Source organism: Enterobacter sp. RHBSTW-00975 (assembly GCF_013615235.1).
GTDB classification, from domain to species: Bacteria; Pseudomonadota; Gammaproteobacteria; order Enterobacterales; family Enterobacteriaceae; genus Enterobacter; species Enterobacter ludwigii.
This window is the reverse complement of the sequence record NZ_CP055883.1, coordinates 2984775-3907520: the sequence shown is the minus strand read 5'-3', so window position 1 is coordinate 3907520 and position 922746 is coordinate 2984775. Positions and strand designations below refer to the sequence as shown.

Annotated in this window: 847 protein-coding genes, 20 tRNA genes, 3 rRNA genes, 3 other RNA genes, 14 pseudogenes, 1 riboswitch and 2 other annotated features (2 of these 890 running past the window's edge); of the genes and pseudogenes, 532 read left to right on the top strand and 355 right to left on the bottom strand. The window is 54.2% G+C overall.

All coding sequences use genetic code 11. The annotated features are described in order from the left end of the window. Positions 1-490, top strand: partial view of a type IV pilus twitching motility protein PilT gene (locus tag HV340_RS18780; protein WP_063925581.1) — the end only. It extends 536 nt beyond the left edge of the window; 490 of the gene's 1026 nt are visible here — the last part of the coding sequence; its start codon lies beyond the left edge, outside the window; its stop codon occupies positions 488-490. Here HV340_RS18780 and ruvX read toward each other — a convergent pair. The 9 genes from ruvX to HV340_RS18735 all read right to left on the bottom strand — a co-directional run bounded on the left by ruvX (position 456) and on the right by HV340_RS18735 (position 7897). Next, the gene (gene ruvX, locus HV340_RS18775) at positions 456-872 is read right to left on the bottom strand and encodes a Holliday junction resolvase RuvX (protein WP_014171567.1); all 417 of its coding nucleotides are present in this window, start codon (positions 870-872) and stop codon (positions 456-458) included. The genes HV340_RS18780 and ruvX overlap by 35 nt on opposite strands. Beyond that, complete coding sequence (locus tag HV340_RS18770) at positions 872-1432, bottom strand: YqgE/AlgH family protein (RefSeq protein WP_020883695.1); 561 nt, start codon at positions 1430-1432, stop codon at positions 872-874. The genes ruvX and HV340_RS18770 overlap by 1 nt, the downstream gene beginning before the upstream one ends. An 86-nt stretch (positions 1433-1518) precedes the next feature. Beyond that, positions 1519-2466, bottom strand: a complete 948-nt coding sequence (gene gshB / locus HV340_RS18765) for a glutathione synthase (RefSeq protein WP_020883696.1) — start codon at positions 2464-2466, stop codon at positions 1519-1521. A gap of 39 nt (positions 2467-2505) precedes the next feature. Further along, a complete protein-coding gene (gene rsmE, locus HV340_RS18760; protein ID WP_020883697.1) occupies positions 2506-3237 on the bottom strand; it encodes a 16S rRNA (uracil(1498)-N(3))-methyltransferase in 732 nt (243 codons plus the stop codon). Between the two features lie 52 nt (positions 3238-3289). Beyond that, the gene (gene endA, locus HV340_RS18755) at positions 3290-3997 is read right to left on the bottom strand and encodes a deoxyribonuclease I (protein WP_020883698.1); all 708 of its coding nucleotides are present in this window, start codon (positions 3995-3997) and stop codon (positions 3290-3292) included. Positions 3998-4091: 94 nt separating this feature from the next. Then, complete coding sequence (locus HV340_RS18750; protein WP_032670169.1) at positions 4092-4589, bottom strand: SprT family zinc-dependent metalloprotease; 498 nt, start codon at positions 4587-4589, stop codon at positions 4092-4094. Positions 4590-4647: 58 nt separating this feature from the next. Further along, the gene (gene galP, locus HV340_RS18745; protein ID WP_014171560.1) at positions 4648-6045 is read right to left on the bottom strand and encodes a galactose/proton symporter; all 1398 of its coding nucleotides are present in this window, start codon (positions 6043-6045) and stop codon (positions 4648-4650) included. 367 nt (positions 6046-6412) lie between these two features. Continuing rightward, the gene (gene metK / locus HV340_RS18740; RefSeq protein WP_181216172.1) at positions 6413-7567 is read right to left on the bottom strand and encodes a methionine adenosyltransferase; all 1155 of its coding nucleotides are present in this window, start codon (positions 7565-7567) and stop codon (positions 6413-6415) included. Between the two features lie 147 nt (positions 7568-7714). After that, positions 7715-7897 carry a hypothetical protein gene (locus HV340_RS18735; RefSeq protein WP_025203262.1) on the bottom strand — a complete coding sequence of 61 codons (183 nt, stop codon included), beginning with the start codon at positions 7895-7897 and terminating at the stop codon, positions 7715-7717. Positions 7898-8229: 332 nt separating this feature from the next. On the opposite strand from HV340_RS18735, the gene yqgB reads away from it, so the two are divergent. The 3 genes from yqgB (at position 8230) to speB (ending at position 11475) form a co-directional block, all read left to right on the top strand. Then, positions 8230-8361 carry an acid stress response protein YqgB gene (gene yqgB, locus HV340_RS18725; protein ID WP_071605459.1) on the top strand — a complete coding sequence of 44 codons (132 nt, stop codon included), beginning with the start codon at positions 8230-8232 and terminating at the stop codon, positions 8359-8361. 8 nt (positions 8362-8369) lie between these two features. Continuing rightward, positions 8370-10346, top strand: a complete 1977-nt coding sequence (speA, locus tag HV340_RS18720; RefSeq protein ID WP_020883700.1) for a biosynthetic arginine decarboxylase — start codon at positions 8370-8372, stop codon at positions 10344-10346. Positions 10347-10554: 208 nt separating this feature from the next. Continuing rightward, positions 10555-11475 (top strand): agmatinase, encoded by a 921-nt coding sequence (gene speB, locus HV340_RS18715; protein ID WP_014071686.1) that lies wholly within the window; start codon positions 10555-10557, stop codon positions 11473-11475. Positions 11476-11478: 3 nt separating this feature from the next. On the opposite strand, the gene HV340_RS18710 is transcribed toward speB, so the two are convergent. Further along, complete coding sequence (locus HV340_RS18710; RefSeq protein WP_108647822.1) at positions 11479-12690, bottom strand: MFS transporter; 1212 nt, start codon at positions 12688-12690, stop codon at positions 11479-11481. Between the two features lie 417 nt (positions 12691-13107). Between HV340_RS18710 and HV340_RS18705 the strand changes: the two genes are divergently transcribed. The 14 genes from HV340_RS18705 to HV340_RS18640 all read left to right on the top strand — a co-directional run bounded on the left by HV340_RS18705 (position 13108) and on the right by HV340_RS18640 (position 25802). Continuing rightward, a complete protein-coding gene (locus HV340_RS18705; RefSeq protein WP_013098654.1) occupies positions 13108-13431 on the top strand; it encodes a non-heme iron oxygenase ferredoxin subunit in 324 nt (107 codons plus the stop codon). After that, complete coding sequence (locus HV340_RS18700; protein WP_014171555.1) at positions 13428-13736, top strand: recombinase-like helix-turn-helix domain-containing protein; 309 nt, start codon at positions 13428-13430, stop codon at positions 13734-13736. Before HV340_RS18705 ends, HV340_RS18700 begins: the two co-directional genes overlap by 4 nt. 10 nt (positions 13737-13746) lie before the next feature. Continuing rightward, positions 13747-14769, top strand: coding sequence for an aromatic ring-hydroxylating dioxygenase subunit alpha (locus HV340_RS18695; RefSeq protein WP_020883703.1), 1023 nt, complete (start codon positions 13747-13749; stop codon positions 14767-14769). Continuing rightward, entirely contained in the window at positions 14769-15518 is a 750-nt protein-coding gene (locus tag HV340_RS18690) for an SDR family oxidoreductase (RefSeq protein ID WP_079231692.1), read from the top strand. The genes HV340_RS18695 and HV340_RS18690 overlap by 1 nt, the downstream gene beginning before the upstream one ends. Before the next feature lie 12 nt (positions 15519-15530). Then, positions 15531-16319: an IclR family transcriptional regulator gene (locus tag HV340_RS18685; protein WP_020883705.1), complete on the top strand. Its 789-nt coding sequence runs from the start codon at positions 15531-15533 to the stop codon at positions 16317-16319. 78 nt (positions 16320-16397) lie between these two features. Beyond that, complete coding sequence (locus HV340_RS18680; protein WP_086532126.1) at positions 16398-17324, top strand: VOC family protein; 927 nt, start codon at positions 16398-16400, stop codon at positions 17322-17324. Continuing rightward, on the top strand, positions 17321-18508 hold the full coding sequence (locus tag HV340_RS18675; RefSeq protein WP_181216170.1) for an FAD-dependent oxidoreductase: 1188 nt from the start codon (positions 17321-17323) through the stop codon (positions 18506-18508). The genes HV340_RS18680 and HV340_RS18675 overlap by 4 nt, the downstream gene beginning before the upstream one ends. Before the next feature lie 25 nt (positions 18509-18533). Further along, positions 18534-19790, top strand: a complete 1257-nt coding sequence (locus tag HV340_RS18670) for an MFS transporter (RefSeq protein ID WP_025203265.1) — start codon at positions 18534-18536, stop codon at positions 19788-19790. A gap of 10 nt (positions 19791-19800) precedes the next feature. Beyond that, the gene (locus tag HV340_RS18665) at positions 19801-20331 is read left to right on the top strand and encodes a cupin domain-containing protein (protein ID WP_049023386.1); all 531 of its coding nucleotides are present in this window, start codon (positions 19801-19803) and stop codon (positions 20329-20331) included. Positions 20332-20340: 9 nt separating this feature from the next. Further along, the gene (locus HV340_RS18660) at positions 20341-21111 is read left to right on the top strand and encodes an alpha/beta hydrolase (RefSeq protein ID WP_063925577.1); all 771 of its coding nucleotides are present in this window, start codon (positions 20341-20343) and stop codon (positions 21109-21111) included. Next, positions 21095-21889: an SDR family oxidoreductase gene (locus tag HV340_RS18655; RefSeq protein WP_181216169.1), complete on the top strand. Its 795-nt coding sequence runs from the start codon at positions 21095-21097 to the stop codon at positions 21887-21889. Before HV340_RS18660 ends, HV340_RS18655 begins: the two co-directional genes overlap by 17 nt. Before the next feature lie 9 nt (positions 21890-21898). Beyond that, a complete protein-coding gene (locus tag HV340_RS18650) occupies positions 21899-22669 on the top strand; it encodes an aspartate dehydrogenase (RefSeq protein ID WP_020883712.1) in 771 nt (256 codons plus the stop codon). Positions 22670-22678: 9 nt separating this feature from the next. Continuing rightward, on the top strand, positions 22679-24148 hold the full coding sequence (locus HV340_RS18645) for an aldehyde dehydrogenase (protein WP_181216168.1): 1470 nt from the start codon (positions 22679-22681) through the stop codon (positions 24146-24148). Between the two features lie 13 nt (positions 24149-24161). After that, entirely contained in the window at positions 24162-25802 is a 1641-nt protein-coding gene (locus HV340_RS18640; RefSeq protein ID WP_040018857.1) for a thiamine pyrophosphate-binding protein, read from the top strand. Positions 25803-25861: 59 nt separating this feature from the next. Here the strand turns inward: HV340_RS18640 and HV340_RS18635 are convergent, their stop codons facing one another. Both HV340_RS18635 and HV340_RS18630 read right to left on the bottom strand, forming a co-directional pair. Beyond that, entirely contained in the window at positions 25862-27130 is a 1269-nt protein-coding gene (locus HV340_RS18635; protein ID WP_148576682.1) for an OprD family outer membrane porin, read from the bottom strand. A 220-nt stretch (positions 27131-27350) separates the two neighbouring features. Beyond that, positions 27351-28109, bottom strand: a complete 759-nt coding sequence (locus HV340_RS18630) for a M48 family metallopeptidase (RefSeq protein ID WP_020883714.1) — start codon at positions 28107-28109, stop codon at positions 27351-27353. A 272-nt stretch (positions 28110-28381) separates the two neighbouring features. Here HV340_RS18630 and tkt (HV340_RS18625) point away from each other — a divergent pair, with 272 nt between their 5' ends. The 7 genes from tkt (HV340_RS18625) to HV340_RS18595 all read left to right on the top strand — a co-directional run bounded on the left by tkt (HV340_RS18625) (position 28382) and on the right by HV340_RS18595 (position 36814). Beyond that, entirely contained in the window at positions 28382-30373 is a 1992-nt protein-coding gene (gene tkt, locus HV340_RS18625) for a transketolase (protein WP_020883715.1), read from the top strand. Between the two features lie 382 nt (positions 30374-30755). Further along, positions 30756-31775 (top strand): erythrose-4-phosphate dehydrogenase, encoded by a 1020-nt coding sequence (gene epd, locus HV340_RS18620; protein WP_014171537.1) that lies wholly within the window; start codon positions 30756-30758, stop codon positions 31773-31775. Between the two features lie 49 nt (positions 31776-31824). Continuing rightward, on the top strand, positions 31825-32988 hold the full coding sequence (gene pgk, locus HV340_RS18615) for a phosphoglycerate kinase (protein ID WP_063925574.1): 1164 nt from the start codon (positions 31825-31827) through the stop codon (positions 32986-32988). Positions 32989-33079: 91 nt separating this feature from the next. After that, the gene (gene fbaA, locus HV340_RS18610; RefSeq protein ID WP_014171535.1) at positions 33080-34159 is read left to right on the top strand and encodes a class II fructose-bisphosphate aldolase; all 1080 of its coding nucleotides are present in this window, start codon (positions 33080-33082) and stop codon (positions 34157-34159) included. Between the two features lie 186 nt (positions 34160-34345). Continuing rightward, positions 34346-35200: a small-conductance mechanosensitive channel MscS gene (gene mscS / locus HV340_RS18605; RefSeq protein WP_014171534.1), complete on the top strand. Its 855-nt coding sequence runs from the start codon at positions 34346-34348 to the stop codon at positions 35198-35200. 146 nt (positions 35201-35346) lie between these two features. Next, on the top strand, positions 35347-35982 hold the full coding sequence (gene argO, locus HV340_RS18600; RefSeq protein WP_014171533.1) for an arginine exporter ArgO: 636 nt from the start codon (positions 35347-35349) through the stop codon (positions 35980-35982). Positions 35983-36073: 91 nt separating this feature from the next. Continuing rightward, a complete protein-coding gene (locus tag HV340_RS18595) occupies positions 36074-36814 on the top strand; it encodes an oxidative stress defense protein (protein ID WP_025203272.1) in 741 nt (246 codons plus the stop codon). 47 nt (positions 36815-36861) lie between these two features. On the opposite strand, the gene argP is transcribed toward HV340_RS18595, so the two are convergent. Next, the gene (gene argP, locus HV340_RS18590) at positions 36862-37755 is read right to left on the bottom strand and encodes a DNA-binding transcriptional regulator ArgP (protein ID WP_008499727.1); all 894 of its coding nucleotides are present in this window, start codon (positions 37753-37755) and stop codon (positions 36862-36864) included. A gap of 127 nt (positions 37756-37882) precedes the next feature. Between argP and rpiA the strand changes: the two genes are divergently transcribed. After that, the gene (gene rpiA, locus HV340_RS18585) at positions 37883-38542 is read left to right on the top strand and encodes a ribose-5-phosphate isomerase RpiA (RefSeq protein WP_014171530.1); all 660 of its coding nucleotides are present in this window, start codon (positions 37883-37885) and stop codon (positions 38540-38542) included. Between the two features lie 272 nt (positions 38543-38814). Next, entirely contained in the window at positions 38815-40047 is a 1233-nt protein-coding gene (serA, locus tag HV340_RS18580) for a phosphoglycerate dehydrogenase (protein WP_014171529.1), read from the top strand. A gap of 45 nt (positions 40048-40092) precedes the next feature. Here serA and HV340_RS18575 read toward each other — a convergent pair whose 3' ends face one another. The 3 genes from HV340_RS18575 to zapA form a co-directional block, all read right to left on the bottom strand. Further along, a complete protein-coding gene (locus tag HV340_RS18575) occupies positions 40093-40689 on the bottom strand; it encodes a 5-formyltetrahydrofolate cyclo-ligase (protein WP_032670177.1) in 597 nt (198 codons plus the stop codon). Positions 40690-40714: 25 nt separating this feature from the next. Further along, a non-coding RNA gene (gene ssrS / locus HV340_RS18570) (6S RNA) lies at positions 40715-40898 on the bottom strand. A gap of 41 nt (positions 40899-40939) precedes the next feature. Beyond that, positions 40940-41269 (bottom strand): cell division protein ZapA, encoded by a 330-nt coding sequence (gene zapA, locus HV340_RS18565; RefSeq protein WP_006811891.1) that lies wholly within the window; start codon positions 41267-41269, stop codon positions 40940-40942. 168 nt (positions 41270-41437) lie between these two features. Between zapA and HV340_RS18560 the strand changes: the two genes are divergently transcribed. The 8 genes from HV340_RS18560 to HV340_RS18525 all read left to right on the top strand — a co-directional run bounded on the left by HV340_RS18560 (position 41438) and on the right by HV340_RS18525 (position 51506). Further along, a complete protein-coding gene (locus tag HV340_RS18560) occupies positions 41438-42016 on the top strand; it encodes a YecA family protein (protein WP_025203274.1) in 579 nt (192 codons plus the stop codon). A gap of 31 nt (positions 42017-42047) precedes the next feature. Next, positions 42048-43361, top strand: coding sequence for a Xaa-Pro aminopeptidase (gene pepP / locus HV340_RS18555; RefSeq protein WP_025203275.1), 1314 nt, complete (start codon positions 42048-42050; stop codon positions 43359-43361). Further along, on the top strand, positions 43358-44536 hold the full coding sequence (gene ubiH, locus HV340_RS18550; protein ID WP_032678928.1) for a 2-octaprenyl-6-methoxyphenyl hydroxylase: 1179 nt from the start codon (positions 43358-43360) through the stop codon (positions 44534-44536). Before pepP ends, ubiH begins: the two co-directional genes overlap by 4 nt. Before the next feature lie 12 nt (positions 44537-44548). Further along, the gene (ubiI, locus tag HV340_RS18545; RefSeq protein ID WP_181216167.1) at positions 44549-45751 is read left to right on the top strand and encodes an FAD-dependent 2-octaprenylphenol hydroxylase; all 1203 of its coding nucleotides are present in this window, start codon (positions 44549-44551) and stop codon (positions 45749-45751) included. 430 nt (positions 45752-46181) lie between these two features. Further along, the gene (gene gcvT / locus HV340_RS18540; protein ID WP_020883724.1) at positions 46182-47276 is read left to right on the top strand and encodes a glycine cleavage system aminomethyltransferase GcvT; all 1095 of its coding nucleotides are present in this window, start codon (positions 46182-46184) and stop codon (positions 47274-47276) included. Between the two features lie 23 nt (positions 47277-47299). Further along, positions 47300-47689, top strand: coding sequence for a glycine cleavage system protein GcvH (gene gcvH / locus HV340_RS18535; protein ID WP_014171522.1), 390 nt, complete (start codon positions 47300-47302; stop codon positions 47687-47689). A 125-nt stretch (positions 47690-47814) separates the two neighbouring features. Next, complete coding sequence (gene gcvP / locus HV340_RS18530) at positions 47815-50688, top strand: aminomethyl-transferring glycine dehydrogenase (RefSeq protein WP_014171521.1); 2874 nt, start codon at positions 47815-47817, stop codon at positions 50686-50688. Positions 50689-50762: 74 nt separating this feature from the next. Beyond that, a complete protein-coding gene (locus tag HV340_RS18525; RefSeq protein WP_025203278.1) occupies positions 50763-51506 on the top strand; it encodes an SDR family oxidoreductase in 744 nt (247 codons plus the stop codon). Between the two features lie 36 nt (positions 51507-51542). On the opposite strand, the gene bglA is transcribed toward HV340_RS18525, so the two are convergent. Together bglA and HV340_RS18515 are read right to left on the bottom strand one after the other, a co-directional pair. Next, positions 51543-52976: a 6-phospho-beta-glucosidase BglA gene (gene bglA, locus HV340_RS18520; protein ID WP_020883728.1), complete on the bottom strand. Its 1434-nt coding sequence runs from the start codon at positions 52974-52976 to the stop codon at positions 51543-51545. Positions 52977-53092: 116 nt separating this feature from the next. Beyond that, the gene (locus HV340_RS18515; protein WP_040018863.1) at positions 53093-53824 is read right to left on the bottom strand and encodes a MurR/RpiR family transcriptional regulator; all 732 of its coding nucleotides are present in this window, start codon (positions 53822-53824) and stop codon (positions 53093-53095) included. Positions 53825-54090: 266 nt separating this feature from the next. Between HV340_RS18515 and HV340_RS18510 the strand changes: the two genes are divergently transcribed. Next, complete coding sequence (locus tag HV340_RS18510) at positions 54091-54750, top strand: hemolysin III family protein (protein ID WP_014171517.1); 660 nt, start codon at positions 54091-54093, stop codon at positions 54748-54750. A 110-nt stretch (positions 54751-54860) separates the two neighbouring features. On the opposite strand, the gene ygfZ is transcribed toward HV340_RS18510, so the two are convergent. Further along, complete coding sequence (gene ygfZ, locus HV340_RS18505) at positions 54861-55841, bottom strand: tRNA-modifying protein YgfZ (RefSeq protein ID WP_020883730.1); 981 nt, start codon at positions 55839-55841, stop codon at positions 54861-54863. A 294-nt stretch (positions 55842-56135) separates the two neighbouring features. Between ygfZ and sdhE the strand changes: the two genes are divergently transcribed. Next, complete coding sequence (gene sdhE / locus HV340_RS18500) at positions 56136-56402, top strand: FAD assembly factor SdhE (RefSeq protein WP_003863437.1); 267 nt, start codon at positions 56136-56138, stop codon at positions 56400-56402. Beyond that, entirely contained in the window at positions 56383-56793 is a 411-nt protein-coding gene (locus tag HV340_RS18495; RefSeq protein WP_014171514.1) for a protein YgfX, read from the top strand. The genes sdhE and HV340_RS18495 overlap by 20 nt, the downstream gene beginning before the upstream one ends. Positions 56794-56799: 6 nt before the next feature. Here HV340_RS18495 and fldB read toward each other — a convergent pair whose 3' ends face one another. Continuing rightward, positions 56800-57321 carry a flavodoxin FldB gene (gene fldB, locus HV340_RS18490; RefSeq protein ID WP_059306190.1) on the bottom strand — a complete coding sequence of 174 codons (522 nt, stop codon included), beginning with the start codon at positions 57319-57321 and terminating at the stop codon, positions 56800-56802. A 101-nt stretch (positions 57322-57422) separates the two neighbouring features. Here fldB and xerD point away from each other — a divergent pair, with 101 nt between their 5' ends. The 5 genes from xerD to lysS all read left to right on the top strand — a co-directional run bounded on the left by xerD (position 57423) and on the right by lysS (position 63511). Further along, complete coding sequence (gene xerD, locus HV340_RS18485) at positions 57423-58319, top strand: site-specific tyrosine recombinase XerD (protein ID WP_050737268.1); 897 nt, start codon at positions 57423-57425, stop codon at positions 58317-58319. A gap of 23 nt (positions 58320-58342) precedes the next feature. Continuing rightward, on the top strand, positions 58343-59056 hold the full coding sequence (dsbC, locus tag HV340_RS18480; protein ID WP_020883731.1) for a bifunctional protein-disulfide isomerase/oxidoreductase DsbC: 714 nt from the start codon (positions 58343-58345) through the stop codon (positions 59054-59056). A 5-nt stretch (positions 59057-59061) separates the two neighbouring features. Further along, entirely contained in the window at positions 59062-60795 is a 1734-nt protein-coding gene (gene recJ, locus HV340_RS18475; RefSeq protein WP_044866092.1) for a single-stranded-DNA-specific exonuclease RecJ, read from the top strand. A gap of 90 nt (positions 60796-60885) precedes the next feature. Continuing rightward, a protein-coding gene (gene prfB / locus HV340_RS18470; protein WP_096927693.1) for a peptide chain release factor 2 occupies positions 60886-61984 on the top strand; the annotation gives its coding sequence in 2 pieces (ribosomal slippage) (positions 60886-60960 and positions 60962-61984; 1098 coding nt in all). 9 nt (positions 61985-61993) lie between these two features. Beyond that, on the top strand, positions 61994-63511 hold the full coding sequence (gene lysS, locus HV340_RS18465; RefSeq protein ID WP_025203283.1) for a lysine--tRNA ligase: 1518 nt from the start codon (positions 61994-61996) through the stop codon (positions 63509-63511). 39 nt (positions 63512-63550) lie between these two features. Here the strand turns inward: lysS and idi are convergent, their stop codons facing one another. Next, on the bottom strand, positions 63551-64093 hold the full coding sequence (idi, locus tag HV340_RS18460) for an isopentenyl-diphosphate Delta-isomerase (RefSeq protein WP_014171506.1): 543 nt from the start codon (positions 64091-64093) through the stop codon (positions 63551-63553). 162 nt (positions 64094-64255) lie between these two features. On the opposite strand from idi, the gene actS reads away from it, so the two are divergent. Next, positions 64256-64996 (top strand): amidase activator ActS, encoded by a 741-nt coding sequence (gene actS, locus HV340_RS18455; protein ID WP_014171504.1) that lies wholly within the window; start codon positions 64256-64258, stop codon positions 64994-64996. A gap of 80 nt (positions 64997-65076) precedes the next feature. Next, a tRNA-Gly gene (locus HV340_RS18450) sits at positions 65077-65150 on the top strand. 646 nt (positions 65151-65796) lie between these two features. On the opposite strand, the gene HV340_RS18445 is transcribed toward HV340_RS18450, so the two are convergent. The 6 genes from HV340_RS18445 to HV340_RS18420 all read right to left on the bottom strand — a co-directional run bounded on the left by HV340_RS18445 (position 65797) and on the right by HV340_RS18420 (position 70043). After that, positions 65797-66009: a hypothetical protein gene (locus tag HV340_RS18445; RefSeq protein ID WP_181216166.1), complete on the bottom strand. Its 213-nt coding sequence runs from the start codon at positions 66007-66009 to the stop codon at positions 65797-65799. A 69-nt stretch (positions 66010-66078) separates the two neighbouring features. Next, positions 66079-67038, bottom strand: a complete 960-nt coding sequence (locus HV340_RS18440) for a LacI family DNA-binding transcriptional regulator (protein WP_025203317.1) — start codon at positions 67036-67038, stop codon at positions 66079-66081. 77 nt (positions 67039-67115) lie between these two features. Continuing rightward, entirely contained in the window at positions 67116-68021 is a 906-nt protein-coding gene (locus HV340_RS18435) for an ROK family protein (protein WP_181216165.1), read from the bottom strand. A gap of 41 nt (positions 68022-68062) precedes the next feature. Next, positions 68063-68371 (bottom strand): PTS lactose/cellobiose transporter subunit IIA, encoded by a 309-nt coding sequence (locus HV340_RS18430; protein ID WP_047356713.1) that lies wholly within the window; start codon positions 68369-68371, stop codon positions 68063-68065. A 23-nt stretch (positions 68372-68394) separates the two neighbouring features. Next, positions 68395-69717 carry a PTS sugar transporter subunit IIC gene (locus HV340_RS18425; RefSeq protein WP_014171498.1) on the bottom strand — a complete coding sequence of 441 codons (1323 nt, stop codon included), beginning with the start codon at positions 69715-69717 and terminating at the stop codon, positions 68395-68397. 14 nt (positions 69718-69731) lie between these two features. Continuing rightward, complete coding sequence (locus tag HV340_RS18420; RefSeq protein ID WP_014171497.1) at positions 69732-70043, bottom strand: PTS sugar transporter subunit IIB; 312 nt, start codon at positions 70041-70043, stop codon at positions 69732-69734. A 169-nt stretch (positions 70044-70212) separates the two neighbouring features. On the opposite strand from HV340_RS18420, the gene HV340_RS18415 reads away from it, so the two are divergent. The 5 genes from HV340_RS18415 to manA all read left to right on the top strand — a co-directional run bounded on the left by HV340_RS18415 (position 70213) and on the right by manA (position 77870). Next, positions 70213-71484 carry a PTS transporter subunit EIIC gene (locus tag HV340_RS18415; protein WP_020883745.1) on the top strand — a complete coding sequence of 424 codons (1272 nt, stop codon included), beginning with the start codon at positions 70213-70215 and terminating at the stop codon, positions 71482-71484. Positions 71485-71692: 208 nt separating this feature from the next. After that, positions 71693-73030: a carbohydrate porin gene (locus tag HV340_RS18410; RefSeq protein ID WP_025203318.1), complete on the top strand. Its 1338-nt coding sequence runs from the start codon at positions 71693-71695 to the stop codon at positions 73028-73030. 11 nt (positions 73031-73041) lie between these two features. Further along, positions 73042-75237 carry a CBM35 domain-containing protein gene (locus HV340_RS18405; protein ID WP_181216164.1) on the top strand — a complete coding sequence of 732 codons (2196 nt, stop codon included), beginning with the start codon at positions 73042-73044 and terminating at the stop codon, positions 75235-75237. A 51-nt stretch (positions 75238-75288) separates the two neighbouring features. After that, entirely contained in the window at positions 75289-76707 is a 1419-nt protein-coding gene (locus tag HV340_RS18400) for a glycoside hydrolase family 1 protein (protein WP_020883749.1), read from the top strand. Further along, positions 76704-77870 carry a mannose-6-phosphate isomerase, class I gene (gene manA / locus HV340_RS18395; RefSeq protein WP_181216163.1) on the top strand — a complete coding sequence of 389 codons (1167 nt, stop codon included), beginning with the start codon at positions 76704-76706 and terminating at the stop codon, positions 77868-77870. Before HV340_RS18400 ends, manA begins: the two co-directional genes overlap by 4 nt. A 77-nt stretch (positions 77871-77947) precedes the next feature. Here manA and HV340_RS18390 read toward each other — a convergent pair whose 3' ends face one another. From HV340_RS18390 to HV340_RS18370, 5 genes are all read right to left on the bottom strand, one after another. Further along, the gene (locus HV340_RS18390; protein ID WP_020883751.1) at positions 77948-79018 is read right to left on the bottom strand and encodes an ABC transporter ATP-binding protein; all 1071 of its coding nucleotides are present in this window, start codon (positions 79016-79018) and stop codon (positions 77948-77950) included. Beyond that, positions 79011-80780, bottom strand: a complete 1770-nt coding sequence (locus HV340_RS18385) for an iron ABC transporter permease (protein ID WP_181216162.1) — start codon at positions 80778-80780, stop codon at positions 79011-79013. The genes HV340_RS18390 and HV340_RS18385 overlap by 8 nt, the downstream gene beginning before the upstream one ends. Positions 80781-80858: 78 nt before the next feature. Further along, a complete protein-coding gene (locus HV340_RS18380) occupies positions 80859-81947 on the bottom strand; it encodes an ABC transporter substrate-binding protein (protein ID WP_020883753.1) in 1089 nt (362 codons plus the stop codon). A 168-nt stretch (positions 81948-82115) separates the two neighbouring features. Beyond that, positions 82116-82817 carry a response regulator gene (locus HV340_RS18375; RefSeq protein ID WP_181216161.1) on the bottom strand — a complete coding sequence of 234 codons (702 nt, stop codon included), beginning with the start codon at positions 82815-82817 and terminating at the stop codon, positions 82116-82118. A gap of 3 nt (positions 82818-82820) precedes the next feature. Further along, positions 82821-84458: a sensor histidine kinase gene (locus tag HV340_RS18370; protein ID WP_020883755.1), complete on the bottom strand. Its 1638-nt coding sequence runs from the start codon at positions 84456-84458 to the stop codon at positions 82821-82823. A gap of 178 nt (positions 84459-84636) precedes the next feature. Here HV340_RS18370 and yjdI point away from each other — a divergent pair, with 178 nt between their 5' ends. Beyond that, complete coding sequence (gene yjdI / locus HV340_RS18365) at positions 84637-84867, top strand: 4Fe-4S mono-cluster protein YjdI (protein WP_020883756.1); 231 nt, start codon at positions 84637-84639, stop codon at positions 84865-84867. A 10-nt stretch (positions 84868-84877) separates the two neighbouring features. Continuing rightward, positions 84878-85150, top strand: a complete 273-nt coding sequence (locus HV340_RS18360; protein WP_014171484.1) for a GNAT family N-acetyltransferase — start codon at positions 84878-84880, stop codon at positions 85148-85150. A gap of 28 nt (positions 85151-85178) precedes the next feature. Here the strand turns inward: HV340_RS18360 and HV340_RS18355 are convergent, their stop codons facing one another. Continuing rightward, a complete protein-coding gene (locus tag HV340_RS18355; RefSeq protein ID WP_032680350.1) occupies positions 85179-85790 on the bottom strand; it encodes a LysE family translocator in 612 nt (203 codons plus the stop codon). A 116-nt stretch (positions 85791-85906) separates the two neighbouring features. Between HV340_RS18355 and HV340_RS18350 the strand changes: the two genes are divergently transcribed. Beyond that, positions 85907-86380: an Lrp/AsnC family transcriptional regulator gene (locus HV340_RS18350; RefSeq protein ID WP_025203324.1), complete on the top strand. Its 474-nt coding sequence runs from the start codon at positions 85907-85909 to the stop codon at positions 86378-86380. A 32-nt stretch (positions 86381-86412) separates the two neighbouring features. On the opposite strand, the gene HV340_RS18345 is transcribed toward HV340_RS18350, so the two are convergent. Together HV340_RS18345 and HV340_RS18340 are read right to left on the bottom strand one after the other, a co-directional pair. Next, positions 86413-87642 carry an amino acid permease gene (locus HV340_RS18345; protein WP_181216160.1) on the bottom strand — a complete coding sequence of 410 codons (1230 nt, stop codon included), beginning with the start codon at positions 87640-87642 and terminating at the stop codon, positions 86413-86415. A gap of 118 nt (positions 87643-87760) precedes the next feature. Continuing rightward, positions 87761-88222: a multidrug/biocide efflux PACE transporter gene (locus tag HV340_RS18340; RefSeq protein WP_014171480.1), complete on the bottom strand. Its 462-nt coding sequence runs from the start codon at positions 88220-88222 to the stop codon at positions 87761-87763. Between the two features lie 103 nt (positions 88223-88325). Between HV340_RS18340 and HV340_RS18335 the strand changes: the two genes are divergently transcribed. The 3 genes from HV340_RS18335 to HV340_RS18325 all read left to right on the top strand — a co-directional run bounded on the left by HV340_RS18335 (position 88326) and on the right by HV340_RS18325 (position 91464). Further along, entirely contained in the window at positions 88326-89192 is an 867-nt protein-coding gene (locus HV340_RS18335) for a LysR family transcriptional regulator (RefSeq protein WP_014171479.1), read from the top strand. Between the two features lie 93 nt (positions 89193-89285). Next, positions 89286-90464, top strand: a complete 1179-nt coding sequence (locus HV340_RS18330) for an acetyl-CoA C-acetyltransferase (protein WP_181216159.1) — start codon at positions 89286-89288, stop codon at positions 90462-90464. A 316-nt stretch (positions 90465-90780) separates the two neighbouring features. Beyond that, positions 90781-91464: a porin gene (locus HV340_RS18325; protein ID WP_014171477.1), complete on the top strand. Its 684-nt coding sequence runs from the start codon at positions 90781-90783 to the stop codon at positions 91462-91464. Between the two features lie 150 nt (positions 91465-91614). Here the strand turns inward: HV340_RS18325 and HV340_RS18320 are convergent, their stop codons facing one another. Further along, on the bottom strand, positions 91615-92790 hold the full coding sequence (locus tag HV340_RS18320) for an oligogalacturonate lyase family protein (protein WP_059305874.1): 1176 nt from the start codon (positions 92788-92790) through the stop codon (positions 91615-91617). Positions 92791-93088: 298 nt separating this feature from the next. Between HV340_RS18320 and kduI the strand changes: the two genes are divergently transcribed. The 3 genes from kduI (at position 93089) to HV340_RS18305 (ending at position 96480) form a co-directional block, all read left to right on the top strand. After that, a complete protein-coding gene (gene kduI, locus HV340_RS18315) occupies positions 93089-93925 on the top strand; it encodes a 5-dehydro-4-deoxy-D-glucuronate isomerase (RefSeq protein WP_049023257.1) in 837 nt (278 codons plus the stop codon). Positions 93926-93988: 63 nt separating this feature from the next. After that, positions 93989-94750, top strand: coding sequence for a 2-dehydro-3-deoxy-D-gluconate 5-dehydrogenase KduD (gene kduD / locus HV340_RS18310; protein ID WP_014171473.1), 762 nt, complete (start codon positions 93989-93991; stop codon positions 94748-94750). Positions 94751-95064: 314 nt separating this feature from the next. Next, on the top strand, positions 95065-96480 hold the full coding sequence (locus HV340_RS18305) for a sugar porter family MFS transporter (protein WP_059305875.1): 1416 nt from the start codon (positions 95065-95067) through the stop codon (positions 96478-96480). Between the two features lie 38 nt (positions 96481-96518). Here the strand turns inward: HV340_RS18305 and HV340_RS18300 are convergent, their stop codons facing one another. From HV340_RS18300 to HV340_RS18285, 4 genes are read right to left on the bottom strand one after another with little or no spacing between them, the layout of a single operon-like run. Continuing rightward, positions 96519-97805 carry an ABC transporter substrate-binding protein gene (locus HV340_RS18300; RefSeq protein WP_181216158.1) on the bottom strand — a complete coding sequence of 429 codons (1287 nt, stop codon included), beginning with the start codon at positions 97803-97805 and terminating at the stop codon, positions 96519-96521. A 14-nt stretch (positions 97806-97819) separates the two neighbouring features. Then, positions 97820-98947 carry an ABC transporter ATP-binding protein gene (locus HV340_RS18295; protein ID WP_020883763.1) on the bottom strand — a complete coding sequence of 376 codons (1128 nt, stop codon included), beginning with the start codon at positions 98945-98947 and terminating at the stop codon, positions 97820-97822. Positions 98948-98959: 12 nt separating this feature from the next. Next, positions 98960-99862, bottom strand: coding sequence for a carbohydrate ABC transporter permease (locus tag HV340_RS18290; protein ID WP_025203331.1), 903 nt, complete (start codon positions 99860-99862; stop codon positions 98960-98962). Continuing rightward, positions 99855-100745, bottom strand: coding sequence for a sugar ABC transporter permease (locus HV340_RS18285; protein WP_014171468.1), 891 nt, complete (start codon positions 100743-100745; stop codon positions 99855-99857). Before HV340_RS18285 ends, HV340_RS18290 begins: the two co-directional genes overlap by 8 nt. Before the next feature lie 540 nt (positions 100746-101285). Here HV340_RS18285 and wzz(fepE) point away from each other — a divergent pair. Then, on the top strand, positions 101286-102410 hold the full coding sequence (wzz(fepE), locus tag HV340_RS18280; protein WP_032670189.1) for an LPS O-antigen length regulator Wzz(fepE): 1125 nt from the start codon (positions 101286-101288) through the stop codon (positions 102408-102410). A gap of 41 nt (positions 102411-102451) precedes the next feature. Here the strand turns inward: wzz(fepE) and HV340_RS18275 are convergent, their stop codons facing one another. Then, the gene (locus tag HV340_RS18275) at positions 102452-102775 is read right to left on the bottom strand and encodes a cupin domain-containing protein (RefSeq protein WP_059305878.1); all 324 of its coding nucleotides are present in this window, start codon (positions 102773-102775) and stop codon (positions 102452-102454) included. A gap of 136 nt (positions 102776-102911) precedes the next feature. On the opposite strand from HV340_RS18275, the gene HV340_RS18270 reads away from it, so the two are divergent. Then, positions 102912-103604 (top strand): aspartate/glutamate racemase, encoded by a 693-nt coding sequence (locus HV340_RS18270; protein WP_059305879.1) that lies wholly within the window; start codon positions 102912-102914, stop codon positions 103602-103604. On the opposite strand, the gene HV340_RS18265 is transcribed toward HV340_RS18270, so the two are convergent. After that, complete coding sequence (locus tag HV340_RS18265; RefSeq protein ID WP_014171464.1) at positions 103599-104522, bottom strand: LysR family transcriptional regulator; 924 nt, start codon at positions 104520-104522, stop codon at positions 103599-103601. The two genes, HV340_RS18270 and HV340_RS18265, sit on opposite strands and share 6 nt — an antisense overlap. 122 nt (positions 104523-104644) lie before the next feature. On the opposite strand from HV340_RS18265, the gene lysA reads away from it, so the two are divergent. Continuing rightward, positions 104645-105907: a diaminopimelate decarboxylase gene (lysA, locus tag HV340_RS18260; protein ID WP_020883768.1), complete on the top strand. Its 1263-nt coding sequence runs from the start codon at positions 104645-104647 to the stop codon at positions 105905-105907. Here the strand turns inward: lysA and HV340_RS18255 are convergent. Continuing rightward, the gene (locus HV340_RS18255) at positions 105877-106914 is read right to left on the bottom strand and encodes a LacI family DNA-binding transcriptional regulator (protein ID WP_032678896.1); all 1038 of its coding nucleotides are present in this window, start codon (positions 106912-106914) and stop codon (positions 105877-105879) included. The genes lysA and HV340_RS18255 overlap by 31 nt on opposite strands. A 300-nt stretch (positions 106915-107214) precedes the next feature. Here HV340_RS18255 and HV340_RS18250 point away from each other — a divergent pair, with 300 nt between their 5' ends. From HV340_RS18250 to HV340_RS18235, 4 genes are all read left to right on the top strand, one after another. Continuing rightward, positions 107215-108540 carry a PTS transporter subunit EIIC gene (locus HV340_RS18250; protein WP_020883770.1) on the top strand — a complete coding sequence of 442 codons (1326 nt, stop codon included), beginning with the start codon at positions 107215-107217 and terminating at the stop codon, positions 108538-108540. A gap of 7 nt (positions 108541-108547) precedes the next feature. Further along, a complete protein-coding gene (locus HV340_RS18245; RefSeq protein ID WP_059305882.1) occupies positions 108548-109975 on the top strand; it encodes a glycoside hydrolase family 1 protein in 1428 nt (475 codons plus the stop codon). Between the two features lie 90 nt (positions 109976-110065). Next, a complete protein-coding gene (locus HV340_RS18240) occupies positions 110066-110839 on the top strand; it encodes a GntR family transcriptional regulator (protein WP_014171459.1) in 774 nt (257 codons plus the stop codon). Then, positions 110836-111312 (top strand): GNAT family N-acetyltransferase, encoded by a 477-nt coding sequence (locus HV340_RS18235; RefSeq protein WP_063925560.1) that lies wholly within the window; start codon positions 110836-110838, stop codon positions 111310-111312. The genes HV340_RS18240 and HV340_RS18235 overlap by 4 nt, the downstream gene beginning before the upstream one ends. On the opposite strand, the gene galR is transcribed toward HV340_RS18235, so the two are convergent. Next, positions 111273-112289, bottom strand: a complete 1017-nt coding sequence (gene galR / locus HV340_RS18230) for an HTH-type transcriptional regulator GalR (RefSeq protein WP_020883772.1) — start codon at positions 112287-112289, stop codon at positions 111273-111275. The two genes, HV340_RS18235 and galR, sit on opposite strands and share 40 nt — an antisense overlap. A gap of 424 nt (positions 112290-112713) precedes the next feature. Here galR and aas point away from each other — a divergent pair, with 424 nt between their 5' ends. Together aas and lplT are read left to right on the top strand one after the other, a co-directional pair. Next, on the top strand, positions 112714-114873 hold the full coding sequence (aas, locus tag HV340_RS18225; protein WP_181216157.1) for a bifunctional acyl-ACP--phospholipid O-acyltransferase/long-chain-fatty-acid--ACP ligase: 2160 nt from the start codon (positions 112714-112716) through the stop codon (positions 114871-114873). Continuing rightward, the gene (gene lplT, locus HV340_RS18220; protein ID WP_063925558.1) at positions 114866-116059 is read left to right on the top strand and encodes a lysophospholipid transporter LplT; all 1194 of its coding nucleotides are present in this window, start codon (positions 114866-114868) and stop codon (positions 116057-116059) included. Before aas ends, lplT begins: the two co-directional genes overlap by 8 nt. Positions 116060-116136: 77 nt before the next feature. Here lplT and HV340_RS18215 read toward each other — a convergent pair whose 3' ends face one another. The 4 genes and pseudogenes from HV340_RS18215 to HV340_RS24535 form a co-directional block, all read right to left on the bottom strand. Beyond that, positions 116137-117177: an NADP(H)-dependent aldo-keto reductase gene (locus HV340_RS18215; protein ID WP_025203341.1), complete on the bottom strand. Its 1041-nt coding sequence runs from the start codon at positions 117175-117177 to the stop codon at positions 116137-116139. Positions 117178-117309: 132 nt separating this feature from the next. Then, positions 117310-117528, bottom strand: a complete 219-nt coding sequence (locus HV340_RS18210; RefSeq protein WP_020883776.1) for a YgdI/YgdR family lipoprotein — start codon at positions 117526-117528, stop codon at positions 117310-117312. A 128-nt stretch (positions 117529-117656) separates the two neighbouring features. After that, positions 117657-118349 (bottom strand): DNA mismatch repair endonuclease MutH, encoded by a 693-nt coding sequence (gene mutH, locus HV340_RS18205; protein WP_032678891.1) that lies wholly within the window; start codon positions 118347-118349, stop codon positions 117657-117659. A 154-nt stretch (positions 118350-118503) separates the two neighbouring features. Next, positions 118504-118569 (bottom strand): annotated as a pseudogene (locus tag HV340_RS24535) (hypothetical protein); the annotation flags it as partial. Between the two features lie 463 nt (positions 118570-119032). On the opposite strand from HV340_RS24535, the gene rppH reads away from it, so the two are divergent. From rppH to recD, 12 genes are all read left to right on the top strand, one after another. After that, a complete protein-coding gene (gene rppH / locus HV340_RS18200; RefSeq protein WP_013098553.1) occupies positions 119033-119563 on the top strand; it encodes an RNA pyrophosphohydrolase in 531 nt (176 codons plus the stop codon). A gap of 12 nt (positions 119564-119575) precedes the next feature. After that, entirely contained in the window at positions 119576-121822 is a 2247-nt protein-coding gene (gene ptsP, locus HV340_RS18195) for a phosphoenolpyruvate--protein phosphotransferase (RefSeq protein ID WP_014171450.1), read from the top strand. A gap of 213 nt (positions 121823-122035) precedes the next feature. After that, complete coding sequence (lgt, locus tag HV340_RS18190) at positions 122036-122911, top strand: prolipoprotein diacylglyceryl transferase (protein WP_181216156.1); 876 nt, start codon at positions 122036-122038, stop codon at positions 122909-122911. Positions 122912-122917: 6 nt separating this feature from the next. Further along, positions 122918-123712 carry a thymidylate synthase gene (gene thyA / locus HV340_RS18185; RefSeq protein ID WP_014171447.1) on the top strand — a complete coding sequence of 265 codons (795 nt, stop codon included), beginning with the start codon at positions 122918-122920 and terminating at the stop codon, positions 123710-123712. A gap of 184 nt (positions 123713-123896) precedes the next feature. Then, a complete protein-coding gene (locus HV340_RS18180) occupies positions 123897-124361 on the top strand; it encodes a prepilin peptidase-dependent protein (RefSeq protein ID WP_032680368.1) in 465 nt (154 codons plus the stop codon). Beyond that, the gene (locus HV340_RS18175; protein ID WP_025203343.1) at positions 124352-124912 is read left to right on the top strand and encodes a prepilin peptidase-dependent protein; all 561 of its coding nucleotides are present in this window, start codon (positions 124352-124354) and stop codon (positions 124910-124912) included. The genes HV340_RS18180 and HV340_RS18175 overlap by 10 nt, the downstream gene beginning before the upstream one ends. Continuing rightward, a complete protein-coding gene (locus tag HV340_RS18170) occupies positions 124909-125310 on the top strand; it encodes a DUF2509 family protein (RefSeq protein WP_181216155.1) in 402 nt (133 codons plus the stop codon). The genes HV340_RS18175 and HV340_RS18170 overlap by 4 nt, the downstream gene beginning before the upstream one ends. Next, positions 125295-125618 carry a prepilin-type N-terminal cleavage/methylation domain-containing protein gene (locus tag HV340_RS18165; protein ID WP_063925553.1) on the top strand — a complete coding sequence of 108 codons (324 nt, stop codon included), beginning with the start codon at positions 125295-125297 and terminating at the stop codon, positions 125616-125618. Before HV340_RS18170 ends, HV340_RS18165 begins: the two co-directional genes overlap by 16 nt. A 12-nt stretch (positions 125619-125630) precedes the next feature. Then, a complete protein-coding gene (gene recC / locus HV340_RS18160; protein ID WP_181216154.1) occupies positions 125631-129005 on the top strand; it encodes an exodeoxyribonuclease V subunit gamma in 3375 nt (1124 codons plus the stop codon). A gap of 139 nt (positions 129006-129144) precedes the next feature. Continuing rightward, positions 129145-132027 carry a pitrilysin gene (gene ptrA, locus HV340_RS18155; RefSeq protein ID WP_181216153.1) on the top strand — a complete coding sequence of 961 codons (2883 nt, stop codon included), beginning with the start codon at positions 129145-129147 and terminating at the stop codon, positions 132025-132027. After that, positions 132024-135566, top strand: a complete 3543-nt coding sequence (gene recB / locus HV340_RS18150; protein WP_181216152.1) for an exodeoxyribonuclease V subunit beta — start codon at positions 132024-132026, stop codon at positions 135564-135566. The genes ptrA and recB overlap by 4 nt, the downstream gene beginning before the upstream one ends. Then, positions 135563-137383, top strand: a complete 1821-nt coding sequence (gene recD / locus HV340_RS18145; protein WP_032680375.1) for an exodeoxyribonuclease V subunit alpha — start codon at positions 135563-135565, stop codon at positions 137381-137383. The genes recB and recD overlap by 4 nt, the downstream gene beginning before the upstream one ends. Positions 137384-137417: 34 nt before the next feature. On the opposite strand, the gene argA is transcribed toward recD, so the two are convergent. Next, positions 137418-138749, bottom strand: coding sequence for an amino-acid N-acetyltransferase (gene argA / locus HV340_RS18140; protein WP_020883786.1), 1332 nt, complete (start codon positions 138747-138749; stop codon positions 137418-137420). Positions 138750-138976: 227 nt separating this feature from the next. Here argA and amiC point away from each other — a divergent pair, with 227 nt between their 5' ends. Then, positions 138977-140230: an N-acetylmuramoyl-L-alanine amidase AmiC gene (gene amiC, locus HV340_RS18135; protein WP_020883787.1), complete on the top strand. Its 1254-nt coding sequence runs from the start codon at positions 138977-138979 to the stop codon at positions 140228-140230. Between the two features lie 88 nt (positions 140231-140318). Here the strand turns inward: amiC and HV340_RS18130 are convergent. The 3 genes from HV340_RS18130 to HV340_RS18120 all read right to left on the bottom strand — a co-directional run bounded on the left by HV340_RS18130 (position 140319) and on the right by HV340_RS18120 (position 140637). After that, positions 140319-140395, bottom strand: a tRNA-Met gene (locus HV340_RS18130). A gap of 44 nt (positions 140396-140439) precedes the next feature. Next, a tRNA-Met gene (locus tag HV340_RS18125) sits at positions 140440-140516 on the bottom strand. 44 nt (positions 140517-140560) lie between these two features. Next, positions 140561-140637: transfer RNA gene (locus HV340_RS18120), tRNA-Met, on the bottom strand. A gap of 209 nt (positions 140638-140846) precedes the next feature. On the opposite strand from HV340_RS18120, the gene mltA reads away from it, so the two are divergent. Continuing rightward, positions 140847-141944 (top strand): murein transglycosylase A, encoded by a 1098-nt coding sequence (mltA, locus tag HV340_RS18115; RefSeq protein ID WP_025203349.1) that lies wholly within the window; start codon positions 140847-140849, stop codon positions 141942-141944. Positions 141945-142020: 76 nt separating this feature from the next. Then, positions 142021-142827, top strand: a complete 807-nt coding sequence (gene tcdA / locus HV340_RS18110; RefSeq protein WP_006811804.1) for a tRNA cyclic N6-threonylcarbamoyladenosine(37) synthase TcdA — start codon at positions 142021-142023, stop codon at positions 142825-142827. On the opposite strand, the gene csdE is transcribed toward tcdA, so the two are convergent. Beyond that, entirely contained in the window at positions 142818-143264 is a 447-nt protein-coding gene (gene csdE / locus HV340_RS18105; protein WP_014171435.1) for a cysteine desulfurase sulfur acceptor subunit CsdE, read from the bottom strand. The genes tcdA and csdE overlap by 10 nt on opposite strands. Beyond that, positions 143264-144469: a cysteine desulfurase CsdA gene (gene csdA, locus HV340_RS18100; RefSeq protein WP_181216151.1), complete on the bottom strand. Its 1206-nt coding sequence runs from the start codon at positions 144467-144469 to the stop codon at positions 143264-143266. The genes csdE and csdA overlap by 1 nt, the downstream gene beginning before the upstream one ends. A gap of 202 nt (positions 144470-144671) precedes the next feature. On the opposite strand from csdA, the gene HV340_RS18095 reads away from it, so the two are divergent. From HV340_RS18095 to rlmM, 4 genes are all read left to right on the top strand, one after another. Then, positions 144672-144899, top strand: coding sequence for a YgdI/YgdR family lipoprotein (locus tag HV340_RS18095; RefSeq protein WP_003862759.1), 228 nt, complete (start codon positions 144672-144674; stop codon positions 144897-144899). A 349-nt stretch (positions 144900-145248) separates the two neighbouring features. After that, the gene (gcvA, locus tag HV340_RS18090; protein ID WP_014171433.1) at positions 145249-146166 is read left to right on the top strand and encodes a glycine cleavage system transcriptional regulator GcvA; all 918 of its coding nucleotides are present in this window, start codon (positions 145249-145251) and stop codon (positions 146164-146166) included. 39 nt (positions 146167-146205) lie between these two features. Continuing rightward, entirely contained in the window at positions 146206-146601 is a 396-nt protein-coding gene (locus tag HV340_RS18085; protein WP_008499646.1) for a DUF423 domain-containing protein, read from the top strand. Further along, on the top strand, positions 146594-147694 hold the full coding sequence (rlmM, locus tag HV340_RS18080; RefSeq protein ID WP_025203351.1) for a 23S rRNA (cytidine(2498)-2'-O)-methyltransferase RlmM: 1101 nt from the start codon (positions 146594-146596) through the stop codon (positions 147692-147694). The genes HV340_RS18085 and rlmM overlap by 8 nt, the downstream gene beginning before the upstream one ends. A 57-nt stretch (positions 147695-147751) precedes the next feature. Here rlmM and xni read toward each other — a convergent pair whose 3' ends face one another. From xni to queF, 5 genes are all read right to left on the bottom strand, one after another. Then, positions 147752-148507 carry a flap endonuclease Xni gene (xni, locus tag HV340_RS18075; protein ID WP_113657006.1) on the bottom strand — a complete coding sequence of 252 codons (756 nt, stop codon included), beginning with the start codon at positions 148505-148507 and terminating at the stop codon, positions 147752-147754. A 112-nt stretch (positions 148508-148619) separates the two neighbouring features. Continuing rightward, complete coding sequence (locus HV340_RS18070; protein ID WP_181216150.1) at positions 148620-149987, bottom strand: L-serine ammonia-lyase; 1368 nt, start codon at positions 149985-149987, stop codon at positions 148620-148622. Between the two features lie 65 nt (positions 149988-150052). Beyond that, entirely contained in the window at positions 150053-151348 is a 1296-nt protein-coding gene (locus tag HV340_RS18065; protein ID WP_020883794.1) for an HAAAP family serine/threonine permease, read from the bottom strand. 514 nt (positions 151349-151862) lie between these two features. Beyond that, positions 151863-153227 carry a nucleotide 5'-monophosphate nucleosidase PpnN gene (gene ppnN / locus HV340_RS18060; protein ID WP_014171428.1) on the bottom strand — a complete coding sequence of 455 codons (1365 nt, stop codon included), beginning with the start codon at positions 153225-153227 and terminating at the stop codon, positions 151863-151865. 116 nt (positions 153228-153343) lie between these two features. Then, a complete protein-coding gene (queF, locus tag HV340_RS18055) occupies positions 153344-154186 on the bottom strand; it encodes an NADPH-dependent 7-cyano-7-deazaguanine reductase QueF (RefSeq protein WP_086532157.1) in 843 nt (280 codons plus the stop codon). 69 nt (positions 154187-154255) lie between these two features. Here queF and syd point away from each other — a divergent pair, with 69 nt between their 5' ends. The 8 genes from syd (at position 154256) to HV340_RS18015 (ending at position 162652) form a co-directional block, all read left to right on the top strand. After that, positions 154256-154801: a SecY-interacting protein gene (gene syd / locus HV340_RS18050; protein ID WP_040018897.1), complete on the top strand. Its 546-nt coding sequence runs from the start codon at positions 154256-154258 to the stop codon at positions 154799-154801. Between the two features lie 630 nt (positions 154802-155431). Further along, positions 155432-155761, top strand: a complete 330-nt coding sequence (locus HV340_RS18045) for a YqcC family protein (protein WP_032678877.1) — start codon at positions 155432-155434, stop codon at positions 155759-155761. Then, positions 155758-156543, top strand: coding sequence for a tRNA pseudouridine(65) synthase TruC (gene truC, locus HV340_RS18040; RefSeq protein WP_014171422.1), 786 nt, complete (start codon positions 155758-155760; stop codon positions 156541-156543). Before HV340_RS18045 ends, truC begins: the two co-directional genes overlap by 4 nt. A 15-nt stretch (positions 156544-156558) precedes the next feature. Then, entirely contained in the window at positions 156559-157008 is a 450-nt protein-coding gene (locus tag HV340_RS18035) for a flavodoxin (protein ID WP_181216149.1), read from the top strand. A 372-nt stretch (positions 157009-157380) separates the two neighbouring features. Continuing rightward, positions 157381-158736, top strand: a complete 1356-nt coding sequence (locus tag HV340_RS18030; RefSeq protein WP_020883799.1) for an MFS transporter — start codon at positions 157381-157383, stop codon at positions 158734-158736. Continuing rightward, positions 158736-160076 carry an enolase C-terminal domain-like protein gene (locus tag HV340_RS18025; protein ID WP_025203355.1) on the top strand — a complete coding sequence of 447 codons (1341 nt, stop codon included), beginning with the start codon at positions 158736-158738 and terminating at the stop codon, positions 160074-160076. The genes HV340_RS18030 and HV340_RS18025 overlap by 1 nt, the downstream gene beginning before the upstream one ends. 15 nt (positions 160077-160091) lie before the next feature. Then, on the top strand, positions 160092-161429 hold the full coding sequence (gene gudD / locus HV340_RS18020) for a glucarate dehydratase (RefSeq protein WP_181216148.1): 1338 nt from the start codon (positions 160092-160094) through the stop codon (positions 161427-161429). A 77-nt stretch (positions 161430-161506) separates the two neighbouring features. Then, positions 161507-162652 carry a glycerate kinase gene (locus HV340_RS18015; RefSeq protein WP_181216147.1) on the top strand — a complete coding sequence of 382 codons (1146 nt, stop codon included), beginning with the start codon at positions 161507-161509 and terminating at the stop codon, positions 162650-162652. Positions 162653-162698: 46 nt separating this feature from the next. On the opposite strand, the gene barA is transcribed toward HV340_RS18015, so the two are convergent. Continuing rightward, positions 162699-165458: a two-component sensor histidine kinase BarA gene (gene barA, locus HV340_RS18010; protein WP_020883803.1), complete on the bottom strand. Its 2760-nt coding sequence runs from the start codon at positions 165456-165458 to the stop codon at positions 162699-162701. A gap of 57 nt (positions 165459-165515) precedes the next feature. Here barA and rlmD point away from each other — a divergent pair, with 57 nt between their 5' ends. The 5 genes from rlmD (at position 165516) to eno (ending at position 173200) form a co-directional block, all read left to right on the top strand. Beyond that, positions 165516-166814, top strand: a complete 1299-nt coding sequence (rlmD, locus tag HV340_RS18005) for a 23S rRNA (uracil(1939)-C(5))-methyltransferase RlmD (protein WP_181216146.1) — start codon at positions 165516-165518, stop codon at positions 166812-166814. Positions 166815-166865: 51 nt separating this feature from the next. Beyond that, the gene (gene relA / locus HV340_RS18000) at positions 166866-169097 is read left to right on the top strand and encodes a GTP diphosphokinase (protein WP_014171414.1); all 2232 of its coding nucleotides are present in this window, start codon (positions 166866-166868) and stop codon (positions 169095-169097) included. A gap of 69 nt (positions 169098-169166) precedes the next feature. Next, positions 169167-169958 carry a nucleoside triphosphate pyrophosphohydrolase gene (gene mazG, locus HV340_RS17995; protein WP_181216145.1) on the top strand — a complete coding sequence of 264 codons (792 nt, stop codon included), beginning with the start codon at positions 169167-169169 and terminating at the stop codon, positions 169956-169958. A gap of 223 nt (positions 169959-170181) precedes the next feature. Beyond that, a complete protein-coding gene (pyrG, locus tag HV340_RS17990) occupies positions 170182-171819 on the top strand; it encodes a CTP synthase (glutamine hydrolyzing) (protein WP_014171412.1) in 1638 nt (545 codons plus the stop codon). Between the two features lie 82 nt (positions 171820-171901). Continuing rightward, entirely contained in the window at positions 171902-173200 is a 1299-nt protein-coding gene (gene eno / locus HV340_RS17985; RefSeq protein WP_014885045.1) for a phosphopyruvate hydratase, read from the top strand. A gap of 52 nt (positions 173201-173252) precedes the next feature. Here the strand turns inward: eno and HV340_RS17980 are convergent, their stop codons facing one another. Further along, positions 173253-174362, bottom strand: coding sequence for an SDR family oxidoreductase (locus tag HV340_RS17980; protein WP_040018904.1), 1110 nt, complete (start codon positions 174360-174362; stop codon positions 173253-173255). Between the two features lie 359 nt (positions 174363-174721). Continuing rightward, entirely contained in the window at positions 174722-175546 is an 825-nt protein-coding gene (locus tag HV340_RS17975; protein WP_020883807.1) for a MurR/RpiR family transcriptional regulator, read from the bottom strand. Between the two features lie 166 nt (positions 175547-175712). On the opposite strand from HV340_RS17975, the gene HV340_RS17970 reads away from it, so the two are divergent. The 3 genes from HV340_RS17970 to queE are packed head-to-tail and all read left to right on the top strand — an operon-like array spanning position 175713 to position 178705. Continuing rightward, the gene (locus HV340_RS17970) at positions 175713-177272 is read left to right on the top strand and encodes a maltose/glucose-specific PTS transporter subunit IIC (protein WP_020883808.1); all 1560 of its coding nucleotides are present in this window, start codon (positions 175713-175715) and stop codon (positions 177270-177272) included. After that, on the top strand, positions 177272-177979 hold the full coding sequence (locus tag HV340_RS17965) for an N-acetylmannosamine-6-phosphate 2-epimerase (protein ID WP_073396485.1): 708 nt from the start codon (positions 177272-177274) through the stop codon (positions 177977-177979). The genes HV340_RS17970 and HV340_RS17965 overlap by 1 nt, the downstream gene beginning before the upstream one ends. A gap of 54 nt (positions 177980-178033) precedes the next feature. After that, on the top strand, positions 178034-178705 hold the full coding sequence (gene queE / locus HV340_RS17960; RefSeq protein ID WP_020883810.1) for a 7-carboxy-7-deazaguanine synthase QueE: 672 nt from the start codon (positions 178034-178036) through the stop codon (positions 178703-178705). A 28-nt stretch (positions 178706-178733) separates the two neighbouring features. On the opposite strand, the gene queD is transcribed toward queE, so the two are convergent. Beyond that, positions 178734-179096 carry a 6-carboxytetrahydropterin synthase QueD gene (gene queD / locus HV340_RS17955; protein ID WP_014171404.1) on the bottom strand — a complete coding sequence of 121 codons (363 nt, stop codon included), beginning with the start codon at positions 179094-179096 and terminating at the stop codon, positions 178734-178736. A 306-nt stretch (positions 179097-179402) separates the two neighbouring features. On the opposite strand from queD, the gene cysJ reads away from it, so the two are divergent. From cysJ to cysH, 3 genes are read left to right on the top strand one after another with little or no spacing between them, the layout of a single operon-like run. Next, positions 179403-181208, top strand: a complete 1806-nt coding sequence (gene cysJ, locus HV340_RS17950; RefSeq protein ID WP_181216144.1) for an NADPH-dependent assimilatory sulfite reductase flavoprotein subunit — start codon at positions 179403-179405, stop codon at positions 181206-181208. Beyond that, positions 181208-182920, top strand: a complete 1713-nt coding sequence (cysI, locus tag HV340_RS17945; RefSeq protein ID WP_181216143.1) for an assimilatory sulfite reductase (NADPH) hemoprotein subunit — start codon at positions 181208-181210, stop codon at positions 182918-182920. Before cysJ ends, cysI begins: the two co-directional genes overlap by 1 nt. 15 nt (positions 182921-182935) lie before the next feature. Further along, positions 182936-183670 (top strand): phosphoadenosine phosphosulfate reductase, encoded by a 735-nt coding sequence (gene cysH, locus HV340_RS17940; RefSeq protein ID WP_014171401.1) that lies wholly within the window; start codon positions 182936-182938, stop codon positions 183668-183670. A 54-nt stretch (positions 183671-183724) separates the two neighbouring features. Here the strand turns inward: cysH and HV340_RS17935 are convergent, their stop codons facing one another. Then, on the bottom strand, positions 183725-184768 hold the full coding sequence (locus HV340_RS17935; protein WP_020883813.1) for an aminopeptidase: 1044 nt from the start codon (positions 184766-184768) through the stop codon (positions 183725-183727). A gap of 246 nt (positions 184769-185014) precedes the next feature. On the opposite strand from HV340_RS17935, the gene cysG reads away from it, so the two are divergent. From cysG to rpoS, 13 genes are all read left to right on the top strand, one after another. After that, positions 185015-186364 (top strand): siroheme synthase CysG, encoded by a 1350-nt coding sequence (cysG, locus tag HV340_RS17930; protein WP_153852664.1) that lies wholly within the window; start codon positions 185015-185017, stop codon positions 186362-186364. Between the two features lie 9 nt (positions 186365-186373). Beyond that, the gene (gene cysD / locus HV340_RS17925) at positions 186374-187282 is read left to right on the top strand and encodes a sulfate adenylyltransferase subunit CysD (RefSeq protein WP_006811770.1); all 909 of its coding nucleotides are present in this window, start codon (positions 186374-186376) and stop codon (positions 187280-187282) included. Between the two features lie 9 nt (positions 187283-187291). Next, positions 187292-188716 carry a sulfate adenylyltransferase subunit CysN gene (gene cysN, locus HV340_RS17920; protein WP_181216142.1) on the top strand — a complete coding sequence of 475 codons (1425 nt, stop codon included), beginning with the start codon at positions 187292-187294 and terminating at the stop codon, positions 188714-188716. Continuing rightward, positions 188716-189321 carry an adenylyl-sulfate kinase gene (cysC, locus tag HV340_RS17915; protein WP_181216141.1) on the top strand — a complete coding sequence of 202 codons (606 nt, stop codon included), beginning with the start codon at positions 188716-188718 and terminating at the stop codon, positions 189319-189321. Before cysN ends, cysC begins: the two co-directional genes overlap by 1 nt. Positions 189322-189379: 58 nt before the next feature. Beyond that, positions 189380-189706 (top strand): DUF3561 family protein, encoded by a 327-nt coding sequence (locus HV340_RS17910; protein ID WP_014171396.1) that lies wholly within the window; start codon positions 189380-189382, stop codon positions 189704-189706. A 166-nt stretch (positions 189707-189872) separates the two neighbouring features. Next, positions 189873-190184 (top strand): cell division protein FtsB, encoded by a 312-nt coding sequence (ftsB, locus tag HV340_RS17905; RefSeq protein WP_008499609.1) that lies wholly within the window; start codon positions 189873-189875, stop codon positions 190182-190184. Positions 190185-190203: 19 nt separating this feature from the next. Further along, the gene (ispD, locus tag HV340_RS17900) at positions 190204-190914 is read left to right on the top strand and encodes a 2-C-methyl-D-erythritol 4-phosphate cytidylyltransferase (protein WP_181216140.1); all 711 of its coding nucleotides are present in this window, start codon (positions 190204-190206) and stop codon (positions 190912-190914) included. Beyond that, positions 190914-191393 (top strand): 2-C-methyl-D-erythritol 2,4-cyclodiphosphate synthase, encoded by a 480-nt coding sequence (ispF, locus tag HV340_RS17895; RefSeq protein ID WP_014171394.1) that lies wholly within the window; start codon positions 190914-190916, stop codon positions 191391-191393. Before ispD ends, ispF begins: the two co-directional genes overlap by 1 nt. After that, positions 191390-192439 (top strand): tRNA pseudouridine(13) synthase TruD, encoded by a 1050-nt coding sequence (gene truD, locus HV340_RS17890; RefSeq protein WP_181216139.1) that lies wholly within the window; start codon positions 191390-191392, stop codon positions 192437-192439. The genes ispF and truD overlap by 4 nt, the downstream gene beginning before the upstream one ends. Continuing rightward, on the top strand, positions 192420-193181 hold the full coding sequence (gene surE / locus HV340_RS17885; protein WP_025203364.1) for a 5'/3'-nucleotidase SurE: 762 nt from the start codon (positions 192420-192422) through the stop codon (positions 193179-193181). Before truD ends, surE begins: the two co-directional genes overlap by 20 nt. Then, positions 193175-193801 carry a protein-L-isoaspartate(D-aspartate) O-methyltransferase gene (locus HV340_RS17880; protein WP_181216138.1) on the top strand — a complete coding sequence of 209 codons (627 nt, stop codon included), beginning with the start codon at positions 193175-193177 and terminating at the stop codon, positions 193799-193801. The genes surE and HV340_RS17880 overlap by 7 nt, the downstream gene beginning before the upstream one ends. Positions 193802-193917: 116 nt before the next feature. Beyond that, positions 193918-195042: a murein hydrolase activator NlpD gene (gene nlpD, locus HV340_RS17875; protein WP_020883821.1), complete on the top strand. Its 1125-nt coding sequence runs from the start codon at positions 193918-193920 to the stop codon at positions 195040-195042. Positions 195043-195101: 59 nt separating this feature from the next. Beyond that, a complete protein-coding gene (rpoS, locus tag HV340_RS17870) occupies positions 195102-196094 on the top strand; it encodes an RNA polymerase sigma factor RpoS (RefSeq protein WP_013098493.1) in 993 nt (330 codons plus the stop codon). Positions 196095-196146: 52 nt separating this feature from the next. Here the strand turns inward: rpoS and HV340_RS17865 are convergent, their stop codons facing one another. Together HV340_RS17865 and HV340_RS17860 are read right to left on the bottom strand one after the other, a co-directional pair. Then, positions 196147-196524, bottom strand: coding sequence for a DUF4440 domain-containing protein (locus HV340_RS17865; RefSeq protein ID WP_047743518.1), 378 nt, complete (start codon positions 196522-196524; stop codon positions 196147-196149). Then, a complete protein-coding gene (locus HV340_RS17860; protein WP_181216137.1) occupies positions 196521-197729 on the bottom strand; it encodes an MFS transporter in 1209 nt (402 codons plus the stop codon). The genes HV340_RS17865 and HV340_RS17860 overlap by 4 nt, the downstream gene beginning before the upstream one ends. 107 nt (positions 197730-197836) lie before the next feature. Between HV340_RS17860 and HV340_RS17855 the strand changes: the two genes are divergently transcribed. Then, positions 197837-198724, top strand: coding sequence for a LysR family transcriptional regulator (locus HV340_RS17855; RefSeq protein WP_047356677.1), 888 nt, complete (start codon positions 197837-197839; stop codon positions 198722-198724). Here the strand turns inward: HV340_RS17855 and HV340_RS17850 are convergent. After that, positions 198721-199128, bottom strand: a complete 408-nt coding sequence (locus HV340_RS17850; RefSeq protein ID WP_025203368.1) for a MarR family transcriptional regulator — start codon at positions 199126-199128, stop codon at positions 198721-198723. The genes HV340_RS17855 and HV340_RS17850 overlap by 4 nt on opposite strands. A 171-nt stretch (positions 199129-199299) precedes the next feature. On the opposite strand from HV340_RS17850, the gene HV340_RS17845 reads away from it, so the two are divergent. The 3 genes from HV340_RS17845 to HV340_RS17835 are packed head-to-tail and all read left to right on the top strand — an operon-like array spanning position 199300 to position 201566. Further along, positions 199300-199902, top strand: coding sequence for a non-oxidative hydroxyarylic acid decarboxylases subunit B (locus tag HV340_RS17845; protein ID WP_049022830.1), 603 nt, complete (start codon positions 199300-199302; stop codon positions 199900-199902). Further along, a complete protein-coding gene (locus HV340_RS17840; RefSeq protein WP_025203369.1) occupies positions 199892-201319 on the top strand; it encodes a non-oxidative hydroxyarylic acid decarboxylases subunit C in 1428 nt (475 codons plus the stop codon). Before HV340_RS17845 ends, HV340_RS17840 begins: the two co-directional genes overlap by 11 nt. A 10-nt stretch (positions 201320-201329) precedes the next feature. Next, positions 201330-201566: a non-oxidative hydroxyarylic acid decarboxylases subunit D gene (locus HV340_RS17835; RefSeq protein WP_014171381.1), complete on the top strand. Its 237-nt coding sequence runs from the start codon at positions 201330-201332 to the stop codon at positions 201564-201566. Positions 201567-201663: 97 nt separating this feature from the next. Here the strand turns inward: HV340_RS17835 and mutS are convergent, their stop codons facing one another. Continuing rightward, positions 201664-204225: a DNA mismatch repair protein MutS gene (gene mutS / locus HV340_RS17830; protein ID WP_121339778.1), complete on the bottom strand. Its 2562-nt coding sequence runs from the start codon at positions 204223-204225 to the stop codon at positions 201664-201666. Between the two features lie 113 nt (positions 204226-204338). Then, positions 204339-204569: a SymE family type I addiction module toxin gene (locus tag HV340_RS17825; RefSeq protein WP_032678858.1), complete on the bottom strand. Its 231-nt coding sequence runs from the start codon at positions 204567-204569 to the stop codon at positions 204339-204341. Positions 204570-204743: 174 nt separating this feature from the next. Between HV340_RS17825 and HV340_RS17820 the strand changes: the two genes are divergently transcribed. Then, positions 204744-205088 carry a nitrous oxide-stimulated promoter family protein gene (locus HV340_RS17820; RefSeq protein WP_040018915.1) on the top strand — a complete coding sequence of 115 codons (345 nt, stop codon included), beginning with the start codon at positions 204744-204746 and terminating at the stop codon, positions 205086-205088. Positions 205089-205154: 66 nt separating this feature from the next. On the opposite strand, the gene flhA is transcribed toward HV340_RS17820, so the two are convergent. The 6 genes from flhA to hypA form a co-directional block, all read right to left on the bottom strand. Then, positions 205155-207227 carry a formate hydrogenlyase transcriptional activator FlhA gene (flhA, locus tag HV340_RS17815; protein WP_020883827.1) on the bottom strand — a complete coding sequence of 691 codons (2073 nt, stop codon included), beginning with the start codon at positions 207225-207227 and terminating at the stop codon, positions 205155-205157. A gap of 63 nt (positions 207228-207290) precedes the next feature. Further along, complete coding sequence (hypE, locus tag HV340_RS17810; RefSeq protein WP_044865615.1) at positions 207291-208301, bottom strand: hydrogenase expression/formation protein HypE; 1011 nt, start codon at positions 208299-208301, stop codon at positions 207291-207293. Beyond that, positions 208298-209419, bottom strand: coding sequence for a hydrogenase formation protein HypD (gene hypD / locus HV340_RS17805; RefSeq protein ID WP_181216136.1), 1122 nt, complete (start codon positions 209417-209419; stop codon positions 208298-208300). Before hypD ends, hypE begins: the two co-directional genes overlap by 4 nt. Before the next feature lie 3 nt (positions 209420-209422). After that, positions 209423-209695: a HypC/HybG/HupF family hydrogenase formation chaperone gene (locus HV340_RS17800; RefSeq protein WP_014171373.1), complete on the bottom strand. Its 273-nt coding sequence runs from the start codon at positions 209693-209695 to the stop codon at positions 209423-209425. Then, on the bottom strand, positions 209686-210549 hold the full coding sequence (gene hypB, locus HV340_RS17795) for a hydrogenase nickel incorporation protein HypB (protein ID WP_181216135.1): 864 nt from the start codon (positions 210547-210549) through the stop codon (positions 209686-209688). Before hypB ends, HV340_RS17800 begins: the two co-directional genes overlap by 10 nt. Before the next feature lie 3 nt (positions 210550-210552). Then, positions 210553-210903, bottom strand: a complete 351-nt coding sequence (gene hypA / locus HV340_RS17790; RefSeq protein WP_014171370.1) for a hydrogenase maturation nickel metallochaperone HypA — start codon at positions 210901-210903, stop codon at positions 210553-210555. A 210-nt stretch (positions 210904-211113) separates the two neighbouring features. Between hypA and hycA the strand changes: the two genes are divergently transcribed. The 9 genes from hycA (at position 211114) to hycI (ending at position 218976) form a co-directional block, all read left to right on the top strand. Next, positions 211114-211578: a formate hydrogenlyase regulator HycA gene (hycA, locus tag HV340_RS17785; RefSeq protein ID WP_020883831.1), complete on the top strand. Its 465-nt coding sequence runs from the start codon at positions 211114-211116 to the stop codon at positions 211576-211578. Between the two features lie 70 nt (positions 211579-211648). After that, entirely contained in the window at positions 211649-212257 is a 609-nt protein-coding gene (locus HV340_RS17780) for a 4Fe-4S dicluster domain-containing protein (protein WP_014171368.1), read from the top strand. Continuing rightward, complete coding sequence (gene hycC / locus HV340_RS17775) at positions 212254-214068, top strand: formate hydrogenlyase subunit 3 (RefSeq protein WP_181216134.1); 1815 nt, start codon at positions 212254-212256, stop codon at positions 214066-214068. The genes HV340_RS17780 and hycC overlap by 4 nt, the downstream gene beginning before the upstream one ends. Before the next feature lies 1 nt (position 214069). Continuing rightward, on the top strand, positions 214070-214993 hold the full coding sequence (locus HV340_RS17770) for a respiratory chain complex I subunit 1 family protein (protein ID WP_181216133.1): 924 nt from the start codon (positions 214070-214072) through the stop codon (positions 214991-214993). A 15-nt stretch (positions 214994-215008) separates the two neighbouring features. After that, complete coding sequence (locus tag HV340_RS17765; RefSeq protein ID WP_181216132.1) at positions 215009-216718, top strand: hydrogenase large subunit; 1710 nt, start codon at positions 215009-215011, stop codon at positions 216716-216718. A 93-nt stretch (positions 216719-216811) separates the two neighbouring features. Continuing rightward, the gene (locus tag HV340_RS17760) at positions 216812-217354 is read left to right on the top strand and encodes a formate hydrogenlyase complex iron-sulfur subunit (RefSeq protein WP_014171363.1); all 543 of its coding nucleotides are present in this window, start codon (positions 216812-216814) and stop codon (positions 217352-217354) included. Beyond that, positions 217354-218121 (top strand): NADH-quinone oxidoreductase subunit B family protein, encoded by a 768-nt coding sequence (locus tag HV340_RS17755; protein ID WP_014171362.1) that lies wholly within the window; start codon positions 217354-217356, stop codon positions 218119-218121. Before HV340_RS17760 ends, HV340_RS17755 begins: the two co-directional genes overlap by 1 nt. After that, on the top strand, positions 218118-218528 hold the full coding sequence (locus tag HV340_RS17750; protein ID WP_047956020.1) for a formate hydrogenlyase maturation HycH family protein: 411 nt from the start codon (positions 218118-218120) through the stop codon (positions 218526-218528). Before HV340_RS17755 ends, HV340_RS17750 begins: the two co-directional genes overlap by 4 nt. Then, complete coding sequence (gene hycI / locus HV340_RS17745; RefSeq protein WP_047743497.1) at positions 218521-218976, top strand: hydrogenase maturation peptidase HycI; 456 nt, start codon at positions 218521-218523, stop codon at positions 218974-218976. The genes HV340_RS17750 and hycI overlap by 8 nt, the downstream gene beginning before the upstream one ends. Positions 218977-219063: 87 nt before the next feature. On the opposite strand, the gene HV340_RS17740 is transcribed toward hycI, so the two are convergent. Further along, a complete protein-coding gene (locus tag HV340_RS17740; protein WP_020883838.1) occupies positions 219064-220488 on the bottom strand; it encodes a 6-phospho-beta-glucosidase in 1425 nt (474 codons plus the stop codon). 18 nt (positions 220489-220506) lie between these two features. Then, complete coding sequence (ascF, locus tag HV340_RS17735; RefSeq protein WP_181216131.1) at positions 220507-221958, bottom strand: PTS cellobiose/arbutin/salicin transporter subunit IIBC; 1452 nt, start codon at positions 221956-221958, stop codon at positions 220507-220509. Positions 221959-222172: 214 nt separating this feature from the next. On the opposite strand from ascF, the gene HV340_RS17730 reads away from it, so the two are divergent. The 4 genes from HV340_RS17730 to HV340_RS17715 all read left to right on the top strand — a co-directional run bounded on the left by HV340_RS17730 (position 222173) and on the right by HV340_RS17715 (position 227119). Further along, positions 222173-223186, top strand: a complete 1014-nt coding sequence (locus HV340_RS17730) for a LacI family DNA-binding transcriptional regulator (RefSeq protein WP_181216130.1) — start codon at positions 222173-222175, stop codon at positions 223184-223186. A 134-nt stretch (positions 223187-223320) separates the two neighbouring features. After that, entirely contained in the window at positions 223321-223866 is a 546-nt protein-coding gene (gene hydN / locus HV340_RS17725) for an electron transport protein HydN (RefSeq protein WP_023308960.1), read from the top strand. Positions 223867-223872: 6 nt separating this feature from the next. Continuing rightward, the gene (gene hypF, locus HV340_RS17720) at positions 223873-226095 is read left to right on the top strand and encodes a carbamoyltransferase HypF (RefSeq protein WP_181216129.1); all 2223 of its coding nucleotides are present in this window, start codon (positions 223873-223875) and stop codon (positions 226093-226095) included. A gap of 1 nt (position 226096) precedes the next feature. Further along, entirely contained in the window at positions 226097-227119 is a 1023-nt protein-coding gene (locus tag HV340_RS17715) for a HoxN/HupN/NixA family nickel/cobalt transporter (RefSeq protein ID WP_059306139.1), read from the top strand. A 121-nt stretch (positions 227120-227240) separates the two neighbouring features. On the opposite strand, the gene norW is transcribed toward HV340_RS17715, so the two are convergent. Together norW and norV are read right to left on the bottom strand one after the other, a co-directional pair. Further along, a complete protein-coding gene (gene norW, locus HV340_RS17710) occupies positions 227241-228374 on the bottom strand; it encodes an NADH:flavorubredoxin reductase NorW (protein WP_181216128.1) in 1134 nt (377 codons plus the stop codon). Beyond that, on the bottom strand, positions 228371-229810 hold the full coding sequence (gene norV / locus HV340_RS17705; protein WP_181216127.1) for an anaerobic nitric oxide reductase flavorubredoxin: 1440 nt from the start codon (positions 229808-229810) through the stop codon (positions 228371-228373). Before norV ends, norW begins: the two co-directional genes overlap by 4 nt. Positions 229811-229997: 187 nt before the next feature. Between norV and norR the strand changes: the two genes are divergently transcribed. After that, entirely contained in the window at positions 229998-231512 is a 1515-nt protein-coding gene (norR, locus tag HV340_RS17700; RefSeq protein WP_063213978.1) for a nitric oxide reductase transcriptional regulator NorR, read from the top strand. Here norR and gutQ read toward each other — a convergent pair. The 7 genes from gutQ to srlA form a co-directional block, all read right to left on the bottom strand. After that, entirely contained in the window at positions 231509-232474 is a 966-nt protein-coding gene (gutQ, locus tag HV340_RS17695) for an arabinose-5-phosphate isomerase GutQ (RefSeq protein ID WP_014171349.1), read from the bottom strand. The two genes, norR and gutQ, sit on opposite strands and share 4 nt — an antisense overlap. Further along, positions 232467-233240 (bottom strand): DNA-binding transcriptional repressor, encoded by a 774-nt coding sequence (locus HV340_RS17690; protein WP_063213977.1) that lies wholly within the window; start codon positions 233238-233240, stop codon positions 232467-232469. The genes gutQ and HV340_RS17690 overlap by 8 nt, the downstream gene beginning before the upstream one ends. Before the next feature lie 63 nt (positions 233241-233303). After that, positions 233304-233663, bottom strand: a complete 360-nt coding sequence (gene gutM / locus HV340_RS17685) for a transcriptional regulator GutM (RefSeq protein ID WP_020883847.1) — start codon at positions 233661-233663, stop codon at positions 233304-233306. A gap of 61 nt (positions 233664-233724) precedes the next feature. After that, entirely contained in the window at positions 233725-234504 is a 780-nt protein-coding gene (gene srlD / locus HV340_RS17680; RefSeq protein WP_014171346.1) for a sorbitol-6-phosphate dehydrogenase, read from the bottom strand. Positions 234505-234519: 15 nt separating this feature from the next. Next, entirely contained in the window at positions 234520-234882 is a 363-nt protein-coding gene (gene srlB, locus HV340_RS17675; RefSeq protein WP_020883848.1) for a PTS glucitol/sorbitol transporter subunit IIA, read from the bottom strand. A 12-nt stretch (positions 234883-234894) separates the two neighbouring features. Next, positions 234895-235854, bottom strand: a complete 960-nt coding sequence (locus tag HV340_RS17670; RefSeq protein ID WP_014171344.1) for a PTS glucitol/sorbitol transporter subunit IIB — start codon at positions 235852-235854, stop codon at positions 234895-234897. Next, a complete protein-coding gene (gene srlA / locus HV340_RS17665; protein ID WP_014171343.1) occupies positions 235851-236414 on the bottom strand; it encodes a PTS glucitol/sorbitol transporter subunit IIC in 564 nt (187 codons plus the stop codon). The genes HV340_RS17670 and srlA overlap by 4 nt, the downstream gene beginning before the upstream one ends. Before the next feature lie 274 nt (positions 236415-236688). Here srlA and mltB point away from each other — a divergent pair, with 274 nt between their 5' ends. From mltB to HV340_RS17570, 19 genes are all read left to right on the top strand, one after another. Then, positions 236689-237789, top strand: coding sequence for a lytic murein transglycosylase B (mltB, locus tag HV340_RS17660; RefSeq protein ID WP_025203388.1), 1101 nt, complete (start codon positions 236689-236691; stop codon positions 237787-237789). 248 nt (positions 237790-238037) lie between these two features. After that, on the top strand, positions 238038-238691 hold the full coding sequence (locus tag HV340_RS17655; RefSeq protein WP_040018928.1) for an ATP-binding cassette domain-containing protein: 654 nt from the start codon (positions 238038-238040) through the stop codon (positions 238689-238691). Next, positions 238688-239548 carry a metal ABC transporter permease gene (locus HV340_RS17650; RefSeq protein WP_025203390.1) on the top strand — a complete coding sequence of 287 codons (861 nt, stop codon included), beginning with the start codon at positions 238688-238690 and terminating at the stop codon, positions 239546-239548. Before HV340_RS17655 ends, HV340_RS17650 begins: the two co-directional genes overlap by 4 nt. Positions 239549-239562: 14 nt before the next feature. Beyond that, positions 239563-240441, top strand: a complete 879-nt coding sequence (locus tag HV340_RS17645; protein WP_040018929.1) for a metal ABC transporter substrate-binding protein — start codon at positions 239563-239565, stop codon at positions 240439-240441. Between the two features lie 130 nt (positions 240442-240571). Beyond that, positions 240572-241069, top strand: a complete 498-nt coding sequence (gene pncC / locus HV340_RS17640) for a nicotinamide-nucleotide amidase (protein WP_020883854.1) — start codon at positions 240572-240574, stop codon at positions 241067-241069. An 89-nt stretch (positions 241070-241158) separates the two neighbouring features. After that, positions 241159-242217: a recombinase RecA gene (gene recA / locus HV340_RS17635; RefSeq protein ID WP_020883855.1), complete on the top strand. Its 1059-nt coding sequence runs from the start codon at positions 241159-241161 to the stop codon at positions 242215-242217. Positions 242218-242285: 68 nt separating this feature from the next. Then, the gene (recX, locus tag HV340_RS17630; RefSeq protein WP_014171334.1) at positions 242286-242786 is read left to right on the top strand and encodes a recombination regulator RecX; all 501 of its coding nucleotides are present in this window, start codon (positions 242286-242288) and stop codon (positions 242784-242786) included. A gap of 131 nt (positions 242787-242917) precedes the next feature. Continuing rightward, complete coding sequence (gene alaS, locus HV340_RS17625) at positions 242918-245545, top strand: alanine--tRNA ligase (protein ID WP_014171332.1); 2628 nt, start codon at positions 242918-242920, stop codon at positions 245543-245545. A 241-nt stretch (positions 245546-245786) separates the two neighbouring features. Beyond that, positions 245787-245972 (top strand): carbon storage regulator CsrA, encoded by a 186-nt coding sequence (gene csrA, locus HV340_RS17620; protein ID WP_000906486.1) that lies wholly within the window; start codon positions 245787-245789, stop codon positions 245970-245972. Positions 245973-246315: 343 nt separating this feature from the next. Then, a tRNA-Ser gene (locus tag HV340_RS17615) sits at positions 246316-246408 on the top strand. 4 nt (positions 246409-246412) lie between these two features. After that, positions 246413-246489 (top strand) — tRNA-Arg (locus tag HV340_RS17610). 64 nt (positions 246490-246553) lie between these two features. Beyond that, a tRNA-Arg gene (locus tag HV340_RS17605) sits at positions 246554-246630 on the top strand. Between the two features lie 161 nt (positions 246631-246791). After that, positions 246792-246868, top strand: a tRNA-Arg gene (locus HV340_RS17600). A 64-nt stretch (positions 246869-246932) separates the two neighbouring features. Continuing rightward, positions 246933-247009, top strand: a tRNA-Arg gene (locus HV340_RS17595). Between the two features lie 264 nt (positions 247010-247273). Continuing rightward, the gene (gene yqaB / locus HV340_RS17590; RefSeq protein WP_014171331.1) at positions 247274-247840 is read left to right on the top strand and encodes a fructose-1-phosphate/6-phosphogluconate phosphatase; all 567 of its coding nucleotides are present in this window, start codon (positions 247274-247276) and stop codon (positions 247838-247840) included. Beyond that, complete coding sequence (locus HV340_RS17585) at positions 247837-248265, top strand: YqaA family protein (protein WP_032678833.1); 429 nt, start codon at positions 247837-247839, stop codon at positions 248263-248265. Before yqaB ends, HV340_RS17585 begins: the two co-directional genes overlap by 4 nt. Positions 248266-248348: 83 nt before the next feature. Then, the gene (gene gshA / locus HV340_RS17580) at positions 248349-249893 is read left to right on the top strand and encodes a glutamate--cysteine ligase (protein ID WP_014171329.1); all 1545 of its coding nucleotides are present in this window, start codon (positions 248349-248351) and stop codon (positions 249891-249893) included. 152 nt (positions 249894-250045) lie between these two features. Continuing rightward, a complete protein-coding gene (luxS, locus tag HV340_RS17575; RefSeq protein ID WP_008499539.1) occupies positions 250046-250561 on the top strand; it encodes an S-ribosylhomocysteine lyase in 516 nt (171 codons plus the stop codon). A gap of 55 nt (positions 250562-250616) precedes the next feature. Next, positions 250617-251381 (top strand): helix-turn-helix transcriptional regulator, encoded by a 765-nt coding sequence (locus HV340_RS17570; RefSeq protein ID WP_041162833.1) that lies wholly within the window; start codon positions 250617-250619, stop codon positions 251379-251381. Here the strand turns inward: HV340_RS17570 and leuA are convergent. The 13 genes from leuA to HV340_RS17505 all read right to left on the bottom strand — a co-directional run bounded on the left by leuA (position 251378) and on the right by HV340_RS17505 (position 266079). Then, positions 251378-253027 carry a 2-isopropylmalate synthase gene (gene leuA, locus HV340_RS17565; RefSeq protein ID WP_181216126.1) on the bottom strand — a complete coding sequence of 550 codons (1650 nt, stop codon included), beginning with the start codon at positions 253025-253027 and terminating at the stop codon, positions 251378-251380. The genes HV340_RS17570 and leuA overlap by 4 nt on opposite strands. 96 nt (positions 253028-253123) lie before the next feature. Beyond that, positions 253124-254671, bottom strand: coding sequence for a multidrug efflux MFS transporter permease subunit EmrB (gene emrB, locus HV340_RS17560; protein ID WP_020883860.1), 1548 nt, complete (start codon positions 254669-254671; stop codon positions 253124-253126). A gap of 16 nt (positions 254672-254687) precedes the next feature. Continuing rightward, entirely contained in the window at positions 254688-255860 is a 1173-nt protein-coding gene (gene emrA, locus HV340_RS17555) for a multidrug efflux MFS transporter periplasmic adaptor subunit EmrA (RefSeq protein ID WP_020883861.1), read from the bottom strand. A gap of 127 nt (positions 255861-255987) precedes the next feature. Continuing rightward, complete coding sequence (emrR, locus tag HV340_RS17550) at positions 255988-256518, bottom strand: multidrug efflux transporter EmrAB transcriptional repressor EmrR (protein WP_014171323.1); 531 nt, start codon at positions 256516-256518, stop codon at positions 255988-255990. A 314-nt stretch (positions 256519-256832) separates the two neighbouring features. Continuing rightward, positions 256833-258017, bottom strand: a complete 1185-nt coding sequence (locus tag HV340_RS17545; protein WP_014171322.1) for an MFS transporter — start codon at positions 258015-258017, stop codon at positions 256833-256835. 149 nt (positions 258018-258166) lie between these two features. Further along, complete coding sequence (gene proX / locus HV340_RS17540; RefSeq protein WP_181216125.1) at positions 258167-259165, bottom strand: glycine betaine/L-proline ABC transporter substrate-binding protein ProX; 999 nt, start codon at positions 259163-259165, stop codon at positions 258167-258169. Positions 259166-259174: 9 nt separating this feature from the next. Then, positions 259175-260239: a glycine betaine/L-proline ABC transporter permease ProW gene (gene proW, locus HV340_RS17535; RefSeq protein WP_014171320.1), complete on the bottom strand. Its 1065-nt coding sequence runs from the start codon at positions 260237-260239 to the stop codon at positions 259175-259177. Beyond that, entirely contained in the window at positions 260232-261434 is a 1203-nt protein-coding gene (gene proV, locus HV340_RS17530; RefSeq protein WP_020883862.1) for a glycine betaine/L-proline ABC transporter ATP-binding protein ProV, read from the bottom strand. The genes proW and proV overlap by 8 nt, the downstream gene beginning before the upstream one ends. Before the next feature lie 333 nt (positions 261435-261767). Further along, entirely contained in the window at positions 261768-262727 is a 960-nt protein-coding gene (gene nrdF / locus HV340_RS17525) for a class 1b ribonucleoside-diphosphate reductase subunit beta (protein ID WP_020883863.1), read from the bottom strand. A gap of 9 nt (positions 262728-262736) precedes the next feature. After that, complete coding sequence (nrdE, locus tag HV340_RS17520) at positions 262737-264881, bottom strand: class 1b ribonucleoside-diphosphate reductase subunit alpha (RefSeq protein ID WP_181216124.1); 2145 nt, start codon at positions 264879-264881, stop codon at positions 262737-262739. Next, the gene (gene nrdI, locus HV340_RS17515) at positions 264854-265264 is read right to left on the bottom strand and encodes a class Ib ribonucleoside-diphosphate reductase assembly flavoprotein NrdI (RefSeq protein ID WP_181216123.1); all 411 of its coding nucleotides are present in this window, start codon (positions 265262-265264) and stop codon (positions 264854-264856) included. The genes nrdE and nrdI overlap by 28 nt, the downstream gene beginning before the upstream one ends. Further along, on the bottom strand, positions 265261-265500 hold the full coding sequence (gene nrdH, locus HV340_RS17510; RefSeq protein ID WP_020883865.1) for a glutaredoxin-like protein NrdH: 240 nt from the start codon (positions 265498-265500) through the stop codon (positions 265261-265263). The genes nrdI and nrdH overlap by 4 nt, the downstream gene beginning before the upstream one ends. A 252-nt stretch (positions 265501-265752) precedes the next feature. Then, complete coding sequence (locus tag HV340_RS17505; RefSeq protein ID WP_014171314.1) at positions 265753-266079, bottom strand: DUF883 domain-containing protein; 327 nt, start codon at positions 266077-266079, stop codon at positions 265753-265755. A gap of 160 nt (positions 266080-266239) precedes the next feature. Between HV340_RS17505 and HV340_RS17500 the strand changes: the two genes are divergently transcribed. Beyond that, positions 266240-266584: a DUF2002 family protein gene (locus tag HV340_RS17500; RefSeq protein WP_006811693.1), complete on the top strand. Its 345-nt coding sequence runs from the start codon at positions 266240-266242 to the stop codon at positions 266582-266584. A gap of 32 nt (positions 266585-266616) precedes the next feature. Here HV340_RS17500 and alaE read toward each other — a convergent pair whose 3' ends face one another. Then, the gene (gene alaE / locus HV340_RS17495; protein ID WP_020883866.1) at positions 266617-267066 is read right to left on the bottom strand and encodes an L-alanine exporter AlaE; all 450 of its coding nucleotides are present in this window, start codon (positions 267064-267066) and stop codon (positions 266617-266619) included. Positions 267067-267559: 493 nt separating this feature from the next. Between alaE and stpA the strand changes: the two genes are divergently transcribed. Further along, a complete protein-coding gene (gene stpA, locus HV340_RS17490) occupies positions 267560-267964 on the top strand; it encodes a DNA-binding protein StpA (RefSeq protein ID WP_020883867.1) in 405 nt (134 codons plus the stop codon). Positions 267965-268002: 38 nt separating this feature from the next. On the opposite strand, the gene HV340_RS17485 is transcribed toward stpA, so the two are convergent. The 3 genes from HV340_RS17485 to HV340_RS17475 form a co-directional block, all read right to left on the bottom strand. After that, positions 268003-268182, bottom strand: coding sequence for a hypothetical protein (locus tag HV340_RS17485; protein WP_014171310.1), 180 nt, complete (start codon positions 268180-268182; stop codon positions 268003-268005). Positions 268183-268261: 79 nt separating this feature from the next. Further along, positions 268262-268783 carry a rhodanese family protein gene (locus HV340_RS17480; protein WP_040018936.1) on the bottom strand — a complete coding sequence of 174 codons (522 nt, stop codon included), beginning with the start codon at positions 268781-268783 and terminating at the stop codon, positions 268262-268264. 9 nt (positions 268784-268792) lie between these two features. After that, on the bottom strand, positions 268793-269092 hold the full coding sequence (locus HV340_RS17475) for a metalloregulator ArsR/SmtB family transcription factor (RefSeq protein WP_020883869.1): 300 nt from the start codon (positions 269090-269092) through the stop codon (positions 268793-268795). Between the two features lie 179 nt (positions 269093-269271). On the opposite strand from HV340_RS17475, the gene HV340_RS17470 reads away from it, so the two are divergent. Then, complete coding sequence (locus HV340_RS17470) at positions 269272-269430, top strand: YqaE/Pmp3 family membrane protein (protein ID WP_032678825.1); 159 nt, start codon at positions 269272-269274, stop codon at positions 269428-269430. Here HV340_RS17470 and HV340_RS17465 read toward each other — a convergent pair. Beyond that, positions 269427-270356 (bottom strand): LysR substrate-binding domain-containing protein, encoded by a 930-nt coding sequence (locus HV340_RS17465; RefSeq protein WP_020883871.1) that lies wholly within the window; start codon positions 270354-270356, stop codon positions 269427-269429. The genes HV340_RS17470 and HV340_RS17465 overlap by 4 nt on opposite strands. Before the next feature lie 320 nt (positions 270357-270676). Here HV340_RS17465 and HV340_RS17460 point away from each other — a divergent pair, with 320 nt between their 5' ends. The 6 genes from HV340_RS17460 to HV340_RS17435 all read left to right on the top strand — a co-directional run bounded on the left by HV340_RS17460 (position 270677) and on the right by HV340_RS17435 (position 278292). Then, a complete protein-coding gene (locus HV340_RS17460) occupies positions 270677-271282 on the top strand; it encodes an ankyrin repeat domain-containing protein (protein WP_020883872.1) in 606 nt (201 codons plus the stop codon). A gap of 106 nt (positions 271283-271388) precedes the next feature. Next, positions 271389-272930, top strand: a complete 1542-nt coding sequence (fdrA, locus tag HV340_RS17455) for an acyl-CoA synthetase FdrA (RefSeq protein ID WP_181216122.1) — start codon at positions 271389-271391, stop codon at positions 272928-272930. Continuing rightward, positions 272930-274345 carry a DUF1116 domain-containing protein gene (locus tag HV340_RS17450; protein ID WP_181216121.1) on the top strand — a complete coding sequence of 472 codons (1416 nt, stop codon included), beginning with the start codon at positions 272930-272932 and terminating at the stop codon, positions 274343-274345. The genes fdrA and HV340_RS17450 overlap by 1 nt, the downstream gene beginning before the upstream one ends. An 11-nt stretch (positions 274346-274356) precedes the next feature. Further along, positions 274357-275901, top strand: a complete 1545-nt coding sequence (locus tag HV340_RS17445) for a xanthine permease (RefSeq protein WP_181216120.1) — start codon at positions 274357-274359, stop codon at positions 275899-275901. 44 nt (positions 275902-275945) lie between these two features. Beyond that, positions 275946-276896, top strand: a complete 951-nt coding sequence (locus HV340_RS17440) for a carbamate kinase family protein (RefSeq protein ID WP_063925514.1) — start codon at positions 275946-275948, stop codon at positions 276894-276896. 16 nt (positions 276897-276912) lie between these two features. Beyond that, positions 276913-278292, top strand: a complete 1380-nt coding sequence (locus tag HV340_RS17435) for an amidohydrolase family protein (protein WP_181216119.1) — start codon at positions 276913-276915, stop codon at positions 278290-278292. A gap of 18 nt (positions 278293-278310) precedes the next feature. Here HV340_RS17435 and HV340_RS17430 read toward each other — a convergent pair whose 3' ends face one another. Beyond that, positions 278311-279231, bottom strand: a complete 921-nt coding sequence (locus HV340_RS17430) for a LysR substrate-binding domain-containing protein (RefSeq protein ID WP_032680431.1) — start codon at positions 279229-279231, stop codon at positions 278311-278313. 281 nt (positions 279232-279512) lie between these two features. Between HV340_RS17430 and HV340_RS17425 the strand changes: the two genes are divergently transcribed. The 5 genes from HV340_RS17425 to HV340_RS17405 all read left to right on the top strand — a co-directional run bounded on the left by HV340_RS17425 (position 279513) and on the right by HV340_RS17405 (position 284294). Then, positions 279513-280844, top strand: a complete 1332-nt coding sequence (locus HV340_RS17425) for an MFS transporter (protein WP_153852630.1) — start codon at positions 279513-279515, stop codon at positions 280842-280844. 36 nt (positions 280845-280880) lie between these two features. Further along, complete coding sequence (locus tag HV340_RS17420) at positions 280881-281630, top strand: glucose 1-dehydrogenase (RefSeq protein WP_014171297.1); 750 nt, start codon at positions 280881-280883, stop codon at positions 281628-281630. A 12-nt stretch (positions 281631-281642) separates the two neighbouring features. After that, positions 281643-282488: a transketolase gene (locus HV340_RS17415; RefSeq protein WP_020883879.1), complete on the top strand. Its 846-nt coding sequence runs from the start codon at positions 281643-281645 to the stop codon at positions 282486-282488. After that, positions 282488-283486 carry a transketolase family protein gene (locus tag HV340_RS17410; protein WP_079231746.1) on the top strand — a complete coding sequence of 333 codons (999 nt, stop codon included), beginning with the start codon at positions 282488-282490 and terminating at the stop codon, positions 283484-283486. The genes HV340_RS17415 and HV340_RS17410 overlap by 1 nt, the downstream gene beginning before the upstream one ends. Before the next feature lie 73 nt (positions 283487-283559). Continuing rightward, entirely contained in the window at positions 283560-284294 is a 735-nt protein-coding gene (locus HV340_RS17405) for a class I SAM-dependent methyltransferase (RefSeq protein ID WP_181216118.1), read from the top strand. Here HV340_RS17405 and HV340_RS17400 read toward each other — a convergent pair. After that, positions 284288-284890, bottom strand: a complete 603-nt coding sequence (locus tag HV340_RS17400) for a short chain dehydrogenase (protein WP_181216117.1) — start codon at positions 284888-284890, stop codon at positions 284288-284290. The genes HV340_RS17405 and HV340_RS17400 overlap by 7 nt on opposite strands. 97 nt (positions 284891-284987) lie before the next feature. On the opposite strand from HV340_RS17400, the gene HV340_RS17395 reads away from it, so the two are divergent. The 3 genes from HV340_RS17395 (at position 284988) to HV340_RS17385 (ending at position 287748) form a co-directional block, all read left to right on the top strand. Further along, positions 284988-285896 (top strand): LysR family transcriptional regulator, encoded by a 909-nt coding sequence (locus HV340_RS17395; RefSeq protein WP_149376081.1) that lies wholly within the window; start codon positions 284988-284990, stop codon positions 285894-285896. Positions 285897-285962: 66 nt separating this feature from the next. Next, positions 285963-287144 carry a PLP-dependent aminotransferase family protein gene (locus HV340_RS17390; protein ID WP_014171291.1) on the top strand — a complete coding sequence of 394 codons (1182 nt, stop codon included), beginning with the start codon at positions 285963-285965 and terminating at the stop codon, positions 287142-287144. An 85-nt stretch (positions 287145-287229) separates the two neighbouring features. Beyond that, the gene (locus tag HV340_RS17385; RefSeq protein ID WP_068794940.1) at positions 287230-287748 is read left to right on the top strand and encodes a DUF6622 family protein; all 519 of its coding nucleotides are present in this window, start codon (positions 287230-287232) and stop codon (positions 287746-287748) included. Positions 287749-287750: 2 nt separating this feature from the next. Here the strand turns inward: HV340_RS17385 and HV340_RS17380 are convergent, their stop codons facing one another. Next, entirely contained in the window at positions 287751-288170 is a 420-nt protein-coding gene (locus tag HV340_RS17380; RefSeq protein WP_047956002.1) for a hypothetical protein, read from the bottom strand. A gap of 69 nt (positions 288171-288239) precedes the next feature. On the opposite strand from HV340_RS17380, the gene HV340_RS17375 reads away from it, so the two are divergent. Next, a complete protein-coding gene (locus HV340_RS17375) occupies positions 288240-288998 on the top strand; it encodes a helix-turn-helix transcriptional regulator (protein ID WP_226876168.1) in 759 nt (252 codons plus the stop codon). Here the strand turns inward: HV340_RS17375 and nudI are convergent. From nudI to HV340_RS17350, 5 genes are all read right to left on the bottom strand, one after another. Further along, positions 288970-289395 carry a nucleoside triphosphatase NudI gene (gene nudI / locus HV340_RS17370; RefSeq protein WP_181216116.1) on the bottom strand — a complete coding sequence of 142 codons (426 nt, stop codon included), beginning with the start codon at positions 289393-289395 and terminating at the stop codon, positions 288970-288972. The two genes, HV340_RS17375 and nudI, sit on opposite strands and share 29 nt — an antisense overlap. A 170-nt stretch (positions 289396-289565) precedes the next feature. Next, positions 289566-290735, bottom strand: coding sequence for an HlyD family efflux transporter periplasmic adaptor subunit (locus HV340_RS17365; protein ID WP_086462978.1), 1170 nt, complete (start codon positions 290733-290735; stop codon positions 289566-289568). 10 nt (positions 290736-290745) lie between these two features. Then, positions 290746-292944, bottom strand: a complete 2199-nt coding sequence (locus tag HV340_RS17360) for a type I secretion system permease/ATPase (RefSeq protein WP_047356649.1) — start codon at positions 292942-292944, stop codon at positions 290746-290748. Continuing rightward, a complete protein-coding gene (locus HV340_RS17355) occupies positions 292941-294344 on the bottom strand; it encodes a TolC family outer membrane protein (RefSeq protein WP_014171284.1) in 1404 nt (467 codons plus the stop codon). Before HV340_RS17355 ends, HV340_RS17360 begins: the two co-directional genes overlap by 4 nt. A 79-nt stretch (positions 294345-294423) precedes the next feature. Next, complete coding sequence (locus tag HV340_RS17350) at positions 294424-305598, bottom strand: BapA/Bap/LapF family large adhesin (RefSeq protein ID WP_181216115.1); 11175 nt, start codon at positions 305596-305598, stop codon at positions 294424-294426. A 767-nt stretch (positions 305599-306365) separates the two neighbouring features. Between HV340_RS17350 and HV340_RS17345 the strand changes: the two genes are divergently transcribed. From HV340_RS17345 to HV340_RS17335, 3 genes are read left to right on the top strand one after another with little or no spacing between them, the layout of a single operon-like run. After that, the gene (locus tag HV340_RS17345; protein ID WP_032678808.1) at positions 306366-306893 is read left to right on the top strand and encodes a tetratricopeptide repeat protein; all 528 of its coding nucleotides are present in this window, start codon (positions 306366-306368) and stop codon (positions 306891-306893) included. A 7-nt stretch (positions 306894-306900) separates the two neighbouring features. Next, positions 306901-307431, top strand: a complete 531-nt coding sequence (locus tag HV340_RS17340) for a sigma-70 family RNA polymerase sigma factor (RefSeq protein WP_079231754.1) — start codon at positions 306901-306903, stop codon at positions 307429-307431. Next, positions 307428-308216: a hypothetical protein gene (locus HV340_RS17335; protein ID WP_059306109.1), complete on the top strand. Its 789-nt coding sequence runs from the start codon at positions 307428-307430 to the stop codon at positions 308214-308216. Before HV340_RS17340 ends, HV340_RS17335 begins: the two co-directional genes overlap by 4 nt. Here HV340_RS17335 and HV340_RS17330 read toward each other — a convergent pair. The 4 genes from HV340_RS17330 to HV340_RS17315 form a co-directional block, all read right to left on the bottom strand. Further along, positions 308208-308765 (bottom strand): YceI family protein, encoded by a 558-nt coding sequence (locus HV340_RS17330; RefSeq protein WP_059306110.1) that lies wholly within the window; start codon positions 308763-308765, stop codon positions 308208-308210. The two genes, HV340_RS17335 and HV340_RS17330, sit on opposite strands and share 9 nt — an antisense overlap. Before the next feature lie 68 nt (positions 308766-308833). After that, positions 308834-309178, bottom strand: coding sequence for a cupin domain-containing protein (locus tag HV340_RS17325; RefSeq protein WP_025203422.1), 345 nt, complete (start codon positions 309176-309178; stop codon positions 308834-308836). An 87-nt stretch (positions 309179-309265) separates the two neighbouring features. Beyond that, on the bottom strand, positions 309266-309622 hold the full coding sequence (locus tag HV340_RS17320; protein ID WP_014171277.1) for a hypothetical protein: 357 nt from the start codon (positions 309620-309622) through the stop codon (positions 309266-309268). 220 nt (positions 309623-309842) lie between these two features. Next, entirely contained in the window at positions 309843-310283 is a 441-nt protein-coding gene (locus tag HV340_RS17315) for a carboxypeptidase-like regulatory domain-containing protein (protein ID WP_059306111.1), read from the bottom strand. A gap of 431 nt (positions 310284-310714) precedes the next feature. Between HV340_RS17315 and HV340_RS17310 the strand changes: the two genes are divergently transcribed. Genes HV340_RS17310 through HV340_RS17300 form a run of 3 tightly spaced genes read left to right on the top strand, consistent with a single transcriptional unit; the run spans position 310715 to position 312253 of the window. Beyond that, on the top strand, positions 310715-311440 hold the full coding sequence (locus tag HV340_RS17310; protein ID WP_059306112.1) for a hypothetical protein: 726 nt from the start codon (positions 310715-310717) through the stop codon (positions 311438-311440). A gap of 2 nt (positions 311441-311442) precedes the next feature. After that, positions 311443-311661: an ogr/Delta-like zinc finger family protein gene (locus tag HV340_RS17305; protein ID WP_059306113.1), complete on the top strand. Its 219-nt coding sequence runs from the start codon at positions 311443-311445 to the stop codon at positions 311659-311661. Positions 311662-311689: 28 nt separating this feature from the next. Further along, a complete protein-coding gene (locus HV340_RS17300) occupies positions 311690-312253 on the top strand; it encodes a phage polarity suppression protein (protein ID WP_059306114.1) in 564 nt (187 codons plus the stop codon). Between the two features lie 22 nt (positions 312254-312275). Here the strand turns inward: HV340_RS17300 and HV340_RS24530 are convergent. Then, positions 312276-312401: pseudogene (locus HV340_RS24530) on the bottom strand (acetyl xylan esterase); the annotation flags it as partial. On the opposite strand from HV340_RS24530, the pseudogene HV340_RS17295 reads away from it, so the two are divergent. The 4 genes and pseudogenes from HV340_RS17295 to HV340_RS17280 all read left to right on the top strand — a co-directional run. Continuing rightward, positions 312398-313332, top strand: a pseudogene (locus tag HV340_RS17295) (baseplate J/gp47 family protein); the annotation flags it as partial. The pseudogenes HV340_RS24530 and HV340_RS17295 sit on opposite strands and share 4 nt — an antisense overlap. Further along, positions 313329-314019: pseudogene (locus HV340_RS17290) on the top strand (DUF2612 domain-containing protein). The pseudogenes HV340_RS17295 and HV340_RS17290, both read left to right, overlap by 4 nt. After that, a complete protein-coding gene (locus HV340_RS17285; RefSeq protein ID WP_126547895.1) occupies positions 314010-314252 on the top strand; it encodes a hypothetical protein in 243 nt (80 codons plus the stop codon). The pseudogene HV340_RS17290 and the gene HV340_RS17285 overlap by 10 nt, the downstream one beginning before the upstream one ends. 162 nt (positions 314253-314414) lie before the next feature. Next, the gene (locus HV340_RS17280) at positions 314415-314876 is read left to right on the top strand and encodes a hypothetical protein (protein ID WP_126547894.1); all 462 of its coding nucleotides are present in this window, start codon (positions 314415-314417) and stop codon (positions 314874-314876) included. A gap of 232 nt (positions 314877-315108) precedes the next feature. Here HV340_RS17280 and HV340_RS17275 read toward each other — a convergent pair whose 3' ends face one another. Beyond that, positions 315109-316170 (bottom strand): acyltransferase, encoded by a 1062-nt coding sequence (locus HV340_RS17275; RefSeq protein ID WP_059306117.1) that lies wholly within the window; start codon positions 316168-316170, stop codon positions 315109-315111. 196 nt (positions 316171-316366) lie between these two features. Then, positions 316367-316600 carry a DinI family protein gene (locus HV340_RS17270; protein WP_059306118.1) on the bottom strand — a complete coding sequence of 78 codons (234 nt, stop codon included), beginning with the start codon at positions 316598-316600 and terminating at the stop codon, positions 316367-316369. Positions 316601-316648: 48 nt separating this feature from the next. On the opposite strand from HV340_RS17270, the gene HV340_RS17265 reads away from it, so the two are divergent. Together HV340_RS17265 and HV340_RS17260 are read left to right on the top strand one after the other, a co-directional pair. Continuing rightward, positions 316649-317754 (top strand): IS3 family transposase gene (locus tag HV340_RS17265; protein WP_126547888.1). Its coding sequence is split into 2 segments (ribosomal slippage): positions 316649-316910 and positions 316910-317754, totalling 1107 coding nucleotides; the frame shifts between segments, so codons are not numbered across the junction. Between the two features lie 375 nt (positions 317755-318129). After that, positions 318130-318975: a DUF6387 family protein gene (locus tag HV340_RS17260; RefSeq protein WP_181216114.1), complete on the top strand. Its 846-nt coding sequence runs from the start codon at positions 318130-318132 to the stop codon at positions 318973-318975. A gap of 57 nt (positions 318976-319032) precedes the next feature. On the opposite strand, the gene HV340_RS17255 is transcribed toward HV340_RS17260, so the two are convergent. Beyond that, complete coding sequence (locus HV340_RS17255) at positions 319033-320010, bottom strand: restriction endonuclease (RefSeq protein ID WP_181216113.1); 978 nt, start codon at positions 320008-320010, stop codon at positions 319033-319035. 634 nt (positions 320011-320644) lie between these two features. Between HV340_RS17255 and HV340_RS17250 the strand changes: the two genes are divergently transcribed. From HV340_RS17250 to HV340_RS17225, 6 genes and pseudogenes are all read left to right on the top strand, one after another. After that, complete coding sequence (locus tag HV340_RS17250; RefSeq protein ID WP_181216112.1) at positions 320645-320851, top strand: AlpA family transcriptional regulator; 207 nt, start codon at positions 320645-320647, stop codon at positions 320849-320851. 20 nt (positions 320852-320871) lie between these two features. Beyond that, complete coding sequence (locus tag HV340_RS17245; RefSeq protein WP_181216111.1) at positions 320872-321186, top strand: hypothetical protein; 315 nt, start codon at positions 320872-320874, stop codon at positions 321184-321186. Between the two features lie 282 nt (positions 321187-321468). Next, positions 321469-321960: pseudogene (locus tag HV340_RS17240) on the top strand (site-specific integrase); the annotation flags it as partial. Positions 321961-322038: 78 nt separating this feature from the next. Beyond that, the gene (locus HV340_RS17235; protein ID WP_001118619.1) at positions 322039-322962 is read left to right on the top strand and encodes an IS5-like element IS903B family transposase; all 924 of its coding nucleotides are present in this window, start codon (positions 322039-322041) and stop codon (positions 322960-322962) included. A 58-nt stretch (positions 322963-323020) separates the two neighbouring features. Further along, positions 323021-323737 (top strand): annotated as a pseudogene (locus HV340_RS17230) (tyrosine-type recombinase/integrase); the annotation flags it as partial. Beyond that, positions 323730-324269, top strand: a pseudogene (locus HV340_RS17225) (site-specific integrase); the annotation flags it as partial. The pseudogenes HV340_RS17230 and HV340_RS17225, both read left to right, overlap by 8 nt. Positions 324270-324326: 57 nt before the next feature. On the opposite strand, the gene HV340_RS17220 reads toward HV340_RS17225, so the two are convergent. Then, positions 324327-325250, bottom strand: a complete 924-nt coding sequence (locus tag HV340_RS17220) for an IS5-like element IS903B family transposase (protein WP_001118619.1) — start codon at positions 325248-325250, stop codon at positions 324327-324329. Between the two features lie 73 nt (positions 325251-325323). Between HV340_RS17220 and HV340_RS17215 the strand changes: the two are divergent. The 4 genes and pseudogenes from HV340_RS17215 to HV340_RS17200 form a co-directional block, all read left to right on the top strand. Continuing rightward, positions 325324-326106, top strand: a pseudogene (locus HV340_RS17215) (site-specific integrase); the annotation flags it as partial. Further along, positions 326103-327977 carry a DNA-binding protein gene (locus HV340_RS17210; protein ID WP_181216110.1) on the top strand — a complete coding sequence of 625 codons (1875 nt, stop codon included), beginning with the start codon at positions 326103-326105 and terminating at the stop codon, positions 327975-327977. The pseudogene HV340_RS17215 and the gene HV340_RS17210, both read left to right, overlap by 4 nt. A 14-nt stretch (positions 327978-327991) precedes the next feature. Further along, positions 327992-328378, top strand: a complete 387-nt coding sequence (locus HV340_RS17205) for a hypothetical protein (RefSeq protein WP_063859646.1) — start codon at positions 327992-327994, stop codon at positions 328376-328378. A gap of 96 nt (positions 328379-328474) precedes the next feature. Continuing rightward, positions 328475-328900 carry a hypothetical protein gene (locus tag HV340_RS17200; protein WP_028016751.1) on the top strand — a complete coding sequence of 142 codons (426 nt, stop codon included), beginning with the start codon at positions 328475-328477 and terminating at the stop codon, positions 328898-328900. Between the two features lie 52 nt (positions 328901-328952). Here the strand turns inward: HV340_RS17200 and HV340_RS17195 are convergent, their stop codons facing one another. From HV340_RS17195 to HV340_RS17160, 10 genes and pseudogenes are all read right to left on the bottom strand, one after another. Further along, positions 328953-329267, bottom strand: coding sequence for a cell wall-binding protein (locus HV340_RS17195; protein WP_181216109.1), 315 nt, complete (start codon positions 329265-329267; stop codon positions 328953-328955). Between the two features lie 18 nt (positions 329268-329285). Then, positions 329286-329672, bottom strand: a complete 387-nt coding sequence (locus HV340_RS17190; RefSeq protein WP_181216108.1) for a hypothetical protein — start codon at positions 329670-329672, stop codon at positions 329286-329288. 41 nt (positions 329673-329713) lie between these two features. Next, on the bottom strand, positions 329714-329986 hold the full coding sequence (locus HV340_RS24525) for a hypothetical protein (RefSeq protein ID WP_000787429.1): 273 nt from the start codon (positions 329984-329986) through the stop codon (positions 329714-329716). Between the two features lie 223 nt (positions 329987-330209). After that, positions 330210-331151 (bottom strand): annotated as a pseudogene (locus tag HV340_RS17185) (relaxase/mobilization nuclease domain-containing protein); the annotation flags it as partial. Between the two features lie 30 nt (positions 331152-331181). Continuing rightward, a protein-coding gene (locus tag HV340_RS17180) for an IS3-like element ISSen4 family transposase (protein WP_085950818.1) occupies positions 331182-332302 on the bottom strand; the annotation gives its coding sequence in 2 pieces (ribosomal slippage) (positions 331182-332044 and positions 332044-332302; 1122 coding nt in all). Positions 332303-332376: 74 nt separating this feature from the next. Further along, positions 332377-332622, bottom strand: a pseudogene (locus tag HV340_RS24520) (relaxase); the annotation flags it as partial. Then, entirely contained in the window at positions 332591-333022 is a 432-nt protein-coding gene (locus HV340_RS17175) for a hypothetical protein (RefSeq protein WP_074169554.1), read from the bottom strand. The gene HV340_RS17175 and the pseudogene HV340_RS24520, both read right to left, overlap by 32 nt. 163 nt (positions 333023-333185) lie before the next feature. Next, the gene (locus HV340_RS17170; protein ID WP_063859642.1) at positions 333186-333542 is read right to left on the bottom strand and encodes a hypothetical protein; all 357 of its coding nucleotides are present in this window, start codon (positions 333540-333542) and stop codon (positions 333186-333188) included. An 866-nt stretch (positions 333543-334408) separates the two neighbouring features. Beyond that, positions 334409-334615, bottom strand: coding sequence for a hypothetical protein (locus HV340_RS17165; RefSeq protein WP_047685188.1), 207 nt, complete (start codon positions 334613-334615; stop codon positions 334409-334411). A 3-nt stretch (positions 334616-334618) separates the two neighbouring features. Continuing rightward, positions 334619-335521 (bottom strand): hypothetical protein, encoded by a 903-nt coding sequence (locus HV340_RS17160; RefSeq protein WP_157925848.1) that lies wholly within the window; start codon positions 335519-335521, stop codon positions 334619-334621. Between the two features lie 307 nt (positions 335522-335828). Between HV340_RS17160 and HV340_RS17155 the strand changes: the two genes are divergently transcribed. Both HV340_RS17155 and HV340_RS17150 read left to right on the top strand, forming a co-directional pair. Beyond that, positions 335829-337979, top strand: a complete 2151-nt coding sequence (locus HV340_RS17155; RefSeq protein ID WP_249415706.1) for an AAA family ATPase — start codon at positions 335829-335831, stop codon at positions 337977-337979. A gap of 3 nt (positions 337980-337982) precedes the next feature. Next, positions 337983-339734, top strand: coding sequence for an ATP-dependent helicase (locus tag HV340_RS17150; protein WP_249415705.1), 1752 nt, complete (start codon positions 337983-337985; stop codon positions 339732-339734). Between the two features lie 151 nt (positions 339735-339885). On the opposite strand, the pseudogene HV340_RS17145 reads toward HV340_RS17150, so the two are convergent. From HV340_RS17145 to HV340_RS17085, 14 genes and pseudogenes are all read right to left on the bottom strand, one after another. Continuing rightward, positions 339886-340134, bottom strand: a pseudogene (locus HV340_RS17145) (integrase); the annotation flags it as partial. A 109-nt stretch (positions 340135-340243) separates the two neighbouring features. Continuing rightward, positions 340244-341140 carry a plasmid partitioning protein RepB C-terminal domain-containing protein gene (locus HV340_RS17140; protein WP_181216107.1) on the bottom strand — a complete coding sequence of 299 codons (897 nt, stop codon included), beginning with the start codon at positions 341138-341140 and terminating at the stop codon, positions 340244-340246. After that, positions 341137-342033 carry a ParB/RepB/Spo0J family partition protein gene (locus tag HV340_RS17135; protein WP_063859636.1) on the bottom strand — a complete coding sequence of 299 codons (897 nt, stop codon included), beginning with the start codon at positions 342031-342033 and terminating at the stop codon, positions 341137-341139. Before HV340_RS17135 ends, HV340_RS17140 begins: the two co-directional genes overlap by 4 nt. Continuing rightward, positions 342023-343579: a recombinase family protein gene (locus HV340_RS17130; RefSeq protein WP_181216106.1), complete on the bottom strand. Its 1557-nt coding sequence runs from the start codon at positions 343577-343579 to the stop codon at positions 342023-342025. The genes HV340_RS17135 and HV340_RS17130 overlap by 11 nt, the downstream gene beginning before the upstream one ends. Before the next feature lie 282 nt (positions 343580-343861). Beyond that, a complete protein-coding gene (locus tag HV340_RS17125; RefSeq protein ID WP_168697770.1) occupies positions 343862-345091 on the bottom strand; it encodes an integrase domain-containing protein in 1230 nt (409 codons plus the stop codon). Between the two features lie 324 nt (positions 345092-345415). Then, positions 345416-346588 (bottom strand): site-specific integrase, encoded by a 1173-nt coding sequence (locus tag HV340_RS17120; RefSeq protein ID WP_023306771.1) that lies wholly within the window; start codon positions 346586-346588, stop codon positions 345416-345418. After that, the gene (locus HV340_RS24515) at positions 346543-346752 is read right to left on the bottom strand and encodes a hypothetical protein (RefSeq protein WP_000050710.1); all 210 of its coding nucleotides are present in this window, start codon (positions 346750-346752) and stop codon (positions 346543-346545) included. Before HV340_RS24515 ends, HV340_RS17120 begins: the two co-directional genes overlap by 46 nt. Continuing rightward, entirely contained in the window at positions 346742-347053 is a 312-nt protein-coding gene (locus tag HV340_RS17115; protein ID WP_053520803.1) for a hypothetical protein, read from the bottom strand. The genes HV340_RS24515 and HV340_RS17115 overlap by 11 nt, the downstream gene beginning before the upstream one ends. Before the next feature lie 103 nt (positions 347054-347156). Beyond that, complete coding sequence (locus HV340_RS17110) at positions 347157-347564, bottom strand: hypothetical protein (RefSeq protein ID WP_053520802.1); 408 nt, start codon at positions 347562-347564, stop codon at positions 347157-347159. 189 nt (positions 347565-347753) lie between these two features. Then, positions 347754-348161, bottom strand: a complete 408-nt coding sequence (locus tag HV340_RS17105; protein WP_053520801.1) for a hypothetical protein — start codon at positions 348159-348161, stop codon at positions 347754-347756. Beyond that, positions 348154-348378, bottom strand: coding sequence for a hypothetical protein (locus HV340_RS17100; protein ID WP_053520800.1), 225 nt, complete (start codon positions 348376-348378; stop codon positions 348154-348156). Before HV340_RS17100 ends, HV340_RS17105 begins: the two co-directional genes overlap by 8 nt. 106 nt (positions 348379-348484) lie before the next feature. Beyond that, on the bottom strand, positions 348485-348871 hold the full coding sequence (locus HV340_RS17095; RefSeq protein ID WP_053520799.1) for a S24 family peptidase: 387 nt from the start codon (positions 348869-348871) through the stop codon (positions 348485-348487). Positions 348872-348944: 73 nt separating this feature from the next. Continuing rightward, a complete protein-coding gene (locus tag HV340_RS17090) occupies positions 348945-349238 on the bottom strand; it encodes a hypothetical protein (RefSeq protein WP_063849609.1) in 294 nt (97 codons plus the stop codon). A gap of 171 nt (positions 349239-349409) precedes the next feature. Next, positions 349410-350102 carry a helix-turn-helix transcriptional regulator gene (locus HV340_RS17085; protein ID WP_053520797.1) on the bottom strand — a complete coding sequence of 231 codons (693 nt, stop codon included), beginning with the start codon at positions 350100-350102 and terminating at the stop codon, positions 349410-349412. Between the two features lie 126 nt (positions 350103-350228). Here HV340_RS17085 and HV340_RS17080 point away from each other — a divergent pair, with 126 nt between their 5' ends. From HV340_RS17080 to HV340_RS17015, 13 genes are all read left to right on the top strand, one after another. Continuing rightward, the gene (locus HV340_RS17080) at positions 350229-350471 is read left to right on the top strand and encodes a YdaS family helix-turn-helix protein (protein ID WP_063840756.1); all 243 of its coding nucleotides are present in this window, start codon (positions 350229-350231) and stop codon (positions 350469-350471) included. 78 nt (positions 350472-350549) lie between these two features. Continuing rightward, complete coding sequence (locus HV340_RS17075; protein ID WP_139154297.1) at positions 350550-351362, top strand: helix-turn-helix domain-containing protein; 813 nt, start codon at positions 350550-350552, stop codon at positions 351360-351362. A 15-nt stretch (positions 351363-351377) separates the two neighbouring features. Further along, positions 351378-351911, top strand: a complete 534-nt coding sequence (locus tag HV340_RS17070; protein WP_249415704.1) for a hypothetical protein — start codon at positions 351378-351380, stop codon at positions 351909-351911. Between the two features lie 693 nt (positions 351912-352604). Beyond that, positions 352605-352874 carry a hypothetical protein gene (locus tag HV340_RS17065; protein ID WP_074172510.1) on the top strand — a complete coding sequence of 90 codons (270 nt, stop codon included), beginning with the start codon at positions 352605-352607 and terminating at the stop codon, positions 352872-352874. A gap of 624 nt (positions 352875-353498) precedes the next feature. Further along, a tRNA-Thr gene (locus tag HV340_RS17055) sits at positions 353499-353574 on the top strand. Between the two features lie 3 nt (positions 353575-353577). Beyond that, positions 353578-353652: transfer RNA gene (locus tag HV340_RS17050), tRNA-Gly, on the top strand. 352 nt (positions 353653-354004) lie between these two features. Next, positions 354005-354253 (top strand): class II holin family protein, encoded by a 249-nt coding sequence (locus HV340_RS17045; protein WP_008499363.1) that lies wholly within the window; start codon positions 354005-354007, stop codon positions 354251-354253. Between the two features lies 1 nt (position 354254). Then, on the top strand, positions 354255-354794 hold the full coding sequence (locus HV340_RS17040; protein WP_063858680.1) for a lysozyme: 540 nt from the start codon (positions 354255-354257) through the stop codon (positions 354792-354794). Next, positions 354791-355327 carry a hypothetical protein gene (locus HV340_RS17035; protein WP_063858679.1) on the top strand — a complete coding sequence of 179 codons (537 nt, stop codon included), beginning with the start codon at positions 354791-354793 and terminating at the stop codon, positions 355325-355327. The genes HV340_RS17040 and HV340_RS17035 overlap by 4 nt, the downstream gene beginning before the upstream one ends. A gap of 917 nt (positions 355328-356244) precedes the next feature. Then, on the top strand, positions 356245-356448 hold the full coding sequence (locus HV340_RS17030) for a hypothetical protein (RefSeq protein ID WP_063858678.1): 204 nt from the start codon (positions 356245-356247) through the stop codon (positions 356446-356448). A gap of 161 nt (positions 356449-356609) precedes the next feature. After that, entirely contained in the window at positions 356610-356927 is a 318-nt protein-coding gene (locus tag HV340_RS17025) for a hypothetical protein (protein WP_249415703.1), read from the top strand. Between the two features lie 83 nt (positions 356928-357010). Then, positions 357011-357691 carry a hypothetical protein gene (locus tag HV340_RS17020; RefSeq protein ID WP_181216105.1) on the top strand — a complete coding sequence of 227 codons (681 nt, stop codon included), beginning with the start codon at positions 357011-357013 and terminating at the stop codon, positions 357689-357691. Positions 357692-357699: 8 nt separating this feature from the next. Beyond that, a complete protein-coding gene (locus HV340_RS17015) occupies positions 357700-358374 on the top strand; it encodes a pyocin knob domain-containing S74 family peptidase (RefSeq protein ID WP_181216104.1) in 675 nt (224 codons plus the stop codon). On the opposite strand, the gene HV340_RS24505 is transcribed toward HV340_RS17015, so the two are convergent. Next, entirely contained in the window at positions 358340-359176 is an 837-nt protein-coding gene (locus HV340_RS24505; RefSeq protein WP_249415702.1) for a hypothetical protein, read from the bottom strand. The two genes, HV340_RS17015 and HV340_RS24505, sit on opposite strands and share 35 nt — an antisense overlap. Before the next feature lie 82 nt (positions 359177-359258). Here HV340_RS24505 and HV340_RS17005 point away from each other — a divergent pair, with 82 nt between their 5' ends. Both HV340_RS17005 and HV340_RS17000 read left to right on the top strand, forming a co-directional pair. Further along, positions 359259-359834, top strand: coding sequence for a recombinase family protein (locus HV340_RS17005; RefSeq protein ID WP_026080690.1), 576 nt, complete (start codon positions 359259-359261; stop codon positions 359832-359834). Between the two features lie 330 nt (positions 359835-360164). Continuing rightward, positions 360165-360590, top strand: coding sequence for a hypothetical protein (locus HV340_RS17000; RefSeq protein ID WP_133058704.1), 426 nt, complete (start codon positions 360165-360167; stop codon positions 360588-360590). Between the two features lie 85 nt (positions 360591-360675). Here HV340_RS17000 and HV340_RS16995 read toward each other — a convergent pair whose 3' ends face one another. The 3 genes from HV340_RS16995 to smpB all read right to left on the bottom strand — a co-directional run bounded on the left by HV340_RS16995 (position 360676) and on the right by smpB (position 362121). Beyond that, entirely contained in the window at positions 360676-360915 is a 240-nt protein-coding gene (locus HV340_RS16995) for a DinI family protein (protein ID WP_181216103.1), read from the bottom strand. Positions 360916-361185: 270 nt separating this feature from the next. After that, positions 361186-361549: a transfer-messenger RNA gene (gene ssrA, locus HV340_RS16990) on the bottom strand. Between the two features lie 89 nt (positions 361550-361638). Beyond that, positions 361639-362121 (bottom strand): SsrA-binding protein SmpB, encoded by a 483-nt coding sequence (gene smpB / locus HV340_RS16985; protein ID WP_181216102.1) that lies wholly within the window; start codon positions 362119-362121, stop codon positions 361639-361641. Positions 362122-362277: 156 nt separating this feature from the next. On the opposite strand from smpB, the gene HV340_RS16980 reads away from it, so the two are divergent. Then, positions 362278-362715: a type II toxin-antitoxin system RatA family toxin gene (locus tag HV340_RS16980; RefSeq protein ID WP_024908332.1), complete on the top strand. Its 438-nt coding sequence runs from the start codon at positions 362278-362280 to the stop codon at positions 362713-362715. Further along, positions 362705-362992: an RnfH family protein gene (locus tag HV340_RS16975; protein WP_032680464.1), complete on the top strand. Its 288-nt coding sequence runs from the start codon at positions 362705-362707 to the stop codon at positions 362990-362992. Before HV340_RS16980 ends, HV340_RS16975 begins: the two co-directional genes overlap by 11 nt. Positions 362993-363091: 99 nt before the next feature. Here HV340_RS16975 and bamE read toward each other — a convergent pair whose 3' ends face one another. The 3 genes from bamE to nadK all read right to left on the bottom strand — a co-directional run bounded on the left by bamE (position 363092) and on the right by nadK (position 366194). Next, a complete protein-coding gene (gene bamE / locus HV340_RS16970) occupies positions 363092-363430 on the bottom strand; it encodes an outer membrane protein assembly factor BamE (protein ID WP_014171256.1) in 339 nt (112 codons plus the stop codon). A gap of 138 nt (positions 363431-363568) precedes the next feature. Further along, positions 363569-365230, bottom strand: coding sequence for a DNA repair protein RecN (recN, locus tag HV340_RS16965; RefSeq protein ID WP_059306131.1), 1662 nt, complete (start codon positions 365228-365230; stop codon positions 363569-363571). Between the two features lie 85 nt (positions 365231-365315). After that, positions 365316-366194 (bottom strand): NAD(+) kinase, encoded by an 879-nt coding sequence (gene nadK / locus HV340_RS16960; protein ID WP_020883909.1) that lies wholly within the window; start codon positions 366192-366194, stop codon positions 365316-365318. Positions 366195-366316: 122 nt separating this feature from the next. On the opposite strand from nadK, the gene grpE reads away from it, so the two are divergent. Then, positions 366317-366910: a nucleotide exchange factor GrpE gene (grpE, locus tag HV340_RS16955; RefSeq protein ID WP_020883911.1), complete on the top strand. Its 594-nt coding sequence runs from the start codon at positions 366317-366319 to the stop codon at positions 366908-366910. 51 nt (positions 366911-366961) lie between these two features. Here the strand turns inward: grpE and HV340_RS16950 are convergent, their stop codons facing one another. Continuing rightward, the gene (locus tag HV340_RS16950; RefSeq protein ID WP_032670206.1) at positions 366962-368248 is read right to left on the bottom strand and encodes an HlyC/CorC family transporter; all 1287 of its coding nucleotides are present in this window, start codon (positions 368246-368248) and stop codon (positions 366962-366964) included. A gap of 18 nt (positions 368249-368266) precedes the next feature. Beyond that, positions 368267-369058 carry an inner membrane protein YpjD gene (locus tag HV340_RS16945; protein WP_003863130.1) on the bottom strand — a complete coding sequence of 264 codons (792 nt, stop codon included), beginning with the start codon at positions 369056-369058 and terminating at the stop codon, positions 368267-368269. Between the two features lie 166 nt (positions 369059-369224). Here HV340_RS16945 and ffh point away from each other — a divergent pair, with 166 nt between their 5' ends. The 7 genes from ffh (at position 369225) to HV340_RS16910 (ending at position 374714) form a co-directional block, all read left to right on the top strand. Further along, positions 369225-370586 carry a signal recognition particle protein gene (gene ffh, locus HV340_RS16940; RefSeq protein WP_014171250.1) on the top strand — a complete coding sequence of 454 codons (1362 nt, stop codon included), beginning with the start codon at positions 369225-369227 and terminating at the stop codon, positions 370584-370586. 190 nt (positions 370587-370776) lie between these two features. Beyond that, the gene (gene rpsP / locus HV340_RS16935; protein WP_014171249.1) at positions 370777-371025 is read left to right on the top strand and encodes a 30S ribosomal protein S16; all 249 of its coding nucleotides are present in this window, start codon (positions 370777-370779) and stop codon (positions 371023-371025) included. 15 nt (positions 371026-371040) lie between these two features. Further along, positions 371041-371580 (top strand): ribosome maturation factor RimM, encoded by a 540-nt coding sequence (gene rimM / locus HV340_RS16930; RefSeq protein ID WP_032670210.1) that lies wholly within the window; start codon positions 371041-371043, stop codon positions 371578-371580. 31 nt (positions 371581-371611) lie between these two features. Beyond that, positions 371612-372379 carry a tRNA (guanosine(37)-N1)-methyltransferase TrmD gene (gene trmD / locus HV340_RS16925; RefSeq protein WP_014171247.1) on the top strand — a complete coding sequence of 256 codons (768 nt, stop codon included), beginning with the start codon at positions 371612-371614 and terminating at the stop codon, positions 372377-372379. 43 nt (positions 372380-372422) lie between these two features. Beyond that, entirely contained in the window at positions 372423-372770 is a 348-nt protein-coding gene (gene rplS, locus HV340_RS16920; RefSeq protein WP_002914145.1) for a 50S ribosomal protein L19, read from the top strand. 131 nt (positions 372771-372901) lie between these two features. Continuing rightward, the gene (locus HV340_RS16915; RefSeq protein ID WP_059306897.1) at positions 372902-373306 is read left to right on the top strand and encodes a DUF2946 domain-containing protein; all 405 of its coding nucleotides are present in this window, start codon (positions 372902-372904) and stop codon (positions 373304-373306) included. Positions 373307-373343: 37 nt separating this feature from the next. Next, entirely contained in the window at positions 373344-374714 is a 1371-nt protein-coding gene (locus HV340_RS16910; protein ID WP_059306898.1) for a PepSY-associated TM helix domain-containing protein, read from the top strand. A 2-nt stretch (positions 374715-374716) separates the two neighbouring features. Here the strand turns inward: HV340_RS16910 and HV340_RS16905 are convergent, their stop codons facing one another. From HV340_RS16905 to HV340_RS16890, 4 genes are all read right to left on the bottom strand, one after another. Continuing rightward, positions 374717-375202 (bottom strand): OmpA family protein, encoded by a 486-nt coding sequence (locus HV340_RS16905; RefSeq protein ID WP_014171244.1) that lies wholly within the window; start codon positions 375200-375202, stop codon positions 374717-374719. A 12-nt stretch (positions 375203-375214) separates the two neighbouring features. After that, positions 375215-376435 carry a diguanylate cyclase DgcN gene (gene dgcN, locus HV340_RS16900; protein WP_047366092.1) on the bottom strand — a complete coding sequence of 407 codons (1221 nt, stop codon included), beginning with the start codon at positions 376433-376435 and terminating at the stop codon, positions 375215-375217. Then, positions 376428-376916, bottom strand: a complete 489-nt coding sequence (locus HV340_RS16895) for a YfiR family protein (RefSeq protein WP_072255871.1) — start codon at positions 376914-376916, stop codon at positions 376428-376430. The genes dgcN and HV340_RS16895 overlap by 8 nt, the downstream gene beginning before the upstream one ends. A gap of 201 nt (positions 376917-377117) precedes the next feature. Continuing rightward, positions 377118-377492, bottom strand: a complete 375-nt coding sequence (locus HV340_RS16890) for a DUF2799 domain-containing protein (RefSeq protein ID WP_059306900.1) — start codon at positions 377490-377492, stop codon at positions 377118-377120. 214 nt (positions 377493-377706) lie between these two features. On the opposite strand from HV340_RS16890, the gene aroF reads away from it, so the two are divergent. The 3 genes from aroF to HV340_RS16875 are packed head-to-tail and all read left to right on the top strand — an operon-like array spanning position 377707 to position 380842. Continuing rightward, positions 377707-378777 (top strand): 3-deoxy-7-phosphoheptulonate synthase AroF, encoded by a 1071-nt coding sequence (aroF, locus tag HV340_RS16885; protein WP_025203434.1) that lies wholly within the window; start codon positions 377707-377709, stop codon positions 378775-378777. A gap of 10 nt (positions 378778-378787) precedes the next feature. Next, complete coding sequence (tyrA, locus tag HV340_RS16880; protein WP_014171239.1) at positions 378788-379909, top strand: bifunctional chorismate mutase/prephenate dehydrogenase; 1122 nt, start codon at positions 378788-378790, stop codon at positions 379907-379909. Between the two features lie 60 nt (positions 379910-379969). After that, positions 379970-380842 (top strand): SMP-30/gluconolactonase/LRE family protein, encoded by an 873-nt coding sequence (locus HV340_RS16875; protein WP_073396555.1) that lies wholly within the window; start codon positions 379970-379972, stop codon positions 380840-380842. Here the strand turns inward: HV340_RS16875 and pheA are convergent. From pheA to bamD, 4 genes are all read right to left on the bottom strand, one after another. Beyond that, on the bottom strand, positions 380839-381999 hold the full coding sequence (gene pheA / locus HV340_RS16870; protein ID WP_020883922.1) for a bifunctional chorismate mutase/prephenate dehydratase: 1161 nt from the start codon (positions 381997-381999) through the stop codon (positions 380839-380841). The genes HV340_RS16875 and pheA overlap by 4 nt on opposite strands. Before the next feature lie 29 nt (positions 382000-382028). Next, positions 382029-382154, bottom strand: a sequence feature (Phe leader region). Then, the gene (gene pheL / locus HV340_RS16865) at positions 382106-382153 is read right to left on the bottom strand and encodes a pheA operon leader peptide PheL (protein ID WP_001386991.1); all 48 of its coding nucleotides are present in this window, start codon (positions 382151-382153) and stop codon (positions 382106-382108) included. Its footprint overlaps the feature before it by 48 nt. A 103-nt stretch (positions 382155-382257) precedes the next feature. After that, positions 382258-382599 carry a ribosome-associated translation inhibitor RaiA gene (gene raiA, locus HV340_RS16860; RefSeq protein ID WP_003863162.1) on the bottom strand — a complete coding sequence of 114 codons (342 nt, stop codon included), beginning with the start codon at positions 382597-382599 and terminating at the stop codon, positions 382258-382260. 267 nt (positions 382600-382866) lie between these two features. Continuing rightward, entirely contained in the window at positions 382867-383604 is a 738-nt protein-coding gene (gene bamD / locus HV340_RS16855) for an outer membrane protein assembly factor BamD (protein ID WP_013098339.1), read from the bottom strand. Positions 383605-383735: 131 nt separating this feature from the next. On the opposite strand from bamD, the gene rluD reads away from it, so the two are divergent. The 8 genes from rluD to HV340_RS16815 all read left to right on the top strand — a co-directional run bounded on the left by rluD (position 383736) and on the right by HV340_RS16815 (position 395104). Beyond that, positions 383736-384716, top strand: a complete 981-nt coding sequence (rluD, locus tag HV340_RS16850) for a 23S rRNA pseudouridine(1911/1915/1917) synthase RluD (protein WP_014171235.1) — start codon at positions 383736-383738, stop codon at positions 384714-384716. Next, positions 384713-385444, top strand: coding sequence for a purine nucleoside phosphorylase YfiH (yfiH, locus tag HV340_RS16845; protein ID WP_063213950.1), 732 nt, complete (start codon positions 384713-384715; stop codon positions 385442-385444). The genes rluD and yfiH overlap by 4 nt, the downstream gene beginning before the upstream one ends. Positions 385445-385573: 129 nt before the next feature. Then, positions 385574-388147 (top strand): ATP-dependent chaperone ClpB, encoded by a 2574-nt coding sequence (clpB, locus tag HV340_RS16840; RefSeq protein WP_032680474.1) that lies wholly within the window; start codon positions 385574-385576, stop codon positions 388145-388147. Positions 388148-388574: 427 nt separating this feature from the next. Beyond that, positions 388575-390114: ribosomal RNA gene (locus HV340_RS16835) — 16S ribosomal RNA — on the top strand. Positions 390115-390199: 85 nt separating this feature from the next. Then, positions 390200-390275 (top strand) — tRNA-Glu (locus tag HV340_RS16830). A gap of 192 nt (positions 390276-390467) precedes the next feature. Beyond that, positions 390468-393374, top strand: a 23S ribosomal RNA gene (locus tag HV340_RS16825). Positions 393375-393437: 63 nt separating this feature from the next. Then, positions 393438-393553, top strand: a 5S ribosomal RNA gene (rrf, locus tag HV340_RS16820). The 16S, 23S and 5S rRNA genes sit together here with 1 tRNA gene alongside, the layout of an rRNA operon. Positions 393554-393808: 255 nt before the next feature. Next, entirely contained in the window at positions 393809-395104 is a 1296-nt protein-coding gene (locus HV340_RS16815) for an MFS transporter (protein WP_025203439.1), read from the top strand. Here HV340_RS16815 and HV340_RS16810 read toward each other — a convergent pair. From HV340_RS16810 to trxC, 5 genes are all read right to left on the bottom strand, one after another. Beyond that, positions 395101-395424 carry a YfiM family lipoprotein gene (locus tag HV340_RS16810; RefSeq protein ID WP_059305938.1) on the bottom strand — a complete coding sequence of 108 codons (324 nt, stop codon included), beginning with the start codon at positions 395422-395424 and terminating at the stop codon, positions 395101-395103. The two genes, HV340_RS16815 and HV340_RS16810, sit on opposite strands and share 4 nt — an antisense overlap. Before the next feature lie 45 nt (positions 395425-395469). After that, positions 395470-396825, bottom strand: coding sequence for a CDP-diacylglycerol--serine O-phosphatidyltransferase (gene pssA / locus HV340_RS16805; protein WP_059305939.1), 1356 nt, complete (start codon positions 396823-396825; stop codon positions 395470-395472). Between the two features lie 110 nt (positions 396826-396935). Then, entirely contained in the window at positions 396936-399599 is a 2664-nt protein-coding gene (gene pat, locus HV340_RS16800; RefSeq protein ID WP_025203442.1) for a protein lysine acetyltransferase, read from the bottom strand. 35 nt (positions 399600-399634) lie between these two features. Continuing rightward, positions 399635-400333 (bottom strand): tRNA-uridine aminocarboxypropyltransferase, encoded by a 699-nt coding sequence (tapT, locus tag HV340_RS16795; protein ID WP_020882995.1) that lies wholly within the window; start codon positions 400331-400333, stop codon positions 399635-399637. Between the two features lie 69 nt (positions 400334-400402). Further along, a complete protein-coding gene (gene trxC / locus HV340_RS16790) occupies positions 400403-400822 on the bottom strand; it encodes a thioredoxin TrxC (protein WP_014171226.1) in 420 nt (139 codons plus the stop codon). A gap of 204 nt (positions 400823-401026) precedes the next feature. Here trxC and HV340_RS16785 point away from each other — a divergent pair, with 204 nt between their 5' ends. Further along, complete coding sequence (locus HV340_RS16785) at positions 401027-402112, top strand: tRNA/rRNA methyltransferase (protein ID WP_063924700.1); 1086 nt, start codon at positions 401027-401029, stop codon at positions 402110-402112. 45 nt (positions 402113-402157) lie between these two features. Here the strand turns inward: HV340_RS16785 and ung are convergent, their stop codons facing one another. Then, positions 402158-402847 carry a uracil-DNA glycosylase gene (ung, locus tag HV340_RS16780; RefSeq protein ID WP_025203444.1) on the bottom strand — a complete coding sequence of 230 codons (690 nt, stop codon included), beginning with the start codon at positions 402845-402847 and terminating at the stop codon, positions 402158-402160. 314 nt (positions 402848-403161) lie between these two features. Here ung and grcA point away from each other — a divergent pair, with 314 nt between their 5' ends. After that, on the top strand, positions 403162-403545 hold the full coding sequence (gene grcA, locus HV340_RS16775; RefSeq protein ID WP_013098327.1) for an autonomous glycyl radical cofactor GrcA: 384 nt from the start codon (positions 403162-403164) through the stop codon (positions 403543-403545). A gap of 53 nt (positions 403546-403598) precedes the next feature. On the opposite strand, the gene srmB is transcribed toward grcA, so the two are convergent. Further along, complete coding sequence (srmB, locus tag HV340_RS16770; RefSeq protein WP_020882998.1) at positions 403599-404927, bottom strand: ATP-dependent RNA helicase SrmB; 1329 nt, start codon at positions 404925-404927, stop codon at positions 403599-403601. Between the two features lie 132 nt (positions 404928-405059). On the opposite strand from srmB, the gene HV340_RS16765 reads away from it, so the two are divergent. Continuing rightward, positions 405060-405797: a tRNA1(Val) (adenine(37)-N6)-methyltransferase gene (locus HV340_RS16765; RefSeq protein WP_040018164.1), complete on the top strand. Its 738-nt coding sequence runs from the start codon at positions 405060-405062 to the stop codon at positions 405795-405797. On the opposite strand, the gene nadB is transcribed toward HV340_RS16765, so the two are convergent. Then, a complete protein-coding gene (nadB, locus tag HV340_RS16760) occupies positions 405782-407401 on the bottom strand; it encodes an L-aspartate oxidase (RefSeq protein ID WP_059305942.1) in 1620 nt (539 codons plus the stop codon). The genes HV340_RS16765 and nadB overlap by 16 nt on opposite strands. 424 nt (positions 407402-407825) lie before the next feature. Here nadB and rpoE point away from each other — a divergent pair, with 424 nt between their 5' ends. The 11 genes from rpoE to acpS all read left to right on the top strand — a co-directional run bounded on the left by rpoE (position 407826) and on the right by acpS (position 417191). After that, entirely contained in the window at positions 407826-408401 is a 576-nt protein-coding gene (gene rpoE, locus HV340_RS16750; RefSeq protein WP_006176728.1) for an RNA polymerase sigma factor RpoE, read from the top strand. Positions 408402-408432: 31 nt separating this feature from the next. Further along, positions 408433-409083 (top strand): anti-sigma-E factor RseA, encoded by a 651-nt coding sequence (gene rseA, locus HV340_RS16745; RefSeq protein WP_025203448.1) that lies wholly within the window; start codon positions 408433-408435, stop codon positions 409081-409083. Next, positions 409083-410036, top strand: a complete 954-nt coding sequence (gene rseB / locus HV340_RS16740; protein WP_014171218.1) for a sigma-E factor regulatory protein RseB — start codon at positions 409083-409085, stop codon at positions 410034-410036. Before rseA ends, rseB begins: the two co-directional genes overlap by 1 nt. After that, complete coding sequence (gene rseC / locus HV340_RS16735) at positions 410033-410509, top strand: SoxR-reducing system protein RseC (RefSeq protein WP_181216101.1); 477 nt, start codon at positions 410033-410035, stop codon at positions 410507-410509. Before rseB ends, rseC begins: the two co-directional genes overlap by 4 nt. A gap of 185 nt (positions 410510-410694) precedes the next feature. Then, complete coding sequence (lepA, locus tag HV340_RS16730; protein WP_014171216.1) at positions 410695-412494, top strand: translation elongation factor 4; 1800 nt, start codon at positions 410695-410697, stop codon at positions 412492-412494. A gap of 15 nt (positions 412495-412509) precedes the next feature. Beyond that, a complete protein-coding gene (gene lepB, locus HV340_RS16725) occupies positions 412510-413484 on the top strand; it encodes a signal peptidase I (protein WP_014171215.1) in 975 nt (324 codons plus the stop codon). A 222-nt stretch (positions 413485-413706) separates the two neighbouring features. Beyond that, positions 413707-414387: a ribonuclease III gene (gene rnc / locus HV340_RS16720; RefSeq protein WP_003860711.1), complete on the top strand. Its 681-nt coding sequence runs from the start codon at positions 413707-413709 to the stop codon at positions 414385-414387. After that, positions 414384-415289 (top strand): GTPase Era, encoded by a 906-nt coding sequence (era, locus tag HV340_RS16715; protein WP_014171212.1) that lies wholly within the window; start codon positions 414384-414386, stop codon positions 415287-415289. Before rnc ends, era begins: the two co-directional genes overlap by 4 nt. An 11-nt stretch (positions 415290-415300) precedes the next feature. After that, positions 415301-416008 (top strand): DNA repair protein RecO, encoded by a 708-nt coding sequence (gene recO, locus HV340_RS16710; protein ID WP_014171211.1) that lies wholly within the window; start codon positions 415301-415303, stop codon positions 416006-416008. Between the two features lie 71 nt (positions 416009-416079). After that, positions 416080-416811 (top strand): pyridoxine 5'-phosphate synthase, encoded by a 732-nt coding sequence (pdxJ, locus tag HV340_RS16705; protein ID WP_014171210.1) that lies wholly within the window; start codon positions 416080-416082, stop codon positions 416809-416811. Further along, positions 416811-417191 carry a holo-ACP synthase gene (acpS, locus tag HV340_RS16700; RefSeq protein WP_014171209.1) on the top strand — a complete coding sequence of 127 codons (381 nt, stop codon included), beginning with the start codon at positions 416811-416813 and terminating at the stop codon, positions 417189-417191. The genes pdxJ and acpS overlap by 1 nt, the downstream gene beginning before the upstream one ends. Here acpS and HV340_RS16695 read toward each other — a convergent pair. Together HV340_RS16695 and HV340_RS16690 are read right to left on the bottom strand one after the other, a co-directional pair. Continuing rightward, complete coding sequence (locus HV340_RS16695) at positions 417188-417448, bottom strand: YfhL family 4Fe-4S dicluster ferredoxin (protein WP_020883006.1); 261 nt, start codon at positions 417446-417448, stop codon at positions 417188-417190. The genes acpS and HV340_RS16695 overlap by 4 nt on opposite strands. A gap of 56 nt (positions 417449-417504) precedes the next feature. Further along, positions 417505-418353, bottom strand: a complete 849-nt coding sequence (locus HV340_RS16690) for a MurR/RpiR family transcriptional regulator (RefSeq protein ID WP_014171207.1) — start codon at positions 418351-418353, stop codon at positions 417505-417507. 118 nt (positions 418354-418471) lie between these two features. Here HV340_RS16690 and murQ point away from each other — a divergent pair, with 118 nt between their 5' ends. The 4 genes from murQ to tadA are packed head-to-tail and all read left to right on the top strand — an operon-like array spanning position 418472 to position 421941. Further along, positions 418472-419365: an N-acetylmuramic acid 6-phosphate etherase gene (murQ, locus tag HV340_RS16685; protein ID WP_014171205.1), complete on the top strand. Its 894-nt coding sequence runs from the start codon at positions 418472-418474 to the stop codon at positions 419363-419365. An 11-nt stretch (positions 419366-419376) separates the two neighbouring features. Continuing rightward, positions 419377-420738 carry a PTS transporter subunit EIIC gene (locus HV340_RS16680; RefSeq protein ID WP_063924701.1) on the top strand — a complete coding sequence of 454 codons (1362 nt, stop codon included), beginning with the start codon at positions 419377-419379 and terminating at the stop codon, positions 420736-420738. 3 nt (positions 420739-420741) lie between these two features. Beyond that, positions 420742-421377 (top strand): phosphatidylglycerophosphatase C, encoded by a 636-nt coding sequence (gene yfhb, locus HV340_RS16675; RefSeq protein ID WP_020883009.1) that lies wholly within the window; start codon positions 420742-420744, stop codon positions 421375-421377. Positions 421378-421401: 24 nt separating this feature from the next. After that, positions 421402-421941, top strand: coding sequence for a tRNA adenosine(34) deaminase TadA (tadA, locus tag HV340_RS16670; protein ID WP_020883010.1), 540 nt, complete (start codon positions 421402-421404; stop codon positions 421939-421941). Here the strand turns inward: tadA and mltF are convergent. Beyond that, on the bottom strand, positions 421829-423379 hold the full coding sequence (gene mltF / locus HV340_RS16665) for a membrane-bound lytic murein transglycosylase MltF (protein ID WP_014171200.1): 1551 nt from the start codon (positions 423377-423379) through the stop codon (positions 421829-421831). The two genes, tadA and mltF, sit on opposite strands and share 113 nt — an antisense overlap. 267 nt (positions 423380-423646) lie before the next feature. On the opposite strand from mltF, the gene purL reads away from it, so the two are divergent. From purL to glnB, 5 genes are all read left to right on the top strand, one after another. Continuing rightward, a complete protein-coding gene (purL, locus tag HV340_RS16660) occupies positions 423647-427534 on the top strand; it encodes a phosphoribosylformylglycinamidine synthase (RefSeq protein WP_063924702.1) in 3888 nt (1295 codons plus the stop codon). Between the two features lie 534 nt (positions 427535-428068). Further along, positions 428069-429496 (top strand): two component system sensor histidine kinase QseE/GlrK, encoded by a 1428-nt coding sequence (gene qseE, locus HV340_RS16655; protein ID WP_059305945.1) that lies wholly within the window; start codon positions 428069-428071, stop codon positions 429494-429496. 1 nt (position 429497) lies between these two features. Then, entirely contained in the window at positions 429498-430247 is a 750-nt protein-coding gene (gene qseG / locus HV340_RS16650) for a two-component system QseEF-associated lipoprotein QseG (protein WP_059305946.1), read from the top strand. Further along, complete coding sequence (gene glrR / locus HV340_RS16645; RefSeq protein ID WP_014171196.1) at positions 430244-431581, top strand: two-component system response regulator GlrR; 1338 nt, start codon at positions 430244-430246, stop codon at positions 431579-431581. The genes qseG and glrR overlap by 4 nt, the downstream gene beginning before the upstream one ends. An 80-nt stretch (positions 431582-431661) precedes the next feature. Next, positions 431662-432000, top strand: a complete 339-nt coding sequence (glnB, locus tag HV340_RS16640; protein WP_003860685.1) for a nitrogen regulatory protein P-II — start codon at positions 431662-431664, stop codon at positions 431998-432000. Between the two features lie 95 nt (positions 432001-432095). Here glnB and hmpA read toward each other — a convergent pair whose 3' ends face one another. Beyond that, positions 432096-433286, bottom strand: coding sequence for an NO-inducible flavohemoprotein (gene hmpA, locus HV340_RS16635; RefSeq protein WP_025203455.1), 1191 nt, complete (start codon positions 433284-433286; stop codon positions 432096-432098). Positions 433287-433590: 304 nt separating this feature from the next. Here hmpA and glyA point away from each other — a divergent pair, with 304 nt between their 5' ends. Further along, positions 433591-434844 carry a serine hydroxymethyltransferase gene (gene glyA / locus HV340_RS16630; protein WP_020883014.1) on the top strand — a complete coding sequence of 418 codons (1254 nt, stop codon included), beginning with the start codon at positions 433591-433593 and terminating at the stop codon, positions 434842-434844. Between the two features lie 54 nt (positions 434845-434898). Here glyA and HV340_RS16625 read toward each other — a convergent pair whose 3' ends face one another. Then, complete coding sequence (locus tag HV340_RS16625; RefSeq protein ID WP_014171191.1) at positions 434899-435321, bottom strand: DoxX family protein; 423 nt, start codon at positions 435319-435321, stop codon at positions 434899-434901. 173 nt (positions 435322-435494) lie between these two features. Here HV340_RS16625 and HV340_RS16620 point away from each other — a divergent pair, with 173 nt between their 5' ends. Next, the gene (locus tag HV340_RS16620; protein WP_032678696.1) at positions 435495-436634 is read left to right on the top strand and encodes a 3-phenylpropionate MFS transporter; all 1140 of its coding nucleotides are present in this window, start codon (positions 435495-435497) and stop codon (positions 436632-436634) included. Here HV340_RS16620 and csiE read toward each other — a convergent pair whose 3' ends face one another. Further along, the gene (gene csiE, locus HV340_RS16615) at positions 436635-437912 is read right to left on the bottom strand and encodes a stationary phase inducible protein CsiE (RefSeq protein WP_014171189.1); all 1278 of its coding nucleotides are present in this window, start codon (positions 437910-437912) and stop codon (positions 436635-436637) included. It abuts the gene before it with no gap. A gap of 125 nt (positions 437913-438037) precedes the next feature. Between csiE and HV340_RS16610 the strand changes: the two genes are divergently transcribed. Together HV340_RS16610 and HV340_RS16605 are read left to right on the top strand one after the other, a co-directional pair. Beyond that, the gene (locus HV340_RS16610) at positions 438038-438676 is read left to right on the top strand and encodes a DUF1007 family protein (RefSeq protein WP_047743086.1); all 639 of its coding nucleotides are present in this window, start codon (positions 438038-438040) and stop codon (positions 438674-438676) included. Next, the gene (locus HV340_RS16605; protein WP_059305948.1) at positions 438667-439647 is read left to right on the top strand and encodes a nickel/cobalt transporter; all 981 of its coding nucleotides are present in this window, start codon (positions 438667-438669) and stop codon (positions 439645-439647) included. The genes HV340_RS16610 and HV340_RS16605 overlap by 10 nt, the downstream gene beginning before the upstream one ends. Before the next feature lie 52 nt (positions 439648-439699). Here HV340_RS16605 and suhB read toward each other — a convergent pair whose 3' ends face one another. Beyond that, a complete protein-coding gene (gene suhB, locus HV340_RS16600) occupies positions 439700-440503 on the bottom strand; it encodes an inositol-1-monophosphatase (protein WP_020883019.1) in 804 nt (267 codons plus the stop codon). A 130-nt stretch (positions 440504-440633) separates the two neighbouring features. Here suhB and trmJ point away from each other — a divergent pair, with 130 nt between their 5' ends. The 11 genes from trmJ to sseB all read left to right on the top strand — a co-directional run bounded on the left by trmJ (position 440634) and on the right by sseB (position 449309). Next, positions 440634-441362, top strand: coding sequence for a tRNA (cytosine(32)/uridine(32)-2'-O)-methyltransferase TrmJ (trmJ, locus tag HV340_RS16595; protein WP_181216100.1), 729 nt, complete (start codon positions 440634-440636; stop codon positions 441360-441362). 165 nt (positions 441363-441527) lie between these two features. Continuing rightward, positions 441528-442019, top strand: a complete 492-nt coding sequence (iscR, locus tag HV340_RS16590; RefSeq protein ID WP_020883021.1) for a Fe-S cluster assembly transcriptional regulator IscR — start codon at positions 441528-441530, stop codon at positions 442017-442019. A 119-nt stretch (positions 442020-442138) separates the two neighbouring features. Continuing rightward, positions 442139-443353, top strand: coding sequence for a cysteine desulfurase (gene iscS / locus HV340_RS16585; RefSeq protein WP_020883022.1), 1215 nt, complete (start codon positions 442139-442141; stop codon positions 443351-443353). 23 nt (positions 443354-443376) lie between these two features. Further along, a complete protein-coding gene (gene iscU, locus HV340_RS16580) occupies positions 443377-443763 on the top strand; it encodes a Fe-S cluster assembly scaffold IscU (RefSeq protein WP_003860661.1) in 387 nt (128 codons plus the stop codon). A 13-nt stretch (positions 443764-443776) separates the two neighbouring features. Further along, positions 443777-444100: an iron-sulfur cluster assembly protein IscA gene (iscA, locus tag HV340_RS16575; RefSeq protein ID WP_003860659.1), complete on the top strand. Its 324-nt coding sequence runs from the start codon at positions 443777-443779 to the stop codon at positions 444098-444100. Positions 444101-444176: 76 nt separating this feature from the next. Further along, positions 444177-444692: a co-chaperone HscB gene (gene hscB, locus HV340_RS16570; protein WP_014171181.1), complete on the top strand. Its 516-nt coding sequence runs from the start codon at positions 444177-444179 to the stop codon at positions 444690-444692. A 14-nt stretch (positions 444693-444706) separates the two neighbouring features. Next, complete coding sequence (hscA, locus tag HV340_RS16565; protein ID WP_063924703.1) at positions 444707-446557, top strand: Fe-S protein assembly chaperone HscA; 1851 nt, start codon at positions 444707-444709, stop codon at positions 446555-446557. 1 nt (position 446558) lies between these two features. Beyond that, positions 446559-446894 (top strand): ISC system 2Fe-2S type ferredoxin, encoded by a 336-nt coding sequence (gene fdx / locus HV340_RS16560; RefSeq protein WP_014171179.1) that lies wholly within the window; start codon positions 446559-446561, stop codon positions 446892-446894. Between the two features lies 1 nt (position 446895). Next, positions 446896-447096 carry a Fe-S cluster assembly protein IscX gene (gene iscX / locus HV340_RS16555; RefSeq protein WP_014171178.1) on the top strand — a complete coding sequence of 67 codons (201 nt, stop codon included), beginning with the start codon at positions 446896-446898 and terminating at the stop codon, positions 447094-447096. A 53-nt stretch (positions 447097-447149) separates the two neighbouring features. Then, positions 447150-448436: an aminopeptidase PepB gene (gene pepB, locus HV340_RS16550; RefSeq protein ID WP_020883024.1), complete on the top strand. Its 1287-nt coding sequence runs from the start codon at positions 447150-447152 to the stop codon at positions 448434-448436. Between the two features lie 96 nt (positions 448437-448532). Continuing rightward, on the top strand, positions 448533-449309 hold the full coding sequence (sseB, locus tag HV340_RS16545) for an enhanced serine sensitivity protein SseB (protein ID WP_025203462.1): 777 nt from the start codon (positions 448533-448535) through the stop codon (positions 449307-449309). A 17-nt stretch (positions 449310-449326) separates the two neighbouring features. On the opposite strand, the gene HV340_RS16540 is transcribed toward sseB, so the two are convergent. From HV340_RS16540 to HV340_RS16525, 4 genes are all read right to left on the bottom strand, one after another. After that, positions 449327-450097, bottom strand: coding sequence for a MurR/RpiR family transcriptional regulator (locus HV340_RS16540; RefSeq protein ID WP_047955960.1), 771 nt, complete (start codon positions 450095-450097; stop codon positions 449327-449329). Then, positions 450097-450945, bottom strand: a complete 849-nt coding sequence (sseA, locus tag HV340_RS16535) for a 3-mercaptopyruvate sulfurtransferase (protein WP_063924704.1) — start codon at positions 450943-450945, stop codon at positions 450097-450099. Before sseA ends, HV340_RS16540 begins: the two co-directional genes overlap by 1 nt. A gap of 90 nt (positions 450946-451035) precedes the next feature. Beyond that, positions 451036-452403, bottom strand: coding sequence for a 6-phospho-alpha-glucosidase (locus HV340_RS16530; protein ID WP_014171173.1), 1368 nt, complete (start codon positions 452401-452403; stop codon positions 451036-451038). Positions 452404-452415: 12 nt separating this feature from the next. Next, a complete protein-coding gene (locus tag HV340_RS16525; RefSeq protein WP_063924705.1) occupies positions 452416-453960 on the bottom strand; it encodes a PTS transporter subunit EIIC in 1545 nt (514 codons plus the stop codon). Positions 453961-454245: 285 nt separating this feature from the next. Between HV340_RS16525 and HV340_RS16520 the strand changes: the two genes are divergently transcribed. From HV340_RS16520 to HV340_RS16460, 13 genes are all read left to right on the top strand, one after another. Beyond that, positions 454246-459198 (top strand): alpha-2-macroglobulin, encoded by a 4953-nt coding sequence (locus HV340_RS16520; RefSeq protein ID WP_063924706.1) that lies wholly within the window; start codon positions 454246-454248, stop codon positions 459196-459198. 1 nt (position 459199) lies between these two features. Further along, on the top strand, positions 459200-461524 hold the full coding sequence (gene pbpC / locus HV340_RS16515; protein WP_063924707.1) for a peptidoglycan glycosyltransferase PbpC: 2325 nt from the start codon (positions 459200-459202) through the stop codon (positions 461522-461524). A 156-nt stretch (positions 461525-461680) separates the two neighbouring features. Continuing rightward, the gene (gene ndk, locus HV340_RS16510) at positions 461681-462112 is read left to right on the top strand and encodes a nucleoside-diphosphate kinase (protein WP_003860625.1); all 432 of its coding nucleotides are present in this window, start codon (positions 461681-461683) and stop codon (positions 462110-462112) included. Positions 462113-462281: 169 nt separating this feature from the next. Continuing rightward, on the top strand, positions 462282-463448 hold the full coding sequence (locus HV340_RS16505; protein ID WP_014171168.1) for a bifunctional tRNA (adenosine(37)-C2)-methyltransferase TrmG/ribosomal RNA large subunit methyltransferase RlmN: 1167 nt from the start codon (positions 462282-462284) through the stop codon (positions 463446-463448). A 293-nt stretch (positions 463449-463741) separates the two neighbouring features. Beyond that, the gene (gene rodZ, locus HV340_RS16500) at positions 463742-464758 is read left to right on the top strand and encodes a cytoskeleton protein RodZ (protein WP_014171167.1); all 1017 of its coding nucleotides are present in this window, start codon (positions 463742-463744) and stop codon (positions 464756-464758) included. A 26-nt stretch (positions 464759-464784) separates the two neighbouring features. After that, positions 464785-465903 carry a flavodoxin-dependent (E)-4-hydroxy-3-methylbut-2-enyl-diphosphate synthase gene (ispG, locus tag HV340_RS16495; RefSeq protein WP_014171166.1) on the top strand — a complete coding sequence of 373 codons (1119 nt, stop codon included), beginning with the start codon at positions 464785-464787 and terminating at the stop codon, positions 465901-465903. Positions 465904-465984: 81 nt separating this feature from the next. Continuing rightward, positions 465985-467259: a histidine--tRNA ligase gene (gene hisS, locus HV340_RS16490; protein ID WP_020883031.1), complete on the top strand. Its 1275-nt coding sequence runs from the start codon at positions 465985-465987 to the stop codon at positions 467257-467259. A 13-nt stretch (positions 467260-467272) separates the two neighbouring features. Next, a complete protein-coding gene (locus HV340_RS16485) occupies positions 467273-467893 on the top strand; it encodes a YfgM family protein (RefSeq protein WP_020883032.1) in 621 nt (206 codons plus the stop codon). Positions 467894-467903: 10 nt separating this feature from the next. Next, positions 467904-469082, top strand: coding sequence for an outer membrane protein assembly factor BamB (gene bamB / locus HV340_RS16480; protein ID WP_014171163.1), 1179 nt, complete (start codon positions 467904-467906; stop codon positions 469080-469082). A 112-nt stretch (positions 469083-469194) separates the two neighbouring features. Continuing rightward, positions 469195-470667, top strand: coding sequence for a ribosome biogenesis GTPase Der (gene der, locus HV340_RS16475; protein WP_020883033.1), 1473 nt, complete (start codon positions 469195-469197; stop codon positions 470665-470667). A gap of 300 nt (positions 470668-470967) precedes the next feature. Further along, positions 470968-472509, top strand: a complete 1542-nt coding sequence (locus HV340_RS16470; RefSeq protein ID WP_047356613.1) for a peptide MFS transporter — start codon at positions 470968-470970, stop codon at positions 472507-472509. A gap of 65 nt (positions 472510-472574) precedes the next feature. Continuing rightward, positions 472575-473609, top strand: a complete 1035-nt coding sequence (locus HV340_RS16465) for an oxidoreductase (protein WP_181216099.1) — start codon at positions 472575-472577, stop codon at positions 473607-473609. 52 nt (positions 473610-473661) lie between these two features. Continuing rightward, on the top strand, positions 473662-473883 hold the full coding sequence (locus HV340_RS16460; protein ID WP_032678684.1) for a zinc ribbon domain-containing protein: 222 nt from the start codon (positions 473662-473664) through the stop codon (positions 473881-473883). On the opposite strand, the gene HV340_RS16455 is transcribed toward HV340_RS16460, so the two are convergent. The 3 genes from HV340_RS16455 to xseA form a co-directional block, all read right to left on the bottom strand. Beyond that, positions 473880-474230 (bottom strand): protealysin inhibitor emfourin, encoded by a 351-nt coding sequence (locus tag HV340_RS16455; protein ID WP_020883037.1) that lies wholly within the window; start codon positions 474228-474230, stop codon positions 473880-473882. The genes HV340_RS16460 and HV340_RS16455 overlap by 4 nt on opposite strands. After that, complete coding sequence (locus tag HV340_RS16450; RefSeq protein ID WP_014171157.1) at positions 474231-475250, bottom strand: M4 family metallopeptidase; 1020 nt, start codon at positions 475248-475250, stop codon at positions 474231-474233. A gap of 72 nt (positions 475251-475322) precedes the next feature. Then, complete coding sequence (gene xseA / locus HV340_RS16445) at positions 475323-476696, bottom strand: exodeoxyribonuclease VII large subunit (protein ID WP_025203471.1); 1374 nt, start codon at positions 476694-476696, stop codon at positions 475323-475325. A gap of 162 nt (positions 476697-476858) precedes the next feature. On the opposite strand from xseA, the gene guaB reads away from it, so the two are divergent. Then, positions 476859-478325: an IMP dehydrogenase gene (guaB, locus tag HV340_RS16440; RefSeq protein ID WP_020883040.1), complete on the top strand. Its 1467-nt coding sequence runs from the start codon at positions 476859-476861 to the stop codon at positions 478323-478325. A gap of 67 nt (positions 478326-478392) precedes the next feature. Further along, positions 478393-479970: a glutamine-hydrolyzing GMP synthase gene (gene guaA / locus HV340_RS16435; protein WP_014171154.1), complete on the top strand. Its 1578-nt coding sequence runs from the start codon at positions 478393-478395 to the stop codon at positions 479968-479970. 57 nt (positions 479971-480027) lie between these two features. Here the strand turns inward: guaA and HV340_RS16430 are convergent, their stop codons facing one another. Beyond that, a complete protein-coding gene (locus HV340_RS16430; protein ID WP_020883041.1) occupies positions 480028-480858 on the bottom strand; it encodes a MurR/RpiR family transcriptional regulator in 831 nt (276 codons plus the stop codon). Positions 480859-481136: 278 nt separating this feature from the next. Between HV340_RS16430 and HV340_RS16425 the strand changes: the two genes are divergently transcribed. From HV340_RS16425 to iolB, 10 genes are all read left to right on the top strand, one after another. Continuing rightward, entirely contained in the window at positions 481137-482642 is a 1506-nt protein-coding gene (locus HV340_RS16425; protein ID WP_181216098.1) for a CoA-acylating methylmalonate-semialdehyde dehydrogenase, read from the top strand. Between the two features lie 11 nt (positions 482643-482653). Beyond that, complete coding sequence (iolD, locus tag HV340_RS16420) at positions 482654-484579, top strand: 3D-(3,5/4)-trihydroxycyclohexane-1,2-dione acylhydrolase (decyclizing) (protein ID WP_063924710.1); 1926 nt, start codon at positions 482654-482656, stop codon at positions 484577-484579. Between the two features lie 300 nt (positions 484580-484879). After that, on the top strand, positions 484880-485866 hold the full coding sequence (gene iolG, locus HV340_RS16415; RefSeq protein WP_063924711.1) for an inositol 2-dehydrogenase: 987 nt from the start codon (positions 484880-484882) through the stop codon (positions 485864-485866). Between the two features lie 31 nt (positions 485867-485897). After that, positions 485898-486827 carry a sugar ABC transporter substrate-binding protein gene (locus HV340_RS16410; protein WP_020883045.1) on the top strand — a complete coding sequence of 310 codons (930 nt, stop codon included), beginning with the start codon at positions 485898-485900 and terminating at the stop codon, positions 486825-486827. Positions 486828-486881: 54 nt separating this feature from the next. After that, positions 486882-488429: a sugar ABC transporter ATP-binding protein gene (locus tag HV340_RS16405; RefSeq protein ID WP_014171148.1), complete on the top strand. Its 1548-nt coding sequence runs from the start codon at positions 486882-486884 to the stop codon at positions 488427-488429. Positions 488430-488440: 11 nt separating this feature from the next. Then, entirely contained in the window at positions 488441-489469 is a 1029-nt protein-coding gene (locus HV340_RS16400) for an ABC transporter permease (RefSeq protein WP_014171147.1), read from the top strand. Between the two features lie 8 nt (positions 489470-489477). Next, a complete protein-coding gene (locus HV340_RS16395) occupies positions 489478-490611 on the top strand; it encodes a Gfo/Idh/MocA family oxidoreductase (RefSeq protein WP_020883047.1) in 1134 nt (377 codons plus the stop codon). Between the two features lie 12 nt (positions 490612-490623). Beyond that, complete coding sequence (gene iolC, locus HV340_RS16390; protein WP_059305757.1) at positions 490624-492528, top strand: 5-dehydro-2-deoxygluconokinase; 1905 nt, start codon at positions 490624-490626, stop codon at positions 492526-492528. 14 nt (positions 492529-492542) lie between these two features. Continuing rightward, positions 492543-493433 (top strand): myo-inosose-2 dehydratase, encoded by an 891-nt coding sequence (gene iolE / locus HV340_RS16385; protein WP_032680496.1) that lies wholly within the window; start codon positions 492543-492545, stop codon positions 493431-493433. Between the two features lie 9 nt (positions 493434-493442). Then, entirely contained in the window at positions 493443-494255 is an 813-nt protein-coding gene (gene iolB, locus HV340_RS16380) for a 5-deoxy-glucuronate isomerase (RefSeq protein ID WP_059305758.1), read from the top strand. 41 nt (positions 494256-494296) lie between these two features. On the opposite strand, the gene HV340_RS16375 is transcribed toward iolB, so the two are convergent. After that, positions 494297-495514 carry an MFS transporter gene (locus tag HV340_RS16375; protein WP_059305759.1) on the bottom strand — a complete coding sequence of 406 codons (1218 nt, stop codon included), beginning with the start codon at positions 495512-495514 and terminating at the stop codon, positions 494297-494299. A gap of 113 nt (positions 495515-495627) precedes the next feature. Between HV340_RS16375 and HV340_RS16370 the strand changes: the two genes are divergently transcribed. Continuing rightward, on the top strand, positions 495628-496074 hold the full coding sequence (locus HV340_RS16370) for a helix-turn-helix domain-containing protein (RefSeq protein WP_040018117.1): 447 nt from the start codon (positions 495628-495630) through the stop codon (positions 496072-496074). A gap of 45 nt (positions 496075-496119) precedes the next feature. Here the strand turns inward: HV340_RS16370 and HV340_RS16365 are convergent, their stop codons facing one another. From HV340_RS16365 to HV340_RS16355, 3 genes are all read right to left on the bottom strand, one after another. Beyond that, entirely contained in the window at positions 496120-496863 is a 744-nt protein-coding gene (locus HV340_RS16365) for an alpha/beta hydrolase (protein ID WP_059305760.1), read from the bottom strand. 11 nt (positions 496864-496874) lie between these two features. Further along, the gene (locus HV340_RS16360; protein WP_025203479.1) at positions 496875-497342 is read right to left on the bottom strand and encodes a DUF6130 family protein; all 468 of its coding nucleotides are present in this window, start codon (positions 497340-497342) and stop codon (positions 496875-496877) included. Positions 497343-497453: 111 nt separating this feature from the next. Continuing rightward, entirely contained in the window at positions 497454-498647 is a 1194-nt protein-coding gene (locus tag HV340_RS16355; RefSeq protein ID WP_059305761.1) for an MFS transporter, read from the bottom strand. 97 nt (positions 498648-498744) lie between these two features. Between HV340_RS16355 and HV340_RS16350 the strand changes: the two genes are divergently transcribed. After that, positions 498745-499635, top strand: a complete 891-nt coding sequence (locus tag HV340_RS16350) for a LysR family transcriptional regulator (RefSeq protein ID WP_059305762.1) — start codon at positions 498745-498747, stop codon at positions 499633-499635. Here the strand turns inward: HV340_RS16350 and HV340_RS16345 are convergent. Beyond that, entirely contained in the window at positions 499632-499802 is a 171-nt protein-coding gene (locus HV340_RS16345; protein ID WP_020883056.1) for a YfgG family protein, read from the bottom strand. The genes HV340_RS16350 and HV340_RS16345 overlap by 4 nt on opposite strands. A gap of 370 nt (positions 499803-500172) precedes the next feature. Between HV340_RS16345 and HV340_RS16340 the strand changes: the two genes are divergently transcribed. Next, the gene (locus HV340_RS16340; RefSeq protein WP_040018113.1) at positions 500173-502413 is read left to right on the top strand and encodes an EAL domain-containing protein; all 2241 of its coding nucleotides are present in this window, start codon (positions 500173-500175) and stop codon (positions 502411-502413) included. Between the two features lie 4 nt (positions 502414-502417). Here the strand turns inward: HV340_RS16340 and ppx are convergent, their stop codons facing one another. From ppx to purM, 4 genes are all read right to left on the bottom strand, one after another. Beyond that, on the bottom strand, positions 502418-503956 hold the full coding sequence (gene ppx, locus HV340_RS16335) for an exopolyphosphatase (protein ID WP_020883058.1): 1539 nt from the start codon (positions 503954-503956) through the stop codon (positions 502418-502420). A 3-nt stretch (positions 503957-503959) separates the two neighbouring features. Further along, the gene (ppk1, locus tag HV340_RS16330) at positions 503960-506020 is read right to left on the bottom strand and encodes a polyphosphate kinase 1 (protein ID WP_014171133.1); all 2061 of its coding nucleotides are present in this window, start codon (positions 506018-506020) and stop codon (positions 503960-503962) included. A 229-nt stretch (positions 506021-506249) separates the two neighbouring features. After that, the gene (gene purN, locus HV340_RS16325; RefSeq protein ID WP_014171132.1) at positions 506250-506891 is read right to left on the bottom strand and encodes a phosphoribosylglycinamide formyltransferase; all 642 of its coding nucleotides are present in this window, start codon (positions 506889-506891) and stop codon (positions 506250-506252) included. Continuing rightward, complete coding sequence (gene purM, locus HV340_RS16320; protein WP_014171131.1) at positions 506888-507925, bottom strand: phosphoribosylformylglycinamidine cyclo-ligase; 1038 nt, start codon at positions 507923-507925, stop codon at positions 506888-506890. The genes purN and purM overlap by 4 nt, the downstream gene beginning before the upstream one ends. Positions 507926-508191: 266 nt before the next feature. Between purM and HV340_RS16315 the strand changes: the two genes are divergently transcribed. From HV340_RS16315 to HV340_RS16300, 4 genes are all read left to right on the top strand, one after another. Then, a complete protein-coding gene (locus HV340_RS16315; protein WP_020883060.1) occupies positions 508192-509622 on the top strand; it encodes a 6-phospho-beta-glucosidase in 1431 nt (476 codons plus the stop codon). Positions 509623-509787: 165 nt separating this feature from the next. After that, positions 509788-510414 carry a uracil phosphoribosyltransferase gene (gene upp / locus HV340_RS16310; protein ID WP_020883061.1) on the top strand — a complete coding sequence of 209 codons (627 nt, stop codon included), beginning with the start codon at positions 509788-509790 and terminating at the stop codon, positions 510412-510414. Between the two features lie 86 nt (positions 510415-510500). Continuing rightward, on the top strand, positions 510501-511790 hold the full coding sequence (uraA, locus tag HV340_RS16305; RefSeq protein WP_014171128.1) for a uracil permease: 1290 nt from the start codon (positions 510501-510503) through the stop codon (positions 511788-511790). Between the two features lie 95 nt (positions 511791-511885). Then, entirely contained in the window at positions 511886-512587 is a 702-nt protein-coding gene (locus HV340_RS16300) for a DnaA inactivator Hda (protein WP_212479862.1), read from the top strand. 56 nt (positions 512588-512643) lie between these two features. Here the strand turns inward: HV340_RS16300 and HV340_RS16295 are convergent, their stop codons facing one another. From HV340_RS16295 to celB, 3 genes are read right to left on the bottom strand one after another with little or no spacing between them, the layout of a single operon-like run. After that, positions 512644-514065 (bottom strand): leucyl aminopeptidase family protein, encoded by a 1422-nt coding sequence (locus HV340_RS16295; RefSeq protein WP_181216097.1) that lies wholly within the window; start codon positions 514063-514065, stop codon positions 512644-512646. Beyond that, the gene (locus HV340_RS16290) at positions 514062-515021 is read right to left on the bottom strand and encodes a N(4)-(beta-N-acetylglucosaminyl)-L-asparaginase (RefSeq protein WP_063924713.1); all 960 of its coding nucleotides are present in this window, start codon (positions 515019-515021) and stop codon (positions 514062-514064) included. The genes HV340_RS16295 and HV340_RS16290 overlap by 4 nt, the downstream gene beginning before the upstream one ends. Positions 515022-515024: 3 nt before the next feature. Then, on the bottom strand, positions 515025-516344 hold the full coding sequence (celB, locus tag HV340_RS16285; protein ID WP_059305767.1) for a PTS cellobiose transporter subunit IIC: 1320 nt from the start codon (positions 516342-516344) through the stop codon (positions 515025-515027). Between the two features lie 145 nt (positions 516345-516489). On the opposite strand from celB, the gene HV340_RS16280 reads away from it, so the two are divergent. Further along, positions 516490-517314: a helix-turn-helix domain-containing protein gene (locus HV340_RS16280; RefSeq protein WP_059305768.1), complete on the top strand. Its 825-nt coding sequence runs from the start codon at positions 516490-516492 to the stop codon at positions 517312-517314. Here HV340_RS16280 and arsC read toward each other — a convergent pair. After that, on the bottom strand, positions 517311-517667 hold the full coding sequence (gene arsC, locus HV340_RS16275) for an arsenate reductase (glutaredoxin) (RefSeq protein ID WP_059305769.1): 357 nt from the start codon (positions 517665-517667) through the stop codon (positions 517311-517313). The two genes, HV340_RS16280 and arsC, sit on opposite strands and share 4 nt — an antisense overlap. An 18-nt stretch (positions 517668-517685) precedes the next feature. Continuing rightward, positions 517686-519149 (bottom strand): beta-barrel assembly-enhancing protease, encoded by a 1464-nt coding sequence (gene bepA, locus HV340_RS16270; protein ID WP_020883065.1) that lies wholly within the window; start codon positions 519147-519149, stop codon positions 517686-517688. A 221-nt stretch (positions 519150-519370) separates the two neighbouring features. On the opposite strand from bepA, the gene HV340_RS16265 reads away from it, so the two are divergent. Further along, positions 519371-520435 carry an AI-2E family transporter gene (locus HV340_RS16265; RefSeq protein ID WP_181216096.1) on the top strand — a complete coding sequence of 355 codons (1065 nt, stop codon included), beginning with the start codon at positions 519371-519373 and terminating at the stop codon, positions 520433-520435. A gap of 121 nt (positions 520436-520556) precedes the next feature. Here the strand turns inward: HV340_RS16265 and bcp are convergent, their stop codons facing one another. Together bcp and HV340_RS16255 are read right to left on the bottom strand one after the other, a co-directional pair. Next, positions 520557-521027, bottom strand: coding sequence for a thioredoxin-dependent thiol peroxidase (bcp, locus tag HV340_RS16260; RefSeq protein ID WP_014171119.1), 471 nt, complete (start codon positions 521025-521027; stop codon positions 520557-520559). Further along, positions 521027-521596: a glycine cleavage system transcriptional repressor gene (locus HV340_RS16255; RefSeq protein ID WP_014171118.1), complete on the bottom strand. Its 570-nt coding sequence runs from the start codon at positions 521594-521596 to the stop codon at positions 521027-521029. The genes bcp and HV340_RS16255 overlap by 1 nt, the downstream gene beginning before the upstream one ends. A 145-nt stretch (positions 521597-521741) precedes the next feature. Here HV340_RS16255 and dapA point away from each other — a divergent pair, with 145 nt between their 5' ends. From dapA to ypfH, 6 genes are all read left to right on the top strand, one after another. Then, positions 521742-522620: a 4-hydroxy-tetrahydrodipicolinate synthase gene (gene dapA, locus HV340_RS16250; protein ID WP_014171117.1), complete on the top strand. Its 879-nt coding sequence runs from the start codon at positions 521742-521744 to the stop codon at positions 522618-522620. A gap of 16 nt (positions 522621-522636) precedes the next feature. After that, positions 522637-523671 (top strand): outer membrane protein assembly factor BamC, encoded by a 1035-nt coding sequence (gene bamC, locus HV340_RS16245; RefSeq protein WP_020883067.1) that lies wholly within the window; start codon positions 522637-522639, stop codon positions 523669-523671. Between the two features lie 109 nt (positions 523672-523780). Next, on the top strand, positions 523781-524494 hold the full coding sequence (gene purC / locus HV340_RS16240; protein ID WP_008501631.1) for a phosphoribosylaminoimidazolesuccinocarboxamide synthase: 714 nt from the start codon (positions 523781-523783) through the stop codon (positions 524492-524494). A gap of 119 nt (positions 524495-524613) precedes the next feature. Then, complete coding sequence (locus HV340_RS16235; protein ID WP_020883068.1) at positions 524614-525483, top strand: neutral zinc metallopeptidase; 870 nt, start codon at positions 524614-524616, stop codon at positions 525481-525483. Continuing rightward, positions 525483-527456, top strand: coding sequence for a GNAT family N-acetyltransferase (locus tag HV340_RS16230; RefSeq protein ID WP_059305770.1), 1974 nt, complete (start codon positions 525483-525485; stop codon positions 527454-527456). The genes HV340_RS16235 and HV340_RS16230 overlap by 1 nt, the downstream gene beginning before the upstream one ends. 73 nt (positions 527457-527529) lie before the next feature. Next, positions 527530-528225 carry an esterase gene (ypfH, locus tag HV340_RS16225; protein ID WP_032680517.1) on the top strand — a complete coding sequence of 232 codons (696 nt, stop codon included), beginning with the start codon at positions 527530-527532 and terminating at the stop codon, positions 528223-528225. A 36-nt stretch (positions 528226-528261) separates the two neighbouring features. Here ypfH and HV340_RS16220 read toward each other — a convergent pair whose 3' ends face one another. The 3 genes from HV340_RS16220 to HV340_RS16210 are packed head-to-tail and all read right to left on the bottom strand — an operon-like array spanning position 528262 to position 529972. Beyond that, positions 528262-528459: a YpfN family protein gene (locus HV340_RS16220; RefSeq protein ID WP_014171111.1), complete on the bottom strand. Its 198-nt coding sequence runs from the start codon at positions 528457-528459 to the stop codon at positions 528262-528264. Between the two features lie 24 nt (positions 528460-528483). After that, positions 528484-529611 carry a succinyl-diaminopimelate desuccinylase gene (gene dapE / locus HV340_RS16215; RefSeq protein WP_181216095.1) on the bottom strand — a complete coding sequence of 376 codons (1128 nt, stop codon included), beginning with the start codon at positions 529609-529611 and terminating at the stop codon, positions 528484-528486. A 10-nt stretch (positions 529612-529621) separates the two neighbouring features. Further along, a complete protein-coding gene (locus HV340_RS16210) occupies positions 529622-529972 on the bottom strand; it encodes an ArsC family reductase (protein WP_059305771.1) in 351 nt (116 codons plus the stop codon). Between the two features lie 387 nt (positions 529973-530359). On the opposite strand from HV340_RS16210, the gene ypfM reads away from it, so the two are divergent. Further along, entirely contained in the window at positions 530360-530419 is a 60-nt protein-coding gene (gene ypfM, locus HV340_RS16205; RefSeq protein ID WP_015572204.1) for a protein YpfM, read from the top strand. Positions 530420-530528: 109 nt separating this feature from the next. Here ypfM and acrD read toward each other — a convergent pair. Both acrD and narQ read right to left on the bottom strand, forming a co-directional pair. Beyond that, a pseudogene (gene acrD / locus HV340_RS16200) lies at positions 530529-533642 on the bottom strand (multidrug efflux RND transporter permease AcrD). A gap of 142 nt (positions 533643-533784) precedes the next feature. Next, entirely contained in the window at positions 533785-535479 is a 1695-nt protein-coding gene (narQ, locus tag HV340_RS16195) for a nitrate/nitrite two-component system sensor histidine kinase NarQ (RefSeq protein WP_020883073.1), read from the bottom strand. A 152-nt stretch (positions 535480-535631) separates the two neighbouring features. On the opposite strand from narQ, the gene aegA reads away from it, so the two are divergent. From aegA to HV340_RS16180, 3 genes are all read left to right on the top strand, one after another. Further along, positions 535632-537608, top strand: coding sequence for a formate-dependent uric acid utilization protein AegA (gene aegA / locus HV340_RS16190; protein ID WP_181216094.1), 1977 nt, complete (start codon positions 535632-535634; stop codon positions 537606-537608). 67 nt (positions 537609-537675) lie between these two features. After that, complete coding sequence (gene nudK, locus HV340_RS16185) at positions 537676-538266, top strand: GDP-mannose pyrophosphatase NudK (protein ID WP_020883075.1); 591 nt, start codon at positions 537676-537678, stop codon at positions 538264-538266. A 108-nt stretch (positions 538267-538374) separates the two neighbouring features. Further along, positions 538375-539418: a DUF1176 domain-containing protein gene (locus tag HV340_RS16180; RefSeq protein ID WP_063924717.1), complete on the top strand. Its 1044-nt coding sequence runs from the start codon at positions 538375-538377 to the stop codon at positions 539416-539418. Here HV340_RS16180 and tkt (HV340_RS16175) read toward each other — a convergent pair. Continuing rightward, a complete protein-coding gene (gene tkt / locus HV340_RS16175) occupies positions 539415-541403 on the bottom strand; it encodes a transketolase (protein WP_025203492.1) in 1989 nt (662 codons plus the stop codon). The two genes, HV340_RS16180 and tkt (HV340_RS16175), sit on opposite strands and share 4 nt — an antisense overlap. 19 nt (positions 541404-541422) lie before the next feature. Continuing rightward, the gene (gene tal / locus HV340_RS16170) at positions 541423-542373 is read right to left on the bottom strand and encodes a transaldolase (RefSeq protein WP_014171101.1); all 951 of its coding nucleotides are present in this window, start codon (positions 542371-542373) and stop codon (positions 541423-541425) included. Positions 542374-542663: 290 nt separating this feature from the next. Between tal and maeB the strand changes: the two genes are divergently transcribed. Next, positions 542664-544943, top strand: a complete 2280-nt coding sequence (gene maeB / locus HV340_RS16165; RefSeq protein ID WP_014171100.1) for an NADP-dependent oxaloacetate-decarboxylating malate dehydrogenase — start codon at positions 542664-542666, stop codon at positions 544941-544943. A gap of 18 nt (positions 544944-544961) precedes the next feature. Here maeB and hemF read toward each other — a convergent pair whose 3' ends face one another. Together hemF and amiA are read right to left on the bottom strand one after the other, a co-directional pair. Continuing rightward, positions 544962-545861, bottom strand: a complete 900-nt coding sequence (gene hemF, locus HV340_RS16160) for an oxygen-dependent coproporphyrinogen oxidase (RefSeq protein ID WP_181216093.1) — start codon at positions 545859-545861, stop codon at positions 544962-544964. Further along, on the bottom strand, positions 545861-546736 hold the full coding sequence (gene amiA, locus HV340_RS16155) for an N-acetylmuramoyl-L-alanine amidase AmiA (protein ID WP_014171098.1): 876 nt from the start codon (positions 546734-546736) through the stop codon (positions 545861-545863). Before amiA ends, hemF begins: the two co-directional genes overlap by 1 nt. A 212-nt stretch (positions 546737-546948) precedes the next feature. Between amiA and HV340_RS16150 the strand changes: the two genes are divergently transcribed. The 10 genes from HV340_RS16150 to pdxK all read left to right on the top strand — a co-directional run bounded on the left by HV340_RS16150 (position 546949) and on the right by pdxK (position 555287). Next, complete coding sequence (locus HV340_RS16150; RefSeq protein WP_020883079.1) at positions 546949-547374, top strand: GNAT family acetyltransferase; 426 nt, start codon at positions 546949-546951, stop codon at positions 547372-547374. Then, positions 547361-547810, top strand: coding sequence for a DUF2919 domain-containing protein (locus HV340_RS16145; RefSeq protein ID WP_063924719.1), 450 nt, complete (start codon positions 547361-547363; stop codon positions 547808-547810). Before HV340_RS16150 ends, HV340_RS16145 begins: the two co-directional genes overlap by 14 nt. Positions 547811-547873: 63 nt before the next feature. Continuing rightward, complete coding sequence (locus tag HV340_RS16140; RefSeq protein ID WP_020883081.1) at positions 547874-548449, top strand: RpoE-regulated lipoprotein; 576 nt, start codon at positions 547874-547876, stop codon at positions 548447-548449. A gap of 92 nt (positions 548450-548541) precedes the next feature. Continuing rightward, positions 548542-549441 (top strand): Dyp-type peroxidase, encoded by a 900-nt coding sequence (locus HV340_RS16135; RefSeq protein ID WP_063924720.1) that lies wholly within the window; start codon positions 548542-548544, stop codon positions 549439-549441. Between the two features lie 174 nt (positions 549442-549615). After that, positions 549616-550629, top strand: coding sequence for a sulfate ABC transporter substrate-binding protein (locus HV340_RS16130; RefSeq protein WP_063924721.1), 1014 nt, complete (start codon positions 549616-549618; stop codon positions 550627-550629). Beyond that, positions 550629-551462, top strand: a complete 834-nt coding sequence (gene cysT, locus HV340_RS16125) for a sulfate/thiosulfate ABC transporter permease CysT (protein WP_020883084.1) — start codon at positions 550629-550631, stop codon at positions 551460-551462. The genes HV340_RS16130 and cysT overlap by 1 nt, the downstream gene beginning before the upstream one ends. Beyond that, complete coding sequence (gene cysW / locus HV340_RS16120) at positions 551462-552337, top strand: sulfate/thiosulfate ABC transporter permease CysW (RefSeq protein WP_020883085.1); 876 nt, start codon at positions 551462-551464, stop codon at positions 552335-552337. Before cysT ends, cysW begins: the two co-directional genes overlap by 1 nt. Continuing rightward, entirely contained in the window at positions 552327-553421 is a 1095-nt protein-coding gene (gene cysA, locus HV340_RS16115; protein WP_181216092.1) for a sulfate/thiosulfate ABC transporter ATP-binding protein CysA, read from the top strand. Before cysW ends, cysA begins: the two co-directional genes overlap by 11 nt. A gap of 112 nt (positions 553422-553533) precedes the next feature. Further along, positions 553534-554445, top strand: a complete 912-nt coding sequence (gene cysM / locus HV340_RS16110) for a cysteine synthase CysM (RefSeq protein ID WP_059306643.1) — start codon at positions 553534-553536, stop codon at positions 554443-554445. 5 nt (positions 554446-554450) lie between these two features. Further along, positions 554451-555287, top strand: a complete 837-nt coding sequence (gene pdxK, locus HV340_RS16105; protein ID WP_059306642.1) for a pyridoxine/pyridoxal/pyridoxamine kinase — start codon at positions 554451-554453, stop codon at positions 555285-555287. A 44-nt stretch (positions 555288-555331) separates the two neighbouring features. On the opposite strand, the gene crr is transcribed toward pdxK, so the two are convergent. From crr to cysZ, 5 genes are all read right to left on the bottom strand, one after another. Continuing rightward, complete coding sequence (gene crr / locus HV340_RS16100; RefSeq protein ID WP_003861316.1) at positions 555332-555841, bottom strand: PTS glucose transporter subunit IIA; 510 nt, start codon at positions 555839-555841, stop codon at positions 555332-555334. Positions 555842-555881: 40 nt separating this feature from the next. Then, the gene (gene ptsI / locus HV340_RS16095) at positions 555882-557609 is read right to left on the bottom strand and encodes a phosphoenolpyruvate-protein phosphotransferase PtsI (protein WP_014171087.1); all 1728 of its coding nucleotides are present in this window, start codon (positions 557607-557609) and stop codon (positions 555882-555884) included. A 44-nt stretch (positions 557610-557653) separates the two neighbouring features. After that, complete coding sequence (gene ptsH / locus HV340_RS16090) at positions 557654-557911, bottom strand: phosphocarrier protein Hpr (protein WP_000487600.1); 258 nt, start codon at positions 557909-557911, stop codon at positions 557654-557656. 317 nt (positions 557912-558228) lie between these two features. Continuing rightward, entirely contained in the window at positions 558229-559200 is a 972-nt protein-coding gene (gene cysK / locus HV340_RS16085; protein ID WP_020883087.1) for a cysteine synthase A, read from the bottom strand. A gap of 163 nt (positions 559201-559363) precedes the next feature. After that, the gene (cysZ, locus tag HV340_RS16080) at positions 559364-560125 is read right to left on the bottom strand and encodes a sulfate transporter CysZ (protein WP_063924723.1); all 762 of its coding nucleotides are present in this window, start codon (positions 560123-560125) and stop codon (positions 559364-559366) included. A gap of 230 nt (positions 560126-560355) precedes the next feature. On the opposite strand from cysZ, the gene zipA reads away from it, so the two are divergent. The 3 genes from zipA (at position 560356) to HV340_RS16065 (ending at position 563644) form a co-directional block, all read left to right on the top strand. After that, entirely contained in the window at positions 560356-561342 is a 987-nt protein-coding gene (gene zipA, locus HV340_RS16075; protein ID WP_020883089.1) for a cell division protein ZipA, read from the top strand. A gap of 69 nt (positions 561343-561411) precedes the next feature. Beyond that, a complete protein-coding gene (gene ligA / locus HV340_RS16070; RefSeq protein ID WP_059306641.1) occupies positions 561412-563427 on the top strand; it encodes an NAD-dependent DNA ligase LigA in 2016 nt (671 codons plus the stop codon). Between the two features lies 1 nt (position 563428). After that, positions 563429-563644, top strand: coding sequence for a DUF3820 family protein (locus tag HV340_RS16065; RefSeq protein ID WP_014171082.1), 216 nt, complete (start codon positions 563429-563431; stop codon positions 563642-563644). On the opposite strand, the gene HV340_RS16060 is transcribed toward HV340_RS16065, so the two are convergent. Next, positions 563641-564636 carry a bile acid:sodium symporter family protein gene (locus HV340_RS16060; RefSeq protein ID WP_025203501.1) on the bottom strand — a complete coding sequence of 332 codons (996 nt, stop codon included), beginning with the start codon at positions 564634-564636 and terminating at the stop codon, positions 563641-563643. The genes HV340_RS16065 and HV340_RS16060 overlap by 4 nt on opposite strands. An 89-nt stretch (positions 564637-564725) precedes the next feature. Between HV340_RS16060 and HV340_RS16055 the strand changes: the two genes are divergently transcribed. Further along, the gene (locus HV340_RS16055) at positions 564726-565661 is read left to right on the top strand and encodes a LysR family transcriptional regulator (protein ID WP_063924724.1); all 936 of its coding nucleotides are present in this window, start codon (positions 564726-564728) and stop codon (positions 565659-565661) included. Here the strand turns inward: HV340_RS16055 and HV340_RS16050 are convergent. Then, positions 565658-565999 carry a FlxA-like family protein gene (locus HV340_RS16050; RefSeq protein WP_059306640.1) on the bottom strand — a complete coding sequence of 114 codons (342 nt, stop codon included), beginning with the start codon at positions 565997-565999 and terminating at the stop codon, positions 565658-565660. The genes HV340_RS16055 and HV340_RS16050 overlap by 4 nt on opposite strands. Before the next feature lie 207 nt (positions 566000-566206). Between HV340_RS16050 and xapA the strand changes: the two genes are divergently transcribed. The 3 genes from xapA to HV340_RS16035 all read left to right on the top strand — a co-directional run bounded on the left by xapA (position 566207) and on the right by HV340_RS16035 (position 569295). Next, entirely contained in the window at positions 566207-567031 is an 825-nt protein-coding gene (xapA, locus tag HV340_RS16045) for a xanthosine phosphorylase (RefSeq protein WP_014171078.1), read from the top strand. Between the two features lie 51 nt (positions 567032-567082). After that, positions 567083-568339, top strand: coding sequence for a nucleoside permease (locus HV340_RS16040; protein ID WP_059306639.1), 1257 nt, complete (start codon positions 567083-567085; stop codon positions 568337-568339). A gap of 68 nt (positions 568340-568407) precedes the next feature. Beyond that, positions 568408-569295 carry a LysR family transcriptional regulator gene (locus HV340_RS16035; RefSeq protein WP_020883096.1) on the top strand — a complete coding sequence of 296 codons (888 nt, stop codon included), beginning with the start codon at positions 568408-568410 and terminating at the stop codon, positions 569293-569295. Positions 569296-569344: 49 nt separating this feature from the next. Here the strand turns inward: HV340_RS16035 and HV340_RS16030 are convergent. The 5 genes from HV340_RS16030 to HV340_RS16010 all read right to left on the bottom strand — a co-directional run bounded on the left by HV340_RS16030 (position 569345) and on the right by HV340_RS16010 (position 569877). Further along, positions 569345-569472: non-coding RNA, RtT sRNA (locus HV340_RS16030), on the bottom strand. Positions 569473-569499: 27 nt separating this feature from the next. Beyond that, a tRNA-Lys gene (locus HV340_RS16025) sits at positions 569500-569575 on the bottom strand. Between the two features lie 4 nt (positions 569576-569579). Further along, a tRNA-Val gene (locus HV340_RS16020) sits at positions 569580-569655 on the bottom strand. A gap of 29 nt (positions 569656-569684) precedes the next feature. Then, positions 569685-569760: transfer RNA gene (locus HV340_RS16015), tRNA-Val, on the bottom strand. Positions 569761-569801: 41 nt separating this feature from the next. Next, positions 569802-569877 (bottom strand) — tRNA-Val (locus HV340_RS16010). A gap of 258 nt (positions 569878-570135) precedes the next feature. Between HV340_RS16010 and gltX the strand changes: the two genes are divergently transcribed. Next, positions 570136-571551, top strand: a complete 1416-nt coding sequence (gltX, locus tag HV340_RS16005) for a glutamate--tRNA ligase (protein WP_014171074.1) — start codon at positions 570136-570138, stop codon at positions 571549-571551. A 44-nt stretch (positions 571552-571595) separates the two neighbouring features. Here the strand turns inward: gltX and HV340_RS16000 are convergent, their stop codons facing one another. Both HV340_RS16000 and HV340_RS15995 read right to left on the bottom strand, forming a co-directional pair. Next, complete coding sequence (locus HV340_RS16000; RefSeq protein ID WP_042866304.1) at positions 571596-571988, bottom strand: YfeC-like transcriptional regulator; 393 nt, start codon at positions 571986-571988, stop codon at positions 571596-571598. A 1-nt stretch (position 571989) separates the two neighbouring features. Then, positions 571990-572352, bottom strand: a complete 363-nt coding sequence (locus HV340_RS15995) for a YfeC-like transcriptional regulator (RefSeq protein WP_014171072.1) — start codon at positions 572350-572352, stop codon at positions 571990-571992. A 217-nt stretch (positions 572353-572569) separates the two neighbouring features. On the opposite strand from HV340_RS15995, the gene HV340_RS15990 reads away from it, so the two are divergent. From HV340_RS15990 to HV340_RS15980, 3 genes are all read left to right on the top strand, one after another. Further along, positions 572570-572645, top strand: a tRNA-Ala gene (locus HV340_RS15990). Positions 572646-572687: 42 nt separating this feature from the next. Next, a tRNA-Ala gene (locus HV340_RS15985) sits at positions 572688-572763 on the top strand. A 213-nt stretch (positions 572764-572976) separates the two neighbouring features. After that, positions 572977-575166 carry an EAL domain-containing protein gene (locus HV340_RS15980; protein WP_025203504.1) on the top strand — a complete coding sequence of 730 codons (2190 nt, stop codon included), beginning with the start codon at positions 572977-572979 and terminating at the stop codon, positions 575164-575166. A gap of 44 nt (positions 575167-575210) precedes the next feature. Here the strand turns inward: HV340_RS15980 and HV340_RS15975 are convergent, their stop codons facing one another. Further along, a complete protein-coding gene (locus HV340_RS15975) occupies positions 575211-576398 on the bottom strand; it encodes a NupC/NupG family nucleoside CNT transporter (protein ID WP_014171069.1) in 1188 nt (395 codons plus the stop codon). 350 nt (positions 576399-576748) lie between these two features. Here HV340_RS15975 and HV340_RS15970 point away from each other — a divergent pair, with 350 nt between their 5' ends. Then, positions 576749-577987, top strand: coding sequence for an Nramp family divalent metal transporter (locus HV340_RS15970; RefSeq protein ID WP_020883097.1), 1239 nt, complete (start codon positions 576749-576751; stop codon positions 577985-577987). 61 nt (positions 577988-578048) lie between these two features. Here HV340_RS15970 and HV340_RS15965 read toward each other — a convergent pair whose 3' ends face one another. Both HV340_RS15965 and mgrA read right to left on the bottom strand, forming a co-directional pair. Beyond that, entirely contained in the window at positions 578049-578396 is a 348-nt protein-coding gene (locus HV340_RS15965) for a DUF2502 domain-containing protein (RefSeq protein ID WP_014171067.1), read from the bottom strand. Positions 578397-578523: 127 nt separating this feature from the next. Further along, a complete protein-coding gene (mgrA, locus tag HV340_RS15960; RefSeq protein WP_059306638.1) occupies positions 578524-579522 on the bottom strand; it encodes an L-glyceraldehyde 3-phosphate reductase in 999 nt (332 codons plus the stop codon). A gap of 184 nt (positions 579523-579706) precedes the next feature. Here mgrA and ipdC point away from each other — a divergent pair, with 184 nt between their 5' ends. Then, entirely contained in the window at positions 579707-581365 is a 1659-nt protein-coding gene (ipdC, locus tag HV340_RS15955) for an indolepyruvate decarboxylase (RefSeq protein ID WP_059306637.1), read from the top strand. Here ipdC and HV340_RS15950 read toward each other — a convergent pair whose 3' ends face one another. Then, complete coding sequence (locus tag HV340_RS15950) at positions 581366-582601, bottom strand: ion channel protein (RefSeq protein ID WP_020883101.1); 1236 nt, start codon at positions 582599-582601, stop codon at positions 581366-581368. It lies immediately after the preceding gene. Positions 582602-582806: 205 nt separating this feature from the next. On the opposite strand from HV340_RS15950, the gene glk reads away from it, so the two are divergent. After that, complete coding sequence (glk, locus tag HV340_RS15945) at positions 582807-583772, top strand: glucokinase (RefSeq protein ID WP_020883102.1); 966 nt, start codon at positions 582807-582809, stop codon at positions 583770-583772. A 32-nt stretch (positions 583773-583804) separates the two neighbouring features. On the opposite strand, the gene HV340_RS15940 is transcribed toward glk, so the two are convergent. Together HV340_RS15940 and HV340_RS15935 are read right to left on the bottom strand one after the other, a co-directional pair. Then, positions 583805-584536 (bottom strand): LytTR family DNA-binding domain-containing protein, encoded by a 732-nt coding sequence (locus HV340_RS15940; protein WP_025203509.1) that lies wholly within the window; start codon positions 584534-584536, stop codon positions 583805-583807. Positions 584537-584549: 13 nt separating this feature from the next. Then, the gene (locus HV340_RS15935) at positions 584550-586247 is read right to left on the bottom strand and encodes a sensor histidine kinase (protein ID WP_050737150.1); all 1698 of its coding nucleotides are present in this window, start codon (positions 586245-586247) and stop codon (positions 584550-584552) included. 386 nt (positions 586248-586633) lie between these two features. Here HV340_RS15935 and alaC point away from each other — a divergent pair, with 386 nt between their 5' ends. Beyond that, positions 586634-587872 (top strand): alanine transaminase, encoded by a 1239-nt coding sequence (gene alaC / locus HV340_RS15930; RefSeq protein WP_025203511.1) that lies wholly within the window; start codon positions 586634-586636, stop codon positions 587870-587872. A gap of 52 nt (positions 587873-587924) precedes the next feature. Here the strand turns inward: alaC and ypdK are convergent, their stop codons facing one another. From ypdK to HV340_RS15915, 3 genes are all read right to left on the bottom strand, one after another. Further along, complete coding sequence (gene ypdK / locus HV340_RS15925; protein WP_099458937.1) at positions 587925-587996, bottom strand: membrane protein YpdK; 72 nt, start codon at positions 587994-587996, stop codon at positions 587925-587927. A 354-nt stretch (positions 587997-588350) separates the two neighbouring features. Further along, positions 588351-589271, bottom strand: coding sequence for a kdo(2)-lipid IV(A) palmitoleoyltransferase (gene lpxP, locus HV340_RS15920; protein ID WP_025203512.1), 921 nt, complete (start codon positions 589269-589271; stop codon positions 588351-588353). A gap of 283 nt (positions 589272-589554) precedes the next feature. Continuing rightward, positions 589555-590031 (bottom strand): WbuC family cupin fold metalloprotein, encoded by a 477-nt coding sequence (locus HV340_RS15915; protein ID WP_059306636.1) that lies wholly within the window; start codon positions 590029-590031, stop codon positions 589555-589557. A 173-nt stretch (positions 590032-590204) separates the two neighbouring features. On the opposite strand from HV340_RS15915, the gene HV340_RS15910 reads away from it, so the two are divergent. Beyond that, a complete protein-coding gene (locus tag HV340_RS15910; protein WP_072255841.1) occupies positions 590205-590879 on the top strand; it encodes a helix-turn-helix domain-containing protein in 675 nt (224 codons plus the stop codon). Here HV340_RS15910 and HV340_RS15905 read toward each other — a convergent pair. After that, positions 590839-590913, bottom strand: a tRNA-Arg gene (locus HV340_RS15905). The genes HV340_RS15910 and HV340_RS15905 overlap by 41 nt on opposite strands. Positions 590914-590988: 75 nt before the next feature. Then, positions 590989-591918 (bottom strand): formate/nitrite transporter family protein, encoded by a 930-nt coding sequence (locus tag HV340_RS15900; RefSeq protein ID WP_020883107.1) that lies wholly within the window; start codon positions 591916-591918, stop codon positions 590989-590991. 315 nt (positions 591919-592233) lie between these two features. Here HV340_RS15900 and mlaA point away from each other — a divergent pair, with 315 nt between their 5' ends. Beyond that, on the top strand, positions 592234-592986 hold the full coding sequence (gene mlaA / locus HV340_RS15895) for a phospholipid-binding lipoprotein MlaA (protein WP_020883108.1): 753 nt from the start codon (positions 592234-592236) through the stop codon (positions 592984-592986). Positions 592987-593049: 63 nt separating this feature from the next. On the opposite strand, the gene fadL is transcribed toward mlaA, so the two are convergent. Continuing rightward, the gene (gene fadL, locus HV340_RS15890; RefSeq protein WP_020883109.1) at positions 593050-594378 is read right to left on the bottom strand and encodes a long-chain fatty acid transporter FadL; all 1329 of its coding nucleotides are present in this window, start codon (positions 594376-594378) and stop codon (positions 593050-593052) included. 372 nt (positions 594379-594750) lie between these two features. Here fadL and HV340_RS15885 point away from each other — a divergent pair, with 372 nt between their 5' ends. From HV340_RS15885 to sixA, 4 genes are all read left to right on the top strand, one after another. Then, positions 594751-595035, top strand: a complete 285-nt coding sequence (locus tag HV340_RS15885) for a YfcZ/YiiS family protein (RefSeq protein ID WP_014171053.1) — start codon at positions 594751-594753, stop codon at positions 595033-595035. A gap of 239 nt (positions 595036-595274) precedes the next feature. Continuing rightward, positions 595275-596585, top strand: a complete 1311-nt coding sequence (gene fadI, locus HV340_RS15880) for an acetyl-CoA C-acyltransferase FadI (protein WP_181216091.1) — start codon at positions 595275-595277, stop codon at positions 596583-596585. Beyond that, positions 596585-598732 carry a fatty acid oxidation complex subunit alpha FadJ gene (fadJ, locus tag HV340_RS15875; RefSeq protein WP_059306635.1) on the top strand — a complete coding sequence of 716 codons (2148 nt, stop codon included), beginning with the start codon at positions 596585-596587 and terminating at the stop codon, positions 598730-598732. Before fadI ends, fadJ begins: the two co-directional genes overlap by 1 nt. Before the next feature lie 209 nt (positions 598733-598941). Beyond that, positions 598942-599427: a phosphohistidine phosphatase SixA gene (gene sixA / locus HV340_RS15870; RefSeq protein WP_014171048.1), complete on the top strand. Its 486-nt coding sequence runs from the start codon at positions 598942-598944 to the stop codon at positions 599425-599427. 48 nt (positions 599428-599475) lie between these two features. Here the strand turns inward: sixA and smrB are convergent, their stop codons facing one another. Next, positions 599476-600027 carry an endonuclease SmrB gene (gene smrB / locus HV340_RS15865; protein ID WP_014171047.1) on the bottom strand — a complete coding sequence of 184 codons (552 nt, stop codon included), beginning with the start codon at positions 600025-600027 and terminating at the stop codon, positions 599476-599478. A gap of 145 nt (positions 600028-600172) precedes the next feature. On the opposite strand from smrB, the gene prmB reads away from it, so the two are divergent. Genes prmB through HV340_RS15835 form a run of 6 tightly spaced genes read left to right on the top strand, consistent with a single transcriptional unit; the run spans position 600173 to position 604724 of the window. Next, positions 600173-601105 carry a 50S ribosomal protein L3 N(5)-glutamine methyltransferase gene (gene prmB, locus HV340_RS15860; protein ID WP_014171046.1) on the top strand — a complete coding sequence of 311 codons (933 nt, stop codon included), beginning with the start codon at positions 600173-600175 and terminating at the stop codon, positions 601103-601105. A gap of 60 nt (positions 601106-601165) precedes the next feature. Continuing rightward, entirely contained in the window at positions 601166-602251 is a 1086-nt protein-coding gene (gene aroC, locus HV340_RS15855) for a chorismate synthase (RefSeq protein ID WP_059306634.1), read from the top strand. A 2-nt stretch (positions 602252-602253) separates the two neighbouring features. Next, entirely contained in the window at positions 602254-603078 is an 825-nt protein-coding gene (mepA, locus tag HV340_RS15850) for a penicillin-insensitive murein endopeptidase (protein ID WP_014171044.1), read from the top strand. After that, positions 603078-603887 carry a sulfite exporter TauE/SafE family protein gene (locus tag HV340_RS15845; RefSeq protein WP_014171043.1) on the top strand — a complete coding sequence of 270 codons (810 nt, stop codon included), beginning with the start codon at positions 603078-603080 and terminating at the stop codon, positions 603885-603887. Before mepA ends, HV340_RS15845 begins: the two co-directional genes overlap by 1 nt. Further along, complete coding sequence (locus tag HV340_RS15840) at positions 603887-604432, top strand: elongation factor P hydroxylase (RefSeq protein WP_020883114.1); 546 nt, start codon at positions 603887-603889, stop codon at positions 604430-604432. The genes HV340_RS15845 and HV340_RS15840 overlap by 1 nt, the downstream gene beginning before the upstream one ends. A 13-nt stretch (positions 604433-604445) precedes the next feature. After that, positions 604446-604724 (top strand): YfcL family protein, encoded by a 279-nt coding sequence (locus HV340_RS15835; protein ID WP_020883115.1) that lies wholly within the window; start codon positions 604446-604448, stop codon positions 604722-604724. 49 nt (positions 604725-604773) lie between these two features. Here HV340_RS15835 and mnmC read toward each other — a convergent pair whose 3' ends face one another. Beyond that, a complete protein-coding gene (gene mnmC / locus HV340_RS15830) occupies positions 604774-606771 on the bottom strand; it encodes a bifunctional tRNA (5-methylaminomethyl-2-thiouridine)(34)-methyltransferase MnmD/FAD-dependent 5-carboxymethylaminomethyl-2-thiouridine(34) oxidoreductase MnmC (protein WP_059306632.1) in 1998 nt (665 codons plus the stop codon). A gap of 158 nt (positions 606772-606929) precedes the next feature. On the opposite strand from mnmC, the gene fabB reads away from it, so the two are divergent. Further along, a complete protein-coding gene (gene fabB, locus HV340_RS15825; RefSeq protein ID WP_014171039.1) occupies positions 606930-608147 on the top strand; it encodes a beta-ketoacyl-ACP synthase I in 1218 nt (405 codons plus the stop codon). A 206-nt stretch (positions 608148-608353) separates the two neighbouring features. Beyond that, the gene (locus tag HV340_RS15820) at positions 608354-609532 is read left to right on the top strand and encodes an MFS transporter (protein ID WP_059306631.1); all 1179 of its coding nucleotides are present in this window, start codon (positions 608354-608356) and stop codon (positions 609530-609532) included. Between the two features lie 76 nt (positions 609533-609608). Here the strand turns inward: HV340_RS15820 and flk are convergent, their stop codons facing one another. Then, on the bottom strand, positions 609609-610613 hold the full coding sequence (gene flk, locus HV340_RS15815; protein WP_059306630.1) for a flagella biosynthesis regulator Flk: 1005 nt from the start codon (positions 610611-610613) through the stop codon (positions 609609-609611). Between the two features lie 114 nt (positions 610614-610727). Here flk and pdxB point away from each other — a divergent pair, with 114 nt between their 5' ends. The 15 genes from pdxB (at position 610728) to hisP (ending at position 624800) form a co-directional block, all read left to right on the top strand. Then, positions 610728-611864, top strand: a complete 1137-nt coding sequence (gene pdxB / locus HV340_RS15810; RefSeq protein WP_020883119.1) for a 4-phosphoerythronate dehydrogenase PdxB — start codon at positions 610728-610730, stop codon at positions 611862-611864. A gap of 67 nt (positions 611865-611931) precedes the next feature. Continuing rightward, positions 611932-612945 carry an aspartate-semialdehyde dehydrogenase gene (locus HV340_RS15805; protein ID WP_014171035.1) on the top strand — a complete coding sequence of 338 codons (1014 nt, stop codon included), beginning with the start codon at positions 611932-611934 and terminating at the stop codon, positions 612943-612945. Beyond that, positions 612945-613757 carry a tRNA pseudouridine(38-40) synthase TruA gene (gene truA / locus HV340_RS15800; RefSeq protein ID WP_059306629.1) on the top strand — a complete coding sequence of 271 codons (813 nt, stop codon included), beginning with the start codon at positions 612945-612947 and terminating at the stop codon, positions 613755-613757. Before HV340_RS15805 ends, truA begins: the two co-directional genes overlap by 1 nt. 28 nt (positions 613758-613785) lie before the next feature. Further along, positions 613786-614445 carry a DedA family protein gene (locus HV340_RS15795; protein WP_020883122.1) on the top strand — a complete coding sequence of 220 codons (660 nt, stop codon included), beginning with the start codon at positions 613786-613788 and terminating at the stop codon, positions 614443-614445. Between the two features lie 154 nt (positions 614446-614599). Then, positions 614600-615508 (top strand): acetyl-CoA carboxylase, carboxyltransferase subunit beta, encoded by a 909-nt coding sequence (gene accD, locus HV340_RS15790; protein WP_059306628.1) that lies wholly within the window; start codon positions 614600-614602, stop codon positions 615506-615508. A 67-nt stretch (positions 615509-615575) separates the two neighbouring features. Further along, on the top strand, positions 615576-616844 hold the full coding sequence (folC, locus tag HV340_RS15785; protein ID WP_020883124.1) for a bifunctional tetrahydrofolate synthase/dihydrofolate synthase: 1269 nt from the start codon (positions 615576-615578) through the stop codon (positions 616842-616844). Then, on the top strand, positions 616834-617535 hold the full coding sequence (gene dedD, locus HV340_RS15780) for a cell division protein DedD (protein WP_014171030.1): 702 nt from the start codon (positions 616834-616836) through the stop codon (positions 617533-617535). The genes folC and dedD overlap by 11 nt, the downstream gene beginning before the upstream one ends. Positions 617536-617746: 211 nt before the next feature. Beyond that, positions 617747-618235, top strand: coding sequence for a colicin V production protein (gene cvpA / locus HV340_RS15775; RefSeq protein WP_000262116.1), 489 nt, complete (start codon positions 617747-617749; stop codon positions 618233-618235). A gap of 36 nt (positions 618236-618271) precedes the next feature. Continuing rightward, positions 618272-619789, top strand: a complete 1518-nt coding sequence (purF, locus tag HV340_RS15770) for an amidophosphoribosyltransferase (protein ID WP_181216090.1) — start codon at positions 618272-618274, stop codon at positions 619787-619789. A gap of 89 nt (positions 619790-619878) precedes the next feature. After that, positions 619879-620448, top strand: a complete 570-nt coding sequence (locus tag HV340_RS15765) for a UbiX family flavin prenyltransferase (RefSeq protein WP_059306627.1) — start codon at positions 619879-619881, stop codon at positions 620446-620448. Positions 620449-620738: 290 nt separating this feature from the next. After that, positions 620739-621521, top strand: a complete 783-nt coding sequence (gene argT / locus HV340_RS15760; protein WP_014171026.1) for a lysine/arginine/ornithine ABC transporter substrate-binding protein ArgT — start codon at positions 620739-620741, stop codon at positions 621519-621521. 226 nt (positions 621522-621747) lie between these two features. After that, positions 621748-622530: a histidine ABC transporter substrate-binding protein HisJ gene (hisJ, locus tag HV340_RS15755; protein ID WP_020883126.1), complete on the top strand. Its 783-nt coding sequence runs from the start codon at positions 621748-621750 to the stop codon at positions 622528-622530. A gap of 88 nt (positions 622531-622618) precedes the next feature. After that, positions 622619-623305, top strand: a complete 687-nt coding sequence (locus tag HV340_RS15750) for a histidine ABC transporter permease HisQ (protein ID WP_020883127.1) — start codon at positions 622619-622621, stop codon at positions 623303-623305. After that, positions 623302-624018, top strand: a complete 717-nt coding sequence (locus HV340_RS15745; RefSeq protein ID WP_059306626.1) for an ABC transporter permease — start codon at positions 623302-623304, stop codon at positions 624016-624018. Before HV340_RS15750 ends, HV340_RS15745 begins: the two co-directional genes overlap by 4 nt. Positions 624019-624026: 8 nt before the next feature. Further along, positions 624027-624800, top strand: a complete 774-nt coding sequence (gene hisP / locus HV340_RS15740; protein WP_020883129.1) for a histidine ABC transporter ATP-binding protein HisP — start codon at positions 624027-624029, stop codon at positions 624798-624800. A gap of 47 nt (positions 624801-624847) precedes the next feature. Here the strand turns inward: hisP and HV340_RS15735 are convergent, their stop codons facing one another. The 4 genes from HV340_RS15735 to yfcG all read right to left on the bottom strand — a co-directional run bounded on the left by HV340_RS15735 (position 624848) and on the right by yfcG (position 627378). Continuing rightward, positions 624848-625357, bottom strand: coding sequence for a GNAT family N-acetyltransferase (locus HV340_RS15735; RefSeq protein ID WP_032678617.1), 510 nt, complete (start codon positions 625355-625357; stop codon positions 624848-624850). Positions 625358-625398: 41 nt separating this feature from the next. Next, on the bottom strand, positions 625399-626292 hold the full coding sequence (locus HV340_RS15730; RefSeq protein WP_014171021.1) for a TIGR01777 family oxidoreductase: 894 nt from the start codon (positions 626290-626292) through the stop codon (positions 625399-625401). A 13-nt stretch (positions 626293-626305) separates the two neighbouring features. Further along, positions 626306-626674, bottom strand: coding sequence for a dihydroneopterin triphosphate 2'-epimerase (gene folX, locus HV340_RS15725; protein ID WP_020883131.1), 369 nt, complete (start codon positions 626672-626674; stop codon positions 626306-626308). Positions 626675-626748: 74 nt separating this feature from the next. Next, the gene (yfcG, locus tag HV340_RS15720) at positions 626749-627378 is read right to left on the bottom strand and encodes a GSH-dependent disulfide bond oxidoreductase (RefSeq protein WP_020883132.1); all 630 of its coding nucleotides are present in this window, start codon (positions 627376-627378) and stop codon (positions 626749-626751) included. 140 nt (positions 627379-627518) lie between these two features. Here yfcG and yfcF point away from each other — a divergent pair, with 140 nt between their 5' ends. Genes yfcF through yfcD form a run of 3 tightly spaced genes read left to right on the top strand, consistent with a single transcriptional unit; the run spans position 627519 to position 629379 of the window. Further along, positions 627519-628163, top strand: a complete 645-nt coding sequence (gene yfcF / locus HV340_RS15715; RefSeq protein ID WP_181216089.1) for a glutathione transferase — start codon at positions 627519-627521, stop codon at positions 628161-628163. 54 nt (positions 628164-628217) lie between these two features. Then, entirely contained in the window at positions 628218-628769 is a 552-nt protein-coding gene (gene yfcE, locus HV340_RS15710) for a phosphodiesterase (protein WP_063214712.1), read from the top strand. A 55-nt stretch (positions 628770-628824) separates the two neighbouring features. Beyond that, complete coding sequence (yfcD, locus tag HV340_RS15705; RefSeq protein ID WP_014171016.1) at positions 628825-629379, top strand: NUDIX hydrolase YfcD; 555 nt, start codon at positions 628825-628827, stop codon at positions 629377-629379. A gap of 3 nt (positions 629380-629382) precedes the next feature. On the opposite strand, the gene HV340_RS15700 is transcribed toward yfcD, so the two are convergent. Continuing rightward, positions 629383-630402 (bottom strand): LacI family DNA-binding transcriptional regulator, encoded by a 1020-nt coding sequence (locus tag HV340_RS15700; RefSeq protein WP_014171015.1) that lies wholly within the window; start codon positions 630400-630402, stop codon positions 629383-629385. A 238-nt stretch (positions 630403-630640) separates the two neighbouring features. On the opposite strand from HV340_RS15700, the gene HV340_RS15695 reads away from it, so the two are divergent. The 5 genes from HV340_RS15695 to HV340_RS15675 all read left to right on the top strand — a co-directional run bounded on the left by HV340_RS15695 (position 630641) and on the right by HV340_RS15675 (position 634622). Beyond that, positions 630641-631084 carry a PTS sugar transporter subunit IIA gene (locus HV340_RS15695; protein ID WP_025203579.1) on the top strand — a complete coding sequence of 148 codons (444 nt, stop codon included), beginning with the start codon at positions 630641-630643 and terminating at the stop codon, positions 631082-631084. 79 nt (positions 631085-631163) lie between these two features. Continuing rightward, positions 631164-631436 (top strand): PTS sugar transporter subunit IIB, encoded by a 273-nt coding sequence (locus HV340_RS15690; RefSeq protein ID WP_020883136.1) that lies wholly within the window; start codon positions 631164-631166, stop codon positions 631434-631436. Between the two features lie 21 nt (positions 631437-631457). After that, positions 631458-632849, top strand: a complete 1392-nt coding sequence (locus tag HV340_RS15685; RefSeq protein WP_020883137.1) for a PTS ascorbate transporter subunit IIC — start codon at positions 631458-631460, stop codon at positions 632847-632849. Then, positions 632846-633676, top strand: coding sequence for a transketolase (locus tag HV340_RS15680; RefSeq protein WP_014171011.1), 831 nt, complete (start codon positions 632846-632848; stop codon positions 633674-633676). Before HV340_RS15685 ends, HV340_RS15680 begins: the two co-directional genes overlap by 4 nt. After that, a complete protein-coding gene (locus HV340_RS15675) occupies positions 633669-634622 on the top strand; it encodes a transketolase family protein (protein WP_025203581.1) in 954 nt (317 codons plus the stop codon). The genes HV340_RS15680 and HV340_RS15675 overlap by 8 nt, the downstream gene beginning before the upstream one ends. Positions 634623-634666: 44 nt before the next feature. Here HV340_RS15675 and pta read toward each other — a convergent pair whose 3' ends face one another. Next, positions 634667-636808 carry a phosphate acetyltransferase gene (pta, locus tag HV340_RS15670; RefSeq protein ID WP_014171009.1) on the bottom strand — a complete coding sequence of 714 codons (2142 nt, stop codon included), beginning with the start codon at positions 636806-636808 and terminating at the stop codon, positions 634667-634669. 76 nt (positions 636809-636884) lie between these two features. Continuing rightward, on the bottom strand, positions 636885-638087 hold the full coding sequence (gene ackA / locus HV340_RS15665) for an acetate kinase (protein ID WP_040018038.1): 1203 nt from the start codon (positions 638085-638087) through the stop codon (positions 636885-636887). A gap of 337 nt (positions 638088-638424) precedes the next feature. Between ackA and yfbV the strand changes: the two genes are divergently transcribed. The 4 genes from yfbV to HV340_RS15645 all read left to right on the top strand — a co-directional run bounded on the left by yfbV (position 638425) and on the right by HV340_RS15645 (position 642046). After that, complete coding sequence (yfbV, locus tag HV340_RS15660) at positions 638425-638880, top strand: terminus macrodomain insulation protein YfbV (protein WP_008502875.1); 456 nt, start codon at positions 638425-638427, stop codon at positions 638878-638880. 92 nt (positions 638881-638972) lie between these two features. Continuing rightward, positions 638973-639467: a YfbU family protein gene (locus HV340_RS15655; RefSeq protein ID WP_020883140.1), complete on the top strand. Its 495-nt coding sequence runs from the start codon at positions 638973-638975 to the stop codon at positions 639465-639467. A gap of 11 nt (positions 639468-639478) precedes the next feature. Next, positions 639479-640138 (top strand): sugar phosphatase, encoded by a 660-nt coding sequence (locus HV340_RS15650; protein WP_059305524.1) that lies wholly within the window; start codon positions 639479-639481, stop codon positions 640136-640138. A gap of 75 nt (positions 640139-640213) precedes the next feature. Continuing rightward, positions 640214-642046: an SLC13 family permease gene (locus HV340_RS15645; RefSeq protein WP_014171004.1), complete on the top strand. Its 1833-nt coding sequence runs from the start codon at positions 640214-640216 to the stop codon at positions 642044-642046. Between the two features lie 40 nt (positions 642047-642086). Here HV340_RS15645 and yfbR read toward each other — a convergent pair whose 3' ends face one another. Next, the gene (gene yfbR / locus HV340_RS15640; protein WP_014171003.1) at positions 642087-642686 is read right to left on the bottom strand and encodes a 5'-deoxynucleotidase; all 600 of its coding nucleotides are present in this window, start codon (positions 642684-642686) and stop codon (positions 642087-642089) included. Positions 642687-642779: 93 nt separating this feature from the next. Next, on the bottom strand, positions 642780-643994 hold the full coding sequence (gene alaA / locus HV340_RS15635) for an alanine transaminase AlaA (protein ID WP_047356571.1): 1215 nt from the start codon (positions 643992-643994) through the stop codon (positions 642780-642782). A gap of 941 nt (positions 643995-644935) precedes the next feature. Between alaA and lrhA the strand changes: the two genes are divergently transcribed. The 14 genes from lrhA to nuoN all read left to right on the top strand — a co-directional run bounded on the left by lrhA (position 644936) and on the right by nuoN (position 661446). Then, entirely contained in the window at positions 644936-645874 is a 939-nt protein-coding gene (gene lrhA, locus HV340_RS15630) for a transcriptional regulator LrhA (protein WP_025203584.1), read from the top strand. Between the two features lie 630 nt (positions 645875-646504). Beyond that, the gene (gene nuoA, locus HV340_RS15625) at positions 646505-646945 is read left to right on the top strand and encodes an NADH-quinone oxidoreductase subunit NuoA (protein ID WP_014171000.1); all 441 of its coding nucleotides are present in this window, start codon (positions 646505-646507) and stop codon (positions 646943-646945) included. 15 nt (positions 646946-646960) lie between these two features. Then, on the top strand, positions 646961-647635 hold the full coding sequence (gene nuoB, locus HV340_RS15620; RefSeq protein ID WP_003861482.1) for an NADH-quinone oxidoreductase subunit NuoB: 675 nt from the start codon (positions 646961-646963) through the stop codon (positions 647633-647635). An 89-nt stretch (positions 647636-647724) separates the two neighbouring features. Beyond that, complete coding sequence (nuoC, locus tag HV340_RS15615; protein ID WP_181216088.1) at positions 647725-649527, top strand: NADH-quinone oxidoreductase subunit C/D; 1803 nt, start codon at positions 647725-647727, stop codon at positions 649525-649527. Positions 649528-649529: 2 nt separating this feature from the next. Beyond that, positions 649530-650030, top strand: coding sequence for an NADH-quinone oxidoreductase subunit NuoE (gene nuoE / locus HV340_RS15610; protein WP_014170998.1), 501 nt, complete (start codon positions 649530-649532; stop codon positions 650028-650030). After that, positions 650027-651364, top strand: coding sequence for an NADH-quinone oxidoreductase subunit NuoF (gene nuoF / locus HV340_RS15605; protein ID WP_014170996.1), 1338 nt, complete (start codon positions 650027-650029; stop codon positions 651362-651364). The genes nuoE and nuoF overlap by 4 nt, the downstream gene beginning before the upstream one ends. A gap of 53 nt (positions 651365-651417) precedes the next feature. Then, positions 651418-654144 carry an NADH-quinone oxidoreductase subunit NuoG gene (nuoG, locus tag HV340_RS15600; RefSeq protein ID WP_020883144.1) on the top strand — a complete coding sequence of 909 codons (2727 nt, stop codon included), beginning with the start codon at positions 651418-651420 and terminating at the stop codon, positions 654142-654144. Continuing rightward, positions 654141-655118: an NADH-quinone oxidoreductase subunit NuoH gene (gene nuoH / locus HV340_RS15595; RefSeq protein WP_014170994.1), complete on the top strand. Its 978-nt coding sequence runs from the start codon at positions 654141-654143 to the stop codon at positions 655116-655118. The genes nuoG and nuoH overlap by 4 nt, the downstream gene beginning before the upstream one ends. 13 nt (positions 655119-655131) lie before the next feature. Beyond that, the gene (gene nuoI, locus HV340_RS15590) at positions 655132-655674 is read left to right on the top strand and encodes an NADH-quinone oxidoreductase subunit NuoI (protein ID WP_003861491.1); all 543 of its coding nucleotides are present in this window, start codon (positions 655132-655134) and stop codon (positions 655672-655674) included. Positions 655675-655684: 10 nt separating this feature from the next. Continuing rightward, the gene (nuoJ, locus tag HV340_RS15585) at positions 655685-656239 is read left to right on the top strand and encodes an NADH-quinone oxidoreductase subunit J (protein ID WP_014170993.1); all 555 of its coding nucleotides are present in this window, start codon (positions 655685-655687) and stop codon (positions 656237-656239) included. Beyond that, entirely contained in the window at positions 656236-656538 is a 303-nt protein-coding gene (nuoK, locus tag HV340_RS15580) for an NADH-quinone oxidoreductase subunit NuoK (RefSeq protein ID WP_003861496.1), read from the top strand. The genes nuoJ and nuoK overlap by 4 nt, the downstream gene beginning before the upstream one ends. Further along, complete coding sequence (nuoL, locus tag HV340_RS15575; protein ID WP_014170992.1) at positions 656535-658376, top strand: NADH-quinone oxidoreductase subunit L; 1842 nt, start codon at positions 656535-656537, stop codon at positions 658374-658376. The genes nuoK and nuoL overlap by 4 nt, the downstream gene beginning before the upstream one ends. 76 nt (positions 658377-658452) lie before the next feature. Continuing rightward, entirely contained in the window at positions 658453-659982 is a 1530-nt protein-coding gene (gene nuoM, locus HV340_RS15570; protein WP_059306765.1) for an NADH-quinone oxidoreductase subunit M, read from the top strand. A gap of 6 nt (positions 659983-659988) precedes the next feature. Then, positions 659989-661446: an NADH-quinone oxidoreductase subunit NuoN gene (nuoN, locus tag HV340_RS15565; protein ID WP_059306764.1), complete on the top strand. Its 1458-nt coding sequence runs from the start codon at positions 659989-659991 to the stop codon at positions 661444-661446. Between the two features lie 101 nt (positions 661447-661547). Here the strand turns inward: nuoN and HV340_RS15560 are convergent, their stop codons facing one another. After that, on the bottom strand, positions 661548-662552 hold the full coding sequence (locus HV340_RS15560) for a chemotaxis protein (RefSeq protein WP_063924729.1): 1005 nt from the start codon (positions 662550-662552) through the stop codon (positions 661548-661550). Positions 662553-662616: 64 nt separating this feature from the next. Further along, a complete protein-coding gene (rbn, locus tag HV340_RS15555; RefSeq protein WP_063924730.1) occupies positions 662617-663534 on the bottom strand; it encodes a ribonuclease BN in 918 nt (305 codons plus the stop codon). 70 nt (positions 663535-663604) lie between these two features. Here rbn and HV340_RS15550 point away from each other — a divergent pair, with 70 nt between their 5' ends. The 8 genes from HV340_RS15550 to menE all read left to right on the top strand — a co-directional run bounded on the left by HV340_RS15550 (position 663605) and on the right by menE (position 671525). Then, on the top strand, positions 663605-664066 hold the full coding sequence (locus tag HV340_RS15550) for a GNAT family N-acetyltransferase (protein ID WP_025203589.1): 462 nt from the start codon (positions 663605-663607) through the stop codon (positions 664064-664066). A gap of 53 nt (positions 664067-664119) precedes the next feature. Next, positions 664120-664425, top strand: a complete 306-nt coding sequence (elaB, locus tag HV340_RS15545; RefSeq protein WP_020883147.1) for a stress response protein ElaB — start codon at positions 664120-664122, stop codon at positions 664423-664425. Positions 664426-664520: 95 nt separating this feature from the next. Continuing rightward, positions 664521-665816: an isochorismate synthase MenF gene (gene menF, locus HV340_RS15540; RefSeq protein ID WP_025203590.1), complete on the top strand. Its 1296-nt coding sequence runs from the start codon at positions 664521-664523 to the stop codon at positions 665814-665816. 88 nt (positions 665817-665904) lie between these two features. Further along, positions 665905-667575 (top strand): 2-succinyl-5-enolpyruvyl-6-hydroxy-3-cyclohexene-1-carboxylic-acid synthase, encoded by a 1671-nt coding sequence (gene menD, locus HV340_RS15535; RefSeq protein ID WP_063924731.1) that lies wholly within the window; start codon positions 665905-665907, stop codon positions 667573-667575. Further along, positions 667572-668348, top strand: coding sequence for a 2-succinyl-6-hydroxy-2,4-cyclohexadiene-1-carboxylate synthase (gene menH, locus HV340_RS15530; protein WP_063924732.1), 777 nt, complete (start codon positions 667572-667574; stop codon positions 668346-668348). The genes menD and menH overlap by 4 nt, the downstream gene beginning before the upstream one ends. After that, positions 668345-669202 carry a 1,4-dihydroxy-2-naphthoyl-CoA synthase gene (gene menB / locus HV340_RS15525; protein WP_014170982.1) on the top strand — a complete coding sequence of 286 codons (858 nt, stop codon included), beginning with the start codon at positions 668345-668347 and terminating at the stop codon, positions 669200-669202. The genes menH and menB overlap by 4 nt, the downstream gene beginning before the upstream one ends. Further along, positions 669202-670167, top strand: a complete 966-nt coding sequence (menC, locus tag HV340_RS15520; protein WP_068794834.1) for an o-succinylbenzoate synthase — start codon at positions 669202-669204, stop codon at positions 670165-670167. The genes menB and menC overlap by 1 nt, the downstream gene beginning before the upstream one ends. Continuing rightward, positions 670164-671525, top strand: a complete 1362-nt coding sequence (menE, locus tag HV340_RS15515) for an o-succinylbenzoate--CoA ligase (protein ID WP_032680565.1) — start codon at positions 670164-670166, stop codon at positions 671523-671525. Before menC ends, menE begins: the two co-directional genes overlap by 4 nt. Here menE and HV340_RS15510 read toward each other — a convergent pair whose 3' ends face one another. Genes HV340_RS15510 through HV340_RS15500 form a run of 3 tightly spaced genes read right to left on the bottom strand, consistent with a single transcriptional unit; the run spans position 671526 to position 674475 of the window. After that, positions 671526-673040, bottom strand: a complete 1515-nt coding sequence (locus HV340_RS15510; protein WP_014170979.1) for a tripartite tricarboxylate transporter permease — start codon at positions 673038-673040, stop codon at positions 671526-671528. It abuts the gene before it with no gap. A gap of 11 nt (positions 673041-673051) precedes the next feature. Then, entirely contained in the window at positions 673052-673483 is a 432-nt protein-coding gene (locus HV340_RS15505; protein ID WP_020883153.1) for a tripartite tricarboxylate transporter TctB family protein, read from the bottom strand. Positions 673484-673494: 11 nt separating this feature from the next. Further along, on the bottom strand, positions 673495-674475 hold the full coding sequence (locus tag HV340_RS15500) for a tripartite tricarboxylate transporter substrate binding protein (protein WP_063924734.1): 981 nt from the start codon (positions 674473-674475) through the stop codon (positions 673495-673497). A 150-nt stretch (positions 674476-674625) separates the two neighbouring features. On the opposite strand from HV340_RS15500, the gene tctD reads away from it, so the two are divergent. The 4 genes from tctD to HV340_RS15480 all read left to right on the top strand — a co-directional run bounded on the left by tctD (position 674626) and on the right by HV340_RS15480 (position 678659). Continuing rightward, a complete protein-coding gene (tctD, locus tag HV340_RS15495) occupies positions 674626-675300 on the top strand; it encodes a transcriptional regulator TctD (RefSeq protein ID WP_014170976.1) in 675 nt (224 codons plus the stop codon). Continuing rightward, positions 675287-676696: a sensor histidine kinase gene (locus HV340_RS15490; RefSeq protein WP_047356563.1), complete on the top strand. Its 1410-nt coding sequence runs from the start codon at positions 675287-675289 to the stop codon at positions 676694-676696. The genes tctD and HV340_RS15490 overlap by 14 nt, the downstream gene beginning before the upstream one ends. A 129-nt stretch (positions 676697-676825) precedes the next feature. Then, positions 676826-677365, top strand: coding sequence for a YfaZ family outer membrane protein (locus HV340_RS15485; protein ID WP_059306756.1), 540 nt, complete (start codon positions 676826-676828; stop codon positions 677363-677365). Between the two features lie 94 nt (positions 677366-677459). Then, positions 677460-678659, top strand: a complete 1200-nt coding sequence (locus tag HV340_RS15480; protein WP_014170973.1) for a nicotinamide mononucleotide deamidase-related protein YfaY — start codon at positions 677460-677462, stop codon at positions 678657-678659. Positions 678660-678692: 33 nt separating this feature from the next. On the opposite strand, the gene glpC is transcribed toward HV340_RS15480, so the two are convergent. Genes glpC through glpA form a run of 3 tightly spaced genes read right to left on the bottom strand, consistent with a single transcriptional unit; the run spans position 678693 to position 682715 of the window. Continuing rightward, on the bottom strand, positions 678693-679883 hold the full coding sequence (glpC, locus tag HV340_RS15475; protein WP_063924735.1) for an anaerobic glycerol-3-phosphate dehydrogenase subunit GlpC: 1191 nt from the start codon (positions 679881-679883) through the stop codon (positions 678693-678695). After that, positions 679880-681097 (bottom strand): glycerol-3-phosphate dehydrogenase subunit GlpB, encoded by a 1218-nt coding sequence (glpB, locus tag HV340_RS15470; protein ID WP_047742954.1) that lies wholly within the window; start codon positions 681095-681097, stop codon positions 679880-679882. Before glpB ends, glpC begins: the two co-directional genes overlap by 4 nt. Continuing rightward, positions 681087-682715 carry an anaerobic glycerol-3-phosphate dehydrogenase subunit A gene (gene glpA, locus HV340_RS15465; protein WP_032678599.1) on the bottom strand — a complete coding sequence of 543 codons (1629 nt, stop codon included), beginning with the start codon at positions 682713-682715 and terminating at the stop codon, positions 681087-681089. The genes glpB and glpA overlap by 11 nt, the downstream gene beginning before the upstream one ends. A 255-nt stretch (positions 682716-682970) precedes the next feature. On the opposite strand from glpA, the gene glpT reads away from it, so the two are divergent. Beyond that, positions 682971-684323, top strand: coding sequence for a glycerol-3-phosphate transporter (gene glpT / locus HV340_RS15460; RefSeq protein WP_025203601.1), 1353 nt, complete (start codon positions 682971-682973; stop codon positions 684321-684323). A gap of 11 nt (positions 684324-684334) precedes the next feature. After that, on the top strand, positions 684335-685387 hold the full coding sequence (gene glpQ / locus HV340_RS15455) for a glycerophosphodiester phosphodiesterase (RefSeq protein ID WP_063924736.1): 1053 nt from the start codon (positions 684335-684337) through the stop codon (positions 685385-685387). Between the two features lie 48 nt (positions 685388-685435). On the opposite strand, the gene yfaE is transcribed toward glpQ, so the two are convergent. From yfaE to ubiG, 4 genes are all read right to left on the bottom strand, one after another. Beyond that, entirely contained in the window at positions 685436-685690 is a 255-nt protein-coding gene (yfaE, locus tag HV340_RS15450; protein ID WP_014170967.1) for a class I ribonucleotide reductase maintenance protein YfaE, read from the bottom strand. Continuing rightward, positions 685690-686820: a class Ia ribonucleoside-diphosphate reductase subunit beta gene (nrdB, locus tag HV340_RS15445; RefSeq protein ID WP_014170966.1), complete on the bottom strand. Its 1131-nt coding sequence runs from the start codon at positions 686818-686820 to the stop codon at positions 685690-685692. Before nrdB ends, yfaE begins: the two co-directional genes overlap by 1 nt. A gap of 51 nt (positions 686821-686871) precedes the next feature. Next, positions 686872-689157 carry a class 1a ribonucleoside-diphosphate reductase subunit alpha gene (gene nrdA, locus HV340_RS15440; RefSeq protein WP_020883162.1) on the bottom strand — a complete coding sequence of 762 codons (2286 nt, stop codon included), beginning with the start codon at positions 689155-689157 and terminating at the stop codon, positions 686872-686874. A gap of 347 nt (positions 689158-689504) precedes the next feature. Continuing rightward, complete coding sequence (gene ubiG, locus HV340_RS15435; protein WP_014170964.1) at positions 689505-690233, bottom strand: bifunctional 2-polyprenyl-6-hydroxyphenol methylase/3-demethylubiquinol 3-O-methyltransferase UbiG; 729 nt, start codon at positions 690231-690233, stop codon at positions 689505-689507. Positions 690234-690379: 146 nt separating this feature from the next. Here ubiG and gyrA point away from each other — a divergent pair, with 146 nt between their 5' ends. Together gyrA and rcsC are read left to right on the top strand one after the other, a co-directional pair. Further along, the gene (gene gyrA, locus HV340_RS15430) at positions 690380-693016 is read left to right on the top strand and encodes a DNA topoisomerase (ATP-hydrolyzing) subunit A (protein WP_014170963.1); all 2637 of its coding nucleotides are present in this window, start codon (positions 690380-690382) and stop codon (positions 693014-693016) included. 135 nt (positions 693017-693151) lie between these two features. Next, a complete protein-coding gene (gene rcsC / locus HV340_RS15425; protein ID WP_181216087.1) occupies positions 693152-695998 on the top strand; it encodes a two-component system sensor histidine kinase RcsC in 2847 nt (948 codons plus the stop codon). Between the two features lie 88 nt (positions 695999-696086). Here the strand turns inward: rcsC and rcsB are convergent, their stop codons facing one another. Both rcsB and rcsD read right to left on the bottom strand, forming a co-directional pair. Further along, positions 696087-696737 carry a response regulator transcription factor RcsB gene (rcsB, locus tag HV340_RS15420; protein ID WP_006176468.1) on the bottom strand — a complete coding sequence of 217 codons (651 nt, stop codon included), beginning with the start codon at positions 696735-696737 and terminating at the stop codon, positions 696087-696089. A gap of 16 nt (positions 696738-696753) precedes the next feature. After that, positions 696754-699426, bottom strand: a complete 2673-nt coding sequence (gene rcsD, locus HV340_RS15415) for a phosphotransferase RcsD (protein ID WP_020883163.1) — start codon at positions 699424-699426, stop codon at positions 696754-696756. A gap of 743 nt (positions 699427-700169) precedes the next feature. Between rcsD and HV340_RS15410 the strand changes: the two genes are divergently transcribed. From HV340_RS15410 to mgtE, 6 genes are all read left to right on the top strand, one after another. Then, positions 700170-701285 carry a porin OmpC gene (locus HV340_RS15410; RefSeq protein WP_014170959.1) on the top strand — a complete coding sequence of 372 codons (1116 nt, stop codon included), beginning with the start codon at positions 700170-700172 and terminating at the stop codon, positions 701283-701285. Positions 701286-701398: 113 nt separating this feature from the next. Continuing rightward, positions 701399-702454 (top strand): FAD:protein FMN transferase ApbE, encoded by a 1056-nt coding sequence (apbE, locus tag HV340_RS15405; RefSeq protein WP_014170957.1) that lies wholly within the window; start codon positions 701399-701401, stop codon positions 702452-702454. Positions 702455-702526: 72 nt separating this feature from the next. Further along, positions 702527-703585, top strand: a complete 1059-nt coding sequence (gene ada / locus HV340_RS15400; protein ID WP_063924737.1) for a bifunctional DNA-binding transcriptional regulator/O6-methylguanine-DNA methyltransferase Ada — start codon at positions 702527-702529, stop codon at positions 703583-703585. Further along, positions 703585-704235: a DNA oxidative demethylase AlkB gene (gene alkB / locus HV340_RS15395; RefSeq protein ID WP_044857672.1), complete on the top strand. Its 651-nt coding sequence runs from the start codon at positions 703585-703587 to the stop codon at positions 704233-704235. Before ada ends, alkB begins: the two co-directional genes overlap by 1 nt. Before the next feature lie 75 nt (positions 704236-704310). Then, positions 704311-705954 (top strand): multidrug ABC transporter permease/ATP-binding protein, encoded by a 1644-nt coding sequence (locus tag HV340_RS15390; RefSeq protein WP_047742945.1) that lies wholly within the window; start codon positions 704311-704313, stop codon positions 705952-705954. A gap of 147 nt (positions 705955-706101) precedes the next feature. Further along, positions 706102-707538: a magnesium transporter gene (mgtE, locus tag HV340_RS15385; RefSeq protein WP_020883169.1), complete on the top strand. Its 1437-nt coding sequence runs from the start codon at positions 706102-706104 to the stop codon at positions 707536-707538. On the opposite strand, the gene HV340_RS15380 is transcribed toward mgtE, so the two are convergent. Continuing rightward, complete coding sequence (locus tag HV340_RS15380; RefSeq protein WP_047742943.1) at positions 707501-708790, bottom strand: SulP family inorganic anion transporter; 1290 nt, start codon at positions 708788-708790, stop codon at positions 707501-707503. The two genes, mgtE and HV340_RS15380, sit on opposite strands and share 38 nt — an antisense overlap. Positions 708791-708977: 187 nt before the next feature. Here HV340_RS15380 and mqo point away from each other — a divergent pair, with 187 nt between their 5' ends. Next, a complete protein-coding gene (gene mqo / locus HV340_RS15375; RefSeq protein ID WP_014170951.1) occupies positions 708978-710630 on the top strand; it encodes a malate dehydrogenase (quinone) in 1653 nt (550 codons plus the stop codon). A 92-nt stretch (positions 710631-710722) separates the two neighbouring features. On the opposite strand, the gene eco is transcribed toward mqo, so the two are convergent. Continuing rightward, positions 710723-711232: a serine protease inhibitor ecotin gene (eco, locus tag HV340_RS15370; protein WP_126547635.1), complete on the bottom strand. Its 510-nt coding sequence runs from the start codon at positions 711230-711232 to the stop codon at positions 710723-710725. A 203-nt stretch (positions 711233-711435) separates the two neighbouring features. Here eco and HV340_RS15365 point away from each other — a divergent pair, with 203 nt between their 5' ends. From HV340_RS15365 to HV340_RS24500, 4 genes are all read left to right on the top strand, one after another. Continuing rightward, complete coding sequence (locus tag HV340_RS15365; RefSeq protein ID WP_045908702.1) at positions 711436-711696, top strand: DUF2534 family protein; 261 nt, start codon at positions 711436-711438, stop codon at positions 711694-711696. A gap of 136 nt (positions 711697-711832) precedes the next feature. Beyond that, complete coding sequence (locus HV340_RS15360; RefSeq protein WP_059306692.1) at positions 711833-713020, top strand: MFS transporter; 1188 nt, start codon at positions 711833-711835, stop codon at positions 713018-713020. A 621-nt stretch (positions 713021-713641) separates the two neighbouring features. Continuing rightward, the gene (locus HV340_RS15355) at positions 713642-714601 is read left to right on the top strand and encodes a hypothetical protein (protein ID WP_059306693.1); all 960 of its coding nucleotides are present in this window, start codon (positions 713642-713644) and stop codon (positions 714599-714601) included. 118 nt (positions 714602-714719) lie between these two features. Further along, positions 714720-715070 carry a hypothetical protein gene (locus tag HV340_RS24500; RefSeq protein WP_025203612.1) on the top strand — a complete coding sequence of 117 codons (351 nt, stop codon included), beginning with the start codon at positions 714720-714722 and terminating at the stop codon, positions 715068-715070. A 305-nt stretch (positions 715071-715375) separates the two neighbouring features. Here the strand turns inward: HV340_RS24500 and HV340_RS15345 are convergent, their stop codons facing one another. From HV340_RS15345 to HV340_RS15325, 5 genes are all read right to left on the bottom strand, one after another. Continuing rightward, positions 715376-715702, bottom strand: coding sequence for an NIPSNAP family containing protein (locus tag HV340_RS15345; protein ID WP_059306695.1), 327 nt, complete (start codon positions 715700-715702; stop codon positions 715376-715378). A gap of 124 nt (positions 715703-715826) precedes the next feature. After that, complete coding sequence (locus HV340_RS15340) at positions 715827-716066, bottom strand: DinI family protein (protein ID WP_014170944.1); 240 nt, start codon at positions 716064-716066, stop codon at positions 715827-715829. A gap of 187 nt (positions 716067-716253) precedes the next feature. After that, positions 716254-716330, bottom strand: a tRNA-Pro gene (locus HV340_RS15335). Positions 716331-716402: 72 nt separating this feature from the next. After that, entirely contained in the window at positions 716403-718163 is a 1761-nt protein-coding gene (yejM, locus tag HV340_RS15330) for an LPS biosynthesis-modulating metalloenzyme YejM (RefSeq protein ID WP_181216086.1), read from the bottom strand. Between the two features lie 19 nt (positions 718164-718182). Beyond that, positions 718183-718410 carry a YejL family protein gene (locus tag HV340_RS15325; RefSeq protein WP_001135586.1) on the bottom strand — a complete coding sequence of 76 codons (228 nt, stop codon included), beginning with the start codon at positions 718408-718410 and terminating at the stop codon, positions 718183-718185. 134 nt (positions 718411-718544) lie between these two features. Here HV340_RS15325 and yejK point away from each other — a divergent pair, with 134 nt between their 5' ends. Beyond that, positions 718545-719552, top strand: coding sequence for a nucleoid-associated protein YejK (gene yejK, locus HV340_RS15320; protein WP_014170942.1), 1008 nt, complete (start codon positions 718545-718547; stop codon positions 719550-719552). Positions 719553-719606: 54 nt separating this feature from the next. Here the strand turns inward: yejK and rplY are convergent, their stop codons facing one another. Next, positions 719607-719891, bottom strand: a complete 285-nt coding sequence (gene rplY / locus HV340_RS15315) for a 50S ribosomal protein L25 (RefSeq protein ID WP_014170941.1) — start codon at positions 719889-719891, stop codon at positions 719607-719609. Between the two features lie 125 nt (positions 719892-720016). Further along, entirely contained in the window at positions 720017-721777 is a 1761-nt protein-coding gene (locus HV340_RS15310; protein ID WP_020883178.1) for a DEAD/DEAH box helicase, read from the bottom strand. Between the two features lie 151 nt (positions 721778-721928). Between HV340_RS15310 and rsuA the strand changes: the two genes are divergently transcribed. The 3 genes from rsuA (at position 721929) to HV340_RS15295 (ending at position 724473) form a co-directional block, all read left to right on the top strand. After that, positions 721929-722636 carry a 16S rRNA pseudouridine(516) synthase RsuA gene (rsuA, locus tag HV340_RS15305; protein ID WP_014170938.1) on the top strand — a complete coding sequence of 236 codons (708 nt, stop codon included), beginning with the start codon at positions 721929-721931 and terminating at the stop codon, positions 722634-722636. Between the two features lie 15 nt (positions 722637-722651). Next, positions 722652-723848, top strand: a complete 1197-nt coding sequence (locus tag HV340_RS15300) for a Bcr/CflA family multidrug efflux MFS transporter (protein ID WP_014170937.1) — start codon at positions 722652-722654, stop codon at positions 723846-723848. A gap of 280 nt (positions 723849-724128) precedes the next feature. Continuing rightward, positions 724129-724473: a YejG family protein gene (locus HV340_RS15295; RefSeq protein WP_014170936.1), complete on the top strand. Its 345-nt coding sequence runs from the start codon at positions 724129-724131 to the stop codon at positions 724471-724473. Positions 724474-724476: 3 nt separating this feature from the next. Here the strand turns inward: HV340_RS15295 and yejF are convergent, their stop codons facing one another. From yejF to HV340_RS15250, 9 genes are all read right to left on the bottom strand, one after another. Beyond that, a complete protein-coding gene (gene yejF, locus HV340_RS15290; RefSeq protein WP_063924738.1) occupies positions 724477-726066 on the bottom strand; it encodes a microcin C ABC transporter ATP-binding protein YejF in 1590 nt (529 codons plus the stop codon). 1 nt (position 726067) lies between these two features. Beyond that, complete coding sequence (locus HV340_RS15285; RefSeq protein ID WP_014170934.1) at positions 726068-727093, bottom strand: ABC transporter permease; 1026 nt, start codon at positions 727091-727093, stop codon at positions 726068-726070. Further along, positions 727093-728187 carry a microcin C ABC transporter permease YejB gene (locus HV340_RS15280; RefSeq protein ID WP_059306574.1) on the bottom strand — a complete coding sequence of 365 codons (1095 nt, stop codon included), beginning with the start codon at positions 728185-728187 and terminating at the stop codon, positions 727093-727095. The genes HV340_RS15285 and HV340_RS15280 overlap by 1 nt, the downstream gene beginning before the upstream one ends. Before the next feature lie 9 nt (positions 728188-728196). Further along, on the bottom strand, positions 728197-730002 hold the full coding sequence (locus tag HV340_RS15275) for an extracellular solute-binding protein (RefSeq protein ID WP_047955885.1): 1806 nt from the start codon (positions 730000-730002) through the stop codon (positions 728197-728199). Between the two features lie 77 nt (positions 730003-730079). Then, positions 730080-731621 carry a cyclic di-GMP phosphodiesterase gene (locus HV340_RS15270; protein WP_020883182.1) on the bottom strand — a complete coding sequence of 514 codons (1542 nt, stop codon included), beginning with the start codon at positions 731619-731621 and terminating at the stop codon, positions 730080-730082. Between the two features lie 127 nt (positions 731622-731748). After that, positions 731749-732318, bottom strand: coding sequence for a bifunctional murein DD-endopeptidase/murein LD-carboxypeptidase (mepS, locus tag HV340_RS15265; RefSeq protein WP_014170930.1), 570 nt, complete (start codon positions 732316-732318; stop codon positions 731749-731751). A gap of 416 nt (positions 732319-732734) precedes the next feature. Next, entirely contained in the window at positions 732735-733448 is a 714-nt protein-coding gene (locus HV340_RS15260; protein ID WP_025203633.1) for a phosphatase PAP2 family protein, read from the bottom strand. Positions 733449-733481: 33 nt separating this feature from the next. After that, positions 733482-734468, bottom strand: coding sequence for a GTP-binding protein (locus HV340_RS15255; protein WP_014170928.1), 987 nt, complete (start codon positions 734466-734468; stop codon positions 733482-733484). A 123-nt stretch (positions 734469-734591) separates the two neighbouring features. Next, positions 734592-736058, bottom strand: coding sequence for a mannitol dehydrogenase family protein (locus HV340_RS15250; RefSeq protein WP_032680586.1), 1467 nt, complete (start codon positions 736056-736058; stop codon positions 734592-734594). Between the two features lie 204 nt (positions 736059-736262). On the opposite strand from HV340_RS15250, the gene uxuA reads away from it, so the two are divergent. Beyond that, positions 736263-737453 carry a mannonate dehydratase gene (uxuA, locus tag HV340_RS15245; RefSeq protein ID WP_063924740.1) on the top strand — a complete coding sequence of 397 codons (1191 nt, stop codon included), beginning with the start codon at positions 736263-736265 and terminating at the stop codon, positions 737451-737453. Positions 737454-737496: 43 nt separating this feature from the next. Here uxuA and yeiP read toward each other — a convergent pair whose 3' ends face one another. Next, positions 737497-738069 carry an elongation factor P-like protein YeiP gene (yeiP, locus tag HV340_RS15240; protein WP_008500940.1) on the bottom strand — a complete coding sequence of 191 codons (573 nt, stop codon included), beginning with the start codon at positions 738067-738069 and terminating at the stop codon, positions 737497-737499. 164 nt (positions 738070-738233) lie between these two features. On the opposite strand from yeiP, the gene HV340_RS15235 reads away from it, so the two are divergent. Continuing rightward, positions 738234-738488 carry a YkgJ family cysteine cluster protein gene (locus HV340_RS15235; RefSeq protein ID WP_025203636.1) on the top strand — a complete coding sequence of 85 codons (255 nt, stop codon included), beginning with the start codon at positions 738234-738236 and terminating at the stop codon, positions 738486-738488. Here the strand turns inward: HV340_RS15235 and setB are convergent. Then, the gene (setB, locus tag HV340_RS15230; protein ID WP_014170922.1) at positions 738485-739666 is read right to left on the bottom strand and encodes a sugar efflux transporter SetB; all 1182 of its coding nucleotides are present in this window, start codon (positions 739664-739666) and stop codon (positions 738485-738487) included. The two genes, HV340_RS15235 and setB, sit on opposite strands and share 4 nt — an antisense overlap. 360 nt (positions 739667-740026) lie before the next feature. Here setB and fruB point away from each other — a divergent pair, with 360 nt between their 5' ends. The 3 genes and pseudogenes from fruB (at position 740027) to fruA (ending at position 743793) form a co-directional block, all read left to right on the top strand. Further along, a complete protein-coding gene (gene fruB, locus HV340_RS15225) occupies positions 740027-741157 on the top strand; it encodes a fused PTS fructose transporter subunit IIA/HPr protein (protein ID WP_014170920.1) in 1131 nt (376 codons plus the stop codon). Further along, positions 741157-742095 carry a 1-phosphofructokinase gene (fruK, locus tag HV340_RS15220; RefSeq protein ID WP_014170919.1) on the top strand — a complete coding sequence of 313 codons (939 nt, stop codon included), beginning with the start codon at positions 741157-741159 and terminating at the stop codon, positions 742093-742095. Before fruB ends, fruK begins: the two co-directional genes overlap by 1 nt. A gap of 16 nt (positions 742096-742111) precedes the next feature. Next, positions 742112-743793: pseudogene (gene fruA / locus HV340_RS15215) on the top strand (PTS fructose transporter subunit IIBC). Between the two features lie 47 nt (positions 743794-743840). Here the strand turns inward: fruA and nfo are convergent. Continuing rightward, positions 743841-744698 carry a deoxyribonuclease IV gene (gene nfo, locus HV340_RS15210; protein WP_014170917.1) on the bottom strand — a complete coding sequence of 286 codons (858 nt, stop codon included), beginning with the start codon at positions 744696-744698 and terminating at the stop codon, positions 743841-743843. Between the two features lie 64 nt (positions 744699-744762). After that, entirely contained in the window at positions 744763-745809 is a 1047-nt protein-coding gene (locus HV340_RS15205; RefSeq protein WP_032678578.1) for a YeiH family protein, read from the bottom strand. 98 nt (positions 745810-745907) lie between these two features. Here HV340_RS15205 and yieE point away from each other — a divergent pair, with 98 nt between their 5' ends. Both yieE and HV340_RS15195 read left to right on the top strand, forming a co-directional pair. Next, the gene (gene yieE / locus HV340_RS15200) at positions 745908-746774 is read left to right on the top strand and encodes a DNA-binding transcriptional regulator YeiE (RefSeq protein ID WP_014170915.1); all 867 of its coding nucleotides are present in this window, start codon (positions 745908-745910) and stop codon (positions 746772-746774) included. A gap of 171 nt (positions 746775-746945) precedes the next feature. Beyond that, positions 746946-748415 carry an amino acid permease gene (locus HV340_RS15195; RefSeq protein ID WP_020883191.1) on the top strand — a complete coding sequence of 490 codons (1470 nt, stop codon included), beginning with the start codon at positions 746946-746948 and terminating at the stop codon, positions 748413-748415. 53 nt (positions 748416-748468) lie between these two features. On the opposite strand, the gene HV340_RS15190 is transcribed toward HV340_RS15195, so the two are convergent. After that, on the bottom strand, positions 748469-750454 hold the full coding sequence (locus HV340_RS15190) for a ligand-gated channel protein (protein WP_059306568.1): 1986 nt from the start codon (positions 750452-750454) through the stop codon (positions 748469-748471). 248 nt (positions 750455-750702) lie between these two features. Further along, positions 750703-751539 (bottom strand): S-formylglutathione hydrolase, encoded by an 837-nt coding sequence (fghA, locus tag HV340_RS15185; RefSeq protein ID WP_059306567.1) that lies wholly within the window; start codon positions 751537-751539, stop codon positions 750703-750705. A 138-nt stretch (positions 751540-751677) separates the two neighbouring features. On the opposite strand from fghA, the gene HV340_RS15180 reads away from it, so the two are divergent. The 7 genes from HV340_RS15180 (at position 751678) to mglC (ending at position 759871) form a co-directional block, all read left to right on the top strand. Further along, a complete protein-coding gene (locus HV340_RS15180; protein ID WP_032678574.1) occupies positions 751678-752826 on the top strand; it encodes a YbfB/YjiJ family MFS transporter in 1149 nt (382 codons plus the stop codon). Positions 752827-752928: 102 nt separating this feature from the next. Then, positions 752929-753597, top strand: coding sequence for a GTP cyclohydrolase I FolE (gene folE / locus HV340_RS15175; RefSeq protein WP_020883194.1), 669 nt, complete (start codon positions 752929-752931; stop codon positions 753595-753597). Positions 753598-753615: 18 nt separating this feature from the next. Next, positions 753616-754773 carry a DUF418 domain-containing protein YeiB gene (gene yeiB / locus HV340_RS15170; RefSeq protein WP_059306320.1) on the top strand — a complete coding sequence of 386 codons (1158 nt, stop codon included), beginning with the start codon at positions 753616-753618 and terminating at the stop codon, positions 754771-754773. A 155-nt stretch (positions 754774-754928) separates the two neighbouring features. Beyond that, positions 754929-755951, top strand: a complete 1023-nt coding sequence (gene galS, locus HV340_RS15165) for an HTH-type transcriptional regulator GalS (protein WP_020883196.1) — start codon at positions 754929-754931, stop codon at positions 755949-755951. Positions 755952-756246: 295 nt separating this feature from the next. After that, positions 756247-757245, top strand: coding sequence for a galactose/glucose ABC transporter substrate-binding protein MglB (mglB, locus tag HV340_RS15160; RefSeq protein WP_014170907.1), 999 nt, complete (start codon positions 756247-756249; stop codon positions 757243-757245). 79 nt (positions 757246-757324) lie between these two features. Next, a complete protein-coding gene (gene mglA, locus HV340_RS15155; RefSeq protein ID WP_020883197.1) occupies positions 757325-758845 on the top strand; it encodes a galactose/methyl galactoside ABC transporter ATP-binding protein MglA in 1521 nt (506 codons plus the stop codon). A gap of 15 nt (positions 758846-758860) precedes the next feature. After that, complete coding sequence (gene mglC, locus HV340_RS15150; RefSeq protein WP_014170905.1) at positions 758861-759871, top strand: galactose/methyl galactoside ABC transporter permease MglC; 1011 nt, start codon at positions 758861-758863, stop codon at positions 759869-759871. A gap of 49 nt (positions 759872-759920) precedes the next feature. On the opposite strand, the gene HV340_RS15145 is transcribed toward mglC, so the two are convergent. The 5 genes from HV340_RS15145 to HV340_RS15125 form a co-directional block, all read right to left on the bottom strand. Beyond that, a complete protein-coding gene (locus tag HV340_RS15145; protein WP_053058884.1) occupies positions 759921-761309 on the bottom strand; it encodes a glutamine synthetase family protein in 1389 nt (462 codons plus the stop codon). A gap of 121 nt (positions 761310-761430) precedes the next feature. Beyond that, positions 761431-762150, bottom strand: coding sequence for an outer membrane permeability protein SanA (gene sanA / locus HV340_RS15140; RefSeq protein WP_014170903.1), 720 nt, complete (start codon positions 762148-762150; stop codon positions 761431-761433). 127 nt (positions 762151-762277) lie between these two features. Further along, entirely contained in the window at positions 762278-763162 is an 885-nt protein-coding gene (cdd, locus tag HV340_RS15135; RefSeq protein ID WP_059306319.1) for a cytidine deaminase, read from the bottom strand. A 129-nt stretch (positions 763163-763291) separates the two neighbouring features. Continuing rightward, a complete protein-coding gene (locus tag HV340_RS15130) occupies positions 763292-763987 on the bottom strand; it encodes a CidB/LrgB family autolysis modulator (RefSeq protein WP_059306318.1) in 696 nt (231 codons plus the stop codon). Then, entirely contained in the window at positions 763984-764382 is a 399-nt protein-coding gene (locus HV340_RS15125; protein WP_020883202.1) for a CidA/LrgA family protein, read from the bottom strand. The genes HV340_RS15130 and HV340_RS15125 overlap by 4 nt, the downstream gene beginning before the upstream one ends. A gap of 194 nt (positions 764383-764576) precedes the next feature. Here HV340_RS15125 and dusC point away from each other — a divergent pair, with 194 nt between their 5' ends. The 3 genes from dusC (at position 764577) to HV340_RS15110 (ending at position 768055) form a co-directional block, all read left to right on the top strand. Continuing rightward, the gene (gene dusC / locus HV340_RS15120) at positions 764577-765509 is read left to right on the top strand and encodes a tRNA dihydrouridine(16) synthase DusC (protein WP_047355772.1); all 933 of its coding nucleotides are present in this window, start codon (positions 764577-764579) and stop codon (positions 765507-765509) included. A gap of 321 nt (positions 765510-765830) precedes the next feature. Further along, positions 765831-767240: a multidrug resistance outer membrane protein MdtQ gene (gene mdtQ / locus HV340_RS15115; protein ID WP_063924741.1), complete on the top strand. Its 1410-nt coding sequence runs from the start codon at positions 765831-765833 to the stop codon at positions 767238-767240. A 50-nt stretch (positions 767241-767290) separates the two neighbouring features. After that, positions 767291-768055, top strand: coding sequence for an SDR family oxidoreductase (locus tag HV340_RS15110; protein ID WP_074176864.1), 765 nt, complete (start codon positions 767291-767293; stop codon positions 768053-768055). 42 nt (positions 768056-768097) lie between these two features. Here HV340_RS15110 and HV340_RS15105 read toward each other — a convergent pair whose 3' ends face one another. Beyond that, complete coding sequence (locus HV340_RS15105; protein WP_020883206.1) at positions 768098-768670, bottom strand: DedA family protein; 573 nt, start codon at positions 768668-768670, stop codon at positions 768098-768100. 157 nt (positions 768671-768827) lie between these two features. On the opposite strand from HV340_RS15105, the gene HV340_RS15100 reads away from it, so the two are divergent. Next, positions 768828-769415 (top strand): Yip1 family protein, encoded by a 588-nt coding sequence (locus HV340_RS15100; RefSeq protein ID WP_014170891.1) that lies wholly within the window; start codon positions 768828-768830, stop codon positions 769413-769415. Positions 769416-769582: 167 nt separating this feature from the next. Then, positions 769583-770506 (top strand): D-alanyl-D-alanine endopeptidase, encoded by a 924-nt coding sequence (pbpG, locus tag HV340_RS15095; RefSeq protein WP_014170890.1) that lies wholly within the window; start codon positions 769583-769585, stop codon positions 770504-770506. A 66-nt stretch (positions 770507-770572) separates the two neighbouring features. Here the strand turns inward: pbpG and HV340_RS15090 are convergent, their stop codons facing one another. Together HV340_RS15090 and dld are read right to left on the bottom strand one after the other, a co-directional pair. Continuing rightward, on the bottom strand, positions 770573-771127 hold the full coding sequence (locus tag HV340_RS15090; protein WP_181216085.1) for a GNAT family N-acetyltransferase: 555 nt from the start codon (positions 771125-771127) through the stop codon (positions 770573-770575). 111 nt (positions 771128-771238) lie between these two features. After that, positions 771239-772987, bottom strand: a complete 1749-nt coding sequence (gene dld / locus HV340_RS15085; protein ID WP_020883209.1) for a D-lactate dehydrogenase — start codon at positions 772985-772987, stop codon at positions 771239-771241. A 189-nt stretch (positions 772988-773176) separates the two neighbouring features. On the opposite strand from dld, the gene bglX reads away from it, so the two are divergent. The 5 genes from bglX to HV340_RS15060 all read left to right on the top strand — a co-directional run bounded on the left by bglX (position 773177) and on the right by HV340_RS15060 (position 779372). After that, the gene (bglX, locus tag HV340_RS15080; RefSeq protein ID WP_032678566.1) at positions 773177-775474 is read left to right on the top strand and encodes a beta-glucosidase BglX; all 2298 of its coding nucleotides are present in this window, start codon (positions 773177-773179) and stop codon (positions 775472-775474) included. Positions 775475-775620: 146 nt separating this feature from the next. Next, a complete protein-coding gene (locus tag HV340_RS15075; protein WP_063924743.1) occupies positions 775621-776538 on the top strand; it encodes an ABC transporter substrate-binding protein in 918 nt (305 codons plus the stop codon). A gap of 12 nt (positions 776539-776550) precedes the next feature. Continuing rightward, on the top strand, positions 776551-777708 hold the full coding sequence (locus HV340_RS15070; protein WP_063156638.1) for an ABC transporter permease: 1158 nt from the start codon (positions 776551-776553) through the stop codon (positions 777706-777708). Then, positions 777701-778651 carry an ABC transporter ATP-binding protein gene (locus HV340_RS15065; RefSeq protein ID WP_063924744.1) on the top strand — a complete coding sequence of 317 codons (951 nt, stop codon included), beginning with the start codon at positions 777701-777703 and terminating at the stop codon, positions 778649-778651. Before HV340_RS15070 ends, HV340_RS15065 begins: the two co-directional genes overlap by 8 nt. Continuing rightward, entirely contained in the window at positions 778635-779372 is a 738-nt protein-coding gene (locus HV340_RS15060) for an ABC transporter permease (RefSeq protein ID WP_063924745.1), read from the top strand. The genes HV340_RS15065 and HV340_RS15060 overlap by 17 nt, the downstream gene beginning before the upstream one ends. Here the strand turns inward: HV340_RS15060 and HV340_RS15055 are convergent. Both HV340_RS15055 and mlrA read right to left on the bottom strand, forming a co-directional pair. After that, positions 779347-779460, bottom strand: a complete 114-nt coding sequence (locus HV340_RS15055; protein WP_010433613.1) for a protein YohO — start codon at positions 779458-779460, stop codon at positions 779347-779349. The two genes, HV340_RS15060 and HV340_RS15055, sit on opposite strands and share 26 nt — an antisense overlap. Positions 779461-779529: 69 nt before the next feature. Next, entirely contained in the window at positions 779530-780270 is a 741-nt protein-coding gene (mlrA, locus tag HV340_RS15050) for an HTH-type transcriptional regulator MlrA (RefSeq protein ID WP_020883214.1), read from the bottom strand. A 217-nt stretch (positions 780271-780487) separates the two neighbouring features. On the opposite strand from mlrA, the gene HV340_RS15045 reads away from it, so the two are divergent. The 3 genes from HV340_RS15045 to HV340_RS15035 are packed head-to-tail and all read left to right on the top strand — an operon-like array spanning position 780488 to position 783409. Then, complete coding sequence (locus tag HV340_RS15045) at positions 780488-782173, top strand: sensor histidine kinase (RefSeq protein ID WP_047355766.1); 1686 nt, start codon at positions 780488-780490, stop codon at positions 782171-782173. After that, positions 782167-782886 (top strand): two-component system response regulator BtsR, encoded by a 720-nt coding sequence (btsR, locus tag HV340_RS15040; RefSeq protein ID WP_020883216.1) that lies wholly within the window; start codon positions 782167-782169, stop codon positions 782884-782886. Before HV340_RS15045 ends, btsR begins: the two co-directional genes overlap by 7 nt. Positions 782887-782938: 52 nt before the next feature. Beyond that, positions 782939-783409 carry a DUF1456 family protein gene (locus HV340_RS15035; protein ID WP_014170878.1) on the top strand — a complete coding sequence of 157 codons (471 nt, stop codon included), beginning with the start codon at positions 782939-782941 and terminating at the stop codon, positions 783407-783409. A 64-nt stretch (positions 783410-783473) separates the two neighbouring features. On the opposite strand, the gene metG is transcribed toward HV340_RS15035, so the two are convergent. Then, complete coding sequence (metG, locus tag HV340_RS15030; RefSeq protein WP_020883217.1) at positions 783474-785507, bottom strand: methionine--tRNA ligase; 2034 nt, start codon at positions 785505-785507, stop codon at positions 783474-783476. Between the two features lie 137 nt (positions 785508-785644). Here metG and apbC point away from each other — a divergent pair, with 137 nt between their 5' ends. After that, positions 785645-786754 carry an iron-sulfur cluster carrier protein ApbC gene (gene apbC / locus HV340_RS15025; protein ID WP_020883218.1) on the top strand — a complete coding sequence of 370 codons (1110 nt, stop codon included), beginning with the start codon at positions 785645-785647 and terminating at the stop codon, positions 786752-786754. Positions 786755-786848: 94 nt separating this feature from the next. Here the strand turns inward: apbC and HV340_RS15020 are convergent, their stop codons facing one another. Further along, entirely contained in the window at positions 786849-787328 is a 480-nt protein-coding gene (locus tag HV340_RS15020) for a GNAT family N-acetyltransferase (RefSeq protein WP_032669999.1), read from the bottom strand. Next, complete coding sequence (locus HV340_RS15015; RefSeq protein ID WP_008500887.1) at positions 787279-787611, bottom strand: RcnB family protein; 333 nt, start codon at positions 787609-787611, stop codon at positions 787279-787281. Before HV340_RS15015 ends, HV340_RS15020 begins: the two co-directional genes overlap by 50 nt. Positions 787612-788101: 490 nt before the next feature. Between HV340_RS15015 and HV340_RS15010 the strand changes: the two genes are divergently transcribed. From HV340_RS15010 to HV340_RS15000, 3 genes are read left to right on the top strand one after another with little or no spacing between them, the layout of a single operon-like run. Further along, complete coding sequence (locus HV340_RS15010; RefSeq protein ID WP_040017977.1) at positions 788102-789241, top strand: polysaccharide export protein; 1140 nt, start codon at positions 788102-788104, stop codon at positions 789239-789241. Continuing rightward, positions 789241-789690 (top strand): protein-tyrosine-phosphatase, encoded by a 450-nt coding sequence (locus HV340_RS15005; RefSeq protein WP_020883220.1) that lies wholly within the window; start codon positions 789241-789243, stop codon positions 789688-789690. The genes HV340_RS15010 and HV340_RS15005 overlap by 1 nt, the downstream gene beginning before the upstream one ends. Next, a complete protein-coding gene (locus tag HV340_RS15000) occupies positions 789690-791888 on the top strand; it encodes a polysaccharide biosynthesis tyrosine autokinase (RefSeq protein ID WP_040017976.1) in 2199 nt (732 codons plus the stop codon). The genes HV340_RS15005 and HV340_RS15000 overlap by 1 nt, the downstream gene beginning before the upstream one ends. On the opposite strand, the gene HV340_RS14995 is transcribed toward HV340_RS15000, so the two are convergent. Together HV340_RS14995 and HV340_RS14990 are read right to left on the bottom strand one after the other, a co-directional pair. Beyond that, positions 791885-793228: an NCS2 family permease gene (locus HV340_RS14995; protein ID WP_040017975.1), complete on the bottom strand. Its 1344-nt coding sequence runs from the start codon at positions 793226-793228 to the stop codon at positions 791885-791887. The two genes, HV340_RS15000 and HV340_RS14995, sit on opposite strands and share 4 nt — an antisense overlap. A 20-nt stretch (positions 793229-793248) precedes the next feature. Next, positions 793249-795027, bottom strand: coding sequence for an adenine deaminase C-terminal domain-containing protein (locus tag HV340_RS14990; RefSeq protein WP_040017973.1), 1779 nt, complete (start codon positions 795025-795027; stop codon positions 793249-793251). Positions 795028-795149: 122 nt separating this feature from the next. Here HV340_RS14990 and HV340_RS14985 point away from each other — a divergent pair, with 122 nt between their 5' ends. Both HV340_RS14985 and HV340_RS14980 read left to right on the top strand, forming a co-directional pair. Then, on the top strand, positions 795150-796070 hold the full coding sequence (locus HV340_RS14985) for a LysR family transcriptional regulator (protein ID WP_160890458.1): 921 nt from the start codon (positions 795150-795152) through the stop codon (positions 796068-796070). Between the two features lie 70 nt (positions 796071-796140). Further along, positions 796141-796656: a protein disulfide oxidoreductase gene (locus HV340_RS14980; protein WP_040017971.1), complete on the top strand. Its 516-nt coding sequence runs from the start codon at positions 796141-796143 to the stop codon at positions 796654-796656. A gap of 36 nt (positions 796657-796692) precedes the next feature. Here HV340_RS14980 and HV340_RS14975 read toward each other — a convergent pair whose 3' ends face one another. Next, positions 796693-798159, bottom strand: a complete 1467-nt coding sequence (locus HV340_RS14975; protein ID WP_040017970.1) for an aspartate aminotransferase family protein — start codon at positions 798157-798159, stop codon at positions 796693-796695. A gap of 18 nt (positions 798160-798177) precedes the next feature. Next, positions 798178-799554, bottom strand: a complete 1377-nt coding sequence (locus tag HV340_RS14970; protein ID WP_014170865.1) for a diaminobutyrate--2-oxoglutarate transaminase — start codon at positions 799552-799554, stop codon at positions 798178-798180. Between the two features lie 493 nt (positions 799555-800047). Next, positions 800048-800145: riboswitch (TPP riboswitch) on the top strand. Between the two features lie 35 nt (positions 800146-800180). Between HV340_RS14970 and thiM the strand changes: the two genes are divergently transcribed. The 3 genes from thiM to HV340_RS14955 are packed head-to-tail and all read left to right on the top strand — an operon-like array spanning position 800181 to position 802537. Next, entirely contained in the window at positions 800181-800951 is a 771-nt protein-coding gene (thiM, locus tag HV340_RS14965) for a hydroxyethylthiazole kinase (RefSeq protein WP_181216084.1), read from the top strand. After that, positions 800948-801748, top strand: a complete 801-nt coding sequence (gene thiD / locus HV340_RS14960) for a bifunctional hydroxymethylpyrimidine kinase/phosphomethylpyrimidine kinase (RefSeq protein WP_025203664.1) — start codon at positions 800948-800950, stop codon at positions 801746-801748. The genes thiM and thiD overlap by 4 nt, the downstream gene beginning before the upstream one ends. Before the next feature lie 42 nt (positions 801749-801790). Then, the gene (locus HV340_RS14955) at positions 801791-802537 is read left to right on the top strand and encodes a GntR family transcriptional regulator (RefSeq protein ID WP_014170861.1); all 747 of its coding nucleotides are present in this window, start codon (positions 801791-801793) and stop codon (positions 802535-802537) included. On the opposite strand, the gene HV340_RS14950 is transcribed toward HV340_RS14955, so the two are convergent. From HV340_RS14950 to HV340_RS14940, 3 genes are read right to left on the bottom strand one after another with little or no spacing between them, the layout of a single operon-like run. Beyond that, entirely contained in the window at positions 802511-803464 is a 954-nt protein-coding gene (locus HV340_RS14950; RefSeq protein WP_032680616.1) for a PfkB family carbohydrate kinase, read from the bottom strand. The genes HV340_RS14955 and HV340_RS14950 overlap by 27 nt on opposite strands. After that, positions 803461-804465, bottom strand: a complete 1005-nt coding sequence (locus HV340_RS14945) for an ADP-ribosylglycohydrolase family protein (RefSeq protein WP_059306873.1) — start codon at positions 804463-804465, stop codon at positions 803461-803463. Before HV340_RS14945 ends, HV340_RS14950 begins: the two co-directional genes overlap by 4 nt. After that, a complete protein-coding gene (locus tag HV340_RS14940; protein ID WP_020883238.1) occupies positions 804462-805739 on the bottom strand; it encodes a nucleoside permease in 1278 nt (425 codons plus the stop codon). Before HV340_RS14940 ends, HV340_RS14945 begins: the two co-directional genes overlap by 4 nt. 251 nt (positions 805740-805990) lie before the next feature. Here HV340_RS14940 and fbaB point away from each other — a divergent pair, with 251 nt between their 5' ends. Next, on the top strand, positions 805991-807043 hold the full coding sequence (fbaB, locus tag HV340_RS14935; RefSeq protein WP_014170857.1) for a class I fructose-bisphosphate aldolase: 1053 nt from the start codon (positions 805991-805993) through the stop codon (positions 807041-807043). Positions 807044-807097: 54 nt separating this feature from the next. Here the strand turns inward: fbaB and yegS are convergent, their stop codons facing one another. The 9 genes from yegS to HV340_RS14890 form a co-directional block, all read right to left on the bottom strand. Further along, positions 807098-807997 carry a lipid kinase YegS gene (yegS, locus tag HV340_RS14930; RefSeq protein WP_040017963.1) on the bottom strand — a complete coding sequence of 300 codons (900 nt, stop codon included), beginning with the start codon at positions 807995-807997 and terminating at the stop codon, positions 807098-807100. A gap of 248 nt (positions 807998-808245) precedes the next feature. Then, positions 808246-809607 (bottom strand): tRNA 5-hydroxyuridine modification protein YegQ, encoded by a 1362-nt coding sequence (gene yegQ, locus HV340_RS14925; protein ID WP_014170855.1) that lies wholly within the window; start codon positions 809605-809607, stop codon positions 808246-808248. 154 nt (positions 809608-809761) lie between these two features. Beyond that, complete coding sequence (locus HV340_RS14920) at positions 809762-810094, bottom strand: YegP family protein (RefSeq protein WP_014170853.1); 333 nt, start codon at positions 810092-810094, stop codon at positions 809762-809764. 135 nt (positions 810095-810229) lie between these two features. Next, positions 810230-810952, bottom strand: coding sequence for a two-component system response regulator BaeR (gene baeR / locus HV340_RS14915; protein WP_014170852.1), 723 nt, complete (start codon positions 810950-810952; stop codon positions 810230-810232). Continuing rightward, positions 810949-812352: a two-component system sensor histidine kinase BaeS gene (baeS, locus tag HV340_RS14910; RefSeq protein WP_020883244.1), complete on the bottom strand. Its 1404-nt coding sequence runs from the start codon at positions 812350-812352 to the stop codon at positions 810949-810951. Before baeS ends, baeR begins: the two co-directional genes overlap by 4 nt. Then, positions 812349-813764 (bottom strand): MFS transporter, encoded by a 1416-nt coding sequence (locus HV340_RS14905; RefSeq protein WP_014170850.1) that lies wholly within the window; start codon positions 813762-813764, stop codon positions 812349-812351. Before HV340_RS14905 ends, baeS begins: the two co-directional genes overlap by 4 nt. Beyond that, positions 813765-816842 carry a multidrug efflux RND transporter permease subunit MdtC gene (gene mdtC, locus HV340_RS14900; protein WP_181216083.1) on the bottom strand — a complete coding sequence of 1026 codons (3078 nt, stop codon included), beginning with the start codon at positions 816840-816842 and terminating at the stop codon, positions 813765-813767. Continuing rightward, positions 816843-819965 (bottom strand): MdtB/MuxB family multidrug efflux RND transporter permease subunit, encoded by a 3123-nt coding sequence (locus HV340_RS14895; protein WP_014170848.1) that lies wholly within the window; start codon positions 819963-819965, stop codon positions 816843-816845. Then, positions 819965-821173, bottom strand: coding sequence for an MdtA/MuxA family multidrug efflux RND transporter periplasmic adaptor subunit (locus HV340_RS14890; protein WP_020883246.1), 1209 nt, complete (start codon positions 821171-821173; stop codon positions 819965-819967). Before HV340_RS14890 ends, HV340_RS14895 begins: the two co-directional genes overlap by 1 nt. Before the next feature lie 729 nt (positions 821174-821902). Between HV340_RS14890 and HV340_RS14885 the strand changes: the two genes are divergently transcribed. The 8 genes from HV340_RS14885 to HV340_RS14850 all read left to right on the top strand — a co-directional run bounded on the left by HV340_RS14885 (position 821903) and on the right by HV340_RS14850 (position 831197). Further along, a complete protein-coding gene (locus HV340_RS14885; RefSeq protein ID WP_020883247.1) occupies positions 821903-822487 on the top strand; it encodes a common pilus major fimbrillin subunit EcpA in 585 nt (194 codons plus the stop codon). A gap of 51 nt (positions 822488-822538) precedes the next feature. Next, a complete protein-coding gene (locus HV340_RS14880) occupies positions 822539-823216 on the top strand; it encodes a hypothetical protein (protein ID WP_025203674.1) in 678 nt (225 codons plus the stop codon). A gap of 55 nt (positions 823217-823271) precedes the next feature. Continuing rightward, complete coding sequence (locus tag HV340_RS14875) at positions 823272-825764, top strand: CS1-pili formation C-terminal domain-containing protein (RefSeq protein ID WP_181216082.1); 2493 nt, start codon at positions 823272-823274, stop codon at positions 825762-825764. A gap of 4 nt (positions 825765-825768) precedes the next feature. After that, the gene (locus HV340_RS14870) at positions 825769-827385 is read left to right on the top strand and encodes a fimbrial protein (RefSeq protein WP_074176865.1); all 1617 of its coding nucleotides are present in this window, start codon (positions 825769-825771) and stop codon (positions 827383-827385) included. Next, the gene (locus HV340_RS14865; RefSeq protein ID WP_032680624.1) at positions 827382-828077 is read left to right on the top strand and encodes a fimbrial protein; all 696 of its coding nucleotides are present in this window, start codon (positions 827382-827384) and stop codon (positions 828075-828077) included. Before HV340_RS14870 ends, HV340_RS14865 begins: the two co-directional genes overlap by 4 nt. A 96-nt stretch (positions 828078-828173) precedes the next feature. After that, the gene (locus HV340_RS14860; protein ID WP_014170839.1) at positions 828174-828902 is read left to right on the top strand and encodes a winged helix-turn-helix domain-containing protein; all 729 of its coding nucleotides are present in this window, start codon (positions 828174-828176) and stop codon (positions 828900-828902) included. Then, a complete protein-coding gene (locus HV340_RS14855; protein WP_181216081.1) occupies positions 828877-829350 on the top strand; it encodes a hypothetical protein in 474 nt (157 codons plus the stop codon). The genes HV340_RS14860 and HV340_RS14855 overlap by 26 nt, the downstream gene beginning before the upstream one ends. Before the next feature lie 359 nt (positions 829351-829709). Further along, positions 829710-831197, top strand: a complete 1488-nt coding sequence (locus HV340_RS14850; RefSeq protein ID WP_226876170.1) for an EAL domain-containing protein — start codon at positions 829710-829712, stop codon at positions 831195-831197. Positions 831198-831238: 41 nt separating this feature from the next. Here the strand turns inward: HV340_RS14850 and yegD are convergent, their stop codons facing one another. Next, positions 831239-832591, bottom strand: a complete 1353-nt coding sequence (yegD, locus tag HV340_RS14845) for a molecular chaperone (protein ID WP_040017957.1) — start codon at positions 832589-832591, stop codon at positions 831239-831241. 130 nt (positions 832592-832721) lie between these two features. Here yegD and alkA point away from each other — a divergent pair, with 130 nt between their 5' ends. Then, positions 832722-833594, top strand: coding sequence for a DNA-3-methyladenine glycosylase 2 (gene alkA, locus HV340_RS14840; protein ID WP_181216080.1), 873 nt, complete (start codon positions 832722-832724; stop codon positions 833592-833594). Here the strand turns inward: alkA and HV340_RS14835 are convergent. Beyond that, complete coding sequence (locus HV340_RS14835) at positions 833559-836888, bottom strand: diguanylate cyclase (RefSeq protein ID WP_040019052.1); 3330 nt, start codon at positions 836886-836888, stop codon at positions 833559-833561. The genes alkA and HV340_RS14835 overlap by 36 nt on opposite strands. 343 nt (positions 836889-837231) lie before the next feature. On the opposite strand from HV340_RS14835, the gene udk reads away from it, so the two are divergent. The 3 genes from udk (at position 837232) to asmA (ending at position 840419) form a co-directional block, all read left to right on the top strand. Then, the gene (udk, locus tag HV340_RS14830; RefSeq protein ID WP_020883256.1) at positions 837232-837873 is read left to right on the top strand and encodes a uridine kinase; all 642 of its coding nucleotides are present in this window, start codon (positions 837232-837234) and stop codon (positions 837871-837873) included. Positions 837874-837964: 91 nt separating this feature from the next. Beyond that, positions 837965-838546: a dCTP deaminase gene (gene dcd, locus HV340_RS14825; protein WP_020883257.1), complete on the top strand. Its 582-nt coding sequence runs from the start codon at positions 837965-837967 to the stop codon at positions 838544-838546. Positions 838547-838568: 22 nt separating this feature from the next. Continuing rightward, positions 838569-840419: an outer membrane assembly protein AsmA gene (asmA, locus tag HV340_RS14820; RefSeq protein WP_050737045.1), complete on the top strand. Its 1851-nt coding sequence runs from the start codon at positions 838569-838571 to the stop codon at positions 840417-840419. 46 nt (positions 840420-840465) lie between these two features. Here the strand turns inward: asmA and HV340_RS14815 are convergent, their stop codons facing one another. After that, positions 840466-842049, bottom strand: a complete 1584-nt coding sequence (locus HV340_RS14815) for a TerC family protein (RefSeq protein ID WP_020883259.1) — start codon at positions 842047-842049, stop codon at positions 840466-840468. Between the two features lie 692 nt (positions 842050-842741). On the opposite strand from HV340_RS14815, the gene HV340_RS14810 reads away from it, so the two are divergent. The 37 genes from HV340_RS14810 to ugd all read left to right on the top strand — a co-directional run bounded on the left by HV340_RS14810 (position 842742) and on the right by ugd (position 885462). Beyond that, entirely contained in the window at positions 842742-843881 is a 1140-nt protein-coding gene (locus HV340_RS14810) for a polysaccharide export protein (RefSeq protein WP_014170829.1), read from the top strand. A gap of 6 nt (positions 843882-843887) precedes the next feature. Continuing rightward, positions 843888-844331 carry a low molecular weight protein-tyrosine-phosphatase Wzb gene (gene wzb, locus HV340_RS14805; protein WP_032678535.1) on the top strand — a complete coding sequence of 148 codons (444 nt, stop codon included), beginning with the start codon at positions 843888-843890 and terminating at the stop codon, positions 844329-844331. Positions 844332-844333: 2 nt separating this feature from the next. Further along, positions 844334-846496: a tyrosine-protein kinase Wzc gene (gene wzc, locus HV340_RS14800; RefSeq protein WP_032680628.1), complete on the top strand. Its 2163-nt coding sequence runs from the start codon at positions 844334-844336 to the stop codon at positions 846494-846496. A 22-nt stretch (positions 846497-846518) separates the two neighbouring features. After that, the gene (wcaA, locus tag HV340_RS14795) at positions 846519-847361 is read left to right on the top strand and encodes a colanic acid biosynthesis glycosyltransferase WcaA (RefSeq protein ID WP_032680629.1); all 843 of its coding nucleotides are present in this window, start codon (positions 846519-846521) and stop codon (positions 847359-847361) included. Then, positions 847361-847852, top strand: a complete 492-nt coding sequence (gene wcaB / locus HV340_RS14790; protein WP_014170825.1) for a colanic acid biosynthesis acetyltransferase WcaB — start codon at positions 847361-847363, stop codon at positions 847850-847852. The genes wcaA and wcaB overlap by 1 nt, the downstream gene beginning before the upstream one ends. Further along, positions 847849-849066 (top strand): colanic acid biosynthesis glycosyltransferase WcaC, encoded by a 1218-nt coding sequence (gene wcaC, locus HV340_RS14785; protein ID WP_014170823.1) that lies wholly within the window; start codon positions 847849-847851, stop codon positions 849064-849066. The genes wcaB and wcaC overlap by 4 nt, the downstream gene beginning before the upstream one ends. Continuing rightward, positions 849041-850261, top strand: a complete 1221-nt coding sequence (gene wcaD, locus HV340_RS14780; protein ID WP_020883262.1) for a colanic acid polymerase WcaD — start codon at positions 849041-849043, stop codon at positions 850259-850261. The genes wcaC and wcaD overlap by 26 nt, the downstream gene beginning before the upstream one ends. A 16-nt stretch (positions 850262-850277) precedes the next feature. Then, the gene (gene wcaE, locus HV340_RS14775; protein ID WP_040017955.1) at positions 850278-851024 is read left to right on the top strand and encodes a colanic acid biosynthesis glycosyltransferase WcaE; all 747 of its coding nucleotides are present in this window, start codon (positions 850278-850280) and stop codon (positions 851022-851024) included. A gap of 15 nt (positions 851025-851039) precedes the next feature. Next, positions 851040-851588: a colanic acid biosynthesis acetyltransferase WcaF gene (wcaF, locus tag HV340_RS14770; protein WP_020883264.1), complete on the top strand. Its 549-nt coding sequence runs from the start codon at positions 851040-851042 to the stop codon at positions 851586-851588. A gap of 24 nt (positions 851589-851612) precedes the next feature. Beyond that, entirely contained in the window at positions 851613-852734 is a 1122-nt protein-coding gene (gmd, locus tag HV340_RS14765; protein WP_014170819.1) for a GDP-mannose 4,6-dehydratase, read from the top strand. Between the two features lie 2 nt (positions 852735-852736). Next, complete coding sequence (locus HV340_RS14760; protein ID WP_014170818.1) at positions 852737-853702, top strand: GDP-L-fucose synthase; 966 nt, start codon at positions 852737-852739, stop codon at positions 853700-853702. A 2-nt stretch (positions 853703-853704) separates the two neighbouring features. Next, a complete protein-coding gene (locus HV340_RS14755) occupies positions 853705-854184 on the top strand; it encodes a GDP-mannose mannosyl hydrolase (RefSeq protein ID WP_072126435.1) in 480 nt (159 codons plus the stop codon). Continuing rightward, positions 854181-855404, top strand: a complete 1224-nt coding sequence (gene wcaI / locus HV340_RS14750) for a colanic acid biosynthesis fucosyltransferase WcaI (protein WP_059305471.1) — start codon at positions 854181-854183, stop codon at positions 855402-855404. Before HV340_RS14755 ends, wcaI begins: the two co-directional genes overlap by 4 nt. Before the next feature lie 3 nt (positions 855405-855407). Continuing rightward, entirely contained in the window at positions 855408-856844 is a 1437-nt protein-coding gene (gene cpsB, locus HV340_RS14745) for a mannose-1-phosphate guanyltransferase (protein WP_014170815.1), read from the top strand. Between the two features lie 109 nt (positions 856845-856953). After that, entirely contained in the window at positions 856954-858324 is a 1371-nt protein-coding gene (cpsG, locus tag HV340_RS14740) for a colanic acid biosynthesis phosphomannomutase CpsG (protein WP_032680630.1), read from the top strand. 62 nt (positions 858325-858386) lie between these two features. Next, a complete protein-coding gene (wcaJ, locus tag HV340_RS14735; RefSeq protein ID WP_014170813.1) occupies positions 858387-859781 on the top strand; it encodes an undecaprenyl-phosphate glucose phosphotransferase in 1395 nt (464 codons plus the stop codon). Between the two features lies 1 nt (position 859782). Beyond that, entirely contained in the window at positions 859783-861261 is a 1479-nt protein-coding gene (wzxC, locus tag HV340_RS14730; protein ID WP_014170812.1) for a colanic acid undecaprenyl disphosphate flippase WzxC, read from the top strand. Positions 861262-861278: 17 nt separating this feature from the next. Continuing rightward, positions 861279-862559 (top strand): colanic acid biosynthesis pyruvyl transferase WcaK, encoded by a 1281-nt coding sequence (gene wcaK / locus HV340_RS14725; protein ID WP_032678527.1) that lies wholly within the window; start codon positions 861279-861281, stop codon positions 862557-862559. After that, positions 862556-863776 carry a colanic acid biosynthesis glycosyltransferase WcaL gene (gene wcaL, locus HV340_RS14720; RefSeq protein WP_059305472.1) on the top strand — a complete coding sequence of 407 codons (1221 nt, stop codon included), beginning with the start codon at positions 862556-862558 and terminating at the stop codon, positions 863774-863776. Before wcaK ends, wcaL begins: the two co-directional genes overlap by 4 nt. A gap of 12 nt (positions 863777-863788) precedes the next feature. Then, a complete protein-coding gene (wcaM, locus tag HV340_RS14715; protein WP_181216079.1) occupies positions 863789-865180 on the top strand; it encodes a colanic acid biosynthesis protein WcaM in 1392 nt (463 codons plus the stop codon). A 176-nt stretch (positions 865181-865356) separates the two neighbouring features. After that, positions 865357-866253 (top strand): GalU regulator GalF, encoded by an 897-nt coding sequence (galF, locus tag HV340_RS14710; protein ID WP_020883269.1) that lies wholly within the window; start codon positions 865357-865359, stop codon positions 866251-866253. 386 nt (positions 866254-866639) lie between these two features. Beyond that, positions 866640-867638: a UDP-N-acetylglucosamine 4,6-dehydratase (inverting) gene (pseB, locus tag HV340_RS14705; protein ID WP_044857605.1), complete on the top strand. Its 999-nt coding sequence runs from the start codon at positions 866640-866642 to the stop codon at positions 867636-867638. Then, positions 867638-868789 (top strand): UDP-4-amino-4,6-dideoxy-N-acetyl-beta-L-altrosamine transaminase, encoded by a 1152-nt coding sequence (gene pseC, locus HV340_RS14700; protein WP_044857606.1) that lies wholly within the window; start codon positions 867638-867640, stop codon positions 868787-868789. The genes pseB and pseC overlap by 1 nt, the downstream gene beginning before the upstream one ends. Further along, positions 868790-869500, top strand: a complete 711-nt coding sequence (gene pseF / locus HV340_RS14695; RefSeq protein ID WP_044857607.1) for a pseudaminic acid cytidylyltransferase — start codon at positions 868790-868792, stop codon at positions 869498-869500. It abuts the gene before it with no gap. Next, the gene (pseG, locus tag HV340_RS14690) at positions 869478-871013 is read left to right on the top strand and encodes a UDP-2,4-diacetamido-2,4,6-trideoxy-beta-L-altropyranose hydrolase (RefSeq protein ID WP_044857608.1); all 1536 of its coding nucleotides are present in this window, start codon (positions 869478-869480) and stop codon (positions 871011-871013) included. Before pseF ends, pseG begins: the two co-directional genes overlap by 23 nt. Next, positions 871010-872059 (top strand): pseudaminic acid synthase, encoded by a 1050-nt coding sequence (gene pseI / locus HV340_RS14685; RefSeq protein WP_044857609.1) that lies wholly within the window; start codon positions 871010-871012, stop codon positions 872057-872059. The genes pseG and pseI overlap by 4 nt, the downstream gene beginning before the upstream one ends. A gap of 41 nt (positions 872060-872100) precedes the next feature. Next, positions 872101-873366 carry a hypothetical protein gene (locus HV340_RS14680; RefSeq protein WP_044857610.1) on the top strand — a complete coding sequence of 422 codons (1266 nt, stop codon included), beginning with the start codon at positions 872101-872103 and terminating at the stop codon, positions 873364-873366. After that, positions 873341-874738 (top strand): hypothetical protein, encoded by a 1398-nt coding sequence (locus HV340_RS14675; RefSeq protein WP_059305474.1) that lies wholly within the window; start codon positions 873341-873343, stop codon positions 874736-874738. The genes HV340_RS14680 and HV340_RS14675 overlap by 26 nt, the downstream gene beginning before the upstream one ends. After that, a complete protein-coding gene (locus tag HV340_RS14670; protein WP_059305475.1) occupies positions 874739-876064 on the top strand; it encodes a DUF6418 domain-containing protein in 1326 nt (441 codons plus the stop codon). It begins immediately after the preceding gene. Then, entirely contained in the window at positions 876057-877025 is a 969-nt protein-coding gene (locus HV340_RS14665) for a glycosyltransferase (RefSeq protein WP_072255709.1), read from the top strand. Before HV340_RS14670 ends, HV340_RS14665 begins: the two co-directional genes overlap by 8 nt. Positions 877026-877084: 59 nt before the next feature. Continuing rightward, on the top strand, positions 877085-877849 hold the full coding sequence (locus HV340_RS14660; RefSeq protein ID WP_059305476.1) for a DUF4422 domain-containing protein: 765 nt from the start codon (positions 877085-877087) through the stop codon (positions 877847-877849). After that, positions 877846-878991 (top strand): UDP-galactopyranose mutase, encoded by a 1146-nt coding sequence (gene glf, locus HV340_RS14655; RefSeq protein WP_059305477.1) that lies wholly within the window; start codon positions 877846-877848, stop codon positions 878989-878991. The genes HV340_RS14660 and glf overlap by 4 nt, the downstream gene beginning before the upstream one ends. 14 nt (positions 878992-879005) lie before the next feature. Further along, positions 879006-880442, top strand: a complete 1437-nt coding sequence (locus tag HV340_RS14650; RefSeq protein ID WP_059305478.1) for an undecaprenyl-phosphate galactose phosphotransferase WbaP — start codon at positions 879006-879008, stop codon at positions 880440-880442. A gap of 151 nt (positions 880443-880593) precedes the next feature. Next, the gene (gene gndA / locus HV340_RS14645) at positions 880594-882000 is read left to right on the top strand and encodes an NADP-dependent phosphogluconate dehydrogenase (protein WP_023325612.1); all 1407 of its coding nucleotides are present in this window, start codon (positions 880594-880596) and stop codon (positions 881998-882000) included. Positions 882001-882091: 91 nt separating this feature from the next. After that, complete coding sequence (gene rfbB / locus HV340_RS14640) at positions 882092-883177, top strand: dTDP-glucose 4,6-dehydratase (protein WP_059305480.1); 1086 nt, start codon at positions 882092-882094, stop codon at positions 883175-883177. Continuing rightward, positions 883177-884058 carry a glucose-1-phosphate thymidylyltransferase RfbA gene (gene rfbA / locus HV340_RS14635; RefSeq protein ID WP_059305481.1) on the top strand — a complete coding sequence of 294 codons (882 nt, stop codon included), beginning with the start codon at positions 883177-883179 and terminating at the stop codon, positions 884056-884058. Before rfbB ends, rfbA begins: the two co-directional genes overlap by 1 nt. 237 nt (positions 884059-884295) lie before the next feature. Then, the gene (gene ugd, locus HV340_RS14630; protein ID WP_020883283.1) at positions 884296-885462 is read left to right on the top strand and encodes a UDP-glucose 6-dehydrogenase; all 1167 of its coding nucleotides are present in this window, start codon (positions 884296-884298) and stop codon (positions 885460-885462) included. Positions 885463-885513: 51 nt separating this feature from the next. Here ugd and HV340_RS14625 read toward each other — a convergent pair whose 3' ends face one another. Then, positions 885514-886518, bottom strand: coding sequence for an NAD-dependent epimerase (locus HV340_RS14625; protein ID WP_059305482.1), 1005 nt, complete (start codon positions 886516-886518; stop codon positions 885514-885516). A gap of 193 nt (positions 886519-886711) precedes the next feature. Between HV340_RS14625 and wzzB the strand changes: the two genes are divergently transcribed. Then, the gene (wzzB, locus tag HV340_RS14620; RefSeq protein WP_059305483.1) at positions 886712-887692 is read left to right on the top strand and encodes an LPS O-antigen chain length determinant protein WzzB; all 981 of its coding nucleotides are present in this window, start codon (positions 886712-886714) and stop codon (positions 887690-887692) included. A 41-nt stretch (positions 887693-887733) separates the two neighbouring features. Here the strand turns inward: wzzB and hisIE are convergent, their stop codons facing one another. The 9 genes from hisIE to hisL form a co-directional block, all read right to left on the bottom strand. Beyond that, positions 887734-888345: a bifunctional phosphoribosyl-AMP cyclohydrolase/phosphoribosyl-ATP diphosphatase HisIE gene (gene hisIE / locus HV340_RS14615; RefSeq protein WP_044868269.1), complete on the bottom strand. Its 612-nt coding sequence runs from the start codon at positions 888343-888345 to the stop codon at positions 887734-887736. Beyond that, complete coding sequence (gene hisF, locus HV340_RS14610) at positions 888339-889115, bottom strand: imidazole glycerol phosphate synthase subunit HisF (protein ID WP_014170794.1); 777 nt, start codon at positions 889113-889115, stop codon at positions 888339-888341. The genes hisIE and hisF overlap by 7 nt, the downstream gene beginning before the upstream one ends. Next, the gene (hisA, locus tag HV340_RS14605; RefSeq protein WP_014170793.1) at positions 889097-889834 is read right to left on the bottom strand and encodes a 1-(5-phosphoribosyl)-5-[(5-phosphoribosylamino)methylideneamino]imidazole-4-carboxamide isomerase; all 738 of its coding nucleotides are present in this window, start codon (positions 889832-889834) and stop codon (positions 889097-889099) included. The genes hisF and hisA overlap by 19 nt, the downstream gene beginning before the upstream one ends. Next, on the bottom strand, positions 889834-890424 hold the full coding sequence (gene hisH, locus HV340_RS14600; RefSeq protein ID WP_020883288.1) for an imidazole glycerol phosphate synthase subunit HisH: 591 nt from the start codon (positions 890422-890424) through the stop codon (positions 889834-889836). The genes hisA and hisH overlap by 1 nt, the downstream gene beginning before the upstream one ends. Beyond that, complete coding sequence (hisB, locus tag HV340_RS14595; protein ID WP_032678505.1) at positions 890424-891491, bottom strand: bifunctional histidinol-phosphatase/imidazoleglycerol-phosphate dehydratase HisB; 1068 nt, start codon at positions 891489-891491, stop codon at positions 890424-890426. Before hisB ends, hisH begins: the two co-directional genes overlap by 1 nt. Next, positions 891488-892549 carry a histidinol-phosphate transaminase gene (gene hisC, locus HV340_RS14590; RefSeq protein ID WP_059305485.1) on the bottom strand — a complete coding sequence of 354 codons (1062 nt, stop codon included), beginning with the start codon at positions 892547-892549 and terminating at the stop codon, positions 891488-891490. The genes hisB and hisC overlap by 4 nt, the downstream gene beginning before the upstream one ends. Next, a complete protein-coding gene (gene hisD, locus HV340_RS14585; RefSeq protein ID WP_025203710.1) occupies positions 892546-893850 on the bottom strand; it encodes a histidinol dehydrogenase in 1305 nt (434 codons plus the stop codon). Before hisD ends, hisC begins: the two co-directional genes overlap by 4 nt. Positions 893851-893855: 5 nt before the next feature. Beyond that, the gene (gene hisG, locus HV340_RS14580) at positions 893856-894755 is read right to left on the bottom strand and encodes an ATP phosphoribosyltransferase (protein ID WP_000886595.1); all 900 of its coding nucleotides are present in this window, start codon (positions 894753-894755) and stop codon (positions 893856-893858) included. A gap of 45 nt (positions 894756-894800) precedes the next feature. Beyond that, positions 894801-894924, bottom strand: a sequence feature (His leader region). Then, the gene (gene hisL, locus HV340_RS14575) at positions 894900-894950 is read right to left on the bottom strand and encodes a his operon leader peptide (RefSeq protein ID WP_001364200.1); all 51 of its coding nucleotides are present in this window, start codon (positions 894948-894950) and stop codon (positions 894900-894902) included. Its footprint overlaps the feature before it by 25 nt. A 174-nt stretch (positions 894951-895124) precedes the next feature. On the opposite strand from hisL, the gene HV340_RS14570 reads away from it, so the two are divergent. From HV340_RS14570 to plaP, 4 genes are all read left to right on the top strand, one after another. Continuing rightward, complete coding sequence (locus HV340_RS14570; protein WP_014170788.1) at positions 895125-895949, top strand: SDR family oxidoreductase; 825 nt, start codon at positions 895125-895127, stop codon at positions 895947-895949. A gap of 41 nt (positions 895950-895990) precedes the next feature. After that, entirely contained in the window at positions 895991-896920 is a 930-nt protein-coding gene (locus HV340_RS14565) for a LysR substrate-binding domain-containing protein (protein ID WP_014170787.1), read from the top strand. 218 nt (positions 896921-897138) lie between these two features. Further along, positions 897139-897201 (top strand): membrane protein YoeI, encoded by a 63-nt coding sequence (gene yoeI, locus HV340_RS14560; RefSeq protein WP_099458931.1) that lies wholly within the window; start codon positions 897139-897141, stop codon positions 897199-897201. Beyond that, on the top strand, positions 897191-898549 hold the full coding sequence (plaP, locus tag HV340_RS14555; protein WP_014170786.1) for a putrescine/proton symporter PlaP: 1359 nt from the start codon (positions 897191-897193) through the stop codon (positions 898547-898549). Before yoeI ends, plaP begins: the two co-directional genes overlap by 11 nt. A 59-nt stretch (positions 898550-898608) precedes the next feature. Here plaP and sbcB read toward each other — a convergent pair whose 3' ends face one another. Further along, on the bottom strand, positions 898609-900033 hold the full coding sequence (gene sbcB / locus HV340_RS14550; RefSeq protein WP_181216078.1) for an exodeoxyribonuclease I: 1425 nt from the start codon (positions 900031-900033) through the stop codon (positions 898609-898611). 181 nt (positions 900034-900214) lie between these two features. On the opposite strand from sbcB, the gene HV340_RS14545 reads away from it, so the two are divergent. Further along, positions 900215-901393, top strand: a complete 1179-nt coding sequence (locus HV340_RS14545) for a site-specific integrase (protein WP_181216077.1) — start codon at positions 900215-900217, stop codon at positions 901391-901393. On the opposite strand, the gene HV340_RS14540 is transcribed toward HV340_RS14545, so the two are convergent. From HV340_RS14540 to HV340_RS14435, 22 genes and pseudogenes are all read right to left on the bottom strand, one after another. Further along, the gene (locus HV340_RS14540) at positions 901374-901565 is read right to left on the bottom strand and encodes an AlpA family phage regulatory protein (protein WP_045346713.1); all 192 of its coding nucleotides are present in this window, start codon (positions 901563-901565) and stop codon (positions 901374-901376) included. The genes HV340_RS14545 and HV340_RS14540 overlap by 20 nt on opposite strands. Before the next feature lie 105 nt (positions 901566-901670). Further along, positions 901671-902213: a hypothetical protein gene (locus HV340_RS14535; RefSeq protein ID WP_181216076.1), complete on the bottom strand. Its 543-nt coding sequence runs from the start codon at positions 902211-902213 to the stop codon at positions 901671-901673. Between the two features lie 9 nt (positions 902214-902222). Further along, positions 902223-902461: pseudogene (locus HV340_RS14530) on the bottom strand (DUF4222 domain-containing protein). After that, a complete protein-coding gene (locus HV340_RS14525; RefSeq protein WP_181216075.1) occupies positions 902439-903140 on the bottom strand; it encodes a hypothetical protein in 702 nt (233 codons plus the stop codon). Before HV340_RS14525 ends, HV340_RS14530 begins: the two are co-directional and overlap by 23 nt. Beyond that, positions 903137-903358 (bottom strand): TraR/DksA family transcriptional regulator, encoded by a 222-nt coding sequence (locus HV340_RS14520; protein WP_181216553.1) that lies wholly within the window; start codon positions 903356-903358, stop codon positions 903137-903139. Before HV340_RS14520 ends, HV340_RS14525 begins: the two co-directional genes overlap by 4 nt. Positions 903359-903446: 88 nt before the next feature. Continuing rightward, on the bottom strand, positions 903447-903638 hold the full coding sequence (locus tag HV340_RS14515; RefSeq protein WP_181216074.1) for a DUF1382 family protein: 192 nt from the start codon (positions 903636-903638) through the stop codon (positions 903447-903449). Then, on the bottom strand, positions 903635-903952 hold the full coding sequence (locus HV340_RS14510; protein ID WP_249415701.1) for a hypothetical protein: 318 nt from the start codon (positions 903950-903952) through the stop codon (positions 903635-903637). Before HV340_RS14510 ends, HV340_RS14515 begins: the two co-directional genes overlap by 4 nt. Then, entirely contained in the window at positions 903936-904451 is a 516-nt protein-coding gene (locus HV340_RS14505; RefSeq protein ID WP_181216072.1) for an HNH endonuclease, read from the bottom strand. The genes HV340_RS14510 and HV340_RS14505 overlap by 17 nt, the downstream gene beginning before the upstream one ends. Further along, positions 904448-904666 carry a hypothetical protein gene (locus tag HV340_RS14500; protein ID WP_006809796.1) on the bottom strand — a complete coding sequence of 73 codons (219 nt, stop codon included), beginning with the start codon at positions 904664-904666 and terminating at the stop codon, positions 904448-904450. Before HV340_RS14500 ends, HV340_RS14505 begins: the two co-directional genes overlap by 4 nt. After that, positions 904663-905787 (bottom strand): site-specific DNA-methyltransferase, encoded by a 1125-nt coding sequence (locus tag HV340_RS14495; RefSeq protein ID WP_181216071.1) that lies wholly within the window; start codon positions 905785-905787, stop codon positions 904663-904665. Before HV340_RS14495 ends, HV340_RS14500 begins: the two co-directional genes overlap by 4 nt. Then, positions 905784-905936 (bottom strand): DUF1317 family protein, encoded by a 153-nt coding sequence (locus HV340_RS14490; RefSeq protein ID WP_006809793.1) that lies wholly within the window; start codon positions 905934-905936, stop codon positions 905784-905786. Before HV340_RS14490 ends, HV340_RS14495 begins: the two co-directional genes overlap by 4 nt. Further along, entirely contained in the window at positions 905936-906157 is a 222-nt protein-coding gene (locus HV340_RS14485; protein WP_048339497.1) for a hypothetical protein, read from the bottom strand. Before HV340_RS14485 ends, HV340_RS14490 begins: the two co-directional genes overlap by 1 nt. A 25-nt stretch (positions 906158-906182) precedes the next feature. Further along, positions 906183-906626 carry a single-stranded DNA-binding protein gene (gene ssb / locus HV340_RS14480; RefSeq protein WP_063146024.1) on the bottom strand — a complete coding sequence of 148 codons (444 nt, stop codon included), beginning with the start codon at positions 906624-906626 and terminating at the stop codon, positions 906183-906185. Beyond that, on the bottom strand, positions 906627-907253 hold the full coding sequence (locus HV340_RS14475; protein ID WP_045281528.1) for an ERF family protein: 627 nt from the start codon (positions 907251-907253) through the stop codon (positions 906627-906629). After that, entirely contained in the window at positions 907250-907408 is a 159-nt protein-coding gene (locus HV340_RS14470) for a hypothetical protein (RefSeq protein WP_181216070.1), read from the bottom strand. The genes HV340_RS14475 and HV340_RS14470 overlap by 4 nt, the downstream gene beginning before the upstream one ends. Next, a complete protein-coding gene (locus HV340_RS14465) occupies positions 907405-907602 on the bottom strand; it encodes a hypothetical protein (RefSeq protein WP_001303341.1) in 198 nt (65 codons plus the stop codon). Before HV340_RS14465 ends, HV340_RS14470 begins: the two co-directional genes overlap by 4 nt. Before the next feature lie 8 nt (positions 907603-907610). After that, positions 907611-908687 (bottom strand): hypothetical protein, encoded by a 1077-nt coding sequence (locus HV340_RS14460; RefSeq protein WP_181216069.1) that lies wholly within the window; start codon positions 908685-908687, stop codon positions 907611-907613. 70 nt (positions 908688-908757) lie between these two features. Continuing rightward, the gene (locus tag HV340_RS14455) at positions 908758-909192 is read right to left on the bottom strand and encodes a zinc-finger-containing protein (protein WP_175098705.1); all 435 of its coding nucleotides are present in this window, start codon (positions 909190-909192) and stop codon (positions 908758-908760) included. 10 nt (positions 909193-909202) lie between these two features. Then, on the bottom strand, positions 909203-909412 hold the full coding sequence (locus HV340_RS14450) for a cell division protein FtsZ (RefSeq protein ID WP_049110426.1): 210 nt from the start codon (positions 909410-909412) through the stop codon (positions 909203-909205). After that, entirely contained in the window at positions 909409-909567 is a 159-nt protein-coding gene (locus HV340_RS14445) for a hypothetical protein (RefSeq protein ID WP_181216068.1), read from the bottom strand. The genes HV340_RS14450 and HV340_RS14445 overlap by 4 nt, the downstream gene beginning before the upstream one ends. Then, positions 909564-909833 (bottom strand): hypothetical protein, encoded by a 270-nt coding sequence (locus HV340_RS14440; protein WP_181216067.1) that lies wholly within the window; start codon positions 909831-909833, stop codon positions 909564-909566. The genes HV340_RS14445 and HV340_RS14440 overlap by 4 nt, the downstream gene beginning before the upstream one ends. A 176-nt stretch (positions 909834-910009) precedes the next feature. Next, positions 910010-910219, bottom strand: coding sequence for a hypothetical protein (locus tag HV340_RS14435; protein ID WP_063154660.1), 210 nt, complete (start codon positions 910217-910219; stop codon positions 910010-910012). A gap of 403 nt (positions 910220-910622) precedes the next feature. Here HV340_RS14435 and HV340_RS14430 point away from each other — a divergent pair, with 403 nt between their 5' ends. Continuing rightward, positions 910623-910832: a hypothetical protein gene (locus HV340_RS14430; protein WP_023303584.1), complete on the top strand. Its 210-nt coding sequence runs from the start codon at positions 910623-910625 to the stop codon at positions 910830-910832. Here HV340_RS14430 and HV340_RS14425 read toward each other — a convergent pair. Continuing rightward, the gene (locus HV340_RS14425; RefSeq protein ID WP_032652783.1) at positions 910819-911139 is read right to left on the bottom strand and encodes a hypothetical protein; all 321 of its coding nucleotides are present in this window, start codon (positions 911137-911139) and stop codon (positions 910819-910821) included. The two genes, HV340_RS14430 and HV340_RS14425, sit on opposite strands and share 14 nt — an antisense overlap. Before the next feature lie 309 nt (positions 911140-911448). Here HV340_RS14425 and HV340_RS14420 point away from each other — a divergent pair, with 309 nt between their 5' ends. Next, positions 911449-911646 carry a hypothetical protein gene (locus HV340_RS14420; protein WP_181216066.1) on the top strand — a complete coding sequence of 66 codons (198 nt, stop codon included), beginning with the start codon at positions 911449-911451 and terminating at the stop codon, positions 911644-911646. 25 nt (positions 911647-911671) lie between these two features. Here HV340_RS14420 and HV340_RS14415 read toward each other — a convergent pair whose 3' ends face one another. From HV340_RS14415 to HV340_RS14405, 3 genes are all read right to left on the bottom strand, one after another. Continuing rightward, entirely contained in the window at positions 911672-912571 is a 900-nt protein-coding gene (locus HV340_RS14415; RefSeq protein WP_181216065.1) for a hypothetical protein, read from the bottom strand. 232 nt (positions 912572-912803) lie between these two features. Further along, positions 912804-912902 carry a YoaK family small membrane protein gene (locus HV340_RS14410; RefSeq protein ID WP_181216064.1) on the bottom strand — a complete coding sequence of 33 codons (99 nt, stop codon included), beginning with the start codon at positions 912900-912902 and terminating at the stop codon, positions 912804-912806. A gap of 171 nt (positions 912903-913073) precedes the next feature. Continuing rightward, positions 913074-913841 (bottom strand): helix-turn-helix transcriptional regulator, encoded by a 768-nt coding sequence (locus HV340_RS14405; RefSeq protein WP_023157325.1) that lies wholly within the window; start codon positions 913839-913841, stop codon positions 913074-913076. A gap of 84 nt (positions 913842-913925) precedes the next feature. Here HV340_RS14405 and HV340_RS14400 point away from each other — a divergent pair, with 84 nt between their 5' ends. From HV340_RS14400 to HV340_RS14360, 9 genes are all read left to right on the top strand, one after another. Continuing rightward, positions 913926-914171 carry a hypothetical protein gene (locus HV340_RS14400; RefSeq protein ID WP_023277195.1) on the top strand — a complete coding sequence of 82 codons (246 nt, stop codon included), beginning with the start codon at positions 913926-913928 and terminating at the stop codon, positions 914169-914171. Positions 914172-914201: 30 nt separating this feature from the next. Further along, positions 914202-914747: a toxin YdaT family protein gene (locus tag HV340_RS14395; protein WP_181216063.1), complete on the top strand. Its 546-nt coding sequence runs from the start codon at positions 914202-914204 to the stop codon at positions 914745-914747. Between the two features lie 136 nt (positions 914748-914883). Continuing rightward, positions 914884-915234 carry a helix-turn-helix domain-containing protein gene (locus HV340_RS14390; protein ID WP_249415717.1) on the top strand — a complete coding sequence of 117 codons (351 nt, stop codon included), beginning with the start codon at positions 914884-914886 and terminating at the stop codon, positions 915232-915234. Then, a complete protein-coding gene (locus HV340_RS14385) occupies positions 915234-915953 on the top strand; it encodes a C40 family peptidase (protein WP_022651026.1) in 720 nt (239 codons plus the stop codon). The genes HV340_RS14390 and HV340_RS14385 overlap by 1 nt, the downstream gene beginning before the upstream one ends. Further along, positions 915896-916423: a tail assembly protein gene (locus HV340_RS14380; RefSeq protein ID WP_017384991.1), complete on the top strand. Its 528-nt coding sequence runs from the start codon at positions 915896-915898 to the stop codon at positions 916421-916423. Before HV340_RS14385 ends, HV340_RS14380 begins: the two co-directional genes overlap by 58 nt. A 9-nt stretch (positions 916424-916432) precedes the next feature. Next, positions 916433-920215 carry a phage tail protein gene (locus HV340_RS14375; RefSeq protein WP_181216061.1) on the top strand — a complete coding sequence of 1261 codons (3783 nt, stop codon included), beginning with the start codon at positions 916433-916435 and terminating at the stop codon, positions 920213-920215. A 1-nt stretch (position 920216) separates the two neighbouring features. Further along, positions 920217-921182 (top strand): DUF6453 family protein, encoded by a 966-nt coding sequence (locus HV340_RS14370; RefSeq protein WP_032659060.1) that lies wholly within the window; start codon positions 920217-920219, stop codon positions 921180-921182. A 59-nt stretch (positions 921183-921241) separates the two neighbouring features. Further along, the gene (locus tag HV340_RS14365) at positions 921242-922582 is read left to right on the top strand and encodes a pyocin knob domain-containing protein (protein ID WP_181216060.1); all 1341 of its coding nucleotides are present in this window, start codon (positions 921242-921244) and stop codon (positions 922580-922582) included. An 82-nt stretch (positions 922583-922664) separates the two neighbouring features. Then, positions 922665-922746, top strand: the start of a protein-coding gene (locus tag HV340_RS14360; protein WP_181216059.1) for a hypothetical protein. The gene runs 158 nt beyond the window's last position; only the first 82 of its 240 coding nucleotides appear in the window; the start codon lies at positions 922665-922667; its stop codon lies off the right edge, out of view.

The following is a 922746-nucleotide window of genomic DNA, read 5'->3' as shown; positions in this document are numbered from 1 at the left end:
CCCGTCATTTGCCGACGCGCTGCGCGGGGCGTTACGCCAGGATCCTGATGTCATACTGCTGGGTGAGCTGCGCGACAGTGAAACAATCCGCCTCGCGCTGACGGCGGCGGAAACCGGACATCTGGTGCTCGCGACACTGCATACCCGCGGGGCAGCGCAGGCGATTGAGCGGCTGGTCGATACGTTTCCGGCGCAGGAGAAAGATCCGGTGCGCAATCAGCTGGCCGGCAGCCTGCGGGCGGTGCTGGCGCAAAAGCTCCTCCCCGATGCGCAGGGCGGGCGCGTGGCGCTTTATGAGCTGCTGGTGAATACTCCGGCGGCGGCGAATCTCATTCGCGAAGGAAAAACGTGGCAATTGCCCGGTATTATTCAAACCGGCCACCAGGCGGGGATGCAGAACTTTGACCAGAGCCTGGCTGAAAGACGGGCGCAGGGGCAACTCCAGGCCCCGGCGCTCAATAACCCTGTTCGAAATAGCTTTCGAGAATGATGACAGCAGACGCGGAGTCAACGCTGCCTTTGTTGAGAGCCCTGAACCCGCCGTGTTCAAAAAGACCTGCTCGTGCTTCAACGGTGCTCAGACGCTCGTCGTGGAGCTTCACGGAGACGCCAAAGCGGCCATGGATTTTATTGGCGAACTTACGCGCTCGGGCGGTAAGCGGTTGTTCAGTGCCATCCATGTTCAGCGGTAACCCAACGATGACGTCATCCGGCTGCCACTCTTTTAGCAGGCGCTCGATGAGGTTCCAGTCCGGTGTGCCGTCACTGGCCTTCAGGGCCGTGAGCGGGCGTGCGGTACCCGTGATTCGCTGACCCACGGCGACGCCTATGCTTTTGGTGCCAAAATCGAAGGCCAGAAGTGTTCCGCTCATCAGGCATGCCCCGCTACGCCAGGCATAGTCAGGATATCAATGCCGATCAGTTTCGCGGCGTCACGCCAGCGATCGGCAATAGGGGTTTTAAACAGAATGTTCATGTCCGCAGGCGCGGTCAGCCAGGCGTTATCGAGGATCTCTTGCTCAAGCTGGCCTTTCTCCCAGGAGGAGTAGCCCAGGGCCACCAGCACTTCCGACGGCTGCTCAGCGGTACCCAGCGTTTCGAGCACGTCGCGAGAGGTCGTAATGACGGTGTTGTCAGAGATGCGAATACTGGAAGAGAAGACCGGCGGCGTATGCAGGATAAAACCGCGATCCTCTGCGAGTGGCCCGCCCAGCATCACCGGTTTATCAAGCCTGATTTCCGGCAGACGCTCTTCAGCCGAAATTTTCAGCTTGTCCAGAATCCCTTCAACCTGCAGGTTTTCCAGCGGTTTGTTGATGATAATGCCCATCGCGCCGTCTTCATTGTATTCACAAATATAAACCACAGCGCGGCGAAAAATCGGATCCTGGAGAGCAGGCATGGCAATAAGAAAGTGATGCTGTAAATTCATTGTCAGAGGTACTGTTTCCTGGTTTAAAAAGCGACAGCCCCAGTATGCGGACAAACCGGGGTGCTGTCACTAATAGTATTGAAAGGTTATTTCTGTAAACGTTTCTCGATGGCGTCCATCAGCATTCCGGTGATCGAAATCGGGAATTCCGCTTCGATTTCACGAATACAGGTTGGGCTGGTCACGTTCACTTCGGTCAGACGATCGCCGATGATATCCAGGCCGACAAAAATCAGGCCCTTGGCTTTCAGTGTCGGGCCAACGCGGCGGGCAATTTCCCAGTCGCTTTCACTTAACGGGCGCGGCTCACCGCGACCACCTGCCGCGAGGTTACCGCGGGTTTCGCCGCCCTGCGGGATACGCGCGAGGCAATACGGCACCGGTTCACCATCCACCACCAGAACGCGTTTATCGCCATCTTTAATGGCCGGGAGGTAGTTTTGTGCCATGCAGTAACGCGTGCCCAGCTCGGTCAGCGTTTCGGCAATCACCCCAATATTCGGGTCGCTCTCTTTCACGCGGAAAATAGATGCGCCACCCATGCCGTCCAGCGGTTTCATGATGATGTCGCCGTGTTTCTGCCAGAACGCTTTCAGCTGTGCCTTGTTGCGGGTCACCAGCGTTTCAGGCGTCAGGTCAGAGAACCATGCGGTGTAGAGTTTCTCGTTACAGTCGCGCAGGCTCTGCGGTTTGTTGACGATCAGCGTTCCTTTCTCTTCCGCGCGCTCAAGGATATAGGTGCAGTAAATGTATTCGGTGTCGAACGGAGGATCTTTACGCATCAGAATGACATTGAGGTCGGCAAGGGCAATATCCTGCTCGGTGCCGAATTCATACCATTTGTCGTAATTCTGCTCGACGTTAACGATGCGGGTGCGTGCGCGGGCTTCACCGTTGATCAGGTAAAGATCGTTCATCTCCATGTAGTGGAGTTCATAGCCGCGACGCTGCGCTTCCAGCAGCATCGCGAAGCTGGAATCTTTCTTGATGTTAATGTTTGCGATGGGATCCATCACGATGCCGAGCTTGATCATTTTCATCTCCGTTAAAAGCCTGAGGGCTCAGGCTTAGCGTTAACCCAGATCGCCAAAACGCACCTGTAGCGCGGTAATGGCTGTGAGTGCCGTTGTCTCAGTACGCAGAACGCGAGGTCCCAACAGAATATCAGTAAACTGGTAACGCGCCGTCATGGCAATTTCGTCAGCGGACAAGCCGCCTTCCGGACCAATCAGCAGGCGAACACGTTCAACGGGTAGCGGCAGCGTATTGATGCTGGCGCTGGCGCGTGGATGGAGATTGAGCTTCAGCCCGCTTTCCTCTTCAGCACACCAGTCCTCCAGATCCATCGCCGGGCGGATCTCCGGAATACGGTTGCGGCCACTCTGTTCACAGGCAGCAATGGCAATTTTCTGCCACTGCTGGATCTTTTTATTCAGACGTTCCGCATCCAGTTTAACGCCACAGCGCTCAGAAAAAAGTGGCGTAATGAGGCTTACACCCAGTTCAATGGATTTCTGGATGGTGAATTCCATCTTTTCTCCGCGCGACATCACCTGTCCCAGGTGTATGTGCAGCGGAGATTCACGGTCATCCACTTCGCCGCGCAATATCGTTACATGCACGCTTTTTTTATCAGCACGCGTAATTTCCGCGTCGAAAACCTGATTCGAACCATCAAACAGCTGAATAGCTTGTCCTGCTCCCATGCGCAGTACGCGACCAACATGGTTGGCGGCATCGTCAGAGAGGGCAATTTCGCGGCCGACGGTAATCAGCTCAGGGTGGTAGATGCGAGGAATGCGCATAGTCAGAAATTCCATATGTCATGCGGTGTAAGCGAATTGCCGCTAGTGTAGGTTAGCTCTTTTGCGCCTGGCAAGCCCGCTGGACGTAAGGGTTGTGATTACCCTGAACTTTCGCGATGCGCGCGTCACGCTGGCATTCCCATTCCGTCACCGGATATTGCTTGTCCCATGCGTTGAACAGCTGCGTCTGCTGGCGGGAAAGGTTGAGGTCGTAACGGTCACGCATATAGAAATAGGTGCGGGCGATACTGCCGCGCGCGCGGGCTGGGGGCTCAGCGACTTTCTCTTTAAAATCAACCTTCATGCCGCACTGGCCGTACTGACCCTCTCCGCCGTTCCACTGGCTGTACATAAAGTTGCCGCGATCGCCATTCACCTCGCCAACCGCGGGTTGCAGGTTGTGCATATCGCTTTCCATCTGGCGATAGACCGGATCTTTGGCGCAATTTTTACGACCGCCATCCTGCCAGCACTGACGCTGGTGGCCAAACTGCCATGCCGGCACCACATGTTCCCACTCGATGCGGCTGGCGCGGTTTTCATTCTTACGCACTTTATAGCCGCAGGATTCGAGATCAACGATCCCTTTTTTACCCTGCCAGTTAATTTTACAGCCGCAATAAAAATCACCGGGAACATCCGCGTTGACCTTTACGCCTGCCGCTTTTGCCTGGGAGAAACTGTTAATACCGTCGGCCAGAGCCTGGCCGGAGAGTGCTGTCGCCAGAAAAGCGACCGCGAGAGAAAAATTACGGGACATCTTACACTCCGTGTCAAAACGAGCCCGCAACGTAACGAATGTTGTTCCTGTATGCAATCAGTCAGATCAGGAAAGTTCCTGAAAGTTCAGTTGGTTATTCCGCGACCAGCGGTTCACCACATTTGACGCAACGGTAGGTGGCCTCGCCGCGCACCACGCGATTATGACGGCGAACGGTAAGTTGATGCTGCTGACACTGGCAGCGGTAGGGGAAGGTATTGCGGCGTACCGACTCAAGTTCAAACTGATGGGTTCTGCGTGCCGGAACGCCCAGCACGGCTTCCATCATCCACTTCCACTCTTTGCCGTGGGGTGCCACGCGGCCAAAGTGTTTCCATACCAGCAGGTGCGCCAGCTCGTGTGGCACCACTTCCTCAATAAACGCCTGCTGATTTTCCAGCATCAGCACCGGGTTCAGGCGGATCTCATAGGATTCGAGCCACGCCGTGCCCGCCGCCGTGCCACGTTGTTGGTAGACGAGTTTCGGCTCAGGGTAATTCCGGCCGAGTTTCAGGTTGGCCTGGGCGAGTTTTTCCCGCAGGCTGCGCATAACGGCTTGCTGAAGGGCGATGGGGAGACGGGGTGCTTTCATAGGGGCAGAGCATAAAGCGCGAAGCGGGGAGGTGCAAGAGGCACCTCCCGCCAGAGAATTAGTCGTGTGCACCAATCTCGCGCAGTGGACGACCTTTCATCAGGTTACGTTCAATATGTTCCAGTGACACGTGTTTGGTTTCAGGAACCAGCCACAGCGTCAGAACAATAAAGAAGATGTTCAGGCCGGAGTATACCCAGAAGGTGTTCGCGTTGCCCAGCGTATTGAGCATGGTCAGGAACGTCGCACCCACAATCATGTTGGCAATCCAGTTGGTCGCGGTGGAGCAGGTGATACCGAAATCACGCCCTTTCAACGGCTGGATTTCAGAGCACAGCACCCAAATCAGCGGACCGGCGCTCATCGCAAACCCGACGATAAACATCAGCAGCATGCCCACAGCGAAATACTGGGCGGTTGGAGAGTGAATCCCCACGTGCATCATCGTGCCGAGAACACCCATACCGGCGGCCATCACCAGGAAGCCCAGCGTCAGGGTTGGCTTACGGCCCCAGCGGTCCACCAGACCGATAGCAATAAAGGTCGCCAGAACGTTGGTCAACCCAACGATGACGGTCCCCCACATCTGCTCGGTGGTATTGGTATACCCCGCCAGTTCAAAGATTTTTGGCGCGTAGTACATGATGACGTTCATCCCGGTGAACTGCTGCATCACCTGCAGGAGCACGCCCAGGAATACCGCACGACGGAAGTTGCTGTTCTCTTTAAACAGCGCCCAGCCTGACTGTTTTACCTTCAGGCTCTCGCGGATCTCTTCCAGTTCGTTTTTCGCTTCCGCGCTGGTATCGCGCAGTCGCAGCAGCACGCGCTCGGCATCGACGAAACGACGCTTCGCTGCAAACCAGCGTGGGCTGTCCGGCAGGAAGAAAACGCCAATCAGCAGCAGAATGGCAGGGATAATGATCACGCCAAGCATCCAGCGCCATGCGCCGCTGTAGCTGAACGCGGTATCGGAAAGGTAAGCTCCGAGGATGCCGATGGTGATCATCAACTGGTACATCGAAATCATACTGCCACGGATTTTCTCGGGTGCGATTTCAGAGAGATAGAGTGGGGCGGTATACGATGCCACACCCACGGCCAGGCCAAGCAGCACGCGAGAAAGCAGCAATACCTCAACGTTTGGAGCCGCTGCTGAGAAGAGCGAACCGGCAACAAACAGGATTGCACCGATCATCAGGCTCTTTTTGCGGCCCAGCCTGAAAGAGAGCCAGCCGCTGCCCACGGCACCCACGGCCGCACCAAACATCATGGAACTTACTACCCACTCCTGGGTGTGAGCGCTTATCTGGAACTCTTCAGTGATAAAGGGTAACGCACCGGCAATCACGCCAATGTCCAGGCCAAAAAGTAATCCTGCCAGGGCGGCGAGGAAGCAGACGAAAAATGTCATCGCCTTATTGGACGTACGCCCCTGTTTTTTATTGTCAGGCATTATGCCCTCCAGTTGGGTTATCAGTTTTATCGATGTTAAGGGTAAGTGAGCAACATGTATAAATATGTGAGATAAATCACATTGGTGTAATCGGTTACACTGGTGTGCAACCGTAAATAAAATTAAAGCTTTGAAAATATAGAGGTAAATTAGTTGATGCGCATCGCGTTTGAATGAATTTCAGACTTAACTGAAAGGAAATGTAACAGCATAAGACATGCGATCATGCAAAGAGATTATTCTGAAAGCGAGGTATATCGGGTGGGGTGTAATCGGTTTCACGCAAAGCGCAATGTCAGGCTCTCTGGCTGACAAAAGCAAAAGGCCAGCACGGGGCTGGCCTTTTTTAACATTCGCTGTCAGTCGATTATTTCTGACCAGCAGCTTCACGCAGCAGAGCGGCTTTGTCGGTTTTTTCCCATGGGAAATGTTCACGACCAAAGTGACCGTATGCAGCGGTTTCTTTGTAGATTGGGTGCAGCAGATCCAGCATCTGAATCAGACCGTATGGGCGCAGGTCAAAGAACTCGCGCACCAGCAGCGTCAGTTGCTCGGATGGCACTTTCTCGGTACCAAAGGTTTCAACCATGATGGAGGTCGGTTCAGCCACGCCGATAGCGTAGGAAACCTGAATCTCACAGCGGTCAGCCAGGCCAGCAGCAACGATGTTTTTCGCAACATAACGCGCAGCGTACGCAGCAGAACGGTCAACTTTAGACGGGTCTTTACCGGAGAAGGCACCGCCACCGTGACGCGCCATGCCGCCGTAGGTATCAACGATGATTTTACGGCCGGTCAGACCGCAGTCACCCATTGGGCCGCCGATAACAAAGCGTCCGGTTGGGTTGATGAAGTATTTGGTTGCGGAGCTCAGCCATTCAGTTGGCAGAACCGGCTTGATGATCTCTTCCATCACTGCTTCCTGCAGGGATTTCTGGTCGATCTCTTCGGAATGCTGAGTAGACAGAACGACCGCGTCAATACCGACGATTTTGCCGTCGTCGTACTGGAAGGTCACCTGGCTTTTCGCATCAGGACGCAGCCACGGCAGGGTGCCATTCTTGCGCACTTCAGCCTGACGCTGCACCAGACGGTGTGCGTAGGTCACTGGCGCTGGCATCAGCACGTCAGTTTCGTTGGTTGCATAACCAAACATCAGGCCCTGGTCGCCCGCGCCCTGTTCCAGCGGATCGGCACGGTCAACGCCCTGGTTGATGTCCGGAGACTGTTTGCCAATTGCGCTCAGTACCGCACAAGAGTTGGCATCAAAGCCCATATCAGAATGGACATAACCGATCTCACGAACCGTGTTACGGGTGATCTCTTCGATATCCACCCATGCGCTGGTGGTGATCTCACCGCCAACCAGAACCATGCCGGTTTTGACGTAGGTTTCACACGCGACGCGCGCTTTTGGATCCTGCGTCAGGATCGCATCAAGCACCGCATCGGAGATTTGGTCAGCAATTTTATCTGGATGTCCTTCTGATACGGACTCGGACGTAAACAGGTGTTTTGCCATGTTTTATTTCACCTAAAAGGAATTTGTTTAGCTCAAGCTGCTGTGTGGAATAGCCAAAGGAGATAATTCTACCAAGGCCTGCAGGTTAATGACACTGGCAGTCTGAGTGTTAATCAGTATGGATGGATTAACATCTGGATGGCTATTTTAGGTCAGTTCTTCGCCCGATTTCCAGTTTTTTTTGACTAACCTCTCACTGAGTTGAATTCGCTGCTGGAAATTTTTCCTGACGGCGCTGGCAACCCGCGCATTTATCTTTTGCAATTTACCCCTGTTCTCGGTATAAAACGCGGCGCGCGGCTCATACCAATAAGCGCTCGATGAACTCATCGTGTCGCCACTTCCAGCCGGGTTAAGCAGTGAACTTTTAGCTTTGGCTTGTGGTCCGTTTCAGCAGGAGCGGCCGTGGAGGTGATACGAGATAATGAACCAGTGTTTTCCGCTAATTCAGCGCAGCCGTTCTGGCGCGTATTTGATTCCCGCAACCCGCATTTCTAATCTGCAAACCTGCCGATGTTATACCCATCTCGGGGCTTCTCAGGATTCCATGGCCGGTCACGCTTTGTGAAAACTGAACAAGGGCGCTCTTGTTAAGACAAGAGTTTTCTCGTGGTTTCGCCGAACGTTGTCATAATTAAGTTCGGACACGTGTTTACAATGATATGAATATGAAACCGGTCGCACGGTCTGGTTTTCAGCATAGTCTGCTGGGAAATGGATCCGTTTATGGGTTGTTATCGCCGTATAACGCTGCGATAGTAGTCAACTGTTTTACACTTAATACAAAGAGTTGAGGTTCGCTATGTCTGACGACATGTCTTCGCTTTCGCCTTCGTCAGCGGGCGAACAGGGTGTGCTACGTTCCATGCAGGAGGTTGCGATGAGCTCCCAGGAAGCCAGCAAGATGCTGCGCACTTACAATATTGCCTGGTGGGGCAATAACTACTACGACGTCAACGAACTGGGCCATATCAGCGTTTGCCCGGATCCTGACGTTCCTGAAGCGCGCGTGGATCTCGCCAAACTGGTGAAAGCACGCGAGGCGCAGGGCCAGCGTTTGCCTGCACTGTTCTGCTTCCCGCAGATCCTGCAACATCGTCTGCGTTCCATTAACGCCGCGTTTAAACGCGCGCGTGAATCTTACGGCTATAAAGGCGATTACTTCCTGGTTTACCCTATCAAGGTGAACCAGCACCGCCGCGTGATTGAATCCCTGATCCACTCCGGTGAACCGCTGGGCCTGGAAGCGGGTTCCAAAGCGGAGCTGATGGCCGTGCTGGCACATGCTGGCATGACCCGTTCGGTGATCGTCTGCAACGGTTATAAAGACCGTGAATACATTCGTCTGGCGCTGATTGGCGAAAAGATGGGCCACAAAGTCTATCTGGTAATCGAGAAGATGACAGAGATCGCTATCGTGCTGGAAGAGGCGGAGCGTCTGAACGTTATCCCGCGTCTGGGCGTGCGTGCGCGTCTGGCGTCGCAGGGTTCCGGTAAATGGCAGTCCTCAGGCGGCGAAAAATCCAAATTTGGTCTCGCGGCGACCCAGGTTCTGCAGCTGGTTGAGATTCTGCGTGAGCGTGGTCGTCTGGACAGCATTCAGCTGTTGCACTTCCACCTCGGCTCGCAGATGGCCAACATTCGCGACATCGCCACCGGCGTACGCGAATCAGCACGTTTTTACGTTGAGCTGCACAAGCTTGGCGTAAACATTCAGTGCTTCGACGTGGGCGGTGGTCTGGGCGTGGATTATGAAGGTACCCGCTCGCAGTCCGACTGTTCCGTGAACTACGGCCTGAACGAATATGCCAATAACATCATCTGGGCGATTGGCGATGCCTGTGAAGAGCACGGCCTGCCGCACCCAACGGTGATCACCGAGTCTGGTCGCGCGGTTACCGCACACCACACCGTGCTGGTATCGAACATTATCGGCGTTGAACGCAGTGAAATTTCCGAGGTAACCCCGCCGGCTGAGGACGCGCCTCGTGCGCTGCAAAGCATGTGGGAGACCTGGCAGGAGATGCACGAGCCGGGTACCCGCCGCTCGTTGCGCGAGTGGCTGCACGACAGCCAGATGGATCTGCATGATATTCATGTGGGGTATTCATCGGGCACGTTCAGCCTGCAGGAACGCGCATGGGCAGAGCAGCTTTATCTGAACATGTGTCACGACGTACAGCAGCAGCTGGACCCGAGCAACCGTGCTCACCGTCCGATTATTGACGAACTGCAGGAGCGCATGGCGGACAAAATGTACGTCAACTTCTCGCTGTTCCAGTCGATGCCGGATGCCTGGGGTATTGATCAGCTGTTCCCGGTTCTGCCGCTGGAAGGGCTGAACCACGCCCCGGAACGTCGTGCGGTGCTGCTGGACATCACCTGCGACTCCGACGGTGCAATCGATCACTACGTCGACGGCGACGGTATCGCGACCACGATGCCTATGCCAGAGTACGATCCGGAGAACCCGCCGATGCTGGGCTTCTTCATGGTCGGTGCCTATCAGGAGATCCTCGGCAACATGCATAACCTGTTCGGTGATACCGAAGCGGTTGACGTGTTTGTCTTCCCTGACGGCAGCGTGGAAGTTGAGCTGTCCGACGAAGGGGACACCGTGGCGGATATGCTCGAATACGTTCAGCTGGATCCGAAAAAGCTGCTGACCCAGTTCCGTGACCAGGTGAAAAATACCGGTCTGGACGATGCGCTGCAGCAGCAGTTCCTGGAAGAGTTTGAAGCGGGTCTTTACGGATACACCTATCTGGAAGACGAGTAAGTAAACCTGCCTCTCTCTGTTGGAGAGGGGCGGCGTGAGGGCAAGGGGCAATACCCTCGCCTATACTCACTTGAACCCGTATGAATTAGCGGCGATAATTCGCCCCAATAAGCGATTTACAAATCAATCCCTTCCTCGTCGGGTTTAACGACGCGGAGGGGATTTTTTTCATCTGTTTTTAATGTATCGACTTTAAAGAGGTCAGGACATGAGCACTTTAGGCCATCAGTACGATAACTCTCTGGTATCTAACGCGTTTGGTTTTTTACGTCTCCCGATGAACTTCCAGCCGTACGACAGTGACGCTGACTGGGTGATCACCGGCGTGCCGTTTGATATGGCCACGTCAGGCCGTGCTGGTGGCCGTCATGGTCCGGCAGCTATTCGTCAGGTCTCCACTAACCTGGCCTGGGAGCACAACCGCTTCCCGTGGAACTTCGACATGCGCGAGCGCCTGAACGTGGTTGACTGCGGTGACCTGGTGTACGCCTTTGGCGACGCGCGCGAGATGAGTGAAAAACTGCAGGCCCATGCCGAAAAACTGCTGGCTGCCGGTAAACGCATGCTCTCTTTCGGGGGGGACCACTTCGTCACGCTGCCGCTGCTGCGTGCTCACGCGAAGCATTTCGGTAAGATGGCGCTGGTGCATTTTGATGCCCATACCGACACCTACGCGAACGGCTGTGAATTCGACCATGGCACCATGTTCTTCACCGCGCCAAACGAAGGTCTGATCGATCCAAACCACTCTGTGCAGATCGGTATCCGTACCGAGTTTGATAAAGACAACGGCTTCACCGTGCTGGATGCCGGCCAGGTGAACGATCGCGGCGTGGATGACATCATCGCTCAGGTAAAACAGATTGTCGGCGATATGCCGGTTTACCTGACCTTCGATATCGACTGCCTGGATCCGGCGTTTGCCCCGGGCACCGGCACGCCGGTGATCGGCGGCCTGACCTCTGACCGCGCCATCAAACTGGTGCGCGGCCTGAAGGATCTGAACATCGTGGGTATGGACGTGGTGGAAGTGGCTCCGGCTTACGACCAGTCAGAGATCACTGCTCTGGCAGCGGCCACCCTCGCGCTGGAAATGCTCTACATCCAGGCCGCGAAAAAAGGCGAATAAGCCTTACGCCCGGATTGCTGCTGCGCGACGCATGCGCAGCAGCAACATGCCTCCTGCCAGCAGGGTGATAACCTGCGAGACGACCAGCACCGAAAACCCTGAGCTGACTGAACCCACCGATTTCATCACCATCCCCATCAGCAGCGGAATAAACGCCGCGCAAATATTCCCAATCCCGTTGATGATCCCGTAGGCACTGCCAACGGCTTCCCGCACCGCATGATGCTGGATAACCGCCGGAATGGCCGCCCCCTGAAGTCCCCAGAAAATATTGGCCAAGAGCATAAACAGCGCCAGCCAACCGGGCTGGTGGCTCAGCATCAGCATGACGACGGAACTCGCCGTTAAGATCCCGCCCACCACAAACAGCAGCGGTGCCTGGTCCGGGCGCATTTTGTCGAGCAGCACACCGCCCAGAAACTTTGAGCCAAGACTCAGCAGGAAGGGGATAGCCGCGAGAAAGCCGGTCGCGTGCAGGGAGAAGTGGTGTTCATCGCGCAGCCAGGCCGGAAGCCAGGCGCTGCTGCCCCAGAGATAACTCAGCGTGGCGATTTCAACCAGCAGGATCAAGCCCAGAAGCGGTGTCTGCCAGGCAACCGTAAAGGTCTGTACAAACCCGGACGTTCGGCGCTTTTCCGAATGTTGAGGGGCCGGCAGGAAACGCCAGATTAACCCCCCACCCAGCGCCAGATTGATCGCCGCGAGGGCATAAAATGAGCCCGCCCAGCCAAGGTGTGCCATCAGCCAGGTGATCAGCGGAAAGCCTACCGCCAGCCCCAGTGAAACGCCCAGCGCGGTAACGGCGTTGGGCTTACCAATCTCCCCGGCGCTAAAGTTATCGCTGATAAAGCGTGTTTTCAGTGAAAAGAGTGGGCCTTCGGCAATGCCTAAAATCAGGCGGGCGATAAGCATGCCCATCAGCGACCCCAGCAGTGGCGAGATGGCGCAGACCACGGCCCATATCGCAATGCTGGTTAACAATCCCTGTCGGTAATGTAATTTGCTTTCGATAACTGGGGTCAATAGTAAAGCGGAAAAACCATAACCCAGCAAAAAGCAGGTCATGAGCATTCCTTGTAACATTCTGTTTTCATTTAGCTGAAAATGTTCGGCAAATTCAGGGTTTAAAATCATCACCGAGATATTTACGCGGTCAACGTAGGAAATAATAATGAGCACCAGAAGTGCCAACGTGCCTTGCCATCTTGCCGTCATTTAATCCGCCTTAATCGTGCTGTCTGTTTATATTTTTTATGAACGTTATTGTCACGTAACTAAAATGATTCACCTGTGAAACTCATTGTTTTAATGAGATAAATTAAATTAAAGTTTCACAGGTGAAACACCAGAGGTATGCGCGCATATAATTTTTAAGGAATAAAAATAAAAGAAGTCAATCTCTATTTTAAAAAATAAAAGATCATCAAAAAAATGTATTCATTCACGCCTGAATAATGAAAATTTCATATCGCTGCATTTTTTCGTGATCGCTTGCACACTTAGCTAATTAAACCTCTACTGATTAACAAATTCGTCACATTCGCGCTTGACGAAACATTCTTCGCTTTTATATTGACCGTATTAAATAAGAAACAGAGTTTCATATATGAAACAAAAGCCTGGGGGATCGTGATGAGCTGGATAGGCGTATGTGACGCAGAACAAGTACAGGAAGATTTCCCTTTTAGCGGTAACGTCGAGGGCAAAGAGATCGGCGTTTATTTGATTGATGGCGAATATTACGCGCTGGAAGACGTATGCCCGCACGCTTACGCGCTGCTGAGTCAGGGTTTCGTCGAGGACGGTAAAGTGGAATGTCCGCTGCATGAGGCGGTTTTCGATGTCAAAACCGGCCAGTGCCTGCACGGCCCCGGCGGACGTAACCTCAATCGTTACCCGGTTCGGGTATTTGAAAACCAGATCCAGATTACCTTCGTCGAGGAGACAGTGGCATGAGCGAAAGTCTGAACTTCAACCCGGCGCTGCCGGAAAGCCGTCAGTTTACCCCTCCGGCTGAGGGCGGTAACGGCGCCATCCATAAGCCCGGTGATTACCAGAACCTGATCTGGCAGACCCGCAGCCGCGTACCGGAAAACTGGGAAATCACGCTTATCTCCACGCTGGAAGACCTTTTCGAACAGGGCGCGGAAACCGTGCCGGAACTGGTCAACGGACTGAACGCGGTACGTATGCACGATCAGCAGGGCGAGCCATGGAGCGATGCCAGCTTCCAGGCTTTCTTACAGGTTAACGGCTACTGAGGGCAATGCGATGACGACTACCGTACAAAACTATCTTGATAAAGGTCTGCGCGGCCTCTGGTACCCGGTGCTGGCCAGCTGGGAAGTTCAGTCTGCGCCCGTGGGGATCACCCGTCTGGGCGAACAGATTGTGGTCTGGCGCAATAAAGATGGCCAGGTGCAGGCGCTGGAAGATCGCTGTCCGCACCGTGGCGCGCGTCTGTCGATGGGCTGGAATCTGGGCGATCGTATCGCCTGCTGGTATCACGGCGTGGAAGTGGCGGGTAACGGCGAAGTGAAGGATGTGCCTGCGGTGGACAAATGTCCGCTGGTCGGCCAGCAGTGTGTGCGCAGCTACAACGTGCAGGAAGTGCACGGGGCCATCTTCCTTTGGTTTGGCGTTACCGCCGATCAGCAACCCGACGAACTGAGCTTCCCGGACGAACTGGCTGACACCGACGCCTACAGCAATTTTCTCTGCACCGCCGCGTGGAAATGCAATTACCAGTACGCACTGGAAAACGTGATGGACCCGATGCACGGCACCTATCTGCACTCTTCGTCGCACTCTATGGCGGAAGGGGATCGCAAAGCGGATATGGTTCTGCAGCCAACGAAAACCGGGTTTATCTTCGAGAAAAAAGGCCAGAGCGGCGTCAACTTCGACTGGGTTGAGCTGGGCAACAGCGGCACCTACTGGATGCGTTTGTCCATTCCTTATAAGAAGCGTTTCGGGCCGGGCGGTCACTTCTTCATTGTTGGCATGGTGGTGCCGGAAGATAACGATAACTGCCGCGTCTTCTTCTGGCGTATCCGCCGCGTGCAGGGCTGGCAGCGCGATATGTGGCGTTTCATGTACCGTAACCGTCTGGAAAAACTGCACTGGGAAGTCCTTGAGCAGGACCGCGTGGTGCTGGAGAGCATGGCGCCAGATGCACGGGAACATGAATACCTTTACCAGCATGATGTGGGCCTTTCGCGCCTGCGCCGCATGATGCAAAAAGCGGCGAAAGAGCAGCTGGCGGCGCGTGAAGCTCAACAGGGAGCCGCCTGATGAATGGGCTGCTGAACGGGAAACGCATCGTGGTGACCGGTGCCGCACGTGGGCTAGGCTTTCATTTCGCGAAAGCCTGCGCAGAGCAGGGCGCGGCGGTGGTGATGTGCGACATCCTTCAGGGCGAACTGGCTGAAAGCGCGCATGGCTTAAGTGAGAAGGGCTATGCGATTGAATCACACGTTATCGATCTGGCCGATCCGCTCTCCATTTCGCGGGTGTTCAGCATCATTGGCAAACAGGGACCGATCGACGGTCTGGTCAATAACGCAGCGATGGCGACCGGGGTCGGCGGCAAGGACATGCTTGATTACGATCCGGATCTGTGGGACCGGGTGATGAGCGTTAACGTTAAAGGCACCTGGCTGGTTACCCGGGATGCGGTACCGCTGCTGCGCGAAGGGGCAGCCATTGTCAATGTGGCTTCCGATACCGCGCTGTGGGGCGCGCCGCGTCTGATGGCCTACGTGGCCAGCAAGGGCGCCGTGATTGCCATGACCCGTTCAATGGCACGTGAGCTGGGTGAAAAACGCATTCGTATTAACGCCATCGCCCCGGGCTTAACCCGCGTCGAAGCGACGGAATATGTTCCTGCAGAGCGGCATCAGCTTTACGAAAACGGCCGGGCGCTCACCGGGGCGCAGCAGCCGGAAGACGTCACCGGCAGCGTGGTCTGGCTGTTAAGCGATCTGTCGCGGTTTATCACCGGACAGCTGATTCCGGTCAACGGCGGTTTTGTCTTTAACTGAGGTAAAGCAACTATGGCAAGCGATCACGAAGTGAAGTACCTGGTGCCGGGGCTGGAGCGAGGCTTACAGCTGCTGCTGGCCTTTGGCGAGCAGCACCGTGAACTGACCTTTGCCGAGCTGCACAGGCTGGTCGATATGCCGAAAGCCACCGCCTACCGCGTGGTACAAACGCTGGAATACATGGGTTTTCTGGAGCGCAACACGCGAACCAATACCTTCTCGCTTGGCATGAACGTCCTGCGTCTGGGCTTTGAATACATCGCCTCACTGGATGTGGCGCAGGTCGGTCAGCCGGTCATCGAGCAGCTGCGTGACGTCAGCCAGTGCAGCAGTCATCTGGCGATCCGCGACGGGCGCGACATCATCTATATCGCCCGCGTCAGCGCCGCCGGTTCTCGCATCAATCAGGTGAGCATTGGTACCCGTTTGCCGGTGCACTGCACGTCGCTGGGGCGCATGCTGCTGACTGATATTTCGCGAGCCGATTTCGAACAGCTGTTCCCGCACGAGCGTCTGCCGGGCAACACGCCGGGCCAGATCCACGACCGTGAAGCGTTGTGGCAGATGGTGCAGCAGGACAAAGCACGCGGCTATGTGATCGGCGAATCCTTCTTCCGTCATGGCATCTCCTCCATCGTTTATCCGGTATATGACCGCAGCGGAAGGGTGGCAGCCGTGGTGAGCATTCTGGTGCCTTCGGAGGAGATCCCGCAGACCGATCGCGAGCGCCTGCAAAACGATGTCCGCATGGCGGCGGATAAAATTTCTGGCTTCTTAGGGTATTTGTCACAGGCCAGTTAAATCATCAGGTTAACGCCAGGCGCTTCATTGCGTCGGGCATGTTTTACGCCCAATCTGGGCCAGACGAGGCAACGAACGATGTGTATAACCGGAATTGAAAAGCTGGAATTTGGCGTCGAGAACCTGACGCACTGCGCCAAATTTATGCGTGATTTTGGCCTGACGGGCGATGCCAGCGGCCAGCGTTTTACTACCCTGAGCGGCGCGCGCGTGGAGCTTAATCCTGTCGACAGCCCTGACCTGCCGCCAGCGTTTGAAGAAGGAAATACGTTGCGCCGGATGACCTGGGCCGTCGCCACCCGGGACGATCTGGAGGCGCTGCGCCCGAAGCTTGAGAAGCAGCCCGGTTTTCGTGAGGTGGGCGACGCGCTGGAGTGCCGCGATCCGAACGGCATGACCCTGCGCGTACAGGTCAGCCATCAGGTGCCGGTGGAGCTGAACGTCGAGCCGATTAACCAGTGGGGCGATGCCCGCCGTATCGACACGCCAAGCCCGGTCTACGATCGCGCCCAGCCTATTAACGTGGGCCACGTGGTGTTCTTCGTGGAGGAACTGGCGGCGGTGGAGACGTTCTACCGTGAGGTGCTTGGGTTCCAGGTGTCTGACCGCTACATCAACCGTGCGGTGTTCCTGCGCTGTGGCGTGCGCGGCGGGCATCACAACTTGTTCCTTCTTCAGCTGCCTAACCGTAAGCGGGGTTTGAACCACGTGGCCTTTACCGTACGCGACATTCACGAGGTGATCGGTGGTGGGATAGCGATGAACAAAAACGCCTGGAGCACCTTTATTGGCCCGGGGCGTCATCCGGTCTCCTCGGCCTATTTCTGGTACGTCAACAGCCCAACTGGCGGGGCGTTTGAATACTACACCAACGATGATTACCTCACCGAAAACTGGCAGCCGCGCGAGCTGGAACATTCGCTGGTGTCGTTCACCGAGTGGGCGGTTGAGGGTGGGATTGACCACGACACTCGCCGTCAGCAGAAAAAGCCGGAGGCGGTATGACCTCGCGCATTGTCATTATTGGCGGCGGTCAGGCAGGTGGCTGGGCGGCGAAAACCCTGCGTGACGAAGGCTTCGACGGCGAGATTTGCGTCGTGGCGGAAGAGGCGTGGGATTTCTACGAACGCCCGCCGCTGTCCAAGGCTGCGTTACTGGAGCCGGACGCGCCGCTACCGCGTCTCTTTCCTGAAGCGGCGCAACAGGCATTGAACCTGACATGGTGCCGGCCGGTGCGCGCGGAATCTCTCGATCGTCACGCGAAAACGGTGCGCTTAAGCAACGGTGAATATCTTAGTTACAACATTCTTTTAATCGCTACCGGTGGTCGGGCGCGTCTGCCGGGCGACGCATGGGCGGCCCACCCGCAGGTCTATACCCTGCGCCACTGGCAGGACGCACAGCGGCTGAAGGCGCGCCTGGCAGAGAGTCAAAACCTGGCGATTATCGGCGGAGGCTGGATTGGCCTGGAGATTGCGGCCTCCGCGCGTAAATGTGGCGTCGACGTGACGCTGTTTGAGCAGCAGCCCGCGCTGTGCATGCGTTCGGTGAGCGCCGAGGTATCGCAGCAGCTGGAAACACTTCACCGCGAACAGGGCGTGGATATCCGCACCGGCTGCGGAACGCTGGAGCTGGAAGATAACAATGGTCTGCCGGTCATTCACTGTGACGGCAAGCGTGAAACCTTTGATGTCGTGGTCGTCGGGATCGGTGTTGATCTCAATCTGGAGCTGGCGCGCGATGCGGGTCTGCAGACTGAGCGCGGGATCGTGGTGGACGCTCAGGGGCGAACGTCGGATCCGTTTATTTTTGCTGCCGGTGATGTGGCCCAGCACCATCACTATGGGCTGTGCATTCAGTCGTGGGCCTTTGCCCAGAATCAGGCGGTTGCCACGGCTAAGGCGATGCTCAATCCCGATGCCCCCGGCTATGACGACGCGCCGTGGCTGTGGTCGGATCAATACCAGCACAACATTCAGATCCTCGGTATTCCGCAGGCCGGCTGCACAACCCTTGCCCGGGATAATGCGCTGTTTTTCTCACTGGATGAAAACGGACGGCTGACCCAGCTGGTGGCGTTCAACGATGCGCGTACCGTCAAGCTGGCGAAGCGCTGGATGGCTGCCGGAAGGGATCTGTCCGCGGTGCCGCTGGCTGACCCGACTTTTTCACTGATGTCATTGCGATAGCTAACCCGCACCCGTAGGGGGAGACATGACCACATTTGAGACTAACACCGCGCCGGTTGAGGCAAGCGGTGAGGGCACCCGCACGCCCGAAAAAGCGGTGCGCTGGGCCATCCCGCTGTCATTGCTGGCCTGCGTGCTGCTGGCATTTTTCGACAAAATCAGCATTGCGGCGCTCTTTTCCGACAGCCATTTCCAGCAGGCGATGGGCATTGATTTTGACACCACGCGCCTCGGCATTCTGATGAGCGCCTTCCTGCTGAGCTACGGCTTCTCATCGGTCTTTTTAAGCGGACTGGGGGACAAGATTGCACCGCTTCGCCTGCTCACCGGCATGATGGTGGTGTGGTGCGTGCTGATGGTGGCCATGGGGTTTACCCATAACTACACGGTCATGATCGTCCTGCGCATTTTGCTGGGCGTGGCAGAAGGGCCGCTGTTTCCACTGGCGTTTGCCATTGTGCGGCATAACTTCCCGCAGCATCTGCAGGCGCGAGCCACCATGTTGTGGCTGCTGGGTACCCCGGTAGGCGCGGCGATTGGCTTCCCTCTCTCTATCTGGCTGCTGAATGCCTTCGGCTGGCAGAGCACCTTCTTTGTGATGGCGATGCTCACCGTGCCGGTGCTGGTGTTCGTGCGCATTGGCCTGCGCGGGATCCGTCTGGGTGCCAAACCGGCTGCGGATCGCGAATCACAGGATGAACGACGTGCCGCGCGGCGCGAGCTGTTTGTCAGCCCGCACTTCTGGATTATCTGCATCTTTAACATCGCGTTTCTCACCTACCTGTGGGGGATCAATGGCTGGCTGCCGGGTTACCTGATTAAAGGGAAAGGCATTCATCTTGAACACGCGGGCTGGCTGTCGTCGATGCCGTTTATCGCCATGCTGGCGGGTGAGGTGATTGGCGCATGGCTTTCTGACCGGGTCGATAAACGCGCGGTGGCCTGCTTTATCTCGATGGCTGGCGCGGGTTTAGGCCTGACGGCGGTCATGCATCTTGATACCCCGCTGGCCGTTATCGCGGCGATGAGCTTTAGCACCTTTATGTGGGGCACCGGTGCGCCGAACATTTTCGCACTGCTGGCGAAGGCTACCCATCCCCGGGTGAGCGCGACGGCGGGCGGTATTTTCAACGGGCTGGGAAACTTTGCGGGCGCGCTGTCGCCGGCGGTGATGGGCGCATTGATCGCCTTCACCCACAGCATGGATTCCGGGCTGATTTTTCTGGCGGTGATGGCGGCGGTGGGCTGCGTCCTGTTACTGCCGCTGCTGAGACGTTACTGAGGAGAGTGTCATGACTGATTCAACCGTAACTGCAAAACCAGGCATTAAACCTGACCATCTGACCATGGAAGAGTGGGTCGAGTCGCGCATTGCGCGCTTTGAAGGGCGTAAATATGACTGGAACGCGCTGAAGTTCCAGGCCGATTTCGATCCTAAATACCGCCGTGCGCAGATGCGCTACATCGGTACCGGGGCAACGGGCGTGGCAAGCGATACCAATACCGTGCCGGCTGAGCACTTTACCTTCTCCACCATGGTGCTGCCGTCGAAGTGCGAGGGACCATTGCATCTGCATGACGACGTGGAAGAGGTGTTCTTCATGCTTAAAGGGCAGATCACGCTGATGATCCAGGACGGTGATAACTACACCGAAACCGTACTGCGCGAACGCGATCTGATCTCCGTTCCGCCGGGCATCTATCGCGGTCTGTTCAATCATGGTGAAGAAGAGGCGCTGATGTGCGTGATGCTCGGCACCAACAAGCCGGAAATCCCGACCTATCCGGCCGATCACCCGCTGTCGAAAGTGAAGCGGAACTAAGGGGGCGCGATGACGGGCTTTCGTGAACAGGGAAGCGGCATCCCGCTGATGCTGCTCCACGGCATCAGCTCCGGTGCTGCCTCCTGGCATAAACAGATGGCGCTGAACGGTTTTCGCGTGCTGGCGTGGGACATGCCCGGTTATGGCGAAAGCCCGATGCTGGCGGTTGAGCGCGCCAACGCGGGGGATTACGCCGACGCGCTGGCGGCCATGCTGGACCGCGCGGGCGTCTGGCAGGTTGTTCTGGTCGGGCATTCGCTTGGAGCGCTGGTGGCAAGCGCCTTTGCGGCGAAGTATTCCGAACGCGTACTGCATCTGGTGCTGGCCGATGCCGCGCAGGGTTACGGCCAGGCCGAGCCGGCGCAGCGCGAGCAGGTCTGGCGTAACCGGGAGCAGCAGATGGCGCTTGGGGGCGAGATCCTGGCGCAAACCCGGGCCGCTAAATTATTACGCCCGGGCGCGCGTGAGGACGATATTGCCACCGTTGCGGCGGGCATGCGCAAACTGCGCCCGGAAGGCTACCTCGCTGCCGCATGGATGCTGGCACATGACGATATTCACGGCTGGCTGAAGCGTTACGCCGGTGACTTTGAAGTCTGGTGTGGCGAGCAGGACGCCATTACCCAGCCTGAGCTGGTTCAGGGGCTGGCGCTACGTTACGGCATGCCGTTTACCGCGATTCCCCTGGCCGGGCACGCCAGCTATCTCGATAACGACGCGTTTTTTAATCAACAGCTTTTACGTATCAACGAAGAGGTGCGCGATGAATGCACAAATTGACGGGCGCGTAGCGGTAGTCACCGGCGGTTCTTCTGGCATTGGTTTTGAAACACTGCGTTTGCTGCTGGGCGAGGGGGCAAAAGTGGCGTTCTGTGGCCGCGACCCGGACCGGCTTGCCAGCGCGCATGCGTCGCTGCAAAACGAATTCCCTGATGGCGAGATTTTCTCTCACCGCTGCGACGTGCTGGACGCAGACCAGGTTCAGACCTTTGCCCAGGCCGTTAAGTCCCGCTTTGGCGGGACAGACTTGCTGATTAATAACGCCGGACAGGGGTATGTGGCGCACTTCAATGACACCCCGCGCAAGGCCTGGCTGCATGAAGCCGAACTGAAACTGTTTGGGGTGATTAACCCCGTGCAGGCTTTTCAGGCGCAGCTGGAGCAATCGGATATTGCCTCCATTACCTGCGTGAACTCGCTGCTGGCGCTGCAGCCAGAGGAGCATATGATTGCCACCTCTGCAGCACGTGCCGCGCTGCTCAATATGACGCTCACGCTCTCGAAAGAGCTGGTGAGTAAGGGCATCCGCGTGAATTCCATTTTGCTTGGCATGGTGGAATCCGGCCAGTGGCGGCGTCGCTTTGAGAACCGGGCGGATAAAAGTCAGAGCTGGCCGCAGTGGACGGCGGATATTGCCCGCAAACGCGGCATTCCGATGGCGCGTCTCGGTAAGCCGCAGGAGCCTGCGCAGGCTCTGCTGTTCCTCGCGTCGCCGCTGGCTTCGTTTACCACCGGTGCGGCGCTGGACGTTTCCGGCGGCTTCTGCCGTCATCTGTAAGGACACATCATGAAAAAAATCATGTTAATCGGCTACGGTGCCATGGCGCAGGCGGTCATTGAGCGCCTGCCCGAGCAGGTTGCCATCGGCTGGATCGTGGCGCGCGAGACGCATCATGCTGCTATCCGCCAGCAGTTTGGCGATGCGGTGGTGGCACTGACCTCGCCCGCATTATGTACGGATACTCCCGATCTGGTGCTGGAATGTGCCAGCCAGCAGGCGGTAGCGCAGTACGGGGAAGCGATTTTACGCCGTGGATGGCATCTGGCGGTGATCTCCACCGGCGCGCTGGCAGACAGCGCGCTGGAACAGCGTCTGCTTAACGCAGGCGGAAAGCTGACGCTGCTCTCCGGGGCGGTGGCGGGCATTGATGGCCTGGCGGCGGCAAAAGAGGGCGGGCTTGAGAAGGTGACCTACCAGTCGCGTAAAAGCCCGGCCAGCTGGCGCGGCAGCTATGCCGAGCAGCTTATCGATCTTAACGCCGTGTCCGAGGCGCAGATCTTCTTTGAAGGCAGCGCACGCGAAGCGGCACGACTGTTTCCGGCCAACGCCAACGTGGCGGCGACCGTGGCACTTGGCGGCGTGGGGATGGATGACACCCGCGTGCAACTGATGGTGGACCCGGCCACTCAACGCAATACCCACACGCTGCACGTCGAAGGGATGTTTGGCGAGTTCCATCTGGAGCTGAGCGGGCTACCGCTTGCCAGCAACCCCAAAACCTCCACCCTGGCGGCACTCAGCGCGGTTCGCGCCTGCCGTGAACTGACGCAGCGCTGAGGAGCGACGATGGACGATCTTAACATTTTCATTGGCGGCAACTGGCGGCGTGGCGGCGGTAACCTGATGCAGAGCCATTTCCCGGCAGACGGTGCGGTGAACGCCACGCTCCACGCGGCAAGCCTGGAGGATCTGCAGGAGGCTATCGACGCCGGAGAGCGCGCGTGGCGCGATCCTGCCTGGCGTAACAGCCTGCCGCATGCGCGTGCGAAGATCCTGCATAAGGTGGCGGATCTGATCGAATCCCGCGTCGATGAACTGGCCCGCATGCAGAGTCGCGACAACGGTAAACCGCTGGCGGAAGCGCGGGGGCTGGTGATGAGCGCGGCAGGCACGGCGCGTTATTTTGCCGCCGCCTGCGAGCTGCTGGAAGGTGAACTGCCGACCCCACGCCAGCCTGATATGCTTACCCTCAGCCGATATGAACCGCTCGGCGTGGTGGCGGCTATCACGCCCTGGAATTCCCCCATTGCCAGCGAAATGCAGAAAGTGGCGCCGGCCATTGCTGCCGGTAACGCGGTGGTTCTCAAACCAGCCGAAGCCACCCCGCTGATGGCGCTGGAGCTGGCGCGTATTTTTGAGCAGGCAGGCTTACCCGCCGGGCTGCTGAGCGTGCTGCCGGGTAAAGGCTCGGTGATTGGCGATGCGCTGGCGCGTCACCCGAAAGTGCGAAAAATCTCCTTTACCGGTGGCACCACCACAGGCCGTCATCTGGCGCACGTGGCGGCGGAAAAATTGATCCCGGCCTCGCTGGAACTGGGCGGTAAATCCCCGACCATTGTGCTGGAAGATGCCGACGTTGAGCTGGCTGCGCGCGGGATCTGCTACGGCATTTTCAGCTCGGCGGGTCAGGCCTGTATTGCCGGTTCGCGACTTTTTATCCATGAGCGCCTTTACGCCCCACTGATGGCGAGGCTGCTCGAATTAACGCGCGGCCTGCGGGTCGGGCATCCCTTTACCGACGGCACCCATGTGGGACCGCTGATTAACGACGCGCACCGCCAGAGCGTGCAGGCTTACGTTGAACTGGCAAAGCGTGAAGGGGGCCGCGTGCTGTGTGGCGGGGAGAGTCCTGCCGATCCACTGCTGGCAAACGGCAGTTACTTCCAGCCCACCATCATTGAAGGCCTGACCAACAGCGCGCGCGCCTGTCAGGAGGAGATCTTCGGCCCGGTGCTGGTGGCGATGCCCTTTAGCGATGAAGCCGCGTTGATCCGTGAGGCGAATGACTCCGTTTATGGCCTTGCCGCCGGGATCTGGACGCGGGATACCGGGCGCGCCCTGCGCCTGAGAAAGCAGCTTGAAGCGGGCACGGTGTGGATAAACACCTACAAAGTGTTTGCGATTTCGACCCCGTTCGGGGGCTTTAAAGAGAGCGGTCTGGGCCGCGAAAAGGGCATTCAGGGGCTGAAAGCCTGGATGCAACAAAAGAGCATTTATCTGGCGACGGGTAACAGCGTCAACCACTGGTGCGACTGAGAAAGGGTGAGTAATGAGCGAAATGATAACCGTCGGCGACGCCATCGCCAGAACGCTGGAGCAGTATCAGGTTGAGGCCATCTACGGCGTCATCTCCATCCACAATTTACCCATCGCCGATGCGGTAGGGCAGCGCGGGAATATTCGCTTTGTGCCCGCACGTGGCGAAGCGGGGTCGGTCACCATGGCCGATGCCCACGGCCGTTTTTCCGGGCTCGGTGTGGCGCTGACCAGTACCGGCGCCGGGGCGGGTAACGCCGTCGGCGCGCTGGTGGAAGCCATGAATGCCTGCACGCCGCTGCTGCACATCACCGGTCAGGTGGAAAAAGCCTGGCTGGATGCCGACACCGGCTTTATCCACGAAACCCGCGACCAGCTGACCTTCCTGAAGGCCAGCTCAAAACGGGCATACCGCATCAGCAACGCAAACCAGGCGATCGCGATCCTTCACAAGGCCATTCAGGAGGCGCAAACTCCGCCGTGCGGGCCGGTTTCCGTGGAGATCCCGATTGATATTCAGGGGGCGAAAATCCCCGTGTCGCTGATCACCGCTCCGGTGAAACCGACGTCGGTTTCCGCAGTTGATACGACAGTGGTCGACACGCTGTGGGCGCAGCTTAAACAGGCCAGACAGCCGCTGCTGTGGCTGGGGGGCGGAGCACTTGGTAGCGCTGATGCGGTAAAAAAACTGGCGGATGCAGGAGTGACGGTTATCTCCAGCACCCACGCGCGCGGCGTGCTGCCGGACAGCCATCGCGCCAGCCTGCGGGCGTTTCATAACTCGCCGTCAGTTGAGGCGTTGATCGCCCAGTGCGACTTTACGCTGGTCGCTGGCTCACGCCTGCGCAGCAACGAAACCCGCTCGTGGACGCTTGAATTACCGCATCCCCGCGTCCAGATTGATATCGACCCCGCGGCGGCGAGCCGCAACTATCTGATGGACACAACCCTTGTGGCCGACTGCGCGGCGCTGTTAACCGCGCTGGCGGCTAAAGCGCAGGGGCGTGAATGGGGCGATGCGCAGTGGGATACGCAGGTGCAGCAGGCGCTGGCGAAAGCCGTTGCGGGACTGCGTGAGCAGTGCGGTGCTTATGCGAAGCTCAACGACGCCATCGAGAACGCGCTGCCGCAAGATGGCCTGCTGGTTCGTGATATCACCGTTTCCGGAAGCCTGTGGGGCAGCCGTTTGTTCCGCGCCAACGGACCGCTGATGAACATTCACTCGCTGGCAGGCGCCATCGGCATGGGGCTACCGATGGCGATTGGCACGGCGATTGCCAACCCGCAACGCAAAGTGGTGGGGCTGGTGGGTGATGGTGGCGTAAGCCTGAATCTGGGCGAGATGGCAACGCTGGCGCAGGAGAAGGCCAACGTGACGCTGCTGGTGATGAACGACGGCGGTTACGGCGTCATGCGCGGCATTCAGGACAAGTATTTCGGCGGGCGTCAGTATTATAACGAGCTGCATACCCCGGACTTTACGCAGCTGGCGCATGCGATGGGGTTACAGGCGTGGAGCGTCGAACGGGCGGAGGATTTTGACGCGGTGATGACCGAAGCGCTTGCCATGCCAGGACCGTCGGTAGTGGAAGTGCGGATGGGACAGATTGGCGCGCTTAAGTTTGCCGGGCCGCCGCAGAAGACGTTGTACTAAACGTGTTTACCCTCACTCGCGCCCTCTCCCTTAGGGAAAAGGGCGGGTGAGGGGCTTAATCAGAACACGTTAAATGGGTATTCCACGTACGCGCGGATCTCATCCCCGCCCACGTTATAGTCGCTGGCGTTGCTGGACACGCGCAGGACGGAGTAACGGAGTTTCAGTTTCAGATCTTTAGCCGGGCCGTCCTGCACCTGATACTGGATCTGGTTAAACCACTCATGCTCTTTACCGTTGCTGGTTTCAGAGGTCTTGATGTTGTCGCCACGCACGTAAGCTGTGGTCCAGCTCAGGCCCGGTAAACCTAGACCGCCGAAGTCCAGTGCGTAAGAAGCCTGCCATGAGCGCTCATCTTCGCCGTTGAAATCAGACCAGTAAGAGTTCGCCAGCCAGATGGTATTGCCGCCGTCACCTACGCCACCCTGATCGCGATAGCTGCCATAGTGATAGCCGGTGCTGCCGCTGCTCTGCTGATACGCCACCTTGAAGGTATGAATATCCCAGATGTAGCTTGCCGCCAGGCTCCAGATGCTATTGCTGCGTCCGGTATCAAGGCTGTCTGCGTAGCGCTGATCCAGGCGTGAGTTATAGCCGTTGAAATCGAGCACCAGCTGTTGCCCGGTGCTGAACGGCTGTTTGAAGTTCATTCCCAGGTACTGCTTGTTCATCACCTCTTCCACATGAGAGGCATACAGCGCACCGCTGAACTGGTCGTTGAACTGGTAGCTCGCACCGCCGAAGGAGAGGCTCTTCAGGCCGCTGTCGTGGCGGTCGTCACTTTTGCGCTGCTCATCGGTGAAGTAACCGGCGTTCACTTCCAGACCCGCGATCTCTTTTGAGGTCAGCATGGTGCCGGTAAAGCTTTCAAACAGCAGACGGGAATTGTCGGCATTAACAATCGGTAATTCCGGACGCTGGTTACCGTAGCTCAGCACGGTATTGGAAATACGCATTTTTGCTGTGGCGCCAAATTTCGCCAGATCGGATTTAGCCCGGCCATCGTCTTCCTGTTTAAAGAAGTCAATGCCGCCCGCGCCGCTCTTTCCACGACCGCCGTCCAGACGCACGCCATACTGGGCAATGCCGTCCACACCAAAGCCAACCAGCCCTTCGGTATAGCCGGATTCAAACGTGGCAACGATACCCTGACCCCATTCGGCTTTGTCCTGCTGGCCCTGATGATAATCACGGCTGATATACGCATTGCGTAAAAACAGGTTTAAATGGCTGTCATCAACAAACCCTTTGCTGTCGGATTGCTGGCTTGCAACGGCGGGTAATGCGGCGAATAAACTTAACGCAATTAATGATAATTCTTTTTTCACGGAGGGAACGTCTCTGTCTTAATATTGTAAATTGAATTACTGCGAGCTCGATAATTACCCGAATGGTAAATGATTGCAATAATTATGTGACGAGACGTTTCAGGGCAATAAGCCAGTGTTTGCGCGGCTTAGAAAGGTACTCAAGTGCTATTACCGATATGTGCGGTTAAATTAACAATTCATGCGAAATAAAAAGGAGGCAAATATGCCTCCTTCTGAATTATTTAATTCCGTCTGCGGCCATACGGTCGCGAATATGCTGTGCGCGCTCTTCTGACGCCGGGTGGTCATCAAACATGGAGCTCTGGCGACCGGCTTCCAGTTTGGCCAGTTTTTCGAAGCTGGTGGCTAAACCTGATGGATTAATGCCGCGTTTGCGCAACAGATCGTAGGAGTAGTCATCCGCTTCGGATTCCTGACGCTGCGAGAACTGAGAGTTAACCAGTTTTTCACCCACATCGCCAAGCTGCGACTGTGACAGGCTGCCGACGATACCGCCCGTAGACGCCGCCGCGGCGCGGATGGCGTTAGTGCCTAACGCAACCTGCATGCCTTTCTTCACGTGGCCAAGTGCAACGTGGCCCATTTCATGGCCGATAACCGCTTCAACTTCGTTGTCGGTCATCATATCCATCAGCCCGCTGTAAACGCGGATGCAGCCGTTCGCCATCGCGAAGGCGTTTACATCTTTGGCCATGTACACCTTATAGTTCACCGGCTGGCCGTTAATGTTATCACCCAGCGCGGAGGCTATCTTATTCAGACGCTGCGTGTAGGTACTATTGGCCGGGGCAAGCGTGGCTTTTCCGTCCATATCTTTACAGGCCTGGTCGCTCAGCGCTTTAACCTGTGCGTCGCTCAGGGAGTAGGCCTGAAAGGCTTCTGCGCCTGAGGACATCAGGCCGTTAGAATCCATATTCTGACAGCCGCTCAGCAGGAGCGTTGTACCCAGGGCCAGCACTATTGCACGCATTTTCATGATGTCGCTTCCGTACTCGTTAATCTGAATAAAATCTGAAAAGTGCACCGGCGACGAAGCCGGGGTCGGGCTAAGTATAAGGAATATCTACGGGGCCGGGCGAGCAGATTGCGCAACATGCGAGCATGATCCAGAGATTTCTTAAGCTGCAAAAGAATGCTCCATGTACATGACATGCCGCTTGGGTTACATTGTTGGCACTTTTTTCCGGCGTAGCCCAAAACGCGCTGTCGTCAAGGGCATGGCCTTTAACAGTCCGATCTGGAGTTAAAATGTCCTCACGTAAAGAGCTTGCTAATGCTATTCGTGCGCTGAGCATGGACGCAGTACAGAAAGCCAAATCCGGCCACCCGGGCGCCCCTATGGGGATGGCTGATATCGCCGAAGTCCTGTGGCGCGATTTCCTGAACCATAACCCGCAGAACCCTTCCTGGGCTGACCGCGACCGTTTCGTGCTGTCTAATGGCCACGGCTCAATGCTGATCTATAGCCTGCTGCACCTCACTGGCTACGATCTGCCAATTGAAGAGCTGAAAAACTTCCGCCAGCTGCACTCCAAAACGCCAGGTCACCCGGAAGTGGGTTACACCGCAGGTGTAGAAACCACCACCGGCCCGCTGGGTCAGGGTATTGCTAACGCGGTGGGTATGGCGATTGCCGAGAAAACCCTGGCCGCGCAGTTCAACCGTCCAGGCCATGACATTGTTGACCACTTCACCTACGCATTCATGGGCGACGGCTGCATGATGGAAGGCATTTCTCACGAAGTGTGCTCCCTGGCAGGTACCCTGAAGCTGGGCAAACTGGTTGCGTTCTATGACGACAACGGCATCTCCATCGACGGTCACGTTGAAGGCTGGTTCACTGACGACACCGCGAAGCGTTTCGAAGCTTACGGCTGGCACGTTGTGCGTGGCGTTGACGGTCACGATGCTGACTCGATTAAACGTGCAGTAGAAGAAGCGCGCGCTGTGACGGACAAGCCGTCACTGCTGATGTGCAAAACCATCATTGGTTTCGGTTCCCCGAACAAAGCGGGTACCCACGATTCCCACGGTGCGCCACTGGGCGACGCGGAAATCGCTCTGACGCGCGAAGCGCTGGGCTGGAAATATCCTGCTTTCGAAATCCCATCTGAAATTTACGCGCAGTGGGATGCTAAAGAAGTGGGTCAGGCGAAAGAATCCGCATGGAACGAGAAGTTCGCTGCCTATGCGAAAGCCTTCCCACAGGAAGCGGCTGAATTTACCCGTCGTATGAAGGGTGACATGCCGTCTGACTTCGACGCCAAAGCGAACGAGTTCATTGCTAAACTGCAGGCGAACCCATCCAAAATCGCCAGCCGTAAAGCCTCTCAGAATGCGATTGAAGCGTTCGGTCCGCTGCTGCCAGAATTCCTGGGCGGCTCCGCTGACCTGGCGCCATCTAACCTGACAATCTGGTCTGGTTCTAAAGCAATCAACGAAGACACTGCCGGTAACTACATCCACTACGGTGTGCGTGAATTCGGTATGACTGCGATTGCGAACGGTATCTCCCTGCACGGTGGTTTCCTGCCGTACACCTCTACCTTCCTGATGTTTGTCGAGTACGCGCGTAACGCCGTGCGTATGGCTGCGCTGATGAAACAGCGTCAGGTGATGGTCTACACCCACGACTCCATCGGTCTGGGCGAAGATGGTCCAACTCACCAGCCGGTAGAGCAGGTGGCTTCCCTGCGCGTGACGCCAAACATGAGCACATGGCGTCCATGTGACCAGGTTGAGTCCGCCGTGGCGTGGAAATACGGTGTTGAGCGTCAGGACGGCCCAACCGCACTGATCCTCTCCCGTCAGAACCTGGCACAGCAGGAGCGTACTCCAGAGCAGCTGGCGAACATCGCCCGTGGTGGTTACGTGCTGAAAGATTGCGCGGGTCAGCCAGAGCTGATCTTCATCGCGACCGGTTCTGAAGTTGAGCTGGCTGTTGCCGCATGGGAAAAACTGTCTGCCGAAGGCGTTAAAGCGCGCGTGGTTTCCATGCCGTCTACCGATGCGTTCGACAAGCAGGATGCCGCCTACCGCGAATCCGTACTGCCTAAAGCCGTTACCGCGCGCGTGGCAGTAGAAGCAGGTATCGCTGACTACTGGTTCAAATATGTGGGCCTGAACGGCGCCATCGTCGGCATGACCACCTTTGGTGAATCTGCTCCGGCAGAGCTGCTGTTCGAAGAGTTCGGCTTCACCGTTGAAAACGTTGTCGCGAAAGCAAAAGAACTGCTGTAATCGTTTGTAGGGTAGGGGCGCGAGCCCCTGTCCGTGCTCTCACTGAGAAGAGGGCACAAACACCCTAAACGGTAACCTTTGGGTTACCGTTTTGTTTCTTTCACGCTATCCGCTTTATATGTCCACTATTCCTCAAACATGTAACGTTTCTGTGAATTATTCCATCCAAAATGTGACGCAAGTCATATAGCGCGCTTATTGCTCTGGACAGACATTCCTTTTATTCCCTGATTCGCTTATTCTAGCTGAAGCGTTTCAGTCGATTAAATGTTCGACAATTGACCAATCAATCGCAGTTTGTGACAGCAAGGATTCCCCTTCGGGCGTAGCTGGATTACTCTTTCAGCCACCTCAAACTCAGGGATAGCTTTGCAGGAGATCTATGACCGTACGCGTAGCGATTAATGGCTTCGGTCGCATCGGGCGTAACGTGGTTCGTGCTTTATATGAATCCGGGCGTCGGGCGGAAATAACCGTGGTGGCTATCAACGAACTGGCGGATGCTGCGGGCATGGCGCATTTGTTGAAATATGACACCAGCCACGGACGCTTTGCCTGGGATGTTCGCCAGGAAAGAGATCAGCTGTTTGTCGGCGACGATGCCATCCGCGTGCTGCATGAGAGCAGTATTGCCGGGCTACCGTGGCGTGAACTGGGTGTGGATATCGTACTTGACTGTACTGGCGTATACGGTAACCGCGAGCATGGCGAAGCGCATCTGACAGCAGGTGCGAAAAAAGTCCTGTTTTCCCATCCTGGCAGCAACGACCTCGACGCGACCGTCGTATTTGGCGTGAATCAGCATGAGCTGCAAGCCGAACACCGCATTGTTTCCAACGCCTCCTGCACCACCAACTGCATTATTCCGGTCATCAAACTGTTAGACGATGCGTATGGCATTGAATCCGGCACCGTAACCACGATTCATTCAGCGATGCACGATCAGCAGGTGATTGACGCCTATCATCCGGACTTACGACGCACGCGAGCCGCGAGCCAGTCAATCATTCCGGTGGACACAAAACTGGCGGCAGGTATCACCCGTTTTTTCCCGCAGTTTAACGATCGTTTTGAAGCAATTGCCGTACGTGTACCGACGATTAACGTCACCGCAATTGACCTGAGCGTGACGGTGAAAAAACCGGTAAAAGCCTGTGAAGTCAACCTGTTGCTGCAAAAAGCGGCACAGGGGGCATTTCATGGTATAGTTGACTATACGGAATTACCGTTGGTCTCAGTAGATTTTAACCACGACCCGCACAGCGCCATTGTCGATGGCACTCAAACGCGCGTCAGTGGCGCACACCTTATCAAGACGCTGGTCTGGTGTGATAACGAATGGGGCTTTGCTAACCGAATGCTCGACACCACGTTAGCAATGGCCGCTCAAGGTTTCAGGTAAGACGCATCGTGCGTCTGCAAAACTTTAAGAATCAACGAGAGGATTCACCATGTCTGTAATTAAGATGACCGATCTGGATCTGGCTGGTAAACGCGTTTTCATCCGTGCTGATCTGAACGTACCGGTTAAAGATGGCAAAGTGACCAGCGACGCGCGTATCCGTGCATCTCTGCCAACCATCGAACTGGCTCTGAAGCAGGGCGCTAAAGTGATGGTGACCTCCCACCTGGGTCGTCCAACTGAAGGCGAGTACAATGAAGAGTTCTCTCTGCTGCCAGTTGTTAATTACCTGAAAGACAAACTGTCCAACCCGGTTCGCCTGGTAAAAGATTACCTGGACGGCGTAGACATCGCTGCCGGTGAACTGGTTGTTCTGGAAAACGTTCGCTTCAACAAAGGCGAAAAGAAAGACGACGAAGCGCTGTCCAAAAAATACGCTGCACTGTGTGACGTATTCGTGATGGATGCCTTCGGTACTGCTCACCGTGCGCAGGCTTCAACCCACGGTATCGGTAAATTCGCAGACGTCGCGTGTGCCGGTCCTCTGCTGGCTGCTGAGCTGGACGCACTGGGTAAAGCGCTGAAAGAACCTGCTCGTCCAATGGTTGCAATCGTTGGTGGTTCTAAAGTTTCTACCAAACTGACAGTACTGGATTCCCTGTCTAAAATCGCTGACCAGCTGATCGTTGGCGGTGGTATCGCGAACACCTTCGTGGCGGCACAAGGCCATAACGTCGGTAAATCCCTGTACGAAGCGGATCTGGTTGACGAAGCAAAACGTCTGCTGACCACCTGCGATATCCCGGTTCCAACGGATGTTCGCGTCGCGACTGAGTTCTCTGAAACAGCGGCTGCGACCCTGAAATCTGTTAACGACATCAAAGATGATGAGCAGATTCTGGACCTGGGCGACGTTTCTGCACAGAAACTGGCTGAAATCCTGAAAAACGCAAAAACTATCCTGTGGAATGGTCCTGTTGGCGTGTTCGAATTCCCGAACTTCCGCAAAGGTACTGAAATCGTTGCTAACGCTATCGCAGACAGCGAAGCGTTCTCTATCGCAGGCGGCGGTGATACGCTGGCAGCAATCGACATGTTCGGTATTTCTGACAAGATCTCCTACATCTCCACTGGTGGCGGCGCATTCCTCGAGTTCGTGGAAGGCAAAGTACTGCCAGCAGTAGCAATGCTCGAAGAGCGCGCTAAGAAGTAAGCCATTCAAGGGCAGGGAAACCTGCCCAATTTTCAGCGCGCTTTAAGAGCTCGCACCTTTTCTAACGGCCGAAGATACAGGACTAAGCAACATGTCTAAAATTTTTGATTTCGTAAAACCTGGCGTGATCACTGGTGATGACGTTCAGAAAGTGTTCCAGGTAGCTAAAGAAAACAACTTCGCTCTGCCAGCAGTTAACTGCGTTGGTACCGACTCCATTAACGCCGTACTGGAAGCTGCTGCAAAAGTTAAAGCACCGGTTATCGTTCAGTTCTCTAACGGTGGCGCAGCATTCATCGCTGGTAAAGGCGTGAAAACTGACGTTCCTCAGGGCGCGGCAATCCTGGGCGCAATCTCTGGTGCGCACCATGTACACCAGATGGCTGAACACTACGGTGTTCCGGTTATCCTGCACACTGACCACTGCGCGAAGAAACTGCTGCCGTGGATCGACGGTCTGCTGGACGCGGGTGAAAAACACTTCGCAGCGACCGGTAAGCCACTGTTCTCTTCTCACATGATCGACCTGTCTGAAGAGTCCCTGCACGAAAACATCGAAATCTGCTCTAAGTACCTGGCGCGCATGGCCAAAATGGACATGACCCTGGAAATCGAACTGGGTTGCACCGGTGGTGAAGAAGACGGCGTGGACAACAGCCACATGGACGCTTCTGCACTGTACACCCAGCCAGAAGACGTTGATTACGCTTACACCGAGCTGAGCAAAATCAGCCCACGCTTCACCATCGCAGCGTCCTTCGGTAACGTACACGGCGTTTACAAACCAGGTAACGTGGTTCTGACCCCAACTATCCTGCGTGATTCTCAGGAATACGTTTCTAAGAAACACAACCTGCCGCACAACAGCCTGAACTTCGTCTTCCATGGCGGTTCTGGTTCTTCTGCTCAGGAAATCAAAGACTCCGTAAGCTACGGCGTAGTGAAAATGAACATCGATACCGACACCCAGTGGGCAACATGGGACGGTATCCTGCAGTACTACAAAACGAACGAAGCTTACCTGCAGGGCCAGCTGGGTAACCCGAAAGGCGAAGACCAGCCGAACAAGAAATACTACGATCCACGTGTATGGCTGCGTGCTGCGCAGACTTCCATGGTGGCGCGTCTGGAGCAGGCTTTCAAAGAACTGAACGCGGTTGACGTTCTGTAATTTAAGCTCCTCATAGCATCAGAAGGCCCGCGAATGCGGGCCTTTTTTTATGTTTTTTCAATGGTCTGCCCGGCCCGTTTATGTGATCTGTTTGGCAAAACCGGTCCTTTTTGTTTACCCTTTACTGACCTGCCTGTCTCCATGGGGGATGGATTTTGTGTTTTGGGATAACAAAAGGAAGACTAAATGGAACAACTCGATGTTGTAGACAGCATCAATAATGCCGGTAACTGGCTGGTGCGCAACCAGGCGCTGCTGCTGAGCTATGCCGTTAACATCGTCGCGGCGATTGCCATCATCATCGTCGGGATGATCGTGGCGCGTATCGTATCAAACGCCGTAAACCGCGTGATGCTGGCGCGTCACATTGACGCCACTGTGGCTGACTTCCTCTCTGCACTGGTGCGCTACGGTATTATTGCCTTTACGCTGATTGCTGCACTGGGGCGTGTTGGCGTACAGACTGCCTCGGTGATTGCTGTTCTCGGTGCCGCCGGTCTGGCCATTGGTCTGGCGCTGCAGGGGTCGCTCTCGAACCTGGCTGCGGGTGTGTTGCTGGTAACCTTCCGTCCGTTCCGCTCTGGCGAGTACGTTGACCTGGGCGGTATTGCCGGCACCGTACTGCAGGTGCAGATTTTCTCAACCACCCTGCGAACTGTTGATGGCCGTATCGTGGTGGTACCGAACGGGAAAATCATCGCGGGCAACATCATTAACTTTTCCCGCGAGCCGGTGCGTCGTAACGAGCTGATTATCAGCGTGGCGTATGATTCTGATATCGATCAGGTGAAATCGCTGATCGCCAATATCATTGCCTCCGACGATCGTATTTTGAAAGATAAAGAGCAGACCGTTCGCCTGAACGAGTTGGGGGCATCCTCCATCAACTTTGTCGTGCGCATCTGGAGCAAAAGCAGCGATCTGCAAAACGTTTACTGGGATGTTCTGGAACGTATCAAACGTGATTTTGATGCCAACGGGATCAGCTTCCCGTATCCACAGATGGACGTGAACCTTAAACGCGAGAAAGAAGCCGAGTAATCCTCTTCCTCAGCAGGCCCGGTGAGCGGCAACGCCACCGGGCCTTTTTATTAGCAATACTAATCACCAATTAATATTATCAATTTCCTCTAATAAGATTCTCGCAGTATAGTCAGCTCCCAGGACAACTTGCTGAGAATTTATTCATGTTATCTTATTATTTTCAAGGTCTTGCATTAGGTGCGGCCATGATCCTTCCCCTTGGCCCGCAGAACGCGTTCGTGATGAACCAGGGCATTCGCCGTCAGTATCATCTCATGATTGCCCTGCTGTGCGCGGTGAGCGATTTGCTGCTGATCTGCGCCGGAATCTTTGGCGGCAGTGCGCTGCTGATGCAGTCTCCCTGGCTTCTGGCGCTGGTGACCTGGGGTGGGGTAGCGTTCCTGCTGTGGTATGGGTTTGGCGCGCTGAAAACGGCAATGAGCAGCAATCTCGAACTGGCGAGCGCCGAGGTCATGAAGCAGGGCCGCTGGAAGATTATCGTCACCATGCTGGCGGTCACCTGGCTCAACCCGCACGTTTATCTGGATACCTTTGTGGTGCTGGGCAGCCTGGGTGGGCAGCTCGACGTTGAGCCAAAACGCTGGTTTGCCCTGGGTACCGTCAGCGCCTCATTCCTGTGGTTCTTCGGTCTCGCGATTCTGGCGGCATGGCTGGCCCCGCGTCTGCGTACCGCTAAAGCCCAGCGGATCATCAACACGCTGGTGGGCGTGGTGATGTGGTTTATCGCCTTTCAGCTGGCAAAAGAGGGGATTCATCATGTTCAGGAATTGCTCAACTAAGCGTTGTCTTATGGACAACTGAGCGAGAGCCGCTAAGCTTGCTGGCATGCGCCCTGTTGTTGGGCACTCTTCGCAACATGGAGGAATGACAGTGAAGTTTAAAGTGATGGCCCTGGCGGCATTAGTGAGTTTAGGTGCGGTGTCGGTGCAGGCAAGTGAATTGCCTGATGGCCCGCACATCGTCACTTCAGGCACCGCAAGCGTGGATGCGGTACCCGATGTTGCAACGCTGGCAATTGAAGTGAACGTGGCCGCGAAAGATGCCGCTTCTGCCAAGAAGCAGGCTGACGATCGTGTTGCGCAATATCTCTCTTTCCTGGAGCAGAACGGTGTCGCTAAAAAAGACATCAGCTCTGCCAACCTGCGTACCCAGCCTGATTACGACTACCAGAACGGTAAAAGCATCCTGAAAGGCTACCGTGCCGTGCGCACCGTTGAAGTGACCGTGCGTCAGCTCGATAAACTGAACTCGCTGCTGGATGGCGCGCTGAAAGCGGGTCTGAACGAAATTCGTTCCGTCTCACTGGGCGTTGCGCAACCGGAAAAATACAAAGACCAGGCGCGTAAAGCCGCCATTGATGATGCAATCCATCAGGCGCAACAGCTGGCGTCCGGGTTCAACAGTAAGCTCGGTCCGGTATACAGCGTGCGTTACCACGTCTCAAATTATCAGCCAAGCCCGATGGTGCGGATGATGAAGGCCGACGCGGCACCGGTGTCTGCTCAGGAAACTTATGAGCAGCCGACGATTCAGTTCGACGATCAGGTTGATGTGGTATTCCAGCTGCAGCCGACCCAAAGTCAGCAGACTGAGCCGGCAAAAGCGCAGTAATCTGTCTTCACAATTCCCCTCTCCCGTCAGGAGAGGGGAATTGTTCCTTAATCCTGTCTCAACACCTTATGCCCATACGCCAGCAGCGCGTCGGTGACGTTGCGCATCATGCGGCTTTCTGGCGCAAAACGGTGCCAGTAGAGCATCCGGCGCTGATACAGCCCCGGCGTTAAGTCAATCAGCTCACCGCTTTTCAACTCTTTCTCTATCTGCAGGTGCGGGATCATACAGCAGGTCGTGCCCTGACGTGCGAGCTGCACAAACGCTTCAGACGAGTTCACGATATGACATGGCACGCTGCCCGGCGGCAGATCGAAGTTTTGCTGCAGGAAGGCCTGATGCATATCGTCCAGATGGTCGAACGCTACCGCAGGGGCTTTCAGCAGCGCGGCGCGGGTGACGCCGTTCGGGAAGTAGCGCTCGGCAAACGCTTTTGAGCCGACAAACAGATAGTCCAGTGCGCCCAGCTGATCGACAAGACAGCTCGGCAGCGCCTGAGGCTGGATACTGACCGCCCCAACCACTTCACCGCGACGCAGGCGCTCCTGCGTACGGGTTTCATCTTCAACCTGCAGATTCAGGCGAATCGGGGAGTCCGCTAACACCGGCGCAAGGGCCGGCAACAGCCAGGTTGCCAGACTGTCGGCGTTCACCGCCAGCGAGAGCAGCAGCGGCGTTGAGCCGGTCTGTTCGTCACCCAGCCACTCATCTTCGAGCAGTTCAACCTGGCGCAGCAGGGCGAGGAGCTTTTGCCCTTGCTCCGTTGGACGCGGTGGAACAGTACGTACCAGCAGAGGCTGCCCGAACATGTTTTCCAGCTGCTTGATGCGTTGTGATACGGCGGACTGAGTGATACAAAGCTTTTGCGCTGCGCGCTCAAAACCGCGTTCACGAATAACTGCATCAAGTGCCTGTAGTGTTCTGTAGTCCGGACGTTTCATTGCTCTGGCTGACTCCTTAATTTTGCTTAATCTGCACTATGACACAATTTTCCCTTCGTGGCAGACGAAATCCATCCGACGTGTTCTATAATGCGGCCTACGTTTTCACACCACAGGCTAAACGATCATGACGCAGGATGAACTGAAAAAAGCAGTAGGATGGGCCGCTCTCCAGTATGTGCAACCGGGTACCATTGTCGGTGTTGGTACGGGCTCGACGGCGGCACACTTTATCGATGCGCTGGGCACGATGAAAGGGCAGATCGAGGGTGCAGTTTCCAGCTCCGACGCTTCCACGGAAAAGCTGAAAAGCCTTGGCATCACCGTTTTCGATCTGAATGAAGTTGACCGTCTTGGCATCTACGTTGATGGCGCGGATGAAATCAACGGCCATATGCAGATGATCAAAGGCGGCGGTGCGGCGCTGACGCGTGAAAAAATCATCGCCTCCGTGGCGGATAAATTCATCTGTATCGCCGATGCGTCAAAGCAGGTTGATATCCTGGGTAAATTCCCGCTGCCGGTAGAAGTGATCCCAATGGCGCGTAGCGCTGTGGCGCGTGAACTGGTGAGACTGGGTGGACGCCCGGAATATCGTCAGGGCGTCATCACTGATAACGGCAACGTGATCCTCGACGTTCACGGTCTGGAAATTCTCGACGCCATTGCGCTGGAAAATGCCATTAACGGTATTCCAGGCGTAGTGACTGTAGGGTTATTCGCCAACCGTGGCGCGGATGTCGCGCTGATCGGCACGGCAGATGGCGTGCAAACCATCGTAAAATGATCTGATGGGGGGAGCCCTCCCCCCGCTAAAAAAATTTTGAAAAGCTAAATTCGGTGACTTGTGTCACGCTTTTTACCTCTCGTTTGCCGATCCTGCCGCATTCGCAAATTTCTACAGCATTTTCCTCTGTCATTTTGCTCTGTATGACTTTTCTTCAGAGTGCCGACGCAAACGTTCATATTGCTGCAATAGTTTTTTTTGATATGTTGGCTACGGCGGATTTAAATCCAGCACAACATCAGTTCAGACAAAAACAGGGTCGGGTAAGGTAAATGGCAAAGGTATCACTGGAGAAAGACAAGATTAAATTCCTGCTGGTTGAGGGCGTGCATCAGAAAGCGCTTGATAGCCTTCGTGCAGCAGGTTACACCAACATCGAATTTCACAAAGGCGCGCTGGACACCGAAGAGCTGAAAGCGTCCATCCGTGATGCCCATTTCATTGGCCTGCGATCCCGTACCCAACTGACTGAAGACGTGATTGCCGCGGCGGAAAAGTTGGTTGCCATCGGCTGTTTCTGCATCGGTACCAACCAGGTTGACCTGAATGCCGCCGCAAAACGCGGTGTGCCTGTCTTTAACGCCCCGTTCTCCAACACCCGTTCCGTGGCGGAGTTAGTGATTGGCGAGCTGCTGCTGTTGCTGCGTGGTATTCCGGAAGCTAACGCCAAAGCGCACCGCGGCGTGTGGAACAAACTGGCTGCGGGTTCATACGAAGCCCGTGGTAAAAAACTCGGTATCATCGGCTATGGCCACATCGGTACTCAGCTGGGGATCCTGGCTGAATCCCTGGGGATGCATGTCTATTTTTATGATATCGAAAGCAAACTGCCGCTGGGCAACGCCACTCAGGTTCAACACCTCTCTGACCTGCTGAACATGAGCGACGTGGTCAGCCTGCACGTGCCGGAAAATGCGTCGACGAAGAACATGATGGGTGCTGAGGAACTGGCGCTGATGAAGCCAGGTTCACTGCTGATCAACGCCGCGCGCGGTACGGTTGTCGACATCCCGGCGCTGTGCGATGCGCTGAAGCGTAAGCATCTGGCGGGGGCGGCAATTGACGTCTTCCCAACTGAGCCTGCTACCAACAGCGATCCGTTCACCTCTCCGCTGTGCGAATTCGACAACGTGATCCTGACGCCGCACATCGGCGGCTCGACGCAGGAAGCGCAGGAAAATATCGGTCTGGAAGTCGCGGGCAAGCTGAGCAAATACTCCGACAACGGTTCTACGCTCTCTGCCGTTAACTTCCCGGAAGTGTCTCTGCCGTTGCACGGTGGCCGTCGTCTGCTGCACATCCATGAAAACCGTCCGGGCGTGCTGACTGCGATCAACCAGATCTTTGCCGAGCAGAGCGTCAACATTGCCGCGCAGTATCTGCAAACGAACTCTCAGATGGGTTACGTGGTAATTGATATTGAAGCGGACGAAGATGTAGCGGAAAAAGCGCTGCAGAGCATGAAGGCTATTCCGGGTACCATTCGCGCCCGTCTGCTGTACTGATTCTGTTTCTGTGAGCATAAAGCCGGGTCGCTACCCGGCTTTATTTTACCAGCGCCAGGTTTTGCCCGGCGTCACTACCGCAGGCAGCGGAATATCCCACTTCTCTACCGGCAAGGCTTCCACGCCCTGACAGTCATGTGCGTATCCCACAGGCTGTAAATGATACTGCTGCCAGTTTTGCAGCGTCCTGTCATAAAAACCGCCACCCATCCCTAAGCGCTGACCCTGCTCATCAAATGCAACCAGCGGCGTGATCAGCACATCCAGTTCTGAGAGGGGGAGGACGTCGCGGACGTCGAGTTTTGGTTCGGTGATTTTCAGACGATTCACCACCAGTTCGCTGTGCGGATGGTAGTGTAAAAACAGCAGATTTCCCTGGCTAAACGGATGCAGCACCGGCAGGTACACTCTCTTCCCGGCGCGCCACAGCTGTTCGATCAGCGGTTGAGTATCCAGCTCGCCATCAAACGAGAGGAACAGGGCGACGGTACGCGCCATCACAACAGGGGGATAGGCCATCATACGGGCTGCGCCTTGCTGGGCAAACTGTGCTTGCTGTTCGGGAGTTAACGCACGACGGCGTTGACGCATGAGCTGACGGATGTCCTGGCGTGAGGAAGAGACTTCAGGGAGTTGGGTCATGGTAATCGGTAGAAGAAAAAGAGAGGGAATCTCCGAGATGCCGCCGCAGGCTGTAACCCTTGAACCCTTGGTTCAAGGTGAATGTGTCGTCATAGTTTTAAGGCTTCTCGGACGAACCGAGCATGCTCACCAACCATGGAGCGCCACATTCTTGTGGTATGAAATATCGGCTCAGGGGACTGGCCCGCTTGCGAACATCTCAGAGAAATTTTGTCTTCACAGTTACTCTACCATAGTCAACTGAGAAGTGTTATTCAAACTTTGGTCCCGGTCTTTCGGGATTGCGACCTTGATCAAGCAATGCCTGTTCTATGGTCTGCTGGAGCATTTTAATGCGCTGCTCCATGCTTGCCGCGTAATCGCGGGTCTTCGCTTTTTCCTGAGTCAGTTCATAACTGATGTTCAACGCGGCGATGAAAACCAGCTGCTCAGTATTTGTGACTCTAGTGCGTTCTTTGAGATCTTGCAACCGCTGATTCAAATCGTCCGCAGCCTGATTCAAGGCATCCCTTTGTTCAGGCGGACAATTCACTCGCAGTGAACGGCCAAAAATCTGGAGATCGACGGGTTGTGCAGACATGCCACCTTCCTGCTGATTGACTGCGCTGCCTTCGCTTACTGCCCCGGGGGGTGCGAAGGGGCGACACTATAGCTACCCTGATGTGAAGATACAAGCCCTTTTCTGGTATCACCAGGGTCCAAAGTGGTAGCATATCATGAATATTCCTCCCAACGATGACGAATGCGCATGTCTATACAGAACGAAATGCCTGGTTACAAGGATTTAAACCAGTTACTGAACCAGCAGGGAGTCGGTTTAACCTCTGCGGAAATGCACGGTCTGATCAGTGGCATGCTGTGCGGCGGAAACAGCGACAGCTCATGGCAGCCGCTGATCCACGACCTGACGAACGAAGGGCTGGCGTTTGGTCACGAGCTGGCGGAAGCCGTGCGTAAAATGCACTCCGCGATCAGCGATTCGCTGGAAGACGATGGCTTCCTTTTTCAGCTTTATCTGCCTGAAGGCGATGACGTCAGCGTCTTCGATCGTGCCGATGCGCTCGCAGGTTGGGTCAACCACTACCTGTTGGGGCTGGGCGTCACGCAGCCGAAACTCGATAAAGTGACCGGCGAAGCGGGTGAGGCTATCGACGATCTGCGTAACATTGCGCAGTTGGGCTACGATGAAGACGAAGACCAGGAAGAGCTGGAAATGTCTCTCGAAGAGATCATCGAATACGTTCGCGTTGCTGCTTTGCTGTGCCACGACCACTTTACGCGTTCGCAGCCGACCGCGCCGGAAGTCCGCAAGCCAACCTTACATTAAGAAAAATAACGCACAGGAGGGTGTCATGGTTATCTCAAATCAAGAGTATTCGCGCCGTCGTCAGGCGCTGCTGGCCAATATGCAGCCGGGCAGCGCCGCGCTGATTTTTGCTGCGCCAGAAGTGACGCGCAGCGCCGACAGCGAATACCCCTATCGCCAGAGCAGCGATTTCTGGTACTTCACCGGCTTCAACGAGCCGGAAGCGGTACTGGTGCTGATTAAGAGTAATGACACCCACAACCACAGCGTGATTTTTAACCGCGTACGCGATCTCACTGCCGAAATCTGGTTCGGCCGCCGCTTAGGGCAAGAGGCTGCGCCAGAGAAGCTGGGGGTGGATCGGGCGCTGGCATTCAGTGAGATCAACCAGCAGCTCTATCAACTGCTCAATGGCCTGGATGTGCTTTACCACGCGCAGGGCGAGTATGCGTATGCCGATGAGATTGTCTTTACCGCTCTGGATAAGCTGCGCAAAGGTTCGAGGCAGAATCTGTCCGCGCCGGCCACCCTGACGGACTGGCGTCCGGTGGTGCATGAGATGCGTCTGTTCAAATCGCCGGAAGAGCTGGACGTGATGCGCCGCGCGGGTGAAATCAGCGCGCTGGCGCACACCCGTGCCATGGAGAAATGCCGCCCGGGAATGTTTGAATACCAGCTGGAAGGGGAGATTCATCACGAATTTAACCGCCACGGCGCGCGTTATCCTTCTTACAACACCATTGTCGGCGGCGGTGAAAACGGCTGCATTCTGCACTACACCGAAAACGAAAGTGCGCTGCGCGACGGCGATCTGGTGTTGATTGACGCCGGATGCGAATTCCAGGGGTATGCGGGCGATATTACCCGTACGTTCCCGGTGAACGGTAAATTCACCCCCGCACAGCGCGCGGTGTATGACATCGTCCTCGAATCGCTCGAGACGGCGCTCAGGCTGTACCGTCCAGGCACGTCTATTCAGGAAGTGACTGGCGAAGTGGTGCGCATCATGATCACCGGCCTGGTGAAGCTCGGTATCCTGAAAGGCGACGTGGATACCCTGATTACCGAGAACGCGCATCGTCCGTATTTTATGCACGGCCTGAGCCACTGGCTGGGGCTGGATGTGCATGACGTGGGAGCATACGGTGCCGATCGTTCCCGCGTGCTTGAGCCAGGCATGGTATTAACCGTTGAGCCGGGGCTGTATATCGCGCCGGATGCCGACGTGCCGGAAGCATACCGTGGGATTGGCATTCGTATCGAAGACGACATCGTCATTACCGAAACCGGCAACGAAAACCTGACCGCCAGCGTCGTGAAAAATGCTGACGATATCGAGGCGCTGATGGCAGCGGCACGCGTATGAGCGTGATTATCGTTGGCGGCGGGATGACCGGAGCCACGCTGGCACTGGCCATCTCGCATTTTACGCAGGGAAAACTGCCGGTGCATCTGGTGGAGGCCGTTGCGCCAGAGGCCTCTGATCACCCCGGTTTTGATGCCCGCGCCATTGCACTGGCGCAGGGTACCTGTCAGCAACTCTCACGCATTGGCATCTGGCAGGCGATAGCCGACTGTGCGACGGCGATTAACACCGTTCACGTCAGCGATCGCGGTCATGCCGGTTTCGTTACCCTGGATGCGCATGATTACCGTATAGATGCGCTGGGCCGGGTTGTGGAGCTGCACGACGTCGGGTTACGCCTGTTCCGCCTGCTTAAGGATGCGCCAGGCGTGACTCTGCATTGCCCGGCGCGTGTGGCCAGTTTTAGCCGCAGTGACGCGTCGGTCAACGTGGTGCTGGATAACGGTACCGTCCTTGAAGGCCAGCTTCTGGTAGCGGCAAACGGTTCGCGCTCTTCGCTCGGCACGCAGTGCGGTGTGGAGTGGCGACAACAGCCCTACGGGCAGGTGGCCGTCATTGCTAACGTTTCGACAGCGGGCGCTCACAACGGCCGCGCTTTTGAGCGTTTCACCCAGCATGGCCCGCTGGCGATGCTGCCTATGTCCCACGATCGCAGTTCGTTGGTGTGGTGCCATCCGCAGGACAACGCGGCTGAGATACAGACCTGGTCTGACGAACGTTTTTGTACCGAGCTGCAAAAAGCCTTTGGCTGGCGGCTGGGACGTATTACCCACGCGGGAAAGCGGAGCGTATACCCGTTGTCGCTGACCACCGCCTCGCAGTCTATCTCCCATCGCATGGCGCTGGTCGGCAATGCCGCGCAGACATTGCATCCCATCGCCGGGCAGGGGTTTAACCTCGGGCTTCGCGACGTGATGAGCCTGGCAGAAACGCTTTCGCAGGCGTGGAGCGAGCAAAAAGACTGTGGTGCCTGGTCGGTGCTCAGCCATTACCAGAAGCGACGCCGGGCAGATAAAGAGGCGACGATTGGTGTGACGGATGGTCTGGTGCACCTGTTTGCCAATCGCTGGGCACCCCTGGTTGCAGGCCGCAATCTTGGGCTGATGGCGATGGAATTATTCATTCCGGCACGTGACGTGCTGGCGCAGCGGACTCTTGGTTGGGTCGCGCGTTAAGGAGTTATCACCGTGCAAAATGTTGATGTCGCCATCGTTGGCGGCGGAATGGTAGGACTGGCGCTGGCCTGTGGTTTACAGGGCAGCGGCCTGCGCGTTGCGGTACTGGAGCAAAACGTGCCTCAGCCTGTCGCGCAGAACGCGCCGCCGGAACTGCGCGTCTCGGCAATCAATGCGGCCAGTGAAAAGTTGCTGACGCACCTTGGCGTCTGGTCAGAGATCGTGGCGCAGCGTGCCAGCTGTTATCACGGCATGGAAGTGTGGGACAAAGACAGCTTTGGTCATATCGCGTTTGATGATGAAAGCATGGGCTACAGCCATCTGGGACACATCATCGAAAATGCCGTTATTCACCATGCTCTGTGGCAAAAAGCGCAGTCCTGCAGCGATGTCACGCTGCTGGCACCGGCGCAAATCCAGCAGGTTGCCTGGGGAGAAAACGACGCCTTTATCACCCTGCAAAGTGGTGACATGCTGACCGCGCGACTGGTTGTGGGCGCTGACGGTGCCAACTCCTGGCTGCGTAACAAGGCGGATATTCCGCTGACGTTCTGGGACTATCGACATCATGCTCTGGTGGCAACGATTCGCACTGAAGAGCCGCACGGTGGGGTGGCGCGCCAAATCTTCCACAATGACGGCATTCTGGCATTCCTGCCGTTGAGCGATCCACATCTGTGTTCGATTGTCTGGTCTCTGGTTCCTGATAAAGCGCAACAGATGCAGGAGGCGACTCCCGAGGCATTCAACCAGGCGCTGTGCGTCGCGTTTGATAACCGTCTTGGGCTATGCACCCTTGAGAGCGAGCGGCTGGTGTTCCCGTTAACCGGACGCTATGCGCGTCAGTTTGCGGCGCACCGTCTGGCGCTGGTGGGTGACGCGGCGCATACGATCCATCCGCTGGCCGGGCAGGGCGTGAACCTTGGCTTTATGGACGCGGCAGAGCTGGTAGAAGAGTTGCGTCGCCTGCATCGCGAAGGCAAAGATATCGGCCAGCATCTCTATCTGCGTCGCTACGAACGCAGCCGTAAGCACAGTGCAGCGGTGATGCTGGCAGGCATGCAGGGTTTCCGTGAGCTGTTTGCCGGCGCGAATCCAGCGAAAAAACTGCTGCGCGACCTCGGCCTTAAACTTGCCGATACCCTTCCGGGCGTAAAACCTCAACTCCTTCGCCAGGCGATGGGTCTTAACGACCTGCCGGACTGGCTGCGCTAATATAGACCCCCGTCACACTTTGTTTTCCCGGCCTCTGCGCCGGGGAAATTCACTCGTTTGAAATAATCTAATTTCACCGCATTTTTCGCATTAGAAAATCTAATCTTACTATTTTTATGTTACGGAAATTCCGCCCGTTTTTCCGCATGAAATATCACCATCTGCTAAATCCTGTTAGAGCAATGTTAATTTTATGCGGGTTTAATCGCAGTTTTCCAGTGAATAACTCTGTAAGCTTTTTCGTGTTTTTAGGTCATAAGCTAATGTGATGACCCGTTTTACCTTATGGTTAATCGCCGGTTTCGGTGGTAAGTTCAGGTAAAAGAGAACGTTTGCGTCGGGGTCCAGAAAGCGATCGCGGCGCCGGGTTTCGTGGCACTGTTCAGGTGTGCGAAACGCAAGACAGCCCTGCTTATTCAACGAGGAAAAGATGGCTCAACAGACTCCTTTGTACGAACAACACGTGTTATGCGGCGCACGCATGGTGGACTTCCATGGCTGGATGATGCCGCTGCACTACGGCTCGCAGATTGATGAGCACCACGCGGTGCGCACCGATGCCGGTATGTTCGACGTGTCACACATGACGATTGTCGACCTGCATGGCAGCCGCACCCGGGAGTTTTTACGTTATCTGCTGGCAAACGACGTCGCCAAACTGAAGACGCCAGGCAAAGCGCTCTACACCGGCATGCTGAATGCCTCCGGCGGCGTAATTGATGACCTCATCGTCTATTACTTCTCTGAAGATTTCTTCCGCCTCGTTGTAAACTCCGCCACCCGCGAAAAAGACCTCTCCTGGATTACCCAACACGCTGAACCTTACGCCATCGACATCACCGTCCGCGATGATCTGTCGCTGATCGCCGTACAGGGGCCGAACGCGCAGTCTAAAGCCGCCTCTCTGTTCAGCGATGAGCAGCGTAAAGCCACCGACGGCATGAAGCCGTTCTTCGGCGTACAGGCGGGCGATCTGTTTATCGCGACCACCGGCTACACCGGTGAAGCGGGCTATGAAATTGCCATGCCGAATGAGAAAGCCGCCGATTTCTGGCGTGCGCTGGTGGAAGCCGGCGTTAAGCCGGCAGGTCTGGGCGCGCGCGATACGCTGCGTCTGGAAGCCGGTATGAACCTCTATGGGCAAGAGATGGATGAAGGCGTGTCACCGCTGGCGGCCAACATGGGCTGGACCATCGCCTGGGAACCGGCTGACCGTGAGTTTATTGGCCGTGAAGCGCTGGAAATGCAGCGTGAAAAGGGCACTGAACAACTGGTAGGCCTGGTGATGACCGAGAAAGGCGTGCTGCGCGGCGAGCTGCCGGTGCGTTTTACAGATGCTGACGGCAACCCGCGTGAAGGCGTGATCACCAGCGGTACCTTCTCCCCGACGCTGGGCTACAGTATTGCACTGGCGCGTGTTCCGGCGGGCATTGGCGAAACGGCAGTGGTGCAAATCCGCAACCGTGAAATGCCGGTCAACGTGACCAAACCGATTTTTGTTCGCGCCGGTAAGCCGGTCGCCTAATCATTTTTATCAGGAGAACTTCAATGAGCAATGTGCCAGCAGAACTGAAATACAGCAAAGAACACGAGTGGCTGCGCAAAGAGGCGGACGGCACTTACACCGTAGGGATCACCGAGCATGCGCAGGAGCTGCTGGGCGACATGGTGTTTGTTGACCTGCCTGAAGTCGGCGCATCCGTGGAAGCAGGCGATGACTGCGCCGTGGCCGAGTCCGTTAAAGCGGCTTCTGATATCTACGCCCCGGTAAGCGGTGAAATTGTTGCCGTGAACGACGCCCTGAGCGACTCCCCGGAGCTGGTGAACAGCGAGCCTTATGAAGGCGGCTGGATCTTCAAGATCAAAGCCAGCGACGAATCGCAGGTCGCCGCGCTGCTGGATGCCACCGCGTACGAAGCGCTGTTAGAAAACGAGTAAGCCTTAACCCTCTCCCCTTTGGGGGGAGGGTAGGGTGGGGGGAACAGACGACACCCTTACCCCAGCCCTTTCCCTCCGGGAGAGGGAGAAAACACATTCACTGCACGTTTCAGGAACCATCGCTCATGACACAGACTTTAAGCCAGCTTGAAAACCGTGGCGCCTTCATTGAACGTCACATTGGGCCGGATGCTCAGCAACAGCAGGAGATGCTGAAGACAGTTGGCGCGGATTCATTAAATGCACTGATCGGCCAGATTGTGCCAAAAGACATCCAGCTTGCCACGCCGCCTCAGGTGGGTGAAGCCACCACTGAATTCGCCGCTCTGGCGGAGCTGAAGGCGATTGCCGGCCTGAACAAGCGCTATAAGTCTTACATTGGCATGGGCTACACCAACGTGCAGTTACCCCCGGTTATTCTGCGTAATATGCTGGAAAATCCGGGCTGGTACACCGCCTACACCCCGTATCAGCCAGAAGTTTCTCAGGGCCGTCTGGAAGCGCTGCTGAACTTCCAGCAGGTTACGCTGGATTTGACCGGCCTGGATATCGCGTCCGCTTCACTGCTGGATGAAGCCACCGCCGCCGCCGAAGCAATGGCAATGGCGAAGCGCGTGAGCAAACTGAAAAATGCCAACCGCTTCTTCGTGGCAGCGGACGTGCATCCGCAAACGCTTGATGTGGTTCGTACCCGTGCCGAAACCTTTGGTTTTGACGTGATTGTCGACGACGCCGACAAAGTCCTCGATCATCAGGATGTGTTTGGCGTGCTGCTGCAACAGGTCGGCACCACCGGTGACGTTCACGACTACAGCGCACTGATTGCTGAGCTGAAAGCCCGCAAAGTGGTTGTCAGCGTCGCGGCTGATTTTATGGCGCTGGTCCTGCTGACGGCTCCAGGTAAACAGGGCGCGGATATTGTTTTCGGTTCTGCACAACGCTTTGGTGTCCCGATGGGCTACGGTGGCCCACATGCGGCGTTCTTTGCCGCAAAAGATGAATTCAAACGCTCCATGCCTGGCCGTATCATCGGCGTTTCAAAAGATGCTGCCGGTAATACCGCGCTGCGCATGGCAATGCAGACTCGCGAGCAGCATATTCGTCGTGAGAAAGCGAACTCCAACATCTGTACCTCGCAGGTCCTGCTGGCCAATATCGCCAGCCTGTACGCTGTCTTCCACGGTCCGGTTGGCCTGAAACGCATTGCCAGCCGTATTCACCGTCTGGCGGATATTCTGGCCTGTGGTCTGCAGCAGAAAGGCCTGAAACTGCGCCACGCCCATTACTTTGACACGCTGTGCGTTGAAGTGGCTGACAAAGCCGCGGTGCTGGCTCGTGCTGACGCGGCAGAGATCAACCTGCGTAGCGATATCCATAACGCGGTAGGCATTACCCTGGATGAAAGCACTACCCGCGAAGATATCGTTAACCTGTTTAACGTCTTGCTGGGCGATGCGCACGGCCTGGATATTGATACGCTCGATAAAGATGTCGCGCTCGACAGCCGCTCTATCCAGGAAAGCATGCTGCGTGATGATGCGATCCTGACTCACCCGGTGTTCAATCGCTACCACAGCGAAACCGAGATGATGCGCTATATGCACTCTCTGGAGCGCAAAGACCTGGCGCTGAATCAGGCGATGATCCCGCTGGGCTCCTGCACCATGAAGCTGAACGCTGCGGCAGAGATGATCCCAATCACCTGGCCTGAATTTTCCGAGCTGCACCCGTTCTGCCCACCAGAGCAGGCCGAAGGTTACCATCTGATGATCAACCAGCTCTCCGACTGGCTGGTGAAGCTGACCGGTTACGATGCACTCTGCATGCAGCCAAACTCCGGGGCGCAGGGGGAATACGCGGGCCTGCTGGCAATTCGTCACTATCACGAAAGCCGCAATGAAGGGCATCGCGATATCTGCCTGATCCCAAGTTCTGCGCACGGCACCAACCCGGCGTCTGCCCAGATGGCGGGTATGGAAGTGGTGGTGGTGGCCTGCGACAAGAACGGCAACATTGACCTGGCCGATCTGCGTGCGAAAGCCGAGCAGGCGGGCGAAAAACTCTCCTGCATCATGGTGACCTACCCGTCCACCCACGGTGTGTACGAAGAGACCATCCGTGAAGTGTGTGAAGTGGTCCATCAGTTCGGCGGTCAGGTTTATCTCGACGGTGCGAACATGAACGCACAGGTTGGCATTACCTCTCCGGGCTTTATCGGCGCGGATGTGTCGCACCTGAACCTGCATAAAACTTTCTGTATTCCACACGGCGGTGGTGGTCCGGGTATGGGCCCAATCGGTGTGAAAGCACACCTGGCGCCGTTTGTCCCAGGCCACAGCGTAGTGCAGATTGAAGGCATGTTGACCCGTCAGGGCGCGGTCTCTGCGGCACCGTTCGGTAGCGCCTCAATCCTGCCCATCAGCTGGATGTATATCCGCATGATGGGCGCGGAAGGGCTGAAGCAGGCAAGCCAGGTGGCTATCCTCAATGCTAACTACATCGCAACGCGTCTGAAAGAAGCGTATCCGGTGCTCTACACGGGCCGTGATGGTCGCGTGGCGCACGAGTGCATCCTCGATATCCGTCCTTTGAAAGAAGAGACAGGTATCAGCGAGCTGGATATTGCTAAGCGTCTGATTGACTACGGATTCCATGCGCCTACCATGTCGTTCCCGGTGGCGGGTACGCTGATGGTTGAACCCACCGAGTCTGAAAGCAAAGTTGAGCTGGACCGCTTTATTGACGCGATGCTGGCTATCCGCGCTGAAATCGACCGCGTGAAAGCCGGTGAGTGGACGCTGGCTGATAACCCGCTGGTTAACGCACCGCACACCCAGAATGAGCTGGTCTCCGGGTGGGAGCACGGTTATACCCGTGAGCAGGCGGTGTTCCCGGCTGGCATAGCAAACAAATACTGGCCGACCGTGAAACGTCTCGATGACGTCTACGGTGACCGTAATCTGTTCTGCTCTTGTGTGCCAATGAGCGAATACCAGTAATCGTTCCGCGGTTATAATGTGTACAGGCCGGGTCAGCGTTAACGCTACCCGGCTTTTTTTATAAGGAGACATAGATGGCAATTGCACTGGTCACCGGCGCCAGCCGCGGTATTGGTAAAGCCACCGCGCTGCAGCTGGCGCGCGAAGGCTACACCGTGGCGGTGAACTATCACCACAACATTAAAGCCGCGACGGATGTGATCACGATGATTACCGACGCGGGGGGCACCGCGTTTGCCGTGCGCGCAGATATCAGTGATGAAGCTCAGGTGCTGGCGATGTTCGACAGTATCGATCGTGAAGCCGGACCGCTTACCGCACTGGTGAACAACGCCGGGATCCTGTTTGAACAATCCACGATTGAACACCTCTCCGCTGAACGGATCAACCGCGTGTTAGCCACGAACGTGACCGGTTATTTCCTCTGCTGCCGCGAAGCGGTAAAACGCATGTCGTTCAGACATGGTGGCAAAGGCGGCGCGATCGTGAACGTGTCATCCGCGGCATCGCGCCTCGGTGCTCCGGGTGAATATGTGGATTACGCCGCGTCCAAAGGTGCTGTTGATTCGTTGACGACGGGATTATCGCTGGAAGTGGCAGCGCAAGGGATCCGCGTAAACTGCGTGCGTCCCGGGCTGATTTACACCGAGATTCATGCATCTGGCGGGGAGCCGGGCCGGGTGGATAGGGTCAAATCCATGCTGCCTATGCAGCGTGGCGGTCAGCCGGAAGAGGTGGCGCAGGCGATTGTCTGGCTGCTGAGCGAGAAAGCCTCGTATGTGACGGGAAGTTTTATTGAACTGGCGGGTGGGAAATAAATATCTCCTCTCCCCGCCGGGGAGAGGAGAAAAGCGCTAAAGCGTCTCGCCGTTGCTGGCAATCACGTCTTTGTACCAGTTAAAGCTCTTTTTCCGCGAGCGTGACATATCGCCGGTACCGTCGTCGTGCTTGTTCACATAGATAAAGCCGTAGCGCTTGCTGTACTGACCGGTAGTGAACGACACGCAGTCGATGCAGCCCCACGGGGTATAACCCATCAGATCCACACCATCATACGTGACGGCTTTCATCATCTCTTCCACGTGCGCACGCAGGTAGTCGATGCGGTAGTCATCATTGATGCTGCCGTCTTCTTCTACTTTGTCGTAGGCGCCAAAGCCGTTTTCCACGATAAACAGCGGTTTCTGATAACGCTCGTACAATTCGCACAGGGAATAGCGCAGACCCACCGGGTCAATCTGCCAGCCCCAGTCAGAGGCTTTCACATGCGGGTTCGGTACGCTGCCTTCAAAGCCTGAGATAGCATCGCCAGTACCGCCTTCCGCTTTCACGGCGTTGGTCATGTAATAGCTGAAGCCCAGATAGTCACAGGTGCCTTCACGCAGGATCTCCTCGTCACCCGCTTCCATATGGATGGTGAAGCCACGGCGTTCCCATTCATTAAGCACATAGGATGGGTAGTAACCGCGCAGCTGGACATCGGTAAAGACATAGCGTTCTCGCATGGATTCCTGTGCAAACATCACGTCCTCTGGTTTACAGGAGAACGGATAGAGCGCCACCATTGCCAGCATACAACCGACTTTCATTTCCGGGTTAATGCGACGTGCCGCTTTCACCGCCAGCGCGCTGGCAACGAACTGGTGGTGCAGCACCTGGTACATGGTCTCTTCCGGATTGTCATGCTCGGTATAAACCACGCCTGAGCAGCAGTAGCCAAACAGCGGCGCACGCCAGTTACGCTGGTTGTTGATCTCGTTAAAGGTCATCCAGTATTTGACCTTATTTTTGTAGCGCTCAAACACCACTTCCGCGAAACGCACAAAGAAATCCACCACTTTACGGTTGGTCCAGCCGCCGTACTCCTGCACCAGGTGGAGCGGCATTTCGAAGTGGGAGAGGGTAATGACCGGTTCAATATTGTATTTCAGCAGCTCATCGAACATGTCGTCGTAGAACTTCAGGCCTTCTTCATTCGGCTGTGTTTCATCCCCTTTTGGGAAGATACGCGTCCAGGCGATAGAGGTGCGGAAACATTTGAAGCCCATCTCAGCAAACAGTTTGATGTCTTCTTTGTAATGGCCATGGAAGTCGATAGCTTCGTGGTTCGGATAGTACTTCCCCGGCACGACTTCCTGCGTGATTTCGCGCGGCACGCCGTGCGCACCGCCCGTTAAGACATCGCAGATGCTCGGCCCTTTACCGCCTTTGTTCCAGCCGCCTTCAACCTGGTGAGCGGCCACTGCGCCGCCCCATAAAAAGTCTTTTGGTAGGGTAAGTTTTTTCATCGCTGCTATTCTCAGTAAATGACATATTGCGTTCGAGTCTAGCAAAGCGGAATTAAATGTCACAATATAACAATTCGCTGAAAATGTAATTTGTCACATCGAAAAAACAGGGTGTTTTATTCTGTCAGTTTCTTCGCCAGTTTCCGGCCAAGCGATTCGAGAATATAGATGACGGGTATTTGTGTGGTGATATCGTACACGCCGCCTATCCGCGTCTGAGGGACATGCCAGGAGAGGTTAAAGTCCGCGAGCTTTGCCAGGCGCGAGTGCTCGTGGCTGGTAATGGAGAGCACTTTGCAGCGATGCAGGCTAAACTGGCTGGCAAAGCGCAGGATTTCTTCGGTTTCACCGGATACCGACAGCACAATCGCCAGCGCGTTTTTAGCCATATCATTGGTGACCGGGAAATAAGGATCGTCGATGTGGTTGCTGAATTTACCGATATTCGAAAAGAAGCGTGCGCCATATTTTGCCAGCGAGCCAGACGTGCCCGCGCCGACAAATATAATACGTTCGGAAGATAAAATAATATCGACCGCCTCATCTAATAAAGCATCGAACTCTTCGTTATTAACGCCTTTAAAGAAGCTGATAATTTCACTGGCACCAAAATTTGCCTGCTGAGGTTCGTTCTGCTCTAAATAGAGCTTAAAGCGCACGCGGAATTCAGAGTAGCCTTCGCAGTTGAGTTTGCGGCAAAAGCGCAGGATAGTGGTCGTTGAGACGCCAGCCGCATCCGCCAGCTCGCGGATGGTCATGTACATGACTTTGTCACGATTTTTAATGACATAGTTGTAGACCATCATTTCCAGATTATTGAGACTGGCAATGGCGGCGTGGGTGAACATACTCACAATGGCGAAACTCTCATTCAGACATCCTTTATCCATCATAACATGCAGCAAGTCGGCAGGATCCAATTTTATGCCCTTGATTCTTAATGATTAAATTTTAATGTGAACAAATGTTAGGTGAATAATTTGTTTATGTTCATGATTTATAGATAAAAATTATGTTTGTGAAATTATTTTGGCTAACAGGTGTTCACTGGAATCATTCTCAGTTAGCATAGACAGGTGATGAATATTCATCGTAAGTTTTCCCGGAGTTTTGTATGGTGAGCAGACCATTAATTGCACAGGGATATTCGCTGGCTGAGGAAATAGCCAACAGTATTAGCCACGGTATTGGCCTGGTTTTTGGGATTGTCGGTTTAGTGTTATTGCTGGTGCAGGCGGTGGATACGAATGCCAGCGCAATGGCCATTACCAGCTACAGTCTGTATGGCGGGAGTATGATCCTGCTGTTCCTGGCGTCGACGCTGTACCACGCTATCCCGCATCAACGGGCCAAGATCTGGCTCAAGAAATTCGACCACTGCGCTATCTATCTTCTTATTGCAGGTACCTACACGCCTTTCCTGCTGGTGGGTCTTAACTCGCCGCTGTCGCGTGGCCTGATGATTGTTATCTGGAGCCTGGCGCTGCTGGGGATCCTGTTTAAGCTGACCATTGCCCACCGGTTTAAGGTGCTGTCGCTGGTGACCTATCTCACGATGGGCTGGCTTTCGCTGATTGTGGTTTATCAACTGGCGATCAAGCTGGCGGTAGGGGGCGTGACGCTTCTGGCCGTTGGGGGCATCGTCTACTCGCTGGGCGTCATTTTCTATGTTTGCAAGCGTATCCCGTACAATCATGCTATCTGGCATGGGTTTGTGCTGGGCGGTAGCGTGTGCCACTTTTTAGCGATTTATCTCTATGTGGGGCAGGTTTAATTTCAGAACGTTGATCTTCTTGCCTTCGCCCTCTCTTCGTGAGAGTAAGCAAAAAAAAACGGTAACCGTCAGGTTACCGTTTTTTTATCTCGTCGCCGGGCAATGACGCCTTACTCTTCCAGCGAATACGGCAGTGGCTCAATGCTCAGTGTATTAGCATCGTCACGCACGCGGAACACGCTGTCGGCTTCCATATCGTTGTTCATGACGGCCTGCACCAGAAGGCGGCCATCATCCAGTTGAACTGCGGCTAACACCGTGCCGGTACGGCGCCAGTTCTCGCCCATCTTCAGCTCTAAATCTTCACCAGCGTCAGGCACGCGGCTGGCGTGGCCCGCCAGGGTCCACAGTGCGCGTTTGTTGGCTCCGCGGAATTTGGCGCGTGCCACCATCTCCTGGCCGGTATAGCACCCTTTCTTAAAGCTAATGCCACCCAGCGCCTGCAGGTTGGTGGCCTGAGGAATGAACTGCCCGCTGTTTGCGGCGTCAATCACCGGCAGACCGGCTTCAATGTTCAGCGCCAGCCACTGTTGGCTGTTATTAAACTGGGCTTCACCACGCAGCGCCTCGGTGACGCGTTCGGCGGTCGCGGTATCCGTGACTAACAGAAAGCGTTCCGCCGGGTGTTCAAACCACAGAATAGACGTTGCGCCTTCGCTGACGACCTGTTTCTGGGCATCCGGGAGTTCACTGAACAGATTTTTCAGCGCCGCACGGGCCTGGAAGCCTGCCACGCCCAGCAGAACGTGTTCATCATCCGCGGCGATAGTGACTTTTGAGAAGACCGCGTATTTTTTCAGCTCGGTGAGCTGCGCGTCCCGCAGGCTGCGGCGCTCAATAAAGGCAAAACCCTCCTGACGACGGAAGAGGCGCAGGTTGCTCCACATCTTCCCTTTTGGATCGCAGTGTGCGACCAGCAGATGCTGGTGTTCGTCCATCTGGCTGACGTCGGCGGTTACCTGGCCCTGCAGGTATTTTTCGCTGTCTGCACCGGTGAGTGTCGCCAGCGCCCAGTCATCAAGAGTAATAAGCGTCAGCGGCAGACGCGCAGAGGCGGCGGGCTGGCGAGGAGAAAATGGTGTAAAGGCCATAACGATATCCTGAATTGCTTAACGCTTTGATAATGCCTAATGGTAAAAGAGCCTGCTGGCATTGCAAGCGCTTTCAACAGGCCATTTGTGCCATAACCCGGTTATGCGTAGCGCCACGCAAAATAGTGTAATCCGCTGTCTTTATAGGGTTTATTGTGGAAGCGCGCTCGTGGTTCGCAATATTCCAGTAAAGAAACGGTCAAAAACACGTTACACTAGCTGGTGTCCCCGCAGAGAAATTAAGAACACTGGACGGGGTGCCGACTGTGCCAAACGTAATGCAGGAAACAGAACATGGATATTAACAACAAGGCCCGTATTCACTGGGCGTGCCGTCGCGGCATGCGTGAACTTGATATTTCCATCATGCCTTTCTTCGAATATGAGTATGACAGCTTAAGCGATGATGATAAGCGTCTGTTTGTTCGCCTGCTTGAGTCTGACGATCCTGATTTATTTAACTGGCTGATGAATCACGGCAAACCCGCCGACACCGAGTTGCAACGGATGGTGCAATTAATTCAAACACGGAATCAGGAACGTGGTCCTGTGGCAATCTGACCTTCGCGTCTCGTGGCGCTCGCAGTGGATGTCGTTGTTGCTCCACGGCCTGGTCGCGGCCTTTGTGTTACTGATGCCGTGGCCGCTTAGCTATACGCCTCTGTGGCTGCTGTTGCTGTCGTTTGTGGTGTTTGACAGCGTGCGCAGCCAGCGCCGCATTCATGCCCGTCAGGGGGAGATCAAATTACTGATGGATTCCCGCCTGCGCTGGCAGGGAAAAGAGTGGGAAATTCTCGGTATGCCCTGGATGATCGCTTCCGGCATGATGCTGCGGCTACGTAGCGTGGACAGCGGGCGTCGCCAGCATCTGTGGCTGGCCGCGGACAGTATGGATAGCGCTGAGTGGCGGGACCTGCGTCGGATGTTATTACAGCAGCTGACGCAGGAGTAATTCGCGTTAGCTGAACTGTTCTGCCATTTCGCCCAGAATCTGCTCACACCAGCTTTGCAGGCGCTCATCGCTGAGATCGTACTGGTTGGTTTCATCCAGTGCCAGCCCGACAAACAGCTGCCCATCGGCAATAATCGGTTTCTTACTGGTGAACTCGTACCCTTCGGTTGGCCAGTAACCGATAAACGTGACGTCCTTCGGTGCCAGTTTGTCGTGCAGCATGCCGAGTGCGTCCAGGAACCACTCACCGTAACCCAGCTGATCTCCCATGCCGTACATGGCAATGATTTTGCCGTCGAGGTTAAGCGTATCAAGCTGGTCCCAGATGGCTTCCCAGTCTTCCTGTATTTCGCCGAAATCCCAGGTCGGGATGCCGAGGATCAGCACGTCGTACTGCTCCATCAGCGTAAGCGCGTCATCTTTCAGGTTATGCAACGTCACCAGTTCCGGGCCAATGATGTCCCGAATTTTCTCTGCCGCCATTTCGGTGTAGCAGGTGCTGGAACCATAGAACAGACCAATATTCATCGCGTGACTATCTCAATTCTTGCTTTGACTTTGCGCGTAGTGTACCAGAAACCGATCGCAATCAGGCATAATGGCCTGACTGCAGAATCAAAGGGGCTGATGTGGAAAAGGATCTCGCACTCATCGAACAGTTTCTCGATGCACTGTGGCTGGAGAAGAACCTGGCCGAGAATACGCTCAGTGCCTACCGGCGCGATCTCACCATGCTGGTGGAGTGGCTGGCGCACCGCGGGCTGTCGCTGGCGAACGCACAAAGCGACGACCTGCAGGCGCTGCTGGGCGAGCGGATGGAAGGGGGCTACAAGGCCACCAGTTCCGCACGTTTGCTCAGCGCAATGCGTCGGCTGTTCCAGCACCTCAACCGTGAAAAAATTCGCGAAGACGATCCCAGCGCGCTCCTGGCCTCCCCGAAACTCCCGCAGCGGCTGCCGAAAGATCTCAGCGAAGAACAAGTTGAGAGATTATTACAGTCACCCGCAGTTGACCTGCCGCTGGAGTTACGCGATAAAGCCATGCTTGAGCTATTGTATGCTACCGGTTTGCGTGTTTCTGAACTGGTCGGCCTGACGATGAGCGACATTAGCCTTCGTCAGGGCGTGGTTCGCGTAATCGGTAAAGGAAACAAGGAAAGGCTGGTGCCGCTGGGTGAAGAGGCGGTGTACTGGCTGGAAACGTATCTGGAGCACGGTCGTCCATGGTTGCTTAATGGCGCTTCAATCGACGTCTTGTTTCCCAGCCAGCGCGCACAACAGATGACGCGGCAAACGTTCTGGCATCGCATCAAACATTACGCCACACTGGCGGGTATCGACAGTGAAAAGCTTTCGCCACACGTTTTGCGTCATGCCTTTGCGACGCATCTGCTGAACCACGGCGCCGACCTGCGCGTGGTGCAGATGCTGCTGGGACACAGCGATCTTTCCACGACCCAAATTTATACCCATGTCGCGACGGAACGGCTGCGGCAGCTACACCAACAGCACCACCCACGAGCGTGAGTGCCGACGAATTAGGATCTTATATGAAAAAGTCTTTCGCGCTGTTCACCCTGCTGGCAGCCTCATTTACCGGTTTTGCCCATGCGGATGACGCCGCTATCAAACAGTCTCTGGCGAAGCTTGGCGTCACCAGCAGTGATATCCAGTCTGCACCGGTTGCCGGCATGAAAACGGTTCTGACGAACAGCGGCGTGCTGTACGTGACCGAAGACGGAAAACACATTATTCAGGGGCCAATGTACGACGTGAGCGGTGCACAGCCGGTCAACGTAACCAACCAGCTGCTGATGAAAAACCTGAACGCGCTCGAAAAAGAGATGATCGTTTATAAAGCGGCGCAGGAAAAACACGTCATTACCGTCTTCACCGACATCACCTGTGGCTACTGCCATAAGCTGCATGAAGAAATGAAAGATTACAACGCGCTGGGGATCACCGTGCGTTATCTGGCCTTCCCGCGCGCGGGCGTTGAGAGCAAGCCAGAGCAGGATATGAAAGCTATCTGGTGTGCGAAAGACCGCAACAAAGCCTTTGATGACGCGATGAATGGCAAAGGCGTGCAGCCTGCATCCTGCGACATTGATATCGCTAACCACTACGCGCTGGGTGTGCAGTTTGGCGTGAACGGTACGCCAGCGATTGTCCTGAGCAACGGCTATGTTGTTCCGGGTTATCAGGGGCCTAAAGAGATGAAAGAGTTCCTCGACGCGCACCAGAAACAGTTTGGTGGTAAATAATTCGCGTGAAAGCCCCAATAAAACTGCGCCGCCGCGAGGCGGTTGAACATGCTGATTTGCCTGACGACCTCCCGCCGCTGTTAAAGCGGCTTTACGCCAGCCGTGGCGTGCGTACCGCTGCCGACCTTGAGCGCAGCGTTAAAGGGATGTTGCCATGGCAGCAGTTAAACGGCATCGAAAAAGCCACAGAAATTCTCTACAACGCGCTGTGTGAAGGTACGCGCATTGTGGTGGTGGGGGATTTTGATGCTGATGGCGCAACCAGTACCGCGCTGAGCGTGCTGAGCCTGCGCGCGCTGGGCTGCGACAACGTGACATATCTGGTGCCGAACCGGTTTGAAGATGGTTACGGCCTCAGCCCGGAAGTGGTCGATCAGGCCCATGCCCGCGGCGCACAGCTTATCCTGACCGTAGACAACGGGATCTCTTCCCATGCGGGCGTCGATCATGCGCATCAGCTGGGGATCCCGGTGCTGGTTACCGATCACCACCTGCCGGGTGAAACGCTGCCTGCCGCGGAAGCGATCATCAACCCGAACCTGCGCGACTGCGATTTCCCGTCGAAATCACTCGCAGGCGTCGGCGTGGCATTTTATCTGATGCTGGCGTTACGCACGCTGCTGCGTGATAAGGGCTGGTTCGACGCCCGCGGTATTGCCGTGCCGAACCTGGCCGAGTATCTCGACCTGGTCGCACTGGGGACCGTCGCAGACGTGGTGCCGCTCGATACCAATAACCGTATTCTGACCTGGCAGGGCTTAAGCCGCATCCGGGCGGGCAAATGCCGTCCCGGTATCAAAGCGCTGCTTGAGATTGCTAACCGCGATCCGCTCAAGCTGGCGGCAAGCGATCTGGGCTTCGCCCTGGGGCCTCGCCTGAACGCGGCCGGCAGACTGGACGACATGTCCGTTGGCGTCGCGTTGCTGCTGTGCGACAACATTGGTGAAGCGCGCGTGCTGGCTAATGAGCTGGACGCCCTGAACCAGACCCGTAAAGAAATTGAACAGGGAATGCAGGTTGAAGCGCTGACCCTGTGCGAAAAACTGGAACGCAGCGGCGATACGCTGCCGGGCGGCCTGGCGATGTATCACCCTGAGTGGCATCAGGGCGTGGTGGGCATTCTGGCTTCGCGTATTAAAGAGCGTTTCCACCGCCCGGTCATTGCGTTTGCACCGGCTGGCGATGGCACCCTCAAAGGCTCCGGGCGTTCGATTCAGGGGCTGCACATGCGCGATGCGCTGGAGCGTCTGGATACCCTCTACCCGGGTTTGATGCTCAAGTTCGGCGGCCATGCCATGGCGGCAGGTTTGTCGCTGGAAGAGGCGAAGTTCGACGAGTTCCAGCGTCTGTTCGGCGAGCTGGTCACCGACTGGATTGACCCGGCCCTGCTGCAGGGCGAAGTGGTTTCCGACGGTGAACTCACGCCGGTTGAGATGACGATGGAAGTGGCACAGATGCTCCGGGATGCAGGGCCGTGGGGGCAGATGTTCCCGGAACCCCTGTTCGATGGCCGCTTCCGTCTGCTGCAACAGCGCATTGTTGGTGAGCGCCATCTGAAAGTGATGGTCGAGCCTGTAGGCGGTGGCCCGCTGTTGGACGGTATTGCCTTTAACGTCGATACCGCTGTCTGGCCGGACAACGGCGTGCGCGAAGTTGAGCTGGCATACAAACTGGATATAAACGAGTTCCGCGGTAACCGCACCCTTCAGATCATCATCGACAATATCTGGCCAATTTAGCGGCAGTAATCTCTATAAAAAAGGGCGTGGATTCGGTACAATCCCGCTCTTATCACCGCATTTTGACAAGTCCATAAAAGAAAACAGACCATGTTTGAAATTAATCCGGTAAAAAACCGTATTCAGGACCTCACGGAGCGCTCTGACGTTCTTAGGGGGTATCTTTGACTACGATGCCAAGAAAGAGCGTCTTGAAGAAGTAAACGCCGAGCTGGAACAGCCGGACGTCTGGAACGAACCTGAACGCGCGCAGGCGCTGGGTAAAGAGCGTTCCTCTCTCGAAGCTATCGTAGATACGCTGGATCAAATGGCTCAGGGGCTGGAAGATGTTTCCGGTTTACTGGAGCTGGCCGTCGAAGCTGACGACGAAGAAACCTTTAACGAAGCCGTGGCTGAACTCGACGTGCTCGAAGAGAAGCTGGCACAGCTTGAATTCCGTCGCATGTTCTCCGGTGAATACGATAACGCTGACTGCTATCTCGATATTCAGGCAGGTTCTGGCGGTACCGAAGCCCAGGACTGGGCCAGCATGCTGATGCGCATGTATCTGCGCTGGGCGGAAGCCCGCGGCTTCAAAACCGAAATCATCGAAGAGTCTGAAGGTGAAGTGGCCGGTATTAAATCTGTCACCATCAAGATTATTGGCGATTACGCCTACGGCTGGCTGCGTACCGAGACGGGGGTTCACCGCCTGGTGCGTAAGAGCCCGTTCGACTCCGGCGGCCGTCGTCACACCTCCTTCAGCTCCGCGTTTGTCTATCCGGAAGTTGACGAAGATATCGATATCGAAATTAACCCGGCGGATCTGCGTATCGACGTTTACCGCGCATCCGGCGCGGGTGGTCAGCACGTTAACCGTACGGAATCTGCGGTGCGTATCACCCACATTCCAACCGGGCTGGTGACGCAATGCCAGAACGACCGTTCCCAGCATAAGAACAAAGACCAGGCCATGAAGCAGATGAAAGCGAAGCTTTATGAGCTGGAGATGCAGAAGAAAAATGCTGAGAAACAGGCGATGGAAGATAACAAATCTGACATCGGTTGGGGCAGCCAGATCCGTTCTTACGTCCTTGATGACTCCCGCATCAAAGACCTGCGTACCGGGGTTGAAACCCGTAACACGCAGGCGGTGCTGGACGGCAGCCTGGACCAATTTATCGAAGCAAGTTTGAAAGCAGGGTTATGAGGAACCAACATGTCTGAACAACAAGCACAGGGCGCTGACGCGGTAGTCGATCTTAATAACGAACTGAAAACCCGCCGCGAGAAGCTGGCAGCACTGCGCGAGCAGGGCGTGCCGTTCCCGAACGATTTTCGTCGTGACCATACCTCAGACCAACTGCACGCTGACTTCGACGGTAAAGAGAACGAAGAGCTGGAAGCGCTGAACATCGAAGTGGCCGTTGCTGGCCGCATGATGACCCGTCGTATCATGGGTAAAGCCTCCTTCGTGACGCTGCAGGACGTTGGCGGCCGTATTCAGCTGTACGTCTCCCGTGACGACCTGCCGGAAGGCATCTACAACGAGCAGTTCAAGAAGTGGGACCTGGGCGATATCCTGGGGGCGAAAGGTAAGCTGTTCAAAACCAAGACCGGTGAGCTGTCTATCCACTGCACCGAACTGCGTCTGCTGACCAAAGCCCTGCGCCCGCTGCCGGACAAATTCCATGGCCTGCAGGATCAGGAAGCGCGCTACCGTCAGCGTTACCTGGATCTCATCTCCAACGATGAATCCCGTAAGACCTTCAAGATTCGCTCTCAGATCATGGCCGGTATCCGCCAGTTCATGGTTAACCGCGACTTTATGGAAGTGGAAACCCCAATGATGCAGGTGATCCCAGGCGGTGCGTCTGCACGTCCGTTCATCACCCATCACAACGCCCTCGATCTGGACATGTACCTGCGTATCGCGCCGGAACTGTACCTGAAACGTCTGGTCGTCGGTGGTTTTGACCGCGTGTTCGAAATCAACCGTAACTTCCGTAACGAAGGCATCTCCGTGCGTCATAACCCAGAGTTCACCATGATGGAACTCTATATGGCGTATGCGGATTATAAAGATCTGATCGAGCTGACCGAATCACTGTTCCGTACCCTGGCGCAGGACATTCTGGGCACCACTAAAGTGCCTTACGGTGAAGAAGTCTTCGACTTCGGCAAGCCGTTCGAAAAACTGACCATGCGCGAAGCGATCATGAAATACCGTCCAGAAACCAACATGGCCGATCTGGATAACTTCGACTCTGCGAAAGCGATCGCGGAAAGCATCGGTATCAACGTTGAGAAGAGCTGGGGTCTGGGCCGTATCGTGACCGAGATCTTCGAAGAAGTGGCCGAAGCGCACCTGATTCAGCCGACCTTCATCACCGAATACCCGGCAGAAGTTTCTCCGCTGGCACGTCGTAATGATGTGAACCCGGAAATCACTGACCGCTTTGAGTTCTTCATCGGTGGCCGCGAAATCGGCAACGGCTTTAGCGAGCTGAACGATGCAGAAGATCAGGCTCAGCGCTTCCAGGATCAGGTTAACGCGAAAGCGGCGGGCGATGACGAAGCGATGTTCTTCGACGAAGACTATGTGACTGCGCTGGAGCACGGTCTGCCACCAACCGCAGGTCTGGGGATTGGTATCGACCGTATGGTTATGCTGTTCACTAACAGCCACACCATCCGTGATGTGATCCTGTTCCCGGCGATGCGCCCGGTGAAGTAAGCCGTTAAGACAGTAAAAAAAGCCCCTAAAGGGGCTTTTTTATTGCGCCGCGAAGGCCCTGAGCGCGTCGCGGGCGACCGTCGCTTCTTGCACCATCCACGGGCTAAAGCTCCAGGGGGCAGCGTCCAGTGCGCGAAACAACGCTTCCAGCTCGACCCATTCATACTCCATCACTTCATCGTGATTAATATGCAGTTCGCTGGTGACACGTGCTGCGAATACCGGGCAAATCTCGTTCTCCACGATCCCCGAAGGATCGGCTTCACGGTAACGGAATTCAGCGGCGATGGGGGTAATATTGGCGATCTCCGCGCCAACCTCAAAGCGGCAACGGCGGATGATAGCCTGTTCCGTCTTTTCACCTGACTGAGGATGTCCGCAAACGGAGTTGGTCCAGACCCCTGGCCAGGCTTTTTTGCTTAAGGCGCGTCGGGTAACCAGACACTCACCTCTGGCGTTAAAAAGCCACGATGAGAAAGCCAGGTGCAGCGGGGTGTGGGCGGTGTGCGCGGCGTACTTTTCCTGAGTGCCAATCACCATTCCCTGGTCATTTACCAAAATAACGTGTTCTTGAATACTCATTGATGCTCCAGTGCCAACGATGCGGATGGCTCTGCACCATCAGCAGCTGCATTATACTGCATTCCTCCATGCGCCGTTTGCTCTCAAGAGCGGAAAAGGGCTGACCCATATCAGTCTGGGCTGGTATCATAGTGCGCCATTCACGCTGACCGAGGATCTGTTTTGTTTGCAGGAAGCCTGACGAGAAATCCCATTACCGCCGTTTTTTGTCTGACGCTGACGCTATTACTGGCAGGCTGTTCAGGAAGCAAGTCGTCGGATATGGGCAGCTATTCCGGTGCGGTCTATACCGTTAAGCGCGGGGATACGCTGTATCGGATTTCGCGCGCAACGGGGACCAGCGTGAAGGATCTGGCGCGTCTGAATAACATCTCTCCACCCTACACCATTGAGGTGGGGCAGAAACTGAAGGTTAACGGTGGCGCGTCTTCAACGAAGAAATCCTCAAAAGGCAAAACAGCCAAAGTGACGCCGTCTTACGCGGTGCCGCAGTCCTCATGGCCTCCGGTCGGCCAGCGTTGTTGGGTCTGGCCTGCCAGCGGCAAGGTCGTGTTGCCTTACTCCTTGTCTGAGGGGGGCAATAAAGGCATTGATATCGCTGCTGCGCGCGGCACGCCAGTCTATGCATCAGGGGCAGGGAAGGTGGTCTACGTCGGCAACCAGCTGCGCGGTTACGGTAACCTGATCATGATTAAGCATGGGGAAGATTACATCACTGCCTATGCCCACAACGATACGATGCTGGTGAACAACGGGCAGAATGTGAAGGCTGGGCAGAAGATAGCCACCATGGGCAGTACCGGCACGGACTCGGTGAAGTTACACTTCCAGATCCGCTATCGCGCCACAGCCATCGATCCGCAGCGTTATCTTCCGGCGCCAGGCAGTAAGCCAAAGTGCTAAGTGATTATATAATCGCCATTTAGTTGCAAAGAGGCTTGTATGAAGAGGCGTAAGGTCTATAATGCCTTACGCACCTCAAAGCGGGCGTAGTTCAATGGTAGAACGAGAGCTTCCCAAGCTCTATACGAGGGTTCGATTCCCTTCGCCCGCTCCAGAATCTCCCCTTGTGGAACCGTTCGAAAAAACTCCGGTTCTTTCAGCATGTTACGCAATAGTGCTTACTAACATGCTTAGGCGTTCTACCATAGTTCACTACTTTGAGACTTGTCACGAATGGTTACTCGGTGAATTGAGAGTGTAGCCAATCGTCGGCGGTGGTTTCCGCGATAGTCCAACAAGGAACGTAGAGCCTATGACCTGCCCCCCATTCATTAACACATCACAATGTAAGTTATATCTGTATAAACCACATGAGGACATCCCCTTAAAAAAGTGTTTTTTAACAAATACATCATCTGTATCCTCCGCCAGGCCGAACCGGGGTTTTGCATTGAAACGCTGTCTTAAGGATGCTATTTAAGACGCCATCTTCTGGAACTGATGTAAGAAGTCTGGCGGTATGGAAGTACCCGAAGTGAAGCGGGAAGCCGTGGGCGTTATGTCTGAGTGAGCACGGATTCAGCGATATTTTCATGCCCGGAAAATCATAAATGGCTTGCGGCAGGGCTATAACGAGTACAGACCTCATTTATCGCTTAATGACCAGACTTCATCTTAATTGGTCGCAGGACTGACTTTTAATCAAAAATAAGGGGTGTACATTCTTACCGCCTGGTAATAACTCCACCCCCTCAAAACAATCAGGACTGTTTTGCCGCTTTACTCTGTGGGCAATCGTTGCCGCCCTGCATCACAACTTTTTCACTGCGCGAAGCATCGCCATACATGCATAACGTACCTTCATCGGTATGAATTTGCTCTTTCAGCGGCAGGGACGTTTCCTGGGCGATGGCATAGCAGGAGAGCGCCGGGAAAAGGGTGAGGGCACTTATGAACAGAAAGGTTTTCATCATCTCGCTCCAGAACAGGGATAACGTTTACTGTGTTATCACACCCTTAAGCCGGCAATCGCTGCGTACCCGCTAGCTTTTTTCCATCACCGACTGGCGAGGTGTGAGTTTACCAATCACGGGGGAGAGCTCTGACGTGCGAACAGGTCGGCCATCCACCAGGCTTTTAATGCGCTCAACGCACTGAGTGAGCAACTGATCCATTGGCCACGAGATACAGGTCAGCTGTGGATAGAGCTGGGTTGCCAGAGGCGAATCTTCCAGACTCAGCAGCGATACTTCCTGCGGAACGGAAATGCCAAATTCCCGGAACAGACGCATCGCTTCAGCGGCATAGGCATCGCGTTTAACCACAATGGCGGAAAACTTGCTCAGGCTGTTGATGAGCGTCAGCAGCGCCTGTTCAACATCTTCATTCGCCGTTAACACCAGTTGGCGATTAAACGGCAAAGAGTAGTTTTGCAGGACGTTGCGATAGCCTTCCACCATCTTTTTACTGTTGTCATCGTGTTCGCTGTCAATCACCAGTGCGATATTGCGATGGCCCTTGCCCGTCATGTAACGACAGGCGCTTTCCGTCGCAAAGGCAAAGTCATATCCCTGAGGTTTCGCATCCACCACGGGACGATCGAAGGAGATAACATTCTCTGCGCTACCGGCCGCAACCGGCCCAAAAACTACGACAGCAACGCACTGGCGCTGAAGATCATCAACGGTGACAGCCTGCTCAACAGGATCGTTTACGTACTCCACGATGAGCGTTTTATTCAACGCTTTCATGGCGCGGGAGAGCGCAGGCAGCAAACGTGCTCCGCTGCTTTCATCCTTCGCAGAGAGAACCAGACCAACGTAGCTTGATGACTGACTTGCCAGGTTTTGCGCGGCAAAGCTTGGGCGATAATTAAGCTCTTCTACGGCGCGCAGCACGGCTTCACGGCTCTCTTCGCGCACGCCGCGCGTCCCCGTCAACACGCGTGAGACGGTTGCTCGTGAGACATTGGCTAATCGTGATACATCGTCAATCGTTGGCATAGCATTTTCTGCGTGGTGGGTTTTGGTTATCTTAACATAACCCACCTTAAGAATCTTAGCGCCCCCCACAGGCGGTTTCACGTTTGCGCGGCGTGCAAACCCGGTAGCCACGCCGCGCCACGCACGCCACTGGCGTCGCCGTAACGGGCCGGGACGATACGGGTACGGCAGCTTTCCGAGAAGATGTAGGGCCTGATGGCGGCCGGAAGTTCGTCGTACAGCTGGCTGACATTTGATAACCCACCGCCCAAGACAATAACCTGCGGATCAAGAATATTGATCACCGAGGCCAGACTGCGGGCAAAGGCGTCGATAAAGTGTCGCCAGTGGGCCCGCGCGGTCAGGTCTCCCTGGGCCGCCGCTTCAATGATGGCCTGCGCGCTCAGTTCGCTGGGATAACGGCGGGCAAAGCCGGTGCCAGAGATAAAGGTTTCGATACAGTTATGTTTCCCGCAATAGCAGGGCTGCGCCGGACCATCCGTCTCGGGGGCATAGCCAGGCAACGGGTTATGTCCCCATTCGCCAGCGATGGCGTTTGGCCCCTGAAGCAGACGCTTATGTACCGCCACGCCACCGCCGCATCCGGTACCGACAATTACGCCAAAGACGGTATCTGCTTCTGCGCCTGCGCCATCAACCGCTTCAGACAGCGTGAAGCAATCTGCGTCATTGGCTATCCACACGGGCTGATTGAGCTGCTGTGCTAAATCATGCTTCAGGTCGTGACCGTTGAGTACCAGGCAGTTGCAGTTTTTAATCAGCCCGCTTTGTGGGTCGATGGCCCCCGGCAGGCCAATACCGATACTGAATGGCACTTCACTTACCGCGCGCGCTTCGCCGATAAACGCCAGCAGATGGTGCATAAAGGCGTCATAACTCTCTTTTTGCGTCGGACGACGCTCACGCCAAAGGCATTCGCCCTGAGGCGAAAGCAGGACGGCTTCCATTTTTGTGCCGCCAATATCGAGTCCAAGATAGTGCATACGTTCCTCGAAAAGGAGAGGCCAGCGCCTCTCCTGAATGGTTATGCCTGACGAGTGCGGTACAGCTCGATCAGCTCCGTCACCAGTTCTTTCGCCAGAATCGAGGTCATCAAATGATCCTGAGCGTGCACCATCACCAGCGTCATTTTGGTTTTGCCTGCCCCTTCGTCAGCTTCGATCAGTTGGGTTTGCACCAGATGCGCTTCACGGGCGAAGTGCGCCGCCTCTTTCATTCGCGCGTCGGCTGAGGCAAAGTCACCTTTTTTTGCGAAGCCAAGCGCTTCGTAGCAGAGACTGCGTGACTGACCGGCATTGATAATAATGCCCATGACCTGTTCTTCTAATTCCATCAGTAACCTCTGTGTTTTCACTATCAGGCGGACTGTGCCGCTTCTTCAGATTGTTCAACCGCATTTTCATGCTCTTGTTCCAGCAGTTGCTTCTCGTACGCTTTGAGGAACGGGAAGTACATGGCCGCTGAGGTCACCATGCACAGCAGGCAGAGGATCACCGGGCTAAAGCTCCAGTTGGCCGCCCAGGATGCGCCGATAGGGGCAGGCGTTGTCCACGGTGTCATCGAGACCACGCGACTGACCAGGTCGAAATCAAGGGCAAAGTAGGCGAGGGTGGCATTGACCATCGGAACCAGCACGAACGGCAGGAAAAAAAGCGGATTCATGATGATAGGGGCACCGAATAAAATCGGTTCGTTGATATTAAACATCCCCGGCACCACGCCCATACGCCCAATGGTACGCAGATGCACTGCTTTGCTGCGCAGCAGCAGTAACGCCAGCGGCAGCGTGGAGCCGACCCCGCCAATCAGCAGGTAGTGATCCCAGAATCCCTGAACGTAAATGTGCGGGATCGCCTGACCGGCAGCCATTGCTGCCTGGTTAACCGACAAGTTCGCCATCCAGAACGGGTTCATAATTCCGGTGACAATCAGCGCGCCGTGGATGCCCGCAAACCACAGAACCTGACACACCAGCACCGAGAGCAGAATGGCAGGCAGCGTATCGGAGGCGGCAACCAGCGGTTTCACCAGCGACATAATCGCTTCCGGAATAATCATGCCGAGCTGGGCCTCAATGAAGAGGTTGAGCGGGTGCAGAGTGACAACAATTGCCAGCACCGGGATCAGAATTTCGAACGAACGCGCAACGCCCGTAGGCACTTCTGGCGGCAGGCGGATGGTAATATTGTGACGCTTCAGGAAGGCATACAGCTCGGTAGAGTAGATAGCCACCAGAATGGCCGTGAAGATCCCTTGCCCGGAGAAATAGGCGGTAGAAATCTGTCCGTCTTTTAACGGCGCAGCCACCAGCAGAAATGCCATCAGCGACAGCATGCCGGCGGTAAGGGCATCCAGATCGTGATGTTTGGCCAGGCTCGCGGCGATCCCGACTGAAATGAAGATCGTCATGATCCCCATGCTGAAGTTGAACGGCAGCATCAGGGCTTCACGGTGATCCAAGGAGAATTGCAGCCATGCCCGGGCGAAACCCCAGGACGTGTCGGGTGAGAAGGGCGGGAAAATAAACACCAGCATAAAGGAACCGACGATCATGAACGGCAGGGCGGTGATAAAGCCGTCACGAATCGAGGTCACATACTTCTGCTGCCCGACGGCGCCTGCCATCGGGGTAATTTTCTGTTCAATGACCTGGATAAGTTTCGCGTACAGAGAGCTCATGGGTTTTCCCTTCGTTATTTGTTATCTATCAGGGAGAGGGCGAAATCGAGAACGGCGCCCCCTTTTTGCATGCCGTAATCCATCATGTTGATAGGCTCAACACGGATCCCGTATTTATCAGCTTGTTTCTGAAGATCGCTTTGCATGTACTTCACCTGCGGTCCAAGCAGCACCACCTGATAGTGACCGACCTGCTCGGCGAATTCGGCCACGCCAAACGCTTTGATCTCCGCTTCCAGGCCACGCTTTTGCGCTTCGTCGACCATTTTTTTCACCAGCAGGCTGGTGGACATCCCGGCAGAACAACACAACATGATTTTTTTCATAACGTCTCCTTTGAACTTATGGCTGGAATATAGTCATCATGGAACAAAACGGAAAGCGCTTTCCATTGGTGGATAAGGTAATTGTGACCGCGATCACCTGAGGGAATCTTTCACTTTGTCCGGATGTGCGAGATCATCGCGGCTATTCACGAACTATTAAGGTCGAGTTATGAACATTCATTTGATGAATGTTGCTGTGGATTTGATTGAGCAACGTCTCACGCCAGCAGCCAATATAATCACCAGAAATCAACATATTACCGCGATGCGGGACGGCTTTTCCCTCGCCATGCCTTTTGTGATTGTGGGAAGCCTGATGGTGCCGCTGCTGTTTCCACCGTTCGCCATTTCAAGTGCATCGCGCCTCGGGCACGTCTATCTGCTGCTGCGTCCGATGCTGTTGCCAACCTTTGAGCTGACGCTCGGACTGGTGGCGCTGATTGTCGCGTTTGGTGCCAGCGCCAGTCTGGCCAAGCAGTATCAACTCCCGGAACGGCTGTGTGGACTCACCGGCTGCCTCTCCTTTTTGCTGTTCATTGGCTTTCGGGATAACGGTGCAACGAATATTTTTCTGGGCGGGATGGGGCTTTTTACTGCGCTCATTTCAAGCGCTTACTCTATTGAAATAATAAGGTTTTTCTACAAAAGAGGGTGGTGCATTCGTCTACCGGAGGAGGTACCGGTGATGACGCGAAATGGTTTCCAGCTGCTGATGCCGCTGCTGGTGATCATGCTCTCCATTAGCGTAATGAATGCCGTGATGCTGCAGACGACCGGACAAATTTTGCCGCAGCTGATTGGCGAGGCGTTACGCCCGCTTATCGTGGCATCCGATACCCTTACGGCTGTGCTTATCTCCTTGTTTCTATGTAATCTTTTATGGTTCGTCGGTATTCATGGCGCCCTGATCATTACGGGCATCATGAACCCGTTCTGGCTCACCTATCTGTTTGAAAACCAGCGGGCCCTGGCCGCCGGGGAAGCCGTGCTGCCCCATATTTATCTGCAGGGATTCTGGGATTTTTATCTGCTGATTGGCGGTATCGGCTCTACGCTGCCGCTGGTCTTTATGGCGATGCGAAGCCGATCCCGGCAGTTGAAGAGCGTCGGGAAAATTGGCCTTCTGCCGTCGCTGTTCAACATTAACGAGCCGATATTGTTTGGTTTCCCCGTCATCATGAACCCGGTTTTTTTACTGCCCTTTGTGTTTGTACCACTGATAAATGCCTGTATAGCTTGGTATTTAACCCAGCTTGGCGTGCTCGACAGAGCCGTCGCCATGCTGCCCTGGTCTATGCCTTCACCGCTGGGCGCAGCCTGGTCGGCGAACGGCAGCTGGAAAAATATGTGCATGTGCCTGTTCGCCTTTTTTAATGCATGGATGCTCTATCGCCCCTTCTTCAAGGTTCATGAACGCCAGTTGATGCAGCTGGAAAAATAATCCCCGCCTCCCTGCTTCTGCCCGTTCCTGATGGGCAGAAGATTATTTCGTGACATTCTTCACAAAAATTTTCTCTTTGATCTTAAATTTGTGATTCAATCCGGCAAACATGGAAAGCGCTTTCCGTTTGTGGATGTACATTTCCAGATTTGATCCTTACATTTCCCCTGCACGTTTAACCGTGAAAATAAAAATTCAAAGGGAACCTATGCAAACGTTAATGAAATCAATACCTCTGTCCTTGATTGCTCTTACTGTCATCAGCGGTTATGCCAGCGCCGATGAGAAATATGATTTCGCCCTCCACGGCTATTTACGCTCGGGTATTCTTGCCAATAGCGATGGCAACCGGGTCGATTCGGTGGGGCTGATGCCTGACGGGAAATGGCGTCTGGGTAACGAAGAAGATACCAAAATTGAGCTGATCCCGACGGTGACGCTGAAGTCGGATTCAGGTGCAGTCGCACGTATTCAGGCCAACCTGACGCACCAGACCAAATGTACTGCCGACTGGAACTGTACTGACGATGACGGCAAAGAGACCCAGTTCCGTGAAGGGTTTGCTGAATTAACGAATCTCGATTTTGCCCCGGACATGACCTTCTGGGCCGGTAAACGCTACAGCAGCTCCAACCTTTCCAGCCACCAGTTCGACTGGGAGTACATTCAGTACAACGGAACCGGGGGCGGGTTCGATAACCTGGACTTAGGCTTTGCGCGCTTTGATGCGGGTGTGTATGCCTTCTCGACCACCGACGAAGCCAAAGCTTATCCGGTAGATCTGGGGGATCAGGGCTATCCGGACGACTATTCGCTTAACCTGTGGTTTAAAAAGATCGGCGGCACCGGGCTCGACGTCGAACTTATCGGCCACCACATGAACCGCAATGAAAACCATCCTACCTCGGCTGAGAAGGGGTACGGCGTGACGGCGCTGTACAACTTTGACAGCTTCTACGGCCTGACCAACGGATACTCCCGCATCGCTTTCCAGTATGGCAAAGGCCTGGCCGCCGCGGATTCGCTGGGTAAAAACGGCTGGGGCTGGGCAAACCTTGAGGATACGCAATCCTGGCGCGTCGTGCTGGACAGCATGGCCAACCTGGGTGACGTGGAAGTATCGACCTTTGCGTTTTATCAGAAAGACAAAAACTACCGCTGGTGGACCAACGACGATGACGGCTGGGGACGTTCCATGTGGGTCGCGGGTATCCGTCCGTATCATCAGATAACCAAAAACTTCGCCATGCAATATGAGGTGGGCTACGAATATCTGGATGATAAAAACTACATGGGCGTAAACGGTAAAGGGAAAGGTGGCCTGACCAAGGTGACCATTGCGCCGACCCTGACCTTTGATTCAGGTTTCTGGAGCCGTCCGCAGCTGCGCTTCTTTGCCACCTACGCAAAATGGGATAAAGGCGTCTCGGATGCGATGGACAGAAATTACGACTGGAGCACTGGCACCCTGAGTCCGGGGGGATATTCACGTAGCGGCGATACCGATACGCTGAATTTTGGTGTGCAGGCTGAAGTCTGGTTCTGAGGAGAAAAGAGATGGCTTTCCCGATTCGAAAACTGCTTCTCGTCTCCTTACTCTCCGCGCTGGGAAGCGCGGGGGCTCTGGCGGCCGAGCAATCCCATTTTGAACACTTTATTACTCGCGATGGCGCAGCGTTAAAAGATGGCGATCGCGTCTTTCGCTTCGCCGGGATCCACGCCCCGGAGCTGCATCGTATAGAAGATGACGCGCGCGGAACCTGTAAGGCCGATCCGCGCGGCTGGGGGCAATACTTTAGATGGCCGACTGCTGAAGAGCAGGAGAACTGGATCAAAGCGCTGGTGCAAACCGGTGCTAAAGCACAGCGCGTATATGTGCTTTCCGTGCAGCAGGAAAATGATGCTGCCTGCGGACGTGAGACACATATTCTGGCACCGGCAACGCCGGACGGCATGCCGCGGCTGAATGAAACGGCCATGAAAGTGTATGACAACATGATTGCCGAGGCGGATAAGCAGGGGCTGCGCCTGATTCTGCCGTTTATTGACCACTGGTGGTGGTGGGGGGGACGCGAACAGCTGGCCGCGTTTTATCATGAAAAGCCGGAAGATTTTTATCGAACCGACAGTAAAACCTACCGTGCTTATCAGGATGTGATCCGTCAGGTGATTACCCGTACCAACACCATTACGGGACGCCATTACTACGATGAAAAGGCGATCATGGCCTGGGAAACGGGTAATGAGCTGGAAAACACCAACGCTGATTTCCTGCAGAAAACGTCGGCCTGGATCCGCAAGTGGGCGCCCCATCAGCTTGTCGTCGATGGTACCTATAAAAAGGTGAATGATTTCGCGCTCAACGATCCGAACGTCGACATCATCAGTAACCACTATTACACCAATGCCGAGAACAACCACCCCGAGCAGGTTCGCAACGATCTGGAGGCGATTGGCGGCAAAAAGGTCTATCTGGTTGGCGAATTTGGTCTGCTCGATCAAAAAGACCTTAACACTATCATGCAGGCCATTGTGCATACCGAGGTCAATGGCGCGCAGGCGGCGGGGGGCTTTATCTGGGGCTTCCGTGGTCATCGCCACGATGGTGGTTTTTACTGGCACAAAGAGTTTACCGGGCACTACAGCTACCATCTGCCTGGCTTCCCGGTCGAGGGCAAAGCAAACCAGGAGATGGAGGTCGTCAATCTGGTGCGAACCGCCTCGGCGCAAATGGCGGGGCTGAGCAAGGCGCCGGCTCTGCCGGTCCCGGAAGCGCCTAAGCTGCGCGAGAGCAACTCACCGTTTGCCATTAACTGGATGGGGTCTCCCGTCGGGCGTTATTACGATGTGGAGAGAGCGACTCAGCCACACGGCCCGTGGACCCGCGTTGGTCAGGATATCTCTGACGGCAAAAATGAGTGGGATCCGGCAAAAATGGATCTCTTCCGTGATGACTATCGCAGCCTGACGCTGGGCCAGACATACTACTACCGGGTGATCGCAAAGAACGAAAGCGGTCAGTCTGCGCCTTCAAACGTGATTCGCCTTGAGCATACGCAGAAAAACCTGCCGCCGGTCATCACTCTGCAGGATGCGCTCTCTACCACCGTGGATAAAGGCGTTCAGCTCACCGCGGCCTGGCAGGATGACAATCTGCCGGAGCCGAAGGTCAGCGTGGCATGGCATCACGAAGGCAAGGATAACGTCCACTTTTGTGACAGCACCAAAGCGGAAACCCGTGCCTGGTTCTCGGCTCCCGGTGACTATGCGTTGACCTTTACCGCTGACGATGGACTGCTGAAAAGCAGCAAGACGGTAAACGTTAGCGTGAAGGCCGCGGCGGGACCCGTGCCGGCGGACTACTGTCATTTTGGCGGCGGAACGCTGGACGTCAGCAAGGGGAAACTGAACATCACCAAGAGCGATAAAGATACGTTAGCGATTGGTGAAGACGGTTTCCTTGGTCCTTTTGCCAATGACGGAGACAGCGTGACCTGGCAGGTTAACGCCCCCTGGGACGGTAAGTTTGCCCTGCACGTGAAATTTAACGGCAAATGGGGGAGTAAGAAAAACTCGTTCATTGTGAACGGCGGAACGCCGGTGAGCATTGAATTCCCGCAAACGGATGAGAAAGGCCAGACGATGATCGTACCGGTCGCGCTCAGGGCAGGGGACAACACCATTAGCTTTGGCAAGTTCTCTGGCGACTGGGGATATATGTTCATCAAATCAATTGAAGTCACTGCAGAGTAGTTATTTGGCTGCCCTGTTCGGGGCAGCCCTTTTTTTCATTCAGGAGGCGTTATGAACCGGTATCAATTCCCGGAAGGTTTTTTTTGGGGCGCAGCGGCATCAGGTCCGCAGACGGAAGGCATAGCCAATAAGCCGCACCGTTCTGTCTGGGACAGCTGGTTTGCCGAACAACCGGAGCGTTTTTTTCAGCAGATTGGTCCGCAGCACGTTTGTGAAACCTACAGTAAATATAAAGAAGACGTAGCCCTGATGAAGCAAACGGGGTTTAACTCGTTTCGAACCTCTATTCAGTGGTCGCGTCTGATCGATGATTTCAAAACCGGACAGCCAAACCGCGACGCCGTCCGCTTCTATAACGATTACTTCGATGAAATGATTGCCAACGGCATCGAGCCCATCATCAATCTTTACCATTTTGATATGCCCGAGGCGCTGCAAAAAGCATATGGCGGATTTGAGTCATCCTACGTAACCGAGCTTTTTGCCCGCTTCGCCCGCACCGCGTTCGAGCTGTTTGGCCATAAGGTGAAATACTGGATAACCTTTAATGAGCCGATCGTGCCGGTGGAAGGCGGTTATTTATATGACTTCCATTATCCGTGTAAAAAAGATGGCAAACTGGCGGCTCAGGTCGCCTTTAATATTATGCTGGCGCACGCCAGGGCGGTGAATGTCTACCGTGAAATGGGCTTGCCGGGTGAGATTGGTGTCGTGCTCAACCTCACGCCTTCTTATACCCGCAGCGACAGCGAGGCCGATAAAAAAGCGGCCTGGTATGCCGACCTGCTGTTTAACCGCAGCTTCCTCGACCCGCTGGTTAAACATGAATTCCCCAAAGAACTGTGCGAAATCTTAACCGCAAACGGCTGCTTACCAGAGGTTTCACGGCAGGATGTGGAGACGATCCTGCAGTCGAGAATTGATTTTCTGGGGGTGAATTATTATGTGCCGAGAAGGGTGAAAGCGCGGGAAAGCGTTTACGCGCTCGATTACTTCACGCCGGAAGTCTATTTCGAAAATTACGTCGATCCTCAGGGACGGTTTAACCCTTATCGCGACAATAACGAGATCCACCCGGAAGCTATCTATGACATTGCCTGCAATATTCGCGATAACTACGGCAACATCAAATGGTATCTGGCGGAAATTGGCATCGCGATGGATCTGCAGTCCGAAGGGCCGGTGCAGGCCGATGGCGTGATAGATGACACCTTCCGTATCGCTCTGATGGAGGAACATCTGGCTCAGCTGCATCGTGGTATCGCTGACGGCGCCAACTGTTTTGGTGTTCATCAGTGGACCTTCATTGATAACTGGTCCTGGATCAACAGCTTCAAGCGGCGATATGGCTTCTGGCGTCTGGATTTAGCCACCGGGGAGCGACAAATCAAACGTAACGCATTGTGGTTTGCGCAGCTGGCGGCTGAAAATGGCTTCACCCCTGGCGAATGTGAAAAGGATACGCAATGAGTCAGCCTTTTTACCGGATGCGTAACGGCATCAAAAATTACGCCTGGGGCAGTCGCGTAGCGCTTAATCATCTTTTTGGCCTGCTCAACCCTGACGATCAACCCCAGGCCGAGGTCTGGATGGGAAGCCACCCCGCAGGCTGCTCGGAGATTGAAACCGATACAGGGTTACGCTCTTTACAGGACCTTATTTCACAGAGGCCGGCAGAGATGTTAGGCGCGTGCGCGGGAGAAACTGCGGGGCAGTTGCCTTACCTGCTGAAGTTGCTGTCAGCGGAGTGCGCACTGTCGCTGCAGGTACATCCCAATAAGCGCCAGGCAGAAGACGGGTTCGCCCGTCAGGGCAACCTGCCCGGAGAGGATTACACCGATGCGAACCATAAGCCTGAGCTGGTTTTTGCCCTGACGCCTTTTATGGCCATGAACGGCTTCCGGCCGTATCAGGAGATTGCTAATCACTTTTTGCGCCTGGATGCCCCGGCCCTGACGTCCGCGCTGTCGCTGTTTCGCAACAACCTGCATGCTGAAGGGCTTAAGGCCTTTTTTACGCGTCTGATGGCGCTTGAGCCGGCGGAAAAAGAGGGCGTGCTGACGTGTCTGGAAGCGCGACTTGCATGCGGGGTGTTTGCTCCGGTAGCGCCCTTTATCGAACGGCTACTGCGAGATTACCCGGGGGACATCGGGGCTCTGGCCCCGCTGTATCTGCACTGCATTACGCTTGCGCCGGGTGAGGCGATGTTCCTGCGCGCCGGTACGCTACATGCCTATGTGAACGGTACGGCGGTAGAGGTCATGGCCAGTTCTGACAACGTGCTGCGTGCGGGCTTAACCCCCAAGAACATCAATGTGGCAGAATTGGTGCGCTGTACGGTGTTTGACGAAACCCCAGCCGACCGCCTCAGGATGCATCCGCAGCGGGAAGAGGGGATGCAGCAATACCCGATCCCGGTAACGGATTTTCGCTTTAGCGTCATTGAACATTGCGAGCAGCAAAACATCCGGACAGACCGTGCGCAAATTCTGCTGGTGCTGAAGGGGAGTGCCACGCTCAGCCACGCCGAGGGTGCCAACATGACGCTGAACGCCGGTCAGTCCGCGTTCATCCCGGCGGTCACAACCTTATGGACGTTGACTCAGCGCGGGCAGTCTTGCCTGGTAAGCTGATGACGTAAGGCTTTCACTGCCGAGTGCAGGCAGTATGTCGGGCATAAAAAAGGCTGCTTATCGCAGCCTTTTTACATTTAGTTTTTCGGGAAGATCCACACGTGCTTTTCAGGCAGCGAAAGGTGGCAGTGCAGCGGGTCCCGGGCCTCGTGACCATAGGCGCGAATGACAAAATCATCCCCCGGCGTGCGGAACAGGTATTCCCAGCGGTCACCGAGATACATGCTGGTCAGTAACGGGAGCGCCAGCTGGTTTTCACCCGGCCCCTCGACCACCGCCACGCGCTCGACGCGGATCACCGCGGTGGCGTCTTCACCGCTTCGTACCCCTTCACCGGCCTGACCCCACAGCACCCAGCCTTTGCCTTCGATACGCGCTTTACCGTCACGTACTTCCGTTACTTTGCCGTGCAGGCGATTATTGCTACCCATAAACTCAGCGGTAAACAGCGTTTTCGGCGAGCCGTACATCTCCTGCGGTGTGCCCTGTTGCTCGATTTTACCGTTGTTAAGCAGCAGGATACGGTCGGAAATCGACATCGCCTCATTCTGGTCGTGTGTTACCATCAGCGCGGATAAGCCCAGCTTGATAATCAGTTCACGCAGGAATACGCGAGCCTCTTCACGCAGCTTAGCGTCGAGGTTAGAGAGCGGTTCATCCAGTAAAATGACCGGCGGGTTGTAGACCAGCGCCCGGCCAATTGCCACGCGCTGCTGTTGTCCACCGGAGAGCTGGTGCGGGTGGCGTTTGCCCAGATGGCCCAGCCCGAGCTGGTCCAGCACGTCCTGTACGCGCTGCTGGATCTCTTTGGCAGGAACCTTGCGCAGCTTGAGCGGATAGGCCACGTTTTCAAAAACGGTTTTGTGTGGCCACAGCGCATACGACTGAAACACCAGGCCCAGGTTACGCTCTTCCGCCGGGATCTCACTGCGCGGCGTGCCGTCATAGACTTTGTTTTTGCCAATGATAATCGAGCCCTGAGTCGGTTTTTCCAGGCCCGCCACCGCACGCAGCAGGGTGGTTTTCCCGCTGCCGGATGGCCCCAGCAGGGAGACCACTTCGCCGCGGTTGAGGTTCATGGAGACCCCTTTTAAAACAGGATTGTCACCGTAGGTCAGGTGCAGATCGTTAACCGCTAATTCAATCATGTATTTTGACTCCGAAACGAAGGGCAATGCCCAGACCTACCACCACCAGCAGGATGTTAATAAAAGAGAGCGCCGCCACAATATCAATGGCTCCCGCGGCCCAGAGGGATACCAGCATCGAGCCGATGGTTTCCGTGCCGGGTGAAAGCAGGTACACACCCGTTGAATATTCGCGTTCAAAAATCAGAAACATCAGCAGCCACGAACCGATAAGGCCGTAGCGGGAGAGCGGGATCGTGACATGGCGGGTGATCTGGCCACGCGTAGCCCCCGTACTGCGGGCGGCCTCTTCAAGCTCCGGCGCGACCTGCAGCAGGGTGGACGAGATGAGTCTCAGCCCGTACGCCATCCAGACCACCGTATAGGCCAGCCAGACGCTGAAAATGGTGCTGCGCAGTGAACGTAGCCAGACAATCAGGTTTTCGCGCATCCAGTCGCTCCAGGCGAACCCGGAAAGCCAGCCCGATTTCAGCGAGTTATCCAGCCACATTGGCAGGAACAGGAACACCCAGAGAAAGGCCAGACCCGCGAGCAGGCCAGGCACGGCGCGCGGCACCAGGACGCTGTAATCCAGGAAACGCGTGGTATTGTCCGGTTTGCGGTGCATGGCGATACCGACAAACAGGTAGCACGCCACGGCCAGCGCGCCGCCAATGACCCCAATGGACATGGAGTTGACGATGGCGCGCAGCAGGTTCGGCTGCGCCCATATCGTGCGAAAAGTACTGAGGGAAAGCTCGTCCCACAGCGAAACGCCCACGCCCCAGTTTGAGATAAACGCGCGCAATACCACGCCGAGCAGGGGAACGCCGATCGTGACGGTAAGCCAGAAGGCGACCACCGCGCCCGCCACCCAGCGCCATTTACCCAGAGGTAAGGCCCGGGCCTGAGACGCTTTGCCTTTCATGGTCACGAAACGGTTGGCGGTGCGCATCAGGCGACGCTGCAGCATGACCAGCGGAATGGTGATACAGATAAGCACCACCGCAACCGCCGCCATCAGGTGGTAGGAAGGGGTACCAAGCTTGTTGGTCAGCTGGTACAGGTAGGTTGCCAGCACCATGTTGCCTTCCGGATCGCCGAGGACCAGCATCAGACCAAACACTTCAAGACCGAGGAAGAACAGCAGAACGATGGCGTACAAAATGGACGGTCGCACCATCGGCAGGCTGACCGAGGTCATCACCTGTAACGGCGACGCACCCGCGGTACGTGCGGCCTCTTCCACATCGGAACCGACGCTTCGCAGCGCGGACGAAATATAGAGATAGGCATGCGGAACATGCGTCAGGCCAGCAATGACCACGATGCTCGACATGTCGTAGATATTCCACGGTACGAAACCAATCATCGCCTGCGCCCAGAGGGATAAAAAGCCCACCGGACCGGCGGCCACCACGTAGCCGAATCCCAGCACCATTGGCGACACGAAAACCGGCACGAGGATCAGCGGTTCAATCAGACGGCGGCCGGGCAGGTCGGTACGCACCATCAGAAAGGCCAGCACGCCCCCTAACGGAATGGCGATGATGACCAGCCCGAAAGCGAGAATAAAACCGCTTTTCAGCGCCTTATAGAAATCAGGGTCGGTGAAGATAAAACCAAATGATTCAAGGCTCCACTCTTTTGCCGGTGAAAAGAACGGTGCGGACAAGAAGCTCTGTATCACGATAAACGACAGCGGCGTGTAGATAACCAAGGCGGTTATCAACACGACAATACCGCGCGGCAGGCTTTGCCACTTTCTGCGTAATGTATTCATGGGGTATCCCTGGTGTTGCAGCCCAGCAAAACGAACTCAGGTAACAGGAGCGCGACGGCCCGCGTCGCGCTCAGACGCTTATTTGGCGGCGGCGGTACGCCACTGTTTGATGTACTCCAGGCGTTTTTTCGGCTGCAGATACTCCAGCAGGCTTTCATCAACCGGAATAGGTTTCAGCGCATTGCCGAGCACTTTCGTCAGGCCGTCGATATCATTTTTGCCGTCGATATCGTTACGAATGGACGGGATATCCGCCTGGCTTGCCAGAATACTTTGTCCTTTTTCAGACAGGACGTAGTCCAGCCACAGTTTCGCGGCATTGCTGTTTTGCGCCTGCTGGCTGATGAACGACACGCGTGATAACACCAGGGTGTAATCTTTTGGATAGGCGATCCCCAGCGACGGATCGTTCTTCGCACGCGCTTCCGCGTAGGATCCGAGGATATTAAAACCGATCAGGTTTTCCCCTGATGACACCCTCTCCATCATGGTGCCGGTTGAAGACTGAACGGCTAAGCCCCCTTTGGCGATATCGGCCAGGGTTTTGAAGTAGTTAGGATCGGCCTTGTGATCCTGCACCGAGAGCATAAAGCCCAGACCCGATTTTTCGATGTCGTAGGTGGTGACTTTGCTCTTGAATTTATCCGTCTGGCTGGCAATAAGCTTAGCCAGCGCCGCATGGGAATCAGGCACGTCGCCCGCCGGGATCAGCCGTTTGTTGTAGATAAACACGACGGGCTCATAGGTGGTGCCGTAGGCTTTATCTTTCCAGACCGCCCATTTCGGCAGCTGGCTTTGCTCCGGTGATTTGTACTCCATGGCGTAGTCGGTAGCGAGCTTTAGCCCGGTGTCCATGGAGGAGCTCCAGACCACATCGCCGCTACCGCCACCCGAGGCCTGTTCGCTGATAAAACGGTTGTACAGCTCGGTGCTGTTCATGTCGTTATATTCAACTTTGATGCCCGGATAGGTTTTTTCGAAGCCCTCAATCAGCGGCCCGGCAGCTTTGGTGTCGGTGGTGGAGTAGATCACCACTTTGCCCTCTTTGGTCGCGGCATCGACCATTTTTTGATAGTCAGCAGGGTAGCCCTGCGGCAAAGCAGACAGTGCGGAAGCAGAACACAGTACGGTAGCGGTAATCAGAGAAATTCGGAAAATGTTCGACATTATAGTTAACCTTTTAGTTACATTTGAGGAACTAATTGTCAACATAGCGCATGGCTCCGCGCCGACAATAGGGGGGCGCGGGTTGCGGTTCCGAAGTGTGATTGTCGGCGTCGTTTCAGCAATTAACACCATAAAATCCGCGACGCTTAGCAAACGAACGGTTGCGGATTACGTTTTCTCTGCCGCTTTGCGGTAAAGCCTTCTGGGATGACCGATATTGCCATACAGCATTTCGATGCTGATTAACCCACTGTCCACGCAGTATTCCAGATAACGGCGGCCCGTGGTTTTGCTGATCCCGACGTATTCCACCACCTCTTCCACCGACATTGTTTTTTCGGGGTGTTCCGCAAATAAACGCTTAATACGGTCCAGGGTGTGAGGCTCAATACCCTTTGTGGACGGGGTCTGCGAGGTCTCCGCGGCGGGGAGGTTAAACAGGCGATCCAGCGCATGCTGGTCGACAACCTTCACCTGCTGCACGGTGTGGATGAAACGCATAAAACGCTCCAGCGAGGCGTGCAGACGCTGGAAAAAAACGGGCTTAATCAGGTAGTCAAACGCGCCGCTGCGCATGGCATGGCTACAGGTCTGCATATCGCTGGCTGCGGTGATAAAGATCACCGAGCATTCATAGCTTTTCAGGAGCGGGTTATCGATTAACGCCACGCCTTTACCGTCCGGGAGATAATTGTCCAGCAGTATCAGCCTCGGCTGATGCTGGCGTATCAGGTTACACGCCTGCTCAATCGACGCGGCAATGCCCACCACGCGCAAATGGAAATTTTGCTCGATATACTCGCGATGCAGTTCCGCCAGGTGCGGCTCATCCTCAACAATCACAACATCAAGTGCTCGGGTCGTGGTCATGCGTTAGCCCTGTCGAACGGGGAGTGGATTGGGAATAAACACAGAGAATATCGTGCCTTGAGGAGCATTATCCGTTATCTCAATGCTGCCGCCCGCCTTGTTGATATAGCCTGCCACCAGAAACAGGCCAATACCGTGCTCTGTGCCCACAATGTCGTTCTCGCTTTCCGGCTTACTGCTGAATCCCTGGCGAAAGAGATGCGGTTTCATCGCCTCATCCACCCCGCAACCCCGATCGGCCACCTCTATCAGCAACTCCTGGTTGCGATCGGAAATGTAGAGCTCTACAGGTGCGGGAACCGGGGCTTTCAGGGTGGCGTCAACGGCGTTATCCAGCAGGTTGCCAATCACCGACACCAGCTCCGTTTCCGTGATGCTGGCAGGCATGCGGGTGAGCTGGCAGGCGGGATCAAACTGCAGTTCAACGCCCTTTTCCCGGGCGCTGACATATTTCCCTAACAGCAATCCGCACAGGGCCGGCGAGACAAAATGGGCTGAGACGAAGTCCAGCACGCGCTGCGCCCCTTCTGACTGTGCCTGGATGTAACGGATCGCCTCGTCATAGTGTTTCATCTGCAGCAACCCCACCAGCGTGGCGGTCCAGTTCAGTTGTTCATGACGCATAATGCGCAGGTTATCCGCATAGCGTTTAATCTGGCTTAGCTGGCTGCTGAGAGTGTTGATGTCATTCTTGTCGCGAAAGCTGTAAACCCAACCGCTTTCAACACCAGGTTCAACCTCAATCGCCACGCGGTTCACAATCACCTCGCGCTGGTTAAGCACCGCAATCTGGTCGTGGCTGCCGCGGCTAACCGAGGCGTAGCGCTGAGATAAAAAACCGGGGGACGTTTGCAGAACGTCTTCCAGCGGTTTGCCGATAAGCGCTTTCTCACTTTGATGAATATCCAGCATCTCTCTGGCGGCACGGTTAATTAAAATCAGCTGCTTTTCTTCATTGACGGCAAATACCCCTTCATACATTGCTTCCAGCAGCGCGCGTTGTTGTAAGACCAGTTGCGCAATATCTTTTGGCTCAAGGCGGAACATCTGCTTTTTAAGATTGCGGGTAAACAACCAGGAAAAAATAAACAGTAACAGCAACAGACCCATACCGTATAACCCGGACTGCCAGAGAATACGCGCATTGATATTCGCAATGTACGACGTCAAATAACCGACCGAGACAATCCCAATCACCTGATGCTGCGCATTAAAGATGGGCGCTTTGCTGCGCAGTGAAACCCCAATCCCACCCTTACGCACCGAAATAATTGTTTTGCCTTGTAATACCTCCGCATTATCCCCGCCGATCATCGGTAAATTGATGCGTTCCGGTGATTCTGAATGATAGAGATGCTGTTCCCGGGTATCGCCAATGACAATATAACTGGCATCACTTTCGGCCCGTATAGGCTGAATTAAACGGGCGATGGCGGGGATATTTCTGGACGCGACGTTTTCCGCCAGACCCGGCATCAACGCGATTTCGCTGGCCTGAACCCGGGCGCGCTGGCCGAGATCGTGATGCAATTGCCGGTCAATAAAATGAAACAGGATGGTTCCCAGCAGAACTAACAGCAGGCAGGAGAAGCACACCAGCGCTAAAAAAAGTTTTACCTGAAAAGAGAGTCTGCGTTTCATACGACCTGACGCGGGGAGTCTGATTAGAGCGGTCTGCGCAGACTGACATGAGGAAATGGGGGATGCAATCTGGCGAAAACAGAGTTGTGACCTGGCTTTTCGTTTTGGGGGTTATAGCTATCAGGATCGCGTAAGGCTATGCTTCATTCAGCACCCGAATAATTACAGAGGCAATGTCGTGGATAAAGCGCTACTGGATGCAGGCTACCGGGCCTATACCGGAGAGAAAATTGACGTTTACTTCAACACCGCGATCTGCAAACACTCAGGAAATTGCGTGCGCGGGAGCGCTAAGCTCTTCAACCTGAAACGTAAACCGTGGATTATACCGGATGAAGTGGACGTCGAAACGGTTGTACATGTGATTGATACCTGCCCGAGCGGTGCGCTGAAGTATCGCCAAAAATAAGCGAGGAACCATGGATATTCTGGAAGGCCATAACAAGTTTTACGTCAACGATGCTGACGGTAACCAGGTTGCAGAGATTGTCTTCGTACCGACCGGTGAACATCTGAGCATTATCGAGCACACCGATGTGGATCCGAGCCTGAAAGGGCAAGGTGTGGGTAAACAGCTGGTGGCAAAAGTGGTCGCGAAGATGCGCGGTGAAAATCGAAAAATTATCCCGCTATGCCCGTTTGCCAAACATGAGTTTGATAATACGCGGGAATATGACGATATTCGGGCGTAGAAACACACCGGCAATGGCCGGTGTTTTTTTATCTGATCTGTTCAAACAGCAGCACCACTGCAATCACTACCATCATTCCCCCTGATGCTCTGCTCACCAGACGCGCGGCCTGCGGGCGGGTGGCCAGGATGGCTTTTGAACCGTATCCCACCAGCAGATAGACCAGCGTACAGGTGATGAGGTGTAGCAAGCCCAGCGCGGACATCTGCATCGCAACCGACCAGCTTCCCTTCGGGTCAGTAAATTGTGGAAGCAGGGCCAGGAACAGCAAAAAAACTTTCGGGTTAAGGCCGCTGATACATAATCCCTTCACCGCCCACTGTTTCCAGTTTGCCGCCGAGGTTGTGGCGCTTTCCGGTGCGCCAGGAGCGCGTAACAGTGAGATACCAAGCCACAGCAAGTAAAGTGCGCCCGCTATCGTCAGCCCGGATAATGCCAGCGGATGTTGCGCCATCATGACGCCCACGCCCGCGACCACAATCAGTGTCGCCAGCAGATGCCCGGACATGAGGCCCATCACTGCGGGTACCACGCGCCGCCCGTGGATGCCGGCGCTAATGGCGTAAGCCCAGTCGGCGCCCGGCGTCATGATGAGCAGGAAAGACACCACCCAAAACCCAGCCACAATACTCATTTCCATCGTCTGTAAAACTCCAGAATTTCACCCGTCAACAGAGAGAAAGCATATCGGTATCCGGACGAAATGAGTTTTCAATGTTATGCTCAAAAGACGGTGAAATTGACAAAATCTTCCACATGGACAGCATTGATCGAAAAATTCTTGCGCAGTTGCAGGCTGATGGCCGTTTATCTCTTACGGAGCTGGCTGAACGGGTGAACCTGAGCCTCTCGCCGTGTCACCGGCGCGTGCGGGCACTGGAGCAGAGCGGGGCCATTACGGGATACCGGGCCAGTCTCGATCCCGCCAAAATGGGGTTTAACTTTCTGGCGATCGTGTTTGCGACGCTAAAAGAGGGCGACAGAAAAGCGGTGAGCGCCTTTGAGGAGGCGGTGGAAGAGATCCCGCAAATTGTGCTGGCGCAGCGTTTATTTGGCGATCCTGATTATCTGATGCACGTCGTGACCCGCGATCTGCCGGCTTTTCAGAAACTCTATGATGAGAAGCTCTCTGCGATGCCCGGCGTTCAGCATCTTCGCTCAACGCTGGTCATGAAAACGGTCGTGCAGGACAGGCCGTTTCCGCTCGACCTCTCAGGGCGTGACGAATAACGCGCCCGGCAGAACGCCGGGCGCAGGGGCGTTTAGCCTACAAACATCACTGACACGCACAGTACGCCAACGATCAGCGTCAGCAGGTTGCCGACAGATCGGTACGGTTTCAGGGACGGGATCAGGTACGTCGACAGCGTCGGCATGATAAACAGGATCATGGCGATAAGCGGACCGCTGATGGCATAAATCATCGAAATGGCATTCGGATTAATGCAGCACACCGCAAAGGTGATTAACGACACCCCCATGATGGAGATCGCGCGGTTAAAGGCGCGGCTCTTTTTCACGCCCACCTGGTTCAGCGATGACTTCACAATCTCCGTCGCCCCTTCGATCACCCCAAAATAGGTGCCGAGGAACGATTTCGACATGGCGATAATCGCCACAATAATCCCGGAAATCCCCAGCCATGCCGGAGAAGAGGGCATCATCGACAGCGCCGACAGAATGGTTACCCCTTCCTGTTTTGCCGAAACGATATAGGACGGTGGAATAGAGAGCAGGCAGCTGAACACGAAGAACAGCACGCTCAGGCAGATAATCAGGTACGCCACCTTCATGATTTTCTTGCACTTGTCCATGGCGGCGTCGCCAAACTTCTCACGGCGGTCAACGGCAAACGTCGAGATAATCGGCGTATGGCTGAAAGCGAATACCATCACCGGGATCGAAATCCAGACCTGATGCAGCGTATGGCGGTCAAATGCCATCTGGCTTGTGAGCAGCGCGGGTTGCCAGCTTCCGGTCAGATAGAGCGAGACAAACAGAAAGTAGGCGATCAGCGGAAACACCAGGAAGCCCATCACTTTTATGGTGATATGCCGTCCCATCAGGAAAATCAGATTTAACACCAGCACCACGCCAAAACTGACCAGCACGCAAACGGCGGTATCCACTGTCATGTGTTTTGCCAGCTGCTCAGTTAACGAGTTGGTGATGGCCACTGCATAAATCTGCACCACCACGAAGAAGGCGATGAAATAGAGCGTGGTGATCAGGTTGCCTATCTTCCTGCCGTAATAATGGGAGACGGCGCCGGTGATCCCTTCATTGCCTTTTGTTTTCGACGACAGGATGAATTGTGCCAGCGCGCGGTGCGGCCAGTAGGTTAATGGGTAGGCCACAAGGGCAGTGATAAACAGGACGATAGCGCCTGCGGAGCCCAGCTGAATGGGCAAGAACAGCGTTCCTGCGCCCACGGCCGTGCCATAGAGAGCGAAACTCCAGAGAGTCTCATCTTTTGACCAAATTTTCGACATTAGAGCAACGTATCAACTATCAAACCAACAGAATGGAGCGCAATTTACCATAATTATGGGTTGAGAGCGCAGTTGCTTCGAAGGAGTTTGGCCGGAACGGGCGTCCGGCCAGAGGGAATTAGCCTGCGAGGGCGCGTCGCTGCTGGCGACGTTTAAGGAATTTCTCGCGCAGCGTATCGTAAGCCCAGTTATAGAACATGGTGTACGGCAGGAAGAACAGGAAGAAACCAATTTCCAGTGTGAATGCCTGCAGCAGCGTGACGCCCAGCACCGCGGCGACTATCGACACGCCGATCACAATAAACCCGCATTCGAATCCCAGCGCATGCAGTGCGCGGATTTTTGCCGTGCGTGTGATGCGGTGAACCGGCCAGAAACGGTCGAAGCCGACGTTATAGATAATGTTCCAGAGCATGGCCGTGGTTGCCAGGATAATGGTCAATCCACCCATCTCCACCACGGAACGTTGCATAAGCCACGCCGCCGTCGGGGCGAGGATCGCCGTGGCAATCCCTTCGAAACAGACGGCATGAAAGATCCGCTCCGGCAGTTTACGTTGGAGTGCATCCTGATGTTGCATAGTTTTAGACCTCGTGAATACGCATTTTGGCGTTGATGCGGCTTATTGTTATCGCTAAAGGTGATATATTAAAGATGGTATCCATCGATAAAGTAGATAGTGCATGCGTTATTCACCTGAAGCCCTTACCGCATTCGTTGAGACCGTCGCGGCTGGCTCTTTTTCTGCCGCCGCGCGTCGGTTACGTAAAAGCCAGTCGACCGTGAGCACATCCATCGCCAATCTTGAAGCCGATCTGGGCTTCGATCTGTTTGACCGTTCGGCCCGTCAGCCGGTGTTAACCGCCCAGGGCGAACAGGTGCTGGGTTATGTGCAGGCGATCCTCGCGGCCAGCACGCGGCTTGACGAGCTGGCGGTGTCGTTAACGGCACAAACGGAGGCGCGCCTGACGTTTGTTCTTTCCGATACCCTCAACCCGGACGTGCTGGAAGACCTGATGAACCAGTTCGACCAGCGCTTTCCCCATACCGAATTTGAATGCCTGATTGGCGAGGAAGAGGACGTTATCGATCTGCTGCAGAAGTCGCGTGCGCAGGTTGGTCTCACGGAAGCGCGTGACAGTTATCCGACCGATATTGGGTTTACCCGGTTGCCGATACAGACCCGGATGGCAATCTATGTCGCGACCAACCATCCTCTGGCCGGGCAGCAAGAAATCCAGGCCGATGAGCTGCACGGCTGGCGGGAATTGCGGCTCAGCACCTATCTGGAGCGGGAGGCAACGCTCGCACGCGGACCCGTCTGGTCGGCACCCAACTACCTGTTACTGCTGAGTATGGCGGTTCAGGGGTTTGGCTGGTGCGTGCTGCCGTGCGCGCTGGTGGATGAATTTGCCGCCGCGAAATCGCTGGTGCAGCTGAATGTCCCCGGCTGGCCACGGGCGATCGGTATCGATCTGCTCTGGAATAAACGATCCCCGCCCGGCGTTGCCGGAAGCTGGCTGCGGCAGTATCTGCAGGATGCGCGCTAATCCTTGTGATTAAACTCACTATTTTTAAACAATTAAGATAATTGCTAATAACAATCCACTACTATCGTCATGTCATTTAACACAGAGGTTGTGATGAAAGATGTCGTTATAGTGGGTGCGTTGCGTACGGCTATCGGCTGTTTTCAGGGGGCGCTTGCACGCCACTCGGCTGTTGATTTGGGCAGCGTAGTGGTGAAAGCGCTGGTGGAACGTAGCGGGATTGCAGCACATGAAATTGATGAGGTGATCCTGGGACAGGTGCTGACCGCCGGTGCCGGGCAAAACCCTGCCCGTCAGGCGGCACTCAAGGGCGGCCTGCCCAATACCGTCTCCGCTATCACCATCAACGACGTCTGTGGCTCAGGGTTAAAAGCGCTGCATCTGGCGACGCAGGCCATTCAGTGTGGTGAAGCGGATGTCGTGATTGCCGGCGGACAAGAAAATATGAGCCGGGCACCACACGTGCTGACCGACAGCCGTACCGGCGCGCAGCTGGGCAACAGCCAGTTGCTCGACAGTCTGGTGCATGACGGTCTGTGGGATGCGTTCAATGACTATCATATGGGCGTGACGGCGGAAAATCTGGCACGTGAGTATGGTATCAGCCGTGAGTTGCAGGACGCTTACGCGTTAAGCTCGCAGCAAAAAGCGCGCGCGGCGATTGATGCCGGGCGCTTTCGGGATGAAATCGTCCCGGTCAGCACGCAGCGTCAGAACGGTGAGGTTGCCGTGGTGGTTACCGATGAGCAGCCGCGCACCGACGCCAGCGCTGAAGGGCTGGCGAGGCTCAATCCTGCGTTTGAAACTCAGGGCTCAGTGACGGCGGGAAACGCCTCCTCCATTAATGATGGCGCTGCGGCCGTGATGATGATGAGTGAAAGCAAAGCCCTCGAGCTGGATCTGCCCGTCCTGGCCCGCATTAAGGCATTTGCCAGCGTGGGTGTTGATCCTGCGTTAATGGGTATCGCCCCGGTTTATGCTACCCGTCGCTGCCTGGAACGCGCAGGGTGGCAACTCTCTGATGTGGATCTGATTGAAGTCAACGAGGCCTTTGCCGCACAGGCAATCTCGGTTGGCAAAATGCTGGAATGGGATCCCCTGCGGGTAAACGTGAACGGTGGGGCAATCGCACTGGGTCATCCTATCGGCGCGTCCGGTTGTCGAATTCTGGTATCGCTGGTGCATGAGATGAAAAAGCGCAATGCCCGCAAAGGCATTGCGACGCTCTGTATCGGTGGTGGACAAGGTGTCGCCCTCGCCATTGAACGCTAAAATCCCGCCCGCATAAAAGAGCCTCCCTTCAGGAGGTTTTTTTTACATAACGTATGACGAATTAACCGTTATTAGCACATTCTCACTCTGTTATTGAATAATTACGGCCTTAATTATTATCGTTGTTAATGTCTTAGTGTGATCCCCCTCCGATAATTTCACGCTAATACACCCTATTTGTTGATGGGTGTCACGTCCATCTTTGCCAAAAAAAATGAAACAAATAATTACGATCTTTGTCACTAAAATAGTGTTCTATAAAAAATAAACTGAAGTTTCATAAATAAGAAACATTATTTCAGTTGAGGGTTTTTTCATGTTTAAGAAATCTCTGGTCCTTACTTCCCTTATCGGTACGTCCTTCATGGCTCAGGCCGTTACCGTCGATCTGCGCCATGAATATATCGACAGTGGTGCCAATGCTGACCGTGTCTCGGTCTCACATCGCTTTGCTAACGGGGTCGGTTTTTCTGTAGAAGCTAAATGGAAATCCGGCGGTGATAAAGCCGACCAGCCGTTTGCGGATGTGGTGGGTAACGGGCATGAAGATCAAATTAGCTGGCGCTGGAAAGCGACTGAGAATATTGCACTGACGCCGGCGTTTACCCTTGAAAGTAACGACAGCCGCACAATATATAAACCGAATCTGCATCTGCAATATAGTTTCGACAATGGCTTTTATGTTGCCGCGCGTTATCGCTATGAATATACCCGCTACCCGTCAAGCTCGAATAAAGATGACGACAAAGTTAACCGTGGTGATGCCTGGGTTGGCTGGGTAATGGGTGACTGGCGTACCGAACTCAATTATGTTTATGCGAAGAGTTCTGAAGGTATGGTTCGTAATAATAACAAAGATTATTCCAACGAATATAACGCCAAGCTGGCGTATAAATGGGATAAAAACTGGGCACCGTATGTTGAAGTGGGTAACATCGGCGTGAAAGACACCGATGAACGCCAGACCCGCCTTCGTTTAGGCGTGGCCTATTCTTTCTGATATCACGTTATTCCGCTGAACATTGCCGGGTAGCGCCAGTGCCTACCCGGCTTACCCATGTCTGATAAGCGCCGCCCAATGGGCAAAAGCCCACAAAAAAAAGCCCTCCGAAACGGAGGGCAAGGCCAGTTACAGAAACACAAACTCAAATCATGCGTGCAACATTTCAGGTTGCTCAGGAAGTTTCGCGATATAGAGGGCGGGTTGACCGTCTTTATCGGAACTGAACAGCACCGCTTTCTCATCCGGAGTAAAGGAGGGATGCGGGTGGGTGACCTGGCGGCTATTTGCCACCGTTGCCCAGGAGGTGTCGTGACGGGCAATGCGGAAGTAGCTTTTTTTCGCCACGTCAAAGGCGTACAGATAAGGATCGTTATCGATGGTGTAACCGTGCGTATCCTTCACATCAACCGGCGTGCCTGAACCATCGCCCACCAGCAGGGAGCCGTCAACGTTGCTCATCAGATGGGAACAGGCGGGCATTTGCATGACTGCCTCATTGACGCCCGTATCCGGATTGAAGCTGCAGATGGTGCGGCCCTTTTGGCCCTTCAGATAAGAGACATACACAAGGGCAGAACCGTTCGGCACCCAGAATTCATGGGTACAGCTTTCGCCTTCCGCATGCGTTTTCACTTTGCGCACGTGCGTACCATCTTCGTTGACCAGCCACATGCGGGCGTCGACCAGGTCGTGCGGCCCTTCATGGCAAAACGCCACCGTGTTGTCATCAAACGGACGATAGATAGGGTGGCCAAGCCAGTTTTTCTCTTCGTGGATTGTGGTGCTTAAACCGGTTTTCAGATCCACCCGTAGCAGTCGACAGTGCGGCCCCTTATGGAAGAAGTCGTGGAAAATTTTCCAGTCGTTGAGCGGCGTCCAGTCACGTCGGGCGATTTCTATCCCAACCAGTTTGGTGCAGTCGCTGTTGGCGACCCAGGTACCGTAACCGACCCAGTCATCGGGGACACGGTACACCTCGCGTTCTACCAGGGTATGGAGATCCACCTCCAGCAGCGTGCGGTCGTTCTTCACATAGTAGAAGGATTTATCATCCGGAGAGAGGAACCCGCCAAAGGTATTATCCCCCGCGCCTTCCGTCAGCTGTACCGCTTCGGCCTTCTGCAGATCCAGCAGGTAGTAGTTCCAGTGACCGTCAAACGCCCCTGCGAACAGCAGGTGGCTGCCATCATTAAAGAAGCACTTCTGATAGAAGTAGTTGCGGTGACAGGTCACGTCGGGTGGGGTCAGGCGGGTGACTTCCACGCCTGTATCCGGATCGTGGCTGACCGCGTAGTTCAGCTTGACCCGCATACCTTTAGCCATAATGCACTCCTTTGAACGATAAAAGTAGATTAAAAAGTGAGTATTAAATTATCAAAACAATGTTTCATTATGTGTGACTGATGGCGCACTTTGTCTGTTTCATTGGCGAGATTACTGTCTGGCTCTCTTTATCGTGATCCGAACGCCATTTCTGGTATAAACAAACAGAAAAAATGAAACGTTATTTTAAATGTAATTGAAAACCCCCTTCTCTGGGGCTAGACTGTGCTTATCATGAAAACGGAACGTCGTTTCGTTAATTTTCTGCCTGCGGGCACGATCATTTCTGGAGGTTACGGTGGACGTCAGACAAAGCATCCACAGTGCGCACGCCAAAACGCTGGATACTCAGGGGCTGCGCAATGAGTTTTTAGTCGAGCAGGTGTTCGAGGCCGATAAGTACACCATGGTCTACAGCCATATCGACCGTATTATCGTTGGCGGGATTATGCCAGTGACGCAGACCGTCTCCGTGGGCGGAGAAGTGGGTAAACAGCTTGGTGTGAGCTATTTCCTTGAGCGTCGCGAGCTGGGCGTGATTAACATCGGTGGCCCCGGCACCATCACCGTAGACGGACAGTGCTATGAGATAGGTCATCGCGACGCGTTGTATGTCGGTAAAGGGGCGAAAGAGGTCGTGTTCGCCAGCATCGACAGCGGTAAACCGGCGAAGTTTTACTACAACTGTGCGCCCGCACATACCCCGTATCCCACCAAAAAAGTGACCCCGGCGGATGTCGCCCCGGTGACGCTGGGTGACAACCTCACCAGCAACCGTCGCACCATCAATAAATACTTTGTTCCGGATGTGCTGGAAACCTGCCAGCTCAGCATGGGGCTGACCGAGCTTGCTCCGGGCAACCTGTGGAACACCATGCCGTGCCATACCCACGAGCGCCGTATGGAAGTGTATTTCTACTTCAACATGGACGAGGACGCCTGCGTGTTCCACATGATGGGGCAACCGCAGGAAACGCGCCATATCGTGATGCATAACGAGCAGGCGGTGATTTCGCCGAGCTGGTCTATTCATTCGGGCGTAGGCACGAAAGCGTACACCTTCATCTGGGGTATGGTCGGTGAAAACCAGGTCTTTGATGACATGGACCACGTCGCGGTTAACGAGCTGCGCTAGCCGCAGGCAGTTAAGCATAAACCTGCCTGTTGGTGACAGGCGCTGAAAGATTAAGGAACAAACATGATTCTGGATGCATTTTCTCTGCAGGGTAAAGTGGCTGTGGTGTCCGGTTGTGACACCGGACTGGGCCAGGGTATGGCGTTAGGGCTGGCGGAAGCGGGCTGCGATATCGTCGGGATTAACATTGTTGAGCCTACTGAAACCATCGAGCGCGTCACCGCGCTGGGGCGTCGTTTTCTGAGCCTGACCGCCGATCTGCGTAAAATTGACGCCATCCCTGAACTGCTGGATCGCGCGGTGGCGGAATTCGGCCATATCGACATTCTGGTGAACAATGCCGGACTGATTCGCCGTGAAGACGCGATTAATTTCAGCGAGCGCGACTGGGACGACGTGATGAACCTGAACATTAAGAGCGTGTTCTTTATGTCCCAGGCGGCGGCGAAACATTTCATTGCCCAGGGGAAAGGCGGCAAGATCATTAATATCGCCTCTATGCTCTCCTTCCAGGGCGGTATCCGCGTGCCGTCTTATACCGCATCCAAGAGCGCGGTGATGGGCGTTACCCGTCTGCTGGCAAACGAGTGGGCGAAGCACAACATCAACGTCAACGCGATTGCGCCGGGGTACATGGCGACGAATAACACTCAGCAGTTGCGTGCTGACGAACAGCGTAGCGCGGAAATCCTCGACCGTATCCCGGCGGGCCGCTGGGGTCTTCCAGACGATCTCAAGGGGCCGATTGTATTCCTGGCCTCTCCGGCATCCGATTACATCAACGGCTATACCGTGGCGGTCGATGGCGGCTGGCTGGCGCGTTAATTGCGTATTCCGTCTTAAACCTCTGCCGGTGGGTGGAGGTTTTTTTTGCCCAAAAATTGCCATTATCCATATGGCTCAAGACGAAAAATCCATACTAAAAAAATCATAAATGATATGCATCACAGTTTTATTGCTTAAAAATTAAATGATTAATAAAAACTGGCGGTATTTCATCGTTAGTTGAAATTGTAATGTCCATCACAGATCGCTATGCCACAGCGAAATAATCCATATCTTCGCGAATTACGGCCTGACACTTTTCCGCGCTATCTCGTAATTTCAGTTAACGAATTTCGCTGTTCAGGCAGGAAAATATGACATCTATAAATGACTCTACCCTTATGCCCGCCGTGTTGCGTGATACCCGACGCATGAATCAGTTTGTCTCCATCGCGGCTGCAGTGGCCGGTTTACTGTTTGGTCTGGATATTGGCGTGATCGCCGGGGCGCTGCCCTTTATCACCGATCACTTTACGTTGAGTAACCGCCTGCAGGAGTGGGTGGTCAGCAGCATGATGCTGGGTGCGGCCATCGGCGCGCTGTTTAACGGCTGGCTTTCGTTCCGCCTCGGGCGCAAATACAGCCTGATGGTGGGGGCGATTCTGTTTGTCGCCGGCTCTATTGGGTCAGCATTTGCCACGAACGTGGAAATGCTGCTGCTCTCCCGCGTGCTGCTCGGCGTGGCGGTGGGGATTGCCTCTTACACTGCGCCATTGTACCTCTCCGAAATGGCGAGCGAGAACGTGCGCGGCAAGATGATCAGTATGTACCAGCTGATGGTGACGCTGGGTATCGTGCTGGCGTTTCTGTCAGACACTTATTTCAGCTACAGCGGCAACTGGCGCGCGATGCTGGGCGTGCTGGCGCTCCCGGCGCTGGTGCTGATTGTTCTGGTGATTTTCCTGCCAAACAGTCCGCGCTGGCTGGCGCAAAAGGGCCGTCATGTGGAAGCGGAAGAGGTGCTGCGGATGCTGCGTGATACCTCAGAAAAAGCACGTGAAGAGCTGAACGAGATCCGCGAAAGCCTGAAGCTGAAGCAGGGGGGCTGGGCGCTGTTTAAGATCAACCGTAACGTTCGCCGCGCGGTGTTCCTCGGCATGCTGCTGCAGGCGATGCAGCAGTTCACCGGGATGAACATCATCATGTACTACGCGCCACGTATCTTCAAAATGGCGGGGTTCACCACCACGGAACAGCAAATGGTTGCCACGCTGGTGGTGGGGCTGACCTTTATGTTCGCCACCTTTATCGCGGTGTTCACCGTGGATAAAGCCGGACGTAAACCGGCACTCAAGATTGGCTTTAGCGTCATGGCGCTCGGTACGCTGATCCTTGGCTACTGCCTGATGCAGTTTGATAACGGCACGGCCTCAAGCGGTCTTTCCTGGCTCTCTGTTGGCATGACCATGATGTGTATTGCCGGATATGCGATGAGCGCTGCGCCCGTCGTGTGGATCCTGTGTTCCGAAATTCAGCCGCTCAAATGCCGCGACTTTGGTATCACCTGTTCCACGACCACCAACTGGGTGTCGAACATGATCATCGGCGCGACCTTCCTGACGCTGCTGGATTCAATCGGCGCGGCAGGAACCTTCTGGCTCTATACGGTTCTCAACGTCGCGTTTATCGGGGTCACGTTCTGGCTGATCCCTGAAACCAAAGGCGTCACGCTGGAGCATATCGAGCGCAGGCTGATGTCCGGCGAGAAGCTGCGTAATATTGGCGTGTAGTCTGTTGCCGGGTGGCGAAGAGGCCACCCGGCTTTTCGTTAGCGCATCGCGCGTTTCAGAATACGTTCAGCCTGACGCTGGAAGTCAGCGGCAGTCTCTTCCACGGATTTCTGTCCATAATCGATGTACTGCAGAGAGGTGCCGAACTGGGCCACAATCTGCGGATCGTCAAAGTAAGGTGACACGGAAAGTTTGGCCGGCAGAGACTGCGCCAGACGCAGCCCCGCGACCGACGGATCGCTCTCTTTGATGGTGCCGTCTTCGGTCAGGAACTGCACCGCGGCTTTACTCAGCGGCAAGCCACGCTCCAGACCCAGCGTATCTACTCCCTCTTTGCTGTTCAGCAGGAAGTTAATCAGTTTCGCCGCCGCTTCCGGGTTTTTGGTGGATTTACCAATCGAGAGCATCTGCGCCGGTTTGAAGAAAAGGCCCGCATCGGTTGCGCCCGGCAGCATCGGGTAACTGCCCAGCACCAGTTTTGCCGGTGGCTTCAGGTTATCGGAATACTTGTTGATGGTGGAGTTCCACATGTAGGTTCCCGCCCATTCTCCCTGGATCCACGGCTTCATCTCATACATGTTGCTCTTACCAAACGACGCATAGTATTTGGTGTCCGGCATGACGTGGCTATCCACCAGCGTTTTGTAGGTCTGGAAGAATTCCACCCACTGCGCTTTGCTGTAGGCGAACTTCTTGGTTTTCTCGTCCACGGCAGGGATGTTGTACTTCTGAATCATGTACGAGTTCAGCAACGCCAGCGTGTCCTGATGCTCCAGCACGACCGGGTAGTACTGCTTGCCGAGTTTACTCTCGAAGGTTTTACCCGCCGCCATCAGCTCGTCCCAGGTTTTCGGGTATGCAATACCGGCTTTTTTCCAGGTCTCGTCGTTGAAGTAGAACACGCGTGCGGTGACGGAGATCGGAATGCCGTTCAGCTTGCCGTTGATGGTGGTGGACTGAAGTTCTTTGGGATCGAACTGGGTCAGGTCGATCACGTCTTTCATTTTGTTCAGGTCGTAGAACCCGTCGCCGGTTTTCGAGAAGATTGGCAGCCAGTTCCAGTTGGTCTGCATCACATCCGGCTCGGTGCCGCCCGCAATTTGAGTGGTCAGGCGGGAGAGGTGCCCATCCCAGCCGGTGTACTCTGCTTTAACGTTGATATCCGGGTTCTGCTTATGGAATTCCTCCAGCGCTTTCAACGTCACCTGATGGCGGCCATTACCGCCCCACCAGGACATGCGTAATTCGACATCTTGCGCCATCGATGGCAAAGCGGTAAGGCCCAGCGTCGCGGAGATTGCTGCGCTTAAAAGCACTTTTTTCATTTTTATAAACTCCATCAGAGAGAGAGGTTCTGTTCAGTTTTTGCGTCAAAAATATGACATTTATTCATATCAAATTTGAAATACACCTTGCGATGAAGGCCTTTATCAATCATGGGCTTAGCTTCATCGGAAGGAATTCTGGCGGTCAGTTCGTAGTCCGCAACCTTCAGATAGACGAAGAATTCGTGGCCCATGTTTTCCACGCGAACCATTTCGCCACTGCAGCCCCCGTCAACGAATGGTGCGTCGGAGAGGGAAACGAATTCCGGACGTACGCCGTAGTAAATGGCCTGCCCGGCATAAGCGGAGACTTTCTCCTGCATCCCGGCGTTCAGCGGCATGGTTTCATTGCCGATGGCGATGTGCAGTTTCCCGGCGTTTTCCACCAACTGGCTTTGACGAATGTTCATCTCCGGCGCGCCGATAAAGCCTGCCACGAACATGTTTTTCGGCTTGTGGTAGAGGTTGTCCGGGGTATCAACCTGCATGATGTGGCCGAGTTTCATCACGCAGATGCGGTCGCCCATGGTCATCGCTTCGGTCTGGTCGTGGGTGACGTAGACGGTGGTCGCCGGTTTACCGGATTTCTTCAACTGCTTGTGCAGGTCGGAAATACGAATGCGCATTGAGGCGCGTAGTTTGGCGTCGAGGTTTGACAGCGGTTCGTCGAACAGGAATACATCCGGCTTTTTCACAATCGCACGGCCTACCGCCACGCGCTGTGCCTGGCCGCCGGAAAGCTGGCGTGGCAGGCGGTCGAGTAACTCTTCCAGCTCAAGGATTTTGGCCGCTTCGTTGACCTGAGATTCAATCTGATCTTTTGGCAGTTTGCTCAGCTTCAGACCAAAGGCCAGGTTTTCGCGCACCGTCATGTGGGGATAGAGCGCGTAGTTCTGGAACACCATCGCAATCCCGCGCTCTTTTGGCGCGAGGTTGTTCACAATCTTATCGCCGATGCGGACTTCACCCCCGCTGATGGTTTCCAGGCCAGCCAGCATGCGCAGGGTGGTGGATTTGGCGCAGCCGGAGGGGCCAACGATCACCATGAACTCTCCTTCAGCGATTTTCAGGTCAATGGCATGTACCGCTTTAAAGCCGTTGGAGTAGACCTTTTCCAGTTTGTTGAAGATAACTTCAGCCATAATATTTCCCTCTTAACCTTTAATTCCGCTGCTGGTGACGCCCTGGACGAAGTAGCGCTGTGCCAGGAAGAAGACAATGATGGATGGCAGAATGGAGATGCTCGCCATTGCCAGAATTTCGTTCCACGGCGCCCCTTCGGTGACGTCGATGGACATTTTCAGCGCCAGTGCAATCGGGTATTTATCCACGCTGTAGACATAAATCAGCGGCCCGATAAAGTCGTTCATTGACCACATGAACTGGAACAGGGCGACGGAGATAATGGCCGGTTTCAGGATCGGCACCACCACGTACCACAGCACCTGAAGCGAGTTACAGCCGTCAATTTGCGCCGCCTCCTCCATGTCACGCGGCACGCCGCGCAGGAACTGGATAAGCATGAAGACGAAGAACCCCTGGGTGGCGAAGGCCAGCGGCAGGTACAGCGGCATATAGCTGTTGAGCATGCCCATTTCACGGAACATCAGGTACTGCGGGATCAGCAGCACGGTGCTGGGGAGCAGCATGGTGGTGATGAGGGTAGCGAACCAGAATTTCTTCCACGGGATTTCAAAGCGCGCAAAGCCGTACGCCACGATGGTGGAGGAGATAATGGTCAGGATCACTTTCGGGATCACATACTTAAAGGTGTTCAGCATGTAATGGCCGAAGTTGTATTCGGTACCGGTTTTCCAGCCATTCACAAAACCGTCCCAGGTCGCATGGGCAGGCCACAGGCTGAGAGTGGTGAAAATCTCGTGGTTCGGTTTGAACGACGCCGAGAACATCCACACCAGCGGATAAAGCATCAGCAGGCCGACAAACAGCAGGATCACGTAGCGCACAGCGGCGTTAATTTTCTCTCTGCGCAGCGTGCGGGCGACTTCACGCTCGGCAATCGTCCTCGCCGTGGAAAGTTGTTGGATATCAGCCATTTTTGCCTCCTTTATCGGCGGAGTAGAACACCCAATATTTCGATGACTTAAAGGCGATACCGGCAAAAATGGCTACCACCAGGAACAGGATCCACGCCAGTGCTGCGCCGTAACCCATGTCAAAGTATTTGAACGCGGTGTCGTAGATGTAGAGTGAGAACAGGTAAGTGGAATACGTTGGCCCGCCGCCGGTAATGACATACGGTCCGGTAAATTCCTGGAACGCCTGGGTGGTCTGCATAATGAAGTTGAAGAAAATCACCGGCGTGATCAGCGGCACGGTCACTTTCGTGAACATCTGCCATTTGGATGCCCCATCGATCATCGCAGCTTCATACTGCGACTGCGGAACGTTTTGCAGCGCGGCCAGGAAGATGACCATCGCGGAACCGAACTGCCAGACGCGCAGCAGGGTGACCGACATCAGGGCCAGCGAGGGTTCACCCAGCCAGTTCACCGGGTCAAAACCAAATACGCCAATAAAGCTGTTCAGCAGGCCATCAATGGCAAAGAGCGCGCGCCACAAAACAGCAATGGCCACGGAGCTGCCGAGGATCGACGGAATATAGTAGGCGGTACGGAAGAATCCAATACCGCGTAATTTAAAGTTCAGAACAAACGCAATCCCTAATGCAAAGGCGAGCTTCAGGGGAATGGTCAGAAATACATACGCAAACGTCACTCCCATTGATGTCCAGAAGAGCGTGTCTTCCGTAAACATGTAGCGATAATTTTCTATGCCGTTAAATACCGGCGGGCTCATCAGGTCGTAATCCGTAAAACTCAGGAAAAACGATGAGACGAAGGGGAAAGCCGTAAAGAGTATCAACCCAATGATGTAGGGTGATATCCACGCGAGCCCCAGCAGCTTGTTTTCATTCATACTTACCTACCTGGTAATCAATGGTTTAAAACGGAATCTGCGTCTGTAACAACCTTTCAGGCTGTCGAAACCGAGCCTGAACGGCGATATTCTGGGTAATACGTGTCACGGTTACTTCATGTCACTTTGTTTTATAAGACTTTTTCCGATTTCATCGTTGAGCGAAACGCCTGGGTTTCAATACGGTAGAACTCGTGTTCCTGGATAATAAAACGCCGTTTTATTTTATATTATTGCTATTTGTTTCTGCGTCATTCGCTTAATAGCGGAAATGTGATCAAAGTCGAAACGGTGTTTCAATAAGGTGATGAGGATGGCATTTTTGCGCTATTTCAGGCGTTCAAAGAAGAGAGAGGAGGGCGGGCGGAAAGAACCGGATGATTAATAAAGACAATACCGTCGAGAAACTAACTACTAATTCTGATAGCAGGTCTACAGCTGGATCATTCTTTCGTTCAGATAATTCTTACTTTCTTGTATCATCGGACCACTGTAACCAATCAGGCAGAAATGGTCTGCACCCTCAAAAGAAGAATGGCTATGTCAGCAATGGATTTCAAAAAAAATACGGATCTCGACTTCCCCCATTACGCGGCCCCGGCAGTCAGTTCCAAAGAAATTGACCTTCTGGGACTGTTAGAAGTTCTTCTGGCGGCAAAAAAACGTATCGTCGTGATTGCCTTCGCATTCGCACTGGTTGGACTGGCCATCGCGTTCTTACTGCCACAAAAATGGACCAGTAAAGCGGTGATCACACCGGCGGAACAGACGCAGTGGAACCCGCTGCGCCAGATGATGGTCGCCCTGCAGGTGCTCGACGTGGACGTGAAAATTACCCGTCCGGACGTGTTTAACCAGTTTATTAAAAAGTTCCAGTCGCAGTCGTTGCTTGAGGAGTACATGAAATCCTCACCTTACGTGATGGCACAGCTGGAAGGCACTGATGTGGATCCGCTTGAGCTGCATCGTGCGGTGGTCAATATCTCCGAAAAGATGAAAGCGGTAGATAACACCCTGGCAAAAGACGCGGATAAAGCGCCGTACGTCTCGTGGACATTGAGCTTCACCGCGCCGACGGCGGGGGATGCGCAAACGGTTCTTAAAGGTTACGTGGATTACATCTCGCAGATTGTTGAGCAGGAAACCATGGAGAATATCCGTAACCAGATCACCCTGAAAACCAAAGTGGTGGAGCAACAGCTGGAGCTGGATCGGGTACGTCTGACGAATGTTCACAACACCAATCTGCAGCGTCTTAACTATTCTCTGGAAGTGGCCAACGCGGCGGGTATCAAAAAGCCGGTCTACAGCAACGGTCAGGCGGTTAAAGACGATCCGGATTACTCCGTCGCGCTCGGTGCCGACGGTATCGCGCAAAAACTGCAGATTGAAAAAAATCTCAAGGACATCGCTGAGCTGAACGCAGACTTCCAGAACCGGGAATACTACCTGGCGCAGCTGAAAAAGCTGTCTGTCGAAGACGTCAAACTTGAACCGTTCAAGTATCAGCTCTCTCCATCCATGCCGGTGAAAAAAGACGGTCCGGGCAAAGCCCTGATTGTGATCCTGGCGGGACTGCTGGGCGGGCTGTTTGCCTGTGGCAGCGTATTACTGCGTGAGGCCATGCTCAGTCGCAATCCTCTGGTCGAGCCTGTAACGGAATAAAAAACGCAGACGAGAAGGGCGCTGTTATCAGCGCCCTTTTTTTATTTCAAAAAATCCTCACGTACCGGCGTGAAGGTATCCAGTAGCGTGCCGGGTTTAAGACACACGCAGCCGTGCATCACATGTGGCTTTTTGTAGAGGGTATCCCCGGCTGTCACCACATGTTTTTCGTCTCCAATCGTGAACTCAAACTCGCCGGACAGCACATAGGTTAACTGTTCATGAGGATGGTTATGCAGTGGGCCTGTCGCGCCCTGTTCAAAATTCACCTCCACCGCCATCATTTTACCGCCATGGGCAAGAATACGGCGCGTCACGCCGTTCCCCAGATCGTCAAGCATGGTCTCGTTGTGGAAAATAAACATATCGTCACCCCAGAATGTATTAAAACAATGTTTCATTTAATTTATATCACCAGAGGTTAAAAAGAAACGACGTGACAAAGAACTGGAAACACGATCACAAGTTTGCTTCACTGGGATAAACACATAAGGAGGGATGATGAAAACGATCGGCCTGTTAGGGGGGATGAGCTGGGAATCGACAATCCCCTATTACCGCCTGATTAATGAAGGGGTGAAGCAACGTCTGGGGGGCCTGCATTCTGCCAGCCTGCTGCTGCACAGCGTAGATTTCCATGAAATCGAAGCCTGCCAGTCGAGCGGTGAATGGGATAAAGCCGGGGAAATACTGGCCGAGGCCGCGCTGGGGCTGGAGCGTGCGGGAGCAGCGGGGATTTTGCTCTGTACCAACACCATGCATAAAGTCGCGCCCCATATCGAAGCGCGCTGTTCGCTGCCCTTCCTGCACATTGCTGATGCAACCGGGCGGGCTATCACCGCAACCGGATTACGTCGTGTGGCGCTGCTGGGAACGCGCTACACCATGGAGCAGGATTTTTACCGCGGTCGGTTGAGCAGCCAGTTTGGCATTGAAAGCCTGATCCCGGATGAGGCAGACCGGGCCCGCATCAACCAGATTATCTTTGATGAACTCTGCCTCGGCACCTTTAGCGAATCATCCCGGGCATATTACGTTAACGTGATTGAAAAACTCGCGCAGCAGGGGGCGGAAGGGGTGATCTTCGGCTGTACGGAAATCGGTTTACTGGTGCCGGTTGAGCAAAGCCCGATTCCGGTCTTCGATACCGCCGCGATTCATGCCGCCGATGCCGTGGAGTTTATGCTGTCATAAACTTTGCCGATCGGATAAACGAAGCGCCACCTGACGGGCATGGGCTATCAGGTGCTCCGTAAACGCCTCCACCAGCGCTGAGACCGGGCGATGGAGGGGGCGGATCAGGCTCACGGTGAACGGGACTGACAGGCTAAACGGGCGGATGACAATATCGCGCCCGGCGTAATCCAGCGCCGTCAGTGGATTCACCACCGAAACGCCCACCCCGGCGCGCACCATGGCGCAAATGGAGGCCGCACTGTGGGTCTCGACCACCATCCTGCGCTTCACCTGATGCTCGGCAAACAGTGAATCCAGCAGCTGCCGGTAGCTGTCGGTTTGTGACAGGCTAATGTAGTTTTCACCGTGAAAATCCGCTGGCGTCAGAATCTGCTTGCGGGCAAGCGGGTGCCCGGCTGGCAGCACGCACACCTCATCTAAAGAGAGCAGTTCCGTGCGTTCCGTTCCCGCGGGCGTAGAGAGGGTTTCGGTCAGGCCTAAATCATGGCGCTGTGCGGAGAGCCACTCCTCGAGCAGCGGTGACTCCTGCGGGACAATCGTGAGATTCACCTCCGGATATCGGGCCAGAAAAGGCTGGAGCAGCGTCGGCAAAAAAGACTGCGAAAAGACGGGCAGGCAGACAATCGATAGCTCGCCCTGCCGAAACTCGCGCAGGCTTTCCGCCGCACTGACAATGCGATCCAGGCCGTACCATGAGCGCTGCACTTCCTCGAACAGGCGCAGCCCCTGTACCGTTGGGTGAAGCCTGCCCCGTGTGCGTTCGAACAGCTTCAGTCCCAGCACTTTCTCGAATCGCGCCAGCTCGCGGCTGACCGTTGGCTGAGAGGTATGGAGCATCTGCGCAGCCTCGGTGAGGTTGCCCGTGGTCATCACGGCGTGAAAAATCTCGATATGGCGTAAATTGACGGCGGGCATAGGTCACCTGAATACAGAGAACTGTCCATATCATTTTTGCATAGACTCGCGATAAAACGATATTTTTTATTCTCTTCCTGCTGTGGCGTAATCATAAAAAAATGTCACCCCGGAGAAAGACCATGCCACGCCCGCTTAACCAGACTGATACCGATTTGAATGCCGAAAACCTGCTACGCCTGCCTGCCGAGTTTGGCTGTCCGGTGTGGGTCTACGACGCGCAGATTGTTCGCGAGAAGATTGCTGCCCTGCATCAGTTTGACGTGGTGCGTTTTGCCCAGAAGGCGTGCTCCAATATCCACATTCTGCGTCTGATGCGTGAGCAGGGTGTGAAGGTCGACTCCGTCTCCCTGGGGGAGATTGAGCGCGCGCTGGCGGCCGGGTTTGATCCGAAAACCGATCCTGACGCGATTGTGTTTACCGCCGATGTGATCGACGACGCCACGCTTGCTCGCGTCCATGAGCTGCAGGTGCCGGTAAACGCCGGGTCCGTGGATATGCTGGAACAGCTTGGGCAAGTTTCTCCGGGCCACCGCGTCTGGCTGCGCGTGAACCCGGGCTTTGGTCACGGTCATAGCCAAAAAACCAATACCGGCGGCGAAAACAGCAAGCACGGTATCTGGTATGCCGATATGCCCGCTGCCCTGGACGTACTGCAGCGTTACAATCTGAAGCTGGTGGGCATTCATATGCACATCGGCTCCGGCGTGGATTACGCGCACCTTGAGCAGGTTTGTGGCGCAATGGTGCGCCAGGTGATCGAGTTTGGTCAGGATCTGGAGGCGATCTCTGCCGGGGGCGGTCTTTCCATTCCCTACCGTGAAGGGGAAGAGGCGATCGACACCGATCACTATTACGGCCTGTGGAGCGCCGCGCGTGACCAGGTCGCCGCACATCTTGGTCATGCCGTGAAGCTGGAAATTGAGCCGGGTCGTTTCCTGGTGGCTGAATCCGGGGTGCTGGTGGCGCAGGTTCGCAGCGTGAAAGAGATGGGCTCGCGGCACTTTGTGCTGATTGACGCCGGCTTTAACGATCTGATGCGCCCGTCAATGTACGGCAGCTATCACCACATTTCGGCTCTGGCTGCCGATGGCCGCGATTTAACTCACGCGCCGCGTATTGAGACGGTTGTCGCGGGCCCGCTGTGTGAGTCTGGTGATGTCTTTACCCAGCAGGAAGGGGGGAAAGTGGAAACCCGCGCGCTGCCGGAAGTTAAACCAGGCGACTATCTGGTGCTGCACGATACCGGTGCCTACGGGGCGTCAATGTCCTCAAACTACAACAGCCGCCCGCTGCTGCCAGAAGTGTTGTTTGATAACGGCAAGGCGCGGCTGATCCGCCGCCGCCAGACCATTCAGGAGCTGCTGGCGCTGGAACTCGTCTGAGTGAAGTACGGCCCCGTCGTGACCGAGTCGCGTAATACCAGCGTACCGGTGAACGGCGGGATCGCGTCGACCGGTTGGTTTTTTGCCAGCCGGATCGCCTGATCGATAGCCGTAACGATCATATTGTCGATAGGCAGGTAAACCGACGAGAGCGCTGGCTCCAGCCATTTCGCGCATGGGGCATCGTCAAAGCCAAACAGGGAAATATCCTGTGGGATCCGCAGCCCCGCCTGGTGTAGCGCCTTGGACGCACCCAGCGCCATATCATCGTTACAGGCAAACAGAGCGCTAAACGCTATACCGTCGGCAATCAGCTCTTTGCAGAGCTCATATCCTCGCGTCATTCCCGCATCGCCATACTTTATCCGCCGCTCGTCCAGACGAATGCCGTGCTTTTCCAGCGCCTTACGGTAGCCCATCAGCCTCGCTTTCCCGGTTGGCGTGTGGATCGGGACGGTGATACAGGCGATCTCCCGGTGGCCCTGGTTGATCAGGTAATCCACGGCCTTAAAGGCGGCATCCTGCTGTTCGAAGAACACGCAGCGATCGGGCGCCTGGCTGACTTCACGGTTGATGACCACCAGCGGGGTTTGCACCGAATGGATCAGCTTCATGATCGCTTTTTCGCTCATGTAGCGGGTGTAAAGCACGATGGCATCGCATTTGCGATCGGCCAGCATTTGTACCGCCTGCTCTTCCTGCTCCGGGGCGTCGTGACCATCCGTGACGATCAGCTGCTTGCCGTGGGTTTCCGTCTGTCGGGAGGCCTGCTGAAGAAGACGACCAAAGTAAAAACCATCAAAGGTAGAGACCACCAGACCAATGCTGTTGCTGGTCTGGTTCGCCAGCGAACGCGCGAGAAAATTCGGGCGGTAGCCCAGCTCTTCCATCGCATTAAACACCTGCTGACGCGTACTCTCTTTAACCTGACCTGTGCCGTTCAGCACGCGCGATACCGTGGCTTTCGACACGCCCGCGCGCAATGAGACATCCAGCATTGTTGCCATTAGACATTCCTGATTCCACGTAACGATCTGCAGTTTAACACAGACCATCCGGTGCATAAGCGATGCGGGAAGGGCAAAACTTCCAGCACGATCACGCTTTTAGGTAACGATCGGTCAGTTCGAAATACAGGGTTTTAAGTGGTATGCCAAAATCGATATAAACCGCATTTTGGAATACCTGTTACGTCGTTGAGAGCTTAATCACAGAACAAAACCCGACATGTAGCTATTTTTGGTATGCCAATAGTATCCGGCTGTACACCTTATCCAATAAAAGCCCTTTTACTGAGGTATTACCCTATGGCATTACAGGAAAAACTGATCGACGCTCTGGGCAGTTTTGCCACAAAATTCAACAGTTATCGCTATATCATGGCGATCAAGTCTGCCTTTATTACCTTAATGCCGGTCATCATCGTTGGGGCATTCTCTGTCTTGATCTCCAATATGGTACTGGATCCGAAAAATGGCCTGGCGAGCTTCCAGTCCCTCTCTTTTCTCGCCACGCTAAAACCCATCACCAGCGCGCTCAATTACGCCACCCTGAATTTCCTTAACATTGGCGCGGTGTTCTTAATCGGTATCGAACTGGGCCGCATCAACGGGATCAAATCCTTATTCCCTGGCCTGCTGGCGGTGATCTGCTTTATCTGCGTGACGCCGACAACCGTCGAGATGCTGGTGGATGGTGAAATGCACGTGGTGAAAGACGTGCTGCTGCGTCAGTTCTCTGATACCCGCAGCCTGTTCCTCGGCATGTTTATCGCGATTCTGTCGGTAGAAATTTACTGCTGGCTGGAAAACCGCAAGGGGCTGAAGATCAGGATGCCGGACACCGTACCGCCAAACGTGGCGGCATCGTTCTCCGCGCTGATCCCGGCGATCATCACCACTACCGCGATTGCCACATTGGGTTTCGTCTTCCATCAACTCACCGGCATGTATCTCTATGACGCGGTCTATCAGGTGGTGCAACAGCCGCTGGAGCGCGTGGTGCAAAGCCTGCCGGGCATTCTGCTGCTGATGTTTGTCGCACAGCTTTTCTGGGTGATTGGTATTCACGGCAACCAGATGATCAAGCCGATCCGCGAGCCGCTGCTGTTAGGCGCCATCACCGTTAATATGAGCGCCTTTGAGCAGGGCAAAGAGGTGCCGAATATCATCACCATGCCGTTCTGGGATGTGTACATGAGCATCGGCGGGTCGGGGCTGACCATCGGCCTGCTGATCGCGGTCATGATTGCCACCAAACGCAAAGAGATGAAAGAGATCGCCAAGCTTTCCATTGGTCCGGGGCTCTTTAACATCAACGAGCCGGTGATCTTCGGCATGCCAATCATGCTTAACCCGATCCTCGCCATTCCTTTCATTATCACGCCGCTGGTGACCGGCTCTATCGGTTACTTTGCCACTGTGACCGGCTTTGCCGGTAAAGCCGTGGTGATGGTGCCGTGGACCACGCCGCCGCTGATCAACGCCTGGCTCTCCACCGCCGGATCGATGGGGGCGGTCATCACTCAGCTTATCTGCATTGTGACTGCCGTCATTATCTACCTGCCGTTTGTGAAGATTGCTTCACGACGTGCCGAACAGGCCGCACTGCAACAGGCGACCGACAATGCATGAGGATGTGATGACGACGAAACAGATAACCATTCCGCAGGATTTCATTCTGGGCGCGGCCGCGTCAGCCTGGCAAACCGAAGGCTGGAGCGGCAAAAAGGCGGGGCAGGATTCGTGGATCGATCTCTGGTACAAAAACGATCGCCACGTCTGGCACAACGGCTATGGCCCGGCGGTGGCGACCGACTTTATCAACCGCTTTCGCGAGGATGTGGCGCTGATGAAGCAGGCGGGGTTGACGCACTACCGAACCTCGATTAACTGGTCACGTTTTTTAACCGACTATGAAAAAGTGACGGTGGACGAGGAGTACGCCGCCTATTACGACGCGTTATTCGATGAGATGCACCGTCAGGGTATTGAGCCGATGATCTGCCTTGAGCATTACGAGCTGCCGGGCGTGCTGCTTGACACTTACGGCGGCTGGGCTTCAAAGCAGGTTGTTGAACTGTTTGTCCGCTATGCGGAAAAAGTCTTTGAACGCTACCACGGTAAAGTCACCCGCTGGTTTACCTTCAATGAACCGATCGTGGTACAGACCCGCGTTTATCTCGATGCGCTGCGCTGGCCCTACGAGCAGAATACCGGTAAATGGATGCAGTGGAACCACCATAAGGTTCTGGCGACGGCAAAGGTTGTACAGCTGTTTCGTGCCAAAGGCTACCCTGGCTCGGTTGGCTGTATTCTCAACCCCGAAGTCACCTATCCTCGATCGTGCGCACCGCACGATGTTAACGCCGCAGAGAAGTACGATCTGTTCTATAACCGCGTATTTCTCGATCCGCTGGTGCACGGGCGCTACCCCCCAGAACTCTTTACGCTGCTGGAACAGCATCAGGTGGCGTGGGACTACACCGCAGAAGAGCTGGAACTGATTGCGCAGAACACCGTCGATGAGCTGGGGATAAACCTCTATTACCCGCATCGGGTGAAAGCGCCGTCTCGTGCCTGGCATCCGGAGACACCGTTCCACCCGGCGTACTACTACGAACCGTTCGAACTGCCAGGACGGCGAATGAATAAATCCCGCGGCTGGGAAATCTACCCCCGCATTATCTACGATATGGCGATGCGGATAAAAAATGACTACCGCAATATCGACTGGTTCGTGGCGGAGAGCGGGATGGGCGTGGAGAACGAAACGCAATTTCGCAACAGTGACGGGGTCATTGACGACGAGTACCGCATTGCGTTCATTCGCGAGCACCTCTATTACACGCTGCTGGCGCGGGAGGAGGGGGCAAACTGTCATGGCTATATGCTGTGGGCCTTTACGGACAACGTATCACCGATGAACGCCTTCAAAAACCGCTACGGGCTCATTGAGATCGATCTCGATAACAATCGCGCCAGGCGGGCGAAAAGGTCGGCGAGCTGGTTCCGGCAGCTGCGCGATGCGCGCGTGCTCACGCTCCCGGTCGATGATGAATGGAAGTAAGCGAAAACCATGCTGGTTCTGGTAAAATAGCGCACAAACTGGCCGGGAGGACGCCCGGCCTGCGCATTAACTGAAAAAACAGGTGAAAACGTGGATAAGGCTGTCATCCTGCCGGAAAAAAAACAGTACCAGGAAATTGGCGAGGATTTACGGGCGCAAATTATCCAGGGGCACTATCCCGTAGGTTCCCGTCTGCCGCCCGAGCGTAATATTGCTGAGAAGTACGGCGTAAGTCGTACCATCGTGCGTGAGGCATTGCTGATGCTGGAGCTGCAGGGCACGGTGGATATCCGCCAGGGTTCTGGCGTTTATGTGATGCGCATTCCTGAAGAACACGAAAACGAAGAAGAGCGTTTTCTGAACAGCGACGTCGGCCCCTTTGAGATCCTGCAGGCGCGCCAGCTCCTCGAAAGCAACATCGCCGCGTTTGCTGCCAAAATGGCGACACGCGCAGACATCGACAATCTGCGCCGTATTATTGAGCAGGAGCAACGCGCCATTGCCGCCAACGATAACAGCCAGGACAACAATAAAATGTTTCACCTGGTGCTGGCGGGGGCAACGCAAAACCAGATGCTGCTGGCAACGGTAGAGAGTATCTGGCACCACATGGACAGCAGCCCGCTGTGGCAGCAATTTAATGGGCATATCGCCAGCCGTGCATACCGCCTGAAATGGCTGGGCGACAGGCAAACTATCCTCGCGGCGCTTCGTCGTCGTGACGTGATGGGCGCCTGGCAGGCGATGTTCCAGCATCTGGAAAATGTGAAAAAGAGTTTACTTGAACTCTCCGATGAAGATGCGCCGGATTTTGACGGTTATCTTTTTGAATCTGTGCCCGTTTTTCAGGGGAAGCTGGTGTGACTATTCTGCCTCTCTATGCCGCGCCTCAGTATGCGGAACAGGTAACTGACTGGATCTGGCAGGCGTTCGGTGACGGGCTTACGCGGGCGTTTTTCCAGAGCATCGTTGAACACAGCCAGACGCCGGGCGCGTTACCGTTGACCTTTATTGCTCTGGAGGGCGAACAGCTTCTGGGTACGGTCGGGCTCTGGCGCTGCGATTTAATCACCCGACAGGATCTTTGTCCGTGGCTGGCTGCGCTGTACGTTGATGAAGCGGCGCGTGGTAAGGGACTGGCGGGAAAACTGCAGCAGCATGTTATCGCCTATGCCGCGCAGGCCGGCTATCACGAACTGCATCTGTGGTCTGCCTGCCGCGACTTCTACGAACGTTACGGCTGGCAGTACATTGGCGATGCGCTTGAATACCCGAACAAAACGGTACATCTGTATCGCTATTCCTCTCCCGCTTCTGCTGGCGAACCTACAGAGTGACGGCGGACTAAGGTGGGGCTGAACAGGTGGGTGATATCCGGTGGCTGGCGTTGTTCGGCCAGCGCCAGTGCCAGCTCCGCAGCCTGCGTTGCCATTGTGATAATCGGGTAACGTACGGTGGTCAGGCGGGGACGCACGTAGCGGGACACCAGCACATCATCGAAGCCAATGAGTGAAATTTCTCCCGGCACCTCGATTCCGTTGTCATTTAACACCCCCATTGCCCCGGCGGCCATCGAGTCGTTATAGCTGGCAACCGCCGTGAAATTCCGTCCACGCCCTAGCAGTTCTGTCATTGCCTGTTCGCCGCCACTCTCATCCGGCTCGCCGTAGGCCACCAGCCGGTCATTACACGGCAAACCGTTTTCGCGCAGGGCATCGTAGTAGCCCTGCAGGCGATCTTCGGCATCGGAAATCGGGTGATTGGAGCAGAGGTAACCAATGCGGGTATGGCCCTGCTGAATCAAATGGCGGGTAGCAAGCCAGGCGCCGTAGCGGTCGTCGAGTGCCACGCAGCGTTTCTCAAAACCGGGAATAATTCGATTGATGATTACCATGCCGGGGATCTGCTTCATCAGATGAATGAGTTCAGCATCGGGGATCATTTTGGCGTGAACAACCAGCGCAGCGCAGCGGTGGCGCATCAGCTGTTCGATAGCCTGGCGTTCTTTTTGTTCGTTGTGATAGCCATTGCCGATCAGCAGAAAATTGCCGGTCTGATAAGAAACCTGTTCAACCGCTTTTACCATGGCGCCAAAAAACGGGTCAGACACATCGCCCACCACCAGTCCGATGGTTTCAGTAGACTGTTGGGCAAGGGCGCGGGCGTTGGCATTCGGATGGTAATTCAATGATTCCATGGCGTTTTGCACCGCCTGGCGTGATGCGTCACTGGCTTTAGGGGAGTCGTTAATCACGCGCGAGACGGTCGCCACGGAAACACCAGCCAGACGGGCCACATCCTTTATTGTCGCCATTATATACCTTCTTAGTGGGGGTAAGCGTTTACACACGAAATAGTGTTGCGGAAAAGCGCCGTGCATTCAAGGGGCGCGGGGTTTCGCCCTCCACAAACGTGACGCAGCACAACCCTGGCCGTGTAATCGTTACACGGCCAGTCATGTCTGAATAATGTCAATCTGAACCTTTAGTTACACTTTGCCTCAGGCTGTTGCGATTGTCCGATGGCGAGGATGAGGGGGAGATTGATAGAGTCGAGATCCCAGAGGTATTGATTGGTGAGAATTCTTAGTACGGTTTCGTACTCTTCTCTTGCACCAACCTGCGCGGATGCGCAGGTTTTTTTTCGCCTCAACTTTGCAGTCGCTCCCGTATCACTTCTCGTGTAATCTGCCACCATTTACTATCAACCCTTCACACTGGCTGGCAAAGGGAGTTGAGATGCTTTTTGGGTTCTTCCGTACACTCTTCCGTATTCTCTTTCGCATTCGCGTCACTGGCGATGCTCAGGCGCTTCGCGGCGAACGCGTTCTTATCACACCAAACCATGTTTCCTTTATCGATGGCATTCTGCTGGCGCTATTTCTGCCCGTGCGTCCGGTGTTTGCGGTTTATACCTCCATCAGCCAGCAGTGGTACATGCGCTGGCTCACGCCGCTGATTGATTTTGTGCCGCTCGACCCGACCAAACCGATGATGATTAAACATCTGGTGCGTCTGGTGGAGCAGGGGCGTCCGGTGGTTATTTTCCCGGAAGGTCGCATCTCGGTGACCGGTTCACTGATGAAAATCTACGACGGCGCCGGGTTTGTCGCGGCGAAGTCAAAAGCAACCGTGGTGCCACTGCGTATTGAAGGAGCGGAGCGCTCCTATTTCAGCCGTCTGAAAGGGCTGGTAAAGCAGCGCGTGTTCCCAAAAATTACGTTGCATATCCTGCCGCCAACGTCGTTACCGATGCCTGACGCGCCCCGTGCACGCGATCGCCGTAAAATTGCCGGAGAGATGCTGCACCAGATTATGATGGAAGCGCGTATGGCGGTCCGCCCGCGCGAGACGCTGTATGAATCCCTGCTGTCGGCACAGCACCGCTACGGCGCGAAGAAAAACTGCATCGAAGACATCAATTTTACCCCGGATACCTATCGCAAGCTGCTGACCAAAACATTGTTCGTGGGCCGTATTCTTGAGAAGTACAGTCAGCAGGGCGAAAAGATTGGCCTGATGCTGCCCAACGCAGGCATCAGTGCGGCGGTGATTTTTGGTGCCGTTTCCCGTGGCCGTATTCCGGCGATGATGAACTACACGGCGGGCGTGAAAGGGCTAACCAGCGCCATCACGGCAGCGCAAATCAAAACCGTCTTTACCTCCCGCCAGTTCCTCGACAAAGGCAAACTGTGGCATCTTCCTGAACAGCTTACCCAGGTACGCTGGGTCTTCCTGGAAGATCTTAAAGCGGATGTGACGACAGGCGACAAACTGTGGATTTTTGCTCATCTGCTGATGCCGCGTCTGGCCCAGGTGAAACAGCAGCCGGAAGACGACGCGATTATCCTCTTCACCTCTGGCTCTGAAGGCAACCCGAAAGGTGTCGTCCACAGTCACAAGAGTATTCTGGCGAACGTTGAGCAGATCAAAAGCATTGCCGACTTTACCGCGAAAGACCGGTTTATGTCAGCGCTGCCGCTGTTCCACTCTTTTGGCCTGACGGTGGGGCTTTTCACGCCGCTGCTGACCGGTGCCGAAGTCTTCCTTTATCCAAGCCCGTTGCATTACCGCATTGTGCCTGAGCTGGTGTATGACCGTAACTGTACCGTGTTGTTTGGAACCTCAACCTTCCTCGGAAACTACGCGCGTTTCGCCAACCCGTATGACTTCTTCCGCGTGCGCTACGTGGTTGCGGGCGCGGAAAAACTGCAGGAGAGCACGCGACAGATCTGGCAGGACAAATTTGGTCTGCGTATCCTCGAGGGGTATGGCGTGACAGAGTGTGCGCCGGTGGTCTCTATCAACGTGCCAATGGCGGCGAAACCGGGGACAGTAGGCCGAATTCTGCCTGGGCTGGATGCTCGTCTGCTGGCGGTGCCTGGTATTGAAGACGGCGGCCGTCTGCAGCTGAAAGGGCCAAACGTGATGAACGGCTATCTGCGCGTGGAAAACCCCGGCGTGCTGGAAGCACCGACCGCAGAAAACGTTAATGGCGAGATTGAAACGGGCTGGTACGACACCGGCGATATTGTACGTTTCGATGAGCAAGGCTTTGTGCAGATCCAGGGGCGTGCAAAACGCTTTGCCAAGATTGCGGGTGAAATGGTCTCGCTTGAGATGGTTGAACAGCTGGCATCGGGCGTCTCCGCCGACAAGATGCATGCCACTGTTGTGAAGAGTGATGCAAGTAAAGGCGAGGCGCTGGTGCTGTTCACCACCGACAGCGAGCTTAAGCGCGACCAGTTACTGAGCTATGCCCGCGAGCACGGCATTCCGGAGCTGGCGATACCTCGTGATATTCGCTACCTGAAACAGCTTCCGGTGCTCGGCAGCGGTAAGCCCGACTTCGTGACCCTCAAGGGCATGGTTGAACAGGCGGAACAACATAATGCGTGAGTCAGTACACACTAACACCTCTCTGCGCTCAAAAGGCATGATGGCGGTGATTGCCGCCCAGTTCCTTTCCGCCTTTGGCGATAACGCGCTGCTGTTTGCCACGCTGGCACTGCTCAAGGCTGAGTTTTACCCTGACTGGAGTCAGCCGGTTCTGCAGATGGTGTTTGTGGGCGCTTACATTATCTTTGCACCGTTTGTCGGACAGGTTGCGGACAGCTTCCCGAAAGGCCGGGTAATGATGTTTGCCAACGGCCTGAAACTGCTGGGAGCCGCCAGCATTTGTTTTGGTTTCAATCCGTTTATTGGCTATACGCTGGTCGGCATTGGTGCCGCAGCCTACTCCCCGGCGAAGTATGGCATCCTCGGGGAGCTGACCACCGGTGATAAGCTGGTGAAAGCCAATGGGCTGATGGAGTCCTCCACCATTGCGGCAATCCTGCTTGGCTCCGTCGCAGGCGGTGTCCTCGCTGACTGGCACGTGCTGGCGGCCCTCGGCGTGTGTGCCGTGGTGTACGGTGGCGCGGTAGTCGCTAACCTGTTTATTCCGAAACTGCCGGTGGCGCGTCCGGGGCAATCCTGGCGCTTTAAGCCGATGACCGGCAGCTTCTTCAATGCCTGCCGCGTGCTGTGGCGTAACGGTGAAACGCGATTCTCTCTGATGGGCACCAGCATGTTCTGGGGCGCTGGCGTTACGCTGCGCTTCCTGCTGGTGCTGTGGGTGCCGGTGGCGCTGGGGATCACGGACAACGCGACGCCAACCTACCTTAATGCGATGGTGGCGATCGGGATTGTGGTGGGCGCGGGGGCAGCGGCAAAACTCGTGACGCTCGACACCGTTGCTCGCTGCATGCCGGCAGGGATCCTGATTGGCGTTGCGGTGCTTTTTTTCGCGCTGCAACACGCGTTATTGCCAGCCTACGTACTGCTGATCCTGATTGGTATTCTGGGGGGCTTCTTCGTGGTGCCGCTGAATGCGCTTTTGCAGGAGCGTGGCAAGCAGACGGTCGGGGCGGGCAATGCTATTGCGGTGCAAAACCTCGGTGAAAACCTGGCGATGCTGCTGATGCTGGGCCTGTATTCGCTGGCGGTTAAAGCCAGCGCGCCTGTGGTGGGAATTGGCGTCGGGTTCGGTGGACTGTTCGCGCTGGCGATTGCCGGCTTGTGGGTCTGGCAGCGCCGCCGCTGATTCGGGTCGTCTTCAGCGCCTTTTCACAAGCGGGTGCAAACATTAAAAACGGCAACAGAGGTTGCCGTTTTGTTTTTTTACGGTGCCGGATAGGTATAAACCTGATGCACCGCGTCAATCTCCGCCAGCACGTCCTCGCTCAGGTCCAGATGGAAACTCTCAATGTTGGTTTTCAACTGTTCCATCGTCGTTGCGCCCAGCAGGGTGCTGGCCACAAACGGCTGACGGCGTACGAAGGCCAGTGCCATCTGGGCAGGATCGAGCCCGTGACGCTTCGCAATATCAACGTAGGCCGCGACGGCTTTCTGCGTCTGCTCGCCGCTATAGCGGGTAAAGCGGCTGAAGAGCGTATTACGCGCGCCGGCTGGCTTCGCACCGTTCAGGTATTTACCCGTCAGCGTACCAAAGCCCAGGCAGGAATAGGCGAGCAGCTCAACCTCTTCATATTGCGTCACTTCGGCCAGACCCACTTCGTAACTGCGGTTGAGCAGGCTGTAGGGGTTCTGGATGGTGACAATGCGCGGCAGATCGTGTTTATCAGCCAGGTGCAGGTAGCGCATAACGCCAAAAGCCGTTTCGTTAGACACGCCGATGTAGCGGATTTTGCCCGCTCGCTGGCATTCGGTCAGCGCTTCCAGCGTTTCAAGCAGCGTAACGGCGGGAGCGCTTTCGTTCCAGCTGTAGCCGAGCTTACCAAAGCAGTTGGTTGGACGCTGCGGCCAGTGTACCTGGTAGAGATCAAGATAATCGGTTTGCAGGCGCTTCAGGCTGGCATCCAGCGCGGCACGGATATTCTTGCGATCGAGGATCTGGTTGGGGCGGATCCCGGCATCGCTGTTACGCGCAGGGCCGCTGACTTTCGAGGCGATAACCAGTTTTTCGCGGTTGCCGCGTTTTGCCAGCCAGTTGCCGACGTAGGTTTCGGTAAGCCCCTGCGTTTCCGGGCGTGGAGGAACAGGGTACATCTCTGCGACATCAATCAGGTTAATGCCCTGGCTGACGGCATAATCGAGTTGTGCATGGGCATCGGCTTCGCTGTTTTGTTCACCAAATGTCATCGTGCCCAACCCCAGTTGGCTTATCTCCAGAGAGCTGTGGGGGATACGGTGATAATGCATAGCCGGCTTCCTTCAATAGACATGTAGACCGCGTCAGGAACCTCCCGACAAAGGAATATAAACATGGCAGAGGGGAAGCAAAAGGGGAAGAAAAAAATCAAAAAGGCCAGCAAGGTACTGACCTCTCTCTGTTTATCGCTCGATAATTTGCGAGACTTCGTCGCGATTGATCTGCATTTTATTCCCGGACTGATCGCGGTAGCTGACCAGACCGGTGTCATCATCGACTTCCGGCTTGCCGTCTGTCAGGATCATCCGGCCATCTTTTGTCGCCATCACGTAATCGCTGCTACAGCCCGATACTGCAAACGCTAATCCGACTGCTGAAATTAACACTGCCCATTTTTTCATCGTTATCGTCCTCACCTGGCTCGTATCAAATCATAGTGTAGTAATAACCCGATATTTCGACAGGAGGAAGCGGTAAAATCTTAAAAACCAGGTGATTATGTTTGAGAGCTCTCAAAATAAGTAAAAAACTACGTTTTGAGTAAGAAATGGCGAGCAAGGAGCGCCCCGGTAAAGTTCTTTTTGAGATAAAAACCGCGTGGCAATGTCAGTATCGGCTCGCCCCGGGCACCGATTGCTTCCGTGAGCGCTTTACTGTTCGCCGCCTTTGGCCGCAGCTGTAACACCTCTCCGTGTCGGGCGGTGATGCGCTCAACCTGACCGAGGACAATCATATCCATCAGCTCTTCCCAGTCCAGACGCAGCTGATGCTCTTCATCTTCATCCGGACTCCACAGCAGCGGTGCGCCAACCCGGCGTTCAGCCAGCGGGATCTGACGTTCTCCTTCTACGGGGACCCAAAGCACGCGCTTCAGTTTATGGCGAACGTGACTGGTTTCCCACGTCACACCGGTATTCCCGGTTAACGGTGCAACGCAGACAAATGTCGTTTCCAGGGGCTTACCAAGGCTATCGATGGGAATGGTTTTTAACTCTACGCCCAGGGCGGCGAAATCCTGCTCCGGTTTACTCCCTGCGCTTGCACCCAGCCACAGCTCCAGCAGCATGCCGATCCAGCCTTTATCCCGCTTCAGATCCTGAGGGATCGGCAGGCCAGCCATTGCCGCCAGCTCGCCAAGCGAAAAGCCAGCCAGACGCTGCGCCTGCTGTAGCAACTGGGTTTCGCTGGACGGCGGTGAAAGCAAGGGTAAAAGCGAATGCATGAAGGTAACCTTTTGATTAAAAAATACACTAAGAAATTGTCCCCTGTGGATAGAGTTTAACTTTTTCTGTACGAATATGCCATGTGCATGATTTATAGGTTTTTTTAGTACACTAAAAATGGATGGCGAGGGACAAAAATTCGGTTGTTCAATTCTGGTCACTGACAATGAACAGGATCTTACACCATGTTATCCACAGAAAAGTGGGATAACTGGGCATAACCCTGACTACTGTTTCAATTTACAGCCTTGACGTGCGACGAAAATCCAATTTTCAAACAAATTGTGCCTAACTTATTGGCACAATCTGTGGATAAAACCGACGCTGTTCGATCTTTCATCAGCACAACGATCCCTGATGTGACGATCGTCACGCTTAAGCGGTGTGGGTTGGTTTTATGGTGATTAACTTTATGAAAATAATGATTTTATTTTTTATCGGTAATGGAGGGAGATTGACGGCGGCTGAGGTTGTTCATCGGTAATCAGACACTTCTTCACAACTATATCCACAGAAAAGGTGAATAAAATTCCCCTCAGAGCCGCTCATCTGTTTATAACTCTGCCTGTATTTGTGAGTTATTCAAATGTTATTAGGTTGCAGCCCTGTAAGAGAGTGGTTTACCGCCTCCCTGTAGTGTGAAACAATCATTCATATATAAGGTTTAGTTTGGGGTAGTCCGGTGATTGATGACGATGGCTACCGCCCGAACGTAGGAATAGTAATTTGTAATCGTCAGGGCCAGGTGATGTGGGCCCGTCGATATGGTCAGCACTCCTGGCAGTTCCCGCAAGGCGGGATCAACCCGGGAGAGTCCCCAGAACAAGCGATGTACCGGGAGCTGTTTGAAGAGGTTGGTTTAAGCCGAAAAGATGTTCGCATCCTGGCTTCGACCCGCAACTGGTTGCGTTACAAGTTACCGAAACGTTTGGTGCGTTGGGACACAAAGCCGGTTTGTATCGGCCAGAAACAAAAATGGTTTCTACTGCAGTTGGTGGGCAACGATTCAGATATCAATATGCAAACCAGCAGTACGCCGGAGTTTGATGGCTGGCGTTGGGTGAGCTATTGGTATCCTGTTCGTCAGGTCGTGTCATTTAAACGCGATGTTTACCGTAGGGTGATGAAAGAGTTCGCAAGTGTTGTCATGCAGCTTCAGGAGATCCCGCCTAAGCCGCAGAGCGCACCTGCCTGGCGACGTAAAAGAGGTTAAGCTACGCAAATCATGCTCACCCGCTTGCGAGAAATAGTCGAGAAGGTGGCCAGTGCGCCGCGTCTGAATGAGGCGCTGAACATTCTGGTTACCGACATCTGTCTTGCGATGGAGACCGAAGTCTGTTCGGTGTATCTGGCCGACCACGATCGGCGTTGCTATTACCTGATGGCGACCCGTGGTTTGAAAAAGCCACGTGGACGCACCGTAACGCTCGCGTTTGATGAAGGTATTGTTGGTCTGGTTGGGCGACTCGCCGAACCTATCAACCTTGCCGACGCACAAAAACACCCCAGCTTTAAATATATCCCCTCCGTAAAAGAAGATCGTTTCCGCGCCTTCCTGGGCGTGCCGATTATTCAGCGCCGTCAGCTGCTTGGTGTGCTGGTGGTACAGCAGCGTGAGTTGCGTCAGTACGATGAAAGCGAAGAGTCTTTCCTCGTCACGCTGGCCACGCAGATGGCCGCGATCCTCTCCCAGTCCCAGTTGACGGCACTGTTTGGTCAGTATCGCCATACGCGTATTCGCGCGCTTCCGGCGTCGCCGGGCGTCGCTATCGCCGAAGGCTGGATGGACGCCACCCTGCCGTTGATGGAGCAGGTGTACGAAGCCTCAACGCTTGATGAAGCGCTTGAGCGTGAGCGTCTCACCGCCGCGCTGGAAGAGGCGTCGAATGAGTTTCGTCGCTACAGCAAGCGCTTTGCCGCTGGGGCGCAAAAAGAGACGGCGGCCATTTTTGACCTTTACTCGCACCTTCTCTCCGATGCACGTCTGCGCCGCGAGCTTTTTGACGAAGTCGACAAAGGTGCGGTTGCGGAGTGGGCGGTTAAAAAGGTCATCGAAAAATTTGCTGAGCAGTTTGCGGCACTGACCGACGGTTACCTGAAAGAGCGGGCCGGTGATTTACGCGCCCTGGGGCAGCGTTTACTGTTCCATCTTGATGACACTATTCAGGGCGCGAATGCCTGGCCAAAACGTTTTGTGCTGGTTGCCGATGAACTCTCCGCGACAACACTGGCTGAACTGCCTCATGACCGCCTGGCGGGCGTGGTGGTACGCGATGGCGCGGCGAACTCGCACGCGGCCATTATGGTGCGCGCGCTGGGAATTCCCACCGTTATGGGGGCGGATATCCAGCCATCGGTGCTGCACCGACGCACCCTGGTGGTCGACGGTTATCGCGGTGAGCTGTTGGTTGATCCTGAGCCGGTTCTGCTTCAGGAATACCAGCGCCTTATCAGCGAAGAGAATGAATTAAGCAAGCTGGCAGAGGATGACGTTAATCTGCCCGCGCAGCTCAAAAGCGGCGAGCGAATCAAAGTCATGCTCAACGCAGGTTTAAGCCCCGAGCATGAAGAGAAGCTCGGCAGCCGCATCGACGGTATCGGCTTATACCGCACCGAAATCCCGTTCATGCTGCAAAGTGGCTTTCCCTCTGAAGAGGAGCAGGTTGCGCAGTATCAGGGCATGCTGCAGATGTTTAACGACAAACCGGTCACCCTGCGCACCCTTGATGTCGGGGCAGATAAACAGCTGCCGTACATGCCGATCAGTGAAGAAAACCCGTGCCTGGGCTGGCGTGGGATACGCATTACGCTCGATCAGCCTGAGATCTTCCTGATCCAGGTGCGTGCCATGCTGCGCGCGAATGCGGCGACGGGTAACCTCAGCATTTTACTGCCGATGGTCACCAGCATTGATGAGATTGACGAGGCGCGGCGTCTGATTGAGCGTGCCGGCCGTGAAGTCGAAGAGATGATTGGCTATGCGATCCCCAAACCACGAATTGGGGTGATGCTTGAAGTGCCGTCAATGGTCTTTATGCTGCCGCAGCTGGCTAACCGTGTCGACTTTATCTCGGTCGGTACCAATGACCTGACGCAGTATATTCTGGCCGTCGACCGTAACAACACGCGTGTTGCCAGCATTTATGACAGCCTGCACCCTGCGATGATCCGGGCGTTAGCGATGATCGCGCGAGAAGCCGAACAGCACGATATTGATTTGCGCCTGTGTGGTGAAATGGCCGGAGATTCGATGTGCGTTGCAATCCTGATTGGGCTGGGGTACCGCCACCTCTCCATGAACGGCCGTGCGGTTGCCCGCGTGAAGTACCTGCTGCGGCATATCGATATTGAGGATGCCCGCGAGCTGGCTGAACGCAGTCTTGAAGCGCAGCTGGCCGCCGAAGTGCGTCATCAGGTGGCTGCTTTCATGGAACGACGCGGTATGGGCGGCCTGATTCGCGGCGGTCGCTAATACGTACTTTTCCCCTCACTCCGTCCTCGTCCTTTGTGACAGGGCGGAGGTGAGGATATAACACACTCCTCTATACATATCTTTTACATCTCTGGCGCATCCTCCGCGTCCGCCTTATGCTATGATTCGCAACTTTGGAGCCTCTGCTAACAGCAGAATCGCATTTCTACCGCTGTCCACTTTCAGCGGAATAACAACATCTTGTGGTGACAGATGAACGGTGGTTATCTGCATTTTCCGGAATTTGATCCGGTCATTTTCTCAATAGGACCTGTTTCGCTTCACTGGTACGGTCTGATGTACCTGGTCGGCTTCATTTTTGCCATGTGGCTTGCTGGCCGTCGCGCCAGTCGTCCAGGCAGTGGCTGGACCAAAAACGAAGTCGAGAACCTGCTGTATGCAGGCTTCCTTGGCGTGTTCCTGGGCGGCCGTATTGGGTATGTTCTGTTCTATAACCTCCCGGTATTCCTGAACGATCCACTCTACCTGTTCCGCGTCTGGGATGGCGGCATGTCCTTCCACGGCGGGCTGATTGGTGTGATCCTGGTGATGGTGATTTTTGCCAAACGCACCAAGCGCAACTTCTTCCAGGTGTCAGATTTTATCGCGCCACTGATCCCGTTTGGTCTGGGAGCAGGACGTCTGGGCAACTTTATCAATGGTGAGCTCTGGGGGCGTGTCGACCCGAGTGTCTCCTTTACCATGCTGTTCCCGGGCTCGCGTGCAGAGGACATGGCGCTGCTGCCGTCTCATCCTGAGTGGCAATCCCTGTTCGATACTTACGGTGTTCTGCCGCGCCACATGTCTCAGCTTTACGAGCTGGCGCTGGAAGGCGTGGTGCTGTTTATCATCCTGAATCTGTTTATCCGTAAACCGCGTCCGATGGGGTCTGTCTCCGGTCTGTTCCTGATTGGCTACGGTGCATTCCGTATCATCGTCGAGTTCTTCCGCCAGCCGGATGCACAGTTCACCGGCGAATGGGTACAGTACATCAGCATGGGGCAGATCCTCTCCATTCCGATGATTGTCGCGGGTGTCATTATGATGATTTGGGCGTATCGTCGTCGTCCACAGCAACAACTTTCCTGAGGAACCATGAAACAGTATCTTGAACTGATGAAAAAAGTGCTCGATGAGGGCACGCCGAAAAATGACCGTACCGGTACCGGCACGCTCTCCATTTTTGGCCACCAGATGCGCTTCAATCTGCAGGAAGGTTTTCCGCTGGTGACGACAAAGCGCTGCCACCTGCGCTCGATCATTCATGAACTGCTCTGGTTCCTGCAAGGCGATACCAACGTTGCGTATCTGCATGAAAACAACGTCTCTATCTGGGACGAATGGGCAGATGAAAACGGCAACCTGGGCCCGGTGTACGGTAAGCAGTGGCGCGCATGGCCTACGCCGGATGGCCGCCATATTGACCAGATCACCACCGTGATGAACCAGCTGAAAAACGATCCGGACTCGCGCCGTATTATCGTTTCTGCCTGGAACGTCGGCGAGCTGGATAAAATGGCACTGGCACCGTGCCATGCGTTCTTCCAGTTCTATGTGGCAGACGGCAAGCTCTCCTGCCAGCTCTATCAGCGCTCCTGCGACGTGTTCCTCGGCCTGCCGTTCAACATTGCCAGCTATGCGCTGTTAGTGCATATGATGGCGCAGCAGTGCGATCTGGACGTGGGCGATTTCGTCTGGACCGGTGGGGATACCCATCTCTACAGCAACCATATGGAACAGACGCATCTCCAGCTGACCCGCGAACCGCGCGCCTTGCCTAAGCTGATTATCAAACGCAAACCGGAATCCATTTTTGATTACCGCTTTGACGATTTTGAGATTGAGGGTTATGACCCTCATCCAGGCATCAAAGCGCCCGTCGCTATCTGAGGCTGTCAATCCTGACATAACCGGTGCTGTTTAGCGCCGGTTTTTTTTCGCCTTCTTCCCGCTTTCCGACGCGTTATCCAGAATGTATGCAACGCACTGCAACCGCTTAACTTTCCTTGATAAGGGCTCGTAAAACGGTCATCCGTTGCTCGTCAATTCCAGGCCATTTCGCCACACTCCCGGCATGAAAAAAGAGAACGGTTTTACGCTTATCGAAACCCTGGTGGCTATCTCGCTGGTGGTCATTCTCAGCGCCTCCGGGCTATACGGCTGGGACAACTGGCAACGGCAGCAACGGCTCTGGCAAACTGCCGGGCAGGTGCGTGATTACCTGGTATTTCTGCGCAATGACGCAAACCGGCACAACCGTGACCACCAGGTCACATTGCGGCGCGACAGAGGCGTCACCTGTCTGATGAGCGCATTCGTGCAGGGCTGTGATAAAGGCAGTCCGTTTGTATTTATTCCCCTGTGGCCGGAGGTCACGGTAAGTGAAATAACGCCGTTATTTGGCTTCTATGGACTCAGGGATACGGCATGGGCAGGGCGAATACGCCTGCAAAGTCGTGCAGGAGAATGGCTCGTCATTGTCTCGAATGGAGGGCGAATCAGGATGTGCAATGTCACAGGAGAAGGTTCATGTCCCTAAACCAGCAGGGTTTCTCACTGATGGAAGTTCTGATTGCCACGGCGATCAGCAGTCTGTTACTGATAAGCGCCTCGCGCTTTTTACCGGGCTTGCAGCGGGCTGTTTTACAGCAATCCGGTCAGCGGGAGCTTGAGGAGGAGGTGTGGCAACGCCTTTTTTCCCTCGGCAAACAGCTTCAGCGTGCGGGGTATTGCGCCGGAAACTGTGCGGGGCAGGGACTGACGATCGGCAGGCAAGGTCGCTGTGTCATTGTACGATGGGATGCAAACAGTAACGGTAACTGGGATAGCTCGTCTTCGGAAAACGACAGCACAGGTTTTCGTCTGGAATCAGGTGCACTGGAGACCCTGCATGGGGCGACCTCGTGTGAGGGTAAAGGATGGGAGAAACTCACTGACCCCAACAGGCTTCTCATCCAGCACTTTGTGGTGAGTCAAGTTGAGCATGCGGGGTTTGCCCCCCAGCTGAATATTGAAATGACCGCCCTTCGTCAGGGCGAGCAGGGGGCCCCCTGTCAGGCTTTTTATGGCGTCACGGGGTACAACCTGTGAACCGGCAGCGCGGGATGTCCTCGCTGGCGCTGGTGTTACTTTTACTGGTGTTGGGCACGCTGATCCTCACCGGCCTCAATCAGCAGCTGACCACGTTTAGCGCACTGGTGGGCGGTGAGAGCCGCTCGGTTCAACAGCAGGCATCCGTGCAGTCAGCGCTTGAATGGGGACGCGTTCAGAGCTGGTTATCTGAGCCTGAGATCCAGTGCAAAAAGGTATCGGCGTGGCGAGTTTGCCTGCGGCTACTGAATGAAGCGCGTGTGCTGCTTATTGCCGGGAGTGATGACCTGCTGCTATGGCGCAGAGGCGAAATCATCGACGGCAAGATCCATTTCTCGCCACACGGCTGGAGTGATTTTTGTCCGCTTAAGGAGAGTACGTTATGCCAGTTGCCGTGAGCAGAGAAAAAGGCTTTAGCATGGTTGAGGTGTTACTGGCGATGATGCTGCTGGTGATGATTGTCACGGCACTGTCGGGTTATCAGCGAGCACTGGCGACGCGGTTCTCTATGTTTAATCAGTATCGTCAGCTCTGGCACCATGCCTGGAATCAGTCTCAGCTTTCAACAATTGCTCTCCCGGCAGGCTGGCAGGTCAGTCGGGGGCAGACAACACTCTCTGGATGTGTCAGCATCACGGTTACACTTATTTCTCCTCTGGGGCGGCGCGGCGAGATGACGCGTCTGCATTGCCCGGTTAGCCAGTAGTCGGGAGCGTCTATGTTAAGGGTCTACCACTCAAATCGTCTGGATGTGCTGGAAGCGCTGATGGAATTTATCGTTGAGCGCGAGCGGCTTGACGATCCTTTTGAGCCAGAAATGGTGCTGGTGCAGAGCACCGGTATGGCACAGTGGCTGCAGATGTCGCTTTCGCGTAAATTCGGCATTGCCGCAAATATCGATTTCCCGCTGCCCGCGAGTTTTATCTGGGAGATGTTTGTCCGCGTGTTGCCGGACATCCCGGAACAGAGTGCCTTCAACAAGCAAAGCATGAGCTGGAAGCTGATGGCATTGTTGCCGGACATGCTGCAGCATGATGAATTCGTCATGCTACGCCACTACCTCAATGACGACACCGATAAACGCAAGCTGTTCCAGCTGGCATCGCGCACCGCCGATCTCTATGACCAGTATCTGGTGTATCGCCCGGAATGGCTGACTCGCTGGGAAGCGGGCGAGCGGGTCGACGGGCTACCGGAGGCGCAAGTCTGGCAGGCACCGCTATGGAAAGCGCTGGTGGAACACACTGAGAAACTCGGCCAGCCGAAGTGGCACCGTGCAAACCTCTACCAGCGGTTTATCTCCATACTGGAAAACAGCGCTGAGCGGCCAGCCCGGCTGCCCTCTCGCGTGTTTATCTGCGGCATCTCGGCGCTGCCACCGGTGTATTTGCAGGCGCTGAGTGCGCTGGGTAAACACATCGACATACATATCCTATTTACCAATCCGTGTCGCCAGTACTGGGGCGACATTCAGGATGAACGCTGGCTTTCGCGGCTGGTGTCTCGCCAGAGACGACGCCTGTTTGAAGAGCGTACCGTACCACTGTTTAAAGACAGCGCGTCTGCCGCACAGCTATTTGATGAGCACGGCATTCAAAATCTGCCGAACCCGCTGCTTGCCTCTTGGGGAAAGCTGGGCCGTGACTACATTCACATGCTCTCAGACATCACGTCGTCAGGCGAAGGGGATGTGGATGCCTTCGTCGAGATCGCTCCGGATAGCCTGCTGCATAATATCCAGCTCGACATTCTGGATCTCGAAAACCGCGCCGTCATGGGTGTTACGGCGAAAGAATTTGAACGCAGCGACAGTAAGCGCAAGCTGGACGGCGACGATCGCAGCGTCACGATCCACGTTTGCCACAGCCCGCAGCGCGAGGTTGAAGTCCTTCACGATCAACTGCTGGCGATGCTGCAGGACGATCCTGAGCTGACGCCACGTGACATTGTGGTGATGGTGGCGGATATCGACAGTTACAGTCCCTTTATTCAGGCTGTTTTTGGGAGTGCGACAGGTGAACGCTACCTGCCGTACGCCATTTCTGACCGACGGGCCCGCCAGTCTCATCCGGCCTTGCAGGCCTTTATTACTTTGCTCTCATTACCGGATAGCCGGTTTATCTCCGAAGATGTCCTGGCATTACTGGATGTCCCAGTCCTGGCCGCACGTTTCAATATCAATGAAGAGGGGCTGCGCTACCTTCGTCAGTGGGTTAACGAGTCCGGCGTACGCTGGGGCATTGATGATGACAACGTTCAGGCGTTCGAGCTTCCTCCTACCGGCCAGCACACCTGGCGGTTTGGCCTGACGCGTATGCTGCTGGGCTATGCGATGGAAAGCAGCCAGGGCGAGTGGAATGAAGTCCTGCCCTACGATGAGTCCAGCGGGTTGATCGCTGAGCTGGTCGGTCATTTAGCTTCCCTGCTGATGCAACTTAACCGCTGGCGGCTTGAGTTGATGCAGCCGCGTCCGCTGGATGCGTGGCTCCCGGTTTGCAGGACATTGCTCAATGATTTCTTCCTGCCGGACAGTGATACCGAAGCCGCTATGGCGCTCATTGAAACGCAGTGGCAGGCAATCGTCGAAGAGGGCGTGAGTTCCCACTATAACGAGGCTATCCCGTTGTCATTGCTGCGCGATGAGCTGACGCAACGGCTCGATCAGGAGCGAATTAGCCAGCGTTTCCTGGCAGGCCCAATCAATATTTGCACCCTGATGCCAATGCGTTCTATCCCGTTCAAAGTGGTGTGCCTGCTCGGAATGAATGACGGTATATACCCACGCGCCCTGGCGCCGCTAGGTTTTGATCTGATGAGTGCGAATCCAAAGCGGGGCGATCGTAGCCGTCGTGACGATGACCGCTATCTCTTCCTTGAGGCGCTCATTTCGGCTCAACGTCAGTTGTATATCAGCTATATCGGCCGCTCTATCCAGGACAACAGCGAGCGCTTTCCTTCTGTTCTGGTGCAGGAACTGGTGGATTATATCGGGCAGAGCCACTATCTGGCGGGGGATGAAGCCCGTAACTGTGATGAAAGTGCGCAGCGAGTGAAGGCGCATATCACCCGCTTACATAGCCGCATGCCGTTTGACCCGGTGAACTACGTGGTCAGCGATCATCAGAGCTATGCCCACGAATGGCTGCCTGCGGCGAAAAAAGAGGGGAGAGCGCATACCGATTTCATTCAGGAGCTTGATCCTCGCCCGATAGACACCCTGACCTTTGAACAGCTTCAGCGGTTTTGGGGGCATCCGGTACGCGCTTTCTTCCAGCAACGGTTGCAGGTCAATTTCCGTTCTGAAGAGAGTGAAATTCCTGATGCAGAGCCGTTTACGCTGGAAGGGCTAGAGCGGTATCAGTTAAACCTGCAGTTGCTGAACGCGCTGGTTGAAGAGGAAGATGCCGACAAGCTTTACCGCCGCTACCGTGCTGCGGGGCAGTTACCCTACGGGGCGTTCGGAGAAATTGTCTGGGAGGCGCAGCGCCAGGAGATGGAATCTCTGGCAGAACGCGTGAGGGAATGCCGGCAACCCGGAACCAGTCTTGAAATCGATCTCAACTGCCAGGGTGTGCAGCTCACGGGCTGGCTAACTCAGGTACAGCCGGATGGGCTCCTGCGCTGGCGTCCTTCCATGCTTAGCGTTTCACAAGGTTTGCAACTCTGGCTCGAACATCTTGTCTACAGTGCTGGCGGCCATAAAGGCGAAAGCCGTATTTTTGTCCGCAAAGAGGGCGAATGGCGCTTTCCGCCGATGGACGCAGAGCAGGCGTTACGTTATTTATCCTTGTACGTTGAAGGCTATCTGCGGGGAATGAATAAACCGCTCCTGCTACTGCCCGAGAGCGGTGGCGCCTGGATAAAAGCTTGTTATGACGCACAGAATGATGCCATGTTAACGGATGACGCTTCACTGCAGAAAGCACGGAGTAAATTCATGCAGGCGTATGAAGGTAACATGATGGTGCGCGGCGAAGGTGAGGATGTCTGGTATCAACGTTTATGGCGAACGCTTGAGCCTGAATACTTCGAGGCTATCACGGAAGAAGCACAACGCTACCTGTTACCGTTGTTCAAATTTAATCAGTCCTGAGCGCTGTATAGAAATTGCGCAGTATGGGGTGTTCATTTATGATGCACTTCTTATCACGGACTGATGTACCCAAAGAAAGAGATGTTGGTGAGTCCAGCACGCAGTTTGTTAATGATGTAGCCGTGATAAAGAGGTCGTAATGCCAGGCAGCACCTTGTTCAAAGCGTTTGTTTTGTTTGTCGCCCTTTGGGCACCTTTCACTCAGGCAGGCTCCGGTTGGCAACCCATTCAGGAAACTATCCGTAAGAGCGAAAAAGATACCCGTCAGTATCAGGCTATTCGCCTTGATAACGGGATGACTGTGCTGCTGGTTTCCGATCCGCAGGCGGTAAAATCCCTGTCGGCACTGGTGGTGCCGGTTGGGTCGCTGGAAGATCCGGAAGCCCACCCTGGGCTTGCACACTATCTGGAACATATGACGCTTATGGGTTCCAAAAAATACCCACAGCCAGATAGCCTGTCCGAATTTCTCAAAATGCATGGCGGCAGCCACAACGCCAGCACGGCGCCGTACCGTACAGCCTTCTATCTCGAAGTAGAGAATGATGCGCTGGGAGGTGCAGTGGATCGTCTGGCGGATTCTATCGCGGCTCCCCTGCTGGATAAAAAATACGCTGACCGCGAACGCAATGCCGTTAATGCTGAACTGACCCTTGCCCGTACGCGAGACGGGATGCGCATGGCGCAGGTGAGTGCAGAAACCATTAACCCGGCGCACCCGGGATCGCGTTTTTCCGGCGGTAACCTGGAGACGCTGAGCGATAAACCGAACAGCCCGGTGCTGGATGCCCTGCATGCCTTTCGCGATAAATACTACTCCGCCAATCTGATGAAAGCGGTCATCTACAGCAACAAACCGTTGCCTGAGCTGGCAAGCATGGCGGCACAGACGTTTGGCCGGGTACCGAATAAAAATATCGACCTGCCGCAGATAAACGTTCCTGTGGTCACGGACGCGCAAAAAGGGATCGTTATCCACTACGTTCCTGCACTGCCGCGTAAAGTATTACGCGTTGAGTTCCGCATTGATAACAATACGGCGCAGTTTCGCAGCAAAACCGATGAACTGGTCACCTACCTGATTGGCAACCGTAGCCCGGGTACACTTTCTGACTGGCTGCAAAAACAAGGGCTGGTGGAAGGTATTCGTGCCGACTCCGATCCGGTTGTGAACGGCAACAGCGGCGTGCTGGCGATCTCCGCCACCCTGACTGACAAAGGTCTGGCTCACCGTGATGACGTCGTGGCGGCTATCTTCAGCTACCTCTCTTTGCTGCGCGATAAAGGCGTCGATAAACGTTACTTTGATGAACTGGCGCACGTGCTGGATCTCGATTTCCGTTATCCGTCCATTACCCGCGACATGGATTACGTTGAGTGGCTGGCGGATACCATGATCCGTGTGCCGGTGGAACATACCCTCGACGCGGTCAATATTGCCGACCAGTATGACGCCGACGCGGTAAAAGCCCGCCTGGCGATGATGACGCCGCAGAATGCCCGCGTCTGGTATATCAGCCCGAACGAACCGCATAACAAAATGGCCTATTTTGTCGATGCCCCTTACCAGGTGGATAAAATCAGTGACCAGACCTTCGCCGACTGGCAGAAAAAGGCCGGTGAGATCGCGCTTAAATTGCCGGAGCTGAACCCCTACATTCCGGATGATTTCTCGCTGATTAAAACCACGAAAGCCTATCCGCACCCGGAACTTATCGTTGATGAGCCGACGCTGCGCGTGGTGTATACGCCAAGCCGCTATTTCGCGAGTGAACCGAAAGCCGATGTGAGCGTGGTTCTGCGTAACCCAAAAGCAATGAACAGCGCTAAAAATCAGGTGATGTTTGCGCTCAATGACTACCTTGCCGGTATCGCACTCGATCAGCTTAGCAATCAGGCGGCCGTCGGCGGGATAAGCTTCTCGACCAACGCCAATAACGGTCTGATGGTCAATGCCAACGGCTACACCCAGCGTCTTCCGCAGCTGTTCCAGGCGTTACTGGAAGGTTATTTCAGCTATACCCCGACGGAAGAGCAACTTGAGCAGGCCAAATCCTGGTATGCGCAGATGATGGATTCTGCCGAGAAAGGTAAAGCGTATGACCTGGCGCTCATGCCGACGCAAATGCTTTCGCAAATTCCCTATTTCCAGCGCGAAGATCGCCGGGCGCTACTGCCCTCTATCACCTTAAAAGATGTGCTGGCGTATCGTGATGCGCTGAAAACGAACACGCGTCCGGAGTTCCTTATCGTCGGGAATATGAGTGACGTACAGGCCAAAACACTGGCAGAAAATGTCCGTACGCAGCTTGGTTCGAAAGGCGACGAGTGGTGCCGCAACCAGGACGTACTGATTGAGACAAAACAGAATGTGATTTTTGAAAAGGCGGGTAACAGCACGGATTCTGCCCTGGCCGCTGTGTTTGTACCCACGGGTTATGATGAATTCACCAGTACCGCGCAGAGTGCGGTGCTGGGGCAGATTATTCAGCCGTGGTTCTACAACCAACTGCGTACAGAAGAGCAGCTTGGTTACGCGGTCTTTGCCTTCTCCATGAACGTAGGTCGCCAGTGGGGGCTGGGCTTCCTGCTGCAAAGCAGTGATAAACAGCCTGCTTATCTCTGGCAGCGTTATCAGGCATTCTTCCCACAGGCGGAAACGAAGCTGCGGGCGATGAAGCCGGAGGAGTTTGCTCAGATTCAGCAGGCCGTCATCGCGCAGGTGATGCAGCCGCCGCAGACGCTGGGTGAAGAAGCATCACAACTGAGCAAAGATTTTGATCGCGGTAATCTGAAATTTGATTCGCGTGATAAAGTAGTGGCCGAGATAAAACAGCTGACGCCGCAGAAGGTTGCTGATTTCTTCCACCAGGCGGTGGTTAAACCGCAGGGAATGGCGATTCTGTCGCAGGTTTCCGGTAGTCAGAACGGGAAAACGGACTACGTTAACCCGAAAGGCTGGACGATCTGGAAGAGCGTCAGCGCGCTGCAGCAATCTATGCCCTGGAGTAAGAAAGAATGACCGATACCGCTGAGCCCCTTAATCCCTTACGTTTACCTCTACAGGGTGAACGATTGATTGAAGCCTCAGCGGGAACGGGAAAAACCTTCACCATTGCCGCGCTCTATCTGCGTCTTCTGTTAGGGCTTGGTGGTAACGCCGCTTTTCCACGTCCGTTAAGCGTGGAAGAGCTGCTGGTGGTCACCTTCACCGAGGCTGCTACCGCTGAGCTGCGCGGTCGTATTCGTGCCAATATTCATGAGCTGCGCATCGCCTGTCTGCGCCAGACCACGGATAACCCTCTCTACGCCAGCCTTCTTGAAGAGATTGCAGATAAGCAACAGGCCGCCCAGTGGCTGCTGTTGGCGGAACGGCAGATGGACGAAGCGTCCGTTTTCACCATTCATGGTTTTTGTCAGCGCATGCTGAGCCTGAATGCGTTTGAATCCGGAATGCTGTTTGAACAGCAGCTCATTGAAGATGAATCTGTGCTTCGCTATCAGGCCTGTGCGGATTTCTGGCGTCGCCACTGTTACCCTTTATCGCGCGATATCGCTGAAGCGGTCCATGCGTTGTGGAAAGGTCCCGAAGAGCTTCTTCGCGCTATCGACCGTTATCTTCAGGGCGAAGCGCCGGTTATCAAATCTCCGCCACCTGCAGACGAAACGCTGGCTTCACGTCATGAAAAGATCGTCGGAAAAATTGCTGCGCTCAAGCAAAAATGGAATGAGTCTGTCGGTGAGATTGAGGCGATCATCGAAAACTCCGGGATCGACAGACGTAAATTTAACCGCGGCAACCAGAGTAAATGGATCGAGAAGGTCAGCGCCTGGGCGCAGGAAGAGACGCGCGGTTATCAGCTTCCGGATGCACTGGAGAAATTCTCGCAGCGTTTTTTGATTGAGCGGACTAAAGCCGACGGCATTGTGCCTGAGCATCCTCTGTTTGTTGCGATTGAATCGCTGCTCGCTGAGCCACTCACGCTCAATGACCTGATGATCACCCGCGCCATGACGGAAATTCGCGAAGCCGTATCACGTGAGAAACGTCGCCGTGGCGAACTGGGTTTTGACGATATGCTAAGCCGCCTTGATGCGGCGCTGTGCAGTGAAAACGGCGAAGCCCTTGCCTGCGCGATCCGCACCCGCTTCCCGGTAGCGATGATTGACGAATTTCAGGATACGGACCCTCAGCAGTACCGTATTTTCCGCCGCATCTGGCGACAACAGCCCGACACCGCGCTGTTGTTAATCGGCGATCCGAAACAGGCCATTTACGCTTTCCGCGGTGCGGATATTTTCACCTACATGAAGGCCCGCAGTGAGGTAGAGGCGCACTATACGCTGGATACCAACTGGCGCTCTTCCCCGGGCATGGTGCAAAGCGTCAATGCGCTGTTTAGCCGCATGGATACGGCGTTTATGTTCCGTGAGATCCCCTTTCAGCCGGTAAAGTTTGCCGCAAAAAACAGCTCGCTGCGTTTCGAATTCAACGGGGTGACGCAGCCAGCCATGAACTTCTGGCTGCTTGACGGTGAAGGCTGTGGCGTCGCGGACTATCAAAATGCCATGGCCCAGCATTGTGCCGCGCAGATCCGTGACTGGCTCAGCGCTGGTGCGCGTGGCGAGGCGCTGTTGTGGAAGGAAAATGAGTCAGCCCCCGTGAAGGCGTCTGATATCACGGTGCTGGTGCGCAGTCGTCAGGAGGCGTCGCTGATCCGCGATGCGCTTACCCTGCTGAACATCCCGTCCGTGTACCTCTCAAACCGTGACAGCGTTTTTGAAACTCTGGAAGCACAGGAAATGCTGTGGCTGCTTCAGGCCGTGCTGTCCCCGGAGCGCGAAAGTACGCTTCGCAGCGCACTAGCCAGCGCCATGCTCGGTCTGAACGCCCGTGACATTGATGCACTCAATAATGACGAAGCCGCATGGGATGCGGTCGTCGAAGAGTTCGTTCACTACCGTGAGCGATGGCAGAAGCGCGGTGTGATGGCGATGGTGCGCGAGCTCATGGCGAAGCGACACCTTGCGGAGAATATGCTCGCGACAGCAGGCGGTGAACGCCGTCTGACCGACATTTTACATATCAGTGAGCTGTTGCAGGAGGCGGGCACGCAGCTTGAAAGCGAACATGCTCTGGTGCGCTGGCTGGCGCAACAGATTGCCGACCCAAACAGCAACGCCTCCAGCCAGCAGATGCGTCTTGAGAGTGATAAACATCTGGTACAGATCGTCACGATTCACAAATCGAAAGGCCTGGAGTATCCGCTGGTCTGGCTGCCGTTTATCGCCAATTACCGCGTGCAGGATCAGGCCTTTTACCACGATCGCGAATCGTTCGACGCGGTGCTCGATCTCAGTAAAGCGGAGTCCAGCGTTGAGCTGGCCGAGGCCGAACGTCTGGCAGAAGATTTACGCCTGCTCTACGTGGCATTGACCCGTTCGGTCTGGCACTGCAGCCTGGGCGTGGCGCCGCTGTTTCGCCGTCGTGGCGACAAGTCGGGGGAGAGCGATTTCCACCTGAGCGCGCTGGGGCGACTCATTCAGCTCGGCGAGCCCAAAGATGCTGCCGGGCTGCGCCAGTGCATCGAGTCGCTGTGCGGCGAGCATGTTGCCCTGCACATTCCGTCGCCACCCGATAACAGCCGCTGGCAGATGCCGGACTGGCGGGAATCTGAACTGGAAGCCCGGCAGATTCTGCGCACCATTGCCGACGACTGGCGCGTTACCAGCTACTCCGGGTTACAGCAACACGGGCAGAGCATTGCGCAGGACCTGATGCCAAAGCTGGATATTGATGCCGCCGGAGCCGGTAGCGTACCGGTTGAGCCTGCGCTTACGCCGCATCAATTTCCACGCGGCGCGTCACCGGGAACCTTTTTGCATAGCCTGTTTGAAGAGCTGGATTTTACCCAGCCGGTCTCTGACGAATGGGTCCTGAAGATGTTACAGAGTGGGGGCTATGATGCACAATGGCAGCCGGTCCTCACCGAGTGGATCCGCGCTATTCTGCACGCCCCGCTCACGGCAGAGGGCCTCTCTCTCAGCCAGTTGACCGCCAAAGATAAACAGGTGGAGATGGAGTTTTACCTTCCCATCGCCAGCCCGCTGCGGGCTGACGCGCTTGATGCGGTGATCCGCGAGTATGACCCGTTGTCTGCCGGTTGCCCGCCGCTGAACTTCCGCCAGGTGCAGGGGATGTTAAAAGGCTTTATCGACCTGGTTTTCCGTCACGAAGGGCGCTACTACCTGCTGGATTACAAATCAAACTGGCTGGGTGAGAACAGCGAAGCCTACACCCAGCAGGCGATGGCATCCGCCATGCAAATGCATCGCTACGATCTGCAGTACCAGCTCTATACTCTGGCGCTGCATCGTTATCTGCGCCATCGCATTGCTGACTACCGTTACGAAGAGCACTTTGGTGGGGTGATTTACCTTTTCCTGCGCGGTGTGGATGCGGCTGACCCGCGTTCAGGCATCTTTAGCACACGCCCGCATGCGGCACTGATTGAGAAAATGGATAACTTATTTGCAGCAAACACGGAGGAAGTGGCATGACGATGCAGGAATTGTTGCTGGAAGCGGTAGAACAGCGACTACTGCGCCACCTGGACGTACAGTTCGCCATGATGGTGTCAGGTGATGAGCCTGCCGTGATGCTCGCCGCTGCCATCCTGAGTAAAGACGCAGGGGAAGGGCACGTTTGCCTGCCGCTTTCGCGTCTGGCGATGGATGAGAAAATGCCCGCGGCCCTGCAGTCCTGTTTTGCACTGCTGGGAGAATCCGTGGACTGGCCGACGGTGTTGCACCGTTCGCCTGCCGTCAGCGCAGCCGATAGCCAGACACCCATGATCCTGACGGGCGATCGTTTGTATCTCAACCGACTGTGGCGTAATGAACTGGCGGTCGCGCGTTTTTTCAGCGAGACCAATGCGCCTCTTCCCTGCGATGAAGCCCAACTGCGGCAAACGCTGGATACCTTGTTTACCTCTGTTGAGGCGACTGACTGGCAGAAAGTGGCGGCGGCCGTGGCCTTAACACGGCGGATCTCCGTCATCTCTGGCGGCCCGGGAACCGGTAAAACCACCACCGTGGCCAAACTGCTTGCCGCCCTGATTCAGTTATCAGGTGAGCAAAAGTGCCGTATTCGTCTGGCGGCCCCTACCGGCAAAGCGGCGGCGCGCCTGACCGAGTCGTTAGGTGGTGCGCTGCAGAAGTTGCCACTTACCGGGGAGCAGCTTGCCCTTTTCCCAAACGAAGCCAGCACGCTGCACCGGCTGCTGGGCGCTCAGCCGGGAAGCCAGCGTCTGCGCTATCACGCCGGTAACCCGTTGCACCTGGATGTGCTGGTGGTGGATGAGGCGTCAATGATCGACCTGACGATGATGGCGCGGTTGATTGATGCTCTGCCAGCGCACGCCCGCGTCATTTTCCTGGGCGATCGCGACCAGCTTGCCTCGGTGGAAGCCGGGGCGGTGCTGGGAGATATCTGCACTTATGCAAGCCTGGGATATACCGCTGAACGCGCTGAGGAGCTGTCCCGTCTGACCGGCTGTTCGCTCGCCAGTGAAAACCATTCCCTTGCGGGGGCGCTGCGCGACAGCCTGTGCCTGCTGCAAAAAAGCTACCGTTTCGGCAGCGACTCGGGCATCGGTCAGCTGGCTTCGGCTGTGAACAGAGGCGACCGGCACACGACCTGTGCGGTATTTGACGGTCAATTCACCGATATCGAGAAAAAATCGCTGCAAACCGGGGAAGAGTATCAGGCGATGCTTGATGACGCCCTGCAGGGGTATCAGCATTTTCTGACGGGTGTACAACAGCAATGCACGCCGGCACAGGCGCTCGCCGCCTTTGGGGAGTATCAGCTACTGTGCGCACTGAGGGAAGGGCCATTTGGCGTAAGCGGTCTGAACGACAGGTTCGAACAGCTGCTGGGCCAGAAACGCAAAATCCACCGCACCCCGCACTCGCGCTGGTATGAGGGACGCCCGGTGATGATCGCCCGCAACGATAGCGCGCTGGGGTTGTTTAACGGGGATATCGGGATTGCCCTCGATCGTGGACTGGGGCTGCGCGTCTGGTTCCAGATGCCGGATGGAAGCGTGAAGTCCGTTCAGCCCAGCCGCCTGCCTGAACATGAAACGGCCTGGGCAATGACAGTGCATAAGTCTCAGGGCTCCGAGTTCAACCATGCGGCGCTGATCCTGCCGACACAGCTTTCGCCCGTTATTACCCGCGAACTGATTTATACCGCCATTACGCGCGCGCGTCAGCGCCTGTCGCTGTATGCCGATGAGCGCGTACTGCTACAGGCGATTGCCACCCGCACGGAACGTCGAAGCGGCCTGAGCGCGATATTTGAATCCCTTTAAGCGATAGCCCCCACCGGGTGGTGAGGGCTTCGTATTATCCCAGATCGGCCATCAGCACTTTTGACCGGCGCTGATAGTTGTACATCTCTTTCTTACTCTCCGGCAGTGATTCAATGTCCACCGGTGTAAATCCGCGCTCCTGGAACCAGTGAATGCTGCGCGTAGTCAGCACGAACAGCTTGTTCAGCCCCATCTGACGCGCCTGAGCCGCCACGCGCTCAAGCAGCATTTCACCCCGTGAAGAGCTCCGGTAGTCAGGATGCACTGCCACGCAGGCCATTTCTCCGATCTGCTCTTCCGGGAACGGGTAGAGAGCGGCGCAGGCAATGGTCAGGTTATCGCGCTGAATAATGGTGAATTTGTCGATCTCCATCTCCAGCTGTTCGCGGGAGCGCCGAACCAGAATGCCCTGCTGTTCCAGTGGGCGAATCAGCTCCAGAATTCCGCCGATATCATTGATGGTGGCGCGACGGATCTGCTCCGCGCTCTCCATCACAATCTGGGTGCCGATACCATCACGGGAGAACAGTTCCTGCAGCAGGGCACCGTCTTCCTGATAGCTGATCAGGTGGCTACGACGCACGCCGCTGCGGCAGGCCTTCACGGCACCGCGCAAAAAACGCACGGTACCCGAGTGGTAATCCCCTTCGGCTTCCAGCGCTTCCACGCGAGCCTGGGCCTCGTTCGGGAAGAGCTCTGGCACAATCACCCCTTCATCATTCACGACGCCCTGGGAAGAGCAAAACCCAATCATTTTCTCCGCCTTCAGCTTGATGGCCAACTGAGTGGCAATCTCTTCTGAGGTGAGGTTAAAGCTTTCACCGGTCACGGACACTGCCACAGGTCCCATCAGCACGATGGCACCGCTGTCCAGCTGGCGGTGAATGGCCTCTTCATCGATACGACGAATACGTCCGCTATGGCAATAGTCCACGCCATCGTCCACGCCGAGAGGCTGAGCGATGATAAAATTGCCGCTCACAACGTTGATGTGCGCGCCCTGTAGCGGTGTGTTGTTAAGGCTCATCGACAGGCGAGCGGTGATATCCAGCTGCAGCAGACCCGCCGCCTGTTTCACCAGCTCAAGGGTTTTCGCATCCGTGACGCGGGTATGTTTATGGTAAATCGGCTCGTGGTGATGCGCGGCCAGGTTGGCATCAATCTGCGGGCGCGCGCCATACACCACAACAAGGCGGATCCCGAGGCTGTGCAGCAGGCCAATGTCATTGACGATGCTGGAAAAGTTTTCATGCTCAATGGCTTCGCCGCCGAGCATGATGACAAACGTTTTTCCCCGATGGGCGTTGATATAGGGAACAGAATGGCGGAATCCCTGGACCAGTTCGGTTCTACGTTCCTTCACCATGACACAACCCTTAATGAATGTTTATTCGTAATTTCTGTATTTTTATTCGATTGTGGCCGTGTGTGCAAGCCTAAATTTTCTGCGACCCACAGAAATTGATAAGTAATCCGTGCGTTAGCGTATGAATGTTTACCCTTTTATAGATGACAGTTTATGCGTCATTCGTTAAAGTTTTCGGTCAATTTAGCGATTTTGTAAATCAATCACTTTTCTTGCTCGGGAGAAGCATGTCGGGATCCAATTCAGCAATAAGCCGCCGCCGGTTGTTAAAAGGGGCAGGGGCGATGTGGTTGCTTAGCGTCAGCCAGGTGGGTCTTGCCGCCACCAGTCAGGTGGTGGCGGTGCGCGTCTGGCCGTCGTCGACCTATACACGCGTCACGGTAGAATCCAATCGGGTGCTGAAATATAAGCAATTTGCTCTCAGCAATCCTGAGCGTGTGGTGGTGGATCTCGAAGGTGTTAACCTCAACTCTGTGCTTAAGGGAATGGCGGCGCAGATCCGCGGCGACGATCCGTTTATCAAATCGGCGCGCGTGGGTCAGTTTGATCCGCAAACCGTGCGCATGGTGTTTGAGCTGAAGCAAAACGTTAAACCGCAGCTGTTTGCCCTGGCACCTGTTGCGACGTTCAAAGAGCGTCTGGTCATGGATCTCTATCCGGCGAATGCGACGGATATTCAGGATCCGCTGCTGGCATTACTGGAAGACTACAACCAGGGCAACCTGGAGAAGCAGGTGCCACCGGCCCAGAGCGGTCCGCAGCCCGGAAAAGCAGGGCGCGATCGCCCGATTGTGATCATGCTTGATCCTGGCCATGGCGGCGAAGACTCGGGCGCAGTGGGGAAATATCGTACCCGGGAAAAAGATGTGGTGCTGCAAATCGCCCGCCGGCTGAAGGCGCTGATCGATAAAGAAGGCAATATGCGCGCCTATATGACGCGAAACGAAGATGTCTTTATTCCACTGAAAGTCCGCGTGGCGAAAGCCCAGAAGCAGCGTGCAGACTTGTTCGTCTCGATCCATGCCGATGCGTTTACCAGCCGCCAGCCGAGCGGTTCGTCGGTGTTTGCGCTCTCGACTAAAGGGGCAACCAGCACCGCCGCAAGATTCCTGGCTGACTCTCAGAACGCCTCGGACCTGATTGGCGGCGTGAGCAAAAGTGGCGATCGCTATGTCGACCACACCATGTTTGATATGGTGCAGTCGTTGACCATCACCGACAGCCTGAAATTTGGTAAAGCGGTGCTGGGCAAGCTAGGCAATGTTAATAAGCTGCACAAAAACAGCGTTGAACAGGCCGGGTTCGCGGTGCTGAAGGCCCCGGATATTCCGTCGATTCTGGTCGAGACCGCGTTTATCAGTAACGTGGAAGAGGAGCGTAAGCTCAGGACGGCAAAATTCCAGCAGGAAGTGGCAGAGTCGATTCTGGCAGGGATCCGGGCGTATTTCTCAGATGGGGCGACGCTGGCAAGGCTTGGGTAGTTGAGTGCGCCGGGTAACCGCCCGGCAGTTTCACACACCGCAGATACAAAAAAACACCCTGAAGGGTGTTTATTGTTTTAAGAAGTGTTGGTTGCGGGGGCCGGATTTGAACCGACGACCTTCGGGTTATGAGCCCGACGAGCTACCAGGCTGCTCCACCCCGCGTCCGTCTTTCTACTCTTGTAGAAACTTACTTCTTCAAATTTGATTGGTTGCGGGGGCCGGATTTGAACCGACGACCTTCGGGTTATGAGCCCGACGAGCTACCAGGCTGCTCCACCCCGCGTCCGTCTTCCTACTGTCGTAGAAGATACTTCATCAAATTTTAATTGGTTGCGGGGGCCGGATTTGAACCGACGACCTTCGGGTTATGAGCCCGACGAGCTACCAGGCTGCTCCACCCCGCGTCCGTGGAAGCGCACTATACTCGGTTAGGTTTGTGATGCAACCCCTTTTTCACATAAATCATTAACTTTGTATGTAAATTGAACGGCGTTGCGATGTTTGGACTATTTTTTGCTCAGAATTTGCCAAAGGGCATGTGATTCCGTTTCTTTAGAACAGTGGGTTTGTTATCTTCATCACGCGGTAATGGGCAACTTTAAGACGAGATATAATGAAAGGACGTTGGGCGAAGTATCTAATGACAGGGGCAATGGTAGCCATTCTTGCGGCCTGCTCTTCTAAACCGACCGATCGCGGTCAACAGTATAAAGACGGGAAGCTATCCCAGCCTTTCTCTTTAGTTAATCAACCTGATGCCGTTGGCGCACCGATCAACGCCGGAGACTTTTCCGAGCAGGTTTACCAGATCCGCAACGCGTCGCCACGTCTGTATGGCTCACAGAGCAGCGTTTATAACGCGGTACAGGACTGGCTGCGCGCGGGCGGTGATACGCGCAATATGCGCCAGTTTGGTATCGACGCCTGGCAGATGGAAGGGGCGGATAACTATGGCAACGTCCAGTTTACCGGTTACTACACCCCGGTTATCCAGGCGCGACACACGCGTCAGGGCGAGTTCCAGTATCCCATTTACCGAATGCCGCCTAAACGCGGTCGTCTGCCGTCCCGCGCTGAGATCTACTCCGGTGCGCTGAGCGAAAACTACGTTCTGGCCTACAGCAACTCGCTGATGGACAACTTCATCATGGATGTTCAGGGCAGCGGCTATATCGACTTTGGCGATGGCTCCCCCCTGAACTTCTTTAGTTATTCCGGTAAAAACGGTCATGCCTATCGCAGCATTGGTAAAGTGCTGATTGACAGAGGCGAAGTGAAAAAAGAAGACATGTCGATGCAGGCGATCCGCGAGTGGGGTGAAAAACACAGCGAAGCCGAAGTGCGTGAGCTGCTGGAACAGAACCCGTCGTTTGTCTTCTTTAAACCGCAAAACTTTGCGCCAGTGAAAGGGGCGAGTGCCGTTCCACTGATTGGCCGCGCCTCGGTAGCTTCGGATCGTTCTATTATTCCTGCGGGCACCACGCTGCTGGCGGAAGTGCCTCTGCTAGATAACAACGGCAAATTTAACGGTCAGTACGAGCTACGTCTGATGGTCGCGCTGGATGTCGGCGGTGCGATTAAAGGTCAGCACTTCGATATTTATCAGGGCATTGGCCCGGATGCGGGGCACCGTGCAGGCTGGTATAACCACTATGGGCGCGTATGGGTGCTCAAGGCAGCCCCTGGCAGCGGTAACGTATTCAGCGGCTGATTGTGGTATTCTGAGTCGTACTGAATTAACAGAGAAGGGTGAGGAATAACCTCACCCTTTTGACATCTGAGGTTTTATGTCTGTAGTAATCAGCGATGCCTGGCGTCAGCGTTTTGGCGGCACGGCACGTCTATATGGTGAAAAAGCCCTGCAGCTGTTTGCGGATGCGCATGTCTGCGTCGTGGGGATTGGCGGTGTTGGCTCCTGGGCGGCGGAAGCGCTGGCGAGAACCGGCATTGGCGCGATCACGCTGATTGATATGGATGACGTTTGCGTCACCAACACCAACCGTCAAATCCATGCCCTGCGCGATAACGTCGGGCTGGCGAAATCTGAGGTGATGGCGGAGCGTATTCGCCTGATTAACCCGGAATGCCGCGTGACGGTGATCGATGACTTTGTGACGGCAGATAACGTCGCCGAATACATGAGTAAAGGCTACAGCTATGTCATCGACGCGATCGACAGCGTGCGTCCAAAAGCGGCGTTGATTGCCTACTGTCGGCGTTACAAGGTTCCTCTGGTTACCACCGGGGGGGCTGGCGGGCAAATCGATCCCACGCAGATTCAGGTGGCCGATTTGGCAAAGACGATTCAGGACCCGCTGGCGGCCAAGCTGCGCGAGCGCTTAAAAAGCGATTTTAACGTCGTGAAAAACAGTAAAGGCAAGCTGGGCGTTGACTGTGTCTTTTCGACTGAAGCCTTAGTCTACCCGCAGGCTGACGGTTCGGTGTGTGCGATGAAAAGCACGGCGGAAGGGCCAAAAAGGATGGATTGTGCCTCAGGCTTTGGTGCAGCCACCATGGTGACCGCCTCTTTCGGCTTTGTAGCCGTCTCTCACGCCCTGAAGAAAATGATGGCGAAGGCGGAACGTCAGGCCTGAGCCTGACGCGCGGCATCCTGTACCGCCTCACTGAGTGCGACCAGGCCCTGACCGCGCGAGGCGCTGAGCTGCGCCCGTAGCCCCAGTTCATCGAACAATGCCAGCGGCGAGTGCGTCAGCAGCTCCGCCGCGCTTTTCCCTTCCACGGCGGTTAACAGTACCGCCAGCAGCCCGCGAACGATACGTCCTTCGCTGTCGCCAAAGAAATGCAGTTTTTCACCGGATACCGTGCATCCCAGCCAGACGCGGTTCTCGCAGCCGGAAATCTCTTTCGCCTGCGCTTTGCGTTCGTCTGACAGCGCCGGCAACTGCTTGCCGAGCAGGATCAACTGGCGATATTTATCTTCCCATTGCAACAGCGGGGCGAAAGTCTGTTTTAAGGTCTCTTCTGTGATGACCGTGCCAAACGGATGCTCGGCTAACGCTGAACTCGTCATTAATCCACCAGTATTTCAAGGGCGCGGTCAACGGCATCAACCAGCGCATCCACATCGCTTTGCGTATTATACGGCGCAAACGACGCACGCAGCGTACCGCTAACACCCAGCGCGGCCAGTAATGGCTGCGCGCAGTGCTGGCCGGCACGCAGGGCAATGCCATACCCGGCAAGCAGCGTAACCATATCGCTATGATGAACGCCGGCAAAATCAAAGGCCAGCAGGCTTGAGTCCTGCACGCGGAACGATCGAAAACCCGGACGTTTCTGTAGCGCCTCTTCTGCAAGCGTCGCCAGACCCCGGCTCCAGCGTTCTGCCTGAGCGATATCCGTTTCAGCCAGCCATTCAAGCGCGGCACTCAGGCCGATGACGCCTGCGACGTTCGGCGTTCCGGCTTCCAGACGGTAAGGGACATCCTGAGTTTTAAAGCCCTCAAAGGTCACCTCGGTGATCATTTTTCCTCCCCCAAGCCACGGCGTCATTTGCGCCAGCAGGGCCGGTTTTCCGTACAGCACCCCGATCCCGGTTGGGCCATACAGCTTATGTCCTGAGAAGGCATAGAAATCAATATCCAGCTTTTGTACATCAGCGGGGAAATGCACCACGCCCTGGGCACCGTCGACCATCACCACCATGTCGTTAGCGTGGGCCACGTCGATGGCCAGAGCCAGATCCGGGCAACCCCCTGTGACGTTCGACATTTGTCCGAGAGCCAGAATGCGGCTGCGGGGGGTAATGAGCTCAGATAAGCGCGCTACGTCTGGCAGAAGATCTGCACCCAGCGGCAGTTTCACAATGCGCGCGCCCGTTTGCTCAGCCACCATTAGCCACGGAACCAGGTTGGCGTGGTGTTCTGCCTCGCTGACAATAATTTCATCGCCGGGCTTTAGCCGCGGGCGCGCATAGCACTGGGCCACCATGTTAATGGCTTCAGTTGTGCCTCGCGTCCAGACGATGTTTTTCCCGCTTTCGGCGTTGATCAGGCGTGCGACCTGATCGCGCGCGGCTTCATAGCGCGCGGTTAATCGCTGTGCTTCGGCAAACTGGCTACGGTGCACGTTCCCGGCGCTCAGGCTGTAGAACTGCTGCGTCGCTTCAATGACTGCCTTAGGCTTAAGGGCGGTGGCAGCGCTATCAAGGTAAATACCGGCATCGGCCAGCGCCGGGAACTGTGCGCGAAACTGCGCGGGACTGAAAGCGTTCATGGAATTCCTCATCTCAATAGTGAGATCGTCGCGCAATTTCATCGGCAGGGCAAGGAGGTTGATATCTATCAGATTTGTCTGCTAATCCTTACTTATCCTGGCGACTCTGAAAAAGCAGGTTATGCTAAATAAGGTTAGGTGAATGTTTAAGCCTGTTATAAATCGATGTTTGAATAGCATTAATTGCTAAAGGAGAATAAGCATGAAAAAGACAGCCGCCATTATCTCTGCCTGTGCGTTGACCTTTGCCCTGAGCGCCTGTTCCGGTAACAACTACGTAATGCATACTAACGATGGCCGTTCTATCGTCTCTGAAGGGAAACCGACAACCGATAACGACACCGGTATGATTTCGTATAAAGATGCGAACGGGAACAAGCAGCAGATTAATCGCACTGACGTGAAGGAAATGAAAGAAATCGAGCATTAATCGATCGCAGGCGAAAAAAAAGCACCGCAAATTGGCGGTGCTACATTAATCACTATGGACAGACAGGGTAAATGTACAGGAAGTGAAAAATTGGTAGCGTTGCTACCGTGGTCTGAATCGCAGACCAATTGCAAACACAACAACACAACATCACAACCGTAAGCCAAAAGCCCTTCAGAACACGCATTCCGAAAAAAGCTCTTCGTTCCGGCTCAGGAAGTGCCGCCACTATAGGTATTTGCTGGTAGTTCCTCAACGGACAAATTATAATGGCTCAGATAAAAAAAACTAATAGGTTAAACATTGTTTCCTGTTTGTTAAATCTCGTTAACATCTAAGCCAGATAACCATGTCGAAGCGATTGCCACCCCTAAATGCATTACGTGTTTTTGATGCAGCAGCACGTCACCTGAGTTTCACGCGCGCAGCCGATGAGCTTTTTGTGACACAGGCCGCAGTAAGTCACCAAATCAAGTCTCTGGAGGATTTCCTGGGCCTTAAGCTGTTCCGTCGGCGCAACCGTTCATTACTGTTGACCGAAGAGGGGCAGAGCTATTTTCAGGATATTAAAGAGATTTTTTCCCAGCTCACGGAAGCCACGCGCAAGCTGCAGGCCCGCAGTGCAAAAGGCGCGCTGACGGTAAGTTTATTACCCAGTTTTGCCATTCAGTGGCTGGTGCCAAGACTCACAAGCTTTAACTCAGCTTATCCGGGAATCGACGTTCGAATCCAGGCGGTGGACCGTCAGGAAGACAAGCTGGCCGATGATGTGGACGTCGCCATTTTTTATGGTCGCGGTAACTGGCCAGGCTTGCGTGTGGAAAAATTATACGCAGAATATCTGCTGCCGGTCTGTTCACCGCTGCTCTTAACGGGCGAAAAGGCTCTGAAGACCCCCGCTGACCTGGCGCGACATACGCTTTTACATGATGCTTCTCGCCGTGACTGGCAAACTTATACCCGTCAATTAGGTCTTAATCATATAAACGTGCAGCAGGGCCCCATTTTTAGCCACAGCGCAATGGTGTTACAGGCTGCCATTCACGGGCAAGGCGTGGCGTTGGCGAATAACGTCATGGCGCAGTCCGAAATTGAGGCAGGCCGTCTGGTTTGTCCATTTAATGATGTGCTGGTCAGCAAGAACGCGTTTTATCTGGTTTGTCATGACAGTCAGGCAGAACTGGGTAAAATAGCCGCTTTCCGACAGTGGATTCTGGCGAAAGCGGCGAGTGAGCAAGAAAAATTCCGCTTCAGGTATGAACAGTAACTTTTGTGTGCCGGGCACGCATCACTTTAGGATTTAAACATGACCAGCCGATTCATGCTGATTTTTGCCGCGGTGAGTGGCTTTATTTTTGTTGCACTGGGCGCCTTTGGCGCACATGTATTAAGCAAGTCGTTGGGGGCGGTAGAAATGGGCTGGATCCAGACCGGCCTTGAATACCAGGCATTCCACACGCTGGCGATTTTTGGGCTGGCGGTGGCAATGCAGCGCCGCATCAGCATCTGGTTTTACTGGAGCAGCGTATTCCTGGCGTTAGGCACCGTGTTGTTCAGCGGTAGTCTGTACTGCCTGGCGCTTTCGCATTTACGCCTGTGGGCGTTTGTTACACCTGTCGGCGGCGTCAGCTTCCTGGCAGGTTGGGTATTAATGTTTATCGGAGCTATCCGTCTGAAACGCAAGGGCGTTGTTCATGAATAAGGTTGTTTTATATTGTCGCCCGGGGTTTGAGAAAGAGTGCGCCGCGGAAATTACTGATAAAGCGGCGAAGCGCGAAGTCTTTGGCTTTGCACGCGTTAAAGATAATGCCGGCTACGTCGTATTCGAGTGCTATCAGCCTGAGGATGCGGATAAACTGGCGCGTGAGCTGCCGTTCAGCTCACTGATCTTCGCTCGCCAGATGTTTGTCGCCGGTGAACTGCTAAAAGATCTTCCGCCGGAAGACCGCATCACGCCGGTTGTGGGTATGCTGCAGGGCGTCGTGGAAAAGGGTGGCGAGCTGCGTGTTGAAGTCGCGGACACCAACGAAAGCAAAGAGCTGATGAAGTTCTGCCGTAAGTTCACCGTACCGCTGCGCGCTGCACTGCGTGACGCAGGCGTGCTGACAAACTACGAAACACCAAAACGTCCGGTGGTGCATATATTCTTTATCGCCCCCGGCTGCTGCTATACGGGTTACTCCTACACCAATAACAATTCTCCCTTCTTCATGGGCATTCCGCGGCTGAAATTCCCTTCAGATGCGCCAAGCCGTTCGACCCTGAAGCTGGAAGAGGCGTTCCACGTGTTTATCCCGGCGGATGAGTGGGATGAGCGTCTGGCGAACGGCATGTACGCGGTCGATCTCGGCGCGTGTCCGGGCGGCTGGACCTATCAACTGGTGAAACGCAACATGTGGGTCTCTTCGGTTGATAACGGCCCGATGGCCCAGAGCCTGATGGATACCGGACAGGTCACCTGGCTGCGTGAAGATGGTTTCCGCTATCGTCCCACCCGCAACAACATCTCCTGGATGGTGTGCGATATGGTTGAGAAGCCGGCAAAAGTGGCCGCGCTGATGGCCTCCTGGCTGGTGAACGGCTGGTGCCGTGAGACTATCTTTAACCTCAAGCTGCCGATGAAAAAGCGCTATGAGGAAGTCTCGCAAAACCTGGCCTATATCCAGGCGCAAATGGATGAGCACGGCATTAACGTGGAGATTCAGGCGCGCCAGCTGTATCACGACCGCGAAGAAGTGACGGTGCATATTCGTCGCTGGTGGGCTGCTGTCGGCGGACGTCGCGACGAGCGATAATACGCGTTACATTGCCCGGTGGCGTTTTGCTTGCCGGGCGATTCATCTGAAAACGATTTAACGTTCTAAGCGCAACTGCTGCAAGTTCCCGTCCAGCTGTAAATCCGTCTGTAACGTCGCCACATCCCGGCAGATAAAGGCCATCTCTTTATGCGCCTCCAGCTTTTTGCGCCATTTTTCCGGGACCTCGTCCAGCCTGGCGTAAATCCCTTCCAGACTCTGAAAATCCGTCAGCAGTTGGGCGGCACTCTTCGGCCCGATGCCTGCCACTCCCGGAACCTTCGAGCTACTTATTCCGGCCAGCCCCCAGTAGTCAGGAAGTTGTTCCGGCGAGACGCCAAACTCACTGGCGATAAAGGGGGCATCAAGCCAGCGCTTCTGGAAGTAATCGCGGATGCGGACGGTGGGCGAAAGCAGCTGGCAGTAGCCTTTATCGGTTGAGACGATGGTGGCCTGATGTCCGGCGCTCGCGACCTTGACGGCTAACGTGGCGGCCAGATCATCGGCTTCATTGCCATAGGCTCCCCAGCAGGGAACGCCGCGCTGTTCAAAGGCGGCGCGAATGGCCGGCATTTCGGCATGCAGATCGTCAGGCATTGGTGCGCGCCCGGCCTTATAGTCGGGAAGGCGCTGGTGTCGCCAGCCGCTGTTACGCGCTTCGTCATCAAAAACGGCAACCACATGGGTCGGTTCGCTATGGCGGATAAGTTGCTCCAGCGCGTGCAGACACGTGTCCTTACAGGGCGTACCTTGCACCGCATGGATCCGGCGAATGAGGTTGAGCGCATCGACGATAAGCAAATGAACAGCCACAGATAATCTCCCTTCTGTTTAATGGGGGAAGGGTAACATTGTCAGCGGTGGGAAACTATGTGCGGTGGGGAAAACAGGAAGAAGCCTCGCAAAACGAGGCTTCCTGAAAGGCTTAATCGCAGGTCACGATCTTCATCGCCAGGCCGCCGCGAGATGTTTCGCGGTATTTGGCGTTCATATCTTTACCTGTTTCGTACATGGTTTCGATAACTTTATCGAGGCAAACGCGCGGTTCACTGGTACGACGCAGCGCCATACGTGCGGCGTTGACCGCCTTCACGGAGGCGATGGCGTTACGCTCGATGCAAGGCACCTGTACCTGTCCGGCAACCGGGTCGCAGGTCAAGCCCAGGTTATGTTCCATGCCGATTTCAGCCGCAATACAGACCTGTGTCGGGCTTGCGCCCAGCAGTTCTGCCAGACCCGCCGCAGCCATGGAGCAGGCGACGCCAACTTCACCCTGACAGCCTACTTCTGCACCGGAAATGGAGGCGTTCATCTTGTACAGTGAACCAATCGCACTGGCGACCAGCAGGTAGCGTGCCAGCGAGTTGGCGTTCACTTCGCGGATAAACTTGTCGTAGTACGCCAGTACTGCCGGAACGATACCGCAGGCGCCGTTAGTCGGTGCTGTCACCACGCGGCCACCCGCAGCGTTCTCTTCGTTTACCGCCAGCGCGAACATATTGATCCAGTCAACGACCGCCATAGGGTCCGTGGTCGTTTTGTCGGTGCTCACGAGCATACGACGCAGCGCTGCCGCACGGCGTGGTACGCGAAGCTTACCGGGCAGAACGCCTTCGGTAGTGATCCCACGTTCGATACCGCCGCGCATGACTTCCCAGGCGTTGGTGAAGTGCTGTTCCAGTTCCGCTTTGCTGTGCAAGGCCAGCTCGTTTTTCATCATCAGGCCGGAAAGGGAGAGACCCGTTTCCTGGCAGTGACGCTGAAGATCCGCCGCGGTTTTGTACGGATAAGGCACGTCAACGGAGGATGTGCTGGTTTCACCAAAGTGGTCTTCGTCGACGATAAACCCGCCGCCGATAGAGTAGTAAGTCTGGCTGTATACCGCTTTGTCACCTGCCAGCGCGGTAATACGCATTCCGTTTTCGTGCAGTGACAGGTTGTCAGCATGGAAATTCATGCAATGATCAACCGGGAATTCCACTTCATGTTCGCCATTTGCCAGCAGCAGGCGACCGTGGGTATTGACGTCCTGGATGAAACCAGGGATCGCATCAATATCAACGGTATCCGGCAGGTTTCCTGCCAGGCCCATGATAATGGCGATATCAGTATGGTGGCCCTTACCTGTCAGGGAGAGAGAGCCGTACACATCGACAACCACGCGGGTTACGTCGTGCAAAATGCCGCGCGCAATCAAGTCATCCGTGAACTGCTTACCGGCTTTCATTGGTCCGACGGTGTGAGAGCTGGAAGGACCAATACCGATTTTGAAAATATCGAATACGCTAATCATGATGCGTCCATTGCTTTCAGTCAGAGGGGGAGGAGTGCGCCGTCCTGAGACGGCGCGGGTGATAATCAGAACATGGTGTACAGGGAGTAGAAGATTGCGGAGATAGCGATAAGCCCCATGATAACCACGAAGATATTGCTAATCTGACCGCTGTACTTGCGCATTGCAGGTACTTTCTGAATCGCGTACATCGGCATCAGGAACAGAATCATCGCGATAACCGGGCCGCCCAGGGTTTCAATCATGCCCAGGATGCTTGGGTTCAGCGTGGCAACTGCCCAGGTGGTGACCAGCATGAACAGCGCGGTCATCTTGTTCAGTTTGTTGACTTCAATGCTCTTGCCTTTACCGCGCAGAGATTTAATCACCATACCGTTGAAGCCTTCACGTGCGCCCAGGTAGTGGCCGAGGAAGGATTTGGTAATGGCGATGATCGCGATGATAGGTGCCATCCACGCGATGACCGGTGCGTTAAAGTGGTTCGCCAGGTAAGACAGAATGGTGATGTTCTGCTCTTTCGCTGCCGCCAGATCCGCCGGGGAGAGGCTCAGTACACAGCTGAAGACGAAGAACATAACGGTCAGCACCATCATGATGTGTGCACGCGCCAGGATGCTGGAGCACTTCTTCTCTGCACCGTCGCCGTACTCTTCACGCTTCGCCACTGCGAAGGAGGAGATGATCGGTGAGTGGTTAAAGGAGAATACCATCACCGGGATCGCCAGCCACAGGGTCATCAGCAGGCCGTTACCGGTTGCAGATGCGCTGCTCAGGGAGAGCGTTTCCAGCGCGGCACCGTGCCACTGTGGAATCAGATACAGCGCCAGTACCATCAGTGCAGCCACAAACGGGAACACCAGGATGCTCATCGCTTTCACGATCATCTGCTCACCGAAACGGACAATGGTCATCATGCCCACAATCAGGATCAGAGACAGAATGGCACGCGGTGGTGGCGTCATGTGCAGCTGGTGCAGCATGAAGCTTTCAACGGTGTTAGTGATTGCAACGCTGTAAACCAGCAAAATGGGGTAAATCGCGAAGAAGTAGAGCAGGGTAATCAGTTTACCTGCGCCCACGCCAAAATGTTCTTCAACGACTTCAGTAATGTCTTCGCCAGGATTTTTACCGGACAGCACGAAGCGGGTCAGGCCGCGGTGCGCAAAGTAGGTCATCGGGAAGGCAATGATAGCCATGATGATCAGCGGAATCAGACCGCCGACGCCTGCGTTAATAGGAAGGAATAATACACCAGCGCCGATAGCTGTGCCGTAAAGGCCAAGCATCCACATGGTATCTGATTTGCGCCAACCACTTCGGGATTCAATCGAAGCAACGGTGCTGGTTTGAGTGGTTTCCATCTGTATCTCCTGGAGGAAGCAAATTGTCAGGTTTGTAGTCAAATCCGATGAAAAAGTGCCTGACGGTAATATGAAATTCGTTCAGTGACGGTTTTTTAATAATTTTCGCCCGTAACTATTGGCGGGCGGAAAGATACATTCTCGTTATGAATCTATCAGTGATCCCGATCCCAATTGCAATAATCCACTTTTGATGTGGGCATCTTTAGACCATTTATCTATTAAAAAAACATCGAATAGGATTTACGGGCGCGAAGGCTACCATCAACAACATGTGAGCTAAAAGAGAACCTGCGAAGATAGGTGTCTTACGCTGTAAAGAAATGGGTTTTTAGGATTTTCTGGCAGGTAATTTAGTTTAAGGCTGATAATTTACGGTTGTAAAAACGAGGTAATCGTTTGCGTGGCGTCAGAGTTTGTAAAAGGTATAAGCAATATCTATGAGTGGTTTCGGTAATAAAAAAGCCGGGCCCCACAGCATCGTGACCCGGCTTTTATCAGGAGAGTGAAAATGTTACGTGCAGATTTCGTAGCAAGGAATGTACGCCGACCCGGGTAGCTTCATGCGGTGCTGGGCAACAAAACCCTGCAGCATGTCATCCATGCGGCGCATCATTTCGCGATCGCCATGGATCTTATACGGACCATACTTCTCGATAGCACGGATACCCATCTCTTTCACGTTACCCGCCACGATGCCGGAGAAGGCGCGTCGCAGGTCGGCAGCCAGGACTTCTACCGGCTGGTCCGGGTACAGTTTCAGGTTGGCCATGTTTTCGTGCGAGGGTTCGAACGGGATCTGCAGGTCCGGCGCGATGCGGATTGACCAGTTAAAGCTGTAGGCATCTCCGGTGTCGCGACGGTTCTCTTTAACCAGCGGCATCGCTTTTTTCATCTGACGCGCCACTTCTGCCGCATCGTCAATGATGATGCGATAGTGACGACGCGCGGTTTCACCCAGCGTATGCACGATAAACTCGTCCAGTACGCGGAAGTAGTCAGCGCTCTCTTTCGGCCCGGTCAGGATCAACGGCAGAACCTGATCTTTGTTAGCCGGGTTCATCAGAATACCCAGCAGGTAGAGCAGCTCTTCTGCGGTTCCCACGCCGCCCGGGAAGATGATTATCCCGTGGGCGATACGGACAAACGCCTCAAGGCGCTTCTCGATATCCGGCATAATAATCAGTTCGTTAACCAGCGGGTTAGGTGGCTCAGCGGCGATGATCGACGGCTCGGTCATGCCGATAAAGCGCCCTTCTTTGTAACGCTGCTGAGCGTGTCCCACTGCCGCGCCTTTCATCGGCGCTTCCATCGCCCCGGGACCACAGCCGGTACAGATATTCAGCTCACGCAGGCCGAGCTGGTTTCCTACCCGACGGGCATAGAGATATTCGGTTTCGTTAATCGAGTGACCACCCCAGCAGACGACCATATTAGGGGCTTCGCCCACGTGCAGGGCGCGGGCGTTACGTAAAATGGAGAACACCAGATTGGTGATATGTACCGAGCTTTCCAGGTCGAGATGCTGGAAGCGGCCTGCGTTGTGGATCTGCCCGTTAACAAACAGGATGTCACGCAGCACGGCAAACAGGTTGGCCTGAAGGGAGCGAATGATGCGCCCGTCCACAAAGGCCTCTTCCGGCGGGTTGATCACTTCAAGTTTCACGCCACGCTCGCGGCGCAGCACGTTGATATCAAAGCTTTCGAAGCGGGACAGCAGCTCTTTACTGTTGTCGGTCAGGCTTCCGGAGTTCAGTACGGCAAGTGAACAGTTACGAAACAATTGATAAAGATCGCTGCTGGCCGTGCGTTTAAGCATGTCCACTTCCAGCTGCGACAACATATCCATTGAGCCAAGAGGGCTAATATGTGTAATCAAGTGAGCTCCTTACGGGACGATTATCGTCTTTCCCTGCTGATTACAATAGCCCTGGCTTAGGACGTTTCACAACCTAAAGCGCGGAATAGACCGCGCATATTGCGAAAATATTTAGGTTACTGGCGTACAAGACGGCCGGTGGCAGGCACAAAGTCCGTGTTGGTGCGCCATGGATTGATATCCAGACCACCACGGCGGGTGTAGCGCGCATAAACGCTTAACGTTTCGGGATGACAGAAACGCTGAATATCATTAAAGATGCGCTCCACGCACTGCTCGTGGAATTCGTTGTGATGGCGGAACGACACCAGGTAGCGCAGCAGTTTTTCCCGGTCAATCTTCGGACCGCGATACTGGATCTGCACGGAGCCCCAGTCCGGCTGATGGGTGATCAGGCAGTTGGATTTCAGTAAATGACTTACCAGCGTCTCTTCAACGGTCTTTCCGCTTGCCGCATTTTCGAGGTAATCGGTACTGAATTCGTAATTATCCACTGCGATATCCTGATCATCGATGCAGGTGCCGTTGAAGTGGGCAACAGGCTGCCCTTCCAGCTCATTCAGACGATAGAGTGACACGCTCACCTTGCCCTGTGCGCAGGCGCTTAAATCCCGCTCCAGGGTATGCTGAACCTCTTCCTGACTGTCAAATTTGGTCTGGTTAAAGCTGTTGAGATAGAGCTTAAAGCTTTTGGATTCCACCAGGTTCTGGCTGGCATAATCCAGTTCAACATGGCCCACTGCGACCTGCGGCAGACCGCGGGCGTTGAGCCAGGAAAGCTCATACAGCGTCCAGATATCACCGCCAACAAACGGCAGCGCGTCAGCGTGCAGGCCCAGAGGATCGCGATTCAGACTGCGCGGTACGCCCTGCAGCAGGCTTGCATCGTAGGTGTCGCGGTAATCGGTCGATTTACCCAGCGTTAAGCCCGTTAACGCCTGATGATTTTCGTAAGACATGTTTCATAGCCACTTTACAGGTACACTTATGGGCTGAGTTTATCCTGTCTTACAAGAAGAGAGAAATCGGTGGACATCGAAACTGCAAATGCCCTCACTGCCTTCACGACCCGCTATTGCGATGCATGGCATGAAACGCACGGCACTTGGCCGCAAAGCACTGACTTATATGGTGTACCTTCGCCGTGTATTATCTCTTCTCCGGATGATTACGTTATCTGGCAACCGCAATCCCCGACGGGTGAGCAAAATGTAAATGCGGTTGAACGGGCAATGGACATTGTGGTACAACCAGCGGTTCACGCGTTTTATACCACGCAATTTGCAGGGGATATGCCTGCGCGATTTGCTGATATCACGCTGACGCTGTTGCAGACCTGGAGTGAAGACGATCTGCAGCGTGTTCAGGAAAACCTGATTGGTCATCTGGTCACGCAAAAACGCCTTAAGCTTTCTCCGACGCTCTTTATTGCCACGCTGGACAGTGAACTGGACGTTATCTCAGTCTGCAACCTGTCTGGTGAAGTGGTTAAAGAGACCATCGGTACCCGCAATCGCGAGACTCTCGCCCCCTCACTTGCGGAATTCCTCACCCGACTTGAGCCACTTCTGTAATCCACGATGCCATCGCGCGTGTGAGAGATCTCTTACAGAGTTGTGAGAGATCGCTGGATCATTCAGTATTGCCTTATTTAATTAAGATTAACATTACTCTATTTTTCAATACGTTAATGAGATATCGCCGCGTCCAGGGGGGCACGGGACGGCTTACAGCGCTGCCAGCATGGGTTGTAAGACGAAGCAGAATAGCGGATTCTAGTTGTGTCGACAGGACGCCGACACGAGAAACGAACATCAGGATGATGGCGTTTCTCACCAGGAACACGTCAGGATGACGCTGCAGGAAGGCTTCAGGATGAAGCAAAAGGATCGCGCAGGATGCGTAAGGGACACCTCCAGGAAGGGAGAATGAGAGCCGGTCAGGATGGTCGGTGGGTCAGGATGGCCAGGACGTTTCAGGATGAAACAAACACATCAGGACGATGTGAGCAGGATGCACAAGGTGAAGGATGACCAGGCCTTCGGGCTTCAGGAAAAGTTGTCACGGATGAGCAGGGAGCACGAATTGTAGCTGGATTGCTGCGGAACGAACCGGGAGCACTGTTTTTACAGTGCTCCCTTTTTTTATTTCTGTCTCCTGCAATGCTATGCTGCGCGCCGTTCACTTTTTCAGTTGAGGTTACTATGACGCAACACGATAGCGTTCGTGCCCGGTTGCACGCCATCGAGGCATTATTGCGCCAACATCAGCTGTGGCAGGAGACCGCGCCGCAGCCAGAAGCCTTCGCAAGCACTCAGCCGTTCTGTCTGGATACGCTGGCACCGTTCGAATGGCTCCAGTGGGTGTTAATTCCGCGTATGCACGCGCTGCTCGACGGTGGCCACCCGCTGCCGCAGGCGTTCGCTGTTGCGCCTTATTATGAAATGGCGCTGGACGCGACCCACCCTGCGCGCGATGTCATGCTGATTGAGCTGGAAAAGCTGGATGCTGTGTTTGCCGGTGAAGATGCATGACGCTTGAGATCCTCTATCAGGATGAGTGGCTGGTCGCGGTAAACAAACCGTCTGGCTGGCTGGTGCACCGAAGCTGGCTGGACCGCGATGAAAAAGTGGTGGTGATGCAAACCGTGCGCGACCAGATTGGTCAGCACGTCTTTACGGCTCATCGTCTCGACAGGCCAACCTCCGGTGTGTTGCTGATGGGGCTTTCCAGCGAAGCGGGCCGCCTGCTGTCGCAGCAGTTCGAACAGCACCAGATCCAGAAACGCTACCACGCGATCGTTCGTGGCTGGCTGACGGAGAGCGCCACGCTCGATTATCCGCTGGTGGAAGAGCTGGACAAGATTGCCGATAAATTTGCCCGCGATGACAAAGGCCCGCAGCCTGCCGTGACGGATTACCGCGGCATGGCGACCACGGAAATGCCGGTGGCAACCAGCAAGTTTCCGACCACCCGCTACAGTCTGGTTGAGCTGTTGCCCAAAACCGGGCGCAAACACCAGCTCCGCCGTCACCTGAAACATCTGCGTCATCCGATTATTGGTGACAGCAAGCACGGCGATTTGCGACAGAACCGCAGTGCTGCCGAACATTTTGGCTGCGACCGCCTGATGCTGCATGCCAGTGAACTGAGCCTGACGCACCCGTTTACCGGCGAACCGCTGACTCTCCATGCGGGGCTGGACAACGTCTGGATGCAGGCGCTGTCACAGTTTGGCTGGCTGGGGCAACTCCCCGAAAATGAAAGGGTTGAGTTTGTATCGGGCAACGTTCAGGATGAACAGCAAGCGCAATAATCAAGGAAATACATCATGGCTGAAGTGGGCATTTTTGTCGGCACAATGTACGGCAACTCGCTGCTGGTAGCAGAAGAGGCTGAGGCGATACTCGCAGGCCAGGGCCATAAAGCCACGGTCTATGAAGACCCGGAGCTGGCAGACTGGGAAAAGTACAAAGATAAATACATTCTGGTGGTTACCTCCACTACCGGGCAGGGCGATCTGCCGGACAGCATCGTGCCGCTTTTCCAGGCAATCAAGGATCAGCTTGGCTATCAGCCGGATGTTCACTACGGCATCATTGCTCTGGGCGACAGTTCTTACGCCAATTTCTGCGGCGGTGGTAAGCAGTTCGATGCGCTTTTGCAGGAACAGAGCGCGCAACGCGTCGGTGAGATGTTGCTGATTGATGCAGTTGAACACCCTGAGCCAGAGAGTGAATCGAACCCGTGGGTTGAACACTGGGCAACGCTGCTTAAATAACGCTCTGGCCGGGCAGCCCTTCGCATACCCGGGCTCCCGCGCCCACGTGGCGCGAGCGCAAACACAAAACGGTAACGTCGGTTACCGTTTTGCTTTTCTCCCGCCTTCCGGCGAATTCCGTGAACTACCTTCCACTGCTTTGGGCTTATGCCCCAAACAACTTCTCATTGACCCCTCAATGTTGTGTTCATGCACGGTGAGGGACAGAGGCACTTCTCCCTATACTTTTCCGGTCAGTCATCAAAAAGGCAGTGCGCACTATAAAACGGCATCAAGCCGTACCAAAACTGCCAAATACTAACCCTCATTCTGGTTACCCTACCGGTGCTGTACAGAATGAACTGGCGAGAGCCTGGATTCAGGAGTGCAACAATGAGTACATTAAGCCACGCGGCGAGCAGCGCTGAGAAGCGCACAAATGCGCGCTACTGGATAGTGGTGATGCTGTTTATCGTCACATCCTTTAACTATGGTGACCGTGCCACGCTGTCGATTGCCGGTTCTGAAATGGCAAAAGACATCGGTCTTGATCCGGTTGGCATGGGCTACGTTTTCTCCGCATTTTCATGGGCCTACGTTATCGGCCAAATTCCTGGCGGCTGGCTGCTTGATCGTTTTGGCTCCAAACGCGTCTATTTCTGGTCCATCTTCATCTGGTCGGCATTTACCCTGTTGCAGGGCTTCGTCGATGTGTTCAACGGATTTGGCATCATCGTTGCGCTCTTCACCCTGCGTTTCCTGGTGGGCTTAGCCGAAGCACCTTCCTTCCCCGGTAACAGCCGTATTGTGGCGGCGTGGTTCCCGGCGCAGGAGAGGGGAACGGCGGTGGCAATTTTTAACTCTGCGCAATACTTTGCGACGGTGATCTTTGCACCCATTATGGGCTGGCTGACGCATGAAGTGGGCTGGTCACATGTCTTCTTCTTTATGGGTGGGCTTGGGATCATCATTAGCTTCGTCTGGCTGAAAGTGATCCATGAACCGAACCAGCATCCCGGCGTGAATAAAAAAGAGCTGGAGTACATTGCTGAAGGCGGGGCGCTGATCAACATGGATCAGAAATCGGCAAAAGCAAAAGTGCCGTTCAGCCAGAAATGGGCGCAGATCAAACAGCTCGTCGGCTCGCGCATGATGATCGGCATCTATCTGGGCCAGTATTGCATTAACGCCTTAACTTACTTCTTCATCACCTGGTTCCCGGTTTACCTGGTGCAGGCGCGCGGGATGTCGATCCTGAAAGCGGGCTTTGTGGCGTCAGTCCCGGCTATCTGCGGTTTTGTAGGGGGTGTGCTGGGGGGCGTGATTTCCGACTGGCTGATGCGTCGTACAGGCTCTTTGAATATCGCGCGTAAAACGCCGATTGTGCTCGGCATGCTGCTCTCCATGACCATGGTGTTCTGTAACTATGTCAGCGCTGAGTGGATGATTATTGGCTTTATGGCGATGGCCTTCTTCGGTAAAGGGATCGGTGCCCTCGGCTGGGCGGTCATGGCGGATACCGCACCGAAAGAGATCAGCGGCCTGAGCGGTGGACTGTTCAATATGTTTGGCAACATCTCCGGGATTGTGACCCCCATTGCCATCGGCTACATCGTGGGAACCACCGGCTCCTTCAACGGCGCGCTGATTTACGTTGGCGTACACGCGCTGGTGGCGGTCCTGAGCTACCTGGTTCTGGTGGGTGATATCAAGCGCGTGGAACTTAAACCTGTAGTGGAGCGCGGCTGATGACGACTCAATCAAGCCCGGTGATTACCGACATGAAGGTCATACCGGTGGCCGGACAGGACAGTATGCTGCTCAACATCGGCGGCGCACATAACGCCTGGTTTACCCGTAATATCGTGGTGCTGACGGATTCCGCGGGCCACACCGGCGTTGGGGAAGCGCCGGGTGGCGAGGTTATCCACCAGACGCTGGTAGATGCCATTCCGCTGGTCGTCGGGAAAGAGGTAGCTCGCCTCAATAACGTGGTGCAGCGGGTGCACAAGGGCAATCAGTCGGCAGACTTTGACACGTTCGGCAAAGGCGCCTGGACGTTCGAATTGCGCGTCAACGCTGTCGCCGCGCTAGAGGCTGCTCTGCTTGATTTACTGGGTAAGGCGCTGAAGGTCCCGGTCTGCGAACTGCTGGGGCCAGGAAAACAGCGCGACGCGGTGACGGTGCTCGGTTATCTGTTTTATGTTGGCGATCGCAACAAAACCGACCTGCCTTATCTGGCGCATTCCCCTGGCGACCATGAGTGGTATCACCTGCGTCACCAGGAGGCACTTTCCGGTGAGGCGGTGGTTCGGCTGGCGGAAGCCGCGCAGGATCGCTACGGATTTAAAGATTTCAAGCTGAAAGGCGGCGTATTGCCCGGCGAGCAGGAGATTGAAACTGCCCGCGCGCTCAAAAAACGCTTCCCGGATGCGCGCATCACGGTGGATCCGAACGGTGCATGGCTGCTGGATGAGGCCATTGCCTTATGCAAAGGGCTGGACGACGTGTTGACCTACGCGGAGGATCCGTGCGGGGCCGAGCAGGGCTTCTCCGGTCGTGAAGTGATGGCGGAATTCCGGCGTGCCACTGGTCTACCGGTGGCCACCAATATGATCGCCACCAACTGGCGTGAAATGGGCCACGCGGTGATGCTGAACGCGGTCGATATTCCGCTGGCGGACCCGCATTTCTGGACACTCTCAGGTGCCGTTCGCGTCGCACAGCTCTGCGACGACTGGGGACTGACCTGGGGTTGTCACTCCAACAACCATTTCGACATTTCGCTGGCGATGTTTACGCACGTTGGCGCGGCGGCTCCGGGCAACCCGACCGCCATTGATACCCACTGGATTTGGCAGGAGGGAGAAGCCCGCCTGACGAAAGAACCGCTGGTAATCAAAAATGGCAAGATTGCCGTACCAGATGCACCGGGGCTGGGCGTTGAGCTTGACTGGGATCAGGTTCATCACGCGCATGAGGCGTATAAAAAACTGCCAGGCGGCGCGCGTAACGACGCGGGGCCGATGCAGTACCTGATCCCCGGCTGGACATTTGATCGTAAGCGCCCTGTTTTTGGACGTCACTGATAAAAGGATTGAACGATGAGTACTTTTACTACCCCTGTAGTCACTTCCATGCAGATCATTCCGGTCGCCGGCCATGACAGCATGTTGATGAACCTGAGCGGAGCGCATGCGCCGTTTTTCACCCGCAATATTGTCATTATCAACGATAACTCCGGGCATACCGGCGTGGGTGAAATCCCCGGTGGTGAGAAGATCCGCAAAACGCTGGAAGAGGCCGCTCCGCTGGTGGTGGGAAAAACGCTGGGCGAATATAAAAATATCCTCAATACCGTGCGAAGCACCTTCGCTGACCGTGATGCCGGCGGTCGTGGTCTGCAAACCTTCGACCTGCGAACCACCATTCACGTGGTCACCGGTATCGAAGCCGCGATGCTGGATCTGCTGGGCCAACACCTGGGCGTTAACGTTGCGTCGCTGCTGGGCGAAGGCCAGCAGCGCAGTGAAGTGGAAATGCTGGGCTATCTGTTCTTCGTTGGCGACCGCACGCTGACGCCGCTGCCGTACCAGAACCAGGCGGATGAAAAATGTGACTGGTACCGACTCCGCCACGAAGAAGCGATGACCCCGGATGCGGTGGTGCGCCTGGCGGAAGCCGCGTACGAAAAATATGGCTTTAACGATTTCAAACTGAAGGGCGGCGTGCTTGCGGGTGAACAGGAGGCGGAAGCCATTACCGCACTGGCAAAACGTTTCCCGCAGGCGCGCGTCACGCTCGACCCGAACGGTGCCTGGTCTCTGGATGAAGCTATCCGCATTGGTAAACAACTGAAAGGCGTGCTGGCGTACGCGGAAGATCCGTGCGGGGCTGAGCAGGGCTTCTCGGGCCGTGAAGTGATGGCGGAATTCCGTCGCGCCACCGGTTTACCCACCGCGACCAATATGATTGCCACCGACTGGCGTCAGATGGGGCACACCCTGTCGTTACAGTCTGTCGATATTCCGCTGGCAGACCCCCACTTCTGGACGATGCAGGGGTCGGTGCGTGTGGCACAGATGTGTCATGAATTTGGCCTGACCTGGGGCTCGCACTCCAATAACCACTTTGATGTCTCGCTGGCGATGTTCACCCACGTGGCCGCTGCCGCACCGGGCACGATCACCGCTATCGATACCCACTGGATCTGGCAGGAAGGAAATCAGCGTCTGACCAGAGAGCCGTTTGAGATCAAAGGAGGCATGGTGCAGGTGCCAACCACGCCGGGTCTGGGCATTGAGCTGGATATGGATCAGGTGATGAAAGCCCACGAGCTATATCAAAAACATGGTCTGGGGGCACGCGACGATGCGATGGCCATGCAATATTTGATATCTGACTGGAAATTCGACAATAAACGTCCGTGCATGGTACGATAAACGCATTGGGACCGCTCCCATTAGCGGTCGTTTACGTGGTGTATGCTTAACGTAATGACTATGCGTAAGGATGGCTTATGAAGATTGTTATCGCACCGGATTCGTATAAGGAAAGCCTGAGCGCCCTTGAGGTAGCCACCGCGATTGAGCAGGGTTTTCGCGAGATTTTCCCCGCGGCCGACTTTGTGAAATTGCCGGTCGCCGATGGTGGAGAAGGTACCGTAGAAGCTATGGTGGCGGCGACGCAGGGGCGCATTGTCCATGCCTCTGTCTCAGGCCCGCTGGGTGAGCCTGTGGACGGGTTCTATGGCATCTCCGGTGACGAACAGAGCGCGTTTATTGAAATGGCGGCGGCAAGCGGTCTGGAGCTGGTCGCGCCTTCGCAACGCAATCCCCTTCTTACCACCTCCTGGGGGACCGGCGAGCTTATCCGACACGCGCTGGATGCGGGCGTTAAGCATATTATTATTGGCATTGGCGGCAGCGCCACCAATGACGGTGGTGCCGGCATGGTGCAGGCGCTGGGGGTAAAGCTGCTGGATACCAACGAGCAGCCCCTTGGACAGGGGGGCTGCGAGCTGGCAAAACTGGCCCGTATCGACCTGAGCGGGCTGGATAACCGTCTGGCGGAGTGCCGGATTGAAGTCGCCTGTGACGTCACTAATCCGCTCACCGGCGACGAAGGGGCATCCGCGGTCTTTGGCCCGCAAAAAGGCGCCACGCCGGAGATGATTGTGACCCTGGATAACGCCCTGGCGCATTACGCGCAGGTCATTGCCCGGGATCTGGATATCGACGTCATCAACCTTGCCGGCGGCGGTGCGGCGGGTGGGATGGGGGCGGCACTCTACGCTTTCTGCGGTGCGCAGCTTCGTCAGGGGATTGAGATTGTCACCGATGCGCTGCATCTGGCAGAGCAGGTGGCTAACGCCGATCTGGTGATTACGGGAGAAGGGCGCATTGACAGCCAGACGATCCACGGGAAAGTGCCGGTGGGCGTCGCGAAGGTGGCTAAACGCTTTAATAAACCGGTCATCGGTATTGCGGGTAGCCTGACGGCGGATGTCGGGGTGGTACATAATCACGGCATCGACGCGGTATTCAGCGTGATTTATACCATCTGTTCGCTGGAGGACGCGCTGGAAAATGCCAGCGACAATGTGCGGATGGCCGCACGCAATATCGCTGCAGTGCTGAAAGTGGGGCAGGCGTTCAGGCTCTGAACGGCGGGCAATCCTGTTTGCCCTCTCCCGGCGGGAGAGGGCAACGCTAGTTACCTAACACCTTCATGGCTTCCCGCGTCACATTATCCATCTCGTCCAGCAGCTCCAGAAATTCCGGTTCAAGCTCTGTTTCCGGCGTGCCCGCGCGAAGCTGTTGTTCCAGCAACTGGCAGAGATTCTTCAGCCGCGGCACACCGCTGTAGCCGCAGCTACCGTGCAGCTTATGAATGGCTTCCAGCAGATCTTCCGGGTTTTCACCCACCAGCTGCTCTTCGACCTTATTACGAATTTCCGGCAGAAACGCGACCAGCATTTGCAGCATATCGCGGGCCAAATCAGGTTTACCCGCCGCCTGGCGCAGCGCAAGCTGCCAGTCAAAGGTGGCGTTTTGATTGACGCTGATTTCCACCGGTTCGGACGATACCGTGTACGTTCCGCCGATATGCCCCGGCTTATAGCGTAACAGCAGGCTGTGCAGCTTCTCTTCGTCGATAGGTTTGGCCAGATAATCATTCATTCCGGCGCTCAGCAGCTTCTCTTTCTGACCGGCCATCGCGTGGGCGGTGACCGCAATCACCGGCGTTTGCTGCTGATGCGGGAGCTGACGGATCAGCTCGCAGGCACGAATGCCATCCATGCCGGGCATTTGAATATCCATCAGAATTAAATCGAACTGCATCTGTTTCGCATGCTCAACCGCCTGCGCACCGCTGGTACACAGCTCTACGTGCTGAACCTGATCTTCAAGCAACACGCCAATCAGCTTCAGGTTGGCCGGATTATCATCCACCGCCATTACGCTCATCGGCAATTTTTGTTCATCGTCAATCAGCGGCAGGGCGTGCTGGCTCAGACGACAGTATTCCGTCAGTGCTGGCAGCAGGCGGGTCGCGGTAAGTGGCTTAAGCAGGCAGGCGGCGGCCCCGTCATTTTTTAACTCTTCCGCATTGATCTGGGCATGACACGGCAGGGCCAGCAGCAGGTAGTCGGTCATCGATGCGGCTTTCGCCAGCCGTTCCTGTTGCATAGTGAGCTCGCCGGTAAAGGTGACCGGGACCCCCAACAGCAGGATGTCGTAATGCTCCACGGCAAGCGCTGAGAAGGTAGGACTGTAGATCACCTCCAGCGGCGTGGTGCTTAAGATATCAAGCGTACACTGCGCCGCTGCGGCGTTCGGCTCAACGTAGGCAAGGCGCATTCCTTTCAGGCAATTGGTTACCGGACCGTCGGTCAGCACGTTCGGGTTAAGGTCCAGATTGATATGGAACCAGAACGTGGAGCCCCGGTTTGGCTGGCTGTGGAAAGAGATATCTCCCCCCATCTCCTTAACCAGTTTCTGTGTGATAACCAGACCCAGCCCCGTGCCGCCATGACGTCTGGAAATACTTGCATCGGCCTGACGAAACGCCTGGAACAGACGGGACTGATCCCGCTCTGGAATACCGATGCCGGTATCGCGGATCTGAACTTCAATCTGAACCTTGTTATTACTGATGGAGCGCTTTTCCACCAGAATATCAATGTTGCCGCTTTCGGTGAATTTGATGGCGTTACCGACAAGGTTTGTAATCACCTGCTGCAGGCGCAGCGGGTCGCCAATGACGTTATCCGGCACGTCATTTTTAATGTTGAGCGTCAGCTCCAGGCCTTTATCGTGCGACGAGTGTGCGAGCAGCGTCACCACTTCATCGAGCGTGCTGCGCAGCGGGAACGGGATGCTCTCCAGGATCAGCTTGCCGGCTTCCAGCTTGGAGAAGTCCAGCACGTCGTTGATGATCGCCAGCAGGTTGTTGGCCGAGCGCTCAATGGTGTGCAGATGATCGCGCTGGGTTGGGTTCAGCTCGCTTTTTAGCGTCAGACGGGTAAAGCCAATCACGCCATTGAGCGGCGTACGCAGCTCGTGGGACATATTCGCGAGGAACTCGGATTTGATACGTGCGGCTTCCTGCGCGCGTTTTTTCGCCAGATCCAGCTCAACGTTCTGAATCTCCATCTGCTCCAGGGTTTCGCGCAGGTCAGAGGTCGCCTGGTCGACATTGTGCTGCATCTCTTCGTGATACGCTGCCAGCGACATCGCCATCGAGTTAATGCCGTTTTTGAGCATATCGAGCTCGCCCAGCATAAACCCTTCCACCCGGCTGTCGAGCTGGCCCCGGCGAATGCGGTCGACGGTGTTAACCATGTTGCGAATGGGCCCCGTCACGTCACGCATCAGGCGCCAGCCGAAGATAAGTGCAATCCCGATACAGAACAGCATCATAACGCCGGAGATGAAAATTTCTTTGTACTGCTGCAGACGCACCGACTTGAGATCCAGCTCCAGCGCCACATATCCGAGCATATTGTCGCTGGATTTGGCGTCAGACTGGGCGGATTCATCGGGTGAGTAGCTTTCCGAAATAATCGGGGTGCGCAGGATCATGATATCGCCGCGTCGCAGCACGGTGAGGTGGCGCGGGAAGGGCGTACCGTCAGGAATTTTCAGGGCCGCTGGATCCAGATGAAAATTCGAGGTGACAAAGAGGCGGTTATGCTCGTCGTAAACGGAGATGGCACGCACGATATCCGAATGACGGCGGTGCAGCACGCTGATTAACTGACCTATCGATTCGCGGTTTTGCAGGTTCATCCCATACTCACTGGAGACGGCCAGCGGTTCGATAATGCTGGCACCGGCATCTTCCAGTTGCCGCTGCAAATCGTTATAGCGGTGCACCACAAAAAAGATACTCAGCAGCAAACCGATGAGAACGGTGGGGGCGAGGATCAAAATCATCATGCGCGCGCGCAGGCTGTAGTTGGTCATGGCGTTCCGTTATGGGACAATTAGGATAATTATGTTTATGTGAGAAAAATCTCGGCGATGGCGCAATTCTACTCTGCAAAGCGACGCGTGACGACGCGTCAGATCATAACTGTTGAAGCCACTGACCTCGATCCCTTTGGCCAGGGGGTTGCGCGTCATAATGGTAAGACACTGTTTATAACAGGTTTACTGCCAACAGAACGAGCAGAAATTACGCTGACGGAAGATAAACGCCAGTTTGCACGCGGGCAGGTTAAGCATCGTCATAACGATAGCCCGGACCGCGTGAAGCCTCGCTGCCCGCATTTTGGCGTCTGTGGTGGCTGCCAGCAACAGCATGTCAGCACAGAATTACAGCAAAAAAGTAAAAGCAGCGCCCTGGCCCGCCTGCTTAAGCACGACGTCAACGAGATCATCGCCGACCAGCCCTGGGGCTATCGTCGTCGCGCGCGTTTGAGCCTGAGCTATCAGCCAAAAACTGAGCGGCTGGAGATGGGGTTTCGCAAAGCCAGCTCCAGCGATATCGTCGATATCAGGCAGTGCCCCATTTTGGTGCCCCGTCTTGAGGCATTGCTTCCTGATGTGCACGCCTGCCTCTGCGGACTGGACGGCGTTCGCCACCTCGGGCACGTCGAACTGGTCATGGCCAACAATGGCCCGCTGATGGTGCTGCGCCACACCGCGCCGCTGTCGAAAAAAGATCGTGAAAAACTGGAACGCTTTTCGCATTCCCACGAGCTGGCGCTTTTCCTTGCCCCCCAAAGCGAGATACTTGAGCAACTGACAGGCGAAGCGCCCTGGTATGCGTCAAACGGGCTACGCTTAACGTTCAGTCCGCGCGATTTCATTCAGGTAAATGATGGCATCAATCAGCAAATGATTGAGAAAGCGCTGATATGGCTGGATGTGCAGAAGAGCGATCGGGTACTTGACCTGTTCTGCGGAATGGGCAATTTCACGCTGCCTTTGGCCCGGCAGGCGGCAAGCGTTGTGGGTGTCGAAGGCGTTGAGGCGCTGGTGGCTAAAGGGCAGGAGAACGCACGACAGAACGGCTTGCAAAATGTGACATTCTTTCACCAAAATCTTGAGGAAGATGTGACGCAGCAGCCGTGGGCGATGCAGGGGTTTGACAAAATTCTTCTCGACCCGGCGCGCGCAGGTGCACCGGGTGTAATGCAACATATAATTAAACTCGCGCCCAGGCGCGTGGTCTATGTTTCCTGTAACCCGGCAACGCTTGCCCGAGACAGTGAGGCATTAATCCGTGCGGGTTACCAGATTCAGCGTCTGGCAATGCTGGACATGTTCCCGCACACTGGGCATCTGGAATCGATGGTGTTGTTTGAGCACATCTAATTAGTTTGGCTTGTCGACTTCGACAGGCCCTGGTCCCTAAAGGAGAGGACAATGGTTGCGGTAAGAAGTGCACATCTTAATAAAGCTGGGGAGTTTGACCCACAAAAATGGATAGCAAGTCTGGGGATTTCCAGCCAGCAGTCGTGTGAACGCTTAACCGAAACCTGGGCCTACTGTCAGCGCACCACTCTGGGGCATCCTGACGCCGAACTGTTATTGTGGCGCGGCGTGGAGATGGTTGAAATCTTATCCATGCTGAACATGGATATCGAAACGCTGCAGGCCGCGCTTTTGTTCCCTCTTGCCGATGCGGATGTCGTCACTGAAGACGTGCTGCGCGACAGCGTCGGGCAATCCGTCGTGGCGTTGATCCACGGCGTACGGGATATGGCGGCAATCCGCCAGCTCAAAGCCGCACATACCGATTCCGTCTCCTCTGAGCAAGTTGATAACGTTCGCCGGATGCTGCTGGCCATGGTGGACGATTTCCGCTGCGTGGTCATCAAGCTCGCTGAACGCGTTGCCCACCTGCGCGAAGTAAAAGATGCGCCGGAAGACGAGCGCGTACTGGCCGCGAAAGAGTGTACGAACATCTATGCACCGCTGGCGAACCGCTTAGGGATTGGTCAACTGAAATGGGAGCTGGAGGATTACTGCTTCCGTTACCTGCACCCGGCAGAATATAAGCGGATTGCAAAACTCCTGCACGAGCGCCGCATTGACCGCGAGCACTATATTGAGGAGTTCGTCAGCGGATTGCGCCAGTCGATGAAAGAAGAGAATGTGCGGGCCGAAGTCTATGGTCGACCCAAGCACATCTACAGCATCTGGCGCAAAATGCAGAAGAAACATCTCGCCTTTGATGAGCTGTTTGACGTGCGCGCCGTGCGCATCGTTGCGGAGCGTCTGCAGGATTGCTACGCCGCGTTAGGGATAGTACATACTCACTTCCGCCATCTACCGGATGAGTTTGATGACTATGTCGCGAACCCGAAACCTAACGGCTATCAGTCTATTCATACCGTGGTGCTGGGGCCTGGCGGCAAAACGGTCGAGATTCAAATTCGTACCAAACAGATGCACGAGGACGCTGAGCTTGGCGTCGCGGCGCACTGGAAATACAAAGAGGGGACGTCAGGTGGCGTACGCTCTGGTCATGAAGACCGCATTGCCTGGCTGCGTAAGCTGATTGCGTGGCAGGAAGAGATGGCGGATTCCGGCGAAATGCTGGATGAAGTGCGAAGCCAGGTCTTTGACGACCGGGTCTACGTCTTTACGCCGAAAGGTGACGTGGTCGACCTGCCAGCAGGCTCCACGCCGCTGGACTTTGCCTATCACATCCACAGTGATGTGGGGCACCGCTGCATCGGGGCGAAAATCGGCGGGCGTATCGTACCGTTTACCTATCAGCTGCAGATGGGCGACCAGATTGAAATCATCACGCAGAAGCAGCCTAACCCGAGCCGTGACTGGCTTAACCCGAACCTGGGTTATGTCACCACCAGCCGCGGGCGCTCAAAAATTCACGCCTGGTTCCGTAAGCAGGATCGTGACAAGAACATTCTTGCCGGTCGCCAGATCCTCGACGACGAGCTGGAACATATCGGCATAAGCCTGAAAGAGGCCGAGAAATTCCTGCTGCCGCGCTACAACTTCAACGAGCTGGATGAACTGCTGGCGGCGATTGGCGGCGGTGATATCCGTCTTAATCAGATGGTGAACTTCCTGCAGGCGCAGTTCAACAAGCCAAGCGCGGCGGAGCAGGATGCGGCGGCGCTGAAGCAGCTGCAGCAGAAAACCTATGCGCCACAACAGCGCAGCAAAGACAATGGCCGCGTTGTGGTGGAAGGGGTGGGTAATCTGATGCACCACATTGCCCGCTGCTGCCAGCCAATCCCGGGTGATGATATCGTTGGCTTTATCACTCAGGGACGCGGGATTTCCATTCACCGTTCAGACTGCGACCAGCTTGCCGAGCTGCAGTCGCATGCACCGGAACGTATTGTGGAAGCAGTCTGGGGCGAGAGCTACTCGGCGGGGTACTCGCTGGTGGTTCGCGTCACCGCAAACGACCGCAGCGGCCTGCTGCGCGATATTACGACCATTCTCGCGAACGAGAAGGTCAACGTGCTGGGCGTGGCCAGCCGCAGCGATACGCGCGAGCAGCTTGCCACCATCGATATGACCATCGAAATCTACAACCTGCAGGTGCTGGGCCGCGTGCTTGGCAAACTGAACCAGGTCCCGGATGTGATTGACGCACGTCGTCTGCACGGCGGGTAAGCCCACCTTTCTGTAAGCCGGGTAAGGCGTAGCCTTTACCCGGCATTTATTTTTAATCAGGACAGAATTATGACCCAAATTGACCGCCTGCTTGGCATCATGAAACGCCTGCGCGATCCGGAAAACGGCTGCCCGTGGGACAAAGAGCAGACTTTCGCCACCATCGCCCCGTACACCCTCGAAGAGACCTATGAAGTGCTGGACGCCATTTCACGCGAGGATTTTGACGACCTGCGTGGTGAACTGGGTGACCTGCTGTTCCAGGTGGTGTTCTATGCGCAAATGGCGCAGGAAGAGGGGCGTTTTAACTTCGACGACATCTGCGCTGCCATCAGCGACAAACTGGAACGCCGTCATCCGCATATCTTTAGCGATGCCACCGCAGGCGATAGCGCGGAAGTGCTGGCGCGCTGGGAACAGATTAAAAGCGCCGAGCGCGCGGAGAAATCCCAGCACTCGGCACTGGATGACATTCCCCTGAACCTGCCTGCGCTGATGCGGGCGCATAAAATTCAGAAACGCTGCTCCGCGGTTGGCTTTGACTGGACGTCTCTTGGCCCGGTGCTGGAAAAAGTGCATGAAGAGATCGACGAAGTGATGCACGAAGCGCAACAGGCCGTGGTAGATGAAGTAAAGCTTGAAGAAGAGATGGGCGATTTGCTGTTCGCGACCGTCAACCTTTCTCGCCATCTGGGTGTAAAAGCGGAAACCGCCCTGCAAAAAGCCAACATTAAGTTCGAACGACGTTTTCGCGAAGTTGAGCGGATTGTGGCCTCGCGCGGCCTGGAAATGAGCGGAATTGACCTCGATGTGATGGAAGAAGTCTGGCAAGAAGTAAAACGCCAGGAAACTGATCTCTAACGAAATTTTGCGATCAAGCGCAATTTGTGTGATTTTTTAAATGACAAGCGCTTGATTTGCGTCAAAAACATTTACCCAAAAGGGGCTATTTTCTCACTCCTTATGTTTGTCATTGGCTGGACAGGAGACGGAGAATGAAAGTTTGTGGCGCTCGCCGTGTTCGGGTATACTACTTTCCCGTCTTGGTTATTCCATCGTTTCACCCTAACTTCTCAGGTTCAGCATGACAACGAACTATATTTTTGTGACCGGCGGGGTCGTATCCTCTCTGGGTAAAGGCATTGCCGCAGCCTCCCTCGCAGCCATTCTTGAAGCCCGTGGCCTCAATGTGACCATGATGAAACTGGATCCGTACATCAACGTCGATCCGGGCACCATGAGTCCAATCCAACACGGGGAAGTGTTCGTTACTGAAGACGGCGCTGAAACCGATCTGGATCTTGGCCACTACGAGCGTTTCATCCGCACTAAAATGACCCGTCGTAACAACTTCACGACAGGCCGTATCTACTCCGACGTTCTGCGTAAAGAGCGCCGTGGTGATTATCTTGGTGCTACCGTTCAGGTTATCCCACACATCACTAACGCTATCAAAGAACGCATTATTGCGGGCGGCGAAGGCCACGACGTGGTGCTGGTTGAAATCGGCGGTACCGTGGGTGATATCGAATCCCTGCCATTCCTGGAAGCGATTCGTCAGCTGGCGGTTGATATTGGCCGTGAAAACGCGCTGTTCATGCACCTGACGCTGGTGCCTTACATGGCAGCCGCAGGTGAAGTGAAAACCAAACCTACTCAGCACTCCGTTAAAGAGTTGCTCTCCATCGGTATTCAGCCAGACATCCTGGTTTGCCGTTCCGATCGCGCGGTTCCGGCGAACGAACGCGCGAAAATTGCATTGTTCTGTAACGTGCCGGAAAAAGCCGTTATTTCAATGAAAGATGTCGATTCCATTTATAAAATCCCGGGCCTGTTGAAATCACAGGGCCTGGACGATTATATTTGTAAACGATTCAGCTTGAACTGTCCGGAAGCTAACCTGTCTGAATGGGAACAGGTTATTTACGAAGAAGCGAATCCGGCTGGCGAAGTGACTATCGGCATGGTTGGCAAGTACATTGAACTGCCAGATGCCTATAAGTCAGTTATCGAAGCGCTGAAACACGGTGGTCTGAAGAACCGCGTCTCCGTTAACATCAAGCTGATTGATTCGCAGGATGTTGAAACGCGTGGCGTTGAAATTCTGAAAGATTTGGATGCGATCCTTATCCCTGGCGGCTTCGGCTACCGTGGTGTAGAAGGCAAGATCGCCACCGCACGCTATGCGCGTGAAAACAATATTCCATACCTCGGTATCTGCCTGGGTATGCAGGTTGCGCTGATCGAATTTGCGCGCAACGTAGCGGGAATGGAAAACGCGAACTCTACGGAATTTGTGCCAGACTGTAAGTACCCTGTCGTGGCGCTTATCACTGAATGGCGCGACGAAGAAGGTAACGTCGAAGTCCGTACCGAGAAGAGCGACCTGGGTGGCACGATGCGTCTTGGCGCACAGGCCTGCCAGCTGTCCGACGACAGCGTCGTTCGCAAGCTGTATGGCGAGCCGGTTATCACCGAACGTCATCGTCACCGCTATGAAGTCAACAACATGTTGTTGAAACAAATTGAAGCTGCGGGTCTGCGTGTTGCGGGCCGCTCCGGGGATGATCAGTTAGTCGAGATCATCGAAGTGCCAAACCATCCGTGGTTTGTCGCCTGCCAGTTCCACCCGGAATTTACTTCAACGCCACGTGACGGGCATCCGCTGTTTGCAGGCTTTGTGAAAGCCGCCAGCGATTACCAGAAGCGTCAGGCGAAGTAAAAAAAGTTAGAACGGCAACGCGTACCCCTGGTACGCGTTGTTTGTCTGGAGTTTTAGTTTAACTTGTACTGAGGAAAATCTAATGTCCAAAATCGTTAAAGTCATCGGTCGTGAAATCATCGACTCCCGTGGTAACCCGACCGTTGAAGCCGAAGTTCACCTGGAAGGTGGTTTCGTCGGTATGGCAGCTGCTCCGTCAGGTGCTTCTACTGGTTCCCGCGAAGCGCTGGAACTGCGCGATGGCGACAAATCCCGTTTCATGGGCAAAGGCGTACTGAAAGCTGTTGGCGCCGTAAACGGCCCTATTGCTCAGGCAATCATTGGCAAAGACGCTAAAGACCAGGCTGGCATCGACAAGATCATGATCGATCTGGACGGTACTGAAAACAAATCTAACTTCGGTGCTAACGCAATCCTGGCCGTTTCCCTGGCGAACGCCAAAGCTGCAGCGGCTGCTAAAGGTATGCCACTGTTCGAACACATCGCTGAACTGAACGGCACTCCAGGCAAATACTCCATGCCTGTACCGATGATGAACATCATCAACGGTGGTGAGCACGCAGACAACAACGTTGATATTCAGGAATTTATGATTCAGCCAGTTGGCGCGAAATCCCTGAAAGAAGCAGTACGTATGGGTTCTGAAGTGTTCCACAACCTGGCTAAAGTTCTGAAAGCTAAAGGTATGAACACGGCTGTTGGTGACGAAGGTGGCTATGCGCCAAACCTGGGTTCTAACGCAGAAGCACTGGCTGTTATCGCTGAAGCGGTTAAAGCAGCAGGCTACGAGCTGGGCAAAGACATCACTCTGGCGATGGACTGTGCAGCGTCTGAATTCTACAAAGACGGTAAATACGTTCTGGCTGGCGAAGGCAACAAAGCGTTCACCTCTGAAGAGTTCACTCACTTCCTGGAAGACCTGACCAAACAGTACCCAATCGTTTCTATCGAAGACGGTCTGGACGAGTCTGACTGGGATGGCTTCGCATACCAGACTAAAGTACTGGGCGACAAAATCCAGCTGGTGGGTGACGACCTGTTCGTAACCAACACCAAGATCCTGAAAGAAGGCATCGAGAAAGGCATCGTTAACTCCATCCTGATCAAATTCAACCAGATCGGTTCTCTGACCGAAACGCTGGCTGCGATCAAAATGGCGAAAGACGCTGGCTACACCGCTGTTATCTCTCACCGTTCTGGCGAAACTGAAGACGCTACCATCGCTGACCTGGCTGTTGGTACCGCGGCTGGCCAGATCAAGACCGGTTCTATGAGCCGTTCTGACCGTGTTGCTAAATACAACCAGCTGATTCGTATCGAAGAAGCTCTGGGCGAAAAAGCACCATACAACGGTCGTAAAGAGATCAAAGGTCAGGCATAATCGCTAAGCCTTAAAAGGAAAATGCCAGTCGCAAGACTGGCATTTTTTTTGGCTATTTAAAATCGACCGCCATTTGTTCCGGAATGGTCAGCCCCTGAGTGGTTTGCACGCAGCGGGCAATATAGTCCGTAAAGCGGGGTGGCTTAGGCATGCCCATGCTAAGCAGCTTATCATTGCTGAAGCGCACGTTGAGTGTGGCAAAAGCACCGTATAAACGCATTGCTTTCAGCATCAGGCGCTCGTTGCACGGCCCAAAAATATCCTTCAGTTCGCGGCGCATTCTGACCAGCGTTTCGTAACTCACCTGAGCGTATCGATCTCCGACAGGGGCTTTCTCCAGCGCCTGCGCCATTGCCTTATCAATATCAGCAAAGCGAACGCTGTTCTCTTCCCCGGCAGAAATATGTACCACTTCCCCTGAACGTGCGTCACTGGTAAGCAGCATTAACAGCGCGTCGGCACAATAATCCACCGGAACGACATCGATTTTGTCTTCCATCGAACACATGAATTTTTGCAGCATTAACCCCATGCTAAAGACCCAGAAAATACTGCTTGAAGGTGTGCAGCCGTGACGGGTATGGCCGACGACGATGGACGGGCGGGCGATGAGCAGCGGCAGGCCAGGACAGTGCTGGCGCATCAGCTGTTCAATGGTGGATTTCGAATAGGTATATTCCACCAGATGCTCGGCGTTCTCTCTGAATTCTGCACTTTCGGCGACCAGCGAATCCTGCTCCGGCGTGCAGGACATCGCCGTGCCAACGTGCAGGAAGCGCTGTAGGGTCGACACCCGTTCCATGCGGCGCGCCAGCGCCAGGGTTCCCTCGACGTTCACCTTCCAGATAAGCGGATTGTTGCCAAATGACGCGACGGCCGCGCAGTTAACGACATGCGTCACCTGTTCAAGACGCGGATCGTTCAGGAAGGCTTCCGGCTGGCTGAGATCGCCAATGAGGATATTCTCCACGCTCAGCGAGGCCAGTGCATGCTCAGGCACGTTGAACTTACGCATATTCTCCTGCACTCGCGCCAGCCCACCTTGCGGGTCGCTGGCGCGCGCAAGCAGAAGTAAATTTACGGCGCTCTCGCCGGTCAGGATTTTTTCAAGTACTGCACCACCCAGAAATCCGGTCACGCCTGTAATCAGTAAGGTTTTCATTGATACCGTCTCATTATGATTGATGAGGCGGATTGTAGGCGGGCGAAAGTAAACGGCGTTTAAATAAAAAAATGGCCAGCCTTACCGTTTCTTAAGCTTATTTTAAGGTAAGGAATTCAGGGGGTGAGATTGGACATTGCAGGAGGGAAGAAAATTCAATTTATAAAGATATTTATTTTAAATTACTGATTTATATATTATTAATGTGCTTCCTGTGTCGTGATGATATTAAGTCAAAATGTAATTATAAAAATACTTTGTAACATCATTCATTGATGCGGTAAATAATTTAACGGATGCTTAAGAACACTCAAAATAACAAACTCGCAGGCTATTGATATATAGCCTGCGAAGGTTTTCTACAGCAACAGAGGAAGCGTTGCGCTGGCGGTTTGTTGGCTGACCTCGCCGTAATGACCGTCTATTGCAATAAGGGAGTGGGTAAGCAACTCGACCAGCAGCATAACACCCACTTTGGCATTGAGTGCGCCTGCGCTAAGCGGCCCCTCGGGTTTGGCTGCAACCAGTAGCATATCGCTAAGGGACGCCAGCGGGCTACGCGGCGTATTGCTGAGCGCCAGCACGGGGACGCCACGTTTGCGCGCAAGTTTTACGACGTGAAGTAAATCCCGTGTTGAGCCTGAACTGGAGATGGCTACCACCAGCGACGCTTTAGAGAGGGTGGTCGCATTCATGGCTGCACGGTGCATATCGCTGAAGAGCTGCACAGGTTTGCCCAGGCGCAACAGCTTATAATGCAGATACTCGCCGAGGATCGCACTGGCAGCGACCCCATAAATCTGGACTGACTGCGCCTGATGCAGTGCCTGCGCCGCCTTTTCCAGCAGCGCTCTGTCGAGCAGTCTGGCGGTATCCTGCAGAGCCTGTACAGACTCTTCCACCACACTATCAATTTCATCCCCGGCCTGACGCTCTGGCTGACCCTGCTGAATGTCCAGCGCAAGTGCCATTTTGAATTCCGTGTACCCCTTACAGCCCAGCGTGCGGCAAAGACGCGTCACGCTGGCTTCGCTGGTATGACTTTCGCGCGCCAGCTCAGTGATCGTCAGGTAAAGCACCCGGGCAGGATCGTTGAGGACAAACTCTCCCAGTTTTCGTTGCGTTGGGCTGTACCCGGAAGCCTCCTGGCGTAGCTTCAGCAGCAGGTTTTCATGGTCTGACATGCGAGATCCTTAATGCATTCTTCTGTCGACTAGTGTGGCGGAAAGCGGGGGAAAGATGCCAGTCATTTCGAAAAAGTATGATCGTCATCCTGGTTATTGATGATAATTTTCACTATTAATAATTAATGTGGTAAAAATTTTCATCTATACACGAGGGGATGAAAAAATGATGCAAATGTTCAGTGGGGCTTCTTCTGGCGGATGGTTTGAGAAAGCGCAGCGCTTTGGCAAATCATTTATGTTGCCCATCGCCGTCTTGCCCGCGGCGGGTTTGTTGCTGGGGATTGGAGGCGCGTTATCAAATCCCAATACCCTCACGGCCTACCCGTTTTTAGATGTTGCGTGGCTGCAGGCCATCTTTACCATTATGAGCAGTGCCGGTTCGATTGTGTTCGCCAACCTCTCGGTGCTGTTTGCTGTCGGGGTCGCCGTCGGGCTGGCAAAAAATGATAAAGGAACCGCAGGGCTGGCGGCATTGCTCGCTTTTCTGGTGATGAATGCCACCATCAATGCGCTGCTGATCCTGACCGGAAAACTGGCGCTTGAGAACCCGGGTGCCGTAGGGCAGGGAATGACGCTGGGGATCCAGACGCTGGAAACCGGCGTATTTGGTGGCGTCGTCATCGGGCTTGTGACCTGCGCGTTACATCATCGGTTCAATAAGATCGCGCTTCCGCAGTTCCTGGGTTTCTTTGGCGGTTCACGTTTTGTACCGATCGTCAGCTCGCTGGCGGCAATACTTGTCGGGGCATTAATGACCGTCATCTGGCCGCATTTCCAGAAGCTGATCTTCGGTCTGGGCGGGCTTGTGGATGCCACCGGTTATCTGGGAACGATGCTGTACGGTTTCATTTTGCGCATGCTCGGGCCGTTTGGTTTACACCACATCTTCTATCTTCCCTTCTGGACGACCGCGCTTGGCGGCAGCGAGATCGTTAACGGTCAGCTTGTCGAAGGTACGCAGCGGATCTTCTTCGCCCAGCTTGCTGACCCGACAACACGCCAGTTTTATGAAGGCACGTCGCGTTTCATGTCCGGACGCTTCATCACGATGATGTTTGGTCTGCTGGGGGCCTGCCTCGCGATGTACCACACGGCAAAACCGGAGAACAAAAAACGCGTCGCGGGGCTGTTACTTTCGGCGGCATTGACCTCGTTCCTGACGGGGATTACTGAACCTATTGAGTTCTCATTCCTTTTTGTTGCTCCTGTGCTGTACGTCATTCACGCCCTGTTTGACGGGCTGGCGTTTATGCTCGCCCATATTTTACATATCACTATCGGGCAAACCTTCTCAGGCGGTTTTATCGACTTCGTGCTGTTCGGCATTCTCCAGGGCGAGGCCAAAACCCACTGGATGTTCGTGCCGCTGGTAGGGGTGCCGTGGTTCTTCCTCTACTACTTTACGTTCCGCTATCTGATTAATCGCTTTGATTTTGCCACGCCGGGGCGTGAGAAAGAGGCGATGGCGGATGAAGTGACCTTTTCGCAGAGCGAGCGTGCCGTTGCGGTGATCGCCGGGTTAGGTGGCAAAGACAATCTCGAAGAGGTGGACTGCTGCGCGACGCGTCTTCGCGTCACGGTGAAGGATGGCAGCAAAGTGAATGAATCGGCGCTGAAAGCGACCGGCGCGCGCGGCGTTATCGTCCGCGGCAACGGTGTTCAGGTCATTTATGGGCCGCATGTCACGATTATTAAAAACGAAGTGGAAGAGATCTTATCGTAATGAAAACTGTACTGGATAACCTGAAGGGAAAACTGGTCGTCTCCTGCCAGGCGCTGGAGAATGAACCTCTGCATAGCGCGTTTATTATGTCACGAATGGCGCTGGCCGCCGCGCAGGGTGGTGCGGCAGCGATCCGTGCCAATAGCGTGGTGGATATCGAAGCCATCAAGCAGCAGGTGGCTCTGCCGGTTATCGGCATCATCAAACGCGATTATCCGGATAGTGAGGTGTTTATCACCGCCACGATGAAAGAGGTGGATGAGCTGATGACGGTTTCTCCGGAAATCATTGCCCTGGATGCGACTGCGCGACAGCGCCCTGGCGGCGAAGACCTGGCGACGCTGGTCGCGCATATCCGCACGCGGTACCCGTCGGTACGCCTGATGGCGGATATTTCCACGACAGAAGAGGCCGTGACGGCGCAGGCGCTGGGTTTTGATTGTGTGGGGACCACGCTTTACGGTTATACGGCAGAAACCGCAGGCCATGCGCTACCGGACAATGACTGCGCGTTTCTGAAAGAGGTGCTGTCTGCCGTCGACATTCCCGTGGTGGCCGAAGGCAACGTCGACATACCTGAGCGGGCGGCGAGGTGCCTGGAACTTGGTGCCTTTATGGTCGTTGTCGGCGGGGCCATCACCCGTCCACAGCAAATTACTGCGCGGTTTATGGCAGCGATTGGCGCTCAAAGCACCGATGGAGCATGACCATCTGACGGGGATCTGCGATACTTATCGTTTATCCCCTTAACTGAGATGACTATGCAGTACCCGATTAACGAGATGTTCCAGACCCTGCAAGGCGAGGGTTACTTTACCGGCGTTCCCGCCATCTTTATTCGATTACAGGGATGCCCGGTTGGCTGTGCCTGGTGTGATACCAAACATACGTGGGATAAACTCGCAGATCGGGAAGTGTCGCTGTTTAGCATTCTGGCTAAAACCAAAGAGAGCGATAAGTGGGGCGCGGGAAGTGCAGAAGATCTGCTGGCGATCATTGGCCGTCAGGGCTGGACGGCGCGCCACGTGGTGATTACCGGGGGTGAACCCTGCATCCACGACCTGACGCCGCTGACCGAGCTGCTCGAAAAGAACGGCTACAGCTGTCAGATTGAAACCAGCGGCACGCATGAAGTGCGCTGTTCTCACACCACCTGGGTGACGGTTTCGCCGAAAGTTAACATGCGCGGCGGCTACGATGTTCTCTCTCAGGCGCTGGAGCGTGCTGATGAGATTAAACACCCGGTTGGCCGCGTGCGTGATATCGAAGCGCTGGATGAACTGCTCGCCACGCTGACAGATGAAAAGCAGCGGATCATCGCGCTGCAGCCTATCAGCCAGAAAGAGGATGCCACGCGCCTGTGTATTGAAACCTGTATTGCCCGCAACTGGCGGCTGTCGATGCAGACGCACAAGTACCTGAACATCGCCTAAAAAAAAGCCCGGATATTCCGGGCTTTTTTTACTCACCGCGATAGATACAGCCCGCGGTGCAGGTCTCTTTGATCATCACCGCGCTCAGCAGAGGCACCTGCGGTTTCATCTGATCCCAAATCCATTTAGCCAGCACTTCACTGGTCGGGTTTTCAAGGCCCGGGATATCATTCAGATAGTAGTGATCCAGACGATCGTAGGTCGGTTTGAATGCCGCCTTCAGCTCGGCAAAGTCCATGATCCAACCGGTATGCGGATCGACGTCACCGGTTATCTCAAGACGCACCATAAACGAGTGCCCGTGCAGACGGCCACATTTATGCCCTTCAGGAACATGCGGAAGGTGGTGGGCGGCTTCGAAGGTGAAATCTTTAAACAGTGTGGTGGACATTATTGCTCTCAGTAATGCGGAAAAAACCGCCGCATAGTACCGGAAAGCACAATTTTTATCATTAACTAAAACGGCTCTGTTGCCGCAACGTGGTGCATACGAGAAAGGACTACTGTTTTATGATTAAATTTCAATGGGTTAGTTAATCGTTTTTATCGTTAAGAACGATAACTAAAATAGGTTAGTCCATTTGGTTATTTATTATTTCCATCCCTTCTTTAATTGTTATTATCCTCGCCGTTAACCTTATCTTCAGTTTGGATTTATTCGCTTAAAGTCCGCTTGGCTACTGGAACATAACGACGCATGACAACACAGGCCCCACCTTCAAATTTGCTTCCCCTGAACCCGGAGCAACTGGCGCGCCTTCAGGCTGCCACCTCTGATTTTTCTCCCACCCAGCTTGCCTGGGTCTCCGGCTATTTCTGGGGAATGCTTAACCAGCAACCGGGCGCTGTGGCTGCTGCACCGGCAACTGCGGTAGAAATTCCGGCGATTACGCTGATTTCTGCCTCGCAGACGGGCAATGCTCGCCGTGTGGCCGAAGCACTGCGCGACGACCTGCTGGCCGCCAAACTGAACGTGAACCTGGTGAACGCCGGGGACTATAAATTCAAACAGATCGCGTCCGAAAAACTGCTGGTGGTGGTGGCTTCAACCCAGGGTGAGGGTGAGCCGGCAGAAGAAGCGGTGGCCCTGCATAAGTTCCTGTTCTCGAAAAAAGCCCCAAAACTGAACGGGACGGCGTTCGCCGTGTTTGGCCTGGGCGACACCTCCTACGAATTTTTCTGCCAGTCCGGTAAAGATTTCGACAGCAAACTGGCGGAACTGGGCGCTGAGCGCCTGCTGGACCGCGTTGATGCGGATGTGGAATACCAGACCGCAGCCGCTGAATGGCGTGCGCGCATCGTTGACGTGCTGAAAGCGCGCGTGCCGAAAGAGACGCCAGCGCAGGCTGCCGTCACCGCGGCGGGCGCAGTCAATGATATTCACACCAGCCCGTATACCAAAGAGGCACCGCTGGCAGCGAGCCTGGCGGTTAATCAGAAAATTACCGGCCGCGACTCTGAGAAAGACGTGCGGCATATTGAAATCGATCTCGGTGATTCCGGTCTGCGTTACCAGCCGGGCGATGCACTTGGGATCTGGTACCAGAACGATCCGACGCTGGTTAAAGAGCTGGTCGAACTGCTGTGGCTGAAAGGCGATGAGCCTGTCACCGTCGACGGTAAAACGCAGCCGCTCTCTGAGGCGCTGCAGTGGCATTTCGAGCTGACGGTCAACACGCCAAACATCGTTGAAAATTACGCCACCTTAACGCGCAGTGAATCGCTGCTGCCCCTAGTGGGGGATAAGGCGAAGCTGCAGCATTACGCCGCGACGACGCCGATTGTCGATATGGTGCGTTTCTCTCCGGCACAGCTGGATGCGGATGCGCTAATTGCCCTGCTGCGTCCGCTGACGCCGCGTCTCTACTCCATTGCCTCTTCGCAGGCCGAAGTGGAGAGCGAAGTGCATATCACCGTGGGCGTGGTGCGTTATGACATCGAAGGCCGTGCCCGTGCGGGCGGGGCATCAAGCTTCCTGGCCGATCGCGTGGAGGAAGACGGTGAAGTGCGCGTGTTTATCGAGCACAACGACAACTTCCGTCTGCCTGCGAACCCGGAAACGCCGGTCATCATGATTGGGCCGGGGACCGGTATTGCGCCATTCCGCGCCTTTATGCAGCAGCGCGCTGCAGATGAGGCGCCAGGTAAAAACTGGTTGTTCTTCGGCAACCCGCACTTTACGGAAGATTTCCTCTACCAGGTTGAGTGGCAGCGTTACGTCAAAGAAGGCGTCCTGACGCGCATCGACCTGGCCTGGTCCCGCGATCAGCAAGAAAAAGTATACGTACAAGACAAACTGCGCGAACAGGGCGCAGAGCTGTGGCGCTGGATCAATGACGGTGCCCACATTTATGTCTGCGGCGACGCCAATCGCATGGCGAAAGACGTTGAGCAGGCATTGCTGGAAGTGATTGCCGAATTCGGCGGTATGGATGCCGAAACGGCGGATGAATTTTTAAGTGAGCTGCGCGTTGAGCGCCGTTATCAGCGAGATGTCTACTAATGAGCGAAAAACATCCAGGGCCACTGGTGGTCGAAGGTAAACTGACAGACGCCGAGCGCATGAAGCTGGAAAGCAACTATCTGCGCGGCACCATTGCTGAAGATCTGAATGACGGTCTCACCGGCGGCTTTAAAGGCGACAACTTTCTGCTGATCCGTTTCCACGGTATGTATCAGCAGGACGACCGTGATATCCGCGCCGAACGTGCAGAACAGAAGCTGGAGCCGCGTCATGCGATGCTGCTGCGCTGCCGTCTTCCGGGCGGGGTGATCACCACGAAACAGTGGCAGGCGATCGATAAGTTTGCGGGTGAAAATACCCTTTATGGCAGCATCCGTCTGACCAACCGTCAGACCTTCCAGTTCCACGGCATTCTGAAGAAGAACGTGAAGCCGGTACACCAGATGCTGCACTCTGTCGGGCTGGACGCGCTGGCCACGGCCAACGACATGAACCGTAACGTGCTCTGCACCTCGAACCCATATGAGTCCGAGCTGCACGCCGAAGCCTATGAGTGGGCGAAGAAGATCTCTGAGCACCTGCTGCCACGCACCCGCGCCTATGCGGAGATCTGGCTCGATCAGGAAAAAGTGGCCACCACCGACGAAGAACCGATCCTCGGCCAGACCTATCTGCCGCGTAAGTTCAAAACCACCGTGGTGATCCCGCCGCAGAACGATATCGATCTGCACGCCAACGACATGAACTTCGTGGCGATTGCCGAAAATGGCAAGCTGGTGGGCTTTAACCTGCTGGTGGGCGGCGGTCTCTCCATCGAACACGGTAACAAGAAAACCTATGCCCGCACCGCAAGCGAGTTTGGTTTCCTGCCGCTGGAGCACACGCTGGCCGTGGCTGAAGCGGTTGTCACCACGCAGCGCGACTGGGGTAACCGTACGGACCGTAAAAACGCGAAAACCAAATACACCCTGGAGCGCGTGGGCGTAGAGACGTTCAAAGCGGAAGTGGAGCGTCGCGCGGGGATTAAGTTTGAGCCGATCCGTCCGTATGAATTTACGGGACGTGGCGATCGTATTGGCTGGGTCAAAGGCATCGACAATAAATGGCATCTGACGCTGTTTATTGAAAACGGCCGTATTCTTGATTATCCGGGCCGCCCGCTGAAAACCGGTCTGCTGGAAATTGCGAAGATCCATAAAGGTGAATTCCGTATCACCGCTAACCAGAACCTGATCGTTGCCGGCGTGCCGGAAAGCCAGAAAGCGAAGATTGAGAAACTGGCGCGCGACCATGGGTTGATGGACGCGGTGAAGCCTCAGCGTGAAAACTCAATGGCCTGCGTGTCGTTCCCGACCTGCCCGCTGGCGATGGCGGAAGCAGAGCGTTTCCTGCCGTCATTCACCGATAAGGTGGAAGCGATTCTGGAAAAACACGGTATTCCGGACGAGCATATTGTTATGCGTGTCACCGGCTGCTCGAACGGCTGTGGCCGTGCGATGCTGGCCGAGCTGGGTCTGGTGGGTAAAGCGCCGGGTCGCTATAACCTGCACCTCGGCGGCAACCGTATCGGAACGCGTATTCCGCGCATGTTCCGTGAGAACATCACCGAGCCGGAAATTCTTGATTCTATCGACGAGCTCGTCGGGCGCTGGGCGAAAGAGCGCGAAGCGGGTGAAGGCTTCGGCGACTTTACGGTGCGTGCGGGCATTATTCGCCCGGTGCTCGATCCCGCAAGGGATTTCTGGGAGTAAACACGAGAGGTAATTATGTCCGTACTCGATCTAAACGCCCTAAACGAATTGCCAAAAGTCGATCGCATTCTGGCGCTGGCAGAAACCAATGCGCAGCTTGAAAAGCTCGACGCCGAAGGCCGCGTGGCATGGGCCCTGGAAAACCTGCCGGGTGATTATGTGCTCTCGTCGAGTTTTGGTATTCAGGCAGCGGTGAGTTTGCATCTGGTGAACCAGATTCGTCCGGACATTCCGGTGATCCTGACCGATACCGGCTACCTGTTCCCGGAAACCTACCAGTTTATCGATGAGCTGACGGACAAGCTCGGGCTGAACCTGAAGGTCTACCGCGCGGAGCAAAGCGCGGCCTGGCAGGAGGCGCGGTATGGCAAGCTGTGGGAACAGGGCGTTGAAGGCATTGAGAAATACAATGAGATCAACAAGGTCGAGCCGATGAACCGGGCGCTGAAAGAGCTTAACGCGCAGACCTGGTTTGCGGGGTTACGCCGCGAGCAGTCCGGAAGTCGCGCCACGCTCCCGGTGCTGGCGGTTCAGCGCGGGGTGTTTAAAGTGCTGCCGATCATCGACTGGGATAACCGTACGGTTTACCAGTACCTGCAAAAACACGGACTGAAATACCACCCGCTCTGGGACCAGGGTTATCTGTCAGTGGGCGATACCCATACCACGCGTAAATGGGAACCGGGCATGGCGGAAGAAGAGACGCGATTCTTTGGACTCAAGCGCGAGTGCGGATTGCACGAAGGGTAAATTATGTTCCCTTTTCCCTCACCCTCTTACAAAGGGTGAGGGACATGTTCTGTTCTACGCTTTCCCTGCTTTTGCCAGCTCTTTCACCAGCGGCAGCATCACTTTAACCACATCCCGACTGCGATGTTCAACTCGCTGCGGCAGTGCGCTATCAATATGCTGCTGATTATCCAGCAGCACGTTATGCCAGCTCGTCCCGTCCGGGAAAGCCTTCGATTTCACCCGCTGCTGATAACCGTCTTTCTTACCCAGCATCCAGTTAGTGGCTTCCACGTACAGAACAGGAATGCCCGCTTTATCGAACACTTCACCATCGTTACAGCAGCCGGTTCCGCGAGGATAATCGGGATTCCCGCCCGGGTTGCTGGTGGCATACACCCCATGGCTGCGGGCAATCGCCAGCGCGCGGTCGCGCGTCAGTTTACGCACGGTACCCGGCGTACTCTGTCCGCTGTTGAAATAGAGCTTATCGCCGACGATAAGGTTATCGAGGTTAATCACCAGCAGCGTATTTTTCCTCTCCTCGGCACTCATGCGTTTCAGGAGATTCTCCGCGCCAAGTTTTCCCTCTTCTTCACCGCTGGTAGCAACGAAACGGATCCCGTATTGGGTTGGAATGTCTTTCATTCGCTCTGCCAGTTCGAGCATCACGCCCAGACCCGCCGCGTTATCGTCCAGCCCCTGTAACGTCAGCCCGCCGAGATTATTGTCGGTATCGGCGTCGCTCATTGGCGCGTAGGTGTCCAGGTGCGCCATGATAATGATCTGTTCCGCCGCGCTACCTTCATGCGCCGCAATGACCGTACTGCCGGTCACGTTATGCCAGTTTTTTGTTTTATTGCGCGAGGTATAGACGTAGCGGCTGTGAAACGATCGGATATCGCTCTGGTATCCCATGTCAGCAAATTGCTGGCGAATATAATCGGCGGAAAGCATTTCCGCTGGCGTGCCGGTCATACGACCCGGAAAGACGGTCGCAATATGCCGCGCCTGCATATTCGCGATTTCACCATAGGGCTGATTTTTTGCCTGGGCCGGAAGGATAAAGCAAACGCCGAGCGCCAGGGCAGCGATACGGTGGCGCGTTGCGGAAAACATAGTGAGTCCTTAAAAACAGAGCAAAATTTTAACCCGCCTAGTATGAAACTGTGATCGACCATACACAATTTGAATTGCTCTTAAATGCCCGAAAATTCGCGTGTTAAGCACTTTTTGATCTTTGCTTTTCCACGGCGTTATTCCATTGAGTAACTACTCATTCCAATTCGTAATTTCATTCGATCTAAGCCGCCCCCTATAGTCCCACTATTCCTTGTTGTTAGTGAGTTGTAGCTTGTGGACTATCTGCCCCTTTTTGCCGCGATAAAAGACAGACCTGTGCTGGTAGTCGGCACCGGTGAGGTTGCCGATCGCAAAATCGCGTTTCTGCAGCGAGCGGGGGCGCAGGTACGGGTAGTCGACGAGGCGGATTTCGACGAGTCGCAAATCGACACCGTGGTGCTGGTGATTGCGGCAACCGACAACCGCGAGCTCAACCGCCGTATTTCAGAGGCGGCTCAGGCCCGTCACCGTCTGGTGAACGTGGTGGACGATCGGCCGCTGTGTTCGTTTATCTTCCCGTCGATTGTTGACCGTTCGCCATTGCTGGTGGCCATCTCCTCCGGCGGGACCGCGCCGGTGCTGGCACGCGTGCTGCGGGAAAAAATCGAAGCGCTTTTGCCTACCAGCCTTGGGCGGATGGCGGAGAAAGCGAGCTTCTGGCGTAACCATCTGAAAACGCGCCTGACCAGCGTGACGGAACGCCGTCGCTTCTGGGAGCGCGTGTTCCGCGGCCGATTTGCCAGCCTGATGCATGCCGGAAATGAAACGGCGGCGCAGCAGATCCTCGAAGATGAGCTGGATAACCCTGGCAGTAGCGGCGGCGAGATCATTCTGGTCGGTGCGGGGCCGGGTGATGCCGGGCTGCTGACCCTGCGCGGCCTGCAGGTGCTTCAGGATGCCGATGTGGTGTTCTACGACCATCTGGTCACCGACGGGGTGCGCGAATTGATTCGCCGTGACGCAGAACAAATCTGCGTTGGCAAACGGGCGGGCGAGCACTCTGTACCGCAGCATGACACCAACCAGATGCTGGTGGCGGCGGCAAAAGCGGGCAAAACGGTGGTGCGGCTTAAAGGTGGCGACCCGTTTATCTTTGGTCGCGGCGGGGAAGAGCTGCAGGCGGCGGCTGAAGCGGGCGTGCCGTTCCAGGTCGTCCCGGGTATCACGGCGGCTTCCGCAGTGACGGCCTACGCCGGTATACCGCTTACTCACCGCGATTACGCCCAGAGCGTGACCTTTGTCACGGGCCATTACAAGGCGGACAGCACCCCGTTTGACTGGTCGCATCTGGCCCAGAGTCGTCAGACGCTGGCTATCTATATGGGCACGATGAAAGCGGCGGACATCAGTGAACAACTTATTCAACACGGTCGAGAGGCAACCACGCCGGTCGCCGTGATTTCTCGCGGCACGCGCGTCGATCAGCATGTGGCTATCGGTACGCTACAGGATCTTGCCACCCTGGCGAAAGAGGCCCCTATGCCCGCGCTTATCGTGGTAGGGGAAGTGGTGCACCTGCACAGCACACTCGCCTGGTTTCAACATACAACAGACTCAGAGGGGTTTGGCTCCTCTGTGGTGAATCTGGCTTAAGGAACGGTTATGGACCAAAAACGACTTACTCACCTGCGGCAGCTCGAAGCGGAAAGTATCCATATTATCCGCGAAGTGGCAGCCGAATTCTCTAACCCGGTGATGATGTATTCCATCGGTAAAGATTCCAGCGTGATGCTACACCTGGCGCGAAAAGCGTTTTACCCGGGTACGCTGCCGTTCCCGCTGCTGCACGTTGATACCGGCTGGAAGTTCCGTGAAATGTATGAATTCCGCGACCGTACGGCAAAAGCCTACGGCTGCGAACTGCTGGTGCATAAAAACCCGGAAGGGGTGGCGATGGGCATTAACCCGTTCGTGCACGGTAGCGCCAAACACACTGACATCATGAAAACCGAAGGGCTGAAGCAGGCGCTGAACAAATACGGTTTTGACGCGGCCTTCGGCGGCGCACGCCGTGACGAAGAAAAATCCCGTGCGAAAGAGCGTATCTACTCTTTCCGCGACCGCTTCCACCGCTGGGATCCAAAAAACCAGCGCCCGGAGCTGTGGCATAACTACAACGGCCAGATCAACAAGGGCGAAAGCATCCGCGTGTTCCCGCTCTCCAACTGGACCGAGCTGGATATCTGGCAGTACATCTATCTGGAAAATATCGAGATCGTGCCGCTGTACCTGGCCGCTGAACGTCCGGTGCTGGAGCGTGACGGCATGCTGATGATGATCGATGACGATCGCATCGACCTGCAGCCAGGCGAAGTGATCAAAAAGCAGATGGTGCGTTTCCGTACCCTCGGCTGCTGGCCATTGACCGGTGCCGTGGAGTCCAGTGCGCAGACGCTGCCGGAGATCATTGAAGAGATGCTGGTGTCGACCACCAGTGAGCGACAGGGCCGCGTGATTGACCGCGACCAGGCAGGCTCCATGGAGCTGAAGAAACGTCAGGGTTATTTCTAAGGAGCCGCCATGAACACGACCATTGCTCAACAAATTGCCAGTGAAGGCGGCGTAGAAGCTTATCTGCACGCGCAACAACACAAAAGCCTGCTGCGCTTTCTGACCTGCGGCAGCGTCGATGACGGGAAAAGCACGCTGATCGGCCGTCTGCTGCACGATACGCGACAGATTTACGAAGATCAGCTCTCTTCCCTGCACAACGACAGTAAACGTCATGGTACCCAGGGCGAAAAACTCGACCTGGCGCTGCTGGTGGACGGCCTGCAGGCCGAGCGCGAGCAGGGCATCACCATTGATGTGGCGTATCGCTATTTCTCCACCGAGAAGCGCAAATTTATTATTGCCGACACCCCGGGGCACGAGCAGTACACCCGTAACATGGCGACCGGTGCGTCTACCTGTGAACTGGCGATCCTGCTGATTGACGCCCGTAAAGGGGTACTGGATCAGACTCGTCGCCACAGCTTTATCTCCACGTTGCTGGGGATCAAACACCTGGTGGTGGCGGTCAACAAAATGGATCTGGTGAACTTCAGCGAAGAGAAGTTTGATGAGATCCGCCAGAGTTACCTGACGTTTGCTGAACAGCTGCCGGGTAACCTGGATATTCGCTTTGTGCCGCTCTCTGCGCTGGAAGGCGACAACGTGGCTTCCCAGAGCGCGAACATGCCGTGGTATAGCGGCCCGACGCTGCTCGAAGTGCTGGAAACCGTGGAGATCCAGCGCGTGGTCGACACCCAGCCGATGCGCTTCCCGGTTCAGTACGTTAACCGTCCTAACCTTGATTTCCGCGGTTTCTCCGGCACTATCGCGTCGGGCACCGTGGCGGTCGGTCAGCGCGTTAAAGTTCTGCCGTCTGGTGTGGAATCCACCATCAGCCGTATCGTCACCTTTGATGGCGATCTGCCGCAAGCCGGTGCGGGTGAAGCTGTCACGCTGGTATTGAAAGATGAAATTGATATCAGCCGCGGCGATCTGCTGGTGGACGCTCAGGAGACGCTGGCAGCGGTGCAGGGGGCTTCCGTTGATGTGGTGTGGATGGCTGAACAACCGCTGAGCGCCGGTCAGAGCTACGACATTAAAATCGCGGGTAAGAAAACCCGTGCCCGCGTGGACGGTATCCAGTTCCAGGTGGACATCAATAACCTGACCCAGCGCGACGTCACCGAACTGCCGCTGAATGGCATTGGTCTGGTCGACGTGACCTTTGACGAGCCGCTGGTGCTGGATCCCTACCAGCAGAACCCGGTAACGGGTGGGCTGATCTTTATCGATCGCCTCTCCAACGTGACCGTGGGTGCCGGTATGGTGCGTGAGCCAAATGAACAGGCTACGGTGGCCTCTGAGTTCAGCGCTTTTGAGCTGGAGCTGAATGCGCTGGTGCGTAAGCACTTCCCGCACTGGGGTGCGCGCGATCTGCTGGGAGGCAAGTAATGGCCGCCCATGATGAGAACGTCGTCTGGCATCCTCATCCGGTCACCGTCGCGCAGCGCGAGAAACTTCACGGTCATCGTGGCGTGGTACTGTGGTTTACCGGGCTATCCGGCTCTGGTAAATCCACGGTAGCGGGCGCGCTGGAAGAGGCGCTACACCAGCAGGGGGTCAGTACCTACCTGCTGGATGGCGACAATGTGCGCCACGGCCTGTGCAGCGATTTGGGCTTCAGCGACGACGATCGTAAAGAGAATATTCGCAGGGTGGGGGAAGTGGCCAGCCTGATGGCGGATGCCGGGTTAGTGGTACTGACCGCGTTTATCTCACCGCATCGTGCCGAACGCCAGATGGTGCGCGAGCGCGTCGGGCAGGATCGCTTTATCGAAGTGTTTGTTGATACGCCGCTGGAAATTTGCGAAGCGCGCGATCCCAAAGGGCTATATAAGAAAGCGCGTGCGGGAGAGCTGCGAAACTTCACCGGCATTGACTCGGTGTACGAAGCGCCTGAATCGCCTGAAATTCACCTGGAAGGTCAACAATTGGTAACAAATTTAGTAAGCCAATTATTAGACCTGCTCAGACGGGACTATATTATCAGATCCTGAGACGGTATCGTTCGGGAGCTGTCTTCCCGAACGATGAGTCACGGTCACAGGATCAGCTATGCGCAACAGTGAGAACTACATTATTACCACCGGGTCGGAGCCGTTAGCGACCGACGACGAGACGACCTGGTCCTTTCCTGGGGCCATAGTCGGCTTCGTCTCGTGGTTGCTGGCCCTGGGCATCCCTTTTCTTATCTACGGCGGTAATACGCTGTTCTTCTTTCTCTATACCTGGCCTTTCTTCCTGGCGCTGATGCCTGTGGCGGTTGTCGTCGGTATTGCGCTGCACTCGCTGCTTAATGGCAAACTCCTTTACAGTACCGTGGTCACGATTGTGACGGTGGTTCTGATGTTTGGTCTGTTATTTTTGTGGCTCATGGGCTAACTTCAGCCATAATTCAAACCGTAAACAACTGTGTGACGATATTGAGCAAGGCGATTCTGCGGAAAAAATGTGGTACATTTGCCCGCGATGTTGCGGCATCTCTGTTACCCCGGCAAAGAGATCTGGGGGCGTTTTGGGATGATGATGCCGTTTTTCAGGGGGCAGGATGGGTAAACTAACGCTGCTGTTGCTGGCTTTGCTGATCTGGCTGCAATATTCGCTGTGGTTCGGTAAAAACGGACTGCACGACTATAGCCGGGTAAGCGATGACGTCGCGGCTCAGCAGGCAACAAACGCCAAACTTAAGGCGCGAAACGATCAACTCTTTGCTGAAATTGATGACCTCAATGGCGGGCAAGAGGCGATTGAGGAACGCGCACGCAATGAACTCAGTATGACTAAGCCGGGCGAAACTTTTTATCGTCTGGTTCCGGATGCGTCTAAACGCAATCAGGGCTCAGCACAAAACAATCGATAATCAGGCCCAGGATTACGACATGGCAGTAACTTTTTCGGACGTATGCGCCGTGGTGCCGGCTGCGGGTTTTGGCCGGCGCATGCAGACAGAATGTCCCAAGCAATACCTCTCTATTGGCGATAAAACGATCCTCGAACACTCCGTGGCGGCGCTGCTGGCGCATCCGCGGGTGACGCGCGTGATTATCGCTATCAGCCCGGGTGATGCGCGTTTCGCGCAGTTACCGCTGGCAAATCATCCGCAGATTACCGTTGTTGACGGCGGCGCCGAGCGTGCCGATTCCGTGCTGGCGGGCATTCAGGCCGCCGGTGAGGCACCATGGGTTCTGGTCCATGACGCTGCCCGTCCGTGCCTGCATCAGGATGACCTTGCGCGCCTGCTGGCGCTTAGCGAAACCAGCCGGGTCGGCGGTATTCTTGCCGCCCCGGTACGCGACACCATGAAGCGCGCTGAGCCGGGCAAGCAGGCTATCGCGCACACCGTTGAGCGCATCGATTTATGGCACGCGCTGACCCCCCAATTTTTCCCCCGCGAATTACTCCACGACTGCTTAACGCGTGCGCTTAAAGAAGGTGCGACCATCACGGACGAAGCCTCGGCGCTGGAGTATTGCGGTTTCCATCCTGAGCTGGTTGAAGGACGCGCTGATAATATAAAAGTGACGCGTCCGGAAGATTTACAGCTCGCGGAATTTTATCTTACCCGTTCGACCCATCAGGAGAAGGCATAATGCGAATTGGACACGGTTTTGATGTACACGCCTTTGGCGGAGAAGGCCCAATTATCATTGGCGGCGTACGCATTCCTTATGAAAAAGGGCTGCTTGCGCATTCTGATGGCGACGTAGCATTACATGCCCTGACCGATGCATTGCTGGGTGCTGCGGCACTGGGCGATATCGGTAAGCTGTTCCCGGACACTGACCCGGCCTTCAAAGGTGCAGACAGCCGTGCGCTGCTGCGTGAAGCCTGGCGTCGTATTCAGGCGAAAGGCTACACCCTCGGCAACGTGGATGTGACGATCATCGCTCAGGCCCCCAAAATGCTGCCGCATATCCCGCAGATGCGCGTGTTCATTGCAGAAGATCTGGGTTGCCACATGGATGATGTTAACGTCAAAGCGACGACGACAGAGAAACTGGGCTTTACCGGTCGTGGTGAAGGGATTGCCTGTGAGGCCGTGGCGCTGCTGGTGAAGGCAAGCCAATGACGGACTTCGACAACCTGACCTGGCTGCACGGTAAACCGCAGGGGAACGGGCTGCTGAAAGCCAGCCCTGAAGATTTTGTTGTGGTGGAAGACCTGGGATTCGCACCGGATGGCGAAGGCGAACATATCCTGGTACGCGTTCTGAAAAATGGCTGCAATACCCGTTTTGTGGCCGATGCGCTGGCAAAATTCCTCAAAATTCATGCCCGCGAAGTGAGCTTTGCCGGGCAGAAAGATAAACACGCCGTCACCGAACAGTGGCTCTGCGCGCGCGTGCCGGGTAATACGATGCCTGATTTAAGCAAATTTGAGCTTGAGGGCTGTAAGGTACTGGAATACGCACGCCATAAGCGCAAACTGCGTCTGGGCGCGTTGAAGGGCAACCATTTTACGCTGGTACTGCGTGAGATTTCGGACCGTGACGATGTGGAAAAACGCCTGAACGCTATCAACGCGTGCGGCGTACCAAACTATTTTGGCGCACAGCGCTTTGGTATCGGCGGCAGCAACCTGCTCGGCGCACTGCGCTGGGCGCAAAGCGATGCCCCGGTCCGCGACAGGAATAAACGCAGTTTTTGGTTGTCGGCGGCCCGCAGTGCGTTGTTTAATCAGATTGTGAGCGAACGGCTGAAAAAACCGGACGCGAATCAAGTTGTTGTCGGCGATGCGCTACAATTAGCGGGACGCGGGAGCTGGTTTGTGGCAACGGCTGAAGAAATGGCCGATGTGCAGTCGCGCGTGGATACTCAAACGCTGATGATTACCGCAGCCTTGCCCGGCACGGGCGACTGGGGTACGCAGGGCGATGCGCTGGCTGCTGAGCAGTCTGCTGTCGCTGATATGCAGGCATTACAAACATTGCTGGTGCGGGAAAAAGTCGAGGCGGCACGCCGTGCGATGCTGCTCTATCCGCAACAGTTGAGCTGGAACTGGTGGGACGACGTAACCGTCGAGTTACGCTTCTGGCTGCCGGCAGGTAGCTTTGCCACCAGTGTTGTCAGGGAACTTATCAACACGTCGGGTGATTATGCGAATATTGCTGAGTAACGATGACGGGATCCATGCGCCGGGTATACAGACCCTGGCGAAACACCTTCGCGAATTTGCGGAAGTGCAGGTCGTGGCACCCGATCGTAACCGCAGTGGAGCGTCTAACTCTCTGACGCTGGAGTCGTCGCTTCGCACCTTTACCTTTGAAAATGGTGATATCGCCGTCCAGATGGGCACGCCGACCGACTGCGTTTTTCTGGGCGTGAACGCGCTGATGCGCCCGCGCCCGGACATCGTCGTCTCCGGTATTAACGCCGGGCCCAATCTTGGCGACGATGTGATTTACTCCGGAACCGTGGCCGCCGCCATGGAAGGGCGCCATCTGGGGTTCCCTGCGCTGGCCGTTTCGTTAAACGGCCACACGCACTACGACACGGCGGCAGCGGTGACCTGTTCTCTCCTGCGGGCGCTCAATCGCGAGCCGCTGCGTACCGGGCGCATCCTCAATATTAACGTGCCGGATCTGCCGTTGAATGAAATCAAAGGCATTCGCGTAACACGTTGCGGAAGCCGACACCCGGCTGACCAGGTGATCCCGCAGCAAGATCCGCGTGGCAATACGCTTTACTGGATTGGTCCTCCTGGCGACAAGTGTGACGCCGGACCGGATACCGACTTTGCCGCTGTTGATGAAGGATATGTCTCGGTTACGCCGCTGCATGTAGATTTAACCGCGTATAGTGCGCATGATGTGGTGTCGGGTTGGCTGGATCGCGCAGGAGTGAACGCGCAATGGTAAGCAAACGTGTACAAACTCTTCTGGAACAGCTACGCGCTCAGGGGATCCGCGACGAGCATGTGCTCGACGCGCTCGCCCAGGTGCCGCGTGAGAAATTTGTAGACGAGGCGTTTGAACACAAAGCGTGGGAAAACGTGGCGCTGCCTATCGGGCAGGGCCAGACGATTTCACAGCCTTACATGGTGGCGCGTATGACGGAGCTGCTGGAGCTCACGCCCCATTCGCGCGTGCTGGAAATTGGCACCGGGTCGGGGTACCAAACCGCGATCCTGGCGCATCTGGTGCACCATGTTTGCTCCGTTGAGCGTATTAAAGGTTTGCAGTGGCAGGCGCGTCGTCGCCTGAAACAACTTGATTTACATAACGTTTCGACACGACACTGTGATGGATGGCAGGGTTGGCAGGCACGCGCCCCGTTTGACGCGATCATCGTGACGGCTGCTCCACCTGAAATTCCCGCTGCTCTGTTATCGCAGCTGGATGAAGGCGGCATTCTTGTTCTGCCTGTCGGGGACGAGCAACAGCTCCTGAAGCGCGTTCGTCGGCGTGGCGGCGAGTTTATTATCGATACCGTGGAAGCCGTGCGCTTTGTTCCTCTGGTAAAGGGGGAGTTGGCCTGAGACTCAGAATTATCCAGGGTTATTAAGGCAAATTCAGCGTATGGTGTGGCGCGAAAGATTCGTGTCATCACGGTAAATTTTAAGTCACTGGTAGTTAACACATTCCTGGGGGATAAATGAGCGCGGGAAGCCCTAAATTCACCATCAGCCGTGTTGCGGCATTATCACTGGTTTCGCTCTGGCTGGCAGGCTGTACAAGTTCTAATAATGCACCTGCGCCTGTCAGTTCCGTGGGAGGATCCAGCAGCTCGGGTAACACGTCCAGCGGAATGTTGATCACGCCTCCGCCTAAAATGGGCACTGCTGCGGCACAACAAAATCCGCCCATTCAGCCAATGCAGCCTCCTGTTACGCAGCCAACACAGGTTCAGCCAGTGGAACACCCTGTGCAGACTCAAAATGGCCGCATAGTGTATAACCGCCAGTATGGGAACATTCCGAAAGGTAGCTATACCGGTGGGAGCACCTATACCGTAAAACGCGGCGACACGCTGTTCTATATTGCGTGGATCACCGGGAACGATTTCCGTGACCTGGCGCAGCGTAATAACGTCCAGGCCCCGTATGGTCTGGAAGTCGGCCAGACGCTCCAGGTGGGCAATGCGACGGGTACGCCGCTCACGCCTGGCAACACCGTTTCAGCGGCCGATGTCACTGCGCAAAATAACAGCGTTAAGCCTGCACAAAAATCCACCACGGTGGTTGCTTCACAACCGGTAATTACGTATTCTGAGGATTCAGGTGATCAGACTGCTAACAAAATGTTGCCGAATAATAAAGGGACTGCGACTGTTGTCACAGCACCGACTACGGCACCTGTGGTTAGCTCTACTGAACCGACTGCCAGCAGTATGACCTCCAGTTCGCCAATTTCTGCATGGCGCTGGCCAACTGACGGCAAGGTTATCGAAAACTTCTCTTCCTCCGAGGGAGGAAATAAAGGGATCGATATCGCAGGGAATAAGGGACAGGCTATTATCGCGACCGCAGACGGTCGTGTGGTATATGCCGGTAACGCTCTGCGCGGTTACGGTAATCTTATTATCATCAAACATAACGATGATTACCTGAGTGCCTACGCCCATAACGACACAATGCTGGTCCGGGAACAACAAGAAGTTAAGGCGGGGCAAAAAATCGCTACCATGGGTAGCACCGGCACCAGTTCTACACGCTTGCATTTTGAAATTCGTTACAAGGGGAAATCCGTAAACCCGCTGCAGTATTTGCCGCAGCGATAAGTTGACGGGGCATGCCAGCCAGGGTGTCTCGTTCAGGGATCACGGGTAGGAGCCACCTTATGAGTCAGAATACGCTGAAAGTTCATGATTTAAATGAAGATGCGGAATTTGATGAGAACGGAGCAGAGGCTTTTGATGAAAAAGCCTTAGTAGAAGAGGAACCCAGTGATAACGATTTGGCTGAAGAAGAGCTGTTATCGCAGGGCGCCACACAGCGTGTACTGGACGCGACTCAGCTTTACCTTGGGGAGATTGGTTACTCCCCACTGTTAACGGCCGAAGAAGAAGTCTATTTCGCACGTCGTGCTTTGCGTGGTGATGTTGCCTCGCGCCGTCGCATGATTGAAAGTAACTTGCGTCTGGTCGTGAAAATTGCCCGTCGTTACGGCAATCGAGGTCTGGCTCTGCTGGATCTGATTGAAGAGGGCAACTTAGGTCTCATCCGCGCAGTTGAGAAGTTTGACCCGGAACGCGGGTTCCGTTTCTCAACCTACGCGACCTGGTGGATTCGTCAGACCATCGAACGGGCGATTATGAACCAAACCCGTACGATTCGCCTGCCGATTCACATCGTCAAAGAGTTGAACGTCTATCTGCGTACTGCGCGCGAGTTGTCCCATAAACTGGACCACGAGCCAAGCGCGGAAGAGATCGCCGAACAACTTGATAAACCGGTTGATGACGTAAGCCGTATGCTGCGTCTCAACGAGCGCATTACCTCCGTTGACACCCCGTTGGGTGGCGACTCCGAAAAAGCGCTGCTGGACATCCTGGCCGATGAAAAAGACAACGGTCCGGAAGACACCACGCAGGACGATGACATGAAACAGAGCATCGTCAAATGGCTGTTCGAACTGAACGCCAAACAGCGTGAAGTGCTGGCACGTCGTTTCGGTTTACTGGGGTATGAAGCTGCAACACTGGAAGACGTCGGCCGCGAAATTGGCCTGACCCGTGAACGTGTTCGTCAGATTCAGGTTGAAGGTCTGCGTCGCCTGCGTGAAATCCTGCAGGGGCAAGGTCTGAATATCGAAGCGCTGTTCCGCGAATAAGCAATCTTTCATCAAAAAAGGCCCGTCGTGAGACGGGCCTTTTTCTTTTGCGTTACGGTTGTGCCGTTTCGTGCAGCAAACGCCACGTTATCTTGCCATCCTTCTGATTGAGCACGGCGGTTGACCAGCGCACATTGACGGGCTGATCCGGGCGAGTTTGCGTTTCCCGGTAGTGAAGCACTGCGCCGTTGGCCCACGTCTGTAGCGTCGTTATCTCATCAAGAACAATCTCCAGACCAGGACGGCTGCCGCGCTGAAGGTCCAGGAAACCGACAAGCGCGTTATAGTCAAAATGGACGCCACCTGGGGTGAGCATCATAAAATCCGGCTGAAAGTGGGCGAGCAGGGCGTCAACATCCCCTTCGCCCTTACCCAACCAGTTCTCCAGCTTAACGTGAACGTCGATAATGTCCTGTTCGAAATGGGTCATGGTTTCTCCTGTTGCACCTCTGAAAGCACCTGCGTGTTGTTAAGACGAAAGACGTACACGACGGGCAGTAATGTGATGGCCGCAGCAACACTAAACATCCAGTGCCATGCGGCGAGCGGCGTCAAAAACGCCAGTGTCAGGTTCAGCACCTGCGAGAGCAGGAATGTCCCGGCAAAAAAACTGATCTGACGATTAAGATTCCATAGCGCGCTGGCGCCAGGCATATCGTCGCGCGCCGTCGTTAAAAATGCGCTGCTTTGCGCCGTACTGCTGCAAAGACTGCCGCCCGCGCCCATTAACGTAAACGCGACGCCAGGTAACAACACTGTGGTAGTCGGGCTGACGTTAAGCAGCAGTAAAACGCCCAGCGCCTGTAACAGGCAACCCACGACAATGAGAGGCCGGGGACCCACGCGGTTAAAATAACGTCCGGTCGCGGTGATCGCCATAAACGAGGCCAGAGACCATGGCAGCATCAGCATCCCCGTTGCGGCAGGTGTCATGTGCGCCTCGCTCTGAAGATAATACATCCCCGTGACGTTCACCCCAATAAACATGCCGGGTACGCACAAATAGACAAGCATGGAAAAACGCAGCAGCGGGTCGGCCAGCAGGGGCAGGTTTAACAGCCTGCTCGCTTTCACGGGGGGTCTCTCATTCTTAAGCCACACGCAGGCCAGGAAAACCGTCACGGCGGCGACAGGCGTTGTGGCAAAAAATATCCATCGCCAGCTGAGTGCCTGAACCAGCACTCCCCCCAGGGCGGGTGAGCATGCAGGCGCAAGCAATGCAACCAGCATGACCGCTGAGGAGAGCCTGGCACGCTCATGGGGTTTAAACTGTTGCCAGGTCAGCGCCTGTCCGACCGGGATCAGTAAACCCCCTCCCATGCCCTGTAGCACTCGCCAGGCAATCAGGCTCTCAAGTGAGGACGACAAACCTGCCGCAACGGAAGCGGCGCTAAAGAGAAAAAGCGAAAGCAGAATGACATGCTTCGGCCCGAGCCTGCGCGTCAGCAGGGTGCTGAAGGGGATGACGAGTGTCAGACCGGCAATATAGCCGTTACTGACCCAGGCAAGCGATGAGGGCGTGGCGTTGAACGCCTGAGCCATTGACGGAAAAGCGACGCTGGCGATAAACATATTAATTAAATCAAGAAAAAAGCCCAGCAGATAGACAACGGCGACTTTGCTGCGATACGACATGGCGGCACCTCCAGTGAGGGGCGTATCGTATCGGGCAGGGAGGTACGGATAAACGTTATAAAGCGCGATATACTGTCAAAAAATTTTTGACAGTAATAGGGCTGACAATGATTAATTTGCAGCGTACCGCGATGTTTGTCGCCGTCGCAGATACCGGGAGTTTCACCGCCGCAGCAGAGGCAATGGGGCTGACAAAAGCGGTGGTCAGCTTCAATATCCGCCAGCTGGAAGATGAACTGGGTGTCACCCTGTTGCTGCGTTCCACCCGTCGACTGACGTTAACCGAGGCAGGGAGGCTTTTCCATCAACGGAGCGTCGCGCTTTTAAAGGACGCGGAACGCCTGAAGGACGACGTCCGTGCAAACCATGCAGGTCTTACGGGGGAGTTGCGGATCACCACCACACCGGAGTACGGCTCGCAGGTTGTGGTCCCGTTACTGGCTGAGTTTAGCCAGCAACACCCGGACCTTCGCGTGCGTCACGTTTCGTCTTCACTGCATGCCGATCTGATTTCAGAGCGCTTTGATGTCGCCATCCGGCTGGGAACCCTTGCCGATTCACGCTACCACGCGGCATTGATAACGCAGTTCACTATTTTCCCCGTAGCGACGCCCGGCTGGCTGCGTAACCATCCTGTAGAATCGCTTGAACAGCTGGCGAAAGCTGACTGGATTATTCATGAGCGCTTAGCCTCGCCGCTGCGCTGGCAGGTGAACGATGCCTGCGGTGAGCCCGCCACGCTGGAAATTAAAAAAGCACCGCGTTTGTTTGCGGACAGTGCTCAGGCGCTGATGGCCTTTGCGCTCGCGGGATGTGGCGTGGCGCTGTTGCCGGAGTGGCTGGTGCGCCATGCGCTTGATGACGGCACGCTGGTGTCGGTTTTACCGGAATATACCTTTGCGCGGCAGGGCATCTATGCGGTTTATCCCGATGCCCCGCATGTGCCTGCGAAAGTGCGCACCTTTATCGACTTTATGCGCACCCGGGTTAACTAGTCGCGCATCATTTTTTTGACGAGTGCGGAGAATTGCGCCCGCTCGTCGTTGCTCAGCCGCCCTAAAAACGCCTCGTCCACGTCATTGCCGATCGGTTTACAGCTGGCAAGCAGCGCTTCACCTTCCGGCGTCAGGAAGACGAAACGACGACGCTTGTCCGCCGGATCGTGCTCGCGTTTTACCAGTCCACGCGCCTCCATGCGGCTCAGCATCTCCGCGAGCGTCGCCTTTGTGCTGACCGCCACTTCTGTCAGAGCAACTTGCTCAATCCCCGGATTTTCGGCAATAGACCGCAATACCGCGTACTGCGGTTTGGTCAGTTCCGGCAATGCATGTTGCCAACGGGCAGTATGCTGTTGAAAAAGCTGGCGTAACAGGTGAAACGCCTCTTGTCTCAGTTCCATGAACACTCCGACGAAAAATTCTCTCCCTATGATAGCCGCTCTTGCCCAGGATTTTAACGCGGCAATTTTTAGCAATTAATGTGATCGTGTACGAACAATATTGTCAGGAACAGGATCCGGGAGTAACGTACTTAACATGTTCGTACACGAACGAATTAACTGAGGTGCTGAATGAGATTGATAGTTGGAATGACGGGCGCAACGGGCGCGCCGCTGGGCGTAGCGTTGCTGCAGGCATTACGTGACATGCCAGAGGTGGAGACCCATCTGGTCATGTCGAAATGGGCAAAAACCACCATTGAGCTGGAGACACCCTACACCGCACAGGATGTGGCTGCGCTGGCCGATGTTGTCCACAGCCCGGCCGATCAGGCTGCCACTATCTCATCCGGCTCGTTTCGCACCGACGGCATGATCGTCATTCCCTGCAGTATGAAAACGCTGGCAGGCATTCGCGCAGGCTATGCCGAAGGACTGGTGGGCCGTGCGGCAGATGTGGTGCTGAAAGAGAGGCGCAAACTGGTGCTGGTTCCTCGTGAAACCCCGCTCAGCACCATTCATCTCGAGAATATGCTCGCACTGTCCCGTATGGGCGTGGCAATGGTGCCGCCGATGCCCGCGTATTACAACCACCCGCAGACCGCCGACGATATCACCCATCACATTGTGACCCGCGTGCTCGACCAGTTTGGTCTGGAGCACAAAAAAGCGCGCCGCTGGAACGGGTTGCGGGAAGCAAAACATTTTTCACAGGAGAATAAAGATGGCATTTGATGATTTGAGAAGCTTCCTGCAGGCGCTCGATGAGCAAGGGCAACTGCTGAAAATTGAAGAAGAGGTGAATGCAGAACCGGACCTGGCCGCGGCAGCCAACGCCACAGGCCGTATTGGTGACGGCGCACCGGCGCTGTGGTTCGATAATATTCGCGGGTTTACCGATGCCCGGGTGGTAATGAACACCATTGGTTCCTGGCAGAATCACGCCATTTCTATGGGACTGCCCGCGAACACCCCCGTCAAAAAACAGATTGATGAGTTTATTCGCCGCTGGGATAAATTCCCCGTCACGCCAGAGCGCCGTGCAGATCCCGCCTGGGCTCAAAATACGGTGGAGGGTGAAGACATTAACCTTTTCGACATCCTGCCGCTGTTCCGTCTGAACGACGGTGACGGCGGTTTTTACCTCGACAAAGCGTGCGTCGTTTCGCGCGATCCGCTTGATGCGGATAACTTCGGCAAGCAGAACGTCGGTATCTATCGCATGGAAGTGAAGGGAAAACGCAAGCTGGGTCTGCAACCGGTTCCGATGCACGATATCGCCCTGCATTTGCATAAAGCGGAAGAGCGCGGTGAAGATCTGCCGGTCGCGATTACGCTTGGCAATGATCCGATTATTACACTTATGGGCGCGACGCCGCTGAAATACGATCAATCTGAGTATGAGATGGCCGGTGCGCTGCGCGAAAGCCCCTATCCCATTGCGACGGCACCGCTGACCGGCTTTGATGTACCGTGGGGATCTGAAGTCATTCTGGAAGGGGTGATTGAAGGCCGCAAGCGCGAAATCGAAGGACCCTTTGGTGAGTTTACCGGGCACTACTCTGGTGGCCGTAACATGACGGTGGTGCGTATTGATAAAGTGTCTTACCGCACAAAACCCATTTTTGAATCCCTCTACCTCGGCATGCCGTGGACCGAAATTGACTACCTGATGGGCCCGGCTACCTGTGTACCGCTCTACCAGCAGCTGAAAGCAGAATTTCCGGAAGTGCAGGCGGTCAATGCCATGTATACCCACGGTTTGCTGGCGATTATCTCCACCAAAAAACGCTACGGTGGCTTTGCCCGCGCAGTCGGCTTACGTGCTATGACCACGCCGCACGGCCTGGGCTATGTGAAGATGGTGATTATGGTGGATGAAGACGTTGACCCGTTCAACCTGCCGCAGGTGATGTGGGCGCTGTCCTCGAAGGTGAACCCGGCGGGCGATCTGGTGCAGTTGTCGAATATGTCGGTGCTTGAACTGGACCCGGGCTCCAGCCCGGCAGGCATTACCGACAAACTGATTATTGATGCCACCACGCCTGTTGCACCCGACAACCGGGGCCACTTCAGCCAGCCGGTACAGGATTTACCTGAAACCAAAGCCTGGGCCGAAAAACTGACTGCGATGCTGGCTGCACGCCAATAAGGAGGAAAAGATGATATGTCCACGTTGTGCTGATGAGCATATTGAGGTGATGGCAACATCACCGGTGAAAGGGGTCTGGACTGTCTATCAGTGCCAGCATTGTCTGTATACCTGGCGTGACACAGAGCCGCTACGCCGGACCCACCGCGATCATTATCCGCAAGCGTTTCGCATGACGCAGAAGGATATCGATGACGCACCACAGGTGCCGACGATCCCGCCGTTACTGGCCGACGATAAGCGCTAAAAAAAGCCGGGAGGCGGTTTCGCCTTACCCGGCCTGTTTATTTCAGATACCGCTACTTCCCGGCAGGCCCGGTAAGCATTGCGCCACCGGGTGCAGATTACACCAGGCTTTTCAGGCGATAAATCCACTCCAGCGCCTGACGCGGCGTGAGCGAGTCCGGATCGAGATTTTCCAGCGCCTCAACGGCCGGTGACGTCTCTTCTGCCGGGGCTAGCAACGACATTTGCGTGCCATCAATCTGCGTGGCCGCGGCATTCGGTGACAGGCTCTCCAGCTCACGCAATTTCTGGCGCGCACGTTTGATCACCTCTTTTGGAACCCCCGCCAGCGCGGCCACGGCCAGGCCATAGCTCTTGCTTGCGGCACCATCCTGTACGGTGTGCATAAAGGCGATGGTATCGCCGTGTTCCAGCGCATCAAGGTGGACGTTTGCCACGCCTTCCATCTTTTCTGGCAACTGTGTCAGCTCGAAATAGTGGGTTGCGAACAGCGTCATTGCCTTGATCTTATTGGCAAGGTTTTCAGCGCAGGCCCATGCCAGTGACAGACCATCATAGGTTGATGTTCCGCGCCCGACTTCGTCCATCAACACCAGGCTGTATTCGGTCGCATTATGCAGAATATTGGCGGTTTCGGTCATCTCCACCATAAAGGTTGAGCGACCGCTGGCCAGATCGTCCGCTGCCCCGACACGAGTAAAGATACGGTCGATAGGGCCAATCTCCACTTTTTGCGCAGGAACGTAGCTGCCGATATAGGCGAGCAGAGCGATAAGCGCTGTCTGGCGCATATAGGTACTTTTACCGCCCATGTTTGGACCGGTAATGATCAGCATTCTTCTCTGTGGCGACAGGCTTAGCGGGTTGGCGATGAACGGCTCGTTCAGCACCCGTTCCACAACCGGATGACGGCCTTCGGTGATGCGAATACCGGGTTTATCGGTAAAGGTCGGGCAGGTGTAGTTCAGCGTTTCAGCGCGTTCTGCCAGGTTGACCAGCACGTCCAGCTCTGCCAGCGCACTGGCGCTTGACTGCAGGTCTGCAAGGTGCGGCATCAGCATGTCGAACAGCTCTTCATACAGCTGTTTCTCCAGCGCCAGCGCCTTGCCTTTCGAGGTGAGAACTTTGTCCTCGTACTCTTTCAGTTCAGGGATAATGTAACGCTCAGCGTTTTTCAGCGTCTGGCGGCGCACGTAGTGGATGGGGGCCAGATGGCTTTGTCCACGGCTGATCTGAATGTAGTAACCATGAACCGCGTTATAGCCCACTTTGAGGGTATCGAGCCCAAGGCGTTCGCGCTCGCGAATTTCCAGCTTATCCAGGTAGTCCGTGGCACCGTCGGCCAGCGCACGCCATTCATCCAGCTCTTCGTTGTAGCCCGGGGCAATTACGCCGCCGTCACGCACCAGAACCGGAGGTGCGTCAATAATGGCGCGTTCAAGCAGCTCGCGCAGCTCGCTAAATTCACCCATGGTTTCACGCAGTTTCTGCACCGGCGCGCTATCCACATCGGCGAGCAGGCTGCGCAATTCCGGCAACTGCTGGAAGGCATGACGCATGCGGGCGAGGTCGCGCGGACGCGCCGTACGCAGCGCCAGACGCGCAAGAATACGCTCCAGATCGCCAACCTGGCGCAGCACGGGCTGCAGTTCACTGTAGCGATCCTGCAACGCGGCAATCGTCTGCTGACGACAGGTAAGCGTCCCGGTATCGCGAATGGGCATATGCAGCCAGCGTTTTAACATACGGCTACCCATCGGCGTCACCGTGCTGTCGAGGACAGAAGCGAGGGTGTTTTCCACGCCTCCGGCCAGATTCTGGGTGATCTCCAGATTACGACGCGTCGCGGCATCCATAATGATGCTGTCCTGCTGCCGCTCCATCGTGATCGAGCGGATATGCGGCAGGGTGGTGCGCTGGGTATCTTTGACGTACTGCAGCAGGCAACCCGCGGCACACAGTCCGCGCGGGGCATTTTCCACACCAAAGCCAATCAGATCGCGGGTGCCAAACTGCAGATTCAACTGCTGGCGCGCGGTATCAATTTCGAACTCCCACAGCGGACGACGGCGCAGACCGCGGCGGCCTTCAATCAGCGCCATCTCGGCAAAATCTTCGGCATAGAGCAGTTCTGCCGGGTTCGTGCGCTGTAATTCAGCCGCCATCGTTTCACGATCTGCCGGTTCACTCAGACGAAAACGTCCGGAGCTGATATCCAGCGTCGCATAACCGAAACCTTTGCCGTCCTGCCACAGTGCCGCCAGCAGGTTATCCTGGCGCTCCTGCAGCAGGGCTTCGTCGCTGATCGTACCAGGCGTGACGATGCGCACGACTTTGCGCTCAACCGGCCCTTTTGAGGTTGCCGGATCGCCGATCTGTTCGCAGATGGCGACTGACTCACCCTGATTCACCAGTTTCGCAAGGTAGTTTTCTACCGCGTGATGCGGAATACCGGCCATGGGAATGGGCTCGCCTGCAGATGCGCCACGCCGGGTCAGCGAGATGTCGAGCAGCTGCGACGCACGTCTGGCATCGTCATAAAATAGCTCGTAAAAATCGCCCATACGGTAGAACAGCAAGATTTCCGGATGCTGTGCTTTCAGCTTCAGGTACTGCTGCATCATCGGCGTATGTGCGTCGAAATTGTCGATTGTGCTCATGGAGTTATGATGTCCATTTCTTTGAAAATAATACGCTTTGGGCGGCTCAGTGGCCGTTAGTTCCTTCTATTGTCGCATGAAAAAAAGGTACGGCGCAGAAAAATGTCGCGGCATTACGAGGTGCCTTCCTGCACTAACTCAATGACAATTTTTCCATGCTCAACCCCCACTCTGACCTGCGAATGGGTGGTAAACCCCGCTTTTTCAAGCCAGTCGCCCTTTAAGCTCAGCGCCGCATGCACGCTGTAGCGTTTGGGTATCTTGGTGTTACGGTCTTCATGACGCTTTCTGAAATACCCCACTTTCAAATGACGATAGGATTTGGTGATAGCGATCTTGTGCATACGGCCTCCGGACAACGTGGACAAGGGTCATTCCTGATGCTGTATAAAATACCAGTGATTTACTGCAGGTGTGGGCTTAATACTGGAATCAGCCTTCAGAAAACAGAATGCAACACCTGAAATCAGTAGCTGAAAGGCGTATTATAAATGCACTTTATTATCTGGTGAGCCGTTATGTCCGGAAAACGCATTACACGTGAGAAAGAGACGATCGCGAAAATGATCGCGCTGTATGAAACACAGTGTCCCCAGGCTTCGCAGGAAGAGGGGCATTATCAGGCGCTGAAAGCGTATGCCAATAAGCGCCTGGATAAATGCGTTTTTGGTGAGGAAAAACCCGCCTGTAAACAGTGCCCCGTTCACTGCTATCAGCCTGCCAGGCGCGAAGAGATGAAGCAGGTGATGCGCTGGGCTGGCCCACGTATGTTATGGCGTCATCCCATCCTGACGGTACGCCACCTGATGGATGACCGTCGCCCGGTACCGGAATTACCGGAAAAGTATCGCCCGAAAAAGTAACCGTTCAGGCGCTTCGCTGACAACCGAATCCCAACGCCTGCATGCGAGATCTCAGCCAGAATGACGCTACACCAGGCTCTCTTTATCTATCCCGAGACGTTTCATGCGCGAGAGCAGCGTGGTGCGTTTTAGCCCCAGACGTTGGGCTGCACCTTTCGGCCCGGCCACGACACCGTTAGTCTCTTTCAGCACGCGCATGATCAGCTGATATTCGTCTTCACCTTCCTGCGCCACGTCGGTGGCTGTAACCGGGGTTTCGGGCAGGGAAACTTCGGGCAGGGAGAGTTGCAGTACGTTACCGCGCGTCAGCAATACCGCACGTTCAATGACGTTTTCCAGTTCACGGACGTTACCCGGCCACTCCATCGAGGAGAGGGTACGTAGCGTCTCGGCGGGGATACTGTCGATGTTGCGGCCCATCCGGCGGGCTATTTTGGCGGTAAACGCTTTGACCAGCAGAGGGATATCTTCCGGCCGTTCACGCAGGGGCGGCAAGCAGATTGGGAAGACGTTCAGGCGATAATAGAGGTCGCTTCGAAACTCGCGGTCGGCGACCATTTTTTTCAGATCGCGGTTGGTGGCGGCAATGAGCCGCACGTCAGTCTGGATAAGTTTGTTACTGCCAAGACGTTCAAACTCCTGCTCCTGCAGGACGCGAAGCAGTTTGGGCTGCAACTCCAGAGGCATGTCACCCACTTCATCAAGGAACAACGAGCTTTTGTCCGCCAGCTCGAAACGGCCCAGGCGCTGGCTGCTGGCACCGGTAAACGCGCCGCGTTCGTGGCCAAAGAGATCGCTTTCCAGCAGGCCTGCGGGCATAGCGGCGCAGTTCATCTTCACCATGCGGCGGCTGTTACGGTTGCTGAGGTTGTGGATCGCACGGGCAATCAGCTCTTTACCGGTGCCGGTTTCACCGAGGATCAGCACCGTACTGTCACTTTGCGCCACCATCTCCACCTGTTTCAGCACGCTGTACATGGCATCGCTGCGGCCGATGATTTCGCCAAACTCGCTGTCCACGTTGTTAAGCTGTTCCGTCAGCGCCAGGTTTTCATCCACCAGCCGTTCTTTCAGACGGTGGATCTCCTGATAGGCCAGCGCGTTATCCAGTGCGATGGAGATACGCTCGGCAATCTGGCGCAACAGTTTCAGGTTGGCGGTGGTAAAGACGCCCTCTTCACACTGCGCCAGCTTCAGGACACCAAGCATAGTATTGCCGGACATCAGCGGCAGCAGGCACAGCGTCTGGATTTTATTCCCCCAGGTGTTAAACAGCATCCGCTCATAAGGCGCGAGCGCATCCTGTTCGTTGAGGTTGAGCAGCAGGATCTCTTTGCTTTTAAATACCCGCTCAGAGAGCGTGCCCGCCTCATCCACTTCACTCTGTTCGTGGGCGGGGTTTGCCTCATCAAGATAGTGGGTGGAGTAGATGTTCAGCTTGCCTTTCCGGTGGCCCCGGAGCGCAATACTGATGGCGTCGATTTTGAAATAGTGGTGGATCTCTTTTGAGACTTCGCTGACCAGCTCATCCATATCGAGGCGCGAAAGCACCGCGTTGGTGATAGCCACCAGGATCCGGAAATTGTCACGTTCGCGGCTCAGCAGGTCGTAATCCACATTATTGGTGACGCGGCTTTGAATTTGCTCTGCGACCACGGCCACAATCTGGGTGAAGGTGTGCAGACGCTCGTATTCCGCCTCGCTCCACGGCTGGTCGGTGTGACGAATAAACTCGCAGCCGCCGAAGATATGCCCTTCCACCGCCAGTGGCAGCAGGCTGTAGTGGCCGAAAGGCGGGTATAACTGACTCTGCGCCAGCATCGGCCACGCTTCGCGGAATTCCTCAAAATTGCAGTGCAGCGCCTCCGGGCGGGAAAGAATACGCCGGACAGGACCATGAGCGAGGTAGGTTTCATCCTCGTACTCAAACGCTTTGCCATTGTCGCGCGTTGAATAGTAGCTCGCGCGATGGCTTGCGCTATGCCAGAGCACAATTGCGGCGCTGTCTGCCAGCGCTGATTGCCTGACCAGCCGCGTCAGGGCATCGCTCAGCGCGCCAAGATCGGGCTGCTGTAAAAGTGTGCGCGTAATGTCAAACAGGCCCTGCTGTCCAAGATCGCTCATCGGTGTATACGGCATATTGCTTTCCAATAGAAACTGGCAAAAAAGAGAAAGTCAGTGCTGACCGCTTTTGGCGCGGTTCTAGCAAATGCGGGGTAAAGGTTCCGCGTGCGGCAGATCCAGCGTCCGCTTGACGCCATACAGCCCGGTCAGGCGCACCCCTTTGCGCTCAACCACTTCACCAATCAGCGCGGCCTCTTTCCCGAAAGGATGTGCCCGCAGCTGTTCGAGTACGGATTCGGCCGCCGCGCGCTCCACGCCAATGACCAGCTTGCCTTCATTTGCAAAGTTTAGCGGGTCGAGCCCGAGGAGTTCGCACAAGCCGCGAACGGCAGGCTTAACGGGCAGCGCGCGTTCAGTGAGTTCAATACCCAGACCGCAGCGTGCCGCGAACTCATGTACCACGGCGTTAACCCCGCCGCGGGTCGCATCGCGCAGGGCTTTCACGCCCGGAAGGGAACGCAGGGTCTGGATAAGCGGGGTCAGTACCGCGCAATCACTGCGTAATTCTCCGTCCAGCCCCAGGCCTTCACGCAGGTTCAGGATCGTCGCCCCGTGGCAACCCAGCGATCCGCTGACGATCAGCACGTCGCCGACGGCAAGCTGCTGCGCGCCCCAGTGAATGTCGGCAGGGATCGCCCCCATGCCGGCGGTATTGATGAACAGTTTGTCGGCTGCGCCACGCTGGACCACTTTGGTGTCGCCGGTGACGATGGCGATACCCGCCTCGCGTGCCGTGTGCGCCATGCTGCTGACGACCGCAGAGAGCGTCTCCATCGGCAGCCCCTCTTCAAGAATAAAGCCGCAGGAGAGAAAGCGCGGAACAGCGCCGCTGACGGCCACGTCGTTTGCCGTGCCGCAGACCGCGAGCTTGCCGATATCGCCGCCCGGGAAGAACAGCGGGTCAATCACGTAGCTGTCGGTGGAAAAGGCCAGCCTGTCGCCCTGCGCGGTCAGGGTGGAGAGGTCAATGCGGGCCTGATCCTCCTGCTCCGCCAGCCAGGGGTTATCAAACGCGTCCATAAACAGACGGTTAATCAGCTGCTGCATCGCCAGGCCGCCGCTGCCGTGTGCCATTTCAACCGTATTCATGCTTCAGACTCCTGATTGCGATACTGATACCACGCGGCACACGCCCCTTCGGAAGAGACCATCAGCGCGCCAAAAGCCGTTTGCGGGTTACAGGTGTTGCCAAATAACGGGCAGTGATGGGGTTTGCATTTGCCGGTGAGCACTTCGCCACAGCGGGCCCGCGGGTCGTCACACACCTGTTGCGGCTGCGGGCGGAAGTGGGCTTCGGCGTCGAACGACCGGTAGGCTGGCGTCAGGCGCACGCCGGACTCTGCAATCAGCCCCAGACCACGCCATTCGCTGTCGCCCTCGACGCTAAATACCTCGGCTATCGCCTGCTGGGCCACCACATTTCCACTGTCGGGGACGACACGGCGGTACTGATTTTCTACTGCACTCTGGGCTGCTATTTTCTGCTCAACCAGCATGGTCACGCCTTGCAGTAGATCAAGAGGTTCGAAACCAGCCACCACTAAAGGCCGTTCGAACTGTTCAGCGATAAAGCCGTAGGCCGCCGTCCCGATAACCATGCTGACATGGCCCGGCGCCAGAAAAGCGTCAATTCCGTTGTCCGGCTCTTCAAGCAGGCTGCGTAACGTCGGGATGAGCGTAATGTGCTGGCAAAAAAAGAAAAAGTTATCAATGTTGCGGGCTTTGGCCTGCTGCAGTGTGATGGCCGTGGCGGGCATGGTGGTTTCAAAACCAAGCCCGAAAAAGACGACTTTGCGGCCGGGGTTATGGGAGGCCAGCGTCAGGGCATCCATCGGCGAGTACACGATCCTGATATCCGCGCCCCGGGCTTTTGCCTGCAGCAGCGAGCCGTTTTTGCCCGGCACGCGCATCGCATCGCCAAAGGTACAGAAAATCACGTCAGGCTGGTGGGCTATCTCAAGGCAGGCGTCGATGCGTCCCATCGGCAGGACGCACACCGGGCAGCCGGGGCCATGGATAAACTCGATGTTTTCCGGCAGAAGCTGGTCGAGGCCAAATTTAAAGATGGCATGCGTATGCCCGCCACAGACTTCCATAATACGCAGCGGCTTTTCGGCGGTATAGCTCAGCCGTGCCGCCCGTGTTTTCAGATGTTCAATCAGCTGCATCACCTGCTCAGGCGCGCGATATTCATCAACGTAGCGCATGGTTTACCGCTCCTCGCCGTACAGCAATGCCCCGACGTCCGGCTCCACGTCGAACATATTCTGAAGGGCATCGAGCGTGTCGCGGGCCTCCGCTTCGTTGATGATGCTCATGGCAAACCCCACGTGCACCAGCACCCACTGACCGAGGCGTGAGGCGCCGGTTTCGTCGGTGCTGCCGACAAGCGTCAGGTCGACGTCGCGCAATATGCCACACACCTCAACGCGGGCCTGATTCCCGTCAATGGCGTGAATTTGTCCGGGGACGCCTATGCACATCGTTCGCTCTCCAGCCAGTTCAGCCAGGCGTCCATCCCGTCGCCGCGGGTGGCGGACACCAGCATGATGTCAATCTCCGGGTTCACTTCACGGGCATAGGCCATGCATTTATCCACGTCGAAATTCAGGTACGGCAGCAGGTCAACTTTGTTCAGCAACATCAGCGAAGCGGCGGCAAACATATGCGGATATTTAAGCGGCTTGTCTTCACCTTCGGTCACCGAGAGCACCGCGACCTTATGTCGCTCACCGAGATCGAAGCTGGCCGGACAGACCAGGTTGCCCACGTTCTCAATAAACAGGATGCCGTTGTCCGCCAGCGGCAAGCGCGGCGTGGCGTCGGCAATCATTTGTGCATCCAGATGGCAGCCTTTACCCGTATTAACCTGAATGGCGGGCGTGCCGGTTTCGCGAATACGCGCGGCGTCGTTCACCGTCTGCTGATCGCCTTCGATCACCGCACAGGAGATGCGCCCGTTCAGGCGGTGGAGCGTTTGCGTAAGCAGCGTGGTTTTGCCTGAGCCGGGGCTGGAGACCAGGTTCAGGACCAGCTGTTTACGCGTGGCGAAGCGGGCGCGGTTGCGTGCTGCAATCTGGTTGTTTTTATCCAGAACGTTGATTTCCACCTCCAGCATCTGACGCTGGCTGATCCCCGGCGCGTGGGTACCGGCGATGCCATGCCCGTAATGCAGGTCGCCCGTAGCGGAGTGTCGGGGGGCGAAGGTGATACCGGTTAATGCCGCTGCAGGACGAGGGGCAGGTGAAAAGGGTGCGGAGCGAAACGCGGCGTGAGGACGGTGTTCATCCCCTTCTATATACAGGTTGCCTTCAGCGCAACCGCAGGTACTACACATATTTTACTCCTTCTCGATTTCGAGACGTTGGATCTGCATGCCGTCATCCGCCACGATGCGAAGCTCGCTGCTCTGGCACTGTGGACAGCGCTGAACCTTCGATGAAAGCAGAGTGACGTATTGCTGGCACTGCGCGCACCAGCACTCCGCCTGCTGTTCTTCAATATGAAGTTCACAGCCTTCCGCCAGCGTGCCGCGGCACACCAGCTCAAAGCAGAAGGTCAGGGCGCTGGTTTCAACGCAGGAAAAGGCCCCGACCTGTAGCCAGACGCCGGTGACGCGTTTTGCATTGTTTGCCCGCGCCTGCTGTTCAATTAACTCGACGGCCCGCTGGCAGAGGGTGATTTCGTGCATGACGCCTCCTCAATGAATTGCCCCGATAATGCAATAACGGTGCCAGCTTGATTTTTGTTAAGGCGTGACGATGTCAATGCTGTCGAAATGACACGTCGACACGACGCGATTGACACGCTTCTTTTGATTAAAATGGTTAAAAATCAATGTATTAAAAACTGGCATGGAATCTGCTTAATAGCCGCTATCTCCATTAACCGGATACCTTTTATGACTATTTGGGAAATTAGCGAAAAAGCGGATTACATTGCGCAGCGCCATCAGCAGTTACAGGAGCAGTGGCACCTTTACTGCAACTCTCTGGTTCAGGGCATCACCCTGTCAAAAGCCCGTCTTCACCACGCCATGAGCTGTGCAGCGCAGGGGGATATGCGCTTTGTGCTCTTCGGCCATTTCACGATAAACGTCACCCTGGCAGACACCTTCAACAGCCACACCATCGAGTACTACGTCGAAACAAAAGAAGGTGAAAAACAGTGTATTGCGAAGGCGCAGCTGATGGCCGACGGGATGGTCGATGGTCACGTCAGTAACCGCGATCGCCAGCAGGTGCTGGAGCACTATCTGGAAAAAATCGCGCCGGTTTATAACGGCCTGTACGCCGCTGTTGAACACGATCTCCCGGTCAACCTGAAACAGCTGATGGATGGAAATACCTCAGCGAACGTGGCCTGACCATTGCGTGTCGAGAAGTGTCGACAAGACAGTTTTTCGTCAAAAATGACTATCACCAGAGGATGACCCGGTGAACCGTTTTGTAATTGCTGACTCGACGGTCTGTATTGGCTGTCGAACCTGTGAGGCGGCCTGTTCGGAAACGCACCGTCAGCACGGGCTACAGTCCATGCCGCGCCTGCGCGTCATGCGTAATGAAAAAGAGTCTGCGCCGCAGCTCTGCCACCACTGTGAAGATGCCCCCTGCGCGGGAGTCTGTCCTGTTAATGCCATCACCCGTGTCGAGGGGGCGGTGCAGCTGAATGAAAGTCTGTGCGTGAGCTGCAAACTGTGCGGCATTGCCTGCCCGTTCGGCGCGATTGAATTTTCCGGCAGCCGTCCGCTGCATATCCCGGCGAATGCCAACTCCCCGAAAGCGCCGCCAGCGCCACCTGCGCCGGCGAAGGTGAGCACGCTGCTTGACTGGGTTCCCGGCGTGCGTGCCGTTGCGGTCAAATGCGACCTGTGCAGCTTTGATGAACAAGGGCCAGCCTGTGTGCGCACCTGCCCGACGAAGGCGCTGATTCTGGTCAATATTCGCGACATCGTTCGCACCAGTAAACGTAAGCGTGAGCTGACCATTAACAGTGATTTCGGCGATCTTTCTCTGCTTCAGGCGCTGAACGAGGGGGCGAAATGAACGCGGTGATGATGATTACCAGCGCGGTGGCCTATTTTGCCGCCGCCGCTGTGTTGGCCTTGATCTTCTCTTTCCATAAAACCCTGAGCGGCTGGATAGCCGGCATCGGCGGGGCGGTTGGCAGCGTGATGACGCTGGTGGCCGGTGGCCTCGTGTTAACAGGCGGACAATCTGTCGAAGCGGTGATGCCGCTGATACGGCACACCGTTGAAATTACGCCGCTGAATGCCATCTGGCTGGTGACCTTTGGTCTGTGCGGCGTGTTTATCAGCCTGTTTAATATTGACTGGCACCGCCATCAGCACACTCAGCCCAACGGTCTGCTGGTCAATCTGCTGATGGCCGCGGCGGTCTGTACCGTGACTGCCAGCAACCTCGGCGCGCTGGTGGTGATGGCCGAGATCATGGCGCTGTGCGGCGTATTCCTTACGGGCTGTAGCACCTCCGGCAAACTGTGGTTTGCGCTGGGGCGTCTTGGCACGTTGCTGCTGGCACTGGCCTGCTGGCTGGTGTGGCAGCGCTTCGGCACGCTGGACTTCTCCGCCCTTAACGGCCAGTCGCTCGGGAATGATGTCTGGCTCCTTGGCGTGATCGGCTTTGGCCTGCTGGCCGGGATTATCCCGCTGCACGGCTGGGTGCCACAGGCACATGCACATGCCTCCGCGCCTGCCGCAGCGCTCTTCTCGACGGTTGTCATGAAGGTTGGTCTGTTCGGCATTCTGACGATAACGCTCACCGGTGGGCAGCCGCCGCTGTGGTGGGGCGTTGTGCTGCTGGTCGCCGGGATGATCACCGCCTTCGTCGGCGGCCTGTACGCCCTGATGGAGCACAATATCCAGCGTTTGCTGGCGTACCACACCCTTGAGAACATCGGCATCATCCTGCTGGGTATTGGCGCAGGCGTTACCGGGCTGGCGCTCAATCAACCGGCGCTGATTGCGGCCGGCTTTATCGGCGGCCTGTATCACCTGATCAACCACAGCCTGTTTAAAAGCACCCTGTTCCTCGGGGCAGGTAGCGTCTGGTTCCGCACCGGTCATCGCGATATCGAAAAACTCGGCGGCATCGGCAAAAAAATGCCCGTTATCTCTCTGTGCATGCTGGTGGGGCTGATGGCAATGGCTGCGCTGCCGCCGCTGAACGGCTTTGCCGGCGAGTGGGTTATCTATCAGTCCTTCTTCGCACTCGGCCAGAGCGAGGTGTTTATCGCCCGGTTGCTCGGCCCGCTGCTGGCGGTTGGGCTGGCGATAACCGGTGCGCTGGCGGTGATGTGTATGGCTAAAGTCTACGGCGTGACCTTCCTGGGTGCACCGCGCACGCGTGAGGCCGAAAACGCCTGCTGTGCGCCGGCATTGATGGGGGCGAGCGTTGTCGCGCTGGCGCTGTGCTGCATCGCAGGCGGGGTAGCCGCCCCGTGGCTTCTGCCGCTGTTGGGTAACGCCATTCCTCTGCCGCTCACCACGGCGCATACCACGGTGTCCCAGCCGATGATTGCGCTGCTGCTGATTGCCGCGCCGCTGCTGCCGTTCGTGCTGATGCTGTTCTTCAGACGCGACCGCCTCTCCTCTCGATCACGCGGTACCGCCTGGGCTTGCGGTTACGCACACGAGCAATCCATGGTGATCACAGCGCACGGCTTTGCCATGCCGGTCAAAGAGAACTTTGCCGCGGTGCTGAAACTGCGGGACTGGCTTAACCCGGTGGGGTGGGTGCCGGGCTGGCAGAGCGCTGCCGTGCCCGTGCTGTTCCGCCGACTGGCGTTGATCGAGCTGGCGGTACTGGTTGTGATTGTGATTTCACGAGGAGCCTGACATGAGTCTGTTACTGGCAATACTTCAGGCGCTGGTGCTATTTGCCATGGCGCCGTTGCTCTCCGGGGTGAGCCGCGTGGCGCGTGCCCGGATGCATAACCGTCGCGGGCCTGGTGTACTCCAGGAGTACCGTGATTTGTTCAAGCTGATGGGACGTCAGAGCGTTTCCCCGGATGCGGCAGGATGGGTCTTTCGCCTGACACCGTTTGTGCTGGCTGGCGTCATGCTCACCATCGCCACGGCGTTACCGGTCGTCACCGTCGGGTCGCCGCTGCCGGTGCTGGGCGATCTCATTACGCTTATCTACCTCTTCGCCATCGCGCGTTTCTTCTTCGCGATTGCCGGCCTCGATACCGGCAGCCCGTTTACCGGGATTGGTGCCAGCCGCGAGGCCATGCTCGGCGTGCTGGTTGAGCCGATCCTGCTGCTCGGCCTGTGGGTCGCTGCGCAGGTCGCGGGGTCAACCCATATCAGCTTTATCACTCATACCGTGTATCACTGGCCCGTGGACCGTTCCCTTCCGTTGCTTTTGGCGCTCTGCGCCTGCGCATTCGCGACGTTTATCGAGATGGGCAAACTGCCGTTCGACCTCGCGGAAGCGGAGCAGGAGCTGCAGGAAGGTCCGTTGACTGAATACAGCGGTTACGGCTTTGCGGTGCTGAAGTGGGGCATCAGCCTCAAACAGCTGGTGGTGCTGCAGATGTTTGTCGGTGTCTTCTTCCCGTGGGGGCAGATGACGCACTTTTCCGCGGCCGGTCTGGTGCTGGCGGTGGTCGTTGCCGCGCTCAAGCTACTTGTCGGCGTGCTGGTGATTGCCCTGTTTGAGAACAGCATGGCGCGTCTGCGTTTTGTGGCGACGTCGCGCATCACCTGGGCCGGTTTTGGTTTTGCATTTTTAGCGTTCGTCTCCATGCTGGTGGCGTGATTAAAGAGAGTTTTTATGTCTGAAGAAAAGAAAGGTCAGCAGTATCTCGCCGCGTTGCACCAGGCCTTCCCGGGCGTGGTGCTGGAGGCGTCCTGGCAAACCAAAGACCAGATAACGGTGACCGTGAAAGTGAACTACCTGCCGGAAGTGATGGAGTTTCTTTACTACCAGCAGGGTGGCTGGCTGTCGGTGTTGTTCGGCAACGACGAGCGTCAGCTGTGCGGAAACTATGCGGTTTACTACGTGATGTCGATGGAGCAGGGCGAGAAGTGCTGGCTCACCGTGCGTGTCGAAGTGGATCCCAACAAACCGGAATACCCGTCTGTCACCCCGCGCGTGCCCGCCGCCGTCTGGGGCGAGCGCGAAGTACGCGATATGTATGGTCTGGTCCCGGTTGGGCTTCCGGATGAGCGCCGTCTGGTACTGCCGGACGACTGGCCAGACGAACTCTATCCCCTGCGTAAAGACAGCATGGATTACCGTCAGCGTCCGGCTCCGACCACCGACAGCGAGACTTACGCGTTCATCAATGAGCTCGGCAGCAAAAAGAACAACGTGGTGCCGATAGGCCCGCTGCACGTCACGTCTGACGAGCCGGGCCACTTCCGCCTGTTTGTCGACGGCGAGAATATTATTGATGCCGACTACCGCCTGTTCTACGTCCATCGCGGGATGGAAAAGCTGGCGGAAACCCGGATGGGATATAACGAAGTGACGTTCCTCTCTGACCGCGTGTGCGGCATCTGCGGGTTTGCCCACAGTACCGCCTACACCACCTCGGTGGAGAACGGCATGGGGATTGTGGTGCCGGAACGCGCGCAGATGGTCCGCGCCATCCTGCTGGAAGTGGAGCGTCTGCACTCGCACCTGCTGAACCTCGGTCTGGCCTGTCACTTTGTCGGTTTTGACTCCGGCTTTATGCAGTTTTTCCGCGTACGTGAAGCCTCCATGAAGATGGCGGAGATCCTGACCGGGGCGCGTAAAACATACGGTCTGAACCTGATCGGCGGGATTCGTCGCGATCTACTGAAAGATGACATGATCCAGACCCGCCAGCTGGCGCAGCAGATGCGTCGCGACGTTCAGGAGCTGGTGGATATGCTGCTCAGCACGCCGAACATTGAGCAGCGTACCGTCGGTATTGGCCGGCTGGATCCGCAAATCGCCCGCGATTTCAGTAACGTTGGCCCCATGGTTCGTGCCAGCGGCCACGCCCGCGATACCCGCGCCGATCATCCGTTCGTCGGCTATGGCCTGCTGCCTATGACCGTGCACAGCGAGCAGGGCTGCGACGTTATTTCGCGTCTGAAGGTGCGTATCAACGAGGTCTTCACCGCGCTGAACATGATCGACTTCGGTCTGGATAATCTGCCGGGCGGTCCGCTGATGGTCGAGGGCTTCACCTACATTCCAAACCGCTTCGCGCTGGGGTTTGCCGAAGCCCCGCGTGGAGACGATATCCACTGGAGCATGACCGGTGACAACCAGAAGCTCTACCGCTGGCGCTGCCGCGCGGCAACCTACGCCAACTGGCCAACCCTGCGCTACATGCTGCGCGGCAATACGGTATCCGATGCGCCGCTGATCATTGGCAGCCTCGATCCGTGCTACTCCTGCACCGACCGCATGACGGTGGTGGATGTGCGCAAGAAGAAAAGCCAGGTGGTGCCGTACAAAGAGCTGGAGCGCTACAGCATCGAGCGTAAGAACTCGCCGTTGAAATAGGGGATTTTGTGCTGGCTGATGCCCTCACCCTGACCCTCTTTTGATGAGAGATCCGGGGTGCGGAGCACAGGCAGCACATAAGCAGGAGTCAACATGTTTACCTTCATCAAAAAAGTGATCAAAACCGGGACGGTGACCAGTCGCTATCCGCTGGAGCCGATGCCGGTCGATAAAAACTTTCGCGGCAAGCCGGAGCACAACCCGCAACAGTGCATCGGTTGTGCTGCCTGCGTTAACGCCTGCCCGTCAAATGCCCTGACGGTGGAAACCGATCTGAAAACGGGCGAGCTGGCCTGGCAATTCAACCTCGGGCGCTGCATTTTCTGCGGCCGCTGCGAGGAGGTTTGCCCGACGGTGGCGATCCGTCTTTCGCAGGAGTACGAGCTGGCGGTCTGGAAGAAAGAGGATTTTCTGCAGCAGTCGCGTTTCGCGCTCTGCAACTGCCGTGTCTGCAAACGCCCGTTTGCCGTACAAAAAGAGATCGACTACGCCATCGCGCTGTTGCAGCACAACGGTGATGCCCGCGCGGAGCATCATCGCGAAAGCTTTGAAACCTGCCCGGACTGCAAACGGCAGAAATGCCTGCTGCCGTCGGACCGCATCGATATTACCCGTCATATGAGAGAGGCCAGCTGATGGAAAACCTGATCGGCCCACGCGACGCTAACGGCATTCCGGTGCCGATGACGGTGGAGGAATCCATCGCCAGCATGAAGGCCTCGCTGCTGAAAAACATTAAACGTTCGGCCTATGTGTACCGCGTGGACTGCGGCGGCTGCAACGGCTGTGAGATTGAGATCTTTGCCACGCTGTCGCCCCTGTTCGACGCCGAACGCTTCGGTATTAAAGTGGTGCCTTCGCCGCGTCATGCGGACATTTTGCTGTTTACCGGTGCCGTTACCCGTGCCATGAGATCGCCAGCATTACGTGCCTGGCAGTCCGCACCGGATCCAAAAATCTGTATCTCTTACGGTGCCTGCGGCAACAGCGGCGGCATCTTCCATGACCTGTACTGCGTCTGGGGTGGCACCGATAAAATTGTTCCGGTGGATGTCTACATTCCCGGTTGTCCGCCAACGCCTGCGGCCACGCTGTACGGTTTTGCCATGGCGCTCGGGCTGCTGGAACAGAAAATACATGCCCGTGAACCGGGTGAACGCGACAACCAGGCTGCCGCAATTCTGCACCCGGATATGGTGCAGCCGCTGCGCGTGAAGGTCGATCGCACGGCGCGCCGGCTCGCGGGGTATCGCTATGGTCGCCAGATTGCCGACGATTATCTGCGTCTGCTGAGCCAGGGCGATCATCAGGTCACGCGCTGGCTGGAGGCGGAAAACGATCCCCGTCTTAATGAGATCGTCGCGAACCTGAATCAGGTGGTGGAAGAGGCGCGTATCCGATGAGTGAAACGGTGGTGTTCAGTCAGCTGAGCCGTAAGTTTATTGATGAGAACGATGCCACGCCGGATGCGGCGCAGCAGGTGGTCTATTACAGCCTGGCCATTGGGCATCACCTCGGGGTGATAGATTGTCTCGAAACGGCATTAAGCTGCCCGTGGCCTGACTATCTGGCGTGGATCGCCACGCTGGCGGAGGGCAGTACGGCGCGCCGCAAAATGGAAGGCGTGCCGAAGTACGGTGAGATCGTTATCGACGCCAACCACATTGCGATGCTCGCCAGTGCTTTCGACGCCGCGCTGAGCGTGCAAACCCCGCAGCAGCAGGCCTGGAGCAAAATTTTGCTCAGCATGCTGCATGATATTCATCAGGAGAGTGCCATCTACCTGATGGTGAGGAGATTACGTGACTGATGTTTTACTGTGTGTCGGCAACAGCATGATGGGCGACGACGGCGCGGGCCCGCTGCTTGCACAAATGTGTGCCGCGCATCCGCAGGGTGAATGGGTGGTTATTGACGGCGGCAGCGCACCGGAAAACGATGTGGTGGCGATCCGTGAGCTGCGCCCGGACAGGCTGCTGATTGTGGATGCAACCGATATGGGACTTAATCCGGGTGAAACCCGCCTGATTGATCCGGATGACATCGCCGAGATGTTTATGATGACCACCCACAATATGCCGCTGAACTATCTGGTCGATCAGATTAAAGACGACGTGGGTGAGGTTTTGTTTCTGGGCATTCAGCCGGACATCGTTGGGTTTTATTATCCGATGACGCCGCCGGTGAAAGAGGCCGTCGAAGAGGTTTATTCCCGGCTTGCCGGATGGCGTGGGGACGGCGGTTTTTCCCGACTATGAGCAGTGCCGGGTGGTGGTAGCTTCCACCCGGCCTGGACACCTCCTCGCCCGCATCCTGTGGGAGAGGGCGGGGGAGAGAGCAACAGGCTACGCCAGATCCGCGCCGTTACTTGCAATGACCTTCTTATACCACCAGAACGATTTCTTACGCGTTCTGTCCAGCGTACCGTTGCCCGCGTCGTCGCGGTCAACATAGACAAACCCGTAGCGTTTGCTCATCTCGCCTGTGGATGCGGCCACCAGGTCAATGCAGCCCCAGGTGGTGTAGCCCATCAGCGGCACACCGTCTTCTATGGCATCGCCCATCGCACGAATATGTTCGCGCAGGTAGCTGATACGGTAGTCGTCATTAATCTCACCGTGTTCATCCATGACGTCTTTCGCGCCGAGGCCGTTTTCCACCAGGAACAGCGGCTTCTGATAGCGGTCGTACATCATGTTCATGGTGATGCGCAGCCCCAGTGGGTCGATCCCCCAGCCCCATTCGCTGACCTGGATGTGCGGGTTGCGCAAGGATTTCACGATATTCGCCGCATTGGTATTACTGGCGTTCATGTCCGCCGACGCGCAACGCGAGGCGTAATAGCTGAACGACACAAAATCGACGGTGTTTTTCAGCAGTTCATCGTCGCCAGGGTCTTTGACAATCACCACCCCTTTTTCGCGGAACACGCGGGCAGAATAGGCCGGGTAGCTGCCGCGCGCCTGCACGTCGATAAAGAACAGGTTTTCGCGGTCTTTCTCCAGCGCCATCCACACGTCTTCCGGTTTGCAGGAGTAGGGGTAGAAGTTGCCGCCGGCCAGCATACAGCCGACCTGGTTTTCCGGGTTCACCTCATGGGCGATTTTGGTCGCCAGGGCGCTTGCCACCAGTTCGTGATGCGCGGCCTGATATTTCACCTGATCTTCGTTCTCACCCTCTTCAAACACCAGCCCCGCGCCGGAGAACGGGCTGTGCAGCATGATGTTGATTTCGTTGAAGGTGAGCCAGTACTTCACCAGACCGTTAAATTCTTCGAAACAGGTACGGGCATAGCGGGCAAAGAAATCGACCATCTTGCGGTTGCGCCAGGATCCATACTCCGTGACCAGATGCATTGGTACGTCGAAATGGCACAGGGTGACCAACGGTTCGATGTTGTATTTTTTGCACTCTTCGAACACTGCGCGGTAGAAGGCAATCCCCTCTTTATTGGGCAGTGGCTCATCGCCGTTCGGGTAGAGGCGGCTCCAGGCAATCGAGGTACGAAATACCGTAAAGCCCATCTCCGCCATCAGGGCGATGTCTTCTTTGTAGCGATGGTAAAAATCAATCGCCTCGTGGCTCGGGTAAAACTCGTCGTCACGCAACGTAAAACGTTTTTCCTTACCGACCTTCACCGCCAGACGATTCGCGCCGTGGGGGATCATATCGACCGTCGTCAGTCCTTTGCCGCCTTCACGGTAAGCCCCTTCACTCTGGTTGGCGGCAAGCGCGCCGCCCCATAAAAATCCTTGTGGAAAAACAGACATCTTTACCTCGCTATAAATTTAGACTTGTGCTGCTTTGGCCTGAACCGGGGCGCTCTGCAGGGCGCGTGCTTTCTCAGCCTCGTCTTCGACCGGGATATCTTCAAAACCTAAAATCAGGGTCAGAACAAACGAGAGCACAACCGCCAGTGCCATGACTCCGAATACCCAGACGATGGTCATCGGGTTGGCCGGATCGAAGAACTGTACGCTGGTAAACAGCCCCGGCGCCGCCATTGAATGGCTGGCAAGACCGGCTATGCCAGCCACTGCCCCGCAGATGAAGCCGCTGATAAGGCTCGCAATCAGCGGGCGTTTCAGACGTACCGCCACACCATAGAGGGCAGGTTCTGAAATGCCTGCCATGATGGCAGAAGCCGCTGCCGCCAGCGCCGTCTGGCGCAGTTCCGGGTTTTTCGTTTTCCACGCCACCGCCAGCGATGAACCGCCGAGCGACAGGTTGGCTCCGATTTCCGACGGCATAACCATTCCCTCTTTGCCCGTCTCGGCAATGGTCTGAATGATCGTCGGCGTAAATACGCGGTGCATCCCGGTCATCACCAGCAGCGGCCAGAGGGCGCCCATAATGGCCACGGAGAGCCAGCCCAGATAGCCGTGAATAGTGTAGACCAGCGCTGAAATCGCGCTCCCGATCCAGATCCCGAGCGGCCCTATCAGCACAATGGCGAGCGGGGCGGCAATCAGAACGATCAGCATCGGTTTAAGGAAGTTTTTCGTGACCGCCGGCGTAATACGATCAACCCAGCGTTCGATGTACGACAGGCACCAGGTCATCACCAGCGCCGGGATGACCGTGTAGGTGTATTTCACTGCCGTCACCGGAATAAAGGCGAATTCAACGTGCTCGCCCTGTGCGGCTTTCGCCATCAGTTCGATAAAGCCTGGGTGTACCAGCACGCCCGCGATGGCAATCGCCAGCGACATGTTGGTTTTGAATTTCACTGCGGCAGAGGCGGCGACCATCAGCGGCAGGAAGAAGAACGCGCCATCGCCAATCAGCGTCAGAAGGGTGAGCGTCGGTGCCCCTTTTTCCAGCGCGCCGGTCATCTCCAGGATCATTGCCAGCAGTTTGACCATTGAACCGCCGATGATCGCCGGGATCAGCGGTGACATGGTGCCGATCAGCGCATCGAGGATCCCGGCACCGATGCGGCGCAGGGGCATTTTTTGCGGGCCTTCCGGTACGGCAGGCTGCAGGTCGGTGGGCAGCAGGCTTACCACTTCGCGGTAGGCCTGAGACACGGTGTTGCCAATGATCACCTGGCACTGGTTGTCGTTGCGGACCACGCCGAGCACGCCGTTAATGCTTTTCAGGCGCGGGGCATCGGTGAGGCTTTCGTCTTTGAGGACGAAACGCAGTCGCGTCATGCAGTGGGTGACGGCGACGATGTTGTCTCTGCCGCCGAGCGCGCTGACAACGTCATTCGCCAGCGCAGCGTAATTTTTGGCCATCGGATGTAATCCTGTTATCGTTGTGAGAAATGTAGGAAACCGGTTCCACACAATCATCAATAGTTTCTTTGAATGAAACAAGATCACATTTTGTACATTTTTTCATTTCGTGATGATGATCACCTGGAGGGATAAAAAGCGTGATATCGCCGCTGCGACAATTTTTCTGCAGTGCAGTACACTGCGCCCTGGTAGTTTCAAACGGAAGATAACGATGACCACGATGCTTGAAGTCGCGAAGCGGGCAGGCGTTTCGAAAGCGACGGTTTCCAGGGTATTGTCGGGCAATGGCTACGTCAGCCAGGAGACCAAAGACCGGGTGTTTCAGGCGATTGAAGAGAGCGGCTATCGCCCGAATTTGCTAGCACGAAATCTGGCGACCAAACGTACCCAGACGCTGGGTCTGGTGGTCACCAACACCCTTTATCACGGCGTCTATTTTAGCGAACTGCTCTTTCACGCCGCCCGCATGACGGAAGAGAAAGGGCGGCAGCTGATCCTGGCGGACGGTAAGCACAGTGCGGATGAAGAGCGCGAGGCCATTCAGTATTTGCTCGATATGCGCTGTGACGCGGTGATCATTTACCCGCGTTTCCTGAGCGTGGATGAGATGGACGACATCATTGAGAAATGCGAACAGCCGATTATGGTCCTCAACCGCCGCTTACGGAAAAACAGCAGTCACAGCGTCTGGTCAGATCATAAAGCCTCCTGCCAGGACGCCGTGTCGCAGCTGATTCAGAAAGGGCACCGGGAGATTGCGTTTATCACCGGTTCGCTGGATTCCCCCACGGGCGTTGAGCGTCTCTCGGGCTACAAAGACGCCCTGGCACAACACCAGATCCCGCTTCGCCCGTCGCTGATTGCGCAGGGGAAATGGAACCCGGCCAGCGGTGCGGCGGCGGTGTCTGAGCTGCTTTCGCGCGGTGAAACCTTTTCGGCGCTGGTGGCGAGTAATGACGATATGGCGATTGGTGCCATGAAACAGCTGCACGATCGCGGGATCGCCACCCCGGATGCCGTGTCGGTGATTGGCTTTGACGATGTTGCCATCGCCCCCTACATCGTCCCCTCGCTCTCCAGCGTGCGCATTCCGGTGACGGAGATGATCAAAGAGACCATTAGCCGCCTGATCTTCCTGCTGGATGGCGGTGAGTTTAAGTACCAGCAAACCTTCTCCGGCGAGCTTATCCTGCGTGACTCGGTCATTGACGGGCCTCACCGCTGATGTCGACAGCTGTCATCGTCAGAAGTGACGATGACAGCCCTGCTGTCATTTTATAAACTGCATAAAATCAACAGGTTAATAATTGGCACGGTTTATGTATATCTCCGCGCAGGACTGTAATGCTGGAGAAGCAGATGAACCGTTTTATTATGGCCGATGCCAGTAAATGCATTGGCTGCCGTACCTGTGAAGTGGCGTGTGTGGTTTCCCATCAGGCGGAGCAGGATTGCGCATCGCTCACCCCTGATACCTTTTTACCGCGGATCCACGTCATTAAAGGCGTGAATATCTCCACTGCCGCTATCTGTCGCCAGTGTGAGGATGCGCCGTGCGCTAACGTCTGCCCAAACGGGGCCATCAAACGTGAGAAAGGATTCGTGCATGTGATGCAGGAGCGCTGCATCGGCTGCAAAACCTGTGTGGTTGCCTGCCCGTACGGTGCGATGGAAGTCGTGGTGCGTCCGGTTGTGCGCAACAGCGGCATGGGGCTGAGCGTGCGCGCGGAAAAAGCGGAAGCCAATAAATGCGACCTCTGCTACCACCGTGATGCCGGCCCGGCCTGTATGGAAGCCTGCCCGACGCACGCCCTGGTCTGCGTGGATCGCGACAAGCTTGAGCAGATGAGCGCGGAAAAACGTCGTCGTGCCGCGTTCGACACGTCATCATCACTGCTGTTTTAAGTCGCGATGGGCGATAACGGCGTACAGTTGCGGGTGCGCGGCAAGGTGCAGGGGGTAGGGTTTCGTCCCTTCGTCTGGCAGCTGGCGCATCAGCTACAGCTGACGGGTGACGTTTGTAATGACGGAGAGGGCGTGCTGGTGCGTCTCGCGGGTAATGGGGGGGCCTTTACCGCGAGGCTGCATCAGGACTGCCCACCGCTGGCACGTATCGATGCTGTCGACAGCCAGCCGTTTACCTGGGCAACGGTGCCGCAGGCGTTCACCATTCGCCATAGCGCGGGCGGAGCGATGGACACCCAGATTGTGCCGGATGCCGCTACCTGCCCGGCGTGCCTGGCTGAAATGCGCGATCCCCGAGCGCGGCGTTATCGCTATCCCTTTATCAACTGTACCCATTGCGGTCCCCGTTTTACCATCATTCGCGCCATGCCCTATGACCGCCCGGCCACGTCAATGGCGGCATTTCCCCTCTGTGAGCCGTGTGAAACCGAGTACCGCAATCCCGCTGACCGCCGTTTTCACGCGCAGCCGGTAGCCTGTCCGGATTGCGGACCTGAGCTGGAATGGCGCGCGGGCGAGACCGTTGCCACCCGCGAGTCTGCGCTGAGTGCGGCGGTCCACATGCTCAAACATGGCGGGATTGTCGCCATCAAAGGGCTGGGCGGTTTTCACCTTGCCTGTGACGCATCCAACGCGCAGGCGGTGGCAACCCTGCGGGCGCGCAAACAGCGCCCGATGAAGCCACTGGCGGTCATGATCCCGCAGGCGGAGGGACTGCCGGAATCAGTGCAAACGCTGCTGCGCTCGCCTGCAGCGCCCATCGTGCTCACGCCAAAAGCATGGTGTCCTCCGCTTCCTGACGCGATCGCGCCAGGGCTGGACACCGTTGGCCTGATGCTGCCCGCTAACCCGCTACAGCATGTGCTGATGATGGACTGTCAGCGCGCACTGGTGATGACCTCCGGCAACCTCAGCGGGCGTCCGCCGGCCATCACCTGCCAGCAGGCACTGGATGAACTGGGCGACATCGCTGACGGATTCCTGCTGCACAACCGCGACATCCTGCAGCGTATGGATGATTCCGTGGTGGATCAGGACGGTATGATGCTGCGCCGCGCGCGCGGTTTTGTGCCGGATGCCATCACGCTGCCCGCCGGTTTCAGCGCTGTCCCGGCGATGGTGTGCACCGGTGCTGATATGAAAAATACCTTCTGTCTGGTGCGCGGTAACCAGGCGGTACTGAGTCAGCACTTTGGCGATCTGAGTGACGACGGTGTCGAGGCCCAGTGGCGTTCGGCGCTGTCGATGATGCAGCAGATCTATGCGTTTCAGCCGCAGCGCGTGGTATGCGACGCCCATCCGGGCTATCACGCTCGACAGTGGGCGCAAGCCCAGGCTTTGCCGATCGACACCGTGCTTCACCACCACGCTCACGCGGCGGCATGCATGGCAGAAAACGGCTGGCCGCTTGAGGGCGGAGATGTCATTGCCCTGACGCTGGATGGGATCGGTATGGGTGAAAACGGCGCGCTGTGGGGCGGAGAGTGCCTGCGGGTAAACTATCTCGACTGCGAACGTCTGGGCGGTCTACCTGCGGTTGCGCTGCCGGGCGGAGACAGGGCTGCCATGCAGCCGTGGCGCAATTTACTTGCCCACTGCCTGGCGTTTGTGCCGGACTGGCAGCAGTACCCGGAAACGCGTGACGTTCAGCGGCAAAACTGGCCGCTGCTGGCTACGGCCATTCAGCGCGGTTTAAACGCGCCGCTGGCCTCATCCTGCGGCCGTTTGTTCGACGCGGTGGCCTGCGCGCTCGGCATCACGTCAGAAACCCAGAGCTATGAAGGTGAGGCCGCCTGCCGGCTTGAAGCGCTGGCCGCGCAGTGCCACGACGTTCAACATCCGGTTACGCTTCAGGCTGATAACCTTACGCGCTTCTGGCAACAGTGGCTGAACTGGCAGGCGGAACCCTGCGAGCGGGCATGGGCGTTTCACGATGCGCTGGCGAAAGGGCTGGCGGAGCTTGTCACCTCCCATACCCGGCGACTGGGGCTTTCCACCGTATGCTTCAGCGGCGGCGTGTTACATAACCGTCTGCTGCGCGCGCGACTGCGCCATTACCTCTCAGACTTCACGCTGCTTTTTCCTCATCATCTGCCGTCAGGTGACGGCGCTATCTCCTTCGGGCAGGCGGTGGTTGCTGCCGCCCGGTCATGTTCACAAAGGATGTAAAATGTTACGACTCTTACGCAATGAACCCCGCGCGGCGTTTCTGCTGCTGGCTCTGGTAATGGCTAATCTTCTGGCATGGGGCTGGGCATGGCAAACCTTCAGCGGCAGTACGGCGCTGATGGCCGCCAGCCTGCTGGCCTGGTGTTATGGACTCCGTCATGCGGTGGATGCCGACCACATCGCGGCCATTGATACCGTCACGCGTAAGATGATGCAGCAGGGTAAACGCCCTTCCGGCGTGGGGGCATGGTTCTCTCTGGGACACTCCACCATTGTGGTGCTGGCCTCCATTGCCATTGCGGCCACCGCCACGGCGTTTCAGAAGAATATGGCATGGTTTCATGAAACCGGCAGCCTGATTGGCACCGCCGTTTCTGCAACGTTTCTGCTGGCGATGGCGCTGGTCAATCTGGTGATTTTGCGCGGCGTTTGGCGTAATTTTCAGGCGCTGAAGAACGGTCAGGTCACGCGTGACGATATCCCGCTTCCGGCATCAGGCGGAGTCATGAACTGGCTGTTTGGCGCAACGTTCCGCCTGGTGAACAAGAGCTGGCAGATGTACCTGGTCGGTTTCCTGTTTGGTCTGGGGTTTGATACCGCGACGGAAATCGGTGTGCTTGGGATTTCAGCCGCCAGCGCGTCAAACGGGATGTCAGTCTGGTCCATCATGATCTTCCCGGCGCTGTTTGCCAGCGGTATGGCGCTGGTCGATACCCTCGACAATCTGCTGATGGTCGGCGCTTACGGCTGGGCGTTTAATAAGCCGCAGCGCAAGCTTTACTACAACATGACCATCACCGGTACCTCTGTGGTGGTGGCGCTGTTTATCGGCGGGCTGGAAGCTCTGGGTCTGTTGATGGATAAATTTGCCCTCAGCGGAGGCCTCTGGGATCGCATTGGCGCAGTTAATGACAACCTCGGTAACGCCGGGTTCGTGGTGGTCGGGCTGTTCGTTGCCTGCTGGCTGATTTCCATGATCAACTATCGCTGGCGCGGCTACGATGCGCTTGTCGTGCGCTCCTGACGCGGCGTCTGAACATCATTGTCGTTATCTGGCTAAACGACGTTGAAAAAAAAGCCCCGGGACATCGGGGCTGTGGACCATAAAATCCAAAGGTTACGTTAGCGTGGCAGGCGAATCAGCGTTAAGCGGGTAATGATTTCAGCAGAGCGAAAGCCTCTTTCATCCGGTCTTCGCTCACCACAAAGGCACGCATTTGTCCTTCGCTGTCGCACCCACGAGCCACCATTCCCTGAGGTTCAATGGTGAGTTGCCAGTGCAGATCCGGACGCTCGGTTTCGCCTGCCAGGTGCAGCGGGAGCGCCGGCGTTTTTACTTTTACCAGCATGGCGGGTAATTTCAGTGGCGCACTGCCGCCAGACAGGTTTTTCGCCAGGTACATCGCGCTCAGTTGAATGGGCTGCAGGAAGGGCAGGACCTGTCCGTTAATTTCAGCGCAGTCACCCAGGGCGTAAATATCGGGCTGCGTGGTTTGCAGGTAGCTGTCTACCTTCACGCCACGACCTGTTTCCGCGCCGGCGCGATGCGCCAGCGCCGTTTCCGGACGCAGGCCCGTGGCGGCAACCACCACATCCACCTCAACGCTGCGGCTGCGGTCGAGCGTTGCATGAATCCCACTCCCGGTTTTCTTCAGGCTTTGCAGCTGGGATTTCAGCAGCAGATGTACGCCCATATCGGTCAGACGATGCTGTAAGCGACTACTTACTTCTGCGGGCATCAGCGCCGACAAAATGCTTGCCGCATGGTCGACCAGGGTGACGGTTTTGCCCGCCCGGCTAAAATCCATCGCCAGCTCTGTGCCAATCAACCCTGCGCCGACAATCATCACCCGCTTCGCGTCACGCAGCAGGGTTTCACTGGCCTGATACGCCTGCTGGCTGTTGAGGGTGATCATCAGTTCCCGGCCTTCCACCGGCGGCACAAAAGCAGACGCCCCTGTCGCCAGTACCAGCTTGTCGTATTGCCAGGTTTTGTCTTTTGCTTTCACCACATGGGCGGCGGCGTCGATATCGGTTATCCAGGTGTGCGGAAATAACCGCAGACTAAACTGTTCCGCGAACGCCCCCGCGGTCTGGCGGGTGAGGTCTTCGGCTCGCTGATTCTGGCTGATAACGTGGCTTAAATCAGGCTTGTTGTACTCGTCCATGCTGTCGGCGGCAATGAGCGTCAACGGCACGCTGGCGTCTTGTTTGCGAATGTTTTTCACCAGCTGGCGGGCGGCAAAGCCCGAGCCGATGATAACGATACCGTGGTTCATTGTGCCTCCGTCGCCAGTTCGTCAAAGACCTCTTTTCCCAGGGAACATTCCGGGCAGAGGAAATTGTCCGGCACGTCGCACCAGGGTGTACCGGGGGCAACATCCTGCAGCGGCTCGCCCTGTGCCGGGTCGTAAATCCACTGGCAGACGCTGCACTGCATGCGAGGGCCAACGTCAGCGACCGCTGCGGCGCAGGCTTGTTGCGGCGCGGGGTTTTTGGCGTTCATGTCGGGGAGCGGCGCGAGCGCCCACTGACGCGCAATGTCACGGCCATGCTGGCGGCACAATTCAAGCGCGTCGATGTCCGGACGCCATTTCGCCTTCAGGCTCATGGACATCTCAAAACCGGCATCCTGCAAACGCGTGGAGAGCCGGTCTACTGCGCCGCCGCTCCAGCCGTGGGAGCCAAATGCGCTGGCCCGTTTATTACGAAAGCGCAGGCCGGTCATCTCTTCCACAAGGCCCGCAATTTTCGGCATCATCACGTTGTTCATCGTGGAGGTGCCCACCAGCACGCCCTTGGAGCGGAAGACGTTGGTCAGGATCTCGTTTTTATCGCTACGCGCCACGTTGAAGATTTTCACCGCCACGTTCGGGTCGACTTCGTTAATACCCTGCGCAATGGCGTCCGCCATCATGCGGGTGTTATTAGACATGGTGTCGTAGAAAAGCGTGATACGGTCTTCCTGATAATCCGCGGCCCATTTGAGGTACAGCTCCACGATCTGGGTGGGGTTTTCGCGCCACACCACGCCGTGAGAGGTGGCAATCATATCCACGGGCAGGTTAAAGCCGAGGATTTCGGTGATTTTTGGCGTCACCAGACGGCTGAACGGCGTCAGGATATTGGCGTAGTAGCGCTGACATTGTTCGAATAGCTCGGTTTGATCCACTTCATCGTTGAACAGGCGCTCGTCACAATAGTGCTGGCCGAAGGCATCGTTGCTGAACAGCACCGCATCGCCGGTCATGTAGGTCATCATACTGTCTGGCCAGTGCAGCATCGGGGTTTCAACGAAGATCAGCTGTTTGCCGTTGCCGATATCCAGCGTGTCGCCGGTTTTGACGGTGTGGAAATTCCACTCCGGGTGGTGGTGATGGCCGTTAATCGAGTCGATGGCGTTGGTGGTGCAGTAAATCGGGGTGTCGGGAATGCAGGACATTAACTCGGTCAGCGCCCCGGCATGATCCTCTTCCGCATGGTTAATGATGATGTAGTCGATATCCGCAAGATCGATTTCGCTGCGCAGATTTTGCACGAACTCCCGGCTGAATTTGTGATCGACGGTATCGATGAGCACGTTTTTGCCTTCACGGATGAGATAGCTGTTATAGCTGCTGCCGCACAGCGTTTTGTACTCCGTTCCGTGGAAGTCACGCACTTCCCAGTCACGTTGGCCAACCCAATGAATGTTATTTTTAACCAGAATAGACATAGCAACCTCAATTAATACGGCGTTTTTCAAATAAGATGACTAGTCTTTATCAAGTTGCGTGCCAGTTTTTCATGTTGCTGTTTTTTATGGTTTTTAAATTTTATTACTCGTAATGGGTAGTCAATATGACTATCTGATTTATGGTCATTGTGACAATATGAATGGTCAAAATGACAGTGAGGCGCAGATGAGCTTTTCCGTGGACGTACTGGCAAAAATTGCCATTGAACTGCAAACCGGTATCGGTCATCAGGACCGTTTTCAGCGGCTGATTTCGACGCTGCGCCACGTGCTGGCGTGCGATGCGTCGGCACTGCTGCGCTACGACGCCCGGCAGTTTATTCCGCTGGCTATCGACGGGCTGGCGCAGGACGTTCTTGGGCGACGCTTCTCCCTGGAAGGCCATCCGCGTCTGGAAACCATCGCGCGGGCCGGTGACGTGGTGCGCTTTCCGGCGGACAGTGATTTGCCCGACCCTTACGACGGGCTGATCCCGGGGCAGGAGAGCCTGAAAGTTCATGCCTGTATCGGTCTGCCGCTGTTTGCCGGACAAAACCTGATTGGGGCATTAACCCTCGACGGCCTGTCGCCGGATCAGTTCGACACCTTTAGCGATGAAGAGCTGCGGCTGATTGCCGCGCTGGCCGCCGGTGCGCTGAATAACGCGCTACTGATCGAACAGCTGGAGAGCCAGAACATCCTTCCCGGCAGCCCGTCGGCGTTTGAACCGGTGGCACACACGGAGATGATTGGGCTGTCACCGGGGATGGTACAGCTTAAAAAAGAGATCGATATCGTGGCGGCCTCGGATTTAAATGTGCTGATTTTCGGGGAAACCGGCACCGGTAAAGAGCTGGTGGCGAAGGGCATCCACGAAGCCTCGCCGCGCGCGGTCAACCCGCTGGTGTACCTCAATTGCGCCGCGCTGCCGGAAAGCGTGGCGGAAAGTGAGCTGTTTGGTCACGTCAAAGGGGCGTTTACCGGGGCGATCAGCAACCGCAGCGGCAAATTTGAAATGGCGGATAACGGCACGTTGTTCCTCGATGAAATTGGCGAACTGTCGCTGTCGCTTCAGGCCAAACTGCTGCGCGTCCTGCAGTACGGCGATATTCAGCGCGTCGGCGACGATCGCAGCCTGAGAGTCAACGTGCGTGTGCTGGCGGCAACCAACCGTGACCTGCGCGAAGAGGTGTTAGCCGGGAATTTCCGCTCTGACCTGTACCATCGTCTGAGCGTGTTTCCGCTTACCGTGCCGCCGCTACGCGAGCGCGGCGACGATGTGGTGCTGCTGGCGGGGTTTTTCTGCGAGCAATGCCGGTTACGAATGGGGCTTTCCCGCGTGGTATTAAGCCCCGGCGCGCGAGCCCATCTGATGCGCTACGGCTGGCCGGGTAACGTGCGCGAACTGGAACATGCGATTCACCGCGCCGTGGTGCTGGCGCGGGCGACACGTTCGGGAGATGAGGTGGTGATCCACGCGCGGCATTTCGCATTGCACGATGACACCGCTTCGTTCGTTACGCCTGCCGCGCCGGAAATGGCCCATGAGAACCTGCGGGAAGCAACAGAAGCGTTTCAGCGTCAGACGATCGCCCGCGCGCTGGAGCAGAATAACCGCAGCTGGGCGGCGTGCGCGCGAGCGCTGGAAATGGACGTCGCCAACCTGCACCGGCTGGCGAAACGTCTGGGACTCAAAGGTTAAATAATCCCGGCCTGGTAGAAATCCTGCAGGTTGATGGCGCCGCACAGCGTGCCGTGCTCATCCACCACCGGCGCGGCGGTGATTTTGCGTTTCATCAGCACCTCTTTGGCTTCGATGGCGCGGCTCTCGGCGTTCAGGGTCAGCCCGCCCCGGGTCATCGCTTCCGAAACCTGGGATTCCAGCTTGCCGCCGCCCACCAGCCAGCGGCGCAGGTCGCCGTCGGTAAACACGCCTTTAACGCTACCGGTTTCATCGCATACCGCTACCAGACCCAGCCCGGTGCGGCTCAGTTCCAGCATCGCATCCATTACGCTGGTGTTGAGTTTGACCTGCGGAATGGCCTCGTCGGTCCGCATCAGATGATGAACTTTATTGAGCAGTCGCGCACCGAGCGCGCCCGCCGGGTGCGAGCGGGCAAAATCTTCTTCGTTAAAGCCGCGTGCCTGCATTACCGCCATTGCCAGCGCGTCGCCCATCATCAGCGTATTCACGGTGCTGGAGGTGGGGGCGAGGTGCATCGGGCAGGCTTCGCGCTCAACGGAGATATCAAGCGTGGCCTTTGCCGCCAGTGCCAGCGGTGAGCGGGATTTACCGGTCATCGCCAGCAGCGCGACCGATTTTTCCTGCAGACGCGGGATGATGAGATCCAGCTCTTTGGCCGAACCGGAGTAGGAGATAAACAGCATCACGTCGCGGCTTTCAATCATCCCTAGATCGCCGTGCAGCGCTTCGGCCGGATGCACGAAGAACGCCGGTGTGCCGGTGCTGGCAAGCGTAGCGGCAATCTTTTTGCCGATATGACCGGACTTGCCGATCCCGGAGACCACCACTTTACCTTCGCACTGGATAATGGTGTTTGCCGCGCGCACAAAATCCTCGCCCAGACGTTCCGGCAGGCGGCTGGCTTCCTGCAGCTCCAGCATCAGGGTCTGGCGGCCTGCGTTTAACAGAAAATCACTCATATCTCTCTCCGGTTACAATCACGTCGATCCCTTTCTCTTCCAGCGCTTTTTTGAACGCCGGGTCGATACCTGCGTCGGTAATGAGCTTATCGACGCTTTCAAGGCTGCAGACTATGTTGGGACTTTTACGGCCAAACTTCGACGAGTCTGCCATCAAAATCACTTCGCGCGCGGCGTTGCACATCGCTTTGCTGACGCTGAACACCTCGTTAAAGGTCGTCACGCCGGCGTTCAAATCGATGCCGTCCGTGCCCATAAAGAGTTTATCAAAGCTGAAGTGTTCAAAGGCGTTTTCCGCCAGTTGACCGTGAAACGACGCAGATTTTTTACGGAACGTCCCGCCGGGCATCAGAATGGTTTGCTCGCTGTCGAATTCCGACAGGGCGTTGACGATGTGCAGACTGTTGGTCATCACCGTGATGTTGTTAAAGCGGCTGAGCATCGGGATCATCTGCAGCACGGTGCTGCCTGCATCAAGGATAATGGAGTCGCCATCATGGATAAATTTTACGGCGGCCTCGGCAATCAGCGCTTTCTGGTGAGTATTGATCAGCGTTTTGTGATCGATAGGCGGGTCGGCTTCATCTTTGTTGAGCATCACGCCGCCGTAGGTTCGGATGACTGCACCAGAGTTTTCGAGCAATACCAGATCCTTTCGTATTGTCGTGCCGGTGGTGTCAAAGTAGTGGGCCAGTTCTTCTACCGAGCATTTTCCCTGCTTTTGCAGATGCTCCAGAATGGCCGCCTGACGCTGACGTGGTTTCATAGGCGCTCAATTCCTTAGGTTGCGAAATGATAATTTCGCAAGCTTATCGCGTTCACAACGAAATTATCCATGTTTCAGATTAAGCGCTAATGATAGAGCATTCTGACAGAGCGAATCATGGGGAAAGATCACATCGGGTTGTAATTCCTGCAGCGATATCCCGTTAATCGCCTGGATTTTCGCCGGGCGGGCAAAAACGGTCATCCCGCGCATGATGAGGGAATCACAGACCCTATTGTGTTCGTCCAGCGCAATGGCAACCACCACGCGCGGTTTGAAACGCCCGCCGGAACGCCCGACGCCCACGCGCCCTTTCTGACACAGGGCATCAAACGCGCGGTTAAACTGGCGGATTTGCCAGCCGCCAAAGATCAGCTGGCACATCCAGGCGATGGCGGCGACGGTAATGAGTGCGGTAACCATACGAGCTCCTTGTTGTTCCCTCTCCCGAAGGAGAGGGGGATACGGGCATCAGCGTGTTCGATCAGAACATCACCTGTCCGCCGGTGACATTAATGGACTGCCCGGTGCAGTAAGAGGCTTTGGGGCTGGCATAAAACAGCAGCATGTTCAGCACGTCCTGATAATCGCAGCCGCGCTTCAGCGGCACTTTGTCGATGTAATACTGCTCCACTTCCTCCTCTTTCAGCCCGAGCTTGGTGGCATATTGCGGCAGCAGGGACTGGAACATCGGCGATTTCAGCAGGTTGCCCAGCATCAGCGAGTGAACGGTAATGCCATATTCGGCCAGATCGAGGGCCAGAGATTGCGTCAGCCCAACGCCGCCAAATTTCGCCGCGCTGTAACCGGAGTTGTGTTTGCTGCCCACTTTGCCCGATTTCGAGTTGATCTGGATGATGCGCCCCTGAATGCCATCGCGGATCATCAGACGGGAAAACTCGCGTGCGCAGAGGAAATAGCCCACCAGGTTAACCTGCAGGGAGCGGTCGAAGTCCCCCAGTTCGAAATCGCTGATAAAGGCCGCTTTGGCTATTCCTGCGCTGTATACCAGCAGGTCGGTACGGCCAAAAATCTCGTCCACGCCGCGGGCCAGCGCCATTACGCTCTGCTCGCTGGTGGCATCAGCACCAAATCCGTAGGCCATCCCTTCACCCAATTCGGTGTTGATGGTGTCCGCCACGCGTGCGGCTTTTTCACTCTGAATATCCACTACCGCCACGCGGTAACCCTCTGCAGCAAGCCCACGGCAGAGGAACTCGCCTAAGGTTTGTCCCCCACCAATGACAACGGCAACCTGACTCATATCTTTCTCCTTAAATTACGCAACAAACTTCAACGTGCAGCCTGGGGTGACAGCCTGCGGAACCGGGCCATCCACATGAACCGTGCCGGGATATTCCGCCTGCGGCTGGCCATCAAAACGCAGGGTGATATGGCCGAGCTCCCGCAGGTTCTGTCCGGCCACGTCGCCGACGGCGGTCACGGCGTAGCGCGCGTCACCCAACTCCAGCTGGCTCCCGGCCTTCAGCTCGCCGTTCATCTCGCCGTGACAGTGGATAAAGCAAAACTCTTCGATATCCGCGGGCGCGCCTTCGCGGAAGGTAATCAGCATTTTGTCGCTGAGCGCATCGGCCGCGCTCTGGCCAATGCGGGTGATGGTGGTCTGGTAAATTACGGTCATCACAGGAACCTCTTATTGGTAAATAAAGCCGGAGACAAACCAGGCAATCAGCACCGTCGGTGCGCCGGTCAGGAAACGGCTGACCAGTACAGACGGCACGCCAACGCGCACGGTGTCCTGGCGCGCTTCCGCCAGCGACAGCCCGACAGGAATGAAATCACACGCCGCCTGGGCGTTAATGGCAAACAGGGCGGGCAGAGCCAGATGCGGGGGAATGTTGCCAAGGCCAATCTGCACGCCAATCAGCACGCCGATAACCTGCGCAATGACCGCGCCTGGGCCGAGAAACGGCGACAGCAGTGGGAAGGAGCAGATCAGCGCCAGCGTCACCAGCCCGAGCGGGTGGCTCGCCAGCGGGGCGAGGCCGTGGGCAATCCAGTCGCCCAGACCCGAGGCCATGATGATGCCGATCAGCGCCGAAACGAATGCCATAAACGGCAGAATGGTTTTCAGCACCGTGTCGATGGTGTCGCGCCCGGACTGGAACAGCACGGCCACGGCAGAGCCCATCCCCATTCCGACTTTTGCCAGCAGGCCGTCACTCTGTTCGGTGATTTTTTTACTCGTGTCGTAATCACGCGGGGCCGCTTTCTGAGGGGCAGCAGACCCCTGTGCCAGGTGAATGTTTTCCTCCTTCACGCCGGAGACATAAATGTCCTCCAGGATGTACTGCGCCAGCGGACCTGATTTACCGGTGGAATGGATATTCACGGTAGGAATACGCCGCTTGGGGTAGATGCCGCAGCGCAGCGTGCCGCCGCAGTCAATCACCGCCACACCAATTTCCGCTTCAGGCGGTTCGCCCTCTTTGAAGCCGTCGACCGCTTCCCAGCCGGTCAGCTCACGCAGTTTGTCGACAATGGCCGGACGTGTGCCTGCGGTGATATAGACGATTTTTTTGCCTTCAGTGGCGTCGAATTCCAGCGGGCCGCCCCAGCCGCCCGTTCCTTTTTCAATGCGAATACGGCTCATGCTGCGGCTCCTGAAAGATGGACTTTCTGTTCAAGCTGGATACCCATTTTCTTCTCGAAAATGGCGGTGGTGAGGTCCGTGACCCAGCCGCGGAAAAAGTTGGTGACCAGACCGACCAGCAGATAACTCACCGCCAGCGGACCGAGCGGCAGGCCAAGCGTGGTCAGGCCGCTGGCAATGCCCAGATAGACAAACAGCTCGCCGGGGTTGATATGCGGGAACAGGCCATTCATGGAGTGGCAGCTGTAGGAGGCTGCGGCGTAATAGCTGGGTTTGTACTTTTCAGGCATAAAGCGGCCGAGGCTCAGCGTCATCGGGTTGCAAAAAACAAACGTACCGATGAAGGGCAGAACCAGGTAACGGGACAGCGGATTGCCGGCGCAGCGCTGGGCAAAACGTTCAATGCGTTGCTGGCCGATAAAGTTAATCAGCGCGTTCATGATGACCAGCAGGCTAATCAGCAGGGGCAGGATCCCGGTCACCATGCCGGTGAACACTTCTCCGCCTTTCTGAAACAGCCCGATGAACCACTCGGCGCCGTGGGTGATGGTTTCTATCATTCTTCTCTCCTGTGGGGCTTTTTTGTTTTTGTATAACCGAGGCTAATAATAATCACTTTGAAAGGTTTTAAAGTGTTAATTAGATCTCACAATGAAAGAAAAATGGATTATTTTGAAAGTTAATTGCCGGTGGGAGCCTTGTGTGGACGAAAATTGCACAGATTTGCGATGGGGAGCGTAAAGATTTGGTGGGGGAGGTGCGTACCACTTCCTTGAGGTGTTGCGGATGCTTTACCATACTGGGTTCTTATCGAACCCGTTAAATGGATGTCACATGTTCAAGCGTCGTTATGCAGCGTTATTACCTGCGCTTATTCTGCTGTCTGCCTGTAGTAGCAAACCCAAGACCGAAGCCGTGCAGCAAACGGCTGGCGCGCCTTCCGGAGGATTCCTGCTGGAGCCGCAGCATAATATGATGCAGATGGGCGGCGACTTTGCGAATAACCCGGCGGCCGAGCAGTTCATCGATAAAATGGTGAGCAAACACGGTTTTGACCGCCAGCAACTGCATGAAATTCTGTCGCAGGCGAAGCGACTGGATTATGTTCTGCGTTTGATGGATCGCCAGGCACCGACGGCTCAGGTACCGACCGGGCCAAATGGCGCATGGCTGCGTTATCGCAAACAGTTTATTACGCCGGATAACGTGCAAAATGGCGTGGTCTTCTGGAACCAATATGAAGATGCGCTGAACCGTGCGTGGCAGGTGTATGGCGTACCGCCTGAAATCATCGTCGGGATTATCGGCGTGGAAACCCGCTGGGGCCGCGTGATGGGCAAAACCCGTATCCTCGATGCGCTGGCGACGCTCTCCTTTAACTACCCGCGTCGCGCTGAATATTTCTCGTCTGAACTGGAAACCTTCCTGCTGATGGCGCGCAATGAACAAGATGACCCGTTAGATCTCAAAGGCTCGTTTGCCGGTGCGATGGGCTACGGCCAGTTTATGCCGTCCTCCTATAAGCAATATGCCGTCGACTTTAACGGAGATGGCCACATTAACCTGTGGGATCCGGTGGATGCCATCGGCAGCGTGGCAAACTACTTTAAAGCGCACGGCTGGGTGCCGGGCGGTCAGGTGGCGGTGCAGGCTAACGGCCAGGCACCAGGGCTTGAGAACGGCTTTAAAACCAACTACAGCGTTTCGCAGCTGGCCGCTGCAGGCTTAACGCCAACGCAGCCGCTGGGAAATACGCAACAGGCGAGCCTGCTGCGTCTGGATGTCGGTACGGGTTATCAGTACTGGTACGGGCTGCCTAACTTCTACACCATCACCCGCTATAACCACAGCACCCACTATGCGATGGCCGTATGGCAGCTGGGGCTGGCGGTGTCACAGGCGCGCGTGCCTGCCGCGTCGCCGTTCAGTCAGTAACGCTTGATGTTCAACCCTCTTCCGCCGGGAGAGGGTTGGGCTGATATCCAGAAACATTTCGCCACACTCCCGTTAATCTTCGCTCATTTACATCCGCATTATCTTTCATTATTGTTATGTTATAACATTTGATGTGGTGATGAGATGTCTACTTCCTTTTTTTCTCTGTCTGCGCCGGTCCGGCTTCTGATGGCGCTGGCGCTGATTGTCTTTATCGGACTGGCCGTGTGCTGGGCGGTGGCATTGCCATGATTGTGATGAATCAACTCACGGCGGGTTACGACCGCGAGCCGGTCACGCGTCCTCTGTCCGGGGTGATTGAATGCGGGAGCATGACCGCCATCCTCGGGGCCAACGGCTGCGGTAAATCAACGCTTCTGAAAACCCTCGCCGGGTTTATCCCGCCGGTAAGCGGCCGTTTTCACTGGCAGAAAAAACGCCCCGTAATGGGCTGGCTGGCACAGCGTCATGCCCTGGAGGCGCAATTTCCGCTAACCGTGCAGGATGTGGTCAGCATGGGCTGCTGGCCTGAAGCGTCGCTTTTTTCTGGCCTTCGCCGTGAAATGCGGCTGCGCATTGCCGGCGCGCTTGAGCGGGTGGGGCTTGGAACAATGGCGCTAACGACCATTGATGAGCTCTCCGGCGGTCAGTTTCAGCGCATGCTGTTCGCGCGGGTATTAGTGCAGCAGGCACCGCTGGTCATGCTCGATGAGCCCTTTACCGGCGTTGATGAAGCTACCTGTAATGTGCTGATGGACCTGATGCTGGAAATGTATATGCAGGGGCAAACGGTGCTTGCGGTGCTGCACGACAGCGAGCGTGTATCGCGCCACTTCCCACAGACGTTACGGCTGGACGCTGACATGCCCCAGTGGAAAACCGAGCGGGTGAGGGTGGCATGATCTGGCATATCTTTTTTCAGCCTTTTATTGAGTATGGCTTTATGCGCCGCGCGCTGGTGGTTTGCCTGGCGTTGTCCGTCAGTACCACTGCTCTGGGCGTTTTCCTTCAGCTGCGCCGGATGAGTCTGATGGGCGATGCCCTCTCTCACGCCATTTTGCCCGGCGTCGCGGTGGGGTATTTGCTCAGCGGTATGTCGCTGCTGGCCATGAGCGTGGGAGGCTTTATTGCCGGTATTACCGTGGCGCTGGTGGCCGGGCTGGTCAGCCGTCGAACGCCGCTTAAAGAGGACGCCAGTTTTGCCGGGTTCTATCTTGGCTCGCTGGCGCTGGGCGTCACGCTGGTATCACTGCGCGGTTCGAACGTCGATCTTCTGCACCTGCTGTTTGGCTCCATCCTGGCGGTGGATAACGATGCCGCGCTGTTTGTGGCAGGCGTTTGTATGTTCACCCTTATCACGCTGGCGATTTTTTACCGTGGGCTGGTGACCGAGGCCTTTGACACCGCCTGGCTGCAGGTAAACGCCCGCCATGTTCCCGGCTTATTACACGGCCTGTTTCTGGCGCTGCTGGTGCTTAACCTCGTTGCCGGTTTTCAGGTGCTTGGCACGTTGATGGCGGTCGGGCTGATGATGCTCCCTGCGGTAGCGGCACGCTGCTGGGCACGCACCTTACCCGGACTGCTATTGATGGCGGGTATCAGCGGTATTTTCTGCGCGTGGCTCGGACTCAGTCTCTCCTGGGCCGCCAGTCTGCCCGCGGGGCCGTCCATCGTGCTTACCGCCAGCGCGCTGTTCTTTATTTCCATTTTATTTGGCACGCGCAGCAGGCTGGCTGGCAGCCTGCGTGCGCTTTTTTAACGGAAGGGGAAACGATGAAACGTACGGGATTAGTAGTGGCGCTCGCGCTGGGGATGATGTCGCAAACGGTGATGGCGAAAACGCTCAATGTGGTGACCAGCTTTTCCATACTGGGGGATATGACCCGGGAGGTGGGCGGTGACCATGTGAACGTCACGACGCTGGTGGGTCCGGACGGCGATCCGCATACCTTCGAGCCCTCGCCAAAAGATAGCGCGGCGCTAAGCAAGGCAGATGTTGTGGTGGTCAATGGTCTGGGACTGGAAGGGTGGCTGGATCGCCTGGTGAAAGCCTCCGGGTTCAAAGGCCAGCTGGTGGTGGCGTCGCGTGGTGTGCAGACGCATACCCTCGAAGAAGAGGGCAAAACCGTCACTGACCCGCACGCCTGGAACAGCGCGGCGAACGGGGCGCTGTACGCGCAAAATATTCTCAACGGGCTGGTGAAAGCCGACCCAGAAGATAAAACCGCGCTGGAAGCGACCGGAAAACCGTACATCGCGCAGCTTAAGCAGCTGGATAGCTGGGCCAAAACGCGTTTTAGCCAGATCCCGCTGGTGAAACGTAAAGTGCTGACCAGCCATGACGCGTTCGGCTATTTCAGCCGCGCCTACGGGGTGACGTTTATGGCGCCCCAGGGGTTGTCATCAGAGAGCGAGGCCAGCGCGGCACAGGTCGCTGAGATCATTAATCAGATTAAAGCGGACGGCGTGAAAACCTGGTTTATGGAAAACCAGCTCGATCCGCGGCTGGTTAAACAGATTGCTACAGCCACCGGCGCGCAGCCGGGAGGCGAGCTTTACCCGGAAGCGCTCTCGGCAAAAGGAGGCGTGGCAGAGACCTACGTTAAGGCGTTCCGCCACAATGTGGATACCCTCGCTGACAGCATGAAATAATCCTCTCCACCGCCGGTGCGCTCGCATCGGCTTTTTTCTGAATCCCCCTCGTAAATCCTGCAGCGCATCCCCATATCTGACGAGAAAGTGCTATCTTGTGCTGCATGTTTTTCTAAGGCCTGGAGCGAGAATGACTGACCATGAATTGATGCAGCTTAGCGAAGTGGTAGGGCTGGCGCTTAAGCAACGCGGGGCGACCCTCACCACCGCGGAGTCCTGCACCGGCGGCTGGGTGGCGAAAGCGATTACCGATATTGCCGGCAGTTCCGCCTGGTTTGAACGTGGTTTTGTGACCTACAGTAATGAAGCTAAAGCGCAAATGATCGGCGTGCGGGAATCTACGCTCGAACAGCATGGCGCGGTCAGCGAGCCGGTGGTGATTGAGATGGCTATTGGTGCGCTCAAAGAGGCGCGCGCGGATTATGCAATATCGATTAGCGGCATCGCGGGCCCGGACGGGGGCAGTGACGTGAAGCCTGTCGGCACCGTCTGGTTTGGTTTTGCTACCGCCAGAGGAGAAGGGATCACCCGCCGGGAGTGCTTTAGCGGCGATCGCGAAAGCGTGCGTCGTCAGGCAACCGTTTATGCGTTAAAAACGCTCTGGCAACAATTTCTACAAAATACTTGATACTGTATGACCATACAGTATAATTGCACCAACAGAACAGAAATCCACGGTGAAGCACAGTCGCTTCTCCCGGCATGACAGGAGTAATAATGGCTATCGACGAAAACAAACAGAAAGCGTTGGCGGCAGCACTGGGCCAGATCGAAAAGCAATTCGGTAAAGGCTCCATCATGCGCCTGGGTGAAGACCGTTCCATGGATGTGGAAACTATCTCCACCGGTTCGCTTTCTCTGGATATCGCGCTGGGCGCTGGCGGCCTGCCAATGGGCCGTATCGTAGAAATCTACGGGCCCGAGTCCTCAGGTAAAACAACCCTGACGCTGCAGGTTATCGCTGCGGCACAGCGTGAAGGTAAAACCTGTGCGTTTATCGATGCCGAGCACGCGCTGGACCCTGTTTATGCTCGTAAGCTGGGCGTTGATATCGACAACCTGCTGTGTTCTCAGCCGGACACCGGTGAGCAGGCGCTGGAAATTTGTGACGCGCTGGCCCGTTCCGGTGCGGTTGACGTTATCGTGGTCGACTCCGTTGCCGCTCTGACGCCAAAAGCTGAAATCGAAGGCGAAATTGGTGACTCTCACATGGGCCTCGCGGCACGTATGATGAGCCAGGCAATGCGTAAGCTGGCCGGTAACCTGAAGCAGTCCAACACGCTGCTGATCTTCATCAACCAGATCCGTATGAAAATTGGTGTGATGTTCGGTAACCCGGAAACCACTACCGGTGGTAACGCGCTGAAATTCTACGCGTCTGTCCGTCTGGATATCCGCCGTATCGGCGCGGTGAAAGAGGGTGAAAACGTAGTGGGTAGCGAAACCCGCGTGAAGGTTGTGAAGAACAAAATCGCAGCGCCGTTCAAACAGGCTGAATTCCAGATCCTCTACGGTGAAGGTATCAACTTCTACGGCGAACTGGTTGACCTGGGCGTGAAAGAGAAGCTGATTGAAAAAGCGGGCGCATGGTACAGCTACAACGGCGACAAGATTGGTCAGGGTAAAGCAAATGCAATCTCCTGGCTGAAAGAGAACCCGGCTGCGGCGAAAGAAATTGAGAAGAAAGTGCGTGAGCTTCTGCTGAACAACCAGGACGGTACGCCTGATTTCGTGGTGGATAACGCGGGTGCTGAAGAAACCAACGAAGATTTCTAATTCTCTCGTTTAAAGATGAAGGGCTGCTAATGCGGCCCTTTTTGCATTTCTGAATCAGCAGGTTTTTTATGAGTGAATCGACTTCACGCCGCCCTGCCTATGCACGCTTACTGGACCGTGCGGTGCGCATTCTTGCCGTCCGTGACCACAGCGAACAGGAGTTGCGGCGAAAACTGTCGGCCCCCGTCATGAGTAAAAACGGGCCGGAAGAGATTGATGCGACTGCGGAAGATTACGACCGCGTCATTGCCTGGTGCTATGAGCACCGCTATCTGGATGACGAGCGTTTCGCTTCCCGGTTTCTTGCCAGCCGTGGCCGCAAAGGATATGGCCCCGCGCGTATCCGCCAGGAGCTGAACCAGAAAGGGGTCGCCCGTGAAACCATTGAAAAGGCCATGCGCGAATGCGACACAGACTGGTGCGCGCTGGCAAAAGAACAGGCCATTCGCAAGTACGGCGAACCCTTGCCACGTGAATTTTCAGAAAAAGTTAAAATCCAGCGCTTTTTGCTCTACCGCGGCTTTCTGATGGAAGATATTCAGGATATCTGGCGTAATTTTGCGGATTGAACGCATGCGGGATTTTACTTCCCACTAAAGAAAACTTATCTTATTCCCACTTTTTCCAGTAGCTGGTCTGTCCAACGTTTTACCGATACAGGCTTGCTACGACATTTCGTTAGCTTGATTTCAGGATAATTATGAGCAAGAGCACCGCTGAGATCCGTCAGGCGTTTCTCGATTTTTTCCATAGTAAGGGACATCAGGTAGTTGCCAGCAGCTCCCTGGTACCGAACAACGATCCGACTCTGCTGTTTACCAACGCCGGGATGAACCAGTTCAAGGATGTGTTCCTTGGTCTCGACAAACGTAATTATTCCCGCGCCACAACCTCACAGCGTTGCGTGCGTGCGGGCGGTAAACACAACGACCTGGAAAACGTCGGTTACACCGCGCGTCACCACACGTTCTTCGAAATGCTGGGTAACTTCAGCTTCGGCGACTACTTCAAACACGATGCCATTCAATATGCGTGGGAACTGCTGACCGGTGAAAACTGGTTCAACCTGCCGAAAGATCGTCTGTGGGTTACCGTCTATGAAACCGATGACGAAGCCTACGAAATCTGGGAAAAAGAGGTTGGTATCCCGCGCGAGCGTATTATTCGCATCGGTGATAACAAAGGCGCACCTTATGCGTCTGACAACTTCTGGCAGATGGGCGATACCGGCCCTTGCGGTCCGTGCACCGAGATCTTCTACGATCACGGCGACCATATCTGGGGTGGTCCTCCAGGCAGCCCGGAAGAAGACGGCGATCGCTACATTGAGATCTGGAACATCGTCTTCATGCAGTTCAACCGTCAGGCTGACGGTACGATGGAGCCGCTGCCGAAACCGTCCGTTGATACCGGTATGGGTCTGGAGCGTATCGCGGCTGTTCTGCAGCACGTTAACTCCAACTACGAAATTGACCTGTTCAGCACCCTGATTAAAGCCGTTGCGCAAGTGACGGGTGCAACCGATCTGAACAACAAATCGCTGCGCGTTATTGCAGACCATATCCGTTCCTGCGCGTTCCTGATTGCTGACGGCGTGATCCCGTCGAATGAAAACCGTGGCTACGTGCTGCGACGTATCATTCGTCGTGCTATCCGTCACGGCAACATGCTGGGCGCGAAGGACACCTTCTTCTATAAACTCGTTGGGCCACTGATTGGCGTGATGGGCGCAGCCGGTGATGAGCTGAAACGTCAGCAGGCGCAGGTTGAGCAGGTTCTGAAAACGGAAGAAGAGCAGTTTGCTCGTACTCTGGAGCGCGGACTGGCGCTGCTGGATGAAGAGCTGGCGAAACTTAAGGGCGATACGCTGGACGGCGAAACCGCTTTCCGCCTGTACGATACCTACGGTTTCCCGGTTGACTTGACGGCGGACGTTTGCCGTGAGCGCAACATCAAAGTGGACGAAGCAGGCTTTGAAGCCGCAATGGAAGAGCAGCGCCGCCGTGCGCGCGAGTCCAGCGGTTTTGGTGCTGACTACAACGCGATGATCCGCGTTGATGGCGCATCAGAATTCAAAGGCTACGAAAATCTGGAACTGACTGGCAAAGTGACCGCCCTGTTTGTTGACGGTAAAGCCGTAGACAGCATCAACGCGGGTCAGGATGCGGTTGTCATTCTGGACAAAACGCCGTTCTACGCAGAATCCGGCGGCCAGGTTGGCGATAAAGGCGAACTGAAAGGCAACGGTTTCAGCTTCAGCGTAAGCGACACGCAGAAATACGGTCAGGCGATTGGCCATCAGGGCAAACTGACTGCCGGTTCTTTGAAAGTGGGCGAGGGTGTTCAGGCGAACGTTGATGAAGCTCGTCGTGCGCGCATTCGTCTGAACCACTCAGCTACGCACCTGATGCACGCTGCCCTGCGTGAAGTTCTGGGAACGCACGTTGCACAGAAAGGTTCTCTGGTTAACGATAAAGTGCTGCGCTTCGACTTCTCTCATTTTGAAGCGATGAAGCCGTCAGAAATCCGCGCGGTGGAAGATCTGGTGAATGCGCAGATCCGTCGTAACCTGCCTATCGAAACCCATATCATGGATCTCGAGGCGGCGAAGAAGAAAGGCGCGATGGCACTGTTCGGCGAGAAATACGACGACCGCGTTCGCGTGCTGAGCATGGGCGACTTCTCGACTGAGCTCTGCGGCGGGACGCATGCCTCCCGTACCGGCGACATTGGTCTGTTCCGCATTGTTTCCGAATCAGGAACGGCGGCGGGCGTGCGTCGTATTGAAGCGGTAACCGGTGAAGGCGCGATTGCCAGCCTGCATGCGCAGAGCGATCAGCTGCACGACATCGCGCAGTTGTTGAAAGGTGATAGCCAGAACCTGGGCGAGAAAGTGCGCGTTGCGCTGGATCGTACGCGTCAGCTGGAAAAAGAGCTGCAGCAGCTGAAAGAGCAGGCTGCGGCGCAGGAGAGTGCAAACCTCTCCAGCAAAGCTGTAGACATTAAGGGTGTCAAACTGCTGGTCAGCGATCTGGCAGGCGTTGAGCCTAAGATGCTGCGTACTATGGTCGACGATCTGAAGAACCAGCTCGGTTCCACAGTTATCGTGCTGGCGACAGTGGCAGAAGGTAAGGTTTCTCTGATTGCGGGCGTCTCTAAGGATGTGACCGACCGCGTAAAAGCAGGGGAACTGATTGGTATGGTCGCCCAGCAGGTGGGCGGTAAGGGTGGCGGTCGTCCGGACATGGCGCAAGCCGGTGGTACGGATGCGGCGGCACTTCCTGCGGCATTGGCCAGTGTTGAAAGCTGGGTGAGCGCGAAACTGTAATAACTACAAAGCACAAGCAGACGCCATAGCGGTAACGTTATGGCGTCTTGTTCACTGCGCTATCGATAACGATAAAGTCAGGTTGAGTTTGTGTATATCGGCTAAACTTACGTTTAACAGAATGTGATGCCGTGACTGCTTACACTTTACGTGTTTGTCATCGCTTACTTTTTGGCGTTATATGATGGATAATGCCGGGATACAAGAGACCCGACTCTTTTAATCTTTCAAGGAGCAAAGAATGCTGATTCTGACTCGTCGAGTTGGTGAGACCCTCATGATTGGGGATGAGGTCACCGTGACAGTTTTAGGGGTAAAGGGTAACCAGGTACGTATTGGTGTAAACGCTCCTAAAGAAGTATCTGTCCACCGTGAAGAGATCTACCAGCGTATCCAGGCTGAAAAATCCCAGCAGTCCAGTTACTGATATTGTCGCGTCTCGCTGTCGGGCGAGACGCAACCTCTCCCGCCATTTTTCCTGCTTAAAGTTACCGTTTAATTTCAATCGCTCTGTTTTTAACCACTCTCTTACCCTTAACTCGCCTCAACATCACTATTCTGTCATCAGTTTTCTGAGAAGATGCCTGCAAAATCCGCTTATAAAACACCCTCTTTGCAGCTTTTGCATGCGAATTGCGTGTGATTTGTGCAAACGATAAAAGCTTTTGGAAAATTGTTTGACTTATAAGTCCCAGAAAGTAATATATGCGCCACGCAGCGACGAGAAGCTCTTAACGAGTTACTCGAAGCACTCGAAAGAGGCGTTGTGTGGTGAGGTGGCCGAGAGGCTGAAGGCGCTCCCCTGCTAAGGGAGTATGCGGTCAAAAGCTGCATCCGGGGTTCGAATCCCCGCCTCACCGCCATTTTGCATCCGTAGCTCAGCTGGATAGAGTACTCGGCTACGAACCGAGCGGTCGGAGGTTCGAATCCTCCCGGATGCACCATCTATTACTTCATATTGCTTTCGAAGTGATATGAATATCGAGTAGTACAATAGTAAATCCCGATGCATCCGTAGCTCAGCTGGATAGAGTACTCGGCTACGAACCGAGCGGTCGGAGGTTCGAATCCTCCCGGATGCACCATCTTCTCCGAGATAACAGCAAAGCTGTTGTTTCAAGGTCTGCGGGTTAGCCGCAAGCACCAGGGAGGATAACGTTGCTTTAGCAACGGCCCGAAGGGCGAGGCGCAGCCGAGTAATCCTCCCGGATGCACCATTTACTATTTCTGAAAGCAGTACCCTGATGCATCCGTAGCTCAGCTGGATAGAGTACTCGGCTACGAACCGAGCGGTCGGAGGTTCGAATCCTCCCGGATGCACCATCTATTACTTCATATTGCTTTCGAAGTGATATGAATATCGAGTAGTACAATAGTAAATCCCGATGCATCCGTAGCTCAGCTGGATAGAGTACTCGGCTACGAACCGAGCGGTCGGAGGTTCGAATCCTCCCGGATGCACCATCTTCTCCGAGATAACAGCAAGGCTGTTGTTTCAAGGTCTGCGGGTTAGCCGCAAGCACCAGGGAAGATAACGTTGCTTAGCAACGGCCCGAAGGGCGAGGCGCAGCCGAGTAATCCTCCCGGATGCACCAACTTCTTTTCTGTACCACTCTCTTTCTCCCTGGTTATTCCTTCGACGTTCTGTCAGCAATCATTTCTCTTTGAGCGACAAAAACCACCGTTTACGATAAAGTAATGCTTTGTTAATCGTTTAGCGAGAGCACGATGTACGCACAGTATGACGGTTTGATCTTCGATATGGATGGCACTCTCCTGGATACCGAACCCACGCATCGTCAAGCCTGGACTGATGTCCTTGCTCGTTACGGTATGCGTTTCGATCTTCAGGCGATGATCGCCCTCAACGGAGCCCCAACCTGGCGTATAGCGCAGGCCGTGATTGAACGTAATCATGCCGATCTCGACCCGCACCTTCTGGCCCGTGAAAAAACCGATGCGGTAAAAGCGATGCTTTTAGATACCGTGCGCCCGTTACCGTTAATTGACGTCGTAAAAGCATGGCACGGGCGTCGTCCTATGTCCGTTGGCACGGGCAGTGAAAGCGCTATTGCGGAAGCGCTACTCACCCATCTTGGCCTGCGCCATTATTTCTCTGCGGTGGTTGCCGCCGATCATGTTCAAAATCACAAGCCCGCACCGGACACTTTCCTGCGTTGTGCAGAACTGATGGGTGTGCCTGCGGTGAAATGTGTGGTGTTCGAAGATGCTGATTTTGGTATTCAGGCCGCGCGCGATGCCGGGATGGATGTTGTGGACGTCCGCTTACTGTGAGTGACGCGCTGTCACTTTTATCATTATTCGCCAGCAGTTTTTTAAGCGCCACGCTCTTGCCGGGAAATTCGGAAGTGGTGCTGGTAGCGATGCTGTTGTCTGGCGTGAGTCAGCCCTGGTTGCTCGTGTTAATAGCAACAATGGGTAATAGCTTTGGAGGGCTGACTAACGTTATTCTTGGGCGTTTCTTTCCGCTGCGTGAAAAATCGCGCTGGCAGGAAAAGGCAGTCGGCTGGCTAAAACGCTATGGCGCTGCCACGCTGTTATTAAGCTGGATGCCTGTAATAGGTGATTTACTGTGCCTGCTGGCGGGATGGATGCGCATCTCCTGGGGGCCAGTGCTCTTTTTTTTGTGCCTTGGCAAGGCGTTGCGCTATGTTCTCGTGGCATGGGCAACACTACAGGGTATGACGTGGTGGCACTAATTGGTGGAATGAATACGCGACCTTCAATCGTCAACCATTACAATTATGCTGAGTAACAATACTTTGACAGGCGGGAGGTCAATTTGATCCCGGACGTATCTCAGGCGCTGGCCTGGCTGGAAAATCACCCTCAGGCACTGAAGGGTATTCAGCGTGGTCTTGAGCGTGAAACGCTGCGCGTTAACGCGGACGGTAGCTTAGCGACAACGGGTCACCCGAAGGCGTTAGGCTCGGCGCTGACACATAAATGGATCACAACCGATTTCGCTGAAGCGCTGCTGGAATTCATCACGCCAGTGGATGGTGATATTGATCATATGCTAACGATTCTGCGCGACATCCATCGCTACACTGCCCGCAATCTGGGTGATGAGCGTATGTGGCCGCTCAGCATGCCGTGCTATATCGAACAAGGCCAGGAGATTGAACTGGCGCAATACGGCACGTCAAATATCGGTCAACTGAAAACGCTCTATCGTGAGGGGCTGAAAAACCGCTACGGTGCGTTGATGCAGACCATTTCTGGCGTGCATTACAATTTCTCTTTACCCATGGCGTTCTGGCAGGCGAAGTGTGGCGAAACGGATAAAGACGCGATCTCCGCGGGCTACTTCCGCCTGATCCGCAACTACTATCGTTTTGGCTGGGTCATTCCGTATCTGTTTGGCGCATCGCCTGCGATATGCTCGTCATTCCTGCAGGGGAAACCGACCACGCTGCCGTTCGAGAAGACAGAGTGTGGAATGTACTATCTCCCGTACGCCACCTCCCTGCGTCTTAGCGATCTGGGTTATACCAATAAGTCGCAAAGCAATCTCGGTATTACGTTTAACGAATTGCACGAATATGTGGCAGGATTGAAGCGGGCGATCAAAACGCCGTCGGAAGAGTACGAGAAAATCGGCCTCGAAAAAGACGGTAAGCGCCTGCAGATCAACAGCAACGTGCTGCAGATTGAAAATGAACTGTACGCGCCTATTCGTCCGAAGCGCGTTACGCGCAGCGGTGAAACCCCGTCGGATGCACTGCAGCGCGGCGGGATTGAATACATAGAAGTGCGCTCGCTGGATATCAACCCGTTCTCACCCATCGGCGTTGATGAGCAGCAGGTTCGCTTCCTGGATCTGTTTATGGTCTGGTGCGTACTGGCGGATGCGCCGGAAATGAGTTCAGAGGAACTGCTCTGTACCCGTACCAACTGGAACCGCGTGATTCTGGAAGGGCGCAAGCCGGGTCTGACGCTGGGTATTGGCTGCGAGACAGCGCAGTTCCCGCTGACGAAAGTCGGTAAGGATCTGTTCCGCGACCTGAAGCGTGTTGCCCGAACCATGGACAGCATTGACGGTGGTGAAGCCTATCAGAACGTGTGCGACCAGCTGGTTGAATCGTTTGATAACCCGGAACTGACGTTCTCCGCGCGTATTCTGCGTTCTATGATTGATCAGGGTATTGGCGGCACCGGGCGTTCGCTCTCTGCGGAATACCGCGAGATGCTGAAGCAGGAGCCGTTAGAGATTCTGAGTGAAGCCGATTTTGTGGCAGAACGAGACGCCTCTGTCGTGCGTCAGAAAGAGGTTGAAGCGGCGGATACGGAGTCGTTTGAGGCGTTTCTGGCGAAACAGGCTTAACAGAAAAGAAAAAGGCCACATCGCTGTGGCCAAAATATACATCTCTGAATTCAGGGATGATGATAACAAATGCGCGTCTTTCATATACTCAGACGTGCATTTTGTAGAAGAGTTCAGTTTATTTTAAAAAAAATCACTATCGGAGGTGACGTATGCCGTTATTAGATAGCTTTACTGTCGACCATACCCGTATGGAAGCACCTGCAGTACGTGTGGCGAAGACCATGCACACCCCGCACGGCGACACGATCACCGTATTCGATCTGCGCTTCTGCGTGCCCAACAAAGAAGTGATGCCAGAGAAAGGCATTCACACCCTGGAGCACCTGTTTGCCGGGTTTATGCGCGACCACCTGAACGGTAATGGCGTTGAGATCATCGATATCTCTCCGATGGGTTGCCGTACCGGTTTCTACATGAGCCTGATTGGTCAGCCTGAAGAGAAACGCGTCGCGGATGCCTGGAAAGCGGCAATGGAAGATGTGCTGAAGGTGAAAGAGCAGAACCAGATCCCTGAGCTGAACGTATATCAGTGCGGAACTTACCAGATGCACTCTCTGGAAGAAGCCCAGGAGATCGCGCGTCATATCATCGAGCGTGACGTTCGCGTAAACAGCAATGAAGAGCTGGCGCTACCAAAAGAAAAACTGCAGGAACTGCACATCTAGTGCACCTTTTCCCTCTCCCTCAGGGAGAGGGTAGGGTGAGGGGGTGTTTAACCTCATGACCACGACCTCAACCTTCTCCTTTACCCATCGCCCACTTGTTCCTTATGCCCATGATTACCTTCATGGCGACAGCGAGCCGTGGCATCAGCACGACTGCGCGCAATTGCTGCATACCCTGAGTGGGGTGGTGAGAGTCGATACCGCATCAGGTTGTTGGGTGGTGCCGCCCGGACGCGGCGTCTGGCTACCCGCGGGCACTCCGCACTCTTTGCGTATTACCGGCAACGTTGCGGCGCGTACGCTGTTTATCGATCCCCTGGCGCGAGCCGATCTTCCGGCAACCTGTCAGATAGTCCAGATCTCCGGTCTGTTACGCGAACTTATCCTCACCTCGCTGACGCTTGAGGCGTCCTACTCGCCTGGCAGTCGTGATGAGCGCGTATATGAGCTCATTCTGGATGAAATCCGCACGATGCGGGTGCTGCCGTTTCACCTGCCTGAGCCGGAAAGCGAGCCGTTGCGTACCCTTTGCCAGCAGATCCGGCTGTTGCCGGGGGAAAGCTGGGGCAGCATGCAGGCCGCAAACACGCTTGGTATGAGTGAACGTACGATGAACCGCCATTTCAAGCAGCAGACGGGGTTAAGCTACGGTGAGTGGCTAAGAAGGGCGCGCCTGATGGAAGCGCTGCTGCGCCTGGGACAAGGTCAGCCAGTGCTACGCGTGGCGCTGGATCTGGGCTACGGCAGCCACAGTGCCTTTACGGCGATGTTTCGCCGGGTGATGGGGATATCACCCAGCGATTATTTCAAAGACAGCTAGCTGACAGCATTGAACAGGGCCTGAAGAGACGCGCGGGCCACGTCGCTGTCAATGCCGACGCCCCAGCGGTTGCTACCATCCTGAAACAGACAGCGGATATACGCCACCGAGCGGCTGTCGCTGCGCTCCCCAAGCGTATGTTCGTGATAGTCCTTAATGACAAACGGGGTCGTGACCCAGCGGCTTATACCATTGGCCGCCGCGGATAACAGCCCGTTGCCTTGCCCCTCCAGCTGGCGCATCCCGCCCTGCGTCGTGACGCTTGCCGTCAGATGTAACTGCCCGTCCTGCTGGCTGTCGCTACGGTAAGCGTGCAGGGCAAAGCCCGGCGTCTCTACCAGCCCATAACGTGTGCGGAACAGTTGCCACAGCGCATGCTGCGTCATCTCTTTACCGTGCTGGTCGGTTTCCTGCTGTACGTGCTGGCTAAAGTCCTGCTGCAGGGCGCGGGGTAATTTCAGACCATGGTTTTGTTCAATAAGCCACGCGCTGCCGCTTTTTCCTGACTGGCTGTTAACCCGGATCACCGCTTCGTAGGTGCAACCAATATCCTGTGGGTCAACCGGCAGATAGGGCATTTCCCAGCGTTCGTCAGGCTTGCGGGCATCAAAGCCTTTCTTGATGGCATCCTGGTGTGAACCCGAAAATGCGGTATACGCCAGCCGTCCTGCCCACGGATGGCGCGGATGCACCGGCAGCTGGTTGCAGGTTTCTACCACCTCCACCACGTGATTCATGTCGCTAAAGTCCAGATTCGGGCTAATCCCCTGGCTGTAGAGGTTCATCGCCAGCGTGACCAGGCAGACGTTACCGGTTCGTTCCCCGTTACCAAACAGACACCCTTCGACACGGTCTGCACCGGCCATCAGGGCCAGCTCCGCGCTGGCGACACCGGTGCCGCGGTCGTTATGCGGATGGACGCTGATGCAGACATCGCTGCGGCGGCTGAAATGACGGCAGAAATACTCAATCTGATCGGCATAGACATTCGGTGTACTGACCTCAACGGTGGCCGGTAAGTTGATCACCATCGGGCGTTCGGCGCACGGCTGCCAGATGTCCGCCACGGCTTCGCAAATCTCCAGCGCAAAGTCCGGCTCGGTAAAGCAGAAAGTTTCCGGAGAGTATTCGTATTGCCAGCGGGTGGCGGGATTCTCTTCGCACAGCGTGCGGATAAGACGCGTGGAACGGGTCGCCAGCTCAACGATTTGCGCTTTCTCCATGCCGAACACCAGGCGGCGGAACAGCGGGGCGGTGGCGTTATACAGGTGTACGGTGGCCTGCTTCGCCCCGCGCAGCGACGCAAAGGTGCGCAGGATAAGGTCTTCACGCGCCTGGGTTAATACCTGAATGGTGACGTCATCCGGAATGCGGTTTTCGTCGATCAACTGACGCACAAAATTGAAGTCCGTCTGCGAGGCAGAGGGGAAAGCGACTTCGATTTCTTTGAATCCGCAACGCAGTAACAGCGCCCAGAACTGCAGTTTGCGGTTGCTGTCCATCGGCTCGGCAAGGGCCTGATTACCGTCACGTAAATCGGTGGAAAGCCAGCGCGGCGCCTGCGTGAGGCGTTGCTCAGGCCAGCGGCGATCGGGCAGGGAAATAGCAGGTTGAGGTTGGTATTTGTCGGAAGGTGTTTTCAGCATGGTGCGCTCCTGTTGTCTTTTCACTATCGTGAATCGATTTCAGGAGCGCTGCTTTATCGTTACTGACAATCGCTGTCGCGATCTGGACACCGCACGTTAGTGCGCACCGCCGCCACCGCCTCCGGCGCCAAACGGTGGTCGGGCAAACCATACCAGTCCCAGCAGGATGATAAAGATCCCCGCCGATATCCAGAATATCTCGTTTGCCGAGATAATCAGACCCTGGTTGGTGATCTGCTGGGCGATCCAGCCGGATGCCTGCTGCTCCGTCATCCCCATTCCCTGAAGCTGACTGTACATCTGCTGCGAGTTAGGGTTAAACGGGTTCACCGCTTCGGTCAGCTGCGCATGGTGCATCGACTCGCGGTTGGTCCAAAGGGTCGTGGTGATCGACGTCCCGATGGAGCCTGCCAGCGTACGCGTAAAGTTCGACAGGCTTGATGCCGCCGCCATGCGCTCTGGCGGCAAGCCAGAAAGCGTAATGGTCGTCAGCGGCATAAAGAAGCACGCCACGGCGAAGCCCTGAATGAACTGCGGCCATGCGGATGCGCCAAAGTCCATGCCCGGCTCGAACGTATACGCGCGCCAGTAGAAGCACACCGCGTACATGATAAAGCTGAAGGTCACCAGCCTGCGCATGTCGAGCTTGTGAGCGAAGCGGCCGATAATCGGCGACAGCAGGACCGGAATTAACCCCACTGGCGCAGAAGCCAAACCTGCCCAGGTTGCGGTGTAGCCATATACCTCCTGCAACAGCTGCGGCAGCAGAACGATTGCGCCGAAGTAGAGCATGTAGGCCAGGCTGATACACAGGCAGCCGATGGTGAAGTTTCGCGACTTAAACAGCGAGAGATCGACGATCGGGTTATCGTCCGTCAGCTCCCAGACGATCAGGAAGCTCAGCGATATCACCGCGACAACGGTCAGGATGATAATCTCTGTCGAGTTAAACCAGTCCAGCTCTTTACCCTGATCGAGCATCACCTGCAGGCTACCGATCCCGACCACCAGCAGCGCCAGACCAATGGCGTCAATTCGCCGCTGCTCTGTTCGGGTTTCGCGACCGCGCAGCGTTTGCAGGGTCAGCATCACCACCAGCGCCCCAATCGGCACGTTGATGAAGAAGATCCAGCCCCAGTGGTAGTTGTCGCTGATATAGCCGCCGAGGATAGGCCCGCAAATCGGTGCGACAATCACCGTCATTGACCACAGCGCCAGCGCAATAGAGCGCTTAGCGGGCGGATAGTTGTTCAGCAGCAAACTCTGCGACAGCGGAATCAGCGGCCCGGCCACAATCCCCTGAATGACGCGGAAGATGATCAGCATCGTCAGGCTGTTGGACATACCGCACGCCCAGGAGGCGAGCACGAACAATACCGTTGACCACAGGAACAGCTTCACTTCACCGACGCGCTTCGCCAGCCAGCCGGTGATAGGGATGGAGATGGCGTTTGCCACCCCAAACGAGGTAATGACCCAGGTACCCTGGCTCAGTGACGAGCCAAGGTTACCGGCGATGGTCGGGATCGCCACGTTTGCGATGGTAGAGTCCAGCACCTGCATGAATGTCGCCAGCGACAGCGCAATGGTCATGATAACCAGTTGCGCCCCCTCCAGCGGTTTTTGCGGCTTTTGCTGTTGCATAACGCTCACCTTCGGATTAACCGGCGTTTGCCTTCACGATGTCATCGATCAGTTTATTGACCGGATCGAGGCTAATTTCACGGGCGTTACTTTCATAAGCCGGGGTGCTGCGCACCTGACTTGCCAGGATCTGACCATCGCGGTTGGCGGTATCAACCGTTACCAGCGTAGAGAGGCCAATACGCAGCGGATGGTCCGCCAGCTGTTTTGCATCCAGTTCAATACGTACAGGCAAGCGCTGAACCACTTTGATCCAGTTCCCGGTGGCGTTTTGCGCTGGCAACAGGGAGAAGGCACTGCCGGTCCCCATATCCAGGCCGACCACTTTCCCGGTGTACTTCACGTCATCACCGTAAATATCACTGATCACCGTCGCGGTCTGGCCGATACGCATATGGGCAAGCTGCGTCTCTTTAAAGTTCGCATCAACCCACAGGTTGTCCGCCGGAACGACCGCCATCAGCGGCGTGGTTGGACTAATTTGGGCGCCAGGCTGGACGGAACGACGAGAGACGTAGCCGGTCATCGGGCTGACAATTTTAGTACGCTGCAGGGCAAGCCACGCGTTGCGCACGTCGGTGGCAGCCTGTTGCACGGCAGGCTGGTTTTCCAGGCTAGTGCCCAGCACCATCGCCTGGTTGGCGTTGTACTGTTGAATCGCCACGTCCAGCTGCGCCTGTGCGCTGGCAACGGCATCACGCGCGTGCTGCAGCTCTTCACGGCCAATCAGGTTGGCAGTGCCGAGGGGAACGCGACGGTTCAGGTCGCTCTGCGCCTGCGCCAATGCGGTTTTCTGCACGTCGATGTTGGCCTGCAGCTGCTTGCTGTTGATCATCAGCTGGCGGGTCTGACGGACGCTGGAGGCCAGCGCGGTCTGGGCTTTTTCAAAAGCCTGTTGGGCGTCGGTCGGATCGAGCGTGACCAATACATCCCCTTTTTGCACAAAATCGGTGTTATCAGCCCAGACTTTCGTCACGCTGCCCGATACCTGCGCCATAATTTGTACCTGGTTCCCTGCCACGTATGCATCGTCTGTCTCTTCAGCATGACGCAATACTAAAAACCAATAGATCCCATATGCCACGGCAATAATAATAAAGAGCAATGTCAGTACAATAAGGGCGCTTTTGCGTTTGCCCTTTTTATTGACCGGTTGCTGCGGGGTAGTGCTCTCCGCATTTGCGCTCATTGTTGTTCTCCACGATCTTCTTATTTTCACATCGGCTGAGCAGAGCTGTTGTCAGAAAGGCCAGCAGTGTGACGTGCTGGCCTGTCGGTTTTCTTATGAGTCTGGGATTGTTGAGCGTGTTGTCGCGTTAGCGCAGCGCCTCTAGAACAGCGCCGTCTTCATCCATCTGGTCCAGACGGGTCAGCAGCTTGCGAGTAATGTGCTCAAGCTGGTCGCGCTCGGTGGTGCTGAGGGCAGACCACAGTTGATGCAGGCAATTATGCTGAGGTGGCAGCACCTCACGCAGGAATTGGTGACCTTTGTCGGTCAGCTGCAGATGCAGGCAGCGGCGATCGTTATCGCTTTCACGGCGTTCAATCCAGCCGCGTTTTTCCAGTTCGTCGGCAATACGGGTGGCATTAGTACGGGATGAACCCAGCGCGCAGCTCAGCTCTGACGGCTGAATGCTGTGATTTTCCTGAGACTCCAGCGTAATTAACGCCATAAACAACGTCTCGTTAATCCCTTGAGCTTTCAGCATTTTATTACGATTTTCCAGTAGCTTACCCTGCATGTGCATGCACAGGCGGGTCAGCAGGATCTCCTGATACGGGAAGTCCTCATGACGACTGGCGCGGAATTTAAGCATTTGTTCAATGGGCGTAAACGAACTATCCATTTGGGCATAACCTCATTAATTACAGCCGATATAGTAACGATAGTGACAAATAATGTAAATGAATTATTTGTGCGGTAATATCCGCCAAACTTATGTCACCATCAGAAAGCGCCGGGTAAGTCCGTGACCCGGTGAGCACAGAGAGCGTTGGGAGTGAACCCGCGGAAGAGAGGATGTGAGGACGGGGGTCTGAACTATTCATGCCGGTAGAAAATATGTCACCCACATTAAAATTTCTGGGATAAATGATTACGTTTACATTAACAGACTGCAGGGCCCCTTTACACCCTAAGAGGCCCAAAGCAATGTAAAACTTAGTTAATTACGTCCTGGCGATGGTACCCACGCCACCATACTAGCAGATTCAGCGCGGCGACGATTGCCCCTATCCCACACACGCCTGACCAACCGGCATGCTGCCACGCCGAGGCTGAAATTAACGAACCCGCTGCGCCGCCAATAAAATAGCTGGTCATGTATCCGGCCGTGAGGCGGTTACGCGCCTCTGGCTTCACGCGGTAGATGACGGTCTGGTTAGTGATATGCACGCCTTGCACGGTGAGGTCGAGTACCAGAATACCGACGATCAGCGCCAGCACAGAGGTATGGCCATACCAGATGGCTGCCCAGGAGAGCAGGAGCAGAACCAGCCCGGCAGAGGTCGTCAGATGGGATTTGCCTTTATCCGCCAGTCCGCCCGCCGGACGCGCGCCCAGAGCTCCCGCAGCGCCCGCCAGACCAAACAGACCAATCACCGCTTCGGAATAATTGAACGGCGGTGCGGCCAGCAGAAACGCCATTGAGGTCCATAAGATGCTGAAGTTGGCGAAGGTCAAACAGCCCAGCAACGCACGCGTACGCAGCAGTTTATCGTGTGTGAAGAGGCTGAAAACGGAGGCGAGAAGCTGCGGATAATTAAGGTGATTTTCCTGCTTCACCTTTGGCAGCCCGCGCCACAGGGCAAGCGCCATCACGGCCATCAGTACGCTCGCCACCCAATACACGGTACGCCAGCCACCAAGACTTGCCAGCAGCCCGGCGACGGTCCGCGCCAGCAAAATCCCCAGCAGCAGGCCGCTCATGATTGTTCCCACCACCTTGCCGCGCTTTTCTGGTGAGGCGAGAGTGGCGGCGAGCGGAACCAGAATCTGCGCCACGACGGAGAACAGACCCGTTAACGCGGTGCCGATAATCATCATCGTTAACGAGTGGCTGCTGGCGGTGATCAGCATCCCGCCTGCGGCCAGTAGGGTCATGGAGACAATCAGCATCCGACGCTCAAACATATCGCCCAGCGGCACGAGGAAAAGCAGCCCGGCGGCATAGCCAAGCTGCGCGGCGGTGACAATAAAGCCAGCTGAGCTGGCAGAAAGGTTAAACGCGCGGGCGATGGTATCAAGCAGTGGCTGCGCGTAGTAGTTACTGGCGACTGCCAGACCCGTTGCCACGGACATTAAAAGGATGAGTGCCGGGCTAAGCCCTTGAGTTGTTTTAGTCATCAGGTTCAGGAATCGTGAGTTAAGTGATTATTTTTCCCTGAACCATAATAGCGAATGATTGTGAATGTGGTGGGATTGTTACGTGCTGGATTGTGCGGTTTAGGGGAGTTAACCCTCTCCCGTGGGGAGAGGGCAGGTCTGAAGGGCTCTTATGACTTCTGCGCGTCCATCGCTTCTTTTACCCAGCCATCAAACTGTTGCTGGTGGGCTTTGATCCAGCCATCCACGTGGCCTTTGATGTCAGCTTCGGACGATTTCCCCGCGTGCATCATCGCGTTCTGGGCGTTGATGTCCGCCAGAGGCAGTTTCATCACCGAGAACAGCTTCGCTGCCGCCGGGTTTTTCTCAGCCCAGGCTTTGTTAGCAACGATATGCATCGTGTTTACCGGGAAGCCATAGTTCATGCCGTTTGGCAGTTTGGTGTCGATATCTTTCTGCTCGCCCGGCAGGGAAGAGAAGGGCACCTGCAGCCACACCACGTCTTTCCCCGGCTTCAGCACGTCGCTCACCCAGTACGGTGTCCAGGTGTAATAGATAACCGGTTTACCCTCTTTGAAGCGGGCAATGGTGTCGGCCATCATCGCCGAGTAGTTACCGTGGCTGACGTCGACCGTTTTCGCCAGGTCAAAGGCTTTGTTCTGGTGATTAATCACCGCCTCACAGCCCCAGCCCGGCGAGCAGCCCATCATGTCAGCTTTGCCGTCACCGTTGGTGTCGAACAGTTTGGCAATCTTCGGATCCTTCAGTTGCTCGATATTGGTGATGTGGTACTGGTCGGCTGTTTTCTTGTCGATCAGGTACCCCTGCGCCGCACCGGTCACGAAGGTGCCTTCACGGTAGAATTTTTTATCCCCGCCGGCGGCGGCATACATGTCGTCGTGCAGCGGCTGCCAGTTGACGGCGGTAAAGGTGGCATCACCGGAGGCAATCGAGGTGTAGCCCACGTTGTAATCCACTTCACTTGGGGTGTTGACCGTATAGCCCAGTTTTTCCAGCGCGCGGCTGACTAACAGCGTCTGGAAGGTCTCTTCTGAAATGGTGCTCTGCACCGGTTGCACGGTAATGCCTTGGCCCGGCAGGTCTGCAGCAAACGTGCTGGTGGATACAAGGGTGGCAAACGCTGTGGCAAAAAGTACGCGATGTCGCATCGTTGTTCCTTATTTTCTGAATGGGCGGGTGATTAACCCGACAGGGCCGGTGCTATACCAGCGACGGTTGCCGCGACTGCGTGAATCACGACCGACAGCCTGCGTCAGGCGGTCAAGGATAATGGCGAGGATCACAATGCCGACGCCGCCCACGGTGGCCAGTCCCATATCAAGACGACCAATGCCGCGTAGCACCATCTGACCCAGTCCGCCGACGGCGATCATTGAGGCAATCACTACCATGGAGAGGGCCAGCATCAGCGTCTGGTTGACACCCGCCATGATGGTTGGCATCGCCAGCGGAAGCTGAACTTTAAACAGCATCTGGCGCGGGCTGGCACCAAATGAACGCGACGCCTCGATAAGATCGGCCGGTACCTGGTTAATCCCGAGTATCGTCAGACGAATGACCGGCGGCAGGGCGAAGATAATGGTCACCACGACGCCCGGCACGTTGCCGATACCAAACAGCATCACGATCGGCACCAGGTAGACAAACGCGGGGGTGGTCTGCATTGCATCCAGCAGCGGACGAATAATCTTCGCCGCCCGCGGACTGCGCGCCAGCCAGATCCCCATCGGCAGGCCGATAGCGACGCAGAAGAGCAGGGCGGTAAGCACCAGCGCTAAGGTGATCATTGCCTGCGACCAGGCGCCAATCGCGCCGATGGCAATCAGTGAGATCAGCGTGGCGACACCCATGCCGGCGCTGCCAAACTGCCAGGCAATCAGGGAGAAGAGCACAATAGCGACCGGCGCGGGCATGCCGAGCATCAGCTGCTGGAAACCGTTCAGGATGTAATCCACCGGTACGCGGATCCCCTGGAAGACCGGACGGAAGTGAGTCACTACCCAGTCGATCCCCTCCGTGACCCAGCTATCCAGCGGGATCAGCGTTTTATGAAACGGATCCATAATATTGAAGTGCTCTGGCGCAGGAGCCGGTGCACTGTTGAGCCAGTCCGCCGCGCCGCCATCGGTTGGCGCAGGCGTGGAAGACCCCCACGCATCGGCAGATTGAGCAGCGCTGTCCGCCGCCTCGGTGGTTCCCCACGGGTTAGATTGATCAGCCATTGTTTGTCCCCTCGCGATCTAAAGCCTGCAGCAACATGCGTTTTGAGATGATGCCGACGTACTGTTGTTCCTCACTGACTACCGGTACGGCACACGGGGCCTGACCAACGTGAGAGAGCAGCTCGCTGAGCGGCGTTTCGGCGTCCACGGCAAGCGGGGAGTCGATAACCGCCGCATCAATACCCTGATTTTCGCTGAGTGCGGTTTTCAGGGAGTCAATGGAAACAATGCCAACAAATTTATTACCGCGTTCGATCAGATAACCGTATTCCCGATCTTCATCCTGCAACAGTTTCAGTGCAGAGCGCGGACCAAAGCCCGGTGTTTTGCGGATAAGACCGTTCGGTGAACGACGGGCGATATCTTTCGCACTAAAGACCTGACTAATATCCACGCCGCGGAAGAAGGTGCGCACATAATCATTGGCCGGATTATTCAGAATTTCATCCGGCGTGCCGACCTGCACCACTTCACCATTTTGCATAATGGCAATACGGTCACCAATACGCATGGCTTCATCAAGATCGTGGGAAATAAAAACAATGGTACGTTGATGTTTAGCCTGTAATTTTACCAGCTCATCCTGCATCTCGGTGCGAATTAATGGATCGAGTGCCGAGAAGGCTTCATCCATTAATAAAATGTCTGGGTTAATGGCTAATGCGCGGGCTAATCCGACACGCTGGCGCATCCCGCCGGAAAGCTCATCCGGGTAGGCATGCGCATAATTCTCGAGGCCCACCTGACGTAATGCATCCAGCGCTTTTTCCTGACGTTCATTAGCGGTAACGCCCGCTAATTCCATGCCAAAGGCGGCATTATCCAGCACCGTCATATGCGGCATCAGCGCGAATGACTGGAACACCATTGCAATCTTCTTTCTGCGCACCTCGCGAAGTTCAGCCTCTGATATTCTGGCGATATCAACGCCATCAATCAGTACCTGTCCACGGGTGGGTTCAATCAGGCGATTGAGAAGGCGAACCATAGTGGATTTACCCGAACCGGATAACCCCATGATGACAAAAATCTCGCCTTCTTCAATGGCCAGACTGGCGTCTTTAACGCCAAGCGACAGCCCGGTTTTTTCCAGAATTTGCTCTTTTGAAAGGCCTTTCTCAATATATTTGAATGCGCGCTGAGGATGCTCGCCAAATACTTTATAAAGATTTTTCACTTCTAATTTAATTGCCATGCAATAGAGAGTGTCCTGTTATTTGTTTATGTCGATATCATTACCATGGTAAATAGTTAACTGGCATTACCCTAACATACTGAGAATCTGAGACAACCCTGGGTTTGCTTATGGCAGGAATTTTGCCGTAAGCGAAACGGCTGAATTTCCCATGAGTAAAGGGCTGAGCGTGGTTTGAATTTTTCTGAATTTTTTGCTTTTGCACAGCGAAATTTCGCCTGAATCGGAGTGATTCAGGCGAATATGAACGGGGAATTACAGTGTAGTTGCCCGTAAAATATTAGGGAGGAAATTGTTAGATTTATATTAAATTAATGAACGTTAATCCGCTCATTAAAAATCCCAGTCCTCATCTTCGGTCTCCACCGCTTTGCCCATCACATACGACGAACCAGACCCGGAGAAGAAATCGTGGTTTTCATCGGCGTTGGGTGACAGTGCCGCCAGGATCGCCGGGTTCACGTCGGCCATTTCCGGTGGGAAAAGCGCTTCGTAGCCGAGATTCATCAGCGCTTTATTGGCGTTGTAGCAAAGAAACGCTTTTACCTCCTCCTCCCAACCGGTACCGGCGTACAATTCTTCGGTATAACTCAGTTCGTTCTCGTACAAATCCATCAGCAAATCGAGGGCAAAACCTTTTAACGCTTCGCGCTTTTCTTCGCTGACGTTCTCCAGCCCTTTCTGATATTTATAGCCGATGTAGTACCCATGTACGGCTTCATCACGAATGATGAGGCGAATTAAATCGGCGGTGTTGGTCAGTTTGCCGCGGCTCGACCAGTACATCGGTAACCAGAAGCCCGAATAGAACAGGAAGGATTCCAGAAACACGCTGGCAATTTTCTTCTTCAGCGGTTCGTCGGCCTGATAATACTCCAGCACCAGGCTGGCCTTTCGCTGCAATGACTCGCTTTCTTCGCTCCAGGTGTATGCCGCGTCCACATCTTTGGTCTGGCACAGCGTCGAAAAAATCGAGCTGTAGGAGCGGGCATGGACCGCCTCCATAAAGCTGATGTTCGACATCACCGCCTCTTCGTGAGGCGTCAGCGCGTCGGCCATCAGCGCAGGGGCACCGACGGTATTTTGAATGGTGTCCAGCAGCGTCAGACCGGTGAACACACGGATCGTCAGCTGCTGTTCGGCGTGGCTGAGGGTTTGCCAGGCCGGAATATCGTTTGAAAGCGGGACTTTTTCCGGCAGCCAGAAGTTGCTGGTCAGGCGGTTCCACACCTCCAGGTCTTTATCATCCTGAATTTTATTCCAGTTAACGGCACTCACGCGTGACAGTTTCATCCTTTCTCCTTACAGCGCGCAGGACACGCAGCCTTCAATTTCGGTACCTTCCAGCGCACGCTGGCGCAGGCGAATGTAGTAGAGGGTTTTGATCCCTCTCTTCCAGGCGTAAATCTGCGCCCGGTTGATGTCGCGCGTGGTGGCGGTGTCCGGGAAGAAGAGCGTCAGCGACAGCCCCTGATCCACGTGTTTTGTCGCCTCGGCGTAGGTATCAATAATTTTCTCAGGGCCAATCTCATACGCGTCCTGATACAGGGCCAGATTGTCGTTGGTCATGAACGGGGCAGGGTAATAAACGCGCCCGGTCTTACCTTCCTTGCGGATCTCAATCTTCGACACAATCGGGTGGATACTCGACGTGGCGTGGTTAATGTAAGAGATTGACCCGGTTGGCGGTACGGCCTGCAGATTCTGGTTATAGATGCCGTAACGCATCACATCGTCCCGCAGCTGCTGCCACATCTCGCGGGTGGGCAGGAGAACCCCGGCATCGGCAAACAGCTGGCGCACTTTGTCGGTTTTCGGCTGCCAGTCTCCTTCCAGATATGGCCTGAAGTACTCACCGCTGGCGTAACGCGACTGTTCAAAGCCCGCAAAGCGCTGGTTACGCTCGCGCGCCAGCATCATAGAGGTATGCAGCGCATGCCAGGTAATGGTGTAAAAATAGAGGTTGGTGAAATCCAGTCCTTCCGGGCTACCGTAGGCGATACCTTCCCGCGCCAGATAGCCGTGCAGGTTCATCTGCCCAAGGCCGATGGCGTGCGAGGCGGCATTACCGGCTTCAATGGACGGCACGCTGCGGATGTGGCTCATGTCTGACACCGCGGTCAGCCCGCGAATGGCGGTCTCCACCGTGCGGCCAAAATCGGGGGAATCCATAGTGTGGGCAATATTCAGCGACCCGAGGTTACAGGAGATGTCTTTGCCGATGTCGGCGTAGTCCAGGTTTTCGTCATACGTTGATGCGCTGTTCACCTGCAATATCTCCGAGCAGAGGTTGCTCATATTGATTCGCCCGGCAATCGGGTTCGCACGGTTGACCGTATCTTCATACATGATGTACGGATAGCCGGACTCAAACTGAATTTCGGCCAGCGTCTGGAAGAAATCGCGGGCGTTAATGTACTTCTTACGAATGCGATCGTCGGCCACCAGATCGTGATACAGGGCGCTTATCGCCACATCACCAAACGCTTTCCCGTAAATACGCTCAATGTCGTAGGGCGAGAAGAGCGCCATCTCGGCATTTTCTTTGGCGAGCGCAAAGGTGATATCCGGAATCACCACCCCAAGCGACAGGGTCTTAATGCGGATTTTTTCATCGGCGTTTTCACGTTTGGTATCCAGGAAGCGCAGGATATCCGGATGGTGCGCGTGCAGATAGACCGCCCCCGCGCCCTGACGCGCCCCCAGCTGGTTGGCATACGAGAAAGCATCTTCCAGCATTTTCATGACCGGAATCACGCCGGAGGACTGGTTTTCGATGCGCTTAATTGGCGCACCGGCTTCACGCAGGTTCGACAGCAGAAACGCCACACCGCCGCCGCGTTTAGAAAGCTGCAGCGCCGAATTCACCGCGCGACCAATCGACTCCATATTGTCTTCGATGCGCAGCAGGAAGCAGGATACCAGCTCGCCGCGTTGGGCTTTTCCGCAATTAAGAAAGGTCGGTGTGGCGGGCTGGAAACGGCCGGAGAGCATCTCATCCATCAGGCATTCTGCCAGGGTTTCATCGCCCTGCGCGAGCGTCAGGGCAACCATCACCACGCGGTCCTCGAAGCTTTCAAGATAGCGTTTGCCGTCGAATGTTTTCAGGGTATAGCTGGTGTAAAACTTCCATGCGCCAAGAAACGTCTGGAAACGAAAACCACGGCTATGGGCTTGCCCGAACAGCGTCTCCACAAAGGCACGATCGTACCGGGCCAGCACGCGCTCTTCGTAATAGCCTTCCTTGACCAGATAATCGAGACGTTCATTCTGGCTTGCAAAGGTCATGCTGTAGGGGCGGACGTGGGTGGCGATAAACGCCTCCACCGCCTCATGATCTTTGCCAAACTGAATATGCCCCTCACGGTCATAGAGGTTCAGCATCGCGTTTAATGCGTGGTAATCCGGTGTCGCCTGAATTACACGTTCTGCGGTTGTCGTTGCCAAAATTCGTTCACTCCTTTACGCACGTTCTCTACGTCCTGCTGTGTCCCCATCAGTTCAAAACGATAGAGATACGGCACGCCGCATTTTTGAGAAATAACATCCCCGGCACGGCCAAAGGCATCGCCGAAACTGCGATTGCCCGCCGCGATAACGCCGCGAATAAGCTGTCGGTTGTGGGGATCGTTGAGAAAGCGGATCACATGGCGAGGCACGGCCCCCGCGGTGCCACCTCCACCATAGCTCGGGACCACCAGAATGTAGGGTTCGTCTACCCGGATCCGTTCCCGCTCGTTAAGCGGGATGCGTATCGCAGGCAGCCCGACGCGCTCAATAAAGCGGAGCGTGTTTTCCGAGCTGCTGGAGAAGTAGACCAGCCCACTCATGCCCTGGCGGCCTGGGCGGCGAGGCGGTTAATCATGTCGGGGCGAAAGCCGGACCAGCTGGTCTCCCCGGCGACGACGACCGGCAGCTGGCGAAAACCTTGTGCCCGCAGGGTATCGGCAGCTTCGGGCTGCAGGTCTATGTTCACCATCTCAAAGGCCACTCCACGGCTTTCCATTGCACGTTTTGTCGCGTGGCACTGAACACAATCGTTACGAGTGTAAATAATAATGCTCATGATTCGTATTTCCATTTAAAATGAGAGAGCGGCGCGAATCATCGCGTCAGGTTGTGTGTATCTTGCTAAAGGGAATACTAGATGTAGTTGTCTGAAGATTCAACCATACAAGATATGGGAATTTCAGATTAATATGGCCCCGATGATGAGCACAGCGGGGCAGGGCGGGCTGTACGGCGTTTTCAGGCGCGCAGGCAAAGAAAAGCCCCGGGGGCTGACGCGACCGGGGCGGATACGGACAGGCTGAGACGACTATTTGCGCAGGCTAAGCAGCGCCCCCACGAAGATACCCACCGCGGCTACCGTACCAAGCGTACAGAGGGGTTTTTCGCGAACGAAGGTATTGGCGCAGCTGATGGCATCGCAGGCAGCCTGCGTGGTGCGCGAACGCCCATTCATGCGGGCGCGGGTTTCACGTAGCAAAGACTGAGCCTTACGTTTTGCGGCATCCGCTTCGTCCTTCGCACCGGAACCCCAGGATTTCAGCACTTCTTCCAGCGAGTCCGCTAATTGGCTGACATCGTTACGAATATCCTGCGTGTCGTCGTTAATATCGTTTCGGTTCGGTCTGTTAAACATACGATCCTCCGTAATTTTGCGTTCCCGTTTAGTTTAGTCCAGAAATTTAATATCTGAAGCGCGTCACGCGTTATCTGGCAGTTTATGGAATATTCTGAAAGCCCTGCTAATGCTGAATACTGTAAGGTTGCCGGGCAGGAAAAGATAACGAGGAAAAGATATGTATTTACGACCTGATGAGGTGGCGCGCGTTCTTGAAAAAGAGGGATTCACCATGGATGAGGTGACATCAAAAGCGTATGGATATCGCCGTGGCGAGAATTATGTTTACGTTAATCGTGAAGCAAGAATGGGACGTACCGCTCTCATTATTCACCCGACGCTGAAAGACAGAAGTTTGTCATTTGCTGAGCCTGCCTCGGATATTAAAACCTGCGATCATTATCAGCAATTCCCACTGTATTTAGGTGGTGAAACGCATGAACATTATGGTATTCCGCATGGCTTCAGTTCGCGTATGGCGCTGGAGCGGTTTTTGAAGGGACTGTTTGGCGACGTACAGTAAATCTGCGACTGGCATTCGCCAGTCGCCTCACATCATGCTTTGGCCTGGCTGTACTGGCTGACCTTAAACAGGCGGCGACAGTAGTCGAGAAAATAGCCATACACCGCACCCATCAACATTGAAATCACGATATTTGAACTGACCGCTGCGACGATTTGATGCCAGTCTGCGCCCACTGTCAGCAGAATAGCCACGTAAACCGGCGACTGGAACGTCACGTATGCCAGAACGTCGGCGAGGTTTTTCACCCACCCTGACGGGCTAATACGACGCGCAAAGCGCATGACCGCATCGCGGTATAATCCGTAAGGCCACGCAATAATAATGTTGACCGGAATTGCCACCAGACGAGAAGAAAGTGACTGCTCAAAGGACATTCCGGAGAGGAAAATTTCGATCAGCATGTTCACGACGGAACAGTAAACAACCATCGCGAAGGTATCCGCTACCGCATGGCGCAGGCGAGATTGCGGTGAGAACATGTCTGAACTCCTTGAGAAGAACACAATAGAAACGATTTTCCCTCAGCGGTTAGTGCTTTAGGTTGGTTTGTTAGTCGTGTATAGCGTATATCTCTGCCTTTGAACTAACAACTAGTTATTAATTTTTATTTAGTCGCGTTTTGTCCACAAAATTCTCTAAAATTGCGTGTTTTTTGTTCGGTTCGTTATAATCTGTCCCTGCCGTCAGTTTTTGTATGTAAATCAATCTGTTGATCTTAAGCGTGCCGAAGCGAACGTTCTGCCCGAACGACGACAGTGCGGCATGCTTTGATTTGGATTAAATCTAACCGTTTATACTGAGATAAAGATTGAATCCGGCGGTATCGACAGTTATCCGCCGATATTATTAAACGCGATATTTTAAAACATTTACATTTTTAGCAAGACGTGCCCGCGGGTAGATATTCCAGGCGAAATGAATTATTCTCTTGTCGATTTTTCGATTTACCCTAAAGAAAAGGTTTTCAAATATATGTCTTTGACGTTACAGAATCTTAATAATATCCGAACTCTGCGTGCGATGGCGCGTGAATTATCCCTGGACGTTCTTGAAGAAATGCTGGAAAAAGTCAGGGTCGTTGCTGAAGAGAAACGGAGTGAGCTGGCGGAATTAGAGCAACAACGCGCTGAGCAGCAGGAAAAAATTAATGCCCTGCTGGAACTGATGAAAGCTGATGGTATTTCACCGTCCGATCTCCTCGGTTCAGATATGGCGCAGGCCGGTAAGCCAGCGAAAAAACGTAAACCGCGTGAAGCGAAATATCGCTTTATTGATCTCAACGGTGAAGAGAAAACATGGACCGGTCAGGGGCGTACGCCAAAGCCTATTGCCAATGCACTGGCAAACGGTAAATCACTGGATGATTTTCTGATTTAATCCATGAGCCGGGCGGAAGACACCGCCCGGTTGCCTGTTTAGCAGACGCCGAAATCACCCTCTTCGGTATACAGGGCCAGGTCTGCGGCCTTCAGGGTAAATTTCTCGCCTTGCTCATTGCTGGCCTGAACCGCCACAACGCTATCGCCGTTCACTTCGAGTACTTTCAGTTTTGGGCCGCCTTTACGCGGTTGCACATAATCACCGACAGAAAACATACTACCTCCTCATCGTTTCAATGATCTTCACCTTAGCCCACGTCTGATGCCGGGTACAGCGTATTTCACCGATTACTGCTTATGAGGTACGCCGGTTCCAGGGCATCACTTTCAGCAGTCTCGCCATTCCGCAAAACCCGGTCAGCCCGGCAAACAGCAGCCCGGCACCCACAAAGCCGCTCAGCAGGAAAAAGCCGCTGGAGAGCGTAAAGCCCAGCACGACCCCGCACAGGGTGAGCAGCCCGGCGGCAATTTGTACCTGGCGCATCAACGGCAGCGGCTGTGATGTGTCTTCCTGCGTGATCAACCCAGCCTGCTTCCACCCCTGAATTCCGCCTTCAACGATAAACGCCTGAGCAGGCGCGGCAGCCTGAGCAAGGCGGGCTGCGTTCGAGGATGTCCGGGCGCCAGACTGGCAGTGAAAAATCACCGTTTCGCCCGCGTGCGTCTCAAGCCCGCCGGGTAAGGTGTCCAGCGGCACGGACCGGGCGGCGGGAATATGCTCGCGGGCATATTCGTCGGGATCGCGAATATCGATCAGTTTTGCACCTTCAGCAACGAGCGCATTGGCCTGCAGGGGTGAAATGAGCGGTAGTGACATGGTGGCTCCTTACGGGCAATAGAGGCTTTTCAGGGTACTGATAAGCTGATGCACCGCATCGTTTTTAATGAAATACAGAATGCGCTGCGCTTCACGGGTGCTGTCGATAAGCCCCTCTTCACGCATACGCGCCAGATGTTGTGACGTGGCGGATGGGCTAAGCCCCGTCGCCCGCGCCAGATCGCCCGCGCTGGTACCCGGTGTACCGCACAGCATGCAGAGGATCAGCAACCGACGCGGATTGCTCATCGCTTTTAACAGGGCTGCGGCCTGTCCGGCGCTGGCCTGAAGTTGTTCGAGTTCAGTCATATTAGTTTAGTCTTTACTTAATTAAGTAAACTCTAAACTAATGGAGAGGATTAAGCCAGTGTCAAAAGCGTAAAAGAGGGTAAAAGGGCGATAAAGAGATGGCGCAGGCCGTTAAACTGGCTACGCTTAGAGAATGTTCTCTTTTGTATTTTCAATTGGTTAGCTTGCACGGAGTCGTTATGGGTTTTTGGCGTATTGTCTTTACTATTATCCTGCCACCGCTGGGTGTGCTGCTCGGCAAAGGGTTTGGCTGGGCGTTTATCATTAACATCGTTCTGACCTTACTGGGCTACATCCCTGGTCTTATTCACGCGTTTTGGGTGCAAAGCAAAAACTAAGCGCGCCACAATAGGTCGCTGTATATCCCGGTCAGCACGCCCTGTGGACCAAATTGCTGTTTGATCCAGCGCGTGACCTGGCCGGTCGCCGCATGCTGCGTGGCAAGCAGCATGCGTGAATCCTGACGCGGATTATTGATTCGCCGCGTGACCAGCAGCCCGTCCTCCACCGCCTCGCGGGCCATATACTCCGGTAAAAAACCAATCCCGTCCCCAAGGATCTGACACTGGCATTTGGTGTTGAAGTCGGGCACCAGAATCGCCTCCTGGCCGTGCAGCAGCCAGCCGACCTTCTTGTTTATAGTGTGCGCCGTGTCTTCCACCATGATGTTGGGGTACAGACGCAGCTGGCTTTCGGCTATCGGCTCCGGCACGAAGGCCAGCGGATGTTCCGGCGCGATGGCGAATACCCAACGGATGGCACCGATCTCGGTGTAATCAATGCCGCCGCCGTCGAGCAGCGTATCCGGTGCGCCAATCGCGATATTGGCCTGGTTGTTGATAATGGAGTCCCAGACGCCGTTGTAGACCTCGGTCGTGACGGTGATCTGGCAGGTAGGAAACTGTTTTTTCAGCACCTGCAGCAGCCGCGCCGTATGGCGTGGGGTGTACAAAAGCTGGTTGATGCAGATGCGGACCCGTGCCTCAATGCCCTGTGAAATGGTGTCTATCCCGCGCTTAATGGCATGAAAATCATTCAGCAGGTCGGTCGCTTTACGGTAAAAGTAAAACCCCGACTCGGTCAGCTCAATGCTGCGCGTATTGCGTACAAACAGCACCACATCCAGCCCGGTCTCCATTCGCTTGATGGTGTAACTGATGGCAGAGGTGGTTACGCCAAGCTCGGTGGCGGCTTTGCTGAAGCTGCCAAAGCGTGCCGCCGTGGTGAAGGCCAGCAGGTTCTCTTCAGTAAAGATGGAATTCATATTACGGCTCCTGTTAGCCATCAGTTTTGAACATATTTTAACAGCGCTGTTACAACGCATATGACGGCGGTCACAGTTCTGATTATTCGCGTCGAGCCGCGTCATGTCAGGCTTCATCAGGCATAAGCAGAATGCTGTCTGAGGCGAATAAAAGCGCTAAAACATAAGTAAAAGATTGCACGGCCGCACATTTTGGCTGAATTGTTGAATTTAACTCAATAATGAATTGACTGTCGATGAATGATTTTTAAGCGGATTCTTTTCTCACCAGGCTGTTGCTATTCTCAGGTCATGAGCAATACATCATGGGGAGTCTGAATATGTCTGCGAACGAACTCGTTACTGAATTTTTGCTGGCGGCAGAGCAGGGCAATATTGACGGGCTAAAAGCCTGCCTTGAAAAAGGTGTCGATATTAATGCCACTCAACGCCAGAAAAGAACGGCCGTTATTATTGCCAGCCTGAAAAAGCATTATGACTGCGTGGCATTTTTAATTGCCGCCGGAGCAGATATTGATCAACAGGATCAGACCTGTTTTAACCCCTTCCTGATTAGCTGCCTGACAAATGATTTAACCCTGCTGCGAATAGTCTTACCCGCCAACCCGGATCTTGATCGCCTGACCCGCTTCGGTGGCGTCGGCATTACGCCTGCCAGCGAGAAAGGGCACGTTGAGATTGTGCGCGAGCTGCTGGAGAAAACCGATATTAACGTCAACCACACCAACTTCGTGGGCTGGACGCCGCTACTGGAAGCGATTGTCCTCAACGATGGCGGCGCGAAACAGCAGGAAATTGTAAAGCTGTTACTGGATAACGGCGCAAATCCGCACATGACCGATAAATACGGCAAAACCCCGCTCGAACTGGCGCGGGAAAAAGGCTACCACCAGATAGCAGACCTGCTGCTGGCCGCAGGCGCGTAATTCCTTCGGCCAGCCTTTTCCGGCTGGTCGCTCATTCAGACAGTATTTTACCGACGTGCCTATTGCACGACGGCGGCCCCCTTTTATCCTCATTCAGGAGAAAATAATGCCCACCAAAATCGTCATAAAAAAGAATACCTATTTTGACTCGGTGTCATTGATGTCGGTTTCCACGAAGGCCAATAAATTGCCGGGCGTTGAGCAGGCTTTTGTGGCTATGGCGACAGAAATGAACAAAGGCGTATTAAAAAATCTCGGGCTATTAACGCCGGAATTAGCGGATGCCAAAAACGGCGACTTAATGATTGTGATTAAAGGCGAGGCGGCGAATGACGAAACGCTGGCAGCCATCGAAGCGCTTTTCACCCGCAAGGAGAGCGGCGGGAGCCATGAAGCGCGTTATGCCACCCTTGCCAGTGCGAAAACCCATCGTCCTGAGAGCAACCTGGCGGTGATTTCGGTAAACGGCACGTTTGCCGCCCGCGAAGCACGTCAGGCGCTGGAAAACGATCTCAACGTCATGCTCTTCTCCGACAACGTCAGCCTTGATGACGAGCTGGCGCTGAAGCAGCTGGCACACCAGAAAGGGCTGCTGATGATGGGGCCGGACTGCGGCACGGCCATTATCAACGGTACCGGGCTGTGCTTCGCCAATGCGGTGCGTCGCGGACCGATCGGTATTATCGGGGCGTCCGGGACCGGCAGCCAGGAGCTGAGCGTGCGGATCCATGAATTCGGCGGCGGCGTGTCGCAGCTGATTGGCACCGGCGGGCGCGATCTGAGCGAAAAGATAGGTGGCCTGATGATGCTGGATGCCATCGCGATGCTGGACGCTGACGACGCCACCCAGGTGATTACCCTCATCTCTAAACCGCCTGCGCCGTCGGTGGCAGAAAAAGTGCTGGCCCGCGCCCGCACCTGCCGCAAACCGGTGGTGGTCTGTTTCCTCGGTCGTCATCAGCCGCCGGCTGATGAAGGCAACCTGCAGTTCGCCCGTGGCACCAAAGAGGCGGCGCTGAAGGCCGTGCTGTTAACGGGGGTGAAAAAAGAGTCTCTCGACCTGCATCCGCTGAACTGGCCACTGATCGAAGAGGTGCGTGCCCGGCTGACACCCCAACAGAAATACATCCGCGGCCTGTTCTGCGGCGGCACCCTGTGCGATGAGGCCATGTTCGCCGCGCTGGAAAAGTTCGACGACGTCTACAGCAACATTCAACCCGATCCGGCGAAACGGCTGGACGATATCAACGTCAGTAAAGCCCACACCTTCCTTGATTTTGGAGATGACGATTTCACCCACGGCAAACCGCACCCGATGATCGATCCGACCAACCGCATCAGCCGCCTGTTGCAGGAGGCGCGTGACCCCGAGGTGGGCGTGATCGTGATGGACTTTGTCCTGGGCTTTGGCGCGCACGAGGATCCGGTCGGCGTGATGCTTGAGGCCATAAAAGAGGCGCAGGCGACGGCGAAAGCCGATAACCGTCCGCTGGCAATTCTCGGCTATGTGCTCGGAACCGACCAGGACTCACCGTCCCTGGCACAGCAGTGTCAGCTTCTGACCGAGGCAGGGGTGATCTGGGCGAGCAGCAGCTCCAACACCGGATTACTGGCACGTGAATTTGTCTTTAAAGGGGAGACTGCCTGATGACGACCTTATTTAACCAGCCGTTGAACGTGATTAACGTCGGTATCGCGCTGTTCAGTGCGGATCTCAAAAAGCAGCATATCCCCGTGACCCAGCTCGACTGGACGCCGCCGGGGCAGGGGAATTTGCAGGTTGTAGAGGCGCTGGATCAGCTGGCCCTTGCGCCACTGGCTGACAAAATCGCCGCCGCCAATAAGATTGCCTTTGAGCGCATTATCCAGTCCCATCCGGTGCTGGTGGGCTACGACCAGGCGATCAACGTCGTGCCGGGCATGACCCGCACCACCATTCTGCACGCCGGTCCGCCCGTCAGCTGGGAAAACATGTGTGGCGCAATGAAAGGAGCCGTGACCGGGGCGCTGGTGTTTGAAGGGCTGGCACGCGATATCGACGACGCGGAGCGCGTGGCGGCGTCAGGGGCGATCACCTTCTCGCCCTGTCACGAGCATGACTGCGTAGGCTCAATGGCGGGCGTCACTTCGGCATCGATGTTTATGCACATCGTTGAGAACAAAACCTACGGCAACCGGGCGTTCACTAACCTTAGCGAGCAGATGGCGAAGATCCTGCGCATGGGCGCCAACGACCAGAGCGTTATTGACCGCCTGAACTGGATGCGTGACGTGCTCGGCCCGATGCTGCGCGATGCCATGAAAATCATTGGTGAAATCGACCTGCGCCTGATGCTGGCCCAGGCGCTGCACATGGGCGACGAGTGTCATAACCGCAACAACGCCGGCACCACGCTGCTGATCCAGGCGTTGACGCCCGGGCTGATTCAGGCCGGGTATCCGGTGGCACAGCAGCGTGAGGTGTTTGAGTTCGTCGCCAGCAGCGACTACTTCTCCGGCCCGACGTGGATGGCGATGTGTAAAGCCGCCATGGATGCCGCACACGGTATTGAGTACAGCACCGTGGTCACCACCATGGCGCGTAACGGCTACGAGTTCGGTCTGCGCATCTCCGGGCTGCCGGGGCAGTGGTTCACCGGCCCGGCGCAGCAGGTGATGGGGCCGATGTTCGCGGGCTACAGGCCGGAAGACTCCGGGCTGGATATTGGCGACAGCGCCATTACCGAAACCTACGGTATCGGTGGTTTTGCGATGGCCACAGCCCCGGCGATTGTGGCACTGGTGGGTGGCACGGTGGATGAAGCCATCGATTTCTCCCGTCAGATGCGCGAGATCACCCTCGGCGAAAACCCGAACGTCACCATTCCGCTGCTCTCGTTTATGGGCATTCCAACCGCCATCGACATCACAAAAGTCGCGGGCAGCGGCATTCTGCCGGTCATTAACACCGCCATTGCGCACAAAGACGCAGGCATTGGCATGATTGGGGCGGGCATCGTTCACCCGCCGTTTAGCTGTTTTGAAAAGGCGCTGTTGACCTTCCGCGATCGCTACTTTTTATAAGGCATGCATCCATGAAAAACATGAAACTGGAGTGGAAAAGAGGTGACTGGGCGGCGTATTTCGGGTTGATGACCAACAACCTGACCAATTTGCTGACCATGATGGGGCTGCTCATTTTTGTCGTCGGCATCCCGAAGGAGATTGTTTATGGACGCATTGCGCCAGCCTTCGGGCTGGCGGTGCTGGTCGCGAGCGTCTGCTACGCGTGGTTTGGCCTGCAGATGGCGCGCCAGACCGGGCGTACGGATGTCACCGCGCTGCCGTCTGGCCCAAGCGCGCCGTCAATTTTCACCGTGACCTTTCTGGTGCTGATGCCGGTCTACCAGCAAACCGGTGATGCGGATTTCGCTATCCAGATTGGTCTGGTGTGGTGCTTCGTGGAGGCGATGATTCTGGCGGGCGGTTCGTTCCTGGGGGAAACCATCCGCAAGATGACCCCGCGTACCGTCCTGCTGTCGTGCCTGTCCGGGCTGGGCCTGCTGCTGCTGGCGATGAACCCGATGCTGCAGGCGTTTGAGGCACCTACCGTGTCGTTCATCGTGCTGCTGCTGATCTTTATTAACTGGTTTGGTAAAAAGCCGATCTTCGCCAAAATCCCGACCGGCCTGCTCTTGCTGATTGCCGGTACCGCGCTGGCGTGGATCTCCGGTCTGCAAAGCCCGGAGGCCATCAAAGCCTCGATGTCGTCGTTTGGCTTTAACCCGCCGGAAGTGCATGTCGACAGCTTTATGCAGGGACTGCCGCACGCATTACCGTACCTGGCCTCTGCCGTCCCGCTGGGTCTGGCGAACTACATTTTTGACCTGGAAAACATCGAAAGCGCCCACGCGGCGGGGGATGAGTACCCGACCCGCAAGGTGATGCTGGCAAACGGGCTGGCCTCCATGCTCGGGTGTCTGATGGGTAACCCGTTCCCGGTGACGGTTTACGTCGGCCACGCGGGCTGGAAAGCGATGGGGGCCAGCATTGGCTACACGCTGGCCTCCGGTGTGACCATGTTTATCGTGCCGCTGTTCGGGCTGGGGGCGTTTATGCTCGCCATCATACCGATGACCGCCATCGTGCCGATTCTGGTGTTTATCGGGGTGGTGACCGCCAACCAGGTAGTAAGGGAAACGCCCAAAGTGGAGGTCCCCGTGATCTTCATCTGCCTGTTCCCGTGGATCGCTAACTGGGCGCTGACCATGATGAACAGCGTGATGGGCGCGGCGGGGACCAATGCGGCGAAAATTGGCACCGACGTGCTGCACAGCAAAGGTATCTACTACCAGGGACTGGTGCATCTGGGTAACGGCGCACCGCTCGCCAGCATGCTGTGGGGCTGCATCGCTATCTTCGCCATCATCAACAAACCGCTGCGCGGAGCCGTGGCCGCCGCCGTTGGAGCGTTGCTGGCGCTGTTCGGCGTGATCCACGCGCCAGTGGTTGGCTTTGCCGAAGGCAGTTCGCTGATGTTTGTCACGGCCTACCTGATGATGGGGGGCATGTTTGTGGTGAAGCATTTTCTTGATAGCCGCGACGCGGTGAGCGCGGCAGCGCCGGTTTCGGAGTCCTGATAATGGCTGATGTCCTCACCCCGCACCATTTCAAAGGAAACACTATGAAAGAGCTCATGGTCGTCGCCATTGGCGGCAACAGCATTATCAAAGATAACGCCAGTCAGTCCATTGAACACCAGTCACAGGCCGTGAAATTGGTTGCAGAGTCAGTGCTGGAGATGCTGGCGTCTGACTATGACATCGTGCTCACTCACGGCAACGGCCCCCAGGTGGGGCTGGATCTGCGCCGCGCTGAAATTGCTCACGAGCGGGAAGGGCTACCCCTCACGCCGCTGGCAAACTGCGTGGCGGATACCCAGGGCGGTATCGGCTACCTGATCCAGCAGGCACTCAATAACCGCATGGCCGCCCACGGCGAGCAAAAAGCGGTCACGGTCGTCACGCAGGTGGAAGTGGATAAACACGATCCGGGTTTCGCCCATCCCACCAAACCTATCGGCGCGTTTTTCAGTGAGACGCAGCGTGATGCGCTCCAGCGTGCCCATCCTGACTGGCATTTTGTTGAAGACGCCGGGCGCGGTTATCGCCGGGTGGTGGCCTCACCGCAGCCGCTGCGTATCGTTGAAGCGGAGGCTATCAAGACCCTGACGCAAAAAGGCTTTGTGGTGATCGGGGCGGGCGGTGGTGGTATTCCGGTGGTGCGCACAGCGCAGGGGGATTACCAGAGCGTCGATGCGGTGATTGATAAGGATCTCTCGACCGCGCTGCTGGCCCGCGAGATCCATGCCGACGTGCTGGTGATCACCACCGGGGTGGAGAAAGTGTGCATCAACTTTGGTAAGCCAGACCAGCAGGCGCTGGATACGGTGAATGTGGCGCAGATGAAACGCTACGTGGCGGAGGGGCACTTCCCGGCGGGCAGCATGCTGCCGAAAATCGTCGCCTCGCTGGCGTTTCTGAACGACGGCGGCAAGCGCGTGATCATCACCTCGCCGGACTGCCTGCCTGCGGCGCTGCGCGGTGAGACCGGTACCCACATTGTGAATGCGTAAGTAAAAGGAAGAGAAGATGAATGAGAATAAAAGCCGACGCGAGTTTATTAGCCAGAGCGGCAAAATGGTTACCGCCTGCGCCCTGTTTGGCACCACTGGCTCCGTCGCGTATGCTGCAGAGACTGCGAAACCACGTTGTGAGACAGGCAAAACCATGAACATTACCGCCAGACACTACTACCTGGATAACGTGCTGCTGGAGGCCGGGTTCAACGTTGACGGCGGCGTGGCGACAAGCACCCGCACCGAACTGAAAACACTCGAAATTAATGACGGCAAAATTGTCGCCCTGCGTGATAACAAAAGCCATGCCGATGCCACGCTGCCACACTATGATGCAGGCAGTAAGCTGATGCTGCCGGCGATGCGCGACATGCATATCCACCTGGATAAAACCTTTTACGGTGGTCCCTGGCATTCCCTTAACCGCCCGGCGGGCACGACCATTCAGGACATGATCCGTCTTGAACAAAAATTGCTGCCAGAGTTACAGCCCTACACGCAGGAGCGTGCGGAAAAGCTTATCGACCTAATCCAGTCGAAAGGCTCCACCCTCGCCCGCAGCCATTGCAATATTGAGCCGACATCCGGCCTGAAGAATCTGGAAAATCTCCAGGCCGTCTTAGCGCGCCGCAAGCCGGGGTTTGACTGTGAAATTGTCGCCTTCCCGCAGCACGGCTTGCTGTTATCGCACTCCGAAACGCTGATGCGCGAGGCCATGCAGGCTGGCGCACGCTACGTGGGCGGTCTGGATCCGACTAACGTGGACGGTGCGATGGAAAAATCCCTCGACACGATGTTCCAGATTGCGCTGGATTATGACAAAGGGGTGGACATCCACCTGCATGAAACCAGCCCGGCAGGCGTCGCGGCGGTGAACTACATGGTAGAGACCGTGGAGAAAACGCCCGCGCTGAAGGGCAAACTGACCATCAGCCACGCCTTCGCGCTGGCCACGCTCAACGAGCAGCAGGTCGATGAAATCGCCACCCGCATGGCGGCGCAGCAGGTGACCATTGCCTCTACGGTGCCGATTGGCACCCTGCATATGCCGCTGAAGCAACTCCGTGACAAGGGGGTGTTCGTCATGACCGGCACCGACAGCGTCATTGACCACTGGTCGCCGTATGGGCTGGGCGATATGCTGGAAAAAGCCAATCTTTACGCCCAGCTCTATATTCGCCCGAATGAACAGACGCTCTCCCGCGCGCTGGGTATCGCCACCGGTGATGTGCTGCCGTTGAACGACAAAGGCGAGCGCGTGTGGCCAAAAGCGCAGGACGATGCCAGCTTTGTGCTGGTGGACGCTTCCTGTTCCGCCGAGGCCGTGGCGCGGATTTCACCGCGTACCGCGACCTTCCATAAGGGCCATCTTGTGTGGGGCACCGTCTCCTGACGCCACGTCGGGGTATTGCTACAGGTGATACCCCGACAGACGCAGCTCGCGATCAATCCATTCAACAAACTGCTGGATCTTCCAGGTGCGCTCGTTCATGTGCGGCATCACCAGATGATGCGCATTAATGGCGATCCCCGTTTCATCTGGTAGCACCTGCACCAGGGAGCCATCGTTCAGGTGATCGGTGGCCATCATCTTGCTTTCCAGAATAAATCCCAGCCCCATACGCGCGGCTTCAAAGCTCATGTAGGAACGATCAAAACTCAGGCTGAAGTTGAGCCAGGGGCGGTCGATATTGTGCCAGGCAAACCATTTTTCCCAGTTGACGAGGGTGCTGGTCGACGAGATAAGCGCCTGTGAAAGCAGGTCCTGCGGCGTGTTGACGGGATGTGCGTGCAGATATGCCGGTGAGGCCAGCACCACCAGCGCATCGTTTTTAATGGTCATGACCCTGTAAGCGTCCCAGTCCGGGATGCCGTGGCGAATATCAATATCGATGTTATCGCGTGCAAACTGCAGGTTCTCGTAGGAGCAGGAAAGATTGACCGTAATATCCGGGTATTCACTGCGAAATTTGCCGAGCCGGCGCAACAACCACGTCAGGCCAAACGTTGGTGAAGAGTGAACGCGCAATACCGGATTATCAGCCTCTTTCATCACCTGTTCGGTTGCACGGCCGATGGCGCTCATCGCTGCGGAGACGTCGCGCAGATATTTTTCCCCCGTCGGGGTCAGGGTCACGCCTTTGCCGCTGCGGATAAATAACTTCTTCCCCATCCAGGATTCCAGCGAGGCGATCTGATGACTGACGGCTGACGCGGTGACGTTAAGCTGTTCGGCTGCCAGATGGATACTGAGAGAGTTGGCCACGGCGATAAAGGACTGAATATTTCGCAGCGAGGGTATGGGGAGGGTCTGGCGATCCTGCGCGGGCATGGCCCACTCCTTTTAAACGAGACAATTTTAAAAAACATAACATTGCGGCATCGCGTCAGCAATTTTTACCCGGCTGAATGGATTAAACATGATCCTGTTCACAGTGTTTTATCGATGAATATTGATGAGGGTTACATTTTATTTTTATGACCTGCATCGCGTATCAAATTTATCTCAGCAATAAATGAGTTTTATTGAATGGTGTTTCGTTCGATAGCCGATATATTGACGTTGAACGCATAAATAAAACGACTCACGTTGTTCGAATAATGAGGTAAAACATGTCTCGTATAGAACAAGTTGCCCCCTACATAGCGACAAAGAAAACCAATTACCGTTTCGTTGTGCTGGCATTAATTTTTATTGTGTATGCCATTAACTATGCCGACCGAACAAATATTGGTGCTGTACTTCCTTTTATCATCGACGAGTTTCATATCAATAATTTCGAAGCCGGTGCGATCGCCAGTATGTTCTTTTTGGGATACGCCCTGAGCCAAATACCGGCGGGCTTTTTTATCGCCAAAAAGGGCATTCGCGGGATGGTGGCGCTGTCGATATTTGGCTTCTCGGCGTTTACCTGGTTGATGGGGACTGCGACCTCAGTGCTGGGCCTGAAGTTTATCCGCCTCGGGCTGGGGTTAACCGAGGGGCCATGCCCGGTGGGGTTGGCATCAACGATCAATAACTGGTTTCCACCAAAAGAGAAGGCCACGGCGACCGGCGTCTATATTGCTGCCACCATGTTTGCCCCCATCCTGGTGCCGCCGCTGGCAGTGTGGATTGCCATGACATGGGGCTGGCGCTGGGTCTTTTTCTCTTTTGCCATTCCGGGGCTGGTCATTGCTGTCCTGTGGTATTTACTGGTACGTACCCGGCCTTCCGAGAGCCCTTTCGTGTCAAAGGGCGAACTGGAGACCATTACCGCAGGTCAGGCGACACCGGATGCCAGACGGGAAAATATCGTGATTTCCCCCGGCTTCTCCCGCCTTGACCGTCTGATTCGCGTACGGGATCTGTCGCCCATCAGCACGGTAAAAGGTCTGTTCACATCGAAAAATATTCTCGGTGACTGTGTGGCCTACTTCATGATGGTCAGCGTGCTGTATGGCCTGTTGACCTGGATACCGCTTTATCTGGTGAAAGAAAAAGGCTTTACGTTCATGAGTATGGGCCTCGTCGCGAGTATGCCGTGTATCGGCGGTTTTATCGGCGCGATTTTTGGCGGCTATGTCTCCGATAAATGGCTCGGGCGCAGGCGTAAACCGACCATGATGTTTACAGCCATCAGCACCGTACTGATGATGATCATCATGCTGAATATCCCGCAAAGCACCGTTGCGGTTTGTGTCGGCCTCTTTTTTGTTGGTCTCTGTCTGAATATAGGCTGGCCCGCCTTCACCGCTTATGGAATGGCCGTAGCGGACAGCAAAACGTATCCCATCGCCGCATCAATTATTAATAGCGGCGGCAATCTCGGCGGATTTGTTTCGCCGATGCTGGCAGGTTATCTGCTGGATAAAACAGGAAGCTTTAATTCTGTCTTTATTTATTTCGGTATTTGCGCAGCAATTGGCTTAGTCATGATTATCTTGCTGGAAGAACCGAAATAATAAATAAAACCTCTCTTACAATACTGGAGTAAATATATGCTTCTGAAAGATAAAGTCGCCGTGATTACCGGCGCGGCTTCTGTGCGCGGTTTGGGTTTCGCCACGGCAAAATTATATGCCGAGCAGGGCGCGAAAGTGGTCATTATTGATTTAGATGCCGAGGCCAGCCAGCGTGCGGCTGCATGTCTGGGTGAAGGGCATCTGGGGCTTGCGGCAAACGTCAGCAACGAGTTGCAGGTGAACGCAGCCATTGAGCAGGTTCTGGGTAAATATGGGCGCATCGACATTCTGGTGAATAACGCCGGGATAACCCAGCCGCTCAAACTGATGGATATTAAGCGCGACAATTACGATGCCGTACTGGATGTCAGCCTGCGCGGTACGCTGCTGATGTCCCAGGCGGTGATTCCCACTCTGCGCGCACAGAAGTCCGGCAGCATTGTCTGTATCTCTTCAGTTTCGGCACAGCGCGGCGGCGGTATTTTTGGCGGCCCGCACTACAGCGCTGCAAAAGCTGGCGTGCTGGGGCTGGCCAAAGCCATGGCCCGTGAGCTTGGGCCGGATAACGTGCGCGTGAACTGCATCACCCCGGGGCTTATCCAGACGGACATCACCGCTGGCAAGCTGAGCGATGAGATGAAAACCGCCATTCTGGCGGGTATTCCGCTCAACCGTCTTGGTGATGCACAGGATGTTGCCCGTGCCGCGCTGTTCCTGGGGAGCGATCTCTCTTCTTATTCCACCGGTATCACGCTCGACGTGAACGGCGGCATGCTGATCCATTAAGGGGAGACGAGAATGACGAATACGACAGTTCAACAGGTTGCCGCGGCCGCGTGGCGCATTCGCCGCTACGCGCTGCGAATGGGCGAAGTACAAGGTCAGGGCTATATCGGTCAGGCGCTGGGCTATGCCGACGTGCTGGCAACTGCGTTTGCGCACGGTATGACCTTCAGGGCTCAGGAGCCGGAGTGGGAAGGCCGCGACCGCTTCCTGCTCTCCCACGGACATTACGCCATTGCGTATTATGCGGCGCTGATCGAGGCGGGGATCGTTCCTGAAGAGGAACTTGAAACCTACGGCTCGGATGACAGCCGCCTGCCGATGTCCGGCATGGCAACGTATACACCCGGCATGGAGATCTCCGGCGGTTCTCTGGGGCAGGGACTCAGCATTGGTGTGGGAATGGCGCTGGGGCTGAAGCACAAACAGAGCACGGCGTGGGTAATTAACTCCATGTCTGACGGTGAGCTGGACGAAGGTTCAACCTGGGAAGCCGCCATGTCAGCCGCGCATCATGGGCTCTCGAATCTGATTGTGCTGGTGGACATTAACCGGCAACAGGCGGACGGTAATTCACATAACATCCTCGGTTTTGAGCCGCTGGAAGATAAGTGGACCTCCTTTGGCTGGTATGTACAACGCGTTAACGGTAACGATATCCCCGCGCTGGTGTCGGCGTTTGATAATGCCAGACGCTATCCCGAACAACAGCCGCGCGTCATCTTGTGCGACACGCTGATGGGCAAGGGCGTGCCTTTCCTCGAGCAGCGTGACAAGAACCATTTTATTCGCGTGGATGCCGATGAGTGGCAACAGGCGCTCGCCGTGCTCGATGCGAATAAACCAGAAGGAGTCCTGTAATGAGCCAGCCCGTCGAAAATAAACCGCGTTTAACCACCTCCGCCATGATTGCCTCAATTGCAGAGGAAGGGCAGGAAACCCGGGCCGCGCCGTTTGGCCACGCGCTGGTGAAACTGGCGGCTCAGCGCCAGAACATTGTCGGCATGACGGCAGATTTATCGAAATATACCGACCTGCATATCTTTGCTCAGGCATACCCTGAACGTTTCTTTCAGATGGGAATGGCGGAACAGCTGTTAATGGGGGCGGCAGGTGGGATGGCCAAAGAGGGCTTTATTCCCTTTGCCACCACCTATGCCGTGTTCGCCACCCGCCGTGCCTACGATTTTATTCATCAGGTCATTGCTGAGGAACACCTCAACGTCAAGATTTGCGCCGCGCTGCCGGGGTTGACTACCGGCTACGGGCCAAGCCATCAGGCAACGGAAGATATTGCGATCATGCGCGGCATTCCGGGCATGACCATTATCGATCCTTGCGATGCGATTGACACCGAACAGGCGGTGCCTGCCATTGCCAGCCACGAAGGGCCGGTTTATATGCGTTTGTTACGCGGTAAGGTTCCGGTGGTGCTGGATCAGTACAATTACCGGTTTGAAATAGGCAAAGCCGCGCTGCTGGAAGAGGGCAGTGATGTGCTGATTATCGCCTCAGGGCTGATGACCATGCGCGCACTGGAGGCGGCAAAGCAGTTGCGCAAGGATAATGTCAGCGTGGCGGTACTTCACTCGCCCACGATTAAGCCCCTGGATGAAGCGACCATTCTGGCGCAAGCCGCGAAACCCGGACGTCTGGTTATCGTGGCTGAAAACCACAGTAGCGTTGGCGGGCTTTGTGAAGCCGTGGCGTCGCTGTTGATGCGCCATCGCGTTAACGTCGACTTTGATACCGTTGCGTTGCCGGATGCGTTCCTTGATGCGGGTGCGCTACCGACCCTTCACGCGCGTTACGGGATTTCGACTGACGCCATGGTGGAGAAGATCCGGCGCAGGCTCTGATTTTCAGACGGGTATGTTGTCAACGGGCGAGGGGTGTTTTACCCTCGCCTCTGTTGCGATAAAGGAGTCCGTCATGGCACAAAACATCTACGACAACCCGGCGTTTTTTGAAGGCTATGCCCGGCTACCGCGTTCGGTGCAGGGTCTGGACGGCGCACCGGAATGGCCTGCGCTGAAAAGCATGCTGCCACCGTTATCCGGCAAGTCAGTTATCGATCTTGGCTGCGGTTACGGCTGGTTCTGTCGCGCTGCACGCGCGCTGGGGGCGGCAGAAGTGACCGGCGTTGATCTCTCCGAAAAGATGCTCGCCCGGGCGGCTGAACTGACGGATGACGCGCAAATACACTATCAGCGCAGCGATCTGGCATCTCTGGCGTTACCTGAGAACAGCGTTGATTTGATCTACAGTTCACTGGCGCTGCACTACCTGCCGGCGCTGGATTCCCTGTTTGAGAAAATCCGGCGGGCGCTTAAACCCGGCGGCAGCTTCGTCTTTTCAATGGAACATCCGATTTATACCTGCGCCACACGTCAGGGCTGGCTGACCGACGACAACGGCGAGCGTTTCTGGGGCGTTAATCGCTATCAGGATGAGGGCGAGCGCGTCAGCAACTGGCTGGCAGACGGGGTGATCAACTACCATCGTACGCTGGGTACCACGCTCAATGCGCTTATTAAGGCGGGGCTGACAATAACGGAAGTGAACGAATGGGGACCAACGCAGGCACAAATTGATGCCTGGCCCGCGCTGGCCGAAGAGGCGGAACGTCCGATGCTGGTCCTGATTTCTGCCGCTAAGACTCAGTAACCCACTTTATACACCCGTCCATTCTGCACCCCTTCCACGCTGCGACGATAGGCCTGCGCCACCGTTGCGGCGGGAACACTTTCAAAGCCCGGGAAGAAGCCTTCGTACGCTTCCGCTGATTCGGTAAGCACCGTCGGGCTAATCAGGTTGATGCGGATCCCGCGCGGGAGTTCACAGGCCGCGGCGCGGACAAACCCTTCCAGGGCGGCGTTCACCGTGGTGGCATTCACCCCCTGAGCGATAGGCTCATGCGCCACGATCCCGCTTATCAGGGTGATGGAGCAGCCTTCGTTGAGATAATGCTGGCCGGTCAACGCCAGACGAACCTGTCCCAGCAGCTTATCCTGCAAGCCCTGGTTGAAATCGCTGTCTTTCATGGTTGCGAGCGGGCCGAAGTGCAGGCCGCCACTGGCAGAGACAATCGCATCCACCGCACCGATGTTTTCAAACAATGCCTGGACGCTGGCCTGAGAGGTGATATCCACCTGGTAGTCGCCCTTTGTACGACCCACGCGGATCACGTCGTGGCGACGGCTCAACTCTTCTGTCACCGCACGACCGACCGTACCGCTGGCACCAATAATCACGATTTTCATAGCTGACTCCTTAGGTTGTGAGCCTTCATTCTTTAATAAATCAAAACTCAGATAAACTGGGCTAAAGTTAGAGGATTGCTAACCAGGGGTTTGGAATATGGATAAGCTTCGCAGCATGGAGACCTTCATTGCTGTCGTTGAGAGCGGCAGTTTTACCGGCGCGGCAGGCCGGCTGGAGATGTCGGCGGTGATGGTGGGGAAGTACATTGCGTTGCTGGAGTCTCAGCTCGGCACCCGGCTGCTGGAGCGAAACACGCGGCGTCAAAGTCTGACGGACGCCGGGCGGGTCTATTTCGACGAGGCGAAGCGGGTGCTGGAGCAGGTCTCTATCGCCGAAAGCGCGGTTGAGCGACTGCGTGCGGCCCCAGCCGGGACCTTGCGGGTCACTGCGCCCACCTCGTTTGGGGGTTGTGTGATAGCCCCCCTCACCGCGACCTTTTTACAGCGCTACCCGGACGTGCGCGTGGAGCTGGATCTGACCAACCGGATGGTGGATCTGGTAGATGAAGGGGTCGATCTGGCCATTCGCATCGGTGACATTCATAACGACGATCTGGTGGCGAAATACCTCTGCCCGTACCGAATGGTGATCTGCGCGGCCCCGGCGTATCTGGCGCGTTACGGCACGCCGCGAACGCCTGCCGATCTGGCGGATCATCTCTGCCTGTCACACACGGTGTGGACCGCACGTAACGAATGGCGGCTGCCGGGGGGTGAAGGTGAGATGCGCTGGAAGCGCGATGCCATTCTGCGCTGCAACGATGGCTATGGGCTACGGATGGCGGCGAGAGCGGGGGCGGGATTATTACTGCAACCCGAAGTGCTGGTGGCAGAAGAGCTGGCGAGCGGCAGACTGGTGCAGGTGCTGGAGAACTACACGCCTGCGCCACGACCGGTACATTTGCTGTGGCGCCAGGATTTACGTCCGCTACCCAAGCTCACGCAATTTGTTGCGCATATTCTGCAGGGCGCGGAATATTTCGGCCATGCAGTTGAAGAAAAGTAATTATCAAAGCCGCAGACTTATGCTACTAAGATTAGGCACATTATAAAAAAAGAAGGTAAGCAAAGAATGTCTGTGAATAAACTCGCCAGCAGCGCACAGGGCCTGCAATCATCTGCCATCCGTGAATTATTAAAACATAGCAAAATGGCCGGGGTGATTTCGCTGGGTGGCGGTATTCCTAACCCTGCACTGTTCGATCATGAAGGCCTGAAAATTGCCGCTGATGCCGTATTATCACAGCATTTTGGTGAAGCTTTTCAGTACGGTCTGACCGAAGGCATCCCGGGGCTACGTGAAGAAATTAAGCTCATCTGTGAAGGCCGTGGGATCGCCTGCAAGGCCGATGACGTGGTCATTACGTCCGGTTCGCAACAATCTCTCGACGTGCTGGCGCGGGCGTTAATTAACCCGGGCGATACCGTCGTCGTCGAACGTCCAACGTATCTCGCGGCACTGCAGGTATTTGGTCTGGCACAGGCCAAATTTGAATCCGTGGGCACCGATGGCGACGGAATGAAAGTGGATGAACTTGAAGCACTGGTGGCGAATAAAACCATCAAGGCGGTTTATATTGTTCCGACATTTGGTAACCCGGGTGGGGTAACGCTTTCTGAGGTGCGTCGTAAACAGCTGGTGGAATTATCGAAGCGCTATGACTTCGTTATTATCGAAGACGATCCGTACAGCGAAATTAATTATACCGATGAAGTGTTCCGCCCGTTAATTGCCCATGCCAAAGATATCGGCAATGAAGAGAACGTCGTCTATACCTCGACCTTCTCCAAAATCCTCGCCCCGGGCACTCGTGTGGGCTGGGTGCTGGTACCGGAGTGGCTGAAACGCGCGGTGGTTAATCTCAAGCAAACCACCGATCTGCACACCAGCACGCTGTCACAGCTGATGACCTACGAGTACCTGAAAACCGGTCGTCTGGCCGATCAGATTAAAATGATCCGTGAAGCCTACCGCCAGAAATACCAGACCTTTGCAAATGAACTGGAGGCGGAACTGGGTGATGTCATGACGTTCCATAAGCCGAAGGGTGGAATGTTCCTGTGGGCCAAAATGAACAATGGCATCAACACCACGCGCTGGCTGGAAAAAACGTTAAGCAACGGCGTGGTTTTTGTGCCGGGTGAGTTCTTCTATTGTAATGAGCCAGACCATACGACGCTGCGCATGTCGTTTGTCACGCCAACCGATGAAGAGCTGAAAGAGGCGGTTCGTCGCCTGAAAAAATCGCTGTAACAGACCTGCGCATAATGGCACCTGTGCTGTTATGCGCATTACTTGTGCAGTGCGGCCAGCGCCGCAAGCGTTCATGGTGAATCCCATGTTTGAATTTCTGATCGGTATCCTCACGCACACCCCCGTCTGGGTGTGGGTCCTGTTTATCTTTCTCGTCTCCCGTGGCCTCAACGCCCGTAAGCCTGCCACCGTTACGCTGGAAAAGCTGGCCATCATTCCTGCCATCTTTCTTATCTGGGATATCTACGATCTGGTGGTCTATCGCGATCTTACTCTCGCGACGGTGGCCCTTTGGGTTGCGGGGATTGTGGCGGGCGCGACGCTGGGGTATGTGCTGATTAAGCAGACGGTCATCACCCGCACCGACGCGCCGCGCACCCTTTATCGCCAGCCGGACTACACGGCACTGCCGTTTATGATGCTGGCATTTGGTGTGAAATACGTGCTGGGGGTGATGAACGCCCTCTCTCCCCAGGCGTTGCAACAGTCCGCCATGAGCGCGCTGGCGATAGTCTCCGGCGGGGTATTTGCCGGGGTCTTTATCGGGAAGTTTACGCGCTATGTAGGGGTATATCTCAGCAGCGCACCGCAACCGGCTGAGTAACGTTAGCCCGTTGCATGGGCCAGCGCGCGAGCAGAAGCTTCACCGTTGGCTACTCGCGTGACTTCGTGGATCCGGCAGATTTTTCCTGCGCATAGCGTGGCAAACATATAAACCTCTATTTCAGCCTGATGGCCTTCGGGATACGTGACGGTCACGATATGCCGGTCAGCCAGCAGTGTGTCATGACACCCTATCTGTTCCACGCGGAAGGCGATATCGCGGATCTGCGAACGCACGTGCTCCAGGTGCTGAATAAAGCCAGAATAATCAAGAGAATGACCGTCCGTGATCTGCTGATACGCTGGCGAAAAAACGTCTTTCGGATCAATCTCACCTTTAAACAGGCCGGTCAGCAAACGGGACATTTCCTCACGCAAAATAGCATTGTCAGACTGGGTAATCAGGCGGGTGATGATGTTCATGGTGACTCCTCGTTGCGTTGAGCCGCCATTATCCTTGACAGACAGAGACGTAGTTTCTGTAATAAGCCAATGAATAACGATTTTCGGCCAAATAACGTGGTCAGCTTCGAGACACTTTTGCATCCAGGTGGATACCATACGCCGTGGCACAGCCATCAGGCCGGTCAGCTCTGGCGGATTACGACGGGTCTGCTGGTTGTCGAAACAGCGTCTGGGCGTTCGGTTGTACCGGCGCAACATATCGGCTGGATCCCGCCCGGTCAGGAGCATGCTGCCTTTTCCGGGAGTGCGATTGACGGTCATGCGATCTATCTGGATCCCGCAGGGTGTGAAGCGCTGCCCGGTGAAACGACGCTTTTCGAACCCGACGAGCTCACCAGCGCGCTGTTTTCACGCTTAAATGCTGAAGGCAGCGGGTACGATCCGCGAAAGCTCGCCCTGCTGCTGGATGAACTGGCGCGGGGCCGTCAGGTGCGCTATCTGCTGCCCATGCCAGCCGATCCCCGATTAAAGAAGGTAGCCAGCCATCTGATGCAACGTGTGGACGACAACCAGACGGTTGAGCACTATGCCTCCCTTGCGGGAATGAGCGTGCGAACATTCCACCGTCGGTTTAGCGCGGAAACGGGAATGAACGTTGTTAACTGGCGGCAACTTGCCCGCGTCATGCGGGCAATGGAGTGGCTGGCAGCAGGTAAACCGGTTGGCTGGATCGCGCTGTCGTGCGGCTACAACAGTATCAGCGCGTTTATTGAGGTTTTCAGGGCCTTTACCGGCAAAACCCCCGGGCAGTGGGCGCTTAAAGAAGCCCCTTCTGTGCAAAGGTAATGCGCGTGGCTTCGTTCAGATCCAGTGCTTTGATCGCTTCCGGGCGGACCCAGGCAACCTCCTGAAACTCGTCGTTAAACGTTACCTGCCGATTTGTGCTGATGCAGTCGAAAATCAGGTAAATCATATAAATCTCTTCCGTGGTGCCATCGGCATAGGTTTTCACCCGAATGTCGTCGCGAAACGCCCAGGGTTTGACCTTTGTGATCTCCAGCGCGTCGCCCAGCTCTTCGCGAATTTCACGGCGCAGCGCCTGCTCCATGGTTTCTCCCGGCTCCATCCCGCCGCCCGATAATGCCCACTGGCCGGGAAATACGCCGCGGTCATCGGCCATTTTGCACAGCAGATACGCCCCGTCGTTCTGAATGATGGGGCAGACAATAGTTCGTTGACGCATGGTTTCTTCCTGAAAAATGAGTTTGGGCTATTTTAACAGAAGGCGGAAAGGGAAAAGGTAAACGAGGTCAGACTTTCGCCGCTGGCTTAAGCGGTATTGTTGCGGGTTATGGATGCCATGACTCCGGCCCTCTTCCACGAGAGAGGGCCGGAGAAACAAACAGCCAGTGATTAGCGCTCTCGCAGCGCCTCTTTCGCCCGGTTGAACGGCTTGATCATGTAATCCAGCACCGTTTTCTCACCGGTTTTAATGTCCACCGTCGCGATCATCCCCGGCACGATTGAGAAGTGCCTGCCTGCTTTATTCACCAGGTAATCCTGGCTGGTGCGGATAAATACCCGGTAATAGAACACCTCCGGCTTGGCTTCGTCCTGAATGGTGTCCGGCGAAATGGTTTCAACCACGCCGTGCAGCCCGCCATAAATGGCGTAATCGTAGGCGGTGATTTTTACCAGCGCTTCCTGATTCGGGTGGATAAAGGCGATATCGCGCGGGGAGAGACGGGTTTCGATCAGCAGGTGATCGTCCACCGGCACAATCTCCATCAGCTCGCCGTTAGGCGGGATGACGCCACCGATGGTGGTGACTTTGATGTTTTTCACGATCCCGCGCACCGGAGATTTCACCGTTAAGCGGGTCACTGAATCCTCGCGGCCTTTGAGGATCGCCGAGACCATATCCACTTCAGCGTTGGCCTTGGATAACGCCTCGCGGGCCTGAACATAGTACTGAGATCGCACGTCGGTGAGTTTCAGCTCCAGATCGCTTTTCTGCCGCTGCAGGCGCAGTACTTCCACGTGGCTGGCGGCGCCGGTTTTCACCAGACGCTGAGTGATCGCCAGCTCCTTATTCGCAAGATCCAATGCCGCACGCAGCTCCCGCTGGGTATCTTCCAGCTGCGCACGGCGTGAGTTATAGAGCCGGGTTTCGGCGGCGGTCAGATCGGTCCACTTCGCCAGCGAAGGGGGAAATTTCAGCGGCAGATCGTTTACCTCGGCGTACAGTCGCACGCTGGAGGCCAGCGAGGCACGGTAGCGCGCCGCGCTTTCACCAACGTTAGATTCTGAACGCGTGGGATCGAGCCGCGCCAGCACTTGTCCGGCCTGCACCTGGTCACCCTCATGGACGTTCAGCTCGGTAAGGATCCCCCCGTCGAGCGACTGTAAAACCTGCTCGCGCGAACTGGGGATCACTTTGCCCGTGCCGGTTGAGACTTCATCCAGCACGCCAAACCACGCCCAGACGCCAAGTACCACGAACATCAGTAAAGAGAAGATAACAATCCGCCGCGCACCGGTGTAGCCGCTTTCGGAGTCGAGCGCATTGTCCAGGTCGTCCATTGCGGCGACGTCACGCTGACTGATTTTCATTTTTCCACTCCCGTCCTGTTGCTGCCTGCTGCTGCTGTTGCTGCATGCGGCTGTTGTTCAGCGCCTGCGCTTTCGGCGCGTCCATCACCAGCATTCCCTCTTTGAGCACCACGACGCGCTCCACCAGTTCCAGCACCGGCACGCGATGCGTGGCGACAATCAGGGTGCGGTTGCCAAGCCAGGCGCTCAGACGCTGGATAAATTCCCGCTCGGTGTGCTCATCGAGCGACGCAGTCGGTTCATCCATCAGCACAATATTGGGGTCGCGAAGCAGCATGCGCGCCAGCAGAATGGATTGCCGCTGGCCGCCGGATAACCCCACGCCATTCTCCATAATCGGGTAGTCCAGACCCTTCGGCAGTTTCTGCACAAAGCCCGCAGCGCCGGTTAACTCCAGCACCTCGAAAATCTCCTCATCGGTGGCGCGCGGCATGCCGAGGGTGATGTTTTCGCGCAGGGTGCCGTAAAAGAGCCGGGCGTTCTGGGTCATAAAGCCGACGTTACGCCGGACATCGGCGACATCGAGGTGCGGGAGGCTGAAGTTATCGAGCCGCAATTCACCGCCGGCGAGATCCATTCCGCCCGCCATCGCCTGCAGCAGGGTCGATTTTCCGGCGCCGTTACGCCCGAGGATCGCCACTTTTTCACCTGGCTTAATCTCCAGACGGTTAATGCGCAGGGCCATGCGCGGATCTTCCGGGTGATAGCGGAACTGCGCCTGCTCGAAAAGATAGTGACCGCGCAGTACGTCCTGGCGGATCGGCGTCTCCTCACGCTGGTTTTCTGTGGGGAGCTGCATGATGCTGTCCAGTCCCTCTTTCGCCGCTTTGACCTGCTGCCAGCGCGCCAGCACGCCGCACAGGGTGGCCATCGGAGCGATCATGCGCGAGGCCAGCATCGAGGCGGCGACCACCGAACCGGTCGTCAGCGTGCCGTCGATCACCATCGGCGCACCGACCACGATCACCCCGGCATAGACCAGGCTCTGAATCGTCATTCCCCAGCTGATCAGGTTCTGGGTCAGTTCACGGGTGCGCAGGCCAGATTCAGCGGTGATCTGGATGTAGCTGTTCCACTGCTGCAAAAAGCGGTTTTCCGCCTGCATCAGCTTTATGTCCTCCAGCCCCTGCACGCTCTCCACCAGCACGGCGTTGCGCAGGGTGGATTCGTGCGCCGACTGCTTCGCGAGCTCTGCCAGCTTTTTCTGCAGCAGCAGACCGGGCAGGACCATGATCACCGCGGCGACCGGTGCGATCCACGCCAGTTGGGGAGCGATGATTGCCAGCACCACCACGAACAGGAAAAAGAAGGGCAGATCGACAATTGTGGAGATGGTGGAGGAGGTGACCATCTCGCGGATCTGCTCCAGCTCGCGTAGCTGGGAGATAAAGCTGCCGGTCGAGCGAGGGATGGCGCTGTTGCGCAGTCGCAGGGCGTGACCGAAGACCCGATCCGATACGCGCAGATCGGAGCGTTTGCCCAGCAGATCCATAATGTGCCCGCGTGCCACGCGCAGCACAAAGCCAAACAGGGTGGCGATCAGCACGCCGATGGTCAGGACATACAGCGTCGGGTAGGACTGCGCGGGGATCACCCGGTCATACACCTGCATGGAAAAGACAATCCCCGACAGGGACAGGACGTTAATGAACAGCGCGGCGAGCATCACCCAGCTGTAGGGGCGCAAGTCGCGCATCACCAGCCGGTAAAGCCAGTCCGGACGGTATTTCGAAATATAGGCATCCACGCGGCTGTCTTTCAGCGCGGCCAGTGGACGCAGGGCAATGACGTGGCGGATGGCGGGCAGCATGGCGGTCATCGAAAGCCGGTTGGTGTAGGTCTGATCGTCGAAAAAGCTGACCTCCAGCGTATCGTCGCCATCGAAATGTTCGATCACGCCGATCCTGCCGTCGTTCATTGCCGCCACGACCGGCAGACGCCAGCTGTTGATCGCCTGCTGATCCGCCGTCAGCAGCTGAAACGACAGCCCTGCTTCACGGGCCAGCTGAGTCAGTGCAGGCACCATCGGTTTTCCTTTTAGCCACGGCGCGCCCGCGAGCAGCGCACCGGGTGAGCAGGCGACGCGGTAGCGCGTGGCGACAAAACCAAAGGCCTGCGCCCACTGCGCCAGGGCCTCATCCGTCATGGTCTCACCTTGCGGGATATCGCGTTGCTTCATGGCTGGATCTCCACGGTCTGGATGGTGCGGTTATCAAGATCGAACGCGTGACGCAATTGCCCGGTGTTATAGAGGCAGTTGAGCTGCAGCTGGTGCAACTGTCCGAGGGTCTGCTGCTGGGTAAAACGCGCCTGATAGACCTCCTGCTCGGCATTAAGCACATCGAGCAGCGGGCGAGAACCCAGATCCAGATATTGCTGCTGATAGAGTTCACGGGTGCGGGCGCTGAGCGCCTCCTGACGGCCCTGAATCTGCAGCGTGCTCAGCAGGCTTAATACCTGGCTGCGCGACTCCAGCAGTTTCTGGCGTACCTCGAGGCGGGTACGCTGAATGGTGGACTGTGCGGCTTCTACCGCGTGGCCTGCGGCGTTACGCCGGGCGGTGAGGCCGCCACCCTGATAGAGCGGCATCTGCACTTTCACCCATGCAGAGTATTGGGTGCGATCCCGCGTTTCGTTACCCGCATAGCGTTCGTTCAGGTAGTGGCGCACCTCCGGCTCCAGCGAGACGGTCGGTGTCATCTGGGCGTCGGCGTAGTCGAGATTGGCCTGGGCGACGTTAGCCTGCGCCCAGGCGGCTAATACTGCCGGGACCAGACGATCGTCCGGCTCGGCAATGTCGCAGCTGCGGGCCAGCTTTTGTGGAAAATCGTTGCTGATCGTGTTGAGGGTGTTCCAGCCAAGAAAGCTCATCAAAGTAGCACGGGCGCTGTCGAGGCTGGCCTGGTACTGCATCAGCTGGGCGCGCGCGCCTTCGATACGTGCATCGGTCTGCACCACGTCAGAGAGTGAGGTGGCCCCTTCGTCATTACGCTGGCGGGTGAGGGTACCAATCGAAGAGAGCGCCTCAAGCTGCTCTTTGGCGGTGTCGACCATTTGCTGCCAGGTTTGCACCTGCACCATCGCGATGGCGGTATCGTGAGCGATAGTGTCGATGCTGACCAGCACGTTGGCCTGCTGCTGGGCGACGCCGGCACTTTCTGCACGCACCTGGCTTGCCACCTTGCCAAAGTCGTACAGCATTTGTGAGAGGGAGAGCACCAGCGACGGAGTAAAGCCATTATCGTCGCCATCATGGGTATAACCGTTATCCATGCCGGCATTAATTTGCGGATAGTATTTCGATTTGGCGACGTCCACCTCTTCGCTTTGTTGGTAGAGTTTCCCCACGGCTTCACTGATGGCCGGGTGCCAGGTGACGGCGCGGTTGACGGCTTCGCCAAGCTGCAGCGTGCCGGGGGCAGCCTTGCCGACGACAGGCGCCACGCGGCCATTCAGAGAGGGGAGTTCCTGCGTTTCACGGAGTTGTCCGGTATTGATCATCGCCGCCGGCGTCGCGGAGAGGGCGGGCACAGATATCAGGCAGCACGAGAGCCACCAGTAAGGCATCTTCATTCCCATGTCTTATCCCTAATAAAAATGTACTGCTTTATTGTTTATGCCCGGGCGCTGTGCGCCCGGGTCATTTGTGCAGGTGCTATCAGGTAACGATGTGTTGCTGGTTCACTAACTCGTCGTAGGTGGTCTGGACGTTATCCAGCGTCACGAGCGTCGTATTAGTGTAGGTGCTCCCTGAACCATCACGGTCGATGGAGATCACGGTATTGCCATTACTATTAGTAACATGCAGATAATTACCGAGCGTTGAGCTGCTCCCGTTCCAGCCCACCAGCAGATCGCCGATATCGATTTTGTCCCCCTGCGTGAGCGAGAAGTTGGTCCAGTGATCGCCGGCAGTGCTGCTGACGTTGCCCGCGGTGGCGTTGCCTGCGGTGGCGTTCAGCACCTGGTAAATCAGGGTGTCGCCGTAGGCGGTGCCGGTAATGACGTCGTTATGTTCCGAGCTGATGAACTGCGGCGCCATATTGATGGTCAGCGTGGCACTGTCTGTTTTCCCGTCGGCATCTGTCAGGGTGTAGTTGAAGGTCTCCTTCGAGGTGATGGTTGAGAGCGACACCCCGGTGTTGAGGGTGTAGGTGTAGTGGCCGTCCGCAGCAATTGCCAGCGTGCCGTAATGGCCGACGACGTTGACCGTTGCGCTGCCGGTGTACGGATCCAGCGTGGTGGTCACGCCGTTGTAGCCGGTCACGCTGAGGCGGGTATCCACTGAGTGCAACTGATCCATCGCCCCGGCAGAGTCGGTGCCATCGAAGATGTTGCCGTCAACGGTGTGGCCGCTGGTAGAGTCGAACTGGGTCAGCGAGTAGGTGGTGCCGTTCACGCTTGGGGTAATGGTAATGTTCCCCACGCTGAGCCCCGGTACGCTACCGGTATAGCTCAGCGTATAGGTTCCGGCATTCAGATCCAGCCCGGAGAGCGCGATGTCGATATTGCCGCCCAACAGCGAACCGCCGCTGAAGGAGCCGCTGCGAACAACATTCGAACCGTCACTGATTGACCAGTTCACCGTCAGGCCGCCCAATGCCAGCAGCGATGCCACGTTAAAGTGCAGCGACACGTTATGCAGCGCGGTGTTCGGATCCACCACGAAGGTTCCGCTCCCGCTGCCCTGGGTTGATGACAGCAGCGCGGTTGTCCAGCTGGCCGTCCCGACGGTGGTATCCGAGTAGGTCGTCGTGTGATGCACTGAGGTGACGTCCATCGCGGTACTGACATCGTTGACCGCATCCATCGCCCGCGCGGTTGGGGTGATGTTGAGCGATGCCGTATCCTTCGCCCCATTTGGTGCGGTGATGGTATAGACGAACGTATCCGGCGTACTGATCGCGTCAGCACCCACACCGGCTTTCAGGGTGTAGGTGTACTGTCCGGACGCATTGATGCTCAGCGTGCCGTATTCCCCCTGGATGTCGGTCAGGCCGCTGCTGTTCACCGCCACGCCGTTCACTTCTGATACCACCGCGCCGGTTGCGACATCGTTATCCAGCACATCTCCGGTGGTGGTCTCGCCCACGCTCGACACGCTGTAGACATGATCTTCCAGCACGTTCAGCGTGTAGGCGGTCAGGGCGGTGATCCCTGCAGCCGTATTCAGCAGGAAGAGGTACTCCCCGGCAGGCAGGTTCAGCGTCAGCTGAGACGAGGTACCGCCCAGCAACGGCGCACGCAGCCAGCCCGGTTCGACGCGCATCTGCTCGAAGGTCTGCGTCGCGTTATTGAACTTGTAGACATACAGGTCGAATACCGACGCCAGCGCCACACCGCCCACGGAAGCCTGAATGGTCATGGTGCGGGTGGTACCTTCCTCCACGTTATAGATGATCGGATTGCTCAGATCGTCCAGCAGGTTCAGCCCCAGCGTGTTGCCGAGATTGATCCCCACCACGGTAAAGCCGCCCTGCGACGAGGTGCCGTTATTGATTTCATGGACCGAGGTGTCAAAGGTCAGCGAGGCCGTGTCATCTACCGCCACAATACCGTTAGCGGTAGTACCGGCACCCAGCGACAGTACCAGGTTCGCCGACGCGCTGACGCCGTTATGGGTGATGGTGTAGGTGAAGCTCTCTGTCCGGCCTACGACCGAGGCGCTGGTGTCGGTCAGGTTGTAGGTGTAGCTGCCATCGCGGTTAATGGTCAGCGTACCGTACTGGCCCTGAACAACCGTGCCGTCGGCGTTCACGCTGGTGGTGACACCCAGCGCGTTGGTGACAGCAGAGACCGTGGTGCCTGCCGGGGCGTTGTCGCTGCCCGCGGTCGGGTCGGCGTCGAGAATTACGTTACCGTTCAGGCTGGTGTCGCCCGTCACGGTACCGGCGCTGGTTTCTTTCACCGCCACATCGAGGCTGGTGTAGGAGCCGGTCGCCAGCAGGTTAGTGTTATAGCTCAGCACCCGGTAGTCGCCGTTCGCCAGCCCGGTCAGGTTCAGCGATACGCCGGTAGCCCCGAGGGTCAGCAGATCGGCAAACTGGGGTTGTCCGGTATCCACCACGGTAGTCCAGGTACCGTTGACGCTGTCCCAGCGCTGTACCACCAGCTCAAGGGTATTGAGCAGGGAGAGCACCGCACCCGTGGCATTGGCGTTCACCACAATATCCGCATTGCCGCCGCTGCCCACCGTGAAGTCCACCTGGGCAGTATCATTACCCAGCAACGTGAGGACGTTGCCTACGGCACCCACCAGCAGGAAGCCATAATCACTGTACTGGCTGTTGGTGACGGTGGCCGTGGTGCTGATATCCAGCTCTTCGACGTTATTGCTGGCGGAGAGCGGGACGACCGGTGCGAGGGCTGAGCCGGGCTGCGACGTATTACCTGCGGCATCGGTGGCGGTGATCTGCAGCGTCTGACCTTCCGTCTGTTTATTGAGGAAGGTATAGCTGTAGGTGCCGTTGCTGCCCGCGATTGTGGTCACCGTGCTGCCATCGCCAAGACGGATAGAGACGGTGCTGCCTGCCTCCGCGTTACCGGTCAATACGCTACCGTCAGCGTTAAAGGTTCCGGTTGGGGCCGTTGGTGCCGTCAGATCGACAATCACGCTGGTGGCGGAAGAGACCGGGCTGGTGCCCGAACTGTTCGTCGCCGTGGCGGTAAAGGCGTGAGAGCCTTCGCTTAACGCCGGGGTGGTGAAGGTCCAGTTGCCTGAACTATCTGCCACTGCCGTTCCCATCGACACGCCGTTGTTATACAGCGTGACGGTGGTGCCTGGCAGGGCTGTACCACTCAGGGTTGGCGTGGTGTCGTCAGTGGTTTTACCGTTGGTCAGGTTACCGGTGACGGTGCCGACGTTATCGTTGATGGTGGTGATAAGCGGTGCGTTCGGCACCGGCGTCGCAGGGGCAATCACCGACGTGCTGACACCTGCGTTACCCGCCTTATCGGTGGCATAGACCAGCAGTGATTCACCGTTGGTTTGGGCCGGCGTGATTGTCGCGTTAAAGTTTCCGCTGCCGTCAGCCGTCGCGGTACCGAGTACTGTTCCGGTACTGGTGGTGATGGTAACGGTGCTACCCGCTTCGGCGGTCCCGGTGACGTGCGTACCGTTGGTGATCACGGCAAGGCTTGCCGGCACGTTCGGTGCAGTCAGATCCACGGTAATGGTGGTGGTGGCCGATGGCGTACTGGTGTTGCCCGCGGCATCGGTGGCGGTGGCGGTGAAGTTATGCGTGCCTTCCGTCAGTGTGGTGGTGGTTTGCGGTAGCGTCCAGTTGCCGTTCGCATCGGCGGTGACCGTGCCGACAAGCGTCGTGCCGTCATAGATGCGCACCGTCGCGTTGGCTTCGGCGGTCCCGTTCAGCGCTGGACGCGCGTCATTAGTCGGGTTATTGCCGGTTACCGGTCCGGTGATGCTGCCGACATCATCGACAACCGCACTGATGACCGGCGCAGCTGGCGCGGCGGCATCCACGTTGATCACATAGGCGGTGGTCGGGGCGCTGGTATTGCCCGCGGCATCGGTGGCGGTAAAGGTCAGGCTGTGTGACCCGTTGCTCAGCGCCGGAGAAGGGGTAAAGCTCCATGCCCCGCCTGTCGCGACCGCGCTACCAATCTGGACGCCGTTATCGAAAATTTTCACCGTGGCGCCCGCTTCCGCCGTACCCGTGAGGGTAGGCTGCGCGTCGTTAGTCAATCCGCCATTGGCAATCGGCGTAGCCGCATTGCCCACATCATCCACAATGCTGCTCAGCACCGGCAGGGCTGGTGGCGTCGTGTCGATAGTCAGGCTAAAGGCCGCTGACGAAACGCTGGTATTACCCGCTGCATCCGTGGCCTGCGCGGTGAAGCTGTGCGCACCCGTGGCTAAGGTGGTCGTGAGCAAGATACTCCAGTTGCCACTGGCATCCGCGGTGCCCGTTCCGACAAGCGTTGTGCCTTCGTAGATATTCACAGTCGCAAACGGCTCACTGGTCCCGACAAGCCGTGGCACGGTGTCGTCGGTCGTCTGTCCTGAACTGAGCGGGCCGGTGATGCTGCCCACATCGTCAACGGCCTGGCTGATAACCGGCGCATTAGGTGCACTGGTATCAACAACCAGCGTAAAGCCAGGCGACGCCGGGCTGACGTTCCCCGCCGCGTCGGTCGCGGTCGCGGTCCAGGTATGGCTGCCATTGCTCAGCGCTGATGACGGCGTAAAGCTCCATGCTCCAGTGCCATCCGCCAGCGCGGTGCCGACCGGCTGTCCGTTCTCATAGATGGTCACCGTGGCGTTGGCTGCCGCGGTGCCCGTCAACGTTGGCGTGGTGTCGTCGGTACTTTGCCCGGAAGTCAGCGGCGTCTGTACGCTGCCTGCGTTGTCTCCCGCGGTCGTGATGGCTGGTGCCGCCGGTGGTGCCGTATCCACTGTCAGGTTAAACGGTGCCGTCGTGCTGCCGGTGTTGCCAGCCGCATCGGTGGCATTGAAGGTGATGGCATGAGGCCCGTCACTCAGGGCGGTGTCAGGCGTGTAGGTCCAGTTCCCCTGGGCATTAACCACCGCGGTGCCAATCTCGTTGCCATCCACAATGATATGCACTGTGGCACCCACTTCGCCCGTACCGTTGAAGGTCGGACGCGCGTCGTTGGTGCTGTTGCCGGTAGTGAGCGTACCGGTGACCGGGCCGACGTCGTCAATCACACTGCTGACCAGTGGCGCAGCAGGGCCTGCTGCATCCACGGTAAAGGCAAAGACCGACGAGTTTGCTGACGCATTGCCTGTCGCATCGGTGGCGTAGGCGCGAAGGAGATAGTTGCCGTCGCCCAGCGGCGTGCTCGGGGTAAAGGTCCAGTTACCACTTCCGTCGACGGTCGCAAGGCCAATTTGCGTACCGTTATTCATGATATGGATTGTACTGCCCGGTTGTCCGGTGCCGCCGATCGTCGGGGTGGTGTCGTTGGTGACTTGCCCGCTGGTGAGGTTGCCGGTCACGCCGCCAGGGGCATTGTCGTTAACCGTATCCAGCGTTGGAACCGTTGGCGCCGTCAGGTCAACCACGACGTTCCAGCCGTTAGATACCTGGCTGACGTTGCCCTGTGGGTCGGTGGCGGTAACGGTGAAGGCGTGGGGCCCTTCGCTGAGCGCGGTGTCAGGGGTGAACGTCCAGGCACCGGTGCCGTCAGCTGTGACCACGGCAATCTGGGTACCGCCGTCGAAAATTTTCACCACGCTGTTCGCTTCCGCCGTCCCCGAAAGGGTTGGCGTCGCGTCATTAGTCGGATCGCCGCTCACAATCGTGGTGGCAGCATTGCCCACATTATCCGTTACGTTGGTGATCGCTGGCGTGGTGGAAACCGTATCAACGACGATGGTGAAGCCTGTCGACAGACCACTTTCATTGCCCGCGGGATCGGTCTCGCGGATGGTCAGAACGTTATTGCCCTCCGCCAGCGCGGGCGGTGTGAAGACCCAGGTCCCCGTATTGCCGACCTCTGCGGTACCCAGCAGGGTTCCGTTGCTGTAAACGGAGATGGTATCGCCCACCGTGCCGGAGCCGGTAAGGGTAGGCTGGTTATCGTTGGTGGTCTGCCCGTTGGTGAGTTGACCAGTGCCAGGGCCGACATCATCAATCACTGAGCCAATGGTCGGCGTGTCCGGTGCGGTGAGGTCAACGGTGACGGTTGCAACCGGCGAGCGGCCGCTGGTCGAGAGCCCGACCGTCGCGGTCACTTCAAAGGTGTGCAGCCCTTCACCCAGCGCAATCAGTGGGGTATAGCTCCAGTTACCGTCCGCATCAGCAATCACGTTGATCAGCGGAACCGCGATGCCGTCCTGGTAGATGGTGATAATGCTGCCCGCTTCGGCCGTACCCACGAGTGTCGGGGTAATGTCGTTGGTGGTTTTGTCTTTCACGTCGCCGGTGACAGGCGTTTCATCATCGTTAATCGCCGTAATGATGGGCACATCCGGAAGATTCGGCAGCGTACCGGTGACGGTGTAGGATGCCTCAGGACTGAGGTTGCCCGCGGCATCGGTCGCGGTCACCGTCAGCACAGCGCCATCCGTTTGGGCTGGGCTGAGTGCGATGGAGAAGGTGCCACCGGTGGCTACGCCTGTACCGAGAACATTACCATTGTTATCGGTTACAGTGATGGTAGCCCCCGCTTCGGCGGTGCCGGTCAATGGAGTACCTTGAGCGGCTATGCCAGTAACCGCAGGAGCGGCCGGATCGAGAGTATCGACGTTAACGCTAAGCGGTGCAGAGCTACCGGACGTATTGCCGGCCGGATCGACCGCGGAGACGGTAAAGGTATGCGGGCCTTCCGCCAGCGTGCTGTCGGCGGTCCAGCTCCAGTTGCCGTCCGGCTGTACCGTTACCGGCACCGTGGATGCTGTACCGTCCACAGAGACGATAACGGTGGTACCCGGTTCGCCGGTGCCCGTGAGGGTCGGCGTGCCATCACGGGTATAAAGCACATTGCTTGTGAGCTGGCTGTCAGACACCGCGTTAATCAGCGGGATTTCTGGCGCAGTGGTATCAACGGTGACGGTGAAGACCGGGCTGAGGCCGCTGACGTTACCTGCAGCATCGACTGCCGCAACGGTGATGTTGAGTGGGCCATCAGTCTGGGTCGGAAGATCGAGAGACCACTCGCCATTGCTGCCGATTTCGACGCGTCCTAGTTCAACGCCATTGTTATAAACGATGACCGTTTCGCCCGCAGGGCCGGTACCGCCCACACCGGGGGTCGTATCCGTGGTAACACCACCGTCTGGCTTACCGCCAACGGCGCTAATGACAGGCGTATCAGGTGCCACGGTATCAACGGTGATAGTGATCCCCGGTGACGCCGCCGAAACGTTACCGGCTTCGTCGGTGGCGGTGGCGGTAAATTCGTGGCTTCCCTCATCAATGCTGGCGTCAGGGCGCCAGCTCCAGTTGCCGTTGCTGTCTACGGTGACGCGACCCACTTCGGTGGCAGGCTGACCATTAATGCTGTCATAAATAATAACCACATCGTTCGCCGTGCCGGTGCCGCTCAGGACCGGACGCGGATCGTTCGTGGTTTCCCCGTCGGCAACCGGTCCGGTTATCTGGCTGACGCTGTCCGTAATCACCGGTGCTGCTGGCGTAGCTGGCGGGTCGGTGTCAATGGTGATGGTCACCGGCTGGGACGGGGCGCTTTCGTTGCCCGCGCCGTCCTTGTTGGTGACGGTCAGGGTGATGTCGTAGGTACCGTTGGCCAGTGGGGTATCCGGTGTCCATGTCCAGTTACCGTTGCTGTCCACCTCGGCGTCACCAATTTTGTCTGTGCCGTTGTAGATAGTCACGGTATCGCCCGGATTGCCGGTGCCGCTCAGCGTCGGCGTGGTATCGCGGGTGGTCTCTCCCGGGTTCAGCGGGGTTTCTGTTGTGCCGCCGTCAGGGTTCACGGTGATTTCTGGCGTCTCCGGCGTGGCGGGTGCCACGGTATCGACCACCAGCACAAACGGGCTGGAGACGGTCGTATTCCCGGCGGTATCGGTCGCATGAACCGTCAGAGAGTGCGAGCCGTTGGTGAGCGGGGTGGTAGGGGTGAAGCTCCAGCCGCCGGTACCGTCGAGTGTGGCGGTACCGAGCAGGGTATTGCCATCATAAAGCGTAATAACCGTACCCGCCGGCGCGCTGCCCTGCAGCAACGGTTGCGTGTCATCCGTGGTGTCGCCGCTGGTGAGCGGGCCCTGAACGTCACCGACGTCGTCGGTTACGTTTGTGATGGTCGCCGCCGGTGGCGGGGTGATATCGACCGTAAAGGTGAAGCCGCCTGACGGCAGGCTGATGTTACCTGCCGCGTCGGTGGTGACGGCGGTCAGGGTATGCTCACCGTTACCAATCGGTGTGCCTGGCGTAAATGTCCACGCGCCGCCGCTACCGACCAGCGCGGTGCCGATATCAACACCGTCCAGACGAATGGTGACCGTTGAGCCCGGTTCGGCAGTGCCGTTGAGTGTCGGGGTTGGATCGTTCGTGATGGCACCTGCGGTGAGCGCGCCTGTGCTTCCCTGAACATCGTCCACCACTTGCGAAATTACCGGTACTTCGGGTGCGGTACCGTCAACAGTGATACTCCAGGCATTTGATGGCCCGCTTGGGTTACCGGCGGCGTCAACTGCCGTTGCGGTCAGCACGTGGCCGCCATCAGCAAGTGGCGAGGATGGCGTGATACTCCATACGCCAGATGCCGGAACGAGTACCGTGCCGATGACCGTGCCGCCGCTGGAGAGCGTGATGGTTGTGCCAGGCTCGCCCGTTCCGTTTATGGTTGGCGTTCGGTCATTAGTGAGCCCGTTCTGGGCGACAGGGCCTGTAGTGGCAGAGGCATCATCGTCCACTGAAACGATAACCGGCGTTTGCGCGGCGGTAATATCCGGCGCAATGGCAGGGGTTGTTGGCCCGGTATTGCCGGCGGGATCGGTGGCATCTGCGGTCAGGGTTTCACCGTTGGCTTTTGGTGGGGTCAGCGTGACGGTGAAGCTGCCGTCGTCATTGGCTTTCGCCTCACCAACCGTGACGCCATTTTCACGGATGGTCACGGTGCTGCCCGGCTCTGCGGTACCTGTCACTTTGGTACCGTCATCTGAGACAACAACGTTATCCGGAGCCAGTGGCGCCGTGGTATCTGGTGCATCGGCTGTAGCGGGCAGGCTGGCGTTACCACTGCCGTCGGTTGCCACGACCGTCAGCACTTCACCGTTGGTCTGTGCAGGACTAATAACCGCCGTAAAGGTGCCATCGCTGTTGGCGGTGGTTTCACCGATGACCGCGCCGTTAGGATCTTTAATGGTGACGGTGCTGCCTGGCTCCGCCGTGCCGCTGACGCTCTGGCCGTTATCTGCCACCTGAAGGTTGCCGGGGGCGACAGGAGGGGTTGTGTCCGTAGCCGTGACGGTCGCAGGTGTGCTCTGGTTACCAGCAGCATCAGACGCCACCACGGAGATCTGCTGGCCGTTAGTTTGCGCCGGCGTTAACGTGGCAACGAAGTTGCCGTTGCCGTCCGTTGTCGTCCGCCCAATTATGGTGCCGTCGCTGCTGGTGATGACAATGCTGCTGTTTGGCTCGGCAGTGCCGGTAATCTGCGTGCCTGCCGGATTAAGCGTGATGTCGGGCGTTTCCGGCGGCGTGGTATCGACAATGAAGTTGATTGGCTGCGACAACCCACTCTGGTTCCCGGCAGCGTCGGTGACCTGCACCGTTATTGAGTGAGCCCCCTCCGAAAGCGGTTTGTCCGGTGTGATGCTCCAGGTGCCGTTGGGCTGAACTTTAACGGTCGCAATGGGCACGCCGTTATCAAAAATCGTAATTGTCCCACCGGGCTCTCCTCTCCCTGCAAGAACAGGTTTAGCGGCATCAGTGAACAGGCCAGAGGTAATTGCGCCTTTGATGGCACCCGTGTCATCGTTTAGCACGATGGCGGTTGGCGCAGTTGGTGCGGTGAGATCGACGGTAACGGTGAACACCGGGGAAGCCGGTCCGGTGTTACCGGCAGCGTCGGTTGCCCGGACGGTGAGCTGATGCGTGCTTTCGCTGAGATTGATCGAAGGGGTAAACGTCCAGGTGCCGTTGCTGGCAACGACAGCGGTGCCAATCGCGATCCCGCCATCATAAATGGTGACCGTAGATCCGGCTTCCGCGGTGCCGGTAAGCTGTGGTCGCTGATCGTTGGTGCTACCACCGTTACTGACCGGGCCGGTGACCGGATTGGTATCGTCTGACACGAGCGTGATGGCCGGCGCTGTGGGGGCGACGGTATCCACCACAAAGGTCACGGCGCCGGAGGCTGGGCTGGTGTTACCTGCCGCGTCGGTCGCGGTGGTGGTAATGGAATGGTTTCCGTTAGCGAGATTTGTACCCGGGGTAAAGGTCCAGTTTCCGCTGGCATCAACCTTGGTCTTGCCAATCGGCTGACCATTATCGTACAGGGTGATGGTACTGCCTGCTTCGCCGATGCCGCTGAAGGTGGGGCGGGCATCATCGGTACGCTGACCGTTAGTCAGCGGTCCGGTTTCTCCGCCAACGTCGTCATTCACAATAACGATATCGGGCGCATCGGGTGCGGTGGTATCCGGTGCTGTAACATGCCCGGCCTGGCTGGTATTGCCTGATGAGTCGGTTGCTGTGGCGGTAAGTTGCTCGCCATTCGTCAGCGGCGTGCTCAGAACAATGGTGAATTTGCCGTCGCTACCGGTTTTACCCGTGCCGACCAGGTTGCCGTCCGCGTCTTTCAGCGTAATCGTACTGCCGGGTTCAGCAGTACCTGTGACAGTTTTACCATCTGAGGAGAATTGAAGGTTGGAAGGCGCATTTGGCGGTGTGGTATCCGGATCGGAAGGATTGCCCGGCGTGCCGGGGTTCGTATTGTCATCATCATCGTCGCCACCCCCTCCGCCGCCGCTGCTTGCCGCGACAGCGATCCCGCCTGCGACAGCAAGACCACCGAGTACCCATGGCCAGATGGCTGCGCCACCGGTATCACCGCCTGAGGCCGCCAGTAATACGTCCGTGGAGGCGATAGATTCGTAGGTAGCAGCCCCGGTAGGATCTTCAATCCACCACAGCGCACCGTCACTCTCTTCCAGGACCAGCTGACTCACCCCCTCCGCGTCGGTGACGTAGAAATTCTTCAGGGTAATGACCTCGCCAGAGTGCAGCGTGACCACCAGATCGTTACCACTGCGGGCGAAGTGGGAGACATCGGCTCGCTCTACATGAAGCTCAACGATAGAGGAATGGCTCAGCGTAACCTGTGTGCCTTCCGTGGTAGTTTCCACGCCAGTGAGTTTCGATATAACAGAGATTTGGCTCATTTAGGTATTACTCCAGCAGAGTTGTCGTGAACGGCGTGCAAGATGCGCCATTTCTGCGGAAGGTAAAGCACGCCCCCGGCGGAGTTGCTGTTATTTACGCAGCACTCACCGTTATTTTTTTTAGAGCGAACGATGCCCGCCATAATCCAGAGTGGCAACATCAGAGCGAATCTAATTACTCATGAGAGAGAATGTCATTTATTTGTATTTTTGTGTTGTATAAAACCCTGTAATTAATGGAGGTATTGGTTTTGACGATATAAAAATGATATAGCCAGAAAAGTCTGAATGTGCAAATTAAGCATCTGTAAACACTGTGTGAAGCGTTGAAGGGGGCATTAATTCATAGCTGGCTATTATAATTTAAAAAATATAATTTGTTGTATTTATTGTATTTTTATTTGTTTGTAAATTGCGGTGTTTTATCATTTGGCATGAATAAATATTTAGCAGGGGACTTTTTATAGGATGGCGTTAAACGCTATTGTTTATGCCAGCTTAATGTGCGTTTAAGTTAAGGTAACGTTTTTGATATAACATATATTATGTTGGCAATTAATTAAAAATATATTCTTGTGCGGTGCCGGGATTCTGCTACGGAGAGAAAAATAATAACTAACAGGGAGTAAAGATAAAATATCCCGTTCAACATTTAATGGGGATACGACGCCAACATGATTCTGAGAAAAAAGAGGGGCCCGGGAATGAATAAAATGCATCGCTCACGCGTTTACTGACGTCATTCCCATTTCACCCTGGAGCCTTTTATGAACACCACCTCTGTGCGTTTGATCCCGGTGCTGATTTTTTCCCTGTTGTCTCCTCTCGCGCTGGCGATGGGCGATAATAGTACCGAGAGCAAAACACCCGACTGTCCGTCCGGACAGGTGTATGACAGTGCAACTCAGAAATGTGTGCCCGATAAGAGCAGCAGCCTGAGCGATCAGGACAAAACCAACTATGCCTATCACCTTGCTAAAAAAGGCGAGTACCAGGCGGCGCTGAACCTTCTTGATTCGCTAAAAAATAACAACACGGCTGAAGCATGGAACTATCGCGGGTATGCCACCCGCAAACTGGGTCGTACGGATGAAGGTATCGGTTACTACCAGCGTGCGCTGGCTATCGCCCCGGATTATGCCAAAGCCCGTGAATACCTGGGCGAGGCGTGGATGGTCAAGGGACGTCCGGATCTGGCCAAAGAGCAACTGAAAGTGATTGCCGGTATTTGCGGCCAGTCCTGTGAAGAGTACCGTGACCTGCAGGCTGCCATTAACGGACATCCGGAATCCTGATTTTCTGGTGGAGGGAAAACACATCGCTACCCGTGAGGTTCGCCAACAGTTAGCCGCACACCTCTCACGTCTCTGGCGTTATGGGCTGGTGTTGTCGCGAAACAGGGATGTCGCCGAAGAGCTGGTTCAGTCCACCTGCGTCCGCGCGCTTGAAAAAAGCAGTCAGTACATGCCCGGTACGCGTATCGACAGGTGGTTGTTTGCGATATTGCACTCCATCTGGATCTCTGAGCTTCGGGCACGCCATGTTCGTCAGGGGCAGGGGTTTGTCGCCAGCGACGAGCTTCTGGCACCGGATACCCGTGAACAGGATGAGACGCGCCTGCATTACCTGAAGGTGATGCAGCGCGTCAACGCGCTCCCGGAAGCCCAGCGCAACACGGTTTTTTTGGTGTATGTCGAAGGCTTTACCTATCAGGAAGCCGCGAACACCCTGGCGGTGCCGATCGGTACCGTAATGAGCCGACTGGCGACGGCACGGGCAACGCTGGCAGCGTCTGCCGATGCCTTGCCCCCGGTTAAGGAGAAACGCTCTTGAACGCGCACCGTTTTACAGCGCCCTATAACGATGAGGCTATCGTGGCATGGATAGATGGCGAGATGTGTCATGCCGACGCGCAAAAATTTGAAGAAGAGTTGAGACGTGACGAGCGCCTCTCCGGGCGGACCGCCGAGTTAATGAAAAGCAATGCGGATTACCCCGGCGCGTTTGCCGCTATGCTGGATGATGCTCCTCTGGAGAAGATGCAGGCCCGGCTGGCGGAACTGCCCGATCCGAAGCCCGCTACCCCGGCTGGCGTAAGCCGGCGCGCACTCATTGCCGCGTCGGTCAGTTTCCTGGTGGTCGGTTCCGGCGTGGGATATGGGTTGCGACCCGCTTTCGCACCGTCTGATGAAAACGCCCATATTCGTGACCTCGAAGCGCAATACATGTCGCTTTACAGCGTAGAGACATTGCTGGATATGGACAGTGCGCCGCATGTTCTGCAGCGTGGGCTGGAACGGGCAGCGCAGGATATCGGCCTGCAACTTCAGGCGTCACAGCTTATCCTGCATGGAGCAGAGCTTAAAATGGTCCGCATGCTGCGCTATGAAACCACCTCTATCGCGCAAATAGCCTGGATAAATGCCGACTATGGCTCGATGGCACTGTGCATCTCCCCGACAGAGCAGACAACGACAGCCGCTCAACAGGAACAGCGGCACGACATGAACCTGGTGTGGTGGCAGAAAGCGGGATATCAGTTTGTGCTGATCGGCCGCAACCCACTCCCACAGTTGCGGGGCAGTGCAGAGCAGCTGCAAAGCCTGATTTCAGGATGACGGGATACCGTTAGCCTGAATTGCAATGGTGATGGCAATCCTGTCATCAACGACTAGCGCAAATTTATCCATGCCGTAGGCCGCGCGCGAAATGGTCGTTGTCGCATCCAGCGTAAGGACCGGCGCGTGCGGATCTTTCACGATGGCGTCCAGAATGACCGGGCGGGCAATGTCGCGTACGGTCAATGTTCCGAACACCCTGAACGTTCCTGAACCCTGAGCGACCACGCGTGAGCTGATAAATTCGATAACAGGATAACGTTCAGATTCAAAAAACATGTCGCTTTTCAGTTGCCAGGTGAGCAGGCTGTTTGAGGCAACCAGGGTAGCCACGGGAAGGGTGACATGAATATGGTCATCGATATCCTTATCCGGGTTAAGCGTTACGGAACCCGTGACGCCACTGAATCTGGCCCAGGAGAGGATCCCCCCGAAGGCGTGCCAGGATAACCGTATGGCGGTGTTTTCAGTATCAATGGTATAGCTCTGCGGGGCGGCCTGCGCCAGCGGACAGAGCAACACGAACAGAATAACCAGGCGTCGCAACATCTCAGGATCTCTTTAGGGGTGGCAAGGCGTTAACGCGCAACCCCGGGGATCTATTCGGCTTTTAGGCGTCAGGACGTCTTAATAATATCCACCGAGATCTCGACGGCGGTTACCGGACCCCGGTTTTCCAGCCAGTGGACCGTGTTGTGATCTTCCGGCCAGCCGACACCGGGACCGTAATCAGTCGCAATACCGTGACGATGATCGGTGATGGTACCTTCAAGGATAAATACGGTGCCGGGTCTGTCGATATGATTATGCACCGGACCAAAGACCGCGCCGGGAGCGAGAGTGACTCTGCGCATGCGAAGCTGACGACCGACCATGCCCGCTATTTCCGGACCCAGATCGACGACGGAGAGTAATTCAACGGTAACGCCCTGGGTTTCAGGTGCGGTGTGTTTGCTGTTCATGATGGAGTCCCCCTGAGTCAAGTTTAGTCTGCAGGGAGCAGGGCAGGAGGGAATAAAAAAGGCCGCGTCTGCGGCCTCTCGAAGGGATTACTCAGTGACTTTCTTTTCCAGCTCGCTGGCACCTTCTTTGGTTTTATTCCAGCCTTTCTCAGCACCTTCTTTGGTGGCATCCCACCCTTTCTCGGTACCTTCTTTGGTTTTATGCCAGGCTTTCTGGGAATCTTCGCTGACCTTGCTGCCTAAGTTTTCGGTTTTACCCTCTGCAGCATGCTTCTGTTTCAGCTTCAGCTCTTCGCCTTTATTCTGCTCTTCGTGCAGTTTTTGCTTCGCGTCGTTGGCGTTTGCCTTCGCCGCAGCGACGGTATCGTCAGTTGCATGTGTGGTCGCAGCAAATACTGGGGAAGCCAGCAGAACGGCAGATAATGCGATAATTGTTTTTTTCATAATATCCTCATTTAACGTTATCGGTTATGAGCGTGATTCAGCATGGCACAGACGAAGCGGCGTGGCTTTAGGAAAAAACTGTAATGTTATTTTGGCGTTATACCGTGAAGCGTATTTAGTTACGCAGAGGAATTAATTGTTTTCAGGTTCAATGCCGTGTACCAGGGGCGTGCATATACATATTACGGGTGGCTTTTGGCCATGAGTAAAGTTAATTAACTCACTGAGCTTCGCAAAATATATTTTGACTCTCGCCGCTTGTTGGGGAGAGTTCGCAGAACAGTTTCACGCTGTCGCTCCTGGAATAGCCTGAAAAAGGCCCGCCAAAGCGTTGGGAGGTGTAAATATCGCGTTTTTGTCCCTGAGGGTCGATTGTTGTCAGTGTCCAGCTACTCAGGCGATCTTGCGGTCCGACGGGTATAAAAACATGCCAGTCTCCCTGCGGTACAAAAGAAAAATACCCGTTATTATCCGTTTGTGTCGTGGCTATTTGTCGGTCGAATTCTACTAACGAAACGGTTACCCGGGGCAGCGGTTTCCCTGCGTTATTCAATGTGCCCTCAATACGAGGGGAGGGATAATCATGGTAAACGCAGCCGCTGAGCAAAAACGTGAGAACCACGATAGCCTGGCTTGCGATGCGGTTTGAGGACGCTGTCATGGGTGCGAATCCTTTTGCGTTCAGGTATTTTTCGATGGCGTGAATGCAGTATACGCGGGTGGCGTAATTTCGGAACTGTAGATTCTGTTAAGGATGTTGATTTACTGAGTTTTTCCAGACTTATGCCTGGATAAATTGAGCGTGTGAATAGACACTGGCACCTCCAGGAGAATGTAGCTTTACGAGTTAAATAATCAGAACCTCAACTGTTCACCTTTTACCTTACTGTATTATCTATATTTTTATTAAAGGTGAGCATTGGTGAATAGTTATAAGTAAATAAATGGAGAGTAAGGTTTTGCCAGGACCTTTCTCTGGTCAGCCGGGTTTTGAGTGCTGCTTGTGCCAGAACTGCCACAACTGCAATGAATCGAGATGTTGTGTGATGAAAGGCAGGATCATATCAGGTTGAAAAAACGGAGAGCCTGAACATGAAACCCGAATCAGTCATTACTGCCCTGCAGAACGTTGCCGCTCAACAGCTTGCAGAGAGCAACCAGCACATCACTGACAAGCTGAGTGCATTTTCTGCGGCCAGCATGCAGATACTGAAAGAGATTTATACGTCCATTGAACGCTGTAAGCAGGAGCGGCAGACCGCCTTCGATGAGAGCACTGAGGCGGAGCAGGACTGGCGCAGCCGCTTTCGCACCCTGCGCGGCAGTCTCACCCCTGAAATGAAAGCTGAGCACAGCAGGCGTATCGCCAGTCGCGAGCTGGCCGACGAGTTCACCGGCCTGATTGCGGAGCTGGAAACCGACCGGACACGCGCCATGCTGACTGCCTGCTCCACCGGCAATAAATACCTTTCAGCGCATGAAGATGCCTTTACCGCTTACGCCGGTGCGCAATGGGCTCAGGCGGTCAATGCGGTTCCCGTCGCTCTCATTCGTGCTTTCCTGCTGCGCATTCGAGCCCTCGAAATGAAGGGTGAAAGCGCCCCGCAGTCCGTGGCCACCGGCGAGCTGCGCGATGCGCTGAGCCGTCAGGGCAGCCTGTATCACTTCGATATGACGCAGGAGCCGGTGTTGTCCGGGACGGGCATGCACCGGCCGCAGATTACTGACGTTGATACGGAGCTGTTACGCAGCCCTGCGAAGAGAATGATGCTCGCCAGAAAACTGGCTGAAAATGGCGAGACAAAAGCGGAGGAATAAGCATGTTTCACTGTCCGTTCTGCAAAACCAGCGCGCATTCCCGCACAAGTCGGTATCTGTCTGATAACGTCAAACAGCGCTATCACCAGTGCATGAACATCGAATGCTCGGCCACGTTCTGCACGCTTGAATCCATCGACGGGGTTATTCGTTCACCGGCAACAGAGCCGGTCATCCCTGCACCCGCACCGGCGGCCACCGTTAACCGTGCCGGTGCGTAAGCACGGCCAGTCATCAGGAGAAACATACGTGACCACACTGACGCTACAGAAAGCCTTTGAGGCCTGTCAGGCAAATAAATCCGCCTGGCTGCAACGCCGGGATGAACTGAAGCAGGCCGAACAGGCATACCGCGAACAGCTTGCCGGCAGCGGCCACAGTGGCCAGAGCCTGCAAACGCTGCGTGAGATTATCGACGTGAAAAAGTGGGAAATAAATCAGGCTGCCGGGCGTTATATCCGCTCACATGAGGAGGTGCAGCGCATCAGCATCCGTAACCGTCTGAATGATTTCATGCAGGCGCACGGCGCGGAACTGGCCGCCGCGCTTGCCCCGGAGCTGATGAATTATTCCGGGCAGCATTCCGCCGTTCAGCGCTGCGCCATGCAGCACTCACTCGACTATCTGAGGGAGGCGCTACAGGTCTGGCTGGCGGCCGGAGACAAAATTAATTATTCGGCACAGGATAATGACATTTTAACGGCCATCGGAATCAGGCCTGACGCGGATTCGCGCGATGATAATCGTGAAAAATTCACGCCTGCACAGAGCCTGAATTACACCCGCTGTCGTGCAGAACTGGCCGTGCAGTAGCCCGCTTAAAAATCTCCGAAAACCCGCCATTTTTACGTATAAAAGCCATGCATGCATAAGGTGCATGATTTTGCATGCTTTTTACCGACACTGGATCCCCTTCCAGCGCCAGCACTGGCGCGCCCTGAGGTCGGTCATGCACCTGCATTAAAAGCGACCGTGAAAATTAACGGTATCGTGCGCAAAGGGGCGACGAACTCCATCGTGGACCTGCTGCTCACCGGCACCGCAGGGACAACTATTATGAACGGTACCGTGAAAGACACTAATAACCTGATCTGGCGTCTTCCTGCCTCGGTAGTGATTGGCGTTGACGGTACGATGACGGCTACTGCCACCTCCTCAAACAGCGGCGCGGTCGCAGCGCTGGCCGGGACTATTACCACCATTAACACGCCGACCCGTGGATGGGCATCGGTAACCAACCCGGCGGCGGCCACCGTAGGCGCACCGGCAGAAACCGACGCAGAGCTGCGTATCAGGCAGGGGCAGAGCGTCGCGCTACCCTTTCGCCGTTTGAGGGCGTTGACGGTGCGATTGCTAACGTTGCTGGCGTGACACGTCACAAGCTCTACGAGAATGATACTGGCGCTACCGACAGTAACGCGCTGCCGCCACACTCTATCTCGGCCATCGTGGACGTGACAGACATTGCCCAGACTATCCGGGGTAATAAAGGGCAGGGAACTGCCACCTACGGGACTACCTCTGTCACGGTGCCGGACACTTACGGTAATCCACACGTGATCAGTTTTTTGCGCTCGACTGATGTCCCGATTTACGGGCATATCACACTTAAAGTCTTTACGGGCTACACGTCGCAAATTGGCGTACAGATTCAGCAGGCCGTCGCGGATTACATCAACGGGCTGACAACAGGTGATTCTGTTCTGCTGAGTTGCATTTATTCCCCGGCGAACCTCGGCGTGGTGAATGGTGGCAGTGCACGTTATTACGACATTCAGGAGCTGCTAATTGGTAAATCAGCCGGAACTGTTGCTGCTGCGAACGTGAACATCGCTTACAACGAATCAGCATCGTGCCTTCCTGCGAACATCGTTATAGCGGTGACATCATGAGTAAATACACGGGGCTTATCACTACTTACCACGCCACCAGACCGAAATACTTTGATCACATCGACCTGAGCACCCGACCGCTGATTGACATCATATCAGCCACCCGGGGGGGTTGTTAGCGTGTTTGACATTGATACGGCGGTAGGCGTCCAGCTTGATACCCTCCGACTCTGGATTGGTCGCAGCCGCATAGTCAGCCAGCCCATTAAGGGTGTTTATTTCAGCTGAGACAGCGACGGGCTCGGATATGACCAGGGCGTCTGGCAAGGGCCGTATGATCCGGATTCAGGTTATACGACGCTGAGCGATGACACCTACCACATCATTCTGAAAGCAAAAATCGCTATCAACAACTGGGACGGCCGCAACGACTCTCTGCCGCCCATTCTTGACGCTGCGACTGCAGGCTCTGGCCTCAAGATGCAGATCGTCGATAACCTGGATATGACGATATCCGTCTGGGTATTCCCGGAGACTGATATTTCTGATGTGTCTCTCGAACGGATCACCGCAATCAAACAGGGTTATCTCACCATTAATGCAGTTGGCGTATGGGCTGGTGATGTGGAAACGCCTTCGGTTGAAACACCGTCCGAGGGATCAAAATTATTTGGATTCGATATTAATAACGAATACATCGGTGGATTCGATGTAGGAGCATGGGGAGTATTACTCAAATGGCAATAAATGATTTCAAACCCTTCGCAACCAATAATGGTGCGAATGTAACAGAGCAAAGCGACTGGGAGTCACTCCAAACGTTATCTTCTGGTTTTACAGCAGGCGTGACTTCAAGTACTCAAATTAATAAGGCTTTGAGGCAATCATCCTCCGTGATGGCGGCATTCACAGATTTGATTGCGTTGACATGGAATTCCAATGTTCCTGATGATGGGAATATCGCAGCATTAACCGAATAAATTAAAAATATGCTGCGTACAGTAGGAAGTGGGCGGTTAATAAATATGCCTATATTCACTAATTCAGGCGTTTATACCTCTACTGTAGGCATAAAAAAATAATTGTAGAGGTACAGGGAGGTGGAGGCGGCGGTGTATCTCTTAGCGCTTCGGCTACATCTAATGCAGCAGCAGCAGGTGGCACTGCTGGATGTTATACGCGCGCTCGGCTTGATGTGCCAGCCGGAAACGTCACAGTTACCATGGGTGCAAGAGGCTTGGGCGGCGCGGGTAGCAATAATGGAGGTGGGGGGATTAAGCAGTTTCGGGACGCAAGTAAGTGCTGGTGGCGGGTATGGTGGAACGTTCATGCCTGCCGACAGTGTGCTAGCTATCGTTGTTGCCGCTGCGTCGACCCAGCCTGGTGGAACATTGCCAATCGGAGGAAATGTGAATTCCAGCACAGATACTACTCAGTATAATTTTGACGTACGGCTATCAGGATCTGTGGCTAATTCTGGTTCAGGTGGTTGTTCATTATTAGATAATGGCGGTGGTGGTGCGCGAGCATCTGGAACAGCAACTGCTACATTCAATGGCGGAAAAGGCGGCGGTGGCGTAGTGATTGTCTGGGAGTTTTCATAATGAATGATTTGTAGGCGCTTATTACTAGTGAAGGAATTGTAGCTAATATTATCGAATGGGATGGTATGGGCGATCTGTTTCCAGAATTTCAAACCTACAAATTAAGTGACAGTGAATTTGTAGGTCCTAGGTACATTGCAGTTAAAAAAGGCAGCAAATTGATTTTCTCAATGCCAGAAGAATCAGGTAGCGAGTGAAGATAAGGTCCGCGCACCTCATGGTGCGCGAACTGCTAACGAGCAAGTATGTTTTTTATGCGATTTCTATCTTCGAATAATAATGCTGTTTTTTTTGATACCCAAATACACACCAATGGTACTAATATGAACGCGATGATATCATAATTAGGATTGCTAATGTCGTAGCGCATTAACAAAGCAATGGCGAAAATCATTAATGGAAAGTGAATGAGGTAAAGTGAGTAGGAATATCTCGCATGTGCTTTAAAAATGTTGATTTTTAAGTCGTGTTTTAGCAGGGGGATTAATAAGAATAAAAATGACAATCCAATAAATGTATTGAAGTAAAGACCCGTTTTAGTTGTGTAGAATTCAACAAGGTTATTTTTTGCAAAAAATGCCATCGTAAGCGAAATTAAAATGCAAATGAAACTTGTATTTTTAATCTTTGCGATAATAGGCATAGCAAATGCCATTGCGAAAGATAGAGCCCAGACTAAAGAAAAGAGTCTAAACTTAATATGCATGTCTTGTAAAATTAAGAATAAGCATACTGAGATAACTTTAACCCATATGTTTCTTACAAACGTCATTCCAGCTACAACGTAACACCAGACTTCTATCGGTAAACTCCATAAAGACCCGTTTGATGAGACGCCCTGATTTAGCAAGTAATTAGAGAATGTCAAAGTCGAAAAATACTGGGTAGGTATAAAGTCTAGTGAGTACCCAGGCATTCTGGCCCACGCCGATAAAGGTTTTCCATCAGGCATGTTGAAAACATAAATTGAAAGTAGTGAAAGAAAAGCCGCTAATACTAAAGAAAATATTAATGGAGGGTAAATTCTGAAAAAACGAGCGTCTGCATACTCTTTAATACTGAATGCGCCTTTGTTTCTGTTTAAGTTGTTTTTAACAGAAAGGCCAATGAGAAAACCGCTTAGCACGAAAAAAAACATTACCGAGCTTTGGGCAAGGGCGCCAGCAATAGGATAAATATCGGGATATCTTTTGCTTATAAAAATGATATAACAGTGGGCCAGCATAACAGTAAAAGCCGATATTGCCCTGAACGATTCGAGGGTAGTAGATCTGTTTTTTGTTAGCTCAAACATTAATTATCCTCAATGCAATTTTGAGTTGTTAAGCCAGAGGCATTTTAGAACTATTGTACAGGTATCCTCTGCCGAGGACTACAAAGAAGGTTTGAATATTAAGTTCGAATCGAGCATTTAAGCATTAGGCGTGCCGGTTGAAAAAATACAATGTCCAAAAACGAGGAAGGCGACCAATTGAGCCGCCTGCTAAACTTCACAAACCAACCTGTCGAACTGCCGGGAACTCAGAAACCAGCCACATATCGGCCTCTTCAAGCATATCCTCCACCATGCGGTTCAACTTTTCCCGATCGCTTTTGCTGGCATCGCTATTCAAACCGTTCGCCTGCATCGGCTTTACCCTCACTTCGGCATCAGGGAAAATCTGGTGCACCCGCTTAGTCAACTCGGCCAGGATGTAAGTATCCCGGCAAAACGGCCCATTCACTTTTAGAGATCTTCCGACATACTGATTATGTCCCCTGAGGAGATCGCTATGCGTAAAGCCCGATTCACTGAACACCAGATCATCGCCGTTCTGAAGTCCGTTGAAGCCGGACGTACCGTCAAGGATGTGTGCCGTGAGGCCGCTATTTCGGAAGCCAGCTATTACAACTGGAAAGCTAAATATGGCGGGATGGAAGCGGCCGATATTAAAAAAATCAAAGACCTTGAGGATGAGAATCGACGTTTGAAACAGATGTTTGCCGACCTGAATCTTGAGTGCCGGGCACTCAAAGACGTTATCGAAAAAAAGCTTTAAAACCAGCGATAAAGCGTGAACTCGTCAGCTATCTGACGGAACAATTTGCCATGAGTTTACGCCAGTCCTGCAGGACGTTATCGCTGAGCAGGACGGTGTATTTTTATCAGCCTGATACCCGGCGTGATGAACCGGTTATCCATGCGCTGTCTGAGCTGGCAGAACGCTATCCGCGTTACGATTTTAAGAAACTGTTCCAGCTGCTGCGCAGGCAGGGTAATACCTGGAACCATAAACGTGTTCACCGGATTTACTGCCTGCTGAAACTGAATTTTCGCCGCAAGGGAAAACAGCGGCTGCCTGTGCGTAATCCAGCACCACTGGCGACACCGCAAGCGTTAAACCAGAGCTGGTCCATCGATTTTATGCACGACGCGTTGGTCTGCGGCAGACGCTTCCGGACCTTTAATGTGGTGGATGATTTTAACCGTGAAGCACTGGCGATAGAAATCGACCTGAATATCCCGGCTCTGCGAGTCATCCGGGTGCTGGACACGATCGTGGCAAACCGTGGCTATCCGCTGAAAATGCGGATGGACAACGGGCCAGAACTGGTCTCGATGGTGCTGGCACAATGGGCCGAAGAGCATGGCGTGCAGCTCGAATTTATAAAGCCGGGTAAGCCTACACCAAATGCTTTTATCGAACGGTTCAACCGGACATACCGGACAGAAATCCTGGATTTTTACCTGTTCAGAACACTGAATGAAGCGCGGGAGATTACCGAGCGCTGGCTGATGGAATATAACAACGAGCGGCTTCATGAATCCCTGAATAGCCTGACGCCGGAAGAGTACCGGCTGATGGCTGAAAAACCGGAACACTCAAAAAGTGCATAGAACTGAAGCTGGGATGCTTACAAGTTCAAATTAGACTTTGCGGGACAAATTACAGACACAAAAAAGCCCGCAAGGCTGGTTCCAGCGCTGGCGTCCCTGTGGTTAATCATCCATTCCATTGATTTTTAATGTTATTTAAGGCTTTGATTTTATGAATGGTTCTAAAAAGGAACCATAAATATTAATGGTATGAGTTCTCTCGATTAGCAGATTGGCAAATTGTATCAAAAAATAACAAATCCTCATTTCAACTCCCAGTTGGTAGCTGAACTGCGTAAGCAGGATCTGCTTTCCACCGATTAGTGTATACGGTAGTTTTTCAACATAACTGAATTGTACCCGTAGGGCAGTACCAGCATAGGTGGAGAATGAATTTTGAACAATTGGTCACCAGAGCATACAAAAGACATCAAGAGTTGGTTTAAGATTGATACATATCGCAAATTTGAAGACCTCTCATTGCTCCAGTTCTACCATGAGATATGGGCCCGAAACTTGTTCTTTAAGGAGTATCGAGAAGAGTTTGAGAGCAGAACTCTTATGGGTTACTTCTCAAAGATTTTCAGCGGCAACCCTTTTTTAATCGAAGAAGGGCAACTGGGATACATGACTCCTGCTAACAAACTTTTCCAGCCTCCCCATTTTTTTCTAACAACCCTAGATCGTCTCGCTGAAACGAGCATTATTGCAATGCAACGTGGAGGTTTTCTTTGGCATGAAGGTGACAATTATTCTATAAACGCAGAGCTTCGAGAGGAATCACTTTCAGACATTATGCCAGATCAGTTTACACGAACAGTCATGTTCGAGATAGATTTGGCCAGTGGCACAGACGAAGAGATTGCAGAGTCGCTTAAAGCGGCATTACCGCAATGGCGTAAAGTTAAGGGTATTGATGAAAACCCATTGGAATCTGTTCGTTTTGGATACGGAACTATCAAGAAACTCATCAGTTATCGTGTAATACCTATGCTGGATGTCCTGGTGTGGGCAGCCGTTAAAAAAATCCGTATCTCTGACGACAGGTTATCCAGACTACTATATACAGACGATGACGAAGAAAGCGAAATGAGGCAGTCCAGTCAGATAAAAGATACTGACAGGCCATTGGCTCTTAAAGCCAGCACGATTGATTTTATCAGGCAATTCCATTTCTTCATTAATAAGAATAGTCATTTGAAGAATATGAAAGTTTCAGATGTGGTTAAATTGTCTGATTGAGATTTAAAATCAATTTTGAAAATCTACCCTTCTTTGAAGGGTAGATTGTAAATTAAGCTAAATAGTACTCTCGAATAACATATCAGATATGTTCATCTCTGGTGACCAAAGACCATTTTGCACACGGAGGTAAGTTTTACAGAGAGAAACTATTTTTGATTCATCTCCAAACTTTATTGTTTTCCTCTCAATTTTAGTTAAAGATTCAAAGGCAGTATTTGTGTAGCCATTAGTTGCAATAAAAATACCTGCTTCATGTTTTTCTTTAACAACTATATTGAAAAAAGAATCAACTAAATTTGAGCCTACTTTATTACCACATCTCCAATGTTTAACTTCAACAATATAGCTTTTAATCTTCCCTTCCATTTCATGCTGAATAATTATATCTTTACCTCCATCTTTACTTGACGGTGTTAAGGTTACCGAAAAACCTATCCCTTCAAAAGTTTCCGCCAAAAGCCTCTCTAAGTCACGCCATTCTAAGCTGTCAAGAGCTTTGGGGTTTTTAGCAATGGCCTCAATAAATGCTTTAGATGCAGTTTTAATAATAAAGTTAATTTCATGTTCAATATTTTGGTCTTGATCTTTTAACGTATAAACCCAGTCTCTCAAAGATGTAAAGTCATAAAGTTCAAGCTCTTGAGGATGGTTAGAAGCTAAATTTAATGCACTATCAGAAAACCCATTTGGGCTGAAAATAAAACTTCTTTTAAGATCGGAAAGTTTGGCTTTATTGATTATTTGATTAACAATACCTGTATCGACTTTTCTGTTTCTATATACTTTTACTTCAACACCAATCGAGTCTTTATGAAAGTCTGAATTTTCACCTTTGCTTATAATCATGTCCCATTCATTAATAGAGTTACTTGGCAAAGGTTTTAGCCGGACATTTCTATGAATCGACTCATATCCTTCACTTTTAAAAAGCGGGAGTAATATGTCAGGTAACAAATTTTCAACAGTCTGAGCTTCATTCGCATTTTTAAGCTCCTCAATACGATTTATTATTTGTTCAATATCGATTTCCATAGTTTCCCATTAAACTTTGTTTGACATTTAAGCGACCATAAGTAGTACTTTTATCTTAAGGACCTCGGAGATAGATGTACGATAAATGGTACTTAAAGGTAGCATTCTGAGTGTCATTTAACCAAAAATGATCCCTCATCTAAGGTAACGGTGAGCAGCAGACCTAAAGGTACATTCTCAATAGTCTGTACTTTTTCTGAGATATTGTAGATCTGAATGACTGAGAATGCTTTATAAGACTTAGAGGGCTGCGGTAGCCGGGCTATCTTAGGGCTTTAACAGGGTAAAACCATACTCGATGATTCTGTTAAGGAAGATATCCCAAGTTGTTGATATCAATATATCAGCAACCTCTAGCACTGACCACTTCACAACCAATTGTCTTCCCAAGTTCAATCTTCAACGAGTTATCCACTCTTTCACCTATCTGTTTACTCTTCAACTGCTGTTACAGACACACATTTGGCAAAAAAGGGGAAGTTCAGGTGCCCTCAAATTCCCCTGTTCTGGGCAGCACGAGCTTCGAGAACCCTATACAGAGTAACAGTAGAGAACTCCTGTATAAGGAGTTTCACTACTTTCTCTTCGTAACTTTTCGTACAGTTGCCCCATCACAACGGCAAGGGATAACGAAATGAACAATCAAGCAACTCGCCTCATACGCTTACCGGAAGTTCTCGAACGAACTGGCTACGGAAAAGCCTGGATCTATCGTCTGATCAGTGAAGGTCGGTTTCCGGCACCAGTGAAGATCGGTGTTCGTGCCGTTGCTTTTGTCGAGAGTGAAGTTGACGAGTGGATTCAATCAGTTGTCGAAACAAGTCGAAATAATGTTGCTTAGGTAATTTGGGGAGACATGTTATGAATATCGAAGAATTTGTGAGTGAAGATAACCATATGTGCAATTTAGGCGATGATCTTTTTTACAAGATCTTCGAACCCGGAGCAATTTATGATTTACCCAATAACGAATTTAATAAAGAAATCATTTACTGGCTCAGTCAGTACCTTGTAGGAAACTTGAGAGAGCCCTTAGACTCGATCTCTGAGCTTAATATTTTCGAGCAGTTTTATGTTTACGAGACATGGTTCTCGCTAATTAAATGTCCCGTTGAAATGAGAAATCTTTCAAAGCGAATAATTCAATACCAGATTGGGCTGAAAACTCTTTTGTAAAAATGTAAAGTTTGGCCCCATATTTTGGCTTAAAACCTTACAAAATAACTTACATTATTTTGGTTGCCGTTTATTAGCAAGGCAGTGAGATAGGTTTCGAAGTATTAGGTGTACATAACATAAACTAGATCTACCAGATGATAATTTGACAGGAATAATCGTCTATCTCACTGTTTTAATTTAAATAAATGGTTCTAACGATCCAAATAAATTTGTAAATCTACGAAATGCTTATTATTAATATATTGGAATTATACTTTTTGTAAGGTTTAGGAGGAAAATATGTACAGTATTTGTGTCGATTCGTTTATGTTGGAAAATGGTGAGAGGTATTGCCATGTTGTAAATAAAAAAACTGGTGAACCATTGTATTATCCAAATTTGTATATAACAACACAAGTCAGAAATCGGTCAGAGTCTATATCAACAATGAAGGTTATTGCCGGTAGCATTTCATTGTTATATCGATTCTTTATGAGAAAAAATATCAATATTGATGAAAGAATCCAGAAGATGCAGTTTCTTGCTCCTTATGAAATTGAGGATTTGATTGAATTCTCTTCATTAAATTTCCGAGATGGAGGGGATGGTAATTTTAGGATTTCAAATGTCAAAAAACCAACTAAGTATTTTCGGATTACAACAATAGCTAACTATCTAGAATGGCTATGTAAAATTCTTCTTTCTCATACAGGTCAGAAAGATACAATCAAACAGATACTTGTTTTCATCAACAACATAAAAAGAAAGAAACCAAGAAACAATGACAAATATGGGCTTTGTTGAATAAATCGAACTTTTGCTGAGTTGAAGGATCAGATCACGCATCTTCCCGACAACGCAGACCGTTCCGTGGCAAAGCAAAAGTTCAAAATCACCAACTGGCCCACCTACAATAAAGCCCTCATCAACCGTGGCTCCATAACTTTCTGGCTGGATGATGAAGCTATTCAGGCCTGGTATGAGTCAGCAACACCTTCTTCACGAGGCAGACCTCAGCGCTATTCTGACCTTGCCATCACGACTGTGCTGGTCATTAAACGCGTATTCAGGCTGACCCTGCGCGCTGCGCAGGGCTTTATTGATTCCATTTTTTCTCTGATGAACGTTCCGCTACGCTGCCCGGATTACAGCTGTGTCAGCAGGCGGGCAAAGTCGGTTAATGTCAGTTTCAAAACGCCCACCCGGGGTGAAATCGCACACCTGGTAATTGATTCCACCGGGCTGAAGGTCTTCGGTGAAGGCGAGTGGAAAGTCAAAAAGCATGGCCAGGAACGCCGCCGTATCTGGCGTAAGCTGCATCTCGCCGTTGACAGTAAAACACATGAAATCATCTGCGCTGACCTGTCGCTGAACAACGTTACGGACTCAGAGGCCTTCCCCGGGTTAATCCGGCAAACCCACCGGAAAATCAGGTCAGCCGCCGCCGATGGCGCTTACGATACCCGGCTATGTCACGATGAACTGCGGCGTAAGAAAATCAGCGCGCTTATCCCTCCCCGAAAAGGTGCGGGTTACTGGCCCGGTGAATATGCAGACCGTAACCGTGCAGTGGCTAATCAGCGAATGACCGGGAGTAATGCGCGGTGGAAATGGACAACAGATTACAATCGTCGCTCGATAGCGGAAACGGCGATGTACCGGGTAAAACAGCTGTTCGGGGGTTCACTGACGCTGCGTGACTACGATGGTCAGGTTGCGGAGGCTATGGCCCTGGTACGAGCGCTGAACAAAATGACGAAAGCAGGTATGCCTGAAAGCGTGCGTATTGCCTGAAAACACAACCCGCTACGGGGGAGACTTACCCGAAATCTGATTTATTCAACAAAGCCACAAATATGTTATGGATATCGAAAAGAGCTTAGACAAAGCTCAACTGGATTCTTTGTTTAGCATTCTTTCTCCAGGAAGTAACTTGAATCCGTTTACGGAAACAGTACAAAAAAGAAATAACTTAATGTTCCTATTATTACATTGCTTTGGCATGAGAGCCGGTGAACTTTTAAATCTGCGAATTGGTGACATAGATTTTGCAGAATCAACAATAGCAATAAGGAGGAGAGCAAATGATAAAATAGATCCACGAGTTTATCAGCCATTAGTGAAGACTTGCGAGAGAAAATTAATCGCTGACACCAAACTCATATATGAAATTTCGGATTATATTTTGAATGATCGTAGGAAAGTTAGAAATTCTGATAAGCATGATTTTCTGTTTATTACGTATAAGAAAGGAAAGACCCAAGGGCAACCTCTGTCATTTTCCTCATACCATAAGATAGTGAGTGTTGTTCGTCAATCCTCCACACTTCTAGGTGGATTGACGGGTCACAAACTCAGACATACATGGAATTATGAGTTTTCGAAAGCAATAGACAAGAATCAGGACATATCCGATGAAAAAGAGCAACAAATCCGTTCTTATCTCATGGGATGGCGACCGGGTTCAGAAACTTCAATAATTTATAATCGCAGGCATATTTTTGAGCTATCGAAAAAAACTGCACTTGAGCAACAAGAGCAACTATTCAAAGGAGAATTTGATGAATAATTTAATTAAATACAACTCGGATAAAATGTCTTTGCATGAACATAAAATCGTCAGTTCGATTGAAAACAATGGAATCAATATTACAAACTTAATGTATGCTATGAACGAAAATTTGGTTTGTGGATTTGTATATACAGTACAATATTATTTTAATAGCAACAGCTATTTGTATGTGAAAAATATTGTTAGAAATATGGAGAGTCTTATCCGTAAACTATCTCCTACTCATATTGATGATAAGGTTCTAATTGAATATCAAAATAAGAAATTATCAAAAGCCCCAGCATCATTTCGTGTTTTACGACCATTTTTGATTAAATGGTTTGAGTTAGGATATCCTGGAATAGATGAAAGTGCGGTAGAACTGTTAAAGCATTTGGACCTAAAAATAAAAAAATCTGATCAGTCTGTGCTTCAAGATGATCCAACAGAGGGACCATTAACTAAAGAAGAACATACTTCTTTGATTAAGGCTATGAATCATTCATATAGAAAAGGTGAACTGTCACTGCCACATTATGCAATATCACTATGGCTTTGTTGAATAAATCAGATTTCGGGTAAGTCTCCCCCGTAGCGGGTTGTGTTTTCAGGCAATACGCACGCTTTCAGGCATACCTGCTTTCGTCATTTTGTTCAGCGCTCGTACCAGGGCCATAGCCTCCGCAACCTGACCATCGTAGTCACGCAGCGTCAGTGAACCCCCGAACAGCTGTTTTACCCGGTACATCGCCGTTTCCGCTATCGAGCGACGATTGTAATCTGTTGTCCATTTCCACCGCGCATTACTCCCGGTCATTCGCTGATTAGCCACTGCACGGTTACGGTCTGCATATTCACCGGGCCAGTAACCCGCACCTTTTCGGGGAGGGATAAGCGCGCTGATTTTCTTACGCCGCAGTTCATCGTGACATAGCCGGGTATCGTAAGCGCCATCGGCGGCGGCTGACCTGATTTTCCGGTGGGTTTGCCGGATTAACCCGGGGAAGGCCTCTGAGTCCGTAACGTTGTTCAGCGACAGGTCAGCGCAGATGATTTCATGTGTTTTACTGTCAACGGCGAGATGCAGCTTACGCCAGATACGGCGGCGTTCCTGGCCATGCTTTTTGACTTTCCACTCGCCTTCACCGAAGACCTTCAGCCCGGTGGAATCAATTACCAGGTGTGCGATTTCACCCCGGGTGGGCGTTTTGAAACTGACATTAACCGACTTTGCCCGCCTGCTGACACAGCTGTAATCCGGGCAGCGTAGCGGAACGTTCATCAGAGAAAAAATGGAATCAATAAAGCCCTGCGCAGCGCGCAGGGTCAGCCTGAATACGCGTTTAATGACCAGCACAGTCGTGATGGCAAGGTCAGAATAGCGCTGAGGTCTGCCTCGTGAAGAAGGTGTTGCTGACTCATACCAGGCCTGAATAGCTTCATCATCCAGCCAGAAAGTTATGGAGCCACGGTTGATGAGGGCTTTATTGTAGGTGGGCCAGTTGGTGATTTTGAACTTTTGCTTTGCCACGGAACGGTCTGCGTTGTCGGGAAGATGCGTGATCTGATCCTTCAACTCAGCAAAAGTTCGATTTATTCAACAAAGCCTATCACTATTGATCAGCCTTACAGGTAGAAGACCTCAGCAGTTAGTTATGTTGAAATACAAAGACCTTCTTCAAAAGAGCTTAGATAATGGAAAAGTTGAATATGTAATTTCAGTGCCACGAGTTAAACAACGGGGTAAAGAACTACGATATCGAGAACTTGCAATAATATCAGAGGTTGCATCAATTGTTCAATTGCAAGCTAATCAATCAGTGAAACTTGTTGAGCAAGCTCTTGGAAAAACTCTTGATGATTATTCTAAACGAGAAGTTCCTATCTTTTTAAATGAGGAAAAACTCTCAGATTTATCCATAACAGGTTCAATTCTTCTGGAGTATAATAAATTATATGCGAAGCCTACAATTGCTAATGTAGCATTGAAAAATATTGTTAATAATGGGGGGATAATATCCAACCGTACCGGTTCGATACTAAATGTTACTCCTCGTAGGCTTCGTTATACAATAGCAACTTTGCTGGCTAAGGATGGGCATAATGTTAATACTATAGCTGAATTATTGGATCATTCCTCTACTTCAAGTGCAGGGATTTATATTAAAAATCATGCTGACAGTGTTGAAAGGATTGATTCCGCAGTTTCAGAACAGTTGTCATTTGTCGCTGATATTTTTATGAATGGAATCACTTCGAAAGAGAATTATCATATTAAGTTTTGCTCTTCAAGAAAATGCATAAGTCAGAATTTAAATAAAAATTTCCCTTGTGATAAATGTGCTTTCTTTATGCCAGACGATATTGATGAGGTAAATATCAAATGAATAATATTATTTTATTTAAATCTAAAAAACAACTTACGGCAGAAAGCAACTATAATGAATTTATAAAGTTTTGTCGCTATCAACTGATCGGACTAACCCAAACTCAGGATTGGGACCAGTATGCCTGGAAAGGATATGTCACATTTAGAAAAATAGGGGTTGGAAATAAAGTCTTTGATTCCAATGACGCAATGCACGAAGATTATATCAAGTTTGCGAAAGCATATATTAGATATCAACACTCATTGAAACCATTGAAAAATTATGGGGCTATTATGATGGCCTTGCGATGTCTCGAACAGGCTCTTTTGCAGGTTCAGAACACGGGTCTCATTTATAATGTTACAGCCGTTGTTTTCGATGAGGCAATGCAGATCGGAAGTAAATATTTTGAAGGTAACGTTTTGGCTAAATGTGGAATACAGCTTGAAAAAATATCAAAGTTTCTATGTGAACATAATCTTGTGAAGTCAGGATATATCTCATGGAAAAACCATGTGAAACAGAAAGTCAAAAATAATTACCTTCCTGAGATCGAGGATTATCACCGACGCGATAAGTTACCAGATGAAGAGGCATTACTCGCTATTGCTGATATTTTTTCTAAAAATGATGAGTTACTGAGCCCAAGGGATAAGTTCACCAGTTCAGTATTTGCACTTCTACTTTGTTGTCCGAGCAGAATCTCTGAGATTTTAGCCTTACCTGCTGATTGTGAGATTACACAAATAGATGGCAAGGGTATCGAAAGATATGGGTTGAGATTTTATTCGGTTAAGGGGTATGGCCCTAATATCAAATGGATTCCACGGGTTATGATACCAGTTGCAAAGAAAGCGATTAGAAGATTACTTTCCTTATCACAAAATGCAAGAGCACTTGCTCACTGGTGCGAAAAGCACCCTGATAAATTTTACCGACATGAGCTTTGCCCAACAGTTGATGAAAAAACTAAATTGACCGTTGTACAAGTTTGCCATGCACTGGGGTATCATTTATTTGATCATAAATCATGTGTTTTAAAAATTAAAAGAACGAGTTTGGATGGTGGAAAAAGTTTCTTAAACTCCAATGATTATAATTATTCATTGTGCGAACTATGGGAAATGATTAGTTCTGGTTTTAGCAGAGACTTTCCATGGTACGATAAAGAGAAATCTATAAGATTTAGTAATGCTTTATGCTTGCTCAATGCTGATCAATTTTCTTTATCACGAATGGCTTCAATTTTCATATTTTACAAACCGACTAAAAGTTTCTTCTTTAGCGATATACAAAGTAAAAGAAGCTTTGAGGTGGGATATAAAAATATATTTGCACGATATGGGTATTATGATGATGAGGGTAAACCACTACTTATTCGCTCACACCAACCACGGCACCTATTAAATACAATAGCTCACTATGGTGAAATGTCTGAACTTGATATAGCTAAATGGTCTGGTCGTATTAATGCTAATCAGAACAGAGTTTATAACCATGTGTCGGAAGAAGATATGTTAGATAAAATCAAAGCTATTAAATTGATCAAGAGTAATTATTGTAAGAAAGAGTTAATTCCCTCAATTGAATCGCCAGTTGACTTCGATAACCTTTATCAAGGGGCAATTCACTTAACAGAATTTGGTTACTGTGTGCATAACTATTTGGTTCAACCTTGTAATAAAATTAATCAGTTTTTGGAATGTGACAATGAGGCACTGGACATGGAATCAATTGATAGAATGAAGCTTGAATCTATCCGAGAAAAAGTAACAAAACTGAAGAGTATAACGCAGACCGCTTGTGAAAATGGTGATTATGGTGCAGACAAATGGCTGCAACACCATCAGAAAAATTTGGAAAGAATTAATAAACTATTGAATAATTGAAACAGGAGATACATATGGCAAAACATTTAAACAGGAGTGAAATAAAAACAATTACAAATATTATATTGGCTTGGGACGGCAAAATCACATGGGATGATTTATGTGAATCAGTATATAAAAATCTAAACAGAACCATCACAAGGCAATCTTTAAGTGCTCATAATGAAGTTGTTGAAGCATATAAAAAAAAGAAAAATTTGTCCAATTTGAAAAAATCAGGTCTTAAAAAACCAGCAAATTTAACGATTGCGGCACAACAAATATTAAATCTAAAAGCCGAAAATGAAATGTTAAAAAAACAGAACAATAGATACAAAGAGCAATTTAGTTATTGGCAGTATAATGCTTATAGACATGGTCTCACTATGGAACAATTGAATAGACCATTTAATAAAAAATAGCAATTGATAGGTTACACCTATTGACAAGTTAAATAAATGCGATAAATATAAACATATGGTCAGGAAGACTATTTCAATTATGCAAGGATGCATTTTATGGACAAAAAAATCATCAATCCAGAGTTTACTCTGGAAGAGCAACTTATCATTATAATTGATAAATATATATCAAAACGATACCAGCCCGGAGATAAAAGTTTCTCCTATCATTTATACTTAGTGTTCGTTGGCTATCATTTAAAGTATTTCTACCCAAAACAGCTATACACTCATTCTAATCGCAACATAGACAACATTATGACAATGTTTAGTTCTGTATACAAATGCCTTACAAGTAATCTGTTGCGACAGTTAAATAATAAAGAAGCTGTTCTTAGAGAGCTAAACTCCCTTGTTAATTACATTGATAATAACCAGAACCAGGCAGAAGATATTTATAATACTTTTAAAGCACAATATGAAATGAAAGTAATTGAGGGAGAGTTAACTCATGAAGTTCGCGTAAGAGCCGTCAGGTTATAGGCAATAAAAAGCCCCTATGCGGGGGCTAAAAGAGACTTCTTGATATAGGCTACTACTGAACTTCTTTCCAGTTACCATCAGCTTTCACAAGCTTTACAGGCTTTGTCTGTTTCATGTTGCTAATAGAGGCATCGACAATGCAGTTATAAACATTGTTTGCTTCTTCTGTGCAGCTAACTTTCTTCACATAATCGATTCTTAAAAGATCTTTTTCGGGAATACTTGAGTTCAGAGCTTTCATACTTCCATTTGATCTATCTACAACATTTTTGAAAGCATTGTATATATCGTCTTGCGATGGTTCACTGTTACATGCAGTTAGAAGACATGTAGTAAGGATAACTGCAAGGATTGAGTATATTTTCATTTTATTATCCAGAAGTAATTAATTAAGAACGCCCGTTTTGGTGTTGTTATTGTCAGTGGAGAACGTCCATTTGTTGACAATTTCGCCTTTGAAATCTATTTCAAGAGTTTTAGACTGAGTCTGCGAACCGCCAGTAAACAGCCCTACAACTGGAATGAAAGTTGTTGCATTGAACTGATTGTTATACATACAGTATCTCCACTGCTCATTTCCGTCATCGAGTGTGGTTCTTGTATCAGGCTCACCTAATTTAGTGAGTAATTCCGTCTTAGTTGTTTTGTTTTTAATGATCTTTGATTGGAGGCTTTGAGGTGTTTCGTTTTTAAGGTTCTGGTTCCCTGATGTTGAACAGCCAGAAAGCAGGAAGACAATAATAAAAAAAGATGACTTTATAAATCGGTTCATTTACTTTCTCATTTTAGGTTTGCGGTTGTGTGAAATTAATTTCACCGTATAAAAACAACTCTGTCTGCATACGTTTTTTTAATTTTATAGATAAGAATAATGATGCTTACGAAAAACGTAATGACTGATACAAGAGTGCTGCCAGTCCACGAAAATGCTAACCACGCGAGACCAAATGCAACGAATTGAAACAGGAATGCCACACTGAGCGGGCTTTCACCGTAAGCGATCTTTGCATGGCAGCCTTTACAAATCCGCACACCGTGAGGACTTTGTGTAAAGCAGAACGGGCACTTTATTGTTTCGTTTTTCATAGCAACCCCAGGGTGGAAGATTTACTGCGTGTTTGTAGGGATTCTCGATGGCTGGCTGGCTAAAGTAAAATCACTTGTACCGATCGATGTTTGAATCATGATAGGTAGTAACTATCACAACTAGATTATCGATCTGTAATAACGATCAATTAATTATTGACTTATCCTAAATTTACTACTAACAAAATAATATTGCTGTCAGGAGTAAGCTGTAAGCTGTTGTCTATAAATGAATTTTCCTTTCTTTATGTAGAAGTCGGGTTGCATAGAGTTTTGAAAATCCAGGGTGGGGTTTGTGAAGAATGCTCTTACCGTAGCTTCGGAGAAGCTCTATGAGCCGTTGTAAAAAGGGAAACCAGCTACTGAGCCTTAGATGCTTTTTCTGTTGTATTGCATTCTTTTGAAGAATCTTCTCAACGATCTCGTTTCGTCTGTCTTCTCTGAGTCGCAGTTCGAGTTCAGCAATTTTTTCACTTATGCTTTCCCTTGGAATATCCGTTGTTGCAACATCTTTTGCAGGAGCAGGAGCAGGAGCAGGAGCAGGAGCAGGAGCAGGAGCAGGAGCAGGAGCAGGAGCAGGGTGGTCTTTTGCCGGTGTGTTGGTTCGTAAAGCTTCTAAGTGGTCGGGGTTGTAGTTAAGCCGATTACTGAGATTTACCCAGGAGTAACCCTTACCTAACTGCGAAGCTTTGAAAGCTATATCGCGGTAAGAGAATGAGAAGCCGTTCATTTTACCTGTGCTTGCGACATTCGCCGTCCAACCGACTTCTGCATCTTCGAGTCGCTTAACAAAAGAAAGAAGGTCGGGCATATCATTCAAACTTTTATCAAGTATTTGTTGTAGAGCTTCTTTAGGGGAGGGAACACCAGTTCGTTCTGATAGCATCTGTTCGTTGCGAGAGATTCTTTTCCGCTTCGGTTGCTTTGGTGTAATGGAAGGTGCTGTCTTGGTCACTGTTAGATTATGAGTGATTTCAAGCTCACTGATTATGCGGGTACTTATAAGGTTCTCATTCCTGCCAAGGTAGAGCTTCCCTCCATTGAGGTCTATGCGACTTGCGATAATGTGTATGTGCTGACCAGCCGGATCGTCATGAAGCACATAGCAACGAAGGTGAGTATCACTGAATCCCATTTTCCTCATATAGTCATCTGCGATGCTGGACTGACCTGCCCCCACGATTAGATACAACACTCAGTTAGTAACGTCGGAATCTTCATTCTCAGAATGACCCTTTCTCCAGCCCGCTGCAAATTCAGACGGTGTCTGATAATTCAGCGTGGAGTGCGGGCGGCATTCGTTATAATCCTGCCGCCAGTCATTAATAATTTTCCTGGCATGAACGATATCGCTGAACCAGTGCTCATTCAAACATTCATCGCGAAATCGTCCGTTAAAGCTCTCAATAAATCCGTTCTGCGTTGGCTTGCCCGGCTGGATTAAGCGCAACTCAACACCATGCTCAAAGGCCCATTGATCCAGTGCACGGCAAGTGAACTCCGGCCCCTGGTCAGTTCTTATCGTCGCCGGATAGCCTCGAAACAGTGCAATGCTGTCCAGAATACGCGTGACCTGAACGCCTGAAATCCCAAAGGCAACAGTGACCGTCAGGCATTCCTTTGTGAAATCATCGACGCAGGTAAGACACTTGATCCTGCGACCGGTGGAAAGTGCGTCCATGACGAAATCCATCGACCAGGTCAGATTGGGCGCCGCCGGACGGAGCAGCGGCAGACGTTCTGTTGCCAGCCCTTTACGACGTCTTCTGCGTTTTACGCCCAGGCCACTGAGGTGATAAAGCCGGTACACGCGCTTATGATTAACATGAAGCCCTTCACGGCGCAGCAACTGCCAAATACGACGGTAGCCAAAACGCCTGCGCTCTAGTGCCAGCTCAGTGATGCGCCCTGATAAATGCGCATCAGCAGCCGGACGGTGAGCCTCATAGCGGCAGGTCGACAGGGATAAACCTGTAAGCCTGCAGGCACGACGTTGCGACAGACCGGTCGCATCACACATCAACATCACGGCTTCCCGCTTCTGGTCTGTCGTCAGTACTTTCGCCCAAGAGCCACCTGAAGCGCCTCTTTATCCAGCATGGCTTCGGCAAGCAGCTTCTTGAGTCTGGTGTTCTCTTCCTCAAGCGACTTCAGGCGCTTAACTTCAGGCACCTCCATACCGCCATACTTCTTACGCCAGGTGTAAAACGTGGCATCGGAAATGGCATGCTTGCGGCAGAGTTCACGGGCGGGTACCCCAGCTTCGGCTTCGCGGAGAATACTGATGATCTGTTCGTCGGAAAAACGCTTCTTCATGGGGATGTCCTCATGTGGCTTATGAAGACATTACTAACATCGGGGTGTACTAATCAACGGGGAGCAGGTCACGACCATTGTTCAGCCGTTAGGGATTCTACACTAGGCAGGCGAAGCGAGTTGTGCCAAACCGGTTTCTGGACATCTGGCCGAAGCTGTTTGGTGCCATCAAATTCAACTATCAGTTCCAGGGCTGAATCACCTAACATGTTCCCGCCAATGATGATGGGATCACTTTTATGATGTGCTCCCGGCTTCAATGCATATTGAACAACACCTGTGAAGCTCTTACCCCTTTTGATCTTCTGCATACCCTTCACGAGGGACACTCCAAATATCTGCATTAAGAAGATGTTGACGAAGTTCACTGATCTGTCTTCTGACTGCAAATAGTTCAGTATGGGTAAGCTTGCTGTCTTTGCTCTTGCTATCTACATGCAGAACAATGCGGTTCAGCTTCTGATTAATCTCACTCAACGTTTTCCAAGTTTCAATATTTATCGAAGGTATTACTAGAGGAGGTTTTTTCAATGATGATGTTCGCAGCCACTCGCCTTTGCTTTTTTTCCCTCTTCTCGCATTTAGAATATTGAGTTCTTCATTATTAAGCCGAACACTAACACAGTGAGTTCTGAGAGATATATAGAGGGAGGGGGTAATATAAGGATCTGCGTGCGAAATATTTGAATCAAATTGTTCGGTTTTTAATGTTTTTTCCATATGAAATCCTTTTCATGTATGATTATTAACTTGTATAGGAAACCTGAATATTGTCAATAGTAACACTCCAAAAAGACAAGTGTGTTAGATTTACTGGTTTTAAAACAGAGTGATGAGAAAGGATTTTTTACTGAACTCACCACTCTGAAATGTTAACTAGAAATTAGTCAAATCCAATTTCTTTAGATTTTATTCTTAATGGAAGTGATTTCCACTCGTCACCTTTGAATTTAATCCTGACATTTAATTTTATTACAGGTGGTGCGTGTATGATTTCTGCTTCTTTGTAAATGCTACCTTCTAGCATTAGGTCAGTCGCCTTAGCCATCCCACGCTTAATTCCACGAATATACCATTCAATAGCCATTGTTTTCATAGCATCTGGTATATCTGCTAACGCAGCATCAAAATCGAGACTTGGATAACGAGTATGAACAGGTTTTTTCCCTGTAGCTTCCGATATGCCATTAACCGCTTTTCGTAATGTTGCAGAAGATGCACTAACTGGATTATTACTCATAGATTAAACCTTTTTATTTAGAATGGTCATTTGCTATAAAATTAAGTGGTTCGATTATGCATTAAATGGCAGACTGATTAACAATTTTAATTAACTATATGTGAACCCATTCCAGCAACAGCAAAAAAATCATGCATTAATAGCTCTAAACCTTGAATTTACATTAGAAGATTGTATTACAGTTAAAAAATGCAGAAGCTCGTGTCGTATTCTTTTCAACTGAAAGGAGAAAAGCAAGGCAACTCAGAGAAGCGGAGCTTCGGAGAGTTAGCCCTTGCTTAATTAAAAAATCAATCCATATTGACTAAAGATTAAAAAAAGATAAAGTTAAAATAAAAAAGGAGATGAATATGTATAAATATATAAAATTTAAATACACTGAAGATAGATTATTGTTTCTTCTGCGAGTCTATATATTATTATTACTAATAAAAATAATCACATTGATTGTTTAGATATCAAGAAATAAAAATTACTCTATTCTTTGATAAATAGTATTTTGGTTCTCTTGTTTCATGGGAGGTGTATAGACGATATAATTTATAATAATTAAACAAGCAATGCCGAAAATTGAGTAATATAGATGCTTTAATGAATCAGCCTTCGATGTGTTTGGATTTCCATTCTTATCTTTACTTGGTTTCATGAAATATTGCAATGTTAATGCTATAGTAATAATTATATTGATTAGAAGTAAACCAAGCCAAAAAGAGTTATTAGTGTATTGGTTTTTAAAAACTTCAGTGGAGAATTTCAATATGTTGTCGATGAATCCAAACATATAATGTATCCTATTTTTATATAATTACCGATGTATGCTATCTATTTTTAAATCCAGTGAACACACTAAGTGTTCACTGGATTACTTAAGCTGCTAACCCTTCGTTAGGACGATCTGAATCCTCTCTGCTATCTTTTTCAGCAGCATAAGTAGATTCACGAGATTTCGTTGACATACCTGAACCATAGATTCGTTGAGCTTCACTATTCTCAGGTTTCCATGCCCAGTTTGAAACATCTACTTTTTGTTCCGATTCCATTTTTTCAAGAAAATTTAAACCAAATACATTCATATTTCACCTGCTATTTGAAGTTAACCAATTTGCAATGGACCCGGAAATATCCATGCCGGATAAATCTTCGATCCACAACCATTGACCAGCAGAATTCACCTCTAAGAACCACCAGTCATTATTTTCATCAACGATGAAATCTAAAGCCCCATATCGAAGGTTTAACTTAGACATTAAAGAAATTATTTTTTCCTTCACCGAAGTGGGTGCGTCAATTTTCCAGTGCGGTGTATTAGGTATATCGTATCTACGCCAGTCTACTTTTGCCTTGTTTGAATGCTGAGAGTCTATAGCACAAGCAAAATGTTCATCTTCAATTACTGTGTATCTAACTTCGAATTTTTTATTAACATATTTTTGAAGAGTAATTGGGTTTTCTGAATCGTTAGAGAAACTTTCTAATTGTTCTAAAGTGATTTTGTTTACATATAGACCCAATATCTCACCTGATTCAGAGACATACATATCTTGCGACATGAATTTAACAACCGAATCAGGATAAGTAGTTAAGAAATTTTTGAGGTCTTCTTTGGAGTTTGAAGTTATAAATGCTGGATTATTTAGCCCAACTTCATTAGCTATTTTATGTTGAAAATACTTGTTATCAGCGAGAGTTGCATCTCTTACATGATTAAACCAGCAACTTTCAGATAATGCATTATATAGGCCAAAAAGGCTTTTATTCCATTCAGATCGCCATAATCTGAAACCGTTACTTTGATCTTGCTGTTGTTCAGAATTGACTTGAACAGACACCCGCCTTGGCCAAACACATTTTACGGATGAATTTTTGATCGTTTTTCCGTTTTGGGAGATAGTCCATTCAGAGCCATCAAAGCTAATTTTGGTATCTTTAAGGGCTTCTATATCTAAATTCAAACGGAAGTAGTTATCACCGAGTTTCATCGAAACTATGTCTGCATGAACATCGTTACTGTCAGTAAGTATCAAGATCATTGTTAGGATGTATCTGAAATTTTTTGTTCACTTAATATCCGATAGTTATGTTACATCGTCAATATTAATTTTTATTGATTGTAACATATTGATTTAAAAGTGTTTTAATCATTTTATTGGTTTTCATAAACTAATTTCAGTCAGGTATTATATCTTTTATTTTAGTGTTTTTTGTAAACTACCATGCTTTTTACTTGACTTAATTAGGCTTTTGAACTCGATGGCTTTGTGCTTCTGGTGGCTATGGAGTAATCTAATGTGTAGTAAAACTATGCTAAGGGCCCAATCGATTACTATGTATATCAATAAATTAGCTATTAGAAACTATAAAAATTTTCGAAGCTCAAATTTTTACTTTGTTAAAGACTCAGTGAATACAATTATCGGTGAGAATGCTTCAGGTAAAACGAATTTGTTTAATGCTATGAGGTTGATTCTAGATGATTCTCTCCCGATGAATTCTAGGATTCTATCTAATGAGGACTTTTATCGTGGATTATCTGAACCCTTCGGTCATTGGATAATAATTACGCTATATTTTGATGATTTAAGTGAGTCGGAGGAAGAACAGGTTCTTGCCAACTATACAGTAAATGATGGTAATGATAAGTCTATAAAGGAAGGTAACTACACTTTTATATATAGACCAAAATTTCATATTCGACAAAAGTTGTATGAATTAACATTAGAAGATGACAATGTGGAAGCAAGATCCGCTTCTTTTACAGAATTTGTATCTAACCATATTATTTCTAAAGAAACATATGAAGCAGTAGCTTTTGTTAGAACAAAGGTTGATTTGAATAATGACGAAATTTATAAACAAGTAGTTGGTGATTTTGATAGTTACTCCTTTTCAAATCCTAATAATGATGATGCTACTGTATTAGGGGTTAAGAAGCCACCTTACTTTGCCTTAGGCAGCGAAGTCGCTTGCACTTATGTCAAAGCACTTAGGAATGTAGTTGCAGATCTTAAATATTATAAAACGAATCCATTGTATAAATTACTTACTTTAAAAAGTAAACAAATTGATGATAGAAAAGATATTGTAGAAAATGTTAAAGAGATCAATGGTAAAATCTCTGCTATACCTGAAATTGAGAGATTGAGTAATAAGATATCTGCTTCGTTACTTAATACAGTAGGTTCGACTTATTCCCCTAAAATATTAGTATCCTCACAACTCCCAGAAGATTTCACAGAATTAATTCAATCACTTGGCTTAGTGGTTGAAGATTCTCTGGATTACAATGGCTCAGGAAAGATTGATGATCTGAGTCTTGGTGGAGCAAACTTAATTTATCTTGCTTTAAAGTTATATGAATATGAAGAAATAAGGGATAGTGAAGAGCATATTACTCACTTCTTGTTAATTGAAGAGCCCGAAGCACATATTCATAACCATATCCAAAAAACCCTTTTCGATAACTTCAATTTTAAAAACACGCAAGTGTTTGTTTCTACACATTCAACACAAATTAGTTCTGTATCAAAAATATCATCAATGAATATATTATCACGCCAAAAAGGATTTACTGATGTATATCATCCATCGTTTGGTTTGACGCCGAAAGAAATTTCTTCCGTAGAACGATATCTTGATGCAATTCGTAGTGACCTTTTGTTTGCTAAAAGTGTCATTCTGGTAGAAGGCGATGCAGAACTTATTTTAATACCAGCAATGGTAAAAGAAACTTTGGGAATCAGATTAGATGAGTTGGGCATAAGTCTGATCAAAGTAGATGGCACTGTTTTTAAACATATTTCTAACCTTTTTCATGAAAAAAGGCTGAAAAGAAAATGTGCAATTCTCACGGATCTTGATTCGGCCTATGTAAAAGTAGCTGATGATATTTTTGATGCGGATTTTGTCGAATCTCTGGTAGATGCCGAAGATGATGGGTTACGAAGAAAAGAAGAGTTAGACAAATATATTGAAGGTAATGAGTTTATTACAGTTCATTACGCAGAAAATACTTTCGAAACTGAGCTTGTTCGCTACGATGAAAACAATAACTTGTTTTTAGAGGTTATGAAAACAGAGTATAAAAAAGAAGCGTATTTTAAAAAGGCTGAAACAGATGTAAATTCATCTGATCTCAGAGTTCGATATAAAAGAGTATTAAAGTTTGCAAAGAAAATAGGGAAGGGATGGTTAGCTACTGAAATGGTAGAGCATCTTAGTGTTGATAATCGTGTTCCTGATTATATTTTACAGGCAATTCAATTTGTTCTTCGGGATAGAAATGTCGAGCCTATATATCAAAAAATGCTTGATTACAATATGTCTTTAATGGGGGTTAAAGAAGTTGACTGTATAAATGCCAAAAAGGATTTTTCTAGTAAAATGATAGAATATAAGAAACATTTCAATGACAGTTTTGTAAGACTGTTGGAGTTATAGATTATGCCATATAGAAATTTAACTTCTGAGCAAATGGATGCCGTTAAATTCAACGGGAATTTATTATTAACGGCATGTCCAGGGTCTGGTAAAACTAAGACATTGGTTTCTAAACTTTGTTTTATTTTAGAAAATAAAGAACTATTTTGTATAGGTAAAAAAAAGATAATTGCTCTTACATATACAAATATAGCAGCCGATACAATTCTTGAACGAATTATGTCATTCGGCATAAGTAGTGAATCGTTATGGATTGGAACAATACACAGTTTTTGTTTGAATTGGATTATAAAACCTAATGTAGATAAGATACCAAGACTTTGCCGAGGATTTAGTGTAATTGATGAGCATGAAAAGGAATTTCTCATAAATGAATTAAAAGAAAAGCATGGCTTATCTGCAAATGATAAAGTTTTTACTAATTTAGATTTTAACCTTTGTCAGCTTTATTCTCGTGGGACCAAAGAATATTTGGTCGTAAAAGAATATCATAATTATTTGTATGAGCAAAAATTAATCGATTTTGATTTGATATTAAATCTGTCTTGTCGGGTGTTGACAAAATACAATGCACTTTGTGAAAGATTGTCTTTACTTTTAAGGTGTATTTTAGTCGATGAGTATCAAGATACATCCCTTATACAATATGAGATACTCAGACAAATTGTATTAAAGAAAAATACAATGATTACTTTTATTGGAGATAAAGAGCAAGCTATATACACTGGTTTGGGGGCTGTCGTTAAGAATAGAAATGAATTAATTGATTGTTTCCAACTTGATGATCTAACCGAGATGAAATTAACAGGGTGTTTTCGTAGTAGCCAATCTATTGTTGATTTTTATAGTAAATACAAAGACGAAGATTATGATATTAATTCACTTTCAGATAATAAGGATTTCAACTCAGTAATTTTTAAAGAAAGCGAGGTAGATGTTACTCAACTTCCTATTTATATATCAGGTATTATTAGAACTCATTTAGCACAGGGAGTGCTTTCAAATGAAATTGCTATTCTGTGTCCAGGCTGGTTTGATGTGATAAAACTGTCAAATGATATTGTTACTCTTAATCCGGATATAGAAATTGATGGAGTCATGATCTCTCCTATACCTAAAAACAATGAAAACCTCTGGCTTGCTTTGGTTAAACTCTTTTTAATTAAGAGAGTTCCATCTAATTTTAATACAAGACAGAAACTATTGCGTGATTTCCTTCAGGAATTAAATGTTGTTGCACCCTATACAGAGTCTTTGTCTCCTAAAAAAATATTGAAGATGATAAATAAAATATCATTATCCGTAGATTATAATTGTGAAATTGATGTTTGGTTGAGAGAGATTATAACGAGCTTTTGCCATTCTATTAATTTGAGTATAAGTATTGATAGCTACTATTATCAAGAAATGGATCTTTTGATTAATGCCACATTGAAAAGAATGTTGAAGTATAAAATGGCTTATAAAGCAAATGAATTACATTTATTTTTCAATTTTATAAGCGGTGTTAAAATCACAACTTGTCATTCGACAAAAGGAGATGAGTATGAAGTAGTCATTTGCACTGGGTTACTAAATGGAAAAATACCTAATTGGAATGATATTATAAATTGTAGCTCAGAGCATCAAAATTATGTTGCCCGTAGACTTTTATATGTGGTTTCTTCGCGTGCAAAGAAACATTTATACATGATATCAGAGAGAGGTTACAAAACAAAAAGGGGATATCCATATCAGACAACACCACAGCTATGATCTCGCATTTCTTGTGTTGTTTGCCAGTTCATAGAGAAAATCGTTTTTGTTCGTTACAGCCCATATATCTTGGTGTAGAAAAAGTGATGTTAAAAAAATGGTTATGTCTTGGTGGATAAGGGGCTGGGAGAATTAACCCCTTATAGAGTTGTTACGCCGCAATAGCCTTAAATTTTTGAGCAATGGCGTAATCGCTCCACCACTGCATGAGAACCACTCGTTCTGCTAAGTATTCTGCACGATTATAGGCTGCGATGATTTCATCTTTCTTCGAATGGGCAGGGGCCGCTTCTAAGACACCAGACCTGAACTTACCAGATTCCTCTGTGGCCGTTCACGCAATAGATCTCATTTTGTTAACCATAAGTTCACCTCCTTAATCCGTTCGAATGATTACGGCTTATACTGCCTACTTATGCTAATATCTAAGAGAAACCTTTGTGATTGTGTAAGTATACTTCGGCTATATAAAACCATAACCATAACCATAACCATAACCATAACCATAACTATGACTGGCTGTTTTCAGCAAGAGTCTTATCATCTAAAGAATTTATTTTCGAAATTCTTTTTAACTCATTAAGATAATCAATCTCGTTTTCCAAGAACCAATGAAGAACTTTAGAGTTACCAAGTAATTTATTAATATATGACTGGATTATAACGAATTTCAACATATCTGAACCATACTCGGTTTGAAGCTTTTTTGTTTCTTCCGAAGTTGTTGCCATTTCCTGTTCCAGACGTAGTATGGTTTTTTTTATGTCCTTTTTATAGGGAGTGTTTTTCCCTTTATTTACTATCATCGATGTCGGTGTAGCATCCAAGATGCTCATTGCAAATTTTTTACTATAGTTATCAAAATTAATCATTGTACCGACTGCTTCAATTTGACGAATTGGCTTCATTTTCCTCAAAACATCAAATGTAGCCTTAGGTATAGGTTTATCAGAAAGTTTCGCAATTACACTTGGATCTATACCATTCATCACATTAGCTTTATCTTTTATAGCATCAATAGATATTCCCAAAGCAGCACTAAGTTTTTCAATTGATACTTTTGCCAAGGACTTGATTATCATTCTATGTTCTTCAACTACATTTATATGATTGACTTGTTTGTTAGGAGTGAACGCATCATCTATGCTCGAAAGTATACATGGAGCTTTTTCTAAGCCTAAATCTTTTAAAGCCTCAACCCTCAAATGGCCATCGAGTATCTTAATGGCATCTTTATCTTTGTCATAGAACACTATTATTGGTTCAATAATACCTAAGCTTTCAATTGAGGTAACTATTTGATGATATTTATGACTTAGCTTTACATTTTCTAACAATTCCTTTGAGGGAATTAGCTTGTTAGTTTCTAAATAAATAAAATTGTCGCCAAAACGTATCTGAATCATTTTGATGCCTCTTTGTTTATTGGATTGAGGATCTGAGATGGCAGTTCTGATAGATTCTCTTGTTCAAGTATATTTTGAAAGCTTTTATTCATCATTATGATGTTAAAAATCTCATTTACTATCAGCAAATTAGTTTTTATAAATTTAGAGTTGTTATAAACAGATTTATGTTCAGCGATACTATTTTCATAAAGCTCAATTAACTCCTCAGCAGTCATTCTTTTTGATGGTTTGTGATAATAAAACCCGGCTGCTTTTGCACCTTTATTCCCGATTGTTCGCTGATTTAGAATGTGTTTTATCTTTATAATGTCCCGGCTTTTAATTAATTTTTTATCATATGCTTCGGTAAGAATATCTTGTGCTTCTTCAGTTTCACATCTTGCAAATTGCACTGCAAGATACAGAGGCAAATTCCCCCGTTCGACTGCAGAGAGAAGTTTATGCTCTCCCTTATCAAGAAGCATATTTATACTGCTCACCCAGTTCGATGAATACCCAGTAATCTCACTTATTTCGGAGTCTGAAAGTCCTCTGATTTTCATATCTTTTATTACCTGTAATAACTCATTGGAACGCGGTCTCCTCCTTGCAATGTTTTCAACTAAACTCATAACGTAAGCATCTTCTTCTGATACATCTCTTATAATTGCTGGAATAATTGTTTCACCTAATGCAATGAGTGCCTCTATTCTCCCTTGACCACAAATTAAAGCATATTTGAAATCGTCTTCATCAATCGCTCTCACGCTTATAGGCTTGCTTAATCCTCTTTTTTTTATGCTTTCCTTAATTTCTTCATGCACTACCTTATTTCTAGTTCGAGGGTTAAGAAATTTTATTTTTGCAATCTCAATTTGAATTATTGGGAATTCATTTGTTTCAGGCAGCATATAGTTCCCTCACTTTCATGCGAGTAATAATTTGTAGAAGTGTATCCAGATTATCAAATCTATAGAGATCTAATCGAATGTTGTTTGTTTCCGTCATGCACATTTTACTATATTCGTTTTCTATCTTTGGTATGATATAAAAATCAAGAGGCGAAATATTTTGTGAATCCATTCGTATAACAATTGTTATGTCTGCTTTCTGTGAGTTATCAAACCGGACCTTCCATCTAAGTTTACCTGATTTCATATGTATGCATTTAGTAATAATGACGGAAATTAAAAGCTCATCATTGATGTAAAGCATTGGGGCATATTTATATTCGTCTATATAGCAGTTACTTTTTAAAATCCTATCCTTAAAATCCTCAATTATATCTGAGTAAAATGATCTTAGTGCTTCATTTATTTGGAGATAGCTGTAATCATGTTCTGGCTTATAACCAATCAAAGTATATGCTCTTAAAAGACCACCAAATCGCGTTCTGTAAACAGAAGATGAAGGGCCTGTATCATCTTCATCAATGATAAAGCCAGATAGTTTTCCATTAGATTCTAATTTTTGTTTTAGCTTTTCTAAAAGCTCTTCATTAGTCAAATGTACGGATCGGAGCTGAATTATTTCTTGAGCTTTATTATATTTTTTCTTTGAAATAATGGGTTTATATGCCTTGTCGCATCTAACCCATTCATTTTTGGGGTTTTTTACAAGCCTACTTTTTAGTTTAGATGAGGTTTTGTTATATATGTTATTTCCAATATATTTTTCATTTGTCAAGATTTGATGTATTTTTGCACGAGTCCATAATGTTCCATTTTCTGCAGGTATATTCTGTTCATTTAGTCTCTCAGCAATAATGAATTCTGGCATGTTATCATCTATAAAGAGATCATAAATGCTATTTACAATTTTGATCTCATTTTTTGGTCCCGGAATTAATATCACCCTATCTGTTTGAATACTCTTTCTTTTGCGGAAGCCCAATATTTCTTTAGCTATGCCATTTTCATCTACTAAAAGACGTCTTAGCCCATAACCAGCCATTCCGCCTTGATGATAACCAAGCTTTATTAAATTTACTTGCCCTATAAATACCTTTTCTGATAAATTCCTGCTGTGATATGCAGCACTAGATCTTTTTATATTCAGTATAACAGAAGACTCTAAAGGGAAATCTTTAGTGGGAATAGGTTCAGAACAGTATATAAGATCTACACCGTTTCTCTCAAATAGAAAGGAATAATATGCAGCTTCATCACTATTTTGAAAACGACCAAAACGGCTCACATCATAAAATAATACAGCCTGTATATCTATTTTCTTTTGTTCTACATCACTAAGTAACTGCTGCAAAGAATGCCGGCCTATGATACTGACTCCGCTCTTACCTGCATCATCGTAGGTATAAGCGATTTCCATATTGTTCTTTTCAGCATAATCTTTGATATATTCGGACTGATTATGTAAAGAATATTGCTGATGGTCGGTAGACATCCTCAAGTACTGTGCGACCCTAACTTTATGATTTTTATCATTTTCGCTAGCCATGCACGAAACCTCATGGATGATTCAATACAATGTAGAGGATAAAATTGATCAATTTTTAACCAAATTCAACTGTTTTATCATTGATTAGAGCGAATTTAGTAAATCTTCGAGGTGTATGATAATCGAGAAGAGATGTGAATTATTTAGCTGATATGACCGACAGCTTTCGTTATGTGGCCTCAAGGTACCCATTCGTAAATGGCTATGCTTAGTCCACATAGGTTAATAGTTTGATTATTAATTCTTTAACTAAATCAAGATAGTTAACCCATCATGGAAGAGTTATGCGGCAATAATTTTGTATTTTTGAGACGAAACAAAGTCACTCCACCACTGCATGAGAACCACCCGTTCTGTGAGATACTCTGCACGATTGTAGGCTGCAATTATTTCATCTTTCTTCGAGTGGGCAAGGGCGGCTTCTAAGACATCTGTTCTGAACTTTCCAGACTCCTCTGCGGCCGTTCTTGCTATAGAACGCATTCCGTGGGCTACCAGTTCACCACCGAATCCCATTCGGATGATTGCAGCATTCGCTGTTTGTTCATGCATATGATTGAGTGGAGCTTTGATACTTGGGAAAACCCACTCTCTGTGCCCACTGATGGCTTTCATTGAATCCAAGACTCGCAAAGCTTCTTTGCTTAGTGGAACTTTGTGAGGCTTCTTCATTTTCATAAACTCAGCCGGGATGTTCCATATCGAGTTGTCAGTATCTATATCGGCCCATCTCGCACGAACGGCTTCCCCTGGACGAACCCAGGTCAGCAATTGCCATTCAATCAGCAATCTTGTCTCCATTCGAACTGAGGCATTGTTTAACACCATTAGGAAGCGGGGTAACTCGGAAGGGGGTAATGCTGGCATATTCTGTTTTTTAGGCTTACTGAACCGTTGCCCAAGGTTGTCAGCCGGATTGAACTCGATAAGTTCTTCAGTCGCGGCCCAGCGAAAAATCTCATTTAATCGGGAAATGATTCGCCGTAAGGTTTCGAGGACTCCTCGTTGCTCAATAGGGTCGAGATGTTGCTTTAAGAGTTTGGGTCGAATCTCATTGATAGGAACCTTACCCAAGCCGGGAAATATATTTCTCTCCAGGCTTCGCCAGATGTCTTCTGCATGGTCTTGTGAGATACCAGAGGTCTTAACCTTCTCATCCAACCATTTCCTTGCCACGGCTTGGAGAGTGTGTTCAGTAGCATTCTTTAAGGCATTAGCTTTATCGTTGTTATGAACTTGGGGATCAATGCCATTAGCAAGCAAGGAAAGGTATTCATCTCGTAAGGCTCTGGCTCTTGCCAGTGTAAGGTGAGGATAGGTCCCAAGGCTCATTTTGGTTCTTTTTTTACTCACTGGCACTGCATACCTGAAATACCAATTCTTCTTTCCTCCTTTCGAAAGGGGAGCGATTCGTAGTATCAAACCATCTCCGTCAAACAAGTTGATTTCTTTGTCGGCTGGCTTGGTGCTTTTGATTTCAGTGTCAGTGAGCTTCTTAGCGATTTTTGCCATTTTGGGATCCTCGGTTTTTGGACCCTTCTCAGTGGGTCCCATTCAGGGTGCCATATGTGATAGTTCTCAGCAATTCTCACTGGACGACAATAGACGTAAAAAAGCCCGCAGAGCTTGTGCTGTGCGGGCTTAGTGGACTTTACTGAACTTCAGTACATCAATATTTGGTGGAGCTGGCGGGAGTTGAACCCGTGTCAGAATAATGCCTAACCTATTGATTATTAATATTTTGTATTTTTTAAAAGGTCTCAAGTGCATTTTACGTGCATATCGTGGTCCCTCTAACGTCCTGATTCCGTCCAACATTTTGAAATATTCACCACGCTACAGAGCTGCAGAAATGGCGGTTTTCCCGTCGTATTCAGCCAGGTATTTACCGTAATTGCGGAACAGCATTTCCGGCCCTTTATGCCCCATCTGCCCGGCAAGCCAGAAAAGGTTTACGCCCTGGCTAATGTGTCTGGTAGCGAATGTGTGGCGGGTCTGGTACGGGTTACGGTATCGAACGCCAGCTTTTTTGAGGGTTGGTACCCATGCTTTTTTTCGTATCGCGTCGGCGTTCGCCCAGGGCTCACCCGTTTTAGGGTCGCTGAAAATAAACTCGCTTTTCATGAAAGTGAATTGTTTCTGCGCCTGCAGCGCGGCCAGCGCCTCGCTGTTTAATTCTACTTTACGGGTACCGGCTTTTGTTTTGGTACCTTTCAGAACGCCAACAACACTTGCCGCCTGAACGTGAGCTGTTTTAGCGATATTGTCGAGATCAGGCCAGCGCAACGCACACAGCTCAGAGCTGCGTAAACCCGTATTGAATGCGAAACGGAACAGGTTTTCCCACTCTTGGTATCTGCAGCTCTGGTAAATAGCGCTGATTTCCGCTGGTGTGAACGGATCAACTTCGTAATCGTCACTATTCGGGCTGCTGTCGATCACGTGGTACCGACTCGCGCTGACAAGGGTTACCGGGTTGATTGTCAGCAGGCCGTCAGTCACCGCTTCATCTATGGCGCTGCGCAGAAACGAGAGGTTATTCCTGATCGTTTTCAGCTTTGTCTTTCTGCTGGCGATCCAGTTTTTGAGGACCGCAGGGGTCAGTTCCGACACATGCATTTTGTGCAGCGCTGATAGCGCAGACAGGCACTTTTCATAACCGCCAATAGTGGAGGGCGAAAGGTTGCGGTTCTGGCAGATTTTCAGATACTCGTCCAGGTAGGACTTAATATTTTTGGTTTTCTTCACTACCCCGAACAGCTCCAGTTTTTTGGAGGTGGGGAAGTATTTAGCATAATCGAATGTGCCGCCGGCGATTTGGTTCTGTATTTCCCCCAGCAGGCGCTCGGCATACTTCACGCCGCGCGCGTTTGCTTCCATTCTGGATAGGGGCTCCCGGCAGAGAACCCCCTTGTAGGTGAATGTGATCACCAGGGTATCGCCAGTTTTATGCTGGCGAATGGTTACTCCTCTTGGGAGAGATAATGATCCTTGTTCTTTCTTGCCCACTTTGAAACCTCCGTTAAGTCTATCCAGCGTTCTTTAACGCCATCGACTTTTAATACATGGACACCCTCTTTCCATAACCCCCTTTGTATCCGTTTGTTAACGGCTTCAACCGTTTCTCCGGCGTCCCGGCAGTAGGTTGAAAGTGGTACGCAATCAAGACTCATGACCTACCTCCCGCCCAAATGCCTGGGCATTTTCCAGTTCATTTGCCGCATAGATAAGTGCGTTGTGGTGCGCTCTAAAACCGCCATCAAGTTCGCTGGCCGCTCTCTTGCGCAGAATGTCGATCGCAGCCTGATAGTCATTCTGGTAATCGGCGGAAAAGTCCGCCGAACTGTCCGGTAGTACACCCAGCACCATCAACATATTTTCCGGGTCGATGGGGATGGTGGTAAGCCCCAGCTGCTTGGCCTCCGTTGCTAAACGGCTCCAACGCTTAATAACTTCTAAAACTGGCTTATTCATGGAGTGCCTCGCTACTTCACCAAAAATTTATATTCAATCAGCGCGCCGATAACGGTGGCCGCCAGCAGCATGGAAACAATGATGCTGAAAATGAAGGGCTTCATCATTTCACCCCTGCTGGTTTGATGGCCTGCAGTGCATCGACCTCTTTAACGAATCGGTCATGCATGGCGTCCCATTTCGCCAGCCATTTTTGTGCTGCGCGCTTGCGTTCCAGAATTCGCCGAATACGCCGCATGCATCTGGCATGTGCAAAGAGATATTGCTGGGTGTGCTGGCCCATTCGATTGACGAGCACACCGTTGCTGAACACAGGCTCGTCTGGTTCGTTGGTATTCAAGCCGGCGCGCTGAAAAGTTTTGGTCACCATGTAGTGAGCAAGATTGCTGATCGCCGCACTCCTGCTGAGAAAACGGCGCGAGTAGCCGTGTCGTGATACGACGTAAACTGGCTGCATTTCTTTAGCAAAGGCACTATCAATTGAGGTTGAGCTGATGCGTTTATCTTTCATTTCCGGTCCTTAACTTTGCTGTATCGTTCGTGACTCATTACTTCCCAGTTCTTGCCGCCATCGCGGGAGAGTAGCCGCCAGCGATGGTTAACTTTGAGGCTTAAATTCCCGGAGCCGTGCATTCGGCAGGGGTGAATGCGCCTTGCCCTGAACTGGCATAAAACGTGTACCGCTTTGAGGTGAACCCACTCAGGAATTCGTATCGCTGTCAGTGCCACCAGATCCCCCCATTTCATTACCCTCCGTTTTCGGAGCCTCCACTTTTTGTTTTTTGACGAACTCAACCAGCTCAGAAATGAGCTCGTCGATTAATTCCTTCCCGCAATCCGTAAGGAATTCACCGCTGCCATTAACATCAACAGCGCTGCTGTAAATTCCCTTAATAGCTTTTATGCCTTCGACACTCCCGTACTCACTGATCGCGAGCCTTTCGAATTTTCGTAATAATCCATCGAGAAGAATCTCTGTTAACTCGACCGTGTTAATACCGCCTTTATTGAGCTTAATAACAAGGCAGTTACTGCCAGTTTTACGCTGGTGGCGTAATAACGCTGCCTTTAAAATTCTGCGTCGGTAGGTGTTGATTAAATTATCCATTGCGGCGCGCCTCCTCCTCTAAGCTCATAACAATTTCCTCTTCTTTTTCGGTCCAATCATGAATTTCAGCGGCGAGGTCATAAACCAGAGCGCATATTGTTTTAAGTTGAAATCTGTCTAACTTGTCGTGATATTCAAATAATGTTTGCGCCAAGCCTGACAACTTCTCCGCTTTGATATTCACTTCCTGAATATCCTGTCTTTTTAAAACAACCATAATTAACGACCATATGCTTTTTTAAGATAAAGACGAGCGATTACTTCGTAACCGCAGGCCGCATAAAGGCATGCTGTTCTATATGCCGATTTATCAATGATGAAAGTCATACGAAGCGCCTCACAGCCAAAGAAGCAACCACCCGACCGTGAATTTTGATTTCTTTCTGTTCATGGGTATTAAGGGTGAAAGTTTCGTAATGATGGTTATCAGAGATGATTTTTAATGAGCCATCAGCCAATGGCTCGATTCTCTTAATGAAAAGGCATGGGCGACCAAAAGCATCCATTGTGTAAACATAAATGCCAGAGGTAAGCGCATGTCCACCGCAATCAACGAAAGCCACAACCTCACATGGTTCGATGGTCGGCTGCATGGAGTCACCTTCCATCCGGCAGCTTTGAACGCGGTTACCAAAGTCATTAATGTTGTCAGATCCGAACAGCATTTGAGGCGTTTTAATCGGCTGATTAATTGCGACGGAATTTTGCATTTTCATTTCCTCAGGGTGAGTTTTTCCCCACCCAAAAAGGTGTTAATTGTGATTGAGTTAATTAATTGATTAGTTAGCTAACAGAAAAAATTTTTTTAATATCAGGATGGTCATCTATGATTTTTTTGGCATCATCACATGCTTCTTCATATGACTTGAAGAAATCAACCAGAACAAAATAATTATCTACACGTTCGTAGATAGCGAACTCCAAACCATCAATAAAAGTTGTGTTAAATTCGTAATCAAAATCATTCTGATGAGGCTGTGCAGCTCGTAAATAAATCCAGTGTGAATTTGCTGCTTTAAGCTTGGCGTGGATATCAAATGCCTGGCTCGCTGGGTTTGGTTGGGAGGTTGTATTCATCTCATTGGCTCCTTTGTTTGCCGATGAAATGAGAATACTTAAGTATTAATTGGAGGTCAATGGTATTAATACAAAAAGAATAATGGATTTCTTATGTATTTGTTATTGAAGATTATTTTAGTAATAAAAAAGCCGACACTATGGTCGGCTTGGTGCTTTTTTGGTAGCAGATCAGAAGATTGTTGATACCCAAAACAGCCTTCCTAAAACCTCAAGACTATCCATGTCTACTTCTTCGTCAGGGTATTCATCAGAGTTGTAGCTTCTGATTGTTACCTTATCTGGCCCAGATCTGTAGAGGATTTTTAACCTTTTCCATCCACCTTGGTTGATGCCGTAAATTTTACCATCCACGATACGCTTGTCATGGCAGTTTATGGCAACAGTTGAGCCATCAGCGATCACTGGCTCCATGCTATTCCCGTGTGCAGCAAAGCATAGAACGCCATCACCATCACTATTAGCTCCCACCTTTCGCAATGTTGCTTTGGAAAACCTAAGTTTTTTGCCATTGTAATCATCATTAAGAGCGCTGCCATCTCCACATGCGAACTCGATATCCTTCAAGTAAGGCACCTCTACCTCATCATCCTCAAGCGGCGTTTGCTTATCCCATGGATCAATACCAAACATCCTTTGTTCTGGAGTTTTTGCGGGCCCCATGGTGCCTTCACCAGTGCTTAACCATATTGGATCTACATCCAACGCTTTGGCTATATCCACGATTTTCCCGCTGGACTGGGCTTTTCCAGAGGTTAGCTTTTGTATGGCCCCCTGGCTGACCCCAACCCTTTGCGCTAATTGACTTTGAGTTGCGCCGGCATGAATCATCGCCAGCCTTAGTCTTTCTGCAAGTGTGTTCATCTAAGTATCTCCCATTTCTGTGCATATTTAATACCACAGGATTAACCATGGCAAGCGGATAATACTTGATTAATTATTCCTTTGGTATTATTTTATATCTTTAATATTAATACTAAGGGCTTTGTTATGACTGATGAGGTTTTTGAATCCCCAATGGCGAAAGCCGTGTACGTTGCTGGTGGTCAAAGTTCGCTTGCTAAAAAGGTTGGCGTTACGCAAGGAGCTGTCTGGAAGTGGGTCAGGGGGATCAAGAAAGTTTCTCCGGTCCATGCAGTGGCAGTCTCAAACGCAGTTAATGGAGTTGTTAAGCCCCATGAACTGCGCCCTGATTTGCCGACTCTTTTCCCGCACCCGGGTAATGGGGTGTGACATGTCACGGCATTATTGCGTCAGCGAACCTTTACTGGTGGCTGAATTCAGTAACGAAAATGAGTTGGCGGGTGTCGCATGAGCATGGAACTGATGGTTAAAGCAATGAAGGTCAAGGTGGGAAATCCACTGCGTAAGCTCGTGCTTCTGAAGCTTGCAGATAACGCTAGTGACCATGGCGAGTGCTGGCCGAGTTATCAACACATCGCTGATCAGTGCGAAATCAGTAAGCGATCTGTGATGATTCACATTGATGCTTTGTGTGAATGCGGCCTGGTAAAAAAAGAACTTCGCCCGGGGCCAAAAGGTAACTCAAGTAATGTTTATCGCCTTGATTTTAGTAGTGCAGGAGATTCACTAGGGGGTAGTGCAAATCGTTCACTACCTGGTGCAGTAGATTCACCCCATAGTGCAGGAGATTCACTAGGGGGTAGTGCAGGAGCTGCACCCAGAATCAGTCACTCTTTTGAACCAGTCAATGAATCAGTCAAAGAACCTAAATATAACGGTTCATCTGACAACGATTCTGAAAAAAATCGCTCTTCCAAAGAGAACTATTCCAACGAGTTCGAACAGGCGTGGCAGGCATATCCAAAACGTGCTGGTGGTAATTCCAAAGCCGCTGCTTGGAAAGCCTGGAAAGCTCGAATTAAAGACGGTGTTAACACTGATGCAATGCTGGCTGGCGTAAACCGTTATGCCGGTTATGTACGTGCCACGGGTAGTGCCGGAACGCAGTACGTGAAACAGGCGGCGACTTTCTTTGGTCCCGATCGGCATTTCGAAGAGGCATGGCAGGCGCCTGCTGGTGCGGTAAGCGGTCGACCTGGAGGACTGCCGGTTTCGGGGTTTAGTGAACAAGACTATGGCCAATCAGACTGCAACTGGTAACCAGGAGAAATCACAATGCTGAATATTAAACAACGCGAAGAAAGGGAAACTCTGGTGGCAAAGCGCGAAGGGCTTCGTGAGGAACTGGCGTTTGCTGTGGAACATAAAAAACCGTGGCAGTTGGTAAGCTGGGAGTCGGGCGAAGTCCACGCTGCGGCTTGTGAAAAACATGGTGGTTATCAGCGAATTTCCCTCATTGGGAAAGCCTATCGTGGCGTTGAAAATGTTAAGCACTCCCAGTGCCCGGAGTGTGTGAAAGCGGAGCTTGCTGGCATTGAATCATGTCTGCGCACATTACGGGTAGCCGACCTGATGGACAATTCCGGCATAGCAAGACGATTCGAAGCATGTGAATTCGATAACTACCAGGCTATCAACCCGGATGCTGCCAAGAATCTCGCAGCCTGTCAGCGTTATGCCAGCAGCTGGCCTGAGCGACTGAATGCCGGTACCTCCCATACCAACTACCATATCGACTATATCTTTAGTCAATTCATGCTTGAAGTGGTAGTTGGATTTGTTGAAGTTTCTTGGGGCAGCAACAGTTAAGTCAAAGCTTCTTAAGACGTTGCCATCTTCAAGAAGGTCTTTCATGCTTTCTTGCTTCCAAATCGCTTCGAACCGTATGTTCTGCATCTGGGTTTTATTGTAAAGAATGAAAGACAGGTCATTTACCTTAGGGCCCAAATGATTAAGTGTCATTACCAATAGATCGGTTTCATAATGGTAAATAAAGTATGTCCTCTCAACCACAGAGTCTTTGTCACTTAAAGGGATAGTTCTTTCACTTCCAGTTAGACCATCCTCAATGAAGGGCAAGAGACAGTCCCTTCTCCAAGAGATATAACCAAAATAGCTATGCTGATTGTCGTCTTTATCAAGAATTACAAGCTTTAGTCCACGGTTCTGGGTTTCTGCTGTATGAACATAAGGAAACGATGTAGCAGTAGTTCCAAGCATTTGCTCGAAAGCGAGCTTCGCGACTGAAGGGCCGTCTTTTTTGCTTCCATTTCCAGTAAAGAAGCCTACTCGTACTCTACGAGTCTTCTTTTGTTCTTCTGTAGTCATTGCTGTTCCATTCAAATCAAGAGGCATGCCCCTAAAATTACTATTAATTTGCTAAAAAATCATTAACGCGGTCCGCAAAAACTATCGTAACCTGTTAAGAGTAGTCACTTAGACACACAGCTTAATCATCGAAACCCTGCCTTGGCGGGGTTTTTGCTTTTCTGAGGGTATGCAATGCAAGACGGTACGCAGCAGCCATATTTCTTTAACCCTGGCATGACAGCTGAGCAGCTTGAAGACTGGCTTGGGCAACAGAAAACCCACCTTGCTCACTTCAATCGCCTGGTGAAAGAAAAAGCCGCTCTGGAAGAACGGCTGGAAGAGGTGAACCGGGTTATTGGTTTACTTTCTGAGTCAGGCTTCGAAGGAATATTGAGTTTTCCGTATGATTCCAGTCCTCTTCTGGAAAATCTTCAAACTGGAAAGAAACAGACGGTAGGTTGAAGCTCTGCAGCACTTCTTGAGCGTCGGAATTAAGGTTATCGATTCTCAACTCCTCCTGAATGACAAACAAAGCATCTTCAAGAGGCAATTTTCTGATGTCGGATGGCTGCCAGCGAGTCTTCATAAAAATCATATGGTAGAGTGCAGCCTTTCCATCAAGCGGATTGAAAATCGTTGCGTACTTCAGTCTATGCTGGTGAAGCACCATCTCTAGAGTGAAAATTAAAGCCGTTCTGTTTCTAATTTGGTTGTCTTGCTGGCTTCCTTGATAATACGCAGATTGAGACATGTTCCTGTTTTCGCATACACGCGCTCTTATAACGTGCAGCAAATTGTGATATTCGGACATGAACTTCTCCTTGTCGGGTTGATTACTTCTGGCGATTTCACGATACCAGACAGGAATGAGGGCAACCATAAAAACCACTGATATTGCGTAGGTAGTTTGACTTATGTATCATCTCGCCCCCGGCCATTTATCTCAGTTGGTTCGGGCGTGAGACTCATAATTACCCGGTCGTTGGTTCAACCCCAGCAAGGGCCACCAGACCGCCACTAGCTCATCGGGAAGAGCGGCAACTAAATGTTGTAGTACGAGGTTCGAGGCCCCGGTGGCGGACCAATGCCGACTTAGCTCAGTAGGTAGAGCAACTGACTTGTAATCAGTAGGTCACCAGTTCGATTCCGGTAGTCGGCACCATATGCGGTCATCGTATAATGGCTATTACCTCAGCCTTCCAAGCTGATGATGCGGGTTCGATTCCCGCTGCCCGCTCCAGTTAAAGCTTTTCGGTCTGCGATGATGGGTTCCCCGGAGTGACTGAAAAGCAACCCAGTTTTGAATGGGCGCTGCTTTTCGCAAAATTGCTGTGTGAAAATACTGACCTTTGGGTTCAGCGCTCATCCAAAAGCATCTCGTCAAAATCCAACTAACCGGGGTGGTTTGTTGGATGAGGTGCCTCAAATTCAAATAGCCTCGCTTCGGCGAGGTTTTCTTTTATAAGGCTGCCATTTGGTGGCCTTTTCTTATTTCAGGCCCCGGGAACCATCATCGACATGCCTAATTGTTAAATCGTCCCGAGGGCCTGACCCCTTACACACAGCTCCCGCCATTACGCGAGGAGATAGAGATGATCCGATATATGCCTGACAAAATTGCATCCGCAGTCTCGTATTGCGTGTCCGGCAGTCTTATTTGTGGAGGCGGCATTTTGCAATGGTTGCACGACCTCGACTGGAACAAGGTTGCAGTGATTGGCGGTTTTCTTATCGGTATAGCCACATACCTGACCAACCTTTACTTCAAAAGACGCCAGACCAAGGCATACGAGAAGGCCCTTAAGAAGGGCTACATTACCGCGCCACCACAGGATAATTAACATGGCATCGACAAGAGCAAAACTCAGCGCAGCCATGCTATCCCTCATCGCCGCTGGCGCTTCAGCTCCTGTGCTGTTTGACCAGTTCATCAGCGAGAAAGAAGGCAATGCGCTGGTGGCCGTTGTTGACCCGGGTGGTGTCTGGTCTTTATGTCACGGTGTGACCGTCATCGATGGCAGGCGTGTTGTTAAAGGCATGACCGCCACAGAAGAACAATGCCGCAAGGTTAACGCTATTGAACGCGATAAGGCGTTAGCCTGGGTTGATCGCAATATCAAAGTACCTCTGAGTGAGCCTCAGAAGGTGGGCATCGCATCGTTTTGCCCATACAACATCGGCCCTGGTAAATGTTACCCCTCGACGTTCTACAAGCGCATCAATGCTGGTGACCGGAAAGGGGCCTGTGAATCTATCCGCTGGTGGATTAAAGACGGTGGGCGTGATTGCCGACTAACCAAAGGCCAGAAGAATGGCTGCTATGGGCAAGTCGAGCGGCGCGATCAGGAAAGTGCGCTGGCGTGCTGGGGGCTGGATCAATGAAAATTAATCCGGGTCTTTTCTGCGTTGTCGTTATTGCTGGCCTTTCGGTCGCTCTCGTTAAGAGTTGCTCAAACGCCAGTAGCCTTCAGAGCGATAACGACATTCTGCGAAGTGACAACACTTTGCAGGGGCAGGTGATCGCCACTCAGGCATTTAACTTCAATCGGTTCAATCAGGTTGCAGAGCATACCAACAGGCTTAACTCCCTGATCGACACCAGCACCGAAGAAACCGTAATCGAATACCGGGAGATTCTCCGCCGTGAAAAAACCTGTGATCTGCCTGTTCCTGCTGATGTCGCTGGTGGGCTGCTCGAATACGCGCACCGTTTACGTACCAGCGCCATGCACGCCTATACCGACAGATCTGACACAGCCGATGATCGTGCCGCTGCCACCAGTTCAATGACATACTGCCAGGCTGTTTTGTGGATTAAGCCGCTACTGGCCGTAATTGAGAAGGCCAACAATAACCTGGCTGGCATACGGCAAATTGAGCAAGAGCGTCCGCGAGCCTTAAACAAAGCGTGGTAGGCGAACTGCCAAAAGCAGAACTAAAGTTCGCAATAGTGGGATTTAATTAAATTTTCAACGTATTGATTTGTAATGCGAATATTTTTCTTCGACGAGAAGTATATGGGCTAAGTTATTAAGTGCTTTAATGAAGGTTATTTAGATTAAAAAGTAACCAATCGTGGTATGATAACCCTCATTCTTAGAGGGGGTAAATTATGTCATTCTTCGATTATGCACTTAGACGGGTTGAAGCGGCGACCAAAACAACAGTGACTTGTCCGATATGCGGACATAACTCTAAACATCCGACAACAAAGGTACGTCAGGAACAGTCCTTACTCTGTCCTCGATGTAAATCACTGTTTGTCATCCATCGATAACATTCTGAACTGCTGAATCTATCCGCTTCCTGGCGTTTTTTGTTGCCATCCCCATAGAGACTGATTCTGATGGCAATAGCCGAAAGGTAATGCAGCAGTTTTGAGGCTGCCCCAAGTCGCATAATTGCGAGCAGGTTTAGCAGACAGTTGTGAGAGTTAATTAGGGACATGCTCCGGTAAGGCAGCAAGAACGCCAAACGTGCAACGGTCAGATGCGGAGATGAAGTGACAGTTACTCAGTGGCATGAGCGTGGCCACTCGTGGAGTAATTGCAGACACCTCCGAAAACAAGTCGTGGTCAAAGTACACACTTGGCGGCCAGTTGCAGATGGTTATCCCGAGCCCAGCAGCATTTGAACAGTTCGATCAGGGCAAAGCATACTTCATCGATATATATCCAACTGAACAAGCCATTACAAAGCTCACCTGTTGGTGGGTTTGATAATGGTTATCGCTATAAACGGAGCGATAAGTTCCGGTAATTCATGTAATAAAGCTTTACTAAACAGTCTTCGGAATTATCCTAATAGCTCTTTAATAAAAGGAGTTAGGTTAATGAAAATTCTCTGGGCTATTTGTGTTGTTTTTGGGGTTATTGGTTTTGTTCAAGGTATTATTGAGGTTTTCGGCGCTGTCAGCGCGCCTCAACAAGCAGCAGGAGCCGCCATGGGAGTTGCCTGGGCGGTTATTCCTTACTGCATTGTCCGGGCCATTCAGCAGATGCGGCCGCAGGAAGTGGTGATTAAAAAAGAAGATTGATTGCCATTATCCATCCCAAAACTAGCCTCGCGTAAGCGGGGCTTTTTAATGTGCATCGCACGTGCGCATCGAAGAACGTCTTTCAGCTGTGAGCCTGGGCAAACCGTTAACTTTCGGCGGCTTTGCCGTGCGACAGGCTCACGCCTAAAAGGAAATAAATCATGGGTCAGAAAATCATTACGTTGTCCGGCGCTGCGACGGATGTTCTTTATGCGCTGTTTTTTCGTGGTGCGTTGACTGGTGGAGATCTGCCATCTAAATCTGGCGCAGCTGAGCTTCGAGAACTGGGGTTTGCTGAAAGTCGCCATACCGCTACAAAATATCATGAGAAAAACTTCTTCACGTTCCTGACTGCTGAAGGGCAGGAGTTTGCCATTAAGCATCTGGCAAATACTCGCTTTGGTGTTCCCGCTGGTGGTTATATCGGCTGCCCTATAGATGAGCCAAGAGACGGCATCAATAGCTACTGCCCAATTTAGGAACATCAGCGACTAAGGATACCGGCACCTCCAATGGCAATGTTATCCAGGTAGGTGGATTTGGCATCGGTGCTGATTCGTCTTTGGCTTCTCAACTGGCAAGCCTGGCCGATGGTTATCGTGCCGGGCTTTATCGTATGCGCGGTGATGGAGCTCCACCGTCGACCATCGGTGCACCAGTTGGAAGTGGAAACTCTATTATCGGTTTGGTCTCTGTACCTGTTTATTCGACGGCTGGTTTTGGTCTCGCTTTTAACCGGGATAATTTATGGACAGGTGTGTTTGATCCAGCAAATCCAGGCGGGGCGACATGGAAAAAATGGTGGGGTGAATCAAACACCACCGTTGACACGAACGGCTTTATCAAACGGGCCTCTCCTGTAGTTAGGCTGTTCGGAACTGGTGAGATTGAGTGTAACGATGAAGCTGAAGGGGTTACTGCGTCGAGAGAGATGGAGGGCGTTTATCGTGTCATGGGCAGCTGCGGCCTTAGCCTTGAAGGGTGGACAGTCGAGATCCCCCAGGATATCAACGGCAACTTTCTGTGTTTCGTTGATATTACGACCGAAGATGATGGTGTGCTGACTGTTTCAGTCTTTCGTCGCCGTTTTGATGTGGAAACCGCGATGATTACTGCCGGTGACCCGATGGATATTCCTGGTGGTCGCTGGATAGATCTCCGACTGCAAATGCCCGCCGATTCTTTGTACAACACAAAAACACGCGCAGACGAACCACCGTTGGAACACCAGAGCAATGAATAAAGGTCGGTTTGGGAAGTATCGCTGTAAAGAACGACACCGACTATATGGCTACCGGTTCGCAGGGGGCACCGGCAGACACATATCGGTTCTTCAGAACTGACCACACGATTAACAATACCCAGAACATCAACAACGTGAATGAGCCAGGCTTGTTCCCGCAGATGATTAACTTTTCTACTGCAACTAATGCGCCTGTAGCCGGTGGCTACGGTTACATAGCGAACCTGGGGCGCATAAACAAGGTGAACAGCGACTGGTCACTTTGCCAGATATCTTATCCTCACTCGATCGGTACCGATTCAGGCAGGATGTTTTATCGCGGCTGGAATACAAATACATGGGGAGCATGGAAGGAAGTAACGACATCCGCGGTTTCAGATGCAACTGCCAAGAACATCGGTGATGACCTGGACCCTGAAGAGGCGCTGCTGAATATCTGCCGGATGGAGTTCAAGCACTTCACATTTAAGAATGATGAAACACAGACCCAACGGCGCGGGGTGATATCACAGCAAATTGAAACGATCGATCCAGAATACGTCAAAGAAATTGGCGGCCTGCTGCACCTCGATCAGACGCCAATGTTGCTCGATGCGCTGGCTGCCATTAAAGCCCTGGCTATCCGCGTCAGCGCATTAGAGGAAGACGCTAAACCTCCGGTTCCTGGCTCATTCGCTGGTTAAACAGAGAGTCTGACGGCATATCCAGGCGAACATCGATCCAGCTGTTCGCGGGGACATCCATCAGTTCTCCTTTCGTTTTGATGATCTCTCCGTCTTCACTTAGCATGTATTTGCGCTTAAACAGGCGGATTGTCAGCTCGCCATTGTCGGTTTGCTCTGCCTCAACCACACCCAGTTCTCCCATGCCGCCAGGGTCCATCGGCGGCAGTAACTGCCACCCCTCAGACGCCAGACCTGCCGAACCGGTGAGCACATAAACTCCCACATCGAGCCGGGAAATTTTGATTCCTTCAGCTTCGGTATTCGCTGTACCGCAGCCGCACCAAACATAGCCAGGTTCGTTTATATCTGTGCGCTGACATTCCTCCTGGCTTTTCACAATACGAGCAACAGGAGATGCTGCCTTAAGCGTACCGTCGCTGGCTTTCGTTGTGTTACCAGTGCTGTAAACCTCATACCATGGTGTCCAAGTTCCCTGGTTGGACACGGTGGCGCCAGATCCCCCGCGAACGCCCATACGGCCGCCAGCAGTAATTTGGATTTGCCCTATATAACCTCCTGCGAAGCGGCACATCGTAAGAAGCGGAGAAAAATTATCAAAGTGATTAACGGCATTAACTCCTGCTCCGCCATACCAGCCATTCAAAGCCATGTAGTTTGCATTGTTGCCGAAACTGCCAATCGGGATACCTTCACCCGCGCCAGCATTACCACCTATCCCATAATCTCTGTTTCTAACCAAGGCTCCTGCTGCTTGATCTATAACGCCTGTTGCAGTATTGGCCGTAGCTGCTGTTCCCAAACCGACGTTTTATAGATTGCCCTGGGCCAGCCTTGCCGATAACTTCACCTGATTTTTTTGCAGAAATAACTGGGTGGAAAATATGCAAATTGGCTATGTAAGGGTGTCAACAAATGACCAAAATACGGATCTTCAGCAGCAAGCACTCGAACGCGCAGGATGTGAACAGATTTTCGAAGAAAAAATGAGCGGTACTGTGGCAAACCGACCAGCGCTTAAAAAGCTTCTGAGAACGCTGAATGAGGGCGATACGCTTGTGGTCTGGAAGCTGGATCGTCTTGGTCGTAGCATGCGTAATTTGGTGCTGCTGGTGGATGAACTACGTCAGCGTGGCATCCACTTCAAGAGCCTCACGGACAGCATTGATACATCAAGCCCGATGGGCCGCTTCATCTTTCATATCATGTCAGCTCTGGCTGAAATGGAGAGGGAGTTGATAGTGGAGCGCACTCGGGCTGGGTTGGCCGCAGCCCGTGAGAAAGGGCGAATCGGTGGGAGGCGGCCAAAATTGACACCTGAGCAATGGGCTCAGGCTGGCAGGTTGATCGCAAACGGAGTGGATCGGAAGCAGGTGGCGATCATTTACGATGTGGCCGTTTGTACTCTATATAAAAAATTCCCAGTAAATAAAGACGTTACACGAACTTCAACACATTAAAATTCATCCGGGTTATTCGATGTGCTTATGCCAATTTTGATCAGGCTCAATACTATCAAGCCAAGAGCAACAACTACGGTACTTGCGATTATAAACGTTGCCATGTTGAACCTTTTTTATGAACTTTTCATTTAGACAATACGGAACTGCAAACGTTCAGAACAAAAAATTCTTAGTATGAGAGCAGGATGTTTGATGTTTCGGACAGCCATATGTAAAAATGAGCTACGGTTGCTGGGCACTGTTCGGTAATTCGAATATTGAATGTTACAACCATGAAGATTCTGTTCGTACATAAGCTTCATGTAACAAGAGGATCTACTGAAAGGAATGATGAGAGATGTGTGGGGGCTTACCGTAGTTGAATTTATTGCTATCAAGCGGAATCTTGAGAATATTTCTGATACATGGTCAGATCTCTGGGCAATGTTGTATCTGAGTCAGGCTAAGCCCGGACAGCTTCTTGGGGCAAAGTTTGATGATGTGAGCCATGATATTCTTGTTCTTTCAGCCACAAAAGGACTGAGGGAAAGATGCATTGCTCTTAAGCCAGGAGTTAAAAGAATTCTCCACTCCCGCAGGGAGAAGTATCCTGAAGATGTGTTTTTGTTTCAGAGCCATTCACATCGTACCAAGACAACTCCAAGCCCGGTAACGTTAGTTGCATTTAATGCGGCACTGAAAAGGGCATCTATTGGAGTGACCGCAAAAACAGTGAGTAGTAAAAGTGCTTATTATTTAACGCCACTAAGATGAAGTGCCGTTCAATATCGGAAAAGTACGATGGGTAGTGGTGCATGTCTGCGTAGTTGAAGGTATGCACGAAGCGAACACGGGTTTGCTAATCATTCACCAGCCACATATTTGCGTCTTCAAAAATTTCCTCCAGCATGCGGTTCAGCTTTTCCCGATCGCTTTTGCTGGCATCGCTATTCAAGCCGTTCGCCTGCATCGGCTTCACCCTCACTTCGGCATCAGGGAAGATCTGGTGCACTCGCTTCGTCAGCTCTGCCAGGATAATCTCTCTGGCCCCTTCAAGTCCCTCTACATTTCGCTTGTCATAAACCAGTTCAACGAACATAAAAGCCTCCGGAAAACCACTGTGGTTGTATACAGTATTTTTACTGTAAAAATAAACAGTGTCAAGGCGAGCGGAGCACGAAAGGGGATGTGTTTTTGTTACCCTTAGTTACAAATAGAAAAACCCCAGACCGTGAGATCTGGGGTTCTTTTAAAGTGCACGTGCATTTCACGTGCATTTTTTTGTCTTTTCTCGGTCTGAGCTCTGTCTGGTCAGAGTCCGTAAGTAGCTGTTTTTATTGCCACTGTCCGGTTGCAGTCCTATCAAAAGTGGTGGAGCTGGCGGGAGTTGAACCCGCGTCCGAAATTTCTACATCCTCGGTACTACATGCTTAGTTTGTCTTTACATTCGCACGCCAGCTGCGAACAAACACGCCACTAACGTACTAGCCTGATTAGTTTTAACGCTTCAACCCCAGGCAGGGCTTCCACGCGATCTCTTTTGGGTTTGACCTCTCTTGAATCCCCGTCTTAAGAGCGGAAGCTAGGGAGAGAGGGCTCAGAGCAGGTTATTAAGCTGCTAAAGCGTAGTTTTCGTCGTTTGCGACTATTTTTTTGCGGCTTTTTACGAGGCAAACCGCCCCTCGGCATGCACCTTGGGTTTCGCAAATCCCGTCGAATCCAGAATCAGCCCCAATAGTGTTGAACTGAGTATACCAGATTTTACATCCTGGATACCAGCCCGGAACGCTAACTTATTGAATAGTACAATAAGTGCGCAGAATCAACGTCCTGCGTTTTTCATAATACGTGCTTTGTCGAGCTGCCATTCGCGCTCTTTCAGATCGGTACGTTTGTCGTGCTGTTTTTTACCCTTCGCGACGCCAACTTTCACTTTGCACCAGGCATTTTTCCAGTACAGCGACAGGGCAACCACAGTGAAGCCTTCACGGTTAATGCGCCCATAAAGGGACTCCAGTTCACGCTTGTTCAGCAGCAGCTTACGGGTACGCGTTGGGTCACACACGTAGTGTGACGAGGCGACGGTCAGCGGCGTGAAGTTGGCACCGAACAGGAAGGCTTCGCCATCTTTCAGGATAACGTAACTATCACCGATATTGGCTTTCCCGGCGCGCAGCGATTTTACTTCCCAGCCCTGCAATGCAATGCCAGCTTCGAATTCTTCTTCAATAAAATACTCGTGGCGAGCACGCTTGTTGAGCGCAATGGTCGCCGAGCCTGGTTTATGTGCTTTTTTCTTCGTCATAAGTATCGTAAAGCCATCGGTAATCTGATTTCAAAAAGTCACCTCATTGCGTCCTGTGAGGTCTAACGCGCTATATTAGCACGAGATGAGGCTTAGCGTTTTTTTAACAGGTGATAAATGTTATTATTTGTCGGTTGTGTGACCATGGGAAATGCTATGCCTCAGATTAGCCGTACTGCGCTTGTTCCATACAGCGCGGAACAAATGTATCAGTTAGTGAACGACGTTCAGTCTTATCCAGAGTTTATTCCGGGATGTACCGGGAGCCGAGTGCTGGAGTCTGGCCCGACGCAGATGACGGCAGCGGTCGATGTCTCCAAAGCGGGGATCAGCAAGACGTTCACCACCCGCAATACGCTGACGAGCAATCAGAGTATTTTGATGCATCTGGTAGATGGTCCGTTTAAAACCCTGATGGGTGGCTGGAAGTTTACCCCCCTCAGCGCTGATGCCTGTCGCATCGAGTTCCAGCTGGACTTTGAGTTTACCAATAAACTGATTGAGCTGGCGTTTGGCCGCATCTTTAAAGAGCTGGCCTCGAATATGGTTCAGGCGTTCACGACCCGCGCCAAAGAGGTTTACAGTGTCGCATAAGATAGCTGTCGAGGTGGTGTATGCGCTGCCGGAGAAGCAATATCTGCAGCGTGTGATGCTGGAAGAAGGTGCGACCGTTGAGGCGGCTATTCGCGCTTCTGGCATCCTTGAGCTTCGTCGTGACATCGACCTGGCGAAAAATAAAGTCGGCATTTACAGCCGTCCGGTCAAACTGGCTGATGTGGTGAATGAGGGTGACAGGGTCGAAATTTATCGCCCGCTGATTGCCGACCCGAAAGAGCTGCGTCGCCAGCGTGCGGAGAAATCGGGTAAGTAGTTCGCTCTTCACCTTAAGCCTGATCTCAAAGGGGCGAGGGGGATGAAGGAAAACAAAAAAGGTGCTCATTGAGCACCTTTTTGCGTCTCTGACACCTGATTATTTGGTCAGGGCAGGCTTGTTGTCGATGTTGGTCAACACACCGGCGCTGCTGAAGGTCAGCGTCAGGGTCTGCTGGGACGCGTCTTCATGGCCCGGCTGCTGACGGAATACATAGAACCAGGTGTTTGTGCCGAACGGATCGGACATCATTGGGGTTCCAAGTGCATAAGCGACCTGCTGTTGTGTCATCCCCACACGGATTTTGGACACATCGTTAGGGGTAAGGTAGTTCCCCTGGTTGATGTCAGGACGGTAAACCACTTTCTCCAGAGTGGAACAGCCTGCGGTCAACATCAGAAGAACCGCTGCGGCAGCGGTCAGCATTTTACAACGCATAGTGATTTGATTCCTTTTCGGGCCCGAGCAGAACGCGGCTCATATGTTATATGCCGATGATAATAGACCTTGCCCCACTTTGAAACCGGTCTGGCGGCGTTTTTGTTGTTCTCTATGACCCTGAGATCCCGAAAAAGTTTATGCCGCCAGCAGTTCTTTCGCGTTCGCGAGCGTATTTCGCGTGACTTCACTGCCGCCCAGCAGGCGTGCCAGCTCCTGCAGACGTGCGCGTTTATCCAGTGGCTTCATGTGCGTTTCCGTCATTTCACCGTCAGTTTCTTTGCTGACGATAAAGTGATGATGACCACACCCGGCCACCTGCGGCAGGTGGGTAACACACATGACCTGCGTTGATTCACCCAACTGGCGCAACAGTTTGCCGACGACTGCCGCTGTTGGGCCGCTGATCCCCACATCCACTTCATCGAAAATCAGCGCCGGGGTTTCCATTTTACGTGCGGTAATCACCTGAATCGCGAGCGCGATACGCGACAGTTCACCGCCGGAAGCCACTTTAGAGATGGGCTGCAACGGCTGCCCCGGGTTGGTGGTGACGCGGAATTCGATACGGTCCGCACCTTCCGCCGTCAGATGGTTCTCTTCGAAACGGACATCGATGGTGAATACGCCGTGCGGCATCGCCAGCGTGTGCATGCTGTCGGTGATGTGCTGGCTCAGTTCCTGGGCGTAATGTTGACGGATCTCATGCAGCTGTTTCGCCGTCGTCAGCGCCTGTTCATGGTGCAGGTTCACCGCCAGTGACAGGGTTTCCAGCGAGTCAGCCTGATCGTCAAGCTGCTGTTGTTCATCAAGCAGGGACTGATAGTAGCCAGGCAGCTCTTCTGGCATAACGTGGTGCTTGCGCGCCAGCGAGATCTGACGGGAGATGCGTTGCTCCAGCTCAAACAGACGGTTCGGGTCGAGATCCAGACGTTCACAGTAGTGGCGAAGTTCGTCACTGGCTTCTGAAATCTGAATCGCGGCCTCTTCCAGCATATCCAGTACGCCAGAGAGTTTGCTGTCCATGCCAGCCAGCTCGGTGATGAGCTGACGAACATTATACAGCTGGCTCTGCAGGTTCACGTCTTCACCGTCAGCCAGCATGTTAAGGGCATTCTGGCTGGTTGAGAGCAGGTGACCGCTGTTAGCCAGGCGCTTGTACTCTTCGTCGATAAGCTCAAATTCACCCGCCTGCGGGCTAAATTCGTTGAGTTCTTTAAGCTGGTATTCCAGAAGCTCAGCACGGGCGGCACGCTCCTGGCTTTGCTGCTGGTGCTGGGCAAGCTCACGGCAGCTTTGATGCCACTGGCGATAGTGCTCCGCCATGAGCTGAGTAAGTGCGTACTCACCTGCATAGCCATCAAGCAGCGTTTTCTGCTGCTCCGGTTTAATGAGTTGCTGGTGCGCGTGCTGGCCGTGGATCTGAATGAGTAACTGGCCGAGCTCGCGAAGCTGGGAAAGCGGGACTGCAGTGCCGTTGATAAAGCCGCGGGAACGACCATCGCTGCTGATAACGCGACGAAGTAAACACTCACGTCCGTCTTCCAGCTGGTTCTCTTCCAACCAGCGCAGGGCAGCAGGGGTATCTTTCAGGGAGAAGCGAGCGCAGAGATCGGCACGGTTTGCGCCCCTGCGCACCATGTCACCTTCTGCACGGCCGCCGAGGCACAAGCCGAGGGCATCTATGGCAATGGATTTACCCGCACCGGTTTCCCCGGTGATCGCCGTCATGCCGCTGTGGAAATCGATCTCAAGCTCACGAACTATGGCAAAGTTGCTGATGGTCAGTTGTGCCAGCATAATTGTTTTCCTGTATGAAAAACCATAACTGTGTTTTCATACAGTATAAACTGGTTTTATATACAGTAAAGTACTGGATGCAAAATCAGAACAATTTTTTTGACCAGCCAAGCTTCGAGCTTAATGTATTGAAATAGCTGTAATCTTTCGGGTGAATAAGATTCAGGTGGTAATCACACCGACGAATGAGAACATCTTCACCTTCCTGAATAGGCAGCGCAATCTGGCTGTCGCAGCTGATCTCCAGATCGTTACGGCGGTGCGAGAAACGCAGACGAATGGTGCTGCTGCTGTTGATCACCAGCGGACGCGCGGAGAGCGTGTGCGGGAACATCGGCACCAGAGTGATGGCATCCAGTGAAGGGGTGAGGATCGGGCCACCCGCAGAGAGCGAGTAGGCAGTCGACCCTGTCGGCGTGGAGATAATCAGCCCGTCAGAACGCTGCGAGAAGGCGAAGATTTCGTCGATATAGACTTCGAACTCAATCATGTGCGCCACTTTGCCGGGATGGAGCACTACTTCGTTAATCGCGGTGCTGATGCGCTTCTGGCAGTCCTGCTGACACACCTGCGCTTCCAGCAAAAAGCGTTTTTCGCTGATATAATGACCTTCCAGCACGTCGGCCAGCTGCTGCTGGGCGTTGTCCGGATCGAGGTCGGTCAGAAAGCCGAGATTGCCGCGGTTGATACCAATGACCTTGATGTCATAACGCGCGAGCGTTCGGGCCGCGCCGAGCATATTGCCGTCGCCACCGACCACCACGGCGAGATCCGCCTGCTGGCCAATTTCCGCCAGCGTGCCGGTTTTGACGCTCTTCAGCTGCAGCTCCTGGGCAATCTGCTGCTCGACCATCACTTCATAGCCTTTGCTACACAGCCAGCGATACAACATTTCATGTGTCGTCAATGCGGTAGGGTGACGCGGATGCCCGACGATCCCAATACACCTGAAATGATTATTCATTTTCTGGAGGTCCTTGTGCCTGATGAATGATGACAATCTGTCTTGTTCCCTTGAATCCCGGAAACTGATCCCCATAATAAGCGAAGTTAGCGATATGAATGCAGAAAAACGCGGAGAAATTCATGAGTAGTAAAGAACAGAAAACGCCTGAGGGGCAAGCCCCTGAAGAAATTATCACGGAACAGCACGATGATGTTGAGGCTGTAGAGCCGGACGCATCTGCTGAGCAGGTGGACCCGCGCGATGAAAAAATTGCGAATCTGGAAGCTCAGCTGGTAGAAGCACAGAATCGCGAACGCGACAGTGTTCTGCGCATCAAGGCGGAAATGGAAAACCTGCGCCGTCGTACCGAGCAGGACGTTGAGAAGGCGCATAAATTTGCGCTGGAGAAATTTATCAACGAACTGCTGCCGGTGATTGATAGCCTGGATCGCGCACTGGAAGTGGCTGATAAAGCTAACCCGGACAACACCGCGATGATCGAAGGTATCGAACTGACGCTGAAATCCATGCTGGATGTGGTACGTAAGTTTGGCGTGGAAGTGGTTGGCGATACCAACGTTCCGCTGGATCCAAACGTGCACCAGGCGATTGCGATGGTGGAATCAGAAGACGTTGAAGCCGGTAAAGTGCTTGGCGTGATGCAGAAAGGTTATACCCTGAACGGTCGTACCATTCGTGCTGCAATGGTTACCGTGGCGAAAGCGAAAGCGTAATTTGCCATCTGTAGTGCCGGGTGGCGGCTTGCGCCGTACCCGGCCTACTCTCTACTCAGCAATACTTTCCCGAATCGGTTTTACCGGCAGGACTTTCACCTGCTTAATCATATTGTCCTGCACGTCCAGGATATCAATATCGTATTGCTCAATGCGCACCCGCGTGCCCGCCGCCGGGATCTCTTCCAGTGCTTCCAGAATCATCCCGTTTATGGTGCGTGCTTCATCTTCCGGTAAATGCCAGTTAAAGGCTTTATTGAGTTCGCGAATGTTCGCGCTACCGTCGATCAGCACCGAGCCGTCGTTCTGCGGGGTGACTTCTTCCGCAAGGGAAGGGGACATTGAGGTGGTAAAGTCGCCGACAATCTCTTCCAGAATATCTTCAACCGTCACCAGCCCCTGAATATCCCCGTACTCATTAACCACCAGGCCGACCTTCTTCTTGTTACGCTGGAACTTCACCAGCTGGGTGCTGAGCGGCGTTCCTTCCGGCACGTAATAAATTTCGTCGGCGGCGCGGAGCATCACCTCTTTGGTGAACTCTTTTTTCTCGGTCATCAGACGATAAGCTTCACGCACGCGCAGCATGCTGATGGCATCGTCCAGAGAGTCGCGGTACAGCACGATACGCCCGTGCGGGGAGTGGGTCAGCTGGCGGACGATGGCTTTCCAGTCGTCATTGATATCAATGCCGACGATCTCATTACGCGGCACCATGATGTCGTTAACGCTGACCTTTTCCAGATCCAGTACCGACAGCAGCATGTCCTGATTACGCCGGGAGATCTGCGAGCGTGATTCATGCACGATGGTGCGCAGCTCTTCTTTGCTGAGCGCGCTGCTGATGGTGACGTCTGCTTTGATACCGATCATCCGCATCAGAACACGCGTCACCATGTTCAGTAACCAGACCAGCGGCATCATCAGGATCAGCAGCGGTGCCAGCAGGAAGCTGCTGGGGTAGGCCACTTTTTCCGGGTAGAGCGCGGCGATGGTTTTAGGCAGCACTTCTGCAAACACCAGCACCACAAACGTTAGCACACCGGTGGCAATGGCGACGCCGGCGTTGCCGTACAGGCGCATCCCAACGATGGTACCGAGCGCAGAGGCAAGAATGTTGACGAGGTTGTTACCGATGAGCACCAGACTGATCAGACGATCCGGTTGACGCAGCAGTTTTTCGACGCGACGGGCGGCACGGTTACCCTGCTTAGCACGATGACGTAACCGGTAGCGGTTTAAGGTCATCATGCCGGTTTCCGAGCCGGAGAAATAGGCGGAGATGACCACCATCACGATCAGCGTAATGATCAGCGTGGTGGTAGAGATGTGTTCCAGGGGGAACTCCTTTGTTACTTAGCCAGCAAATTGCTGTATGAAGCGGCTGCCAAAATAGGCAAGGGTGAGAATGCCCGCGCCCGCGACGTTGAACCAGACCACGCGACGACCGCGCCAGCCTTCATGATAATGGCCCCATAACAGGACAATATAGACAAACCACGCGATGATGGAGAGGACCGCTTTATCGATATTCTCCACGCTGAACAGGTTTTTCATATAAAACAGGCCCGTGCACAGCGTTAACGTCAGCAGCACGACACCGACCTGCGTGATGTGGAACATCTTACGCTCAATCACCATCAGCGGCGGCATCTCATGGTTAAAGGCCAGCTTTTTGTTTTTCAGCTGATAGTCAATCCAGGCGAGCTGCATGGCATAGAGCGCGGCGATAATCAGCGTTGCGTAAGCGAAGAGTGACAGGCCGATATGCACCAGCATTCCCGGCGTCGCTTCCAGATGCGTAATAAACTCATTGGGCATAAACGTGGCCAGGGCCAGGTTAATCAGCGCGAAGGCATACACAATCGGCAGTAGCAGCCAGCCGCGGTTTTTAGAGGCGACAATGGTCATCACCGTACAGATCATCAGGCTGACCAACGAGCCGACGTTGAGCACGCTCAGGTTCTGTACGCTGCCATCGCCGGGGATAATGCGCGATTCCAGCGCGAACGCATGGCTTATCAGTGCGATCACCGCCGAAAGAATAGCCATGCGTCGCCAGCCGCTGTTTTTTTGCAGCAGTCCAGGAATGATCAGCGCGAGGCTGACAGAGTAGGCAACAAGGGCGATCAGTGCGAAAACAGGCATATAGGCATCGACAGTTGTCTTAATAAGAAAGAGAAGCAGTATAACGTTACGTGACGCCTGCTCCAACCGTTGCATAACAACAAAGCCGCCTTCATGTTATACTCCGGCAAAATTCTGTGTATGTGTCGCTGCCAGCGACCCAACGTTTCTACTCAGGCGAGAGACAATGTTTGATAATTTAACCGATCGTTTGTCGCGCACGCTGCGCAACATCAGCGGCCGCGGACGCCTTACCGAAGACAACATCAAGGAAACGCTGCGCGAAGTGCGCATGGCGCTGCTGGAAGCAGACGTCGCGTTGCCGGTTGTTCGTGATTTTATCAACCGCGTTAAAGAGAAGGCGGTTGGTCATGAAGTTAACAAGAGCCTGACCCCGGGTCAGGAGTTCGTCAAAATCGTTCGTAACGAACTGGTTTCGGCGATGGGCGAAGAGAACCAGGTGCTTAACCTGGCGGCACAGCCACCGGCCGTCGTGCTGATGGCGGGCCTGCAGGGTGCGGGTAAAACCACCAGTGTGGGTAAGCTGGGTAAATTCCTGCGTGAAAAGCACAAGAAAAAAGTGCTGGTCGTTTCTGCGGACGTCTATCGCCCGGCGGCGATTAAACAGCTGGAAACCCTGGCGCAGCAGGTCAGCGTGGATTTCTTCCCGTCTGACGTTGCCCAGAAGCCTGTCGACATCGTTAACGCGGCGCTGAAAGAGGCGAAGCTGAAATTCTACGACGTGCTGCTGGTGGATACCGCCGGTCGTCTGCACGTTGACGAAGCGATGATGGATGAGATCAAACAGGTGCATGCCGCTATCAATCCGGTAGAGACCCTGTTTGTTGTTGACGCCATGACCGGTCAGGATGCGGCGAACACCGCGAAAGCGTTTAACGAAGCGCTGCCGTTAACCGGCGTAGTGCTGACCAAAGTGGACGGTGACGCCCGCGGCGGTGCGGCGCTTTCGATTCGTCATATCACCGGCAAGCCGATTAAATTCCTCGGTGTGGGTGAGAAAACCGAAGCGCTGGAGCCGTTCCACCCGGACCGTATCGCCTCCCGTATCCTCGGCATGGGCGACGTGCTGTCCCTTATCGAAGATATCGAGAGCAAGGTTGACCGCGCCCAGGCTGAGAAGCTGGCCAGCAAGCTGAAAAAAGGCGACGGCTTTGACCTGACCGATTTCCTTGAGCAGCTGCGTCAGATGAAAAACATGGGCGGCATGGCAAGCCTGATGGGCAAACTGCCGGGCATGGGCCAGATCCCTGACAACGTAAAAGCGCAGATGGATGACAAGGTGCTGGTGCGTATGGAGGCGATCATCAACTCGATGACCCTCAAGGAACGTGCTAACCCGGACATCATCAAAGGGTCCCGCAAACGCCGTATCGCAGCCGGTTGCGGCATGCAGGTGCAGGACGTAAACCGTCTTCTGAAACAGTTCGACGACATGCAGCGCATGATGAAGAAAATGAAGAAAGGCGGCATGGCGAAGATGATGCGTGGCATGAAGGGCATGATGCCGCCAGGATTCCCTGGCCGTTAATCGCCAGGCTGTTGGCTATTTTGATGCCGGGGTGTGCCCGAAAAGCGCACCCTGGCCGTGTTTTGCAGCAGAGTTTTAACTGCTGATTGCATTTTCCCCAGAAATCAGTAAAATTTTCGGGCTTTTAATATGACACCCGGGCTCCGTTCCTCGATGGGGCCCGGTTGTTTTATTCACACAAGAGGATGTTATGGTAACTATTCGTTTAGCACGTCACGGCGCTAAAAAGCGTCCGTTCTACCAGGTTGTTGTTACTGACAGCCGTAATGCACGCAACGGTCGCTTCATTGAGCGCGTTGGTTTCTTCAACCCGATCGCTTCTGGTTCTGAAGAAGAAACCCGTCTGGATCTGGATCGTATCGCTCACTGGGTTGGCCAGGGCGCTACTGTTTCCGATCGCGTTGCTACGCTGATCAAAGCAGCAAACAAAGCAGCTTAATCTGTCACGGTGGTCATGATGAGCAATAAAGCACCTGTTGAACCGATTGTATTGGGCAAAATGGGTTCTTGCTACGGTATTCGTGGTTGGCTCAGAGTGTTTTCCTCCACTGAAGACGCTGATAGCATTTTTAATTACCAGCCCTGGTTTATCCAGAAAGCCGGTAAGTGGGAAGAGGTCGAGCTGGAAAGCTGGCGTCACCACAATCAGGACATCATCATCAAGCTGAAAGGCATTGACGATCGTGATGCCGCGAATGCACTGACTAATTGTGAAATTATCGTGGATTCGTCGCAGTTGCCGCAGCTGGAAGAGGGCGACTACTACTGGAAAGACCTTATGGGTTGCCAGGTGGTCACCACTGAAGGTTATAGCCTGGGGAAAGTCATCGACATGATGGAAACCGGGTCAAATGACGTTCTCGTCATTAGGGCAAACCTGAAAGATGCATTTGGCATCAAGGAGCGGTTGGTTCCGTTCCTCGATGGACAGGTTATCAAGAAAGTCGATCTCGCTACTCAAACGATTGAAGTAGATTGGGATCCTGGTTTTTAAATTCTCCGGATAAACGGTAAAAGACGGCGCTATGTGGATTGGCATAATTAGCCTGTTTCCTGAAATGTTCCGCGCGATTACCGATTACGGGGTAACTGGCCGGGCAGTAAAGAATGGCCTGCTGAACATCCAGAGCTGGAGTCCTCGTGACTTTACGCATGACCGGCACCGTACCGTGGACGATCGTCCTTACGGCGGCGGACCGGGGATGTTAATGATGGTGCAACCCTTACGGGACGCCATTCACACAGCAAAAGCCGCGGCAGGTGAAGGCGCGAAGGTGATTTATCTGTCACCTCAGGGACGCAAGCTTGATCAAGCGGGTGTCAGCGAACTGGCGACGAATCAAAAATTGATTCTGGTCTGTGGTCGCTACGAAGGGATAGATGAGCGCGTAATTCAAACCGAGATTGACGAAGAATGGTCTATCGGCGATTACGTACTCAGCGGTGGTGAGTTACCAGCGATGACGCTGATTGACTCCGTTGCCCGGTTCATTCCGGGTGTACTGGGCCATGAAGCTTCGGCAACGGAAGATTCCTTTGCTGATGGGTTGCTGGACTGTCCACACTATACTCGTCCTGAAGTGTTAGAAGGGATGGAAGTACCGGCGGTGTTACTGTCAGGAAACCATGCTGAGATACGTCGCTGGCGTTTGAAGCAGTCGCTGGGCCGAACCTGGCTTAGAAGACCTGAACTTCTGGAAAACCTGGCTCTGACTGAAGAGCAAGCAAAGTTGCTGGCCGAGTTCAAAAAAGAACACGCGCAACAGCAGCATGAACATGATGGGAATGCGTAATACGCTCCCGAATATCAGTTTACCCAGGATAAGAGATTAAATTATGAGCAACATTATTAAGCAACTTGAACAAGAGCAGATGAAGCAGGACGTACCTTCCTTCCGTCCAGGTGACACCGTGGAAGTGAAAGTATGGGTTGTTGAAGGTTCCAAAAAACGTCTGCAGGCATTCGAGGGCGTGGTTATCGCTATTCGTAACCGCGGTCTGCACTCTGCATTCACTGTTCGTAAAATTTCCAACGGCGAAGGCGTTGAGCGTGTCTTCCAGACTCACTCTCCGGTAGTTGACAGCATTGCTGTTAAACGTCGTGGTGCTGTACGTAAAGCTAAACTGTACTACCTGCGTGAGCGTACTGGTAAGTCTGCTCGTATTAAAGAGCGTCTGAACTAAGATTCGCTTAAGCGACATCCTGTTAAAAAGGGCTGGCCGAAAGGCTGGCCCTTTTTTATTCCATCGCACCTCTCGCATTAACCCTTTCGTCATAAATCATTTACAATGCTGGCCTCTTAACGGGAGGGAAAGTGGATAACGTACTGCATCGGCATAACTGGAAACGCGCAGCGGCTTTAACCGCGCTGTTTGCGATCCTGCTGATCGTGGTTGCGCCGCTTATCTCCATCTCGCTGCAAAAAGATCCCATGAGCGCCATGCCGGGAATGCATCATGACATGAGCATGATGTCGATGGATGAGCTCCATGGCGATATGCCGCACTCGATGCCCGTCGACCATGCGGAAGCGTGTGGCTACTGTGTACTGTTAGCGCATGTGCCGGGCATGATGCTGGCGCTGATTGTATTGCTCAGTGTGGTACTGCAAAGGAGTCGCGTTACACCGCCGCAACCGCCGGTCAGCCACTGGCACTTTTTCCCCTGGCTCTTTCCTGATACCCGCGCGCCGCCGCGGCAGTCTGCTTTTTCCCTTTAAAAAAAATCGATAACTTTTTGCCTTAAAAAGGAAAAGTATGACTACCTGCACTCCGCGCGCGGCATGGGGAAACCTGCTGCGTCGACTCCATTTCTATGTCGGGCTGTTTGTTGGCCCGTTTATCTTCTTCGCCGCGCTGACCGGTACGCTGTATGTGGCGACGCCGCAGCTGGAAAACACGCTCTACCGGCACGCGTTACACACGGATTCGGTGGGAGAGGCACGGCCTCTGGCCGAGCAGATTGCCGTGGCGGAAAAAGCCGTGGGTTCAGATCTGCGTCTGCATGCCGTTCGTCCGGGGCTGGTTGACGGTGATACTACCCGCGTGATGTTCGCTGACCCGGCGCTTGGCCCGTCGGAGAACCGCGCTATCTTTGTGGATCCCGTAAGCCTTGAGGTGCGGGGCGATATGACGGTGTACGGCACGAGTGGCATTCTGCCGTTGCGCCAGACCATCGATTATCTGCACACCTCGTTGATGCTTGGCGATGTCGGGCGTCTCTATAGCGAGCTGGCCGCCTCCTGGATGTGGGTTGCCGCGCTGGGTGGAATCGCCCTGTGGTTTTACACCCGACCAAAACGTCGGATGAACAACCGTTTCCAGAACCGCCGTCGTGTGCATGTGGCACTGGGCTGGGTGTTGCTGGGGGGAATGTTATTGTTCTCAGCGACAGGCCTGACGTGGTCTCAGTGGGCGGGCGGTAACGTGGATACACTGCGTGCCCGGATGAACTGGCTTACGCCGCAGGTCAATACTACGCTCTCCGGTGCGCCTGCCATCATGGACGAGCACGCTGAGCACCGGGGGCATCATAGCGGGATGATGATGCCCGCGATGGTGATGGATCCGACGCTTTTTGATGACGTCCTGCATGCCGCCCGCACGGCGGGTATAGATGCCAGCAAGCTCGAAATCCGCCCGGCGAAAACGGCTGAACAGGCCTGGACCGTGACGGAAATCGATCGCAGCTGGCCGACTCAGGTCGACGCGGTGTCGGTCGATCCGCACTCCCTGCACATTCTGGACAGAACCCGGTTTGAAGATTTCCCCTTAATGGCAAAACTGACCCGCTGGGGCGTGGATTTCCACATGGGGATCTTGTTTGGGCTGGCCAATCAGCTGTTGCTGATCGCGTTCGGTATTGCCCTGTGCGTGCTGATCGTCTGGGGATACCGGATGTGGTGGATGCGTCGTCCGGCGCAATCGGTCGTGAACCCGGTTCAGACGCTCTGTCAGAGCTGGCTGGCGCTATCGGGATGGGGAAGAGCCGTCACGGCGATGGTGAGTGTCCTGCTGGGGCTGGCGATGCCGGTGATGGGGGTGAGTCTGGCCCTGTTTGTGCTGGGCGACTGGCTGCGCTGGCGAGCGGCAACAGGCGTGTCGCTCGCAGAATCATCGGTTAAATAACCTTATGGCGTGCTGATAACCACCGCAACCCGGCGGTTTTCAGCGCGCCCTTTTGCAGTACTGTTGCTCGCAACAGGGTATTTTTTGCCTAACCCCTGCGTGGTGAGGTTGCTGCGCGGGATATTGGCTCCCTTCGCCCAGGCGTCGGCTACCGCATTTGCACGTTTCAATGACAGCGCTTCGTTGTAGCGCTCTTCGCCGTAGTTGTCCGTGTGACCGTCCATACGCGCGTGGTTCAGGCCGGTTGCCGCGAGGCGAGAGGCCATGGTCTTGATCTGCGTTTCACTTTCCGCACGCAGCCTGGCGTCATTTTTATCAAACAGGATGGTATCTGACAGGCCAAGAGACCAGTCGCCGTTCAGTTCGTTAAAACCGTAAGACTTCATCGCCGCAATCTGCTCAGGAGTGAACTTGCCTTGCGGCGGTGACTGGCAACCTGCCAGCACGACTGAGGCTAATAACAACGGCGCGAAGTATCGCTTTAACATATCGTTTCCCTTCTAATTTATCGTTTTAGTACGCTGGTTTTTAACCAGGTACATATTGCGGTCGGCTTTCTCCAGTAATGCTTCCACAGAACCATTCTCCCACGCCAGAGCAAAGCCAATACTGAGTGACATTGATGCTTTTTGCCCGTTATGCAATTCGAACGGGCGGATAAACTGCTGCGATAAGGCAGCACAAAGATGTTGAACCTCAGGCTCTGAATGGACGCCGTACAGCACCATGGCAAACTCGTCGCCGCCAAGGCGGTATGACTGATGGCGCTTATCACCGAACTCGACCATTCTTCTGGCGACTTCAATCAGCACACAGTCTCCTGCCGCGTGTCCCCAGGTGTCATTAATAAACTTAAAATTATCACCGTCGAGGAAGAGCAGGGCCGAGTTTGTTTTTGCTGAGGGGTCATTCATTAATGCCGCGATGCTGTTACGAAACGCCGCACGGTTGGCAAGACCCGTCAGCGGGTCGTGCATGGCGGTGCGTAATAGCTGGGCGTTTTTCGCCTGCAGTTTAAGCTGCCACTCCTCCATTTCATCCAGAAGGCTGTTGAAGTCCTCACCAAACTGGTGAAATTCTTCAATCCGCCCGTCTTTCACCCGTCGGGAGAAGTTACGGTTAGTGCGTACGTCATGAACGACGTCAGTAATGTTTTGCAGCGCTGTAACCATGCCGTGATGTAAGGATTGCGTAATGGTCAGTGCGACCACCGTCGCAAACAGAATACAGCCGGTGAGAACGGCAAACGACATCCAGATGAAGTGGCTTATCAGGCTGTCACGCGCGGTAAGGCGTATTTCGCCAATCGTTGAGCCGTTATGGAATACGGGCTGGGAAATCGGCTCGGGGAAAAGCCAGCGGCTGACCAGTGCGCCCAGAGTGTCGTTGTTATCCGCCGGGTTCCACGACCAGTACGCAAAGCGTTTTTTGTGCACGTTGAGGACTTCAGCCACGGCAAACTGGCCCTGTTTGCCAAGGGCGGCAAGCGTTTCATTGGCTGCCACTGAATCGTTGAACACCAGGGAGGCTTCAAGGCTGTGGCTCATGGTGGCGCCGGTTAATTCGAGATTCTTTTGTGCGTATTGCTTTAATGTCACGACGGAGGCAAAACAGAGGAGCAGCCATATTAATGTCATCGTGATGATGACGCTTATCATGCTGATTCGTCTGAGTGTTCTTTTAAACGTCGGACGTGGCGCTGAAGTGAAATCTTTATCCATGCTGCTTATTCCGTGCGAGCATTAATACATCCGGATTGACTCTCACGCCACTGCGAGTCAGCGCATCCAGATTGACGGAAAACCGGACATGGTTGCGATCAATTATCAGGCAAAAGGCGCTGCCAATAATACATTCCGGATTTTGCTCTGAGATTAATAGCAATGCTCTGCCCTGATACTGACTTATTAATTCACGTTGTTTTATGGGGGATTCCGCCCCGAAATAAATAGCATCACACGTCGCGGACAGGGCTTCCTGATCGTTACGCACAATAACGGGAGTATAAGGTAATTCGCTTTGCCCGTCCTTGCTGGTGAGTGCATGCGTGTAGTGAGAAGAAGCATAAACACAGAGTTTTGGCTGGCCGGAAAGTGACGGCCATCGGGTGTAGCTCACAATACCTGAAACGATCGAACGTACCGATTTATCGGTTTCGGTGAACGTGCCTGCCGCTGCTGGGCCCACCATAAGGAACAGCATTAGCACCAGAGTGAGTCGGAAAAAAGAGATCAAGAATAAATTTCTCACCAGAATCCGCCACTTCGCTCCGGAAATAGATGTCCTTAAGAGTTGTGGGCAGAATACCATTGTTTACCAAAGCCGTCATTATGTCAGAATTTTCCCTGCCTCGACCTAAGCTAAATCCTACACTTTGTTATATTCCGGTGAATAAAAAGAGGCTTAATTAAGTCTGCTGGAGCGCATGCTTTCATCCATACCTTTTTGCCATGACTTATGCAGTTTTGCTGCATTTTCAGCAGTATCGCAGCTGGCAGGAAAAGATTTGCCCGCTAATCCCCAGGCGTGGAGAAAACCTTCTTCACACACTTTCTTCTGTCCGTCTGCATATCCCCGGAGATATTCACTACGATCAACATGCGGATCATTAAAATTATCGGCCAGCGTCTGGTTATCTTTAACCGGCAGACCATTCATGGCGTCTTCTTTACCTGCATCAAACCAGCTGGGGCTGGTCCAGTCCGGGTGGAAGGTATAAGGATTGATTTGGCAACCCGATAAAATGAGCGACAACAGCACCAGAGCAATTGAATGCATAGCCATTCTCCTTTTTTCTTCAGCATAGCCTGGTAACGGAAATTAGGGGTGTAATTTAAAGTTTACGGATGTGGCGGCTGATTTTTGCAATAAATTGGCATTCGTAAAGAAAAGTGTACGTATTTTGGATTGAAATCTTTACTTGTTATGGTATCGTTGTTTCACCTCTTCGAGGAAAACAACTATCGCAAACGAGCTCTACAGGATCGCAATCATGCAAAAAGACGCGCTGAACAACGTACATATCACTGACGAACAGATTTTGATTACTCCGGATCAACTGAAAGCGGAATTCCCGCTTAGCGTCGCGCAGGAGGCTCAAATTGAGCACTCGCGTCAGACCATTTCAGACATTATCGCTGGCCGCGATCCGCGCCTGCTGGTGGTATGTGGTCCTTGTTCTATTCACGATCCTGAAGCCGCCATTGAGTACGCTCGTCGATTTAAAACATTAGCGGAGGAGGTCAGCGATAGCCTCTATCTGGTAATGCGCGTCTATTTTGAGAAGCCACGTACCACCGTTGGCTGGAAAGGGTTGATTAACGATCCGCACATGGATGGCTCGTTTGATGTGGAAGCAGGGCTGAAAATTGCGCGTCGCCTGCTGGTGGAGCTGGTCAGCATGGGGCTGCCGCTGGCCACTGAAGCGCTGGATCCGAACAGCCCGCAGTACCTGGGCGACCTGTTTAGCTGGTCTGCCATTGGGGCACGTACCACGGAATCACAAACCCACCGCGAGATGGCGTCTGGTCTGTCGATGCCGGTTGGTTTTAAAAACGGTACCGATGGCAGCCTGGCCACCGCGATTAACGCCATGCGTGCCGCGGCAATGCCACACCGTTTTGTCGGCATTAACCAGGCGGGGCAGGTTTGCCTCCTGCAAACGCAGGGTAACCCGGATGGTCACGTGATCCTGCGCGGTGGTAAAGCACCGAACTACAGCCCGGCAGATGTGGCACAGTGTGAAAAAGAGATGGAGCAGGCGGGACTGCGCCCGGCACTGATGGTAGATTGCAGTCATGGTAATTCGAATAAAGATTACCGTCGTCAGCCTGCGGTTGCGGAATCTGTGGTGGCACAGATAAAAGACGGCAACCGTTCTATTATCGGTCTGATGATTGAGAGCAATATTCATGAAGGCAATCAGTCATCTGAACAACCGCGCAGCGCAATGAAGCACGGCGTATCCGTCACGGATGCCTGCATCAGCTGGGAAACCACCGACGCGCTGCTGCGTGAGATCCATAAAGATTTAAGCGGCCAGCTGGCGACGCGTCTGGCTTAAGAGGGTAGTTATGGTTGCTGAATTGACCGCGTTACGCGATCAAATTGATGAAGTGGATAAGGCGTTGCTGGACCTGCTGGCGCGCCGTATGGCTCTGGTTGCCGAAGTGGGTGAGGTAAAAAGTAAATACGGCCTGCCGATTTACGTCCCGGAGCGTGAGGCATCCATGCTGGCCTCGCGGCGCAAAGAGGCCCAGGCGCTGGGCGTCTCGCCGGATCTGATTGAAGACGTCTTGCGTCGCGTAATGCGGGAATCCTATTCCAGCGAAAACGATAAGGGCTTCAAAACCCTCTGTCCGTCCCTGCGCCCGGTGGTTATTGTGGGTGGCGCGGGCCAGATGGGGCGTCTGTTTGAAAAAATGCTGACGCTTTCTGGTTATCAGGTTCGCATTCTGGAAAAAGAAGACTGGGAACACGCGCCAGCGCTGATGGCCGATGCGGGGATGGTTATCGTCAGCGTGCCTATCCACGTGACGGAGCAGATCATCGGCAAGCTTCCACCGTTGCCGAAAGATTGCATCCTGGTTGACCTTGCATCGGTCAAAAATGGCCCCCTGCAGGCGATGCTGGCGGCGCATACTGGCCCGGTGCTTGGCCTGCACCCGATGTTTGGTCCGGATAGTGGCAGCCTGGCGAAGCAGGTTGTGGTGTACTGCGATGGTCGTCAGCCGGAGGCCTATCAGTGGTTCCTGGAACAGATTCAGGTATGGGGTGCTAGGTTGCACCGGATCAGCGCGGTAGAGCACGATCAGAACATGGCGTTCATTCAGGCGCTGCGCCACTTTGCGACCTTTGCCTACGGTTTGCATCTGGCGGAAGAGAATGTGCAGCTTGAACAGCTGCTGGCGCTCTCTTCACCGATCTATCGCCTGGAGCTGGCGATGGTCGGGCGTTTGTTCGCTCAGGATCCACAGCTTTACGCCGACATTATTATGTCCTCTGAGAACAACCTGGCGCTTATCAAACGTTATTACCAGCGGTTTGGTGAAGCGATCACCTTGCTGGAGCATGGCGATAAACAGGCGTTTATCGACAGCTTCCGTAAAGTCGAGCACTGGTTTGGCGATTATGCGCAACGTTTTCAGAGTGAGAGCCGCACGCTTTTGCGTCAGGCAAATGACAGTCGCCAGTAATGCGATGATGTATATACTAAAAGCCAGCAATGCTGGCTTTTTTCATTTTGGGGAACTGTTATGGCCGAACCGCAGCCGCTGTTGAATTACACCGGGCATCTGCCCGAATGTCCGACGTGGAGTGCCGAAGAGCATGCGCTCTACTGGGCAGATATTCTGGAGGGGGAGATCCACCGTTATCATCTGCCCACCGCGGAACACACGGTACTCTCTTTCCATGAAGAAGTAGGCTGTTTCGCTCTGCGTGAGCGTGGCGGCTTTATCGTCGCGATGCGCAATGGCATCTGGCTTGCTGACAAGCACGGCCTGCTTCAGCGCAAGGTGTGTGATAACCCCTCTAACCCGCAACTGGCGCGTTTTAATGATGGAGGTACCGATCATCATGGACGGTTCTATGCGGGAACCTTCTGGGGGCCGGGGGATTACAACGGCGCCATGCTGATGCGTATCGATAATGACCTGACGCCGAAAGTGATCCAGTGTGATATTCACGGGCACAACGGTCTGGCATTCAGCCCCGACAAACAGTGGATGTTCACCTCTGATACGCCAAATGGCGTTATCTACCGCACGCCGCTTGATGAGCAAGGTGAGCCGGGGAAACGCGAGATATTCCGCCGCTTTAAAGAGGGGGAGGGCATACCCGACGGTGCTGCGATGGATGAAGAAGGCTGCTACTGGAGCGCAATGTTTGATGGCTGGCGTATCGCACGCTTTTCACCGCAGGGGGAACAACTGGAAGAGCATCGCATGCCGGTTCGTTGTCCGACGATGGTCTGCTTTGGCGGCGAGGATATGAAGACCCTGTTTATCACGACCACGCGGGAAAATATGGATGCGGATGAAGTGGCGCAGTATCCGCTCTCCGGCGCCATCTTCATCCTGCCCGTTAGCGTGGCAGGGATGAAGAAAAGCCGCTTTATCGAACGTTAAGCGGGGTCAACCGGCACGACGTTTTCGCTCGGATAGCAGCCCAGCACTTTCATTGAGCGGGTGATTTCACCCAGTTCACGCAGGGCTTTCTGCATGGATGCAGATTCCAGGTTGGCCTGGATATCCAGATAAAACATCTCTTCCCACGGATTGCCATGAATCGGGCGAGATTCCAGCTTCGTCATGATCAGGTTGTGGTTACGCAGTACCAGCAGGGCCTCAACCAGCGCACCCGCCTGCTGCCCGGTCGCCATCAGCAGCGTCGTTTTAGCCGGAACCTGCTCAGAGACATTGATGGCTTTACGGGCCAGTACCACGAAGCGGGTGATATTTTGCGTCTGGTTCGCCAGGTTGCGTTCCAGTACCTGCAGCCCATACAGCGCTCCGCCCGCCTCGCTGCCAAGCGCGGCCACCGTCGGGGAATTTGCCTGCATCACTTTTTCCATCGCCGCAGAAGTGCTTTCGGTGTACTCAATTTTCCAGTTCGGATAACGGTTGAGGAACTGACTGCACTGCTGGAACGGTTGTGGGTGACTGTACACCGTCTCGATTTGGCTTAGGTCGGTTGAGCCAGAGACCAGTACGCAGTGATCGATAGGGATGGTCATCTCGCCAACCAGCGACAGCGTAGTGTGCTGCAGAAGATCGTACACGTCGTTAATGGCGCCTGAGCTGGTGTTTTCAATCGGTACGACGGCGTAATCCGCCTGTCCGGTTTCGACCTGATTGAAAATATCAGCAAATTTTGCGCAGCCGCTTTCAATAAACTCTTCGAAATGACGCGCTGCGTACTGGCGTGCGGCAAGGTGAGAGTAAGAGCCTTTTGGGCCGAGGAAGGCGACACGTGCAGAGTGCGGGTTCGTTTTATTCAGATGCTGCTGGAGTAGCGCTTGCTGGGTCAGAACGGAGTCTTCGATGATGAGCTGGAACAAACGGGTGATGTAATGGGCGTCGAGGTGGTGCGCTTTGCCAAGCTGAATCAGGCGTTCCAGCAGGTCGCGTTCACGGTCAATATCACGCACCGGCCGATGGGAGTCCAGCTTGGCTTTTCCCACTTCGATGGCGAGTGTGCGACGTTCTGCCAGCAGGGCCAGTAATTTTTCGTCCAGTGCGCTGATTTTCACTCGCAGGTCCAGTAACGGGTTTTCCGGTGTCATAGTGTTGCCTGTCTCGTTTATCGTTATTAATAAAAAAGGCCTCCCGGTGTGGGAGGCCTTGTTGTTCGTCTTCGCATTCTTTATCACACGACGAAACGCCTCCCAATCAGGGGAAGGTAAAAAAGAATGCGAAGAAAAACGGTGTGTGTTTCATGAAATCATCCTGTCGTTGATACCGTTAAAGTACCCGTACTGTTTTCACGCTGTCAATAAAAAACGCGCCCGAAGGCGCGTTGGCGGTAAACTCAATTTAAAGGATTACTCTTCTTCAACTTCTTCCGCGAAGCTGGCGTCTTTCACCGACGTTGCGGCGCGACGGGCTTCACCTTTGTGTTGCACTTTATTGAGCTGCCGTTCCAGCTTGTTGATCAAATCGTTAATAGCGGTGTACATATCCTCATGTTTTGCGCTGGCGACCAGATGGCCGTTTGGAGTATTGATAGTTGCGTCAGCGATGAAACCTTGCGGCTCCTTGGACAGGATGATATGTGGGTTAATCAAATGTGTTTGCCATTTATCCAGTTTGGCGAGACGGTCTGCGACGTGTTGGCGGATTGCCGGAGTAATTTCCATTTGTTTACTGGTAATGTTCATTGTCATAAATTTTACCTCTTGTCTTTCCGTCTTGGTGATTCCAGCATACCTGTCCTAATGTCAAAATGTGTGATTTAGATCACGTTATTTTGTCGGTTTTTGTCAGGGAATGTTTTTTGTGAGGCAGGGCAGGAAGAGGTGATATTTACCTTGTGGAAGGCCCGATTTGCGGTCATAGTTGATAGGATGTGTTGAGGCTAAACCGCTTCAGCGGATCTCTGAACGCATAAAAAAACGGCAGCCCGAAGGCTGCCGTTTTGCATTGAGGCAATATCAGGTGTTGCTGCTGTTCGCGGCGATGATTTTCGCCACTTTGTCAGCCTGTGCGGTCATCTGCATCTGACGGTAAGCATTTTCCATCAGCTTCAGGCCATCACGCGTTGCCTGTGTATCCGGGTAATCACGCAACATACCTTCTACACGATTAACCACGGCAACCCATGCGCCACGGCGGGTATAGTATTCCGCAACGGAGTATTCGTATTTCGCCAGACGATCTTTCAGGAACACCAGACGTTTGGTCGCGTCAGTGACGTACTGGCTGTTCGGGTAGCCGCGCACCAGTTTGGAGAAGTCGTTGAAAGCATCACGCGCATGCTGCGGGTCACGGTCAGAACGATCCACACCGAAGAAACCTTGCAAGGCACTGTCGTCCAGCGCCATGTTGGTAAGACCGCGCATGTACATGACGTAATCGATGTTAGGATGAGTCGGGTTCAGACGCATGAAACGATCGATGGTTGCCTGAGCCAGCGGCAGATCGGCATTTTTATAGTAGGCATAGATGAGATCTAACTGTACCTGCTGCGAATACGGACCAAATGGATAGCGATTATCCAACGCTTCCAGTTGCGTTATCGCCTGTTTCCAGTTACCGTCCTGCAACTTTTGTTGTGCAGTCGCATAGATTTCATTCGGCGGATTGTCAGGGACCTGTTCATTTGAACCGGAGCAGCCCACCAAAGCCAGGCTCAACGTGGCCGCTGCCACCAGATATTTCATGCGCGTCATGACGTTTTGACTTTCCTCAAATGTTTGTCCGGGAGAAACTCTGTTCCTGCTCCCGATTAAGACCAGCTACAATAGCACACTATATTAAACGGCAAAGCCGTAAAACCCAACGTTAAACGAAGAAGCAGTTTATGGCACAACGAGTAGAACTCACCGCAACAGTCTCCGAAAATCAGCTCGGTCAACGCTTAGATCAGGCTTTGGCCGAATTGTTCCCTGATTATTCGCGTTCACGCATAAAAGAATGGATCCTTGACCAGCGCGTGCTGGTAAACGGCAAGATCTGGGACAAACCAAAAGAGAAAGTGTTAGGTGGGGAAGCCGTCGCCATCAATGCTGAAATCGAAGAGGATATCCGCTTCGAGCCGCAGGATATCCCGCTGAACATCGTCTATGAAGATGATGACATCCTGGTGATCAACAAGCCACGTGACCTGGTTGTTCATCCGGGCGCGGGGAACCCTGATGGCACAGTGCTTAACGCACTTCTCCATTATTACCCGCCTATCGTGGATGTTCCACGCGCCGGCATCGTTCACCGTCTGGATAAAGACACCACGGGTCTGATGGTGGTGGCAAAGACCGTTCCAGCTCAGACACGTCTGGTGGAATCTCTGCAGCTGCGTGAAATCACCCGTGAATATGAAGCGGTGGCCATTGGTCATATGACCGCTGGCGGCACGGTGGAAGAACCTATCAGCCGTCACCCAACCAAACGTACCCATATGTCGGTGCACCCGATGGGTAAGCCTGCGGTAACGCACTACCGCATTATGGAACACTTCCGCATTCATACGCGTCTGCGTCTGCGTCTGGAAACCGGTCGTACTCACCAGATCCGTGTTCATATGGCGCACATTACCCATCCGCTGGTGGGCGATCAGGTCTACGGTGGTCGTCCGCGTCCGCCAAAAGGCGCATCGGATGAGTTTATTAGCGTACTGCGTAAGTTTGATCGCCAGGCGCTGCACGCAACGATGCTGCGTCTTTACCATCCTATCACCGGTATTCAGATGGAATGGCACGCGCCGATCCCACAGGATATGGTCGACCTTATTGACGCCATGCGTGTTGATTTTGAAGAACATAAAGATCAAGTGGACTGGTTATGACCAAACTGATTGTCCCGGAGTGGCCACTGCCTGAGGGCGTGGCTGCCTGCAGTTCAACCCGTATCGGCGGTGTGAGCCAGGGCGCGTGGGAATCTTTGAATCTCGGCGCACACTGTGGTGACAACCTGGAGCACGTTGAAGAAAACCGCAAACGCCTGTTTGCTGCCGGGAATTTACCGTCGAAACCGGTCTGGCTGGAACAGGTTCACGGTAAAACGGTACTGCCGTTAACGGGCGAACCCTATGCGTCTAAACGGGCCGATGCGTCTTACAGTGATACCCCGGGAACGGTATGTGCGGTAATGACTGCCGATTGCCTGCCGGTTCTGTTCTGTAACCGTGCCGGTACCGAGGTGGCAGCAGCGCATGCGGGCTGGCGTGGTCTGTGTGAAGGTGTGCTCGAAGAGACCGTCGCCTGCTTTAAAGATGACCCTGCGAATATCATGGCCTGGCTCGGCCCGGCCATTGGTCCTCATGCGTTTGAAGTGGGACCCGAGGTCCGCGAAGCCTTTATGGAGAAAGATCTGCAGGCCGCGGATGCTTTCCTTCCTGCCGGTGAAAAATATCTGGCCGATATTTACCTGTTGGCCCGCCAGCGCCTGAATAATGTCGGCGTGACGCAGATCTTCGGCGGCGATCGTTGTACCTTCACCGAAAAGGGTGATTTTTTCTCTTATCGCCGCGACAAGACGACAGGTCGTATGGCAAGTTTTATTTGGCTGATATAACCTAAAGAATCAAGACGATCCGGAACGTGCCGTTTTCTTTTCACATAATTCAGGTCATTAACCTTGAATAATTGAGGGATGACCTCATTTAATCTCCAGTAGCAAATTTGACCTGTTATGGGAGGAGTTATGCGTCTGGATCGTCTTACTAATAAATTCCAGCTTGCTCTCGCCGATGCCCAGTCCCTTGCACTGGGGCACGACAACCAATTCATCGAACCTCTTCATTTAATGAGCGCCTTGCTGAATCAGGAAGGGGGATCGGTACGTCCGTTATTAACGTCTGCCGGCATTAATGCTGGCCAGTTACGCACCGCCATCGATCAGGCTCTGAGCCGTTTACCCCAGGTAGAAGGTACCGGTGGCGACGTTCAGCCGTCTCAGGATCTGGTGCGTGTGCTGAATCTTTGCGACAAGCTGGCGCAAAAACGTGGGGACAACTTTATTTCGTCAGAACTTTTCGTTCTGGCGGCGCTTGAATCACGCGGTACCTTGACCGACCTGCTGAAATCTGCCGGCGCAACCACCGCCAATGTGACTCAGGCGATTGAGAAAATGCGCGGAGGTGAAAGCGTGAACGATCAGGGAGCCGAAGACCAACGTCAGGCTTTGAAAAAATTTACGGTCGACCTGACCGAGCGTGCCGAGCAGGGCAAGCTTGACCCGGTGATCGGCCGTGATGAAGAGATTCGCCGTACTATCCAGGTACTGCAGCGTCGTACCAAAAACAACCCGGTGCTGATTGGTGAGCCGGGGGTCGGTAAAACCGCCATCGTCGAAGGTCTGGCGCAGCGCATTGTGAACGGTGAAGTGCCGGAAGGGCTGAAAGGTCGTCGTGTACTGGCGCTCGACATGGGTGCGCTGGTGGCCGGGGCGAAATACCGCGGTGAGTTCGAAGAGCGTCTGAAAGGCGTGCTTAACGACCTGGCGAAACAGGAAGGCAACGTCATTCTGTTTATTGACGAACTGCACACCATGGTCGGCGCAGGTAAAGCGGACGGCGCGATGGATGCCGGTAATATGCTGAAACCAGCCCTGGCACGTGGGGAACTTCACTGTGTAGGGGCTACCACGCTGGATGAGTACCGTCAGTACATCGAAAAAGATGCTGCGCTGGAGCGTCGTTTCCAGAAAGTGTTTGTTGCTGAGCCTAGCGTTGAAGATACCATCGCGATTTTGCGTGGGCTGAAAGAACGTTATGAACTGCACCACCATGTGCAGATTACTGACCCGGCGATTGTTGCAGCGGCCACGCTTTCGCATCGTTATATCGCTGACCGTCAGTTGCCCGATAAAGCAATCGACCTTATTGATGAAGCGGCCTCGAGCATTCGTATGCAGATTGACTCGAAACCGGAAGAGCTGGACAGGCTCGACCGTCGCATCATCCAGCTCAAACTGGAACAGCAGGCACTGAAGAAAGAGTCTGATGAAGCCAGTAAGAAACGGCTGGATATGCTCAACGAAGAACTGGACGATAAAGAGCGTCAGTACTCTGAGCTTGAAGAAGAGTGGAAAGCGGAGAAAGCATCACTCTCGGGTACTCAGACAATTAAAGCTGAACTGGAACAGGCGAAAATTGCCATTGAGCAAGCGCGTCGTGTGGGTGACCTGGCGCGAATGTCTGAACTGCAGTACGGCAAAATTCCTGAGCTTGAAAAACAGCTTGAGATCGCCACACAGTCGGAAGGCAAAACGATGCGTCTGTTACGAAACAAAGTAACGGATGAGGAGATCGCTGAAGTGCTGGCTCGCTGGACCGGTATTCCGGTTGCGCGCATGATGGAAAGCGAACGCGACAAACTGCTGCGCATGGAGCAGGATCTGCATCAGCGCGTGATTGGTCAGAACGAGGCGGTTGAAGCGGTCTCTAATGCGATTCGCCGTAGCCGTGCAGGGTTGTCTGACCCTAATCGTCCGATCGGTTCGTTCCTGTTCCTGGGTCCTACGGGTGTCGGTAAAACCGAACTGTGTAAGGCACTGGCTAACTTCATGTTTGACAGCGATGACGCGATGGTCCGTATCGATATGTCCGAGTTTATGGAGAAACACTCCGTTTCGCGACTGGTCGGTGCGCCTCCAGGATATGTGGGTTATGAAGAAGGTGGCTACCTGACAGAAGCGGTGCGCCGTCGTCCTTATTCCGTCATCCTGCTGGATGAAGTGGAAAAAGCGCATCCGGATGTGTTCAACATTCTGCTGCAGGTTCTTGACGATGGACGGCTGACTGACGGACAGGGGAGAACGGTCGACTTCCGTAACACGGTAGTGATCATGACCTCGAACCTGGGTTCCGATTTGATTCAGGAACGTTTCGGTGAACTGGACTACGGCCATATGAAGGATCTGGTGATGGGCGTGGTAAGCCATAGCTTCCGTCCAGAGTTCATTAACCGTATTGATGAAGTGGTAGTGTTCCATCCTCTGGGTGAGAAACATATTGCGTCGATTGCGCAGATTCAGCTGCAGCGTCTGTATAAACGTCTGGAAGAGCGTGGATATGAAATTCACATCTCCGATGATGCGCTGAAGCTCTTGAGCGCAAATGGGTACGATCCGGTTTATGGGGCGCGTCCGCTGAAACGCGCAATCCAGCAACAGATCGAAAACCCACTGGCGCAGCAGATACTCTCCGGGGAGCTGATTCCGGGCAAAGTTATCCGTCTGGAAGCCAACGACGACAAAATTGTGGCAGTGCAGTAAGTCACAAAACGCAAAAACGGGCCGCTTGCGGCTCGTTTTTGTTTAAAAACCAGGCCAGAATTGAGGTCTGGGATGCAAATTGCCTGGAAAGTGAGCAGTCAGTAGATAATTTTCACTTTATCCTTGCAGCTTCAGAATTACCCCCTATAATGCGCCTCCACTGATACGGAACAACGGCACACACGCCGCCGGGTCAGCAGAGATAAGCGAAAATAAATGCTTGACTCTGAAGCGGGAAAGCGTAATATGCACACCCCGCGCCGCAGCGAAAACGAAGCGGCACTGCTCTTTAACAATTTATCAGACAATCTGTGTGGGCACTCAAAGTGACATGGATTCTTAATGTCTTCGGACACTAAATGAATACCAAGTCTCTGAGTGAACATACGTAATTCATTACGAAGTTTAATTCACGAGCATCAAACTTAAATTGAAGAGTTTGATCATGGCTCAGATTGAACGCTGGCGGCAGGCCTAACACATGCAAGTCGAACGGTAGCACAGAGAGCTTGCTCTCGGGTGACGAGTGGCGGACGGGTGAGTAATGTCTGGGAAACTGCCTGATGGAGGGGGATAACTACTGGAAACGGTAGCTAATACCGCATAACGTCGCAAGACCAAAGAGGGGGACCTTCGGGCCTCTTGCCATCAGATGTGCCCAGATGGGATTAGCTAGTAGGTGGGGTAACGGCTCACCTAGGCGACGATCCCTAGCTGGTCTGAGAGGATGACCAGCCACACTGGAACTGAGACACGGTCCAGACTCCTACGGGAGGCAGCAGTGGGGAATATTGCACAATGGGCGCAAGCCTGATGCAGCCATGCCGCGTGTATGAAGAAGGCCTTCGGGTTGTAAAGTACTTTCAGCGGGGAGGAAGGTGTTGCGGTTAATAACCGCAGCAATTGACGTTACCCGCAGAAGAAGCACCGGCTAACTCCGTGCCAGCAGCCGCGGTAATACGGAGGGTGCAAGCGTTAATCGGAATTACTGGGCGTAAAGCGCACGCAGGCGGTCTGTCAAGTCGGATGTGAAATCCCCGGGCTCAACCTGGGAACTGCATTCGAAACTGGCAGGCTAGAGTCTTGTAGAGGGGGGTAGAATTCCAGGTGTAGCGGTGAAATGCGTAGAGATCTGGAGGAATACCGGTGGCGAAGGCGGCCCCCTGGACAAAGACTGACGCTCAGGTGCGAAAGCGTGGGGAGCAAACAGGATTAGATACCCTGGTAGTCCACGCCGTAAACGATGTCGACTTGGAGGTTGTGCCCTTGAGGCGTGGCTTCCGGAGCTAACGCGTTAAGTCGACCGCCTGGGGAGTACGGCCGCAAGGTTAAAACTCAAATGAATTGACGGGGGCCCGCACAAGCGGTGGAGCATGTGGTTTAATTCGATGCAACGCGAAGAACCTTACCTACTCTTGACATCCAGAGAACTTTCCAGAGATGGATTGGTGCCTTCGGGAACTCTGAGACAGGTGCTGCATGGCTGTCGTCAGCTCGTGTTGTGAAATGTTGGGTTAAGTCCCGCAACGAGCGCAACCCTTATCCTTTGTTGCCAGCGGTCCGGCCGGGAACTCAAAGGAGACTGCCAGTGATAAACTGGAGGAAGGTGGGGATGACGTCAAGTCATCATGGCCCTTACGAGTAGGGCTACACACGTGCTACAATGGCGCATACAAAGAGAAGCGAACTCGCGAGAGCAAGCGGACCTCATAAAGTGCGTCGTAGTCCGGATTGGAGTCTGCAACTCGACTCCATGAAGTCGGAATCGCTAGTAATCGTAGATCAGAATGCTACGGTGAATACGTTCCCGGGCCTTGTACACACCGCCCGTCACACCATGGGAGTGGGTTGCAAAAGAAGTAGGTAGCTTAACCTTCGGGAGGGCGCTTACCACTTTGTGATTCATGACTGGGGTGAAGTCGTAACAAGGTAACCGTAGGGGAACCTGCGGTTGGATCACCTCCTTACCTTAAAGAACCTGCCTTTGTAGTGCTCACACAGATTGTCTGATGAAAAGTAAATAGCAAGGCGTCTTGCGATTGAGACTTCAGTGTCCCCTTCGTCTAGAGGCCCAGGACACCGCCCTTTCACGGCGGTAACAGGGGTTCGAATCCCCTAGGGGACGCCACTTGCTGGTTCGTGAGTGAAAGTCACCTGCCGACATATCTCAAAACTCATCTTCGGGTGACGTTTGAGATATTTGCTCTTTAAAAATCTGGATCAAGCTGAAAATTGAAACGACACACATGTTATGTGTGTTCGAGTCTCTCAAATTTTCGCAAACCGGTGATGAATCGAAAGAAACATCTTCGGGTTGTGAGGTTAAGCGACTAAGCGTACACGGTGGATGCCCTGGCAGTCAGAGGCGATGAAGGACGTGCTAATCTGCGAAAAGCGCCGGCGAGGTGATATGAACCTTTGACCCGGCGATGTCCGAATGGGGAAACCCAGTGTGTTCCGACACACTATCGTTAACTGAATACATAGGTTAACGAGGCGAACCGGGGGAACTGAAACATCTAAGTACCCCGAGGAAAAGAAATCAACCGAGATTCCCCCAGTAGCGGCGAGCGAACGGGGAGCAGCCCAGAGTCTGAATCAGCTTGTGTGTTAGTGGAAGCGTCTGGAAAGTCGCACGGTACAGGGTGACAGTCCCGTACACGAAAGCACACAGGTTGTGAACTCGAAGAGTAGGGCGGGACACGTGGTATCCTGTCTGAATATGGGGGGACCATCCTCCAAGGCTAAATACTCCTGACTGACCGATAGTGAACCAGTACCGTGAGGGAAAGGCGAAAAGAACCCCGGCGAGGGGAGTGAAAAAGAACCTGAAACCGTGTACGTACAAGCAGTGGGAGCCTCTTTTATGGGGTGACTGCGTACCTTTTGTATAATGGGTCAGCGACTTATATTCTGTAGCAAGGTTAACCGTATAGGGGAGCCGAAGGGAAACCGAGTCTTAACTGGGCGTTAAGTTGCAGGGTATAGACCCGAAACCCGGTGATCTAGCCATGGGCAGGTTGAAGGTTGGGTAACACTAACTGGAGGACCGAACCGACTAATGTTGAAAAATTAGCGGATGACTTGTGGCTGGGGGTGAAAGGCCAATCAAACCGGGAGATAGCTGGTTCTCCCCGAAAGCTATTTAGGTAGCGCCTCGTGAACTCATCTTCGGGGGTAGAGCACTGTTTCGGCTAGGGGGCCATCCCGGCTTACCAACCCGATGCAAACTACGAATACCGAAGAATGTTATCACGGGAGACACACGGCGGGTGCTAACGTCCGTCGTGAAGAGGGAAACAACCCAGACCGCCAGCTAAGGTCCCAAAGTCATGGTTAAGTGGGAAACGATGTGGGAAGGCACAGACAGCCAGGATGTTGGCTTAGAAGCAGCCATCATTTAAAGAAAGCGTAATAGCTCACTGGTCGAGTCGGCCTGCGCGGAAGATGTAACGGGGCTAAACCATGCACCGAAGCTGCGGCAGCGACGCTTATGCGTTGTTGGGTAGGGGAGCGTTCTGTAAGCCGTTGAAGGTGTCCTGTGAGGGGTGCTGGAGGTATCAGAAGTGCGAATGCTGACATAAGTAACGATAAAGCGGGTGAAAAGCCCGCTCGCCGGAAGACCAAGGGTTCCTGTCCAACGTTAATCGGGGCAGGGTGAGTCGACCCCTAAGGCGAGGCCGAAAGGCGTAGTCGATGGGAAACAGGTTAATATTCCTGTACTTGGTGTTACTGCGAAGGGGGGACGGAGAAGGCTATGTTAGCCGGGCGACGGTTGTCCCGGTTTAAGCATGTAGGCGGAACGATTAGGTAAATCCGGTCGTTTATTAACGCTGAGGTGTGATGACGAGGCACTACGGTGCTGAAGTAACAAATGCCCTGCTTCCAGGAAAAGCCTCTAAGCATCAGGTAACACGAAATCGTACCCCAAACCGACACAGGTGGTCAGGTAGAGAATACCAAGGCGCTTGAGAGAACTCGGGTGAAGGAACTAGGCAAAATGGTGCCGTAACTTCGGGAGAAGGCACGCTGATATGTAGGTGAAGCCCCTGCGGGTGGAGCTGAAATCAGTCGAAGATACCAGCTGGCTGCAACTGTTTATTAAAAACACAGCACTGTGCAAACACGAAAGTGGACGTATACGGTGTGACGCCTGCCCGGTGCCGGAAGGTTAATTGATGGGGTTAGCGGTAACGCGAAGCTCTTGATCGAAGCCCCGGTAAACGGCGGCCGTAACTATAACGGTCCTAAGGTAGCGAAATTCCTTGTCGGGTAAGTTCCGACCTGCACGAATGGCGTAATGATGGCCAGGCTGTCTCCACCCGAGACTCAGTGAAATTGAACTCGCTGTGAAGATGCAGTGTACCCGCGGCAAGACGGAAAGACCCCGTGAACCTTTACTATAGCTTGACACTGAACACTGGTCCTTGATGTGTAGGATAGGTGGGAGGCTTTGAAGCGTGGACGCCAGTCTGCGTGGAGCCAACCTTGAAATACCACCCTTTAATGGCTGGTGTTCTAACGTAGACCCGTAATCCGGGTTGCGGACAGTGTCTGGTGGGTAGTTTGACTGGGGCGGTCTCCTCCCAAAGAGTAACGGAGGAGCACGAAGGTTAGCTAATCCTGGTCGGACATCAGGAGGTTAGTGCAATGGCATAAGCTAGCTTGACTGCGAGAGTGACGGCTCGAGCAGGTGCGAAAGCAGGTCATAGTGATCCGGTGGTTCTGAATGGAAGGGCCATCGCTCAACGGATAAAAGGTACTCCGGGGATAACAGGCTGATACCGCCCAAGAGTTCATATCGACGGCGGTGTTTGGCACCTCGATGTCGGCTCATCACATCCTGGGGCTGAAGTAGGTCCCAAGGGTATGGCTGTTCGCCATTTAAAGTGGTACGCGAGCTGGGTTTAGAACGTCGTGAGACAGTTCGGTCCCTATCTGCCGTGGGCGCTGGAGAATTGAGGGGGGCTGCTCCTAGTACGAGAGGACCGGAGTGGACGCATCACTGGTGTTCGGGTTGTCATGCCAATGGCACTGCCCGGTAGCTAAATGCGGAAGAGATAAGTGCTGAAAGCATCTAAGCACGAAACTTGCCCCGAGATGAGTTCTCCCTGAGACTTTAAGTCTCCTGAAGGAACGTTGAAGACTACGACGTTGATAGGTCGGGTGTGTAAGCGCAGCGATGCGTTGAGCTAACCGATACTAATGAACCGTGAGGCTTAACCTTACAACGCCGAAGATGTTTTGGCGGTGAGAGACGATTTTCAGCTGATACAGATAACAGAATTTGCCTGGCGGCTTTAGCGCGGTGGTCCCACCTGACCCCATGCCGAACTCAGAAGTGAAACGCCGTAGCGCCGATGGTAGTGTGGGGTCTCCCCATGTGAGAGTAGGGAACTGCCAGGCATCAATTAAAAGAACCCCGTACCGTATGGTGCGGGGTTTTTTGCTTTGGGTTTTTCCCGTCGCCGGAGACGGCATCAGACTGCACACCGCCACACCAGCCAACGACCCTTAGTCTTTATCCTATAACTTACCTTGCTAACAGAAAATGTGATCTTACTCTCAATGTTATTTATAACAAAATAATAACATTTGCTTTACAAGATCGTGAGTTCTCAGGACTCAGCATGCCGTTTTTATGGCAGGAGCATAATCACAATGACAGAAAGCATAACATCGAACGGGACGCTGGCTGCCAGTGATTCCCGTAGAAGGGTATGGGCAATCGTCAGTGCCTCTTCAGGGAACCTGGTGGAATGGTTCGACTTTTACGTCTACTCATTCTGTTCACTTTACTTCGCACATATCTTCTTCCCGTCCGGCAACACCACCACACAGCTTCTGCAAACGGCTGGCGTATTTGCTGCGGGCTTCTTAATGCGCCCCATTGGTGGATGGTTGTTTGGACGGATCGCAGACCGTCGAGGACGTAAGGCATCCATGCTGATTTCGGTCTGCATGATGTGTTTTGGCTCGCTGGTGATCGCCTGTCTTCCCGGTTATGACGCTATCGGGACATGGGCGCCGGCTCTTTTGCTACTGGCTCGTCTGTTCCAGGGGCTTTCTGTTGGAGGAGAATACGGTACCAGCGCCACTTACATGAGTGAAATTGCCCTTGAGGGCCGGAAAGGGTTTTACGCCTCTTTCCAGTACGTCACGCTTATTGGTGGCCAGCTTCTGGCCATTCTGGTGGTGGTTATTCTGCAGCAGGTGCTTACCGACAGCCAGCTTCATGAGTGGGGATGGCGAATTCCTTTCGCGATGGGCGCTGTACTGGCGGTCGTCGCACTCTGGTTGCGTCGTCAGTTGGATGAAACCTCGCAAAAAGAGGTCCGGGCGCTGAAGGAGGCGGGGTCGTTTAAAGGGCTGTGGCGTAACCGCAAAGCTTTCCTGATGGTTCTCGGGTTCACCGCGGGCGGTTCTCTCAGCTTTTACACCTTCACCACCTACATGCAAAAATATCTGGTGAACACCACGGGCATGCACGCCAATGTCGCCAGCGCTATCATGACCGCCGCGTTGTTCGTCTTTATGCTGATTCAGCCACTTATTGGCGCGCTCTCCGATAAAATAGGGCGTCGCACATCAATGCTGATCTTTGGCGGCATGTCCGCGTTATGTACTGTTCCCATTTTAACTGCGCTTCAGCACGTTTCCTCACCGTATGCCGCCTTTGGTCTGGTCATGCTGGCGATGGTCATTGTCAGTTTTTACACATCGATCAGTGGGATCCTGAAGGCTGAGATGTTCCCGGCACAGGTACGCGCTTTGGGGGTAGGGCTTTCTTATGCGGTCGCCAATGCGCTGTTCGGTGGCTCTGCGGAGTACGTCGCGCTGTCGCTTAAATCATGGGGAACGGAAACAACCTTCTTCTGGTACGTGACGGTGATGGGGGCACTGGCCTTTATTGTCTCCCTGATGCTGCATCGAAAGGGTAAAGGTATTCGTCTCTAATAGCGTGCCATCTGCCATACGGCATAGCCGGTCGTGGCACCGGCTACGTCCCAGGCAAAGTCTTTCCAGCTCCAGCCGCTCCCCGCGGGGCGGCTATCCCACAGTTCTTTTGAAGCCCCAAGGCTTACAGAGAACATCAGGCCGATTGCCGCACTACGATCCCGACTGTACCCCTGATGTTGTGCATACTCATTACCGGCAGCGGACAACATCGCGGAGGCGAGAAAGTGTTGCGCTTTATCCTGCCCGGACCACCTATCGTTAGCCATATGGCTACAGCCACTGAGAAAGAGAGCACTCAGCAAGAGAAGAATACGCATTAGCGGACTCCAAAAAAAAGCCCTGTCGCTGACAGGGCCTGGACATCACAGAATACGGCTGATAAGTCTGTCAATACGGATTCGACGCAGGCGACGAATAAGCTTGCGGACTTTCACCGGGTAATCGGCAATGCTCTGCAGTTCGCGGTAATGCTGAACCACAGTGGTATGCGTGCGAATAAGCTCGAGCTCACGTTCACGACTGGTCGCTAACTCATGATTCGGGTCATGGATCAGGATGGCATTTTCCAGATCCAGACGCCAGGCGCGAGGGTTCAGGTTATTGCCCGTAAGCAGCATCCATTCATCGTCGACCCACATCCCTTTCAGATGATAACTGTTGTCTTCATCTTTCCACAGACGCACGACAAGCTGGTCAGTGTTAACGTAATACTGTAAACGGCTCAGGAAACGGCGCAGGTTAATCTCATAGAGATAAGGGAGGGCACCGATAATCTTGAACGGTTGATCTTCAGGAATAAAGAAGTCGTTAGCCGTTTTGTCACCGACGATAATTTCAACTTTTTTACCATCACGCAGCAGCTGAATGATATTACGCACCAGCACGGCGGGAAGGTTGAAGTAAGGGGTGCAGATGATGAGTTTCTGCTCAGCACACGGCATCAGGTGGAAAATCGTTTTGTTCAGCAGGCTTGATTTGCCTAACCCCACCAGCGGTGTAACGGATAGCTCTTCGTTATTGGCATCGCCCTGGAAATGGTAGACCGCATCACGCAGTTCCTGGCGGAACGCGCGGATATCATTTTTAATTTCCGGGCTTTTAGGACGGTGTGGATCGTCAAGACGATTTACGCCGCGACCCTGTACTAAGTTCTTATCAACCCAGTTAAACATGATATCCGCCATCTGTGGATTACGAACCAGATGGTAACGGTCATATCGATATTTATCGAGCTGATGGAGGTAAACATCATTCAGGCTCGCGCCGCTGTACAGCACGCTATCATCAATGATGAACCCTTTGAAATGAAGGACGCCGAGCGCTTCTCGGGTATTTACAGGTACGCCGTAAACGGGCACATCGACGCCAGGATTTTCCTGCGCCGTGCGGCAATACCAGTCAGCATTGGTGTTTGAAGCAGCAGCGCCTATACGGCCACGCTGAGCGCGGTGCCAGTCGACCAGCACGCGAACATCCAGTTCCGGACGTTGACGCTTGGCTTCATAGAGCGCATTTAATATCGCGCGCCCACCTTCATCTTGTTCAAGATACAGGGCCACAATGCAAATGCGACGCGTAGCGCCGGCAATCTTTTCCAGAAGCGTCTCCCGAAAATGAGCGGGAGCGTAAAAGAACTCTACATCATCAACTGACTGAGAAATCTTCGGTAGTTGAGCAAGGTGTTGTTGATGTTTATTACGCTTAAATTTTGACAACATCACAGTGCGTTTCTTCTCTGTTCATTGAAGGGTTGTCTGTACCATGCAAACAACATAAGCGGACAATGATACCACCAGTCCCGTCCAAAGTGGGTAACATTTCCAGTAGCTTACTCGGCTTTATCCGCTGATATCAGGCTCAGGGATAAGGCCACAATACCTTCGTCCAGCTGAATATCAACGTCAAATCCAAGTTTTCGCGCCAGGGTCACCATACCGCGATTGTTAGGCATAGTAATGCCATTGAGGCGTAACAATCCGTGATCTCGCGTATAACTGATGAGTTTTTCCAGCAGCCGTCGCCCCAGACCCAACCCTTTCAGATCGGAGCGCACCAGCACAGCAAACTCCGCATCAACATTATCCGGGTCGGAAATAGCACGCGTAACGCCGAGGATCTCATCGCCCTTATCGGAACGACGAACGGCGACAAATGCCATTTCTCGATCGTAGTCGATCTGGGTCATATTGGCTAAATCATCGTGGGTAAATTCGTTGATTTCGCTAAAATAGCGATAGTAAAGATCCTCTTTCGTTACCTGAGAGATGAACGTGCGCAGCTGCGGTTCATCTTCCGGCAGGATAGGGCGGAACAACGCGCGCTCCCCGTTTTTCATCTCCACCCACTCCTCCAGCTGCAGAGGATACGGGCGGATCGCTAGGCGGCTCTCTCTGTCACCCTCGAAAGGCGCGATATCCAGCGTGACGTCCAGAGCCGTAAACTCACTGCCGGAGGCGAGCAGCGGGTGGATGTCCAGCCGCTGGATCTCCGCGCAATCAACAATCAGGTTAGACACCTGCACCAGGAACTGACTCAACCCGGCAATATCAAGAGGGCGCAGCGCGCTTCGGCCCCGTATTTTTTTGCTTTTGATGGCCTGAATGATCAGATAGCGCGCCAGGTTCATGTTCAGTGGTGGCAAAGCCACGACCGCCTGCTCCTCAGGACGCCACTCGACGCCGCCTTCCCCCAGCATGATAAGCGGGCCAAAGACAGGATCGTATTCAACCACCACGCGCAGCTCCTGAGCGCCCGCGCGATTAGCCATGCTTTGCACCAGCAGCCCGTGGATCCGCGCCTGAGGCCAGGCCATTTTGACCCGGTCGAATATGGCATCAGCGGCTTGCTGTACCTCGGTCGCAGTCCGCAGGTATAACATCACTCCCTGGACATCAGACTTATGCGGGATATCCGGTGAGCGAAGCTTGAGGGCAACGGGATAGCCAATCTGTTCGGCAATATGCACGGCTTCGGCGCTGTCGCCGGCAATCCAGGTGGGCAGGGTTTGCATCCCGTAACTGCCCAGAATCGGCTGCACTTCGTGCGTATCAAGCGAGGTGGCTCCCTCTTCGATAGCCTGCTGTAAAAGCCGATGAACATCGGCGGTGTTCGCCGTCAGGTTACCCGGTAAAGCCGGGGTTTCACGGAGCTGCTTCTGGTTGCGGCGATACTCCACCATATGCATAAACGCCGTAATCGTGCCTTCCGGAGTGCGGTAGGTGGGCAGACCGGCTTCACTGAACAGGCGTCGTGCCTCCTGGGAAGAGAACTCACCGCACCAGTTGGTCAGCAGGGTGACATATTTTCCACGAGGATGGTTCCGGACGGCGTCAATCAGTGCGCGCGCGCTTTCACTCCCGGGAGCGACCGCGCTGGGGGAGTGAATAATCATCAGCGCGTCGAAATCCTGGCTATCCAGTAAAAGGGAGATCGCCCTGATATAGTGATCGCTACTTGCGTCATCGCGCAAATCGAGGGGATTGCCTGGGCTAACGCTTGCCGGCAGCGCCTCTTTCAGGCGTTGTAGCGTCTCCTCACCCAGGGTGGCCAGCTTGCCATTGCGCAGCCACAGTTCATCCAGTGCAAGTGCGGCAGGAGCCGCGCCATTACTGACAATCATTAACTTCTCACCGCGTAATGGACGCATATGGCTTAACGTCTCGACGGCGGAAAAAAGCTCGTGTGTATCCTGAACCCGTAACAAACCTGCGCGTTGAATCGCGGCATCCCAGGCGGGATCCATGCCGGAATGCGACTGCAGCAGACGCTGGGCGGCGGGGCTACGCCCGCTTTTGATCACCAGAATCGGTTTGTTACGGGACGCGCTACGGGAAGCTGACACAAAACGACGGGCGTCGCTCAGGTGCTCAAGATAAAGAAGAATGGCGCTGGTTTTGCTGTCTCGAGCCAGAAAATCGAGCAGTTCATCAACGTCGATGTCCAGGCTGTCACCCAGAGCAATGAAGTAGGAAAACCCCATCTCACGCTGTTGCGCCCAGTCGAGGATCGTGTTCGATACCGCAGCCGATTGCGAAATGAAAGCGAGTTTGCCTTTGCGGATAGGGACCGGGGAGAAGCTGGCATTCAGCCCTTGCCACGGGGCGAGCAGGCCCAGACTGTTTGGCCCAAGAATGCGCATCTGGTAGCGACTGGCGCATGCCAGAAGCTCCGGCTGCTGTTCGGGCGGAGACGAGAGAATAATGCAGGTTTTACATCCTTTCCTGCCGAGCGACTCCAGCAGGGCTGGATTACGTTTCGCATTTGTACACAGGATGGCAAGGTCCGGTATGAAAGGCAGGCTCTGCACGTCCGGCCATGCCAGCACCCCCTGAACAGCCTTATAGGCAGGCGTCACGGGCATGACGGGGCCATTAAATCCGCCGGCCAGCAGGTTACGCATCATCAGATAGCCTGCGCGATCCGGTTTCATTGATGCGCCGATAACGGCAATGGATTTAGGACGAAGTAGCGCTTCTAACCCTCGCTGGCTCATGCAGGCCTCCTGTGAATGCAAGCGACCTGATGATTTTAAACGTTTTCTGTCTCAGTTGCTGTGACGCTGCCCTTATGAACGGTTTTTCCTGCCAGGTAACGTTCACGAAAGCGGGAGAAATGGCTCCCCAGCGCACCTGCCGCGACGGTATCTCCCGCTAAATCCAGAAGGGCAATCGCCACTTCAGCGGTACAGTACTGCCCGTCAGCATGCGCTTCTCGCAGGCGGTAGGCCGAGACGCGGGAAAGGTCGACCGAAATTACCGGCAATGAATCGAGATAAGGACTTTTGCGGAACATTTTTCGCGCTTCGGTCCAGGTTCCGTCCAGCATAATAAACAGCGGCGGTTTACCAGATGGCGGTGCCGAAAGCACCTGGCGATCTTCGCCAGCATACGAGGCCGGAAATACGACCATTGGCTGATAGTCCGGGTTTGCCACTAAGTCGAGCAGGGCCTGCGGAGGTTCCGTGCGTGACCATTGAAATGCCGCGGTATCCGGCAGAATGTCGGCAATAAGGCGTCCGGTATTGCTGGGTTTCATTGGTTCGGTATCGAACATGACCAGGCAAAAACGACTCTTCGCCGTGCTCGGCGCAAGGGTCTCGCACAGACAAACTTTTAGCGGCAGCAGACAACGCTGACAGCGGCGAACACGATTGCCGCGGGCAAGAAAAGGGCGAGTCGCGCGGGCCAGGCGTGCGGCGCGCAGTTGAAGAACAGCGTTATCAGTCATGGGCGAAGTGCAGGAAAAAACCTATTTTCGCAGAGGAAGGAACGGGGCACAAGATGCGCCCCGTTAATGTTACAGCGATTCGTTTAACCAGCTATCAAACGGTGCTTTAGGAACAGCACCGTTAAGCATGTCGATCACTTCACCATTTTTGAAAATCATGATGGTTGGGATGCTGCGAATGCGAAAGCGTGCGCTCAGCTCACGTTCTGCTTCGGTATTGACCTTAACAAAACGCATTTTGCCGCTGCGTTCTTCGGCAACATCCTCGAAGACAGGCGCGAAGCTACGGCACGGACCACACCACGGTGCCCAAAAATCGACAACCACCGGAAGATCGTCCTTGAGGAGTTTGTCCAGCGTAGCACCCGTAGCGTTGATAACATCGCCATCAAACAGTTCATGGCCACAACGCCCGCATTTCGCACCATCTTCAATCCGATCGTCCGGAATGCGATTAAGAGCCTGACAGTTGGCACATACGGTATTCATAACTAACCTCTGATAGAGCCGTGGGACAGCGGCAGAATGCCGATAATGTTTCTAATATGTTACATATTATCATTCAGCCTGTTTGAAACGACAATGCGTTTTATTCAATGAGAACAATAGTCACAGGCTTTTGTACGAATTTATGGCTATGAGCTTGCACATCGGGTAATCTGCGCGCTTCGCGCAGCGCTGGTGGAGAAAAGCATGAACGACGAAATGAAAAACAAAAGCGGCAAGGTCAAAGTGATGTATGTCCGCAGTGATGATGACTCTGATAAACGCACCCAAAATCCGCGTACCGGAAAAGGTGGCGGGCGTCCGGCGTCTTCTCGTGCAGACGGTGGCCGTCGCCCCGCCCGCGATGACAGAAATAACCGCAATGATGACCGCAAACGTGATGACCGCAAGCGTGACGATCGCAAACGCGATGATTTCTCGCGCGAGGGTTCATCCCCCTGGCGTACCGTTTCTCGCGCCCCTGGTGATGAGGCGCCTGAAAAAGCCGATCACGGCGGCATCAGCGGGAAAAGCTTTATTGACCCGGAAGTGCTGCGCCGTCAGCGTGCAGAAGAGACCCGAGTCTATGGCGAGAACGCCTGCCAGGCGCTGTTCCAGAGCCGTCCTGAGTGCATCGTTCGCGCATGGTTTATCCAGAGCGTAACCCCGCGCTTTAAAGAAGCGCTGCGCTGGATGGCGGCAAACCGTAAAGCCTACCATGTGGTGGATGACGCTGAGCTGACGAAAGCATCAGGCACTGAACACCACGGTGGCGTGTGCTTCCTGATCAAAAAACGTAACGGGACTACCGTACAGCAGTGGGTTAGCCAGGCGGAAGCCGATGACTGCGTGCTGGCGCTTGAAGATGTGGGCAACCCGCATAATCTGGGTGCAATGATGCGTAGCTGCGCGCACTTTGGCGTGAAAGGCGTGCTGTTACAGGATGCCGCGCTGCTGGAATCGGGTGCCGCGATCCGTACCGCAGAGGGCGGGGCAGAGCATGTTCAGCCGATCACCGGCGACAGCGTTCTGGATGCTATTGAGCAGTTCCGTAATGCGGGATATGCCATCGTCACAACCTCCAGCCATGCCGCTACGCCGCTGTTTAAAGCGACACTGCCGCGTAAAATGGTGCTGGTGCTGGGTCAGGAGCGTGATGGCCTGTCGGATGCTGCGCTTTCCAGCGCGGATCTGAGCGTCTCTATCGACGGTACAGGCAATGTTGAAAGTCTGAACGTTTCCGTTGCGACTGGCGTACTGCTGGCGGAATGGTGGCGTCAGAATAAAGCATAAGACTGTGCATCGGGTGTGCCCGCTAAAACGGGCACATCCGCTGCGTTACTCACTCTCAGCCGGTAACACTGGCATCCAGTCAATTGGCGTTTCGCCACGTTTTTCCAGCCACTCGTTCGCCAGAACAAAATGATTACAACCAAAGAAACCGCGATGCGCTGACAGCGGTGACGGATGCGGTGCCTTCAGGACATGATGACGCTGCCTGTCGATAATCGCCCCTTTCTTCTGCGCGTGGGAACCCCACAGTAAAAACACCACCCCTTCACGATGCTCGTTGATAAGGCTGATGACTTTATCGGTAAAGGTTTCCCAGCCCAGGCTGGCGTGAGAATGTGCCTGACCGGCACGTACGGTGAGTACCGTATTCAGTAACAGCACGCCCTGGCGCGCCCAGCTTTCCAGATAACCATGCGTGGGCCGGGTAAACCCGGGCACGGTCTTTTCGAGTTCTTTGTACATGTTCAGAAGCGAAGGGGGGATAGCAACCCCAGGGCGTACAGAGAAAGCAAGCCCGTGAGCCTGTCCCGGTCCGTGGTAAGGATCCTGACCGAGGATAACCACTTTCACATCGCTGAGTTCGGTATAGCGAAACGCGTTGAAAACATCTTTTTGTGGCGGATAAATCGTCTGGCCAGACTGCCGCTCTGCCGCAACGGTGCTGAGGGTGTTAATAAAATAGGGCTGCTGTTTCTCTTCTGCCAGCACATCGTGCCAGGTCAACGGTGTCGTCATCTCGCTCTCCTGCGAATCACATTCTGCGCCTAGCTTAACCGCTAAAACCCGGGGTGCAAAATCCCAGGCATAAAATCACCGTAAGTCATTCAATTTATTTTGAGTAGATGCGAAAGGAGTTGAGCTGGCAAAGCAATGAAATTGATCTGGAACAATAAAATCAAACCACACTCTTTGTGTGGTTGGTGTTTTTGTTGATTTAAATCAATAAATGACCGGGGTGCGAGTGATATATATACACACAAGAAACAATGGTTTTACCAATTGGCCGCGCGAGGCCGACACCAGTTAATGTAGCCTAAGGGAGGCAACACATGATTACAGGTATCCAGATTACTAAAGCTGCAAATGACGACCTGCTCAACTCTTTCTGGCTGCTGGACAGCGAGAAAAATGAAGCGCGCTGTGTAGTAGCGAAAGCGGGTTTTGCTGAAGATGAAATCGTTCCGGTGAACAAACTGGGCGAAATCGAATACCGTGAAATCCCAATGGAAGTAAAACCGGAAGTGCGCGTTGAAGGTGGTCAGCACCTGAACGTGAACGTGCTGCGTCGTGAAACGCTGGAAGATGCGGTTAAGCACCCGGAAAAATACCCACAGCTGACCATTCGTGTATCGGGTTATGCAGTACGTTTTAACTCTCTGACCCCGGAACAGCAGCGCGACGTTATTGCGCGTACCTTTACTGAAAGCCTGTAAGGTTTCAGTCTCGGGGGTGGAATAAAAAAGCCGGGGTTTTCCCCGGCTTTTTTTTACTCTTCAGTTTTCGTCTCTGGTGCGGCAGAGCTTGGTTTACGGCGCTTACCAATATTCTTGGTATCGCGGTGGCGCTGCTTCACGCGCGGCTTCTCTTTTTCTTTCTCTTTTTTCTCAGCACGTTTTGCGAGCGCTTTTTTAGACGGTTTGCCCGTCATTTTTTCACTCGGTGCACGTGTGGTCGGACGAAGCTCATCAATAACGCGTGCTTTCAGTGGCTCATCGACGTAGCGGCCAATTTTCTGCAGCAGCAGGTAGTCATGCGCTTCGACCAGAGAGATCGCGATACCTTTGCGTCCGGCACGGCCGGTACGGCCAATGCGGTGCAGATAGGTGTCGCCGCTGCGTGGCATATCGAAGTTAATGACGTGACTGACGTCCGGTATGTCGATCCCGCGTGCAGCAACGTCTGTTGCGACCAGCACGTTTACGCGACCATCAGTCAGACGTTTAATCCCTTCGGTACGCTTAACCTGCGCCATCTCGCCTTCGAGATAGCAGTTATTGATTCCGGCATTACGCAGCATTTCAGCCAGTTCATGCACACGCTCGCGCTTACGCACAAAGACGATGGTACGGGTGGCATCGTCCTGCTTCAGCAGGTGCTTAAGTAATTCAACCTTGTGTTCAAGGTTATCTGCACGGTAATACCACTGGTGGATCTTCTTGCGCTCGCGCGTGGACGGCGTCGCGGAAACTTCCACCGGATCTTCAAGCAGGCGCTCTGCGAAGTCTTTGATCGCGTCCCCTTCAAGGGTGGCAGAGAACAGCATCGTCTGGTTACGCCAGCGTGTCTCACCCGCGATATGTTCGATATCCTGCGCGAAGCCCATGTCCAGCATGCGGTCAGCTTCATCCAGAATCAGTGTTTCTACCGCGCGGCAGTCGAAGTTCTCTTCTTTAATGTACTGCAGCAGGCGACCGGTCGTCGCAACGACGATGTCCTGGTTTTCGCTGAACACTTCGGCGTGGTTCATATACGCAACGCCGCCAGTGATCGTGGCGATATCCAGATGGGTATTGGCCGCCAGCTCGCGGGCGTGATCGGCAACCTGCATCGCCAGCTCGCGCGTCGGCGTCAGGATCAAAATACGCGGCGGGCCTGATTTTTTACGTGGAAAATCGAGCAGATGCTGCAACACAGGCAGCAAGTAAGCTGCTGTCTTCCCCGTGCCGGTTGGCGCAGAACCGAGCACATCGCGGCCCTCAAGCGCAGGCGGAATGGCCGCTGCCTGAATGGCGGTCGGGCGTGTAAAGCCTTTGCTCTCAAGTGCATTGAGCAGGCTTTCATCGAGTTCAAGTTCGGAAAAAGTCGTTACAGTCATGTTCTACCTCTGTGTGGGGCGCTGATTATAGACGTTACGGCTGTAATCTTCATCTGTTTGTATGGATATCGCTTTGCGGCCACTTCGCTTTCCCCTATGCTACTCCAGTTTCACTTAGAAGGTTGCCCTGACATGTCTCAACTCAAAGCGCAGTTGCGCCGCGATGGTTTTACGTTTAAACAATTTTTTGTCGCTCACGATCGCTGTGCCATGAAAGTCGGTACAGACGGTATTTTACTGGGTGCCTGGGCACCTGTCGCAGGTGTAAAGCGTATTCTGGATATTGGGACGGGCAGCGGGCTGTTGGCGCTGATGCTGGCGCAACGTACCGAAGCGCATGTCACCATAGATGCGGTGGAGCTGGATGCGCAGGCGGCAGAGCAGGCGAGTGAAAATGCGGCTGAATCTCGGTGGGCCGCCCGGATTAACGTTGAATGTGCAGATGTGCTCGACTGGACGCCGGAGCAAACCGCGCGTTACGACCTGATTGTCAGCAATCCTCCCTACTACGCGCCCGGTGTTGAGTGCGGAACGCCTGAGCGTGAACAGGCCCGTTATACCGGCTCCCTCGACCATAAGGCGCTGCTGATCAGTGCCGCAGAGCTTATTTCAGAAGAGGGGTTTTTCTGCGTGGTTCTGCCAGAAAGCACCGGCAATGCGTTTATTGGCATAGCGCAAGAGATTGGCTGGAAATTACGTTTACGCACCGATATTGCAGATACCGAAGGGCGATTGCCGCACCGTGTGCTGCTGGCGCTCTCACCCAAAGAAGGTGAATGCTTTAACGACCGAATGGTGATCCGTGGGCCAGACCAGCGTTATTCCGAAGATTACACCGCTCTGACCCAGGCGTTTTATCTGTTTATGTGAACCTGCGGGGAGAGGATCGACGGCCCGGACTCGGCCAGCTGATCGGGGTAGTCGAGGGTATAGTGCAAACCGCGGCTCTCTTTGCGCATCATCGCGCAGCGAACAATCAATTCGGCAACCTGAACCAGATTGCGCAGCTCCAGCAGATTATTGGATACGCGGAAATTGGCATAATATTCATCGATTTCCTGCTGCAGCATCGTGATACGGCGTAATGCGCGTTCAAGACGTTTCGTGGTCCGCACAATCCCGACGTAGTCCCACATAAACAGCCGCAGTTCGTGCCAGTTATGCTGAATAACGACCAGCTCATCCGGGTTCTCCACGCGGCTTTCATCCCAGGCAGGCAGATTTTCTGTCTGACGGGCGTAAGGCATGCGCTTCGTGATATCTTCCGCGGCAGACCAGCCGTAAACCAGACACTCCAGCAGTGAGTTCGACGCCATCCGGTTCGCGCCATGAAGCCCGGTATAACTTACTTCACCGATAGCATACAGGCCATCCACGTCGGTGCGACCGTGATCGTCAACCATTACGCCCCCGCAGGTATAGTGGGCGGCAGGCACGATAGGCACCGAATCGCGGGTTAAATCAATCCCCAGACCCAGCAGCTTTTCGTAGATCATCGGGAAATGCTGGCGGATAAACTCTGCCGGCTTATGGCTGATGTCCAGATACATGCAGTCCACGCCAAGACGCTTCATTTCATGGTCGATGGCGCGGGCAACGATATCGCGCGGTGCCAGCTCGCCCCTGGGGTCAAAGTCCGGCATAAAGCGGGAGCCGTCAGGACGTTTCAGGTATGCGCCTTCACCGCGCAGGGCTTCCGTCAGCAGGAAATTACGCGCCTGAGGATGGAACAGGGCGGTCGGGTGAAACTGGTTGAATTCAAGGTTTGCCACGCGACAACCGGCGCGCCAGGCCATGGCGATCCCGTCTCCGGAGGCAATATCGGGGTTGGTGGTATACTGATACACTTTGGATGCACCGCCAGTCGCCAGTACCACGGCCTTCGCCTGACAGGTCTCAACCTTTTCTTTATTGCGATTCCAGACCCAGGCGCCCACGACACGACGCGTACCCGGAAGGCCAATCTTGTCGGAAATAATCAGGTCAACGGCATTGCTGCGCTCAAGGACCCGAATGTTAGGATGGCTGAGGGCTTTGCTGACCAGCGTGGTTTCGACTTCTTTACCGGTAGCGTCTGCGGCATGCAGGATACGGCGGTGGCTATGCCCGCCTTCGCGGGTCAGGTGGTAACTCTCTACACCGTTTGGCTGCACCTGTGTATCAAATAATACGCCCTGATCGATCAACCACTGCACGCAATGACGGGCATTACTGGCCACAAACTCTGCGGCATGTGCATCCACGATCCCAGCCCCGGCAATCAGCGTATCGTCGACATGCGAGGCAATGCTGTCTGTCTCATCAAACACGGCGGCAATACCGCCCTGGGCATAAAACGTAGAACCTTCACTTATCGGCCCTTTGCTCAGAACGATAACGCTCTGATGTTCGGCCAGACGCAGTGCCAGGGAGAGACCGGCAGCGCCGCTACCGATGATCAGTACATCACAATGCAGTTCAGGTGTTGTGTTCATGATTTTTGTTTAATTTACTAAACAGTGTTTGGTCAGAATAGCATCCGAATGCGAGATATCGCACGTTTTTTTTGATGTGAGTTGTAACCGCTAAACTCGAAGCGGAGGATTAAAACCACGTAAAAGAAAGAAAATATTTTGCGAAGCAGATCGTTAGCGTCAGATTTTGTGGTGAAATAAAGACTGGGTTGCGTTACTCTTCTGGCGGGAAAAGAGATGTTTCTTGTCATAAAGTGGTGCGTATCGTGAACAGACTTATAATGAGAGAAAATGAACAGTCTGCGGCGCGATGAACAAAAACAAAGGCGTTACGGAACTTATTGAAGATCATACACTCTAATTCTGTGCTTGCTCAAAGTGCGGTTTTTTAAGAGTGGCGTTTCGATAACGCGTGGAATTTAGGTTTGGGGAGACATTACCTCGGATGAGCGAGCAGTTAACGGACCAGGTCCTGGTTGAACGGGTCCAGAAGGGAGATCAGAAAGCCTTTAACTTACTGGTGGTGCGCTACCAGCATAAGGTGGCGAGCCTGGTTTCCCGCTATGTACCGTCAGGCGATGTGCCTGATGTAGTACAAGAGTCTTTTATTAAGGCCTATCGCGCGCTGGATTCATTCCGGGGAGATAGTGCTTTTTATACCTGGCTGTACCGTATTGCGGTCAATACGGCAAAGAATTATCTGGTCGCTCAGGGCCGCCGTCCGCCTTCAAGTGATGTGGACGCAATCGACGCCGAAAACTTCGAAAGTGGCGGTGCGCTGAAAGAAATTTCGAACCCTGAGAACTTAATGTTGTCAGAAGAACTGAGACAAATCGTTTTTCGCACGATCGAGTCGCTCCCGGAAGATTTACGCATGGCAATTACGTTACGGGAGTTGGATGGTCTGAGCTATGAAGAGATAGCCGCCATCATGGATTGTCCGGTCGGCACGGTACGTTCACGTATTTTCCGTGCGCGAGAAGCAATTGATAATAAAGTTCAACCGCTTATCAGGCGTTGACGATAGCGGGATACTGGAAAAGGTATTAGGCATGCAGAAAGAAAAACTTTCCGCTTTAATGGATGGTGAAACGCTGGATAGTGAGCTGCTCAACGAGCTGTCTCATTCTCCCGAAATGCAAGAGACCTGGGAGAGTTACCATCTCATCCGTGACACCCTTCGCGGTGACACCGGCGAGGTTCTCCATTTCGATATCTCAGCTCGCGTGATGGCGGCCATTGAAAATGAGCCTGTCCGTCAGACCACTCCGCTGATTCCTGAAGCTCAACCTGCGCCTCACCAGTGGCAGAAAATGCCGTTCTGGCACAAGGTGCGTCCGTGGGCCAGCCAGCTCACCCAAATGGGTGTGGCTGCATGCGTATCGCTTGCAGTTATCGTTGGCGTCCAGCACTATAATACTCAGTCTGAAACTAATCAGCAGCCAGAAGCGCCAGTGTTCAACACACTGCCGATGATGGGCAAAGCCAGCCCGGTAAGTTTGGGTGTTCCGGCTGATGCATCCGCCAGCGGCGGCCAGCAACAGCAGGTTCAGGAGCAACGCCGTCGCATTAATGCGATGTTGCAGGATTACGAGTTGCAGCGTCGTCTGCACTCTGAACAGCTTCAGTTTGAGCAGGCACAAACCCAGCAAGCGGCTGTGCAGGTGCCCGGAAACCAAACTTTAGGAACGCAATCGCAGTAATGAAGCAACTTTGGTTCGCCATGTCTCTGATGGCGGGTAGCCTGTTCTTCTCTGCCAACGCCTCGGCTGATGTTTCATCCGGGGCGTTGTTGCAGCAAATGAATCTGGCCAGCCAGTCACTCAATTACGAGTTGGCATTTATCAGTATCAATAAGCAGGGCGTCGAGTCGTTACGATACCGCCATGCCCGTCTTGATAACCAGCCGCTCGCCCAGCTTTTACAGATGGATGGCCCGCGTCGGGAAGTTGTCCAGCGTGGTAACGAAATCAGTTATTTCGAACCCGGTCTGGAGCCTTTCACGCTGAATGGCGATTATATCGTCGATTCTCTGCCATCGCTTATCTACACCGACTTCAAACGTCTTGCGCCTTACTATGATTTCATTTCAGTAGGGCGTACGCGCATTGCGGACAGACTGTGTGAGGTGATCCGCGTTGTTGCCCGTGACGGAACGCGCTACAGCTATATCGTCTGGATTGACGCCGAAACCAAGCTGCCAATGCGTGTAGACCTGCTTGACCGTGATGGTGAAACGCTGGAGCAGTTCCGCGTTATCTCCTTTAGCGTGAACAATCAGGTGGGTAATAGCATGCAGAATCTGGCGAAAGCCAGCCTGCCGCCGCTGCTTTCGGTACCGGCGGGTGATTCCGTCAACTTCAACTGGGTTCCTTCCTGGATCCCGCAAGGGTTTAGCGAAGTCTCCAGCAGCCGTCGACAATTGCCAACCATTGAAACACCGGTTGAATCGCGTCTTTATTCCGATGGTTTGTTCAGTTTCTCGGTGAACATAAACCGCGCATCGGCAAACAGTTCTGAACAAATGCTTCGTACCGGACGCAGGACGGTCAGCACCACGGTTCGCGATAACGCAGAGATCACCATTGTGGGTGAATTACCGCCACAAACGGCGAAGCGTATTTCCGACAGCATTAAATTCAGGGCTGCACAATGATTAAAGAGTGGGCTACGGTCGTATCGTGGCAGAATGGCATTGCGCTGGTGAGCTGTGATGTTAAGGCCTTATGCAATAGCTGTGCTTCCAGAGCCGGTTGCGGTAGCCGCGTGCTGAACAAGCTCGGGCCGCAAAACTCGCATACCATTTCCGTGCCAAGCGATCGGCCGCTGATGGTGGGGCAAAAGGTGGAGCTGGGAATTGCAGAAGGTAGCCTGCTCACGTCCGCCATGCTGGTTTATCTCTCTCCGCTGGTGGGGCTGTTTGTTATGGGCGGCGTATTCCAGATGCTGTTTGATACCGATGTGGCCGCCATGTGTGGTGCGGTATTGGGCGGCGTAGGGGGATTCTGGCTGGCCAAAGCTCTCTCCCCGAAGCTTGCCGCACGCGAAGAGTGGCAGCCTGTTATTCTCAGCGTTGGGCTGGCACCCGACCAGCTTCGTGTTGAGACGCTCTCTTCTGAGGCCCGGTGATCCATCGGGCTTTGTCCTTTTTTACGTCCTAAAACAGAAAACGTCATTTCTTCACGCTATACCTGGCGCTAAGTACATTTCCAGGTAACGGGGATGTAGTGTAGAATGCGGCGTTTTCGCACTGAAAAACGTCAGGCTAAGAACAGCGGCCTCCAGGAATTCGTAAGGCATAATTATTTAACTATATGAAGAACATACGTAACTTTTCGATCATTGCTCACATTGACCACGGTAAGTCGACGCTGTCTGACCGTATTATCCAGATTTGCGGTGGCCTGTCTGATCGTGAAATGGAAGCCCAGGTTCTGGACTCCATGGACCTGGAACGCGAACGCGGTATCACCATCAAAGCGCAGAGCGTTACGCTTGATTACAAAGCGGCTGATGGCGAAATCTATCAGCTGAACTTTATCGACACCCCAGGCCACGTTGACTTCTCCTATGAAGTTTCACGCTCGCTGGCGGCCTGTGAAGGCGCGCTGCTGGTTGTGGATGCCGGGCAGGGCGTTGAAGCCCAGACTCTGGCAAACTGCTACACCGCGATGGAAATGGATCTCGAGGTTGTGCCGGTTCTGAACAAAATTGACCTGCCAGCTGCCGATCCTGAGCGCGTAGCGGAAGAGATTGAAGATATTGTCGGCATCGACGCGACCGATGCGGTGCGCTGCTCCGCTAAAACGGGCGTGGGCGTGACCGACGTGCTGGAACGCCTGGTGCGTGATATCCCGGCACCAGAAGGTGACCCGGATGCCCCGCTGCAGGCGCTGATCATCGACTCCTGGTTTGATAACTACCTGGGCGTTGTCTCACTGGTGCGTATTAAAAACGGCACCATGCGTAAAGGCGACAAAATCAAGGTAATGAGTACTGGCCAGGTTTACAACGCTGACCGTCTGGGTATCTTCACGCCAAAACAGGTTGACCGTACCGAGCTGAAATGTGGCGAAGTAGGCTGGCTGGTCTGCGCCATTAAAGACATCCTCGGCGCGCCAGTGGGTGATACCCTGACCGGTGCACGTAACCCGGCAGACAAAGCGCTGCCAGGCTTTAAAAAGGTTAAACCGCAGGTTTACGCGGGTCTGTTCCCGGTCAGCTCTGACGACTATGAAAACTTCCGTGATGCGCTCGGTAAGCTGAGCCTCAACGATGCTTCCCTGTTCTATGAACCAGAAAGTTCCACGGCGCTGGGCTTCGGCTTCCGCTGCGGCTTCCTTGGTCTGCTGCACATGGAGATCATCCAGGAGCGTCTGGAGCGTGAATACGATCTGGATCTGATCACCACGGCACCGACCGTTGTGTACGAAGTGCAGACCACCAACAAAGAGATCGTCTACGTCGATAGCCCGTCCAAGCTGCCGCCGCTGAACAATATCGAAGAACTGCGCGAGCCCATTGCAGAGTGTCATATGCTGCTGCCGCAGGAGTTCCTGGGTAACGTTATTACGCTGTGTATTGAGAAACGTGGCGTACAGACCAACATGGTTTACCACGGTAATCAGGTTGCGCTGACGTACGAAATCCCTATGGCGGAAGTGGTCCTCGACTTCTTCGATCGTCTGAAGTCTACCTCTCGTGGCTATGCGTCACTGGATTACAACTTCAAACGCTTCCAGGCGTCTAACATGGTGCGTGTGGACGTGCTGATCAACGGCGAGCGTGTGGATGCGCTGGCACTCATCACTCACAACGACAATGCGCCATACCGTGGCCGTGAGCTGGTTGAGAAGATGAAAGAGCTGATCCCGCGTCAGCAGTTTGATATCGCGATTCAGGCCGCCATCGGTAACCACATTATTGCCCGTTCTACTGTGAAACAGCTGCGTAAAAACGTTCTGGCTAAATGCTACGGCGGTGACGTCAGCCGTAAGAAAAAGCTGCTGCAGAAACAGAAAGAAGGTAAGAAGCGTATGAAGCAGGTCGGTAACGTCGAACTGCCGCAGGAAGCATTCCTTGCCATCCTTCATGTTGGTAAAGACGGCAAATAACCCTAAGGAGTTGGCATGGCGAACATGTTTGCCCTGATTCTGGTCATTGCTACCCTGGTGACAGGTTTGTTGTGGTGTCTGGATAAGTTTATTTTCGCCCCAAAACGCCATGAACGTCAGGCTGCCGCACAGGCAGCCACTGGCGATGGGCTGGACGCGAAAACCTTGAAGAAAGTCGGCCCGAAACCGGGCTGGCTGGAAACCGGGGCATCGGTATTTCCGGTGCTGGCGATTGTGCTGGTTGTCCGCTCGTTTATTTACGAGCCGTTCCAGATCCCGTCTGGTTCAATGATGCCAACGCTGCTGATTGGCGATTTTATTCTGGTTGAGAAGTTTGCCTACGGGATTAAAGATCCGATCTACCAGAAAACGCTGATCGAAACCGGTCATCCAAAACGTGGCGACATCGTGGTGTTTAAATACCCGGAAGATCCGCGTCTGGATTACATCAAGCGTGCAGTGGGTCTGCCGGGTGATAAAGTCACCTACGATCCGGTGGCGAAAGAAGTTACCGTTCAGCCTGGCTGCAGCTCCGGTACCGCGTGTGAAAACGCGCTGCCAATTACTTACTCAAACGTTGAGCCAAGTGATTTTGTGCAGACCTTTGCTCGCCGTAACGGCGGTGAAGCGACCAGCGGTTTCTTCCAGGTGCCCAAAGGCGAGACCAAAGAGGACGGTATTCGCCTGGTTGAACGTAAAGAGACGCTGGGTGATGTGACCCACCGTATCCTCACCGTGCCAATCGCGCAGGATCAAGTGGGGATGTACTACCGGCAGCCGGGCCAACAGCTGGCCAGCTGGATCGTACCACCGGGACACTACTTCATGATGGGTGATAACCGCGATAATTCCGCGGACAGCCGTTACTGGGGCTTTGTGCCGGAAGCGAATCTGGTAGGTAAAGCGACCGCTATCTGGATGAGTTTTGAGAAGCAGGAAGGCGAATGGCCGACCGGCGTTCGCCTGAATCGTATCGGCGGGATCCATTAATTCTCATTAAATGAACGCGTAGCCGCGTTAATTAGCGGCTACGTGAATTATTTCAGCGATAAATCTCTTTGGACTAACGACATCCCCTGTCGTTGTGTATAGAATATTCCCCCGAAGTTTAAGGTTGGCCCTGCAAGGGTGCCACGGCACACGAAACCGCGTTGGTCTTCTCAGGTCGGTTTCGTGTGCTGCATTTTTGACGCATTCATTTACTGGTATCGCATGAACCCCATCGTAATTAATCGGCTTCAACGGAAGCTGGGCTACACTTTTCATCATCAGGAGTTGTTGCAACAGGCATTAACCCACCGCAGTGCCAGCAGCAAGCATAATGAGCGCCTCGAGTTCCTGGGTGACTCTATTTTAAGTTTCGTGATCGCGAATGCGCTTTATCATCGTTTCCCACGTGTGGACGAAGGTGATATGAGCCGCATGCGCGCGACGCTGGTTCGGGGTAATACCCTGGCGGAAATCGCTCGTGAATTTGAACTGGGCGAATGTCTGCGACTTGGGCCGGGTGAACTGAAAAGCGGCGGCTTCCGTCGTGAATCTATTCTTGCCGACACGGTCGAAGCATTAATTGGTGGTGTGTTCCTGGACAGCGATATTCAGACCGTAGAAAAGCTGATCCTTAACTGGTATCAAACCCGTCTGGACGAAATCAGTCCGGGCGATAAACAAAAAGATCCGAAAACGCGTCTGCAGGAATATTTGCAGGGTCGCCACCTCCCGCTGCCATCCTATCTGGTGGTACAGGTGCGGGGCGAAGCGCACGATCAGGAATTTACCATCCATTGCCAGGTCAGTGGCCTGAGTGAACCGGTGGTCGGCACAGGTTCTAGCCGTCGTAAGGCTGAACAGGCTGCCGCCGAACAGGCGTTAAAAATGCTGGAGCTGGAATGAGCGAAGAAAAAACGTATTGCGGGTTTATTGCCATCGTCGGACGTCCGAACGTTGGCAAATCTACCCTGTTGAATAATCTGCTTGGGCAGAAAATTTCCATTACTTCCCGTAAGGCGCAGACCACGCGTCACCGCATCGTCGGTATCCACACGGAAGGCGCCTATCAGGCGATCTACGTTGATACCCCGGGCCTGCACATGGAAGAGAAGCGCGCCATCAACCGCCTGATGAACAAGGCGGCGAGCAGCTCGATTGGCGACGTAGAGCTGGTGATTTTCGTGGTGGAAGGCACCCGCTGGACGCCTGACGACGAAATGGTGCTGAACAAACTGCGCGACGGTAAAACGCCGGTGATCCTTGCGGTCAACAAAGTGGACAACGTGCAGGAAAAAGCCGATCTGCTGCCGCACCTGCAGTGGCTGGGAAGCCAGATGAACTTCCTTGATATCGTCCCGCTGTCTGCCGAGACCGGTCTGAACGTCGATACCATCGCAGGCATCGTGCGCAAACATCTGCCGGAAGCGATTCATCACTTCCCGGAAGATTACATCACCGATCGTTCTCAGCGCTTTATGGCCTCTGAGATCATCCGTGAAAAACTGATGCGTTTCCTTGGCGCGGAACTGCCGTACTCCGTAACGGTTGAGATTGAACGTTTTCAGACCAACGAACGCGGCGGCTATGACATCAACGGCCTGATCCTCGTTGAGCGCGAAGGGCAGAAGAAGATGGTGATCGGCAACAAAGGTGCCAAGATCAAAACCATCGGCATTGAAGCGCGCAGAGACATGCAGGACATGTTTGAAGCCCCGGTTCACCTTGAACTGTGGGTGAAGGTGAAATCAGGCTGGGCCGATGATGAGCGTGCATTGCGCAGCCTCGGTTACGGCGACGACGTCTAAGACTGAACATCGTGGATGGATGGCAGCGTGCCTTTGTCCTCCATAGCCGTCCGTGGAGCGAGACCAGCCTTATGCTGGACGTTTTCACGGAAGAGTCGGGCCGTGTGCGCCTTGTTGCTAAAGGCGCACGTTCCAAACGCTCCGGCCTGAAGGGCGCCTTACAGCCTTTCACTCCGCTGCTGGTACGCTTCGGCGGGCGTGGGGAAGTCAAAACCCTGCGCAGTGCCGAAGCCGTCTCTCTGGCGCTCCCCCTTTCTGGTATCACGCTGTACAGCGGTCTCTATGTCAACGAACTCATCTCACGTGTTCTGGAGCATGAGACTCGCTTCTCTGAACTTTTCTTTGATTACCTGCACTGTATCCAGGCGCTGGCCGGCGCTACCGGTACGCCCGAACCTGCCCTGCGTCGTTTTGAACTGGCGCTGCTCGGACACCTGGGCTACGGGGTCGATTTTTTGCATTGTGCAGGGAGCGGAGACGAGGTAGAGGATGCGATGACCTATCGCTACCGTGAAGAAAAAGGCTTTATCGCCAGCGTCGTGATAGATAACAGCACCTTTACCGGGCGACAGCTTAGAGCGCTGTATGCGCGTGAGTTTCCCGATCAGGATACCCTTCGCGCAGCAAAACGCTTTACCCGGATTGCGCTCAAGCCGTATCTTGGCGGCAAGCCCTTAAAGAGCCGCGAATTGTTCAGGCAGTTTATGCCGAAACGTTAACGTATCAGACCCTCGCTCCAGCCCTCTCACTGAGGGAGGCAGGGACACGAACTAAAATACCGAGGATTGTCATGGCTGAATTACTGTTAGGCGTCAACATTGATCACATCGCCACGCTGCGTAATGCACGCGGCACGGCTTATCCCGATCCGGTTCAGGCGGCGTTCATCGCTGAGCAGGCTGGCGCCGATGGCATTACCGTTCACCTGCGTGAAGACCGCCGTCATATTACCGACCGCGATGTGCGCATTCTGCGTCAGACGCTGGACACCCGCATGAACCTGGAGATGGCGGTCACGGAAGAGATGCTGACGATTGCCTGCGAGACGAAGCCGCATTTCTGCTGCCTGGTACCGGAAAAACGTCAGGAAGTGACCACCGAAGGGGGCCTGGACGTAGCGGGTCAACGCGACAAAATGCGTGATGCCTGCAAGCGTCTGGCTGAGGCGGGTATCCTGGTCTCTCTGTTCATCGACGCCGATGTAGCACAGATCAAAGCGGCTGCCGAAGTGGGCGCGCCCTATATTGAAATTCATACCGGCTGTTACGCTGATGCGAAAGACGAAACTACGCAGGCCAAAGAGCTGGAGCGTATCGCCAATGCGGCTACCTATGCCGCGAGCCTGGGGCTGAAAGTTAACGCCGGGCATGGCCTGACCTACCATAACGTCAAGGCTATTGCAGCCCTGCCAGAAATGCATGAGCTGAATATCGGCCACGCTATTATTGGCCGTGCGGTAATGAGTGGCCTGAAAGAGGCGGTCTCAGAAATGAAACGCCTGATGCTGGAAGCGCGTCAGTAATGGCTATTCTGGGCTTAGGCACCGATATCGTTGAAATAGCCCGCATTGAAGCGGTGATCGCCCGTAGCGGCGATCGCCTGGCACGACGCGTGTTGAGCGATAACGAATGGGCCATCTGGGAGACGCATCAGCAGCCGGTACGTTTTCTGGCCAAGCGCTTTGCCGTCAAAGAGGCGGCAGCCAAAGCCTTCGGCACCGGTATTCGTAACGGTCTGGCGTTTAATCAGTTTGAAGTGTTTAACGATGAGCTGGGTAAACCGCGCCTGCGTTTATGGGGTGAGGCGCAAACGCTGGCAGAGAAACTCGGCGTAAATCACATGCATGTGACGCTCGCCGATGAACGCCACTACGCCTGCGCGACGGTGATTATCGAAAGTTAAAGTTTGTCCGCGTGATGCAGCAGGACAAACTTATCCCAAAGCTGCTCTTCGCTCTCGACGTGTGCCGGATCCTTCAGGATGGTATTGGGGATTGGGCACACTTTCTGACAGGTCGGCGTTTCGTAGTGGCCGATGCATTCAGTGCAGCGGTCGCTGTTAATCTCATAAATGCTCTCGCCCATCGAAATCGCCTGGTTCGGGCATTCCGGTTCGCACATATCGCAATTGATGCATTTTTTGGTGATTAACAGCGCCATCAGGAAATTCTCAGAAACAACACAAACAGGGCGGGCATTATACGCTCATTACCTGTTCAAACCAGTTTTTTTACCAGCTCTTCACTGTGCCGGATACGCTCTGGCGCATGCTCCAGATCCTGTTGCACCAGGGCCATAAACAGCAGGTCGGTCAACATCATTTGCGCACTTGTCGAGGAGATCGCCGCGCTGCGCGTGGCCTGCTCTTCCGCGATAGTATATAAACAGCGCGTAGCCCGCTGCTGCAGCGCGTTGGGAGTAAACCCGGTGATGGCCAGAATCTTACCGCCTACGCGTAAGGCTTCATCGGTAGCCATATTGATCTCGCGGCGTTCGCCGGAATAGGAGATCGCCAGCAGCAGATCGTTAGCATCCATCGCCTGCACGGTCGCCAGCAGGGCGTGCATATCCTGCTCGACGATGGCGTTGTAACCTATTTTTGTCAGCTTCCAGCCAAAGTTACGTGCCACCAGTCCGGACGCGCCTATCCCGGTCAAAATAATACGTCGCGCTGCACGCAGCATCGCCACGCTTTCCAGTAATTTTTCTTCGGTATTCACATCAAGGGTGGCATGCATGGCCGCGACATTCTCTTTGATGAGCTTCTCTCCCACCAGACGCATCGGGTCATCGCCACGAATCTGATTATGCACCGGCATCGACTGCGGATTGGGGTTACTCACCAGTGCTTCGCTAATCGCCAGCTTGAGAGCCGGGAAGCCTTTAAAGCCAATCTTCTGGGCAAATTTCACCACGCTCGACTGACTCACTCCGGCCTCACTCGCCAGCTGCTGCGAGCTGAGATGGCGGGCATGGTCGGGCTGAGAGAGCAGAAAATCCGCCAGCTTTTTGTCGCTTTGAGCAAAGCCTGCATAACGCTGACGAATGCGAATTAAACAGTTCATAGGTTCTCCTGGCGAAATTGTGATTGTCTGCGCAAATACGAATTTTGCTCGCCTGAATGAATTTTATATTCCATTATAGTGAGATTATTATGAATTAAAAATTCTTGAGGTACAAAAGATGAATCTTGGCTCACTTGTTTCTGAAACGCGTAACCCACAAACCATGGATCTGGATGCGCTCAGCACCCTGGAGCTGGTTAACCGTTTTAATCAACAGGATACGCTGGTCGCGCAGGCAGTGAAAGAGACATTACCGGAGGTGGCGAAAGCCGTCGATGCGGCGGCGGAAGCACTGAAGGCCGGTGGTCGCATTATCTACATGGGCGCCGGAACCAGCGGGCGTCTTGGTGTGCTGGATGCCTCTGAATGCCCGCCAACGTTTGGTGTGCCGCACGGTCTGGTGGTCGGGTTGATTGCTGGCGGCCCTGGCGCGCTGCTGAAAGCCGTGGAAGGAGCGGAAGACAACAAACAGCTCGGTGAGGATGACCTGAAGGGGCTAAATCTGACCGCTCAGGATCTGGTTGTTGGGCTGGCGGCTTCCGGGCGTACGCCGTACGTTATCGGCGGTCTGGAGTATGCCAACAAGACGGGCTGCACCACGGTGGCGATTTCCTGTAATCCTGGCTCGCCGATTGCGCAGGTCGCTGCTATCGCTATCTCTCCGGTTGTCGGCCCGGAAGCGTTAACCGGCTCTACGCGTCTGAAATCCGGCACCGCGCAAAAGCTGGTGCTCAACATGATCTCCACTGGCGCGATGGTGAAGTTTGGCAAGGTTTATCAGAACCTGATGGTGGATATGCAAGCGACCAACGTCAAGCTGGTGGACAGAGCCTGCCGTATGGTTATGGAGGCGACGGGAGCAAGCCGCGAAGAGGCGGAAGCGGTACTGAAACAAACCGATCACGATGTTAAACCGGCCATTCTGATGATCCTGAGCGGACTGGACGCTGCGGCCGCCAGAGCAAGGCTCAATGCCCATAACGGGTTCTTACGGGCGGCATTAGAAAACTAACAGAGGCGTGTATGGACAAAACAGCAGCGCTCGCCAGCGATATCCTGCAGGGGATCGGTGGGGAAAAAAATATTCAGCGTCTGGAAAACTGCATGACGCGCGTGCGCGTCGAGGTGCATAACGACGAGCAGCTTGATGTGCCGCGTCTGAAGCAGCTTTCCGGCGTGAGTGGTTACGTTAAACAGGGGCAACAGCACCAGCTGATTGTCGGGCCGGGAAAGGCGGCGCAGGTTGTGGATGCCATGCGTGCGCTGATGGTCGGCGGCGAGAGCGTGGCGATCGATGACGTCGAACGTACGAAGGCGCAGGCAAAGGCCCGATACAAAGCCCCCATGAGCGATGCGCTGCGACAACTGGCCAACGTCTTTATTCCGCTGATCCCAGCGTTTATTGCCTCTGGCTTAATCACCGGGATCATCAATATTCTTAAGCGTCCGGATATCGTAGGGGACTTCGCGACCCAGTATCCTAATTTATTAGGCATTCTCGGTATTTTCGGCAGCGCCGTGTTTGCCATCATGAACATTCTGGTGGGGGTCAACACCGCGAAGGTCTTTGGCGGCTCGCTGGCCATGGGCGGGGTGATGGCAGGTATTCTGTCCAGCCCACAACTGGCCCAGATAACCCTGTTTGGTGACGCGCTCCAGCCTGGCCGCGGCGGGGTGATTGCCGTGCTGCTGGTGGTCATCCTGATGTGCTGGATCGAGAAGAAACTGCGCACCCTCCTGCCTGGATCAATTGAGCTGATCCTCAATCCACTGTTAACGACGTTGATCACCGGCAGCGTGGCTATTGTGGCGTTGCAACCGCTGGGGGGCTGGATCTCTGAGGCCATCGCCCATGGCGCATCGCTGGCTATCGATCGCGGCGGTCTGTTAGTGGGTGCCGTGCTGTCAGGCACCTTCTTGCCGCTGGTACTGACCGGTCTGCATCAGGGGCTGGTGCCGATCCACGTCGAGCTGGTGCAGGCGCACGGTTACAACGCGCTGCTGCCCATCCTGTCGATGGCTGGCGTGGGGCAGGTCGGGGCGGCGATTGCCGTACTGATGAAAACCCGCAACGCGCGGCTGAAAAAAGTGATCAAAGGTGCGCTGCCGGTCGGATTACTCGGAATTGGCGAGCCGCTGATTTTCGGCGTCACGCTGCCGCTGGGGAAACCGTTCCTCGGTGCTTGCCTGGGAGGGGCGGTAGGCGGAGCGCTGATCAGCTACTGGAAAGTGGCAACGGTGATCACCTTCGGGATCTCCGGGCTGCCGCTGGCGCTCACCATCGTGACCGGAAAAGTTATGCTCTATCTGTTAGGCTATCTGGTAGCGGTGATCGCCGGGTTCCTGTTTACCTGGCTGTTAGGATTCAACGATCCAGAGGAGTAAGGTTTGGCAAATCACGAGCGTCGCGTTGTTTTTTTCGACCTGGACGGTACGCTGCATCAGCAGGATATGTTTGGTACGTTTATGCGCTACCTGCTGCGGCGTCAGCCTTTGAATGCGCTGCTCGTATTACCTCTCTTACCCGTAATTGGCATTGCGCTGCTGCTAAAAGGCCGGGCAGCGCGCTGGCCAATGAGCCTGTTGCTCTGGGGCTGTACCTTTGGACGCAGCGAAGCGCGGCTTAAACAGCTTCAGCAGGACTTTGTGCACTGGTTTCGCGGGCATGTGACCGCGTTTCCGGTTGTTCAGGCAAGGCTCACCAGCTATCTCGACGCGAACGATGCCGACATCTGGTTGATTACCGGATCCCCGCAAGCGCTGGTGGAACAGGTCTATTATGATACCCCGTGGCTGCCGCGGGTGAATCTTATCGCCACGCAAATTACCCGCGGGTACGGCGGATGGGTACTGACCATGCGCTGCCTGGGACATGAAAAGGTGGTGCAACTGGAGAAGCGAATCGGTACGCCACTGCGTCTTTACAGCGGCTACAGCGACAGCAAGCAGGACAACCCGCTGCTCTATTTTTGCCAGCATCGCTGGCGCGTCACGCCCGCAGGCGAACTTCAGCAACTCGAATAGTCTTATCTATAGCGGGTGTGTATAATGCCGCCCGCTTTTAGACTGGAGTATCAACCGTTGTGCAACCCTGAACGCGATCATGAATACTGGATGCGCCATGCGCTTACGCTTGCCCAGCGCGCCTGGGACGAGGGGGAAGTGCCCGTGGGTGCTGTGCTTGTCCACAATAACCAGGTGATAGGGGAAGGGTGGAACCGCCCGATTGGCCGTCACGATCCGACTGCGCACGCTGAAATCATGGCCCTTCGTCAGGGCGGAATGGTGCTGCAAAACTATCGTCTGCTTGATACCACGCTGTATGTCACGCTTGAGCCGTGCGTTATGTGTTCCGGCGCGATGGTGCATAGCCGTATCGGCACGCTGGTCTTTGGCGCGCGGGATGAAAAAACCGGAGCGGCCGGTTCGCTGATGGACGTACTGGGACACCCGGGGATGAACCACCAGGTGCAGACTATCGGTGGGGTACTTGCACCAGAGTGTGCGGGGCTATTAAGTGATTTCTTTCGAATGCGCCGTCAGCAGAAAAAGCAACAAAAGGCAGAATTGAAGTTGTCGGGCGAGTAAGTTCATCCGGTGCCACCACCGGATAACTCTGGGCCAGCTGATTTGCCTCTGCCGCCTCTTTTTCCTTCTCCAGCAGATAACCCACCAGGCTAATCTGATATTTACGGATATTTTCCACGTAGGCGTAGGCTTCATGCCCGCGCGCGTAACCGTAGGTCAGTTTGTTGTACCACGGCTTCTGGCTCAGCAGCGGCAGGCGTTGTTTTACGTCTGACCAGCTGTCCGGGTTACCTTTCGTTTTCGCCGTCAGCGCGCGCGCGTCAAGCATGTGCGCGTAACCCATGTTGTAGGCTGCCAGCGCAAACCAGATCCGTTCCTCTTCAGGCACCGTCTCCGGCACTTTGCCCATCATATCCTGCAGATACCGTGCGCCGCCGCTGATGCTCTGTTCTGCATCGGTGCGGTCAGTCAGCCCAAGGCTCTGAGCGGTATTTTTAGTGAGCATCATTAAGCCGCGAACGCCAGTGGGCGAGGTGGCCTGAGTATCCCAGTGGGATTCCTGATAAGAGATCGCTGCCAGTAATCGCCAGTCGATCTCCTGGGCATACTTCTCAAATAACGGCTGCAGGTCTGGCAGCACGCTATCGACCGCGCGCAAGAAGCTTCGGGTGTCGACGTAATCAAAATCGTCACCGTGGCCGAGGTATTTCTCTTCCAGACGCGCCAGCGTACCGTCTTCATTGATGGTGTTGAAGAAATCGAGCATCGCCGCAGAGAGGGTCTGATCGTCATCAAGCTGGCTAAACCAGGTCACCGGCTGTTCGTCTGTCACGTCCAGCGCCACCGCGATTTCGGGGTGCACGCGCTGGAAAAGGCTGATCGCGACCGAATCAGCGATGGTATAGGGCAGTTTTTTATCTTTTACCTGGTCCAGCAGCTCAGTCGTGCCGAGCTTAGGATCAACGGTCCAGCTCAGGTCCGGGAATTTCTTCTCCTTGAGCTCACGCAGATCGTCAATCACGACATGACCCGGGGCGATAGTCAACTGTTGTGCATTAATCGCCGCCAGCGTTCGCGGGCGCAGGCTCCCGACCCGGTAGACCAGCTGTTGCGAAACGGAGTAGTAGGTCGGGCCTGGCTGATAGTTCTTGCTGCGCTCGCTGTTGTACACCAGCCCAGCCGCAAGGATATCGGCATCGTTGTTATCCAGGTCATCAAACAGCTGGCTGATATTCTGACGGACGGTAATTTTGAGCTTCACGCCAAGATAGTCGGCAAACTGCTGCGCCAGTTCATAATCCAGGCCAATCGTTTTGCCGTTAATGTCGCTGTAAATCAGCGGCGAGTTGAGGGTACTGACGCGCAATTCCCCCCGCTCCTGTATGGCGGCGATACGGTTTTCGGCTTTACCGAACCAGGGGATGGAAGGCCAGAGGGCCACTGCCAGCAGCAACGTTACAATGCCGATGAGCAGATAATTAATCTTTAATTTTTTCAATTAGTTAATTCTCTGCGACGCCGGGTGCCTCAGTATGCTGTAGCCATGTTAAGAATAAGGTTTGCCATTGAATGAGCGGCATTTTGCGTAAAGTTACGCCACTTGGCAACAAATTAGAGAGAGAGGTCACATCTATTGTTAAACGTAAACGTTGATTTTATTTCGACGCAAACGGTTTCGTCGACGCTCAGGATTCTCTATAATGACGCCCGTTTTCCCCCCTTGCGCACACTGTAAGCGCCCCGGCGCTTCGAAGACGAGAGACTTATGATGGAAATTCTGCGTGGTTCGCCTGCACTGTCTGCCTTCCGTATCAATAAACTGCTGGCACGTTTTCAGGCAGCCGACCTTCCGGTAAGCAATATTTACGCTGAGTATGTCCATTTTGCTGACCTGAATGCACCCCTGAATGCAGAGGAGCGAGTACAGCTGGAACGCCTGCTCAAATATGGTCCAAGCCTGAGCAGCCATACGCCAACCGGCAAACTGATCCTTGCGACGCCTCGTCCAGGCACCATCTCCCCCTGGTCTTCCAAAGCCACCGACATCGCCCACAACTGTGGTCTGAACCAGATTAACCGTCTGGAGCGCGGCGTGGCGTACTACGTTGAAGCGTCTACCCTGACCGATGCGCAGTGGCAAACCGTTGCCGCTGAGCTGCACGACCGCATGATGGAGAGTGTCTTTGCCTCTCTGGACGATGCGCAGAAACTCTTCTCCCACCATCAGCCTGCGCCGGTACAGAGCGTCGATTTGCTGGGGCAGGGCCGTCAGGCGCTGATTGACGCCAACCTTCGTCTCGGTCTGGCACTGGCAGAAGACGAAATTGACTACCTGCAGGATGCGTTTGTTAAGCTGAACCGCAACCCGAACGACATCGAACTTTACATGTTCGCTCAGGCAAACTCTGAGCACTGCCGTCACAAGATTTTCAACGCCGACTGGATTATCGACGGTGAAGAGCAGCCGAAGTCGCTGTTCAAAATGATTAAAAACACAATGGAAAAAACGCCTGACCACGTGCTGTCTGCCTACAAAGACAACGCCGCGGTGATGGAAGGTTCTGAAGTGGGCCGCTTCTTCGCCGATCGCGAAGCAGGGCGCTATGATTTCCATCAGGAGCAGGCGCATATCCTGATGAAAGTCGAAACGCATAACCACCCGACGGCGATCTCGCCGTGGCCGGGTGCGGCGACCGGGTCTGGCGGGGAAATCCGCGACGAAGGCGCAACCGGACGGGGTGCTAAACCAAAAGCCGGTCTGGTCGGTTTCTCCGTCTCCAACCTGCGCATCCCGGGCTTTGAACAGCCGTGGGAAGAAGATTTCGGCAAGCCGGAACGTATTGTGACCGCGCTGGATATCATGACCGAAGGCCCACTGGGCGGGGCGGCGTTCAACAATGAATTTGGACGTCCTGCGCTGAACGGTTACTTCCGTACCTACGAAGAGAAAGTGGAGAGCCACAACGGCGAAGAGCTGCGCGGCTATCACAAACCGATCATGCTGGCTGGCGGGATCGGTAACATTCGCGCCGATCACGTGCAAAAAGGCGAGATCGTAGTTGGTGCGAAGCTGATCGTTCTGGGTGGCCCGGCAATGAACATCGGTCTGGGCGGCGGGGCTGCCTCCTCTATGACCTCCGGTCAGTCTGATGCGGATCTCGATTTTGCATCCGTACAGCGTGATAACCCGGAGATGGAACGCCGTTGCCAGGAGGTCATTGACCGCTGCTGGCAGTTGGGTGATGCCAACCCTATCCTCTTTATTCACGACGTAGGCGCGGGCGGTCTGTCCAACGCCATGCCGGAGCTGGTCAGTGACGGTGGTCGTGGCGGTCGTTTCAATCTGCGCGACATCCTGAGTGATGAGCCAGGCATGAGCCCGCTGGAAATCTGGTGTAACGAATCCCAGGAACGTTATGTTCTGGCCGTCGCTGCCGATCAGCTGCCGCTGTTTGACGAGCTGTGCCGCCGCGAGCGTGCCCCGTATGCCGTCATCGGTGAAGCGACCGAAGCGCTGCACCTGTCCCTGAGCGACACCCATTTCGACAACCAGCCGATCGATCTGCCGCTGGACGTGCTGCTCGGTAAAACGCCGAAGATGACCCGCGACGTTGAGACCCGTAAAGCGGCTGGCAAAGCGCTGGATCGTCAGGGCATTACCGTGGCTGAGGCGGTCAATCGCGTTCTGCACCTGCCGGCCGTGGCGGAGAAAACCTTCCTGGTCACCATCGGCGACCGTACCGTGACCGGTATGGTGTCGCGCGATCAGATGGTTGGCCCGTGGCAGATCCCGGTGGCTAACTGTGCCGTCACCACCGCGAGTCTCGACAGCTACTACGGTGAAGCGATGGCGCTGGGCGAACGTACCCCGGTCGCTCTGCTGGACTTCGCCGCGTCTGCTCGCCTGGCCGTTGGTGAAGCACTGACCAACATTGCCGCAACGCAGATTGGCGACATTAAACGTATCAAACTTTCCGCGAACTGGATGGCCGCAGCGGGCCACCCGGGCGAAGATGCGGGCCTGTATGAAGCCGTGAAGGCGGTGGGTGAAGAGCTCTGCCCGGCACTTGGCCTGACCATTCCGGTGGGTAAAGACTCCATGTCGATGAAGACCCGCTGGCAGGAGGGTAACGAGCAGCGCGAGATGACCTCTCCGCTGTCGCTGATCATCTCCGCGTTTGCCCGCGTAGAAGACGTGCGCCATACCGTGACGCCACAGCTGGTGACTGAAGATAACGCCCTGCTGCTGATTGACCTGGGTAAAGGCCATAACGCACTGGGAGCGACCGCGCTGGCGCAGGTTTATCGTCAGCTGGGTGATAAGCCGGCAGATGTACGTGATGTGGCGCAGTTAAAAGGTTTCTACGACGCCATCCAGGCCCTGGTGGCACAGCGTAAACTGCTGGCCTACCACGACCGTTCCGACGGTGGCCTGCTGGTTACTCTGGCTGAGATGGCCTTCACCGGCCACTGCGGCGTCGAAGCGAACATCGCGACGCTGGGCGAGGATCGTCTGGCGGCGCTGTTTAACGAAGAGCTGGGCGCGGTGATTCAGGTGCGTGCCGCAGATCGTGACGTGGTTGAAAGCGTACTGGCTCAGCACGGCCTGGCAGACTGCGTGCATTATCTGGGTAAAGCCGTGCAGGGCGACCGCTTTGTCATTGAAGCGGATGGCCACGCGGTGTTCAGCGAGAGCCGTTCTACCCTGCGTATGTGGTGGGCTGAAACTACCTGGCAGATGCAGCGCCTGCGTGACAACCCGGAGTGTGCCGATCAGGAACACAACGCGAAGGCTAACGACAATGATCCTGGCCTGAACGTGAAGCTCTCCTTCGACATCAACGAAGATATCGCCGCGCCGTACATTGCGACCGGCGCGCGTCCGAAAGTGGCCGTACTGCGTGAGCAGGGCGTCAACTCCCACGTTGAGATGGCTGCTGCCTTCTACCGTGCGGGCTTTGATGCCATCGACGTTCACATGAGCGACCTGCTGGCCGGGCGTACCGGCCTGGAAGATTTCCAGGCGCTGGTCGCCTGCGGTGGTTTCTCTTACGGCGACGTGCTGGGTGCAGGTGAGGGTTGGGCGAAGTCCATCCTCTTCAACAGCCGTGTCCGCGACGAGTTTGAAACCTTCTTCCACCGTCCGCAAACGCTGGCGCTGGGCGTATGCAATGGCTGTCAGATGATGTCCAACCTGCGCGAGCTGATCCCCGGTAGCGAAGCCTGGCCGCGCTTTGTGCGTAACCAGTCTGACCGCTTTGAAGCGCGTTTCAGCCTCGTGGAAGTGACCCAAAGCCCGTCTCTGCTGCTGCAGGGCATGGTAGGGTCTCAGATGCCCATCGCCGTTTCCCATGGCGAAGGCCAGGTTGAAGTGCGCGATGCAGCTCATCTGGCTCAGCTTGAAAGCAAAGGCCTGGTGGCGCTGCGCTTTGTCGATAACTTCGGCAAGGTGACAGAATCCTACCCGGCTAACCCGAACGGTTCGGTGAACGGTATCACTGCGGTGACCAGCGAAAGCGGTCGTGCGACCATTATGATGCCGCACCCGGAACGTGTGTTCCGTACCGTGAGCAACTCCTGGCACCCGGAAAACTGGGGCGAGGACAGCCCGTGGATGCGTATCTTCCGTAATGCGCGTAAACAGCTAGGTTAAGCGTACCGCTACTCCCACAGCAGGCCCGGTGAGCGAAAACGCCACCGGGCTTTTTTGTGCCTGTCGCAAAACCGCGACAATCCGTTATTCGTGGTGTCTCCAAAAGGAGACATTTAACTCATTGAATTGTATAGGGTGTGGTGGGTTGTCGTTAAGGTGTTGCTTTTTAGCGACACTTAGCCTGGAAATCATTCAGCGGGCAATTAACGGCATAATTGCATAAAATACATAAATATCAACAAGATAATTTATTGTTTTGCATTATGGCACGAGTGTTGCATAATATTAATCAGTGGCTCATTCACCTTCTTATGTCAGCCCCTTCGGGACGTGCTACATAAACTTCGAATGACGCACAAAAAGGTGCCTGCCGTCCAACTACTGATCATAGCGTTGCTTTATCAGGCCAGGGCGAAACGTCGAGTTAGGCACCGCCTCATTCCATGACAAAGCCGGGTTTTTACCCGGCTTTGTTGTATCTGAAGGGCAGACTCAGTTACGCTCTCCTTAAACCCCGATAAAGAGAGTAATGCGTTGAAACGCTGGCCCGTTTTTCCTCGTTCCCTGCGACAGCTTGTCATGATGGCCTTTCTGCTGATCCTGCTGCCTTTGCTGATCCTGGCATGGCAGGCGTGGCAGAGTCTCAACGCGTTGAGTGCGCAGGCGGCACTGACTAACCGCACGACGCTGATCGACGCCCGACGCAGTGAAGCGATGACTAACGCCGCGCTGGAGATGGAACGCAGCTATCGCCAGTACTGCGTGCTTGACGATCCTACTCTGGAAAAGGTCTATCAGAATCAACGTAAACGCTACAGTGAAATGCTGGACGCCCATGCAGGGGTGCTGCCGGACGATAAGCTTTATCAGGCGTTACGTCAGGATTTGAACGATCTGGCGCAACTGCAGTGTAAGAACAGCGGCCCGGATGCCGCAGCGGCTGCCCGTCTGGAAGCCTTTGCGAATGCCAATACCGAGATGGTGCAGTCTACCCGCACGGTTATCTTCTCGCGCGGGCAACAGCTGCAGCAGGAGATTGCGGAACGTGGCCAGTTCTTTGGCTGGCAGGCGCTGGTGCTGTTCCTCGTCAGCCTCGGTCTGGTTCTGCTCTTTACCCGCATGATCATCGGCCCGGTGAAGGGTATCCAGCGCATGATTAACCGCCTGGGCGAGGGGAAGTCTCTCGGGGATACGGTCGCCTTTAAAGGCCCGCGCGAGTTGCGCTCCGTTGGCCAGCGCATTATCTGGCTTTCTGAACGTCTGGCATGGCTGGAATCCCAGCGCCATCAGTTCTTGCGCCATATTTCCCATGAGCTTAAAACGCCGCTTGCCAGCATGCGCGAAGGAACGGAACTGCTGGCAGATGAAGTGGCGGGGCCGCTTACGCCCGAACAGAAAGAGATTGTCGACATCCTGGATGCCAGCAGCCGCAATCTGCAAAAGCTGATTGAGCAACTGCTGGACTACAACCGCAAGCTGGCGGATGGCGCGGTGGTGCTGGAAAACGTTGATATCGAGCCGCTGGTGGATATGGTGATCTCCGCCCATAGCTTGCCAGCAAGAGCTAAAATGATGCATACCGGGGTGGAGCTCAGTGAGCCAGCCTGCCTCGCGGAACCGATGCTGTTGATGAGCGTTCTGGATAATCTTTACTCCAATGCGGTGCACTATGGTACTGAATCCGGTAACATTTATATCCGAAGTTATACGAATGGTTCACGGGTGTTTATTGACGTCGCTAACACCGGCACTCCAATCCCTGATGACGAAAAAACCATGATCTTTGAACCCTTTTTCCAGGGAAGTCATCAGCGGAAAGGGGCGGTAAAAGGAAGTGGGCTGGGCCTGAGTATTGCCCGGGACTGCATACGACGCATGCAGGGTGAGCTGAAAATTGCCACGGACGAACGGTCAGATGTTTGCTTCCGTATTGAACTGCCCCTGAGCCGGAAAAATCAATGAAATGAATCTATGCCTGGTGAGTATGTCACACGTCTTTTCCCGTGCCGTGCGCGCGGTGTTTTCCAGCAATATGTTTCGCCTGAGCCTGCCCAGTTTATTTCTGGCGGGCTGTGTTTCCCATGTGCCGCAAAGTGCGATTAGCGATAAACAACAAGATAAATGGCCAGATAATCAGCTGGCAGATTTTCTGTCGACCCGCTGTGACGACATCTGGAATCTGTCGGGGCATGACGTCGAGAGCAATCCGCTGTTCTGGCTACGTGGAATAGATTGCGCCCAGCGTCTGGCGCCGGTTGAGGCGCGCTCGCAAGCGGCGATGCTCAGTGACGATACCTGGCAGGACGCGTTCAAGCGTGGGATTTTACTCGCGGATGCGAAAATCACCCCCGTCGAGCGTCGCACCAACGTCACGCGGCTGGACACGTTTGTCGGAAATCTTCCGGCGCAGGTGCGCCCGGTGTATCAGCTCTGGCGTGATGGTCAGGCGTTACAACTGCAGTTATCTGAAGAGCGTTTTCGCTACAGCAAATTACAGCAATCCACCGACAGCGAGCTTGATACGCTGCGCCAGCAGGAGCAGCACTTGCGTGCTCAACTGGATACCACAACGCGCAAGCTTGAAAACCTGACCGACATCGAAAGACAGCTCTCGACGCGTAAACCGGCCGGAAATTATCTGCCTGACGCGCCAAAAGGGTCAGCCGCGACGCCAGACGGTGATGCGCAGAAACAAGAGGATGTGAAGCCATGACAAGCCGAAAACCTGCCCATCTCTTACTGGTGGATGACGATCCGGGGCTGTTAAAGCTACTGGGGATGCGTCTGGTCAGTGAAGGCTACAGCGTGGTGACGGCTGAAAGCGGGCAGGAGGGGCTGAAAGTCCTGAGCCGCGAGAAGGTTGATCTGGTGATTAGCGACCTGCGAATGGATGAAATGGATGGCCTGCAGCTGTTCGCGGAGATCCAGAAGCAGCAGCCTGGCATGCCGGTGATCATCCTGACGGCGCATGGATCGATTCCGGATGCCGTTGCCGCGACGCAGCAGGGGGTATTCAGCTTCCTGACCAAGCCGGTAGATAAAGATGCCCTCTATAAGGCTATCGACAGCGCGCTTGAGCACGCGGCTCCGTCGAATGATGAAGCGTGGCGGGAGTCTATCGTCACCCGCAGCCCGATTATGCTGCGTCTGCTCGAACAGGCCCGGATGGTGGCACAGTCAGACGTTAGCGTGCTGATTAATGGCCAGAGCGGTACCGGGAAAGAGATCCTGGCCCAGGCTATCCATAACGCCAGCCCGCGCAGCAAAAACGCCTTTATCGCGATTAACTGTGGTGCGCTCCCTGAACAACTGCTTGAGTCTGAACTGTTTGGTCATGCCCGCGGGGCGTTCACCGGGGCGGTGAGCAGCCGGGAAGGGCTTTTCCAGGCGGCAGAAGGCGGCACACTTTTCCTGGACGAGATTGGCGATATGCCGGCACCGCTGCAGGTCAAATTGCTGCGTGTTTTGCAGGAGCGAAAAGTGCGCCCCCTCGGCAGTAACCGCGATATCGATATTAACGTGCGTATCATTTCGGCCACGCACCGCGATTTACCAAAGGTCATGGCGCGCAACGAGTTTCGTGAAGATCTCTACTACCGTCTGAACGTGGTGAACCTGAAAATTCCGGCACTGGCCGAGCGGGCGGAAGATATTCCTCTGCTGGCAAACCATCTTTTGCGCCAGGCGGCCGATCGGCATAAGCCTTTTGTCCGGGCGTTTTCCACCGATGCGATGAAACGGCTGATGGCTGCAAGCTGGCCGGGCAACGTGCGCCAGCTGGTGAACGTTATTGAACAGTGTGTGGCGCTGACTTCGTCACCCGTCATTAGCGACGCGCTGGTGGAGCAGGCGCTGGAAGGGGAGAACACCGCGCTGCCGACGTTTGCAGAAGCGCGTAATCAGTTCGAACTGAACTATCTGCGCAAGCTCCTGCAGATAACCAAAGGCAACGTAACCCATGCGGCGCGTATGGCCGGGCGCAACCGTACCGAGTTCTACAAGCTGCTCTCCCGCCATGAGCTGGAAGCAAACGATTTTAAAGAGTAGTACCGCAAAATCTGAATGAGTATGATACTGTGAGCAACCGATTACGAAGCAGCTTACAGGCAAGAGTTTAAGGACCCACCATGAAAAAGATTGATGCGATTATTAAACCTTTCAAACTGGATGATGTGCGTGAAGCGCTGGCGGAAGTGGGCATCACCGGGATGACAGTGACGGAAGTGAAAGGTTTTGGTCGCCAGAAGGGCCACACCGAACTTTACCGTGGCGCAGAGTACATGGTGGACTTTCTGCCAAAAGTGAAAATTGAAATCGTGGTGAGCGACGATATCGTGGATACCTGTGTGGATACCATTATCCGTACGGCGCAGACCGGCAAAATTGGCGACGGTAAAATCTTCGTCTTTGATGTGGCACGCGTGATCCGTATCCGTACCGGTGAAGAAGACGACGCCGCGATTTAATCGTCAGTACCTGATTCCTGATTCAGCCGGGTGGCGCTATGCTTACCCGGCCTGCAAAACCTCACTGGCCGGGAAAGTGTAGCGCCATCGGGCGATTACAGTACTTTATGCGGCCCGAAACATTCGTAATGAATGTTGTCTTTATTCACACCCAACTCCACCAGCTGCTTCGCGGCATACTGCATAAACGCGACCGGTCCGCAGACGTAAAACTGCATCTCCGGCGCGCTGAATGCCCCTTCGTGCTGACTCAAATTCATCAGACCTTCGCTGTCAAAGCGTGCGGCTGCACGGTCGGCATCCGTCGGCAGACGATACCAGGTATGGGCGGTAAAGCGTGGCAGACCGGAAGCCAGCGCATTCACTTCATCGGCAAACGCGTGCACTTCACCGTTCTCGGCCGCGTGGAACCAGTTTACCTGCGCGCTGTGGTTTGATTTAGCGAGGGTGTCGAGCATCGCCAGCATTGGCGTCTGACCCACCCCGGCTGAGATTAGGGTGACCGGCGTATTCGCCTCAACCGCCATAAAGAAATCGCCCGCAGGCGCGGCCAGATGAACCACATCACCCACGTTAGCCTCGTTATGCAGCCAGTTTGATACCTGGCCACCATCTTCGCGTTTTACGGCAATGCGATAACGTTTACCGTCTGGTTTGCGGGTCAGGGAGTACTGGCGAATCTCCTGGTGCGGGAAACCTTCAGGCTTCAGCCACACGCCCAGATACTGCCCCGGCTGATAATCAGCGACCGGCTTGCCATCCACCGGCTCGAACTCAAAACTGGTGATGAGCTGGCTGCGCGGCGTTTTCTCGACGATGCGGAAAGCGCGGGTACCTTCCCAGCCGCCAGCCTTACTGGCGTTTTCGCTGTAGATCTGTGCTTCACGGTTAATGAACACGTTTGCCAGCACGCCGTAGGCTTTTCCCCACGCGTCCAGCACCTCCTGACCCGGGCTAAACATCTCATCCAGTGTGGCCAGCAGATGGCCGCCGACGATGTTGTACTGCTCGGGTTTGATCTGGAAGCTGGTGTGCTTCTGCGCAATTTTTTCCACGGCAGGCAGCAACGCCGCCAGGTTTTCGATATTACTGGCGTAGGCTGCGATGGCGTTGAACAGGGCTTCGCGCTGATCGCCGTTACGCTGGTTGCTCATGTTGAAAATCTCTTTCAACTCCGGGTTATGCGTAAACATACGATCGTAGAAATGGGCGGTGAGTTTCGGGCCGGTTTCGACCAGCAGGGGAATAGTGGCTTTAACTGTGGCGATGGTTTGAGCGTCGAGCATAGCAGCGTCCTTCAGTGGTGTTTTTAATGATGTATTTTAAATACATCTTATAAAAAATACCCCTGCGTTGTAAATGGTTCTTTGCAACGTGAAAAATATGCATCACAAACCTGAAAAGAAATCCGTTGAAAATGATGAGGGCTTTATTCCTCAAACCCTTGCGTGGCGGGTAGGAAAACGTTTGCGTAAAATCGTTTGTCAAGACCTGTTATCACAGAACTAATCAGTTATACTGTTGCCCGTCGTCCAACAGGACTGCCTTTTCAGGCCAAAATTTTATTGTTAGCTGAGTCAGGAGATGCGGATGTTAAAGCGTGAAATGAACATTGCCGATTATGATGCCGAACTGTGGCAGGCTATGGAGCAGGAAAAAGTACGTCAGGAAGAGCACATCGAACTGATCGCCTCCGAAAACTACACCAGCCCGCGCGTAATGCAGGCGCAGGGTTCTCAGCTGACCAACAAATACGCTGAAGGTTACCCGGGCAAACGCTACTACGGCGGTTGCGAGTACGTTGATATCGTTGAGCAACTGGCCATCGATCGCGCTAAAGAACTGTTTGGCGCCGACTACGCTAACGTACAGCCACACTCTGGCTCTCAGGCTAACTTCGCGGTCTACACCGCGCTGCTGCAACCGGGCGATACCGTTCTGGGTATGAACCTGGCGCAAGGCGGCCACCTGACTCACGGCTCTCCGGTTAACTTCTCTGGCAAACTGTACAACATCATTCCTTACGGCATTGATGAGTCCGGTAAAATTGACTACGAAGACATGGCGAAGCAGGCGCAGACCCACAAACCGAAGATGATTATCGGCGGTTTCTCTGCTTACTCCGGTATCGTTGACTGGGCAAAAATGCGTGAAATTGCAGACAGCATCGGTGCTTACCTGTTCGTTGACATGGCGCACGTTGCCGGCCTGATTGCTGCAGGCGTTTATCCGAACCCGGTTCCGCATGCTCACGTTGTGACCACCACCACGCACAAAACCCTGGCGGGCCCACGCGGTGGCTTGATCCTGGCGAAAGGTGGCGACGAAGAGCTGTACAAAAAGCTGAACTCTGCCGTATTCCCAAGCGCGCAGGGCGGCCCACTGATGCACGTTATCGCGGCGAAAGCGGTGGCGCTGAAAGAAGCGATGGAGCCAGAGTTTAAAGTTTACCAGCAGCAGGTTGCTAAAAACGCCAAAGCGATGGTGGAAGTCTTCCTGAACCGCGGTTACAAAGTGGTTTCCGGTGGTACTGAGAACCACCTGTTCCTGCTGGACCTGGTTGATAAAAACCTGACCGGTAAAGAAGCTGACGCTGCCCTTGGCCGCGCCAACATCACCGTGAACAAAAACAGCGTGCCAAACGATCCGAAGAGCCCGTTCGTGACCTCCGGTATCCGTATCGGTTCTCCGGCTGTTACTCGCCGCGGCTTTAAAGAAGCGGAAGTGAAAGAGCTGGCAGGCTGGATGTGTGATGTTCTGGACAATATCAATGACGAAGCGGTTATCGAGCGCGTTAAAGGTAAAGTTCTGGAAATCTGCGCACGCTTCCCGGTATACGCATAATCTTTCTGTTTTGCAGAAATAAAAAAGGCCGCGATTGCGGCCTTTTTTTATGGGTTAACGCCGGTCAAGGGAGAGGGCTCCCGGTCCCACTATCGCCAGTAAAATAAACGCTCCGGCAATACTGATATTCTTGTAGAAGTTAATCATATTCGGCATGACGGCATCACCGGTCATATCCCAGTAGTGGTGGCCGATAATCGCGGTACCCAGCGTGTAAAATACAAAGAGTACGGCAACAGGGCGGGTGAAAAAGCCCAGCACGATCAGGATGGCGGCAGGCACCTCCATTACCACCGCAATAATGGCCGCCAGCATGGGCATGGGTGTACCCAGCGACGTCATATATTGTACGGTCCCGCTAAACCCCGTCAGTTTTGGATAGCCGAAGATAATAAACAGTACGACAAGCGCGATACGACCTATTAACAGCAACAGGTGACGTGCCTGGCCGAAATCTAAATAGCGAAGTGAGTTCATGGCAGAAATACCTCTGCAAGTGGAGTAATTTAAACGTAATACACATTTTCATTCCCTGCCATAAGTCAGATGACTGCACAATATGTTAAATTTTCGTTAATTTATAGCAGGCTATCGACTTGCTTAATTTTTGTATTCTCGCCAGACTATGGCCTCCATTTCGGGAGGGATTCATGGTCTTGCATTCCACGCGCTGGCTGGCGCTCAGTTATTTCACCTATTTCTTTAGCTACGGTATTTTTCTGCCTTTCTGGAGCGTCTGGCTCAAGGGGATCGGCCTGACGCCCGAGACCATAGGTATCCTGCTTGGCGCTGGTCTGGTGGCACGTTTCCTGGGAAGCCTGCTGATCGCACCGCGCGTCAGCGATCCCTCCTTGCTGATTAAGGCGGTACGCATTCTGGCGCTGTTGACGCTGGTCTTTGTCGCCTGTTTCTGGGTGAGCCACCAGTTTGCATGGCTGATGGTGGTGATGGTCGGTTTTAACCTCTTTTTCTCGCCGCTGGTTCCGCTGACGGATGCCCTGGCAAACACCTGGCAAAAACAGATAACGATGGATTATGGCCGCGTGCGGCTGTGGGGCTCAATTGCCTTTGTCATCGGCTCTGCACTGGTGGGTAAACTGGTTAGCCTTTACGATTACCGTGCGATCCTTGCGCTGCTGAGTATCGGCATTGCCTCCATGCTGCTGGGGATGCTGTTGCGTCCATCGGTAATGCCGCAAGGTGAGAGCCGTCATCAGGAAAGTGCCGGCTGGCCGGCCTGGCGAAGCCTGGTGGCACAAAGCTGGCGTTTCCTGGCCTGCGTCTGTCTGCTGCAGGGCGCGCACGCGGCGTACTATGGTTTCAGCGCCATCTACTGGCAGGGGGCAGGATACTCCGCATCTGCAGTGGGTTACCTGTGGTCGCTCGGTGTGGTCGCTGAGGTGATTATCTTCGCGCTGAGCAAAAAGCTGTTCCGGCGCTTCGGCGCGCGCGATCTGCTCCTGCTTTCTGCTGTCTGTGGTGTCGTACGGTGGGGCATTATGGGCTGGACGACGGAGCTGCCGTGGCTGATCGTGGCGCAAATTCTGCACTGCGGTACCTTCACGGTATGTCATCTGGCGGCCATGCGCTATATCGCAGCGCGTGAAGGCGGGGATGTCATTCGATTGCAGTCGGTTTATTCGGCGGTGGCGATGGGCGGCAGCATTGCGGTGATGACGGTCTTTGCGGGCTTCCTTTACCAGCATCTGGGACACGGGGTCTTCTGGGTCATGGCGCTTGTCGCCCTACCGGCGATGTTCGTTCGCCCTAAAGTCGCCGCGCGCGCGTAGCTACGATTCCAGCATGGCGCGAATATGTTCTTGCTGCTGCGTGTTCAGCGTCTCAACGGCGTGGATCAGCGGTGGTGAGAACAGGGGCAGGGCGGTCGGATAAGGGGTGATGACCAGCGCCGCTTCGCGCGGTGCCCCCTCTTTCTGATAGGCCTGCAGCGTCTGATATCGAATGTTGAGCGGCAGCAACGTCAATTCGCGCAGTTGCTGCTCAATCACGTCCTCACAGGATTTATCCTCTCCCGTCAATAACACCACCTGCTTCTCATGCAGATCGGTCTCCTGCATCAGCCAGGCGCCGAAAATGACCGCCACCAGGCTCATCTCTTCATCAGAAAAACGCAGCCCGAATTCCGCTTCCAGCTCAAACAACGCCTCTTTGGTGGTGCGTAACAGGCGGGGGTAGAGACGATGGATCTCTTCCGGCAGGCTATTGTCGATGCCTATCTCAAACAGCGAACGGTCCAGCGCCTGGGCCAGATGAATATAAAGCTGATCGGTCAGCCCCTGTTCATCGCTGAAGTTCATCCCGGTTTGCGCCCGAAAACGGGCGACCATGCGCACAATCGCCCGACGCAGGCGCTGATCCTGCTGATGCTTATCAAGCACAGGGTCAGGGGTGCGCAGCATCATAAACAGCAGTGCAAGAAACAGTTGTTCATCGCTGTGGGTCCCTTGTGGCACGCGGCGTTTCCAGTGACGAACAATCTCCTGAGCGGTGAAATATTCCCCTCTTGATTGCGTCCAGTTACGCTGCACCGATGAAAACTGCGGGGTATTCCCCAGATGATGCTGCATCAGGCAATACTGCAGATAGAGCTGCAAAAACTGTACGTCCCGGCAATCAAACGGGCGCTGAAGCTTACGTGAGCAGAAGCTGATCAACGCTCGCAGGTTGGTATCGTCATAGAGAGGACGGGCAATACCCTGCTGTTTAAGCGCGGTTTTCAGCGCGGGGGTAAACTGATGCGAAACGAATTGCGGACACAGCCGCATAGCCCTGCGCAGCCAGTGCAGCAGGCATAAACGTTGATTCAGGGCTGAGCCTTCAATCCGGTAGCTGCCGTCATGGTACGTGACGATGTCGAGCCGGTGATAGCGCTGGATTTCATCGCGCGTCTCGGCTATATCTTGCCGTGCCATAGCGTCGTCCACGCCATTGGCAGCGATAATGCTCTGTGCGGTAACGGCAGCATCGGGCAGGTAAAGCATTAAAAGCACCTGGCAGCGGCGCTGCGAACTGGAAAGCACAGATGGAATTTCAAGCGTCGTCATCATCTGTCGGGTATCCAGTGGGAATGTTTGATAAGAATAGCTAAAGGATGGGTACTGAAAAGCGCGCCGGCAGGCCTTTCACTCAGGATTGCTGGCGAACATCACAGAATTTATGACGTGAGGAATTGATGCAAACAGTTAAACAAAGCGCAATGGCGTTATTTTTGACGGTGATCCCCTTTGCTGTCGTCGCGCATCCTCACAGTTTTATCAGCCTGAAAACCGAGCTGGTAACGGACGGAACGCAGCTCAGTGGCCTGAAAATGCGCTGGACGATGGATGAAATCACCTCGGCTGACCTGCTGTACGATGCCGGGAATGCAAAACCCGGGGATGAAATCTGGAAAAAGCTGGCGGCGGAAGTGATGGCCAACGTGCTTGGTCAGCACTATTTCACCGAGTTCTGGCACAACGGACAAAAGGTGAAATTTATGAATCGGCCGACGGAATATGGCATGACCCGCGACGGACATCAGGCGGTACTGACGTTTGTCCTGCCGCTGGCGCATCCGCAGCCGCTGGCTGGGCAGACCTATACGTTTTCCACCTTTGATCCCACTTACTATGTCGATATGCATTACGCAGAGGAGAGTGATGTGACGTTACCGGCAGCCCTGCAAAAAACCTGCAAGATGGCAATGCACACGCCAAAACCGAGCGAAGAGACGCTCAATTTTGCGGTCTCTCTCGATAAAGAAGATGCACCACCCGAAGACATGGAGCTGGGTAAACAGTTCGCACAGCAGGTGACGTTGCAATGTCAGTGATCGCATCTCCGGCACGAAAATCACGCCGCTGGCTTCATCTCTGGCAGCTGGCGCTCTTTTTGCTGCTGGCCGTGTGCGGCGCGTTGTGGCTAGGGCACGCCTGGCCGCAGGTGATGATGAAAAGCATTGTCTGGCAGCGCGAGGTCAACCAGCAGATGAGTGGCTTACTGAAGGCGGTGGCGGAGAACCCGACGAAGGCAGGCGGTTCTCTTCTGGCCTTCAGCTTTCTCTACGGTGTCCTGCATGCGCTGGGGCCGGGACACGGCAAAATCGTGATCGCGACCTGGCTTGCGACCCATCCGTCCAGGCTCAAATCAAGCATTGGGTTGACCCTCGCATCTTCGCTGCTTCAGGGCGGCGTGGCGATTGCGCTGGTGGTGGTCGTCCTGTCGTTATTACGCCTTCCTGCTCGTCAGCTGCATATCAGCAGTTTCTGGCTGGAGAAGGGCAGTTACGCGCTGGTCGGTGTGCTGGGGCTGCTCCTGTGCTGGCGGGCATTGAAAAAACTGCGGGCTTTGCTGCACAAACCCCAGTTCAGAGCTTTTACGCCGCACCATGAACACACTGCGAACTGCGGCTGTGGGCATCAGCATCTGCCGACGCAGGCGCAGCTGCAGAACGGTGATGACTGGCGAGCGCGGCTGATGGTTGTGCTCTCAATGGGCATGCGTCCGTGTTCAGGGGCAATCATGGTGCTGTTGTTCAGTAAGGTGATGGGTGTATTTGGCTGGGGAATGCTCTCGGCATTGGCCATGGCGGCCGGGACGTCACTCACGATTTCGTCACTGGCACTGCTGGTGCACAGTTTCCGTCAACTGGCGGTCAAACTCAGCGGCAATAAAACGCCGGTGCTGTGGCGGCAGGTCGGATGGACAACGCTCGCGCTGGCGGGCGGGATGATTCTGCTGGTGGCTGCGGTAACGATGTGGATGAGCGCGGTGCCGGTGGGAAGGGGATTAAGGCCGTTTTAGTCAGGTACAGCATGGTGCCCTTTCCCGGCGGGAGAGGGCACCGCAGGCTGGATTAACGCTTCAGCGCGTCGCTCAGCTCATCACGCATGTTTGCCAGCATGGCTTTAACAACACGTGGGTTACCTGCAACGATGTTGCCGGTCGTCAGATGGTTGTGTCCGCCGGTGAAATCGCAAACAATGGCGCCTGATTCACGCGCGATCAGCTCGCCCGCTGCAAAATCCCACGGCTTCAGTGACAGCTCAAAGTAACCGTCAACGCGACCGGTAGCCACATAGGCCAGGTCCAGCGCGGCAGAACCGGTGCGACGGAAGTCCGCGCATTCGGTGAACAGTTTGCCCAGAATATTCATGTAAGTGGTTGCGTGCTGCTTCGCCTTGAACGGGAAGCCGGTCGCCAGAATGGTACCGTCGAGGTCGCGTGCATTACTGCAGCGCAGACGGTAGCCGTTCAGCTGCGCGCCCTGACCGCGGGTTGCGGTGAACAGTTCGTTACGCATTGGATCGTAAACCACGGCGACTTCAGTACGGCCTTTAATGCGTACTGCGATAGACACGGAGAAGTGTGGCAGACGTTTGACGAAGTTGGTGGTGCCATCCAGTGGATCGATAACCCATTGAACATCCTGATCGGTACCTTCAAGTTCACCGCTTTCTTCGGTGATGATGGTGTGCTGCGGGTAAGATTTGCGGATGGTATCGATAATAATCGCTTCAGCGGCTTTATCGACGTTGGTTACGAAATCATTGCTGCCTTTCTGGCTGGTTTCAACTGAATCTGGCGTTTCGTAGTGTTTGGCAATTACATTACCCGCCTTGCGCGCTGCGCGCACGGCGATGGTCAGCATCGGATGCATCGGTCTCTCTCACTGGATGTTAAAGAACGGGAAAATCGGCGCAGAGTATAGCAGCGAGATCGGAATATGTCTCTCGTTTATGATAATATGGCCGAATATTCTTCAGACACAGAATCCAGACATTAAAACTATGCTGCAAAACATTCGAATCGTGCTGGTCGAAACATCGCACACTGGCAATATGGGCTCCGTAGCCCGCGCTATGAAAACCATGGGTTTAACGAACCTGTGGCTGATTAACCCACTGGTGAAACCCGACTCACAGGCTATCGCTCTGGCTGCGGGCGCCAGCGATGTCATTGGTAACGCGCAGATCGTGGATACCCTGGACGAAGCCCTGGCAGGGTGCAGTCTGGTGGTCGGGACCAGCGCCCGCTCCCGTACACTGCCGTGGCCGATGCTGGATCCGCGTGAATGCGGTCTGAAAAGCGTCTCTGAAGCCGAACAGGCTCCTGTAGCGCTGGTGTTTGGCCGTGAACGCGTGGGCCTGACCAACGATGAACTGCAGAAGTGCCATTACCACGTGGCCATTGCCGCTAACCCGGAATACAGCTCCCTGAACCTGGCAATGGCCGTTCAGGTCATTGCCTATGAAGTGCGTATGGCGTGGCTGGCGACGCAGGAAAAAGCAACGGCAGAGCCGCAGGAAGAGGCCGTCTACCCGCTGGTGGACGATCTGGAGCGCTTCTATGGTCACCTGGAGCAGACCCTGCTCTCTACCGGTTTCATCCGTGAAGGTCACCCGGGGCAGGTAATGAACAAGCTGCGCCGCCTGTTTACCCGTGCACGTCCGGAAAGCCAGGAACTGAACATTCTGCGCGGGATTCTGGCGTCGATTGAGCAAAAGAATAAAGAGTAGTGCCCATCCTGGTGATACGGCACGGAAGGTTAAATACCTGACTAAAACAGTCAAGTAAATAGTTGACCATTTTAGTCAGGAATGTCAGACTTGGCCCTGCTATGCAATACCCCCATTTTACTATAAAAAACCCCGGGCAGGGGCGAGTTTGAGGTTAAGTAAGACATGAGACTGACATCTAAAGGGCGTTATGCCGTGACCGCGATGCTGGACGTTGCGCTCAACTCCGAAGCGGGCCCGGTTCCGTTGGCTGATATTTCTGAACGACAAGGGATCTCCCTCTCCTATCTGGAGCAGCTGTTCTCCAGACTGCGTAAAAATGGACTGGTTTCCAGCGTTCGTGGCCCAGGCGGCGGTTATCTGCTGGGTAAAGACGCGGGCAGTATTGCAGTTGGCGAAGTGATCAGTGCCGTTGACGAATCCGTTGATGCGACCCGTTGCCAGGGTAAAGGCGGCTGCCAGGGCGGCGATAAGTGCCTGACCCACGCGCTGTGGCGCGACCTGAGCGATCGTCTGACCGGCTTCCTGAACAATATCACCTTAGGTGAACTGGTAAATAACCAGGAAGTTCTGGATGTCTCTGGCCGTCAGCACAGCCAGGACTCCCAACGCAGCACCCGCGGGCAGGACGCGATCGACGTCAAATTACGCGCGTAATAAAAAGATAAGTATTTCAGAATCAGGCCGGAGCGTTCGCTCGCTCCGTGTACTCGGTCGTACATCCAGCCGGTTGCCTGATTCCTTGCATTGAAGCGATGTACGGAGTTTATAGAGCAATGAAATTACCGATTTATCTCGACTACTCCGCAACCACGCCGGTGGACCCGCGTGTTGCCGAGAAAATGATGCAGTGTCTGACCCTGGACGGAAACTTTGGTAACCCAGCTTCCCGTTCACACCGTTTTGGCTGGCATGCTGAAGAGGCGGTAGATATCGCCCGTAATCAGATTGCTGACCTGGTGGGTGCCGACCCGCGTGAGATTGTATTCACCTCCGGTGCGACCGAATCCGATAACCTGGCGATCAAAGGTGCGGCCAACTTTTATCAGAAAAAAGGCAAGCACATCATCACCAGCAAAACCGAACACAAAGCCGTGCTGGACACCTGCCGTCAGCTCGAGCGTGAAGGTTTCGACGTGACTTACCTGGCACCACAGAGCAACGGTATCATCGACCTGAAAGAGCTCGAAGCGGCCATGCGTGATGACACCATTCTGGTCTCCATCATGCACGTAAACAACGAAATTGGCGTTGTGCAAGATATCGCGACCATCGGCGAAATGTGCCGTGCGCGCGGCATCATCTACCACGTGGACGCCACCCAGAGCGTGGGCAAACTGCCTATCGATCTGAGCCAGCTGAAAGTGGACCTGATGTCCTTCTCCGGCCACAAAATCTATGGCCCGAAAGGTATTGGTGCACTGTACGTTCGTCGTAAACCGCGTATCCGCATCGAAGCACAGATGCACGGTGGCGGTCACGAGCGCGGTATGCGTTCCGGTACGCTGCCTGTTCACCAGATCGTGGGTATGGGCGAAGCTTACCGTATTGCGAAAGAAGAGATGGAAACCGAGATGGCGCGCCTGCGCACGCTGCGTAACCGTCTGTGGGATGGCGTGAAAGATATGGAAGAAGTGTATCTGAACGGCGATCTCGAACAGGGCGCACCAAACATTCTCAACGTCAGCTTCAACTATGTTGAAGGTGAATCGCTGATTATGGCGCTGAAAGACCTGGCGGTTTCTTCCGGTTCTGCCTGTACGTCTGCAAGCCTGGAGCCATCCTACGTGCTGCGCGCACTGGGCATGACTGACGAGCTGGCACACAGCTCTATCCGTTTCTCTTTAGGTCGTTTCACTACCGAAGAAGAGATTGACTACACCATCAAGCTGGTTCGCAACTCCATCGGTCGTCTGCGTGACCTTTCTCCACTGTGGGAAATGTTCAAGCAGGGCGTGGATCTGAACAGCATTGAATGGTCACATCACTAATCGGTACATAAGGAGAATTCAACATGGCATACAGCGAAAAAGTTATTGATCATTATGAGAACCCGCGCAACGTTGGCTCTTTTGACAACAGCGACGAAAGCGTAGGTAGCGGTATGGTCGGTGCGCCAGCGTGTGGCGACGTGATGAAGCTGCAGATTAAAGTCAACAATGAAGGTATCATTGAAGACGCGCGCTTCAAGACCTACGGCTGCGGTTCTGCTATCGCCTCCAGCTCCCTGGTCACCGAATGGGTGAAGGGCAAGTCTCTGGACGAAGCACAGGCAATCAAGAACACGGATATTGCTGAAGAACTCGAACTGCCACCCGTGAAAATTCACTGTTCTATCCTGGCAGAAGACGCGATCAAAGCCGCCATTGCGGATTACAAAAGCAAACGTGAAGCAAAATAATTGAGGTTTGAGTATGTCGATTACCCTTAGCGACAGCGCTGCCGCGCGAGTAAGCTCTTTTCTGGCGAACCGTGGTAAAGGCTTTGGCCTGCGACTGGGCGTACGTACCTCCGGCTGTTCTGGTATGGCTTACGTACTGGAGTTTGTTGACGAACCGGCGTCTGATGACACCGTATTTGAAGACAAGGGCGTGAAGGTGGTGGTCGATGGCAAAAGCCTGCAATTCCTCAATGGCACTCAGCTGGACTTTGTAAAAGAAGGCCTGAACGAAGGGTTCAAATTCACGAACCCGAACGTCAAAGACGAGTGTGGTTGCGGCGAAAGCTTCCACGTTTAACCGCGCGTCATCCGAAACCCCACCGCAGGACTCCTGTGCGTGGGGTTTGTTCTAACAGGCTACCCCTGAGATTGTTATGGATTACTTCACTCTCTTCGGACTACCCGCTCAATACCCGATTGATCTCCAGGCGCTGACGATCCGCTTCCAGGATCTGCAGCGTCAGTATCATCCGGATAAATTCGCCAGTGGTACTCAGTCAGAGCAATTGGCTGCGGTATCGCAATCTGCGACCATCAATCAGGCCTGGCAGACGCTGCGCCATCCACTGTCTCGCGCTGAGTATCTGCTCTCGCTTCATGGCTTTGATCTGGCGAGTGAACAGCACACCGTGCGTGATACGGCGTTTTTGATGGAACAGCTGGAACTGCGTGAAGAGCTGGATGAGATTGAACAGGCCAAAGATGAAGCGCGTCTGGAAAGCTTCATCAAGCGCGTAAAAGGCATGTTCGATACCCGCCATCAACTGATGGTGGAGCAACTGAACAACGAGACCTGGGATGTGGCGGCAGACACTGTGCGCAAACTCCGTTTTCTCGATAAACTGCGAAGCAGTGCTGAACAACTCGAAGAAAAGCTGCTCGATTTTTAATTTCGGAAGCAATTATGGCCTTATTACAAATTAGTGAGCCTGGCTTAAGTGCCGCACCGCACCAGCGTCGTCTGGCGGTAGGTATTGATCTGGGCACCACCAATTCTCTCGTGGCGACCGTGCGAAGCGGCCAGGCGGAAACGCTGGCTGACGAGCAGGGCCGTCATCTGCTGCCTTCCGTGGTCCACTACCAACAGCAGGGCCACGCGGTTGGCTACGACGCACGCGCGAACGCCGCGCGCGATCCGGCAAACACCATCAGTTCCGTAAAACGCATGATGGGCCGCTCCCTCGCCGATATTCAGACCCGTTATCCGCATCTGCCGTATCAGCTGCAGGCCAGTGAAAACGGCCTGCCAATGATTGCCACGACAGCGGGGCTGCTGAACCCGATCCGCGTTTCTGCTGATATCCTCAAAGCGCTGGCGGCGCGTGCTACGGCAACGCTCGGCGGCGATCTCGATGGCGTGGTCATTACCGTTCCGGCCTACTTTGATGATGCACAGCGTCAGGGCACCAAAGACGCGGCGCGTCTGGCGGGACTGCACGTTCTGCGCCTGCTGAACGAACCGACGGCGGCCGCCATTGCCTACGGCCTGGACTCCGGTCAGGAAGGGGTGATTGCGGTTTACGATCTGGGTGGCGGGACCTTTGATATCTCTATCCTGCGCTTAAGCCGTGGGGTGTTTGAAGTGCTGGCTACCGGCGGTGATTCTGCGCTGGGTGGCGATGACTTCGACCATCTGCTCGCTGATTTCATTCGCGAGCAGGCGGGTATCCCCGATCGCAGCGATGCACGCATGCAGCGTGAACTGCTGGACGTGGCCATCGACGCGAAAATCGCGCTGAGCGATGCGCAGTCTGTCACCGTCAACGTGGCGGGCTGGCAGGGGGAAATTACCCGGGAACAGTTTAACGACCTGATCGCGCCTTTGGTGAAACGCACCCTGCTGGCCTGCCGTCGCGCACTAAAAGATGCGGGCGTTGAGGCTGACGAGGTGCTGGAAGTGGTCATGGTTGGCGGCTCCACGCGCGTACCGCTGGTGCGTGAACGGGTGGGTGAATTTTTTGGCCGCACGCCGCTGACGTCCATCGACCCGGATAAAGTGGTTGCCGTGGGCGCGGCTATCCAGGCGGATATTCTGGTCGGCAACAAGCCGGACAGCGAGATGTTGCTGCTGGATGTTATTCCGCTCTCCCTGGGTTTAGAAACCATGGGGGGGCTGGTGGAGAAAGTCATTCCGCGTAACACCACCATTCCGGTGGCGCGCGCGCAGGAATTCACCACCTTCAAAGACGGCCAGACCGCGATGTCCATCCATGTGATGCAGGGCGAGCGCGAGCTGGTGCAGGACTGTCGTTCACTGGCGCGCTTTGCGCTGCGCGGTATTCCTGCGCTGCCTGCGGGCGGTGCGCATATTCGCGTTACCTTCCAGGTGGATGCGGACGGCCTGCTGAGCGTCACGGCGATGGAGAAATCCACCGGCGTTGAGTCGTCTATCCAGGTGAAGCCGTCCTACGGCCTGACCGATGGTGAGATCGCCTCCATGATTCAGGATTCAATGAGCTACGCCGAACAGGATGTGAAGGCGCGTATGCTGGCAGAACAGAAAGTTGAAGCCGCACGCGTGCTGGAAAGTCTGAACGGTGCGCTCGCTGCCGACGCCGCGCTGTTAAGCGCCGCTGAGCGTCAGGTGATTGACGAGGCTGCCGCGCGCTTAAGCGCAGTGGCCGAAGGCAATGATGCTGATGCAATAGAAGAAGCCATTAAAAACGTTGATAAACAAACCCAGGACTTTGCTGCTCGCCGCATGGACAAATCTGTCCGCGTCGCGCTGAAAGGCCAGTCCGTGGACGAGGTTTAATATGCCAAAGATTGTTATTTTGCCTCATGCGGACCTCTGTCCGGATGGTGCTGTTCTGGAAGCGAAGACCGGTGAGACCATTCTCGATGTTGCCCTGCGTAACGGTATCGAAGTGGAACACGCCTGTGAAAAATCCTGTGCCTGCACAACCTGCCACTGCATCGTGCGTGAAGGTTTTGACTCTCTGGCCGAGAGCACCGAAGATGAAGACGACATGCTGGATAAAGCATGGGGTCTGGAGCCAGACAGCCGTTTGAGCTGCCAGGCTCTGGTGACCGATGAAGATCTGGTCGTGGAATTCCCACGCTACACCATCAACCACGCACGCGAGCACTGATATGGGACTGAAGTGGACTGACAGCCGTGAAATCGGCGAAGCGCTCTACGACGCTAACCCGGATCTCGATCCTAAAACCGTACGCTTCACCGATATGCATCAGTGGATCTGCGATTTAGACGATTTTGACGACGATCCAAACGCATCCAATGAAAAAATTCTGGAGGCGATTCTGTTAGTCTGGTTAGATGAAGCAGAATAAATCACCTTACGGGCTGCCTTCAGGCGGCCCGTTTGCTAATAAGGATAAATAAAATGACCGAAGCGATGAAGATTACGATCTCGAATCAGCCTGCTGACGCGCGCTGGGGCGAGAAAGCCACCTACAGTATCAACAACGACGGTATTACCCTGCACCTGACTGGCAACGATGATTTGGGTCTGATCCAGCGCGCGGCGCGCAAAATTGATGGTCTGGGCATTAAACATGTCACCCTGGACGGCGAAGGCTGGGATATCGACCGCAGCTGGGCATTCTGGGCGGGTTACAAAGGACCGAAAGGCAGCCGTAAAATCGAGTGGGCGACGCTCGACGAAGCGGGTCAGAAAGAGCTGGAAAGCCGTCTGACCATTATCGACTGGGTGCGCGATACCATTAACGCCCCGGCAGAAGAGCTGGGTCCTGAACAACTTGCGCAGCGCGCCGTTGACCTGCTGTGCGGTGTGGCCGGCGACAAAATGTCTTACCGCATCACCAAAGGTGAAGACCTGCGCGAGCAGAACTATATGGGGATCCACACCGTGGGTCGCGGTTCCGAGCGTCCTCCGGTATTGCTGGCGCTGGATTACAACCCAACCGGTGATAAAGCAGCACCGGTATTTGCCTGCCTGGTCGGGAAAGGCATCACGTTCGATACCGGCGGTTACAGCCTGAAGCAGAGCGCGTTCATGGACTCCATGAAGTCCGATATGGGCGGTGCGGCAACCATCACCGGCGCGCTGGCGTTTGCCATTACGCGCGGTCTGAACAAGCGCGTGAAGCTTTACCTGTGCTGTGCGGACAACATGGTGAGCGGTAATGCCTTTAAGCTCGGCGACATCATTCGCTACCGTAACGGTAAAAACGTGGAAGTGATGAACACCGATGCGGAAGGTCGTCTGGTGCTGGCCGATGGTCTCATCGACGCGTCTGCGCAGAAGCCAGAGCTTATTATCGACATGGCGACCCTGACCGGTGCGGCGAAAACCGCGCTGGGCAACGACTACCATGCGCTGTTCAGCTTTGACGACAAACTGGCAGCTCGCCTGCTGGCAAGCGCGGCCGCGGAGAACGAACCGTTCTGGCGTCTGCCGCTGGCCGAATTCCACCGCAGCCAGCTGCCGTCTAACTTCGCCGAACTGAACAACACCGCGAGCGCAGCCTATCCGGCGGGTGCGAGCACGGCGGCCGGCTTCCTGTCTCACTTCGTTGAGAACTATCACGAAGGCTGGCTGCACATCGACTGCTCCGCAACCTACCGTAAAGCGGCCGTTGAGCAGTGGTCTGCAGGGGCAACGGGACTGGGCGTGCGTACTATCGCGAACCTGTTGACTGCCGAGTAATTGTCTTTGTCCGGCGGCGCTGTGCTTGTCCGGGCCTACGGTTTTGTAGGCCTGTTAGCCTTGCGCCAGCCGACATTATGTTGAAGTAGCCAAACTATGTCTGAAACGAAAAACGAATTAGAAACTCTGCTGGAACAGGCGGCGACCGAGCCCGCCCACCGTCCGGCATTTTTCCGCACGTTGCTGGAGTCCACCGTCTGGGTTCCGGGTACCGCAGCGGAAGGCGAACAGGTTGTTGAAGACAGCGCGCTGGACCTGCTCCACTGGGAGAAAGACGACGGCACGTCGGTGATCCCGTTCTTCACTTCGCTGGAAGCGCTGCAGCAGGCTGTTGAAGACGAGCAGGCGTTCGTGGTGATGCCGGTGCGCACTCTGTTCGAAATGACGCTGGGCCAGACCTTGTTCCTCAACGCCAAACTGCCAACCGGGAAAGAGTTTACCCCGCGTGAAATCAACCATCTGATTGGCGAGGAGGGCAACCCGCTCAGTACGCAGGAAGTGCTGGAAGGGGGCGAAACGCTGCTGTTGTCTGAAGTAGCCGACCCCCCTGCGCAGATGATTGATTCGCTGACCACGCTGTTCAAAACCCTCAAACCCGTGAGGCGCGCGTTCCTCTGCTCTGTTAAAGAGAGCACGGATGAACAGCCGGTACTGCTGATTGGCATTGAAGCAGACGGCGATATCGAGGAGATTATTCAGGCTGCGGGCAGTGTTGCCACCGATACGCTGCCGGGTGATGAGCCGATCGATATCTGTCAGGTGAAGAAGGATGAGAAGGGCATCAGCCACTTTATTACCGAGCACATCACGCCGTTTTACGAGCGTCGCTGGGGCGGATTCCTGCGCGATCTCAAAACCACCCGCATTATCTGATTACGCGGGGTGATTTTTCACCCCGTCGCTTCCAGCAGCAGTAAATCCATCAGCAGGACCAGATTCGACTCAAACGACGTTACGCCATCGGCTTCTGCGGCGTAATGTACCGCCTCGTCATATAAAGCAAAGTGCAAATCTGCCATTCCCGCCAGCGTATTGGCCGAAGCGCGCGTAAAAGCCACGACCGTCATACCCACGTTTTTAGCGATCCGCGCTTTATCCAGCACCTGTTCGGTTTCACCGCTGCGTGAGACGGCGATAAACACCTGATACCGCGCAGCGTTGCTGAGGAAAATGTTCCGGCTATCCCCCGGCCCGGAAATAAACGCCGTTTTGCCCAGCACCTGCAATTTCTTGGTGAGGTACTCGGCGAAGAGATAAGAGAAGCCGGCGCCATAAAGAAAGAAGCTCTCTTTCTGGCGCAGCAACGTCGAAAATTGCGCGCGCTTCTCCTGCGTTACCCACTGAAAGGTTTGCTGATAGTTCGCGATAAATTGACTGAAAAGCGCCGGCAGTTCGGGGCGCTGTTGTGCCTGCGCGGCGATATACGGCGTCTCGGTTAACAGCTGTTTGCAGTGCCAGATAAATTCGCTGAAACCGCTGAAGCCTAATTTCTGACACAGACGCATAATGGTGGCGGTTGAGACGAACGTCGCCTGCGCCAGTTCGCGCACCGTAATATTGCCCACCAGCAGAGGATGCTCTGTCAGGTGGGCCAGCACGCGATATTCCGCGCGGGTCAGTGACGCCCCGCGCGTTAACAGCGTGGCCAGACGGTTATCCATTATTTGGCCGGTTCAACGGGCAAATCGTCTCGTGCACCCCATTCACTCCAGGCGCCATCATAGAGCGTCACGTCGTTTACACCGAGTGTGGCGAGCGCCAGAATCACCACGCAGGCCGTGACGCCGGACCCGCAACTGGCAATAATGGGACGATGCAAATCCACGCCCTGACGATCAAAAATGGCGCGCAGCTCATCGGTCGTTTTTAATTCACCTTCAAACACCAGATCGCCCCACGGCACATTCAACGCGCCGGGAATATGGCCGCGCTTCAGCCCCGGACGCGGTTCATCCGCCTGGGCGTTAAAGCGCGCTGCAGGGCGGGCATCGACAATTTGCGCCGTTTTTTCATGGCTGACCACCAGCACGTCGGTCAGACGTTTTACCAGATGCGCATCAAACGTCGCGTCGAACTCGCCTTCCGGCAGCGTCACGTCGCCCTGCTGCAATGGCAGTTCATCACGCTTCCAGCCCGCGAGGCCGCCTGCCAGAATTGAGACTTTCTCCACGCCAAAGTTTTTCAGCATCCACCAGGCGCGCGGTGCGGAGAAGAGGTTACCTTCATCGTAAACCACGAGGTGTTTGTCACGATTAACGCCAAGTTCGCGCATCGCCACGGAGAACGCTTCCGGGCGCGGCAGCATGTGCGGGAGAGGGGAGTTATGGTCGGACAGAGCTTCAATATCAAAAAATACCGCGCCCGGCAAATGCCCTGCGCGGTATTCTGCGACCATATCGCGAAGATGTTCCTGCCCGGCAGGTGCCATACGCGCGTCAATAATCTGTACTTCCGGATCGTCACCGTGCTCAATCAGCCAGTCGGCGGCGACAAAATATGAGGTGGACATGGGTTGCCTCCATTCTTTTCCGTAAAAAAGGATTGTCGGTGTTTTTTCTGACACCGACAAGCAAACCACGTTCAACTCGCGAGCACGACCCTATTTTTTCACCGCTTCACCGTTCTGCCAGGCTTTTTGCAGCGCAGGCCAGTAGTCACGGTTGGCGTCAATCATGTCATCAAGAATCGCTTTTGCGTGCTCCATGGTGGGCACGGTGCGGTTCAGGGTGAACGCCTGCAGCGCTTTTTCGTAGCTGCCTTCAATGGTCGCTTCCACCAGCAACTGTTCAGAGGCGAGCTGCTGTTGTAGCAGCGTCTGATGGAACAACGGGACCCGACCCACGCGGATAGGCTCTGGCCCTTCAGAGGTGATGTAGGCCGGGACTTCCACCACCGCGTCGTACGGCAGATTGGTTATCGCCCCGCGGTTTTCCACCATTACCAGATGGCGCTGACGCAGGTTAAATGCCAGCGAGCAGGCGACATCGACAATAAACTCGCCGTGGACGCCCACGTGGAAGGCATCCGGTAAAATCCCGGTACGCTTATACTCTTCTGCGGCGGCAAACAGCTTTTTCTCACGCCCGTTCATCACTTCGTTCGCGCGGGTATAGTCCGGGTTCTGATGCTCCACAATCTGGTTTGGCATCAGGTAGTACTGCAGATAGGGGTTTGGCAGATATTCCGGGAAGTTATCCATGATGGGCTTGATGTTGCGCCAGGTTTTCACCCACGACGGATCCGAGTGCTGCGGATCGGTTTTGGCCGCATCTTCCGTCAGCAGGCCGAACCTCGCGATATGCCGACGCAGTTCCGGCAGCTTGTCCTCGCCGTCCACCCGCACGCGGGTAAACCAGCCGAAGTGGTTCAGACCAAAGTAGTCCACCTCCAGCTTGTGGCGGTCCACACCCAAAATGGCCCCCATGTTACGCATCGCCGCCACTGGCATATCGCAGATATTAAGCACGCGGGCGTCCGGTCGCAGGCGGCGCACCCCTTCCGCAACGATCGCTGCCGGGTTGGAATAGTTCACGATCCAGGCTTTTTCATGCGCGTAGCGATCCACCAGATCGATCAGCTCGACCATCGGCAGGATCGTGCGCAGGCCGTATGCCAGCCCGCCAGGACCGCAGGTTTCCTGGCCCACCACGCCGTGGCGCAGCGGGATCTTCTCATCCTGCTCACGCATTCTGTACTGGCCGACACGCATCTGGGCGAAGACAAAGTGCGCCCCGCTGAACGCGACTTCCGGGTCTGTGGTCACGGTGAAGGTAATGCTCTGGCTATGGTCGCGAATGACCTTCTCCACCACCGGTGCAATGGTGTTCTGGCGTGCTTCGTCGATATCGTAGAGGCGAATCTCGGCCAGCGGGAAGTCCTGCAGGCGTACCATCAGGCTTTTCACGATACCTGGCGTATAGGTGCTGCCGCCACCGGCAATCGACAGAATAAAAGGGGGTGTAAACATCTTTAGCTCCTCTCAGAGAAACGTCTCAACGGCTTCTCGCATTTTTTTGACATGCAGCCCGTAGACCACCTGAACGTTGTTACCTTGTTTGATAATCCCTTTCGCGCCGGTCGCTTTCAGACGCGGCTCGTCGATGATGGAGACATCCTTCACCGTGACGCGTAAGCGGGTGTAGCAGTTATCCACTACCTCAATGTTTTCCCGGCCTCCCAGTCCCACCACGATGGATTCACCCAGCCCGTCATTGTTCCCCTTCGCCTGATACTCCTGTTTGCTGTACAGGCGCGTCTCCTGATCGTCATCCTCGCGTCCTGGCGTCTTCATGTTGAAGCGCAGGATCAGGAAGCGGAACACCACAAAATAGAGCGCGAACATGATGAGCCCGACCACGATGTACATCGGCCAGTTGGACTTCTCCGTGCCGAGCGGCAGGTTATAAAGAATAAAATCGATAATTCCGTTAGCGCCGATGGCATGAACACCGAACAGGGAGAAAAGCATCATGCCGATGCCGGTCAGCACCGCATGTACCACAAACAGCAGCGGAGCGACGAACAGGAATGAAAACTCAATCGGCTCGGTAACGCCCACCAGCAAAGAGGTTAACGCTGCCGGGATCAGGATGGCTTTGGCTGCCGCTTTGCGCTCCGGCCTGGCGGTCATGTACATCGCCAGCGCCGCCGCGGGCAGGCCAAACATTTTGCTGATGCCGCGCGCGTCCCACACTACCGTGCTACTCAACTGCTTCACTTCCGGACAAGCCATTTCGGCGAAATAGATATTGCGTGCGCCCTGATAAACCGTGCCGCATACCTCTTGCGTCCCCCCAAGTTCGGTATACAGGAAGGGGGTATAGACCAGATGATGCAGGCCGGTCGGCACCAGAATGCGTTCCAGGAAGCCGTAAATGGCCACCCCAAAAGGCCCGGAACCTTTGATCGCCAGCGCCAGTGCGCTGATGCCATGCTGGGCAAATGGCCACAGTTCGCTCATCACGACGCCGAGCAGCATTGAAACAGGAAGCATGACGATGGCGACGAAACAGTGGCCGGAATAGATGGCCATCGCGCCGTTAAACTGTACGCCGGAGTACTTGTTGTACAAGTATCCGGACAGCGCCCCGGTCAGGATCCCGGCGAAAACGCCCATCTCCAGCACCTGCACGCCCAGCACCATACTTTGCCCGGCGGCTTTCATCTGGTCAGCGGGGGCCAGTTCGCCCTGGAGCTGCAGCGTAACGTTCATCGCGTTAATGAAAACAACAAAGGTCACCAGGCCAATCAGGGCCGCATAGCCTTTATCACGCGTAGCCAGGCCAATCGGTATCCCGACGGCAAACACCAGCGCCAGGTTAACCAGTACTGACACGGCCGATTTCGCGATAAGCTGACCAATATGCTGAATCAGCGGATGGCCGAGAAACGGCACATACTCTGCGAGGTTACCGTTCCCCAGGACGTTACCGAACGCGATAAACAGACCGACGATCGGTAAGATAAGTACCGGTCCGTACAACGATTTTCCGAAATTTTGTAGGGCGTTCACGGCTCGTTTCATGACTGTCTCTCTTAGTGAACCGCGCACTCGGGGTGCGTCTTGAGCTTAAAGCTAGCAGGCTAAAGGCGAGGTAATCCAGCTATCTTCTTGTTTTAAAAACAAATGACGTAAAAGGTAACATGTGACGTTTGCGACTGTGATCGGCATAGCAGTGCCTGAGTAAAGGCGTCGTCGCTCTGCGAGGTGCTTTCCAGATTCTAAAATTAGACTTTTTGTATTAATGAAACTTGCCGATAATACTTATCCGGAAGACGACCAACAGGCTCCATGGGCCAGGGACAAAGGATGACACCGTTTCGCTTAGCCGCGATTTCTCTCGCGCTGCTTACCACATTTTCGCTTGTCGGCTGTGATAACAGCGACGATAACTCTCAGGCTGCGGCTCCCGCAGCATCCACAGCAACGACACCGAAAGCACCGGAAAAGCCGGACGCTGAAAAGCTGGCAACGCTGGCGGCACAGAGTCAGGGCAAAGCGCTCACCCTGCTGGATACCTCAGAGGTGCAGCTTGATGGCGCGGCCACGCTGGTGCTGACCTTCTCTGTTCCGCTTAATCCCGATCAGGATTTCGCCAAAACAGTGCATGTGGTGGATAAAAAAAGCGGCAAGGTTGACGGGGCGTGGGAACTCGCACCTAACCTGAAAGAGCTACGCCTGCGCCATCTGGAACCCAACCGCAATCTGGTTGTCACCGTTGAACGTGATCTGCAGGCGCTGAACAAAGCGACATTTGGTATCGATTACGAAAAAGCCCTGACTACCCGGGATGTTGAACCGACGGTCGGTTTTGCCAGCCGTGGCTCGCTGCTGCCGGGCAAGGTGGTGGAAGGTCTGCCGGTAATGGCGCTCAACGTCAACAATGTTGACGTGAATTTCTACCGCGTGAAGCCTGAATCCCTGGCCTCCTTTGTCAGCCAGTGGGAGTACCGTAACTCCCTGACCAACTGGGAGTCCGATAATCTGCTCAAAATGGCGGACCTGGTGTATACCGGCCGGTTTGACCTCAATCCGGCACGCAACACCCGTGAAAAACTGCTGTTGCCGCTGCGGGATATTAAGCCGCTCCAGCAGTCAGGCGTGTACATCGCGGTCATGAATCAGGCCGGGCACTATAACTACAGCAATGCCGCGACGCTCTTTACCTTAAGTGATATTGGGTTGTCCGCTCACCGTTATCATAACCGTCTGGATATTTTCACCCAGAGCCTGGAAGATGGCGCGGCGCAATCCGGCGTTACCGTCACCCTGTTGAATGATAAAGGGCAGACGCTTGCCGAAGCGAACAGCGATGCTGACGGCCACGCAAAACTTGAGACTGACAAAGAAGCCGCGCTGATTCTGGCCAGTAAAGACGGGCAGACCACGCTGCTTGACCTCAAGCTTCCGGCCCTCGATCTGGCGGAGTTTGATATCGCAGGTAGCCCTGGCTACAGCAAGCAATTCTTTATGTTTGGCCCGCGCGATCTCTATCGCCCTGGCGAAACGGTGATCCTCAATGGTTTGCTGCGCGACAGCGACGGTAAACCGCTTCCTGCCCAGCCGGTTAAACTCGACGTACTGCGCCCGGACGGACAGGTGGCACGCACGGTTGTCGTCCAGCCTGAGAACGGCCTCTATCGCTTCAATTATTCCCTGGACGGCGGGGCGCAGACCGGTATGTGGCATATCCGCGCCAATACCGGCGATAACCAACAGCGCCTGTGGGATTTCCACGTTGAAGATTTTATGCCGGAGCGTATGGCGCTTAATCTGACGGGACAAAAAGCGCCGGTTTCCACCGAGGATAACGTCGACTTTAACATTGCGGGTTATTACCTGTATGGCGCACCTGCCAACGGAAATTCCCTGCAAGGCCAGCTTTTCCTGCGACCGCTGCGCGAAGCCGTCGCTGCACTGCCGGGCTTCCAGTTCGGTGATATCGCCGAAGAGAACCTGAGCCGCAGCCTGGATGAAGTTCAGCTAACCCTTGATGAACAGGGGCGCGGACAGGTCTCGACCGAAAGCCAGTGGAAAGAGGCGCATTCACCGCTGCAGCTGATCCTGCAGGCCAGCCTTCTGGAATCGGGCGGTCGCCCGGTGACGCGCCGTGCTGAGCAGGCCATCTGGCCGGCGGCCGATCTGCCGGGTATCCGTCCTCAGTTTGCCAGTAAGGCCGTTTATGACTACCGCACTGACACTACCGTCAACCAGCCGATCGTGGATGAAAACGGCAATGCCAGCTTTGATATCGTCTATGCCGATGCCAGCGGGGCAAAAAAGGCGGTTTCCGGGTTACAGGTTCGCCTGATCCGTGAGCGCCGTGACTACTACTGGAACTGGTCAGAGAGCGATGGCTGGCAGTCACAGTTTGATCAGAAAGACCTGGTGGAGGGCGAGCAGGCGCTGACCCTTAAGGCCGATGAAACCGGTAAAGTGACCTTCCCGGTGGAGTGGGGCTCGTACCGTCTGGAGGTCAAAGCGCCGGACGACATGGTCAGCAGCGTGCGCTTCTGGGCCGGCTACAGCTGGCAGGATAATAGCGACGGCACCGGTGCCGCTCGCCCTGACCGTGTGACCATGAAACTGGACAAGCCTTCCTATCAGCCGGGAGATACCATCCAGCTGCATATCGCTGCTCCGGCGGCGGGTAAAGGCTATGCGATGATCGAGTCCAGCGAAGGGCCGCTGTGGTGGAAAGAGATCGACGTACCGGCCAACGGGCTCGATCTCTCAATCCCGGTGGATAAGGCCTGGAAACGTCACGATCTCTATCTCAGCACGCTGGTGGTACGCCCTGGCGATAAATCCAAATCAGCGACGCCGAAACGTGCCGTCGGGTTACTGCATCTGCCGATGGGCGATGAGAATCGCCGCCTGAATGTCGCGCTGGAAAATCCGCAGAAAATGCGGCCAAACCAGACGCTGTCCGTGAAGGTGAAGGCCAGCGTCAAAGAAGGCGCCGTTCCGCAGAAAGTGAATGTGCTGATCTCGGCAGTGGACAGCGGCGTGTTGAACATCACCGATTACGTTACTCCGGATCCGTGGGAAGCGTTCTTCGGTCAGAAGCGCTACGGCGCGGATATCTACGATATTTACGGTCAGGTCATTGAAGGGCAGGGCCGCATGGCTGCACTGCGCTTTGGTGGTGACGGCGATGAGCTTAAGCGCGGCGGTAAACCACCGGTGAACCACGTGACTATCATTGCCCAGCAGGCGCAGCCGGTCGAGCTCGATGCTAACGGTGAAGGGACCGTGACGCTGCCCATTGGAGACTTCAATGGCGAGCTGCGTCTGATGGCGCAGGCCTGGACGGAAGATGATTTCGGCAGCAGCGAGGGTAAAGTGATTGTCGCCGCCCCAATCATTACCGAACTGAACACGCCGCGTTTCCTGGCAAGTGGCGATACCTCACGCCTGACGCTGGATGTGACCAACCTGACGGACCAGCCGCAAACGCTGAACGTTGCCTTTACCGCTACCGGCAAGCTGTCGCTTGAAGGCGCACAGCCGCAGCCCGTGAAGTTACCGCCGGGCGCGCGCAGCACCCTGTTTATACCGGTACGTGCGCTGGATGGCTACGGTGATGGTGAAGTGACCGCTCAGGTGACCGGCCTGCAGCTGCCGGGCGAGACTTTCGCTGCACAACAGAAGAGCTGGAAAATCGGCGTTCGTCCGGCATTCCCGGCGCAGACCGTTAACACCGGTGCCATGCTGAATCCTGGTGAGTCGTGGAGTGCACCGGCGCAGCACCTTAATGGCTTCTCTCCTGCCACGCTACAGGGACAATTGCTGCTGAGCGGGAAACCGCCTCTGAATCTGGCGCGCTATATTCGTGAGCTGCAGGCATACCCGTATGGCTGTCTGGAGCAAACCACCAGTGGTCTGTTCCCGTCGCTCTACACCAACGCGGCGCAGTTGACCGCGCTTGGCATCAAAGGGGATACGGATGACAAGCGCCGTGCGGCCATTGATATCGGGATCTCCCGTCTGCTGCAGATGCAGCGTGATGACGGAGGTTTCGCGCTTTGGGATAAAAACGGTCCGGAGGAGTACTGGCTCACCGCCTATGTCACTGACTTCCTGGTTCGTGCAGGCGAGCAGGGCTACAGCGTGCCTGCTGAGGCGGTTAACAATGCCAACAGCCGCTTGCTGCGTTACCTGCAGGACCCGGGTATGATGTCCATCCGCTATAGCGATGATACCCAGGCCAGTAAATTTGCGGTGCAGGCCTATGCCGCGCTGGTGCTGGCTCGCCAGCAAAAGGCCCCGCTTGGTGCGTTGCGTGAAATCTGGGAACGTCACGGACAGGCCGCTTCCGGGCTGCCGCTGATGCAGCTGGGGATGGCGCTAAAATTGATGGGCGACGCACCGCGCAGCCAGCAGGCACTGGGTCTGGCCATCAAAACGCCGCGTAACGACAGCAAAAACTGGATGGCCGATTATGGCAGTGCGCTTCGTGATAATGCGCTGATGCTTTCTCTGCTTGAGGAGTACAAGCTTCTGCCGGATGCGCAAAATACGCTGCTGAACGCCTTGTCGGAACAAGCTTTCAGCCAGCGCTGGCTCTCGACACAGGAGAGTAACGCCCTGTTCCTGGCCGGACGCTCGCTGCAAACTTTGTCCGGCACATGGCAGGCCCAAACGTCTCTGGCGGATACCGCATCAGGCGGTGATAAAGCCTTGGTACAGAACGTGAACGGCGACCAGCTTGGCGCGCTGCAGGTGACCAATACCGGTAGCACACCGCTGTGGGTACGCCTTGATAGCACCGGTTATCCGGCATCTGCACCTCAGCCATCGTCTAACGTGCTGCAGATTGAACGCCATATTCTGGCAACCGACGGCAGCACAAAGTCGCTCACGTCACTGAAGAGCGGCGAGCTGGTGCTGGTATGGCTTGAAGTGAAGGCCAGCCAGAACGTGCCGGATGCGCTGGTTGTCGATCTCCTCCCGGCGGGGCTGGAACTGGAAAACCAGAACCTGGCGAGCAGCAGCGCCAGCCTGCAGGACAGCGGCAGCGAAGTGCAGAACCTGCTCAGTCAGATGCAGCAGGCGGATATTCAGCATATGGAATTCCGCGACGATCGCTTTGTGGCGGCGGTGCCGGTTAACGAAGGGCAGCCGGTCACGCTGGTTTATCTGGCGCGCGCCGTGACGCCGGGAACCTATGAGGTGCCGGTCCCGATGGTGGAGTCCATGTATGTTCCGCAGTGGCGGGCAACAGGTGCGGCCAGTGGCCCGCTGATTGTTGTACCGTAATATGCGACTTGTACGTCTGATACGCTCCCGCTGGCTGTGGCTGGCGGGAGCGCTTCTCGTTTTATGGGGGCTGATCCTGGCCGCTGATCGCCTGTGGCCGTTGCCTCTGAAAGAGGTCAACCCTGCACGGGTGGTGGTGGACGAAAAGGGCACGCCGCTCTGGCGTTTTGCCGACAGCGAAGGGATCTGGCGCTATCCGGTCACTCTCGAAGAGGTTTCTCCCCGCTATCTTGAAGCCTTGATCCAGTATGAAGATCGCTGGTTCTGGGACCATCCAGGCGTGAATCCGTTCTCTGTGCTACGCGCCGCCTGGCAGGATCTTACCTCCGGGAGGGTTGTCTCAGGCGGCAGCACGCTCACTATGCAGGTGGCGCGCCTGCTGGATCCGCATCCGCGCACTTTTGGTGGCAAAATTCGTCAGCTCTGGCGAGCCATGCAGCTTGAGTGGCACCTCTCTAAGCGCGACATCCTCACGCTTTATCTTAACCGCGCCCCGTTTGGCGGTACGCTGCAGGGGATTGGTGCGGCAAGCTGGACCTACCTCGGCAAACCGCCTTCGCAGCTCAGCTATTCCGAAGCGGCGCTGCTCGCCGTATTGCCGCAGGCGCCAAGCCGGTTGCGTCCTGACCGCTGGCCGGAACGTGCAGAAGCGGCACGCAACAAAGTGCTCGACCGGATGGTGACGCAGGGCGTCTGGTCGGCAAGCCAGGTTAAGGAGTCCCGTGCAGAAGCGGTATGGCTGGCGCCCCGGCAAATGCCGCAGCTGGCACCGCTCTTTTCGCGCATGATGCTCAGCAAAAGTCGTGATACTAAAATTGTGACTACCTTAGATGCGTCCCTGCAGCGGCAGCTTGAAGAACTGGCGATGAACTGGAAATCCCGCCTGCCGGCTCGCAGTTCGCTGGCAATGATCGTCGTCGATCATACGGATATGAAAGTGCGTGGCTGGGTGGGATCGGTCGACATTAACGATGACACCCGGTTTAGCCATGTGGATATGGTGAATGCGATCCGATCGCCGGGATCGGTGCTCAAACCCTTTATTTACGGTATGGCGCTGGACGACGGTTTGATCCACCCGGCATCGCTGCTCCAGGATGTTCCAAGAAAAACGGGGGATTATCGCCCGGGTAATTTCGACAGTGGATTCCATGGGCCGGTGAGTATGAGTGAAGCGCTGGTACGTTCCCTTAATCTGCCCGCCGTGCAGGTGCTCGAGGCATACGGACCAAAACGTTTTGCTGCGATGTTGAGTAATGCAGGTTTGCCGCTGATTTTACCTGCTGGCGCACAGCCGAATTTATCGCTGATCCTGGGCGGGGCAGGGGCGCGGCTGGCCGATATCACCGCGGCCTATAGCGCGTTCGCCCGACACGGTAAAGCGGGCCGGCTGCGCTTACAGCCAGGCGATCCCCTGTCAGAGCGGCCGTTGTTATCCCAGGGGGCGGCGTGGATCATTCGCCGTATTCTGGCCAATGAGGCGCAGCCGCTGCCGGACAATGCGCTGCCGCAGGTGGTACCTCTGGCATGGAAAACGGGAACCAGCTATGGCTACCGTGACGCATGGGCGGTAGGGCTGAATGCCCGTTACGTTATTGGGATCTGGACCGGACGACCGGACGGCACGCCTGTGGCGGGTCAGTTTGGGTTTGCGAGCGCGGTACCTTTGCTTAATCAGGTGAATAATGTTCTGCAGTCTGGTTCAACGCTCGATCAGGCGCGTCTGCCACGCGACCCGCGTCCTGACGGTGTGGGACGCGGCGTCATCTGTTGGCCGGGCGGCCAGTCGCTGCCGGAAGGGAGCGAAAATTGCCGTCGTCGCCTGGCGACCTGGCTGCTGGACGGCAGCGAGCCGCCGACGTTGCTCTTACCGGAACAGGAAGGTATTCGCGGGATCCGTTTCCCGGTCTGGCTGGATAAAGAGGGCAAACGCGTGGCGGCAGACTGCCCGGATGCGACCGAGAAAGTTCTGGATGTCTGGCCGCTGCCGCTGGAACCCTGGCTGCCTGCAGCCGAGCGGCGCTCAGCACGGATCCCTTCGCCATCGGCTACCTGTCCGCCCTTATCGCAGGACTCACCTGCACCGCTGATGTTGACTGGTGTGCGTGAAGGCGCGGTTATCAAGCGCCTGCCGGGGGAATCCCGCGTCTCGTTACCGCTACAGGCCACCGGCAATAGCGGTGAACGCTGGTGGTTTTTGAATGGCGAACCGCTGGCGGTGAAGAGCCGGGTTTACACCTTGCAGCTTGATAAATCAGGCGATTATCAGGTGCTGGTGATGGATGAAGCGGGGCAGGTGGCGACGGTGAATTTCACGCTGCAGTAGCGTTAAACGCCTGTTCTGCTGTGAGCTGTTGCTAATCTTCGTCTCATTTTAAAAAAATGTTACCTGAATCCATAGGCAATGGCGCTATTGCTCATTATAATCCGCGCCACACCATACTCAGGTATGAAAAACAACAGAACATTTACAGAGGTTATCATGGCTATTGAACGTACTTTTTCCATCATCAAACCAAACGCGGTGGCAAAAAACGTTATTGGCAGCATCTTTGCTCGCTTTGAATCAGCAGGGTTCAAAATCGTTGGCACCAAAATGCTGCACCTGACCGTTGAGCAGGCTCGCGGTTTCTACGCTGAGCACGAAGGTCGTCCATTCTTCGACGGTCTGGTTGAGTTCATGACTTCTGGCCCGATCGTTGTATCCGTACTGGAAGGCGAAAACGCAGTACAGCGTCACCGTGACCTGCTGGGTGCGACCAACCCGGATAACGCACTGGCTGGTACCCTGCGCGCTGACTATGCAGACAGCTTCACCGAGAACGGCACCCACGGTTCCGATTCTGTTGAATCTGCCGCTCGTGAAATCGCGTTCTTCTTCGCTGAAGGCGAAGTGTGTCCACGTACCCGTTAATTTAACGGTTTCGTTTACACATTATTTTCGTAAATGCCGCGTGCAGACGTGGCATCCCTGCGCCAGACTTTGTACAATGCAACGCCCCGGACGAGCAGACTGCTTTCCGGGGCGTTTCTTTTCAACCCTCCATGGGCCATAACGTGTAACAACGAGGCCGGAAAAAATTATGTCTGAATTAGTGAATACCTCCGAAGTCGCCATTCCTGCGGTTCCAAATAAAAATGGAAAAATTAACCTGCTGGATCTGAACCGTCAGCAGATGCGCGAGTTCTTTAAAGAGATGGGCGAGAAGCCGTTTCGTGCCGATCAGGTCATGAAATGGATGTACCACTATTGCAGCGACAACTTTGATGACATGACTGACATCAACAAAGTGCTGCGCAATAAGCTCAAAGAAGTGGCTGAAATCCGTGCACCAGAAGTGGTGGAGGAGCAGCGCTCTGCCGATGGCACCATCAAATGGGCGATTGCCGTTGGCGATCAGCGCGTTGAAACCGTCTACATCCCGGAAGAAGACCGCGCCACGCTGTGCGTCTCCTCTCAGGTGGGCTGTGCGCTGGAGTGCAAGTTCTGCTCAACCGCTCAACAGGGATTCAACCGTAACCTGCGCGTGTCTGAAATTATCGGCCAGGTGTGGCGTGCGGCGAAAATCGTCGGTGCGGCGAAAGTGACCGGGACCCGTCCAATCACCAACGTAGTGATGATGGGCATGGGCGAGCCACTGCTGAACCTGACCAACGTCGTTCCGGCGATGGAAATCATGCTGGATGACTTCGGCTTTGGCCTGTCCAAGCGTCGCGTAACGCTGTCGACGTCAGGCGTAGTGCCTGCACTGGACAAGCTGGGCGACATGATTGACGTTGCGCTGGCGATCTCCCTGCATGCACCGAACGACGAAATCCGTGACGAAATTGTACCTATCAACAAAAAGTACAATATCGAAACTTTCCTCGCCGCCGTGCGTCGCTACCTGGAGAAATCCAACGCGAACCAGGGCCGCGTGACGATCGAGTATGTCATGCTCGATCATGTAAACGACGGTACCGAGCATGCGCATCAGCTGGCTGAACTGCTGAAAGATACGCCGTGCAAAATCAACCTGATTCCATGGAACCCGTTCCCGGGCGCGCCTTATGGCCGTAGCTCGAACAGCCGTATCGACCGTTTCTCCAAGGTGCTGATGGAGTATGGTTTCACCACTATCGTGCGTAAAACCCGTGGTGATGATATCGATGCTGCATGCGGACAGCTGGCAGGTGATGTGATTGACCGTACCAAACGTACCCTGCGTAAACGTATGCAGGGCGAGACGATTGCGGTCAAAGCTGTTTGATTCTTATGCACTCACGGCGCATTATTTGCGCCGTGAAGCATAATCTTACTGAATAATCAGTCAGATTCGTGATGACTGATCAATAATTACGGTGCGTTTCATCCGACTTTCGGGCAGTATGTAACGACGTAACAACAGTTTATCCTGACGGGCAGGGCTGTGCTGTCATCTCCGGGCTGACAGTCTTATACTGTCTGTTCAAGGTTAACTGATCAGAACTTTCGCGGTGCGGGTGGCATTGTGACTTACCGGCACCTGAACCCTTTTTTTTCACGTACCAGTAGTTGTAGCGAATGAATACTGAAGCCACTCACGACCAACATGAAGCACTCTCCACTGGCGTTCGTCTTCGCAACGCCCGTGAACAACTCGGACTCAGCCAGCAAGCCGTTGCAGAACGCTTATGTCTGAAGGTTTCCACGGTTCGCGATATTGAAGAAGATAAGGCTCCGGCCGATCTGGCTTCAACATTTCTGCGTGGTTACATCCGCTCTTATGCAAAACTGGTGCATATCCCTGAAGAAGAATTACTGCCAATGATGGAGAAGCAGGCACCGGTCCGCGCAGCAAAAGTTGCGCCGATGCAGACCTTCTCCCTGGGAAAACGTCGTAAAAAACGTGATGGCTGGCTGATGAGCTTTACCTGGCTGGTGCTGTTTGTGGTGATCGGCCTGACGGGCGCATGGTGGTGGCAAAACCACAAGGCGCAGCAGGAAGAGATCACCACCATGGCCGATCAATCCTCCGCCGAGCTCAATCAGTCCGGCAATGACAACGCTCAGAGTGTGCCGCTGAATACCGAAGGTGCTGCCACCTCCAGCGAGCCGCAGACTGCCGCGACCGATGCGCCTGCAACCGATGCCGGGCAGGCACCCGCCGCAACGGCTAATACCCCTGCGCCTCAGGCTCAGGATCCAAACGCGGTGGTTGCCCCTTCTCAGGCAAACGTGGATACCGCGACCAACGCGCCAGCGGCCACTCAGCCTGCGGACAACGGTGCTGCGTCACTGCCAACCAACCCGGCCGGAACGGCTGCGCCGGCGGCGGACCCAAATGCGCTGGTGATGAACTTCTCTGCTGACTGCTGGCTGGAAGTGACCGATGCAACAGGTAAAAAACTGTTCAGTGGTCTGCAGCGTAAAGATGGCACGTTAAACCTAACTGGCCAGGCACCGTATAAACTTAAAATCGGCGCTCCGGCAGCAGTACAGATCCAGTATCAAGGAAAACCTGTCGACCTGAGCCGCTTTATCAGAACTAACCAGGTTGCGCGTCTTACCGTTAATGCCGAACAATCAGCAGCACAGTAACAGACGGGCAACGCGGGAGATTTTTCATGCATAACCAGGCTCCGATTCAACGTAGAAAATCGAAACGGATTTACGTTGGTAATGTGCCAATCGGCGATGGGGCTCCTATCGCCGTCCAGTCGATGACCAACACGCGTACCACAGATGTGGAAGCGACGGTCAATCAGATCAAAGCGTTAGAACGTGTAGGCGCGGACATTGTTCGCGTCTCCGTGCCGACAATGGATGCCGCAGAGGCGTTCAAATTGATCAAACAGCAGGTCAGCGTTCCGCTGGTTGCTGATATCCACTTCGATTACCGCATTGCGCTGAAAGTTGCTGAATATGGCGTCGACTGCCTGCGTATTAACCCGGGCAACATCGGTAACGAAGAGCGTATCCGCATGGTGGTGGATTGCGCCCGCGATAAAAATATTCCTATCCGTATCGGCGTCAACGCTGGTTCCCTGGAAAAAGATCTGCAGGAAAAATACGGTGAGCCAACGCCGCAGGCGCTGCTTGAATCCGCGATGCGTCACGTTGATCATCTTGATCGTCTGAACTTCGATCAGTTCAAAGTCAGCGTAAAAGCCTCAGATGTGTTCCTGGCAGTAGAGTCTTATCGCCTGCTGGCAAAACAGATCGATCAGCCTTTGCACCTCGGGATTACGGAAGCCGGTGGCCTTCGTAGCGGTTCCGTTAAATCGGCGATCGGCCTGGGGCTGCTGCTCTCGGAAGGGATCGGTGACACCCTGCGCGTTTCGCTGGCGGCCGATCCGGTAGAAGAGATCAAAGTCGGTTTCGATATCCTCAAATCACTGCGTATCCGCGCACGTGGGATCAACTTCATTGCCTGCCCAACCTGTTCACGTCAGGAATTTGACGTGATTGGCACGGTGAATGCGCTTGAGCAACGTCTGGAAGATATCATCACCCCGATGGACGTCTCCATCATCGGGTGCGTGGTGAACGGTCCGGGTGAAGCCCTGGTGTCAACGCTCGGCGTCACCGGCGGTAACAAGAAAAGTGGTCTCTATGAAGATGGCGTGCGTAAAGATCGTCTGGATAATAGTGATATGATCGACCAGCTTGAAGCCCGCATCCGTGCCAAAGCAACAATGATGGATGAAGCGCAGCGCATCAGCATTCAGCAGGTTGAAAAATAACGTGATGGGAAGCGTGGCGCTTCCCATGTATGATTGAACCCATTCTTTGGGTTCTTTTTTGTATATAGAAAGAGAATAAACGTGGCAAAAAACATTCAAGCCATCCGCGGCATGAACGATTATCTGCCTGGCGAAACCGCCATCTGGCAGCGCATTGAAGGCACACTCAAACAGGTGCTCGGCAGCTACGGTTACAGCGAAATCCGTTTGCCGATTGTAGAGCAGACCCCGTTATTCAAACGCGCGATCGGCGAAGTGACCGACGTGGTTGAAAAAGAGATGTACACCTTTGAGGACCGCAACGGCGACAGCCTGACACTGCGTCCGGAAGGTACGGCGGGCTGCGTACGCGCCGGCATCGAACATGGTCTCCTGTACAATCAGGAGCAGCGCCTGTGGTATATCGGCCCGATGTTCCGCCACGAACGTCCACAGAAAGGTCGTTATCGCCAGTTCAACCAGCTGGGTGTGGAAGTCTTTGGCCTGCAGGGCCCGGACATTGACGCCGAACTGATTATGTTGACTGCCCGCTGGTGGCGTGCGCTCGGCATTGCTGAGCATGTCTCACTGGAACTGAACTCCATCGGTTCTCTGGAAGCACGCGCGAACTACCGTGACGCACTGGTTGCGTTCCTGGAGCAGCACAAAGAGAAGCTGGACGAAGACTGCAAACGTCGTATGTACAGCAACCCACTGCGCGTGCTGGATTCCAAAAATCCTGACGTACAGGCGCTGTTGAACGATGCACCTGCATTGGGTGACTACCTGGACGAAGCGTCACGTGAGCACTTTGCGGGTCTGTGCAAACTGCTGGAAGCCGCGGGCATTGCTTATACCGTGAACCAGCGTCTGGTGCGCGGTCTGGACTACTACAACCGCACCGTGTTCGAGTGGGTGACATCCAGCCTCGGTTCCCAGGGCACCGTGTGTGCCGGCGGTCGTTATGACGGTCTGGTTGAGCAGCTTGGTGGTCGTCCAGCCCCTGGCGTTGGCTTCGCCATGGGTCTTGAGCGACTTGTTTTGCTGGTTCAGGCAGTTAATCCGGAATTTAAAGCAGATTCCGTTGTCGATATATACCTGGTAGCCTCAGGCGCGGAAACGCAGCCTGCGGCAATGCAGCTTGCGGAACGTGTGCGTGATGCACTGCCGGACGTGAAGCTGATGACCAACCATGGCGGCGGCAACTTCAAAAAACAGTTTGCTCGTGCCGATAAATGGGGCGCAAGTATTGCACTGGTGCTGGGCGAGTCCGAAGTGGCTAACGGCGAAGTGGTTGTGAAAGACCTGCGCTCTGGTGAGCAGACAACGGTAACGCAGGACGGCGTTGCGGCGCACTTGCGCACTCTATTGGGCTAAGGAGAAGGACTGCGTGGAAATTTACGAGAACGAACACGATCAGGTCGACGCGATTAAACGCTTCTTTGTCGAAAACGGCAAGGCGCTGGTTGTTGGGGTTATTTTAGGTGTCGGTGCGCTGGTAGGCTGGCGTTACTGGAACAGTCATCAGGCGGACTCCGCGCGTGACGCGTCGCTGTCGTATGAAAATACCGTTAGCGCAATCCGTGCCGATCAGCCGCAAACGCTGACGGCGGCAGAGAAATTTGCCGCTGACAACAAAAACACCTACGGTGCGCTGGCCGCACTGGAAGTGGCGCAGCAGTACGTTGATAAGAACGAGCTGGATAAAGCCGCTAGCCTGCTGTCACAAGGGCTAACCGCCGCCAGTGATGAAAATCTGAAAGCGGTAATCAATCTGCGCCTGGCTCGTATTCAGGTTCAGCAGAAAAAAGCTGACGATGCGCTGAAAACGCTCGATACCATCAAAGGCGAAGGTTTTGCTGCCATTGTTGCCGATCTGCGCGGTGAAGCACTGCTGAGCAAAGGTGACAAAGCGGGCGCGCGTAAAGCGTGGCAAGCTGGCGTAGAGAGCAAAGCTTCACCTGCGCTGAGCGAAATGATGCAGATGAAAATAAATAATTTGTCCGTCTGAGAGGGACCCGATGCAATTGCGTAAATTACTTCTGCCAGGACTGCTTTCTGTTACGTTATTGAGTGGCTGTTCACTGTTCAGTGGCGAAGAAGACGTTGTGAAAATGTCCCCACTGCCGACTGTTGAAAACCAGTTTACCCCGTCCACCGCGTGGAGCACCTCCGTGGGCGATGGTATTGGTGATTTTTATTCCAACCTGCACCCGGCTTTTGCCGACAGCGTTATCTATGCGGCTGACCGCAAAGGTACCGTGAAGGCGGTTAACGCCGATGACGGGAAAGAAGTGTGGTCGGTTAACCTGGCGGAAAAAGACGGCTGGTTCTCTCGTAAACCGGCACTGCTTTCTGGCGGTCTGACCGTTGCCGGTGGGCATGTGTATGTGGGTAGCGAAAAAGCCCAGGTCTATGCTCTCAACACCAGCGATGGTTCTGTTGCATGGCAAACCTCCGTGGCCGGTGAGTCTCTGTCTCGTCCGGTCGTGAGCGACGGCATGGTACTGATCCACACCAGCAACGGCCAGCTGCAGGCGCTGAACGAAGCCGATGGTCTGGTGAAATGGACCGTGAACCTGGATATGCCTTCCTTGTCCTTGCGCGGTGAATCTGCGCCGGCTACCGCCTTTGGTGCTGCCATTGTTGGCGGTGACAACGGTCGTGTAAGCGCGGTACTGATGCAGCAAGGCCAGATGATCTGGCAGCAGCGTATTTCTCAGGCGACAGGCTCAACGGAAATCGATCGTCTGAGCGATGTCGACACGACCCCGGTTATCGTTGACGGTGTGGTTTACGCACTGGCCTATAACGGTAACCTGACCGCGCTGGATCTGCGCAGCGGCCAGGTCATGTGGAAACGTGAACTGGGCTCGGTAAATGATTTCGTGGTTGATGGCAACCGTATCTATATGGTCGATCAGAACGACCGTCTGCTGGCGCTCAGCACCGAAGGTGGTGTTACGCTGTGGACGCAAAGCGATCTGCTGCACCGTCTGCTGACCGCACCAGCACTGTATAACGGTAGCCTGGTGGTGGGTGATAGCGAAGGGTATATGCACTGGATTGACCCGGACAACGGTCGTTTTGTTGCTCAGCAAAAAGTCGACAGCTCAGGTTTCCTGACGGAACCGGTCGTGGCTGACGGCAAACTGCTGATTCAGGCAAAAGACGGCACGCTGTACGCGATCACGCGTTAATTACCCAGCGGTTGTAGTATACTAAACGGCTCCTGTTCACTCAGGAGCCGTTTTGACATTTTTAAAAACGCCGCAAATGCGACGTTTATTTGAATTTTATGAGGCTTCAAACATGGTACCTGTGGTCGCGCTTGTCGGGCGCCCTAACGTTGGAAAATCCACTCTTTTTAACCGTTTAACACGCACCCGTGATGCGCTGGTTGCGGATTTCCCGGGGCTGACGCGTGACCGTAAGTACGGTCGTGCAGAAGTAGAAGGACGCGAGTTCATCTGTATTGATACCGGTGGTATTGACGGGACAGAAGATGGTGTTGAAACCCGTATGGCGGAACAGTCGCTGCTGGCGATTGAAGAAGCTGACGTGGTTCTGTTTATGGTGGACGCTCGCGCAGGCCTGATGCCGGCGGACTCCGCTATTGCGAAACATCTGCGCTCGCGTGAAAAACCCACTTTCCTGGTGGCGAACAAAACTGACGGTATTGATGCAGACCAGGCGGTTGCGGATTTCTGGTCCTTAGGTCTGGGCGAAATCTACCCGATCGCGGCATCTCATGGCCGTGGCGTGACCAGCCTGCTGGAAACCGTTCTGCTGCCGTGGGTTGATGAAGTTAACCCGCCGGAAGAGATCGATGAAGACGCCGAATATTGGGCGCAGTTCGAAGACGGCGAAGCGGGCGAGGAAGAGCCTGAAGACGACTTCAACCCGCAGGACCTGCCGATCAAACTGGCTATCGTGGGCCGTCCAAACGTAGGTAAGTCTACACTTACTAACCGTATCCTCGGCGAAGAGCGTGTGGTCGTTTACGACATGCCGGGCACCACCCGCGACAGTATTTATATCCCGATGCAGCGCGATGAGCGTGAGTATGTGCTCATTGATACCGCAGGCGTACGTAAGCGCGGGAAAATCACCGATGTGGTGGAAAAATTCTCCGTTATCAAAACCCTGCAGGCGATTGAAGATGCCAACGTGGTCATGCTGGTCATCGATGCGCGCGAAGGTATCTCCGATCAGGACCTTTCTCTGCTCGGCTTCATTCTGAATAGTGGGCGCTCACTCGTTATCGTGGTCAACAAATGGGATGGCCTGAGTAATGAGGTGAGAGAGCAGGTGAAAGAGACGCTCGACTTCCGTCTGGGCTTTATCGACTTTGCTCGCGTGCACTTTATCTCTGCGTTACACGGCAGCGGTGTAGGTAATCTGTTTGAGTCCGTGCGTGAAGCGTACGACAGCTCCACCCGTCGTCAGAGCACCGCCATGCTGACCCGTATCATGAACATGGCAGCAGAAGACCATCAGCCGCCGCTGGTGCGTGGTCGTCGCGTGAAGCTGAAATATGCTCACGCCGGTGGTTATAACCCACCAATCGTGGTGATTCACGGCAACCAGGTTAAAGACCTGCCGGATTCCTACAAGCGCTATCTGATGAACTACTTCCGTAAATCACTGGACGTAATGGGCACGCCAATCCGCATCCAGTTTAAGGAAGGGGAGAACCCATTCGCCAACAAGCGCAATACCCTGACGCCAAACCAGATGCGTAAGCGTAAGCGTTTGATTAAGCACATTAAGAAAAGCAAATAAGCTTTGCCGTTCTTTCTGAAGCCCGCGTTGATCGCGGGCTTTTTTTCGCCCGCTCATACCGCCAGTCCTCTCTGTGTGATGTCAATCACTATTCACTTTTAACCAAGTTTAAATCTAAGAAAGTAGACAATCATCGAATTTTCATCTTAAAGTCCAGGGTCCGGTACTAGACAAAACTAGCGACTGGTTATCAAATGGTTAACTAACTTTTCGCCGCATGTAAAAAATCGGTCAGATACGTAACTGGCTGGCGTACATGCTGGTGTTTACAAGCACGACACATACCTTCCTTGGAGAATTATGCAATCCTCTGTTAATCAAAAAGAAAGCCGAACGTTCTTCGGCCACCCTTATCCGCTCGGTTCGCTGTTCTTTACCGAGATGTGGGAACGTTTCTCGTTTTACGGCATTCGCCCATTACTGATCCTGTTTATGGCCGCCACCGTGTATGACGGCGGGATGGGGCTGGCACGTGAAAACGCGTCGGCAATTGTGGGTATCTTTGCCGGCACCATGTACCTGGCCGCACTACCGGGTGGCTGGCTGGCGGATAACTGGCTCGGCCAGCAGAAAGCCGTCTGGTACGGATCCATCCTGATTGCGCTCGGCCACCTGTCGATTGCGCTCTCGGCCATCATGGGCGATAACCTGTTCTTTATCGGCCTGATGTTCATCGTGCTCGGTTCTGGTCTGTTTAAGACCTGTATCTCGGTCATGGTGGGGACGCTGTACAAAAAAGGCGATGCGCGTCGTGACGGCGGTTTCTCGCTGTTCTACATGGGCATCAACATGGGCTCGTTTATCGCGCCGCTGATTTCCGGCTGGCTGATTAAATCTCACGGCTGGCACTGGGGCTTCGGCATTGGTGGCATCGGGATGCTGGTTGCCCTGATCATCTTCCGCGTGTTTGCCGTTCCGGCAATGAAACGCTATGACAGCGAAGTGGGGCTGGACTCGACCTGGAACAGCCCGGTGGTGAAAAGAAACGGCGTGGGCGCATGGTTGCTGGCGCTGGCTGTGGGTGTGGCTGTTATCGTTACGCTGATCGCGCAGGGTGTGATTGTGATTAACCCGGTTGCGGTAGCCAGCGTGCTGGTTTACGTGATTGCGGCGTCCGTTGCCCTCTACTTTATCTACCTGTTCCTTTTTGCGGGCCTGAATCGTAAAGAGCGTGCCAGACTTCTGGTCTGTTTTATTCTGCTGGTCTCCGCTGCGTTCTTCTGGTCCGCCTTCGAGCAGAAGCCAACGTCATTCAATCTCTTTGCCAACGACTACACTAACCGCATGATCGGTGATTTTGAAATCCCGGCGGTATGGTTCCAGTCGATTAACGCCCTGTTCATCATCCTGCTGGCACCGGTATTCAGCTGGGCCTGGCCGAAACTTGCCAGCATGAACATTCGTCCGAGCAGTATCACCAAGTTTGTTATTGGTATTTTGTGTGCCGCCGCAGGCTTTGGCCTGATGATGCTGGCTGCGCAGAACGTACTGAATAACGGTGGCGCGGGCGTGTCGCCATTCTGGCTGGTGGGCAGCATTTTGATGCTGACGCTGGGGGAACTGTGCCTGAGCCCGATTGGTCTGGCGACCATGACGCTGCTGGCACCGGAAAGAATGCGTGGGCAGATGATGGGCCTGTGGTTCTGCGCAAGTGCGCTGGGCAACCTGGCGGCAGGTCTGATTGGCGGTCACGTGAAGGCCGACCAGCTGGATATGCTGCCGGATCTCTTCGCACGTTGCTCCATCGCGCTGCTGATTTGTGCCGCGGTGCTGATCGTCCTCATTGTTCCGGTACGTCGCATGCTGGAAAATGCGCAGACTAAACCGGCCACTAACGCCTGATAACGCCTCGCTCGTCAATACCGGGGCAGGCGTTTGCCCCGGTAATTTACTCGACGAGGTAGAAGATGCTGTTAGGGTTTGTTGGTCTTGGCGCGGTGGTGGAAACCGCTTATTTACCTGCATTACACAATCTGTATGGCGATTCACTGCACTGCCTGGGTTTTGATGTTCAGCCTGGCAGACACCCTGAAGGCGTGACGCGCTGCGCCTCTCTCACCGAACTTCTCTCGCATTCTCTTGATACCCTGTTTATTACCACGGCTTCTCTGCAGCATCTTGAGGTGCTGGAGCACGCCCTGGCGTCTCCTGTGGTGCGGATCGTGGTTGAAAAAACCATCGTCGCCACGCTCGCGCAGCTCGAAAAACTGAACAGGCTGCTGGCGTTGCCCGGTGCGGCGTCTCGTGTGCTCGCACTTGACCACTGGATGGCGCGCCTCGCAACGATTCAGCTTGGGCTGATCGGGACTTTTGCTGATATCGCCAGAATTGACGGTTTTTTGCAGGAACCGAGCGGGTTTAACGCAAAAGGAGAACCTGTCGCGCTTAACTTCGCCACGGGTGAAGTGGACACCCGCACGCTTCGCCATCCTGACGGCGTTATCCTGGACATCGGCACGCATGTGCTGGCGATGCTGCGTGAAACGGTGCGTTATCTGGGGGGCGGGGATGATATGACGCTGCAGGTGGTGGCCGCTACTGACCGGCTTGGGCGTGAGATCAAACAGGGCGATCTCACCACGGCAGAGGGCAGCGCTCATCTTCGCGGGCAGCTTAGTGGCATTCCGGTGGAGATTTGGCTCAACAAATATGCGGGACCGTCAGGCGGGCAAAAAGGGTTACGGCTGTATCTGCATGACGGGCGCGTCATAAGCCACGATCGTCACGGAGCAGAAGATGTGCTCGTGCTGACGGACGGCGATCGGGTTCAGCGCTGGCATATTCCAGGAACGATTTATACGCACTGCCTGGCAGAGCGCATTCTGGGGCAGAAAAGTCTGTTCGAATGTGACCCGGAAGAAGTGAGCCGGACGACACGCCGTCGAATGGCGGAAGTAGAACTGCTGCTGACCTTACAGCAACAGCTGCGTGGCCCGCACTGAGTGCTGCGTGTTAATATCAACGTATTACAGAATGCCCAGCAAAGGAGTCATCATGTCAATTACCTGCCCGGATTGCCACGCAGAGCTTGAAGCGCAAAATGGCGTCGCCCACTGTGAGCACTGCGATAAGGATATCGCGCTCGAAGCCCGCTGCCCGGAGTGTCATCAGCCACTCCAGGTCTTAAAAGCCTGCGGTGCGGTGGATTACTTCTGCCAGAACGGCCACGGCCTGATTTCTAAAAAGCGCGTGGAGTTTGTCCCGGCTGAAGCTTAATCACACACGCAGCCTTCGCCTTTCTGCCATAGCTCGACCAGCGACTCAGGGGCTTCCTGCTCAGGCACCAGCACAATCATATCGGTGTACTGGGCCTGATTGTGCTGAGTCCAGATTATCTGGATGCGAAAATAACGCTGATCGCCACTCCCCGGCGAGGTGGGTTCACCCGGCGGCTGGCCGCGTGGAAATGCCTGCTCCAGGATGCTTACCACGCGCTGACGCTGGGCCTCATTGAGTGACGAAAGCGTAATGGTGCGTTGGCCGCTTAGCTTAGGGATAAAAGCGACGCCGCCTTCCCGGGCCAGCTCAACGACGGCGTCATCTGTGAGTTCCGGAACCTGCATTTACAGCACTCCCACCTGTTCCCAGGCTTGTTTTATCGCAGCCGCCACGTCGCCACCGGACCGTTTCTCGCCGTGGGCAACCGTCAGTTTTGCGAAGGCCTCAAAATCGGCATCTTGCGCCAGGTGACGGTCGCAAACTGTGTCGTACCAGGCATATCCCGCTTTTTCCCAGGCATGACCCCCAATCGCCTTCGCGGCCAGATAAAACGCCCGGTTGGGAATACCTGAATTCAGGTGTACGCCGCCGTTGTCTTCGCGCGTTTTGATAAAGTCTTTCATGTGCCCAGGCTGCGGGTCTTTACCGAGCAGAGGATCGTCATAGGCGGTGCCGGGCGCTGACATGGAGCGCAGCCCTTTGCCGTTAATACCGTCTGCCAGCAGCCCCTCACCAATCAGCCAGTCGGCTTCATCGGCGGTCTGTTTGAGGTGGTACTGTTTGACCAGCGAGCCAAACACATCTGACAATGATTCATTCAGTGCGCCAGACTGCTCAAAATAGATAAGCCCGGCTTCGGTCTCGGTGACACCGTGGCTTAGCTCATGGGCCACGACGTCAATGGCAATGGTAAAGCGGTTAAATATTTCGCCGTCGCCATCGCCAAAGACCATCTGCTGACCATTCCAGAAGGCGTTCTGATATTCCCGGCCATAGTGCACGGTACCGGTCAGGATCAGGCCTTTATTATCAAGCGAATCGCGCTGATACATTTTCCAGAAGAAATCATGGGTGACCCCCAAATAATTGTAGGCTTCATCAACGGCCACATCGCCATTTGACGGCTGGCCCTCATAACGCACCTGAGTACCCGGCAGCTCCTGCGTCTGTCTGGCATCGTAAATATCACGCTCCAGTTGACCGGCTTTATTGACGTGCGGCGCGGCGGGTTTGCCCGGCATATGCGCCATGAGCGTTTGCACATGCGTTAACGTCTGACGGGCGCAGCGCTGCTGCGGCTCAGAGCCACTTTCGATAATGCGACGAAGAATATAGGGGGGAATGACGCTGTGAAGATAAGACATGCTGCTCTCCTTAGTTCGGGCAAGGCCAGATAAAAGGGAATAGCAGCAGTATAGTTTGTAACCGACGAAGAATTATCCGGTTTTTCGCTGGCGTGTTTTTTTCACCGGTTTAATCTCTTTCACTTCGCTCTCCACCCAGCCGTCTGACAGACGGGTGGTGAGAACATCTCCGGCTTTCACCTGCTTCGTTTGCTTCAGCACTTTACCGTCGGTGGCGGTCGTTACGCTATAGCCTCGAGCCAGCGTCGAGAGCGGGCTGACCGCCTCGAGGTGGGTCACGGCGTTGCCAAAGCGTTCACGTGTGGTGCTAAGACGTGCACGGATAGTGTCTGCCAGTCGATATTCAAGCTGTTGGATACGCGTTTGCGCGCGATAAATCTTCGGCTGTGGGTTCTGCTGGTTCAGGCGCTGAGTAATACGCTGCTGGCGCGAGACCGCGCGCTTGAGCTGAATATCCAGCGCGACGTTCATTCGCTGACGCAGACGTTCCAGCACGGTTTGCTGACGGGCCAGCCGCAATTGCGGGTGCTGCTGTTGCAGGCGATGATGAAGCTGGGTAAACCGGCGCGACCGGTTGGCCAGGAAATAGTCCATCGCCATTTCCAGACGCTGCTGACCATTCTGCAGCTGGCGCAGCAGCTCCAGCTGATTGCGGCTCACCACTTCCGCGGCTGCGGAGGGCGTTGGCGCGCGTAAATCCGCCACAAAATCAGCTATTGTCACGTCCGTTTCGTGGCCGACGGCGCTGACGACCGGGATCTGGCTTGCGAAAATGGCCCGTGCCACGCGTTCGTCGTTAAAGCTCCACAGGTCTTCCAGCGAACCGCCGCCACGCCCGACAATCAGCACGTCGCACTCCTGACGTGCGTTTGCAAGTTCAATGGCGCGGACAATCTGACCCGGTGCGTCATCACCCTGAACAGCGGTCGGGTAGATGATAACGGGCAGGGACGGGTCGCGGCGTTTGAGGACATGAAGAATATCGTGCAGTGCCGCCCCGGTTTTTGACGTAATCACCCCAACGCAGTGGGCAGGTGAGGGGAGCGGTTTTTTGAACTGCTGATCGAAAAGACCCTCTTGCGAGAGTTTGTCTTTTAGCTGCTCGTACTTCTGCTGCAACACACCTTCGCCCGCAGGCTGCATACTTTCGACGATGATTTGATAATCGCCGCGCGGCTCATACAGGGTGATATTGGCGCGAACCAGAACCTGCTGACCATGCTGAGGGCGAAACGTCACGCGGCGGTTGCTGTTGCGGAACATTGCACAGCGCACCTGAGCGGTGTCGTCTTTTAATGTGAAGTACCAGTGACCAGATGAAGGCTGCGTGAAGTTAGAAATTTCACCGCTGATCCAGACCTGCCCCATTTCCTGCTCAAGCAGCAAACGAACCGTCTGATTAAGGCGGCTGACAGTAAAAATTGAGGGGGATTGAGTGGATAACATGTGAGCGGGATCAAATTCTAAATCAGCAAGTTATTCAGTCGATAGTAACCTGCTGAGAGGGGAGTGCAAGGTTTTTTTATAAAAAAGTGTGGATGCAATCGGTTACGCTCTGTATAATGCCACGGCAATATTTAACCACCCACCAGGTCAGAGATATTGCCCATGCTACGTATCGCTAAAGAAGCACTGACGTTTGACGACGTCCTCCTCGTTCCCGCTCATTCCACCGTTCTGCCGAATACTGCCGATCTCAGCACGCAGTTGACGAAAACGATTCGCCTGAACATTCCTATGCTCTCTGCGGCAATGGACACCGTGACTGAAGCGCGCCTGGCTATCGCCCTGGCACAGGAAGGTGGCATCGGCTTTATTCATAAAAACATGTCTATCGAGCGTCAGGCTGAAGAAGTTCGCCGCGTGAAGAAACATGAATCCGGCATCGTGTCTGACCCACAGACCGTTCTGCCAACCACCACCCTGCACGAAGTGAAAGCCCTGACCGAACGTAACGGTTTCGCCGGTTACCCGGTTGTCACCGAAGATAACGAACTGGTGGGCATCATCACCGGCCGTGACGTGCGTTTCGTGACTGACCTGAACCAGCCTGTCAGCGTATACATGACCCCGAAAGAGCGTCTGGTAACCGTCCGTGAAGGCGAAACCCGTGACGTCGTGCTGGCTAAAATGCACGAGAAGCGCGTTGAGAAAGCACTGGTTGTGGACGCGAACTTCCACCTGCTGGGCATGATCACCGTTAAAGATTTCCAGAAAGCAGAACGTAAGCCTAACGCCTGTAAAGACGAGCATGGCCGTCTGCGCGTAGGTGCTGCCGTTGGCGCGGGTGCAGGTAACGAAGAGCGTGTTGACGCGCTGGTGGCTGCGGGCGTTGACGTACTGCTGATTGACTCCTCTCACGGCCACTCCGAAGGCGTTCTGCAACGTATTCGTGAAACCCGTGCGAAATACCCAGACCTGCAGATCATCGGCGGTAACGTTGCAACGGGCGCAGGCGCTCGCGCACTGGCTGAAGCAGGCTGCAGCGCGGTGAAAGTCGGTATCGGTCCTGGCTCTATTTGTACCACCCGTATCGTGACTGGCGTAGGCGTTCCGCAGATCACCGCGGTATCCGACGCGGTTGAAGCGCTGGAAGGCACCGGTATTCCGGTTATCGCTGACGGCGGTATCCGCTTCTCTGGCGACATCGCGAAAGCGATAGCTGCAGGTGCTGCAGCCGTCATGGTTGGCTCTATGCTGGCCGGTACTGAAGAATCCCCGGGCGAAATCGAACTCTACCAGGGCCGTTCTTACAAATCATACCGTGGTATGGGCTCCCTGGGCGCGATGTCCAAAGGCTCTTCCGACCGTTACTTCCAGAGCGATAACGCCGCTGACAAACTGGTACCGGAAGGTATCGAAGGCCGCGTTGCCTATAAAGGCCGCCTGAAAGAGATCATTCACCAGCAGATGGGCGGCCTGCGCTCCTGTATGGGTCTGACCGGCTGTGGTACCATCGACCTGCTGCGTACTAAAGCGGAATTCGTACGCATCAGCGGTGCGGGTATCCAGGAGAGCCACGTTCACGACGTGACGATCACCAAAGAGTCCCCGAACTACCGTCTGGGCTCCTGATAAATTTCCGCGCCCGGCTCATGCCGGGCGCTCTGTATTTGTTTCACTTGCCTCGGAATTAGCGTCAATGACGGAAAACATTCATAAACATCGCATTCTCATCCTGGACTTTGGTTCTCAGTACACTCAACTGGTGGCGCGTCGCGTGCGTGAACTGGGCGTTTACTGTGAACTGTGGGCATGGGATGTCACGGAAGCACAGATTCGCGAATTCAATCCAAGCGGCATCATCCTGTCCGGCGGCCCGGAAAGCACCACCGAAGAGAACAGCCCACGCGCACCGCAGTACGTGTTTGAAGCGGGCGTGCCGGTATTCGGCGTTTGCTACGGTATGCAGACTATGGCCATGCAGCTGGGCGGCCACGTAGAAGGGTCTAACGAGCGTGAGTTTGGTTACGCGCAGGTTGAAGTCGTCACCGACAGCGCGCTGGTTCGCGGTATCGAAGACTCCCTGACCGCAGACGGCAAACCGCTGCTGGACGTGTGGATGAGTCACGGCGACAAAGTCACCGCCATCCCGTCTGACTTTGTGACCGTTGCCAGCACCGATAACTGCCCGTTTGCGATTATGGCGAACGAAGAAAAACGCTTCTACGGTGTGCAGTTCCACCCGGAAGTGACCCACACCCGTCAGGGTATGCGCATGCTGGAACGCTTCGTGCGTGATATCTGCCAGTGTGAAGCACTGTGGACGCCAGCAAAAATCATCGACGACGCCGTTGAGCGTATCCGCCAGCAGGTTGGCAATGACAAAGTGATCCTCGGCCTGTCCGGCGGTGTTGACTCCTCTGTCACCGCGATGCTGCTGCACCGCGCAATCGGCAAAAACCTGACCTGTGTATTCGTGGACAACGGTCTGCTGCGTCTGAACGAAGCGCAGCAGGTTATGGATATGTTCGGCGACCACTTCGGTCTGAACATCATTCACGTGGAAGGCGAGAAGCGCTTCCTCGACGCGCTGGCTGGCGAGAACGATCCGGAAGCGAAACGTAAAATCATCGGTCGCGTCTTCGTTGAAGTGTTCGATGAAGAAGCGCTGAAGCTGGAAGACGTTAAATGGCTGGCGCAGGGCACCATCTACCCTGACGTGATTGAATCCGCGGCTTCCGCAACCGGTAAAGCACACGTCATCAAATCTCACCACAACGTTGGCGGCCTGCCGAAAGAGATGAAGATGGGCCTGGTTGAACCGCTGCGTGAGCTGTTCAAAGATGAAGTACGTAAGATCGGCCTGGAACTGGGTCTGCCATACGACATGCTCTACCGTCACCCGTTCCCGGGTCCAGGTCTGGGCGTGCGTGTGCTGGGCGAAGTGAAGAAAGAGTACTGCGACCTGCTGCGTCGTGCGGACGCTATCTTCATTGAAGAGCTGCACAAAGCTGACCTGTACAACAAAGTGAGCCAGGCGTTCACCGTGTTCCTGCCGGTGCGCTCTGTCGGCGTGATGGGCGATGGCCGTAAGTACGACTGGGTTGTTTCCCTGCGTGCGGTAGAAACCATCGACTTCATGACCGCGCACTGGGCGCACCTGCCGTACGACTTCCTGGGCCGCGTCTCTAACCGCATTATCAACGAAGTGAACGGTATCTCCCGCGTGGTGTATGACATCAGCGGTAAGCCACCGGCTACGATTGAGTGGGAATGATTTTCCCCTGATATCACCCCGAACCCTCTGCTTGCGCAGGGGGTTTTTTATTCTCCGTTACTTCCCACTGCCCAGCCGATATGCCAGCGCTACCACCAGCGACTGCACCAGGCACAGCGTCGCCGACTGCGAGCGAAACGCGTCAACCTGCGCCTCTTTCACCACAAAACAGAGATCGCTGAAGGTGGCCAGCGGGCTTATCTGGCTGTCGGTGATCACAATCTGCCGCGCGCCGACGCTGGCGGCGGTTTCGCTGACCATTACCGTCTCTTCCGCATACGGCGAGAAGCTGATCGATACCACAATGTCCTGCGCTTTGATGCGGTTGATCTGCTCACGCAGCATCCCCCCCATTCCGTCGAGCAGAATAGGGCGGCACTCCAGGTGGCTCAGGGCGTAGGTCAGATAGGCGGCGACGCTAAACGAGCGGCGTAACCCGGCGATATAGATTGTGTCGGCGTCGGCCAGCAGTTGTACGGCGCGTTCCAGCATCTCCGGCTCGGCGCGGGCGGCCAGCTGCTGGAGGGCCTGCGCATTTGAACGGGCGAACTCCTGCAGAATATCGAGCGGGGTTTCCGGGACGGCCTGACTTTCCATTTCGCGAAACAGCCGGGCGCGGTCACTGTAGCTGGCGGTCTCTTCCACCAGGTTCATGCGAAACAGCTGTTTCATCTCATTGAAGCCGGTGAAGTCAAAAGCATTGGCAAAACGGATCAGCGTTGACGGCGGCACATCGGCACGCTCGGCAATGACGGCGACCGTATCAAAGGCCACGCTGTTGGTATTATCCAGCACATAGCGGGAGACCTGCTGCAGCCTCTTGCTCAGGCTATCGTAGCGATCGCGGATTTGCTGCTGCAGCTCATTCAGGCTGGTTGCTGTGGTCATTTTACCCCCTATGCATAGTTTTATGATTCTAAACGCAAAACCGCGTCTTTTAAATGCCGGCCGTCCATCTGGCCTCAAAAATGAAACAGAAGCTTCACGCTTTTCAACGCCTGAAATGCCTTAATAGCGCAGGCTGCACCGGTGATGGTGGCTGTTAACATAAAAATCCATCCTTGATCACAATAATCATCATTTATTTTATTTCAACTTAAAATGGAATATTTGTTTCATATATAGTGTTCAGGTAACAGTCACGTATCAACAGCGAGAGGTTAAGGATGGAGACGGTAGCGAATTTTATTCACGGCGAGTGTGTCACCGGTTCAGGCCAGCGCGTTCAGGCAATCTTCAACCCGGCCACCGGAGAGCAGATCCGCCAGGTGGTGATGAGTACGGCACAGGAAACCGAACAGGCGATTGCCGCAGCACAGCAGGCTTTTCCTGGCTGGGCGCGTCATTCTCCACTTAAACGCGCACGCGTGATGTTCCGCTTCAAAGCGCTGCTGGAAGAGAACATGGAGCGCCTGGCCCGCATCATCAGCGAAGAGCATGGCAAAGTCTTCTCCGACGCGGTGGGCGAGCTGACCCGCGGCCTGGAAGTGGTGGAGTTTGCCTGTGGCATCCCGCATCTGCAAAAAGGTGAGCACTCCGCTAATGTCGGCACCGGTGTCGACAGCCACTCGTTGATGCAGCCGCTCGGCGTATGTGCCGGGATCACGCCGTTTAATTTCCCGGCAATGGTGCCGATGTGGATGATCCCGATTGCGCTGGCCACCGGCAACACGTTCGTGCTGAAACCGTCGGAAAAAGATCCCTCTCTGGCGCTCGCGCTGGCAAAACTGCTGAAAGACGCCGGCCTGCCTGACGGCGTGTTTAACGTGGTGCAGGGTGATAAAGAGTCGGTTGACGTGCTGCTGACTGACCCACGCGTGCAGGCTGTGAGCTTTGTCGGTTCAACGCCGATCGCCCAATACATTTACGAGACCGCCTCCGCCCACGGTAAACGCTGTCAGGCACTGGGCGGGGCAAAAAACCACTGCATCTTAATGCCGGATGCCGATATGGATATGGCGACGAACGCGATTATGGGCGCTGCCTTCGGCGCGGCGGGAGAACGTTGCATGGCGCTGTCGGTGGTGCTGGCAGTGGGGGATAACACTGCTGATGAACTCTGTTCCCGGCTGGAAAAACAGATTGCCGCGCTGCGCGTCGGACCGGGTCTGGACCAGACGCCAGAGAACGAAATGGGGCCGCTTATCTCCTCGGCACACCGTAACAAAGTGCTGGGCTATATCGACAGCGGGGAAACTCAGGGAGCCCGCCTGCGCGTGGATGGCCGTGGGTTCAGCGTGAAAGGCCACGAGCAGGGCTATTTTGTTGGACCAACGCTGTTCGATAACGTCACGCCGGAGATGACCATTTATAAAGAAGAGATTTTCGGGCCGGTACTTTCTGTGGTGCGTGTTGCAGATTACAGCAGTGCGGTGGACCTGATTAACCGGCATGAATATGGTAATGGCTCGGCAATATTTACCCGTGACGGTGGCTGCGCGCGCCGCTTCTGCGAAGAGGTGCAGGCGGGGATGGTTGGGGTGAACGTGCCGATCCCGGTGCCGATGGCGTTCCACAGTTTTGGTGGCTGGAAGCGTTCGATCTTTGGTGCGCTGAATGTGCACGGCAACGACGGCGTGCGTTTCTACACCCGAATGAAAACCATCACCGCACGCTGGCCGGAAATGCAGCAGGAGACTGGCGCTGCGTTCTCCATGCCGACGCTGGGCTGACAGGAGGTTTTATGCAAACCGAACGTATGACCATGGCTCAGGCCCTGGTCAGATTCCTTAATCAACAATATGTCTCCATTGATGGACAAGAAACGCCCTTCGTGGAGGGCGTGGCGACCATTTTTGGTCACGGCAACGTGCTGGGTATCGGCCAGGCACTTGAGCAGGATCCTGGCCACCTGCAGGTGATGCAGGGGTGTAACGAACAGGGCATCGCCCATATGGCGACCGGATTCGCCAAACAGCATCGCCGTCGGCGCATTTTTGCCGTCACCTCATCCGTCGGGCCCGGCGCGGCGAATATGGTGACGGCCGCGGCGACCGCCACCGCGAACCGCATTCCGCTCCTGCTGTTACCGGGGGATATCTATGCCAGCCGCCAGCCCGATCCGGTTTTGCAGCAAATCGAGCAGTACCACGATCTCAGTATCAGCACCAACGACTGCTTCCGTCCCGTTTCACGCTACTGGGACCGCATTAACCGTCCGGAACAGTTAATGAGCGCGATGTTAAATGCGATGCGAATGCTTACTGACCCCGCAGCGACGGGGGCTGTGACCATTTGCCTGCCGCAGGACGTACAGGGCGAAGCCTGGGATTATCCCCTGAGCTTCTTTGCGCGTCGCGTGCATCACATTGAACGCCGTCCGCCTGATCCCCAGCGTCTGGCCCAGGCACAGGCGTTGATTGCCCGTAAACGCCGTCCACTGGTGGTGTGTGGCGGGGGCGTGCGTTATTCCGGCGCACATGAGGCATTTCGGGAATTTGTCGAGACGCTGCAACTGCCGTTTGCCGAAACCCAGGCCGGAAAGGGGGCGCTGGTAAGCGATCACCCCCTTAATCTGGGAGGGATCGGTGTGACGGGCGGAATGGCCGCTAACCAGCTTGCACCCAGGGCGGATTTGGTGATTGGCATCGGCACGCGCCTGACGGACTTTACCACCGGCTCCAAAGCGCTCTTTTCCCATCCGGACGTCGAGTTCCTGCTTTTAAACGTCGCCGAGTTTGATGCCGTGAAACTGGATGCCACGGCGCTGATTGCCGATGCGCAAACCGGGCTACACGCTTTAACGCAGGCGCTCCCGGCGTACCGAAGCCACTGGGGAGAGGAGATTGCTCAGGCGAAATCTGCCTGGCATGCGGAGTGCCAGCGCTTATGGGGCCGTCAGTGGCATCCCGACGATGCGCCTGAAGTGGCAGGGCACCTTGATGCGCAGCTGGCGGAATACGGTGAGGCGCTCAACACCCGTCTGACCCAGACGCGGGTGCTGGGGCTTATCAATCAACATATCGAAGATAACGCCATCGTTGTGGGCGCAGCCGGATCGCTGCCCGGAGATTTACAGCGCCTCTGGCAGGTGAAGACGCCGGACAGTTATCACCTGGAGTACGGCTACTCCTGCATGGGATATGAGATTGCGGCGGCGATAGGCGCGAAGCTTGCCAGCCCGCATCAGCCGGTTTACGCCATGGTGGGGGATGGCTCCTACATGATGCTGCACTCCGAGCTACAAACCGCGGTGCAGGAGGGGATCAACGTCACCGTTTTGCTGTTTGATAATGCCAGCTTCGGCTGCATTAATAACCTGCAGATGGGGCACGGGATGGGGAGCTTCGGTACGGAAAACCGTCATCGAAATCTAGATTCAGGCCGGCTTGACGGGCCGCTGGTAAAAGTCGATTTCGCCCAGAACGCGGAAAGCTACGGCTGTCGCGCGTGGCGGGTCCACGACGAGCAGAGTCTGCTGGTGGCGCTAGAGGCGTCGCGGGCGCATCCTGGCCCAACGCTGCTGGATATCAAAGTGCTGCCGAAAACCATGACCCATGATTACGCGTCATGGTGGCGAACCGGTGATGCGCAGGTCGCGGGATCGTCTGCGGTGCGCAAAGCCGCCGAGCAAACTCAGGCGCAGGTGAAAAAAGCACGCCAGTATTAAGTTTTCCCGCCGTAACGAAATTTTCATTTCATTTTCCCCTCACCCTAACCCTCTCCCCAAAGGGGAGAGGGGATGGTGTAGTGCACTCTTTTCTCCCTCGCCCCTTTGGGGAGAGGGCAGGGGTGAGGGGTTAGTAGCACCTTCTTCCATGTTGTGAGATTGATAACAAAATTTATCTCAATCATCTCAAAAGTGTTAACCCGCACTCAAAAATATAATTTTCACTATTTATAAAAATGAAATAAATGTTTTATTTAAGGGGTCGTTAGTTCACAGCATTCACCAACACCGGGAGCCGTTATGTTTAACATTGCTTTACTGGGCGCTGGCCGAATTGGCCAGGTACATGCAGCTAACATCGCCAGCCACAGTGAGACCACGCTCTGGTCTGTGGTCGACCCGAATCAGGAATTTGCCACCCGCCTTGCCACGCAATATCAGGCTCGTCTGCAGAGCCTGGAGGACGCGATGACCGACCCAAACGTTCATGCCGTGCTGATCGCGTCTGCGACGGACACCCACGCGGATCTGATTGAGATGGCCGCCCGCCACGGCAAAGCGATCTTCTGTGAAAAGCCGGTACACCTGGATCTTGCCCGCGTGCGCGACTGCCTGAAAGTGGTTAACGAGTACAACGTACCGCTGTTTATCGGTTTTAACCGCCGCTTTGACCCGCAGTTTCGCCGGGTCAAAACCGAGGTGCAGGCCGGGCGGATCGGTAAGCCCGAATCGCTGCTGATTATCTCCCGCGACCCGTCCCCGCCACCGGCGCAATATGTGCGCGTTTCCGGCGGTATGTTCCGCGACATGACCATTCACGATTTTGATATGGCGCGCTTCATCATGGGCGAAGAGCCGGTGTCGGTGTATGCCCAGGGCAGCAATCTGGTGGATCCGGCGATTGGCGAGGCGGGGGATATCGATACCGCGTTTATCGTACTGAAGTATGCCTCCGGCGCGATGGCAACCATCGTCAACAGCCGCCGCTCTTCTTACGGCTACGACCAGCGCCTGGAGCTGCACGGCTCAGAGGGCCTGCTGTGCGCGGGCAATATTCTTGAAAATCAGGTGCAGCACTACGGCAAACAGGGCTGCACCGGTGCGCTGCCGGAACACTTCTTCCTGCAGCGCTACAAATCCGCTTACGCCGCGGAATGGGAACACTTTGTTGCGGTGCTGCGCGGCGAAGCGACGCCTGACTGTAGCGGCGATGATGGTGAACGTGCGCTGTACCTGGCGGATAAAGCGCTGGAATCCCTGCGTAGTCAGCGTGAGATCGTCCTCTAAACACAACCACCCTACACAGAGAGACATAATAATGAAAAAACTGATCTTAGCCGCCCTCATCGCCATGACCGCCGGGGCAGCAATGGCCGAAAACGAGCAAATTGTTTTCAGTACACCAAACCTGGCGATGCCGTTTGAAGTTCACATGCAGCGTACCGCGGTAAAAGCCGCAAAAGAGATGGGCGTAAAGCTTCAGGTTCTGGACGGGCAGGGCAGCTCGCCGAAACAGGTCGCTGACCTGGAAAACGCCATCACCCGTGGTGCGCAGGGGTTCATCGTCTCCCCGAATGACGTCAATGCCGTCTCCAGCGCGGTGGATGAAATTCAGGATGCGAATCTGCCCGTTGTGACGCTTGACCGCTCCGTCGACAGCCAGAAGAAGGTGCCGCATTTTGGTGCCAACAACTACAAAGGCGGGCAGGCGATTGGCGACTTCGTTAAAAGCAAATTCCCCAACGGGGCAGACATTATTCTGCTCACCGGCCAGCCAGGTTCCTCCTCCAACATTGAACGTACCAAAGGGATCCGCGACAGCCTGAAGGCGGGCGGGGACAAGTACAAGATCGTTGCCGATCAGACCGGCAACTGGATGCGCTCTGAAGGGATGCGCATTGTGGAAAGTGTTCTGCCGTCACTGCCGAAACGCCCACAGGTGATCCTCTCCGCCAATGACGACATGGCACTGGGCGCAATTGAAGCGCTGCAGGGCCAGGGCGTGAAGCCAGGCGAAATTCTGGTGACCGGATTTGACGCGGTCCCTGAGGCGCTGGCGCGCGTGCGCGACGGCTGGCTGGCGGTCACGGCGGATCAGCGCCCGGGCTTCGCGGTACAAACGGCGATGAGCCAGCTGGTGGCCAACGTGCGTGAGAAGAAAGCCATCACTGGCGCGGACTACCCGCCAACGCTTATCACCAAAGAAAATCTGCAGCAGGCTGAGCGCATCAGTGAGGCCGGTAACTGATTTATCCGGAGCCGCCGCGCAGGTGGCGGCTCACTATTAAGGAGGAGCAGACCGATGTCGCAACCCTTACTGAAAGTGACCGACCTGGCAAAAAGCTTTTCTGGCGTCTGGGCGCTGAGCAGCGCACAGCTCACCGTCGGTGCCGGGGAGATCCACGCGCTGCTGGGTGAGAACGGAGCGGGGAAATCCACGCTGCTGAAAGCCCTGGCGGGCGCACAGCCGCAAACGCGCGGGGATATCTGGTTCAACGGCGACACGCTGCCGGTGGACGATTCACCGGTTGAGCGGCAGAACAAGGGCATTATCACTATCTATCAGGAATTTAACCTGCTGCCCAATATGACCGTCGCGGAAAACATGTTTCTCGGGCGTGAGCCGCGTAAACGTAACCTGATTGTCGACGAAAAAGCGGTGAACCAGGAGGCGCAGGTGATCCTCGATTATCTGCAGCTGAACGTTGCGCCAACCACGCCTGTCGCCCGTCTGAGCGTAGCCCAGCAGCAGATGGTCGAGATTGCCCGGGCGCTGACGCTGAACGCCAGGCTGATCATCATGGATGAACCCTCCGCGGCGCTGAGCGACAGCGAGGTGGAAAGCCTGCACCGCGTGGTGCGCGAGCTGAAAAACCGGGGGGTGAGCATTATTTACGTTACCCACCGACTGCACGAAGTTTTCCAGCTTTGCGATCGCTTTACCGTTTTCCAGGACGGCCGTTTCACCGGCAGTGGCGCCGTGGCGCAAACCAATGTCGAGCAGCTGATCCGTCTGATGGTGGGGCGTGACGTGGCCTTTAATCGTCGTCCCGCCAGCGAAACCCATCATGAAAACAAGCCGGTCCGTCTGGCAGTAAAAGGGCTGAGCCGCGAAAAACCGCCGCTGGATCCGCACGGCATTGCCCTGCATGACATCAGCTTCCATGTCCACGCGGGAGAAGTACTGGGCATTGCCGGCCTGGTGGGGGCAGGGCGTACCGAAGTGGCGCGCTGCCTGTTCGGGGCGGATGCCTTTACCTCGGGCAGCTTTGAGCTGGATGGCGTCCCGTATCAACCGCGCGACCCAATGTACGCCCTTGAGCAGGGCATCGCGCTGGTCCCGGAAGATCGCAAGAAAGAGGGGGCGGTGCTGGGGTTATCGATTCGCGACAACCTGTCGCTCTCCAGTCTCTCTTCTCTGATGCAGTGGCGCTGGTTTGTGAATACCCGCAAAGAGGACGATCTGATTGAGTCCTACCGCAAGGCGCTGCAGATCAAAATGGTCAACAGCGCGCAGGAGGTGCGCAAGCTCTCCGGTGGTAACCAGCAGAAAGTTATCCTGGCGCGCTGCATGGCGCTGAACCCTCGGGTGCTGATTGTCGATGAGCCGACGCGCGGTATCGACGTGGGCACCAAGTCGGAAGTGCACCAGGTGCTGTTTGATATGGCCAAACAGGGCGTGGCAGTGATCGTGATCTCCTCCGATCTGCCTGAAGTGATGGCGGTATCCGATCGGATCATCACGCTCAGTGAAGGCCGGGTGACCGGTGAGATCCACGGCGACGACGCTAACGAAGAGCGGCTGATGACGATGATGGCCATCAACCACAACGCCCTCAACGCGGCATAACGGAGTTTTCCATGACGCAGATGATTTCTAAAACGCAGGTTCCGGTGAAACGCAGCGGACGCCTCGATCCCATCGCCTTCTTCGAGCGCTTCGGGGTACTGATTTTCATGATCCTGCTGCTGATTTTCTTTCAGTCGCAGAACAGCAATTTTTTCTCTGAACGCAATATTTTCAACATCCTGACCGAGGTGTCCATCTACGGGATCATGGCCGTGGGGATGACCTTCGTCATTCTGACTGCCGGTATCGATCTTTCTGTCGGCTCCATCCTGGCGGTCTGCGCCATGACCGCCGCATACGTGATTAAGGGCGACAACTTCACCACCGTTGATCCGAACGCCTGGGGCGGCATGAGCTGGCTGATTGGGCTGGGGATTTGTCTGGCGATGGGCACGGCGATTGGCTTCCTGCACGGCCTGGGCGTAACCCGCCTGCGCCTGCCGCCGTTTATCGTCACCCTCGGCGGGATGACCATCTGGCGTGGCCTGACGCTGGTGATCAACGACGGCGCGCCCATTGCAGGTTTCGACCCGGGTTACCGCTGGTGGGGACGCGGGGAGCTGCTTGGCATCTCCATTCCAATCTGGATTTTCGCCATCGTGGCGCTTGGCGGGTATCTGGCGCTGCATAAAACCCGCTGGGGACGCTTCGTCTATGCCATCGGCGGTAACCCGGAGGCAGCGCGCCTGGCGGGGGTCAACGTGAAGCGCGTGCTGGTGAGTGTCTATGTGCTGATTGGCTGTCTGGCGGGACTGGCGGGCTTTATTCTCAGCGCTCGTCTTGGCAGTGCGGAAGCGGTCGCCGGGATCTCCTTTGAATTGCGCGTTATCGCCTCGGTGGTCATCGGCGGCACCTCGCTGATGGGCGGCTATGGACGCATCGGCGGCACCATCATCGGCTCCATCATTATGGGGATCCTGATTAACGGTCTGGTGCTGATGAACGTTTCGGCCTATTACCAGCAAATAATCACCGGATTAATTATCGTTCTGGCGGTGGCATTCGACACCTATGCCAAGAGCCGTCGCGGCGCATTGTGAGGATCAGGATGAAAGAGGTTCGTATTGGATTGATTGGCACCGGGTATATCGGCAAGGCGCATGCCATCGCCTATGCCCAGGCGCCGACGGTATTTACCCTGCGCGGCAAACTGGTGCGCGAGATGGTGGCGGAAGTGACGCCCGCGCTGGCGGCAGAGCGGGCGCAGGCCTTTGGCTTCAACCGCTCAACCGGCGACTGGCGGGCACTGGTGGCTGACCCGGCGATTGATGTCGTGGATATATGCTCGCCCAACCATCTGCATAAAGAGATGGCGCTGGAGGCCATTCGCCACGGTAAGCATGTCTACTCGGAAAAGCCGCTGGCGCTGAATGCCCATGACGCACGTGAAATGGTGGACGCCGCGAAGCGGGCAGGGGTGAAAACGCTGGTGGGTTTTAACTACATGAAAAACCCGACGGCACAGCTGGCGAAAGAGATCATCGCCCGCGGCGAGATTGGCGAGGTGATCCACTTCTACGGTACCCACAACGAAGATTATATGGCCGACCCGCTTTCTCCCATTCACTGGCACTGTTTTAAAGAGACCGCCGGACTGGGTGCACTGGGGGACCTGGCGGCGCATATCGTCAACATGGCGCAGTATCTGGTCGGGGACATTCAGCAGGTCTGCGGTGATTTAAAAATTGTTGTGCCTGAGCGCCCGGCGCAGGCCGGTTCGTCGCAAAACGTTGCGGTTGAAAACGAAGATCAGGCGCACGCGATGGTCCGTTTCGCCGGCGGAGCACAAGGGGTGATTGAAACGTCCCGCGTCGCCTGCGGGCGCAAGATGGGACTGTCGTATGTGATAACCGGCACCAAAGGGGCCATCAGTTTTACCCAGGAGCGGATGGCGGAACTGAAGCTCTATCTGCATGACGACCCGGTAAACCGCCAGGGATTCCGCACGCTGCTTGTGGGTCCATCACATCCGGACTATGGCGCGTTTTGCATGGGAGCGGGCCATGGTATCGGCTTTAACGATCAAAAAACGGTGGAAGTACGCGACCTGGTCGACGGTATTGCCGCTGATGTGCCGATGTGGCCGGACTTTGAAGAGGGCTGGAAGGTTTCGCGGGTGCTGGACGCCATCGCACTCTCACACCAGGAAGGCCGCTGGCTGAACGTGAACGACATTGTCTGATGAGGTATCAACGTGGAAAAGCAGTTTGATGTGATATGCATGGGCCGCGTGGCGGTAGACCTCTACAGTCAGCAAATTGGTGCCCGTCTTGAGGATGTGTCGAGCTTCGCGAAATATCTCGGCGGCTCGTCCGGCAACGTGGCCTACGGGACGGCGCGTCAGGGGCTGCGCTCATCGATGCTGGCACGCGTCGGTGATGAACATATGGGACGCTTCCTGCGAGAAGAATTACACCAGGTGGGCTGCGATACCAGCCATCTGATCACCGACAAAGAACGCCTGACGGCGCTGGTGCTCCTCGGCATTAAAGACCGGGACACCTTTCCACTGATTTTTTATCGCGATAACTGCGCGGATATGGCCATCACGGCCAGCGATGTGGACGAACGCTACATAGCCTCCGCACGGTGCCTTGCCATCACCGGGACCCATCTCTCGCACCCTCAGACCCGTGACGCGGTGTTGACGGCGCTTAACTATGCCCGCCGTCACGGTGTTCGCACGGTGCTGGATATCGACTACCGGCCGGTACTGTGGGGGCTGACCTCATTAGGGGACGGGGAGACGCGCTTTATTGCCGCAGAAAACGTGACCCGTGAACTGCAGGAGGTGCTGCACCTTTTCGACGTCATTGTCGGCACCGAAGAAGAGTTCCACATTGCAGGTGGCAGTACCGATACCCTGCAGGCGCTGGGTCGCGTGCGCGCCGTGAGTAACGCTACGCTGGTTTGCAAGCGTGGAGCGCTTGGCTGTTCGGTGTACACCGACGCTATACCGCCCCGGCTGGATGAGGGTCTGACGGTGACCGGCGTGCGCGTTGAGGTGCTGAACGTGCTCGGTGCGGGCGACGCGTTTATGTCCGGCCTGCTGCGCGGCTACCTTAACGACGAAGGCTGGGAGCAGGCCTGCCGCTATGCCAACGCGTGTGGCGCGCTGGTGGTTTCCCGCCACGGCTGTGCCCCGGCGATGCCGAGCAAGGCTGAGCTGGACGACTACCTGTCGCGTGCGGCGTCGGTGCCGCGTCCCGATCTTGACGCGCGCCTGAACCATCTGCACCGCGTCACCACCCGCCGCCGTGAGTGGCCGGAGCTGTGCGTGATGGCCTTCGATCATCGCAGCCAGCTGGAAGATATGGCGTTGCAGTGCGGGGCATCCCTGAAGCGCATCCCGGCGCTGAAGCAGCTTATTCTGCAGGCCAGCCGTGAGGCGGCAAGCACCGCAGGTCTTGAGGGCAAAGCCGGTCTGCTGTGTGACGGTACTTTTGGTCAGGACGCCCTGAACGCGATTACCGGTGAAGGGTGGTGGATAGGCCGCCCTATTGAGCTGCCGGGCTCCCGGCCGCTGGAGATGGAGCACGGTAACATCGGCACGCAGCTCATCAGCTGGCCGCAGGAGCATGTGGTGAAATGCCTGGTCTTTTTCCATCCGGAAGATGCGCACGGCCTGCGTCTGGAGCAGGAGCAGAAAATCGCTGAGGTCTACCACGCCTGCTGCCAGTCCGGTCATGAACTGCTGCTGGAGGTGATCCTGCCAGCCAGCATGCCGCGCAGCGATGAGCTTTACCTGCGTGCCATCTCGCGTTTTTACAACCTGGGGATTTATCCCGACTGGTGGAAACTGCCGCCGCTCTCTGCCGATGGCTGGACGGCGCTGAGCGAGATTATTGAACGTCGGGATCCGCACTGCCGTGGCGTGGTGATCCTCGGGCTGGACGCCCCGGCTGCGCAGCTTCGTGCTGATTTTAAAGCCGCCTCGGGACACGCGCTGGTGAAGGGCTTTGCCGTAGGACGCACGCTGTTTGGCGATGCGTCCCGTGCATGGCTGAAACACGATATTGACGATGCGCAGCTGGTGGCACGCATCCGGGACAATTACCTGCAGCTTATCGCCTGGTGGCGCGAGCGCGGACACGCATAATTCAGGAGACGACAATGAGTGTGCAATTAGGCATTAACCCGCTGACATGGACGAACGACGATCTGCCTTCACTCGGCGCGGAGACGCCGCTGGATACCTGTCTGAGCGAAGGGAAAGAGGCCGGTTTTGCCGGTTTCGAACTGGGCAATAAATTCCCGCGTGAGGCGCGCCTGCTTGGCCCCATTTTGCAGCGCCACGATCTGCAGCTGGTCTCCGGCTGGTATTCAGGGCGTCTGCTGGAGCGTAGCGTGGAGGAGGAGATTGCCGCCGTGCAGTCACACCTGACGCTGCTGCGCGAACTGGGGGCTAAGGTGCTGGTATTCGCCGAAGTGAGCGGCTGTATTCACGGCGAGCAACAGACGCCGGTTCATCTTCGCCCGCGCTTCCCGCACGCGCGCTGGCAAGAGTACGGCGAGAAGCTGACCGCTTTTGCCCGCTACACGCAGCAGCAGGGGGTGCAGATTGCCTACCATCACCATATGGGAACGGTCATTGAGTCCGCTGAAGATGTCGATAACCTGATGACCCATACCGGTGAAGAGGTGGGCCTGCTGCTGGACACCGGCCATCTGACCTTTGCCGGGGCTGATCCGCTGGCGGTGGCCCAGCGCTGGGCATCGCGCATTAACCATGTTCACTGCAAAGACGTGCGCGCCGACGTGCTGGCGGACGTCAAAAACCGCAAAACCAGCTTCCTTGATGCGGTGCTGAGTGGGGTCTTCACCGTACCGGGTGACGGCTGCGTGGACTATCCGCCCATCATGCGGCTGCTGAAGGCGCAGGATTATCACGGCTGGCTGGTGGTGGAGGCGGAGCAGGATCCTGCTATCGCTCACCCGCTGACTTACGCCCGTCTGGGGTATAACAACCTGAGCCGTCTGGCGCGTGACGCCGGGCTTATCTGAGGAGGTGACATGTCACGTCTGTTATCACGCTGGCAACCGCCGAGTGCGGAGGGCCGCACCCAGTCCGTCACGCCGGAACGCGCGGGCTGGGGATACGTTGGCTTTGAAGCGTATGAACTGCAGGAGGGGCAGATGCTGACGCTGCCCGCCGTCAGCGAAGAGCGCTGTCTGGTGCTGGTGGCTGGACGAGCCTCTATCAGCACACCTACCGCGCAGTTTACTGACATCGGCGAGCGGATGAGCCCGTTTGAGCGCATAAAGCCCTGGGCGGTCTACGTCACGCCGCAGGAGACGGTGCAGATTAAGGCGCTGACGACGCTGGAGCTGGCGGTCTGTGTCGCACCCGGCAAAGGGACCTTCCCGACACGGCTTATCGCTCCGCAGGATATCGACGCGCAGGCGCGTGGCAAAAGCCATAACCAGCGCTACGTGCACAACATTCTGCCGGAAGATCAACCCGCCGACAGCCTGCTGGTGGTTGAGGTCTGGACCAACGAAGGCTGCACCAGTTCATACCCGAGCCATAAGCACGATACGGATAATCCACCGCAGGAAACCTACCTGGAGGAGACCTACTATCATCGCCTCAATCCCGGGCAGGGGTTCTGCATGCAGCGGGTCTATACCGACGACAGGTCGCTGGATGAGTGTATGGCCGTTTATAACCGCGACGTGGTGATGGTGCCGAAGGGGTACCATCCGGTGGCGACGCTGGCTGGTTATGACAGCTACTATCTCAACGTGATGGCCGGTCCGGTGCGAAAATGGATGTTCACCTGGGAAGACGATCACGCGTGGATCAACCGCGACTATCCACGTTGACGTTGCAGAAGCCCGCACCCCGCGGGCTTTTTTTATCAACATTATCCTGTCTTGCGCGTTACCCACCAGAACACCAGCGCCACCAGGCTCACCGCTGCGCCAGTCAGGCAGACGCCCTGCCAGCCCGCGATGGCATACGTCATCGTGGTGCTCAGCGCGCCCAGACCGCTGCCGACGGCATAAAACAGCATGTAAAGCCCGACCAGCCGGCTATGCGCCTCGGGGCGGGCGCGAAAGATCAGGCTCTGGTTGGTGACATGCAGCGCCTGCCCGCCCAAATCGAGCAGCACGATGCCAATGAGCAAAATACCGAGCGAACGGTCCATCAGTGAAATCGGCCACCACGCCAGGTGTAACATGACCAGCGCAGCCGCGCTGGTGCGCCGGGCATATCCTCGATCGGCCCACTCGCCGGCCCGGGTTGCCGCTAACGCGCCTGCCATTCCGGCCAGGCCAAAAGCACCAATGGCGGTATGCGATAAGTTATAGGGTGGGGCACTTAACGGTAGCACCAGAGCGCTCCAGAAAATATTGAACGCAGCGAACATCAGTAAAGCCAGTACGCCGCGCACCTGCAGGACTTTTTCTTCCCGCAGCAGGGTCAGCATTGAGTGAATCAGGCCCGGGTAACTCATCGTTTCAGGCACCGCAGGCAAGCGGGGCAGCCTCCACCACAGCGGAAACGCAATAATGATCATCAGCCCGGCGGCAGAGAGATACATGCCACGCCAGCCCGCGATATCACTGATGCCTCCGGAGACGACGCGGGCCACTAACAGGCCCATAAATACCCCGCCTTGTGCCGCACCAATAACGCGGCCTTGCTCATGCGGCGACGCGGCGTTGGCGGCATAGGCGATTAGCCCTTGCGTCATGGCCGTTCCTGCCATGCCGGTGGCGAGCATACCCGCCAGCAGCATCGTTGACGTCTGCGCCATGCCGACCGTGACCAGTGCGGCGATCAGTACGACAAGCTGTAGCGCCATCAGGCGCCGGCGATCCACTTTATCCCCCAGAGGAACCACGAACAGCAGAGCCAGAGCACAGCCAATCTGCGTGGCGGTGACCACGCCGCCAATGGCACCATGGCTGATGCCAAAGTCTCTGGACAACGCGTCAAGCAACGGCTGTGCGTAATAGACGTTGGCCACGCTTAAGCCGCTGGCGAGGGCGAACAGCCACACCAGGCTACGCGGCATGTCGCCTGAGCGGACGTGCCCGGTTTTTCGATCTGACGGTAGTGGTGACGCGTGTGACATGTTCAAATCCTCGCCCTGGGTAAAGTGGTTTTAAAAAGAAACCAGTTGAAGGCTAGGCTATGCGGTTTTAAAATGCAACCAGTTATTGTTGACTGACCCGCCGGGGTAACGCTGTGCCGTCTCGTAAACCGATTGAACAGGAATTTTGTCCCGTTGCCCGCAGCGTCGATCTGATTGGCGATCGCTGGTCGCTTCTGATTGTGCGTAATGCTTTTGACGGCATGCGCCGTTTCGGGGATTTTCAGCGGGATCTCGGGGTTGCGCGTAATATTCTGGCTGACCGACTGCGCAAGCTGGTCGACGCGGGCATTCTCGCGATGCAGGGGGCGTCGGACGGTACGTCGTATCAGGAATATGTCCTGACAGACAAAGGCGAAAGCCTGTTTCCCATCGTCGTTGCGCTTCGCCAGTGGGGAGAGCAGCATCTGTTTGAGCGCGGGGAGCGCCACTCGCTGTTGATCGACAGGCGTACCGGCAAGCCGGTTCCCCTGATGGCACCAGCAGCGCAGGATGGAACGGCGCTGAAGGCGCAAGATACTGACGTGCAGAAAGTGACGTAACCCGACGCTCTGCAAGCCCGCGCTACGCGGGCTGTTGTGTCATGCTTAATGGTTTGTGATTACCTGCTCAATCGTGCGGGCAATATCATCCGGCTGACTCACCATCGACACGTGGCTTGCTGCCACTTCCGTGGTTTTCGCGTGGATCGTTTTCGCCATCGCACGTTCAAGCTCCGGGTTAATCATCCGGTCATTTTTGCTGACCACAAACCAGCTTGGCTTTTCATGCCAGGCCGCATGACTCACTTTTTCCGCAAACGCGTCGGCCTTGATCGGCCCCTGAGTGGCTGCAATGGTCTGCTGTTCAACGGCGCCTGCATCCGGTGCGAAGTCTTTCATCACGGCTTCTGGCGGGAGATACAAATACCCGTCTGCCGTTTTTGCGATATCCGCACTCCCCGCTGGCGGTGGGTAACTTCCCGCCAGGTCCGCCGTCGACTGGCCGGAATCAGGCGCAAAGGCCGCTACGTACACCAGGGATTTTACCCGTGCATCGTTGCCCGCTTCGCTGATCACCGTTCCGCCCCAGGAATGACCTACCAGCACCACATCGCCCTGCGCCCGTGCAATGGCGCGCCGGGTGGCGGCAACGTCATCTTTAAGCGACGTGAGCGGCAGCTGGACGGCAATCACCTCGGTATGCTGTTTTTGCAGCCGGGTAATGACCTTGTTCCAGCTGCTGCCATCGGCAAACGCGCCATGGACCAGCACCACGCTGGTTTTGCTCTCAGCAAAGGCGCTGGCTGAAAGCGCCAGCAGACCCGCCGTCAGTACAGAACGTGCTTTCATTGTCTGGCTCCTTAAAAATGATGGACCGTTGCGTGAGGCGGTACGGTGAATTCAATGGTTTTATGGTCGATGGGTTTATGCGTGGGGTCGGCCAGAATTATGGTCACTTTATGCTTCCCGGCGGGTAACCCAACCAGAATGATTGGCTCTCCGCTGGTATCGGCCCAGTGCCAGGGGGCGTCATCCACCACAACATGGATATGGCCGATACGTGGTGTGACCTTCAGCGCATCGGGCCCGAATACCGGCTCGATGCGCAGGTTTTCAGCCCGGTATTGAATAAAGACCGCCCCCTTGCTCAGCGGGCCGGCAAGCGGTGGATCGACAATCAGCTTAGCGGCCGCCTGTGGATGTTCCAGCGGGGCAACAGCGGCAGGGCCGTTGACGTCGGCAGCGCTGAGGTTATCCAGCGGTGCGGCCCAGGAGCAGGTTGCTGACGCCAGAACAAGTGCAGGGAGCAGTAAATAACGACGGATCATCTGAGTCTCTCCTCAATCGGTTTCAAATTCGGTTTCAAACAATGACAGACACAGAAAACCATTTTTATGTATCCGGGATGTTTGCGGGGAGCGGCGTTTTGTACCGGCTTGTCAGCGTGGCGCTCCGGATACAGTGGGATACATTTCATCATTCCGCGCGGGGTCGGCACTGCGCACAATCGCTATCGCCAGCCCGGCAATCACCAGCGTCAGCGCGGTGGAAACCCACATTGCGCCGGCGATCCCCAGCGTTTTGTTTAGCCACGCATAGGCAAACGGCGATGCCGCGGCCATAAGCTGTGCGGGAATGAGCAGCATGCCGGTACGGCGGGCATAGCTTTCGGCGCTGAAAAGCGTCAGCGGCAGGGTGGCTTTTACTATCGTCATCAGCCCGTTGATGGCGCCGTAGCCCAGCACAAAACCGGCGGCACACCCGACAAACAGCGAGCTGCTTAACCCGATAACAAAGCAAAGCGGCATGGCGAGGGCGGTCAGGAGCGTCAGGTTGAGTGGGGTTAGGCGTGCACCCGCCAGCACCTCCGTGGCGCGTGCGCCCGTCTGGCCAACTCCCCACAGCATGCCGATGGCGACCGGCAGGCCAAAACTGGCAATAAACTCCGGCAGATGGGTGGACGTGCCGTTAGAGACAAAGGTCATGAGGGCAATAAACGTGGCATACCGCCAGCCGTTACGCCGTTCCTCGCGCACGGGCGGCGCGGTAACGTGCGGGGGGGCCGCCAGCTGCTGGTGGGGAAGCGTGCGAATCAGCACCGCACTCAGCAGGCCAAAGAGGGCGTAGATCTGCAATGCGTGTTGCCAGCTCATCACTTTCAGCAGCCCATCACCCAGCGGCCAAAAAACCGCGGAGGCCAGCCCGCCTGCAAGCGTGATGCGCGAGATCGTTCTGCGTGCCTGCTGGCCGTACAGGTTCACCAGCGCGGCGAACAGCGCATCATACAGCGACAGCCGCATTCCGATACCGGCAACCAGCCAGGCACCGTACCAGCCGAAGAGCGTCTGCGTATATGCCATGCCCGCGCAGCTTGCAGCAATCAGTAACGTTCCGCTCATCACCACGTTCTGCCCGCCAGCGTACGCCAGCAGTCGGGCGACAAAAGGGGAGACCATCGCCATTACCAGCATCGCCAGCGTCAGGCCGAGGTAGAGCTGCGGTGATGACCACCCCCGGTCGGCCACAATCGCCTGGGCAAAGGTCCCGGGCATATAAAACGAGATCCCCCAGTTGATAAGCTGATGACAACCTGCCCGGAGGGCGAGGTGACGGGGAAGGGCAGGTGTTTTCATTGTTTTTCATTCCGTTATGCAGTTGTCCTGAGCATAGCGAGCGCGCTATTGTGCTGGCAGGTCAGTCACCTTATGCGCTGTATAAGAGAAACTTTGAATGACAATGCTCAACCTGGGCTATCTCGCGACGTTCCGTCTGGTTATCCAGCGCGGCAGTTTTTCCGCGGCGGCGGACCTGCTGGGCATTTCCCAGCCGGCCGTCAGCCTGCAAATCCGCCAGCTGGAGCAGTTTCTGCAAACCCGGCTGGTAGAGCGTACCGGGCGGGGCATCAAACCCACGGCTGCCGGGCAGGCGTTGCTGGTGCACGGGGAGCGTATTCAGCAGGCGGTGGATGAAGCCATTCGGTCCGTGAGTGAGTTCAGCCACGACGTGAGTGGCACCATTACGCTTGGCACGGGCGCAACGGCCTGCATTCATCTTCTGCCGCCGCTGTTGCAGCAGCTCGGACGTGACTATCCGCTTCTCAGAGTGGGCGTGACGACCGGCAATACGCTCGACATCGTCCGGGCAATTGAAGAAAACCGACTTGATATGGGGCTGGTGACGTTACCGGTGAGCGGAAGAGCGCTCGACGTTACGCCGGTGATGGACGAAGAGTTTGTTTTTATCGCGTCGCTGGACCAGCAGGACGGTTTTCAGTCGTTGACGCCGGCTGCGTTGCACGCGCAGCCATTCATTGCTTTTGAATCAGGCAGCGGCACCCGGGCGCTGATCGACGGCTGGTTTGCGGCCGAGGGGCGAATCCTCACGCCGGTGATGCAGCTGGGCAGCATCGAGGCGATCAAGCGGATGGTACGTGCGGGGCTTGGCTACAGTATCGTGCCGCGTATGGCCGTAGACCTGGCGGCTGACCGCGAAGGGCTATGCGTGATGTCGCTCACGCCCGTGCTGCAGCGACAGCTGGCTGTGGTGATGCGCCAGGATAAAATCCTGAGCAAAGGAATAGCAGGGATAATTCGGATATTACAAAATCCTTCGACGCGTTAGCGATCGGCTGAATCAACGGTCAGGCTGGATTGCTGTGACTGGGCCTTGTCCTGATGGTGATACCAGGCGCCAATAGAGGAGTAAACGAAGCGGCCGAAGAAAAACAGGAAGCTGATAAGCAGTATGATGCGGGTCATCCGGGTGTTGAACTGATGTCGTTTTCGCATACGCGTGGCCTGACTCACTGTGTTTTTCCTGGGCATGCCCTTTTGGGCGACAGGGATATTAAGGCACAGCGGGAAGAGAGGGTCAATTCGCAAATGTGTAAATAACCGTCAATAGTTACATTAATTAATGTTATTGAAATTAATAATTGCATTTACCATATTGATAATATGAAGAAAACTATTTCAAAAAAAATGTAAGAAAGGATCGTTTGAGTAAATTAGTTTGATTTAAGTCAACGGTTTCCCTGGCCTGGTATTTAAAATCCCACCTCCATACTGTTCGCCCCGCACGTTGTCGGGCGGCAGGTACGTCAGGTTGGATGCCTGTCTTCATTTCCCTCTGGAGCGAAAGGGGTTTAAACGGGCATCTATGAACATTATTTCTTTCCTGAAAAACAATAAAGACCGCTGGTGGGCTTTACCGCTTATTTTACCGGTGGGTTTACTGCCTGTATTAAGCGTTGCCAATACCTTTACCCGATTGGGCGATGGTCTGGTGGCACTCTATTATTTACCTCTCTCCTTTCTGCTTTCGGTGATGATGTTTTTTGGTCTGGAAGCGCTTCCCGGCATCGTATTGTCACTGTTCATCCGCTACTACCCGTCGGTTGGGTTGTTCGAAACCATCGCCGGCATTTTTCATTTTATTGTCCCCGTTGTGCTCAGCTGGGGAGGGTATCGGGTGTTTGCGCCCAGACGCAGCATGACGGCTTACGGGGATGTCAGACTGATGGCGCAGCGTATCTTCTGGCAGGCCTTTTGCCCCGCGACGCTGTTTCTGGTGCTGTTCCAGTTTGCCCTCTATCTGGGTGTGTATGAGAGCCGTCAGAGCCTGGAGGGGTTGACCCCGCTTAATATTCGTACGCTGATTAACTATCAGGCGCTGCTGGTCAGTGGGCTGACGGGCGTGCCGTTAAGCTATTTACTGATCCGTCTGATTCGCCATCCGCGGTATATCAGAAGTCTTGTCTCGCAGGTGCGAATGCAGATAGACAAAAAGGTGACGGTCATTGAATTTCTGCTGTGGGCCATTGCGCTTGGCGGACTGCTTACCCTCCTGCTGCTCCCGATGAATGAAAACAGCTCGATTTTCACCACCAACTACACCCTGTCGTTGCTGATGCCGGTGATGCTCTGGGGAGCGATGCGGTTTGGCTATAAGCTGATGTCGCTTATCTGGACCCCGGTGCTGCTGGTGTCTATTCACTATTTTTACCGCTATATCCCTCAACAGTCCGGGTATGACATTCAGCTGGCAATTACCTCTTCCAGCTATCTGGTCTTTTCGTTTGTGGTGATTTACATGTCGATGCTGGCCACCTGCCAGCGCGCCGCAAATAAACGTTCCCGCAGGCTGGCGCTACTCGACCCGGTTGTCCATATGCCGAATCTGCGGGCCTTGTCGCGCGATCTTGCCAAAAACCCGTGGTCGGCGCTCTGTTTGCTGCGCATTCCGGAGCTGGAGGTGCTGGGCCGAAATTACGGGGTGTTGTTGCGGATCCTGTATAAACAGCAGCTGGCGCAGTGGGTCAATGGCACCTTGCAGCCCAGTGAGCGGGTCTATCACCTCACCGGCTGTGACCTGGCGGTTCGCCTTAACGCGGAATCGCACCAGCAACGCATTGAGGCGCTGGACGAGCATATTAAACAGTTCCGCTTTGTCTGGGATGGGATGCCACTGCAGCCTCAGGTGGGCGTGAGCTACTGCTATGTGCGCTCACCGGTGACCCATCTCTATCTGGTCCTCGGTGAACTGGGGGTAATTGCCGATCTGTCGATTTCGACCAACCATCCGGAAAATCTGCAGCAGCGCGGTGCTGTCCATCTCCAGCGTAGCCTGAAGGACAAGGTTGCGATGATGAGCCGTCTGCAAAGTGCGCTCGACAGTAACGCGTTTACTCTGCTGGTCCAGCCGGTTTGCGGCGTGCGGGGCGATTGCTACCACGAAGTGTTGCTGCGGATGTCAGATGCAAACGGGGCGTTGCTCTCTCCCTTGCAATTCCTGCCCGTCGCCCAGGAATTTGGTCTGTCGTCGCGGGTTGATTTGTGGGTACTGGAGAACACGCTACGCTTCCTGGCAGAGCATCGGGTACATCTGCCCGGCCAGCGTTTTGCCATTAATCTGGGCCCTTCCACCGTGTGCCGTGCGCAGTTCCCGGCTGAGGTGAGTCGTCTGCTGGCGAAATACGCCGTGGAACCCTGGCAGCTGATATTTGAAGTGACCGAGTGCAGCACCTTCGGCAGTGGTGAGCAGGCGTTACATACCCTCAGGCAGTTGCAAAAAATGGGGGTACGCATTGCGATTGATGATTTCGGTACCGGCTATGCGAGCTACGCGCGGCTAAAAAGCGTGGACGCCGATATCCTTAAGATAGACGGAAGCTTTATCCGCAATATCGTCAACAACAGTCTGGACTATCAGATAGTGGCCTCGATTTGCCATCTGGCGCGAATGAAGAAAATGCTGGTGGTCGCGGAGTATGTCGAAACAGAAGAGATACGTAGCGCGGTTCACGCGCTAGGTATCGATTATGTGCAGGGTTATCTGATTGGCAGACCGGTGGCGCTTGAGTCACTGCTGGAAGCAGAGGCGTCGCCGGTCGAGACCTGAGCCGTTACGCCGCGACGTCTGAGCTCTCTTCTTCGATTTTGAGTAGCCAGCCGGTGACCGCTTCCCAGTACTGCTGCTCTTTTTCCAGATCCAGCAGCACCAGCGCATTCTGGCTAAACCAGTCTGGCGGGAAGCTCAGGGTCCAGTGGTTGTCATCCGTTTTGAGCTTCAGCGTGGGCGGGGTGGTCGTGGCCTGACGCTGGTTATTGAGCAGCACGCCGAGACGCAGCAGCTGGATAAGCGGCAGGAATTGCTTCTTCTTAAACAGCGTGAAGCGCGGCAGATCGTCAAGCTTGATGGCTTTACGATGGTAGCGCACCAGGGTCGCCATCATGGTTTGCTGCTCCTGGTTGAAGCCAGGCAGATCGCTGTTTTGCAGGATATAGGCTGAGTGGCGGTGCATTCCGCTGTGGTTAATATTCAGTCCCACTTCGTGCAGCATCGCTGCCCATTTCAGCAGGGCGGCAAGCTGCGGATGCGCCAGCTTAGGGTTCTGCTCCTGCCACTGGTCGTATATCTGAACGGTTGTTTCCAGCACGCGCTTCGCCTGTTCACGGTCGATATTGTACTGGTTTGCCAGGCTTTGCGCGGTGCGGCTACGAATATCCTGATGGCGGAAACGGCCTTCCATTTCATACAGCACACCTTCACGCAGCGCGCCGTCGGAAAGACGCAGCTCTTTAATTGCCAGCGCATCAAATACGCCGCACAGGATAGCCAGCCCCGGTACGAATACCGCTTTGCGCTCGTCGGAAAGACCCGGCAGGCTTAAGGCGTCAAAGCTTTTATGTTTCAGCACCTCTTCGGTCAGCAAGGTCAGGCGCTCAGGGGTGATAAACCCATCTTTTTCACCCATCGCCAACAGCACTTCATGTGCCGCTTTGATGGTGCCCGATGCGCCCAGCGCTACGTTCCAGCCCTGAATACGGTACTGCCAGGCCAGGTTCTCCAGTTTCTGGATAGCGGCCATGCGCGCGCGCTGGAAGTTTTCGCGGCTGATTGCGCCACCCGGGAAATACATCTGCGCAAAGCTGACGCAGCCCATACGACGGCTTTCGACCAGACGCGGCTCAAAATCTTCGCCGATCACCAGTTCCGTAGAGCCGCCGCCGATGTCGATGACCAGCTTGCGTCCTTTTTCCGGCTGAGTGTGTTCAACACCCATGAAAATCAGACGGGCTTCCTCGTTACCGGAGATGATCTCAATGGGGTAGGGGATCACTTTTTCGGCCCGCTTGAGGAATTCAGGCGCGTTCAGCGCCTGGCGCAACGTGTGGGTGCCCACAATGCATACGCTGGAGGGTGAGAAGCCCTGCAGGCGTTCAGCAAACAGCGACAGGCAGTTTAAGCCTCGCTCCATTGCCTCTTCGCTGAGCATGCTGCGCTCATCAAGACCATCCGCCAGGTGTACACGCTGCTTCAGACGACCGATGATCTGCAACGCGCCATCCACCTCACGGGCGATGACCATGTGGAAACTGTTAGAACCAAGATCGACCGCGGCGAATTCCTGCGGGCGTGGGGTCTTATCATTTATCGGCATAGGTTAATCGGGTTGCTCGAGTGATTTGATATAGTCGTAAATCGCCAGTTGCGACCGCACTTTACGGCGATTGCCGCGCGGTACATAGCGGTTACTGAGTTCTTTGTCGATATAGCGTGCTTTCACCGTATCGCTGAACAGAATCTCGATGATATCGAGGATCTGCTGCTTCAGCCGCGGATCCAGGAGCGGTGTCGCGACTTCAATTCGGTAGTCAATATTGCGCGTCATCCAGTCTGCAGAAGAGAGATAGACCTGTTTATCACCCGCATTATCGAAAATATAGACCCGATCGTGTTCCAGGTAGCGGTCAACAATGCTGATCACGCGAATATTGTCGCTAATGCCTTCGAGTTCAGGGATCAGTGAGCACATACCGCGTATCAGCAGATTGACCGGAACGCCGGAGCTGGACGCCGCATACAGACGATCCACCAGTCCTTTGTCGACCAGGTTGTTGAGTTTCAGCGTAATGCCCGACGACAGCCCTTTCTGGGCATTGGCGATCTCTTTATCGATCATGTCGTACAGCAAGCGGCGTGAGTTCTGCGGCGAGACCAGCAGATAATCGAAGCTGACCGGGCGGTACGGGTTCTCAATAAAGTTGAACACCCGGCGAACCTCGTTAGTGATGCGTGCATCGGCAGTCAGCAGCGAGTAGTCGGTATAAATTCGCGCGGTTTTTTCGTTAAAGTTCCCGGTCCCGATGTGGGCATAACGCACCACGTCCTCCCCCTCTTTACGGGAGATAAGGAACAGCTTGGCGTGAATTTTCAGCCCAGGTGCTGAGAAGATAACGTGGACACCGGCTTCCGTCAGACGGCGCGCCCAGTGAATGTTTGCCTCTTCATCGAAGCGCGCCTGCAGCTCAACCACCACGGTCACTTTTTTGCCGTTGTGCGCCGCATGGATCATCGCGTCGATGATGCGGGAATCTTTTGCCACACGGTAGATGTTGATTTTGATCGCCAGTACGTTCGGGTCGAACGAAGCCTGACGCAGCAGTTCCAGCACGTGTTCAAACGTATGATACGGATAGTAGAGCAGGACATCGCGCTCGCGAATGGCGTCGAAACCGTTGCGGAATTTATCGAACCAGAGATGGCGCAGACGCGGCAGCGGTTTGTTCACCAGATTGGCCTTGCCGACGTTCGGGAAGCCAATAAAGTCTTTAAAGTTATGGTAACGACCGCCCGGCACGATGGAGTCATAGCGAGAAATGGTCAGCTTGTCGCGCAGCATTTCCACCATGGCATCTGGCATATCGCGCTGATAAACAAAGCGCACCGGCTCCGCCGTCAGGCGCTGTTTCAGGCTGGATGACATCAGCTCCATCAGGCTGGCTTCCATCTCGTGCACCAGATCGTATTCGGCGTCACGGGTCATCTTCATGGAGTAGGCGTTTAACGCGTCGTAATCGAAGAAGCCCTTGAAGATGTCGTCCAGGCAGTAACGCAGGATATTATCGAGCAGGATCATTGGCTTGCGTCTGCGCGGGGTTTCCGGCGGCAGGTTCACAAAGCGCGGCACCTTATCGGACGGGATCTCAAGCAATGCGTAACGAATCGTGTCGCCACGAATAATTTCCACCGCGAGGTAGGTGTAGTCATCTTTCAGGAACTGCACCAGATCGGTTTCGCGGTTGATCAGAATAGGGGTAATGTGCTGGCGCAGGTAATGTTTGAAATAGTGGCGCAGCCAGGTTTGTTGGTTAACAGAAAGCTGACGTTCGTTAATCAGGAAGATTTGATTGCGTGCCATTTCCAGCAGCAGTTCGTTATACAGGCCGTCAAACTCCTGATCGGCTTTCAATACGCGCGACTGAATTTTGCCCAGCAGATGGCGCGAGTGAGAGTTTAAGCCCTGTTCTTCGCTGATGATGATTCGCCGTTTCAGTTCGGCAAAGCGAACCTTGTAGAACTCATCCAGGTTGTTGGAGTAAATCCCCAGAAAACGCATACGCTCGATAAGCGGGTTACTTTTGTCTGCCGCTTCCTGGAGTACACGTTCGTTGAATGCTAACCAGCTTAGCTCTTTCTCGATATATAACTTTTCCTGACCCATTACAGCTCACACTCCAGTTCAATCACAGGACGTGGTAAATCCGTCTCGTCCTTATTATGGCGAGCATTTCCACGATATGTCCAACAGTGCCAGAAAAGTATGACAGTTATTTTTTTTCTGGGGGATTTTAGAGGGTTGGGGGAAGGGCATGTCGGGAAGCGCGGTGCTCACCCGACAGTGAAGACCACAGGCCCGTGCAGGCGTCGCGCCGCCGGGCACATCAAACAAACTACTCGTCAGCGGCATAACCCTGTGCAGGGAGCCTGACGCCGTCCAGCCAGGCGGCACCGTCGCGCATCTGAAGACGCCCGTCAACAAACCAGCTTACCACCAGAGGATAAATGGCGTGTTCCTGCGTCTGCACGCGTTCGGTAACGTCGTCTTCGCTGTCACCTTCAAAGACCGGCACCTTTGCCTGCAGGATCACCGGCCCGCCGTCCAGCTCGTCGGTAACGAAATGCACGGAGGTACCGTGCTCCTCATCGCCGTTTTCCAGAACCTGACGATGGGTGTGCAGGCCGGGATACTTCGGCAGGAGGGAAGGGTGGATATTCAGCAGACGACCAGCGTAGTGCCCGACAAAGGCCGGGCTCAGGATACGCATATACCCCGCCAGCACGACAACGTCAGGCGCGTAGGCATCAATCTCCTGAACCAGTTCCCGGTCAAACGCTTCACGTCCGGAGAACTGGCTGGCTTCCAGCGCGTGCGCGGGAATGTTTTCTTCCCGGGCACGTTCAAGGCCGAACGCGTCGGCCTTATTGCTGAATACTGCCCGAATGGTGCCGTTGATTTTCTTCTGTTTGCAGGCGTCAATTATCGCCTGCAAATTGCTTCCGTTACCGGAAATGAGCACCACAATGTTTTTCATTCAATGACCACACGCTGTTCGGAATCGGATGCTTTGATAATACCGATTTTCCACGCGTTTTCACCTTTGTCGGTCAGCAGCGTAATCGCCTTATCCGCTTCGCTTGCTGGCAGCGCGATAACCATGCCCACGCCACAGTTAAAGGTGCGGTACATCTCGTGTGAGCTCACGTTGCCCGCAGTCTGCAGCCAGTTAAAGACGGACGGCCACTGCCAGGACGATTCGTCGATCACCGCCTGGGTGTTGTCCGGCAGGACGCGCGGAATGTTTTCCCAGAAGCCGCCACCGGTCAGGTGGGCAATGGCGTGCACGTCAACCTTCTCGATCAGCTCCAGCACGTTTTTCACGTAGATGCGGGTCGGCGCCAGCAGATGGTCAGCCAGTGGCTTGCCATCAAGCTCGGTGGTCAGTGGATCGCTGCCGCTCACGTCGAGGATTTTACGCACCAGAGAGTAGCCGTTCGAGTGCGGGCCGCTGGAGGCCAACGCGATCAGCACATCACCATCAGCCACTTTACTGCCGTCGATAATTTCTGATTTTTCTACTACGCCAACGCAGAAGCCTGCGACGTCATAATCTTCGCCGTGATACATACCGGGCATTTCGGCGGTTTCACCACCGACCAACGCACAGCCAGACTGCAGACACCCTTCGGCAATGCCGTTAATGACGCTTGCTGCGGTATCCACGTCCAGTTTTCCGGTCGCGTAGTAATCCAGGAAGAACAGCGGCTCTGCGCCCTGAACCACCAGGTCGTTAACACACATCGCGACCAGATCGATACCGATCGTGTCGTGACGTTTTAAATCCATCGCCAGGCGCAGTTTCGTCCCTACACCATCAGTACCCGAGACCAGAACAGGTTCACGATATTTTTGCGGCAGTGCGCACAGTGCGCCGAATCCACCCAGACCACCCATCACTTCCGGGCGGCGGGTTTTTTTCACCACACCTTTGATTCGGTCAACCAGCGCATTACCTGCGTCAATATCAACACCGGCATCTTTGTAGCTGAGAGAAGTTTTGTTGGTCACGGCTCAAGTCCCCACGCGATTGCATAGCTAGTAAGAAAAATCGGCGCAATTCTAACAGTCCAGGCAAACGTTTGCGAGCCTATTCTCGGCGAGAGGATTTTTTTTTCAGCAGGCCCTGCGAATGCGCCTAAAGTTGAGTCTGTTCACGAAAATGAAACCGGTTTCGGTTTTCTCCTTGCAACAGAAAGCCCCTTTGCACATCATCAGAATGAAACCGGTTTCTGTAATTGTTTTTGCAGAAAATAACGCAGAATGAGGGAAAGTGTATGTCTGGATTCAAAGCAGATTTTCTGTGGGGCGGTGCGGTCGCAGCGCATCAGCTGGAAGGGGGCTGGAACGAGGGCGGTAAGGGGATCAGCGTTGCCGATGTGATGACTGCCGGCGCGCACGGCGTGCCGCGTGAAATCACCAACGGCGTGCTGCCAGGGAAAAATTACCCTAACCATGAAGCCATCGATTTCTACCATCGCTATAAAGAGGACATCAAACTCTTTGCCGAGATGGGCTTCAAATGCTTCCGTACCTCCATCGCCTGGACGCGTATCTTCCCGAAAGGGGACGAGCTGGAGCCTAACGAAGCTGGCCTGAAATTCTATGACGACCTGTTTGACGAGTGCCTGAAGTATGGCATCGAGCCGGTTATTACCCTTTCCCATTTCGAGATGCCGTTCCACCTTGTCACCGAATACGGTGGCTGGCGTAACCGTAAGCTGATCGACTTCTTTGTTCGCTTTGCGGAGGTGGTGTTCAGACGTTACCAGCATAAAGTGAAGTACTGGATGACCTTTAACGAGATCAATAACCAGGCCAACTTCCACGAAGACTTTGCACCGTTTACCAACTCCGGCCTGAAGTACGAGCCGGGCGAAGACCGCGAGCCGGTAATGTTCCAGGCGGCACACTATGAGCTGGTGGCCAGTGCCCTGGCGGTGAAGGCCGGGCGCGACATTAACCCGTCGCTGCGGATCGGCTGCATGATTGCCATGTGTCCAATCTATCCGCTGACCTGTGCCCCGGACGATATGATGATGGCGATGAACGCCATGCACCGTCGCTACTGGTTCACCGATGTCCACGTGCGCGGCAAGTACCCACAGCATCTGCTTAACTACTTTGCTCGTCGCGGTTTCACGCTGGATATTACAGAAGAAGATAACGCGGCGCTGACGCAGGGGTGTGTCGATTACATTGGCTTTAGCTATTACATGTCTTTCGCCACCAAAGCGACGGCGGATAACCCGGAGCTGGATTACGACGAAAGTAAGAGCCTGGTCTCCAACCCGTACGTGCAGAAATCTGACTGGGGCTGGCAGATTGATCCGGTGGGCCTGCGTTACTCCCTGAACTGGTTCTGGGATCACTATCAGCTGCCCCTGTTCATCGTGGAGAACGGCTTTGGCGCCATCGACGTGCAGGAGAGCGACGGTTCGGTGAATGACCAGTACCGTATTGATTACCTTGCCGCGCACATCCGCGAAATGAAAAAAGCGGTGGTCGAAGATGGCGTTGATCTGATGGGGTATACCCCGTGGGGCTGTATCGACCTGGTGTCTGCCGGAACGGGTGAAATGAAAAAACGCTACGGCTTTATCTTTGTCGACAAAGACAATGAAGGTAACGGTACCCTGAACCGCAGTAAGAAGAAGTCGTTTGACTGGTATAAGCAGGTGATAGCCAGCAACGGCGACACTCTTTAATTCCAGCAGAGTAAAAACGCAAAAAGCCGGAGCTTGCCCTCCGGCTTTTTTGCCTCTAAAACACTTTGCTTGATGTACGTCAAGCAAGTTGGGTATGGTGCAATCCGAAAAAAGCGGTATAATCCCGCGATTTTTTTGCGGTTGCCCCCTCAGAGGAGAAAGAGAATGAAGATTGTGGAAGTGAAGCACCCACTCGTTAAACACAAGCTGGGCCTGATGCGTGAGCATGACATCAGCACGAAGCGTTTTCGCGAACTGGCTTCTGAAGTCGGCAGCCTGCTGACCTATGAAGCGACCTCTGACCTGGAAACGGAAAAAGTGACCATCGAGGGCTGGAACGGCCCGGTTCAGGTTGAGCAGATCAAAGGTAAGAAAATTACCGTTGTGCCCATCCTGCGTGCCGGCCTCGGCATGATGGAAGGCGTGCTGGAGCACGTGCCAAGCGCGCGCATCAGCGTGGTCGGGGTCTACCGCGACGAAGAGACCCTGGAGCCGGTACCGTACTTCCAGAAGCTGGTGTCTAACATCGACGAGCGTATGGCCCTGGTGGTTGACCCGATGCTGGCGACCGGCGGTTCAATGATTGCCACCATCGACCTGCTGAAAAAAGCCGGTTGCAGCAGCATCAAAGTGCTGGTGCTGGTTGCTGCACCAGAAGGTATCGCGGCGCTGGAAAAAGCGCACCCGGACATCGAACTCTATACCGCGTCTATCGACCAGGGGCTGAATGAGCACGGGTACATCATCCCGGGGCTTGGCGATGCCGGCGATAAGATTTTTGGTACTAAATAATCGAATAACGATAATGAAGCCGACTTTGATAGTCGGCTTTTTTTTGAATAAAACGCCAACAACAATACTACTCAGAGGAAAACACTATGACGCGCCGTGCTATCGGGGTGAGTGAAAGACCGCCGCTTTTACAGACAATCCCGCTTAGTCTGCAGCACCTGTTCGCCATGTTTGGCGCAACCGTGCTGGTGCCAATCCTGTTTCACATTAACCCGGCTACCGTGCTGTTGTTCAACGGTGTGGGTACGCTGCTTTACCTCTTTATCTGTAAAGGCAAAATCCCTGCCTATCTCGGCTCAAGCTTCGCCTTTATTTCACCGGTTCTGCTGTTGCTGCCGCTGGGGTATGAAGTGGCGCTGGGCGGCTTCATTATGTGTGGCGTCCTGTTCTGCCTGGTCTCTTTCATTGTGAAGAAGGCCGGTACCGGCTGGCTGGACGTTATGTTCCCGCCTGCCGCAATGGGGGCCATTGTCGCCGTCATCGGTCTGGAGCTGGCGGGCGTAGCGGCCAATATGGCCGGCCTGCTGCCTGCTGACGGGCAGTCACCGGATTCCAAAACTATCATCATCTCGATGGTGACACTGGGCGTAACGGTATTTGGTTCCGTGCTGTTCCGCGGTTTTATGGCGATTATCCCGATCCTGATCGGTGTGCTGGCGGGGTACGCGCTCTCCTTCGTGATGGGCGTTGTTGATACCACGCCTATTGCTGAAGCGCACTGGTTCGCACTGCCAACCTTCTATACCCCGCGCTTTGAATGGTTTGCCATTTTCACGATCCTGCCCGCGGCGCTGGTGGTTATTGCTGAGCACGTAGGTCACCTGGTGGTGACGGCAAACATCGTTAAACGTGACCTGATCCGCGACCCGGGTCTGCACCGCTCGATGTTTGCCAACGGCCTCTCTACCATTATCTCCGGTTTCTTTGGTTCTACGCCTAACACCACCTACGGTGAGAACATCGGCGTGATGGCGATTACCCGTGTCTACAGTACCTGGGTCATTGGCGGCGCGGCAATCATCGCCATCCTGCTCTCCTGCGTGGGCAAACTGGCGGCGGCTATCCAGATCATTCCGGTACCGGTAATGGGAGGCGTCTCTCTGCTGCTGTACGGTGTGATCGGCGCGTCCGGTATTCGCGTGCTGATTGAATCCAAAGTGGACTACAGCAAAGCGCAAAACCTGATCCTCACCTCCGTGATCCTGATCATCGGCGTGAGCGGCGCGAAGGTGCACATCGGTGCGGCTGAACTGAAAGGCATGGCGCTCGCGACCATCGTGGGTGTGGGCCTGAGCCTGATCTTCAAACTGATCTCCGTCCTGCGCCCGGAAGAAGTGGTGCTGGATGCCGAAGACAGCGAAAAAGCGTCACATTGATCGTAAAACCGGGCGGACGATCCGCCCGGTTCTCTCCTTGCACGTTCCGTGCTAAACTCACCGCCGATTTTATGTAAGATCTGGTTGAGGTACTTCTGAACGGACCGGCACAGCTCTCTCTGCCACTCTATCTCCCTGACGACGAAACTTTTGCGAGTTTCTGGCCGGGTGATAACCCCTCTTTACTGGCTGCACTGCAAAACGTGCTGCGTCAGGAACACAGCGGATACATCTATATCTGGTCACGCGAAGGCGCGGGGCGCAGCCACCTGTTGCATGCCGCCTGTGCGGAGCTTTCCGCGCGGGGTGATGCGGTAGGCTATGTGCCGCTGGATAAACGTACCTGGTTTGTGCCTGAAGTCATGGAGGGAATGGAACATCTCTCACTGGTCTGCATCGATAATATCGAATGTGTGGCGGGGGATGAGCCATGGGAAATGGCGATCTTTAACCTCTATAACCGCATTCTGGAGTCGGGGAAAACCCGGCTGCTGATCACCGGCGATCGTCCGCCGCGCCAGCTGAATCTGGGGCTGCCGGATCTGGCTTCCCGTCTGGACTGGGGGCAAATCTACAAGCTGCAGCCGCTGTCGGATGAAGACAAACTTCAGGCGTTACAGCTGCGCGCAAGATTGCGCGGCTTTGAACTCCCGGAAGACGTGGGGCGTTTCCTGCTCAAGCGCCTGGACCGGGAAATGCGCACGCTCTTTGATACGCTCGATCAGCTCGATCGCGCCTCGATTACCGCGCAGCGCAAGCTGACCATTCCTTTTGTGAAAGATATTCTGAAGCTGTGATGCGCTTTTCTCCCTCTGCCTGGCGCAGAGGGAGAACCAGTGCCACTGGCTAAAACTCACCTGTCTTCCAGCAAATGCTCAACCAGAAGTGGAATGGGTCTGCCCGAGGCCACGCTTTTTCCGTTTTCACGCCACAGCGCCGTGCCGCTAATATCCAGATGGGCCCAAGGAATGGTCGGCGGGCAAAAATGGTGTAACAGCCAGGCCGCCGATGCGCTGATCGCCGCATTATTGGGTGGGGTATTGCACAGGTCGGCGATGGCGCTGTCGGTCTGTTTTTTTAACCGTGCATCCAGCGGCAGGGACCACACCTCATCACCGCTCCGTTTCCCCGCGTGGGTGAGCGCCTGACGCAGCGCTTCGTCCTGCGTCATTAACCCACTCAGCTCGTACCCCAGCGCTTTCACGACGGCACCGGTTAAAGTCGCCATATCAATAATATAGCGAGCCTGCGGATGACGCTGGCTGGCCCAGGCGATCGCATCCGCCAGTACCAGCCGGCCTTCGGCATCGGTATTGTTGATTTCAACCGTGATACCGTTGCAGGCGTTGGCCACCGTGCCCGGCTGCATTGCATCCGGTCCTATGGCGTTTTCCGCCAGCGCCAGTACGCCCATAATACGAACCGGCAGGCCGAGTTCTGCCACGCTCAGCATCAACCCGAGCACGTTCGCTGCCCCGCACATGTCATATTTCATGGTGTACATGCCCGCGCCTTCCTTCAGCCACAGGCCACCGGTATCAAACGTTATGCCTTTGCCCACGTAACAGCGTACCGGGCCATCAGCGATGCCGTTATAGTGAATGGCCAGCAGCCGCGGTGGACAGGTCGCGCCTTTACCGACGGCATGCAGAAGCCCCAGTCCCTGTTCAATAATTTGCTTCTCATCAAGCACTTCACACCGCAGGGCGGGGAAGGCGGCGCACAGCTTTTGCGCTTCGTCGACGACATACTGCGGCGTACAGCGATCGGACGGCATATCCGCCAGACGTCGCGCGGCGACCATTCCTCGGGCAATGGTCTGCTGTTGCTGGAAGAGAGCGTCCAGCCTTTCACGCTGTTGCGGATGACACAGGGCGGTGACATGGCGAAGGCGAACGCTTTTGCCATCGGTTTTCTTAAGCTGCAGATCGCGAAGGTCATGCGCCTGGTTAAAGAGAAAACGCAGAACCTGCGTCAGTACCACCTCGTCAATATCCGTGACATCCAGTACCACATCGGCGCTGACCGGGGCTGCCAGCAGTGGACGGAGGGCGGTGAGTAACCCTTCTGTCAGACTGTCCTGCCAGAGCGCATCCGGCAGCAGCGTGATTCTGGCAAACGGAGCACAGCCAAAGCGGGTATCCGCGACGGTGCTTTGTTCACGCATTTCAGCGATGAGTGCGGTGTCCGGCAGTAACGCGCAGGCGGCCCGGGCAATAAGATGACTCTGGGGCTTTGCGTCTGCAAGGGCGGTGATAAGCTCAAAGGTAATCATTGTGACTCCTCAACTGGCGCGCGGATCCGCGCGGCATAGGCCTGCATCCATTCCTCATCCACGGGCTGATAGTGCGTTTTTTCCCGCAGGCGCTCGGCGCGAAATACGGTGAGAGGCTGGCGGGCCGTTGCCACCACAAATGAGAAGGTTTTGATGTTGGTTGCGGCGCCGAATTCGCCTTTATTATTCATGCACACCACCGAGAGATCGCCCGCGCGGCCAAAGTGCGACATCAGTTTGTCTTCCAGTTCGAAGACCACCGAGTCCGCCGCCTGCTGCGGTGACATGCCCTGTGCCATGCGGCGAACAATTTCGTAGCTGGTGCAGCCTTTCATCAGGTCTTCCCCCACGCCGGTTGCGGTGGCGGCACCGGTTTCACTGTCGCAGTAAAAGCCGGAGCCGATAATCGGCGAGTCGCCAATACGGCCGCGCTTTTTCATAAACAGACCGCTGGTGGAGGTCGCCACGCTCATCGACCCCATTTTGTCGAGGCCAATAATCCCGACGGTGTCATGCCCATCGTACGGGCTTAAGCCTTTGTCCAGCGTCTCCCGGCAGCGCTTACGATAATGCTGCATCGCGCGGTCGGTAAGCATGGTTTTGTCGGCAAACCCCTGACTCAACGCCCATTCGCGCGCGCCCTGGCCGACCAGCAGGCTGTTATAGCGCTGGCGGCTTAGCGCATGGGCGACACGCACCGGGTTCGCAATATCAACCAGATCTCCCACGGCCCCAAACGCAAGCGTATCGCCATCCATATACGCCGCGTCCAGTTCGACTTCGCCATTTTCGGTTGGCAGCCCGCCGTAGCCGACGGATTTATACAACGGGAAGTCCTCGACGGCAGCAACGGCATCGACCACCGCTTCTGCTACCGGTTTCTCCGCAGCCAGCGCAGACGCAGACTCCGTGACCCCTTCAAGCGCCATTCGCCAGGTTGCGATAATTCCCCACATGCTTTACTCCTGTTTTGCAAGGGTTGGGTCGGTTTGCGTCACGGTGGCAATCTCCGCGGCGCGGTATTGTTTATCCACGATACGCATGAAAGGCAGATACAGCATGGCGCCAATCAGCAGGTTGATAAGCTGCATCACGCTGCCGCTGAGATGCCCCGTGACGATAAACCCGCTGATCACCGGCGGTAACGTCCAGGGGATAAACACCCCGGTGGTCACAGCGACGGCACCCATTTTCATCGCGGCATATTGCACGGTAACCAGGACCAGCGGCACCAGATTGAACGGGATCAGCATGATGGGGTTCATGATGACCGGCAGGCCAAACAGAATCGGCTCGTTGATGTTAAACACCGAGGCCCCCGCGCCGAGACGCGCCACCTCGCGCATGTTTTTGCTGCGGGCAAAAATCAGCATCGCAATCACCAGCGAGAGCGTTGCCCCTGCGCCACCCATCCAGATCATGTCAAAAAACTGTTCGGTGATAATGTGCGGCGGCGTCGTACCCGCCTGAATGGCGGCGATGTTATCGGTCTGGTTCTCCATCCACAGCGGGCGAATGATGCCGTTGATCATTGAGCCGGAGTTAATGCCCACAGACCACAGAATAGTGATGCTGAACACCGTCATCAGCGCGCCGAAATAAGAGGTCCCGTAGTGGCGAACCGGCGTGGCGACCACTTCGTAAATAAACTGGTGAATGGTGTTGTAGTGAGTATTTTCGAAAATGATGCGGATAATAAGCACCAGAATCATTACCAGCAGGGCCGGGATCAGCGCGGCGAACGACTCCTGCACCGCCGGCGGCACGTCATCAGGCATTCTGATGACCAGCTTTTTGCGCTTCAGCCAGCAGAACAGCTCCGTCCACAGCAGAGACCCAATCATTGCCACGAACAGCCCTTTGCTGCCAATCCACTCCACCGGCATAACCGTGATACCGCCGTTTTCGGCCACTTTGATAAAAGGTGTCAGGATTAAAAAGGCGACCAGAGCCAGAATACCGCAGGAGATGCGATCTTCGCCGTAGTGTTCAGCCAGGCGAAACGCCACCAGAAAGCTGATAAACAGCGACATGGTTGAGAACACCGCGTTGAACGGAATTTCAATGATGGCACTCCAGCTTTCACCAAATGCCTGAGACATAAACTGCTGATAGGTTTGGTTCGGAAAAGAGGAGATGACCAGCAGAATCGAGCCGACGATGATAAACGGCATGAAGGAAATATAGGCCCCGCGTATGGCGCCCAGATGCCGCTGTTGCGCGGTTTTGGCCGCCAGCGGCATCAGTTTTGCTTCAAGAAATCCCAGAACATTGTTCATTGTGAACTCCGTACAAGATTGAGGGGTGTTGTTATGTTATGTCTGTGGATTATCAGTGAAGCGCGGTGGCTGAAAGGTGAAACAGGTCACAAAGCACTCGCTAAGAAATTATAAATCTCATGAGATTAGTTATGGAGTTGCAGCGATGGAAATCAAATTGCACGCCAATGCCACCACCACGCCGCGGATCCGTCGCTATCTGCAACAATCCAATAAAAGCGACAGAGAACTGGCTGCGGAGCTGGGTATTTCCGTGACGACCGTGCGGCGATGGCGCAATCGCGATCGGGTTTCTGACAACCATACGACCCCAAAATTGATACACAAAGCGATGAGACAAGAGCAGGTTGACCTCGTCAATGCGCTGCGTGATATCACGGGCGCACCGCTGGATGAACTCCTGCTGCTGGTTAACGCGGTGCTGGGGATTTCCGTTTCGCGGGCGACACTGAACCGATATCTCCGTCCCGCTCCTGCGAAACGCAAAGGCGTTGAACTTCAGGGGAAAAAAGCGCTAAAGGCAGGCGTTTTACCCACAAAACTGCTGGTGCATCACCAGCCTTTATCGCTGCATATGGATGATGGCGGGGAGCAGCATCTGCTGTGGGGGCGCGAACCGGTGAGCGGCTGGTGTTATGCCCGGCTCTATGCGGGAATTTCATCACAGCTGCTGAATAACTGGATGTGTGAGTTGCTGAACGCCTGTCCGGCTGATATCCAATCTGTTGAGACTTTCGGTTTTGAACCCGACTTACCCGCGGATGAACCTGTCGTAAAAGTACAGCCGACCAGGCACAAGGCCGTGCAGGTTACGGTACCGCTCGGCGACATCATTCCACGAGTGAATGCTGTTCCGTTAGGGCAGGTGTTGATCGAGATGTGCGAGTTTTACAATCGGGGCAAAGCGCAGAAAAAGCTGGGAGAGAGCACGCCGCAGGCCTTTCTGGAATCGCTGCGGCGTAAGGATTAGAGAATTTCGAGCACCTCTTCCGGCGGGCGTCCAATACGCGCCTGACCGTTTGCGACCACAATGGGGCGCTCAATCAGTTTCGGATTTTCAACCATCGCCTGAATCAGCTCAGCCTCGGTTAGACGACTGTCATTCAGATTGAGCGACGTATACAGCTCCTCTTTCTGGCGCATTAGCTCTCTGGCACTGCCCATTCCCAGCATGTGCAGCAGCTGACGAAGCGTCTGTGCATCTGGCGGTGTCTCCAGATACAGCACCACTTCCGGGTCAATGCCGTTCGACTTCAGCAGGCTAAGGGTGTCACGGCTCTTCGAGCAGCGTGGGTTGTGGTAGATTTTTACCGCGTCTGTCATGACCTGAATTCTCCTTTATTACATCTTCTCGTACGGCTTAAAGCGCTGCTGCAGACCGCGAAGCTGATCGATACGTGCATCGTAACGGGCCTGTTGCAGACTGCCGAGCTTAACCTGGGAACTGGCACTGCTCAGGAGGGAAATCGCCTGATCAAGACGTCCCACCAGGGCAAAGCCTTCGGCGCGTGCCGCAAGCTCTTGATCGCGGTTGCCCAGCTGCGCTTCTGCCTGGGCAAGCAGATCCCAGCCGTTCTGATCGTCTTTATTGTTAAAGGTGTAGCGGTTCAGAATGTTCGCCGCTTCAGCAGGCTGACCACCCTGTAAGTAAGCATTCGCCAGGTTAAGCTGCAGCACCGGGTTAGTCCGCACCTCTTTTGCCCCTTTCAGGCGATTAATCGCATCGGTGGCTTTTTTCTGCCCCAGATCGATATCCGTGGCCAGATCGAGATACCACGGGTTATTCGGATCGGCGGCGAGAAGTGGCTGCAGCGTTTTACGCGCTTCGTCATATTTGCTCGCTTCCATCGCCTGTAACGCCTGGCCATACTGAGCCGCGTTTTTCTCACGCACGTTGCCTTTCGCCAGCGCATCCAGCAGGTCGCTGGTCAGCTGGTTACGCCCGGAATTGTACATTCCAAGCGTTCGCACTTTTGCCATGTAGAAATCCTGCGACGACTGAACCACGACCGGGCGCATCTGGTTGGCACGGTTACGCGCATCCGACAGACGGCTTTCTGGTAAGGGGTGCGTCAGCAAAATTTCCGGCGGACGGGAGGAGTAGCGCGCCTGGTCGAGCAGTTTTTCGAGGAAGCTCGGCATGGCCTGCGGGTCAAAGCCCGAACGTTGCAGCACCTGAATGCCAATACGATCCGCTTCCTGTTCGTTTTGCTGGGTGAAACTGATCATCCCCTGACGTGTTCCCGCCAGCGTACCGGTTAACGCCGCCATCCCGGCCTGCGGGCTGGCCATTGCCAGCAGAATGGAACCCAATGCGCCAACCCAGGTCAGCGGAGCGTTACGCTTCTGGTCTTCCATTGCGCGGGCAAGGTGGCGTTGGGTGACGTGAGAGATTTCGTGCGCCATGACCGAGGCCAGCTGACTTTCGTTATCAGAGTAGCGGAATAACGCCGAATGCAGCACCACGTTGCCGCCAAAGAAGGCGAAGGCGTTGATTTCGTCATTATTGATTAAATAGAAGTGGAAGGGGGTTTTTACCGAGTTGGCGTGCGCGACCAGGCGCATGCCCAGCCCGTTAATGTACTGAACCAGCAACGGGTCGTTAATCAGCGGCGCGCTGCCACGCAGCTGACGAACGTAATAATCCCCCATCTGCATTTCCTGCCCAATGGAGAGCGTGCTTCCTGCTGTAGTGCCCATGTCCGGCAATGAATCGGACGAGTCAGCGAAAGCTGGCAACACCTGACCGACCGTCAGTGCGGCAATCAGTGTCGCAACCAGTGTTTTTCTCAACTGCCTGAACATAACCACTGTCCTGTATTTGGGATGTGCTAATTTGACCGATGAACCGGCATATCGTTCATCTCCACTGCCCTGCGAGTGTAGCCGTGTTGAGGCATGAAGAAAATCCCATTCATCAGGGTTTTGCGGATCGTGGCAGGGAGACAAAAAGCGAAAGTCTTTTTTGTGACAGTTAGATACAATTCACGTTCTCACTCCCGCCATCCGATTCAGGGAAGGGTTGTATGCTCGAAATGTTAATGCAGTGGTACCGCCGTCGGTTTACCGACCCGGAAGCCATTGCTTTGTTGGTTATTCTGGTCGCCGGGTTCGGCATTCTGTTCTTCTTCAGCGGTCTTCTCGCCCCCCTGCTGGTCGCGATTGTGCTGGCGTACCTGCTGGAGTGGCCAACGGCGCGTCTGGAAAATATAGGCTGTTCCCGTCGCTGGGCGACCAGTATCGTCCTGGTGCTGTTTGTCGGCATTCTGCTGTTAATGTCGTTTGTCGTTATGCCTGTGGCCTGGCAACAGGGGATTTACCTTATCCGCGATATGCCCGGCATGCTGAATAAGCTTTCTGATTTTGCCGCCACGCTGCCGCGCCGATATCCCGCCCTGATGGATGCCGGGATCATTGATGCGATGGCCGAAAACATGCGCGCCCGCATCATGACAATGGGCGATTCCGTGGTGAAATATTCCCTGGCGTCGCTGGTAGGGTTGCTCACGCTGGCCGTCTACCTTGTCCTCGTTCCGTTAATGGTTTTCTTCCTCGTCAAAGATAAAGAGCAGATGCTGAACGCGGTGCGGCGCATTCTGCCGCGTAATCGCGGGCTGGCCGGGCAGGTGTGGGAAGAGATGAACCAGCAGATCACCAACTACATTCGAGGCAAAGTGCTGGAGATGATTGTGGTGGGTGTGGCTACCTGGATTGGTTTTTTAATTTTCGGGCTTAACTACTCGCTGCTGCTGGCGGTGCTGGTGGGGCTGTCGGTGCTCATTCCCTACATCGGTGCCTTTGTGGTGACCATTCCGGTTGTCGGCGTTGCGCTGTTCCAGTTTGGTCTGGGGACCGAGTTCTGGAGCTGCTTCGCGGTGTACCTGATCATTCAGGGACTGGATGGCAACCTGCTGGTGCCGGTGCTGTTCTCAGAAGCGGTGAACCTGCATCCGCTGGTGATTATCTTATCCGTGGTGATTTTCGGCGGGCTGTGGGGATTCTGGGGTGTGTTCTTTGCCATTCCGCTGGCAACGCTGATCAAAGCAGTGGTTCACGCGTGGCCGGATGTGCCTGCGGTTGAGGATAAGTAGATAGTTGTGCGGCCTGATACCCTCTCCCGTGGGGAGAGGGGCAAATATCAAAAACGGTAACCTGCGTTACCGTATTGCATTTACCGCGTAGGTCGGGTCAGGCGAAGCCGCGGCCCAACGATCAGGCGCTTTGTTTGAGCCAGTTCAGCACCACGTCGTGGTGGTTGCTGGTTTTGAAGTCATCAAACACATGTTCAACTTTACCGTCAGCGTCAATCAGGAAGCTGATACGGTGAATGCCGTCGTAGGTTTTGCCCATAAAGGTCTTCTCGCCCCAGACGCCAAACTGCTCGCATACCTGGTGGTCTTCGTCAGAAAGCAGCGTGAAGTTAAGCAGCTCCTTTTCAGCAAATCGTGACAGCTTTTCTGGCTTATCGGTGCTGATACCCAGCACTTCCACGCCGACTTTTTTCAACTCGTCCATGTTGTCGCGTAAGCCGCAGGCCTGTACGGTGCAGCCTGGGGTCATGGCTTTCGGGTAAAAATAGACCAGAACACGCTGTCCCTGGAAGTCGGTCAAATTTACTTGCTCACCATCCTGGTCAGGTAAGCTAAATTTCGGTGCGATGTCACCGGCTTTCAGTGGGTTCATTACTCAACTCCATCCTGTTCATGCTGCGAATAATTGACGACGCTTATACTGCCTTGCGCGTTTAATTCTGTACAGAGGGCTTTGAACGCTTGCTCGATATTTGACGCATCCTGCGAGGCAGGGCTGTGTGCGGTAATCTGAATAAAAAGGGTGGGAATGGCGCTGCCGTCACCCGGCTGCGTTCGGGAAACGAGTTCGGCAATATTCATCTGATGGCTGTCAAATAACGCGGTGAAGCGCTCAATCAGATGGGGTGAATCGGGGACTTCAACCTGCACCCAGACGGTCGCGGGCAGGGCCGGACGTGGGCGAGCAGTAGTGCGTTTCATCACGATCAGCAAATCCAGCTCCGCACCTTTAAGCGGCAGGGTCGATTCGATAAGGGTAATGGCATTCCATGTCCCGGACAGCAGCATAATAAACGTGAACTCTTCGCCCAGCATAGCCAGACGGCTGTCCTCGATATTACAGCCGCAGCTGCTCACATGGCGGGTGATGGTGTTCACGATACCCGGCCTGTCAGCACCCAGCGCAGTGATAACCAGGTAATGTTGTGATGAGGTTGTCAAACCTGTTCTTCCTTTGCATGGTTAAGTCTTCCTAAGGAAAGCATAAAAAAAACATGCATACAACCGCCTGAGGGCCTCAGGTCGCTTGCTTTTATTACAGTTCCAAACGTACCATTGAGGCTCTTGTTCGCACAGAGGATGGCTCATGTTCACGGGAAGTATTGTCGCGCTTGTTACACCGATGGATGAAAAAGGTAATGTCTGCCGGTCAAGCATGAAGAAGCTGATTGATTACCATGTCGCCAATGGAACCTCGGCGATCGTTTCGGTAGGGACTACCGGTGAATCTGCAACGCTAAGCCACGAAGAGCACGGCGATGTGGTGATGCTGACCCTGGAACTGGCTGACGGGCGTATCCCGGTCATCGCAGGGACAGGCGCTAACGCCACGGCAGAAGCTATCAGTTTGACCAAACGTTTTAACGACAGCGGCATCGTGGGCTGTCTGACGGTGACCCCTTATTACAACCGTCCTACTCAGGAAGGTCTGTTCCAGCATTTCAAAGCCATCGCAGAACATACTGACTTGCCACAAATTCTGTATAATGTGCCGTCCCGTACTGGCTGCGATATGCTGCCGGAAACCGTTGGTCGTCTCTCGAAAGTAAAAAATATTATCGGGATTAAAGAGGCGACAGGGAACTTAAGCCGCGTTCATCAGATCAAAGAGCTGGTTTCAGACGACTTTATCCTGTTGAGCGGCGATGATGCGACCGCACTGGACTTTATGCAGCTCGGTGGCCATGGCGTGATCTCCGTAACGGCGAACGTTGCGGCCCGCGATATGGCTGAAATGTGCAAACTGGCGGCTGCCGGTCACTTTGATGAAGCTCGCGTGATTAATCAGCGTCTGATGCCGTTGCATAATAAATTATTTGTCGAACCCAATCCGATCCCCGTGAAATGGGCGTGTAAGGAGTTGGGACTTGTAGCAACCGATACGCTGCGTCTGCCAATGACACCGATTACCGACCACGGTCGTGAAATTGTCACGGCAGCGCTGAAGCATGCCGGTTTGCTGTAGAGTTTAGGGAGATTTGATGGCTTATTCAGTACAGAAGTCGCGCCTGGCGAAGGTTGCGAGTGTTTCGCTTGTTATGCTGCTCGCTGCCTGTAGTTCAGACTCGCGCTACAAGCGCCAGGTGAGCGGTGATGAATCCTATCTGGATGCGACCCCGCTTGCTGAACTTCACGCACCGGCTGGTATGATCCTGCCGATTCAGAACGGCGATTACAATATTCCCGTGACCAACGGCAGCGGCCTGGTCGGTAAAGCGCTCGATATTCGTCCGCCAGCACAGCCTCTGGCGCTGGTGAGCGGGGCGCGTACCCAGTTCACCGGTGATACGGCGTCGCTGCTGGTTGAAAGCGCCCGCGGTACCACCCTGTGGCCGCAGGTTGTGAGCGTCATTCAGGCGAAGAACTACACCATCGATAAACGTGATGATGCCAGCCAGACCTTAACCACCGACTGGATCGAGTGGAACCGTCTGGACGAAGATCAGCAGTACCGTGGGCGTTATCAAGTCTCCGTTAAACCTCAGGGGTATCAGCAGGCGGTTACCGTTAAGCTGTTGAACCTGGAGCAGGCGGGTAAACCGGTTGCGGATGCCGCATCAATGCAGCGTTATAGCACTGAAATGCTGAACGTGATTGCCGCGGGTCTGGATAAGAACGCCAGCGACGCCGCTAACGCAGCGCAGAGCCGCAACGGCGCGACGTTTGACGTTCAGAGCGGTGCGGATGACACCGGTCTGCCAATGCTGGTTGTGCGTGCACCGTTTAACCAGACCTGGCAGCGCCTGCCAGCGACGCTGGAAAAAGTGGGCATGAAAGTGACCGACAGCACCCGTTCAACCGGTAGCATGACGGCAACCTATAAGCCGCTGTCTGACAGTGCATGGCAGGAACTGGGCGCCACCGATCCACAGCTGGCTTCCGGCGACTACAAGATTCAGGTAGGTGACCTCGATAACCGCAGCAGTCTGCAGTTTATCGATCCGAAAGGCCACACGCTGACCCAGTCGCAGAACGATGCGCTGGTGGCCGTCTTCCAGGCTGCATTCAGCAAATAAATACGAGGGCTGGTTAATCCAGCCCTTTTTATTTTCGTGCTACGCAAACGTGTGCGTGGCATAATATCCCCAGTTTTGAACACCAATCATCACACCAGGAGTAATGAAGATGCAGAAGCAAGCTGAGTTGTATCGTGGCAAAGCGAAGACCGTATACAGCACGGAAAACCCGGATCTGTTGGTGCTCGAGTTCCGCAATGATACGTCAGCAGGGGATGGCGCACGCATTGAGCAGTTCGATCGTAAAGGCATGGTGAACAACAAGTTCAACCACTTCATTATGACCAAACTGGCCGAAGCGGGTATCCCGACCCAAATGGAAGCGCTGTTGTCCGATACGGAATGTCTGGTGAAAAAACTGGATATGGTTCCGGTTGAGTGCGTCATTCGTAACCGCGCAGCAGGCTCCCTGGTGAAGCGTCTTGGTATTGAAGAAGGTATTGAGCTGAATCCACCGCTTTTTGACCTGTTCCTGAAAAACGATGCCATGCACGATCCGATGGTCAATGACTCTTACTGCGAAACCTTCGGCTGGGTGAATAAAGAGAACCTGGCGCGCATGAAAGAACTGACCTACAAAGCCAACGACGTGCTGAAAAAACTGTTTGATGACGCGGGTCTGATCCTCGTCGACTTCAAGCTGGAGTTCGGCCTGTTCAAAGGCGAAGTGGTTCTGGGTGATGAGTTCTCTCCGGACGGCAGCCGTCTGTGGGATAAAGAAACGCTGGATAAAATGGACAAAGACCGTTTCCGTCAGAGCCTGGGTGGCCTGATTGAAGCGTACGAAGCGGTTGCTCACCGTTTAGGCGTTAAGCTCGACTAACTCCCTCATCGCCAAAGGATATGTATATCCTTTGGCGTCTTACCCTTGTTTCCTATGGTAATCTTGCCGTTAACCGCCTACGATCATAGCTATTATTAATGGAATAGTTCGAGGTGGTTATGCGCTGGCAAGGGCGTCGTGAAAGTGACAATGTAGAAGACAGGCGCAGCGATAGCGGCGGCGGTCCTTCAATGGGTGGGCCTGGCTTCCGGTTACCCAGCGGAAAGGGCGGTATTATTCTGCTGATTGTGGTGCTGGTCGCGGGGTACTACGGTGTCGATCTGACCGGTTTAATGACCGGCCAGCCTCTGCAGCAACAGCAGCATTCTGAGCGCTCAATCAGCCCGAACGAGGATGAAGCGGCCAAATTTACCTCCGTTATTCTCGCCACCACAGAAGAAACCTGGGGTCAGCTGTTCGAGAAAATGGGGCGTACCTATCAGCAACCCAAGCTGGTGATGTACCGTGGTGCCACCCGTACCGGATGCGGCACCGGACAGTCGGTTATGGGGCCGTTCTACTGTCCGGCAGACAGCACCGTCTATATCGATCTCTCTTTCTATGATGACATGAAACGCAAGCTTGGCGCTGACGGCGATTTTGCCCAGGGCTACGTCATTGCGCATGAAGTCGGGCACCATGTGCAAAAACTGCTGGGGATAGAACCCAAAGTACGCCAGCTTCAGCAAAACGCCTCTCAGGCTGAGGTAAACCGTCTTTCCGTACGCATGGAACTGCAGGCGGACTGCTTCGCGGGCGTCTGGGGGCACAACATGCAGCAGCAGGGCGTGCTGGAATCCGGTGACCTGGAAGAGGCGCTCAATGCCGCGCAGGCTATCGGTGACGATCGTCTTCAGCAGCAGAGCCAGGGCCGCGTCGTGCCGGACAGCTTTACTCACGGCACATCACAACAACGATACAGCTGGTTCAAACGCGGTTTCGACAGCGGTGACCCGGCGCAGTGTAATACCTTTGGCAAAGCCATGTAATGGTGGCGTTTGAACATCTGATTCGCGAGCTTGAGCACAAAGGTCATCGTCGGCTGGTGGTGCTCAGCGGCGATGAGCAGTGGACATTCACGCAGGCATCAGCCCTGCGTGATGCCTTGCCCGGAGACTGGCTGTGGCTGGCGGATAACGCGTCCAGAGCCATCAGCGGGCTGCTGGGACGCGAGTTCCGGCACGCAATTTTTGATGCCCGCGCCGGGTTTGACGTCTCAGCCTTTGCGGCCCTGAGCGGGACGCTGCGTGCCGGTAGCCTTCTGGTGCTGCTGGTACCACCCCCTGGCGTGTGGGCGGAACAACCTGACAGCGATTCTCTGCGCTGGAGTGACAGCGCCGAACCCATCGCCACGCCAAATTTTATCCACCACTTTTGCCGGACGATTGCCGACGATCCTGAGGCGATAGTCTGGCTTCAGCACCAGCCTTTATCGCTCCCTGCACGATCCGACGCCCCTGACTGGCAGCCCGCCAGCGGTGCGCCGCAGCGCGAGCAGGCTGAGATCCTGGCAGCACTCCTGGCCATGAAACGCGGCGTTGTGGCCGTTACGGCCCCGCGCGGACGTGGAAAGTCTGCGCTGGCGGGAATGCTGTTGAGCCGCACGCAGGGCAGTGCCATTGTCACCGCGCCATCAAAAGGTGCGACGGAGGTTATCGCCCGTTTTGCCGGCGAACGTTTTCACTTTATGGCCCCGGACGCGCTGCTGGCCTCTGAAGAGCAGGCCGACTGGCTGATTGTTGACGAAGCCGCCGCCATTCCCGGACCGCTGCTTGAAAAGCTGGTTGACCGTTTCCCGCGTGTCCTGCTGACCACAACGGTGCAGGGTTACGAAGGAACAGGAAGAGGCTTTCTGCTTAAGTTCTGTAGCCGGTTCAGCGGGTTGCAGCGGTATACCTTATCAACCCCGGTACGCTGGGCTGCAGGATGTCCTCTTGAACGGGTCGTCGCCAGCGCACTGCTGTTTGACGATACGCTTATCGATCGCAGCCCAACAGGCGCCATACAGTTGACCTCTCTGGCTCCGGAAGCATGGGCGAGCAACCCGGCGCTGGCGGCGAGTGTGTATGAGCTGCTTTGTGCGGCACATTACCGCACCTCACCGCTTGATTTACGCCGCATGATGGACGCGCCCGGCCAGCACTTCGCCGTCGCCCAAACGGACTCTGTCATTGCCGGGGCGCTCTGGCTGGTGGAAGAGGGGGGATTAACGGCGCAGCTCAGCCGTGCCGTCTGGGCGGGGTTCCGCCGTCCTCGCGGGAACCTGGTGGCGCAGTCCCTTGCCGCGCATGGCGGCTCCCCGCTGGCGGCAACGCTCAAAGGCCGACGGGTGACCCGAATAGCGGTACATCCTCGTCGTCAACGGGAAGGCATCGGACAGGCACTGATCCGCAACGCAAGCGGCGAGGATTACCTGTCGGTGAGCTTTGGCTATACCGATGAACTGTGGCGTTTCTGGCAGCGATGCGGCTTTGTGCTGGTGCGCATGGGCAGCCATCGCGAAGCCAGCAGCGGCTGTTATACCGCAATGGCCTTGCTGCCGCTCAGCGACGCGGGGCGACAGCTGTGTGAGCAGGCACATCAGCGACTGCGCCGCGATGCGCGCGTGTTATCGGCCCTGAACGGTGAAAAGATCCCGGTGGACGATGGCTGGGAGGCTACCCTTAATAGTGACGACTGGCTGGAGCTGGCGGGGTTTGCCTTTGCCCATCGCGCATTTTCTACCTCCGTCGCGGCGTTAACGCGGTTGCTGCTAAGCGTGGACATGCCGCTGCCCGCCCTGCGCGGGAAAGTGGAGGCGAGAAGTGATGACGCCCGGCTCAGCGCTGAACTGCTTCTTTCGGGGCGAAAAGCGTTACTGGCCAGGCTTCGCAGTGAAACGGCGCAAGCGCTTGAAAGCCTTGAACCTGCACGCTGTCAGCAGCTGAAAGACGACATTTTGCAATGGCAATTTTTTCAATGACTTCTTCAGTAAAGTGGCATGGTCATTCCTCCTGAGAGGCGTAGAATCCAGGCCATCAAATAAGGAGACCGCCATGAAACACGATCATTTTGTTGTTCAAAGCCCTGATAAACCGGCTAAACAGTTACTGCTTCTGTTTCATGGTGTTGGCGATAACGCCGTCAATATGGGCCAGATTGGCAGCTGGTTTGCCCCGGTATTTCCGCAGGCGCTGATTGTCAGTATTGGCGGGGTGGAGCCGTGTGGTCCGAACGGACGGCAGTGGTTCTCCGTTCAGGGCGTAACGGAAGAGAACCGCCAGGCACGTATTGACGCCGTCATGCCTGTCTTTATCGACACCGTGCGTTACTGGCAGCAGCAGAGCGGCGTTGGTGCCGATGCGACCGCGCTGATTGGCTTTTCGCAGGGGTCTATCATGTCCCTGGAGAGCGTAAAAGCGCAGCCAGGCCTGGTGTCGCGTGTGATTGCTTTTAACGGTCGCTTTGCGACGTTACCGCAACGCGCGACGACGCAGACCACGATCCATCTGATCCACGGTGGTGAAGACCGTGTGATTGAACTTTCGCATGCGGTTGCCGCGCAGGAAGCACTGATCCGCGAAGGCGGGGATGTGACGCTGGATATTGTAGACGATCTGGGGCACGCGATTGATGACCGCAGCATGCAGTTTGCGCTCGATCATCTGCGTTATACCGTACCGAAGCACTACTTTGATGAAGCGCTCAGCGGCGGCAAGCCAAATGACGATGATATCGTCGAGTTTATGTGATGTAGCCCCCTCTCCCACAGGAGAGGGGACAGAGAATCACTTCTTCTGGTCTTTCTTCGGCCAGTCGTCATCATCGTCCCACTTATCGTTAAAATCACGATGCGGTGGAAGATCCGGTTTGTTGGCGAGAAACTTTTTGTGATCAACGCGCTTAAGATCTTTAATGACGTTAAGTAACACGCCGACCAGAAACACTAACACCAGAATCCACCAGTACTTTGAAAGCCAGTCCATTCGCTATTCCTCTCAGAGCGTTCGTCAGGCGACGAGTTGCTCCATAATTCGTTGATACATACGGGCCAGCAGCTGCAAATCAGCAGCATTCACACATTCATTGATTTTATGAATGGTTGCGTTCACCGGCCCCAGTTCGACAACCTGGGCCCCCATCCGGGCAATAAAGCGTCCGTCTGAGGTGCCACCTGTCGTCAGCAGTTGTGGCTTAATTTCATTATAGTGCTCGATGGCGTTCACTACCGCATCCACCAGTTTGCCGCGCTGGGTCAGGAACGGCTGGCCGGAAAGCCACCAGTCCACGGTGTAACGCAGATTATATTTTTCCAGCAGCGCGATAACGCGCGCTTTGATCATCTCATCGGTCAGTTCAGTGCTGAAGCGGAAGTTAAACTGGACAAAGAAATCACCCGGGATCACATTGTTGCTGCCGGTACCGGCCTTCAGGTTTGCAATCTGCATGCTGGTCGGTGGGAAGAACTCATTGCCTTTATCCCACTCGATGGTCACCAGTTCGTTCAGCAACGGTGCCGCGCGATGGACCGGGTTATCGGCCAGGTGTGGATAGGCAACGTGCCCCTGAACGCCATGAAGGGTCAAATTGCAGGTCAGCGACCCACGGCGACCATTTTTGACGACGTCTCCCACCACTTCCGTACTGGATGGCTCGCCGACCAGGCAGTAGTCGAGACGCTCATTGCGGGCCATCAGCGCCTCAACGACCTTCACGGTGCCGTTGTGGGCGCTGGCTTCTTCGTCAGAGGTGATCAAAAACGCGAGGCGGTTTCTGTGGTTCGGATGTTGGGCAACGAAGCGCTCTGCCGCCACGACCATCGCCGCCAGCGAGCCTTTCATGTCTGCCGCACCGCGCCCGAACAACATGCCATCGCGGATGGTCGGTTCAAACGGCGGGTTGATCCAGCGATCCGCATCACCAGCGGGAACGACGTCGGTATGTCCGGCAAAGGCCAGCGTTTCGCCCTGACCGCGCCACGCCCAGAAGTTCTGGGTGTCGCCAACGTCCATGCGTTCAACGGTGAAACCGATGGCACGCAGGCGCTCAATCATTAATGCCTGACAACCTGCGTCGTCCGGGCTAAGGGAGGGACGGCGAATAAGCTGCTGAGTCAGCTCAATGACCGGGCATGACATAAACTACACCTCAACGAAAAAAGTCGGAATAAAGGGTTTCACTGAAACCCAGCAGCATAGGCTGCCCGGGCGCGCAGAGCAATGGGCGTTTGATGATTGCCGGCATTTCGAGCATCAGTTTGGCGGCACTGTCGGCGTCGGTGATGCCAGCCCGGACGGCTTCATCCAGTTTACGCCAGGTGGTACCACGGGTATTCAGCAGCGCCTCCCAACCCAGTTCCGTGATAGCGGTATGCAGAAATTCTGCATCAAGCCCGTCAACGCGATAGTCATGGAAACGGTACTCCACGTTGTTCGCTTCCAGCCAGCGGCGTGCTTTTTTGATGGTGTCGCAATTTTTAATGCCGTACATCACAACCATGGTGAATCCTTTTGTTCTTATGATGATTAAATGTTCAGTAATTTCGAAGATATATCCTTAAGTGGAATATAACACATTCAGGAATTGTCTTGATTTACACTTCTTCTTAATTCAACTCACAACTGTACGCTGAATATTCTTTCATCATTTAAGCATAGATGTCCATAAGACCGAAAATGCTAATGAACTCAGGCGGTAATTTAAATCTCACCTGCCTGTATGGTTATTTCAAAATATTGCTGAGCGTCACACAAAATTTAAGGCCCTGCGTTCATATTTATCATAAATCCCTGACAGTAGCGGGGTACAATCACAGCGATAGGTTAGACGGTCTTCACAATGATGATACGTTTTCGTAGAATGCGCATAATAATAAGAGAGGTAGTTATGATTGAACGTGAACTGGGGAACTGGAAAGATTTTATCGAAGGCATGCTTCGTAAATGACATTCAGTAAGAATTGCAAGAGCACTTAAATAAGTAAAATAACCATAGTGTGAATTAATCACACACCCTAAAAGGCGGCCCTGAGAGCCGCCTTTTTTATTACGTACTGTTATTCAGGACGTTCCTTCAGCGGGAAGCGGCGACGCACCAGCACAAAGAACAGCGGCACAAAATAAATGGCCAGGACGGTTGCCGAAATCATGCCTCCCATCACCCCTGTACCTACCGCATGCTGGCTGCTGGAGCCCGCACCGGTGCTGGTTGCCATCGGTAATACCCCAAAGACAAATGCCAGCGACGTCATCAGGATCGGACGCAAGCGCTGACGGCAGGCGTGCAGTGTGGCCGCCATCAGCTCGTGGCCTTTGGCATTCATCTCGTTGGCAAACTCAACAATCAGGATCGCATTTTTCGCCGACAGGCCGATCACGGTGAGCAGCCCTACCTGGAAGTACACATCATTCTCCAGACCGCGCATCCAGGTCGCCAGCAGCGCACCGATGACGCCAAGCGGCACCACCAGCATGACCGAGAACGGAACGGACCAGCTTTCATACAGCGCGGCAAGACAGAGGAAGACCACCAGCAGGGAAAGCGCATAAAGCGCAGGCGCCTGTGCCCCGGAGAGCCGCTCCTGATAAGACATCGCCGTCCACTCCAGCCCAAATCCGGCAGGCAGCTGTTGCACCAGTTTCTCCATGGTGTCCATGGCGGTACCGGTACTGACGCCCGGCGCGGCTTCACCGACGATTTCTACCGCCGAATAGCCGTTATAGCGTTCCAGACGCGGCGAACCACTCTCCCAGTGCGACGAGGCGAACGCCGAGAACGGCACCATCCCGCCTGCGTTATTACGAACAAACCAGCGGTTAATATCATTCGGCAACATACGGAACGGCGCGGCGGACTGGACATACACTTTTTTCACACGCCCACGATCCATAAAGTCATTCACATAGCTTGAGCCCCAGGCCGTCTGCAGGGTGTCGTTAATGTCGTCGATGGAAACACCCAGAGCCTGCGCCTTACGCTGATCAATATCCACCTGCAGCTGCGGGCTGTCATCCAGGCCGTTATGACGAACGCGGGTCAGGTCAGCGTCTTTGCCCGCCAGCGCTAACAGCTTATCGCGCGCCGCCATCAGCGCCGTGTGGCCTGCACCGGCGTGATCCTGCAGCTCCATGTCAAACCCGGCAGAACTGCCCAGCCCGCTAATGGCCGGTGGGCTGCTGGCAAAGACGCGCGCTTCGTTGATCTTCGTAAAAGCGTGGGTGGCGCGTTCAATGATGGCCGATGCGGTCCCCGTTTTTGTGTCGCGCTCGTCCCAGTCCTTCAGGCGTACAAACATACGGGCAACGTTCTGCCCGTTACCGCCCGGGCCAGAGCCCACGGTGGAGAAGACCGACACCACATTATCTTTCTCCTGGGTGAAGAAGTACTGTTCGACTTTTTCGACCACTTTCAGCGTCTGCTGCTGCGTCGCGCCGCTCGGAAGTTGCACGGAGGTGGTGAACATTCCCCGGTCCTCCATTGGCAGGAACGAGGTAGGCAGATGCAGGAATAGCCAGACCATTCCACCCAGCAGCACTACGTAAATCAACATCCAGCGCAGGCTGCGGTGCAACACTTTACCGACAGCGGATTCATAGCGCGCGGCATTGCGGTTAAACATGCGGTTAAACCAGCCGAAGAACCCTTTCTGACCATGCTGCTCGCCTTTGTGCAAAGGCTTAAGAAGGGTAGAGCAGAGCGCAGGGGTCAGGATCAGCGCCACCAGTACCGAAAGCACCATTGCCGAGACGATGGTTATCGAGAACTGGCGGTAAATGGCGCCGGTTGTGCCGCCAAAGAAGGCCATCGGGATAAAGACCGCCGAAAGCACCATGGCGATGCCGACTAACGCGCCCTGTATTTGCCCCATCGATTTACGCGTGGCCTGGCGCGGGGAAAGGCCTTCCTCGCTCATGATGCGCTCGACGTTTTCAACCACCACGATGGCGTCATCCACCAGAAGGCCAATTGCCAGCACCATTGCAAACATCGTCAGCGTGTTGATGCTGTAACCAAACGCGTAAAGCACCGCGAAGGTGCCCAGCAGGACCACGGGGACGGCTATGGTCGGGATCAGCGTCGCCCGGAAGTTTTGCAGGAACAGGTACATGACCAGGAAGACCAGCGCGATGGCTTCCAGCAGGGTCTTCACCACATCCTCAATCGACGCTTTAACGAAGGAGGTGGTTTCGTAGGCGACTTTGTATTCAAGGCCGTGAGGGAAATAGTTCGACAGCTCGTCCAGGCGGTCTAACACCAGTTTCGCCGTCGCCATTTCATTTGCGCCGGAGGCCAGTTTAATCCCCAGGCCGGAGGCGGGATTACCGTTAAAGCGGCTCAGGTAGTCGTACTTTTCCGCGCCCATTTCCACCGTGGCGACATCGCCCAGCCGCACTTCTGAACCGTCCTGATTCACGCGCAGGGTGATGTTGCGGAACTGGTCCGGAGTCTGAAGCAGCGATTGCGAGTTAATGGTGGCATTCAGGGCTTGTTTTTCGACGGAAGGCGTTCCTCCCAGCTGCCCTACGGCAATCTGGGCGTTCTGCGACTTGATGGCGTCCGTCACGTCAGTCGCCGTCATCTGGAAGCTGTTCAGCTTGTCAGGATCGAGCCAGATGCGCATTGAATATTGTGACCCCTAGGCGTCGATATCCCCTACGCCGTTAATACGGCTGAGCGGGTCCTGAATGTTACTGGCAACGTAGTCCGCAATATCCTGCTTATCCATGGAACCATCGGTGGAGACAAACGCGATGGTCAAAATATTGGTATCCCCCGTTTTACGTACGGTAACGCCCTGATTTTGCACTGCCTGCGGCAGTTTTCGCATGGCTGACTGCAGCTGGTTTTGTACCTGCTGCACCGCTTCGTCCGGGTCAGTCCCGGCCGTAAAGCTCAGGGTCACCGTGGCCTGGCCCGTGGCGCTGCTTTGTGAGGACATGTACATCAGGTTATCCAGACCCGTCATGTTCTGCTCGATAACCTGCGTCACGGTATTTTCCAGCGTCTGTGCCGAGGCGCCGGGGTAGTTTGCTGTGACACGCACGTTAGGAGGTGCCAGATCGGGGTATTGCTCAACGGGAAGTGAAGTAATGGCCAGGACACCTGTCAGACACAACAGAATGGCAAGTACCCAGGCAAAAATGGGGCGATCGATGAAAAAATTCGCCATGAAAAATTGACCTCGTTTTGCTGCACGTCATTATTGTTTATTGCCCGCACCACTTTAGCGGCAAGACGAAGACCAAACGTGGAGAAATAAAGGAGATAATGTAAATTATCATGCGCGTTTCTCTGCGCTGCCCCCTTTACGGTTATTTACCTGTTAACGCCAGCGACGAAGGGAATGTCACGCTCACCTGTGTTCCCCCATTTTGTGGCTGCGAAAAGTGCAGGGTACCGCCGAGCCGTTCCGCGCGTTCACGCATAATATTCAGTCCGTAATGTCCCGGCGGCTCGCTGGCTTCGCCAATCCCGATGCCATTGTCGCGAATGCTCACGCTGTGCGTGCCGTCCACGGCGGTGATACAGCTTACGGTGATCTCGCTGGCCTGCGCGTGCTTGATTGCGTTCAACACCGCTTCACGCACGATCTGCAGCAGATGCACCTGCTTTTGTGCGTCAAGGGCCAGCGAAGAGAGGCGACAGTCAAGATGCAGCTTTGCCTGCGTCTGGCTCTGCAGACCGTCGAGTGACTCCTGAAGGGCTGCCGGCAGGTTAGCGTGGTTGAGCGTCAGGCGGAAGGTGGTGAGCAGCTCGCGAAGCTGATGCCAGGCATTGTTAAGCTCGCGGGAGAAGTCGGTGATGATGGTCTGCGCCGGGGCATTCTCTTGCGGTACGGCACGCTTAAGCAGCGCAAGCTGGATCCGCAGATACGACAACACCTGCGCGAGGGAATCATGCAGTTCGCGGGCAATCGTCGCGCGCTCTTCCATCAACAGCAACTGCTGGTAATGCTTTTGTGCCTGGTTGAAGTAAAGCCCGCGCCCGAGCATTGTCGCCACGCTTCTCATCAGCGGAAGCGGGACGCTGTCCGTCTCGCTCTGCCAGCGCAGCTCGCCGTAGAGCGTGTCCTGCATCAGCACCGGCAGGTTTTGCAGCGGCATGTCGGCTGCCTCACTCCCTTCACACAGACGCCAGTCGTCGCTGGTCCGTAACTCCAGATAATTCATACGGGTGTATTCATGGACGATTTGCAATATATGCCGGAAACAGTGGCTGTCTATCTGTCCGGTGTTGAGCGCCTGCGAACATTTGAACAGCATTTCGAGCTGCTGATGCGCCTCGTTCAGGTGCCGGGTCTTTTCCGCAACCGAATCTTCAAGCGAGCGATAGAGGGTGTGTAACTCCGCCGACATATGGTTAAAGGCGCGGGACAGCTGACCGAGTTCATTCGGCAAAGCGGTATCCGGTGCCGGGGTATCAAATTGTCCCCGTTCAACGCGTTCGCTTGCGGCGACCAGATTGTTGAGCGGCAAGACCACCTGGCGACGGATGCGTCGCAGGGTAAACACCGTCAGCAGCAGGATCCCCAGCGCGCCAGCCAGAGAGAGCAGTGTCACCGTCTGAATTTTATGTTCGGTATAGTGCTGAAGGGCGAGCACAAAGGCATCAATACGGCCAACAAAATCTTCGATATGGGTTTGATACCACGCGAGATCGCCGCGGGCGATGTGCGTATCCATCTCCTGCCAGGCCAGATGCAGCTGCTGGTAGCGCTGTTTGACATCGTCCGGCACGTACCAGCGGTTCAGCTTTTGTAGTGCAGGTGCGCTCAGGGTGTGTTGCCAGTGTTGGCGATGCTGTGTCAGGGAAGGGCTGTTGCGCTGCATCTCATAGCCCAGCCGGTAACTCTGCATACGCAGTGAACCCGCAATATTGATGGCTTCGGCGTCACGCTGGCTGCTGGCAAGCGTCAGCAGCGCGACGGTGCTGGTCAGAACGGATAACACAATCATCGAAAAGAAAGCCCAGGCCAGGCTTGCGGAAACAGGGCGTTTAACGGTCACAGAACGGCTTCCTGAATAAAATTGATCTGCCACAGGTTCACTGGAAATAGTTTGGCATTCCGGGCAATTGAACATTGCCTGACGACGCTGTGATGAGTAAATACCATATTCATACAAAGAATAAGGTTATTGAACCAAAAACAGGTGTCGTTATGAATCGTTTTATTATGGCTAACAGCCAGCAATGTATTGGGTGCCATGCCTGCGAAGTTGCCTGCGTAATGGCGCATAATGATGAGCAACATGTCCTGAGCGAGCGCCATTTCCATCCCCGTATTATGGTCCTTAACTCTGGCGCGCAGAACAGCCCCGTCACCTGTCACCACTGTGAAAATGCCCCGTGTGCACTCAGTTGCCCGAACGGCGCCATCAGCAAATGCGATGACAGCGTACAGGTGAATCAACAAAAATGCATCGGTTGTAAAGCCTGCATGGTTGCCTGTCCCTTCGGCACAATGGAGATTATCGTTACGCCGCTCGACAACGGCAGTGCAAAAGCTTCGGCGTATAAATGCGATCTCTGCCTGACCCGCCCGCAGGGCCCGGCCTGTATTGAAAATTGCCCGGCAGATGTGCTGACGCTGGCGACGCCTGACGTGCTGGATAACCTGGCAAAATCGCGCCGTCAGCGCACCGCCAGGCTGGAGGCGCAGCCCTGGCACAGTGAGGCAGTCAGCGAGGAGACGGCACCCACCAAACTGCAGCAGATGCACAACACACCACCACGCGGCGAGCCCGACAAACTGGCTGCCGAAGAGCGGGTTGGCCATTTCAATGAAATATACCTGCCGTTTCGGATCGAACAGGCCAGACGCGAGGCATCGCGCTGCCTGAAATGCGGGGAGCACAGCATATGTGAATGGACCTGCCCGCTGCACAACCACATTCCGCAGTGGATTGAACGGATTAACGCCGGTGACATCCTCGGCGCGGTCGAACTTTCTCATCAGACCAACTGTTTACCTGAAATTACCGGCCGGGTCTGCCCGCAGGACAGGTTATGTGAAGGTGCCTGCACCGTGCGCGATGCGTCAGGGTCAGTGACCATTGGCAACCTCGAGCGCTACATCTCTGACCAGGCGCTGGCGCTGGGCTGGCGACCGGATATGTCTGGCGTTTCTTCGGTGGGAAAACGCGTCGCGATTATCGGCGCGGGGCCTGCCGGGCTGGCATGCGCGGATGTGCTGGTGCGCAGCGGAGTGAGCGTGACGGTCTATGACAGGCATCCCGAAATCGGCGGCTTGCTGACCTTCGGCATTCCGGCCTTTAAGCTGGATAAATCCCTGCTCGCACGACGCAGAGAGATTTTTACTGCGATGGGGGTTCACTTCGAGCTGAACTGCGACGTGGGCAGCGATGTGTCGTTGTCTCAGTTGCAAACAGATTACGACGCCCTCTTTATTGGCGTGGGAACCTATCGTTCGATGAAAGCGGGCATCCCCCATGAAGATGCGCCGGGTGTCTACGATGCGTTGCCGTTCCTGGTGGGGAACACGCGCCACGTCATGGGGCTGGACGCGACGGCCAACGAACCGTTTATCGACACCCGTGGGCTCAACGTGGTGGTGCTGGGCGGAGGGGATACCGCAATGGACTGCGTGCGCACCGCGTTACGTCACGGCGCGGCAAAAGTCACCTGCGCCTATCGCCGGGATGAAGCCAATATGCCGGGTTCGAAAAAAGAGGTGAAGAATGCGAAAGAAGAGGGAGCCGCATTTGAATTTAACGTCCAGCCCGTTGAATTGACCCTTGCTGCTGACGGCAAGGTTAACGGCATCCGGATGCTGCGCACCCGGATGGGAGAGCCGGATACGCAGGGGCGTCGTCGACCCGTCCCGGTGGAGGGCAGCGAGTTTGTCATGCCGGCCGATGCGGTGATTATGGCTTTTGGCTTTAACCCACATGCCATGCCCTGGCTGGAGAGTCAGGGCGTCAACACCGATGACTGGGGGCGAATCATTGCCTCGGTGGAAAGCCGCTATCGTTACCAGACGTCTAACCCGCAAATTTTCGCCGGCGGTGATGCGGTGCGCGGCGCTGATCTGGTGGTGACGGCGATGGCGGAAGGGCGTCATGCGGCGCGGGGGATCCTCGACTGGCTTGAGGTCAGTGTGCCGAAAACGCACTAAACCAGGCGGGCGACAAAGCGGGTTTCACGGCGTACTATAGGAAGACTCATTGTGTCGTGGAGCCCGTATGACCCTGAAAATTGACGTTATCAAAGACAAAATCCTTTCTGAAAACTACTTTGTCCTGCGTAACATCACTTACGATTTAACCCGTAATAACGGTGAAGTGATCCGCCATAAACGCGAGGTCTATGACCGCGGCAATGGCGCCACCATTTTGCTCTATAACCGTGAAAAGCAGAGTGTGGTGCTGATCCGTCAGTTCAGGGTAGCAACATGGGTCAATGGCAACCCTGACGGAAGGTTGATTGAAACCTGTGCGGGCCTGCTTGATGACGACGAGCCGGAAGTGTGCATCCGCAAAGAGGCCGTCGAAGAGACTGGCTTTGAAGTGGGAGAGGTCAAAAAAGTCTTCGAGCTGTTTATGTCTCCTGGCGGCGTGACGGAAATCGTCCACTTCTTCATCGCGGAATACAGCGATGCGCAGCGTACTCACCGCGGCGGTGGCGTGGAAGATGAAGATATTGAAGTGCTGGAGTTGCCGTTTTCCCGGGCGCTGGAGATGATGCATGCCGGGGAAATCAGGGATGGTAAAGCTGTGATATTACTACAGTATCTTCAAACGACCGGGCTGATGAACGCCTCTTTCGAACGGTGATAGAATGTATTTCGGATAAATCTATCCGATAAATCCGATTGAGCAACCCGGGCGGGAACACGAAGATACAGCCCAGTTAAGCGTTTTCGTTCCGGGATTGTGCCATTCATGCGCTATTGCGTCTCTCTTCTCTGCCTGTTTTGCGTGCTCACCTCCTCGCAGGTGTGGGCTGCGCCTGCCCAGCAATTATTTTCTGACTGGCAGGTGACCTGCAATAACCAGAGTTTTTGCCTCGCACGCAATACCGGTGAACACCGGGGGCTGGTCATGACGCTCAGCCGCAGTGCCGGCGCGAAAACCGACGCTACGCTGCGTATCGATCTCGGCGGCCTTGCTGACCCTGCCGTGAAAGAAGCGGATATTGCGCCACGGTTGTTGCTGGATAAGGTTCCTCTCAAGCTGGATCGGCAGCACTGGCAGTTAACCCCGTGGCATCTGAAAAGTGATGATGCCGCCACCATCACGGCGTTTCTGAAAAATATCCAGGAAGGAAAAGCCCTGACCTTGCGCGGCGGTGACCAGGTTATCTCTCTGAACGGTCTGAAAGCCGCGCTGTTGTTTATTGACGCGCAGCAGAAACGTGTCGGGAGTGAAACGGCCTGGATTAAAAAAGGTGACGATCCGCCGTTAAGCGTGCCGCCTGCACCCGCCTTAAAAAAGGTGGCGGTAGTCAATCCGACGCCGACGCCGCTCTCCCACGCCGAATTGAACGACCTGCTGGATTATGGCACCTGGCGGATGAACAACAGCCAGTGCTCGCTCGATCCTAACCGCCGTGAAGTGCGCGTCACCGCGTTAACCGATGAAAAAGCATTGCTGATTATTAGCTGTGAGGCGGGGGCGTATAACACGGTCTATCTGGCCTGGCTGGTATCGCGCAAAAAGCCGTTTTCTTCCCGCAGCGTAAGGCTGCGTCTGCCTTTCACCCCTGCAGACGATAGCAGTGAAATCGAATTGATGAATGCCCGCTTTGATGAGAAAACGCGCGAGCTGACGACGCTCGCGCTGGGGCGCGGTATTGGCGATTGTGGGGTCCAGACGCGCTGGCGTTTTGACGGCCAGCGTTTCCGCCTGGTGCGTTATGCAGAAGAGCCCAGCTGCGATAACTGGAATGGGCCAGATGCCTGGCCCACGTTGTGGATCACGCGCTAAATTACGCTCAGCGCCTTCTCAACCACATTCTCAACGGTAAAGCCAAAATACGGGAACAGCTTGTCGGCAGGCGCCGACTCGCCGTACCCACGCATCCCGACGATGGCACCTTTCAGCCCGACATATTTGTACCAGTAGTCGGCGATACCCGCCTCGACGGCCACACGGGCTGCGACGTTAGAGGGCAGGACCGATTCACGGTAGGCCTCATCCTGAGCATCAAAAATGTCGGTGGACGGCAGGGATACCACGCGTACCGCATGACCTTCGGCGGTCAGTTTTTCCGCGGCCTTCACGGTAATTTCCACCTCAGAACCGGTAGCAATCAAAATGACATCCGGTTTGCCGCCGCTGTCTTTCAGGATGTACCCGCCGCGGGCGATATTTTTTACCTGCTCCGGCGTGCGTTCAATCTGGGCCAGGTTTTGCCGCGACAGAATTAATGCCGTTGGCCCCGTGTGGCGCTCAACCGCCAGCTTCCAGCCAACCGCCGCTTCGACCTGATCGCACGGACGCCAGGTGCTGAAGTTTGGCGTCAAACGCAGGCTCGCCAGCTGCTCAACGGCCTGGTGGGTGGGACCGTCTTCACCCAGACCAATCGAATCGTGGGTGTAGACCATGATCTGCCGCGCTTTCATTAATGCCGCCATACGCGCCGCGTTACGGGCATACTCAACGAACATCAGGAAGGTAGCAGTGTAGGGCACAAACCCGCCGTGATGGGCGATGCCGTTGGCAATGGCGGTCATCCCGAACTCACGCACCCCGTAGTGGATATAGTTCCCGGCAATATCCTCTTTCAGCGATTTTGAGCCAGACCAGATGGTCAGGTTACTTGGAGCCAGATCCGCGGAGCCGCCCAGCAGTTCAGGCAGGAGGGGGCCGATGGCGTTCAGGGTGTTTTGCGAGGCCTTACGGGTGGCAATTTTTGCCGGGTTAGACTGCAGATTTTCAATCAGCGCCTGGGTTTTCGCATCCCAGTCCTCCGGCAGGCCACCGCTCATGCGGCGCGAGAATTCAGCGGCCAGTTCCGGGTGGGCTTTTTGATAGGCGGCAAATTTTTCATTCCACGCGTGCTGGGCTTTTTCACCCTCTTCGCGGGCGTCCCACTCGCGGTAGATCTCTTTCGGGATCTCAAACGGTGGGTATTTCCAGCCCAGTTTCTGCCGGGTCAGCGCCACTTCTTCTTCACCCAGCGCCGCGCCGTGGGCTTCCTCTTTACCCGCTTTGTTCGGTGAGCCGAAACCGATGGTGGTGCGACAGATGATCAGGGACGGTTTGTCCTTCACGCTTTGCGCTTCCTGAATCGCTTTTTTCACCGCTTCTGGGTCGTGGCCGTCAATTTCATGCACTACGTGCCAGTGGTAGGCCTCAAATCGTTTTGCCGTGTCGTCGGTAAACCAGCCTTTGGTCTCCCCGTCGATGGAGATACCGTTGTGATCGTAAAATCCGATCAGCTTGCCCAGCCCCAGCGTGCCCGCCAGCGAACAGACTTCGTGAGAAATCCCCTCCATCAGACAGCCGTCGCCCATAAACACATAAGTGTAGTGATCGACAATCTCGTGGTCTGGCTGGTTAAACTGCGCCGCCAGCGTGCGTTCGGCAATCGCCAGCCCGACCGCGTTGGCTAACCCCTGGCCGAGCGGCCCGGTGGTGGTCTCCACACCCGGCGTATAGCCTATCTCCGGGTGGCCCGGCGTTTTTGAGTGCAGCTGGCGGAAGTTTTTTAACTCGGATAGCGGCAGGTCGTAGCCGGAAAGGTGCAGCAGGCTGTAGAGCAGCATGGAGGCGTGGCCGTTAGAGAGAATAAAACGGTCGCGATCGTACCAGCTGGGGTCGTTCGGGTTGTGCTTCAGGAAATCATTCCACAGCACTTCGGCAATGTCAGCCATGCCCATGGGGGCGCCAGGGTGGCCGGAATTGGCCTTCTGCACGGCATCCATGCTGAGGGCGCGAATGGCATTGGCTAGCTCTTTACGGGACATAATTCACTCCGTGGCAAGGTTAAAGTTTGGCGGCAAGAAGATCTTCAAGTTTGCGCTGGTCGACGGCGAACAGGCGGATGCCTTCCGCCAGTTTTTCGACGGCCATTGCGTCCTGATTGTGCTCCCAGCGGAATTCCGCTTCGGTCATGGCTTTAGGTTTGGGGAGGACGGTTGATGTGGGCACCAGTTTGCGGATAACCGTCTCCTCTTTGTCCTGCAGCTCTTTAAGCAGGTTAGGGGAGATGGTCAGGCGGTCACAGCCTGCCAGGGCGAGGATCTGCTCGGTACGGCGGAAGCTGGCGCCCATCACGATGGTTTCGTAGCGGTGCTGTTTGTAATAGTCGTAGATATTACGCACCGATTTCACGCCCGGGTCCTCATCCACCACGTACGGATCCATCGGCTGTTTAGCCTGATACCAGTCATAGATTCGCCCGACGAACGGAGACACCAGGAAGACGCCGGCTTCGGCACAGGCGCGCGCCTGCGCAAAGGAGAACAGCAGCGTCAGGTTGCAATGGATCCCCTCTTTTTCCAGAACTTCCGCCGCGCGGATCCCTTCCCAGGTTGAGGCCAGCTTAATCAGAATGCGCGATTTATCGATGCCCTGCTCCTGGTAGAGCTCAACCAGGCGGCGGGCTTTCGTGATGCTCTTCTCCTGGTCGAAGGAGAGACGGGCGTCAACTTCGGTAGAGACGCGTCCCGGGATACTTTTCAGAATTTCCGCACCGAAATTAACGGCCAGCTTGTCGCTCGCTTCGGCGACCTGCTGCTCCTGTGTTTTACCGCGCTGTTTACCGTAGTCGATAGCGTCATCAATCAGATGACTAAAATGAGCAAGACCGGCCGCTTTGAGCAGCAGCGAAGGGTTAGTGGTCGCATCTTCGGGCTGATAGTGGCGAATCGACTCGATATCACCGCTGTCGGCGACCACGGTAGTGAATTGTTTGATGCCGTCTAGTTGGTTCATAAATAATTACTCCTTGGAAATAAAAGAGTTACTCGAGTGCGTTAGTTCACACTTCTGCAAAAATCATGATGGACTTAACAAAAAAGCATAGCAGACGGGGGAGGCATTGCTTTCTGAGACGGGTAACATGGCTGTTATAAATTGATAACAATTTTTATTCTGCAATGGTGAGAGTTTGGCAGCCTTCAAAGTTTATGTGGCTGCCTGCGGCGATACTAGGCGGCACACCAGGGTGTGCTTCAGGATCGCAAACGTCACCCTTTTGACCGATACGTGAAAGGAAAAATAAGATGGATGATCAGTTAAAACAGAGTGCTCTCGATTTCCATGAGTTCCCTGTCCCAGGTAAAATTCAGGTCTCCCCGACAAAACCGCTGGCGACTCAGCGCGATCTGGCGCTGGCCTACTCGCCCGGCGTCGCGGCGCCGTGCCTCGAAATCGAAAAAGATCCGCTGGCAGCCTATAAATACACCGCGCGTGGCAACCTGGTCGCCGTGATCTCTAACGGGACGGCGGTGCTGGGATTAGGCAATATTGGTGCGCTGGCCGGTAAGCCCGTGATGGAAGGCAAGGGTGTTCTGTTCAAGAAATTTGCCGGTATTGACGTGTTCGATATCGAAGTGGATGAGCTCGATCCTGATAAATTCATCAATGTGGTTGCCGCGCTGGAACCGACCTTTGGTGGGATCAACCTCGAAGACATCAAAGCGCCGGAATGTTTCTATATCGAGCAGAAACTGCGCGAGCGTATGAACATTCCCGTGTTCCATGATGACCAGCACGGTACCGCGATTATCAGCACCGCGGCCATTCTGAACGGTCTGCGTGTGGTTGAGAAAAATCTCTCTGACGTGCGTATGGTGGTCTCCGGCGCAGGTGCGGCGGCAATCGCCTGTATGAACCTGCTGGTGGCGCTGGGCATGCAGAAGCACAACATTGTGGTCTGCGACTCCAAAGGCGTTATCTACAAGGACCGTGAGCCGAACATGGCGGAAACCAAAGCGGCCTACGCGGTAGAAGATGACGGTAAACGCACGCTGGAGGACGTGATTGACGGCGCGGATATCTTCCTTGGCTGTTCAGGCCCGAAAGTGCTGACCCAGGAGATGGTGAAGAAAATGGCGCGTGCGCCAATGATTCTGGCGCTGGCAAACCCGGAACCGGAAATTCTGCCGCCGCTGGCAAAAGCCGTGCGTGAAGATGCCATTATCTGTACCGGTCGTTCCGATTACCCGAACCAGGTGAACAACGTTCTCTGCTTCCCGTTCATCTTCCGCGGGGCGCTGGACGTGGGCGCGACGGCGATCAACGAAGAGATGAAGCTCGCGGCCGTTCATGCCATTGCGGAACTGGCGCACGCCGAGCAGAGCGAAGTGGTCGCCTCGGCATATGGTGACCAGGATCTGAGCTTTGGCCCGGACTACATCATTCCAAAACCATTCGACCCGCGTCTGATTGTCAAAATCGCCCCGGCGGTTGCTAAGGCGGCAATGGACTCCGGCGTGGCGACGCGCCCCATCAAAGATTTCGATGCTTACGTCGATAAGCTCACCGAGTTTGTCTACAAAACCAACCTGTTTATGAAGCCCATTTTCTCCCAGGCGCGTGCCGACGCGAAACGCGTGGTGCTGGCGGAAGGGGAAGAGGCGCGCGTTCTGCATGCCACGCAGGAGCTGATCACCTTAGGTCTGGCGAAGCCAATCCTGATCGGTCGTCCGAGCGTTATCGAGATGCGTATTCAAAAGCTGGGGCTGCAGATCAAAGCGGGTGTGGATTTTGAGATCGTTAATAACGAATCCGATCCGCGCTTTAAAGAGTACTGGAACGAATACTACGCGATCATGAAACGTCGCGGGATCACCCAGGAGCAGGCGCAAAAGGCCGTGATCAGCAACACCACGGTGATCGGGGCGATCATGGTCCACCGCGGTGAAGCGGATGCGTTGATCTGCGGCACGATCGGTGATTACCACGAGCACTTCAGCGTGGTGCAGGAGATCTTCGGCTATCGCGAAGGGGTCCACACCGCCGGGGCGATGAACGCGCTGCTGCTGCCAAGCGGCAACACCTTTATTGCCGACACCTACGTTAACGACGATCCGAGCCCGGAAGAGCTGGCGGAGATCACCGTGATGGCGGCAGAAACCGTGCGTCGCTTTGGTATTGAACCGAAGGTGGCGCTGCTGTCGCACTCCAACTTCGGTTCGTCAAAATCAGCGGCGGCGTGCAAAATGCGCCAGACGCTGGAGCTGGTTCGTCAGCGTGCGCCGGAACTGATGATTGACGGCGAGATGCACGGTGATGCTGCGCTGGTAGAGAGCATTCGTAACGAACGCATGCCGGACAGCCCGCTGAAAGGTTCTGCAAACGTGCTGATTATGCCGAACGTGGAAGCGGCCCGCATCAGCTACAACCTGCTGCGTGTCTCCAGCTCTGAAGGGGTCACCGTAGGACCGGTGCTGATGGGCGTGGCGAAGCCAGTGCATGTGTTGACGCCGATTGCTTCGGTGCGTCGTATCGTGAATATGGTGGCACTGGCGGTGGTTGAAGCGCAGACGCAGCCGCTGTAAGCGCTGCGCCTGCCGGTATTACACCCAGTCCCGAATCGTAATAAAGTCTTTCAGGGCAGCCTCCGGGCTGCCTTCTTTTGGTTCGTAGCTGTACTCCCAGCGAATCAGCGGCGGCATTGACATCAAAATGGACTCCGTGCGCCCGCCGGTCTGCAGGCCAAACAGCGTGCCGCGATCCCATACCAGGTTGAACTCTACGTAGCGCCCACGGCGGTAAAGCTGGAACTCGCGCTCGCGCACGCCGTAGTCGGTATCTTTACGCCGCGCCACGATCGGCAGATAGGCCCCGGTATACCCTTCACCTACCGCCCGCATAAAGCTGAATGCGGTATCAAAATCTGGCGTGTTGAGATCGTCAAAGAACAGCCCGCCAATGCCGCGCTGCTCATCGCGGTGCTTCAGATAAAAATAGTCATCGCACCATTTTTTAAATTTCGGGTAGATGTCGTCCCCAAACGGCTGACAGAGATCGCGTGCGGTGGTGTGCCAGTGCACGGCATCTTCTTCAAACCCGTAGTAGGGCGTTAAGTCAAAACCGCCGCCAAACCACCAGACCGGATCGGCCCCGGGTTTTTCAGCAATGAAAAAGCGCACGTTGGCATGGCTGGTCGGCACATACGGGTTGTGCGGATGAACCACCAGCGATACGCCCATTGCTTCGAAGCTGCGGCCTGCCAGTTCTGGTCGATGGGCCGTGGCGGAAGCAGGCATCGCGTCTCCGTGGACGTGGGAAAAATTGACGCCAGCCTGCTCAAAGATGCCGCCGTTACGCAACACGCGGCTGCGTCCGCCGCCACCGGCTTCGCGCTGCCAGCTATCTTCCTGAAATTCACCGCCATCTGCGGCGGCCAGTTTCTGGCAAATCTCATCCTGCAGCTGCAGCAGGAATGTTTTTACCAGCTGTGCATTGGGTTTCATCAACGTTTCCTGGAGTGCGCTTTCTGGTTATCGAACCAGTTGAAGTAACTGATTATGCCTGAGGCGATGGCGTTGGCGATCTTCTGGCGAAACGCGGTGGTGCCGAGCAGGCGCTCCTCCTCCGGGTTGGTGATGAACGACGTCTCCACCAGCACGGACGGAATTGACGGCGACTTAAGCACCACGAACGCCGCCTGTTCGGTGCTCCTGCTGTGCAGGCGATGCACCGGTTTAATCTTCTTCAGAATATGCGAGCCGAGCGTCAGGCTGTTTTTAATGGTGTCCGTCTGAACGAGGTCAAACAGCACCTGCTGTAACAGATGATCTTTGTCGGTGGCTTTTTTCCCCGCAACCTCATCCGCCCGGTTTTCACGATCGGAGAGATATTTCGCCATGGCGCTACTCGCCCCACGGTTGGAGAGGGCGAACACCGAAGCTCCCGCCGCCGACGGGTTGGTAAAACCGTCCGCGTGAATCGACATAAACAGATCGGCACCGTGCTGGTGGGCGATCTCTACGCGGTCGTACAGCGGAATAAACGTGTCGCCAGAACGCGTCAGGCGGGCGTCAATGCCATTGCTGCGTAAAATTGCGCGCACATTTTTTGCAATCGCTAACACGACATGCTTTTCTTTCGCACCGTTTTTACCAATAGCGCCGGTATCAATTCCGCCGTGACCGGGGTCCAGCATGACCAGACGCTTCGCGCCCGGTTTTTTCGATTTCGGTTTACTGTGTCCGTTACTGGTTTTGAGCGTGCTCTCTTCTTTAGCCTGAGCCTGCTGTGCGATGCCCGTTAACGTTAAGGCCGCCAGCCCCGCTTTGAGAACCTGACGACGCGATGTGAGTGCTTTTAATGGTTTGAATGTGCTCATGCGGCCTGAATTGTAAAAATTGGGGTCCTGGTGTTATATCGTATCGTGATTAGCGTTACGACAGTCCTTATTGAGAATTGTTTTACTTTTCATTTCAATACGTGACAAAGTGACATTATGCCAAATTTTGGCGAGTTTTTCCCCGGTTATTGGCTAAACGCGATGTTCACGCCATAATCACTGTTTTTAAACCCGAAAAGGCGGTTAATACCATGGAGATACGCGTTTTTCGCCAGGAAGATTTCGAAGAGGTGATCACCCTTTGGGAGCGCTGCGATCTGCTGCGTCCGTGGAACGATCCGGAAATGGATATTGAACGTAAGTTGAATCACGACGTCAGTCTGTTTCTGGTGGCAGAAGTCAACGGCGAGGTGGTGGGAACAGTGATGGGCGGGTACGACGGCCATCGCGGCTCGGCCTATTATCTGGGCGTGCACCCGGAATTTCGTGCGCGCGGCATCGCCAATGCGCTGCTCAATCGGCTGGAAAAGAAACTGATTGCCCGCGGCTGCCCGAAGATTCAGATCATGGTGCGGGAAGATAACGACGTGGTGCTGGGCATGTATGAACGCCTGGGTTATGAACACGCGGACGTACTGAGCTTAGGTAAGCGCCTGATAGAAGATGAAGAGTACTGAGATCCATCCGGCAGATTATGATGCGCAAGGGCGTGTCAGGCTGCCCTTTTTGTTCTGGTGCGTTCTGCTGCTGCAGGCCCGTACCTGGGTGCTGTTTGTGATGGCCGCCGCGTCGCGCGGGCAGGGCGATACGCTTCTGACGCTCTTCTATCCCGATCACGATGCCTTCTGGCTCGGCTTGCTGCCGGGCGTGCCGGCGGTGGTGGCGTTTTTATGCAGCGGGCGACGGCATACGATCCCGCGCCTGTGGGGTGCGCTTCGCTGGCTGCTGATCCTCGCTCAGTTTGCGCTGCTCGTCTGGCAACCGGTGCTCTGGTGGGGTGGTGAACCGCTTACGGGGATCGGTATTGCGCTGCTCGTGGCGGATATCGTGGCGCTGCTGTGGCTGCTGACGAATCCCCGTCTTCACGCCTGTTTTACGCATCAGGAAGATTAACCTGGCACTTTTTGCCGATACCGCACTCCAACAAGCGTTGATTTAACACGTAAGGACGTTTCAATGAAATCGCTGCGTTTACTTTTATGCGCTCTCCCGCTGGCGTTAACCGGCTGTTCAACGCTCTCATCAATTAACTGGTCTGCGGCCTATCCGTGGAACTGGTTTGGCTCTTCAACGGAAGTGACCGAGCAGGGCGTGGGTAAAATTACCGCCGCGACGGCGCTGGATCAGGACGCCCTTCAGGATGCACTGGGTGGCGGTTATCGCCTGCGCAGCGGCATGAAAACAGAAAACGGCAATATCGTGCGTTATTTCGAAGCGCTGAAGGGTGACACGCTGGCGCTGGTGATTAACGGTGATAAAGGCACGGTAAACCGCATTGCTGTGATGGACGACGACATCCCAACCGAAAGCGGTGTGAAAGTGGGAACCCCGTTTAGCGAACTCTATAAACAGGCCTTCGGCAACTGCACCAGTGCCCCGTCTGACGACGGCGTGGCGGTGGAATGTAAAGCGCAGGGCAGCCAGCACATCAGCTATCTCTTCACCGGTACTTGGAGTGGTCCGGAAGGTTTAATGCCGTCTGACGACACGCTGAAAAGCTGGAAAGTGAGCAAAATTATCTGGAAGCAGTAATTTGCGCCTGGACAAACCGTCTCGCTGAAATACGGGTATAATAGCCGCCATCAATGCCACGCTGACGTGGCATCTTTATTTCAGGAGGAGCGATGTCTCAGGTTCAGAGTGGCATTTTGCCAGAACATTGCCGCGCGGCGATTTGGATTGAAGCCAATGTTAAAGGGGATGTGGATGCCCTGCGTGCGGCCAGTAAAGCGTTCGTTGATAAGCTGGCCACCTTCCAGGCCAAATTCCCGGACGCCCACCTGGGCGCGGTCGTTGCCTTTGGTCATAACGTCTGGCGTCAACTGAGCGGTGGCGAAGGCGCCGAAGAGCTGAAGGATTTTATCCCTTACGGTAAAGGCCTGGCACCCGCAACGCAGTTCGACGTGCTGATCCACATTCTCTCGCTGCGTCATGATGTGAACTTCTCCGTTGCCCAGGCGGCGGTTGCGGCTTTTGGTGACAGCATTGACGTTCAGGAAGAGATCCACGGTTTCCGTTGGGTGGAAGAACGCGACCTGAGCGGCTTCGTTGACGGAACTGAAAACCCGGCGGGTGAAGAGACGCGTCGTGAAGTGGCAATGATCAAAGACGGCGTCGACGCGGGCGGCAGCTATGTGTTCGTCCAGCGCTGGGAGCACAACCTCAAGCAGCTGAACCGCATGAGCGTGCATGACCAGGAGATGATGATTGGCCGTACGAAAGAGGCCAACGAAGAGATCGACGGCGATGCCCGTCCTGTCACCTCTCACCTGAGCCGCGTTGACCTCAAGGAAGACGGGAAAGGTCTGAAGATTGTTCGCCAGAGCCTGCCATACGGCACAGCAAGCGGTACCCACGGTCTTTACTTCTGTGCGTACTGCGCGCGCCTGCATAACATCGAACAGCAACTGCTGAGCATGTTTGGCGATACCGACGGCAAGCGTGACGCCATGCTGCGCTTCACCAAACCGGTGACCGGCGGCTACTACTTCGCTCCGTCCGTCGAGCGTCTGCTGGCGCTGTAAGTGCTTTCCAGCCTCTCCCGCACGGAGAGGCTGGGGTGCGGACCACGACGGGCTGCACCCTTATTCTCTTTTCTGCTTGTAAATCACCAAACGGTATATAAAACCGTTACTCCTTTCGTCCTCGTTATAAATATTATGACTATAAGATAGTCATCACATTTATAAGGGTGCGCAATGGCCGTTACTGTACTGAAAAAAGGATCGCTTGCACTGGCAGGTTTGCTGCTGGTGGCACAGGCGCAGGCTACTGAGCTGCTGAACAGTTCGTATGATGTTTCCCGCGAGCTGTTTGCCGCCCTTAACCCACCGTTTGAACAGCAGTGGGCGAAAGACAACAACGGCGACAAGCTGACCATTAAACAGTCACACGCAGGGTCGTCCAAGCAGGCGCTGGCCATTCTCCAGGGGCTGAAAGCGGATGTGGTGACCTATAACCAGGTCACTGACGTGCAGATCCTGCACGACAAAGGCAAGCTGATCGCCGCTGACTGGCAGAGTCGTTTGCCGAACAACAGCTCGCCGTTCTACTCCACCATGGGTTTCCTGGTGCGTAAGGGCAACCCGAAAAATATCCACGACTGGAATGACCTGGTGCGTTCCGACGTGAAGCTGATTTTCCCGAATCCAAAAACCTCCGGTAACGCGCGCTATACCTATCTGGCAGCGTGGGGCGCGGCGGACAAAGCTGACGGTAACGATAAAGCGAAAACCGAGCAGTTCATGACCCAGTTCCTGAAAAACGTCGAGGTGTTTGATACCGGCGGTCGCGGCGCGACCACGACCTTTGCAGAGCGCGGCCTGGGCGATGTGCTGATCAGCTTTGAGTCGGAAGTGAATAATATCCGCAAACAGTACGAGGCGCAGGGTTTCGAGGTCGTTATCCCGAAAACCAATATCCTCGCCGAGTTCCCGGTAGCGTGGGTAGATAAAAACGTGCAGTCCAACGGCACAGAGAAAGCGGCAAAAGCTTACCTCAACTACCTGTACAGCCCACAGGCGCAGACGATCATTACCGATTACTACTACCGCGTGAATAACCCGGATGTGATGAACAAACTGAAGGATAAATTCCCGCAGACCGAGCTGTTCCGCATGGAAGACCATTTCGGCTCCTGGCCTGATGTTATGAAAACGCATTTTGCCAGCGGCGGTGAGTTAGACAAATTGCTGGCGGCGGGGCGTAAGTAATGTTTGCAGTCTCTACCAGACGTGTGCTGCCGGGCTTTACCTTAAGCCTCGGGACCAGCCTGCTGTTCGTCTGCCTGATCTTATTGTTGCCGCTTAGCGCGCTGGTGATGCAGCTTGCGCAAATGAGCTGGGCGCAGTACTGGGAAGTGATAACCAACCCGCAGGTCGTCGCAGCCTATAAGGTGACGCTGCTGTCGGCGTTTGTGGCGTCCATTTTTAACGGGGCCTTTGGCCTGCTGATGGCGTGGATCTTAACCCGCTACCGTTTCCCGGGCCGTACGCTGCTCGACGCGTTAATGGACCTGCCGTTTGCGCTGCCGACGGCGGTGGCGGGGTTAACCCTTGCCTCGCTCTTTTCCGTGAACGGGTTTTACGGTGAGTGGCTGGCGAAGCTTGATATCAAAGTGACCTATACCTGGCTCGGTATCGCGGTCGCGATGGCGTTTACCAGCATTCCTTTTGTTGTACGCACCGTGCAGCCAGTACTCGAAGAGTTAGGCCCTGAATACGAAGAAGCAGCGGAAACGCTGGGTGCCACGCGCTGGCAGAGCTTCCGCAAGGTCGTCCTGCCTGAGCTTTCTCCGGCGCTGCTGGCCGGTATCGCGCTGTCGTTTACCCGTAGCCTCGGTGAGTTCGGCGCGGTTATTTTCATTGCCGGGAACATTGCGTGGAAAACCGAAGTCACCTCGCTGATGATTTTTATCCGCTTGCAGGAGTTTGATTACCCGGCGGCGAGCGCGATTGCCTCGGTCATTCTTGCCGCATCGCTGCTGCTGCTCTACTCAATTAACACTCTGCAAAGTCGCTTTGGTCGACGCGTGGTAGGTCACTGATGGCGGAAGTTACTCAATTGAAGCGATACGATGCTCCCCGTATCAACTGGGGAAAATGGTTTCTGATTGGTACGGGCGTGCTGGTGTCCGCCTTCATTCTCGTCGTGCCGACGATTTATATTTTTGTTCAGGCGTTCAGCAAGGGGTTGATGCCCGCGCTGGAAAACCTGGCGAACCCGGATATGCTGCACGCCATCTGGCTGACCGTCCTGATTGCGCTTATCACGGTGCCGGTCAACCTGGTGTTCGGTACGCTGCTGGCTTGGCTGGTAACGCGCTTTAACTTCCCGGGACGTCAGCTGCTGCTGACCCTGCTGGATATCCCGTTTGCCGTGTCGCCGGTAGTGGCCGGTCTGGTTTATCTGCTCTTCTACGGCTCTAACGGCCCGCTGGGCGGCTGGCTGGATGAGCATAACCTGCAGGTCATGTTCGCCTGGCCGGGCATGGTGCTGGTCACGGTGTTTGTAACCTGTCCGTTTGTGGTGCGCGAACTGGTCCCGGTGATGTTAAGCCAGGGCAGCAACGAAGATGAAGCGGCAATTCTGCTGGGCGCATCCGGCTGGCAGATGTTCCGCCGCGTGACGCTGCCGAATATTCGCTGGGCGCTGCTCTACGGCGTCGTGCTGACCAATGCCCGCGCCATTGGCGAGTTCGGTGCAGTTTCGGTCGTCTCGGGCTCCATCCGCGGCGAAACGCTGTCGTTACCGTTACAGATTGAATTACTGGAACAGGACTACAACACCGTCGGTTCCTTTACTGCCGCAGCGTTACTGACGCTGATGGCGATTTTGACCCTGTTTTTGAAGAGTGTGGTGCAGTGGCGTTTAGAGAACCAGGAAAAACGTCAGCACCAGGAGGGAAATCATGAGCATTGAGATTGCCAATATTAAGAAGTCTTTTGGTCGCACCCAGGTGCTGAATGATATCTCGCTGGATATCCCTTCCGGACAAATGGTGGCACTGCTCGGGCCGTCTGGCTCGGGTAAAACCACGCTGCTGCGCATTATCGCCGGGCTTGAGCATCAGACCAGCGGACATATTCGTTTTCACGGTACCGACGTAAGCCGTTTTCACGCCCGCGACCGTAAAGTGGGCTTTGTGTTCCAGCATTACGCGCTGTTCCGCCATATGACCGTGTTCGATAACATCGCTTTCGGTCTGACCGTCCTGCCTCGCCGCGAGCGTCCGGATGCGGCCACCATCAAAGCGAAAGTGACCAAACTGCTGGAGATGGTACAGCTTGCGCATCTGGCTGACCGCTTCCCGGCGCAGCTTTCCGGCGGCCAGAAGCAGCGCGTCGCGCTGGCGCGGGCCCTGGCCGTTGAGCCGCAAATTCTGCTGCTGGATGAGCCGTTTGGCGCGCTGGATGCGCAGGTGCGTAAAGAGTTACGCCGCTGGCTGCGTCAGCTGCATGAAGAGCTGAAATTCACCAGCGTCTTCGTCACCCACGATCAGGAAGAGGCGATGGAAGTCGCGGACCGCGTGGTGGTGATGAGCCAGGGGAACATCGAACAGGTTGATGAGCCAGAGCAGCTCTGGCGTGAACCGGCAACCCGATTTGTCCTCGAGTTTATGGGTGAAGTTAACCGGCTGCAGGGCACCATCCGCGGTGGGCAATTCCACGTGGGTGCACACCGCTGGCCGCTGGGATACACCTCCGCACATCAGGGGCCGGTCGATCTGTTCCTGCGTCCCTGGGAAGTGGACGTGAGCCGCCGGACGAGTCTGGATTCACCGCTGCCGGTGCAGGTGCTGGAAGCTAGCCCTAAAGGGCACTACACCCAATTGGTGGTACAGCCGCTGGGCTGGTATACCGAGCCGTTGACGGTGGTGATGCGTGATGACGAGCCGCCGTACCGTGGCGAACGCCTGTTTGTTGGGCTGCAGCATGCCCGTATTTATCACGGCAATGAGCGCATAGAGACGCGCGAGGATATTGCTCTGGCGGAGTCAGCCTGATAGGTTAATGACACGTAGTTTGACCGGAGGCGCTGCGCTTAGCCGGTCTGGAATATGATCTCCGTATGCCCGGAGCGCTGCGCGCCACCGGGCTTTTTATTGGACAGCGATCTTGAACACATTAGAACACACCATCGGCAACACCCCTCTGGTCAAACTTCAGCGCATGGGGCCGGACAACGGCAGCGAAATCTGGGTCAAACTCGAAGGCAATAACCCTGCCGGTTCGGTGAAGGACCGGGCTGCGTTGTCCATGATTGTGCAGGCCGAAAAACGCGGTGAAATTCAGCCCGGCGACGTGCTGATTGAAGCCACCAGCGGTAACACCGGTATTGCGCTGGCGATGATTGCCGCGCTGAAAGGCTATCGCATGACGTTGCTGATGCCCGATAACATGAGCCAGGAGCGCCGTGCGGCGATGCGTGCCTATGGTGCCGAACTGATTCTGGTCTCTAAAGAAGAGGGGATGGAAGGGGCGCGCGACCTGGCGCTAGCCATGGCCGAACGCGGTGAAGGCAAACTGCTCGATCAGTTTAATAACCCGGATAACCCGTACGCTCACTACACCACTACCGGTCCGGAAATCTGGCAGCAGACCAACGGGCGCATCACTCATTTCGTCTCCAGCATGGGCACGACAGGGACCATTACCGGCGTATCCCGTTTTCTGCGCGAGCAGGAAAAGGTGGTAACGATTGTGGGTCTGCAGCCGGAAGAGGGGAGCAGCATACCGGGTATTCGCCGCTGGCCGGCGGAATACATGCCGGGCATTTATAACGCCCAGTTGGTGGATCAGGTGCTGGATATTCATCAACGCGAGGCGGAGAATACGATGCGTGAACTGGCCGTGCGTGAAGGTATCTTCTGCGGGGTCAGCTCGGGTGGCGCGGTAGCGGGAGCATTGCGTGTTGCGCAGGCACATCCCGGGGCTGTCGTGGTGGCGATTATCTGCGACCGCGGCGATCGCTATCTTTCTACCGGCGTCTTTGGTGAAGAGAGTTATACGCAGGGGGCGGGGATTTAAGCGTCATGGAGATGATTTTATTCCGGGATAACACCCGGGCGCAGCAAACCGATATTGTCGCGGTACAGTCGCAGGTGGTTTACGGCAGCGTGGGGAACAGCATTGCGGTGCCGAACATTCGTACCCACCGGCTGACTGTCACCGCCGTGCCGACCGTGCTGTTCAGCAACACGCCGCATTACGATACCTTTTACGGTGGCGTGATCCCCGATGAGTGGTTCAGCGGGTATCTTAAGGCGCTGGAAGAGCGCGAGATCCTGCGCGAGCTTAAAGCCGTTACCACGGGCTACATGGGCAGCGCCAGCCAGATAAAATGCCTGGCGCAGTGGCTCACCGCGATCAAAGCGCAGCATCCTGACCTGCTGGTGTTGGTTGACCCCGTTATTGGCGATATTGACAGTGGGATGTATGTGAAAACTGATATCCCTGAAGCGTATCGGGAGTACCTTCTGCCACTGGCGCAGGGGATCACGCCTAACGTCTTTGAGCTGGAAGTGCTAAGCGGTAAACCGTGTCGTACGCCTGAAAGTGCCATAGCGGCAGCGCAGGGGTTACTTTCCGACACGCTGAAATGGGTGGCCATCACCAGTGCGCCGGTGGCGGACGATCCGGAGAATATTCACGTGGTGCTGGTTACCCGAGACGGTGTCACCGTCAGTGCGCATCCGCGTGTTGAAACGGACCTGAAAGGCACGGGCGACCTCTTCTGTTCAGAGCTGGTGAGCGGGATCGTTGAGGGCAAAACCGTTGCCGATGCGATTCGCATGGCTGGAGACCGCGTCACAGATGTGATGATTTATACGCAGTCGAAAGGCTATGACGAGCTTATCCTGCCTGCATAAACAAAAATGGCGCCCGAAGGCGCCATTTTTCTGTGCGGCAAGAATTACTTCTTGATGCGGATAACCGGGGTTTCACCCACGGTGACGCTGCCAGACAGTTTGATCAGTTCTTTGATTTCGTCCATGTTGGAGATAACAACCGGCGTCAGGGTAGACTTGGCTTTTTCTTCCAGCAGTGGCAGATCGAATTCAATGACCGGGTCGCCAACTTTAACACGCTGGCCTTCTTCCGCGATACGTTTGAAGCCTTCGCCTTTCAGTTCAACGGTGTCGATACCGAAGTGAACGAACAGTTCGATACCGCTATCAGATTCGATAGAGAACGCATGGTTGGTTTCAAAAATTTTACCGATGGTGCCGTCAACTGGAGCAACCATTTTGTTGCCAGTTGGTTTGATAGCAATGCCATCACCAACGATTTTCTCAGCAAACACTACATCCGGCACGTCTTCGATGTTGACGATCTCGCCGGAGAGCGGAGCAACAATCTCAATAGTTCCGGAGTCTTTCTTATCATCAGAAACCAGAGATTTCAGTTTATCGAACAAACCCATGATCTTCTCCTAAGCAGTAATTTGGGCCGCATCTCGTGGATTAGCAGATTGTTTTTTCTTCAATGAACTTGTTAACCAGCGTCATTAACTCGTCCGTTGTCGGTTGAGCAAGAGCCTGCTCTGCTAACACCTTCGCATCTTCGAAGTTCGTGTTACGGATAATCTTCTTAATGCGCGGGATGGAAATGGCGCTCATAGAGAATTCGTCCAGACCCATACCCAGCAACAGAAGTGTAGCACGTTCGTCGCCTGCAAGCTCACCACACATGCCAGTCCATTTACCTTCTGCATGAGAAGCATCAATAACTTGCTTGATCAAGTTCAGTACGGACGGTGACATTGGCTGGTAGAGATGTGAAATCATATCATTACCACGGTCAACTGCCAGGGTGTACTGCGTTAAATCATTGGTACCGATACTAAAGAAATCAACTTCTTTGGCTAAATGACGCGCAATGGTCGCCGCCGCAGGTGTTTCCACCATCACGCCGATCTCAATTGACTCGTCAAATGCTTTACCTTCGTCGCGCAGTTCCTGTTTGTAGATTTCGATCTCTTTCTTCAGTGCACGCACTTCTTCAACAGAGATGATCATCGGGAACATGATGCGCAGTTTACCGAAAGCAGACGCACGCAGGATAGCGCGAACCTGATCGCGCAGGATCTCTTTACGATCCATCGCGATACGAATCGCACGCCAGCCCAGGAACGGGTTCTCTTCTTTCGGGAAGTTCATGTACGGCAGCTCTTTGTCGCCACCGATATCCATGGTACGGACGATAACCGCCTGAGAGCCACACGCTTCAGCCACAGCTTTGTACGCAGCAAACTGTTCTTCTTCAGTTGGCAGCGCGTCACGGTCCATGAACAGGAATTCAGTACGATAGAGACCCACACCTTCCGCGCCGTTGCGCTCAGCGCCATCGACGTCACGTACGGTACCGATGTTTGCGCACACTTCAACCTGATGACCGTCCAGAGTGATGGCAGGCAGGTCTTTCAGCTTAGCGAGTTCCGCTTTTTCAGTCGCAACTTGCTCCTGAACCGCGCGCAGTTTTTCGATCTCTTCGTTAGTTGGGTTGACGTAAACCACGTTGTTTACGGCATCCAGAATCAGATAATCGTCGTTTTTAACCTGAGAGGTGACGCTACCGGTACCCACAATGGCAGGCAGTTCCAGAGAACGCGCCATGATAGAGGTGTGGGAGGTACGGCCGCCCGCGTCAGTGATGAAACCGAGGACCTTTTTCAGGTTCAACTGTGCGGTTTCAGACGGGGTCAGATCGGCGGCAACCAGGATGACTTCATCCTGAATAGCGCTCAGGTCGATAATGGCCAGACCCAGGATGTTGCGCAGCAGGCGCTTACCGATGTCACGTACGTCAGCCGCACGCTCTTTCAGGTATTCATCATCCAGTTCTTCCAGGGCAGTTGCCTGACCTTCGATAACTTCATGCGCAGCAGCGTCTGCCGTCATGCTTTTATCTTTAATCAGGGCTATGATTTCCTGCTCCAGCTCCTCATCTTCGAGCAGCATGATGTGCCCTTCGAAGATGGCTTCTTTTTCTTCACCGAAAGTTTCGCCAGCTTTAGTCTTGATTGCTTCCAGTTGCGCAGATGCCTTGGCACGACCGCTCAGAAAACGTTCAACTTCCTGATCAACCTTGTCGGCAGAAATTTTTTTCCGGTCGATGACGATCTCGTCTTCTTTCAGCAGCAGTGCTTTGCCGAAAGCGATACCCGGGGATGCTAAAATGCCTGAAATCATAACCCTACCTTACTTGTGACTGATATTTAAAAGAACCCGGAAACTTACTCGAGCTCAGCCATCAGTTTTACCAGATGCTCAACTGCTTTCTGCTCGTCTTCACCTTCAGCAGAGATGGTGACAACGGTACCCTGAGTCAGACCCAGAGTCTGCAGTTTGAACAGGCTTTTTGCGCTGGCGCTTTTGCCGTTGGAAGTCACAGTGATTTCAGAAGTGAAGCCTTTCGCTTCTTTAACAAACTGAGCAGCAGGGCGGGTGTGCAGACCGTTCGGAGCGGTAATGGTAACTTCTTGCTGGAACATTGTATTTCCCCAACTTATAGGTTTAGTGTTGTGGAACTAAAGTCTAGCCTGGCGACTTAACTTTAGCCTGTATTGTTAGCGCTGACGTTTCGATCGTCATTAAACATTATGCAGCGAAAGCAAGACTTGAACCAAATCATAAAATCGATTCAGCAAGGCTATTTCGTTCACTGATTAATTTCACGCATCAAAATAATTGCTGGTTTAAATACCAGACCCAACGGGGTGAATCAATGCCAGGAGGGGTAAAACTTTGAAGCAGGCCACAAAAAAGCACCCAAAAAGGTGCTTTTTTACGCGTTATTAACATGCTGGCATTACTGTTGCAGTTCTTTTTCAGTGAACAGATCGGCAAACAGTGCGGTGCTCAAGTAACGCTCACCCGATGAAGGCAGGATAACCACAATATTCTTGTTGGTAAAGGCCTCATCTTCCTGAAGTTTGAGCGCTGCCGCAACAGCAGCACCGGAAGAGATGCCCGCCAGAATACCTTCCTCGTCCATCAGACGACGTGCGGTAGAGATAGCTTCTTCGTTGGTGATGGTCACCACTTTATCAATAAGCTTCAGATCCAGGTTGCCCGGAATGAAGCCGGCACCGATACCCTGAATTTTATGTGGGCCGGGTTTGATCTCTTCGCCCGCCAGCGCCTGGGTGATCACCGGTGAGTCGGTTGGTTCCACGGCAACGGTAATCAGGTCTTTTTTACCTTTTGTGCCTTTTATATAGCGCGACACGCCAGTCAGGGTTCCGCCGGTGCCTACACCGGAGATAAATACATCAACCTGACCGTCGGTATCTTCCCAAATCTCCGGGCCGGTGGTCTTTTCGTGAATTTCCGGGTTCGCCGGGTTGCTGAACTGCTGCAGCAGCAGATATTTCGCCGGATCGCTGGCAACAATCTCTTCTGCTTTCTGAATCGCACCCTTCATGCCTTTGGCACCTTCGGTCAGCACCAGGTTCGCGCCCAGCGCTTTCAGCAGTTTGCGACGTTCGATGCTCATGGTTTCAGGCATGGTCAGCGTCAGTTTATAACCGCGCGCCGCCGCAACATAGGCCAGTGCGATACCGGTGTTACCGCTGGTCGGTTCAACCAGCTCAACGCCTGGCTTCAGCACGCCACGTTTTTCAGCATCCCAAATCATATTTGCACCGATACGGCACTTCACGCTGAAGCTCGGGTTACGTGATTCGACCTTCGCCAGAATGCGTCCATTACCGATACGGTTCAGTCGAACCAGGGGCGTATGACCGATAGTCAGCGAGTTGTCTTCATAAATCTTACTCATGGCCTGTCCTTAACTGTATGAAATTGGGATACCGTCCCAGCATACCTGTTGAACAGGTAGGGGGAAGTAAGGAATTCGCATATCTATATACTGCAAGGAAATAATGGGGATCAGTATGGAATAAGGGGCGGCATAAGCCACCCCCTTTTTACACATTTTTGCATTACTTCCATAACGCGTGCTTAGCACGGTAGCAGTCAACCCACATCGCCGTTGCGCCGCAGACGGCGACCGGCATGATGAACAGGTTGAGCACCGGGATCATGGTGAACAGACTGGTCAGCGCCCCGAATTGCATATTCGCGACTTTTTGCGTGCGCAGGGCGCTGCGCATCGTTTTGAACGGCACCTTGTGGTTATCGAACGGATAATCGCAGTACTGGATTGCCAGCATCCAGGCGCTGAACAGGAACCACAGCACCGGCGCCACCGTCTGACCGACGCCAGGGACAAAATAAAGGATAAGCAGCACAATGGCGCGGGGAAGATACCAGGCAAACTTCTGCCATTCGCGCTTCATGATGCGTGGGATATCTTTCATGATCCCCAGCATGCCCGTATCCGGCGGCGTTGCACCGGTAAGACGTGCTTCCAGCTGTTCTGCCAGCAGGCCGTTAAACGGCGCAGCTATCCAGTTTGCAATCGTCGAGAAGAAGTAGCCGAACACCAGCAGCACGGAGATGACCGCAACCGGCCAGAGCAGGTAGTTCAGCCACTGCAGCCAGTCCGGCACATGGCTCATCAGCGAAGGGATCCAGCTCTCCAGTCTGGTGAACAGCCACCAGAACGCGCCGCCTATCAGGATAATGTTAATCAGCAACGGCAGAATGACGTAGCGACGAATCCCCGGCAGTGAGACCAGTTTCCAGCCCTGAGAAAAATACCAGACGCCGCTGCGCGGGGGAGAAGATGATGTTGAAACCATAACCAGGCTGTACTCCTTTTTTCACAACCAGTGGAATTGCCCGCCTATATTATCCACTTACGGACCAATGACCAGTTCGGAAATGTTCGAAAAAACAGCAAAAAGCACGATTTAGTTCATCTTTATGCTGTGAATGCTCTGCACACACTTGCACTTGACGTAAACGGCAAATACTCTTAGTGAGTAAATGTTTGCCGTGGTGGCAAGGTGTTAGAACAACAGAGAATATAATGATGCAGGATTTGCGTCTGATATTAATCATTGTTGGCGCGATCGCCATAATCGCTTTACTGGTACATGGTTTCTGGACCAGCCGTAAAGAGCGTTCCTCTATGTTTCGCGATCGCCCACTGAAGCGCATGAAGTCCAGTCGTGATGACGATGACAGTGAAAATGACATCGACGGAAGCGACGACGACGGCGTGGGTGAAGTTCGTGTTCATCGGGTCAATACTGCGCCCGGCGCGGCTCATGGGGAGCATGAAGCCCCTCGTCAGCCTCCGCAGCACCAGTATCAACCGCCGTATGCTTCTGCACAGCCGCGCCAGCAGGCGCCGCAGCCTGGAGAAGAGCCGGTGCGTCAGCCGCCGCAACAGCCTGTCCATCAGCAGCCTGCTGCGCCACAGCCGGTTCAGCAACAGCCTGTGCAGCAACCTGCACCACAACAGCCTGCACAGCCGGTACACCAACCGCAGCAGCCTGTTCACGTGCAGCCTGCACCTCAGCCTGCGCCGGCCCCGCTCGTTGAACCAGAGCCCGTAGTTGAGCCAGAACCGGTTGTTGAAAAACCGCAGCGTAAAGAAGCGGTCATCATCATGAACGTGGCTGCGCATCATGGCACCCACCTGAATGGCGATGTCCTGCTTAACAGCATTCAACAGGCAGGCTTCAAGTTTGGCGACATGAATATTTTCCATCGTCACCTGAGTCCTGACGGTAGCGGTCCGGCGCTGTTTAGCCTGGCCAATATGGTTAACCCTGGCACCTTTGACCCGGAAATGACCGGTGATTTCGTGACGCCGGGTGTCACTATCTTCATGCAGGTGCCGTCCTACGGTGATGAACTGCAAAACTTTAAGCTGATGCTGCAGTCCGCACAGCACATTGCTGACGAAGTCGGTGGTGTGGTGCTCGACGATCAGCGTCGTATGATGACGCCGCAGAAATTGCGCGAATATCAGGACCGCATCCGCGAAGTTAAGGAAGCCAACGCGTAATCATCGCGTTTACATCGACTCCTCCTCAACCCCCGCATGTCGGGGGTTTTTTCTCATTGATGGTGTGATATGGACTCAATCGAACAACAACTCACTGAACTGCGAACCACGCTTCGCCATCATGAATACCTCTATCATGTTATGGACGCGCCGGAAGTGCCGGATGCGGAGTATGACCGTCTGATGCGCGAGCTGCGCGAGCTAGAGGCGCAGCACCCGGAATTAATTACGCCCGACTCACCCACGCAGCGCGTGGGCGCGGAGCCGCTGGGTGCTTTCAGTCAGGTACGTCATGAAGTCCCAATGTTGTCTCTGGATAACGTCTTTGATGAAGAGAGCTTCCTCGCGTTTAACAAGCGCGTGCAGGATCGCCTCAAAAGCAGCGACTCCCTGACCTGGTGCTGCGAGTTGAAGCTGGATGGTCTGGCGGTCAGCCTTCTCTATGAAAACGGTGTGCTGGTGCGTGCCGCGACGCGGGGTGATGGTACGACGGGTGAAGACATTACCACCAACGTACGCACCATCCGTGCGATCCCGCTGAAGCTGCAAGGGGATAATATTCCAGCCCGACTGGAAGTGCGCGGTGAAGTATTCCTCCCGCAGGCGGGCTTCGAGAAAATCAACGAAGAGGCGCGCCGTACCGGCGGGAAAGTGTTTGCTAACCCGCGTAATGCGGCGGCAGGCTCCTTGCGCCAGCTTGATCCCCGTATCACCGCGAAGCGACCGCTTACTTTCTTCTGCTATGGCGTCGGGATTCTGGAAGGCGGTGAACTGCCGGATACCCATCTTGGACGTTTATTGCAGTTTAAAGCGTGGGGCCTGCCGGTGAGTAACCGTGTTCAGCTGTGCGACTCCCCGGAAGCCGTGCTGGCGTTCTACCACAAAGTGGAAGAAGACCGCCCGACGCTTGGTTTTGATATTGATGGCGTGGTTATCAAGGTTAACTCACTTGCGTTGCAGGAGCAGTTAGGCTTTGTGGCGCGCGCGCCACGCTGGGCAGTGGCGTTTAAATTCCCGGCGCAGGAGCAGATGACCTTTGTCCGTGACGTGGAGTTCCAGGTGGGCCGTACGGGCGCGATTACCCCAGTTGCCCGTCTGGAGCCGGTGCAGGTTGCCGGCGTGCTGGTGAGTAACGCCACGCTGCATAACGCCGATGAAATTGAACGTCTCGGCCTGCGCATTGGTGACAAAGTGGTGATTCGTCGCGCGGGCGATGTTATCCCGCAGGTGGTGAACGTGGTTGAGTCAGAGCGTCCTGACGATACGCGCGCCATCGTGTTCCCGACGCATTGCCCGGTATGTGGATCTGACGTTGAGCGCGTTGAAGGTGAAGCGGTGGCTCGCTGTACGGGTGGCTTAATCTGCGGGGCACAACGTAAAGAGTCACTGAAGCACTTCGTTTCCCGTCGGGCGATGGACGTCGACGGAATGGGCGACAAAATTATCGATCAGCTGGTAGAGAAAGAATATGTTCATACGCCTGCAGATCTCTTCAAACTGACCGCGGGTAAACTCACGGGTCTTGATCGCATGGGACCGAAGTCGGCCCAGAATGTGGTTAATGCCCTGGATGCTGCCAAAGAGACAACCTTTGCCCGATTCCTTTATGCGCTCGGTATTCGCGAAGTGGGCGAAGCCACAGCGGCGGGGCTGGCGGCGTATTTCGGTACGCTGGAAGCTCTGGAAAAAGCGAGTATTGACGAGCTGCAGAGAGTCCCGGACGTGGGGATTGTCGTCGCGACGCATGTCTTTAACTTCTTGGCCGAAGAGAGCAACCGCGAGGTGATCGGCAAGCTGCTGGAAGAGGGCATCAGATGGCCGGCTCCGGTCGTGGTCAACGCTGACGAGATCGACAGCCCGTTTGCCGGCAAAACGGTCGTGCTGACCGGCAGCCTGAGCCAGCTTTCACGTGATGATGCTAAAGCACGACTGGTTGCGCTGGGCGCAAAAGTGGCAGGCAGCGTGTCGAAGAAAACCGACCTGGTTATTGCCGGGGAAGCCGCCGGTTCGAAGCTTGCTAAAGCTCAGGAGCTGGGCATTGAGGTTATCGACGAAGCGGAAATGATGCGCCTGTTAGGAGAGTAACGTGGAGAAAGAGCAGCTCGTTGAGATCGCCAACACGGAGATGCCATTCGGTAAATATAAGGGCCGCAGGCTGATTGATTTACCGGAAGATTATTTGCTGTGGTTTGCCCGCAAAGATGGGTTCCCGGCTGGACGACTGGGTGAGCTGATGGCTATCACGTTACTGATTAAAACCGAGGGGCTGACGCAGTTAGTTCAGCCCCTGAAACGTCCTTAAGCTTTCGCGGCGCGGGTCTCTTCCTGCGCCTGTTTTTCCGTCTGGCGTTTGTAACGACGCGCCAGCACCGCGCAGACCATCAGCTGGATCTGATGGAAAATCATCAGCGGCAGTACCATCATCCCTATCATTGAGGTCGGGAAGAGAATGTTTGCCATAGGAATGCCGTTCGCCAGGCTCTTCTTCGAGCCACAGAAGACAATGGTAATTTCATCGGCTTTGTTGAAGCCGCACTTGCGGGCCACAAAGACGTTTACGCCAATCACAATCGCCAGCAGAACAAGGCTGACCACCACGATAAACAGCAGCGAGCCTGCGCCCACCTTATGCCAGATGCCATTCACAACCGCTTCACTGAAGGCCGAATAGACCACCAGCAGAATCGACGACTGGTCGGTTTTTGAGATCCATTTTTTGTGCTTTGCAACAAACGCGCCCGTCCACGGACGAGAGAGATGGCCCAGCACAAACGGCAGCAGCAGCTGCAGACAGATTTTACCTACCTGTTCCAGGCTACCTTCCGCACCGTGCATGTTCATCAGCAGACCCACCAGCAGCGGCGAAACGAAAATCCCTAACAGGCTGGATGCCGACGCTGAACAGACTGCGGCTGCGACGTTACCGCCCGCCAGAGAGGTAAACGCGATAGCGGACTGCACGGTAGCCGGCAGAATGCACAGATACAGGAAGCCGGTATAAAGGGCCGGGTCGACATTCACCGGTGCCCACCATGCGAACAGCACGCCGAGTACAGGGAAGAGGATGAACGTGCTGCACATCACCCACAGGTGCAGTCGCCAGTGGCTCCCCCCCGCAATAATGGCTTCGCGCGAGAGCTTTGCGCCGTGCATAAAGAACAACAGCGCGATGGCCGCGGTCGTCAGTCCTTCAAAAAAAGGAACGAACCCGCCCCGCGCAGGGAAGAAGGAGGCCAGTAATACCGTGACAACCAGAGTAAGCGTAAACGGATCAAGAATACGAAATAGTTTCATAATGACTCCTGAAAACAGATATCGCTATTGTGCTTTTTTCCGTTTGAGAAATAAAATTGATTTATTGCATCCATTCATGAACTAAACAGATGAATTATTCCTTACGCCAGCTTCGCATCTTCGTCACCGTAGCCCATGCCCGCAGCTTCAGTCGGGCAGGGGAGATCATCGGCCTGAGCCAGTCCGCGGTAAGCCACAGCGTGAAAGAGCTGGAGAGCCAGACGGGTGTCCGGTTGCTTGATCGCACCACGCGTGAAGTCGTGCTCACGGAAGCCGGACAGCAGCTGGCTCAGCGCCTTGAACGGCTGCTGGACGAACTCAACAGTACGCTCAGAGATGTAGGTCGACTGGGGCAGCAGCTGTCGGGTACCGTAGGGGTTGCGGCCAGCCAGACGATATCCGCGCACCTTATCCCGCAGTGTATTGCAGAGGGTAATCATCGCTATCCGGATATCGATTTTGTTTTGCATGACAGGCCGCAGCAATGGGTACTGGAGAGCATCCGTCAGGGTGATGTGGATTTTGGTATTGTTATCGATCCCGGTCAGGTGAGTGACCTGGAATGTGAAATTGTGCTGTCTGAGCCATTTCTGTTGCTTTGCCGGGACGACGATCCGCTAGCCGCGCAGCCGTCTGTTCACTGGCAGGCGCTGCAGGGAGCGAACCTGGTATTACAGGATTATGCCTCAGGTAGTCGTCCGCTGATTGATTCTGCGCTGGTGACGCAGGGCGTTGAGGCGACCATTGTGCAGGAGATTGGACACCCGGCAACGCTGTTTCCCATGGTGGAGGCCGGCATAGGGATCAGTGTATTACCCGCCCTGGCGCTCCCTTTGCCGCAGGGAAGCCGTCTGGTCGTGAAGCGACTGACGCCTGCTATTGAGCGAAAACTGATGCTGGTACGGCGAAAAAACCGTTCGCTCTCCGGGGCTGCGCAGGCTATCTGGGAAGTGGTGCGTATCCAGGCGCAACGATTAACCGAGGCCCGTATACGCGATCCACTGTTTAACTCAACAGAGCGTTAGACGTAGATGTCTATTTGATGATTGTCTGATGCGTTCTTCGGACCTTCCACGTTGACCAGACTTTGCTCTTGTTTCTTCTGGGCTTCTTCCGCCTGCTGGCGCTGCAGCTGTGCGAGCTGTGCCTGCAGCACTTTGATTTGCACCTGGATAAGCTCCTGCTGCTTCTTCTTCTCTTCCGCACTGCCGGAACCGTTCGCAACCTCTTTTAGCTGTTGAGTCAGTTTGGTTATCTTGTCAGTGATGCGGCTGATTTGGGCAGCGATATCGTTGCCGCCGGAAGAACGACTCCCGCCATCGCTGGTTTGAATGGGCTGGGTTGTAGCCTGAATGGTCGTCATACTTTTTCCTCTCGCTGTAAAACAGAGGTATCGGCGCCAACGCAATTAGCTTGAGCAAAACTGCCATATCTGGCAGGGAAAGGTATTGATACCAAATCAGTATTGATGGTGCAGAGAAAGTGTATTGGAGGTAACCCGCAGGCTCCAGATATAAGACTAAGGTCATGCGATCGGTGATATCGCGATCTTAATTCTCAAGGAGCTTTTATGACCCTCTCGAATAATCCCTGGTTCTCTGCCGACATCATTCGTGCCGCTAAACCTGATTTCACTCCGCGGGTTGCGTTTATTCTCGGCTCAGGTCTTGGCGCGCTCGCCGAGCAGATTGTTGACGCTGTGGTACTGAGCTATGAAAAACTGCCGGGCTTCCCGGTGAGCACCGTTCACGGTCACGCCGGTGAGCTGGTGTTGGGGCATCTTGCCGGTGTTCCGGTCGCCTGCATGAAAGGGCGCGGTCACTTCTATGAGGGCCGCGGCATCGCCGTCATGACCGATGCAATCCGCACCTTCAAACTGCTGGGCTGTGAACTGCTGTTCAGTACCAATGCCGCCGGTTCATTACGTCCGGAGGTTGAACCGGGAAGCCTGGTTGCCCTCAGCGACCACATCAACACCCTGCCGGGTACCCCGATGGTCGGGTTGAACGATGACCGTTTTGGCGACCGTTTTTTCTCGCTGGCCAATGCTTATGATGCAGATTGCCGTGCCCTGCTGCAGACCGTGGCGAGCGAGAAGGGCTTTCCATTGCATGAAGGGGTGTTTGTCTCTTATCCAGGCCCTAACTTCGAAACCGCGGCTGAGATCCGCATGATGCAGATCATCGGCGGAGATGTGGTGGGAATGTCAGTGGTGCCGGAAGTGATCTCGGCGCGCCACTGTGGCCTGAAGGTGGTCGCCGTTTCGGCCATAACCAACCTTGCTGAAGGTTTGAGCGATGTAAAACTGTCGCATGAACAAACGCTTGCCGCCGCCGAACTCTCTCGCCAGAACTTCATCGATCTTATCTGCGGTTTTCTGCGCCAGCTTGCCTGAGCGAAACAACACCGTGGCCCGTGAGGGCCACTCTGCTATAAGGAATCGGGTATGAACATCACGACGCGCTTAAAGATGATGTCCTTTATGCAATATTTTATCTGGGGAAGCTGGCTCGTTACTCTCGGCGCTTACATGATTAACACCCTGGGTTTTTCCGGCTCGGACGTGGGTATGGTCTACAGCTCGAAGGGGCTTGCCGCGATCGTGATGCCCTCGCTGGTGGGAATTATTGCCGATAAGTGGCTGCGGGCAGATCGTGCATACGTGATTTGCCATCTCGTCTGTGCCGTTGCGCTTTGCTATGCCGCGCAGGTCAATGAACCGGGGCTGATGTTCTGGGTCATGCTGGTTAATGCCATGGCCTTTATGCCGACCATTGCGCTATCGAATACCATTTCCTACTCCTGTCTTGAGCAGGCAGGGCTGGACACGGTGACCCATTTTCCAACGGTGCGGGTCTATGGCACGGTAGGCTTCATTGTGGCGATGTGGGCCATAAGCCTGATGGGTGCAGAGTTAACCAACATTCAGCTCTACATTGCTGCTGCCGCGTCGCTGGTGCTGGCGCTCTATTCACTGACGTTACCGGCCATTCCGGTGGTGAAGAATAAAACCTCATCGACGTTGGCAAGCAAACTTGGCCTGAATGCGTTCGTCCTGTTTAAACAGCCCCGAATGGCGGTGTTCTTTTTGTTTGCGATGCTGCTGGGCGCCGTGCTGCAAATCACCAATACTTTCGGTAGCCCCTTTCTGCATGATTTTGCGCGTAATCCGGCGTATGCGGAAAGCTTTATCGTTAAATATCCTTCTATTTTGCTCTCCGTCTCGCAGATGTCAGAGGTGCTGTTCATCCTGACCATTCCTTTTTTCCTCCGACGTTTTGGCATAAAAACCGTGATGCTGATGAGCATGGTGGCCTGGATGCTGCGGTTTGGACTCTTTGCGTATGGCGATCCTTCTGCGACAGGCGTCGGGCTGTTGATGCTGTCAATGCTGGTCTACGGTTGCGCGTTCGACTTCTTCAACATCTCCGGTTCGGTGTTTGTCGAACAGGAGGTAAGCGCTGATATCCGCGCCAGCGCGCAAGGGCTGTTTATGACGACCGTTAACGGTATCGGTGCTTATTTCGGATCGGTATTGAGCGGCGCGGCGGTAGATTATTTCTCCGTGGATGGGGTGAAAGACTGGCAGACCATCTGGCTGGTATTTGCGGCGTATGCGTTGGTGCTCGCCGTGGTGTTTTATTTCAGCTTTAACTATCGCCACACCAGTAAAAACAGCGAGTTGCGCACAGTTGCGCATTAAAGTTTTCCCGGCAGGCGGTGAAAGGCTTTAAGGTGGGAGCATAAGTGTTATCGCCAGGATATGTGTTGATGGAACGCGTCTACCGAACCGACCTCAAGCTGCTGCGCTATTTTCTGGCCGTCGCTGAGGAACTTCATTTTGGACGGGCTGCGGCCCGTCTCAATATGTCGCAGCCGCCGTTGAGCCTGCATATAAAAGAGCTGGAAAGTCAGCTCGGTACCTTACTGTTTATTCGCCACTCACGAAGCGTCGCCTTGACCCATGCGGGTAAAGTATTGATGGAAGAGTCCCGTCGACTGCTTGCCAGCGCAAACCAGGCACTGGCGCGGGTCGAACAAATTGGACGGGGTGAGGCGGGGCGGATTGCGCTGGGCATTGTCGGTACCGCCATGTGGAGCGAAGTGCGCACGGTCATGCGCACATTTTTGAAAGAGCATCCGAACGTTGATGTCGTCTTTCGCGAAAAGTCGCCGGTAATGCAAATGGCGCTGCTGGAGCGCCGGGAGCTGGATGTCGGGATCTGGCGAATGGCAACCGAGCCCACCGCAGGGTTTACCAGTATCCGCTTACGGGATGCGGCATTTCTGGTTGCGCTGCCGGAGGATCACCGGCTGGTGGGGGAAAGCGCAATTGCGCTCACCGAACTACAGAATGAGTACTTTGTCACTATGCCGTCTGCGCATTCTGACTGGTCGTTCTTACAGCGAGTGTGTCAGCAGGCCGGTTTTTCACCGATGATAGTGCGTGAAGCCGATGAACCGCAGACGGTGCTGGCAATGATCAGTATGGGAATGGGGATTACGTTAGCTGCTGACAGCTATGCGCAAATGCAGTGGCCCGGTGTGGTATTTCGTCCATTACAGGTACGTATACCGGCAGATTTGTATGTGGTGTATGACGAGAAGCAGGCGACACCGGCGATTAAGTCGTTGATCGCAACGTTGACGGAAGAGTAATGTTATACCGCAGATAGCAAAAAAGCGCCTTTAGGGCGCTTTTTTACATTGGTGGGTCGTGCAGGATGACTCGCTTCGCTCGCCCTTCGGGCCGTCGCCGTAAACGGCTCCGTTGCCTCACTGCGTTCGGCTCGGACCTGCTGCAGGTTCGAATCATCCATACCGCAGATAGCAAAAAAGCGCCTTTAGGGCGCTTTTTTACATTGGTGGGTCGTGCAGGATTCGAACCTGCGACCAATTGATTAAAAGTCAACTGCTCTACCAACTGAGCTAACGACCCGAAATGGTGGGCGATGACGGGCTCGAACCGCCGACCCCCTCCGTGTAAAGGAGATGCTCTACCAACTGAGCTAATCGCCCATTTCGGAACTGCTGCGATAAGGTGAGAATGGTGGGCGATGACGGGCTCGAACCGCCGACCCCCTCCGTGTAAAGGAGATGCTCTACCAACTGAGCTAATCGCCCAATCTCAATACTTATCTACACTGCGAGTCTACTTAAGTAGATGGTGGGTGATGACGGGCTCGAACCGCCGACCCCCTCCGTGTAAAGGAGATGCTCTACCAACTGAGCTAATCACCCCCGCTGTGTGGAGTCGCATTATAGGGAGAGTTGAAAATGAGTCAACGCATTTTCTAAAGTTTTTATTCGTTCGTCGTAAAATTAAACAAAACGATCGCGAAACGGGCGATGGCGCATGATTTCTAAACAAAAATTGCAAACTCCCTCACGATAAAGGGATCAACATTGAGGAATCCCCCCACAGTGATAGAATATTGCCCATTGTTTTTTTCCCAGGATTTGCCGATTGCCGGCATCTTTATAACGTAAGGCCATTTCATGAAAATCAAAACTCGCTTCGCGCCGAGCCCGACAGGCTATCTGCACGTCGGTGGTGCACGTACCGCTCTCTATTCCTGGCTTTTTGCACGCCACAACAAAGGTGAGTTCGTATTGCGTATTGAAGACACCGATCTCGAGCGCTCCACGCCGGAAGCAATTGAAGCCATTATGGATGGTATGAACTGGCTGAATCTGGAGTGGGACGAAGGCCCGTATTTCCAGACCAAACGTTTTGACCGCTACAACGCCGTGATTGATGAGATGCTGGTCGCGGGTACAGCGTATAAATGCTATTGCTCCAAAGAACGCCTTGATGCGCTGCGTGAAGATCAGATGGCGAAGGGTGAAAAACCGCGTTATGACGGCCGCTGCCGCCATGACCATAGCGAGCATGCTGCTGATGAACCGTGCGTGGTGCGTTTTGCTAACCCGCAGGACGGCTCGGTAATTTTTGACGACCAGATCCGTGGCCCGATCGAATTCAGCAACCAGGAGCTGGACGATCTGATCATCCGCCGCACCGACGGTTCCCCAACCTATAACTTCTGCGTTGTGGTTGACGACTGGGATATGGAAATCACGCATGTTATCCGTGGCGAAGACCATATCAACAACACCCCACGTCAAATCAACATCCTGAAAGCGCTGAACGCCCCTGTTCCGGTCTATGCGCACGTGTCCATGATCAATGGCGACGACGGCAAAAAACTGTCTAAACGCCACGGTGCGGTCAGCGTCATGCAGTACCGCGACGACGGCTATCTGCCGGAAGCGCTTCTGAACTATCTGGTGCGTCTGGGCTGGTCGAGCGGCGATCAGGAGATCTTTAGCCGTGAAGAGATGATCAATCTGTTCTCTCTGGGCGCGGTGAGCAAATCTGCGAGCGCGTTTAACACTGATAAGCTGCTCTGGCTGAACCACCACTACATCAATACCATGCAGCCGGAATATGTGGCGACATACCTGCAGTGGCACATCGAGCAGGCAAATATTGATACTCGTACTGGCCCTGAACTGGCGGAACTGGTGAAACTGCTCGGCGAGCGTTGCAAAACGCTGAAAGAGATCGCTGAAAGCTGCCGCTACTTCTATGAAGAGTTTGACGAGTTCGACGCGGACGCGGCGAAGAAGCACCTGCGTCCGGTTGCGCGTCAGCCACTCGAAGTGGTGCGTGACAAACTGGCGGCGATGACTGACTGGACTGCCGAGAATGTTCATCATGCCATTCAGGCGACGGCAGATGAGCTGGAAGTTGGTATGGGCAAAGTGGGTATGCCACTGCGTGTGGCAGTCACCGGTGCGGGTCAGTCTCCGGCACTCGATGTTACCGTTCATGCCATTGGTAAATCACGCAGCGTAGCGCGCATTAACAAGGCGCTGGATTTTATTACTGAGCGCGAAAATCAGCAGTAATAACGCCTGAACCATGAAAAACGGCAGGGAGACCTGCCGTTTTTTTATGCATTAAATTCAGCAATGCCGAGACGTGCAAGAAAGCCGCGTATCCCTTCACGCTTTAGTAAGGCATCCAGACGCTCCTGCTCAAGGTGCGTCATATTCTCCAGCGTCTCGATGATCCCAGGACGCAGAGTAGAGGAGGGTTCACTGTACAACGATGTCACCTCCGCCAGATGGTACACCGCCTGACGGTTACGGACAGCCGGGAGGCTCATGATGTGCTCCTTCACGCGGGCATCAATATGAATCAGCCGTGCACGTCCGCCTTTCACCCCATTGACACCCTCGGTTTTCCATCCCTGCTGGCGTATCCAGCGGTTCACCGTTTGCCGTGCAACACCCAAATTTTCTGCCAGCTCTTCGGTGGTCATTTTGCTACGGAATCTTTTCATATCAGTTCTGATCGCGTATCCCTAAACGTTGCAACAATCCGGTAATCCCTTCCCGCAGTAACAGTGATGTCATCTGCCTTTGCTCTTCCGGCGTCATTTCATTTGCCAGCGTCAGGAGCAGGGAGTGAAGCGAGCCATCATGGCTGGCACTTTCTGGTATCTCAGACGTTTCACTTGCCCGGCGCGCGCTGCGGATAAACTCACGCACTTTTTCATTAACGTGCACCAGACGCGCTTTGCCGCCCTGGACTCCTGGTTTTGGCGATGTAATCCAACCCTCTTTGCGTACCCATTTATTGATGGTCTGGCGGCTATAGCCAGTGAGCAGGGCTAACTCTTCTGGCGTCATTCGTTCCTTGATCATGCAATTTCCTGAATATTCGTGGGGTTAATTAACGGCTCATTTTATAGCACCGTTTTAGAGGAAAATGTGACAGGCTTAACTCATGACTGCGAGCAGACTCGCAAAGTGATTCATTTGCATGATTTTTCGGCGATTGAACCGCCGTCATTGATTTTGCCGTTGACACTCCGCAGCGGAATTCATATTATGCCGCCCGTCAACATGACAGCTTTACGATGGGGCTATAGCTCAGCTGGGAGAGCGCTTGCATGGCATGCAAGAGGTCAGCGGTTCGATCCCGCTTAGCTCCACCACACTCTGAACCCAACAGAGTGCGGTCAGTAAAGTCAACATGTGGGGCTATAGCTCAGCTGGGAGAGCGCTTGCATGGCATGCAAGAGGTCAGCGGTTCGATCCCGCTTAGCTCCACCAAAATTTGAACCCTCGTCGAAAGACGGGGGTTTTTTTATGCTTTTGTAAAACTCTTCACCCTAATTTGTTGCTGAAATAGAGGTATTTTTGTACCTCACCTCAATCAAAATCAATAAAGCGGTCTATAAATAGACTTCAACTTGATTCGCGCAATTAATAAACCTATTATCCATCCGGTCAATGATACGAATGGAAAATAGATTATCTAACTTAATGAATAGAAAAACTTACAATAATGTAAAGATATTTATAACTGCCCTGGCGCTTTGCCTGGTTGCGGTGCCATTCTCCCGTTATATCTCTCCGCGCGCTGTTGTTAATGGTCATGACGTATATTTAGCATGGCTGCCTTTAAGCGTAATGCTGGCGGTTATTCTGGTATTTGGGCGTCGGGCGGTTATTCCTGTTCTGTTAAGTTTTACTATCACTAATATATTCAGCATTGATTTAGCACCGCTACAATATTCAGTTTTATTGTTCTGTCAGACGTTCTCGGTGTTTGCGGGGTGCGGCATTCTCAGGATCATACTGGGCAAGCGCTGGCGCTACTGCGTGCCGAACAAGCATATTGGGTTACGGATATTTTGGCTCGGCTTTATGGTACCGATAGGCATAAAAGTGTCGATGTACCTGGCAGGTTATTTGTTCCATTTCCCGGTTACTATCTCAACCTTCTTCGGTGAAGGTACCGCAATTTATAACGTAGTCGATATACAAAGTCTGATCTGCGCGGCGTTGATATTTACCATGATGTTCTATTACCCGTTAAGAATGATAATTAATCCACGTTATGCCATCACCTTCTGGCGACGCAGTGTGAAGCCCGTGTTTTTTCAAAAGAAATCGCTATATATATTAGTCTGGCTGATGCTTTTAATCGTCATCCTCGCAATTTTATGTGCTCCTTTTGAGTCACCTATTATTGCGGGCTATTTAATGCCAGTGATTTTTATTCTCTTTACGTTAGGGATCAGTCGCCTGAGCTACGCGCTCATTTCTCTTTTCTGGGCGGCATCCGCACTTCTGCTGTTGACCTATAACTATAATTTCCTCAATGGCGTGGAGTCAGGCCATTCGCTCTCCTTTATTTTGTCTGTCCTTATCTCTTTTGCCATCTGCTTGCTCTACATGTCGCGGATTTATCAGCGCAGCGAGTGGCTGAAGCAGGACTGGCAGGACAGGGCGCTAACCGATCCGCTGACCGGTTTACCGAACATTCGTGCACTGGAAGATTTTTTGCAGGACCACCCTGATGCCAAAGTGTGCTGTCTGCGAATGGACAACCTCGAGTTCTTGAGTCGTCACTACGGCATTCTTATGCGGGTGCATTGCAAACGGATGGTGACCACCTCGCTGCAGCCATTTTTGCAAAAAGATGAGCGGCTTTTCCAGCTCCCGGGCAGCGAACTGGTGCTGGTATTGCTGGGGCCGGGAACCGCTGAGCGCCTGCAGCATATGGTCGATCAGCTGAACAGCCGTAAGATTGTCTGGAACAACACCGGGCTGGATATTGAATTTGGCGCTTCCTGGGGAATGGTTGAAAACGGTGAGAAGTTACACCATACGCTGGGGCAGCTCAGCTGGCTGGCTGAGCAATCTTGCGGAGCGCATAATGTACTGGCGCTCACCAATAGCCTCGAGGTGGCATCAGGACAAACAACCGAGCGGGTTTTGATGTTAGCGCGCATTAAACATGCTCTGGATGCCGGACAGTTTCATTTATACGCCCAGCCAATCCAGAAGGCAGATGGTAGCGGGTATTACGAAATACTGACGCGCATGGAAAGCGAGGGCGAGATCATCACCCCAGACCGCTTTATACCGCTGATTGCCCAGTTTAACCTGAGCCACCGCTTCGACATGTGCGTGATGGAAAAATTACTGGTGTGGCTGCGCGATCATCCAGCGACGCATGCCGGAGTGCGTTTTTCTGTCAATCTGATGCCCCTGACGTTGATGCAAAAAGAGGTGGCCATCGAGATTTGCTCGCTCTTTGAACGCTATGGCGTAGCACCACAGGCGGTGGTGATTGAGATCACCGAAGAGCAGGCTTTCTCTAATTCGGGCAGCAGTATCAAAAACATTCAGCAGTTGCGGGACTGCGGTTTCCGGATCGCGATTGATGATTTCGGCACCGGATATGCCAACTACGAACGTCTCAGACGTCTGCAGGCGGACATCATCAAAATTGACGGGTGCTTTGTAAAAGATATCTGTACCGATGATATGGATGCGATGATCGTGCAGTCGATTTGCAACCTGGCGAAGACGAAATCACTGAGTGTGGTGGCCGAGTATGTTGAAACGCCGGAACAGCGGGAGAAGCTGCTTCACTTCGGGGTCGACTATCTGCAGGGTTACCTGATTGGCAAACCCAAACCGCTTAATGAATTACGGACATAAAAAAACCGGGAGCTGAGCTCCCGGTTTTTATTTCGCTGCAGGTGTTACAGTACCAGTGCCGCAATAGAGGCAGACAGTACGCTCACCAGCGTAGAACCGTAAACCAGCTTCAGACCGAAGCGAGAAACCACGTTACCCTGTTCTTCATTCAGACCTTTAATCGCACCGGCGATAATACCGATGGAAGAGAAGTTAGCGAAGGAGACCAGGAACACGGACAGGATGCCTTCCGCGCGTGGAGAGAGCGTGCTGGCAATTTTCTGCAGATCCATCATTGCAACGAATTCGTTAGAGACCAGTTTGGTCGCCATGATACTGCCTACCTGCAGCGCTTCATGTGCAGGAACACCCATCACCCAGGCAACCGGGTAGAAGATGTAGCCCAGAATGCCCTGGAAGGAGATACCCAGAACCGCTGCGAACAGGGCGTTCAGAGCAGAAATCAGGGCAATAAAGCCGATCAGCATCGCCGCAACGATAATCGCCACTTTGAAACCAGCCAGAATGTACTCACCCAGCATTTCGAAGAAGCTCTGACCTTCATGCAGATTTGCCATCTGCAGGTTCTCTTCGCCTTCGTCAACACGGTAAGGGTTGATCAGAGAGAGAACGATAAAGGTACTGAACATGTTCAAGACCAGCGCGGCAACCACGTATTTAGGTTCCAGCATCGTCATATACGCACCCACGATAGACATGGAGACGGTAGACATTGCGGTAGCTGCCATGGTGTACATGCGGTTGCGGGACATCTTACCGAGGATGTCTTTATAGGCGATGAAGTTCTCAGACTGACCCAGGATCAGGGAGCTGACGGCGTTGAACGATTCCAGTTTACCCATGCCGTTAACTTTGGAGAGTACGGTACCAATGGCGCGGATGACGACAGGCAGAACACGAATGTGTTGCAGAATACCGATCAGCGCAGAGATGAAGACGATAGGGCACAGTACCTTCAGGAAGAAGAACGCCAGACCTTCGTCGTTCATTTTACCGAAGACAAAGTTCGTCCCTTCGTTGGCGAATCCGAGCAGTTTTTCGAACATTTCGGAGAAGCCTTTTACGAAGCCAAGCCCCACGTTGGAGTTCAGGAAGAACCACGCGAGCAAAACTTCAATAACGAGAAGCTGAACAACAAAGCGGATGCGGATTTTTTTACGGTCATGGCTGACCAGTAACGCAAGCGCAGTAACGACAACGAGTGCCAGGACAAAATGAAGGACGCGGTCCATATTTGCTCCAAATATGAGGCAGGTTTAATTTTCGTGCACATTCTATGTAACAAGCGAAAAGAAAACGAGATCAAGGACACACTATAGTTACATCCTGTGACGAGTCTCAAAATTAGTGATCCACAATACATTTTTGTTATGTTAGGTAAATGCGTGAAAAGTTAAGTTTGTGTGCTAGTCTTCACAAAAGCGTGCGCGATTGCAGGTTTTGTTAGATCGCCCCACCTTACCCGCCCGTCTATTGTTCAAAGCTATCAGAGAAATCACTATAAACTCACTAAATGATCTTGATAATCATTCTCATTTTGATAGCATTAAACATAGCAAAGGCTATATTTCCAGAGGCAGAAATGACAAACAGTCGCGTAGAGGGTAGCAGTGGCAGAGCAGCGCGCAAGTTGCGGTTCGCGTTAATGGGACCTGCGTTCATTGCTGCCATCGGCTATATCGATCCAGGTAACTTTGCGACCAATATTCAGGCCGGGGCCAGCTTCGGCTATAAGCTGCTCTGGGTGGTCGTGTGGGCTAACCTGATGGCCATGTTGATTCAGATGCTGTCCGCGAAGCTGGGGATTGCCACGGGCAAAAACCTGGCTGAACAAATTCGCGATCATTATCCGCGTCCGGCGGTATGGCTTTACTGGGTTCAGGCGGAAATTATCGCCATGGCAACCGACCTCGCCGAATTCATCGGGGCCGCGATTGGTTTTAAATTGATCCTCGGCGTCTCGCTGCTTCAGGGCGCAGTGCTCACCGGGATTGCCACTTTCCTGATCCTGATGCTGCAGCGTCGCGGTCAAAAACCGCTGGAAAAAGTTATCGGTGGGCTGCTGCTGTTTGTGGCGGCGGCCTATATCGTCGAGCTGATTTTCTCTCAGCCGAATCTGGCACAGCTCAGCAAAGGGATGATTATCCCGAGCCTGCCAACCTCTGAAGCGGTGTTCCTGGCCGCCGGGGTGCTGGGCGCAACCATCATGCCGCATGTCATTTACCTGCATTCCTCGCTGACTCAGCACCTGCACGGCGGGACGCGCAAAGAGCGTTACTCTGCGACGAAATGGGATGTGGCGATCGCCATGACCATTGCCGGTTTTGTGAACCTGGCGATGATGGCGACCGCTGCCGCCGCTTTCCATTTTAACGGTCACACCGGTATTGCCGATCTCGACCAGGCATACCTTACGCTGGAGCCGTTACTGAGCCACGCTGCTGCCACGATATTCGGGCTGAGCCTGGTGGCGGCCGGTCTCTCGTCAACGGTTGTGGGGACGCTGGCAGGGCAGGTGGTGATGCAGGGCTTTGTTCGTTTCCACATTCCGCTTTGGGTTCGTCGCTCCGTGACCATGCTGCCCTCCTTTGTTGTGATTCTGATGGGGCTGGATCCCACGAGAATTCTGGTCATGAGCCAGGTACTGCTGAGTTTTGGTATCGCGCTTGCACTGGTGCCGCTACTGATCTTTACCAGTGACAAAAGCCTGATGGGCGAACTGGTGAACAGCACGCTGGTGAAACGAACCGGTTGGGTCATTGTGGCGGTAGTGGTGTCGTTGAACCTGTGGCTCCTGGTCGGCACTGCTCTGGGGTTATAGCGTCGCGTTGAACCAAAGAAAAAGGAGCCGGGAGGCTCCTTTTTGCATTACTGATGATGCATTAGTGATGATGGCCGTGACCACCGTGTCCTCTGCCACCGTGACCCCAGCCACCGCGGCGGTCGTCACGATCGTTCCAGCCTTCACGGTAACCACGCTCATAGGCGTTGTTTTTGTACCAGCCGCGATGCAGGCCATTATCATGTCTGCGCCAGCGGTCGCCGCGCCACTCATAGTGACGGTTCCAGTAATCACGGTCGCGCCAGTAGCCACCGTCCCAGTATCTGCCGTAGTCGTCACGATCGCCAATTTGTAATTTAACTGATGGCAACAGGGTGATTTCGCCCGCAGTGGCGATCAGCGGGGCCGAAGCCAGTAATACCGCTGCAAGAATCAGTGACCTGAACATACTCTTTCTCCTTCACGATCGGGGCCTTTGTGGGGCCTGTTAACGCAATATTACGAGTTGGTAAAGGCTCGTTTCATCGCCTCAACTCCTAATTCATGAATGAGAGCACTTTTTGCTAAAAGTGATTTTATTTTGAGCTGTTCAGGATCCCATCAATGATTGCCAGTTCTTCCGCCGAGAAATGGCGGTTTTCCAGCATTGCCACGGCATCGTCAATCTGGGCAGTTTTACTGGCCCCAATCAGGACTGACGTTACCGACTCGTGGCGTAAAATCCACGCCAGCGCCATCTGTGACAGTTTCTGGCCGCGGTTTTCCGCCAGCGCGTTCAGTTGACGAACCTTCTTCAGCTTCTCTGCGGTGATCTGATCGGGGTTAAGGAACTTACTGCCGCTTGCCGCACGCGAGTCTGCAGGAATACCGTTCAGGTAGCGGTTAGTCAGCTGTCCCCCCGCCAGCGGCGAGAAGGGAATGCAGCCGACGCCTTTTTCCTGCAGCACGTCCAGCAGGCCTTCCTCTGGCGCACGTTCAAACATCGAATATTTCGGCTGGTGGATCAGACACGGCGTCCCAAGGTCATTCAGGATATCGATAGCCTTGCGGGCCTGTTCTGCAGGGTAATTTGATAACCCGACGTAAAGGGCTTTTCCCTGACGCACCACATGGTCAAGCGCTTTCATGGTTTCCAGCAGTGGCGTTTGTGGGTCAGGACGGTGATGATAGAAGATATCCACATATTCCAGCCCCATACGCTTCAGGCTTTGATCCAGGCTGGCAACCAGATATTTGCGTGACCCCCAGTCGCCGTATGGGCCATCCCACATGGTATAACCCGCTTTGGTCGAGATGATCAGCTCGTCGCGCCATGGCAGGAAATCTTCCTGCAAAATGCGACCGAAGTTACGTTCGGCTGAGCCGGGAGGAGGACCGTAATTATTGGCAAGGTCGAAATGCGTAATACCCAGATCGAACGCGCGCTGTAAAAGTTGACGGCTGTTTTCGACAAGCGTGGCGTCGCCAAAATTGTGCCACAACCCGAGTGAGATGGCGGGCAACTTGAGTCCGCTTTGCCCGCAGCGGCGATACTGCATTGTCTGATAACGATTTTTGTCCGGCTGGTAACCCATTCTGATGCCCTCTGGCGCTGAAAGGAAAAATCAGTGTATACGTTTACATTAACGTGAAAAAAAAGAGCATAGCGCAGCCTTTTTTGTAAAGCATTCTTTCCATGCCCTTCTTACGACCAATTCTGGACAGCCATCACGCTTCTTTAATACTCAAAGTGAGGTCAACGTCAGAAGGACACCTGTTATGCGAACCCCATACTGCGTCGCCGATTACCTGCTGGACCGTCTTACAGATTGTGGTGCCGATCATCTGTTTGGCGTGCCGGGCGACTATAACCTGCAGTTTCTCGACCACGTAATAGACAGCCCGGATATTTGTTGGGTGGGCTGTGCCAATGAGCTGAACGCATCCTATGCCGCTGACGGATACGCCCGATGTAAGGGCTTTGCCGCGCTGCTGACCACATTCGGCGTTGGGGAGTTAAGTGCCATGAACGGCATTGCCGGCAGCTATGCCGAGCATGTCCCGGTTTTACATATTGTGGGAGCGCCGGGTACAGCGGCACAGCAAAGGGGAGAGCTGCTGCATCATACGTTGGGGGATGGGGAGTTCCGTCACTTTTATCATATGAGCGAGCCGATCACCGTCGCACAGGCGGTCCTTACCGAACAAAATGCCTGTTATGAAATCGACCGTGTGTTGACAACCATGCTTCGGGAACGTCGCCCCGGTTATCTGATGTTACCCGCTGATGTGGCAAAAAAAGCCGCCACGCCGCCTGTAAACGCTCTCACTCATAAGCAGGCTCATGCCGATAGCGCCTGCCTGAAAGCGTTCCGGGATGCTGCTGAGAACAAACTGGCGATGAGCAAACGTACCGCGCTGCTGGCCGACTTCCTTGTTCTGCGCCATGGCCTGAAGCATGCGCTACAGAAGTGGGTGAAAGAGGTACCGATGGCGCACGCCACCATGCTGATGGGGAAAGGGATATTCGACGAGCGGCAGGCGGGTTTTTACGGCACATACAGTGGTTCAGCCAGCACCGGTGCGGTAAAAGAGGCGATTGAAGGGGCTGACACGGTATTGTGTGTTGGCACGCGTTTTACCGATACCCTGACGGCCGGGTTCACGCACCAGCTTACCCCTGCGCAAACCATTGAAGTCCAGCCGCATTCCGCACGCGTCGGGGATGTCTGGTTTACCGGCATCCCAATGAACCAGGCGATTGAGACGCTGGTCGAACTCTGCAAACAGCACGTGCATGCTGGCCTTATGTCGTCATCATCAGGCGCAATACCGTTCCCGCAGCCGGACGGTTCGCTTACCCAGGAGAATTTCTGGAGAACGTTGCAAACCTTTATTCGCCCGGGGGACATTATCCTTGCCGACCAGGGAACATCGGCCTTCGGCGCGATTGATCTGCGTTTACCGGCTGATGTGAATTTTATCGTCCAGCCGCTGTGGGGCTCGATTGGTTACACGCTGGCGGCGGCGTTTGGTGCACAAACCGCATGCCCGAACCGGCGCGTGATTGTGCTAACGGGGGATGGCGCGGCCCAGCTCACCATTCAGGAACTAGGCTCGATGCTGCGTGATAAGCAGCACCCCATTATTCTGGTGCTCAACAACGAAGGCTACACGGTTGAGAGGGCTATCCACGGGGCGGAGCAGCGGTATAACGACATTGCTTTGTGGAACTGGACGCACATTCCGCAGGCGTTGAGCCTCGATCCTCAGTCTGAGTGCTGGCGGGTCAGTGAAGCGGAACAGCTGGCGGACGTACTTGAAAAAGTGGCGCACCACGAGCGGCTCTCGTTGATTGAGGTGATGCTCCCGAAAGCGGATATCCCGCCGCTGCTCGGGGCGCTTACCAAAGCTCTGGAAGCGCGTAATAACGCCTGATTACTTGTCGTTTCGCCAGGCCATCATCATCGGTTTGCCCGCCAGCAGGAGCCAGGCGGGCAACATCACGATACAGAGCAGGGGGAAGAGCGTTGAATCCGGCACCACTACCGCCGCCATAAACAGGCTCAGCCACGCATCGCGCGTCACCACCAGCACCAGCCCCAGAATTGAGCAAGAGACCGTTATCGCTGCCGGCACCGCATCCACATGCTCATGCAGCATCAGCCCCAGCGCCACGCCGATAAACACCGCCGGGAAGATACGCCCACCGCGGAACCCACATGCTGCAGCTACCACCAGCGCCGCCAGTTTAACCAGCGCAAACAGCAGGTAATCAGACACGCTGAACACCTGGCTGAAAGCCAACTGCTGCATTTCATCAAGGCCTTTAAACAGCGTTACCGTTCCGCCGATAGCCCCTAATACGCCCAGCATCAGACCACCCGCCCCCAGAATCAGCACCGGGTGCTTCAGCCGGTGCATCAGACGGTGCAGGCGCGGAAGGCACCATACCGCAATCATCCCGAGTGCAATGGCGATCGCGACGACGATGGCACCGCTGAAAATATCGGCAATATGCATCTGACCGTAGTGGGGCAGAGAGAGTGAGAAATGAGGATGGAAAAACAGACTGGTCGTGAGCGCACCAGCCGCAGCGGCCATCAGCGGCGCAAAGAGTTTATCCCAGAGCGGGACGTCGTTATTGCTGGTAAGCGTCTGAGAAAAAATAAGGGCGGCGGCAACGGGCGTGCCGAAAAGCGCCCCGATGGTGCCTGCAGAGGCGAGGATGGTCCAGTCCAGCGCACCGACACGGGGTAAAATGCGCGAACCGAGAAAGACCGCCATACCAATGTTTACCGCCATGATGGGGTGTTCAGGACCAAGGCTGACACCGCCCGCCAGACCCAGGATCAACGCGATAATCAGCCCCGGCAGCGCCGAGGGGGGAACGGGCGCACCGATCAGTGGCTCAAGCGCCGGATCCGGCCCGGCGTGCCCGGGGCTAAAGCGGATCACCAGACCCACCGCAACGCCGGTGAGCGTCAGCATCAACATGATCCATCCCGGCGAATCCACGCTGACGCCCAGTTGTGCAGGAAGCGCCGTCCATAACATCGCCTGCAACACCGACGCGACTTTCATCACGACAATGAGCACCAGACTTGAGGCAACGCCAATGATCAGCGCCGGTATTGCCAGTAAGAGCATGGTTCTGGCTCGCGGATGGAGCATGATGATTTCCTTGTACAAAACGCTATTACGTTACTTTGCACAATCAGCTTTATGGCAATAGTGCAAAAGGTGCTGAAACGGTAAAGTTATTCTGTGACGAAGATCGATAATCCACGGGCATTCACCTTCCGGTCGTTGTTGTTATCACGCCTTGAACTTACAGTGTCCCAAAGATTTATTCTGACTTTAGCGGAGCAGTAGAAGAATGACAAAGTATGCTTTGGTAGGCGATGTGGGCGGCACGAATGCTCGCCTTGCCCTATGCGATGTAAATAGCGGTGAAATTTCCCGGGCGAAAACCTATTCAGGGCTGGATTATCCAAGTCTTGAGGCCGTTGTTCGGGTCTATCTTGAAGAGCAACAGGTGAGCATTGAAGATGGATGTATCGCCATTGCCTGCCCGATTACCGGTGACTGGGTGGCGATGACCAACCATGTCTGGGCATTTTCCATCGCTGAGATGAAAAAAAACCTTGGTTTTGCGCATCTTGAAATCATCAACGACTTTACTGCCGTGTCCATGGCGATCCCGATGCTGAAGCCAGAGCATCTGATTCAGTTTGGCGGTACAGCGCCAGTAGAAGGTAAGCCGATTGCGGTCTACGGTGCCGGTACCGGTCTTGGCGTTTCACATCTGGTTCACGTCGACCAGCGCTGGGTAAGCCTGCCGGGTGAGGGCGGTCACGTGGACTTTGCGCCCAACAGCGAAGAAGAGGGCATTATCCTCGAAGAGTTGCGAGCTGAAATCGGCCACGTCTCCGCCGAGCGCGTGCTTTCCGGTCCGGGTCTGGTGAATCTGTACCGTGCGATTGTAAAATCAGACGGTCGTCTGCCGGAGAATCTGCAGCCAAAAGATGTGACCGAACGCGCGCTGGCGGACAGCTGCATCGACTGTCGCCGTGCGCTGTCGCTGTTCTGTGTGATCATGGGACGGTTTGGCGGCAACCTGGCGCTGACGCTGGGCACCTTCGGGGGAGTCTACATCGCGGGCGGGATCGTACCGCGTTTCCTCGACTTCTTTACAGCCTCAGGCTTCCGCGGTGCGTTTGAAGACAAAGGTCGCTTCAGAAGCTATGTGCAGGACATCCCTGTGTACCTGATTGTGCACGATAACCCTGGCCTGCTTGGCTCGGGCGCGCACCTGCGTCAGGTACTGGGTCAAATCCTCTGACGACTATCCCTCTCCTGCGGGAGAGGGGATTTTTACAGATGCATCAGCTGGCGGAACTCTTTCACCTTGCTGCGACTCACCGGGACCTGAAAATCAAGATCCTTCAGACGCAAAATATAGGTGTTGTTAAACCACGGTTCGATCTCGCGGATCTTGTTTAGATTGACGCAAAACGAACGGTGACAGCGGAAAAAGTGCGCCGCCGGCAGTTTGTTGCAAAACTCGGTGATGTTCATTGCCATCACGTATGATTCACGCCGTGTATAGACAAATGTCATCTTCTCGTGCGCTTCGGCATAGTAGATATCGTCAATAGGCGTCACGATGATGCGTTCATCCTTGACCAGATTTATGGTGTCGTTTTCACGTATCGCCGGGCTTGCGTTAGCAGGCGTGGCCTGTTGTTGCCATGCGGCTTCCAGCTTTTGCAGCATGCTGACAATACGCGATTCCTGGTAAGGCTTCAGAATATAGTCAAACGCTTCCAGTTCGAAGGCTTCTACGGCGTGCTCTTTCCAGGCGGTGACGAAAACAATAAACGGCTTATGAGCAAACTGATTAATATTTTGCGCCAGTAATACACCGTCCAGTGATGGAATGTTGATATCCAGAAAAATGGCGTCGACCCGGTTATGCTGCAAGAACTTGAGCACGTCCAGACCATCCTCAAAGGTACCCACAATCTCCATCTGGCTGTGCGTTTTGATAAGCCAGCTCAGCTCCTGTTGAGCCAGAATTTCATCTTCCACGATGATGACTTTCATTGATTACTCCGGCCTATGGCAACAGTGATGTCGCCGCATGAACAGGGGAGCGTTCATTCGGGACGTAAAAAGCAATTTCGGTGCCGGGTTCGAGACGGTGAATGTGCAGTCCGTCGCCGAACAACAGCTTGACCCGATGGTGCACGTTCAGCAGTCCAATTTTATTGCCCGGCATTTCGTTAGACTCCACGCGCTCAATGACTTTTGGATCAATACCGTGGCCGGTATCGCGCACGGCAATGCGCACGCGGTTACCGCTTTCGGTTACGCTGATGGTGACCACGCCTTTACCTTTACACGGCTGAATGCCGTGAACAATCGCGTTTTCCACCAGCGGCTGGATCAGCAGGCTTGGGATCACACAGTTGACCTCTTCATCGATATCGTAAATCACCGTGAGCTTGTCACCAAAACGGGCCTGCTCAATCGCGATATAGTCCTTGATCTGATACAGCTCTTTTTTGATGTCGATCTGCTCATCATCGTTCAGTTCAATGTTGTAGCGCAGGTAGCGCGACAGATTGAATATAAGCTGACGCGCGGTGTCCGGATTCATCCGGATGGAGGACGAGATGGCGTTCAGCGCGTTAAACAGAAAATGAGGATTGATTTTGCTCTGAAGCGCGCGCAGTTCTGCCTTATTTGCCATCTCGCGCAGCTGTTCTGCACGGGAAACTTCCAGCTGGGTAGAGATAATTTGCGACAGGCCGATGGCCATCTCCTGAAGCGTGGAGGTGATCTGGTGCGCGTGGCAGTAGTAGATTTTTAGTGTGCCCGTTACCACGCCTTTTTCCCACAGCGGAATCACCAGCATGGAGTGGATTTCCGGCGTTCGGTGAGCTTCATCATTGTTCTTAATGATGATTTTACCGTAGTTGATCGCCTGTCGGGTGGTGGGGCTAATGGTATCGTCATTATCGCGGTAATTGTGTTCCCCGACGCCGACGTAAGCCAGTACGTGGTCGTTATTGGTAATGGCGACCGCATCGGCATGAATATCGCGGCGGATTATATCGCAGACCTGACGTAACGACTCCGCGTTCACATGGCGGAAGAGTGGCAGCGTTTTGTTGGCGATATCCAGCGCCAGCTTGGCCTGACGCGCGGCACTGGCCTCTTTTTCTCCCTCAACGCTTTGTACCAGCAGCACGATAAAACCGATGCAGACGCTGCCGAGGATCATGGGAATACCGATTTTCGAAACGATATCCAGCCCCAGTGCGATAGTGGGGGCCCACACCACCACCAGGATCATGGTCAGCGTTTCGCACACCATGCCGGCGATGATCCCGGCGCGCCAGCGCTGCTTTTTCGGGATCTTGCGGTTAATCCATCCTGACAGTATCCCGGCAATAATACTGGTAATAAAACAGGGAATTGCCGTCACGCCACCGATATCAATCAGGTAACGGTGCGTACCGGCAATCAGTCCGGTGATGACGCCGACCCACGGGCCAAACAAAATCCCGCCGGACATAACGGCAATGATGCGCACGTTAACCAGCGATCCCTCGACCGGCACGCCGGACCAGGTGCTGAACAACGCGAACAGCGAGAAGATAGCCGTTACGGCCAGCAGCTCTTTTGGCGAGTGCGCAGACTTGTGCAAAAGCTCGCGGAACAGGCGAATGCGGATAAGGAAAAACAGGCAAATCAGCATTAATGCCGCGCGGTCAAAAACTGCCAGCAGCATATTGAATATTTCGTGCACGAGTAGACCAGGGAAAACGGGAAAGAACCATGATAAAAAACCTGGCGCGTATTGACCAGCTATCCGTCAGGTTTATCAAATGGGGAAAAACCCTGTTTTGCAAAGGGGATTATCAGGAGAGGGCTGAAGTCTCCCGATTTTTTTGTGATAACGCCTGAGCAGGTAACGGTTTTGATATCATCGTGTTACACAACAGATATCAGAAAGAGGCTGTCACTTCGGACGCTTCCGCTTTTCAATGCAGCAGGGTTCCGATTTTAGCGCGCACTCTTTTTTTTCATTTCCCTCTCGACAGCATGATTTTTTTCAGGTTATTTTCTAAACATGCCACATCGGTGGCAGCGTCGCTCGGACGGTCCGGGCGCTAACGTTAATCTGAGGAATCTATGGCTGAATTCAGTCCTGAACGCCGTTTTACGCGTATCGATCGTCTCCCCCCTTATGTATTCAACATCACTGCTGAACTGAAAATGGCTGCGCGTCGGCGCGGCGAAGACATTATTGATTTCAGCATGGGTAACCCTGACGGCCCAACACCGCCGCATATTGTTGAGAAGTTATGTACGGTTGCTCAGCGTCCGGATACGCACGGCTACTCCACCTCTCGCGGTATTCCTCGATTACGTCGTGCAATTTCTCGCTGGTATCAGGATCGCTACCAGGTTGATATCGACCCTGAAAGCGAGGCGATTGTCACCATCGGCTCAAAAGAAGGTCTGGCGCACCTGATGCTGGCGACACTGGATCATGGTGATACTGTACTGGTGCCCAATCCGAGCTACCCGATTCACATTTATGGCGCAGTGATTGCCGGAGCGCAGGTTCGCTCCGTACCACTGGTGGAAGGGGTCGATTTCTTTAACGAACTGGAACGTGCGATTCGCGAAAGCTATCCGAAACCTAAGATGATGATCCTCGGTTTTCCGTCGAACCCGACGGCGCAGTGCGTAGAGCTCGATTTCTTTGAAAAAGTGGTCGCCCTGGCCAAACGTTACGACGTGCTGGTGGTGCATGATTTAGCCTATGCCGATATTGTCTATGACGGCTGGAAAGCCCCTTCGATTATGCAGGTTCCTGGCGCACGCGATGTGGCGGTTGAGTTCTTTACGCTGTCGAAAAGCTACAACATGGCTGGCTGGCGCATCGGCTTTATGGTGGGCAACAAGACGCTGGTGAATGCCCTGGCGCGCATCAAGAGTTATCACGACTATGGTACCTTTACCCCTCTTCAGGTCGCGGCTATTGCAGCCCTTGAAGGCGATCAGCAGTGTGTGCATGAGATTGCTGCGCAGTATAAGCGTCGCCGTGATGTGCTGGTCAAAGGGTTGCATGAAGCGGGCTGGATGGTGGACATGCCAAAAGCGTCCATGTACGTCTGGGCTAAAATTCCGGAGCCGTATGCGGCAATGGGATCGCTGGAGTTTGCCAAAAAGCTGCTGCAGGACGCGAAGGTATGTGTCTCGCCGGGCATTGGCTTTGGTGATTATGGCGACACCCATGTGCGATTCGCTCTGATTGAAAACAGTGACCGCATCCGGCAGGCGGTGAGGGGCATCAAGAGTATGTTCCGCGCCGACGGACTTCTCTCATCGAAAAGCGTCACCGAACATCACGCGTCATCATGACATAAAAAAACAGGAGCCATCGGCTCCTGTTTTTTTGACTGCATGTTCTTCACTAGATCATCAGGGCAAACGTTCCGGCCCAGACTAAAACAATCACCGAAATGCCCATAAAGAAATATTTCACGTTTCATCGCTCCGCGTATCTTGTGGTACGCATTTAAAAACAGAGTCCACCTGATTATAGAGAGCTGAAGTTGGCTTATAGCGGAAATAAGATTTTTCCCGTAATACCGCTGACTCCCGCTCAGAATTCTGTGCTTTCCTGTTGCCAGACGGCGCTAATGTACGCCTAAAAATGGGGGGTGACAAGAGGGATTTTTTTAAATAATTTCCGTCACTTACGAGTGTCGTGTAACGGCGACAGTTTGATTTCAGAACGCAATAAATTCACTTTGAGCGACGCAAAGAAAGACAGTACACAGCGTGATTACAGGTCATTGAAAAGGTTAGTTTCTTAACGAAACTAACCTTCTGGAATTTAGATATACAGCGAGGCTTCGCCAAGAGGGCGTGTTTTGAAACGGCGATGCATCCAGAGATATTGCTCAGGCGCACGCATGATTTCCATTTCGATAACTTTATTGATGAACGTAGCGGCTTCGCCTTCGTTTTCCGGATAGTTAGCCATCTCAGGGGAGATATGCAGGCGATAGCCTGATTTATCCGCTTTTCTGACCATCGTGACGGTCAACATGGAGGCACCGGAAAGACGTGAAATCACAAAGGTACCATTGGTCGTGGCGACATCTTTCACCGCAAAGAACGGAGCGAAGCTACTGCCTTTACGGCCATAATCCTGGTCCGGTGCGAACCAGACGGCCTCACCTTTTTTCAGTGCGCCAACCATGCCGCGCAGGTTGTTACGGCTGATCATCGCCTTATTCGAGCGCATACGACCACGTGTCTGCACCCATTCCATCACGGCGCTGTTGTGCGGACGGTAGGTTGCCATCATCGGCTGGCAAAGCCCCATGACGCGCCCCCCCAGTTCCAGAGACATAAAGTGAACGCCGACCACCATCACGCCGCGGTTTTGCAACTGGGCACGTTTCAGGTTATCCAGGCCTTCCACATCAAACCATTTACGAACACGTTCATCAGACCAGAACCATGCCATACCGGTTTCAAGCAGAGCCATGCCGATAGATTTAAAGTTTTCAGCAATCAGTTTTTCGCGCTGTTCCGCATTGTACTGTGGAAAGCAAAGTTCGAGATTTTTACGCGCAATAGACTCACGACGTTTAAGGAAGTGGCGCGATGCGCTGCCAAGCCTGGAGCCCAGAATGCGGATTACGGGATAAGGAAGCTGAACCAGTAACCAGAGCACGCCAAGACCAAACCATGTGAACCAGTAACGCGGGTGCAGAAACGCGCGTTTGAATTTGGATTGTGACAAAATAATGGGAACCTATATAAAGTCGGTGAAAGTCACGCATTGCGTAACCACGTACCTGTTAGACCGTAGTACAAGGTCATGGTTGCAGGCTTTACCGATCTTTACGGCGTTGCCTGGCCATTGCTGACGTTGGGTGGGCGGTATAATGTAGCACCCTTTATACGGTATGTGCTATTACTCGTTCTTGATTAAAAAAGCGGCAATTCGAAAGGTCTTTGATTTTTCTGTTTTTATAAACCAGAACAGATGCGCGACGGCATCTGTTTGGATATTTTGAAAGCAGTCGCTATGCTTTCCAGGCCGCATCGCCAGGCTGTACCTGTTTATACCATGCCATCAGCGCGGCTGTACCGGGCTCTCCCTCGGCGGGGGCCCAGGTAACGAAATCCTCATCAGCCACCGGTTGATAGCCACCGTGTTTAACTTCAAAAATAACGCCGCCGTGATCCAGTGACAGCACGGCATGCCAGGTTCCCGCCTCCATCTCCAGCGCCATACACGCTTCACCTAATACGGCGCGACGGGTGACGACGCCCTGGTCGTCAAAATTCAGCACGACAAAACGCCCGCGAAGGGGAAGTAACAGCTCAAAGGTATGCGGATGACGATGAGGGCGAACATAGGTGCCTGGTTCCATCGCGATGGCCAGCCGCTGAACCGGGTCGCTCAGTTCAGGATGAAAGTTACGATGTGCGCGTAAACGCGGGGCGTTAGCCGCCGCTTCACTTTGTTGCTTCAAATCGGAGAGCGTGATTTGTTTCATGGTGGTTGCCTAAAGAGAAGAGGGTCTGTGGAGCAAAGCAGTGGAATTGTAATACGGAATAACATAACCCATATAAATGAGGGTTCAATCACTGCACATCACCTCTGGAGCATAATAACCTGTGCTGCTAAATTCTCTTTAGCGGCTAAAACGTGACTGACAGGGAAAAGCGGGTGACAGAGCAAATCGATTATCAGATTGAAAAATACAGATTTACCGAGGCGAATGAACCTCCGCGTCTTACCCGTCAGTGGGCCGACGTTTTAAGCGAGTGCAAGGCGATCCAGGCCGGGGCCGAGGCGCGTCTGCGTATTGCCCTGACCAATGTCGATTACGTTACCAGCTTTGAGCTGCCTTTCCGCCTGCTGCTCGTGCGGACACCTCAGTTAATTGCCGGGTTGCGTGATGAACTGCAGCTCAGCCAGAAGAATGTCATTTTTAACGGGAAGCGGTTTGGCTGTGTCTGGAGCGTGAAGTCCGATTTGAGCGGTGTACCTGACGTTTTTCAATATCATCTGTCCACACGTATACGGCGAACGGAAGCGACACAATTGACCGCGGAACCTTTTCTGCAGATAGCCAAAGAAATTAAGTCCCCCACGGAACGTCTGAAACGTGCTCTGTTAAGTGGTCTGGAGGTAACCGCACTCGATGCGCTGTTCTGGTTTGGGATCCAGCGGATTGCTGCTGAGGTGTCGCGTCTGAGAAAGGCCGGAATGAGAATTACCACTGCGGAAAAACAGGTATTTGATAATCTTACCGGAACCACTCGCCTTGTGCCGGTGTATCGGCGCGCCGATGAGAGCATGGTGTCCCCTGCAGGAATCGAACCTGCAACTAGCCCTTAGGAGGGGCTCGTTATATCCATTTAACTAAGGGGACAAGGCGGCACGAGTATAGCCTCATTTACACTTTGCGTTAAGCTCATCGCCGCCTGACTGCTCAAAGAGTCACCATTCAGGTCGATTTTTTTGCAGATTTATCATCGTTTTCCCGCGCTTTCTGTTCGGCCTTGCGCTTATTAGACATGTCGTTACGGATTTGCGCATGGCTTAACAGTGCGAAGATAAACGTTCCGCCGCAGATATTGCCTGCCAGCGTCGGCAGGGCGAACGGCCAGAAAAAATCGCTCCAGTGAAGCGTACCATTAAAGACCAGATAGAGGATTTCAACGGTTCCGACCACGATGTGCGTGGTGTCAGCCAGCGCTATCAGCCAGGTCATTAATATGATCACGACAATTTTGGCACTGCCCGCGGAAGGAAACATCCACACCATGGTCGCGATTATCCAGCCGGAGATGATGGCATTTGAGAACATTTCGAACGGCGTGTTTTTCATTACGTCCATACCGATTTTCACGAAGGCATCCCGGGTGGGCTCATCGAATATCGGCATATATTCAAATGCCCATGCCGCCACGCCTGTACCGATGATATTCCCCAGCAGCACCACGCTCCATAAACGCATCAGTAAACCGAAATTACCGAGGGTAGGGTTTTGCATCACCGGGAGAACGGCGGTAACGGTGTTTTCAGTAAACAGCTGCTGGCGCGCCATAATGACAATCACAAAGCCAAAGGTGTAGCCGAGATTTTCAAGTAAAAACCCACCGGGTACCCCTTCCAGTTGCACATGGAATATGCCCTTGGCGAGGAGTGAGGCGCCCATCGACAAGCCTGCCGCGATGGCCGACCAAAACAGAGCCATGGCATCACGCTCCATCTCTTTTTCGCCATCCTGTCGGATATGTTCATGGATCGCCATCGCACGGGAAGGAAGGCGATCTTCATTGATTTCTATCTCCTCACCGCGCTCTTTTTCCTCGCTTTCAATTTCAATTTCCTCATTACTCTCGCCAATTTTTTCTTCGCCCACTTCTTTCATAGCCACTCCAACACGATGATCTTTCTATAAAGCGTAGCGGCTTTTAATGAAATGCCCGTGGGGATGCTCTTAAATTGGCGGCAATGGCAACAAAGGCGATACATCTCATTAAAAGACATTATAAAATTGCCAGCGAAACGAATTCTAAAAGCCAGGCTATGCTGAGATCAGAGTGACGGTGGTTACTGCCCGTAATTGTGCTCGTAGACATCGGTAAACGTGCTGTTACAATCACTTGCACGTTTACAGGCGGAGCAACCCATGCTCCGTTACGGATGGCAATCAACGATAGCCATACTGAACAGGGAGATATTTATGAAACTTCGGCTGTCGGCGCTTGCGCTGGGCGCGACGATGCTTGTGGGCTGCGCCAGCTCTGGAGAGCAAACGGGACGCTCCGATCCTCTCGAAGGATTTAACCGCTCAATGTACAGCTTCAACTACAACGTGCTGGACCCGTATGTGGTTCGCCCGGTGGCAGTTGCATGGCGTGATTATGTTCCACAACCTGCGCGTAACGGGTTGAGTAACTTCACCAGTAACCTGGAAGAACCTGCGGTGATGGTGAACTACTTCCTGCAGGGCGATCCGTATCAGGGTATGGTGCACTTTACCCGCTTCTTCCTGAACTCATTGCTGGGGATGGGGGGCTTCATCGATGTTGCCGGTATGGCGAACCCGAAACTTCAGCGTGAGCAACCGCACCGTTTCGGCAGTACGATGGGGCATTATGGCGTGGGTTATGGTCCGTATGTTCATCTGCCATTCTACGGCAGTTTCACCGTACGTGATGACGGCGGCGACATGGTGGATACGCTGTATCCGGTTCTGTCGTGGCTGACCTGGCCGCTGTCGGTAGGGAAATGGACGGTGGAAGGGATCGAGACGCGTGCGCAACTGCTTGATTCGGACGGTCTGCTGCGTCAGTCTTCTGACCCGTATATTATGGTCCGCGAAGCTTACTTCCAGAATCACGACTTTATTGCCAATGGCGGCAAGCTGAAGCCGGAAGAGAATCCGAACGCGAAAGCAATCGAGAACGAATTAAAAGATATCGACTCGGAATAAAGATATCGACCCGGAATAAAGAAAAAAGGTGAGCCATGCTCACCTTTTTTAATCCCTGCGCGATTAGAACGCGTAGTTGAAGTTCATGCCATACAGCCAGGCTTTACCTTCAGAAGAGAACTCATACGGCCCCTCCTTAAAGTTAACTTTTTGACCGTGCATGTAAGAGATGCCCGCATCGATAGAAGCATCTTTATTGAAGGCATAGGTTGCACCTGCGCTCAGCCAGAAGCGGTCCTGGTCCGGAATGGAGATGGAGCGCTTGTCAGCCGGTACCGGACTATCATCGAAGGCAATACCGGTACGGAATGTCCAGTTGTCATCCATATAGTAGGTGGTACCCAGCGCGATACGGTAGGCATCACGGAAGCTTTCATCTTTATAGAAGAGCGTGTCACCATTGCTGTTGGTCGCTTTCAGCTCCTGGAACTGGCTCCAGCTGGTGTAGGTCAGGCTATAGTGAACCGCCCACTGCGGCGCCACTTTGTTATAACCCGACAGCTCCCACATTTCTGGCAAGTGCAGGCTCAGAGAACCGCCAGTGGTACGGCCGTCGGTGCCCATTGGCAGGCCGAAGCTACCCAGAATCTGGTTATAGGCTGAAGGCAGGCTGCTCTTATAATCGCCATCGAAGTCAATTTTCACTTCGGAACGGTAGGTTAAACCGTAGCGGTTATTTTTATCGATTTCATAAAGGATACCGGCGTTCCAGCCGAAGCCCCATTCGTCACCCTTAAGGTAAGCAATCTGGGTATCTGCCGGAATACCTGCAACCTGCTGTGCCAGACCCGGAATCGGCGGCAGAGCGCCTGAGCCAGCAACGACTTTACCCAGGTCACCCGCGTAGCGCTCGATCTTCGCTTTAGCATAAACCGCATCAAAGCCGACGCCGAAGCTCCAGTGGTTGTCCAGACGGTAAGCACCGCTCAGGTTCAGGTTCAGGGTTTCAAGGTCTGTTTTACCGCCATACGCCCCTGCGGCGTAGTTATTATTAAACTCGGTAGCCAGGCCGTAGTTAGACGTCACGGAAGCGCCCCAGCCGAACTGGTCATTAATTGGCGCAACGAAGTGGAGGTTTGGCACCCAGGCTGTTGGCGCGATGTTGTCTGCCTTCAGGCTGGCGCCTGTTGGCGAGCGGCCCGAGATATCAACACCCGGATCAACAAAGATTGCACCAGCAGAGAAGGTCGGACGATCGAACATCATGATCAGTGCAGGGTTACGACTCGCGTTGCCCGCATCATCAGCAATTGCGCCTTCCCCGGAATACGCACGGCCAAGGCCAGAGGAAGAAAATTCGTTTAACTGAAAGCCCGCGGACCAGGCGGACGTAGAGACGATTGCCACTGCGACTGCCAGCGCAGTCTTTTTGAACAGGGTTTTCTGGCTCATGACCATAACCTCATTGAGTTATTTTTATTCAATAATTGTTACATACCGTAACAGGAGCGCGAAGTGTAGGGTCTGAGGTATGACATACAAATCAGACCAGTGGCGAGAGTATAGGTCTGACCAGCCAGAATGTTGCAAGTTTGTTTATTAATATTTTCAAACATGTTTCTTGAAACGAGATCTGGTTGGCAAAATTGTGACCATTGCGAATCGTCTGAAAGGGTGATTTTTGTTCTAGATCATTTTTTAGTGTGATATTGGTCACTTATCCGCTTTTGCGCCATTAACGGCTGGAGAGAGCCAGCCCCGGGGCGTAAAATAGCAGCATCGTGTTTATCTCGCGCCTTGCGCGAATACAGAGGAAATTGAGCTATGAGTAAATGCAGTGCTGATGAAACCCCGGTTTGCTGCTGTATGGATGTTGGTACCATCATGGACAACTCCGATTGCACCGCCTCTTACAGCCGCGTATTCAGCAACCGCGCCGAAGCGGAAGAAACCCTGGCCGCGCTGAGCAAACGTGCACGTGAGGTCGAATCCGATCCGTGCGAAATCAAATCCACCTTTACTGACGTGGACGGCGGCGTGAAGCTGGATATCGACTTTGTGTTCGCCTGCGAGGCGGAAACGCTGATTTTCCAGCTGGGTCTGCGCTAATCTCAACGGCGTAATGCCCTCATCTTGGCCCCTCTCTCACAGAAGAGGGTGCACACTAAAACGGTAACCTTCGGGTTACCGTTTTGCTTTTGTTTTCGCAGAGACATTTTCTTTTTCTTCTCTGTGCCTTAGCTCGCACTTTTTCGTTTCCCTGATTGGCTGAATGTAAAAAAATGGTTAAGACTGTTATCAGGTCAGACCACTTTATGTTTGAGTAAAAAATTTTACAGGGGAAGGTTATGAGTCAGGCGTTACCGCTTATTACCCGTCAGGGCGATCGCATTGCCATTGTCAGTGGATTACGTACGCCAATTGCACGTCAGGCGACAGCGTTTCATGGCATACCGGCTGTCGATCTGGGGAAAATGGTGGTGGGGGAGATGTTGGCTCGCAGCGAAATTCCGCCTGAGGTCATCGAGCAGCTGGTTTTTGGCCAGGTTGTGCAGATGCCTGAAGCACCCAATATTGCACGCGAAATCGTCCTCGGTACGGGGATGAATGTCCATACTGATGCCTACAGCGTCAGCCGGGCATGTGCTACCAGCTTCCAGGCGGTGGCTAACGTGGCTGAAAGCCTGATGGCAGGTACCATTCGCGCTGGGATCGCCGGCGGGGCGGACTCCTCTTCGGTTCTGCCGATTGGGGTCAGTAAAAAGCTGGCCCGGATCCTGGTTGACGCCAACAAAGCCCGTACCGTCGGTCAGAAACTCAAACTTTTCTCACGCTTACGCCTGCGTGACCTTATGCCTGTACCGCCCGCAGTGGCGGAGTATTCCACCGGTCTGAGAATGGGCGATACCGCCGAGCAGATGGCAAAAACTTACGGGATCACCCGTGAGCAGCAGGATGCGCTGGCTCATCGCTCACATCAGCTGGCGGCGAAAGCCTGGTCGGAAGGCAAACTGGCTGATGAAGTCATGACGGCGTACATCCCGCCATACCGTGAACCGCTCTCAGAAGATAACAATATTCGCGGCAGCTCGACGATGGCGGATTACGCCAGGCTCCGTCCGGCATTTGACCGCAAACACGGTACCGTCACGGCCGCCAACAGTACTCCGCTGACGGACGGTGCCGCCGCGGTGATCCTGATGACGGAATCCCGTGCCAAAGAGCTGGGCATAAAACCGCTGGGCTACCTGCGCAGCTACGCCTTCACGGCGATAGATGTGTGGCAGGACATGTTGTTAGGGCCGGCGTGGTCCACACCGCTGGCGCTGGAACGCGCGGGACTGACCCTCGCGGATTTAACCCTCATTGATATGCACGAAGCCTTTGCTGCACAAACCCTGGCAAACATACAACTGCTGGCGAGTGAACGTTTCGCGCGCGATGTTCTTGGCCGGGCCCATGCCACTGGCGAAGTGGATCAGAGCAAATTTAACGTCCTGGGTGGCTCCATCGCCTACGGTCATCCATTTGCGGCGACGGGGGCGAGGATGATCACCCAGACATTACATGAGTTACGCCGCCGGGGTGGTGGTTTTGGCCTCGTAACCGCCTGCGCAGCGGGTGGTCTGGGTGCGGCAATGGTTCTGGAGGCTGAATAATGGATATGCCATCTGCATTTAATCTGACGGTACGCCTCGATAACGTCGCCGTTATTACTATCGATGTTCCCAACGAGAAGATGAACACCCTGAAAGCCGAGTTCGGCGTTCAGGTGCGCGCGATGCTAAAGCAGATCCGCGAGAACAAAGCGATTCGCGGCCTGGTGTTTATCTCGGCGAAACCGGACAACTTTATTGCCGGAGCCGATATCAACATGATTGCCAGGGCGCAAAACGCTCAGGAAGCCGAAGAGCTGGCGCGTCAGGGGCAACAGGTCATGGCGGAGATCCATGCGCTGTCTATCCCGGTCATCGCGGCGATCCACGGTGCCTGTCTGGGCGGTGGGCTGGAGCTGGCGTTGGCCTGTCACAGCCGCATTTGTACCGACGATGCGAAAACCGTTCTGGGCCTGCCTGAAGTACAGTTAGGCCTCCTGCCAGGCTCCGGCGGGACGCAGCGTCTGCCGCGTCTGGTTGGGGTCAGCACTGCGCTGGAAATGATATTAACCGGCAAACAACTGCGTGCACGTCAGGCGCTGAAAGCCGGCCTGGTCGACGAGGTGGTTCCTCACGCCATTTTGCTTGAGGCGGCGGTTGAACTGGCGCTCAAAGGACGGCAGGCAAAACGTCCTCTGCCGGTGCGTGAACGCGTGCTGGCCGGGCCACTGGGCCGCACACTCCTGTTCAGCATGGCGGGCAAGAAAACCGAACAAAAAACCAAAGGCAACTACCCGGCGGCGAAACGTATCCTTGAGGTTATTGAAGTGGGGTTATCTCAGGGCAGCAGCAGCGGCTATGCCGCAGAAGCAAAAGCCTTTGGCGAGCTGGCGATGACGCCGCAGTCTCAGGCGCTGCGTAACATCTTTTTTGCCAGTACAGAGGTAAAAAAAGACCCCGGCAGCGAGGCGCAGCCTGCCCCGCTGCATGCCATTGGCGTACTGGGGGGCGGGCTGATGGGGGGCGGAATATCTTTTGTTACCGCCAGTAAAGGCAAATTGCCTGTACGTATCAAAGACATCAATGCGAAGGGAATCAATCACGCGCTGCAGTACAGCTGGCAGAACCTTGATCAAAAGGTTAAGCGCCGCCATATCAAGGCCAATGAGCGTGATAAAACCCTGGCACTGATCTCCGGCACGACAGACTACAGCGGTTTTGCCCATCGCGATCTGGTGATTGAAGCGGTGTTTGAAGACCTGGCGCTTAAGCAGCAGATGGTGGCTGACGTTGAGCAACATTGCGCACCCCATACCATTTTTGCGTCGAACACCTCGTCATTGCCTATTGGCGATATTGCGGCCAGAGCCCAGCGTCCGAAGCAGGTGATTGGCCTGCACTATTTCAGTCCGGTTGAAAAAATGCCGCTGGTGGAGGTTATCCCGCACGCCAGCACCAGCCCGCAAACCGTTGCTACCGTGGTTAAACTGGCCAAAATGCAGGGGAAAACACCGATAGTGGTGGCGGACAAAGCCGGCTTTTACGTTAACCGCATTCTGGCGCCTTATATAAATGAAGCGATGCGGCTGCTGACGGAAGGGGAGAAGATCGAACACGTCGACGAGGCGCTGGTGAAGTTTGGGTTCCCCGTTGGCCCAATCCAACTTTTGGATGAGGTGGGAATCGACACCGGCACTAAAATTATACCTGTGCTGGAAGATGCTTATGGAGATCGTTTTAGCCCGCCTGCAAACATTGTTTCTGCAATTTTGAAGGACGATCGCAAAGGCAGAAAAAATGAACGCGGTTTCTATCTTTACGGCGCGAAAGGGCGTAAAAGCAAGAAACAGGTCGACCCTTCGGTTTATGGGCTTATTCCGACAACCGGTCAGGGGAAACTGTCACCCGTTCAGTGTGCTGAACGCTGTGTGATGATGATGCTTAATGAAGCGGCACGCTGCTTTGGTGAGCAGGTGATTAAAAGCGCGCGCGATGGTGACATCGGTGCGGTATTTGGCATTGGTTTCCCGCCGTTCCTCGGCGGCCCGTTCCGTTACATGGACACTCTCGGTGCGGGTGAAGTGGTTGCCATCCTGCAACGTCTGGCCTCGCAATACGGTCCGCGGTTTACACCGTGTGACGAATTATTGCAGATGGCGGAACGGGGCCAGACATTTTGGCCTTCAAGGGAAACTGTCCTCGTAAGTTGAGGTCAAAAAAGGGTAAATCCTGAAGTGTATGAACCTGTTTTGGCGATTTTGTAAACAGAGATTGACTATACTTACGCCATTGAGGTAAAAAACAGCGTTTCATTCACCGAATGGATCAGGCACAATGCCCGACCATCGGGTTTTCTACCTCGGAGCGGTAATCGCGGGTAGTCAACGCCGGTGATTCTGGTTAACAAAAGCGGTGCAATATGCAAGTTTTTATCATGCGTCACGGCGACGCGGCACTCGATGCCGCCAGTGACTCAGTACGTCCTTTGACCGTCTGTGGCTGCGACGAATCTCGTCTGATGGCGACCTGGCTTAAAGGTCAAAAAGTGGACATCGAACGCGTTCTGGTGAGTCCGTTCCTGCGTGCAGAACAGACGCTGGAAGTGGTGGGGGAGTGTATGAACCTGCCAGCCAGTGTGGATGTTCTCCCGGAACTCACCCCGTGCGGTGATGTCGGCCTTGTCAGCGCTTATCTTCAGGCGCTGTGCAATGAAGGTGTCGCTTCCGCTCTGGTCATTTCCCACCTGCCACTCGTTGGCTATCTGGTATCTGAGCTGTGCCCGGGCGAGACGCCGCCGATGTTCACGACTTCCGCCATTGCCAACGTCGCTCTCGACGAAACGGGCAAAGGGGTCTTCAACTGGCAAATGAGTCCGTGCAATCTGAAGATGGCAAAAGCTATCTGATGTGACGTGCGATATGGCGGGGAGCAGAACATGCCTCCCGCCGTCCTGTCAGGGTAATTCTGGCGGCTGCCACTCTTCTACTTCAATCAACACCAGTAATGCGGCATCTCCGCCGTACTCTTTGGGTGCCTGATGAAACGCCATCACGTGGGGATGCTGAGCCAGCCACAGCGGTGTTTGTTGCTTCAGGATATGTTTGCCGTGGCCGTGCATCACGCAGGCGCAGAAAACATGTTCGCGACGACAGGCGGCAATCAACGCTCCCAGCTCCTGCTTCGCCTGCATCTGCGTCAAACCGTGCAGATCAAGAAACAGTTCGGGCGAGTAATCTCCCCGGCGTAACTTTTTCAGCTCAAAGTGGCTGACATCTTCCCGTACGTACTTCACCGCGCCCTGCGTATTGAGCAGGGGCTGAAATTCATCTGAAAAATAGTGGCTATTATCCGCCTGCTCCTGGAGCAATCGCTTGACCGGGACTTCCGTGATTTTTTTGCGCATCGGACGGTGGACAATGATGTCCTGCTTGATTTGACGCGTCCCGGTCATCAGCTGACGGAAGAGCGCCTGATCCTCCTCGCTAAGGGATGTTTTCTTTTTCATGGGTCATTCTCATCTCGTATTTCCGACAGTGTACCCGACTAAACGCATTTTTTAACCTCAAGCGCGACGCGTCATTGCTGATTTATCGCCGTCTTCATGGCAAACTAGCCGCCGAAAATTATGCGAGCATGCCCTGGAGGAAAGAGTGGATAAAATTTTTGTCGATGAAGCAGTAAACGAGCTGCATACCATACAGGACATGTTGCGCTGGTCGGTTAGCCGCTTCAGCGCCGCCAATATCTGGTACGGGCACGGTACCGATAACCCGTGGGATGAGGCCGTTCAACTGGTGCTGCCGTCCCTCTACCTGCCGCTCGATATTCCGGAAGACATGCGTACCGCACGCCTGACCTCCAGCGAAAAGCACCGTATCGTGGAGCGTGTTATCCGCCGCGTTAACGAGCGCATTCCGGTTGCCTATCTGACCAACAAAGCCTGGTTCTGTGGTCACGAGTTCTATGTTGATGAACGCGTTCTGGTGCCGCGCTCGCCGATTGGCGAACTGATCAACAACCACTTTGAAGGCCTGATTAACCATCAGCCAGAGCATATCCTTGATATGTGTACCGGCAGCGGCTGTATCGCGATTGCCTGTGCGTACGCCTTCCCGGAAGCGGAGGTGGATGCCGTGGATATCTCCACCGATGCGCTGGCTGTGACCGAGCACAATATTGAAGAGCACGGTCTGATCCATCACGTTACGCCAATCCGCTCCGATCTGTTCCGCGATCTGCCAACGCTGCAGTACGATCTGATCGTCACCAACCCGCCGTATGTAGATGCGGAAGACATGTCCGATCTGCCAAACGAATATCGCCACGAGCCGGAGCTGGGTCTGGCGTCAGGCTCTGATGGCCTGAAGCTTACCCGTCGCATTCTGGCCTGCGCGCCGGATTATCTGACCGACGACGGTGTTCTGATTTGTGAAGTGGGCAACAGCATGGTACATCTGATAGAGCAGTACCCGGATGTGCCGTTCACCTGGCTCGAGTTCGATAACGGCGGTGACGGCGTCTTTATGCTGACCAAAGCGCAGCTGCTTGACGCGCGCGAATACTTCAGCATTTACAAAGATTAATCCAGCGGGCTTCGGCCCGTTTCACAACGCTCAAACACAAATAACGACATCGGAGCCGTGATGGCAGGAAACAGTATTGGACAATTATTCCGGGTGACCACCTTTGGTGAATCGCACGGGCTGGCACTGGGCTGTATCGTTGACGGCGTACCGCCAGGCATCGAACTGACCGAAGCCGATTTACAGCACGACCTCGACCGTCGTCGTCCGGGGACTTCTCGCTACACCACGCAGCGTCGCGAGCCGGACCAGGTCAAAATTCTTTCCGGCGTTTTCGAAGGCCGCACCACCGGCACCAGCATCGGGTTGCTGATTGAAAATACCGATCAGCGTTCGCAGGATTACGGCGCCATCAAAGATGTGTTCCGTCCCGGACACGCCGATTACACCTACGAACAAAAGTATGGCTTCCGTGATTATCGCGGCGGCGGACGTTCGTCTGCCCGTGAAACCGCGATGCGCGTTGCGGCAGGGGCTATCGCCAAAAAATACCTGCAGCAGAAATTTGGCATTGTGATCCGCGGCTGTCTGACCCAGATGGGCGATATTCCACTGGCTATCAAAGACTGGGGGCTGGTCGAGCAAAATCCGTTCTTCTGTGCCGATGCAGATAAGCTGGAAGCGCTGGACGAACTGATGCGTGGCCTGAAAAAAGAGGGCGACTCCATTGGTGCCAAAGTCACCGTCGTGGCTGATGGCGTACCGCCAGGCTGGGGTGAACCGGTATTTGACCGTCTGGATGCGGACATCGCTCACGCGCTGATGAGCATCAACGCGGTGAAGGGCGTAGAAATTGGCGACGGTTTTGACGTCGTTGCGCTGCGGGGCAGCCAGAACCGCGACGAAATCACCAAAGACGGTTTCCAGAGCAACCACGCGGGCGGCATCCTCGGCGGTATCAGCAGCGGTCAGCAGATTATTGCCAATATTGCGCTGAAACCAACCTCCAGCATTACCGTGCCAGGCCACACGATTAACCGCTCTGGCGAAGAAGTTGAGATGATCACTAAAGGACGTCACGATCCCTGTGTGGGGATCCGTGCGGTGCCGATCGCAGAAGCGATGCTGGCGATCGTACTGATGGATCACTTCCTGCGCCAGCGCGCGCAGAATGCGGATGTGACGACCACCATTCCACGCTGGTAAACATGAAAAAAACCGTCATTGCTCTGCTGGCACTGCTTGCCAGTGGAGCCAGTCTGGCCGCGACGCCATGGCAGAAAATTACCCATCCTGTGGCGGGCAGCGCGCAGTCAATTGGCGCGTTCTCGAACGGCTGTATCGTTGGGGCACAGGAACTTCCGCTGCAGTCCGATACCTATCAGGTGATGCGTACCGACCAGCGTCGTTATTTTGGCCACCCGGATCTGGTGCTGTTTATCCAGCGTCTGGGAAACCAGGTGCATAACCTGGGGCTGGGCACGATGCTGATTGGCGATATGGGGATGCCTGCCGGCGGTCGGTTCAATGGCGGACACGCCAGTCACCAGACCGGTCTCGATGTCGATATCTTCCTGCAACTGCCGAAAGCGCGCTGGAGTTCAGCCCAGTTGCTGAAACCGCAGGCGCTGGATCTGGTGGCGCGCGACGGTAAAAACGTCGTGCCATCGTTGTGGACGCAGGACGTCTTCAGCATGATTAAGCTGGCGGCGAAAGATAACGATGTCACGCGGATTTTCGTGAACCCGGCCATCAAGCAGCAGCTTTGCCTGGATGCCGGCACCGATCGCGACTGGCTGCGTAAAGTGCGCCCGTGGTTCCAGCATCGTGCGCATATGCACGTTCGTCTGCGCTGCCCGGCAAACAGCCTGGAATGTGAAGATCAGCCGTTACCCCCGCCAGGCGATGGCTGTGGTGCGGAACTGCAGAGCTGGTTTGAGCCGGCAAAACCTGGAACCTCTAAGCCTGAGAAGAAGACACCGCCTCCGTTGCCGCCTTCCTGCCAGGCGCTACTGGATGAGCATGTACTTTAATGGATAATTTCGTCGAACTGTTTATGGTGTCGCCGCTTCTGCTGGTGGTGCTTTTCTTTGTGGCGATGCTGGCCGGGTTTATTGATGCTCTGGCGGGCGGCGGTGGTTTGTTAACCGTACCGGCGCTGCTGGCCGCGGGCATGAGCCCGGCACAGGCGCTCGCCACTAACAAGCTTCAGGCGTGCGGCGGCTCGCTCTCCGCGTCGCTCTATTTTATTCGCCGTAAGGTCGTCAGTCTGGCTGACCAGAAGCTCAATATTCTGATGACCTTTATTGGCTCGACCTCGGGTGCACTGCTGGTTCAGCATGTACAGTCCGATATTCTGCGCCAGATCCTCCCCATTCTGGTTATCTGCATCGGTCTCTACTTTTTGTTGATGCCAAAGCTCGGGGAAGAAGACCGGCAGCGTCGTCTGCATGGCCTGCCGTTCGCTCTTATCGCGGGTGGCTGCGTCGGGTTTTACGATGGCTTCTTTGGCCCCGGAGCAGGCTCGTTCTATGCCCTTGCGTTCGTGACGCTGGCCGGCTTTAACCTCGCTAAATCCACCGCCCACGCCAAAGTGCTCAATGCGACGTCAAACGTCGGCGGCCTGCTGCTGTTTATCATTGGTGGCAAAGTTATCTGGGCAACCGGATTTGTGATGATGGCAGGGCAGTTTTTAGGCGCACGTGCGGGCTCGCGTCTGGTATTAAGCAAAGGACAGAAGCTCATTCGCCCGATGATTGTTGTCGTCTCAGCGGTCATGAGTGCCAAACTGCTTTATGACAGCCATGGACAAGAGATCCTCACCTGGCTGGGAATGAATTAATGAACACAACCCATAAATACGAACAGCTGATTGAGATTTTTGATGGCTGTTTTGCTGATGATTTTAATACCCGTCTGATTAAAGGCGACGACGAACCGATCTATCTTCCTGCTGATGCGGACGTGCCGTATAACCGTATCGTGTTTGCGCACGGCTTTTACGCCAGCGGGTTACACGAGATTTCGCACTGGTGTATTGCGGGGAAAGCGCGTCGTGAGCAGGTGGACTTCGGCTACTGGTATTGTCCGGACGGCCGTGACGCCGCCACGCAGAGCCAGTTTGAAGATGTGGAGGTGAAACCGCAGGCGCTGGAATGGTTATTCTGTGTGGCGGCAGGTTTCCCGTTTAACGTCAGCTGTGACAACCTCGAAGGAGAGGTCGAGCCAGACCGTATTGTCTTCCAGCGCCGCGTTCATGCGCAGGTGATGGAGTATCTTGAGAAAGGCATCCCGGAACGTCCGGCACGTCTGATCGAGGCCTTACAGAATTATTACCACACGCCGGAGATCACGGCGGAATGCTTCCCTTGGCCGGAAGATCTTTAACAGAGGAAAGAAGATGATCGCAGAATTTGAATCACGCATTCTGGCGTTAATTGATGACATGGTGGAACACGCCAGTGATGATGAGCTGTTCGCCAGCGGTTATCTGCGTGGTCACCTGACGCTGGCTGTCGCTGAGCTGGAAGCAGGGGACGATCACTCTGCCGAGGCCATTCATGATGAAGTGAGCCGCAGCCTGGAGAAAGCGATCCAGGCAGGGGAACTCTCTCCGCGTGACCAGTCATTAGTGCTGGGTATGTGGGACACCCTGTTCCAGCAGGCAAAAGCCAGGTAGTCATTTTCCTCCCTCTCCCGGTGGGAGAGGGAGGACATCGGCCCGCACGTTACTTCACCCTTTTTCCTTTCAGTAACTTCCGTACCCACAAACGGTTGGGATTGAGCCCCGCAAGCGTAACGCTGTCCAGCGGAACGGGCTCATCACTCATCTGTGCCGCCAGCACTTCGGCCAGCAACGGCGCTGAGCATAATCCCCGTGAACCGAGCCCCCCGAGCATAAACAGCTGCGTATAAACTGGCGCACTCACCTCGGTATCACGGTTTTCAGCAAGATCCTGATAGGCCTCAAGCGTTGCTTCATAGTCAGGCACATTTCCCGCCATCGGCAGATGGTCCCGGGTGGCGCAGCGTACGCCACAGCGCGCGTCACCGGCGCTGATATCAACCTCTTTTGCCCAGTCGGCCTGCGGGAAGCAGTTGAGCAGGCGCTGGCGATTTTGCTGCTGATCGTCTTCGCTGTAGCGCATGTCGGTCTCACCGCGATGGTAGCTGGCACCAATGCAGTGGTGGCCGTTGGACGGATTTTGTGGCGTCAGATAGCCGTCGTAGCAGAGTACCTGCTGCAGTTTTTCCAGCGCTGGCGAGGTGGGGATATGGCTGACCTGGCCGCCGACAGGGTAAAGCGGCAGCTTTTCCGTCTGGTTGAACTGGCTGATAGGGTGACCGTTGGCCAGCACTACGCAGGTATGCTGCGCCACGTCTCCCGTGGTGAAATGCAGGTTCCAGTGCTCTGTGTGGTGAAGTGAGGCGACCTGGCGGGAATAGTGCACCGTCAACCCGCGCGACTGCGCCAGCGCAATGGCTGCCGTCGTCAGATCTGCCGGACACAGCCAGCCACCGAGCGGATAGTGGATACCGTCGCAGCCCGTATCGACGCCCGCGGTTTCGGTTATCTGCTGCGCATTCACCGCCCGGGCAATTTCGAGCGGCAGACCCAGCGACAACATGTGCGCGATTTTTTGCTGGCTCTTCTCATCCCAGCCCAGTTGCGTAACGCCACACCAGTCGTGGTCAAACGCCACAGGCAGGGCATCATACAGGCGCCGGGCAAAGGTAAAGGCTGCCGGGAAAAACTGGCTCAGCGCCGGATCGTGAGCGCTTAACAGTGGGTAGAGCGCCCCCTGGCGGTTGCCGGAAGCGCCCTTTGCCGGCGCGTCGTCGGCGCAGTAGAGCGTTACCTGCCAGCCACGGTGTAAAAGCGCGAGCGAAAGCAGGGCGCTGGCAATCCCGCCGCCGACAATTGCTACCTCTCGTGAAGTGCTGGCGCTGCGTGAAAACCAGGGCGTCTGAGCGGGGATCTCCAGCGTCTGATCCATTCTTCCGACCAGCATGTCGCGCTTGCGACCAAAACCTTTGGTCTTTTGCATGGTAAAGCCGGCCTCCTGCAATCCGCGGCGGACAAAGCCTGCCGAGGTGAAGGTCGCGAGCGTTGCGCCAGGACGCGCCAGGCGTGCCATTGCGTTAAACAGATGCTGGCTCCACATGTCCGGATTCTTGGCGGGGGCAAAACCATCGAGGAACCATGCGTCCACTTTCTGATTCATTGAATCATCAAGCTTATCGGTCAGATCATTGATGTCGCCGAGCCACAGATCCAGCGTGACGCGCCCGCCGTCCAGCAGCAGACGATGACAGCCGCCGAGGTGCGGCGGCCACTGCGCCTGAAGCTGCTCCGCCCATGGCGCAAGTTCCGGCCAGTGTTGATGGGCCAGACGAAGGTCATGCGCGGTGAGCGGAAATTTTTCAAAACTGATGAAATGTAATCTTTGCAGTGTAGCGTCAGGGTGAGCAGCGTGAAACTGATCGAACATCTGCCAGAGGGTGAGAAAATTCAGACCGGTACCAAACCCGCTCTCGGCGACCACGAACAGACTGCGCGGATGCGTGGGGAAACGGGCGTTTAACTGGTTTCCGTCGAGGAAAACATAGCGGGTTTCTTCCAGTCCGTTATCATTAGAAAAGTAGACGTCATCAAAATCTCGGGAAACAGGTGTACCCTCAGCGTTGAATTCGAGGTTGGCGGGTTGTATAGCGTTTTGTTTCACGTAAGTTACTCGTCTGACAGGCAGTGACACGATCTTAACGATGTGCGTCCATCGGTGCAAATTTCCGCAGAAAATGTCTGATCGGACTTGTTCGGCGTACAAGTGTACGCTATTGTGCGACTCGAAACTTAATATAGTGCGACTTACAGAGGTATTGAATGAAACGTGCAGTGATTACTGGCCTGGGCATCGTTTCCAGCATCGGTAATAACCAGCAGGAAGTCCTGGCATCTCTGCGTGAAGGACGCTCCGGGATCACTTTCTCTGAAGAGTTTAAAGATTCAGGTATGCGTAGCCACGTATGGGGTAACGTCAAACTGGACACCACCGGTTTGATTGACCGTAAAGTGGTTCGTTTCATGAACGATGCCTCTATTTATGCTTATCTCTCCATGCAGGAAGCGATTGCGGATGCGGGTCTGAGCGCGGAAGTTTACCAGAACAACCCACGCGTAGGTCTGATCGCCGGTTCCGGTGGCTCATCTAAAGCGCAGGTCTTTGGTGCCGACGCAATGCGTAGCCCACGTGGTCTGAAAGCGGTAGGTCCTTATGTTGTGACTAAAGCCATGGGTTCAGCGGTTTCCGCTTGCCTGGCGACCCCGTTCAAAATCCACGGCGTTAACTACTCCATCAGCTCTGCCTGTGCGACCTCCGCACACTGCATCGGTAATGCGGTTGAGCAGATCCAGCTGGGTAAACAGGATATCGTGTTTGCTGGCGGCGGCGAAGAACTGGGCTGGGAAATGGCCTGTGAATTCGACGCAATGGGGGCACTGTCCACCAAATATAACGAAACTCCGGATAAAGCATCCCGTACCTATGATGCGCACCGTGACGGTTTCGTTATCGCAGGCGGCGGCGGTATGGTTGTGGTTGAAGAGCTGGAGCACGCGCTGGCGCGTGGTGCGCACATCTACGCTGAGATCGTGGGCTACGGTGCAACGTCTGACGGCGCTGACATGGTGGCTCCATCCGGTGAAGGCGCAGTGCGCTGCATGAAGATGGCGATGCACGGCGTTGACACACCAATCGACTACCTGAACTCCCACGGTACCTCTACTCCGGTAGGCGACGTGAAAGAGTTGGGTGCGATCCGTGAAGTGTTCGGCGACAACAGCCCGGCTATCTCCGCGACCAAAGCCATGACCGGTCACTCTCTGGGGGCTGCTGGCGTTCAGGAAGCGATCTACTCTCTGCTGATGCTGGAAAATGGCTTTATCGCCCCAAGCATCAACATTGACGAAATGGACGAGCAGGCCGCAGGTCTGAACATCGTGACCCAGCCAAAAGAAGCGACACTGACTACCGTCATGTCCAACAGCTTCGGTTTCGGCGGTACTAACGCCACGCTGGTGATGCGTAAGTACAACGCATAAGTTCTGACTGATTCAAAAGGGGAGCCTGACGGCTCCCTTTTTTTATGCATTGACAAGCGGCTGATCTCGCAGGCAAACTTCCTACCTCAACATTATCCTCACGATAATGCGTAAGCGTTCAACGTCAACCAACGCACCTAAATCCTGGTTATCAGGAAGAGGGGGCGTGGTTTTTCCCCGCCTTACTCTTCATTTCGGAGTAAAGCATGACTGCAGTCACTCAAACAGAAACAACCTCTTCAGCGAACGTCTCGCTGTTTCGCATCGCGTTTGCGGTGTTCCTGACCTATATGACCGTCGGCCTGCCGCTGCCGGTGATCCCGCTGTTTGTTCATCAGGAGCTGGGCTATGGCAACACCATGGTCGGCGTCGCCGTGGGTATTCAGTTCCTGGCTACGGTATTAACCCGCGGTTATGCCGGACGTCTGGCGGATCAGCACGGAGCAAAACGCTCGGCGTTACAGGGCATGTTTGCCTGTGGTCTGGCGGGAGGCGCATGGCTGCTGGCCGCTCTCCTGCCGGTTGACGCTGCGTATAAATTTGCGCTGCTGATCGTGGGGCGTTTAATCCTGGGCTTTGGTGAAAGCCAGCTCCTGACCGGTACGCTGACATGGGGTATGGGACTGGTGGGGCCTGCACGCTCAGGCAAAGTCATGTCCTGGAATGGCATGGCCATTTATGGCGCGCTTGCCGCAGGCGCCCCGCTCGGGTTGCTTATCCACAGCCACTTTGGCTTTGCGGCGCTGGCTGCGACCACCCTGATGCTGCCACTGCTGGCATGGGCATTCAACGGTCCGGTGCGCAAAGTCCCTGCCCATAAAGGGGAGCGCCCGTCTTTGTGGAGCGTGGTGGGTCAAATCTGGCAGCCGGGCCTTGGCCTGGCCCTGCAGGGCGTCGGTTTTGCGGTAATTGGTACGTTCGTCTCGCTCTACTTTGTGAGCCGCGGCTGGGCGATGGCAGGTTTTACGCTGACCGCCTTTGGTGGCGCATTTGTCTTAATGCGCGTGCTGTTCGGCTGGATGCCGGATCGTTTTGGCGGCGTGAAGGTTGCAGTGGCATCACTGGTGATTGAAACTCTGGGTTTGCTGTTACTGTGGAATGCACCCGTTGCGTCCGTAGCGTTGTTAGGCGCGGCGTTGACCGGCTGCGGATGTTCGCTTATTTTCCCGGCGCTGGGTGTGGAGGTGGTAAAACGTGTCGCCCCGCAGGTGCGTGGCACGGCGCTTGGCGGCTATGCGGCGTTTCAGGATATCTCATACGGGGTAACCGGGCCGCTGGCAGGCCTGTTAGCGACATCGTTCGGGTATCCGTCTGTTTTCCTGGCGGGCGCGGTTGCAGCGGTTGTGGGCATTGTGGTGACGCTGGTGGCGTTTCGTCAGTCTTAGCGGTTAAGTGCCGGGGCGGCAAGCCTTCCCCGGTGTGCTGTCGGCCCGGCAGGCGTAGCGCCACCGGGCGAAACCGTTATGCGACCAGCCAGAAAATCGCCAGTGCAATCATTAACGCAATAAACATCAACCCTGGACGGGCAGAGAGGGTTCTGAACGTTTCCACCACCGGCGCAAACAGCGGATTGTAGATTGGCTGAATGTTTCGTGCTTCCGGCACGCCCCCTTCGCGTTCGGCGCGGCGAACGAAAATCTGATTGAGCACATCCTGCACCTGCGCGGTGGTCAGTACCGTTTGCGGTGTGGCCTGCCAGGTCTGCTGGGCGTAATCACGAATGGTGTCAAATTCGTTCGGCTCCAGCGGCTGCTTAAGTGCCGCCTGAACCGTGTGCAGGGTTGGAGCGGTCTGGGTGCTGAGCGTCTGACGCGCCTGTAGCCAGGTCACCAGATGCGTAAACTGTTTCGCCGGGATCAGCTCGCCCGCTTTTACGCCGGAGAGTTCCAGCATTGATTGCCAGATAAGCTTCGTCGGTTCGCCGGTGGCGGCGGCCAGCTTGGTCACCATCTGCTTGAGCGTGTTGTGCTCGGCAGGCAGCAGCGGACGCTCGGTCGCAGGGCGTTGCTGAGGCTGTGGAATTGACAGCTGATTGGTTTGCAGCAGCGTCAGTACGGTTTTGAGCTGTTCCGGGGTCAGCTGGCTCAGGGCGGTCTGACCAAACTGCTGGCGAATAAAATCACTCACCGCCTGGCGGTTATTTCCCTGGCCCAACAGCTCGGTCAGCTGCGAGACAATCTGGCGTGTGCTGTGATTCTGCTGTGCAGTATCAATCCGCTGGTTCAGGTTTTGCTCGGCAGCAGGGAAATGGCGCGACTGCAAAGGTGCGTCGTTCCTGACACCTAAATCGTGCTTTACCCCAGCCCAGACTTCCGCGTTTTGCTGCGACGTCAGCGCGATCAGACGCGTGATCAGTCGCTCCAGCACGGTGCGCTGTTGTGTGGATAGCGGTTGTTCGCCTGCAACGTTTGGCGTAACAGGGCCTTCACCCGGAGGGCGCGGCGGCGTACCTGAAATGGGCTGCATCGTCAAAAAATCCTTAAAGTCAAAACTCAGCGTAAACCTGGCAGACGTATATGCCTGGCGGCCAGATTATGGCACACTTGATGGGTTTTCTTCCTCTCAAACAGGTACTCAGACGTGAAAATCCTCGTTGATGAAAATATGCCTTATGCCCGCGAGCTCTTTAGCCGCCTCGGCAACGTTAAGGCTGTCCCGGGTCGGCCGATCCCGGTAAACGAGCTGGATGATGCAGACGCGCTGATGGTGCGCTCGGTAACCAAAGTAAATGAGGCGTTGCTCTCCGGCAAAGCGGTGAAATTTGTCGGGACCGCAACGGCAGGGACGGATCATGTGGATGATAAATGGCTTAAGCAGGCGGGGATCGGTTTTTCAGCCGCGCCGGGCTGCAACGCCATTGCGGTCGTGGAATATGTCTTCTCCTCTCTGCTGATGCTGGCAGAGCGCGACGGTTTTGCGTTGCAGGACCGTACCGTCGGGATTGTTGGTGTGGGCAACGTGGGCGGGCGCCTGCATAAACGTCTTGAGGCGTTAGGCATTCGCACTCTGCTGTGCGATCCGCCGCGTAAAGACAACGGTGATGAAGGCGACTTCCGTTCGCTGGATGAACTGGTTGCACAGTGCGATGTGATCACTTTCCATACGCCGCTGTTTAAAGAGGGGCCTTATAAGTCGCTGCACCTTGCTGACGAAGCCCTGATCCGTCGTCTGAAGCCTGGCACTATTCTGATAAATGCCTGCCGGGGTCCGGTGGTCGATAACCTTGCGCTACTGAAATGTCTGGAAGAGGGGCAAGCGCTTAGCGTGGTGCTGGACGTCTGGGAGCCGGAGCCTGAGCTTAACGTTGCGCTGCTTAACAAGGTGGACGTCGCAACGGCGCATATAGCCGGTTATACCCTTGAAGGAAAAGCCCGCGGCACGACGCAGGTCTTTGAGGCCTATAGCGCCTTTATCGGCCATCCACAGCAGGTGGCGCTGGATACCTTACTGCCTGCGCCTGAATTTGGCCGCATTACCCTGCACGGGCCACTCGATCAGGCAACGCTGAAACGACTGGTCCATTTGGTGTATGATGTGCGCCGCGATGACGCGCTGCTGCGTAAAGTGGCGGGTATTCCGGGTGAGTTTGATAAGCTGCGCAAGAACTATGTTGAGCGCCGCGAGTGGTCTTCCCTGTATGTGATTTGCGACGACGCAACGGCTGCGACGCAGCTGCATAAACTGGGTTTTAACGCCGTTCATCACCCGGCACATTAATGTCTTCTTAATGCTCCCTGTTGGATACTCCGACAGGGACGCTTTTTTATTTCTGGAGTAAACCACCATGTCTGAAGGCTGGAACATTGCCATTTTAGGTGCCACGGGTGCCGTGGGTGAAGCCCTGCTCGAAACCCTTGCTGAGCGTCAGTTCCCGGTGGGTGATATCTATGCGCTGGCGCGTACAGATAGCGCGGGTGAACATCTGCGTTTTGGCGGTAAATCTGTCATGGTTCAGGATGCGGCCGGGTTCGACTGGACTCAGGCGCAGCTGGCGTTTTTTGCAGCCGGTGCTGAGGCTACGGCGTCTTACATTGAAGAGGCCACCAACTCGGGTTGTCTGGTGATTGATTTAAGCGGTCTGTTCGCGCTTGAGCCGGATGTGCCGCTGGTGGTGCCGGATGTGAACCCGTTTGTGCTGGCAGACTACCGTAACCGCAACGTTATCGCCGTACCGAACAGCCTGACCAGTCAGCTGCTTACCGCGCTGAAACCGCTGATCGACGAAGGCGGCCTGTCGCGTATCTTCGTCACCAGCCTGCTGTCTGCGTCTGCCAACGGCAAGCAAGCGGTTAACGCGCTGGCCGGGCAGAGCGCGAAATTGCTGAGCGGCGTTCCGATTGATGAAGACGACTATTTTGGTCGTCAGCTGGCGTTTAACATGCTGCCACTGCTGCCGGATCGCGAAGGCAGCGTGCGCGAAGAGCGCCGTATTGTCGATGAAGTCCGCAAAATCCTGCAGGATGATGGCCTGATGATCTCTGCCAGCTGCGTGCAGTCTCCTGTCTTCTACGGCCACGCACAGATGGTCGGTTTTGAAGCGCTGCGCCCGCTCGCCGCAGAAGAAGCGCGTGACGCGTTTGGTCGCGGTGAGGATATCGCCCTCTCCGAAGAGAGTGAGTTCCCGACGCAGGTTGGTGATGCGACCGGTAGTGCACATCTGTCTGTTGGCTGCGTGCGTAACGATTACGGAATGCCTGAGCAGATCCAGTTCTGGTCAGTTGCCGATAACGTTCGCTTTGGCGGCGCGCTGATGGCGGTGAAAATTGCGGAGAAACTCGTGCAGGAGTACCTGTACTGATGTCAGAAGTGGATCACAAGCCTGTTCATAAAATTGCCCTCGGTATTGAGTACGATGGCAGTAAGTATTATGGCTGGCAGCGTCAAAATGAGGTGCGCAGCGTCCAGGAAAAACTGGAAAAAGCGCTCTCTCAGGTGGCGAACGAACCGATAGTCGTTTTCTGTGCCGGGCGTACGGATGCCGGCGTTCACGGCACGGGGCAGGTGGTTCATTTTGAAACCACCGCTGTGCGAAAGGACGCCGCATGGACGCTGGGGGTGAATGCGAATTTACCTGGAGACATTGCGGTTCGTTGGGTTAAAGATGTTCCCGAAGATTTTCATGCGCGTTTCAGCGCCACCGCGCGCCGTTACCGCTATGTCATCTACAATCAGCGTCTACGTCCGGCGGTGTTAAGCCAGGGCGTGACGCATTTTTATGAACCGCTTGATGCTGAACGTATGCATCGTGCGGCGCAGTGTCTGATTGGTGAAAATGACTTTACCTCGTTCCGTGCGGTGCAGTGCCAGTCCCGTACGCCGTGGCGTAATGTCATGCACATTAACGTCAGCCGTTATGGCGCGTATGTGGTGGTGGATATCAAAGCCAATGCCTTTGTACATCATATGGTGCGGAATATTGTGGGCAGCCTGATGGAAGTGGGTGCCGGACACCAGCCGGAGAGCTGGATTGCAGAACTGCTGGCAGCGAAGGACAGAACGCTTGCGGCAGCCACGGCGAAAGCGGAAGGGCTGTATCTGGTCTCGGTAGACTATCCGGATCGGTTTGACCTGCCGAAACCGCCAATGGGCCCGCTGTTTTTAGCGGACTAATCAAAGGTGCAATTAAGGCTTAGACAAAATGGACGTAATACGTTTTTTGATTGATTTCATCCTGCATATTGATGTTCACCTGGCGGAGCTGGTCGCGCAGTACGGCGTCTGGGTTTACGCTATTCTGTTCCTCATTCTGTTCTGTGAAACCGGTCTGGTTGTCACCCCGTTCCTGCCGGGGGATTCACTGCTGTTCGTGGCCGGCGCGTTATCCGCGTTACCGACTAACGATTTGAATGTGCATCTGATGGTTGTGTTGATGGTTATCGCCGCGATTATTGGTGATGCGGTGAACTACACGATTGGACGGGTGTTTGGTGAGCGGCTTTTCAGCAATCCGGACTCGAAAATTTTCCGTCGCAGCTATCTCGACAAAACCCATGCGTTCTATGAGCGTCATGGCGGCAAAACCATTATCCTTGCCCGTTTTGTGCCTATTGTTCGTACATTTGCACCGTTTGTGGCGGGAATGGGGCATATGTCCTATCGTCACTTTGCGGCATATAACGTTGTTGGCGCGCTGCTGTGGGTGCTCCTGTTTACCTATGCCGGCTACCTGTTTGGCGATCTCCCGGTGGTCCAGGAAAACCTTAAGTTACTGATTGTAGCGATTATTGTGCTTTCGGTACTGCCTGGGGTTATTGAGATTATCCGTCACCGACGTGCGGCAGCAAAGCAAGCGAAGTAAATGCATACTGGCGGTTCGACCACTTTTTTATCCAAAGTTTCGGGCTGTTATGTTTTAATGTGCAACATTCATGGTCTGTTGGAGGCAAAAATGGCATTATTCGCCTCTTATAGCAAAACTGGCATACGACCAGGTTCAGGCAGAAAGGTTATCAATGAGCTGGATTGAACGAATTAAAAGCAACATAACCCCGACTCGTAAAGCGAGCATTCCTGAAGGGGTATGGACGAAGTGTGATAGCTGCGGCCAGGTTCTGTACCGCGCAGAGCTGGAACGCAATCTTGAGGTGTGTCCGAAGTGTGACCACCACATGCGTATGACGGCGCGTAATCGCCTGCATAGCCTGCTGGACGAAGGTTCTCTGGTAGAACTGGGTAGCGAGCTTGAGCCAAAAGACGTGCTGAAGTTCCGTGATTCCAAAAAATACAAAGACCGTCTGGCCTCTGCACAGAAAGAGACCGGCGAGAAAGACGCGCTGATCGTCATGAAAGGCACCCTGCACACGATGCCGGTGGTGGCTGCCGCGTTTGAGTTCTCCTTTATGGGTGGCTCAATGGGCTCTGTCGTGGGTGCGCGCTTCGTGCGTGCCGTTGAGCAGGCGCTGGAAGACAACTGCCCGCTGATCTGCTTCTCCGCCTCCGGTGGTGCACGTATGCAGGAAGCGCTGATGTCGCTGATGCAGATGGCGAAAACCTCTGCTGCGCTGGCGAAAATGCAGGAGCGCGGTTTGCCGTACATCTCCGTGCTGACCGACCCGACGATGGGTGGCGTTTCCGCAAGCTTTGCCATGCTGGGCGATCTGAACATCGCTGAGCCGAAAGCGCTGATCGGTTTTGCGGGTCCACGCGTCATCGAACAGACCGTACGTGAAAAACTGCCGCCGGGCTTCCAGCGCAGTGAGTTCCTCATCGAGAAAGGCGCTATCGACATGATCGTCCGCCGTCCGGAGATGCGCCTGAAACTGGCAAGCATCCTGGCGAAGCTGATGAATCTGCCAGCGCCGAACCCGGATGAGCCGCGCGAAGGCGTGGTGGTACCGGAGGATCAGGAACCCGAGGCCTGATAACTGAAAAGGGCAGGGCCGGATGGCGCTGCCCTTTTGCTTTCTCAACTGTTAATGACCGGGCATCATGGAAAATAAAAGCATTCCCCAAGCCACGTCGCCCCTGGCCGCGTGGCTTTCTTATCTGGAAAACCTGCACAGTAAAACCATCGATATGGGGCTTGAGCGCGTAAGCCAGGTTGCCGCGCGTCTCGACGTACTGAAACCAGCGCCGTTTGTGTTCACCGTTGCCGGAACGAACGGTAAAGGCACGACGTGCCGCACGCTGGAATCTGTCCTGATGGCAGCAGGCTATAAGGTTGGCGTTTACAGCTCTCCACACCTCGTGCGGTATACCGAGCGGGTGCGTGTGCAAAACCGCGAGCTGCCGGAATCAGCGCATACCGCCTCTTTCGCGGAAATTGAAGCCGCGCGCGGTGAAATTTCATTAACCTATTTTGAATACGGTACCCTGTCGGCACTGTGGTTGTTTAAGCAGGCGCAGCTGGACGTGGTGATTCTGGAAGTCGGCCTCGGCGGGCGTCTTGATGCCACCAACATGGTGGATGCGGATGTGGCCGTCGTGACCAGCATTGCGCTGGATCATACCGACTGGCTGGGGCCGGATCGCGAAAGCATTGGTCGCGAGAAAGCCGGGATTTTCCGGGCGAATAAACCTGCCGTGGTCGGCGAGCCGGATATGCCGCACACCATTGCAGAGGTGGCGAATGAGACGGGGGCGCGTCTGCTGCGCCGTGGCGTAGACTGGCAGTATGAGGTTCAGGCAGACGGCTGGCGCTTTAGCGATGCGCAGGGCGCACTGGACAACCTGCCATTGCCGCAGGTGCCGCAGCCTAACGCGGCAACCGCGCTGGCGGCACTGCGTGCAAGCGGTCTGGCGGTGAGCGAGCAGGCGATTCGCGAGGGCATTGAGCGGGCGATCCTGCCCGGGCGTTTCCAGATTGTCAGCGAGTCACCGCGCCTGATCCTCGATGTGGCGCATAACCCGCATGCCGCGGCGTATCTCGCGGGACGTCTCAAATCGTTACCAAAAACCGGGCGCGTGCTGGCGGTTATCGGTATGCTTCATGATAAAGATATTGGCGGTACGCTGGCCTGCATGGAGAGTGTGGTCGATAGCTGGTATTGTGCTCCTCTGGAGGGGCCACGCGGGGCGACCGCTGAGCAGTTGATGGAACATCTCGGCAAAGGCGCAATCTATAATAGCGTGGCTCAGGCCTGGCATGCCGCGATGTCGGATGCTAAACCAGAAGATACCGTGCTGGTGTGTGGTTCGTTCCACACGGTGGCACATGTCATGGAAGTGATGGACGCGGGGAGAACCGGTGGCGAGTAAGTTTCAGAACCGTTTAGCAGGAACAATAGTGCTGGTGGCGCTGGGAGTCATTATTCTCCCGGGCCTGCTCGACGGGCAGAAAAAGCACTATCAGGATGAGTTTGCAGCCATTCCACTGGTACCGAAACCGGGCGATCGCGACGAGCCGGATATGTTGCCTGCGGCGACACAGGCCCTTCCTGCTCAGCCGCCGGAAGGCGCAGCGGAAGAGGTTCGCGCGGGCGATGCGGCTGCGCCGTCTCTTGATCCGTCTCGTCTGGCGGCGAGCAACACCAACGATATCGATCCTGTACCGGTTCCGGTCGTGCAGCCTAAACCGGCTGAGAAACCGAAGCCGGTCGAAAAAACGCAGCCGAAACCGCAGCGGGATAAAACGAGCGAACAGCTTGCCGCAGCGACAGAGACACCGCCTCCGGCGAAACCGGCTCAGCAGGAAGCCGCACCGACGGGCAAAGCCTACGTTGTGCAGCTGGGTGCGCTGAAAAATGCCGATAAGGTCAATGAGGTGGTGGGTAAACTGCGCAGTGCGGGATATCGTGTTTACACTTCACCTTCCACGCCGGTACAGGGTAAAATTACCCGTATTCTCGTGGGGCCAGAAGCGTCCAAAGATAAGCTTAAAGGATCGCTGGGTGAGCTGAAGCAGATCTCCGGCCTGAGCGGTGTGGTGATGAGCTACAGCGCGAACTAACCCCTCCCTCACCCTTATCCTTTCTATGAGGAGAGGGTGGGGGGAAGAGTGACGGCAGACGTCCACAGAGACGTAAAAAGCCACGGCGTTGAACATTTTTTCAGCGCCTTTTTTATTTACGCGCGGGAAGGAAATCCCTACGCAAACGTTTTCTTTTTCTGTTAGAATTCGCCCCGAACTGGATGACAGGGCGTTAAATCGTGGGACACATATGGTCTGGATTGATTACGCCATCATTGCGGTGATTGGTTTTTCCTGTCTGGTTAGCCTGATCCGTGGCTTTGTTCGTGAAGCGTTATCGCTGGTAACCTGGGGTTGTGCTTTCTTTGTTGCCAGTCATTACTACACTTACCTGTCTGTCTGGTTCACGGGCTTTGAAGATGAACTGGTCCGAAATGGAATCGCTATCGCGGTGCTGTTTATCGCGACGCTGATTGTCGGCGCTATCGTAAATTACGTGATAGGTCAGCTGGTCGAGAAAACCGGTCTGTCAGGAACAGACAGGGTACTCGGGATCTGTTTCGGCGCACTACGAGGCGTGCTGATTGTGGCCGCGATCCTGTTCTTCCTGGATACCTTTACCGGGTTCTCCAAAAGTGAAGACTGGCAAAAATCGCAGCTCATTCCAGAGTTCAGTTTCATCATCAGATGGTTCTTTGACTATCTGCAAAGCTCGTCGAGTTTCTTGCCCAGAGCGTAATGCGCTCTGAGATGTGGCTTAACGAGGAAAAGACGAATGTGCGGTATTGTCGGTATCGCCGGTTTCATGCCGGTAAACCAGTCGATTTATGACGCGTTAACGGTGCTTCAGCACCGTGGGCAGGATGCTGCGGGTATCATCACCATTGATGCAAACAACTGCTTCCGTTTACGTAAGGCGAATGGTCTGGTAAATGATGTGTTTGAAGCCCACCATATGCAGCGTCTGCAAGGTAATATGGGGATCGGTCACGTTCGTTATCCTACTGCTGGCAGTTCCAGCGCCTCTGAGGCTCAGCCTTTCTACGTCAACTCACCGTATGGCATCACGCTTGCCCACAATGGCAACCTGACCAACGCGCACGAGCTGCGTAAGAAGTTGTTCGAAGAGAAACGTCGCCACATTAACACCACCTCTGATTCTGAAATTCTGCTCAATATCTTTGCCAGCGAGCTGGATAACTTCCGTCACTACCCGCTGGAAGCAGACAACATTTTTGCCGCCGTTGCCGCGACTAACCGCCAGATCCGTGGTGCGTATGCCTGCGTGGCGATGATTATCGGCCACGGGATGGTTGCCTTCCGCGATCCAAACGGCATCCGCCCGCTGGTGCTCGGTAAGCGCGATCTCGGTGATGGTCGTACCGAATACATGGTTGCCTCTGAAAGCGTGGCGCTGGATACCCTCGGCTTCGAGTTCCTGCGTGATGTTGCGCCTGGCGAAGCGGTCTATATCACTGAGAAGGGCCAGCTGTTCACCCGCCAGTGTGCTGACAACCCGGTGAGCAATCCGTGCCTGTTTGAATATGTTTACTTCGCCCGTCCGGACTCGTTTATCGACAAGATTTCCGTTTACAGCGCGCGCGTGAACATGGGGACAAAACTTGGCGAGAAGATTGCCCGCGAGTGGGACGATCTGGATATCGACGTCGTTATTCCTATTCCGGAAACGTCCTGCGATATCGCTCTGGAAATCGCCCGCATTCTGGACAAGCCATACCGTCAGGGGTTTGTGAAAAACCGTTACGTTGGTCGTACCTTTATCATGCCGGGTCAGCAGCTGCGCCGTAAGTCCGTGCGTCGTAAACTGAACGCAAACCGCGCTGAGTTCCGCGATAAAAACGTACTGCTGGTGGATGACTCCATCGTTCGTGGCACCACCTCAGAACAGATTATTGAGATGGCGCGCGAAGCGGGTGCGAAGAAAGTGTATCTGGCCTCGGCCGCACCGGAAATTCGTTTCCCGAACGTGTACGGCATCGATATGCCAACCGCCAATGAGCTGATCGCTCACGGTCGTGAAGTGGACGAAATTCGTCAGATCATCGGTGCCGACGGCCTGATTTTCCAGGATCTGAACGATCTTATCGACGCAGTACGCGCTGAGAACCCGGATATTCAGCAGTTCGAATGCTCCGTGTTTAATGGCGTCTACGTGACGAAAGACGTTGACCAGCAGTACCTCGACTACCTTGATTCGCTGCGCAACGACGATGCGAAAGCCGTCCAGCTGCAAAACGATCTCGAAAGTTTAGAGATGCACAACGAAGGTTGATGTCTGTGCAAGTGAGGGCATTTGCCCTCACTTGCAACTCCCCGTAAAATCCTGCACAGTCTGCCCTGAAATCAGTTAGGGCGAAAATCATGAAACGACTCATTGTTGGGCTCAGTGGTGCCAGTGGCGCGATTTACGGCGTACGTCTGTTACAGGTGCTGCGTGACGTGGCAGAAGTGGAAACGCATCTGGTCATGAGCCAGGCGGCACGTCAGACCCTCTCTCTTGAAACCGACCTCTCACTGCGTGATGTCCAGGCGCTGGCGGATGTGGTTCACGATGCCCGCGATATCGCCGCCAGCATCTCCTCTGGCTCGTTTAAAACGGCGGGCATGGTTATCCTGCCTTGTTCCATTAAAACGCTCTCCGGCATTGTAAACAGCTATACCGACACGCTGGTGACCCGCGCCGCGGACGTGGTGCTGAAGGAGCGCCGTCCTCTGGTTCTCTGCGTGCGGGAAACGCCGCTGCACCTGGGACATCTGCGTTTGATGACTCAGGCTGCTGAACTCGGCGCGGTGATCATGCCACCGGTACCGGCGTTCTATCACCGGCCCGTTTCACTGGATGATGTGATTAATCAGACGGTTAACCGCGTTCTCGATCAGTTTGATATCGACCTGCCCGAAGACCTCTTCACCCGCTGGCAGGGTGTCTGAATCTGTGCACTCACAGCGTGCATGAAAAGATAACGTGCCCTGTTTCAGGGCAATTATGCAACGGCGATCATATCCTCGACATTTAATTCGCTTTTTCCCTTTTTCTCTTTCCGGTTCGTTCGGCAGACCTGCTATCTTTCACCATTAAGGCAATATCGCAACGTTTTATTAACATATTTAACGTCGAACTTTTCACCAGACGGCAATGTGGCATAAGACCTGCAAGAGAAGCCTGCAACACAACACACAACACAATACATAATAAAATCACGGTACTTGAGGGTAAATGTATGAAGAAGACGGTTCTGGCTCTGTCTTTGCTGGTGGGGTTAAGTGCGGCAGCAGGTAGCTACGCAGCGCTTCCACAGACAGTTCGTATCGGTACAGACGCAACCTACGCGCCATTCTCTTCCAAGGATGCGAAAGGCGATTTCGTTGGGTTTGATATCGATCTGGGAAATGAAATGTGCAAACGCATTGCGGTGAAATGCACATGGGTGGGCAGCGACTTTGATGCGTTAATCCCGTCGCTGAAAGCCAAGAAAATCGACGCCATTATCTCTTCTCTCTCTATCACCGAAAAACGTCAGCAGGAGATTGCCTTCTCTGACAAGCTTTACGCTGCAGATTCACGTCTGATTGCCGCTAAAGGCTCCCCGATTCAACCCACCATCGACTCGCTGAAAGGCAAGCATGTCGGCGTGCTTCAGGGCTCAACGCAGGAAGGGTTTGCCAATGCGAACTGGCGTGAAAAGGGCGTCGACGTGGTGGCGTACCAGAACCAGGATCTGATCTACTCTGACCTGGCGGCAGGCCGTCTGGATGCGGCATTCCAGGATGAAGTCGCCGCGAGCGAAGGCTTCCTGAAACAGCCAGCGGGCAAAGAGTACGCTTTTGCTGGCCCGTCCGTGAAAGACAAAAAGTACTTTGGTGACGGTACGGGTATCGGCCTGCGTAAGGATGATACCGAGCTGAAAGCCGCCTTCGACAAAGCGTTTGCTGAGCTGCGTAAAGACGGTACCTACGACAAACTGGCGAAGAAATACTTCGACTTCAACGTCTACGGTGACTAATACCTGACGGCAATGCACTGCTGAGGTGCATTGTCGGGCGGGATGATCCAATATGGTGCAATTAATGCACTGTATTGGATCGCTGTGTGCATACTTACGCATTTATAATGCAAAAAATCCCGTCTCAAAGGCATTATTCTTTGCCTGACGGAGGGGATTGATGGCACATTAGCACCACCCCGTCGTCGTAAAAATCCCGTATGTAGACAGTTTGTTGAGGACAGATATGAAAAAACTAGTATTGTCACTTTCTCTGGTGCTGGCCTTTTCCAGCGCCACCGCGGCATTCGCAGCAATTCCGCAGAAAATTCGAATCGGTACCGATCCTACCTATGCACCGTTCGAATCGAAGAATTCTAAAGGTGAATTGGTTGGTTTTGACATCGATCTGGCCAACGAACTGTGCAAACGCATCAAAGCGCAGTGTACCTACGTTGAGAACCCACTGGACGCGCTGATCCCGTCGCTGAAAGCGAAAAAAATCGACGTGATTATGTCCTCGCTCTCCATCACTGAAAAACGCCAGCAGGAGATTGCTTTCACGGACAAACTCTACGCGGCAGATTCACGTCTGGTCGTCGCCAAATCTTCCGACATTCAGCCCACTCTCGAGTCGCTGAAAGGCAAACGCGTGGGCGTGCTGCAGGGGACTACTCAGGAAACCTACGGTAACGAACACTGGGCGCCGAAAGGGATTGAAATCGTCTCTTATCAGGGACAGGAAAATATCTACGCTGACCTGACGGCAGGCCGCATTGACGCAGCGTTCCAGGATGAAGTCGCGGCGAGCGAAGGCTTCCTGAAGCAGCCGGTCGGCAAAGACTATAAGTTTGGCGGTCCATCCATCAAGGATGTGAAGTTGTTTGGTGTAGGCACCGGTATGGGCCTGCGCAAGGAAGACAACGAACTGCGTGAAGCGCTGAACAAAGCGTTTGCCGAAATGCGCGCTGACGGCACGTACGAGAAAATTGCGAAAAAATACTTCGATTTCAATGTTTACGGCGGCTAATCGCCCCGTCAAATAACGTGCAGCCCCTCCCACTGTGGGAGGGGAAAAGACACGGTTCCACCACTCACGATACGACAGGGCTCGCGGTATGCTGTACGGATTTTCTGGCGTTATTTTACAGGGCGCGCTTGTCACCCTTGAGCTGGCTCTCAGCTCCGTGGTGCTGGCGGTGCTGATAGGTCTGGCGGGCGCGGGGGCGAAGCTTTCGGCTAACAAGCCGCTGGCGCTGATTTTTGAAGGCTATACGACGCTGATTCGCGGTGTTCCCGATCTGGTGCTGATGCTTCTGATCTTTTACGGTCTGCAGATTGCGCTTAACAGCGTGACGGACGCAATGGGTATGGGACAAATCGATATCGACCCGATGGTGGCCGGTATTATTACGCTCGGTTTTATCTACGGGGCCTACTTCACCGAAACCTTCCGCGGCGCGTATATGGCTGTGCCGAAAGGCCACATTGAAGCGGCAACCGCATTCGGTTTCACCTCCTCACAGACGTTTCGTCGAATCATGTTCCCGGCCATGATGCGCTATGCGCTTCCAGGTATCGGTAACAACTGGCAGGTTATTCTTAAGGCAACCGCGCTGGTCTCTCTGCTTGGCCTGGAAGATGTGGTGAAAGCGACCCAGCTTGCCGGCAAAAGCACCTGGGAGCCGTTCTACTTTGCGGTGGTATGTGGCGTAATCTATCTGGTCTTTACGACCGCCTCCAATGGTGTGCTGCTTCTGCTCGAACGTCGCTACTCCGTGGGTGTGAAGAGGGCTGATCTGTGATTGAGATTATTCAGGAATACTGGAAATCGCTGCTGTGGACAGATGGCTATCGCTTCACCGGCGTCGCCATTACGCTCTGGCTTCTGATCTCCTCTGTGGTGATGGGCGGCATTCTGGCGGTATTTCTCGCCATTGGTCGTGTGTCGAACAATAAATTTATCCAGTTCCCAATCTGGCTGTTTACCTATGTGTTTCGCGGTACGCCGCTGTACGTGCAGCTGCTGGTGTTCTATTCGGGGATGTACACGCTTGAGATCGTAAAAGGCACTGAAGTGCTCAATGCGTTCTTCCGCAGCGGTCTGAACTGTACGGTGCTGGCATTGACGCTCAATACCTGCGCCTATACCACCGAGATTTTCGCAGGGGCGATTCGCTCTGTCCCGTACGGTGAAATTGAAGCGGCGCGTGCGTACGGCTTCTCCTCCGTGAAGCTTTACCGTTGCATCATTCTGCCGTCGGCGCTGCGTATTGCGTTACCGGCGTACAGTAACGAAGTGATTCTGATGCTGCACTCCACGGCGCTGGCCTTTACCGCCACGGTGCCGGACTTACTGAAGATTGCCCGGGATATTAACTCGGCAACCTATCAGCCGTTTACCGCATTCGGTATTGCGGCAGTGCTTTATTTGATAATTTCATACGTCCTGATTAGCCTGTTCCGTAAGGCAGAAAAACGCTGGTTGCAGCATATAAAACCTTCTTCGACGCACTGAGAATGATGATGGCTGAGAACAAATTAAACGTTATTGATCTGCACAAACGCTACGGCGAACATGAAGTGCTGAAAGGGGTGTCGCTGCAGGCAAACGCGGGCGATGTCATCAGTATTATCGGCTCATCCGGCTCCGGTAAAAGTACTTTCCTGCGCTGCATTAACTTCCTCGAAAAACCGAGCGAAGGCTCAATTGTGGTGAGCGGGCAGAACATCAATCTGGTGCGTGACAAAGACGGCCAGCTGAAGGTGGCGGATAAAAATCAGCTACGTCTGTTGCGTACGCGCCTGACGATGGTTTTCCAGCACTTTAATCTCTGGAGCCATATGACGGTACTGGAGAACGTAATGGAAGCGCCAATCCAGGTGCTGGGTCTCAGCAAACAGGACGCCCGCGACCGTGCGGTGAAATACCTGGCGAAAGTGGGTATTGATGAGCGCCAGCAGATGAAGTACCCGGTACATCTGTCCGGCGGGCAGCAGCAGCGTGTATCCATTGCCCGCGCGCTGGCGATGGAGCCGGAAGTCTTGCTGTTCGACGAACCGACCTCCGCGCTGGACCCGGAACTCGTTGGCGAAGTGCTGCGCATCATGCAGAAGCTCGCCGAAGAGGGCAAAACGATGGTGGTGGTGACGCACGAGATGGGCTTTGCCCGGAACGTCTCTAACCACGTCATCTTCCTGCATCAGGGTAAAATCGAAGAGCAGGGGCATCCCGATGAGGTGTTAGCGAACCCGCAAAGCCCACGTTTGCAGCAGTTCCTGAAGGGGTCTTTGAAGTAGGTTTTGCCTTTCCCCTCTCCCGGTGGGAGAGGGCCGGAGTGTGGGCATCAGACCGCACCACACTCCAGTCGATACACCCAGTCGTCATACCGCACACCGTTAATCTCATACGCTTTTTCCAGCACCTGCGTGCGCACAAAACCCGCTTTCTCCAGTACCCGGACTGACCCGCCGTTGTCTGCCAGCACATATGCGTTAATCGCCTTTACGCCCGTCTGGTTAAATGCGTAGTCACACACCGCGCGCAGTGCCTCACTGGCGATGCCCTGGCCCTGCGCGGCAGGCACGACCGTATAGCCGATATCCGCCTCTTCACGATTTTCAGCGCTAATTTGCAGGCCGATATCGCCCAGTGGGGTCTCTTCATCGCGTAAGCGGATAACGAACACATGCGCTGCCGTCAGACGTGCAGCAAACAGGCGTCGGGTCTCTTTTTCCGGGGCGATAGCGGCCATATACTGCATGATGGCGCGATCCTCGCGCAGGGCACGGAAAAAAGGCCAGTCAGTGGGTTCGAAGGGCGTGAGGTGGAGCCGGGGAGTGGTAATGGTTGCCATAGATATGCCATTTCGTCGGAACATGGCATATCACTGTAACATTATCTCACCACATCCCCCAGCGCCTCTTCTAAGTCATACCAGCGGAACGCAAACCCGGCCGCTTCCAGCCGTTTTGGCAGGGCCCGTTGCCCGCCTAACACCAGCACGGACGCTTCACCCATCATCAGGCGGATCACCGTAGCAGGCACGCGCAAAATCGCCGGGCGATGCAGGGCATGTCCGAGAGCATGGGCAAACTGTTCGTTTCGCACCGGGTAGGGCGCAACCATATTAAACGGCCCGCGCAGATCGTTATCCAGCAGCCAGAGAATACCGTTGACCATATCGTCGATATGGATCCACGCCAGATACTGACGACCATTGCCGATTGGCCCGCCAAGACCGAGCCTGAAAGGGGGGAGCATCTTCGCCAGAATGCCGCCTTTCGGGGCAAGAACCACACCGGTGCGTAGCAGGCAGACGCGGGTATGATCGCTTTGCGCAGCACAGGCGATACGCTCCCACTGGGCGCAAAGTTTATGGGTGAACTCGTTGTGGGGCGGCTCTTCTTCCGTTACCACCACCTCGCCGAGATCGCCGTAATACCCTACGGCGGAACCCGAAATGAGAACCGACGGCGGGGTATGACTGTTGCGGATAAGCTCAACCAGCTTCTCGGTAAGGGTCCACCGGCTGCTGCACAGGAGCTGTTTTTGTTCTTCCGTCCAGCGCTTATCTGCGATCGGTTCGCCTGCCAGGTTGATGACGGCGTCAAACCCGTCCAGATTCTGCTGCTCGGCCAGATTTCTCCAGATGTCGATACCTGCGCCCAGCACCTGGCGCGCTTTCTCTGGACTGCGCGTCACCACGGTAATGTCGTGATGCAACGCCTGCAGACGCGCAATGAGATGGCGACCAATCAGGCCGGTACCGCCGGTCAGCAAAATTTTCATACAACCTCCAGGGTTACGCCTGGCGTTGCCAGCTTAACGTCATCGAGACGGAATCGGCGTAACGCAGGGCGTGAAGTTTATCGATCTCTACTTCAGCATAAGTGACCCAGTGATGATCGCGTGCGATGTCGAGCACATCCTGAGTTAATTTTTCCAGTAAAGAGAAGCGGTTGTTTTCCACGTACTGGATGATTTTTTTGGTTATCGTGCGGTAGTTCAGCGCATCATTAATATCTTCGCTGGCCCGCGCTTTCTCAGCCGGGTAGTGGATAACCACATTAATCACGATATCCTGACGGTTGGCAATCTCTTCCTCTTTGATACCGATGAAGGTGCGTAGGCGTAAATTTTTTATACGAATAATAGCGTCATGCTGTGACATTGCAGGTCTTCTCCGTGTCAGAATTTCCTTCACATAATACATGAGAGCCTCTCCGGCACACACCAGCCACCGGCTTAAATTTGCTGGATTTTTTGCATGGCGCGTTCGGTGGCCGGACGCGTGCGGATTCGTTCAAACCAGTTGTTCACCGCCGGGTAAGACGCCAGGTCAATGCGGTGCTTTTCATGGGTATTCACCCAGGGCCAGCAGGCAATGTCGGCGATGCTGTAATGATCCCCGCCGAGCCACGGTGCTTTCTCCAGCCGACGGTTCAGAACGCCGTATAACCGCTGGGTTTCCACCTGATAGCGTTCGATAGCATAAGGAATCGGCTGCGGCGCGTAGGCGGTAAAATGGTGGTTTTGTCCGAGCATCGGCCCCAGACCGCTCGTCTGCCAGAAAAGCCACTGCAGCGTGTGGTGACGCTCGCGCAGCTCTCCGCTCAGCAATTTGCCAGTCTTCTCTGCCAGATAGAGCAATATTTCTCCGGATTCAAACAGGCTCAACGGCTTGCCCCCATCGGCAGGATGGTTATCAATAATGGCCGGGATTTTATTGTTTGGCGATATAGCCAGAAAGAGAGGACTGAACTGATCGCCTTTGCTGATATCCACGCGAATGATCCTGTAATCCAGTTCGGCTTCCTCAAGAAAGAGGGTGATCTTATGGCCGTTCGGGGTAGGGGCATAATAAAGGTCGATCATTCTCAACTCCTGTCAGTGAAAATAGTGACGCCATGAAAAATGAGTATAGGTGGTTGTTGTAAATCGTGAGTTTTCATCAAGTGACAGCGAGGCAAAGAGATTATATGTTGAATGAAAACCGATCAGCCGATGAGGATGTTATGAACCAGCCCGTAATCACGTTATGGTCCGATGCAGATTTCTTTTCTCCCTATGTTCTGAGTGCGTATGTGGCGCTGGCCGAAAAAGGACTGTCATTTACGCTAAAGACGGTGGATCTGGACGACGGTGAACATCTGAAACCACAGTGGCAGGGCTACGCCCTGACCCGTCGCGTGCCGGTGCTGGACATTGATGGCTTTGCGCTGAGTGAATCGTCGGCGATCGATGAGTATCTGGAAGAGCGGTTCGCACCACCTGAGTGGGAGCGCATCTACCCACACGATCTGCAAAAACGTGCCCGCGCACGTCAGATCCAGGCGTGGCTGCGCAGCGATCTGGTGCCGATTCGCGTGGAACGCTCCATGGATGTGGTGTTTGCCGGGGTGAAAAAACCGGCGCTGAGTAAAGACGGTGCGGCCAGTGCCCAAAAACTGATCGATACCGCGTCTTCTCTGCTGGCTCATGGTAATCCGAATTTATTCGGCGAGTGGTGTATTGCCGATACCGATCTGGCGCTGATGCTGAACCGTCTGATCCTCAATGGGGATGAGGTGCCTCAGCTGCTGGTGGATTATGCCGCGTTTCAGTGGCAACGCGCCTCAGTGCAGCGCTATGTGGCACTCTCCGCTAAGCGGGCGGGCTGATATAGCCTGACGCTTCAGGTATGATAGGGCAGTCTGATTTCCAGGGAGTGACTGATGAAACTGATGTTTGCGTCTGATATCCATGGTTCGCTGCCCGCGACCGAGCGTGTTCTTTCTCTGTTTGCTCAAAGCAGGGCGCAATGGCTGGTGATTCTGGGGGATGTGTTAAATCATGGTCCGCGCAATGCGCTGCCGGAAGGCTATGCACCGGCGCAGGTAGCGGAAAAACTCAACCAGTATGCTTCGCGCATTATCGCCGTTCGCGGTAACTGCGACAGTGAAGTGGACCAGATGCTGCTGGATTTTCCCATCACTGCCCCCTGGCAACAGGTGCTGATGGAAAATAGCCGTCTGTTCCTGACCCATGGTCATCTTTTTAGCCCGGAAAATCTCCCGGCACTGGCGGCTGGCGATGTCCTGGTTTACGGTCATACTCATATTCCGGTGGCAGAAAAACGCGGCGAGATGTATCACTTTAACCCCGGTTCGGTCAGCATACCGAAAGGTGGAAATCCAGCAAGCTATGGCATGCTCGATGAGAATACGTTAAGCGTAATCGCACTTAATGATCAGCAAGTTATTGCGCAAATAGCGATTAATCCGTAAGTTACACCTCAACTGCAAACGCGCCGAAAGAGCGCTTAGACGAGAAGGTTTCCCGATGGTGGAGCAGAGTCATTTGGCAAGTACAGAGTGGGTTGACATTGTCAACGAAGAGAATGAAGTGATCGCGCAGGCCAGCCGCGAACAAATGCGCGCGGAGCGTCTGCGTCACCGTGCGACATACATCGTTGTGCATGACGGGATGGGCAAAATTCTGGTTCAGCGCCGCACGGACACCAAAGATTTTCTCCCTGGTATGCTGGATGCAACTGCAGGCGGCGTTGTTCAGGCGGATGAAGTTCTGCTGGACTCCGCGCGTCGTGAAGCGGAAGAAGAGTTAGGGATTGCCGGCGTGCCGTTTGCCGAGCATGGTCAGTTCTATTTCGAGGACGAACATTGCCGCGTCTGGGGCGGGCTGTTTAGCTGCGTTTCCCATGGCCCGTTCGCCCTGCAGGAAGAAGAAGTGAGCGAAGTGAACTGGATGACGCCGGAAGAAATTACCGCGCGTTGCGACGAGTTCACCCCGGATTCGTTAAAAGCGCTGGCGCTGTGGATGACCCGCAACGCTAAAAACGAATCCACGAAAGCGGAAAAAGAGGAAGAGGCGGAGTAAGCCTCAACAACTCTCCCGCAGACACAGGCTGGACGCGATGGGTTTATGGTCGCGCCAGTCTCCATCATTCAGACGTTCCAGTAACGCGCGTCCCGCTTCAATCCCAATCTTACGATGTGGCACTGCCATGGTCGTCAGCGGTGGCTGACAGACCCGGCTGACGTCGCTATCGCCAAAACCCACCACGGCCAGATCGTCCGGTACTTTTATACGCCGACGCTGGCATTCATAAAGTGCCCCGCAGGCCAGTTCATCCGACACGCACACCAGTGCATCCAGCTCTGGCCACGCCAGCAGGAACTCCGGCAGTTGCGCCGCACCCGTGGAAAAACTCGGTGGCATGGCGGCGTTAATCACCCGGTTTGGTGACATATGGTGGCGAAGCATCGCTTTGTACCAGCCCTGTAAATGCTGCTGGAAAATCCACTGCTCCTGGTTAGCGCACAGCAGGCCAATATTCTGGTAGCCGCGCTTAATAACCATCTCCGTCAGTTCGTACATCGCCGCGACGTTATCAATCCCGATATTCATATCAATAGGATCGGCGCGCATGGCCCCCATCTCCATGACCGGAATGGAGGCGTTTTTCAGCCAGTGGCGGACAGTATCGGAGTGTTCAACACTGAGCAAAATCGCAGCGGCAATGTTCGACGCCAGCAGCGTCTCCAGCAATTTTTCTTCCTGCTCGAGTCGATGCTGTGATTCGGCCAGCATGATCTGGTAGCCGGCAGGCTGCAGCACCTGCTGAAGCCCGGCGAACATCTCCGAGCAACCGGATTCGGAGAGATTAGGAACGACCATCGCAATCGTCCATGACGATGCCGAGGCCAGCGCGCTGGCAGCGAGATTAGGCATGTAACCCAATTCCTGTACAGCGGCTTCTATTTTTTCTCGCAGTTTATCGGAAACCTGTTCAGGCGTGCGGAGTGCACGGGACACGGTCATCGTGCCCACCCCGGCAAGCTGTGCGACATCGGCGAGTGTCACTTTACCGGTACTGCGCCGTTTTCGGGTTAGAGACATACACCTTCCTGCTGACCAGACGCGTTTTTATTATCATCCTTCGTTTCACGTGAAACGCAGTATACGCCTTAAATCCCTTTTTTTGCTGTGAATTCACACCATGATTACAATTTGATAGCGCTATCACACTTCTGAATGTTAGCGATTGGTAGCGCTATCTTTGTGATCCCGATCGCAGTCAATATGGGATGTGTTGAATAAAGTTTGCTCATCTTTTGCATTGTGGCGGGACGGAGAAATGCTGAAAAAGTGGATATATGATACAACCATCACGCTGCAGGAGAGCGTGGAAAGCTGGCCGCAGGCGCTGGAAATATGCGCGAAACCGTTGCTGGATCTGCAGGTGATTGGCCCGGAATACGTGACGGCCATCATTGAGCAGCATCATGCACTAGGACCTTATTATGTGCTGGCACCAGGGCTGGCCATGCCGCATGCGCGGCCGGAAGAGGGGGCCAAAGGATTAGGCCTCTCATTATTAAAACTGAAAAAGGGAGTCTCTTTTGGTGCCGGCGAGTTCGATCCCGTGGATGTTATTATTATGCTCGCGGCGCCGGATAAACACAGTCACATCGACATGATCTCTGCCCTCGCTGAATTATTTTCCAGTGACGACGATATGGCTGAATTGCATCAGGCGAATACCCTGGAGGACATTAAAACGATTATTGACCGCTTCTGATTTAATTCTCTCATCCGATTTATCACAACATTACGTTTAGCGTGATGGGGCGTGCTCTACTCAAAAAAAGGGGACAACAATGAAAATTATGGCTATTTGCGGTTCAGGCCTGGGCAGTAGTTTTATGGTCGAAATGAATATTAAAAAGGTGCTCAAGAAGCTGGCCATTGACGCCGACGTTGAACACGCCGATCTCTCCTCGGCAACGCCGGGTGCCGCCGATCTTTTCGTGATGGCGAAGGACATTGCCGCCAGTGCCAGCGTGCCGGAAAGCCAGCTGGTGGTGATCAACAACATCATTGATATCAACGAACTCGAAGCGCAGCTCCGCGCCTGGTTCGACAGACAATAATCCTGATAAGGCGAGGTGGATATGTTTATCCTTGAAACGCTGAATTTCGTTGTTGATATATTAAAAGTCCCGTCGGTGCTGGTGGGCTTAATAGCCTTAATTGGCCTGGTCGCTCAAAAGAAATCTTTTTCTGATGTGGTGAAAGGGACCATTAAAACCATACTCGGTTTTATTGTACTTGGCGGCGGGGCCACGGTGCTGGTTGGGTCATTAAATCCGTTAGGCGGAATGTTTGAACACGCCTTTAATATTCAGGGCATTATTCCCAATAACGAGGCAATTGTTTCCATTGCGCTGGAGAAATACGGTGCCTCTACCGCGCTGATTATGGCATTCGGTATGGTGGCAAATATCATTGTCGCCCGCTTTACGCGTCTGAAGTATATCTTCCTGACCGGGCATCACACCTTCTACATGGCATGCATGATTGGGGTCATCCTCACCGTGGCGGGTTTTGAGGGCGTTGGCCTGGTGTTTACCGGGTCGCTGATCCTCGGTCTGGTGATGGCCTTCTTCCCGGCGCTGGCGCAGCGTTACATGAAGCGCATTACCGGCAACGATGACATTGCTTTTGGTCACTTCGGTACCTTGGGCTATGTTCTCTCCGGCTGGATTGGCAGCAAGTTCGGCAAAGGCTCTCGCTCGACTGAAGAGATGAACCTGCCGAAGAACCTGAGCTTCCTGCGCGACAGCTCTATCTCCATCTCGCTGACCATGATGATCATCTACCTGATCATGGCGGTGAGCGCCGGGCGTGACTACGTTGAGGCGACCTTTAGCGGCGGTCAGAACTACCTGGTCTATGCCATCATCATGGCCATCACGTTCGCCGCGGGGGTGTTCATCATCCTGCAGGGTGTGCGCCTGATTCTGGCGGAAATCGTCCCGGCCTTTACCGGCTTTTCTGAAAAACTGGTGCCGAATGCACGTCCGGCTCTGGACTGCCCGGTTGTCTATCCGTATGCGCCAAATGCGGTGCTGATTGGCTTCCTGTTCAGCTTCCTTGGCGGGCTGGTGGGTCTGTTTATCTGTGGGCAGTTCAGCTGGGTGCTGATTCTGCCTGGTGTGGTGCCGCACTTCTTCACCGGCGCCACCGCGGGCGTGTTTGGTAACGCCACCGGGGGGCGTCGTGGAGCGATGATTGGTGCGTTTGCCAACGGCCTGCTGATCACCTTCCTGCCGGTTCTGCTGCTGCCGGTGCTGGGGGCAATTGGATTTGCCAATACCACGTTCTCGGACGCTGACTTTGGCGCTGTCGGGATCGTGCTGGGTAACCTGGCGCGCTTCCTGTCGCCGCTTGCCATCACCGGCCTTGTTGTGGCGTTGTTCGCACTGCTGGTGGCGTACAACGTGTTCGCTAAAAACAAATCTGCGGGCGATAACGCGCAGGAAAACACCGGAGCCAAATCATGAATGAGAATGAGATAACCCATCTGGCGCGTCAGATCCGCCTTGAAACGCTGAAAATGCTGACCCAGCTGGGCTTTGGTCACTACGGCGGCAGTATGTCGGTTGTTGAAACCCTGGCCGTGTTGTACGGCGCAGTGATGAAAATTGACCCAGCCGACCCGGACTGGCCAGAGCGTGACTACTTTGTCTTGTCAAAAGGACATGCTGGTCCGGCGCTGTACAGCACCCTGGCGATCAAAGGCTATTTCCCGATGGAAGAGCTGAGCACGCTGAACCAGAACGGTACGCGTCTGCCGAGCCATCCGGACCGGCTAAAAACGCGCGGCGTGGATGCCACCACCGGCTCGCTGGGGCAGGGGATTTCCATCGCCGGTGGAATGGCACTGTCGCATAAGCTGGCGGGACGCCCCAACCGGGTTTTCTGTATCGTCGGCGACGGCGAGCTGAACGAAGGGCAGTGCTGGGAAGCGTTCCAGTTTATTGCACACCATCGCCTGAATAACCTGACGGTATTCGTTGACTGGAACAAACAACAGCTTGATGGCGAACTCGACGACATTATCTGTGCGTTCGATCTGGAAGGAAAATTCCGTGCCTTCGGGTTTGACGTGGTGACGGTGAAAGGAGATGACATTCCGGCACTGCTGGAGGTGACATCGCTGGTTCCGGCGGCGGATGCTCGCCCGCTGGTGGTGATCCTCGACAGTATCAAAGGGCAGGGCGTGCCGTATCTGGAGCAACTGAGTAACTCGCACCATCTGCGATTAACCGCCGAGAGCAAGGCGGCCCTCAACGAGACGATTCGCCAACTGGAGGCTTCACATGATTAAGGTTGCACCTGCAGGTCAGAAAGACGCCGTCGAGATGCGTAAAGTCTACGCGGGGTTTGTGGCACAGCAGATTGAAGCCGGGAGCGACATTATCGCCCTCGAGGCGGATCTGATGAGCTCAATGGCGATGGATGGCGTGGCACGTGATTATCCGCAGCATGTGATTAACTGCGGCATCATGGAAGCTAACGTTATGGGGACGGCGGCGGGGCTGTCGCTGACCGGACGCAAGCCGTTCGTGCATACCTTTACCGCCTTCGCCAGCCGTCGCTGTTTCGACCAGCTGTTTATGTCCCTGGACTACCAGCGTAACAATGTGAAGGTCATTGCTTCAGATGCCGGCGTGACGGCCTGTCATAACGGCGGCACGCATATGTCGTTTGAAGATATGGGCATCGTGCGGGGGCTGGCCCATTCGGTGGTGCTGGAGGTAACGGATGCGGTGATGTTTGAAGATGTACTGCGCCAGCTTATTGACCTCGAAGGTTTCTACTGGGTGCGTACCATCCGTAAGCAGGCCCCGAGCGTGTATGCGCCGGGTTCGACATTTACGCTTGGCAAGGGCAACGTACTGCGCGAAGGCAGTGACATCACCCTGATTGCTAACGGCATTATGGTGGCGGAAGCGCTTGAAGCGGCGCGTCAGCTCGAACAGGAGGGCGTCAGCGCCGCGGTGATCGACATGTTTACCCTTAAGCCGATTGACCGGATGCTGGTGAAAAACTACGCCGAGAAAACCGGACGTATCGTGACCTGCGAAAACCACAGCATTCATAACGGGCTGGGATCGGCAGTGGCGGAAGTGCTGGTGGAAACCTGTCCGGTGCCGATGCGTCGGGTGGGCGTGAAGGAGCGTTACGGCCAGGTGGGGACACAGGACTTCCTGCAGAAGGAGTATGGCCTGACGGCACACGACATTGTGTCGGCGGCGAGGGAGTTGTTGTAAATAAAAAAGGCGACCCTCGGGTCGCCTTTTTAGTCAGTAACGTATTACTGCTGTTGTGAAGACTGGATCGCGGTCAGAGCGATGGTGTAGACGATATCGTCAACCAGCGCGCCACGGGACAGGTCGTTCACAGGTTTGCGCATACCCTGCAGCATTGGCCCGATGGAGATCAGGTCTGCAGAACGCTGTACCGCTTTGTAGGTGGTGTTACCGGTGTTCAGATCCGGGAAGATGAACACGGTAGCGCGACCCGCAACCGGTGAGTTCGGTGCTTTGGATTTCGCAACGTCAGCCATAACCGCGGCATCATACTGCAGCGGACCGTCGATCATCAGGTCAGGACGTTTTTCCTGCGCCAGACGCGTCGCTTCACGGACTTTCTCTACATCGCTACCTGCACCAGAAGTACCGGTGGAGTAGGAGAGCATTGCCACGCGAGGTTCAATACCGAAGGCAATCGCGGAATCGGCAGACTGAATAGCAATCTCAGCCAGCTGCTCTGCAGTTGGATCCGGGTTGATCGCACAGTCACCGTAAACGTAAACCTGTTCAGGCAGCAGCATGAAGAACACGGAAGACACCAGAGAACTGCCTGGCGCCGTTTTGATCAGCTGCAGCGGTGGACGGATGGTGTTCGCTGTGGTGTGAACCGCACCGGAAACCAGACCGTCAACTTCGTCCTGCTCCAGCATCAGCGTGCCCAGCACAACGTTGTCTTCAAGCTGCTCACGCGCTACGGCTTCGGTCATGCCCTTGCTCTTACGCAGCTCAACCAGGCGCGCAACATAGCTTTCGCGAACCACTTCCGGGTCGACGATTTCAATACCTGCACCCAGCTCAACGCCCTGAGAGGCAGCAACGCGGTTAATTTCATCCGGGTTACCCAGCAGCACACAGGTCGCGATGCCGCGCTCTGCACAGATGGCAGCCGCTTTAACGGTACGTGGTTCGTCGCCTTCTGGCAGAACAACACGTTTGCCCGCTTTACGCGCCAGCTCGGTCAGCTGGTAACGGAAGGCCGGAGGAGACAGACGACGGCTGCGCTCGGAGGTCGCCGTCAGGGATTCAATCCAGTCTGCGTTGATGTAGCCCGCAACGTATTCCTGCACTTTCTCGATACGCTCATGGTCATCAACCGGCACTTCCAGGTTGAAGCTCTGCAGGCTCAGAGAGGTCTGCCAGGTGTTGGTGTTCACCATAAAGACTGGCAGGCCAGTGGCGAACGCACGCTCGCACAGCTTGCTTACGCGTGGATCCATCTCGTAAGCACCGGTCAGCAGAATGGCACCGATTTCCACACCGTTCATCGCGGCCAGGCACGCAGCAACCAGCACGTCAGGACGGTCAGCGGAGGTCACGAGCAGAGAGCCTGCGCGGAAGTGTTCCAGCATGTGCGGAATGCTACGCGCACAGAAGGTCACAGACTTCACGCGGCGGGTATTGATGTCGCCTTCGTTAATCACGGTAGCGTTCAGGTGACGCGCCATGTCGATTGCACGGGTAGCAATCAGGTCGAAGCTCCATGGCACCACGCCCAGTACTGGCAGCGGGCTGGAATCCTGCAGAGTCGCCGGATCAACTTTAACCACTTTCGCTTTAGAAGAGTCATCGAAGATTTCGGACAGGTCAGGACGGGTACGACCTTGCTCATCAACCGGTGCGTTCAGTTTGTTAACGATAACGCCAGTGATGTTGGTATTTTTCGCGCCGCCAAAGCTGCTGCGGGTCAGTTCGATACGCTCTTTCAGCTGTTCCTGGTTATCGGTACCCTGGGACATGACGAACACGATTTCCGCATTCAGCGTTTTCGCGATTTCGAAGTTCAGAGACTGAGCGAACTGGTGTTTGCGGGTCGGGACCAGGCCTTCAACCAGCACCACTTCCGCATCTTGCGTGTTAGCGTGGTAGTTGGCGATGATCTCTTCCATCAGCACGTCTTTCTGATTGCTGGAGAGCAGAGATTCAACGTGGCTCATCTTCAGCGGTTCAGCCGCTGGCAGATTGGAGTTCTTACGCACGATGGTGGTGGTCTGGTCTGGCGCATCGCCACCGGCACGAGGCTGGGCGATAGGCTTAAAGACGCTCAGACGAACGCCTTTGCGTTCCATAGCACGGATAACGCCAAGGCTGACGCTGGTCAGACCGACGCTGGTTCCGGTAGGGATCAGCATAATAGTACGGGACACGGTTTATCCTCTTTCGTTACCGCCGACAGGGGGCGGGCTACAAAACAGCACCGCCAGCATTGCTGGCGGTGTGGAATCAGGCAGTCAGGCGGTGCGCGTCTTGCGCGATGACCAGCTCTTCGTTAGTTGGGATAACGATAGCCGGACGGGTGCCTTCTTTGTTGATGAAGCCAGACTTGCCGAAGCGGGCAGCCAGGTTACGCTCGTGGTCAACTTCGAAGCCCAGAACGCCCAGTTTACCCAGGGACAGTTCACGAACCATTGCCGCGTTCTCACCGATACCACCGGTGAAGATAACCGCGTCCAGACGACCGTCCATCAGCGCAGTGTAAGAGCCGATGTACTTCGCCAGACGGTGGCAGTAAACGTCCATTGCACGTTTAGCGTCTGCTTTTTCTGCGTAGTTGTCTTCAACATAACGGCAGTCGCTGGTGACTTCGGTCAGACCCAGCAGGCCAGACTCTTTGGTCAGCATTTTGTTGATCTGATCAACGCTCATGCCCAGGGTGTCGTGCAGGTGGAAGATGATCGCCGGGTCGATGTCACCGGAACGGGTACCCATCACCAGACCTTCCAGCGGGGTCAGACCCATGGATGTATCAACACATTTACCGTTGCGGATGGCAGAAACAGAACCACCGTTGCCCAGGTGGCAGGTGATGATGTTAACTTCTTCAACCGGCTTATTCAGCACTTTAGCGGCTTCCTGAGTCACATAGAAGTGGCTGGTGCCGTGCGCGCCGTAGCGACGAACGCCGTGCTCTTTGTAGAGGCTGTACGGCAGGGCATAGAGGTAAGATTCTTCCGGCATGGTCTGGTGGAACGCAGTGTCGAACACAGCCACGTTTTTGTCTTTCAGCTGCGGGAAGGATTTCAGCGCTTCAGCGATACCGATCAGGTGAGCTGGGTTGTGCAGCGGTGCGAAAGAGGCAGAGTCTTTAATGCCCTGGATAACCGTTTCGTCGATAACGACGGAACTGGTGTATTTTTCGCCGCCGTGGACGATACGGTGACCAATCGCAGTCAGCTGAGCAGACAGTTCTGGTTTTTGTGCCAGAATAGTGTTAACGATAAAGTTCAGCGCTTCACTGTGAGCGGCGCCTGCACCTAAAGCCGCTTCCTGTTTGCTGCCGTCCATCTTCCACTTGATACGTGCTTCAGGCAGATGGAAACATTCGGCCAAACCAGAGAGGTATTCGTCACCGTTGAGCGCATCGATGATGGCGAATTTCAGTGAGGAGCTACCGCAGTTCAGAACCAGTACTAACTTACTCGACATGGAAGTACCTATTATTGATACGTGGCTAAAAAAACGTCAGGGAGTCTAAAAGCGTAACGCATAATGACTCAGACATTTATGATTAACATCATGCCAAACGAACATTGTGGCATGATGGAAGAAATACATATGATTTTATGCCATTTTGAACATTTTTCAGCCAATGGCATAATATGCGATAATTTGACGAGTTAATGGTTCTCGTCTAAGGGCCTATCAGGCTGGCACAGAATACCCGATACGGGGTGCTGATGACAAAATATTTTGAACGTTGTCATAGCCTGTTGTGGTTTTGCACGAAAATTTTAATTTTTATATGTGAAGTTGAGGTACAGCCATGTCGACACCAGAGAACCCGTCCGTGAATTTTTTCAGTCTGTTTCGTCGGGGACAGCATTACGCAAAGACGTGGCCAATGGAAAAGCGCCTTGCGCCCATGTTTATTGAGAACCGCACGATCCGCGCCACGCGCTATGCGATTCGCTTTATGCCACCTGTCGCCATCTTTACGCTCTGCTGGCAAATCGCGCTGGGCGGGCAGCTTGGCCCGGCCGTTGCGACGGCACTTTTCGCGTTAAGTCTGCCGATGCAGGGTCTGTGGTGGTTAGGTAAACGTTCTATCACGCCACTCCCGCCTTCTATTTTACACTGGTTTTATGAAGTTCGCGGGAAACTGGAGGAAGCCGGGCAGGCGCTTGCCCCGGTCGAAGGCAAGCCCGATTACCAGGCGCTTGCTGACACGCTCAAGCGCGCTTTTAAGCAACTCGACAAAACATTCCTCGATGACTTGTGATTGATCATCGAAACGACGAATAAAAGAAGGCACAGTAACTCACCGTTACCGTGTCTTTTTTTTACAGTGCAATGCGCTACAGGAGTCGAAAGATGGAAATGACCCATGCTCAACGTCTGATTTTGTCCAACCAGTACAAAATGATGACTATGCTTGATCCCGATAACGCTGAGCGCTACAGCCGCCTGCAGACAATCGTCGAACGTGGCTTTGGTTTGCAGATGCGTGAACTGGACCGTGAGTTTGGTGAGATGAAAGAAGAAACCTGCCGCACCGTGATCGACATTATGGAGATGTATCACGCCCTGCATGTTTCCTGGACCAATCTCAAAGATCAGCAGTCCATTGACGAACGTCGCGTCACCTTCCTGGGCTTTGATGCCGCAACGGAAGCGCGTTATCTGAGCTATGTGCGTTTTATGGTGAACACGGAAGGGCGCTATACCCATTTTGACGCGGGCACACACGGCTTCAATGCGCAGACCCCTATGTGGGAAAAATATCAGCGCATGCTGAGCGTCTGGCACGCCTGCCCGCGCCAGTACCATTTAAGTAACAATGAGATTCAACAAATTATTAATGCCTGACGGAGGTGCTTGTGCAGTGTAGAGGTTTTCTGTTTGATTTGGACGGTACGCTGGTGGATTCGCTGCCGGTTGTGGAGCGTTCATGGTGCCATTGGGCGGACAGACATGGCATTGACCATCAGGAAGTACTGAATTTTATCCATGGCAAACAGGCCATAACCTCATTGCGGCACTTCTTAGCAGGACGTTCTGAGGAAGAGATTCAGGCGGAGTTCAGCTATCTTGAGCACATTGAAGCCACCGACACGGATGGCATCACAGCGCTGCCGGGGGCGCTTGAACTGCTTGAACATCTGAACGAAGCCCAAATCCCGTGGGCGATCGTCACCTCCGGCTCGGTGCCCGTTGCCCATGCCCGCCACAAGGCCGCAGGGTTACCGACGCCCGAAGTGTTTATCACGGCAGAGCGCGTGAAGCGCGGCAAGCCTGAACCGGATGCCTTTTTACTCGGTGCCGAACTGCTTGGCCTGGCACCAGCCGATTGTGTGGTGGTGGAGGATGCGGCAGCAGGCGTCCTGGCGGGGTTGAACGCCGGAAGCCACGTCATCGCCGTTAATGTTCCGGCGGGTTCACCCCGCCTGAACGAGGCGGATCTGGTGCTTAACACGCTGACGGCGATTAACGTTGCGAAGGCACCGGACGGAGTTGTAACCGTCTCGCTTAAAATGTAATCCCATGATATAGCCCCACATTGTTGGGGCTTTTTTATGGCAAAATTTTGTCTCCTCCACTGACAAGGATATGTTGTGAACGGTGAACTGATTTGGGTCCTGAGCCTGCTTTTAATCGCCATCCTTCTCTTTGCCTCAGGCAAGGTGCGCATGGATGCCATCGCCTTGTTTGTCATCGTTGCCTTTGTGCTGAGCGGTACGCTCACGCTTCCGGAGGCTTTCTCCGGATTTAGTGATCCCAACGTTATCCTGATTGCCGCCCTGTTTATTATTGGCGACGGACTGGTGCGCACCGGCGTGGCGACCATTATGGGGTCGTGGCTGGTCAAGGTGGCCGGCAACAGCGAAACCAAAATGTTGATCTACCTGATGCTGACGGTTGCCGGGCTGGGGGCGTTTATGAGCTCCACGGGCGTCGTCGCCATCTTTATCCCGGTGGTGCTGAGCGTCTCCATGCGGATGCAAACCTCGCCGTCGCGCCTGATGATGCCTCTGAGCTTTGCCGGTCTTATCAGCGGGATGATGACGCTGGTGGCGACCCCGCCGAACCTGGTCGTCAACAGTGAGCTAATCCGCGAAGGGTTTGAAGGCTTTAGCTTTTTCAGTGTGACCCCACTTGGACTGGTGATTCTGGTGCTGGGCGTGGTCTACATGCTGTTAACCCGTTTTGCCCTGAAGGGGGAAAAACAGGATAAAAGCAAAGACGGCTGGAAACGACGGACCTTCCGCGATCTGATCAAAGAGTACCGTCTGACCGGGCGGGCGCGCCGTCTGGCTATCCGCCCCGGCTCGCCCCTCATTGGCCAGCGTCTTGACGACCTGAAGCTGCGCGAGCGCTATGGCGCGAACGTGATCGGCGTAGAGCGCTGGCGTCGTTTTCGGCGGGTGATTGTTAACGTCAACGGGGTGTCGGAATTCCGTGCACGCGACGTTTTGCTGATTGATATGTCCACCGCCGATGTCGATTTGCGCGAGTTTTGCAGTGAACAGTTGCTGGAACCCATGGTGCTACGTGGGGAGTATTTCTCAGACCAGGCGCTGGATGTCGGCATGGCCGAAGTGTCGCTGATCCCGGAATCAGAATTACTGGGTAAAACCGTGCGCGAAATCGGCTTCAGGACCCGCTATGGGCTAAACGTGGTGGGCTTAAAGCGTGATGGCGTGGCGATGGAAGGGGCGGTAGTGGATGAGCCTATCCTGCTCGGTGATATCTTCCTGGTCGTCGGCAACTGGAAACTGATCGGTCAGCTCGGGCAGAAAGGCCGCGACTTTGTGGTACTTAATATGCCGGTTGAAGAGAGCGATGCTTCTCCGGCGCACAGCCAGGCACCGCATGCGATTTTTTGCCTGGTGTTGATGGTCGCACTGATGCTGACTGACGAAATTCCAAACCCCATTGCGGCCATTATCGCCTGTCTTCTGATGGGGAAATTCCGCTGTATTGATGCCGAAAGCGCCTACAAAGCCATTCACTGGCCGAGCATCATTCTGATTGTCGGGATGATGCCCTTTGCCCTGGCGTTACAAAAAACCGGTGGGGTGGATTTGATCGTCAAGGGACTCATGGACGCAGGCGGTGGATACGGGCCTTACATGATGCTGGTCTGCCTGTTTATCATGTGCGCCACGATAGGCCTGTTTATCTCCAATACGGCCACGGCCGTCCTGATGGCACCCATTGCACTGGCGATGGCGAAATCAATGGGGGTTTCGCCGTACCCGTTTGCCATGATCGTCGCTATGGCGGCATCTGCAGCGTTTATGACTCCGGTCTCGTCACCGGTCAATACGCTGGTGCTTGGCCCGGGAAATTACAAATTCAGTGATTTTGTGAAGATAGGCGTGCCCTTCACCGTGCTGGTGATGGTGGTGTGCGTGATACTGATTCCCGTGCTGTTCCCGTTTTAAACCCTGATGCCGGGTAGCGATGTCGCGACCCGGCATACCGTCAGAGAGGGGAGTCCTGACTGATCTCGTCCAGCGACAAATGGAAGCTCGGCACAAACACCTGCATAAAATAATCCATCTCTTCGCTGCGGCGTGATTCCAGCGTTTTTTCCAGACGCGTTTTCGCCAGCAGAAATTCGTTATTCCCCGCGGACAGCTCTTCCAGACATTTCAGGTAAGCGCATAGCGCATCCGCCTGCTTAACCAGCAATTTTTCCTCTTCCGTGTACTGATGCTCATCAATCAGCGGCTCAAAAATATCGCGCAGCTCGTCCGGCACCATGTCGATCAGTTTCTGCTGAGCAATCTTCTCAATGGCCTTATATTCCTGGGCTATCTGCGAGTTGAAATATTTCACGGGTGTCGGTAAATCCCCGGTCAGCACTTCCGAGGCATCGTGATACATCGCCAGCAGGGCAATACGTTCAGCGTTAACCTGCCCATTGAATTTCCGGTTTTTAATGGCAGCCAGAGCGTGAGCGACCATCGCAACCTGCAGACTGTGCTCCGACACATTCTCGGTGCGGACATTGCGCATCAGCGGCCAGCGGTTGATCAGTTTAAGGCGGGAGAGGTGGGCAAAGAAATGACTCTGACTCATAGGTTACCTTTTGTCTTCACTGCGACAGACTTCATTGTGCGGGGAGGGGAGGCAAGATGCAAATCAGGCTACCGAAGTAGCCTGATTTTAAGATTACTGGTGGTAACCTGAGAGGAAACGTCCAAAGCGGCTGATGGCCATCTCGAGGTCATCTTCACGCGGCAGGGTAACGATACGCACGTGATCCGGCCACGGCCAGTTAAAGGCGGTACCCTGAACCAGCAGCACTTTTTCCTGCAGCAGGAAATCGAGCACCATCTTCTGGTCGTCATGAATATTAAAGCGTTTCGCGTCGATTTTCGGGAACATGTAGAGCGCGCCGTTCGGCTTCACGCAGGAGACGCCTGGAATATCGTTGATAAGCTCCCACGCGCGGTTACGCTGCTCATATAAACGCCCGCCTGGCACGATAAACTCGCTGATGCTCTGATAGCCGCCGAGTGCGGTCTGGATAGCATGCTGCGCCGGCACGTTGGCACATAAACGCATAGAGGCGAGCATTTCCAGCCCTTCAATATAGCCTTTCGCATGTTTTTTCGGGCCGTTTAAGACCATCCAGCCCTGACGGAAACCGGCCACTCGGTAGGTTTTAGACAGGCCGTTAAAAGTCACGGTCAGCAGGTCCGGAGCCAGTGCGGCGATAGAGTGGTGCTGCGCCGCGTCATACAGGATCTTGTCGTAAATTTCGTCGGCAAAGATGATCAGGTTGTGCTGGCGGGCGATCTCCACGATCTCCAATAGCAGCTCTTTTGAGTAGACCGCGCCCGTTGGGTTGTTCGGGTTAATAATGACGATGCCGCGCGTGCGTGGGGTAATTTTCGCGCGAATATCATCGAGATCCGGGAACCAGTCAGAGGACTCATCGCAAAGATAGTGCACGGCTTTACCGCTGGACAGGGATACGGCCGCCGTCCACAGCGGATAATCCGGCGCGGGAACCAGCATTTCGTCGCCGCTGTTCAGCAGCGCCTGCATGGCCTGCACGATCAGCTCAGAGACGCCGTTGCCGATATAGATATCTTCAACGGTAACATCACGCATATCGCGCGCCTGGTAGTGCTGCATGATGGCTTTTCGTGCGGAGTAAAGTCCTTTTGAATCACAATAGCCTTGCGCAGTAGGCAGGTTGCGGATCACATCAACCAGAATTTCATCCGGCGCTTCAAAACCAAATGGCGCAGGGTTACCAATGTTGAGTTTCAGAACCTTATTGCCTTCTTCTTCAAGGCGTTTAGCCTCTTTCAGAACCGGGCCACGGATGTCGTAACAGACGTTATCTAGCTTGCTGGATTTTTCGATAGGGGACATGAACCTTTAACCTTTTCGCGATTGTTGCCACTCCCTGCCGTGGAAGTCAGCACGGAATAATGTACTCCCCCCTCGCTTCGTTTTGAAGGGCGGGCAGGAGAAGATTTTGTGGAGTGAATGAAAATGGAGTGAATCTTTTTCGCTATCAACGAACAATTTGACTGACGTAAAGTAAGGTTAATGGTTTGATAATAGGTTTATTGTGCTGTTAAAGAATATAAAAGTTGTATATTGTGCTGATAAAAATAAATAATATCCGCAACCTGCGTGGCAGTTACGCTGAGTGACCTTTCGTAAAACCTGAATGCTTCATTACGTGGCGTTGTAATAGTGTGCATTGGCTAAAAGTTACTCATGTGAAATTAATGTTAAGTGTTATTAATGAATGGCCTTAATCTAAATTAAAATTTATTTATTATTAACCGACAAAATGCAACTTTAGTTAATTTTAATAAAATTAGTTGAGAAGCTTAACAACCCTCATAAATCCGCAATATTGCAATAAGACTTATAAATAAAGTGGATTTGGGTTAAGATGTCTTTCAGGAAAGCTGGGCACAGATACATATGTTTTGTATTTGTGGAACAGGTTTTCTGAATTAATTGATTGTTATTGTTAGAGTTATCTCTGGCCGGAATGGGTTAAACATCTCCTGCTACGTTGACAGCACTGCGAGAAAGATGGCAGAAAGGGTGTATCACCCTTAATGGAATTTACATAAACCTGCAAACATCTAAATATCCTGAACGTTTAAGAGAATAAAAATAACGTCATGAAACGTGCTTTCTGACTGTTGATATTAAAACAGCACAATAACTATCTGTCAGGCAGTCTGCCGGGCCGGGATGCGAGGGAAAACCTTCAGAGGGAATTGCTTAACTGTTACACACACAGCTTCAACCCGGGCAGCTCCGCACGAGCAACCTGAAAGTGAAAAGATATGATAAATGCAAATCGTCCGATAATGAATCTCGACCTCGATCTGCTGAGAACGTTTGTTGCGGTCGCCGATCTCAACACTTTTGCAGCTGCTGCTGCCGCCGTTTGCCGAACCCAGTCCGCCGTTAGCCAGCAAATGCAACGACTGGAACAACTGGTTGGTAAAGAGCTCTTTGCCCGTCACGGGCGTAATAAGCTCTTAACGGAACACGGTATTCAGCTTCTGGGTTATGCCAGGAAAATACTTCGCTTTAATGACGAAGCATGTATGTCATTAATGTATAGCAACCTGCAAGGGGTGCTAACGTTAGGTGCGTCTGATGAGTCAGCAGACACAATATTGCCATTTCTTCTCAATCGAATTAGTTCGGTTTATCCGAAGCTTGCGCTGGACGTTAGCGTAAAACGAAATGCTTTTATGATTGAGATGCTAAATGAGAATAAGGTCGATCTGGTGGTGACCACGCACCGTCCAGGGCAATTTAATTGCCTGACGTTGCGCACGTCTCCGACCCATTGGTATTGTGCCGCTGAATATGTGCTGCAAAAAGGTGAGCCAATTCCATTGGTATTACTGGATGATCCGAGTCCGTTCCGCGATATGGTGCTGGCGGCGCTCAATGAGGCCAATATTCCATGGCGTCTGGCTTATGTGGCTTCCACATTGCCAGCGGTACGTGCTGCCGTGAAAGCGGGGCTTGGGGTAACGGCCCGTCCGGTAGAAATGATGAGCCCGGATCTGCGCGTACTGGGTAAATCAGATGGTCTTCCTGCTTTGCCTGATACGGAGTATCTGCTCTGCCACAATACGTCCAGCAATAACGAACTGGCGAAAGTCGTGTTCGAGGCGATGGAAAACTACCATAATCCATGGCAGTTCGAACATGTTACCTCCGAAGGGGGGGATGATTCCCTGATCGTTGAAGGGGACTTTGAGTGATCGACAGCTCAAAATTCTGGTAACAATTTGTAAATGTAAAAAAAAGCCACTCACGCGATTTTCGCCTGCAGTGGCTTTTTTTTGGCAGTAATAACCGTGATCACCACGTGGATTTTCAGGATAGTCGCTATTTATCAGTAAGATAAATGCTTTTGTTCAAATGTTGTGCATTTCCCGTTCAGTCTCCCTCCAGCTCGCCCCGATGTTAATAAAACAGGAAATATGTTGCTGGTTTTTTGGGTGAATTAACAAAAGCGTGTCTCAGATCAAGAAAATACTCCTCTTTGGGGGGAGGAATCGTTGGCAAATCCTGTCAAAATAGGAGGGTTATTTTTTTTACTTCCAAAACGGACACGATTCAACAACATGCATTTGACGTAAACTCAGGTACCCACCAGGGTTAAAGGGCACCAAATGTTAATGAGAATCGCTCGATGTAATTTAATGTGAAGAAACCTTTGTTAAAGTTGACAAAAGGTTATAGAAAGGAGTAAAAAACCCCATCATTTTGCTGTCTACGTCTCATTTCTGACAGTTAGTGTAAGGTTTTTCGTTCCTCCCCATGAATCGATGTGATGCCCATCTGCCAGCAAGAGCAGTGTCGTAGGTATCACTTTTGATGAGTAAGCAATGAGTATGTCAACATCCACAGAAGTCATCGCTCATCACTGGGCATTCGCAATCTTTCTTATTGTAGCCATTGGCCTGTGCTGCCTGATGTTAGTCGGCGGCTGGTTCCTGGGCGGTCGCGCCCGTGCAAGGCACAAGAACACACCTTTCGAATCAGGTATTGATTCAGTAGGTTCCGCTCGCTTACGCCTGTCTGCCAAGTTTTATCTGGTAGCCATGTTCTTCGTCATCTTTGACGTGGAAGCGCTTTACCTTTTCGCATGGTCAACTTCCATCCGCGAAAGTGGTTGGGTGGGCTTTGTCGAGGCCGCAATTTTCATTTTAGTGTTACTGGCCGGTCTGGTTTATCTGGTGCGTATTGGCGCGCTTGACTGGACGCCTGCGCGTTCACGTCGTGAACACATCAACCCGGAAAACAGTATCTCTAATCGTCAGCAGTAACAGCGAGGCAATAAGATGGATTATACGCTCACCCGCATAGATCCTAACGGTGAGAATGACCGTTACCCCCTGCAAAAACAGGAGATCGTAACCGACCCCCTGGAGCAAGAAGTCAATAAAAGCGTGTACATGGGCAAACTCGAGCATGCCATGCACGATATGGTCAACTGGGGTCGTAAGAACTCCATCTGGCCTTACAACTTTGGCCTTTCTTGCTGCTACGTTGAAATGGTGACGTCATTCACTGCGGTGCATGACGTTGCGCGTTTTGGGGCAGAGGTACTGCGTGCTTCCCCACGTCAGGCTGACCTGATGGTGGTGGCAGGTACATGCTTTACCAAGATGGCACCTGTTATTCAGCGTCTGTATGACCAGATGCTGGAGCCAAAATGGGTTATTTCCATGGGCGCATGTGCAAACTCTGGCGGTATGTACGACATTTATTCCGTCGTACAGGGCGTAGATAAGTTTATTCCAGTGGATGTTTACATCCCGGGTTGTCCGCCGCGTCCGGAAGCTTACATGCAGGCGCTGATGCTGCTGCAGGAGTCTATCGGTAAAGAACGTCGTCCGCTCTCCTGGGTGGTTGGCGATCAGGGTGTTTACCGCGCCAATATGCAGTCTGAGCGCGAGCGTAAACGCGGCGAACGTATTGCAGTAACCAATCTGCGTACGCCTGACGAAATTTAATTTGCGCCTGTGGGCATGGAGTAAACCTTCGCATATCACTACTCAAATAGCGCGAAGCCACGCCCTACAGTCACCACGGACCATTTGCAATGGTGAACAATATGACCGACTTAACCGCGCAAGAAGCCGCCTGGCAAACACGGGATCATCTGGATGACCCTGTCATTGGCGAACTGCGCAACCGTTTTGGGCCGGATGCCTTTACTGTTCAGGCGACCCGCACCGGGGTACCCGTTGTTTGGGTGAAGCGTGAGCAATTACTGGAAGTGGTCGATTTCCTCAAGAAATTGCCAAAACCTTACGTCATGCTGTTTGACTTACACGGCATGGATGAACGTCTGCGTACGCACCGCCAGGGTCTCCCTGTTGCGGATTTTTCCGTTTTCTACCACCTGATCTCAATAGACCGTAATACGGATATCATGCTCAAGGTGGCATTGTCTGAAAACGACATGCATCTGCCGACGATCACTAAACTTTTCCCGAACGCTAACTGGTATGAGCGTGAAACCTGGGAAATGTTCGGGATGACCTTCGACGGCCACCCGCATCTGACGCGCATCATGATGCCGCAGACGTGGACCGGCCACCCGCTGCGTAAAGACTACCCGGCACGTGCAACTGAATTCGACCCGTTTGAGCTGACGAAAGCCAAGCAGGATCTGGAGATGGAAGCGCTGACCTTCAAGCCGGAAGACTGGGGCATGAAACGCGGGACGGAAAACGAGGACTTCATGTTCCTCAACCTCGGTCCAAACCACCCCTCTGCGCACGGTGCTTTCCGTATTATTCTTCAGCTTGATGGCGAAGAGATTGTCGACTGCGTACCGGACATCGGTTACCACCACCGTGGTGCTGAGAAGATGGGCGAGCGTCAGTCCTGGCACAGCTACATTCCGTATACTGACCGTATCGAGTACCTCGGCGGTTGCGTAAACGAAATGCCTTACGTGCTGGCCGTTGAAAAACTGGCAGGTATCACCGTACCGGATCGCGTTAACGTCATCCGCGTGATGCTCTCCGAACTGTTCCGTATTAACAGCCACCTGCTGTATATCTCCACGTTCATTCAGGACGTTGGCGCGATGACACCGGTCTTCTTTGCCTTTACCGATCGTCAGAAAATCTACGATCTGGTAGAAGCCATCACCGGTTTCCGTATGCACCCGGCCTGGTTCCGTATCGGCGGTGTGGCACACGATCTGCCGCGCGGCTGGGAGCGTCTGCTGCGTGAATTCCTCGACTGGATGCCAAAACGTCTGGCTTCTTACGAGAAAGCCGCACTGCGTAACACCATCCTGAAAGGCCGTTCCCAGGGCGTTGCAGCCTACGGTGCGAAAGAAGCGCTGGAGTGGGGTACGACAGGTGCGGGTCTGCGCGCAACCGGTATTGATTTCGACGTGCGTAAAGCCCGTCCTTACTCTGGCTATGAAAACTTCGACTTCGAAGTCCCGGTTGGCGGCGGTGTTTCCGACTGCTACACCCGCGTGATGCTGAAAGTTGAAGAGTTGCGCCAGAGTCTGCGCATCCTTGAGCAGTGCCTCAACAACATGCCGGAAGGCCCGTTCAAGGCGGATCACCCGCTGACGACGCCGCCGCCGAAAGAGCGCACGCTGCAACATATCGAAACCCTGATCACCCACTTCCTGCAGGTTTCCTGGGGTCCGGTCATGCCGGCGCAAGAATCCTTCCAGATGATTGAAGCGACCAAGGGTATTAACAGTTACTACCTGACCAGTGACGGCAGCACCATGAGCTACCGTACCCGCGTGCGTACACCAAGCTTTGCGCACCTGCAGCAGATCCCGTCCGCCATCCGCGGCAGTCTGGTCTCCGACCTGATTGTGTATCTGGGTAGTATCGATTTTGTTATGTCAGATGTGGACCGCTAATTATGCACGAGAATCAACAACCACAAACCGAGGCTTTTGAGCTGAGTGAAGCAGAACGTGCCGCTATTGAGCACGAGATGCACCACTACGAAGACCCGCGTGCGGCGTCCATTGAAGCGCTGAAAATCGTACAGAAACAGCGTGGTTGGGTGCCGGATGGGGCGATCTATGAGATCGCAAAAGTGCTGGGCATTCCGGCAAGTGACGTAGAAGGCGTAGCCACGTTCTACAGCCAGATCTTCCGTCAGCCGGTGGGTCGCCATGTGATCCGCTACTGTGACAGCGTGGTTTGTCACATTACCGGTTATCAGGGCATTCAGGCAGCGATTGAGAAAAAGCTCAATATCAAGCCAGGCCAGACCACGTTCGATGGCCGCTTTACGCTGCTGCCAACCTGCTGCCTGGGGAACTGCGACAAGGGGCCGACCATGATGATTGATGAGGATACTCACAGTTATCTGACGCCGGAAGCCATTCCTGACCTGCTGGAGCAGTACAAATGAAAACTGTAATTCGTACTGCTGAAACTCATCCACTGACCTGGCGTCTGCGTGATGACAAACAGCCGGTATGGCTCGACGAATACCAGAGCAAAAACGGCTATGCCGGTGCGCGTAAAGCCTTGGGCGGCATGGCGCCGGACGACATCGTCAGTGCGGTCAAAGACGCTGGCCTGAAAGGGCGCGGCGGCGCTGGCTTTTCCACCGGTTTGAAGTGGAGCCTGATGCCAAAAGACGAATCCATGAACATCCGTTACCTGCTGTGTAACGCTGATGAAATGGAGCCGGGCACCTATAAAGACCGCCTGCTGATGGAACAGCTGCCGCACCTGCTGGTGGAAGGCATGCTGATCTCCGCGTTCGCGCTGAAAGCGTACCGGGGTTACATTTTCCTGCGCGGTGAATACATCGAAGCGGCTGAAAACCTGCGTCGCGCGATTGCCGAAGCCACTGAAGCGGGCCTGTTGGGTAAAAACATCCTTGGCACCGGTTTTGACTTCGAGCTGTTCGTGCACACCGGGGCAGGGCGTTATATCTGTGGTGAAGAGACCGCACTGATTAACTCCCTGGAAGGCCGCCGTGCGAACCCACGTTCCAAGCCACCGTTCCCGGCAAGCTCTGGCGTCTGGGGTAAACCGACCTGTGTAAACAACGTTGAAACCCTGTGTAACGTCCCGGCAATCCTCGCCAATGGCGTGGAGTGGTATCAGGGCATCTCGAACAGTAAAGATGCCGGTACCAAGCTGATGGGCTTCTCCGGTCGCGTGAAGAACCCTGGCGTCTGGGAACTGCCGTTTGGCACCACCGCACGTGAAATTCTTGAAGACTACGCTGGCGGCATGCGTGATGGCCTGAAATTCAAAGCCTGGCAGCCAGGCGGTGCAGGGACAGACTTCCTGACCGAGGCCCATCTTGATCTGCCGATGGAATTCGAAAGCATTGGTAAAGCAGGCAGCCGTCTGGGTACGGCGCTGGCGATGGCCGTCGACCACGAGATCGGCATGGTATCGCTGGTGCGTAACCTCGAAGAGTTCTTTGCCCGCGAGTCCTGCGGCTGGTGTACACCGTGCCGTGATGGTCTGCCGTGGAGCGTGAAGATCCTGCGTGCTATCGAACGTGGTGAAGGCCAGCCTGGCGATATCGAGACACTTGAGCAACTGTGTCGATTCCTGGGCCCAGGGAAAACCTTCTGTGCCCACGCACCAGGCGCCGTTGAGCCACTGCAGAGCGCGATTAAATATTTCCGCGACGAATTCGAAGCAGGCATCAAGCAGCCGTTCAGCAATACCCATGCAATCAATGGGATTCAGCCGAACCTGCTGAAAGCGCGCTGGTAAAACAGAATTTTGATTAACGCTCAGTTACGACTGAGCCAACTGGAAGCATGCTAATGGCTACGATTCATGTAGACGGCAAAGAGTATGAGGTCAACGGGGCGGACAACCTGCTGGAAGCTTGTCTGTCGCTCGGCCTTGATATTCCGTATTTTTGCTGGCATCCGGCGCTGGGCAGCGTCGGTGCTTGCCGCCAGTGTGCGGTGAAGCAATATCAAAACGCGGAAGACACGCGTGGTCGCCTGGTGATGTCCTGTATGACGCCAGCCACCGAAGGCACTTTTATTTCGATTGATGACGAAGAAGCCAAACAGTTCCGTGAAAGCGTTGTGGAATGGTTGATGACCAACCACCCGCACGATTGCCCGGTCTGTGAAGAGGGCGGTAACTGCCACCTTCAGGATATGACCGTAATGACCGGTCACAGCTTCCGTCGCTATCGCTTTACCAAACGTACCCACCGCAACCAGGATCTGGGGCCGTTCATCTCTCACGAAATGAACCGCTGCATCGCCTGCTACCGCTGCGTGCGTTACTACAAAGATTACGCAGACGGACAAGATCTGGGCGTGTATGGCGCGCATGACAACGTCTACTTCGGTCGTCCGGAAGACGGTACGCTGGAAAGCGAATTCTCCGGTAACCTGGTCGAGATTTGTCCAACCGGCGTCTTCACCGATAAAACCCACTCCGAGCGTTACAACCGTAAGTGGGACATGCAGTTTGCACCAAGCATCTGCCAGCAGTGTTCGCTGGGCTGTAACACCAGCCCGGGTGAGCGCTATGGCGAACTGCGTCGTATTGAAAACCGTTATAACGGTACCGTTAACCATTACTTCCTGTGCGACCGCGGTCGTTTCGGCTACGGCTACGTGAACCTGAAAGACCGTCCACGTCAGCCCGTTCAACGCCGTGGTGATGACTTCATCACCCTGAACGCTGAACAGGCGATGCAGGGCGCGGCAGATATTCTGCGTCAGTCGAAGAAAGTGATCGGTATCGGCTCCCCGCGCGCCAGCATCGAAAGTAACTTCGCGCTGCGTGAGCTGGTTGGGGCGGAAAACTTCTACACCGGTATCGCTCAGGGCGAGCAGGAACGTCTGCAGCTGGTACTGAAAGTGCTGCGTGAAGGCGGTATTCATACCCCAGCGCTGCGTGAAATTGAATCTTATGATGCGGTTCTGGTGCTGGGTGAAGATTTGACGCAGACCGGCGCTCGCGCTGCCCTGGCGGTTCGTCAGGCGGTCAAAGGTAAAGCTCGTGAAATGGCGGCGGCTCAGAAAGTGGCTGACTGGCAGATTGCGGCAATCCTCAACATCGGTCAGCGTGCGAAGCATCCTCTGTTTGTGACCAACGTCGACAGCACGCGTCTGGACGATATCGCGGCGTGGACCTACTGCGCGCCGGTTGAAGATCAGGCCCGTCTTGGCTTTGCGATTGCTCATGCGCTGGACAGCAATTCTCCGGCCGTTGAAGGTCTCGATCGCGACCTGCAGAACAAGGTTGATGTGATTGTTCAGGCCCTGGCGGGTGCGAAGAAACCCTTGATTGTTTCCGGGACTAACGCCGGTAGCGCAGAGATCATTCAGGCTGCCGCGAACGTGGCTAAAGCGCTGAAAGGCCGTGGTGCAGACGTTGGCGTGACCATGATTGCCCGTGCGGTGAACAGCATCGGACTGGGAATGATTGGCGGTGGCTCTCTGGAAGCTGCGTTAAGCGAACTGGAATCCGGTGCTGCTGACGCCGTTGTGGTGCTGGAAAACGACCTGCATCGCCATGCTTCTGCCGCACGCGTTGACGCAGCGCTCTCCAAAGCGCCGCTTGTGATGGTTATTGACCATCAGCGCACCGCGATCATGGACAAAGCGCACCTGGTGCTCTCTGCGGCAAGCTTCGCGGAAAGCGACGGTACGGTTATCAACAACGAAGGCCGCGCACAGCGTTTCTTCCAGGTGTATGACCCGGCGTACTACGACAGCAACACCATAATGCTGGAAAGTTGGCGCTGGCTGCACTCTCTGCACAGCACCGTTCAGAGCCGTGAAGTGGACTGGACGCAGCTCGACCATGTTATCGACGCGGTCGTGGAAAAACTGCCTCAGCTGGCTGGCATCAAAGATGCGGCTCCTGACGCAAGCTTCCGTATTCGTGGCCAGAAACTGGCGCGTGAACCGCACCGTTACAGCGGTCGTACCGCGATGCGTGCCAACATCAGCGTTCACGAACCTCGTCAGCCGCAGGATAAAGACACGATGTTTGCCTTCTCAATGGAAGGGAACAACCAGCCGTCTGCACCGCGCTCTCAGGTTCCGTTCGCATGGGCACCAGGCTGGAACTCCCCGCAGGCATGGAACAAATTCCAGGCTGAAGTGGGCGGCTCTCTGCGCCACGGTGACCCGGGCGTGCGTCTGATTGAAGCTTCCGACACCGGTCTGGACTTCTTCACCACCGTGCCGGCGAGCTTCCAGGCGCAGGAAGGGAACTGGCGTATTGCGCCGTACTACCATCTGTTCGGCAGTGACGAATTGTCCCAGCGTTCTCCGGTATTCCAGAGCCGCATGCCGCAGCCGTACATCAAGCTTAACCCGGCAGATGCCGCGAAGCTTGGCGTTAACGCGGGTGCGAACATCGCCTTTAGCTACGATGGCCAGACAATCAGCTTGCCGCTGATTATCTCTGAAAGTCTGACAGCAGGGCAGGTGGGTCTGCCGATGGGTATGCCTGGCATCGCGCCAGTACTGGCGGGTGCGCGTCTTGATAATCTGCAGGAGGCAAAAGCATGAGTTGGTTAACGCCGGATCTTATCGACATCCTGCTGAGCATTCTGAAAGCGATAGTTATCCTGCTGGTGGTCGTCACCTGTGGCGCGTTCATGAGCTTTGGTGAACGTCGTCTGCTCGGTCTGTTCCAGAACCGTTACGGGCCGAACCGCGTGGGCTGGGGTGGTTCACTCCAGCTGGTAGCGGACATGATCAAGATGTTCTTTAAAGAGGACTGGATCCCGCGCTTCTCTGACCGTGTGATCTTTACTCTGGCACCGATGATCGCCTTTACCTCGCTGCTGCTGGCGTTCGCGATTGTTCCTGTCAGCCCGACCTGGGTGGTGGCTGACCTGAACATCGGCATTCTGTTCTTCCTGATGATGGCAGGCCTCGCCGTGTATGCGGTGCTGTTCGCGGGCTGGTCCAGTAACAACAAATACTCCCTGCTGGGTGCGATGCGTGCTTCTGCGCAGACGCTGAGCTACGAAGTATTCCTGGGGCTTTCCCTGATGGGTGTGGTGGCGCAAGCCGGTTCATTCAACATGACCGACATCGTCAACAACCAGGCTGACATCTGGAACGTTATCCCGCAGTTCTTTGGTTTTATTACCTTTGCTATCGCGGGCGTGGCGGTGTGTCACCGTCACCCGTTTGACCAGCCAGAAGCCGAACAGGAACTGGCCGACGGTTACCACATCGAATATTCCGGTATGAAATTCGGTCTGTTCTTCGTGGGCGAGTACATCGGTATTGTCACCATTTCCGCGTTGATGGTAACGCTATTCTTTGGTGGCTGGCATGGCCCGTTCTTACCGCCGTTCATCTGGTTCGCGCTGAAAACCGCGTTCTTCATGATGATGTTCATTTTGATTCGCGCAGCGTTACCGCGTCCGCGTTATGACCAGGTAATGTCCTTCGGCTGGAAAGTGTGCCTGCCGCTGACGCTCATCAACTTGCTGGTAACGGCGGCTGTCATTCTCTGGCAGCAGCCATAAGGGGCTATAGACCATGACCTTAAAAGAATTATTGGTAGGTTTCGGCACTCAGGTACGCAGTATCTGGATGATCGGCCTGCACGCGTTTGCTAAACGCGAAACCCGGATGTACCCGGAAGAGCCGGTATATCTGCCGCCGCGCTACCGTGGCCGTATCGTGCTGACGCGCGATCCGGACGGTTCAGAGCGCTGCGTAGCCTGTAACCTGTGTGCGGTAGCGTGTCCGGTGGGCTGTATCTCTCTGCAGAAAGCAGAGACGGTAGATGGCCGCTGGTATCCTGAGTTCTTCCGCATCAACTTCTCACGCTGCATTTTCTGCGGTCTGTGTGAAGAAGCGTGCCCAACCACGGCGATTCAGCTGACCCCGGACTTCGAACTGGGTGAGTATAAGCGTCAGGACCTGGTGTACGAGAAAGAGGATCTGCTGATTTCCGGTCCGGGCAAATACCCGGAATATAACTTCTACCGGATGGCGGGTATGGCAATCGACGGCAAAGATAAGGGCGAAGCAGAGAACGAAGCTAAGCCTATCGACGTCAAGAGCCTGTTACCGTAAGGAGAGGGCAATGGAATTCGCTTTTTATATCTGTGGCCTTATCGCCATCCTGGCTACGCTGCGAGTGATTACGCACACCAATCCGGTGCATGCGCTGCTGTACTTAATTATCTCGCTGCTGGCTATTTCCGGGGTGTTCTTTGCGCTGGGCGCGCACTTTGCTGGTGCGCTGGAGATCATCGTCTACGCCGGGGCCATCATGGTGCTGTTCGTCTTCGTGGTGATGATGCTGAACCTGGGCGGCTCTGAAATTGAGCAGGAACGTCAGTGGTTAAAACCGCAGGTCTGGATTGGCCCGGCGATCCTGTCGGCCATCATGCTGGTGGTCATTGTTTACGCCATTCTGGGTGTGAATGATCAGGGCATCGACGGCACGCCAATCGGCGCTAAAGAGGTGGGTATTACGCTGTTTGGCCCATACGTCCTGGCGGTTGAACTGGCCTCTATGCTGCTGCTGGCGGGCCTGGTTGTTGCCTTCCACGTTGGCCGCGAAGAGCGTGCTGGTGAGTTGCTGAGCAACCGCACTGACGACCGCGCGAAAAGAAAAACGGAGGAACGCGCATGATCCCCTTAACACATGGACTGATCCTCGCTGCGATTTTATTCGTTCTGGGCTTAACCGGTCTGGTTATCCGCCGCAATCTGCTGTTTATGCTGATCGGTCTGGAAATCATGATTAACGCCTCCGCGCTGGCCTTCGTGGTCGCCGGAAGCTACTGGGGCCAGACCGATGGTCAGGTGATGTACATTCTCGCCATCAGCCTCGCGGCTGCCGAAGCGAGTATTGGCCTGGCGCTGTTACTGCAGCTCCATCGTCGCCGCCAGAACCTGAACATCGATTCAGTAAGTGAGTTGCGTGGATGAACATGCTTGCCTTAACCATTATTTTTCCGCTGATTGGCTTCGTGCTGCTGGCGTTTTCTCGTGGCCGCTGGTCTGAGAATCTGTCCGCCACCGTCGGCATGGGCTCTGTGGGTCTGGCTGCGCTGGTGACAGCGTATGCGGGTATCGACTTCTTTAATAACGGGCGTCAGGCCTTCAGCGTACCGCTGTGGACCTGGATGTCGGTCGGTGATTTCAACATCGGTTTCAACCTGGTGCTGGATGGTCTCTCTCTGACCATGCTCTCCGTGGTAACCGGCGTGGGCTTCCTGATCCACATGTTTGCCTCCTGGTATATGCGCGGTGAAGAGGGTTACTCCCGCTTCTTCGCCTACACCAACCTGTTTATCGCGAGCATGGTTGTTCTGGTGCTGGCCGATAACCTGCTGTTGATGTATCTCGGCTGGGAAGGCGTGGGTCTCTGCTCTTATCTGCTGATCGGCTTCTACTATACCGATCCGAAGAATGGCGCAGCGGCCATGAAAGCGTTTGTCGTGACCCGTGTGGGTGACGTCTTCCTCGCCTTCGCGCTGTTCATTCTCTACAACGAACTGGGCACGCTGAATTTCCGCGAAATGGTGGAACTGGCGCCAGCGCACTTCGCTGCCGGCAATGACATGCTGTGGTGGGCAACGCTGATGCTGCTGGGTGGTGCCGTGGGTAAATCCGCGCAGCTGCCGTTGCAGACATGGCTGGCCGACGCGATGGCAGGTCCAACGCCTGTCTCCGCGCTGATCCACGCCGCAACCATGGTTACCGCTGGGGTCTACCTGATTGCGCGTACGCATGGTCTGTTCCTGATGACGCCGGAAATTCTGCATCTGGTGGGTATCGTTGGTGCGGTAACGCTGGTGCTGGCAGGCTTTGCCGCGCTGGTGCAAACCGACATCAAACGCGTTCTCGCGTACTCCACCATGAGCCAGATTGGTTATATGTTCCTGGCACTGGGTGTTCAGGCATGGGACGCAGCTATTTTCCACCTGATGACGCACGCGTTCTTTAAAGCGCTGCTGTTCCTCTCATCCGGTTCCGTGATTCTGGCCTGCCACCACGAGCAGAACATCTTCAAGATGGGCGGACTGCGTAAGTCCATTCCGCTGGTTTATGTCTGCTTCCTGGTGGGCGGCGCGGCGCTGGCGGCACTGCCGCTGATTACCGCGGGCTTCTTCAGTAAGGACGAAATCCTTGCCGGTGCCATGGCGAATGGTCATATCAATCTGATGGTTGCGGGTCTGGTCGGTGCGTTCATGACCTCCCTGTATACCTTCCGTATGATTTTCATCGTATTCCACGGTAAAGAACAAATTCACGCTCACGCAGGGAAGGGGATTACTCATCACCTGCCGCTGATTGTGCTGCTGGTACTCTCCACCTTCGTTGGCGCACTGATTGTGCCACCGCTGCAGGGCGTACTGCCGGACACCACCGAGCTTGAGCACGGTCGCGTTCTGACGCTTGAAATCACCTCGGGTGTGGTCGCTATCGCGGGCATCCTGATCGCAGCATGGCTGTGGCTGGGCAAACGTACGCTGGTGACTGCCGTTGCCAACAGTGCGCCAGGCCGCCTGCTGGGGACCTGGTGGTACAACGCGTGGGGCTTCGACTGGCTGTACGACATGATCTTCGTCAAGCCGTTCCTGGGCATTGCGTGGCTGCTGAAACGCGATCCGCTGAACTCCCTGATGAATATCCCGGCGATCCTTTCCCGCTTTGCAGGTAAAGGCCTGCTGTTCAGCGAGAACGGTTACCTGCGCTGGTATGTGGCGTCCATGAGCATCGGTGCGGTTGTCGTGCTGGCGCTGCTGATGGTGTTGCGTTGATCGTTAAGTGAATTTTATTCGAATTCGTTGAAAATCAGGCCCCTGCTGGGGGCCTTAAAAAGGAATGTAAATCGCCATGTTACTACCCTGGCTAATATTAATTCCCTTCATCGGCGGCTTCCTGTGCTGGCAGACTGAACGCTTTGGCGTGAAGATGCCGCGCTGGATCGCGCTGATCACCATGGGATTGACGCTCGCGCTTGGTCTGCAACTGTGGTTGCAGGGTGGCTACTCTCTGACGCAGTCTGCGGGGATTCCGCAGTGGCAGTCTGAATTTATTCTGCCGTGGATCCCGCGTTTTGGGATAAGCATTCACCTGGCTATCGACGGTCTGTCGCTGCTGATGGTGGTGCTGACGGGTCTGCTCGGCGTTCTGGCGGTACTGTGCTCCTGGCGAGAAATTGAAAAATACCAGGGCTTCTTCCACCTGAACCTGATGTGGATCCTGGGCGGCGTTATCGGCGTGTTCCTTGCCATCGACATGTTCCTGTTCTTCTTCTTCTGGGAGATGATGCTGGTGCCGATGTACTTCCTGATCGCGCTGTGGGGCCATAAGGCGTCCGACGGTAAAACGCGTATCACGGCGGCAACCAAGTTCTTCATCTATACCCAGGCGAGCGGTCTGGTGATGTTGATTGCGATTCTGGCGCTGGTGTTTGTTCACCATACCGCGACCGGTATCTGGACCTTCAACTATGAAGACCTGCTGAAGACCCCGATGTCTCACGGTGTGGAATACCTGCTGATGCTCGGCTTCTTCATTGCCTTCGCGGTGAAAATGCCGGTGGTTCCCCTGCACGGCTGGCTGCCAGACGCGCACTCACAGGCGCCAACGGCGGGTTCCGTTGACCTGGCGGGGATCTTGCTGAAAACCGCGGCCTACGGTCTGCTGCGTTTCGCTCTGCCGCTGTTCCCGAATGCGTCCGCTGAGTTCGCGCCAATTGCGATGTGGCTTGGTGTGATCGGTATCTTCTACGGTGCCTGGATGGCCTTCACGCAGTACGACATTAAACGTCTGATTGCGTACACTTCCGTTTCCCACATGGGCTTTGTACTGATTGCCATCTACACCGGCAGCCAGCTGGCTTACCAGGGTGCGGTTATCCAGATGATTGCGCACGGTCTGTCCGCAGCCGGTCTCTTCATCCTGTGTGGTCAGCTGTACGAACGTCTTCACACCCGTGACATGCGTATGATGGGCGGTCTGTGGAGCAAAATTAAATGGCTGCCAGCGCTCTCTATGTTCTTCGCGGTGGCCACGCTGGGTATGCCAGGCACCGGTAACTTCGTCGGCGAATTTATGATTCTGTTCGGCAGCTTCAAAGTGGTGCCGGTCATTACCGTGATCTCCACCTTTGGTCTGGTGTTCGCTTCCGTTTACTCGCTGGCGATGCTGCATCGCGCTTACTTCGGTAAAGCGAAGAGCGAAATTGCTGCAAAAGAACTGCCGGGGATGTCGCTGCGTGAGCTGTTCATCATCCTGCTGCTGGTCGTACTGCTGGTGCTGTTGGGCTTCTTCCCGCAGCCAATTCTGGATACCTCGCACTCCGCGATGGGGAATATCCAGCAGTGGTTTGTTAATTCTGCTTCTACTACAAGGCCGTAATTCGCCATGACAATAACTCCACAACAACTGATCGCGCTGCTACCGCTGCTGATCGTCGGATTGACGGTGGTGGTTGTGATGCTCTCCATTGCGTGGCGACGCAATCACTTCCTGAATGCCACGCTGTCGGTCATCGGTCTGAACGCCGCATTAGTCTCTCTCTGGTTTGTTGGCCAGGGCGGGGCGATGGACGTCACTCCACTGATGCGCGTTGACGGCTATGCCATGCTGTACTCGGGTCTGGTTCTGCTGGCGAGCCTGGCAACCTGTACGTTTGCGTACCCATGGCTGGAAGGCTACAACGACAACAAAGAAGAGTTTTACCTGCTGGTACTGATTGCCGCGTTGGGCGGTATTCTGCTGGCGAATGCGAACCATCTGGCTGCGCTGTTCCTCGGTATTGAGCTTATCTCTCTGCCGCTGTTCGGTCTGATTGGTTACGCCTTCCGTCAGAAACGTTCTCTGGAAGCGAGCATCAAGTACACCATTCTGTCTGCTGCCGCGTCGTCTTTCCTGCTGTTTGGTATCGCGCTGCTGTACGCACAGTCCGGTAATCTCTCTTTCATGGCGCTCGGCAAGAGCCTCGGCGACGGTATGCTGCACGAACCGCTGCTGCTGGCGGGTCTGGGCATGATGATTGTTGGCCTTGGCTTTAAGCTCTCTCTGGTTCCGTTCCACCTGTGGACGCCAGACGTCTACCAGGGCGCGCCTGCTCCAGTCTCAACCTTCCTGGCGACGGCGAGCAAAATCGCTATCTTCGGGGTGGTGATGCGTCTGTTCCTGTATGCGCCGGTGGGTGACAGTGAAGCGGTTCGTGTGGTGCTGGGTATCATCGCGTTTGCTTCCATCATCTTCGGTAACCTGATGGCGCTGAGCCAGACCAACATTAAACGTCTGCTGGGCTACTCATCTATCTCCCATCTGGGCTACCTGATGGTGGCACTGATTGCGCTGCAGAGCGGTGAGATGTCGATGGAGACCGTCGGTGTTTACCTGGCCGGTTACCTGTTCAGCAGCCTCGGCGCGTTCGGCGTGGTGAGCCTGATGTCCAGCCCGTACCGTGGTCCGGATGCAGATTCCCTGTTCTCCTACCGTGGTCTGTTCTGGCACCGTCCGATTCTGTCCGCCGTTATGACCGTGATGATGCTCTCTCTGGCGGGTATTCCGATGACGCTGGGCTTTATCGGTAAGTTCTACGTGCTGGCAGTGGGTGTGCAGGCACACCTGTGGTGGCTGACGGCGGGCGTGGTGATCGGCTCTGCAATCGGTCTCTACTACTACCTGCGTGTGGCCGTGAGTCTGTATCTGAGTGCACCTCAGCAGCTGAACCGCGATGCGCCGCGTAACTGGCAGTACAGCGCCGGTGGTATCGTGGTACTGATCTCCGCGCTGCTGGTACTGATCTTCGGTATCTATCCACAGCCGCTGATCACCATCGTGCAGCACGCGATGCCGCTGCTGTAATCACGTTGCTGTTGACCGCAGTGAATAAAAAAACCCGCCTCGGCGGGTTTTTTGTTGGCTTACGGCCTTGCCCTGTCGGGAAGGCGTGAGCCTGCTGAAAGTTAAGCCAGCTGTTTACGGCTAATCAGCGGACCGTCAATCTTCTTCATCGACCGATCCAGGACTTCTTCAATGACTGACGAGAGTTCATTGAGTTCAAACTTTGCCACGTAACCGTCGGCTTTCACCTTACGAATATGATCTTCGTTAGCATTGCCGGAGAGGGAAGAATGGATCACCACCGGAATATCTTTCAACAGCGGGTCGGTTTTGATTTTACGCGTCAGGGTAAAGCCGTCCATCTCCGGCATTTCCAGGTCGGTCAGCACCAGTGCAATCTTATCGGTAATCGGCACACCTTCAGCCTGAGCCTGCGCCGCCAGCACGCTAATTTTCTCCCACGCGTCTTTGCCGGTGATATGCAGCTGCGCCGGGATCTCCATCGCCTGCAGACCTTTTTCCAGCATCGAGCGTGCCACTTTTGAGTCTTCGGCGACAATCGCGACGGCACCGGGCTTGATGTGGAATTTCGTGGTCTTCAGATCCGTGGCATGCAGGTCGTGGTTGGCCGGGGTGATGTCATACAGGATCTGCTCAACGTCGAGCACCATCGCCAGCTCATTGGTATCGCTCTTCTCATCCAGACAGGCGATACTGGTGATATACCGCCCGCTGACGGCAGTTTCCGCCGCGTGCACCTGCTTCCAGTCAAGACGCATGATGTTCTCAACGGATTCCACCGCAAAAGCCTGCACGCTGCGGGCATATTCCGTGATCAGCAGGATGTTCAGCCCGGTGGTTGGCTTACAGCCCGCCACGGCGGCCAGGTCGATTACCGGGATAACCTGATCACGAATATTCACCATGCCCATCAGCGGTGATTTCATCCCGGCGGGTTTCGTGAACTCTGGCATCGGCACAATTTCACGCAGCTTAAAGACGTTAATGCCAAACAGCTCGGATTTATTTGCGTTCAGAGAGGTGCCAAGACGGAACAGCAACAGTTCAAAACGGTTCGACAGGGTGAGATTCGCCCTGTCATCAATATCTTTCTGGAAATTATCCATTCTACCCTCGAGAGAAATGCTGACCTTTTAATCGTTATCGGCACTCTGAGAGAAAAATGAAGGACTAAACGCTGACCTTAGCGAAATCTTCGGCCAGCTCACATTCCTGGAAACGTTCACGGCACTCTGCCAGCAGGCGTTCACAGCCCCGGGCGTCGTAGCGCGAGCTGACATGGGTGACGATCAGTTTCCCGACGCCCGCGTCACGCGCAAGCTGCGCCGCCTGGTGCGTAGAGCTATGGCCCCGGCTGTTGGCTTTCTCTTCCATCGTAGCCTCGAGGGTGGCTTCATGCACCATGAGATCCACACCCTGCGCCAGCAGCAACGCCGCCGGGCACGGGGCCGTGTCGCCAAAAATCGCCAGTTTTTTCCCGGGCTGCGGGGCGGCGAGGTAATCCTGCCCGTTGATGACGCGCCCGTCTTCCAGCGTCACGGTTTCGCCCTGCTTCAGGCGCTGGAACAGCGGCCCGGGTTTTATTCCGTCGGCCAGTAACGCCGACGCATTGAGCGCGCCGGGTTTATCCCGCTCCTCAATGCGATAACCATAGCACTCCACAGGATGGCTCAGGGGTTGGGCTGTCACCCGATACACACCGTCATCCAGGACCAGACCGGCGGTTATCTCCACCACCTCCAGGGGGTAATCTGTCCATGAGCCGCTCAGACGCAGCGTGGTGTCGACAAATTCCCGAATACCCGCAGGCCCGTAAATCGTCAGCGGGTTGGCATTGCCCGCCATTGAGCGGCTGCACAACAGACCAGGCAGGCCAAACAGATGGTCGCCATGCAGATGGGTAATGAAAATGTTATCCAGTTTGCCGGGATGATACGGGGTATGTAACAGCTGATGCTGCGTCCCTTCACCGCAGTCAAAAAGCCATAATCCACCCCGCGTCGGGTGCTGCAAATCCAGCAGAATCGCGGTCACATTTCGTGATCGGGTTGGCACTCCAGCGGACGTACCGAGAAAAATCAGTTCCATAACGTAATCAGCCCTTTGCCGAACGGGGAGGGGTTTAGTATAACGTGATGAACCCAGGAAGGAGACTGACATGATCCAGTGGCAAGATTTACACCATAGTGAGCTCACGGTAGCGTCACTTTACGCGCTGCTTAAACTGCGTTGCGAAGTGTTTGTTGTTGAACAAACCTGCCCGTATCAGGATATCGATGGCGATGATCTTATTGGCGAGAATCGCCATATTCTTGGCTGGCGGGACAACGCGCTGGTGGCGTATGCGAGGATTCTGAAAAGCGAAGACGATTTTGAGCCTGTCGTGATTGGTCGCGTGATTATCAGCGGCAACGCGCGTGGTGAAAAACTGGGCTATCAGCTGATGGAAAAAACGCTGGAAGCGTGCCAAAAACAGTGGCCGGACAAGGCGTTATATCTGGGCGCGCAGGCGCACCTGCAACCGTTTTACGGGCATTTTGGGTTTACCCCCGTGACGGACGTGTACGATGAGGACGGTATTCCACACATCGGCATGGCGCGGGAAGCGAAACAGGCGTAATGGCGAGTCGTTGGCTATAGTTAGCGGACTGGTGTACTAACATGGAGAAAAATATGTCATTTCAATCCTGGGATACCCGTATCGATGACGACCTGGCCTTGCTGAGCGAAACGCTGGAAGAGGTGTTACGTTCGTCGGGCGACCCTGCCGATCAGAAATATATTGAGCTGAAAGCCCGTGCCGAAAAAGCGCTGGATGATGTTAAAAATCGCGTCAGCCATGCTTCGGACAATTACTACTACCGCGCGAAAAAGGCGGTATACCGTGCCGATGATTACGTCCATGAAAAACCATGGCAAGGCATCGGGGTAGGGGCAGCTGTCGGACTGGTGCTGGGGCTGCTTTTAGCCCGCCGTTAACGTTCCATATACGGTTAACCACTCCCTATACGTGGGTACTGCTATTTATGGTCAGTACCCCGTATAATATGCGGTTTTAACAGGGAGAGGTTCGCGTGAATTCGATTTCCACCGCGCTGGAGCATCTGCGTAGCCAGCTTACGCAAGCGTTACCCACTGCACCCGGTTTACATCACTTCGACGTCTCTTTCCCGTTAAACGACGCCTTCGATCCCCTGGCCTGGCTGGGTGTTCAGCATTGCTATCCTCAGTTTTACTGGCAACAGCGTAACGGTGATGAAGAACTTGCTGCGCTTGGTGCCGTCGCGCATTTCTCCTCTCTGGCATGTGCCTCACAGTTTTTGCAGGCGCATGATGCGGCCCGCGACACGCGTATCTGCGGCCTGAATGCGTTTAATCCCGAGCAGGGCAGTCTGTTTTTACCGCGTCTGCTGTGGCGACGTACCGCCGGACAGGCCACGTTACGCCTGCAGCTGTGGAGCGACAGTTCACTTCACGATGATGCCCGCGCCGCGCTGGATTTTCTCCAGCAGCTCGGTGAGGCGAGACCCATTCGTCCGCTGTCCGTTGAGGTTGTGCAGGAAAAGCATCATCCGGAACAACCCGAATGGCTGCGCCTTATCCGCAAGGCAACCCAGACCATCGCACGCGGTGATTTTGAAAAGGTGGTGCTCGCCCGGGCAACCGACCTGCAGTTTAAGCACTCTGTTAACCCCGTCGCACTGATGGCTGCCAGCCGCGCCCTGAACCTGAACTGCTACCATTTCTGCATGGTGTTCGATGCCAGCAACGCGTTTCTCGGCTCGACCCCCGAGCGCCTGTGGCGCAGACGCGGCAAGCTGCTGCGCACGGAAGCGCTGGCAGGCACCGTCGCCAGCCATACCGATGATAAACAGGCTGAACGGCTGGGCGACTGGCTGATGAACGACGACAAAAATCAGCGAGAAAATATGCTGGTGGTGGAAGATATTTGCCAGCGGCTCCAGCACCATACCCAGACGCTGGAGGTGCTGCCCGCCCAGGTTGTACGGCTGCGTAAAGTACAGCATCTGCGTCGCTGTATCTGGACCGAGCTCAAACACGCTGACGATGCACAATGCCTGCATGTTCTGCAGCCCACGGCGGCCGTCGCCGGCCTGCCGCGTCAGGCGGCGCGCGACTTTATCTACCACAACGAGCCGTTCGACCGCGAGTGGTACGCAGGTTCTGCCGGGTATTTATCCCCTGAACAAAGCGAGTTCTGCGTGGCGTTGCGTTCTGCCCGTGTTTACGAAGACGCCCTGCGGCTGTACGCCGGGGCAGGAATTGTCAGCGGCTCTGACCCGGAGCAGGAGTGGCAGGAGATAGAAAACAAAGTGGCCGGACTGCGCTCTCTGCTCCTAAGGGATTAAGACTGATTCGCGCAATCCCGATTCATATCAAAATTCCAATTTTTTCTATTATTTATACTGTGTCGCATTCTTGATACCGGACAATCTCATGTCAGTAAGTTCTTTTAACCGACGCTGGGCGGCGGTGATCCTTGAAGCCCTGACTCGCCATGGCGTCAGGCACGTGTGTATTGCACCGGGTTCTCGTTCAACCCCGCTGACGCTGGCGGCCGCTGAAAACCGGGCATTTATTCACCACACTCATTTTGATGAACGCGGGCTTGGCCATCTGGCGCTGGGGCTGGCGAAAGTCAGCAACGAGCCTGTGGCGGTGATTGTGACCTCCGGTACCGCGGTGGCAAACCTCTATCCGGCGCTGATCGAAGCCGGATTAACCGGGGAGAAACTGATCCTGCTGACCGCGGATCGTCCCCCCGAGCTTATCGACTGTGGTGCCAACCAGGCCATTCGTCAGCCGGGCATCTTTGCCTCGCATCCTTCACAGGCAATTGCGCTACCGCGTCCCACTCAGGATATTCCGGCAAGCTGGCTGGTCTCGACAATCGATCATGCCATCGGGACACTGCGCGGCGGGGCGCTGCATATTAACTGTCCGTTTGCCGAACCGCTGTATGGCGAAATGGATGACACTGGTCTTGAATGGCAGCGCACCCTGGGTGAGTGGTGGCAAAGTGAAAAGCCGTGGCTGCGTGCACAACCGCATCCTGAAAGCGCCAGACAACGTGACTGGTTCTTCTGGCGGCAGAAGCGTGGCGTGGTGGTTGCCGGGCGCATGAGCGCCGCGCAAGGCAAGCTGGTTGCGGAATGGGCGCAAACCCTTGGCTGGCCGCTGATTGGCGACGTACTTTCCCAGACCGGTCAGCCGCTGCCGTGTGCCGATCTCTGGCTGGGGAATGCGAAGGCGGTCACCGAGCTTTCGCAGGCGCAGATTATTGTCCAGCTCGGCTCAAGCCTGACCGGCAAACGGTTACTGCAGTGGCAGGCAACCTGTGATCCAGAAGAGTACTGGCTGGTGGACTCGCTGGAAGGGCGGCTCGACCCGGCACACCATCGTGGTCGTCGTCTGGTCAGTGAGATTGACGCCTGGCTTGCGCTCCATCCGGCTGAAAAACGCAAGCCCTGGGCCGTTGCGATCCCGGCGCTTTCGGAACAGGCCTGGGCGTTAACCCAGGCGAGCTGCGAAGCGTTCAGTGAGGCCGGGCTGGCACACCGTATTCGTCAGTATCTGCCCGAGCAGGGGCAGCTGTTTGTCGGCAACAGCCTGGTGGTTCGCCTGATAGATGCCTTTTCAAAGCTGCCAGCCGGTTACCCGGTCTACAGTAACCGGGGGGCCAGCGGCATTGACGGGTTGATCTCCACGGCGGCGGGCGTACAGCGTGCCAGCGCGAAGTCTACGCTGGCAATCATCGGCGATCTCTCCGCGCTGTACGACCTCAATGCCCTGGCGCTGCTGCGTCAGGTTTCGGCACCGTTTGTGCTGATTGTGGTTAACAACAACGGTGGACAGATTTTCTCCCTGCTGCCCACCCCGCAGAGCGAACGTGAGCGTTTCTATCTGATGCCGCAGAACGTGCAGTTTGAACACGCCGCGGCAATGTTCAGCCTGAAATACCATCGCCCGGAAAGCTGGGAGGCGCTTGATGCGGCCCTGAGCAGCGCCTGGCGACAGCCCGGTGCGACGCTGATCGAGCTGGTGGTGAACGATGCTGACGGCGCGCAGAAACTGCAAAGCCTGCTGGCCCAGGTAAGCCACCTGTGATCCTTACGGGCGTGCAGCAGGCTGGAAAGCCAGGTTATCCCTGGCTGGTCTTTTTGCACGGTTTTTCCGGGGATTGCCGCGAGTGGCAGACGGTCGGGGCGGCGCTGAGCGATTACCCGCGGCTGTATCTCGACCTGCCGGGGCACGGTGAATCCGGCAATACTGGCGTGACCGGGTTCGAGGAGATGAGCGATTTGCTGACCCGAACCCTCCTTAGTTACAACATACTGAATTTCTGGCTGGTGGGGTACTCCCTCGGCGGCCGCATTGCGATGTTCCATGCCTGCCAGCAGCCAGAGGGGCTGAAGGGCATTATTGTGGAAGGCGGCCATCCCGGGCTACAGGATGCCGGTGAGCGGAGTGCGCGGCTGGCATCCGATCGCCGCTGGGCGCGGCGCTTTCGCACCGAATCGCTCGACGTGGTTTTCACCGACTGGTACCGACAACCCGTATTTGCTTCCCTGACGGACGTTCAGCGGCAGGCGCTTATTCGCCTGCGTAGCCAGAACAATGGCGCGAATCTGGCGATGATGCTCGAGGCCACCTCGCTGGCCGTGCAGCCTGATTTGCGTCCGGCACTGAGCGCCTGCAACGTCGCTTTTGATTATTTATATGGTGAACGTGATGAGAAGTTCAAAGCCCTTGCGGCTGAACTGCACGCCGTACGCCATGCGATTCCCCATGCCGGACACAACGCCCACCGGGAAAACCCCGCTGCGGTTGCTGCGAGTCTGGCTCAGATACTGCGTCTTCGAATAAAGGACTCTCTATGATCTATCCTGATGAACACATGCTCTATGCGCCGGTTGAATGGCAAGACTGCTCCGAAGGTTACTCCGACATTCGTTACCACAAATCCGCAGACGGCATTGCCAAAATCACCATCAACCGCCCGCAGGTGCGTAACGCGTTCCGTCCGCTGACCGTCAAAGAGATGATTCAGGCGCTGGCAGACGCGCGCTATGACGACAACATCGGTGTTATCGTCCTGACCGGCGAAGGTGAAAAAGCCTTCTGTGCCGGTGGCGATCAGAAAGTGCGCGGCGATTACGGCGGATACCAGGATGACTCTGGCGTTCACCACCTGAACGTGCTCGATTTCCAGCGCCAGATCCGCACCTGTCCAAAGCCGGTGGTGGCGATGGTGGCAGGCTACTCCATCGGCGGCGGCCATGTGCTTCACATGATGTGTGACCTGACCATTGCCGCAGAGAACGCCATCTTTGGCCAGACGGGCCCGAAAGTGGGGTCGTTCGATGGTGGCTGGGGTGCTTCCTACATGGCGCGTATTGTCGGTCAGAAAAAAGCCCGCGAAATCTGGTTCCTGTGCCGTCAGTACACTGCTCAGGAAGCGCTGGATATGGGTCTGGTGAACACCGTGGTGCCAATTGCCGACCTCGAGAAAGAGACCGTGCGCTGGTGTCGTGAAATGCTGCAAAACAGCCCAATGGCGCTGCGCTGCCTGAAAGCGGCCCTGAATGCCGACTGTGACGGTCAGGCAGGTCTGCAGGAGCTGGCAGGTAACGCCACCATGCTGTTCTACATGACCGAAGAAGGGCAGGAAGGTCGCAACGCCTTTAACGAAAAACGCCAGCCTGACTTCAGCAAATATAAACGGAATCCGTAATGCGTCGCGCGCAGGTTTACCGCTGGCAGATACCGATGGACGCGGGCGTGGTGCTGCGTGAACGGCGGTTAAAAACCCGTGATGGCATGCTGGTGCATCTGCAGCAGGGCGAGCAGGAAGGCTGGGGCGAGATTTCGCCGCTGCCGGGCTTTAGCCTTGAATCGCTGGAGGACGCGCAGGCGGTATTGCTGGCGTGGGCCAGTGAGTGGCGTGAGGGCGCGAACCCGGCGTTGCCGGAGGTGCCTTCCGCGGCTTTTGGTATTAGCTGCGCGCTGGCGGAGCTGGACGGTAGCTTGCCTGCAGAGGCTAATTACCGCGCGGCACCGCTCTGTACGGGCGATCCGGATGAGCTTTTTGCGCTGCTCGCCGCCATGCCAGGCGAGAAAGTGGCGAAAATCAAAGTCGGTCTCTATGAAGCGGTACGCGATGGGATGGTCGCTAACCTCTTACTGGAAGCATTGCCCGACCTGCATCTGCGTCTGGATGCTAACCGCGCCTGGACGCCGCTGAAGGCGCAGCAGTTCGCGAAGTACGTAAACCCGGCGTACCGCAGTCGTATCGCGTTTCTGGAAGAGCCGTGTAAAACTCGCGACGATTCCCGGGCGTTTGCCCGTGAAACCGGCATTGCCATCGCGTGGGATGAAAGCCTGCGTGAAGACGGCTTTGCGTTTGTCGCCGAACCGGGTGTCCGCGCGGTGGTCATTAAACCGACGTTGACCGGCAGCCTTGCTAAGGTACGCGAGCAGGTCGCGGCGGCCCATGCCGCCGGGCTGACGGCGGTCATCAGCTCTTCGATTGAGTCCAGCCTGGGGCTAACCCAACTGGCGCGCATTGCCGCCTGGTTAACGCCAGACACTGTCCCCGGTCTCGATACGCTGAACCTGATGCAAAATCAGCTTATCCGAACGTGGCCAGACAGCACGCTGCCGCTCCTTGACGTTGAGGGGCTGGAGCCGTTGCTATGAGTTTTACCGACTGGCCGTGGCGACACTGGTGCGCGCAGTATGCTGATAAACCGGCCCTGAGGCTGAACGATGAGACGCTCAGCTGGCAACAGCTGTGTGCGCGCATCGACAGACTGGCCGCAGGCTTTCAGCTGCAGGGTGTGCAGGAGGGCGACGGCGTACTGCTGCTGGCGCATAATCACCCGCAAACCCTGATGGCGTGGCTGGCATTGCTTCAGTGCGGGGCACGTATTCTTCCCGTTAACCCGCAGCTGCCGCACCCGTTGCTGGACGTGTTGCTCCCGCAGATGACGCTGCGCTTTGCCCTGGTGCTGGACGGCGTCTACGACGGGCTGGTGGCACTCAGTATGCGCGAGGCGCCGGGCGGGTGTCGCGTGGCGTGGCAACCGTCGCGGCTGGCTTCCATGACGCTGACATCCGGTTCAACCGGTTTACCCAAGGCGGCGGTCCATACCTGTGCCGCCCATCTTGCCAGTGCGCGCGGCGTGCTTTCGCTGATGCCCTACGGCGATGAAGACGACTGGCTGCTCTCCCTGCCGCTGTTTCATGTCTCCGGGCAGGGGATTTTGTGGCGCTGGCTGCAGGCTGGCGCGCGCTTAACCGTCCGCGAGAAGCAGCCGCTGGCGCAGGCCCTGCAGGGCTGTACGCATGCCTCACTGGTACCGACGCAGCTCTGGCGTCTGCTTAATGCACACCAGCCTGTCGCGCTGAAAGCCGTACTGCTTGGCGGGGCCGCGATCCCCGTTGACCTGACTCAGCAGGCGAGCCAGCGGGGGATCCGCACTTTCTGTGGCTACGGTCTGACGGAGTTTGCCTCAACGGTTTGTGCCAAAGAGGCAGACGGTGAACCGGACGTCGGCGCTGCGTTGCCGGGCAGAGAGGTGCGGGTGGTTGACGGTGAAGTGTGGATCAAAGCGCAAAGTATGGCCGCAGGTTACTGGCGGGACGGTGCATTGATTCCGCTGACCAATGCTCAGGGCTGGTTTGCCACCCGCGATCGCGGGGAATGGCATGACGGGCGCCTGACGATCCTTGGCCGAATGGACAACCTCTTTTTCAGCGGGGGCGAAGGGATCCAGCCGGAAAGCCTTGAGCGGGTTATTGCCCGCCATCCGCAGATAAACCAGGCGTTTATCGTCCCACTCGATGACGCCGAGTTCGGTCAGCGTCCGGTGGCGGTGGTGGAGTGTGAACCGGGAACCGATATCACCGGCTTCCCGGCGTGGGTACAGGGTAAACTGGCGCGCTTTGAGCAGCCAGTGCACTGGCTGATGCTGCCGGCAGAGCTTAAAAATGGCGGGATTAAGATCTCCCGCCAGGCATTAAAACAGTGGGTCGCCCGTCTGTTGAAAGGATAATCAACCGATATCCGGTGCCGGTTTGCGCTGGCGGCGACGCAGCAGACGCAATACCGGCGGAACCACAATCACCAGAATGGCCATCGCTAACAGCACCTTCGTCACGCTGCTGTCCCACAGAATAGACATATTGCCGTTGCTGATGGACAAGGCGCGGCGCAGGTTCTGCTCCAGCATCTCTCCCAGCACAAAGCCTAAAATCAGCGGCGACATCGGGAAGTGCATCTTACGCAGGATGTAGCCCAGTACGCCAAGCAGCACCATTAGCACCAGATCGAAAGTGGTGCTGTGTACCGCATACACTCCCACCGCTGAGACGGCCGCAATAGCCGGCACCAGGAACCACAGGGGAATTGTCAGCATCCGGGTGAACAGACCAATCAGCGGAATGTTCATGACCAGCAGCATCACGTTGGCGATCAGCAGCGCTGCAATCAGCCCCCAGACAATATCCGGCTGCTCGGTAAACATGGCCGGTCCAGGCGTAATGTTATAGAGCGTCAGCGCGCCCATCATCACCGCCGTGGTGCCCGAGCCCGGTACGCCAAGGGTCAGCATCGGGATAAACGAACCGCAGGCCGAGGCGTTATTCGCAGCCTCTGGTGCCGCTACCCCACGAATGTCCCCCTTGCCGAAGCTGTCACTGTTGCCGCTGAGCTTTTTCTCGGTCATGTAAGTGATGGCGCTGGCGATGGTGGCCCCGGCCCCCGGCAGAATGCCGACGAAGAAGCCAATCACCGACGAACGCAGCGTCGCGCCGATACACTGTGCGCCCTCTTTGGCACTGAAAAGCATGCGGCCCGTTTTACGCACCAGCGTCTGTCCGCTGCTGGTATGTTCCAGCATCAATAAAATTTCAGAGACCGAGAACAGGCCAATCACGACCACGATAAACTGCACGCCGTCGGAAAGGTGCACGCTGTCAAAGGTAAAGCGATAAACCCCGGTGTTGGCATCCACGCCGACGGTGGCTAACCCTAAGCCAATCAGCGCGGACAAAAACGATTTCAGCGGATTCTGCGCCATCATGCTGCCGAGACAGGCGATGGCAAAGACCATCAGCGCAAAATACTCTGCCGGACCAAACGCCAGCGACCACTGGGCCAGCGCAGGGGCAAACAGAATGATACCGCCGATGGCAATCAGTGAACCACAAAACGAACTGACCGCGGAGATGGACAGCGCCACGCCTCCGCGACCCTGCCGTGCCATCGGGTAGCCATCCAGCGCGGTCATAATGGCCGCCGCATCGCCGGGCACGTTCAGCAGGATGGATGAAATACGCCCGCCATATTCACAGCCGATATACACCGTCGCCAGCAGGATCAGCGCCGATTCCGCAGGCAGATGCAGGGCAAACGCCAGCGGGAGTAAAATGGCGACGCCGTTAATCGGCCCAAGGCCGGGCAGCAGACCCACAATGGTCCCGACAAAGCAGCCGATCAGGGCTATCACCAGGTTTTCGGGGGTCATCGCCACGGCGAACCCCTGCGAGAGATAAATCCAGGTATCCATAGCGTGCTCCGTTAATTAAACCATGCGCCGAGCGGTAAGGTCACATCCAGCAGGCGGTCAAAGGCAAACCACAGCAAGATCCCCATTACCGCGCCGGAAATCCCCGCCGCCGGGAGGGTGGCGTTAAACAGCATGCCGATCACCATCGTCAGGATGGCGGTTGCCACCGGAAAGCCGAGCCACTCAAAACCCCAGGCGTACATCAGCAGAACAATGACCATCACCAGCAGACGCTGCAGAATACGGCGCGGTGGCCACTCTACGGTATCCGGATGACGGAGCAGCAGGGCCACCGAGCAGAGCAGCATCAGTCCAACAATGCCCATCGGGAAGGGGCGCGGCCCCACCGGTTCATAGCTGTATTCGCTGTGGATCTGCCAGGCGACGAACATCCCACCGACGCAGAGCAGCAGCCAAATCCCGGCAAAAATACGATCGCTCATACCGCCTCCGGTTATTTGGCAAGGCCAAAGGCTTTCGCCTGTTCGCGATAGTCATTGACCTGTTTTTTGACGTACTCATCCAGCGGCTTGCCGCTCAGGTTGAACTCAAACAGCCCGCGCAGATCGCGCTGCTTTTTAAACGCTTCGGTCTGCTGGAGTTTATTGAAGGTTTCGACCCACCACTGATATTCGGCATCGGTCACTTTTGGCCCGACGAAGAAACCGCGGATAATCGGCCAGACCAGGTCATAACCCTGTTCTTTTGCGGTAGGGACGTTCGCCAGCTGGCCTGGCAGACGGTTCTCAGAGAAGACCGCCAGCACGCGGATTTTATCGCCGTTCAGGTAGGGCACCATTTCACTGAGATCGCCGGATACCGCCTGAACGTGATTTCCCATCAGCGCCGTCACCGGTTCGCCGCCCCCTTCAAACGCCACGTAGCGCATCTTGTGAGGATCAACCTTCGCCTGCTGTGCCAACAGGGCGGCTTTCATCCAGTCCTGGCTGCCGATGGAGGCACCGGCGCCAATTACCACGCTGTTCGGATCTTTTTCCATGGCGGTCAGCAGGTCTTTCAGGGATTTCCACGGTGAATCCGCGCGCACGGCAATCATGCCGTAGTCGGTACCGACGGTTGCCAGCCAGCGCACATCATCCACGCCGTAGCGGCCAAATTTTCCCTGAGACAAGTTCAACAGCGAGCCACCGGAGAAAGCCACCACCGTGCTGGCTTCCGCAGGGCGTTGCGCGACAATCGCGTTGTACGCAACGGCACCCACGCCGCCGGGCATATAGGTCACGCGCATGGGTTTTGCGATAGCGCCGGTCTCCAGCATGCTGACCTGAATGAGTTTGCAGGTGAGATCGAAACCGCCGCCGGGTTTCGCCGGCGCGATGCACTCGGTGCGGGACGGGGCATCCTGCGCCTGAACGACAGAGGCACTTATCATCAATACGCTTGCAGCAAGAGTCGAAAGTAGTTGTTTTTTCATCGTTTATCCTCACGCCGGAGTTCCGGGAGTACGGGTACGGGTCTTTTTACTGATTATGTGAACCACCTTGTAGCGGTTCCGTTGCGTGATTGTTAAAACAATAACCTTTCATTTCCCTTTCAATGCGACACCAACTTTACAGGATGTGATATGCGTCTCTTACTCGCGGAAGATAATCGTGAGCTGGCTCACTGGCTGGAGAAAGCGCTGGTGCAGGAGGGCTTTGCCGTGGACTGCGTTTCTGACGGGCGCGCCGCCGACCATCTGCTGCAGGGAGAAAGCTATGCGGTTGCCATCCTGGACATCGGCATGCCCGGCTTTGACGGTCTGGAGGTCGTGCATCGTCTGCGTAAACGCGGTCAGACGCTGCCCGTCCTGTTTCTCACCGCGCGCAGCAACGTGGCGGACCGGGTGAAAGGGCTCAACGCCGGGGCGGATGATTATCTGCCGAAACCGTTTGAGCTGGAGGAGCTTGATGCGCGGCTGCGCGCCCTGTTGCGCAGAAGCGAAGGGCGAACGCAGGAGCGTCAGCGCCTTGGGGAGCTGGAATATGACGACGAAGGCTTTTTCCTGCTGCGCGACGAGCCTCTGTCGCTCACGCCACGTGAACTGTCGCTACTGAAGGTGTTGATGCATCGCCGGACCCGCCCCGTATCCCGGCAGCAGCTGTTCGATCAGGTGTTTAGCCTGAATGACGACGTTAGCCCGGAGAGTATCGATCTCTATATTCATCGTCTGCGCAAAAAGCTCAGCGGTAGCGGCGTGAGGGTTACCACCCTTCGCGGACTGGGTTATGTGCTGGAGTGCGGCGATGAGGTGGGTTAAGCCGCAGTCGCTTTACCTGCAGCTGCTGCTGTTTCTTGGGCTTCCGTTGTTGTTGCTGTGGGGGTTGTCGGCATTTAACAGCTATGTCAGCGCATTGCAGGCGGCCACGCAGGCTTACGACCGCACGCTGTTATCCTCTGCCCGAACAATATCGGAACGGCTAGAGGTTCACGACGGCAGGCTGGGCGTGAATGTTCCCTGGGTGGTGCTCGACAGCTTTGAACTCAATATGAACGACCGGCTCTATTATAAAGTGGTTGATCCCGACGGGCGGGTGATCTCGGGTTATGACGATCTGCCCCGGATGCCCCCGGCAACATCCCGTACCACGCTCTATCCGGCGCTGGCCTGGTTTTATCACACCGAATACCGCGGGCAGGCGATCCGTGTCGCGCGTCTGCTGCAGCCCGTCAATGAAGGGAATATCGTCGGCATGGCGGAGATTTATGTTGCGGAGACGCTCCAGTCCCGCCGCTATCTCGCCAGTCAGTTGCTCTTTTCATCATGGGTCTCTCAGGGATTGCTGGTGCTGCTGACCCTGGTGTTGACCGCGTGGTTGTTGCGTCGCGTACTGCGGCCAATGCGCCAGCTCTCTTCGTTGATGGTGCGTCGTGATCCAGGCCTGCTCGCGCCGCTGCCGGAGTTGTTGCCCTGGTCTGAGACCCGGCTGCTGATTGTGGCGTTCAACCGCTATATCGACAGGCTGCGCGGCGTGCTGTCGCGTCAGGAACGTTTCAACGCGGATGCCTCGCATCAGCTCAAAACCCCGCTGGCGGTGCTGAAAACCCAGGTCTCCGTTGCCCTGATGCGTCAGGATCCCGCCCTGTGGCAGGAGAGCCTGCGGGCAATGAATGCGACCCTGGATGACACCATTGTACTGACCGAACGGCTGCTGCAGCTTTCCGCTGTGAAGCGTAAGGAGCAGGGGGAGGGCCAGTTTGCGCCGGTGGATTTGGTTCAGGTGGTGCAAAACTGCTGCTTCTCCCGGCTGGCGCAGGCGCGCAGTAAAGCGATTGACCTGGGCTATGACGGTCTTCAGCAGCCGGTCATGATCGAAGGCGATGACGTGCTGCTGGGGGAGTTGTGCGCCAACCTGCTGGAGAATGCGATCAAATATACCCCTGCAGAAGGGACAGTGACCGTGTTCCTGCGAACAGATCAGGGCGCCGTTGAGCTGAGCGTGGAGGACAGTGGTCCGGGCATCGAAGAGGACCAGATCCAGCAGGCGATGCTGCCTTTCCACCGGCTGGATAACGTCGGAGATGCCGCCGGGTCAGGGATCGGGCTGGCGCTGGCCGCTGATATTGCCCGTCTGCACCGAAGTCCTTTGCAGCTGACGCGCAGCGAAACGCTGGGTGGCCTGAGCGTTAAAATGCGTTTTCTGCTGCTCACGTAAAAAAACACCGGGTATCAAATCGTTACAAACTACTCGCCTGCCGCACGCAGAGTGCTTGATCCCCGGGCGACTCAGGTTAAAATCTCGCGGTTTTGGGACTTCTCTATAAAATTGTGCGGGATCACGACAATGAAAAAAGTGGCATTAGTGGGCTTAGGCCTGATGGTTATTTCTTCGGCGGCGAACGCCATCAGCTTCAACGGCTCGGCGGGTCAGGATTATACTCACCTCGGCTTTGGCCTTGGGACCGAGACCTCCGGTCTGGCGATGACCGGCGGCTGGACACATAACGATGACGATGGCGATGCGGCAAGCCTCGGTCTGGGTCTGAACATTCCGCTTGGCCCGTTCCTGGCCACCGTGGGCGGTAAGGGGATTTACACTAACCCGAACGACGGTGATGAAGGTTACGCGGCGGCGGTAGGCGGCGGCCTGCAGTGGAAAATTGGTGATAGCTTCGGCCTGTTCGGCGAGTATTACTACTCACCGGATTCGCTCTCCAGCGGTATCGACAGCTATGAAGAAGCCAACGCGGGCGCGCGCTGGACCATCATGCGTCCGATTACGATTGAAGCAGGCTATCGCTATCTGAACCTGGCGGGTAAAGACGGCAACCGCGACAACGCACTGGCTGACGGCCCGTACGTGGGGGTCAGCGCAGGGTTCTAATCACGCCGGCGCGGCATTCTGTCGCGCCAGTTTCTCTCTTCTCCCGACATCCATTTGCGCTATAGTGTTTTGACCATATAAGCGGGAGAACACAATGATTAACGTGGAGATGTTATCCACCGGCGACGAAGTGCTGCATGGACAAATTATTGATACCAATGCTGCCTGGCTTGCCGATCTTTTCTTTGAGCAAGGATTACCGTTAACGCGCCGCAATACGGTGGGCGACAATCTTGAGTCACTGGTGAATGTGCTGCGCGAGCGTAGCGAACACGCCGACGTGTTGATTGTGAACGGCGGGCTCGGTCCCACCAGCGACGATCTCAGCGCCCTGGCCGCCGCGACCGCAAAAGGTGAAGGGCTGGTGCTGCATGAAGAGTGGCTGGCGCAGATGGAGCGTTTCTTCTCAGAACGTGGCCGTGTTATGGCACCCAGCAACCGCAAGCAGGCGGAAATTCCCGCCAGCGCCGAACTGGTCGATAACCCCGTGGGTACCGCGTGTGGGTTTGCCATTACGCTGAACCGCTGCCTGATGTTCTTCACGCCGGGCGTACCGTCAGAATTTAAAGTGATGGTCGAGCAGCAGATCCTGCCGCGCCTTCGCGAACGTTTTACCCTGCCTGAGCCTCCGCTCTGCCTGCGTCTGACCACGTTTGGCCGCTCCGAAAGCGATCTGGCCCAGAGTCTTGATCATCTCTCCCTGCCACCCGGTGTCTCAATGGGCTACCGCTCCTCCATGCCTATCATTGAACTCAAGCTGACAGGACCGGCCTCAGAGAAGGCGGCGATGCTGGCGCTCTGGCCGGAGGTGCAGCGCGTCGCAGGTGAAAGCCTGATCTTTGAAGGCACCGAGGGGCTGCCGGCGCAGATTGCGTCACATCTGCAGTCTCGGCAGCTGAGCGTGACCTTAAGCGAACAGTTCACCGGCGGCCTGCTGGCGCTACAGCTGTCGCGCGCCAGTGCGCCGCTGTTGGCCAGTGAAGTGGTGCCGTTCCAGCAGGAAACGCTGGCGCAGACCGCGCGCTGGGCTTCGGAAAGAAGGGTGAAACATTTTGCTGGCCTGGCGCTGTTTGTGGGGGGGCTGGATGAGGAACATCTCAACTTTGCGCTGGCGACGCCGGAAGGCACGTATGCTTTGCGGGTTAAAATGAGCATTACTCGCCACAGTCTGGCGGTACGTCAGGAGGTCTGCGCCATGATGGCGCTGAACATGCTGCGCCGCTGGCTGAAGGGTAAAGAGGTGGCCAGCGAGCACGGCTGGATTAATGTTGTCGAATCGCTGTTTGTTGAGTGATGCCTTTGCCGGGGCGTTTTGCCCCGGCACGGTTTAGCCCAGCGCCTTCGCCAGCAGAGTGATCGGATGCTCGCAGCGCTTGCTGGTAGACATCTCTATCTGCCACTTGCAGGTTTCGCAGTCGGTGACCACGATGTCTGCGCCACTCTCTTCAATCTGGCGAAACAGCGGGGCGCCGATCGCCTGTGACGTTTCGTAGTTTTCTCGCTTAAAGCCGTAAGTGCCCGCGATGCCGCAGCAGCGCGAGTCCAGCACCGTCAGCTCCAGCCCCGGAATGAGCCGCAACAGCTCAAGCGTATAGAGCGACCAGCCCATTTTCTCCATATGACACGGTGTGTGATACACCACTTTCAGCGGTAGTTCCCGCAGCGGCAGCGTCTGCCCGCTGTCCAGTTTGCGCCACAGGAAACGCGTCGCCAGCTCAATGTGCTCGCGCAGACCGGTGTTATCCACGTCCAGCAGGTGCGGATACTCATCACGCAGGGTGAAGGTACAGGTGGACGAGGTGGCCAGCACCGGAATTCCTTTATCAACGATGGCCTCGCGCAGGGACGTGACGTTGCTTTTGGCTTGTTTGCGCGCCTTATTGGTAAAACCGTTGGCAATCAACGGCACACCGCAGCACTTCTCTTTATTCAGGAGCTGCACGCCGGTCCCCATCGCGTTGAGTACCTTCAGCAGATCTTTTCCCAGTTGCGGGTGGTTGTAGTTGACATAGCAGCCGTGGAAGAACACGACCTGATCGGTGTACTGCGCCTGTTCCGCTGCCACGGATGTATACCAGCGTCGGAAGGTACCGTGAGAGTATTTTGGCAGGCTGCGGTGGTGGTCTATCTTCAGCGTCGCATCCAGCAGTTTTCGCACCGGCTTGAGAGACGTTGCAGCATTCACCAGCGGGGCAAAAGGCGTGGAGACACTGCCCATCAGGTCGGTGTGACTCAGGATCGCATCGCGCAGGGACGGCTTTTGCGTGCTGTAACGCGCGCGGGCTCGCTGGATGATATCGCCGATTTTCACGTCCGACGGACAGGCCACTTCGCAACGTTTACAGTTGATGCAGTATTTCAGCGCCTCATCGTACAGCGCACCGTCTTTAAGACGCAGGCGCTCGCCGTCAGGTCCGGCCTGTTTCGGGCCCGGGTAGCGCGGATTCACACCGCTGACCGGGCAGACGGTGGTACAAACTGTGCATTTGATGCAGCTTTCAAACCGGGTATCGTTCATTGCTCAGCCTCCATGCGCTGGCCAATTTGCTCTGCCACATACAGCGCCGTGATGGCGCAGACCCCGCCGCCGCAACCCTGAGCGATGGGATCGTATCCCCCCAGAAGAGAGCCAATGGCATAGAGATTACTGACCGGCTGACCAGAAAGTTGCGGGTGCAGTTGCTTATCGACAATCACGCCGAACTGCTGCCAGGGTTGTGGGGTGAAGAAATCACTCTGATACCAGTCCGCGCGGGAGGGCGTTTGCCGGACATCCAGCCCCATAATGGCCTCCTGGATGCCGTCCCGACGGCTCAGCAGCCCGTTGCTGAAGAAACTGCCGCTTGCCAGCACCGTATAACGCGCGCGAAGCGGAATATCAGCGTGATTACGCGTCCAGACTTCGCTCACCGAACCATCCGTCAGGGTGATTTTTTTCACCTCGTCACCCGCCATCCACACGCCACCCTGAGCGATAAACCGCCGCTGAAGCTGGGTATGCAGGCGAATGCCGGGAACAGAAGGGGGAAGCGTCGGCAGCAGGCCAAGCGAGCAGGGCAGGCGATCCGAGAGCCAGCGCCAGAGCCGGTTGTCGCTTAAGCCAAAGCAGGCGGGCATAAACAGCGTGTCGCAACCTTCGGCCAGCGGCCGGAGCGCGGCATACAGCAGCGGCCATTTATCGTCGTTATCGAGAAAACGGGCAATATTCACCGCGCGAAACTCGCTCGGGTTGTCGCGCAGGACGTCAAGCTCAGGAAGCTCTATCTCAGCCGTGTGTGCGTTCACGCCCTGGCGACAGAGCGATGCCGCAGCGAGGTGGGGCTGAAAATCAAGAAAACCGCTAATACCCACGACCAGGACCCGTCCTGCGTTGAAGGGGGCAACAGGCACCTCTTCCGGGCTGAGCCAGGCAGAGCGCAGGGTGCCGAGCGGAGTAACCCGATGATGATTTTTCCGGGCGTTACCCTGCAGCCGTGCGCCGCACTCGGCCAGAAGGGTTTCGGCTTCATGGGCGAAGCGGTCGACGGTGTCTCTGCCCGTCAGGTTATAGGGATGCTCTGGCGGCAGGGCATCGCGATATGCCTCATCCAGCAGATCCAGCGAACCCGACGAGAAGTGCAGTGCGCTCTGGCCCCGGGTGATGATGGCGCAGCGCAGCCCCTGCTTCGTTAGCCTGATACCACAGAGCAGACCCGCCAGCCCACCACCGACAATCACGGTATCAAATTTCATCCTGTTGCTCCTTCTCAAGACCGCACAGCCCCTGGTAGACCCAGCGGGTAAACTCGCTTTCACGCAGTGCATCACCCCAGGCGACAGGCTGAATGCCTTTCCAGCGTTCGTTCAGGAAATCACTGAGTTGTGCCAGCGACTGGGTGGCAGTGGTGGTATGAAAACGTTGTAACAACCCGGCGGCACGGCAGGCGCACAGCTCACCCTGGCAGGTGCCCATGCCCACGCGGGTGCGCCGACGTAAATCAAGCAGGCTGTTGACGGTCAGATTCTCCACGGCGTATTGCACTTCACCCGCCGTGACGGCTTCGCATTCACACACCAGGCTACGGCTCAGCCGTCCTTCCCCCAGCCAGACCGGCGTGCGGTCTCCGTGGCGATAGATGGCGGAACCGCGCAGGGGGGCGGAAAGGGAGATGATTTTTTGCAGCGTTTTCTCGGTGGACTGACGCGAGCCGGGCAGAGGTTGCTCTGCAGTCACACACCGTTCGCTATTACCCAGCTTGCGGCAGACGGCATCGGTTGCCCACTCGGCCATCAGGCGGTAGGTCATCAGCTTGCCGCCGGTGATGGTGATAAACCCGTCCAGGCCATCGCGCGCGGCGTGGTCGAGCAGCACGATGCCACGGCTGACGTTGCGCCCGCTCGGGTCGTTATCGCTCGCCACCAGAGGGCGCACGCCAGCATAGGCGCGAAGAATTCGGGTCTGCGCCATCACAGGGGCCAGCTTTTCCCCTTCGCGCAGCAGGATATCCACCTCGTCGGCGGTCACGCGGTTGTAATCAATCTCGCTATAGTCCACGTGGGTTGAGGTGGTGCCGATAAGCGAAATGGTATCGCCCGGCACCAGGATGTCGGCATCAGAAGGTTTGCGGCAGCGGTTGATCACGTGGTTGTTAATGCGGTGGTCGAGGATCAGCAGCGAGCCTTTTGCCGGGAACATGCGCACAGACAGCTCGGCGTACTCCGCGATGCGTTGCCCCCAGATCCCCGCCGCGTTGACCACCACGGCGGCGTACAGTTCGCCATGCTCCTTATACTGCGTATCAAAAACACGTACGCCGCAGACGCGGTTCCCTTCACGGATAAGCCCGGTCACTTCCTGCCCGGTCAGAACCTGTGCGCCATGTTCACGGGCGTCCAGCATGTTCGCGGCGGTCAGGCGGAAAGGGTCAACCGTACCGTCCGGGACCTTCACCGCACCGATAAGGGCCGGGTTGACAGACGGTTCCAGGCGACGCGCGAGTTCGGGGTCGATGACGTCAGCCTCAATCCCTGCAGCGCGGCAGGCGGTCACAAAGGTTGGCTGAAATGAGAGATCGTCTTCGGGAAGCGTAATGAACAGACCGTTGGTCGGTTCAATGCAGTGGCGGGCAATGCGTCTGAGGATCTGGTTTTCAGCAATGCATTCCCGCGCGGATTCGGGGTCGGTCACCGCGTAACGGGCACCACTGTGTAGCAGACCATGATTGCGCCCGGTTGCGCCCGTCGCAATGTCATGGCGCTCCAGAAGCGTGACGCTCAGCCCACGCAGGGCGCAGTCGCGTGCGATGCCGGCGCCGGTCGCGCCACCGCCAATGATAATCACATCGCTGTAGCGAGGATCGTGAATTGTCATTGTTATCCCTCTGTGTTCGTTTTTTACCATTTAGCCACATCAAAACTGTGGTTTGTTTGATTTCGAACATAAACGAACGAAATTCGAAAGTGAAACGTGATTCCATGCGCTTTTCTGCGCACATTGTCATATTTCTGTAACAATTTGTGCGTTGATTCACAGTAACAATCACCGTGATTTCTTAACATCGCCGCCTCTCTGGAGTGTGGGGCAGTTAAACCCCTGTAAATTCAATACCTGGCCACGGAGGCTGTCATGCTCAGTATCTTCAAACCTGCGCCGCATCGGGCGCGTCTGCCAGAGGCAGAAATTGATCCGCTATACCGTCGTCTGCGTTGGCAAATCTTCCTGGGGATCTTCTTCGGGTACGCGGCGTACTACCTGGTACGTAAAAACTTTGCGCTCGCCATGCCGTATCTGGTGGAGCAGGGCTTTTCTCGTGGCGATCTGGGGTTCGCGCTGTCGGGGATCTCTATCGCCTACGGTTTTTCCAAATTCATCATGGGTTCAGTGTCCGATCGCTCGAATCCACGCGTGTTCCTGCCTGCGGGTCTGATCCTGGCGGCAGCGGTGATGCTGTTCATGGGCTTTGTGCCATGGGCAACCTCCAGCATCGCCGTGATGTTCGTGCTGCTGTTCCTCTGTGGCTGGTTCCAGGGAATGGGGTGGCCGCCGTGCGGGCGCACCATGGTGCACTGGTGGTCGCAGAAAGAGCGTGGCGGCATCGTGTCGGTGTGGAACTGCGCGCATAACGTCGGTGGCGGTATTCCACCTCTGCTGTTCCTGCTGGGGATGGCGTGGTTTAACGACTGGAAAGCCGCGCTTTATATGCCTGCCTTTGGTGCCATTCTGGTGGCGGTTATCGCTTTCGCCCTGATGCGTGACACGCCGCAGTCCTGTGGCCTGCCGCCGATTGAAGAGTACAAAAACGACTATCCGGATGATTACAGCGAGCAGCATGAAGAAGAGCTGACGGCCAAACAGATCTTCATGAAGTACGTCCTGCCCAACAAACTGCTGTGGTATATCGCGGTGGCCAACGTCTTCGTGTACCTGCTGCGTTACGGCATCCTCGACTGGTCACCTACCTATCTGAAAGAGGTGAAGCATTTCGCGCTGGATAAATCCTCCTGGGCTTACTTCCTCTATGAGTACGCCGGGATCCCGGGGACGCTGATTTGCGGCTGGATGTCGGACAAAGTGTTCCGGGGTAACCGTGGTGCGACGGGCGTCTTCTTTATGACGCTGGTGACCATTGCCACCGTGGTTTACTGGCTCAACCCGCCGGGTAACCCGTCAATCGATATGGCCTGTATGATCGTCATCGGCTTCCTGATTTACGGCCCGGTGATGCTGATTGGTCTGCATGCCCTGGAGCTGGCGCCGAAGAAAGCGGCAGGTACGGCGGCCGGCTTTACCGGTCTGTTCGGTTACCTTGGCGGTTCGGTCGCGGCGAGCGCCATTGTGGGCTACACCGTTGACTTCTTCGGCTGGGACGGCGGCTTTATGGTGATGATTGGCGGTAGCGTGCTGGCGGTGCTGCTGTTGATTGTGGTGATGATTGGTGAAAAACGTCATCACGCCGAAATGCAGGCGCGTCGTCAATAAGGAGAAGGCTGATGAAATTAACTTACGTAGCAACGGGCCTGCTGCTGGCGGGCCTGATGACAGGCTCAGCGCTGGCTAACGAGAAAATGGTTATCGCCCATCGCGGCGCAAGCGGCTATCTGCCAGAGCACACGCTCCCGGCAAAAGCGATGGCCTATGCGCAGGGGGCAGATTATCTCGAGCAGGATCTGGTGATGACCCGTGACGACCAGCTGGTCGTCCTTCATGACCACTATCTTGACCGCGTGACGGACGTGGCTGAGCGTTTTCCGGCCCGCGCCCGCAAAGATGGTCGCTACTACGCCATTGACTTTACGCTGGATGAGATTCGTTCGCTGAAGTTTACCGAGGGTTTCGAGGTTGAAAACGGCAAGAAGGTGCAGGTCTATCCGGGACGTTTCCCGATGGGTAAATCTGATTTTCGCATTCATACCTTCGAAGAAGAGATTGAGTTTGTTCAGGGACTGAACCACTCAACCGGGAAAAACATCGGCATCTACCCGGAGATAAAAGCGCCGTGGTTCCACCACCAGGAAGGGAAGGACATTGCCGCGAAGACGCTGGACGTGCTGAAAAAGTACGGCTACACCAGCAAGCGCGACAAAGTCTATCTGCAGTGTTTTGACGTCGCTGAGCTGAAGCGCATCAAAACCGAGCTGGAGCCAAAGAGAGGGATGGATCTCAATCTGGTACAGCTGATTGCCTACACCGACTGGAATGAAACTCAGGAGAAACAGCCCGACGGCACGTGGGTGAATTACAACTACGACTGGATGTTTAAGCCGGGCGCAATGAAACAGATCGCGCAGTACGCCGACGGTATCGGACCGGATTACCATATGCTGGTGGCGGAAGGCTCAACGCCAGGCCACGTCAAGCTGACGGCAATGGTGAAAGAGGCGCACGCCAGTCATATGCAGGTTCATCCGTATACGGTACGTGCGGACCAGCTACCGGCTTATGCGACGGACGTAAACCAGCTGTACGACGTGCTGTATAACCAGGCCGGGGTGGACGGGCTGTTCACCGATTTCCCGGATAAAGCCGTGCAGTTTTTGAAGTAAAAGAAAAAGGGCCGTAAGGCCCTTTTTTATGTCGCCCGGAGGGGCGGTTTACATCTCAATCTCTATATCGCCTTTTGCCCGGCAGCAGCAGGGCAAAATTTCACCTTCGTTGATGAAGGCCAGCGGTTCGGTCAGCCAGTCCACTTGTCCGGCGACTAAACGGCAGCGACATGAGCCGCAATAGCCTGAGCGGCATTGATACTCCACTTCAACCTGATGCGCCTCAAGCGCAATCAACAGGGAAGGGTGTTCTTCCCGGCACAGCACTTCGGTACCGGAAAGGCTAAGCGTTACGCGGCTCATCAGAGCTGGAAGTCGCTCAGGTCGTCGGTGTTAACTTCAGAGTCAATCTGCCCGACCAGATAAGAACTGACTTCCACTTCCTGTGGCGCAACCTGCACGTTATCGGATACCAGCCAGGTGTTGATCCACGGAATTGGGTTAGAGCGGGTTTTGAACGGCAGCTCAAGCCCGACCGCCTGCATACGGATGTTGGTGATGTACTCAACATACTGGCACAGGATGTCTTTGTTCAGGCCAATCATGGAGCCGTCGCGGAACAGGTAGTCTGCCCACTCTTTCTCCTGCTGAGCGGCCAGCACGAACAGGTCATAGCACTCCTGTTTGCACTCTTCGGCAATCTCAGCCATCTCCGGATCGTCTGTACCGCTGCGCAGCAGGTTCAGCATATGCTGGGTGCCGGTCAGGTGCAGGGCTTCGTCACGGGCGATCAGACGGATGATTTTGGCATTACCTTCCATCAGCTTGCGTTCCGCAAAAGCGAAGGAGCAGGCGAAGCTCACGTAGAAGCGGATGGCTTCCAGTGCGTTAACGCTCATCAGGCACAGGTAAAGCTGTTTCTTCAGCGCGCGCAGGCTCACGGTGACGGTTTTGCCGTTCACTGTGTGGGTGCCTTCGCCCAGCAGATGCCAGTAGCTGGTCATCTCGATCAGTTCGTCGTAGTAGTGCGCAATACCTTCAGCACGTTTCTGGATCTGCTCGTTAGTGACGATATCGTCAAACACCACCGCCGGATCGTTAACGATGTTGCGGATAATGTGGGTGTAAGAGCGGGAGTGGATGGTCTCAGAAAACGCCCAGGTTTCCACCCAGGTTTCCAGCTCCGGAATGGAGATCAGCGGCAGCAGCGCCACGTTCGGGCTACGGCCCTGAATGGAGTCCAGCAACGTCTGGTACTTCAGGTTGCTGATGAAGATATGCTTTTCGTGCTCCGGCAACGCCTGGAAATCGATACGATCGCGAGAGACGTCAACTTCTTCCGGGCGCCAGAAGAAGGAGAGTTGCTTTTCAATCAGCTTTTCGAAGATGTCATATTTTTGCTGATCGTAGCGTGCCACGTTGACCGGTTGCCCGAAGAACATCGGCTCTTTGAGCTGGTCGTTTTTCGTCTGTGAAAAGGTGGTGTATGCCATGAATTGGAGTCCTGTCTTACGAAATAAAGGCGGGGATATCCCCGCCCTTCATTAGATCTTACATGCGCCGCTTTCGCAGCCATCGTCCTGAATTGACGGTGCCATGTCATCCTGAGCGTCTTCCGCACCATCACGGGTGTTGTGATAGTACAGGGTTTTCACACCAAATTTGTAGGCGGTGAGCAGGTCTTTCAACAGTTGCTGCATCGGTACCTTGCCAGACGGGAAGCGCGTCGGGTCGTAGTTGGTGTTAGCAGAAATCGACTGGTCGATAAACTTCTGCATGATCCCCACCAGCTGCAGGTAACCGTCGTTGTTTGGCATTTCCCACAGCAGCTCGTAGTTGTCTTTCAGCAGCTCGTAGTCAGGCACAACCTGACGCAGGATACCGTCTTTCGACGCTTTAATGCTGACGTGGCCGCGCGGTGGTTCAATACCGTTGGTGGCGTTAGAGATCTGCGAAGAGGTCTCAGACGGCATCAGGGCAGACAGCGTGGAGTTACGCAGGCCGTGAGTCTTGATGGATTCACGCAGCGCTTCCCAGTCCAGATGCAGCGGTTCGTTAGAAATCGCATCCAGGTCTTTCTTGTAGGTATCGATCGGCAGAATGCCTTTCGCATAGGTGGTTTCGTTGAACCACGGGCACGCGCCTTGCTCTTTCGCCAGCTCGTTGGAGGCTTTCAGCAGGTAGTACTGAATCGCTTCGAACGTTTCGTGGGTCAGGTTGTTCGCGCTGCCGTCGGAGTAACGCTTACCGTGTTTCGCCAGCCAGTAGGCAAAGTTGATAACGCCGATACCGAGGGTACGACGGCCCATTGCTCCACGTTTTGCCGCAGGAATTGGGTAGTCCTGGTAATCCAGCAGGGCATCCAGCGCACGCACGGCCAGCACCGCCAGCTCTTCCAGCTCTTCCAGGCTCTTGATAGCGCCCAGGTTGAAAGCAGAGAGGGTGCAGAGCGCGATTTCGCCGTTTTCGTCGTTAACATCTTCCAGCGGTTTGGTCGGCAGGGCGATTTCCAGGCACAGGTTAGACTGGCGCACTGGCGCAACCACCGGGTCAAACGGGCTATGGGTGTTGCAGTGGTCAACGTTCTGAATGTAGATACGGCCGGTAGAGGCACGTTCCTGCATCATCAGGGAGAACAGGTCAACCGCCTTAACGCGCTGCTTACGGATGCTGTCGTCTTTTTCGTATTTGGTGTACAGACGCTCGAACTCATCCTGATCTGCGAAGAACGCGTCATACAGGCCCGGAACGTCGGACGGGCTGAACAGGGTGATGTCTTCACCTTTCAGCAGACGGGTGTACATCAGCTTGTTGATCTGTACGCCGTAGTCCATGTGACGAACGCGGTTGCCTTCAACGCCACGGTTGTTCTTCAGTACCAGAAGGCTTTCCACTTCCAGGTGCCACATTGGGTAGAACAGGGTGGCTGCACCACCGCGTACGCCGCCCTGAGAGCAGGATTTTACCGCGGTCTGGAAGTGTTTGTAGAACGGGATACAGCCGGTGTGGAACGCTTCACCGCCACGAATCGGGCTACCCAGTGCACGGATGCGACCGGCGTTGATGCCGATACCGGCACGCTGGGAGACATATTTCACGATGGCGCTGGAGGTCGCGTTGATGGAATCCAGGCTGTCACCACACTCGATCAGGACGCATGAGCTGAACTGACGGGTTGGGGTACGCACGCCAGACATGATTGGCGTAGGCAGAGAAATCTTGAACGTGGAAACCGCATCGTAGAAACGCTTCACGTATTCCAGACGGGTGTCACGCGGGTAGTTAGAGAACAGGCAGGCGGCCACCAGAATATAGAGGAACTGAGCGCTTTCGTAGATCTCACCGGTCACACGGTTCTGAACCAGGTATTTGCCTTCGAGCTGCTTCACCGCCGCATAAGAGAAGTTCATGTCGCGCCAGTGATCGATAAACCCGTTCATCTGCTCGAACTCTTCTTCCGTATAGTCTTCCAGCAGATGCGTGTCGTATTTGCCCAGCTCAACCATTTTCACCACGTGATCGTAAAGCTTTGGCGGCTCAAACTGGCCGTACGCTTTTTTACGCAGGTGGAAAATCGCCAGACGTGCAGCGAGGTACTGATAATCCGGGGCTTCACGGGAGATGAGATCCGCCGCAGCCTTGATGATGGTTTCGTGGATATCAGACGTCTTGATGCCATCGTAGAACTGAATGTGAGAGCGCAGTTCAACCTGGGAGATAGATACGTTATTCAGTCCTTCTGCTGCCCAGTCGAGAACACGATGGATTTTGTCCAGATTGATACGCTCGGTGGTACCGTCGCGCTTAGTCACCAGCAGACTCTGATTCATGTGGGTTTTACCTGTCCGTGAAATAAAAAATATCCCCCGCTTATCCACAGATCCGTCTTGTGACTAACTCTGTGGATAAATACTACATATAGGGGGTTTGCGATAAGAAAAACGCTATATGGTGAGTATTCTAGTATCGAATCTTTTCAGCACAAGGGTTGATTTTGACGTTAAATTGAGGTTGTCAAAGGGTAAAAAAGGCTAAGTCCTCGTACCGTAAGGCCTGGAAGAGATGTCAATAATTAAGAAAAAAAATTCAAAATTTGATCGAGTGCTGATTTCTTCAACGGGAGGTCAGAATTGCGCAACATGATGTCGCGCAATCTTTATAAGAATAATGGATGACGTCAGTCGTTTTTGGCGGTTGTATGCAACATATAGTTAACATCTACACCCGGTGCGAGTTTGAATTTATCGGTCAATGGATTGTAATGCAGACCGGTGATGTGCTGCTCCTTGAGCCACGTCTGATCAACCCAGCTCAGTAATTCAGCAGGCTTGATGAATTTCTTCACGTCGTGCGTGCCTTTTGGCACCATACGCAGCACATACTCCGCCCCGACGACCGCCATCAGCCAGGCTTTTCCGTTTCGGTTGATCGTCGAGAAGAAGACCTGGCCGCCCGGTTTCACCAGTTTTGCACAGGCGTGAACCACGGACTGGGGGTCGGGAACGTGCTCCAGCATCTCCATACAGGTCACCACGTCGTACTGATGGGCATGCTTTGCCGCATGTTCTTCGACGGTTTCCTGCACATATTCCACCTGCACTCCGGATTCCAGCGCATGAAGACGGGCAACCTGTAGCGGTTCAAAGCCCATATCCAGACCGGTGACGGTGGCCCCTTCGCGCGCCATGCTTTCTGCCAGAATGCCGCCGCCGCAGCCGACGTCGAGCACTTTCTTACCGAACAGGCCGCCGGAACGCTCCGCGATATAGCCCAGGCGCAGCGGGTTAATGCGGTGCAGAGGTTTAAACTCACCTTCGAGATCCCACCAGCGGGATGCCACCGCTTCGAATTTGGCAATCTCTTCATGGTCAACGTTGTGAGCCACCGGGGATTTTTCGGCATTCATGGGCGCTTTTACTCCTTATTTTGCAAGACTTCGGAGTATATCAGCCCGCGCGGTTGAATAAAGCTTATTGGTTTACCTCAATCACCGCGGCTGTGTTATAATTTGCGACCTTTGAATCCGGGATACAGTAGAGGGATAGCGGTTAGATGAGCGACCTTGCGAGAGAAATTACACCGGTTAACATCGAGGAAGAGCTGAAGAGCTCCTATCTGGACTATGCGATGTCGGTCATTGTTGGCCGTGCGCTGCCGGACGTCCGCGATGGCCTGAAGCCGGTACACCGTCGCGTACTATACGCCATGAACGTATTGGGCAATGACTGGAATAAAGCCTACAAAAAATCTGCCCGTGTCGTTGGTGACGTAATCGGTAAATACCATCCCCATGGTGATTCCGCGGTGTACGACACTATCGTCCGAATGGCGCAGCCATTCTCGCTGCGTTACATGCTGGTAGATGGTCAGGGTAACTTTGGTTCTATCGACGGCGACTCCGCCGCGGCAATGCGTTATACGGAAATCCGTCTGGCGAAAATTGCCCATGAGCTGATGGCTGACCTGGAAAAAGAGACGGTTGATTTCGTTGATAACTATGACGGCACGGAACGCATTCCGGACGTTATGCCAACGAAAATCCCTAACCTGCTGGTGAACGGTTCGTCCGGTATCGCCGTCGGTATGGCAACCAACATTCCACCGCATAACATCACGGAAGTGATCAACGGTTGCCTGGCCTATATTGAGGATGAAGACATCAGCATTGAAGGGCTGATGGAACACATCCCGGGTCCAGACTTCCCGACGGCGGCGATCATCAACGGTCGTCGTGGTATTGAAGAAGCGTACCGCACCGGACGTGGCAAGATTTATATCCGTGCCCGCGCCGAAGTGGAAGCGGACGCCAAAACCGGCCGTGAAACCATCATTGTTCACGAGATCCCGTATCAGGTGAACAAAGCGCGTCTGATTGAAAAAATCGCCGAGCTGGTAAAAGAAAAACGTGTTGAAGGCATCAGCGCGCTGCGTGACGAATCTGATAAAGACGGCATGCGCATCGTGATTGAAATCAAACGCGACGCGGTGGGCGAGGTTGTACTGAACAACCTGTATTCCCAGACTCAGCTCCAGGTCTCCTTCGGTATCAACATGGTTGCATTGCACCATGGTCAGCCGAAGATCATGAACCTGAAAGATATTCTGAGCGCGTTTGTGCGTCACCGCCGTGAAGTGGTGACTCGCCGTACTATTTTCGAACTGCGTAAAGCCCGCGACCGTGCGCATATCCTTGAAGCGCTGGCCGTTGCACTGGCAAACATCGACCCAATCATTGAGTTGATTCGCCGTGCACCAACCCCTGCGGAAGCGAAAGCGTCTCTGATTGCCCGTCCGTGGGATCTGGGCAACGTGGCCGCCATGCTGGAACGCGCTGGCGACGATGCTGCGCGTCCTGAATGGCTGGAGCCTGAGTTCGGCGTGCGTGACGGTCAGTACTACCTGACTGAACAGCAGGCCCAGGCGATTCTGGATCTGCGTCTGCAGAAACTGACTGGCCTTGAGCACGAAAAACTGCTCGACGAATACAAAGAACTGCTGGAACAGATTGCCGAGCTGCTGCATATCCTGGGTAGCGCAGAGCGCCTGATGGAAGTGATCCGTGAAGAGCTGGAACTGGTCCGCGATCAGTTCGGCGATGAGCGTCGCACCGAAATCACGGCGAACAGCTCTGATATCAACATTGAAGATCTGATCAACCGCGAAGATGTGGTGGTCACCCTGTCTCACCAGGGCTATGTGAAGTATCAGCCGCTGACCGACTACGAAGCACAGCGTCGTGGCGGTAAAGGCAAATCGGCAGCACGTATTAAAGAAGAAGACTTTATTGACCGTCTGCTGGTGGCAAACACCCATGACACGATCCTCTGCTTCTCAAGCCGTGGTCGTCTGTACTGGATGAAGGTCTATCAGCTGCCAGAAGCGAGCCGTGGTGCACGTGGTCGTCCAATCGTGAACCTGCTGCCGCTGGAAGCGAACGAACGTATCACCGCGATTCTGCCGGTACGTGAGTACGAAGAAGGCGTGAACGTCTTTATGGCGACCGCCAGCGGTACCGTGAAGAAAACCGCGCTGACCGAATTCAGCCGTCCACGTTCTGCCGGTATCATCGCGGTGAACCTGAACGACGGTGACGAACTGATTGGCGTTGACCTCACCTCCGGTTCCGATGAAGTGATGCTGTTCTCCGCCGCCGGTAAAGTGGTGCGCTTCAAAGAGAACGCGGTTCGTGCAATGGGCCGTACTGCAACAGGTGTTCGTGGTATCAAACTGGCCGGTGAAGATACCGTCGTTTCCCTGATCGTTCCGCGCGGTGAAGGTGCTATCCTGACCGTCACGCAGAACGGCTACGGTAAACGTACTGCCGAAAGCGAATACCCGACCAAGTCTCGTGGCACGCAGGGCGTTATCTCTATCAAGGTTACCGAGCGCAACGGATCCGTTGTGGGTGCGGTACAGGTAGACGATGCCGACCAGATCATGATGATCACGGATGCCGGTACGCTGGTGCGTACACGCGTATCTGAGATCAGCGTGGTTGGCCGTAATACTCAGGGTGTGATCCTCATCCGTACCGCGGAAGATGAAAACGTCGTGGGTCTGCAGCGTGTAGCTGAGCCTGTGGATGACGAAGAGCTCGACTCCATCGACGGTAGCGTCGCAGAAGGTGATGATGAAATCGCACCAGAAGCCGATACCGAAGATGATGCAGCGGATGACGCTGACGAGTAATGTCTCCTGATGCAAAAAGGGCCGGTTTCCGGCCCTTTTCTTTTGCACAAGCAGATAAGTGAACGTTGCGACAAGGCGCGTTTACCGCTACCTTAACCACATTCTTTTTGACCCCGACGGCGGAGCCTCGCCCCTTTGAAATACCTCGTCTCCTTTCGTACCACGCTGAAAGTCTCTCGCTATCTGTTTCGGGCGCTGGTGCTCTTGCTTTGGTTGCTTGTGGCATTATTGTCGGTGTTTTACATCGTTAACGCCCTTCATCAGAAAGAAGCGGAGATCCGCCAGGAGTTTAACTTAAGCTCCGATCAGGCCCAGCGCTATATTCAGCGAACGTCCGACGTGATGAAGGAGCTGAAGTACATTGCCGAGAATCGCCTGACCGCGGAAAACGGCATTCTTGCCATCCGTGGGCGTAATGACAAAACCGAAGTACCGAATTTCGAGCCGCTGTTTCCGGATTCCGATTGCTCTGCGATGGGCAGCACCTGGCGTGGTTCACTGGAGTCGCTCTCCTGGTTTATGCGCTACTGGCGTGACAACTTTTCCGCCGCCTATGATCTGAACCGCGTCTTCCTGATTGGCAGTGAAAATCTCTGTATGGCCGACTTTGGCCTGCGCGATGTGCCCGTCGAGCGCGATGATGCGCTGAAAAGCCTGCATGAACGTATTGTGAAATATCGCAATGCGCCGCAGGACGAGCGCGGGAATAACATCTTCTGGATAAGCCAGGGGCCACGCATGGGCGTGGGCTATTTCTACGCCCTCACGCCGGTCTATCTGGGCAATCGTCTGCAGGCGCTGCTGGGGATTGAACAGACCATTCGCATGGAAAACTTCTTCACGCCGGGCAGTCTGCCGATGGGCGTGACCATTCTGGATGAAAACGGACATACCCTGATCTCACTTGCCGGTCCGGATAATCGACTGAACGTCGACCCGCACTGGATGCAGGAGCGGTCGTGGTTTGGCTATACCTCAGGCTTCCGTGAGCTGGTGCTTAAAAAGAGCTTGCCGCCTTCGTCGCTGAGTATTGTCTATTCGCTGCCCGTGGATATGGTGCTTGAGCGGATCCGCATTCTTATCATGAACGCGATTTTGCTGAACCTGCTGGCCGGGGGGGCGCTGTTTACCCTCGCGCGAATGTATGAGCGCAAAATCTTTATACCCGCCGAAAGCGACGCCCAGCGGCTGGAAGAGCACGAGCAGTTTAACCGCAAGATTGTCGCCTCGGCGCCGGTGGGGATCTGCATCCTGCGCACGCAGGACGGGACCAATATCCTCAGTAACGAGCTGGCGCATAACTACCTGAACATGCTGACGCATGAGGACCGACAGAGGCTGACGCAGATTATCTGTGGCCAGCAGGTGAACTTCGTTGACGTGCTGACCAGCACGCACACGAACCTGCAAATCAGCTTTGTGCACTCCCGCTATCGTAATGAAAACGTGGCAATTTGCGTCCTGGTAGACGTCTCGGCGCGTGTGAAGATGGAAGAGTCGCTGCAGGAGATGGCGCAGGCCGCCGAGCAGGCCAGCCAGTCGAAATCCATGTTCCTTGCCACCGTCAGCCACGAGTTGCGTACCCCGCTGTACGGGATTATCGGTAACCTTGATCTTCTGCAGACCAAAGAGCTGCCGAAAGGGGTCGATCGCCTGGTGACGGCGATGAATAACTCCTCCAGCCTGCTGCTGAAAATCATCAGCGATATTCTCGATTTCTCCAAAATTGAGTCGGAGCAGCTGAAAATTGAGCCGCGGGAGTTCTCTCCGCGCGAGGTGATGAACCACATCAGCGCCAACTATCTGCCGCTGGTGGTGCGTAAACAGCTGGGCCTCTACTGCTTTATTGAGCCGGACGTGCCGCTGACGCTGCATGGCGATCCGATGCGTCTGCAGCAGGTCATTTCTAACCTGCTCAGTAACGCCATTAAATTTACCGATATCGGCTGCATTGTGTTGCACGTGTGTCGGGCAGGGGACTACCTGAGTATTCGCGTGCGTGATACCGGCGTGGGTATCCCGGCGAAGGAAGTGGTGCGTCTGTTTGACCCGTTCTTCCAGGTCGGTACCGGCGTACAGCGTAACTTCCAGGGGACCGGGCTGGGTCTGGCGATCTGTGAGAAGCTCGTGAGCATGATGGACGGCGATATCTCCGTTGATACCGAGCCAGGCATGGGCAGCCAGTTTACTATCCGCATTCCGCTCTATTCTGCCCAGTACCCGGCAAAAGCGGTGGTGGACGGCCTGAGCGATAAGCGCTGCTGGCTGGCAGTACACAATGCCTCACTGAATGATTACCTGACGGCGCTTCTTACCCACAGCGGCGTGCGCGTGTCCCGCTATGAAGGGCAAACGCCGGATGTCGACGATGTGCTGATCACCGACGAGGTGCTGGAACAACCCTGGCAGGGCAGAGGGGTGGTTCACTTCTGCCGTCGCCATATCGGTATTCCGGTCGAACGAGCTCCGGGTGAATGGGTGCACAGCGTGGCGACGCCGCATGAGCTCATGAGCCTGCTGGCACGTATCTACAGCGTGCAGCTGGAAGATAGCGACGGGGCGACGGAGTTGCCGTCACCGGATGCGCTGGCATCGCTGAATGACGATATGATGATTCTGGTGGTGGATGACCATCCGATTAACCGTCGCCTGCTGGCAGACCAGCTGGGTTCGCTTGGTTATCAGTGCAAAACCGCCAATGACGGCGTGGATGCGCTGAACGTGCTGAGTAAAAACCACATTGATATCGTTCTTAGCGACGTCAACATGCCGAATATGGATGGCTACCGTCTGACGCAGCGTATACGCCAGCTTGGCCTGACGTTGCCGGTCGTGGGCGTGACGGCGAATGCGCTGGCGGAAGAGAAACAGCGCTGTCTGGAGTCAGGGATGGACAGTTGTCTGTCGAAACCGGTGACGCTGGACGTCCTGAAACAGACGATTTCCGTGTATGCGGAACGGGTCAGAAAAGCGAGAGTATAAAAAAAGGCCCGTCAGGGCCTTTTTTGTTGTTTCCCTCACACGCCGGGAGGGGGGAGGTAAGGCCATCAGGCCGCACACCCGGTAAACATCAATCCTTATCCGACGCGCTCAGCGTAACGGAGGAGAGATAGTTTAGCAGCGCAATATCGTTATCCACACCCAGTTTCATCATTGCTGATTTCTTCTGGCTACTGATGGTTTTAATACTGCGGTTCAGCTTCTTGGCAATCTCGGTGACCAGGAAACCTTCGGCGAACAGGCGCAGAACTTCGCTCTCTTTCGGAGACAGGCGTTTGTCGCCATAGCCACCGGCGCTGATTTTTTCCAGCAAACGAGAGACGCTTTCAGGCGTGAACTTCTTGCCTTTCTGCAGAGCAGCGAGCGCTTTTGGCAGATCGGTCGGCGCACCCTGTTTCAGCACAATCCCTTCGATATCCAGATCCAGCACGGCGCTGAGAATGGCCGGGTTGTTGTTCATGGTCAGAACAATGATCGAAATGTCCGGGAAGTGACGTTTGATATATTTGATGAGTGTGATCCCATCACCGTATTTGTCCCCAGGCATAGAGAGATCGGTGATGAGCACATGCGCATCAAGCTTTGGGAGGTTATTGATCAGTGCTGTAGAGTCTTCAAATTCACCGACTACATTCACCCACTCGATCTGTTCAAGTGATTTGCGAATACCGAACAGTACAATCGGATGGTCATCGGCAATAATTACGTTCATATTGTTCATGTATAAGGCTACCTTGCTACAGCAAGCTTTTGACGTAGGCGTCAATGTCGCTGATGTATTTTTCAATGCCAGAGGCATCTTTCTCACGAATTAGATGTTCCAGCGTTTCACATAACTGCTTGCCGGGAACCAGATTAAGCATGGCAAACACCCCTTTAAGCCGGTGTGCTGTCTGTGCCAGCGCTGCAAAATCATTCGCAGCGGACTCAGTATACAACCGCTTAACATCATCTGGTACTGTATCAACAAAGAGTGAATAGTATCCGCTGGCGTGAAGCTCGGCATTTTCATTGCCGCCTAACGGTGATTCCGCTATCTCTTCCTGCGCCAGTTGCTCTTCTATTAGTTGTAGTACAGCTTCCTGCATCGCATTGCTTATATTAAAGTTGACGCGCAGCTGGCCTGGGCCGATTTTTCGCACGCCTGGCTCATCATCGCTTAAAAGCAAGCCGGAGGCAGTAAGATTAGACGGATTATCAGTTAAAAACAGATCAAATTCTTGACTTGAGAGTCTTTCATCCGGCGTTATGCAGGCCGCGCCCCAGTTTTCTAACTGACGAACCACAATATTACGGATCTCGTTCGAGGTCACATCCACCATCACGACCACATCATCCAGCAGGCGTTCTTCGTCTTCTTCCTGTGGATTCGCCGCCATTTTAACGTGCAGTGAGTAACGCGTGCCAAGCGATTCGCGGGCCTTGATATTCAGATGGCCACCAAGCTTACGTGCCAGCTGATCGCACAGCCAGAAGGTCAGGGCATTGGCCTTGCCGTAATGATCGCTCTGGGTGTCATTCAGGAACGGGAAATGCAGATTATCGATTTCGCTTGTCGTTACGCCTTCCCCGGTATCCAGGATACGGAACGTCAGGCGATCTTCAGCCGACTCGTCGGTACTGACTTCCAGGGTGATCTTCCCGATCTGGGTGGTGGTGACGGCGTACTGAATAATCATCAGCAGAATGCGACGCAGCGCTTCGCGATCGCCGTGACGTTCATCATTCGCCGGTAAATGGTTATTGATCAGCAGCTGCAGCCCTTTGCGCTTGATCACGGGCAGGACCTCAGGCACCACTTCATCGATCAGATTCTGGATAGAGAAGAGGGTCGGCGTTCCTTTCCAGAAATCATTTTCGAGCATATTCGCCAGCTGGATCTCATCTACCATGCGCACCAGCGAGTCGGCCTGGCAGGCAAGCTGATGGCTTTCAGATGTATTCAGCGCCGCCGCCTGGGTCGCCAGCATTTTTAACGGCTTCTTGAAGGCATCACCAATATTCTGCATAAAGGCAGCGCGTCCCTGCTGGTTTTTCTCATACAGACGTTGTGCCTGCTTGAGCTTTTTATTCACCAGCACTTCACGATCCTGATCGCGGATGATGAAGATCTGCGTGCGGGAGGCGATCTGGCTGCGGAACTGTCGGATCTCATACAGCTCGTTATTAATGGTGGCCTGAATCACGCCCTGATGTTGATCCGCCATAGCGGTGATGTTCTGCAGATTGAGATGAGGCAGCAGGTGGTCAGCAATTTTATTGCTCATCACCGTACGGTTGGCTTCCTGATCGTGAACCAGCACCCCAAGCGGCAGCACGGAAATAATCTCTTCATTCAGCGCGCGCAACACGCGCAGTTCGTTACTGGTTCCTGCCGGGACCGGGGCGGCATCGCTTTGACGCCCTGACTGGAAGCGGAACGTGCTGTAGCCAAACAGCGCCAGCGCCAGCAGGCCGATATTCAGCAGCAGGGGCAGCAGGATATTTTGCAGCGTATCAAGCAGCAGGGTGCCGAACGGCACTTGCCACACCAGACGCATACCAGTTGAGTTCAGCGAAGAGGCAATTTCGATTTTCGAGCCGTTAAAGGAGATCGATACGCTCTCTGCGGCCTCTTTGTCCGATGCGGCTCGCATATTCTGAGTGCTGCTGTCCGGCTCCAGACGGAAGCTGTCGAGCGGCATATCCGGTGGAATCAAGTCATTGATGGGCAAATCGAAGGCCACCACCGTCGCCAGATGGCCTGGCTGGTTAAAAGTGGTACGCAGCGTAAAGTAATGGCCATTCTGCCAGGCGAGGCGGCGCAGAGATGAGAAGCTCTCACGTTCATCAAGGGCGTTCGCCTGTTGCAGCATTTCTGCCCGGCGGGAATCGACAATGCTGCCCACGGTCGTCTCTTTGAAACCGGAAGAGAGATCTTTTAGCGGCAGGGTTGAGATCAGGATCATGCTGTTGTCCTGACCGTTCAGATAGTACATCGACCACGGCACCGTCTCGGCACCCCAAAGGGTATCAAGATAGGTTGAGATGCGTTGGGTCATCTCAAGCGTTGCGCTGTCATGAGAGCCGAAGATCAGCGCTTCGGTTTTGCGCTGTGGTTTTTCCAGATAATAGACGTCCTGCTTCAGGCGAGTCTCCTGAAGCCCGTCGCCGGAAGAGGTTGCCGGCGCGGCCGCGATGTTGTCGTAAATCTGCCAGGTTGCATAGCGCCAGGTATCAATGCGCTTGTGGACGGCGTGGGTGATATCAACAACCTGATAGCTCTTGTCCTTCAGCCAGGCGTTAACCGCGCTCTGAACCATAACCCCCATTGTGACTAGCAGCACAACGATCAAAAGAAGAAAGAAACGGGTGATGCTCCCGGGTAAGAGGGAGAATTTGCTCGGAGCGGTAGTTTCAGTCTGACTCATTGATATCTTTAACCCGTAATGGTCGTGCTCTATGGCGATAGGGCAGTATAAAGGGTAATACCTGAATTTCCAGCGTCACGCTCTTTGAACCCGCCACTTTTTCGACTGACAATATCTGAGAACGCCATTGCATGAAACATGTACAAAGCGAGTGAGAGTGTACAAATAAAAACCGATACATACCGGTAAATAGCACGAATTAACAAGAAATCGAGATTTGCAGTAATGACGCGGTTCTCGAGGAGAGAGGAAACGAATTTAGTTAATAGTCGTTACAATTTCAGTGCGGTAGCACAAAAAAACGCATGCTACGTAAAGAAAGGTAAAAAAAAACCGAATGCCAGGCATTCGGTAGAATTAGGGATAAACAGACATTCAAATCTGAATGACGGTAATAAATAAAGTTAATGATGATAGCGAGAGTTATTTTAGAGATAACGGCCGATCTTGTTTTGTCATTCAGTGCTGTAAATATTTTTAATGTAGTTTACTGAATTTAAATGTTTTTTCTTCTCGCTTGATGATAAGTGCTAAATTCTTAAGCTCTCTGTGCTTTGTAAAAGTTCCTTGATATTTACATTTTGAAACATGTTTATCGTGAAATGAAACATTTTCAAAGTTTTCGTATCATATTCCCGTTGGATTATTCTGTAATTTTGCGGAGAATGAAATTGCCGACTGGTTAATGAGGGTTAATCAGTAAGCAGTGGCAATTATAAGGCATATAACAGAGGGTTAATAAAATGAAAGTTAAAGTACTGTCCCTCCTGGTACCAGCTCTGCTGGTGGCAGGCGCAGCAAATGCGGCTGAAATTTATAACAAAGATGGCAACAAATTAGATCTGTACGGCAAAGTTGATGGTCTGCACTATTTCTCTGACGACAAGAGCAATGATGGCGACCAGACTTACATGCGTCTTGGCTTCAAAGGCGAAACCCAGGTTAACGATCAGCTGACCGGTTACGGCCAGTGGGAATACCAGATTCAGGGCAACACCTCTGAAAGCGACAACCAGTCCTGGACGCGTGTAGCGTTCGCGGGTCTGAAATTTGCTGACGCGGGTTCTTTCGATTATGGTCGTAACTACGGTGTGATCTACGACGTAACGTCCTGGACTGACGTTCTGCCAGAATTTGGCGGCGACACCTACGGTGCAGACAACTTCCTGCAATCCCGTGCTAACGGCGTAGCAACCTACCGTAACCAGGACTTCTTCGGTCTGGTTGATGGCCTGAACTTTGCTCTGCAGTATCAGGGTAAAAACGGCAGCGTAAGCGGTGAAAACGATTCCGGTCGTAGCACCCTGAAACAGAACGGTGACGGTTACGGCGCGTCTGTGACCTACAACCTGGGCGAAGGCTTCAGCATCGGTGGTGCGATGTCTTCTTCTAAACGTACTGCTGACCAGAACGACACCACTAACCTGGCGCTGAAAGGCGAAGGCGATCGTGCTGAAGTTTACTCTGGTGGCCTGAAATACGACGCCAACAACATCTACCTGGCGGCGCAGTACTCTCAGACCTATAACGCAACCCGTTTCGGTAACTCTCAGAGCAGCAGCGACATTTACGGCTTTGCTAACAAAGCACAGAACTTCGAAGTGGTTGCTCAGTACCAGTTCGACTTCGGTCTGCGTCCATCCGTGGCTTACCTGCAGTCCAAAGGTAAAGACATCGAAGGTTACGGCGATCAGGATCTGCTGAAATATGTTGATGTTGGCGCGACTTACTACTTCAACAAAAATATGTCCACCTACGTTGATTACAAAATCAACCTGGTTGATGAAAATGAATTCACCCGTCAGGCGGGTATCGGTACTGATGATATCGTAGCGCTGGGTCTGGTTTACCAGTTCTAATCGCTTCATCGTGTGACAAAGGGGGCCTTATGGCCCCTTTTTCGTGCCTTTTCGGTTCTTACAATTCACCCTTTTGGTGTACTCTTGCCGCCCTGGCATGAGGATAATAATGAATGGACATGACTTTTTTACGCGCCAGCTTCCTGGCTATACTTTTTTTCCTGACAGCATGTGACTCTTCCACGCCTGTGGCCAAAACGGATGCTCCCGCGGCGACGGTGCTGGAAGGCAAAACGATGGGCACATTCTGGCGTGTCAGCGTGATGAATCTCGATAAGACACGCGCTGACGAACTTCGCAGCAAAATTCAGTCGCAGCTGGACGCCGACGATCAGCTTCTTTCGACCTACAAAAATGACTCTGCGCTGATGCGCTTTAACCTCTCCACCAGTACTTCCCTGTGGCCGGTGAGCGAAGCAATGGCCGATATCGTGACCGAATCAATGCGCGTGGGCTACAAGACCAACGGCGCGATGGACGTGACCGTGGGGCCGCTGGTTAACCTGTGGGGGTTTGGCCCGAACAAGCAGCCTGTCACCACGCCTGACCAGGCGGCGATAGATGACGCCCGCGCCCGGACAGGGTTGCAGCACCTGACGGTGATCAACCAGTACGGACAACAGTACCTGCAAAAAGATATTCCCGATCTGTTTGTTGATCTGTCGACGGTAGGGGAAGGGTATGCGGCAGATCATCTGGCCGCGCTAATGGCCCAGGAAGGTATTTCACGTTACCTGGTGTCCGTGGGCGGCGCGTTAGTCAGCCGCGGCATGAATGCCAGCGGTAATCCGTGGCGGGTGGCAATTCAAAAACCGACCGACCAGCAAAACGCCGTACAGGCGATTGTGGATATCAACGGTCACGGTATCAGCACCTCCGGGAGCTACCGTAACTATTATGAACTCGACGGGAAGCGGATTTCGCATGTGATCGATCCGCAGACCGGTCGCCCTATCGCGCATAATCTGGTCTCGGTGACGGTCATTGCCCCCACCGCGCTGGAAGCCGATGCCTGGGATACCGGTTTAATGGTCCTCGGTCCGGAGAAAGCCAAAGAGGTGGTCCGCCAGGAAGGACTGGCTGTCTATATGATCACCAAAGAGGCTGATGGCTTCAAAACCTGGAGTTCGCCGCAGTTCGACAGCTTCCTGGTAAGTGACAAGAATTAAAAAGCAAGGTTGCGGGTTTTTAATCAGTGGCACTCGGGCACGCTGTATGTATGCTTGTAAGAGGAGCTGATGATGAAAAACCCGACCTTTACTACCGATGACGATCGCTGGCTGGCCGTGCTGGCTCGCGATCCGCGTGCTGACGATCAGTTTGTCTTTGCCGTGCAAACGACGGGGATCGTCTGTCGTCCGTCCTGCCGTGCCCGCCACGCGTTACGTAAAAATGTCCGCTTCTACCCCGATGTAGATCATGCCCTTCAGGCAGGGTTTCGCCCGTGTAAACGCTGTCAGCCGGACAAACGCGATCCGCAGGAACAGACGCTGGCAAAAGTTGAACATGCCTGCCGTCTGCTGGAGCGCGATCCCGCGTTAACGCTGGAAATGCTGGCGCAGCAGGTCGCCATGAGTCCTTTCCACTTCCACCGCTTGTTTAAGTCCGTTACCGGTATGACGCCTAAAGCCTGGCAACAGGCGGCGCGGGTACAACGCCTGCGTACCGCGCTTGCGCAGGGGGACAAAATTACCGATGCCGTGCTGGCCGCCGGGTTTCCTGACAGCAGCAGCTATTATCGTCAAGCCAACGCTGCGCTGGGCATGACGGCGAAGCAGTACCGCAAAGGGGATGTGGCCGTGCGTTATGCGATTGGTGAGTGTTCGTTAGGCCGTTGCCTGGTGGGTGAAAGCGAGCGCGGGATCTGCGCGATTCTGCTGGGTGACGACGATGCGACATTAACCGAGGAGCTTTTGACGCTGTTTCCAAAAGCAGAGCGAGAAACGCTGGAAGGAGAATTCGCCCGGCGTATTGAGCGGGTGATTAGCGCTATCGATGACCATACCGTGCCGCTGGCACTTCCGCTGGATATTCGGGGCACCGCTTTCCAGCAGCGTGTGTGGCAGGCGCTTCGTGACATTCCCCGCGGTGAAACGGCAAGTTATCGCCAGGTGGCGCAGACGATCGGTAGCCCAGGCGCTGTGCGTGCGGTGGCGGGAGCCTGTGCCGCAAATAACCTGGCCGTTATCATCCCCTGCCACCGTGTTGTTCGTCACGACGGTGCGCTTTCGGGCTACCGCTGGGGGACAGAACGAAAGGCGTTGTTACTGAAACGTGAGGCAAAGAACCCGGAGGGATAATGCTCGATCTTTTTGCGGATGCGGAACCCTGGCAGGAGCCCCTTGCGCCCGGCGCGGTGATCCTGCGCCGCTTTGCGCTTTCCCGCGCGGCGGCGCTGCTTGCCGGCATCGATGAGGTGGCGGCGGTCTCGCCGTTTCGACACATGGTGACACCCGGGGGGTACACCATGTCGGTGGCGATGACGAACTGCGGGGAACTGGGCTGGGCGACAAACGCGCAGGGCTATGTATATGCCCCGGGCGATCCTGTAACCGGCCAGCCATGGCCGCCGATGCCTGACATTTTTCGGGCGCTCTGCCATGACGCCGCCGTTGAAGCGGGCTATGCCGACTTTCGCCCGGATGCCTGTCTGATTAACCGCTACGCCGTGGGGGCAAAGCTCTCGCTGCATCAGGACAAGGATGAACCCGATCTGCGCGCGCCGATCGTCTCGGTATCCTTAGGCCTGCCCGCGGTCTTCCAGTTTGGCGGATTACGCCGTAACGATCCGCTGAAACGGCTCATGCTTGAGCACGGTGATGTGGTGGTTTGGGGCAGGGAATCGCGGCTTTTTTATCACGGCATTCAGCCCCTCAAACCGGGAGTACATCCTCAGACCGGCGAGTTCCGTCTTAACCTGACGTTCCGGCAGGCATCCCGTGGCCAATAAAAATAAGAATTATTCTTGATGTAACCGTCCGGCAGTTTAAACTGCTGGCTGATTTTTATTGCCCGGATTGCCTGCATGCAACTACTTCTCCTCGTCTGGCGTCAGTATCGCTGGCCCTTCATTGCCGTCATGGCGTTAAGCCTCGCCAGCGCCGCGTTAGGTATCGGCCTGATCGCGTTTATTAACGTGCGCTTGATTGAAATGGTCGATACCTCACTCGCCGTCCTGCCGGAGTTTCTTGGCCTGCTACTGCTGTTGATGGCGGTGACGCTCGGCTCGCAGCTGGCGCTGACGGCGCTGGGACACCATTTCGTTTTCCGTCTGCGCAGTGAATTTATCAAGCGTATTCTGGACACGCAGGTAGAACGCGTTGAGCAGCTTGGAAGTGCTTCCCTGCTGGCAGGGCTGACCAGCGACGTGCGCGCCATTACCATTGCCTTCGTTCGTCTGCCGGAGCTGGTGCAGGGCATTATTTTGACCTTTGGTTCGGCGGCGTATCTCGCCTGGCTCTCCACAAAAATGCTGGCTGTCACTGCGCTGTGGATTGTTATCACCATCTGGGGCGGTTTTCTGCTGGTGTCGCGCGTCTATAAACACATGGCGGTGCTGCGTGAAACCGAGGATAAGCTCTATAACGATTACCAGACCGTGCTGGAAGGGCGTAAAGAGCTGACCCTGAATCGCGAGCGTGCCGAGCATATCTTTAACCATCTCTATATTCCCGATGCCCGCGAATACCGGCATCACATCATTCGCGCCGATACCTTCCACCTGAGCGCGGTGAACTGGTCGAACATTATGATGTTGGGCGCCATTGGTCTGGTTTTCTGGATGGCGAACAGTCTGGGATGGGCGGATACCAACGTCGCCGCGACCTATTCACTGACGCTGCTGTTTTTGCGTACACCGCTCCTCTCCGCCGTGGGCGCATTGCCAACGTTGCTGAGCGCTCAGGTGGCGTTTAACAAGCTCAATAAATTCGATCTCGCACCGTTTAAAGCCGAATTCCCACGCCCGCAGGCCTTCCCGAACTGGCAAACGCTGGAGCTGCGTAACGTCATGTTCCGCTATCAGGACAACGCTTTTTCCGTCGGACCGGTAAACCTGACGATTCATCGCGGCGAGCTGCTGTTCCTGATTGGCGGTAACGGTAGCGGGAAATCCACGCTGGCGATGCTGCTCACCGGTTTATATCAGCCGCAATCGGGCGAGATTTTGCTGGATGGTAAAGCGCTGAGCGCGGAGAAACCAGAGGATTATCGCAAGCTCTTCTCGGCGGTCTTCACCGATGTCTGGCTCTTTGATCAGCTGCTGGGGCCGGAAGGGCAGCAGGCTAACCCTGCGCTGGTGGAGAAATGGCTTGGGCAACTGCAGATGTCCCATAAGCTTGAGCTTCAGGACGGTAAAATCCTGAACCTGAAACTCTCGAAGGGGCAGAAAAAGCGCGTGGCATTGCTGCTGGCACTGGCTGAAGAGCGCGACATCATCCTGCTTGATGAGTGGGCGGCAGACCAGGACCCGCATTTCCGCCGCGAGTTTTATCAGGTGTTACTGCCGCTGATGAAGGCGATGGGCAAAACTATTTTCGCCATCAGCCATGACGATCACTACTTCATTCATGCCGACCGTCTGCTGGAGATGCGCGACGGCAAGCTCAGCGAGTTGACCGGCGAGGAGCGCGATGCGGCGTCTCGTGATGCGGTAGCGCGCACGGCCTGATGTCTCGTCTGCCCCTCTCCAACCGGGAGAGGGGATAAAATCGCGGCCGATGTGCCGCTTTTTTATGCATCCCGTCCCGTTGTTTATTCTTATTTACATATCCCCGCGCTATGCTTAATGCCATCTCATTTCATGGATTTATGATTGATGTCGGTATTAAAGAAAAACAGCGCCCGGCAGCGTGACCAGGAACGTGCGCGTCTCATCTGGCTTCTCACGACCGATAAAGCGGTCACGTCTGCGTTACTGGGCAAACTGACCCTGGCTGAGCAATATGATGTCGGCACTTTAGCCGACGATATTGCTGAGGTAGGTGCACTGGTTGCCCATTTGCCTCCGCCCGACCTGGCGGATACCCTCGAAGCACTTCCCTCGGAAGAGCGTCACGCCTTGTGGCGTCTGGTGCAGGATCACGAGCGCGGGCAGGTGCTGCTGGAGGCGTCGGAAAACGTCTGGGATGACCTTATCGATGAGATGAGCGACCGGGATATTCTTGATGCCCTGCAAACGCTGGATATCGACGAGCAGATTTACCTTGTTCAACACCTGCCGCGTAACCTGACCGGCCGACTGCTGGCCTCGCTGCCTGCCGATGAGCGGGCGCGCGTGCGCCAGGTGATGCACTACGATAAACACAGCGTTGGCGCAATTATGGAGTTTGGCGTCATCACGGTGCGCCCGGACGTCACGCTCGGCACGGTGCAGCGCTATTTACGCCGCCTGGGCAGTATGCCCGACAACACCGATAAACTGTTCGTGACCTCGCGGGATAAAACCCTGCTCGGTGAGCTGGAGCTGAAAACGATCCTGCTCAACAGCACTCAGCGGCGGGTGAGCGAGGTCATGGAAAACGAGCCGATGGTCTTCTCGCCGGAGGATGACGCGGAAAAAGCCGCGCGTACCTTCGAACGTGACGACCTCGTGAGTGCGGCGGTCGTGGACTCGGTCGGCAAGCTGATGGGACGTCTGACAATCGATGAGATCGTTGACGTGGTCTACGAAGAAACCGATAACGATCTGCGTGCGCTTGGTGGGATCAGCGCCGAAGATGACGTCCATGCCTCCGTGGGCAAGGCGGTCAAAACCCGCTGGGCCTGGCTTGCCATTAACCTCTGTACCGCGTTTATCGCCTCCCGCGTGATTGATGGCTTCGAACACACCATTTCGCAGCTGGTCGCGTTAGCCTCGCTGATGCCGATTGTGGCCGGGATAGGCGGCAACACCGGCAACCAGACCATCACCATGATTGTTCGCGCGCTGGCGCTGGAGAACATTCAGCCGGGTAACTTTGCCTTCCTGATCTTCAGAGAGATGGGCGTGGCGCTGATTAATGGCCTGGTGTGGGGCGGAATTATGGGCGGCATTACCTGGTGGTTGTACGACGATATGGCATTAGGCGGCGTGATGATGCTGGCGATGGTGCTGAACCTGCTGGTTGCGTCGATGATGGGCGTCATCATCCCGTTGACGATGACAAAGCTCGGGCGCGACCCCGCAGTGGGGTCGAGCGTCATGATCACTGCCATCACCGATACGGGCGGCTTCTTTATTTTTCTTGGGCTGGCAACGCTTTTTCTTCTTTAACCCGACGCTTAATTCGGGCGGGAAGGAGTGCCATCACGATAATCCCGCCCAGCACACCAATGGCCAGGTTGCCGGTTGAAACCGTGGCTGCAACGGTCACCAGCATCACGACCGTTTCCGCAAGGGGGGCATTTTTCACCGTCGCGGGCTGCAGGCTATGCCAGCTGAAGGTTTTGACGGCGACAATCGCCATAATCCCGGCCAGCACGGCCATCGGGATGCGGGCCATCACTTCACTCAGCGCCGTCACCAGCACCAGAAGCACCAGACCGGCCGCAACAGTGGAAATGCGGCTGCGGCCTTTGCCCATCTCCACGTTGACGATGGTTTGACCAATCATGGCGCAGCCTGCGATACCGCCATACCAGCCGGCCAGAATGTTACCGATGCCCAGACCAATGCTTTCGCGGCGCTTGCCGGACGGGCTCGCCGTCAGCTCATCCACCAATTTTGCCGTCAGCAGCGACTCCAGCAGACCCACAAACGCAATGCTTAATGCGCATGGCCAGATAATGCTCAGCGTATCGGTGTTCAGCGGGACAAGCAGCTGCGTCAGCCCGGGCAGGCCACCGCTCATAGTGCCTTCGTCACCCACGGTCGGCAGGATTTGCCCGGTGGTCACGGTAAACAGGGTTAACACCACAATGGCAATAAGCGGCGCGGGGATACTTTTGATATAGCGGGGCACCCAGAGAACGATCAGCAGCGTCAGCACGAACAGGCCCACAATCAGCGGGCTTCGGCTCCAGAAATGGGGAACCTGGGCGAAGAAAATCAAAATACCGAGCGCGTTAACAAACCCGGTCATCACCGACTGCGGAATAAAGCGCATCAGTCGCGCCATACCGAGCACGCCGAAGAGGATCTGGATCGCCCCGGCCAGCAGAACGGCCGGCAAAATGTACTGCACGCCATGCTGATGCACCATCGGGCCAATCACCAGCGCCACGGAACCCGCTGCCGCCGTGACCATTGCCGGGCGGCCGCCGAGCACGGACAGGGCAAGACACAGCACCACGGAAGCAATCAGGCTGACTTTAGGATCAACCCCTGCGACGACAGAAAACGAAATCACTTCAGGAATAAGCGCCAGGGCAGTAATCACGCCCGCCAGCGTTTCACGCATCAGCAGCCGGGGAGAGCGTAATACCGAGGCGACATGGCCTTCATGGGGTAAAGAAGAATCGGGTAATGACATAACACTTCGCAGGTTAGGGCAGGCTTCCGTGCGCGCGATCACAAAACGCAACATACTAGCCAGAAAAGCCGCCTTTTGCCAGCCGCATAGGTAATCCCTCACAAACAATCCATCAATAAATTTCACAATTACAATAATTTCTTAACCTTTAAACACCATTTAAAAGTTGTTACCGTTCCCGCGCAGCTTTTTTCACCTGCAATTTCCACGCATCACGCACTTTTACACTAAGGCATAAATTATGAAAAAAATGACTGCCATGCTCTTGTCTCTGGCCGTGGGGCTGAATACCGTCTCAATGGCGGCAAAAGCTGACACGCCAAAAGAGCAGGAAACGGACGTCCTTTTAATTGGTGGCGGTATTATGAGCGCCACGCTGGGAACCTATCTGCAAGAACTGCAGCCGGACTGGTCTATGACCATGGTCGAGCGCCTCGATGGCGTGGCGCAGGAGAGCTCGAACGGCTGGAACAACGCCGGTACGGGCCATTCGGCACTCATGGAACTGAACTACACACCGCAGAAAAAGGACGGTTCCATTAGTATCGAGAAGGCGGTTGAGATCAACGAAGCATTCCAGATTTCTCGCCAGTTCTGGTCTCACCAGGTGAACAGCGGCGTAATGCACGATCCGCACTCCTTCATCAACACCGTGCCGCACATGAGCTTTGTGTGGGGCGAGCAGAACGTTAACTTCCTGCGTGCGCGCTATGCGGCTCTGCAGCAGAGCACACTGTTCCGCGGCATGAAATACTCCGAAGATCACGCGCAGATTAAAGAGTGGGCTCCGCTGGTCATGGAAGGTCGTGACCCGAACCAGAAAGTTGCCGCGACCCGTACTGAAATTGGTACTGACGTGAACTACGGCGAAATTACCCGCCAGCTGGTAGGTTCCCTGCAGAAAAAAGAGAACTTTAATCTGCAGCTCAGCACCGAAGTGCGTGGCTTTAAGCGCAATGCGGATAACAGCTGGAGCGTGACCGTTGCCGATCTGAAACACAATGAAGAAGAGCACGTCATCAAGGCGAAGTTTGTCTTTATTGGTGCGGGCGGCGCGGCGCTGAAACTGCTGCAGGAAACCGGTATTCCGGAAGCGGACGATTACGCAGGCTTCCCGGTGGGCGGTCAGTTCCTGGTGTCTGAAAACCCGGAAGTGGTGAATCGTCACCTGGCAAAAGTCTACGGTCAGGCTTCCGTTGGTGCGCCACCCATGTCCGTTCCGCACATCGACACCCGCGTGCTTGACGGTAAACGTGTGGTGCTGTTCGGGCCATTCGCGACCTTCTCCACGAAGTTCCTGAAAAACGGTTCCCTGTGGGACCTGCTGAGTGCGACCACCACCTCTAATGTTAAGCCCATGATGGACGTCGGTCTGGATAACTTCGATCTGGTGAAATACCTGATTAGCCAGGTGATGCTCTCTGACGATGAACGCTTTGACGCGCTGAAAGAGTACTATCCGCAGGCGAAGAAAGAAGACTGGCGTTTGTGGCAGGCGGGTCAGCGTGTACAGATCATCAAACGCGATCCGAAAGAGGGCGGTGTACTGCGTCTGGGTACCGAAGTGGTCAGTGACAAAGAAGGCACTGTTGCTGCGCTGCTGGGTGCGTCACCGGGGGCTTCTACCGCTGCGCCAATCATGCTGCATCTGATGGAAAAAGTGTTTAAAGACAAAGTTGCCAGCCCGGAATGGCAGGCAAAACTGAAAACCATTATTCCTTCTTACGGCACTAAGCTGAACGGTAACGTTGACGCGACGGAACAGGAACTGGAATACACCAGCCGCGTTCTGCAGCTGCAATATGTGAAGCCGCAAGCTGCTGCTGACGCAGCACCAAAGGCAGAGCTGAAGCCTCAGGCGGAAAACAAACCGGTCGCGGATATCGCACTCTGATGTGAAAAAGCCGGGTAGCGTTAGCGCTTACCCGGCTTATTAAACCGCACAGTATCATAGCCGGGTCAGGCGAAATCGCCACCGGCTTATCCTTAACGGACTTCTGCGGTGCCCGTCTCTTCTTCCGCCTTCCACACGCGATATTTCACTTCCACGTTTGCAGGCGTATAAACGACGATTGGCAGCTTGCTGTTATAGCGCAGCAGACTGTTGTCACCCAGATACGCGGTAACAAATTTCTTCTCTTTCTTGCCATCCGGGCAGGCCATCATGGTCGAAACCGGAGACGTCACTTTATCAAAGACGTAATAGTCGTAGCCCCAACCTTCCAGGGTTTTGCTTTCCAGCTGACCGCCCAGACGGTGCTGGTTGCAGTCCACTTCCAGCGTCTGGCCAATTAACAGTTCCACTTTGAAATTCGCTTCATCCTGCTGAGCGGGTAACTGAATGACCTGACGCTTCATCCCTTTTTCCGCTTGCGGATAAGGCGCTACTTTTTCCAGAGGCTGCGCTTTAGGGGTGTCGCTGGCGAAAGCGATGGTGCTAACGCATGCGGCGGCAATCAGGGCAATGGCAAATTTAGGTGCTTTTTTCACAGTCATTCCTTTATGTCAAACTATCAGGCACAGGTTAACATAATGTTCGTGAATGGTTAGTGTAATTTACTTACATTTTCAATATTGGCAGCGTATAAAACTCTATTCATGCGCAATGAGTGGTTGTTTGTACTGCATTGGAGTCTGACGGCAGATCGTGTTATTTTAAATACCACATAATGTTATTCATCTGTGAAGGGAAGAGAGAGATGGTACGTGCAAAACTGAAAACACCTGAAGGCCGCAAGTTCCTGTTGGCGCTACTGGTTGTGTTTATGATTGCTGCCGCGTGCGTTGGGCGGGCAACCATTGTTGGCGTTATTGAACAGTACAACATTCCTCTCTCTGCCTGGACGACCAGCATGTATGTCCTGCAATCAGCGATGATCTTTGTTTATAGCCTGGTGTTCACCGTGCTGCTTGCCATTCCGCTGGGTATTTTCTTCCTGGGTGAGCGTGATAAACACTAAACGCCTTTCCAGCGATAAAAAAGCCAGCCTGAGCGCTGGCTTTTTTATTGGCTCGTTGTTCTTCCTCAGGTTTTTTAATCCGTCGTATCCTATTCTGTAAGCAGTCAGGCCACTGTTTTCAGAGCAGGAGTTACAGATGCTTTCCAGATTTACGGTACTCAGCCGGATCCCTCGTGGGGTCTGGGTAGTGGGTGGCGTCAGTATGTTGATGGACATCTCGTCAGAGAGTATCCACAGCCTGCTTCCACTGTTTATGGTGACTACGCTTGGAACGAGCGTGTTGGTTATCGGCCTGATTGAAGGGCTCGCGGAGGCTACCGCTCTCTTTATCAAAGTCTTTTCGGGGGCGATTAGCGACTATCTTGGCAAGCGTAAAGGGCTGGCGCTACTCGGGTATGGCCTCGGTGCGCTGAGCAAACCCTTTTTCGCCCTCGCATCCTCTTCGGGGATGGTTTTAGGCGCGCGCCTGATGGATCGTGCGGGGAAGGGGATCCGCGGTGCTCCACGGGATGCACTGGTCGCAGATATCACCCCGCCGGAACTGCGCGGGGCGGCATATGGCCTGCGTCAGTCTATGGATACCACCGGCGCATTTCTGGGGCCACTACTGGCCGTGGGGTTAATGCTGCTGCTACACAATGATTTTCGCGCGGTTTTCTGGATAGCCCTGATCCCCGGCTTTCTTTCGGTTGCGCTGCTGTATTTCGGCCTGAAGGAGCCGAAAACCCCTGTCGAACATAAACGCACTAATCCCATCAAAAGAGAGAATTTAACGCGGCTGGGAAAATCGTGCTGGTGGGTCATTGGCCTGGGGGCGGTATTCACACTGGCACGTTTTAGCGAGGCTTTTCTTGTCCTCCGTGCGCAACAGTCTGGCGTTCCCCTGGCCTTAATCCCGCTGGTGATGGTGGTGATGAACGTGATCTATTCTTTCTCGGCCTATCCGTTTGGCAAACTCTCTGATGGTATGAGCCATACCCGGCTTCTGCAGTGGGGACTAGTCGTATTGATTGCCGCTGATATCGTTCTGGCCCTGAGTACCCACTGGATCGGTATTATTGTCGGCGTTGCGCTCTGGGGCATGCATATGGGGATGACTCAGGGGCTGCTGGCCGCGATGGTGGCCAAAACAGCGCCTGCGGATTTGCGCGGTACGGCGTTTGGTCTTTTTAGTCTGGTCAGCGGGGTCGGGTTACTGATGGCCAGCGTGGGTGCCGGCGCTATCTGGGAACTGTGGGGCGCAGAATATACCTTTTATGCCGGCGCGGTGATTTGTTTGCTGACGCTGCTTTATCTGCGTAAAACGCCTGCCGAAGTGCGGTAAGAATACGGTTATTAAAATGCTTGTCTTTTTTTAGTCGTACGAATCAGGGCTGGACAGCATTCATGTTGATTCAACCAGCCCTGTCATCAATTCCAATAAATTCCTGCCTCTGTAATTAGCCTCCCGCTATACCGCCTCGTTGTTCAATTATCACACCTCTTATCGCGTGAAATCCGGGCATGTATCCCTCTCTGTATTGCTGACGGTGTCTGGCTTGGGCCGTATCAGCTATGCAGGGACAGGGCGCTTTATCCAGAGGAGGGATGTTTTCGTTACGTCAATGCACGCGCACTGAAACATTATTTCACTTTTTTTATGCAGGATAATGAACCGGAAAAATTCACCGTCTGAGTGTTATTGACTAAAAAAATGATTGGTTGCGATAACAATAGAGATGTTTTGAAGCGAATTAACAGGGAAATGTAGTGGCTGAGTTGATTGTTATTTCTACGATTTGAATTAGGGATATTGATAAATATCAAATGTGTAATCGTTTACAGTCGTTATTATGCGCGGTTTGAAGTGCTTGTTTCGTTTGTTGAAAAAAGTCCCCGACATGTGCCGGGGTAGTTAATTGTTGTTTCTGTTTTCCCTTAACATAAATTAAAGGTAATTATTGTAATGAACCGCCATTCTATCATTTCTTTATCCGTAATAATTGCGCTTTCATGCGGAAGTGTGAACGCCTTCGCTTCTAATTTCATGACCATGGATGAAAAAGCCACTGCTATTCAGTCGATTCGCAATGAAGCCAATCAGGCCATGGAGGATAAGCAGGCTGCATTAAAGGCTTACAATGCCGACCGTTCACCTGAAAATATGGCCCGTTTAGGGGACATCGAAAACAGCTTACGCACTGCAGGCGATCGTATTAATGCAGTACAGGCAACTGAAACGGCTCCCGATGCGCCGCGACCTGTAACACAAAGAACGCCGCAACCCCTGCAGCAGAAAACGCCACACATTACGGGCACGACTTACCGGAACGCTGTGATTTCAATGCAGCAAGTCACAACAGGGCCAGCCTTACCTGCAGGAACTGCCGTTAACACCCCTGACGCCGCCAAAACGTCTGCAGTGGCTGCGCCACAAATCACAGGCACAACTTACCGCGCCGCAGTGGTGTCTATGCAGCAAGCGACAACAGGTCCAGCCTTACCCGCTGGCAAGGCGGTTACTGCGCCCTCGCTTACTCATACTCCAGCCACCACGAAAGCACCTGATAACGTTACAAGTGTTGCCATAACAAAAGACACGGGCTCGATTAACGTTGCTGTGTCCAGTATGAAGCCGGGGACGCCTGTTAATATCACTGTTAACGGTGTCACCACTACCACCACCGCAGGGGAGATCGCCAAAGTCGATCCGAATGTGCAAATCGCAGTTCCGCACGTAGACGCGTTGATCGTCTCTCAGCGTCAGGGAAGCGATCATAGCCGTAATAACTCACGACATGAGCATGGAACGGGGAACGGCAGCAACAATGCAGCCAACAGCAACAGCGCCCACGGCTTAGGCGGTGGCAATCATATTGGTGGTGGTAGCGCGCAGTCTGGCTCCAGAAACGTGGGTCACTGGTGATAGTCAATCTCTTGATGGGTTGGTTTTTGGGGGTTGTCAGTGGCTGGTGTATGGCTGGAATAGTGGCAAACCTGAAAGAAATCAGGCGACAACATGTCGAATTTGGGAAGTATTTTAAGTGAAACCCTTAAAAAAAGCGTTACTGATGAAAAAGGCTCAGTGGATATTAATCATTCTGGCAGCGGTGACTACTACAGGATGTTGCATTGCTTCTCAACCCGAAACGGATGCATTAAGCACCCGGCCTTTCATGGGGGGGAATGGTAAACGTGTTGCGGCAATGTCAGATTTTCAAATCTGCGAGGCGTTGGGCTATGCACAGGCCCACCACGAAACGAAAGTTTACAACACGCTTTCCGCATTGTTGGAGCAACGCCAACAGGCGGGCACGCTCAGGATCGCTCAGGGTGATTGCACCGCAGCAGCGCTAAACGTCATCAATGAGGAAAAGGCCAAAGTGAAACAGTAACGCATCAGGGGGGCCTAAACGGGCCCCTTTTTTCCCAGTGAGTTACATGACACGAAATTCCCTTTGCAGAAATACAAAAACAACCCGGAAGGATTGGTTTTCAAGAATATGTTGGTCGGAAAACGCTTCTTGGTGATGTCCTCATGTGGCTTATGAATACATTACAAACATCGCGGTGAGTTAATCAATGGGGGGCAGGGCAGGGTTAGATATGTAGTAGCTCAGACTCGTTTTGGCAGTTTCAATACACCGAACCAAACCTAATAAGGCAGTAAACGCTCAATCGGGACGTAACAGATTTGGACTTACACTCGTAGCCCATCCACACTTACTCGTGGCAGATCAATTACTGTCTTAATGCTTGTTTCGATGCAGTCAATGATGGACGCACGAGGCCCGCAGCGCCAGTCTGCGCTCGCGTAGAAAGAATTAAGCACTGTATTCATATTTTCAATACTTTCAAAGGCTCGAATGAGATAGTAGCAATCAAGATCGTGCAGAGAGTTACCAAACGACACCACATCGATGCCGTGGCGTTGATGTAGGGGAACGCTAATTTCTGCCATGACGTTATGAAAAAATGCTCCGGTGCCTTTGTGTAAATTGTATTGCAGTATCTCGACTGTTTTCATCATCACTGCTCCAGACGTTGGTGTATCGCACTAAGTCGATTGTCCAATGTTATTGTGTTACACAAAGGAAAATTATCAGCTAAAGTCCGCGCCAGTACATTCGCTATGAGGGCTTCAAAGAAATTTATTCATTTGTAAGCCACATATCAGACTCTTCAAACATATCCTCCAGCATGCGGTTCAACTTTTCACGATCGCTTTTGCTGGCATCGCTATTGAGTCCGTTAGCCTGCATAGGCTTAACCTTCACTTCAGCATCAGGGAAGATGTTATGCACTCGCTTCGTAAGCTCGGCCAATATAATTTCTCTGGCTCCATCCAGGCCCTGAACATTTCGCTTATCGTAAACCAATTCAACAAACATAAAACCTCCGTAATAACTTCAAGTGGGGGGAGGTATTTTTACTGTAAAAATATACAGCGTCAAGCGTGGCGGAGTGTTTTAAGGGGGGGTTGTCGACCGTTGGTGCTGAAACTACAGGTAATGATTCCCATCAGAAATTAAGCAATAAAAAAACCAGCCATAACCGGCTGGTTTTAAAGAGTATTTTTGGTCGGCACGAGAGGATTTGAACCTCCGACCCCCGACACCCCATGACGGTGCGCTACCAGGCTGCGCTACGTGCCGACGCATAAAAAGAATACTACTCGATTCCGTTTTGAATGCAAGGGAATCTGTTGCTAACTGGTTTATAATTAATCAGTTAGCGATAAAGCGCTTCTCATCCGTCAGAACCTGCAGCAGCAGGCTCAGCTGCGGTTTTTGGTCTTTCAACCGCTCACCCTGCAGATTATACGTCTGATACTTCCCATTGTTGTTCAGCACCAGCGTCAGCGCTGGCGTATTCACCACCAGCGTGCTCTCTCCGGCAGCCGTCACCCAGTTATGGCGGCGGGTGGCACTGAAGAGATCCTGCCCCTGTGAATACTCGTTTGCTGGCGTGCTGACGTGCAGCAGACGTTGCATCAGGGTCGTCATCACATCTTTATGTTCAGTCAGCATATTGATGCGCTGCGCCGGCGTTCCCGGCCAGTGGATCACCAGCGGAACATGCAGATTTGGACGCGACCACTCCATGCTCTTCGTTTCGTCACCCAACGGGATACCATGACCGGCCGTGACGATCACGACGGTGTTATCCAGCTTGCCAGACTCGCGCAACGCGTCGAGCACGCGGCCAATCTGTGCATCCACGTCACCGGCAGCGCGGCTGTAGCGGCGCGCAAAGCCTTTCTGATTCGTGTCCTCAAGGTTGGTGCCGTTTAAGGCAACCCACGAGAACCAGCGGTTATCTTCCTGGGCGTAGCGTTGCAGCCAGCTTATCCACTGACTGGCGGTCTGTTCATCTGTCTGGCTCTGTGCCGCCGGCAGTGAGAAGTCTGACAGCAGCGCCTGGCGATAGAGCGCGCTGTTAAAGCCATCCGAAGAGAATAGCCCTAACTGATAACCCTGCTGATTAAGTCCGGTGATCAGTGCCGCAGGAATACGGGCGGACAGCACGCCGTCCATGTATCCGGCTGAAATGCCGTAGAACAGACCAAAGATACCCGCGTCGGTCGAGTTACCGGAACTCATATGCTGTGTAAACGTCACGTTCTTACTGGCGAAACCAGCCAGAGCAGGCATCTGCTTCTCGTAACGTGAATAATTCAGTCCATCGACGGTGATTAACAGGACGTTTTGCCCGCGGCCCATATCGCGATAGCGTAGTTCGCTCAGCGGATACTGAACGCTGACCGCTTCCGGATTACCCTGTTCGACCAGACGGCGCTGATACTCCTGCGCATCCAGCAGGCCGTGTTTTTCGAGGAAACGGCGGGCCGTCATCGGATAAGAGAGCGGCAGGTTAGCGCGCTGCATGGTAATAGGGCGATAGAAGTTCGCATCCGCCCAGATATACATGATGTGCGAGCTAATAAAGGAGACGAAAAGGAGCGTCGCAACGGGTTTCGCGTAATGGCGCCGACGGGTCAGGCTGCGCAGTTTTTGCCAGCTCCAGGTGGCAAACAGCATCTCAATAAGCAGGATCACCGGAACGCTGATAAACATCAGCTGCCAGTCACGGGCCGTTTCGTTTTGATCCGGGTTGATCACCAGTTCCCAGACGATGGGGTTGAGATGCAGGTGAAAACGGGTAAAGACTTCGCTGTCGATAAGCAGCAGCGTTATCCCCGCCGTCGCGAGGATAGCGGATAAGAAACGCATGAGCCGCTGCGACATGACGATAAACGTCAGGGGGAACAGGATCAGCAGATAGGTGGCGAAAACCAAAAAGCTAAAGTGACCCACAACGCTCATCCAGGAGTAAATACGCCCGGTTAGCGTTGTCGGCCAGTCTGCGACAAACAGATAACGACAGCCAATGACCGACGCTAACAGAATGTTGAACAGGGCAAACCAGTGTCCCCAGCTGACCATCTGGGAGACTTTTTCACGGTAGCGCTGACGATTCGTCACCATAAACTGTTGTTCGTTTCCCTTAATGGGCCTGGTCGTCGCTGACGGAGGACTGTAACGCCTGGGCGAAAGATTTGGCGATCGCCTGACGCTGAGCCGGAGCAACGCTGGTATTGATAAGGTTGGTGACCATATTTCCCAAAACCATCAGGGAGAGATCGGTCGGCGTTTTATGTTTTTCCAGTACGTTGACCAGCTCACTGAGCAGTTGTTCAACGTGTTCATCACTGTAGCGGGAATGTTGTGGCATAAATCAAAATCAGTTTGTTGATGAAAGGGCAACATATTACCGTAGCGACAGCTTTTTTTCCCCTTTTTTATCTGTTGTTGCACACATGACCTGGTGGTGGTTGAATACCGCCCGGTCTAAAAGGAGAGTTTATCATGAGTCTGGAAATCAACCAGATTGCCTTGCACCAGCTTATCAAGCGTGATGAGCAAACCCTTGAAGTGGTGCTTCGCGATTCGTTACTGGAACCCACGGCGACCGTTGTGGAAATGATGGCGGAGTTGCACCGCGTCTACAGTGCTAAAAATAAAGCCTATGGTCTGTTCAGCGAAGAGAGCGAACTGGCTGATAGTCTTCGTCTGCAGCGTCAGGGCGAAGAGGATTTCCTGGCGTTTAGCCGCGCCGCCACCGGACGTCTGCGTGACGAACTGGCAAAATACCCGTTCGCAGACGGCGGTATCGTCCTGTTCTGTCACTATCGCTACCTGGCAGTAGAGTATCTGCTGGTCACCGTGCTGAACAATTTAAGCAGCATGCGCGTGAATGAGCAGCTGGATATCAGCTCTACCCACTATCTTGATATCAACCATGCGGATATCGTGGCGCGTATCGATTTAACCGAGTGGGAAACGAACCCGGAATCGACCCGCTACCTGACCTTCCTGAAAGGCCGCGTCGGTCGTAAAGTGGCTGATTTCTTTATGGACTTCCTCGGCGCCAGCGAAGGTCTTAACGCCAAAGCGCAGAACAAAGGGCTGCTGCAGGCGGTTGACGACTTTACCGCTGAAGCGCAGCTCGATAAATCTGAGCGTCAGACCGTGCGCCAGCAGGTGTACAGTTACTGCAACGAACAGCTGCAGGCGGGAGAAGAGATTGAGCTGGAGTCGCTGTCAAAAGAGCTGGCGGGCGTCAGTGAAGTCAGCTTCCAGGAATTTACTGCTGATAAAGGCTATGAGCTCGAAGAGAGCTTCCCGGCGGATCGCAGTACGCTGCGACAGCTCACTAAATTTGCCGGTAGCGGCGGTGGGTTGACCATCAACTTTGATGCCATGCTGTTGGGTGAACGCATCTTCTGGGATCCGGCCACCGATACGCTGACCATTAAAGGCACGCCGCCGAACCTGCGCGATCAGCTTCAGCGCCGCACCTCTGGCGGGAAATAACAGGCATAAAAAAAGCCCCGCAGAAGCGGGGCTTTTTTTTCGACGTGTTTGCGATTACGCGCGAACGAAGTCGATGTGAGTGACTTTTGGCTTGAACGCGTGACGCTGAACAGCCTGAACTTTCACTTTTTCTTCTTTACCGCCAACAACGATGGTCAGAACTTCGCTGTAGAATTCAGGTTTGTTCTGCAGGTTCCACACTTTGTCGTGATCCAGTTCGATTGCAACTGGAGCAGCTTCGCCACCGTAAACGATAGCCGGGAACTTGTTAGCGTTACGCAGGCGGCGGCTCGCACCCTTACCCTGCACGTTACGTACTTCTGCTTCGATAGTAAACATTGATTTCTCTCTGTATTTTAAACCCTACTACAGGCGACCCAGCAGCAGGTGAGTGTTCTGCTTCACGGATATGAAGCGGGCGGCATTTTATACTCAAATGCCCTTCACATCAATGAAAAGTCCCCTTAACCGCGCAATTCGTTGGCGCGACGAAAACGGCCTTCGTAATCAAACACCTTTTCCCGAACCTGCCAGAACTGTCCTTTCATACGAGCCACAACAAAATCCGGGTGGCGCAGTAACACCTGCTGGCGCACGATATCGGCCACGGTAATCCAGCGCAGCGGTACACCGGGCGTACGGGTGTGCGGGCGAATAAAGAGTTGTTCGAAGGCCATACGCTGGGCAGGCGTATGTACCCTGAAGCGCTCGCTGACGTCTGCGCCGTCTTCATCGTAATAGGTGATTTTCAGCCACTCGCCTTTGTCATCCGCGCCGGGTTGCAGTGCCATACCGGAACAGCGCAGCACCAGCGCATCTTTTAACTTCAGCGCTGCTTTTAGCATGTCATCAGGATCGACCAGAACCGTATCGCATTCGCGACAGCGACGGGCGGCAATATCGTTTTCCGCATTGCACTGCGGGCAGTTTTTAAAGCGGAAACGGAAATCGCACTGTTCGCGATGTCCTTCGTCATCTTCAAACCAGCCCTGACAGCGGCGGCCAAAATGTTCAATCAGCGTGCCGTCTGCGGTGGTTTTACCCCAGAAGGTGTTGGCAAAACCACAGGCAGGGCAAAAGACCTGAACGGGGACGTTGTCGCTTTTGCCTTTTGGCGTGCCGACTTCCGGAGAGTAGAGATCGTGCGGGTTTCCGGCGTAATCCAGAATAAGACAGTCGGTTTTCCCGGGCGCCAGGCGCAGGCCGCGCCCCACAATCTGCTGATAAAGACTGACCGATTCGGTCGGACGTAAAATGGCAATCAGATCGACATGCGGGGCATCAAACCCGGTGGTTAACACCGACACGTTCACCAGATAGCGGAATTGTTGCGCTTTGAAGGCGTCGATCAGGCGGTCGCGCTCCGGCCCGGGCGTCTCGCCGGTGATTAAGGCCGCGTCCTCGGCGGGCAGCAGCCCGGTAATTTCTCGCGCATGCTCCACGGTGGCGGCAAAGATCATGACCCCTTTGCGCGTCGCGGCGAACTCTTCTATCTGGCTAATGATATGCGGGGTAATGCGCTTTTGCTTTTTCAGCTCCTGGTTCAACTCCGCTTCGCTGAATAACCCGTTGCTCTGCGCCTGTAACCGGCTGAAATCGTACTGCACCACCGGCATGTCCAGCCGCTCGGGCGGCGTCAGGTAGCCATGCTTGATCATGTAGCGCAAAGGAAGTTCATAGATACAGTCGCTGAACAGCGCTTTCTCATCGCCGCGCACCATACCGTGGTAATGGTAGCGATAGATCCAGCCTTTACCCAGGCGAAACGGGGTCGCCGTCAGGCCAAGCAGGCGAAGGTGCGGGTTCACCTCTTTCAGGTGAGTGAGGATTTGCTGATACTGGCTGTCGTCGTCATCGCTGATGCGGTGACACTCGTCGACAATCAGCAGCGAAAATTCACTGCGAAACAGATCAAGGTTGCGGGCCACCGACTGTACGCTGCCAAAGACCACTTTGCCGTGGCTCTCTTTACGCTTTAGCCCGGCAGCGAAAATGTCAGCTTCCAGCCCGAGCGCGCAATACTTGGCATGGTTTTGCGCCACCAGCTCTTTGACGTGGGCCAGCACCAGCACGCGTCCGCGTGCCAGACGCGCCAGTTCGGCGATCACCAGGCTTTTGCCAGCACCGGTGGGAAGCACAATGGCCGCCGGTGCCTGGTGTTTACGAAACCAGGCGAGAGTGGCGTCAACGGCTTCCTGCTGATAAGGACGAAGTGTAAAAGTCATGGGGTCTCGGTTTAGTTATTTCGCATATAGTATGCCACGAAACTTTTTCCCTTGAGTGGCGCAACCAGACCATTATACTGAGCCATTCCAGACTGCTTCTTTTTCGGACCTGTTGTCCGACTTCCAGCACCATTAAGGCTAAAAAGATTTCATGCGACTTGATAAGTTTATCGCTCAGCAACTCGGCGTAAGCCGCGCTATTGCCGGGCGTGAAATTCGCGCCAGCCGCGTTACCGTGGATGGCGACATTGTGAAAGACACTGCGTTCAAACTCCAGCCTGACCATCAGGTTGAATATGACGGCAACCCGCTGACCCAACAGCACGGGCCGCGCTATTTCATGCTCAATAAGCCGGAAGGCTATGTCTGTTCCACGGACGATCCGGATCATCCAACGGTGCTTTATTTCCTCGACGAACCGGTCGCGCACAAGCTGCATGCCGCTGGCCGTCTCGATATCGACACCACCGGGCTGGTGCTGATGACCGACGACGGGCAGTGGTCACACCGTATCACGTCTCCGCGCCATCACTGTGAGAAGACGTATCGGGTGACGCTGGAGTCTCCGGTCGCGGATGACACGGCAGAACAATTTGCCAACGGCGTTCAGTTGCATAATGAAAAAGATCTGACCCGGCCTGCCGTGCTTGAAGTAATCGCGCCTACCGAGGTTCGTCTGACCATCAGTGAAGGGCGCTACCATCAGGTGAAGCGTATGTTTGCCGCGGTGGGTAACCACGTTGTCGGTCTGCATCGTGAACGTATTGGCGCAATTGAACTCGATCCTGAGCTGGCGCCCGGCGAATATCGCCCGTTAACGGAAGAAGAGATCGCCAGCGTTGGTCTGCCTTCGCATTAATTTCAGGAGAACTCTGTGACCACCAGGCCACACTCGTCGTTCAAAATCGTCTTCATTCTTGGCCTGCTGGCCATGCTGATGCCGCTGTCTATTGATATGTATCTGCCTGCGCTGCCGGTTATTTCCGCGCAGTTTGGCGTACCGGCAGGCAGCGCGCAGATGACGCTCAGCACCTATATTCTCGGTTTTGCCCTCGGTCAGCTGTTTTATGGCCCGATGGCGGACAGCTTTGGCCGCAAGCCCGTTATCCTTGGCGGGACCCTGATTTTTGCAGGGGCGGCGGTGGCCTGTGCGCAGGCGCAAACCATCGATCAACTGATTGTCATGCGCTTTTTCCACGGTCTGGCGGCGGCAGCGGCAAGTGTGGTAATCAATGCCCTGATGCGCGATATCTACCCGAAAGAAGAGTTCTCCCGGATGATGTCGTTCGTGATGCTGGTGACGACGATTGCACCGCTGGTGGCCCCTATGGCCGGTGGTGCGGTACTGGTATGGTTCAGCTGGCATGTGATTTTCTGGATCCTGGCGCTTGCCGCGCTGCTGGCCTCGGCAATGATCTTCTTCTTTATTGATGAAACGCTACCCGCGGAGCGCCGACAGAAGTTCCACATCCGAACCACAATGGGGAATTTCGCCTCACTGTTTCGCCATAAGCGCGTGCTGAGCTATATGCTGGCGAGCGGTTTCAGCTTCGCCGGGATGTTCTCATTCCTGAGTGCCGGGCCGTTTGTCTATATCGAACTGAACCATGTTTCTCCGCAGCACTTCGGTTATTACTTTGCGCTCAACATCGTCTTCCTGTTCATTATGACCATCATTAACAGCCGCTTTGTCCGCCGAGTCGGGGCGTTGAACATGTTCCGCGCCGGGCTTTGGATCCAGTTTGTGATGGCTATCTGGCTGGTGCTGAGTGCTTTTACAGGCGTGGGCTTCTGGGCGCTGGTGGTGGGGGTTGCGGCCTTCGTCGGCTGCGTGTCGATGGTTTCCTCCAATGCGATGGCGGTGATCCTCGACGAATTCCCGCATATGGCAGGCACCGCCTCGTCGCTGGCCGGAACATTCCGCTTTGGCATCGGCGCCATCGTCGGGGCGTTACTGTCGATGGCCACGTTTAATACGGCCTGGCCGATGCTGTGGGCGATGGCGTTTTGCGCAACCAGCTCCATTCTTTTCTATCTCTACGCCAGTCGGCCGCGAAAGGTGGCCAGCTAACGCGCAAATAAGGCCCAGTCAGGGCCTTTTTTGTTGACACACATCAACCAAAGCTGCGTTCGTTTACCCTGTGTTTGTTTCTTTTATGTAAAATCTATTTGTGTAAAAAGTCACATCATTGTATTTAAAAAGGTTGAGTTAGATCGCAGAAACGGGTACATATAGCGCCGACGCGAGCCTGAACACCTATAAAAAAGCGCCGAATAGTGCAGGCTGGCGATGATGTGTTACTATAAATGTAAATAAATTGTGAAGTAAATTTTGCTTCCGGGGAACGAACGTGAATACATTACAACTCTCCATAGTCCATCGCTTGCCCCAGAGCTATCGCTGGTCGGCGGGTTTTGCAGGTTCGAAAGTTGAACCGATTCCGCAAAGCGTCGCGGGTTGCGAGAATTGTCTGGTTGCACTTAAGTTGCTGAGCCCGAGCGACGAAAATGCATGGCGAGTCATGGAGCGTCTCAGCGAGGCCCTGACGGATATTGAAGTGGACAGCTCCGTACTGGAGTGTGAAGGTGAACCCTGCCTGTTCGTGAAAAGCCAGGATGAATTTGCCGCGACCTGCCGTCTGAAAAACTTTGGTGTTGCTATCGCTGAGCCTTTCTCGGGCCAGTATCCTTTCTGAGCGCTAGTCTGCGGACAACAGCTGGCGCGTGTAGCTCTGCGTTGGCGCAGCAAATACGCGCTGGCACTCTCCCTGCTCGACCACTTCTCCCTGTCGCAACACAATCACCTGATGGCATAACGCCCGCACAACCTGTAAATCATGGCTGATAAAGATATAGGCCAGCCTGTGCTTTTCCTGCAATCCTTTCAGTAATGCCAGGATCTGAGCCTGAACGGTTCTGTCCAGCGACGACGTCGGTTCATCCAGAATGATCAGCTCCGGTTTGAGGATCAGCGCGCGGGCAATGGCGATACGCTGGCGCTGACCGCCGGAAAATTCAGCCGGGTAGCGGTGCCGGGTATCCGGATCTAAGCCAACTTCTTCCATAACGCGTATCACTTCTTCTTCCCGCTGCCGGACGGTCAATGCCGGCTGATGAACGCGCAGACCCTCTTCGACAATCTGTAATACGTTCAGGCGTGGGTTAAGCGAGGAGTTTGGATCCTGAAACACAACCTGCATGCGGGGACGAACGGGCAACATCTGGCGACGGTTCCAGTTGTGCAGCGGCATACCGTCAAAGAGGATCTCACCCTGCGAGGCGATTAAGCGCAGCAGTGCCAGGCCGGTGGTGCTTTTTCCCGAACCGGACTCGCCCACCAGCCCCAGCGATTCGCCCGGACGCAGGGAAAAATGGATATTTTTCAATACCGGATTCTGGTCGACGATGCGCCGCAGAATCCCTTTGCGAACAGGAAACGACACGCCCAGCCCCTCAACGCGCAGCAACGGCGCGCTGTCGGCCGGCAGGGGAACCGGGTCACCCGTGGGCTCGCTATCAAGCAGACGCTGCGTATAGGGGTGCTGAGGCGCTTTCAGCAGGGTGGCTGCGGTGTTCTGCTCGACGCAGCGTCCGTTTTGCATCACGGCGACGCTGTCGGCGAGCTTTCTCACAATGCTGAGGTTATGGGTGATAAACAGCAGGCTCATGTTCAGTTCGTCACGCAGCTCCCGCAGCAGCCGCAGAATTTGCGCCTGCACCGTCACGTCCAGCGCGGTGGTGGGCTCATCGGCAATCAACAGTTCGGGTCGCGTGAGCAGGGCCATCGCAATCATCACCCGCTGACGTTCGCCGCCGGAAAGCTGATGGGGAAAATCGTTCAGCCGTTTTGCGGCATTGCGAATGCCGGTTCGTTCAAGACAATCCAGAATCTCCCCCCGCGCCGCCTCTTTGCGCATGCCCCGGTGCAGGGACAGCACTTCATAGAGCTGTTTTTCCAGCGTGTGCAGCGGGTTAAGGGAGACCATCGGCTCCTGGAAAATCATGGCAATGTTATTGCCGCGAATTCCGCGCAGGGTTTTTTCATCGGCATGCAGCAGCGAGCGACCGTGAAACAGAATGTCGCCTTGCGGATAGCTGACGGGCGGAGACGGAAGCAGGCGCAGGATCGACAGTGCCGATACGCTCTTGCCAGAGCCTGACTCGCCTACCAGCGCCAGCGTTTCGCCGCGCTGGATCTGCAGCGACAACTCCGTGACCACGGTACGCGCCTCACCCTGTTTTGAAAAGGCAATCGACAGGTTATCAATACTGAGAAGGGGCTGCGTCATCTTATACCGCCTTGTTGGGATCAAAAGCATCGCGCACGGCTTCGCCAATAAAAATCAGCAGTGAAAGCAGCACGGCCACGGCAAGAAAGGCGGTGATGCCTAACCACGGTGCCTGCAGGTTGTTCTTGCCCTGCAGCAGTAGCTCGCCGAGCGACGGGGAACCGAGAGGGAGCCCGAAGCCAAGGAAATCAAGCGAGGTGAGGGTAGTGATGGAACTGCACAGAATAAACGGCAGGAAAGTGAGGGTCGCTACCACGGCGTTAGGAAGCATATGGCGGAAAATGATCCCGCGGTCGCTCACCCCCAGCACCTGGGCAGCGCGAATGTAATCGTAATTACGGGTGCGCAGAAATTCCGCCCGCACCACGCCTACCAGCGCCATCCAGCCGAAGATGACGGTAATGCCTAACAGCCACCAGAAGTTTGGCTGTACCACGCTTGAAAGCAGAATGATCAGAAACAGCGTCGGCATGCCTGACCAGACCTCAATAAAACGTTGACCCCACAGGTCGATTTTCCCGCCGTAGTAGCCCTGAACGGCACCTGCTACCACGCCCATCACGCTGGAAAAGACGGTCAGCATCAGCCCAAAGAGGATCGAGATCCGCGTGCCGTAGAGGATGCGTGCCAGCACATCGCCACCGTTGGCATCCGTTCCCAGCCAGTTTTGCGCGGAAGGCGGGGAAGGGAAGGGGGTGGTGGTCGCAAAGTTAATGCTGTTTGCGCCAAAACGCACCGGCGCCCAGAGTGCCCAGCCGTGCTGTTCAATTTGCTGGCGAAGCCACGGATCCTGATATTCAGCGGGCGTCGCAAACGGGCCACCAAAATCGCTTTCGCTGTATTGGGTGAGAACGGGCACATACCAGCGGTCGTTAAAGTGCACCAGCAGCGGTTTATCGTTGGCAATCAGTTCCGAACACATGCTTAAGACAAACAGGACGGCAAAGATCCACAGCGACCAGTAGCCGCGGCGGTTGTGGCGAAAACGGGCCCATCGGGCCTGGTTGACGGGGCTTAAACGCGGCATCAGCGGCCCTCAAAATCAATTCGGGGATCAACCAGCGTATAGCTGATATCGCTGATGATATTCAGCAGCAGGCCAATCAGGGTGAAGATATAAAGTGTGCCAAACATGACTGGATAATCGCGCGACACGGTGGCTTCATATCCCAGCAAGCCCAGTCCGTTGAGGGAGAACATCACCTCTATCAGCAGCGAGCCGGTAAAAAACATACTGATGAACGTGGCAGGAAATCCGGCAATCACCAGCAGCATGGCGTTGCGAAAGACATGTTTCCACATGATCTGCTTTTCGCCGACGCCCTTCGCACGGGCAGTCACAACGTACTGTTTACGGATTTCATCGAGAAAAGCGTTTTTGGTCAGCATGGTCAGGGCCGCAAAGCCGCCAATGACGGTCGCAAGCACCGGCAGCGTGATGTGCCAGAAATAATCGGTGATCTTCTTGTACCAGGGCAGGGTGCTGAAATCCGCTGACACCAGCCCCCGCAGCGGAAAGATATCGAAATAGCTGCCACCGGCAAAAAAGACAATCAACAGAACGGCAAACAGAAACGCCGGAATGGCATAGCCGATGATGATAAACGTGCTGCTCCAGACATCGAAGCGGCTGCCGTTGTGAACCGCTTTACGGATCCCCAGGGGAATAGAGACGAGATAAATAATCAACGTTCCCCACAGCCCCAGGGTAATCGACACCGGCAGACTTTGCTTAATCAATGTTAAAACCGACGCGCTGCGAAACAGGCTGTCGCCAAAATCAAAGCGGAGGTAGTTCCAGAGCATGTTGAAATACCGCTCGTGAAGCGGTTTGTCGAAGCCATAACGATGGGTGATCTCGGCGATGACTTCCGGATCCAGGCCACGTCTGCCGCGATAATGGCTTTCACTGATATTTCCCAGGCCGGTGCGGGCATGGCTCGCGCCCATTCCTTCGCCACCGCCGCCAGGCATGCCGCCGCTGTTGCCAAATTCAATGGCTGCAATAGCCTGGTCGACCGGGCCGCCGGGCGCGATTTGCACAATAAAAAAGTTAATCGTGATGATTGCCCAGAGGGTCGGGATAATCAGCAGGAGACGGCGGATCAGATACGCACCCATGATGATTCCTTATCGCCGCTCAGCGGGAAGTCTGGCGGCTTTGTTAACGTCATACCACCAGGTGTCGAAGCCCAGTGAATAGACAGGGCGTACGGCAGGCTCGGAGAACTTGTCCCAGCGCGCAAGCCGGTCTTCGCCCATATACCACATTGGCAGCATGTAGTAATTCCAGGTTAAGACCCTGTCGAGGGCGCGTCCCAGCGGCAGGAGTTTTTCTTTATCACCCTGCGCCGCCACAATTTTCGCAATCAAGGCATCAATCGCCGGGCTTTTCACCCCCGGCGCATTGTAGGAGGAGTCGATATAGCTGGATGCCCAGGAGATTTGCAGATCTGAGCTGGGCCACGGCTGCGCGGGCCACAGGGTTTGCATCATGTCGTAATCACGGCTGCGTTTGCGGTTGGTGAGCTGCGCGTTGTCGACCTGGCGAATGTTCATGGTAATCCCCAGCCGTTCAAGATTGTGCTTAAACGGCAGCACCCACTGATCGTTGCTTCCGGACGCAAGCAGCAGCTCAAAGCTTAACGGTTTGCCCGTTCTGGAATCGACGCGTTTTTGATTCTTCAGTGGCCAGCCTGCGTCATCCAGCAGTTTACTGGCTTTAAGCAGGTTGTCGCGATCGTAGCCGTCACCCTTTGACGCCGGAGGCTGAAATACCGTCGTGAACACCTCCGGTGGCAGTTCTGCTTTCAGCGGTGCCAGCAGGACAAGTTCGTCCGCTTTTGGGTAATCGCGTGCGGCATATTCAGTGTTCTGGAAATAGCTATTTGCCCGGCTGTAAGCGCCGTAAAATAGCGCTTTGTTCATCCATTCAAAATCAAAGGCCAGGGTAATGGCTTCCCGCACCCGGCGGTCAGTAAATACCGGACGCTGGATATTAAACGCCAGCCAGCGCGTATCCTGAGCGGACGCGTTTTTATGCTCGTCTTTAACGATATACCCGTTAGCGAAGTTTTTGCCGATATACCGTGTCGCCCAGTTTTTAGCGCTGCTCTCCACGCGCATATCGAACGCACCGGCTTTGAATGCTTCAAATGCCACGTTATCGTCAAGGTAGTAATCGTAGCGAAGGGTATCGAAATTCCAGCGGCCCCGGTTTACCGGCAGGTTTGCCGCCCAGTAGTCTTTGACCCGGGAATAGACAACATACTGCCCCATGCGCCAGTCGGTGATGCGGTAAGGGCCACCCGCCAGCGGGGGCGTGGAGAGCGGGTCGCTAAGTTTGTGATCTTTCCAGAACGATTCAGGCATCACGGGCAGGGAGAACAGGCTGAGCATGTTCTCTTTATTCGGCTCACTCAGCTCAATACGCACCGTGAGCGGGGCAATGGCTTTGACCGTCACGCCTTTGTAGACAATGCGGAACTGGGGAACGCCCTCAGTCATAAATTTGTGAAATGTGAAGGCAATGTCGCTGGCTTTGACCGGCGTCCCATCGTGAAAACGCGCCCGTGGGTTAATCGAAATTTCCGCCCACGCAAAGTTATCCCCGTAACGCACGTTGTCGGCAATCAGCGGGTAGTAACTGCCGGGTTCATCATCAGACGTAACAAACAGCGTATCGTAGAGCGATTCTGTTCGCGCTGCCGCCACGCCGCGCAGGGCGAAACGGTTGAAGTTGTCGAACGTCCCCGTGGCGGAGAGGGTCACGTTTCCGCCTTTTGGCGCGGCAGGATTGACGTAATCAAAGTGCGTAAAATTGACCGCGTACTTTGGCTCACCAATCACGGAGAACGCGATGTTCTCTTTGATGGTTTGCGCCTGGCTGGACAGGCTCGTTAATGCCAACAGCAGCAACATAAAGCGCATAAGCATCTCGCGGCGGCTCCCTTTCGACTAACCGGCTCAGTTAAGCTGAATAATAAGTGACGTCACGGGCAATGTGAAATCATTCAACGTTCAGGCTGCCATTGGCGGAACTGCTCCAGCGGCATTGGGCGGCTAATCCAGTAACCCTGAAGGAAAACAACGCCATGTTCGCGCAGCCAGGCTGCCTGCTCCGGCGTTTCCACCCCTTCGGCGACGGTCGACATATTCAGTCGCCTTGCCAGGGTGAGTACGGCATCAAGCACCGGGGAGGTCACGGTTTCCGTCCCAATCGCGTTGACAAAACCCCGGTCAATTTTGATGTAATCCATGGTGAAACGCTCAAGGTAAATCAGCGCACTGTGGCCGGTACCAAAATCATCAATCGCAATTTCAAAGCCTTCATTGTGCAGCCATTCGAAAAGATTGTTGGCTTCCCGATGGTTAACCATGTCGCGCTCGGTGATTTCCAGCACGATCTGGAAATGATCCGGCGGCATTAAGTCCAGGAAAGTGCGCATATCCTCTTTGAAGCTTTCCGCATGCAGATGCCCCGGCGCAATGTTAATGCCCAGTTTTGCGCCCGGTGGCAGAAGGGTCTGTAATACCGGCGCGTCGCGGATGATGAGGTCAAAAAGATGCAGCGTCAGCGGCACAATCAGCTTCTGCGCTTCGGCGAAGTTGATAAAGGCATCAGGCGGAATTTCCCCCATCGTCGGGTGTTTCCAGCGCATCAGGACTTCGACACCACGCATTTGCAGCGTCTCGGCATCCACAACAGGTTGATACACCACATAGAACTGGCCGCGTTTAATGGCGCTCAGGATCTCTTTGCCTGGGTTAAGACGCGTGGTGAGGATGTAGAAATTAAGCGAGCCGGCCGCGATCCCGCAGACCAGTCCAAAGAACACCGCGAACAGGATTTCATCGCTCGTCCACTCTTCGGCGTACAGTTTGATCGTCAGCGGAACCTCTTTTAGGGTCGCGGTACGCGCCGGCGTTTCATGTAAATCCTGTGCCTTCACCAGTGTGGCGGACCTTGTCGACAACGCATTGTCGCCAATGATGATGGCAATGCCCGCGAACTCGTTCTGGCGTGCGGTGTAAAGCATGTACGGAGTCAGGTTGATGTTTACCGAAGTAAACACGCCGCCGTCCTTAACCAGCGGATTTCGATACCAGATGGCAATCGCGGGTCTGTGCGGCATCATTGGTGTACCCGGCAGTAACGCCATATCAATCTGTTTATCGATGTGCAGCTCGGGTATCAGTTCTTCCATCGGGACGTTCATCGGACCGGTGGCTGAAGAGCAGTACGCCAGTTTATCCCTGACCAGCAAAAAGGCGCGCACGTTAAGGCTAAACGCCGCGCGAGAGGTCAGCTCAGCGTTGACGTCGTGGCAACTGTTCAGCGTGAGCGGCTGAAGGAGATCGATAGAGCTTTTTAACTCATCGAAGTAGCTTTCCATGTAGATGCTCACGTCGTCAATCAGGGTGTCGAATCTGACTTCCCGCTTGTGGTAGCTCCAGAAAAATTGCAATGAACCCAGGAGCAGGGCTGTGATCAGGCCGGTGATAAGGCTGAGGAAAAGTATCTTGCGATTACTGGAGAAGTAGCGGGTGAACATAGACGTCGTGGTTCCTGGATTGCCGCTGAATGTATTCAGTGTAACGGGCAAAAAAAAACACCGCCGAAGCAGTGCTTTTTTTTATCATATCGCCGGCCAAGGGATAACCAACGATACAATGATTATTTTAACTGCGGGTCAGTACGCGGCGCGCTTCGTTATAGCGCTTCTTCCAGTAAGGTTCGTTCATGCTGGAAATGGTCACACCGCTGCTGGTGGAGGCATGTACAAACTGGTCATTGCCAATGTAGATGCCAACATGTCGACCTGTCGAACCCGCACGGAACAGGACTAAATCCCCGGTGCGCAGTTTAGTGCGTGAAATCGACTTGCCCATCTCCTGCTGTTCGTAAGTTGAACGCGGAAGATCTAACCCAAACTGCTCACGGAAAGTACGCTGTACGAAACCGGAACAATCAATGCCTTTTTTGGTGCTGCCGCCAAGACGATAACGCACGCCTTTCCAGTCAGCATACTGGTCCATAATACGGGACTTCACGTCCAGATTACGTACCATATTTTCAAATTCATCCTGAGAGGCTTGCAGTGACGAGGAATCTTCCATTCCCACAACACGCGTCTCAGGATGCATATTCTTTGCGGTGTTCGATGTACTACATGCAGATAACAGTACCGCCACTGCTATCGCCGGGATCCCCCGTAAGATATATCTCAAAATCGGTTGAGATTTGACCATTTTGTTTATTATCCCTTGAAGTCCTTAACGACAAATATCGTTATAAAAAATGCCAAACGTGACGAGACTAATTATCTGTTCACAATGAGACAATTCTTTCTGATCACATTTGTGGCGTAGCGCACAAATTTATTCACCAGCGAAATAATTATCTCTATGGGGCAAAACGAGTTCGAGATTAACCGATTGCCTGGGGTATTGCGAGCAAAAAAAGCCTTTTTTTTATAAGAAATTGTGATACAGAAAGTAAAAATTGATAATTGTTCAAAAAACGCACGATAAAGGTTAAAAACCGTGCAACACATTCATTTTTATCACGAATATTGTGACGAAATGATGACGGGAGGGGGCGGAAGGAGAGAAAAATACATCAAGGATCAAAACGATCCCTGATGCATAGTGTTAATTAAGGTTAATTATTGGTTTCTGATTTGTTGCGTTTTGCCGGGGAGGTAGCGATCGAACACGGCTATTATCTTGTCGCTCAGCGGTGTCATCAGACACCACGGCAGCGCAACCAGCACAGAAGAGAGCGAACCGACAGCAATATCAGTAAACCAGTGAGCGCCAATCATTACCCGTGGGAAGGCAAAAACCACAAAAATAATCAGGGCTATCGCAAAGGCTTTTCGGCCGAAGTAGCGGAGCATCACGCCGGAAAAAATAAGCAGCATCATTCCGTGATCGCCCGGGAAACTGGCCTTCGACGCATCTTTCGTTGGAATATGCAGCAGCTCGCTGACGCGATAAATATCGGGGAAGAAGAGCGTTGGGCTGGAACGCTTAACCGGAATAATGGCCGTTGCCAGCTGGTTAATTACCACCGCAAGCAGCAACATCATCAAACCAATAATCAGAATACGGCGGCGTCCTGTTTTGTCCTCTTTCAGCCAGAAAGAGAGCATCAGGCCGCCCATCGCCAGCAGCGAGCAGCCGTCAAAGGCACGGTTATTCGTGATAGCAACCAGCCACAGGAAGGCTTCGCTCTTCACCAGTTCCTGGTTGAAGAAGTGAAAAATGGCAGAATCCAGCGGAAACCAGACACCATGATTCGCCGGGATATACCAGGAGAAAAAGAGCGCCAGACCGGCGACATTAAGCAGTAATATCAGGGGAAGTCGAGTCGTCATAACATTCAGCATAGAGTGAAATCTGGGGCAACGTTAGCCGCCCAAACTTAAACGAAGCTTCAACAGGCTGGACTGCAGGGCATTCCAGTCGGCATTAACCGCACTAATTAACTCTATTCGGCTATCAGGTGGCGCCACATTTTGCGTTTCGATAAAGAAATCTTCGCCCTGACGGTTGATCCGCACCAGCCCGTCCGGGGTGCGCATGATCCCTTTAACACGATCGACCGGAGCCAGTCTGGCCCATTCGAGTATGCCGATGGTGTCGAATACGGTATCCGCATCGAAAATCCATCCGCAGGCCTGATAGCCCTGGCCGCTGTTAAGGTTACGACGCCAGCGCTGGTGTTCCGGCAGACTCAGGGCAGCCAGACCCTGTTTTTGCGGATGGCTGTGGGCATGTTCCGCGCTTGCCGGGAGCGCCGCCAGGTTCAGGCGAGGCAGGTCAAGCAGGGCGTTATCAATTTTCCCCTGGGTGGTCTGCACCCGCTGACGGTTGCCACCAAAATGCTGCCACCATGTCTCCAGCGCGGACTGGCTTTCCGCCGTTGCGCGATCCTCTTTATTGGCGACGATAATATCTGCCGAGGCGAGCTGGTCGCGAAAGTTCTCGTTGGTCACGGCTTTTTCATCCAGCAGCTGACGGGGGTCCAGCAGGCACAGCGTGGCACGCAGATCGATCCACGGCTCGTAGACCGGCGCGGTCAGTAAATCGAGAATTTGCTTCGGATGACCCAGCCCGGTCGGTTCAATCAGCAGACGGTCTGGTTTGCCCTGACGCAGCAGCGTATTCAGCCCGACCTGCATCGGCAGACCATTTACGCAGCACATGCAGCCACCGGGGATCTCTTTGATCATCGCGCCGCTGTCTGCCAGTAATGCGCCATCAATACCCACTTCGCCAAATTCATTGACCAGTACGGCCCATTTTTCTGCCGGATCCTTATTGGCCAGCAGGTGGAGAATTGAAGTGGTTTTACCGCTGCCGAGAAAACCGGTAATGAGGTTGGTTTTGGTCACGTGCGCTCCAGTCGATAATTGTGATGCTATAACAATTATCCATCATCCTGGCGAAAAACGGGCGCAATGAGAAGGGGGAGGGCGAACGGAGGCAATCGCCGTTCGCCTTAAGCGCAATAATCGCTAAATATTTAACGTTTCGATAACAGCCTGACGCGCGCCATGGCGGGCGATGCGCTGATAGGCCTGGCTGATGGCCTCCACGAATAGGCTATTTTGTGCGAGATCGTGACCAAAGATTTCACTCAGCCCCAGCAAGGCGTTGACGCGCTCAGCGTCGCTGCTGGCTACAACAAGGGTGCGGATTTTATCGCTCAGCGGATCGCGCACATCAATCGCGTCGCCACGCTCGTCGGTACCGCTGACGTAGCGGATCCAGCCTGCAACGCCCAGGGCCAGCAGCGACCACGCGGTTTTACGTTCAAGATGGATGCGGATCCCATCCAGCATGCGTTGCGGCAATTTCTGGCTTCCGTCCATCGCAATTTGCCAGGTCCGGTGCTGCAGTGCCGGATTGGCAAAGCGTTCAAGCAGGCTGTCGGCATAAGCCGTGAGGTCGACATCCTTAATACGCAGCGTAGGAGCCTGCTCATTCAGCATTAACCGACGTGCGGCTTCGCGAAACGCGGTGTCTTCCATACATTCGTTAATGTGCGCATACCCGGCGAGGTAGCCCAGATACGCGAGGAAAGAGTGGCTGCCGTTGAGCATGCGCAATTTCATCTGTTCCCACGGCAGCACGTCCTGCACCATTTGTACGCCAGCCACTTCCCATGCCGGGCGTCCGGCAACAAAGTTATCTTCCACTACCCACTGAATAAACGGTTCGCAGCTGATAGCACAAGGATCTTCTACTCCAAGCTCCTGCGTGATTTCTGCCAGCGACGCCTCGGTCGCGGCGGGGACAATTCGATCGACCATGGTCCCCGGAAAGCTCACATGTGAATCAATCCACTCTGCCAGCGCCGGGTCGCGTTTCTGGGCCATCCCCAGTACCGCGTTTTTCACCACATGGCCGTTATCAGGGATGTTGTCGCAGGAGAGGACGGTAAAAGCGGACAAACCGCGTTCACGGCGGCGGTGGAGCGCCTCGACCAGGATCCCGGGCGCGGAGTGCGGTTCAGACGGGTTCTCCAGATCGTGAACGATCCGGGAGTTGTGCAAATCCAGATTACCGGTGGCGGGGTCGATGCAATAACCTTTCTCTGTGATGGTGAGCGACACAATGGCGACCTGAGGTTCACAAAATTTCTCAATGATGGCAGGCAGAGAATCCAGTTTTGCGTTCAGACATTCATGGACGGCACCGACGATAATCGGCTGGTTTCCCTCCGCCCCTTTTTCCAGCACGGTGAAGAGATGATCCTGTGCGCGCAACTGGCTCATCAGCACGTCGCCGCTGAAGAGGCTAATCTCACAAATACCCCAGTCGCCGCCTTTCTCATTCAGCACCCGGTTTGTTAACAAGGCCTGATGCGCGCGGTGAAATGCGCCGAAGCCAAAATGGACGATGCGAGAGCGTAACTGCTTACGATCGTAGCGAGGGAGCTGGACATGGGCAGGAAGCGAGGTGGAGGCAATTGTCTTCATGAAATACACACCTGATTAACCATTAATTAACAACGCCAGTGTAAAGTTATATGACAGCAAATAAAATTGGTGAGCCGTAAATATCCCCGAAGTGTGAGTTTGATCAATCAATGTGTGGCGGTGTGTTGACCCTTTACGGCAAACATGTATGGTAGTCGTCATCGTAGTCATCCATATTGGTATAACAACTTTAGAGGTGAGGCAATGGAACAGACCTGGCGTTGGTACGGGCCGAACGATCCGGTTTCTCTTGATGATGTGCGTCAGGCTGGCGCAACGGGTGTCGTGACGGCGCTGCATCACATTCCTAATGGTCAGGTATGGCCGATTGAAGAAATCAAAAAGCGTCAGGCGCTGCTGGCGGAAAAAGGCCTGACCTGGTCTGTGGTGGAAAGCATCCCGGTTCACGAAGATATCAAAACCCATTCAGGTGATTATCAGACCTGGATTGCCAACTACCAGCAGAGCATTCGTCACCTGGCGGCCTGCGGTATTGATACTGTTTGCTATAACTTCATGCCCATTCTTGACTGGACGCGCACCGATCTTGAGTACACGTTGCCGGACGGCTCAAAAGCGCTGCGTTTCGATCAGATTGCCTTTGCCGCATTTGAGCTGCACATCCTGAAACGTCCTGGTGCAGAAGCCGATTACACGGCTGAAGAGCAGCAGCAGGCGCTCGCGTGGTTTAACGCAGCCAGTGACGGCGAGATTGAAAAGCTGACCCGCAATATTATTGCTGGCCTGCCGGGCGCTGAAGAGGGCTATACGCTGGATCAGTTCCGCGCGCGTCTGGCGGAATACGGGAATATCGATAAAAACCAGCTGCGTGAAAACATGGCGTTTTTCCTGCGCGCTATCGTACCGGTAGCGGAAGAAGCGGGCATACGCCTGGCTGTGCACCCGGACGATCCTCCGCGTCCTATTCTCGGTTTACCGCGTATCGTGTCCACGATTGAAGATATGCAGTGGCTGAAAGAGACCGTGGACAGTATCTATAACGGATTCACCATGTGTACCGGCTCTTACGGCGTGCGTGCGGATAACGATCTGGTGCAGATGATTGAAACCTTCGGCGATCGTATTCACTTCACGCATCTGCGTGCGACCTGTCGTGAGGATAATCCAAAAACCTTCCATGAAGCAGCGCACCTGGGCGGCGATGTGAATATGGTCGCGGTAGTGGATGCGATTCTGGCGGAAGAGGTACGTCGTAAGCACGCGGGTGACGTTCGTCCTATCCCGTTCCGTCCCGATCATGGTCACCAGATGCTGGACGATCTGCGTAAGAAAACGAACCCAGGTTATTCGGCGATTGGTCGTCTGAAAGGCATGGCGGAAGTGCGGGGCGTTGAGCTGGCGCTGAAGATGACGAAATACCCGGAACTGCTGTAACGTCTGTTGCCCGGTGGCGTTGTGCCACCGGGCGAATAGCGCATTAGTCTGCGCGACCCATATAGCGTTTTTCTTCGATATGGATGCGGATTTTCTCGCCCGCGGAGAGGTATTCTGGCACCTGCACCACCAGACCGGTCGTCAGGGTTGCTGGTTTGTTGCGGGCACTTGCGGATGCACCTTTGATGCCCGGAGCCGTTTCCACGATTTCCAGATCCACGGTCTGCGGCAACTCCAGCGCCAGCAGCACGCCATCCCAGGTCAGAACCTGCATGTCAGGCATCCCGCCTTCAGGAATAAAGAGGAGTTCTTCTTCAATCTGATCTTTGGTGAAGATATACGGGGTGTAATCTTCTTTATCCATGAACACGTATTCGTTGCCATCAATGTAGGAAAAATCAACATAGCGGCGGGTCAGGGTCACGGTATCAACGATATCGTCACCTTTAAAACGTTCTTCCACTTTCAGACCGGTACGCACATCGGCGAAACGCATTTTGTACAGCGTTGCTGCACCACGGGCGCTCGGGGCCTGAATATCGATATCTTTCACAATCAGCAGCTTGCCGTTGTAATTCAGTACCATACCTTTCTTAATTTCGTTCGCTCTTGGCATTGCAGTAATCCTGTTTACGGGTGGTAAAAAATATCGCGCCAAATTACTCGTGCTCGGCCTTTCAGGCAAGCGGAATTCGTGGCTTTTGCTATCAATACACAAAAGGTGTTACTGTGCGCGCAATGCCCGACTGCGCGGGCGTTCTTCAGCGAAAGAGAGCCTGTATGGATTGTCGTCCCGATTGTGGCGCGTGTTGTACCGCACCGTCCATTTCAAGCCCCATTCCTGGCATGCCGGACGGCAAACCTGCCAATACCCGCTGTGTGCAGCTTGCTGAAAATAACCTGTGCATGATCTTTGGTTCCCCGCTGCGCCCGAAAGTCTGTTCCGGCCTTCAGCCGTCCGCGGAGATGTGCGGCAGCACGCGCGCGCAGGCGATCACCTACCTTCTTGAGCTGGAAGCGCTCACCGCCCCTTAAACGTCCTTAATTCGCGCCAGACACCCTATCGTCAGCGTACACATCACCAGCGCAATCCAGAATACCGTGTGATAGCTCCAGATCTCGGCCACGATGCCGGCCATTGAGCCTGCAATAATCCAGCCCACGCGAGTGGTATTGGTATAAAGGGTGGTGGCGGAGCCTGCCTGGCCTGGCATCAGGTCCTGGAAGTAGAGCATGCCAATCCCGGCGAGTATGCCGATATAAATGGCGTTGAGAAGCTGCAATGCCAGCAAGAGTCCCGGCGTGTGCACCGTCAGCATACCGATATAGAAGAGCAGTCCTGCGACAGCCGCGATGCGCATTAAAAAACGCTTTCCGAAACGCTTCGCGTAATAGCCCGCGATCAGCATGGTCGGGATCTCAAGCCCGGCCGCGGTTCCCATCATTATGCCCGCCAGCTTCTCTGGCAGATGCAGCTCATCAATAATAAACAGCGGCATGTTGATAATATAAAGGCTGTTTGTTCCCCACATCAACGTACAGATAACAAACAGGAGCAGCGCATCACGACGGTTACGGCGCGGGGCTTCCAGTACGCCTGAAGCCACTTTGGGCTCTTTGCGCATCGACGGCAGGAAGAACCACACCATGGTGCCGCACACCACAAACGCGACAGCCGCACTCAGGTACATCACCGTAAAGCCAAACCCCATCGCCAGGGCATACGCCAGCGGCGGGCCAATGACCCATGCCAGCGACACCTGGGCACGCAGAATAGAGCTGAACATCACCGCTTCACGACCGGTATGGTCGGCGTGCTCGCGGGCGAGGGCGAACATCTGCGGGTTCGCCGTGGAACCGAAGCTGCTCAGGAACACCCCCACGAACAGCAGGATGAAATAGTTGCGGTTAAAAGCAAACAACACGCAGGCAAACACCCCGAGAAGGCAGCAAAAGACGATCAGACTTTTACGATCGCCTTTTCTGTCGGAACGCCCCGCCAGAAACTGACTCACCAGAATGCCGATGATGGCACTGCCGGTAAAAAAGAAGCCAACCATTGCCGGACGGGCGTGGACTTCATTGGTCAGAAACAGGCTCAGCGTGGGCGTCTGTAACGCCCCGGCAATGCCGGTAAGGAAGGCAACAATCAAAAACGCCGTGGACGTCAAATCAAAGGGTTTTGGCGAGGCGGCGGCAGGGGTGTTATGCATACTTTCAGTATCAGCAAGTCATAAAGAGACGCGGAGTGTACGACGCTTGTCAGAAAATAAACAGGTACTGCGGTCAATTTCGCCACGAAAAATCAAAATGCCATTTCAATTAACAGTCGCGGGCTGAACTTAGCTGAAACTGACTTGCTGAACGTCAGCAAGATTCAGCTGAGCGAAGAAGAAATGTGCTGTATCTCTAAATTCTTCATCGCCATTTGTAACTTTTCTTGCAAGGTTAAGCAGAAAGCGCAAGACTTTTTGAAACGTTTCAGCGCTATCTTGTTTTAACAAACGGAGCAGGCTAGCGCATTTTTTCTCATTTAAGCTGAAACGATTCAAGTTCAGCAGGAGAGGAGAACCATGTTCCAGTTATCTGTTCAGGATATCCACCCGGGCGCTCAGGCCGGGAACAAAGAAGAGGCCATTCGCCAGGTTGCCGCTGCCCTTGTGCAGGCGGGTAATGTCGCGGACGGCTACGTTAACGGCATGCTGGCGCGCGAGCAGCAGACCTCCACTTTCCTCGGCAATGGCATCGCCATTCCGCACGGTACAACGGACACCCGCGATCAGGTGCTGAAAACCGGCGTTCAGGTTTATCAGTTCCCTCAGGGTGTGGTGTGGGGCGACGGTCAGGTTGCTTACGTGGCAATCGGTATCGCTGCCAGCAGCGACGAGCACCTGGGCCTGCTGCGTCAGCTGACGCATGTGCTGAGCGATGATTCGGTGGCTGAACAGCTGAAGTCCGCGACGACTGCGGAAGAGCTGCGCGCGTTGCTGATGGGCGAAAAACAGAGTGAAGCGCTGAAACTGGATAATGAAACATTGACCCTGGATGTTGTGGCGAGCGATCTGGTCACGCTGCAGGCGCTGAACGCAGGCCGCCTGAAAGAAGCCGGTGCGGTAGACGCGTCCTTTATCACGCGCGTTATCAATGAGAAGCCGCTGAACCTGGGACAAGGTATCTGGCTGAACGACAGTGCTGAAGGCAACCTGCGCAGCGCTATCGCGGTGAGCCGCGCGGCCAACGCGTTTGACGTTGAGGGCGCGCACGCGGCGATGCTGGTCACCGTCGCGATGACCGATGAACAGCCGGTTTCCGCGCTAAAACGTCTTGGCGATCTGCTGCTGAATGACAAGGCTGAAAAACTGCTGAACGCTGACGCAAGCACGCTGCTGGCGCTGCTGACCAGCGATGATGTGCTGACTGATGACGTGCTGACCGCTGAGTTTGTAGTGCGTAACGAGCACGGCCTGCATGCCCGTCCTGGCACCATGCTGGTGAATACCATTAAACAATTCGAAAGTGAGATTACCGTGACTAACCTTGATGGCACGGGCAAACCGGCCAACGGCCGTAGCCTGATGAAAGTTGTCGCGCTGGGCGTGAAGAAAGGTCACCGTCTGCGCTTTACCGCACAGGGTGCTGATGCTGAACAGGCGCTGAAAGCGATTGGCGACGCCATCGCGGCAGGTCTGGGGGAGGGCGCATAATGAGCAGACGTGTTGCGACTATTACGCTGAACCCGGCATATGACCTGGTGGGGTTTTGCCCGGAGATTGAGCGCGGCGAAGTAAACCTCGTGCGTACCACTGGCCTGCATGCTGCAGGTAAAGGGATTAACGTCGCGAAAGTGCTCAAGGATCTCGGTATCGATGTCACCGTGGGCGGATTCCTCGGTAAAGATAACCAGGATGGTTTCCAGCAGCTGTTCAGCGAACTGGGGATTGCTAATCGTTTTCAGGTTGTTCAGGGCCGTACCCGTATCAACGTCAAGCTGACGGAGAAAGACGGCGAAGTGACCGATCTGAACTTCTCAGGCTTCGAGGTGACTCCGTCAGACTGGGAGCGCTTCGTGAACGACTCTCTGACCTGGCTTGGTCAGTTCGACATGGTCTGCGTCAGCGGCAGCCTGCCGTCCGGCGTGAGCCCGGAAGCGTTCACCGACTGGATGACGCGTCTGCGAAGCCAGTGCCCATGCATTATTTTTGACAGCAGCCGTGACGCGCTGGTCGCCGGCCTGAAAGCCTCGCCGTGGCTGGTGAAGCCGAATCGCCGCGAACTGGAGATCTGGGCTGGCCGTAAGCTGCCAGAATTAAAAGATGTGATTGACGCTGCCCATGCGCTGCGCGAGCAGGGTATCGCTCACGTGGTTATCTCTCTTGGTGCAGAAGGGGCGCTGTGGGTTAACGCTTCTGGCGAATGGATCGCCAAGCCGCCATCGGTTGACGTTGTCAGCACCGTTGGCGCAGGGGATTCAATGGTTGGCGGTCTGATTTATGGCCTGCTGATGCGTGAATCCAGTGAACATACTTTACGTCTTGCCACCGCCGTTGCTGCCCTGGCCGTTAGCCAGAGCAATGTCGGTATTACCGATCGTACCCAGTTAGCCGCGATGATGGCGCGCGTTGACTTAAAACCTTTTAACTAACAGCAGGAGAGGAATAATGAAAACGCTGCTGATCATTGACTCCGGTCTCGGACAGGCTCGCGCCTATATGGCGAAGACCTTGCTGGGAGCGGCGGCGAACAAAGCACATCTCGAGATGACGGATAACCCGGGCGACGCCGAAATGGTGATTGTTCTGGGTGATAAAATTCCCGCTGACAGTGCGCTGAATGGCAAAAAAGTGTGGCTGGGCGATATCAATCGCGCGGTGGCACACCCGGAACTGTTCCTGAGCGAAGCGAAAGGTCATGCGTCTGTTTACAGCGCACCGGTCGCGGCGCCAGTTGCCGCGTCCGGACCAAAACGTATCGTGGCGATCACGGCCTGCCCGACGGGCGTGGCTCATACCTTTATGGCGGCTGAAGCCATTGAAACCGAAGCGAAAAAACGCGGCTGGTGGGTAAAAGTTGAAACACGTGGATCCGTTGGTGCGGGCAACGCAATCACCCCTGAAGAGGTGGCTGAAGCCGATCTGGTGATGGTTGCGGCTGACATCGAAGTGGACCTGGCGAAATTTGCCGGTAAGCCGATGTACCGCACGTCAACGGGCCTGGCGCTGAAAAAGACCGCTCAGGAGTTTGATAAAGCGCTGGTGGAAGCGAAGCCGTATCAGGCAACGGGGTCCACGCAAACTGCGACGGAAGGTAAGAAAGAGTCAGCTGGCGCCTATCGCCATCTGCTGACCGGCGTGTCTTATATGCTGCCGATGGTGGTGGCGGGCGGTCTGTGTATTGCCCTCTCGTTCGCGTTTGGTATTACCGCGTTTAAAGAAGAAGGCACGCTGGCTGCTGCCCTGATGCAGATTGGTGGTGGTTCCGCGTTTGCCCTGATGGTGCCGGTGCTGGCAGGCTTTATCGCCTTCTCCATCGCTGACCGTCCGGGCCTGACGCCGGGTCTTATCGGCGGTATGCTGGCGGTGAGCACCGGTTCTGGCTTTATCGGCGGTATCATTGCCGGTTTCCTGGCGGGTTAGTTGCGAAGCTTATCAGCTCGAAGCTGAAACTGCCGCAGAGTATGGAAGCACTGAAACCGATCCTGATCATCCCGTTGATTTCCAGCCTGGTGGTGGGCCTGGCGATGATTTACCTCATCGGTAAACCTGTAGCGGGTATCCTGGCGGGTCTGACCCACTGGCTGCAAACCATGGGTACTGCGAATGCGGTACTGCTGGGAGCTATTCTCGGTGGCATGATGTGTACCGACATGGGTGGCCCGGTGAACAAAGCAGCATACGCATTCGGTGTTGGCCTGCTGAGTACCCAGACCTACGCGCCAATGGCAGCGATTATGGCGGCCGGTATGGTGCCACCATTGGCTCTTGGCCTGGCAACCATCATTGCACGTCGTAAGTTCGACAAAGCGCAGCAGGAAGGGGGGAAAGCCGCCCTGGTACTTGGCCTGTGCTTTATCACCGAAGGGGCAATTCCGTTCGCGGCGCGTGACCCAATGCGCGTGCTGCCATGCTGTATCGTGGGGGGCGCGGTAACCGGTGCTATCTCCATGGCGGTTGGCGCGAAACTGATGGCACCACATGGCGGTCTGTTCGTGCTGCTGATCCCAGGTGCAATCACGCCAGTGCTGGGTTATCTGCTGGCGATTGTGGCCGGTACGCTGGTGGCAGGTCTCTCTTACGCGGTGCTGAAACGCCCGGAAGCGGAAGGGGTCGCGAAAGCGGCGTAAGCGGTAAAACAATAAAAAAGCCGGGTGCTTATGCGACCCGGCTTTTTTTATGCCGCCTGTTCAGCGGTTTGCTGTGCCTTCAGCCAGGCAATCTCTTCTGCCCAGATGTCCGGATTAATGGTTTCCAGCACCATCGGGATACCGTCGAAACGGGCATCCTGCATAATAAAGCGGAACGCATCGTGGCCGATATTGCCTTCACCGAGGCTGTGATGGCGGTCCACGCGACTGCCAAACGCGCTTTTCGCATCGTTCAAGTGCATTCCGCGCAGATACTTGAAGCCCACAATGCGTTCAAACTCATCGAAGGTCTTTTTCGTCTCATCAAGCGTTCGCAGATCGTAACCCGCGGCAAAGGCATGGCAGGTATCAATACATACGCCCACGCGGGATTTATCCTCCACGCCGTCAATAATGGCCGCCAGATGTTCGAACTTAAAGCCGAGGTTACTGCCCTGACCGGCGGTGTTCTCGATGACCGCCGTCACGCCCTGGGTTTTATCCAGCGTGATGTTGATGGATTCGGCAATGCGCGCCAGACAGGCATCTTCGTCAATCTGCATCAGATGACTTCCCGGATGGAAGTTCAACAGCGTCAGCCCAAGCTGCTCGCAGCGCTGCACTTCATCAAGAAACGCCTCGCGGGATTTCTCCAGCGCCTCCTGCACGGGATGGCCGAGGTTAATGAGATAGCTGTCGTGGGGAAGGATTTGGCCCGGCCCGTAGTGGTATTTCTCACAGGCGGCTTTGAAATCATCAATCACTTCAGAGGTGAGCGGGGCGGCGCGCCACTGGCGCTGGTTCTTGGTGAACAGGGCGAAAGCGGTCGCCTCAATTTCGGCGGCGCGAATGGCGGCATTCGCAAGGCCACCTGCAGCGCTGACGTGCGCTCCAACATATTTCATAAAGGGACTCCTGTTAACCCGAAATACGTATGATAGCGGGTTAACAGGAGAAGGATGAAGTGGTTTATGCCATCAGGCTATGTACCGCGAGGTTAATCGCACCGCCACCAACGATCAGCCAGATGAAGAGTACCAGCGCCATCAGCAGCGGTTTTGCACCTGCTTTTTTCAGCGCGCTCACGTGTGTCGTGACCCCGAGCGCCGCCATCGCCATCGCCAGCAGGACGGTATCCAGCGTGACCAGCATATCCACCACGGCTTTCGGCAGCAGGTGGAAGGAGTTAAATACCGCCACCACGATGAAAAGAATCGCAAACCATGGAATGGTGATTTTACTCTTCTGGCTGCTGCCTGCCGGCGCGAGTTGTTTTACGCGAGCGGCCAGGATAATCAGGAACGGAGCCAGCATCATGACGCGCAGCATTTTGGCAATGACCGCGGCATTTTCCGCATCCGGATTAATGGCGTGACCCGCCGCCACCACCTGAGCCACTTCATGCATGGTTGAACCAATATAAATGCCGTAGGTCTCCGGACTAAACCAGTGCGCAACCAGCGGGTACATGGCCGGGTAGAGGAAAATCGCCAGCGTACCGAAAATAACCACGGTCGCGACGGCAACCGTCACTTTGCTGGATTCTGCCTTAACGACAGGCTCGGTTGCCAGTACCGCGGCAGCCCCGCAAATGCTGCTGCCGGCACCAATCAGCCAGCTGGTTTGTTTATCCAGCCCAAACACTTTCTGGCCGATAAAGCAGGCCAGTAAAAAGGTGCTGGTCAGGGTCAGGACGTCAATAGCGATCCCGCTGACGCCGACATCCGCAATCTGTGAAAAGGTCAGGCGGAAGCCGTAAAGGATAATCCCAAGGCGCAGCAGATGCTGTTTGGCGAAAATAACCCCGCCATCACAGGACTTCCAGATATGGGGGTAAACGGTATTTCCCACCACCATGCCGAGCAATATTGCCAGCGTTAAGGCACTAAAACCTGCCCCGGCGACGGCCGGAATGCTGCCGCCCCATAACGCTACGCCAGTTACCACCGCGCTGAGCGCAAGACCCGGCACGAAGTGCCACAATGTACGTTGATGCTGTAAGGTGTGTTCTGACATAACCTTCTCCTTTATCTGGCTAAAAGGTTACGGCGTTGTGGCTTAAAAATAAAATTGATTATATACTTATAATCAATCTATATAAGTGGTAAGTGACCATGCACATTACGTTGCGTCAGCTGGAAGTTTTTGCCGAAGTGCTGAAAAGCGGGTCGACGACGCAGGCCTCGCAAATGCTGGCGCTGTCCCAGTCCGCGGTAAGCGCGGCCCTGACCGATCTGGAAGGGCAACTGGGGGTTCAGCTTTTCGACAGAGTGGGGAAACGGCTGGTCGTCAATGAACATGGCCGCCTGCTGTACCCGCGCGCGCTGGCATTGCTGGAGCAGGCGACTGAAATCGAACAATTGTTCCGCGAAGAGAACGGGGCCATCCGCGTTTACGCCAGCAGTACGATCGGCAATTACATTCTGCCGGAAGTGATTGCCCGCTATCGCCGGGATTTCCCGACCCTGCCGCTGGAGATGAGCGTTGGCAATAGCCAGGATGTCATCAATGCGGTGATCGATTTCCGCGTGGACATCGGTTTGATTGAAGGGCCGTGTCACAACGTCGATATCATTGCTGAACCCTGGCTGGAAGATGAGCTGGTGGTGTTCGCCTCGCCAGCCTCTTCTTTATTACAGGGTGAAGTGACGCTGGAACGGCTGGCTCAGGCGCAGTGGATCCTCCGGGAACAGGGCTCCGGTACCCGTGAAATTGTCGATTACCTGCTGCTCTCTCACCTGCCGCATTTCCGGCTGAGTATGGAGCTGGGCAACTCGGAAGCCATCAAACACGCGGTCCGTCATGGGCTGGGCATCAGCTGTCTCTCCCGGCGGGTGATTGCTGAACAGCTTGAGGCCGGCACGCTGGTCGAAATACCGCTCCCGTTGCCTAAACTGGTGCGCACGTTGTGGTGCATTCATCATCGTCAGAAACACCTTTCCAGCTCGCTGCAGCGTTTTCTGCGCTATTGCGACATGTAAACCCGCAATGCGGATCCTCTCTCCGTTGGGAGAGGGGAGATGCAGATGCGTGCTTTACTTATAATCCTGGCCGAGTCATGAAGCTCTCTTATAACTGAGCATTTCTGCCGGAAGGAACGCGTATCGTCTGCTACAATCGCGCCTCATTTGTTGAAGGGACAGCATTTTCACATGGTTTCAGAAATTAAAACCACAGAAGCGCCCGCGCTACGTCGCGAACTTAAGGCGCGTCACCTGACGATGATCGCTATCGGCGGTTCAATCGGTACAGGTCTTTTTGTTGCCTCTGGCGCAACAATTTCGGCAGCCGGCCCGGGTGGGGCACTTTTCTCTTATATCCTGATTGGCCTGATGGTGTACTTCCTGATGACCAGTCTGGGCGAACTGGCGGCGTACATGCCGGTATCCGGTTCGTTTTCGACCTACGGTCAAAAATACGTTGAAGAAGGCTTCGGCTTCGCGCTGGGCTGGAACTACTGGTACAACTGGGCCGTTACTATCGCCGTTGACCTGGTCGCCGCACAGCTGGTGATGAACTGGTGGTTCCCGGACACGCCAGGCTGGATCTGGAGTGCGCTGTTCCTGGCGGTGATCTTCCTGCTCAACTACATCTCCGTGCGTGGTTTTGGCGAAGCGGAATACTGGTTCTCTTTGATCAAAGTGGCAACCGTCATCATCTTTATCGTCGTCGGTGTGGCGATGATCGTTGGTATTTTCAAAGGCGCTCAACCTGCAGGATGGAGTAACTGGAGCATTGGCGATGCGCCATTTGCGGGTGGATTCTCGGCCATGATTGGCGTGGCGATGATTGTCGGCTTCTCCTTCCAGGGAACCGAGCTGATCGGGATTGCTGCCGGTGAATCCGAGAACCCGGAGAAGAACATTCCACGCGCGGTGCGTCAGGTATTCTGGCGTATCCTGCTGTTCTATGTGTTTGCGATTTTGATTATCAGCCTGATCATTCCTTACACCGATCCAAGCCTGCTGCGCAATGATGTGAAAGACATCAGCGTTAGCCCGTTCACGCTGGTCTTCCAGCATGCCGGTCTGCTCTCCGCCGCGGCGGTGATGAACGCCGTTATCCTGACTGCCGTGCTCTCAGCGGGTAACTCCGGCATGTATGCGTCTACCCGTATGCTCTATACCCTGGCATGCGACGGCAAAGCGCCACGCATCTTTTCTAAGCTGTCCCGTGGCGGCGTACCGCGTAACGCCCTGTATGCCACAACGGTGATTGCCGGTCTGTGCTTCCTGACCTCCATGTTTGGTAACCAGACGGTGTATCTGTGGCTGCTCAATACGTCCGGTATGACGGGCTTTATTGCCTGGCTCGGGATTGCTATCAGCCACTATCGCTTCCGTCGCGGTTACGTTATGCAAGGTCATGACATTAATGACCTGCCGTATCGCTCAGGGTTCTTCCCTCTGGGGCCTATTTTCGCCTTCATTCTGTGCCTGATTATTACGCTGGGACAGAACTATGAAGCGTTCCTTGCGGACCGTATTGACTGGGGTGGTGTAACGGCGACCTACATCGGTATTCCGCTGTTCCTGATAATCTGGTTTGGTTACAAACTGACGAAGGGGACGCGCTTTGTTCGCTACAGTGAAATGGAATTCCCGGGACGCGTAAAACAATAACCGCACTTCCTCTCTTTTAGCCCGCTCGGTTGAGCGGGCTTTTTTATTGGCGATCAGAAGCTGTAGGTCATGCCGACAGTGTAACGGCGGCCATCAAGTACGGTATCGTAAGTCTCGTAATCAATCTGTTTATCCAGCACGTTATACACGCCTGCGGTTACCAGCAGGTTCTTATTGGCGTTATAACGCAGACCCACATCAACCTGCGTGTAAGACGGTGTGCCCTGTGACATTGAGGTCCGGCTGAGATACTCAGAAGATTTGCCGCGGAAGTTCAGGCGGCTCCAGAAGCCCACATCCTGCGTGGCCTGCCAGTCCAGCGTGGTGTTGAACATATGCTTAGGCATTTTATTCAGTGGCTTACCGGAGAACTGACCGCTCTTCTGCTCGGATTCGGTATAGGTGTAGTTAGCCGTCCAGTTAACATTACGGGTGATTTTCCAGCCGAAAGTGGATTCCACACCGCGCATGTTGGCTTTGTCGACGTTGACCCGGTCGCTGACAAAATCGTAGGGATGGCCGCCAATCGTACAGGCAGGGTCGGCACTGCTGTTACAGCGACGTACTTCAGTGATTTTGTTTTTGAAGTCGGTATTGAACAGCGTAACGCCGGCGTTAAGATTGTCATTGTTATCCCAGAGCAGGGCGATCTCTTCGCTCAGGCTCTTCTCCGGCTTGAGGTCCGGGTTACCCACGATCATGCCATCCAGCCGACCGCCGCCCGTTGCCTGACCCCAGTTGGCGGAGGACTGACGCAGATCCGGTGCACGGTAGCCGGCAGAAACGCCCCCTTTTAACGTCCACTGTTCTGCAAGGTGCCACACCCCATAACCGCGAGGCGTCCAGTTGGTGCCATAGTTCTGGTCTTTATCCATACGCAGACCACCGGTCGCCGTGAAGCTATCGGTCATCGCCCACTCATCTTCAGCAAACAGCGCCCAGCTCCAGCGCGTCAGTTTGTTGAGCCCGTCCGCCGCCTCAAGCTGGTTACCGTTGTCACGCAGCTTCTCATAGCGATACTGACCGCCGAGGGTCAGGGTATGGTCGCCGAGGAAGATCTGGTTCTGGTTGTTGAAAGTGGTGTTATACGAACGCATTTTGCGAACCGGGTTATTGGTCTCTTCCTGCTGGATGTAGCTGGTAGTGTTGAAGTCGCTGTAGTAACCGCTGTGGGTAAGGGAATAGGTCGTATGTTCGTAGCGGGTTTCGCTTTTGCTGTTTGGCGTGCAGGTTGTCCCGCGGCAGGTTTCAGTCGCTTTCGACTTGCCCGGCGTGCTGTTTCGGTCCTGAAGTTCGCGGGCAAAATCGAGGTCAAAATCGTTCTGCTCGTCCGGGGTAAAGTTCAGCGTGATCCCGCCGTTACGCATTTTCTGCTCATTGAAACCGTTCAGGATCTGATCTTCCGCGCGACGTGAGAGTAGGCCTGTCACTTTTGCACCGAGCAGTCCGTCAATTAACGGGCCGGAAGCGTAGGCGTTGGTCTGGAAGATATCCCCGGAATCATGGTTCTCCTGGAACGTGGCATCGCCGTGTAACGATCCGGTCCAGGCTTTGGTATTCGAGACTTTTTTGGTAATGATGTTGATTACGCCGCCCATTGCATCTGAGCCATAGAGCGATGACATGGGCCCGCGGATCACTTCGATGCGCTCGATAGACTCCAGCGGCGGTAGCCAGCCTTGCTCAATGCCCGAGTTATCGCTGTTCGGGCGCGTGCTGCGCGTACTGACGCGCTTGCCATTGACCAGGAACAGGGTGTACTGGGACGCCATGCCGCGAATGCTGATATCGCTGCTGCTTCCGCCGCCCGTGACGACGACGCCCGGGACATCTTTTAGCGCATCGGTCACATCGCGGTAAGCCTTGTCTTCAATCTGCTGCTTTGAAATGACGGAGATAGAGGCCGGGGCATTCTGGATTTTTTGCTCAAAACCCGTGGCGGTCACCACCACGGTATCCGGGTCGGCTGCGTGAGCAAGAGGGGAGAGCATGGCGGCGCTGATGGCAACAGCCAGTAACGTAACGCGTGGTATTGTCATTTGAACATTCCATATCAAAAAGAAAAACACTCCATCGGGTAACCCTGAGAACTGTATGTATTTGTCTTGTAAGAACTCTTTGTGATGGAGAAGAGCCTGGAATTGTACAAAAGAATGTGAAATTGTAAACACAAATGATAATCGAAATCATTTGTGTTTTGATGTTGATCGAAGAAACAGGCTTTTATTCAAGGGGATAGGTTTTGAGGCCCGGCAGACGGAGCGCCACCGGGCAAGAAGGGAGGAACTTACTTAAACAGATGCGCCGCATGGAAGCGGAGATGATCTTCAATAAATGACGCCATAAAGTAATAGCTGTGGTCATACCCTGGCTGGATACGCAGCGTCAGCGGCCAGTCCTTCTGGCGTGCCGCTTCGGCCAGAACCGCAGGTTGTAGCTGACCGGCGAGGAACTGATCCGCATCGCCCTGATCGATCAGCGTCGGGATGGCGTCCCCCGTGTTGCTGGCCAGCATCAGCACACAGCTGTCCCACGCCTGCCATTTATCCGTGTCACTGCCCAGGTAATGGGTGAAGGCTTTCTGACCCCATGGCACCTGAGTGGGGTTCACAATCGGAGCGAATGCCGACACGCTGGTGTATTTTCCCGGGTTTTTCAGCGCCATGATCAACGCGCCGTGTCCACCCATGGAGTGTCCGCTAATAGCACAGCGGTCGCTAACCTCAAATTCGGCCTGAACCAGCGCAGGCAGTTCGTCACGAATGTAATCATACATGCGGTAATGACGTGCCCAGGGCTGCTCTGTCGCGTTCAGGTAGAATCCGGCGCCTTTGCCCAGATCGTACCCGGCATCATCGGCGACATCATCGCCACGCGGGCTGGTGTCAGGCATGACCAGCGCAATCCCCAGTTCAGCCGCAATACGCTGCGCGCCCGCTTTGGTGGTGAAGTTTTCGTCGGTACAGGTTAAACCGGACAGCCAGAACAGCACGGGTGGCTTTACGCCCGTTTCAGTTGGCGGCAAAAAAATGCTGAACGTCATGGCACAGTTCAGTACGCTGGAGTCGTGCCGCCAGCGCTGCTGTCGACCTTCAAAACAACGATGCTCTTCGAGCAGTTCCATGCAGGGCTCCTTAATACGAATTGCTATTCACTCGGCCCATAATACAGAGTTTTCATTTACCTGTGAGTAACTTTCACTTTCGCAGGACGGTAAGATGCGGCATCATAAATTAACTTTTCTTTAACAATTGGAGCGGTCATGGCGCTGCGTATCGCGCTCAGTGGGTTTGTGGTTCTGGTGGTAGCGATGGGGATAGGACGCTTTGCTTTTACCCCTCAGGTGCCGCTAATGATTGCCGCCGGGCAACTCACGCTCACCAGCGCGGGCCTGGTGGCGGCGATGAACTATCTGGGCTATCTGGTGGGAGCATGGGATGCAATGCGTGCGCACCGCTTCGTTGAAACACGCCTCTGGTTGGGTATTTTTGGTGCAGTTGCGCTGACGCTGCTTTCCGCTGCGGCCGATAACGCCGTGGTACATGGCCTGCTGCGCTTTGTGATTGGCTGCATGAGTGGCTGGTCGATGGTGCTGATTGCCGCCTGGACCAACGAGCGGCTGGGACAACTGGGGAAACCGGGTCTCAGCGCCGCGGTATTTGCCGGGCCAGGTGCAGGTATTGCGCTCAGCGGGCTGCTTGCCGTCTATATCCAGGCTAAGGCGCTTTCCGCCGGTGCAGCATGGCAAATCTACGGCGTACTAGCGCTGGTGCTTATCGCGCTGGTGGCCCGGTATCTGCCGCGTGCGGGTCAACTTCACCGGCCGGGCAGCGCACCGGAACCGCTCGTCCTGACGAAGAATTTAAAGCGCCTGGTCTGGAGCTACAGCCTGGCCGGGTTTGGCTATATCCTTCCGGCGACCTTTTTATCGCAAATGGCGGCCGTGCGTTTTCCCGGCAGTCTGTTTGCCCAGTTTGTCTGGCCGATATTTGGTATTGCCGCCGTGGCGGGCATTGCGCTCAGCATCGTTTTACGCCACACCTCAACCTCAAACCGCAGGTTGGCTATCGTATTGTGGTTGCAGGGGGCCGGCGTACTGGCAGCCTGGCTGCTGCCGGGGATTGGCGGGTTACTGACCGGCGGCTTGCTCGTTGGGGGCGGGTTCTTGTGTGCCGTTCAGCTCTCTTTACTTTATGGGCGCGAACTGGCACCAGATCACACGCGCTACATGGCGGGACTGCTTACTACCGGTTATGCCATCGGTCAGTTGATTGGCCCGGTAACGTCGGCGTTGTCGACGTGGCTCACGCACCGACTGGAGCCTGCGCTGGGGCTGGCGGGCGTCGCGCTGTTCATCGGCGGCGCACTGGTCTGGGATCGTCAGGCCGAAAGGCAACAGCAATTGCAATAATTATCGTCGTGAATACTGGATTATGTGCGCCGCCTCACGCACAATGAGCGCACACTTTTGCCACAACGAGGGCAAAAGACGCCACACCTGCAGGAGAAAAGAATGCCATCACTCAGTAAAGAAGCAGCCCTGGTTCACGAAGCTCTGGTTGCGCGTGGTCTTGAAACGCCACTGCGTCCACCCGTTCAGGAACTGGACAATGAAACCCGTAAGCATCTGATTGCTGGGCATATGACCGAGATCATGCAACTGCTGAATCTCGATCTGAGCGACGACAGTCTGATGGAGACGCCGCACCGTATCGCAAAAATGTACGTTGACGAAATTTTCTCCGGCCTGGATTACGCCAATTTCCCGAAAATCACCGTCATTGAAAACAAAATGAAGGTGGATGAGATGGTAACGGTACGTGATATCACGTTAACCAGTACCTGCGAACACCACTTCGTGACCATCGACGGTAAAGCGACCGTGGCTTATATTCCTAAAGATACGGTGATTGGTCTGTCGAAGATTAACCGCATCGTGCAGTTCTTTGCTCAGCGTCCACAGGTGCAGGAGCGTCTGACGCAGCAGATCCTGACCGCGCTGCAAACGCTGCTGGGCACCAATAACGTGGCAGTATCTATCGATGCCGTTCACTACTGTGTGAAAGCGCGCGGCGTGCGTGATGCCACCAGTGCGACCACCACGACGTCGCTGGGCGGTCTGTTTAAATCCAGCCAGAACACCCGCCAGGAGTTTCTGCGCGCCGTGCGTCACCACAACTAATCTGACAGGGCAGGCTACATGGAGCGAAACGTCACGCTCGATTTTGTTCGAGGCGTCGCCATTCTCGGTATCCTGCTGCTTAACATCAGCGCCTTCGGCTTGCCGAAGGCGGCGTATCTCAATCCTGCGTGGTATGGCGACATCACCCGCAGCGATGCCTGGACGTGGGCCATCCTCGATCTCTTTGCCCAGGTCAAATTCCTCACCCTGTTTGCCCTGCTGTTTGGCGCAGGCCTGCAGCTACTGCTCAGGCGCGGCACGCGCTGGATCCAGTCGCGTCTGACGTTGCTGGTGATCCTCGGCTTTATTCACGGGCTGTTCTTCTGGGATGGCGACATTCTTCTCGCCTATGGCTTAGTCGGGCTGATTTGCTGGCGGCTCATTCGCGATGCGCACAGCGTAAAAAGCCTGTTTAACACGGGCGTGATGCTTTACGTCATGGGCCTTGGCGTGCTGTTACTGCTGGGGATAATCTCCGGTGATGCGGCAAACCGTTCATGGATCCCCGATGCCGCCAACCTTCAGTACGAGCAGTACTGGAAGCTGAAAGGAGGCACGGAAGCGATAAGCAACCGTGCGGATATGCTTGGCGATAACCTGCTGGCGCTGGGCGCACAATATGGCTGGCAGCTGGCAGGGATGATGCTGATGGGGGCATCACTGATGCGCACCGGCTGGCTGAAAGGGGAGTTTTCCCTTCGCCACTATCGCCTGACGGGAGCCGGGTTAATTCTTCTCGGCGTGCTGATTAATCTGCCGGCCGTGATCATGCAGTGGCATCTGCACTGGAACTACCGCTGGTGTGCGTTTCTGCTTCAGGTCCCGCGCGAGCTGAGCGCGCCCTTCCAGACGATTGGCTATGCGGCACTCATTTACGGCTTTTGGCCACAAATGTGTCGCGCATGGATTGTCAGTGCCATTGCCTGCGTAGGCCGTATGGCCCTCAGCAATTACATTCTGCAGACGCTGATATGCACCACGCTTTTCTATCGGTTTGGCCTGTTTATGAAATTCGACCGGCTTTCGCTGCTGGCGTTTGTTATCCCGGTCTGGATGGTTAACCTGGCGTTTTCTGTTCTCTGGCTACGTTATTTCCCCCAGGGGCCGCTGGAGTGGGTGTGGCGTCAGTTAACCGCACATGCTTCAGGGGTATCATTGAGAAATACATCCAGATAACGATCTGGATCACAATCATTAACAAAACGGATGTAAACGTTTTCATCTGTGTGAGCTTCTTCACGTAGTCCCCTTTCTCTCGCTGCCAAAATAGCCACCTTGCTAAACACAGGGGGTGTCTGTGAGTTGCTGCAATCCTTTGAAGGATGGTGAATATGATCACCATTCGTGACGTCGCCCGTCAGGCGGGTGTTTCCGTGGCTACCGTCTCACGCGTGCTGAACAACAGCGCGCTGGTCAGCCCTGACACCCGCGAAACCGTAATGAAAGCCGTGACCCAGCTGGGTTATCGCCCTAATGCCAATGCGCAGGCGCTAGCCACGCAGGTCAGCGATACCATTGGCGTGGTGGTGATGGATGTCTCTGATGCCTTTTTCGGTGCGCTGGTTAAAGCGGTAGACGTTGTCGCTCAGCAGCATCAGAAATACGTGCTGATTGGCAACAGCTATCACGAGGCTGAAAAAGAGCGTCATGCGATTGAAGTGCTGATCCGCCAGCGTTGTAACGCACTGATTGTGCACTCAAAAGCCTTAAGCGATGACGAAATTTCCGGGTTTATGGAGCAAATCCCGGGCATGGTGCTGATCAACCGTATTGTGCCAGGGTATGCCCACCGCTGCGTCGGGCTGGATAACGTCAGCGGGGCGATGATGGCCACCAAAATGCTCATCAACAACGGGCATCAGCGGATCGGTTTTTTGGCCTCCAGCCATCATATTGAAGATGATGAGCTGCGGCGCGAAGGCTGGCAAAACGCCCTTAAAGAACAGGGTATTACGCCGTCTGAAAGCTGGGTTGGAACCGGAACGCCGGATATGCAGGGCGGGGAGGCGGCGATGGTGGAGTTACTGGGCCGTAATCTGCAGCTGTCTGCCGTGTTTGCCTATAACGATAACATGGCGGCCGGGGCGCTGACTGCGCTGAAGGATAACGGCATTGCGGTGCCACAGCATTTATCGTTGATTGGTTTTGATGATATTCCCATTGCCCGTTACACCGACCCGCAGCTGACCACCGTGCGTTACCCCATTGCCTCTATGGCCAAACTGGCCACTGAGCTGGCGTTACAGGGGGCGGCAGGGCTGCTGGATCCGGGCGCAACACACTGTTTCATGCCGACTTTAGTGCGTCGACATTCTGTCGCTGCCCGGCAAATTGTGGTTCCGATCACTAACTGATTACATCAGCTGATGTAACCGTTTTCAATCTGTGAGTAAATTCACAGTATCTTAACAAGGCGCTGACTATGATGTCAGCGTTTTAGGGGCTGAAACGCTATGTAACAGTGATTAATCACTTTCACCATAGCCAATGTGCCGCAAACAACGAATAAAACGCATTTCTGGAGCGTTACCGAACACGGAAGAGAGAAATTTTATAAGTGAACTTCGGCTGTCAGTAACGTTTCATTAACACCTGCCTGCCGATCGTTATTCACAAGAACTACCCTGCATAAAAAAAACCGGAGATACCATGAATAAGAAGGTGTTGACCCTGTCTGCTGTAATGGCAAGCATGCTTTTTGGTGCAGCAGCGCACGCTGCGGATACCCGTATTGGTGTGACCATCTATAAATACGACGACAACTTCATGTCTGTTGTCCGTAAAGCTATCGAGAAAGATGCTAAAGCAGCGCCAGATGTTCAGCTGCTGATGAATGACTCCCAGAACGACCAGTCCAAACAGAACGACCAGATCGACGTTCTGCTGGCAAAAGGCGTGAAGGCACTGGCCATCAACCTGGTTGACCCAGCTGCGGCAGGCACGGTCATTGAAAAAGCGCGCGGCCAGAATGTGCCGATTGTCTTCTTCAACAAAGAACCTTCCCGTAAAGCGCTGGACAGCTATGACAAAGCGTTTTACGTCGGTACTGACTCCAAAGAGTCCGGCATTATTCAGGGCGATCTGATCGCTAAACACTGGGCGGCGAACCCGAACTGGGACCTGAACAAAGACGGCCAGATCCAGTTCGTGCTGCTGAAAGGCGAACCAGGCCATCCGGATGCTGAAGCCCGTACCACTTACGTTATCAAAGAGCTGAATGATAAGGGCCTGAAAACCCAGCAGCTGGCATTAGATACCGCGATGTGGGATACCGCTCAGGCGAAAGATAAGATGGACGCGTGGCTGTCCGGCCCGAACGCTAACAAAATCGAAGTGGTAATTGCCAACAACGATGCGATGGCTATGGGTGCGGTAGAAGCGCTGAAAGCGCACAACAAATCAGCCATTCCTGTGTTCGGTGTGGATGCACTGCCAGAAGCTCTGGCCCTGGTGAAATCCGGTGCAATGGCCGGGACCGTGCTGAACGATGCCAACAACCAGGCGAAAGCAACCTTCGATCTGGCGAAAAACCTGGCCGATGGCAAAGGTGCGGCAGACGGTACGACCTGGAAAATTGAAAACAAAATCGTTCGCGTACCTTACGTCGGCGTAGACCAGTCCAACCTGGCTGAGTTTATCGGTAAATAAGTTATTTGAATTGTCTTCACTGGGCGCAACTTGTTGCGCCCTTTTATAACGCGATATGCGAGGCCAACAAGGTATAATTATGGTCAGCACAAATACTCAGTCATCTGGTGAATACTTGTTGGAAATGAGCGCTATCAACAAGTCATTTCCCGGGGTTAAGGCACTCGATAATGTTAATTTAAAAGTTCGTCCTCACTCTATTCACGCATTAATGGGTGAGAACGGCGCAGGTAAATCAACATTATTAAAATGTCTTTTTGGGATCTATCAAAAAGATTCTGGCAGCATTCTTTTTCAGGGGAAAGAGATCGATTTCCATTCAGCAAAAGAAGCACTGGAAAACGGTATCTCAATGGTTCACCAGGAATTAAACCTGGTGCTGCAGCGTTCTGTTATGGATAACATGTGGTTGGGCCGTTATCCGACCAAAGGTGTCTTTGTCGATCAGGATAAAATGTATCGCGACACCAAAGCGATTTTCGATGAACTGGATATTGATATCGATCCGCGCGCCCGCGTGGGAACGTTATCCGTGTCCCAAATGCAGATGATCGAAATTGCCAAAGCGTTCTCCTATGATGCGAAAATCGTCATCATGGACGAACCGACATCGTCATTAACGGAAAAAGAGGTTAACCACCTTTTTACCATTATTCGTAAGCTCAAAGACCGCGGCTGCGGCATTGTTTATATCTCTCATAAAATGGAAGAGATCTTCCAGCTGTGTGATGAGATTACCATCCTGCGCGACGGCCAGTGGATTGCCACCCAGCCTCTCGAAGGGCTGGATATGGACAAGATCATCGCCATGATGGTGGGGCGCTCTCTGAACCAGCGCTTCCCGGACAAAGAGAACAAGCCGGGTGAAGTGATCCTTGAGGTTCGCAATCTCACCTCGCTGCGTCAGCCGTCTATTCGCGACGTCTCTTTTGACCTGCATAAAGGCGAAATTCTCGGTATCGCAGGTCTGGTCGGGGCAAAACGTACTGATATTGTCGAAACCCTGTTCGGTATTCGTGAGAAAGCCGCGGGCACCATCACGCTGCACGGTAAGAAAATCAATAACCACAGCGCCAACGAAGCCATTAATAATGGTTTTGCGCTGGTCACGGAAGAGCGTCGTTCGACCGGTATTTATGCGTATCTGGATATTAACTTTAACTCGTTAATTTCCAATATTCGCAACTATAAAAACAAAGTCGGGCTGCTGGATAACTCCCGCATGAAGAGCGATACCCAGTGGGTGATTGACTCCATGCGCGTCAAAACGCCAGGTCACCGCACGCAAATTGGTTCGCTGTCAGGCGGTAACCAGCAGAAGGTCATTATTGGTCGTTGGTTATTAACCCAGCCAGAAATCCTGATGCTGGATGAACCGACCCGCGGTATTGACGTCGGCGCGAAGTTTGAGATTTATCAGCTGATTGCCGAGCTGGCGAAAAAGAATAAAGGGATCATTATTATTTCTTCCGAAATGCCGGAATTGTTAGGGATCACAGATCGTATTCTGGTTATGAGCAATGGTCTCGTTGCCGGTATTGTTGACACCAAAACGACAACGCAAAACGAAATTTTGCGTCTTGCGTCTTTGCACCTTTAAGATCAGGGGCTCCTCATGAGTGCGTTAAATAAAAAAAGTTTTCTCACTTACCTGAAAGAAGGCGGTATTTACGTTGTTCTTTTAGTACTGCTGGCTATCATCATTTTCCAGGACCCTACGTTCTTAAGCCTGTTGAACCTCAGTAACATCCTGACCCAGTCCTCCGTGCGCATTATTATCGCGCTGGGCGTGGCGGGACTTATCGTGACGCAGGGGACTGACCTGTCAGCGGGACGTCAGGTTGGCCTCGCGGCGGTTATCGCGGCAACGCTGCTACAGTCGATGGAAAACGCCAACAAGGTGTTCCCGGAAATGGCGACCATGCCCATTTTCGTGGTGATCCTGATTGTCTGTGCGATCGGCGCAGTGATTGGTCTGATTAACGGCATCATTATCGCTTACCTGAACGTGACGCCATTTATCACCACCTTAGGTACGATGATCATCGTTTACGGTATCAACTCCCTGTACTACGACTTCGTAGGGGCGTCGCCAATCTCTGGCTTCGACAGCGGGTTCTCGACCTTTACGCAAGGGTTTATCGCGCTGGGCAGTTTCCGCCTGTCGTACATTACCTTCTACGCCCTGATTGCCGTCGCTTTTGTCTGGATCCTGTGGAACAAAACCCGCTTCGGTAAAAACATCTTCGCTATCGGCGGTAACCCGGAAGCGGCGAAAGTGTCCGGCGTCAACGTTGCCCTGAACCTGCTGATGATCTATGCCCTGTCAGGTGTGTTCTACGCCTTTGGTGGGATGCTGGAAGCGGGCCGTATCGGCTCTGCAACGAACAACCTGGGCTTCATGTACGAACTGGATGCGATCGCAGCCTGTGTGGTCGGCGGCGTCTCCTTTAGCGGCGGCGTGGGTACCGTGTTCGGCGTGGTAACCGGTGTCATCATCTTTACCGTAATCAACTACGGTCTGACCTACATCGGCGTGAACCCATACTGGCAGTACATCATCAAAGGCGGCATCATCATCTTTGCGGTCGCCCTGGATTCACTCAAATACGCGCGTAAAAAATAATCGCCTCTGGCATTACCTGGCCCGCTCATCGAGCGGGCTTTTTTGTGCTTCATGCCAGACTCGACTCCTCCCGGGTGACGATGCTCTCGAACCAGTCGAGCTCAGAGAGTTTGCAGGCAACCCACTGTTGAGAAAAAGCCTCTCCCAGGCTGTCGGTGAGATACTGACAGCGTGCAAATGTCTCAATCGCCTCCTGCTGAAACAGCGGCAGATCCGGCCCGTCCTGCTGAGGTTCAGGTAAATCCTGCTCGTCAAAATTTTCCAACCCGTACAGCATTCCGCTCAGAAGCGTTGCCACCACCAGATACGGATTGGCATCGGCCCCGGCCAGCCGGTACTCAATACGCCGGTTATGGTCATCAGAGCAGGGAATACGCAGCGCGGCGGAGCGGGTGTTATAGCCCCAGGAGTTAAATAGCGGTTCCGTGAGGTTTTTACGCAGGCGGCGGAATGCGTTAACGCCAGGGGCGAGAATGGCGATGGAGGCGGGCATCAGCGCCAGCTGGCCAGCGATGCAGAGGCGCATCATGCTGTTCAGCGCTTCCACCGGTGACGCGAATACATTTTCGCCATGAATATCGTTCAGGCTGAAATGAAAGTGCAAACCGCTGCCGGACTGCTGGCTGAACGGTTTGGCCATAAAGCTGGCCTGCAGACCTTGTTTCTCCGCAACGTAGCGGGTCAGGCGTCGCAGGGCCAGCACGTTATCGCAGACTTCAACGACGCGATGGCTATGCTTCAGGTTTAACTCGAACTGGCCAGATTCGGCTTCGGCCACGATCCCGGTCAGGGGGATACGCTGCAGGTGCGCCAGCTGCTCCAGCTCGTCAAACAGCGCCGCGTGTGCCGTTGAGGTATCCATATGAAAGCAGCCCTGATTTTGTGGATCCTGCGTGCCGCGCCCGGTCAGGTAAAACTCAATTTCCGGGGCAATCACCGGGAAGAGTCCGTGCTGATGGAAACGAGCCAGAACGTTTTGCAATATCACCCTTGGCTCAAGCGGGCACGGTTTGCCGTCGCTCTCTTTCATGGTCAGCAGGATCTGCGCGTTATGCTGAGGGTCTTGCGAACAGGGGCGCAGGGAACCGCCGACGGGAACGCAGAGCCGGTCGGGCTCATCATCAAGTGGGGCGGCTATTTTGCCTTTATGGTCCATGGAGTAGACGGAGAGGGGGAAGTAACAGCCTTTTTCCAGATTTAGCATGCTTTCCACCGAGAGCCGCTTGCCGCGCATAATGCCATTGATATCGTTCAGGTAAACGTCAATATGTTTCGTCTGCGGGTAACGTTCCAGGTAATCCGCCACTTCCAGCGAGACGTTGTGCTGCATGGCATCAAGTTTGTCATCAAGCCAGAGGCCAGCGTTGAGTGCCGTCGGGAGTGATAAACCCGGGAAGTTAAAATAGGGGCGGATATTTTTCAGGAAAAACGCATTCATTATTGAGTTCATAGTCATTCTTCAATGAAGCCGTAGCGGCAGTGAACTCAGCTTAAAAGGGGCGGCGTAAAGGCGGGATAAAAAGCGTTACGCACGGTATAAAGAAAGTATAAAGGCGAGGCTATTTTTTCTCTTTTTTCTGCATATCAAGCAGTTGTTCTGGCGTGACGGCCGGGTAGCCCTGCGCATCTTCCGGCACTTCATGCATCGCCGGAATGGGTACCAGCGGACCTAAAAAGCGCGGTTCACGTTTGAAGATGTACAGATCGGCCAGAGCGCCAAAACGCGCGCCAAACTCACGTACGCGGACGCTTAGCATATCTTTTGGCGACGGCACGGCGTAGCACTGCGCCTGAATACCCATATGCAATGCGATAAACAGCGCGCGTTCGCAGTGGAAGCGTTGGGTGATGATGATGAAATCGTTGGTATCGAACACCTTGCGCGTACGCACGATGGAATCCAGAGTGCGGAACCCGGCGTAGTCGAGCACGATATCGGCCGGATCGACGCCAGCGGCAATCAGGTCTTTGCGCATGGTGACCGGTTCGTTATAGCTTTGCAGCGCATTATCGCCGCTCAGCAGCAGGTAATTCACTTTGCCGCTGTTATACGCGTTCAGCGCGCCCTGAATGCGGTAACGGTAATACTGATTAATCACCCCGGTGCGGTAATACTTGGCGGTACCCAGCACAACGCCGACCTGACGATAGGGCAGGTCCTGCAGGTCGTCAAAGATATACGGAGCCGTTTTCCAGCTCATCCAGCGATCAAGACCCAGCACGATCAACAGCAGTATGCCGACCAGGACAGACAGGCTGTAAAAAGCGCGCTTTAACATGCAGATGGCTCGTACCGAAGGTGAAATTTAACTCAGGCTACTTTACCCGCCTGGTTAGCGCAAGAAACAGCGAATCAACTGAGGGGTTTTTCAGCAAAGCGGCGGGCATTTCTGCCCGCCGGAGGCATTACGCAAGCAAAACACGGTCAATAGTTGAGCAGCCGAGCGCTTTCAGCGTTGCGGCGGTGGCATCCCACTGGATCAACGGCGCGTCGGCTTTCTCTGCCAGAATAGCGCGCTGAATGTCCGGGTAGCCATAGCCATTGAGGCTCAGCAAATTCAGGGCGCCCTGAAGCGGTGGCAGCGTCGGGTTAAAGGCGGCGTTTTCGGCATAGCTTCCGGTGAAGATGCGACCATCACGACACTGCAGCGCCACACCGCTTGGGGAGTGACTGTATGGCGTGTGGCTCTTGTTCGCCGCACGAATCGCGGCTTCGCTCAGCGCATCACCGGAAAGGGCAAAACCGTGATCCTGTTCATCCATCAGCAGCGTTTTGATGTCGAGATCTTTCGGACCAAACGCGTCAGGCAGGTAATCCCCGAGGGTATGCGGCGCACGGCCTGGCAGATTGATGCGTAACTCCAGCCCGCTGTTCAGCTCGTTCATGAACTGGCGGCAGTGGCCGCAAGGGGTGTAGTTAACGGTAATGGCGCTCAGCGCTTGTTCACCGCGCAGCCAGGCGTGGCTGATGGCGCTTTGTTCCGCGTGAACGGTCTGCTGCATGGTCGCGCCCAGGAACTCCATGTTGCCACCGAAGTACCAGGTTCCGCTTACGCCGCGTGCAATCGCACCGACGTTGAAATGAGAGAGATCGGCGCGGGCGCAGGCTGCCGCCAGCGGCAGCAGCGCGAAGGCCAGCGCGTCGTCGTCCAGCCCTGTGGCTTTTTTCAGTGCCGTGACGTGTTCAGCCGTCAGCAGGGCCGGGAAATGCTCATCCGCCAGAATCGGGGCCAGAGCTGATTGCACATTCTCTGCAAGCTGGGCGAAAGCAGCTTGAAAACGTGGATGCATGGCGTTTGCCTCATAAAGGTTAATGGATCGGTAGTTTACGGAGCCGCCGGGGCTTTATATGTGATCCACTTCTCATTATGTATGCAACTTATGAAAACAAAATGAAATTTGCGCGACGCATCGCAAATTTTAACCCATGACCGCCACAATCAGCGGGAAAATAAACGGTGCGAGCAGGGAGGTGATAATCCCGCAGATCACCAGTGCGAGTGAGCTAAACGCCCCTTCCTGATAATCCAGTTCAGCGCAGCGCGCGGTGCCCAGGGCGTGCGACGCGGTACCCATCGCCAGACCTCGTGCCGCTTTGGTATGGATACGCATCGCATTCAGCAGGGTATGTCCAAAGACCGCGCCGAGGATCCCCACGAATATCACACACATGGCGCTGATGGCCGGAATCCCCCCCAGGCTGCCGCCCACGGCCATCGCAATAGGCGTGGTGACCGACTTAGGCAGAATAGAGGCCGCAATTTGCGGAGACGCGCCCATCAACAGCGCCACCGAGGTGCCGGTGATCATCGCCACCAGGCTCCCGACAAAACAGATGGTAATGATGGATTTCCAGCGGGCGCGGATCTGGTGCAATTGCTCATATAAAGGAAAGGCGAGCGCCACCACGGCGGGCTGCAGAAGGTCGTTCAAAATTTTGCTGCCGGCAAAGTAGCGTTCATAAGGAATGCCGGTGAGAAGCAGAAACGGGATAATCACCACCATCGCCACCAGCAGCGGATTAAGCAACGGCATTTTGAAACGTGCGGCGAGTTTGCGTGCGGCGAAGAACACTACCAGCGTTAACGGCAGCGACCACCAGATATTGGCCATCATTGTTTTGTTCCTTTCTGCCCGACCACTTTACGTTCGCCATGCACCAGATGCGAACTCCAGCTTACTACCAGGAAAACCACCAGCGTACTGACCGCGCAGGAGACCACAATGGGTCCGAACTGCGCCTGGAGCAAATCAAAATACTGCATAACCCCGACGCCGATAGGCACGAACAGCAGCGCCATATAGCGAATAAGGACAAAGCAGCCAGGGTTAACCCATCTGGCAGGCAAAATTTGCAATGCCAGCAAAACAAAGAGGATCAACATTCCAATGATGCTGCCGGGAATGGTAATGGGAAGCAGGGATGCAATAAAGATTCCGGCATACAGGCAGGCGTAAATCAGGACGAATGCGCGAAGATATTGCCAGATAATGTTCAATGATTTTCTCATGGTGAAAGTCCTTGATGAAACGCATTCATCATACAATTAAACCTAAAAATGTGCCACGGATCACATCATGAATTTTGAGCATACCAGACATTCCGAAATGGAACGTCTGGTATAACCTCACCGGGTTAACCGCCGGGCTTTCCTCATGCCGGGAGAGCGGCTACTATAGCGCGTCTTTTTTCACAGGTACTGCTATGCGTGTTTTACTGGCCCCAATGGAAGGCGTGCTCGACTCCCTCGTGCGCGAGCTTCTGACCGAGGTGAACGACTACGATCTCTGCGTGACGGAGTTTTTGCGCGTGGTCGATATGTTGTTGCCAGTAAAATCATTCTATCGCCTTTGCCCGGAACTGCATCATCAGAGCCGCACCTCTTCCGGCACGCTGGTGCGCATTCAGCTATTGGGTCAGTATCCCGAATGGCTGGCGGAGAACGCGGCCCGTGCCGTAGAGCTTGGTTCCTTTGGGGTTGACCTCAACTGCGGTTGCCCATCAAAACTGGTGAATGGCAGCGGCGGCGGCGCCACCTTGCTGAAAGATCCGGAGCTGATTTATCGTGGTGCAAAAGCCATGCGTGAGGCTGTACCGTCGCATCTGCCGGTGACGGTAAAGGTGCGTCTGGGATGGGACAGCGACGCGCGGCAATTTGAGATTGCCGATGCCGTGCAGCAGGCCGGGGCCACTGAGCTGGTGGTGCATGGCCGCACCAAAGAAGATGGCTATAAAGCCGAACGTATTAACTGGCAGGCGATTGGCGAGATCCGCAAAAGACTCACCATTCCCGTTATTGCCAACGGGGAAATCTGGGATTACGAAAGCGCGCAGGCGTGCCTGAAAGAGACTGGCTGCGATGCGGTGATGATTGGCCGCGGCGCGCTTAACGTACCAAACCTCAGCCGGGTGATTAAATATAACGAACCACGTATGCCGTGGGCTGATGTGGTCACGCTGCTGAAAAAATACAGCCGCCTCGAAAAACAGGGTGATACCGGGTTATATCACGTCGCGCGAATTAAGCAGTGGCTCAGTTATTTACGCAAAGAGTACAGTGAAGCGCTGGAGTTATTTCAGGAGATCCGCACGCTGCAGACTTCCGCTGATATTGCACGGGTGATTCAGTCCAGGTAACGGAATTTGCCCGGCGCTGAGCCGGGCAATGAAATCAGAAAATCATCTTGAATACACCGGTTACCACCAGCAGCCCTATCAGAAATATAATTAAAATAACCCACAGTAATATTTTCATTCGCTTCTCCTGCGTCTGTTTGTCGAAAGTAAGTGTAGCAGTGAATTTATAATGAAGATGAATTCACTCATTTAATTCATTCTTATGATGAATAATTTTCTGAGTATGAAAATGTATGACAAATTGCGGGTTGCCACGCGTTACTAAAAAAAAGAGCGACGTCTGGCGTAAGTTGCGCCTTTATTTTTCGCGTGAATGGCGTAATGAAACCTTTATCTCTGAGTATTCCCCTGGTTTTTATTCTGGTGGCCTGCGCGCCGGAACATGCCTCGGTCTCCCCTGTAAATATGCAATCAACAACGGCTGCGGTGAATACTACGCTGAGCCATACCGCGTGGCCGAAAGATGCATGGTGGAAAACGTATAACGATCCTGAACTCAATTCGCTGATTGCGAAGGCGCTGAACGATGCGCCGGATATGCAAATTGCCCGTCAGCGCATCACGCTGGCGGAAGCGCAGGCAAAAGCCACCCTGGCCGCCGGGGGGCCGGAAATTGATTTCGCAGCGGATGCTGAACGGCAAAAAATGTCGGCCGAGGGGCTGATGGGGCCCTTTGCGATAACCGATCCGGCGGCGGGAACCACCGGACCGTGGTACACCAACGGTACTTTTGGTCTGAGCGCGGGCTGGGATCTCGATTTGTGGGGGAAAAATCGTGCACGGGTTGAAGCCCGAATTGGCCGGGTAAACGCGCAAAAAGCGGAGCTTGAGCAAACCCGGCAACTGCTTGCCAGCAGCATCGCACGTCTTTACTGGGCGTGGCAAACCCAGGCCGCGGTGGGGGATGTCCTCACGGAGATTAAACACCAGCAGGACACGATTATTGCAGCCGACCGCGAACTGTATCAGCATGGAATCACCTCTTCCGTAGAGGGCGTCGAAACCGACATCAACGCCAGCAAAACTGACGAGCAGCTGGCAGAAGTGAACGGAAAAATGAAAGCCGTTGAGGCGCGTCTGAGCGCCCTGACGAACACCCCCTCAGTGACGCTTACACGCCACGCCTTACCCACGGTAGAAGCCTCGCTCCCGGCCACGCTGGGGTATGAACTGCTGGCACGTCGACCTGATTTGCAGGAGGCTCGCTGGTATATCGAGGCCTCCATGAGTGACGTTGAGGCCGCCAGAGCAGCCTTCTATCCCGATGTGAATCTGATGGCTTTCTTACAGCAGGATGCCCTGCACCTGAGCGATTTGTTCCGCTCTTCTGCGCAGCAGATGGGCGTCACCGCCGGTCTGACGCTGCCCATTTTCGACAGCGGCAGGCTAAACGCCGAGCTGGATATTGCCCAGGCGCAGAACAATCTCTCCGTCGCGCGTTATAACAAAGCGGTGGTGGATGCGGTGAATCAGGTGGCGCGCACGGCCAGCGAAGTCGAAACACTGACCGCAAAAAACCAGCACCAGCAGCGTGTCGAAAAAGAGGCTGCCCGCGTTGTTGCACTGGCTCAGGCCCGCTTTCGCGCCGGCATTATCGCCGGCTCCCGCGTAAGTGAAGCCAGAATACCGGCCCTCAGGGAGCAGCTCACCGGGGTGATGCTCAAAGGCCAGTACGTTGACGCCACGCTGCAGCTGACCTCGGCGCTGGGTGGCGGCTATCATCAGGGCTAAAAAGCGCGATTATCTATACTTACCTCTTTGCAGCTTTTCTGGAGGTGAGTATGACCAAAGTCGCGATTGTTACCGCATCGGATTCCGGGATTGGGAAAACCACGGCCCTGATGCTGGCTGAACGAGGGTTTGATATCGGCGTCACCTGGCATTCTGACGAAAAAGGTGCGCTGGAAACCTGCCGCGAAGTCGAGGCGAAGGGCCGGCGTGCAGAGGCGATTCAACTTGATTTAAGCACTCTCCCGCAGGGGGCGCAGGCCATTGAAACGTTAATTACGCGCTTTGGTCGGCTGGACGTGCTGGTCAACAATGCCGGGGCGATGACCAAAGCGCCGTTTCTCGACATGCCGTTTGAGGAGTGGCGGGGGATTTTTACCGTTGACGTGGATGGCGCGTTTCTCTGTTCACAGATCGCTGCGCGTCAGATGGTGAAGCAGGGAGAGGGGGGGCGAATTGTGAACATTACCTCGGTGCATGAACACACGCCTTTACCGGATGCCAGTGCGTATACGGCGGCCAAGCATGCCCTGGGCGGATTAACCAAATCCATGGCGCTGGAGCTGGTCGAGCATAACATCCTGGTGAATGCCGTTGCGCCAGGTGCCATTGCCACGCCAATGAATGATATGGACGACCGTGAAGTGAAGGCCGGTTCGATGCCCGCGATCCCGCTCGCGCGGCCGGGGCATACCAAAGAGATTGCCAGCCTGGTGGCGTGGCTGTGTGACGGTGACGCCAGTTATGCTACCGGGCAATCATTTATTGTCGACGGCGGTTTTATGCTGGCGAATCCGCAATTTAAGCCCGCCGGGTAGAAACTTTTCGCCCTCTCTTTGTGCGAGAGGGCGCCATTGCACTTACTCTTCATCCCGCGTCTTTTCCCGATGCTTCAGCCACAGCCGGACTGCAATCACCACCACGACAATCAGGATAACCCATGCCCAGTGCTTCAGATGCTGGTCAACATTATGCAGCCACGGACCAATCACTTCTCCACCCACATAACCGAGCGTGGTAAAGATCAGGGCCCAGGCAATCGCGCCAAGAATGTTCAGCGGCAGGAAAATTTTCGGCGGTAAATGGCTGGCGCCAATCAGTATTGGGCCGATAATCCGAAAGCCGTACATAAAACGGGTGCCAATCACGAACAGGTAAGGGTGACGCTGGATAAGCCGTTGGGCACGGTGAATTTTCTTGCGGTGCTTTGAAAAGCGCTTCAAAAGCGTGGGGCCAAAGCGCAGTCCCAGAAAGTAGAGCAGCTGATCGCCAATCATCCCACCGAGTGCGACTGCGGCAACAACGAGTGGGAATTTGAGTAACCCCTGATGCGCGGCCACCCCGCCGAGCAGCGTGATGGTTTCTCCTTCCGCCACGCTGCCAACGACCAGTGCAGCGTATCCATAGTGTTCAATAAGACTGTTGATATCCATTACGTCAATGTCATCTCCCTTATTATGCCTCGTTTAATCATATACCCCATGAATCAATAACGGGGCAATCAACGGAAATTTCCCACTGTACATAAAATAATCTCAGGCCTGCATTATACTTAAGATATCGCTGACGGGCCGACAACAAGGGGGCGTTATGAACCATGTCTGGGGACTTTTCTCCCATCCCGATCGTGAAATGCATGTCATCAAAACGGAGAACGAAACGGTCTCGCATCATTACACGCATCATGTGCTGCTGATGGCAGCGGTGCCTGTAATCTGCGCGTTTATTGGCACAACACAAATCGGCTGGAACTTTGGTGATGGCACCGTGGTTCAGCTTTCCTGGTTTACCGGTCTTTCACTGGCCATTCTCTTTTATGGCCTGATGCTGGCGGGTGTGGCTGTCATGGGGCGTGTCATTCACTGGATGGCGCGTAACTATCCGCAACGTCCATCGCTGGCACACTGTATGGTTTTCGCCGGGTATGTCGCGACGCCGCTGTTCTTAAGCGGTATTGTGGCGCTGTATCCACTGGTCTGGTTGTGCGCGCTGATCGGTACTATTGCCCTCTTTTACACCGGTTATCTGCTGTATCTGGGGGTACCAACCTTCCTCAATATCAATAAAGAAGAGGGCCTGAGCTTCTCCAGTTCAACGCTCGCCATCGGCGTGCTGGTGCTGGAAGCGCTACTGGCTCTGACGGTTATTCTGTGGGGTTATGGATACCGTCTCTTCTAGGCTCACTGCATTGCTGGCGTAAATGCCAGCAATGCAGCATCTGTTCACGATTATCCTCTGGCGACAAAGCCCGGTGACCGCTATGATGCCGAAGCCAGCCTGCGTTTCTCCATCGACACAGGCGGTGTACGTCATAACGTGCGTGAATAATTATCAGAAGTCTCACCATGCTGAAATTCCGAGTCTCTTTACTTAGCCTGGCCCTGTTGCTGGGAGCGTCCGCTGCCGCGCCAGCGATCGCCAAAACGCCCGCCGTGACCACCGCTGCTGCCCAGCCGCAAATCGCTTCCGGCAGTGCGATGATTGTTGATCTCAACACCAATAAGGTGATTTACGCCAGCCATCCGGATCTGGTACGCCCGATCGCCTCGATTACCAAATTAATGACCGCGATGGTGGTGCTTGATGCACATCTGCCGCTGGACGAAAAACTGAAAGTGGATATCAGCCATACGCCGGAGATGAAAGGGATCTACTCCCGCGTGCGACTGAACAGCGAAATCAGCCGTAAAAACATGCTGCTGTTGGCGCTGATGTCTTCTGAAAACCGCGCGGCGGCGAGCCTGGCCCACCACTATCCGGGTGGCTACGACGCATTTATTCGTGCGATGAACGCAAAAGCCAAATCGCTGGGGATGACCAATACCCGTTACGTCGAGCCGACTGGCCTGTCGATTCACAACGTCTCCACGGCCCGCGACCTGACAAAACTGCTGATTGCCAGCAAACAGTACCCGCTGATTGGTCAGCTCAGTACGACCCGTGAAGAGATGGCGACCTTTGCGAACCCGGCCTATTCGCTGCCGTTCCGTAATACTAACCATCTGGTGTACCGGGATAACTGGAATATTCAGTTAACGAAAACCGGGTTTACTAACGCGGCGGGACACTGTCTGGTGATGCGCACCGTATTCAACGGTAAACCGGTGGCGCTGGTGGTGATGGATGCCTTTGGTAAATACACCCACTTCGCGGATGCAAGCCGACTGCGTACCTGGATTGAGACGGGGAAAGTGCAGCCGGTACCGGCCGCGGCGTTGACCTACAAAAAGCAGAAAGCAGAGCAGATGGCAACCGCCCAGAACGACTGAGCCGGATTGCTGATGACTGTGTTTTCGCCCTCTCCCGCGGGAGAGGGCAACAGACCTCGCTGCGCCTTAATCCGGCAGCGTCCAGTCTCCGTCATTGAGTGAGCGCTGCATGATCACCGTATCCCGCCAGTCACCTTTCTTATACCCGACGCTGCGTAACTGACCGACGATTTCGAAGCCGTATTTCTTATGCAACCGTAACGAGCCGGCATTGTTGTTGCCATCCCCCACAACGGCAATCATCTGCCGCCACGGACCTTGCTCGCAGCGGGCGATCAGCGCATCCATCAGGACGGAGCCAAAACCACGACCGGTAGTACTCGCATCCACGTAAATCGACTCTTCCAGAGTGTAGCGATAGGCATGGCGCGGACGGTAAGGCGTCGCGTAGCAGTAGCCTACGACGATGCCGCGATACAGCGCGACAAGCCACGGTAAGCCATTCTCGGCCACGCTTTTCATTCGCTGACGCATTTCATCAATGGTGGGGGGAACTTCTTCAAAGGATGCGCGCCCGTGAAGCACATGCCAGGCGTAGATAGCGGCGATAGCATGCACATCGTCGGGAAGGGCATCGCGCACTTCCACTTCGGTTTCGGATAAAATATCAACAGCCGACATGATGTGCCTGCTCCTCGTAACAGATGCCGGAGAAACGTTTCTCCGGCGACAGAACGCTACTCTAGTACGATTAAGGCGCGCTTAACAATCTCTCAAATTTGGCTGTGGGAATTAATCAGACGCTTGCGTCACGGGCTGCTCCGCGTCAGGACTCTCTTTCCAGTATTTATTCCGCGTTGTTTTACCAATGCCGGGGTTCATGCTGTTTGTGGGGTCATTCTCGCGATAAAACTGCTTAAGTGCGTCAGGAGCCTTATAAAGATGCCCCACGTTATGTTCCGCAGGATATTGTGCGCCTCGCGCGTGCAGCAGCGCGAGCATCTGCTCTTTCAGCGCGTGCGCATCCACCCCTTTCTTAACGATGTAATCCTGGTGGAAGACGTAGCACATAAAGTGGCCGTAATAGAGCTTGTGGACCAGCTTGCTGTCAATTTCCGGCGGCAGGTGTTCAAACCACTCGGTATCGTTGCGGCGAAGGGCGATATCCAGCGCCAGAATGTCTTCCACCTCGTCTGAATGCACCGCCTGATAACGAATGGCGGCACCCGCAGCGGCGAAACGGTGCAGGAAGGCTTTGCTGCCCTCTTCAGGGGTACAGGCAAAGAAATCGCCTTCGGCAGTTTTGAAGAATTCACTGAGCCAGGTTTGCGCTTCGGCAATTCCGTCCCCGGCCATTTTCAGCAGCAGGTGATGCTCGTACTTATCGCGCCAGGTTTTCATCCGCTCCGGCAGATGTGACGGGAAGACGTTGCCCAGTTTCTGCATAAAGCGGTCGGTAAAGTGGGGTTTAAACAGCGGCACTTTTTCCAGCATCGCGTCGGTACGGCCCTTCATGGTGAAGAAGAACGGCATTTTATCGGTGCCGAGCTTGTCGATCATCAGGAACGTATCTTTGCCGTAGCGTTCCGCGATGTCGTAAATATCACGGTGCATGTACTCGCCCGCCACCGGAAGGTGAGCGAACTCGCCCAGAATATGACGACGGATCTCGGTCAGCACGTCCGGCTGATTGGTGCCGATGTAGAACACCTGCTGTTTTTTCTCGGCCGGGAAGGTGTCGAGGCGCACGGCAAAAACAGCCAGCTTGCCCGCACAGCCCGAAGATTCAAAAAGGCGGTCAGGGTCGGCGTTGTAACGTGCCGGGGTATCCGCTTCGATATCCCGCACGCGGGTGATGTAATCGTGGTCGTGAGCATGACGACCATCGTGCTGGACGTCTTCATCTTTCACCCGATCGTCGTCGAGCTTACTCAGGATCTGCTCCGGCGTAACGCCAAGATCAATGCCCAGATGGTTGACCAGGGTCAGCTTGCCATTTTCGTCGATACGGGCAAAAAGTGACATCTCGGTGTAAGCCGGGCCGCGCTGCACCAGCGAACCGCCGGAGTTATTGCAGATCCCGCCGATCACGGAGGCGCCAATACAGGATGAGCCAATGACCGAATGCGGTTCGCGTCCCAGCGGCTTAAGCGCTTTTTCAAGGGAGTAGAGCGTCGTGCCAGGGAACGCGAGCACCTGCTCGCCTTTATCCAGCAGATGCAGTTTGTCGAGACGCAGGGTGCTGATGATCACAATGTCACGATCGTAATCGTTGCCGTTCGGCGTTGAGCCTTCAGTCAGGCCGGTGTTAGCCGCCTGCATGAGAATAATTTTGTCGGCGGCCACGCAGGCGCTCAGGACGCGCCAGAGTTCAAGCAGCGTGCCGGGAAACACCACCGCCAGCGCCTCGCCCTGACCGGAACGAAAGCCCTTACGGTAGCGGGCGGTTTTTGCCGGGTCGGTAAGCAGGTGAGAGGAGCCAACCAGGCGCGACAGTTCGTTAATAAACGTCGTGTTATCGTGAGTTCGAACAGAAGACATCTTCCACTCCTTGTGGTGGGGCAAATTTCTCGCTGTAAAGCATAGCGCGATTAACTGTTAAGCGGTCGAGTATTCACGAGAAAAATCAGAGAATAACCCTGCAACGTTCTGAGGGTTTGTGGCACACTGCGCTTTTCGCACGGTCTGGCCGAGTTCTTCCGGCGGTTATTGATGAGAGAGTAAAACGACATGAAATGGCTATGTTCTGTAGGTGTCGCCGTCAGCCTGGCGCTGCAACCTGCGCTGGCAGAGGATTTGTTTGGCAATCACCCGCTCACGCCTGAAGCCCGGGACGCGTTTGTCACGGAATTGCTCAAGAAAATGACGGTCGATGAGAAAATTGGCCAGTTGCGTCTTATCAGCGTCGGCCCGGATAACCCGAAAGAGGCCATCCGCGAGATGATCAAAGACGGGCAGGTCGGGGCTATTTTTAACACCGTCACCCGCCCGGATATCCGCAAAATGCAGGATCAGGTGATGGAACTCAGCCGTCTGAAAATTCCGCTGTTCTTCGCCTATGACGTGGTGCACGGTCAGCGTACCGTCTTCCCGATTAGCCTTGGTCTGGCATCGTCCTTTAACCTTGATGCGGTGAAAACCGTGGGGCGCGTTTCCGCCTATGAAGCGGCGGATGATGGCCTGAATATGACCTGGGCACCGATGGTGGACGTCTCCCGCGATCCGCGCTGGGGCCGCGGCTCAGAAGGGTTCGGTGAAGATACCTATTTAACAGCCACGATGGGGAAAACCATGGTGGAAGCGATGCAGGGTAAGAGCCCGGCAGATCGCTACGCGGTGATGACCAGCGTCAAACACTTCGCGGCCTATGGCGCCGTGGAAGGGGGTAAAGAGTACAACACCGTGGATATGAGCCCGCAGCGGCTGTTCAACGACTACATGCCACCGTACAAAGCGGGGCTGGATGCCGGCAGCGGCGCGGTGATGGTGGCGCTGAACTCCCTCAACGGCACGCCGGCGACCTCCGATTCGTGGCTGCTGAAAGACGTTCTGCGTGACCAGTGGGGCTTTAAGGGCATTACCGTCTCTGACCACGGCGCCATTAAAGAGCTCATTAAGCACGGTACCGCCTCCGATCCGGAAGACGCGGTACGCGTGGCGCTCAAGTCCGGCATTAACATGAGCATGAGCGACGAGTACTACAGCAAATACCTGCCGGGGCTGGTGAAGAGCGGTAAGGTGACCATGGCGGAGCTGGATGACGCCACGCGCCACGTGCTGAACGTGAAATATGATATGGGGCTGTTTAACGACCCGTACAGCCACCTGGGGCCGAAAGATTCTGACCCGGTAGACACCAACGCGGAAAGCCGTTTGCACCGCAAAGAGGCCCGCGATGTGGCACGCGAAAGTCTGGTGCTGCTGAAAAACCGCCTCGACACGCTGCCGCTGAAGAAATCTGGCACCATTGCCGTGGTGGGCCCGCTGGCTGACAGCAAGCGCGACGTGATGGGGAGCTGGTCTGCAGCGGGGGTGGCCGATCAGTCCGTCACGGTGCTGACCGGTATCAAGAACGCCGTGGGTGAGAACGCGAAAGTGGTTTACGCCAAAGGGGCGAACGTCACCAATGATAAAGACATTGTCACCTTCCTCAATCAGTACGAAGAGGCGGTGAAGGTCGATCCGCGTTCGCCGAAAGAGATGATTGATGAAGCGGTGAACACCGCTAAGCAATCTGACGTGGTTGTCGCGGTAGTGGGTGAAGCGCAGGGGATGGCGCATGAGGCCTCCAGCCGTACCGACATCACCATTCCGCAAAGCCAGCGCGATCTGATTGCCGCCCTGAAGGCGACCGGCAAGCCGCTGGTGCTGGTGCTGATGAACGGTCGTCCGCTGGCGCTGGTCAAAGAAGACCAGCAGGCCGACGCGATCCTGGAAACCTGGTTCGCCGGTACCGAAGGCGGTAACGCGATTGCCGACGTGCTGTTTGGCGATTACAACCCGTCAGGGAAGCTGCCAATGTCCTTCCCGCGCTCGGTCGGGCAGATCCCGGTTTACTACAGCCACCTGAATACCGGCCGGCCGTACAACGCCGACAAACCGAATAAGTACACCTCCCGTTACTTCGATGAAGCGAACGGCCCGCTGTATCCGTTTGGTTACGGTCTGAGCTACACCACCTTCAAGGTTTCTGACGTCAAAATGTCTGCGCCGACCCTGAAGCGTGACGGCAAAGTTACCGCAAGCGTCGAGGTGAGCAACACCGGTAAACGCGAAGGGGCAACGGTCATTCAGATGTACGTCCAGGATGTGACCGCCTCCATGAGCCGTCCGGTGAAACAGCTGCGTGGCTTCGAAAAGGTCAACCTGAAGCCGGGCGAAACCAAAACCATCAGCTTCCCCATCGACGTGGATGCGCTGAAGTTCTGGAACCAGCAGATGAAATATGATGCGGAGCCAGGCAAGTTTAACGTCTTTATCGGGGTCGATTCCGCCCGCGTTAATAAAGGCGAGTTCGAGCTGCTCTGACGTTTCCCTCCCTTGCATCCCCCGCTTTGCGGGGGATGCGTCTTACCTTATGTTAAAAAGGCATTTTGACGGTTAATTCCGCCGTTTTAAGCTACGCTTTTCTCTCAAGCCTCTGAAAAAGGCAGCAAAAAAATGAGGACAGTGGAATGACGATTGCAAAGGGGATGTTGAGTTCAGCGGTGTTACTGGCGGCGCTGAGTCTGCCATTACAGGCGGCAGAACCGGTAAAAGTGGGTTCCAAGATAGATACCGAAGGTGCGCTGCTCGGTAACATTATTCTGCAGGTACTGGAAAGCCACGGTGTTAAAACCGTCAATAAAGTCCAGCTGGGAACCACGCCTGTGGTACGCGGCGCGATTACCTCCGGCGAGCTGGATATCTACCCGGAATACACCGGCAACGGTGCGTTCTTCTTCAAAGATGAAAACGATCCGGCGTGGAAAAATGCCAAAGCCGGGTATGAAAAAGTCAAAAAACTCGACGCTGAGCAAAATAAGCTGGTCTGGCTGACGCCGGCGCCGGCCAACAATACCTGGACCATCGCGGTGCGCAAGGACGTGGCGGAGAAAGGAAAGCTGACCTCGCTTGCGGATTTGAGTCGCTACCTGAAAGAGAAGGGTGACTTTAAGCTTGCGGCTTCCGCTGAGTTTATTGAGCGTCCGGATGCGCTGCCGGCGTTTGAAAAAGCCTATGATTTCAAACTGGATCAGGCCCAGCTGCTCTCTCTGGCGGGCGGTGATACCGCGGTGACCATCAAAGCCGCTGCGCAGCAAACGTCGGGTGTTAATGCGGCGATGGCTTACGGCACCGACGGCCCGGTTGCGGCGCTTGGCCTGCAAACCTTAACCGATCCAAAAGGCGTCCAGCCGATTTACGCCCCGGCACCTGTCGTGCGGGAAGCGGTACTTAAAGCGTACCCGGATATTGCTGAATGGCTCAAACCGGTCTTCGAAAAGCTGGATGCAAAAACGCTGCAACAGCTGAATGCCAGCATTGCCGTTGAGGGACTGGATGCCAAAAAAGTGGCCGCCGATTTCCTGAAACAACAAGGGCTTGTGAAGTAACAGGACAGGGCTGTGCCAATAAAATGTCATAACCGCGTACTGCTGCTGTTGGCCTGTGTGGCCATCGCGGCGGTCGCGTTACCGTTTGTGAATGTGGCCCCGAATCGCCTGATGTCGGGGGAGAGTCGCTCGCTCTGGCAGGTCTGGTCATTTACGCCGTGGTTGCTGGTGGCGGCACTGGGCGCGTGGGTTGCGTTGTCGCTCTGGCAAGGACGCACGGCTCAGTGGCTGACGCTGCTGCTTTGTGAAGGGCTGTTTATCGCCTTATTCTGGGGAGGCGGGCTTGCAGCAACGCACATGACCTCGGCGGAAAGTCCGCTGGCAAGAACCTCTGTGGGTAGCGGTTTGTGGCTCTGGCTGGCGCTGTGTCTGCTGGCCTGCAGCGATGCTATTCGCCGTCTTATCTCAACATCCGTCTGGCGCTGGATACTCAATGCCCAGATATGGTGTATTCCATTGCTGCTGCTGTTTAGCGGTGAGCTGAATAATCTCTCGCTGTTAAAAGAGTACGCCAACCGTCAGGAGGTGTTTAATGACGCCCTGGCGCAACACCTCACGATCCTCTTCGGCACCCTGATCCCGGCCTTACTGCTCGGCATACCGCTGGGTATGTGGTGCTATCGCCACCCTTCACGTCAGGGTGGGGTGTTTGCCGTGCTGAATGTGATTCAGACCATCCCGTCCGTCGCTCTGTTTGGCCTGTTGATTGCTCCGCTGGCCGGGCTGGTGACGTCGTTCCCGGTGCTGGGAACGATGGGGATCGCCGGAACCGGTTTAACGCCAGCCCTTATCGCACTGGTGCTCTATGCGCTGCTGCCGCTGGTGCGCGGCGTGGTGGCCGGGCTGAGCCAGGTCGCGCCGGACGTGCTGGAAAGTGCCCATGCAATGGGGATGAGCGCGAGACAATGTTTCTGGAAGATCCAGCTGCCGCTGGCTTTGCCCCTGCTGCTGCGCAGCCTGCGGGTGGTGGCGGTGCAAACCGTTGGCATGGCGGTGATTGCGGCGCTGATTGGCGCGGGCGGCTTTGGCGCGCTGGTTTTCCAGGGGCTGTTGAGTAGCGCCCTGGACCTGGTGTTATTGGGCGTGGTGCCCACGATTGCGCTGGCGGTTGTCATCGACGCGCTGTTTGCCTTATGGCTCGCGCTGCTCAGGAGAAGAGCCAATGATTGAATTTCACGATGTCAGTAAAACCTTTGCGGGTCGTCCGGCGGCAAGCCATCTCAATCTGAATTTTGTCGAGGGCGCATTTTCCGTGCTGATTGGCACATCGGGGTCGGGAAAATCCACCACCCTGAAGATGATTAACCGCCTGGTTGAGCACGACAGCGGTCTGATCCGCTTTGCCGGAGAGGAGATCCGCAGCCTGCCTGTGCTGGAACTGCGTCGTCGTATGGGATATGCCATCCAGTCCATCGGCCTGTTTCCGCACTGGACGGTCGCGCAGAACATCGCCACCGTGCTACAGCTGGAGAAATGGTCGCGGGCAAAAACTGCCGACCGGGTTGATGAACTGATGTCTCTGCTCGGGTTAGAACCTGCGCTGCGTGACCGCTACCCGCACCAGCTTTCCGGAGGCCAGCAGCAGCGGGTGGGCGTGGCGCGTGCGCTGGCGGCCAATCCGCAGGTGTTACTGATGGATGAACCCTTCGGTGCGCTGGATCCGGTCACGCGCGCCGCACTGCAGGCGGAAATGACCCGCATTCATCGCATTCTTGGGCGAACAATCATTCTTGTGACGCACGATATTGATGAGGCGCTGCGTCTGGCCGACCATCTGGTGCTGATGGACCATGGTGAGGTGGTGCAGCAGGGGACGCCGCTTGAACTGCTGACCTGGCCGAAGAACGATTTTGTGCGTGAGTTTTTTGGCCGCAGCGAGCTGGGCGTCAGGCTGCTCTCGCTGCGTACGGTCAGCGACTATATGCGTCGACAGGACGCGACGGTGCGTGGCGAGCCTCTGCAGGAACAGATGAGCTTGCGGGATGCGCTTTCGGCGTTTGTTGCCCGTCAGTGTGAAGTGTTGCCCGTTGCGGATGCCCGGGGCGCGCCAAGTGGCACCCTGCATTTTCGCGATCTGCTGGCAGGGGAGGTGACACGTGAAGGCACTTCGTGATCCGCTGCTCTGGCTGGTCGTGCTCTTTGTCGCTTTGCTGTTGCTGATGCCGCACAGCGCGGCGCTGTTTAGCACGCTCTTCCCCGACTTGCCGCGCCCGGTGTATCAGCAGGAGAGTTTTATTAATCTTGCCCTGGCCCATCTCTGGCTGGTGGTGCTCTCAAGTGCCATCGCTATTGTACTGGGCGTGGGGGCGGGCATCGCGGTCACGCGCCCCGCGGGCCGGGAGTTTCGCCCGCTGGTGGAGACCATTGCGGCGATTGGCCAGACGTTTCCGCCGGTGGCGGTGCTGGCGATTGCAGTGCCGGTGATGGGTTTTGGTCAGCAACCGGCCATCATTGCGCTGATTTTATACGGTGTGTTGCCCATTTTGCAGGGTACGCTGGCCGGTATTGCGGCGGTACCTGCGTCGGTACTGAGCGTTGCTGAAGGGATGGGGATGAGTCGCGCAGAGCGGTTGCGCAAAGTTGAACTCCCCCTGGCGGCACCGGTCATCCTTGCGGGGATCCGCACGTCGGTGATCATCAATATCGGGACGGCGACCATTGCGTCGACGGTGGGGGCCAACACCCTGGGAACGCCGATTATCATCGGCTTAAGCGGGTTCAATACGGCCTATATTGTGCAGGGGGCGTTGCTGGTGGCGCTGGCGGCAATCGTCGTCGATCGCGTTTTTGAGCGTCTGGCGCAGTATCTCAGCCGACACCGCCACGAACAATAAACGAATACCCGGCCAGCATCACGCCGCCGATACCGCTTACGGCCATCAGAACAAAAAGGGTAATTACGGCCAGTTTGGTTGCCTTCATCATGTGCTCCTGTTGTTAACGGAACAATTATACGGTGAAGCGCAGCTGTTAATGAACCATTAAATGCCGTTACGGCTCTTCCGGGCCAAGCGAGTAAACCGGGTAGCCATGTTCACGCCATTCCGTCATCAGCTGTTGCTGCGAGGCGGAAGGCACTTCTCCGCACCAGACCAGCAGGGTCTGGCCGTCGAACAATTCAGGGCGAAATTGCGCCAGCGAGTGCACAAGGACGTCAACGCGCCAGCCATTCTGGGTGGCAATCCAGGCCTCCAGCCACAGACGAGTAGTATCGTGCACGTTCCAGCCGACCACCAGCGCGTCTTTTCCGTGCTTGTTCTTCGCCGAGGCAAGGCAGACGGCAATATAGTTGATCAGGACGCCGTCGAGCATACTCAGCAGCGCCTGCAGGGTGGTCTGCTGACACTGCAGGCGTCGACGGAGCGGGATGAAAAGATGCGTAATCAGCGTTTGCGCAGGATAATCGCGCCCTTGCTCTTTTATCCATGCGCGCAGGCGCTGCAGATTGCCCGCCTGCAGAAGGCGCAGCAACGTTTCCTGTTGTTCGCGCCAGAGAAGCTGCGTGTCAGGATCGTCATGGCTGAGCAGGGATTTCACTTTGCCAACCTGCACACCGTTATCGATCCAGCTTTTGATCTCGCGGATCCGGTCGATATCGGCATCGTTGAAGAGACGATGGCCTCCGTCCGTTCTCTGCGGTTTGAGTAATCCATACCGTCGCTGCCATGCCCGTAGCGTGACGGGATTGATATCACAAAGGAGTGCCACTTCACCGATTGTGTAAAGCGCCATATTCGCCCCCTGGCTTACGCGTCCCCAGCTTAACTGTAGTCCCTGTTTACTGAACCAGGAAGAAATGGTTGTTTTTTGCACGAATAATGCGAAGCAGGCGTTAGGTTCGGCAAAAGGTGTGATGCCGGGCACGAATTGCAGCTTTTTTGCCGCGCTTCAAAGAAAGTTTACCGCCAGCAGTGTATGTTACGCGTTTTGAGGGTGTGCGGTTTTGAGTATGTACGAGTTTAATCTGGTGCTGCTGTTGCTTCAGCAGATGTGCGTGTTTCTTGTCATCGCCTGGTTGATGAGTAAAACGCGTCTGTTCATTCCGCTGATGCAAGTTACCGTACGCCTGCCGCACAAGCTGCTCTGCTACGTGACCTTCTCTATTTTCTGCATTATGGGAACCTATTTTGGTCTCCATATCGAAGACTCCATTGCCAATACGCGAGCCATCGGTGCCGTGATGGGCGGGCTGCTTGGCGGCCCTGTGGTCGGTGGGCTGGTCGGATTAACCGGTGGCCTGCATCGGTATTCGATGGGCGGCATGACGGCGCTAAGCTGTATGATCTCAACGATCGTTGAAGGGCTGCTCGGCGGCCTGGTTCACAGCTACATGATTAAGCGCGGTCGTCCGGATAAAGTCTTTAGCCCGCTCACCGCCGGGGCGATCACCTTTGTCGCTGAAATGGCGCAAATGGCCATCATCTTGCTGATTGCCCGGCCGTTTGACGATGCGCTCCATCTGGTGAGCAATATCGCCGCCCCGATGATGGTGACGAATACCGTGGGTGCTGCGCTGTTTATGCGTATTCTGCTCGACAAGCGCGCCATGTTTGAGAAGTACACCTCGGCGTTTTCCGCGACGGCCCTGAAGGTCGCCGCCTCGACGGAGGGGATCCTGCGTCAGGGCTTTAACGAAGAGAACAGCATGAAGGTGGCGCAGGTGCTTTATAAGGAGCTGGATATCGGCGCGGTGGCGATAACCGACCGTGAACGGTTGCTGGCTTTTACCGGCACGGGCGACGATCACCATCTCCCCGGGAAACCGATCTCCTCCGCCTATACGCTGCGCGCCATTGAAACCGGGGAAGTGGTGTATGCCGACGGCAACGAAATTCCTTACCGCTGTTCGCTGCACCCGCAGTGTAAACTGGGCTCCACGCTGGTCATTCCGCTGCGCGGGGAAAACCAGCGGGTAATGGGCACCATCAAGCTTTATGAAGCGAAAAACCGTCTGTTCAGCTCTATCAACCGTACGCTGGGAGAGGGCATCGCTCAGCTGCTCTCCGCGCAGATCCTCGCCGGGCAGTATGAGCGTCAGAAAGCGTTGCTGACGCAATCCGAAATTAAACTCCTGCACGCTCAGGTGAATCCGCATTTCCTGTTCAATGCGCTTAATACGCTCAAAGCGGTGATCCGCCGCGACAGCGATCAGGCCGCGCAGCTGGTTCAGTTCCTGTCGACGTTTTTCCGCAAAAACCTTAAACGTCCGTCCGAGATTGTGACCCTGGCCGATGAAATAGAACACGTTAATGCTTACCTGCAGATTGAGCAGGCACGCTTCCAGACTCGTCTGCAGGTGTCGTTATCCGTCCCGGATGAGCTGGCGTATCAGCATCTTCCGGCCTTTACCCTGCAGCCTATTGTGGAAAACGCCATTAAACACGGTACGTCACAGCTGTTGGGAATTGGGGAGATCACCATTTCCGCCAGCCGCTTTAACCATCATCTGGTGCTGGATATTGAAGATAACGCCGGGCTTTACGTGCCTTCCACCTCAGGCGGATTAGGGATGAGCCTGGTGGATAAACGCCTGCGCGCGCACTTTGGTGATGACTGTGGCATTACCGTCGCCTGTGAGCCTGACCGATTCACCCGTATTACGTTACGACTGCCGCTGGAGGAAAACGCATGCTAAGAGTGCTGATTGTGGATGATGAGCCGTTAGCACGGGAAAACCTGCGCGTTCTGTTGCAGGAGCAGCCTGACATTGAGATTGTGGGGGAGTGCGCAAACGCCATTGAGGCCATTGGCGCCGTGCACAAACTGCGCCCGGACGTGCTGTTCCTCGACATTCAGATGCCCCGAATTAGCGGCCTGGAAATGGTCGGAATGCTCGACCCGGAGCATCGCCCCTACATTGTGTTTTTGACCGCCTTCGATGAGTACGCCGTCAAAGCCTTTGAGGAGCACGCATTCGATTATTTACTGAAACCGATTGAAGAGAAGCGTCTTGAAAAGACTCTCAGCCGTTTGCGCCAGGAGCGCACCGTGCAGGATGTCACGCTGTTGCCGGAAAACCAGCAGCCGCTGAAATTTATCCCCTGCACCGGCCACAGTCGGATTTACCTTCTGCAGATGGACGATGTGGCGTTTGTCAGCAGCCGTTTGAGCGGCGTATTTGTTACCAGCGCGGAGGGGAACGAAGGCTTTACCGAGCTGACGCTGCGGACGCTGGAGAGCCGAACGCCGCTCGTTCGTTGCCATCGCCAGTATCTGGTGAACATGGCGCACCTGAAAGAGATCCGGCTGGAAGACAATGGACAGGCAGAGCTGGTGCTGCGTGCCGGGCAAACCGTCCCCGTCAGTCGCCGCTACCTTAAGAGTTTGAAAGAGGCGATCGGCCTGTAAAACTGGTACACTGCGCCCCATTGCATCATCGACAGTTAAGTTAAAGGCACCCATGCTCAGTAATGATATTCTCCGTAGCCTGCGCTACACCCTGAAAGCAAACAATAACGATATGGTGCGCATTCTTGCGCTTGCTGGCATGGAGTCCACCTCTGCCGGTTTCGACACCTGGATGACAAAAGAGGATGAAGAGGGGTTTGTTCGCTGCCCTGACATTATCCTGTCTGGCTTCCTGAACGGCCTCATCTACGACAAGCGCGGGAAAGATGACTCAGCACCAGAACTGGCGCTTGAGCGTCGGGTGAATAACAACACGGTGCTGAAAAAGCTGCGTATCGCGTTTTCACTGAAAACAGACGACATTCTGGCGATTATGACAGAGCAGAAGCACCGCGTGTCGATGCCGGAGATCACCGCCATGATGCGTGCGCCGGACCATAAGAACTACCGCGAGTGCGGCGACCAGTTTTTGCGTTATTTTTTACGCGGACTGACTCACCGGGTGCATCACGCTAAGCCGTGAGTGGTACCAGGGCGTGAAGGATGAAGAGGCAAAAAAAAGCCGGAGATTATCTCCGGCTTTTTTATTATTTCACCTGCTGACCTGGTTTGGCGCCTTCATCAGGGCTTAACAGGAAGATATCTTTCCCGCCAGGACCTGCCGCCATCACCATGCCTTCCGAGATGCCGAAGCGCATTTTGCGCGGTGCCAGGTTGGCGACCATCACGGTCTGACGACCAATCAGCACCTGCGGATCAGGATAGGCAGAACGGATTCCGGAGAAGACGTTACGCTTCTCACCGCCCAGATCCAGCGTCAGGCGCAGCAGTTTGTCCGAGCCTTCGACAAATTCCGCGTTTTCAATCAGCGCGACACGCAGATCGACTTTGGCGAAATCATCAAAGGTAATGGTCTCCTGAATCGGATCGTCTGCCAGCGGGCCGGTCACCGGCGCAGCGGCAGCCTTCACCTCTTCTTTAGACGCTTCCACCAGGGATTCTACCTGCTTCATCTCGATGCGGTTGTACAGCGCCTTGAAGGTATTCACCTTGTGACCGAGCAGCGGCTGCTGGATAGCATCCCAGGTCAGCTCGGTGTTGAGGAACGCTTCAGCGCGGGAGGCCAGCTGTGGCAGTACCGGCTTCAGCCAGGTCATCAGCACGCGGAACATGTTCAGGCCCATGGTGCAGATCGCCTGCAGGTCGGCGTCACGGCCTTCCTGTTTCGCGACAACCCACGGTGCCTGCTCGTCAACGTAGCGGTTAGCCACGTCAGCCAGCGCCATGATTTCACGAATCGCTTTACCGAACTCACGGCTTTCCCAGGCTTCGCCAACCGCCGCGGCGGCGTCGGTGAAGGTTTTGTACAGCTCAGGATCGGCCAGTTCGGCAGACAGCACGCCGTCGAAACGCTTGGCGATAAAGCCCGCGTTACGGGAAGCCAGGTTGACGACTTTGTTGACGATGTCGGCGTTCACGCGCTGCACGAAATCTTCCAGGTTCAGGTCGATATCGTCGATACGGGAAGAGAGCTTCGCCGTGTAGTAATAACGCAGGCTGTCCGCGTCGAAGTGGTTCAGCCAGGTGCTGGCTTTGATGAACGTACCGCGAGATTTGGACATCTTCGCGCCGTTGACCGTCACATAGCCGTGCACAAACAGGTTGGTTGGTTTACGGAAGTTACTGCCTTCCAGCATCGCCGGCCAGAACAGGCTGTGGAAGTAAACAATGTCTTTGCCGATAAAGTGATACAGCTCGGCGTCGGAATCTTTCTTCCAGTATTCGTCAAAGCTGACGGTGTCGCCGCGCTTGTCGCACAGGTTCTTGAAGGAACCCATGTACCCGATTGGCGCATCCAGCCAGACGTAGAAGTATTTACCCGGTGCGTTCGGAATTTCGAAACCGAAGTACGGTGCATCGCGGGAGATATCCCACTGCTGCAGACCGGATTCGAACCACTCCTGCATTTTATTCGCGACCTGCTCCTGCAGCGCGCCGCTGCGGGTCCACGCCTGCAGCATTTCGCTGAAGGACGGCAGGTCGAAGAAGAAGTGCTCGGAATCACGCATTACCGGTGTGGCACCCGAAACAACAGATTTCGGATCGATAAGCTCGGTCGGGCTGTAGGTTGCGCCGCACACTTCGCAGTTATCGCCATACTGATCCGGTGATTTACATTTCGGGCAGGTACCTTTGACAAAGCGGTCCGGGAGGAACATGCCTTTTTCCGGATCGTACAGCTGAGAGATGGTGCGGTTTTTAATAAAACCGTTCTCTTTCAGGCGAGAGTAGATCAGCTCCGACAGCTCACGGTTTTCGTCGCTGTGCGTGGAGTGATAGTTGTCATAGCTGATGTCAAAGCCTGCAAAATCGGTCTGATGCTCCTGACTCATTTCGGCAATCATCTGCTCTGGGGAGATCCCCAACTGCTGCGCTTTCAGCATGATCGGCGTGCCGTGGGCATCGTCCGCGCAGATGAAGTTAACCTCGTGGCCGCGCATTCGCTGGTAACGGACCCAGACATCAGCCTGGATATGCTCCAGCATGTGGCCGAGGTGGATTGAGCCGTTGGCGTACGGCAGTGCGCACGTTACCAGAATTTTCTTCGCGACTTGAGTCATAGTAGGCATTACTTCTTTTAACTGTGAAAAGGGTTTTTGATATTACCAAAAGGGGCATTATTAAGTAAGCACAAACCACGGCCTTTCAGGTAAACTTGTTCATCTAAGGTCTTATTCACAAGAACAAAGGAGTCGGGATGAGTTCTCAATCCCAGGCCAAATCACCGGAAGCCTTAAGAGCAATGGTCGCCGGGACGCTGGCTAACTTTCAGCATCCAACCCTGAAGCACAATCTCACCACGCTGAAAGCGTTACACCATGTCGCATGGCTGGACGATACGCTGCATATTGAGCTGCAGATGCCCTTCGTCTGGACCAGCGCGTTCGACGCGCTGAAAGAGCAAACCAGCTCTGAGCTGCTGCGCATTACCGGCGCGAAAGCCATTGACTGGAAGCTGACCCACAGCATCGCCACCCTCAAGCGTGTGAAAAACCACCCGGGCGTGAACGGCGTGAAAAACATCATTGCCGTCAGTTCAGGCAAGGGTGGGGTGGGTAAATCCTCCACGGCGGTAAACCTGGCGCTCGCGCTGGCAGCCGAAGGGGCGAAAGTCGGTATTCTGGACGCCGATATTTACGGACCGTCTGTGCCTAACATGCTGGGCGCGGAAAACCAGCGCCCAACCTCGCCGGATGGCACGCACATGGCACCGATCATGGCCCATGGTCTGGCAACCAACTCCATTGGTTATCTGGTGACTGACGATAACGCCATGGTGTGGCGTGGCCCGATGGCCAGCAAAGCGCTGATGCAGATGCTGCAGGAGACAATGTGGCCCGATCTGGATTATCTGGTGCTGGATATGCCGCCGGGCACCGGTGACATTCAACTGACGCTGGCGCAAAACATTCCGGTCACGGGAGCGGTCGTGGTGACCACCCCGCAGGACATCGCGCTGATCGACGCCAAAAAAGGCATCGTGATGTTCGAGAAAGTGGACGTGCCGGTGCTGGGTATTGTCGAGAACATGAGCATGCATATCTGCAGCAACTGCGGACACCATGAGCCTATCTTTGGCACCGGTGGGGCAGAAAAACTGGCTGCGCAGTATCACACCCAACTGCTTGGGCAGATGCCGCTGCACATCTCGCTGCGTGAAGATCTGGACAGCGGGAAGCCGACGGTCGTCAGCCGTCCGGACAGCGAATTTGCAGAGATGTATCGACAGCTGGCGGGGCGCGTTGCGGCGCAGCTTTACTGGCAGGGCGAAGTCATCCCGAGTGAAATTGCGTTTCGCGCGGTGTGAGTGCTTTAGTCTGAATTGCCGGGCGGCGTTTGCGCCTGACCCGGCCTACGGAAATAACGTGTTGTAGGCCGGCTCAGCGAAGCGTCACCCGCGTTTAACGCTGTACGTAATGCATTAAAAAGTACTCACCTTCCGGCGAGTCACCCTTCGCTTCAATATGCCAGCCGTGGCGCTGGTAAAAGGCAACAGCCCGGTCATTCTTTACCAGACACTTCAGCGAACCCGTACTGGTGAACGCGTTTTGCACCTGTTCAAGGAGCAAATGACCGACGCCCAGACCTTGATACTGCGGATCGACAAACAGATTATGCAGGAAATTGTCGTTCGTCCACACCGAAGCAAAACCCAGTCGATGCCCGTCCTGAACGGCCACCCAAATCACTTCGTCGCGGGTTGCCGCGTCAAAGTCTTCAAGCTGCCACTCGGAACCGTCCAGCCATGGCCAGGCCTCGCGCCGCGCGTGGAGATAGAGTGTTCGCAAAAAGGGGCGATCGCTCTCCTGCCAGGGCCGAATTAAAATGTCATTAGCGGTGATAGAAGATATCTCCATTGTAGGCTTTGTAGATTTTGCCATCTGCATCGCCAATCAGGACGTAGTTCTCGCCCATATAGGTCCAGTGGGTACCCGCATCCGGGGCCGGCAGGTTACGCAGCTGGTACTGTTTAATGGTGTACTCAGGCGTTTGATACTGCGCCGGTGCGGTGTCGCCAATCTTGAATTTGGTGAAATCAGCGATGAACTCTTGTTCCTCATAGGCTTTAATGCCTGATGGCGCAGCGGCGGTTTGCGGGGCAGAAAACGCGGAACCCGCCAGAGACAGTAATACACCCAGAAGCAGCAATTTACGCTTAGCCATTTTTTCTCCAGTGATATCGTTACAGATACTTTTCGTCTGCGGGTTCATGGAACGCGAGGCAGACAGTCCATTTTAAGTACCAAAGCATGGTGTGTTTGAAAAAAAATGTAACAAAAGTGGACGGTTTTGTGTAGTCGTAATGACGCGCGCAGTATCACTACAGTCAATATCTCCCGAATTTGATATTTCCAATATTTATTATTTCATTAATCAATTCTGAAAATACCTTCTCACTTCGCAAATGGACTGTTCAACGCATGCTTTCCCACGTAAGAACATTTAATATCGCCTCCGTATGACATCAATCTCTTTCCATTTTTTTCAAAAGAATGGGAACGATTTTGCTTTTTTTATCGCCAGGAAGGGAAACGTTGTCTGTTTTTTGTAATACGTCCGCTAAAACAATAACCCGTTGAAAATTTTAATGTAAATGAATTTATTTTTTATCTGTTTAACAACAAACACAACAATAAAAGAACTTTTTATATAAATGAAAAATACAATGCTATTTTCACTTTTATTTCTTTCAGTCGGCCAGTTAACTGGTTGCGTATTTTCGCCAGGTCAGGATCTCAGCATTACCGGGAAAAAAGTCATGACTGACGGAGAAACAAATTATCAGCTCGATCAACACGTGGAAATTTATCCCCTGACCCCGGCGCTCATTGAAAGATTGCGACCGCCTGTCCTCAAATCTCAGGCAAATCCTACTCTGGATGAGCAGGTTAAAAACTGGGAATACCGCATAGGCACCGGCGACATCCTGACGGTCACCGTCTGGGATCATCCGGAATTAACCACGCCCGCAGGGCAGTATCGTACCGCGAGTGACGCGGGTAACTGGGTGAATGCGGATGGAACGCTCTTCTACCCCTACGTCGGAAAACTGCATGTTGCAGGCAAAACGGTCGCGCAGGTGCGTGAAGCAATCACCGCGCAACTGGAGAAGGTTATTGAGAGCCCGCAGGTGGATGTCAGCGTGGCGTCTTTCCGCTCACAAAAAGCCTATGTGACAGGAGAGGTGGCAAAATCAGGCCAGCAACCGATAACCAATATCCCGTTGACGGTAATGGACGCGGTCAACGCCGCAGGTGGGCTTTCAGCGGATGCCGACTGGCGTAACGTGGTCCTCACGCATAATGGCCAGGACGCGCGCCTTTCGCTCTATGCGCTGATGCAGCACGGTGATTTAAGCCAGAATAAGCTGCTGTATCCGGGCGATATCCTCTTTGTTCCGCGTAACGATGCCTTAAAAGTGTTCGTGATGGGCGAGGTGGTGAAGCAGAGCACGCTGAAGATGGATCGTAGCGGAATGACCCTGGCGGAAGCCCTGGGGAATGCAGGCGGGCTGGATCAGAATATGGCCGATGCAACCGGGATTTTTGTTATTCGTTCGGTAGCGAAAAAAGGGGCGACGGACAAAATTGCCAATATCTATCAGCTCAATGCGAAGGATGCCTCCGCGATGGTACTGGGGACGGAATTCCAGCTGGAACCGTATGACATTGTCTACGTCACCACCGCGCCGTTGTCACGCTGGAATCGCGTGATCACACAGCTGGTACCCACCATCAGCGGTGTCCATGACCTGACCGAAACCGTCCGCTTCATCCGTTCATGGCCGCAATAATGTTCAACTCAATCTTAGTGGTTTGCACCGGCAATATTTGCCGTTCGCCGATGGGGGAGCGGCTGTTGCGACAACAGCTGCCCGGCAGACTTGTGACATCGGCTGGGATTTACGGATTTGAAGGACGCCCGGCGGATGCAACTGCACGGGAGGTGGCCCGGTGTTACGGCGTTTCGCTGGAGGGGCACGTGGCACGCAAGATGACGCGCAGCATGTTGCAAACTTCCGATTTAATTCTGGTGATGGAGCCGGAGCACCTGCGTTTTATTGCCGCTGTGTCGCCCGAATGTCGCGGAAAATCGCTGCTGTTTGGCCAATGGCTGGAAAACAGGGACATTCCCGATCCTTACCGCAAAAGTCGTGAAGCGTTTGAATATGTTTTCGGGCAGCTGGTAAAAGCCAGTCAGGAATGGGCTCGTCGTGTGGGTCAAAAAGGAATGAAGCGTTAATGTCTTCTCATACATCAGACAAATACGGTGCTGCCGCACCGCACAGTAATGAAATCGATCTTATGCAGCTACTTGCTGAGATGATTGATCACCGCATGCTAATCGGGCTGGTCACGCTCCTGTTTACGGTGTGCGCGGGGCTCTACGCGTTTAGCGCCACGCCGGTCTACCAGGCGGATGCCCTGGTACAAATAGAAGCAAAGCAGGACAACTCGTTGCTTAAAAGCTTAAGCCAGTTTGGGTCTGACCTTTCACCCGACGCTGAACCTGAACTGTTGCTGCTTAAATCGCGCATGATCCTGGGGGGAACCGTTGATAATCTGGGGCTGACATATCAGGTAACACAGCGCGTTCTCCCGGTTGTGGGGCGCCTCTGGGAACGTCTACGCGGCAGCAAACCGGGCAACATGACGATAGGTGAGCTTACCCTGCCCCAGCAGGAGGGGAAACCGCAAGCGGTTGTCCTGACCGTGCTGGGGCAGGGCCGGTATCGTCTGGAAGGGGAGACGCTTAAGGCTGACGGTAGGGTTGGCAAACGGCTGGTGAAAGACGGGATCACGCTTCTGGTGACCTCGCTCAGCGCGGAGCCGGGGACCCAATTTACCCTTCAAGCCTTTACCAGGCTTGAGGCAATTAACGCGCTGCAGAAGAGACTTTTTGTCGCGGAATCCGGTAAACAGAGCGGTATGATCACCCTGACGCTGACGGGTGAAGACCCGGACAGGATAGCGGTGGTGCTCAATACGATTGCAGAAAATTATCTCAGCCAGAATATTGCGCGCCAGGAGGCACAGGATTCCCGAAGTCTGGCGTTTTTGCAGGAGCAGTTACCTAAGGTCCGTCACGAACTGGATGAGGCCGAAGCACGACTGAATGCCTATCGGGCGCAGCGCGATTCCGTCGACTTATCCCTTGAGGCGAAGTCCGTACTGGATCAGGTCGTTAACGTGGAAAATCAGCTCAACGAACTGACCTTTCGTGAGGCAGAGGTTTCTCAGCTTTTCAAAAAGGATCACCCGACCTATCGCGCATTACGGGAGAAGCGACAAACGCTCGAAGAGGGACGCGCGCGCCTGAACAGCCGGGTTTCATCTATGCCTTCTACCCAGCAGGAAGTGTTGCGCCTGAGCCGTGATGTTGAGTCCGGGCGTACCATTTACCTGCAGCTGCTGACACGCCAACAGGAACTGAACATTTCACGCTCCAGCGCCATCGGCAACGTGCGGATCATTGATACCGCGGTTACGCAACCTGAGCCAATAAAGCCCCGTAAAGCGCTTATTATTCTGCCTGGCGTGCTGCTAGGGCTGATGGTCTCCATGGGTTGGGTGTTGGTTCGTACTGCCTGTCGGCGAGGGATCACCTCGTCAGAGCAAATAGAAGAGCAGGGGATGCCGGTTCTGGCGACGCTGCCGCGCTCGGTCTGGCTGTGGAAAAAAACGCATTTGCGCCGAAAGCACTTTTTGGCGCCCCACGGGAAACACAAAACTTCGGATATCCCCTTCCTGCCCACAGACCGGCCAGCGGATATGTTTGTTGAAGCGATGCGCGGACTGCGTACCAGCCTGCACTTCACGATGATGGACGCCTCAAACCAGATCGTGGTGATTACGGGCCCCACGCAGAATTGCGGCAAAACGCTGGTCAGCACGTCACTGGCATCAATAGCGGCTCAGGCCGGAAAACGGGTGCTCTTTATCGATGCGGATATGCGTAAAGGCTATGTGCATAATCTCTTTAAGCTGAACAACCATCACGGATTATCCGCTGTCCTTGAGGGAAATGTGGCGTGGCAGGAGGCGATCCAGCGCGTTGATAAGGCGGGATTTGATGTTCTGACCTGCGGTCCTCAGCCGTTACGTCCCGCGGAGCTGCTCATGGGAGAACGCTTCCAGGAGGTGATGTCGGGGATGAACGCACACTATGACGTTGTTATCGTTGATACACCGCCGGTGCTGGCCGTGACCGATGCGGTGCTGATTGCCAGAGTGGCCGCAACCACGTTACTGGTTGCCCGCTTTGGTAAAACCAACGTGAAAGAGACGGAAAACTGTGTAAAGCGTCTGCAGCAGATGGGTGTGCAGGTGAACGGTGCCATTCTCAATGATATCGTGAAATCTGCGGCGCTGTATTACAGCGCGGGGTATAGCCATTTCGACTACGGCTATACCCCGAAGGAAAAGAGGCGTGAGGGTTAGTGCTTCACCAGCGTGGCGAAGTAATACACCAGGGGAATGGCGAGGATCCAAAGACCGACGGGGATATCGCGCCATTTCCCGGCAATCGCTTTGATAACGATATAAAACAGCAGCCCGCCCGCAATACCGGTCCCGAAACTGTTGGCAATCAGCGTAATCATCACCATCATCAACACCGGCAAGCCGTCGGTGAAGTTCGCCAGATCAACCTTACGTAAACCGCTAAACATATTCAGCCCGATGAGGATCAGGGCGGGCGCCGTGGCTTCTTTCGGGATCATCAGCGCCACAGGGGTAAACAGCAGCATCAGCAGGAACATTACCGCCGCGGCCAGCGCGGTCATGCCGGTTTTGCCGCCGGCTTCCGCGGCTGCGGACGATTCAATCAGCGCCGTGGCGGCAGGAATGCCTACCCACGGGCCAATCGCGGCGGCAATGGAGTCCACCATAAACGGGCGGTTAATGTTTGGCATATTGCCTTCTTCATCCAGCAGCCCTGCTTCCCCGCCCACCGCCAGCGTTGTTCCCATGGTGGAGAAAAACTCGGAGGCGAAGAAGACAAACAGGAATGGCAGAAAGGCAATATTCAGCGCGCCCAGCATATCGACATGCCCGAGGACGGGAGCGATGGAATGGGGCACATCGATAAAACTGGCGGGTAATTTCGTGACGCCCATCGGAATACCCACGAGGGTCGCGAGCAGGATAGCCCACAGGATCGCACCCGGAATACGACGAGCCTGCAGGCCGATAGCCAGGAACAGGCCGAGCAACGCCACCAGCGCACCGGGTGATAAAAAATCTCCCAGCATCAGTGCGTTCGTTTTGGCATTCGCCAGCACCAGCCCGGCGTTGCGGAAACCGAGTACGGCGACAAACAGCCCGATGGAGGCCGTCAGCCCCAGCTTGATGGACTGCGGCACCGAGCGGGTCACCACTTCACGCAGGCCAAACCGGGTCAGCAGGAAGAATAAAATCCCCGACCAGCAGGCGATACCCAGACCAATTTGCCAGCCAATGCCTTCACTGCCCGCAAGCGTCACCCCGACCAGCACCGAGCCACCAATTCCTGGCCCGACGATAAACGGCAGGTTGGCGTAAAACGCCATCAGCAGCGTCCCGGCAACGAAGACCAGAATGGTGCCCGTGGTCGCGGCGCCTTTGTCCATTCCTCCCACGGCCAGCAGCCCCGGGATCACCACCAGCAAATAGGCGGCGGCGAGAAAACCGGTGATACCCGCCAGGCACTCGGTGCGCACGGTGCTCCCGCGTGCACCGAGTGCAAAACGACGTTCAAGCCAGCGCCCTGGTGCTGGCGAATTCACGGTATTGTCGGCCATTATCCGGCTCTCCTTCGGTATTATTGTGTGTTGTCCGGGGTTTCCCGGTAAGAAATCAGCGGATCGACAATCTGGCGCGTGCTGCCATCGGTCAGTCCAAGATCGGTCAAATGTGGCCCGGCATTACAGGCAAGGCAGGTTCCTTCGATGGCCTTAAAGACACGATACGGCGGTTCCCAGTCGGCAATCAGACTGCTGCGATCGCGCAGCGTCCTGAACTGCAGCGCCAGCTCGGCAGGTGGCAGTTCCGACAGCATGCCCGCAATCGGCATGGCAACGTGGGCAATCACGTCACCCTGTTGCGCCAGCGCCATGCCACCACCGCTGTTGATAAGCGTATTGGCAGCCAGCGCCATATCGTTCGGATCGCGGCCCAGAACCACCAGGTTGTGAGAGTCGTGCGAGTAGCTGGTGGCAATCGCCCCACGCAGTTCCCCCCAGCCTTCAAGCAGGGCAATTTGCGGTTTTGCTGCATGACGGGCATGGCGATGCTGAACCCAGATCAGGCTAAAACCGTCCGGGATCTGCACGCACCCGTTGCGCACCTGCACATCTGTTTCACCCCAGCGGGTAAAGCGCGCGCCGCAGATGTGGCGCAAGCGAGCCACGCCATGGTTCGCGTTGCCAATACGCATGCAAAAATCATCAGCGGTCAGGGCAGACAACCGTACGGTATCACGCGGCAACGTAAGAGGCGTATCAGCAACGGGTTCGAGCGTTGCCCCGTCCCGGGCAATCAGCTTTCCGGCGACGTAGACCTGGCGCGCCGTCAGTTTATCCAGCGAGTCAAACACCACCAGATCCGCGCGACGCCCGGCGGCAATCAGCCCCAGGTCGTTACGCTGCAGGCGAATGGCCGCATTGAGCGTTGCAAAACGCAGTGCGTCGGTGGCCGCTAATCCATGTTCAATCAGCAGGTTCAGCAGCGCGATAATCCCGCCTTTTTCCATGAGGATGTCTGGCGGAACATCATCGGTGCAAACCGTGATGTGAGACGAAAGATGGGGGAGCGTTTTCAGGGCGCTGACAATATCGGGCAGCAGATAAGGGTGCGAACCGCGGATCTCCAGCGTCAGCCCGGCACGCAGTTTTTCCAGCGCATCGTCAGCCGACGTTAACTCATGGTCAGAAGTCACGCCTGCTGCCAGATAAGCCTGTAAATCCGCACCGCTGAGACCGCGGGCATGGCCTTCAATCAGCTTTCCGCTGTCGAGTCCGGCCTGCATAATTTCAAGCATACGCTGGCTGCCATTAAGCACCCCGTGCATGTCCATCACTTCAGCCACACCGCGCACTTCCGGCCAGCCGAGCAGGGTGTTCATCTCGTCTCCGGCAAAATCCGCCCCGGACATTTCCAGGCCGGGCGTTGAGGGCACGCTTGAAGGCGCGGCGACCATCACCTGCAGCGGCAGATTGCGGCTGGCCTCAATGGCAAAACGGACGCCGTCAATGCCCAGCACGTTGGCCAGTTCATGCGGATCCCAGAAGACCGCCGTGGTGCCCTGTGCAAGCACAATCTCCGCGTAGCGGGCGGGCATAAGATGGGAGCTTTCAAGGTGGACGTGGGTATCCATCAGCCCTGGCGACAGAAACTGGTTGTTCAGCGCGTGGGTCTCATGTGCGTCGTTGCGGCTGCCGCGCGGATGGACGCTGGCAATCAGTGATCCCACGATACCGACATCCGCTTCGCGGATCTCCCCGGTGACCATATCCACAATACGGGTATCGGTGAGCAGCAGGTCAAAGGGCATTTCGCCTCGTGCAGCCTGAACGGCGCGGCGTCGGGTTTCAGCAGTCATGCAATTAACAGTTCCAGCATCAAAATAATGACGCTACTCTATGCACACGGCAAACGTTTGCCCAGCTGATAAAATTTATCGCCCGATAACCCCGGGTTATTCTGTGACGCGTGTAATGGATAATCATGACGGAACCCTGGCAGCGCTTGCCCGCGCTCTCTCTTCGACAGCTACAGTATTTTGTCACTCTGGCGCAGCTGCGTCATTTTACTGATACCGCCAGCAAACTGGCTATCAGCCAGCCGGCGCTCAGCAGTGCGTTGCGGCAAATCGAGACGGTGCTTGGGGGCAAACTGGTTAACCGGACCGCCTCGGCCGTGACGTTGACGGAGCTTGGCAATGCCATCCTGCCGCACGCGCAGCGGGTGCTCAGCGTGGCGCAGCTTGCGTTTGACGACATGCAGCACATTGTTCAGGCGGGCGGAGAAGGTACGGTGCGTATCGGGCTGATCCCTTCCGTGAGTTCGCTGCTGTTCCCCTTGTTGCCCCGAACGCTCGCGCAGGCTTTTCCCCGCCTCAGGGTGGAATTTCACGATCAAACCAACGATGCGCTGGTGGCCCAGCTGCTGAAAGGGCAGATTGATTTCGGCATTGGTGCGCTCGATAACTCGGTTCCCGACCAGCTGAACGTGTTTCCCTTACAGGATGACCCGTTTGTCGCGGTCATTCACAGCGACGATCCGCTGGCCGCGTCGGCGCACCTGCCCTGGAAGCAACTGGCAGGGCGGGATATCGCCGTGTTCTCAAAAGGTAATATTCAGCGTCTGGTTGCGGCGCTCGCGGAAAGCCACCGTTTGTCGTTGCCGACACGCTATCAGGTGGACTACATCGAAACTTTGTATGGTCTGGTGCGCTCGAAACTCGCCGTGGCGATTTTACCGCAGCTCTATACCACGCACCTCCAGGACCCGCAGCTCAGGGTGGTACATCTTCAACAACCGGCCCTGGCCCGCACGGTGGCGTTAATGCGCGCCCCGCAGCCGCTTCCTCCGCTTATCGAATCCTGCTTTACGCTGATGGCCGACACGTTGCGAACGAAATGACCCGACACTTCTTTACAGCGTGATGGCGCATTGCTCGCTAAGATGACCGTCGATTCATCAAGAGGTCACAATGGAAAACCGCAAATTCAGTCGACTGCGCCGCTGGGCGCGGGAAGGAATCATCTTCTTTCTGCTCGCGCTGGCCGTAATGTGGGGCGTGGATCAATACCGCAAGCCCACACTCCCCGCCAGCTTTAGCGCTGCACCGATGCACAGCATCGACGGAAAGAGCCACGATATAACGGCACTCAGCCAGGAACGCCCGCTGCTGATATACGTATGGGCAACCTGGTGCAGCATCTGCCGGTTTACGACGCCCTCGGTCAATACGCTGGCAGAACAGGGTGGCAACGTCGTGAGTATCGCCATGCGTTCCGGCGACGATGCAAAGCTGGCGCGCTGGGTCGACAAGAAACACCTGGTCATGCCGGTGGTTAACGATGCCAACGGTGCGCTGTCGCAGGCGTGGCAGGTGAGCGTAACACCGACGCTGGTGATCGTGTCGAAGGGGAAAGTGGTCAGTACTACTACGGGGTGGACAAGTTACTGGGGAATGAAGCTCAGACTGTGGTGGGCAGGGCTGTAAAGAGAGCCCCTCTTCCGGCGGAAGAGGGGCTGGATATTACTTCGCCAGAACTTCCTGTGCGGTACGCTCAACCAGCGACAGCAGGACTTTAATGTCCTCCAGGGTCACGGTTGGGTTCAGCAGAGTCAGCTTCAGGCAGGTGACGCCGTTATGCTCGGTCACGCCGACGTTAGCACGGCCGGATTCCAGCAGCGCATCACCAATTTTCTGGTTCAGCAGGGCGATACCCGCGTTGTCCATCTGTACCTGTCCACGGAAGCGGAACAGTACGCTTGCCAGCTGCGGCTGCATAACCAGTTCCAGAGCAGGCTGCTCTTTCACGTAAGCCGCAACCTGCTGTGCCAGCGTAACACCGTGATCGATGATCGCCGCGTATTGTTCCTGACCCAGCGCTTCCAGGCTCATCCACAGCTTCAGCGCGTCGAAACGACGGGTCGTCTGCAGAGATTTGGACACCAGGTTAGGCACGCCAGCTTCTTCATCGAACTCAGAGTTCAGATAGGCCGCCTGATAGCGCATCAGCTCATAGTGGCGCGCTTCTTTGAGCAGGAACGCACCGCAGCTGATGGTCTGGAAGAACTGCTTGTGGAAGTCCAGAGTAACGGAATCCACCAGCTCGATACCGTCCAGATAGTGACGATACTGCTCGGACATCAGCAGCGCGCCGCCCCAGGCCGCATCAACGTGTACCCAGATATTCTGTTTCGCCGCCAGTTCAGCAATGGCACGCAGCGGATCGATTGCACCTGCATCGGTAGTACCGGCAGTAGCAACAATCGCCAGGATCTGCTCGCCATTAGCATTGCACTGCTCAATTTTCGCTGCCAGATCGTTGAGATCCATGCGCGAGAATTCATCCGTTTTCACCTGCACGACGGACTGGTAGCCCAGACCCATCAGCGCCATGTTCTTCTGCACGGAGAAGTGTGCGTTTTCAGAGCACAGCACGCGGATTTTACGCAGATCGCCAACCAGGCCGTCCTGCTGAACGGAATGACCCTGACGCGCGAAGAACGCATCACGGGCCAGCATCAGACCCATCAGGTTGCTCTGCGTGCCGCCGCTGGTGAACACACCGGCGTCGCCAGCCTGATAACCCACGCGGGTACGCAGCCATTCGATCAGCTTGATCTCAATGATGGTTGCGGACGGGCTTTGATCCCAGGAGTCCATGCTCTGGTTAGTGGCGTTAATCAGTACTTCCGCCGCCTGGCTAACCACCAGGCTTGGGCAGTGCAGGTGCGCCACACACTGCGGGTGATGAACGGACAGGCTGTCTTTCAGGAAGAACTCCACGGCGCGTTCAATCGCCGCTTCGTTGCCCAGCCCTTTCGGGTTGAAATCCAGCTTAATACGGTCGCGCAGTTCCGCGACCGTTTTGCCCTGATACATCTCAGGCTGTTTCAGCCACTGCATCACAGCCTGAGTGCTTTGTTCAATCGCCTGCTGGTAAGCTTCAATGCTCTGCGCAGAGGAGAACAAAATTGGGTTTGAATCTGACATCGTGTTCAACAACTCCGGTTACGCCGGGCGAACGCCCGCAGCAAGCAGCGCCTGCTCGAATTTATCCAGGAAGACTTTCAGCTCATCATCGCTGATCAGCAGGGAAGGCAGCAGACGCAGAACAATACCGTTGCGACCACCGCGCTCCAGAATCAGGCCGGCTTCGAAGCACTTCTTCTGAATCAGTGCAGACAGCTCGCCATCACCCGGGTAGCAACCCATGTGGTCTGCCGCTTCGTGTGGCTTAACGATCTCAATCCCGATCATCATGCCCAGGCCGCGAACGTGACCGATAACCGGATAGCGTTTCGCCATCTCGTTCAGCTGGCCTTTCAGCCATTCGCCCTGTGCGGCCACTTTGCCCGCGATGTTCTGGTCTTTCAGGATTTTCAGCGTTGTCAGACCGGTTGCCATTGCCAGCTGGTTGCCGCGGAAGGTACCGGTGTGGTGGCCCGGTGCCCACGCATCGAACTGTTTTTTGATGCCGAGTACCGCCAGTGGCAGACCGCCGCCAACCGCTTTAGACATCACGATGATGTCTGGCTCAATGCCCGCATGTTCGAAGGCGAAGAATTTACCGGTACGGGCAAAGCCAGCCTGAACTTCGTCGAGGATCAGCAGAATGCCGTGTTCCTGAGTCACTTTACGGATGCGCTGCAGCCACTCAACCGGAGCCGGGTTCACGCCGCCTTCACCCTGAACGGCTTCAAGGATCACTGCCGCAGGTTTACGCACGCCGCTTTCAACGTCGTTGATCAGGTTTTCGAAATAGTAGGTCAGCGCTTTCACACCCGCCTCACCGCCGATACCCAGTGGGCAACGGTACTGGTGTGGGTAAGGCATAAACTGCACTTCTGGCATCATACCGTTAACCGCTTCTTTCGGAGACAGGTTGCCGGTAACGGCCAGTGCGCCGTGAGTCATACCGTGGTAACCACCAGAGAAGCTGATGATACCGCTACGACCGGTCACTTTTTTCGCCAGTTTCAGCGCCGCTTCAACGGCATCAGCACCGGATGGACCGGTGAACTGCAGGCAGTACTCTTTGCCCTGACCAGGCAGCAGAGAGAGCAGATATTCTGAGAACGCGTCTTTCAGAGGCGTAGTCAGATCCAGAGTATGTAACGGCAAGCCGCTGGTAATGACATTTTGGATGCTTTTCAGCACATCAGGATGGTTATGTCCAAGCGCAAGGGTGCCTGCGCCTGCTAAACAGTCAAGGTATTCTTTATTGTCTGCATCGGTGATCCACACGCCTTCTGCTTTAGTGATTGCTAAAGGCAGTTTGCGCGGATAACTCCTGACGTTAGATTCAAACTCGGCCTGACGGGCCAGATAGGTTTCGTTGCTTTTGTGGGCATCTACGGTGTCAATACGGACTTTATCCGTCATCATATCACTCCTACAACCGCCGCTTCGTTATGAGCAACGATTGAATAAAAAGTTAAAAAACAGATGGGGGCCTGAAAAAAACGCCGCCAATATAGAGCCTTTTGTCACGAGGCTCAATGGTTAATTTGTTTACTGTTTTATGACATGCGGTACGGGGGAGGGAATATCCTCATTTTAAGAATAAAAATTGCGCTTTATGCCAAACAAAAACAGCCAGTTACGCGTATTTTGTCAGGACTGTAAAAAGAGAGGAAAGTGTGTGACAAATCGTGCCATTGAGGGACGTTAAGGGGGGCAGATAGCCCCTTTAAGCGCATTATCTCGACATTACCTGCAAAATACCGGGGTCACGACAGGTTGTTTTTATTCCCGGACATAGCGGTTACAGGCTTCTCATTACATCTGATTGGTATAACAAAATCATGAAAGCGAGAAATCAACAGGCCTTGCATCACTGGTACTCTTCCCCTAATCTGCCAAATGTAAGTGAATTCTTACCAATGACTCGGGGTGCCCTTCTTAAATGAAGGCTGAGAAATACCCGTATTACCTGATCTGGATAATGCCAGCGTAGGGAAGTCAGATGCCTTTCCGGTCATCGCTTCTTCACGCACGGCAGGAGCGATACCATGCAGCCTGGCCTGCTCGATTTACACGTTTTACATCAGTTTCGAACCCGTTTCCCACTTACCCACTGTATGACCAACGATGTGGTACAGACCTTTACGGCCAATGTGTTACTGGCGCTTGGCGCTTCCCCGGCTATGGTGATTGAAGCCGAAGAGGCTGAGCAGTTTTCCGCGCTCGCAGATGCCCTGCTGATTAACGTCGGGACGCTGACGGCGCCGCGCGCCCAGTCGATGCGCCGGGCGATTGAGAGTGCAGTGGCAGCAGGGAAACCCTGGACGCTTGACCCGGTTGCCGTAGGGGCGCTGACGTTCCGCACCCGTTTTTGCCACCAAATCCTCGCCCTGAAACCGGCGGCCATTCGCGGCAATGCCTCGGAAATTCTCGCCCTTGCCGGGATGAGTGCGGGCGGGCGCGGCGTCGATACCGCCGACACGGCGGCAACTGCGCTGCCTGCCGCGCAGGCGCTGGCTCGCCAGACGAATGCCATTGTGGTGGTCACCGGTGAACGGGATTACGTCACCGACGGGCAGCGCACCCGCACGGTCGTGGGCGGTGACCCGATAATGACCCGCGTGGTGGGAACGGGATGCGCGCTCTCGGCAGTCGTGGCGGCGAGCTGCTCGCTTCCCGGTGACCGGCTGGATAACATCGCCGCCGCTTGCGGATGGATGAAACGTGCCGGATCGGCAGCCGTCGCCCGGTCCGGTGGTCCCGGCAGTTTTGCCAGCGCGTTCCTCGACGCGCTCTACACTCTGGAGGAACGGGCATGAAACGGATTAACGCCCTTACCATTGCCGGTACCGACCCAAGCGGCGGCGCGGGCATTCAGGCTGATTTGAAAACATTCTCCGCACTCGGCGCATACGGCTGCTCGGTGATTACTGCGCTGGTGGCGCAAAATACGCGTGGCGTGCAGTCGGTTTACCGCATTGAGCCGGACTTTGTCGCCGCACAGCTGGATTCGGTTTTCAGCGATGTGCGAATCGACACCACCAAGATTGGGATGCTGGCCGAGACCGACATTGTTGAAGCGGTGGCAGAACGGCTTAAACGTTACCAGGTACAAAACGTGGTGCTGGATACCGTGATGCTGGCAAAAAGCGGTGACCCGCTGCTGTCCGCCTCCGCCGTAGAGACGCTGCGAAATAAGCTGCTGCCGCAGGTGGCGCTTATCACGCCTAATCTGCCTGAAGCCGCTGCGCTGCTAGATGCGCCGCACGCGCAGAATGAGCGCGAAATGAAAGAGCAGGGGAATGCGCTCCTGGCGATGGGCTGCGGCGCCGTGCTGATGAAAGGTGGTCATCTTGATGATGAAGAAAGCCCTGACTGGTTGTTTACCCACGACGGTGCGCTGCGTTTCACGGCGCCGCGGGTACAGACCAAAAACACCCACGGGACCGGCTGCACGCTCTCTGCCGCGCTGGCGGCTTTGCGCCCCCGTCGTGACAACTGGGGGGATACGGTCCGCGACGCTAAAATCTGGCTCTCCGAAGCGCTGGCAAAAGCCGATACTCTCGAGGTTGGTCACGGTATTGGTCCGGTACACCATTTTCATGCCTGGTGGTAAGCCGTATACTGGCAACACACACCAGGCCTGAGAAAAACAGAGATGGAACAAGCGCATACCCGGTTAATCGACCAACTGAATGAACGCATTGCCGCCCCGGACAACACGCCGCTGTATCTGAAATTTGCCGAAACGGTAAAAAACGCGGTACGCAACGGGGTGCTGGAGCATGGGAATATACTGCCCGGCGAGCGCGATCTCAGTCAGTTAACCGGCGTGTCGCGCATTACCGTGCGCAAAGCGATGCAGGCTCTGGAAGCCGAGGGCGTAGTGACGCGTGCCCGCGGCTATGGGACGCAAATCAATAACATCTTTGAATACTCGCTCAAGGAAGCGCGCGGTTTTTCTCAGCAGGTGGTGCTGCGCGGCAAAAAGCCCAACACGCTGTGGGTGAATAAACGGGTGGTGAAATGCCCGGAAGAGGTGGCCAGCCAGCTGTCAGTACCGCCAGAGAGCGAGGTCTTTTTGCTTAAGCGCATCCGCTATGTGGATGATGACGCCGTATCGATTGAGGAGTCCTGGGTGCCGGTAGGGTTGATTCACGATCCGGATGCAATTGGGATTTCCCTGTATGACTACTTCCGTAGCCAGAATATCTTCCCGCAGCGTACCCGTTCACGCGTCAGTGCCCGCATGCCGGACAGCGAGTTTCAGACGCATATCCGCATGGATGACAAAATCCCGGTGCTGGTGATCAAGCAGGTTGCACTTGATCAGCAGAACCGGCCCATTGAGTTCAGCATCAGCTACTGCCGTAGCGATTTATACGTCTTTGTGTGCGAGGAGTAACGCCTCGCGCCCTGGCGCGCAGTCGCCGCCGCGGTGGCTAACGACCCAGGCTGCCACTGCATTGCCAAGCGTAACGGCATCAGCCAGCGACCATCCTGCCGCCAGCCCGGCAAGCGTGCCACCGGCGTGGCTGTCGCCCGCACCGATCGTGTCGACGACGGTTGCGGGAAACGCCGGAACGTAGCCCGATTTATCACCCTCATACCAGGCGGCACCGTCTTTATCGTGGCGAATAATCAGCGCAGAACCAAAACGCTGTAGCCACTGCGGGCCGAGTGTTTCAGCTTCCATGCCAAATCGTCCCGCTGCCATCTCGGCTTCCTGGCGATTAAGCGATACCATCGGCTTACAGGCCATGATCCGCGCCATCAGCGCATCAGGAATATCGGCAATGCGCGGCCCAAAGTCGATAAACGCGGTAATGTTTTCCAGGCCTTCCAGCCAGGCCGTCAGACGCTCTCCGCACGGTGACGCCAGCTGATAGCCTGAGAGGTAGACCAGGCTTTCAGACGGCACGTGCAGCGCATCCAGCCAGCGCTGTTGCCACTGGTTCTCCACGCCGCTAAACGACATAAAGGTCCGCTCACCGTCCGGTTCGACCAGCGCCAGACACCAGCCGTTGTCGCCCGTTTCTACTTCGATGACGCTGTGCAGATCCTGTTTGGCCATGGCGTTACGGATGATGTCTGCCCACACTCCGTGACCGACAGGGAGCGCGTTTTGCGCGGCGATCCCGAGCCGTTTCAGCGCAATAGCAATATTCAGCGCACAGCCGCCGATATTGACACCCTGTTGTTTAAGTTCGATATCACACCCGCGCCAGGGCAGGGCATAGGCGTCGGCGATCACGTCGATGACCGCGGCACCCAACACCGTGACCGGGCGAGTGGCGTGCAGTGTTTCAAGGCGTGCAGCAAAAGCACTCATACGCCCTCCCTTTGCTCCCGGAAGTGCAGCAGTTTTTCACAGTAGTGGTTAAAGTCGAGGCGGTTTACGGCGTCGAGTTCCTCCTTGTACGCCGGGTCAATCGCCTGTACGCCGTGAAGCGCACCGCAGATTGCCGTCGCCATCGCGCCGATGGTGTCCGTATCACCGCCGAGGTTGGCGCACAAAATGGCGCAGCGGTTCGGGTCGGTGCCTGCCAGTTCGACCATCGCAATCGCCGCTGGAACCGACTCAAGCGTGCTGGTGCCCGCGCCAATAAGCTGGTAAACCTGCTCGCTGGCGGAATCGATGCCGTTGGCTTCACGCACGGTCTTAAGGGCGAGCTCAATCCGTGCCGCCAGCGATGCGCTGAAGGTGGTTGTTTTCGCTTCTTGTGCGTAGCGGGCAATGCCTGGTAGGGCATCGGCGATGTTCTGCCAGCGTTCACCGTCAATGGCACGCGACACTGCCCAGGCTATCACCACCGCGCCGGCAATCGCGAGGTCGGATTTATGGGTCGGGCTGGAGGCCAGCGCCACCTCTGCGACAAAGTGCTCCAGACGCGTGGCCGGCAGCAGGCAGCCCAGCGGAGAGGCGCGCATCGCCGCACCGTTGGTGACGCCGTTGTTTTCCAGTTCACTGACCGGCTTGCCGTCACGAATGGCGTTAAGCGCAATCTTCGATGTCGGACCTAACACATTCTTGTTAAACGCATCGAACGACTCCGCCCAGTGCAGAATATGTTTGCCGATAACATCCGCGTTGATCTGCCCGTCGCATTCGATAATCGCATCCGCCAGGCATAACGCCATTGACGTATCGTCGGTGAATTCTGCCTGCTTAAAATAGCAGGCGGCGTTATTTTCAGCCGGTCCGGGTAAAAAACGGTCGATCCAGCCGAAGTGCGCTTTGACGCGCTTTCTCGGCCAAAGCTCCGACGGCATGCCCATCGCATCCCCTAACGCTTGCCCGTAAAGGGCACCGAGAACACGTTCTTGTTTCATTTTACTTCCCCTCGTGTCAGCGCGGTATCGCCTTCAACCACCTCAATTGCGGTGATCTCTTTGTCCGATTCGCGGAAAAACAGCATAAACAGCACGGCGATCACGGCAATCATGATCCCTCCGAATGCCCACATTCCGGCCCAGTTGAAGGTCAACCCATTCACCGGCTCTTTGTATGCGAACATTTTTTCCATCATCACGCCGCCCAGGCGGTAACCTAACAGGCTACCAAACCCCTGACAGCACAGCGTAATCAGGCCTTGTGCGGCGGTGCGCATATGCACCGGCGCTTTTTTATCCACGTAGATATACGCGGTCACATAGTAGAAGTCGTAACTCACGCCATGCAGCAAAATGCCGAGGAACAGCAGGGCATAGGTGAAGTACTGGTCGGCACCACCGTAAACAAAGAAGCCATAGCGGATGGCGGCGGTGAGCAGGCCCAGCAGCAAGACCTTCTTAATACCAAAGCGTTTGGTGAAGAACGGCAGCGCCAGCATAAAGAAGATTTCGGAGAACTGGCCGAGCGTCATCCAGCCGGTGGCGTTTTTCATCCCCACTTCGGTGAGATAGCCGTTAGCAAAGATGTAATAGAAGGCCAGCGGCATCGCGAACAGGAATGAGCAGAAGAAGAACACCAGGAAGTTTTTATCGCGCAGCAGGATCAGCGCATCCAGCCCCAGCATGACTTTGAAATCCATCTTGCCGGTACTCTTCGGCGGGGTGTTCGGCAGGAACAGCGCAAAGACACCGAGCAGGGCGGAGCTGCCCGCCGTCATCAGCAGCGGAATATTGGTATCGGAAATGTCGTTATAGCCCATCATCTGCGGCAGAAAACCGCACGCCAGTCCCGAGGCGATCCAGCCAAGGGTGCCCATCACGCGGATACGCGGGAAATCAGCCTCCACATCATCCACATTGGCGAAGGCAATACTGTTGGTCAGCGCAATGGTCGGCATATAGGTCAGGGAGTAAATCAGCAGCAGCGGGAAAAAGGTACTGAACTGGGTTTGCTGTGCGGCGAAGTACATCACGATGGCACCGGCGAACATCAGTACGGCCAGTACTTTCTGCGCAGCGAAAAAGCGGTCGGTCAGTGAACCCACCAGAATGGGGGAGAGGATCGCGGCAATCGCGGTACAGGCATAAGACCAGCCAATTTCCCCGGCGGTAAAACCGCTTTTGCTCAGCCACAACCACAGCGGTACAAACCACGCGCCCCAGATAAACCATTCAACAAACATCATGAATGACAGTTGGACTTTCGTTTTCATTGTTTAATCCTGCATGTCAGAGAGGGTACGCCTTTAACATACCACTTAATAATACCTTTTAAATACCTTTGCGGTGATTGTTTGATCAATGTAACAGTTTTGTTGTACACGAATCGAGCCAGCAGATTGTGCTGAAAAAAAATGCAAATGGTGGAAAATCTGTTAAGTCGGTACCAGGCTTAGTCTGCCCATAACGCTATGGGTCTGGATAAACACTCACCGACATCACGTCGGGCTTACGGGAGCATCACATGACTGATATTGCGCAGTTGCTTGGCAAAGACGCCGACAGCCTTTTACAGCATCGTTGTATGACCATTCCAGCCGACCAGCTTTATCTGCCTGGCCACGATTACGTCGACCGCGTGATGGTTGATAACAACCGTCCGCCTGCGGTACTGCGAAATATGCAGACCCTCTATAATACCGGCCGACTGGGGGGAACCGGGTATCTTTCTATTCTGCCGGTTGACCAGGGCGTTGAGCACTCCGCGGGCGCCTCCTTTGCGGCGAACCCGTTGTATTTCGATCCGAAGAACATCGTCGAACTGGCGATAGAAGCAGGCTGTAACTGCGTGGCGTCCACCTATGGCGTACTGGCCTCCGTATCGCGTCGCTATGCCCACCGCATTCCATTCCTCGTCAAACTGAATCACAACGAAACCCTGAGTTACCCGACCGAATACGATCAGACGCTTTACGCCAGCGTAGAGCAGGCGTTCAATATGGGTGCGGTCGCGGTCGGGGCGACGATCTACTTTGGTTCTGAGCAGTCACGTCGCCAGATTGAAGAAATTTCTGCTGCCTTCGAACGCGCGCATGAGCTGGGTATGGTCACCGTTCTGTGGGCGTATCTGCGTAACTCCGCATTTAAGAAAGACGGAGTGGACTACCACGTTTCTGCCGACCTGACCGGCCAGGCGAACCATCTGGCGGCGACCATTGGCGCGGATATTGTGAAGCAGAAGATGGCGGAAAATAACGGCGGTTATAAAGCGGTAAACTTCGGTTACACCGATGACCGGGTCTACAGCAAACTGACCAGCGAAAACCCTATCGACCTGGTGCGTTATCAGCTGGCGAACTGCTATATGGGACGTGCCGGGTTAATTAACTCCGGTGGTGCGGCGGGTGGCGACACCGATCTCTCCGATGCGGTGCGCACGGCGGTTATCAATAAGCGCGCGGGCGGTATGGGGCTGATCCTGGGCCGTAAGGCGTTTAAAAAATCGATGGCTGACGGCGTGAAGCTGATCAATGCCGTGCAGGATGTGTACCTGGACAGCAAAGTGACTATCGCTTAAGACTTTTTGTAAAACGCTGGCCGGGTCAGGCGTTACCGCCGCCCGGCCACACTGTCAACGCAGAAGCTGGCAGTCCGGTGGCAGCCGGCACTGTAGCGCGCCCGGTAACACCTCAATGCGGAACTGCTTCCCGCTCAGCGGCTCTCCGTCAAGATTAAACGTCATGCCGTGTGGGGCATTCACTTCAAACCACGCGGATTTACCGGCAATAATATTCGGGCTCTCCTCTGGCTGGGTCAGGGTGGTAAACAGCGCAGGCAGCAGGCCATCACCCGTGAAAATACGCAGCTGTAACTGACCATCATTGATCAGCGCCTCCGGGCATAACTGCTGTCCGCCACCGGCCTGACGGCCATTGCCGATACCAATCACCAGCGCATCACCCTGCCACTGAAAGTTCTCGCCGTGAATCTCACAGCGGTCCGGCTTCAGGGTATCCATACGCATCAGGCCATGGATCAGATACGAGACGCCGCCCAGCGCTGCCTTCAGCTTTTCAGGGGTTTCGCTGGTAATGCGCGTCCCGAATCCACCGGTCGCCATATTAATAAAACAGGTTTTTTCATTCACCTGAGCAATATCCACGGCGGTGGCTTTGCCGAGGATAGCCAGCTGCAGGGCTTTTCCCAGTTCTTCGGGGATGCCGGCGCTGGTGGCGAAATCGTTGGCCGTACCGAGCGGCAAAATGCCCATCACCGGGCGGTCGGTTGCAGGAAGATCTATCAGAGCGCCAGCAATTTCATTAATGGTGCCATCGCCCCCGCCAGAAATAATGGTTTCGACCCCGAGCTTCAGGCCTTCGTCGATATAGCGTGCCGCATCACCTTTTTCCCACGTCACTCGTACGTGTATACGCGCACCGTCTTCACGCAAATCCATCACTGCCTGGCGCAACAAATCGTTGCCCGCACTTTTGCCATTGAGAATCAATAAACTGTCTGGATAGATTGCCATCCGCGCTGCTCCCTTTTTTAGCGTTAGTAAGAGTGTATAGCAGGGAGGAAGAAAGCGGGTAAGAACAGGATGAAAGGGAAAAAATAAGCCCGCGTAAGGGAGATTACGCAGGCTAAGGAGGTGGTTCCTGGTACAGCTAGCATTTATGGGTTATGTTTTTCAGCGGGGGGATAATACCCGTATTGAACGAAGCGGTATGTGATCCGATTCTAAGAATTATCCCAGCGCGAAAAAATTTCCCTGCTTGACTATTTACTGTGCGGGTTACGGGTACTTTCACCGTTGAAATTACGCATCAGCAGCGCAAACTCCAGCTCCACTTCTTCGGGTACCGGCAGCCAGACGGTATGGCCGTTGCCTGGCGCCACGTCAATTGCTTCGCCTTTACCGTTTTCCAGATGTTCCAGGGTGAAGTTCATGTTGCCCTGCGGGGTCATCAACTCCAGGCTGTCGCCTTTGGTGAATTTGTTCTTCACCGCCACGGCGGCCAGCGCACCTTTGCGCTCACCGGTAAAATCACCGACAAACTGCTGGCGCTCGGAAACGGAATAGCCATGTTCGTAGTTCTGGTAATCGTCATGGGTGTGACGACGCAGGAAGCCTTCGGTATAACCGCGATGCGCCAGGCCTTCCAGGGTTTCCAGCAGGCTGGTATCGAACGGCTTGCCGGCAGCGGCATCGTCGATGGCTTTACGGTACACCTGAGCAGTACGCGCGCAGTAGTAGTAGGACTTGGTACGGCCTTCAATTTTCAGGGAATGCACGCCCATCTGCGTCAGACGCTCAACGTGCGCAATCGCACGCAGGTCTTTGGAGTTCATGATGTAAGTGCCATGCTCGTCTTCAAAGGCGGTCATGTACTCACCCGGACGTTTGGCCTCTTCAATCATGAACACGCTGTCAGTTGGCGCGCCGATGCCTAAGGTTGGCTCCACGTTGGTCACCGGGATCGGCTCATGTTTGTGGACGATATTGCCGATGTCGTCTTCTTTGCCTTCCTGAACGTTATATTCCCAGCGGCAGGCGTTGGTGCAGGTACCCTGGTTCGGGTCACGCTTGTTGATGTATCCCGAGAGCAGGCAACGACCGGAGTAGGCCATGCACAGCGCGCCGTGAACGAAGATTTCGATTTCCATATCCGGCACCTGCGTGCGGATTTCTTCAATCTCTTCCAGCGAAAGTTCACGAGACAGAATGACGCGGGTCAACCCCATCTGTTTCCAGAATTTCACCGTTGCCCAGTTAACGGCGTTGGCCTGAACGGAGAGGTGAATATCCATCTCCGGGAAGTTCTCCCGAACCAGCATGATTAAACCCGGGTCCGACATGATCAGCGCGTCCGGTCCCATATCAACCACCGGCTTCAGATCGCGGATGAACGTTTTCAACTTGGCGTTATGCGGCGCAATGTTGACCACCACGTAGAATTTTTTGCCCAGGGCATGTGCTTCGTTAATGCCGAGCTGCAGGTTCTCGTGGTTGAATTCATTGTTACGCACGCGCAGCGAGTAGCGCGGCTGGCCAGCATAGACGGCGTCAGCGCCATAGGCGAAAGCGTAACGCATATTTTGCAGCGTTCCCGCCGGGGAAAGGAGTTCCGGTTTAAACATGTTTGTTCTCGTTCTGATGACAGGTCAGATCCGCATGCACCAGGTGCAGCGGTAAGGGGAGATCCCCCACTTTAAGGGCGGGCATTGTAGCGCTGAGGGACAGGGAGGTAAAGCGCCGGGTCGTACCATCGCTAACCCGGCCGGATGCGTGTCGTCAGGTATTGTCTTTTACCGTCTGGCTTGAACCGTTAGTTTTGACCGACGCGATGCCTTTATCTCGCGACTGTTCCGAGGCATACATCTGGCTGCTGCCAATAACCTGATGATTCCCAGCCTTCAGATTGAAGTGGAATTTACCGTTGGTGGCCACTTTCTTCTCATAACGTTCATCAGAAGGGCTATTGGTGCGAACGGAGGCGATACCGTTTTCGGCGGAATTTTTGGTGGTGTAAAGCTCACTGGTCAGGATCGTTTCTCCGTTTCCTGCTTTGAGAACAAACCTGAACTGCCCATCACTGCTTTTGTTTAACTCGAACCAACCAGACATAGGAACTCCTTGAACGAAGTGGAATTATCTGCACCAGTTATCAATAAGCGAACCGGTAATGTGAGTATGGTTGATTCTTCGTTGCTTTCCAGAATTGAAAAACCCGCCAGCAGGCGGGTTCGGTAAGCTAAATGCTCAGGCTATCCTGCAGGCATCGGCTTCCCATCGGTATCCCACGCCATACACCGCGCGGATAAATGACTGCTCCGCATCGAGCGCTTCCAGCTTGCGGCGCAGGTTCTTAATATGGCTGTCGATGGTACGGTCAGTCACGACGCGGTAATCATCATACAGACGGTTCAGCAGTTGCTCGCGGGAGAAGACCTTCCCCGGCTCGTGGGAGAGGGTTTTCAACAGGCGGAATTCGGCGGGGGTGAGATCCAGCAGCTTGCCGCGCCAGCTCGCCTGGAAGCGGCTTTCATCGACGATAAGTGGGCTTTCCGCGTCCAGTACCTGCAGTTCACGATGGGGCTTACAGCGGCGCAGAATGGTTTTTACGCGCGCGACCACTTCACGTGGGCTGTATGGCTTGCAGATGTAATCATCCGCGCCAATTTCGAGGCCCAGCAGGCGGTCGATCTCTTCGATTTTCGCCGTCACCATCACCACCGGCACGTCTGAGAAGCGACGAATTTCCCGGCACAGGGTCAGGCCATCGGTTCCGGGGAGCATCAGATCCAGCAGGATCAGGTCCGGCGGCGTCTGGCGCACATAAGGCAGCACCTGATCGCCATGGCTGATAAGCGTGGGGGCATAGCTTGCCGCGCGTAAATAGTCGATCAGTAACTGCCCGAGCTTCGGCTCGTCTTCGACAATCAAAATGCGTGGCGTGTTTTCGTCAATCGGTAACTCGGTCATGCTTCTCTCGATAAATCCCGTTCCAGAGGTAACTCTACTGTAATGCTTACCCCGCCAAAAGGCGAATGGGCGGCGCGGATCGTGCCATTATGGGCCTCGACGATGTTTACGCAAATCGCCAGTCCCAGACCGGACCCGCCGCTGGCGCGATTGCGGGAGCCTTCGGTGCGATAAAATCGCTCAAACAGTTTTTCCAGCTGTGCATCCTGCACGCCGGGAGCGGAATCCGCAAAGGTCAGGGCAAAATGTCCGTTTTCTTGTTTGCCGGAAATATGCAGGCCACCGCCGCTGTCGGTGTAGCGCAGGCTATTTTCCAGCAGATTGTTGAACAGCTGCATCAGGCGGTCTTTGTCGCCAAACACCACGGCGCTGTCAGGCAGTGAGAGATCGATTTTCAGGTTGCGGCTGGCGAAACGCTCGCGGAAGGCACCGCTTACCACCTCCAGCACGTTTATCACATCGACGGGCGCTTTCTGATAGGCCAGCGCGCCTTCGTCTGACATGGAGAGCTGGTGGAGATCATCGACCAGTTTGGTCAGCGTGCCCACTTCCGCCTGCAGCGAGGCCACCGATTCGGGAGTGAACTGACGCACGCCGTCCTGGATAGCTTCCAGTTCGCCGCGCAGCACCGCCAGCGGCGTGCGGAGTTCATGGGAAATATCGGCCATAAAATCGCGTCGCATCTGCTGGTTTTTTTCCAGGGTGCTGGCGAGCTGGTTAAAGTCCTGCGCCAGCTTGCCGAGTTCGTCCTGGCTACGGGTATCGACGCGGGTGGAGAAATCCCCGGCGGCCAGCTTATGCGTCCCTTCCACCAGCCGTTTAACCGGCGCGAGCAGGCCACGGGCCAGCGGGAAGGTCGCGAGCGCGGCCAGCAGGGTGGAGAGCGCGACAATCAACCAGCTGGTGCGGCGCTGCTGGCGATCAAAGTTGATATCGGTGTTACGCGTCAGGCGTTCAACCGGCGAGGCGATCACCCAGCCGACGGTGGCGTTATTCACTGTGATCGCCCGCTTTGTGCCATCTGGCGGAATGGGCGCGCGCGGGCCAACCAGTACGCGCATATCCTGGTCTATCACCCAGAACTGGGTGCGCCAGCCGTGCGGCGGCATCCCGGGGCCCGGGCGATCGTCACCGGTATCATGCTCAAGCGAGCGCAGGATCTGGAATACGAAGCGGTCGTTATTGCGCAGAAAACGCCAGTTACCGTGCAGGGCATACTGATCGCTCAGCGCATCGCTCAGCCCCTGTAAACGCTGTTCATTTCCATGCTTGATGTAATCAATAAAACCCCGTTCGAAACTGACCCGCACGGCCCAGTGCATGGTGACCAGCAGCACGATACAGGTGGCAAATATCGCCACAAAGAGTTTACCGGTAATGCCCGGACGCCAGAATTTCATGGTGCACTCCTTTTGCCGTGTCGGATAACGACGTTCTTACGGGTATCATCCGGCACTCTGGCGAAGATGAACGCGGGCAGGGCGATAATCACCGCCATGCTGAGATAGGTATACAAAAAGACCTGATGGGCGACCGGCGTGTCGACGCTGAGATGATGCTGTCCGTACATGCCGAGCAGTAAACCGGCAAGGGTCACCCCTACGCTCATGGAGAGCTGCATGATCATCGACAGCAGGCTGTTTCCGCTGCTCGCCAGGTCATCCGGGAGTGCTTTTAACGTCAGGGTATTCATTGACGAAAAGCGCACAGAGTTAATTATGCCCTGGCAGAACAGCACCAGCGGCAACGCGTAGTACCAGCCCAGCAGCGCCACGGCCATAAACAGCAGGCTCACCAGGGCTAACCCAAGCGTCGCGGCAACCAGGACGTGGCGATAACCAAAACGGTTAACCACCTGCACCACGATGCGTTTCATTCCCATGCTGCCAAGTACCATCGGGATCATCATCAACCCGGCGTGAAACGGTGAAAATCCCATTCCAATCTGCAAAAAGACCGGCGTCATAAAGGGCAACATGCCGCTGCCGACGCGCCCGGCAAAGCTCCCGAACAGGCCCAGACGATAGGTGGGGTTTTTAAACAGATCGAGCGTGAACAACGCGCTCTCGTTACCTCTGGCATGCCAGAGGTACCACAGGATAGCGGTAATGCCGAGCGCCACCAGAAGGCCAAGCGTCAGGGCGGAAATCCCGAGGCCTTTTTGGCCATCAAGCGCGAGGGTGAGCATCGCCATCCCCGCCGCCAGCAGGATAAAACCCAGGAAATCAAAGCGCCGGGTCTGCATGGTGTAGTTAGGCATCAGCATCAGGGTGGCAATCGCGCCGATGATGCCCACCGGCAGGTTGATTAAGAAGATCCAGTGCCAGGAGGCATACTCCACCAGCACTCCGCCCAGCGCCGGGCCAAGCAGCGGGCCGACCTGGCCGGGCAGGGTGACGAAGGTCATTGCGGCCATGTACTGCTCGCGGGGCACAATCTTCATCACCGTCAGCCGCCCGACAGGCACCATCATCGCCCCGCCAATGCCCTGTAACGCGCGGGCCATCACCAGTTGATCCAGCGTATTCGCCTGGGCGCAAAACAGCGAGCCTGTGGTAAACAGCACGATGGCGGTGAAAAAGATATTCCGCACGCCCACTTTGTCCGCCAGCCAGCCGCTGGCCGGAAGCATAACGGCCACCGTTAATACATAGGAGACAATCACCATATGCATATGCAGCGGACTCTCCCCCAGGCTTTTTGCCATCGAGGGGAGGGCGGTATTGACGATGGTTGTATCCAGCGACTGCATAAAGAAGCCGAAGGCGACAATCCACAGCTGCCAGCGCACGTGACGTGGGAGGTCGGTCATTTATTCGGTTACCGTCGTTCTGTTTTTACGCGAAAAACGCACCCGCAGACGGTCAAAGAACAGATAGACCACCGGCGTGGTGTAGAGCGTCAGCAGCTGGCTCATCACCAGCCCCCCGACAATAGTGATCCCCAGCGGCTGGCGCAATTCTGAACCGTCACCGCCGGAAATCACCAGCGGCAGCGCGCCAAACAGCGCCGCCAGCGTGGTCATCATGATCGGGCGAAAACGCAGCAGACAGGCCTGGAATATGGCCTCTTCTGGCGTCAGGTTGCCATTTCGCTGGGCGTCCAGCGCGAAGTCCACCATCATGATGGCGTTTTTCTTCACGATGCCAATTAACAGCATGATACCAATCAGCGCAATCAGGCTGAAGGGCGCGCCGAACAGCTCCAGCGCCAGCAGCGCCCCGACGCCCGCCGACGGCAGCGTGGAGAGAATGGTCAGCGGATGGACGTAGCTTTCATAAAGCACGCCCAGCACGATATAGACTGTCGCAATGGCCGCCAGAATCAAAATCACCTGCGAATTCATCGTCTCCTGGAACACCTGCGCGGTACCGGCAAAACTGCCGCGTACCGTGGACGGCACGCCAAGCTGGGTCATCGCACGGTTGATCGCATCGCTGGCCTCAGAGAGGGACGAACCGGCTGGCAGGTTAAAGGAGATGGTCGACGCCGCCGAAAGGCCCTGGTGGTTCACCGACAGCGGCGCGTTCGCCGGCTGCCAGCTGGCAAAGTAAGAGAGCGGGATCGCCTTACCGTCGTTATTAATCACAAACATGTTGTCCAGCGCGCTGATGTCCTGGGTGTAACGCGGGTCCACCTCCATCACCACCTTGTATTGGTTCATGGGCTGGTAGATGGTGGAAATCTCACGCTGGCCGAAGGCATTGTTCAGCAGGCTGTTGGCGGCATCGACGTTAATCCCCAGACGTGACATGGTTTCGCGATTGTAGGTCAGCGCCATTTCTGCGCCGTTGTCCTGCTGATCGGAGTTAACGTCCGCCAGCTGTGGCAGGGCGGCCAGCGCCTTGCGGATCTTAGGCTCCCACTCGCGCAGGGCGGCTAAATCATCAGAGAGTAACGTGTACTGATAGCTGGCGTTTGCCTGACGCCCGCCGACGCGGATATCCTGAACGGCCATCAAAAACAGATTAGCGCCCGGCTCTTTGGCGAGCTTCACGCGCAGGCGATCGATAACCTGCTGGGCGGTTTCATTGCGCTGGTCACGCGGCTTCAGGGTGATAAACATCATCCCACTGTTCACCCGCGAACCGCCGGTAAAGCCGGTTACGTTATCTACCGCTTTATCTTCGCGGATGATCTTCATAAAGTCCTGCAGCTTGCCGCGCATGGCCTGAAACGAAATACTCTGGTCTGCCTGGATCCCGCCCATCAGCACCCCGGTGTCCTGCTCCGGGAAGAAGGTTTTCGGGATAGTAATGTACATCCAGACGTTGAGCACGATGGTGCCAATCAGCACCAGGCCGACAATGCGCGTATGCCTCAGCACCCACTTCAGGGACTTGCCATAGCTCTCCTGCATCGCCAGCAGGAAGCGACCAAACCCCTTACGGCGCGGCTGAGAGTGGGGCTTGCTGCGTTTTAACATCCAGCCGCACATCATCGGCGTGAGCGTGAGGGACACAATCAATGAAATACCGATGGCGACCGAGAGCGTGACGGCAAATTCCCGTAACAGCCGGCCAGGCAGGCCGCCCATCAGCAGTAACGGCAGGAACACCGCCACCAGCGACAGGCTCATCGACAGTACCGTAAAGCCCACTTCACGCGTTCCCTGCAGCGCGGCCTGCAACGGTTTCATCCCCGCCTCCAGATGGCGCGAGATGTTCTCCAGCACCACAATGGCGTCATCCACCACGAAGCCGGTGGCAATCGTCAGCGCCATCAGCGACAGGTTGTTAAGGCTAAATCCGCACAGGTACATCGCCGCGAAGGTCCCTATCAGCGAGACAGGCACTGCCACCGCGGGGATCAGCGTGGCCCGGCCTGAACGCAGAAACAGGAAGACCACCAGAATCACCAGCGCAACGGAGATCACAAGCGTCTGCTCCACCTCTTCAAGCGAGGCGCGAATGGTGGGGGAACGATCCTGGGCAATCTGCAGATCGATTGCCGCCGGGATGGTCTGCTGGAGTTCCGGCAATCTCGCGCGGATACCGTTCACCGTCTCAATAATGTTGGCTTCCGGCAGCTTGCGGATCATCAGCAAAATGGCCGGTTTGGCGTTGGTCATCCCGGCGTTACGCACGTCCTGCACCGAGTCGGTGACGCTCGCGACATCGCTCAGGCGCACCGCCGCACCGTTGTTGTAGTGAATGATCAGCGGCTGGTATTCCGCAGCGGTTTTCAGCTCATCGTTAGTCTGGATCTGCCAGCGGTGGCTACTGTTCTCGATGGCCCCCTGCGGTTTGCGCACATTTGCATTGCTGATGGCAGAGCGCACATCGTCCAGGGAAACACCCTGGTTAAACAGCGCCTGCGGGTTTAAGCCCACGCGCACGGCGGGCAGAGAGCTTCCGCCAACGCTGACATCACCCACGCCGTTAATCTGGGCGAGGGTCTGCGCCAGTTGGGTGGAGGCGAAATCGTACAGCTGCCCCTGCGAATAGGTGTCCGAAGTAAGCGTCAGGATCATGATCGGCGCATCGGACGGGTTCGCTTTACGGTATGTCGGACGGCCCGGCATCCCGCTCGGTAGCAGGTTCTGCGCGGCGTTGATCGCCGCCTGCACATCGCGCGCGGCGCCGTTAATATCCCGGTCGAAGCTGAATTCCAGAATGATGCGCGTGCTGCCAAGCGAGCTGCTGGAGGTCATCTCGTTGACCCCGGCAATTCGCCCGAGTGAACGTTCCAGCGGTGTGGCAACCGACGAGGCCATGGTTTCCGGTGATGCACCGGGCAGCGAGGCGCTGACCATGATCACCGGGAAATCCACCTGCGGCAGCGGGGCCACCGGCAGCAGCCGGAAGCCCAGGACGCCGCACAGGGTGATGGCGAGTGAGAGTAAAATCGTCGCCACCGGGCGATAAATGAAGAGGGCGAAAAACTTCATTTACGCCTCCTCTTCACGTTTCGGGAAGCGGCTTTTCGTCCACAGCGCCAGACGGTCAAACAGCAGATAAATGACCGGCGTGGTGAACAGGGTCAGGACCTGGCTAACCAGCAGGCCACCGACCATACCAATCCCCAGCGGACGACGCAGCTCGGCCCCGACGCCGGTACTGAGCATCAGCGGCAGGGCACCTAACAGGGCGGCGAGCGTGGTCATCAGGATCGGGCGAAAACGCAGCAGGCAGGCCTGGAAAATTGCCTCGCGCGGCGACATCCCCTGCTCGCGCTCGGCGGCAAGGGCAAAGTCGATCATCATGATGGCGTTTTTCTTCACGATCCCGATAAGCAGGATGATCCCAATGATGGCAATCACGTCCAGCTCGCTCCCCGCCAGCATCAATGCCAGCAGCGCCCCCACGCCCGCCGTTGGCAGGGTGGAGAGGATGGTAATAGGGTGAATAAAGCTTTCATACAGCACACCGAGCACGATATACATCGCCACCACGGCCGCGACAATCAGCCAGATGGTGTTGCCCAGCGCGGCCTGGAACGCCAGCGTGCTGCCCTGGAACTGGGTCTGAATATCGGACGGGAAGTTCAGCGTCTTCTCTGCGGCCAGAATGGACTCCACCGCTTCGCCCAGCGAATAACCGTCGGGTACGTTAAACGAGATGGTGGTGGACGGGAACTGATCCAGATGGTTAATCGACAGCGGTGTGTAGCGCTCTTCCACCGTCGCGATGGCGCTGAGGGGCACGATGCCCCCGTCTTTGCTGGTCAGACGCACCGAATCGAGCGCGGCCAGGCCGGGCGTGTTTTCCGTGTTGTGTTCCAGCACCACGCGATACTGATTCGCCTGGGTATAGATGGTGGAGATCAGACGCTGACCGAATGCGTTATACAGCGCGTTATCCACGTCGGCCATGGTGATCCCAAGCCGGCTGGCGGTATCGCGGTTAACGTTCACATATGCCGCCAGCCCTTTGTCCTGCCAGTCGCTGCTGACGTCAGAGAGCTGCGGCAGGGCGTTGAGTTTATCCACCAGTTGCGGTACCCAGGTGCTGAGCGCATCAAGGGTGGTGGCCTGCAGCGTGAACTGGTACTGGGTACGGCTCACCTGAGTATCGATGGTTAAATCCTGAATCGGCTGGAGGTACAGCTCAATACCCGGGACGCGCGCCACGGCAGTTTGCAGGCGGTCGATTACCGTCTGCACGCGGTCGTCGCGATCGTCAAGCGGTTTAAGGTTGATCTGCAGGCGGGCACTGTTTAGCGACGGGTTGGTGCCATCGACACCGACATACGAGGTCAGGCTCTCTACTGCCGGATCTTTCATGATGATCTCTGACACCTGCTGCTGACGCTGCGCCATGTTAGCGAAGGAGACCGTCTGCGGTGCCTGAAGCGTGCCCTGGATAATGCCGTTGTCCTGAATCGGGAAGAAGCCTTTCGGGATGAAAATCCACAGCATAACGCTGAGCGCCAGCGTACCAAGCGCCACGCCAAGGGTAGCCCATGGATGGTTAAGCACTTTCGCCAGCACCCGTCCGTAAGCGGCAATAATGCGTTCGAACATCCGCTCAGAGGCGCGCGAGAAGCGGTTTTGCTTGCGCAGGGAGGCGTGGCTCAGCATACGGGCGCACATCATTGGCGTGAGGGTCAGTGACACCACGGCGGAAATCAGAATGGCAACGGCCAGCGTCACGGCAAATTCGCGGAACAAACGCCCGACGATATCGCCCATAAACAGCAGCGGGATCAGTACCGCAATCAGTGAGAAGGTGAGGGAGATAATGGTAAAGCCGATCTCGCCCGCCCCTTTCAGCGCCGCGGCTAACGGTTTTTCACCTTTTTCGATATAGCGCGAGATGTTCTCGATAACAACGATAGCGTCATCGACCACAAAGCCGGTGGCAATGGTAAGGGCCATCAGCGTCAGGTTATTTATCGAAAAATCGAGGAACACCATGACGGCAAATGTTCCCACCAGTGAGAGCGGCACGGCGACGGCAGGAATGAGGGTCGCCGGGACGTTACGCAGGAACAGGTAGATGATCATCACCACCAGCGCAATCGCCAGCATCAGTTCAAACTGGGTGTCAGTCACGGACGCGCGAATATTGGTGGTCCGGTCAGACAGCACTTTCACGCTAACTGACCTGGGCAGGCTTTCAATCAGTTGCGGCAGCATAGTGCGAATGCTGTCTGCGGTTTCAATGATATTGGCACCCGGCTGGCGCTGGACGTTCATCACGATTGCCTGCTGTTTGTTGGCCCAGGCGCCGAGCCAGCTGTTTTCCGCACCTTGCTCAACGGTTGCCACATCGCCCAGGCGCACCGGCGCACCGTTCTGGTACGCGACGATCAGCTGTCGATATTCATCCGCGGACTGCATTTGATCGTTCGCCGAGAGGGTCACGGCCCGGGTTGGGCCATCAAGCGAGCCTTTCGCCGAGTTGACGTTGGCATTACTGATGGCGCTGCGGATAGTTTCGCTGGTAAGGCCCAGCGCGGCAATGGCCTGGGCATTGAGCTTCACGCGCACCGCCGGACGTTGACCGCCGGCAAGCGTAACCAGCCCCACGCCAGAGACCTGTGAAATTTTCTGCGCCACACGCGTTTCGACCATGTCTTCGACCTGGGTCATCGGCATGGCGGAGGAGGTGACGGCGAGCGTCATGATCGGCGGATCCGCCGGGTTTACTTTGCTGTAGACCGGTGGGTTGGGCAGGTCCGATGGCAGCAGGTTGGTGGCTGCGTTAATCGCGGCCTGTACTTCCTGTTCGGCAACGTCGAGTGAGAGCGTAAGCTGGAACTGCAGCGTCACCACGGATGCTCCGCCGGAGCTTTGCGAGGACATTTGCTTCAGGCCAGACATCTGACCAAACTGGCGCTCCAGCGGCGCGGTGATGGCAGACGTCACCACATCCGGGCTCGCACCCGGATAAAGGGTGACCACCTGGATGGTGGGATAATCCACTTCCGGCAGCGCCGAGACGGGCAGGAAGCGATAGCCAATAATCCCGGCCAGCAGGATCGCCACCATTAACAGCGTGGTGGCAACAGGGCGCAGAATAAACAGGCGTGAAGGCCCACCTGTAGAGCTCGGGGGCATAACCTGCATCAGGACGTCGCTCCCTGCTTAGCAGGCTGTTGCTGGCCTTCAACCACTTCGACTTTCGCCCCCTCGGTGAGACGATCAATGCCGTCGGTAACCACGCGGTCACCTGCGGAAAGGCCGGCGCTGATCACCACCGTCTGGCTGTCCTGAATGCCGGTTTTCACCAGATGCTTGCTGACGTTATTCTCACTGTTAAGCACCCAGACAAAGTTCCCTTCGTTGCCCATCTGCAGCGCCGCCGTCGGGATAACGACCGCATTTTCCTGTGTCGCGACCAGCATCCGCGCATTCACGAACTGATTTGGGAAAAGCGCATCATCCTGATTGTTAAAGCGGGCTTTTAACTTGATGGTGCCGGTGGTGGTGTCAATCTGGTTATCCAGACTGAGCAGGGTGCCTTCGCTCAATTTTTGCTTGTTGGTGCGATCCCAGGCTTCCACAACCAGCCCTTTGCCGGCTTTTTGCGCCTGAACCACGGTTGCGATGTCGCTCTCCGGCAGGGTAAAGACTAAATCGACAGGATGCGTCTGGGTGATGACCACGATACCGGTGGTATCGCCGCTGGAAATCTGGTTGCCAATATCAACCTGCTTCAGACCGACGCGGCCGTCAATCGGGGCGGTGATGCGGCTCCAGTCGAGCTGTAACTGTGCGCTGGCCACGGCGGCTTCGTCAGCTTTAAGGGTGCCCAGCGCTTCGCTGACCAGAGACTGCTGCGTATCCAGTTCCTGACGCGATACCAGGTTGGTTTTCACCAGTTGCTGGTAGCGTGCCAAATCGCGTCGGGCGTTCGCGAGCGTGGCCTTGTCTTTCGCGAGCTGGCCCTGCGCCTGCGCGAGGGTGACTTTAAACTGGCTTGGGTCAATTTCCGCCAGTAAGTCTCCGGCTTTAACCTGCTGGCCTTCCTGGAAGTGAAGCGCCATCAGCTGCCCGTCCACACGGCTGCGAACCGTAACGGTGTTGGCGGCGGTAATGGTTCCCAGCCCGGAGAGATAACGGGGCACCGCTTTATTTACCGCAGTAGCCGCCTGAACGGGAGCCAGCGCACCGCCGCGCATGCCGTGACGTCCGCCACTCGCGGGACGCTGAGATGGGCTGCTGGCACCTGCAGAAGTGTCAGAAGAGTGATTGTGCCAGAACCAGGCGGCGGCAAGAGCCACCACAATGATGCCAGCGGCGATTGCCCAGCGGGATTTGTTACTGCCTTTCATCGTTATACGTTCTCATCCTGAATACTTCGGGGAATGATACTAGTTTAGTCAGGCAACACGGCAGAAAAATGGAGGAAATATGGAAGACTGTCTGGATTTGTCTGATTGGCAGGGGGAGGGGCGCGGCGTGAGACGGCCTTCAAATCGGATCAATTGCCAGTGCGTAATTTACCAGGAATATTCCCTGCCACCTGAAATATTCTTATTATTTATCTGCCGGGTGAGAAACGGAGAAAGATAACAATTGGTTTTATTATTTAATTTGTCTTTAGGAAAATTTCATTATTCATCATGTAAGGATCGGAATATTCTCTGTTATACCAATATTTTTCATCTTGTTATCAAATCATTAACAAACTAATGATTTTTTGCAATGTGACGTATTTATTTGATTTGAAATATGTTTTTGTTATTCCTTTCAATGCACCTCTTTTGATTTGTATCAAAAAGCTAAAACAGTTTAAATTACCTAAAATTGCGATAATTATAGATTTTTATTTTAAAAATGTTATTTAAATGGTTTTATGTTTTTATTTAAGCGATCTCGTCATGAATGATTATGAGAAAAATCCTAACGGCGGAGGGTTTTTTCGTCATTCGATTGGTTGTCCTGAAACATAATTCAAATAATACTTTTTTGGCGCGGTAAATCCCGTTCGCATTTAAATGGAGCTTCCAGGTTATTTATTAAATGGCACCTGGCAGTACGTTTGTTCTCAGGAGATGAAAATGAAAAAATTATTACTGGTGGCCTCTCTGGTTTCTGTATTTGCTGCTGCAAATGCTATGGCTGATGTTACGGCATCTGCCACCGCATCATGGGATGCAACGGCAACGAAAGATACAACCAGCCTGCTGGTCGTGACCCCATTGAACTCGCTGACGTTCCAGTATGCAGAGGGCCTGAATGGGTTTAACACTCAGGATGGCGCTTTTGATGTGACGATTCAGGGACAGGAAAGTGCAACCGATTTTGAACTGACTGCTCAGGTCATCAGCAATACGCTGACCAATGCAAGCGGTGATGCATCTACCCTGAATGTGGGCGTGGCATGGAATGGTCAGGCGCTGTCTAACTCTGCCGAAACCGTTTTGGTGAATGCGGCTTCCACTTCAGGTCTGGAAAGCCTGCTGGCCGATGGAGCCTATAACGGCGCTGAGCGTGTAAGCGATCAGTCCAGCTTCAAATTCTCCATCGCTTCAGCGACTTCTGACGGTTCGACTGCTGTAACTGACTATTCTGCGCTGCCGGATGGTTACTGGACGGGTGACGTAAAAGTTCAGTTCAATGCAACCTGGACCACTCCAGCGTAATGAATATTAATTCGGGAGAGGCTCTCTCCCGAATTTCTCAGGAATGCACTGATGAAGAAATATTTGCCACTCGCAGCGCTGGCAGGGATGGTCGTATCCTTTTCCAGTCTGGCGATTAATGTGGGTGATATCACGTCAATAATGACGGCCGATCAAAACGCGTTATCAAAAGAAATTATCAATACCACTGATTCCGCGCGCTATGTGAGCGTTACCGTAAAAAGGCTCTCTTCACCGCTGCCTGACGGAACAGAAATGCAATTTGAAACGTCGGGAGAATTACTTTCTACACCGGCGAGCCTTATTTTACCCGGTGAGGCGAAAGATGTTTTTCGCTTTTTCTATAAGGGCCCTGAAGATGACAAAGAACGTTATTACCGGCTGCAGTGGGTTGACGAACCCGTAAGCGAAAGCGCATCGACTAAGGCTGGCAAAGCCGCGATTGCGACGGCGTCGGCAGAAATCGGGACAATTCTGGTCGTGGCGCCCCGCAAGGAGCGATTCGAATATGGTCGTGACGGGGATGTCATCACCAACAAAGGCAACGTCTCGTTTCGGGTCATTGCTTACGGAGCCTGCAAAGAGGCGTCACAGGATCGGGGACGCGGGTGTCGCGAGCGTTATTACGTCATGCCAGGCACAAAAATAAGATTGCAGAAAAGCGATGTGTCAAACAGTCGCACCCGTATTGGGATTTGGCATGGCAAGCAATTTATTACAGTGAAGTAATACACGGCGTCATTTCCGGTACCAGTAATAAAAATACCGAAAAGTAAGGATGCGTATGTCTTTTAAATATCTTATAGGAGGGAGTTTATTACTCTCTTATGCGCTAACATCAGGGGTTGCGCATTCTGCACCGGTTAAGATTGGTAATTATGTTATTCCAGGGGCATTCGCGCGTTCTCTTGAACAGGGGATGACGATCCCCGTTTATATCCGCTACCAGGAGACGGATACAAAAAGCCAACAAAAAATTGCTGATGCGGTCATCTCGCTGGTTGAGGGAAATATCGTTGTAAAATCCATTATGGTTGCCGATCTGCCCAATAACGCGGTGCTTTCAGAGAAAACGCGCGAGATGGTGGAAAAAATAGGCGATGCGAAATTTATCGACAATACCTCTCTTGCCCTTTCGCGAGACGCACGGCTGAAATTAAACGTCTCCTCTTTTCATCTGGAGATGATTGTCAGCCGGGATGCCCTGACTGAAGCGGTGGTCGCCCGCAGTTCATTGCTGGGACCGTCCAGCGTTGATCGACTATCTAATGTGCTGAATTACAACTTTGGCACCTATTACAATGACTACCGCAATGGCAGCAGCTCTCGCAGTTATTTAACCCTGGATAACACCACCTCGTTGAGAGAGCACCACCTCAATATCAATGGCTCGGTCTATGGTATTGGCGAGAGTAACCGCTCCAGCAAACTGTATCGTGCCATGTATGAGCGCGATTATGAGGGTTATCGTCTGGCGTTGGGCATGCTCGACACCTGGAACGTTCAGTCGATCGCCAGCCTCAATGCGCTGAATGGCGGCAAGATCTACGGCGTCAGCTACGGCAATAAAGGCAGTACGGTGGTTGAAAACACCTCCCTGTCCTTGATCCCAATAACCATATTTTTACCGTCTGCCGGTGAAGTGCATGTGTTTCGTGATGGGCGCTTGTTAAGCGTTCAGAACTTCAACATGGGCAGCTACGAAATTGACACCAGCCGGTTCCCTTACGGTGTGTATGACGTCACGGTGGATGTCGTGGTAAATGGCCGGACGGTGAACACCCGCGTCAGTCGGGTGAATAAAATATTTGCCCGCCAGCAGGCCGCAGGCCTGCATGAAGTCGCATGGCAAATTTTTGGCGGTTCACTTGATTACGACCGCGTGAGTTATAAACGCAATCATTACCGTGATGCCGGCAGTGAACAGACCTGGATTGCGGGTGGTGCGGCCTCGTTAACCCTGGCAATGCTCTCCGGGCTCACCCTGAAAACGACAGGTTATGGGTTTGATGACAATGCCGTCAATGAAACGGACATTACTCTTAACGTCAACGAATATGTCAGCGTCGGGACACAAACGCTGGTGGCGAACGACGGAACATGGCGCAACGTCAGCAGCGCCAGTCTTAATGCTCCAGGCGGGTTTGGATCGCTGTGGGCGTCGCGGGAAGACAGCAAAATCGGTAACCGTCTGCCGGTGCAGGAGCGGGATAACTATTCGGTTGGCGCAACATTGAATCTGAGCCGGTTTATTCCGCACGGTGGCACGTTAACGGTCAGCCAGACCGAAAACCGCTATTCCGGTAATACCTACCGGAACCTGGATTACAGTACCACCCTCTATGCGGGACGGTACGCTACAGTGGGGTTACGGGCCGGGATACAGCGCTATTACTACAACAATACGAATGATGACGGACGTCAGGAACGCTATGTCAGCCTGGATTTATCGCTGCCGCTGGCCTCGTGGATGAGTGTCGGGGTTTCACGCGATCGCTACGGCGCAACACAGGGCAATATCAGCGCGCGTAAACAATTTGAGGATAGCGTTATTACGTCTGCAGGCATTTCCGCCTCGACTCGCCTGAGTGGAGAGCAGAACTACGACAACAATTACGCTGTAAATGGCAACCTGAGTTATGACACCCGCTATAACGGCGGTACGGTTTCGGTGACCCGTTCAGCGGACAACTCGACCAATATGAACTTCTCCTCTCAGGGTTCCGTTGCCTGGGCGGGTGGGGATTTTGGTCTGAGCAAAGAGCGACAGCGCTCGGGCATTATTGTGAAAACCGATCTTGTGGGTGATGGAAAGCTGGCCGCAAAAATAAATAACCGAAATTATATTCTTAGCGGCAAATCGAGCTTTATTGCACTCCCGCCTTACGCGCAATACAAGCTGGAAATTATGAATGATAAAAACTCTGAAGACAGTTTTGACATTGTCTCGGGCCGTAAACAGGCGCTTAACCTTTATCCCGGTAACGTCGGCGTGGTGTCACCTGAGGTGAAAAGCATGGTGACCGTGTTTGGCCGGGTGCGATATCCCAATGGTGAACTGGCGTCAAATACGGACATCCATAACCACATTGGCAAAACGCGCACCGACGCGAAAGGTGAGTTCGCCATTGATATTGATAAGAAGTATCCCGTTATTACCCTGGTGTCCGCCAACGGTAATATCTGCGAAGCGGATTTAGATCTGGAAAAAGCCAGGGGCGCTGCGTGGGTAGGGGATGTTAAATGTGCACCGCAAACCACGATGGCGCAGAGATAATGCTATGAAAAAAAGTGCTTCCGTTTTTATTTCGCTCCTGTTTTTGGCGGGGTTGATTCCCTTCACCGCAAGGGCACTGACCGCCTCATCGTCAGGGGCGATCAACAACACGTTTTTATTTATCGAGAACGACATTGACGGTGAGTATTTCATTACGCCGTCCGCGTTAGATCCCCGTTTCAGCGGCTCAAATACCTGGGTTAAATACGGTACCTCCCAGGTCAGCCTCGGTTATCTGGGTTATGTCATTTGGACTGCGCCGGCCAATAATTATCAGGATATGTGGATTGATAATTCGCCCATTGATGCTCCTTTCACAGGAATACGCTGCTACCGAGGTTCGCAGTGTCCGACGACGGGCTACATTGCCGGGCAGGGGGTGGATAACAATGGTTTTTACCACGCGCAGGTTGGATCCGTGGCGGGGGTTATTGGCGGAGCGTATGGCTTTGCTTCGCTGAGCAACTCAGCCTATGAGTATTTTCGTAATATGCCGACGGGTGGCAGCGAAACCTATGTTTTTAACCGCTGCTATACCTCGGTTAACTATGATTACGCCTCAGGACAACGCTGTAAGGATCAGACCACAGGTCGCTGGAATTACATCAATTACACGTTAAACAAGCGGGGACATCTGGCGCTGGAATCAACAAGTGCCTTTCAGGAGCTGTGGATCGCCAGTGATGGAACCCCAAGCATCACAAATGATTCCGGATCCTGTGAGCTGGGTGTCGTCAGTAACGTTGATGGCGTAATTTGTAAAATGGTCAAATACAACCTTGAGCAGACACAAAATTTGACGGCATCGTTGACGTTCAGAGCGTATATCGATTCTGCTGCACTGGGTTTTACCCCTTCCGCAACCACCGTGAAATATTCGGGAAATGGCTCGACATGGTATAACTTCAGCGCCTCGACGGCGTATTACAACGTCTTTTCGACATCTGGCCAGTATATCTATGTCTTTTTGTCGAAAACATTCCTTAAGAATCTGGTGGATGCAGGCGTCAGTATTACCAACAGCCAGCCCTTTACGTTTGCGTTTACGAATGCATTAACCCCGGAGTCAGGCTATTACCAGTTTACCCCCTCTTTGCAGCTCAATATTGTGCCGAAGGAGTATGGGATTAGCATTGTCTCATCGAATAATACGGCCTCTGCCAGTGGAAGCGGCACCATCGGAGATGACGCGCCGATCGAGATGGATTACGTCGTCACCGTATCGGGACCCCGTCAGGCTGACAGTATTACGGCCCAGGTTATCGGGGACAGCACGACAATCAACGATACCCCTTATTGCCTGTTTACGTCGGCCCAGGGGGGGATAAACGTGCCTGTCCCTGCCTATCTGCAATACAACACCGCGTCGGGAAGCCCTACTCAGGTGAGGAACAGCTGCAGTGAAAATGCCATTAGTCTGAACGATGCGTTATGGCAACAGGTGCCATGGGATGCCAACAACACGGATGATGGCAGCTTTTTCAGCACCAACTTAACGCTGCTGTTCCCGATGAATGATTCCCGCTCAGCACTGACGGTGGCTGGCGCTGACTGGGAAGGCGTGGTCAGCGCCAGTGGTGAAATCAAAGTCACCGCGAACTGGCTGGGAGTAACAAAATGATGCGCTGGCGGAAGGTCGCGGAGGGTGTGGTGGGACTCTGCATTGCGCTTTACACGCTTTCTGCCCACGCGCTGTATCTGGACTCCACGATCTATGATATCCCCGCAGAGCGGTCGTTCATTAGCAAACGTATTTACAACGACAGCCACAAACAGAATGTGTACAGCATTTCGGCGATTAAAATCGATCGTCCAGGACCGGGTGGGGAAAAGCGTCTGCCAATAGAGGACGGGGAGTTGCTGTTTACACCGCTCACGTTTTCGCTCGCCCCGGACGCCGGGGAGTATTTTAAGATCTTCTATCGCGGGCCCGAGGATGACAAAGAGCGCTACTACCGGATTCAGTTTCGCGAGATGCCGGTAACGCTGTTTGCTGAACGTCATTCAGGCAAAGCAAGTGAAGCTGTGCCCGCTATTGCATTGGATACGATACTGGTGGTCAGGCCCAGAAAGCTGACGCTAGGTTATACTCTGGATGAGCAAAAAGGGGCGCTGACAAATACCGGCAATACGTTTTTCAGGATCATCGTACACAAGGGATGCCAGTCAACCGATGACGAGGCGACGATGCGCTACCTGCTGCCTGGAGAGACCTACCGAAGCAGCGCGTTAAACACTAAAAATAAAAAATTCATCGTTGCGTTGAAAAAATATATACCGATAGGCGATGGTTGTTTTAAAAATAACAGTTAAAGTTTAAAGAAACAGTTCTTATATTGCTAACTGAACTCTGGGAATATATTCTGTACTGCGTGCTGGCATTGCCGCCGATAATAAAAGAGTTCTCGGATGAAAAAGATAATCAATGATCATATTGTATACGATTCAGAGACCAGAGCGCTAAGTGTACAGGGAGAAAGAGTGGTTCTGTCCGCTGCAACGGCAAGATTACTGGAGCTCTTTATTGCGAATAACCGCAAACAATTACATCGGGATCTGATTATAGAAGAAGTGTGGGGAAGGTATGGGTTGATCCCATCAGGTCACAGTCTGAATAAAAATGTCAGTATTTTGCGCAAAACGTTAGCAGAACTGGGAATGGATAATCTGATCGCAACTATCCCCCGAGAAGGATTTGTTTTTCAGGCGCAGATCGAAAACGTAAAAGAAGATGCGTTGCCGCATAGCATCACTGCATTAACCTCCGCCACCAAACCCGGGTTAAGGCGATACGGTAAAACGATCGTTGGTGGAATGTTAGGCATCAGCCTGGTGATATCTGGCTTTGTCCTTCTGCCAAAATTATTACGAGATACCGATGGTGTCGTGCATGTACAAAAATCCGGTTCCTGTGAAATATTTACGACAGATGATAATTCAGTTGAGAAAATATCCACTTTTTTGAATTCATCCCGATGGCAGCAATTCAAATCTATCTGTAAGGGAAGAAATAAGGTCATTGTGTTTTATGATGACAATGGATTGTCTGCAGGTAATAAACTAAAGGAATCATTTTTCAGTATTTGTACGTTAGGCTCCCGGGGAGTTGCACATGCGTGCGAAAATTATGTATTTTAGTCTTGCCGTAGCGCTTGTTATCATTTTTTTGTTTTTATTTAAACGTCATGAGGTTCCGGCAGCGCTGGTATGCTCAGCGAAGAACCATCTTGTGCTCAATACGCAAAAAACAGGTATGCACATCGAAGGGGAGGTATTGCTGGTTTTCAGGATATCATCTGCTGAAGAGGGGGTATTGTCACAAGTGGGCGTAATTAATGTTAATGGGAAAAGCTACGCCATTAACCGTTCCACGATGCTTCAATTTTTAGGTAATGATAGTGACGGCTACATACGTACCCAACGGGTTTCTGTGATCAAAAATGATAATGATGATTTGCCTGATGAGATCACGGGATTAATTATGTCTAAGCAACACAACTTCTATTATAAAATAATGCATATTGCGCACAATGTGTACGGTATACGCGATTTGCGACGCACCCTGTTGGTGTGTCGGGCAGCGTAATCCTCAGAATAGGGTATCGTCTTATTCTGAAATAATAACCTATGTGTCGCATTATTTATGGTTTTTTATTCTGTTAAAATAGGGTTTATTATCACTAAAGTTTGTCCGAATGTGAATATAAGCGCATAAGTTTGTACTCATTTCGGACCTCAGAATTCGCTACCGATACAGCAAGAATATTCCTATCATTTCCCCTGCGCTCAGTTTTGTTGCAAGGGGGATGAGCTACTACACATTATGCAATCTAAAGGCATTTTATTTGTTTTACCTTAAGTCTATGTGAATACCAGGTCAATTGTGAATGCACTTTCCTGTTCGGGAAGGCTGCGTTTTACAATGAAAACGTGATGGTGATTATTATGAATAAGAAAAAGGTCTTCCTGCTCAGTTATGACATTTATCTTTTCGCCGGGCTTAGGGCTTTTTTGCCTAATCTGGTACTGGTCGACAGTCAGACATTTATATCAGAGTCAGACCTTTCTTTTCAGCAATACAACTCCTGTCTGTTAATTGTTGATAACCGGATGCCCTTTTTCCTGGTGAAGAAATGGCTACATCGTAACAGTAGCCAGTTTATCATGGTAAACAGCGTTGTTCTCAGGGTGAGCGAAAATGAGTGTATTAATCGAGGCTATGAATACAGTACCTCAATTGATGTAACACTGCATTATACGACCGTCATCGATATACTCACGCGTATACTGATGACCACCCCGCAACCGGAATCACGCGTAAAATCAGATGAGCTGGACGTTTTCGCGTTAACCGAATTTGAGGCAGACATGCTTAATGCCATGATGACGAAAGAGGGGCAGGCCGAATTCTGCCGGGCAAATTCATTGACCACAAAATCCCTGTATCGCTACCGGGATAAAATAACGCACAGGCTTGGTTTTAAAAATTTTATTGAATCTATTATTTTTCTTATCCGCAATGGTTTCCTGACTGAAAGAGATGTGGGGCAGAACAGTACGTTAATGCGCAAATCCACCGGGCGTAGTTATGATAATAATGATGCGGGGCGTCTGAGTCTGGCACTCAAAAATGATGAGATTTTACCTTATTATCAACCCGTTGTCGGTGCAGGCGGTGAGCCGTGCGGTATAGAGATTTTGGCCCGCTGGCCATTAGGGCATAATTACACGATTTCGCAGCGAGAATTTATTCCGCTGGCAGAAAGCTGTGGCCTGATTAACGAACTCACCAGCTATTTAATGCATAAAGTTGCCAGTGACTTAAAGCAAAAGAATAACGGGTTAAATACACCGCTGTTTGTGGCGTTTAATGTCAGTCCAACCACGTTAAGTAACCCGGTGTTTTATTGGGAGTGCCTCAATTTTTTAGAGCTGACAGAATCGTTACCGGTGAAGCTCATGATTGAGATCACCGAAAATCAAACGCTGGCCGTGACGCCTGCAATAAAAGAACTGATCCGTTCACTGCGTAATCGCGGGGTGATGTTTGCGCTGGATGACTTTGGTACAGGATACGCGAATTTATGCTATCTGAATGAACTCGAACTGGATGTCATAAAAATTGATAAGACCTTTATCAACGCTATCCAGGCTGATAACCAACCGCTGCCGATGCTGGAATCGATTATTAATCTGGCGATGATTCTTGGGCTGCGTACCGTGGCGGAAGGGGTGGAGTACGCTTATCAGCGAGAGTGGCTTATCAGCAAACAGGTGGATTACCTGCAGGGGTATCATTTCCTGCCCCCGGTGCCGTTCGCTGATTTCCGGCGATTTGTCGAGCAAAGCCAGCCGACGACACGAGAAGCGGCATGCAAAAAGGGCAGCGTGCTGCCAGGTAAAAAGGAAAATGTGCGTTTTAACGCGCTGTAAACGACGGAAGCCCTGCGCATTTCGAGGGCTTCCGTCGGGGCTTAACGGAACATCACCTGTGCCCAGCGGGCCAGACCTGCCGTTACGGAGCCAAAGTCATCGCCACCGGCAATCGGAATACCCGGAAGCTGTTCCGCCAGCGCTTTCTTGATAAGCGGTGAACGGGCGCTACCGCCGGTCAGGTAAATCACATCCGGCTTCTCTTTGCCATTCTCCAGCGCCAGTTGCACCTGCTCGAGGATCCGCTGCAGCGGCTGGGCGAGTGCCGTTTCCAGCCCTTCCTGCGATATCGCGGTCGCCAGCTCATCACTGATAAAAGGTAATGAGACAGCGTGTTCAGCACGGTCAGAGAGGGCGATTTTGCTCTCTTCAGCGGTACGCACTACGCGATAGCTGAGACGCTGACGCCACACTTTATAGAGCAGGGCGACTTTATCCGCGTCCTGCGCGTCGCGTACCAGATCGTTCAGGAAGCGCCCGTTCGCGGTGCTGTAAAAATCACTCTGCGCCGGAACGTCGTTGATGGCGATGGCGTTCCACCAGGGCAGAATTGGCAGGGCAATGCCTTTTTCGGTTTGTCCGCCCATGCCGAGCAGCGGCATCAGGCTTTTAAATGCCAGAGCAATGTCCAGGTCGTTACCGCCTACGCGGCAGCCGCTGTGGCCCAACAGGCTGGTTTCGCGGTCACGACGCTGATGCCATTGTGGCCCCATCAGCAGTAAAGAGCAGTCGGTGGTGCCCCCGCCGATATCCACAACGAGCACGCGTTGCTCTTGCGTTAATGTGGCTTCAAAATCCAGTCCTGCCGCTACCGGCTCATACTGGAAGACCACGTCACGGAAACCGGCTCGGTGTGCGGCGCGCTTGAGGATCCCCTGCGCTTGCTGGTTAGCCTCTTCACCGCCCAGACCCTGGAAGTTGATCGGGCGACCAATAACGGCCTGCGTGATGGGATCGGGTACCTGGGTCTGCGCCTGGTTACGGATGTGCAGCATCATGGCGCACACCAGGTCTTCGAACATCGCCACCTGCTGTGGTTTTAACCCGCTGGCGCCCAGAAACGACTTCGGGGATTTAACGAAGTAAACCTCTTCCGGATCGTCAATGTAATGGCCCAGCGATGAGAGGCCAAACTGCACGCTGGAAGGGGTCACGTCGATATCTTCGTCGCGGTTAAAACTGACCGCACGGCGCAGCAGCGCCTGGGTTTCCGCCGCGGTAGCGGGAACCTGATGATGACGGAACAGCCATTCGCTGACCGCTTCGCGAGTGGGTGCGCAGAGCATTGATGGCAGCAGCGTGCTCTCTTTTTCCATCTTCAGGAGCTGTGGTTGCCCGTTTTGCATAATGGCAACCGAACAGTTTGCCGTACCGTAGTCAAATCCAATAAACACGATTAATCCCCATGCCAGTGAGAAGGGGCGAGACTTTAGCGAAATGTCTGCCTGGCGACAACAGGAATATGAAAGCAAGGCGAAACAAGGCCTTTCGGTTTATGCTGAGGGGAACAAAAAAGGAGCGATGATGTATACCCTGACCTGGCAACCCCCTTACGACTGGCAATGGATGTTTGGTTTCCTTGGCGCACGTGCGGTAGCGGGCGTAGAGACCGTCACGGACCACTATTACGAGCGCAGTTTCGCCTGTGAGGGGCATCAGGGGATATTTCGCGTTACGCCGGACAGCCAAACCCCTACGCTTACCGTGACGCTCAGCCCGGGCTTGATTCCGGTTGCGCAGACCTGCCTTGAGCGTATCGGGCGACTTTTCGATCTTGACTGCGATCCTCAGGCGATCCGCTCGACACTGGGGGATCTGGGGGCAGCACGACTAGGCTTACGGTTGCCGGGGGCGATGGATGCCTGGGAGCAGGGTGTGCGGGCGATACTCGGGCAACTGGTTAGCGTGGCGATGGCGGCAAAATTGGCTTCCCGCGTTGTCGCCCTGTGCGGGGAGCCGGTTGAAGACGCCCCGGGTTATCTCTGCTTCCCGACCCCGCACGCGCTGGCCGCAGCGGACCCGCTGGCGTTGAAAGCGCTTGGAATGCCGGTAAAGCGGGCGGAGTCGATCGTTCACCTGGCTCAGTCTGTGGTTGACGGGACGTTTCCGCTTTCCCCTCCTGCGGATATTGAGGCGGGAATGAAGGCCTTACAGCAGCGGCCCGGGATAGGACGCTGGACGGCAAACTACCTGGCCCTGCGCGGCTGGCAGGCGAAGGACGTTTTTCTGCCGGATGATTATCTGATAAAGCAACGTTTTGCCGGGATGACGCCTGCGCAAATTCGGCGCTACGCCCAGCGCTGGCAGCCCTGGCGCTCGTATGCGTTGCTGCACATCTGGTATACCGACGGCTGGGCGCCATCAGTTGATGGCGAAATAGCTGGTATTAAGCAGTAGATCCAACGGCTGCGGCTCGGCGATGGTGTCGCCGTAAATAAAATCAATGCCGATGCCGGAGAGCGTGTCCATCATGATGGGCTGGTTACACGGACCGGCGATGGTTTTCATGCCCAGGCGCTGGGCGTGCCCCTGAACGATCGTCACCATCATCTCATCCATCAGGTTGCCATAAACATTCGTCACCATTTCCGTATCAAGCATCAGATAATCGGCCATATTGGCGCTGAGGTGGCTAAAGACGTTCATATCGCGTCCCACCTGGCTGAGCACGACGCGGCAGCCAGCATGGCGAAGCTTTTGCAGGCCCTGCTGCAGGTTCTCATCCGGATTACATACCACGTCGGCAGCGATAACCAGATGCAGCAGACGGCCTGGCATGGGGCTCTTCTCCAGTAGGTCGACAAGTTCATCAACCAGCGTGACGCTTGCTAAACCTGCTTCAGACAGCGGAAGCGCGACCCCCATGCCTTTGTGGGCGACCTGTGCGGCGGAGGTGCGGAAAAACTCGTTGAAGATACGTCTGTCAAGGGCGTGCAACAGTTCAGGCTCCGCAAGTCCGGAGCGGAACGCATGCTCTTCCTGCACTTCGCCCTGGCTGGTCCACAGGCGTAATGAAATCAGCCAGAAGTTGCAGCTTTCCGGTATCCGTGGAGACGCGACGCTGCGGGCAATCATCATCAGATGATTGTCTTTAATCATGTGCCACTGCTCATCAAGCGACATCATGCTGCGCATGCCGTGGTCCCGTTCCTGCTGGGGTTCATAAACCGTGACGACGCCGCGTCCGCTGTTTTTCGAGGCGTAACAGGCGATATCCGCCTGCGACATGATTTCTGAAGCCTGATGGTTATTTTCATCAATCAGAGTAATACCCGCGCTGGCGCCGATCCGGTGCAGACGTCCTTCCCACATAAAGTGATAGTCATTGATGGTGTTAATCAGGCGGCCGGTAATATAACGCGCGCTTTCGATATTGCAGTCCGGGAGCAACAACCCGAATTCGTCCCCGCCGAGACGAGCCAGCACGTCGCTGGAGCGGAGCATGGTCAACATTAATGACGAAAGCTCCCGCAGCAGAGCATCACCCGCCGCATGGCCTGCGGTGTCGTTGACGGCTTTAAAACGATCGAGATCGATAAACACCAGCGCATGACGCTGGCGTGTCTCCTGTACGGTCTGTAAGAGCCGTTTGAGGTGGTTTTCGAAACTGACCCGGTTTGCGAGGTGGGTGAGGGCATCGTGCGAGGCACTGTAACTGAGCTGACGCAGCATTTTGCGCGATTCCGTCACGTCCTGAATCACGATCACGGAGCCAATGTTTTGCCCGTCCAGCGTACTGAGCGGGGTGATGCTGTAGTGGATATCGTAGTTGCCGCCGGTACGGCAGTTCAGCACCACGTCCTGGTCTATATCGGAACGGGACATATCGCCGCTGTGAATATTCTCCATCAGCGGTCCCTTTTCACCAAAGGTAATGTGCAACACCTTCAGAACAGGCTGCCCGATAGCCTCGGTCTGCAGCCAGCCGCTCATCTTCTCGGCAACCGGGTTCATAAAGGTGACATTCATGTCGATATCGGTACACAACACCGCTTCGCCGATGGAATCGAGGGTAATGTGCAAACGCTCTTTTTCCTGGAACAGCGCTTCGTTGAGCTGCTTCACCTCGGTCATGTCCATGTTGATGCCGAGCAGGCGTTCGACTTCACCCTGTTTGTTCAGTACCCGGTTCGCCAGAGAGCGTATATGGCGCACGCCTTCTTTAACACGAATGCGGAACTCAAGCTTAAACGGCAAACGTGAAATGAGGGAATCCCGGAGCACCTTTTCAGCGTGAGCGCGGTCTTCCGGGAGCATCGTTTCGTGCCAGAGCTGCCAGGTGGGCTTGATGTGCGGCGGGATCTCATACAGCTCAAACATCCGCTTATCCCAGCTGATAATGTCTGGCTCCAGATCCCACTCCCAGATGCCGATACCGCCCGCTTCGTTGGCGAGGGTGATGCGCTCCATCAGGCGTTTATTGACCCACTCGGTCTGCTTCAGGTCGTTAATATCTTCAATCTGGGCGATAAAATAGAGCGGTGAACCGTCGGTGTGGCGCACCACGGAGACGGCAAGCAGGGCCCAGACCACTTCACCATTGCGGGTGTAGTAACGCTTCTCAAGGGTGTAGGTGTTGATGTCGCCGTTGACCAGCTGCTCCAGCTGTTCGAGATCGGTATTCAAATCTTCCGGCCAGGTTAACTGCTGGAAGGTGAGGGCCTGAAGCTCCGTCTGGCTGTATCCCAGGAAGTTACACAGGGCTTTATTGGCCTGAAGCCACTGCCCCTCAATGCTGACCAGCGCCATGCCGATGGCGGAATACTCCATCGCGTTACGAAAACGCGCTTCACTTTCGGTGATATGTTTGCGTTCGGCGCGAAAGGCATACATCACCATGGTCATAATATTGGCCGGCAACAGCATCATCAAAAAGGGCAGCCAGGGCGCGTTTAGCGTCACCAGCAGGTTTTGCGGCGTCATGGATGCAGGGTTACGCGTCATGATCAGCGAGACCATCATCACGGTGACCAGAAACACCAGAAACGCCTCCATTCGCGGCAGGCGCACGGCGCTCCACATAAGCAGAACGATAACGCAGGTGAAGGGCCACGGCAGCCAGGTAATCGCCATCCAACTGAGAGCCAGCGTCACGGCCATGGTGGCGAGCGTTTCCAGCAGCAATTTTGGGTTGCGGTGACGCAGCAGATAATGTGGTTTAAACAGTAACCCTAACGGCACCAGCGCCAGCGCACCAATGGCTTCTGATAACACCCAGACGAGGAAATTACGCAGCGGCTCCGGACCCGGCACCAGAAGATACACCAGCACTCCGCCAACCAGCGGTGGCACCAGCGCACTGCCGATGGACAGACGGATCCAGTCATTCAGATTCTGCAGGGGGTTATACCATGGGAGCAGTTTACGCAGTAACACCGCGCCAATCACGGCTTCAACCACGTTGATAGCGGTATAGGTCGGGTTGATCGACGACCAGGAGAAAAGCATCCACGCGGCCAGGATATTGCCAAACGAGCAGGCCAGGGCGATACCCGGCCACATCTTTCCTGCATGACGGTAAAAGGCCACCATCATGATGGCGGTAGGGAACCAGAGCGGGGCGAGCAGGGTGCCGAAGCGGGTCAGCTCCAGCGAAAATAAGGTAAAGATAAAGGTGACCAGGCCCAGACAGACAAGTCGCAATAAAGGATGTGTGGTGGTAACCAAAACCCGCTGGTATTGTTTATTCATTACCGCTTTATCCAGAGACGCCATGCCGTCAGGAGAGAAGTCCGGACGAGTGAATTTGATAATTTGGTTTATGCTAGTACAAACAATTTACAATTCATATGGCGACTGCTCATAATTTGACATCATAGACTTATTAAATAGTTACTCGGTAAAAAATCCCCGACAAACGCTGAAAAAACGTGCGTTTAAATTTCACAAAGGGATCATTTCGTCGCTTTTCACCCTGTCTCGCAGAACCTGCGCTTTCGACTGGTATCATGCCCGCGAAATCCCTATAATTGCCGCGTTTGACGCTCCGGCGTCGTCCTTCCTTAACATCCAGGTTAATCAGGTCGCTAAATTTATGACTGATAAGTCTCATCAGTGCGTCATTATAGGCATCGCCGGCGCATCGGCTTCAGGTAAAAGTCTTATTGCCAGTACGCTTTACCGCGAACTGCGTGAACAAGTTGGTGATGAGCATATCGGCGTCATTCCCGAAGACAGCTATTACAAAGATCAATCCCATCTGTCGATGGAAGAACGCGTAAAAACTAACTATGACCATCCTAATGCGATGGATCACAGCTTACTGTTCCAGCATTTAGAAGCACTTAAAAGCGGCCAGGCCATTGAACTTCCCGTCTATAGTTATGTAGAACATACCCGTACGCAGGAAACGATCCGTATCGAACCGAAGAAGGTCATTATCCTTGAAGGTATTTTGCTTCTGACCGACTCCCGTCTGCGTGAATCAATGAACTTCTCGATTTTCGTCGATACGCCGCTGGATATCTGCCTGATGCGCCGCATTAAGCGTGACGTGAATGAGCGTGGACGTTCGATGGACTCCGTGATGGCGCAATACCAGAAAACTGTCCGCCCGATGTTCCTGCAATTCATTGAACCATCCAAGCAATACGCCGATATCATCGTGCCTCGCGGCGGTAAAAACCGCATAGCCATTGATATCTTAAAAGCGAAAATCAGCCAGTTTTTTGAATAAGCCGCGCGAATTGTGTACCGTTCAGGGATAACCTGGTTTTGCCCTGAGTCTTTATGGCTTCAGGGTACGATGCATGAAAGGAGAAAGTGCGATGCGTCTTTGTGATCGCGATATTGAAGCCTGGCTGGATGAAGGCCGTCTGTCTATTACACCACGTCCACCCGTGGAGCGTATCAATGGTGTGACTGTTGATGTGCGCCTGGGAAATAAATTCCGCACCTTTAGCGGCCATACCGCACCGTTCATCGACCTTAGCGGGCCGAAGGATGAAGTCAGCGCCGCGCTTGATCGCGTGATGAGTGATGAAATCGTTATTGACGAGGGCGAAGCCTTTTATCTGCATCCGGGTGAACTGGCGCTGGCGGTGACCTATGAATCCGTGACGCTGCCTGCGGACCTGGTCGGCTGGCTCGATGGCCGTTCTTCTCTGGCGCGACTGGGGCTGATGGTTCACGTGACCGCGCACCGTATCGATCCAGGCTGGTCGGGCCGTATCGTGCTCGAGTTCTTCAATGCCGGTAAACTGCCTCTGGCACTGCGTCCCGGGATGATGATCGGCGCACTGAGCTTTGAACCGCTAACCGGTCCGGCAGATCGTCCTTATAACCGCCGTCAGGACGCTAAATATCGCGACCAGCAGGGTGCGGTCGCGAGCCGTATTGATAAAGACTGATCGTTAGTCCACTGAGGATGCTATGAGAAGAGTTCTGACAACGCTGATGATTTTGCTGGTGGTTCTGGTTGCTGGCCTTTCGGCGTTAGTCCTGCTTGTTAACCCTAATGATTTCCGTGCTTACATGGTGCGGCAGGTCGAAGCGCGTAGTGGTTATCAACTGAAGCTTGATGGGCCGCTGCGCTGGCACGTCTGGCCGCAACTCAGCATTCTCTCAGGCCGCATGTCGTTAACTGCGCCGGGTGCCTCCCAGCCGCTGGTCTCTGCCGATAACATGCGTCTTGATGTGGCGTTGATCCCGCTCTTTTCACACCAGTTGCAGGTCGACCAGGTGATGCTGAAAGGGGCGGTGATTCAGCTGACTCCGCAAACTGAAGCCGTGCGGGACTCGGATGCGCCGGTCGCCCCGCGGGAAAATACGCTGCCCGACGAGCCGACGGATACGGGTTGGTCATTTGATATAGCCAAACTGAAAGTCGCCGACAGCGTGCTGGTTTTCCAGCATGAGTCCGACGAGCAGGTAACCGTCCGTAACATCAACCTGAAGATGGAGCAGGACGCCCATCATGTTGCCTCGCTGGAGTTTAGCGGAAGGCTGAACCGCGATCAGCGCGATCTCAATCTGTCGCTGAACGCCAACGTGAATGCCTCAGATTACCCCCATCAGCTCACGGCGGATATTCAGCAGCTGAACTGGCAACTGATGGGAGCCGATCTTCCTGCCCAGGGGATCACCGGTCAGGGAACGCTGCAGGCCGTGTGGCGCGAAGAACAAAAACAGCTTGAGCTGGATAATCTCAACCTGCAGGCGAACGACAGCAGTCTGACAGGGCAGGCGAGCGTCACGCTTGAGGAGAAGCCGAAGTGGGTAATGAATCTGCAGTTTGACAAGCTCAATCTGGAGAACTTACTTCCGCCTCAGCCAGCGGGTGCAACCGACGGGAACGCTGCTCAGAATGGGCAAAGCCAGCCGTCCAAGCCGCGTCCGGTCATCTCCTCGAGTCTTGATCAGCCAGACTATAACGGTCTGCGCGGATTCACGGCCGATATCTTACTGAAAGCTAACAGCCTGCGCTGGCGCGGTATCGATTTTACCGACGTGAGCAGCCAGATGTTTAACCATAACGGTTTGCTGGTGATCTCCGAACTGAGCGGCAAAATGGGCGCCGGACATCTTTCTCTGCCGGGCACGCTGGACGTGCGTAAAGAGACGGCCAGCGCTGAATTCCAGCCGCGTCTCGACAACGTTGAGATTGGTACCATCCTTAAAGCCTTTAATTACCCGATCTCCTTAACGGGCCAATTGACGCTGGCGGGTGACTTCTCGGGGACGAAGATTGATGCTGAGGCTTTCCGCCGCGAATGGCAGGGGCAGGCCCATCTTGATCTGAAAGATTCCCGTATGGAAGGGCTTAACTTCCAGCAGCTGGTGCAGCAGGCGGTGGAGCGCAGCAGTGATGTCAAAGCCCAGGAAAATTACGACAGCGCAACGCGCCTCGACAGCTTTACCACTGACCTGACGCTGGATAACGGGCAGCTTACCCTCGACGGAATGCAGGGAACCTCTTCACTCCTGTCGTTAACCGGTGAAGGTAAGCTGGATCTGGTGAAAGAGACGGCGGATACCCGATTTAACGTGCGGGTACTTTCCGGCTGGCAGGGTGAAAGTAAACTGATCGACTTCCTTAAAGAGACGCCGGTTCCACTCACTGTCTATGGCAAATGGCAGGCGCTGAATTACAGCCTTCAGGTGGATCAGATCCTGCGCAAACATCTGCAGGACGAAGCGAAACGTCGTCTGAACGACTGGGCGGATCGGAATAAAGATTCACAGTCAGGGAAGGATGTGAAGAAGCTGTTAGATAAGCTTTGATGCCCGAGCGCCCGGTAGCGCACATGCTACCGGGCAAAACAACTCACTAAACCTCATAGTCCAGTTCTTCTTCATCCCGCAGTGGAATGAGCTGCACCTTCTGTACACGGTGGCTCTCAACCTGCAACGTTTTAAGCAGATAGTCCCCCACCTGAACCTCTTCTCCCGGTTGCGGGATACGCTGCAAATATTCCATCAGCAGACCGGCAATAGTGTGGTATTCGCGTTTTTCATCCAACGGCAGCGGCACATATTGCACCAGGTCTTCCAGCGGCATATGGCCGTTCGCCGTCCACGACCCGTCGGCATTTTTCTGGATGTCGTGGCGCGCATCAATCTCATCCACCTCGTTGGGCAAATTACCGGCGATGGTTTCCATGACGTCGCTGAGCGTGACCAGTCCTTCAACGGAACCGAATTCATCCACCACAAAGGCAAAGTGAGTGCGCGCGTTACGGAACTGCTCAAGGGCAGAAAGCAGCTGCAGTCCTTCAGGGAAGACCAGCGGCTGGCGTACCAGGGCACGCAGATTGAGTGCTTCACCGTGCAGCTGCTGTTGCAGCAGGTCGATGACGTGCACCACGCCCAGCAACTCCTCTTCCTCTTCACCGCCGGTGACAACCACGCGGGTGTGCTGGTTTTTATCCAGCAGTGCGCGAATGTGCTCCTCCGGTGCCGTCAGGTCGATATGCTCAATGTCATGCCGTGATGTCATGATGCTGCTGACCGTCCGCTGATTCAGATTGAGCACCCGCTCAATCATCAGTCGCTCCTGCGGATTAAAGATCAGCCCGTCACTGTGATCGGCAAGCATCGCGGCGGATTCCGCATCCAGTTCTGCATCCTCTTTTTTCCCGCTCAGCAGGCGCATGACCGTGTCGGCCGTGCGTTGACGTAACGTCTGATTCGCTGAGAGGAAGCGGCGACGGTTGAATATCGCCAGCTGGTTCAGCGCTTCAATCATTACTGAGAAACCAATGGCGGCATACAGATAGCCTTTCGGAATGTGGAATCCAAACCCGTCTGCCACCAGGCTAAAGCCAATCATCAGCAGGAAACTCAGGCAGAGAATAACAATGGTCGGGTGGCTGTTAACGAACCGGGTCAGGGCTTTACTTGCCATCACCATCAGCGTAATGGCAATGATCACTGCGGCCATCATCACGGCCAGGTGGTCAACCATCCCGACGGCGGTGATCACCGAGTCCAGTGAGAAGACGGCGTCCAGCACCACGATTTGCGCCACCACAGGCCAGAATTTTGCCCCGCGTCGCTGGGTCGGGTTTTCACTGTCTTTGCCTTCGAGCCGCTCATTAAGTTCAACCGTCGCTTTAAACAGCAGGAACAAGCCACCGAAGAGCATGATCAGGTCACGGGCGCTGAAGCTCAGGCCGTGAACGGAGAACAGAGGCTGTGTCAGCGTGACCAGCCAGGAGATAGAGGCCAGCAGCAGCAACCGCATCACCATCGCCAAAAGCAGGCCCGTTACGCGAGCGCGGTCACGCTGAGAAGGGGGCAGTTTTTCGGCGAGGATGGCGATAAAGACCAGATTATCAATACCGAGCACCAATTCGATGACGACCAGCGTCACCAGTCCGGCCCAGATTGATGGATCGGCAATCCATTCCATAGTAATAGCAATACCTTCTGTTATATGACGAATGTCACACTTCGATCATGGATAAAGCGGCGGGAAATTGCAATGCCGGGCTGAGATTTCTCTTAATAAGGCCGAACAAAAAGAGAGCAATACGCTGGCGCTGTAAATAAGGTAATTACGTATATTTTATTACGCACAGTACATTTTAGGATATATCGCAATTAATGGTTTTTATTGTTTCTTTGTCAATATAAAGAAAATCCTAAAAGGTCAAAAGTTTGCTCTTAATATTAATCTTAAAAACAGTTATTAGGACAGTTGTCTCCTTGCCTGCTATTAGGTTAGCTGCAACAATTCCTCCAGCATCAAATGTTAAATCTCCTTGTTGCTATTATTGTTTCGGTCTTCAGGAATGGTTATTGATTATCCGTCGGGCGTTTTTGCGGCTGATATATTTCCAGAAGACCTTGTTCAAGAGGGTGTCTATCCATAACACATTGTTTAGTCAGTGGATTGGTAACTGAAAGCCAAGGGCGGTAGCGTGCCTGAAAGCGTGTGAATCAGCCTCGATTATTCTGTCAATAGCCAATGGATGAATAAGCTTTTTTTAGGACTGATGCCAGTTATATTTCTATTTGATTAACTGCATGCTGAAACCCAATACGACCCGGCTTATTTTAAATTGCACAGGATAATTACTCTGCCAAAGTGATAAATAATCAATGATGAAATCCAAAATGAAATTGATGCCATTATTGGTGTCTGTGACCTTGATGAGTGGTTGTACGGTCTTTCCCGGCAGCAATATGTCAACAATGGGTAAGGATGTGATCAAGCAGCAGGATGCCGATTTTGATCTCGACAAAATGGTGAATGTTTATCCACTCACGCCACGTCTGGTCGAACAATTACGCCCACGTCCGAATGTTGCTCAGCCGAATATGTCTCTGGATCAGGAGATTGCCTCCTACCAGTACCGCGTGGGGCCGGGTGATGTTATCAACGTCACCGTCTGGGACCACCCTGAACTGACCACACCAGCGGGCCAGTACCGTAGCTCAAGCGACACCGGTAACTGGGTACAGTCAGACGGCACCATGTTCTATCCCTATATTGGCAAGGTACACGTTGCCGGGAAAACGCTCGCCGAAATCCGCAGTGATATTACCGGCCGCTTAGCGCAGTACATCGCCGATCCGCAGGTGGACGTTAATATCGCCGCATTCCGCTCGCAAAAAGCCTATATCTCCGGACAGGTGAATAAATCCGGTCAACAGGCCATCACCAACGTACCGCTGACCGTTCTGGATGCCATTAACGCCGCCGGCGGTTTAACCGACGGTGCCGACTGGCGCAACGTGGTTCTGACGCACAACGGCAAAGAGCAGCGCATTTCGCTGCAGGCGCTGATGCAAAACGGTGACCTGACTCAGAACCGTCTGCTCTATCCGGGCGACATTCTCTACGTACCGCGCAATGACGATCTGAAAGTGTTCGTGATGGGCGAAGTTAAGAAACAGAGCACCCTCAAAATGGACTTCAGCGGCATGACCCTGACCGAAGCGCTGGGTAATGCAGAGGGTATTGATCTGACCACCTCCAACGCCACCGGTATCTTCGTGATCCGTCCGCTGAAAGGTGAGGGCAGTGCGAAAGGCAAGATTGCCAACATCTACCAGCTGGATATGTCCGATGCGACGTCTCTGGTGATGGCAACGGAGTTTCGTCTCCAGCCATACGATGTGGTGTATGTCACCACCGCACCGGTTGCCCGCTGGAACCGTCTGATCAACCAGTTGCTGCCAACCATCAGTGGCGTTCGCTACATGACGGATACGGCGCGCGACATTCATACCTGGTAATCCGCGATGTTTAACAAAATTCTGGTGGTATGCGTGGGGAACATTTGCCGTTCCCCCACGGCTGAACGGCTGCTGAAACTCTACCAGCCCGAACTGACCGTTGAATCCGCAGGGCTGGGTGCGCTGGTCGGTAAAGGTGCCGATGAGCGCGCAACGAGCGTGGCCCGCGATCATAACCTTTCTCTCGACGGGCACATCGCCCGTCAGGTCACCGGCCGTATGTGCCGGGAGTATGACCTGATCCTGACGATGGAAAAACGCCATATCCATGCGCTGTGTGATATCGCACCGGAGATGCGCGGCAAGGTGATGCTGTTTGGTCACTGGGACAATGAACGCGAAATCCCCGATCCATATCGCAAAAGCCATGAGGCCTTCGAGGCGGTATACACCTTACTTGACCAGTCTGCCCGTCAGTGGGCGCAGGCACTGAAAGTTCAGCAGGGATAACAATGACAGAAAAAACAAAACCTTCTGCCGCCCCGACTTCGGGCAGTGATGAAATCGATATTGGTCGCCTGGTCGGCACCGTCGTAGAGGCAAAGTGGTGGGTGCTTGGGATCACCGCCGTGTTTGCCGCGGCGGCCGTCGTCTATACGCTGTTTGCGACGCCCATCTACAGTGCCGATGCGCTGGTGCAGATTGAGCAGAATACCGGTAACTCGCTGGTGCAGGACATTGGCTCCGCACTGGCGAACAAACCGCCGGCTTCCGATGCGGAAATTCAGCTGATCCAGTCGCGCCTGGTTCTGGGTAAAACCGTGCACGACCTCGGCCTTGATATCTCCGTCACCAAAAATACCTTCCCGATCTTTGGTGCCGGCTGGGACCGTCTGATGGGACGCAGCAACGACACGGTCAAAGTGACTGACTTTGTGCTGCCAAAAGGAAGCGCGGATCAGACCTTTACCCTGACGGTGTTAGGCCCAAAACAGTACCAGTTAACCAGCGATGCGGGCTTTAGCGCGCGCGGTGAAGTGGGGCAGATGCTGACGAAAGAGGGTGTCAGCATGATGGTCAGCGCGATCCACGCCCAGGAGGGCGGTGAATTTACCGTGACCAAATTCTCCACGCTGGGAATGATTAACAATCTGCAGAACAACCTGACCGTCACCGAAAACGGCAAGGACACCGGTGTCCTGAGCATGACCTTTACCGGTGAAGATAAGGATCAGATCCGCGACATCCTCAACAGCATCACCCGTAACTATCTTGAGCAGAACGTTGAGCGTAAATCGGCTGAAGCAGCGAAAAGCCTGGCATTCCTCGCCAAACAGCTTCCGGAAGTCCGCGCCCGTCTGGATGATGCCGAGAACAAGCTGAACGCCTATCGTCAGGATAAAGACTCTGTCGACCTGCCGCTGGAAGCGAAATCCGTTCTCGACTCGATGGTTAACATTGATGCCCAGCTTAACGAGCTGACCTTCAAAGAGGCGGAGATTTCCAAGCTTTATACCAAGCGTCACCCGGCCTACCGTACGCTGCTGGAGAAACGCCGCACGCTGGAAGAAGAGAAGGCGAAACTCAACGATCGCGTCACTGCGATGCCTAAAACGCAGCAGGAAATCGTACGTCTGACCCGCGATGTGGAATCCGGACAGCAGGTGTACATGCAGCTGCTGAATAAACAGCAGGAGCTGAAAATTACCGAAGCCAGTACCGTTGGTGATGTGCGCATCGTTGACCCGGCCATCACCCAGCCAGGGGTGCTGAAGCCGAAGAAAGCCCTCATCATTCTCGGCAGCATTATTCTGGGTCTTATCCTCTCCATCGTTGGCGTGCTGCTTCGCTCGCTGTTCAACCGTGGAATCGAAAGCCCGCAGGCACTGGAAGAGAGCGGTATCAACGTCTACGCCAGCATCCCGCTGTCGGAGTGGCAAAAATCGCGTGACAGCGTCAAAACCACCAAAGGCGTTAAGCGTTACAAACAAAGCCAGCTGCTGGCCGTGGGTAACCCAACCGATCTGGCCATCGAAGCGATTCGTAGTCTGCGTACCAGTCTGCACTTCGCCATGATGCAGGCCAAAAACAACGTCCTGATGCTGACCGGTGTCAGCCCGTCAATTGGTAAGACCTTTGTCTGTGCCAACCTGGCGGCGGTGGTGAGCCAGACCAATAAACGGGTGCTGCTGATCGACTGTGATATGCGTAAGGGCTATACCCACGAACTGCTGGGTACCAATAACGTCAACGGGCTGTCGGAAATCCTGCTGGGCAAAGGTGAGATTAGCCAGAGTGCAAAACCGACGACGGTGCCGAAGTTTGACCTTATTCCGCGTGGTCAGGTGCCGCCAAATCCATCAGAGCTGCTGATGAGTGAACGTTTTAGCGAGCTGGTGGAGTGGGCGAGCAAAAACTATGACCTGGTGTTGATTGATACCCCACCAATTCTGGCGGTGACCGATGCCGCCATTGTGGGCCGCCATGCCGGCACCACGCTGATGGTGGCGCGTTACGCGGTGAACACGCTGAAGGAAGTGGAAACCAGCCTGAGCCGCTTCGAGCAAAACGGAATTGAAGTGAAAGGGGTGATCCTGAACTCCATCTTCCGTCGTGCGACCGGTTACCAGGACTACGGTTACTACGAGTACGAATACAAGTCTGACAGTCACTAATCGTTAGCTTTCGGGGAAGACCATGACTACACAACGCCCTTTAGTTTCTATTTATATGCCGACATGGAATCGTCAGCAGCTGGCGATCCGCGCAATAAAATCTGTGCTGCGACAGGATTACGATAACTGGGAACTGATCATCGTTGATGACTGTTCTTCCTCATACGAACAGCTGCAAAAGTTTGTGACTGACCTTAACGACCCGCGCGTGGTTTACACGCACAACGAGATTAACTCCGGTGCGTGCGCGGTGCGTAACCAGGCGATTATGCAGGCTAAAGGCCAGTATCTGACCGGCATCGACGACGATGACGAATGGACGCCGAACCGTCTGTCGATCTTCCTGTCGCACAAAGCACAGCTGGTGACGCATGCGTTTTTGTATGCCAACGACTATGTCTGTCAGGGTGAAGTTTACTCGCAGCCTGCCAGCCTGCCGTTGTACCCGAAATCGCCTTACTCACGCCGCCTGTTCTTTAAACGCAACATCATTGGTAATCAGGTCTTTACCTGGGCGTGGCGCTTTAAGGAGTGCCTGTTCGATACCGAGCTGAAGGCTGCGCAAGATTACGACATCTTCCTGCGCATGGTGATGGAGTATGGCGAGCCGTGGAAGGTGGAAGAGGCGACGCAGATCCTGCATATCAATCACGGGGAGATGCAAATCACCTCGTCGCCGAAGAAATTCTCTGGTTACTTCCACTTTTACCGCAAGCACAAGGACAAGTTCGACCGTGCCAGCCGGAAGTATCAGCTGTTTACCCTCTATCAGATCCGCAATAAGCGCATGAACTGGCGCACGCTGCTCACGTTGTTGTCCGTGCGTAACGGCAAGCGTCTGGCTGATGGACTTCGGGGGAAATAATGTTTCTGGAAGATTGCCGCGCTAACAGCTGGAGCCTGCGCCCGTGCTGCATGGTTCTGGCGTACCGCATCGCGCATTTTTGCTCGGTGTGGCGCAAGAAAAATGTTTTAAACAATCTCTGGGCAGCACCGGTGCTGGTGCTGTACCGCATCATTACTGAATGTTTTTTTGGTTATGAAATTCAGGCCGCTGCCACCATTGGTCGCCGTTTTACCATTCATCACGGTTATGCCGTGGTGATCAACAAATTCGTTGTAGCCGGTGATGATTTCACTATTCGCCATGCGGTCACCATCGGTAACCGTGGGCCCGACAGCCTGGCCTGCCCGGTGATTGGCAATAACGTCGAGCTGGGCGCGAACGTGGTCATCATTGGCGACATCACGATTGGTAACAACGTCACGATAGGCGCAGGGAGCGTGGTGCTGGACAGTATTCCGGATAACGCGCTGGTGGTGGGTGAGAAAGCCCGCGTGAAGGTGATCAAATGAACATTCTGCAATTTAACGTCCGTCTCGCAGAGGGCGGGGCGGCCGGTGTGGCGCTGGATCTTCACCAGCGCGCGCTGCAAAAAGGACTTCAGTCTCGTTTTATTTACGGTTATGGCAAAGGCGGTAAGAAAAGCGTCAGCCACGATAACTACCCGCAGGTGCATAAGCACACGCCGCGCCTGACTTCCGTGGCCAACATTGCCTTGTTCCGCCTGTTTAACCGCGATCTGTTTGGCAATCTTAATACCCTTTATCGCACCGTGACGCGCTCCCAGGGGCCGGTTGTGCTGCATTTCCACGTGCTTCACAGCTACTGGCTGAATCTGGAAGAGGTGGTGGCGTTTTGTCAGAAGGTGCAGGCCCACAAACCGGATACCCGCTTCGTCTGGACGCTGCACGATCACTGGAGCGTGACCGGTCGCTGCGCCTTTACCGACGGGTGTGAAGGCTGGAAAAGCAACTGCCAGAAGTGCCCGACGCTGAGCAACTATCCGCCGGTGAAAGTGGATCGTGCCCATCAGCTGGTGGCCGGAAAGCGCCAGCTGTTCCGCGACATGCTCTCGCTCGGCTGTACGTTTATCTCTCCAAGCCAGCACGTGGCCGATGCCTTTAACAGTCTGTATGGGGCAGGGCGCTGTCAGATCATCAATAACGGTATCGACGTGGCGACGGAAGCGATTCTGGCCGAACTTACCCCGGTTGCAGAAACCCCGGGTAAACCAAAAATCGCTATCGTTGCGCATGACCTGCGTTACGACGGCAAAACCAATCAGCAGCTGGTGCGCGACATGATGGCGCTGGGTGACAAGATTGAACTGCACACCTTCGGCAAGTTCTCGCCGTTCGAAGGGGCTAACGTGGTGAATCACGGGTTTGAAACCGACAAGCGCAAACTGATGAGCGCCCTCAATGGGATGGATGCGCTGGTATTCAGTTCGCGCGTGGATAACTACCCGCTGATCCTGTGCGAAGCGCTCTCCATCGGTGTGCCGGTGATTGCCACCCACAGCGATGCGGCACGTGAAGTGCTGGAAAAATCGGGCGGGACCACGTTTGCGGAGCATGAGGTGCTGCCCCTGGTGCAACTGCCGAAGGCGCAGATCGCGCAGGCCGTTTTTGGCACCGACCTGGAATCGTTCCGCAACCGCAGCCGCAAGGCCTACAGTGGACAACAGATGCTGGAGGAATATGTCTCGTTCTATCAGAGTCTGTAGTTATCTGCTGCTGCCGCTGATTTACCTGCTGGTCAACGTCAAAATTGCCCAGCTTGGCGAAAGTTTCCCGATAACCATAGTGACCTTCTTGCCCGTTCTGCTTCTGCTGTATGTCGACAAAATCAACCTCAAGAAGCTGATGATGGCCTTAGGGCTGGGCGTGGGTCTGACGCTATTTAACTACATCTTTGGTCAGTCTCTGGATGCCAGTAAATACGTCACCTCCACCATGCTGTTTGTTTATATCGTCATTATTATTGGCATGGTCTGGAGTATTCGCTTCAAGGTTATTTCACCACATAATTATCGGAAAATCCTTAGGTTCTTTTATATTGCCGTTGCGTTAATTGTTATGCTTGCTGCACTGGAAATGGCACAAATTATTTTGACCGGTGGCAGTAGCCTGATGGAGATAATTTCGAAATATCTCATTTACAGTAACAGCTATGTATTGAACTTCATCAAGTTTGGCGGAAAGCGTACGACAGCCCTCTATTTTGAACCGGCGTTTTTTGCTCTGGCACTAATCTCAATTTGGCTCAGCATCAAACAGTTTGGTATCAAAACCCCTAAGACCGATGCTATGATTCTTGCAGGAATTGTTCTGTCAGGATCGTTCTCAGGGGTAATGACATTTATCCTGTTTTACCTGCTGGAGTGGGCGTTCCAGTACCTGAACAAAGATGCGATTAAGAAAAAACTGCCGCTGGCGATTATCTCTCTGACAGTATTTATGGTTGGCGTGATATTTGCCTTCCCATACATCTCAGAACGCCTGGGAGATTTGGGAACCGAAGGCTCGTCATCCTATTATCGTATCATTGGTCCGCTGGTGATGGTGGGTTATTCCTTAACCCATATCGATGGTGTAGTAAGATTCGGCTCACTTTACGAATATGTTGCATCATTCGGAATCTTTAACGGTGCGGATGTCGGTAAAACCATAGACAATGGCCTGTATCTGTTAATTATCTATTTTTCGTGGTTCGCCGTACTGTTGACACTGTGGTATCTGTTTAAAGTTTTCAAAATGATGATTAACGCGTTTGGTGATAACCAGAACTTTCGCGTGCAGCTTTATCTGTTTACACCGGTGTCGTTGTTTTTTACCGGGTCAATATTTAGCCCGGAATATGCTTTCTTGATTGTCTGTCCGTTTATTCTGCGCAAAGCGCTTAATATTACGAACGTATGACGAAATGAGGTGATTTATGTTTCTTAGCGTCATTACTGTCGCTTTTCGTAATTACGAAGGGGTGGTAAAAACCTGGCGCTCGCTGCGCAACCTGGCGCGCGATCCAAGCCTCACCTTTGAGTGGATTGTGGTCGATGGCGGCTCGAACGATGGTACGGCAGAGTTTCTGGAAAAACTCAACGGTGAGTTCAACTTACGTTTCATCAGCGAGAAAGATAAAGGCATCTACGATGCGATGAATAAAGGCATCGACATGGCGCAAGGCCGTTATGCCATCTTCCTGAATTCCGGTGACGTATTCCATGAGGATGTGGCGTTATTTGCCCGTCAGCTGGCACGCCAGAAAGAGGATGCGATGTACATTGGCGACGCGCTGCTCGATTTTGGCGATGGCCATAAAGTTTGCCGCGGTGCGAAACCCGGCTGGTATATCTACCACAGTTTGCCTGCCAGCCATCAGGCCATTTTCTTCCCGGTAAAAGGTCTGAAAAAACAGCCTTACGATCTGCAGTATAAAGTTTCTTCAGATTATGCGCTGACTGCCAGTCTGTATAAATCAGGTTACCCGTTCCGTCGAATTAAAGGGCTGGTATCTGAATTTTCAATGGGCGGCGTGTCAACGTCTAATAATCTGGAACTGTGCCAGGATGCCAGAAATGTGCAGCGTAAAATATTAGGCGTGCCGGGGTTCTGGGCGGAATTATCTTATTTATTACGTCTGCGTACCACGGGTAAAACGAAAACCTTATATAACAAAGCCTGAATATAAGGAAACGTAATGCAGGATCTTAAAGGTTTCTCCGTGCCGAAAGGCTTTCGGGGCGGGAGCGGTATTAAAGTGCAGTTGTGGTGGGCCGTACAGGCCACCTTATTTGCCTGGTCACCGCAAATACTGTACCGCTGGCGAGCTTTTTTATTGCGACTGTTTGGCGCAAAAATCGGAAAAAACGTAGTCATTCGCCCGTCGGTAAAAATTACCTACCCGTGGAAATTAACGCTTGGGGATTATGCGTGGGTAGGGGATGACGCGGTGTTATATACCCTTGGCGATATTACGATTGGCGCAAATTCAGTGGTTTCACAGAAGTGTTATTTGTGCACCGGCAGTCACGATTTTATGAGTCAGCATTTTGATATTACCGCCACTCCGATTGTGATTGGAGAAAAATGCTGGCTGGCGACAGATGTTTTTGTTGCACCTGGTGTTTCTGTTGGCGATGGCACGGTAGTCGGTGCCCGCAGCAGCGTTTTTAAATCGCTACCGGCAAATAAAATTTGCCGTGGCAACCCCGCAGTGGTGATACGCGAACGCGTTGAAACTGATTAAATTCATAAGTAGAGGAATATAAACATGTCTAAAGTCGCTCTCATCACCGGCGTTACCGGACAGGATGGTTCTTACCTGGCAGAACTGCTGCTGGAAAAAGGTTATGAAGTACACGGTATTAAGCGTCGTGCTTCTTCATTCAACACCGAACGTGTGGATCACATTTATCAGGATCCTCATGCGGCGAACCCGAAATTCCATCTGCACTACGGCGACCTGACCGATACTTCCAACCTGACCCGTATTCTGCAGGAAGTGCAGCCGGATGAAGTGTACAACCTGGGCGCGATGAGCCACGTTGCGGTCTCCTTCGAATCTCCGGAATACACCGCTGACGTTGACGCAATGGGTACGCTGCGTCTGCTGGAAGCGATTCGCTTCCTCGGCCTTGAGAAGAAAACCCGTTTCTACCAGGCATCCACCTCTGAGCTGTACGGTCTGGTGCAGGAAATTCCTCAGAAAGAGACTACCCCGTTCTACCCACGTTCTCCGTACGCGGTGGCGAAACTGTACGCGTACTGGATCACCGTGAACTACCGTGAATCCTACGGCATGTATGCCTGTAACGGCATTCTGTTCAACCACGAATCCCCACGTCGTGGTGAAACTTTCGTTACCCGTAAAATCACCCGCGCTATCGCTAACATCGCACAGGGTCTGGAATCTTGCCTGCACCTCGGCAACATGGATTCCCTGCGTGACTGGGGCCATGCCAAAGACTACGTAAAAATGCAGTGGATGATGCTGCAGCAGGAAAAACCAGAAGACTTCGTTATCGCAACCGGCGTGCAGTACTCCGTACGTCAGTTCGTTGAGATGGCTGCCGCTCAGCTGGGTATCAAACTGCGCTTCGAAGGTACCGGCGTGGAAGAGAAAGGCATCGTGGTTTCCGTAACGGGCCATGACGCACCGGGCGTGAAACCGGGCGACGTGATTGTACAGGTTGACCCACGTTACTTCCGTCCTGCTGAAGTGGAAACCCTGCTGGGCGACCCAACCAAAGCACACGAAACACTGGGCTGGAAACCAGAAACGACTCTGCAGGAGATGGTTTCCGAGATGGTTGCCAAAGATCTTGAAGCAGCGAAAAAACACTCCCTGCTCAAGTCTCATGGCTACGAGGTTGCCATCGCGCTGGAGTCCTGAGAATGACAAAACAACGTATTTTTGTCGCGGGTCATCGCGGAATGGTGGGTTCCGCGATTGTTCGCCAGCTTGAACAGCGCGGTGATGTCGACGTGATTGTCCGTACCCGTGACGAGCTGAACCTGCTCGACAGCAAAGCGGTACAGGACTTCTTCGCCAGTGAACGTATTGACCAGGTGTATCTGGCGGCGGCGAAAGTGGGCGGCATTGTTGCCAACAACACGTATCCGGCGGATTTCATCTACGAGAACATGATGATTGAGAGCAACATCATTCACGCAGCGCATCTGCACAACGTGAATAAGCTGTTGTTCCTCGGCTCATCCTGTATCTACCCGAAAATGGCGAAGCAGCCGATCGCTGAGAGCGAACTGCTGCAGGGCACGCTGGAAGCAACCAACGAGCCGTATGCGATTGCCAAGATTGCCGGGATCAAGCTGTGCGAATCCTACAACCGTCAGTATAACCGCGACTATCGTTCGGTGATGCCGACCAACCTGTACGGACCGCATGACAACTTCCACCCGAGCAATTCGCACGTGATCCCGGCGCTGCTGCGTCGTTTCCACGAAGCAACGGCCGAAAATGCACCGGATGTGGTGGTGTGGGGCAGCGGGACGCCAATGCGTGAATTCCTGCATGTGGATGACATGGCGGCTGCCAGCATCCACGTAATGGAGCTGGATCGTGAGGTGTGGCAGGAAAACACCGAACCGATGCTGTCGCACATTAACGTCGGTACTGGCGTGGATTGCACCATTCGTGAGCTGGCGCAAACCATCGCGCAGGTGGTGGGTTACAAAGGCCGCGTGGTCTTTGACGCCACCAAACCGGACGGCACGCCGCGCAAACTGCTGGACGTGACCCGTCTGCATCAGCTGGGCTGGTATCACGAGGTATCACTGGAGCAGGGGCTGGCAAGCACCTACCAGTGGTTCCTTGAAAACCAGCACCGCTTCCGGGGGTAATGATGTTTTTAAGTCAGGAAGATTTTGCCACGGTAGTGCGTTCCACTCCGCTCATCTCAATTGATTTGGTGGTGGAAAACGAACGCGGCGAGTTCTTGCTGGGAAAACGAACCAACCGTCCTGCACAGGGCTTTTGGTTCGTGCCCGGCGGGCGCGTGCAGAAGGATGAGACGCTGGAAAATGCTTTTGAGCGTCTCACTCTGGCGGAACTGGGCCTGCAACTGCCGATGGCGGCAGGCCAGTTTTACGGGGTCTGGCAGCACTTCTATGACGATAACTTTTCGGGCACCGGTTTCACCACGCACTATGTGGTACTCGGTTTTCGCCTGAAGGTGAGTGAGGCAGACCTGCGTCTGCCTGATTCTCAGCATGACGACTACCGCTGGCAGACGCCAGAGGCGTTGCTGGCCAGTGACAATGTGCATGACAACAGTCGTGCCTATTTCCTGGCCGATCGTCAGTCCGGAGTGCCGGGCTTATGAAAATTCTGGTGTACGGAATCAACTATTCGCCGGAGTTAACCGGAATCGGTAAATACACCGGCGAAATGGTCGAGTGGATGGCGAGCCAGGGACATGACGTGCGGGTCATTACCGCGCCGCCATACTACCCGGAATGGAAAGTAGGTGAGCGCTATTCAGGCTGGCGCTACCGTCGCGAAGAGGGTGCCGCGACCGTCTGGCGTTGCCCGCTGTACGTGCCGAAACAGCCCTCAACGCTGAAGCGGTTACTTCATCTGGGCAGCTTTGCCCTGAGCAGTTTCTTCCCGCTGATGGCGCAACGTCGCTGGAAGCCGGATCGCATTATCGGTGTGGTGCCAACGCTGTTCTGCACCCCAGGCATGCGCCTGCTGGGTAAACTCTCCGGCGCGCGCACGCTGCTTCACATTCAGGATTATGAAGTGGACGCCATGCTCGGCCTGGGAATGGCCGGCAAAAGTAAGAGCGGGAAGGTGGCGAAACTCGCCAGCGCCTTCGAGCGCAGCGGCCTGCATAACGTGGATTATGTCTCGACCATCTCGCGCTCAATGATGAACAAAGCGCAGGAGAAGGGCGTACCGGCGGAAAAAGTGATCTTTTTCCCCAACTGGTCTGAAGTGGCGCGTTTTCGCGACGTGACAGACAGTGATGCTCAGGCGCTACGCGCTCAGCTCGGTCTGCCTGACGACCAAAAAATCATTCTTTATTCAGGCAACATCGGCGAGAAGCAGGGGCTGGAGAGCGTCATCGATGCCGCACAGCAACTGAGCCATCAACCCTGGATGTTTGTCATCGTCGGGCAGGGCGGCGGAAAAGCGCGACTGGAAAAGATGGCCAGCGAGCGCGGCCTGACGAACGTGAAATTTTTCCCGCTTCAGTCTTACGAGGCACTGCCTGCGTTGCTGAAGATGGGCGACTGCCATCTGGTAGTACAAAAGCGCGGCGCGGCAGACGCGGTGCTGCCGTCCAAGCTGACCAACATTCTGGCAGTGGGCGGTAACGCGGTGATCACGGCGGAAGCCGAAACAGAATTAGGCCAGCTGTGCGACAGCTATCCGGGGATCGCCGTTTGCGTGGAACCGGAATCGGTCCCGGCGCTGGTCACTGGCATTGAACGGGCACTTGCCATGCCAAAAACGAACACGGTGGCACGTGAATATGCCGAACGCACGCTCGAGAAAGAGAACGTGCTGAGCCAATTTATTGCAGATATACGGGGATAAATCATGAGTCAAACCACTTTGTATCCGGTTGTGATGGCAGGTGGCTCTGGTAGCCGGTTGTGGCCGCTGTCCCGCGTGCTCTATCCAAAACAGTTCCTCTGCCTGAAAGGGGAGCTCACCATGCTGCAGACGACGGTTAACCGCCTGCAGGGTGTGGAGTGTGAAAGCCCGGTGGTGATTTGTAACGAACAACACCGCTTTATTGTCGCCGAGCAGCTGCGTCAGCTGAACAAACTCACAGAAAATATCATTCTGGAGCCTGCCGGACGTAACACCGCCCCCGCGATTGCGCTGGCGGCGCTGGCGGCCAAACGCAGCAGCCCGGATTGCGATCCGCTGATGCTGGTTCTGGCGGCAGACCATGTTATTCAACAGGAAGAGTCGTTCCGCGAGGCGGTACGCGCGGCTATTCCTTACGCCGAAAACGGCAAACTGGTGACTTTCGGCATCGTGCCGGACCTTCCGGAAACCGGCTACGGGTATATTCGTCGTGGCAATGTGACCCCGGGCGAAGGCGACAGCGTAGCGTTTGACGTGGCGCAGTTTGTCGAAAAACCGAATCTGGAAACCGCGCAGGCGTATGTGGCCAGCGGTGAATATTACTGGAACAGCGGGATGTTCCTGTTCCGCGCTGGCCGTTACCTGGAAGAGCTGCGCAAATATCGCCCGGATATTCTGGACGCCTGCGAGAAAGCGATGGCGGTAGTGGATCCGGATCTCGATTTTATCCGTGTTGACGAAGCGTCTTTCCTCGCCTGCCCGGAAGAGTCAATTGACTATGCGGTAATGGAACGCACGGCCGATGCCGTTGTGGTACCGATGGATGCGGGCTGGAGTGATGTTGGCTCCTGGTCCTCCCTGTGGGAGATCAGCGCCCATACCCCGGAGGGTAACGTCCATCACGGTGATGTTATCAGCCACAAAACGGAAAACAGCTATGTCTACGCCGAGTCCGGTCTGGTGACCACAGTTGGCGTGAAGGATCTGGTGGTCGTACAGACGAAAGACGCCGTGCTGATTGCTGACCGTAATGCCGTGCAGGACGTTAAAAAAGTGGTGGAGAAGATCAAGGCCGATGGTCGCCATGAACACCATATCCACCGCGAGGTGTATCGTCCGTGGGGCAAATATGACTCCATCGATGCCGGTGAACGTTACCAGGTGAAACGCATCACCGTGAAACCGGGGGAGGGGCTGTCGGTACAGATGCACCACCACCGTGCCGAGCACTGGGTCGTGGTGGCGGGTACCGCCAAAGTCACGATTGATGGCGAAGTGAAACTGCTGGGCGAAAACGAGTCAATCTATATTCCGCTGGGGGCCACGCACTGTCTGGAAAACCCGGGGAAAATTCCTCTCGACTTAATTGAAGTGCGCTCCGGTTCGTACCTGGAAGAAGACGATATTGTTCGTTTCCAGGACCGTTACGGGCGGGTATAGCGCCGTCTCTAAAGCCGGATAGCGTTTCGCGCATCCGGCCTGCGAATGAATAAAAACAAATTTGCCTGTTAATCGGGCGGGCCAACTGTTGCCTGAAAAAGGGGTCATCATGGAAAAATTAACCTGTTTTAAAGCCTACGATATTCGCGGCAAGCTGGGCGAAGAGCTGAATGAAGACATTGCGTGGCGCATTGGCCGCGCATACGGCGAATATCTTAAGCCACAAACGATTGTCCTGGGCGGCGATGTGCGCCTGACCAGTGAGTCCCTGAAGCTGGCGCTGGCAAAAGGGCTGCAGGATGCGGGAGTAGACGTGCTGGATATCGGCTTGTCCGGTACCGAAGAGATTTACTTTGCCACCTTCCACCTCGGCGTGGACGGCGGTATCGAAGTGACGGCCAGCCATAACCCGATGGACTACAACGGTATGAAGCTGGTGCGCAAGGGCGCGCGTCCTATCAGCGGCGATACCGGTCTGCGTGACGTACAGCGTCTCGCCGAAGCTAACGATTTCCCGCCGGTGAATGAAGCGAAACGCGGCAGCTATAAGCAGATCGACCTGCGTAAAGCGTACATCGACCACCTGCTGGGCTACATCAACGTTGCAAACCTGAAACCGCTGAAGCTGGTGATCAACTCCGGTAACGGCGCGGCCGGCCCGGTGGTGGATGCGCTCGAAGCCCGCTTTAAGGCCCTGAACGTGCCGGTAACCTTCGTTAAGGTCCATAACACCCCGGACGGCAACTTCCCGAACGGTATCCCGAACCCGCTGCTGCCGGAGTGCCGCGACGACACCCGTAACGCGGTCATCGAACACGGTGCCGATATGGGTATCGCCTTTGACGGCGATTTCGACCGCTGCTTCCTGTTCGACGAAAAAGGCCAGTTCATCGAAGGCTACTACATTGTCGGTCTGCTGGCGGAAGCGTTCCTCGAGAAGAACCCGGGCGCGAAGATCATTCACGATCCGCGTCTGTCCTGGAACACCGTGGATGTGGTGAACGCCGCGGGCGGCCAGCCGGTGATGTCCAAAACCGGTCATGCCTTCATCAAAGAGCGTATGCGCGAAGAAGACGCCATTTATGGCGGCGAGATGAGCGCCCACCACTATTTCCGTGATTTTGCCTACTGCGACAGCGGGATGATCCCGTGGCTGCTGGTGACCGAGCTGCTGTGTCTGAAAGGGCAGACCCTTGGTGAGCTGGTACGCGACCGCATGGCGGCCTTCCCGGCAAGTGGCGAAATCAACAGCAAACTGGCGCAGCCGGCCGAGGCCATTGCCCGCGTGGAGCAGCATTTTGCCCTCCATGCGCTGGAAATTGACCGTACCGACGGCATCAGCATGGCGTTCCCGCAGTGGCGTTTTAACCTGCGCTCTTCAAATACCGAGCCGGTGGTGCGCCTGAACGTGGAATCCCGCGCGGATACCGCGCTGATGGAAGCGCGAACGAAGGACATTCTGGCGCTGTTGAATCAGTAAATAGCTTTCCCCCTCCCCCTGATATGGGGTGAGGGGGCAGGTGTTGAACTAAAGGAACAACGATGACGAATCTAAAAAAACGCGAACGAGCGAGAACGAATGCATCGTTAATCTCCATGGTGCAGCGTTTTTCTGATATCACCATCATGGTCGGCGGATTATGGGTGGTGAGTTGGGTAAGCGGGCAATCCTTCTTCTACATGCATCTGCTCATGGCGCTGATTGCGCTGGTTGTGTTCCAGATGATCGGGGGGATGACCGACTTCTACCGTTCGTGGCGTGGTGTGAAAATGACCACCGAACTGATGCTGTTGCTGCAGAACTGGACATTAAGCCTGATCTTCAGCGCAGGGCTGGTGGCATTCAGCCATGATTTTGATAATCGCCTCGTGACGTATCTGTGCTGGTACCTGATTACCAGCGTCGGCATGGTGGTATGCCGCACCCTGATCCGTTTTGGCGCCGGCTGGCTGCGTAACCGCGGTTATAACCGTCGCTTTGTCGCCGTGGCGGGGGATTTGCCGGTAGGGAAGGTGCTTCTCGATAGCTTCCGCAAAGAGCCATGGTTAGGTTTTGAAGTGGTCGGGATTTATCACGACGCGAAGCCTGGCGGCGTGCCTTCAGACTGGGCCGGTAATTACGAACAGCTTATTGAGGACGCGAAAGCCGGCAAAATTCATAACGTCTACATCGCGATGCAGATGAAAGATGAATCCCGCATCAAGAAACTGATGCGTGAACTGGCCGATACCACCTGTTCGGTGATCCTGATCCCGGACGTCTTTACCTTTAACATCCTCCACTCCCGTATTGAAGAAGTGAACGGCGTGCCGGTCGTGCCGCTGTATGACACCCCGCTGTCGGGTATCAATCGCGTGCTCAAGCGCCTGGAAGATATCGTGCTCTCTTCACTGATCTTACTGCTGATCTCCCCGGTGCTGTGCTGCATTGCCCTGGCGGTGAAACTGAGCTCCCCGGGCCCAGTTATCTTCCGTCAGACCCGCTACGGCATGGACGGTAAGCCCATCATGGTGTGGAAATTCCGCTCAATGAAGGTGATGGAGAACGACAAGGTCGTGACCCAGGCGACGCAGAACGATCCACGCGTTACGCGGGTGGGGAACTTCCTGCGCCGTACCTCGCTGGATGAGCTGCCGCAGTTTATCAACGTCTTTACCGGTGGCATGTCGATTGTCGGACCCCGTCCCCATGCCGTGGCTCACAACGAACAGTACCGCTCGCTGATTGAAGGCTACATGTTGCGCCATAAAGTGAAGCCAGGCATTACCGGCTGGGCGCAGATCAACGGCTGGCGCGGCGAGACCGACACACTGGAAAAAATGGAAAAACGCATCGAATTCGACCTGGAGTACATCCGTGAATGGAGCCTCTGGTTCGATATCAAGATCGTCTTTCTGACCATCTTCAAAGGTTTCGTGAACAAAGCGGCGTACTAAGATGAGCTTACGTGAAAAAACCATCAGCGGCGCCAAATGGTCAGCGATGGCGACCATTGTCATCATTGGCCTCGGCCTGGTGCAGATGACGGTGCTGGCGCGCATTATCGATAACCACCAGTTCGGTCTGCTGACCGTCTCGCTGGTGATTATCGCGCTGGCCGATACGTTGTCTGACTTCGGCATTGCTAACTCGATTATCCAGCGCAAAGAGATCAGCCATCTGGAACTGACCACGCTCTACTGGCTGAACGTTGGGCTGGGGGTGTTCGTTTTCGTGCTGGTGTTCCTGTTGAGCGATACCATCGCCAGCGTGCTGCACAACCCCGATCTGGCACCGCTGATGCGTACGCTCTCGTTTGCTTTTGTGGTGATCCCGCACGGGCAACAGTTCCGCGCGCTGATGCAGAAAGAGCTGGAATTCAACAAGATTGGGATGATCGAGACCAGCGCCGTTCTCGCAGGGTTTACCTTTACCGTGGTCAGCGCCCATTTCTGGCCGCTGGCCATGACCGCTATCCTCGGATATCTGGTTAACTCTGCCGTGCGTACGCTGCTGTTCGGCTACTTTGGCCGCAAGATTTACCGTCCTGGGCTGCATTTCTCTCTCGCTTCGGTGTCATCTAACCTGCGTTTTGGCGCGTGGCTCACCGCCGACAGCATCATCAACTATGTCAACACCAACCTCTCCACGCTTGTGCTGGCACGCATCCTCGGCGCGAGCGTCGCGGGCGGGTACAACCTGGCGTACAACGTCGCGGTAGTACCACCAATGAAGCTCAACCCGATTATCACCCGCGTACTGTTCCCGGCGTTCGCCAAAATTCAGGACGACACCGAGAAGCTGCGCGTCAATTTTTACAAGCTGCTCTCTGTGGTGGGCATTATCAATTTCCCGGTTTTGCTGGGGCTGATGGTGGTCTCGAGCAACTTCGTGCCGCTGGTGTTTGGCGAGAAGTGGAACAGCATTATCCCGATCCTGCAGCTGCTGTGCGTGGTGGGGCTGCTGCGATCCGTTGGCAACCCGATTGGCTCACTGCTGATGGCTAAAGCGCGGGTTGATATCAGCTTCAAATTCAACGTGTTTAAAACGTTCCTGTTTATTCCGGCGATTATCGTCGGTGGACATATGGCCGGCGCCATTGGGGTCACGCTTGGTTTTCTGCTGGTGCAGATCATCAACACCGTTCTGAGCTACTTCGTGATGATCAAGCCGGTGCTGGGCTCCAGCTACCGGCAGTACATTCTGAGCCTGTGGCTGCCGTTTTATCTGTCACTGCCTACCCTTGCGGTGAGCTATGGCCTGGGCATCGTGCTCACTGGCCATCTGCCGCTCGCGGCCATGCTGGCAATACAGGTCGCAGCAGGTGCACTGGCGTTTGGCGTGATGATTGTGCTGTCACGTAATGCGCTGGTGGTGGAGATGAAGCGCCAGTTTTGCCGTAACGAAAAAATGAAAACGCTGCTTCGCGCAGGCTAGTTATTTAAGAGGCCATTATGAAATTACTTATTCTTGGCAACCATACCTGTGGCAACCGTGGCGACAGCGCCATTCTGCGCGGTTTATTGGATGCGATTAACACCCTTAAGCCTGAGACTGAAGTGGACGTGATGAGCCGTTATCCGGTCAGCTCTTCCTGGTTATTGAACCGCCCGGTAATGGGCGACCCGCTCTACAGCCAGATGAAGCAGCACAACAACGCTGCCGGCGTGATGGGACGCGTGAAGAAAGTTCTGCGCCGTCGCTATCAGCACCAGGTGTTGCTGTCCCGTGTAACTGATACCGGCAAGCTGCGTAACATCGCCATTGCTCAGGGCTTCACGGATTTCGTTCGACTGCTGTCGGGCTATGACGCCATTATTCAGGTCGGCGGATCGTTCTTCGTCGATCTTTACGGTGTGCCGCAGTTTGAGCACGCACTTTGCACATTCATGGCGAAAAAACCGCTGTTTATGATTGGTCACAGCGTCGGGCCGTTCCAGGATCCGCAGTTTAACCAGCTGGCAAACTATGTCTTTGGCCACTGCGATGCCCTGATCCTGCGTGAGTCGGTAAGCCTCGATATGATGAAACGCAGCGAGATTGACACCTCTAAAGTGGAACACGGGGTGGACACCGCCTGGCTGGTGGATCATCAGGACGACAGTTTCCAGGCGAGCTACGCAGTGCAGCACTGGCTGGACGTGGCGGGGAAACAGAAAACGGTCGCCATCACCCTGCGCGAACTTGCACCGTTTGATAAACGTTTAGGCACCACCCAGGCGGCGTATGAGAAAGCGTTCGCTGACGTGGTGAACCGTGTTCTGGACAGCGGATACCAGGTGCTGGCGCTTTCAACCTGTACCGGCATCGACAGCTATAACAAAGATGACCGCATGGTGGCGCTGAACCTGCGCAACCTGGTAAACGATCCGTCCCGTTATCACGTGGTGATGGACGAACTGAACGACCTCGAGATGGGCAAATTGCTCTCAGCCTGTGACCTCACCGTGGGCACGCGTCTGCACTCGGCGATCATTTCGATGAACTTTGGCACGCCGGCCATTGCGATTAACTACGAGCACAAGTCAGCCGGCATTATGCAGCAGCTTGGCATGCCTGAAATGGCCGTTGATATTCGTCATCTGCTGGATGGTTCGCTTGGCGCGATGGTGGGCGATACCCTGGGGCAACTGCCTGCCATCAATGAACGCCTGGCCGTCGCGGTGAAAGCCGAGCGCGAGAAGGGAATTGGGATGGTGAAATCGGTGCTCGACCGCGTCCGGGAGGGGAAATGAAGGTTGGTTTCTTCTTACTGAAATTTCCGCTGTCGTCTGAAACCTTTGTGCTGAACCAAATCACCGCGTTTATCGATATGGGATACGACGTGGAGATCATCGCCCTGCAAAAGGGCGATACACAAAATACCCATGCGGCGTATACGCAGTATGGGCTGGAGGCGAAAACCCGCTGGCTGCAGGACGAGCCCTCAGGAAGAGTAAATAAGCTGCGCCACCGGGCCAGCCAGACCTTACGCGGGATCCATCGTGCATCGACCTGGCGCGCGCTGAATGTTTCCCGCTATGGCGCGGAATCTCGCAACCTGATCCTGTCCGCCATTTGTGGTCAAACGGCGCAGGCGTACCGCGCCGATGTGTTTATTGCTCACTTTGGCCCGGCGGGCGTGACCGCCGCCAAACTGCGTGAGCTGGGGGTGATTGACGGTAAGATTGCGACCATATTCCACGGTATCGACATCTCCAGCCGCGAGGTATTGAACCACTACACGCCGGAGTATCAGCAGCTTTTCCGCCGTGGCGACATGATGCTGCCCATCAGCGACCTGTGGGCCGGGCGTCTGAAAAACATGGGCTGTCCGCAGGAAAAAATCACCGTTTCGCGTATGGGCGTGGATTTAGAGCGCTTTACCCGCCGCCCGGTCAAGGTGCCGGGAAAACCGCTGCAGATAATCTCTGTTGCGCGTCTGACGGAGAAAAAAGGTCTGCACGTCGCCATCGAAGCCTGCCGCCAGCTGCGAGCGCGCGGCGTGGATTTCCGCTATCGCATTCTCGGTATTGGCCCGTGGGAGCGTCGTCTTCGCACGCTTATCGAACAGTATCAGCTGGAAGATTACGTGGAGATGCCAGGTTTTAAGCCAAGCCACGAGGTGAAGGCCATGCTGGATGAGGCGGATGTATTCCTGCTGCCTTCCGTGACCGGCGCCGATGGCGATATGGAGGGGATCCCGGTTGCGTTAATGGAGGCGATGGCCGTCGGTATTCCGGTGGTGTCGACCCTGCACAGCGGGATCCCGGAGTTAATCAAGTCTGATTACTCCGGCTGGCTGGTACCGGAGAATAATGCGATGGCCCTTGCGGATCGTTTAGCCGAATTTAGCGGCATCGACCAACAGGCGCTGGAGCCCGTTATCCACAACGCCCGACAAAAAGTTGAAGCAGATTTTAACCAGCAGGTGATTAATCGCCAGTTAGCGAGCCTGCTGCAAACGTTGTAACGCCGAGGTTGTATGCTGAAAAAGATTACCCGACGCACCTTTGTCTCTTCTTTATCCGTCCTGGCGGCTACGCCGCTGCTGTCGTCCCGCATTGCGCGGGCGGCAACCGGAAAGACGGTCTCTGTTAACCAGTACAATAACAACGACTGGATCGCCGCCTTTAAGCAGGCGTTTAACGAAGGCGACACCGTTGTTGTCCCTGCCGGGCTCACCTGTAAAAACATCAATACGGGCATTTTCATTCCTGACGGTAAAACGCTGTTGATCCGCGGTGCGTTAACGGGAAATGGTCGCGGACGCTTTGTGCTGCAGGAAGGCAGTAAAGTGATTGGTGAAGGTGACGGCCGCACGGAGAACATTACGCTGGACATTCGCGGTTCAGACTGTGTGATCAAAGGGCTGGCAATGAGCGGCTTTGGACCGGTGACGCAGATCTACATTGGCGGCAAAAAGCCTCGCGTCATGCGCAACCTGCTGATTGATAACATCAGCGTAAGCCAGGCGAACTACGCCATCCTGCGCCAGGGATTCCATAATCAGATAGATGGCGCGCGCATCACCAACAGTAAATTCAGCCATCTCCAGGGCGACGCGATTGAGTGGAACGTCGCCATTAATGACCGTAACATCCTGATCTCCGATCATGTGATTGACAACATTAACTGTACAAACGGCAAGATCAACTGGGGCATCGGCATTGGTCTCGCCGGCAGCACCTACGACAACGTTTATCCGGAAAAGCAAACCGTGAAGAACTTCGTGGTGGCAAATATCACCGGCAGCAACTGTCGTCAGTTAGTCCACGTCGAAAACGGTAAGCACTTTATTATTCGCAATATTAAGGCCAAGAATATCACTCCTGACTTCAGCAAGAAGGCGGGAATAGACAACGCCACGGTAGCCATTTATGGCTGTGATAATTTCATTATTGATAATGTCGATATGGTCAATAGTGCCGGCATGCTGATCGGCTACGGTGTAATAAAGGGCGACTATCTCTCGATACCTCAGAACTTTAAGCTGAACGACATTCGCCTGGATAATCGCCAGCTTGCGTACAAACTGCGCGGAATACAAATTTCCTCCGGCAACGCCACCTCCTTTGTGGCGATTACCAACGTTGAGATGCAGCGCGCCACCCTGGAGCTGCACAATAAGCCCCAGCATCTTTTTATGCGCAATATCAATGTGATGCAGGAAGCCGCTGTGGGCCCGGCCCTGAAGATCAATTTCGACTTGCGTAAGGACGTGCGGGGGAAATTCATGGCGAGAGACGAGACGCTGCTGTCACTGGCGAACATTAAAGCAGTGAATGAGAAAGGACAAAGTTCGGTGGATATTGACCGGGTCGATCAGCAGGTGGTGAATACCGAACGGCTGAATTTTGCGCTTCCGCACAGATAATCGACAAGCGTCAGTTTTGAGACTATTCCTGGTACGTAATTGTGATCGAATCAGATTACAACTACAGAAATTAGTGTGGTCAGGGCGTAACATTACCCGAGAATTACGGCAAATCATGCTGGCGAAAACAGGTTTAAGAGCTATAATTCGTCAACCATTTTAAGGTGGAAGATATAATGATTAATTTGAAAGCAGTCATTCCGGTAGCAGGCCTGGGCATGCATATGCTGCCAGCCACAAAAGCCATTCCAAAAGAGATGCTGCCGATCGTCGACAAGCCAATGATTCAGTACATTGTCGACGAGATTGTTGCTGCAGGGATCAAAGAAATCGTCCTGGTTACCCATTCTTCAAAGAATGCGGTAGAAAACCATTTCGACACCTCTTACGAACTCGAAGCGTTGCTTGAGCAGCGCGTAAAACGCCAGCTGCTGGCAGAAGTGCAGTCTATCTGCCCTCCTGGCGTAACCATCATGAACGTGCGTCAGGCGCAGCCGCTGGGTCTGGGCCACTCCATTCTTTGCGCGCGCCCGGTCGTGGGTGACAACCCGTTCATCGTTGTTCTGCCGGATATCATTATCGACAGCGCATCTGCCGATCCGCTGCGTTACAACCTGGCGGCAATGGTGGCGCGCTTCAACGAAACGGGCCGTAGCCAGGTGCTTGCTAAGCGCATGAAAGGCGATCTCTCCGAGTACTCTGTTATCCAGACTAAAGAAGCGCTGGAGACGGAAGGGCAGGTGAGCCGCATCGTTGAGTTTATCGAGAAACCGGATCAGCCGCAGACGCTGGATTCTGACCTGATGGCCGTTGGCCGTTATGTTCTCAACGCGGATATCTGGGCCGAGCTGGAAAAAACCGAGCCGGGTGCCTGGGACCGTATCCAGTTGACCGATGCGATTGCTGAACTGGCTAAGAAGCAGTCTGTTGATGCGATGCTGATGACCGGTGACAGCTACGACTGCGGTAAGAAACTGGGCTATATGCAGGCATTTGTGAAGTATGGCCTGCGTAACCTGAAGGAAGGTCAGAAGTTCAGAAGCCGGATTGAGAAGTTGCTGGCTAACGACTGATCCGCATTATATTGCGTGGGCCAAATGTCGATGAACGACAGCAATCCCTCATACGGACGGTAAAGTCCTGGTGAGTGGGTGCTGTCGTTTTTTTTTACAAATGATGATATATTACAGACAGTTATAGGTTGTCGTTTTGTTTCTTTACTTAACGATTTTTGCTTGTTTCTACAGTCAATTAGGACGACAATTGTCATCACATTTGCGATTGATCCGGTAAGCGATCTTTCTGGTTTTGATCGTAAAGACTCACACGTCTTGATTATTCTCAGTGCACTGGTAGCTGTAAAGCCAGGGGCGGTAGCGTGGGAAAATGCCTTTGCGGGTCTGGGTTACAATCTGTTCAATTGTAGCAACCTATATGTTGATATTTTCTGGTGAAAAACATGTTTGATAATAAAACGATTCTGGTAACTGGCGGTACAGGTTCTTTCGGTAATAAATTTGTCCGCATGACTTTGGAAAAATATAATCCTAAGAAAATTATTATTTATTCCCGAGATGAAATGAAACAGTGGGAAATGGCTAAACATTTCAAAGATGAAAGTCGTATCCGCTTCTTCATTGGTGATGTGCGTGATAAAGATCGTCTGTACCGTGCGCTGGATGGTGTTGATTACGTGGTCCATGCCGCAGCCACGAAAATCGTGCCCACAGCAGAATACAACCCATTCGAATGTGTAAAAACCAACATCAATGGCGCGATGAATGTTATTGATGCGTGTATTGATAAAGGTATCGAGCGTGTAGTTGCACTATCGACTGACAAGGCAAGTAGCCCAGCGAACCTGTATGGTGCGACTAAACTGGCCTCTGACAAGCTGTTTGTCGCCGGCAATTCTTATTCTGGTGCCACCAAAACCCGCTTTGCTGTAGTACGTTACGGTAATGTTATGGGTTCCCGCGGTTCCGTTATTCCTTTCTTCCTGTCCATTAAAGACAAGGGCGAACTGCCAATCACTGATGACCGTATGACCCGCTTTATGATCACACTGGAGCAGGGCGTTGAGCTGGTGTGGCATGCCTTTAATGATATGGAAGGCGGTGAGATCTACGTTAAGAAAATCCCTTCAATGAAAGTGACGGATGTCGCAACAGCCGTTGCGCCAGATGCTGCTCAGAAAGTGATTGGTATTCGTCCTGGTGAAAAATTGCATGAGCAGATGATCAGCGCTGAAGATGCTCACTACACCTATGAGTATCCTGAACACTTCAAAATCCTGCCTGCAATCCATAACTGGTGCGATTCTCCAGAACGAATTAAAGATGGCAAGCGCGTTCCAGAAGGCTTCGTTTACGAAAGTGATAGCAATGCAGAATGGATGAGCATTGAAGAGCTGCGTCAATGGATTGATGATAATCGTGAAAAAGTAGGCAATATTTAATGAAATTTATCCCCTATGGACGGCAGGATATCTCTGATGAAGATATCAATGCAGTAGTAGGCGTACTGAAGTCTGATTTCTTGACTCAGGGGCCATGTGTTCCACAGTTCGAGCAGGCCATCGCTGATTACGTCGGCGTTAAACACGCTGTTGCGGTAAACAGTGCGACATCTGCACTTCATATTGCATGCCTGGCACTGGGGCTGGAAAAAGGTGACTGGCTTTGGACATCGCCTAACACCTTCGTAGCTTCGGCAAACTGTGGGCTCTATTGCGATGCAAATGTAAGCTTTGTGGATATTGATCCGCAGACTTACAACATGAGCGTTGCAGCGCTAGAAACCAAACTCATTGCGGCGAAAGTTGAAGGCAAATTACCCAAAATCGTTGTACCAGTGGCGTTTGCTGGACAGTCATGCGATATGGAAGCGATTCATCAGCTTTCGAAAGAGTATGGTTTTGCCATTATTGAAGATGCATCCCATGCTATCGGCGGCAACTACCAGGGGGCCAAAATTGGTAACTCCCGTTTTGCTGATATCACCATTCTGAGTTTCCACCCTGTTAAGATCATCACCACGGCGGAAGGCGGTATGGCGCTGACGAACAATGATGCACTGGCTGAAAGCATGCAGCTTTTCCGCAGCCACGGCATTACGCGTGACGGCGATAAAATGACCAAAGCGTCTGAAGGTGGTTGGTACTACCAGCAGATTGACCTTGGTTTGAACTACCGCATGACCGAACTGCAGGCAGCACTGGGTGTTGCCCAGCTTAAGCGTATCGACGAATTTGTGGCGCGTCGCCATGAAATCGCAAAACGTTATCATACTGCGTTTGGGGGCATTCCCGTATCTACACCTCTGCAATCAGAGAGTGGTTACAGTGCATTACATCTTTACCCGTTAACGGTAAAAGATCCTGCAATGCGCAAGCCATTGTTTGATCACCTGCGTGACAAAGGTATTGGTGTTAACGTTCACTATATCCCCGTTCATACTCAACCTTATTATGAGCAGTTAGGGCATAAAGCAGGAGATTACCCGGTCGCGGAGGAATATTACGCGCGTGCGATTAGCATCCCTATGTACTCCACCTTAACTGATGAAGAGCAGGATTACGTCATCCAGTGCATTCGGGAGTTCTTTTAAATGAACGTGGCAATCATTCCTGCGCGTGGTGGCAGTAAGCGTATTCCACGCAAAAATATTAAAGAATTTTGTGGGAAACCAATGATTGCCTGGTCCATTGAAGCCGCTCAAAAGAGCGGCGTCTTTGATCGAATCATTGTCTCTACCGATGATAAAGAGATAGCTGAGGTTGCGCGTGAATATGGTGCGGAAGTGCCATTTATGCGTCCGGAAGAGCTTTCTAATGACTTTGCTGGCACTATTCCTGTTATTCGCCATGCAACTGATTGGCTCATTAGTCACGGTTGTGAGTTAGATTTTGTATGCTGTATTTATGCTACTGCGCCTTTTATTCGTGCGGAGGATATTGTTCTTGGATTAGCAACGCTCGGTGAACAGCAAGGCGATTATGCGTTTACGGTTACAAGATTCCCTTATCCTATCCAACGGGCCCTTAAAGTCAGCAACAAACAGCGCATAAGCATGTTTTCACCAGAAATGTTCCATGTTCGCTCCCAAGATCTTGAAGAGTCTTGGCACGATGCTGGTCAATTTTATTGGGGCACAGCATTAGCTTGGTTGAACGAAAAACCGATTTTTAGTGCAGACTCTTATTCCATTGAACTTCCGCGTGAACGTGTCCAGGATATTGATACTCCAGAAGACTGGCGTATAGCAGAGTGGATGTTTAAAACCATGGAGTTTAAAAATGAACGTGTTTCTGCGGGCTGACTCATCGCTTTCGATCGGTTCTGGCCACATCATCCGTTGTCTAAATCTTGCGAGGGGCTTAGAAAAAGCAGGGGCACGGTGCTGTTTCATTTCAAAAGACCATCCTGGTAATATTCTGGAAAAAATAAAACAGGAAAAATTTCCTGTCAAAGTTATTACAGTTTCAAACGAGTCGAGTACTTACATTAGGGATGAAAAATCTTGGCTTAATGGAAATCCGGCTGATGATGCTGAGAAATTTATCGATTTAATTATAAAAGACTGTTTTTATCCAGACATTATTATTGTCGATCACTACTCCCTTGATCACGAATGGGAAGCGATAGTGAAAGCCCGCTTTCCTGAAGCACATTTAGTGGTAATCGATGATCTCTGCAACCGGCCGCATTGTAGTGATTTACTGATTGATCAAACCTATAAGCGCAGCGCAAAAGAATATGCCCAGTTTAATAAAAAAGAAGGTAAAATTTTGACTGGAGCGAAATATGCATTGCTAAATCCTGCGTTTTCGAAATTAAGAAATCAATCAATTGCTCGTAAAACGGATATTATCGTACCGAAAAAACTATTGTTAACCATGGGCGGGGTAGACGCTCATAATGTTGCTGGCAAAGTGCTGGAGTTTTTAGAGCAGTCATTTTTTGAAAACCTAGAAAAAATTACTGTCGTATTAGGCGCTGCCTGTCCGCACCGTGCCGAAATTATTTCCCTTGCTAATAAATCGAAATATGACGTCGATGTTCTCGTTAATGTGTCAAATATGGCAGAACTGATGATGGAACACGATTTCGCAATCGGCGCTATGGGGGGAACGACCTGGGAAAGATGTGCCATGGGATTACCTGCGATAAACGTAGCCATCGCGGATAATCAAAAAACCATTGCAAACAACCTGGCTAACGCTGGTGCGATTGTACTCTATGCTGATAATTTTAACGCAGTAGATCTCAACGTCGCACTCAATGATTTGCTCGCGCATTATCACGAGCAGCGGCTCCTTGCTATGAACATATGTGATGGACAAGGGCTTTACAGGGATATTCAGGAAATAGTTATTATGCCAGCTAAAGATGGCAATAATGTTACTCTTCGTCTGGCAACATCCGACGATATTGATTTTGTCTATCAACTGCAATGTGAACCGCAAACGCGTAAGTACGCGCGTAACCCTGAAATTCCCGCATATGAGAGTCACGTTGAATGGATGAAGCGGAAATTAAATGCCGATGATTCGTTCTTTTATATCATTGAAAATAATGGATCATGTGGTGTCATTCGATTAGACCCTGTTGAGCATTCCATTGCAAAATATGAAATATCGATTTTCCTGACATCTGCATGTCAAGGTAAAGGCGTTGCGAGTGCATCAATCAAACGCGTTTTAATGCTGCATGAGGGTATTGTGTTACTTGCAACGGTATTACCAGAAAATTATACATCACATCAGTTATTTGAGCGTCTTGGATTTTACAAATTATCACCCAGCGAATATATCAGCGAGAAAAATCAATGAGCGAATTTATTTCAATTGATGGTCGTAAAATTGGTAAAGATCATCCTCCTTATATTATTGCTGAACTTTCGGCGAACCATAATGGCGACATCAACCGTGCATTTAAGATTATGGAAGAAGCGAAAGCTGCAGGTGCGGATGCCATAAAATTACAAACATACCGTGCTGATACCATCACCATTGATTGTGATACTGAAGATTTTCAGATTCATGGTGGCTTGTGGGATGGGCAAACGCTTTTTAATTTATATAAAGGGGCACAAATGCCATGGGAATGGCATAAGCCACTGTTCGAGAAAGCTAAAGAACTGGGCATAACAATTTTCAGCAGTCCATTTGATTTTACCGCCGTCGATCTGCTCGAGAATTTGGGCGCGCCTGCATATAAAATAGCCTCCTTTGAAGCCATCGATCTGCCGCTCATAAAGTATGTCGCAAAAACAGGTAAGCCGATGATCATTTCAACGGGTATGGCTAACGAGCAGGAGATTCAGGAAGCTATTACGGCTGCACGTGAAGGTGGTTGTAAAGAACTTATCGTTTTACATTGCGTAAGTGGTTACCCGGCACCAGCTGAAGATTATAATTTGGCGACTATTCCTGATATGGCTGAGCGTTTTGGGGTCATTACCGGATTATCCGATCATACAATTGATAATACGACTGCAGTCGCTTCAGTTGTGCTCGGCGCTAACGTCATTGAAAAACACGTTACGCTGGATCGAAATGGTGGGGGGCCAGATGACAGTTTCTCGCTTGAACCCGCTGAGTTAATTGCCTTATGTAGGGACGCAAAAACAGCGTGGAAAGCGTTAGGCCATGTAAATTATGAGCGCAAAGAAAGTGAAAAAGGAAATGTTAAGTTCCGTCGTTCACTCTATATTGTTAATGATGTTAAAAAGGGTGAAAAGCTAACGGCTGAAAATGTCAAAAGCATTCGCCCTGGTTATGGACTTGCTCCTAAAAATTATCATGAAGTAATTGGTAAAGTTGCTACACGGAATCTTGTTAAAGGCACTCCACTTCAGAAAGAACATTTTAATTAAAATATTAGCCAGGGACGGCTAAGAGTTCTTAGGATAGTGTAATGTTGCTAAAAATAAAAGTTCCAACATATTTATTTGATTTGTCATTAAGAATAGCTGCGCTTGGTGGCAAATTTTTGTTAATGATGGCTATCGCAAGATTCTTAACAGTTAAAGACGTTGGTAATTATGGTTTGTATGTTAGTATAATAGTCATGTCACTTTATTTTGTTGGTTTGGATTTCTATATTTTTTCAACTAGAGAAATATTAGATCCTAAAGTAACGAAAAAGACAGGAGAAATACTTTTTAATCAGGTTGTTTTCTTTCTTTTTAGTTATTTACTGCTTGCTGTTGTTTGGCCGGGATTATTAACATTATCAGCAATCACAGGGGTCGGTGGATTGCTATTTGTCTTAACGATCACGGAACATCTGTCACAAGAGTGTTATCGTTTATTAATTATTAAAGAAAAAATTACGATTGCAAACTTTATATTGTTCATTCGCTCAGGTGTATGGTGTTATTTATGTGTGCCATTATTGTATTTCCATTTTATTAACTTAGAACAAATATTTTATATATGGCTAGTTTCTTCAGCAATATCTGTAGTTGTAGGTGTAATCTTTATTGTTAGATTCGAATCGATTTCAATTTCTGATTTCAAGTTTAATATCGAATGGTTAAAACGAGGGATCAAAACTTCATTCCTTTTTTTTCTCGGGACGCTGTGTCTTCGAGTAATTAACTACATAGATAAAGTTATTGCAGTTCATTTTATTTCATCACCAAAATTAGGTGTATATGTATTCTTTTTTGGGGTAGCAGCTGCCGTTCAAGCAGTTATTGATGTATTGGTCGTGACAAGATACTATCCTTCACTCGTTAAAGCAATTCAAGTTAATAATGTAGTGGAAACAAAAAAAACTTTTGTAACATTCAAAAAGAAAATTCTCTTTTATAATTTTGGGCTTTTCATGCTGTCCATTCCAGCCTGTTATATAATGATTAAGTTGACAGGTAAAGTTGAATATACAAATCATTTTATGTGGTATATTTTAATAGTTATTGCAACATCTTTTTTAAATATGTCATTGCCTTATCACTATGTTTTATACTCCAAGAAGAAAGACACTTCAATTATTTGTATCAATGCGATCGCATTGCTATTATTTATAATTATTTCCTTCTCCGGTGTAAAAGTACTACCTGATAGTGGTATGCTTGCGATATTAATAGCCTTGATTGGTTCTAATTTATTTATCTTAATGGTTAAATATATTATATTTGTGAAGGAGTTCAATGGTGAAGGGCATCATCTTAATTAATAATGCAATATTCTCTCCGGTGTTTAAAAGATTAGCGATAGAATTAATAAATAGAAATGTCGATGTTACCATAATTACCGATAGTTATTTTTCCATAAGAAAGTATAAGCTTCATGAAGTTAAATGTGAAATCATTTGTTTCGAAGAATATACTGAAATAGATAAAGATACTGTATTGCTGAGTCAGTATGATAAGTGGAATATATATTCTGATTATGACCGTGATAACTATTACCACTCTGTTTATTCTGCTGGCAGCAATTTTTGGGGGCACGTTTCTAAGAACTTATATTCTTTTTTTGAAAATATTTTCAGCAGACAAAAGTTTGATTTTATTTTTTATGAAAATGTTTCAAACGGATTGGCATATACTGCAAATCAAGTTGCTGAAAAATACGGTGTTAAATATTTAGGTTTAACAGCGAGTCGTTTGCCTGGCAAGTCTTTATTTTCATCTTTGGACGACAGCTTATCTCAAGCAATATTTAATATGATTGATACAATGCCTGAACTCAGTGAAGAGAAGCGTGTAGAAATTAGTAAATATATTGCTAATATTCAGTATATCCAACCTGATTATATGAAAAATAACGGCCTCTCATCCGTTAATTTTATGAGCAAAATTTTAAAGAAACGGGACCTTACTTTTATAAGCGAAACTATAAGGCAAACCATTGTCGGCAAGAATGTTTTGTTCCAGGTGGGAAACCCATTACTGAAAAGTTTTCACATGAATTCCAGAGAGGTGAAACGTTGGTTTTGCGTGAAAAAGATAAAAAATTTATTCAATGAAGATCTTACATCGCAACCCTTTTATCTGTATCCATTGCATTACCATCCAGAATCATCTACATCTATTCTTGCTAAATTTTATGATGAGTATAACCTTATTCGTAATTTAGCTTTTAGTCTACCGCATGGAACGTTTTTGGTGGTAAAAGATCATATATCAGCAACAGGATATGAAGGGTTTGAGTTCTATAAAAAAATCCTGAAGCTTCCAAACGTTAAACTTGCTAATCCGAAACTGAACTCTAAAGAATTGATAAAAGAAGCATTAGGTGTATTCACATTAACCAGTACGGTGGGTTATGAAGCCGTATTAATGAATAAACCAGTTGTCGTTTTTGGTGACGTATTTTACATGAGACACCCTCTGGTGCATCAATGTAAAGGCTACGGTGATATCTTAAATGCTATTCAACATATTGAGCAGAACCAGTCTGCGGATTATAACGAATACAACATTAGATTTGTCGGTGCTTATGACTCTCTTTGTTTTCCGCTAACTATAAATTATACGAATTCTCCAGGGGCTGAATTTGTTGATAAGGTTAGCTCTCAAATAATTCGCACATTAAAGGACCACTAAATGCTAATGTTGTGGTGCTGGATATCTCTTTTCTTAATAAGCTATATCTTACATGGTTCGGATATATTTAACCTAGTCATCGTACTGGGCTATATGGCTGTGCTTTTTTTCTTTTTAATTAAAAAAGAAGATTTTTTTATTATTAGCAGCTTTTTTTTGTGGTCAGTATTAACAACAGCAATAAGTGGCTTGATTCTTGAAACAAGTGTGTTTTTACCTGAACTCGGAGAAATATCTACGCTAAATGGGGCAACAGCTATAAATGTTAGCTTGGCGACAATAACCTTTTTGATAGCCTCTAATTTCTTTGTTTTCATGAACGAACGCATAGTAGTTAATTTAAATACTTCATATGTTGTCAATTCTATTATAGAAAAAATATATCCAGTCTTTGTGCTTTTTGCTACCTTAGTTGTGATATTTTTCTTTATTAAGTTTGGTAGACCAAACGACTACGGTCAGGATAGGTTTTATTACTGGAATAATGTTGCTCCTTCTTGGGGCAATCTTGTACGATTGTTTGTGGAGCAATCAGTATTTATTCTTGGTTGTATATATGCCAAAGCTAAAAGTAAATTTATTCTTGGAGTGTTCCTTCTTGGCATTATCTCGCAAGTTCTTGTTGGAGAAAAATTCACGGGAATTTTCCAGATGCTACTTTTTTTTAGCGTATGTTTCCTTATTGCCTCGAACAAAAAAATTAGCAAGAAATTATTTTCATTGAAAAATATATTATTATTCTCAGTTCTGGGGGGGGCTTTTGTTGCTTTAGTTTGGACTAGCTATTTCTCTCTTTCAGGCGATAGTTCGCTCGCATTTGAATCCCTGAAAACACGTATTGCTGCTCAAAGCCAACTTTGGTGGTCTCTGACAAATACTGCGAACTCTGCGGAAATTGATATGTCGAATATTTTTGGTAACTTTTTTGGCATCGGAGTTCAGCCTGAAAATACAGGAATGTCATATCTGATGGGGTTAGTTATGCCTCAACAATTATTCAATGTTTATCAAGAGGCGGGAATTGCTTTGACTATGGCATTCCCTGCGAATATCTTGCTATTCTTTGGACCAGTTTTGTCACTACTGGTATGCGCAATATTGGCCTTTTTCCTGTCATTGGCATTTTGGTTTACAGCATATACTTTAAGGAATAAAGACTATATATTGCTGTTTATAGCAATGAAAGTGTTTAACATTGCTATTCAGTTCATATTAATGGGCAGAGTATATCTTTTGTTTGAATGGAAAATTATTCTTTTACTGCTGCCTTTAGTATTCGCCTTGGTTGCTCATTCAAAAAACAGGGTTTATAGAACCAATGTCTGATGTTTCTTTTATCATACCTGTCTATAATGTATCTGCTTATCTTAGAGACTTTTTTTCACCTTTTAGATCATGCACATTATCTTGTGAAATAATTTTCATTGACGATGGTTCTACTGATTCCTCAGCTGAGATACTTCAGCAGTTTGCAGTAGCTGACCAAAGAGTGATAGTTTTACATAAAGAGAATGGTGGAGTATCAACTGCAAGGAATTATGGTATTAGCCATGCTACTGGTAAATTTATTTCATGTCTAGACCCAGATGATTTACTATCACCAGTTTTTTTTAAATATTTGGAAGAATCAATTAAGAAATTCAATGATGTTGATACAATTATTTACAACTATGAGAAATTCCATGATGGCAAGAAACCTAAAAATTCAAATCACGACTTTAATCACTCTTTATTAGAATCTGTGCCGAAAAAAAATCTCTCTGCAATGCATAATTACCCCTGGATTAGAGTTGTGCGGCGAGATTTTTATAATAATAATCTTTTTCCAGAGGGTATAATCTATGAGGATTCGGTAACAATACCTTTGCTGAATGCCAAGGCTGTAAACGTTTTAAAAATTAATGAGGTTCTTTACTATTACCGCGTAAGAAAAGATTCATTGACGAATTTTAATGTTTTACAAAATATGGAATTGGTTTCTGCGCTTTCACTTCTTGAAGAAAGGGTTAATGAATTCAAACAATATCGACCCAATCTTTATTCTTGCGTTGCTCATTTGTCAAGAAGTGCTTTGATTACTTTATATAAAATATCTGAAATTAATAAGTCGTCCCATATATTAAGGGAAAGTCAAAGGATAATTTATACAAAATTCAATCGTTATCCCCTTTCCACAATATTGCAATGCGATGCTAGCTGCCCAGATAAAATTTGCTTTGCACTATTAAAAATGAATAAGATCGGTTTTTTCTGTTTCAAGATACTATACAAATTTATTAGTAAATAAATTGGTAAAACGACAAGTTGTTGTGTCGTGCCTGATAGTGATTATGTCAAAGGTAATAAATGAAAGTATTTGTGGTGTCTCATAAGCCTTATGAATTTCCAACTACTCAAGAATATGTACCTCTTAAAGTTGGCATGTTGAGTGATGGAATTTCTTCGAATTACGAGCAAGATTGTGCTGGCGACAACATCGCCCATCTAAATTCGTTCTTCTGCGAACTCACCGCAGCGTACTGGATTTGGAAGAACTCTCAGGAAGATATTGTAGGGCTCGCGCACTACCGTCGATATTTTGCCTCCTCTGCTAGTAATCTGATGGTTAAGGGTAAGCGCATTGCCTCACCTAAAGAGATGATGAATCTTCTGGAAAACGCTGATATCCTGGTTGCTAAACCACGTAACTATTATATCACGACCATTAGAAGCCATTATGTTCACGCTCATCATGAATCGGACTACACTCTACTGCGAGATGAAGTTGCGCGGCAGCAACCTGATTATCTCACAGATTTTGACCACGTTATGGGTGGCACTAAGATCAGCTTGTACAATATGTTCGTCTGTAAAAAATCTCTCATAGATCAATATTTTTCTTGGCTCTTCCCACTGTTATTCGCGCTTGAACAAAAAATTGATTATAAGAATTATGATGCGTACCAAAAACGCGTATTTGGTTTTATGGCAGAAAGACTTTTCAATGTATGGCTTCATCATCAGCGCGGTCGGCTGATCATCAAATATATGCCAGTAGTCAATATTGATGGTGAGAACTTGCTTCTGAAGGGTATTGGATTATTAAAAAGACATTTTTGGGGAACAAAATGACAGTTGCTATTGTTGGTGCAGGAATCTCTGGGGCTGTTATTGCCAGGCTGTTAGCAGAGCAAGGAACATCATCCGTTGTTTTTGATAAGCGTTCTCATATTGCAGGTAATTGCCATTCTGAACGTGATCCGCAGACTAATGTTATGTTACATGTGTACGGACCCCATATCTTCCATACGGATGATAAAGAAGTCTGGGATTTCGTAAATGATTATTCAGAATTTATGCCTTATACAAACCGCGTAAAGGCTATCTACAAAGGCAACGTCTATCTGTTGCCTGTTAATCTTCACACGATTAACCAGTTTTTCAATAAAACGCTGCGCCCTGATGAAGCTCGCGCCTTCATCGAATCTAAAGCAGATAAATCTATTGTCGAACCACAGAACTTCGAAGAGCAGGCAATCAGCATGATTGGTCGTGAGCTTTATGAAGCGTTTTTCCGGGGTTATACGCGTAAGCAATGGGGCGTTGAACCGACAGAATTGCCGGCAAGTATTTTGAAACGTCTCCCGTTACGATTTAACTACAATGATAATTACTTCAACCACAAGTATCAGGGCATGCCTAAAGAAGGCTATACCGATATGGTTGCAAAGATTCTCGATCATGAGTTGATCGAAGTGAGAACAGATACTGAGTTTTCTGCGGATGAAGGTGATGCCTTCCAGCATGTATTTTGGTCAGGTGCGCTTGATGGTTACTTTAACTTTAGCGAAGGGCGTCTCGGGTATCGTACGCTAGATTTCGAAAAGTTTTCTGCTGAAGGCGACTATCAAGGGACGGCTGTTATCAATTATTGTGAGGAAGACGTCCCTTACACTCGAATCACCGAACATAAGCATTTTTCTCCTTGGGAATCACACGAAAATACGACGTGCTACCGCGAGTTCAGCCGTTTGTGTACTGAAAAAGACGTCCCTTATTACCCAATTCGTATGGTAAAGGAAAAAGAGTTACTTAACCGCTACCTGGATAAAGCACAGGCGCTCAAAAACACTACCTTTGTTGGTCGCCTTGGCACATATCGCTATTTGGATATGGACGTTACTATCCGCGAAGCCATTGACGTCGCCAAAAAATATCTCGAATGCCAAAAAAATCAGGAGCCAATGCCTGTATTTAATATAAATCCTCGCTAATCTCAGGTGTTGTCATGGATACGGATAATTTTTTGAATAAATATAACCCGTTGCTATGTAAGATTTTTCTGGCAGCCTCGGATTTTATTTTTTTTAATATCTCACTTGCGCTTTCCATAGGTTGTGTATACTGGATCTTTAACGATCTGTATCGGTTTATACCGGATAATCAGTTGGAGATGCGTATCATCTCTCATGTCGTTTTGAGCGTGATCTGCGTGGGATGGTTCTGGATTCGGTTACGTCATTATTCTTATCGCAAACCATTTTGGTTTGAGTTGAAGGAAATCATCCGAACAATCGTTATTTTTGCCGTATTTGATCTGGCCCTTGTGGCCTTTTCTAAATGGCAATTTTCTCGGTATGTGTGGGTCTTTTGCTGGACCTTCGCGTTAATCTTGCTTCCATTTTTCAGAGCAATGACCAAACAGCTTCTGAATCGACTTGGTATTTGGAAGAAAAAAACTGTCATCATAGGAAGCGGAAGTAATGCTGTTGAGGCTTATTTCGCCTTACAAAGTGAAGAGATGTTAGGCTTTGATGTCGTTGCATTTTATGATGAAGAGTCTTCAGAAACGATGCTTCAGGGGCTCCCTGTTCTGCATAATCCCAATATTCTTTGGGAAATGAAGAAAACCGGGGATATCCATTTCATTGTTGCCTTTGAAATGGAAAATAGTGATAAAACGATGAACTGGCTACGTGAATTGTCTAAAAAAGACTGTCGTTCCGTAACGGTTATTCCTTCGCTACGCGGCTTACCGCTTTATAACACCGATATGTCATTCATCTTCAGCCACGAAGTAATGCTGTTACGGATACATAATAATCTTGCAAAGCGAACCTCGCGCTTCCTAAAGCGCACTTTCGATATTGTTTGTTCCTTACTTATCATCCTCATATCGTCGCCACTGCTTATTTATCTCTGGTACAAAGTCACTCGCGACGGTGGACCAGCAATCTATGGGCATATGCGCGTTGGAAGGCATGGCAAACTTTTCCCCTGCTATAAATTCCGCTCTATGGTGATGAATTCACAGGAAGTATTGCAGCAACTTCTTGATTCTGACTCTAAGGCTCGTGAAGAATGGGAACGCGATTTTAAACTCAAAAATGATCCTCGAATCACGCCCGTAGGTCGCTTTATTCGTAAGACCAGTCTTGATGAACTTCCTCAGTTATTTAATGTACTAAAAGGACAGATGAGTCTGGTTGGCCCGAGACCAATCATCTCGGAAGAGTTGCCTCGCTATGATGATAATGTGGACTATTATCTGATGGCAAAACCTGGGATGACGGGGCTGTGGCAGGTAAGCGGGCGTAATGACGTTGATTATGACACGCGCGTTTACTTTGATTCCTGGTATGTTAAAAACTGGTCGCTGTGGAATGACATTGCCATTCTCTTTAAAACTGTAAAGGTAGTTCTCCACCGCGATGGCGCATATTAATGCAGCACAGACTGCTATTTAATGCCCTTTAAGTTGAGTCTGAAGAGCACATCTATTGCTACCTTCTCGCCTTAAACCTGAGTTAACATGTTATTCACTTTACCCGCCGCTATCTTTACGGCGGGGTATCCACACCTGACAGGAGTATGTAATGTCCAAACAACAGATCGGCGTTGTCGGTATGGCAGTGATGGGGCGCAACCTGGCGCTCAACATCGAAAGCCGTGGTTATACCGTCTCCGTTTTCAACCGCTCCCGTGATAAGACTGAAGAAGTGATTGCCGAGAACCCGGGCAAGAAACTGGTTCCGTTCTATACGGTGAAAGAGTTTGTTGAGTCTCTGGAAACGCCTCGTCGTATCCTGTTAATGGTGAAAGCGGGCGCAGGTACCGATGCTGCTATCGACTCTCTGAAACCTTACCTCGAAAAAGGCGACATCATCATTGATGGCGGTAACACCTTCTTCCAGGACACTATTCGTCGTAACCGTGAGCTTTCTGCTGAAGGTTTCAACTTCATCGGTACCGGTGTTTCCGGTGGTGAAGAGGGCGCACTGAAAGGCCCATCTATCATGCCTGGTGGTCAGAAAGAGGCATACGAACTGGTTGCGCCAATCTTGACCAAAATCGCTGCTGTTGCGGAAGATGGCGAGCCGTGTGTGACCTATATTGGTCCAGACGGTGCAGGCCATTACGTGAAGATGGTTCACAATGGCATCGAATACGGCGACATGCAGCTCATCGCAGAAGCTTACTCCCTGCTGAAAGGCGGCCTGAACCTCTCTAACGAAGAGCTGGCTGAAACCTTTACCGAGTGGAACAAAGGCGAACTGAACAGCTACCTGATTGACATCACCAAAGATATCTTCACCAAGAAAGATGAAGAGGGTAAATACCTGGTTGATGTGATCCTGGATGAAGCAGCGAACAAAGGCACCGGTAAATGGACCAGCCAGAGCTCTCTGGATCTGGGTGAACCGCTGTCTCTGATCACCGAATCCGTCTTTGCGCGTTATATCTCTTCTCTGAAAGAGCAGCGTGTTGCGGCATCCAAAGTGCTGTCTGGCCCACAGGCTAAACCAGCCGGTGACAAAGCTGAATTCGTCGAGAAAGTTCGCCGCGCTCTGTACCTGGGCAAAATCGTCTCCTACGCGCAGGGCTTCTCTCAGCTGCGTGCCGCGTCAGACGAGAACAACTGGGATCTGAACTACGGCGAAATCGCGAAGATCTTCCGCGCAGGTTGCATCATTCGTGCACAATTTCTGCAGAAAATCACCGATGCTTATGCGGAAAACGCGGGTATTGCTAACCTTCTGCTGGCGCCCTACTTCAAGAAGATTGCCGACGAATACCAGCAGGCGCTGCGCGATGTGGTTGCTTATGCCGTTCAGAACGGTATTCCAGTACCAACCTTCTCCGCAGCAGTGGCGTACTACGACAGCTACCGCGCTGCCGTTCTGCCTGCGAACCTGATTCAGGCGCAGCGCGACTATTTTGGCGCGCATACCTACAAGCGCACTGATAAAGAAGGCGTGTTCCACACAGAATGGTTGGATTAATCTGATTCTGCCATTCCATAAAGCCCGGTAGCGATACCGGGCTTTTTTATCTTGTAAAATCCACTCAACTCACTTTAACGGAATAGACTGCGTGAAAATTCTAGTTACTGGCGGTGCCGGGTTTATTGGCTCCGCGGTTATACGACATATTATTAGCAATACTCAGGATAGCGTTGTTAACGTTGATAAATTAACCTATGCCGGTAACCTGGAATCCTTGCGTGAAGTAAGTGATAGTGAACGTTACGTTTTTGAGCATGCTGATATATGCGATAAAAATGCCATAGAACGTATATTTGCCACTCATCAGCCTGACGCGGTGATGCATTTGGCGGCTGAAAGCCATGTTGACCGTTCTATTACTGGACCGGCTGAATTCATTGAAACCAATATTGTTGGCACCTATGTTTTGTTAGAGGTCAGCCGTTCTTACTGGTCGTCACTGAACGGAGCAGCAAGATCTGCATTTCGTTTTCATCACATTTCAACTGATGAAGTCTATGGTGATTTGCCTCATCCGGACGAATATCATGAAGCTACTCCGTTGCCACTCTTTACTGAAAAAACGGCATATGCACCAAGTAGCCCTTACTCAGCATCAAAAGCTTCCAGCGATCATTTAGTGCGCGCGTGGATACGTACCTACGGCCTGCCGGGAATTGTGACAAACTGTTCCAATAACTATGGGCCTTACCATTTTCCGGAAAAACTCATTCCACTTGTCATCCTGAATGCTCTGGAAAGTAAACCCTTACCCATTTACGGTAAGGGCGATCAGATCCGCGACTGGTTATACGTGGAAGATCATGCGCGTGCACTTTATACCGTTCTGACAACGGGTGTCGTGGGGCAAACGTATAATATTGGAGGGTACAACGAGAAGAAAAATATCGAGGTTGTACACACCATATGCGATCTGCTGGATGAAATCGTGCCCAAGGAACGATCCTATCGGGAACAAATTACTTATGTTACTGACCGTCCAGGGCACGACCGCCGTTACGCGATCGACGCTCACAAAATCAGTGCCGAACTGGGCTGGAAACCGCTTGAAACCTTTGAAAGTGGTATTCGCAAAACCGTTGAGTGGTATTTGAACAATCAGAAATGGGTTTCTAATGTTAAAAGTGGCGCCTATAAAAGCTGGATTGATCAGAATTATGGGGAACGTAAGTAATGATTAAGCGTAAAGGTATCATTTTAGCTGGCGGATCTGGCACACGTCTTTACCCCGTCACGATGGCGGTAAGTAAACAATTGTTGCCGATTTACGATAAGCCGATGATCTATTATCCGCTATCAACACTGATGCTTGCTGGCATTAGGGACATCCTTATTATCAGCACGCCACAGGATACGCCGCGTTTTGAGCAACTGCTGGGTGATGGTAGCCAGTGGGGGCTGCGTCTGCAGTATAAAGTGCAACCGAGCCCCGACGGGCTTGCTCAGGCCTTTATCCTTGGCGAAGAGTTTATCGGAAACGACAACTGTGCACTGGTGTTAGGGGATAACATTTTCTATGGACATGACCTTCCGCGACTGCTTGAAGGGGCTGCAAGTCAGGAAGAAGGGGCGACCGTTTTTGCCTATCATGTCAGCGATCCGGAGCGTTATGGTGTTGTTGAATTTGACAAAGAAGGGACCGTAATTGGTCTTGAGGAGAAACCTCAACAACCCAAAAGTAATTACGCCATAACCGGTCTTTATTTTTATGACAATGATGTCATTGAGATGGCTAAAAGTTTGAGCCCATCGGATAGGGGTGAATTGGAAATCACCGATATCAACCGTCTTTATATGCAAGAGGGCAGATTGTCTGTCGCAATGATGAGACGAGGATACGCCTGGCTGGACACCGGAACACACCAAAGTATGATTGAGGCGAGTAATTTTATCGCAACGATAGAGGAGCGACAGGGACTAAAGGTTTCTTGCCCAGAGGAAATCGCTTTTCGTAGGGGATTTATTAATGCGGAACAACTTCTGCTGCTTGCAGAGCCACTTAAAAAGACGGGATATGGTCAATATCTGCTTAACCTTACCAAGGGATTAGTCTGATTTGAGTCAGTCCGCTATTTATCCATTTTATGGGCCTATAAGCGTTAAGTGCCCCACTATTGCTGGAAACCCGGTACTTCATGCTCTGTTGTGATAACGATATCTGTGGAGTCAACGTATTCTTCAGCCGGGCATGCACCTTGACAGTGAATTAGCATTAGCGATAAAAAACCACCAGTTATTCATTGTGGTGACCCTTAGATGTCACCAGAAACTCATACTGAAGAAGCCAAACGAATGAAAATAACCATTTCCGGAACAGGCTATGTTGGCCTTTCAAACGGTATCTTGATTGCGCAGAACCATGAAGTGGTTGCGCTGGACATCGTACAGTCCAAAGTGGATATGCTGAATCAGAAGAAATCGCCGATTGTAGACAAAGAAATCCAGGATTACCTTTCGAACAAACCGCTGAATTTCCGTGCAACGACCGATAAAGAAGATGCTTATCGTGATGCGGACTTTGTCATCATTGCGACCCCAACAGACTACGATCCAAAAACCAACTATTTCAACACTTCGACGGTTGAAGCCGTGATCAAAGACGTTATCGCGATTAATCCGAATGCAGTGATGATCATTAAGTCGACCATTCCGGTCGGTTTCACTAAATCAATCAAAGAAGAGTTGGGTATTGATAATGTCTTCTTCTCGCCAGAGTTTCTGCGCGAGGGCAGGGCGTTATACGATAACCTGCACCCATCCCGTATCGTGATCGGTGAGCGCTCTGAGCGTGCGGAGCGTTTTGCTGCTCTCCTTCAGGAAGGCGCAATCAAGAAAGATATCCCGGTGCTGTTTACCGATTCCACCGAAGCCGAAGCGATCAAGCTGTTCGCGAATACCTACCTGGCAATGCGCGTGGCTTACTTCAACGAGCTGGACAGCTATGCCGAGAGTCTGGGCCTGAACACCCGTCAGATCATCGAAGGCGTGTGCCTCGACCCGCGTATCGGTAACCATTACAACAACCCGTCGTTTGGCTATGGCGGCTACTGCCTGCCAAAAGATACCAAACAGCTGCTGGCGAACTATCAGGCTGTGCCAAACAATTTGATTTCAGCGATTGTTGATGCAAACCGTACGCGTAAAGACTTCATTTCCGATTCCATTCTCGCGCGTCAGCCGAAAGTGGTGGGTGTATATCGCCTGATCATGAAGAGCGGTTCTGATAACTTCCGCGCCTCTTCCATTCAGGGGATCATGAAGCGTATTAAGGCCAAAGGCGTTCAGGTGATTATTTATGAGCCAGCGATGCAGGAAGATGAATTCTTCCATTCCCGTGTGATTCGTGACCTGGATGCATTCAAACAGGAAGCGGATGTGATTATCTCTAACCGTATGGCGGAAGAACTGGCCGACGTGGCGGATAAAGTCTATACCCGCGATCTGTTCGGAAGCGATTGATTACTCTTAACGCACGTAAAAAACCCGGCCATGTTGCCGGGTTTTTTATTTTCAGACCTTGTAGAAAGCGCGATACCAGTCGACAAAGTTCTTCACCCCGTCTTTGACCGACGTCTGTGGTTTAAAACCAATCACCTTATATAATGCCTTCGTATCGGCGCTGGTTTCCAGCACGTCACCCGGTTGAATCGGCATCATGTTTTTCTCTGCTTCTTTGCCGAGAGCTTCTTCCAGCGCCGTAATGTAATCCATAAGCTCGACCGGAGAGCTGTTACCAATGTTGTAAACGCGATAAGGCGCGGAGCTGGTCGCCGGGGAACCGGTCTCGACGGTCCAGTCTGCATCGGCCTGAGGAATAACATCCTGCAGACGGATAATGGCTTCGGCGATGTCATCAATATAGGTGAAGTCACGCTTCATCTTACCGTAGTTGTAGACATCAATGCTTTTGCCTTCAATCATCGCTTTGGTGAACTTAAACAGCGCCATATCCGGACGACCCCACGGACCGTACACGGTAAAGAAACGCAGGCCCGTCGTGGGCAGGTTGTACAGGTGGGAATAGGTATGCGACATCAGTTCATTGGCTTTTTTGGTCGCGGCATAAAGTGAGACAGGGTGATCGACCGAATCGTCAGTCGAAAAAGGCATCTTGCGATTCAGACCGTAAACGGAGCTGGAAGACGCATACAGAAGATGTTGTACCTTGTGATGGCGACAGCCTTCCAGCACGTTGAGATGCCCTACCAGGTTGGCATCTGCATAGGCGTGAGGGTTTTCAAGCGAGTAGCGTACACCTGCCTGTGCGGCTAGGTGGATGACGCGATCAAATTTCTCACGGGCGAACAGTGTGGCCATGCCTTCACGGTCGGCCAGGTCCAGCTTGTGGAAGGCGAAATTATCAGATGTCAGCAGATCCAGACGTGCCAGCTTAAGATTGACATCATAGTAGTCATTCAGGTTATCAATACCGACGACCTGATGACCGGCATCCAGGAGTCGTTTGCTGACATTTGCACCGATAAAGCCTGCTGCACCCGTTACCAGAAATTTCATACCTTCCCTCATAAATATGTGTTCTTACTGATGCCATCACGCATCACATTGCGTCTATCATAGCGCGGCGGATGCCAGTTACATAACCCATCTTTCCGATTTAACTCATCGGATTCTTATAGAAAAATTCATAGCAACAGATACACTATGTGAACATGTTTATTTTTGCCCTTTATCATCTGTTAGGGATTGTATGACGCAGAACAACAATAACCTGGTCAGCAGAAGTAATGACCCGGAGCAAATTGATTTACTTGATTTAGTGCTGCAACTGTGGCGTGGAAAGTGGGTTGTTGGAGCTTTTGTTGCTGTATTTATCATATTGGCCGGGATCTACATCACCGTAGCAAAAGAGAAATGGACATCGTCCGCTATCATAGCCCAGCCGGATGCCGCACAGATTGCAACGTATGCAAATGCGTTGAATATTCTATACGGAAGTGCCGCGCCTTCAATTTTGGATATCCAGACCCGTGCAATTAGTCGTTTTAATTCATCCTTTTCTGCATTAGCGCAGGCGCTTGAAAATCAGGAAATCCCGGAAAAGCTAACCATCGATTCCACGGTTAAGGGACAAGCATTTCCATTGACCGTCAGTTATGTTGGTGAAACTGCTGAAGCTGCGCAAAAGCAGCTTGCCCAGTATATTCAGCAGGTTGATGAACAGACGGCGAAAGAACTTACGCTTGACCTAAAAGATAACATTAAGCAGCAGATCACAACCCTGAATGACTCCCTGGAGAACCAGGAGAAAGTCTCGCAGGAACAAAAAGATCTGCGCATTAAACAGATTACGGAAGCGCTGAAGAACGCTGAAGCGGCCAAAATCACTTCTCCACAGATTCAGCAAACTCAAGACGTGACGCAGGAAACCATGTTCCTGTTAGGCAGCGAAGCGTTGAAATCGATGATTGAAAACGAAGCATCTCGTCCGCTGGTGTTCTCTGGAGCGTACTATCAGACTAAGCAGAACTTGCTGGATATTGAGAAGTTGAATGTTAACCCGGACACCATTCATGTCTATCGCTATGTCATGAAACCGGATCTTCCTGTTTATCGCGACAGTCCGAAAAAAGCCATCACTCTAATCCTTGCCGTACTCCTTGGCGGGATTATCGGTTCAGGTGTGGTGTTGGGTCGCAACGCGTTGCGGAACTACAAACCAAAAGCGTGATTCTCATCAGATAAAAAAACCGGGGACATTCCCCGGTTTTTTTATTTATGTCTCTTACGTAGATTCTCAATCACCACCGTCAAATCCAGCTCCTGATCCTGCAGCAGTACCAGCAGGTGATACATCAAATCCGACGCCTCGTTCGTCAGCTCCTCGCGGTCATGCACGGTCGCGGCCAGTGCTGTCTCAACGCCTTCTTCCCCTACCTTTTGCGCAATACGTTTAGTCCCGCTGGCGTACAGCTTAGCTGTATACGAACTTTCAGGATCCGCCGTTTTACGCTCAGCGAGTAACTGTTCCAGTTGATACAGGAACAGCCACTGGTGGCTTGCGTCGCCGAAGCAGCTGCTGGTGCCCTTGTGGCAGGTTGGGCCGATCGGATTCGCCAGCACCAGAAGCGTATCGTTATCGCAGTCCGGCGTAATGCTGACTACATTCAGGAAATGGCCAGAGGTTTCCCCTTTGGTCCACAAGCGTTGTTTGGTACGCGAGAAAAAGGTGACCTTGCCGCTGTCGATGGTTTTGGTTAGTGCATCCTGGTTCATATATCCCAGCATCAGCACTTCACCTGAGACGGCATGCTGTACAACCACCGGCAGTAATCCGTCAGTTTTTTCCCAGTCCAGTTGTGCCTGTTGTTGCTCTGTTAACATACCCTGATCTCCACGCCCTGGTCGGCCAGGTACGTTTTTAACTCACCAATATTGATAATCTGTTTGTGGAACACAGAGGCCGCCAGCGCGCCGTCAACGTTTGCATCGCGGAAGGCTTCAAGGAAGTGTTCCATGGTGCCTGCACCGCCGGAAGCAATCAGCGGTACGTGGCAGACCGCGCGGACTTTTTTCAGCTGCTCAAGGTCATAGCCGTTACGCACGCCGTCCTGGTTCATCATGTTCAGCACAATTTCGCCTGCGCCACGTTTCTGGACTTCCTGCACCCAGTCCAGCGTCTCCCATTGGGTTACACGGGTCCGGCTTTCATCGCCGGTGTACTGGTTGACATGGTATTTACCCGTTGCGGCGTCATACCAGGTGTCAATCCCCACGACAATACACTGTACCCCAAAGCGATCGGCCAGACGGGTAATCAGCTCCGGGTCTGCCAAAGCAGGGGAGTTAATGGAAATCTTATCGGCACCAAAGGAGAGGATTTTTGCCGCGTCTTCCGCAGATTTAATCCCACCTGCCACGCAGAAGGGAATATCAATCACTTCTGCCACGCGCGCCACCCAGCTTTTATCCACGACGCGGCCATCGCTGGAGGCGGTGATATCGTAAAATACCAGTTCATCTGCGCCTTCTTCAGCGTAGCGTTTTGCCAGTGGGACGATATCGCCAATGATTTCGTGGTTGCGGAACTGCACGCCTTTCACTACCTGGCCGTCACGTACGTCCAGGCAAGGGATTATCCGTTTTGCCAGCATTGAATCGCCTCCGTCACAGTAAATTTACCTTCCAGCAGGGCCCGGCCCACAATCACGCCCTGTACACCCGTTCCGCGCAACGCGGCAATATCAGTGATATCACCAATACCGCCCGACGACTGGAAGGCCACCTGCGGATAACGCGCGCAGATTTCTTGATATAAAGAAACGTTAGAGCCTGCCAGCGTGCCGTCGCGGGAGATATCGGTGCACAGCACGTGCTTCAGGCCAACGGGCAGATACCTCTCAACCAGCTCTTCCAGCGTCACCCCAGAGTTTTCCTGCCAGCCGCTGACTGCAACCTGCTTGTTACCCTGTTCGTCGATACGAACATCCAACGCCAGCACCAGCGCGTCAGCGCCAAAGCGGCGGAACCAGGCTTTAACCTTTTCAGGATCGTTAACGGCAGTCGAGCCGACGACCACGCGCGCCACGCCAGCGTCCAGCAGCGCCGCAACGTCATCTTCCGTACGTACGCCACCGCCTACCTGGACGGGGACATCCACGCCGGCCACCAGTTTTTTAAGAAGTGGGATTTGACGTTTTGTCGGATCTTTTGCACCAGTCAAATCCACAAGGTGCAGCACCTGCGCGCCCTGGGCGGCGTAATCCTGCAGACGTGGCAAGGGGTCGTTACCGTAGTCGCGTTGCTGTCCGTAATCGCCCTGATGGAGACGGACAACCGTGCCGTCGATTAAATCTAAAGCGGGAATAATCATTACATCTCCAGGAAGTTTTTCAGCAACTGTGCGCCTGCGGCACCCGAACGTTCCGGGTGAAACTGCACGCCGAAGAAGTTATCTTTCTGCACCGCCGCGGTAAATGCTTCGCCGTAATTGCACTGGGCAATGGTGTACGGATTCACCGGCATGGCGTAGCTGTGCACGAAGTAAAAATAGGCCCCGTCTTCAATGCCGCGAAACAGTCTGTCACCGGCTTTGGCATAAACACGGTTCCAGCCCATGTGCGGCAGAGGCAGACCGTGATCGGTCATTTTCGGCACGTCTTCGTCTATAATCCCGAGCAGATCAACGCCGTTGCTCTCTTCACTGCGTCGGCCCAAGAGCTGCATGCCGAGACAAATTCCCAGCACCGGTTGAGTACAGGCTTTGATGAGACTCACCAGCTCGCGCTCGTGGATCTGATCCATCGCCGCCTGCGCTGTCCCTACGCCGGGCAGAAAAAGCTTATCGGCGCGCAGTACGACGTCCGGGTCGCGACTCACGTCCGGTGCATAGCCGTGACGGGCAATTGCCGATTTTACGGAGTTCAGGTTGGCGCATCCGGTATCCAGAATCACCACATTCATTACAGCACTCCTTTCGATGAGGGCAGGGCGTCACCTTCCACACGAATCGCCTGGCGAAGGGTACGGCCAAAGGCCTTGAACAGGCTTTCCACGCGGTGGTGGTCGTTCTTGCCCTTGGTCTTGAGGTGCAGCGTCAGGCCCATGGTGTAGGACAATGAACGGAAGAAGTGTTCAACCATTTCGGTGCTGAGGTCGCCCACGCGCTGGTAGGTAAAATCCGCTTTGTATTCCAGGTGTGGGCGCCCGGAGATATCCATTGCGCAGCGCGCCAGGCACTCGTCCATCGGCAGCACAAAACCAAAACGGTTGATGCCGCGTTTGTCGCCGAGCGCCAGCTTCAGCGCTTCACCCAGCGCCAGGCCGGTATCTTCCACAGTGTGGTGATCGTCGATATACAAATCGCCTTTCACGGCGATCTCCATGCGGAAACCACCGTGGGTCGCGATCTGGTCCAGCATATGGTCAAAGAAACCCACACCGGTGTGGATCTTGCTGCCGCCTTCACGATCCAACCAGACCTTAACGTCGATTTGCGTCTCTTTGGTGTTGCGCTCAACGTGCGAGTAGCGGTCACGCTGGGTCAACTGCTCACCAATTTTTGCCCAGTTAAGGGTGGAACGGTCATAGCGCAGCCCGGAGATACCCATGTTCTCCGCCAGCGTAATATCGGTCATGCGATCGCCAATAACATAGCTATTGGCTTTATCCAGCACGTCATCCGCCAGGTAGCGTTCGACCAGCTTTACCTTCGGCTTGCGGCAGTCACATTCATCGGCAGGCAGGTGTGGGCAGATCAGCACCTCATCAAATTCAACGCCCTGAGAGGTCAGCACCTGCATCATCAGGTTATGCGGGCCGTCAAAATCCGCCTGCGGGAAACTGTCGGTACCCAGCCCGTCCTGGTTAGTGATCATCACCAGCTTATAGCCGGCTTTCTGCAGTTTGAGCAGCACCGGGATTACATCGGGTTCAAAAGCCAGTTTGTCGAAACGATCGACCTGAAAATCGGTTGGCGGCTCCGAAATAAGGGTACCGTCACGATCGATAAAGAGGGTCTTCTGGCTCATACTTTCTCCGCTTTCAGGGCGTCAATCACGCGCTGACTCTCTGCACGGGTGCCTACGGTAATACGCAAACAGCCGCTTAAGGATGGTTGTTTATTTTGGTCTCGTAAGATAATGCCCTGATCCCATAAAGATTTAAATACGGCACTCGACGCGGTAAAGCGTACCAGGATGTAGTTGGTTTCAGAGTCGAATACCTGCTCCACGCAGGGAATATCTTTCAGGGCAGTGAACAGATACTGCCGTTCTTCAAGAATTTGTGCCACGCGTTCGCGCATCGCCTTGATCCCCTGAGGGGCCAAAGCCTGCGCCGCAATGTCGGCAACCGGCGTAGAGAGTGGATATGGCGCAATCACTTTCATCAGCAGGTCGATGACTTCTTTATTGGCCAGCGTAAAGCCGCAGCGCAGGCCAGCGAGAGCGAAAGCTTTTGACAGCGTACGCAGTACAACCAGGTGCGGGTACTCCTCGAGCCAGCCTGTCAGCGTCGCCTGTGGGCAGAACTCAATATAGGCTTCGTCAGCCACCACCAGCGCTTTACCGCGCGTCATCTCCAGCAGGGTTCGAATGTCCTGCGGGTTGATAATCTGCCCGGTCGGGTTATTTGGACTGCAGACGAACACCACTTTCACGCCGTCAAGATTGTCGGCAATCCCCTGCAGATCGAGCTGCCAGTCTTCCAGCGAAAGCACGTTACGGCACGCCACGCCAAAAGTTTCTGCGCTGACGCTGTACATTCCGTAGGTTGGCTGGCAGTACATCACCGCGTCTTTACCCGGTTCGCAGAAGGCTCGGATCAGCAGTTCAATGCCTTCATCTGCCCCCCGGCTGACCAGCACCTGCTCAGGCTTTACGCCTGCGTACCGGGCGTAATTTTCGATAACCGCGTTCGGCTGGCATTCCGGATAGCGGTTCAGCGTTTGCTGCGAGAGCTCGAACTGTACGGCCGTCGGGTATTCGTTAGCGTTCAGCCAGACATCACCGTTGCCACCCAGACGACGAGCAGACTGATAAGGCGTCAGGCGACGGACATTTTCGCGGGCTAATTCTTCAATGCTCATGCTTGCTCCTTCAGGGCTGCAACGCGCAGCGTAACGGCGTTTTTGTGGGCGGTCAGACGTTCGGCGGCGGCCAGGGTCTCAATGGTGGAGGCCAGAGAGGCAAACCCCTCGCGGGACAGCTCCTGTACGGTCATGCGTTTCTGGAAATCCGCCAGCCCGAGGCTCGAACAGGTTGATGTATAGCCGTAGGTTGGCAGAACGTGGTTGGTGCCGGAAGCGTAATCGCCGGCGGATTCCGGTGACCAGTCGCCAAGGAAGACCGAACCTGCGCTGGTAATGCTGTCAACCAGATCGCGCGCATTGCGGGTCTGGATAATCAGGTGTTCCGGGCCGTACTGGTTGGAGATGGCAATGCACTGCGCCAGATCGCGCGCCACAATCAGGCGGCTTGCTGAGAGTGCCTGGCGTGCCGTGTCGGCGCGCGGCAGGTCGGCAAGCTGACGTTCAACGGCTTCACCCACGCGTCTTGCCATATCCGCATCCGGCGTCAGCAAAATAACCTGTGAGTCCGGGCCATGTTCTGCCTGGGATAACAGATCGGAGGCGACGAAGTCCGGCGTTGCACCGCTGTCGGCAATCACCAGCACCTCAGAAGGACCGGCAGGCATATCAATTGCGGCACCGTCCAGGCGCTGGCTGACCTGACGCTTTGCTTCGGTCACATACGCGTTGCCCGGGCCAAAAATTTTGTCCACTTTAGGAATGGATTCGGTACCAAACGCCAGCGCGGAAATTGCCTGTGCACCACCCACTTTATACACCGCCTGTACGCCACACAGTTTTGCCGCATAGAGAATTTCATCGGCAATCGGAGGCGGCGAGCACAGTACAACTTTCTGACAACCGGCGATGCGTGCCGGGGTTGCCAGCATTAATACGGTAGAGAACAGCGGGGCGGAACCACCGGGGATGTAAAGCCCCACCGACGCTACCGGACGCGTGACCTGCTGGCAGCGTACGCCGGGCACGGTTTCCACATCGACCGCCTGCAATATCTGCGCGGTGTGGAAGGTATCAATGTTTTTCACCGCGACGGCCATCGCCTGTTTGATCTCATCTCCGAGGCGGCTTTCCGCGTCCGTGATTTCCTGTTCAGTTACCTTTAAAGCGCCAACCTCGGTTTTATCAAACTTTGCGCTGTATTCCCGCAGCGCATCGTCGCCACGGGCTTTGACGTTATCAAGGATCTCGGCCACGGTGCGGGTAATGCTTTCTGAGGCAGAAATCGCCGGACGCATCAGCAGCGCGCGCTGTTGTTCTTGCGAACAATCGTTCCAGTTGATGATTGTGTTAAAGCTCATGGCCATCACTCCATCATCTTCTCAATTGGCAGCACCAGAATTGAGCTTGCGCCCAGCGCCTTCAGTTTTTCCATGGTTTCCCAGAACAGGGTTTCGCTACTGACCATGTGCATGGCGACGCGCTGCTGGTCACCGGCCAGAGGCAGGATGGTCGGGCGCTCTGCGCCCGGCAGCAGGGCAATGACCTCATCAAGACGTTCGGTTGGCGCGTGCATCATGATGTATTTCGATTCACGGGCCTGAATCACGCCCTGAATACGGGTCAGCAGTTTGTCGATCAGCTGTTGTTTCGCATCGGCCATTTCGCCGTCGCGCTGGATAAGGCACGCTTTGGAGCGGTAAATCACTTCCACTTCGCGCAGACCGTTCGCTTCCAGCGTGGCGCCCGTAGAGACGAGGTCACAGATGGCGTCAGCCAGACCCGCGCGCGGTGCCACCTCAACAGAGCCGTTCAGCAGGCAGGATTTAAACTGCACGCCTTTCTGATCCAGGTAACGTTTCAACAGGTGAGGGTAGGAGGTGGCGATACGCTTGCCGTTCAGCGCGGCCGGGCCGTCCCAGGCTTCATCGACAGGCGTGGCCAGCGACAGGCGGCAGCCACCGAAGTCCAGACGACGCAGGGTAAAATAGCGTGGATCTTCACCCTGGGCGCGGCGGGTCAGGAGCTCTTCTTCCAGCACGTTTTCACCGATGATGCCGAGGTCAACAACGCCATCCATCACAAGGCCGGGAATATCGTCATCACGCACGCGCAGAATGTCGATGGGCATATTTTCAGCCAGGGCAATCAGGCGCTGGGTGTGCAGGTTGATTTTAATCCCGCAGCGGGCGAGCAGTTCGCGTGAATCATCACTCAAACGGCCTGATTTTTGAATAGCTATGCGTAAACGTGAGTTATCTAACATTCTGTTTTCCTCGTTAACCTGTTTTAACCTGTCTGAATTTGGTCCAAAAAAAAGCCCCCGGAAGAAGATCTTCCGGGGGCTTTTTCATGCGTTCATGCACCACTGGAAGATCCAAACGTCTTCCAGCACACATCGCCTGAAAGACTAGTCAGGATGATGGTGATGATGGTGGTGTTTAAATTGAACGCGTGTCATAAAATTCTCGATGAATGCTTATTCATTTGATGTCTTTTAACCTAAACCAGTTGTATGACTGATTGCAAGGGCTTTTTTTGATCATTAATTCATTTCATATTGACGCTATGAATTGTGTGTTCTGTCGGGCTGGCGTAGCCTTAAGAAAGACGAGTAAAAGTCAGGAGAATTCGAATGAAAAAGGTCGCGATTGTCGGTTTAGGTTGGCTGGGAATGCCGCTGGCGATGTCATTGGCCGCAAAAGGCTGGCAGGTGACCGGAAGCAAAACCACGGCGGATGGGGTAGAAGCGGCGCGCATGTGCGGTATTGACGGCGTCGAGCTGCGTCTGGAACCCGAACTGGTGTGTGATGCTGACGATCTGGACACGCTGATGAACGTTGATGCGCTGGTGATTACGTTACCGGCACGGCGCAGTGGCCCGGGCGAATCATTTTATCTGCAGGCGATGCAGGAGATTGTCGACAGCGCGCTGGCGCATCACGTCCCACGCATTATTTTTACCAGCTCAACCTCGGTCTACGGCGATGTTGACGGCGTGGTGAAAGAGACCTCTGAGCGTCATCCCGTTACCGCGAGCGGTAAAGTGCTGAAAGAGCTGGAAGACTGGCTGCATCATCTTCCCGGCACCCAGGTCGATATCGTACGGCTGGCAGGTCTGGTTGGCCCCGGGCGACATCCAGGGCGCTTCTTCGCGGGAAAATCCGCGCCAGACGGACAACATGGCGTCAATCTTGTGCATCTTGATGACGTAATTGCCGCAATAGAACTACTCTTACAGGCTCCAAAAGGTGGGCACATCTATAATATATGTGCGCCTTCTCATCCAGCGCGGAGCACGTTTTACCCGCTGATGGCACGCCAGCTGGGTCTGGTTCCGCCTGTTTTTGGTGAAGCAAAGGACGAAAGTAAAGGCAAAATTGTTGATGGCAATCGCATTTGTCATGAGCTGGGGTTTGAGTATCAATATCCCGATCCGCTGGTGATGCCGATGGAATAAGTTTCTCAGCGGAAACGATCGCACACCGGAAGGGGGCGAACATGAAACCGCTGCTGGATGTTCTTATTATTCTGGATGCACTGGAAAAAGAGGGGAGCTTTGCCGCTGCTTCGGCAAAGCTCTTCAAAACCCCGTCGGCGCTGAGCTATACCGTTCATAAACTGGAAAGCGATCTTAATATCCAGATCCTCGATCGCTCTGGTCACCGCGCCCGTTTTACCCGTACCGGGCAGATGCTGCTGGAGAAGGGGCGCGACGTCCTGCATACCGTTCGCGAACTGGAAAAACAGGCCGTCAAACTGCACCAGGGATGGGAGAACGAACTGGTCATCGGCGTTGATGATACTTTTCCGTTTTCTCTTCTGACGCCGCTGATTGAGGCGTTCTATCAGCACCACAGCGTAACCCGATTAATCTTCATTAATGGCGTGCTGGGCGATTCATGGGATGCCTTAACTCAGGGCAGGGCCGATATTTTTGTCGGTGCGCTGCATGAACCGCCCCAGTTAAGCGATTTCGGTTTCGCCCGGCTGGGTGTGCTGGAGCAGGTTTTCGCCGTCGCGCCACACCATCCGCTCGCGCAGGAGCCGGAACCCCTTAACCGGCGCACGATTAAAGGTTACCGCGCCATTGTGGTCGGTGACAGCTCGCGTCCCGACTGTGCGGCCTCCACGCAGTTGCTTGATGAGCAGGAGGCGATCACGGTGTTCGACTATAAAACCAAGCTGGAGCTGCAAATCAGTGGCCTGGGGTGCGGCTATTTACCCCGCTATCTGGCACAGCGGTTTTTAGACAGCGGTGCGCTTGTTGAAAAACAGGTGCTTGCACAAAGCAGCAATGAATCGGTGTGGGTCGGCTGGAATGAACAAACTGCGGGGCTGGCAAGTGCCTGGTGGCGGGACGAAATTTTAGCAAATAGTGCTATTGCTGCCGTTTACTCGCAAAGCAGCGTCGAGAAATCAGCCAGTTAGAAAAAAGAAAATCGCCCCGGGCGTTGCAAAGTATTGCCTTTTGTATCCGATGTGGGGCAAAATGCGCCGCTGCAACCAAATGAATAATCGACGATATAAAAGGCGTCGGTTATTTTTTTTTGCACGTATGAAACGAAACTAAAAACCAAGAGGCCGGGCTTCGTACCGGATAGATATTTACTAAAATCCGACAGTTGTTGTCGCTGAGGAATACAGAAATGGGGCAATTTTTCGCTTACGTGGCGGTTATCACCGTAAAGGAGAATAACTATGTCGCATAACGCAACTCCAAACACCTCTCGCGTGGAATTACGTAAAACCCTTACGTTAGTTCCGGTTGTTATGATGGGCCTTGCCTATATGCAGCCAATGACGCTGTTCGATACATTCGGTATCGTATCAGGCCTCACAGACGGTCATGTGCCGACGGCTTACGCCTTCGCGCTGATTGCGATCCTCTTTACCGCGCTGAGCTACGGTAAACTGGTCCGTCGCTATCCGTCTGCCGGTTCCGCCTACACCTACGCCCAGAAATCCATCAGCCCGACCGTTGGCTTTATGGTGGGCTGGTCTTCGCTGCTCGACTATCTGTTCGCGCCGATGATCAACATTCTGCTGGCTAAAATTTATTTTGAAGCACTGGTGCCGTCGATCCCTTCGTGGATGTTCGTCGTGGCGCTGGTGGCCTTTATGACGGCGTTCAACCTGCGCAGCATCAAGTCCGTTGCGAACTTTAACTCCGTTATTGTTGTGCTTCAGGTCATCCTGATTGCCGTGATTCTGGGCATGGTTATCTTTGGTGTCTTCCACGGTGAAGGCGCAGGTACCCTGGCGAGCAGCAAGCCGTTCTGGTCTGGTGATGCGCATGTGATCCCGATGATTACCGGGGCAACTATTCTGTGCTTCTCCTTTACCGGTTTTGACGGCATCAGCAACCTGTCTGAAGAGACCAAGGACGCAGAGCGTGTTATCCCGCGTGCTATTTTCCTGACGGCGCTGATTGGTGGTCTGATCTTTATCTTTGCGACCTACTTCCTGCAGCTGTACTTCCCGGATATCTCTCGCTTTAAGGATCCGGATGCCTCTCAGCCAGAAATTATGCTCTATGTGGCGGGTAAAGCGTTCCAGGTTGGCGCGTTGATCTTCTCCACCATCACGGTACTGGCATCCGGCATGGCCGCGCACGCAGGCGTTGCACGTCTGATGTATGTAATGGGTCGTGACGGCGTATTCCCGAAAAGCTTCTTCGGCTACGTTCACCCAACCTGGCGTACGCCGGCGATGAACATCATCCTGGTCGGCGCTATTGCTCTGCTGGCGATTAACTTTGACCTGGTGATGGCAACTGCGCTGATTAACTTCGGTGCGCTGGTGGCGTTCACCTTTGTTAACCTGTCGGTTATTTCTCAGTTCTGGATCCGTGAAAAGCGTAATAAAACGCTGAAAGATCACTTCCAGTATCTGTTCCTGCCGATGTGTGGTGCGCTGACCGTGGGTGCGCTGTGGGTTAACCTGGAAGAGAGTTCCATGGTGCTTGGCCTGATTTGGGCGGGTATCGGCCTGGTTTACCTGGCGTGCGTCACGAAGAGCTTCCGTAACCCGGTTCCTCAGTACGAAGACGTTGCGTAAGAGCTAAGTAAAAAAAAACCGGAGACCATCGCCTCCGGTTTTTTTTCGCCCAAAATCTGTCAGACGATCTCCTGCGCATACTGATACAGCGCTTTTAACAGCGCCTGCTTTTCAGCATTTCCTTCATACTGGCTATACAGCATCTCCAGCTCCTGCGCGTAGCTCTGCAGAAACTCCGGTGTAAACACATTACGACGATGCTGAAGCCAGCGCGCCTGTTCGGTTTCATCCAGCGTGCCAGGATAGTTGCGCGCGCGGTAATTAAACATCAGTTTTTCGATACGTGCGTCCGCGAAGGTAATATCCAGCGCGGGTAAGTTACGCGGTTCGGTTTGCAGAACAATATTCATTGCCGCACGGTCTGCGTCGCTGAAAAAGCCGTTGTACAATTGTGCATCGACGTTGTCTGACGGAATAAAGGGTTCGGCTTCGGCAAAGATCGCCACCGCTTTCTCACGCACCTGCGGGTTTTCACGCAGCACCTTGAGGTTATCCAGGCAACGCTGACGGTTAATCCCCAACCTGTCGGCATCCTCTGCGCGCAGAGTATTGGCCTGGGCCAGGACCGGACATTTATTGATATGGACCAGTTTGACCGGCACCGCGGGCAGATCGCCGAGTTCATCTTTTGGGGTATAGAGCCGTTCGCGCAGCGTATCGCTGTCGAGATCGAGCAGCGGTGTAATATCACCGGCTAAATCCACCATAATCACGGCATTACGGTTATCCGGATGCCAGGCCAGCGGAGCGACCCAACTGGTATTGCCGCGCCAGGCGCCAAACATACCGGAGATATGTACCAGCGGTTTCATCTGCGGCACATCAATCAGCGTGGTGAGTTTGTGCTTGCTGCGGTGGCTCAGCAGATAGTCAAACAGCCGCGGCTGAGCAGTTTTCACCAGCTTTGCCATAGCAATGGTGGCGTAGACATCGGCCATCGCATCGTGGGCATTACTGTGCTCAATACCGTTTGCGCGCGTCAGGTGTTCCAGTCTGAAACTCGGCAGCCCTTCATCATTCTCAGGCCAGTTGATGCCTTCCGGGCGCAGCGCATAGCAGGCACGCATAATGTCGAGCAAATCCCAGCGCGAGTTGCGGTTCTGCCAGCTCCAGGCATAAGGATCGTAGAAGTTGCGGTAGAAGATATTGCGCGTCACTTCGTCATCGAAACGGATGTTGTTGTAACCGACCACACAGGTATTCGGGACGGTGAAGAGGTCGTGAATGCACCGGGCGAATGCGGCCTCGTTCACGCCTTTGTCCCGGGCTTCCTGTGGGGTGATCCCGGTGACCATTACCGCGCCGGGCTGGGGCAGGTAGTCATCGGCCGGCTTACAGTAAAAGACCTCAGGTTCGCCAATGATGTTGAATTCATCGTCGGTACGGATGGCCGCAAACTGTGCCGGTCTATCCAGCGCCGGGTGGGTGCCAAAGGTTTCGTAGTCGTGGAATAGGAAGGTAGGTTGTTTATCTGTGTCTGCCATTGTTTAATATTGTCCACAATAGTTAATTAACTGCCTGTTATCACTCGAAAAACAACCCTTTTCTCACCTGAGTTTGTCCACGAACGTTAAATATAGTTGTTTACTGTGTCTCGATGTCCATGTGATATTGCGTACCAGAAGTGTACCAAACCACTATTTCTGAGCGTACCAAATATTATTTATGGCTATCAGCGACACAAAACTGCGTACCATTCATGGTAAACCATATTCGGGCCCACAAGAAGTGGCTGATGCTGATGGCCTCAGCGTGCGCATTTCTCCAAAGGGGGTCATCCAATTCCAGTACCGGTATCGCTGGCATGGTAAACCTCATCGTCTTGGCATTGGCCGCTACCCGTCGGTATCTCTAAAGGATGCCAGGCAGATCACGTCTGATTTACGAAACCTTTATTTCTCCGGCACAGATCCGCGCTCCTACTTTGAGGAGAAGACGCAAAACTCTCTGACGCTCGCTCAGTGCCTCGATTACTGGTTCGATAATTACGTCTCTACAACACTCAGGGAAAAGACCCAGGCACTATACCGCTCAACGGTTATGAAGCGGATGCATGACGCTTTCCCGAATCGACCAGCATCCTCCATCACTGTGAAGCAGTGGGTGGATCTCCTCACCGAAGAGGAAAGGGATAATCCGCGCCGCGCGCGTCAGGTGCTCAGTCAGTTAAGATCTGCAATAAGTTGGTGCATGCGGCGTCAGGTGATAGATAGCTGCGCAATAATGAGCATCCAGCCCAGAGACTTTGGCTCCCGTGCTGCTGTGGGCGACCGCGTTCTGTCGTATAACGAGCTGGCTCAGATTTGGATGGCTATTGAAAGAAGCCGGGCGTCTACCTCAAACAAGCTTCTTCACCAGATGCTGATGCTATGGGGGGCGAGGCTCTCAGAGCTAAGGCTGGCAACCAAGACAGAATTTGACCTGCTGGACAACGTCTGGACCGTTCCGAAAGAGCACAGCAAGATGGGCAACGTCATCCGCCGCCCCATCTTCGAACAGATTAAGCCTTTCCTCGAAAAGGCCCTGACAACTTACAATGATGTGCTTTTCCCCGGGGAGGATATAAACGAACCGATCAGCATTGCGGCCGCCAACCGGTTCGTAAATCGAATAAGGGGAGGGATGGACCTTGGCTACTGGCGAACTCACGACTTCAGGAGGACGCTGGTAACAAGGCTTTCTGAAATGGATGTCGAGCCCCATGTAACTGAAAGGATGCTCGGGCATGAACTTGGCGGGGTAATGGCTGTGTACAACAAACACGACTGGATCGAGGCTCAGCGCAAAGCGTATGAGCTTCACGCTGATAAGCTGTTCTGGCACATCAAGAACATTTCTGGTTAACGCCACCATTGAGGATCCATCCATCAACAGCTTCACGCAGGTACGCTTTCGGGTGGGTCCTGACTGGCTTGGGAAACCCGTGCCGGTTGGTGTAGTTCCAGATTGTCTGGCGTGATGAAACCCCAAGCTTGTTCATCACTTCTTTTTCGGGAATCAGGCTGGTGTCGCTCATTGGTGTCTCCAGGCAAAAAAGAACCCGACGCGGGGCCGGGCAAAAGGGATTACGTGGCAGTGCTTTCGCACCCAATAGCCAGCTCATAACTGGCTATCAGTTGCGTCATTCGAGTTTCTTCAGCAGCGAGAGATAATCGACAACCGCCGCGCCAAGCTTGGCATAATCGCCGCCGGACGATTTCATGAATCCATCAATCAGGCCATCAACTGTTTCTATCAATGCGGTACGTTTCTTTTCCTCCTCTGTAATGGCGGGACGAAAGCTGAGAGTTTTATGTCTATATGCGTCAACGTCGTCAATTCTGTAGTCGTGAAGAACCACGACCTCGCCACACATATATTCAACTCTGAAAGGAGTCCAAATCCGACTATCATCGCCATCAAAATGAACTTCCACCTCTGTACCTGGTGGAATAGGAAATTGTCCATTCCATGGCTTTTTGTGGCCGGAAATTGCAACTTCATATTGAGCTTTGGTAACCGTTTCATCTCCATAAGTGCAGGAGATGAATTCATTGCTTTCTACACTCCATCGCCAAGAGGTAACGAGTTCGTTTCCAGCCAGAGGTAAGTCAGCACTATCGAGTGGTTTCGGCCAGCCACCCCTGGATGGAAGTTTCTCTATCAAGCTTGCTAAAAGTGTCATTTTAATACCTCATGCCGCACGCTGGGCGCGCAGCTTCTTCAGGTGTTCTGCTGTTTCGATTTCTTCGGCGATCGCTCAGCCTGTGCTTTGGTCAGCGGCTCGAATTCATGCTGAAAGCGGCCAATGCTGGCGATGCAGGTGCGACCGTTGCGGATGTAGTGGATTACTTCGTGGGTAGCGCGGAGGATTTTGCAGGGCGCGCCGTGGGGATCGGCGTACCAGGTATTAGGCTGGATTATCCTGAACATTGGGCACCACCTTAAATTCGATTACCCAGACCCATGGGTTGGCCTTCCAACTCTCCTCGCCGTAGATTGATTCCCACAGCTGCGCAAAGTTGTCATATGGAGTCCAGACTTCTCCGCCACTATCTGGGTCAGAATATGTTGGCCGCCATCCGGTAAGTTCCATGCCTTCAGCCTGCGCATCTTCTTGGCTAATGCTATTCAACCTTTCCACTCGGACACCGGTGATCTCCAGCATGAGACGACAGGCTGCGCGAGGCATGTGGATAGATGGCTTCCAGCACGAACGGCCATCTTCATAACCATCGTCGTCACCCCAAGTAAACTCTCCATCTGCTGCGTAAATGGCGTGACCAGTGTAGTAACCATTACCAAACGGCATTTCGTGAATGGCTGTGGCAGTACGGTCAGGGCTCCATGGCTGAATGCGGCCATCTTCATCAAGTTCATGGCTCACTACTCCCCACGTTTCTCGCACCCAGATATGGTCGCCTGGCTTGCCGTGGGGACTGTTTCTGTAATTACCCGCCGATAACTCTCCAGTCAATTCATTACCTGACAGCTCGCACATTGCATCTCTATCAATATGCGGGAATTTAACTGGCCGCCGTGTTTGAGTCTTCCGACCGTCGAGAATGGCCCTGACCATCTCGCCATTAAAAATCATGCCTCGCTCTTTCACTGGATCCCCCTCTGCTTATTCCTCAATTCGATAACACCCTGGCAATCCGCACACGTTTGGCAGCCGGGAACAGCAGCGCGCCGTGGCTCGGGAATTGGTTCGTCGCATTCTGCACAATACTCAGCTGATACGGCGTTGTGGTCGATGCGGTGAGCGGAAAGGGCAGCGTTACGCTGAAGCTCTTCAATCTCTGCTGCGGTATCGATGATGTCCATGATCAATGCTCCCGGAACTGTCGGTTAATTCGGTTGAAGGTGAACGCCAGCAATAAAAAAGGCCGACTAAGCGACCTGGTGATTAGTGCCTTCATGTTGCACCGCCTTCATTCTTTTCGGCTTCGACAGCCATCTGCTCAAGCCGCTGCGATAGCTCGGCGGTCAGCGTCAGGAATTCTTCCTCTGTCGCCACCGGAATCGGCACAAAGCGAATCCCGATGTGCGCCAGGTGGTTGGCTATTTCGAGGCTTTTTCTCAAATCAACGGGCGAGGCTCTGCTCATACAGCACCGCCAACGTGCCGTAGCCAGATGCAAACCGCGCCATCTTCCGTATCGTGAATTGAACCGACAAACCACCCATCACCGGCTGGGGGTTCGGGCTGCCACGCTGAAATGTCATAGCCGTCCACATCAGGATCGACGTCATCCTCATCTCGGTACTCAACTTTCCACTCAAGGCCGTTCTTATCCAGCCATGCGTTAAATTCATCAGGCGAGATAGATTCACGCCCATCGCAAAATTCATCGTAAAGCGGATGAGTCCAGTAACCGTATTGGTCGCGTTCGACGAGGATGGCTTTAAATTCTGTTGTCATGATGATCTCCATGGTTAGCAAATTCGCCGTGGTATTGCTGCCTATAAACTCTGAGACTTTCTGCGGCTTCTTCTATTGAGTCGAACCACCCAATATTTATCCTTTCACCATTGGCTTGGCATCTTGCTCGCCAGCTTTGCATTTTTTTGTCCCAGCTAACTCCTTTAACCCCTGAAATGCTGCCCTTTCTGGCTGGTTGATTCATCATGTTTTGAGAGCGTGTGGCCAGTCTTAAATTAACAATTCTGTTATCCGATCTGACATTGTTAATGTGGTCGATCTGCTCAATTGGTGAGTGTCCATAGACGTAAATCCATGCGAGGCGATGTGCTGAATATTTGACCTTGTCTAATTTTATGTAGGCATAGCCTGTGTAATCTACAAACCCAGCGACATCACCTGGATGCATGCAGTAAGCAGTAGGGTTTAGCCAATAAAAAACCCCTGTTGAGAGGTCATATCTAAGCACTTCTTTTAACCTGTTTTGCGTAAGGGTCATTGTTCAACTCCAAACCTTTTATTCAGGCGCCCTGTGTATACGACGAACTCCAGGAGGCTAACTCCCAGAGCTTCAATTTTCTTGTGATGCTTGTTGATGATGGGAGGCACCGTTTCGTTCCAGTTAGGTTTTGGCTTCTTGCGCATGGCCTGCTGGATTTCCTCGGTGCATCGGCGGCAGGCTGCGCGAATGGCGTTGTCTGTTTCTGGCGTCATGCGGCCTCCGTCGTCTTTTTGAATGAGTAAGCAATTCGCGCAGAAGCAATGGTTACGTAATCCGGGTTCAGGTCGATGCCGATGAAGTTAAAGCTTTCCTCGATAGCTGCCCGGCCAGTGCTCCCGCTACCCATCCATGGATCTAGCACGGTACCGCCAGGTGGAGTAATCAGCCTGCAGAGATAGCTCATCAGGGCGATCGGCTTAACGGTGGGGTGATTGTTCTTCGCGCCACTGGTACGCCCGGCACCGGCACGCGGGTCGTTTATTCCGACGCTCCCTTCTTTACGTCCGCCTGTCATGTCGCTGGCTGACGTCGCAATAAATCTCTCTAGGCCTTCATCGCGCTCTTTCGGTTTGACCTTGGCGCAGTAGAAGAACCTGGCGGCGCTTTTTTCACTTTCTACCCTGGCAACATGCGCCTTTGGCGGTGCCATATCTCCATATCGACCCTGTGATGGACGTGCGCGTCCAGTTTCCTTTAAATCCCCTTGCTGGCCTTTCGCATCCGGGAACGCTGACACGACAACATCACTTCCGTCGTGAATGATGTTTGCTGGCCATCGCCCCTCTGGTGCCTGCTCGTAATCAGCAACAGGTTCTGTGCCGTCGCGCTGATGTGAAAGCAGACCGCCAGCACCGCCATTTAGCATCTCATCGGTAGGGATGCGGCAGGCATCAATATTGATTGCACCGGTACCATGCTCGGCCATATTCGCCGACACCGTTTTTTTGAAAGGTTTGCGCGCCATGACAATTGGCTCATGGGCTGGTTTCAATGCGGTACCCCAGCCATCAAAGTCACCATCAAGGTTATGCGACTTGGGAAAGCCGCTGCCGTAAATCCAGAGGATTTGATCGCGGATTTCGAAGCCAGCATCCTCAGCGTTAACGACAAGGCGGTGATAGGTTCGTGAGCCACCGAAAGCCAGAAGATGGCCGCCAGGCTTGAGAACGCGTAGGCATTCCTGCCACTGTTCTACAGTCGGGACGTCGTAATCCCATTTGTGGTTCATGAAACTCAGACCATACGGAGGATCCGTCACGATGGCGTCAACTGAGTTATCCGGCAGCGTTTTCAGGACGTCTTCGCAGCGCCCGACGTGGAGTTGATAGGTCATGCCGCCTCCTGCCTTTCGCGATATTCCTCAGCGAGCCGCTGAGCCTTTAATGGATTGCTTACCACTTCACCCCATGGCATTAGCCAGCCGTTACCAATGAAGGGAAGGCACAGAGTGCCAACCCTGATGTCGTCGTGAGCGTGAGTCATTAGTCACTCCTTGAAGCACCGCCAAGACCTTTGCGGTTGTCATTCAGATATGGATCACATGGCCTGTAAGTCGATGGTTTTTCCGGTGATGTATCGTTCTCACGCTCCTCACGGATGATCTGGTAAAGCTCTTTGCGATCGGCGCGTTCTTGCGGGCTAAGTTTCCGGTCAGGGATTGGCCGGAGAAGATGTTTTCGATATTCGGGGGTAAATTTGTTCATTGGTTTCTCCTGACCGGGAGATGATTCAAAAGGGTATGTCGTCGTCGAAGTCCATTGGTGGTTCGCTTGGTTGATGTTGTGGTGCCGGTGAGCGTTGTTGCCGTTGGTGTTGTGGATGCGATGATACCTGTTGACGGGGGTTATCATTTCCTGGCGTGCCGCGTGGTGGGAGATCGATATCCCGTACCAGGATTGTCGGTGTCTGCACCTGCGAACCGTCCTGCTTAGTCCACTCCTCAATTACAAACTCGCCAGTAACAGCAACCTTTGCTCCCTTAACAATCGCGCCAGAGAGCTTCTCGGCCATTGCCCCGAACATCTTGCAATTCAGCCATGATGTCTTCTCATTCTCGCCAAACCCAGATTTTGCCGGGAGTGAAAACGAGGCGATGTGTTTCCCGTTTGGCGTGACGCGCAGTACCGCGTCTCTACCGACATTTCCTGACACTGTGATTGTGTTAATAGCCATTTAAGCCGCCTGTTTAAGTTCTTTTAGTCGAATGCCGGTGACGTCTTTGCATTTAGCCTGGTGATCAGCAAAACCATTCAGACGTGACCATGTTGTCGCGTATTGCGCCTGCAATTTTTTGCTGTCGTTTTCAGTACTGGCGTACTGAGTAAATTCAGCGAGAATTTGATCGGCATCTGCCGGTTGCACCTGATGGGTTTCGGCATCCGCGTCGATTGCAGTTTCCTCAGTTGGGATGCAAAACGCCTGAAAAGCCGCGTATTTGTATGCTATCGACATGGCCTTGTTTGTGGCCTTGTCGCCGCTATCCATCGCTTCACCATAGGTGGTGACGGTGTGGATGCTTCCGTCTTCGGTGCTGACGAAATCGAAGTCGCCACGAACCGTGATGTAGAACAGCGCACCGCCATTTTTGCTGGTTCGCTCGACGCTGGTGCGTTCGGTGTATCGGGGTAGGATCAGGAGTTTGTTTTTGACCAACTCCGGGGCCAGCGCGTTGTAAATGTCGTCGATACCACGAAACGCGTAATTGACCTGACTCCCTTGCTTCCTTTCTTTGCTGATACCCTTCTCAGCAAGCGCTGAAGCAACGCCGCTAATGGCGGCGTATACTTTCTTATCTGTCATGTGTAGTTCCCCGCAAATTCATCCCAACTAATGATCGGGTTCTGCCGCTCGGCGGCCAGGTTGACTGGCTCGCTGTCGTTCTCCGGCTTTTCCGGTATCACGTCGTGCATAAGGCGCAGGAATGACTCTTCATCCCACCGTTCTGCGGCCGTCATGCTGCGCGCTCCTGATGAGTGATGACGTAACCCTGTTCAGCCAGCCACTCGATGACTTCTGCGCCGTCGAGTTGGGGGAGAACGTCACGGGTTTTAACGGTGCCGGCCAGCACAACGCCCTCCATCTCAACTTTGATGGTATTGTGGGGGCCGACAGATGTGCGCATGTCCACGCACTCGCATGTGATATTCATTAATCACCTCAATATTTGATGTGCGCGTCCTGCACTTTGCCGCCAGCAATCGCCAGCACTGCTTTCTGCGCGAATTCTTCGGGGATGCCCTGAGCAATAAGGTCTGCGTAGACACGACGATTGACGGTGCGGCGGTGCTCTTTGTCTGCGGCGCGTCGCGCTTCTTCTTCAGCTTTGCGCTGCTCTTCGGCCAGACGGGCGGCTTCTGCCTCTTCCAGGCGGCGGCGCTCGGCGGCAACGGCTTCTTCTTTTTCGCGTCGTGCACGCGCTTCTGCTTCCTGTTTCTCGCGTGCCGCACGCTGCTCTGCTTCGATGCGCTGGCGCTCAGCCAGCTCTGCACGTGCTTTCTCTTCAGCTTCACGGCGCGCTGCGGCTTCAATCTCCGCTTTGTGCTTCGCTTCGGCATCGCGGCGGGCCCGTTCAGCTGCTTCCCGGCGAATATTCTCCTCGCGCTCCAGGCGAGCTTTTTCTTCTGCCTCTTTACGAAGGCGCTCAAGCTCTGCTGCTTCATGCTCACGCTGCTTTGCGACGATCAGTGCAGCTTCAAGCTGTTGGATGGTGGCGTCTTTAGCCACGCCAGCTTCAGCTGCTACTTCCTGCCAGCTTTCATCAAGTGCAACGGCTTTTGCTGACTCAATGCGCTGCTGAATTTCAACTGACGGCAGGTAGTTACCCACGCCATCAATCACATCAGCCAGGGATTGCAAATCAGTAAGCCGCTGCTGCAATGCGTCCTTTCTTGCCGACTCGGCGTTTTCCCATTCAGTGAGAGGTTTGCGCACTTCATCCTTCAGCGCGTCCAGCCGCTCACGCACAATGCGCCGGCTTTCGTCGATCTGCTTCGGCAGGGCTTTAAGCTCAGCAACCAGGTCCTTACCGGCGTTGTCGATGTAAGTTTTGGAACGGGCAACCTTGTGCGCCATGGATGCGATAGCGTCGCGGCCTTTGCGGGTCGACACATCCGGCACCAGGCTGCGAGCTTCTTTCTCGATCGCCTCAATAATCGGGTCGAGCTGCTCTTTGGTTGTGAATACCGCCATTGCGTTCTGTTTCTCAATGACGACTAAATCCGTTACTTCGCTCATGGTTTCTCCTGAAATTTGGATGTGCAGATGCCGCCCGCAAAAAGCCAGGCCGATCGGTTGAATAGGGTGGTTAGCGGTTTAGCCAGTCGTTACAGTGATGCATTGCAGCTTGGCATTGCTCTACGGTGAACCAGCCGAAGTGGCATTCGTGAACAGGTATACCCATCTTTCTGGCCAGCCATTGATAAGCTTCAGTGCGCGTCATGGCGCCCGACTTCCAGATGCGTTCAAATGGCAACTTGCAGCTCTTGCGCGCGTCGCGGGTGGGCTTGTCTGCCAGAGTCCCAAGCGGTATCGCTGTGAAAGGATGAAGCCCGACGTATGCACCGCAGCATTCGCACAGATATACATACGGCCATTCACTGAAGTTGCGTCCATAGACTTCTTCATGAGTGCCGATTCTCACTGAACCAGAGCACAAGTGACAATTAGTTGGCGCGGGAAGAGGATTCTTTACCCTGGCCGTCGCCTTTTTGCTTGGATTTGCTGGAGTTTTGATTTCCATATCAGCGTCCTCAGTGAACGATTGGGTTACCGTGACCGTCCAGAAGGACGTCAATCACGCAGTCACTGAGGCGGATGATTTCTGCGTCGGTGTGCAGGTACACCCATTTGCGCTCCTGGATGACTGCTGAGACCCGATAGGTTCGGCCTTCATGCATTGCCATCATGCCGGGCGTGACGCACTGGCGAATGAGCGGGGTGGTGCCGTAGTGGTGCATCATATCTTCACCTCAACCTGTTTCAGGAGGCCAGCGATATGCATCTGCCAGCGGTTAAGCGTTAGCTTGTCGCGCGGTGCCGACACCGACGTCAGCTGCCACTCGTTATCGTTGAGCTTTTTGGCGGTGTACTGCTTGCCGTTGTGGGTGACTGTCATGATTCAGTCTCCAGGTGCCCGTTGCTGCGCAACCATGCGATAACGTCATCTGCATTAAGCCGTTCAAGAACGTCTTCGGTATGACCAGCCGCCTCAGCCCAGTCGATATAGTCATCAAGATCGATTTCCTGAAAGAGCGATTTCCCTTCAATTTCAGAGACAAGCTCTGAGAGCTCCACGCCGCGAACTTCTAAAATTACGTGGTCACGGTACCCACTTGTTGAAACATCTATGCCAGTAGCTTTCACTTCAAAATCAATTGCCATAAATCCTCTTGGCCTTATCGCGGCGAACGGAACGGTTAATACAAGACTTCTGCGCTAATGGGCGGTGGATGGCCGCCGGTTTCATAACTGAGCCGCCTCGGTGAAGCGACTGAGGTATGAAAAAAGCCGCTGGTTAGGCGGCTTTTCATCTCTTTTCTTAAGCTCAAGTCTATGCCCTAGAAGCCAAAGGCGTTTAATGCATCTACATGAGTCGGTTTCTTTGGAATTTCGTTGATTGGGTATTTTTTTTCCCAATATTTAAATAATCTTGCAGCTATGTTCGCTCGCTCCGCACTATGGAAAGTCCCAAGACCTTGGGTGGTTCCTAACTGAAAGCTCCACACCTGGGCTGCGAAACCAAAATGATTTTTGTGGGTGTATTTCATAGAAGTGCCTCAGCAAATTCAGCAAAGCTAAGTGCTTCATCGCCCTCAGCAAGGCTTTCAAAATATTCCTCATATGCCTTATGCATCGCCTTACCCTCTGTCGTTACCCGCTGATGCGGGAGAAATGCTTTGGTCGGTGTGGTGGACTGGCACTGAGTCGCCACTCTCACTTACTTCCTGACGCCCTGTTTTCTGTATTGGCAAACAACTATCTGCCCAGCCGGTTTTCAGGTCTTATCACACTGCTAGCGTTGCACCTCGCTTGAGGACACCGCCACCACACCCCAAAACATTCCAGTTATTGCCGGGGTATTTATCCGCGCCCGGCGCGCGCTCCCTTGCTTTCCACAGTCAAAGGAATGCCGTAGACTGGATATTCCACAGTCAATAAAAGGATTTCTTTATGTCCATGAATGTATTTGCAGGAAAGAGAACTGAGGAATCAGTGGCATATGATTTAGCGCTGGCGCTTGCAGTAAAAGACCCATCCGCCAACACGCCAGAAGCTTTAATTGAGCGCATTGCTGATTTGCTTCCTGCCTGTCGTGAAGCAGCAAAGGAAAAGTACAAAGCAGAAGCACCTACGCCTTTTGGGATCGCTATAAAACGATAACTGATGCCAGGGCAGTCTCCAGTGCTGCCTTTATCAAATTCTGCCGATACCAGTGGTCATCTGATGCCCCTTTAACCGCTTCTTCAGCAGCAGCATAAGCTGCGTCAGCTGCTAAAATTACGCCATTGTTGCTTTTAAACATCGCTACTTCATCGTTTTTTATATCCATCACCATCACCTCAAATAAGTGGAGTAGATTTGCCGTCAGCCCCTCGCAAAGAGCTGCTGGTAAAGCTTCCCCGATGTTCGGGAACTGAGCAGCAAACCATTCCGGTGCGGAGTCCTCTTCGTGTGCTATACCCGCCACGCGTTACACACCTGCCTCAATCCCATTGGGCGCCATTTCAATTTGCCAGGAGCACTCCGGGTGATTTGCTGCTTGACTGAATTCTTAATGAGCAGGCGACTTGGTGTCCGCCGCTGGCTAACTTCGCTCAGCTGTCGATGTTTCGTTTCGATGGATTGATTATTAACTAATGGTTATTTTCAGTCAATAACCAATGGTTAATTATTTCTGTGTTGGTTATTAAGGTTATGATTTATTGGTTAATTTAGTTTGGTTATAGATTTGCTTGGCATGTGATATGCTGAAAAAAACATCAAAAAGGAGTGGGTAATGGACTTGGATGAAGAAAGAGTGAACATGATGGTTCACGCCATGGGGCGGGCGGTCATGGAGTTGTCACTGGCAGATTTACCTATGACCCAGCAAAACATCATCGACAAGCTGGAACGGTACCGGAAGGAAACGGGAAACGTGATAGGTAAGGGTGTGAACAGGGATGCAGCTGAGATGGTGCGGAAGGGTAAATAAAAACCCGGCGCGGTGGCCGGGATAGTTATTTGATTACTTCTTTTATAAATACTTCTTTCGGTTGGTATTTTTTATCTGAGGATTTGAGTTGGTATGTTATTGTAATGTCAGCCCTTACAGCAAACTTACCAGCAAAGTCAGACGGTTTTACGTTAGGGCCAAGTACAAGATTTACCCGACGATCTATCAGCCCTGGGATAACCGCAGCCCAGCCCTTCTCTGGATTATCGAGGTCTAATGCGCGGATTTCAACATCGACATCAGAGTGATCCTGTGTGTAGGATTCCGGTGTAAACACAACTTCAGTTGGGGCTTTCTTTATGGTTTCTGCTGGAATAGTCACCGTACCGCCACCTGTACCTATGACCATCGTAGCTCCCTCATCCGATCTGGCTGGTGCAAGTGTCTTAATGGAACTTTTGGCGAGAGTCTTCTTATTGGTAACAGTACTTTCGATGATAGCCTGAAGACGTTCCGGAGAAATATTTGCCTCGCCAGCACCAATATTGATAATCGTATTGTTGTTTGCTTCAAAGTGGGAGGTGTTGTTCGGTGCCATAGCCTTAGTAGCCAGAACCAGGCCATACCCAACAAGACCGACGACGACAGCACCAACGAGAGCGTTTCGCATTTTCCCATTTCCGAGCTTTGCATGTGCACCAGCAAGAAATTTGTCCAATTCTTCTTGGCTGCCAAAGAGGAGTTTAATAACAATATCTTCATAGAGGCTTCCTGCTTCTAATCGGGCTACATGCACCGATATATCAAGAATGTTTGCCCCGGTCAGTTCCTGTAGAACACCTTCTGATTGCTTTGCGATGGATTCCCATCCCTGGAGGGAAGTAATCACATCTTTGATGCTTACAGGCTCTTTAGTTGAATAATATATGTTTTCGGTAAAGGTTAAAGATAATTCTTGGGACATCCTGAGCCCTCATCGTTTGGTTTATTTTGCTGTGTTACACCAAAGTTTCACTACCAATACTCACGGTGGGCCTGCGGCATGGCATTACAGTCCCTTTAATCCTGCGAACTACGTATCTAACTTATTGCACTTTATGTCTACGGGTGAACCGCTACGAATGCATCCAAAAATGACAAATCCGGCGCAATCTCAGGCGGCGTCTTGTTCCGTTCAGTAGTTTCTTCTTCACAGCTCAGCCTCCAGGAGTGGCATAGCCGCCCAGAACAAACCATGCTAAGAACGCGACTGCAACGATAAACACCAACACGGGGAAAGCGATCCCTATTCTCATAAAATCTCCGGGAGGAAGTTATTCCTCATCGCCCTTAATCCTTCTCCCCATGTACTTGGCATACAGCTCATCAGGCCACCATAAGCACGATCGCAACAACCGAGAGCAAAGTAACCACGCCTACTATCAGATATTCTCTTATCACCCAAACGTCTCTTCAGGCCACTAAAATTATCGGCGATATCGCAATACCGAGTACCAGAACACAAAACCGATTATCTCGACATCTGCCTCATCAGCCTCTTCATCGTCATAATCGCGATTGATGCTTCGTATTAATAGCTTCCCACCAGGCTTTCGATAAAGCTGCTTTATGCGCTTTAAATCGCCCTGGTTAATAGCATAGAGTTCGCCGTCAATAATCCGCTTGTTGCCTGTATCGACTGCTACCGTTGCGCCGTCAGGAATAACGGGCTCCATGCTGTCACCAGAAGCGGGAAAGCAAAGCACTCCAGAACCATCACTATTTGCACCCACCCTTCTGAGCGTTGCCTTGGAGAACCTCAGTTTAAAGCCGTTATGATCTTCGCTATGAACACGCCCATCACCACACGCAAACTCGATATCCTTCAGAAACGGTACTTCCACCTCATCGTCAGGTAGGGGGGTATTTTTGTCCCAAGCGTCGACAGTTCCCCACTCAGATTCAGGCGGGATGGATGATACCCTGTGCAGTTCAGGTTCAGGATCATTCCTTCCGTATTCCAGCCACTCAGGGCGAACCCCAAGCCAGCGGCTAAGTGCAAGGATATTGGTTTGGTCTGGTATTGCTGATGCGTTAAGCCACTTCCAGATCCCGGGCTCAGATACAGCAATCCCTTGGGACTTCATAGCTTCCCTGATCCTGCCAGCCTGCCCACGCCCACCCACGCCAGCATCAAGCAATGCAGCGCGAAGTCTCTTCGAGAATTCTTCTTTTAAATCGTCTTTTTTAACCATGTGTTAATTATCAATTAGAGTTGACATAACTGTCAGTTAAGATATAACCTTAACTCGTAGTTAATATAGTTAACGGAAAACACTATGAACCCAATGCAATTTGCAATCGAAGCTGTAGGCGGACAAACCGCAGCGGCACGCCTATGTGGTCTGTCGAATGTTGCTATTCACAAGTGGGTAAAGAACGCGGCGTTGCCTCGCACTGAGTACACAGAGAAAACCAACTATTCACAGCTTTTGGCTGACGCATCAAAAGGGCAGTTTACGGCAGAGTGGCTACTACAGGCTGCAAACCCTGACCGAATTAAAAATGAATCGACAGCCGCCTGACCGGCGGCCCTAACCACGAAAGGGAAAGCAATGCATTCACTTGCGTATCAACAAGGTAACAAATTTTCGCCAGCGGCGATGATTTACCAGAATCGCCGGGAGCGAGAATCCTCGGCGTTAAATATCGATGGGATCCGCGCAGCAGTACGCGCCTGGGCAGCTGATTGCCGCAGTCGTGAATTTGTCGCAGCGCTGATCGTGGAAGAGTGGCGGGCGTCCGGCGGCACCGGTCTGGATATCCCTGCTGACTCGCACCGCCAGATGCAGAAGGTTTTCCGCTGGATCGACGGCGACACCGAATATGCTGCCAACAACATTCGCCAGCTGGCACCGGCAATCATGTCCGTATTGCCGCTGGAGTACCGCAACCGCCTGGCTCCGCAGAACGACACGATGTCGCTGATCGCCTCTGCGTTGAAAGAGTGTGCCGAAGCTAAACAGGCTGTGCTGCTGGACGCTCCAGAGCATCAGAAGCTGAAAGAGGTAAGCGAAGGTATAGCGTCGCTGTTCCGCCTCATGCCGGAGCAAGTAGGGCCGCTGATGACGATGGTGACAACCATGCTGGGGACGATGTGATGGGAAGTATCAAAAAGGCGAAAGCCGCGGTGCGCGAACACCAACGGCTTTCAGGTGCAATAAACGTCAGTCAATTGCGAGGCAATTATGCCAAGTAAATCGAAGAGAGTAAACAAACCGGAGGTAGCACGTGAGCATGTCACTTATGGCGAAAGCAATGGGGGTCAAAGTGGGAAACTCACTGCGTAAGCTCGTCCTGATTAAGTTGGCCGATAACGCCAACGACAAAGGCGAATGCTGGCCTTCGTATCAACACATCGCCGATCAATGCGAATGCAGCAGAACGGCTGTTCGTAACCATATTGATGCTCTTGAAGAAATGGGGCTTATCAGACGTGAGAACCGTGTTGGCGTCAACAACGGAAACCCAACCACTGATCCAGCGAAGGATAAATGCTCTCACCGTCGTACCGGTTGCCGTTTTCGCTACCCACGTCCTGAACCAATGCCAATAAGCAGTTTCCCCGGCTCTCAAAAGGTCTCCTGATGCAAGAGTTACTCGACTATGCGGCCTCGTCGCAGGATGAAGTGTGCGCGTTGATCCTGAATGATGAGCGAGTGTTTCGCTGTCTGAATGTGCATCCGGAGCCCTGGCATCACTTCCGTATAAGTGACGATGACTGGCTTGCAGCAGAGGATGAAGGAGAGGTTACAGCGGTTTTTCATTCGCACCCGCAAAGCCAGCCAGCGCTTTCTGGTGCTGACCGGCAGATGCAGGTAATGACGGGGCTGCCATGGTGGCTTGCATCTGGCGGGCAACTGAGGAAATACAGGCCTGTGCCACTCCTGCTGGGGCGCAGGTTCGACCACGGCATTATGGATTGCTACACGCTTTTCCGGGACGCATATCATCTTTGCGGCATCGACCTGCCGGACTTCGGGAGGACTAACGGATGGTGGTTGCGGGGAGAAAATCTCTATCTCGCCAATATGCAGGTCAATGGCTTCTATCAGGTATCCATGCAGGATGCACAACCAGGCGACGTCATTATCAGACAGCCATTCCCCGGCGCCGACCCGTGCCACTCAATGATTCTCCTTCATGACAACCTGGTGCTTCACCATGACCATGCCGGACACCTCAGCAGACGAGAACAAATGCGACCGGCATACATCAAGCAGACGCATTCAATCTGGAGACACGAACAGTGCTCATCTTTAAATTTGCAGGCAATTTACGCCGATTTTACCGCCAGATATCCCTGAATGTTGATACTCCCGCGCAGGGTTTACGCCTTCTGCTGGCGCAGGATTTCGAATTCAAAAAAGCCTTTCTCAATACAAAGCTGCGGGTGCGGGTGGCGGGCGAGGATGTTGAGGAATCTGCGATGCAATGGCATCTGGACCGCCACCTTAAAGATGGCTCAGTGGTTCTGTTCGTGCCGGTGGTGGAGGGGGGCATTTCTGCTGCTGCGGCCGCATGGATTGCGGTGGCTGTCAGCGTGGCTTCGGTAGCTTACTCGGTCTACATGTCACGCAACATGAAAACCAAAACCTCCGCAGAAGCCGCTGAGACCAATACGCTCACAAACAACTCTTTTACCAGTGCTGAGAACCGGGTAGGCCAGGGCCGGGCGGTGCCACTCCTCCTTGGAGAAATGGAGGTCGGCTCGAACGTTATTTCACTCGGCATCGACACAAGCAACAACCAGGACTGGACGGAATCTATTAGCTAAGGTGGCATTATGTCTTCAGGCGGCGGCAAAGCATCAACCCCCAAACTCCTCGACGATAACCTCAAGTCAAAGCAATTTTACCGGGTACTGGATCTCATCAGTGAAGGGCCTATCTATGGGCCCGTTGATCAGGAACACCTGTCATCGTTCAAGCTCAATAAGACTCCCGTAACTGATGCGACAGGCAGTGTCAGCGTAAATGGTGTCAGCGTCGCCTGGCGCCCCGGCTCTGAAACGCAATCCCCCATTAATGGCTTCTCTGCAATCGAAGCGACGACCATTGTTAACACTGAGGTCACTTACGATACCCCGCTGGTTAGAACCGTGACAGATCAGGACGTGACCCGCGTTCGTTTTAACATCGGCGTCACCGGGCTCATGGAGCAGGACTCCAAGGGTAACCAGAAAAACACCTCTGTAACGATGGTTATCGAGACCAGAACTGGCTCGTCGGGCTGGGTCATGGAGAAGACGGTGACGATTACAGGGAAAATCTCTGGCGAGTACCTTGAGGCGCACGTCATTGATGCCCCCGACACCAAACCGTTTGATATCCGCGTTCGCCGCATTACGCCTGACAGCAGCAGCGATTTGCTGTCAAACGGGACTGTTTGGAACAGCTACAGCGAGATCACCGACGACAACCTTAGCTATCCGTTCTCTGCTGTTGCCGGCTCAGTCATCGACCGTGACCAGTACACCGACACGCCGAGCCGCACATATCATCTTCGCGGGCTGATCGTTGACGTACCGGATAACTACGAGCCAATTGCCAGAACTTACTCCGGGCTGTGGACGGGGGGCTTCAAAAAGGCATGGACTAACAACCCGGCGTGGCTGTTCCGTGAGCTGGCGAAAAACACCCGATTTGGCCTGGCGAAACGCGCCGGATACATCGATGTTGACGATGGTGCACTCTACATTCTGTCGCAATATTGCGATCAGCTTGTAGATGATGGGTATGGCGGCAAAGAGCCACGCATGACGCTCAACGCCTACATCACAGAGCAGGCGAGTGCGCGAGACATTCTCGACAAGATAGCGAGCATGTTCCGTGGCATTGCGCTGTGGGACGGCCTGCGCCTGTCCGTAATGCTGGACGCTCCACAGGATCCGATTGCGACAATCACGAACGCCAACGTTGTGAATGGCGAGTTCAAACGAAGCTCTGTAAAGCGTTCAGAGAAATACAATGCGGTTGTAGTGTCCTGGACTGACCCCGACAACGGATGGGAGCAGGTGAAAGAGTACGTTTCCGACGATGAGATGATAGCCAAAGGGAACTACAACGAAACCACTCTGGAGGCGTTTGGCTGCACCTCTCGCGGACAGGCATGGCGGGCAGGTAAATGGCTGCTGGAAACAGCAAAGCGTGAAAGCAGCAGACTGTCTTTCCAGATGGCACGCGATGCTATCCACTTCACGCCGGGTGATATCGTTGAGGTCATGGATAATGACTACGCAGGAACTCGCCTCGGGGGGAGAATTGTTTCTCATTCCGGGAGGGTGATAACGGTTGACGCGGTTGATTCCTCGTTAGTAACGGACGGCTCCACTATGTCGATTATGGGGAGGGACGGAAAGTTCTCTCGCTATGAGATTGATGGCGTTAACGGAAACAACGTCACACTCAAAAACGAACCTGAATGGGTGAGGGCGGGAACTGTATTTGCCATTTCAACCGCAAGCGTTGCGATTCGCCTTTTCCGGATACTGAGCGTTGCCGAAACGGAAAACAACTCCGTATACAGCATAACGGCCTCATTGCACGACCCCAACAAACAGGCCATCGTTGACGAGGGTGCAGTGTTTGAAGTTCCCAGCGATACGCTGAACGGCTACCGCGTGCCTAACGTGGAAAACCTGCGAATCCTGAACACAAACACCGAGACCGTCCAGGTTACAGCAACGTGGGAGACGGCAACCACTACTAAAAAGCTGGTGTTTGAGCTGTACATCTACAGTGCTGATGGGAAGCTGGTATCTCAGTACGAAACTGACCAGTTCCGGTATGAGTTTTACGGCCTTGCTGCCGGTAGCTACACGCTCGGCGTTCGTGGGCGCAATGAAAACGGGATGAAAGGCGCTGAGACTCAGGTAAGCCTGATTATCGGAGCGCCTAAGCCCCCGAACTCGGTTCAGTGGATACCTGGCCCACTTCAGGCCACTTTAGTTCCGGTCATGTCTGTTACTGCCACATCTGATACTTCTTTTGAATTTTGGTACGCAGGTGAGACTCCGATTCCATTGTCCGACGACATTGAGAATAAAGCTCAATTCCTTGGCCGTGGCAATCAGTGGACCATCCAAAAACTTAAGTTTGACCATGTTTATTACGTTTATGTTCGAACTCGTAATGCATTTGGCGTTTCAGGATTTGTAGAGGCTTCTGGAAAACCAACGGACGACTTCAGTGATATCACCAATGCAATACTGGAGGAGATTAAAGATTCCGAGGTATTTAAGGATATGATTGAGAGTGCCGTAGAAAGTAGCGAGAAACTGGCCGAACTTTCTGATGCGATTAAGGAGAACGCCGATGGGCTGGCTGCCGCCGTAGGTTCGAATAAGCAGACAGCAGAAGCAATCATTGGGAACGCCCTGGCTATTGCTGATGTTGTTGTGCGTCAGACTGCGCAGCAGGGGGCTAACTCTGCGACATTCGAACAGCTCCGGGATGTGATCGCCACTGAGACGGAAGCCCGCGTCACGGATGTTACTCGTCTAGAGGCGAAAACTGCCCAGAATGAAGCGGGTATTACTGATGTTCGCCAGGCGTTAGCAACGGAAACTGAAGCTCGCGCTTCTGCGGTAAGTCAATTGACGGCTGCCACTCAGGCCGCATCTGACAAAGCTGATTCAGCAGCTGCTTTAGGTGCTCAGAATACTGCATCAATCACCAACCTTAGCCAGGTTGTCACAGACCTCGATTCCTCAATGGCATCACGCCTGGAAGAGCTGGGTGCACAAACTGATAAAGCCAGCGGCGGTATTCAGAACAATGCTATCGCGCTGATCACCAGTACGCTCGCGCAGGTTAACCAGCGCAACCTCCTGAGCGTGCAATATGGCGATAACAAAGCCGGTATTGAGCGCGTTGATAACGTGATGGCTGATGCGAGCAAAGCAGTTACTGAATCGCTGAAAACGCTGGACTCCAGCGCAGGTGGTAACACCGCGAACGTGACGGATTTTGCCAAAACCATGGCGGACTTCTCTCAGGCATCTGCTACGCAAATCAATTCGCTAAAGGTCACGGTTAACGGTCAGTCAGCGGCAATTGTCACGAACGCTCAGGTGTCGGCAGATATCAATAACAACCTGAATGCGATGTACAGCATCAAGGTCGCTGTTGATTCTAATGGCAAACAGTACGCAGCAGGAATTGGCATTGGTGTTCAGAATACGCCGTCCGGCATGCAACCGCAGGTTCTGTTCCTTGCTGACCGCTTCGCTGTGATGAGTCAGGCTGGCGGCGCAGTTACTCTGCCTTTTGTCATCCAGAATGGGCAGACATTTATCCGGGATACGTTCATCCAGGACGGTACCATCAGCAACGCCAAGATCGGTAACTACATCCAGTCCAATGATTATGCGGCTGGCTCAAAGGGCTGGAGTATTCCCAAAAATGGCTCACCAGAGTTTAACAGTGGCACCTTCCGTGGGGCACTTTACGCCACAACGGGTAACTTTGGCTTCAGTGGACCGAACAAGGCGACTGTGATTGATAGCAATGGTGTCACTATCAACCTGACCGGAGGCGGCCGTATCGTACTTGGAGAATGGACATAATATGCCAAGAGGACTACTGATTGATCTGAATGATGGCGGAAAGCGGATGGAGATAACGGCGGGTCTTCGGTGCCCGTCTTTTGGAGCCTACTTTGACAGTGGCTACCAGAAAGCCAAATACGCTGATATTGCCGGTTATGTTTCCGGGGCGCAGGTGCTGTTTATCCCGCACGCGACAGCTTACCTTGATTCAGGGCTGCTTCATAAAATGAACTCGGTCACCATATCCGGTGGCCGCGTGACGCAGAACTCCACGATGAAGGACGTAAGCATCAGTGAGCGTGAGAGTACGTACACGTTCCCCGGAAGCATCTGGCAGATATTTCCACCTGGCCAGCGTAAAGGAGAAGGCCTGCTTATTGATGACAGTACTGACTTCCTGGCGATTACCAATGCCACGCAGTCAGGGCAGTGTATCTGGAAGGGGACCGTCAATGTCCCCACTGGCGGCTGGGCAGTTCCCACAATAGCGGGATACGACAAGTCCAAATATATCGTCTTTGGGCGCTGCAATAGCGGTAACACAGTCGATTTCGATGGCAACACGGTCAGGTTCTTCAGCCCTCCATCCACCAACGATGACGCTCCGACAACCGGCACGATAGATATTGTCATATTCGCCAGTGGTGTGGCGCCGCAGCCGGGAACGGGGCTAAACATCTTCAATGCAGCCGGGGCCTGCACGTTTTCAACGACAAAGCGGCCTTTCGTCTACCTCAACCAGCTCTGGACGCCTTCAAAAAATGCCGTGAGCATCGGCAGCGGGTATGTTCCGCTGGGTAGATTCGGGCTGATGGCTCACGAAGTTAATGGCATGTACGTGTATCGAATGTTCGGAATAAAAATACAGAACGGCAGTGCTTCAGTTCAGGGTGGGAAATATCTGGGGCGCGAGCGGTATGCAATTTTTGGTAATGACACGGTAACGCCACTGAACCTTCCCGTTCTTCCCGATATGTACGTCTGAATAAACTGTCTTTTTAATCAACCTCGCTTCGGCGGGGTTTTTTATTGCCTGGAGAAAACATGATTTATACTACTGGCACTATCGCCATCAGCGGAAACACCCTTACAGGTACCGGCACAAACTTCACTGCTGCTGGTTCTCTTATTCGTAACGGCTGTACCGTTATTGCAATGACCAGCCCAGCGCAGGTTTTCCAGATTACCGCGATTGGAAGCGCAACCTCTCTCACCGTTACGCCAGCTGCTAACCCTGCAATCCCTGCTGGAACAAAATATGCCATTCTTCTGAGCGACAGCCTGAGCGTCGACGGTCTGGCGCAGGACATCGCTGAAACCTTCACTATGTATCAGCGTTACATGAGCGGTTTCGCTGATGTGATGAACGGTACTACAGACGTCACTATCACGATTAACGGTGTGGCCGTCACAGTACCAGGCCAGAAATCACTGGCGAAGAAAGGGGCTAACAGCGATATAACCAGCCTAAGTGGCCTGACTACCGCACTCAGCGTTGGCCAGGGTGGCACTGGTGCGAAAACCGCCGCAGACGCTCGCACAAACCTTGGTTTAGGAACATCAGCAGTACGCGATGAGCAGACTTCAATTAATGACGCAACCGCAGATAGAGTAATGACAACCGGCAAAGCGTTTGGGTTGGGTTCTCAGGTTGGTATCCAGACTGCAATAGGGTCAGCTGGCCCAGTTGGCTTCTACGGTTCCGCAGGAACTAACTGGGGAAGTCCCGGTGGGCTGACAGGTGGGTTTGGTGTCATTCAGATGCCAGGCAACAATGCACTTTACCGAACTCAGTTTGCGACAACAGACTCAGGTACAAGAGCATTTCTTCGTTCGATTCAGAATGCAGTTTTTGGATCATGGGTTGAATTCTATACCTCAGGTAACACGACAAAAGCCAGTGACGGCACGCTCAAGGCTGCATCACCTGTTGTGCGTATCGTGAAGTCTCAGGAAGAAAACCAGCGAACTGATGTAGACGAAGACGGATTCTCCTGGTGCGGTTGCGCTACGGCGAATGAGGAGGCCGAGGGGGTTCATATAAGCCGCATCGATGTCGGTGTTTATACGCTGACTGGCTCTGCCGGTCTGGCATCTTCTGGCTGGCAACTTCTGCCGCCGATGGATCCGGGTGGGATGGGTGAGCTCGGTATTGTTGAAGCTGCGAAAGGGGATGATGGGGTTCTGACCATTCGCCTGTTTAAGCGCAAATACATGCTGAGCGATGAAGGGGAGATCGTCAAAACAAAAGGGGCTCCTATGGATGTTCCGGCCAACAGCTGGATCGACGTTCGCCTCGATATGCCAGAGGATAGCATCTGGAAAACAAGAGCTTCCGAAGCTTCTCTTGAACTGACAGAGCAGCCTGAGGACATTCAGCCTTAAAAATTAATAGGCGAACCCAAATTGATCTGCATTCCATTCGAAACTACTGTATATAAACACAGTAATAAAGGGAGTGCAGATTATGCCCCGAATTTCAGATATTCAGGCCGCCTTTATTGCGGCCATAGAGCTTAACCCAAAGGGCTACCGCTACCTGAGAACAG

What these genes read in the sequence shown, in the direction of transcription:
- ruvX (WP_014171567.1), bottom strand. Translation starts at nt 872, where the DNA reads ATGAGCGGAACACTTCTGGCCTTCGATTTTGGCACCAAAAGCATAGGC.
- HV340_RS18770 (WP_020883695.1), bottom strand. Translation starts at nt 1,432, where the DNA reads ATGAATTTACAGCATCACTTTCTTATTGCCATGCCTGCTCTCCAGGAT.
- gshB (WP_020883696.1), bottom strand. Translation starts at nt 2,466, where the DNA reads ATGATCAAGCTCGGCATCGTGATGGATCCCATCGCAAACATTAACATC.
- rsmE (WP_020883697.1), bottom strand. Translation starts at nt 3,237, where the DNA reads ATGCGCATTCCTCGCATCTACCACCCTGAGCTGATTACCGTCGGCCGC.
- endA (WP_020883698.1), bottom strand. Translation starts at nt 3,997, where the DNA reads ATGTCCCGTAATTTTTCTCTCGCGGTCGCTTTTCTGGCGACAGCACTC.
- HV340_RS18750 (WP_032670169.1), bottom strand. Translation starts at nt 4,589, where the DNA reads ATGAAAGCACCCCGTCTCCCCATCGCCCTTCAGCAAGCCGTTATGCGC.
- galP (WP_014171560.1), bottom strand. Translation starts at nt 6,045, where the DNA reads ATGCCTGACAATAAAAAACAGGGGCGTACGTCCAATAAGGCGATGACA.
- metK (WP_181216172.1), bottom strand. Translation starts at nt 7,567, where the DNA reads ATGGCAAAACACCTGTTTACGTCCGAGTCCGTATCAGAAGGACATCCA.
- HV340_RS18735 (WP_025203262.1), bottom strand. Translation starts at nt 7,897, where the DNA reads ATGAGTTCATCGAGCGCTTATTGGTATGAGCCGCGCGCCGCGTTTTAT.
- yqgB (WP_071605459.1), top strand. Translation starts at nt 8,230, where the DNA reads ATGAATATGAAACCGGTCGCACGGTCTGGTTTTCAGCATAGTCTGCTG.
- speA (WP_020883700.1), top strand. Translation starts at nt 8,370, where the DNA reads ATGTCTGACGACATGTCTTCGCTTTCGCCTTCGTCAGCGGGCGAACAG.
- speB (WP_014071686.1), top strand. Translation starts at nt 10,555, where the DNA reads ATGAGCACTTTAGGCCATCAGTACGATAACTCTCTGGTATCTAACGCG.
- HV340_RS18710 (WP_108647822.1), bottom strand. Translation starts at nt 12,690, where the DNA reads ATGACGGCAAGATGGCAAGGCACGTTGGCACTTCTGGTGCTCATTATT.
- HV340_RS18705 (WP_013098654.1), top strand. Translation starts at nt 13,108, where the DNA reads ATGAGCTGGATAGGCGTATGTGACGCAGAACAAGTACAGGAAGATTTC.
- HV340_RS18700 (WP_014171555.1), top strand. Translation starts at nt 13,428, where the DNA reads ATGAGCGAAAGTCTGAACTTCAACCCGGCGCTGCCGGAAAGCCGTCAG.
- HV340_RS18695 (WP_020883703.1), top strand. Translation starts at nt 13,747, where the DNA reads ATGACGACTACCGTACAAAACTATCTTGATAAAGGTCTGCGCGGCCTC.
- HV340_RS18690 (WP_079231692.1), top strand. Translation starts at nt 14,769, where the DNA reads ATGAATGGGCTGCTGAACGGGAAACGCATCGTGGTGACCGGTGCCGCA.
- HV340_RS18685 (WP_020883705.1), top strand. Translation starts at nt 15,531, where the DNA reads ATGGCAAGCGATCACGAAGTGAAGTACCTGGTGCCGGGGCTGGAGCGA.
- HV340_RS18680 (WP_086532126.1), top strand. Translation starts at nt 16,398, where the DNA reads ATGTGTATAACCGGAATTGAAAAGCTGGAATTTGGCGTCGAGAACCTG.
- HV340_RS18675 (WP_181216170.1), top strand. Translation starts at nt 17,321, where the DNA reads ATGACCTCGCGCATTGTCATTATTGGCGGCGGTCAGGCAGGTGGCTGG.
- HV340_RS18670 (WP_025203265.1), top strand. Translation starts at nt 18,534, where the DNA reads ATGACCACATTTGAGACTAACACCGCGCCGGTTGAGGCAAGCGGTGAG.
- HV340_RS18665 (WP_049023386.1), top strand. Translation starts at nt 19,801, where the DNA reads ATGACTGATTCAACCGTAACTGCAAAACCAGGCATTAAACCTGACCAT.
- HV340_RS18660 (WP_063925577.1), top strand. Translation starts at nt 20,341, where the DNA reads ATGACGGGCTTTCGTGAACAGGGAAGCGGCATCCCGCTGATGCTGCTC.
- HV340_RS18655 (WP_181216169.1), top strand. Translation starts at nt 21,095, where the DNA reads ATGAATGCACAAATTGACGGGCGCGTAGCGGTAGTCACCGGCGGTTCT.
- HV340_RS18650 (WP_020883712.1), top strand. Translation starts at nt 21,899, where the DNA reads ATGAAAAAAATCATGTTAATCGGCTACGGTGCCATGGCGCAGGCGGTC.
- HV340_RS18645 (WP_181216168.1), top strand. Translation starts at nt 22,679, where the DNA reads ATGGACGATCTTAACATTTTCATTGGCGGCAACTGGCGGCGTGGCGGC.
- HV340_RS18640 (WP_040018857.1), top strand. Translation starts at nt 24,162, where the DNA reads ATGAGCGAAATGATAACCGTCGGCGACGCCATCGCCAGAACGCTGGAG.
- HV340_RS18630 (WP_020883714.1), bottom strand. Translation starts at nt 28,109, where the DNA reads ATGAAAATGCGTGCAATAGTGCTGGCCCTGGGTACAACGCTCCTGCTG.
- tkt (WP_020883715.1), top strand. Translation starts at nt 28,382, where the DNA reads ATGTCCTCACGTAAAGAGCTTGCTAATGCTATTCGTGCGCTGAGCATG.
- epd (WP_014171537.1), top strand. Translation starts at nt 30,756, where the DNA reads ATGACCGTACGCGTAGCGATTAATGGCTTCGGTCGCATCGGGCGTAAC.
- pgk (WP_063925574.1), top strand. Translation starts at nt 31,825, where the DNA reads ATGTCTGTAATTAAGATGACCGATCTGGATCTGGCTGGTAAACGCGTT.
- fbaA (WP_014171535.1), top strand. Translation starts at nt 33,080, where the DNA reads ATGTCTAAAATTTTTGATTTCGTAAAACCTGGCGTGATCACTGGTGAT.
- mscS (WP_014171534.1), top strand. Translation starts at nt 34,346, where the DNA reads ATGGAACAACTCGATGTTGTAGACAGCATCAATAATGCCGGTAACTGG.
- argO (WP_014171533.1), top strand. Translation starts at nt 35,347, where the DNA reads ATGTTATCTTATTATTTTCAAGGTCTTGCATTAGGTGCGGCCATGATC.
- argP (WP_008499727.1), bottom strand. Translation starts at nt 37,755, where the DNA reads ATGAAACGTCCGGACTACAGAACACTACAGGCACTTGATGCAGTTATT.
- rpiA (WP_014171530.1), top strand. Translation starts at nt 37,883, where the DNA reads ATGACGCAGGATGAACTGAAAAAAGCAGTAGGATGGGCCGCTCTCCAG.
- serA (WP_014171529.1), top strand. Translation starts at nt 38,815, where the DNA reads ATGGCAAAGGTATCACTGGAGAAAGACAAGATTAAATTCCTGCTGGTT.
- HV340_RS18575 (WP_032670177.1), bottom strand. Translation starts at nt 40,689, where the DNA reads ATGACCCAACTCCCTGAAGTCTCTTCCTCACGCCAGGACATCCGTCAG.
- zapA (WP_006811891.1), bottom strand. Translation starts at nt 41,269, where the DNA reads ATGTCTGCACAACCCGTCGATCTCCAGATTTTTGGCCGTTCACTGCGA.
- HV340_RS18560 (WP_025203274.1), top strand. Translation starts at nt 41,438, where the DNA reads ATGTCTATACAGAACGAAATGCCTGGTTACAAGGATTTAAACCAGTTA.
- ubiH (WP_032678928.1), top strand. Translation starts at nt 43,358, where the DNA reads ATGAGCGTGATTATCGTTGGCGGCGGGATGACCGGAGCCACGCTGGCA.
- gcvT (WP_020883724.1), top strand. Translation starts at nt 46,182, where the DNA reads ATGGCTCAACAGACTCCTTTGTACGAACAACACGTGTTATGCGGCGCA.
- gcvH (WP_014171522.1), top strand. Translation starts at nt 47,300, where the DNA reads ATGAGCAATGTGCCAGCAGAACTGAAATACAGCAAAGAACACGAGTGG.
- gcvP (WP_014171521.1), top strand. Translation starts at nt 47,815, where the DNA reads ATGACACAGACTTTAAGCCAGCTTGAAAACCGTGGCGCCTTCATTGAA.
- HV340_RS18525 (WP_025203278.1), top strand. Translation starts at nt 50,763, where the DNA reads ATGGCAATTGCACTGGTCACCGGCGCCAGCCGCGGTATTGGTAAAGCC.
- bglA (WP_020883728.1), bottom strand. Translation starts at nt 52,976, where the DNA reads ATGAAAAAACTTACCCTACCAAAAGACTTTTTATGGGGCGGCGCAGTG.
- HV340_RS18515 (WP_040018863.1), bottom strand. Translation starts at nt 53,824, where the DNA reads ATGTTCACCCACGCCGCCATTGCCAGTCTCAATAATCTGGAAATGATG.
- HV340_RS18510 (WP_014171517.1), top strand. Translation starts at nt 54,091, where the DNA reads ATGGTGAGCAGACCATTAATTGCACAGGGATATTCGCTGGCTGAGGAA.
- ygfZ (WP_020883730.1), bottom strand. Translation starts at nt 55,841, where the DNA reads ATGGCCTTTACACCATTTTCTCCTCGCCAGCCCGCCGCCTCTGCGCGT.
- sdhE (WP_003863437.1), top strand. Translation starts at nt 56,136, where the DNA reads ATGGATATTAACAACAAGGCCCGTATTCACTGGGCGTGCCGTCGCGGC.
- fldB (WP_059306190.1), bottom strand. Translation starts at nt 57,321, where the DNA reads ATGAATATTGGTCTGTTCTATGGTTCCAGCACCTGCTACACCGAAATG.
- dsbC (WP_020883731.1), top strand. Translation starts at nt 58,343, where the DNA reads ATGAAAAAGTCTTTCGCGCTGTTCACCCTGCTGGCAGCCTCATTTACC.
- lysS (WP_025203283.1), top strand. Translation starts at nt 61,994, where the DNA reads ATGTCTGAACAACAAGCACAGGGCGCTGACGCGGTAGTCGATCTTAAT.
- idi (WP_014171506.1), bottom strand. Translation starts at nt 64,093, where the DNA reads ATGAGTATTCAAGAACACGTTATTTTGGTAAATGACCAGGGAATGGTG.
- HV340_RS18445 (WP_181216166.1), bottom strand. Translation starts at nt 66,009, where the DNA reads ATGATGAAAACCTTTCTGTTCATAAGTGCCCTCACCCTTTTCCCGGCG.
- HV340_RS18440 (WP_025203317.1), bottom strand. Translation starts at nt 67,038, where the DNA reads ATGCCAACGATTGACGATGTATCACGATTAGCCAATGTCTCACGAGCA.
- HV340_RS18435 (WP_181216165.1), bottom strand. Translation starts at nt 68,021, where the DNA reads ATGCACTATCTTGGACTCGATATTGGCGGCACAAAAATGGAAGCCGTC.
- HV340_RS18430 (WP_047356713.1), bottom strand. Translation starts at nt 68,371, where the DNA reads ATGGAATTAGAAGAACAGGTCATGGGCATTATTATCAATGCCGGTCAG.
- HV340_RS18425 (WP_014171498.1), bottom strand. Translation starts at nt 69,717, where the DNA reads ATGAGCTCTCTGTACGCGAAACTTATCCAGGTCATTGAACAGAAAATT.
- HV340_RS18420 (WP_014171497.1), bottom strand. Translation starts at nt 70,043, where the DNA reads ATGAAAAAAATCATGTTGTGTTGTTCTGCCGGGATGTCCACCAGCCTG.
- HV340_RS18415 (WP_020883745.1), top strand. Translation starts at nt 70,213, where the DNA reads ATGAACATTCATTTGATGAATGTTGCTGTGGATTTGATTGAGCAACGT.
- HV340_RS18410 (WP_025203318.1), top strand. Translation starts at nt 71,693, where the DNA reads ATGCAAACGTTAATGAAATCAATACCTCTGTCCTTGATTGCTCTTACT.
- HV340_RS18405 (WP_181216164.1), top strand. Translation starts at nt 73,042, where the DNA reads ATGGCTTTCCCGATTCGAAAACTGCTTCTCGTCTCCTTACTCTCCGCG.
- HV340_RS18400 (WP_020883749.1), top strand. Translation starts at nt 75,289, where the DNA reads ATGAACCGGTATCAATTCCCGGAAGGTTTTTTTTGGGGCGCAGCGGCA.
- manA (WP_181216163.1), top strand. Translation starts at nt 76,704, where the DNA reads ATGAGTCAGCCTTTTTACCGGATGCGTAACGGCATCAAAAATTACGCC.
- HV340_RS18390 (WP_020883751.1), bottom strand. Translation starts at nt 79,018, where the DNA reads ATGATTGAATTAGCGGTTAACGATCTGCACCTGACCTACGGTGACAAT.
- HV340_RS18385 (WP_181216162.1), bottom strand. Translation starts at nt 80,780, where the DNA reads ATGAATACATTACGCAGAAAGTGGCAAAGCCTGCCGCGCGGTATTGTC.
- HV340_RS18380 (WP_020883753.1), bottom strand. Translation starts at nt 81,947, where the DNA reads ATGTCGAACATTTTCCGAATTTCTCTGATTACCGCTACCGTACTGTGT.
- HV340_RS18375 (WP_181216161.1), bottom strand. Translation starts at nt 82,817, where the DNA reads ATGACCACGACCCGAGCACTTGATGTTGTGATTGTTGAGGATGAGCCG.
- HV340_RS18370 (WP_020883755.1), bottom strand. Translation starts at nt 84,458, where the DNA reads ATGAAACGCAGACTCTCTTTTCAGGTAAAACTTTTTTTAGCGCTGGTG.
- HV340_RS18360 (WP_014171484.1), top strand. Translation starts at nt 84,878, where the DNA reads ATGGATATTCTGGAAGGCCATAACAAGTTTTACGTCAACGATGCTGAC.
- HV340_RS18355 (WP_032680350.1), bottom strand. Translation starts at nt 85,790, where the DNA reads ATGGAAATGAGTATTGTGGCTGGGTTTTGGGTGGTGTCTTTCCTGCTC.
- HV340_RS18350 (WP_025203324.1), top strand. Translation starts at nt 85,907, where the DNA reads ATGGACAGCATTGATCGAAAAATTCTTGCGCAGTTGCAGGCTGATGGC.
- HV340_RS18345 (WP_181216160.1), bottom strand. Translation starts at nt 87,642, where the DNA reads ATGTCGAAAATTTGGTCAAAAGATGAGACTCTCTGGAGTTTCGCTCTC.
- HV340_RS18340 (WP_014171480.1), bottom strand. Translation starts at nt 88,222, where the DNA reads ATGCAACATCAGGATGCACTCCAACGTAAACTGCCGGAGCGGATCTTT.
- HV340_RS18335 (WP_014171479.1), top strand. Translation starts at nt 88,326, where the DNA reads ATGCGTTATTCACCTGAAGCCCTTACCGCATTCGTTGAGACCGTCGCG.
- HV340_RS18330 (WP_181216159.1), top strand. Translation starts at nt 89,286, where the DNA reads ATGAAAGATGTCGTTATAGTGGGTGCGTTGCGTACGGCTATCGGCTGT.
- HV340_RS18325 (WP_014171477.1), top strand. Translation starts at nt 90,781, where the DNA reads ATGTTTAAGAAATCTCTGGTCCTTACTTCCCTTATCGGTACGTCCTTC.
- HV340_RS18320 (WP_059305874.1), bottom strand. Translation starts at nt 92,790, where the DNA reads ATGGCTAAAGGTATGCGGGTCAAGCTGAACTACGCGGTCAGCCACGAT.
- kduD (WP_014171473.1), top strand. Translation starts at nt 93,989, where the DNA reads ATGATTCTGGATGCATTTTCTCTGCAGGGTAAAGTGGCTGTGGTGTCC.
- HV340_RS18305 (WP_059305875.1), top strand. Translation starts at nt 95,065, where the DNA reads ATGACATCTATAAATGACTCTACCCTTATGCCCGCCGTGTTGCGTGAT.
- HV340_RS18300 (WP_181216158.1), bottom strand. Translation starts at nt 97,805, where the DNA reads ATGAAAAAAGTGCTTTTAAGCGCAGCAATCTCCGCGACGCTGGGCCTT.
- HV340_RS18295 (WP_020883763.1), bottom strand. Translation starts at nt 98,947, where the DNA reads ATGGCTGAAGTTATCTTCAACAAACTGGAAAAGGTCTACTCCAACGGC.
- HV340_RS18290 (WP_025203331.1), bottom strand. Translation starts at nt 99,862, where the DNA reads ATGGCTGATATCCAACAACTTTCCACGGCGAGGACGATTGCCGAGCGT.
- HV340_RS18285 (WP_014171468.1), bottom strand. Translation starts at nt 100,745, where the DNA reads ATGAATGAAAACAAGCTGCTGGGGCTCGCGTGGATATCACCCTACATC.
- HV340_RS18275 (WP_059305878.1), bottom strand. Translation starts at nt 102,775, where the DNA reads ATGTTTATTTTCCACAACGAGACCATGCTTGACGATCTGGGGAACGGC.
- HV340_RS18270 (WP_059305879.1), top strand. Translation starts at nt 102,912, where the DNA reads ATGAAAACGATCGGCCTGTTAGGGGGGATGAGCTGGGAATCGACAATC.
- HV340_RS18265 (WP_014171464.1), bottom strand. Translation starts at nt 104,522, where the DNA reads ATGCCCGCCGTCAATTTACGCCATATCGAGATTTTTCACGCCGTGATG.
- lysA (WP_020883768.1), top strand. Translation starts at nt 104,645, where the DNA reads ATGCCACGCCCGCTTAACCAGACTGATACCGATTTGAATGCCGAAAAC.
- HV340_RS18255 (WP_032678896.1), bottom strand. Translation starts at nt 106,914, where the DNA reads ATGGCAACAATGCTGGATGTCTCATTGCGCGCGGGCGTGTCGAAAGCC.
- HV340_RS18250 (WP_020883770.1), top strand. Translation starts at nt 107,215, where the DNA reads ATGGCATTACAGGAAAAACTGATCGACGCTCTGGGCAGTTTTGCCACA.
- HV340_RS18245 (WP_059305882.1), top strand. Translation starts at nt 108,548, where the DNA reads ATGACGACGAAACAGATAACCATTCCGCAGGATTTCATTCTGGGCGCG.
- galR (WP_020883772.1), bottom strand. Translation starts at nt 112,289, where the DNA reads ATGGCGACAATAAAGGATGTGGCCCGTCTGGCTGGTGTTTCCGTGGCG.
- aas (WP_181216157.1), top strand. Translation starts at nt 112,714, where the DNA reads ATGCTTTTTGGGTTCTTCCGTACACTCTTCCGTATTCTCTTTCGCATT.
- lplT (WP_063925558.1), top strand. Translation starts at nt 114,866, where the DNA reads ATGCGTGAGTCAGTACACACTAACACCTCTCTGCGCTCAAAAGGCATG.
- HV340_RS18215 (WP_025203341.1), bottom strand. Translation starts at nt 117,177, where the DNA reads ATGCATTATCACCGTATCCCCCACAGCTCTCTGGAGATAAGCCAACTG.
- HV340_RS18210 (WP_020883776.1), bottom strand. Translation starts at nt 117,528, where the DNA reads ATGAAAAAATGGGCAGTGTTAATTTCAGCAGTCGGATTAGCGTTTGCA.
- mutH (WP_032678891.1), bottom strand. Translation starts at nt 118,349, where the DNA reads ATGCATTCGCTTTTACCCTTGCTTTCACCGCCGTCCAGCGAAACCCAG.
- ptsP (WP_014171450.1), top strand. Translation starts at nt 119,576, where the DNA reads ATGCTCACCCGCTTGCGAGAAATAGTCGAGAAGGTGGCCAGTGCGCCG.
- lgt (WP_181216156.1), top strand. Translation starts at nt 122,036, where the DNA reads ATGAACGGTGGTTATCTGCATTTTCCGGAATTTGATCCGGTCATTTTC.
- thyA (WP_014171447.1), top strand. Translation starts at nt 122,918, where the DNA reads ATGAAACAGTATCTTGAACTGATGAAAAAAGTGCTCGATGAGGGCACG.
- HV340_RS18180 (WP_032680368.1), top strand. Translation starts at nt 123,897, where the DNA reads ATGAAAAAAGAGAACGGTTTTACGCTTATCGAAACCCTGGTGGCTATC.
- HV340_RS18175 (WP_025203343.1), top strand. Translation starts at nt 124,352, where the DNA reads ATGTCCCTAAACCAGCAGGGTTTCTCACTGATGGAAGTTCTGATTGCC.
- HV340_RS18165 (WP_063925553.1), top strand. Translation starts at nt 125,295, where the DNA reads ATGCCAGTTGCCGTGAGCAGAGAAAAAGGCTTTAGCATGGTTGAGGTG.
- recC (WP_181216154.1), top strand. Translation starts at nt 125,631, where the DNA reads ATGTTAAGGGTCTACCACTCAAATCGTCTGGATGTGCTGGAAGCGCTG.
- ptrA (WP_181216153.1), top strand. Translation starts at nt 129,145, where the DNA reads ATGCCAGGCAGCACCTTGTTCAAAGCGTTTGTTTTGTTTGTCGCCCTT.
- recB (WP_181216152.1), top strand. Translation starts at nt 132,024, where the DNA reads ATGACCGATACCGCTGAGCCCCTTAATCCCTTACGTTTACCTCTACAG.
- recD (WP_032680375.1), top strand. Translation starts at nt 135,563, where the DNA reads ATGACGATGCAGGAATTGTTGCTGGAAGCGGTAGAACAGCGACTACTG.
- argA (WP_020883786.1), bottom strand. Translation starts at nt 138,749, where the DNA reads ATGGTGAAGGAACGTAGAACCGAACTGGTCCAGGGATTCCGCCATTCT.
- amiC (WP_020883787.1), top strand. Translation starts at nt 138,977, where the DNA reads ATGTCGGGATCCAATTCAGCAATAAGCCGCCGCCGGTTGTTAAAAGGG.
- mltA (WP_025203349.1), top strand. Translation starts at nt 140,847, where the DNA reads ATGAAAGGACGTTGGGCGAAGTATCTAATGACAGGGGCAATGGTAGCC.
- tcdA (WP_006811804.1), top strand. Translation starts at nt 142,021, where the DNA reads ATGTCTGTAGTAATCAGCGATGCCTGGCGTCAGCGTTTTGGCGGCACG.
- csdE (WP_014171435.1), bottom strand. Translation starts at nt 143,264, where the DNA reads ATGACGAGTTCAGCGTTAGCCGAGCATCCGTTTGGCACGGTCATCACA.
- csdA (WP_181216151.1), bottom strand. Translation starts at nt 144,469, where the DNA reads ATGAACGCTTTCAGTCCCGCGCAGTTTCGCGCACAGTTCCCGGCGCTG.
- HV340_RS18095 (WP_003862759.1), top strand. Translation starts at nt 144,672, where the DNA reads ATGAAAAAGACAGCCGCCATTATCTCTGCCTGTGCGTTGACCTTTGCC.
- gcvA (WP_014171433.1), top strand. Translation starts at nt 145,249, where the DNA reads ATGTCGAAGCGATTGCCACCCCTAAATGCATTACGTGTTTTTGATGCA.
- HV340_RS18085 (WP_008499646.1), top strand. Translation starts at nt 146,206, where the DNA reads ATGACCAGCCGATTCATGCTGATTTTTGCCGCGGTGAGTGGCTTTATT.
- rlmM (WP_025203351.1), top strand. Translation starts at nt 146,594, where the DNA reads ATGAATAAGGTTGTTTTATATTGTCGCCCGGGGTTTGAGAAAGAGTGC.
- HV340_RS18070 (WP_181216150.1), bottom strand. Translation starts at nt 149,987, where the DNA reads ATGATTAGCGTATTCGATATTTTCAAAATCGGTATTGGTCCTTCCAGC.
- HV340_RS18065 (WP_020883794.1), bottom strand. Translation starts at nt 151,348, where the DNA reads ATGGAAACCACTCAAACCAGCACCGTTGCTTCGATTGAATCCCGAAGT.
- queF (WP_086532157.1), bottom strand. Translation starts at nt 154,186, where the DNA reads ATGTCTTACGAAAATCATCAGGCGTTAACGGGCTTAACGCTGGGTAAA.
- HV340_RS18045 (WP_032678877.1), top strand. Translation starts at nt 155,432, where the DNA reads ATGACGCAACACGATAGCGTTCGTGCCCGGTTGCACGCCATCGAGGCA.
- truC (WP_014171422.1), top strand. Translation starts at nt 155,758, where the DNA reads ATGACGCTTGAGATCCTCTATCAGGATGAGTGGCTGGTCGCGGTAAAC.
- HV340_RS18035 (WP_181216149.1), top strand. Translation starts at nt 156,559, where the DNA reads ATGGCTGAAGTGGGCATTTTTGTCGGCACAATGTACGGCAACTCGCTG.
- HV340_RS18030 (WP_020883799.1), top strand. Translation starts at nt 157,381, where the DNA reads ATGAGTACATTAAGCCACGCGGCGAGCAGCGCTGAGAAGCGCACAAAT.
- HV340_RS18025 (WP_025203355.1), top strand. Translation starts at nt 158,736, where the DNA reads ATGACGACTCAATCAAGCCCGGTGATTACCGACATGAAGGTCATACCG.
- gudD (WP_181216148.1), top strand. Translation starts at nt 160,092, where the DNA reads ATGAGTACTTTTACTACCCCTGTAGTCACTTCCATGCAGATCATTCCG.
- HV340_RS18015 (WP_181216147.1), top strand. Translation starts at nt 161,507, where the DNA reads ATGAAGATTGTTATCGCACCGGATTCGTATAAGGAAAGCCTGAGCGCC.
- barA (WP_020883803.1), bottom strand. Translation starts at nt 165,458, where the DNA reads ATGACCAACTACAGCCTGCGCGCGCGCATGATGATTTTGATCCTCGCC.
- rlmD (WP_181216146.1), top strand. Translation starts at nt 165,516, where the DNA reads ATGGCGCAATTCTACTCTGCAAAGCGACGCGTGACGACGCGTCAGATC.
- relA (WP_014171414.1), top strand. Translation starts at nt 166,866, where the DNA reads ATGGTTGCGGTAAGAAGTGCACATCTTAATAAAGCTGGGGAGTTTGAC.
- mazG (WP_181216145.1), top strand. Translation starts at nt 169,167, where the DNA reads ATGACCCAAATTGACCGCCTGCTTGGCATCATGAAACGCCTGCGCGAT.
- pyrG (WP_014171412.1), top strand. Translation starts at nt 170,182, where the DNA reads ATGACAACGAACTATATTTTTGTGACCGGCGGGGTCGTATCCTCTCTG.
- eno (WP_014885045.1), top strand. Translation starts at nt 171,902, where the DNA reads ATGTCCAAAATCGTTAAAGTCATCGGTCGTGAAATCATCGACTCCCGT.
- HV340_RS17980 (WP_040018904.1), bottom strand. Translation starts at nt 174,362, where the DNA reads ATGAAAACCTTACTGATTACAGGCGTGACCGGATTTCTGGGTGGTGCA.
- HV340_RS17975 (WP_020883807.1), bottom strand. Translation starts at nt 175,546, where the DNA reads ATGTCAGACCATGAAAACCTGCTGCTGAAGCTACGCCAGGAGGCTTCC.
- HV340_RS17970 (WP_020883808.1), top strand. Translation starts at nt 175,713, where the DNA reads ATGATGCAAATGTTCAGTGGGGCTTCTTCTGGCGGATGGTTTGAGAAA.
- HV340_RS17965 (WP_073396485.1), top strand. Translation starts at nt 177,272, where the DNA reads ATGAAAACTGTACTGGATAACCTGAAGGGAAAACTGGTCGTCTCCTGC.
- queE (WP_020883810.1), top strand. Translation starts at nt 178,034, where the DNA reads ATGCAGTACCCGATTAACGAGATGTTCCAGACCCTGCAAGGCGAGGGT.
- queD (WP_014171404.1), bottom strand. Translation starts at nt 179,096, where the DNA reads ATGTCCACCACACTGTTTAAAGATTTCACCTTCGAAGCCGCCCACCAC.
- cysJ (WP_181216144.1), top strand. Translation starts at nt 179,403, where the DNA reads ATGACAACACAGGCCCCACCTTCAAATTTGCTTCCCCTGAACCCGGAG.
- cysI (WP_181216143.1), top strand. Translation starts at nt 181,208, where the DNA reads ATGAGCGAAAAACATCCAGGGCCACTGGTGGTCGAAGGTAAACTGACA.
- cysH (WP_014171401.1), top strand. Translation starts at nt 182,936, where the DNA reads ATGTCCGTACTCGATCTAAACGCCCTAAACGAATTGCCAAAAGTCGAT.
- HV340_RS17935 (WP_020883813.1), bottom strand. Translation starts at nt 184,768, where the DNA reads ATGTTTTCCGCAACGCGCCACCGTATCGCTGCCCTGGCGCTCGGCGTT.
- cysD (WP_006811770.1), top strand. Translation starts at nt 186,374, where the DNA reads ATGGACCAAAAACGACTTACTCACCTGCGGCAGCTCGAAGCGGAAAGT.
- cysN (WP_181216142.1), top strand. Translation starts at nt 187,292, where the DNA reads ATGAACACGACCATTGCTCAACAAATTGCCAGTGAAGGCGGCGTAGAA.
- cysC (WP_181216141.1), top strand. Translation starts at nt 188,716, where the DNA reads ATGGCCGCCCATGATGAGAACGTCGTCTGGCATCCTCATCCGGTCACC.
- HV340_RS17910 (WP_014171396.1), top strand. Translation starts at nt 189,380, where the DNA reads ATGCGCAACAGTGAGAACTACATTATTACCACCGGGTCGGAGCCGTTA.
- ftsB (WP_008499609.1), top strand. Translation starts at nt 189,873, where the DNA reads ATGGGTAAACTAACGCTGCTGTTGCTGGCTTTGCTGATCTGGCTGCAA.
- ispD (WP_181216140.1), top strand. Translation starts at nt 190,204, where the DNA reads ATGGCAGTAACTTTTTCGGACGTATGCGCCGTGGTGCCGGCTGCGGGT.
- ispF (WP_014171394.1), top strand. Translation starts at nt 190,914, where the DNA reads ATGCGAATTGGACACGGTTTTGATGTACACGCCTTTGGCGGAGAAGGC.
- truD (WP_181216139.1), top strand. Translation starts at nt 191,390, where the DNA reads ATGACGGACTTCGACAACCTGACCTGGCTGCACGGTAAACCGCAGGGG.
- surE (WP_025203364.1), top strand. Translation starts at nt 192,420, where the DNA reads ATGCGAATATTGCTGAGTAACGATGACGGGATCCATGCGCCGGGTATA.
- HV340_RS17880 (WP_181216138.1), top strand. Translation starts at nt 193,175, where the DNA reads ATGGTAAGCAAACGTGTACAAACTCTTCTGGAACAGCTACGCGCTCAG.
- nlpD (WP_020883821.1), top strand. Translation starts at nt 193,918, where the DNA reads ATGAGCGCGGGAAGCCCTAAATTCACCATCAGCCGTGTTGCGGCATTA.
- rpoS (WP_013098493.1), top strand. Translation starts at nt 195,102, where the DNA reads ATGAGTCAGAATACGCTGAAAGTTCATGATTTAAATGAAGATGCGGAA.
- HV340_RS17865 (WP_047743518.1), bottom strand. Translation starts at nt 196,524, where the DNA reads ATGACCCATTTCGAACAGGACATTATCGACGTTCACGTTAAGCTGGAG.
- HV340_RS17860 (WP_181216137.1), bottom strand. Translation starts at nt 197,729, where the DNA reads ATGTCGTATCGCAGCAAAGTCGCCGTTGTCTATCTGCTGGGCTTTTTT.
- HV340_RS17855 (WP_047356677.1), top strand. Translation starts at nt 197,837, where the DNA reads ATGATTAATTTGCAGCGTACCGCGATGTTTGTCGCCGTCGCAGATACC.
- HV340_RS17850 (WP_025203368.1), bottom strand. Translation starts at nt 199,128, where the DNA reads ATGGAACTGAGACAAGAGGCGTTTCACCTGTTACGCCAGCTTTTTCAA.
- HV340_RS17845 (WP_049022830.1), top strand. Translation starts at nt 199,300, where the DNA reads ATGAGATTGATAGTTGGAATGACGGGCGCAACGGGCGCGCCGCTGGGC.
- HV340_RS17840 (WP_025203369.1), top strand. Translation starts at nt 199,892, where the DNA reads ATGGCATTTGATGATTTGAGAAGCTTCCTGCAGGCGCTCGATGAGCAA.
- HV340_RS17835 (WP_014171381.1), top strand. Translation starts at nt 201,330, where the DNA reads ATGATATGTCCACGTTGTGCTGATGAGCATATTGAGGTGATGGCAACA.
- mutS (WP_121339778.1), bottom strand. Translation starts at nt 204,225, where the DNA reads ATGAGCACAATCGACAATTTCGACGCACATACGCCGATGATGCAGCAG.
- HV340_RS17825 (WP_032678858.1), bottom strand. Translation starts at nt 204,569, where the DNA reads ATGCACAAGATCGCTATCACCAAATCCTATCGTCATTTGAAAGTGGGG.
- HV340_RS17820 (WP_040018915.1), top strand. Translation starts at nt 204,744, where the DNA reads ATGTCCGGAAAACGCATTACACGTGAGAAAGAGACGATCGCGAAAATG.
- flhA (WP_020883827.1), bottom strand. Translation starts at nt 207,227, where the DNA reads ATGCCGTATACACCGATGAGCGATCTTGGACAGCAGGGCCTGTTTGAC.
- hypE (WP_044865615.1), bottom strand. Translation starts at nt 208,301, where the DNA reads ATGAATACGGTTGAAATGGCACACGGCAGCGGCGGCCTGGCGATGCAG.
- hypD (WP_181216136.1), bottom strand. Translation starts at nt 209,419, where the DNA reads ATGCGCTACGTTGATGAATATCGCGCGCCTGAGCAGGTGATGCAGCTG.
- HV340_RS17800 (WP_014171373.1), bottom strand. Translation starts at nt 209,695, where the DNA reads ATGTGCATAGGCGTCCCCGGACAAATTCACGCCATTGACGGGAATCAG.
- hypB (WP_181216135.1), bottom strand. Translation starts at nt 210,549, where the DNA reads ATGTGTAGTACCTGCGGTTGCGCTGAAGGCAACCTGTATATAGAAGGG.
- hypA (WP_014171370.1), bottom strand. Translation starts at nt 210,903, where the DNA reads ATGCACGAAATCACCCTCTGCCAGCGGGCCGTCGAGTTAATTGAACAG.
- hycA (WP_020883831.1), top strand. Translation starts at nt 211,114, where the DNA reads ATGACTATTTGGGAAATTAGCGAAAAAGCGGATTACATTGCGCAGCGC.
- hycC (WP_181216134.1), top strand. Translation starts at nt 212,254, where the DNA reads ATGAACGCGGTGATGATGATTACCAGCGCGGTGGCCTATTTTGCCGCC.
- HV340_RS17770 (WP_181216133.1), top strand. Translation starts at nt 214,070, where the DNA reads ATGAGTCTGTTACTGGCAATACTTCAGGCGCTGGTGCTATTTGCCATG.
- HV340_RS17765 (WP_181216132.1), top strand. Translation starts at nt 215,009, where the DNA reads ATGTCTGAAGAAAAGAAAGGTCAGCAGTATCTCGCCGCGTTGCACCAG.
- HV340_RS17760 (WP_014171363.1), top strand. Translation starts at nt 216,812, where the DNA reads ATGTTTACCTTCATCAAAAAAGTGATCAAAACCGGGACGGTGACCAGT.
- HV340_RS17755 (WP_014171362.1), top strand. Translation starts at nt 217,354, where the DNA reads ATGGAAAACCTGATCGGCCCACGCGACGCTAACGGCATTCCGGTGCCG.
- HV340_RS17750 (WP_047956020.1), top strand. Translation starts at nt 218,118, where the DNA reads ATGAGTGAAACGGTGGTGTTCAGTCAGCTGAGCCGTAAGTTTATTGAT.
- HV340_RS17740 (WP_020883838.1), bottom strand. Translation starts at nt 220,488, where the DNA reads ATGTCTGTTTTTCCACAAGGATTTTTATGGGGCGGCGCGCTTGCCGCC.
- ascF (WP_181216131.1), bottom strand. Translation starts at nt 221,958, where the DNA reads ATGGCCAAAAATTACGCTGCGCTGGCGAATGACGTTGTCAGCGCGCTC.
- HV340_RS17730 (WP_181216130.1), top strand. Translation starts at nt 222,173, where the DNA reads ATGACCACGATGCTTGAAGTCGCGAAGCGGGCAGGCGTTTCGAAAGCG.
- hydN (WP_023308960.1), top strand. Translation starts at nt 223,321, where the DNA reads ATGAACCGTTTTATTATGGCCGATGCCAGTAAATGCATTGGCTGCCGT.
- hypF (WP_181216129.1), top strand. Translation starts at nt 223,873, where the DNA reads ATGGGCGATAACGGCGTACAGTTGCGGGTGCGCGGCAAGGTGCAGGGG.
- HV340_RS17715 (WP_059306139.1), top strand. Translation starts at nt 226,097, where the DNA reads ATGTTACGACTCTTACGCAATGAACCCCGCGCGGCGTTTCTGCTGCTG.
- norW (WP_181216128.1), bottom strand. Translation starts at nt 228,374, where the DNA reads ATGAACCACGGTATCGTTATCATCGGCTCGGGCTTTGCCGCCCGCCAG.
- norV (WP_181216127.1), bottom strand. Translation starts at nt 229,810, where the DNA reads ATGTCTATTCTGGTTAAAAATAACATTCATTGGGTTGGCCAACGTGAC.
- norR (WP_063213978.1), top strand. Translation starts at nt 229,998, where the DNA reads ATGAGCTTTTCCGTGGACGTACTGGCAAAAATTGCCATTGAACTGCAA.
- gutQ (WP_014171349.1), bottom strand. Translation starts at nt 232,474, where the DNA reads ATGAGTGATTTTCTGTTAAACGCAGGCCGCCAGACCCTGATGCTGGAG.
- HV340_RS17690 (WP_063213977.1), bottom strand. Translation starts at nt 233,240, where the DNA reads ATGAAACCACGTCAGCGTCAGGCGGCCATTCTGGAGCATCTGCAAAAG.
- gutM (WP_020883847.1), bottom strand. Translation starts at nt 233,663, where the DNA reads ATGGTTACCGCACTCATTACCGTCGCCGCCATCGCCTGGATGTGCCAG.
- srlD (WP_014171346.1), bottom strand. Translation starts at nt 234,504, where the DNA reads ATGAGTCAGGTTGCCGTTGTCATTGGTGGGGGACAAACCTTAGGCGAG.
- srlB (WP_020883848.1), bottom strand. Translation starts at nt 234,882, where the DNA reads ATGACCGTAATTTACCAGACCACCATCACCCGCATTGGCCAGAGCGCG.
- HV340_RS17670 (WP_014171344.1), bottom strand. Translation starts at nt 235,854, where the DNA reads ATGAGCCGTATTCGCATTGAAAAAGGAACGGGCGGCTGGGGCGGCCCG.
- srlA (WP_014171343.1), bottom strand. Translation starts at nt 236,414, where the DNA reads ATGATAGAAACCATCACCCACGGCGCCGAGTGGTTCATCGGGCTGTTT.
- mltB (WP_025203388.1), top strand. Translation starts at nt 236,689, where the DNA reads ATGTTCAAGCGTCGTTATGCAGCGTTATTACCTGCGCTTATTCTGCTG.
- HV340_RS17655 (WP_040018928.1), top strand. Translation starts at nt 238,038, where the DNA reads ATGATTGTGATGAATCAACTCACGGCGGGTTACGACCGCGAGCCGGTC.
- HV340_RS17650 (WP_025203390.1), top strand. Translation starts at nt 238,688, where the DNA reads ATGATCTGGCATATCTTTTTTCAGCCTTTTATTGAGTATGGCTTTATG.
- HV340_RS17645 (WP_040018929.1), top strand. Translation starts at nt 239,563, where the DNA reads ATGAAACGTACGGGATTAGTAGTGGCGCTCGCGCTGGGGATGATGTCG.
- pncC (WP_020883854.1), top strand. Translation starts at nt 240,572, where the DNA reads ATGACTGACCATGAATTGATGCAGCTTAGCGAAGTGGTAGGGCTGGCG.
- recA (WP_020883855.1), top strand. Translation starts at nt 241,159, where the DNA reads ATGGCTATCGACGAAAACAAACAGAAAGCGTTGGCGGCAGCACTGGGC.
- recX (WP_014171334.1), top strand. Translation starts at nt 242,286, where the DNA reads ATGAGTGAATCGACTTCACGCCGCCCTGCCTATGCACGCTTACTGGAC.
- alaS (WP_014171332.1), top strand. Translation starts at nt 242,918, where the DNA reads ATGAGCAAGAGCACCGCTGAGATCCGTCAGGCGTTTCTCGATTTTTTC.
- csrA (WP_000906486.1), top strand. Translation starts at nt 245,787, where the DNA reads ATGCTGATTCTGACTCGTCGAGTTGGTGAGACCCTCATGATTGGGGAT.
- yqaB (WP_014171331.1), top strand. Translation starts at nt 247,274, where the DNA reads ATGTACGCACAGTATGACGGTTTGATCTTCGATATGGATGGCACTCTC.
- luxS (WP_008499539.1), top strand. Translation starts at nt 250,046, where the DNA reads ATGCCGTTATTAGATAGCTTTACTGTCGACCATACCCGTATGGAAGCA.
- HV340_RS17570 (WP_041162833.1), top strand. Translation starts at nt 250,617, where the DNA reads ATGACCACGACCTCAACCTTCTCCTTTACCCATCGCCCACTTGTTCCT.
- leuA (WP_181216126.1), bottom strand. Translation starts at nt 253,027, where the DNA reads ATGCTGAAAACACCTTCCGACAAATACCAACCTCAACCTGCTATTTCC.
- emrB (WP_020883860.1), bottom strand. Translation starts at nt 254,671, where the DNA reads ATGCAACAGCAAAAGCCGCAAAAACCGCTGGAGGGGGCGCAACTGGTT.
- emrA (WP_020883861.1), bottom strand. Translation starts at nt 255,860, where the DNA reads ATGAGCGCAAATGCGGAGAGCACTACCCCGCAGCAACCGGTCAATAAA.
- emrR (WP_014171323.1), bottom strand. Translation starts at nt 256,518, where the DNA reads ATGGATAGTTCGTTTACGCCCATTGAACAAATGCTTAAATTCCGCGCC.
- HV340_RS17545 (WP_014171322.1), bottom strand. Translation starts at nt 258,017, where the DNA reads ATGACTAAAACAACTCAAGGGCTTAGCCCGGCACTCATCCTTTTAATG.
- proX (WP_181216125.1), bottom strand. Translation starts at nt 259,165, where the DNA reads ATGCGACATCGCGTACTTTTTGCCACAGCGTTTGCCACCCTTGTATCC.
- proW (WP_014171320.1), bottom strand. Translation starts at nt 260,239, where the DNA reads ATGGCTGATCAATCTAACCCGTGGGGAACCACCGAGGCGGCGGACAGC.
- proV (WP_020883862.1), bottom strand. Translation starts at nt 261,434, where the DNA reads ATGGCAATTAAATTAGAAGTGAAAAATCTTTATAAAGTATTTGGCGAG.
- nrdF (WP_020883863.1), bottom strand. Translation starts at nt 262,727, where the DNA reads ATGAAACTGTCACGCGTGAGTGCCGTTAACTGGAATAAAATTCAGGAT.
- nrdI (WP_181216123.1), bottom strand. Translation starts at nt 265,264, where the DNA reads ATGAGTGGGCTGGTCTACTTCTCCAGCAGCTCGGAAAACACGCTCCGC.
- nrdH (WP_020883865.1), bottom strand. Translation starts at nt 265,500, where the DNA reads ATGAGCATTATTATTTACACTCGTAACGATTGTGTTCAGTGCCACGCG.
- HV340_RS17505 (WP_014171314.1), bottom strand. Translation starts at nt 266,079, where the DNA reads ATGTTTAACAGACCGAACCGAAACGATATTAACGACGACACGCAGGAT.
- HV340_RS17500 (WP_006811693.1), top strand. Translation starts at nt 266,240, where the DNA reads ATGTATTTACGACCTGATGAGGTGGCGCGCGTTCTTGAAAAAGAGGGA.
- alaE (WP_020883866.1), bottom strand. Translation starts at nt 267,066, where the DNA reads ATGTTCTCACCGCAATCTCGCCTGCGCCATGCGGTAGCGGATACCTTC.
- stpA (WP_020883867.1), top strand. Translation starts at nt 267,560, where the DNA reads ATGTCTTTGACGTTACAGAATCTTAATAATATCCGAACTCTGCGTGCG.
- HV340_RS17485 (WP_014171310.1), bottom strand. Translation starts at nt 268,182, where the DNA reads ATGTTTTCTGTCGGTGATTATGTGCAACCGCGTAAAGGCGGCCCAAAA.
- HV340_RS17480 (WP_040018936.1), bottom strand. Translation starts at nt 268,783, where the DNA reads ATGTCACTACCGCTCATTTCACCCCTGCAGGCCAATGCGCTCGTTGCT.
- HV340_RS17475 (WP_020883869.1), bottom strand. Translation starts at nt 269,092, where the DNA reads ATGACTGAACTCGAACAACTTCAGGCCAGCGCCGGACAGGCCGCAGCC.
- HV340_RS17470 (WP_032678825.1), top strand. Translation starts at nt 269,272, where the DNA reads ATGGGTTTTTGGCGTATTGTCTTTACTATTATCCTGCCACCGCTGGGT.
- HV340_RS17465 (WP_020883871.1), bottom strand. Translation starts at nt 270,356, where the DNA reads ATGAATTCCATCTTTACTGAAGAGAACCTGCTGGCCTTCACCACGGCG.
- HV340_RS17460 (WP_020883872.1), top strand. Translation starts at nt 270,677, where the DNA reads ATGTCTGCGAACGAACTCGTTACTGAATTTTTGCTGGCGGCAGAGCAG.
- fdrA (WP_181216122.1), top strand. Translation starts at nt 271,389, where the DNA reads ATGCCCACCAAAATCGTCATAAAAAAGAATACCTATTTTGACTCGGTG.
- HV340_RS17450 (WP_181216121.1), top strand. Translation starts at nt 272,930, where the DNA reads ATGACGACCTTATTTAACCAGCCGTTGAACGTGATTAACGTCGGTATC.
- HV340_RS17445 (WP_181216120.1), top strand. Translation starts at nt 274,357, where the DNA reads ATGAAAAACATGAAACTGGAGTGGAAAAGAGGTGACTGGGCGGCGTAT.
- HV340_RS17440 (WP_063925514.1), top strand. Translation starts at nt 275,946, where the DNA reads ATGAAAGAGCTCATGGTCGTCGCCATTGGCGGCAACAGCATTATCAAA.
- HV340_RS17435 (WP_181216119.1), top strand. Translation starts at nt 276,913, where the DNA reads ATGAATGAGAATAAAAGCCGACGCGAGTTTATTAGCCAGAGCGGCAAA.
- HV340_RS17430 (WP_032680431.1), bottom strand. Translation starts at nt 279,231, where the DNA reads ATGCCCGCGCAGGATCGCCAGACCCTCCCCATACCCTCGCTGCGAAAT.
- HV340_RS17425 (WP_153852630.1), top strand. Translation starts at nt 279,513, where the DNA reads ATGTCTCGTATAGAACAAGTTGCCCCCTACATAGCGACAAAGAAAACC.
- HV340_RS17420 (WP_014171297.1), top strand. Translation starts at nt 280,881, where the DNA reads ATGCTTCTGAAAGATAAAGTCGCCGTGATTACCGGCGCGGCTTCTGTG.
- HV340_RS17415 (WP_020883879.1), top strand. Translation starts at nt 281,643, where the DNA reads ATGACGAATACGACAGTTCAACAGGTTGCCGCGGCCGCGTGGCGCATT.
- HV340_RS17410 (WP_079231746.1), top strand. Translation starts at nt 282,488, where the DNA reads ATGAGCCAGCCCGTCGAAAATAAACCGCGTTTAACCACCTCCGCCATG.
- HV340_RS17405 (WP_181216118.1), top strand. Translation starts at nt 283,560, where the DNA reads ATGGCACAAAACATCTACGACAACCCGGCGTTTTTTGAAGGCTATGCC.
- HV340_RS17400 (WP_181216117.1), bottom strand. Translation starts at nt 284,890, where the DNA reads ATGAAAATCGTGATTATTGGTGCCAGCGGTACGGTCGGTCGTGCGGTG.
- HV340_RS17395 (WP_149376081.1), top strand. Translation starts at nt 284,988, where the DNA reads ATGGATAAGCTTCGCAGCATGGAGACCTTCATTGCTGTCGTTGAGAGC.
- HV340_RS17390 (WP_014171291.1), top strand. Translation starts at nt 285,963, where the DNA reads ATGTCTGTGAATAAACTCGCCAGCAGCGCACAGGGCCTGCAATCATCT.
- HV340_RS17385 (WP_068794940.1), top strand. Translation starts at nt 287,230, where the DNA reads ATGTTTGAATTTCTGATCGGTATCCTCACGCACACCCCCGTCTGGGTG.
- HV340_RS17380 (WP_047956002.1), bottom strand. Translation starts at nt 288,170, where the DNA reads ATGAACATCATCACCCGCCTGATTACCCAGTCTGACAATGCTATTTTG.
- HV340_RS17375 (WP_226876168.1), top strand. Translation starts at nt 288,240, where the DNA reads ATGAATAACGATTTTCGGCCAAATAACGTGGTCAGCTTCGAGACACTT.
- nudI (WP_181216116.1), bottom strand. Translation starts at nt 289,395, where the DNA reads ATGCGTCAACGAACTATTGTCTGCCCCATCATTCAGAACGACGGGGCG.
- HV340_RS17365 (WP_086462978.1), bottom strand. Translation starts at nt 290,735, where the DNA reads ATGGACGACCTGGACAATGCGCTCGACTCCGAAAGCGGCTACACCGGT.
- HV340_RS17360 (WP_047356649.1), bottom strand. Translation starts at nt 292,944, where the DNA reads ATGAAGCAACGCGATATCCCGCAAGGTGAGACCATGACGGATGAGGCC.
- HV340_RS17355 (WP_014171284.1), bottom strand. Translation starts at nt 294,344, where the DNA reads ATGGGAATGAAGATGCCTTACTGGTGGCTCTCGTGCTGCCTGATATCT.
- HV340_RS17350 (WP_181216115.1), bottom strand. Translation starts at nt 305,598, where the DNA reads ATGAGCCAAATCTCTGTTATATCGAAACTCACTGGCGTGGAAACTACC.
- HV340_RS17345 (WP_032678808.1), top strand. Translation starts at nt 306,366, where the DNA reads ATGAACACCACCTCTGTGCGTTTGATCCCGGTGCTGATTTTTTCCCTG.
- HV340_RS17330 (WP_059306110.1), bottom strand. Translation starts at nt 308,765, where the DNA reads ATGTTGCGACGCCTGGTTATTCTGTTCGTGTTGCTCTGTCCGCTGGCG.
- HV340_RS17325 (WP_025203422.1), bottom strand. Translation starts at nt 309,178, where the DNA reads ATGAACAGCAAACACACCGCACCTGAAACCCAGGGCGTTACCGTTGAA.
- HV340_RS17320 (WP_014171277.1), bottom strand. Translation starts at nt 309,622, where the DNA reads ATGAAAAAAACAATTATCGCATTATCTGCCGTTCTGCTGGCTTCCCCA.
- HV340_RS17315 (WP_059306111.1), bottom strand. Translation starts at nt 310,283, where the DNA reads ATGACAGCGTCCTCAAACCGCATCGCAAGCCAGGCTATCGTGGTTCTC.
- HV340_RS17310 (WP_059306112.1), top strand. Translation starts at nt 310,715, where the DNA reads ATGAAACCCGAATCAGTCATTACTGCCCTGCAGAACGTTGCCGCTCAA.
- HV340_RS17305 (WP_059306113.1), top strand. Translation starts at nt 311,443, where the DNA reads ATGTTTCACTGTCCGTTCTGCAAAACCAGCGCGCATTCCCGCACAAGT.
- HV340_RS17285 (WP_126547895.1), top strand. Translation starts at nt 314,010, where the DNA reads ATGGCAATAAATGATTTCAAACCCTTCGCAACCAATAATGGTGCGAAT.
- HV340_RS17280 (WP_126547894.1), top strand. Translation starts at nt 314,415, where the DNA reads ATGCAGCAGCAGCAGGTGGCACTGCTGGATGTTATACGCGCGCTCGGC.
- HV340_RS17275 (WP_059306117.1), bottom strand. Translation starts at nt 316,170, where the DNA reads ATGTTTGAGCTAACAAAAAACAGATCTACTACCCTCGAATCGTTCAGG.
- HV340_RS17255 (WP_181216113.1), bottom strand. Translation starts at nt 320,010, where the DNA reads ATGGAAATCGATATTGAACAAATAATAAATCGTATTGAGGAGCTTAAA.
- HV340_RS17250 (WP_181216112.1), top strand. Translation starts at nt 320,645, where the DNA reads ATGAACAATCAAGCAACTCGCCTCATACGCTTACCGGAAGTTCTCGAA.
- HV340_RS17245 (WP_181216111.1), top strand. Translation starts at nt 320,872, where the DNA reads ATGAATATCGAAGAATTTGTGAGTGAAGATAACCATATGTGCAATTTA.
- HV340_RS17210 (WP_181216110.1), top strand. Translation starts at nt 326,103, where the DNA reads ATGAATAATATTATTTTATTTAAATCTAAAAAACAACTTACGGCAGAA.
- HV340_RS17205 (WP_063859646.1), top strand. Translation starts at nt 327,992, where the DNA reads ATGGCAAAACATTTAAACAGGAGTGAAATAAAAACAATTACAAATATT.
- HV340_RS17200 (WP_028016751.1), top strand. Translation starts at nt 328,475, where the DNA reads ATGGACAAAAAAATCATCAATCCAGAGTTTACTCTGGAAGAGCAACTT.
- HV340_RS17195 (WP_181216109.1), bottom strand. Translation starts at nt 329,267, where the DNA reads ATGAAAATATACTCAATCCTTGCAGTTATCCTTACTACATGTCTTCTA.
- HV340_RS17190 (WP_181216108.1), bottom strand. Translation starts at nt 329,672, where the DNA reads ATGAACCGATTTATAAAGTCATCTTTTTTTATTATTGTCTTCCTGCTT.
- HV340_RS24525 (WP_000787429.1), bottom strand. Translation starts at nt 329,986, where the DNA reads ATGAAAAACGAAACAATAAAGTGCCCGTTCTGCTTTACACAAAGTCCT.
- HV340_RS17175 (WP_074169554.1), bottom strand. Translation starts at nt 333,022, where the DNA reads ATGGAAAAAACATTAAAAACCGAACAATTTGATTCAAATATTTCGCAC.
- HV340_RS17170 (WP_063859642.1), bottom strand. Translation starts at nt 333,542, where the DNA reads ATGAGTAATAATCCAGTTAGTGCATCTTCTGCAACATTACGAAAAGCG.
- HV340_RS17165 (WP_047685188.1), bottom strand. Translation starts at nt 334,615, where the DNA reads ATGAATGTATTTGGTTTAAATTTTCTTGAAAAAATGGAATCGGAACAA.
- HV340_RS17160 (WP_157925848.1), bottom strand. Translation starts at nt 335,521, where the DNA reads ATGAAACTCGGTGATAACTACTTCCGTTTGAATTTAGATATAGAAGCC.
- HV340_RS17155 (WP_249415706.1), top strand. Translation starts at nt 335,829, where the DNA reads ATGTGTAGTAAAACTATGCTAAGGGCCCAATCGATTACTATGTATATC.
- HV340_RS17150 (WP_249415705.1), top strand. Translation starts at nt 337,983, where the DNA reads ATGCCATATAGAAATTTAACTTCTGAGCAAATGGATGCCGTTAAATTC.
- HV340_RS17140 (WP_181216107.1), bottom strand. Translation starts at nt 341,140, where the DNA reads ATGATTCAGATACGTTTTGGCGACAATTTTATTTATTTAGAAACTAAC.
- HV340_RS17135 (WP_063859636.1), bottom strand. Translation starts at nt 342,033, where the DNA reads ATGCTGCCTGAAACAAATGAATTCCCAATAATTCAAATTGAGATTGCA.
- HV340_RS17130 (WP_181216106.1), bottom strand. Translation starts at nt 343,579, where the DNA reads ATGGCTAGCGAAAATGATAAAAATCATAAAGTTAGGGTCGCACAGTAC.
- HV340_RS17125 (WP_168697770.1), bottom strand. Translation starts at nt 345,091, where the DNA reads ATGGCAAAAATCGCTAAGAAGCTCACTGACACTGAAATCAAAAGCACC.
- HV340_RS24515 (WP_000050710.1), bottom strand. Translation starts at nt 346,752, where the DNA reads ATGAGTCTTGATTGCGTACCACTTTCAACCTACTGCCGGGACGCCGGA.
- HV340_RS17115 (WP_053520803.1), bottom strand. Translation starts at nt 347,053, where the DNA reads ATGAATAAGCCAGTTTTAGAAGTTATTAAGCGTTGGAGCCGTTTAGCA.
- HV340_RS17110 (WP_053520802.1), bottom strand. Translation starts at nt 347,564, where the DNA reads ATGAAAGATAAACGCATCAGCTCAACCTCAATTGATAGTGCCTTTGCT.
- HV340_RS17105 (WP_053520801.1), bottom strand. Translation starts at nt 348,161, where the DNA reads ATGGATAATTTAATCAACACCTACCGACGCAGAATTTTAAAGGCAGCG.
- HV340_RS17100 (WP_053520800.1), bottom strand. Translation starts at nt 348,378, where the DNA reads ATGGTTGTTTTAAAAAGACAGGATATTCAGGAAGTGAATATCAAAGCG.
- HV340_RS17095 (WP_053520799.1), bottom strand. Translation starts at nt 348,871, where the DNA reads ATGCAAAATTCCGTCGCAATTAATCAGCCGATTAAAACGCCTCAAATG.
- HV340_RS17090 (WP_063849609.1), bottom strand. Translation starts at nt 349,238, where the DNA reads ATGAATACAACCTCCCAACCAAACCCAGCGAGCCAGGCATTTGATATC.
- HV340_RS17085 (WP_053520797.1), bottom strand. Translation starts at nt 350,102, where the DNA reads ATGAACACACTTGCAGAAAGACTAAGGCTGGCGATGATTCATGCCGGC.
- HV340_RS17080 (WP_063840756.1), top strand. Translation starts at nt 350,229, where the DNA reads ATGACTGATGAGGTTTTTGAATCCCCAATGGCGAAAGCCGTGTACGTT.
- HV340_RS17075 (WP_139154297.1), top strand. Translation starts at nt 350,550, where the DNA reads ATGAGCATGGAACTGATGGTTAAAGCAATGAAGGTCAAGGTGGGAAAT.
- HV340_RS17070 (WP_249415704.1), top strand. Translation starts at nt 351,378, where the DNA reads ATGCTGAATATTAAACAACGCGAAGAAAGGGAAACTCTGGTGGCAAAG.
- HV340_RS17065 (WP_074172510.1), top strand. Translation starts at nt 352,605, where the DNA reads ATGCAAGACGGTACGCAGCAGCCATATTTCTTTAACCCTGGCATGACA.
- HV340_RS17045 (WP_008499363.1), top strand. Translation starts at nt 354,005, where the DNA reads ATGATCCGATATATGCCTGACAAAATTGCATCCGCAGTCTCGTATTGC.
- HV340_RS17040 (WP_063858680.1), top strand. Translation starts at nt 354,255, where the DNA reads ATGGCATCGACAAGAGCAAAACTCAGCGCAGCCATGCTATCCCTCATC.
- HV340_RS17035 (WP_063858679.1), top strand. Translation starts at nt 354,791, where the DNA reads ATGAAAATTAATCCGGGTCTTTTCTGCGTTGTCGTTATTGCTGGCCTT.
- HV340_RS17030 (WP_063858678.1), top strand. Translation starts at nt 356,245, where the DNA reads ATGAAAATTCTCTGGGCTATTTGTGTTGTTTTTGGGGTTATTGGTTTT.
- HV340_RS17025 (WP_249415703.1), top strand. Translation starts at nt 356,610, where the DNA reads ATGGGTCAGAAAATCATTACGTTGTCCGGCGCTGCGACGGATGTTCTT.
- HV340_RS17005 (WP_026080690.1), top strand. Translation starts at nt 359,259, where the DNA reads ATGCAAATTGGCTATGTAAGGGTGTCAACAAATGACCAAAATACGGAT.
- HV340_RS17000 (WP_133058704.1), top strand. Translation starts at nt 360,165, where the DNA reads ATGATGAGAGATGTGTGGGGGCTTACCGTAGTTGAATTTATTGCTATC.
- HV340_RS16995 (WP_181216103.1), bottom strand. Translation starts at nt 360,915, where the DNA reads ATGTTCGTTGAACTGGTTTATGACAAGCGAAATGTAGAGGGACTTGAA.
- smpB (WP_181216102.1), bottom strand. Translation starts at nt 362,121, where the DNA reads ATGACGAAGAAAAAAGCACATAAACCAGGCTCGGCGACCATTGCGCTC.
- HV340_RS16980 (WP_024908332.1), top strand. Translation starts at nt 362,278, where the DNA reads ATGCCTCAGATTAGCCGTACTGCGCTTGTTCCATACAGCGCGGAACAA.
- bamE (WP_014171256.1), bottom strand. Translation starts at nt 363,430, where the DNA reads ATGCGTTGTAAAATGCTGACCGCTGCCGCAGCGGTTCTTCTGATGTTG.
- recN (WP_059306131.1), bottom strand. Translation starts at nt 365,230, where the DNA reads ATGCTGGCACAACTGACCATCAGCAACTTTGCCATAGTTCGTGAGCTT.
- nadK (WP_020883909.1), bottom strand. Translation starts at nt 366,194, where the DNA reads ATGAATAATCATTTCAGGTGTATTGGGATCGTCGGGCATCCGCGTCAC.
- grpE (WP_020883911.1), top strand. Translation starts at nt 366,317, where the DNA reads ATGAGTAGTAAAGAACAGAAAACGCCTGAGGGGCAAGCCCCTGAAGAA.
- HV340_RS16945 (WP_003863130.1), bottom strand. Translation starts at nt 369,058, where the DNA reads ATGCCTGTTTTCGCACTGATCGCCCTTGTTGCCTACTCTGTCAGCCTC.
- ffh (WP_014171250.1), top strand. Translation starts at nt 369,225, where the DNA reads ATGTTTGATAATTTAACCGATCGTTTGTCGCGCACGCTGCGCAACATC.
- rpsP (WP_014171249.1), top strand. Translation starts at nt 370,777, where the DNA reads ATGGTAACTATTCGTTTAGCACGTCACGGCGCTAAAAAGCGTCCGTTC.
- rimM (WP_032670210.1), top strand. Translation starts at nt 371,041, where the DNA reads ATGATGAGCAATAAAGCACCTGTTGAACCGATTGTATTGGGCAAAATG.
- trmD (WP_014171247.1), top strand. Translation starts at nt 371,612, where the DNA reads ATGTGGATTGGCATAATTAGCCTGTTTCCTGAAATGTTCCGCGCGATT.
- rplS (WP_002914145.1), top strand. Translation starts at nt 372,423, where the DNA reads ATGAGCAACATTATTAAGCAACTTGAACAAGAGCAGATGAAGCAGGAC.
- HV340_RS16910 (WP_059306898.1), top strand. Translation starts at nt 373,344, where the DNA reads ATGACTACCTGCACTCCGCGCGCGGCATGGGGAAACCTGCTGCGTCGA.
- HV340_RS16905 (WP_014171244.1), bottom strand. Translation starts at nt 375,202, where the DNA reads ATGTTAAAGCGATACTTCGCGCCGTTGTTATTAGCCTCAGTCGTGCTG.
- dgcN (WP_047366092.1), bottom strand. Translation starts at nt 376,435, where the DNA reads ATGGATAAAGATTTCACTTCAGCGCCACGTCCGACGTTTAAAAGAACA.
- HV340_RS16895 (WP_072255871.1), bottom strand. Translation starts at nt 376,916, where the DNA reads ATGCTGTTCCTTATGGTGGGCCCAGCAGCGGCAGGCACGTTCACCGAA.
- HV340_RS16890 (WP_059306900.1), bottom strand. Translation starts at nt 377,492, where the DNA reads ATGCATTCAATTGCTCTGGTGCTGTTGTCGCTCATTTTATCGGGTTGC.
- aroF (WP_025203434.1), top strand. Translation starts at nt 377,707, where the DNA reads ATGCAAAAAGACGCGCTGAACAACGTACATATCACTGACGAACAGATT.
- tyrA (WP_014171239.1), top strand. Translation starts at nt 378,788, where the DNA reads ATGGTTGCTGAATTGACCGCGTTACGCGATCAAATTGATGAAGTGGAT.
- HV340_RS16875 (WP_073396555.1), top strand. Translation starts at nt 379,970, where the DNA reads ATGGCCGAACCGCAGCCGCTGTTGAATTACACCGGGCATCTGCCCGAA.
- pheA (WP_020883922.1), bottom strand. Translation starts at nt 381,999, where the DNA reads ATGACACCGGAAAACCCGTTACTGGACCTGCGAGTGAAAATCAGCGCA.
- raiA (WP_003863162.1), bottom strand. Translation starts at nt 382,599, where the DNA reads ATGACAATGAACATTACCAGTAAACAAATGGAAATTACTCCGGCAATC.
- bamD (WP_013098339.1), bottom strand. Translation starts at nt 383,604, where the DNA reads ATGACGCGCATGAAATATCTGGTGGCAGCGGCCACGTTGAGCCTGGCT.
- rluD (WP_014171235.1), top strand. Translation starts at nt 383,736, where the DNA reads ATGGCACAACGAGTAGAACTCACCGCAACAGTCTCCGAAAATCAGCTC.
- yfiH (WP_063213950.1), top strand. Translation starts at nt 384,713, where the DNA reads ATGACCAAACTGATTGTCCCGGAGTGGCCACTGCCTGAGGGCGTGGCT.
- clpB (WP_032680474.1), top strand. Translation starts at nt 385,574, where the DNA reads ATGCGTCTGGATCGTCTTACTAATAAATTCCAGCTTGCTCTCGCCGAT.
- HV340_RS16815 (WP_025203439.1), top strand. Translation starts at nt 393,809, where the DNA reads ATGACAGAAAGCATAACATCGAACGGGACGCTGGCTGCCAGTGATTCC.
- HV340_RS16810 (WP_059305938.1), bottom strand. Translation starts at nt 395,424, where the DNA reads ATGCGTATTCTTCTCTTGCTGAGTGCTCTCTTTCTCAGTGGCTGTAGC.
- pssA (WP_059305939.1), bottom strand. Translation starts at nt 396,825, where the DNA reads ATGTTGTCAAAATTTAAGCGTAATAAACATCAACAACACCTTGCTCAA.
- pat (WP_025203442.1), bottom strand. Translation starts at nt 399,599, where the DNA reads ATGAGCCAGCGAGGGTTAGAAGCGCTACTTCGTCCTAAATCCATTGCC.
- tapT (WP_020882995.1), bottom strand. Translation starts at nt 400,333, where the DNA reads ATGACTGATAACGCTGTTCTTCAACTGCGCGCCGCACGCCTGGCCCGC.
- trxC (WP_014171226.1), bottom strand. Translation starts at nt 400,822, where the DNA reads ATGAATACCGTATGTGCCAACTGTCAGGCTCTTAATCGCATTCCGGAC.
- HV340_RS16785 (WP_063924700.1), top strand. Translation starts at nt 401,027, where the DNA reads ATGAACGACGAAATGAAAAACAAAAGCGGCAAGGTCAAAGTGATGTAT.
- ung (WP_025203444.1), bottom strand. Translation starts at nt 402,847, where the DNA reads ATGACGACACCGTTGACCTGGCACGATGTGCTGGCAGAAGAGAAACAG.
- grcA (WP_013098327.1), top strand. Translation starts at nt 403,162, where the DNA reads ATGATTACAGGTATCCAGATTACTAAAGCTGCAAATGACGACCTGCTC.
- srmB (WP_020882998.1), bottom strand. Translation starts at nt 404,927, where the DNA reads ATGACTGTAACGACTTTTTCCGAACTTGAACTCGATGAAAGCCTGCTC.
- HV340_RS16765 (WP_040018164.1), top strand. Translation starts at nt 405,060, where the DNA reads ATGTCTCAACTCAAAGCGCAGTTGCGCCGCGATGGTTTTACGTTTAAA.
- nadB (WP_059305942.1), bottom strand. Translation starts at nt 407,401, where the DNA reads ATGAACACAACACCTGAACTGCATTGTGATGTACTGATCATCGGTAGC.
- rpoE (WP_006176728.1), top strand. Translation starts at nt 407,826, where the DNA reads ATGAGCGAGCAGTTAACGGACCAGGTCCTGGTTGAACGGGTCCAGAAG.
- rseA (WP_025203448.1), top strand. Translation starts at nt 408,433, where the DNA reads ATGCAGAAAGAAAAACTTTCCGCTTTAATGGATGGTGAAACGCTGGAT.
- rseB (WP_014171218.1), top strand. Translation starts at nt 409,083, where the DNA reads ATGAAGCAACTTTGGTTCGCCATGTCTCTGATGGCGGGTAGCCTGTTC.
- rseC (WP_181216101.1), top strand. Translation starts at nt 410,033, where the DNA reads ATGATTAAAGAGTGGGCTACGGTCGTATCGTGGCAGAATGGCATTGCG.
- lepA (WP_014171216.1), top strand. Translation starts at nt 410,695, where the DNA reads ATGAAGAACATACGTAACTTTTCGATCATTGCTCACATTGACCACGGT.
- lepB (WP_014171215.1), top strand. Translation starts at nt 412,510, where the DNA reads ATGGCGAACATGTTTGCCCTGATTCTGGTCATTGCTACCCTGGTGACA.
- rnc (WP_003860711.1), top strand. Translation starts at nt 413,707, where the DNA reads ATGAACCCCATCGTAATTAATCGGCTTCAACGGAAGCTGGGCTACACT.
- era (WP_014171212.1), top strand. Translation starts at nt 414,384, where the DNA reads ATGAGCGAAGAAAAAACGTATTGCGGGTTTATTGCCATCGTCGGACGT.
- pdxJ (WP_014171210.1), top strand. Translation starts at nt 416,080, where the DNA reads ATGGCTGAATTACTGTTAGGCGTCAACATTGATCACATCGCCACGCTG.
- acpS (WP_014171209.1), top strand. Translation starts at nt 416,811, where the DNA reads ATGGCTATTCTGGGCTTAGGCACCGATATCGTTGAAATAGCCCGCATT.
- HV340_RS16695 (WP_020883006.1), bottom strand. Translation starts at nt 417,448, where the DNA reads ATGGCGCTGTTAATCACCAAAAAATGCATCAATTGCGATATGTGCGAA.
- HV340_RS16690 (WP_014171207.1), bottom strand. Translation starts at nt 418,353, where the DNA reads ATGAACTGTTTAATTCGCATTCGTCAGCGTTATGCAGGCTTTGCTCAA.
- murQ (WP_014171205.1), top strand. Translation starts at nt 418,472, where the DNA reads ATGAATCTTGGCTCACTTGTTTCTGAAACGCGTAACCCACAAACCATG.
- HV340_RS16680 (WP_063924701.1), top strand. Translation starts at nt 419,377, where the DNA reads ATGGACAAAACAGCAGCGCTCGCCAGCGATATCCTGCAGGGGATCGGT.
- tadA (WP_020883010.1), top strand. Translation starts at nt 421,402, where the DNA reads ATGCCGCCCGCTTTTAGACTGGAGTATCAACCGTTGTGCAACCCTGAA.
- purL (WP_063924702.1), top strand. Translation starts at nt 423,647, where the DNA reads ATGATGGAAATTCTGCGTGGTTCGCCTGCACTGTCTGCCTTCCGTATC.
- qseG (WP_059305946.1), top strand. Translation starts at nt 429,498, where the DNA reads ATGAATCTATGCCTGGTGAGTATGTCACACGTCTTTTCCCGTGCCGTG.
- glrR (WP_014171196.1), top strand. Translation starts at nt 430,244, where the DNA reads ATGACAAGCCGAAAACCTGCCCATCTCTTACTGGTGGATGACGATCCG.
- glnB (WP_003860685.1), top strand. Translation starts at nt 431,662, where the DNA reads ATGAAAAAGATTGATGCGATTATTAAACCTTTCAAACTGGATGATGTG.
- hmpA (WP_025203455.1), bottom strand. Translation starts at nt 433,286, where the DNA reads ATGCTCGACGCTCAAACCATCGCCACAGTTAAAGCCACTATTCCCCTG.
- glyA (WP_020883014.1), top strand. Translation starts at nt 433,591, where the DNA reads ATGTTAAAGCGTGAAATGAACATTGCCGATTATGATGCCGAACTGTGG.
- HV340_RS16625 (WP_014171191.1), bottom strand. Translation starts at nt 435,321, where the DNA reads ATGAACTCACTTCGCTATTTAGATTTCGGCCAGGCACGTCACCTGTTG.
- HV340_RS16620 (WP_032678696.1), top strand. Translation starts at nt 435,495, where the DNA reads ATGGTCTTGCATTCCACGCGCTGGCTGGCGCTCAGTTATTTCACCTAT.
- csiE (WP_014171189.1), bottom strand. Translation starts at nt 437,912, where the DNA reads ATGATGACGACGCTTGAAATTCCATCTGTGCTTTCCAGTTCGCAGCGC.
- HV340_RS16610 (WP_047743086.1), top strand. Translation starts at nt 438,038, where the DNA reads ATGCAAACAGTTAAACAAAGCGCAATGGCGTTATTTTTGACGGTGATC.
- HV340_RS16605 (WP_059305948.1), top strand. Translation starts at nt 438,667, where the DNA reads ATGTCAGTGATCGCATCTCCGGCACGAAAATCACGCCGCTGGCTTCAT.
- suhB (WP_020883019.1), bottom strand. Translation starts at nt 440,503, where the DNA reads ATGCATCCGATGCTGACCATCGCCGTGCGCGCAGCGCGCAAGGCGGGT.
- trmJ (WP_181216100.1), top strand. Translation starts at nt 440,634, where the DNA reads ATGCTGCAAAACATTCGAATCGTGCTGGTCGAAACATCGCACACTGGC.
- iscR (WP_020883021.1), top strand. Translation starts at nt 441,528, where the DNA reads ATGAGACTGACATCTAAAGGGCGTTATGCCGTGACCGCGATGCTGGAC.
- iscS (WP_020883022.1), top strand. Translation starts at nt 442,139, where the DNA reads ATGAAATTACCGATTTATCTCGACTACTCCGCAACCACGCCGGTGGAC.
- iscU (WP_003860661.1), top strand. Translation starts at nt 443,377, where the DNA reads ATGGCATACAGCGAAAAAGTTATTGATCATTATGAGAACCCGCGCAAC.
- iscA (WP_003860659.1), top strand. Translation starts at nt 443,777, where the DNA reads ATGTCGATTACCCTTAGCGACAGCGCTGCCGCGCGAGTAAGCTCTTTT.
- hscB (WP_014171181.1), top strand. Translation starts at nt 444,177, where the DNA reads ATGGATTACTTCACTCTCTTCGGACTACCCGCTCAATACCCGATTGAT.
- hscA (WP_063924703.1), top strand. Translation starts at nt 444,707, where the DNA reads ATGGCCTTATTACAAATTAGTGAGCCTGGCTTAAGTGCCGCACCGCAC.
- fdx (WP_014171179.1), top strand. Translation starts at nt 446,559, where the DNA reads ATGCCAAAGATTGTTATTTTGCCTCATGCGGACCTCTGTCCGGATGGT.
- iscX (WP_014171178.1), top strand. Translation starts at nt 446,896, where the DNA reads ATGGGACTGAAGTGGACTGACAGCCGTGAAATCGGCGAAGCGCTCTAC.
- pepB (WP_020883024.1), top strand. Translation starts at nt 447,150, where the DNA reads ATGACCGAAGCGATGAAGATTACGATCTCGAATCAGCCTGCTGACGCG.
- sseB (WP_025203462.1), top strand. Translation starts at nt 448,533, where the DNA reads ATGTCTGAAACGAAAAACGAATTAGAAACTCTGCTGGAACAGGCGGCG.
- HV340_RS16540 (WP_047955960.1), bottom strand. Translation starts at nt 450,097, where the DNA reads ATGGATAACCGTCTGGCCACGCTGTTAACGCGCGGGGCGTCACTGACC.
- sseA (WP_063924704.1), bottom strand. Translation starts at nt 450,945, where the DNA reads ATGTCCACCTCATATTTTGTCGCCGCCGACTGGCTGATTGAGCACGGT.
- HV340_RS16530 (WP_014171173.1), bottom strand. Translation starts at nt 452,403, where the DNA reads ATGTTTACACCCCCTTTTATTCTGTCGATTGCCGGTGGCGGCAGCACC.
- HV340_RS16525 (WP_063924705.1), bottom strand. Translation starts at nt 453,960, where the DNA reads ATGAAACGAGCCGTGAACGCCCTACAAAATTTCGGAAAATCGTTGTAC.
- HV340_RS16520 (WP_063924706.1), top strand. Translation starts at nt 454,246, where the DNA reads ATGACACCGTTTCGCTTAGCCGCGATTTCTCTCGCGCTGCTTACCACA.
- pbpC (WP_063924707.1), top strand. Translation starts at nt 459,200, where the DNA reads ATGCGACTTGTACGTCTGATACGCTCCCGCTGGCTGTGGCTGGCGGGA.
- ndk (WP_003860625.1), top strand. Translation starts at nt 461,681, where the DNA reads ATGGCTATTGAACGTACTTTTTCCATCATCAAACCAAACGCGGTGGCA.
- HV340_RS16505 (WP_014171168.1), top strand. Translation starts at nt 462,282, where the DNA reads ATGTCTGAATTAGTGAATACCTCCGAAGTCGCCATTCCTGCGGTTCCA.
- rodZ (WP_014171167.1), top strand. Translation starts at nt 463,742, where the DNA reads ATGAATACTGAAGCCACTCACGACCAACATGAAGCACTCTCCACTGGC.
- ispG (WP_014171166.1), top strand. Translation starts at nt 464,785, where the DNA reads ATGCATAACCAGGCTCCGATTCAACGTAGAAAATCGAAACGGATTTAC.
- bamB (WP_014171163.1), top strand. Translation starts at nt 467,904, where the DNA reads ATGCAATTGCGTAAATTACTTCTGCCAGGACTGCTTTCTGTTACGTTA.
- der (WP_020883033.1), top strand. Translation starts at nt 469,195, where the DNA reads ATGGTACCTGTGGTCGCGCTTGTCGGGCGCCCTAACGTTGGAAAATCC.
- HV340_RS16470 (WP_047356613.1), top strand. Translation starts at nt 470,968, where the DNA reads ATGCAATCCTCTGTTAATCAAAAAGAAAGCCGAACGTTCTTCGGCCAC.
- HV340_RS16465 (WP_181216099.1), top strand. Translation starts at nt 472,575, where the DNA reads ATGCTGTTAGGGTTTGTTGGTCTTGGCGCGGTGGTGGAAACCGCTTAT.
- HV340_RS16460 (WP_032678684.1), top strand. Translation starts at nt 473,662, where the DNA reads ATGTCAATTACCTGCCCGGATTGCCACGCAGAGCTTGAAGCGCAAAAT.
- HV340_RS16455 (WP_020883037.1), bottom strand. Translation starts at nt 474,230, where the DNA reads ATGCAGGTTCCGGAACTCACAGATGACGCCGTCGTTGAGCTGGCCCGG.
- HV340_RS16450 (WP_014171157.1), bottom strand. Translation starts at nt 475,250, where the DNA reads ATGTCTTATCTTCACAGCGTCATTCCCCCCTATATTCTTCGTCGCATT.
- xseA (WP_025203471.1), bottom strand. Translation starts at nt 476,696, where the DNA reads ATGTTATCCACTCAATCCCCCTCAATTTTTACTGTCAGCCGCCTTAAT.
- guaB (WP_020883040.1), top strand. Translation starts at nt 476,859, where the DNA reads ATGCTACGTATCGCTAAAGAAGCACTGACGTTTGACGACGTCCTCCTC.
- guaA (WP_014171154.1), top strand. Translation starts at nt 478,393, where the DNA reads ATGACGGAAAACATTCATAAACATCGCATTCTCATCCTGGACTTTGGT.
- HV340_RS16430 (WP_020883041.1), bottom strand. Translation starts at nt 480,858, where the DNA reads ATGACCACAGCAACCAGCCTGAATGAGCTGCAGCAGCAAATCCGCGAT.
- HV340_RS16425 (WP_181216098.1), top strand. Translation starts at nt 481,137, where the DNA reads ATGGAGACGGTAGCGAATTTTATTCACGGCGAGTGTGTCACCGGTTCA.
- iolD (WP_063924710.1), top strand. Translation starts at nt 482,654, where the DNA reads ATGCAAACCGAACGTATGACCATGGCTCAGGCCCTGGTCAGATTCCTT.
- iolG (WP_063924711.1), top strand. Translation starts at nt 484,880, where the DNA reads ATGTTTAACATTGCTTTACTGGGCGCTGGCCGAATTGGCCAGGTACAT.
- HV340_RS16410 (WP_020883045.1), top strand. Translation starts at nt 485,898, where the DNA reads ATGAAAAAACTGATCTTAGCCGCCCTCATCGCCATGACCGCCGGGGCA.
- HV340_RS16405 (WP_014171148.1), top strand. Translation starts at nt 486,882, where the DNA reads ATGTCGCAACCCTTACTGAAAGTGACCGACCTGGCAAAAAGCTTTTCT.
- HV340_RS16400 (WP_014171147.1), top strand. Translation starts at nt 488,441, where the DNA reads ATGACGCAGATGATTTCTAAAACGCAGGTTCCGGTGAAACGCAGCGGA.
- HV340_RS16395 (WP_020883047.1), top strand. Translation starts at nt 489,478, where the DNA reads ATGAAAGAGGTTCGTATTGGATTGATTGGCACCGGGTATATCGGCAAG.
- iolE (WP_032680496.1), top strand. Translation starts at nt 492,543, where the DNA reads ATGAGTGTGCAATTAGGCATTAACCCGCTGACATGGACGAACGACGAT.
- iolB (WP_059305758.1), top strand. Translation starts at nt 493,443, where the DNA reads ATGTCACGTCTGTTATCACGCTGGCAACCGCCGAGTGCGGAGGGCCGC.
- HV340_RS16375 (WP_059305759.1), bottom strand. Translation starts at nt 495,514, where the DNA reads ATGTCACACGCGTCACCACTACCGTCAGATCGAAAAACCGGGCACGTC.
- HV340_RS16365 (WP_059305760.1), bottom strand. Translation starts at nt 496,863, where the DNA reads ATGAAAGCACGTTCTGTACTGACGGCGGGTCTGCTGGCGCTTTCAGCC.
- HV340_RS16360 (WP_025203479.1), bottom strand. Translation starts at nt 497,342, where the DNA reads ATGATCCGTCGTTATTTACTGCTCCCTGCACTTGTTCTGGCGTCAGCA.
- HV340_RS16355 (WP_059305761.1), bottom strand. Translation starts at nt 498,647, where the DNA reads ATGAAAACACCTGCCCTTCCCCGTCACCTCGCCCTCCGGGCAGGTTGT.
- HV340_RS16350 (WP_059305762.1), top strand. Translation starts at nt 498,745, where the DNA reads ATGACAATGCTCAACCTGGGCTATCTCGCGACGTTCCGTCTGGTTATC.
- HV340_RS16345 (WP_020883056.1), bottom strand. Translation starts at nt 499,802, where the DNA reads ATGCGAAAACGACATCAGTTCAACACCCGGATGACCCGCATCATACTG.
- HV340_RS16340 (WP_040018113.1), top strand. Translation starts at nt 500,173, where the DNA reads ATGAACATTATTTCTTTCCTGAAAAACAATAAAGACCGCTGGTGGGCT.
- ppx (WP_020883058.1), bottom strand. Translation starts at nt 503,956, where the DNA reads ATGCCGATAAATGATAAGACCCCACGCCCGCAGGAATTCGCCGCGGTC.
- ppk1 (WP_014171133.1), bottom strand. Translation starts at nt 506,020, where the DNA reads ATGGGTCAGGAAAAGTTATATATCGAGAAAGAGCTAAGCTGGTTAGCA.
- purN (WP_014171132.1), bottom strand. Translation starts at nt 506,891, where the DNA reads ATGAAAAACATTGTGGTGCTCATTTCCGGTAACGGAAGCAATTTGCAG.
- HV340_RS16315 (WP_020883060.1), top strand. Translation starts at nt 508,192, where the DNA reads ATGTCTGGATTCAAAGCAGATTTTCTGTGGGGCGGTGCGGTCGCAGCG.
- upp (WP_020883061.1), top strand. Translation starts at nt 509,788, where the DNA reads ATGAAGATTGTGGAAGTGAAGCACCCACTCGTTAAACACAAGCTGGGC.
- uraA (WP_014171128.1), top strand. Translation starts at nt 510,501, where the DNA reads ATGACGCGCCGTGCTATCGGGGTGAGTGAAAGACCGCCGCTTTTACAG.
- HV340_RS16295 (WP_181216097.1), bottom strand. Translation starts at nt 514,065, where the DNA reads ATGATTACCTTTGAGCTTATCACCGCCCTTGCAGACGCAAAGCCCCAG.
- HV340_RS16290 (WP_063924713.1), bottom strand. Translation starts at nt 515,021, where the DNA reads ATGTGGGGAATTATCGCAACCTGGCGAATGGCGCTTGAAGGGGTCACG.
- celB (WP_059305767.1), bottom strand. Translation starts at nt 516,344, where the DNA reads ATGAACAATGTTCTGGGATTTCTTGAAGCAAAACTGATGCCGCTGGCG.
- HV340_RS16280 (WP_059305768.1), top strand. Translation starts at nt 516,490, where the DNA reads ATGGAAATCAAATTGCACGCCAATGCCACCACCACGCCGCGGATCCGT.
- arsC (WP_059305769.1), bottom strand. Translation starts at nt 517,667, where the DNA reads ATGACAGACGCGGTAAAAATCTACCACAACCCACGCTGCTCGAAGAGC.
- bepA (WP_020883065.1), bottom strand. Translation starts at nt 519,149, where the DNA reads ATGTTCAGGCAGTTGAGAAAAACACTGGTTGCGACACTGATTGCCGCA.
- HV340_RS16265 (WP_181216096.1), top strand. Translation starts at nt 519,371, where the DNA reads ATGCTCGAAATGTTAATGCAGTGGTACCGCCGTCGGTTTACCGACCCG.
- bcp (WP_014171119.1), bottom strand. Translation starts at nt 521,027, where the DNA reads ATGAACCCACTGAAAGCCGGTGACATCGCACCGAAATTTAGCTTACCT.
- dapA (WP_014171117.1), top strand. Translation starts at nt 521,742, where the DNA reads ATGTTCACGGGAAGTATTGTCGCGCTTGTTACACCGATGGATGAAAAA.
- bamC (WP_020883067.1), top strand. Translation starts at nt 522,637, where the DNA reads ATGGCTTATTCAGTACAGAAGTCGCGCCTGGCGAAGGTTGCGAGTGTT.
- purC (WP_008501631.1), top strand. Translation starts at nt 523,781, where the DNA reads ATGCAGAAGCAAGCTGAGTTGTATCGTGGCAAAGCGAAGACCGTATAC.
- HV340_RS16235 (WP_020883068.1), top strand. Translation starts at nt 524,614, where the DNA reads ATGCGCTGGCAAGGGCGTCGTGAAAGTGACAATGTAGAAGACAGGCGC.
- HV340_RS16230 (WP_059305770.1), top strand. Translation starts at nt 525,483, where the DNA reads ATGGTGGCGTTTGAACATCTGATTCGCGAGCTTGAGCACAAAGGTCAT.
- ypfH (WP_032680517.1), top strand. Translation starts at nt 527,530, where the DNA reads ATGAAACACGATCATTTTGTTGTTCAAAGCCCTGATAAACCGGCTAAA.
- HV340_RS16220 (WP_014171111.1), bottom strand. Translation starts at nt 528,459, where the DNA reads ATGGACTGGCTTTCAAAGTACTGGTGGATTCTGGTGTTAGTGTTTCTG.
- dapE (WP_181216095.1), bottom strand. Translation starts at nt 529,611, where the DNA reads ATGTCATGCCCGGTCATTGAGCTGACTCAGCAGCTTATTCGCCGTCCC.
- HV340_RS16210 (WP_059305771.1), bottom strand. Translation starts at nt 529,972, where the DNA reads ATGGTTGTGATGTACGGCATTAAAAATTGCGACACCATCAAAAAAGCA.
- aegA (WP_181216094.1), top strand. Translation starts at nt 535,632, where the DNA reads ATGAATCGTTTTATTATGGCTAACAGCCAGCAATGTATTGGGTGCCAT.
- nudK (WP_020883075.1), top strand. Translation starts at nt 537,676, where the DNA reads ATGACCCTGAAAATTGACGTTATCAAAGACAAAATCCTTTCTGAAAAC.
- HV340_RS16180 (WP_063924717.1), top strand. Translation starts at nt 538,375, where the DNA reads ATGCGCTATTGCGTCTCTCTTCTCTGCCTGTTTTGCGTGCTCACCTCC.
- tkt (WP_025203492.1), bottom strand. Translation starts at nt 541,403, where the DNA reads ATGTCCCGTAAAGAGCTAGCCAATGCCATTCGCGCCCTCAGCATGGAT.
- tal (WP_014171101.1), bottom strand. Translation starts at nt 542,373, where the DNA reads ATGAACCAACTAGACGGCATCAAACAATTCACTACCGTGGTCGCCGAC.
- maeB (WP_014171100.1), top strand. Translation starts at nt 542,664, where the DNA reads ATGGATGATCAGTTAAAACAGAGTGCTCTCGATTTCCATGAGTTCCCT.
- hemF (WP_181216093.1), bottom strand. Translation starts at nt 545,861, where the DNA reads ATGAAACCCAATGCACAGCTGGTAAAAACATTCCTGCTGCAGCTGCAG.
- amiA (WP_014171098.1), bottom strand. Translation starts at nt 546,736, where the DNA reads ATGAGCACATTCAAACCATTAAAAGCACTCACATCGCGTCGTCAGGTT.
- HV340_RS16150 (WP_020883079.1), top strand. Translation starts at nt 546,949, where the DNA reads ATGGAGATACGCGTTTTTCGCCAGGAAGATTTCGAAGAGGTGATCACC.
- HV340_RS16145 (WP_063924719.1), top strand. Translation starts at nt 547,361, where the DNA reads ATGAAGAGTACTGAGATCCATCCGGCAGATTATGATGCGCAAGGGCGT.
- HV340_RS16140 (WP_020883081.1), top strand. Translation starts at nt 547,874, where the DNA reads ATGAAATCGCTGCGTTTACTTTTATGCGCTCTCCCGCTGGCGTTAACC.
- HV340_RS16135 (WP_063924720.1), top strand. Translation starts at nt 548,542, where the DNA reads ATGTCTCAGGTTCAGAGTGGCATTTTGCCAGAACATTGCCGCGCGGCG.
- HV340_RS16130 (WP_063924721.1), top strand. Translation starts at nt 549,616, where the DNA reads ATGGCCGTTACTGTACTGAAAAAAGGATCGCTTGCACTGGCAGGTTTG.
- cysT (WP_020883084.1), top strand. Translation starts at nt 550,629, where the DNA reads ATGTTTGCAGTCTCTACCAGACGTGTGCTGCCGGGCTTTACCTTAAGC.
- cysW (WP_020883085.1), top strand. Translation starts at nt 551,462, where the DNA reads ATGGCGGAAGTTACTCAATTGAAGCGATACGATGCTCCCCGTATCAAC.
- cysA (WP_181216092.1), top strand. Translation starts at nt 552,327, where the DNA reads ATGAGCATTGAGATTGCCAATATTAAGAAGTCTTTTGGTCGCACCCAG.
- pdxK (WP_059306642.1), top strand. Translation starts at nt 554,451, where the DNA reads ATGGAGATGATTTTATTCCGGGATAACACCCGGGCGCAGCAAACCGAT.
- crr (WP_003861316.1), bottom strand. Translation starts at nt 555,841, where the DNA reads ATGGGTTTGTTCGATAAACTGAAATCTCTGGTTTCTGATGATAAGAAA.
- ptsI (WP_014171087.1), bottom strand. Translation starts at nt 557,609, where the DNA reads ATGATTTCAGGCATTTTAGCATCCCCGGGTATCGCTTTCGGCAAAGCA.
- ptsH (WP_000487600.1), bottom strand. Translation starts at nt 557,911, where the DNA reads ATGTTCCAGCAAGAAGTTACCATTACCGCTCCGAACGGTCTGCACACC.
- cysK (WP_020883087.1), bottom strand. Translation starts at nt 559,200, where the DNA reads ATGAGTAAGATTTATGAAGACAACTCGCTGACTATCGGTCATACGCCC.
- cysZ (WP_063924723.1), bottom strand. Translation starts at nt 560,125, where the DNA reads ATGGTTTCAACATCATCTTCTCCCCCGCGCAGCGGCGTCTGGTATTTT.
- zipA (WP_020883089.1), top strand. Translation starts at nt 560,356, where the DNA reads ATGATGCAGGATTTGCGTCTGATATTAATCATTGTTGGCGCGATCGCC.
- ligA (WP_059306641.1), top strand. Translation starts at nt 561,412, where the DNA reads ATGGACTCAATCGAACAACAACTCACTGAACTGCGAACCACGCTTCGC.
- HV340_RS16060 (WP_025203501.1), bottom strand. Translation starts at nt 564,636, where the DNA reads ATGAAACTATTTCGTATTCTTGATCCGTTTACGCTTACTCTGGTTGTC.
- HV340_RS16055 (WP_063924724.1), top strand. Translation starts at nt 564,726, where the DNA reads ATGAATTATTCCTTACGCCAGCTTCGCATCTTCGTCACCGTAGCCCAT.
- HV340_RS16050 (WP_059306640.1), bottom strand. Translation starts at nt 565,999, where the DNA reads ATGACGACCATTCAGGCTACAACCCAGCCCATTCAAACCAGCGATGGC.
- xapA (WP_014171078.1), top strand. Translation starts at nt 566,207, where the DNA reads ATGACCCTCTCGAATAATCCCTGGTTCTCTGCCGACATCATTCGTGCC.
- HV340_RS16040 (WP_059306639.1), top strand. Translation starts at nt 567,083, where the DNA reads ATGAACATCACGACGCGCTTAAAGATGATGTCCTTTATGCAATATTTT.
- HV340_RS16035 (WP_020883096.1), top strand. Translation starts at nt 568,408, where the DNA reads ATGGAACGCGTCTACCGAACCGACCTCAAGCTGCTGCGCTATTTTCTG.
- gltX (WP_014171074.1), top strand. Translation starts at nt 570,136, where the DNA reads ATGAAAATCAAAACTCGCTTCGCGCCGAGCCCGACAGGCTATCTGCAC.
- HV340_RS16000 (WP_042866304.1), bottom strand. Translation starts at nt 571,988, where the DNA reads ATGAAAAGATTCCGTAGCAAAATGACCACCGAAGAGCTGGCAGAAAAT.
- HV340_RS15995 (WP_014171072.1), bottom strand. Translation starts at nt 572,352, where the DNA reads ATGATCAAGGAACGAATGACGCCAGAAGAGTTAGCCCTGCTCACTGGC.
- HV340_RS15980 (WP_025203504.1), top strand. Translation starts at nt 572,977, where the DNA reads ATGAATAGAAAAACTTACAATAATGTAAAGATATTTATAACTGCCCTG.
- HV340_RS15975 (WP_014171069.1), bottom strand. Translation starts at nt 576,398, where the DNA reads ATGGACCGCGTCCTTCATTTTGTCCTGGCACTCGTTGTCGTTACTGCG.
- HV340_RS15970 (WP_020883097.1), top strand. Translation starts at nt 576,749, where the DNA reads ATGACAAACAGTCGCGTAGAGGGTAGCAGTGGCAGAGCAGCGCGCAAG.
- HV340_RS15965 (WP_014171067.1), bottom strand. Translation starts at nt 578,396, where the DNA reads ATGTTCAGGTCACTGATTCTTGCAGCGGTATTACTGGCTTCGGCCCCG.
- mgrA (WP_059306638.1), bottom strand. Translation starts at nt 579,522, where the DNA reads ATGGGTTACCAGCCGGACAAAAATCGTTATCAGACAATGCAGTATCGC.
- ipdC (WP_059306637.1), top strand. Translation starts at nt 579,707, where the DNA reads ATGCGAACCCCATACTGCGTCGCCGATTACCTGCTGGACCGTCTTACA.
- HV340_RS15950 (WP_020883101.1), bottom strand. Translation starts at nt 582,601, where the DNA reads ATGCTCCATCCGCGAGCCAGAACCATGCTCTTACTGGCAATACCGGCG.
- glk (WP_020883102.1), top strand. Translation starts at nt 582,807, where the DNA reads ATGACAAAGTATGCTTTGGTAGGCGATGTGGGCGGCACGAATGCTCGC.
- HV340_RS15940 (WP_025203509.1), bottom strand. Translation starts at nt 584,536, where the DNA reads ATGAAAGTCATCATCGTGGAAGATGAAATTCTGGCTCAACAGGAGCTG.
- alaC (WP_025203511.1), top strand. Translation starts at nt 586,634, where the DNA reads ATGGCTGAATTCAGTCCTGAACGCCGTTTTACGCGTATCGATCGTCTC.
- HV340_RS15915 (WP_059306636.1), bottom strand. Translation starts at nt 590,031, where the DNA reads ATGAAACAAATCACGCTCTCCGATTTGAAGCAACAAAGTGAAGCGGCG.
- HV340_RS15900 (WP_020883107.1), bottom strand. Translation starts at nt 591,918, where the DNA reads ATGAAAGAAGTGGGCGAAGAAAAAATTGGCGAGAGTAATGAGGAAATT.
- mlaA (WP_020883108.1), top strand. Translation starts at nt 592,234, where the DNA reads ATGAAACTTCGGCTGTCGGCGCTTGCGCTGGGCGCGACGATGCTTGTG.
- fadL (WP_020883109.1), bottom strand. Translation starts at nt 594,378, where the DNA reads ATGAGCCAGAAAACCCTGTTCAAAAAGACTGCGCTGGCAGTCGCAGTG.
- HV340_RS15885 (WP_014171053.1), top strand. Translation starts at nt 594,751, where the DNA reads ATGAGTAAATGCAGTGCTGATGAAACCCCGGTTTGCTGCTGTATGGAT.
- fadI (WP_181216091.1), top strand. Translation starts at nt 595,275, where the DNA reads ATGAGTCAGGCGTTACCGCTTATTACCCGTCAGGGCGATCGCATTGCC.
- fadJ (WP_059306635.1), top strand. Translation starts at nt 596,585, where the DNA reads ATGGATATGCCATCTGCATTTAATCTGACGGTACGCCTCGATAACGTC.
- sixA (WP_014171048.1), top strand. Translation starts at nt 598,942, where the DNA reads ATGCAAGTTTTTATCATGCGTCACGGCGACGCGGCACTCGATGCCGCC.
- smrB (WP_014171047.1), bottom strand. Translation starts at nt 600,027, where the DNA reads ATGAAAAAGAAAACATCCCTTAGCGAGGAGGATCAGGCGCTCTTCCGT.
- aroC (WP_059306634.1), top strand. Translation starts at nt 601,166, where the DNA reads ATGGCAGGAAACAGTATTGGACAATTATTCCGGGTGACCACCTTTGGT.
- mepA (WP_014171044.1), top strand. Translation starts at nt 602,254, where the DNA reads ATGAAAAAAACCGTCATTGCTCTGCTGGCACTGCTTGCCAGTGGAGCC.
- HV340_RS15845 (WP_014171043.1), top strand. Translation starts at nt 603,078, where the DNA reads ATGGATAATTTCGTCGAACTGTTTATGGTGTCGCCGCTTCTGCTGGTG.
- HV340_RS15840 (WP_020883114.1), top strand. Translation starts at nt 603,887, where the DNA reads ATGAACACAACCCATAAATACGAACAGCTGATTGAGATTTTTGATGGC.
- HV340_RS15835 (WP_020883115.1), top strand. Translation starts at nt 604,446, where the DNA reads ATGATCGCAGAATTTGAATCACGCATTCTGGCGTTAATTGATGACATG.
- fabB (WP_014171039.1), top strand. Translation starts at nt 606,930, where the DNA reads ATGAAACGTGCAGTGATTACTGGCCTGGGCATCGTTTCCAGCATCGGT.
- HV340_RS15820 (WP_059306631.1), top strand. Translation starts at nt 608,354, where the DNA reads ATGACTGCAGTCACTCAAACAGAAACAACCTCTTCAGCGAACGTCTCG.
- flk (WP_059306630.1), bottom strand. Translation starts at nt 610,613, where the DNA reads ATGCAGCCCATTTCAGGTACGCCGCCGCGCCCTCCGGGTGAAGGCCCT.
- HV340_RS15805 (WP_014171035.1), top strand. Translation starts at nt 611,932, where the DNA reads ATGTCTGAAGGCTGGAACATTGCCATTTTAGGTGCCACGGGTGCCGTG.
- truA (WP_059306629.1), top strand. Translation starts at nt 612,945, where the DNA reads ATGTCAGAAGTGGATCACAAGCCTGTTCATAAAATTGCCCTCGGTATT.
- HV340_RS15795 (WP_020883122.1), top strand. Translation starts at nt 613,786, where the DNA reads ATGGACGTAATACGTTTTTTGATTGATTTCATCCTGCATATTGATGTT.
- accD (WP_059306628.1), top strand. Translation starts at nt 614,600, where the DNA reads ATGAGCTGGATTGAACGAATTAAAAGCAACATAACCCCGACTCGTAAA.
- folC (WP_020883124.1), top strand. Translation starts at nt 615,576, where the DNA reads ATGGAAAATAAAAGCATTCCCCAAGCCACGTCGCCCCTGGCCGCGTGG.
- cvpA (WP_000262116.1), top strand. Translation starts at nt 617,747, where the DNA reads ATGGTCTGGATTGATTACGCCATCATTGCGGTGATTGGTTTTTCCTGT.
- purF (WP_181216090.1), top strand. Translation starts at nt 618,272, where the DNA reads ATGTGCGGTATTGTCGGTATCGCCGGTTTCATGCCGGTAAACCAGTCG.
- HV340_RS15765 (WP_059306627.1), top strand. Translation starts at nt 619,879, where the DNA reads ATGAAACGACTCATTGTTGGGCTCAGTGGTGCCAGTGGCGCGATTTAC.
- argT (WP_014171026.1), top strand. Translation starts at nt 620,739, where the DNA reads ATGAAGAAGACGGTTCTGGCTCTGTCTTTGCTGGTGGGGTTAAGTGCG.
- hisJ (WP_020883126.1), top strand. Translation starts at nt 621,748, where the DNA reads ATGAAAAAACTAGTATTGTCACTTTCTCTGGTGCTGGCCTTTTCCAGC.
- HV340_RS15750 (WP_020883127.1), top strand. Translation starts at nt 622,619, where the DNA reads ATGCTGTACGGATTTTCTGGCGTTATTTTACAGGGCGCGCTTGTCACC.
- hisP (WP_020883129.1), top strand. Translation starts at nt 624,027, where the DNA reads ATGGCTGAGAACAAATTAAACGTTATTGATCTGCACAAACGCTACGGC.
- HV340_RS15735 (WP_032678617.1), bottom strand. Translation starts at nt 625,357, where the DNA reads ATGGCAACCATTACCACTCCCCGGCTCCACCTCACGCCCTTCGAACCC.
- HV340_RS15730 (WP_014171021.1), bottom strand. Translation starts at nt 626,292, where the DNA reads ATGAAAATTTTGCTGACCGGCGGTACCGGCCTGATTGGTCGCCATCTC.
- folX (WP_020883131.1), bottom strand. Translation starts at nt 626,674, where the DNA reads ATGTCACAGCATGACGCTATTATTCGTATAAAAAATTTACGCCTACGC.
- yfcG (WP_020883132.1), bottom strand. Translation starts at nt 627,378, where the DNA reads ATGATCGACCTTTATTATGCCCCTACCCCGAACGGCCATAAGATCACC.
- yfcF (WP_181216089.1), top strand. Translation starts at nt 627,519, where the DNA reads ATGAACCAGCCCGTAATCACGTTATGGTCCGATGCAGATTTCTTTTCT.
- yfcE (WP_063214712.1), top strand. Translation starts at nt 628,218, where the DNA reads ATGAAACTGATGTTTGCGTCTGATATCCATGGTTCGCTGCCCGCGACC.
- yfcD (WP_014171016.1), top strand. Translation starts at nt 628,825, where the DNA reads ATGGTGGAGCAGAGTCATTTGGCAAGTACAGAGTGGGTTGACATTGTC.
- HV340_RS15700 (WP_014171015.1), bottom strand. Translation starts at nt 630,402, where the DNA reads ATGTCTCTAACCCGAAAACGGCGCAGTACCGGTAAAGTGACACTCGCC.
- HV340_RS15695 (WP_025203579.1), top strand. Translation starts at nt 630,641, where the DNA reads ATGCTGAAAAAGTGGATATATGATACAACCATCACGCTGCAGGAGAGC.
- HV340_RS15690 (WP_020883136.1), top strand. Translation starts at nt 631,164, where the DNA reads ATGAAAATTATGGCTATTTGCGGTTCAGGCCTGGGCAGTAGTTTTATG.
- HV340_RS15685 (WP_020883137.1), top strand. Translation starts at nt 631,458, where the DNA reads ATGTTTATCCTTGAAACGCTGAATTTCGTTGTTGATATATTAAAAGTC.
- HV340_RS15680 (WP_014171011.1), top strand. Translation starts at nt 632,846, where the DNA reads ATGAATGAGAATGAGATAACCCATCTGGCGCGTCAGATCCGCCTTGAA.
- HV340_RS15675 (WP_025203581.1), top strand. Translation starts at nt 633,669, where the DNA reads ATGATTAAGGTTGCACCTGCAGGTCAGAAAGACGCCGTCGAGATGCGT.
- ackA (WP_040018038.1), bottom strand. Translation starts at nt 638,087, where the DNA reads ATGTCGAGTAAGTTAGTACTGGTTCTGAACTGCGGTAGCTCCTCACTG.
- yfbV (WP_008502875.1), top strand. Translation starts at nt 638,425, where the DNA reads ATGTCGACACCAGAGAACCCGTCCGTGAATTTTTTCAGTCTGTTTCGT.
- HV340_RS15655 (WP_020883140.1), top strand. Translation starts at nt 638,973, where the DNA reads ATGGAAATGACCCATGCTCAACGTCTGATTTTGTCCAACCAGTACAAA.
- yfbR (WP_014171003.1), bottom strand. Translation starts at nt 642,686, where the DNA reads ATGAGTCAGAGTCATTTCTTTGCCCACCTCTCCCGCCTTAAACTGATC.
- alaA (WP_047356571.1), bottom strand. Translation starts at nt 643,994, where the DNA reads ATGTCCCCTATCGAAAAATCCAGCAAGCTAGATAACGTCTGTTACGAC.
- lrhA (WP_025203584.1), top strand. Translation starts at nt 644,936, where the DNA reads ATGATAAATGCAAATCGTCCGATAATGAATCTCGACCTCGATCTGCTG.
- nuoA (WP_014171000.1), top strand. Translation starts at nt 646,505, where the DNA reads ATGAGTATGTCAACATCCACAGAAGTCATCGCTCATCACTGGGCATTC.
- nuoB (WP_003861482.1), top strand. Translation starts at nt 646,961, where the DNA reads ATGGATTATACGCTCACCCGCATAGATCCTAACGGTGAGAATGACCGT.
- nuoC (WP_181216088.1), top strand. Translation starts at nt 647,725, where the DNA reads ATGGTGAACAATATGACCGACTTAACCGCGCAAGAAGCCGCCTGGCAA.
- nuoE (WP_014170998.1), top strand. Translation starts at nt 649,530, where the DNA reads ATGCACGAGAATCAACAACCACAAACCGAGGCTTTTGAGCTGAGTGAA.
- nuoF (WP_014170996.1), top strand. Translation starts at nt 650,027, where the DNA reads ATGAAAACTGTAATTCGTACTGCTGAAACTCATCCACTGACCTGGCGT.
- nuoG (WP_020883144.1), top strand. Translation starts at nt 651,418, where the DNA reads ATGGCTACGATTCATGTAGACGGCAAAGAGTATGAGGTCAACGGGGCG.
- nuoH (WP_014170994.1), top strand. Translation starts at nt 654,141, where the DNA reads ATGAGTTGGTTAACGCCGGATCTTATCGACATCCTGCTGAGCATTCTG.
- nuoI (WP_003861491.1), top strand. Translation starts at nt 655,132, where the DNA reads ATGACCTTAAAAGAATTATTGGTAGGTTTCGGCACTCAGGTACGCAGT.
- nuoJ (WP_014170993.1), top strand. Translation starts at nt 655,685, where the DNA reads ATGGAATTCGCTTTTTATATCTGTGGCCTTATCGCCATCCTGGCTACG.
- nuoK (WP_003861496.1), top strand. Translation starts at nt 656,236, where the DNA reads ATGATCCCCTTAACACATGGACTGATCCTCGCTGCGATTTTATTCGTT.
- nuoL (WP_014170992.1), top strand. Translation starts at nt 656,535, where the DNA reads ATGAACATGCTTGCCTTAACCATTATTTTTCCGCTGATTGGCTTCGTG.
- nuoM (WP_059306765.1), top strand. Translation starts at nt 658,453, where the DNA reads ATGTTACTACCCTGGCTAATATTAATTCCCTTCATCGGCGGCTTCCTG.
- nuoN (WP_059306764.1), top strand. Translation starts at nt 659,989, where the DNA reads ATGACAATAACTCCACAACAACTGATCGCGCTGCTACCGCTGCTGATC.
- HV340_RS15560 (WP_063924729.1), bottom strand. Translation starts at nt 662,552, where the DNA reads ATGGATAATTTCCAGAAAGATATTGATGACAGGGCGAATCTCACCCTG.
- rbn (WP_063924730.1), bottom strand. Translation starts at nt 663,534, where the DNA reads ATGGAACTGATTTTTCTCGGTACGTCCGCTGGAGTGCCAACCCGATCA.
- HV340_RS15550 (WP_025203589.1), top strand. Translation starts at nt 663,605, where the DNA reads ATGATCCAGTGGCAAGATTTACACCATAGTGAGCTCACGGTAGCGTCA.
- elaB (WP_020883147.1), top strand. Translation starts at nt 664,120, where the DNA reads ATGTCATTTCAATCCTGGGATACCCGTATCGATGACGACCTGGCCTTG.
- menD (WP_063924731.1), top strand. Translation starts at nt 665,905, where the DNA reads ATGTCAGTAAGTTCTTTTAACCGACGCTGGGCGGCGGTGATCCTTGAA.
- menB (WP_014170982.1), top strand. Translation starts at nt 668,345, where the DNA reads ATGATCTATCCTGATGAACACATGCTCTATGCGCCGGTTGAATGGCAA.
- menC (WP_068794834.1), top strand. Translation starts at nt 669,202, where the DNA reads ATGCGTCGCGCGCAGGTTTACCGCTGGCAGATACCGATGGACGCGGGC.
- menE (WP_032680565.1), top strand. Translation starts at nt 670,164, where the DNA reads ATGAGTTTTACCGACTGGCCGTGGCGACACTGGTGCGCGCAGTATGCT.
- HV340_RS15510 (WP_014170979.1), bottom strand. Translation starts at nt 673,040, where the DNA reads ATGGATACCTGGATTTATCTCTCGCAGGGGTTCGCCGTGGCGATGACC.
- HV340_RS15505 (WP_020883153.1), bottom strand. Translation starts at nt 673,483, where the DNA reads ATGAGCGATCGTATTTTTGCCGGGATTTGGCTGCTGCTCTGCGTCGGT.
- HV340_RS15500 (WP_063924734.1), bottom strand. Translation starts at nt 674,475, where the DNA reads ATGAAAAAACAACTACTTTCGACTCTTGCTGCAAGCGTATTGATGATA.
- tctD (WP_014170976.1), top strand. Translation starts at nt 674,626, where the DNA reads ATGCGTCTCTTACTCGCGGAAGATAATCGTGAGCTGGCTCACTGGCTG.
- HV340_RS15490 (WP_047356563.1), top strand. Translation starts at nt 675,287, where the DNA reads ATGAGGTGGGTTAAGCCGCAGTCGCTTTACCTGCAGCTGCTGCTGTTT.
- HV340_RS15485 (WP_059306756.1), top strand. Translation starts at nt 676,826, where the DNA reads ATGAAAAAAGTGGCATTAGTGGGCTTAGGCCTGATGGTTATTTCTTCG.
- HV340_RS15480 (WP_014170973.1), top strand. Translation starts at nt 677,460, where the DNA reads ATGATTAACGTGGAGATGTTATCCACCGGCGACGAAGTGCTGCATGGA.
- glpC (WP_063924735.1), bottom strand. Translation starts at nt 679,883, where the DNA reads ATGAACGATACCCGGTTTGAAAGCTGCATCAAATGCACAGTTTGTACC.
- glpB (WP_047742954.1), bottom strand. Translation starts at nt 681,097, where the DNA reads ATGAAATTTGATACCGTGATTGTCGGTGGTGGGCTGGCGGGTCTGCTC.
- glpA (WP_032678599.1), bottom strand. Translation starts at nt 682,715, where the DNA reads ATGACAATTCACGATCCTCGCTACAGCGATGTGATTATCATTGGCGGT.
- glpT (WP_025203601.1), top strand. Translation starts at nt 682,971, where the DNA reads ATGCTCAGTATCTTCAAACCTGCGCCGCATCGGGCGCGTCTGCCAGAG.
- glpQ (WP_063924736.1), top strand. Translation starts at nt 684,335, where the DNA reads ATGAAATTAACTTACGTAGCAACGGGCCTGCTGCTGGCGGGCCTGATG.
- yfaE (WP_014170967.1), bottom strand. Translation starts at nt 685,690, where the DNA reads ATGAGCCGCGTAACGCTTAGCCTTTCCGGTACCGAAGTGCTGTGCCGG.
- nrdB (WP_014170966.1), bottom strand. Translation starts at nt 686,820, where the DNA reads ATGGCATACACCACCTTTTCACAGACGAAAAACGACCAGCTCAAAGAG.
- nrdA (WP_020883162.1), bottom strand. Translation starts at nt 689,157, where the DNA reads ATGAATCAGAGTCTGCTGGTGACTAAGCGCGACGGTACCACCGAGCGT.
- ubiG (WP_014170964.1), bottom strand. Translation starts at nt 690,233, where the DNA reads ATGAATGCCGAAAAATCCCCGGTGGCTCACAACGTTGACCATGAAGAG.
- gyrA (WP_014170963.1), top strand. Translation starts at nt 690,380, where the DNA reads ATGAGCGACCTTGCGAGAGAAATTACACCGGTTAACATCGAGGAAGAG.
- rcsB (WP_006176468.1), bottom strand. Translation starts at nt 696,737, where the DNA reads ATGAACAATATGAACGTAATTATTGCCGATGACCATCCGATTGTACTG.
- rcsD (WP_020883163.1), bottom strand. Translation starts at nt 699,426, where the DNA reads ATGAGTCAGACTGAAACTACCGCTCCGAGCAAATTCTCCCTCTTACCC.
- HV340_RS15410 (WP_014170959.1), top strand. Translation starts at nt 700,170, where the DNA reads ATGAAAGTTAAAGTACTGTCCCTCCTGGTACCAGCTCTGCTGGTGGCA.
- apbE (WP_014170957.1), top strand. Translation starts at nt 701,399, where the DNA reads ATGGACATGACTTTTTTACGCGCCAGCTTCCTGGCTATACTTTTTTTC.
- ada (WP_063924737.1), top strand. Translation starts at nt 702,527, where the DNA reads ATGAAAAACCCGACCTTTACTACCGATGACGATCGCTGGCTGGCCGTG.
- alkB (WP_044857672.1), top strand. Translation starts at nt 703,585, where the DNA reads ATGCTCGATCTTTTTGCGGATGCGGAACCCTGGCAGGAGCCCCTTGCG.
- HV340_RS15390 (WP_047742945.1), top strand. Translation starts at nt 704,311, where the DNA reads ATGCAACTACTTCTCCTCGTCTGGCGTCAGTATCGCTGGCCCTTCATT.
- mgtE (WP_020883169.1), top strand. Translation starts at nt 706,102, where the DNA reads ATGTCGGTATTAAAGAAAAACAGCGCCCGGCAGCGTGACCAGGAACGT.
- HV340_RS15380 (WP_047742943.1), bottom strand. Translation starts at nt 708,790, where the DNA reads ATGTTGCGTTTTGTGATCGCGCGCACGGAAGCCTGCCCTAACCTGCGA.
- mqo (WP_014170951.1), top strand. Translation starts at nt 708,978, where the DNA reads ATGAAAAAAATGACTGCCATGCTCTTGTCTCTGGCCGTGGGGCTGAAT.
- eco (WP_126547635.1), bottom strand. Translation starts at nt 711,232, where the DNA reads ATGACTGTGAAAAAAGCACCTAAATTTGCCATTGCCCTGATTGCCGCC.
- HV340_RS15365 (WP_045908702.1), top strand. Translation starts at nt 711,436, where the DNA reads ATGGTACGTGCAAAACTGAAAACACCTGAAGGCCGCAAGTTCCTGTTG.
- HV340_RS15360 (WP_059306692.1), top strand. Translation starts at nt 711,833, where the DNA reads ATGCTTTCCAGATTTACGGTACTCAGCCGGATCCCTCGTGGGGTCTGG.
- HV340_RS15355 (WP_059306693.1), top strand. Translation starts at nt 713,642, where the DNA reads ATGAACCGCCATTCTATCATTTCTTTATCCGTAATAATTGCGCTTTCA.
- HV340_RS15345 (WP_059306695.1), bottom strand. Translation starts at nt 715,702, where the DNA reads ATGAAAACAGTCGAGATACTGCAATACAATTTACACAAAGGCACCGGA.
- HV340_RS15340 (WP_014170944.1), bottom strand. Translation starts at nt 716,066, where the DNA reads ATGTTTGTTGAATTGGTTTACGATAAGCGAAATGTTCAGGGCCTGGAT.
- yejM (WP_181216086.1), bottom strand. Translation starts at nt 718,163, where the DNA reads ATGGTGACGAATCGTCAGCGCTACCGTGAAAAAGTCTCCCAGATGGTC.
- HV340_RS15325 (WP_001135586.1), bottom strand. Translation starts at nt 718,410, where the DNA reads ATGCCACAACATTCCCGCTACAGTGATGAACACGTTGAACAACTGCTC.
- yejK (WP_014170942.1), top strand. Translation starts at nt 718,545, where the DNA reads ATGAGTCTGGAAATCAACCAGATTGCCTTGCACCAGCTTATCAAGCGT.
- rplY (WP_014170941.1), bottom strand. Translation starts at nt 719,891, where the DNA reads ATGTTTACTATCGAAGCAGAAGTACGTAACGTGCAGGGTAAGGGTGCG.
- HV340_RS15310 (WP_020883178.1), bottom strand. Translation starts at nt 721,777, where the DNA reads ATGACTTTTACACTTCGTCCTTATCAGCAGGAAGCCGTTGACGCCACT.
- rsuA (WP_014170938.1), top strand. Translation starts at nt 721,929, where the DNA reads ATGCGACTTGATAAGTTTATCGCTCAGCAACTCGGCGTAAGCCGCGCT.
- yejF (WP_063924738.1), bottom strand. Translation starts at nt 726,066, where the DNA reads ATGACGCAGCCCCTTCTCAGTATTGATAACCTGTCGATTGCCTTTTCA.
- HV340_RS15285 (WP_014170934.1), bottom strand. Translation starts at nt 727,093, where the DNA reads ATGCCGCGTTTAAGCCCCGTCAACCAGGCCCGATGGGCCCGTTTTCGC.
- HV340_RS15280 (WP_059306574.1), bottom strand. Translation starts at nt 728,187, where the DNA reads ATGGGTGCGTATCTGATCCGCCGTCTCCTGCTGATTATCCCGACCCTC.
- HV340_RS15275 (WP_047955885.1), bottom strand. Translation starts at nt 730,002, where the DNA reads ATGCTTATGCGCTTTATGTTGCTGCTGTTGGCATTAACGAGCCTGTCC.
- HV340_RS15270 (WP_020883182.1), bottom strand. Translation starts at nt 731,621, where the DNA reads ATGTTCACCCGCTACTTCTCCAGTAATCGCAAGATACTTTTCCTCAGC.
- mepS (WP_014170930.1), bottom strand. Translation starts at nt 732,318, where the DNA reads ATGGTCAAATCTCAACCGATTTTGAGATATATCTTACGGGGGATCCCG.
- HV340_RS15260 (WP_025203633.1), bottom strand. Translation starts at nt 733,448, where the DNA reads ATGACGACTCGACTTCCCCTGATATTACTGCTTAATGTCGCCGGTCTG.
- HV340_RS15250 (WP_032680586.1), bottom strand. Translation starts at nt 736,058, where the DNA reads ATGAAGACAATTGCCTCCACCTCGCTTCCTGCCCATGTCCAGCTCCCT.
- uxuA (WP_063924740.1), top strand. Translation starts at nt 736,263, where the DNA reads ATGGAACAGACCTGGCGTTGGTACGGGCCGAACGATCCGGTTTCTCTT.
- yeiP (WP_008500940.1), bottom strand. Translation starts at nt 738,069, where the DNA reads ATGCCAAGAGCGAACGAAATTAAGAAAGGTATGGTACTGAATTACAAC.
- HV340_RS15235 (WP_025203636.1), top strand. Translation starts at nt 738,234, where the DNA reads ATGGATTGTCGTCCCGATTGTGGCGCGTGTTGTACCGCACCGTCCATT.
- setB (WP_014170922.1), bottom strand. Translation starts at nt 739,666, where the DNA reads ATGCATAACACCCCTGCCGCCGCCTCGCCAAAACCCTTTGATTTGACG.
- fruB (WP_014170920.1), top strand. Translation starts at nt 740,027, where the DNA reads ATGTTCCAGTTATCTGTTCAGGATATCCACCCGGGCGCTCAGGCCGGG.
- fruK (WP_014170919.1), top strand. Translation starts at nt 741,157, where the DNA reads ATGAGCAGACGTGTTGCGACTATTACGCTGAACCCGGCATATGACCTG.
- nfo (WP_014170917.1), bottom strand. Translation starts at nt 744,698, where the DNA reads ATGAAATATGTTGGAGCGCACGTCAGCGCTGCAGGTGGCCTTGCGAAT.
- HV340_RS15205 (WP_032678578.1), bottom strand. Translation starts at nt 745,809, where the DNA reads ATGTCAGAACACACCTTACAGCATCAACGTACATTGTGGCACTTCGTG.
- yieE (WP_014170915.1), top strand. Translation starts at nt 745,908, where the DNA reads ATGCACATTACGTTGCGTCAGCTGGAAGTTTTTGCCGAAGTGCTGAAA.
- HV340_RS15195 (WP_020883191.1), top strand. Translation starts at nt 746,946, where the DNA reads ATGGTTTCAGAAATTAAAACCACAGAAGCGCCCGCGCTACGTCGCGAA.
- HV340_RS15190 (WP_059306568.1), bottom strand. Translation starts at nt 750,454, where the DNA reads ATGACAATACCACGCGTTACGTTACTGGCTGTTGCCATCAGCGCCGCC.
- fghA (WP_059306567.1), bottom strand. Translation starts at nt 751,539, where the DNA reads ATGGAACTGCTCGAAGAGCATCGTTGTTTTGAAGGTCGACAGCAGCGC.
- HV340_RS15180 (WP_032678574.1), top strand. Translation starts at nt 751,678, where the DNA reads ATGGCGCTGCGTATCGCGCTCAGTGGGTTTGTGGTTCTGGTGGTAGCG.
- folE (WP_020883194.1), top strand. Translation starts at nt 752,929, where the DNA reads ATGCCATCACTCAGTAAAGAAGCAGCCCTGGTTCACGAAGCTCTGGTT.
- yeiB (WP_059306320.1), top strand. Translation starts at nt 753,616, where the DNA reads ATGGAGCGAAACGTCACGCTCGATTTTGTTCGAGGCGTCGCCATTCTC.
- galS (WP_020883196.1), top strand. Translation starts at nt 754,929, where the DNA reads ATGATCACCATTCGTGACGTCGCCCGTCAGGCGGGTGTTTCCGTGGCT.
- mglB (WP_014170907.1), top strand. Translation starts at nt 756,247, where the DNA reads ATGAATAAGAAGGTGTTGACCCTGTCTGCTGTAATGGCAAGCATGCTT.
- mglA (WP_020883197.1), top strand. Translation starts at nt 757,325, where the DNA reads ATGGTCAGCACAAATACTCAGTCATCTGGTGAATACTTGTTGGAAATG.
- mglC (WP_014170905.1), top strand. Translation starts at nt 758,861, where the DNA reads ATGAGTGCGTTAAATAAAAAAAGTTTTCTCACTTACCTGAAAGAAGGC.
- HV340_RS15145 (WP_053058884.1), bottom strand. Translation starts at nt 761,309, where the DNA reads ATGAATGCGTTTTTCCTGAAAAATATCCGCCCCTATTTTAACTTCCCG.
- sanA (WP_014170903.1), bottom strand. Translation starts at nt 762,150, where the DNA reads ATGTTAAAGCGCGCTTTTTACAGCCTGTCTGTCCTGGTCGGCATACTG.
- cdd (WP_059306319.1), bottom strand. Translation starts at nt 763,162, where the DNA reads ATGCATCCACGTTTTCAAGCTGCTTTCGCCCAGCTTGCAGAGAATGTG.
- HV340_RS15130 (WP_059306318.1), bottom strand. Translation starts at nt 763,987, where the DNA reads ATGATGGCCAATATCTGGTGGTCGCTGCCGTTAACGCTGGTAGTGTTC.
- HV340_RS15125 (WP_020883202.1), bottom strand. Translation starts at nt 764,382, where the DNA reads ATGAGAAAATCATTGAACATTATCTGGCAATATCTTCGCGCATTCGTC.
- dusC (WP_047355772.1), top strand. Translation starts at nt 764,577, where the DNA reads ATGCGTGTTTTACTGGCCCCAATGGAAGGCGTGCTCGACTCCCTCGTG.
- mdtQ (WP_063924741.1), top strand. Translation starts at nt 765,831, where the DNA reads ATGAAACCTTTATCTCTGAGTATTCCCCTGGTTTTTATTCTGGTGGCC.
- HV340_RS15110 (WP_074176864.1), top strand. Translation starts at nt 767,291, where the DNA reads ATGACCAAAGTCGCGATTGTTACCGCATCGGATTCCGGGATTGGGAAA.
- HV340_RS15105 (WP_020883206.1), bottom strand. Translation starts at nt 768,670, where the DNA reads ATGGATATCAACAGTCTTATTGAACACTATGGATACGCTGCACTGGTC.
- HV340_RS15100 (WP_014170891.1), top strand. Translation starts at nt 768,828, where the DNA reads ATGAACCATGTCTGGGGACTTTTCTCCCATCCCGATCGTGAAATGCAT.
- pbpG (WP_014170890.1), top strand. Translation starts at nt 769,583, where the DNA reads ATGCTGAAATTCCGAGTCTCTTTACTTAGCCTGGCCCTGTTGCTGGGA.
- HV340_RS15090 (WP_181216085.1), bottom strand. Translation starts at nt 771,127, where the DNA reads ATGTCGGCTGTTGATATTTTATCCGAAACCGAAGTGGAAGTGCGCGAT.
- dld (WP_020883209.1), bottom strand. Translation starts at nt 772,987, where the DNA reads ATGTCTTCTGTTCGAACTCACGATAACACGACGTTTATTAACGAACTG.
- bglX (WP_032678566.1), top strand. Translation starts at nt 773,177, where the DNA reads ATGAAATGGCTATGTTCTGTAGGTGTCGCCGTCAGCCTGGCGCTGCAA.
- HV340_RS15075 (WP_063924743.1), top strand. Translation starts at nt 775,621, where the DNA reads ATGACGATTGCAAAGGGGATGTTGAGTTCAGCGGTGTTACTGGCGGCG.
- HV340_RS15065 (WP_063924744.1), top strand. Translation starts at nt 777,701, where the DNA reads ATGATTGAATTTCACGATGTCAGTAAAACCTTTGCGGGTCGTCCGGCG.
- HV340_RS15055 (WP_010433613.1), bottom strand. Translation starts at nt 779,460, where the DNA reads ATGAAGGCAACCAAACTGGCCGTAATTACCCTTTTTGTTCTGATGGCC.
- mlrA (WP_020883214.1), bottom strand. Translation starts at nt 780,270, where the DNA reads ATGGCGCTTTACACAATCGGTGAAGTGGCACTCCTTTGTGATATCAAT.
- HV340_RS15045 (WP_047355766.1), top strand. Translation starts at nt 780,488, where the DNA reads ATGTACGAGTTTAATCTGGTGCTGCTGTTGCTTCAGCAGATGTGCGTG.
- btsR (WP_020883216.1), top strand. Translation starts at nt 782,167, where the DNA reads ATGCTAAGAGTGCTGATTGTGGATGATGAGCCGTTAGCACGGGAAAAC.
- HV340_RS15035 (WP_014170878.1), top strand. Translation starts at nt 782,939, where the DNA reads ATGCTCAGTAATGATATTCTCCGTAGCCTGCGCTACACCCTGAAAGCA.
- metG (WP_020883217.1), bottom strand. Translation starts at nt 785,507, where the DNA reads ATGACTCAAGTCGCGAAGAAAATTCTGGTAACGTGCGCACTGCCGTAC.
- apbC (WP_020883218.1), top strand. Translation starts at nt 785,645, where the DNA reads ATGAGTTCTCAATCCCAGGCCAAATCACCGGAAGCCTTAAGAGCAATG.
- HV340_RS15020 (WP_032669999.1), bottom strand. Translation starts at nt 787,328, where the DNA reads ATGGCAAAATCTACAAAGCCTACAATGGAGATATCTTCTATCACCGCT.
- HV340_RS15015 (WP_008500887.1), bottom strand. Translation starts at nt 787,611, where the DNA reads ATGGCTAAGCGTAAATTGCTGCTTCTGGGTGTATTACTGTCTCTGGCG.
- HV340_RS15010 (WP_040017977.1), top strand. Translation starts at nt 788,102, where the DNA reads ATGAAAAATACAATGCTATTTTCACTTTTATTTCTTTCAGTCGGCCAG.
- HV340_RS15005 (WP_020883220.1), top strand. Translation starts at nt 789,241, where the DNA reads ATGTTCAACTCAATCTTAGTGGTTTGCACCGGCAATATTTGCCGTTCG.
- HV340_RS15000 (WP_040017976.1), top strand. Translation starts at nt 789,690, where the DNA reads ATGTCTTCTCATACATCAGACAAATACGGTGCTGCCGCACCGCACAGT.
- HV340_RS14995 (WP_040017975.1), bottom strand. Translation starts at nt 793,228, where the DNA reads ATGGCCGACAATACCGTGAATTCGCCAGCACCAGGGCGCTGGCTTGAA.
- HV340_RS14990 (WP_040017973.1), bottom strand. Translation starts at nt 795,027, where the DNA reads ATGACTGCTGAAACCCGACGCCGCGCCGTTCAGGCTGCACGAGGCGAA.
- HV340_RS14980 (WP_040017971.1), top strand. Translation starts at nt 796,141, where the DNA reads ATGGAAAACCGCAAATTCAGTCGACTGCGCCGCTGGGCGCGGGAAGGA.
- HV340_RS14975 (WP_040017970.1), bottom strand. Translation starts at nt 798,159, where the DNA reads ATGTCAGATTCAAACCCAATTTTGTTCTCCTCTGCGCAGAGCATTGAA.
- HV340_RS14970 (WP_014170865.1), bottom strand. Translation starts at nt 799,554, where the DNA reads ATGATGACGGATAAAGTCCGTATTGACACCGTAGATGCCCACAAAAGC.
- thiM (WP_181216084.1), top strand. Translation starts at nt 800,181, where the DNA reads ATGCAGCCTGGCCTGCTCGATTTACACGTTTTACATCAGTTTCGAACC.
- thiD (WP_025203664.1), top strand. Translation starts at nt 800,948, where the DNA reads ATGAAACGGATTAACGCCCTTACCATTGCCGGTACCGACCCAAGCGGC.
- HV340_RS14955 (WP_014170861.1), top strand. Translation starts at nt 801,791, where the DNA reads ATGGAACAAGCGCATACCCGGTTAATCGACCAACTGAATGAACGCATT.
- HV340_RS14950 (WP_032680616.1), bottom strand. Translation starts at nt 803,464, where the DNA reads ATGAGTGCTTTTGCTGCACGCCTTGAAACACTGCACGCCACTCGCCCG.
- HV340_RS14945 (WP_059306873.1), bottom strand. Translation starts at nt 804,465, where the DNA reads ATGAAACAAGAACGTGTTCTCGGTGCCCTTTACGGGCAAGCGTTAGGG.
- HV340_RS14940 (WP_020883238.1), bottom strand. Translation starts at nt 805,739, where the DNA reads ATGAAAACGAAAGTCCAACTGTCATTCATGATGTTTGTTGAATGGTTT.
- fbaB (WP_014170857.1), top strand. Translation starts at nt 805,991, where the DNA reads ATGACTGATATTGCGCAGTTGCTTGGCAAAGACGCCGACAGCCTTTTA.
- yegS (WP_040017963.1), bottom strand. Translation starts at nt 807,997, where the DNA reads ATGGCAATCTATCCAGACAGTTTATTGATTCTCAATGGCAAAAGTGCG.
- yegQ (WP_014170855.1), bottom strand. Translation starts at nt 809,607, where the DNA reads ATGTTTAAACCGGAACTCCTTTCCCCGGCGGGAACGCTGCAAAATATG.
- HV340_RS14920 (WP_014170853.1), bottom strand. Translation starts at nt 810,094, where the DNA reads ATGTCTGGTTGGTTCGAGTTAAACAAAAGCAGTGATGGGCAGTTCAGG.
- baeR (WP_014170852.1), bottom strand. Translation starts at nt 810,952, where the DNA reads ATGACCGAGTTACCGATTGACGAAAACACGCCACGCATTTTGATTGTC.
- baeS (WP_020883244.1), bottom strand. Translation starts at nt 812,352, where the DNA reads ATGAAATTCTGGCGTCCGGGCATTACCGGTAAACTCTTTGTGGCGATA.
- HV340_RS14905 (WP_014170850.1), bottom strand. Translation starts at nt 813,764, where the DNA reads ATGACCGACCTCCCACGTCACGTGCGCTGGCAGCTGTGGATTGTCGCC.
- mdtC (WP_181216083.1), bottom strand. Translation starts at nt 816,842, where the DNA reads ATGAAGTTTTTCGCCCTCTTCATTTATCGCCCGGTGGCGACGATTTTA.
- HV340_RS14895 (WP_014170848.1), bottom strand. Translation starts at nt 819,965, where the DNA reads ATGCAGGTTATGCCCCCGAGCTCTACAGGTGGGCCTTCACGCCTGTTT.
- HV340_RS14890 (WP_020883246.1), bottom strand. Translation starts at nt 821,173, where the DNA reads ATGAAAGGCAGTAACAAATCCCGCTGGGCAATCGCCGCTGGCATCATT.
- HV340_RS14885 (WP_020883247.1), top strand. Translation starts at nt 821,903, where the DNA reads ATGAAAAAATTATTACTGGTGGCCTCTCTGGTTTCTGTATTTGCTGCT.
- HV340_RS14880 (WP_025203674.1), top strand. Translation starts at nt 822,539, where the DNA reads ATGAAGAAATATTTGCCACTCGCAGCGCTGGCAGGGATGGTCGTATCC.
- HV340_RS14875 (WP_181216082.1), top strand. Translation starts at nt 823,272, where the DNA reads ATGTCTTTTAAATATCTTATAGGAGGGAGTTTATTACTCTCTTATGCG.
- HV340_RS14870 (WP_074176865.1), top strand. Translation starts at nt 825,769, where the DNA reads ATGAAAAAAAGTGCTTCCGTTTTTATTTCGCTCCTGTTTTTGGCGGGG.
- HV340_RS14865 (WP_032680624.1), top strand. Translation starts at nt 827,382, where the DNA reads ATGATGCGCTGGCGGAAGGTCGCGGAGGGTGTGGTGGGACTCTGCATT.
- HV340_RS14860 (WP_014170839.1), top strand. Translation starts at nt 828,174, where the DNA reads ATGAAAAAGATAATCAATGATCATATTGTATACGATTCAGAGACCAGA.
- HV340_RS14855 (WP_181216081.1), top strand. Translation starts at nt 828,877, where the DNA reads ATGCGTGCGAAAATTATGTATTTTAGTCTTGCCGTAGCGCTTGTTATC.
- HV340_RS14850 (WP_226876170.1), top strand. Translation starts at nt 829,710, where the DNA reads ATGAATAAGAAAAAGGTCTTCCTGCTCAGTTATGACATTTATCTTTTC.
- alkA (WP_181216080.1), top strand. Translation starts at nt 832,722, where the DNA reads ATGTATACCCTGACCTGGCAACCCCCTTACGACTGGCAATGGATGTTT.
- HV340_RS14835 (WP_040019052.1), bottom strand. Translation starts at nt 836,888, where the DNA reads ATGAATAAACAATACCAGCGGGTTTTGGTTACCACCACACATCCTTTA.
- udk (WP_020883256.1), top strand. Translation starts at nt 837,232, where the DNA reads ATGACTGATAAGTCTCATCAGTGCGTCATTATAGGCATCGCCGGCGCA.
- dcd (WP_020883257.1), top strand. Translation starts at nt 837,965, where the DNA reads ATGCGTCTTTGTGATCGCGATATTGAAGCCTGGCTGGATGAAGGCCGT.
- asmA (WP_050737045.1), top strand. Translation starts at nt 838,569, where the DNA reads ATGAGAAGAGTTCTGACAACGCTGATGATTTTGCTGGTGGTTCTGGTT.
- HV340_RS14815 (WP_020883259.1), bottom strand. Translation starts at nt 842,049, where the DNA reads ATGGAATGGATTGCCGATCCATCAATCTGGGCCGGACTGGTGACGCTG.
- HV340_RS14810 (WP_014170829.1), top strand. Translation starts at nt 842,742, where the DNA reads ATGATGAAATCCAAAATGAAATTGATGCCATTATTGGTGTCTGTGACC.
- wzb (WP_032678535.1), top strand. Translation starts at nt 843,888, where the DNA reads ATGTTTAACAAAATTCTGGTGGTATGCGTGGGGAACATTTGCCGTTCC.
- wzc (WP_032680628.1), top strand. Translation starts at nt 844,334, where the DNA reads ATGACAGAAAAAACAAAACCTTCTGCCGCCCCGACTTCGGGCAGTGAT.
- wcaA (WP_032680629.1), top strand. Translation starts at nt 846,519, where the DNA reads ATGACTACACAACGCCCTTTAGTTTCTATTTATATGCCGACATGGAAT.
- wcaB (WP_014170825.1), top strand. Translation starts at nt 847,361, where the DNA reads ATGTTTCTGGAAGATTGCCGCGCTAACAGCTGGAGCCTGCGCCCGTGC.
- wcaC (WP_014170823.1), top strand. Translation starts at nt 847,849, where the DNA reads ATGAACATTCTGCAATTTAACGTCCGTCTCGCAGAGGGCGGGGCGGCC.
- wcaD (WP_020883262.1), top strand. Translation starts at nt 849,041, where the DNA reads ATGTCTCGTTCTATCAGAGTCTGTAGTTATCTGCTGCTGCCGCTGATT.
- wcaE (WP_040017955.1), top strand. Translation starts at nt 850,278, where the DNA reads ATGTTTCTTAGCGTCATTACTGTCGCTTTTCGTAATTACGAAGGGGTG.
- wcaF (WP_020883264.1), top strand. Translation starts at nt 851,040, where the DNA reads ATGCAGGATCTTAAAGGTTTCTCCGTGCCGAAAGGCTTTCGGGGCGGG.
- gmd (WP_014170819.1), top strand. Translation starts at nt 851,613, where the DNA reads ATGTCTAAAGTCGCTCTCATCACCGGCGTTACCGGACAGGATGGTTCT.
- HV340_RS14760 (WP_014170818.1), top strand. Translation starts at nt 852,737, where the DNA reads ATGACAAAACAACGTATTTTTGTCGCGGGTCATCGCGGAATGGTGGGT.
- HV340_RS14755 (WP_072126435.1), top strand. Translation starts at nt 853,705, where the DNA reads ATGTTTTTAAGTCAGGAAGATTTTGCCACGGTAGTGCGTTCCACTCCG.
- wcaI (WP_059305471.1), top strand. Translation starts at nt 854,181, where the DNA reads ATGAAAATTCTGGTGTACGGAATCAACTATTCGCCGGAGTTAACCGGA.
- cpsB (WP_014170815.1), top strand. Translation starts at nt 855,408, where the DNA reads ATGAGTCAAACCACTTTGTATCCGGTTGTGATGGCAGGTGGCTCTGGT.
- cpsG (WP_032680630.1), top strand. Translation starts at nt 856,954, where the DNA reads ATGGAAAAATTAACCTGTTTTAAAGCCTACGATATTCGCGGCAAGCTG.
- wcaJ (WP_014170813.1), top strand. Translation starts at nt 858,387, where the DNA reads ATGACGAATCTAAAAAAACGCGAACGAGCGAGAACGAATGCATCGTTA.
- wzxC (WP_014170812.1), top strand. Translation starts at nt 859,783, where the DNA reads ATGAGCTTACGTGAAAAAACCATCAGCGGCGCCAAATGGTCAGCGATG.
- wcaK (WP_032678527.1), top strand. Translation starts at nt 861,279, where the DNA reads ATGAAATTACTTATTCTTGGCAACCATACCTGTGGCAACCGTGGCGAC.
- wcaL (WP_059305472.1), top strand. Translation starts at nt 862,556, where the DNA reads ATGAAGGTTGGTTTCTTCTTACTGAAATTTCCGCTGTCGTCTGAAACC.
- wcaM (WP_181216079.1), top strand. Translation starts at nt 863,789, where the DNA reads ATGCTGAAAAAGATTACCCGACGCACCTTTGTCTCTTCTTTATCCGTC.
- galF (WP_020883269.1), top strand. Translation starts at nt 865,357, where the DNA reads ATGATTAATTTGAAAGCAGTCATTCCGGTAGCAGGCCTGGGCATGCAT.
- pseB (WP_044857605.1), top strand. Translation starts at nt 866,640, where the DNA reads ATGTTTGATAATAAAACGATTCTGGTAACTGGCGGTACAGGTTCTTTC.
- pseC (WP_044857606.1), top strand. Translation starts at nt 867,638, where the DNA reads ATGAAATTTATCCCCTATGGACGGCAGGATATCTCTGATGAAGATATC.
- pseF (WP_044857607.1), top strand. Translation starts at nt 868,790, where the DNA reads ATGAACGTGGCAATCATTCCTGCGCGTGGTGGCAGTAAGCGTATTCCA.
- pseG (WP_044857608.1), top strand. Translation starts at nt 869,478, where the DNA reads ATGAACGTGTTTCTGCGGGCTGACTCATCGCTTTCGATCGGTTCTGGC.
- pseI (WP_044857609.1), top strand. Translation starts at nt 871,010, where the DNA reads ATGAGCGAATTTATTTCAATTGATGGTCGTAAAATTGGTAAAGATCAT.
- HV340_RS14680 (WP_044857610.1), top strand. Translation starts at nt 872,101, where the DNA reads ATGTTGCTAAAAATAAAAGTTCCAACATATTTATTTGATTTGTCATTA.
- HV340_RS14675 (WP_059305474.1), top strand. Translation starts at nt 873,341, where the DNA reads ATGGTGAAGGGCATCATCTTAATTAATAATGCAATATTCTCTCCGGTG.
- HV340_RS14670 (WP_059305475.1), top strand. Translation starts at nt 874,739, where the DNA reads ATGCTAATGTTGTGGTGCTGGATATCTCTTTTCTTAATAAGCTATATC.
- HV340_RS14665 (WP_072255709.1), top strand. Translation starts at nt 876,057, where the DNA reads ATGTCTGATGTTTCTTTTATCATACCTGTCTATAATGTATCTGCTTAT.
- HV340_RS14660 (WP_059305476.1), top strand. Translation starts at nt 877,085, where the DNA reads ATGAAAGTATTTGTGGTGTCTCATAAGCCTTATGAATTTCCAACTACT.
- glf (WP_059305477.1), top strand. Translation starts at nt 877,846, where the DNA reads ATGACAGTTGCTATTGTTGGTGCAGGAATCTCTGGGGCTGTTATTGCC.
- HV340_RS14650 (WP_059305478.1), top strand. Translation starts at nt 879,006, where the DNA reads ATGGATACGGATAATTTTTTGAATAAATATAACCCGTTGCTATGTAAG.
- gndA (WP_023325612.1), top strand. Translation starts at nt 880,594, where the DNA reads ATGTCCAAACAACAGATCGGCGTTGTCGGTATGGCAGTGATGGGGCGC.
- rfbA (WP_059305481.1), top strand. Translation starts at nt 883,177, where the DNA reads ATGATTAAGCGTAAAGGTATCATTTTAGCTGGCGGATCTGGCACACGT.
- ugd (WP_020883283.1), top strand. Translation starts at nt 884,296, where the DNA reads ATGAAAATAACCATTTCCGGAACAGGCTATGTTGGCCTTTCAAACGGT.
- HV340_RS14625 (WP_059305482.1), bottom strand. Translation starts at nt 886,518, where the DNA reads ATGAAATTTCTGGTAACGGGTGCAGCAGGCTTTATCGGTGCAAATGTC.
- wzzB (WP_059305483.1), top strand. Translation starts at nt 886,712, where the DNA reads ATGACGCAGAACAACAATAACCTGGTCAGCAGAAGTAATGACCCGGAG.
- hisIE (WP_044868269.1), bottom strand. Translation starts at nt 888,345, where the DNA reads ATGTTAACAGAGCAACAACAGGCACAACTGGACTGGGAAAAAACTGAC.
- hisF (WP_014170794.1), bottom strand. Translation starts at nt 889,115, where the DNA reads ATGCTGGCAAAACGGATAATCCCTTGCCTGGACGTACGTGACGGCCAG.
- hisA (WP_014170793.1), bottom strand. Translation starts at nt 889,834, where the DNA reads ATGATTATTCCCGCTTTAGATTTAATCGACGGCACGGTTGTCCGTCTC.
- hisH (WP_020883288.1), bottom strand. Translation starts at nt 890,424, where the DNA reads ATGAATGTGGTGATTCTGGATACCGGATGCGCCAACCTGAACTCCGTA.
- hisB (WP_032678505.1), bottom strand. Translation starts at nt 891,491, where the DNA reads ATGAGCCAGAAGACCCTCTTTATCGATCGTGACGGTACCCTTATTTCG.
- hisC (WP_059305485.1), bottom strand. Translation starts at nt 892,549, where the DNA reads ATGAGCATTGAAGAATTAGCCCGCGAAAATGTCCGTCGCCTGACGCCT.
- hisD (WP_025203710.1), bottom strand. Translation starts at nt 893,850, where the DNA reads ATGAGCTTTAACACAATCATCAACTGGAACGATTGTTCGCAAGAACAA.
- hisG (WP_000886595.1), bottom strand. Translation starts at nt 894,755, where the DNA reads ATGTTAGATAACTCACGTTTACGCATAGCTATTCAAAAATCAGGCCGT.
- HV340_RS14570 (WP_014170788.1), top strand. Translation starts at nt 895,125, where the DNA reads ATGAAAAAGGTCGCGATTGTCGGTTTAGGTTGGCTGGGAATGCCGCTG.
- HV340_RS14565 (WP_014170787.1), top strand. Translation starts at nt 895,991, where the DNA reads ATGAAACCGCTGCTGGATGTTCTTATTATTCTGGATGCACTGGAAAAA.
- plaP (WP_014170786.1), top strand. Translation starts at nt 897,191, where the DNA reads ATGTCGCATAACGCAACTCCAAACACCTCTCGCGTGGAATTACGTAAA.
- sbcB (WP_181216078.1), bottom strand. Translation starts at nt 900,033, where the DNA reads ATGGCAGACACAGATAAACAACCTACCTTCCTATTCCACGACTACGAA.
- HV340_RS14545 (WP_181216077.1), top strand. Translation starts at nt 900,215, where the DNA reads ATGGCTATCAGCGACACAAAACTGCGTACCATTCATGGTAAACCATAT.
- HV340_RS14540 (WP_045346713.1), bottom strand. Translation starts at nt 901,565, where the DNA reads ATGAGCGACACCAGCCTGATTCCCGAAAAAGAAGTGATGAACAAGCTT.
- HV340_RS14535 (WP_181216076.1), bottom strand. Translation starts at nt 902,213, where the DNA reads ATGACACTTTTAGCAAGCTTGATAGAGAAACTTCCATCCAGGGGTGGC.
- HV340_RS14515 (WP_181216074.1), bottom strand. Translation starts at nt 903,638, where the DNA reads ATGAGCAGAGCCTCGCCCGTTGATTTGAGAAAAAGCCTCGAAATAGCC.
- HV340_RS14510 (WP_249415701.1), bottom strand. Translation starts at nt 903,952, where the DNA reads ATGACAACAGAATTTAAAGCCATCCTCGTCGAACGCGACCAATACGGT.
- HV340_RS14505 (WP_181216072.1), bottom strand. Translation starts at nt 904,451, where the DNA reads ATGACCCTTACGCAAAACAGGTTAAAAGAAGTGCTTAGATATGACCTC.
- HV340_RS14500 (WP_006809796.1), bottom strand. Translation starts at nt 904,666, where the DNA reads ATGACGCCAGAAACAGACAACGCCATTCGCGCAGCCTGCCGCCGATGC.
- HV340_RS14495 (WP_181216071.1), bottom strand. Translation starts at nt 905,787, where the DNA reads ATGACCTATCAACTCCACGTCGGGCGCTGCGAAGACGTCCTGAAAACG.
- HV340_RS14490 (WP_006809793.1), bottom strand. Translation starts at nt 905,936, where the DNA reads ATGACTCACGCTCACGACGACATCAGGGTTGGCACTCTGTGCCTTCCC.
- HV340_RS14485 (WP_048339497.1), bottom strand. Translation starts at nt 906,157, where the DNA reads ATGAACAAATTTACCCCCGAATATCGAAAACATCTTCTCCGGCCAATC.
- ssb (WP_063146024.1), bottom strand. Translation starts at nt 906,626, where the DNA reads ATGGCTATTAACACAATCACAGTGTCAGGAAATGTCGGTAGAGACGCG.
- HV340_RS14475 (WP_045281528.1), bottom strand. Translation starts at nt 907,253, where the DNA reads ATGACAGATAAGAAAGTATACGCCGCCATTAGCGGCGTTGCTTCAGCG.
- HV340_RS14470 (WP_181216070.1), bottom strand. Translation starts at nt 907,408, where the DNA reads ATGACGGCCGCAGAACGGTGGGATGAAGAGTCATTCCTGCGCCTTATG.
- HV340_RS14465 (WP_001303341.1), bottom strand. Translation starts at nt 907,602, where the DNA reads ATGAATATCACATGCGAGTGCGTGGACATGCGCACATCTGTCGGCCCC.
- HV340_RS14460 (WP_181216069.1), bottom strand. Translation starts at nt 908,687, where the DNA reads ATGAGCGAAGTAACGGATTTAGTCGTCATTGAGAAACAGAACGCAATG.
- HV340_RS14455 (WP_175098705.1), bottom strand. Translation starts at nt 909,192, where the DNA reads ATGGAAATCAAAACTCCAGCAAATCCAAGCAAAAAGGCGACGGCCAGG.
- HV340_RS14450 (WP_049110426.1), bottom strand. Translation starts at nt 909,412, where the DNA reads ATGATGCACCACTACGGCACCACCCCGCTCATTCGCCAGTGCGTCACG.
- HV340_RS14445 (WP_181216068.1), bottom strand. Translation starts at nt 909,567, where the DNA reads ATGACAGTCACCCACAACGGCAAGCAGTACACCGCCAAAAAGCTCAAC.
- HV340_RS14440 (WP_181216067.1), bottom strand. Translation starts at nt 909,833, where the DNA reads ATGGCAATTGATTTTGAAGTGAAAGCTACTGGCATAGATGTTTCAACA.
- HV340_RS14435 (WP_063154660.1), bottom strand. Translation starts at nt 910,219, where the DNA reads ATGAAATACACCCACAAAAATCATTTTGGTTTCGCAGCCCAGGTGTGG.
- HV340_RS14430 (WP_023303584.1), top strand. Translation starts at nt 910,623, where the DNA reads ATGTCCATGAATGTATTTGCAGGAAAGAGAACTGAGGAATCAGTGGCA.
- HV340_RS14420 (WP_181216066.1), top strand. Translation starts at nt 911,449, where the DNA reads ATGGACTTGGATGAAGAAAGAGTGAACATGATGGTTCACGCCATGGGG.
- HV340_RS14415 (WP_181216065.1), bottom strand. Translation starts at nt 912,571, where the DNA reads ATGTCCCAAGAATTATCTTTAACCTTTACCGAAAACATATATTATTCA.
- HV340_RS14410 (WP_181216064.1), bottom strand. Translation starts at nt 912,902, where the DNA reads ATGAGAATAGGGATCGCTTTCCCCGTGTTGGTGTTTATCGTTGCAGTC.
- HV340_RS14405 (WP_023157325.1), bottom strand. Translation starts at nt 913,841, where the DNA reads ATGGTTAAAAAAGACGATTTAAAAGAAGAATTCTCGAAGAGACTTCGC.
- HV340_RS14400 (WP_023277195.1), top strand. Translation starts at nt 913,926, where the DNA reads ATGAACCCAATGCAATTTGCAATCGAAGCTGTAGGCGGACAAACCGCA.
- HV340_RS14395 (WP_181216063.1), top strand. Translation starts at nt 914,202, where the DNA reads ATGCATTCACTTGCGTATCAACAAGGTAACAAATTTTCGCCAGCGGCG.
- HV340_RS14390 (WP_249415717.1), top strand. Translation starts at nt 914,884, where the DNA reads ATGTCACTTATGGCGAAAGCAATGGGGGTCAAAGTGGGAAACTCACTG.
- HV340_RS14385 (WP_022651026.1), top strand. Translation starts at nt 915,234, where the DNA reads ATGCAAGAGTTACTCGACTATGCGGCCTCGTCGCAGGATGAAGTGTGC.
- HV340_RS14375 (WP_181216061.1), top strand. Translation starts at nt 916,433, where the DNA reads ATGTCTTCAGGCGGCGGCAAAGCATCAACCCCCAAACTCCTCGACGAT.
- HV340_RS14370 (WP_032659060.1), top strand. Translation starts at nt 920,217, where the DNA reads ATGCCAAGAGGACTACTGATTGATCTGAATGATGGCGGAAAGCGGATG.
- HV340_RS14365 (WP_181216060.1), top strand. Translation starts at nt 921,242, where the DNA reads ATGATTTATACTACTGGCACTATCGCCATCAGCGGAAACACCCTTACA.